Here is a 795,508-nt window from a genome sequence, read left to right as displayed (position 1 = left end):
CCAAATAATCCAATGTATTTTGGGTTATATGGTCAAGTGAATAAGCGCACATGGTGGATGCCTTGGCGATAAGAGGCGATGAAGGACGTGGTAATCTGCGAAAAGCATAGGCGAGCTGATAAACAAGCTTTGACCCTGTGATCTCCGAATGGGGCAACCCTTATATCTACGGATATAAATCATTAACTGAATCCATAGGTTAATGAAGCGAACCCGGCGAACTGAAACATCTAAGTAGCCGGAGGAAAAGAAATCAACCGAGATTTCCCAAGTAGCGGCGAGCGAACGGGAAACAGCCTGCAAGTAATAATTAACGTTTTAGTGGAATGCTCTGGAAAGTGCTGCGGTACAGGGTGATAGTCCCGTACACGAAAAAGCGTTAATGGTACTAAGCTTGCGACAAGTAGGGCGGGGCACGAGAAACCTTGTCTGAACATGGGGGGCCCATCCTCCAAGGCTAAATACTCCTTATCGACCGATAGTGAACCAGTACCGTGAGGGAAAGGCGAAAAGAACCCCGTTGAGGGGAGTGAAATAGAACCTGAAACCGTGTGCGTACAAGCAGTAGGAGCTCTTCGGAGTGACTGCGTACCTTTTGTATAATGGGTCAGCGACTTAATTTCAGTAGCGAGCTTAACCGGATAGGGGAGGCGAAGGGAAACCGAGTGTTAACTGCGCGAGTAGTTGCTGGAATTAGACCCGAAACCTGGCGATCTACCCATGGGCAGGTTGAAGGTGCGGTAACACGCACTGGAGGACCGAACCGGGATCTGTTGAAAAAGATTCGGATGACCTGTGGGTCGGAGTGAAAGGCTAATCAAGCCAGGAGATAGCTGGTTCTCCTCGAAAGCTATTTAGGTAGCGCCTCGTATCTCACTCTCGGGGGTAGAGCACTGTTTGGGCTAGGGGGTCATCCCGACTTACCAACCCCATGCAAACTCCGAATACCGAGAAGTGCAATTACGGGAGACACACGGCGGGTGATAACGTCCGTCGTGGAAAGGGAAACAACCCAGACCATCAGCTAAGGTCCCAAAATTATGGCTCAGTGGAAAACGAGGTGGGAAGGCACAGACAGCTAGGAGGTTGGCTTAGAAGCAGCCACCCTTTAAAGAAAGCGTAATAGCTCACTAGTCGAGTCGGCCTGCGCGGAAGATGTACCGGGGCTTAAGCCATATACCGAAGCTATGGATGCACTTAGTGCATGGTAGAGGAGCGTTGTGTAAGTCTGTGAAGGTGAGTTGAGAAGCTTGCTGGAGATATCACAAGTGCGAATGCTGACATGAGTAACGATAAAGGGGGTGAGAGGCCCCCTCGCCGAAAATCCAAGGTTTCCTGCTCAACGCTAATCGGAGCAGGGTGAGTCGGTCCCTAAGGCGAGGCTGAAAAGCGTAGTCGATGGAAAACAGGTTAATATTCCTGTACCGGCTGTTACTGCGATGGGATGACGGAGAAGGTTAGGTCAGCCAACTGTTGGACATGTTGGTTTAAATGTGTAGGCATGCTTTGCAGGCAAATCCGCAGAGCTTAGCTGAGGCATGATGACGAGTTTCATTAGAAACGAAGTGATTGATACCCGGCTTCCAGGAAAAGTCTCTAAGCTTCAGGTAACAGACGTCCGTACCCCAAACCGACACAGGTGGATAGGATGAGAATTCCAAGGCGCTTGAGAGAACTCGGGTGAAGGAACTAGGCAAAATAGCACCGTAACTTCGGGAGAAGGTGTGCCCTCATTAGGTGAAGCGACTTGCTCGCGGAGCTGACGGGGGTTGCAGTGAACTGGTGGCTGCGACTGTTTATTAAAAACACAGCACTCTGCAAAATCGAAAGATGACGTATAGGGTGTGACGCCTGCCCGGTGCCGGAAGGTTAATTGATGGGGTTATTCTTCGGAAGAAGCTCTTGATCGAAGCCCCGGTAAACGGCGGCCGTAACTATAACGGTCCTAAGGTAGCGAAATTCCTTGTCGGGTAAGTTCCGACCTGCACGAATGGCGTAACGATGGCCACACTGTCTCCACCCGAGACTCAGTGAAATTGAAATTGCGGTTAAGATGCCGTATACCCGCGGCTAGACGGAAAGACCCCGTGAACCTTTACTACAGCTTTGCACTGAACTTTGAACCTACTTGTGTAGGATAGCTGGGAGGCATAGAAGCGTGAACGCCAGTTTGCGTGGAGCCGCCCTTGAAATACCAGCCTGGTATGTTTGGAGTTCTAACCTCGGCCCATTATCTGGGCTAGGGACAGTGTATGGTGGGTAGTTTGACTGGGGCGGTCTCCTCCCAAAGCGTAACGGAGGAGCACGAAGGTACACTAAGCATGGTCGGACATCATGCGGTTAGTGCAAAGGCAAAAGTGTGCTTGACTGCGAGACAGACACGTCGAGCAGGTGCGAAAGCAGGTCTTAGTGATCCGGTGGTTCTGAATGGAAGGGCCATCGCTCAACGGATAAAAGGTACTCCGGGGATAACAGGCTGATACCGCCCAAGAGTTCACATCGACGGCGGTGTTTGGCACCTCGATGTCGGCTCATCACATCCTGGGGCTGTAGCCGGTCCCAAGGGTATGGCTGTTCGCCATTTAAAGTGGTACGCGAGCTGGGTTTAGAACGTCGTGAGACAGTTCGGTCCCTATCTGCCGTGGGCGTTGGAAATTTGAGAGGAGCTGCTCCTAGTACGAGAGGACCGGAGTGGACGTACCCCTGGTGTTCGGGTTGTCATGCCAATGGCATTGCCCGGTAGCTATGTACGGACGGGATAACCGCTGAAAGCATCTAAGCGGGAAGCCCCCCTCAAGATAAGATTTCCCAGGACTTTAAGTCCCTGAAGGGCCGTGGAAGACTACCACGTTGATAGGTTGGGTGTGGAAGTGCAGTAATGCATGAAGCTAACCAATACTAATTGCCCGTGAGGCTTGACCATATAACCCAAAATGCGTTGTGAGCTACACAGCCAAAGTTACTTTCCGAGGCTTATTGAAAGATAAGCAAACCAGTTATGCCTGGCGGCCATAGCGAGTTGGCACCACCTGTTCCCATCCCGAACACAGTAGTGAAACGTCTCAGCGCCGATGATAGTGTGGGAGTTCCCATGTGAAAGTAGGACACTGCCAGGCTTTTATATAAAGATACCCGGCCTCTCAGAGAGGACCGGGTATTTTTTTGTCTCTGAGAGTTGTATTGACCTTTACTCTAAGCAATACCAAGAAGATTCGTTAATCCAACGGATTGCCTAAAAGCCGCCGTAACGGTATCGTTTCAACTCCTTAATCCGCATTGTGATGGCAATATCATCACCTTCATAAAATTGGATGTGTCATGGTGTTTCGCCTGCTAATCGGTTTTGCCTTGCTAATCATAACGGCATGTGATGATAAGCCTGTCTTGCCAGCGCCTCAAACTGTGCCGGCTCCAGTTGACTACCCCGTTTCTTTTAACGAGATAATCCGCCCAATCATTGAGAATAAATGTCTTGCTTGTCACAGCTGTTTCGATGCGCCATGTCAATTGAAACTGGAAACCCCAATGGGTTTACTGCGCGGTGCAAGTCAAGATGAGGTTTACGATGGTGTTCGGACTGAGCCGCAAAGAGCCACGCGTTTAGGTATAGATGCCGATACCGTCAGTGAATGGCGATCTTTAGATTTCTATTCTGTAATCGAGACCAATGAGAATGTGCCGTCATTGATGGCAAACATGTTGAAACTAGCCAAACAATATCCTCACGTTGCGCACGAAAAAGTTAGTGACTCTATTCGGTTGGGGACAAAACGGCAGAATCAATGTCCTTTGCCAGAGAAGTTTTAAAGATTTTGCTGCCGAACATCCGATGGAAGGCATGCCGCTGGCGATTGCGGGTCTCACGGATGAAGAATATGCACAGATGATGGGCTGGTTAAAACAGGGGGCTCATGTGGCTGTGTCACCGGTCATTTTGACTGACGCAGAGCTTGATGAGATTCAGCATTGGGAAAACCTGTTAAATCAACCTGATCATCGTCATCAATTGGTTGCACGATGGTTGTATGAGCATTTATTTTTGGCTCATCTTTATTTTGAAACACCAAGCCCTGCGCCACGTTTTTTTGAGTTAGTCAGGTCTTATACCCCTTCAGGTGAACCACTCAAACCAGTCAGTACGCGGTTGCCTAATCAGGATCCGGAAAAGCCTTTCTACTACCGATTAAGACCGGTGACAGGCAGTATCGTGCATAAAAGACACATTACCCTCGATTTTAGTCGTCAAACGCGGGAACGGGTCAAAACATTATTTTTTTCAGAAGCGTGGTCTGTTGATGCGTTGCCTGGGTATGACTATTCTCACCGTGCAAACCCCTTCATGACTTTTGCTGCAATACCAGCGCGAGCCAAATATCAATTTATGCTTGATAACGCGCAATATTTTACGCGGACATTTATCCGCGGGCCGGTTTGTCGTGGGCAGATTGCAACCGATGTCATTCGCGATCATTTTTGGGTGTTATATCAAGATCCGGATAAGGATTTATTTGTTACGGACGCGGACTATAGGAGTCGAGTCAGTCCATTGCTAGGCTTGCCTGGACAAGATGATGATTTACTTGAAGCAGGTACAAACTGGGATAAATATCGTGACCAACGAAACCGCTACCAAGATCATCGTCAGCGGGCTTATCGGGAATTTGCACCTGATTGGGCATCGATACAATCCATTTGGGATGGCGAAGGTTATAACAAGAATGCACTCTTAACGGTGTTCAGACATTTTGATAGTGCCAGTGTTCAGCAGGGGCTTGTCGGCAGGGTGCCACAAACAATTTGGTGGATGGATTACCCGTTATTTGAACGCAGTTATTACGAATTAGTTGTGAATTTTGATGTCTTTGGCAATGTCGCGCATCAACTACAAACCCGACTCTATTTTGATTTGATTCGAAATGGCGCTGAGCATAATTTTTTAAGACTGCTTCCTGCGAATGAACGTCGGTCCTTGCTCGATGATTGGTACCAGGGAATGGGGGCCATTAAGACGCATATCAGTTACGCCGCACTCGACGAGCAGACTCGCAGTGCAGATGCTTATGAAAATAAAGATAAGCCGAGTAAGAAAATATTGGCAAACAGGTTGTTCGCAGAATTTAACGCCATCAATGCGCAGGATAATGACGTGTTAAACCGGTGTTTCGGTCACGATTGTTTTCGGCCGTTACAACCTGAGTGGATACAACAAACCGATGTACGCCTGGCCGGTATTTCATCAATCTCCTCTCCCGCTTTACCAGGGCTACGATATTTACCTGAGATCACATTTTTAAGAGTGCGATCTGATGACATGCGTACGGTTTACTCTCTGATTCGGAACAGAGCGCACAGTAATGTGGCTTTTTTATTCGGTGAATCCTTAAGGCGTCAGCCTGAAGCCGATTATTTAACCGTCTACCCAGGGATTGCAGGCAGTTATCCAAACTTTATTTTTGATATTCCAGCGGACGAGGTAGGTCAGTTTACATTGGCCCTGAAACAGGCAGACAATGAAACGAAATTTGAACAGATGGTGTTGCGTTGGGGTGTACGACGAACGCATCCAGATTTCTGGAAAATCTTCCATGATTTCACCCAATGGCAACGTGAACAGCAACCATTAGAAGCCGGTATTTTTGATGCCAACCGTTACGAAAACTTATAGGCAACGCGTAAATAACGGTCAGGTGAGGCACTATTTATTAACAACTGCAGTTGCGTCATACGTGATAATCGTGGTCGGCTAAGCAGATCGGCATCTAATTGATTTTGTAATTTTTTAAGTGTGATAAGGCCACCAAGTATCACTCCCCGTATTTCCCAGCCAAGTCGTCCAGAAAGATGGGCGCCTAGTGGAATCCCTGCAGAGAGTATCTGCGCTGTTTTTTGATACAACGGGCGAAGAATGCAGGCAAGGGCACGCTTATCAGTAAACAGCGCTGATTCACTAATGCCCGCCGCCGATAATGCATCCTGAGGCAAATAGATACGATTTTGTTCGATCTTATCTTGGACAATATCCTGAAAAAAGTTTATCAACTGCAAACTCGTACAAATCGCATCAGACTGAATAAGTTGTTCGCTGTCAGGGGCGCCATGTAAATGAAGCACTAATCGGCCAACCGGGTTAGCGGAATACCGACAATAGCGATGCAGTTCTGCAAAATCGGCATACCGGTTTTTGACTACATCCTGCTCAAATGCCGTGAGCAAATCGGCAAATAACGATACGGGTAAGGTATAGCGGTTAACGGCATCTTGTAATGCAATAAAAATCGGATCGTTGCCGGCGTATTTTTCCTGTTCAATTTGTGTAAGCAAGCTGCGGTAGTAATTTAAATTTGCCAGCCGTTGCTCCGGCGGTGCGGTGCCTTCATCGGCAATATCATCCGCGGTTCGGGCAAAAGCATAAATTGCCGAGACCGGTTTACGGAGCTGTCTTGGCAATAGAATTGAAGCAACCGGGAAATTTTCGTAATGTGAATTTGCTAATTGCTGACAATAGCGATAGGCCTGATTAATTGCTTTATCCGTCGTTGTCATCAGGCTGTGTTTGTACGTGTCGAGGTTGTTGCTCAACCGGTGGGAGTTCATCCAGTTCGTTTTTTACGCTAATACCCATTTCAGTAAATTTGCGTGCGCCAGGTAATACATTTCGTTCCAGTGAACCAACCGCATTATTAAAGTGATTGACACTTTGGCCAAGGCTGTTGCCCATTTTCCTCAAGTGGTTGCCAAACGTGCTCAGTCGTTTATATAGCGTTTCACCAAGTTCACGAATAATTTCAGCGTTTTCCGCCAGTTTTTGTTGTTTCCAACCGTAGGAAACAGCGCGCAGCAAGGCAATAAAGTTAGTCGGTGTGGCCAGAATAATGTGTTGACTCATACTGTCTTCGAGTAGCTCAGGATCAACCTCCAGTGCTGAAGCCAGAAACTGTTCGCCAGGGATAAACAACACCACAAATTCGGGTGAGTTAGCATATTCGGCCCAGTAGTTCTTGCGTGCCAGTTCTTTTACCCGACTACGAATGACATGCGCATGCCGTTTCAATTCTCGCTGACGCGTCTCATCATCTTTTGCCTGAATAGCCGATAAATACGCATCCAGTGGCGTTTTTGCATCCACAACGATTTCACGTTGTTCTGGCAGGCGCACAATCATATCTGGCCGGATGCTGCCCGTCTCGGTTTGGGTGTGGGTCTGTTCAAAAAAATCACAATGCGCGACCATGCCACTTAATTCTGCCAGTCTGCGCAGCGTCATTTCCCCCCATTGACCGCGCACTTCAGGACGCCGTAATGCTTGTACCAGATTTTGTGTTTCCTGCTGCAATTGCTGCTGGCTTTGGGTCATCTGGTCAATAGTGGTTTTCAGGCTGCCGTAACTTTCTTTGCGTTCTTTTTCGATATCATGGATTTGTTTATGGGTATTTTGCAGCGCCTCATTGATGGGTTTAAGCAATTGCTCAATGGCTTTTTCTTTACTGCCCAGTTCTGCTTTGGCCTCGCTTTGATAGCGTTTTAAGTTTTCTTCAGCCAGACGTAAAAAATGGCTATTGTTGCGAGTCAATGCTTCGTTAGATAGCTGACTAAAAGTGCTGGCTAACTGATCTCGGGTTTGATCCAGAATGGTGTCGAGCTGCTCTTGATTTTGCTGTTGCCAATCCCGTTGCAACTGACACTCTCTTAGGGCCTGTCCTAAAGTATTGACATGACGCTGACGAATGACATAAACAAGTAATCCACCCGCCAAGAGTCCGCCGGCAAACACAGCAATGAGTATCTGATTTGCTTCAATGAGGCTTAGCCAGTCCACTGTAAAATCTCCAATGGATGGTTGATGATGCAATCTGCCTGCCAGTGTTCTGGTTGTTCATCCGGTTGCAGATAACCATAACGTGCGACCACAGAACGCATGCCAGCATTTTTGGCCGCCTGAATATCTCGCTCGGCATCGCCGATATAAATACAATCTGCAGCGGGTACATCCATTAATTCACACGCATGTAACAACGGTGCTGGATGCGGTTTGCTATGTGCTGTTGTGTCACCGCTCACAATACAAGCGGCTCGCTCAGATAAGTTCAGGCCCGACATTAACGGATCTGTTAAAAAAGCCGGCTTGTTAGTGACAACGCCCCAACGACGTCCTTGTTCCGTAAGCGTATCCAGCACTTTCTCCATCCCTAAAAATAAACGGGATTCACGATCAATATTATCAGCGTAGAGCTGAAGAAAACGTTGTTGAAAAGTACGGTATTGAGCATCGTCTGGTGTAAGACCAAAGCCAAGCTTGAGTAGCCCCGCGCTACCATGACTGGCAACCGGGCGGATTAAGGCATAATCCAGCGGTGATTTACCCTGCTCCTGAAGCAGTTGATTCAATGCGTAAGCAAGATCGGGAGCGGTATCGACCAGCGTGCCATCTAAATCCAATAACAAGACGGTAAAGCGGCTTAAAATCATGCGAGCCGCCGACAGTGCATCAGGTAATTTACATCGACATCGTTATCAAGTTCAAAGCGCTGCTGTAGTGGTGCGTAACGGATCCCGCTCATGCGAACAAGAGATAAGCCATATTCACGGCAGGCGGCAGCGAGCTCAGAGGGTTTGATAAACCGCGCATAATCATGCGTGCCTTTGGGTAACATTTGCATGACATATTCGGCCCCGAATACGGCAAGAAGCCAGGCTTTTGGATGTCGGTTCAAGGTAGAAAAAAAGACATCGCCGCCCGGTTTGACCATGGTCGCGCAGGCCTCAATAATGGCCTTAGGGTCAGGAACATGTTCCAACATTTCCATGCAGGTGACCAGATCAAACTCACCGGGCTGGCGTATCGCCATGGCCTCTGCGGTAATCTGTTCGTAATCAACGGTCACACCGGATTCCAGGGCATGTAAATGTGCAATTTCCAAGGGTAATTTACCCATATCAATGCCTTTGACAATGGCCCCGGCCTGGGCCAGAGATTCACTTAAAATACCGCCACCGCAACCAACATCAATCGCATTCACACCCGGCAGTGATAAAGCATCCTGAATAAATTTAAGCCGTAACGGATTAATTTGATGCAGGGGTTTGGACTGACCTTCCGGGTCCCACCAGCTATCGGCCAAGGCATCAAATTTTGCCACTTCAGCGTGATCGACATTGTCAGTAGTCATGAACTAGCCTTTATGGTTTTCGCCCATTGTTGAGCATCAGATAAAATTTTGGACGCATCCAGCGTTGTTAACTGTTTCTGTTTCAAGACGTGTTTGCCAGCCACCCAAGCATCGGTGACTTTATCACGACCAGTTGCATAGACCAGTTGCGAGGCAAGGTCGTACATCGGAACAGATTCGATATCTGTCAGTTCTACGGCAATCATATCTGCGGCTTTGCCAACGGCAAGTGAGCCCGTGGTTTCGGCAATGCCCAGCGCTTTCGCTCCATTGATAGTGGCCATTTCCAAAGCACTATACGCCGGGACAGCACTGGGATTACCGGAGACGGCCTTGGCCAGTAAAGCGGTTTGGCGCATTTCAGCAAACATATCCAAATCATTATTTGATGCTGCGCCATCGGTGCCAATGGTGATATTTAGCCCAGCCTGATGCATTGCATCAATGGGCGAAAAACCGCTGGCTAACTTCATATTGGATTCGGGGCAATGTGCGATATGCACACCGGCCCGCGCGCAGTCGGCAATTTCTTCAGGCAATAACTGGGTCATATGCGTGGCAATCAGTCTTGGTGAGAGGAGACCAAGTTCTTTTAGGCGGGCTAGCGGCCTTTTGCCATAATTATCGATGCTGGTCTGAATTTCACTCACCGTTTCATGGATATGCATTTGGATAGGCACATCCAGTTCTTCCGCATTCACCATGATTTGTGCCAGTGTGGCATCGTCGACGGTGTAGGGTGCATGCGGTGCGTAATTTGTGGTAATGCGGGGATGATGTCGGTACTTATCATGCAGCGCCTGCCCTTTATGTAAGTACTCATTCACATCGCTAGCCCAGTTGGTGGGAAACTGAATGACAACCATACCCAGACTGGCACGAATACCAGTTCTATCAACCACACGAGCCGTGGCTTCCGGAAAAAAATACATATCACTGAAGGTGGTGGTGCCACCCCGCAGCATTTCGGCGACTGCCAGTGCGGAACCTGCCTCAACAAAGGCATCCCCAACAAAGCGTTGCTCCGCCGGCCAGATATGTTCATGCAGCCATTGCATCAAGGGCAAATCATCCGCCAAGCCACGAAACAGGGTCATCGCGCTATGGCCATGATTGTTAATCAGGCCGGGCATCAACACATGATCATCAAGACGGTGAACTTGTGTCGCGGTAAACTGTTGGTCAGCTTGATCTTGAGGCAGTAATGCCACGATATGCCCTTGGTGAACAGCAAGCGCATAATGTTCAAAAATATCAGTGCTGCCTGTCATTGGCAGGCACCAGCGGGCATGAATCAACAGATCAATGGCTTTCATAGCGTTTGATTATAACTGTCCGGCAAAGGAGAACACAGTGTCAGAATTAAACTCTTCAATACAACCCCTGCGTTGGCAAGCCGGTAAATTAGTGATGTTGGATCAGCGACGTCTGCCACTTGAGCAAGTTTGGCTGGAATTTGAGAGCTGTGGCGACGTTGCCTTGGCCATCCGGCAAATGGTCGTCAGAGGAGCGCCAGCCATTGGCATTGCTGCAGCCTATGCCGTTGTCTTAGCCAGCCGCTATGCTTGGGCGAAAAAGGGAACAATCTGGAAGCAAGCGATGACGCGGCCTCTTCGGGATCTGGCGGTTTCGCGTCCCACGGCAGTGAATTTGCAGTGGGCGATTAACCACATGCAGCGTCGCATCGACGCTTTGCCCAATAATCAGCAACCCGAAGCGGTTTTGTTAGATGCCGCCAAAGCTATCCATGACGCGGATATTACCGATAACAAAACGATGGGTCGATTAGGTGCAGAGCTTATTCAACCCGGCAGCACGGTCTTAACGCACTGCAATGCCGGCGCTCTGGCGACAGGCGGATTTGGGACGGCGCTTGGTGTGATTCGTCAGGCTCACAGCGAGGGGAAAATCAGCCGTGTTTATGTCGATGAAACCCGGCCCTGGTTGCAGGGGGCTCGACTGACCGCATGGGAGTTGATGCGAGACCATATTCCTTGCGTGTTACAAGCTGACTTGGCAGCAGCAGCGTTATTAGCAACCGGCAAAGTTGACTGGATTATTGTCGGCGCAGATCGTATTGCAGCCAATGGCGATGTTGCCAACAAGATTGGTACCTATGGTCTGGCTGTATTGGCACAATATCATCAGGTGAAGATGATGGTGGTCGCGCCTACGGCAACCATTGATTGGCAGTGTGAGTCTGGCAGCCGAATACCCATCGAACAACGCGAGCGTCGTGAAGTGACGCACATTGGCCAGCATCGCCATGCGCCCTATGAGGTTGAGATTAGTAATCCGGCGTTTGATGTCACGCCGGCAGAGTTGATTACCGCGATTGTTACGGAAACCGGGGTGGTGAAATCGCCCTCAGCCGTTACAATGCAATCGTTAAGAGAGAGGAGGAACACAATATGACACAAACCGCATTAATTACCGGCAGCAATCGTGGCATCGGGCTGGAACTATGCCGACAATTACAAGCGCAAGGATTTTCAGTCATCGCAACTTGTCGACAAGCCTCATCGGCGCTAAATGCGCTCGATGTCGAAGTGATCAGCGACGTTGATGTCAGCGACCCAGCCAGTTTAAAAACATTATCCAATACCTTGGGTGATCGCAAAATTGACTGGTTAATAAATAATGCCGGTATTGCCGGTGGTCTGGGCCTCAATGATATTGACGTCAATACTTTGGAAAACTTCAAACGCATGTATGAAGTGAATAGTCTTGGCCCACTGGTGACCACACAGATTCTACGTAAACACCTGCAATCAGGCAGTAAGGTCGGCTTAATTACCAGTCGAATGGGCTCGATTGCCGATAATGATTCTGGTGGCAGTTATGCTTACCGCATGTCAAAAGCAGCGCTAAATGCGGCCGGTAAATCCTTATCATTAGATTTGAAAAGTGATGGTATTGCCGTGGCAATTCTCCATCCCGGCTGGGTTCGCACCGACATGACCGGGCATGGCGGGCTGGTCGATGCCGATGAATCAGCATCCGGTTTAATCGCCAGAATGACGGATTTGACCCTGAATAATACCGGTACTTTCTGGCACATGAATGGTGAAATTCTGCCTTGGTAAACGCCTATCCGGCACTGGCTGCCGTTCAACAACGAACGCTGCCAGTGCTGACGGCACCTGCCATTGCCTTACCGCAACGGTATGCGGATAGTACGCATCAACTTTGGCGTTGTGAAACCGTTTCTGGACCAGCGATTTTAAAGGTTTGTGATACCCGACAAATTCGTCAGTCGGCATTCTGGCAGGGGATGAACCGCCTATTTGCAATGAACTTTCCGGCATCATTAAATCAGATGATGTCGGTGGTTGCCTTTTTGCAGCAACACGGCAGATTGGCTATTCCAGAGTGTTTAGCCGCCAGCGCAAAAGGGTTTATGCTAAGCCGGTTTTTGAACGGTAACATGCCTGATGAGTCGGCGATCACGGCGGAGCAGGTTCGAACGCTGGCAAGACATATTACGGCATTACACCAGCAGACTTTTAGCCAGTGGGGAAATTTGGCGAAGCCAACCTTCGCGGTTGATAAATGGCCAATTCGTTTGTGGCAAACCATTCAATACATGGTTGAGCACGCCAAGCTGACCATTTCGCCGACCTTGTTAGATCAAGTCTGGCGCGAGTCACAAAGCATAAGGCCAGCGCCTTTTGTTGCCGTCATGCCCGATCTGCGCTGGGATCAGTTTTTGGTCAATGATGCAGAGTTGTATGCCTTGGTGGATCTGGATGCCTATGTCATTGCGCCGAAAACATTGGAACTGGTGTTGCTAGAGTTTGTGCTCACGTCTGAGCAAGCGCGTTTATTTAAAGAAGTCTATTGCGAAACGCATGAGATGCCGGATTTATCAACCTGTAGGCTGAGTTATCGGCTGTTGTTATTTTTGATGCATGTTTTGGGTGAAACCGATTTGGATAAATGGCTGAGCCAGCCAAATTTGTTTGATGAAAGCTAATTTATTGGTGAGACCTCAAACCTGACGCAGAATTTGTGGCATGGTTTTACCCTTGGCCAGTTCATCAATCAGTTTGTCGAGATAACGTATTTTCCGCATTAAGGGATCTGAAACTTGCTCAACCCGAACGCCACAGACGACACCGGTAATCTCAGTATGTTGAGGATGCAATGCCGGGGCATGGTCAAAAAACAGGGCGACAGAATGTTGCTTGGCAATCTGCCGCTGTAAACCCGTTAAATCGTAACCGGTCAGCCAACAGATGATCGTATCGACGTCTTCCTGATTTCGGTTTTTGCGCAGTGCTTTATTGACGTAACAGTCATAGAGCTTGGCAAAAGGCATGTTAAAAAGCGCATCTGAGACCATCAGGGCTACCTATCAAATTTCACTCTTAAATATTTTGCCCAAATCGCCATAGCACGCCACTTGGATCTACCAAGACAAAATCCAGCATACCCCAAGGTTGGGCACTCACTTTTGATAATTTGATCCCATATTTTTCAGCCAGACCGATGTCAGTAAGGTGCTGGTGCCAGGCATTGGCGTCAGCAACCAAGAGATGCATCATCAGGTTTTCTGCCAATTCCTGCTGATAAAAATCCTGCAGCAAAAAGCTGCATGATTCGAAATGAAAGTAGGCAATGCCGTTAGTATCTGATGCCATCGTAAAACCCAAATCACCGTAAAACTGCTTTGATAGGGCATAGTCTTTTGCGGGAATAAAAGCTTTCAGTTCGATTGTTTTGAGGTTTTTCAATGCGATTCTCCACCAAGCGCTTTAACTTAACGCAATCATATCGTGAATGTTGCGGCCATTTGCTCAATATTTAATTTTATAAATTGAACTTATCCATTTTAAATAAAATTGAATCTCATTTGCATTGATTGTGTGTTGTTAAAAGTCTATAATCCAGAAAATTGTTGTTATAAAGCAACATAATCTGTCGATTTTTAAGGAACACGCAAACTTATGTCTCAAACAAAATCCCGGTTTAAACGCGTCAATGTGAATAAAGCAGCGCTCTTGCTTTGTTCTCCTGTATTGGCGGCATCACTGGCTGTTCATGCTGAAGAAGCACGCGATAACGAAACCTATCGATTTACGCCAATTATCGTCAATGCGCAGGCCAATGCTGTCGATGATGATGCTAATGATATCGTTGCTGAAGAGCTTTGGGTTGGCGGTAAAGTCGCGACCAGCGTACTGGACACGCCGGCCTCGGTATCCGTGATTACCGAAAAAGAAATTGAACAGCGTAATGTCAGCACCACGGAAGAGTTACTCGAATATACCCCCGGTGTGATTACTGACTTCTATGGTACGGATGATCGCAATGATTATTTCCAAATTCGTGGTTTTCAGGCCACCACTTATCGTGATGGTCTCACCTTAGGGTCAATGCGTGGTGTTCGTGAAGATGCGTATGCTTATGAACGGGTCGAAGTATTAAGAGGCGCGAATTCCACCTTGTTTGGTCCGGCAGATCCGGGCGGCTCGGTAAATTTTGTCAGCAAACGACCAAAATTTGAAAAATTCGGCAGCGGCTATGTCACGTATGGCTCATTCGACCACAAAGAAGTTGGTTTGGATTTAGGTGATAGCCTCAATGAGGACGCCACGCTCGCTTATCGCTTTACCGCTAAAATTGAAGATAGTGATCGCGAATACGATCACTCAAAAAATGATAACGAATTTGTGATGGGTGGCCTGACCTGGGAGCCAACAGATTTTACCTCGGCAACCCTGATTCTGGATTACCTGAATCGTGATAGCTCGCCAAACAGCGGTGGTTACCCACTGGATAGAGAGTACGATCGGGATGAGTTTTTTGGTGAATCTGCCTTTAACTATCATGAGGTGGAACGTACCAGTGTCACCGGTCAATTTACCCATGATTTCGATAATGGCCTGTTGTTCCGAGCCAATATGCGTTACAGCGATCTGACTGATGATTTTGGTTATATCTATTTGTATGATTTTGCCGGCCGTACCGGCACGGATCTGTCACGGTTTTACTTTGGCACCGATGGCGAAGCAGAAGAATTTATCAGTAACGCTATCCTGCAATACGACGCAGAATTTACCTACTTCGACAGCAGTACCTTGGCGGGTCTTGAATATCGTGATGCATCAAGTGAAGACCAATCCTTCTATGGCGATGCCGCACCGATTAATATTGCGAACCCTTTATACAGTGGTGCACCGGGCAGCCTGAGTTATTACAGCCGCAATGATCGTGATTACAAAACCAAGTCTGCCTTCTTACAACAAAATTTTTCATTTAACGACAAGTTTATTGTGACAGGTGGGGTCAGAAATGATCGACTGGATCTATCCAGTACCGACATCACCGGGTTCAAATCTTCTGATGATTTCTCAGAAACTTCTGTCCGCGGTGCCCTGACCTACAAATGGAATCAGGAAGTCTCAACCTACATCAGCATGGTGGAATCCGTTGCGCCGCCAAGTATTGGCGTCACACCGGAGCGAGGCAAGCAATATGAAATCGGCATGAAATACGCGCCGATTAACACAAACGCCTTGTTCTCTGTCTCGGTATATGACCTGGAAAAAGATGATGTCACTATCGCCGTTGTTCAGGAAAACGGCATTATTGAGCGTGAAACAATCGGCGAATCTGAAGTGCAAGGGGTTGATTTTGAAGCCAAGATTGACCTGACCGAACAATTCAGCCTGACCGGTGGCTACTCTTACATGGAAACCGAGGTGGTCAAAGGCACGCTGCGTAGCGGCACCTCAATCAAAGGTAAAGAATTTACTGCCGCGCCGAAACATATGGCATCCGTTTGGGGACACTACACCTTGCCAAATCGCTATGCCAGCTTTGGTCTCGGGGTGCGCTACACCGGTTCGTATTACTTTGATACTGCAAACACGGCAAAAAGTGAATCTGCAACTATCGTAGATGGATCGTTTACCTACCACTTCTATCAAGGAACAGACTTTACGTTATTTGTACGTAACCTGTTTGATGACCAGCATGTGGTCGGCTCGGGTACGGCGGATTACTACAATCCGGGTCGTGAAATCACGGCAACCCTGAATCACAAATGGTAAGCCAGCCATAGCATGACAAAATGAGCGGCCGTAATGGCCGCTTATTTTTTATCTCGCCTTGCCTTTCGGCACCTACCGCAAGCGCCCCAGTGCACTCGCTATTAGATACTTACGCTTTTTAACCCTGTCCGGCTACGATCCCTCAAACTTCACTGTCCTATTAAGTGAGACTAGAATTGACTGGCGTGTCATGTAATGATGGTTAAAAAAACGGCTGGTTTTGACCAAGTCATACCCTGAGTTATCCGTTGCTTAATGCAGCAATCCCAAAAAATGAGAGAGAAAAATGACAGTTTCAAAGTGGATACTTCTTGTTTCAATCTTATCGCTTTCGCTATCCGCACAGGCCGATCCGAGCAATGACGAAGTCATCGGCACATGGCATGCGACAATTCATAATAATGTCACCGAGTCGACCCTGTGGCTGCTTCAGCTAAAAGCGGATAACACTTATGTGTCTTTGAAAATGCTGTGTGAGATAAAAAAATTAATTTGGGTAGATGAACAGACTGGCACCTGGGAGTTAAATGGCACATCCTTAGTTCAAATGCCAAAAACCTATAGTGATTTCAATGTGTATAAAGAATCTGACTCAGCCAAAAGCATTACTTTTAGCGATGTGTCGGTTACTGAGGACGAATTGGATTTTAAAGATGCCAACCAAAAAGATCGGGTCTTTAAACGTCATGATGGGTTCTTTGAAATGCGTTGCAGTGGGGCGCTTTAAAGGTTTCAGATTGCTACAAAATTACTTGGCTGTATTTGTAAAAGAGTTAACGCTTTAGTTAGAGAACATCTTGTGATGATCCATTTTCGCCCCGAACATGTTCTAGAAGACCGCTGAAGAACTGCACCTAGATGTCTCGAACCTGCTCTACGGTGTAGTACTCGCTGTTGTACTCGATATATACGCCGGGCACCACAGAAGTGAAGTAGTATTGGTACCAATCTTTGACTTGAGGCTGGTCTTGAATCGCCGATACTCCACTACCATCAAACCAGTGAAAATGCTTGCTTGCATTGGCTGTTTCGATACAAATACGAAGAGCATTGGCAATGTGCCGTCTTGCGTCCTGTCCTTTATTTGGGAGGCATGATTTATCGGTGATCCATTCTGCAGACTTTGGTGGGAGACTCTCAAACTTTGGCTTGCTCCCCGCTGCTCCTTCTAGCTGCCCAGAAATTGGGTGATCCCTGAAATACTTTCGGCACCACTCATGTAGTACGGCCCCTGTCACAAAAAAATTAAAGAGGTCATACCGATGAGGCGCTACATCAATCCGTTGAGCATCGTGCAAGAACTTAGCAAGCAGGTCCTCCGGGGTATCGAGCCCATAGGAGACCTGTGTCAGCGTTTTTTTCTTACCCATGACGTGCCGCGAAAACCACAAGATGAATCATATTGTGCCCTCTAATGACGCCACCAGCGGCAGTCTTTGAGCGGCGAAGCCGCGGAAAGGCCGTCCAGCGCACGCAGTACACCATGCTGGTTGGCCTTGTTAACTGTGAACACTAATGCTGCACTCTGTAAAATTTTTCAAGATTGGCGCTAGAGTTGAATACCAAATCTAATGAGTCATAATCCATACGGAATCCCGACCACATACCTAAGTTATAGCTAAAAAGCAGGGACTTATTTTTTAAGTCAGGCTGCCCAAGCAGATCGACTACTTGTTGCTTGCTCATTCCTTTTTCTAAGTGATTATCGACTATGTCCTCGTACATCTTTCCTCTAGGATTGTCTGGATCCCAGTCAGTATCCATTGATAACCATACTTTTTGATCGAACTCTTTGTCATTAAAGGGGCTGTCACCCGTTAAAAAATAGAATGTGGTAACAACTCCAATTACCCCAGCAAGTACTAGAGCTAATAATATGAATACTATTTTCTTTAAGAGGTTCATTTTCTATTTACGGTTAACGCTTGGCTTTGCGGCGTGCCGGAGCGCAGCGTAGGTGCGTCCGCCAACAGCCTTTTGTTAAGCTTACCAACTTCTATACGGTATTTTGCTTTCCTTTACAGAAAATGGATGCTCAAGAGAGTTACCAATCATCATTGGGTAATTTTTGATCAAAAAGCATGTTGTTGCTTGAATCGCCAATTGAGGGTTTGGTGTATGACCAATAAAAATATCTGAGACAACCTCGGGAAGGTAATCTTCAATTTTTATTTTTTTGTAAGGAATAATAGAAGACTTTCCAGGTCGAAAGTCAAGATCATCAAACCGAACAAGCGCAACAATTCTCCATTCCTTTTCCTCGCTAAAGCTTGAATCTTTTATAAAACTCGACAAATATGACAATTTATCCAAAAAATAGGATGTTGACTCAGAAGAACCTTCAACAAAATCTTGATTCGGCTCTATACAGCCACGAAACCTATCCAGAGATTCAAATATTAAATCTGAAACTTTTCTTACTTGCTCTGATTCTTTATATATGCACTTTTCAAGATTAAACTCTTCGTCATTAATCATTTTTTCAAGTGCTTCTTTTTCGAATCCTATGCTATATCCGCCTTGTGAGCTAGAATAACCTCTCCACTGGCTCAATAGATCGCCTTCCTCAGAAAAAGAAGAAACACACAAGTTGTTTTCTATGTAGTTGTCTAGATTAGATATAAACCTTTCAATCCTGAAATGATCATTCTTATACTCTGGATTTCTAAGCAATGATTTCAACGCTCGTTCAGCAATTTCTTTCGCAAGATGGTATTCTTTAGCGTCGTTCAAATACTGGATTTTAGTAGCCCAAATTTCCTTGTTCTCTAGTATTCCAAGAAACCCGTTTTGGTCAGTGTAATGATAAAGGTTCACTTTTCCTCTCAATTCCTGTGTGCTTAACAGTGTAATTAACCGGAATAAAAATTCCCTATAAATCTGACTTTTATCAGGACTCTTATTCCCTGTAAGTAAATAATAAACCTAAAACACGACACTTTGGCTGTCTAATTGAAACAGGCTATTCAGGCCTTTTATACACTACAATTCACTTTAAAATAAATTCTGTAGTGTTCGCAGCGGCAGCTCGGTCAAGCTCTCCAGCTTTAATACGGCAAGATCATATTTGGGTAAATGGAAATTGGCTTTTGAAGGGACGACGATGGTTTTGATGCCTGCGCTCATGGCGGCGGTCATGCCGGTAATAGAGTCTTCAAAGGCGAGGGAATGTTCGGGTTTGGCATTGAGGCGGGTGAGTGCCAACTGATAAATCGCTGGGTGGGGTTTGCCTTGTTCGACGTCTTCATCGGCAACATAGCAGTCAAAAAAATCGGTAATCGCCAGCCGATTTAAAACGACGGGCACTAATCTGCTTGGCGCGTTGGTGGCGAGGCCGATTTTTAGTTTTTCAGTCTGCAGTTTTTCTAATAAGTCATGCACACCGGGCAGGGCGATGCCTTGGCTTGCAGTGAGCATGGCGACTTCATCAATTACGTCGTTTTCGACTTTTTCCATGTCTTTTGGTGACAGCGAGATACCGGCATGATTTAGCCAGAAGATAGTAGCTTCACGGGTGGTCATGCCCATAGTTTTGGCGGAGAGGTCGTCGGTGATATTGACACCGACGGAAGTGAAAACGCGTTTTTCGGCTTGTTTCCAGAAAGGTTCTGAGTCAATCAGTAACCCATCCATATCAAAAATAACGGCTTGCATCAGGAGGTGGCTAGGGTCGTTTGTTGTCGGTACAGTTTAAGCCAGTTAATTAAGCCAAGTGTCGCCAGAATCGTATAAAGCCCGAATAAGGCGGCGGTGGCGATAAAGCCGGTTTGGAGATAAAGCCACAGCGCAGAAAAGTCGATGATGACCCAGTACAGCCAGTTTTGCAGGACTTTTCTGGCCATGAGCCAGGTGTTCATGACAGAAAAAACGGTTACACCAGCGTCTAAAAATGGCGCTTGAGAGGCTTGGTTGGTTTGTAAATAATGGCCTAACAACCAGGTCAGCAGCGTGCCAACGGCAATAAACAGCAGATTATAAGACCAGCCCCAGAGGTGGATCGGCAAATCCGACTCGGCTTGTTTATGACGCCGCCAGAGGATAAATCCGTAGATTGCCATGCCCATGTAGTAGAAGTGCAAAAACGCCTGCATCGGCAACTGGCCTTCCCAAAATAGAAAGGTGTAGATCAGGGTGCTGATAAATGCCATTGGCCAGCACCACTGCGATTCCCGGGCAGCAAAAACGATATAAAAAACGCCCAGCGATGCTGCCAGCACTTCCCAAGGGGGAAGTGCCAGCAAAGCAGAGATAACGGCGTTAAATAGCGATTCCACTATTTATCTACAACATCGGCGCGGTCTGTACCCACTAGTTTGAGAACAAATGCGCTGTGCGGTAACTCGGCAAAAACAGCTTCGATTTCGGCATCCAAGGCACTCATGACCTCTTTGTAATCACCAAAAATCTGGGTGCTCAAGCTGTTGCGTTTGACGATCAATTTATCATTGGCTTCCAGCTTGTTGATAAATGCCAGAATCGGCTCTACATAGCCTTCGGTTAAGGGATACAGGCTGATATCAACAGATATACGCATGGTCACACTCCTAGTAGTCGTAAGATACGGTCAGGCCAACAACGCGTGGATCGCCCAGTTGTTTGTAGGCTTTGTCCGCATAGCCAATACGTGGATCATTACCGAAGAAGAAGCCACGGGTGTAGTAATCCTTATCAAACAGGTTACGACCCCACAATGTGACGCGCCAGTTTTGATGCTGATATTCGAGGCTGGCATTGGTAATCGCGTAGGAGCCTGATTTGGCGTTGTGGCTATTGGAGAAATAAAACTCATCCTTGCCTTCGACATTGGCACGCAGCGTCCAGTTTTGATTCAGGTAAATCTCACCACCCAAGGTAAATTGATAAGCAGGGGCGTGGGCTTGACGGCGACCTTCGATATCAAAGCCTTCAGCTTGCAGTTCAGGATTATCATACTCATCAAAGGTGGCGCGTAATAAACCCACGGCAGCAAATAAACGTAATTTGTCATTAACCAGCCAGTCGGCATCAAATTCAATACCCACATTGGTACCGCGTGCGGCATTATCGAGCGAGTCGAGGAATTCACCACCGGGCAGGGCAATCGAGCTTTTTACCTGTGCATCACGACGCCAGGCATAGAAAGCGGTCAGGTTGGTGACCAAATCGCCATCCAGCCAGGATGATTTCAAGCCGGCTTCCAGATTCCACATGTACTCGGTATCAAATTCACGTTTGCTGAGTGGCAGGGCATCGTTGTTGTTCACACCGCCAGATTTATAGCCGCGAGATAAGGAGGTAAAGGCCATGTGATCGGCATTCAGCTGATAATTCAGCCCCAGTTTGCCACCAAACAGCGTTTCGCTCGGGTCCAGATCCAGCCCGTTGGAATCTTCATAGTCGGCAGAAAAACGTTCAACTCGCAGACCAGAAATCAATGTCAGTTTAGAGGTCAGGTAAGTATCCAGCTGCCCAAAAACGGCGGTGTTTTCAGTTTCATATTCATTTTGCAAGTTGCCAAAATCAGAAACCAGATCCAGATCTTCGTCCTGAGACAGGTGATAAAAACCCAAGACCCAGTCCGTGCTGCCGCCAAAGATTCGGCCTGCTTCATCAGAAATCAAACGTGATTCAAACGAGACATTTTCACGCTCACGCATGAAATTTTCTGTAGCAATATATTCATCAGGGTGAATACCGGCAAAACCCCAGTCCGCATCGTAGCTGTAAGTAATATCGGATTTACTGTAGGTGAGGGCAGATTGCATCGACACGGCATTATTAATTTGCCAGTCGGATTTTAATGCCAGTGCATTGGTACGTTGTTTATCTTCACCTGGCTGGTCCGACAGGGTTGAACGGCTATTATCAAAGCTAAAGGCGTCGTAGCCGTTATCAATGTTCAGGTGTAACAGGTTCAGATCGACGGTTAAGTCATCACTGACCAAAAATTTCAGATGACCACGGGCAGTGATTTCATCCCGATCTTGAGTGTTATCACGACCTAAAAAGTCATTATCCATATAGCCATCGGATTGGTGTGTATGGACAGCGATTCGGCCTAACAGGGCATCTTTGACGATTGGGCCGCCCACGGCAATGCCGATTTCGCGGGTATCGTAGTCAGCCAAAGTCGATTCAAAATTCATATCAAATTCGTTGGTGGCCTGCTTACTTTGCAGGTTGACAACACCGGCCAGCGCATTGGTGCCATAGCGTGTGCCTTGTGGGCCACGCAAGACTTCAACTTGTTCGATATCAAATAAGGTGGCAGCCCCACCGGTACGGCTAAAATCAATCCCATCAATGATGAGACCGACAGACGGATTCAACGGTGCCGAAAATTGGCTGCGTTCACCGATACCTCGAATCTGAAAATACTGACCACGTGAGGCACCGCTGGAGATGTTCACGTTTGGCGCCAGGTTCAACACGTCTTCAATATGTTGCGCACCACGCGATTCAATAATCGTGTCATCGAAAGTGGTCAAACTGACGGGAATATCCTGCGCAGCGGCAGGACGAAAGTCAGCGCTGACGACCATGCTGGGGAGGTCTTCTGGGCCGACTTCAGCAGAGGCGGTGCCGGAGAATAAGATGCTGGCAATAGTGATTGAAAGCAGCGTGGGTTTCATAGCTATCCTTTTAAAAAATCAAAAAGGACAGGTGGGATCACATTATTAGCGTGTTATCGCAATGAGAGGTGTTGCCGCCTGTCCCTACGCCGGTATTAACCGGATCAGGTTCATCGGGTCTACACCAATTGGTGAATCTCAGGCCTTGCGACCACCCCGAGGCTTAAATTTATCTGGCACGTAATATACAGAAATTTTGCCATTCTGCCTATTATTTCAATGTTTTGGCAATAAAAAATGGCTGGTGTCAAGCTCATTCTGAAAATCACCAAGAAGCTAAAAGCTTAAACGAGACAGGGGGTTAGCTCTATTTCGCATTGCTTTTCAGGGCGACCGAAGTGTAGGCTAGGAGCCACATGGGAGCGTCGGGGTAGTGGGCCAAGTCGTACTGCATCGGGGACGGTTGCCAGCAGACGGCAGACTTTTTTGCTGAATATCGCCCAGTAGGACGCCATCCCTCTAGAATGAAGAACGCGCAGCGTTGAGCTGCGCGTTCTTTCAGGTCAACAGTGGGCCGAAGCCCAAGATGTCAACAGGAAGAAGCATTGGATCGAGCACAGATGTACTGTGCACCTCCAGCGCCAACGAAGACCGACAGTGCCACAGCCCAACTTGCCACGAAACTAAGTTTGAAGTTTGTTTTCTTCATAGTTACCTCCTTGGTTTGTTGTGCGTTGGTTACGGGACGGTGCTTGTTGTTAGTGGGAATCTCACCCAGCATTCGGACGGTTCTCTCGGTCTTCTGAATCTGTTGATACGTCAGGCTGATAGAACTATCGGTCTTCTCGCTCCAATGCTTCCTCTTGGTCATAGATGCGTTCAGTTTATCGTGAATGCTCGGTGTTGGGCTACCTTATGGCTTGATTCCTTTCTTGAATCCCCGATCTCCTGCCATGAATGCCTCCAGCATGTGCGGGATCAGGGTCACGGCATCGACCGCCTCGCCATACGCCTGCGCGTGCAACGCGGCGTAGCGGTCGAGGTTTGCTTTCAGGCCTGCCGGGCAAGTGAAGGTCAGTTTGACGTTTTCGGTCTTGGGCAGCGGCCCGAGCCGCAGCTTTTTGGTTGTGCTCATCGAGAAGTCCCCTTATTGAAGAACAGCGGCTGGTACGGGCGAAGTACCAAATCCCGGCCGATCACGATACGCACCGGCATTCCAGGCCGGATCGTCAGCGTGGGCTGGATGTTGAGGTTGCGCCGGGTCACTTCCTGGCCGACCTGGTTCACAGTGTCCTGCAAGCTGTCGCGCCCGGCGATGATGACGCGGTCACCATCCTGGCGGTTCTCGGGTGCAGCCAGTTCGGCTCCCACGCCCAGCAGCGTGGTCATGATGGCACCTGCAAAGATCCGATCCCAATGCCAGTCCACATCGTCTTCCAGACCGGCATAGCCTGCTGGATCAGTACCGACCAAATTGTCGAGCGTGAGTGAAGACGTATCGGGCAGGATGATGCGGTTCCACACCACCTGCACGCGGCTCTGCCCATAGCTGACCTGGCTGTTGTACTTGCCCAGGATGCGCGACCCCTGCGGGATCAGCAGGAACTTGCCAGTGGCCGTGTCATAGATCGGTTCCGTCACCGTGGCGATCACGTCGCCCGGCAGGTCGGACTTGATGCCCGTGACCAGTGCCCCGGCAATGACCGTTCCGGCCATCACCTGATACGGCGAGGTGGGCATTTGCAGATTGCCGGAATTACGGGTTTCTGTAGAACCGCCAGCCAGGAATGCCGCTTTCTGGTCTTGCCGGTTCTGCACGGCAGTCGGATCGGCAGGTTGTGCCGCCGTCGAGGCCGGGCCACCGGCCAGCGGATCGAAAGCAGCATCGGCGGCAAAACCCGGTGCGGCAGCGACTTGTGACTGCGCCACGGGCGCAGCCTGCGGGGAGCCGGTGCGGAAGAATACCGACGAAGCTGCAGCCGCTTCTTCCTCCTTGCGCAGCGCATCGTTGGGGTCGTAGCCGGGCGCGGCATAGGTAGCGGCGACCGGCTGTTGCGAATTGACGATGGCTGGCCCCAGATCACCCGGCAGCGGTGGCCCCAGCTCCGGCACATCTGGCGGCAGCGCTGGCAGCTTTGAGTAATCCGTCGGCAGTGCATCCAGCCCTTCCGACTTGGACACGCGATCCACGTTGTACAGCTCGGTGGATTCGCCTGCGCCGCGTTGCTGCGGTTGCAGCGACCAGATCAGTGCGCCCATCACGCCGACCGACAAGCCACCAGCGAGGATGGCCAGCGTGCGCCGGTTCAAGCGCGTAACCGGGCGCGGGTGGGCGCGTAGCGCCACCGCCTCGGGAGCCACCTTGTCCGCCTGCGGCGTGGCAAGGTCGGGAATGTCGTCCTGGCTCATGCTCAGTTCCTCCCGGCGACGCCATCCGTGCGCTCGATGCGCACTACGTCGCCCTTGTCGGCTCCCAGACGCAGTTCGGCAGCACCGAACAGGCGATCCACGATGTAGTACGGCGAGCGGAAGCGATAATTCACCAGTTGCCCGTCGCCCTGCGCGCCGATGACAAACAGCGGGGGCAGCTCGCCCTGGGCGATGCCTGCCGGGAACTGGATATAGACCTTCTCACCGTCATCGAAGGCGCGCAGCGGTTTCCACGGCGGATTGCTGCCGCTGACCGCATAGCGAAACCGGATGCTCTCCAAAGACAGGCCCACATCGACCGGCGCGGCGGCGCTGGCCGCCTGCGCCTGGCGCTGCAAGGCCAGCATCCGATCCTTCGGGTAGTCCCAGGACACTGAGGCCATCCACGCCTTGTCGGTCGAAGTCAGTTCCAGCAGATAGGTGCGGCGGCTGGTGGTGATGACCAGATTGGTTTTCAGGCCAGAGCGGATAGGCTTCACCAATACATTGACGCGCAGATCGGCCCCGCTGCCGCTGGAGGTGTCGCCCACGATCCAGCGCACTGTGTCACCCGCAGCGACCGTCACCAGTTCCTCACCGGGTTGGAGCGCGATCACCGTCACGCGGCCCACGGACGCATAGACCTGGTACAGCGCGCCATCGGTGAAAGGCCAGACCTGGATCGCATTGACGTAGCCCTCACGGGTCGGCGCGATCCGTGCTTCAGCATTGGCACGCGAGACGCGCACCTTCTCGTCGGCAGGCTCCGGCGTGGTCGGGGCCGCATCAACGTCCGGCAGCGGCTTCAACTGTGCGGGCAATGCCAACGGCTCGGGCACTGCCACCACTTCGATGGGCTTGGGCGGCTCGGGCAGTGGCTGGGCCTGCACCGGCTCATCGAGCGAGATCACCGGCGGCGGTTTGCCCTGCGTGGCGCAGCCCGCAAACAGAACAGTCGATGCCAGCAGGATCACCGGCAATGCGGTTTTACGGATACGTGCATTCATGGCTTCACTCCTTCAGAAGAATCCAGTTCACGGCTCCACGACAGGCCATTGACGTAGATGCCTAGCGGGTTGCGGCGCAGACGCTCTTCGGTGCGCGGGGTCTGCTGCACGATGGACACCACCGCCGTCCATCTCTCCAGGCCAGCAGCCGCGCCATTGACGTAGCGGCGTTCCGTCCAGCGCACGTTGAACGATGCATCGCTGGCGCGAACCACACTGGTGATCTGCACCGTCACCGATTCCTTGCCGATGCGGGCGAACGGGTCATTCACCCGCGCATAGTCGTTGAGCACCGCCGCGCCCCGGTCGGTGGTGTAGTCGTAGGCATCGAGCCAGTTCTGGCGCACGACAATGGGGTCGATGGACAGCGAGCGCACCAGCGTCACGAAACGCGCGATGTGGTGCGCCGTCTGCGCATCGGTGGGCCGGTACGGCGTGGCCGCTTCACCCACAGTGCGCACCTGGCCGGACTGATCGACCTCGATGACATAGGGCGTGACGATGGATTGGGCCGAGCGCCACACCAGGCCACCGGCCATCACCAGCGCGAGCACCAGGCAGCCAAAGGCCATCAGCCGCCAGTTCTTCGCCTGCACGCGGGCCGAGCCGATGCGCTCGTCCCACACCTGGGCTGCGGCTTGATACGGGGTGGCAGGCTGCGGCGTATCGGCATAGCGCACCTGCGGTCGTTTGAATCGCATGGAGTTCTCCTTGAAAATCAGCTATCGGAATCCCGCAGGCTTGGGCCTTGGCCCGAACCACCACCGTCGCCACCGCGCAGCGTGTGCGCGGCAGTCGTAGTGGCCTGGGTGAGTTGTTGTCGGCGATGCAGGCGCTTGGCCCAGCCGGGTTGTTCTTGCTTCTGAGAGTTGGCTTCGTCAGAGGCGGCTTGCCCGGAAGCTGCAGCGCTACTACCTGAGCCGCCATCTGTGCTAGAGCCTTGCCAGCCTGCCTTGAAAGGTGCAGTCGTCTTCGCTGCCGCTGACTTGATGCCTGCACTGGCGCGTTGTCCAGCCGCTTGCGCACCACTCTTGGCAACATTGCCCAATCCCGCCATCGCGCCTTTGGCACCGCCGCCCGCAGCAGCGGAACCGGCTTGAAATGCCGACTTGGCGCTGCCAGCCGCTGAGGTGGCGGCCCGCGCACCAGCGCCTGCGAGCTTGGCAGCAGCCGGTGCCATCCTTGCCCCGGCCATCACGGCACCTCCTACCCCTGTGGCGGCAGCCCCCACGGCAACCGCCGCTCCTGCTGCGCCAATGGCCGCACCGGCCATGGCGCCAGCCCCCAACTGCGGCGCACCGGATACCAGCCCGGTAGCAATACCCGGCCCGAAGATCCCCAGCGCCAGTAGCGTCAGCGCGGCCAGCATGATGACCAGCGCATGGTCAATGGAGGGTTCGGCCGGATGCACCTGGAACTGAGCAAACAGGCCAGAGCCAATGCCGACGATCACCGCCAGCACCAGCACCTTGATGCCCGACGACACCACATTGCCCAGCACCTTTTCGGCCAGAAAGCTGGTCTTGTTCCACAGCGCGAACGGCACCAGCACGAAGCCCGCGAGCGTGGTCAGCTTGAATTCGATCAGGGTGATAAAAAGCTGGATCGCCAGCACGAAGAAACACAGGATCACCATCGCCCAGGCCAGGAACATGACCACGATGGGCGTCATGTTCACGAACACTTCGGGGAAGCCCGCCATGTCGCTGATCTGGTCAAGAAGCGGCGCAGCCGCGTCAATGCCTGTTTTGGCCAATCGGCCCGGCTGAAGGAAGTTCTCCATCGTCAGGGTCGAGCCGGATGCGGTCAGACCCAGTCCGGCAAAGGAGCGGAACACGATGCCGGCCAGCCAGTTGAAGTTGTTGAGGATGTAGGCGAAGGCACCGACGTAGAGCACCTTGCGCAGCAGCTTGGCGATCACGTCCTCGCCCTGGCCAGTGGCGTGGCTCATCGCCCAGTACAGCCCGGCAATCGTCATGTCGATGACGATCAGCGTGGCGGTCAGGAACGCCACTTCGCCCTGCAACAGTCCAAAGCCCGAGTCGATGTAGCGCGAGAAGGTATCGAGGAAGCGATCAATGACCGTCACGTTGTTCATGGCAGCCCCTCGTCAGTTCCCGTAGAAATTCACGCGCTCGGGCGTGTACGGCGTGCCGCTGCTCAGAAAGCGCCGGGTCACTTCGCGCCCGCGTTCCACCGCCGCCGCCTGCCGCGCCAGCTCCAGCGAGGCCGCCCGGTCTTGCGTGATCTGGAGCTGCTGGGCCTGGATGGACTGCTTGGCCTGCAAGGCGAGAAGCTGGTTCGTTGCCTGCATGGCTTGCAGTGCGCCGGTGGCCGATTGGCTTTGGCTCACGAGGTCGGCCAGTGCGCTTTCGTCTTGGGCCAGGTTCTGCGACACCTGCGCCTGCATCCGCATCGCGGTGTGCAGGCCGTTCAGCGTGTTTTTCCAGCGCTCCTGCGCATCGCGCAGCATCTGGTCGCCGCTGATGGTGGCGGCGTACTGCTCCGGGTACAGGCGCGAGAACGTGGCATCCATGTTCTGCACATCAAAAGCCAGCCCTTGCGCCTCGGCGATCAGGCGTTCGGTGGTGGCGAGCGTCGAGCGCAGCCGGTTGACGATGTTGAAGTCCAGCTTCGCCAGATTGCGCGCCTGGTTCATCAGCATCTGTGCTTCGTTTTGAAGCTGGTTGATCTGGTTGTTGATCTGCTCCAGGGTGCGAACGGCAGTCAGTGTGTTCTGCACGAAGTTGGACGGGTCGAACACCGTCAGCGCAGACGCAGGCTGAACGGACAACAGTGACACCGACAGCACTGCGGCGAGCGAGACGGACAGCAAACGGGGTTGGGTTTTCATGGTGAAACCTCCGGTAGTTGAAAAGCGGGGGAAGAAGGCAGCAGATCGGCAGCCCAATTGAGGCCGCGATGGCGCAGCCACGCACCGGCGAAGCCGGGAGCGCCGTCCTGCGTCAGCACGCAGTCGATGTCGCGTTGGTCTTGCGGTGTGGATGCGCCCGCGAAGGCGAGCGCGGCTGGTCCCAGGTCGAGGTCGAACAGTCGATTGCCGAGGCTCGACTGGTAGTAGTAATCACGCTTGGGCTGCGCGGTAGCGACGATTTCGATTTGCCGCGAGTTCAGCCCGAAGCCTTCGTAGATCGTGCGAATCTGCGGCTCGGTCGCCTGCGGGTTAGGGAGAAAAATCCGACTGGCGCAGCTTTCGATCACCGCCGGGGCAATGCTCGAATCCTTGATGTCGGCCAGCGATTGCGTGGCGAAAATGACGCTGACGTTCTTCTTGCGCAGCGTCTTGAGCCATTGCCGGATGCGGGCGGCGAACGACGGTTCATCGAGGAACAGCCAGGCTTCATCGAGGATCAGCAGCGTGGGCGCACCGTCGAAACGCGCATCGAAGCGGGCGAACAGGTAGCGCAGCACCGCCTGCACGGCGGCGGGGCTGTGCATCAGTTCTTCCATCTCGAAGCCCTGCACGTCGCCGCTGCCGAGCCGATCGCGGTCGGCATCCAGCAGCTTGCCGTGCGCGCCGCCGAGCACATAGGGCGACAGGGCCTGGCGCAGCGCGTTCGATTGCAGCAGCACCGAAAGGCCGGTCATGGTGCGCTGTTCCACCGGCGCACCGGCCAGACTGCCGAGCGCCGACCAGATGGCCGCCTTCTCATCCGGGCCGACGGTCACGCCTTCGTGCAGCAGGCGGCCTTCCACCCATTCGGCGGCCCAGGTGCGATAACCCACGCGGTCGATCCGTGCCAGTGGCTGAAAGGCAATGCCGCCATCCGCGCCGAGGTCGTAGTGTTCACCGCCCAGGCCCAGCACCGTCGCCCGCATGGATCGTCCCATGTCGAAGGCGAAGATGCGCGAACCGAAGTAGCGACGGAACTGCAAGGCCAGCATCGCCAGCAAAACGGACTTGCCCATGCCGGTCGGGCCAGCGACCAGCGTGTGCCCCACGTCGCCGATGTGCGTCACCAGCCGGAACGGCGTCGCGCCATCGGTGCGCGTGACGATCAGCGGCGGGCCGTCGAGGTGAGCATTTTTCTCCGGCCCGGCCCACACGGCGGATACCGGCATCATGTGCGCCAGGTTCAGCGTCGATACGATGGGCTGGCGCACGTTGGCATAGGCGTTGCCCGGTATGGACGACAGCCACGCATCGACTGCATTCAAGGTTTCGGGGATGGTCACGAAGCCCCGACCCTGGATGACGCGCTCCACCATGCGCAGCTTTTCGTCGGCCGCAGCGGCATCGGTGTCCATCACGGTGACGGTGGCCGTCAGGTAGCCGAAGGCCACTTGATCGCTGCCCAGCTCCTGCAAGGCGGCGTCCGCGTCGGCCGCCTTGTTGCTGGCATCCGTGTCCACCAGAGGCGATTCCTGCTGGAAGATGGTTTCGCGCAGCAGCGCAATGACGTTCTTCCGTTTCGCAAACCATTGGCGACGCAGGCGGCCCAGCTCCTTTTCCGCCTCGGCTTTGTCGAGGCAGAGAAACCGGGTACTCCAGCGATAGGCAAAGCCCAGGCGGTTGAGGTCGTCCAGCAGGCCCGGCCAGGTCGAAGTCGGGAATCCCCGCACCGACACCACGCGCAGATGCTGGTCGCCCAGCATGGGCGCGAGGCCACCGACCAAGGCGGAGTCGGCCAGCAGCGCGTCGAGGTGGAATGGCACCTCGGGCACGCCAATGCGATAGCGTCGCGTCGAAACCGTGGCGTGCAGGTAGGTCAGTGTCTGCGCGTCATCGAGCCAGCCGATTTCGGGCATCACGCCATCGAGCAGGTCGAACACGCGATTGGTTTCCGCCACGAAGGCGTCGAGCCGGCCGCGCCAGTCCACGCCCTCGCCCGGCGCGTGCTCGTAGAGCAGCTTGGCCGCGCGGGCGCGGGATTCCTCCGGCGGCAGATAGGTCAGCGTCAGGTGATAGGTGCTCTCGAAGTGGTTGCCCGATTCCTCGAAGGCGGCGCGGCGCTCCTCGTCCACCAGCCACGACAGCGGTTCGGGGAAGTCGGAATGCGGATAGTCCGCCGCTGGCCGGCGCTCGGCTTCCACGAACAGCGCCCAGCCCGAACCCAGCCGGCGCAGTGCGTTGTTCAGCCGCGCCGTGGTGGCGATCAGCTCGCCTTGCGTGGCGCTGTCGAGGTCGGGGCCACGGAAACGGGCTGTGCGCTGAAAGCTGCCGTCCTTGTTCAAGACGACACCTGGCGCGACCAGGCCAGCCCAAGGCAGCCAGTCGGCGAGCAGCGCGGGCCGCTGGCGGTATTCGGCAAGGTTCAGCATGGCATCCCCCTCACACGTCCAGCAGCGGCTTGTGCTTGATGTGCCGGGCGAAGACCTGCATGAACTGCGGATCCACGCGCGCGCCCCACACGGCCAGCGAATGGCCGACGATCCAGAGCACGACACCGGGAATCCAGAGTTGAAGGCCCAGCCCGACGGCGGCGGCCAGCGTGCCGTTGGCAATCGCCACGGTACGCGGCGCGCCGCCCATCAAAAGCGGCTCGGTCAGCGAGCGATGCAGCGGCACCTCGAAGCCGGCCGCGAAGCTATCCGGCCCGCTCATACGACCGCCCCGCCGGAGAAGCTGAAGAACGACAGGAAGAAGCTCGAAGCCGCGAACGCGATAGACAGGCCGAACACGATCTGGATCAGCTTGCGGAATCCGCCCGACGTGTCACCGAAGGCGAGCGCCAAGCCAGTGGCGATGATGATGATGACCGCGACGATGCGCGCCACCGGCCCCTGGATCGACTCCAGAATGGATTGCAGCGGGCCTTCCCACGGCATCGAGGAACCGGCGGCCTGCGCCGTTCCGGCCAGGAACAGCAGCAGCGCGGCCAGCAGCAGTCCTTGCCCCGCCGGGCGGGCCAGGCTGCGCAGCCGCGCGAGGCTGGACAGGTGGGAAAGCGGATTTACGGAAAGACGGAAAGCATGGGCGTGCGTCATGGCAGTTCTCCAGGTTGGTCAAGGGACGGGGAAGGCGCAGCGGCATCGGCTGCGAGAGGAACCGGCGTCAGCTCGGGAAACGGCGTTTCCAGCGCGTCCGCCAGGCGGTAGCCCGCGCCATCGAAGCCAACGACACGGGCGATGCTCTCGACGCGGCGCTTGCGGCCGCGTCCGGCGATGTGGATCACCACGTTGACCGCCTCGGCGATCAGCGCACGCGGCGGGTTCACCGCCACTTCGAGAATCAGTTGCTCCATGCGCAGCAGCGCGCCCAGCGCGGAGCCGGCATGGATCGTGGCGATGCCGCCGGGGTGGCCCGTGCCCCACACCTTCACCAAGTCCAGGGCTTCGCCGCCGCGCACTTCGCCGACGATCACGCGGTCGGGGCGCAGGCGCATCGTGGCGCGCACCAGCTCGGTCATGGACACGACGCCCGCGCGTGTCCGCAACGGCACATGGTCACGGGCTGCACATTGCAGCTCGATGGTGTCTTCGAGCACCAGCACGCGGTCGCCCGTGGCGGCGATCTCGGCCAGCAGCGCGTTCGCCAGCGTGGTCTTGCCGCTGCTCGTCGCCCCGGCGATTAGGATGTTCTGGCGCTCGCGCACGGCGCAGCGCAGGAAGTCCGCTTGGCCTGTGGTCAGGATGCCATCGGCGACGTAGCGATCCAGGCCGATGATGCTCACGGCGCGCTTGCGCAGCGCGAAGGCCGGGCCAGGCGCAGCCGGTGGCAAGATGCCCTCGAACCGCTCGCCGGTTTCGGGCAGCTCGGCGGTCAGCAACGGTCGGCCGCGATGCACTTCCGCGCCGACGTGCGCGGCCACCAGTCGGATGATGCGTTCGCCATCGTCTTCGGACAGTTCCACGCCCAGCGGCGTGCGGCCCGACGACAGCCGATCCACCCATAGGGTGCGGTCGGGGTTGAGCATGATTTCCACCACGTCAGGGTCGGCCAGCGCGGCGGCGATGACCGGCCCCATTGCCGTGCGCAGCATCTGGATACGGCGATCCAGCGAAGCCGCAGCGGATGAGCGTTCGGGCGGGGTTTGCGGAACGGCGCTCATGAGGCACGCTCCGCAGTACGTTCTTGGGCTTCAGCCAGCGCCGCCGCGTCATCCATTCGCACCGGGTCGGGGTGTAGTTCCTCCACTACGTCGCGCACCAGGCTGCGGCCGCGCAGCAGGTGGCGGCCAAGCTGTTCCACGAACTGCTCGAAGCGCGCCTTGCCCTGCGCACGGGCCGCGTCCTGATGGGCTTCGGGAATCGGCGTGCTGACGGTCAGGAAGTAGCGGATGAACAGCGCCAGCGTTTCGATTTCGACGTTCTGGTCGCGTTCCAGGCGCTCGGCCTGCCGCGACAGGCGATCAAGGCGCTTGGCAATCGCCGCCTCGCGCTGGTCGCCGGCATCCGGCGACAGCCAGGACGCCAAGGCGGCGGCCACGATGCTGGACTTCGAGACGCCTTTCTTGGCGGCCAGTTCGTCTAGGCGCTTGGCATGTTCGGGCTGGATGAACAGGTTGAGGCGGTACTGGCTCATAGGTCGATTCCGTCGTTGGGATTCAGCGATGCGAGCCGGGCCGTGCGCTGCATGGCCGGGTCGAGCTGGCCGGGGAGAGAGGCAAGACCTGGCAGCGGCAGGTCGTCGTCGTCATCGAGCAGCGCCAGGTCGTTGCCGGCGGGCTGCGGTTCGGGGCTGTATTCCACGACTTCGGATAGCTCCGGCTGGCGGCGCGGGCCGCCGTCATCGGCGGTGCCTGCTCCATCGCTGGACAAGCTCGCAGCCGGGGCCGCTGGTTCAGCGGGGATCGCCAGGCCGCTCCAGTCGTCGGGCCGGGCCGGTGGTGCGTCGGCGTACTGCCCGGCCGCGAGCGCGGGCGGCGGCAAAACGCGGTTCTTGAAATTCGCGTCGGCGTAGTAGCGCAGCTTCTTGGCCTTGATCGGTGCCACGCTGGACACCATCACCACGGCTTCGTCGGTCGGAAGCTGCATCACTTCGCCCGGCGTCAGCAGCGGCCGTGCCGTCTCCTGCCGCGACACCATCAGGTGCCCCAGCCAAGGGGCCAATCTGTGCCCGGCATAGTTGCGCTGGGCGCGCAGTTCGGTGGCGGTGCCCAAGGTTTCGGAAATGCGTTTGGCGGTGCGTTCGTCGTTGGTGGCGAACGTCACGCGGACATGGCAGTTATCCAGAATCGAATGGTTCTGGCCGTAGGCTTTGTCGATCTGGTTGAGCGACTGTGCGATGAGAAAGCTGCGGATGCCGTAGCCGGCCATGAAGGCGAGCGCCGTCTCGAAGAAGTCCAGGCGGCCCAGCGCCGGGAACTCGTCGAGCATCAGCAGCAGCTTGTGGCGGCGCTCGATGCCGTCGCTGCCGTCGAGCGATTCGGTGAGCCGCCGGCCGATCTGGTTGAGGATCAGCCGGATCAGTGGTTTGGTGCGCGATATGTCCGAGGGCGGCACTACCAGATAGAGGGACACCGGATGCTCGGATGCGATCAGGTCGGCGATGCGCCAGTCGCAGCGCGAAGTCACTTCCGCCACGGTGGGGTCGCGGTACAGGCCGAGGAACGACATGGCGGTGCTCAACACGCCCGAGCGTTCGTTGTCCGACTTGTTCAGCACTTCGCGCGCAGCGGACGCGACAACCGGGTGCGGTGCATCGCCCAGGTGCTTCGTCGTCATCATCCTGTGCAAGGTCAGCTCGAACGGGCTGGCCGGATCGGAAAGGAAGTTGGCGACGCCGCGCAGGGTCTTGTCCTCGCCCGCGTACAGCACATGCAAGATGGCCCCTACCAGCAGCGCGTGCGAAGTCTTCTCCCAGTGGTTGCGCTTCTCCAGCGCACCTTCGGGATCGACCAGAATGTCCGCGATGTTCTGCACGTCGCGCACCTCATGCGCGCCGCGCCGGACTTCCAGCAGCGGGTTGTAGGCTGCCGACTTCGAATCGGTTGGGTTGAACAGCAGGCAGTGGCTGAACCGGCTGCGCCAGCCTGCGGTGATCTGCCAGTTCTCGCCCTTGATGTCATGGATGACGGCCGAAGCCGGCCAGGACAACAATGTCGGGACAACCAAGCCGACACCCTTGCCCGAGCGAGTGGGAGCGAAAGTCAGGACGTGTTCCGGGCCTTCATGGCGCAGGTAGTGGCCATCATGCTGGCCGAGAAAGACACCAGCGGCCTGTGTCAGCCCAGCCTTGCGAATGTCGGCAGCATCGGCCCAGCGCGCCGAACCGTAGGTCGTCACCTTGCGTGCCTGGCGCGAGCGCCACACCGACATGGCGATGGCAACCACCACTGCCAGCAGGCCGCTGCCCGCCGCGATCATGCCGCCAGTGTCGAACACCTGCGGGGCGTAGGCGTCGAAGAAGAACCACCACTCGAACAGCCGCCAGGGGTGATAGACCGGCGTGCCGAAGAAGTCGAACCACGGCGAGCCAAGGCGTAGCTGGTAACCCAATGCGGCGGCTGTCCATTGCGTGGCACCCCACACGCCGGCGATCACGATTCCGAACACGACGGCGATCTGCCCGAACAACACGCCTTGACCTTGCATAGACTGGCCTCCAATTTCCCTGCACTGATTCCTCGGTCGAGAACGGCACAAGGACGTGCCGCATGACGTGAGGATCAGTGCCGGGTCGGTGCCGGTCAAAGACCGTTATCGGGAGAAAGGTCGAGTAATTGGAAAGAATTGGGTCTGCATCGCGCCAATGAGAAACGCCGCAAGCGAAGGCGCATTGCGGCGTGTCGAGCGAAAAACTTAAGGGTTCGTGGCGAATCGCCTGCGATCAGAACTTGGGCGGATTCTCCGGCGGCGTGTAGGGCGTATTGCCGCCGCCATAGAACCGCTTGCGCGTGGCTTCGGCCACCCGGTTGCACAGCTCGTCGCCCAGTGTGGCGCGATCCGTTTTGCACTGCTGGCGCAGTTCCTTGAGACGCACGGGATTGGACGCCAGTTCTTCAACGCTCGGCACGTCTTTCTTCTCTGGCGCATCCTTCGGGCCGCAGCCTGTCAGCACCGCAGCCAATAAGAGCGCAATGGCTTTCTTCATGGTTCGGGTTCCTCCAGGGAATCGTGGTCGTCATTCGGCGTTGGATTGTTGGCCTCGGGTGAGTCGATAGCCTGCACGCGCTCCATAAAGCGGGCCAGCGTTCCCGATGGCTCGGTGTTCAAGCGCAGTAGATAGGTCGTGAGTAGCGGCGAGCGGCCCGTAAGTGGCCGCGCAACCACGCCCTGTTCGCGGCTGGCCGCGATGTGCGCGGCACCGGTCAAGCCGAGGGCGAAGCCGGCCGACACCAGCACCATCATCAGGTCGCAGGTCGCCACTCGTTCGGCCACCAGCGGTTCCATGTCCGCACGGCGCAGCACGCGATCCACCTGTCTCGCATGGCCCTCACACGCAACCGGGTCGCACAGCACCAGCGGATAGCGCAGCACTTCTTCCAGCGGGATGCGCTTGTGGGCCAGCAAGGGATGGCGCGCGGGAACAGCCACCATCAGCGGATCGTTCCAGACAGGCAAGGCAACTATGCCATCGCCGGCTTCATCGGAACGGGCAAAGCCCACGTCATACAGATCATCGTGCAGCCCTTTGATCTGCTGCGACAGCGGCACTTCGGTCAGGCGGATTTCGACTTCGGGTTCCTCCTGGCGGCATAGCGCCAACAGAGCCGGCAGGCGCGACGGCGTGATGCCATCCGACAAGGCCACGCGCAATTGCCCATCAAAACCTTGAGCGGCCGCACGGACACTATCGCGCGCCTGCTGCAACGCCGCGAACACGCGGCGTACGTGCTCCAGGAACAATGCACCAGCCCGGGTTAAGCGCGTGCTGCGCGTGGTGCGTGCAAACAGCACCACGCCCAGTTCTTCCTCCAGTTCCTTGATGGCACGCGACAGCGGCGATTGCTCGATGTGCAGTCGCTCGGCCGCACGAGCGAAGTGGAGTTCTTCAGCCACGGCCAGGAAGTAGCGAAGGTGTCGTAGCTCCATGCTTGCTTCACTACACCAAGACCATGAACTGCCAATGTAGCGACGCGATATGGCTTCGACCATTTATGTAGATCATGAGGAAGACTTGTTCCAAGTAGTCGGCGGATTTTTGCCATTCTGTTCATCAATGAGTCGAGTGCTTGTGTGCTGATGTCCGATACATTTAAGCGAAACCAGTGCAGAAAAGGTGGCGACAAAAGCCAATGCCAGTAGTGTTTGGATGGCTCCTATGGTTTGCACAGTTGCAGTGCCGATAGCGATCGTAGCCACCGCGGCAATCATCAAGATGGCACTGTAAATTCCCAAAGATCGCCCGCGCATAGCCAATGGCACCTGCTTATAAATTTCTATGCCTATTGCTAGTGGCATGAGGCTTCCAGCAACACCGGTGAAGAAAGCTATGGTCAGAGAGACGGCGAGGCTCGGTTGAGATGCGATAACCAGCCACATCACTGCATGTGCCGAATAAGCTGCAACAAATGCAACCCGAATTGAAGGAAAACGCGACAACATGCCTGTCAGCATGGTGCCAGTTAGGGTGCCTGCTCCCAGGGCCGAGATTAAGCTCCCGAACTGGAGCGCACCTGAATCAGAAGATTGGAGCAATGCTGGAATCACCACGCTGTTAGCAGATGCCGCACAACCTGCCAGAAGTGCACAGAACAGGATTGCCGTTCGGAGCGATCCATTACTGTATAGCCGTCGCAACAACGGGCCCCAATTTTGCTCAGAATCGGCCGCTTCGGAGGTGCTGCGCCGAGGTTTTCCATTCGGATATACGGGTGCAGCTACCAGCGTTGCAGTCAGCAGACATCCAGCAATGAGGCCTAGGCATACCGGCATGGAGAGATGGGTAAGAACGGCGCCCGCTAGGACCGGCCCCAGCACCAAACCAAGGTGACTAGCAGCAGTCTTGGCCACAACGGTTCTCTGGATCACAATGCGCGCCATGCGTGACAGCTCCGGCAACCGGCTCTCTTGAGCCATCAGGATGGGTGCGTCTACGAGATTCGTCATGACAAGCAACGCTATTGCCGCGAATGCAAAGTAAGCATGTTGCGATGAAACAACCGATGCTATTGTCATTAGTAGGCCGCCGCTAATCCCTGACATCCATAACACTTGACGAGGACCTTGCCGATCCGTCCACCGCCCACCAAGAATGAACCCAATGACACTTGTCACAGTTAATGCGACGGCAGTGGCGCCGAGGTCATTTGCTTTTCCTCCCATTTCAAGGACGGCCCAAGGCGCTGTTACGCCCGACATCGCTTTACCTAATCGATAAAGGAAGATTGCCGCCATGGTGCACCACCATGGAAGCGCCTTCGCTTGAATCCGTATATACATTAGAGTGCGGCTAACTGCTTAGCGGCAGTGTCGCTGTGGGTCGGGTCTTTGCTTCTCAGAGCAAACATCGCGTATTTCAGCGGACCCGCTGCCATCCGCTCTGTCGTGTGGCGAACCAACGTTGGCCAAACGTAGCCGCCGCAACGCTCGTAGTGCTTAAGCAAATTGCTGAGCCCTTTGTCACCAAAAAGCTGAAGGTGACCAACAAAATCTAAACCCGGATCGCCAATCCCGGCTTCGGACCAGTCGATCATCCCTGTGACCTGTTGGTCTTTATTAACAAGGACATGGCCGGCATACAGGTCACCGTGTATAAACTTGCAGCAGCTAGGCCAAGTGGAGTCGTCGTCTATCCACGCCCGTACTCGATCTCGCCACTTCGGCTGGACATCAAAGGAACTCGTCACTATGTCGAGATCGCGAAGTAGATCACGCCGGACTTCGTCGATAGTTGGGTTTGGTAATCCTGTACTTTCTGCGGCCGTAAGGCTAACGCCATGCAATGAAGCGAGCGCCTCACCTAGCGTATATGCGTAAGTAACGGATGTTCGATCTACGTGCCAAGTGATCGCGTGCGTGCTTGCATCGACATCAATCGCCGTATCGTCCGCCATCCATGGATAGGCGACGAGTTCGGGCGAGGCAACTCTCCAATCGGGAATCTTGAAGGGGAGATTGCTTGACAGCCAAGAGAGAATCCTTGCCTCACGCTCAATTCGCTCGGCGGCATCTTGGCGTCTAGGAACCCGCAATCCCCAAAAGACTGATTGCGTGTCGCGCGCCTTCAGCACACGAAAATCCAGCCCAATCTCATTCACCTCCAACTCACCGTGAAGGGAAAGGCCGTGACGCCGGGCAAGCTCGAATATTTCCTCGGTCAGGTCTGTAGTCATCGTTGATCTCCGATCAGAACAGGCGTAATATAACCGACGCGTCGGTAATTAGCAAGTGCAAATGAAGGCTTGCAGATGAAGGCTGCTGTTTGGTCGCACCGCATGCAATGGGATGGACGCCTTCATCCGTAGTTGGAGTGGCTCTATGCCGTTTCGTGTGGAACCCAGCACCGACAATGGCTGCATCCATGCGGGCAGCGGGTGCCCATGATCGGGGGGTGAAGTGAGTGTTGGAGTGGAGGCGCTGTTCACCAGCGCGTTGGGCTTGGTGGCACCGTGGGAAGTAGTCAAGGTGGACTTGGACACGGCCAAGCGACGCATTGATTTCGAGGTTGGGTGCAACGCCAAGCTGCTGGGCTGCCCTCAGTGCAACGCGCCCGCGCAGCGCATCCATGACCGACTGCGGCGCTCGTGGCGACATCTGGACTTCTTCCAATTCGAGGCGTGGCTGCACGCCGATGTGCCACGTGTGGCGTGCGGCGGCTGCGGCAAGACCACGCAGGTGAGCGTGCCGTGGGCGCGCGAGGGTTCGGGCTTCACCGCGCTGTTCGAGGCCTTGGCTCTGTCGCTTTGCCGAGAGTTGCCGGTGCGCCAGGCGGCCGAGCTGCTGCGCTGTGCAGACAAGCCGCTGTGGCGGCGCCTCAAGCACTACGTTGACCAGGCCCGGGAGTTGGACGACATGAGCACGGTGCGCACTGTGGGCATCGACGAGACCAGCCTGAGGCGCGGGCAGCACTACATCACCGTAGTACACGACCTGGAGGCCAAGCGACTGCTGTTTGCTACCGAGGGGCGAGACCACCAGACGGTGGTGGACTTCGCCGAAGACTTGAAAGCGCATGGCGGTGATCCGGCAGCCGTGCGCCACGTCTGTCAAGACATGAGTGCGGCGTACACCAAAGGCGTGGGTCTGGCGCTGCCCGATGCAGCCATCAGCTACGACCGCTTCCACGTCATCAAGCTGGCCATGTCGGCAATGGACGAGGTGCGGCGCACCGAATGGCGCGAACAGCCCAGAGCGGTGGAGCGGGCCTTGGGCGGCGCTGATCGCAAGGTGCTCAAGGGCCTGATGTGGGGCATGCGCAAGAACCCGCAGCGCTGGAGTGCAAGACAGATCGACGCGATGCACTGGCTGCAGTATTCCACGTTGAAGGCGGCGCGGGCGTGGCGGCTGAAGATGGCGCTGCGTGAGGTGTATGCCGCAGCGATCGAGCACAACAACCCCGATCAGGCCGAGACGGATCTGCGAGCCTGGCTGAGCTGGGCACGCCGCTCGCGCTTGGAGCCTTTCAAGAAGTTGGCAAAGACCCTGAGCGAACACTTCGCCGGGGTGATCAGCGGCATGGTGGACAACCGCTCCAATGCCTTCGTCGAGGCCATGAACGGCTTGCTGCAGCAGGCCAAGCGCGCCGCCCGCGGCTTCCGAACGGCCGACAACTTCATCGCCATCGCTTACCTGCGCATGTCCAAGCTCGCACATCTACCGGCTCATCCATTCACCCAGGCGGTGGCCCGTTGAGATTGGCGCATTCCACACGAAACGGCATAGAGCCGTTGGAGTCTGGGCCTTTCCGTCGCGGCAGTACCGCTCACGACACCTTTTTCACATCAGTTGCACAGATGCCGTGCGCTCTGAAACCGACCAGGGGGATCTCTGAGACTCGCTGATCAATGCGAGTCGTTTCAAAATAACATTCGAGTAGGTAAGATATGGCGATGAAGATGCAGCGCCATTAAGCTTAGGAGTTCATAGATGGCTCGACCCAAGCTACACAGCGATGAAACCATTCTTGATGCCACGTGTGCCGTTCTCAAGCGCCTAGGACCATCTGCGTTCACGTTGAACGACGTGGCAAACGAAGTAGGTATTTCACGGGCTGCGCTCATCCAACGGTTCAAGAATAGGGATACCCTTCTGCGTCACGCCATGGAGCGATCCGTTCTAACGACTCGTGAGTTCTTGGAGAAGCTTCCCTTCAGTGAGGGCGCTCAGGGTCTGTGGCTATTCTTGCTGGAACTGTCCGAAGCTCTCGGTACTGGCGAGTCGTACGAGGTGAATCTGCTAATCGCGTGGCATGAGGTGCAAGATCCCGTCTTGAGAGAACTTGCGCGGAAGCGCAATGTGCAGGTGCAGCAGGCAATACTAGAAAGGGTTCCCTTGGATACCGCGCACGAACCGAAGGTCGTGGCTTCCCTTTTTCATGCTTTGATCGGTGGTGCGACGCTGCAATGGCTGGCAACGCGAGAAGGTCGCTTGGACAGCTTTGTCGCGGGGCGACTTCGTGAGGCCATTCGTTTGTTTTTTCCCGGAATCCGCTTTTCATTGCCGCCGAAACTACAGATCGGGAGAGACTGAGATTGTGCAACTGCTCACTTATTGACGCGAGTCATCTGCTCTGTTTTTGCCACATCAGTGGACAGCCGGGTCGCGTTGTCGCCCAATCTCCCACGACACGCTACCACCGCGCACCATTGCGGCAAGCTGTTGCCCCAGCCGCTGTTCAATCACTGACCGCCACGGCACTAGGCTGAACCTCACGCCGTCATCAAGCATTGCGTAGCGCCCACTCGCCAGCATGACGCTTCGTCGGTATATGCCCGCCACCCGCTGCCCGTCCTCTACGGGCCGATGCTCCAGGCCCGTTTCGGCGGCAATGTCCTTGGCGGCCTGCGCCAATTCCCGGTTGCGCAGCGTGCCCAGCAGGTTGCGCGCCAGAATCACGCGCTGCCCGCGCCGCTCGGCCAGTCCCTGTTCTTCAAGGAAGTCGGCGCGCTGCTGCATGGCCTGCTTGGCGTCGCCACCAAAGCCCAAGTTGCCCAGCCCTTTGCCACCGCCGATCAACTGCTGATCCAGCCAGGTCGCTCCGATCACGCGGGCCTGCCGCTCGATGGGAAGGTGCGATTTCAGTTCCACGGCTACGCCACCCAGTCGCCGTGCGTCGTACTGGCGGCCTCGCTCGACCAGGTCGTCCGGCACCTTCCATAGCCCTTCGGCCACGCGCTCCACGATGCCGGCCCGGCGCAGGGCTTCCAGCCGCCGGACGTGGGCGGCGGCGACTTCCTGCGGGTCGCGTCCCGGCTTGGCCCGGCCCTGCTCGATGGCTAGGTGATGATCGGCGCGGTACAGGCCATCGCTCGCCAGCGCAGCGATGTTCTTGTCGGCGGCGCGCACGTCGGCCGATCCCTTCACTTCCACCACCGCGCCCGTGGGGTAGTTCGCCAGCTCGTCGTGGGCATTCAGCGCGACGTAGTGGGCCTTGCCGTCGGTGCCGTCGATGACCAGATAGCCCCGGTCGTGCAGCTCGTCAGCCAGCCCCTTCGCTGCCACACGGCCGATGATGCTGCGGCCATCCTCGCCCGGCTCGAACACTGTCAGCTCGCGCGGCTGTCCGCTCATGGCGCGCTGCATCGTGCGGATGATGTCGCCACGCTCGCCCAGGGCGCGCAAGGTCTTCTCGGCATCGGCATGGATGGCCCAAGTGCCGGGCTGCACCTCGTCGGCCAGGCCCAGGCGCTGCAAGCGCTGCAGGCGACCGATTAGCAGCAGGCGCTGGCGTTGCAGCCGGGGTTCGTTGAAGCGTTCGATCTGCACACGGCCATCCTCGCCGGCTTCACGCTGCAAGGTGCGATCCAGGCTGGTCCACCGCTCCTGTTCCACCTCGCGCTGCAAGGTCTGCTGGATCTCCAGTTCGGTGCGCGGCCCCAGCCATTCGGTCGCCAGCTCGGCGGCGCGATGGCGGAAGCCATCGGCGATGTAGTCGCCCGCGATGATGAGGTCTTTGCCGGTGTCGTCACGCCCGCGCACGACGATGTGCGTGTGCGGGTTGTCGGTGTTCCAGTGGTTGACAGCCACCCAATCGAGGCCAGTGCCCAGGTCGGCCTCCATGCGGCCCATGAGGTGCCGCGTGTAGGTGCGCAGGTCTTCCAGCTCCGCGCCATCCTCGGGCGAGAGGATGAAGCGGAAATGGTGCCGGTCGTCGGCGCAGCGTTCCTTGAAGGCGTCGAGGTCGGCCACGTCGGTCTGCGGCCCGTAGGCTTGGCCCGCTTCGCCGTCGCGGCCCACGCCGTCGCGCTCGATGTAGTGCAGGTGCTTGGCGAGCGACTGCGGGCTGGCCCGCTGGTGATTCACCAGCAGCGTCTTGATGGTCACGCGCCGGGACATGGGCGTCAGCTTCGCGCCCGCGAAGCGCGCCGCCGTGTGGCCGCGCCCCAGGCGCGAGCCGGGCCGCTGGCCGGTGCCACCCGTCGCGCCAGGCCGGCGCACCGAGGACTTGCCGCTGCTGGCTTTGCCGGCCTGCTTGAGCACCTTGGAAACGAAGCTCTGACCCTGGCCCTTGCCCCGGTTCTTGGGGGCGCTGGGGCGCACGCGGAAATCGTCGTCGCGGCGGTCGGTCATCGCCGTTCTCCCGGCAAGCTCTGGCGTGTCCGGTCGTGCAAAGCACGCGGACATGCCTGCATTGGCGCGGGCCTCGCGGCACACGCGGCACGGCGGCGAAGCTGCTCCGTGCCGCGCCACCCCCACGTGCAGACAGGCTTACGACGAGGCCTGGTGCCGCGTCCTTTTGTCTTGCCTTCCGCCTTTGCCCCTCGCTGGCGCTCCGGGCAGCGGCGGCCCGGCGGCGCTGCTGCGTAAGCAGCCAGCGCACCGGCGAACGCGGACACGGCCGCAGGCCGGGCGCGTTCGAGGCAAGACGCCTGCACATGGGAAGGCAGCGCGAAGTGCAGCGCGGATGCGCTCGCACTGCACGCGCGACGACACGCGGAAAGCCACTGGATCGGCATGCCCGATGGCACGACAAGATGCACGGCAACGTACAGCGAGTCGGCGGCCATCATGGGCGAGCCTCCAGCCAGACCGGATGCGCGACGCCGATCACGGCGGATGCGCTGACCGGCCCGAAATACCGGCTGTCGAACGATGCCGGATTCGTCACGCTCAACAGGAGCAGCTCGCCCGGGTCGAGGCGTCGGCAAAGCTGCAAGGACGGCAGCGGCCGGCCCAGCCGGTCGGCAGGCAACGCGGCGGCCACCGGCACGCCGTCGATGCGTACCTGACCGGCGACGATGCAAACGTGTTGCGGCGCGACCGCGCCCACACGTTTGAGCAGCTGAACGCGCGTCGGCAGGTAGCCGCGCTGCGCAGCCAGCGCGGCGGCCCTGGCGGGCAGCGGCACCAGCACGATGCTGTCTACGGACGGCGGACGTGGCAGCGAGGCGGCGCGTGGGTCGAACGGATCGACGCGATACCAGCCAACCGCCACGCTATCTGACGGGTTGTAGATCAGGCGCGGCAGCGGCTGCACGAAGGACGCCCAGGCCAGCGCAGCGAGGCTGCAGGCGGACAGGCTCGCCAGTACGAGGCGAGCGCGCAAACGTGCGCGGGGCGAGCGAGGACGCGGCGCGGCGGCGACAGTAGAAACGGTGGTCATGGCTGTGCCCTCCCGGTCAGCCAGGCGGCGTGCCGCTCGGCGGTGTATTCGGGCAGCGGCAGGCGCGCGGCGAGCCGGTTGGCGAGCGTGCGCCAGTACGCGGGCGAGACGGCGACGGGCGCGATGCCCAGCGCCTCGATGGCGTCGATGCGTTCCAGCACGGCGCGCACCTGGTTCTCGCCTTCGGCGTGCAGCAGCAGGCGCGCGCCCGGCCGCACGCCGGGGATGCGCTGCGCCGCGTCCAGCGGCGTGCAAGCCTGCATCACCATGAGCTGCCAGCGGATCGTGCCGTAGTCGTTGGCTTGCCAACGGACACGGCACAGAACCGCGTTCGGCAGGAACACGGCGCTGCGCCGCCAGCGGTCGAGCCGGACGATGCGCGCAGGCTCACCGAAGCGCAGATAGAGGTCGAAATGCTGGTCGATGTAGGCCAGCGCCACGCGCGTCAGCGGCGCGCTGGCTGGCTGGCCGGTAGGTGCTGTGAGCGCAGCCGTGGCCGCGCCAGCGGCCGGCGAAGCGGATATGTTCATGGGGTGCTCTCCCTGCGGCTCTCTGGAAACTCGCGCTCCAGCAGGCCGCGCAGCAGGTCGGCCACGGTCACGCCTTGCGTGAAGGCCGACACCTTGATGCGCGCCCGCATGGCGGGCGTGATGTCGAGAGTGAGGCGAGCCGTGTAGAGGTCGCCCTTGCCCAGCGCATCGGCATCACCTTGGCGAATCCACGCCTCGGCGTGTGGATTCGCGGGCGGACGCGCGCCGATGCCGACACGCTTGGCGCGTGGTGGCGGCTTCGCTGTCATGACGGCCACCGCAGCAGTTCATCGACCAGCGCGGTGATTTCACGCGCGGCCGCGCTGTCCGGCGCCGTCTCGCGTGCAAGCCGACCAGCGGCCACGCTGTCGGCGAACACGACGCGCTGATGCACTTCCGCGCGCAGCGCAGGAAGCGGCTGGTCGGCAAGCGCCTGGCGCGCTTCGCGCCCGATCACGGTGGTACTGACACGCCGATTGATGATGAAGGCCGCGCGCAGCGCAGGCCGGAACACCTGCGCCTCGCGGATCAGCGCCACCATCTCGGCGCTGGCCCACAGGTCGTAGGGACTCGGCTGCACCGGGATCAGCACGCGCTCGGCCGCCAGCAGCGCGGAGCGCGCCAAGGCGGCGATGCGCGGCGGGCCGTCGATGACGACGTGATCTGCTCGCCTGGCGAGTTCTGGTGCCTCTTGGTGCAGCGTTTCGCGTGCGAGGCCCACGGCGCTGAACAGCCGTGGCAAGCCTTGCTGGCTTCTGCGCTGCGTCCAGTCCAGTGAGGAACCCTGCGGGTCGGCATCCAGCAGCACGACGTGCTGGCCGCGCATCGCCAGCTCGCCGGCGATGTGCGTGGCGAGCGTGGTCTTGCCTACGCCGCCTTTCTGATTGAGAAGCGCGACGATCATGGCGCGGCCCTCCCTGCCGGAAAGCCGGCCTGGCCGTGCCGCTGGGTGGTTTTCCACCGAAACGGCGCGCTTCTACTAAAAGTTATGTATTTCTTGTTAGGTAAGTTAGAGGGGGCGCAAACCCGCGCCGTTATTGGCTTTACGGCGTTTTCGTACTCCTGATAGCACGATAGGCGTACTCCTGATAGCACGATACCCGGTACTCCTGATAGCACGAGGCCGTCCACAAGTTTTCCCCGAGTTATCCCCGTGCCGTATGCAGCACTGGCCGGAAGGTCAGCAGTTCCGTTCCATCGTCCGGCATCCGCTCGATGTCCAGGACGTAGCCGGGCAGCGACTGCCGCGCCACCAGGGCGCGCAAGTCGTAGGCAAAATCGGAGAAGCGCGCCGCGCTGCCCGATTTGCGGTAGAGGTGCCGGAAATCGAATTGCCAGCCGTGTTCCTGCCGTCCGCCGTGCTTGCGCACCAGGCGATACAGCCAGCGTTCGATGCCGCCCTTCAAGCGGAAATAGGCCGGGTCGATGGTCAGCACCAAGGCGGCATCGAGCACGCCCGCATAGAACCAATCGGGCAAGATCAGCTCGATGCCCAGCGGCACGCCGCTGGCGTCGGCCAGTTCCTTCCACTCGTTGATCCACGAGAAGCGATGCAAGCGCCTTCCCGTGGTTTCGCGGATGGACGTGGCCACCGTGGTCGATTGCAAGCGATCCAGCGCGGCTTTCAGGCGCTGGTAGTCGTTGAGCGATGTGCCGCGCCCGATGAAGCGCAGGATTTCGTAGGGCGTGGCGCGTATCCAGCGCGACGGGCGGATGCCCGCGTCGCGCGCCTCCGCGATCTGCGAAGCGGCCCATATCAGCACGTCGGCATCCCATATCGTTGCGATGCCGTGCTCCTGCGTGCCCTCCACGCGGATGGTGATGCCGCCTGCGCGAAAGTCGATCGGCGCGGTGCGCCGCGACTTCGCCAGCGAGAAGAACGGAAAGGCCATCAAGTCCTGGCTGTCGCGTGGTGCCATGTCGCCCGGCAGCGCCCGGAACAGGTCGAGCTGTTCGCGCTGCTGCAAGGCTTGCCCTGGCGGGCTGGACATGGCAAAGGCCACCCACGCACCGGCGTTCAGCGGCCATCACGGTAGTCACCCGCGTGGCGTTGGGCATATTCCGGGTCGGAAGTCGCCTCGTAGCTGCGCTGGTCGGCCCAGGCATCGAGGTCGCTTACCGCGTACATGACGCGGCGGCCGAACTTGCGGAACTTCGGCCCTCCGCCGATCACGCGCTGTTTCTCCAGCGTGCGCGGCGACAGCCGCAGGTATTCGGCGGCTTCGTCGTTGGTCAGGTAGCGTTGGGGCTGCGCGGGCGCAGCGACAGCAGCGGCGGCAGGCCGCAAGGGAGCGGGTCGCATGGGGTGTACCTCCATCAAGCCCGGCCACACCACGCGGCCGGATAGAGGCACTTTCAAGAAAGCAAGGCTTCTTGCTAAGGGACGTTCTTCAAGGGACGCGAAACGTCCCCCCTAGTGCAACGGTGGCGGAAGCTGTGCCAGGCGGCGGTAGCCGCCGCGCATCAGCGCATCGCCACGGCGCACCAGCCGCCGCACGCGAGCACGCAAGGCGCTGTCTTTGTGCCAGTCGGCTGCGACGGCATCCGCGCCGAACAGCCCTTCGGCCACCTCGCGCAAGGACGCGCCCGAGAGGGTCGCGTCGAGCGCCTGCAAGGTGTGCAGTTCCAGCACCGCGGCGGGCGTGGGCCGGGATCGAGCCGCCGCCGCAGGCGTGGCCACGGTCGCGGCGGACAGCGCATCCAGTTCGGCCGCGAGCGTGCGATAGCGCGTGCAGGGCGTGGCGCAGGCGCGGGTGGCGTAGAGGTAGGCCATGCCGTCTTCCAGGCCGGGCGCGAGTGCCAGCCGCACGCAGCAACCCGGCCAGTGCGACACCAGCACCAGGCGCTTGCCGTCGTGGATCAGTTGCTTGCGGCCAGGCACGCGCCAGAACTCGAAGGCGTCGGCATCCGGCGGCGGGTCGTCGTCTGGATAGAGCTGGATCACGCCATCGTGATCGGGGAACCAGGCTGGATGCGCATCGCGCGCATCCAGGGCCGGGTCTTCCAGCAGGCGCAAGCCCCATCGATGCGCCGTATCCGGTCGGCGGCGACGGCGCAACCAGTCGAGCCGGTAATCGGGGTTTCTACGCAGGTATTCCCAGGCCAGCGCGGGGCCGTCGAGGTGCAGCGTGTAGAGATACGCGGCGGTTGGATACCAATGCTCGGCGTTCAGATCAGCCATAACGCAACCTCCTGTCGATCAGCAGGAACGTCGCTACGGATTCCGCCGTGCGGGAGCTATCGAAACGCCATCAAGTCGTCATCGAATCAAGGTAAGCTGTAACTGCTGGTGTCAAGACAGATTCGCTCCGGAGCATTGCTGAAATCGTCTGAATGCGACGGCTGCGCCGCCGTAAAAATGGTGCGCAGCATTGAGCAACGTGCCGCATCCAGCGCCCGGCATCATGACTGTTTGCATCTGGATCGCACCGCTTCGGCGCAAGCGTGCGGATTCAGACTTGTCCGGTCTTGAACAAGACTGAAATAGTCACAATGCGTCCCGTTTGGCCCTGCTGCGCTGGCCGGTATCAGTCCGGGATCGAACCGTCTTCCTGCGCCAGCCGGACATACTCCGACAGCCTCCGCGTCGGCTGAAAGTAGCGATCGCGCATCACCGGCCGCTGACGCGGGCCGACGATGGACGCGAGATCGGACAGCCTCACCGTGCCCAGAGCGGGCATTCCGATCCCCAAGTCGATCAGGCCGTAGGCCGTATCGCCATCGGCAGGATCGAGCGAGGCCAGCAGCCATGTTGCATGCGCGTCCGGGGTGAACAGCCGCACGGCCGGCAACGGGTCGATATCCTGCCCGGCGGCGCGGGCTTGGCCGTGGGCCAGCAGCCGCGTCCGTTCTTCCTCGGTCGCAAGCGGGATCACGGCCGCGTGCCTTCCACGAATGCACGGAACCGCCGAAGCGCCTCTGTGCTTGCGCACGAATCCATAGAAGCGTAGAGGCACGAAAGCGCATTGCCGGAAGTCAGGAAAGACACGGATGCGGTTCCCTGGGTTTGAAGAAATCCGCAGATACGGATTTCCGTAAAGGCACGAAAGAGGAAAGCAGTAGCACAAAATGAACACTATAGATTGTAGCCCTATAGAGCGCAATGGGCTGTCATCTTGGTTTTTGGGGGGAAACCATAGGTGGCAGCGAAGAACTCATTGGCAGCGGCGATACGGACGGTCAGGAAAGCGCGTGGCTTGAGCCAGGAAGCGTTCTCTGACGTGTCCAGCCGCACCTACATGAGTTCGCTGGAACGCGACCTGAAAAGCCCGACCATCCACAAGCTGGCCGAGCTGTGCGAGGTCATGGACGTGCATCCGCTCACGCTGCTGACGCTGGCCTACGTCGGCGACAGCGCGCACCAGGCCGACGAGCTGCTGGCGCGCGTGCGCCAGGAGCTTGAGGCCGTGCTGAAGGAGTCGGATACGCCGTAGCGCGTCGGCGCGTAGTGCCGGATCTCCGCAAGCGAAGCGCGCAGCGCCGCAGGCGCGAAGGCGTGAGGGATTGAAGCCGATTGGCCGTGACGGCGTAGCCGGCACGGGGCGCAGCCCGAAAGCCCGGCGGCGCTTCCAGCGCCGACACGCCATCTTGTGCCTGCGGCTGCCAAGGGTTGCGAACCCTCCAGTCAGCACCCATGCGATACCGGCCCTGGTGGACGTACCCAGCGCGGAGCGACTGCCGAAACCCTATGCGTGCGGTGATGCGATGAGCAGCACAGTGCCCCGCCGCAATGGGCGGGGCGCTGTGGGCGGCCGTCAGGCCGCCTTGGGCTTGTTGCGCGACCAGATCAGGTCGTGCGTGCCGTTCTCGCCTTCGATCAGGCGGGCATAAACGGTGGCTGGGAACGAAGGATCGTCCAGGGTCACGGACACATAGGGCCGTCCGGCCTCGCTGGTCTTCTTCCACGCCGCGCCGATGTCATGACTTGCCGCTTGCAGGCGGTAGTCGGGGGCGTTCTCGTTGTCGCCCTTGTCGTTGGGAACCAGCTTGACTTTGACGTTGAGCGTCAGGGTGCGGAGCGTGCCGGTGAAGCCGTCTTTCTCTGCGGTGAAGGTGCCGATGTTTGCCATGATGATTTCTCCTTTCGGGTTGAACAAGGTCGCGCCAGTGCGTCCTTGTTGTGATCCGTCCGGCGGGGATGGGCTGGCCGCACCGCTTGCGGTCGGAACGAAGTGGAGAACCTGGAAGCAAAAATAATTTGTCCCGCGAGGAATGCGCGCAGCGCAGGGGAAATTATTTTTGCTGGAAGGTTGCGGCCATGAAGCCCAAGGCGCAGCCGCGCCACCGCCAGGATTCACAACAAGACAAGGACGTACAGGCCGACCGCTCCCGAATGGAGACATGGCCGACTCGGCATCCCCGCGTGACGGCTTCACCGGCTTGCGCCCTGACGCGGGCCAGGTCAATGCCCCGACGACAAGGCCGGAGCGCCCCTGCCGCAGCTCGCGGCACATGCTTGAGGCGTGGCGTGGAGGCTCCATCGGGCGAGGCCGGGCGGTGTGTCGGTGAACCGTCCTTCGTGACATACAGGCAACGAACCGCCAGCGTCGAGGACGGCACGCTTTCGCACAACCTGCCGCAGCAAGCCGGGGCGTAGCCCCACAAGCCCCGCCCATTGCGGCGGGGCGCAGTCCAAACACCGGCGGCGGGGTGCGCCGCCGCACTTGTGGGCTTCGTGGTTTCTCGCGCACAAGGCCGCTTGTGCGCGGCCCCTTCGCCGCCCGCCCGAAGGCGGCGAAGGGGCGTTTTGGTTTTGGGCCTTGAAACCGGGCGCGGCCACCGCCGCGCCCGGATTTTTGACCACCAGCCCCAGGGCGGAACGGACTGGGGCTGGCGTGAATGATGGGTTAGTCCTTGGTTTCGATAATCCACCACACGGCACGCGGCAAGGCGCGGCCCGTGATGGGGTGAAAGTCGGTCAGGTCGGCTCGGGCTGTCCAGCCGCGAGGCGGACGGTAGCCGCGCACGTCGCCTTCGCCGTGCCAGCGGCGGGCGCGTACCGTACCGGGGGCATAGGTCGCCGCCATGCGTGGGCGGCTGGTCGTGGTGCGGGTCATTGGGGTTTCTCCTTGCAGCGAAGCGCCCCGGTCGAGGCCGGGGCGCTTGCCTTCCGTGCGGGTCAAGCGGCCAGTGCTTCGGCGGGTTCATCCGCCATTGCCTCGGCATCCTCCGGGGCGTTTTGCTCCGGGCCTTCTTCCTGCACGGCATCCTGCGGGCCTGCGGCCTTGAAGATGGCGGGCATCCAGCCCGTGCCATCGGCCAGCCGCTCGGCCTCGCTGGCAATGTCGGCCTTCTTCAACTTCGCCAGCCGGGTTACAGAATCCGGTGCAAACACGGCCACGGCATCCAGAATCACGGCCTTGGAAACATGCTTGAAGTAGCCTTCTGCGGTCGGCTTCCACCATGCGGCCATGTCGAGGCCCACGGCCTGCGCCAGTTCTGCGCCGCGCTGGTGCGGCGTGGCGCGGGGTGTCACCACGTCCACCGTGGAAGCCACGCACACGGCCAGCAGCCGCACCAGTTCATCTTGCGGCTTCGCCAGCAGCACGGCGAACAGTTCGGCGCTGTCCTCCGGCAAGGCTTCGCCCGCCACCTGTTGCAGTTCGCGCAGCGCCACGGCGGCGGGCGATTCGGGCAAGTCCGGGGCCATGCCTTCCAGCCGGTCTTGCACTTTGAGGCTTACGCCCAGCGGCAAGTCGTGGCCGTAGTGGCTGCCCTGCAAAACGGTCTGCACCATGCCATGCACCACGGCGGCCAGCGCGGCTTGCGGATGCCGGGCGACTTCGATTTGCAGCGCGGCGGTGCGGTGGGCGCTCAACTTCTGCGCCAGCCGGTCGGACATGGCGGCGGCCTTGGGCTGCCTGTCGTCGTCTCCGTCCTCGCCTTCCTCGTCGTTCGCGGCTTCGCCTTCGCCGCCGAAACCCTGCCGAATCCTTTCCAGTGTGCGCAGCGCCTTGGCTTCGGCTTCGCGCATCAGGCCGCGATGAATGACGGCCTCGCCGTTGCGGTCGATGGTGACGATGGCTCCGGCTGCGGCCTTCACGTTCGCGCCGTAGTCTTGCAAGCCATCTTCTAGCGCTTGCAACTGCTCGCCCACGGCTTCGCCTTCCTCCTGCAAGGCATCGGCCTTTTCCTCGTCGTCGGCGTCCAATGCGGCATCCACGGCTTCGGCCAGTTCGTGCATCCGGGCTTGCAGCTTCTCGATGCGTGCGGCTTCGCGCTTGTTCGGTTCGCGGCGCTCCCTCGGGGCGCGTTGGAAGGTGTGCAGGTCGGCATGGGTCGCGCCCGGCGTGGCATCCACCCACGCCCAACCTTCGGCGCGAACATTGGCGGCAATGCCTGCCAGCCGGGTTTGCGCCAGTCGTTCCAGCAGCGCGGCATCGGTCAGATACACGCCCGCATCGCCTTCCGCAAACAGGTCGCGGCGGATGCCACCGCCTGCGGCTTCGTAGGTGTCCAGCCCTACGAACCGCACCAGCGGATGCCGGTAGGCGTCGATTTCGCGCTCGGTCAGGCGTTCGCGCAAGTGGGACGGATGCCGCTGCCACTGCGGGGCATCGTAGAACGCGGCTTCCTGTGCGGCGTGGTCATCGGTGATGGCAAGCGCCATCAACTGATCGAGCGTGACGGCATCGGCGCGATAGTCGGCCATCAGGCGCGGCGACACGTTCGCCAGCTTCAAGCGGCGTTGCACCACCAGCGGCGTGACGCTGAAATCCGCCGCAATGTCCTCGATGGGCCGGCCTTCGGCCACCAGCGCGGCGAATGCCTCGAACTGGTCGGCGGGGTGCATGGCTTCGCGCTGTACGTTCTCGGTGAGGCTGGCCGTGCGGGCGGTGCCATCGGCTACCAGCAGGCAAGGAACCTCCCATTCCTTGCTGATGCGGTGCTTTTTCGCCAGCAGCTTCAACGCGGCGAGGCGACGGCCACCGGCGACGACTTCGTAATGCTCGCCATCGGCGGATGCAATCACGATCAGGTTTTGCAGCAGGCCGACACGCTGGATGGATGCGGCGAGTTCGGGGATGGACATGCGCGGGGTCTTGCGCACGTTGCGGCCCGTGGGGCGCAACACCAGCCGCGACAGCGGAACCAGAATCAGGTTCTTGGTCGGGTCGGCAGCTTCCAGCGCGGGGGCTTGGATGGCGCGGGCTTCGGTAGTGGTAACGGCGTTCATGGTGTATCTCCAATCAAGTGAAACAAGGGAATGGAGGGGAACCGCCCCTCCGGCGGGTAAAAGATCGGAAGGGTTCAGGCTTTCAACTGGCGCAGGCCATCGGCCAGCATCCAGAGGGCGCGATTGAGGCGCACATCGGAATCAATGCCTTGCACCGGGCGGGTCTGCTGGCGGCGCCCGTTGGCGCTGCGGCCATGCAATCCGCCTTTGGTCAGGTTTTCTTGGGTGCGGTTGAACACGCTCCACAAGTCCGGGCGGCGGTCGTCGAACCGGCGCGGCATCAGGATTTGCGATTCGGTGATGGGCGCTGGCTTGTTGTCGGTGGGGTCGTACTTGAGGGCCAGCGCGGAACGGGCGAACACTTCGGCCTCGCCTTCGTCCAGCGTGATCGCGCGCATGGCATCGCGGGATTCCTTCACCCGCTCGAAGCCGCTCAACACCTCGAAAGCGCCTTCGATGACGGAGCCGGCTACGTCGCCTTTGTGGGGCACGCGCACGTCCGCCACGGTGTCGCCGCAGACAAGACCATTGCTGCACACGAACCGGAACATGCCGGCCAGCATCTGATAGCTGCTGGTGCCGTCATGCGAGTTCAGCAGCACGATTTCGTTAGCCTCCGCGCCGTTGATCTGGCTGGCGTGGCGCAGGCGAATCATGTGTTTCGTGTGCTCGCGCTTGCCTTCATCGCGCACGCGGGTCTGCGTCACCATGAAGGGCTGGAAGCCTTCTTTCCGAAGCTCGGTCAGCACGGCGGCGGTGGGGATGTAGGCGTACCGCTGCGAACGGCTCTCATGCGGGGCGTCCGCGAAGATGGACGGCGCGACACGGTGAATCTGGTCATCGGTCAGCGGGTATTCGCTGCGCAGTGCCGGGGAACGGGAAGCGAAACGGGATGCGAGTTGCATGGTCTTTCTCCTGACAAAAAGAGGTTTGCTGTTCACACCGCACACCGGATTCCTAGATTCGGAGCCCAGCCTTTCAGCTGTTCGGTGCGGTCGGCACGAGGAACCCGGTTAGCCCTGTTGCCACCGTCTTTCCTGAGTTCATCGCCCGCGACGGTCAGGAGCGCGCGAACGGGTGCCGTCAAGGAGGCAAGCGCAGGGTTGGTGCGGCCCGCAGGCGCAGCCGAGGACACGGCCCTGCGTGCCTTGACGGCACACGGGCGCGGGCTACAGTCGCAGACAAGGTGATGAGGTCAGGGAAGACGGCTGGACATGGCAACGGCCATCCCTATGTGCCGAACCGCACGGCAAGCGAAGCGCGCAGGCCCGGATCTAGAAGCCGGGCCGGAGGCGTCAGCCGAGCGGAGCGAGGGAACGATGGAAGCCCGTCAGGGGCGAGACGCCGCAGGCGGCTCGATGCGCAACGCGCACGACAGCGCGACCGGCCATGTCTTCTTGGCCGGGGACGCCCTGACTTCGATGCTCGATGAACATCACGCCCAGGACAGCCCTCATGCACAAGGCATCGAGAAATTGCTTCTGCTGCTGGGACTGCGATTGGCTTCTGGCCGATCCGGCGCAGCCGGTTCGGCGGTCTTCCAGGGGCGCCAAGCATCGCGCGGCGGGGATAGCCCGCAGGGCTTTCCCCTGGAGGCAAGCGAAGCGCCGCGGGCGCGAAGGCATCGGCATCGGGCGCAGCAAAAAGAATGGCGCGTCGCCCGAAAGGACGACGCGCCGGGTTGTTAGCGCGATCAGCTCGTCGCCGGCGACACCATCGCTTCAAGCTGCTCTATGACGCCCGGCTTAACGAAGACGCAAGGCTGGTTGGCCTCGATCGGCACGTTGAACACCTTGGCGAACACATGATGCTTCAGGTGCGCCAGCCGGCCCGTGCGATAAGCCTGCTCGGGCTTCAGGCGGCCACCCGGCGAGCCGCTGCGCTGCGGGTCGCATTCGACTAGCGCGACGAAACCATCGTCGGCCAGCTTCTGGTGCTCGGGGCATAGGCCCCAGCCCGTCTTCGTATGGTGCTCCATGCTTGCACGCAGGCGCTTGTCGAGCAGGATGGTGCCGGTATCGAACGCTTTGCCGCAGACCAGGCAAACGTGCTGTTCGAGGGAAACATGTGATTTATCGTTCATGACGATCTCCGGTTACACAGGCGGAATTGCCCGGAACCGTCACCAGCACGGCGCAGCGCAAGCGGTCAGGGGTCAAGGACGGCCGGGAGGCCGCAAGCGTGCTTGCACGCGCAGCCCTTGACGGCGAGAACGCCGTGATACGGTGAAGGGAACAGCAAGACCGCCTCACACCACCACCTACGCACACCTGTCTTCAGCAAGCGCAGGCCCGCGAGGGCCGTAGCTGCGCCACCGGGCGCAGCAAAAAAGGGGCCGCAGCCCCCCTGTGTCAGATCAGGCCACGCTCAGCGAATGACGTAGTGGCCTCGCCGCCGACGACGATGTGATCCAGCGTGCGCACGTCCACCAGCGCCAGGGCTTCCTTGAGGCGTTGGGTCAGCAGCTTGTCCGCCTGGCTCGGCTCGGAATTGCCGCTCGGATGATTGTGCGAAAAGATCACGGCCGCTGCGTTGTGTTGCAGTGCCGTTTTCACGACTTCGCGCGGATACACCGATGCCTGGTCGATGGTGCCGCGAAACATCTCCACGTATTCGATCAGACGGTTCTGGCTGTCGAGGAACAGCGTAGCGAAAACCTCATGCTCGAAGTTGGCCAGCTTGGTGCGCAGGTAGTCCTTGACCAGCGCCGGCGAAGTGAACAGCGTCCCGCGCGGAGTTTTCTGGTCGATAACGTACCGCGCAGCTTCCAGAATTTGGTCGGCAGTCGCCGGCAGATAGCGCCCCTGGTCGTCACGCACCAGCAGCGAGGAATCGAGAGACAGAGAAAGTTGCGACATGATCATGCTCCGGTTGCTCGGGCGGAATTGCCCGGAACCGGCCTCAGCACGGCGCAGCGCAAGCGGTCAGGGGTCAGCGACGGCCGCCAGGACGCAAGCGCGCAAGGCGCGCGCAGCCCTTGACGGCGAGAACGCCGTGATACGGTGAAGGGAACAGCAAGACCGCCCACACCCCGCCCGCAGAGACGACGGATGGGCAAGCGCAGCGCGCAGGCCCACAGGGCCGGAGGCGTCAGGGATCAAAGCCGGATGGCCATGACTCGGTACGAGGCATGGGGCGTAGCCCGCGAGCCCGACGGCGGAACGCCGGGACGCTCTTTTGTCGCTAAGTTCCTATGAAATGTGGAGCTTCAACTCGCGATCTATAGGTAACGACGTGACCACACGCATTTAGAGCATCGTCAGCAGGTTGGAGATGAAAATTGCTTTGTCCATAGAGCCGTCGATTCAGTCAAGAACCGCTGTTGCGCAGTCAGCGCTTCCCTCAAATCATTGCCCAAATCGTGGTGCCCCTGACTCAATAGTTCTGCCATCACGGACTCGGCGATTTGCGAACCCCGGGGGAATGCCAAAAGCGTGCCTTCGGCCAGTACAGGCGGGAACTCCATGTTCGAACCAGAACCTACCAAGCTCTTCACAGTCCATAGCATCTGTCCGGCCAAATCCTTGGGGAGCAATACCAGATGAAATCCATCGAGCAGCCATTGCACAGTCAAATGGTTGAGCTGGTAGAGATAGAGTTTCGAGGCGAGGTGAATGCGCGCGCCAATGCGCTTAGCGACATGCACGGCGCCCGCAAGATGGTGAGATCCGCCACTGTTGTCAAGGAACAAACGGCCATCCCAAGCTCGCACGCTAAACGTGTCGGAGCCACGTCCGTGCAGTAGCCGAATTTCGCCATGAGAACAAAGCTCTTTTAAGCTCGCATCATCCAGTCCGAGCGGGGGCTTTCCTTTTCTGGCATATCGATTCTGCTCATCAATATAGTAGGCACCAAAGACATCCACACTTTCGTGTGGCATATCTGCCGACTTGCTTGCGGAGATGCCCTCTATATCGCTTGCGTCGCATTCAAAGTGAGGCACCATCGTCACTTGCACTAGCGATCCATGAGGACTTTGGAAAGCCTCCTTAGCGCCCGAGGCTAAGCCCGAAAATCGGCTCCGCAAAGTAAAGTTGCTGCGATTAAGATTGTCCAGGATGTCCCATCGACGGCGTGAGTCATCAAAAATCTTCGATTTTGCGGTGTTGAGGAGCACATTTTTTCCTGCCGACTCCTTGAGCCCCAATAGCTCACGCCAAGCTTCACACCGCTTCCGTACAAGCGCCGGCGGTCGATTCCAAAATCTTCGCCACCACGGCCATGTGTGGAGTTCAAGCACAGAAATTGGAAACTCAGAGAGCGACATCGCATGCATAGGTTGCAAGTACCTGGTAGTTAGGCAAGCGCAGGCCCGCAAGGCCGGAGGCGTCAGGAATCAAAGCCGGGTGGCCGCGACTCGGCATGAGGCGCGGGGCGCAGCCCGCGAGTCCGACGGCGGAACGCCGGGACGCTCATAACGTAGGCGGCAGAAAGCCAATGAACAGCACGTCACGCTCAAACTGCCCGCTCAACTCTCTTGCTCTTCGGGGTACTCTGCTTGAGGAATTGATACCCAGCCATCGCGGGTAATGCCCGCCCCAATGCGGAGATTCTTGCTTTCGGTTGCCGCCCAGTGCCCACCCCGGTGCAATACAGCGCGAATTACGGACTTCCGCGGGTGATCCTCATCGGCTTTGGCAGAACTGCAAATGGCATTCCAGGTATGCTTGTCCGGCATGCTGTCCAATCGTGGACCAACCAGTTGATCCAGAATTTCAGTCGAGACATTGTGTCGCCCGCCATGATGAGGCACCTGGAAATACCGAATGCCTGGCAACGCGAGTCCGGCAAAAGGCGCGTAGTCAATAACCTCTTGCAGCGCTTCACGCCCGGCATCGCCAGTAAGCATGACACGATGACCGTTCAGAACAGCCGACTGGACCACACTCATTTCATTTTCACGGCTGGTAGGCTCCGGCGGAAAATATTCCTCGCCCCACAGGGACTTGATGTAGGCGGTCGCGGCCTTCACCACCCGGAATATGCTGCTCAGCGCGCTATCCAAAGCACTTTCTTCAACAGCTTCCGGTGTCTTCGCGGAGTCCACGATCAGGTCGAAGTAGCGATCTAGTGTGGGTGCCATCACCATGAAGGGACCGATGTTCTGCCCCTGAAGAGGGGCATGGATTGGAATTCCCTTCTCAACCGCAAGATCCTCAAGAATTGCCGTGGCATCGTAGATGGAGCGCAATTTCCGTCTCAGTGCTTCAACTGATTCATAGGTCTCGAATCGATCAATCAACTGATCTGCATAGATCCACGGCCTGTTGATCCAGAGATTTTTGACTGTGCATTGCTCCAGGACTTTTCGCAGCCCATTGGCGTGATCGCGATCGGGGTGTGTGAGGATCACATGGTCGATGACTGTTGTTCCATAGTACGTCTTCAGGTGCTCGACGAGCTGATCTCCCGTATCCAGATACCCACCGTCAACGACGTGCACGCCCTCTGTGCCATTCACCGAATAGCGTAGCGTGATTGCATCCCCGCTTTTCGCTGTTTCGACGCCAAGAAAATCGATCTCGAAGTAGTCAGCCATACATCCCTTTCGTTTTATGCCAAGAAAGTGCCGGCGGCTTTGCCTTTACCAGCGATCCACCGCACACCTGAGTCCTGTCGGAGTCCATACCAACGACACGGCGGGAAGGCCGCCAGCATCCTCGGCGATGCCGCGCAACGTATTTCGGTCTATGCCCGAATGTGCGCCGCCTTTCGGGTGGCTATGCCAAGTGCCGATGAAGGCCAGATACCCCAAAGAGGTTCCATTCGCTGTGCGCAAATTTTGAACAAGCCCATTCGTCCCAAGGACGAAGCGGGCGGCCTCCCGAATGCTGTCAGGCGGCGCATCCACGAGGCCAGCAATGGTGATGGTTCGATTCTCAAACGAGATACGACCGACCAAGGCTCCACCTGTTTCCAGAGCGCCCCAGCGCAGCGCATCAGCATGGATCGCTTGCACGACAGGGTGCAGAATCCGAATGTTCCAGCCACCATCGTCTGCTACGTTGAGCACAGTGGTCGGGCCGAGGCTGGTGCTGGTCCATGCCATGCCGAGGCCTTCGGTATCCGAGACCCCGGCGCAAAGCGTCGCCTCCTTCGGGAGTCCGCCAACGAGCCAGCGTTCCAGTTGCAGGCCAGCTAATGAAGCAGAACGCGAAACAACGGCATCGGACATTGGCATCGTCAGTGAACGGCAGTTGTCGCCCACAAAAATACGCGTCGGCTCAGACGTATCGCCAGCAATCGACGCCCGCAGTTCCGGCACAAACCGACAGCACTCGAACAAGAATGCCGTAAGATCGTCAACCCGACCGGCGCGACCAGGCCCTTCAAGCAAAACCGCGACACAGCGCCCCTGGCCATACATGACGATCCGTGCCAACCGCGCAGGGGATTGGTTCAGCGCCGTTGATTGCGTTTCTGCGGCCAACACCTGAAGTGAGGCTGTCGCATCCACGATGAGGGCCGCATCCTGCGGAACGGTTGCAGCAAACTGCGCAGCATCGACCAAGAGAGTCACTGCGTCGGTGTCGAACGCTTGCGATTGAAGATGCGACAGCGACTCAAAGGCCGTCTTCATCAGCGCCGACTTCCGAGGTGGGACCAGCACCGATGCCCGCTCAATGAGTGCATGCCGGGCCGCGTTGTGAGGCGACATGGACTCGTTATCGACGAAGGTCATTGAGCCGAAACCCGCTCGCCCCAGTTGCATCGCGATTTTCGACCCCACGCTTCCGCAGCCGAGCAAGACCAGCGGCTGCGATGTGGCCGCAGATGGAATGCCGGACGTTCTTGCCAGCAGTTCGGGAGACAACGCATGTGCGTGAAAAGCCGGGTGAACCGTGGCGTTTCGCTCCAGGAGCGATTGAGCGTTGAGTTCATAGCGCACCACGTAGGGCAATACCTCGATACTTCTCCCCGGTGAGCCCACAAGCGACGCTGGCCTTTGAACAGTCAGAATCACAATCGCATACAAGCCATGCGTCCAGCCACGCGAGTCTTGCTGCATATCCAGAATCGAACGTCCATAGTAGCCGTCCAAGCCTTGAGCCAAAGCGTCACGATCGACGCCGAGTTCCGCTGCTCGATCAAGCAACGTCGCGAGATCGACAACCGTCTCGGGTTGATAGTGGCCGACCACATGCGGGTTGCCGTCGGTTATTGGAGCCCGCGCAATGAAGGCTGCGGTATGGCCATTTCCCCATTTACCCAACTTGTCGTTGTGAACCTCCTGATAGAACACAGGATCGACTTGAGCAGTCAGTTCGGCATTGACGATGGCGTATAGCCCGCCATCAATCGTCACGTAGCCTGCGGGAACCACCAAAATCGTGCCGTCAGCGGGAGCGGCGGCCGCGACATTCTCGGCACTGAATACAAGGGTCGAAGGACAACTGTCTCGACGAGTCGGCTCCCACCCCTGTTCAAGGTCCAGCAACGTCCCGGCTGCGGCCTTGTGCAACCAAACGATCAACTGATCGACGATGGCGTCCAGACCAAACCGATGCAGCAGCTCGTCCAACGATCCCTCGAACAGACAAGGCGAGACCAACTCGCCTTCGCGATGAGGATTGATGTGCGGCAAGTTGAGTGGGAAGTCCGCACGCAAGAAAGGCTTGGGTGCAGACATGGGCCAGTCACTGCCGAATACCAGAACGCATGTCTCGACCGAGCGCACTCCGGTCCCGGATACGCCATTGCGCCGAGACCTGCTCGGCAATTCAACAGCAACATCGACTTCAATCTGCGTCGATTCACCACTTTTCCTTGGCTCGCCAACGCGGACAAGGCCCCTGTGCCGCTGAAGTTGATGCAGTGCGTCCGCGATGGTGCCCGTCATGATGCCCCGTGTGGCATGGGCGCGCGCGCGGAGGTGATCACGGCGGCGGCCTTCGATCCGGCTTCCTTCTTCGAGGGAGGCTGCACACCCTGAGCGGTGACGGTGAAAACGAGGGGCTCCACGGATTTTTCGCTCGGATATTCGCCCGTGCAGTAAAAGTCGCCTTTTACTTCGTCCACGATTGCTACGTATTCACGCTTTGCGCGGATGCAGGGCGGATCGCTGTCGTCGTCTGCGATCGGCTTGCAACTGGCGACGATGACGGCACCGTTGCGGGTCTGCGAAAGCGCCTTGCGAGCGTCGGCATCAAGTTTGGCCTTTTCGCGGTAGTCCGACCAACTGTCATAGGACAGCGAATGCCAGGAACAGTGATGTGGCGCCTGCATGATGTCGTACTCAAGCACATCGGCTTCGGCCTTGTGGCGCTGCCACTGGCGGTTCCAGATAAATACTTCGGCATCGCCACCAGTAAGGAATTTTGCGCCATCCGGCGTCTGAGCATCAGCGGCCAATGTGAAGTTCAAGATCACGCTGGACTGGTTCTTGACCAGGCACTCTTCCTCTTCTTCGTCGTCCTGGGCGTCCAAGGGTGCCAGAAGAATCGCGGAGAAGAATGCGGAACTCTTGCCATTGATCGTCGAGAAGCGCGTGTCCACCTTCCGCACAATCGAGGTGAGATCATCGGTTTTTCCGTCGATGTCCTCGCCCATGATCTGAATGCGGTCGCCGTTCCCGACGACGAAATTCTTGTCGCGGTTCAGCTGTACGCGCCGACGCGCCTCCGTGTTGAATGCCTTGGCGTCGTCACTCAAGGTGTGCGTCTTGCTGGCGCGTCGAAACACGATCGGAGACGACCATATCTCGCGGATCACGATCTTCTTGTCCTTGTCGTCCTTCTTGTCATCCGGATACTTGTCCAGCGGCCCCAGGTGGAAGTGCCGCGTCAGGCCTCGGCAATGGTCCTGGTCCGGGTGGCTCAGCAGGAACGCATCGACATACGGCCTGCCGTTCTCATCTTTCTTCAGTCGGTCGCGCAGATCCTTGGCGACATCGCGCGCCTCACCGTCAGGGTCGTCGGCGTCTTGCCTGATGTTTACGTCGATCAGCAGGGTGGTTGCGTCGAGGTCGCCGAACTTGATGAGGGTCATGTCCCCGTTGTCGACGGGAAAAAACGTGATGGTTGTGGGCATTGGGGCTCCGGGTAGACGACCGAAGGATGATCGCGTATAGTTAATGTACGACTATTTTTTATATCCGTCTACTTTTTAGGCGCAACTGATGCAAGAGCCCTCTGTCACTGCCGCCAATCCTGCTGAGCCCAAAGGGCTAAGTTGGGGGTTGGAAAGCAGACTTCAATTCATCGATTTCCGTTTGCGCTGGGAACGGCACATTAATCGAATGGATCTCACTGAGCACTTCGGCATATCGGTTCCCCAGGCGTCACTGGACATTGCCAAGTACACGGAGTTGGCGCCGAGCAACCTAACTTACGACCGCAGTTCCAAGACCTACACGGCAGCGCCGAGTTTTCACCCGCTTTACCAACGAAGTTCGGCGCAACACTATCTAGCGGAGCTGCTGGCCACCAAGATGGGAGTCATCGAGCCTGCGGCCAGCTTTATCGGCTCAGCACTTGAGGCAGATTGGGCGCCGTCCCCCTGGCGCACGATCAATGAACAGACCGTCGAAGCAGTGGTCCGGGCAATTCGGCAGCAGGAAGCCATTTGGGTGAGCTACCAGTCCATGACGTCCATGGACGAATCGGTTCGTCTGCTGTCTCCCCACGCCCTTGGTAATGACGGTTTTCGCTGGCACATGCGCGCGTTTTGCCACAAACGCCAGCGCTTCAGTGATTTCGTCCTCGCCCGAATCCTGCGCATCGACGGCTTCGAAGCGAGCCAAGTGGACGCCAGCCAAGATTCGCACTGGCAAACTCTCTTGACGCTGGTGCTTGCACCGCACCCCGATTTGCCCGCTGCCAAGAAACGAGTCCTGGAGTTGGACTATGGAATGGAAGACGGACAGGTCAAACTTCCATGCCGCCAAGCGTTTTTGTATTACACGCTGAGGCGTTTGGGCTTGCATACCAAGGAAGCACCCGACCCTCTCGCGCAGCAGATCACTTTAAAGAACCGCGATGAAATTCAACCCTATATTGATGCCTTGTCGGCCCAAAGCTGAACGCCCATGACAACTATTTTTGAACTGGTCAAAGACCCCTATGAGCGCAAGGCGCGCGTAATCCCAGGACTTCTTGTAGCGTTACCGCTGCTCGTTCCTTTGTTGTGCGTCTACGGCGCAAAGCACCCGGTACTTACAGGCGTGATCGGCTTGCTTGGTGGCTGCGGTGCCATTTATGCGCTTGCGAGCGTAGCTCGCGGGCGCGGGAAGAAGCTTGAAGAGATCCTGGTTGCAAGGTGGGGCGGTATGCCGACAACCATCGCGTTACGCCATCGCGACAAGTTTCTCGATGGTGTCAGCAAGCAGCGCTACCACACGGCGATCACGGCCAAGCTGGGCATCGCCATGCCAACGGCAGAAGAAGAATCAGCAAGCCCTGACAAGGCAGACGACATCTACGTTGGCGCCACAAAGCGGCTTCGCGAACTCACGCGTTCCAACAAGCAGCTCTTGCTGAAAGAGAACATCGCCTACGGATTTCACCGCAATATGCTGGCAATGAAGCCTGCCGGCATCGTGTCGTGCCTCCTGGGCATCGTCTACGGATTGCTGATTGCAAAGATTCTGCAGGTAGTACCTCCTCATTTTAACCTAGAGCACCTTGCCGATCCGGGGCTTGCCGCAGGCTTGACACTGCTCATTTCGCTGGCATTACTTGCCGCTTGGCTGCTGTATTTCGATCAGGGCGCGGTCAGACGGATGGGGTTCGTCTATGCAGAACGCTTGTTTGAGTGCTTGCCGTCTTTGCCTTCTTCGGCCCCGCGGAAAAGAGCCTCAAAACCGACTACGGACTGAGATTCAATGCTCTTTGCAAATAGGCGCGTAACTCCGCAGGAATGCTTGCCTATCGGCTGACTTCCGACGGGGGATGGTCACGCCTCTTGGCTGGCAGCCGCGTGATTGCGATGCAGGTCCGAAACCACCGCGATCAATCTGTTGATCGGTTCAGCCAGCCGCTTCGGCAAGACGCGATGCTGGGTATGGGTTTTCAAGTCGGCGATCCAGCGATGCGCAACCCACACGTCTTCTTCAGGGTGGTGGTTGTCTACGCCGTTGCAATACTTGTAGCCAACGAGCGAATCAGTGTGCGACAGCAGGATGCGCGCCATCGTCATGTGGAAGCGATGGGCCTGGAGATCCGCCGGGCCTTTGGGACGCGGCAGGGTCAGTCGTAGGCATCGCTGGCCGTTGAACTCGCTCCAGTCGGGGCCAACGACTTGTCCCGCGCGTTCCAGCATCTTGCGCGACTGTTCGTTCTTGCCATTGACCAAGGCAACGGCGACCGTACCCTTCGGGTACTCCAGCTTTTCGGCGAGCAGGTTCATCCAGCGCACCAACTTGTTCAGGGTCTCATCGTCGGCAAACACAAGGAACTGATGGCGCTGCTCGTCGTCCAGAAACGCCGGCAATTGCGCGTAGAGGGGGTACAGCAGGTCGTGGAGATAGATGTAGGTCTGCCGGCGTCCTTGCTCGTGGCTCCGCGTGGTCGCAGTCAATACCTGCCGTGCCCACTCGGGCGTGAGTTCGTCCAGCGTCATCTCGGTGATGTCGATGGAGATGAGCGGGAATCCGAGCGACTTCCCGATAAGAGCCTTGCGCCCGTCGAAGGCGTGGCCGAGTTCGATTTCAACGCCGCCCAGCACCATCGGTTCAGCCTGGACCGGGGGGCCGAGCACGGCAACGTCGAGCCGGAATTTGCTGCCGAATGGCGTCTCCAGGGGATGCTCGGTTGCCACCTGGTCGGCGCCGAGCAACAAGTTGCCTTCCAGCGGATAGTCCGACGCATCCATATCCTTGAACGCCCACGGCATCGCAAGCCCGGCATTCAAACGTCGTGAGAGTTCGGCCGCGACAAGTTCTTTCGCCCGCCGGTGTTCAGGACTTTCCTGCACGGCGCGCCATCGGCTGGCTTCTTCATCGTCGAAGTGCGCTTTGGGGTTAAAGGTGTGCTGGGCAGGAAGTACGCGGAAATGGGATCGCCGACGCAGCTTCCCGCTTTCAAAGGAGGGGCTGACCCATGTCACCATCTGGCGCTCTGCGCCTGGAGACACCAAGGGCCACAGCTTGCGCGCATGTTCCCGGCTGCGAACGTCGCGCGCGGCAATCGTGGTCTGGAAAATCCCTTTTCGAGAGAAGACAACGATCGCCTCGTCCATTCCTGTCTCTCACTTACGGCGATACGGCCGCTAATTTCGTGGTGCCATCCAGCTTGCGGTGAATCAGCGATACCAGCGTCAGGATGTCCAGTGCGTCCTGTTCGGACATGGGCCAATTCGTCTTGGGCGCATGGGCCAGCGGATTGCGCACGGCGCCAAATAAGCCGATCAGCAGGTTGGCAAAGCCTTTCTGCTCGCTCTTTTCGGACTCGGTGGTGAGCGGTCCCAAGGCGAGAACGGGTTGCTGGCCTGCGAATGCCTTGTTCACCAAGTCCGCGCCGTCGCCGTTCAGGCCCGACAGCAGGCGAATCCGCTCCGCAACACCTTTCGTTGCCTCGAACACGGCATGGAAGTAGTTTTCCTCCAGCAACTCGGCGCGGCAGTAGTTCAGCACTTCCGCATGGACGACGCGGCTTTCCAGTGCGGCCTTGAGTCGTCCCGCGCGGGCGCGGGCGGCATCAAGCGTCGTGGCCTTATCGGCGTGAGCAACCTTGCCGTCATCGCGCACGTAGAAACCGGAGAAGGCAAGGACGACATTGAGTTCGTCGCGCCGCCAAGCGAACGTCGCGGGATCGCGGGCGTAGTTCACCGGGTTCATCGCGCGGTTGATGAACATGATGAGATGGTTGCCGATCTGGTGGTGGTTCTGCGCACCGGCCAGCGCATTGAACAACCGCTTCCACTTTGTCATGCCGGGCGACGTGTCGGCAACCTCGATTTCCTGCAGCAGCCGCTCGATCTGTGTACCGCTCAGACCGCGTTCGGTATCGGCGAGCACGCGGCAGGCGGCTTCAAGATGCTGTGAGTTGAAAGGGGTAATTCGCGTCGCCAATGCCTGTCTCCCTCGTCAGGCATCAGATGATGGCCTGCAGGCCCTTGTCGGCGATGACGTTGAGCAGTTTGAGCGCTGGCCCCGTGGGATGGGTTTCGCCTTGTTCCCACTTGCGCACGGTCGAGGCCGACGTGTGTAGATGAAGAGCGAACACCGGCTGGCTAAACTTCAAGGCTTCACGCAGCCGCTTGATATCGAAAGCACTGAACTCCCGCACCGGCGGCGGGCAGATTGCGTCGAACTCGCGCATCGTTACCTTGCCGATCGCTCCCGCTTCGTGGAGCGCGGCCAGATCGCCACGCAGGGATTCAATGATCTTGCTCACAATGCACCTCCAATAACACGCCTGACTGCAACGCCTTCGACAATGCTTCGGCGGACAGTTCCAGGAACACCTTGCCGGCGAATTGCAGTGCCTTCTTCTCGTCCTGCGTAATGTTCGCCTTGTCGCTCTTGGGGAACCCATGCAGGAACACATAGCGGCTGCCGATCCGGGCCGACAATAACGTGCGGTAGCCGCCACTCTTGCCACCACCAGGGCGGGCAACCCGTTTCTTGTAAAGGAAGCCGCCCAAGTCCGCGTCAATCAGACCGCTTTCCATCTCCTGAACCGCTTTGCACAAGGCGGCATCGGACAGCTTTTCGCCCGCCTGCCACCGCGCAAAATCCTTTCGTTTGAGGATGCGCGTCATCTTGACCTTCAAACTATACCCGAAACGGGCACACTTTTCCAGTGCTTAGTACGATACGCAGGCGGTGATGGCCACTGAGCCAATTGTCGTAGCGGTGATACGACAATTGGGGCGGCAAGGTGGATTGCTGGCCTCTGATCATGCGGTCACCTCTTTCGGTTCTTGATGCATGCTGACGACCGACTTGCGTCGATTCGCCACCAGTTCGGCGGCTTCCCGCACGGGCTTGTCCTCGGTGTGGACGTAGCGCATGAACATCACCACGGTCTTGTGCGCCGTCAGGGCCATGCCGACCTTGACCGGGATACCCGAATTGGCAATGTCGGTCGCCGAGCGGTGGCGGATGCCGTGCGTCCCCACATGCGTTGCCCCCGCCGCTTTGAGCGCACGGCTCCAGCCGCCGTAATACTCGCCCGTGGTCAGGTGTTGCCCTGGATGGCGCGGCGACGGCAGGACGTAAGGATTGCCTTCCTGCCTCGGCGCCGTCGAAAGCAGCCGGTAGGCTTCCTCGCTGATGGGCTTGGACATACCGCCGGTCTTGCTGTCAGGCCAGACGACGCGGCGGTTTTCCAGATCGATCCATTCCCATTCGAGCGAGACGATTTCGCCACGGCGGCCGGCAAACTCGAATTGCAGGCGGATCGCCAACGGGATGACGTAGTTCTCCAGCCCCTCGGCCTCGATCTTGTCGAGCTGCCGGAAAAGTTTTCCCATGTCCTCGTCGCTGATAAGGTGGGTGGACTTGCCGGCAGGGAACATTGGGACATGGCGGCAGGGATTGGTGCCGTCAGGCCGATAGCCCCACACCTCAGCCAAATTGAACATCTTGCGCAGGATGCTGAACGCCTTGTTCGCCTCGGTCTGCTTGTAGGAAAGCTTTTCCATCAGTCCGGCAATGTCAGGCCGCTTCACGTCGTGGACCTTCTTGCGGCCCAACAACGGGATGATGCAGCGGTCGATGACACCTTGATAGCCGACTCGGGTGCTGGGCTTGTTGCGCTTCTTGGAGTGGTCCTCCATGAACTTCTTGCACAACTCTTCGACGGTGGGCGCTTTGCGTGCTTCCGTCTTGGCTGCGCCGGGATCACCACCCCGGCGTACCTGGGCCAGCCATTCTTGCGCGAGCGAACGGGCCTGTTCGACGGTCAGTTCCCCGTACTGACCCAAGGCGGGCTTGCGGCGCTCGCCAGCGTTCGTCCGGTACTGGAGCATGAACACCTTGCGGCCCGACGGGGTAATCTTGCACAAGAAGCCGGGAACCAACGTATCCCGGAGTTCGACGGCCTGCGCCTGGGGGTGTGCCGCATCGACAGCGGACTTGGTGAGTTTGATTTTTGCCATGATGACTCCTTGGAAAGACCCGGTTCCCAGGAGCCTTCTAGGGGCCAGTAGAGGGAAAGTCAGGTCAAGTTTCGGAAAGCACCGGCATATGATGAACTCGCCTAAGTCATTGATAAACCTGCTGTATCAAGCCTTGGCGTAGTCCAGCGCAGTACCGGGCTGGAGTCATGGTGAAATAAAAAAGGCGCCCTAAGACGCCTTTTTTATTGCCAAGTAGATTAACCTATTCCACGCTGGATTTTAGGTTCTGCAAACCGCTTTTATAAAACTCACTAATCGCAGTGATGGCGGTATCGTCATTTAATGACTCTGGTTCGTGATGTTTTCCAGTGTATGCCCGGAAAAACTTTGCTAACCAAGTGACTTTGGTCCGATCACCCTCGGCTTCAACCGTTACCCAAGACTTATATTTGCTTACAGGCACAGCCGGGACATCGAATGAATGCCCTTCATATTCAATTTGATCAACAACACTAATCTCATCAATTTGATACATGTAGGTCATAGATGCGTCATCAAATTTCTTGAGTGTTTCGTTAATAGTGGCGCCACCTTTCAGTGTCAGGACACGGGTTGCCCCTTTTTCATTCCCACCGGTTGCTTCAGTTGCTTCAATAGCTGGGTGCCATTTATGCAAGCTGTCGAAGTCTTTAATGGCAGCCCAAACCGTTTCGGGGGAGGCATTTATGAGAATCGTTTCTTCTACTTGTAACCGGCTAGCACCATGAGCAAACACAACTGCGGGAAGCAGAAGTAACCCTGTTAACAAGCTTTTAAACAAAGCGTTCATGCATTTTCCTTATCGTCTTAATATTGATGGTTGCTGGGAATCAGCAACCGTTAAACTAACACTTAAACTCCCATATTTCTATGGGAGTTTCTCATGAATGAATGGCTTGTTCGATAATGTTTTGTTCGAGGTGGGGGGCAAAATAGCGGATGAAGGCGTAGCTGAATTGGCGAAGGTGACTGCCTTTGCGAATACCCAAATGCGTCGTGCTAGGCTGAAACAAGTTACTGGCGTCAATCGCAACTAAAGGCTTATCTTTTTTGGCATCAAAAGCCATGCTGGCGATGATGCCGATGCCAAGGCCCAACTCGACATAAGTTTTAATCACGTCGGCGTCGGTTGCCGTGAAAATAACATTCGGCTTTAAGCCTTTTTCAATAAAGGCCTGATCCTGCTGGGCACGTCCGGTAAAACCCATGACATAGGTCAAAATCGGATACTCAGCAATATCAGCCAATTTGGGTTTTTTAATTTTAGCCAGTGGGTGCGACGGTGGCATCACGATGGTTCGATTCCATTGATAGCAGGGCAAGATGGCCAGATTATCGAATTGGGACAAGCCTTCGGTGGCAATGGCCATATCGACTTTGCCAGTTGCTGCCATTTCAGCCACTTCGGGTGGCGTTCCTTGCACCATATTTAAATGGACATTGGGAAAATCACGCGCGAATTGATGGATGGCAGGCGGTAATGCATAACGTGCCTGTGTGTGCGTTGTCCCAATTGATAGCGTACCTTGAAATTCATTACGGTTATCAGCAGCAAGAGATTTTAAGTTATCAACCGCTTGCAGCACCTGCTCCGCCGTATCGATAACAGCTTGACCGAGTGGGGTAATCGCGGTCAGACGTTTACCATGGCGTTCAAATATCTGTAGTCCCAATTCGGTTTCCAGTGCCTGGATCTGATTACTGACACCCGGTTGTGAAGCAAAAAGGGATTGCGCCGCCGCTGAAATACTCAATTGTTGTCTGGCGACTTCACGCACATATTTGAGTTGCTGTAATTTCATGGCTTATTCGGGATAGTTATCAAGATAAGCCCATATTATTAACTCAGCTAATATTTAACAAGCTAGATGGCGTATTGCTGAACCGCTGGCTGTTTGACGTTTTGTCGACTTTGACAAGCGACATCACATGGATGCCAGACAGGGTCGATGAATCCGGATGTGTTTGGTTTTTGGATAGCAATGTTTAGACGTTCGACCTGCGGTTGGCTGCCCACCGAAGCGCTATTTATTGCAGTAAGCAGGGTCGCTGTAATTAAACCGGAGAACAGCATTGTTGAAATCAGCAGTAACTGGTAACGCGTCATAACAGCCTCATTGCAGTGTAAAAACTAACTGAGTGACACTGTGGCGAAATACTTGTGAAAGCGATGTGAATGAGATTTTTGTGAAAAAGCAATATCAGGGGCTGGTTTTTTTAAACGAGATACCCCATTTCAGATACAGTCTCTATATAAAAATTATCTATAATGATAGAAGCTAATATTCGTTGAATTAATAATATGAGCTGATAGAATTCCCGCTTTTCTGTTGGTTGAGGCAGATTTTATGGAATGGGGGTTTTTAGCGGCAGGACTTTTTGTCGGCATCATGGTCGGTATGACCGGTGTTGGCGGTGGTTCATTAATGACGCCCATTTTAATCTTCGGATTTGGCATTCAGCCCGTGATTGCTGTTGGTACTGATTTGTTGTTTGCGGCGATTACTAAAGCGGGTGGCATATGGGCGTATTGGCGGCACAGTGTTGTGGTTTGGCCGGTGGTTGTGAAACTGGCAGCGGGCAGTATACCGGCGACGCTTTTGACGCTCTGGTATTTGAGCCAGGCCGGTATTGAAGATGGTAGTCACAATGAACTGATTACCAACGCACTAGGGGTTGCGTTGATTCTGACCTCCAGCGCACTGTTACTAAAAAACTGGCTGGGCGGCATATTGCAAGCCCGTGCGGGCCACCCGATTGTGAATGCCTTATATAAGTTGCGTGAAGACGAGCAACATAAAACACTGGCCACCATTATCACCGGTGCCGTTATTGGCGTGATGGTAACGCTGTCGTCGGTTGGTGCCGGAGCGTTAGGCGCGGTGGCGCTCTTGTTTTTGTATCCACGTATGAAAGGTGTCGAAATTGTGGCGACGGATATTGCCCACGCCGTCCCTTTGACTGCGGTCGCTGGTTTAGGGCATTCAGCCGTCGGTACAGTAAACTGGGAATTGCTGGGATGGCTATTGATGGGATCGTTGCCAGGTATTTATATCGGCAGTCACTTGGGGGTGCGTATTCCGGATAAATTGATGCGTACTGTTTTGGCCATCATTCTGATTGCGGTGGGGGTAAAATGTCTACTTTGACGAACAGCGTTGATTTATCCATGTTCGGTTGTCCCGTTCACAAGCAAAAGGCACTGGCCGCAGCGCAACAGTTGTCTGCTGGTGAATCTGTTGTTCTGCGGGTCAATCAAGATGCGGTCAGTACTATCATGATGCACTTAACGACAGAAGGGTTTCTTTGTGAACCAGGTGAATCTGGGGTATTAACAACGGATATCAAAGTGACCGCCGATGGCTGAGATCACGGAAAAATTACAAATTAAGATTGATGCGGCAATCGCTTTGCTGAAAGATATTGAGGCAAATTATTCGCCTGCAGTGTTAGCGACCAGCTATGGCGCAGAAGATATGGTTTTAACCGATTTGATCAATAAACACGCGCCGGCTATCGAAATTTTTACGCTGGATACCGGACGCTTGCCTGATGCAACCGGTGAGTTAATGCAAATTGTGAAAACGCACTATCAAAATGATGTGCAAGTTTATTATCCTGAAACGGCAAGCATTGAAGCATTTGTTACTCAAAATGGACCAAATGCGTTTTATGACAGCGTAGAGTTGCGTAAAACCTGTTGTGGCATTCGTAAAGTGGTGCCATTGCAACGCGCCCTTTCTGGGAAAAAAGCTTGGTTGACAGGCATGCGTCGTTCTCAGTCCGTGACCCGTGCCGAGTTGCCGGTGTCAGAGTGGGATGCCGATCATGAATTACAGAAATTTAGCCCTTTGACCGATTGGTCGAACGGGGAAGTCTGGAAATATCTTCGGGCTTTTGAAGTACCCTATAACAAGCTGCATGATGAGGGCTATGCCAGTATCAGCTGTGCGCCTTGCACACGGGCGATTACGCCGGGTGAGGATATTCGTGCGGGCCGCTGGTGGTGGGAAAATCCAGAAAGCAAAGAGTGTGGCCTGCATGTTAAGGCCAATTAAATCTAGAGATTAATGATGACCGAAAAAAAACTGACGCATTTAAAACAGCTGGAAGCCGAAAGCATCCATATTATGCGAGAGGTGGCGGCCGAATTTGAAAACCCGGTAATGCTTTATTCAATTGGCAAAGACTCGGCAGTCATGCTGCACCTTGCCATGAAGGCATTTTCTCCAGGTAAGCCGCCGTTTCCGTTGATGCATATTGATACCACCTGGAAATTTAAAGAAATGATTAAATTCCGGGACAATCGGGCAAAAGAGCTTGGTCTTGACTTGATTGTGCATACCAATCAGGAAGGCAAAGCGGCGGGCATTAACCCCTTCGATCATCCCCGTTACACCGATATTATGAAAACGGATGCACTGAAGCAGGCATTAACACAGCACGGCTTTGATGCGGCTTTTGGTGGTGCGCGGCGTGATGAAGAAAAATCCCGCGCCAAAGAGCGGGTGTATTCTTTTCGGGATAAAAATCATCGCTGGGATCCGAAAGCACAACGACCTGAACTATGGAACATCTACAACAGTAAAGTGAATAAAGGGGAAAGTATTCGTGTTTTCCCGTTATCCAACTGGACCGAGCTGGATATCTGGCAATACATCTATCTGGAACAAATTCCGATTGTACCGTTGTATTACGCGGCAGAGCGGCCCGTCGTCAATTACAACGGTTTGACCATTATGGTGGATGACGACCGGATGCGGATTCCTGAGGGCGAGCAGGTACGCATGGAAAAGGTGCGCTTTAGAACACTTGGCTGTTATCCCCTGACCGGCGCCGTGAAATCAGAAGCGGATACCTTGACCGATATTATTCAGGAAATGTTGTTGACCACAACTTCTGAGCGCCAGGGTCGGGCAATTGACCATGATCAAGGCGGATCGATGGAAAAGAAAAAACAAGAGGGCTATTTCTAAGATGATTAAGGACAGTTCCTATCAAACCGACAGCTTAATCGCCACGGATATCGAAGCCTACTTAAAGCAACATGAAAACAAGGAGTTACTCCGTTTTCTGACCTGTGGCAATGTTGATGATGGTAAAAGTACGCTGATTGGTCGCTTATTGCATGATTCCAAAATGATTTATGAGGATCAACTGGAAGCGGTTACCCGCGATAGCGCTAAATCAGGTACCACCGGTGATCAAGTTGATCTGGCCTTGCTGGTGGATGGACTGCAAGCCGAGCGTGAGCAGGGTATTACTATCGATGTTGCCTATCGTTATTTCTCAACAACTAAACGTAAATTCATTATTGCGGATACGCCAGGCCATGAACAGTACACGCGCAATATGGCAACAGGCGCTTCGACTTGCCAGCTGGCGGTGATTTTGATCGATGCGCGTCATGGTGTGCAAACTCAGACACGTCGCCATAGTTTTATTGCGTCATTACTGGGTATCAAGCATGTGATTGTCGCTGTCAACAAGATGGATTTAATGGACTACAGTGAGCAGGTTTATAACGATATTCGTAAGACCTATAGCGAATTTGCACGCGAACTGGAAATTTCGGATATTCACTTTGTACCCATGTCGGCATTGGTTGGTGATAATGTCGTGAATCGCAGTGAAAACATGCCTTGGTATGATGGCGAAACCATGATGTCTTTGCTGGAAAATATTGAAGTCGATCAAGATGCGAATACCGATGATCTTCGTTTTCCGGTTCAATTCGTTAACCGGCCTAATCTCAATTTCCGTGGCTACTGCGGCACACTCTCTGCAGGTGTGTTAAGACCGGGAGATGCGGTCACGGTGTTGCCATCGGGTAAGGAAAGTACCGTTAAATCAATCGTAACCTATGATGGTGAGCTTGATTTTGCCGTGCCGGGTGAGGCCGTAACAATAACGCTTCGCGATGAAATCGATGTTAGTCGTGGCGATATGATTGTCCATCGTGATCATCAACCCCATGTTTCGAGCCATTTCAAAGCGATGATGGTCTGGATGACTGAGCAGCCATTGGTTGCTGGCAAACAATATAGTATTAAAGTGGGCGTCGCTGACAGCACTGGCGTGATGAATGGCATTGATTATCAGATTGATGTCAACACGTTGCAGCACAAACAAACGGATGCATTAAAGCTGAATGAAATTGGCTTGTGCGAGTTTGCCTTGAACAAGCCAGTGGTTTTCGATGCTTATCAGCGTAACCGCCACACTGGTGCCTTTATCGTGATTGATCGACTGACCAATGTCACTATCGGCGCGGGTATGATTACAGAATCAGTGACGGCTGAAGGTGATACCGTCAGCCACGGTGATTTTTCGGCCTTTGAGCTGGAACTCAACGCCTTGATACGCAAGCATTTCCCACACTGGGATGCCAAAGATTTAAGTCAACTTTAGATATTGTCCATGCAAACAAGCCAGTCCCGGGCTGAGCCGGGGCTGGCTTTTTTTGTGCCTTTTCTCCTGATTGATCCAGGTTTTCTTTTCTGCGTTAAGATTTATTTTCACGTGCTCTGGCTATGCCAGCCTGTGATGAGAATAAAAATTGCCAACAAATTAATCGTTAAAAACGATTAATTGATAATTAATTATTTGTTATACAGATTATTTTCGCAGTGTTAAGTTGAAGTTAAGTAACCAAGATGGAAATAAATTAACCATTTAGGTCTTAATTTACTCAGAGGAGAGATGGCATGAATGAAAATAAACAAAACATGGGCAAATGTCCGTTTGGCCATGGTGGCGTAACGGAAAGTGGCAAGTCCAATGTAAATTGGTGGCCTGAGGCCTTAAATCTGGATATTTTGCACCAGCACGATACCAAGACTAACCCCATGGATGTCGACTTTGATTATCGCACCGAAGTGCGCAAACTCGATTTCGACCAGCTTAAAAAAGATCTGCACGCTTTGATGACCGATAGTCAGGACTGGTGGCCGGCTGACTGGGGCCATTATGGTGGCTTAATGATTCGTTTGTCATGGCATGCCGCAGGCACCTACCGGTTGGCAGATGGCCGCGGTGGCGGTGGCACTGGCAGTCAACGCTTCGCACCACTCAACTCATGGCCCGATAATGTAAGCTTGGACAAAGCGCGGCGCTTGTTGTGGCCGATAAAGAAAAAGTACGGCAACAAACTGTCGTGGGCAGATTTAATGATTCTGGCCGGTACAGTTGCTTATGAAAGTATGGGCCTGCCAGCCTATGGCTTTTCTTTTGGCCGTGAAGACATCTGGCACCCGGAGAAAGATATCTATTGGGGGGCAGAGAAAGAGTGGCTGGCACCATCCGACAGTCGTTATGGTGATCTGGAAAAGCCGGATACGATGGAAAATCCGTTGGCAGCGGTGCAAATGGGACTCATCTATGTGAACCCGGAAGGCGTGAATGGCCAGCCGGATCCATTAAAAACCGCAGAACAAGTACGCGTGACCTTTGCCCGTATGGCGATGGATGATGAGGAAACAGTCGCATTGACCTGCGGCGGACATACGGTCGGTAAATGCCATGGTAATGGCAATGCAGATGAGTTAGGAGCTGAGCCTGAAGCCGCAGATGTGACAGAGCAGGGATTCGGCTGGAAAAACGCAAATCAAACCGGCGTGGGAAGGTACGCGGTTACCTCAGGTATTGAAGGTGCCTGGACGACGCATCCTACGCAATTTGACATGGGCTATTTCGAGTTGCTGTTCGGTTATGAGTGGCAATTGAAAAAAAGCCCTGCCGGGGCATGGCAGTGGGAGCCGGTCGATATCAAAGAGGACGATAAACCCGTAGATGTGGCAGATCCCGCCATTCGTCATAATCCCATCATGACCGATGCGGATATGGCGATGAAAATGGATCCGACTTATCGTGCGATTTGTGAAAAGTTCATGGCGGATCCTGAGTATTTCAAAGCTTGTTTTGCGCGTGCCTGGTTCAAACTGACACACCGTGATTTAGGGCCAAAAAGTCGTTATATCGGTCCTGAAGTGCCAGCCGAAAACCTGATTTGGCAGGATCCCATTCCAGCAGGTAATACCGATTATTCGGTTGAAGTAGTGAAACAGAAAATTGCCGAAAGTGGACTGAGTATTGCGGATAGAGTGAGCACAGCCTGGGATAGCGCCCGTACCTACCGTGGTTCAGATATGCGTGGCGGTGCGAATGGTGCCCGTATTCGTCTGGCACCACAGAGGGATTGGCAAGGTAATGAACCTCAGCGCTTGGCTAAGATTCTCAGCGTGTATGAGAAAATCTCTGCCGAAACTGGTGCCAGTGTGGCCGATATCATCGTACTAGCTGGTGGCCAAGCTATCGAAGAAGCGGCGAAAGCGGCCAATGTTGATGTGCTTGTGCCATTCTACAAAGGACGTGGTGATACCACACAGGAGATGACCGACATTGATTCTTTTGAGCCGTTGGAACCGGTAGCCGATGGCTTCCGTAACTGGCTGAAGCAAAATTATGTCGTCAAACCGGAAGAGTTGTTGCTGGATCGGGCTCAGTTGATGGGGCTGACGGCACCGGAAATGACGGTGCTTATCGGTGGGTTGCGGGTGTTGGGTAGCAATCATGGCGGTACCAAGCATGGTGTCTTTACCGATCAAGAAGGTGTTCTGAGTAACGACTTTTTCGTCAATCTGACCGATATGGCGAACAGCTGGAAACCGGCCGGGCAGAACCTGTATGACATCTGTGATCGCAAAACTGGCGTGAAAAAATGGACAGCGACCCGCGTGGATTTAGTGTTTGGTTCCAACTCGGTTTTGCGTTCCTACGCTGAAGTTTACGCGCAGGATGATGCTAAAGAGAAGTTTGTGAACGACTTCGTCAAAGCCTGGGCTAAAGTGATGAATGCGGATCGCTTTGATTTGAACTAACCGACATGAGATAGGGGCCGCTTTGACTGGCGTGCCCCGATTCTCTTTTAGTTAGTGATCATATTTTTCTGGGCAAAACAGATATAAAGTTGCACTACTCCAAGTGATGTTGACCGGCAAACCTCAAAAATAAGCTTGAATACACTGCCACGCCTCAAGTTTTTGCTGGAAACGCATTGCGGCATGAGCGGGGCTGGTGGATGGTAGTTTTTTCAGTATCGGTACGGATGACAGGTCTTTCAGCACTGCACGACAAAACAGCTGTTCGGCTTTCGCGCCATTAAAGCAGATGGCCTGAATATCTGGGTTTTGTCTCAGAAATCCGCCGAAATCATTGATCTCCATGGTACGGCTATCGATATGCTGATCCAGGCTGCCAGGTCGATAACAGGATTTTAGTACATCCCACACGGCAATTTGATGAGCGATTAACTGTTGGCAGCGTTCGACATAATTCAGTTCTGAATTAAAACCAAATAGCTGCGCCATGATAGGCCAAAACGCATTGCGTGGATGCGCGTAATATTGTTGTTGTCGTAACGATTCCAGCCCGGGCATGGAACCCAGAACCAGTATTCTGGTATCAGTTCCAACGATGGGTGGAAAACTATAGCTGAGAGGGGTATCAGACATTTACTGGTATAGCTGGCCCTGATGTCGAATCCAGCCATGCGGGTGTCGATTGGCAGGATCATGATGGGTCCAATGCATGATCCCGCCACGATCATTCCAAACGTATTCACCATACAGACTCACTTCATCACCTACCTGTAATTGGTCAACACGGGGTGCCAGATCGATATTATGGGCAACCAGCAAGGTCAGCCCGCTGGGCAGGGAAATAATAAAACGCTGATGTCGACTACCTTTATTGTCATCCGCCAGGATTTTGCTGACGGTGCCGGAGACTTCCAGTTGGACGTCAGACCGGCGCTGGGCAAACAACGTATCAGCGCTCAACCCGGCATTGCTGGCGGAAGGTGCCTGAGGCGTGGTATCGGTTTCGTAAATGTTGCCAAAAACGATGACCAGAATAAAACCGGCAATCAACCAGATTCGGTTTAGGGATCGTGATGATTTACTCATGATGTCTCCGCTATATAGAGGCATTAATATGCCATAAAAACGGCGGCACATGACCTGTGGTTATTCGCTTTCGTTATTAAGTAGCATCGTTATAATAAGTCGATAACTTTTTCCTCATTCATTAACCGAACAACGCCAATGCTTCAAAGATTATTACGACCCACAAAACCTTACTTCAACTTTGCTGGTGAATAATGGCTGTTTATGCGATTGGAGATGTGCAGGGTTGTTTGTATGAATTAGTGCAGTTGCTTGAACAACTGAACTTTGACTTGGAGCGCGATGAGGTTTGGTTTGCGGGTGACTTGGTTAACCGCGGGCCACAATCTGCCGACACTTTGCGGTTTATTCGAAGCTTGGGGCGCAATGCCAAGGTGGTATTGGGTAATCACGATTTGCATCTGGTTGCGCAGGCGGCCGGTATTAAAGAACACCAGCACCGACTCGATACCATAGATAATGTATTAACAGCCGATGACGCCGATGAATTAATCTGCTGGCTGAGAAAACAGCCACTTTTCCATCATGATGCCGCGCTTGGTTTTTCCATGGTGCATGCAGGGCTGCCGCCACAATGGACGATTGCGGAAGCGATGGAACGTGCCGCTGAGGTCTCTGCCGTTTTACGCAGTGATGACTGGCAAGATTTTTTTCATCATATGTACGGGAATAAACCTAAATATTGGTCGGCGACGTTGACGGGCTGGGATCGGCTTCGCTACATCACCAATTGTTTTACTCGGCTTCGTTATTGTCATCACGATGGTGCGCTGGCCTTGAAATTCAAAGGTTCGCCAGAGGCAAGACCTGATGGTCAACAACCCTGGTTTGCCATGCCAAATCGGGCGAGTGCCAATGATCGGATTGTGTTTGGACATTGGTCGCAGTTAGGCACAGGTCAATATGGCAATGCTTTTTCATTGGATAGTGGCGCAGTATGGGGGGAAAAGCTGACCGCGCTCCGCCTTGATGCATTGCCTTGGCAATGGACGGAAGTCATAGCGCATCCCTCAGGTCGTGTGATTCAGACACCGTTATCACGAGCAAAGGTAATGGATTAACCCTGCTTTGTTTAGGCAAAGCTTGTTCAAAAACAGTACAATATTTCGTTATTTTTTTCGGGAACAGTGACAATGAGCAATATCAACACCTTTTCGGGTGACTTTTCGGCAAAAGGCATGCGGGTTGGCATCGTCGCCGGGCGCTTTAATGAGTTTGTCGTTAGCAGCCTTATTGATGGCGCAGTTGATACTTTGTTACGACATGGTGCCAGTGAAAAAGATATTGAGATTGCGCGTGTTCCCGGCGCGGTAGAAATTCCCTTAGCCGTCAAACGAATGGGTCAAACTAAAAAATATGACGCCATTATTGCCTTAGGCGCGGTTATTCGTGGTGGGACGCCGCATTTTGATTATGTTGCCGGCGAGTGTTCCAAGGGACTTGGGCAATTAAATCTGGAACTGGACATGCCAGTCTCTTTTGGTGTGTTGACGGTGGACAGTATTGAACAAGCCATCGAACGATCAGGGACCAAAGCAGGCAATAAGGGGGCAGAAGCGGCCATGGGTACGATTGAAATGGTCAATGTGTTACGCCAAATCGGAGCTGCAAAATAGTGGCAGCCGGTTTACCGAGAACGCAGGCGCGTCGGGCGGCAGTGCAGGCCCTGTATCAGGCTCAGGTTAACGATCAGGCGCCAGAAAAAGATGCATTGGAATTTGTGACCGCAGAATATGCCGATAAAATTGATAAGGCCTATTTTCAGCAATTAGTTGCCGGTGTCATCGCCGAACAAACAATCATTGATGAAGCGCTTGCTCAGGCGGTGGATCGGTCATTAACAGCGATAGATCCGGTTGAGCTTTCTATTTTAAGACTGGCTATTTACGAGTTTATGTATCGGCTCGACATTCCCTATCGAGTTATCTTGAATGAAGCGGTGGAGCTAGCGAAATCCTTTGGTGGAGAGCAAGGCCATCGTTACGTTAATGGGGTTTTGGATAAGGTTGGCGCGCGCGTTCGGGAGGCCGAGTATCAAGCCGCCAAAGCCAGAAAAAATTCATCTCGCCACTAGCGCGGCGCGTCAATGGCAGAGCAGGCCGAGTTTTCGCTTATTGATAAATACTTTGCTGAATTGACGCAGCAGCGCGCAGATATTGCGCTTGGCATTGGCGATGACTGCGCCCTGATAAAACCACAACCTGCCACCTGTTTGGCAACCTCGGTTGATACGCTGGTGAGTGGTGTGCATTTTTTCCCTGATGTGTCGCCTTTCCGTTTGGGTCGAAAAGCACTGGCCGTGAATTTGAGTGATCTCGCTGCGATGGGCGCGCAGCCGGCTTTTTTTACGCTGGCGCTCAGTTTGCCAAAAATTGATGAAGCCTGGTTAGCCGAGTTTGCTGCTGGACTGGCTGATTTGGCGCTTGAGCAAAAAGTGCAATTGGTTGGTGGCGACACAACCAGAGGACCGCTTTCCATCACTATTCAGGCGAGTGGTTATGTCAGTGAAGCGTCTGCGTTTCGTCGCGCTGCCGCCCAAGTTGGTGATCTGATATTGGTCAGCGGTACGCTCGGTGATGCGGGAGCGGGTCTTGCTATCCGTCAGCAAACACTGGATACCTCATTGATATCTGAGGCAGATCAAGCCTATTTGCTTGACCGTCTCGAACGACCCCAGCCAAGAAATGCTTTGGCGCTGGCACTGAGGGGAAGCGTGCATGCCGCCATTGATATTTCAGACGGTTTGCTGGCGGATTTACGCCATATTTTGACGGCAAGTCATCTGGGGGCAGAGCTTGATTTAGCAGCGTTACCCCTATCCTCAGCGCTAAAGCAGCTTTCTGATGACATGACGCTGTCATTGGCCTTAACGGCGGGTGATGACTATGAACTGTGTTTGACCATGTCAGAGACGGCATTTTCTGATCTACCCGCCGATATTGCACAGCAATTGACGCCGATAGGCCGTATTTGTCAGACACCCGGCATTCACTTTTTGGGCAAGCAACTGCCGGTTAATCTGAATCGGGAAGGATATGACCATTTCCAAGTCTAAGGTGACATTTCTTGCGTTATTGAAGCGCCCGACAGTATGGTTGGCGTGTGGGTTTGGATCTGGCTTGGCCCCCAAAGCGCCAGGTACGGCAGGGACTTTAGCGGCAATTCCAATTTACTTGCTGATCGCAAATTGCCCGGCATGGTTGTATCTAATACTGCTAGTTATTGGTCTGTTTGTGGGCGTATGGTGGAGCCAATCAGCGATTCATTTTTTTCAGAAAAAAGATCCGCCTGAAGTTGTCTGGGATGAAATTATCGGCTTTTTGGTGACCATGTTTATGGCGCCATCAGGTTGGTTGTGGATTGTGGTCGGCTTTTTGTTGTTTCGGTTGTTTGATATTTGGAAACCTTGGCCGGTGCGTTGGGCAGACCGGTGTTTAACTGGTGGCTGGGGGATTATGCTCGATGACGTGATTGCGGGTATTTATGCGGCGATCATTTTGCAGCTATTGGCCATAAGCTTTACTTAACTGCAGAGGGCTGAGCGAGACAAAACTCGCTCAGCCGAATCATTAATCAAGCGTGTGATTTTGAGTACCGTGCTGTGCGATTTTCAAGGCGCCCATCATGGCGGCAATACGCCCGGTTTCATGCCAGTCCTTGCCATGCAGAATGCCGTGTAAAAGACCAGCCCGGTAGGCATCACCACAACCCGTCGGATCAACAACCCGTGTTGCGGTTTGGCAGGCAATATCAATTTTTTCGCGATCCGCATAAATTGTCGAACCTTGTGCGCCGCGGGTAATGATTAAGGCTTGAACCCGTTCAGCGATTTCTTGTTCAGATAAGCCCGTCCGGTTCATGTATAACTGCGCTTCATAATCGTTCAGAGCCAAGTAGCTGGCTTGTTCGGTAAATTGAAGTAACTCTTCTCCATTAAACATCGGCAGACCCTGACCCGGGTCAAAGATGAATGGAATACCGGCCGCTGCCAGATCTTTTGCGTGTTGAACCATGCCGTCGCGACCATCCGGGGCAACAATTGCCAATTTGATGTTCTTGGCTTCATGAATTGAGGTTTCGTGAGCCAGATTCATGGCGCCTGGATGAAATGCCGTTATCTGATTATCGTCAATATCGGTAGTAATGTAGGCTTGCGCGGTATAGTGCCCTTGCTTGACATGAACATGCTGGCGATTGATGTCATGTTTGTCCAACCAGTCGGCATAAGGACTAAAATCTGTCCCAACTGATCCCATCGGGATTGGCTCATCGCCGAGTAATTTCAAGTTATAGGCAATATTACCGGCACAGCCGCCAAATTCACGACGTAATTCAGGTACCAGAAAGGCGACATTAAGCATATGCACTTTGTCTGGCAAAATATGGTTTTTAAACTGGTCCGGAAACACCATAATATTGTCATAAGCAAAAGAACCGCATATCAGAACGGACATTATTCAACCTCATTAATTATTAGTTGCTTGGCATCGGCATGGATAACCAGTTTACCCTGTAAAAATGCCTGTAACTTGCGGCCAACAATTTGTTTTCGCCACCCTTTCAGTAAGGGTATTGTTGTTTCGCCGCGGACCAGTTTTTCGATATCTTTTCGTGTTGCCACCGCCGCGGGTGAAATGGCTTGTTCATCACAAAACTGTCGTAATAATGCCATTAACGCATCCAGCAAAGCTTCTTGCTGGTTAGTGAGTGGCTCAGGTTTTAGCATAACCGGCCAGTCTGCTTTGGGAATTTGACTGGCTTTTTCCAGTACGTCGAGGATGGCTTGACCATGGCGGTCAATATCGCGCGGCTCCAGTCCTCGGATTTGACTGAGTTTCGTTAAGCTATCGGGCGCAAAACGGGCCAAATCCAGCATCACATCATCTTTTAATATCCAGCGACGTGGACGATTTCGTTGTATCGCATTGCGTTCACGCCATGCGGCGAGTTGCTGTAGATTAGCCAGTTGCCGAGGTTTAAGTTTGCCGGCACCGCGAATTTTTCGCCAGATCGTCTCCGGATCGGCTTGATAGGTTTGTGGGTCTGACAATGCCGCAAAATCGTCTGCTAGCCAATGTGTTCTATTAAGCTCTGTCAGACTTTGCTGCATTTGATGATAAAGACTTCTCAAATAGCGAACATCGTCTGCTGCATAATCTAACTGTGCCGTGGATAAAGGTCGAGCTGTCCAGTCAGTGCGGGAGTGGGCTTTATCCAGATCCACATTCAAGACAGTTTTTACCAAATTACCATAGCCAACCTGTTCTCCTAATCCCAGAACACTGGCGGCCAGTTGAGTATCAAATATCGTGTCAGGTAGCTGCTGACGATGCATCAGCAGTAGTTCCAGATCCTGTCTGGCCGCATGAAAAACCAGCGTCATCTTCGGCTGGTAAAGCACATCAAACAGGGGTGTCAGATCATCAATTGCCAAGGGATCAATACAGGCAATAACGTCGTCATTGGCAATCTGAATCAAACATAACTGAGGGTAATAGGTTTTTTCTCGCAGAAACTCGGTATCAACAGCGAGCCACGAGCTATTTTGTATTTGCTGGCAAAAATCAAGGAGTCCTACCGGTGTATCTAGGTATAAAACCGTCATAATTCAACGCAAAAATTAGACAGTATACGGGTTTTAACCGGATGGGTGACTGAAACGAACTTCGTCCAGCATCTCAAGAATAGTATCGACAATGATTTGAGGTTGTTGTTGTGGGATTGCATGGCCGCTTTTGTGGGCAAATAAATGACGACTGTTGCTGGTTAGGTGCGTCAATTCACGCTGTAAATCGATCCAAATTTTTTCACGTAATTGTAAGGCAGGATCGCCCGTCCATTCAGGTTGACCTCGACTAATGATGACCAAAGGTATTTCAGGAAAATCGGCTAATTGACCTACCTGTTTAGCACTTAATGACATAGATGTAATTTCAGCGCGGGCTGCAAAAAAACTTCGTTCTTTAAGCGCTTGTGGTTTGTCCGATGAGAAAGTGTCGACGGTCCCTTTTGGCAGGATGATTACACTACGGTGCTGCGCTTCAGGGCGTGGTAGTCTGATTTTCAGACGATTAAATTGTTCTTCATGCGAGGCGTCAATCAGAATCATGCCTTTCACCTGATTTGGATGTCTTGCAGCGAACATGCGCACGTTAAAGCCGCCAAAAGAATGACCAACCAGTAAATATGGTGGGCCAATTGATGCAGAACTGAGTAGTCGCTCAATTTCACCTGCAATCCGCTCACTTGTTCGAGGCGTCGGGCCAAAATCGCTCCAACCATAGCCAGGACGGTCAAGGACGCAAATCCGGGTGGTATTTCTAACCTGATCAACGATTTTCTGCCAATCTGATGAATCCTCACCTAGTCCAGCATCAACCACGACGGTAGGCCCGTTTTTACCCTGACAGTGGAGATGCATTTTATAACCGCCAATATCGTAGCGTTTACCCAGCGGGCTAGGTAAATTGTCGGCATTCACTGCTTGTAAACAGAAAAAAGAAAGAATCGCCAAGAAACGCATGGTGATCCTCCATCACAGCTTAAAATTAGTGATTAAGAATCGCAGATGAAGGTTAAAGTTCCGAACAGGTGTCTTTCAAAAATTGTTCTAATCGCATTGGTGAAAAGGGCCAATCCAACTCCTGACCTGCTGGCGCTTGAATGACCGGAATACGAATACCGTATTGCTCGATTAGCTTGGGAGCGTCGCCAATCTCACAAAGTTTGAGCGTAAAACTATTCGATTGATTAACCAACGCAAATAAGTCTTGTGCCTGTTCGCAAAGATGGCAACCTTGTGTCGTAAAGAGGGTGTAAATCATGTTTCAAGAAGTCGGGGAATCAAATCAATAAAATTGCAGGGTCGATGACGGGCATCCAGCTGCGATTGCAGAATGTCATCCCACGCTGTCTGGCAGGCACCGGATGAGCCGGGCAACGCAAAAATAAAAGTACCATTTGCGACACCGGCAATGGCACGGGACTGAATGGTCGAGGTTTTAATCGATGCAAAAGACACATGCCGAAATAACTCGCCAAAGCCCTCAATGGTTTTATCGAATAAAGCACTAACCGCTTCAGGGGTACCATCTCGGCCAGTTAGCCCGGTGCCGCCTGTTGTCAAAATAACGTCGATATCCGGATCGGCTATCCAAACAGAAACAATGGCTCTGATTTGGTAAATATCGTCGGCGACAATGCGCTTGTCAGCCAATTCATGGCCGGCTGACTGAAGTCTATCGACCAGTAATTTGCCGGAGGTATCAGTTACCTCTGTGCGGCTGTCAGATACCGTTAGTACGGCGATTTGAATGGGAATGAAGGCGTCTGCCATGTGCATTATGTCTCAATGAGAAAACTTGAAAATCAGTATAATCAGCCAAACCTTGTGGATCCAGAAATCCGCAATTTAGTTTTAAAAGGAGAAAGCGATATGCAGAGAATCATGCTGGTCTCAATGATAAGTTTGGCGATGGCGGCTTGTGCAACGAATGATCCCAATAAACAAACTAAATCAGGTGCAGCGATTGGCGCTGCTGCGGGTGCTTTAATTGGCTATGCTGTGGATGATGGTGCAGGTGGTGTTCTCGCTGGGGCGGCCGTTGGCACATTGGCTGGTGCGGGTGTTGGCCGCTACATGGACAATCAGCAACGGGAAATGGAAGCCGCCTTAGCCGATGAACGGGCTCGTAATGAGTTACAAATTCAGCAACTTCAAGATGAGTCTTTAAAAATTGATATTGCCAATGAAGTATCATTTGATATTGATAGTGCAGCAATAAAGCCGGCATTTGAGCCTACATTGAATAAAGTTGCCGATGTGTTGCAACGATATCCAAAAACCGTCGTCCATGTCGTCGGTCATACCGACAGCACCGGTTCAGAAAGTTATAATCAACAACTTTCTGAGCGCAGAGCCAGATCGGTCAGTGATTATTTCGCTGCGCGTGGTGTGGTTACTGAACGACTCAAGCCGATGGGGCGTGGTGAATTGGCGCCGCGTGCGACCAATGAAACCGCCGCAGGACGGCAATTGAATCGTCGGGTTGAGATTATTGTGAAACCGATTGTTGAAGGACAAGAAACTGAAGCCTACCAAACGCCGTAAGGCCAACATTGAGAGCAATTCCGAACGCGAGTCATCTTGGTTGTATGGCTTCCATGCCGTTCAGGCAGCATTGGAAGCACCAGTCACCCGGGTTAGTGAGATCTGGCTGGCTGACGAACGGCATGACCCCCGAGTGGAGGCGATTCTAACGATTGCGGCATCGCATTCAGTGCCAGTGCAACGCGTTAGTCGTAAAGCGCTCGAACAACTGGTTCCAGACTTGCAGCATCAGGGCTGCGTAGCACGTGTCAAACCACTGGAAACTCTTTCAGAAACCCAGTTAATGGCATTACTGGCTGATCTCACTGAGGCACCGTTTTTGCTGATTTTGGATGGGGTACAGGATCCCCATAATTTAGGCGCTTGTTTACGGACTGCTGAAGCGGCGGGGGTGCATGCTGTCATTGCCCCTAAAGATCGGGCTGCGACATTAACGCCAACGGCGATAAAAATCTCCAGTGGTGCGGCTGAGCGCGTGCCATTTGTGCAAGTCACCAATCTGGCACGTGTTTTAAAAGATTTGCAGCAGCATGGGATATGGCTGGTTGGCACCTCGGGTGAGGCAGATAAAAACCTTTATCAGGCAGATTTGACGGGGCCGCTTGGTATCGTGTTAGGCGCTGAGGGCAAGGGAATTCGTCGGTTAACCCGAGAGCATTGTGATGATGTTGTACTGATACCAATGCAAGGCCAGGCCGAGAGCCTCAATGTTTCCGTCGCCGCTGGCGTCTGCTTGTTTGAAGCGACGCGTCAACGTGGCTTGTGACAGCACAATAAAATGCAGTAAAATGTCTGATTACCTTAACAATTTACGTTAATGGTAAAACTCCTTGCTTTTGGTCAATAGGTCAAAAGCTGTTTAAACCGTGAGGAGCTCAAATGAGACATTACGAAATCGTGTTTCTGGTCCACCCTGATCAGAGTGAGCAAGTACCGGGTATGATCGAACGTTACAGTCAAACGCTGACGAGTAATGGTGGTCAAATCCATCGTCTGGAAGACTGGGGCCGTCGTCAATTGGCCTACTCCATCAACAAAGTACATAAAGCACATTATGTCTTGATGAACGTCGAATGTGATGTCGCACAACTGAATGAAGTGACGACTGCATTTCGTTTCAATGACGCCGTTATTCGTCATTTGGTTGTGACTATGGATGAAGCGGTTACCGAACCTTCACCCATGATGCGCAAAGATGACGAAAAAACAGAACGTCAAGCATCTTAAGTCTTAAGTTGATAGGAGAATAACTCATGGCACGTTTTTTTAGACGTAGAAAGTTTTGCCGTTTTACCGCTGAAGGCGTAAAGCAAATTGATTATAAAGATGTAAATCTGTTGAAGAACTACATCACCGAAACCGGCAAGATTGTGCCTAGCCGGATTACAGGTACCAAAGCACGTTACCAGCGTCAGCTGTCGACTTGTGTGAAACGTGCGCGCTTTCTGGCTTTATTGCCATATTGCGATATGCACAAATAATTAGCGTATTTCGGTAACCAAACGGTTATACAAATGTTGCGTAACTTGGCAGATTTTGCCATGCAGGGTCGCTGGCAAGCGGCAATAACGGCGAGTTTTTTGGCGGTGACAGCATTATTTTTGCCACCATTGAATTATCTTGCTAGCGGGTTGCTGGTGCTGGCAACACTGCGCACGGGGCCACGAGAAGGCGCGAAAGTGTTACTGGTGGCGTTGCTGGTCTTTACCTTGGCCGCAACCTGGATATTCAGTCAACCGCTACTGGCGGTGATACTGTTTGTGTCGTCCTGGTTGCCTGTGTATCTGATTACCCTGGTACTGGGTTTCAGTCGCTCATTGGCAAAAGCTTTAATCACGGCGGGCCTGATAGGTCTGATTGGTGTTGCGGCCGTGCATGTGCTGGTGGCGAGTCCGGCAGCCTGGTGGCAAACCACGTTGCAACCTTTCGTGGCGTTGTTATTGGATCAGCCGGGATGGCAATTAAGCGTTTCCGAAACAGAGGCCGTGTTTGCCAACTTGTCGACGGTAATGACGGGCTTGTTTGCCGCAGCTATCGTGTTTAATGCGATTGTTGCGGTATTGATTGGCCGTGCTTGGCAGGCCTCGCTTTATGAGCCAGGGGCATTTGGGGAAGAGTTTCGCTCCCTGAAACTTGGCAAAGTTCCAGCAGTGGCAACCGCCATTTTGATGGTCTTGTCAATCAGTGGCATGTTAGATGCGCTGCCTGTGCTTGCCGATATGCTACCGGTGATGTTGTTGCTGTTTACGTTACAAGGTATTGCTATCGTGCATGCGCTTGTCAAACAAAAACAGAAAGCGATGGGCTGGTTGATAGCCATGTATGTGTTATTGGTATTGGTAACGCCACAAATGGCCAGTTTATTGGCAACGTTTGGTATAACAGAACAATGGTTTAATTTTCGCAAACTTCCTTTGGATAATGCGAAGTCAATTGAAAAGCAGTAATCACTGCGAATGAGGGTAGAACGATGCAAGTAATTTTGCTGGAAAAAGTTCAAAGACTAGGCAATTTGGGTGATGAAGTTGCCGTCAAATCGGGTTTTGGTCGTAACTTCTTGGTGCCAAAAGGCAAAGCCCTGCCGGCTACCAAGAGTAATCGCGAAAAATTTGAAGCGCGCCGTGCGGAGTTAGAAGCAGCAGCAGCAAAACTGCTGGCTGAAGCGGAAGCACGTCAAGCTAAATTAAAAGCAGCGGGTAATGTGCGCATCATGGCTAATGCCGGTGTGGAAGGTAAATTGTTCGGCTCGGTAACAGCTGCTGACATTGCTGATGCCGTTAATGCTAAAGGGGCGGACGTGGATCGCAACGAAGTTCGCTTGCCGACTGGACCATTACGTCACACAGGTGAATACCAGATCGACGTTCAGCTGCACGCTGATGTTCTGGTCACCATTGATGTGAACATCACTTCTGAAGCAGAAATCGCAGCGAAGGCGGCGGCTGAAGAAGCGAAAAAAGCCCGCGATGCTGCTCGTGAAGAGCAGGAAGCCATCGCAAAAGCGCAAGAAGAGGCTTAAATTTGCCTGACATCTAACACACAGGCAGCCTTGCCTGTGTGTTATGGTGTGCTATCGATTAATAAACGCCAACTATCCTGGGATGTCTGCCTGTGGAACAAATAAATTATTCCGATGATTTTCAGGATAATGCCACGCAGGATTTAAAGGTCCCGCCTCATTCAGTCGAAGCAGAACAGTCTGTGCTGGGTGGGTTGATGCTTGATAACAGCACTTGGGAACAAGTTGCCGATGTAGTTGTTGAGCAAGATTTTTATCGGCGTGATCACCAACTTATTTTCCGTGCTATTGAATATTTGATGGAGCGGGCCCAGCCCGTTGATGTCGTTACGCTGGCGGAATATCATGACCAGCGAGATGAACTTGACAAGGTCGGTGATCTTGCCTATCTCGGTGCCTTAACCCGTAATACGCCAAGCGCGGCCAACATTGCTGCTTATGCCAACATTGTCCGTGAGCGGTCAATTCTGCGGCAATTAATTCAGACTGGAAATCGCATCGCCAATATGGCGTTTCGTACCGAAGGTCGAACCAGCGAGAATCTGCTTGATGACGCAGAGAAGCAGGTCTTTGAAATTGCCGAAAAAGGCGCTCGTCGTGGTAATGGCTTTGTTCAGGTCAAAGAAGTGCTCAGCTCTGTTGTGAATCGGATTGATGAGCTTTTTGAACAAGACAGTGGCGTTACCGGCCTGCCTTCTGGCTTTGTCGATTTTGATGAGCAAACCTCAGGGTTGCAACCGGCTGACCTGATTATTGTTGCTGGCCGGCCATCTATGGGCAAGACCACTTTTGCCATGAATCTGGCAGAAAATGCGGCCATCCAAGCCAAGCAGCCCGTTGCGGTATTCAGCATGGAGATGCCGGCAGATTCTCTGGCCATGCGGATGCTCTCTTCCTTGGGGCGAATTGATCAGCATCGTCTGCGGACCGGTAAACTCAACGATGAAGACTGGCCACGGCTGACTTCGGCCATCCAACTGCTCAATGATGCGCCGTTATTTATCGATGATACCGGTGGTTTATCCCCCACAGAATTGCGTGCCCGGGCAAGAAGGCTTAAACGCGAACATGGTTTGAGCCTCATTATCGTTGATTATTTACAGCTGATGCAGTCGGGAAGTCAGGGACGTCAGGCCGAAAACAGAGCAACAGAAATTTCTGAAATTTCCCGGTCATTAAAAGGACTCGCCAAAGAGCTGAATGTCCCGGTGATTGCGTTGTCACAGTTGAACCGTTCTCTGGAGCAAAGACCAAATAAACGGCCGGTAATGTCGGACTTGCGTGAATCTGGCGCGATAGAGCAGGATGCCGATGTGATTGTCTTTATTTATCGCGATGAAGTGTATAACGCGGACTCGGCAGATAAAGGTAAAGCGGAGATCATTATTGGTAAACAGCGGAATGGCCCGATTGGGACCGTCGCGCTGACTTTTCAGGGTAAATACACCCGGTTTGAAAACTTTGCCCCTGCCTATTATCAAGATTATGGTGATGGCGATTTGTGAACAACTTCCCCTTTGCCCGTATCGATCTGAGCGCGCTGCGTCATAATCTGAAAAAAGTGCGTCAACTGGCACCACAAAGCCAGGTGATGTCGGTTATCAAGGCGGATGCTTACGGTCATGGTGTTGCTCAGGTGGCGGCAGCATTATCAGACAGCGATGCCTTTGCGGTGGCACGGCTTGACGAAGCGATTCAACTGCGCAAACTTGGTTTTGAACAACGTATTGTGATCCTTGAGGGCGTGCACAGCCTGCAACAGATGCAACTTGCAGCCGAATTTGCTTTATGTCCGGTGATTCATCAGCAAGCGCATGTTAATTGGTTGCGTCATCCGTCAGCGAATCGCATCCCCTTTGTCTGGCTGATGCTGGAAACCGGTATGCATCGCCTGGGCTTGTCTGCATCGGTTATCCGTGAGTTGATTGCGGCGTTGATTCAAGTTTTCCCGGACAAAGTCGGCTTGATGAGTCACTTTGCAAACTCTGATTTGCGAGATGACCCGCGTAATGCAAGTCAACTTGATGTCATAAAAGACTTGGCTGAGGAGACAGAGCTGCCAATTTGTGTGGCGAATTCCGCGGCTGTGCTAAATTTGCCGGACAGCCATCATGATTGGGTGAGGCCTGGGCTAATGCTATATGGTATTTCGCCATTTGCAGATCAATCTGGTCTTGACTTGGGGCTACAGCCAGCGATGCAACTCCAATCCGTGTTAATTGCAACACAACAATTACAAAAGGGTGATCAGGTTGGCTATGGCGGCGAGTGGGTGGCAGTCCACTCTTGTCGCATGGGCGTAGTGAGTATCGGCTATGGCGATGGTTTTAGCCGACATCTGACAAACCGAGGTCAAGTGGTGATTCGTGAGACATTACTGCCAGTTATTGGCCGCGTTTCCATGGACACAATTTGTATTTTGTTGGATGACTGTCCTGAAGCGACCACTGGCGATCAGGTGACACTCTGGGGAACGCCGTTATTACCCGTTGAGGCACAAGCAAAGGCCGCACAGACAATTCCTTATGAGTTAACAACGGTGTTAGCGGGTCGTGTTACCAGGAAAGTCGTCAATGGCTAAGTCGAAACGGATTTATATTTGCCGCGAGTGTGGGGCACAAACACCGCAATGGGCCGGGCGTTGCAATGATTGCGGTGCCTGGAACAGCCTGACAGAAGAAGTTCAGGCGGGTTCGTCTGCACAAGCAATGATTAGTCGACACAGTGGCTATGCCGGACAACAACAGCCGCAAGTACAGCGATTACAAGAAGTCACATCAGAACAAGCGGTTCGTTGGTCGACGGGATTGCCGGAACTGGATCGGGTGCTGGGTGGAGGATTAGTGACAGGATCCGTTGTCTTAATTGGCGGCGATCCAGGAATTGGCAAATCAACACTATTATTGCAGGCCATGGCGATGATGGCTGCCACAAATGGTCTCAACCCACTTTATGTCAGTGGTGAAGAATCATTACAGCAGATTAAACTTCGTGCTGAACGACTTCAATTACAAGAGACGCCAGTCGATCTTTTAGCAGAAACTCATGCCGAACAAATGATCCAAACGGCAACGCAACGACAACCGCAAGTCATGGTGATTGACTCTATCCAGACTGTTTTCACAGAATTACTGCAGTCTGCTCCTGGCACGGTTGCCCAAGTGCGTGAGAGCGCGGCTCAGCTGGTACGATTCGCTAAATCCAGCGGTACCACGATGATTCTGGTTGGGCATGTTACCAAACAGGGTGCGTTGGCTGGGCCACGTGTTCTCGAACATATGGTGGATACGGTTTTATACTTTGAGGGAGATAGCTCGACACGGTATCGGATTCTTCGAGCAGTCAAAAATCGTTTCGGCGCCGTCAATGAGCTGGGCGTATTTGCGATGACTGAGCTGGGTTTACGCGAAGTCAGCAATCCTTCCGCAATCTTCTTGTCGCGCGGCGAGCAGGCAGTGCCAGGCAGTGTCATCACGGTGATTCGGGAAGGGAGTAGACCAATGCTGGTTGAAGTCCAGGCATTGGTGGATGAAAGCCAGCTGGGTAATCCACGTCGGGTCACAGTTGGTCTGGAACAAAACAGGCTGGCGATGTTGTTGGCCATTTTGCATCGACACGGCGGCATTACCTGCCATGATCAGGATGTGTTTATCAATGTCGTGGGTGGTGTCAAGCTGAGCGAAACTGGTGCAGACCTTGCTGTATTAGCCGCCGTCATCTCCAGCTTGAGGAATAAGGCGCTTCCTCATGATTTGGTTTTATTTGGCGAGGTTGGGCTAACAGGGGAAATTCGTCCCGTTCAGGGTGGGGAAGAGCGGATTCGCGATGCGGCAAAACACGGTTTTAAGATGGCGATTGTGCCAACTGCAAATGCCCCTAAAAAACCGATTAAAGAAATGCAAGTAAAGCCAGTTCAGCACTTATCCGCGGCGATTGAAATGTTACGAAGTAGTTGGCTTTAAACTCTGCGTTAAGGCGAGGAGCTGGCGATCCAGAAGACGTTCATCCCCCAAGTTTAAAGCAATTAATTTCTTCAGGTGACTGATACTGTCCAAATCAATTTGTTGACATTGAAAACCAACCGCGGTGGAAGAAATATGCGCGACTTTGGCTTGCATCGTGATTTCAATCTGATCGTCGCTAACTTGCAGTAATATTGAAAAAGACTGCCCCAGCTTGCCTTGCCAATTTTGTGGAATTTGCATCAGTAAGCCGTTTAGAGACAGATCAAGCACCTGGCAATCACGGTACGACTCGGTTTGGCCAGAGTGGAGGTGTGCGATTGCCGAGAAGGGGATACGTGTAAAGCGGCGTTGTTCGGTCAAGGTGTCTGACATAGTGCGCTCCGTAGCTGATACGATCGAGTTTAGCATCATTCAATAGAGGGTTATCATGCTCTGGGTTAAAGCATTTCACCTTATTTTCGTTGTAACTTGGTTTGCAGCCTTGTTTTACTTACCACGTTTGTTTGTCTACCACGCACAAACCGCTGATCAGGCAGGCAAGGATCGTTTTAAGGTGATGGAGCGGAAGCTATATCGCGGTATTATGACCCCGAGTGCGATATTGACAATCCTGTTCGGTGTCTGGCTCGCCAGCTTTTATCCTACCGCGCAACTGGTGCAGATGGGATGGTTGCATGCCAAGTTGACACTTGTGGGCTTACTGATTGTTTATCACGCCGTCTGTGGATACTATTTACGCCAATTTGCCCGTGGTTGTAATCGTCGTAGCCATGTGTTTTTTCGCTGGTTCAATGAATTGCCGGTATTTATTTTGATTGCTATCGTTATTCTTGCTGTGGTCAAACCATTTTAAATAAAAGCCCCGCTTGGGCGGGGCTTTTAATGTGAGTTGGTTTTAGTCGATATATTCAAAAACTTTAACCACTTTTTGTACCCCTCCGGTACTGCGAACAACCCGCACGACATTATCGGATTCATTGCGTTTGATTTTACCCATCAGGTAAACAATACCGCGTTCAGTGACGACTTTGGTATTCAGGCCTTTAGTGGTTTTATCAGCCAATAATTTGGATTTTACCTTTGAGGTTATCCAAGTATCACTGGTGCGTGAGGCAACCGCACTGGGTGCCAGAATAGCCAATTCATTGTAAACCTTTCGAACACGGGGGATATCTTGAATGATATTGGTAACGGATTTTTTCAGCGCTGCTGATGGGGTTTCCCCGGTAACTAGGACAACACCATTAAAACTGGTGACGTTAATATGGCTCTGATCATGGATATCTTTATTCTTATAAATTTCAGAACTCGCCTTAAACTCAATGCCCTGATCATCAATCATGGCGCCTGTCGTACGGCGATCAACCGCAACGGCAGCCCCCGTCGCCGCACCCCCGCCTACCACGGCAGCAGCACAGCCCTGCAAAACAGCAAGAATCACTGTCAGACCAATCAGTTTTATACCACGCATGTAATCAACCTCATTTAACCAAAGGAATTAATAGTCTACCGTGAGTTTGGCTCAGTTTACCTGAAAGGCATCACGGATCCAGTCGGATACAACGGCTTTTTCAACGGTATTCTCGCGGAAAAACCGGATAGCCACAGCATCAAAACGACAGGGATTTTGTATCTGGTGTTGCTGAATATAATGCTGTGCTGTGGCGATAATACGTGACTGTTTTTGAATTGTAATGGTTTCCAGTGCACTACCGTACTGGCTTTCATGCCGCGCTTTGACTTCAATAAAGACAATGGTGTTGGCTTCTTGCATGATCAGGTCAATTTCACCGCGGCGGCTGTAATAATTTTTTGACAGCAAACGCAAGCCTTGTGCTTCTAAGTAAGCGCATGCCAGTTGTTCTGCCTGCAATCCTTTGCGGCGTTGTGTCATTCAGTCTCCGTAATGGCCTGAAGTTTTCCGTCTTGAAATGTGCCCTGTGGTAACTGCCGGTCAATATGACCAGCCTCATCAATACTTAACTGTCCGGTGACACCTTCAAAAACCTGTTGATTTTGATTCATCTCTGTTAACGCATCAATCAATTGATACGCATCGACGCCCATCGCCGCCAAGCGCAGGAAACTGCCGCGGTCACCGGTCGCCTGATTCAGTAACCCCTGGTAAATGACATCCTGATCTTGGTTGAGTAACCAAGGAATGTCGCTAATGATAATGCCATTCAAATCAATATCCTGACGTGGGTTTTCTGTACCTTCGTAAACATGAGAGGTACTGAGAACCGGCAGCTGACCAGAACGGTGAAATCGAAATTGTGGCGTTAACTGACGACCTTTCACCGGATTGGCAACCATAAAGATAAAATCAACGTCTTGCCGTCTGCGTGGTTCAAACTCGAGTGTCCGACTTAATGTGTTTTGCAGCGACTTACGTCGGTACTCACTATCGGTCAAGGCGAACAGGGGCTTAATGATTTCCGCAAAATCACTTTGCGATTCCCGATAGCGGGTACTTCTTACCACAATACCTCCCTGTTCACGCCAAGCTTGTTCAAAGCCTCTTATTACCCGCTCTCCCCAGGTGCTTTCCGGGCCAATGACCAGCGCACGTTGATAACCCTGTTTCAGCGCGAAGTTGGCCGCGGATACCGCTTCATCTTCGGGAGCGAGACCAAATTGAAAGAAATGGGCAGGCAAGGATTGTGTCGTTGAAATACGATTTAACGCCAGAATCGGTATGGGTAATGGCTCAAAATCTGCCAATTGCTGAACAGCCTGCTTATCCAAAGGGCCAATCACGATACTGGCGCCAGCGGAGGTGGCCTGACGATAGGCTTCGGTGACACCACCACGCTGACTGGTGTCATAAAAAGTCAGTTGGCGATTCGCACCTTGGGCAAAGTGTGCCGCGATAATGCCTTGCTTGACCGCATTTGCCGCGCCTGCAATGGCACCTGACTCAGGCAACAGCACGGCAACATGGCCGATAGCATCCGGTAATGCAAAAACAGGTTTGACTTCCGCTCGGTAACTTTCTGCATCAGCTGGGTGATTCGGGTAGGTGATGTACCAATTCTCGATGGCGACATCCAGCGCCTCAGGATTGTTCTGATAGGCTGTGATGGCATAAGCCAACGCGAACCAGCCACTATCTTCTGCCGGGGGGTGTCCCGGATTAAACAAATCCAACTGCTGTGGACTCAGAGCCATCAATGATGCCCATAGAGCTTCGCGGTTCTCGCGTTGCGCATTGGCGCTCAGTAGCGGATCCAGTTCAAGGTGAGTCAGGGCTTTATCCAAATCATTTTCGTTGAGTGCATAAGCCTCAATTTTCAGCGACAGCCTGCGCTGTTGTTGCTCACTATTTGCATTCGCCGTATCCACTTGGTTTAAAGTGGCAAGGGCTGCCGTTGGCTGGTTTAATAACAAGGCTATTTCAGACTGCAACAGCAAAGCCTCAATTTGATCGGCTGGTGCCAGTTTGTTGATATCGATCAAGTTCAGAATTTCGGCTGCACGGGGATAATCTTCCAGCGCATAACTGACACTGGCGGCACGATAGTAATAAGCAGCTTGCAAAGCGCCCTCGCTTGATTCGGCTTTGTTGAGATAGGCTTCGGCAGCCTGTGCCAATTCTCCGCTTTGTTCTGCTTCGGAGATAAGTTCATCTGCCAGAGGCAAGCTGTCCCTGCGATCTAATGCGCCTGGCTGACAGGCAGTCAACGAAACCAGCAGAAACATCATAATTAAGGCAGAAAGTCGACGCATGGTGTCCGGATTCTCTTAATGTACTAGGGAAGCATCATCTTACCTGTTCGCGTATATTACGACCAGAACCGAGTGATTAATCAGGAAAACATTGTGACAGACCCAACTCCGGGCATCTTATATATTGTTGCGACGCCGATTGGTAATCTGGCCGATATCAGTTTTCGGGCTGTTGAAACCCTTAATCAGGTGAACTTAATAGCCGCTGAAGATACGCGTCACAGTAAGTACTTGCTGACACATTATCAAATTGCCACGCCAACCATTTCATTGCACGAACACAATGAGCAGCAGCGTAGTGATGTCTTGCTGCAAAAATTGCAGGCTGGTGAGTCGATTGCCTTGATTTCAGATGCGGGTACGCCGTTGATCAACGATCCTGGTTATCGTTTAGTGACACGCGTTATTGAGGCCGGTATTCAAGTCGTGCCAATTCCGGGCTGTAGTGCGCTTATCGCAGCGTTGTCCGCGGCTGGTCTGGCATCAAATAGATTTGCTTTTGAGGGGTTTCTCCCCCCCAAAGTCTTCGCACGGCAACACACGCTTCAGCAATTTATTCATGAAACACGAACCCTGATTTTTTACGAAAGCCCAAAACGCATTGCGGCAACGCTGCAAGATTGTCAGCAGATATTTGGTCCGGATCGTCAAGCAACGCTGGCCCGGGAATTGACCAAGATTCACGAAACCATTAAAACCGCGCCGCTTGCAGTATTAACGGAGTGGGTTACGAATGACCTGAATCAGCAAAAAGGCGAAATTGTTTTGTTGATTGCCGGTGCTCCCGCTGCAATCACAGCTGATGAACAAGCCATGCAACAATTATTGACGCTGTTGTTGCCCGAAATGTCGGTTAAAAAAGCCGCAGCCATTACGGCGCAATGGCTATCAGTAAGTAAAAATGCGGCTTACCAGTTAGCATTGAAACTTCAGCAGAAATAAACTGGCTTGCGTAAAATACCCAGCCTGAGATGGCCAGACAATCGCGCTGAGATAATTCAGTGAGGAAAGTCCGGGCTCCAAAGGGTAAGGTGCCAGGTAACGCCTGGGGGGCGTGAGTCCACGGCAAGTGCAACAGAAAGAATACCGCCCGGTGATGTAAGATTTGCGTCTGCAGCCGGGTAAGGGTGAAATGGTGCGGTAAGAGCGCACCGCGCGGCTGGCAACAGCAACGGCAAGGTAAACCCCACCTGGAGCAAGACCAAATAGGGGAACACGTGTTTCGGCACAACATGCGACCCGCATGGTTCCCGGGTAGGTTGCTTGAGGCAGATGGTGACATCTGTCCCAGATGAATGATTGTCCACGACAGAACCCGGCTTATCGGCCATCTCAATTTTTTCTTTGTGACGTACTCGAAAATTCTGCCAGCATTTTTATTTTAGCAGCCTGTGTTGGCAGATCTTCTAGAATTTACTTTAACTTCCCGTGCCAGTTTTTTGATAAAAAAACAGTCCTTGTCAGGACCGCAATCGACTTTTCTCCCACCAAGACAAAACAGCGCTAAGTCCTTGTCATAAAAAGAGGATTTTGTTTATTTTCGTGCTTGACTTGTCTGATCTGCCCTCCTATAGTGTCGATAAGTGGTGAAAAGTGGATCTTTGTGGATCATCTTGAGGAAGAGCTGTGTTTCGAGGCGTTGCAACATTTAATCTGGATGCAAAAGGGCGGATGGCAATACCAGCCAAGTTCCGTAAGCATCTTGATGTCTGTTGTGAGGGCCGGCTGGTGATCACCATTGATCATTCTGATCATTGTCTGCAGTTATATCCCTTGCCTGAGTGGGAGTCAGTGGAAAAAAAACTGACTGCATTGCCAAGTCTCAATCCACAAGTTCGCCGTTTAAAACGTATGTTGCTGGGTTATGCCACCGAATGTGAAATGGATGGTAATGGTCGGATTTTGCTGCCGGCCAAGTTGCGCGAATTTGCAGGGCTGGACAAAAACATGGTGATGATAGGCCAAGGGAATAAATTTGAGCTCTGGGATGAACAAACCTGGAATACGCTCATGGATGACTGTCTGCAAGAAGACTTTGATGAGATTTTACCGGCTGAGCTGGAAAGCCTGTCAATTTAGGGCGGACAATGACCAACAGCCACTCAAAACATGCATCGGTCTTACTTAACGAGGCCGTAACCGCACTGGCTATTCAGCCTGACGGTCTCTATGTCGATGCCACCTTTGGCCGCGGTGGTCATAGCCGTAAAATTTTAGATCAACTAGATGCTTCAGGCCGTTTGTTAGGGCTTGACCGGGATCCACAGGCTATTTCAGTGGGGCAAGTTCTGGCGGCCGAAGATCCCCGCTTCTCAATTGCGCACTGCGCCTTTTCAGAACTGGAACAAGTTGTTTTTGGTCGGCTCTGGCAACAACGCGTAAACGGTATTTTGCTGGATATTGGCGTGTCATCACCGCAATTGGATCAACCAGAACGCGGCTTCAGTTTTTTACACGACGGGCCCTTAGATATGCGTATGGATACCAGTCAAGGGATAAGCGCTGCACAATGGTTGGCAGAAGCTGAAGAAAGTGAGATCGCAAGCGTCATCAAAGAATTGGGTGAAGAGCGGTTCGGTAAACGGATTGCCAGAGCAATTTGTGAGCAACGCCTTGAGCAACCGTTAACGACGACACGCCAATTAGCAGAGTTGGTCGACAAGGCAAGTCCCGTGAAGGATAAATTTAAACATCCTGCGACACGAACCTTCCAAGCGATCCGTATTTTTATCAATGATGAATTAGGTGAATTAACGCAGGTGCTGGCACAAGCACTTGATGTGTTGGCTGTTGGCGGTCGGTTAGTGGTGATTAGTTTCCATTCGTTGGAAGACCGGATTGTTAAACGCTATTTTCGAGATCAAGCCAAGGGCGATGACCTGCCCGCCCATTTCCCAGTGCGCGCTGCAGAGCTGAATCCGCGATTGAAAATTATCGGTAAAGCCATTCGTGCCGAGGAAGCCGAGTTAGCGGACAATCCGCGAGCTCGCAGCGCGGTGATGCGGGTTGCGGAGAAGTTGGCATGATGTTGTCAACGTTGCTTTCGAATATGCGCAGCGATTTGCCGTTGCTGATCATGATGTTATTGGTGCTGGCGTCAGCGGTTGCCGTAGTAGTAACCAAGCATACTGGCCGCAGTACGTTTGTACTCATGCAACAACTTGAAAATGAGCGAGATGCGCTAAATGAAGAGTGGGGACGTTTACTGCTCGAACAAAGCACGTGGGGCAGTCCGGGACGAGTAGAACAGCAGGCCAGACAGCAGTTGGATATGTATGTACCAACTGCTGCTGAGACAGTGATGGTGACGCCATGAGTCGCCATTCTGCAAAAGCAACACATGGCTGGCGATTAAATATCGTGCGTGCCGGCTTCGTGCTGGTGGTTGCTGGTTTGTTGTGGCGTTTGGTTGATATTCAGATTCTCAATAACGAGTTTTTACGTAATCAAGGCGATGCTCGTCATTTGCGAAATGTGCCAGTTGTTGCGCACCGGGGCATGATTTTGGATCGCCATGGCGAGCCTTTGGCAATTAGTACGCCGGTGCACTCTGTCTGGCTTAATCCACAGGTAACCCGGGCGGACAGTCCGAATCTGGATAAAGTGGCTAATCTGTTAAATGTCAGTTTGAGTGGTTTACAAGAGAAGATTGCCAATTATGGCAAACGCGAGTTTGTCTATATCAAGCGTCGCATTACGCCGGCTTTGGCTGCACAAGTAAAACAGCTCAAAGTCCCTGGTGTTGCCTTGCAGCGAGAATACAAACGCTATTACCCAACCGCTGAAGTCAGTGCGCATATGCTGGGCTTTACTAATATTGATGATGTTGGACAGGAAGGCCTGGAATTAATTTATGAGCCAACGTTGACCGGCGTGCCTGGGCTGAAGCGAATGATTCGCGACAGTCGAGGCAATTATGTCGGTGGCGGGGAACAAATTCGGGCAGCTAAAGCGGGTGAAAATCTGCAAATCAGTATGGATTTACGTCTGCAGTATTTGACCTACAATGCCTTGAAATCTGCTGTGAAGGCGCATCAGGCGGTGGGCGGTACAGCGGTCATAGTCGATGTGAAAACAGGTGAAGTACTGGCGATGGCAAATCAGCCGGCATTTAACCCGAATAATCGGACTGGGTTACGGAGCTCTGATTTTAGAAACCGGGCGGTGACCGATTTGTTTGAGCCGGGTTCAACGGTAAAACCTTTTACGGTATTAAGTGGCTTGAAATCGGGACTCTTTGACGAGCAAACCATTATCAATACGCATCCTGGCGTGTTTCGCGTTTCAGGTCATTCCATCCGTGATTTTCGAGATTATGGTGAAATCGATCTAGCGCGTCTTATTCAGGTTTCCAGCAATATCGCCTCCAGCAAAATTGCATTGGAATTAGATCCGAATGATCTGTGGCAGGATTTTGCCGCCTTTGGCCTTGGCTCCCCCACCGGCGGTTATTTCCCTGGGGAGGCGGAAGGTCATTTACCGGATCCGCGAGATTGGCGAAAACTGGATCGGGCCACACTGGCTTATGGCTATGGACTGGCAACCAATGCCCTGCAATTAGCGCGTGCTTATGCTGTCATCGGCAATGGCGGCGTTCTGCGCGATATCACTTTTTTAAAACAAGACAAACCGATGCCTGGCAGACGAGTCTTTGCCAGTGATTTGATTGGCAAAGTACGCAAAATGATGGAATTAACGGTGCAACCGGGCGGAACCGCGACCCGCGCTGCAGTCGTGAATTACCGTGTTGCTGGTAAAACCGGCACAGTGAAAAAGACGAGTGCCACGGGTGGCTACACCGAATCAGAATACCAATCTGTTTTTGCAGGCCTGATTCCCGCAAGTGAGCCACGTCTGGCCATGGTTGTTATGGTGGACTCACCCGGCGGCGATGAATATTACGGTGGCGCTGTTGCTGCGCCGGTATTTGCCGAAGTGATGACCGGGGCCATGCGATTATTGAATATTGCGCCAGACGCGTTACCGGCAGACCACTTACAAATGGCCGGTCAGTCATGATGGTATTAAATCAACTGATTCAAGATCTGACGTCGCCGCTCTCGGTAGACGTGATGGTGACTGGGCTTAGCATGGATAGTCGGACAGTGACAGCGGGCGACTTGTTTATCGCTACGGCTAAAGATATGCCCCAACGTCAATTACATATCACTCAAGCAGAAAACGCAGGTGCTGTCGCAATCGTGGTTGAGACGGAGCAATCTGCCATTACGTCATCATTACCGGTTGTCATGATTAACGATTTGGATCAACACATTAGCCTGTTGGCTGACAGGTTTTACCACCAGCCCAGTCAGGCCATGACGGTGATGGCAGTAACGGGTACCAATGGCAAAACCTCTGTGAGTCAATTCGTCGCCCAGATGTTGGAGATATCAGGCGAGCCTTGTGGGGTAATTGGGACGTTGGGAGTGGGCCGTTATGGTCAGTTGACGGAATCAGGCATGACCACCCCCAGTCCAGTTGAAGTCCAGCATCAGCTTGCTGATATGCGCGATGCTGGTATTAAGTTTGTCGTGATTGAAGCCTCATCTCATGCCCTTGAACAAGGGCGGTTGAATGCCGTGAACATCGATATCGCTGCATTCACCAACTTGAGCCGCGATCATCTTGATTACCATGGTGATATGCAGCGCTATGGCGCGGCAAAAATGAAATTATTTGATTTGTCAGGTGTTCGATCCGCAGTACTCAATATAGATGATGATTTTGTGTCTGAATCCGCAACTAACCTAGCGGCTAAAGGCATCAATACTTGTCTGGTCGGTCAGCATCCTTCCGCCTTTGTATCGGCACAAAATATTGGCATGACCATGACTGGTATGCAGTTTGATTTCATGATGAAGGCAAGCAAAAAAACCGTTTCAGTTAGCTTGCTGGGTGAATTTAATATCGACAACATATTGGTAACAGCCGGCATCCTCTCACAATTGGGCTGGTCAGCTGAACAGATTGCGAATCACTTACCTGATTTGAAAGCCGTTCCGGGCAGAATGCAACTCGTGCAACAACCCGCTTTCCCAACCGTTGTTGTCGATTTTGCCCATACACCATCAGCATTGGCGCTTGCCTTAATCGCCATGCGCAAGCATGTCGCAACGACATCGGCCTTGTGGTGTGTGTTTGGATGTGGAGGCAATCGGGATCGCGGCAAACGTGCCTTGATGGGGGCGGCTGCAGAGCAATCGGCAGACCACTTGGTCATCACTGATGATAATCCCAGAGATGAAGCCAGCGAATACATTCACAACGAGATTCTCGGTGGTTTAAGCCATCCAGAGCGCGCAATGGTGAAAACAGAACGGCGCGATGCGATTTTTTATGCCATTCAAACAGCACAACATGAAGACATGGTGTTGATTGCTGGCAAAGGTCATGAGAATTATCAAGAAAAACAAGGTGTACGCACACCATTCAGTGATGTCGAAGTTGCCTTAGATGCACTTCGACAACGTGAACACAACAGTGGGGTTTCAGTATGAGTTTGCCGATGACATTGCAGCAACTGGCAACTCAGTTGAATGGTGCTATTCAGGTGGCAGACATCAACGTCACTGGCACAGCCATAGACAGCCGGAAAGTCAAAAAAGGGGATTTATTTATTGCCCTTGCCGGTGAACAGGTAGATGGGCATGACTATCTTGCCTCGGCTCGTGAGGCTGGAGCAGTTGCAGCGCTGGTGAGCCGGCAGGTTGAGGATCCCTTACCGCAACTTTGTGTAGCAGATGTGCGGTTGGCTTATCAGCAATTAGCCAAAATTTGGCGCCAACAGAGTCAAGCGACCATTATCGGTGTGACCGGCAGCAATGGTAAAACCACCGTCAAAGAAATGATTCATGCCATATTGTCGCAACGGCATCATGTGATTGCCACTCAAGGCAATTTTAACAATGACCTTGGTGTGCCACTTACGCTTACGCGGCTTAAAGCAGAACATCAATATGCTGTGGTCGAAATGGGCATAAATCACCCGGGCGAAATGACGTTGCTGGCCGAGATAGCGCAACCTGATATAGCGGTTATCAATAATATTGCCGCAGCGCATCTGGAGGGCTTTGGCACGCTGGAAGGCATAGCCAAAGCAAAAGGGGAAATATTTGTCGGCCTGTCAAAATCAGGCACGGCCGTTATCAATGCAGGTATGCCCTATCAGACTATCTGGAAATCGCAGATCGGAACACGTGATCAGATCACTTTTGGTCTGCATGACGAGGCCGAAATTACTGCGCTGGATTGTCAGTCTACCCCTGCAGGCAGCCATTTTATGGTGCGCTTAGATGATGTCTGTCACTTTGTCAGTTTGCCGTTACCCGGGCCACATAATATTTGCAACGCACTCGCAGCGATTGCGGTCTGTCAGACACTGGATGTCGCGGCTGAAGACATGCTCAAAGGTCTGGCCAGCATGAAGCCAGTGCCGCATCGTCTGCAAATCAGAACTGCAGCAACACAAGCAATTTTGATTGACGATACCTATAACGCCAACCCGGGCTCTTTTACCGAAGCATTACAGACGTTGAAGCATTTTTCGGGTGCGCGCTGGTTGGTGCTGGGTGATTTTGCTGAGTTAGGCGAAGGCAGCGAGCAAATCCACCAGCAGATGGGTGAAGACGCCCGTCTGGCAGGGATTGAAAAATTGTTTACGGTGGGGTCGCAAAGTGTGCTTGCCGCGAAACAGTTCGGTAAAGGCAGCCAACATTTTGAAAATATCGAGGCTCTTCAGGAAGCGCTTCAGCGGCAACTTGCTGCTGGGGTGACGTGTTTGATTAAAGGCTCACGATTTATGCAACTCGACAAACTGGCCGACTTGCTGGTCAGTGGAGGAGGACGCTGATGTTATTGTTTCTAAGTGAATATCTGAGCCAGTTTTACAGTGGCTTCCATGTTTTTCAGTATCTGACTTTGCGTGCCATTCTTGGCGTGATGACTGCGTTAGGCATCGCCTTGCTGGTCGGCCCAGTAATGATTCGGCATTTGAGCTTTCGGCAGATTGGTCAGGTGGTACGTCAAGACGGACCGGAAAGTCATTTCACCAAAAAAGGCACCCCAACAATGGGGGGATCGCTGATTCTGGTTGCCATTGCTATTAGCACCTTGCTATGGGCAGATTTGGGTAATCGCTATGTGTGGGTGGTGTTACTGGTGACGCTACTATTCGGTGTCATCGGCTTTGTGGATGATTACATTAAATTAGTCCGTCAGGATGCCAAGGGGTTGATTAGCCGATATAAATATTTCTGGCAGTCAGTTGTTGGTGGCGGTGCGGCTGCATTTTTGTACTTTTCTGCCACGGTCCCCGCTGAAACCACATTAATCGTCCCGTTTTTTAAAGAAATTCTGATCCCCCTTGGCGGTTGGTATCTGCTGCTGACGTACTTGGTTATTGTCGGGAGTAGCAATGCGGTCAATCTGACGGATGGGCTCGATGGGCTGGCGATTATGCCTACGGTCATGGTTGGGGCTGCATTGGGTTTATTTGCTTATGTTTCTGGTCATGCGGAGTTTTCACGGTATCTGCAAATTCCATTCGTGCCGGGGAGTGGTGAATTAACGATTTTTTGTGCTGCGATGGTGGGTGCTGGCTTAGGTTTTCTCTGGTTTAACACTTATCCAGCGCAGGTTTTCATGGGGGATGTTGGCGCCTTAGCACTGGGCGCAGCGCTGGGCGTTGTTGCCGTCATTGTTCGGCAGGAATTGGTTTTACTGATCATGGGTGGGGTATTCGTGGTGGAGACCTTGTCCGTCATGATTCAGGTTGCCTCATACAAACTGCGAGGCAAGCGGGTGTTTTTAATGGCCCCGATTCATCATCACTACGAACTTAAGGGATGGCCTGAGCCGCGCATTATCGTGCGCTTTTGGATCATTACCGTTTTCCTCGTGTTAATCGGTCTGGCGACGTTGAAAATAAGATGACGACGAACGCGATCCTGCCAAAAAACTGTGTGATTGTCGGTTTGGGACAAACCGGCTTGGCTTGTGCACGATTTATGCTTGAGCAGGGCGTTGATGTAGCGATGATGGATACGCGGGAACAGCCACCTGAACTGGTGACAATCCAGCAGAACCATCCCGAAGTTCTCATTCATACGGGTGGTTTGTCTGCTGATTGGCTGCTACAGGCCGGTCAAATCGTCTTGAGTCCGGGGATTGACCCCCGTTTACCGGAAATCCAGACAGCGCGGGCTGCCGGCGTTGAAATTGTTGGTGATATTGAATTATTTGCCCGATATGCCAAGGCGCCGGTGATCGCGATAACCGGCTCCAATGGAAAAAGTACGGTAACGACCCTGGTCACGCTGATGGCACAGCTGTCCGGACGGCAAGTTCTGGCGGGCGGCAATCTGGGGACGCCAGCATTGGAATTATTGAGTCAGCCGGTACCGGATTTCTACATTCTTGAATTGTCCAGTTTTCAGCTTGAAACTGTTCGCAGTCTCAACGCGTTTGCTGCTGCCGTACTCAACATCAGTGCAGATCATTTAGACCGGTACGATAGTCTTAATGAATATATTGCGGCCAAAGCACGTATTTTCCAAGGTGACGGTGTCATGGTTGTCAATCGTGATGATCCGGTCGTCATGGCCTTGGCTGACAATCAGCGGCAGATTGTCGGTTTTAGTCTCAAACCGTGTGATGGTCCAGACTTTGGATTACGTAGCGTCGACGACAGCTGGTGGATTTGTCAGGGTGATTATGAACTGCTGTCCGTCAATGAACTTAAGATTGCAGGCCAACATAACCTGTCTAATGCTCTGGCTGCGCTGGCACTAGGCAATGTGATGGGATTGTCGACCAGCGCCATGTTATCGGCTTTGCGAGAGTTTAAAGGCTTGCCGCACCGGTGTCGGTTGGTGAGAGAACGCCGTGGCGTCAAATGGTATAACGACTCGAAAGCAACCAACGTCGGCGCGACGCTGGCAGCGATTGAAGGATTGTCAGCAAACGGTAAGCAGGTCGTGATTTTGGGTGGTGTTGGTAAGGGTCAGCAATTTGATGCCTTGACGCCGGTACTGGAACGTCATGCGCATGCGGTGGTATTGATTGGTGACGCAGCTGAGTTGATTGCTGAGGTGGTACCTGGTTCAGTCATTCGTGAGGTCGCCAATTCTCTTAAAGCGGCCGTTAACAAGGCAGCTTTGATTGCCGAATCTGGTATGCAGGTTTTACTCTCACCAGCATGTGCCAGCTTTGATATGTTCAGCAGTTATGTTGATCGCGGACAGCAATTCGAACACGCTGTCAGGGAGTTGCAGCCATGATTCGCGAATTCGATCGGCATATTGTTTTCAGCACTTTGGCACTGCTGATGATTGGCCTTATCATGGTATGTTCAGCTTCGATTACGATGGCGGAAAGCCAGTCGGGTCAGCCGTTGTATTATTTTTTAGACAGACAGTCTATGCCATTCTCGGTTTTGGCGTTGGTGCTGCTGTCTTATCTGTGCGGCTCTCTGTCTGGCAACAATTAGCACCCCAACTGTTACTGGTTGGCATCATCCTGCTGGCACTGGTGTTAATTCCCGGTATTGGCCGTGAGGTCAATGGTAGTGCACGCTGGCTGCCACTTGGGCCAGTCAATTTACAGGTGGCAGAGCTTATCAAGTTGTTTGCCATTATTTATATCGCTGATTATCTGCAACGTCATCAGGGCCAGGTCAAAACTGCGATGTCCAGCATTATCGTACCGATGCTTTTCTTGGGGATCGCTTCCTTCCTGATGTTGCTGCAACCCGATATGGGTTCCATTGTGGTGATCTTATCGACAGTCGTGACTATGTTGTTTCTAGGCGGCGCGAGACTCAGTATTTTCGGCCTGATGATAGGTATTTTAAGCGGTTTATTTTATCTGTTGGTCATGTTGGCACCGTATCGTTTGCAGCGACTGCAAAGTTTTATGGATCCTTGGGCAGATCCTTTTGGCAGTGGCTTTCAGTTAACGCAAGCCTTGATTGCATTTGGCCGTGGTGATTGGCTGGGAGTCGGGCTGGGCAGCAGTATGCAAAAGCTGTTTTATTTGCCGGAAGCCCACACTGACTTTTTGTATTCCATCATTGCTGAGGAGCTTGGGCTAATTGGTGCATTGGCGGTAATTGCCTTGTTTTTCGTCTTCATTTGGCGTGCTTTAAAAGTGGGCCGGGCTGCCGAATTAGCCGGGCAGCACTTTGGCGCGCAACTCGCCTACGGAATAGGCATCTGGTTAGGGATTCAGGCTTGCGTCAACATGGGCGTTAACATGGGGGCTTTGCCAACCAAAGGGCTGACTTTACCGCTGATGAGCTACGGTGGCAGTAGTTTGGTAATTGTCTGTCTCGCCATTGCCTTGTTGTTACGCGTTGACCTGGAAACAAAACAGCCTGAAATGGCAGCGGCGAGGGTCAGGCGATGAAAAAAGTATTGATCATGGCTGGCGGTACCGGGGGACATGTGTTTCCTGCGTTAGCGGTTGCGGAAGTATTGCGTGATCAACAGGTGTCCGTGGCCTGGATAGGGACACGCCGTGGCATTGAATACCGACTCGTGCCTGAGGCTGGAATCACGTTGCATTGTATTTCAGCGCAGGGGCTGAGAGGCAATGGGTTGACTGGCTGGCTAATGGCGCCGCTACGTTTGTTAAAAGCCATTGCCGAGGCAAGAAAAATCATTAAAGCGTTTCAGCCTGATGTGGTGTTGGGGCTCGGTGGATTTGCTTCTGGGCCCGGTGGTGTTGCGGCATGGCTGAGCCGGATTCCCGTCGTGATTCATGAGCAAAACGCCATTGCTGGGTTAACCAATAAGTTGTTGGCACCCTTATCAAAACAAGTGTTGCTTGGTTTTGAAAACAGTTTTTCAGGCAAAAAAACAACCTGGGTCGGCAATCCGGTACGCCAGCAAATTGAATCAATGGCAGTGCCGGCTGAGCGGTTTTCCGGACGTCAGGGTCCTTTGAAAATATTGGTATTAGGTGGAAGTCTGGGTGCACAGAGCTTGAATCGTGTTGTACCGGCAGCGGTAGCCTGTTTAGCAGAGTCACAACGACCCGTTATTCAGCACCAGTGTGGTGAAAAACATCTCAGTATGGCGCAACAGGCCTACCAAGATGCAGAGGTGTCGGCGCAAGTCGTCACGTTTATTACTGATATGGCCGCCGCTTATGCTGAGGCAGATTTGGTCATTTGTCGCGCTGGCGCATTAACCGTTGCTGAAATTGCGGCTGCCGGCGTGGCGGCGATTCTGGTGCCTTATCCTTATGCGGTAGACGATCATCAAACAGCAAATGCCAGTGCTTTGGCTGATTGTGGTGCTGCCATTTTGGTTGACGATAAAACGCTGACCGTTGCGGCCTTATCAGCATTGCTCAATGACTTTAGTCAGGATCGGCAACGCTTACTGACCATGGCCGAAAATGCCAGAACGCTGGCAAGAACAGGCAGTGCCAATGCCATTGCTGCACGTTGTTTGGAGGTCGCCAATGGCTAAGCTAACTGCGGCAATGCAAAGTCGGGTTAAACATATTCACTTCATTGGCATTGGCGGTGTCGGCATGGGTGGCATTGCCGAAGTCTTGCTGAACTTGGGCTATCGGGTAAGTGGTAGTGATTTAGCGGAAAACAATCTGATCCTGCACTTGCGTCAATGTGGTGCGGATATTCAGATTGGTCACGATCCTGCCTACTTGGCTGGAGCTGATGTGGTGGTTGTCACTACGGCGGTGAGTGACGACAATATCGAGCTGCAAGCGGCACGAGAACAACGTATTCCAGTTGTGCCCAGAGCAGAAATGCTGGCTGAGCTCATGCGTTTCAGTTACGGCATCGCTGTCGCGGGTACGCATGGTAAAACCACAACAACCAGTTTAATTGCGGCGGTACTCAGTGAGGGTGAGCTGGATCCGACATTTGTGATTGGAGGACGACTAAATAGTGCCGGCAGTAATGCGCGATTGGGAACAGGGCGCTATCTGGTCGCAGAAGCAGATGAAAGTGATGCTTCTTTTTTATATCTGCAGCCGATGATTGCGGTGGTGACCAATATTGACGATGACCACATGGCCACTTATGCGGGCGACTTCAATAAATTAAAAGCGACCTTTATCGAGTTTTTGCATCATTTGCCGTTTTATGGTCTTGCCGTCATGTGTATTGATGATCCGGAAGTTGTCAGTGTTTTGCCAGAACTAACACGCCCATTTATCACCTATGGCGAAAGTGCAGAAGCGGATTTTCAATTATCTGAACTGAATCAGCACCAGGGGCAGAGTAATTTCACGATTACTGAGCAGCAAACTGGCAGTCGTTATTTCATCACCCTGAATATGCCGGGTTTGCACAATGCCTTGAATGCCGCTGCAGCAATAGCTGTGGCGCGTAATTTGGGCGTTAGCGTTGAGGCTTGTCAATCCGCCTTGAGCAAGTTTGACGGTGTTGGTCGTCGCTTTAATGTGCTGGGTAATAAAGTAACGGTCAGTGGTAGCGAAATCATGTTGGTAGATGACTATGGACATCATCCGACGGAAATCGCTGCTACCTTGGCGGCTGCCAGAGCTGGGTGGCCTGATAAACGTCTCGTGGTCATTTTTCAACCACATCGTTACACCCGAACAAGAGATTTATTTGAAGACTTCGCACAGGTGCTGTCAGCGACTGACGTACTGGTAGTGCTTGAAGTCTATCCTGCCGGTGAAAACAAAATTGCCGGTGCCGATGCACGCAGCCTGTGTCGTGCCATTCGGTTAAGAGGGCAGGTTGAACCCGTATTTGCAGAAGATAAGGCGGCATTGTTTGAAATTTTGCCCGGATTACTGTCAGACGGTGATCTGGTCATGACTTTGGGGGCGGGCGATATTGGCAGCATTGCGCGCGAGTTGGACAGCACAATGGAGAGCGTATCCTGATGACTGACCAGCAACCAGTTTTGCAAGGTGAACTGCGTACCAATGAGCCGTTGTCATCACATACCTCATGGCGGGTGGGCGGCCCGGCAAAACAATTTTATCGGCCATTCGATCAGGCAGACTTAGCAAGATTTCTGCAGCAACTCCCTGCCGATGAGCCACTGTTATGGCTAGGTTTAGGCAGTAATTTATTAGTGCGAGACAAAGGATTTGACGGCACGGTCATCTCTACCTCTGGCACGCTCAAGGCAATGCAATTTGACGGTAATTTATTGCATGCCGAAGCAGGTGTGTATTGCAGTCGTATCGCCAAACAAGCAGCACGTCAGGGCTTGCAAGGCGCAGCATTTATGTCCGGTATCCCTGGCACATTGGGTGGAGCGCTTGCCATGAATGCGGGAGCGCATGGCAGTGAAACCTGGCAGTTTGTGACTTCGGTAACAACAGTTAATCGGCATGGAGAATTGATGCAGCGACCTGCTGAGGCGTTCGATACAGCCTATCGTCATGTCAAATTGCCGGAAGGTGAGTGGTTTGTTTCAGCAACACTGCGTTTTAGCCCGGGCGATAAGCAGGTCGAATCTAACTTGATTAAGCAGTTACTGCGTAAGCGCAATAGTAGCCAGCCAGCCAATCAACCCTGTGCGGGTTCGGTGTTTCGTAATCCACCGGGTGATTTTGCCGGCAGGTTGATTGAGTCTGCTGACTTGAAGGGGGTACGGATAGGTGGTGCCAGTGTGTCAGAGAAGCACGCCAATTTTATTGTTAACGATGGATCTGCGATGGCAGCGGATGTTGAGGCATTGATTTTAAAAGTACAGCAACAGGTTGAAGCCAAGCACGGCGTGTTATTGACCCCCGAAGTTCATATTGTTGGAGAGCAGGCATGATGGATCAGATCACAGATCCTAAAGCGTTTGGTCGGGTTGCGGTATTGATGGGCGGCCGCAGCGCTGAACGAGAGATTTCACTGAAAAGTGGTAATGCGGTGTTATCCGCATTATTGGCAAAAGGCGTCGAAGCAGTCGGTATTGATGTGGACAGTCATATCGATATCACGCTGCGTGAAGGCCAGTTCGACCGGGCTTTTATCGTTTTGCATGGTCGTGGTGGCGAGGATGGCGAAATTCAAGGATTGCTGCAGGCAATGGCGATTCCGTTTACCGGTAGTGGTGTGACAGGGGCCATGCTGTCCATGAATAAACGCATCAGCAAACTTATCTGGCAGCAGCAAGCATTGTCGACACCCAAATTCCGGCTGGTCAATGCCGAAACTGATCCACAAGAACTGGTTATCGCTCTGGGACTGCCTTTGGTCATCAAGCCCGTGCATGAAGGCTCCAGCATTGGCATGAGTAAAGTGACTGATGGTGAAGCGATTGCAGCGGCGATTCGCTTGGCATTGCAGTTTGATCAGGATGTGATAGCGGAGCAATGGATTAACGGCGCCGAGTATACCGCCAGCATTCTAGCAGGCAATGCCTTGCCGGTTATTCGACTCAAGACACCCCGTGAGTTTTATGACTTTGAAGCTAAATATCATGCCAACAATACCGAGTATCTCTGTCCCTGCGGGCTGACAGAAGAACAGGAAAAACGTTGTCAGGCTTTGGCATTAGATGCTTTCAATGCCCTGCAGATGAAAGGCTGGGGACGTGTTGATGTGATGGCTGATCAGCAAGGTAATTTTTATTTACTGGAAGCCAATGGCGTGCCGGGGATGACCGATCATTCGCTGGTACCCATGGCGGCCAGAGAAACCGGACTGGATTTCCAACAGTTGTGTTGGCGCATTTTGGAAACCAGTCTGGAGGAGAAAAACTAATGGCGGCACAACGGCGAGCCGGCGCGACGCGGCGTCTTCCACAGACGCAGCAAACGGTCGATTGGCCACAGCGGATTCGGGTGATGTTGGCTTTGATGACGGTATTGGCACTGATTGGCGGCGGCTATTACTTACATGATGATGACACCTTGCCGGTGCGACATGTGACCATTGAAGGTGATATTCGTCATACCGATCGGGATGTCTTGCAGCAAGCGGTTCGGCCTTACGTCAAAGGCAGTTTTGTTGATGTTGATGTGGCAGCAATTCGACGTGTTACACAGGCACTACCCTGGATTGAAAGTATTCAAGTTAGACGCGTCTGGCCGGATACGCTGCATCTGGTGGTGACAGAGCATCAAGCGGTAGCGCGTTGGAATAAAGCTGGTCTGGTTAGTCATCGTGGTCAAGTCTTCTATCCCGAAGCGAATACGTTACCGACGGGTTTGGTCCATCTTTACGGACCGACGGGAAGTAGTGAAATGATGTCTCGTCGGCTCGTGGCAATGCAGCGCGATTTGAATGGCATTGGCTTGAAAATTAAAAGCTTGCATATGGATAAACGTCGCAGTTGGGCTATGACTTTCCAAAATTCATTACAACTGCGATTGGGACGCGCCAACAGTGAGGCGAGACTGCAGCGATTCATTAAGGTTTATGCGGCGCAGCTAACCGATTACCAAGCACAGATCGCGGTTATCGATATGCGCTATACCAACGGTATGGCAGTGCAGTGGAAACCTGATCAAAAACCTGATTTTAACGGAACCGTATGATGTCAAAACGAGAACGCGAACTGATTGTCGGACTGGATATCGGAACCTCCAAAGTGGTGGCGATCGTTGCCGCGCCTATTCCTGACGCTGGGCCAAGCGAAAGCCAACTGGAAATCATTGGTATTGGTTCACACCCAGCACGGGGAATGAAAAAAGGGGTGGTGGTCAACATTGAGTCAACCGTGCAATCCATCCAACGAGCGGTTGAAGAGGCCGAATTGATGGCGGGCTGCCAAATCCATTCCGTTTTCGCCGGCATTGCTGGCAGCCATATTCGCAGCTTGAACTCCCATGGCACCGTGGCGATTCGCGATAAAGAGGTCACACAAGGCGATCTGGATCGGGTTTTGGATGCGGCACGTGCGGTGCATTTCCCGGGCGATCAACAATTACTTCACGTGTTACCACAAGAATTCATTATCGATAACCAAGAAGGCATCCGCGAACCAATCGGTATGTCAGGGGTGCGTTTGGAAGCCAAAGTCCATTTGATTACCGGTGCGGTGAGTGCCGCACAAAACATTACCAAATGTATCGAGCGCTGCGGTTTGGCGGTTGACGGCATTATTTTAGAACAAATGGCCTCGAGCTATTCCGTGCTGAGTCACGATGAAAAAGAACTTGGGGTTTGTCTGGTGGATATTGGCGGTGGCACCTCTGATATTGCGGTGTTTGTGGATGGCGCCATTCGTCATACAGCGGTGATTCCGATTGCCGGTGATCAGGTCACTAACGACATTGCAGTGGCCTTACGGACACCGACCCAGTATGCCGAGGAAATCAAGATCAAGTACGCCTGCGCCCTCACACAGTTAGCCCGTGAGGATGAAACGATTGAAGTGCCTAGTGTTGGTGATAGAGCACCAAGACAATTAGCGCGTCAGACGCTGGCTGAGGTAGTCGAGCCTCGTTATGAAGAATTGCTGATGTTGGTTCAGGCTGAGTTACGGCGCAGCGGTTTTGAGGAAATGCTTGCGGCGGGTGTGGTGTTGACCGGCGGGAGCGCCAAGATGGAAGGGGTGATAGAGCTCGCAGAAGAGGTCTTTCATCTCCCAGTCAGACTAGGTGTGCCACAACACGTCGGTGGCCTGGTAGAGGTCGTGCGCAACCCGATTCACGCAACCGGGGTGGGCTTATTGCTGTTTGGCAATGAACAAGTGAGTACCGGACGCAGTGAAACTGCGATTTCGGAAGGTTTTAAGGGGATGCTTGCCAGAATGAAAAGTTGGTTTCAGGGCAACTTCTGAGCAAGTGATTTTTTTAAGAGGAGAAATGTTATGACTTTTGAATTGATTGACACATATACAGAAAATGCCGTCATCAAAGTAATTGGTGTTGGCGGTGGTGGCGGTAATGCGCTGGAACACATGGTGGTAAATAAAATCGAAGGCGTCGATTTTATTTGTGCCAATACCGATGCTCAGGCATTGCGTCGAAGCGCGGCAACCACGCAATTGCAGTTAGGCACGGATATCACTAAAGGCCTTGGGGCAGGAGCAAACCCAGATGTCGGTCGTCAGGCAGCCTTGGAAGATCGCGAACGCATTATGGAAGTCATCGATGGTGCAGACATGGTCTTTATTACGGCTGGCATGGGCGGCGGCACCGGAACTGGAGCAGCGCCAGTTGTCGCGCAGGTCGCCAAAGAAATGGGCATTTTGACGGTTGCTGTCGTCACTAAACCGTTTCCATTTGAAGGTGGCAAACGAATGAAAACAGCGCTGAATGGCATCGAAGAGTTGGGACAGCATGTTGATTCCCTGATTACCATTCCGAATGAAAAGCTGTTGAAAGTGCTGGGTAAGGAAATGACCCTGATCAATGCATTTAAATCAGCTAATGATGTGCTGTTGGGTGCGGTTCAAGGCATTGCTGAGCTGATTACCCGGGAAGGGATGATTAATGTCGACTTTGCTGACGTGCGAACAGTGATGTCAGAAATGGGCATGGCGATGATGGGAACCGGCCGGGCATCGGGTGAAAGCCGGGCAACAGAGGCGGCAAGACTGGCGGTTTCAAGTCCGTTACTGGAAGATGTTGATCTGGCGGGTGCCAGAGGGGTGCTGGTTAATATCACCGCGGGCCTGGATATGAGCATTGGTGAGTTTGAAGAAGTGGGTAATACCGTTAAAGAGTTTGCTTCTGATGACGCCACCGTGGTTGTCGGTACGGTAATTGATCCGGACATGACGGATGAATTACGGGTGACGGTGGTCGCCACTGGGTTGGGAGGTAGCCGTGCAGTACCCGCTAAACCGGTTGAGGTACCGCAACCCAGTCCGCAAATTGAAATCGTTAAAAAGCCCGCAGAAGTTGATTATGATGAGCCAACCGTGATTCGTAATGGCACAAAAAATGAGTCGCCGAAACAAGTCGCGAATGGTGATGTCAATATGGATTATCTGGACATTCCTGCTTTTCTGCGTCGCCAAGCGGATTAGCCTGAAAATGTGACAGATAGGTGACAGTTGCTAAGCTTATGATATTATTATCCGATCTTTGAATATTTAGGGGAGAACAGCACCGTGATCAAGCAGCGAACATTGAAAAATGTGATTCGTGCCACTGGTGTAGGCTTGCATAGTGGTGAGATGGTTTATCTTACATTGCGGCCAGCGGCCCCTAATACCGGGATTATTTTTCGTCGGATAGATTTGGATCCGGTGGTTGAAATTGAAGCCAAAGCGATTAATGTTGGCGAAACAGCCCTGTCAACCACCTTGGTTCAGCACGGTCAAAAGGTATCAACAGTCGAACATCTTTTGTCTGCCCTTGCAGGTCTGGGTATCGATAACGCCTATATCGATTTGAATGCTGCCGAAGTGCCGATCATGGATGGCAGTGCCGGTCCTTTTGTTTTTTTGGTGCAGTCAGCGGGTATCGAAGAGCAAAATGTCGCCAAGCAATTTATTCGAATCAAAAAACCCGTCATTCTGGAGGACGGGGACAAGTGGGCCAAGTTTGAGCCTTTTGAAGGGTTTAAAGTGTCTTTCACGATTGATTTTGAGCATCCGGCTTTTACCGGTCGGCCTCAGCAGGTAGATGTTGATTTCTCCTCCACATCGTTTGTGCGTGAGGTCAGCCGGGCCCGGACCTTTGGGTTTATGAAAGACATAGAAAAACTGCGTGAAATGAACTTGGCGTTAGGTGGCAGTATGGACAACGCCATTGTCGTGGATGATTTTCGGGTTCTGAATGAAGATGGTCTGCGCTATGAAGATGAGTTTGTTCGTCACAAAGTGCTGGATGCTATTGGCGACTTGTATTTACTTGGTCATAGTTTGATTGGCGCTTTTGTCGGGCACAAGTCTGGTCATGAAGTAAATAATCGTTTGCTTCGCAAGTTATTGGCACAGGAAGATGCTTGGGAATTAGTGAGTTTTGAAGAAGACAAAGACGCGCCAATTTTATTCAGTCGTCCTGCAGCATCAATTGTCAGTTAAGTTTTTGAGCCGCGCTTAGCCAGACGAAAAAGGGCGGTTTTCAATTTTATATCGCTGATTTGTTCGGCGGTTTGTTCAAGCAGACTGACATGCTCATGTGTCAGTTTGAGCTGGTTTTTGAGTCTCGGCCTTGCGGGCAGAGTAGCAAAGTCTGGTCGAACTTTGACGGTCATTTTGCTAATCTGTTGATGGAGCTGGTCAGAAAGGTGCTGGCAGATTTTTCTGCTTTGAAAGCGCAATAAGCTAGCAATTGCCGCAGTATCGGCAATGACCATAATGTGATCGAGGTCACGATTGACCAGACGGCAACGTCCAGCAAAGTTGGCAGGTAAAATTGCTTGCATATGATAATCAAGCTGGGTTAATTTCTGTGCGCGACTGTGGAGTTGCAGCAGGTGAGGATGGTGTTGGAATAAGGCTGATAAAAGCCGTGGTTTTTCCGACATGAATTTAATTCCAAGACTGAGCGAAAACAATGCAGATCATTATCATACCGACAAATAAAGCCGGACATAAGCAGTGGCATCTAGGTCGAGCCAGTCTCCTTGTAATAACACTGCTGCTTGTTTCTCTCATCTCCGGCCTTACTTATTCTGTTCTTCACTGGTTAAATCTGCCCACTGCGCCATCCGCTCCGCATTTCGTTAACACCGATGTATTATCGCCGTCTGTTGATGATGTCATCACCGTGAATACAACGCAAAGCGAATCTTTTCAAGGTTTTTACGCACAGCAACTTGGGGGGCTGCAGGCTGAAGCTATTCGCCTGAAAATGCTCAATCAAAGACTTGCTGAAATTGCCGGGTTTGATGTTAGTGAACTGGATCTGGGACTGGGTATGGGCGGCATTGAACGTGATGCGCGCTTGTTAACGAGTGAAGAGCTTGATAAAGGAATTGCCAGTCTGAGCGAGGCCTTTGCTATTCAGCAAGAGACCATGGCGGCCTTGCAGGATTATCTGTTAACCAATGATAGTATCGTGACGGCAATTCCTACTGGACGACCGGTAAAGGAGGGATGGATATCTTCATTCTACGGTACGCGTGTTGATCCTTTTAACGGAAAACGTGTCTTTCATGATGGCCTTGATTTTGCCGGTAAAGAGGGCAGTGAAGTGCTTAGCGCCGCTGATGGTATTGTCGCGTGGGCGGGAATGCGTGGTGGTTATGGTGGTATGGTTGAAATTGATCATGGCAATGGCTATGTCACCCGTTACGCGCACAATAAGACTTTAAAAGTAAAAGCAGGGAACCGTGTTAAGAAAGGAGAAGTGATAGCCCTCATGGGATCGACAGGTCGCTCAACAGGGCCCCACGTTCATTACGAAATCCTCAAAGATGGCAAGCCGGTTAACCCCTACAATTATGCCGATGCTGAGTAATCACTTGTAATCGTTGCTTTCGCCACCATTTCACAGACTAAGACTTCGATCTTAGGCATCGTCCGCGTTATAATCGCGCCTTTATCAATCAATCCACGTTTTTGATGACGTGCATCAACTAGGTAAGTTTAGTCATGGTAGGCAAGATATTTAGCAAGCTTTTAGGCAGTCGTAATGACCGGGTTGTTAAAAAGCTGCAAAAAATAGTGAATCAGATTAATCATCTGGAGACTACCTACGCTGAGCTTGATGATGCTGCCTTAGCCGCCAAGACCACCGAATTTCGTCAGCGCTTAAATGATGGTCAATCCCTGAGTGATATTTTGCCCGAAGCCTTTGCTGTTGTTCGAGAAGCGGGCAAGCGCACCCTTGAAATGCGACATTTTGATGTCCAGCTTATTGGCGGTATGGTCTTGAATGATGGCCGAATTGCAGAAATGAAAACGGGTGAGGGTAAAACACTAGTTGCTACCTTGGCCGTTTATCTAAATGCCTTAGAAGGTAAAGGCGTGCATGTTATTACCGTCAACGACTATCTGGCTCAGCGTGATGCTGCCTGGATGAGTAAGTTATACGGTTTTTTAGGGTTGTCTACGGGAGTTATTGTCAGCGGATTGGATGGCGAAGAGCGTCGTCAAGCCTATGCTGCCGATATTACTTATGGCACCAACAATGAATTTGGCTTTGATTACCTTCGCGATAACATGGCTTTTCGTTTGGAAGATAAGGTTCAGCGTGATCTTAATTTCGCGGTGATTGATGAAGTTGACTCCATTTTAATTGACGAAGCACGAACCCCTCTCATCATCTCTGGTCCAGCGGAAGATAGTTCTGAACGTTACCAGCAGATCAATGCGTTGATTCCGCAATTGATCCGACAGGAAGAACAGGATGAGGAGGTGACCAAGCCCGGTGATTACACGGTTGATGAAAAAAACAAGCAGGTGCACTTTACTGAGCAGGGGCATGAGAAGGTTGAGCAACTGCTGACTACCGCCGGGATCTTGAATGAAGATGCCAGTCTATACGATGCAGCCAATATTGGTCTGATGCATCATGTTACGGCGGCACTGCGTGCGCATGTTCTATTTCAACGCGATGTGGACTACATCGTTCAGGATAATCAGGTTGTCATTGTTGATGAATTCACGGGCCGTACGATGCCTGGGCGGCGTTGGTCAGAAGGCTTACACCAAGCTGTTGAGGCCAAGGAAGGCGTCCGGATTCAAAATGAAAACCAGACGCTAGCTTCAATTACCTTCCAAAATTATTTCCGTCTTTACGACAAGCTGTCCGGTATGACAGGTACCGCAGATACCGAAGCTTATGAGTTACATTCTATTTATGGGTTGGAAGTGGTCGTTATCCCGACGCACCGGCCAATGCAACGAAAAGATGAAGCTGATCGAATCTATTTGACGGCCACTGAAAAATACGACGCGATTCTGCATGATATTCAGGATTGTGTTGACAGAAAACAGCCGGTTCTTGTCGGAACAGCCTCTATCGAGAGCTCAGAGTATCTCGATACATTACTGACCAAGGCTAAAATTCCGCACGAAGTATTGAATGCCAAGTTCCACGAAAAAGAAGCGCAGATTATTGCTCATGCAGGCAAACCCGGCGCTGTAACGATTGCGACCAATATGGCCGGTCGGGGAACAGATATTGTCTTAGGCGGGAGTCTGGATGCCGATTTGGAGACACTGTCTGACCCAGCCGATGAGGCACAGAAAAAAGCGGTAAAAGCGGCATGGCAACAGCGCCATGATGCCGTTGTTAGCGCCGGCGGCTTACATATTATTGGCACAGAACGTCATGAATCGCGGCGGATTGATAATCAGTTGCGCGGTCGTTCCGGACGTCAGGGTGATGCGGGATCAACCCGATTCTACTTATCTCTGGAAGATAATCTGATGCGGATATTTGCGTCAGATCGCATGGCCAGCCTGATGCAAAAATTAGGTATGGAAAAAGGTGAAGCCATCGAACATCCCTGGGTCAGCCGTGCGATTGAGAATGCCCAGCGGAAAGTTGAAGGACACAACTTTGATATCCGTAAGCAGCTGCTTGAGTTTGATGATGTCGCCAATGATCAGCGAAAAGTTGTCTACGAGCAGCGTAATGAATTGATGGCTACTGACGATTTGTCCCAAAATGTCGTCAGCATGCGTGCAAGCGTATTGAATGATGTGATCAGCATTTATGTGCCACCAAACAGTATTGATGAGCAATGGCATATTTCTGGTCTGGAGGATGCATTGCGCGATGACTTTGCACTGGATCTGGATATCAGTGGCTGGCTGGAAGCAGATAGTAGTTTGTATGAAGAGACGCTGCGAACAAAAATTATTGAAGCAGCAGAAGCTGCCAGTCAGGAAAAAGAACAGCAGGTGGGTAGCGAACTGATGCGCCATTTTGAAAAAGCCGTCATGTTGCAAACGCTGGATTCACAATGGAAAGAACATCTCGCGCAAATGGATTATTTGCGTCAGGGGATTAATCTGCGTGGTTACGCGCAAAAAGATCCCAAACAGGAATACAAGCGTGAGGCATTTACGCTGTTTTCAACCATGCTGGGCAATATCAAGCGTGAAGTCATCAGTCTGATTTCTCGTGTACAGGTGCGTGCTGAGTCCGATATTGAAGCCGTTGAAGCACAGCGGCGTCAGTCTGTTGATGACGTTGAATATCAGCATGCCGAAGCCACCACATCTGCTGAGCAAGAAGCGGAGCCAACACCACCTCAACCGATGGCGTCTGCGCCAATTACTCGGGATGGGCGTAAAGTGGGCCGCAACGAATTATGCCCATGTGGCAGCGGTAAAAAATTCAAACATTGTTGTGGTAAAGTCAGTTAATGGCAGTAAATTTATTGCCGCCTGATGCAGCGGATTTATTGCCAATCCAAGGAATTCGTCTTGCCACCGCGAGTGCTGGCATCAAAAAACCGGGGCGCCAAGATGTTGTGCTGATTGAAATTGCGGAGCACAGTGCGACGGCCGCGGTTTATACGCGAAATGCGTTTTGTGCTGCGCCGGTACAAATCTGCCGTGAGCATCAGAAAAAAACATCACCACGCTATTTATTGATTAATTCCGGAAATGCCAATGCAGGAACCGGACAGCAAGGTATGCAAGCCGCCCGACAGTCATGTCAGGCTGTGTCAGAAGTGACCGGAGTGTCCAGCCACGCTGTTCTGCCTTTTTCAACCGGGGTCATTGGTCAGCAACTGCCCGTTGACAAGATCGAAGCTGTGTTGCCAGATGCGGTTGCAAATTTGCAAGCTGATAACTGGTTAGGTGCAGCCAAGGCAATCATGACTACGGATACAGTTGCCAAGGCACGAAGTGTGCAATGTCGGCTGAGTGGTCAAGTCGTGACCATAACCGGTATCGCTAAAGGTGCGGGCATGATACGACCGGACATGGCGACCATGCTGGCCTATATAGCCACTGACGCAGTGATCAGCCAGCCTTTATTGTCAGTGATGCTGCAAAAAGTCATGGATGAAAGTTTTAATCGTATTACCGTCGACGGTGATACGTCTACGAATGATGCTTGTGTGCTTATTGCCACTGGTAGAGCAAGGCAAGCCGAAATTACCGAACTGGACAGTGATGATGCACAGTGCTTTGTTGAAGCACTGACTGATTTGTGCCGGTACTTGGCTCAAGCAATTGTGCGGGATGGTGAAGGGGCTACCAAATTCATCAGTATCAATGTAACTGGCGGTGCGGATAGTGCGGAATGTCGTCAAGTCGCTTATACAATCGCTCATTCGCCATTAGTGAAAACGGCGTTATTTGCTTCGGATCCAAACTGGGGGCGAATTTTGGCCGCGGTTGGCCGCAGTGGTCTGAATGCACTTGATTTGACCAAAGTGGATATTGCGCTTGATGAAGTCCAAATTGTTTCGGCAGGGCAACCCGCGCCCGATTACACTGAAGCTCGGGGCCAAGCGGTGATGAATCAGTCAGAATTGACTATCCATGTCGCGTTAGGGCGCGGCGATTTAGAAGATTTAGTCTGGACCTGTGACCTGTCATACGACTACGTTAAGATTAACGCCGAATATCGCACTTGAGTGAATTGATGGCGCAGCAAAAAATATCGACGCTGACTTCTTTTTTTGAGCAAAGCGGCACCAAATACCGAATCTTCGATATGGGACGGCGCGTTAGTAAAATCAGTTCGACTGATTTTGCGCGTATTGAAAATGCGGCGTTGCCGTATCCGATGCCATTTCAGCGTATGGCTTGGCTGGCTATCGTGTTTTGGGCGCCAGGGCGACCAGATCAGCATTATGTCTGGTTTCTTCAGCTTCCCTTGGACGAACAGGGCTTGTTATTGCAAGTAGCACGCGATGAGTTTCTGGTGGCGGTGCTGGATCGCGTCGGTGAATCCATGTTGGCCGCGGCAGATGGTCACCGGCTTCAAGGTGCGTTAAAAGACAGTCCTTACAGTTTTACGCCACGAGAAGAAAAAATGGCGGCATTTAATGCCCTCGCAACGGCAACACTGCGCCTGCCTCCGTCACCGTATTTTCCGGCCGCGAAGGCGTATTTCACTGGCAACGCTGATTCACAAGTCTGGTCGGAATTAGCACTCCAGGGAGTGGCCGATGTGGCGGTGCGCTTGCCGGAGACAGATGATGTAGCGGACTTAATTCAAACGCTACCTGGGTTGCCGGCAACGCCGTTTCAAACGCTTGCCCGGTTTCTTGAGCAGGTTGCCATTCCAACCAGTTTGGTAGAAGCATTCATAGCGCAGCTCTCGGCGGCCTTGGGTGAGGTTGATCCCGACGTCAATCACGTAGCTGCTTGCCTGAGAGCGATTTCAAATACGGCTGCTCAAGGGCTGGTTGCAGAAACTGTCAGAAAAGTTTTGCAACATGACTGTAGTCGCAACGTCGAAATACTCGCCGTGGTGAGTGGCCGTTGCTGGTCAACTTTGGCAGAGCCAACGATCGCGCATTTATTTTGTGAGCGTTTGGCAATTAATGATGCGGGGCAACCCGGGTTTAGTCAGTTATTGGCAGATGTTTTATATTTGCCAAATTTGCGTGACCCGATCATGCAAGCATTGCGTTCGCCAGGCCGTTCTGATGCCTTGGCAACGTCAGTTGGAATCATGTTCGGGCAATCAGCATAGCTTGTTGTTTATGCCATAGTGGATAGGGTGTTTCGCCATTGTTTCTCGGTCATTATGTCCAGTGTGGAATCGACATGATCAATAAACAGCCGGCCTTGCAGATGATCGTATTCATGTTGAAACAATCTGGCCAGAAACCCGGTATATCGGATTTGAACACGCTCACCTTGGCGCGTGTCGTACGCAACATCAATAGCATTTGACCGCGGTACCAAAGCCCGTAATCCGGGGATACTGAGACAACCTTCCCAGTCTTTTTCCATTTCCGTTGAATAATGGAGAATAGTTGGGTTAAGGATGCAGGCTGGCTTCATCACTGGCGCATTCGGATATCGCTGATTTGGGTGACTGCACATAATAAAAATTTGCAGGCTAATACCCACCTGGGGTGCTGCGATACCCATGCCTTGCTTCTGGACAACAAAGGTCAGCAGATTATCGAGTAATCGCTGTGTATCTGGTTCGGCAATATCCAATACAGGGTTGGCTGGTTTTCTAAGTTGCGGATGGCCTAGCTCGCGTATTTCCCAGTCGAGATCAGTCATTTAAATTGACGGCGCTTGCAAGGGATCAAGACAACGAAACCAGCCTGCGATACTGTAACGATCCTGTCGGCAGGGCAAGACTTCATGTGGAAAGGTGTCACTTAAAAAAACAACAAAGGTGCCCAGTTCGGGTTCAACGGATGCGATTATCTTTTCTGTGCCGGGTTGGTACATAGCCAGTTGACCTCCCGCTTCTGCTGGCCAGAAAGGGTTGAGATACAAAACCGTTGTCAGAATCCGGTTTGATTGTCCTTTAAATGCATCGACATGGCGTTTGTAAAATGCACCTGGACCATAATGCGCAAAATGTGCTTCATAATCAAACAAGCCGAGAAAAAGTCGCTCATTGAGCGCGAGACGAAATGATGACATTGCAGCGAGATAAGCCTGATCGATCGGGTGTTCGTCACTTAGCCAGCGTGTTTCATCTCGACGAATTGTCGTGTTTAATTGAAACTGTTGATCACGCCCAATACCGGCGCGGGTCAACGCATTATGGTCGTCCAGACGAGCAACGCGTCGATACAAATCATGATTTAATGGCAGCGGTAACAGCTGTGGCAAAATACAATAGCCGTTCTCGGCAAGTTGATCTGCAACCTGATCCAGTAAATCAGGCGAAACCAGTAGGGGCGCATTCAAGGCATCATTTCTCCATCAGCACAATAACTTGTGAATCGAATTCAACAAGGCTATGCCCATGCGGGGCGATAAAATGTAGCAGAAAATGCGGCTAGCAGTAGATTTATTTTGGACTGGCCTTGTGCTTTAACCAAAAAACCAGTAAGCGATAAAAATGGCAGCGAGGATGCCAGCAATATCGGCCGCCAAACCGCAGCTGACAGCATGACGGACTTTACGTATGCCAACCGCACCGAAATACACGGCCAAAACATAAAAAGTGGTTTCTGTACTACCTTGAACGATTGAAGCGAGGCGTCCGGCAAACGAGTCGGCACCATGGACTTCCATGGTATCGATCAGCATGGCTCTTGCCCCACTACCACTAAATGGTTTCATTAAAGCCGTTGGTAAGGCGTCAATAAACCGGGCATCCAAACCAAAAGACAGCACCAGATAACGCAGCCCATCCGCCAGTAAATCCAATGCCCCGCTGGCTCTGAATACGCCGATAGCCACAAGCATGGCAACCAGATAAGGAATAATCATCACTGCAGTGCTAAAGCCTTCCTTCGCCCCTTCAATAAAGGCTTCGTAGGCGTTCACCCTGCGCCAGCTGGCGGCAACAATGAAAGCGATGACCAGAGAGAAAATGATTAAATTACTGATCAAGGCGGATTGCGCTTGCATCTGCGCTTGACTTAGTTGACCGAAATAAGCCAGTAAGCCAAAGACGATCAGGCTGATCACTCCCAGGTAGGTGAGTACAACACGATCCAGCAAGTTAATTTTTTGTACAAAGGCAACAGTAATCAGGCCAACCATGGTAGAACAATAGGTGGCAATCAATAAGGGAATGAACACATCGGTTGGATTAGCGGCGCCCATTTGTGCACGATAAGTAAAAATCGTGACGGGAAATAACGTAACTGCGGAGGTATTGATAACCAAAAATAGGATCTGCGGATTACTCGCTGTGTCCTTGAAGGGATTGAGCTTTTGTAACTCCTGCATGGCCTTGATTCCAAGTGGCGTCGCAGCATTATCCAGACCAAGCGCATTTGCCGACATGTTCATGACCATGGCCCCCAGCGCGGGATGGTTTTTGGGCACTTCAGGCATCAATCTTGTGAAAAGCGGCGTCAAGCCGCGTGTTAACCATTCGATAAAGCCGCTACGTTCACCGATTTTCATCATACCCAGCCATAGCGTCAGAATACCGGTTAATCCCAGGGCAATCTCAAAAGCCGTGGTTGCCAACGCAAACAACGCCTGCATGATTTCACCAAAAATAACGGTATCACCCAAGACCAGTAATTTGAATAAGGCGACCGCAAAGGCAATCAGAAAAAAAGCAATCCAGATAATATTCAGCATCGGGTTATTTTGGCATGCTGAAAAAAAAAGTCACTGCATGCAGTGACTTTTTAGTGGTTTAGCGCTTTTTGCTGGTGCGCTGTTTGGGGCGATTACCCGCATTAAGCGCTCTTCCTGCTCCTCTCGCCTTATTCAGCTTGGGCCGAATCGGAGCCGGAGAATTATCGATCTCATCGTTAGCAAGGCTCAAATTGAGTTGTTTGTTGGCGACCCAAACCTTACGCAGATGTTGGAAGATATCTTTGGGCATGCCCTGCGGCAAATTAATTAAACTGTGATCTTCATTAATGGTAATCCGGCCAATAAAGCGGCTTTCGATACCGGCCTCGTTGGCAATGGCGCCAACCAGATTACGTGGCTCAACATTATCAACACGGCCGACTTCGGCGCGATAAATGTCCATATCAGGATCAGTTGGGTGGCGGTCATCCGCACGAAAATCCTTGCGTCGCTCGCGGCGAGGTAGACGCTCATCATTAAACTGTCGTTCGTTGGCGTTTTCTCGTGGTTTGCGTTCGCTGACATGTTTAACTGGCGGGTTGAGAGGCCGATCTTTTTGCAGTAGATAGGTCAATGCAGCAGCCATATCCATCGGGTCAGCGTTATGCTCTTGCTGATAACGTTGCATCAAGTTTTCAAAATAACTCAGGTCCTGAGATTCGATGGTTTCCGTTAAGGTTTCCATAAACTGGATAACACGCCGGTCGGCAATTTCTTCCGTGCTCGGCAGCTGCATGCGGGTGATGGTTTGGCGTGTTGCTTTTTCAATCGCCGCCAACATTCTTTTTTCGCGCGGTGACACGAACAGAATGGCTTCGCCCTGGCGACCAGCACGGCCGGTACGGCCAATTCGGTGAACGTAAGACTCGGTATCATAAGGGATATCGTAATTCACCACATGGCTCATGCGCTCGATGTCCAGTCCCCGAGCAGCAACATCCGTGGCAATCAGAATATCAATTTGTCCCTTTTTCATGCGTTCAATGGTTTTCTCTCGCAAGGCCTGATTCATATCGCCATTGATAGCTGAAGCGGAATAGCCACGTGCTTCTAGTTTTTCTGCCAGTTCCACCGTGGCATTTTTGGTGCGGACAAAGATGATCATGCCATCAAAGTTTTCGACTTCCAGAATCCGGGTCAGTGCGTCCAGCTTGTGTAGACCTGTGACCTGCCAGTAGCGTTGGTTTATGGTTTCGACTGTTGACGTGTTTGACTTGATACGGACTTCAACCGGATCCTTCAGATATTTTTGCGCCACTCGATGAATCGGGCCAGGCATGGTTGCGGAAAATAAGGCAACCTGACGACTATCCGGTGTCTGCTGCAGAATGGTTTCAACATCATCGATGAAGCCCATGCGCAGCATTTCATCGGCTTCATCGAGCACCAAAGCCTGTAATTGATCGAGTTTCAAAGTTCGACGCCGGATATGATCCAAAATTCGACCTGGCGTACCGACAATTACCTGAGGTTGGCGTTTTAACGCCCGTAATTGAATGCCGACACTTTGACCGCCGTAAATCGGCAGAATATGAAAATCTTTCAGGTGCCGGGCATAAGATTGCATTGCTTCAGATACCTGAATGGCCAATTCCCGCGTCGGAGCCAGCACGAGTAGCTGTGTGGCTTTGCTTTTTAGGTCAAGTCGGCTTAATAACGGCAGAGAGAAAGCCGCGGTTTTACCGGTGCCGGTTTGTGCCTGACCCAACAGATCGCGGCCGGTGAGCAGCGGTGGAATACTCTGCGCCTGAATAGGTGAGGGCGTTTCATAGCCAGCTTGTTGTACGGCTTCAAGAATAGCGGGGGCTAGCCCTAACTCAGAAAATGAGGGCGCTGCATCGTGTTGTTCTGTAGACATGGAGTAACCTGTGAAGGACAGTGAGCTATTTAGGCAAACGGTCTGGGGATAAAACGGAGTTGGTGATTATACCGTTCATTTATGTTAAATGATAGCAAAATCATTTATTTATTCAGGTTGGCTGGGCGTTATTTTTTATCGCTGGCAAGCCTTGCCTTGTTCAGTCTAAGATAGGGCTATCTGGTCTTTGTGGATATTAATCGTGTCGATGACACGCAGCCGCTGGTCAGTGTGCTTGTAAACAATTTATTAAATGCAGAGGAGCAGTCATGTCTGATCATATTTACAAACACATCGAAATTACTGGTAGTTCGACGGAGAGCTCGGATAAGGCGATTGAGAATGCCATTGCCAAAGCAACGCAAAGTCTGCATCAAGTACATTGGTTTCAAGTCATAGATACCCGAGGCTATATTGAAGAAGGCAAAGTGAAGTATTGGCAGGTAACCATCAAGATTGGTTTTCGATTGGATGACTGAAAACGCCTACGCCGACATATTGATTTAAATATGTCGGCGCTTTGCTTAAATCCTGACGAAAATCCGGTAAGGATTAATTAACGCCTAGATGCTGTAAGTACGCTTCATAATTGCCATGAAAGTCAGTCACGCCATCGGTTTGAATATCCAGAATCCGATCCGCTAAGGAGGAGACAAATTCACGGTCATGCGAGACAAACAGCAAGGTGCCATCAAATTGTTCCAGTGCGTAATTAAGCGATTCAATGGATTCCATATCCATGTGATTAGTAGGTTCATCCATCACCAGAATATTCGGCTTTTGCAGAATCAACTTGCCGAACAGCATCCGTCCTTTTTCGCCACCGGATAAGACATTTACTTTTTTGTCGATTTGGGAGCCCGAAAACAACAAACGCCCCAAGGTACCGCGAATCACTTGCTCATCATCTCCAGAACCGGCCCATTGTTGCATCCACTCGAACAAGGTTAAATTTTGTTTGAATTGGTGATCGTGGTCTTGTGCGTAGTAACCAATGTTGGCATTTTCAGACCATTTAATTTCTCCGGAAATCGCCGCCAAATCGCCAATCAACGTTTTAACCAGACTCGTTTTACCAATGCCATTCGGGCCAATAATGGCAATTTTTTCACCGACTTCGACCCTCAAATTCAGTTTTTTAAACAGCGGCTGCTCATCGGCGTAACCCTGTGTCAGATGCGTCACTTCCAATGCATTACGAAACAGCTTTTTATCTTGCTGAAATCGAATAAAAGGATTAACCCGACTGGAAGGTTTCATATCTTCCAATTGGATTTTATCGATTTGTTTTTGCCGAGAGGTGGCTTGTTTGGCTTTGGAAGCATTGGCGGAAAAGCGAGAAACAAACTCTTGTAGCTCTTTAATTTGCGCTTTTTTACGCGCGTTATCAGCCTGTAAGCGTTCACGGGCCTGTGTCGAGGCAATCATGTAATCATCATAATTGCCGGGATAGAGGCGAAGTTCTCCATAATCCATGTCCGCCATGTGTGTGCAGACGCTATTCAGAAAGTGGCGATCATGAGAGATGATGATCATGGTGCTGTTGCGCTGATTTAATACGCCTTCCAGCCAGCGAATGGTATTAATATCCAAGTGGTTAGTGGGTTCATCGAGCAGTAGGATATCTGGATCCGCAAACAATACCTGCGCCAGTAAAATACGCAATTTCCAGCCTGGCGCAATTTCACTCATTGGCCCGTAATGCTGGGCAACTGGAATACCGACGCCAAGCAATAATTCTCCAGCACGAGATTCAGCGGTATAGCCATCTAGCTCAGCATATTGGCCCTCAAGTTCTGCCACTTTCAGACCATCTTCTTCACTCATTTCTGGCAGACTATAAATACGCTCTCTTTCACGGTGCACTGCCCAGAGTTGCGGTTGTCCCATAATCACTACGTCAATGACGCGGTCGCTTTCATAAGCAAACTGGTCTTGTTTCAAGACAGCAAATGACTCATTGGGATCACGAACAACATTGCCTGAACTAGGCTCTTGCAATCCTGCAAGAATTTTCATAAAAGTCGATTTTCCGCAGCCATTGGCGCCAATGAGGCCATAACGGTTTCCTTCGCCAAACTTGACAGAAACGTTTTCGAAAAGCGGCTTGGCGCCGAACTGCATGGTGATATTGGCTGTACTAAGCAAGGTGTGGATCCTGAGATTAAGCTAGAGACAGATTTCTGCCAAAAAGGCGTGATTATACATGGAGATAGTTGATGTGAGGCAGATAAAAAAAATGCCAGCCCGAGGGCTGGCATAAAGTCTGTCAGTGTCAGAGAGAGATGGTTACCGTGGCGACCATCTGTTGTTAATATTAATGATAATAATTCACATTTGCAAGAATTAATTTCATTAATCTGCTATTTTTTTATAACTTGCTGTAGCCGCGCGCGATAAAACCAACCTGGGTGCGCGATAATTTAACTTTATTATCTGTTACAAATAATAAAAACCTTTTCCAGAATAGAACTATCAAACCAATCCGACTCCGGTTGTGATCGCCGTTATAGTTGCCGCTAGTTCAGCATCCGATAGTGCATAGTCGTACGCAATGCTACGAGATTGATCCAAGTGTCCGTGAATAACTGTGCTCGCACTTTCTTGATTCCAGCCACGCCGAGCGAATCTAGTATTCGTGGAGCCGGTATTCATGGTGCCGGTAAATTCGGTACTTTCCTGCAAACTTAATCCGTTAAAAATCTGCACTGCGCTACCAGTGAACCTAACAGATACGGTGTACCAGGTACCTACTGCAATAGCCTCGTTAAATGTGGCTGAGTGAAAAGTACCCTCGGTGTTGCAAATCGATACGCGAGGCTTATTGAGACCTCCAGAGGCGGGTGAGAAGACAGTTAGCTGCCACTCGTTCTTCGCCGTCACATCGTCGTCGCTGCGGCTGTTAGCGATCCAAACTCCATCGGTATCGAACCCGTCAAAACGCACGAGCATAATGAGCGTAAAGGCGTTATCGTTGAAAGCCAGTCTCGCGCACTGACCGTAATCATTATTCCCATCATAGTCGACATGGTCTTCATGCTGATCTGCGCCACCAAACAGGCCAATATCGTAATCGCCCGTTACGTCCGTTGCATCACCGGCCATCAGCCATAGAGCTATATAGTCCCCCGGCACCAGTGGCGACGGCTTACTAACAGCCCGTCTCCATCTTCGCTGCGGCATCATGACGCGTACCCCCCTGCTGCTATATATCTGATTGTTGTGTTATTTAGTGTTTCTGCAAGTATTACTGTCACTGGGCTAAATGTAATCCCGTCACCATTGAGCAGTGGTGTCAGTGCCGATACATCAGGGGCATAAGTATCTGCGGCAAACAATATTATTTTTAGCTGAGCACCGGCGGGCATGTTGCTCACAGTGATATCGGTGTCTGCAGCGCTCAGTGTCGCGTATTGGAAATCGCCGTCATCATAGTCAAAATCAAGAGCGTTGCCGGAGATATTTCCTGTTACATCGACCGGCTTGCCGCGTATTTTATCTGCCCAGGCGTTTTGAATATTGACGCCGTTCAGTGGGTTTGGTATCGACGCGGCAGTGAAAAATGCTTGAAGATCAGCCAGCGTAGTACGGTAGTTTGCTGCGATCTCAGCAATGGTGATTGACGCACCCGCAGTCTCGGGGGTCGCCACTGCCGAAGTTATGACTATCGCTCCCGCTGTCGATGAGACAACCTCATGCACACCATTGAGCGCACTAACAGTAGATCCGGTCACCTGCACATAGCCGCCGGGTTTAACCAGTGGCAGTGAGTTATTAGAGTCAGATATCGTCTTCGTGCCAGCATCGTAGGCGATGGTTGTCGCGGTGTAGCTGCCGTCGGACTCTGTGTCGGATAGCAGTATGAATTCATTCCCGCGTAGTGCTGAACCCGCTAATGCCAGATAATCCGAAATTTTCTTAAATACTAAGCTCATTCTGGTCTCTCCATTTCGATGTACTCACCGTTTTCGCCCAAAATAACGGCCGTGAAAGTGGCGATAGGCCGTTCTTGAGATAGCAAGTCTCTGTCGATCTCATCTGGGTCGGCATCGGGGGCGATGAACTGAACGAAAGGTGCTTGCAATGACCTTTCATCCTCCCGAACCGCCCACAAACGGATAACAACAAAAAACGTATCCGTGGGCGTTGGATATGTAACAAAATCCAAATCATAGGTCTTGACGGAGCCAAGGTCTTCTGAAAACCAGTTTTCTTCGATTAACAAGCCGTCAACGTCCAGTGCGTCGGCTTCAATTAAGTAGGTCGTTCCCACTTCGGGTCCGTAGTCGTCCGAGTTAAAATAAGAAACAACCTGATCAGCTTGGATTATGCGGTCCCTATATGACCATGTGAATGTGACAGACGCACTCGGCGGCTGGTAGAGTTCCCCTGGGTACAGCAACCCTTCTACGCGAAAATTGGCGGGTGGATAGGGTTTGAATATGCGCCCGTCCATTTCAACAGCGTGTTTTGCGTAAGGACCTGGTTCAGTTCCACCAGCGCTGTTCGCTACCGCGTACCCCTCAACAGTTTCCCCTGGGAGGAATATTGTCTCGCTGTAGCTAAGTTCCTCTCCGATGACGTAGAGTGGCGCGCCTGCTGGGATCGGTAGTGGGAGGGTGTCTGCGACGCCGCGTAATAAGTACAGTACGCTGTCCCCGCTAGTAAACTCTACAGAGACGGCGGCGATCTCCCGCTCCGCGTCTAGCGCGTTACCGATCAAGACCAACTGTCCCACAGAGAGTGACTCGACTCCTATCTCACTGGATATCGGTATCACAGTCTCTTGCCGGTCAGAGATCGAACTGGCCGCGATCAAAGTTGGCGTGTATGCACTCTCTATCGCTTCCTCGGGGTCTGGTTCTTGAGTTGTCCCTTCTGGATAAACGTAGAGATCATAACCCAAGGAAACCCCCGAACTAGGCTCTGCTGCCGCGAACCCGTAGGCGGCTGATGTATTTTCCGAGGGGATAGCCTGCTCACCGACGAGTTGCATCGCTAAGAAATAAGGTATCTCAAACGCGGTTTTATGTTTTATCGAACCTGATATGGACGTTGAGTCCGACCACTGGGTCCCTGCCGGGGTACCGAAAGTGCTGAACACCTGCCCAAACACGTCCTCCGCCCACTCAAGCGTAATGTCGCCGTTGAGTTGACTAGACTCATTGCGTTTAGTAACACGACACACCATAGTCTCTATGTCGTCATCCGGCGAGTTTAGTTTGAACACATCACCAGGTCGCAGGTTAGCATGTACGCGGTTGGTCCGAATGCGTCCTTGATAAAAAGGCTTGCTGGATCGCGCCAGATCGCGTTCACCCACAATCATAGCCGAATATCGATTAGTGATACCCGCGTATTGATATGTCTTTTGATTAATGTACCCCACAGCGTCAACGGCTGCCGCGTCACTGAGCGTCACTGAATCGTCTTTACCGGTCTCTCTGTTCCAGAACTCGATAACAACCTGGTTAAATATTTCGTTCTCCATCGGAGCGTTGAAATTGACCAATTCAGAGTTGCTAGGGTCAAGGATCGGCAGTGTCTCCGGGTCGTAGTCGTCCCGGATCAGCTTTATCTCCATCAGACCTGTTTCAGGGTCCTGATAGGGTATAGCGTCGATGTGGCGTGCTATTTCTTCAATAATTTCACGCCATCGGATTTCTTCTGTGAAAAGGAATGATACCCCTAACTTTTCCTCAAATAGGGTATCGGCCGCAGTTTCGTAGCTGTCCCCCATCTTTGATTCGGGGAACCGTCCGCCCCAAACTTTGTCGGTGTGACACTCCCGCATTAGATGGATCGGATTAATGTCCCACATGGTAAAAGCCGACCGGAGGGCGTCCGCAATCGCGTCTGCGTTACTGCCGGAAATCACTGGCACACCGTCTGCGGGCGTGTTGTCCATCAGCTCCGTGTGCGAGGTGTCCGCAAGGTCGATGTTGAAAGCGTGTGCCTGAACGTTAGGTATGTTGCTTAACTGTTCACTCGCCTCAATATCAGTGCCTTCCGGCGAAGGCTCACCGTCCGTCAAAAATATAAATTTTTTGATCGGTTTATTGCTCGTATTGAAAAACGCGGACATAGCGTATATGGACGCCGTGAAATCGGTGGCTCCCATTGACGCATCGACAGCGTTTACAAAAGCGCGCAACTCTGAGATCGCTGCCGCATCAATATTATACTTAGCTAAAGCCTGTGACCCTGACGCCCATATATTGACACGTATATCGTGAGATATGCCGATCTCGGTTAACCAATCAAAAACCGAGTTCATGGCTTCTTTAACAACCGCCCATCTGTTGGAATCCGGGGGGAACATGGACCCCGAGGCGTCAAGGGAGAACTGCACAGCCGAAGGGGTTCTGTCATAGCCTCCGAAAATCGCAGCTTTCTCGTCGTACCACTGTGGAGACCCATCGCTGAGCTTATGAATTGCCTGCGCTCTGAATTTAATCGGCTTTATATACGGGCTGTTGCCGAAATAAAAATCATCGAAAAATAGAGAGACTACACCACGGTAGGCCGGCATTAGCGGACCACCAATTCGCGATACCATACGTGCTAACCGTGGTTGGGTCGGCCAGCCCATACCCAGTCTTATGGTGCCGGATACGCCGCCTTCACGCTGTTCCCCTCCAAATAACTTAGGTTGGCTGATCTCAATCGTAGACCAGTCGTCAGTCAGACCTTCTTCTATGCCCACCCATGCCAGATTTTCAGCAAACCAGATATGGCTGATATGGTCAAAATTACTAAGCGCAAGGACCAAGTGTTGGTCTTCGTAGTATTTATACCCGACCGTTTGACGTTTCCCGCTACCGCCCATCGTCTACCTCTTTCTCGGCCAACTCTGCGACTGCGACTGCAAACGGGCAGCCCGTCTCACGAAGCGCCTTGGTCTCGACGCCATTGCGAAACTCGCGCAAAGTGAACCCATTTCTCGCGCCCCAGTTTAGAAATCCGTCACGACAATATCGAAGTTGCCGAATGTGCCGAATATAAACTCTAGCCACGGTTAAGGTTTCCTGCGGATTGCTTTAGCGCGTGTGTTGCCCCTGTTAACCACGCCAGGGGACTCAATATCACGAGTACCGCGCATCAGATAAATGCTAGACCCCGTTTTTGCGCTAGGCACAGTTAATTTTTCTGCAGTAGCAGAGGGTGATTTTTGCGGCTTATTTAAGATGGTTTGTATGGCCATCAAAGCCACGCCGATTAATAGCTGTATCCAAAATCCCATAATTAGCCCCCTAAAATATACTGTTGCCGTCGTAACCGTCTTTCGCGGGTGTCCAATCGAATGCGAGATAGTTGTCAATATTGTTAAACTTATTCAGACAGGTTTGCGGTAGCCGATTACAGCCCGGATACAGCTTCACAGCGCTGACAGGTATCAAGCTTTTTATCGGACGATTAAGCCAAACCTGGTTGCCGACGTGTTGCAGTATGTAGCGATTGATACCTGCAAATGACAGGATGCCGCCTGTAAAATAGCCGTCCCCATATCCGCCAGCCTCGGTTATTTCGATCACGGTTTTGTCGGTAATGTCCGTGACATCCCCCCCCACTTCCCATTCGGATTTAATCAATCCGCATAAGCCGTGATAGACGGTATGCACACACTGGCCAATCTGGTAACGCATCGTCAGCGCATAGCCATTCATATACAAATCCATGCGCTCACTCAGCAGGATCATCATCGGATATTCCCACTCAACACCGGCCAGTCGCCCCGACCAGACAATGACTGGCTGCGTGTCCGGATCATCAAGATGCGATTGATAGAGCGTCACTGTGATGACGTTAGCGAACTCATGCGAAAGGTAGATATCGGCAAACGGATTTTCTCTGTTCAGCGATATTTTTAGCTGCTCTCCGTCGTACGGATTAGAGTCGTCCGAGATTGAGTCGCGCTTGATCATGCCGGACGTATATTCTTTGCCGTTTATCGTCACGTTATAGTCCGCAGTGGTCATCCGCACGGCATCCACCGGATTGTCGCCGTAGACAATTTCCAGGTGTTCGGCGGGCGTGCCTGAATGCCGGCTTGTCTCGTAGGCGTTAAATGTCATTCGGGGATTTCCTCAGTCATAACTGCCAGGTTAATTCTGGCCACTTCGTCAGTAATCCAGGAGACGGTGAAACCATCACTGGCCAGATGGCAGACGGTGACAAAACTGATCTGACTGCATTCCCAGGGACCGTATGATTCGTCCCAATCCTCGACCGTTGTCACCGTTGATACGCCAAGGCCAAAATCGGCGGCAATCGTGGACACCTCAAAAAACGCCACGCTGCCGTTTTTTTTGCGGATCATCAGGTGGGTATAAGTGCCAGAAGACGGTGAAAACATGCCCAGATCGGTGCCAGCAACCTCAAAATCAATACCGGCGCTCAGCGGCTGCTGTAGTTGCAAATCACCGAGCCAGGTCGGCATCATGAACGGCACACGCTGGCCAGAGCGCCGGTCGAGGAATGCAAGCCACCAGTCGACCTCATCACGGCTTTCACATAGCACTTCACCTTTACGCAGGCGGCGTGAAATCAGGCCACGCACTACGGATTCAAACGGGCCAACTTCAGCATCGATGTAATCCGGTACCCAGTCATAAGTGACATTAATTGGCTTTGACCAGTCGACAGGGCGAACCAGTACTTCCAAGCTATTAAGCGTTTCGTCAGCAGTTAAGCTGGATGCTTCCGGAGCACGGTTATCAACCAGGCGTCTGAAACTGACCGGGCAGCGCATAACATGACTACTAATCCACTCGGCCTCCATCTCACCGGCCACTTGAGCACGCCAGGCAGGATAGACTTTGGCTCTCGATGGCCAACTGCTATCGAGAGCACTAGTTAATGTCAGGGTCAGACGGTCACCAGAGATGCTTTCAATAGCGACGACTTCAGGCTCTACGTCACCCAGCATTAATATATATTCATCACCGGCACGAGCCAGATATGAGACTGGGCCATCAAGCAACAGTGTGTTAGTACCGATAGTGGCTGCAGATGCTAAAAAGCGCCGACGGGACCACTGTGGCAGCATCCAGGTATAGGGCTGTAGTCGACCAAAGCGATAATCAAAACTGGCTGCGTCGTCGGCACCCAGCAAAATCGTGTAATTTAGCTGCTCGCGCGGTTTACTGCGCAGTCCGCGCCACTGGCCAGTCATATCGCGTGAGCGCAATACATTTGTTTTATATGCAAAACTCTCCTGCACCGGATCTGACCAGTCCGGAGCAAACGGGAAAACGGCCGAAACGCCGTCTGGCAATGCCATCAGCCACCATCCAAAATTGTTGATACCTGCCGGCGCTCTGTCCGGATCACAGTCATAATGCTCTGGCCAAAATTTGGTGTACTCGCTATCGAGTCAGCCAGTTCCTGAGGGTCCAATGCGATGTACTGATTGAGATGAGTCGCGCCGGATTTACGTGCTTGACCGCCAGATTGCTCAGGCAGATGCCCTGAACCGCCAACTAGACCACCCTCAGCATACCCACGAAAGCGACTCAGAGCGGCCATACCGTTTTGACGAAACGACTCCATGAATGCCATGGCACCGGGCTCCCGCATCACTGACTGAGGTTGAACATACTCACCGGCATGAACAATGCCTGCTGGCTGGTATTTGCTGCCTGGCCCGGTCCAACCACCATCTGCAAAGCCCAGGAAATCCAAAAAACCACCACCGCCAAAACCGCCAACAATCGACACTGCTGCCTGTTGTGCAGCGAGCTGAATCAGAGCGCGGCCAATCGACTCAACAAGCGTGCCGATAGCATCACGCAGGGTCAGGGTGCCATCAGCAAGACCGGTAATCGCATTGTTTAAACCCTGCTCAAGCCCTTGTTTTACAGTTGTTGCGAGCTCCGTTGTCGTGGTTTTAAGTCGTAATGCCTGAGTATCCAAAGCAGCCAAGGCAGCTGCTGCATTCTGACCGATAACGCCTGGCATTTGTGCCAGTTTCTCCAGCACTGGCCGCTGCTGTTCCAGCACTGCTGCGGTTTGTTTATGCAGATCGAGGATCTGCTTTCGCGCCTCAACTTCATTAATCAGACCAGCATCCTGTTGGACATTAATTGAATCTTCAACACGCTGCTGATCAGCCAATATCCGACTGATTTCATCTTGCACCTGAGTCAATCGAGTGCGAGCCATCTCAAGATTAATTAGCTTGTCTATAAATGCCGCACCCGCCTGATCGCCACGCTGCACGAACCGATCCCGCAACTCGCCAAACTGCTGATCAAGCTGGGCCTGGCGCGCTGCCATCGTATTGCCTTCGAGTTGTAAAATCTGAGTCTGAATAGACGACAATTGCCGACCGTCTTCCATTGCCTGCTGCATTTTTTCCTGCGCGTCAATGGCTGACAACGCAGCGGTTGCACGTTGCTTAAGTTCACCAGTCAGTGATTGTTCGGTTAGCTCGTAGGCACGCAGTTCAGCTGCTGTTTTATTCGCAGTGGCTGCTGTGCGTTCTAATTGTTCGACATAACGCTGTTGAGATTCGGCCAACCGCTCAGCATCACGGGCAGCTTGTTCGGCGGCGCGATCCCGGTCACTGCCAGAATTTCGATCTTGATAACGGGCATTAATGCCAGCGATATTTCTGGCCACCCTTGCATCATCCAGGCGTTCATCGTTCGGGTTAACATTACGAATCGCTTCCAGCTGGTCCTTATATTCCTTGATTGCCAGCACGCGCTTTTCTTCATTGCTGAGATTTAACTGGGTGAGCTTGTCGATTGCCTGCATAGCACTGATGGCTTCAGCATCGGCTTTTTTCTGTGCTGATTCATTACGTGCCAGCTCATCCCGTTGCTGAATAAGCAGTTGCAATCTTCGACGTTCAGCTTCCAGCTCAGCACGTCGCTCAGACTGCTGATTTGCCGGCCCCCGCATACGTCTGTTTAATTGTGACTCAACTTGATCCAGCCTTTCTTGTAGCGTATCGGCACGCCCGATATCAAGCATGGCATCCCAGCCTTCAGCAGCTGCATTTTTTATAGCTTTCCAGCCCCGTTCAAGTATCCCAAGATTACCAGCAACCTCATCAGCGCGTTGCTGCATAGTGTTAGCGTAGGTATTGATGGCCAGATCGATCGCTTCGACTTCTTTGCCCTGGTCTTGCAGTGATTTGATGTTGGAATAAATCGCCGCATCCAGGAAGTGATACTGGTCATTCAGTTTAGTGATGGCTTCAACCGGGTCTTCAGATAAAGCAACAAACTCTTCGACCGTTGCGCTCACCGCGCGACCAGTAGCTATCTGCATCTGGATAGCAGTGAGACCGATTTGCTCAATTTGTTGTTCGGTAAACTTGCCTGTCTCAGTGATTTCAGCCAGTGCAGCTGCCGCATTTCGACGGGTGCCAGCAATATTATCCAGACGTTCAGCCATCTCATTCAGCTTGTCAGTGCTGGTACCGGAGGCATTGCCAGTGTTAATCAGCGCCTCGTTAAAGCGCCTTGTCTCAGCTGCGCCTTTTTCATGAGCGACAACGACTGACAATGCTGCAGCTGCAATACTGCCATACAGAATAGGCATCGGCTTGATAGTAGACAGCAACGCTTTACCGGCCTCGCGGGTACCGCCAAACGAATCGCGGATCTGGCCACCTTGTTGAATGGCCACTAACCAGATCGGCATGCCTGAAGCCAAGCTGGTGCCGATATCGGTGATTTGTGCCGGCAACTGGCGCATAGCCTGGCGATATTGCTTGACTGACAGTGTGGCAGCGCCCATTTGTCTGCTCTGTTCACGAATGCCGGTAGTCAATGCACCAGGCGCAATGCCAGGCATAGTTTTGTTGAGTTGGTTCGCAATACGCTGGAATCTGAGCAGACCCTGCTCGGCATTATTGACTGCTGGCGTCATCCGGCCGAAATTTACTATCGCCTTGTTGGCTGAAGAGGCCGTTTTATCCAGGCCCGCACCGGCTTTTTTGCCAGCACCATCTAAACTTGTCAGTTCGCTTTCGAGCGCATTCAGTTCACCGACCGCTTGTTTAAGGTCAGTTCTAATGCGTAATGCGAGATCAAGATTTTTATCGGCCACCATTCACCTCCAATAAACCTGGCACCTGCACCCAGATGCCAGGGCGGACTTGTCGTGGGCAGCGTTCTGCCCTGGTCACGGTGTGTTATGGAAGGGATGATGACACCTATATATATAGGTGTCGTTTGAATCGGGGCAAAACTATTTAGATTTTCACCAGTTCCAGATGAGCAGCTCCTTAGCAGGTTTTTTCTTATGATTTCCGGCCACTGTGTAATTGATGTTTAACGAACGATGAGCAAGACCAGCAAACTGCTCTCGGATAAATTCATGGTCATTGATGCTGATGATCATTTTGCCTTTGATGCTTTTGGCTAATTCAGACATCAAGGCGTATTGCTCACGCTCAAAGCTTTGACCATAGCCAGCCGTTTCATAATAGGGAGGATCAAGGTAAAAAAGGGTATGTGGCCTGTCATATTTCTCGATACATTTTGCCCAGTCAATATTCTCAATCGTTGTTCTGGCTAAACGTAAATGTGCGGCACTTAGATCTTCCTCCAATCTAAGCAGGTTTAATCTTGGTGAGGCAGTAGTTGCCGTTCCAAAAGTCTGATTATCGACACGCGCGCCAAAGGCTGATTTTTGCAGGTAATAGAACCTCGCAGCGCGTTGGATATCGGTCAGTGTTTCAGGCTGCTTCAGCTTCTCCCACTCAAATATCTGTCGACTAGATAATGCCCATTTAAACTGTCGCACAAACTCTTCTAAGTGATGCTGAACCACACGATACAAGTTGATTAACTCACCATTGATATCATTAATGATCTCGTGCTTGGATGGCTGCTTTTTATAAAACAAAGCGGCACCACCAGCAAACACCTCAACATAGCAATTATGCTCAGGGAAAAGTGGCAGGATATCTTTTGCTAAACGGGCTTTACCGCCCATCCATGGAAGTATTGGCTTGGCCATGATTTACCTCAACGTTGGCACTCGCTGGTGCTTGGGTTGGAGGCTCTATGGCCCTCAAGCTATTCAGTGTCTTACAACGCGGACACTTGATTTCAATTCGACTAAAACTGGCTCTGGCCAGCAAACGTCCACAGTCACCACAACGTACTTCAATCATGTGAGCCTCATTAAATAATGATAGGCTGACCCGGCTGCGTCGACGCGGCGGGGTAGCCCTGGTTGGCTCACAGGTTACGGCCTGTGACTCGACGGCCAGCCAGTGTTGGCGCACTGACTGGTCGCTATCTCTTCCTGTAACTAACTCTTTTTCAAAAACTGCAAATGCTTTTTCAAATCTTTTCCGCCGGCAAAGGCATTATTGGTGTCCAATACCATGTCAGCTCGCTTGCGTCGGTCACGACTTATGGCTGCATCGAAATATAAATTCAGCTGTCGCTCGGTGTACTCTCCAAGTCTGACCGGGTCGTGTCCTGCTGCGATGAGCTCTGTGTAGATTTCTGCCCATCTGAGTCCTGGTCTTGTTGTGTACGGTTTGTGTTTCGTCGACTGAACAGCTGCATCTGCAGCTGACGACTGAAAAAAGGGCCGTTGGCACCCCACCAGGCCATTAGCAGTGTTTCACCGTCGGCGGACGAAAGCGATTCGACAAATGCCTGGTCAATATTTGCTGCCATCGCTGCCAGTTCAAGACAGGCATTCTGATGCTTTGCGATCAAATCAAATACTTCGTCAAGCGGTATATCCCCCCCAACGGCAAGCAAATCATGTAGATCGTTGATAAAGGGTTTCATCAGTGGCCGTAGGTTCAGACTTTCGACAAAGCCATACTCCCGCACCGTGATCTGCTGTCCCCTGAGCGTAATGACCTGCTCAGGGTGCAGAACTTCCAGATCGTTATTGACTGTTTTGGATGCCTTACGAGCCATTAACTCGCCTCCAGCAGCTCAATACGGCCAAAGCCACCCAGATCTGCAGATGGCTCATTATTGGTATCGAGGATGGCGGTACCAGTCAGCTGAATTTCACCGAACTGGTCATTAATCAGGTCAAGTGTGTTGACCGGATTGAATTTCAGCTTGTAGAGCCGAACGCGCACTTTATCGGCGCTGCCGTCAACGGTATTCTCACCAGTCATGATGAGATAGCGAACAGGCGCTTTCTGGGTGAACATCGTCACGTCAGTGCTGGCGCCATGGTCATAGTCAGCATTAAATGGCTGAGTCAGTGAGGCAGGGTCGAGAATCCTGATAACACCACCAACCGCATCGGCAATTTCATAGTTAGTGTCTAACACAAGGGTCACTGGCGAACCGGCGCTGTCTTCAATGACCAGATTGCTGATGTTGCCACGATCTAATACAACATGATCATCAGCTACCAGACCAGTCGGGAAGGCTTCAGCCGTAACACTATCTGAAGCTACCGTATTTACTGTGCCATACAGACCCAATGCCAAGTTCTTAGCATTGGCGTGATTGAGTGTCAGGGTAAAACTCACCTCGCTACCAGTGCTCAGAGTCGCTGAGATATTACGTTTGCCTGACCAACTTTCACGACGCTGCTCTTCTTCAGAAGATGCTGAAATCTGCAGCAATGCCGCATCGTTAACCCAGTTCATTGCCCCAGGCTGGCCATTGAGGTTTTCACCGAGCCAGACTTTACCTTGAAGTGAGAAATCTTTCATCTCGCGACTCCTTATTTAGCTTGTGAGACAGGCTTGTCAGCGCCTGCGATTTTTTTGCGTTCTGCCAGGAAGGCGCGCTGGCGTTCGGTGACCTGAATCTTGTCGCCTTTTTTACGCGGCTTGCCCTCATGGGTATGGTCAGCGAGCAGAACTACCTCGACCTTTTTGGGAGTTTCATCTTTCTTTGTCATGCTTAACCTCCGTTGCTGATAAAGTGCGTGGTCGTAAACGTGTCCGCCCACAGTAAAGTGCTTTTGTCATAGTCGATGACCTTGCCGTCTTCCCAGGTGATTGGCCGCCAGGGAGAAACCGGGGACCATCCGACCAGGGCAGTACGGATAAGGCCGATAAAGGGTCTTAGTTCCTGCTGGGCTTCAGCGCCGGTCTGACCTCTGAAGTTTCTGGCCACGGTGATAACGCCAAATGTCGATCTCACCTGTTGCTTGCCCCGGTTGCGATCGGACTCACTGGGATTAATCCGGCTTTCATCCACCAGAATCACGTATGCGCTGCCGATACGAAATCCACTCATGCTGGTGACCGCTGCAAAGTCTGCTGCAGATCCTATTTTCTGAAGCACGTCATTCGAGATCTGGGCCTTCAGGCGCTCCTCGATGAGACTGGTATCCAGTGGCTCATTCATCAGTAGCGGCCTCGGCCATCCCAAACGCGGGTACCGGATTCAAACTGAACATCCATGCTGTCAGCGCTGGCCACCGGGTCATCAGCACCCAGGCTGAACTTGCCCTCGGCTGTCAGCTTGAGCAGTTTCATTGCATCCTGGTAATCACGAACGATCGGGTCCTGTGCATCCGTGCCTAGTCTGTGTTTGTGCAGGTAGTAGCGAGTTATTGCTCTGGCCCAGGTGGTGACAACACCAGGCACCGGGTCAAGAGGCAGATAACCGCGTTGAGCCAGGAAACCATCAATCAGGGATTCAGCATCACTGACAGCATCATCAATCCGTTGCAAGGCATCATCAGCGACAGCAATTTCATCCGCTGACCAGGCACTGCGATCGGCACCGATCAGGGTGGCCTCCATCAGTGCGTAGTCGACCAGCGTTTCATGCTCTGCAGTTGCGACTTCGGCCAGCTCCCTGGCTCCGGGTCGCTCTGTAAGCTGAATGTGAGAGATATAGCTCATTCAAATCACTTGGCGTCTTAATTAAACCAGTTCTTCTTTGACCGATAAGGCTGGATCAGCCTTAATCTCATCAAGCTGTTCATCACTCAGATCAGCCAGCGGAATAGCCACAGGCTCACCACCAAAGCGGAAGCCAGCGCGGCGGCGTGAACCTTTGGCGCGTTTGGTCTTCACAACCAGCACGGCTTCGGCTTCACCTGAGCCGGTTTTGTTTTCATCTGGCGATGGCGGCGTGTTCTGGTTATCGGCATCTGAGCCGGTACCGGATTCATCAGAACTGTCACCATCATTAGCAGCGCCTGTTTCGGTGCCGCCTTCCTGGCCAGCATTGGCATCACCGCTATCGTCACCGGTGTTTTGTTCCGTAGCGCCATCAGCATCAGTGCCGGCGTTTTGTTGTTCCTGCTGTTTCAGTTCTTCCTGGTATTGTTCCCAGGCAGCATCACGATCAGCCGCAGTCACCTTGTTGAGCTTGGCATCCTGTTTAATCACGTCGACGTTGGGCTTGCCTTCATAAGCCATCGTATGCATTACACCGACCAGAACTGTTTTTACTTCACTCATTGGATTTCTCCCATTAATTAAGTGGTGCTGTCTCTCCAGCTGTCACGCCTGGATCATTGGCGACGTCCCCTCTCCGGGGTGTATCTACGAGTTAGCTAACCAAGGGTTAATGATCAGCTGTGAGGTGTTGGCCCATTCGTTGGTCTCACCACCAGTTGTCAGCTGATTCATCAGGATCTTGCGAGCCGCGCCTTCCATGTTGGTCGGTACCATGGTGTGGGTATGACGCAGCGCCAGTGGACGGCCATAATCGCCTTTGATTTCCTGCAGGCGTTTACGAGCGGCTTCATAGTTGGTCGCGTCCAGGGTTTGCTTGGAGCGAACAACCAACTGCCACAGACCAGGACCAGCATTCGCACGAGCATCGACACCGAACAGGAACTTGTCTTCCATGAAGACGCGATCACTATTCAGGTCCATCAGGGCACGGAAGTTATAAGCGCGGCGCATCTGGAATACCAGTGGTTTGATGGCCCGAGACAAATCCATCACATACCAGGCAGGACCAGAGCCACCCATATCATTGGAAACAGATGCTTCATTACCGTCTTCATCCAGGACTGGATGGTCAGTGTCAAACAGCTGCTGGCCGTCGTAGCATTCCGGGTTACTTTCCAAAACCTCTACGATCAACTCATTAGGATGCTCACGAGAGCCGCGACCGAATTCTTCATATATCGGCGCATACAAGCCGTAGGTGTCATCTTCAATCGCGTCACGCTCGACACCTTCGGTCAGCTCGAACTTACGGTTCTTGATGCTGAAATCTGAGCCTTCCAGGCTGTGAACAACACGATCACCGATCCACTCACGCATACGCGGCAGTGATTTCAGCCAGGGATAGACCTCGACTGAAGTGGTTGATGGCACCACAGTTGAAAGCTGTTCATACATTGAGCCGTTATCACCCAGCGAGTTGAAACCCTGCTGGAAATTGGTGTTGTAACCCTTGAACAGGGCCTGCAGATTGGCAGAAATTAAATCCATGATTATTACTCCTGTGCTAAGGGATCAATTAGTTGGTTGGGTCGATACAAACCCAAACACCACCGGCATCAACATCGTCAATCACGCCGCAGCGGGAACGGGTGCTGGTGCCATCAGTCAGGGCCACTGTCTGGTCGTCAACGATGTAACAGTCACTGCCGATATCGGTGATAGTGATTTCGTCCGCGCCTGCCGAGTTGGCAAACTGGAAGTGGCCACGCTCGATTTCGGCGACCATATCGCCATCAGCACCGGCGCTGTTGTCGTATTGCTTGCTGAATACGCCCAGGGCAACCAGGCCAGTATCAGTACTGCCAGGTTCAGCAAAGCCAGATGAATTCATCACCGCAATCGTTCCTGCAAAGCAGTTTTCAGTGGCAGCGACACCATGGCCACGCTTGCACGCGCCACGCTGAGGGGTGTTTCGGTTTTGAGTTGCAGCAGTCATAAATCGTCTCCTCTATATGGACGGTTAAGCGTTAGTGTTGGCCGCCTTAAAGGCGTCAACAGTGAGTCCCATCGCAGTACACACAGCCATCTCTGCGTCAGTCAGGCCAGTTTCCTGGTCTACCTGTGGCTCCTTGCCTTTGGTTTGGGTACTGGTGAGTGCAGCGATGGGCTGCGCTTTATCCAGATAGGCAGTCAATGCCGCCACATCTTTTCCACCTAACTCACGGGCCCAAGGCTCCAATGTTTTTGGCAGACGACCGTCATCGATGGCGGTCTTGATTAATGAGTCGACATCCTTGTCATCCCTGTCCTTGATCTTCGCGGTTAACGCAGCGATATCGGTTTGCATCTGCTGCACGCTTTCAATCGGTACATATTTGGCTGGGTCAGGTTTGCCTGAACCTTGGTGCAGGGCAGTACAGGCAGCAATCACGGTCTCGCTGTCGGCGGTTTCACTGACTGCAATGGCTTTGCGGATATCGGCTCCGAATTTTATCTGTGCATTCAGTGCGGCAATCGCCTCACCTTCGGTGGCCGTTTCTGCCAGGCCCAGGGCAATTAACAATTTCTTCATGGGTTGAGTCTCCTCGTGTGGTAAACCAAATGTGGCGGCAGCAAGCAGTTCGATTTCAGCCATGCCTTCAATACCAGGTTTGTTGGTCAATGCCCCCATTAACAGGTCGAGCACATCGCCAGTCCGGCTGTCATAAACAAATACAGGGCTGAAATAGAGGTATTCACCATTACTGACGTACTCAATGGCTTTGGGGGTCAACTCCACCGTAGCCCACAAACCGCTTTCATCTTTCCATTCCAAAGAGGAAATCCAGCCAGCTGCAGGAGCAGGTTGGCCATTGGTTTCTTTATGGAGGGTCTGATGCTCATAATCGACGACAGTGCGAGTTTTCCGCTCTTCAAACCGTTCGATTAACTGGATGGCCAGCGGTCTATCGATGTGCCAGGCAGACACAGGCAGGTCTCGACCGTCAGACGGCTTAAAGAAACCAGTTGGCGTCACCTGAATGACGACATGGTTACCTTGAAGTTGTTCAGGCAGAGAAAAGGCACAGGCTGCGATGGCGATAGCAATGGCAGAATTCATTTCACTTGTCGTCTCCGGTCTCGTTTTTCAGAAGTTCCGAGAGCCATATTGCGGACACAGTGAAGTCAGGTCATTTGACCGAAGGCAAAACTTCAAACTGGGGTATTAATGGAGAGTGTTGGGAAGGTAGCCGAGCGGCTGGTGATAAAACATTATTAAAAATTATTATAAAGGGGTTTTCCGGCGCTTTCGGTGCTGACTATAACCGATGATAGCCATAAAGGTCTAAAAAAGCCTGTCAGGGGCTTTGTGTTACTCCAGGGAATTTTCCAAGTAGCGAAGTGCAATCCGGGTGATATTGTCATCATCCTGGATGCTGGTACCTAACCACTTACGCGAAGGCAAGTTTATCGCTGGCCGTCCAAAATGAAGCGAAGCGCCCTGGATACGATTCGTACCGAATAACAAACCGTCCTCATCTATCTGCCCACGCAGGGTACCGCTCAAAATCCCGCTCAACGTCAGTATTTTATTCTTGTTACGTTTCTTGCGCTTTTTATAACGAGGCGATAGTGGTGCCCAGGGTGAACCATCCGGCTCAGTTTGTGACTTGAATCTCTGCCTGTGGGACCGAGTGAGATACTCTCTGACCTCGCGTAGCATCGGCGCTGGGTTATCAAGTGCCTCAGCTGCAGCTGATACAGCCTTGCTTGCCTTTTTTGTATCAAGCTCAATTCTTATATTGGTACCAGCCATGATGAGCTCTCCAGTTACTCTTCTTCAGATCGGCGATACAGTCTGACACCGAAACGCATGCTGTCTGGATCTGGTTTATCGGCATCAAGGAGGATCGTGCGCTTCCAGCCTGATGGACCCCATTCAACAATCACCAGTGCCGGTTCATCCTGTCCAGGAATAAGGAACTGTGACAGGTATCGACGCCATACGCCCATCTTGTTGCCATGCTGCTCGATACGCGTCCATATTTCGTCCGGACTGCGAATAGTTTCGCCTATCAGAGGCAGATAAGGTCCATGGCCATCACTGTGGGTTATGAGCTCGTCCGTCTCCCAATCACGAAACAGATCCGGACCAATGGCCAGGCGATGACCTATCACATCATCAAACAGCAGGCTTTCATCCAGGCTCGCACCAAACTCGCCCAGAAATCCTTCGGCATAATCGACATCAGATAACTCATCAGGCAATAACCTGGCACGACTCATAGCGCGTGGTAATGGCAATACATCTGTTGCCCGGCGATTAGGTATGCCGGCGGCACCAGAAAAGTCGAGCGGTGGCTCCGACAGCGGCGGCGGTACCGCGCTCTTGATTCTGCTACGACCCGGTGCATACTCAAAGCCAGGATCAATGCCTTTTGGCACATCGACACTGCGAGGCCCGTTCGGACTGCGCTTGCCTATTTCTCGGGTCACCATTTCTACATTTGGTGCTTCATCCGGTGTTTTTCCCATCTCCCGCAAACCGGCTTCGCTATGTGCAGTAACATAACAGCCACAGCCCCAACCATTTGGCGGATAGTGCTGTTGCCACCATGGGTCATCAGCAGCGATGATGAGACCATCCCATGATAAATGGTGTAGCCTCGGATGCTCAGCGCCTGAGTGATGGTATTCCCAGTAAGGCAGCTCTGCTATGGCTTCATTAAGTTGGGCCAAACGACCAGCAGCATAACTGGTGCGCAGATTGGTTTCGTAGATAACCCGCGATCGCCATTCGCGGCCACCGTTATAGTCCCAGCCATGCTCAGCAACAATGCGGTCGAAGTCTTTACGGAATTCTTCTATCGTCAAGCCTTCCTCAATCATCCTGTCGATGGATTCGCGAAAGTCAGCCACGATCTCATCACGGTTAGCACCGGCCACCATAAACGCCCAGTCATGCTCCGCGTTATAGATATCGGTCCAGGCTCGCGTCGGTATATTCAGTTTGCGTCTGAAAAAGTTTTGCTGTTCCTGGAAAGGGACGGAGCCGTAACTAACGGAGGGCATCAGGGTTTTCCTCTGTCACTTCGTTACGACCAGCGAGGTGCGCCGTGGCCATCGCATCAGCCAGGGCATTTGCAAACTGATCCAGTGTCATTTCTGGATACCGGTCGAGCAAAGCTTCGCGCAACGCATCCAGGCTGTCTACCTGGTTAGCAAGCTCACGGACCTGGTTGATCCAAGCATTTGTGACTGGCTGTAGATTTTCGCGTGTCCTGGCCAGCATTTGATCAGGTGGACTTGGTACGGGTGTCTCCGTTGTCGCTGCAGCGATTGCTGTCGCAGCGGCCTGGGCTTTCAGGACAGCGGCATCCTGTCCAGTGAGCTTTGATTCCACTGATAGTAAAACCTCGTCTTGATCTCCGGCTTTCGGAATGCCGCTTTTTTCATGCGCCCACCATGAAGGGATGCGCATACCCATATCAACGAATACAGGTAGTGTGTCAGCCAGTTTTTCCAGCCCCTCGGTTTCACCGGTATCCAGGTAAAAACGTGGTGCACGTTGCGGCGAATCAATGCCGAAGTTCAGCGCCGCCATCGGCCAGAGCATGTGCTTTTTGATGCTGCCGGCATACTGACGGACATCTGAACGAATCAGGCTCATCTGACCGCGTTCATGCACATTACCGAGTGCATTGGTATTGGTGCCCTCGCCGGTACCACTGGTCAGCGTGCCACCCAGTATGACCTTTGCCTTGCTGCGTTCACACCAGTCCATCATCAATTTATAGACATCAGCACTGGCACCTTTACCCGCTGCTTCCAGGTAATCTATTTCCATTCCCTGCGGGATAATGCCTGCAGCGTCTTTACCCATACGCACAACAGCATTAAGCAGTGTCGCTTTTTCTTTTGGCGTTGCACCGCTTGGATATTTACCCAATCGGGCAGGCAAGCCATAGATTTCCAGCAATTGAGCCAGATCACCCAGCGCATAGTTCTGGAAAAGGTATGGCCACACGAGCATCCGGTGTAGGCCCATTCTGGCCACATAACCAGGCTTAGCTCGATGGCGATGCGGCACCCAGCCCAATGGCCAGAGCTCAGCTCCAGTCGCTGAATTGTCACGCAGCGTAATTTTGTTCTGGTTGTCCGGATGCAATCTAAACCAGCTGTGAGGCCGTAATTCTGGCTGCTCGATGTAATGCAAACCACCATCGTTATTCCAGGACAGCTCTAAATTAGCCCAGCCATGACCAAGGCCGGTACCAAGATCCAAGATCAGGTCTTCGACCTCAAGACCACTAAATACTTCAGCGGCGTGTTCAGCGGCACGTTTTTCCTGAGCGCTTGGATTATCGGGCGGGACTATCTGCCACTCTAGTTCTGCAGCCAACTGTCGACGCTTGGCCATGTCGGCACCAATTTGCGGATCTTTCTCTTCCATATCCTCAAATAGCTCTGACTGGGCTTTAATGTCACCTTGCTCAGCGGCCTCAAGAATGTCATACAATTTAGCTGGCGTGAGACCTTTACTGGGATGCTCAGCAAACTCTCTTTTCAGTTGGCCAATAGCAGCACTACCTGCACCCTCATCGCTGGTCTGTTTGTCTTCCAGCGCTTCCTCGGCACCACCAAATAGCTGCGCTACCATCTTTAAATATTTATTCTTGGCTACCATGCGCCACCTCCGAAGTCTCGTGCATCGTCGTTTTCGTCATCATCCAGATCCGCATGCTCATGACCTTTAGGCACGGCAATAAAATCAATTTCACCGCCATCCATCCAGGAGGCGCGAATAGCCATAACCAAGCCGACAGCGAAGTCACCATGGCGTTTTGCTTTGCCATCACCTGACTGCAAGTCTTTTGTCCGGCCTTTATCAATAACGGGAATACCGTTCTCGACTTTGATGGAGAGCAAATCATCCAACGTGGTCTGATGTCGGGCTATCTCAAGATTGAATGACTCGAATTCGCCTTTTAGTTTTGGCATCCACTCGTGGTACCAGGAAGACGATAGATGAACCTGATCGACCATGCCCTGGCCATACTTAAGGGCTGCTTGTTCTGCCAGATAGCCACCATTACCAGTGGCATCGAAGGCTAGTCCTCCACGACGCGGCAATCGGTCGCAGATATAAAACATCACTTGGCGTTGCTGCTCATAAGGCAAATTCCTCAACTCCACCCTGAAGGTCTCACGCTTACGAAGATCAGGCTTAATGGCCAACGGTACAAACACCGTCAAGTCACCACGACGGGCAAAGTCTTCACCAAAAACATGGCGGTCTGACGGGTTTAACTTCTTAAGTTCTGGCAGAAGGTTCTTTTGACACCAGTCAGCGATCTCGGCCTCACGCATTTCCGTTGTCCAGCTTTCAAAGTCTTTAGGTGCTTCGAACCGCAGGATGGGGATTGAGTGATCAGCCACCATGGCGGCCTCAATCAGAACACGAGTCAGGTAGTTGCCACCGGACTTCTTAGGAATACAGCCATACTCTTCATCAGCAGACTCAGCGTTTGGTGCGTTTTTGTAGAGACCCTCACGCCATGCTTTTTCGGACTCCTGAGACCATTCCTGACCAGTGACAAAGCAGATCCGCTTATATAGTCCCTGTGCGATCGCATCATCCAGAGTGATTCGGTGCAGGCTGTAATCCTTGCGACCTTCTCGTGCATCTTGAATGTACTGGTTAAAGTCGTTATCAACGCCGTTATGTGTACTGATGAGTCGAACTTTATTACCCCACATCGTCAAAGCCAGAGCAGCTTTCAATAGCTCCTGCAGTGATTCATGGAATGCCGCCTCATCGATGACCACATCACCCTGCAGACCACGCAGGTTACTCGGCCGGGAGCTTAGCGCCTGGATTTTCCTGCCCGTTTTCGGGAAGCGGATCATGTAGGTCAGGATCTCTTCCTTGCGCTTATCGTCCCAGAAGGTCTGCTCATAGACATCGGCTTCAGCGAGTTCATTGAAGGCCCTGGCAAACAGAGCGCAGGCGGCGATGTATTCCAGCGCCATTTCCTGTTTGCTGCCGACATAAAAGGTATTGCAGCCACCACGACGGCGGGGCTTGGCTGCGTTCATCACGTTGCGGCCGGCTTCGGCCCAGGTCAGACCGGTTCGACGGCTTTTTTCAGCAATCATGATCTGGCTTTCATCTTCGAACCAGCGTTGCTGATATGGCAAAAACACCGGTTCTTTATCCGGCTGGGCATCGCCGATGTCCTGGGGGACATCGACGCCATAGAGCTCCATTTCTTCAGCCAGGTTAATCTTGCGCGGCTGATTGACGGAGGTGAGCCCTTTACCGATAGATTCGGCCATCAGGCTTTACCCAGCAAAATGCCACGGATACGGTCTTCCAGCTGCTCGCTCATGCCATCGCTGCCACGCAGCTCTTCCAGGCGCTGTTCCTGTTCCTGCAGCAACTCCTGGCGAGCCTGTTCCCTGGCTTCCGCTGCCAGGCGTTTCTGGCTGACCGAGGCCCGACCGAGATCCGCGATCGCTTTAGCTACTTTGGCCAGATCCAGCTTGCTGGTATCAATCTCGGCGTCGATAACCAGGTTAAACAGCTTCTCCTGGACCAGACGCATCAACGCCTCGTTAACAGCGCCCTCATCATCGGGGGCGCTATCAACAACGGCTTTCGCCTGTTCGGTAATCATCTTTACGGCATCAAGGCGTTCATTAAATGACTTGCCATATCGGTGTAACGAGCTGCTGGAGATGTCGATACCGCGTTCACGGCATATCGCTTCCAGGTCATCGTAGCCACTGAAACCGCGTTTGATGAGTTCGGCATCAAGCCAGGCTTTATCATCCTGGCTCAGTTTCTGTACTTTGGATACGGGCGGCATATTTAGCCCTCCCAGTATTTGACCGGACGCGAAATACCCGCCTCGCATTCAACCGTGTACTCTGCGATATCAATACCATAGCGCGTCAGTTCAGCACGCCAGTAGCCTGATGGTTCGCGTGCTATCTCAACCAATTCCCGGTTTTCCAGATAGTCCAGTTCGCGACGCACTTCATGCGCTGTCGCATCCGGATACACTGCCTGTACAGTGGACAATACCATTTGCTCATGAGCGCCTACAGGGCGTGCATGATTCAACGTCAGCAGAATAGACCAGCGCATTTGCTCTCGGCGAATTTTAGTAAAGTCAGCCATTTAATACTCCCTTAAATTTAGTCCGTTTGCAGTTACCCTGCGGTTGAGCAGAGTGTTGGCTTGCTGCAATCCGGATGCCGCTACGCCGCACTTCAAATTCATTTGTCTTTAACTCCAGCCTGTTGCAGCTGCAAGCTTTGCAGCATGTTGGCTTGAGCATCGAGCTTGCTCTCTATCACTGTTTGCCCCCTGACATAATCCTCACGTCTCACATACTGATTAGGTAGCTCAGCACGCAACCGCAACATGTCCCGCTCCAGCTCTGACATTTGTTTTTGATTTTCAGTGTCACTTCGCTCCATTCGATCAAGCTGACTATCGAGATCAGCAAACTTGCCGTCCAGCGCCGCGAACTTGCTGTCAAGATGCTGTGCCAGCAATTTCACTAACACCTTAGCGAGCGCCCAGAAGCCGCCGATAACAGTCAAGATGATCGCAACCAGCGATAACACATCGTTTAAATTGATCGTGTCTATCATTTATCAATCCCTATCAGATAATGCTGCAGTTCAAATAGCCTGCCGGCACAAATTCCATACTGGTCATAAACCTGTTTCAGCGCTGTCACCATGGCATCAGCATGATTACTGACCGGCCCTGTCGGGGCTGGACACGGCACCATCAAAACCGCTGGCAGCGGCGGCGGCAGCCCGTTGCCTGGCGTCTTCGAGCTGGCGCATGACGTCAGCGTCATACACGCAAGCAGCACGTAAAGCGGCTGTTTCATCAAGCACCTCCTGCAGCGTTTTTGTTGTTATCTCGTCATAAGCCTGACGCTGGCTTGTCAGAGTCAAAATTCTGTTACTCGCCGTATTCGCCGACTCAATCATTTCGCGGTGATTGGACATTAGCTCGTTCAGCGAGGCGATAGTTTGTTTATCTGTCTGCGCAGTGACTTCCAGGCGGCCATGTTCCAGTCCTGTCCGGTAGCAGTACCACGGCACGACAACCGCGCAGCCCACAAACAGCAAAAGCGGCAACCAGGTCATCAGCAGCTGGCGAAGTATCAATGACATATACCAGCCCCCCAACCTGCGGCGGCATACATCAGCTCCCAGCGGGTCAATATATTGCGGACATAGGTTCGATTCTCACGCCGAGCCCAGTCGGCCCGGCGTGAGTGGTGCTCTATCGAGTTAAACCAAACCAGCGGATCGGCCCCCTTAGCCGATGCCAGTTGTTTATCTCGATACACCCAACCCAGCCCGCCGTTATAGGCGCTCAGGGTCAAGGCCCAACGCTGACAGTTATCTGCAGCAGTTACGCGTTGATAGAGCCAGTGGTCATACAGAACCAGGGCACGTAACGCCCAGCCAGGATGAAACGGCTGATTATCACCAAGCGCGTCGGGATAGAGTGTGGAGAACCAGTCAGACGTGGTCGGCATAAACTGAGCGAGACCTTCAGCACCGACCGGTGACTTGGCATCCGGCTGCCAGCGGCTTTCCTGATGAACCTGACCGGCCATCGTGGCAATGGGTGCATCTAAACCCCAGTAGGCATGAGCGCTGCGTCGTAATAGTCGTTGATACTGTCTGGCTTCTACCGGTGCGTGCTCAAAACGATCGGCGCCGATCGTTTTGGCGATGAATGTCGGTTCAAATGCGACAACGTGATCGCTTTTGTCAGTTATCGAAGCTGAGGCAGGAAGACAGCTAGATAAAAGAAGAAAGCCCAGACAAACCAAGCTAAAAAGGATTAGTGGTAAATAAGCCAGTGAGAATTTAATTCTCATCTTCACAGCCCTAACGTCATACCGAGCACAACAGCCAGCACAATTAAGGCGCGGCGAAGTGTGGCCAGAGAGGCCTGCAGCCTTAGCTGGTTGGAGTCGTAAAACTGCGAGTCCTTATGCAGGCCATTGGCTTCAGCAAATAACTGATGCGGCCTGGCGTAATAGAATAAGGTCCGATCCAACCAATAGGCCAGCACCGTAGCGAACGTGACAAGGGATAGTTTGTAGAGCACGACTGGCAGCTGAGTTGGCGAGATCAGTGCAATCAAGACGATCAGCACCAGGGCAACAACCAGCCAACCAGACAGGCGCGGCAAGGCGAGAAATGGCAGCATGTGAACCTCCTGACAGAAACAAATACGCCTCCAGTATCGGAGGCGTGTGTCAGAAGGTCATTTGAATTCGGGCAAAAGCTTATTAGATACGCGCGAGGATAATTTAAAGCTTTCTATCGAGAACGGAATGTCACTTACGTCTCCATTCCCATGGTGGTACCGGGTTAGGTTCCTGCCAGAGTCCTTTGCGCGCAGCCTGCGCCTTTGACTGATATTCAACCAAGGATGAATCGGTATTATATTTTGTGTAAACCCAGGCCACCCCCTGAAAAACCATGTAGGCATTAGCATCAACACCGTCACAAGTAACTCGGCCAAGCACTCGCTGATATCGATCTCGGCCTAAAGAATCAACGGCGGCAGGCTTATCAAAGCACAGGTCCGACAGAATTTGTTTTGAGCGGTTGAAGTATGGTTGCTTGCGTTCAGGCGCATCAATGCCGGTCAGACGAACACGCAGCAATTCTTTTTCCGGCGTGAGCAGTTTGATGGTATCCCCATCAGTAATAGACACTACCTTGCCAGTAAACAAATCTGCACTGGCCAGTGGAGTTAGCCCCATAACTAAAACTAGAATTTTGAGCATTTTACCGCGCTTAGGTTTCTGCCACAGTTAGTGGTGGATGCTCAGCATCAACGCAGTAGTTATTCCAGTACACTTTTTCAAAACCAGATATCACTCCAACCCCCCTGGCTATTCTTTTCTCTTTAGGGTTTTCAACAGTTACAGAGATAAAATCGAACGTGTTTTTCGATGTGAGGCTGATTGAGACAAATCTGGAGCCGCCGCTATATCCACCAAACCCATTTTTACCGTCTACAATTCCACAAATACCAATATAGGTAAATCCATCTTCTGACGGCTGCTGTACAACATATGAATTACGTATCACCATCGAATCAGGATCTTTCATCTGGGCTTTAAGTTCTTTTGTTGTGTAATCTTTAGCCCAGCCAACCGGGCCACTCGCTTTGGTACGAATATAGACTGATAACACCAGTACGACAGGGACAAGAACCAATATAATCAAAATCCATTTTAATGCCTTCATTGTTAACCCCCGTTACTGATTTTTTCTGAACGCAGCCAGCATCATTTTCACAGCGGCCTGTTCTTCCTGGCTACAACTTCGGTACTGCTCTAGCAATTGTTCTTCATCATCGGTCAATATTTGACCGAGCTGTTCATCCAGCAATCTGTGATCATCTTGGTCAAGTGCAAATAATATGGTTTGGATTCGACCTTGTTGTTTTTTGTCCAAATCTAACTGATCTGCAGCGTTTGTACTTTCCTTAACTTGATCCAGTCGCCTATGAAATTCTATTTCTTTATCAGACTGGAACATTGGCTCTTCACCAGTAGCCAGCCAATCACCACGAACATGCAGTTTTTTAACTAATGCTTGTGTTTCTTCAAACTTCAATTTCGCAACACGGCCAGACGTGATCGCTTTTACGCGACTCAGGCTAGAACCGGTGATTTCAACCAAATCATTTTGAGTTAATGACTTAGCTGTCATCAGTTTGCGGATGAGTTCACTTATCAAACCAATCCCCACTATTATAGTTGACAGGTTTGATTATCAAACCTAAAATGTAATTACATTGATTTTTATATGTACAGGAATGGTAAACGATGTCACCAGAACAAGTAAAAGCGAAATTTAAAAAACAAGGCCTGACATTCAGTAAATGGGCTAGAGAGAATGAATTTCCAGTACGGGCGGTTTATCGAGTTATCGCTGGCATTGACAAGGGCGATCACGGCAGAGCGCATGAAATTGCGGTCAAGCTGGGCATCAAAGCTGATCCCGAAAAACCGAACTCCATTAACTAATCTGCAGAGCTATATCCCATCGTGCAAGGAGACAGCAATGGATCTCACTAAAACTGAACTGGATCTGATGTCGGCTAGCGTCGAAATCAGCACCCCCCTGAATTGGAATGGCGAACTTTTTACGCCTTTATCACAGGCTATTGAGGCCACCGGCAAAAAGGTGGACGAACTGACAGTAGCCGAACTACGCAAGCTCATCAGCGATGTGTTCGCTGAATATAGCTCACTTCACAGAGGTACGGCATGAGCGAAAAAGTAACCAGCTTATCTCGTGGACTGCGCGTTATTAAAGCAATGAGTGGCCATACCTTGGACGGCGTGAGTAATGGTGAGCTGGCCAAAGCATTGAACGAATCGCCCAGCGCCATTACCCGCACTCTGCAAACCCTGATCGAAGAAGGATTTGCAATCAAGCTCGATAACGGCCGCTTTGCGTTGAGTATTCAAATGCTGCAAATCGCAACGCGACACACAACAGAGTTCGAGCGTGCTGCACAGCGTATGGCCGAGCTAAATCAACGCATCAACACCGGCAATAGCTAAGGAATCATTACATGACAGTCAACCTTACAAAGCAACACAAAGACTCCGCCATACATAGTGATGCCGTTATAGAGCAGTTCGGTGATGGCATACCTTACGATAGGGTACGGGTAATCGATGAGGCCAGATTTTATTTAGCTCAGTCAGCCGAGGCCATGCTGGAGGCCGGCAAACGCCTGGTACTCATTAAAGAGCATGAAGCGCACGGCGACTTCCAACGTATTGTCCAGGATCAGCTTGGCATGCCAAACGCGACAGCGCGCCGCCTGATGCAGGCAGCCATGAAATATTTATCACCACAACTGCAATCAAAACGATCGGCGCTGAGCGTTTTGGGTAAGACCAAGCTGTTTGAACTGCTTGCTGAAGATGATGAGCAACTAGCGTCTCTGGACGAAGGCGGCACGGTTGCGGGTCTAACGCTGGATGATATCGATCGCATGACTAGCAGAGAGCTCCGTGCAGCATTACGTGAAGCCAAGGAACAGGAACAGGCTAAAGACCAGGTACTGGCTGACAAGAACCAACGCATCGACCAGCTATCGACAGACCTGGAGCGCTCGCAGAATCGTTATCAGCTCAGTCCGCCACCGCCCGAAGAAGAGTCCGAGGAAATCCGAAAGCAAGCCGCCAAACTCGGCTTTGAGGCAGAGCATCACCTACGGGTCACGCTTCGCGAAGCCCTTCAAGCAGTACTGGATCATGGCCAAGAGCACGGCATTGACGCCGGGCTTTGGGTCAGAGGCCAACTCGACCAGATAGCCGACTCATTCAACTACCTGTGCGAGCAGCTCGGCACCGTTTCCTGGCTGGAAGAGCACCCACCTTATCTGCCGACTGCTGGAGCAGAAACCGAAGAAGACGAAATCCCGCTCTGGAACGGGGAAGCAGCCACAGACATGGAGACTGAGTCATGACAGGCAACACGCTGCAATATCTGATGGATGTCGCCAACCGTGCCGAAAAAGCTGGCCACGGTGGCAAGACGAAGGTTTACCAGAGCGCTGCGGACAACATGGGCATCAGCACTCAAACGCTGATGCGCAAACTTTCAGAGTTTCGTCCAAGCCACCGCCGTCGCCGTAAAGATGCAGCTCAAAGCGCGCTGACCCGCGCCGATGCACAAGTGATTTCAGCTTACATGCTCGATAGTCGACGTAAAAATGGCAAACGTCTGGCCAGTCTGGAGGACGCGATTGAAGTACTGCGCTCGAATGGTGAAATTGATGCCAGTCGCATCGATGAAGAGACCGGTGAAGTGATGCCGCTCTCGATATCGGCTATCAGCCGCGCCATGTATCAGTACAACCTACACCCTGAGCAGCTGGCTTTGCCGTCACCCAAGGTTACGCTTCGCAGTGAGCACCCCAATCATGTCTGGCAGATCGACCCATCGTTATGTGTCTTGTATTACTTACCAGCCGCTCAAGGCGAATGCCTGCAGGTGATGGATGAGAACAAGTTCTACAAGAACAAGCCGGCAAACATCCGCCGGATTGAAAAAGAACGGGTCTGGCGTTATGTGATCACCGACCATGCCAGCGGCGTCATATTTGTGCATTACGTGTTGGGCGCTGAAAGTGGTGTCAATTTGCTTGAATCCTTCATCGAAGCATCTAGAAAACGTGGCGATGAACCGTTTTATGGCATCCCCAAGTTGGTGATGGTTGATCCAGGCAGTGCGAATACTGGTGCAGTTTTTCGAAACCTTTGCCGCGCTCTTGGTATCACCTTACAGGTCAACTTGCCTGGTCAGCCTTGGGCAAAAGGTCAGGTCGAAAAGGCCAATGACATTGTAGAGCGCAGTTTTGAGCATCGTCTTAAGTTTCAGGAAAGCCCCCCAACATCGGTCGATGAGCTAAATGTTCTGGCCAGCCAATGGCGACGCTGGTTTAACAGCACCGCCACGCATCGACGACTGAAAAAGCCACGCTTTGCTGCCTGGATGAAGATCAAAACCGAGCAGCTGAGACTGGCTCCCGATGAAAAGATCATGCGCTCAATTGCTATGAATAAGGCTGAACGCCGCAAGGTCACTGTACAGCTCGAAGTCAGCTTCAATGGCAGCCAATACTCAGTAGCCAGCATTCCTGGTGTGCATGTCGGTATGCACCTTGAAGTTACGCGCAACCCTTGGCATGACGATCAAGCTGGTGTGCTGTATCGCGATGATGACGGCCGAGAAGTGATGCAAATCGTGCAAGCCATTAAACGTGATGAGTTTGGCTTTGATATCGACTCCCCGATCATCGGCGAAACCTTCCGCAGCCATGCAGACACGGAACTGGACACCAACCGCAAAGCCGTTGAGCGTCTATCAATGGAATCTGACACCGATACCGAGGCAGATAAGAAACGTAAGTCTGGCGCCACCCCATTGGGCGGCCGTATTGATGCGATGAAGCCAATCAATGACACCCGCATCCCCGAATATTTACCTCGGCTGGGTGAGTTACTTGATGTCAAAACACCAAAAGTCGAGTCGTTACGACTGAATCATGTAGAAGCCGCGAAGCGGCTGAAAAACCGTATCGGCGATGAATGGAACCCAGATCACTATCAATGGCTGGTGCAGCACTACCCGTCAGGCATACCCGAGGATTTATTAGACGATGTTGAGGCGGCATTGACCAGAGTGAAACCAGCAAAACTGCATGTTATCGGAGGGTCTAATTAATGAGTTTGAGACAGGTGTTAATGCAGCTCGGTGTTTCACAATCCGAGTTGGCGTATAGCGTCAGCATTTCACAGACAGCGATATCTCAAATCATGTCACATGATATGTGGCCAAAGCGTCGCAATAAGCATGATTTAAAACAAGCCATTGTTAACACGCTGACCAATAAATATGGTGCCAAAGAGCACCAAATTAAGGAGTTATTTGTTAGCACTTTCGCCCCAATACCAAACCAGAACGAAAGTGCCAATCCACACCATCCAAATGATATGGAGGAAATCATGCTACTACGACGCCATGCATTAAAGCCAGAAACGAAGCGCGTTTTTGGATTAATGCGAGACCCATTTGCTGAGATTCGGTCAGCTGATGAGGTCTTCTTAACACCAGACATAAGATACGTGCGTGAGAGCCTGAGAACATTTGCCAAACATGGCGGATTTGCGGCTGTCATTGGCGAAAGCGGCGCTGGGAAATCAACGCTGCGGCGTGACCTTATCGAATGGGCTAAAAATGAAAACGAACCTATTGTGATCATTGAGCCTTACGTCCTGGGCATGGAAGACAATGACATCAAAGGTAAAACGCTGAAGTCTGGCCATATTGCCGAGGCAATCATGGATGCTGTAGCACCAGGTCAGCGCATGATGCGATCACCCGAATCCCGTTTTCGTCAGGTGCATCAGGCACTGAAGGAAAGCCACAGGATCGGTAATAGGCATGTGCTGGTCATAGAGGAAGCGCACGGCCTATCGATCCCGACGTTGAAGCATTTGAAACGGTTTTTCGAGTTGGAAGATGGCTTTCACAAGCTGCTGTCAATTATGCTCATCGGTCAGCCGGAGCTGGGCAACAAGTTAGACGAGCGAAATCCTTCGGTTCGGGAAATCGTCCAGCGCTGTGAAATGGTCACGCTGAGACCCCTCGATATTCACCTGGAAGCTTATCTTGAGCACCGATTCAAGATGGCCGGCAGTGACTTGCAAAAAATAATGGCGCCAGATGCTATTGAGGCACTACGGAACAAGCTGACAGGCAGAGGTGCATTCAGTGTGCTGTATCCGTTGGCTGTTAATAACGTCATTACTGCAGCGCTGAATGAAGCTGCAGAAATCGGCATACCGCAATTGAATGCGGATCTAATCCAAGGAGTGTAGCCATGTTGATTTTAACCAGAAAAGTTGGTGAGAGCCTGATTATTGGTGATGACGTTGTCGTCAATGTGCTTGGCGTAAAAGGCAATCAAGTCCGTATCGGTGTTGATGCGCCAAAGGATGTGACGGTCCATCGTGAAGAGATTTATGACCGTATCAATGCAGAAAAAAACAATCCTGATAAAGGTGATAAATGATGGCCTCAATTACTGCAAGAACAAAGTTTATCCGTGACCGGGTCATGTTTTATATCACCGACTCAGCCGATAAAACCAAGTTTGGTATGTCGGCTATGGTCAGTCTTTTTGATGGCAAAGCCTCGGAGGAAGAAGTCTCCGAGGCCGTTGATTGGCTGATTAAAAACCAGCATCTAAAAATGCTCGGAAAATACGTTTTTGGTGTTGGTACTTACGAAGGTATCAAACGCTATGACGTCTCAGATCATGACCCAAACAGCCTGATTCCAGACCTTAATGATAATCCCGGCGAATCTAGTCATGAAGATACGTCCCCAGACTGTGGTAAAGAGCGGCCGAATTGCTTTGATAAACAAGAGCAGAAACCTCAGCAGCAGTTGCATATCGATAACATCCCAACACTGTTTGGCTTATCTAGTGATGAAAAAGAAGAAGGTGTCTTTGCTGCCATCGACAGGCTAAAAAAACAGCTCAAACCGGAACGTGTTCCCAATGTGGCCATGAAACTGGCTGTGCTTTCCGAACTGGCCAGTGTGCTCGAACCTGATATCAGTCTAGTGCTGAGAGAGATTCAAGCTGACTACAGAAAACATGCCATTGACTGAGGCGATCACCATGAGCAAAAACAATCAAATTATTAGCCAGAAATTCGAAGACGTCCGTCACTGCATGGCAGAGCTGGCCAAGCGAAATCTGACTATCACCGGCATCGAGATCAAAGACGGTCGACCACGCATCACGATCCTCGGTTTCAACAAAACACCAGGCGGTTTGATGGGCGGCACGATGACCCGCATTAAAGTCGGCCACCGCCGCCTGGAGACCTATGCCACCAACCTGCACAACTGCCAGGTGCAGTGGAAAGTACCGGCCTGATTATCACTCATTAATAAGGAGTCACATTATGAGCAATACCACTGAACAAACCAGACCGCCAGTACCTGAAGGCTATATGCGAAACGCAGCTGGTCACATGGTGCCACTGGAGGAAGTCAGGCCTCACGACAAGCTGCGTGATGAAGTCGCTAAAGAGTTAGTTCAGGAGGCAGCAGATCTGCATGAACGGTTGAAGCAATTCAAGCAAAAAGCACTCGGCGATATCGAAGACCTGGTCACCATTGCCGGTGAAAAGTATGGCGTAAATCTGGGTGGTAAGAAGGGTAACGTCACAATTTCCACGTATGACGGTGGATTCAAGGTGGTACGTAGCTACGCTGAACGTATCACTGCGACCGAGGAAATCGAAGCAGCAAAAGAATTGATCAATCAGTGCATAAACCGCTGGTCAGAAGGGGCTAATAACAATATCAAGGCACTGGTCGATCGTGCATTTCGCACTAATAACCAAGGCAAGATAAAAATGTCAGCAATACTCGATCTGCTCCGCCTTGATATTGATGATGAACAATGGAAGAAAGCCATGGAAGCCCTCAAGGACTCCATTCAGGTTACCGGTACCGCTGTCTATGTGCGGGTATATAAACGCGTTGGCAAGTCTGATCAATATGTGCCGATGCCGCTGGATTTGGCAGCCTTTTAAGGGATGCAGTCAGTATGAAATTCCTTGGACAAGGCATTGCTTTCGCCTCACTGGTAATGGCAGCAACCATTCTAGAAATCAATGATCGTGAAACAACATTACTTTGGGTTTTGATTGTTTTTTGGGCCATTAGTACCGAGTGGTACCCAAAGGAAAAACGCAATTGCAACAATGCAAAGGGATAACAATGAACCCAGACATCTTAGACAAAATTAAAAAATGTTTGCGGCTGGCGAAAAGCAGTAACCCACATGAAGCTGCTACTGCCTTACGTCAAGCCCAGACCTTGATGAAAAAACATGGCATATCTATGGATGACGTGGTGATCAGTGATGTGGATGCCAGACTGACACCATCCGGTGCAGGCAAAACGCCACCAAGTCATATAGCCATTCTGGTTGATATGGTTTGCCAGGCATTCGGAGCGCAGGCTATCTACACCCAGCTTTTAGATCGCAAGAGCTGGACGATGAAAGGCTATCTCGAATTTATCGGCATTAACGGTGCTGCATCAATTTCAGCCTATGCCTACGAAGTACTTCTTCGTCAGTTGAAACGGGCTCGCAGCGAGTACATCAAGTCACTTAATAAGCGTCTGAAGCAATCAACAAAAGTTCGCCGTGCTGACATTTTTTGTCAGGGCTGGGTGCTGGCTGTGTCTGAACAGATCACACCACACCAAAACACCAAAGCAGAAAAGAATGCGCTAACCAAATACATCGATAACCGCTGGAGCGATAAGTTAAAGAGCAAAGCGCCACTCGACCGTACCGGCAAAGCCAGAAATCACGATTACTCGGCCTTCGATAGTGGCGTTAGCGAAGGTAAGAAAGTCCAGTTTCATCAGGGTGTGAATGGCCGTAAACAGGCGGCCATTGGTAACGGATAAGGAATACCCCAAGGCGCGTCAGCAGACAGGTGGCGCCAGCACGAAACTAACAGTCTGCAGCAAAGACGGTGGTTTTCCCATTTCCCCACTGGGCGATGCCGACTGACTCACGAGACGGGTCACGTATTCGACTGATGGCTTGTAAGGCCTGGAGGCCCTGGATGCTGTCGATAGGTGGAGCCATCAGTCGAATGCGGTCCTGGCGAAAAGCCAAAACCGTATCAGCTGTCAAGCGATGACGCGGGGCGAAGTAACTAGGTACCGCAGCTAATTAGATCAGGAGAAGAAATATGACTCAGATGAATTTCGACTTAGAAGACGGCTTACCACCAGTCAGTTTTGTATTAAAACCAAATGATGCTGAACGTTTTGCTAAATTCATGGCTGACTGTACAGCTGTAATAAACGGTGCAAATAAGCCTGTGCAGGCTGAGCAGATGCGGCCAGATATCTTAACGGTTAACGGTCAGTACTTCGACTTCATCACGCCAGAGAAGTCCGAATTTGATATTCATGTCATTGCCCATGGCCTATCAAATATTTGTCGCTTTGCTGGCCATACAAAAGCTTTTTACAGCGTGGCCCAACACTCAGTACTTACGTCAGAGATCGTGCCACCTGACTATGCGCTTCATGCGTTACTTCATGATGCTGCAGAAGCTTTTGTTGGCGATATCGCAAGACCGCTTAAAAACCTTCTTCCTGATTACCGAGTAATTGAAAAGCGTGTTGAGCAAGCTGTTTTTGCCCAGTTTGGGTTGCCAACTGAGCTGCCACAAATAATCAAGCATGCTGACTTAGTTATGTTGGCAACAGAACGACGTGACCTTATGACTGAACAAGATGATGAATGGATGCTGCTAAATAGTATCGAACCAGTCGATCAAATCATTCAGCCATTATCACCGGAACAGGCTTACATACTATTTATTAACCGGTATCAAAGACTTACTAATAACAGCACATATCAAGGTGCCAAATGAGCCAGCGAAGACAACTCATTCAATTGGTACATATTGGTGCTGACAGGCTTTTTAGTGATGAAGAAAGCCGTCGCGACTGGCAGGAACAGCATACCGGCAAACGCAGCTGCAGCAAGATGACCGATCGCGAATTGGAACAGCTAGTCAGAGTGCTTCGTGATGCCAAAGTCATCACTAAACGCTCGCCGAAACGTGCTGGCCGTAAACCAGTCAATCCAAGCCCGTATATGAAGAAAATTGAAGCCTTACTGGCCGATATGGGTCTCAGCTGGCAATACGCAGAGTCTATTGCATTTCGCATTACTGGCGGCAACGGTGAAAAAACACTGGGCAGACCAGGTATGCAGCGCCTGGAATGGGTGCATGAACGCAAACATTTCGAGTCGATCATTGCTGCACTCGAAGTTGAACAAAAGAAACGCAAGCTGCTGGCTGATATCGAATATCTTCTGGATGCCCTGAACCTAGACGTCTCTTATGTTGAGCATCTGATATCCGGTAGGAAAGATGCAGATAAGTGGCGTCGCAACCCGAGTTTATTAATTGCAATCGTCGATTCTCTCAATGAAAAGCTGGAATTTGAATATGCAGCTCAATAGATGTCCTTCATGCCATTGTCGAATATCAATAGAGCAAATGGCCCAGGATAAATCGGCCAGTGATCTGCTTGCGCTGCTTATCGATCTCCCTGAAGGTGTTGGGCGCTCACTCATTGTTTATATGGGCCTATTCCGAAGCAGTTCGCGTGATCTCGCTAATGACCGTGCGTTAAGACTTGCAAACGAGGTACTAGAACTGTCTGATGATAAAAGCCGTCTGGCTGTGGCGATGAATGAAACAGTTCAGGCTATGCGGATAAAGCAGGATGAAGGCAGTTTCAAACCACTCACCAATCATAACTATCTTAAGCGTGTCATTGAGACTGTCAGTGTTTCGTCTGCAGTCAATACGAGCGCCGGACAATTACCCGCTGCAGCGGCACGTCAGTCTAAATCAGCGATGACGATAGATATGCTCAAAAACTATCCGAATCTGGAAGGGATTGACGAGTGGTTCACCAAAACCATTTGTGGCGCCATGGCAGAAATGATGCTGATGGGGCTGGAGAATGTACCTGCATACGACACTATTCCAATGGTTGTTGACCGTTTCATATCAGGTATGTGGCCAAAGCGTAACTGGGATAGAAAAAATCATTTTAGAGGTGAAAATCGGCTGTATAGAGCATTTATGGAAACAGCAGAAACAACTAATCGTTGGCCATCTATAAAAGACGTATTAAGTCTGATTCCCAGTCAATGAAGAGATATAGGTAGGTGAGGAAATGAGCAGAGATTCAATGATGGAAACAAGACGCCACGAGCTGCTGGAAGATATTCATGCACAGGTGAGCTCAGTCGCCGGTGAGCACGGTATCGAGGCTGATCTAGCCGACCAGATTGGCTGTGCTATCGCTGACCACCTGGCAAACAACTGGGGTGGCCAGAACTTCACTTTCCCAAAAGATCATCACTATCAAATCAGCAGTCGGGACGAGGAAATCTATGATAAATTCAATGGCCGTAATCACCACATCTTGGCTAAGGATTACAATCTAACAATCAGGGCCATCTATAAAATCATCAAACGTGTGCGCGCTAAAGGTGACCCAAATCAGACAACTTTGTTTTAATCGTTCGGCTGGCCGCTCTGGTCAGCCATTTTTTCTTTTGCTGTATTTGTAAAACATTTCCAAACCGCCACCCCAAGTAAACCCACTTAATCCCAGCTCACCCCGCATTTATCTCGCTTCTTCTCAGTATTTATCTCTCTTCCTTTCAACTTGCTGTTTTGTCATTAATTAATTTTAGCTTTTGTTGTTTGCTTAACTGTTTAATCGCGTATTCGCGTTGACTGGCGCTCCGTCGATCGGCATGTTTTTCCTGATAAAGCAACGCGGCTAACGGACTCCGGCGAAAAAACTTTGCACCGCCAGCAAGTTCCTGTCGATGTTGCTTAAGCCGACGAGCAAGGTCGGTCGTAATTCCGGTATAAAGCGCCCCGTCTTCTGTGCTGACAATATATAAAGTCCAGTCAGTTTTCTTCATCGAAGTTAATTGCAACAGAGTTAATGCAATAACGAAGACCGGTTGGTTCTGGCCCATCATCAAATACATGGCCAAGATGCGCGTCACACTGGCTACATCTGACTTCGATACGCTGCATGCCGTGACTGTCATCCTGATGGTGACTGACCACACCATGTTCGATTTGTGAAGAAAAACTGGGCCAGCCACAGCCTGCGTCAAATTTCGCATCAGAATGAAACAGCGTTACACCACAACAAATGCATTGATAACGACCTGTCTCATTAAAATCATAGTACTTGCCGGAAAAGGGGGCTTCGGTTCCTGCCTGACGCGTTACCCGAAACTGCTCTTCTGTCAGCGCTGATTGCCACTCCGTCTGTGTTTTATTAATTTTAGTCATCGTATCAATTTACCTTAAACATGCCTGATTTTAAATGAATGACCGTGTCGAAACCGAACTGGTTTCATCAGCATCATGCATCTCAAACAGATGGCAGGGCCTGAATAAAAGCGATTGACGATCTCTGACGATGCGTTATGTGTCAGTTAAGCAAGCTGTTAGCATGATGTTTTAATGAGGTTTAAATCGGAGTCGTCATGGCTTTAGAACAAGCACCTGAGTGGCAGAAAGTGTTAACTGATGAGTTTTCCAAGCCCTATATGGCAGTATTAAAGACATTTTTGCAGCAGGAAAAGCAGCGACAAAAGGTGATTTACCCGCATTCATCGGACTGGTTTCATGCGCTCGAAGCCACTCCCTTATCGACAGTGAAGGTGGTCATTTTGGGGCAAGATCCTTATCACCAACCCGGTCAAGCGCATGGTCTGTGTTTTTCGGTCAAACCCGGTGTTGCCGTCCCGCCTTCGTTGAAGAATATCTATAAAGAGTTAATTGATGATGTCAATTTTGCTGTACCGCAACATGGTTGTCTCGAATCTTGGGCAAAGCAAGGTGTGTTGCTATTGAATGCGGTACTCACCGTAGAGCAAAATCAGGCCAACGCACATCAGGGCAAAGGCTGGGAGCAGTTTACAGACCGGATCGTTGAGATTGTCAGCCAGCAGTCTCAGCATGTTGTTTTCATGCTGTGGGGCAGTTATGCCCAGAAAAAAGGGGCCGCTATAGACAGCGAACATCATCTTGTTCTTAAGTCGACGCATCCTTCGCCCTTGTCCGCACATCGGGGCTTTCTGGGGTGTCGGCATTTTAGTCAAGCCAATGCCTATCTCGCACAGCACGGAAGAGAGCCCATTGATTGGCAGTTACCAATGACGCTGAACTAATTATTCGGGCATAAATCCGCACGAATCCGTTACAATTCGCGCCATGATAAAACTGACTCAACTCATTTTGCGTCGCGGCCCGCGAGTTCTTTTTGAACAGGCTAATCTCGTCATTCATCCTGGACAGCGTGTCGGTTTAACCGGCGCCAACGGTGCTGGAAAATCCAGTTTGTTTGCCATGATGCGTGGTCAATTATCGGCGGATAGTGGTGATTTGGATATGCCGGCCAATTGGGTTATTGCGCATGTGGCGCAAGAGACACCCGCTGTCGACACGCCAGCGATTGATTATGTTTTGGAAGGAGATGCCCCGCTCAGCGATCTCTTACTAAAGCTTGCCGAAGCGGAGCGACAAGAAGATGGTCATCAGCAAACGCAATTACATGACGCACTGAGTCTGATTGATGGCTACAGCGGCCGTAGCAGAGCGGCGCGATTGCTGCATGGGTTAGGTTTCTCCGCAGCGCAACAGACTCAAGCCGTACGCTCGTTTTCTGGTGGCTGGCGGATGCGACTCAATCTGGCGCAGGCGTTGATGTGTCGTAGTGATTTGTTACTGCTTGATGAGCCAACAAATCATCTCGACCTGGAAGCTGTTTATTGGCTGGAAGAGTGGCTAAGACAATATAGTGGCACGCTGATTGTTATCTCGCATGATCGCGACTTCCTGGATCGGGTCGTCAATCAGATCGCCCATATCGAGCAGCAGCGAATCAAGTTGTACACCGGTAACTATAGTGATTTTGAGCAAGCTCGGGCTATGCATCTGGCAAATCAACAAGCGGCACATGATAAACAACAACGGGAAGTGGCGCATATTCGCAGTTTTGTTAACCGCTTTAAGGCGAAAGCGACCAAAGCCAAACAGGCACAAAGTCGTCTCAAGGCTTTGGCAAGAATGGAAATGATTGCGCCGGCGCATGTTGATTCGCCATTTCATTTTCGGTTTTTTGAGCCTAGCAGATTGACGACACCAATACTGGCACTTGACGAGGCATCTGCCGGGTATAACCAGCAACCATTGCTGACGTCACTTAAACTGAGCCTGAATGCCGGCGACCGGATTGGTTTGCTGGGTCCTAACGGCGCCGGTAAATCAACTTTAATTAAGCTGATTGCCGGGGAACTGACACCATTATCCGGAAAGCGCCGCGAGGGAAAAGATATCGTCATTGGCTATTTTGCTCAGCATCAGCTTGAACAATTACGACCCGATGAGTCGCCACTACAGCACATGCAGCGATTAGATGTGATGGCCTCGGAACAAGTGTTGCGTGATTATCTTGGCGGTTTTGGCTTTCATGGCGATGAGGCCGTGCAAAAAGTGGCTCCATTTTCCGGCGGTGAAAAAGCAAGACTGGTACTGGCAATACTGGTCTATCAGCGACCGGCGTTACTGTTACTTGACGAGCCAACGAACCATCTCGATTTGGAAATGCGTCATGCGTTGACCATGGCCTTGCAGGAGTATGACGGCGCATTGGTTGTGGTCTCGCATGATCGGTATTTTCTGCGGAATGTCACGGATGATTTATGGTTGGTTGCTGAGGGGCAAGCAAAAGCCTTTGCTGGTGATTTGGATGACTATCGATTGCTTCGGCTGGGAAAAGACAATGACAGTGCCTCAAAAACAGCGCTAGCCAAACCCAAAAAAGCGGACAGACAAGCGGCAGCCCAGCAGCGTCAGCGGTTGCAACCACTTAAGAAAAAGGTACAGCGCGCGGAGCAATTAATGGATAAGCAACATCAACAATTACAGTCCATTGAAGCGCAACTGGCTGCGCCGGAATTATACGAAGCGGAACAAAAGGATCAGTTAAAACAGCTGCTGCAACAACAAAGTGAATTTAAATCGCAGTTGGCGCAGACTGAACTGGAATGGCTTGAAGCCAGTGAAGATTTAACCCGTGCTGAACAGGAAACAGCTTAATGGCTTTGTTGCAACTTAAACAACTGACCGTGAGTTTTGGCGGACCGAATTTACTTGAAAACGTTGATTTTCAAATCGACAAAGGCGAACGGGTCTGTCTGGTCGGCCGTAATGGTGCTGGGAAATCAACCTTGATGAAGGTTATTGCCGGTGACGTCACCGCTGATGCTGGCGATACTACAAATTTGCAGAACCTGAAGATTGCCCGACTCGAACAAGAGGTGCCGGCTGGCACGCAGGGGACGGTTTTTGATGTGGTTGCCGCCGGTTTGGGCGATATTGCCCCCTTACTGGTGCAGTATCACCACATTGTTCAGCAGCTGCAAGATGATGCTAGCGAGGCGGTGTTAAACCGGCTTGAAAAAGCACAGCACCAATTGGAAGCCGCCGATGGCTGGTTGTTTGAACAACAGGTTGAAACGGTAATTTCCAAGCTGGACTTACCTGCTGATGCGTCTTTTGACAGTTTATCTGGTGGGATGAAACGGCGTGTCTTGTTGGCCCAGGCACTGGTCAAGTCGCCTGATATTTTATTGCTGGATGAGCCGACCAATCATTTGGATATCAATTCAATCACTTGGTTGGAAGGCTTTTTAAAATCTTACGAGGGCACGGTTTTATTTATTACTCACGATCGCAGCTTTCTGCAAGCATTGGCGACTCGGATTGTCTGGCTGGATCGGGGCAAGTTGGCCAGTTTCCCCGGTGACTATCGAAATTTTCTACAAAAGCGTGAAGCCATGCTGGCTGCGGAAGCAGAGCAAAACGCCCAGTTTGATAAAAAGCTGGCTCAGGAGGAAGTCTGGATTCGTCAAGGTATCAAGGCACGTCGGACCAGAAATGAAGGGCGCGTCCGGGCCTTACAGCAACTGCGTCGTGAGCGCCAGCAGCGTCGTGAAGTCCAAGGCAATGTGGCGATGCAACTCCATGAAGCGGATCGCAGCGGCAAGTTAGTCGCAGAAATTAAAGCCGTCAGTCAGTCTTATGATGGAAAAACACTATTCGATAACTTTTCATCCGTTATTCAGCGCGGTGATCGGGTTGGCATTATTGGTCCAAATGGCTGTGGTAAAAGTACCCTGCTTGGCATTGTTCTAGGAAAACAACAGCCGCAATCCGGCTCGGTACGGTTAGGAACCAATTTACAAGTTGCTTATTTTGATCAGCTGCGGAGTCAGCTTGAAGAAAACGCTTCGGTAGTGGACAACGTCGGACAAGGCCGAGATTTTGTCGAGTTAGGTGACAGTCGTAAACACATTATTGGTTATTTACAGGACTTTCTGTTTACCCCCGAGCGGGCGAGAACGCCAGTCAAAGCACTCTCAGGTGGTGAACGTAACCGGTTATTACTCGCCAAGTTATTTACTCAGCCAGCTAACCTATTGGTTATGGATGAGCCAACCAATGACTTGGATGCAGAAACACTGGAGCTGCTTGAAGAGTTACTGGCCAGTTATAACGGCACTTTATTGCTGGTCAGCCATGATCGTAGTTTTCTTAACAATGTGGTCACCAGCAGTATCGTTTTTGATGATGACGGCGTAGTTCGGGAATATGTCGGCGGCTATGATGACTGGTTACATCAACGCCAATTAGCATCTGTGCCGGTAAAGCCAACTCCTGGCGAGGCCGCCCAGTCTGCGTCGAGGGCTGATAACAAGTCTAAAAAGCGTAAATCGACCTTAACGTATCAGCAGCAACTTGATCTGCAAGCTTTGCCACAAAAAATCGAAAAACTGGAACAACAACAATCAATGCTGACATTGCAAATGAGCCAGCCTGACTTTTATCAACAGCCATCAGAAAAAATCACGGCGTTGCAACAGGAGTTGACGCAGTTAGAGTCGGAGCTTGAAACCTTATTTGTTCAATGGGAAGCCTTGGAGGCCAAGCAGCAAGATGGAGTGGAAGAATAAGTTTCTTCGCTAAGAATTGAAAAAAATCCCGCACTTGGCGGGATTTTTTTATGGCAGTTGGTTGTACTACTCGTCGAGCAGTGCATCGCGGGTATCAACCCGGAATCTTGGCAAAATCCACATTTCATACATGGAAACGATCCACATAAATCCAAATGACATTGCCATGGCTCCACCTGCGATGATGACAAACCAAGCAAAATTCGGGTGTAGCTTGGTCAGCCACCAAGCCGCAATATCGACAAGCAAAAAGATATACGGCATCGATATGACTGTGACTTTTAAGAGTTTGGGTACCCCGGAAGCCAGACTGAAAACCAGGCCGACAAACATAAAAATGAAGGCGATACCAAACAAGTGAATGTGTGAAACTCGAGCCAAAGAGCTGATGCTGGCACCAGTATCGACGAGTGCGCGGTCTTTGATTTCCTGAAAATTAGAATAATCTGGAATCGTGCCGCCTGCACCAGCATTGTGACAAATAATACATTTCGCTTCGAATATCTGTTTTATACCCGTGTTTTCATAAGCTTCAGAGCTTGCCCCACTATGGATCCACTGAATGATCTGATCCCGCTCATCATCAGTTGCCATAGGTTTCATGGAACCATGTAACTTATTTTCCAACAACGAGTTATTACGATTTCCATAATAACTATAGACAATATCATCGATCGACAGACCATATTCACCATCTGCTAAACCATGCGTTAACTGGATTTGGACCAAAGCCATCAAGTATCCGACAGCGACAACCACAAGGTATCCAGTAAATAATGCTTTAAGCGAGGTTCCCTGACTGGCGAGATTAAGTTTATGCGTAGAAGCCATAACTAATTCCCTTATTATTTTTAGGCGTATTCTAAATTATGTTGGCTGCAATGAGTAGCGCCGACGTTATTATTTACCAAAAACTTGTTTCAGTAATGATGTCGTTCGTGCCGCAGGATTTTCACGGATTTTTTGTTCTTCTGCCGCAAGCATAATAAACAAACCGTCTAACGCCTGCTGAGTAACATACTCATTGAGGTCAACATTCAGGTTTTGACCGACAACAGGCACGGCCTGCATTTTGCTGTCTAATTGATTGTAATAACGCGTTGCGCCAACATTATTCAGAGAGTCTTCCACAATCGGTGAAAAAAGAGTGGCCAACCGCGGTCGGGTTTTATCCTCAAAATAACGCGTAGCCGCATCCTGATCGCCCTGAAGAATCGTTTTGGCATCGCTAATAGACATACTTCTAATCGCATCAACCAGAATAGATGTTGCTTCTGGCGCTGCCTGTTCTGCAGCGCGATTCATGCTGTTTTCAAAGTCATCAGCCAGTTGACTCATGCCAAACTTTTTCATTACATCCGATACTTTTTGTACACGTGGTGGCAGAGGAATACGAATCGCCGCGTTATTCAGGAAGCCACCTTCCTGGCCGATCGTGTCGATGGCACGTTGACTGCCAAGTGTTAATGCCTCACGTAAGCCGTCTATGATGGTGTCATTTGCTAAGCCTTCGCCGTCGTGGCTTTGCTCTTGTCCCAGCATCGTCTTGCCGGCCGATTTAAAGTCTTCGAGCATTTTGCCAAAGTCAGCGTGGGCAGGTGTCAGGAACAAAAAGGTCAGAAACATCCAGGTGGAAGCCGTTTTCATGTCTTTTCCTTAATGATTAATCCGAGCCTTTTATTGTGCGCCTTACATTGTGCAGGTCAAGCACTGCAGTTTTGTTAAAAAAAAACCGGTGCATTTCTGCACCGGTTTTTCTGAATCATCGCGGAAACCTATCAGCTTGGGATAACGTTTTCTGCCTGTGGACCTTTTGCACCCTGGGTAACTACCATGGTGACGGCCTGTCCTTCTTTCAATGTTCTGAATCCTTCAGATTGAATCGCGCTGTGGTGGACGAAAACATCCGGACCATCTGCACGTTCAATAAAACCAAATCCCTTTGCGTCATTGAACCATTTGACCGTACCTGTAACTTGATCTGCCATATCAACCTCAAAATATCTAAAACCTTACCGGCTTAACGCCTAAGCCGATTTTTTTGACTCATAAATACGAGCCATTCTCATTGTACGCCCAAAAAATAACCAAAAGTCACGATTATTTTTTACTTTTAGCGAAATTTTTTTAAATAAAACCCGCATATTTGAATTGAAATGCCCGTTTTTTTCTGTTAATTGTTTGATTTTTAATAACTTATTCTTATTGTTTTTGCTTTTTGGCACAAAACCACCGTTGCGGACAATTTTTTTGACACTTTAGTCATAAATCTGCCATGTGCGCGCGAAGACTCAAAAATATCGTTATTTCGGCACATAATCCGCGGGTTTTTCTGAGCCTTCGCCATAAAAGAACTTTTCCATTTCGGCTTTGAGAAAGCTCTGGGACTTGGGATCTGCTAGCGATAAACGATACTCATTGATTAGCATGGTCTGATGACTCAACCACAACTGCCAGGCCTCTTTGGAAACTGACTCCCACAACTGTTTACCGAGCTCACCCGGATAGGGAGGGAAATCAAGTCCTTCAGCTTCTTTGTCGAGTTTGATGCAGTGAACGGTACGGGTCATGTCACACCTCTGTTGAGTTTTTGGATGAGCTTGTTAACCGGGGCTGGCAGTGCCAGACTGAGACTGTCTGTTATTGTAACCCACTGTTGATTGTCATTGGTTTCTATCTGGTCATGCTGATTAATATCTATTAACAGCGGGATGATTTGCAGACGAAAATGAGTAAAGGTATGACGAATCGGTGTTAAATCAATCATGTCATCGACAGCATGTCTGGCCAAAATTGCGTCCATTGGCATATCGATATTAATTTCCGGGAAGCTCCACATTCCTCCCCAAATGCCCTTTTCCGGGCGCTTTTCGAGTAATATTTTTTCGGATTGACGGTAAATCAGCCAACGGCAGTGTCGTTCCGGCAATGCTGGTTTTTTTTTGCGAACCGGATAGTGTTCCGGTTTGCCTGTCTGACGGCCAAGACAATTTGTCTGTAAAGGACAACAATGACAATCTGGCTTACTGCGGGTACAGACCGTGGCACCCAAATCCATCTGTGCTTGAATATACGCATTAATACGACGTTCAGGTAGCAGTGACTCAGCGAGTTGCCAGAGTGCGGTTTCGATGTTTTTTTGTCCTGGCCAGTCAGGTTCAGCAGTAAACCGGCAAAGTACCCGTTTAACATTCCCATCCAGAATCGGGTACCGATGTTGAAAGGCCAATGCCATAATGGCACCGGCTGTCGAACGTCCAATTCCCGGCAGTGCCAATAAGGCGTCAAAATTCTCAGGTATCGCAGCATTATGTTGCTGCGCCATGATAACGGCTGCTTTGTGCAGGTTGCGCCCTCGCGCGTAATACCCAAGACCTGCCCAATATTGTAATACCTCGTCTGTTGATGCCTCGGCCAGACTGCGAATATCTGGAAAACGAACAACAAAACGTTGAAAATATGGAATAACGGTGCTGACTTGCGTTTGTTGCAGCATGACTTCTGACAACCAGACGCGATAAGGCGTCGCCGGTTGCTGCCATGGCAGGTTTTTTCGACCGTGCTGATCAAACCAAGCCAGCAATTGCTGGCTGAATAACTTTTCTGACATGAAAAACGACGTGCTTGCCTCAACCTTGTTGGGCCGAGGCAGGTTATTTAGAATAATTTTTTTAGTTTATCTTTCACTTCTTCTTTAAGTTGTTCTTCAGCAGAAGGCGCGGATCCTTGGTCAGGCGTATCAGATGGGGCTGCTTCAGATGTCGCCGTTTCAGGTGCGGAATTCGCTTGGTTTTCAGGTTCGGAGTCTGCTTCAGGCGCTGCTTTTTTGTTGCCCAGTAAGGCGCCACCGAGTAAGCCGCCAACTTCATCGCCGAGTTTCTCTTTTAATTTTTCTTCGGCCTTCGCTTTAATTTTTTCTTCAGCTTGATCTTTGACTACCGCAGCCAAATCAACACTTGGTTTTGGTGAGGCAAAGGTACCAGTAATTTTAACCGGAATAGTGACACCTTTAAGATCAGCCAAGGCTTTTCCGCCTTGGCCTTCAGCGGTGCCAACAATAGACACTCTTAATCCATAATCAATAGCTTCACTACTCAGATTGGCTTTTCCCTTACCTTGAACACGCAATAAGGGGGACATTAATTCCAAATCATCATTTTGAATAATGCCTTCATTAGCGGTAAAAGAACCGGATAATTTGCTGAAGTCCGTTGTTTGCGGCGTATTATCATCAGCAAGCTTTTGTCCTTGTAAAACCGCTTTGGCTTGACGAATCGCGCCAGCAATATTGATACCTTTCAGAGCGCCATCGGAAAAAGCGAAATTACCGTTACCAGTCAGGCTTTTTTTAATTTCGTCAATATTGGCACCGGTACCAGTTAATTTCACTGCAGCATCGGCTTTACCAGAGATTTTGTCATCGCCGCTGATATCCTTGAGAAGTGGCCCGGCTTGAATCCCTGTCAGACGCTCATCGACAGCAAATTTAAGACGTGTATTGCGGGCATCGATAGTGACATTGCCCTGATATTGGCCTTCATATAAATCGGCTTGTAATGGCGTAAGCTTGATCAGACCATTTTCGGCGTTGATCGTAACCAGAATATTCTTGCTGGTCAGCCCTGTAATTTTAAGCTCACCGACTTTCAGACTGCCTTTGGCGTTTATCTGACGTAAGGTGTCCAAAGGCAGTTCTGTCGCAGCCCCTGCGGCAGCGCTTGCTGGTGGAGCAGGCTCTGCTTCGGTTTCAGACGGTGGTGGCAGGTAACGATCAGCGTCGATTTTATCCAGTACCAAATTAAACTGATAGGCTGGCGCGGCAAAATTGGTTAACCGAAAATCACCAGTGAGCGTACTTTGATCGAGCACAACGGTCATTTCCTGCAAGGCAATGTGGTTGCTTGAGCCAGACAACTGTGTCTTTAAGGCCACATTTTCCAGGGTGCTTTCGTCGGCCATCTCGGGTAAATCGACTTTAAGATCTTCAGCGAGCTGACGCAAATTGAAATTATTAACCTGCATATTTCCGTTGAAAGCTGGCGTGTCAGATAAAATTTTCTCGGCCTTGATTTGCCCATTTAACACTAACTCCTGAACCTGAACGGCTAAATCAGTCAGGCTGGCAGTTTGCGAAGCCAGATTTGAAGTAACGTCGGCACTCAATTTGACGGGAGCTTTGCCGCCGGGTAAATCCGGAGCGGTGATGGTGCCATCAAGTAACAAGTCGGTCACCGTGTAATTCTGGGCATTCAAGTCGGCATTGACTTGACCGGTTAAAGCGCCAGTAAATTGCTGGTCATCTTTACTGACCATGGTTTCAAGATTCATGTCACCAATGGTGATGACTTGTCGCGCCATTTCTGCGCTGATATCTGCATTCAAAGCTAAATTCAGTTGATCAAATGGCAGTTCGCTTCCTTCGGCGAGAGTCGTGACATTGAGATCTGTCAGCTGATAGTGCTCATTTTCCATGTCGACAATGATGTCTGAATCGAGAGTGACATAGGCCTTGGCGGCAGGTTTAGCACTGATAATGTCAAACTTCATGCTTAATGCGGTGGGTTGGCCGGGGACAAGCGGATCCGTTTCAAGGTTCAGGTTACGTAGCTGGTAATTTTCCCCTTTACTGGCATCCGACCACATAATGTTAGCGTCAGTCAGTTGGACACCGGCAATACTGATAGCAGCCAAGGCGGGTGGCGCATCATCAGGAATCTCATCTGCTGCGTTAGTTTCAGCGGTGACTTCGCCTGATTGACTGAGATCTTGCCAATTTGTTTTGCCATTTTTGTCTGTTTCCAGATTCAGCACCAGTCCATCGAGCACAATGGTGTCCATCTCGATTTCTTTCTTGAGTAATGGCAACAGTTTAATTCGGATATCAGCGGCATTAACCTGAGCAAAATTGTCCGCTTCGAACCCCTCAGCATTACTGAGTGACATTTGACCAAGTTGCAAAGCAAGCCATGGAAACACAGAGAGTTCAATGTCGCCTTGAATCACTAATTGCCGTCCAGTCGCTTTTTCGACTTGAGAGGCAATTTCATCCTTATAGTCATTCGGGTCAACAAAAAACGGAATGGCTGCGATGGCGACGATAAGGAGAATGACTAGGCCGACAATAACTTTTATCAATGTGCGCATGCTGAAATCCTGTGCAGTAAATGTCTGAAGTCTGTGAACATAATAAGCGATAGCAGGTCAATTACGAAATTTTCGATACCTTGCAGGTGAAATAATCGTAATCCAAAGTGCTTTGACGCAACGCGTTTGCGTGAACGTGACTGTCTCGTTGAGGGCTGTGGAATATTAACTTGCGATCAGTTGTAAACCAGCCTTTCGGAGTTAGCAGACAGGTTTTTTGGTCATTGGTTGCCAAAATGGCCGGTGATTTTTGTGAATGCTCGGTTATGGCTGTGCAGTGACCGAACTCAAAATCACCAGGTAATAGTTTGACGCCTATTCTGGTATCTGATGAGTAGTGACAAAGCCAGCAAATAAAACCGAGACGCAGCGTATCGTTGAGGTCAATTATTGCTATCAGGTCTTGATTGTTGGCAGTCAGTTTTTTCCCCGCATAACTGAGCAAACTCCCTTCAGGGCTTTGGTTTAACCAGTGCCACTGGTTTTCTGGCGTGTTGCTTCCATTATGATTTTGATGATGAATGATCTGCTGCAGACCGAATAACACCATGACCGGTTGCGCAGAGTCCAGTGGGTTTCGTTGTGTTTGTCTCAGGTGGGTTTGTTGCAGTCTGTCTAAAAGATCTTGGTACTGTTGAAGGGGTAATTGCCCCAATGCAGCCTGCTGCGTTTGTAACGTTTGTTTTAACTGCTGAATGAAAGGCTGGGTATCAAAGAGCCTGAGATGCGCTGCCTGACGCTGTGCAGTTGGTAGAAGTGCCGCAGCAACAGGCAGGGCATCATTTTCGCAATCAATGATAAATTTGCCTTGCAACAGCGATGAACTGGTCTGGCTTTTGGCTGAGGCGGGAAGCTTGCCTGTGCTGATATTGGGCGTCAGACTCTCCAAGTATTGATAAATTCGGGAAATAGCATGTGCTGGTAGCCGATATGGGTCAGCCAGGCCAGTCAGCAGGATCTGACAATATAGCCGATGATAATCCGTCAGATTTTGCAGTGATTTCACCACAGCGGGTTGATGCAATGTGTCCGCCGCTTCCTGATATAAGTAGAGCTGATGTAATTGCTTAATGAGCAACTTAGGGGGCTGTCGGAATTGTTGGTAAGCTTTCAGGATTTGCCAACCTAGGAGTTGGCCCCAGCGATTAAGACAATAGTGGTAAATCGGGTCTTTGTCTGGCCGTCTGCCGGCCTGATAGGCCCGTTGTGCGATGCGCATATAGTGATGGCTGGTGACCTCCAGTGTTTGGATTAATTGGTTTTGAAATTTTTGAAATTGTTCGTTTTGTTTGGCTTCTGTTTTCAGTACGGCAGGGTTTCTGTTTAACAATAAATCGGCCAGAACGGGCAAATATTTTTCTAGAATCAATAACCGTTGATGCTGGCTGATGGCGGCGCCAGCCAGCTGTTGAAGATGATTAAGTAAAGTCGTTATTTTCAGATTAGGATCGCTGGGCAGTTGCTCAAGCCATTGCACAATGAGGCCGGCAGAAGTCAACGTATCTCCCGTATGTGCTATGGCGATGGGCGGGCAGTCAATGATGAGAGGTGGCAGTCGGCTATCGGGACCGGAGCGAAATATCCAATTTCCCGGTCGCAGGCGTTTGACATAATGACGAAACATCTTTTTTGGCCGGGGCTGCTGCATTGCTTGGGTCAGCAGGTTGACCAGTTCCTGCTGGTTCGGTATTGATTTGAATACAATCTCAATATTGGCATCATTGACAGACTTATGCTGGGCGATACCTATGGTAATTTGATTTGCTGGTCTTGATGTTGGCCGGCTTTGTTGCGCCCGGTTTAAATCAATAATAACGATATCCGCCGTCGGTTCATCTAATAGCTGAATGGCTGTATTCAGCGTTGCTGCTGCGGCAAGGAGACGTTGATGAAGGACTTTCGCATCCGGTTGCCGCAAGTTGCAAAACTGAATCCGTACCATAGTCAAGCTGACACTTGAGGTTCACTGGCCGCGCTTTCAATTTCAATTTGCCGAACCCGCACGGTTTTAATCAGGTTATCTGCGGTTTGGATAATTTCCAGCACATAATTTTCCAATCGCAGACTGACACCTGGATCAGGAATGCTTTCTAACATTTCCAGTGCCAAGCCATTGATCGTTCTTGGCCCATCTATCGGTAGCTGCCAACCAGTATGCCGATTGATTTCACGGATAGTTGTCGTGCCATTGATAAGATAACTGCCATCAGGTTGAGGATGAATGTCCTTATCGTCATCAATAGTGTTGGCAGTGAACTCGCCGACAATTTCACGAAAAATGTCTTCTAGGGTAATCAGTCCCAGCAAGTCACCATACTCGTCAACGACTAGGCCTGTCCGGCGCCGATTACGCTGAAACTGGATCAACTGAGTATTCAGCGAGGTGTCTTCAGGCACAAAATAAACGGGTTTGACAATATTGCGAAACGCCTGTGGGTTCAGACCATCCTGAGTCAATAAATTCAATGCTTTTCGGACATGCAAAATGCCGACAATGTTATCCATACTGTCTTCATAGACCGGTAGTCGGGTGAAGCCACAATGCGATAACTGCTTGATAATTTCGTCAAATGGCATGTTGATGTCGATCCCCTCAATTTCGTTGCGGGGGACCATGACATCGTTGACCGTCACTTGTTCCAGTTCAAGAATACTCATCAGCATGTCTTTGTGGCTGTGCGGAATCATGCTACCTGCTTCCATCAACGCGACTTTAAGCTCCTCGACATTGATAGCGGTGGATTTGGCGTCTTCCGGGCTAATGCCAAATAACGAGAGCATCCAGCGGGTGATAATACTGATAATCCATACCAGTGGATAAAGTAACCAGAGTAATGGTTTGAGCAGAAAGCTCGCTGGGTAAGCTACCCGTTCCGGATGTAATGCTGCCAGCGTTTTTGGCATGACTTCAGCAAACAGCAACACAATGAGAGTCAGGACCAGAGTTGCCATCAAAATGCCATTTTCGCCAAGCAGTTTTAAACCAATAATCGTGGCGATAGAGGAGGCAGAAATATTGACGAAATTATTTCCTAACAGGATCAAACCAATCAGACGATCTGGTCTTGCCAATAATGATTCGGCGATGACAGCACCGCGATGGCCTTGCTGAGCCAGATGTTGCATACGATAGCGATTTAACGACATTAATGCTGTTTCGGAACTTGAAAAAAAAGCAGACATGACTAGGAGTCCACTTAAAATCACAAACAGCAGCCATAAAGGAGTTGCATCAAGCATAATTAGCCGACTTTAAGAATAAATTCGAGAACAATTTTACTGCCAACGTAAGCAAGTAAAAGTAATAAAAAACCAGCCAGTGTCCAACGCACAGCGGTTTGCGCACGCCAACCGTGCCGGTAATGCCCCCATAGCAATACGGCAAAAATCACCCAGGCCAAAATTGAAAACACGGTTTTATGGGCTAGGTTCTGTGCCCAGAAGTTGTCAACAAAAATAAAACCGGTTAATAGCCCGGCGGATAAGAAAACGAAGCCAGCTATAAGCAGTTGGAATAGGGTTTTTTCCATATATTGCAGAGGTGGAAGACGGCGTAACCAGCCCCCCGTGTGATGCTGATGTAATTGTTTTTCTTGCAAAGCCAAGATGACTGATTGCAGCGCGGCCAGTGTTAACAAACTGTACGCCGTCAATGACAGCAAAATATGCCACTCCAGTGCTGGATCGGTAAGACGCTTGGTACTGCTTGCCGGCACTTCAAAAACCATCATCAGGATAAAGGCAACTAACGGATAAACAACAATACCTGGGTGTGCTATTTGCCATTTAAAACCACCTATCATCGCCATAAATGCCATGAGCCAGGCAATGATCGACAGCATCGTCATCAAACTTAACTCCCAGCCACCGGCAGCATCCATGACAAAAAACAAATGGAACGCATGAAAAATCAGTGCCAGAGTGGTCATCAAGCCAATCGGTAAGATAGCGGCTGGTTGATTCAAGTCACGTTTGACAAACTGACGGATCAGAACCACGCTGCAACAAAGATAAAGTAAAAAGGCTAGTGCATTGGCAATGGCCATCAGTGAATCCTTCAGCTTTGGCGGTAATTAATAACAATTATCATAAACGAACTTTCAAGGAAGGGGATACCACATCAGGTATAATCGGCGACAATATCAACCCAAATGACATCACACAGGAAAGATTATGTTTGACAGCTTGAGTGACCGGCTTGGTGCTTCACTGAAGAAAATTCGCGGGCAAGGGCGCATTACCGAAGACAACATTAAAGAAACGCTTCGGGAAGTACGTATGGCGCTTCTTGAAGCCGATGTCGCGCTGCCAGTGGTTCGTGAGTTTATCAACAGTGTTAAAGAGCGGGCCATGGGGCAGGATGTGCTACGCAGTCTGACGCCGGGGCAAGTTTTCGTCAAAATTGTGAATGATGAACTCACCCGCCTAATGGGTGAGGCTAACGATGCGCTTGATTTAAATCATCAACCGCCCGTCGTTGTCCTTATGGCCGGCTTGCAAGGTGCTGGTAAAACAACCAGTGTTGCTAAGTTGGCTCGGTTTCTGAAAGAAAGACATAAAAAGTCAGTCATGGTGGTGAGTGCGGACGTTTATCGGCCTGCAGCGATTCAGCAATTGAAAACGCTGGCGGCAGAAGTAGATGCTAAGTTTTTCGCCAGTGAGTCGAGCCAGCAGCCAGTAGAGATTGCACGCAATGCCTTGGCACAGGCTAAAAAAGAATATGTCGATGTGCTTATTGTGGATACCGCAGGTCGCCTACATATTGATGCCGACATGATGAGCGAAATCCAGGCTATTCATGCGGCTATCTCGCCGTCAGAAACCTTATTTACAGTTGATAGCATGACCGGCCAGGATGCGGCAAATACCGCACAAGCTTTTAACGAAGCCTTACCATTAACCGGGGTCATTCTAACCAAAACGGATGGTGATGCTCGGGGGGGCGCCGCACTGTCAATCCGGCATATTACCGGCAAACCCATTAAGTTTCTCGGTGTCGGTGAGAAAACCACAGCTTTGGAGCCATTTCATCCAGACCGTCTGGTTTCAAGAATTCTCGGTATGGGCGATGTGTTATCACTTGTCGAAGAAGCGCAACGAAATATCGACACCGAGTCTGCCGAAAAACTGGCCGGCAAGTTGAAAAGTGGTAAGAACTTTGACCTTGAAGATTTTCGAGAACAACTGAGACAGATGGGCAAAATGGGAGGCATAGGCGCGTTGATGGATAAGTTGCCCGGAATGGGGCAAATACCGGACGCGGTAAAGCAACAAGCCAATGATGGCCAGTTACGTAAAATGGAGGCAATGATTGACTCTATGACCGTGAAAGAACGTCGACGCCCGGATATCATCAAGGGATCTCGAAAAAAACGTATTGCAGCGGGCTCTGGTACGCAAATACAAGATGTGAATCGGTTGCTTAAACAATTTACACAAATGCAAAAAATGATGAAAAAAATGGGGCAAAAAGGCGGCATGGCCAAATTAATGCGTAGCATGGGCGGTAAATTACCCATGGGTGGCGGTGGCTTGCCATTTTGAAATTAAAGCAATAAGTAGCTATGCAAATTTGATATAAGTGCGTAAAATAACAATATTTTCCATCCGATTTTTGAACGGGCAGGTTTATGGTAACAATTCGAATGACGCGCAGTGGCGCGAAAAAGCGTCCTTTTTACGGCATCGTAGTCACAGATTCACGTAGTAAGCGTGATGGTCGCTACATTGAGCGTATCGGCTTCTTCAATCCGATTGCTAAAGGCCAGGAAGAAACGCTGCGTTTGGATCTCGAACGCGTTGAGCATTGGGTCAGCCAAGGCGCACAAACTTCTGAGCGTGTTGCGCAACTGATCAAGCAAGCTAAAAAGCAAGCAGCTTAATTTAAACGACCGGAGATACTCGCGATGGCACAAGCCGGCGATTTGATTCCGGTCGGTAAGATTTCTGGCGTTTTTGGCGTCAGAGGTGGCGTGAAAGTGTTTTCCTACACAGAGCCACGCGACAATATTTTGAATTATTCGCCATTGCTCATGAAGCGTCAGGGGCAATGGTTGGAAGTAGCGATTTCGGGCGGGCAATTACAAGGTAAAGCCGTTGTGCTAAGTATTCGCAACGTCACTGACCGGGATCAGGCGCTGGCGTTAGTTGGTGCTGAGCTGGCTATTCGGCGGGAGCAACTGGCAAAGGCCGACAAAGATGAGTTTTACTGGGCTGATTTGATCGGTATGACCGTCGTCGATGCGCAACAAAGTGTGCTGGGGAAAGTAGATCATTTACTGGAAACCGGTGCACATGATGTTCTGGTTATCCAGTCTGATTCGGCAGATGAATCGTTGTTGATTCCTTTTGTTCTGGATGAGGTTGTGCTTTCAGTAGACATGGACAAAAAGCTGATCCAAGTCGACTGGCAGACAGACTATTTGTGAGGTAGTGAAATGCACCTTGGGGTGATTTCATTGTTTCCAGAAATGTTTTTGGCGGTCACCAATTATGGAGTGACTGGCCGTGCAGTAAACAAAGGGCAGTTAAAAGTTGATGTCTGGAATCCGAGAGATTTCACGGAAGACAGGCATAAAACAGTCGATGATCGCCCTTATGGTGGCGGACCAGGTATGGTCATGAAAGTATCGCCATTGTTAGCAGCGATTCAGGCGGCTAAATTGACATTGGGACAGCAAACGAAGGTTGTTTATCTGTCGCCACAAGGCCAGCCGCTGACTCAGGGCAAGCTTAAATTGTGGTCCCAACAGTCAGCAGTTATTTTGCTGGCTGGCCGTTATGAAGGGGTTGATGAGCGGCTGATTGAACAAGAGGTGGATGAGGAATGGTCGATTGGTGACTATGTCCTCAGCGGTGGTGAGTTGCCGGCCATGGTTGTCATTGATGGCCTGGCAAGATTGCTACCGGGTGTATTGGGGGATGCTGAATCCGCAGAGCAGGATTCATTTATGCAAGGTCTGCTGGATCATCCACATTACACCCGCCCTGAGAGATTACAGGATGATAGCGTACCGGCAGTTTTGCTTGGGGGTGACCATGAGGCGATTCGCCGGTGGCGCCTGAAACAGGCTCTGGGACGCACATGGTTACGGCGACCTGATTTGTTGACAGCCAAATCGCTGGATACGGAACAAGCCGCCTTGTTAGCAGAATTTATTGCCGAGAGCGGGCAAGATTAGGATGAGTGGGAGAAAACGATGAGCAACATTATTGAACAATTGAATGCTGAGCAATTACGCTCTGATATTCCAAACTTTGCCCCAGGCGATACGGTTGTGGTCAAAGTTAAAATCAAAGAAGGTGAGCGTGAGCGTGAACAGGCATTTGAAGGTCTGGTGATTGCTAAACGTAACCGTGGATTGCATTCGGCATTTACCGTTCGCAAGATTTCAAGTGGTGTTGGCGTTGAACGTGTTTTCCAGACACATAGTCCAACCATTGCCAGCGTAGAAGTGAAACGCCGCGGTGATGTCAGACGCGCTAAACTTTACTATTTGAGAGACCTGTCAGGTAAAGCGGCGCGTATCAAAGAAAAACTGTAAATCGCACCGCCAAGATATGAAAAGGACTGCGTTAGCGGTCCTTTTTTTTGTGCGTCACCTGCTAAACTCACCGCATGCAGCAAGATGATCAATCGACAACAAAAGATCAGAACGGTTATTTGGCCGCGTTTTTGGACAGTCTGTGGTTAGAAGCCGGCCTGAGTGATAATACGGTCTGGGCCTATCGCCGTGATCTTCTGGCCTTTTCCAGTTGGTTGCAAAAACAGGAAATTGGTCTGGCAAGTGCCGAGAAAAACCATATTGAAGCGTATCTGGTCAGCCGGCTTCGCGAGGGCAGAAAAAAGACCAGTGACGCGCGACTGATTTCAAGTTTGAGACGTTACTATCGGTATTTATGTCGCGAAGGCTGGCGGCAATCCGATCCGACCGCATTACTCGACTCACCGAAATTAAACCGACATTTACCGGATAGTCTTTCTGAACAGGAGGTGGATGATCTGCTGGCTCAGCCCGAGGTCTATACGATGCTGGGGCTCAGAGATAAAACGATGCTCGAGGTACTATATGCGACGGGGCTTAGGGTATCTGAACTGGTTACCCTGACCCTGGAACAACTAAATATGCGACAGGGGCTAATCCGCTGTATTGGCAAAGGCAATAAAGAGCGATTGGTACCCCTGGGTGAAACAGCACTGGATTATTGTCAGCAATATCTGCTGGAAAGCAGACCACAATTAATTTATGGCTATGCCAGTGAGGATTTGTTTCCAACGCGACGCGGGCATGCCATGACCAGACAGGCATTTTGGTATTTGATCAAGCGTTATGCGCATCAGGCAGGCATCACCAAACCTTTGTCACCACATACATTGCGCCACGCTTTCGCTACCCATTTGTTGAATCATGGTGCTGACTTACGGGTGGTGCAATTATTGTTAGGTCATAGTGATTTATCAACCACCCAGATCTACACACATATTGCCAATGCCCGGTTACAAAGTTTACATCAGCGCTTTCATCCGCGAGGCTGATATATCGCTATCGTGCTAAACTCTGCCGCTTGATAATGAGGGGATCGAAATGCCATCTTTTGATATTGTTTCTGAAGTCGATAAACACGAATTAACCAATGCGGTCGATCAAACCAATCGTGAGTTAGCGAATCGGTTTGATTTTCGTGGAACTGACGCTCGCGCTGAACAGTCAGAAAAAGTGGTTACCCTGTTTGCGGATAGTGATTTTCAACTGGAACAACTGCTGGATATCATGCGGCTCAAATTTGCTAAACGCGGCATTGATGTTAAGTGTCTGGACGTCAAGGATAGTCAGGGCTTGGGTAAACAACGGAAACAGGATGTGCTGGTTCGTGAAGGTCTGGACAGTGATACCAGCAGAAAAATTGTCAAAAGCATTAAAGACAGCAAAATAAAAGTGCAGGCAGCGATTCAAGGCGATAGCGTTCGAGTTACCGGTAAAAAAAGAGATGACCTGCAACAGGTTATGGCCATGCTTAAAGCCAACGATGACTTGGATATGCCATTGCAATTCAACAATTTTCGGGATTAATTCGCACAATGAAATATTTTCTCTGGCCATTGCTGGCCTTATTATTCATTCCCACTGTCTATGCCGCTGATGCAGAGGTAACAGCGCTAAAAGATAAATTGCGTCAGGATGTACCAGAAATGCAAATCCAATCACTCAAGCCAGTCGGCGACAGTGGTTTGTACGAGGCGGTCATTGATGATCGTATTTTTTATCTTACTAAAGACGGTGATTACCTTATCCAAGGTAATGTCCTTGCGCTGGCCAGTAGAGAAAATATCACGCAACAACGACAACTTGAGATTAAACAGGCTGTTTTAGCGCGCCAGCCAGAGTCAGACTTGATTGTATTCGCTCCAGAGAATCCTGATTATATGTTGACGGTATTTACCGATGTTGACTGTGGTTACTGCCGTAAATTGCATGAGCAAATCGCAGAATACAATGACCAAGGTATTGGTATTCGATATATGGCATTTCCACGTGCCGGGGCCGATTCAGAGTCGGCAACCAAGTTGGAACAAGTCTGGTGTGCTGAAGACCGCCAGCAAGCGATGACCGATGCCAAAGCTAATCGCGACATCAATGGCAAGGTTTGTGAAGACAATCCGGTGTTGGCTCAGTTTGATACGGGTCGTCGCCTTGGGGTAGAGGGAACGCCTGCCTTGTTTTTGAATAATGGTCAGATGTTACCGGGCTATGTGCCACCAGCGAAGCTGCGTGAAATTCTGGATGAATACGCTAGTTTGGCACCGTAATCGTTTCTTCGCCCGCTGCTAACCGCACGTCAACCAACGTAAATTTGCCGTTTTCAACAAGCAAATACGTTGGTGTCGTTTGCCAGTCCCCCAACACAATCCGGTAGTGCGGCTGGTTTTTAAAGGGGACGTGATGAATGGCTGGCCGATGCGTGTGACCATGAATAATGATGGGTACGTCAAAGTGTTGAAAAGTCTGGCTTACGGCATCGGTATTAACATCCATAATGGCCTTGGTTTTATATTGCTTTTGACGCTGGCTGCTGGCTTTGATTTGATCGGAAATCCGCATGCGAACGCCTTTCGGCAAGCGAAGAAATAGCCACTGCAACGGGCGGTTTCTGACAATACGCCGATAGCGTTGATAACTGATGTCATCAGTGCAAAGACTGTCGCCATGCATCAATAAAACCGGCAAGCCATCTAATTCGTGCCGCGTGGGATCTGCCAGCCATGTTGCACCAACTGATCGGGCAAATCGTTTGCCAAGCATAAAATCCCGATTGCCTTGCATGAGGAAAATTTGCGTGTGGTTGTCAGCCAACGTGTTCAGCACCTTCAGAAAAGGGCTGTAAGCAGGTTCAACTAAATCATCCCCTAACCAGGTGTTAAAAATATCTCCAAGGATATAGAGATGGGCAATCTTACCGACTTGTTGCGATAAAAAGTCACAGACGCATTTGGTTAATTCCGGTTGCGTCGGACTCAAATGCAGATCGGAGATAAACAGACTACGCATTGCAGATTGCCCACTCTCTCGCTGAAAGCGGGCAAGCGCTCTCTAAATCATGCTGGCTTTGATGATGACCACATCTTCCGCTGGTACATCCTGGTGTGGTCCACGCATCGTCGTGTCGACGGTGCGAATTTTATCCACGACATCCATGCCTTCAATGACTTCACCAAATACGGCATAGCCCCAGCCAGTTGAGGTTTTGTTTTTAAAGTCGAGAAAATCGTTATCGACAGTGTTTATAAAAAACTGCGCGGTGGCCGAATGGGGATCATTAGTCCGCGCCATGGCGATAGCGCCACGCTTGTTGGTCAAGCCATTATCCGCCTCGTTTTCAATGGCAGCTTGGGTTTGTTTTTGCTGAAAGCTTTCAGTAAAACCACCGCCTTGAATCATAAAGTTTTCAATGACGCGGTGGAAGATAGTGCCGTTGTAAAAACCGTCTTCCACATAGCTGATGAAGTTAGCCACCGTGTTGGGGGCTTTGTCTTTATTCAATTCGATGACGATGTCACCCATGCTGGTTTCCAGCTTAACCTGAGGTGCAGCAACACCTTCAGCATTCGCTGCCAGAGAGAATGAGGCAAAAAACAGGGGAGCCAGGTGGCGGTAGAGTAATTTCATATCAGCTTGCGTCCGAGTTCGTTGAAAACCGTCATCATAGTGCATCTGAGGGATTCAGGCGAACACTACAAAGCGCTTTTATCAGACAAAAGACCACGAAACAGCGCTACTTCCGACACGACTGACAGCGTATAATGCGCGTTTTTATCTAAATTTATCATTCGCTATGTCGGAAACTGCTGTTAATCATAATTTCATTCGTCCTATTATTCAGGAAGACCTTGATGCTGGTAGGGTCTCCGGAAAAGTGGTTACCCGTTTTCCTCCCGAACCCAACGGCTATCTGCATATTGGACATGCCAAGTCGATTTGTCTGAATTTCGGCCTCGCTGAGGAATTTGGCGGCGAATGCAACTTACGCTTTGATGACACCAACCCTGCGAAAGAAGAGCAGGAATTTATCGAAGCGATTAAAGAAGATGTGCAGTGGCTTGGCTTTCAATGGACTGGTCAGGAACGTTACGCATCAAGCTACTTCGAGCAGTTTTACGATTGGGCTATTCACCTTATCAAGCAAGGCAAAGCCTATGTTTGTGATCTGAGCCCCGAACAGGCCAGTGAATACCGCGGCTGGGCGACCAAGCCCGGTAAAGAGTCACCTTTTCGCGATCGCACAGTCGATGAAAACCTCGTGCTGTTTGAAAAAATGAAGCAGGGCGAGTTCGATGAAGGTTTTTGTGTGCTGCGCGCGAAAATCGACATGGCATCACCGAATATGAATATGCGTGATCCGATTCTGTATCGCATCCGTAAGAAGCACCACCATCAAACCGGTGATAAGTGGTGTATTTACCCGAGCTATGACTTTGCCCATGGCCAGGGCGATGCGATTGAGGGTGTTACCCACAGCATCTGTACATTGGAGTTTCAGGATCACCGTCCGTTGTATGAGTGGTTTATCGATAACCTGCCGGTGCCTTCAAAACCAAAGCAGTATGAATTTGGCCGTCTGAACATCAACTACACAGTGACCAGCAAGCGCAACCTGAAGCAACTGGTTGACGAGCAGATTGTTGCTGGCTGGAATGATCCCAGAATGCCAACGATTTCAGGGATGAGAAGACGGGGTTACAGCGCGGCGGCGTTACGAGCTTTTTGTGACGGTCTCGCGGTAGCGAAAACCGATGGTGTCGTCGACATTGCACAATTGGAATTTGAGATCCGTAAAGATCTGAATGACAACGCCGCGCGTGCAATGTGTGTGCTTAATCCGTTGAAAGTAACGATTACCAACGCGGCTGATACGCCGGAGTGGCTTGAGGTGGCAAATCACCCGCAACAGGAAGCGATGGGTAACCGTTCGTTGCCGTTTACAAAAGACATCTTTATTGATGCGTCGGACTTTACTGAAGACATAAGTCTTAGCCGTAAAAAGTTTAAACGGCTGGTCATCGGCGATTACGTGCGATTACGCGGCGCCTATGTCATCAAGGCCGATGAGGTCATCAAAAATGATAAGGGTGAGGTGATTGAGGTGATTGCTTCACTGGTTCCTGATACCGTTGGCCAGAACCCACCGCCAGAAATGAAACCGCGGGGTGTTATTCATTGGGTGTCAGCGACAGAAGGAAAAGAAGTCGAATTACGCTTGTATGAGAGACTGTTCCAGACGGAAGCGCCGGGTAAAGTCACTGGCAACTATCTGGATGACATCAACCCGGATTCCTTAACAGTCATTAAAGCGATTGCAGAGCCAGCGATTGTAGGCTGTGAACCGGAAACGGCGTTTCAGTTTGAGCGCGAGGGCTACTTTGTCAGTGACCGCTATGATCATAGCGCTGACTCGCCAGTATTCAACCTGACCATTGGTCTAAAAGAAGATATTTCAAAAAATAAGTAATGCTAAAAATCCACAACACACTCTCTAAAGAGAAAGAAGTCTTTAAGCCTTTGCAGGAAGGCAAGGTCAATATGTACGTCTGCGGGATGACCGTGTATGACTTGTGTCATGTTGGTCATGCCCGTGTCATGGTGGTGTTTGATGTGGTGACAAGGTATCTCCGTGCATCAGGCTATGACGTGACTTATGTACGCAACATTACCGATATCGATGACAAGATCATCAAACGCGCTACAGAAAATGGTGAAACCATCGAGGCATTAACGGAGCGTTATATCGCTGAAATGCATCGTGATGCCGATGCGCTTGGTGTTTTGAAGCCTGATTATGAGCCTAAAGCCACTGAGTCGATGGGTGAAATTCTGGAAATGGTTCAGACTCTGATTGATAAGGGGCTGGCCTATACTGCCGACAATGGCGATGTCTATTATGATGTCAGTGAGTTTCCTAGCTACGGCAAGTTGTCCGGTCGCGATGTGAATGAACTGCGTGCCGGTGAACGCGTTGCGGTGAATGAAGCCAAAACTGACCCACTGGATTTTGTATTGTGGAAAGCCGCCAAAGCCGGTGAACCTGCGTGGGAATCACCTTGGGGGCTGGGACGTCCCGGCTGGCATATTGAGTGTTCAGCGATGTCTGCCAACTGCCTGGGTGAGCATTTTGATATTCATGGTGGTGGTCAGGATTTGCAGTTCCCACATCATGAGAATGAAATTGCGCAGTCTGAAGGCGCACATGGCTGTCAGTCAGTAAACTATTGGATGCACAACGGTTTTGTCCGCATTGATGATGAAAAAATGTCCAAATCACTGGGCAATTTCTTCACCGTCCGCGAAGTGCTGGAGCTGTATCCGGCAGAAGCCGTGCGTTACTTTATTTTGTCGAGTCACTACCGCAGCCCGTTGAATTACGCAGAAGATCAACTGGAGCAAGCGAAAGCGGCGTTGACCCGTTTCTATACTTCACTGCGCGAAGTGCAACCGCAGGAAGAAGTCCGCTGGCAGGAGGATAAAGAATTCGGGCCACGTTTCAAGGAGGCGATGGATGATGATTTCAACACCGCTCTGGCTTTGTCAGTTATGGCTGATGTTCGCCAAGCGCTGAACAAAGCTTTTGAACGTGGTCAGGGCATTGAGCAGGCGGCGTATTATGCCGGTCTGTTATTGTCATTCGGTGATGTACTGGGTCTGTTCCAGCAAAATGCGGATGCCTTTCTGGTCGGCGATACCGGCTCAGATGATGAAGCGGCAGAGATAGACGCTTTGGTGGCCGAACGTAATCAGGCAAGAGCGGATAAAAACTGGGCTCGTGCCGATGAAATTCGTGATCAGTTAACAGAGATGGGCATAGTGCTGGAGGATGCGGCGGGTAAAACCAGCTGGCGACGAAGCTAAAAGCAGAGCTGCTTATAGCCATAATTTAAAAAAGCCCGGTCACCCCGGGCTTTTTTATTGCAGCGATTATTATGCGTCGTGCAGATGTTCTGCCGCATAGAGTGTATTTTCGAGCAGGGTTGCGACTGTCATTGGTCCCACCCCGCCTGGAACCGGTGTAATCCAAGAGGCATGTTGCTTGGCGACCTCAAAATCCACATCACCAGTCAATTTGCCACTAGCCAACCGGTTAATACCGACATCAATCACAATGGCGCCCGGTTTAACCCAATCGCCAGGAATAAAGCCAGGTTTACCAACGGCAACAACCAATACTTCAGCTCGCCGTACCTGTTCTTCAAGGTTGTTTGTCCAGCGATGACAGACGGTCGTAGTACAACCGGCTAATAGCAACTCTAGCGCCATTGGGCGACCCACGATATTTGAGGCGCCAACAACAACCGCCTCTTTACCTTTTAGGTCGATTTCTGTGCTTTTTAATAGGGTAATGATTCCCTTTGGCGTACAAGGCCGAAGAACAGGGGCACGTTGTGCCAGTCGACCAATATTGTAAGGGTGAAAGCCATCAACATCTTTATGGGGCGCAATCCGCTCAATTACCGCATCGGTTTCAATCTGTGCTGGAAGAGGTAGCTGTACGAGAATGCCATCAATTTCATCGTCAGCGTTCAGTTTATCAATCAGTGCCATTAACGCGGATTCTGAGGTGTCGGCCGGTAAGTCGTAAGCAACGGATTTGAAGCCGACCTGTTCACAACTTTTTCTTTTATTATTTACGTAGACTTGTGAGGCGGCATTATCACCAATAAGAACCACAGCAAGGCCTGGTGCACGTTTACCCGTAGCAAGACGCATTTGGGTAGCTGCTCGGATTTTTTGTTTGAGTTCAGTGGCAATGGCTTTGCCATCGAGGATTTGGGCGGTCATCAATCAATTCCGGCGAAGAAAAAGCGCCCATGATCGCACGTTACGAAAATCACGGCAAAAAATATCGGCATCCTGTTGACTCAAGAACAGGGTCAGCGTATTATTTCGCCTTCTTCGGGGATGTCTGTCCTTGAAATGTCGGGGCATAGCGCAGTCTGGTAGCGCATCTGGTTTGGGACCAGAGGGTCGGGAGTTCGAATCTCTCTGCCCCGACCACTTCCTGAATACGTTACCATAACGCTTTGCCAACACGATGCGCCCGTAGCTCATCCGGATAGAGCATCGGCCTTCTAAGCCGAGGGTAGCAGGTTCGAGTCCTGCCGGGCGTGCCATTTTTACTGGCTTTACAGTCAAAAACTCCTTTCGCCATATCTGCTGGTGAGAGCATTAACTTTATCTAATCAGCAGTTTCATGAGCAGGTTGGCAAACTTACCGAACGGGGGCGTGAGCACCTGGCTTAAATTCCACTTTTTCATCTCAAAAATGCCTTTTGCATGAGACATGGTTCGAAAACCTTCAATACCGTGATAGGCGCCCATGCCACTTAATCCAACACCGCCAAAAGGTAGATCATCTATTGCGACATGCAAAATTGTGCCATTCACGGTCACATTGCCTGAGGTAGTTTGCGTCAACAGCCGCTGACGGTTTTTATTTTCAGGCCCGAAATAATAAAGAGCCAAGGGACGGGATTTCGCATTGATAAAGTCAATGACTTGGTCAATGTTCTGATAAGTAATCACCGGAAGAATTGGTCCGAAAATTTCTTCTTGCATGATTTTCATGGTATTGGTTGCGTCAAGCACCAAGCTTGGCGCAATCGTTTTTTCCCGATTTTTTGCGTGCTCTGGAGAAAAACCAACGTTTTCAATACGTGCACCATGTTGTTTGGCATCTTCGATTAAAGCAGTGAGTCGATCGAAGTGAGCATGGTTGATAAGTGATGTAAACTCATGGGAGTCTGGGCCATCGGGATAGGCCGACTTTACCGCAGCATCATAATCAGCAATAAATTGCGCCAATTTGCTTTCAGGTACAAAAGCGTAATCTGGTGCGATGCAGACTTGTCCACTATTCGCTAATTTGCCATAAGCTATTTGTTTGGCAGCATGATCTATTGGATGATCAGGATCGATAACAACGGGCGATTTACCACCCAACTCAAGCGTCACCGGAACGAGATTTTCGCTCGCTGCGCGCATAACGTGACGGGCAACCTGAGTACTGCCCGTGAAGAATAAATGGTCAAATGGAAGCTGAGAGAACTGTTTACCCGTGTCGGCGTCGCCCTGGACGACAGCCACGTCTTCTGGGCTAAAGGAATCGGAGAGTATCTCTTCCAAAAGCTGACTGGTATGAGGCGTCAGTTCAGAGGGCTTGAGCATTGCCCGGTTCCCTGCTGCCAAAGCCGTTGCCAATGGCATTAAAGCCAATGCGACCGGAAAATTCCACGGACTGATTATGCCGATTACGCCTAAAGGCTGATAGGTAACATATGCTTTGGCAGGTTGAAAATTCAAGGGAACATGTCGGCGTTCCGAACGCATAAAGCGACGTAAATTTTTGTGCAGATAGTCAATGCCATTAAGCAAGGTCATGATTTCCGTAATGACTGTTTCATGTCGAGATCGGCTGCCAAAATCAGCAATTAAGGCATCCTCTATGGCTTGTCTATTGCTCACAATCGCAAGGCGGAGTTTTTTTAAATCAGAACGACGCTTTTGTACGGTTGGGGTGCCTTTCGTCAAAAATGACTGACGCTGATGTGTCAACGTATCAAGCATCAATGCACGGTTCATTTTGCCCATAATGTAACCTTTTCATTGAGATCACGATGAGGTCCATTAAAACATGTTTTCAATCAAGTTATTTTTCGCGGCAATAGCGCCATGAGCCGTAGAACTCAAGAATACCAAGTGAAGACGCAAGTAAAGTGAATCGATTCCCAATGAGCAGGCCGTTGTTTTTTTACAAAGCGAAACAGATTGAAATTTATACCAATGATTTAGTGCATGACTACAAAAAGACGCTCTGCTAACAGAGAAGCACTGGTATAAGCGGCCTCAATTCGACCGATAAGACACCAGTCGCCACATGCGGCAATATGCTTTTTATCATCAATAAAATAAGCAGAGCCATCCTGCCGTGGGCTATTAGCATAAACCCAGCGTTTAACATCTGTTTCCTGAATGATTGATGAACTGAGATTGGTTATCTCTATGAGCGTTCTAAGCAGAGATGCTTTCACCTCTGGTAGCGGTTTGGTGAGGTTTTCCAGGGCCCAATGATTGGCGGCATGCGCGACGATGCCAAACCCCTGTCTGCCGGGCTTGGTGTGATTAACCGAAATCCAACTTAGTTTTCTATTTTTGACCAATGCGGCATCACACTCAAACTCAGGATCCTGAGTCAGCGAAACCATCAGAGCATAACAAGGCAACATGTTAATTTGTAACATGTCTTGATAAAAACTGACCTCAGTTGGAATGAGCTCGCGTGTCTGCTCAGCAGGCAAAGCGATAATTAACCAATCAAAAGGGGGGGATATCTTGCCGGTCTTATCGACTAAGTACCATTTCTGATCGTCTTGAAACACGCTCACTATTTGACAGTTGTATTCTATCGGTAAATCTGTCGCCAACGCTTCACCAATGGCAGCCATTGCGGGAACGCCAACGTAATGTGGAAACGCAGCGTCCCATTTGCGTGCATTTACCATTTTCCCTGCATCAAACTCTGCAAAACGTGCCTGCCAATCCGCAATCAGACCTGCTCTAAGCAACGGTGTAATAAATTGCTGGAAAGACGCTGATTTGGCGGTGAAAAACTGGGCACCATGATCGAAAGTAGTCCCTGAAACAGCCCGACTTGCTATCCGGCCGCCCGGTTTGGTTGATTTTTCAAATATCTTGATATTAAACCGGTTATCTAATGCTCTGGCCACGGTTAAACCACTTAACCCGGCGCCAATGATGGCTAACGATTCAGACATGTTTTTATCCCGATGTTGGCCTTGGGACAGACTCAATATCGATTGGTTTCCGCAAAGTGACGACAAATTTTCAGTTTTTTTACAATTCGCATTGCAATTGTTTATGATAACAATTATCATTTACAAATATTTACACTTCGTAAGATTTCTGTAAATTTCCTATTGAAAACGGTTCAAATCGATGTCTCTGTCTGCCAGATTGATAGATCGATATGTCGACAACACAACTACAAATAACGAGACATTTTCCTAATGGCCAATCAAAAGCGATTTTTAACACATTACAAACCTCACATTCTCTCTGCCACAATTGCTTCTGCTCTTATGCCAGTAGCCGTTTCAGCTGCTGACACGGAAGAAAAAGAAAACTACGATCTGCCCGCGATTCAAGTTCAAGCCGAGCATATGGCATTGAATACTGAGGGAACGAATTCTTATGCGACCGGTGCAGTCACCTTGGGTAAAGGCGCAGAGAATTTACGTGCAATCCCGCAATCGGTCAGTGTTATCACCAGCCAGTTAATCAAGGACAAAAACCTGTTAACCCTGAACGATGCGTTACAGAACACCACCGGTGTCACCGTCAAGACATTTGGCACTGGCACCGCTAACTACATCATGCGTGGTTTTGAACTCAACACGATCAACATTGACGGGATCGAAACTTCAGCCAGTGGTTCCGGCACACACGGACACGGTGCGCCTGATTTGGCAGCTTATGAACGTGTTGAAGTTTTACGTGGTCCGGCTGGTTTGCTACAAGGTTCCGGTGAACCGGGTGGCTTTATCAACCTGGTTCGTAAGCGGGCGCTGGCTGAGAACAGAGTTGCATTTCGTGGATCTGCCAACTCTTGGCCCGGTTACCGCACGAATCTGGACGTGACCGGCGCTTTGAATGATGCCGGTACATTACGTGGTCGTGCCGTTGCCGCCTATGAAGATAGCGATTCGCATATCGATGATGTGGATATGGAGAAGAAAGTATTCTACGGCACGCTGGAACTGGATCTGAGCAGTGACACTACGGTTTCCGTCGGTGCCAGCCTGGAAGACACTGATGACACGCCGTATGTCGGTGTACCGCTTTATGCTGATGGCTCGTTTGCGCCAATTTCTCGTGATTTATATACCGGTACGGGTTTCAACTACAAAGAAAGTCGCTTGCGTCGTCAATTTGTCGAGCTTGAACATCACTTTGACTCCGGTGCCGAAGCGGTCGTAACCCTGAATCACAGCGACCGTGATATGAGATACCTGCTCAACTACACTACTTCGCCAATTGATCCGGTGACTGGTGATGTTGATCGTTGGTCGCTGTCGGCGGATCAGGAACTTGAGGAAAGCAGCTTTGATGCGCATATCAACCTGCCAGTGACCTTTCTGGGAATGGAGCATAAGGTTCTGCTGGGCGCCAATGGCAGCCATTCCGAAAATAACAATAAAGGCTACATGGTCGACACTGCCTATCCCTCTATTAATGTGTTTGATCCGGACTCTGCCAGCAATCCCAGACCGAATCTGGTTCCTGCCTTTTCATTTGGCAAAACTGATACCCGTGAACGCGGCCTGTATTTCAAAACCACATCCAACCTCACAGAGGCGACCAAACTGATCCTGGGCGGCCGCTTTACCGACTGGAAAACCGATGCCATGGGCTCTGTTTCCGAGTTTGATAACGAGTTCACTCCATATGGCGGGCTGGTTTATGATCTGAATGACACCACCACAGTCTATGTCAGTGCGGCCGAGTCATTTGTGCCGCAAACCAATCTGGATGCCAACGAAAAACTACTCGACCCTAGAACCGGCACCCAGTATGAAGTGGGGATGAAAGGAGTGCTCAATAACGGCGCAGCCAATTACCAGTTGGCGGTATTCCAACTGACGGATGAGAACCGTGCCATCAGTGATCCCAACAATCCTCTTTTCTCAATTGCCGGTGGCAAGGTTCGCGCCCGGGGTTTTGAAACCGAGATTTCCGGTACCCTGTTTGACAAGCTGGATGTATTGGCTGGCTATGCCTACATCGATACCGAGCAACTCAAAGCGGCTGATCCTGATGCGGAAGGCAACGTTTTTAATCCCGACGCACCGGAGCACAGCCTGAAACTGTGGGGTAAATATAACTTTAACCAGCAGTGGGCTGCCGGGCTGGGCGTCGAGTACAACAGTGGCACCTTCTATGAATCAGGCAATGTGAAATGGGAGCAGGGCGGTTACACCACCTTGTCTGCCATGGTGGCTTATCAGATAAGTCCTGACAGCCGTTTTATTCTGAATGGCACCAACCTGACCGATAAACGCTATTACAGCCGGGTTTCCGGTCCTCCCCAGCAAAGTTATTTCGGTGATCCACTGAAAGTCACCCTGACTTTTGAAACGGAATTTTAAATTTACGGATTAATGAAGCGCTCTCATTATAATTTTTGAGAGCGCTTTTCATCATTTTTTACATGCTTTTATGGCAGCCGATAACAATAATGCTGCACAGCGAACGTGATTTCCTTGCTGCTAATGGCTCACTGACTTGATTAGATCAGGTACAGAATAGAGCGCCATATCTAAAACGGCAAAATCCTTGTCATCAATGTTCCGACAGGTGGCTCCCGCAATGTCTAGGCATGCAGGGTGGCCATCTACTCTGTCGAATGAATGCATTGCCATCTGCATTATCTACCAAGGTTAGCTGGCTGCAGCTTAATAGCTATTGCCGCAAGTTTATCTATGTAAGATGTAAACATCTGTTGGCTTATGCAAATCAATTTTCTAGTTAAAAATGCACGTGAAAGATTAGTGATCTATAATGATATGATATATCATAAATACAAGTGACTTTCCTTAGTTGGATTCTCAATATCAAATCGAGCGCTGAACTGAGAACCAGAAATCAATTTGTAAATAAAAATCAAGATGTGTTCTCAGTGGCCAAACGAATGTTGGATCAGAAAGATGGATGAAAAAACCTTATTAAATGCATCAGACGATGAGTACATGAATGCAGAACAACTGGCATTTTTTGATCTTCGCTTGCAACAGCTTCGGCAGGAAACGCTACAGGAAATAGAAGCACTTCGCGCTGAAATTTCACAAGCCAGGGTGAGTGATGTTAGTGATCGGGCGACATTAGAGGAAGAAGCAATTATTGCCATTCGAATCGCAGACAGAAAACGCCAGCTTATTCCTAAAATTGATGCTGCACGTCACCGAATTCGTATGGGTGATTATGGGTATTGCACGCAGACTGGAGAGCCAATAGGCATTCAACGTCTATTGCTTCGACCAACGGCCGAGTTTTCGACTGATGCAAAAACGATAAATGAAAAAAAGGAAAGCCACTATGACCATTGAACAGGACAAACGCCTGCCGGTTACCGTTTTGTCAGGTTTCCTTGGGGCTGGCAAAACCACCGTTCTGAATCATATTCTCAACAACCGTGAGGGCCGAAAGGTAGCCGTCATTGTTAATGATATGAGCGAAATCAACATTGATGCTCAGCAAGTCAATAACGAGGTTGATTTCAACCGGTCTGAAGAAAAGTTGGTAGAAATGAGCAATGGCTGCATTTGCTGCACCTTGCGTGAGGACTTATTGCTAGAGGTTCGTCGTCTGGCTGATGAAGGCCGCTTTGATTATCTGGTGATTGAATCTACCGGTATTTCTGAGCCGTTACCGGTAGCCGAAACCTTTACCTTCGCTGATGAGGATGGACAGAGCCTGTCAGAAGTGGCGCGTCTGGATACGATGGTCACGGTGGTGGATGCCGCCAACTTTCTGAATGATTTCCAGCAGGCAGACATGCTACAGGATGCCGGTGAATCACTGGGCGAAGACGATGAGCGAAGTGTCGCTGATCTGCTGGTGGATCAGATTGAATTCTGTGATGTGATTTTGATTAGCAAAACCGACCTCTGTAGCCCAGAACAACTCAATGCTGTCATCGGTGTTATCAAAGGCTTAAATCCCGTCGCCGAGATTGTTCCCATCGAGCAAGGACAGGTCGCCCTCGATAAAGTGCTGGCAACCGGCAAGTTCGATTTTGAAAAAGCAGAACAATCAGCAGGTTGGTTGCAGGAAGGACGCGGTGAACACAAACCGGAGACGGAAGAGTATGGCATAAGCAGCTTTACTTATACGGCGCGTAAACCGTTCAACCCACAGAAGTTTTATGACTTTCTGCACCAAGAGTGGCCGTGTGGAAAACTGATTCGTTCCAAGGGGTATTTCTGGCTGGCCAGCCGACCGCAATTTGCAGGTCAGTGGAGTCAGGCGGGCGGTATTGCGCGGCATGGCTTTGCGGGCATGTTCTGGCGTGCGGTACCGGAAAGTCGCTGGCCACAGGATGAAGAGTCACTGAAAATCATCAAAGAGCACTGGGTGGAACCGTTCGGCGATATGCGTCAGGAACTGGTATTTATTGGCCAGAATATGGATGAAGGTCAGGTCAGAAACATGCTGGATGAGTGCCTTATCAGCGATGAAGAGTTACTCGCAGGTAAATCATTGTGGGAAACCATGACGGATCCATTTCCTCAATGGCAACCTGCTTAGCCAGCATATTTAACAAACACCTACCAAGATTGTTCGCTATTTCCCCATCATATTACGTTTTTGATTGAGAGCGGCATGTTGCCCGTTATCAATGCTTTTCAAACGCGTGAATGACAGTGCAGTTGTAGATGATCGTCGGTGTTTTTTGTTGTTATGCCCAATTTCACAAGTTAAATGATTATTCAGGCAGTTAATTCATCATCCCTGATTTCTTCCGTCTACCAGGACTTTTTGCACACACTCCAGCAAACAGGCTTTGTCGGTGAAATAGAGAGCGACTACGCCACGCGTACCGTGTTTGCGACGGATAACTCTATTTATCAACGTCTGCCGCAGGCCATTGTCTTTCCGGCCACCGTAGAAGACGTAAGTCTGTTGGCTAGCTTGATGGCGCAGCCAGCGTTTACTGAAATCGTGATTACCGCAAGAGGCGGCGGTACGGGTACCAATGGACAGTCACTGACAGATGGCATTGTGGTGGACCTGTCTCGCCACTTAAACCGGGTACTGGAGATCAATGTGGATGAGCGTTGGGCCAGGGTGCAGGCCGGTGTGGTCAAAGATCAGTTAAATGCCTTACTGAAGCCTCATGGCTTGTTTTTCTCACCTGAGTTATCGACATCAAACAGAGCAACAATTGGCGGCATGATCAACACCGATGCCAGCGGCCAGGGTAGCTGTGTGTATGGCAAAACACGTGATCATGTGATTGAACTGGATACGGTTGTTGTCGGTGGTGAGCAGCTGCATACGCAGGCCATTACTGCGACAGAACTCGCGCAACATACCGCGAGCCTTAGTGAACGTGAGGCATCAATTTATCAATCCCTGGATAAGCTCAGCAGCGAAAATGCGGCATTGATAGCGTCAACCTTTCCTAAGTTGAATCGCTGCTTGACCGGCTATGACTTGGCGCACTTGAATGAGAAGGGTGAGTTCAATCTAAACAGTGTTATCTGTGGCTCTGAGGGCACCTTGGGCTTTGTGGTTGAAGCCAAGCTGAATTTACTCCCCATTCCCAACTACTCCGTGCTCATCAACCTTCGTTACCCGAGCTTCATGGACGCATTACGTGACGCCAAAACGTTGATGGAGCACCAACCACTCTCGATTGAAACGGTTGATTCGCGGGTGCTGCAATTGGCACAAAAAGACAGTGTTTGGCAGAGCGTTTGTGAATATTTCCCTGATGACAGTGGTAATGTTCTGGGTATTAACCTGATCGAGTTCAGCGGCGACAGCAAGTCGTCGGTTGATACCGAGGTGAGTGCTTTTTTGGCGTATCTGGAGCAGGATCAGTCCATAGCACGATCGGGTTATACCCTGGCTGCAGGTGAAGATGCGGTGAAGCGGGTCTATGGGATGCGTAAACGCGCCGTGGGTTTGCTCGGTAACTCGCAGGGTGAAGCCCGGCCGCAGCCGTTTATTGAAGATATGGCGGTACCGCCGGAAAACCTGGCCGATTTTATTGCTGAGCTTCGTGATTTACTGGATGGCCACGAACTGCAATACGGGATGTTCGGACACGTTGATGCCGGTGTTTTGCATGTCAGGCCGGCCTTGGATATGAAAGACCCGGAGCAGGCGGCGCTGATACGACCGATCACCGATCACGCGGTCAAACTGATTGAAAAGTATGGCGGCCTGTTATGGGGTGAGCATGGTAAAGGGTTGCGCTCTGAGTATGTGCCGCAATTCTTTGGCGACTTGTACCCGGCTATTCAGCAAGTCAAAAGCCTGTTTGATCCCAATAACCAGTTGAATCCCGGCAAGATTGCCTCGCCCTTGGGGTCTGCCAAAGACGCCTTACTTAAGATTGATGGTGTTGCTCTACGCGGTGAGTATGATCGACAAATCGCACCGTCAAACTGGCAAAGCTTTGGTGCCAGCATGCACTGTAATGGCAATGGCGCCTGCTATAACTACGACGTCAACGATGCCATGTGTCCATCATGGAAAGCGACACGGCAACGTATCCATTCTCCCAAAGGCCGTGCTTCGGCAATGCGCGAGTGGTTACGACTGCAGCAACTGAGTGGTGTGGATGCCGCTGAAAAAGAGCGTGCATCAGCTGATTACTCATCGTGGCAGCAACTCAAACAGGCTGTGACGAAAAAAAGGCGAAAGGCGGAAGACAGCTTTAACCATGAAGTTTACGATGCAATGGCGGGGTGTCTGGCCTGTAAATCCTGTGTCGGTCAATGCCCTGTTAAAGTGAACATTCCTGAGCTGCGATCACGGTTTTTGTTCCTCTATCATCAACGCTACTTCCGGCCATTGAGGGAGTATCTGGTGGCCTCGCTGGAGTTCTTTATCCCTTATCTATCGCGTGTTTCACCGCTTTACAACGGTGTGATGGGGCAGGCGTGGGTGAAGCGACTGTTGGCGAAAACCATTGGTATGGTGGACAGCCCGCTATTTGATTCAGAACATCCGGCTTTTCAAGCGAACTTACAGCAATGGGGCGTTAAAACGGCTACCGCTGAAGAATTATCTCAGCTGAGTGCCGCTGAGAAAGAACGCTGTGTGGTCTTGGTTCAGGATACCTTTACCCGCTATTTTGATACGCGTGTTTTAGCGGCATTGGTCGAGTTGATGTCTGAATTAGGTTACTCGGTGTGGTTGGCCAAACATCTTCCCAACGGCAAACCTTTACATGTTCAGGGCTTTAGAACAGCTTTTGCTAAAACGGCACAGCGTAATATCGACGCGTTGAATGCCTTGGCGGCGTTGAATGTGACCTTAGTCGGGCTGGATCCGGCGATGACCTTAATTTACCGACAAGAATATGCAGCCCTTACGAATGCTGGATCAGTGCCAGAGGTGTTACTGCCACAGGAATGGTTGATGAAACATTTACCTGAAAGCAGTGCGTCGACTGCGTCAGCCACCTATAAGCTATTCATGCACTGTACTGAAAAAACCAATGCGGCCAGCAGCACTGCACAGTGGCAAGCTGTATTCAAACGTCGCGGTCTGCCTATGTCTGTGGTGTCTACAGGCTGCTGTGGCATGTCAGGTACCTATGGTCATGAACTGCGAAATCTTGACACCTCGACTACGATTTTCCAGCAATCCTGGGCGCCACAATTAGCACAGACGCAGCCGAATGAAGAAGTGTTAGCGACCGGCTATTCGTGTCGTTCGCAAGTAAAAAGAATGCAGGATGTGAGGTTAAAACACCCGGTAGAGGTGTTGCTCGACTCCGTTAAACAAGAGCGAGCAACACACTAAGATTAGAGTATGGTTGGGTTGGGCGCATCGCCGTAGACGTCTTCCGGCTCAAACACTTTTGTCTGTTCGGTGAAGACCAGATCTGCTTGTTGCTCACGGTCTTGTCCGACCGGGACACGACGATAAAAGCAGGAGCGATAGCCAACATGGCAGCTTGCGCCTGAGCCCAGTACCTTCACTGCCAGCCAGATCGCATCCTGATCGTCATCAATACGCATTTCGATGACCTGCTGGACAAGGCCACTGGTCTTACCTTTGTGCCACAAGGTTTTCCGTGAACGACTCCAATAATGTGCCTCGCCGGTTTCAATGGTTTTGCTGAGCGCTTCCTGGTTCATATAGCCCAGCATCAATACCTCGCCTGAGGCATGGTCGGTGGTAATACAGCTAATCAAGCCCTGCTCATCAAATTTTGGCGCGAGTTCGTTGCCTTCCTCGACCTGCTCGATGGTTTTCCTGTCGTGAAACAGGGACGGTGATGTTTCGGTCATGGTAAAGTCCTAAAGTCGTTACTGGTGATAATCAAACTGGATAGGCTGAGCGTCCGGCCGGGTCGACAATGCCTCGTCCCGAACAACGATATTGCCGCGTACGATGGTATGAATCGGCCAACCGGTGATGGCTTTGCCATCGTAAGGTGACCAGCCTGACTGGCTGGCAATCCAGCTGTTTTCAATGGTGCGCCTGGCTGAGAGATCAACAATAGAAAAGTCGGCGTCGTAGCCCACGGCAATACGTCCTTTGCCCTGAATATTGAATAAACGCGCAGGACCTGCACTGGTTAAATCGGCCAAACGCTGCAGGGTCAGTCGACCATGGTGGACATGATCGAGCATCACCGGCAGCAGGGTTTGCACTCCAGTCATACCGCTGGGTGAGTTTGGATAAGGCTTGGCTTTTTCTTCCAGAGTGTGCGGGGCGTGGTCACTGCCAATCACATCAACAATGCCATTGTTGATGGCACGCCATAAGGCGTCCTGATGGCGTTTTTCCCTGACCGGTGGGTTCATTTGAGCGAGACTACCCAAGCGTTCATAGCACGCTGGCGCACTCATGGTCAGATGGTGAGGCGTGACTTCAACGCTGACATGGTGCTTATGTTCTGCCAGGAAAGTGATCTCTTCTTCAGTACTGATATGAAGCACATGCAAGCGACGACAGGTCTTTTCAGACAAAGCGACGATGCGTTTGGTCGCAAATAAGGCACTGTCGACATCGCGCCAAAAAGGGTGCTGACGAACGTCTTGATCGGCTTCAACAAGCTGACGACGCTCACGCAGACGTTGTTCATCCTCAGCATGAATTGCCACACGACGCTGGCCCGACATCAAAATACGCTCAAGTATGGTTTGATCATCGGTTAACAAATCACCAAAGGAGCTACCCATAAACACTTTTACGCCGGAGCAACCGGGGAGCAATTCCAATTCGGCCAATTGCTCAGCATTCACGGCAGAGCCACCGAGATAGAAGGCATAGTCACACCAGGCGGAGCGTTTAGCGATATCCAGCTTGGCATCAAGATCGGCTTTATGCATCGTCAACGGGTTGGTGTTGGGCATCTCGAAGATGCCGGTGATCCCGCCAAGCACGGCACCTCGGGTACCCGCTTCAATCGTCTCTTTGTGGGTTAAACCCGGTTCACGGAAGTGCACCTGTGTGTCCATCACACCGGGCATCATATGCAGGCCCTTCACGGATAAGGTGGTGTCTGCTGACCACTGAGACTGCAAATCACCTAATGCCACAACACGTCCATGTCGGCAGGCGATATCAATGTGCCGTTCACCGGATGGGGTGATGACGGTGCCGTCAGTGATCAGTAAGTCAGCGTGACGGGATACTGCTTGCGTATCATTCATGGGTGTCAGCCTGTTTGGGTTGCAATGCTTCCAGCACAGCCTGAAGTTGCTGAGCCTGCGCTTTCTGGTCGGGTGGTTGAATCGCTTCGCTCATCATCGCGACAACCTCATTCAGTTGAAGCGTTCCCAGGTTGTCACCGTTCAACTGGCGAAGTGAGAGTGTCTGATTCTCTTTTTCTTTATCACCGATAACGGCAATGTAGGGGATACGCTGCAAGGTGTGCTGACGAATTTTGTAGCCTATTTTTTCTGAACGGCTATCGATATCGACACGACATCCCGCATTACGCAGTAGCTGGGCAACCTGCTCTGCGTAACCGCTGAGGCCTTCATGTATGGTGCAGATAACCAGTTGAACAGGGGATAACCAGACGGGCAGCTTGCCTTCATACTGTTCGATAAGAATACCGATAAAGCGCTCCAGTGAGCCCAGAATGGCACGATGCAGCATCACCGGTGCTTGAGGCGCGCCACTGGCATCAATGTAGCTGAGCTCAAAACGGGCAGGCAGGTTCATATCCACTTGTAAGGTGCCGCACTGCCAGTCGCGTTTGATGGCGTCTTGTAAGACAAATTCCAGTTTGGGGCCATAAAATGCGCCTTCACCTTCATTGACTTGGTAGTGCAGTTGTAACTCATCCAGTGCGTCAATGAGGGCCTGCTCTAGGCGATCCCAGGTCTCATCCGAACCAATGCGATTGTCTGGCCGGGTAGACAGCTTGATGCGGATATCGTCAAAGCCTAACTGTTTATAGATATCCAACAACAGGGCAATGGCAGCAACACACTCCGGCTGCATTTGAGCAGGGGTGCAGTAGATATGGGCGTCATCCTGAGTAAAGTGTCTGACTCGCAACAAACCATGCAAGGCTCCAGACGGCTCATAGCGGTGCACTTTACCGAACTCACTCATGCGAACCGGTAGGTCACGGTAGCTTTTTACCCCCTGCTTGTAGAGCAACACGCTGCCTGGACAGTTCATCGGCTTCATCGCCAATACACGACCGTCGGCGGTCTCCGTGGTAAACATATGCTCGCGGTAGTTTTCCCAGTGACCGGAGGTTTCCCAGAGGCTTCTGTCCATCGCATCTGGCGAATTGATTTCGTCATAGTCTTCGGCTGACTGGCGACGGCGCAGGTAGGCAATTAACTGCTGCAGGACTTGCCAGCCCTTGGGGTGCCAGAATACCGAGCCCGGCGCCTCTTCCTGAAAATGAAACAGATCGAGTTGACGGCCCAGCTTGCGGTGGTCGCGTTTTTCCGCTTCTTCAAGCTGATGCAAGTAGGCCTTGAGGGCTTTTTTATCCGACCATGCAGTGCCATAAATACGCTGCAGCATGTCGTTGTTGGCATCGCCACGCCAGTAGGCGCCGGCCAGCTTGGTTAATTGAAAGGCGTTGCAGAAGGACATAGTCGGCACATGCGGGCCACGACACATATCAATGTATTCTTCGTGGTAATACAGGCCGACTTCTTTGATGTCCTCAGCCATATCATCAATGAGCCGCACCTTGTAGCTTTCGCCCCGGGCTTCAAATATTGCCCGGGCTTCAGCCTTGGCGGTCATTTTTTTGACAACGGTATAAGCGGTCTTAGCCAGGGCTTCCATTCGCTCTTGAATGGTGGCTAAGTCTTCCGGCGTAAAGCGGTGCTCACTGTCGATGTCATAAAAAAAGCCATTATCAATGACCGGGCCTATGACCATTTTAGTGTCAGGAAACAGTTGTTTGACGGCATGACCAAACAAATGTGCTGTGGAATGACGAATGATGTCGATGCCTTGCTCCGTGTTGGCAAACACCGGCTCAACCACACAGTCGCTATGGAGAACGTCCGATAAATCATGGGGTTGCCCATCTACTGTGGCTGCTACGACAAAGCGCGTTTTTGTCGGCATCAGGGCCTGCAGTGCTTCATCGATACGTACAGGTTCACTGAAGGTGTGCGCTTGTCCTGATGCGAGTTGAACTTTGATCAAGGAACTAGCGTGTGATGAGGATAATGACATGGTGCTTAAAACTCATTTGAAGGGGGCTTTCGCCATCAGTACGTTGCGAGAGTGAACAAAAGCCGTACTATAAAACGCCCACCTAAATAGATAGGTCACTCAGGTGGGGTTGATTTCATTTCATCATGCCAATCGTTCTGCTGTTTTTGAGTGTGATGAACGCATCAGCAAATGGCTTAACAAGGTAAGGTGTGGAAACTCCAGGAGCATGCCAATAACAATGGCTGCGTAAATTAAGGGCTGTGATGGTAAAACAACCATGGTGACCGCTAACATTAATGGCGCATTTCGTGCTGCTACGGTCATGGTGAGTAAAACATGTTCTGAATAAGGCAGAGAAAATCGCTTACTGACAAACTCACTGAGCATAAAGGTCAGTACAAAAAAGCAAAACACTGCCAGTAACATCCAGATGAAAACATCAATATGGCCCAGCAACACATCAATATTGCCGGCAAAAATTTGCATAATCAGCAAGGCAATGATGAATGGGATAAGTCGATTCACTTTATCCAGCAGCCGTGTAATTTGGTCATGATTTAACACAAGCTTCAGTGCCAATCGTGCAGTCAGCGCAATCAGGACGGGTTCAATAAACCAGTTCAATAAGGTATCGGTGATAATGCCGGTTTCTAATTCAACAATATTTTGACTGAATAAATATAAAAAAAGCGGGAAAAGCAATAATTGTAATGTCATATTGATCGGCATTAGCGCCGCACCGAGCATCGTGTCGCCTCGGCAGAGACGGGTAAAGCCTAAAAACCAATCTGTACAAGGTGACATGAAATAAATCATTAACCCCAACATAAACAGGGGGTAATGGTTTAAAAAGACCGACGCAATGGCGAAGCCAATCAATGGCACAAACACAAAATTCGCGATAACCGCGATGGCAATAAATTTCAGCTTTCGCTTATCGGTAATAATTGGGTTAAAACGTATCGTGAAAAACAGTAATACAATCAACACAAACAGTGTTGGATCCATAAAGTCGCTGATATAAGTGGCTATGTTGGGAGCCAGATAGCCAGTCACAGAACCAACTACAATGCCTGTTAAAAGCAGGAGAGCGGTAAGGCCCAAACCGTTTCGATAAATTGGTGTAATTAGGTTTAACATTCGCAGCCCTCGCAGCAGTCACTATTTCCATAAGGTCCCCAAGGATCAGACTCACTGTGCAGCTGACTATCGTCATAATTTAGACAAAGTGCGATGAGTTTGGCCATTTGAGTAAATCGTTGGCGAAATTTATAAATAAAACAGTAGAGTCGATCTTCCTGACGAACTTGTGGCCCAATCAAAAACAGCCCTGGTGTGATGGTCGATTCATCTGCTTCGGTTAACAATAAATGGCCATCGTTATCCCAAGCCCATAACGACGCGATTTGCTGTGCGCCACCACCAGATAAAAATCCGGTTGCCAAAATCGGAGCATGATTGATTGACCAAGACCGGCCATCCTCAGCATGAACATGAAAGGTTTGGTCTGTATGTTGAAGAACTTGGTCAACATGTACGCCAAACTCCAACAATAATTTCCCCGATGCGAGCGCCTCGTTAAGTCGATCTCGGGTGTGGGGGGAAAGCGATAGACTGGGGTCATACATATTTTCCGCTTCCCAGCTATCTTTTTTTACCAATAAGCGAACAACATGTCCTTGTTTGATTAAATTGACACTCGCATCAACGCCGCTTTCATATCCACCGATCACAATAAATTCTTCGGCCTCATAATCAGCCCAGTCACTGACTGTCGCATAGTGAATACAATATTCAGCACCCATGAATGGATTGACATCTGGAAACTGAAATTCACCGGTTGCCCAGATAAGGTATCGAGATTGGATTTGTCCTTGTGATGTTTCTAAGCTAAAGCCCTGTCCGTTAAGCCGTTTGACGGTCGTTACCTGACAATCTTCAATAATTGGCAACTCAAATCCCTGTGCCATAAATGTCAGGTAATCGGCATATTGTTTACCCGTCGGGTGTTGTGATTGACAAAAAATGGCTGGTGAACTGTATTCTGTGATGGCATTAAGGTCAGCGAGTCCAAACGGATTGCTATGAAATGATGGCGTAATGAATCGGGTTTGTTTTGGCCAGCGTCGAAACGATTCGCCAATCTCACCCGCCTCTAAAACAACAAATGACAACTCCGGAATCATTTGCAGTTTTGTTGCCATGCCAACACCGGCAGCACCTGCACCAACAATGATCACATCGTAGGAGGAATTCATTTCGATAAAGCCTGCTGTTGGTAGGATTGATGGGCAGAGAGATAAATCTGTTCAATCATGCGAGCAAGACCGGTTGAACGCTGAGAGGTCAAATTGTGAAGAAGACCCGTTTGCGTAATAAAGTCTGGCGATGCTCGTTGTATCTCATCAGCGGTGTGGCCTGAATAGACCCGGAATAATAATGCCATTAGCCCTGCGACGATGGTTGAGTCGCTGGTACCTGAAAAGTACAATTTATTGTCAGTAACCTCCGTGCAAAGCCATACATTTGATTGGCAACCCGTGATTTTGTACTGATCGGATTTTAGGTGGTTGCCATCACGAATGATTTTTTTCCCCATATCAACCAAGTAGGCATAGCGGTCTACCCAATCATTGAATGCCCGAAAATTATGAATAATCTGGGTTTGTGCATCTTGAATGCTCTCGTGACTGGAGGACTGTGACATGTTCTCTTAATTAACTATTTAATGATATAATGTATCATATCATATGTTTTGACAGATTATTCAACTCTAGTGGTAATTTTCAGTGAATTTGCTTGGGTAAGGCGCAATGGATTCTTTCAATGGAAGTGGATGAAATTTTAAATCGAGCCGAAAGAACCTGCTTTGAGCGGGGGGCAAAATTGACACCTAAACGTCGAAAAGTGCTGGAAATTATACTGACAGAGTCCAGGCCGCTATCTGCCTATGATATTGTTGACTCATATCAACAGAGATATTTCCAAAGCATCCCGGCTATGTCCGTTTATCGGATGTTGGAATTTCTCATTTCTCATAACTTGGCGCATAAATTAACTTCGGCAAACAAATTTATCGCCTGTTCGTCTATCGGGAATGAACAGCTCGGCCAGACATCACAATTTTTAATCTGCGATAAGTGTCAGTCGGTTAATGAAATTAATATTGACCACGATTTGTTTGCTCAATTACTGAAGGATATCGGTGATAACAATTTTAAGCTCATTGATACGCAGCTTGAGCTTCACGGGTTATGCGAGAACTGCCAGGTATCCGATCTATGATGTATGACCTTATATGATACGATGTATCGTATTAATCATGGCTTATGCCATGCGTCTGCTGGGCCTTATCGGCTTGAAAATGTTTAATGCTTTACCGACGGCCGCCAAGGAGTTTCCATGAATATCGTCTGTTTAAAAAATGCTTGTGTCTATGATCCACTGCAACATGCTGATGGCCAGAAAAAGACATTGTGGATTGGTGATGACAGAATTATTGATGAGCCAAGCCAAAGTCTTCAACAGCAGGCCACGGTGATCGATCTCGAAGGCGCAGTGACGATGGCAGGGGCCTTAGATATTCATAGTCATATTGCAGGGGGCAATGTAAATACCGCTCGACTCATGTTGCCGGATCAACACCGTAATCATTTGCAGCGTAATCGCTTAAAGCCGTTTCACAATGCCAAATGGTCTTCATTTGAAACCGGATATCGATACACTGAAATGGGCTATAGCATGGTTCTTGAGCCAGCGATGTTGCCAATTAATGCCCCGCAAGTTCATGCCGAGTTGGCTGATATTCCTATCATTGATACAGCGGCATTGGCAGTGCTGGGTAGCGATGACTTTTTGGTCAGATTATTACGGGCTGACGCCAGTCAGAATCAAATTAACGATTATGTCAGTTGGACAATGAATGTCACCAAAGCGCTAGGTTTAAAAGTGATTAATGCTGGTGGGTCGCAGGCATTCAAAAAAGGTGTTGAGACATTCGGTCTGGATGACACCGTACCTGATTATGGTATTTCATCGCGTACCTTATTACAGAAATTACAAACCGCCGTCGTTCAGACCGGATTACCGCACCCTGTACATGTCCATTGCAACAATCTGGGGACACCGGGCAACATCCAGACCATAGTCGATACCATGGAGGCAGCGCAAGGTCTGCCTATGCATTTAGCGCATGTACAATTCTACGGATATGGCGATGAGGGCAAATATGGTTTTTCCTCTTCCGCTGCGAAATTAATGACCGCTTTTAATCGCCACCCCAATATCACGATGGATGTAGGTCAAGTTTTATTCGGCCAGACGGTCACACTTTCTGGTGATGTGATGGCGCAATTTGATCGTCGACATGATGCCTCACCGCAAAAATGGCATATTTGGCATGCTGAAAATGAGGGCAGTGGGGGGATTGTGCCTTATCAATATAAGTCAGCAAGTTTCATTAATGGCTTACAGTGGGCCATCGGCCTGGAAATTTTTTTATTATGTGATGATCCTTGGCGTTTGTTTTTTACAACAGATCATCCTAATGGTGCACCATTCACAAGATATCCGGATTTACTCAGATTGCTGATGGATTATGACTATCGAATGGAATGTCTCTGCAATCTGCATCCCGATATTGCGGAAATGACGTTACTCAAAGAAATTAAACGCGAGTACAGTCTTAACGATATTGCGATTATGACACGTGCTGCCCCATCGAAATTATTAGGTCAGACAGATCGGGGGCATCTTAAACCAGGAGCGAAAGCAGATATCGCAATTTATCGTGAGCAAGCAGATAAAGCAGCCATGTTTCGGCGGGCAGAGAAAGTATTTAAAAATGGTCAATTAGTACTGGATAATGGAGAAATAATGGTGAGTGCGGCAGGTAAAACCTTGGCACTTAATGTGGGCTATGACCGAAATATTGAAGGCCATATCCAAGACTATTTTGATCGCTTTTATAGTCTCCGCTTGAGTAATTATGGTTTGGCGAAAAGCGAGGCAACTGAAGCACGCTTGCAGCTTCATAACGTTCATGGGGCTTTCTCACATTAAATGACAGTTAGAGTCAGCTTTTTTAAGTCGATATAGTCTCTATCCAGCGAGATTGGTCGACTTGCCCAGGCCATTACCGTATTCAAATAAATACAAATTTAAGATGACGAAATTGACACTCGGTCGCATTCAACGTGGTGTTGCCACTAACGTGATTACCGGGTTTCTTGGAGTAGGTAAAACCTCTGCAATTCAGCAATTGTTAAAACAAAAGCCCGATAATGAGCATTGGGCGATCCTCATCAATGAGTTTGGCAAAGTTGGCATTGATCGACAATTGCTAACCAGCCAGGCCAATCAAAAAAGTCAGATTGAAATTCGCGAGGTTGTGGGTGGCTGTATGTGCTGTACTGCCGTATTACCAATGCAAGTCGCCTTAAATCAATTATTAAGAATTCGAAAATGGGATCGTCTGATTATTGAACCTAGCGGACTAGGACATCCCAAAGAGGTCATCGCGACATTGCGTGGTCCCGATTATCAAGGGCTGTTGGATATTCGAGCAACCATCACGCTTGTCGATGCACGTCATTTTAGAGATACACGGTATATCGAGCATGCGGTGTTTCAACAACAGTTGCGGATTGCTGACGCACTGGTTGTCAATAAAACAGATTTATCCGATGCAGCTGATTTCTTCCAAATGCACAAAACGCTCAAAGCGATGAATTTACAGGATTTCCCAATATACGATTGTGAGCAAGGTGAGATTAAACTGGCCTGGCTGAGCCCAATAGCCAAGTCCAGACAGACGAAATGGACTCACTCAGCCTTAATCACTCCATTTGAATTAAACGAGACACCGATATCAGAAAAGGGGTGGTTAGCCGAAACACAGGAATTGGATGGATGGTTCAGCTTTGGTTGGCGGTTTGCCGATGACTGGTACTTTGATTCACTAGCGTTAATGAAATGGTGTCATATAACCAAACCAGACCGGTGTAAAGCGGTGATGAAAACCCGTGACGGCACCATGATGATTAATGCTGTCGGAAATCAGTTAACGCATGCTTTTTCTGAAACAAGAGTCACAGAAAGCCGATTGGAAATGCTGTTTCAGAAGAAGCCAGATGACAACAATTTTCAGCCTTCGTTGTTTCATGTCGAAACTTGTTGGGACCGTCTGATTGATGAACTTGGTGGACTAGGCTGCCGAATAAGTCATCACTTGATTGCATGGTCAGGATTACCCAGATTATTGCCGATCATTACATCAAGGCGCTATCCACGTTTGCCTTAGCATGTTGCCTTGGCGAAACGCCAAACAATCTGCTGTACTCACGGCTAAATTGTGAAACACTGGAATAGCCTACATGCATGCAGGCCGTACTGACATCCATCATCCGGTTGAGCATGACTTGTTTAGCCTCATGTAGGCGCAACTCTTTCTGAAACTGCAACGGTGTCATACTGGTGACGGTTTTGAAATGATGATGAAAGGCGGACACGCTCATATTACTGAGATTGGCGAGATCATCTACTTTCATTGGCTCTTTGAAGTGTGTTCTTAACCAGCGAATGGCTTTGGATACGCGTTGCAAATTCGAATCAGTGCTGGCTATTTGTGCTACTAAAGCACCAATTTCGCTGCGCAGCAGGCGAATAAAGATTTCATCAGTAATCAGCGGCTGCAAAAATTCGGCATCGTCTGGCTGACATAACAATTCCAGCAGACGACTGCCCGCTTCGACAATTTTTGGATTTGCCTGACCGATAAACAAGGCGCGCGGATGCTGCACCCTGGGCAGACCATTTGGGAAGGCCTTCATGGTCAGTTCAGCCAGTTTTTGTGGCTCGATATCGACGATCAGGCACAGATAGGGTTCGGCTTCACTGGCTTTGACGATCTTCGCCGATACCGGCACTTCGGTAGAGTAAACCGCCATCCGCGAGTTATCGTAATCGTAGACATCCTGGCCAATCAGTACACGCTTCGCACCCTGAGCGATAATGCACATGCCCGGCTTGGTGACCGCGCGGGTGGGATTGGTTTCCTGCGTTGACGTTCTCAGCAGATGGACACCGGGCAGGGGCAAATCAAACAGACCATCATGCGGTGCGTAGCGGGCAATTAGCTCCGCCAGCCGGGCACGGGCCTGGGCGCTGTCATCTTTATCACTGGTCTGGATTGCTGATTGCTGCATAATTAAAGACTTATACTCCGCTTAAAACAAAGCACACTGATCATCGTTGAGCTAAAATCAGCTTCTGTTTCACTCACTTACCTGCACGATTGTAGATTCAGCACAGCAACAACGCTTGCCTGAAACTGCAGGCTTATTGTCTGATGCTACAAAAAAGCGCCTGTTTTAATGACAAAAACCGGCAGTGGCAGTTCTCAGCTCTTAGCTTTGACCTGCCAGCCACCACCCAGCGCTTTGTATATCGCTATCAGATTTAATACCGCGCTGATCTCACTATTGGCCAGGGTGTCTTCGGTTTCCAGCAGCGTTCTTTCGGCATCCAGCACATCAAGAAAATCATCATAACCCTCGTCAAAGCGCTGTCTTGCGAGTTCTGCAGAATGCAAGGCTGACTTGGCTGCCTGTTGCAAAGTGGCACGACGCTCTTCCTCACGGGCAAAATCGCTGACGGCAGTCTGGGTCTCTTCCAGTGCGGCTAATACGGTTTTATCGTAAAAGGCGAGTTGTGCCTGACTACGGGCATCGGCTTGATCAATCCGGGCGCGGACGGCATCGCGGTTAAACACTTGCCATTCCAGTGATGGTCCGACTGATCCTGCCAAAGCCGAAGTGCCGAAACTGCTCAGATTAGTGGCGACAAAGCCCAGTGAGCCGAGCAGGCGAACAGTAGGAAACAAGTCCGAGACGGCGACATTGTAGGAAGACACGCTGGCAGCCAGCGTTCTTTCTGCTGAGCGGATATCAGGGCGGCGTTTCAATAACGAACCCGCGTCACCCACCGCTACCGTCACCGGTAATTCCGGTAAAGCTTGCTTGGCGGATAGTTCTGCTCGCAGGGCGTCCGGCACCTGGCCGGTTAATACCGATAAACGATTGATAGCAGCGGTCACTGCTGCCTGTAGGGGCGGTATGGTCGACTTGGTCAGCGTTAACTGGGTTTCCGCCCTGGATACATCCAGCGCGGTGGCCCGGCCACCATCCAGCAGCACCTGAGTCAGTTCGTAAGTCTCCGCCTGGTTTTGCTGGTTACGCTCAGCGATATCAAGTCGATGCTGGGCACCGCGCAGTTCCACATAAGCACGCGCGACCTCGGCAGCGATGGTGACATAAATCTGCTGCAAATCAGCGCGTGCTGACTCGGTCAACGCTGCCTGTGTTTCAATACGCGATGAAATGCGATTGAATAAATCCAGTTCCCAGCCAGCATCAAAGCCAGCCTGGAAGTTGTTATTGGTACGGGGCAGGTTATTACCGCTGACGCTTTCCTGAGAGTTCAGGTTTCTGGACGCATCTGCCGCGGCATTCACCGAAGGTTGACGGTCATAACCGACTTCTCGGCTCAATGCTCTGGCTTCCTGCAAATTAGCGTAAGCAATGCGGACATCCGGATTGGCCTCCAGCGCCTGTTCAACCAGACTGGATAAGCGTGGGTCACTGAACTCATCCCACCATTCAATGACCGGCGCGGTGTTCGCCTCGATACGGGCATTATCTGCCTGCTCCAGGTCAAGCTGTTGCAGAGACTCAGGGGCCTCCGGCGCTTCATAATCACGAAATGAGGCACAGCCACTGGCGACCAGGCTGACACCGATTAAAGCCGTTATTAAACGCAGTTTCATTTATACAGTCTCCGAAGACAGTTTTTTCGAGTCTTTCTTGGTGCCGATAAGTGCCAGTTTGCGACACAACACATAGAACACCGGCGTGAAAATCAAACCGAATGCAGTCACACCCAGCATGCCCGAGAACACGGCAACGCCCAGCGCCTGCCGCATTTCAGCGCCGGCACCGGTAGCAATCACCATCGGCACCACGCCCAGAATAAAGGCAAACGAGGTCATCAGAATCGGGCGCAGGCGAAGCCGCGCTGCTTCCACCGCAGCCTGCCACATATCACGGCCCTGATCTTCCAGTTCCCGGGCGAACTCGACGATGAGGATGGCATTCTTGGAGGCGAGCCCCACCAACACCACCAGACCTATCTGGGTCAGGATGTTGTTATCCATACCGGCTATGTAAACGCCGGTGATCGCAGATAACAGACACATCGGCACAATCAGAATGATGGACAGAGGCAGGGTCCAACTCTCATATTGCGCTGCCAGTAGCAAGAAGACGAAGACTACCGCCAGCACAAAGGCCAGCACCGCGGTGTCACCGGTCGATTTTTGCTGATAGGCAATCTCAGTCCATTCATAGCCAATGCCATCCGGCAGGATCTGATCAGCCAGATCTTCCATCGCGTTCAAAGCTTCACCGGAACTGAAACCAGGGCTGGCACTACCCATTACACCGGCAGCCGGATACAGGTTGTAGCGGGGCACACGGGAGGGACCGGAGGTATTTTCCACAGTGGCAAAGGAACCGATAGGCACCATGTCGCCGTCATTATTTCGTACCCGAATCCGCAGGGCATCATCAATGGTCAGCCGCTCTTGTGCTTCAGCTTGGGCTGTCACTCTAAAAGTACGCCCCAGGTAATTGAAATCATTGATATAAACTGAACCAATGAACACTTCCAGCGCTTCAAACACATTATCAACGGGCACACCCAGACGCTCGGCTTTATTACGGTCAATATCCAGGTAAAGCTGCGGATTATTGGTATTAAAGAAGGTGTAGGCCGCAGTGGTGGCCGGATTATCCGGGCTGTTTGCTGCTGCAGCCATATCAATAGCTGCCTGCTCCAACACCTTCAGACCACGACCGCCCTGATCCTGCAGCATCATTTTAAAGCCACCGGCATTACCGATGCCTGGCACCGGGGGACGCTCAAATACGGCAATACTGGCGTTTTTGAACGAGGCACCCACAGCCCGCATATCACTGAGGATAGTCTGGTACTCAATGCCTTCAGCAATACGCTTATCAAAGGATTCCAGTGGCGTAAAAATCACCGCCGCATTGGACTGCAAGGTTCGTGTGGCACCAGAGAAACCGGTGAAGCCAACGGTATTGGCCAGGCCCGGCACTTTGAGCATTTCGCGGGTCACTTCCTGAACGACTTCATCAGTTTCGCTCAGTGATGCACCCTCAGGCAGGGTAATCGACACGATTAATGAGCCCTGATCCTGTGACGGAATAAAGCCAGTCGGTACCCGGTCGAATTGAAATGCAGTCAGCGCCATCAATCCGCCATAGATCAGCAGCATGATAAAGCCCATGCGGATGGTCTTGCCGACAAACCAGCCATAGCGCTCTGACAGCCCCGACATACCTTTATTAAAACCATTGAAAAAGGCTTTGACTGGCGACTTATACCATTTGACCGGTTTGTCATGATTGGGATCAACCTTCATCAGGATAGCCGCCAGCGCCGGAGACAGGGTCAGCGAGACAGACACCGAGATCAGAGTAGCTACTGCGACCGTCAGACCAAAGGCCTGATAGAAGCGTCCGGAAATACCTTCCAGGAACATGGTAGGCAAAAATACCGCTACCAGCACCAGGCCCATGGCAATCAGCGCGGTGCCGACCTCGTCCATGGTCTTGCGGGCAGACTCGCGGGGCGAGAGGCCGTTGCGCAGATTTCTTTCCATGTTTTCGACAATGACAATGGCATCATCGACTACAATACCGATGGCCAGTACCAGCCCGAACAGGGTCAGGTTATTCAGAGAGTAGCCCAGCGCTGACATCACCGCGAAGGTGCCGATCAATGACACCGGAATAGCCACAATGGGAATGATTGCCGCGCGCCAAGTCTGTAAAAACACCAGAATAACTATCACTACCAGGAACACGGCCTCGTAGACCGTGAACTCCACGGCTTCGACTGATTGCTCGATAAACTCGGTAGGGTTGTAGGCAAATTCGTATTCAATACCCGGCGGAAAATCAGCCGCGATATCTTTCATCTCAGCGATCAATGCTTCGGTAGTGGCGATCGCATTGGAGCCGGGGCGTTGGTAGATAGGTAAGGCCACGGCAGGCTTTTCGCCGAGGTAGCCTTTGGTCACATACTCCTGCGCACCCAGTTCAACGCGGGCCACGTCTTTCAGCCGGACAATCCTGCCTTCATCAGCCTTGACAATGATGTCACCGAATTCTTCAGGCGATTCCAGGCGTCCCTGAGTCTGCACGATATATTCATAATAATTCTGATCGGTCTGCGGGGCGCTGTTCAGCGTACCACTGGCAACCTGGACATTCTGGCTACGCAGGGCACTGATAATATCGCCGGCCGCAATCCCGAATGATTGCAAGAGATCAGGCTTGAGCCAGATCCGCATGGCGTAATCGGCAGCACCAAACACACGGACATCACCGACACCCTCAATCCGACGCAAACGATCACGCACATTGAGCACGCCGTAGTTAGCCAGATAGTTCTGATCATAGGTGCCATCCGGGGAAGACATATTGACCACCAGCATCAGATCCGGCGTGTTTTTGCGGGTGGTCACGCCCATACTGCGCACCACTTCTGGCAGGCGCGGTTCGGCAATAGCGACGCGGTTTTGCACCAACACCTGAGCCGTATCCAGATCCGTGCCTAGTTCAAAGGTAATGGTCAGCGTCATGCTGCCATCGGAAGAGGCTTGCGAATCCATGTACAGCATACCTTCGACACCATTCACTTCCTGCTCGATCGGCGTCGCCACTGTTTCTGCCACGGTTTCGGCTGTAGCACCGGGGTAGCTGGCCGAAACCTGAATGGTCGGCGGGGCAACAGAAGGGTATTGCTCAATCGGCAACGTCAAAAAGGCCATGACGCCGACAATTACCGTGATGATAGAGATCACGGTGGCGAAAATCGGCCTGTCGATAAAGAATTTAGGAAATTGCATCGTCAGTACTCCTTATTCCTGCTCGGCGACGTCAACCGCTTGCGAGGCGTCTTCGTTGTGAACGATGGTTTCGATTTCACGCCATTCCAGTTCGGTCATATTGGGACTGACGACTTGCTGGGCCTGCCGAATACGCTGAATGCCGTTGACAACCACACGTTCCTCACCAGTGAGGCCGGTGCTGATAACAATAAAGTCGTTATCGAGCAAGTTGCCGACCGTAACGTACTGGCGTTGCACCTGGTCATCGCCGTTGACGATGTAGACAAATTTCTTGTCCTGATCGGTGTTGATGGCGCTTTCCGGCACCAGCACCGCCTCATAATTGGCGCGGCCCAGTAACCGGGCACGGCCGAACAGGCCGGGGTAGATGATGCCGGCATCATTATTCACCTCGGCGGTGGCCTGAATGGTGCCGGTGGCGCTATCGACAGCATTATCGACGAAGTTCATCTTGCCATGGTGGTAAAACTTGTCTTCGTCCATCAACTTGATATAAATCGGATTAGGCGCGGTATCACTACTGGGGCGTTGCCCCGCTCGGTCCAGGCGGATGTATTTAAGCAGATCGCCTTGTGAGCCCTCAAAACGAAAATGGATCGGATTGGTGCTGACGATACGAGTCAGGATGGTTTCGTTTTCTTCCACCATATTGCCAACATCGGCAAAGCTGTCACTCACCTTGCCATCAATGGGAGAAATTACTTCGGTAAACTGTATCTGCAGACGCGCATTGTCGAGTGTCGCCTTGGCAATTTGCAGCTCCTGAAAACGGCGATCTACCTCTTCCTGGGAAATGGCTTTGGTTTCACGCAGGTTACTGGCCCGTTCCCATTCCTTTTTCGCCAACTGGTGCTGGGCTTCCACGCGTTGTAACTCATAGCGGAACGGACGTGGGTCGATGACAAACAGGACGTCGCCTTTTTTCACGGTTTGCCCGTCTTTGAACTTTTTCTCCACCAAATAACCGGTGACACGGGCACGAAGTTGTACATTGCTGATGGCTTCAAAGCGGCCGGTAAATTCGTCCCAGTCGGTTAGTTGATGTTTGAGGGGCAGGGCAACATCAACTTCAGCTGGCGGCGGAGCGGCTGGAGTTTGGGTCGCTTTGGCGTCGGTATCGTTACAACCAGAGACCACCAGGGTCAACAAAGTGAGAAAAGCAAAATAGGAAATACGCATCGTTGACTCTCCAACAGTTAATGCTTGATAAAAATTCATGTTAAACATCGTAAAGTTAATAATTGGTTAAAGCCTTCATCACCGCGCCTGCTGGCGTAGATAAACAAGCAAACCGGCGCCAGTCAGGCAGGCCAGCGTGGTCGTCACCATGAATGCGCGGCTTTGATAGTCAGGCAGTAATGTCACGAATGACGTCATCAATTGCCCGGAAAAAACGGCCATCGCATAGTAAGACAGGTTTTTGCCACGCGCCTTGCTGGCACTGCGCATCACGGTCATGTGATTGAGTAGCGGGATACTGAAACCAAAGCCGATGCCATTGCCTATCGCGGCCATGATCAACAACCCGGTGGCATTGCTCTGCCAGAACAGACAGTGCGCTGCGCCATAGAACACAAAGGCCAGCATCAGCAAGCGAGTTTCCCCCAAACGTAAAGCCAACAACGGCATGCAATAGGCTGAAAGCATGGCAATAAAAGAACTGAAGGCCAGCAGATACCCGACTTCGGCTTCACTATAACCATCGGCAGCCAGCGTCACCGGCAACACCACCACCGTCGAGAAAAAGATCAACATCGATAAGCCAGTGATAAAAAAGATCAGCCGTAACGGCATGTCCGCCGCTTGTTCAAGGGCAGTCAATGTCTTGTCATCACTTTCGTTAATGGCAGGATGATGCGAGGGGACATACTGGCGCAACATCACTAAAAACAGCCAGGCGAAAAGATAAATGCTCAAGGGCAAAGCCCAGTGCAGGCTGGCAAACACGCCGCCCAGAAACAGGAACACCACACCGCCTATCTCAATGGCCATACCCTGTTTGGCTATCATCGCCAGGCGCGCCTCGCCGCTGAACCATTGAGAAATAAGCATGGTCGTGGCTGCCATGACCATGACTGTCATCCCTCCCAACATCAAGCGATCGGTGTAGATCCAGCCCGGGCTGTGCAGCCAGATCAGCATCACGCCCAACAAACCGTAGCAAAACAGACCGACTGTCAGGCTTCGGTACGCGCCCACGCTGTCAATGATCCGGCCTGCCAGCGGCGCAAACAAAATAGCGCCTAGAGCCGGCAGCGTCATCAACCAGCCCGGATGTGCAGCCACATTCAGCGCTGCGGCGATCTGGGGTAGGCCGGGAGCAATGACTGCACCGACCATAATTGTCAGGCTGGCGATGCAGAGCAGCGTCATAATGGCAGAGCTGGATAAAGACGGTGTTTTGTCCATGGCAGTTTCTGTTCGACTCCGTTCGTCAAGCTGGATAAGAGAAATAATGTTTTGCATCAGCTTACGGCGAACAAAGCTATACCAGAAATGTTATTTTTATATGGCAGTAATACATATTTTGTATAGGAAGGCCTATGGACCTTAAAATGCTCCGCAGCTTTATCAGCGTCGCCAATCATCAGAACTTTTCTGCTGCGGCCAGAGAGCTGCATACCGTACAGCCCGCTATCAGCCGTCATATCGCGCAGCTTGAGTCGTCTCTCGGGGTGTCCCTGTTTGTCAGAAATTCGAGGGAAGTGATGATCACTCCGGCCGGCGAGCAGTTGCTGCAGGATGCACAGCACATTCTCAAGCTGATTGAAATGGCCAGCAGCAATGTCAAACGCGCACATCATGGCGAAATCGGTACGCTCAAAATTGCCCATATGCCTTCTGCCTGCCTGCCATTTATGGCCACTCTGGTAAGTACTTACCGCAAGGTCTTTCCTGATGTCCATGTCAGCCTGTTTGAGATGACTGTCAGCGAACAGCTGTCTGCGTTTGAGCAAGACAGTATTGATATCGGTTTTTCCAGACCCATGCCCAGCAGCCTGGTGGATAGCTTTGTCAGTCATGACATCTATATAGATCAGCTCGTCGTCGTGGTGAACGAGAACCATCCACTGGCCGCATACAAAATGGTCAGGTTGGAACAACTGCAAAAAGAACCCTTTATCCTATTTAACCGTGATGAAGCGGTGGGGTTGTTCGACGACATTATTCTGCTGTGCCGCGAATCCGGTTTTTCTCCCAACATCATCAGTCAGCCTCGCCATATGCAGACACTGCTGACCGAAGTCGCTGCCGGTCTCGGCGTCGCTATCGGACCACAATGCATTACCAAGCAACACACTCAGGGCTGTCACTTTCTGACCATAAGTGAAGTCGACAAAGCGATTCCCTTGCAGTTGCACTACAAACGGAGCAATCACTCAGCCATCGTCAAACCCTTTATTGACAACACCCTGAAACTGAAACCGGATATTGAAACAAGCATGAATCGCTGAGCTTGTTGATTACGCCGGTATCAGTCGTTGACGAGAGCCAGTGAAGCCATATCAATAACAAAGCGATAGCGGACATCCGATCGCTCCATACGTTCGAAGGCGTCATTGATTTCATCCATTTGAATCATTTCGCATTCGGGCAAAATGTTCATGCGAGCACAGAAATCGAGCATTTCCTGGGTCTCTTTAATGCCGCCAATCAAGGAGCCGGCTACCCGACGGCGGCCCATCAGTAATGGTGTCGTTTGAACTTCATCAACTGGACCTAACTGGCCGACCAAGGCCAGGGTGGCATCGACGTCCAGCAATGGTGTGTAGGGGGTCAGATCATGTTTGACCGGCACTGTATCCACAATCAGGTCAAAACTGGATGCTGCGGCTTCCATTGCGCGCTCATCGCTGGATACCAAAAAGGCATCGGCGCCCAGCTCCCTGGCATCGGCTTCTTTGCTGGCCGAGCGGCTGATCACGGTGACATGGGCTCCGAGTCCAACGGCCAGTTTAATCGCCATGTGACCCAGGCCGCCCATACCGACCACGGCAACGCGACTGCCCGGGCCCACACCCCAGGTTCTTAACGGCGAGTAAGTAGTGATACCGGCGCAGAGCAGGGGCGCGACCCGTGACAGGTCGAGACCGTCAGGAACACGCAGCACAAACTCTTCGCGGGCGACCAGATGTTTGGAATAGCCACCGTGGGTAATCGCGCCGTCAATGCGATCCGGCGAGCCGTAGGTCAGTGTCATGCCCTCCCGGCAAAACTGTTCCTCGCCGTTATGGCATTGATCACAGTGCTGACAGCTATCGACCATACAACCGACGGCTACGTGATCACCGGTCTTGAATTTGGTCACGTCAGTGCCAACGTCAGTCACGCGGCCGATAATTTCATGACCGGGCACAAGCGGATAAACTGACCAGTCCCAGTCGTTACGTGCCATGTGCAGATCGGAGTGACACACACCGCAATAGAGAATTTCCATGGCGACATCATTCGCCCGCAAGGCCCGGCGCTCAAAGGCAAATGGCGCCAGCGGACTGGCTGCGTTTTGTGCAGCATAAGCAACAGTTTTCATAAAAGTCTCCAGACAAATATTGACAGGCGTTTAAAGGATATAAGTTAAATGTTGTAGTGTTGTTTGTTATTCATATAGTTACTGGCTTATATAATAAAAAAGTGGGTAATCTCTGGCTTGCCTAAAAAAAGTTTATTCTTGCCTGATTCTACAAATATGGACGTTATTGAGGATGATGACGAAAAGCGGCACAGCATGACTAAACCGGAATAAAAACAGCTTGAGTGATAACAACGCGATCATTAACAACGACTCAGGTAAACTCACCGGAATGAATGCCAAGACCTTATTGATTACAGGCGGTGCCGGCTTTATCGGTTCTGCATTAATCCGTCATTTGATAAAAACGACGGATTATCAGGTTATTAATATTGATAAGTTGACTTATGCTGGCAATCTGGCCTCGCTGGCACAGGTCGTTGACCATCAGCGATATCATTTTATTCAAGCAGATATTGCCGATGCCACTAGAATGCAACAGCTGTTTGCCGATTATCGACCCGCGGCGATTTTGCATTTGGCGGCAGAGTCACATGTTGATCGCTCAATAGATGGGCCCGCCGCATTTGTACAAACCAATTTAATTGGTACCTACACACTGCTGGAGGCGGCGCGAAGTTATTGGACAACATTGCGCGGTTCAGAGCAGCGACAGTTTCGATTTCAACATATTTCGACGGATGAAGTCTTTGGAACGCTGGGTGAACATGGCCTGTTTTCGGAAGCCAGCCCCTATCAACCCAATTCACCCTATTCAGCAACTAAAGCGGGCAGTGATCATCTGGTTCGGGCATGGCATCACACCTATGGTTTGCCAGTATTGGTCACCAATTGCTCAAATAACTATGGCCCTTATCAGTTTCCGGAAAAATTGATTCCACTAATGATTTTAAACGGATTAGCTGGCAAAAGCTTACCGGTTTATGGTGATGGTCAACATATTCGTGATTGGCTTTATGTTGAAGATCATGTTCGGGCACTTCAGCTTATTTTGGAGCAAGGCCGGCCGGGCGAAACTTATAATATTGGTGGTCAGAATGAGCGCACTAATCTTGAAGTCGTCAATCAGATTTGCTCAACGCTCGACAGCTTGCAACCGACTACATCAGGACGCACGTATCGGGAATTGATTCAGTTTGTCACAGATCGCCCCGGCCATGACGTACGTTATGCAATTGATGCCAGTAAAATTCGTCGTGAACTAGGCTGGCAGCCACGAGAAGATTTTGACAGCGGATTACAGAAAACGGTGCAGTGGTACTTGGATAACCATGATTGGTGTAAGCAAATCCAAAATGGTCACTATCAGCAGCAGCGGCTTGGCCTGCAGGAGCTGGGATTATGAGTCAGCGCAAGGGTATTTTACTGGCGGGAGGCAGTGGCACACGGCTATATCCAGTCACGCAATCCGTCTGTAAACAATTGTTACCCGTCTACGATAAACCAATGATTTATTATCCGCTGGCAACCTTGATGCTGGCAGGGATACGGGATATTTGCATCATTTCAACACCGAAAGATACGCCACTGCTTCAGGCGCTGTTAGGCGATGGATCAGACTGGGGGATCGCGCTGCAATATCGGGTGCAAATTGAACCTAAAGGTATCGCTGAAGCGTTTACGATTGCCGACAGCTTTATTAATAATAATCCGTGTGCTTTGATTCTGGGTGACAATCTGTTTTATGGACATGAGCTGATGGAATTAATGCAGGATGCGGATGACCGCAAAGACGGCGCCAGCGTTTTTGCCTACCCGGTCAGCGACCCGGAAAGATATGGAGTCGTTGAATTTGATAAAGCCGGTAGTGCAACGCATATTGAAGAAAAACCGGCTCAGCCGCGTTCCCGTTATGCTGTCACTGGCCTGTATTTTTATGATAATCAGGTGCGGGACATCGCTCAAAACCTGACGCCTTCTGCGCGCGGCGAACTGGAAATTACCGATGTGAACCGCCAATATCTCAGTGCAGGACAGTTGCATGTTGAGGCAATGGGGCGCGGCATGGCGTGGCTGGATACTGGTACCCATGATGCATTGTTGGATGCTTCTACTTTTATTCAAACCATTGAACGCCGACAAGGCTTGAAAGTGATGTGTCCGGAAGAAATCGCTTATCGGATGGGCTATATATCGGCTGAGCAATTATTGGCGTTGGCAAAACCGCTCGTTAAAAGTGGCTATGGCGCCTATTTGCAGCATCTGGTTAATGAGACCATTTTCTGATGCAAGTCATGGATACCGCGATACCCGAAGTCAAACTGCTGAAACCGCGTGTTTTTGGCGATGCTCGTGGCTTTTTTATGGAAAGCTATAATAAACGCACCCTAAAGGCGCAGTTAGGGCTTGATCTGGAATTTGTGCAGGACAATCACTCCCGATCCATGCAAGGCGTATTACGTGGTCTGCATTATCAAATCCAGCAACCACAAGGTAAGTTAGTGCGTGTTCTCAGTGGCAAGGTATTTGATGTAGCTGTCGATTTACGCCAACACGCCGCCAGTTTTGGTCAGTGGGTAGGTGAAGTACTCACTGCTGAAGGGCAGGAACAACTCTGGATTCCGCCCGGTTTTGCTCATGGTTTTTTAGTGCTTAGTGAAACGGCAGATTTTATTTATAAAACAACCGATTACTATGCACCCGAGTTTGAGCGAACAGTGCGATGGGATGATCCCCAATTGGCAATTGATTGGCCATTGACCAACGCGCCACAACTGTCAGAAAAAGATCGCCAAGGTCGCTTATTTGCTGATGCTGAGGTTTATCCCTGAATGAAAGTTCTGTTACTGGGTGCCTCTGGTCAGTTGGGCTGGCAATTACAACGAAGCTTATCGCTTGTCGCTGATTGTCATTTTCTGACCCGCGCCCAACTGGATCTGGCCAATAGTCAGGCGATTCAATCTTTGCTTAAGCAGTTGCAACCAGACTGGGTTGTCAATGCGGCGGCTTATACCGCCGTCGATAAAGCCGAGTCAGAACCGGCATTAGCCACTCAAATCAACGCTTTAGCACCGGCTGTTATGGCAGAGACATTAGCGAAAAATGGTGGTCGTCTACTGCATTTTTCAACCGACTATGTATTTAACGGACAAGGTGCCACACCATGGCGTGAAACGGATCCGACGGCGCCGCTCAACCAATATGGCGCCAGTAAACTGGCCGGTGAGCAGGCGATCACGGCCAGTCAATGCCAACATCTGATTTTGAGAACCGGTTGGGTATATGGCGAAAATGGGCAGAATTTTTTTAACACGATGCGCCAACTTGCCAAAACCCGATCCACATTATCGGTGGTCGATGACCAGATCGGTGCGCCTACCTGGAGTCGTCATTTGGCTGACACTGCGGCGCAGATGCTGAGGCACTTCCAGCAGTCAGGTATCTACCATGTATCTGCCTCGGGCCAAACCAGTTGGTATCAATTTGCTAAAGCTATTTTTGAAGCGTTAAGTCAACAGGGCCACAACATCCCTCTATTAGAAGCGGTCACTTCAAACGATTATCCTGCTATTGCCCAACGTCCAGCCTATTCGGTCTTGAGTAATCAAAAGTTAAAAGAGCATTATGACTTGTGCTTGCCTGATTGGCGACAGAGTTTACAGTGGGTATTACAATCTGTTGCCCTACCATGATGAAACATTTGGGTTCAGTGAGTTTGGCATGGAATAATGCCAGTTTACTAACGGACAGGGATCCCTTCTGATAGTGCGTCGTTTAGCTCTTCGATTAAGTGACTGGTTTTTAGCTCGGCCACGCATGGTCAAGCGACTGATCACGTTGTCCGTTGATTATACTGCGGTGATGCTGGCTTTATGGCTGGCCTATTGCCTCAGACTGAGCACGATTTATACCCCGCCGCCGCAGCAATGGTGGTTATTCCTGCTGTCGCCGCTGTTAGCAATACCTGTTTTTGCTCGCTTCGGGCTTTATCGCACGGTGATTCGCTATATTGGCCTCGATGCCATTTGGGCAATATTAAAAGCTATCACTCTCTATACTCTCATTCTTGCTGTGGTCATTTTATTAGCAAGAGAATATGCGGGTTTGGTTCCCAGAACCATTTATGCGATCAACGCGATTTTGCTGGTTTTGATGATCGGTGGCAGCCGTATCATGGCGCGTTGGGCGTTTACCCGTCAGCAAATTTCCTCTGAGCAACGTCGAAAACAAGCTGAGTTTTTGCCGCCGGTGATTATTTATGGTGCGGGTGCAGCCGGTGCCCAATTGGCGGCGATATTAAAAATGGGTAATCAATTACGGCCCGTTGCTTTTATCGATGACGATCAAACTTTGCATCATCAACAAATTAATGGACTAACCGTCTATGCGCCCAGCGCATTGTCGAGCTTGATTAAGCGCTTTGAAACAGCAGAATTACTGTTGGCCATGCCCTCGGTATCTCGTCGACAACGTCAGCAGATTTTACAGACACTGGAGAGCTATCCTGTCCGGATTCGCACCTTGCCGGGCATGAGCGAAATCGCGCAGGGCAAAATCAGTGTTTCGGATATTCGCGAGGTGGAAATCGGCGACTTACTTGGTCGTGAGCCAGTGGCGCCAGATACCGTGTTGTTAACGCGTAATATCACCGATAAAACCGTCATGGTTACCGGGGCTGGGGGATCGATTGGCAGTGAGCTGTGCCGGCAGATTATTCAGCAGCAGCCGAGACAACTGGTGCTGTATGAAATCAGCGAATATGCCCTTTATGAAATCGAAAAATCGTTGCACCACCTGGGACGTGATGTACCGATTGTCAGCCTGTTAGGGTCGGTGCTGGATAAAAATCGGTTGCAAAAGGCCTGTCAGCATTTTGGTGTGCAAACGATTTATCATGCCGCTGCCTACAAGCATGTGCCGATGGTGGAAAAAAACATCACGGAAGGGGTGCGTAATAATGTGTTAGGGACACTGAACACGGCATTGGCAGCGATGGCAGCTGAAGTCGAAACGATGGTATTGATTTCGACTGACAAAGCGGTGCGGCCAACGAATACCATGGGCGCAAGTAAGCGATTTGCTGAATTGATTTTACAGGCGCTGGCGACCAATGAACCGCAATCAGCCACCCGTTTTACCATGGTCCGATTTGGTAATGTGCTTGGCTCGTCAGGTTCGGTCATCCCCTTATTTCGCCAGCAAATTGCCAATGGTGGGCCGGTCACAGTCACGCATCCTGACATCATCCGCTACTTTATGACCATTCCCGAAGCCGCGGAGTTGGTTATTCAGGCTGGGGCGATGGGTGAGGGCGGAGATGTGTTTGTGCTGGATATGGGTGAGCCGGTAAAAATCATAGATTTGGCGCGCCGATTGGTGCATCTCAGTGGTTTGTCGATCCGAGACGAAACCCGACCTGACGGCGACATTGAAATTCAGTTTACCGGTTTACGGCCCGGTGAAAAGCTCTATGAAGAATTGCTGATTGGCAGTCATGTTGCTGTTACCAGACACCCTAAAATCATGCGTGCCGAAGAACAGGTGATTATCTGGCCGGTATTGCAGGACATTCTGGACCAACTGTCGGCAGCGATTGAACAGGACGATTACGGCCAGATTCGTGCTTTGTTGCTGACGCATATTGATGGTTTTACGCCGCAATCCGATCCAGAAGATTGGTTGCAGAGTCAGCAGGCGATGTCAGCGTCAGGTCAGGTATAATCAAAGTTAATAAAAGCAGGGGACGAATTTAGCTGTGTGTGGCATTGTCGGTGGTATTGCAGAAAGAAACGTAACGCCAATTTTAATGGAGGGCTTACGCCGTCTGGAATATCGGGGCTATGATTCTTCGGGTTTGGCATTGATTACTGCCGAACAACAGCTTGAGCGCGTGCGTTCCTTGGGTAAAATAAAACAGCTGGAACACAAAATCGAGGCGTTGACTTCACCATTCTCTGGTCATGTCGGCATCGCGCATACGCGCTGGGCCACTCATGGTATTCCTGCGGAACACAACGCCCATCCGCATATCTGCAATCATCGGGTTGCGGTAGTTCATAATGGCATTATTGAGAATTACCAATCACTCAAGCAACAACAAAAAGCGCAAGGTTATCGATTCACTTCTGAAACGGATACCGAAGTTGTTGCTCACGCTATTTATCAAGCCATGTATCAGTCGCCAACGGCAGATAAGCCATTGCAAGACAGTCTGTCTGCTGTACGGGAAGCCTTGGCGCAATTTCAAGGTGCTTATGCCTTGGGGGTGGTGGCAACCGATGATCCAGAAACGTTGATTGCCGCCCGAAAAGGGAGCCCGCTGGTGATTGGTATTGGGATTGGCGAACACTTTATTGCTTCGGATGTTTCGGCGTTATTGCCAGTGACCCAGAATTTTATTTTTCTTGAAGATGGCGACATTGCACGGATTAGCCGTGACAAAGTCGATATTTTCCGGTCAGAGACAGGTGAACCCGTTGTTCGGCCCGTGAAAGAATCTTCACTCAATATCACCTCAGTCGAACTTGGCGAGCACCGCCACTACATGCACAAGGAAATTTTTGAGCAGCCTCAGGCGGTAGTCGATACCCTCGAAGGTCGATTAACTCAGGATCAGGTGCTGGTTTCCAGTTTTGGGCCATTGGCAGAGTCTATTTTCAACCGTCTTGACCGCATTCATATTATTGCCTGTGGCACCAGTTACCATGCCGGGCTGGTTGCACGTTACTGGGCTGAGGATATTATTGGATTGCCGTGTCAGGTTGAGGTGGCCAGTGAATTTCGCTATCGAAATCCAGTCATTGAAAATAACACGCTATTTGTCACCATCAGCCAATCTGGGGAAACCGCCGATACGCTGGCGGCACTGCAGCAAATTAAAGCAATACGGCAGCATGGAAAACGGCAAGAACGGCGCTTGGATAATATATCGACCTTAAGTATCTGTAATGTTGCCGAGAGCAGTCTGACGCGCGAAGCCGATTTAGTGTTTTTAACCCATGCGGGCCCGGAAATTGGGGTCGCCTCGACCAAAGCGTTTACCACGCAGTTGGTGGCACTGGCCTTGATGCTGACCAGTATTGGCAAAGTCCAGAACCGGGTGGACAGTGAGCGTGAACGGTTGATCAGTCAGGGCCTGCAAAAATTGCCAAATCTGATCCAGCAAGCACTAATCAATGAAGCTGAAATTCAGGAAATCGCACGAGATTTTGCCGATAAACAGCATGCCTTGTTTTTAGGTCGCGGTACCATGTATCCGATAGCCCTTGAAGGGGCGCTGAAGCTGAAAGAAATCAGTTACATCCATGCTGAGGCCTATCCGGCGGGGGAGTTGAAGCATGGCCCGCTGGCCTTGATCGATGAGAGTATGCCGGTTATTGCTATTGCGCCCCTGGATGACTTGCTGGAAAAACTGAAGTCCAATTTGCAAGAAGTCAAAGCCCGGGGCGGACAAATGATTGTCTTTGAGGATGAACACTCAGATCTCAGCTCTGAACCGAGTTTTAAAGTGGTTAAAGCTACTTCCAATGTGGGCCGTATCACGGCGCCGATAACCTATAACATCTTATTGCAGCTACTCAGCTACCATGTGGCGTTAATTAAAGGTACTGATGTCGATCAGCCACGTAATCTCGCCAAATCTGTCACAGTTGAGTAATGTAGCTATGTCAGACTGACTGGCTGAGATGAGTGTTTGCGGGATAACGCAATGAAAATAGCAGTTGCCGGAACCGGCTATGTGGGTTTATCGCTGGCAGTCTTACTTGCCCAACACAACGAGGTCGTCGCCTTAGATATTGATGCGGCTAAAGTCGATTTGCTCAATCAGCAGCAATCGCCGATTGAAGATGCTGAAATACGGTATTACTTGCAGCATAAATCGCTAAATCTCACCGCGACCCTTGATAAAGTTCAAGCGTATCAAGATGCCGATTTTGTCATTATCGCTACGCCAACCGATTATGATCCTGATACGAATTATTTCAATACACACAGTGTTGAATCTGTCGTCGCTGATGTACTGGCGATTAACCCGAATGCTGTGATTGTTATCAAGTCGACGGTGCCTGTAGGCTATACGTCGGCATTGGCTGAACGGTTTCAATCTGAAAATATTCTCTTTTCGCCTGAGTTTTTAAGAGAGGGCAAAGCCCTTTACGACAACTTGTATCCCTCGCGCATTGTGGTGGGTGAACAAAGCGAACGGGCTGATGAGTTTGCCAAATTGCTGATTGCAGGCGCGGTAAAGACCGATATTCCAGTACTGTTTACCAACGCAACCGAAGCCGAAGCCATCAAGTTGTTTTCGAATACTTACCTCGCCATGCGCGTGGCGTATTTTAATGAACTGGATAGCTATGCCGAAATGCATGGCCTGAGTACCCGGCAAATCATTGAAGGCGTCGGATTTGATCCGCGCATTGGTAATCATTACAACAACCCCTCATTTGGCTACGGTGGCTATTGCCTGCCGAAAGATACCAAACAGTTGCTGGCCAATTATCAGAATGTGCCTAACAATTTGATTCGGGCGATTGTCGATGCCAACACCACGCGAAAAGACTTTATTGCCGAGCAAGTATTGCGACTCAAGCCGAAAACCGTCGGTATTTATCGGCTGGTCATGAAACAAGGCTCAGATAATTTTCGAGCCTCAGCAATTCAAGGCGTCATGAAGCGGATCAAAGCCAAAGGCGTCGAGATTATCCTCTATGAGCCGGCACTTAAGGAAGACACTTTTTTTAACTCTCGGGTAGTGCGGGATTTGACGACATTTAAGAATGACGCCGATGTCATCATCGCCAACCGGCTCACCGATGACATCATGGATGTACGCGACAAAATTTATACGCGCGACTTATTCGGTCAGGACTAACTCCTCAATGTCACTGACTTACTTGTCGTAAGCAGGCTGGATAGCTACTATCAATAGCGGCATGGATGCCAAGCAAAATCAACTGAGCAGCGGATTCTTCATGGATGACGAGGCGCGTTCAGGGCATTCATGCCGCCTGTTATTGACCGCCACCTGACCAAACACGCCACATTTTTACAAACCCAAGTGTCAGATTATTTTTAATTCCCTCTTTTTTGTTGGGAAAAAATCCTATTTTTATTTGGGATTATTTACCAAGTTGGGAAACTGCTGTAATGTCTGTTCAACAATTGAACAGATGGTTTTACGGATGCTTACAGACGAAACGCGTTACCGAATCATAAAAAGTATCGAGCAAAATCCCGAAATTAGTCAGCGTGAGCTGGCTGAAAAGCTGGGTATCAGTCTTGGTAAAGCTAATTACTGCATCAAGGCGCTGATAGAAAAAGGCATCGTCAAAGCCAGTAACTTTCGAAACAGCAAAAACAAACTTGCTTATCTCTACAAGCTGACGCCGAAAGGTATTGAAGCCAAAGCAGCCATCACCGCCAAGTTTCTAAAAATAAAAATGCGTGAGTATGAGCAACTTGAAATAGAAATAGAGGAGCTGAGAAAAGAGTCGCTCAGAAGTAACTCTTCAGCGACAGTCTCCGACCACAACCCCAAAGAAGTGCAAAATGAAGAAAATAAATAGTCCGGCAGATCTCGCCATAAATGGCGCTTCTCCAGCCTTTAGCGAAAAGTTGCATGTCGGGCGACCTAATATGGGGGATAAGAATGAGTTTCTTAAATACGTCGAAGATATATTTGAAAGCAAATGGCTCAGCAATAACGGCCCACTCGTGCAACAGCTTGAGCAGAGAATAGCGCAGCATCACCGAGTCAAACATTGTGTTGCCATGTCTAATGGTACGGTTGCACTTGAGATAGCTATTAGAGCCCTTGAACTGAAGGGGGAAGTTATCATTCCTTCATACACCTTCATTGCCACTGCGCATGCTCTGCACTGGCAAGCGATCACGCCGGTTTTTGCAGACATTGACGCTGGGACACATTGCCTTGATCCTGAGTCAGTCCGAAAAATGATCACACCCAACACAAGTGGCATCATTGGTGTTCACCTTTGGGGACATGCAGCACCGGTAGAAGAATTACAAAATATTGCAGATGAACATAACCTGAAGTTGATGTTTGATGCCGCACACGCTTTTGGTAACTCTCACAAAGGCAAAATTATGGGCAATTTTGGCGAAGCCGAAGTGCTCAGCTTTCACGCGACCAAGTTGTTCAATACTTTCGAAGGTGGCGCGGTTCTTACCAATAATGATGAACTCGCCAAAAAAATGCGCCTGATGCGTAACTTTGGCTTTGGTGGAGTAGACAACGTTATCTACCCTGGCACCAATGGCAAATTGACAGAAATTTGTGCCGCTATGGGTCTGGTCAATATGGATAATCTCGACTCGGTGATTGAACACAATAAATCGAATTACCTCGCCTATCAGCGAGGGCTCGAACGGCTGCCGGGAATCAGTATTTTCCGCTTCGATGAAGCGCAAAAAAACAATTACCAATACGTGGTGATGGAAGTCGATGAGGCATGTCCTGTTTCACGGGATGACATTGTTAAAGCCCTGCATGCTGAAAATATTCTTGCTCGAAAGTACTTCTGGCCGGGATGTCATAACATGAAGCCATACAAATTATTGTTTCCTCACGCTGGCATGCTGTTGCCGAACACCCAGGCTATTTCAGAACGCGTGATAGTTCTTCCAACGGGAACAAACTTAAATATTGATGAGATAAACACTATTACGACAGTAATTCGCACTTTGTTAATCAGTCATGACGAACCATAAAATCATCATGAAAATATTACTTATTGGTCAGTGCACTTTGCATTGGGGCAGGATGGAGTTTGGTAATGTCGGCAATTACTACATTATCGAACCGTTCATAAGAGAGCTACGTCGTGTCTTTCCTGCGGCGAAAATAAAAACAACCATGCAGATGAGTTCGAGATTCTGTGAATCTGAGGGTGTTACAGTTCTTCCAATGGAGTTTTACTACGGTTGGTCATCAGACGATTTAGCAATCGCGCGTAAAGAATTCTCAATTGCCAATCATTACTATCGGAATGGTGAGTTAACTGAGATAACCCCATTTATAAGAGAAATACTGGATACAGACCTTGTCATAGATTTCAGTGGCGATATATGGGGAGATAATGCTGACTTTCTTGGCCAAGATAGGTTTGAGGTTGGTCTGCTGAAAGATCGTGTGGCCCAGTTGATAGGTAAACCAGTCGTGATGTTGGCTGGTTCTCCCGGACCTTTTAATTCCGACAAAAATCTGAAGTTGGCAAAAGAGGTTTATGCAAATTTCTCGTTAGTGACTAACCGTGAACCCATTAGTACAACACTACTCCAAGAACAAGGGTTCGATACGAGTAAAACGCACTCATTGGCTTGTCCGGCGTTTTTATTTGAGCCTGCCCCTCAAAGGGATATCCAGCTATTACCCGAAGTGGAAGAACTCTTTAGCCAGAGGCGACAAAAGCCCATTGTCGGTTTCATCCTATGTGGTTGGAACTTTGAAGAGGGCCCTTTCGACAAATCCGGTCGTGTCGATGATGAGTTCACACGTTTTGCCGAAGCTGTCGAATATCTCACTGAAGAGAATAATGTGAAAGTTTGTTTGATGTCACACTCTAATGGATTTGATATTCCACCAGCCCCTTTTAGGCTTAAGCATGGCCGTGATTACGACACCATCAAGCAGCTTGAAAAAGTGCTGAAAGACAGAGGAATAAGCAAAGATTTTTGCGTGCTCAATCAAGTCTACGATACTTGGCAAATAAAAGGCATCGTAAGAGAGCTCGATATGCTTGTCAGTGGACGGGTACACGCTGCTGTTGCTGCTCTTTCTCAAAATATTCCCACGGTTATTATTGATTATGGTCACGAGCCCAAGGCTCATAAACTCTCTGGTTTTGCAGAGACGGTTGGAGTCAGCGAATATGTTGCCAATCCATGTTCGAGTGAAGATCTAAAAGCAACAATCAAACGCTGCTTAACAAAAAAAGATCAATATAAGCAGTTCTTGGAAAATCGTATTCCAGAAGTGAAGCAACTCGCCAGAGAAAATTTCAACGTTCTCAAAAAATATGCCCGGTTATGAGTAAACGCATCGCAATCATGCAGCCTTATTTTCTGCCATATATTGGATACTGGCAGTTAATGAATGCTGTTGACCAGTTTGTTATTTATGACAATATTCAGTTCACCAAAAAAGGCTGGATAAACAGAAATCGTTTTTTACTAAATAGTCAACCTCAAACGTTTACTCTTCCGCTCAAAAAAGACTCTGATTATCTTGATGTGTCAGAGCGTTACCTTTCAGATATTCATGATGAACATGTAAAAAAATTGCTCAGACAATTTGAGGCAGCTTATGCGAAAACCCCACATTTTTATGAAGGGGTAAAGTTACTTAGAGAGTGTCTGTTATTTAATGATAAAAACTTATTCAATTTTGTTTATCACTCAATTAAAACTGTGAGGGATTACTTGAGCATAGACACTGAACTCGTCATCTCATCCTCTCTGGATATTGATCATGATTTACGATCAGCAGAAAAAGTAAAAGCTATTTGTCACAATCTTAATGCTGATACTTATATCAATCCACATGGGGGGGTAGACCTTTATGATAAAGATGATTTTGATGCTGAGAACCTCACGCTGAAGTTTCTTAAACCACAAGAAATTGAATACGACCAAAACCAGAGTGGGCACACACCTTGGCTATCAATTATTGATTTGATCATGTTTTGTAGAAAATCAGAAATTCAGCAAAAATTGAGCGAGTTTGATTACCTATGAGCGTAAATGGTTACAAAGTCGAGTGGTCTAATGATTCGGACAGGATCTTGAATTTTTTGAGGCAAGTTGATTCTGATTTTTATGATCCTTTATCAGAAAGAGTGAATTTATTCGATTATGCGAAAAAGCTTTCTGATAAAGCAAAAAACCTATTTTTGGTGGCGGAGGAGCAGGTTGATGTTGCCCATTTCGCTTTTTATCTGAATGAGCAACAAAAAAGTCTTTTCATCACATCAATTTCAATAAAAAAAGTTTTTCAAGGTATTGGGCTCGGCAGCTATCTTTTAACAGCTTTAAAGAGATATGCCAGAGACACTAACTACAGACTCATTGAACTTGAAGTTGATTCTCGCTCGCAGAGTCTTATTCATTTTTACAAGAAGAATGAATTTGTAGAGCAAACTCGAAATGGAAATATACTCAGCCTTCAATATAGGCTGCCGTAGAAAAATGGCTTCATTGAGCAATAAAACACTGATCGGTGTCCTTTGGAACTTTGCAGAGCAAATATCAGTAAAGGGCATATCAGTAGCAGTGACATTAGTTCTGGCTTATTTTTTGAGTCCTGAAGACTTCGGCCTTGTGGCGATGATGGCGGTTTTTATCAGTATCGCAACATCACTTATGGACTCTGGTTTCCGTCAGGCTTTAATCCGCTTACCTGAAGTCAGCCAAGAAGATTTTAATACCGCCTTCTTTGCCAATATCCTACTGGGCATTATTTCGTACTTTTTGTTATTTATATGTGCCCCAGCGATTGCCGGGTTTTATGGTGAAAATCAGTTAATTCCATTGATTCGAGTGGCGGGCGTGGTCGTCATAATCAATGTTTTTCAGGTGGTGCAGTATGCTTGTTTGAGCAGAGAAATGAACTTTAAAGCTCAGTTCCGTGCTGCACTTCCCGCTACAATCATCTCGGCCATCGTGGCTCTGGGATTTGCCTATTATGGCTTTGGGGTATGGGCTTTGGTTGCACAGATGCTGACGTCAGCATTTTTTGTTGCCATATTCCTCTGGCTACAGAACCTCTGGCGGCCTAACTTGGCTTGGTCAAAAGCCTCGCTGAAATCCATGTATCGATTTGGTTATAAATTGTTTTTGTCGAATCTGCTGGATACCGGGTTTAAGAACATGTTCGTGGTGGTGATAGCGAAGCTTTTCTCTACGAGTGTTGCTGGTCTCTACTTTTTTGCTGATCGTATCAGAGAAATACTCATATACCAGATGGTTAGCTCTATTCAAAAAGTTACTTTCCCAGCATTGGCAAATATTCAGGGCGATAAAGAACGGTTGAAGCAAAGTTATAAAAGAGTGATTACAGTTACTACGTTTGTTATGTTTCCCATAATCTTGTTTTTTGCCGCGCTTGCGGAGCCACTTTTTCATAGTTTTTTACCAGAGGCGTGGTGGCCTTCGGTGATTTACATTCAATTAATGTGCTTGGCTGGTGTGTTGATTCCCATTCACGCTATTAATTTGAATATGCTCAAAGTGCTTGGCAGATCAGACTTGTTTTTAGGGCTTGAGGTTGTGAAGAAAGCGCTTGCAGTGCTGATATTACTCGTCAGTTACAGGTTTGGTGTAGAGGGAATTTTGCTCGGGCAGATTATTAGTTCCGTTCTGGCATATATACCGAATAGTTATTACTCGAAAAGACTGATTAATTACTCGGTTACAGAGCAACTAGCTGATTTTATGCCGACACTCCTGTTGGCTGGTGTAATTGCTATCTGCGTGTGGCTTGTTCAAATATCACTGGACTGGAGTGCGTTGCCGGAGGTTTTACTGCTTGGAGCCGGTGCTTGTTTATCCTACCTACTGGTCTCCCGAATGTTGAAGTTGCCAGCACTGGGCTACGCCAGCCATCTGCTAACAAATAAATCCGCTAGGAATAATGCCTAATGAGGAATCTGCGTAGCCAAACAGAGATTATGGCGTCATGGGAAGGGGACTTGTCGAGCCCTGTGGTCAGTATCTGTTGTATTACCTATAACCATGATGCATACATTGAAGATGCACTCGAAGGTTTTTTAATTCAGGAAACAGATTTTCCTTTTGAAATATTGATTCATGATGATGCGTCGACTGATAGAACGGCAGATATTATCAGGGAGTATGAAGCTGCTTATCCGAATCTGATTAAGCCGATTTATCAAGTTGAGAATCAATATTCTCAGGGAAAAAAATGAATATTGAGTTTAACTTCACCCGGGCTAAAGGAAAGTTTATTGCATTGTGTGAAGGTGATGATTATTGGATAGACGCAGATAAACTACAGACACAAGTTGATATTCACAAACGGTATAGGAATATTACCCTCAGTTGTCACAAAGCTTTAGAAAAAAATCTCAGTGAAAAAACAGAAAAACTAACATACGTATTAGATGGATGTGATCAGTTCATAGAAACTGAAGATATCGTAACAAGAAAAAAGGGGTATCTTCCCACGGCATCAATGATGATAACTTCAGATTTTATGCAGCAAATTTCTGGCTACTTTAAGTATATAAACCCACCAGTTGGAGATTATTTTATACAGATATTTATGGCTTTTTATGGCCGTGTATATTACTTATCTACACTCACCTCGGTGTACAGGAAGAATGTCGAAGGTTCATGGAGTGAAACACAGTCAGACAGTAATGCACTACTTAACCATCGTTTAAAGATGATAGCAGCTCTTAATAAAAGTTGGACTTATTTTAGCTGGACTTCTAAAGCTAATGCTATTGCCATTCCTTGGGCACATTATTCTATTGGTATTGCCCTTCCGTCTGCATCCTGTTATGCAAGATTGAAAGTAATCAAGTCGTTTTCCCCAGCCTTTTCGATTAAGAAAACTCGGTTACTAGTCAGATACTATGGATTTATTTTCGCAAGATCTTTTAGAAGAATAAAATCCTAAATTAGATTAATTACTCGTTTTGGACTGAGTCATCCATTCTAAATGATATAAAAAAATGACAACTTTACATATTATTCACAACGATAAATTTATTCCACAATTTATAGATTTTATGAAATCAGAATATGATGATTTTGAACAACATATCTTTTATATATTTGACCGAGAAGAACATTATCCGTTACCGGGGTATAGCAATATTATATTTGGATCTCGGTTCGGCACAATAGGGAAATATACTAAGTTAAGGCAACACATAATTAGCTCTGACAAAGTCATCATTCATTTCTTGGCGAGTATGAAAGTGATTTTATTTTTAAATATTCATACATCTTATTTGAAGAAAATTTGCTGGGTTTTATGGGGGATAGATCTCTATCGGCGAGAGCAAGGGAAAAGGAATTTTAAGTGGTATGTTCGAGAGTTTTTAAGGAAACGAGTATTTAAAAACTTGGGAGCCGTGACGACAACCGTACCTGGAGATTTTCTTCTTGCTAAGAAATGGTATGACACAAGAGCCGTTTACATCGAAAACTTGATGTACCCAAGTCATGTCAACAGGGATATAAAGGCAAGGATTACCAGTGATGCTACAAGGCTGAATATTCAAATTGGTAATTCAGCATCTCCTACAAACAATCATAAAGAAATCATCGATAAACTCTCTAAAGAGGTGGCTAAGGATTTTAGGGTTTATTGTCCGTTATCATATGGAAATGAAACATACAAAGCTGAGATTATCGAGTACGGCTATTCTAAACTTGGTGAGAAGTTCGTTCCCATGACTGAGTTCATGTCGTTTGATGAATATACAATCTATTTGAATGGGATTGATATCGCGATAATGAATCATGACAGGCAACAGGCAATGGGTAACATTATCGCTTTATTAGGAATGGGGAAAAAGCTATACATCAGAAGCGATATAACGCCTTGGAGCTATTTCCAAGCAAAAGGAGTGACGTTGTTTGATTCATTAGCCAACATTGAGCTTAAGCCCATTGAACATGAAACGGCATCCCAAAATATTGCAAGAGTTGCATATTTCTTTACCAGGGAAAGATTGAAAAAAAATTGGGATGAAGTGTTTGAAAGCCAATGGAATCTCAGATGAGCATAGAGATTGTTGGCAACGGAATGATGGCTAGAGCCGCTTCTGTGATGAGAGCTAACCTGCCTGTGACAATTTTTGCGTCTGGGGTGTCTAACTCGAATGAGAAAGATGTTTCAGCATATCGGAGAGAGATTAACCTTTTAGAAAGGTCAATTTCCGATAACGCGTTATTCGTTTACTTCAGTAGCTATCTCGCTGAGGATGGTGATAGCAAATATGCACGACACAAACGGAATGTTGAAACCATCGTCAAGCAAACAGCAACTCGCTACATAATACTACGGCTGCCTCAAGTTGTTGGCATAACCGGCAACAACACGCTTATGAATTACTTCGTTAAAGCTATTACTAGAGAAGAGCCTGTTTTACTTCAAAAACATGCCTATCGAAGCTTGATAGATGTCGTCGATGTGATGAGAGTCTTGCAGTTACTGATTGATAAAAATGATATTAATTTGACGTTAGCTGTTGGCCCTGAGCAACCGATCAATGTGATCGAAATATTCAAATTGGTTGAAGAGGCTATAGGGTGTCTCACAAGGTACAAAGAGATAGATACTGGGTCAAAGCAATTCGCAAATCTGTCTGAATTAAAAAAAATACTAGGAAATAAAGATGTTCTTTTCGATGACCAATACCAGAAACGTGTCATTGAAAAGTATGCGATGGAACTATTCCACTTGAATCAGATAAATTTCCAAAACCAGAAAAACGCTTCAGCGAAGAACACCAAGATCCAAAAACTGTTTTCAGACAAATTGGAAGGAGAGTTATGAGTAACAAATACTCTCCACTTAATGCTATGTTTGATGATACTACCTTAAATGCTCAGATTCGCACTTTCTTTGATGCCTTTTATGCTGGTGCGATGTGAGTCATAAAGAGCGGGGTTATTCGCCATTTTCTCTACAATTCTAGTGTTTAGGCTGCTCCGGTTGAGGTATCGACTTGCTGAGTTCAGGAATCACAACGCTGTCACTACCAAAGAGGTTGGTTATCATTTGTATAACCTCCATCGCGTATTTCAACATCATAATGCGGCGTCTTCTAGAGCCTGGGACAGACAGCTCGGAGAAGCATACGATGATGGCGTAACAGGTTTTACTAAGAATTGTCCCGACCCCATGACGCTGAATGCCAGAGTTTATGAATGGTTTCTGAATATTTTTTATGACAGATATCACCAGGAAGGCAAGTGATGGATGTGTCTGTCATCGTACCAGTGTTTAATCAGTGGCATTTGCTACCAGATTTAATAAAAGCATACTCAAACCAGTCAGGCGCATTCTCCAGAGAGCTTGTGATCGTCGATAATGGTTCAGATGAGATACCCAAACTCCCTGAAAATGAGGATATCACCATTCTTACATGTGAAAAGCCGGGTTCCTATGCTGCGAGGAACAAGGGGTTGGATGCAGTGTCAGGTGAGCTAATTGTATTCACGGATGCTGACTGTGTGCCGAGTGATGATTGGTTAAATCACCTTTATGAGGCTTATTCTGGCTCTGATCGGAAAACCTTGCTGGCTGGCAACGTGATTGTTCGCAGTAACAGTCAGCAGCCATCCTCAGCTGAGCTTTATGATATTGCCGTAGGCTTGCCACAACAGCGATATGTGTCCAGAGGCTATGCGGTCACCGCAAATCTGGCGATTCCCCGCGCTGTATTCGATGAGATTGGATTATTTGATGAAAGCCGTTTTTCAGGCGGGGATGCGGACTTTTGTCAGCGTGCTTTGGCCGCAGGCTTTAAATTGGAGTATGTGCCAAGCGCTATCGTTTACCATCCTGCGCGAGATACTTGGGCCGCTTATGCAACAAAAGTGAGGCGGGTTAAGGGCGGCCAGATTTGCTCAGGAACGAGGATGAGAAGATTCAAGTATTTTGCGTTGACCCATATTCCGCCCGTATGGAGAGTGATACGCGTGATAAATACAAATAAACTTAATTTTCTTGAAAAATTCAAAGTTATCTGGTTTCAAGCGCGCCTGTGGGGGGTGGAGTTACTGGAGGTTTGGTTGTTAATTGCCGGTAAAACACCTGAAAGACGATAAGTAAAATGATAAAAAAGATGTCTGATAATTTAGTTTCAATCATCACCCCACTTCACAATGCAGAAGAATACATTACCCAAACGATTGAGTCGGTACTGGGCCAGACTTATTCAAATTGGGAGCTGATTATTGTTGATGATGTGTCATCTGACAATTCAGTTGTCTTGGTGGAAAAGTATGTTGCGCAGTATGCTCGGGTTAAGCTGATCAGGCTGGAGCAAAATAGTGGCGCTGCGGTAGCTCGAAATGCGGCAATAAAGGTAGCTAAGGGTCGATATCTTGCTTTTTTGGATAGTGACGATCTGTGGTTACCGACTAAGCTTGAAAAGCAGCTCGCCTTTATGCAGGAAACGGGTCACCCTTTTACCTACACGGCGTATGAAAAAATTAATGAATCGGGCCGGCTTATCGGCAAGGTCGGGGTGCCGGTCAGGGTGAATTATCAACAGCTGCTGAAAACTTGCTATCTCGGTTGTTTAACGGTGATGCTGGATCGGACTTACTTTGATGACATCAGTATGCCGCTGATTCGCCGTCGGCAGGATTTTGGATTGTGGTTGCGGCTTTTAAAAAAAGTCGATTTTGCCTATGGTATTCGTGACGTTTTAGGGCAGTATCGCGTTCATGAAAAATCCATTTCGTCGAATAAATTTACGACATCAGCCTATACATGGCAGCTTTATCGCCAAGTTGAGCAGCTCAACCTATTGAAATCACTCTATTATTTTGGCCAGTATTCAATACGAGGTTTTTTGCGTAACAAATTGCCATTTTTAGCGAGGTGGGTCGGGATTTTGCGATGAATTGGTCTAGTCTAGTTGGGCTGACATAATCCATAACAGCTTCTTGTGCGTTTAGCTAAAAAAGCGGAAATGACAGGCCAAGCGAAGCTTACAATAAATAAGGCGAAATAGTTGGCGCAGGCAAAGACGGTCAAAATAAAAAAATCTGTTAATAAATGAAATTGGAATAGCGCAACCGTGACCAAAATAACTTGTTTTAAAGCATACGACATACGCGGCAAACTCGGCGATGAATTGAATGAAGATGTGGCTTACCGCATTGGTTATGCTTTTGCCAAACAGCGCGATGCCAAAAAAGTTGTGGTGGGTGGGGATATTCGCGAAACCAGTCAGCCACTCAAATTAGCCTTGGCACAGGGATTGATAGAGGCGGGGACTGAGGTGATTGATATCGGTATGGTCGGCACCGAAGAAATCTATTTTGCGTCGTTTTATCTGGATGTGGATGGCGGTATTGAAGTCACTGCCAGTCATAATCCGCTTGATTACAATGGCATGAAGCTGGTCGGTAAAAATGCCAAGCCGATTAGCGGCGATAGTGGCTTGCATGATATTCAACAATTGGCTGAGACGTTGACTTCGCCGTACCCGGAAGGGAATAGCGCATCGGTATTAACCCATAGTGGTTATCAACAGCAATCCATTCTGGCGCCTTACATTGACCATTTACTGACTTATGTCGATTTGCCAAAACTCAAGCCAATACGTTTGGTAGTCAATGCCGGTAATGGCGCGGCGGGGCATGTCATTGATGCCATTGAACGTCAGTTTGTCGAGCTGAAAGTGCCAGTCAGCTTTATTAAGGTCCATCATGAACCCGACGGTCAGTTCCCCAATGGTATTCCCAACCCGCTATTGCCTGAAAATCGCGCCGCTACGGCAGATGCTGTCATCTTGCATCATGCTGATATGGGTATTGCTTGGGATGGCGATTTTGATCGTTGCTTTTTATTTGATGAAAACGGCCGGTTTATTGAAGGCTACTATATCGTTGGGTTATTGGCAGAAGCCTTTTTACGCAAACAGCCGGGCGAGAAAATCATTCATGATCCCCGGTTAACGTGGAATACGGTTGATCAGGTAACTGAGGCGGGTGGCGTGCCAGTGCAGTCGAAAACCGGCCATGCTTTTATCAAAGAACGTATGCGTCTGGAAAATGCCATTTATGGCGGTGAAATGAGCGCCCATCATTATTTCCGGGATTTTGCCTATTGTGACAGCGGCATGATTCCATGGTTATTAGTGACGGAGTTGCTGAGTGCTTCTGGTAAAACGCTGTCGCAATTGGTGGATGAGCGCATGCAGCAATACCCATGCAGCGGTGAAATTAACTATCGCGTCACCGATGTACCCGCAACATTGGCGCGGATTCTGGAGTTTTATCAGCAACAAAGCCCGCAGCCTGTGCTTGATAAAACAGACGGCGTTAGTCTGGAATTTGACCAGTGGCGTTTTAATTTGCGCGCTTCAAATACCGAGCCGTTGCTGCGTTTAAATGTCGAAAGCCGCAGTAACCCGGCATTGGTCAACCAGAAAGTGGCTGAAATTGAACAGTTAATCGAAGCGCAATGAAAATCTTACTAACCGGCGCCACGGGTTTTGTCGGCCGGATGGTTGTCGATGCTGCCATGCAGGCGGGACACCAGCTGACTGCTTTGGTCAGACAGCAAACGATGCAGTTGCCGGCAGAGGTGGTTCAGATTCAGTCAGAAAGTAATGTGTCTAGCGACGTCGCTGAACATGCTGTGCAAGGCATGGCGGTGGTGGTTCACTTGGCAGCGCGCACGCATGTAATGCGGGAAACAGAAAGCCAGCCCGCTGAGCAATACCATCAAACCAATGTCGTGATGACGCGTCGGTTAGCCGAAGCCGCTGCCCAGGCAGGCGTGAAACGGTTTGTTTTTATCAGCTCGGTAAAAGTGAATGGAGAGCAAACCTTGTCAGCGCCTTTTACCGAGCAAGACGCGCCAAATCCTGAAGATGATTACGGTCGAAGCAAATGGCAGGCTGAGCAAGTAGTACAGTCAATTGGCAAACAAAGTGGTATGGAAATCGTGATTTTGCGGCCGCCACTGGTTTATGGGCCGGGTGTCAAAGGCAATTTCGCCAGTTTAATACGCTGGTCTGGTTCCAGATTGCCGTTGCCGCTGGGCGCTGTTAAAAATCAGCGATCTTTGGTTGCGCTAGAAAATCTGGTTTCGGCGATCATGCTGGTAATTAGTCATCCGGGTGCGGCAAATCAGACTTATCTGTTGGCGGATGATGAGGTGATTTCTACACCAGAGTTGATTCGTCAAATTGCACGGGTCAAACAGCGCAAAGCGACTCTGGTTCCAATGCCTGTCCGTTTGCTCCAACTGATGGCCGCCACGATGGGTAAACGAGCAGTGGTGGATCGTTTACTTGGTTCGTTGGAAGTTGATGCAACTAAAATCAGCCAACAACTTGGCTGGCAGCCGGTGATAACGATGGCGGAGCAGTTGCAAAAATGTGTCGCAGCCAGCATGGATTTGCCAAGTTCTCAGGAGCACTAATCAAGTATGAATCATCCCGCTATCCGAATACTGGACTTTTTTTTGGCGTTATTTGGCCTCATCGCCAGTTTGCCAGTGCTGTTGGTGTTGATGGTGATCGGTTTTTTCGATACGGGTTCGCCGATTTTTAGACAGCAACGGGTGGGACGTTTCCAGCAGCCGTTTACCTTGCTTAAATTTCGAACGATGCGTGTTGATACCGAACAGGTCGCAACACATCTTGCCGATCGGAATGCAATTACCCGGTTTGGGCACTTTCTGCGGCGCAGCAAACTGGATGAATTACCACAGCTGTGGAATGTGCTGAAAGGTGAAATGAGTCTGGTCGGCCCCAGACCGTGCCTGTATAGCCAAATTGTATTGATTGAGGAAAGAGTCAAGCGCGGTGTGTTTAACGTACGCCCGGGTATTACCGGGTTGGCGCAAATTAATTCGGTAGATATGTCTGAACCAGAGCGGTTAGCGGAAATGGACGCAGCTATGATTCAACAATGGCACTGGCAGGATTACTTTCGGTTCATTATTGCCACCCTGTTAGGTAAGGGAAAAGGGGATCGCGTCCGGCATTAGCGCATTCACTGAAAACCTTGAGTCGTCCTGACTGGAGACGAAAACACGGCAGTCAGGAAAAAAAGCTTGTCAGTTGAGGCCGTGCTGTTTTAGGCTCGAATGTGGTCAGGATGACCATTTATCAAAATTAAAGGAGATGGACGGATGTTAAAACAATGGATTGTAGCCTTAATGCTGGCTTGTTCTTTGGCTGGTGGTGCCGTTTTCGCTGCCGATAAAATCGATTTAAATGCTGCCTCTGCTGAAGAGTTACAACTGATAGACGGAATTGGTCCGGCGACAGCGGCCAAGATTGTGGCTTATCGTGAAGCGAATGGCGATTTTACCAATATTGACGATCTGACTAACGTAAAAGGCATTGGTGAGAAAAAAGCAGCCAGTGTTATGGATCAGGTAACAATCGGCGAATAGTATCGGTTGAAATAGTGAGTCTAAGGGGGATGGCATGGTCATCCCCTTTTTTGTCTTAAAAACTTATCGTGGAAACCTTTTGCTCCGCTTGTTGCATTAAGGTGTCTTTGAGTGTGCTGTAGAGATTGTCCTGTTCACTTGATGTTAGCATGTTGTCATCGTCGTTACTAATAAAAAACACGTCTTCTACCTGATCGCCAAGCGTGGTCAATTTGGCGTTCATTAATTGCAGTTGTTGAGACAGCAAGACTTGCGCAACAGCAGATATAAGCCCCGGCCGATCATGCGTATAAAGTTCCATCACAGTATGGTTTAGCTGTGGGTTATCGGTAAATTTAATGGTCGGCTCAGTCTTAAACAGTCGGCTGATGCGCGGCATCATTTGTGGGTTGTAGCCACTGGTTAACTGGGTTCTCGCCAACTGTTGTTGCATGGCATTAATAATATCTTGGTGGCGTTGTGCGGCGCCATTAATGATGAACGTATTCAGCGTATTACCGGTTTCGGTGGTATTGATTTTGGCATCGAGAATATTGAGTTGAAGTTGTTCTAACGTAGCCGTCATTGCTGCGAACAATCCACGCCGATCACGACTAAAAATAAATAACTCTAATGTGGCAGCTTCATTATTATGCTGACGCACCAGAATTAACGGTTCTTGGTCCGGGCGATCTAATCGGTTACGGGTGTGCCAGACAATTTCATCAACACTATGCCGTAAAAAATAGTCCAGACCATAGTCTTGCCACAAGTCACTAATGGACTGATTTTGATAGCCTTTATCAATTAATTCAGCTAAAGCTTGTTGGTGTTTCTTTTGGCTTTTTTCTTCGATATTTTTGGCTTGCTGCTCGGTATTTTCCAGCCATTGTCGTGTACTGTGATAGAGCTGTTTTAGTAACGAATCGCGCCAACTATTCCAGAGGTTTCGATTGGTGGCACGAATATCCGCCACAGTAAGCAGATACAAATAATTGAGCCGTTCAACACTGCCGACCAGATCCGCGAACTCTCGTATGACTTCCGGATCTTCAATATCTTTTCGCTGCGCGGTGGCCGACATCGACAAATGATGGCGGACCAGAAAAGTCACGATCTGGGTATCGTATGCACTGATACTGTGCTGCTGGCAAAATTGTTCCGCATCGGCAACGCCAAGAATACTGTGATCACCACCACGGCCTTTGGCAATATCGTGAAAAATGCCAGCGATATAAAGCAGTTGCGGTTTAGCGAGTTGATAGAACACTGACGAGCAAAGGGGAAACTCGGCGTTAAATTCCTCACAGGAAAAGCGACGTAGATTGCCCACTAGAAATAAGGTGTGCTCATCAACGGTGTAGGCGTGGAATAAATCATGCTGCATTTGCCCGACAATATTACCGAAAGCCGGTAAGTAAGCACCGAGCACACCAAGCTGATTCATCCGGCGAAACTCATGTGTGATGCCTTTTGGCTGGCGAATGATTTCCATAAACAGACTGCGATTTTTAATGTCCTTACGAAAACGCCGGTCTATTAGGTGTAAGTGGGCATGGATTTGTCTGATGGTTGCCGCTCGAATGCCTTTAAGATGGGGGTGTTGTTGCAATAGCAAGAAAACTTCCAGCAGCGCATAGGGATAAAAGGCAAAAATACCGGCATTGATGGTTTCCAGATAGCCGTTATGGGCTTGAAAACGCCGGTTAATCGGTTGGATATCACCCGGTTCAGCCGCCTGGATAATATTTTCTTCGAAAATTTGCAGTAACAAGGCGTTCATCTGACCCACTGCGCGAGCCGCAAGATAGTAGTCCTTCATGAAATGTTCGACGGCCATGCGTTTCTCGGTGTCCTGATAACCGAGCTTTTTAGCAAGTTCACGCTGGTGGTCAAACATCAGTTTTTCTTGTTTGCGGCCGGCTTGGTGATGCAAGGCAAAGCGTATCTGCCAGAGAAACCGTCTGGCTTTTTCCAGGACATCGTATTCACTTTGTGCCAGAAAGCCTTTTTCGTTTAGTCCAGCCAAGTTGGTGACACTGAAATGTTGTTGGGCTACCCAGGTAATCACCTGAATATCACGTAAGCCACCTGGCGACTCTTTGATATTGGGTTCCAGATTATTGGCAGTTTCGTTGTACTTGCGATGCCGCTCAATTTGTTCCTGACGCTTGCGTTCAAAAAACAGCCGGGTATCCCAGGTTTTGTTGGAAACGGTGAGCTGTTCGAGTTCAGTGAACAACGCGGCTTCACCACAAAGATAACGTGCTTCTAACAGATTCGTGGCAATGCTGATGTCTTCCTCAGCCTGCGCTCGACACTCAGCAATACTGCGCACACTATGACCAATATCCAGTCCGACATCCCACAGATCGGTTAGAAATTGGGATAATGCTGCTGGTGGAGAATCAGAAATAGCCTCATCAAGCAAGATCAGCAAATCCACATCGGAAAAGGGTTGCAATTCGCCACGGCCATAGCCGCCGACGGCGATTAAGGTGGCCGGGGTGGCGTCGGGGACATGGGCTTGCCAGAGAAACTGGAGCACTTCATCAACAAACAGCGCTTGTTGGTGAACCAGCCAATCAATATCGGCATGCTTTTCAAAAAAAAGCGATTTGAGGTGCTGCTGAGCAAGACTTAATGCCTCACGACAGGCTAGGCTATTTTCAGCCTTGCCAAAATTCCAGACGGAAAGCTCAGGCTGTGTCATGGTGTTAACCCTGTAATCAGCGTTCTTCTTCACGCAAAGTGAGGATTTCGTAACCGTCGTCAGTTACCAGAATGGTATGTTCCCATTGTGCAGATAATGACCGGTCTTTCGTTACAACCGTCCAGCCATCAGGCAGCTGCCTGACGTGACGTTTTCCGGCATTAATCATTGGCTCGATGGTAAAAGTCATGCCACTTTGCAAGACCATACCCGTATCCGGCGTGCCGTAATGAAGCACTTGCGGCTCTTCATGAAACCCCCGACCAATGCCATGACCACAATACTCACGGACAATGGAAAAATGCTCTTTTTCAGCGCATTGTTGAATGGCATGGCCGATATCACCCAGTCTTATGCCAGGCTTAACCATGTCGATACCAACAAACATGGCTTCGTGGGCAACCCGAACCAGTCGTTGCGCCAAAATTGAGGTTTTACCGACATGAAACATTTTACTGGTATCGCCATGGAAGCCATCTTTAATCACGGTCACATCAATATTAATGATATCGCCATCTTTGAGTTTTTTATCCCCGGGAATACCATGACATATAACATGATTGACCGAGGTGCAAACCGATTTGGGAAAACCATGATAATTTAATGGCGCCGGGATCGCCTTCTGCACATCAACAATATAATCATGGCAGATTTGATTCAATTCATCCGTGGTAATACCTGCCTGAACATGCTCGCCAATCATGGACAGAACTTCGCCAGCCAACCGGCCCGCAATACGCATTTTTTCAACTTCGTCGACAGATTTAATGGTCACAGCCATAATCGCTGGGCAATCCTGATTTGTGGAGTAAACCGTGCTAGTTTGCCGGATTACACTGACTGATGCCAGTCAGAACCGGCTATCTAGCATGAAAAGCGCGTTTCGCTTTGTTTTATAGGGTAAGTGTGGAATAATATGCGCGCCCGTAATCGGTTATTACGGGACAAAATCACACATATGCCGGCACAGCTATCGGGGTGCTGCCTGATTAAATTCGGGGGGTCGATGGTTGGGGTGTATGGAGGATTAACCCCATTATTTAAAGGTAAATATCATGGCTAAAATTACAATGCGCCAAATGCTTGAAGCTGGCGTACACTTCGGTCACCAGACCCGTTACTGGAATCCGAAAATGGCACCGTTCATTTTTGGTAAGCGTAACAACATTCATATTGTTAACCTCGAAAACAGTCTGCCGTTATTCAATGATGCGCTGAATTTTGTTAGCAAGCTGGCTTCCAAAAAAGGTCGTATTTTGTTTGTAGGCACCAAGCGTGCGGCTCAAGATGCGATTCGTGAAGATGCAGAACGTGCCGGTATGCCTTATGTCAACCGTCGTTGGTTGGGTGGCATGTTGACCAACTATCAAACCGTACGTCAATCAATCAAACGTCTGGATGCGGTTCAGGAAATGATTGAAAGTGGTCGTACCGAAGGTCTGAAAAAGAAAGAAGTTTTGACGCTTTCCCGTGAACAGGAAAAGCTGGAAAAAAGTATCGGTGGTATTCGCAAAATGGGCGGCTTACCAGATGCTTTGTTCGTCATTGACGTTGATCATGAACGCATTGCGATTCAAGAAGCCAACAAACTGGGTATTCCAGTTATTGCGGTAGTGGATACCAACAGTAATCCAGATGGCGTTGACTATGTTATCCCGGGTAACGATGATTCAATGCGCGCTATTCGTTTGTATACCGCCAATATTGCGGATGCGATCCTTGAAGGTCGTGCTTCAGTAACCACCGGAGACAGCGGCGATGAGTTCGTTGAAGTGGTGGAAAACGATACCGAAGCGGCAGCGGAATAAACACTGACGTTTCACGGATACAGGCTCGTCTACGACGGGCCTGTGTCGTATGTGTGGCCTTGGGCCAACCATAAACAACAGAATTGAAGGGTAAAAATCATGGCAATTACTGCTGCACTGGTTAAGGAACTGCGTGAGCGTACTGGCTCAGGCATGATGGAATGTAAAAAAGCGTTGGTCGAATCGAATGGTGATATCGATGCAGCGATTGAAGCGATGCGCAAAGCGGGTCTGGCGAAAGCAGACAAAAAAGCAGACCGCGTTGCTGCCGAAGGCGTTATTGCCATTGAAGTTAGCAAAGATGGTAAACAAGCCGTCATGCTGGAAGTTAATTCCGAAACAGACTTTGTTGCCAAAGCCGATGACTTTGTCAATTTTGTTAACGAAGTGGCACAGAAAGCCTTGGCAAATCAACCTGCAGATGTGGCTGCACTGTTGGCAATGACACTGGATAGCGGTGAAACGGTCGACAACAAGCGTCAGGCCTTGATCGCTAAAATTGGTGAAAATATTCAGGTGCGTCGTTTTACAACTTTGCAAACAGCAGGCGTTATTGGTGCCTACCGTCACGGTGATCGCATTGGTACGATGGTCCAAATGTCTGGTGACAATGCTGAACTAGCGCGTGATTTGGCGATGCATGTGGCAGCAAATCGTCCACAAGCAGTGTCTGCAGATGAATTGTCTCAAGAATTGATCGAGAAAGAACGTGATATTGTGGCAACACAAGCACGTGACAGTGGCAAGCCAGAAGCTATCATTGAAAAGATGATCGAAGGCCGGATGAGTAAGTTTGTTAACGAAGTAACGTTACTGGGTCAACCGTTTGTGAAGGATCCAGATGTCACCGTTGAAAAACTGGTGAAACAAGCCGGTGTCACCGTTGAAGGTTTTGCGTTTTTTGAAGTGGGTGAAGGTATCGAGAAAAAAGCCGATAACTTTGCCGAAGAGGTTATGGCACAGGCACGGGGTAACTAATCGATGTCGGAAACGGGAAGTCAGCCGGTTTTTAAGCGGATTTTGCTGAAACTGAGTGGCGAAGCCCTGATGGGAAATGCCGAATATGGTATTGAGCCGGAAGTGATAACCCGTTTTGCCAAAGAGATCAGCGCCTTGAACAAACAAGGCGTTGAACTCGGCATCGTTATTGGCGGGGGCAATATCTTTCGCGGCGCTGGTCTGGCCGGGAAAGGCATGGACCGGGTCAGTGCAGATCACATGGGCATGTTGGCCACGGTAATGAATGCATTGGCGCTGCAGGATGCGCTGGAGCGTAATGGCACGTTTTGCCGAGTGATGTCGGCGATACGGATCCATGAGGTTTGTGAAGATTATCTGCGCCGTCGTGCTATTCGACACCTTGAAAAAGGCCGTGTCGTTATTTTTGCGGCAGGCACAGGCAATCCGTTTTTTACCACTGACTCAGCAGCCAGTCTTCGCGCCGTGGAAATCGGTGCAGAATTGATGCTCAAAGCCACACAAGTGGATGGGGTTTATGATGATGATCCGCGTAAAAACCCGAATGCGGTTCGCTATGAATCACTCAGCTACGATGAAGTGATTAATAACCGTTTGGCTGTGATGGATACCACTGCGGTAGTCATGTGTCAGGAACAAAAAATGCCGCTACGGGTATTTGATGTGCATCAGTACGGTAATTTGACCGACATTGTCTATGGCAAAAATGTCGGTACGCTGGTCAAATAGGATAAAAATATGATTGACGAAATTGAAAAAGATGCCGCTGACCGGATGCAAAAAAGCGTCGCCGCATTGACGAGTGCGATGGCCAAAATTCGTGCAGGTCGAGCGCACACTAGTTTGCTTGATCATGTCATGGTGCCTTATTACGGCTCAGATGTGCCGTTGAGCCAGGTAGCCAATGTGGGTATTGAAGATTCCCGCACAATCACAGTTTCCCCATGGGAAAAAAATATGGTGTCAGTGGTGGAAAAAGCCATTATGACCTCTGATTTGGGCGTCAATCCGAACAGCGCTGGCATGACGATTCGGGTACCGATTCCACCGTTGACAGAAGAACGGCGGCGGGATTTGGTGAAGGTCGCCAAATCTGAAGCGGAAAATGCCCGTATTGCAGTGCGTAATATTCGTCGTGACGCGAATAACACACTGAAAGATCTGCTTAAAGAAAAAGAAATTTCTGAAGATGAGTTGCGTGCAGCAGAAGAAAATGTGCAGCAATTAACGAATGCCACAATCAAACAAATTGATGACGTTCTGGTCGATAAAGAATCTGATCTGATGGAAGTGTAATCACCACGATTACTCGCCACTGATGACGGCGCCGGTCAGAAATATTCCACGTCATATCGCCATTATTATGGATGGTAATGGCCGCTGGGCAAAACAGCGTCTACAACCGCGATTTATGGGGCATCGTGCCGGTGTTCGTGCGGTTGAGGGGGTAGTCAAACATTGTGCCGCCAGTGGCGTTGAAGTGTTAAGCCTGTTTGCTTTCAGCAGCGAGAACTGGCGACGTCCCAGTAAAGAAGTGGACCTGTTAATGGAGCTATTCAGCCATGCGCTGGATAATCAGGTTCAGCGATTACATCAAAATAATATCCGTCTTCAAGTCATCGGCGATATCAGCCGATTTTCATCGACACTCCAGAATAAAATCGCTGAGGCGCAAAACTTAACGCGTCATAACAGCGGCCTGCTGATTAATGTTGCCGCCAATTATGGCGGGCGTTGGGATATTACTCAGGCGGTAAATCAGTTAATGGCTGAGGTGGCAGCAGGAAAGCGTGCGGCCGGGCCAGTATCGGAAGCAGACATCGAGTCATGCTTGGTTACCGCGTCTATTCCGGCACCTGACTTGTTTATTCGCACCGGTGGAGAGCAACGAATTAGCAATTTCCTCATCTGGCAGTTGGCCTACACGGAGCTGTATTTTACCGATACGCTTTGGCCGGAATTTAATGCAAAAGCGTTAGAGCATGCGATTGAATGGTATGGGCAACGTGAGCGCCGATTTGGGAGAACGTCTGAGCAAGTTCAGGAGCAGTCAGATGCTTAAGACGCGCATCATAACCGCAGCAGTGTTAATTCCGCTGATTATTGGCGCCGTATTTTTATTGCCGAGTAGTGGCTTTTTAGTCTTGTTGTTGGTGATTGCCTGTTTTTCTGGCTGGGAATGGTTAACCATTGTCGCCGGCCATAAAGCCGGTTACCGCATTGGTGGTATTGTGTTGACTTTGCTGGTTAGTCTTTTTTTGCTGCCGCTTGCCAGTATGACTGAGATGATCCTGGCAGGACTGGTTTTCTGGTTATTCGTGACGACATTAGTGGTGACTTATCGCCATCGGCGATTACCCGTCAAAGTTGGGCAATGGCTGGGTCATAAAGCAATGGCCCTGCTGTTGCTGGTCATGATTATTGCCTCGTTTATCTACAGCGGTTTATGGCTGCACGGACAGGCAATCTCGGGATCGATATGGGTGATGTATCTTTTCTTGGTTGTCTGGTTAATGGATACGGGGGGCTATTTTTTTGGTAAACGCTACGGTAAGCGGCCGTTGGCGTCAGCAATCAGCCCAAACAAAACTCTCGAAGGCCTGTTCGGTGGTCTGCTTTTAGTGATGATGCTTGCCGTGTTGGCATTGATGGCAAATGTCAATGCAACGATTCATCCCGTGATCTGGCTACTCGCAACGGTCATCACAGCGTTATTATCGGTTGTCGGTGACTTATTCGAAAGTATTTTTAAACGGTTGTTCGCGGTGAAAGACAGTGGAGCGCTATTACCGGGCCATGGTGGCATGCTGGATCGGGTCGACAGCTTGCTGGCGGCCATGCCGGTATTTGCTGCTTGTCTTTATTTAGGTGGGCTACGCTGATGCGGCAGGTCACCTTGTTGGGTGCAACCGGTTCCATTGGCGACAGTACATTGGATGTACTGGCACGACATACCGAGAAGTATCAGGTTTATGCCTTGACGGCCAATCAGGCGTCAGAAAAACTGTTTGAGCAATGCCAGCGTTTTCAGCCGAAAGTCGCCGTGATGCGAGATCGAGATGCTGCGCGTACGCTACAAATAGCGTTAAAAGAAGCAGGTATTAAGACGGAGGTTCGCTATGGTGATGCGGCCCTTACAGAGATTGCTGCTGACCCGCAAAGTGATATTGTTGTAGCGGCAATTGTTGGGTCTGCTGGCTTGCTGCCGACGTTGGCTGCAGCCAAAGCGGGCAAACGCATTTTATTGGCTAATAAAGAAGCGCTGGTCATGAGTGGTGCATTACTGATGCAGACAGTCATGGATAATGGCGCTGAACTGCTTCCGGTAGATAGTGAACATAACGCAATCTGGCAATGTCTGCCTGTCAGTGACAGCCAGCAGTATCATTTTGCAGACAAGGGCGTCCGTCGGCTTATTTTAACGGCTTCAGGCGGTCCTTTTCGTGATTGGTCAGCCGCCGATTTAGCAACGGTCACGCCAGAGCAGGCGGTGGCTCACCCGAACTGGTCTATGGGACAAAAAATATCGGTTGATTCGGCAACGATGATGAATAAAGGGCTGGAAGTGGTTGAAGCCCATTGGTTGTTTGGCTTGCCAGCAAATCAGATTGAGGTTGTCTTGCACCGTCAAAGTATTATTCATTCCATGGTCGACTATCTGGATGGGTCGGTATTGGCGCAAATGGGTAATCCGGATATGCGTACGCCAATTGCCAATACTCTGGCTTGGCCTGAACGTATTGATTCGGGCGTGATGCCATTGGATTTGATTAGCGTTGGCCGACTTGATTTTAAGGCAGCGAGTTTTGCCCAATTTCCATGTTTAAAATTGGCTTATCAGGCGCTGAAAGCAGGCGGAACCAGCACTGCAATATTGAATGCTGCCAATGAGGTAGCGGTATCGGCTTTTCTTGAAAATCGATTGAAATTTATTGATATCGCGACCGTTATTGAGCAGACCCTAATGGCTGTATCAAGCCAGACTGCGGATGATCTCGAAGTTATTCTTGAAGCAGATCGTCTTGCCAGACAACAAGCCGAGCGCGTTATCTGCTGATGCAGTCATTATTCTTTTTTATTGTTGCCCTGAGCTTACTCGTGGTGGTCCATGAATTTGGACATTATTGGGTTGCGCGACGTTGTGGCGTTAAGGTCCTGACTTTTTCCGTCGGTTTTGGTAAGGCACTGCTGACACGGTATAACCGTCATGGCACAGCATTTGTGCTAGCTGCTTTGCCTTTGGGGGGCTATGTGAAAATGCTGGATAGCCGCCAGATGCCCGTCAGTCCGGCTGAGACGGCGACGAGTTTTGATCATCAACCTTTGTCTAAACGGACCGCTATTGTTTTTGCCGGGCCATTGGCAAATATTCTGTTCGCTGTTTTGGCTTATTGGCTGATTCTGGTTATTGGTGTGCCAGGCGCTAAACCGATCATTGGTAGCGTCGCCGAGGGCTCACCAGCCGCTTTGGCGCAATTACAAGCCGGTGATGAAATTCGTCACATTGAGGGTGAACGGGCGCCCACTTGGCGTCGTGCTTTTGAATTGTGGTTTGCGGCGGCACAGTCAGGGGAAACCGTTACGATTGAGGTGTTATCAGGCGGTGTGACTAGCCAAAAAAAATTAACTCTTCCCGTGGTGGCTGTGGATGAGTCCGCCACTTTGTTGACCCAGGTCGGCGTGGTGCCCTATCGCCCAGAAATAAAACCCATATTAGGGCAAATCACACCGGGTGGTGCAGCAGATAAGGCGGGACTAAAAGCTGGTGATGAATTGATTTCATCTGATGGAGAACAAATTACAGATTGGCAATCGTGGGTCGAACATATTCAGGCTTCGGCTGGCAAAACGCTGGCAATAACGGTGCAGCGTGAGAGCGAGAGGCGGCAATTGTCGGTCATACCGACAGCTGATGAAAACGGGCTGGGCCGTATCGGCGTTGGTGTTGATACGACGAACCAGACTTTGCCTGCATCGTTATCTTCAGAAATGCGGCTGGGACCGGTGGCAGCGGTGCCGGTGGCATTTCAACAAACCTGGTCCTTTATGCGCAATACAGTTGTCAGTCTGTGGGGTATGGTGACTGGCCAGGTTTCGGCTGATAATCTGGGGGGGCCGGTCAGTATTGCCCAGTTTGCAGGCAGTAGCGCCCAACAGGGTGTGGTTGCTTTTATCGGCTTTTTGGCGATGATCAGCATCAGCCTCGGCATTTTGAATTTGTTGCCGATTCCGGTGCTTGATGGTGGCCATTTGCTGCTTTACTTGATCGAATGGGTGAAAGGCAGTCCGGTTTCTGAAACGGCTCAATTGCAAGCACAAAAAATAGGCCTGATTGTGTTGCTGTTATTGATGTCGCTGGCTTTTGCCAATGATTTATCAAGACTGTTTGGCTAATGCCGGCATTGCAGGTACACTTACGTTTTCGTCGACGGACTGTCTGATTATAATCATGAGAAAACTATTCACGGTACTGGCTTTAATCTGTTTCAGCAGCAGCGTCTGGGCGGAAGAATTTATTATTGAAGATATCCGAGTAGAAGGGTTGCAACGGATCTCTGCAGGCACGGTGTTTAATTACTTGCCTGTTAAAATAGGCGATGAACTGACTGATAATGACGTTCAGGGCATTATTCGTTCACTGTTCAAGTCAAAATACTTCAATGATGTTCAGGTAGAAAGCGATGCCGGTGTCTTGGTTATCCGGGTCAGTGAACGACCGGCAATTTCCAGTATCGAGTTTGTTGGCAATAAAGATATTGATGGCGATGAACTGACCAAGTCGCTTAGACAGATTGGTTTTGCCGAGGGGCAGGTGTTTGAGCAGGCCATGCTTGAACGCGTCGAGCTAGAATTGCAGCGCCAGTATTTTAGCCGTGGTAAGTATGGTGTCGACATTCAATCAGAAGTGACGCCGCTGTCTCGAAATCGTGTTGGTGTCAGAATTAACATGACGGAAGGTGCGGTTGCGACTATTGGTGAAATCAACATTGTCGGTAACGCTTCCTATGATGACGATGAATTACTGGATGCTATCGAGTCGAGTACCGGTGGATGGCTGTCGTTTATTACCAAGGACAATCAATACTCCCGCCAGCGCTTGTCTGCTGATTTGGAGACTATCCGCTCCTTTTATCTCGATCGTGGCTATGTTGACTTTACTGTTGAGTCGACGCAGGTCACGATTAGTGATGACAAAAAACAGATCTTTGTCACCATTAATATTTCTGAAGGTGAGCGCTACAAGATTAATGACGTTCGATTGGCGGGAAATTTGATCGCACCAAAAGAAGAGTTATTTGAGTTGGTGACGATTCGCAATAATGCGGTGTTTTCGAGAAAGGCGATTAACGATAGCTCAGAAAACCTGACTGACCGTTTGGGCAATGATGGCTATGCCTTTGCTAACGTGAATGCCGTGCCTGATATCAATCGTGAAACGAGGGAAGTCAATCTGACATTTTTTGTCGATCCCGGCAGACGTGCCTATGTGCGTCGGATAAACATTTCAGGTAATAGCAAAACCCGAGATGAAGTGATCCGCCAGGAAATGCGTCAGCAGGAATCTGCCTGGATTAATACACAAAAAGTCGAGCAGGGTAGAGAGCGCGTTTCGCGACTGGGCTATTTTGAAGATGTGAACGTTGAGACCTTGCCGGTGACCGGTACAAGTGATCAGGTTGACCTCAACTATGATGTGACGGAAACCGCCTCAGGCAGTATTTCTGCGGGTATCGGTTTCTCTCAATCAGACGGCATTATTTTCAACGCTAACCTGACGCAACGTAACTTTCTTGGTAGTGGTAAGCATATTCGTTTTGGTTTTAATAATAGCGATTTCAATACGACTTACAGTTTTGGTTATACCAATCCGTTTGCCACAATTGATGGGATAAGTCAGGGCTTTAATACCTTTTATCGTGAAATTGACGCGCGTGAAGCGAACCTTGCCAATTACAGTACGAAAACCTTAGGTGGCGATATCAATTTCGGTGTGCCTATTTCGGAAAATAACCGCATTTCGCTGGCACTGGGTTATGAGCAAACGGAACTCGATCTGTCTGATTTCAATACCATTCAGCGTTATGAAGATTTTATTGCGCGCGAGGGTGATAAATTCAATGCCTTTCCGGTTACCGTCGGCTGGACTAGTGACAGCCGTGATAATGCCTTGTTACCGACGCGGGGCATGGAGCAGCGCATTACGTTTGAAGTGGCCGTCCCCGGCGGGGATTTGCAGTATTACAAACTGCGTTATAACAACAACTGGTACCGACCCATCTCAGATGATCTGACTTTTGCGTTGCGTACCGATTTGGGTTATGCAGATGGTTATGGCTCAACCAGTGAGCTACCGTTCTTTGAAAACTTCTATGCGGGCGGTATTCGTAGTGTTCGGGGCTTCCGTGCCAACACACTTGGCATTCGTGAAGATGATCAACCATTGGGGGGGAATTTATTGGTCACCGGGGGGGCAGAAATTATTTTCCCAGTGCCATTCATGCGTAAGTCATTACGTTCTTTCCGACTGAGTACTTTCTTCGATGTTGGTAACGTTTATGATCAGGACCAAAGCTTTGATGCCGGTTTGTTAAGATATTCTACTGGTGTTTCTGCTATCTGGATTTCTCCATTTGGTGCCATGTCATTCAGTATTGCTGCACCGCTTAATGCGGAGAGTGGCGATGAAAAAGAAGTCTTTCAATTTCAGTTAGGCTCTACCTTCTAAAATTTAGTTAATTATTCCGGAGTATATAGTGAGAACAGTAAAGGTTATGTTGGTATCGCTGGCCCTGTTAGCGGTCAGCCCGGCCAGTTTCGCAAATGATCTGAAAGTGGGTGTGGTCAATGCCAGTGTTATTCTCGACAAATCTCCTCAAAAAGAACGGGCGTTGAAACGTCTGGAAACCGAGTTTTCTGCACGCAGCAAATCGCTCGAGGCGAAAAGTCGTGAATTGCGTTCTGCCCAGGAACAGTTGCAAAAAGACGCCGCTATTTTGAGTTCGGATGAGCGAGAAACCCGTGAACGAAAAGTATTGGGCGATCAGCGTGAATTAAAACGGCTTCAAGATGAATATAGCGAAGATCTCTCCATTCGTCGTAATGAAGAACTGCGCAAGCTTGAAGAAGAAATTGCGGAAACCATTGTCTCTGTCGCTGAGAAAGAAAATTATGACTTGGTACTTTACCAAGGCGTGATTTTTGCCAGTGAGGCAGTTGATATAACTGAAAAGGTTTTGCAACAACTGCAAGCTCGATAAATTAAGGTGAAATGGACACTGAAGTCATTAGCACAAGCACTGGAAGCAGAGCTTGTCGGCGACCCGGACTGTGAGATAGATCGGGTCGCGACATTACATAATGCAGGATCGGGCTCACTGAGTTTTCTGGCTAACAGCAAGTATCGAAAATATCTGAAATCAACCGGTGCTTCCGCAGTGTTGCTGACGAACAAGGATGCCGCTGACTTCAGTGGTAATGCACTGGTGGTAACCGAACCGTATGTTGCTTATGCGCGCGCGGCAAAATTGCTGTACCCAGCTCAGGCAGTTACGCCTGGACAGCATCCGTCAGCCGTTGTCGAAAACTCTGCTGTCATTGATGAGACAGCATATATTGGACCGCAAGCTTACATTGGAGATGGGGTCCGCATCGCTGCTGGTGTGTATATCGGGCCGGGCTGTGTTATTGGTCATGATGTACAAATTGGTCAACACACACGACTTGTGGCCCGTGTCACGCTCTGTGAACGGGTCGCCGTAGGGTCACGAGTGACAATACATCCAGGGGTTGTGATTGGCGCCGATGGGTTCGGGATCGCACTGGATAGTGATCACTGGATAAAAGTGCCGCAGGTCGGTTCAGTTCATATTGGTGATGATGTCGATATTGGTGCCAATACCACGATTGACCGAGGTGCCATTGATGACACCATCATCCATGATGGCGTTAAACTCGACAACCAGATACAGATTGGCCATAACGTTATTATCGGTGAGCATACGGTGATTGCCGGATGCGTTGGCATTTCTGGCAGTACCCAGATTGGTCGGTATTGTGCGATTGGTGGTGGTACCGGCATTGCTGGTCATATCGAAATTGTCGATAACGTCCAATTGACGGGAATGAGCATGGTGACCAAATCCATTTCTGAGGCGGGAAGTTATTCATCGGGTATTCCTGTTGAGCCAACTCGGGAATGGCACAAAAACGTCATTCGTTATCGACAAATGGAAAAACTGTTTAAACAGGTTAAGACGCTGACAGAAAAACAGTCTGATTAATCCGGCTGACTGAATCACTCGGGCTTTACCCGATCTGACAGTGACAGTAATATGTCGCCAATGCGACAAAGATTGATGCAAGGAAATCAGATTGAACACCATAGATATACATGAAATTCAGCGATTGTTACCGCATCGGTATCCGTTTTTGCTAATTGATCGCGTGATCGAATTTACCCCAGGTGAACATCTGGTCGGCATCAAAAATATCACCTTTAATGAACCACAATTTACCGGGCACTTTCCGCAACGGGTCATTATGCCCGGTGTTCTGATTCTCGAAGCGTTGGCGCAGGCTACCGGATTATTGGCATTTAAAACGGCAGATGAAATTCGCTCAGATGAAGCGCTTTATTATCTGGCAGGTATTGATAATGCCCGATTTAAGAAACCGGTCGAACCCGGTGATCAGCTTCGACTGGAAGTCAAACTGGTCAAGAATAAACGAAATCTCTGGAAATTTACCGGTGAAGCCAGTGTTGACGGAGAAGTGGTAGTCAGCGCTGATATTATGTGTGTTAATCAAGAAATGCCATCGTGATTCATTCTACGGCCTTAATTGACCCTGATGCCCGTATTGCCGAAGATGTCTGTATTGGTGCCTATAGTGTTATTGGTGCCGGTGTCGAAATTGGGTCCGGCTGCGAAATTGCTTCTCATGTTGTGATTGAAGGGCCGACACGAATTGGTAACAACAACCGGTTTTTTCAATTTGCGTCAATCGGTGCTGAGCCACAGGATAAAAAATACAATGGCGAAGCGACAACCCTTGAAATTGGGGATAACAACCTGTTTCGAGAATCAGTCACCGTTAATCGTGGCACGGTTCAAGGCGGCGGCGTCACCAGAATTGGCAGCAATAACTGGGTTATGGCCTACGTCCATATCGCCCACGATTGCCTGATTGGCAATGATAATATTTTTGCCAATAATGCCTCGCTTGCTGGCCATGTCGAAATTGATGACCATGTGATTCTGGGCGGTTTCACCTTAGTCAGCCAATTCAACCGGATTGGTGCGCATGCATTTAGTGCCATGGGCAGTGTCATTTCAAGACATGTTCCCCCGTATGTGCTGGTTTCAGGACACATGGCCGAGCCCGTTGGTATTAATACGGAAGGGTTGAAACGCCGCGGTTTTTCTGAGCGGCAGATTCGTAACATTAGACAAGCATACAAGCTGGTTTACCGTAGTGGATTGCGTCTAGAGGTTGCGCAAAAAGAAATACAAAATATTCCGTCTGAAGCGAAAGAGCTGGATTGCTTTATTGCATTTCTCGAAGCCCAGCAAGGCGGTATTATCCGCTGAGCGGATAATACCATTGGCCGTCGTTTCGTTTGTTTAATCCGGATTAATCATTCACAGGATTGGCACTGATTTTATGGATACTTAAATCAGCCCCATCATATTCCTCCTCTTGGGTCAGACGTAAGCCCATCAGTTTCTTGAGCATACCGTAAACAACCCAGCCACCGGCAAAAGCGATTGTCACGCCAAGCACAGTGCCTAAAAGCTGTGACATGAAGCTAACGCCACCTAATCCACCCAGAGCCACTTGACCAAAGATGCCGGCAGCGATACCACCCCAAACACCACAAATACCATGTAACGGCCACACGCCTAATACATCATCGATTTTCCATTTGTTTTGTGCTTTTGTGAAAAAGTAAACGAAAAGTACCCCGGCGACGGCGCCGGTTACTAATGCACCAAGTGGGTGCATTACATTCGAGCCGGCGCAGATGGCGACCAATCCGGCGAGAGGGCCGTTATGTACAAAGCCCGGATCGTTACGGCCCATGAAGCAAGCAGCTAATGTGCCGCCAACCATGGCCATCAATGAATTGACAGCAACGATGCCGCTGATACCCTCGACTTGCTGCGCTGACATGACATTAAAGCCAAACCAGCCGACAGTGAGAATCCATGCACCTAATGCCAAGAATGGGATACTGGAAGGCGGATGAGCATAAATTTCACCGCTTTTTCCGTAGCGTCCGTGACGTGGACCTAAATGTAATACTGCTGCCAAGGCAATCCAGCCGCCAACCGCATGGACAACAATAGAACCGGCAAAGTCATTAAATGGCGCGCCAAAGCTATCTTCTAACCAGCCTTGAAAGCCAAACAAGCCATTCCAGCTTATTCCTTCAAATAACGGGTAAACGAATCCGGCAATGACGAAACTGGCAATGAGTTGCGGATAAAATTTAGCGCGTTCTGCAATGCCGCCGGAAACAATCGCCGGGATGGCTGCTGCAAAAGTCAGTAAAAAGAAAAACTTGACCAGCGCATAACCATTATTGTCAACGAGTGCCGGGGCTGGTTGCAGGAAGTTCAATCCGTAAGCGATACCATAACCAATAAAAAAGTAAGCAATGGTGGAGATACCAAAGTCGGTAATGATTTTGACCAGCGCATTGACCTGATTTTTCTTGCGTACGGTACCAACTTCCAAAAAGGCGAAGCCAGCATGCATTGCCAGCACCATAATGGCACCCAGCAAAATAAATAATACATCAGTAGCAGTTTGCACGTTTATTTCCTCATCATGTCGTTATTATTCGTAGCACCAAAATAGCAATTACTGCACCAGTTTTGACAATTCATTTAAAATCAGATGGATAGAAACATTTATGCGCAAAAAAAGTGCATCGGATGATCAGTTGTGGTGCGAAATAGATTGTCAGTGCACTAATATTGTGCAATGGGGCACGTCATATCGCTTTGCCACAAGCGCGACTGAACCACGTATAATTCTCTCTTTTAAATGGTTCCATAGATTAAAACAGCCTGGATAGGAGTTTGAATGGATATTTACGCCTCGGATGAAGAGAAAAGTGAAGCGATAAAACAATGGTGGCGCGATAACGGCCTTGCTGTTGCGGTAGGGGTAGCGTTGGGTATTACTGCTATTTTCGGTACCCGTTTTTGGCAGAGTCATCAAGAAACACAAACCGAACAGGCTGCGGCAGCATATCAAAAAGTGGTGATGGCACTGGTGGGGTCAGCAGATTTGTCCGCCGCAGAAGAGACAACAGCGACTCTGAAATCAGATTTCAGTCAAACGCCGTACGCTGCTTTTGCAGCCAATGAACTGGCAGCACAAATGGCCAGCGAAGGTGATCTTTCAGGGGCGATTAGTGAGTTGGAATGGGTGATGAATCATGCTGAACTGACATCGCATCGTGAGTTGGCAAGACTACGTATGGCACGCTTGTTAATGGATAACGGTGAGATGGATATGGCGTTGGCATTAACTCAAGAATCCGAATCTGCAGCCTTTTCCATCTTGTTTGCGGAGTTGGCCGGTGACATATATGTTGCGAAGTCTGAATCTGATGCCGCATATGATGCTTATCAAAAAGCGCTGGATAGCATGGCCGAAAATGATCCACGCCGACGTCTGCTGGAAATGAAACGTGATGATGTGGTAGTGAAATGACGATTTTTAAACGGTATGTATCACTGAGTTTGATGTTACTGGGACTGTCTGGCTGTGGCGCGATTGAGTATTTGTTCGTTGAAGAAACATATGAGGCACCGCCCGAGCCATTAGTTGAGTTTACAGCTGAATTCGAGCCAAAAACATTATGGCGTGAGAATACCGGCGATGGATCTGAAAATATCTATGCAGATCTGAGTCCATGGTTATCTGGCGATCAGATTTACACCGTTGATGCACAGGGCGATGTGCGTAGTATGTCTGTACAAAATGGCCGACGTACTTGGCGCACTGAGTTGGAAGTGCGTGTTGCGACTGGTGTGGGCGGTGGCGAAGGAAAAATCGCAGTTGGCTCACAACAAGGAGATGTGATTGCCCTTAACCAAACTGATGGTGACATTCTCTGGAAACAGCGGTTAAGCAGTGAGGTATTAGCGCCGCCACAGATCAGTGGCCAGTACGTGGTGGTTCGTACAGCGGATGGTCGAGTTTCGGGGATGTCCGCAGTTGATGGCACGGTATTATGGAATTACCAGCGGAACGTACCATTATTGAGTCTGCGTGGCGTTAGTGCGCCGGCGATTGTCGGTGAAACGGTGTTGGCAGGTTATGACAACGGCAAGCTGGTGGCACTATCACTTGTCGATGGCAAAGTCATTTGGGAAAAAAGTGTCGCTGTACCACGGGGTAGAACTGAGCTGGAGAGGCTGGTTGATATTGACGCCAATCTCTGGGTGACCGATGAGCTGGTTTATGTTGCAGCCTATCAAGGCAATTTAGCGGCTTATTTTATTGATACCGGTGATTTAATTTGGCAGCGTGATATTTCTACCAAAACCGGGTTCGATGTGGCTATTGGCGAAGCAGTCTACTTGACTGGTGATGAAAGCTACCTCTGGGCAATACAGGATGGCACAGGGGATTCGCTCTGGCGCCAGACCCGATTGCTACGCCGACAGATAACGGCACCAACGATTGTTGGTGACTACATTGTGGTGGGTGATTTGGAAGGCTATGTGCATTGGGTGGCGCGTTCTGATGGCCGTTTTGTTGCCCGCCAGGAAGTCGGTGATGTGCCGATTCGTAGTCAGATACTGGTCAGAGATAATGTACTTTATGTGATCGATACAGAAGGTCGTTTGACCGCAATTCAAGGACCTTAAGTGAAGTCAGTTATTGCTTTGTTGGGCCGGCCAAATGTCGGGAAGTCAACGCTGTTTAATCGACTGACTCGGAGTCGCGATGCCTTGGTGGCAGATCATGCTGGCTTGACCAGAGATCGGATATACGGTCATGTTCGTGATGATAACGCGCAATTTATCCTCATTGATACCGGTGGCTTAACCAACGAGACTGACAGTATGTCTGAGCTGATGCGCAAACAGGCTGCATTGGCGATTGATGAAGCAGATTTAATGGTGTTTCTGGTTGATGGTCGTGCCGGATTGCTTCCTGCGGATGAGGAAATTGCTCGTTTACTTCGCAATGTTGGTAAACCCGTTTTGCTCGTCATAAACAAATCCGAAGGCGAACAGCGCGAATTGGTTGCGGCCGAATTCTATTCGATGGGGTTGGGGGAACCGGTTGTGATCTCGGCCACACAAGGCAGAGGTATTGATCGCTTACTCAATCACATCACCAATATTTTACCTGAGACCTTGCCAGAATTAATAGTTGAGTCTGAGCCTGATGAGGAAGAAGATTCGACAATTCGATTAGCCATCGTGGGGAGACCCAATGTGGGCAAGTCCACATTGGTCAATCGGCTTCTCGGTGAAGAGCGCGTGGTGGCATTTGATGCGCCGGGCACGACTCGAGATAGTATTTATATTCCGTTCGAGAAAGACGGGACGCAATATACATTTATTGATACGGCGGGTGTCCGACGTCGATCAAAAGTTTCTGAGGCGTTAGAAAAGTTCAGTGTTGTCAAGACATTGCAAGCGGTTGAAGCCGCTAATGTGGTGATGTTGGTTGTCGATGCCCAAGAAGGGATCGTGGATCAAGACCTGCATTTGGCTGGACTGATTATTGAGAGCGGTCGGGCAGTCGTTATTGCAGTAAATAAATGGGATGGCTTGGAAAAACAAGAACGAGAATGGGTTGCCAGTAATATTGAGCGCCGTTTGCCCTTTTTGACCTTTGCCAAGACGCACTTTATTTCCGCATTGCATGGCAGTGGCGTTGGATTGCTTCTAAAATCGGTTAAGCAAGCCTATCAGGCGGCGTTAACGAAAATTCCAACATCAAGACTGACAAGGGTGCTTGAGGATGCCATCGCTGACCACCCACCGCCGTTAGTAAACGGAAGGCGAATCAAATACCGCTTTGCCCATTTAGGTGGTAAAAACCCGCCCAGAGTGATTATTCATGGCAACCAGACCGAGGCAACGCCACAGAGCTATCGTAGGTATCTGGAAAATTATTTTCGTACTACCTTAAAACTGCATGGTACGCCCGTCATGGTTGAGTTTAAGACGAGCGAAAACCCTTTTCGTAAACGCACGCACATTGCTGCTGATAAACAAGCTGACAAACGCCAGCGATCACCTCGCCAGCCCAAGAAAAAATAGCTTACAGCAAACCTGAGTCGTCGTTGACCAAGTCTTCCAGACTCGATAAATGATCCCGAATTTTCTCGCGGGCGGATAGCTTTTCTTGCGCAGCGAGTGGCAGATCGGTAAATAAAATGACACCTTTATCAATTAGGGTATTTATCAAGTCTTCCAGTACCCGAATAAGTGCCATATCGGAGCTGGACAGCAATACACGGGCGTTATCAGTTGAATTGCTATCACCCAGAAAATGTAATAATTCTGGTGAGTTAGGTGAGACAAATTCTGTCGCATCAGGTTGTGGTGAGTCAAAAAGTGCGGTGATTTCTCCTTGAGCATTTCGGCGAATGTAAGCCATAGATTATTTCCTTTGTTTATGCGATGTTATGCGCTATTGTTGAGATTAAGCGTGACGGACTTTACAGTAAAGCAAAAAACTGTGAAACTCATCACAATTTTTTAACCGAGAAAAAATTTTTGGATGCTGATGGGTAGCGAGCAAGTCACCAAACTGAATGACAAAACACAGTGGAATGCTGATGAGGGTCGTCAAACAGTTGATGACCCACTTTTGGGATGTCTATTGATCCTTGCTAAAATGCTCCATAAACCATTCAGTGCCGAAGCGTTAGTTTCCGGATTGCCACTTATTGATAACCGATTATCTCCGGCCCTTTTTAACAGAGCTGCAGAAAGAGCCGGTTTATCCTCAAAAACGGTAAAGCGTCCTCTCCGTAAAATCTCGCCGTTAGTTTTACCTGCCGTGCTGTTGCTTGAAGATACCACTGCTTGTGTTCTCACGGGCATAAACAAAAAAACAGCAACCGTCATTTTTCCAGAGACGGGGAGTGGCGAGAGTGAAATTGCACTCAGTGATCTTATCAAGCTCTATAGTGGTTACGCCATTTTTGTCAAACCTGCGCATCAGTTTGACAAACGTACTGAAACTTCCGCTATTCCGAGAACTGGTCATTGGTTCTGGGGCACCATCATGCGCTTTTGGCCTATTTATAGCGAGGTGTTCGCGGCTTCAATCCTGGTCAATATGTTTGCCCTAGCATCACCGCTGTTTATCATGAACGTCTATGACCGGGTCGTGCCCAATCATGCATTATCCACGTTGTGGGTATTGGCGATTGGCGTGGCTGTGGTGTTTCTTTTTGACTTTTTGTTACGCACGTTACGCGCTTATTTTATCGATATGGCAGGTAAGCGGGCAGATGTCATGCTGTCGGCGTCGATTTTTGAGAAAGTGATGGGTATCAAAATGTCTGCCCGTTCGAACTCAGTCGGCTCTTTTGCCAACAATATGCAGGAGTTTGAATCGTTTCGAGATTTTTTCACCTCAGCAACGATGACCACTCTAATTGACTTACCCTTTGCGTTATTGTTTATCGCGGTTATTTGGATGTTGGCAGGGAATTTGGCTTATATCCCACTAGCCGTTATCCCAATTACTATTCTGATTAGTTTGATTATCCAAATTCCACTGGGTAGGACGATCAAGCAACTTTTCCGCCATACCGGTCAAAAGAGTGCCACCCTGATAGAGTCCCTGACCGGATTGGAAACCATCAAAAGTATTGGTGCGGAAACCCCAATTCAACGGAAATGGGAACAAAATATTGGTTTTATTTCTCGCTTTAGTCAGCGTGCCAAAGTGTTATCGACCACGGCAATCAATCTGACCAGTTTTGTGCAGCAGATGACCACGATTGCGGTGGTGGTCTACGGGGTGTACCTGATTAGTGAAAATGAAATCACTATGGGGGCGTTGATTGCCTGTACGATTTTGACCGGTCGTGCGCTGGCACCGATGAGCCAACTCGCAGCCATTCTAACGCGATATCACCATTCGAAGGCGGCCTTAAGTTCATTAAACAGCATGATGAACTTGCCGGTGGAAAGACCCAGCGGACGGGAGTTCTTGCATCGGCCTGTTTTTAAGGGCGGTATTGAATTTAAAAATGTCACTTTCCGCTATCCCGAACAGCCGATGGACGCATTAACCGATGTGTCTTTTAAGATCCAGCCTGGTGAAAAAGTTGCTGTGATTGGCCGGATTGGTTCCGGTAAAAGTTCAATTGAAAAATTGCTGCTGGCACTTTATGACCCGGCAGAGGGTTCTATCCTGTTTGACAATACGGATATTCGTCAGATTGATCCGGTAGATTTACGTCGGTGGATGGGCTATGCCCCGCAAGATGTTGTGCTATTTTTCGGCAGTATTCGCGATAACATTGCGATGGGTGCCCCCTTTGCTGATGATGCCGCAATTTTACGGGCAGCTGAAGTTGCCGGCGTGACAGATTTTGTTAATCGTCATCCTTCAGGCTTTGATATGCCGGTCGGTGAGCGCGGAGAAGGCTTATCTGGTGGACAAAGACAAAGTGTTGCTGTTGCTCGGGCACTGTTAATGGATCCACCTTTATTGGTGCTTGATGAACCGACAAATGCGATGGATAACAGCACGGAAGAACGATTTAAAGCAAAACTGGCCGAAGTCGTTGCCGATAAAACGTTGCTTTTGGTCACGCATCGAGCGTCCTTGTTGAGCTTGGTTGACCGGATTATCGTCATGGATCAAGGCCGACTTGTCGCAGACGGACCGCGTGAACAAATCATGACGGCACTCAAAAGCGGTCATATTCGAGTATCAAAGAGCTAATCCATGGCAATGTTTAAACGCACACACCCTGATGATATCGAATATATGTCTGAGGTTAGCTCAGCCACACTTGAGTCATCACCGCGAACGGGGCATGTGTTACTCATCCTTAGTGTGTTGTTTTTTCTTTGCGCAGGTTGGTGGGCGAATGTCACCGAAATCGACGAAGTGACACGAGGTGAGGGTAAGGTCGTACCATCCAGTCGCTTGCAAGTTATTCAAAATCTGGAAGGCGGTATTATTGCGGATGTACTGGTTGCTGAGGGCCAATTAGTCGAAAAAAGGCGAAGTGTTGATGAAAATCGACGATACCCGTTTTTCTTCTTCGTTTCGCGAAACCAGACTGAAATATTGGGAGTTAATGGCCCGCGTTGCTCGCCTGGAAGCAGAAAGTGTCGGCGAATCGCTGGTGCTTCCTGAAACCCTGATGAAAGAGAAACCGGCGCTGGCGACGGATGAACAAGATCTCTATTTGGCGCGTCAGCGTAGCCTGGAGAGCCAAGTCAGTGTGTTGCAACAACAGGCTCAGCAACGCCAACAAGAGCTGGTTGAGCGTCGTGCAAAGCAACAACAGTTGCAACGTAGCTTTGAGTTAAGTAATCAAGAGCTGCAAATGTCTGAGCCGCTGGTCGCGCAAGGTGTGATGTCCGAGGTGGAGTTGCTGAGATTAAAAAGAACGGTTAATGATCTACGTGGTGAAATGGATGCAAATCGCTTGGCAATTCCGCGCATTCAGTCAGCACTTAACGAAGTACAACGAAAAATTACCGAAGAAAAAGTGCGTTTTCAGACCGAAGCTGCGCGTGAATTAAGTGAAGTAAAAGCAGAATATGCCCGTACCGAGGAAAGTATTTTTGCCCTTGAAGACAGAGTCACCCGAACCGAAGTACGGGCACCAGTCAAAGGTACCGTAAAACGAATCTTATTGAATACGATTGGTGGGGTTATCCAGCCCGGTGAGGATTTGGTCGAAATTGTCCCAGTAGAAGATAATTTGCTAATAGAGGCACATATTCGGCCTTCAGATATTGCTTTTTTGCGTCCTGGACAGGATGCTATGGTTAAGTTTACAGCTTATGATTTTTCAATTTATGGTGGATTACCCGCCAAATTAGAACGAATCAGTGCGGATACGATTACGAACGAAAAAGACGAAAGTTTTTATCTGATTTACCTGCGAACCAATCAGAATACGATTGAGAGCAGTAAAGGGAATTTGGAGATTATCCCCGGTATGACCACAACCGTGGATATTCTGACGGGCAAAAAAACAGTGATGGATTATCTGCTTAAACCCATCCTGAAAGCCAAAAATGAAGCATTGCGGGAACGCTAGCGCATGGGTATTGAGATGAATCAGCATGTCACCGAACAGACTCGGGTATATCTGGCTTTTGCTGAGGCTGAAAAGGCTAAACAGGCCATGACAGCCTTGCATGAGAATTATCTGTGTTTTGCCTATCGAGATATTGATGCACTCTGCCAGGCATTGGTAATGCAAACAGCTGACATGTTGATTTGTGATCAGCAATTGCTTGAACAAAATCAGGCTGAAGTCATGGCAAAAGTGCGCGAAGCGGCGCCAAACAGTCGCATTTTGATCGTTGGTAAAGGTTTACCAATCGGGGTGCAAATAGCGGCGCTCAAGCAAGGGGCACGAGGTTACTTTAACGAATCACTACCATTTGAGAAGTTACGCGACGCGATTCACCTTATTTTACAAGGTGAAGTCTGGGTGGAACGACACCTGATTAGCGATTTAATCAATGAAATCAATCAGGCGCCTCAGGTTGATGATGTCCACCGTGAGGCAGCAGAAACCCTCTCTCCTAAAGAGCGGGAGGTCGCTACCTTAGTTAGTCATGGTGCGACTAATAAAATGATTGCCAAACAAATGGATATTACTGAGAGAACAGTCAAAGCACATTTGACCACGATCTTTCAAAAAATGAATTTGCCGGACAGATTGTCTTTAGCGATTGTGTTTCGGGATTTGCGGTAGTTTTTTTGTATGCCAATTAGGCATATACTTTGTTTAAAACGTTTAAACGGAAGAGTTGTTTTACAATTAAATTATAATTTTGTGTTGAGTGAGGGGATGCCGCAAGCAACACAACTCATAAGAAATAGGACATGCATTATGAAAACGTTATTTTTTGTCATCCCACTCGTTGCGGGCGTCAGCACAGCCAATGCAGAAACCTTGCGTGAAGCGGTCGATATTACGCTTAAGACAAATCCAGATGTATTATCTGCTGTTCATGAACGTCAAGCAGTAGCTCAAGAGATTGAGCAGGCAAGAGCAGGTTATTTTCCAACCGTTGATTTGGCGCTGGGCACGGGGTATGAGAGAACGAGCAATCCGGCAGTAAGAAACAATCCGGCGAATGGTAGCAGCGTTGGCTATAACCGGAATGAAGCCAGTCTGAACGGACGTCAAATGTTGTTTGATGGCCTTGAGACAAAAAATGAAGTTAGTCGTCATCGTGCTCGGACTAATTCGAGAGCCCATAGCGTTTACAGTGCTTCAGAAAATACGGGTCTTGAAGCAATTGATGCTTACCTCAATGTATTAAGACAGCAACGTATTGTCGAGTTGGCGCAGGATAATCTTGAAGCGCATCAACGCACTCATGATCAAATTCTGCTGCGCTCCGAGCGTGGTGTCGGTCGCCGAGCGGATGGCGAACAAAGTTTGGGTCGTTTGGCCTTGGCGGAAACAAACCTGATGGCAGAACAAAGTAACCTGCGTGATGCCGAAACCAATTACTTGCGCGTAGTGGGTATCGAGGCAACCAGTTTGTCAGATCCAGAATCGCCAGCAGGATTGATACCGTCTACGGTTGAAGAAGCCATCAATGCCGCGGTTAGTAATCATCCAACGTTAAAAGCAGCCAATGCCGACTTGGAATCAGCGAATTATCAACATGAAACCGCCTTGGCACCGTTTTTCCCGAGACTGGACTTTGAAGTCGGTGTGCGTCAGGACAACAATATCGATGCTGTCCGTGGTTCGGATCGTGATGTGCAGGCCATGCTCAGACTGCGTTATAACCTGTTTAACGGGGGACGTGATTCGGCTCGGCGTGAAGAGACAGCGGCGTTAATTAATCAGGCTGCCGAAATCAGAAATAATACGCATCGTGAGGTTGAGGAAAGTACACGCCTGTCCTGGAATGCGTTGCAAACCGTCCGCAATCAAATGGCTTATTTTGAAACTTATGCGGATGCGGCAGAAAAAACCCGCGATGCTTACCTGCAACAATTTAGTCTAGGCCAGCGCACATTGCTGGATTTACTGGATTCTGAAAATGAGTTGTTCCGGTCAAGTATTTCGTTGATTGAAGCACAATACGACGAGGTATATGCTATGTATCGTATTTTGAACAGTATGGGAATGCTGCTGGAAAGTCTGGAAATTGAAGCACCAGAAGCCAGTACTACGGTGGCAACAAACTAACCGTATTCACATAAATCTGAAAAGCCACGGTCATGTATGGCCGTGGCTTTTTTTTAAGTTGACGGTAAATAAACAGTGGCTTTTCTGAGCAGTGATAGTTCGTGGTATCATAGCGAGCCAATTCAAGGGGATAATACTTTTTTACATGAGTAAGCAGTCATCTTTTTCCTATGAGGAATTGTTGCAATGTGGTCACGGCGAGATGTTCGGGCCTGGTAATGCACAATTACCCATACCAAATATGCTGATGATGGATCGCATCAGTCACATTGCCAATACTGGCGGCGCCTATGATAAGGGAGAGATTGTTGCCGAACTTGATATCCGTCCGGACCTATGGTTTTTTGACTGCCATTTTCCGGGTGATCCTGTGATGCCAGGCTGTTTGGGTCTGGATGCAATGTGGCAACTGGTCGGTTTTTTCCTCGCTTGGGATGGTAATCCTGGTCGTGGGCGGGCGTTAGGTTCTGGAGAAGTCAAATTCACTGGACAAGTGTTACCAACCGCGAAAAAAGTTACGTATAAAATTGACTTGAAACGGGTTATTTCCCGGAAATTAGTGTTGGCGATTGCCGATGGAACGGTTTCGGTTGACGGTCGCGAAATCTATCAAGCCAAAGATTTGCGTGTGGGTCTGTTCACCTCAACGGAAGACTTTTAATCATGAGTATGCGCAGAGTTGTCGTAACAGGTTTGGGGATCACTTCTTGTCTTGGTCTTGATGCCGACTCGGTCAAAGCATCACTGAAGGCAGGACAAAGTGGCATTAAATTTAAGCCCGTATATGCCGAGATGGGCTTTCGTAGTCAGGTGGCGGGCTACTTTGATATCGACTTTAAAGATTTCATTGACAGGAAAGTTTTACGATTCATGGGCGACGCAGCGGCCTATGCTTATATTGCTATGCAGCAAGCGATTGCCGATGCTAGTTTGAGTGAAGAGGAGGTTTCCAACCCTCGAACTGGTCTGATTATGGGCTCGGGTGGAGCATCATCGTCTAATCAGGTTGAAGCCGCTGATATTCTTCGCCAAAAAGGCTTAAAGCGGGTTGGCCCTTATCGTGTGACCCAAGTGATGGGGAGTACGACATCAGCGTGTTTGGCGACGCCATTCAAAATTAAAGGTGTGAACTATTCCATGTCATCGGCGTGTGCAACCAGCGCGCACTGTATTGGCAATGCGATGGAGCAAATCCAGTTAGGTAAACAGGATGTTGTCTTTGCCGGTGGCGCGGAAGAGGAGCATTGGTCGATGAGTTCTCTGTTTGATGCGATGGGAGCGTTATCCACCAAATACAACGAGACACCAGAAAAAGCTTCCCGTGCTTATGATGTTGACCGGGATGGGTTTGTCATTGCTGGCGGCGGCGGGGTGTTGGTGCTGGAAGAATACGAACATGCCAAGGCACGCGGAGCTAAAATTTATGCCGAATTGACAGGTTATGCGGCAACATCAGATGGCTACGATATGGTTGCCCCGTCCGGTGAAGGCGCACAACGTTGTATGCAAATGGCGATGAGTACCATGCGCCATGATAAAGTTGATTACATCAACGCGCATGGCACCAGCACACCGGTAGGAGATTTGGCTGAGTTAGGTGCGGTCAAGACGGTGTTTCCTGACGCGATGCCGTGGATAGGCTCAACTAAATCATTATCAGGTCACTCACTGGGTGCTGCGGGTGTACAAGAAGCCATATATAGTCTCTTGATGATGCAAGACGATTTTATTGCTGCCTCAGCGAATATTGAAAATCTGGATCCAGAAGCAGATGGAATGAATATTGTCAGACAGCGAATTGATAATGCGGGTCTACAGGCCGTTTTGTCTAACAGCTTTGGCTTTGGTGGCACTAATGCTTGCCTGATTTTTGAAAAGTTGTAACTCGCGAGGATGGAGAGTAAAGCCGATAATTAATCGGCTTCAAGATCGGTATCAGTGACGGGACCACGCTCTCCAGCCAACGCCTGTTGCATCAGTTTTACGAGTTGGTGTTTTTTATTGACATCATCAAGGTGAGAAGAACTGAACGTAATACCAAAGCGATCGGCATACTGTTTGACGAGTATCATTAAGACAGCTTCATCCATGCTATATTCCTGTTGTTTAAAAACAGATTATAACGGTAAATACCCTGACTAATGGCACTGTATTATCAAACTTTCGGTACTGGCGGTACGCCGTTGGTGATTTGTCACGGTCTATTTGGTTCATCAGATAATTGGCGGGGCATTGCCAAGCAATTAGCAACATATCGTCAAGTGATTTGTGTTGATCTGCGTAATCACGGACGGTCATTTCACGATAGCCAGCAATCCTATTCCTTAATGGCTGAGGATTTACGAGAATTATTACGAGCTTTAAATCTCTCAAAAATACATCTGCTTGGCCATTCAATTGGCGGTAAAGTCGCGATGCAATTTGCGGCTGACTTTCCAGACATGCTGGCGAAGTTAATTGTCGTTGATATCGCACCACGGCGTTATCGTGACACCCACAGTGACTTATTCAAATCGTTACTGGCTATTGACCTGAGCCAGCATCAACAACGCGCCAGTGTCGATTCAGCCTTAGCGGGGATGATTCCCGATAAAGCAACCCGCCAATTTTTGTTGACTAATCTTGTGCTTAATGATGGCAGGCTGCATTGGCGAATTGATCTGGAAAACTTATTTTGTCATTACCCGGCCTTGTTGAAAGGGTTAGATTTACCAAAACACATGCCATTAACGACGCTGTTTATTGCCGGCGCGTATTCAGACTATATTACCGAAGCAGACTGGCAACAGATTACTGACTGCTTTAGTCAGACGAAGAGGGTTAAAATAGCGGAGGCGGGACATTGGGTGCATGCCGATCAACCGGCGGTATTTTGTCAGACAGTAAGCGATTTTTTAAATGATGATTGATGAGGCACTGAAACAAAAATTGATTGCTTTTCGACGTGAGCGTGATTGGGAGCAATTTCATACGCCTAAAGACGTTGCGATTTCTTTATCAATTGAAGCGGCTGAGTTGCTGGAATGGTTTCAATGGCGTCGTGATGAAGAAGTGACCGAGATGCTGACCGGTAAAAAGCGAGAAGCACTAGAGGATGAAATTGCCGATGTGGCAGTGTATTTGACGTATCTTTGCCATGATTTAGACGTCGATTTAGCGGCTGCAGTAGAGCGTAAAATGCACAAGAATGCAGCAAAATACCCAAAAGACCGCGTGAAAGGGCGTTCAGATAAATACAATGAATATTCATAAACGCGTGGAGAACTGCTAGTCTTGACGCTTTTGCAAACAGTGAACCATCTATGCCAGCAATTGTTTTCCTCATTCAGTGTGCCGATAAGAAAGGGCTTTTAGCGGGTATAACCGGTTTTTTTGCCGGGCGGGAATACAATATTTTGCATTGCCAGCAATATACCGATACCCAGAAGGGGCGCTATTTTATGCGTCTCAAGGTCGAGAACAATCAGCAACTTCCTCGTCAACAGCTTGAAGCCGAGTTTGCCGAGCTGGCAGATAATATGGCGCTGACTTGGTCGGTCAGATATACCGATACCCCATATCGTGTCGCTTTACTGGTTACCAAGGCATCGCATTGTCCTTATGATCTGCTGTTACGAGAGCATGAAGGCGAACTGAAATGTGATATTCCCGTCATTATTGGTAATCATGCTAATTTGGCAACGATGGCAAAGCAGTTTGATAAGCCCTTTTATCATTTGCCTGTGACCCCAGAAACAAAATCCGCTCAGGAAAACAAAATCCGCGAATTACTGACGGAATATGATATCGACCTTGTGGTGATGGCGCGTTACATGCAGATTTTATCTGCCGAGTTTGTGCATGATTATGCCGGTCGGGTGATTAATATTCATCATGGTTTTTTACCTGCTTTTCAGGGAGCCAAGCCCTACCATCAGGCTTATGAACGTGGCGTGAAGCTCATTGGTGCTACTGCACATTATGCGACGGCAGACCTGGATGAGGGGCCCATTATCGAACAGGATGTGGAGCGGGTCAGACATGATAATAGTCCGTCTGATTTGGTCATGATTGGTAAAGATATTGAGCGCCTTGTGCTGGCACGTGCCGTTAAAGCACATATAGAACATCGTATTATCTGTAGTGGTCGACGCACCATTGTGTTTGCAGAAGGTGCCTAATCTTAGGTGTGAATAGAATGAATCAATCTGCTCCTGTTATTTTTATTACTGGTGCAACATCTGGTTTTGGTCAAGCCATCGCGACGCGTTTTGCTGAAGCAGGCTGGTTATTAGTTTTAACTGGGCGACGCCTTGCAAGATTACAGGCATTACAAGCAACATTGGGTGGGGAGAGCAAAGTACATATTTTGGCTTTTGATATTACGGATAAGCAGGCGACGGAATCAGCGATAAAAGGCCTGCCAGCTCCGTTTTCAGCTATCCATGTTCTGATCAACAATGCTGGATTAGCGCTTGGCCTGGAGCCAGCACAGTCAACCGAATTAACTGACTGGGAAACCATGGTTGATACCAATATCAAAGGCCTGATGCGTTGTACGCATCAGTTTCTGCCAAGCATGTGCCAACGTAAGCAAGGCTATATCATCAATATTGGCTCGATTGCCGGTAATTGGCCATATCCGGGTGGCAACGTCTATTGTGCGAGTAAAGCGTTTGTTCGGCAGTTTTCATTGGCATTGCGAGCCGATTTGTTGGGAACTGGTGTGAGAGTCACCAATATTGAGCCAGGCAATGCGGAAACCGAATTTTCGATGGTGCGTTTTAAAGATGATAGCCGCCGTGCTGACCAAGTTTATGCGGATACGGATGCATTAACGGCACAGGATATTGCTGATACAGTATGGTGGTTGGTAAACACACCACAACATGTCAATGTCACCACGATGGAGATTATGCCGACGCACCAGGCAACTGGTCCATTAGCGATACATCGTCAAGTGGATTAGTCGATTAACCAGCTTTCAGGGGATGGGTACGGCTCGGCTTTACTGACAATTTTCAGGCCCTTGACGCAACGAATAATCAGCCATATCAGCCAGATTAAGAGAATGAGTACGCCAATACCGATGCCAAAGGTCAGCCAACCGACGATCTGAAGTAACAAACCAATCCAAAAAGTTCGAATTTGAAACGTATAGTGGGATTGCATATCAGCACTGGCTTCCCCTCTGAAAACATACGCTACGACTACCCCAATAATACTCATAATAGGTAAGAAAACCCCTATCAGGTAGAGAATATAAATTACCTTTGGGGGGCTGGTTTGTTGAGTGTGATTGTCCTCAGTCATCATTATTCTCTGTCCACGGTTCGGGATTAAGTTAGCAAACTATGCATAGTTTAACCATAAAAAAAACCCGGCATTGCTGCCGGGTTTTTAAATGAACACTAACTCGCGTTATTTAACCACCAAACTCAAACCGAACACCTGTGAAGATAGTCCGGCCAACAATTGGTGCTTCATCCTTGAGGAAACTAGTATGACGACGACCATTTTCATTTAAGAGGTTGCGTCCTTGAACAAAGAACTCTCCTCCTTTAAAACTGGCAGGTCGCCAGAATAAATCGAATGACAGCAGGTTATAACTACCGGTATCTGTTTCAGCAATAGCCGTTTTGGTTTGCTTAAAGACGTGACGTAAGTCAACGCTCAAATCCCAGTCGCCATAGCCGGTATCAAAGCCGACACCCAGACGGGTTGGACTCATCCGTGGAATATTGCCACCATCACGAAACTTACCACGAACGTGGTCACCGGTGAAACGCAGGCTAAATGGCACGGGGCCTTGAATTAAATCCGCTATTGCCGTGAATTCCGCACCATAAAATTCGGCATCTTCCTGTTCATTAAGGACCAGCGTGTTGCCTTCGAGCATGACAGCATTACCGGTACCATCATCTTGAGGCGCCAGATAGATAAAGTCTTTAACGCGGTTATAGAAAACGGTGGCATTGTAACGGAATGGACCCGCATGACGATCCAGTCCCAGTTCAATATTGGTATAGGTTTCTTCATCCAGATCCGGATCACCGATTTCAACTGTGCCTGCCGCCGCATGGTAACCAAAAGCATAAAGCTGCTCAGGGGATGGTGCTCGTTGAGAGCGGCTCAATGCAAATCGTAAATGATGTGCATAATCAAGGTCAATAATTGCCCCCCCCGAGATACTGAAAGGCGTAAAGCTGCGGTCACCCAGTACGGCTTCCTGATGAAGCTCTTCACCTGATGGTAAATCAAGGTGGCGTTCATCTGCTAAACCAACAGGCGAAGAATCAACATGGTCGATACGTGCCGCAAATTCCAGTTTACCGAAATCAGTTGGCCGTTCTTCTAACACAAACAGGCCATAGGATTTCGTTTTATTCGCTCTGACGTAGAAGCCATCGCCACCATGATCATGCTCATCTGCATGCTCTTCATCTTCGTGATCATGTTCTTCCTCATGATCATGATCTTCTTCGTGGTGATGATCTTCTTCATGATCGTGATCATGCCCACCAATGCCGTGTCCTTCACCTTCAGTAGAAAAGTCACGATCATTAAACTGGACACCAACCACACCTTGCCATTCGCCGATAGGTAAATGCACCATCTCAAAACGTGCATCAAACTCATCATTTTCAAAGGCCAGTTCAGACTCACTAGATTCGAATACACCCTCATCGAAAATGGTGCCAATTTCTTCTTGATTAAATTCGGTATAAGCGAGCTTCAGTCTGGCGCTGCTAAACCCAGGTAATGGATCAATAAACTCACTACGAAAATCGACCCGATCATAGTCAGCGCGAATGTTTTCTAACTCTTCTTCACCTGAACCTGTTAAGACGCCAGGCACACCATAGTTTGTCCGCCAACGGCTATAACCCAGGCCAGCAAACCCCCAGTCTCCTTTGAAAAGACCAGTTAAAGAGAAAGCATCCGTATCGGTTGCGCTATTTTCGAGCGTATCTTTATCGCCGTCATCATGACCACGTTCTTGATAGCCATCAATATCAAAATCATGACTGCGACGTAAGCTGTAATCACTGCGCAGGACAAAGTTATCAGTCACTGGTAATTCCAGTCCAAGACGACCACGTCGATCATCGCCATTGTAACCATAGCCCAGTTCGCCACTGACTTTGGGGGCATCACCAAATTCTGGATTAAAACGTTCACTGCGAACATTAATTACACCACCTGCGGCACCGCTACCATAGAGAAGCGTGGCCGGACCGCGATAGACTTCAATCTGATCCGCTCTTGCCGGATCAATCGCGACGGTGTGGTCACCACCTTCACCGGCCACATCGACGGTTTTCATGCCATCATCCAGTACCAGCACACGCGAACCTTGCAAACCACGGACAACAGGGCGGCCAACACCGGGACCAAAGTCAGCGTTATGGACACCAGGGAGGCCATCAACGGTTTCGCCTAAGGTACTATTGCGCTGCTTATCCAGTTTGGTATCAGCCAGCACGGAAACCGGCGTAATTAGGTCATCAGCATCACGGTTTCCCAACGGATCTGCCGTCACGATCAGGCTGGGAATGGTAATGGTATTTTCGGTATCTGACAGACCAGCCAATGGCCAACCTGATAACGTGGCACTAAGCAACACCACGAGTTTTTTTTGGCTAAACATATTCTTTCCTCATAACAGAAACAGACGAACATCGCGCAGGCGGCGCCGCTGTAAATTAATTGTCACATTGCAGTGGTGTTATGAGAGGTGGGCGGGCGGACCCCGAATAGATTGGGCATCCTGAAGTGTTGATATTTGCTGAAAGGCCAGGACAGGGGTCGCTAGTAGCAGGCGCTCGACTGGCGGATATGACTGAACAAGCGTAACCGCATCAATTGCGGGTAGATGGGTGACCGCTTCTAGTCGCTCACATTGCGTTTCATGCGTGTGAAACAGATGGACACTATCATGCCAGAGCGCAAAGCTCTGCATCAGCAACAGCAACGTTGCCAGCAGGTAAAGGTGTCTCAGTGCTGATCCTTGACGGAATGTCATGCTGTCAGGTCAACAATTTGACCAGAAGTGCTTCATAGATGGACGATAACGTATCTAAATCCGCTATAGAAACACATTCATCAATCTGATGGATCGTGGCATTGAGTGGACCAAGTTCGATGACTTGTGCGCCTGTTGGCGCGATAAACCGCCCATCGGAGGTACCACCGGAGGTAGACAGCTCAGTTTTGTAGCCAGTAATGTCGCTAATGGCCTGCTGGACGGCAGTAAGCAGGGCACCGCCGGCAGTCCGAAAAGGTTTTCCGGACAATACCCATTTCAAGTCATAGTGCAGGCCATGCTGTTGCAAAATCATTTCTGTACGTTGAGCCAGTTGCTCATGAGTGACTTCGGTGGAATACCGGAAGTTAAAAACCATCTCAACGGTGCCGGGAATGACATTGGTTGCCCCCGTGCCACTGTTCAGATTAGACACCTGAAAACTGGTCGGCGGGAAGTCATCGTTACCCTGATCCCAGATCTCTGCGCATAAAGCCGTTAATGCTGGCGCTAAACGATGAATTGGGTTCTCAGCAAGATGCGGATAAGCAATATGGCCTTGTTTGCCCTTAACGGTCAAATAGCCATTCAAGGATCCGCGACGACCATTTTTAACCACATCGCCAACACGCTGACTACTGGTCGGTTCGCCAACCACACACCAGTCAATGTTTTCCTGTCTGGTCTGCAACGTTTCGATGACCTTAACCGTGCCGTCTGTTGCTGGACCTTCTTCATCACTGGTTAATAAAAATGCAATGCTGCCGCGATGATCAGGGTAACGTTCAACAAACCGCTCACATGCGGTCACCATAGCAGCAATGCTGCCTTTCATGTCGGCAGCACCTCGGCCATACAACAGACCATCGACAATATCGGCATTGAAAGGGGGCGAGGCCCATTTATCTGCCGGCCCTGTGGGCACAACATCTGTATGGCCGGCAAAAACAAACAAGGGTTCGCGTTTGCCGCGGCGCAACCAGAGGTTATCCACATCAGCAAACCGCATCGTTTCGGCAATAAAACCTATTTCTGCCAATCGCTGGCCAAGCATTTCCTGGCAGTCTGCATCATCAGGAGTGATGCTCTGACGACGAATGAGTTGCTGCGTTAACGCAATGGTTGGGGAGAGGTTATGCGTCATAGCGAGCCAAATATTGCTGTGCATCAAATCCGACGAGGCAATCCTTTTCGTCACAAATGACGGGGCGTTTGATAAGTGTTGGATGCGCTATCATTAAAGCAATCGCCGTTTTTTCATCAAGATTTTCTTGTTTTTCTGACGGTAATTGTCGCCAGGTGGTACTGCGTTTATTTAGCAGCAATTGCCAGCTTAATGATTTAAGCCATTGATTTATCATTGCGCTATCGAGGCCATCCGTTCGCAGATCATGAAACTGGTATTCAACACCGTGTTGGTCCAGCCATTTTCGTGCTTTTTTGACGGTGTCACAGTTTTTGATGCCGTAGACAATCATGACCCATTTCCGAGGAGATTAATAAAGTATGATACATTGTATCAAACAATACCGGGGACTGTGAATGCCGACCCGATTATCGGGCCGGCACAACAAACCTAGATATCACGCAACAATTCATTGATACCCACTTTACTGCGGGTTTTTTCATCAACTTGTTTAACAATCACGGCACAGTACAGACTGTAAGTACCATCTTTGGATGGTAAATTACCGGATACCACAACGGAGCCCGCCGGGACGCGACCATAAGTCACTTCACCAGTAAGCCGGTTAAATATTTTGGTGCTTTGGCCGATGTACACGCCCATAGAAATAACCGCACCTTCTTCAACAACAACGCCTTCTACAATCTCACTGCGCGCACCGATAAAACAGTTATCTTCAATAATGGTTGGCCCAGCCTGTAACGGCTCAAGCACGCCGCCGATACCAACACCACCGGATAAGTGCACGTTTTTACCGATTTGAGCGCAGCTGCCGACCGTTGCCCAAGTATCCACCATGGTGCCACTATCAACGTAAGCACCAATATTGACGTATGACGGCATCAAGACAACGCCTGGAGCAATATAAGAGCCGCGACGTACGGCTGCCGGAGGCACTACACGCACCCCTGCAGTATTAAAATCAGCTTCACCGAAACTGGCAAATTTTGGCTCAACTTTATCGAAATAGCGTGTTTCGCCGCCTTCCATGGGCCGGTTATCATTTAACCGAAAAGACAGTAACACCGCCTTTTTCAACCATTGATTAACAACCCAGTTACCCTGTTGCTTTTCAGCGACTCGGGCGGAGCCGTTATCCAGCATTGCCAGTGCCTGACCAACTGCATTTCTGACCTCGGCATCCGCATTTTTTGGGTTGATTTCGGCACGACGCTCGAAGGCATCTTCAATAATAGATTGGATTTCACTCATCAGTATTTCACTCCGTCAGGATAAAGATTCAATTAGTTGGCGGATACGCCGGGCGGCTTCAACACACTCATCGAGTGGTGCAACCAGCGCCATTCGAACACGATTCAGTCCAGGGTTGCCTTGTTTTGTGTCTCGCGCCAGATAGCTGCCAGGTAGCACCGTCACATGCCACTGTTCGTAGAGCTTTTTGGCAAATTCGGTATCTGCGATTGGCGTCTCAGCCCAGAGATAAAAGCTGGCTTCCGGTTGGCTGACGTTCATGACTGGTTTAAGAATATCGAGCACTGCCGTGAACTTTTCTCGGTACAAACGACGATTTTGAACGACATGATTTTCATCAGACCAGGCTGCAATGGATGCCGCCTGAGTTGCGGTTGGCATAGCACAGCCATGATAGGTTCGATATCGCAGAAAGGTTTTTAATACCGCCGCATCGCCAGCAACAAAACCGCTGCGCAGGCCAGGGGCGTTTGAGCGTTTGGATAGACTATGAAAGACAACGCAGCGACTAAAGTCGTTATATCCCGCGGCAACAGCGGCTTGAAGCAGGCCCGCGGGTGGCAATGTCTCTTCAAAGTAAATTTCTGAATAGCATTCATCCGCCGCAATAATAAAATTGTACTCATGGGCGAGTTGGATAAGTTTGCTCAATGTTTCCGCATCAATAACGGCACCAGAGGGATTGCCGGGACTGCATAAGTAAAGCAATTGGCATTGTGTCCAGACGCTACTGGGAACGTTGTCAAAATCCGGCATAAAATCGTTTTCAGCATCGCAATTAAGCAGATGCATTTGTGCACCGGCTAATAGCGCCGCACCTTCATAGATTTGATAAAACGGATTTGGCATGACCACCAGCGGATCCTGCTTGCGATCAATGATGGCCTGGGCAAAGGCGAACAATGCTTCACGCGTGCCATTGACGGGTAAAATTTGTGTTTCAGCGTTGATGTTGCCGGCCAATTGAAAACGTTGATCCAGCCAGTCGGCAATGGTTTTGCGAAGCGCCGGGATCCCCGCCGTCGTTGGGTAAACAGACAAGCCATCAATATGCTTGATCATCGCTTCGGTTATCAAGGCGGGGGTGGGGTGCTTTGGTTCGCCGATAGACAGGGCAATATGCCGAAGATCAGAGGGGGGCCGGCTATCGGCGAATAAGGCAGACAGCTTCTCAAAAGGATACGGGTGCAATTTGTCCAGTTCTGGATTCATGAGCAACACTATGGCCGTTAAAAACAGGGCATTATAACGTTTTGCCAGCTTCTCGTGTGATAAGGTCGTTGCTATGACATCAATTGTTCATCAATCAAACCATACTGCGGTGAGTTGTTTGCTGTTTGCAGCCGCAATGTGGGGCATTATTTGGTATCCCATGCGGCTTTTGGAAGCCGCAGGCTTGCCGGTTGTCTGGACGACGTTGCTGATCTATTCAGTGGCTGCATTAATAAGTTTTCCGACGGTTTTACGGCAATCAGTGGTATGGCGGGAATTACCAGTGGATCTTCTTTGGCTGGCATTGGCTGCCGGGCTGACCAACCTCGCATTTCTTGTCGCTTTGATAGAAGGACAGGTTATGCGGGTGATGTTGCTTTTTTACTTGGCGCCGTTATGGAGTGTCCTGTTGGGACGCTGGTGGTTGGGCGAACAGTTGTCCGGTGCGGCGATGTTAATGTTATGTGTGGCGATGTTAGGTACTTTGATTATGCTTTGGCAGCCTAAAGTAGGTTGGCCTTGGCCGACTGACTTAGCAGATTGGTTAGCGTTATTCGCCGGGTTCATGTTTGCCGTTAACAATGTGTTGAGTCGAAAACTGGCAGCAGTTGCCATGCCTGTTAAAACGGTTATCGTCTATTTCGGTGTCGTTTTAGTGGCAGCGATAACTTTGTTTTCTGGTATATCAACAATACCTTCTGCGTCAGCCGTTGTTTGGTCGGTAGCCGCCGTTATCGGTGGGCTGGCCATTGTTGCCATGACGATTACCGTGTTATTTGGTTTGGCAAGATTACCGGTTTATCAAGCGGCTGTTATTATGTTGTTTGAGTTAGTTGTCGCTGCTTTATCTGCCGCATGGTTAAGTGATGAAGTGATGCGCTTGGCTGAGTGGGCGGGCGGTATGTTGATTGTGGTGGCCGCTTATGGCGTTGCGCGGCTTGAAAAACAACCGTCGGCTTGAAGTTATTTAATAGCAGCCCCAACTCAGTGTCAGAGTCAAACAGGTAAAAAATTATGATTAAATCAATTGCGCATGCCAGCTTTCTGGTTAGCGATATCAAGGCCTCTTTAGCATTTTATTGTAACGTCTTAGGCATACAACAGAATCACAACCGACCAGATTTCTGGTTTGAAGGGGCATGGTTGGACTTGGGGGATGGGCAGCAATTACATTTGATGGTGTTACCTAATCCGGATCCACGTGAAAATCGCCCCGAACATGGCGGTCGTGATCGACATGTTGCTTTAGTTGTTTCTGATCTTGAAGCGCTGGCTAGTCGTTTTGATGAAGCGGGTGTTGCTTATTCAAGAAGTAAATCTGGACGGGCCGCTTTTTTTTGTCGTGACCCGGATGGCAATGCGTTGGAATTTGCAGAGGATTTTACGCCGCCAGTACGCTAATACAAAGGCTTATCCACGCACATCAATAGCTTAGCGACTTACTCACAAAATCTGTGGATAACTCTGTGATTAAGATTGGTGAAAATCGCTAAGTGCTTCTTTCCTAACAAGGGATGTCATTTTGGTTAAAAAATAACCACCATAAAAATATATATAAAACAATGTGTTACAGTTCGTTTCAGGCAATTCAAGGACTTAGGATAAAGTCTTGTAAAGTTGCTGTAACAATAGATTGGAAAGTGAATAAGTTTTTCACTTTCGAGAGAAATCAGCGCTGTTATTGCACCAAAGTGGCCCAAATCTGGTCGTCTTTGATGGGATCACTGTCATCATGGTCAGTTGTCCTCTGAGTTTCCAAGCCAGTAAAGTCAAAAAGTGCTGTATCTGCCAATTGGGAAGGCGCGACATTTTGAATGCTGCGAAATAGATTTTCTAATCGACCAGGATGGTGCTTTTCCCAGTCCTGCAACATCTCTTTGATAACTTGTCGTTGCAGGTTTGGCTGAGAACCGCACAAATTACAGGGAATAATAGGAAATTCTTGGGCTGCAGCATATTGCACGATGTCGGCTTCTTTGACGTAAGCCAGCGGACGAATCACCACATTCTGTTTATCATCACTGAGCAATTTTGGCGGCATAGCCTTAATTTTGCTGCCGTAAAACATGTTTAAAAACAAGGTTTCGATAATGTCATCGCGGTGATGGCCAAGCGCAATTTTGGTGATGCCATTTTCTCGCGCATAACTATATAAGTTACCTCGTCTAAGTCGAGAGCAGATACCACAGGTTGTCTTACCTTCCGGGACCACTTCTTTGACGATGCTGTAGGTATCTTTTTCAATAATGTGATACGGCACGCCAATTTGCTCGAGATACGTTGGCAATACTGTTTCGGGAAAGCCCGGTTGCTTTTGATCCAAGTTGACGGCAATCAACTCAAAATTAATTGGTGCATGGTCACGCAGGTTAAGCAAGATATCGAGCATGGTGTAGCTGTCTTTACCACCAGACAGGCAGACCATCACTTTATCGCCATCCTGAATCATGTTGTAGTCAGCAATTGCCTGACCTACTTGACGACGAAGTCGCTTACGCAACTTGTTAAACTCAAACTGTTTTTTACTATGTGTTTCTGACATCAGATTAGACCTGCAAAAGGCTGAACGGTGACCGTGTCGCCAGCAGCAACACCTTGGCACGTTTCATCCAGCAAAATAAAACAATTCGCGCGACTCATGGAGCTCAATATGCCGGAGCCTTGTTTTCCGGCCAGCCGAACATGCAATTGGCCCTGTGCATCATAATCGATTATGCCACGCTGAAATTCGAACCGGCCGCTACGTTTGATGATGGATTCGCTCGTTTTGACTTGGATATGAAAGGGTTTTTCCGCGTTTTGCCCGGCCAGTTTTAATAGCGCCGGCAAGACAAATTGATAAAACGTCACCATAACCGAGACCGGATTGCCTGGCAGACCAAAAAAAGGGACAGACTTAATATGCCCAAAAGCAAGCGGTCTGCCGGGTTTCATGGCAATTTTCCAAAAATTAACCTGGCCTATTTGTTGCAATACAGACTTTACAAAATCAGCCTCGCCGACAGATACGCCGCCCGAACTGATAATCACATCTGCTTTTGTGGCGGCATCACTTAACACCTGACGCAGTGCATCTGGTTGATCCGGCACCACGCCTAAATCAATCGGCTCGACATGTAAACGGGCCAACATGCCAAAAAGGGTATAGCGATTACTGTCATAGATATCGCCAGGGTTGAGGGACTGACCAATTGGTTTTAGTTCATCACCGGTAGAAAAAAACGCCACACGAAGTGGTCGGTATGTTGTCAGTTCTGCAACGCCGATAGCGGCGAGTGAGCCGAGGTCAGCGGCTTGAAGTCGCCTTCCAGCTTCAAATACGCTCGTGCCTTTAGCCATGTCCTCACCAGCGCGACGAACATTCTGACCTGCAATGACATTCGCTGGAAACGTGATTAAATCGTCCTCAACCGTGACTTGTTCTTGCATCACGACGGTATCGCAGCCAGCCGGAATAACCGCGCCGGTCATAATTCGAATACATTCGCCAGCGTGCAAGCGCTCAGTATAGGGTTGCCCAGCCAGTGCTTTACCAGCCATTGTTAACTTTGCGGTGGTTTTCAGATCAGCGCATGCAAACGCATAACCGTCCATGGCTGAATTATCAAAAGGCGGTACATTAACTGGTGATAGGATAGCTTCGGCTAACACGTGATTTAAGGCTAATCGGATAGGGGATTTCTGCACTGCGGTGATCGGTTGAATTACGGACAAAATCGCCTCGCGTGCGGCATCGACACGAAGCACGCTTGGCAATTCGTCGCTAGCGCAACTATCGTTTGCAGGTAATTCACTCATGGAAAGATATAGGATGCTGGATAAACTGTTGAACGTAATCAGCTATATTACCAACATCATTTAAATTCAGCATCTTTACGCTTGCTGGCGGGGGAATTTCGACATCGGTGGCAAGGGCAACAATATTCGGATCCTCAAGTGCCATTAGAGGATGTCCCAAACTGGGGCGATGCAACTCAAGTTTAGGAATGGCAGACTGTTTAAAGCCCTCCACCAAAACCAGATCGATAGGCGTGTAATCTAGTCGTGCCAGACAGGATGACAGCCATACCTCGGCATGATTGCCGTCTGATTTTTGCATCAATGCGAATAACTGGCTTGAGGCAACAATAACCTGATGCGCACCGGCTTGACGAATTTCATAACTGTCTTTGCCCGGTTTATCAATATCGAATTGATGATGGGCATGTTTAATTACCGCAACGCGGATCCCACGCTGTCGCAGTATCGGCAATAACCGGCACAGTAAAGTGGTTTTGCCTGTGCCACTGAACGCGGCAATCCCTAGTAATGGTTTGGGACAAATCAGGGGAGGGCTGCGCCAGTCTTCTGGTCGGTTTAGGTTCAAAAAACACTCGGGTGCATCACGAAAATCAACCATTGCCGTTGGGAAACGTGCGGCTAATTGATCCACTTTGCGCTCACCTTGCTCAAGGAGCGTCTTAATATCGCTAGCCAAATTCACCGGGAGTAGACTGCATACCGGTTGCAATCGGTTATCAGCAAAGGCCATTGCCAGTGTTTTACCGGAGCGTAACAAGGTTTCTACTAATCGTTGACGCAGTTGTGGATGCAATAGGGGGGCATCACAAGGTACCGTCAATACATAATCAGTCGTCGCAGCGTTCAATCCGGCTGCGATACCGGCCAATGGGCCAGGATAATTCTTTAGCTCATCCGGAATTACTGAATAGCCAAATTGACGGTAACGTTCTATATTACGATTTGCGCTAATACAAAGCTGCTCTACCTGAGGGTACAGACGCTGAATCACGTGCGCTATTAATGGCTGGTTCTGGAAGTCCATCAGTCCCTTATCTTCGCCGGCAACACGTCGACCTCGACCACCAGCGAGGATCAAACCCGTTACCGTCGGCGAGGCATCAATTTGCATTGTGGCTAAGTCGTAAATACGGAGAATTCATGCGCGTAGAGTCAATGATTAAAAGGATTATTATACTGTTTCTCATGCCTGTTGTTGTTTGGGCCGATGCAGCATTGAATATTCAGGTCACCGGTTTGTTTCGGGATCGTGCTGTCGTGGAGATTAATGGCAACAGACAGTTACTACAGGTTGGTGAAAGCAGTAAAGAAGGCATTAAGCTGATTGCGGCCAATAGTAATGTCGCCACTTTGTTGGTAAATGGCAAACAGCAGCAATTTCCGTTAGGCATGCAGATAAAAAGTGAATTTGCTGCTGCGGAAGCAGGGCCAATCGTCAGTTTGTGGCCGACCAACGGCATGTATCTGACCAGTGGCAGTATCAATGATTTCAGTGTGGATTTTTTGGTTGATACGGGGGCATCGGCGATTGCTATGAATGCTCCTACAGCGGAACGATTAGGTTTAGATTATTTGCAGGCGCCAAGAGTGCGGATTCGAACTGCATCAGGTCAGACTACGGGCTATCAAGTGACGCTAGACAAAGTTCAGCTAGGCGAGATTACGCGTCACCAAGTTGTTGCCGTTGTCGTCGATGGCAACTCACCTGAAGTGGCCTTGTTAGGGATGAGTTTTTTAAAAAATCTTGATCTGCAACGTCAAGGTGAGCGGTTGGATCTGATACAGAAATTCTAGTAAAGCCCGGCATTCCGGGCTTTGCTATAGGCTGCTGTTGTAATTGAAAAATCAATAGCCGTGTGGCGATTAAAAACCGTTTGTGATCAGCGCGTAGGCAGAGTGATTATGAATCGACTCGAAGTTCTCTGATTCGACGGTATATGCCTGAATCCGTTTGTCGGCATTCAGTCTCGCCGCGACATCACGCACCATGTCTTCAACAAATTTTGGATTGTCATAGGCATGCTCGGTGACATATTTTTCATCGGGACGTTTCAACAAACCGTAAATCTGGCAGGACGCCTCGTCTTCAACTAGGTCAATCAGATCTTCAATCCAGATAAAGCTGTCTGTTTTCACTGTCAGGGTGACGTGCGATCGCTGATTATGTGCCCCATAATCAGAAATATTCTTTGAACACGGACACAGGCTGGTTACCGGCACAACCACCTTAACGGTCATACTGGTTTTGCCTTGGATTATTTCGCCAACAAAACTGACTTGATAATCCATCAGGCTTCGCACTTTAGAAACCGGCGCTTCCTTATTCACAAAATAAGGGAAGCTCATTTCAATATAACCGGATTGAGCGTCAAGCCGCTCTGTCATTTCACCCAACATGGTATGAAACGATTGGACAGTAATTTCGCGTTCATGCTGGTTCAAAATCTCTACAAACCGCGACATGTGCGTGCCTTTGAACTCGTGCGGCAGATTGACGTACATGTTGAAGTTAGCAACTGTATGCTGTTCACCAGTTGTCCGGTCACTGACCACCACGGGATGGCGAATATCTTTAATACCGACTTTATCGATGGCGATGTGGCGTTTATCTTTGATGTTTTGCACATCTTCGATTTCAGTCGCAGTAGTCGGTTTATGTTGTTCGGTCATTAGGTGTTTAATCCTCGCTGTATTTAACGCAGGCGCGATCGGTTTCCCACAGTGTCACGCCTGAAACCCGGGCGATATCATCATTAAGTGTTTGGCTCAATTGCTGAAAAAAGTACCGCGCAATATTTTCGGCAGTAGGATTAATTTCGTCAAATGGCGGAATATCATTGAGATAGCGATGATCCAGCGTTTTGGCCAATTCACGGGTAGCAGTTTTGATGGTTTTAAAATCCATGCCCATGCCGTGCTGGTTTAGCGCACTTGCCACAACTTCAACTTCGACTTTCCAGTTATGGCCATGCATTCGGCGGCAATCGCCGGGGTAATCTCGCAGGGTATGTGCTGAAGCAAAATCCGCAAGAATTTTCAAGGTGTAGAACGCGCTCATAGTGGGATTATTATACTCAGGAATTAGCTGTGATAACAGGGTATTATCACGCAAAAAAACGATTGATGGTATCGATCAAGCCGTTTGCAGAGAGCCCGACATCGTTCAACATCTGTTGATGGTTGCCCTGATCCTGAAATCGATCCGGCAAGCCTATAAGACGAATGGGCGTTTTGCTGCCAATGCTGGACAGATATTCCGCAACACCACTGCCCGCACCACCAGCGACGGCATTTTCTTCAATCGTTATCAGCAGGTCATGAGAATCAGCAAGCTGGTTAATCAGTGTGGTATCCAGTGGTTTTACAAACCGCATATTGATGACGCTGGCATCTGTTTTTTCTCCCGCTTCCAGCGCTGCTGACAGCATACTGCCAAAAGCCAGAATAGCGACTTTTTGGCCTTGCCGGAGTTGTTTGGCTTTGCCAATTGGCAGGGCTGACAAATCCGGTTGAACCGGGCTGCCTGATCCGACTCCCCGTGGATATCGCACGGCAGCTGGACCATCAAAGTGAAATCCGGTTGTTAACATTTGCCGGCATTCATTCTCATCAGCAGGTGCCATAATCAGCATATTTGGAATACAGCGTAAATAAGTCAGATCAAAACTACCTGCATGCGTTGGCCCGTCAGCACCAACCAAACCGGCGCGATCAATTGCAAACAGCACCGGCAGATTTTGCAAAGCTACATCATGGATTAACTGATCATAAGCCCGCTGTAAAAAGGTGGAATAAATCGCTACTACCGGTTTTTTATTCTCGCAGGCCAATCCGGCTGCTAGCGTCACCGCATGCTGTTCGGCAATGCCCACATCGAAATATCGATCTGGAAACCGCTCGGCGAACCGATTCAGTCCTGAGCCTTCACACATTGCCGGTGTGATGCCGATTAATTGTTTGTCCGCCACCGCCATGTCAACGAGCCAGTCACTGAACACTTGGGTATAACTTTTTCCGGCTGACGACTTACCGCCAGCCGGACTAACCCCATGGTATTTGCAAGGTTCTTGTTCGGCTGGGGTAAACCCTTTGCCTTTTTTTGTCACAATATGCAGAAATTGAGGGCCTTTACAATTACGCAAATTACCGAGCGTGGTAATCAGAGTATCCAGATTATGGCCATCAATCGGGCCAATGTAGTTAAAGCCCATTTCTTCAAACAGCGTACCAGGCACTACCATGCCTTTCATGTGCTCTTCAGCGCGTCTTGCGATTTCCCAGGCAGAAGGAATTTTTTCCAATACTTTTTTGCTGCCTTCACGGGCGCTGGTATAAAAACGACTGGATAACAAACGCGCCAAATAGTTGGCCATACCACCCACATTGCGTGAAATGGACATTTCGTTGTCATTAAGCACCACCAACAGATTGGCACTCAAATCGCCGGCATGGGCAAGGGCTTCATATGCCTGCCCCGCGGTTAAGGCACCATCACCAATAATGGCAACTGCCCGTCGAGCATCCTGATTACTTTGGGCGGCCAGCGCCATGCCCAGTGCAGCACTCACCGAGGTGCTGGAGTGGCCGACACCAAAGCTATCAAAGGGACTTTCACTACGTTTAGGAAAGCCAGACAAGCCATCAGCTTGGCGCATGGTATGCATTTTGTCGCGACGACCGGTAATAATTTTGTGCGCATAGCTTTGATGACCGACATCCCAAACCAGTCGGTCTTCCGGGGTATTAAACACGTAATGCAGGGCAAGCGTGAGTTCTATTACACCTAAATTGGAAGCAATATGCCCGCCAGTTTGTTGGACACTGTCAATAATCAGTGCCCGAATCTCGCTGGCCAGTTGTGGTAATTGTTTACGCGATAACTGACGCAGATCCTGGGGTGAGTCAATTTGCTCCAACAGACGGCTCATAATATTCATTCTTTTTAGAATTCCCGCTGCACAACAAATCTGGCAAGGGCCGCTAATGCTTGAGTTTCAACAGGTATTTCAGCAAGGGCGGTCAGGGCTTCTTCAATTAAATCCTTTGCTTTGTCCTGGGCATTAGCAAGGCCAAGTAAGGCCGGGTAAGTGGGTTTGTCGCGCGCGGCGTCTGCCCCTTGTTGCTTACCAAGTGTTTGGGTATCTGCAATGACATCCAGTACATCATCCTGCACTTGAAAGGCCAGACCCAGTGCAGCAGCATAGCGTCTCAGGGCAGGGTAGGTATGCGCTGGAACCTCGGGCGCACAATATACACCCATCATCACGCTTGCCTCAATCAAAGCACCTGTTTTCAGTCGATGCATTTGTTGCAAGGTGGTTAAATCCAGTTCACTGCCGACACTTTGTAAATCAAGCGCCTGTCCACCTGCCATCCCCATAATGCCACTTTGGAATGCTAACTCCCGGATCATTGCTAGCTTTTGCTCCGCTAACAAGGCGGTTTCTGACAAGTGATGAAAAGCCAGTGTTTGCAGTGCATCACCTGCCAGCAGGGCAGTTGATTCATCAAAAGCTTTATGACAGCTTGGTCGGCCCCGACGCAAGTCATCATTATCCATCATCGGCATGTCATCATGAATCAGAGAATAGGCATGTATCATTTCAACCGCGCAAGCCACTGAATCAAGGGCTGAGGGTTCCGCTTCAAAGGCTTCTCCAGTGGCATAAACCAACATGGCTCTTAAGCGTTTGCCGCCATTAAGCGTGGCATATTGCATGGCAGCAAGCAGAGTGTCAGCGGGCGTGGCAAGTTGCAAGGCTAACTCAAGCGCCGTGCCAACACGTTGTTGTTGCGCCCGCATCCAATCAGGCAGAGAAAAACAATCAGTCACGAGTCGTCAGTATCGTCATCAAAATCAGTAAGCGTAGACTGACCGTTTTGTTTGGCTAAGAGTTGCACTTTTTGCTCGGCTGTCTGTAAGGCTTCCTGACAGTCTCGTGTCAACAATACGCCTCGCTCATAGAGTTTTAGCGATTCTTCCAAGGAGATATCGCCCTGTTCCAGTTTTTCGACCAGCAGTTCCAACTCGGCGACAGCCGATTCGTAATCAAGTTTTTTGCGTTTTGCTACCATGACGGCCTCAACGTAACAGCATAGCCCTTTATTATAAAATAAAATGAGTCGGACATGCCTGCTGGAATGTTCAGTCATTTATGCCTATGCTGGTGACCATTTAAAAATTAACTATCGCCATGATAAAAATTATTCGCGGGCTGCATAATTTGCCCAGACCGCCATGCCGTTGTGTTGCCACGATCGGCAATTTTGATGGGGTTCACCTTGGTCATCAGGCTGTATTATCCCAATTAGCCACCAAAGCCGATATGCTTGGCTTGCCCGCGGTGGTGATTACCTTTGAGCCGCAGCCCTATGAATATTTTGTGCCAGAAAAGGCGCCGGCAAGACTGAGTCGGTTTCGGGAAAAGGTAGAGGCGCTACGCGCTTATTCCATCCAAAAACTTTGTGTGTTGCGCTTCAATGAGCAGCTTGCCTCAATGTCAGCGCAGACATTTATCGAATCTTTGTTGGTTTCCGGACTTCAGGTGGCATATCTGGTCGTTGGTGATGATTTTCGATTTGGCTATCAGCGACAGGGTGATTTTGCCATGCTCCAAGCAGCGGGAAAACAGCATGGATTTCAAGTCGTTAATATGCACACTTTTGGTGTAGATGACATGCGGGTCAGTAGTACCCGTATCCGACAGGCGCTGCAGGCCAGCCAGCTGAAACTGGCGGAAAAATTACTGGGGCGGCCTTATCGGATGAGTGGACGGGTCGCGCATGGTGACAAGCGCGGTCGGCAAATGGGTTTCCCCACAGCCAATATTCATCTGCATCGCTATAAGGTGCCGCTGCGAGGCGTGTATGCAGTGCAATTATTTGGCATTGATGGTGAGCCCGTAATGGGGGTGGCCAATATCGGTATTCGACCGACGATTGGGGGCAATAAAGCCTTGCTCGAAGTGCATTTACTTGATTTTGACCGAGATATTTATGGTGCTCATGTGCAGGTGGTGTTTTTACAAAAAATTCGCGATGAGCAGAAGTTTGGCGATTTGTCAGCGTTGATGCATCAGATCGAGCAGGATTGCGAAGCCGCCCGCGAGTATTTCACCCACTGTCCGGCGTAGTCAGCGCCAAGCGGCCCGTTTCGTAATCCTCAATCAATTGTAATGCAAGATCTTTATCAGCCAGGTCATGGATGAGCACATGCGCAAAGTCGGTTGCCGGTAAATCACCCACGGCACCCTGCAAGTAATGGCCACTAACATGATTGGCGATATCATTAGCAGTCAGCAGACCACTGATGATGTGTGCTTCAAGCAGCGTATTGCCGGCAAAAATGATTTCCATCAGAAATGCACTGCCTGAAAGCGTGCTAATAATGTGCCATTGGCATCATTTAATTCGAGATATTGGTTGGTGATGGACCAGGATTGCACCTGAACCAACATGTCATGAAATTGTTTTGCTGAAGCCATACCTTCAGGGCAAGCCTTCATCGTCGTAGCCATTTTGTTAAATGACAGTGCTTCTTGCTGCAAATTAAAGGTACCAATAATTTGATTACAGCCGTCATAACCTGTCACTTGGGCACTGTTGCCGCTTGCCATGATGAGGCTTGGCTCGCGCTGGTTATCGACAACGGTGACTGGCTTACCCATCAGACGCGTTAATTTCCAATAGGTGTCCAACAGTATTTCCTGTGCACCCAGCTGACCGCAGGTTTCTCCTGGCCAAATGCCAGCAAACTGAGTCACTTTCAACGCCAACTGGTCGCCACTATCTTTTGCTTCTGGGGTGGGCTCCAGCTCGCCGTGCAGCGTCACTAAAAGGGATTGCGCCGGTGTTTTGCGAATAGCCTGATAGCGTTGTTGCAATAATTCAGCTTCAGGGGTGTTCAGTACCATCCAATGCTGGCCTGTTGCACACTCCTGAAAAATGCCCTGATTGTGCTCAAAACGATACTGGCCACGCATCGCCATAACGGGGCTGGCGAACAAAAACGGTTCATCTTTGATAAGCGTGGAATTCAACGCACTTTGGATGGGATGACCCTGTTTGTTAAGTAAGGTGAGCTGATCCCGACTGTCAGCCGCGAGGTAAAAAATTTCGCGTTCGCTAAGTAATATCAGGGTGGCGTCATCTCGCCATTGCCAGCGACCGAGGTAGTAGCTGTCAGCATCAGAGCGGTCTTGATAGCGCATTCGCAGAAAAAAAGATTGATCGGCAAACAGGTTTAAACGGTAATCGATACCTGGACAATCGGCACAGGGCAGCGTGCCAGAGAAACTGACTGGCAGCGCGTGTTCAGATTCCCCAAAAAATTGATTTAGCCGATTGGTATCGGTCGCATCACAAGCTGTCGTAATGAAAAAGAAAAAGCTGATAAACCCTGCTTTGACACACCGCCACAACGACGCTGAAAAACCGGCAACATCATGCGTTTGCTGCAACATCGTTTTACCCCACATATTTGCGCGTAACCAAGTGCAGAACCATGACAATGCGCATTAGTCTGCCGATTGACGCCGTTTCCGCCACCAGTTTCGCAACGCTTTACGACCATAGCGACGTTTGAAGTTGACTTTTAAATCATACAGGTAAAAAGGCAAACGTTGACGCCAGCCAAACGTTGAAGGCAGTTTCCGATGGTGTTGCAAATAGTGGCCAACCAGTTGTTCACGGCCAGGCCAATGTAATTTGTGGCACAGTCTGGCAAGGTCTGACAGGCAGCTTTTGGGTGGCGTATTACCGTTAAAAAATCGGGCACGATTAATATCGATCAGCGTAAATCGCAAGGTATTGTCTGCTTGTTTTTGAATCAGAATATTGCCACCCGCCAAATCACGAAAAAAGACGCCACGGCTGTGCATATCCAGCAAAAATTGACTTAAAGCAGGATAGAGTTGCGTTTCTGTGACACCCCGAAACTCAGTGGCCCCATCCCGAAATGCGCTGAGAATTTGTCGTGCGTTAAAGTCATGTGCCACCCGCTCACACAAGTAGAGATTTGCTTTCTGGCTGGTATCTCCTTCCTGTTCAAAGTAGGCAATAGGCTGGGCGGTAGGTACACCACGGCGTAATAACTCTGCCGCCCCAACCCAGCTACGTCTTGCTTTGCTGGGTTTCTGTTTATCCAGAAAACGCTTTTGCCAAGCTACTTTAAGCGGTTGTTTGGCGATAAAAGGTGTATCCAAAACGCCATCAATCTGCCAGATAATATTTCTGGCACGGCGCAAGGTATTGTCGGGTAAAGGTCTGGGCAAGTGTGCCGGATGTAGCTTATGGCGCAATTGTGCCGCCGTTGCCACTGAGTCAGCCAACAGGACACCACGCCAGCCAGCGTCGTTAAAAGCAAATAAATCCAGATCGTCGGCATGGCGAAACCAGCCTTCAAGATTGCGGTTATCTGGCAGTTGGAAATGGACTGAGGAACCCGCCTGCCAGATCAAATACAGCGGTGCTTCTCCGGCAAACTCGGGGATATTTTTGAGTTGCTCACCATCGCGTGAAAAAGCCTGTACGGAATGGAGGTCTTGCTCAGCATACAGCGTTGATAAAGGAATGGCTTTACCATTGATGGTCCAGATGATGTGAATTAGTTGCGCCTGCGTGCGAAAAGCATGGGCTTCGATGCCGGATGCCGTCGCCAAAGGTCCTTGATAGAGACTCCCTGGGATCAAGGCATTAAACTGCGTTAATGCCTGAAATGCCGGACGCTGCCGATAGTGTTCAATTTCTCCGCCGACACTGCGGTAATGGGTAATGCGTTCTAGCTTTGGATACGTGCCCGTTGCTTCGTCAATCAAGCCTTCTCGGCTACAAAGCAGTGGTCCCCAGAATGCTTGATCCAGTGCGCCAGAGGCAGCAAGCAAGGTAAAGTAACGTGTCAGATAGTCAGCTTGTTTCTGTTCGCCGGCAACCAATAAGCGAATGATGCGTGGCAGCGTCCAGAAAGCAGCGGGAGAGATAAACTGTCGGACACCAAAGTCGTCCGTTATTTTCTTTAATAATCGGGCTTTTTTAACCAGATTGACTTTGAGTTTTAGCGCAAGCTCAGTCCCAAAAATACGGTGATCAAAACGTTCCGGTTCGGTTACCCGTTCACAAAACAAATTATTGGTATGCGTATCAGGTAATCGCGCCTCAGAACGCAATCGGCTTAATACGGCGATGTTATGCAAAGGTTCAAAGTCGGAAATATTGGGACCAGCCATTTTGATACGGTGTTGCCGCAAAATATCGTGGGCGATTCGCCAGGCATGAAAAAAGCTTTTTCGATCATAGCCAGACCAATGCCGCCGATTACTGGTGGCACCGATTTCGATGGCACTCACTGCGTCACCAAACTGGTCGGCTACGCTGGTGACGAATTGTTGCCAGCGCAGTTGGGCTTTTTCGGTTTTCATTTTCTGTGCTTCGCCAAAAGGCTGAACCAGATGTAACAATACCGCGAAATTCTCAGCTAATAAGCGTGTCAGGAAACGGCTTGCCGGCCCCTCAATATCGCCGTAACTAAAATCCAACCTGACTTGCTTGATACCTGATGCCTGCAATTGGGTAATGACATACTCGTCGGTTGCCGGATCTGCATTGGTCGCAACGCCAACCCCGGCAAAATTTTCAGGCACCCGATGCCCCGATACTGTCAAGTGACCGTCAGCCAGCGCCAACTGACCTTTTAGCACATAGCCCAGCGCTCGACCTAACTGACGTAAATCCATCAGGGGGCCGTTAACTGTCTTGTCGTCTGTGTTTTTGGGGGAAGCCATAGAGATTAACTGTGCGTCTTAAAGTGAATAAATTTAGTGAGAGATGCTGTTTGAAAACAGGTTCAGTATCAGAACACCGGCGACAATCAGACTGATACCAATCAATGCCGGTACATCCAGGGTTTGACCAAACGCCAGCCAGCCAATAAGTGCGATGAGTACGACGCCGGCACCTGCCCAGATAGCATAAGCAATACCGACCGGAATCACTTTTAAACTGAGTGATAAAAAATAAAATGCGATGGCATAGCCAACAATGACAGCCAAGGAAGGCCAAAGTCGGGTAAAACCTTCCGAAGCTTTAAGAAAACTGGTACCAAAGACTTCAGCAATGATGGCTGCACTGAGCAGTAACCATTTCGACATAACCGGTGCTCTCTTCTAAAAATGATAAACGATTAAGCCTGACGTCAGCAGACCGCCAAGTAATGCGACGAACAAACATAGTGTGATGCCGTAATAATGGGGATACGCTATCACCATTTCGGCGCTGCGACAGGCGTTTACAACCCGTTTAAACTGATTGGCTGCGCCTATCGAAGTGATGCTGCCAAGTGCAATAAAAAGCAGCCCAAGCCAAAACAGCGGTATTGTCTGTGAGCTGGCCTGCGGATTGAGGAGTGTCAAAATCAGACCGGAACGTTCAATCAGAAAACCAAACATCATTAACGCTAAACTGGTTCGACACCAAGCCAGCAAGGTTCGCTCCGCAGCCAGCAGCACACGTGGATCAGCAAAGGCCGACATTAATGCTTGCTCGCTTTTCTGCGGCGTAACCAGCTTTTCAGTCGGGCGCTTAACTTATGAAAAAAACGGTGTTTATTACTGGCTGCTTCACTGGTCAAAAAATTAATCTGAATCGAACGTCGTGTGCCTTCATAAGGCGGATAGCCATGCCAGCAATTATCAGTGACTTTAAAAGCGACCAGCGTTCCCGGTCCGGGGGCGATTTCTTCAGCGAAATCAGCCATGTTCTGACCATCCCGCAAGATACGCAAACGACCTTCAACTGCAGGCCACTCAGTGTTGAGATAGATTAGAATCGTCACCAGCTTGGTTTTCGAATCTGTATGAATGCGACCATCTTTGGAGCGGGAATAACCACGCAAAGTCATCATCATTGGCAAGTTCATCACATCAACATCAAACTTGTCGCGAATAATTTGCCGAAACGCACGGCTATCGATTGCTTTCAAGAACGCATCAAACCGCTCATCAACATTGACATCTTCAATGTTAAAACTGCCACCATCCCCAATGTCTGGAAACCCCGCCAGTACGGCCTCTATTTGATCAGATCTGACGCAGCTCTCTACGGTGAAGTAGGGAAAGGGATCCGTTTTAAGTGGTGCTGCCGACAGGGCGGGAAGATCAAGCACGGTAGACATCCGGCAATCCTAATTTTTCCATTGAATTATGCATATGATAATACAAATTCAAGCTTTACTTTGACGTAACCGCACCGCTTTTGATTAAATCGAAAATCGAACTTTGCTGTTTTAATTGTGATGATAAATAGCAGTTCTCATCAGTTAATGGCAGGAGCTTGGCATGGTAACGTGGACTGAAGGTATCGTCCTGGAAAACAAAAGCTGGACAACCAAGCTACATTCACTACGGGTGAAGGCAACAATTCAACCGTTTTCAGCTGGTCAGTTTACCCAATTGGCCCTGAAGATTGATGGGGAACTAGTTAGCCGTCCTTTTTCTTTAGTCAATGCGCCCGATGATCCTGTTTTGGATTTTTATTTTATCCATGTGCCGGATGGGGTGTTATCACCGCGGCTGGCCAGTTTGAAAGCGGGCGATACCGTTCAAGTTGCCGAAAAGGCAACTGGACTATTAACGCTGGAGCAACTTCCCCCCGCTAATAAACTGTTTCTTTTAGCTACAGGCACGGGCGTGGGCCCATTTCTGTCTATTTTAAAAACCGAGACGGTGTGGCAGCAGTTTGATCAGGTTTGCCTGCTACACGCCGTGCGTTTTGCTGAAGAGCTGAGCTATTCAGATACGATTAAGCAACTACAACACGATCATGCAGACCAGTTTCGCTATGTCACTGTCGTGAGTCGTGAGTCACATCACACCAGCCTGGGTGGACGAATACCTGATTTGATAGAGGATGATACTTTGTCGGCGACAACGGGGATGACTTTTGATGACAACAGCCAAGTCCTTATTTGTGGTAATCCCGGCATGATTCAAGAGACGATGGATGTATTGACAAAGCACGGTCTTAAACGACACACGCGGCGTGAGCCAGGTCAAATCAGTATTGAAAAATACTGGTCGAATTGACCTCAGATGGGTGACGATCAGTGACTTAAGGCTATCGCTTATCGTTGGCCATGAATGAGGACGATTGCACAGGTTATTGCAAAGCCGGGAAAAGTTATTCACTGTAAAAAGTAAATTAACCAACCAATCTGATTGGTCTGCATTAGGGGAGGGAGTATGTCAGCGGTCTGGCAAAAAACCATCACCGGCGCAAAAGCGTTTCGACGTGATCTGCACACTTATCCTGAACAAGGGTGGCAGGAACAGCGAACAGCAACAAAAGTGCGGGAAATGTTGACTCAGCTTGATATCAACTGGCGAGTTTGCGCACAAACCGGTACCGTGGCAACGCTTGCTGCAGATAAACCTGGTGCGCATATTGCTTTACGAGGCGATATGGATGCGTTACCAATTACCGAACAGACTACCCATCCCTGGGCATCACGACATTCAGGCACCATGCATGCCTGCGGTCATGATGGTCATACAGCAACGCTTATGGCCGCAGCGCAATGGTTAAAGCATCATGAAAATCGGCTTTCGGGTCCTGTCAGCTTCATTTTTCAACCGGCTGAAGAGGGCGGTCATGGTGCACGAGAAATGATCCATGATGGTGCACTTGAGGGAGTTGACTGCATTTATGGGTGGCACAATTGGCCGGCGATTCCTTTTGGCAAATTGGTGTGTCCTGATGACATTGTCATGTGTGGCAATGGTACATTTGAAATAACAGTGACCGGACAAGGCGGTCATGCCAGTCAACCAGAACTGTGCCGAGACCCCGTGCTCGCTGCCAGTGCTATCACGCTCAATCTGCAGCAAATCATCAGTCGGCGGCTGCCGCCACAACAGGCTGCGGTGTTAAGTGTTACCTCAATTGAAGCGCCCAGCGCCGCGACAGTGATACCCCAACAGGCCAAAATAGGCGGTAGTATTCGGGTGCCAGACACTGCCGTCCGTGCCAAGATGAATCAATTGATTGAAGAGATTGCACAGCAGACAGCAGCAAGCTACGGTGTGAATTGTGAAGTTACGATTTTACCACGCTATGAAGCAACGATTAATCATGCTGCTCCGGCGCAACAAATTCGTGATAGTTGGCGTGCCATGTACACGGCCGATGCCTTGCATCAAGAGATTCGTCTGCCCATTATGGCATCGGAAGATTTCAGTTATTACCTTCAAGAAATTCCTGGCGCCTTTGCACTCATCGGAAGTGATGATGGTCCGGAACATCAGGCACCCTGCCATAGTCCCCATTATGATTTTAATGACCGGTTGATTCCATTGGTCACTGCATTATTCGCGCGCCTGGTTGGCGCACCGCTTCCGGAGGAGCTGAACTAGCGACAGCAAGTCGTCTAACCATGAGGAGATGTCCATGAGTATTTTTGAACAACGAGAATCAGCGATACGAGCCTATTGTCGGGTCTATCCGGTGGTTTTCGACAAAGCCAAGAATGCACGCCAAACAGACGAGAACGGGCGAGAATACATTGATTTTTTCGCTGGCGCCGGCGTACTGAATTTTGGGCATAACAATGCGCTGATGACTCAGGCTGTGGTCGATTACATCCAGTCAGATGGTGTTTTGCACAGCCTTGATATGCATACCACGGCAAAACGTCAATTCATGGAGCATTTCACAGAAACCATTCTCAAACCTCGGCATATGCCGCATAAAATGCAATTTATGGGGCCGACGGGTACCAATGCAGTGGAGGCAGCAATGAAACTGGCCCGTCGAGCAACCGGCCGGCAGGAAATCGTTGCTTTCAGTCATGGTTTTCATGGCATGACATTAGGCGCATTAAGCGCGACTGCAAATCAATATTTTCGGGGAGCAGCCGGTATTCCATTGAACTATGTATCCCACGTCCCTTTTGGCTGTGATGCACAACAAACGGAAGTTAGTCCTGAGGTTGGAATGGAGAGCTTAACGCAGCTACGCACCATGTATGCCGATTCCTCCAGTGGTGTCACGCCGCCCGCTGCTTTTTTGGTCGAAACGATTCAGGCAGAAGGTGGCGTTAAAGTTGCCGACAAGGATTGGATAGCTGCCCTGAGCCAATTGGCGAAAGACGTGGGGGCATTGCTGATTATTGACGATATTCAGGTTGGGGTCGGTCGAACCGGCTCTTTCTTCAGCTTTGATGATTTGGACATTGACCCGGACATTGTTTGTCTGGCCAAAGGCATTGGCGGACTGGGCACGCCCATGGCAATGAATCTGGTCAAGCCCGAGTTTGATCAACACTGGCTGCCCGGTGAGCATACGGGTACGTTTCGTGGTCAGGATATTTCCTTTGTCGCTGGTGACGTCGCTTTAAACTATTTTGATAATGACAATCTGATGCAAACCGTCAAACAGTTGGGTGAACAGATGCGGCAAACCTTACAACCGGTAATTGAGCGACATGCGGCGTTAAATCTTAGTGGTAAAGGCATGATCTTTGGTATGGATACGGGACATGGGGATCGCGCTAAACAAATCGTCCAGCAGTGCTTTGATGCCGGTTTGTTGGTTTCTGCCTGTGGTACGGGCGGTCGGGTTATCAAGCTTATTCCACCACTGACTATTCCAGCGGCGGATTTAACTGCGGGGTTGGCCATTTTGATTGACGCAACAGACAACGTAATGATGCAGGAGGCCGCATGAGACATCGGGATGATATGACTTTTCCTTTTGAGGAATATGAACGACGACTGTCTGATCTGCGGCAGCGGATTTCAGAACGACATATGGATGCGGTGGTGATTTCCGATCCGGAAAACATCATGTATCTGACGGACTATCAGACGACTGGTTATTCATTCTTTCAAGCGCTGGTTGTGCCTTTGGAAACAGAGCCGTTCATGATTACGCGTAAGCTTGAAGAATCCAATGTCATTGAACGAACCTGGGTTGACGTCACGCGTCCTTATCCAGATACCGGCGATGCCATCCAGATGTTGGTTGATGCATTACGTGAATTTGGCTTGGACAAAAAACGTATTGGCTACGAACGCAATAGCTATTTTTTCCCCGCCTACCATCAGGATTGTATTCATACCACGCTCACTGACGGCAAGCTGCTGGACTGTTTTGGCATTGTTGAAGAAGGCCGGGTCTGTAAATCCCCTATGGAAATCGCATTGATGCAAAATGCCGCAAGGGCCACCGAAGCTGGTATGAAGGCAGGCATAGAGGCCTGTGAAGCGGGAGTGACGGAAAATGAGATCGGCGCAGCGATCAGTGCTGCTATGTTTCAGGCGGGTGGTGAACCACCCGCTGTGATGCCCTATGTGACCTCCGGCCCTCGAACCATGATCGGTCATGCCACATGGGAGGGACGCACAGTGCAAACAGATGAGCATGTTTTCCTCGAAGTAGGCGGTTGTTATCGCCGTTATCACACAGCGATGATGCGGACTATCATTCTGGGCGAACTGAGTCCGTCAATGTACAAAGCGCAGGAAATTATGAAGATGGCGCTGGACGCGGTTCACAGTAAATTTCAACCGGGCATGACCGTGTCTGATGCGGATAATCTGATCCGCAATATCATTACCAAAAACGATATCGGTGCCCGACTGGTCACGCGCAGCGGCTACTCTATTGGCATCGCTTTTCCGCCGAGTTGGGATGAAGGCTATATCGTCAGCTTGAAACAGGGCGAATCAGCAGTAATGAAACCGGGCATGACCTTTCATATCATTCCATGGATGTGGGGCGTAGATGGTGATAAAACCTGCGGTATATCCGACACTATCCATATTACTGAGGAAGGCTGTGAATCCTTCTTTACCATGGACAGAGACTTTATTGTGAAACCGGCATCGGCGAATCGCAAATTGCTGAGTCTGGACTCTGCACGCCAGGAACAGACTAGCAAATCAAACAAGAAGTCTCCCGCCAAACAAACTACTTGAGGTCGCTATGTTAGTTGCTACCAATCCGTTAACGGGACAGGAAATGGAGCGTTTTCCTGCACTGGATAAACACGAAATGTATGCGCGTATTGGCGAGGCAGTGGATGCTTTTCCTGCTTGGCGGGATACGTCTTATGCCGACCGGGCAGCAGTGCTCCGAGCGATAGCAAGACAACTACGTGCAGAAAAACATGAAATTGCCGAATTAATGGCCTTGGAAATGGGCAAGCCAATCAAGGAAGGTGTGCCGGAGGTGGAGAAGGCTGCTCTTTGTGCCGAACATTATGCGGAGAATGCCCATATCTACCTTGACTCGGAAGTCCTCCCTTCGGATGCCAGTCGAAGTTATGTCTGTTACCAACCACTGGGTACGCTGCTCGGTATTTTGCCCTGGAATGCACCACTGTGGTTGGCATTCCGTTATTTGGCCCCAGCGTTGATGGCCGGCAATACCTGTGTGATGAAACATGATCCGCATGTTCCTCAGTCAGCGCAGGCGATTGCCAATGCGTTTATTAAAGCCGGTGCACCCGATAATATTATGGTGAACCTGCCACTGGAAACACCAGAAGTGGAGCTGGCGATTCGTGATCCACGCATTGCCGCTGTCTCTTTTACAGGTTCAAGCGGCGCAGGAAAAAAAGTCGCAGCGATTGCCGGCAGTGAAGTCAAACCCTGTGTGTTAGAACTAGGTGGTTCCGATCCGGTTTTAGTGCTGGAAGATGCGGATCTGGCACAAGCGGCCGATGTGATTTGTCTTTCTCGCATCATTAATGCTGGCCAATCCTGTATCGCAGCCAAGCGCGTGATTGTCGCAGCGTCTGTATATGATCAGTTTGTCGAGCTGGTCAAAGACAGATTGAGTCGATTGCAGTTAGGCGATCCGCGCCAATCGAGTACTGATATTGGACCAATAGCCAGAGCGGATCTCAGACAAAATTTGCATCGGCAGGTTGAAGATACGGTTGCTGCTGGTGCCAAATGTTTGTTGGGCGGCTATTTACCGGACACGGCTGGCTTTTTCTACCCAGTGACGCTGTTGACAGATGTTACCCCGACCATGTGTGCGTTCCGAGAAGAGACCTTTGGTCCTATTATGGTTTTGATAAAAGCAGATAACCTGGATCAGGCGATGGCAATGGCAAACGATACCGAATACGGGCTTGGCGCAGGTATATGGACAGCAGATACGGCTCTGGCTGAACAGTTAGCACTGCAAATTGAAGCAGGACAAGTTGCCATCAATGGTATTGTAAAGACGGATCCTCGGTTACCAAGCGGTGGTATTAAAGGCTCTGGTTATGGTCGTGAGTTGGGACCGCATGGTATTCGTGAGTTTGTTAATGCGAAACAGGTTTGGATTAAATAAACGGATTTTTTGCTGCCTGATGCGTAAAGAACCAGCCAACAAGCTGGTGTGCAATACCAGAGTCAGCTATGCTGGCTGTGAACGATACCGGTCGGGGTGATGGTTGCTAAGGCTAAGCTAACGTTATTCTTGATCTGGACGGTGGTCGCTTGTGATACATGGAGTTCCCCCTTATGAAGTCGATGTTTTTTAAAGCAATCAGTGTTGTATTGTTCAGCGGTTTGGCATTGAACGTACAAGCAAAAGTCAGAGGCCATCAGGAGTTGGTCGATAACAGTTGTGAATTGTTATCAGAGCAGTTGGCAATTAGCTATTTGAATCAAGCGGTCAGGCCTGGGGTGCAGGAGCATATTCCGACTTTCTATAGTCAATGCGGCTACATTGGTACGGACAAGGGCGGCTTCAAAACGATTTTTGTCACCAAGTTTTTTCCTGAAGAAATGCTGGATTATGACAATCTGTCACCGGCACAGCTCGACTTTAATGTGTCGTTTATGAACAACGGCGGTGAACCCCATGCCGAGAAAGAACCGTTTCCGGGGGAAGCGACCTATGTATTTCACGACAGGCATTTGACGATTGTTTTCATGATTCCGGGAATAACTGGCCCACTTGATGGCGCTGGTTTGCCAACCCGGTTAGGCGTTAGTTTTCAATTAGTTAATCCCGATATGACGCCGGATGCGCGCCGTGATTTGTTGATTAAGCAAGCATGGCAATATTTTGGGAAACTACTGAAACAAAATAAAACGGCACCATAGTGCCTGCTGAGCTTGCCTTATCTATCACGCGAGCAGCTCTTTTATCTAACAAGGTAGAAAATATGCAGCGCAGTCATGGTACAAGTGCTTTTTTTCGAAAAAAGGGGACCATTCAAGAGCTACGATCCCTAGTTTTTAGGCAAACTGTTGACTGACTTAGCCAGATCAGCAGCGAGACTATCCAGTGTGTCCGCCAGTGCATTGACAAGGGCCGGATAACCATCATCAGGCAGCGGATTCTGAATTGAAATGACAGCACTGCGAGTGCTGCCGGATGGTGTCCTGAGCTGCCACTGACCTCGCAGTAACGCGACCCCTTGATAATGTCCTTGAAATGCATGGATTTGCAGGCTAAGGGTGGTGGCATGATCAGCAACAATACCGGCAGTTCTCACCTGATATTGCGGCAGGGCAGCCTGAAGCCGTTGTTGCAGGGCAGTTTGTAATTGTTGCGGCAGGTCTCCCGCCCAGAGATGTTGTCTGGCAACATGCAGGGTGACAGCATCGGTTTGCAGGACAATTCCGGGATGTAACAGCATGTCACTGAGCTTGATTGGGGCAATAATTAATAATGGGCCGTCGCTTGACTGCTGACTGTCAGCAATAGTCGGAAGTTGGTAATAGGTTGTTGGTTGTGCGGTCTGACCCACACAGCCAGCTAATAGCCAGCCACTGATCATGATGGTTAATAATAATTTCAAGGTGTGTCTCCTGAAACAGGGGCGCGCGGTGTCGGATCGGTCGTTGTTGGCTGGTCAAAAAGCAATCGACTGGGTTGTTCGCTGATGCTGCGTGCCGCCGGTTGCAAATCACGTAACAGTTTTTCCATACGTTGAATGGCGTTGGTAATTTCTTCATAAGCCGGAGCCCCAGCATCATAGCTTTGCAACGTGGTATGCAGCGCATCAAGGGTGTTATTAAGTTTTTCTGGTGAGGACTGTAACGCGGGATCATTAATCAGTTGTCGAATATCTGCGACCAGGGTTTGCATTTCAGCCAACATCGCTTGGGATGTGTTTAGATTCGAATTTAATGCTGATAGCAATGGTTCAACCTGCAATGCATTGAGTTTATCCAGCAGACTCGACACTTTTTGCTCAAGTTGAGCAAGGCCTGTGGGGGTGGTTGGAATCACTCTGACGTTTTCAAAATGGCGATTGATATCGACGGCAGGGGCACCTTGCTGAAAATTCAGATCAACGAATAACGCACCTGTCAGCAGATTGCCTGAACGTAGCGAGGCACGAAGGCCATTTTCAATCATGCTGTTGATCCGATCCTGCCAAGCATCCAGGGTAAGCGTATTATTGGGATCTAATCGTTGTGGCTCAAGCCGTATCAGTACCGGTATGTCATAACCTTGCTCTGCATTACGCTGTTCAGAAGTGAATTCCCAGGGAACTTGCACAACAGTACCGATACGAATACCGCGGTATTCGACGGGGGCATTGTTAATCAAACCACGAACGGTATCGCGCACCAGCAAGACATACTCCAGGTGACGATCAAAACTGCCTTGTCGGGCGTGTTCTTCATCGGCGTATAAAACGAAGGTTTGTTCTGGTTGCGCGGGAGGCGCTGGCGAGTCCGTATTGTCCAGTAAACCAAAAGCAACCCCGCCACTGATTAAAGCTTCCAGGGAGGCCACATCCAGCTCTACACCAGCAGAAGTCAGATTAAAACTAAAGCCTTTAGCAGACCAGAAACGGGTATTTTGTGTCACCAGTTCATCATAGGGAGACTCAATGAACAGGCGATGATGCATTTGTAATGTATCGCGATCAAATTGCGCTTGCTCAACGCGACCAACCAGGTATCCCTGATATAACACCGGATCCCCCACGCGTAGTGAATTTGCCAGCTGGCTGGTTAAGTTCAAGCGTAAGCCACCATTACCATCAATATCGACGGGTGGTTGATCCAGAATTTCGAAGGCTTGCTGCGCGACATCCGATTGGCCAGGCTGAAGCCGAATATAGGCACCGGAAAGGACGGTGTTAAGTCCACTGATACCTTCGCGACCAATGCGCGGCTTCACCACCCAGAATCGACTATCGCTGACCAACATGGAGGCTGCCTCGGGGGTTAATCTGGCATAGATCACAGCTTGACTGAGATCTTTCGACAAAGTGACGGATTCCACCTGCCCAATTTCTACGTTGCGAGTTTTGATGCTGGTTTTTCCTGCCTCAATGCCTTCTGCAGTACTGATGGTGAGTTTGACCAGCGGGCCGCGTTGCAAATAACTGTCATAAACCAACCAGACACCAATGAGTATCGCCACAATCGGCACAATCCAAATCGGAGACAATCGACTTGCCTTGATAGCCGTTGCCCGGTGCATTTCCGATGTTGATTGAGATGCACTAGTTTCGGTGTCAGTCATTCAGACTTTCTCCAGAACGGATAGCAGACCGTGTTCTGGGTTGCTGAGTATCCCAAATCAGGCGCGGATCAAAACTATTTGCCGCCAGCATCGATAAAATCACCACCATGGCGAAAGCTAATGCACCCGGGCCAGGATTGATTGACAGCAATTGACCTGCGTCAATTAAGGTAACCAAAATGGCGACAACAAAAACATCTACCATGGACCAACGACCTATTAACTCAGTTATTCGATACAGTCGTGCCCGAGTGGCCCGATCTGCGACGTTTTGCTGACCCACCCGAAGGCACAACCAGCCGATAGCAAACATTTTACCGATAGGCACAATCACACTGGCAATAAAAATTACCATAGCGATTGGCCATGAGCCCGCTGTGATTAAATCCATTACGCCACCCAAAATCGTTTTGGGCTGAGTAATACCAATTCGCGTACTGTACATGATGGGGTAGACATTCGCTGGAATGTATAGCAGTGCGGAAGTCAACAATAATGCCCATGTTCGCTGCAGGCTCTGTGGTCGCCGCCGATGCAACAACTCACCGCATCGTGCACAGTGTGCTTTGCCCGCGTCGGGTAACGTTTGCAATAACCCGCAGGTTGGACAACCGGTCAGATTTTGTTCGGCTGCGGTTTGACCGGTTTCACTGCCTATCGGCGCTTGCGGTTCACCAGCAATGGCAAACCACATCCAGTCATCATCAATGGATCGCATCGTCAATAACAGCAGAATGGTGAAACTGCAAAAAGCCCAAAAGCCTGTGCCTAACGTAATATCGGCCATTCCGGCAATTTTAAACAAACTAACCAGTGCTCCAATAATAAAGACATCAGCCATCATCCAGGGATGCAGATGCTTGAGGGCTCTGGCGATATGCCGGCTGGCGGTGCTTTGAATTTGACGTAAAAGGCTGTATTGCAACCAAATAACACTCAGCAGGTAGAGGCAAGGCAGGATAACGATGGTTAATGCAACGACAACCGCGATCACGGGTTGTCCGGACAGAAATAACCGGCTAATAGTTTGTAATAGTTCGATCTGTTGGCCAAGACCCAGCGCAGAAAAACCAACAAAAGGAAAATAGACGGCTAAGGCCAAAGCCAATAAGGCGCTGCTGGCCAGTGCCAAACTACGCTGTATTGGACGGAAGTGGCGTCGAACCAAGGTATGTTGGCAGCAAGGGCAAATGGCTGCCTGACCGGGACGTAATGCGGGCAGTGCAGATACCCAGTCACAATGCTGGCAGGCGCGCAAGCGACGACGACTGGTACGTGATTCTGGCGACTCATCGGCAATATTCGTCGACATTTTAGCGGCGCGATCCTCAGACAAATGCTTTCCCTGATGTGCTTCGTATTACCACCGATTATACCTTGCTTATAATTCTCGCCGAGAATCAACTAATTGGAGCATCATGTCAGATTAAAGCGTCACGAATGGTTTGATTTCCATGAAATAGCAAAAAGATTTTCTCTTTGGTCTGTGCGCTATTCAGGCAATAAGCAATACAGTTGGCAACATCAGAACGGCTGATCATGCGTTGCCCGGATTCAATGGGTGGGTAGGTTTGAATCCGCTGTGATGCAATCTCATCCGTCAATCGACCCGGTCGAAGTATCGTGTAAGCCAAAGGGCTGTGCATGAGGTACTCGTCGGCAAAATGTTTGCAAACATTATAGTGACGGATTGCGGGATTACCATTATCGGGATCACCGGCATCTTGAGCACTGACCATGACAAAATGCGCCACATGATGTTTTACAGCCATATCAATGACTTTGCATGCGCCCCATAAATCAATGAGGATAGTTTTCTCTGCACCAGTGTGACCACCACTTCCCGCTGTAAACACCACTTTATTGCATTGCTCAAAAGCTTTGTCAGGCAATGGCTGCTCTAAATCTGCAATAACTACCTCAGCCCCTAAATGCCGAAAAAAATCGGCCTGACTAGCCTCTCGCACCATAACGCGAACGGCGCGAGACTGGTCTAGAAGTTGCGTGACCAACAGTCGCCCAATTTGACCATTCGCACCAACGACTAACGTTTTATACATAGTGACCCCTGAAATTGACATTGTGATCCCAGACTAACATGTCATTGACCTATCTCAATATGTCGAGATTTATTGACAGAGTACTTTATGTCAATTAGTCTAGAATTATGGACATAAAAACAGCAGTCACGTTATTTGATGCTCTCTCGCAAGAAACGCGATTAAGTGTGTTTCGTTTGCTGGTGGAGGCGGGACCATCTGGTTTGGCGGCGGGGAAGCTCAGTGAGCAATTGAAAATACCGCATAACACCTTGTCATTTCATCTCAGCCACTTAACGCGCACCGGTATGGTTAAAGTGCGTAAAGAAGGGCGCTCAATGATCTATTCGACCCATTTTGACACCATGCGCAATTTGATTGGCTTTCTGGTTCAGGATTGCTGCCGCAGCGATCTGGTTTCACTGCGAGAAGATAAGGATTCAGGCTGTCAAGTCATTGAACTAGCGGGCTGTTGTGGGCTTCCTGACAACACATAGATCAATGGTCTCTCTTAAATCAGGTGCGTAAAAATGAATAAAGTACTGGTGTTGTGCACGGGAAATTCGTGTCGGTCAATCATGGCGGAAGCGCTCATTAATCAGTTCAGGTCAGATCATTATCATGCTGTGAGTGCTGGAAGCTCGCCCACGGGTTTTGTGCATCCAAAAGCAGTTGAGACATTACAGCGTCATGGTATTGAAGCCGGGCATTATGAGAGTAAGTCGTGGGATGTATTTGCAGGGCAATCATTTGATTATGTGATCACAGTGTGTGATGCAGCGGCGAATGAGATCTGTCCTGTTTTTCCCGGCGCGTACGTAAAGTTGCATTGGTCTTTGGTTGATCCTGCAAGAATATTAGGGGCGGAAGCAGACGTAAATGCCGCTTTTGAGGCGGCTTATATGATTTTGAAAGAGAAAATTCAGGAGACGTTTACCTAATGCAAAGCGGATTTCTCATGCAACGATTTGAACGGTATCTGTCAGTCTGGATTGCGTTAGGGATGACTGCCGGGGTAACGCTGGGTTGGTTGTTACCTAGGGTGTTTACGACGATTGCAGATTGGCAATACGCTAGTGTCAATTTGCTGGTGGCCATTTTTATCTGGCTTATGATTTATCCGATGATGGTCAATGTTGATTTCAGTGCTATCAAATCCGCAGCAAACAAACCTAAGGGCTTGTGTTTGACGGCTGTAGTGAATTGGCTGATTAAGCCATTCACCATGGCGGCGATAGGCGTTTTATTTTTTGAATATATTTTTGCTGATTTTGTGACGCCAGAAACTGCGCGTTCCTACATCGCCGGTATGATCTTGTTAGGTGTCGCCCCTTGCACCGCAATGGTGTTTATTTGGAGTCAATTGGTCAAAGGGGATGCTAATTACACGCTGGTACAGGTTTCTGTAAACGATATCATCATGATTTTTGCGTTTGCACCAATTGCCGCGTTGCTGCTTGGTGTTACCGACATTGTGGTGCCTTGGAGCACGTTGTTGTTATCTGTCGTTCTCTATGTCTTAATTCCTTTAGCAGCGGGCTATCTCACCCGACGTGTACTGGATAAGCAGGATGACCTACAGGCGGTTGCGCACTTTTCGCAGAAAATAAAACCACTTTCCATAATGGGCTTAATAGCGACCGTGCTGTTGTTGTTTGGGCTGCAAGCAGAGACGATACTCAGTCAACCGTTGATCATTTTGCTTATTGCCGTACCGTTAATGATTCAGACCTACGGCATTTTTGCGATAGCCTATGGCTGGGCATATCTCTGGAAATTACCTTATAACATTGCCGCACCAGCCGCTTTAATCAGTACTTCAAATTTCTTTGAGTTAGCTGTTGCCGTAGCAATAAGCCTTTTTGGTCTAAACTCCGGCGCTGCCTTGGCTACAGTGGTAGGTGTTTTAGTTGAAGTGCCTGTCATGCTGTCATTGGTTGCGTTGGCGAACCGGACTCAACATTATTTCAGGCAAACCGATTAAGCCTAGCTCTAAGTTAACTGGGCTGGGTTTGGAGGTGATTGATGGTACGTAATGCCAATAGCCAACCGATGAGCATGAATGTCAGCATGCCGATCAGAATGGATTGAAAGCGAATGCCGTTATCAATCAATACACCTAATATGGCGGGCGCAATACCGGTCGAAAATACCATCAGTGCTGATTTGACACTGCGAACACGGCCGAGATTTTCTCGTCCCCAAATCTCGACAAGGATACTGTCAACGACGGGAGAAGACATGCCCAAAGAAATACCCGCACCGGCCATAAGCACGATGACGGCAACATGACCACCAAGCGTGACAGCAAGTAATATGGCAACTGCAAAAGGCACCAGATAGAGCTTGGCTAATAAGGAAACGCCCCACTCATCGACCCATCGGCCGCCCATTAGTGCGCCGGGAAAACGAGCCATTCCCATGATAGTTAGCGCCAGCGCATAAATAGTAATTGAGGACGCTAAGTCAGCTGTCATTTGTGCCTGATAAATAAAAATACCGGTTAACGTAACCGGCAGGGCCATCGTGAGAGGAATGATTTGCCAAAACAACGTATCGGAAAGGGGATTTGGTCCCCGTTGAACCCGACCCTGCTCATCACGTACAACCACTGGTGCACAAGGCCACGACACAAACAAAAATAACGCAGCCCAGCATATGGCAAGCGACAGAGCGATCAACCACCAAACCTCGTACCAAAGCAACATCGCGGAAGTGATCGCAATCAACGGTGGCAATACAATTTCACCCAGAGGCATGCCTAAACTGACCAGCCCCAGCGCTCGGCCGCGATTGATGACAAATTCTCGTCCGATCAGAGTACTGCCAAAGTGGGTCATCAAGCCTTGACCACACAAACGTACTAATGCCAAACCAATCAATGCGGGCACAAGCCAAATTGAAGTGGTCATTAGCAACACGCCGGTGAGCAGTGCAAACAGCATCATTGCCGCATAGCGACGCGGTGATATCCAATCTAGCTTGGCGCCAAAGTGCATGACAAGAAAGCCGCTACACATAGTGATTAAGGCATAAACAGTACCAAAACCACCTGTAGAAAGCCCTAAGTGACTGGCAATATCCTGCTGAAATAAGCCGATGAAAAAACTTTGACCGAGATTACCTGTAAATAAAGCAATAAAACCAATTGCCAACAAACCACTTTGCTGGCGTAGCAGAGACAAATAACTCGACTGGGCCATTGAGATAACGTTAAGCGCTAATAAATAAAACGAAATTATACCGGGCAGTATCTCTTTGACAAAGGTGAAAAAGCCGTTTTACATTGTTAGCAGACTATCTTGAATAGCCAGTTTTTCCAGACCTTTGGTGCGCAGGTTGTAATAATATTGGCACAACGCTGAGTAACTATGCGGAGACTTTGTGCTAGGCAGGTCAACGAACCAAGCCAAGAGATCCACGGCCGTTTCGTTATAGTGTTGCTCTTGCAGCATATCTTCTAATTGTGCCGAACGATTGGCAATCATCCGGTGGCTTTCGCCAAACCGATCTGCGGCAACCAACAATAACTCAGCAGTGCGTTGTACCTCGGCTTCCTTATCAGACACTTCAGCAATACTGCGTTCGACCAACCACACTTGCGGAGTCATATCGACCTCACCATCCAGCCAGAGAGGCAAAGGCTTTTCTTCTTGTTGAAGCAGTGCATCGACTGTTTCCGACTCTTCTTGTGCATCACACCCAGTCAGATTGATGAGCAGGATGATGCCTAACAGACTGACAAGAAAACGTTGAAAAGGCATACATCGTACTCCGGTGATAATCTAAAAAAGAAGCTGAGCGGATAAAGCACTCAGATTTTGATATTAACCCATTAATGGTCAGGAATTAAACTTGAGTCACTTATTGTTTTTTCGGCGATGGAATAATCCTGGATTTATGCGAATAAAACGTTGAATAAATCGCGCTAGAAAGCCATTGCTACTGGATTTATTTAAATAGCCGTATCCAAGCAAGCTCATCATCAGCGCGCCGATAGCATCAACCATCAGATCCCACATGGTATCCGTTAAACCGGTGGTGTCACTAAACATGGTTTTTTGCATATTGAGTCCAAAAAGCGTGTCCATGGCAAACTCAAAAATTTCCCATAATGTGCCGACACCGAGGGCAAACAGAAAAGCGAACAGAGCGACAAATCCCGGTCTCAGTTGCAAATCAATTTTTTCACTCTCATTAAGGACATAGACGAGCAGGAAGCCAATTACTCCTAACAAAAGTCCAGAGGTGGTGTGAAGTAGTAGATCCCACCACCAGAAACGACCGTAATAATCATGTATCTCTCCCAAAAAGACTGCCGCAAAGACAAAAACAATCGTTAATAATTGAAACTCAGCGGGAATACGCACCTGAAACTGGTGTTTTAGAAATACGGGATACAACGTCAAGGTGATAATGCCAGCAGTTAATACGGCATTTAGCCATTGCTGTTCCCATATCGAGCCCAGTAACCCAAAGATCAAAATGGTTTGCAAAATCAACGTTAGACGCCGGTATAAGCGAGGTTCGGTCATGTCATGGGTTACCCAATTCGTATCCAATTCTTGATAGCAGATGTTGCAGTGTAGCAAAACCCTTTAGTCCTGATTTTTGAATCAGGCCGGACGGCCTTGTTTGAAGGCGAGAGTAAGGGTTTGTATACTGGTTGTGAACAATCAATATGCAATCACTGACTCAATGATGACCAGATCAAAGGGGGATTTGTGCGTCAAATTATGATGCGAATGGGCGGGTTACCACTTATCTTAACGCTGTTTTTAAGTGTGTTTTCCATCAATCAGGTGTGGGCTGATGAAGCTGCATCTGGCAGCGAGTCCAAGCTGTCGTCGGAATTATTGGCAGATATGCTGGAAAATCCAGAAACCCGACAGCAATTGATCGATGAGTTGCGGCAACAATCTGCTGACACGCCGGCCATGAGCGAGGCTGAAGCGGAGCAAAGCCCCTCTTTTGCTCGACAAATTGCTGATGATACCCAAAAAGTCGCCCAAGACTTGGTGAGTACGATTGGGCGAAGTGTGCAAGCGGTCAGTACGCTAGGCAGCGAGCAATCGTCTCATACCTGGTCAACAATGCTCACGGACTTGGGTTATCTGTTTGTTGTCATTGCAGCCACACTGGTCGTTTTCTGGTTGGTCAGAGGGATTGCCAGAAAGATCTTTTTCCGGGTTAATCAGTGGGCTGAAAATACGCATCGTGATGCTATTATTCGCAGAACTTTAGCCATTATTGCTTCGATTATTGTTGACTTGATCGTGGTTGCCATCGCTTGGGTCGCCGGTTATGCCGTGGCTTTATTTGCTGTTGGCAGTGATGGGGAAATGCAGATTACGCAAACGCTTTTCCTGAATGCATTTTTAGCCATCGAAGTTTTCAAAGTCTTACTGAGATCCATCTTTGCACCCAAGAATGCCGGGCTGAGATGGCTGCCCATGATGGATGAAACAGCACATTATTGGCATAGCTGGTTAAACAGGCTGACCAACTTTATCGGATACGGTGTGTTGCTTGTTGTGCCGGTGGTTGCGAATACGTTTTCTGAAGCGGTTGCACAATTATTAAGTGTGATTATTGTGCTGTTTGCTTTTGTTTATGCCGTGCTAACCATCTGGCACCAGCGCACGCCGGTAAAAAACCAGTTACAACTTGAAGCACGCGCAGCTACTTTCAGTCTCAGCCGAATCGGCTTAGGGATGCTGGCCAGAAGCTGGCATATTCTGGCAACCATCTATTTTGCTGTTTTGGCCGGAACGATGCTGCTACAACCGGCTACCGCCTTGCCGGTTATTCTAATGGCCACGGTGCAAACTCTGGCTGCAATCGTGATGGGTTTATTACTTGTGAATCTGGCCGCAACCTATTTGAATCAACCCTTGCAAATTCAATCACGTCTGCAAACGCAATACCCGATGCTGGAAACTCGGCTGAACAGCTTTATGCCCAAAATTTTCCAGACGTTTCGGATTGTGGTGCTGATTGCTGTGGTCGCGGTTGTCCTAGATGCTTGGAATCTATTTAACTTGCCGGCTTGGTTAGCCTCACCGGTTGGATTACATGTTGTGGCAACACTATTAACGGTTGCGGCAATTTTAGTCGTTGCCATGTTGATCTGGATTGCCTTGGCAAGTTGGATTGAGCATCGTTTGAATCCACAGGGCGAGGGCGATGGTCCAACGGCTCGAGAAAAAACTTTATTGACTATTTTCCGTAATGCCTCGGCAATTGCGTTAATTATTATGACGCTAATGATTGTCCTGTCGGAGATTGGCATTAATATCGGACCATTACTGGCTGGCGCGGGTGTCTTGGGCCTGGCCATTGGCTTTGGTGCGCAAAAACTGGTGCAGGATGTGATCACCGGCGTGTTTATCCAAATGGAAAATGCCATTAGCGTAGGTGATGTCGTGACGGCAGGGGGCCTGAGTGGTACTGCAGAGAAATTAACGATTCGCTCCATGGGCATGCGTGATTTGTCTGGCACTTACCATGTCATTCCGTTCTCGTCCGTTGATATTGTCTCTAATTACATGCGCGGGTTCGCTTATCACGTTGGTGAGTATGGCGTTGCCTATCGTGAAGATACGGACGAAGTTATTATCAAGTTGCGAGAAGCATTTGATGAATTGCTGGCCAATGACGAGCATCGCAGCAAGCTCCTCTCGGACGAACTTGAAGTGCATGGCGTAACGGCACTGGCAGACAGTGCCGTGAATATTCGGGTGCGCATTAAAACCTTGCCGGGCAGTCAGTGGGGTATTGGTCGTGAGTACAATCGTTTAGTTAAAAGACACCTGGATGCAGCGGGTATTGAAATACCATTCCCGCATCTGACACTTTACTTTGGCGAGGATAAAGACGGAAAAGCACCGCCTGCGCCAATTCGGGTGATGGATATGCCTAAAAAGCTACAGCAACAAGCTGAATCTTCGCCTCAAGCGGGATCGGACAAGCGCAGTGAGGCCAATCCAAGTTACAAAGGCGATTTTGACGAAGAATAGTTCAACTATTTTGCCGGCTGAGCAGATACTGCAGGTTCTGCTCAGCCTGGCAACCGGTACAGGTTTTCTGGGCCACATCTAATCTGGCTTGTGCCGCACGATAATCCGCGCGTAAATAATGCAACATCGCCTGCATCAAGGCAGAGTCCGGATGCGTGAAGTGACGATGAATGTCGTCAAGCACTAATGCCAGATTGGCATCGGCACGAAAGAATTGTAGCTCACTGACATCTGCTAAAAGCGCTTTATTCAACAGCCGCTCTGCTTCGATGTGTTGACCTCGCAAGGCGTTGGTCAAAGCGACTCCAATTTTAGGCAAGGCATTATTCGGTTCACGTTGTGACTGAATGTTAAAGCCATTTAACGCCTGGGTTGTCTGAAAGTTACCCAAATCAAGCCAAGGATTAAGAGACGATTGCGGCTCAATAATGGGGGAAGATCGAAAGCTTTCCGATGTGGGCGGAGAAATCAGTAGCGGACGCACGGTGTGCTGATACTGAGAGGAATAAATCACCGGTGCAACGACATTGATTCCGAGATAACTGCGTGTTGGATAGCTTGGCTTTGGATGGCGGGGATTGCGATAAATGCCATGCCGCCAGTGGTAGGGTTTTGAGATGCTATTAAACGGTCGATTATCTCTAATTTTGGGACGCCAATTCCCATTTGGTCGATAGCGAAAATGTTGGCCGCGCTGACCGGTGAAATCTGGATGGCGATAGTTCTGAGCCTGACGTTTTAAACTCTCAATCCCAGCTTGATAAGCCTTATTATGATTTTGAAAACGGGATTCAGCTCTCAGTGTGGTAGATCCGGTCAGGGTGATGAAACCCATAACACCGTACCAAAGAATGCTATGCCGATTCATCATTAAGTTCTCGCCTAACAGAAGTAGGAATTATTATGACTGCGGATGGCTAAATTTGTTCATACGCCAAACAATTGTTGTCATCTGCTTGATGACATTAGAGGCACTGTGGCGAAATGGAAAGCCATCAATTCTCAACTTAATGAGATTGAAAGCAGGTAAATAAGCCAATTAAGCGCATCAATCATATAAATCGGACGAGTCAAGATTGCGTAAATGTAGCCATGGGTGCCGTTGCTAACAAGCTTAAAAGATCTGAGGCGGTTAATGCCAACGCATAGCCCAGCATACCACTGCCAATGATGACGTCATGGTATTGATTGACGCTGTTATCAACCAAAACGACGATATTTTCTGGCAAGGCAATCGGCGGAACCGCGCCAACAACATAGCCAGTTGCCGCCGAAACTTCATCAAATTCGGCCATGCGCAGTTTTTTCTCTCCAAGCTGGGCGCGTAATATTGCCCAATCAGCACGACCACCTCCAGCAACCGCTAACAGTGCAAATTTATCTGATCCCGTTTTAAATAAGAGGCTTCTCACCACCGAGTTCGGATCTCGACCTTCATCACGCAGCCATTGTTCAAGGTCTCGGATGGGCTTCTTATCTTCACTCATGGGAATATCAATCACCGTGTAATCAATATTCTTTTCGTCCAGCAAATCGGTTACGGGGGATTGGATATCAGACATGAATACTTCCTGTTATAAGGTTGAGGTTTAAGCATAAGCAATCACTGCTGGCGAAGCAAAAAAGTCGGTTGTGAATTTGTGTCAATCAGTTGATGGTCGCGCAGCCATTGGTGGGCGTCTTCAGCATCCTGCTCAAACCACGCACGGGCACTGCCCAAACGGAAACTATAGCCCCAACTATCCATGTCTTGCATCATTCGATCGCGCCCCATTCCAGATACATAGTCGCTCAGCAAAATTTGCAAATAACAGACGCCATTTTCTTCATCATAATCACCCGCCGCATCGGTATTAAGCTGTTGCCGGCGGCTATTATCCATGCAGATAAAGTGTCCAGCTTCGTGCAGTGCTGAGTGAATGGGTGTATCAGGTCGAACGAAGAGCTGATCCCCAATCAGACCGGCTTCACTATCGCCAAAAAAACTGCCAGGAATAGGGCGATCATCTTCGACGGGGATGACTTCCAAGCCATACCGTTTCAGCAGGTTCCGGAGCGATGACATCCGTGTTTCACCGCAACATTGAACGCAAGATAGATTTTCAGGATGAGGTGTCACGACGTGCCCCACCAATGAGATGATTGGTCACTAAACCGGCCAAGGTCAGTCCAAAAATAGATGGCATATAACTCACCGTGCCGTTCACGGCGCGTGCTCTTCCACGACTCACCGGTTCTGGTGGTAAAGGCGGTAATGGCGATTCCAGCGAATAGACAGTTTGAATCCCTCTACCGACACCGTGTTTTCTTAATCGTGAACGCAAGTGTTTGGCTAGTTTGCACATTTGGGTATCCATTAAATCACCCGTCCTGATCTGGGTAGGATCCAGTTTACCGCCGGCGCCCATACTGGCAAAAATGGGTAGATTAGAGCGCCAGGCCGTTTCAATCAGTGCCGTTTTACTGCTTAAACTGTCAATGGCATCAACAACGACATCAAATCCGTCATCAAGTAAGTCAGGGATAGTGTCAGGGGTTAAAAATTCGGTAATTCGCCGCACCTGACAATCAGGATTAATTTCGGCAATACGGGTTGCCATGACATCCGCTTTCAGCACATCGATGGTTGAACGCAACGCGACTAGCTGCCGATTCAGATTAGATGCTGAAACGACATCATGATCGACCAACGTTAATTTGCCAACTCCCATTCTGGCTAGGGCTTCAGCCGTAAAAGACCCGACGCCGCCCATACCCGCAATAAGAATATGTGCTTGTTGCAGTCTTTCGATGCCTACGTCGCCAAGAAGAATATGTGTTCGTTCGAATAACGGGTTGGAGTGTGCCATAACCATCAATATGTCATCTAATAAAGGGGTATTTTCCGTTAATTCGCAAAGTCAGGCAAAGTGTGGATATTTAGCGGCTTGGACGAAAGGCTTTGACTGCTGAAACGAACTGATCAATATGATGCCTATCTTCGCGATATCGAAGCCGTCTGTAATGATCGGATATCGTCAAAATAGCTTGTTTCTCCGCGGGTAATAGTGTTCCAGCACGCTCTGCAAAATCCGTTGGCCCCTCAGCAGGCTGGCGATGAATACCCAGCCGTGCCAAACGTCGACAAAACAGCTGGTAATATCGGCTTACCGGATCTTTACTCGGTCTGTGCCAATGCATCAATACTGCAATCATGACAAAAAAAATACCGAGGAACAGAGCCAGCCAAAAAGCCATTTTTCGCCAATCTGGTTGTTGCATTCCTAACTGGCTCAATAACGATTTTTGTATGCCGGGACCATAGCCGACAATCCAGATATCCCAGGTATTATTGAGTGCAGCCCAGTTATTTTTTATGGTGGACCAGACGGCTGCTAGTTGCTCAGAACCAGTGGGTGTTTTTGTTGAACGACGATTTTCTGGTAAGAATCGGTCAATGCCTTGCTCGACTCTCTCAGGGGAGACAGCTGCCGTTGGATCGACACGAACCCACCCCGCTTCAGGTAACCACACTTCAACCCATGCGTGTGCATCTCGTTGTCGGATCACCATGACATCGTCAACCGGGTTAATCTCGCCACCTTGATAACCCGTGACAATTCTGGCCGGCACGCCGGCAGCTCGCATTAAAACGGTAAAACTCGCCGCATAATGCTCACAGAAACCCTCACGAGCATTAAATAAAAAATCATCAACAATATCGTCTTGTAGCAAAGCTGGGGACAACGTGTAATAAAAGGGCTCGGTATTGAAATGGGCCAGCACATTTTCAATAAATTGACGCTGGTTATTACTTTCCGCCAGAAGACGTTGTGCCAGTTGACGGGTTTGTGGATGCGCGTCATCAGGTAACTGTAGTGCCGCATCAAGCAAGCTATCGAATTCAGGATTAAACCGATATTGCGTATGGGATTTAAGACTAAACTGGCTGCGACGGGTAATTTTCTGTCGGCTTGAAAGCAAGCCATCAGCGGAAAATTGAGCGGCAATACCGGATGGTCTATTGACCGGCATATCTAAAGCAAATAACCAGTGCTTATCATGCGGTTCAATTGTCACCGTGTACGAATAGTCAGACTGGCCAGTATAAATTCGAGGTTCATCTGTCTCTGTCATCCTTTTAGCCAACGGGCGCCAATCAGCACCATCAGTTTGCCAAAGAACTGGCCCGCGCCAATAACGTTCTGACATGGGTGGAATCTCATCTACAAAAGCCACCCGAAACGCGATGGCATCCGACAATATCACATCGCTGATTCGTCCCATTTGTAATTGCTCGGACATACCCGTGCTGCCTGATGAGCGTCTTTGCTCACCAAAAGTGACGCCATCAGGTAACTGTTGGGCTGTCGCCGTGCTCGTTTCTGGTAATCCCCAGATAGGCCCGGGAATACGGGGAAACAAGAGGAATAACACCAGCATAACTGGGAGCGCTTGTAGCAGTAAGATGCCGGCATATTTAAGCCGAAAGGCGCCGTTGTACTGCGGTTGATTAAGTTGAATCAGTGAGGCTATCAGCAACATGACCATGATGATCATGCCCATCACCATCAGCATACTTTGGTTATAAAAAAAGTGGGTGGTAATTAAAAAGAAGCCCAAAAAACACACCAGATAGAAATCCCGGCGATTATTGATTTCAACCACTTTGAAAGCCAACATGACAGTCAGTAAGGCAACACCGGCATCACGACCAATAGTCATGCCATAGTTGGTAAGCATCAGAATAATAGTCAGTACGGCAGCGAGACCATGCAGCCATTTCAGTATCGTTTTATCAGCAGGTAACGGCCATTGTCGATAATGATGAGCCAGTCGCCAGCCCATCATGATGGCAAACAGTCCTGTGACCCAAAAGGGCTGATAAACGAAGTGGGGCACGGCGATGATGGCAAGGGTCGCCATCAGCCAGAAAAAGGTATTGTCAGGAATCCGCTCAGCGATCATAAGTGGCCAGTAAAGATAAACAGCGGTGGCGGTGATTGGCTCCCTTATCTGGCTCAATATGTCCCGTCGGTAAGGTCAAACCATACTGCATGTTTGCTTCATCAGCAGCTAGAACCCACTGGCATAACTGGGATAAACGGGCTTCAGTTTCGCTAAGAGATGCCACCTGTTGCCAATCGAGCTGTAAGGTGATGCCTTCTGGATGGTTATATTGTTTACTGCGCAAGACATCATCCCGAGCCAGTGCTTTCCAGGCGATTTGATGCGCGGGATCACCGAGATGATATTTCCGAAAGCCGGCGAAGTCGTCTTGGCCTGTTCCTGCCATTAATGCGACATTACCGTTATCTGATAATGGCAGCGGTAATACTCCTGTCGGGGCGGGGTAAATCAAAACCTGGGTGTCTGGCCTGATAATTGTCCAACAGTAAAATAATCCCAACGGATAGCGACTGCCAATACGCAATGGTCGAATCGTTTGCCAACCCCGCGTCATTGCGGGGAGTGGTACAGAAAAAGATTCAGCATCGCTAACCATCGGCATCACAGCGACGTGCTGATAACGTGCCAATGTCGATAACGAAAACCATCGGGAAGGCGGTGCAGTCGATGCATAATCAATTAAAAGTTGGTAAACCGGGTGTTGATGTTTCGTGGTTATGACAAGGCCAAGTGGGATGTTTTGACCCGCAAAAGCCGGTCGAGGTGGCAGAACCTGATAGGTAACAGTGCGTATATTGCGATGGCTGTGATGCATGGCAACATGGCCAAGGCTGATGAGTAAAAAAGCCAACAGATATGCCAGACTATTGTTGTAATTAATGGCTGCCAGCAACATCAGCAACATCAAACCGGCAAAACCCAAGCCTGCCCGTGAAGGAAGGATATAAATCCGACGCCCATTGATTGTGGTCAGGCGCAGCCAGGCGGACTTTAAGGTGTTTGCTACCATCAGGGAATGGCGACAGCATCAACTAACGATTGCACCCAGTCCGGTTGCATCGCGGATCTGCCAGACTGCAGGCGATGGCCAATGACATTGGGTAAAACAGCCTGAACATCTTCTGGCATCACATAGTCACGACCACTAATGAATGACCATGCTTGTGCGGCGTGAAGCAGACCAAGTCCAGCACGAGGGGAAAGCCCATTTTGAAACTGACCACTGTGGCGGGTATGCGATAGCAAGGCCTGAACATAGTCTATCAAAGCATCCGAAACGGTCTGCATTTGCACGGTGTGTTGCAAGTTGAGCAGGGTTGCCGGTTCGATCACCGGTTGTAATTGCTGTAAGAGTTGTCGCCGGTCGTCACCTTTGAGCAGCGCTCGTTCGGCATTGGTATTTGGATAGCCAAGTGAAATTCGCATCAGGAAACGATCAAGCTGTGACTCCGGCAACGGAAAGGTACCAATTTGATGCGTCGGATTTTGTGTGGCAATAACAAAAAATGGCGATGTCAATGGATAGGTTTCGCCATCGATACTGACCTGCTGTTCTTCCATGACTTCCAGCAAGGCACTTTGGGTGCGAGGCGACGCACGATTCACTTCATCAGCCAGCAATAATTGTGTAAAAACAGGGCCGCGATGCAGGGTAAAACGCTGCAATTCACGATCAAAAATTGATACGCCGATAATATCCGCCGGTAACATGTCACTGGTAAATTGTACCCGTTGAAATTTCAAGCCCAGAGTGGCGGCCAGCGCATGTGCCAGCGTAGTTTTGCCGACACCGGGCAGATCTTCAATTAGCAAATGACCGCGTGCCAACAAGCAACTTAAGGCCAGTTTTACAGCGTGATCTTTGCCGAGAATAACCTGATTAAGGCTGGCGAGAATGGCGTCAATATGGCCGTGGTTCATAAACAGTCCTGATTAGCAGAGTCAAAGGCAATCAATTTGGAATAAGATGGTCCGAGTCACTTCTTTATAACATTGCAATAGCGAGTTTACCTATGCTGTGGTTCGTCATTATTCAGATATTCAGCAGTTTTTGAACGTTGTGCGATGTTTGGCTGGCGATTTCTGATAATGAGTCATCGCGAATTTCAGTTAGTTTCTGCAATACCTCATAAAGTCGAACTGGAGAATTGCGCTGCCCTTGATAGCCGCATAAGGGCATGTCAGGCGCATCTGTTTCAAGCACAATCTGTTCGAGGGGCAGATGACGATATAAACGCTGCAGACGCTGGGCTCTCGGGTAAGTTAAGGCGCCACCGATCCCCAGCAAAAACTGCTGTTTTGCATAAGCTTCGGCTTGTTGTTGGCTGCCGCTAAACGCGTGGACAATACCCCTTAAAAGAGGCCGCGAACGGAGCGATTTAAGAACGTCATCATGAGCTTTACGGACATGCAGAATGACGGGCAAGTTGTATTTCACCGCTAAATCAAGTTGTCCGTTAAACAAGGCCAGTTGAGCGACTTTATTGGTATCAGAGTGATAGAAATCGAGACCAATTTCGCCAATCGCGACGGGACGATGCTGTGCGATAAATGTGTCGAGCAAAGTGAGGGCATCGTCAGGATGCGCCGCCATAAACATTGGATGACAACCCAGCGCTGGTTTCATGATGTCATGTTCTTGACATAGCTTCAGCATGCGGGGCCAAGTCTCGCAGGTAACGCCAGGTACGATAATGTCAGTGATACCCAGCGCCTTGCAATGTTCGATAAGCTGCTTTCGATCGACATCAAAGGCAGCGAAATCAAGGTGGCAATGGCTGTCGATTAACGGCACCATATCAAGCATGTTCCTCAATTAAAGCGGACAGTATGATGGATAATGCATTACAGCGTGCTGCCAGCCAACCGCACGAACGATTTTTATTAAATCTGGCACTAAGCCATTTTTTACTCCCAGCTATTCTCTTTGCAACCAAGAACTTGTGGCTGATTTTTACGTTACCGGTGTTCATTTCCACCATGGTCATCGCGAGCTTGGCATGGCAGGCAAGTCGACCAGCAGGTAAATCGGATCTTGTTCTGGCGCATTGGCAATTAGCGTGGCGGCGTGGCTGTTATCTGTTGTTGACATATGGTCTGACCGCATTGTTGTTTTTGATCAGTCTGTGGCTGACTCAGGATATTGCCAGCAGTCCGGATCAATTCATTCAGCGCGCTGTGTTGGGTTTATTCGTTTTAATGCCTTTGTCATTGATACTGGTGGTATTGCTGATTCTTGAAACCAGTGCGTTGGCGCAGTCAAGACAGGGCAAAATGCCATCGCAGATGCGGCTTTAGTCAGATTGAATAAACCGCACCACCGCCGAACCCTCACCCCTTGGATCACTGGCCGCATCAACCTTGCCAGTAATTTTATCGGCGATGAGTAGCTGCATATTGCCAAATTGCCGATCCAGTGATTTTACGTGGTGACCTTTATTTTCAAGACTGTCGATGACGGCGGCATCAAAACCGGGTGTTTCAACTGTGATTTGGTCTGGCAGGTATTGATGATGTAAACGGGGTGAACTGACAATTTGCTGTGCAGACTGGTCATCAATAAAGGCCAAAATACCTTGCAAGACCATGGTGATGATGCGGCTGCCGCCCGGGGTGCCGAGGATCAGCAACTGTTCTGAATTTTCAACGAAAGTTGGTGTCATGCTGGAGAGGGGTCTCTTGCCGGGTTCGATTTGATTGGCAGATTGGCTCACGAGTTCATATGCGTTGGGTTCACCGATCTTGGCAGAAAAATCATCCATTTCGTTATTCAATAAGACGCCGGTGCCTGGCACCATAAAGCCTGTCCCAAAGGGGTAATTCACACTCAGTGTGGCAGCAACCCGATTACCCTCAGTGTCCAAAATTGAAAAATGGGTGGTGTCTTCTCCTTTACCAGCGACAGGGGCCAATCCCGTTGCTGAAACCGTTGCCTGATTTGGATTAATGCTTTGGCTGAGCTCCCGGGCAAAATCCGAGTCCGTTAAAAAAGTCGGGACATCAACAAAATCACTATCACCCAAATGTTCACTACGAACAAAATAGGCTCGGCGCATCACCTCGGCGAGGTAGTGCCGACGCAGCGCTGGTGGAGCATGTTGATAATCCAGTTCCTGGAGTTGATTCAACATATTGATAAGCAAAATACCGCCTGCTGAAGGTAGATTTACGCTGGTAATATGATAATTCAAATATTGACTGGTCACTGCCTCACGCTGTTTGGCCTGATAAGCGGCTAAATCGGCTTCTTGCCAGATACCACCAGCGCGGTTGACGGCATTCACCATTTGTTCGGCAAGTTTGCCTTGGTAGAAAGCCTGGCCACCTTCACTCGCAATGAGACGTAACGTTTTAGCGAGGTCCGGTTGCCGAATCAGATCGCCAATCTCAGGTAAATCACCGCCTGGCATCAAAACCTGTTTAGCGGTATCGTTAAAGCGCGAGTGACGAAAAGATAACATGCGACGATAACGGGCTGTTACCGGAAAACCCTGCTCAGCATAGCGAATAGCTGGTGCCAATGAGATGGATAGGGGCAATTTTCCATAGTCGCGTTGAATTCGATCCAGGCCGGCAATCAAACCGGGAATACCGGCGCCGAGTGGATGGTTAAGTGATAAATCCCGATTAACTGTGTCATCATCGTTTTGATACATATCGGCGGTCGCTCTGGATGGTGCCGTTTCCCGGCCATCAATCATCACCGCGCGATCAGCTTGTGCTGCTTGTAACAACCAAAAACCACCGCCACCAATGCCCGAGCCGGCCGGTTCAACGACAGCCAGTGCGGCACTGACGGCAATCGCCGCATCAAAGGCATTACCGCCTGCTTCCAGAATTTCAAAACCAGCCTCAGTGGCAAGCGGATGTGCAGATGCAATTGCGGCTTGATTCTGGGCGAAGACAGTCGGACTTAATAATGTGTATGTGATGAAAAAAAGCAGAAGATAACGCATAGACAGTCAAACATTTTTGTTATTTTGTTGTTGATCACGAAGCCGTTTTTGACGTTTTGCTTGTCGATTTTGTCGGATCGTATGACTCGTGTCAGCTCCCATATGTGTCTCACCACGAAGCCGCGCCAACCGCATTTGTTGATGACGTTCGGCAAAGCGCGATTTTTGATGGTCGCTGGTTTTGTCATAGCAGTGATGACAACTGATGCCATGCTGATACTCAGGGCGTGTTTTTTCCGCCTCAGTAATCGGCATGCGGCAGGCATGACACTGATCATAATCGCCTTTTTCCAATTGATGATTAACGGTGACACGTTCATCAAAAACGAAACATTCGCCCTGCCACATTGACTCTGTTTCGGGAACCTCTTCAAGATACTTAAGAATGCCGCCTTCCAGATGGTAAACCGCCTCAAAGCCTTGCTCTTTAAGGAATGCGGTGGATTTTTCACAGCGAATACCACCGGTGCAGAACATGGCAACTTTCTTATGTTTTTCAGGATTCAGATGGTTTTTGACGTAATCGGGAAACTCGCGAAAACTGTCTGTATTCGGGTTAATGGCGTTTTTGAATGTGCCCACCTGATATTCGTAATCATTTCGGGTATCAATCAAAACCACATCAGGGTCGTTAATAAGTGCATTCCAGTCAGCTGGTTTGACGTAGGTGCCAACCGATCGGCGTGGATCAATACCATCAACGCCCATGGTGACGATTTCACGTTTTAACTTTACCCGACTGCGGAGAAATGGCGGCGTATCGGTCAATGACTCTTTGACGCTGATCGGTGCCAGCCGCGGATCTGCATTTAAATGCACCAATAATTTATCGATAGCGTGACGGGAACCAGCAACGGTACCGTTGATGCCTTCATGCGCCAGTAACAAGGTACCTCTAATCTGCTCATCCAGCATCAATTCGAGAATGGGAGCGCGCAAATTTGCGTAATCTGGCAGCGCGACAAATTTGTATAAGGCGCAAACAACGATTTTAGGCATAAGTGTCACACAGTTTTGGCAAATAAAAACGCCTATTTTACCGCGAAAACCGTGACTTGGGATAATCGGATTACGGAGTTAGTCGTTTGTTTCTCAGTAGTAACCAAAGAAAAAACGGTCCACCCAATAATGTCGTAATCACACCCACGGGTAATTCAGCCGGCGCAAAAACCAGTCGCGCCAGCGTGTCGCATACAATCAGAAAACTGCCACCAAACAACAGGCTAGCCGGGATGAGATATTGATGGTTCTGACCAATCAGCAATCGACAAATATGCGGCACCATCATGCCTACAAAACCAATCGGTCCGCACAGGGCAACGATCGCACCAACACATAGCGAGGTAGTGACAAACAAGCCGTAGCGTACCCTATTGACGGAAACCCCGCGGCTTTGCGCCAAGGCATCTCCAGCCATTAACAGATTTAACTCACGGCCTAAACTCAGAATAATCACGGATGCCAGGCCAACAAATGGTGCCAGCTGAGCGACCTCTTGATAACCAACCACAGATAGACTGCCCATCAGCCAACGGATCATTTGAAAGGCATCGACAACATTACTAAGATACTGAACCAGTAAAATCAGACTGGAAAAGAAAAAACTGACCGCAACACCCGTCAATAGCAAGGTTTCAGTCGAAAAACCACTTCGCAATCGGCTGACCATATAGACCAGAATCATGGACAATAAAGCACCGATGAAGGCGCCAATGGTTGGCCCAGACAGGCCCATAAAACTGATTGTAATGCCAACATAGACCGCAACGACCGCACCAAACGACGCGCCACTGGCGATGCCAAGCGTAAACGGCGTTGCCAATGGATTATGAAACATGGCCTGAAAGACCAAACCACATAGGGCCAAACCACTCCCGGCAAGAAAAGCGAATAACACGCGAGGCAACCGAATGTCATTGTAAATTTGTTCGCGAATTGCTGCGGATTCAATACTGTTCAAGTCGATCCAGGGACTAATCATCACGATCAGCAGGCTGAAAAAGCTTAAAGCAGCAAGTTTGGCTGATGGCGACAAGCGTTGCAGCATCATTGCACGATCTCTGGCAAGGCAATTGGCAGATGCGTTTGTGGATGAGGCGTTATCACAAATCGTTGACAGTAAAGATCAAATAACCTTTCCGCGTTGATAAATTGCCTCGCAGCACCTTGCCAGAAAACCTGCCCGGCTTTGAGCGCTAGAATGTTATCCGCGTGCTGGCCGGCATGATTAATGTCATGACTGACTTCGATAATGGTTTTATGAAGATCATGATGCAATTGCTGAACAAGTTGTTGAATACGAGATTGATGCTGAGGGTCAAGGAAGCTGGTCGGCTCATCAAGCAATAAAACAGGCGTTTCTTGTGCCAGTGCCGCAGCGATCATCACGCGTTGGCATTCTCCGCCGCTTAGCTCGCTTAATTGACGATCACGAAATGCCTCACAATCGGTAATCATCAAAGCTTCATCTATAGCCTTAATATCGGTTTGTTGCCAATGGCCGAGCCACCGCTGATGGGCGTAGCGACTCATCGCCATAAACTCTTGAACAGTAAACGGCAAATGCCGACCATTATGTTGCGGAACATAGCTGATATGGCGCGCCAGCTGTTTTCTGGAAAAGTGCTGTAGTGGTTTGCTTTGCAGAGAGAGATGTCCGCTACGTATTTTTTGTAATCCATTTAGGCAGCGTAACAGTGTGCTCTTCCCCGCACCGTTGGGACCGACGATGCACCAATATTCGCCTGATGCGATAGTCAAATCGATATCTGTTAATAAGCTATGACCTTGTTCAACAACCGATATCTGTTGCCCCTCAAAATGCATCGTGGGCCTCCGGATGCAGCAACCTGGCAAGGTCGTCAAGGAGTTTGACGACTCTGGGACCCGGCACGGTGGCATAATCCGCCTCGATAAAGAAAATCTGGTCGTTTTGTACAGCGTTGACTTGATCAAGCTGCTGCCAGAGTCGTCGCACTGCGGCTAAGTCAGCAGAGTGGGCATAAGTCGCCGGAAAAATATCAATAATGATATCTGGATTGAGTCGCAGCAAGCCCTCACGGGACACGGAGGGTACCTTCAAATAGGACTGCTGATAAACGTTTTCACCGCCGGCAAGCACTAACAAATCATTATAAAAATCCTGCTGACCAGCGAGATAAACTTGATCCAGCTGCTGACTATTCGTGTCGTGTGCGATGGCGATCAAGGTTTGTTTTACCGGCTGTTTGGCAACGCGATGATGGATCTGCTGAATGTCACTTTGTAATTGCTGATGTAGTCGGGTCCCGGCGGCAGTGTGGCCAATCATGTCACCTATTTCTCCGATACTACGCAGAATACCATTGAGTCTGCTATGGTCTACGGTAAGGGTCGCGATACCGAATTGATTCAATTGCTGGCTCAGTTGTTGTTGCTGGGCCAACAAAATTACTAAATCAGGTTGATGCTCAACAATGGCGGTCAGCGACGCATCAAGATAACCGCCAACAGTGGGTAACTGGCTGGCCGCAGCCGGATAGCGGCAATAATCAGTCACGGCAACCAGCTTGGCTTGTGCATCCAAGGCAAAGAGGGTTTCTGTGATACTGGGCGCCAGACTGATAATTCGCTGTGGCAGATCTGATGGCGAGGTTGCCGGTTCAGAAACAGGCTGCCAATAGGCAAAAATAAAAATGAATACGATTGGCAGCACCGGCCAAAAACGCCGCATGGCATAATTCCAAGTACCGAAAATTGACATTATACGGACACCGCATCAGGAGAACAGCCCATGTCAACACACGCAAGTCTGCCAATCGGCGCGACCTGTCTTTATACGCTGGAAGAAATCCAATCCAAATTGGTCACGCTGGCAGCGCAGGTAAATCGGGATTATCAGGATAAAAACCTGATCCTGCTGTGTGTGATGAATGGGGCGGTGGTGACCTTGGGGCAAATTCTGCCGCATTTACAGATTGCCTGTGAGATCGATTATGTTCATGTCAGCCGGTATGGGGATGCGTTGCAGGGCGGCGAGTTAAATTGGCTTGCTCGGCCACAAACCGCGTTACAGGGCAGACATGTACTATTGATTGAAGATATTTACGATGAGGGATATACGCTGACGGCATTGCGGCAGTTTTGTGAGCAATCCGGGGCAGATTCTGTTCGCTGTCTGGCATTAACGAATAAACAACATCAGCGCAAGCAGGGGGCGACACCCGAGTACCTTGGTCTGGAAGTACCGGATAGTTATGTATTCGGCTTTGGTATGGATATTCGTGGCTACTGGCGTAACGCACCGGGCATTTTCATGATACCGGAGACAGCAACATGATGGGCGTTATTGGTGGCAGTGGTTTGTCACGATTATCAAGCCTGAAAATAGATGAACAAATTCAGCTTGATACACCGTTTGGTGAGCCATCAGCACCCTTATTTCGGGGGTGGATTGACAAAAAACCGCTGATCTTCCTTCCAAGGCATGGTGAATATCATACGATTCCACCGCACTTAATAAATTATCGGGCAAACCTTTGGGCGATGCATCATTTGGGCGTACGTCAGGTGTTGGCCGTTGCAGCGGTAGGCGGTATTAACCCTGAACTGGCGCCGGGCAGTCTGGCAGTCCCCGATCAAATTATCGACTATACCTGGGGTAGAGAAAGCAGCATTTATACAGCGCATTTTTCTGCAGATAAACATATCGACTTTACCCATCCTTACGATGCCGTTTTACGGGGTAGGTTGCTGACTACCGCGCAGACATCGCAGATCAAACTAGTCGATGGTGGCGCTTATGCGGTGACTCAGGGGCCACGCCTGGAAACCGCCGCTGAAATTAAACGTTTAGCCCGGGATGGAGCGGATATGGTTGGCATGACGGCAATGCCTGAAGCGGCTATAGCGCGTGAACTTGAGATGGCTTATGTGACGTTAGCGATTGTTGCCAATCATGCCGCCGGCTTATCAGATAAGCTGATTACGGTCGCAGAAATTCAGCAAACCACTACCGATGCCATGACGCAGGTATATCGTGTAATTCAAGGGTTGTTGACTGGCACTTAATCAGGTAATGAATAGCTTTCACCGCCTTGCATGGCGTTAAGCACGTTATCCGGTGTGGCGATAGGTTTTAGCTGTAAAATCGCGCCAAATCTCGGATGGTCGAAATAGTGCAACTCTTGACTGCGAATGCGTCGAGACTCGTTTAAATTCGGATATTGCTGCGCTTCAAATGTTGTACTGCCGCTCGTTAACCATAAATCCAACACGCTATGCAGGTAAGCGGATTTATAAATGTGTATCTTGCCAGTCAGTCGCTCACCCTCAATTTGAACTGGTTGCGATGCATTACGTCCCAGTGCACTTTGCTGCCATGCCTCATGACTCAGCACGCGATACCCTGCTGAATTCCGCAGCCGTTCAGCAATACCGGACAACTCTCCACGCTGAGCGGGTTGAATGCGGTTTGTTGCGGATCGCGGTGTTAAGTCAGTGGTGTTACCAACGGGCATGGTTGGCCAGGCTTCATCAGTATTGGCATTGAGTTGCTCAAAGACCACAACTTCAACTTGGTACCATTGCTGCGCATAAGCGGGGCCGGCAAAGGTAATCAGGGCGGTAGCGATGGCAAGCGCGTGGCGCAAAGTGATCATAAAGGTGACCTCGTCATTTTTTCGCTATTGTCTCTGTCTGCCACCAAAATGTCCAAGTTTTGGCGGCATGTCAGCGAATACTGCTATTATCAGCCAAGCATTTCAGTGGCGAACACAGGAGTTGGAAAATGAGTGGATTTGCGGGGTTTGTCTTAGTCATCGTGGTTATGGCTGTGGTGATTGTGCTGATGGGGGTGAAACCCGTTCAGCAAGGTTATGAATTTACTGTGGAACGGTTTGGACGATACACAAGAACCCTGCCGCCTGGGTTAAATCTTATTGTGCCGGTCATTGATCAGGTTGGACACAAAATCAACATGATGGAACAAGTCCTGGATGTGCCATCTCAAGAGATCATTACTAAAGATAATGCGATGATTCGCGTTGATGGCGTGGTGTTTTTCCAGGTTATTGATGCGGCAAAAGCAGCGTATGAAGTGAGTGGGCTCGATAACGCGATCCTTAATCTCACCATGACCAACATCCGTACGGTCATGGGATCGATGGATCTGGATGAGTTATTGTCGAAACGTGATGATATTAATACCCGACTATTAAATGTTGTTGATGATGCGACGACGCCTTGGGGGATTAAAGTGACACGCATTGAAATTAAAGACATTGAGCCGCCTGCAGATTTGGTAGAAGCGATGGGGCAGCAAATGAAAGCAGAGCGGGTCAAACGGGCGAATATTCTTGAGGCTGAAGGACATCGGCAGTCAGAAATTTTACGTGCTGAAGGGGATAAACAAGCGGTTGTCCTGGACGCAGAAGGTCGCCGTGAAGCGGCTTTTCGTGATGCCGAGGCTCGTGAGCGACTGGCAGAAGCTGAAGCAAAGGCAACGACCATGGTGTCAGAGGCGATTGCCAAAGGGGATATTCAGGCAATTAATTATTTCGTGGCGCAGAAATATGTTGAGGCGCTTAAGGATATGGCGTCGGCCAATAATCACAAAGTCATCCTGATGCCTTTGGAAGCCAGTAATGTGATTGGTTCCCTAGCCGGCATTACTGAGCTGGCCAAGGAAACTTTCAGTAAAAAAGGAATGGATAATGCCGGTCATTGATTTTTGGCATTGGTGGATTTTGGCGGTGATTTTAATCACCGCAGAAATTTTGTTACCCGGATTTATGGCAATCTGGCTGGCTATTGCAGCATTTCTAACAGGACTGGTGATGCTGTTGCTGCCGCAATTGACGTGGGAGTGGCAGCTATTGGTTTTTGCCGTATGGTCGGTGCTCAGTATTGTTGGCTGGCGCTATTATTACGCACGCCGGCCAATCAAGACGGATGAACCGTTGTTGAATAAACGCGGTGAAGGCTATGTCGGTCGGGTTATCACCTTGGCTCAGCCGATTATTGATGGCGAAGGCAAAGTGCGTCTGGACGATTCGACCTGGAAAGTTACCGGCCCTGATTGTCCTGCCGGTACTAAAATTCGTATTGTGGCACTCAATAACGTGGTGTTTACGGTAGAAAAATACGTGGAATAATCGTGACACAAGCAGCGTTTTTTAATACGGGCATGAGCCAGCAGGCTTTCTTGGAGCAGTATTGGCAAAAAAAGCCGCTGTTGATTCGTGGCGCCTTTTCAGCGCCGGTCACCGATTTGACCCCTGAGGAACTTGCCGGGTTAGCATGTGAGACAGATATCGAGTCACGCTTGGTTCAACAGCTTGCAAAGCAAGAGTGGTCGTTACAATCAGGCCCATTCGCAGAAACAGATTTTTCTAAATTGCCGGATCAGGATTGGACGCTTCTCGTTCAGGATGTAGACAAGCATTGGCCTTCACTGCAGGCATTATGGCAGTCGTTTCAATTGATACCCGACTGGCGTCGGGACGATATTATGGCAAGTTATGCGGTACCGGGCGGTTCGGTTGGCGCACATGTCGATAATTATGATGTTTTTCTCTTACAGGCTGAGGGGGTTCGCCAGTGGCAAATTGAAGACCAACCCCTGACTGACCCAGAATGGCTAGCCGGTTGCCCATTGCGAATTTTGCCTTCTTTTTCGCCTTGTCAAAGCTGGGAGTTGCATCCCGGCGATATGTTGTATTTACCACCCGGCATCGCCCATCATGGCGTGGCCAAAACGCCGTGTTTAACTTTATCAGTCGGGTTTCGTGCTGCCTCGGCGTCGCAATGGTTGGAGAGTTTGAGTGAACAGCTCAGTCAGTCACCACAAGTAGTCAGGCGTTATCGTGATCCGGATTTACAGACAGGGCGTTCTGCGACGGAAATTGATGCCAGAGCAGTGCAACGGGTTCGAGGTGATCTGAAATCGTTGTTAACGGAAAGTGATGATCTGTTGCTGATAGCAATGGGGAAACAACTGACACAGCTAAAACCGTCTTTAGAAGTCTGGCAGTTTCGTGATCAGATTGAATTCGCCAAGGTCTCAGAATTGGCGAAATTTTTTGAGCTGGGTAACACATTACAACGTAATTCCACGGTGCCGATGGCTTGGGCGTCGGGCAGCGAGCAAAATTATCTGTTTGTGGGCGGGGCGGTTTTAAATCTGGGCGATGCTGACCCAGACCAACTGAAATTTCTTTGTGAAGCAACCAGTCTGGCTAATCAAGACTGGCAGACCCTGCTTGATTCACCCGTCTTGCAGAAAACGTTGTTACAGATTATGCAGGAAGGCGCATATTATGACGCGGGTTGAGGTTGACGCGTAAAGCGGGTTTGATGACAACGTGGGCAAGGCGGAATCCGCGCGGTTTGGCGAAACTGCATTTTTCCGCCACAGGAAACACAATATAACGTACCGATACTGGTCACTTCACCAGTGTGATACGTTTCTGCGCGTATCGCTTGTTGCGCCAACTGGTTTAGTTCCAGTCGGGTTTTATCAGCGACGCTGGCAAATAACGCAAGAAATCGGCTTTCAACCTGTTGTAAATCGAATTGCAGCCAAGTGGCAAAATCTTCGCCTGAATCCTGTAAATAGCCCACAGCATCGTGCATATCGCGTTCCAGCCAAAGCGCGATCTGTTCCGCTTCTTCGCCACTTAACTCTTTGAGTTCGATAGCTCTTTCTTTGGCGAGTTGAATACGTTGTTGCAGACTGGGCATGGTTTGATGTTCGGAATCATTGATAAATTGATGAATCCGCGCCATCATTCGGTCATAGGCTGCACTGAGTTTATCATCAAGATTCCGGTCGCTCATAGAATTACCCTTTAAAGCAACAGTGTTTTCGGTTAACTTAACACACATTAAAACATGGGAGGAAACCAGTTTGTCGTCAACCCGCACGTTTTTTCTTCTGGGATTTTTGTTCAGCTTTGTTTTGGTACTCGTTGCGCTTTATATGCAATACGTCATGCTATTAGAGCCATGTCCATTGTGCATCTTGCAGCGGTTAGCCGTTATGGTCGCTTCAGGGTTATTTTTAGTGGCATTTTTGCATCATCCAAAACACACCGGTACTAAATTTTACGGTGGGTTGATTGGGATAACCGCGCTAGCGGGCGCCGGTGTTTCTGGATGGCATATCTGGCTGCAGAATCTGCCCCCGGAAGAGGTGCCCAGTTGTGGTCCGGGCTTAGACTTCATTATGGGCAATTTTCCGCTCAGTGAGGCGTTGGCAATGGTATTCAGCGGGTCAGGAGAATGTGCCGAAATATCTTGGCAGTTCTTGGGACTGAGTATTCCAGCTTGGACATTGCTGGCGTTTATCGGCATGTTGTGGCTGGTTTGGTTGGCAATAGCTGCTTCATCGAAGCAGCATCGACGTTTGTTTTAGCGGGCTCGATAGACGATACGCCCTTTGCTGAGATCATAAGGGGTAAGCTGAACCGTGACTTTATCCCCTGTCAAAATACGAATGTAATTCTTGCGCATTTTTCCTGAAATATGGGCCGTTACGACGTGACCGTTTTCTAATTCAACGCGAAAGGTGGTGTTGGGCATCGTGTCGATGACGGTGCCTTCAAATTCAATATGATCTTCTTTTGCCATAGAGTTCCGTGTTCAGGTACTGATAAAAGATCCATTTTGCCGCAAAATCACTGATTATTCAAAGTGTTTTTATCAAAGTCGCGCCAGCGACCGTCAAAAAACTGTAAAGCTGAGAACCGGGTTTTGTAATTCATTTTCTGACTTTCTGCTATCCAATAACCCAGATAGAGATAGGTTTTGCCTTGTTGTCGAGCGAGTTCGATTTGTTTAAGTATTGCCAATGTGCCAAGGCTTCTGGACTCAAGGTCTGGCTCAAAAAAAGTATAAAAGGCTGACAAGCCATTGTTTACAAAATCGGTTACTGCGACTGCAATTAAGTGTGTATTTTCCCAAAGCTCAATAAAACCAGTGTCACTCCAAGTGCTGGTTAAAAACTGCTGAAAACTCTGCGGGGTGGGATTATCCATGCCGCCACCCGGATGTCGAGCCGACAAATACCGTTGATACAACGCATAATGCTGTTCATCAAATTCAACGGGTCTGGTACGCACTTCCACATCAGCATTATCTCGCAAACAGCGGCGTTGGCTCCGATTGGGATGAAAGGCAGTGATATCAATACGGACTGGGATGCACGACTGGCAGGCGGGACAATGAGGACGATACACATGTTCACCGCTTCGCCGAAACCCGTGTTGGATAAGCTGACCATAGAGCTGGTTGGACATTACCCGGAGGGGATCCGGGTAAATGTTTCTGGCTTTACGATCTGCCAGATAGGAACAGGGATGCAATCTATCTTGATAAAAATCGAGACTCATATTGCGTGTGGTAAATCGGCATCGAGCTGCCATTTCTGAGAGGGTGATGCTGACTGACACAGTGACTGGATTTGCTGGACGAATAATGTCCTTGGTACACAGACGGCGCCAAGCCGGGCAAGATGATCAGAGTGAACCTGACAATCAATCATGGGCCAGCCCCAACGGGTTAATTGCTGGACCAGTGCGGTCAGTGCAATTTTAGAGCTATCTGTCACAAAGCTAAACATCGATTCACCAAAAAACATATTGCCAATTGCGACACCATACAGCCCACCAACTAATTCATCATTCAGCCAACATTCGACACTATGTGCATAACCTGCCGCATGCAGATTGTCATAAGCACGGATCATGTCTGGATGAATCCAGGTATCGTGTTGTTCCTGTTGTTGACGTGGTGCAGCACAGGCTTTGATGACATCGGCAAAGGCCTTATCAAAGGTGACCTTGAATGGTGCCTGGCGCAGTTTTTTATTCAAGTTTTTACTGATGCGCAAGGCATCTGTAAACAATACCATGCGGGGATCCGGACTCCACCACAAAATAGGATCGTGTGCGTTAAACCACGGAAAGATACCGGCTTTGTAGGCTGAGATTAGTCGGTTGACAGACAGGTCACCGCCGGCGGCCAGTAAACCATGATCCGTTGCCAGTGCCAGATCAGGGAAATCGACATTATTATTTTGAGATAACCAACGGATAGCCATTGTTATTCATTGATAATCTGATTCAACTGTCTGGTCCAATAAATGGCATCCAGATAGGCTCTGGCAAGACATTCAATGGGGAGCGGGGATTGTGCCACAGCCTGCCAGCGCCCTTGCTCGTAATTCAACACGTCCAACAAGGCTCGGCCAATGGGGCCATCATGATTTAACAGAGCGGTTTCCAGTTCAGGTGCCAAGGGTAAATCCTGAACTACATCAATCATGGGTTTATCGAGAAGGGCATCCAGCGTTGAAAACAGGCCCGCTGCAAAAAAACTATCAGATTGGCCTTTATAGTAGCGTGCCAGTAGTTCACACATTCTTGCCCGGGTCATGGCGAGGCTGCGTAATTCATTCGGTTTATGATCCAGTCCTGATAGGCAAAGCAGACTGGCCCAAGTTTTAATTTGATTAAAACCAAGCATGACGACGGCTTCGCGACAACTTGTCAATTGCCGAGGCAAACCAAAAAAGGCGGAATTAATTAACCGTAACAATTTATAGCTCAGCGTCACATCCTGAGAAATAATCTGAGCGAGGTCATCTGCTTCGGCATCGGTGTCTTGCAATTTGACCAAAAGAGACATCAAGGTCTGGGCATCTGGGGAAATCTTGTACGGCGGATGCGCTGCGGGGCGTGTGTAAAAATTACCTTGCACTAAATCAATGTGGTGGATTTTACACTGATTGAGTTGGTTTTCATCGTTAACATTCAGTGCGCAGAGTTGTTCATATTGCTGTCGCCAGCTGGCCAGGTTGTCTGTCATGACCGCGTTATCAACCTGATTCAGATCGATCAGTAACATTCGTGTTCGCATCGGCGATGTCTTGCTTTCGGCATGACCCGCATAGGCAAGGTTGGGCGCGAATGTACTGGTGGGAGAAGCGTTCGCGATATCAAGGGTTAATTCCATACCATTCAGTTCCATGTCATAGAGTGACTGGCACCAGGATTGCGGCATGGTCAATAAGGCTTTTTGTCGCAGATTCATATCGGGCAGGATGCGCGGTAATTGCGTCAAAAAAGCCGGCACGTTGGCATCATCTGCGAGCAGGTTACCTTGCCAGTCAAGAAAGCGCAGATGATAGCGATCCAGATCCACCATGTTGTTGACGAATACTGGTTGCCGATGAATCAGCCCAGGATAGCTTTTCAAGGCATCAAATGGTGTGGCGATGTCTGTCATAGCTTACGCTCCGTCTTAGATGCTACTCAGACTGTGCCTCGGCCGGCGAAAGCATGCGATAAGGTAGTGCTATCAACATACTCTAACTCACCCCCAAGCGGGATTCCATGTGCTAATCGGGTAACACGAATTTGTCTAGCACGCGCCAGCTCTGAAATATAGTGCGCCGTGGCTTCGCCTTCAACAGTGGGATTTGTTGCTAGAATTATTTCTTCAGTTTCTTGGCTATCCAGCCAGCGGATTAATGTTGGAATGCCGAGTGTTTCGGGGCCAATGCCATCGAGTGGCGAAAGATGTCCATTCAAGACAAAGTATTGGCCCTGATAAGCCGTCGCCTGCTCAATAGCCAGAACATCACTTGGCATCTCAACAATGCATAACTGATCCTGACGACGATCAGGATCGCTGCAACGGCTACATAATTCTGTTTCTGACAAAATACGGCAGCGTTGACAGTGGCGCACGTTTTGTAACGCCGCCTGTAAAGACAACATCAGCCGTTCCGCCCCGTCCCGATTGCGCTCCAATAACTGGAAAGTCATGCGTTGTGCTGACTTGGGACCCACGCCGGGCAGGCAGCGTAATGCCTGCATCAATTCATCAATATTGGGACCGAGACTGGCCATGGATTAAAAGGGCAGATTCATGCCCGGTGGCATCATGCCTGACATTCTTTCCTGGGTGACTTTTTCAACCTGCCGAACGGCGTCATTGATGGCGGCGGCAATTAAGTCTTCCAACATGTCTTTGTCATCTTCAAACAAACTATCTTCAATGTGAAGCCGTTTGACGTCATGCTTACCGGTCATGATGACTTGTACCATGCCGCCGCCTGCTTGTCCGGTGACCTCTAGGTTGGCCAGTTCAGCTTGTGCTTTTTGCATATTGGCCTGCATTTGCTGGGCCTGTTTCATTAAATTGCCTAATCCGCCTTTCATTGGCCTGATCCTCTATTTAAGTGGTTTGATCGTTTGATCAATTATACGGGCATTAAACGTATTTTTAAGCATTTCAACTGTCGGGTCGTTTTGAATGGCGGTCTCAGCGTGTTGTTGTCGGTCTGCCATATCCTGTGCTCGTTCGGCAGCAAGTGTTTGCGGGACACTACTGTCCACCTGGTTTTCAAAACGCAGTGTCAACGTTTTATCAAGTTGTTTATTGATTGCTGCTGCAAGCCGTTTTTGGGCATTGTCAGTTGCTAGATGAGCAAGCTCCGGGGCAAGTTGAAGATAAATAATATTTTCTTCACTGCGAATGAAAGCACAATTATCAGCAAGCTGGCGGGTTAATGCAGAGAGTTTGAGCTCGGCGATCAGTTGCGTCCAGTTCTTGGCATCGACAGTAGCATTGGTATCAGAGACTGGATCAGCTTGGATTTGCTGTGTCTCTGGGGTGGTGATTTTGGAATCAGAGACAAGGTTTGCGGCGTTGTTTTTGACTGGCGCGGAATCAGTGTCGTGTTCAACTGTGGCAGCGGCAGCCCGTGTCTGTTCAGACACAGGATCAGGTTTTGCTTGCGGCTTTTTTGGCGGCATCTCCATTGTCTGATTAGCAATGGGTTGCAGTGAATCGCTAGTGTGATCAGGCTGAAAATGCAACATTCTGATTAACGTCATTTCCAGGCCACTTTGCGGTGTCGGCGCATAAGGCAGATCACGTTTGCCATGCAAGGCAATCTGATACATTAATTGCACGGTTTCCGGAGACAGTTGATTGGCAAGTGCAGATAAAAAAGGTTGCGTCGTGGCATCTTCTAGTTGGTGTTCCGGCACGGCTTGCAGAATGGCCATTTGTTGAAGCAGTTGCATCAAGCCATCCAGAATGGCTGTGGCTTCGCGGCCCAATGCATTCAACTCCGCCACTTGGCTGAGTAATTGGCTACTGTTGTGTTCCGCCAATGCAGACAGTAATGCCATCAATTGCGTACCAGAAATATTTCCCAGCATGCGCTCAACCGCCTCATTGCGAACTTCACCATCGCCGAAGCCGATGGCCTGATCCAATAAACTTAAGGCATCACGCATACTGCCATCAGCAGCTTGTGCTAACTGCTTCAACGCGGCACTTTCAAATGGTATGTTTTCCTGCGTCAAAATATAACCAAGGTGATCACTGATTTGTGCCAGGGTTAATCGGCGCAAGTTGAACTGCAGGCAGCGGGAAAGGATGGTAACAGGAAGTTTTTGCGGATCCGTAGTAGCAAACAAAAACTTGACGTGCGCAGGTGGCTCTTCCAGCGTCTTCAGCAGGGCATTAAAGCTGCTGGTGGAAAGCATATGCACTTCGTCGATTAAATAAACCTTATAGCGGCCGCGGCTCGGTGCATATTGCACATTATCCAAAAGCTCGCGGGTATCATCTACTTTGGTTCGAGAGGCGGCGTCGACTTCAATTAAATCGACAAATCGGCCACTATCGACTTCGACGCAGGCGCTGCATTGGCCGCATGGTGTTGCCGTTACTCCCGTCTCGCAGTTGAGGGATTTTGCCAGTATGCGCGCTAAGGTTGTTTTACCCACTCCGCGTGTGCCGGCAAACAGAAAAGCATGATGCAAGCGGTTTTGGGTGAGTCCATTGATGAGCGCCTGAAGAACATGTTGTTGACCAACAACTTCGGCAAAAGACGTCGGGCGCCATTTACGAGCCAGAACCAGATAACTCATAGCTGTCTGCAAATTATCCTTGGCAAAGAAATAAAGGGCGGTGAACCCGTACCAGCCTGATCCCGGCACCCGAGTCCGAAGGCTTCGCTGCTCCCTTCCGGGCCTGACGAGGTAACCAACATATCGTTGCGGGGAGACCAGCACAGGCCACCATTGAGCTGCCTATTCTAAGCATTTTTGCCAAGGATTACCATGCGTCATTGAGATTTGCTTGAGCGACATAGACAGTTGCGTTATTTTTCTGTTCAGGTGCTACGATGCCGGTTAAAAGAAATTGTCATGGGTCATCGGCGCTGACTTAGATGGCAGAATAATGATAAATGGAGAGTGTGACGTTGGCATGGGTACCTAGTAAACGAAGTCTGTTAATAAGCGCTGTGCTAGCAATGGTTTACCTGCTAGTTGGCTTGTTTTGCCTGCGCTATTGCGGTCTTGGTTATATTTCGGTTGCCTATTTGCCGGCGGGTATTGCCTTGGCCGCTGCATTACATTTTGGCTTACCGGTTGCTGTTCCCAGTGTCTTGATAGGCACTTTCTTCTTGAATTGTCTCAGTTTGCAAGACTATGCCGGAATCACTTGGCCTATCGCAGTGATATCAGCCTCGATTGCTATCGGTAATGCCATCCAGGTGGTAATTGCTACCTGGATATTTCGCCGTTTCGTCAGTTCGCCCCTGCAGTTGGAAACTGATCGGCAAATTCTGCAGTTCATGCTTATGGTGCCACTGGTATCCGTTTTTAGCGCCAGTATTAATGCACCGATACTGGCTGCTGCTGGATTCAATAACTATTTCTCCTCATGGGCCAACTGGGCAGGTTGGTGGCTGGGCGATGCCGTGGGGACGTTGATTGCCGTGCCGCTTACGATTAGTGTTTTAGATAAATCCAGCTCACTCTGGCGACAGCGAAGATACATCATGGGGCTACCTGTGGTGATGCTCTTTGTCACTGTTATTCTGATTTCCGAGAGTGTGGCTCGGTTTGAGATTGCTGACACTGAAAATCGATTTCGGATTCGTACTCAGGAGGTGGGCACCTTATTTCAGATTGCACTTAACAGCCAAGAGTTAGTGCAGGACAGTGTTGCCCAATTATTTGTCAGTTCGGATCAAGTAACTCGAAGTGAGTTTCGAGCCTTTGTCCGTTGGGCGACCAGTAAAAACCCGGATATTCAGGTAATAGAGTGGTTACCCAAGGTGACGCAGTCGCAACGTAATGACTACGAAAAAAAGCAACAGACGTATTTTGGACCCGCATTTTCAATTACCGATATTACCGAAGACAAACAGTTGGTAGTTGCCAGAGAGAGAGAAACTTATTTTCCAATTACCTACCTGGAACCTGAAAGCAATCAAATGGCGCCTGGCTTTGATCCGACCTCTTCATTAGTGTCAAATGCTGCGATCCAGACAGCGATTGCAAGCGGTTCAACTTATGCCCGGCCACCATTAGTGTTGGTTGAAGAAAACTATCAAGCGCGCGTTTTAATGCTGTATCGGCCGGTATACGAGGATGCCGAAGGCGGCATGACTTTGGATAAATCAGCAGCCCAGTTGGCTGGCCTGGTTAATGTGGCAATAAGAGCAGAAGACTTTGTTGAGAATATTCTGGGTAGAAGTGAAGAAACCGAGTTTGTGATTCGCTGGCAAGATGTCCTCAGTGGTGAATTTTATTATGACTTACCGCTTGAAACAGCCCCGGTTTTTTCGCACAACGTGAATATTATGGCGGCAGGTCGAGAAATGCGATTGATCTTTTCGCCTACGCAGCTGTTTCTGGCTCATAATCAAAGCAGTCAAGCCTTATTTGTGATGATTGCAGGTTATCTGCTGACCGGATTGCTGATGGCCTTGATATTGAGTATTACCGGCAGAACACATCAAGTCTCCAAGGAAGTATCCCGACGTACGGAACAACTCTCAAATGCCACTGAGCGAGCCATTAGTTCAGAAAAACGCATTCGGGAGGTACTGGCTCAAGTGCAGCAGACACAAACCCGGTTGAAGCTATCAGACGTGGCATTTAATGCCGCGAGCGAAGGTTTTTTGATAACAGATGCCAGTCGTCAGGTGATTGCTGTTAACGCCGCTTATGTTCAGATAACCGGATTTAGTGAGTCTGAGGTGCTCGGTCAATTCCCTAAATTATTAGATCAGACGCTGAACGATGAGGTTATCTTTCGAAAGCTTTGGGTTGATTTGAACCAGCATGGCCTGTGGCGGGGTGAGTTATTGAGTCGCCGAAAAGATGGCGAAATATTTTCTGTTTATTTATCCATGTCAGTGGTGCGCAACGAGCAGCAGCTTCCGAGCCATTATGTGGCTGTTTTTACTGACATCAGCGAAAGTAAACAGGCGCAGCTTATTATCGAGCACCATGCCAATTTTGATCTGCTGACCGGTTTGCCGAATCGACGTCTGTTCAATGACCGGCTGGCTCAGGAAATTCGTCATGCACAACGCGACAAAAAGAAATTATGTTTATTGTTTCTAGACTTGGACCGATTTAAAGATATTAATGATACATTGGGACATGATGCAGGCGATGAGCTTTTGCAAAACATGGCCTCTCGTATTCAGAGTTGTCTTCGTGAATCAGATACCGTTGCCCGATTAGGTGGCGATGAATTTACGGTTATCCTGAGCGGGCTGGAAGACGTTGACAATGCGGTTCAAATTGCCCAAAAAATCATTGATGCGATTCAACAGCCGCTCAAGATACATAATCAGGCGATTCGTATCACGACCAGTATTGGCTTAACGGTTTATCCTGATGATGGCGCAACGCCCGGTCTATTACTGCAAAATGCCGATAGAGCGATGTATTCTGCCAAAGACGCAAATGGTGGCGTTTATCGTCGTTATAACGCTGAATTGGAGTCAACCTGGCAGTCGCGGGCTTTCATTTTGCATGAGCTGGAAACGGCTTTAGCGGAAGGGCAGTTTGAAATCTATTATCAACCTGTTATTCATGCCCGAAATGGTGCAATCAGTGCTGAAGCACTTGTGCGTTGGCGGCATCCTGAGCGGGGGGTGATCTCCCCGGCGGAGTTTTTACCCGTCGCTGAAAGAATGGGGTTAATTGGCAAAATTGACGATTTTGTCTTTGCCCAGGTCTGTTTTCAGATCCGTCATTGGCAAGATAATGGTATGGGTGATATTGCCGTTTCTATAAACCGATCTGCGCAGGACTTTGGTAATCTGACTGGGCGGCTTGATTGGGTCGATTATATTCAACAGCATGAAATCGCTAGTCATTTGTTAACCCTTGAAATTACCGAAGGTGTTTTACTGCAGCGTAGCACTGAGACACGGAATTTATTGCGGCATTTACGCCATTTCGGTGTCCGTATATCCATCGATGACTTTGGTACCGGTTATTCCTCTTTGGCTTACTTGAAACAACTCGAAGTGGATTATTTGAAAATTGATAAATCCTTTATTCGTGATCTGGAAACAGATGCCAATGATAAAGCTATCATCGAAGCGATCATTGTGATGGCGAAACGACTGGATATCGGTATCGTCGCGGAAGGCGTGGAAACAGAAAGTCAGCTAAGATTATTGACAGAGCTAGGTTGTGACTGGATACAAGGTTTTTACTACGCTAGGCCAATGGCTTGTCCAGACTTTGAACAATTTGTCCGGGATTGGCGTAAAAACGTCTCGTTAGGTAAGCACATTTTTTGATGGAACGCGGAAAAATGACTTACTCCGGAAGCAGAGTAAGTCATGAGTCTGTCATGCGGTTTTCTTGGTGTCATGAACGACGGCAACTTTGCCGGCCCACTTGTAAAAAATATCACACGCCACTTTGGCGCCATCTCCACTGGCACAGGAAAACATGGTGGGAACCCCACTTGCCAGACCCGCAACATATAAGTTTTCGGAGATAACATTGTTGGTGTTCTCCAGATAGATTAAGTTGGGTTTGGGTACAAAGGTATTTTCTTTAACCACAACCCCCGCACATTCGATATCAAATTTATTCAAACCTGTCGCTAATACGATAATTGAAGCCTGATAATTACCCGTTTTCGCTTCCACCATGAATTCATCACCATGGCGAACAATCTTGGTGACGGTTTCATGTTTTAACTCACAAGCAGGATATTTTTTTAATTGATCCTTCAGCTTGGTTAGCAAGTCTATCCCGTTAATGCCTTGCTCGACCCCCGTAACATTATTATATCGGGCCACTTTCATGTCGCTTCTGTCATTGTCCAGAATTAAGTACTTGCGATCTTTTGCCCATTCGAAATTATCGTTGGCACTACCTAATGTCAGTGCACAACCAAAGCCAGCAGCGCCGGCGCCAATAATGATAACGTCGTATTTCATGATAAATCTCTTTGAATTAATCGGTTGAATGTTGATGAATTACGCGGAAAACTTGGTGAATCAGGTTGAAAAATACCACTCATTAAACGTTAATGATAGTGTTTATTAATTGCATTTGTATTTATTGCAGATCAAATTAATGCAATACCTGCAAGCAGGTCATTGAAACTAAACGAACTTGTTGTGGATGTATACGAAGTAGACGCGATAGTTGATGTATCACCGAAGACATTCAAACGAAATTGCGAATCTGGAGCGATTGGGAGTTATAACTCAGGCGGTGAGGGTGGCGGAGAAGGAGGGATTCGAACCCTCGATAGGCTATTAACCTATACACACTTTCCAGGCGTGCGCCTTCAACCACTCGGCCACTTCTCCTTAAGGGGGCGAAAGTTTATCTCACTTCACCCTGTCTGGCAATGGTGTCAGGCTTCTTCAGGCTGACTTTCTGCCGTTACCACTTCTTGTTGGGCATAACGCCGAAGTCCTTTCAAGACCAGATCAGGATTCAACTCTACTTTTGCCGGCAGGTATTTTTGCAATGTCGCTGCGTCTCCTCCGGTCAGGACAATTCGCAGATTTTGTTTAAAGTTTTGTTGCAAATCTTCAATCAAACTATGCAGCGTTGCGCTGATACTGTAGAGGCTGCCTGCCTGAATGGCACTGAAGGTATTGGTTGCAAGCAAACTGAAAGCGACGTCTTCGGTTTTTTCAGTGATGGCATCGGTACCTTGAATCAGTGTTTGTCGAATCAGTGTTAGACCGGGCAGGATCAGGCCGCCTTGATGTTGACCGTCTGTGCTGAGCAGATCAACAGTGATGGCGGTACCACAATCAATAATACACGTGGTTTGCTTATTCCGTTGTCGCATCGCGACGAGTGAAAGCCATCGATCTACGCCTAATTGCTCCGGATTGTCATAGGCATTTTTTACCCCAAACCGTCGTGCTTCAGTGGTAATGAAAACAGGCTGACGTTGCCATTTTTTATTTGCCCATTCGCTTAGTTGGCTTGCCATTTTTTCACCGGCGACATTGGCGACCCAGATTGACTCGATGTGTTCCAGTGATTTCCAGTGTTTAGTCAGTTGGGCTTTAATACCAGATTTGCGCTCAAAGTCTTGCGTTGCAGACATTTTTTTGCCATCCAGTGTTGCCCACTTGATCCGGCTGTTACCAATATCGACTAACAGTTTCATGAGGCAAACCGAATACTGACGTGACTGCTGGACAAGGTGTCCAGTTGCTGGTTGTGCATGTAGCGTAATTCCCCTTTTTCGTTGATGCCACAGGCGGTCGCTTGTAAGCTGCCTTGTTCGGTTTTAATGACAATACTCTGCTCATGTAATGCATCGAGTGCCGGCCAGTGTGGCAAAAATTCGGTCAATCCTTGATGTTGAAAGAGTTTCAAGGCTGACATTATATGATTGATAAGCTGTCCACACAGGCTATTTCTGTCTGGTATCTGTGGACAGATTTCAGCGAGATTAGTCACCGGCTGTGGAATTTCATTCAAGTGTTGTGCTGGTAAAGCAATATAATTTATACCGATACCGATAACCACGCCGTAACTCTCACCGTAGCGGGCTTCGACCAGTATGCCAGCCAGTTTGCGCCGTTGGTGCAAAATATCATTTGGCCATTTTAATTTTAATGCGTTGACGCCAAATGCCGACAAAGCATGAATCAAACTGATGCCAACGGCAATACTTAAGCCCTCGACATTGCCCGATGTTGGCAACGGCCAAAACAAGGACAAATAAATATTACCTCCGGCGGGCGATTGCCAAGCACCACCTCGCCGACCGCGGCCTGCGCTTTGTTGTTCGGCAATACAAACTGCCGGTGATGCCGGATTATCGGCAAAACGTTGCCAAAGTACATCATTGGTAGATGTAACGCTATCATAAATCAGTATATCTGCCAGCGTGGCAGCATGATTAGGCTCGAGCTGTGCACGGATCGCAGCAGCATCAAAGGCGGCAATATTCAAAGCAAAACGTTCGTGAATTAGATTAATCGAGGTGTAGTTTAGCCGTTAATCGTATCAATAGGCTAGATGGTCAGAAAATCAAACCGTAATATCGAGAATCGTGCCCAGTGTGTCATTGGTGACTTCCAGCGCTCTGGCCGATACGGCTACTTGTAATTCCGCTTGTTTCAATGCCACAGAGGGCGAAATGATATCACCCCCATTCGCTGCTGCCTTGGTGAGTTCAGCACTATTTTGACTAGCGCGTTGTACGCCATTTTGAATACCTTGATAGGCAGATTGCAATGCGGAAATGCTACTCATTATTCACTTTTCTCATCGATGCGTTAGTGAATTAAATCATACTCTTGTCTGGTCAGACTGTGAACGATTTCGACTTTTTGCAATGAAACGAACATACAAATTGGCGGCAATCAGAAATGATAAGCTAAAGAATATCTCTAGTCCGGGCCATAACCAAAACGCATCGCCACTGTAGAGTTCTCCAATGGCATGAGCCAGGTAAAACAAAACGAGAAATCCCGACCATGCATGGGTGTAAGAGCGACCATAGAGCAAGCCTGTTAGTGGAAATAACAGAGGCAATACGCCCAATAGCAGCATTGCGGCAGTAGGGTAATTGTCACCATGAGGGGCTAAAAGTATCCAGGCCATGATGGTCAAAAGTAAACCAAAATAACTGAGCAGGCTGGTAAATCGACAAAAGCGCATCATTGTAATTTCAAAGTTAAATTTGCAACGCGTTTACCCAGTGCCTGACATAAGGCAATCTCATGTTCGGATAACGTATTCTGGTTGTCAGGACCGGCAAAATGACTGGCACCATAGGGTGTGCCGCCCGTTTGGGTTTGCATCAGGGCTGCCTCCGTGTAGGGGATGCCACAAAGCAACATACCGTGGTGTAATAAAGGGAGCATCATCGATTGCAGCGTTGTTTCCTGACCACCATGTAAACTGCCGGAGGCAGTGAAAACGGCTGCCGGTTTGCCGCTCAATGCACCTGACAGCCAAAGGTCACTGGTGCCATCAAGAAAATATTTCAGGGCGCCGGCCATGTTGCCAAATCGGGTGGGGCTCCCCATTATCAAGGCATCACAGTCACGTAAGTCCGTATTTTCCGCATAGAGATGGCCATCATCAGGGATGGTGTTTTGCGTTGCCTGCGTGACAGTAGAAACTTTGGGGACAGTACGAAGCCGTGCTTCGCATCCCGGTACTTTTCTGACACCTCTGGCAATTTGTTCTGCCATTTGCCGGATATGACCAGTCTGGCTGTAATATAAAATGAGAATGACGGGCATTATAAAATGGCTTTGACTTGTTCCGGAGGACGGCCCAATTTTGCCTTGCCGTTTTTGACTACGATAGGGCGTTCAATCAGCTTGGGATGTGTGCTCATTAATTCGATGAGCTGTGTTTCTGTCAATTTTTTATCAGCAATGCCTAACGATTTGTAGTCTGCTTCGCCTTTTCGCAACAACGCTTCTGCGGGTATACCAAGCAGCTGGAGCAGTTCTGCCAATTCGGCGGGTGTAGGTGGGGATTTAAGGTAAAGAATAATTTCAGGATCCTCACCCTGTTGTTCAAGTAAAGCCAGCGTCTCTCTGGATTTGCTGCAGCGGGGGTTATGATAAATTCGGGTCTGGCTCATGCCGTTTTTTCCAATAGTTTTTCTAAAGCAGATAAATGAATTTCAGTAGGACGCATGGTTGCCCATCGATTACAACTTGGACACAGCCAATGGAGTGTTTTGCCTGAAAAACCGCAATTTTTGCAGCTGTAACGGTCGCCGCGCAAGACCATGGCGTTCGTTACTTGTTGAATCAAGGGCACCAGCGACTCCTGATTGTGTTCACCCAGATTAATCAAGGTATTTAGTCCCTCAACAGATGGGTGGCGATGCAGCGCATCATAGAGATATTGGCGTGCAGCGGATCTGCCTTCGATTTCATCAATCAGTCGGGTTAACATCAGTCTGACCGAGGTCAGGTTTGGGTTTTTATGCAGAATTTGTTGTAACCAAACACGATAGCCCTGGAGATTTGCCGTTTGTTGAAACGCCTGATAAAGCAGAGGTAAGGCTTCGGGTAAAAACTGACTATTTTGACGCTCAATGTTTTTGAGGGTTTTCAGCGCTTTTTGTGGTTGCCCTAGCGATAGTTGTACACGCGCCTCAATCAAACTGGCACGAACACATTGAGTATCATGAAACAACGCGAGTCGAACCAGGTTAAGACACTCGTGCTTATCCTGTTTAACAGATTGTTCAGCCAATTCGCAGTAAAACTGAGCGATTAGCGGTTGGGTATTGTCTTGCTGGTTTTTGTCCAGTCGGCTCGCCATATCGATAGCCTGCCGCCACTTTTTTTCTTGCTGATAGATGCGTAGCAATTGTCTCGCCGCTTCTGGCGGAGAGACTGGTAATTGCATGAGCTCAAGAAACAAATGCTCGGCTCTGTCAAGAACGCCAGCATGCATATAATCAAGTCCCAACTCAATCATTGCCTGTGTGCGTTGCTCGCCATGTAAAGATGGCCGTGCAATCAGGTTTTGATGGATGCGGATGGCCCGTTCGGTTTCACCTCTGCGGCGAAATAGGTTGGCGAGTGCCAGGTGGGTTTCAACTGTTTCACTATTAACTTCCAGCAAGCCGATGAAGACATCAATCGCTTTATCCGGCTGTTCATTTAATAAGTAATTTAAGCCTTTGAAATATGCTGGACTGAATGCATTCTCCTGTTGCCGGTAGCGACGTTTGTAATGACGGCGGGCCATTAGCCAGCCTGACAAGGCAGCGACAGGAAGAAGCAGAAATAACCAAGTCTGCATAATCATAGATTAATGATTATCTCGAACCGGTAAAATGCGCAAGCTGTTTAATTCTTGCTCGGCAATTTGCAGCTTATGCTGAAGTTGCCGGTTTTCGAGACGTACTTTCAACGTTGATATGGTGATCAGTAATGCACCACATAGCAGGCCGCATAACAGTGCAATAATTATGATCACGGCAAGTGGCAGTTGCCACTGCACAAAATAAAAATCGATTGCCACTGCATTGGTATTAAAGGCAGCAAAGATCACGGTGATAATGAAGAACAAAGCGAACAGGCTGAGCAAGAAAACTTTTCGCACCATGTACTCCCAAGCACTAATAAAAATCGGTTAAATTCACATCATACATCAATATGGCTAATGCCCAGAATATCGTTGTTTCATGTAGAATAAGACATAAGAAGAGGTTATTGCCTGCAAGCAAAGTATTATGGAGATTTAAGCATGGCCTTTGTTGTCACCGAGAACTGTATTAAATGTAAATATACAGATTGCGTTGATGTTTGCCCGGTAGATTGTTTTCATGAGGGGCCTAACTTTTTAGTTATTGATCCGGATGAATGTATTGACTGCACGTTATGTGAACCGGAGTGTCCTGCTGAAGCTATTTTTTCTGAAGATGATTTGCCTGATGCGCAAATGAAATTTGTGGATATCAATGCCGAGTTATCCCAAACCTGGCCAATTATTTCAGAGCGCAAAGACCCTTTGCCTGATGCAGAGGAGTGGGATGGTAAATCGGGCAAGACAGAGATGCTGGAACGCTAAATTTATAATGGTCACGACCAAACAAAAAGCCCGCATTGCGCGGGCTTTTTTACATGCAACTTCAATTAATGCATAAGCTGTTTCAGCTTTTTCATGGCGCTACTTTCAATTTGCCGAATACGTTCTGCTGATACTTGATATTGATCGGCCAATGTATGCAATGTGGCTTTATCGTTTTCCTGTAACCATCGCTGACTGATGATATCGCGACTACGTTCATCCAACGTTGCCAAAGCATTAACCAGTTTTTGCTGTTGATAGTCAGCATAATCGTCCTGCTCCAATTGCATGGAAGGATCGGATCCTTCTGGCGCTGCCAGATAAGCCGAAGGAGAAAAGTGGGTTTCTTCGTCGTCGGTATCGTTCGGCAAATCAAATGCCGTGTCAGGCTGAGCCAAGCGACGTTCCATTTCCATGACGTTTGCCGGCGTCACACCCAGATCTTCGGCAACTGATTCAACTTCTTCTTGATTGAGCCAGCCTAACCGTTGTTTCGCACTCCGAAGGTTAAAGAACAACTTACGTTGAGCTTTAGTCGTAGCAATTTTGACGATGCGCCAGTTGCGAATCACATATTCATGAATTTCAGCACGGATCCAATGCACGGCAAAGGAAACCAAGCGAACCCCTTTGTCTGGATCGAATCGTTTAACGGCTTTCATCAAACCAATATTGCCTTCTTGGATCAAATCAGCAACAGGCAGACCATAACCACTGTAGCCTCGAGCAATTTTGACGACAAAGCGCAGATGAGACAGAACCAGACGCTGTGCCGCGTCCAAGTCACCTTGCTGTTGCAGGCGGGTGGCTAACTCATGCTCTTCTTCCGCAGACAAAACCGGAATTTGATGCACCAAACTGGTGTAGGCATCAAGATTACCGATCGGCGCAGTAGCTAATTGATATTGCGCAACGTCGTTTGCTGTCATAGGGCTGTCTCCCTGTCAATATTTGTTTCGCGATTTTAGCACTAGCTCAAATCTCATGAAAATATTAGAGCGCAAAATCAGGAAAAAGTTCACTTAATGGCCGATTTAACTGGGTTCAATCGCATCCAAATGCCGGCTTACTGCCAGCCATGCGCCCCCCGTACCCAATAATATTCCGGCGGCAGGCAAAAATATCAAGAGCTGGCCAGCAAGCCATTGCAAGCTAAATTGACTTTCATACAGCAACGCCAGTTTGTTGATGGGGCCACTAATGATGGCCAAGCCAATTAATACCGTTATCCAGGCAATCAGGCCGCCAATCAGACCATACCAGAATCCGGTGTAAAGAAAGGGGCGGCGGACAAAAGTGTTGGTACCGCCGACCAATTTAATGACCTTTATTTCACTTTGCCGGTTCAATATTGCCAGACGAATGGTATTGCCGATGACCAATAACACACTCAATGACAGTAATGCGGCCAGAACTGCAATGCCACGTTCACCTGTTTGCCTGAGTTGTTGCAAGCGGAGCAGCCATTGTAAATCCAGTTGGGCTTGTTCCACCTCTGCGAGCTGTTGCAGTCGCTCCAGTAAGTCCTGATGGCTGTGCGAAGAAATATCCTGCTCAGCGGGCTCAATGATGATAACTGCTGGTAATGGGTTGTGCGGTAAGGTATCAATCACCTCACCCAAACCGGATAGTTGTCGAAATTCAGCCAAAGACGCGGCAGCGGATTGAAATTCAATGTTGTTGATTGCCGGCCAATTTGTCAGTTGATCAACCAATTGCTGACCATGACTATCACTGACCTCCGCTTTCAAAAATACTGAGATACGACTGGCTTGCTGCCATTCACCGCTGAGTTGTTCTACATTTTTCAGTAACACAAACAGACCGGCTGGCAGGGATAAGGCAATGCCAATAACGAGAATAGTCATGGTGCTGGATAATGGCTGTCGCCATAACTCGCCTAAACTGGTTAACGCCACTTGAGCATGGCGAAGTAAATAATTATCTAATTTGAACATCGGCATTATTGGACCGCCAGTCGGCCATGATTCAAGGTGATGCGTCGGTACGGCAGGCGATTAATTAACTCCTGATCATGACTGGCGATAAAGACGGTAACACCGACCTGATTGAATTGGGTAAAAAGCGCCATGATTTCTTGAGATAGTGTCGGATCAAGATTGCCGGTTGGTTCGTCTGCAAGTAAAACAGGGGGGCGATTGACTACGGCACGAGCAATGCCAACACGTTGTTGTTCACCCCCTGATAAGGCGATGGGATGCGTTCGCTCTTTTGACAACAGCCCGACTTTATCAAGTGCAGCGCGGACGCGCCGACCGATTTCTCGATGATTTTCACCCGCAATGATGAGCGGCAGAGCGACATTATCAAATACGGTTCTGTCGTGAAGCAGATTATGGTCTTGAAACACCAGCCCGATTTTGCGGCGATAATAAGGAATCTTCCATTTCGGCAGCCGGCCAAGATTTTGATTATTGACAATGACTTGTCCGTGTGAACTCCGTTCAATCAAAGCAATTAACTTCAAAAGCGTACTTTTACCCGCCCCGGAGTGGCCGGTTAAAAAGGCCATTTCACCTTTATCAAGTTCAAAACTAAGTCCAGATAAAGCTTCGTACTGATTGGGGTAACGCTTATAAACATCATTAAACTGAATCATGCTGCGTCTTCACGCCCCAATAACGCATCGACGAAATCGTCTGCTTCAAAAGTGCGCAAATCATCGATTTGCTCACCTATACCGATATATCGAATCGGTAGTCCGGTTTGGTGTGCAATTGCGAAAATAATACCGCCCTTGGCAGTGCCATCGAGTTTGGTGAGCGTAATGCCTGTCAGCCCAACTGCGGCATGAAATTGTTTCGCCTGAGATAGTGCATTCTGTCCGGTACCGGCATCGACTACCAGCATGATTTCGTGTGGCGCAATGGGGTCGATCTTACTCATCACACGTTTCACTTTTTTCAACTCTTCCATAAGATTGGATTGGGTATGCAAGCGTCCCGCAGTATCGGCGATCAGGACATCAATCTTGCGGGCCTTGGCAGCCTGCAGTGCATCAAAAATCACGGAAGCGGAATCGGCACCATGCTGTTGGGCAATAACCGGAATTTGATTACGCTCCCCCCAGACTTGCAATTGTTCAACTGCGGCGGCTCGAAACGTGTCGCCGGCCGCCAGCATGACGGCATGTCCCTGTTGTTGATATTGTTTTGCCAGCTTACCGATAGTTGTCGTTTTACCAACACCGTTAATGCCCACCATCAAAATCACGAAAGGGCCGTTTGAAGGGTCGAGCTGCAGCGGTTGTGCCACCGGTTTCAGCATGGCAACCATGTTATTACGCAATGCCGTGAACAAGGCTTCTGGATCAGAGAGCTGTTTGCGCGCAACTTGCTGAGTGAGATCGGAAATAATAGCCTGGGTGGCATCGATACCCAAATCGGCGGAAAGTAATTGGGTTTCCAGTTCCTCAAGCAAATCGTCATCGATTTCTTTTTTACCCAGCAACAAGTTAGCAAACCCATCTGTGAGTTGCTGACTGGTCCGTTTCAGGCCTTGTCGAAGACGATTAAATATGCCGGGGCGCTTATCTGCTACAGATTGTGCTGCAGGCGCGGTATCGGTCTGGTAGGGTGCTGCTTCAGCAGCTGTCTCTGCAACGGTATCCGGTGTGCGAGATTTTTTTTTCAGGAAACTAAACATGGATTTTTTTGGTCGATTGACTTCGATTTTTGATCTTACCACGTCATTAAATGTGAGATGCAGATGCAACATTTAAAAAAAATTGGGTTTTTACTGTTGATCTTGCCGTTAGTCGCAACGGCACAAGTCAGCGAGTTTGAATTGGACAATGGTCTTAAACTACTGGTCAAACCAGATAACCGCGCGCCGGTTGTTGTTTCACAGGTTTGGTACAAAGTCGGCTCTAGCTATGAATATAATGGTATTACGGGTATTTCTCATATCCTGGAACATATGATGTTCAACGGTACCAAAAATCTGAAACCCGGCGAGTTTTCCCAGATTATTGCCGATAACGGCGGTAGTCAGAACGCGTTTACGGGCCGTGATTACACGGCTTATTTCCAAACACTCAGTGCCGACCGGCTGGAAGTCAGTTTCAAACTGGAAGCAGACCGCATGCGAAATCTGCAAATTGATGAAGAAGCCTTACTTAAAGAGCGTGATGTCGTTGCTGAAGAACGCCGTATGCGAACAGATGATAATCCGCAGGGTATGTTGCGAGAAGCATTTAACGCAACGGCTTTTATGAACAGCCCTTATCATCACCCGGTTATCGGCTGGATGCAGGATATTCAACATTATCAGAAAGCCGATCTCGAAGACTGGTATCAACAATGGTACGCACCCAACAACGCGATTGTCGTTGTGGTTGGTGATGTTGAGCCCAATGCTGTGCACGCCTTGGCCAAACAATACTTTGGTCCCTTGCAGCCAGAGACGGTGATACCGCCCAAACCTCAGATCGAGGTTGAGCAGCGCGGTAAACGTGATATTCAGATGCAATTGCCGGCAACATTGCCGTCGCTGATGATGGGCTGGAAAGTGCCTGTTGTTACCACAGCGGAAACAGCATGGGAGCCCTATGCGCTGGATGTGCTTGCCGGCATTCTCAGCGGCAGTAGTAGCAGTCGCTTTCAACGGCAGCTGGTGCGTGAACAGCAGGTTGCTGCCGGTATTAGTGCCTACAACAGCAGCTTTTCCAGATTAGATGATTTGTTTGTTATTGGTGGTACACCAGCTCAGGGTAAGTCCGTTGATGCCTTACAAAAAGCGATTATGGCGCAGCTTGATGAAATTAAAGCGAACCCGGTCAGTGACGTTGAGCTACAACGCGTCAAAACGCAAGTTGTCGCCGATGAGGTTTATGAGAAAGACAGTGTTTTTTATCAGGCGATGCAATTGGGCATGTTAGAGACGATTGGTCTTGATTGGCAGGTTGGCGAAGACTATGTCGACCATATTCAGGCCGTTACTGCAGCTCAGGTTCAACAGGTTGCCCAACGATATTTCAATGATGTCCGTCTGACGGTTGCTGAGCTTGTACCGCTCGCGACCAAGTCGAATTCAGTCGAGGAAAATCAGGCTGCAGGAGAAACCCATGATCACTAAGTTCGTTGTATTTATTTCTGCCATCCTGCTGAGTCTGTCGGCTGCTGCATCCCCCGATATTCAACATTGGCAGACTGAGCAAGGGACGCGAGTCTATTTTGTGGCAGCACCTGAGTTGCCCATGCTGGATGTTAGGCTCATTTTTGATGCCGGTGCCGCCCGTGATGGCGCGCTGCCTGGCACAGCTTTAATGACCAATGCCATGCTTGATGAAGGTACCAAACAAGCTGACAGTGATGCGATTGCCGCCAGCTTTGATAATGTTGGTGCCAATTTCAGTACAAGTTCTGAGCGTGACATGGCGCTGCTTAAACTCAGGACATTGACGAAAAAGGATGCACTGGAACCGGCATTAGCGATGTTTACCCAGCTGGCCAGTGAACCGATTTTCCCTGAAGCGCCCTTTGCACGCTTAAAGAATCAGCTGAAAACACGTTTGCAGGCAGAGCAGCAATCGCCCAAGTCTATTGGTGAAAGAGCCTTCTATGCTGCGCTATTTGGAGATCATCCCTATCACCGTATGCCTGCTGGTGATATGGCGAGTCTTGAAAAAATCACACCTGAACATTTGCAACGATTTTTTGATCGCTACTATGTGGCAGGTAATGCAACGCTGGTTTTGGTGGGGGCAATTACAGAACAACAGGCAAGAAAAATTGCTGATAATTTGAGCCAATCGTTAAACCCGGGAGACAAAGCGGCGGCTTTGCCAGCCGTTGATGCATTGACTGAAGCCAGTTTTGAGCACATTGCGTTTCCGTCTTCACAAACCCACTTGTTCGTTGGTCAACCTGGCATGACCAGAAATGATCCGGATTATTTTCCACTTTATGTCGGTAATCACATTCTGGGTGGTAGTGGTCTGGTGTCTTTGATCAGCAACGAAATTCGGGAAAAACGGGGGTTAAGTTATAGTTCCTACAGCTATTTTCAGCCGATGCGTGAAGCTGGTCCTTATCAACTTGGCTTACAGACGCGCAATGCGCAGGCTGATGAAGCCTTGGAAGTACTGAAACAAACCCTGACGCGCTTTGTTGAAAATGGTCCAACTGCAGAACAGTTAGCGGCGGCCAAACAGAATATTACCGGTGGTTTTCCGCTGCGCGTAGATAGCAACAGTAAAATTGCCGATTATCTGGGCGCAATTGGCTTTTATGATTTACCGCTCGATTATCTGGAAACGCTGAATGAGAAAGTCAATGCCGTGACTGCGACGCAAATTCAAGAGGCATTTGAACGGCGAATTCACCCGGAAAAAATGGTTACGGTATTAGTTGGTGGCAAAGTCGAAGAATAAATCAAATTCGTCTGGCAGCGTCCGCATCATTGGCGGCCGCTGGCGAGGACGAAAAATCAGTTTCGCTGATTTGTCTGATTTAAGACCGACACCCGACAGGGTACGAGAAACCGTATTTAACTGGTTGCAGGCCGATCTGGGTGGCGCTCATTGTCTGGATGCCTTCGCCGGCAGCGGTGTGCTGGGGTTTGAAGCCGCTTCCCGTGGTGCAAGATCAGTCGATTTGGTCGAACAGGACAAGCAAGCATTTGCTTTGTTGAACGCAACGCAACAGCAGTTGCAGGCCGGTGAGTGTCGATTATTCAGGCAAGATGTCAGGATGATGTTGACGGAAACATCACAGCCCTATGATGTCGTTTTTCTCGACCCTCCCTATCGATTACAGTATTGGCAATCGGTGGCGGAATTGCTGGAAGAGCGCAAATTATTGCAGCCGCACAGTCTTATATATCTGGAATATCCGGCCGGTCAGGCAGTGCCAGTGCTACCGGAAAATTGGCAAATGCAAAAGTCGAAAACGGCAGGTGATGTCACTTATTGTTTGTTTGCCAGAGCAGCCTAGACCGACTTTATAACCAGTGCAGTAAATCAGCTTGTTTCAACCGGTTTTGCTGCCTCATGCCCGGCATACCAACGGTTCGGCTTAACAAAAACGAAGGGGCAGGGTGGTCCAAAACTTATTTTTTCGCACAGTGACGCGTTCATCAGCAAGTCTGTTTTGGCTGATGGCGGGGTTAAGTTTTGTAATTACCTGTTCAAACACGGTGAAAGCGGAACTTGCTGTGCAATCGAGACCCGTGCTGGTGACCAATGCGGTCGAATTTGAGATGCACGATAATTTTGCTAAACAAGACGAACCGGCCTATCAAACACGTCGGATTTATGTGTCTGTACCTGATAGTGAGGTGCCAGATGCGGGGTTTCCGGTCATATTTTTATTGGACGCTAATGCCTGCTTTCGGCCGGTAGCAGAGCAGATACGACTGGCAAGTCGTCATCCCAAGGGCATACAGCCAGCTATTCTTGTCGGCATCGGATATGACATTACAGAGCCTTATGATACGAAACGGCGCTGGTATGATTTTACTCCAGCAACGGCATTGCCTGCCAAACAACCCCTTGCGCATATGCGAAGAAACGGGCCAGTCAATTATGGTGGTGCAGCCGCGTTAGGTGAATTTATTGAGAAACAGCTTAAACCATGGTTAGCCGCGCACTATGATGTGGATAAAGATAATTACACTTTGAACGGCCATTCTCTTGGCGGGTTGTTTACATTAAATACGTTACTCAATAACCCGGGCTATTATCAGCACTTTATCGCTGTCAGTCCCTCACTTTGGTGGCATGACAACCATCTGTTAAACCAATTAAAGCAAACTTGGCATGACAGTCCCGCGTTATTGGAGCGTCAATTAAACCAAAAGCACCTATCGGTTTATGTCGGTGGTGAAGAACGGGAAGTCATGTTGCCGGATGCCAAACAGTTTATGCGTTATATCGAGACATTTGTGGAAACCAAAGGTGTGATTGAACTCAATCATCTTAACCATGGTTTAGTGGTGCAGCCCGCTATCGCTCATGGCCTATTACAGGCATTACCGAAACAAACCGAATGAAGTAAAAAATAGATACTTTTTCGATGCATTAAACGCGTCTTGATTTCAGCGAATTCAGAGATAACGTAAAATAGAAATTATTTGCCTGACAGGCAGGTTGACATAATGGCGATAACAGCGATTTACCCAGGGACGTTTGATCCGGTCACGCATGGCCACACAGATTTGGTTAATCGAGCCAGTCGGTTATTTGAAAGATTAATTGTGGCGGTGGCTGCCGATACAGGTAAACACAGTTTGTTTGACCTCGATCAACGGGTTGCCATGGCGCAAGAAATTTTTAAAGACTTCGATAATGTTGAAGTGGCCGGTTTTACAGGCCTGCTGGTTAATTTTGCCAGTCAGAAACAGGCTAATGTGATTATTCGTGGTTTGCGCGCGGTGTCTGATTTTGAATATGAAGTGCAGTTAGCCGCCATTAACCGACGTCTGCATGTTGAAGTGGAGACGCTTTTTTTGGCGCCGGCAGAACAATACACCTTTGTGTCTTCCAGCCTAGTGCGCCAAATTGCTTTGCTGGGCGGTGATGTGTCGCAGTTTGTTGCCCCTTGTGTTCAAAAAGCATTTATTGAATATCTGGAAGCAAACCCCAAATAACGTTATGATCTATAAGTTTTTCTGTTAGTGACGTGGAGCGTGTATGTCGCTGTTTATAACTGATGAATGTATCAATTGTGACGTGTGTGAACCGGAATGTCCGAATGGTGCCATTACTCAGGGTGAAGAGATTTATGTGATTGATCCGGCGCTGTGTACGGAGTGTGTTGGTCATTTTGATACACCACAGTGCGTTGAAGTGTGCCCGGTTGATTGCATCCCTAAGGATCCGGATAACGAAGAAACCCACGATCAGCTTTATAAAAAATATCAAATACTCATGGCTGTTTGAGGTTTTTTCTTTGTTTTGCAAAGTGGTTAATCTATTTCGCCAAAACCAAATAGTCGAGATGAGCAAATGAGCAAATTATCTGATGTGAATTTAAATGATTTTTCCGAGCAGGAATTACAAAAACTAATTCACCAATCCAAAAAACAAATTAAAAAACTTAAAACCAAGAAAGTTGCTGTTGTAAATAGCAAAGATCCGGATGTGATTGCCGTTGCCAATGCCTTACGTGAATTAGCCAAGAGTAAAAAAGTGCCACCTGCTGAGGCACTTAGTGCGGTCGCGAAAAACTTGCGTATCGCGATGACGCCAAATCGGAAAAGCCGTTCTGAAACACCAGTTAAATATCGGCACCCCGAAGATGAAAATAAAACATGGAAAGGCTTTGGTAAGCGGCCGCTATGGCTGGCTGAAGCGCTACAAAAAGGACATAAGCTGGAAGAGTTTAAAGTGTGAAATCCGGTTTATCGTTACGGGAACAAGCCGACCGTCTGATTTTCAATTTCATTTACGTCGCGCTTTAAGCGCGGCGGTGCCTGCGGTATGCTTAGCCGCTTTGAGTTTGTCTGAGAAGAAACATGTCCACTGAATACCAACCTGCGCAGCTAGAAGCCGATGTACAGTCCTACTGGCAGCGCCAGCAAACTTTTCGCGCAACCGAAGATACCAGTAAACAAAAATTCTATTGCCTGTCGATGTTTCCGTATCCGAGTGGACAACTCCATATGGGGCATGTTCGTAACTACACGATTGGCGATGTCATTTCCCGATTTCAGCGCATGCAAGGCAAAAATGTGCTTCAGCCCATGGGCTGGGATGCCTTTGGGTTACCTGCTGAAAATGCTGCGATAAAGCACCAAGTTCCACCAGCAACTTGGACTTATCAAAATATTGATTACATGCGTGGGCAGTTACAGCGACTTGGGTTAGCCTATGATTGGCAACGCGAGATCGCTACCTGTAAGCCAGACTATTATCGCTGGGAGCAGTGGTTATTTGTTCGCTTGTTCAAAAAAGGTTTGGTTTATAACAAAACCGCTGCTGTGAATTGGGACCCGGTCGATCAGACGGTCTTAGCCAACGAACAGGTTATTGATGGCAAAGGCTGGCGATCTGGTGCTCCTGTTGAGCGAAAAGAAATTCCTCAGTGGTTTATGAAAATCACCGATTATGCGGAAGAGTTGCTAACCAGCCTAGAAACCTTGTCCGGCTGGCCGGAACAAGTAAAAACCATGCAGGCAAACTGGATTGGACGTTCCGAAGGCTTGCAGTTCAGTTTTGCTGTTGATGGCAGTGAGCAGCGCATTGCCGTTTACACAACGCGTCCAGACACCCTGATGGGCGTCAGCTATCTGGCTTTGTCTCCTGATCACCCGCTTACCCTTCAAGCAGCGGAAAATAATCCTGAGCTTCGCGCCTTTGTTGACGAGTGTCTGCAAACAGGCACATCCGAAGCTGCCCTGGAAACGGTACAAAAACGTGGCATCGATACCGGGTTGCGAGCAATTCATCCGGTAACAGGCGAAACCGTGCCGGTATGGACGGCCAATTTCGTGTTAATGGGCTATGGTACTGGCGCGGTGATGTCGGTTCCCGCGCACGATCAACGGGATTTCGAGTTTGCGCAGGCCTATGAATTGCCAGTTAAACAGGTGATCGAACCTATTTCTGGCGAAGCAGTTGATCTCAACACTGCCGCATACACTGATAAAGGTCGCTTGATCAATTCGGGGCAGTTTGATGGCTTGGATTTCCAAGCCGCTTTTGATGCGATTGCCAACGCGTTGGCTATCTCAGCAGAAGCTGAGCGCAAAGTGAATTATCGTCTGCGCGATTGGGGCGTGTCGCGGCAACGTTACTGGGGCACACCAATCCCTATTATTTACTGTGATAGTTGTGGTGCTGTGCCGGTGCCTGAAGCAGATTTACCGGTTGTCTTACCGGAAGATGTAGTGGTTGATGGCTCAGGCTCGCCAATTAAATCGATGCCTGAATTTTATAACTGCACCTGCCCCACTTGCCAAGCGCCAGCAAAACGAGAAACAGATACTTTCGATACGTTTTTTGAGTCTTCCTGGTACTACGCACGCTTTGCGTGCCCGGATAATCCCGACGCGATGCTGGATAAACGTGCCGACCACTGGTTGCCGGTAGATCAGTATATCGGCGGGATCGAACATGCCGTTTTACATCTGTTGTATGCACGATTTTTTCATAAATTACTGCGTGACGAAGGCTTGATCGATAGTGATGAACCTTTCACAAACCTGCTGACGCAAGGCATGGTGCTGAAGGATGGGGCTAAAATGTCCAAATCCAAGGGCAATACCGTTGATCCGCAGGCATTGATAGACGAGTACGGCGCGGATACGGCGCGTTTGTTCATGATGTTTGCCGCGCCACCAGAAATGTCTTTGGAATGGTCGGATAATGCCGTAGAAGGCGCCAATCGATTTTTGAAGCGGCTATGGCGGGCGGTACACGAACATCGTGAGACGATTGAGGGTGAATTGCCGAAAGTCGCGCCAGAATCTGCAGCAGCTACTGCCCTACGTCGTCAAACCCATCAGACCTTGGCGAAGGTCACCGATGATCTTGGCCGACGTCATACCTTCAATACCGCTATCGCAGCAGTGATGGAATTGATGAACGCGCTGACTAAGTTTAACGAGCAGGATGCCGCTGCTTTATCAGTTCGCCAAGAAGCGTTAGAGCTGGTGGTGCTGATGTTGTCGCCGATAACGCCGCATATATGCCATCACTTGTGGCAAGTGCTGGGGCATCAATCAGCCGTTGTTGATGCTGTCTGGCCTGAAGTCGATGCGTCTGCACTCAAACAAGATACAATTGAATTGATTGTACAGGTCAATGGTAAATTACGTTCACGCATTGAGGTGGCGGCAGATGCTGATAAGGCATCAGTTGAAGCTGCAGCAATGGCTGATGAAACTACCCGACGATTCACGGACGGTCAGACCGTTCGAAAAGTGATTGTTGTCCCTGGCCGACTCGTTAATATTGTCGTCGCCTAATTCGGAGGAAACGCCGCATGATAAAGATGAATGCGCTGAGATTATTATTGGTTGCGACGCTCAGTTTGCTAATGGTTGCCTGTGGTTTTCAGTTACGAGGCGCCGCCGCGATGCCTGACAGTATTGAAACGCTCTACATTCAAGGGATAAATATTCGTGACGGTTTGGGTTTACGCTTAAAACGCATACTGAATCGCAATGATGTCAAGGTGATTGATGAATATCGTGACGGGGCGGCATTGATGACCTTCACCGAGAATAAGCTGGAACGACGGGTGATGTCAGTCGGTGTGCAAACCGCCAAAGTTGCAGAATACGAATTGATTTTGAGTGTGGTTTACAACCTCAGTGATGCACAGCAAAACAGGCTGGCTGAGCAAGAACGGTTTGAAGCGCGCCGCGACTACCAATTCAACCCGCAACAGGTGCTTGGCCGCGATGCGGAGGAAGAAATTCTCATCGAAGAAATGTATGAGCAAGTCAGTCAGGCGATTGTCCGTCGTTTATCTGCACTCAAATAACGCTGGCTGATGCGGCTTAGACCTGAACAGCTCGCTCAACGCCTGTCCCAACACTGGCCAAAAATCACGCTGATTTTTGGTGAGGAAACGTTTCTGGTTGAAGAAGCGGCCAGTCAGGTACGTGAAAAAGCGCAACAGCAGGCAATTTCAGAGCGGCAAGTGTGGCATGTTGAAGGTCGATTTGACTGGTCACAAATCCCGCTTGAGCATGATAATTTATCGTTATTTGCCAGTCATAAGTTGATTGAAATCCGCTTACCAAAGGGTGCGCCGGGTAAAGAGGGCGGGGCGTGGCTGCAGCGGTTTGTTGAACTGGCGCCAGCGGAAATCAGTTTGTTGATTATCAGTGGCAAAATTGATGCCCGTTCTCAAAAAAGTAAATGGTTTACCGGACTGGATGCGGCGGGTTGGACTATCCCGATCTGGCCAATACCGTTTTCGGCGTTACCACAATGGATTTTTCAGCGGATGAAATCGCGTGGTTTGCAGGCCGATTTATCGGTCGCTAATTTACTGGCCGAACGTCTTGAGGGCAATTTGTTTGCGGCAGCGCAAGAAATCGATAAACTCGGCCTGCTAAGCGATAATGGCAGGGTGACGCAGCAATTGGTCGTTGAGAGTGTGGCAGACAATGCGCGATTTGGTGCGTTTGGTCTGATGGATGTGATTCAGGCTGGCCAAGTCAGTAAGGTTCCGCGCGTTTTGGCGCGTATCCGTGCGGAAGGTCTGGATATCCTGTCCGTTTTGTCAGCGATTTCCTGGGCCGTGCAGCGGCATGCGGATATGGCTTTGCAGCTGGCATCTGGCGTTCCGGCCCGAGCGGTTTTTTCGAGTCAGCAGCCGCGCGTGCCGGAAAAGAGTCAACAAGTGACTTTGCAAACAATCAAGCGTCACGAACCAAACCATTGGCGACGCTTTTTGTCGTTATTGGCGGAAATTGATCAGTCTGCAAAAGGACGTCCAGATTGTGACGATGCCTGGCGGTTACTTGAGCAACTGTGTTTGCAACTAACCGCAGTGCCCTTATTACAACGCAATTGAGCAGGGTGATTTGATAGGAATAATGGTGGATATTTATCAATATATAGAACAGCTTGGTCAACAAGCGCGGCAAGCGAGCCGGGTGCTGGCCAAAGCCGAAACGGCCGCAAAAAATCATGCTTTACATGCGATTGCGGATCATGTGGAAAATCAAGCCAGTGCTTTGCAGTCTGCGAATCAGCTGGATTTGGACGCCGGTAAACAAAAAGGATTGGACGCGGCATTATTGGACAGGTTGACGCTGACGCCAGCGCGAATTAACGCCATGGCAACGGGCCTGCGGGAAATTGCTGCGTTACCGGATCCCGTTGGTGAAATTAGTGGCCTGACTTACCGGCCGTCTGGTATCCAGCTGGGTCAAATGCGGGTGCCGCTGGGCGTGATTGGTATCATTTATGAGTCACGACCCAATGTGACGGTTGATGCGGCGGGTCTTTGTCTTAAATCAGGCAATGCCACTATCTTGCGAGGTGGCAGCGAGGCACTGCATTCAAATAAAGCCATCGCGCAATGCGTGCAGTATGGTTTGCGTGACGCCGGCTTGCCGGAAACAGCCGTGCAATTGGTGGAGACAACAGATCGCGAAGCAGTCGGTCAATTAATCACTTTGCCGGAGTATGTTGATGTCATTGTACCGCGAGGTGGCAAAGGTCTAATCGAAAGAATCAGTCAGGATGCTCGCGTGCCGGTTATCAAACATCTGGATGGTATTTGTCATGTTTATGTTGATGCTGAAGCAGATCTCAGTATGGCAACTGATATTGCTTTCAATGCCAAATGCCACCGATATGGTGTCTGTAATGCCATGGAAACCTTACTCGTAAACGGACAAATTGCTGCGCAATTATTACCCACGCTGGCTGAGCAATTTCGTAATGAAGGCGTCGTGCTTCGGGGCTGTGCCGAGACCAGGAAGATTTTGCCAGAGATCGATGTCGCCACAGAGGAAGATTGGAATACAGAATACTTGGCGCCAGTTCTCTCAATACGTATTGTCCAGAATATTGATGAGGCGATGGATCACATTCATCAGTACAGTTCGGGGCATACCGAAACCATCGTGACGGAAAACTATGGGTTGGCAAGACGCTTCCTACGGGAAGTGGATTCCAGTTCGGTCATGGTGAACGCCTCGACGCGGTTTGCAGATGGATTTGAATATGGCTTAGGCGCAGAAATTGGAATTTCCACGGACAAATTGCACGCTCGCGGCCCGGTTGGTCTGGAAGGGCTGACTTCTCAAAAATGGATTGTGTTGGGTAGTGGCCAAATTCGAAAATAACGGCTTACCAACCGGGATTGGTATTTTTGGTGGCACCTTTGATCCGGTCCATTTTGGTCATTTGCGTATTGCCCTTGAGGTGTGCCAACAGTTAAATCTGGATCATGTGCGATTGGTGCCTTGTCATGTGCCGCCGCATCGCTCTCAGCCGACTACGGACGGCAAAGCGCGTCGTTTGTTGTTGGAGTTGGCGGTGAAAAGCTGTCCATCTTTAATTGTCGACGATATCGAGCTAAACCGTGCAGGGCCTTCCTATAGCATTGATACTGTGCGTGCGCTTCGTGAGGATTATCCGCAGCAATCACTGTATTTAATCGTAGGCAGTGATAATTTCCGACAATTGGATACTTGGCGTGATTGGCAGTCCCTCTTGCAATATGCCCATATCGTCGTTGTCAGACGCGCTGGTGAGGCGCTGGATCTCTCGACTACCATGGCAGCATGGTTGCAAACGCATCTTGCCAAATCAGCCGATATCAATCTGACCGAAGGAAAAGTCTGGACGCTGGATGTCACGCCTTTGGCGATTTCCGCAACTACCATCAGAGCACAACGTGCTGCAGGGGGATCGGTTCAGTTTTTGCTGCCTGAGACGGTGTTGACCGCGATGGATCAACTTGGTCTGTATCCAACTGACAGGTGATGCAAGCAGATTTTTTCACATTATCAAAAATTGGCTGGATGTTAGTCAGTCCAACAGCATGGATAGTATGGGGTGTTGTGCTGGCAACAATTTTCTTGTTGGTCGGCTGGATACGCACGGCCAAAGTTGGATTATGTGGTTTATCCCTTTTACTGGTGCTGACCAGTTTTTATCCTTGGGGCGATATGCTGCTTGGTAAACTAGAGAACCGGTTCGCCGCTCCAGCCCTAACTGAGCAGATACCTGATGCCCTGATTGTGCTTGGCGGAGCAGAAGATATGACGGTATCACTAAGTCATAGTGGTGCAGAAGTAGGGGAAGCCGCAGAGCGTTATCTGGTGGCAGCGCAACTGGCCAGAACCTTTCCAGAAACACCGGTGTGGGTAAGTGGTGGCAGCGCCGCGTTGACGATGACAGATCATGCGCAAGTGGCCGCGATTCACCGGCGTGTGATGCAGGTTGCCGGCTTACCTGCTGAACAAGTGAGGATCGAGCAGCAAAGTCGCAATACGGCCGAAAATATGCAGAATTTATCTCAAGTGTTACCCCGCGATGGTTATTATCTGTTGATTACGTCCGCATTTCATATGCCAAGAGCGATTGGTGCGGCACGTCAGCAGGGACTAAAGCTAACTCCCTATCCAGTCGATTATCGAACCGAGTCCGGTGCGTATAGAAAGCTCCGTTTCCAACCCTTATCTAATTGGAAAAATCTAGAGCTGGCATGCCGGGAGTGGTTGGGTTTGGTGGTGTACTATCTGACCGGAAAAAGCCCATCCATTTTTCCTGCACCCGGAAATGACGCAGACGCCAAAGGCGACATGCGCTAAACTAAAACTGATGTTAACCAATGGAGATGCCATGCAGGCAGAACATTTGAAATTACTGGTACTTGATGCCTTGGAATCAATCAAAGCACAGGATATTACGGTACTCGAAGTCACTGATATGACTGATGTTTGTGACTATATGATTATTGCCACCGGCAATTCAAACCGTCAGGTGAAAGCCCTTGCCAATGAAGTGGCGGTTCAGGCTAAAGCCGCTGGGGTTCAACCGCTCGGTATTGAAGGTGAAGATGTTGGGGAGTGGGCGTTGGTTGATCTGGGAGATGTCATTACCCATATCATGACGGCACCTACCCGTGCGACTTATAACCTGGAAAAGTTATGGCGGGTTGAAAACAAGCAGACGGCGGCAGACGGTGAATGAAGCTAAAACTCCTCGCTGTTGGTCACAAAATGCCGCAGTGGGTGACTGATGGCTATCAGGAGTACGCTCGACGATTACCTCGTGATTGTTCCCTGCAATTGACGGAAATTGTGCCGGCAAAAAGAGGCAAGACCGGTCATGCAGAGCAATGGAAGCAAGATGAAGGCAAACGATTGCTGTCAGCGCTATCTGAACAGGATCATGTGGTAGCGCTGGCTGTTGAGGGAAAGCCTTGGAGTACGCCGGCATTGGCCGCCGAGCTTGCTGCCTGGCAACAACGTGGTCAAGATGTCAGTTTTTTGGTTGGCGGTCCCGATGGTTTATCGGCAGAATGCATGGCAAGAGCAAACCAGCTCTGGTCACTGTCGGCACTTACTATGCCCCATCCGCTAGTCCGTGTGATTATGGCTGAACAAATATATCGTGCCTGGTCGCTTTTAAATAATCATCCCTATCATCGGGCATGAGATTTCCACGCATTTATCTTGCTTCTGGATCACCACGACGCCGCGAACTTTTGGCGCAATTGGCAATCTCTTTTGACGTACTGGCAGTAACAACGGATGAGTCGGTGATGGCCAATGAATTGCCTGAGGACTATGTCAAACGGGTAACCACTAACAAAGTTCAAGCAGGTTGGCAGAAAATGCAGGAGCAGCAATTAACACGCAAACCCATCCTGGCTGCTGATACGGCCGTTGTAGTTGGTAATGAGATCCTGGGCAAGCCTGTCGATGAATCTATGGCCCGATCATTCATGCAGAGGCTTTCTGGTACAACACACCAAGTCATTACTGCGGTGACTGTATTGAACGGGACAGCACTGCAATGCCGACTTCAGTGGAATACAGTGACATTTTGCCAACTGACGGCGGCAGAAATTGATTGGTATATTGGTACAGGAGAGGGCAACGATAAAGCCGGTGGTTACGCTGTTCAGGGCCTGGCAGCCCAGTTTATTGAGAATATAACGGGCAGTTACTCGGGCATTATGGGGTTGCCGTTGTTTGAAACCCGCCAATTATTGCAAGGTATGGAATCTCCGAATGAGTAGTGAACTGCTGATTAATGTGACGCCCAGTGAAACCCGTGCCGCTGTCGTTGAAAACGGCGTTTTGCAGGAAGTGTTCATTGAGCGCAGTGAGTCCCGTGGGCTGGTAGGCAACATCTACAAAGGTAAGGTTTGCCGTGTCTTGCCCGGCATGCAAGCCGCATTTGTTGAAATCGGTTTGCCACGTGCTGCTTTTTTACACGCCTCTGATATTTCGATTCCAAAAGGACAGACGGGAGATCTAGAAGCCAGTGCCGTGACTCCGCCAATTACCAGTCTGCTCAGAGAGGGGCAGGAACTCATGGTGCAGGTCATTAAAGACCCCATGGGTACGAAAGGAGCACGTTTGACCACACAATTATCGGTGTCTTCACGCTATCTGGTGTATATGCCAGAAGCAGAAGGAATCGGTATTTCATTGAAAATAGAAGATGAAGCGGAACGGGAGCGCTTAAAACAGTGTCTGCTTGAGAAAATGCCTATTTCTTCTGGCGGATATATCATGCGGACAGCTGCTGAGGGCGGGAGTGAGGCTGAGATTGCCGCCGATCTTCAGTTTTTACATCGGCTCTGGCAAAAACTGACTGAGCGGCGCAAACAATTAGCCTGTGGTGAAGCGCTTTACGAAGATCTGCCATTGGCACTACGCGCCTTACGCGACTTAATCACGCCAGAAATTGAACGTATCCGCATTGATGCAAAAGAAAGTTATCAGGCGGCCTGTCATTTTGCCGATAGCGTCATGCCGGAATGTCTGAACAGGTTAGAGTGGTACCCAGGGCCGCGTCCTTTATTTGATTTGTTTAGTGTTGAGGATGAAATCCAAAAGGCTTTAGAGCGCAAGGTTTTACTTAAATCCGGTGGCTATTTAATCTTCGACCAAACCGAGGCGATGACAACGATTGACGTCAATACCGGCGGCTTTGTTGGCCATAAAAACCTTGAGGAAACCATTTTCAAAACGAACTTGGAAGCGGCGCATGCGATTGCTCGTCAACTGCGGGTAAGGAATCTCGGCGGCATCATCATTATCGACTTTATTGACATGATTGAACTCAGTCATCGCGAACAAGTGCTGCGTGCCTTGGAACAAGCCATGCAAACGGATCGTGCCAAACACAAGATCAGTGCGGTATCGGAGTTGGGGTTGGTTGAGATGACGCGTAAACGCACTCGGGAAAGTCTGGGCCATATTCTGTGTGAACCCTGTCCAAGCTGTCAGGGACGGGGATATACCAAAAATGTCGAAACCGTCTGCTATGAAATTTTTCGCGAAATTCTCAGAGAGTCCAAGCAATATGAGTCAAAACAGTTTTTGATTTTAGCGTCACAAGATGTCATTGATAGACTTAATGATGAAGACTCCACGAAAGTAGCAGAACTGGAACAGTTAATTGGTAAACCCATTCTGTTTCAATGTGAACCTCAATATGGTCGAGAACAGTACAACGTGGTGCTGATGTAATATGAAATCGTGGTTGACAGGTCTGCATATTGCCGGTCGGCAATTGATCATGTTGATCGCCATCGCTGCCGTTATTTTGATTCTCATATTGGCTAGTGGTTACTGGCTTTCACAAGCGGTTGCCGATAGACAGGCGGAAATCGCAGCGTGGGCCAGTGAACGAAGTGGTTATGATATTGAGATTGGCGATGCACGTATTTACTGGCTAGATATCATTCCCAAGTTACGACTTAGTGACGTGACTGTGCTCACACAGCAAACGCGTCAGCCGGTATTATCTTTTGACAATCTGGATGTGGCGGTGGACTTGCTGAGCAGTTTGCAGCACCAGCAATTAGCCGTCGACAGCGTTGCTGTAAGTGGCTTGCAAGCCCAGATTAGCCGAGATAGCCAAGGAAAAGTCCATTTGTCTGGTGGTCATGCCACAACGGGTAGTCAAGATATCGCAACGTTTCAAAAACGGGCGTTGGGCATCGAGTCTGTGAGTGTGTCAGAGGCCAGCATTGATTATGAAGATGAAAAATGGCCACAACTGACAGGTCGCTATCAGTTTGAAAATGGACTAATCGTTCAAGATGCCGGTTTTATTAAAGGCTCCGTCAATATTCAGCCACCGGTGCATTTGGGCGAAGCCATTCAGGTTCAGGCTGAGGCGTCTACAGCGCAACCTGCATTGGATCATTGGCAAGTTAGGGTTGCAGGCAGTGAAATTGAATTAGCCGCACTACTTGGCCAGCGTTCGCTTGCCGATATTCAGATTAATCAAGGTACGACAGGGCTGAACCTGACCGCAATAAAACAACTCGACATGTTTTCAGTCGTAGGCACCATGGAGGGGGATGATATTGTTCTGCAATCGGCAAACGATCCACAGTTGGCAGTTACGCTGAATAGTTTTTCAACAGCACTGGACTTTATTCACGAAGCGTCTCAGTGGCAGCTTGCATTGGATCAGTTTGCTGTGAATATCGACAATCGTGAATGGCCTGAGACGGAAATGCAGATAGCCGTCTCGCCGAAGTCGGGTGTATCCCTTACCAGTTCCTTCATGCAGATTGGTGATGTGAGTCAAATTGCCAAACTTACCTCTGCGACACCTGATTGGATGACGGCGCTGGACCCGGCTGGTGAGGTATCCGCGTTTGAATTACGTTTATCCCCTGAGCAGTCTCTGGAAGTTTTAAGCGGTGAATTTCGCAATGTTGCGACGGCGCCGTATCGCGATTTCCCCGGGGTCTCTGGCGTGACGGCGAAGGTGCAGTGGCATGAACAACAAGCACAAATTGAACTGAATAGTACAGCGCTTGCATTGTATAGCGAGACACTGCCGAAAACCGTGTATTTTGATAAAGCCAGTGGCAGGGTGAGTTGGCAGCCGGCATCGACAGGTGATCTACTGGCGGTTGAAGCGATTCAGATTATTAACCCCGATATGCATCTTATACTCGATGGCAGCTGGCGAGGCGGGACAGAACCAGAAACTGACATGCGCCTTTCTATTGCCGATTTTCAGGTAGCCAATTGGCTGCGGTATGTCCCGGAGTCAATATTGGAGCCGACCTTTTTAAACTGGGCGCGTGAGGCTTTTGTTGCCGGCAAGATTATCGATGGTCATGTTCAGCTCAATGGTGACTTGCGCGCATTTCCATTCGACACAAAACCGGACGCAGGCGACTTCAGTTTTCATTTGCCCGTGCATCAGGTTACCCTCGATTATGGTGAAGGCTGGCCACCTTTAGAGCAGGTATCAGGACAAGTTGACGGTCATAATAATCAGCTGACTATCGCGGCCAGTCAAGGTCAAATTGCCGGCTATGAGTTTGCAACCGTTGCTGCCGAGATTGATAACCTGATTAACGGTTTGCCAATATTGACCGTGGATGGAAAATTACAGGGACAGGCCCAGTCCGGCATGGATTTTTTAAAAAACAGTCCACTTGCAGAGCGGTTTGGACCGCTGGCTGAATCATTGACACTGCAGGGCGAATCAACCCTGGATTTGGCACTAACAGTGCCACTGCTCGATCCCGATAACACGCAGGTGCAGGGTAACATCGGCTTAACAGGGAATCAGCTCACGCTGACCGCTTTACCTAAATTGCAGTTCCAATCAATTAACGGGGCGCTGAAATTTGATAATGACGGGCTGTATGCTACGGATGTGCAAACCCAGTTTTTGGCTAATTCGGCTCGCGTCAATGTCGACACAGACGAAGACAAAACACTGGTGAGCATTGAAACCAGTGCGTCCGTGTCCAGCCTGGCAGCGCATTGGCAATTAGATATGCCGCTACTGGCTGATATCAGTGGTACAACAGAATTAGCGGCGAGTATTGCTATTCGTGAGACTGGGCTAGGTGATTTTTCGGTTTTGGTCAACTTGCAATCAGACCTTATTGGTATTGCATCGTCACTGCCACCGCCATTTAATAAATCAGCGCAGACAGCCATGCCGTTGTCATTACAAATTGAACCTGCGGATACGTTACGCATAAACGGATCGCTTGATAATGGACTCAGTGCGTCAGCAAGGCAGCAGGGAGACGATTGGCAAGTTGCTATTGGTTTTAATAAGCCTGATCTGACTCTACCTGACGCCGGTGTGTCGGTATCCGGCCAAATGGCATCGCTGGATTTAGCACCATGGCAACAGTGGCTTGCAAATCAATCTGGTCAATCAGCGTCCTCAGTGTGGCAACCAGATAAGTTGAATCTACAATTTGAGGAACTCAAGCTGCCTAAGCTGACTTTGGATGCGGTCAACCTTGAAGGCCAAAAAAAAGCCGCTTTTTGGCAACTACAACTTTCGGCAACGCAATTACAAGGCAATATAAACTGGCCAACATCAGGCGATGTGTTGCCGAGCTTAAACTTTGATTTCATTGATTTTCCCTTGCCAGCATCGGATGGGGCGACTGCGCAGCAAGCAAAACCATCCCAGTCCCCTTTATGGCCTGGTTTTCAGTTGAACATTAACAACCTGCGTATTGACGGTATGCAGCTTGGGCGTTTGCAGGCAACTGCATTACGTGAGCCGATGCGGTGGCAATTGGTTTCCGCCAGTTTACAATCGCCGTCACTACAAGCGACGGCAAGCGGTAATTGGCGTCGTACTGATGATGGTGATAATACGGAATTACGCGTAGAGTTGAGCAGCAGTGATATGGCAGCCTTATTGACAGATCTTGGCTATCAACCTGCGATAGAGGCTGAGTCGGTCCGTGTTTCGGGGCAATTTAACTGGCCGGATCAGCCTCTGGCAATGGACAGAAAAACGTTAACCGGCAATCTGCAAGTTGAAGCACGCAAAGGCACCTTGAAGGAAATTGAGCCGGGCGCAGCGGGGCGAATTTTTGGTTTGCTCAGTTTTACAGCAATTCCACGTCGCCTGTCTCTCGATTTTAGCGACCTTTTTGGGCAGGGTCTGGACTTCAGCCAAATTGATGGACGTTTTGAGTTTGCCAACGGTTTGGCGACCACGAATAATTTGCAGTTGCGAGGTGATACAGCGGTAATTAATGTGACTGGGCCGGTTAACTTAGTCGACCGAAGTTATAACCAAATCGTGCAAATTACGCCCAAAGTTTCTTCAACATTGCCATTGGCTGGCGCGGTTGCCGGTGGCCCAGTCGGACTGGGGGTTGGTACGGCCATCTTTATTGCCGATAAAATAGCCGGACGGCTTTTTGATCGTGAGTTGGTCGACATCATCAGCTATCGCTACAACCTGACTGGACCATGGGATGCGCCGGAAATGCAATTGTTTGACGCGGAAAGTCCGTGATCTCTGATAAAATAAGCGTTTTATCCAGATTAAAAGAAGCATTATGAGCACAGCCTATCTTGATGTCGTGACAGCATCATTGCTGACCCCGGCGTCACTTCAGTTGCAAGATGCTGAAGCTGCACTGGCCAAAACAATGCGGCCAGGCGTGGACTATGCGGATCTCTATTTTCAGCGTAATCGCAGTGAAAACTGGTTACTTGAAGACGGGATCATCAAGGATGGTGGTTTTCACCTTGAGCAAGGCGTTGGCGTTCGTGCCATTAGCGGTGAAAAAACGGGATTTGCTTATTCAGACAATTTAGAAAAATCTGCATTACTCCAAGCCGGTGATGCAGCCAGTTCTGTAGTGAAGTCAGGGCAGCAGAAAAAAATTAGTCTGGCTAGCATGGTACGCGCTACACCCTATTACGCCGCTACTGACCCGATTTCGACTTTATCCGCTGATGCCAAACTGGATTTGCTACGGCGAGCCGATACCGCAGCTAGAGAGGCTGACCCCAGAGTCAAGCGAGTAACGGTCAGTCTTGCCGGTGAAGAAGATCTGGTTTTTATTCTGGCCAGTGATGGTACGTTGGCAGCAGATGTCCGTCCTCTTATTCGTTTAAATGTCAGCGTCATTGTCGAGTCGGATGGCCGACGTGAGCGGGGTAGTGCCGGCGGTGGCAGACGACTCGATTATCAGTATTTTGTTGCGGATGACTTACCAGAATCTTTTGCCAAAGAAGCCGTGCGGCAGGCGTTGGTTAATCTGGAAGCAGTTGATGCCCCGGCTGGCAGTATGCCTGTGGTACTGGCATCAGGTTGGCCTGGTGTTTTATTGCATGAGGCCGTTGGGCATGGGCTTGAGGGAGATTTTAATCGACGCGGTAGCTCTGCTTTTTCAGGCAGAATTGGTGAGCAGGTCGCCTCGTCACTTTGTACTGTTGTGGATGACGGTACCCTCAGCGATAGGCGTGGATCCCTAACTGTCGATGATGAAGGCACGCCAACACAGTGCACGACCTTGATTGAAAATGGTCGGTTGACAGGCTATATGCAGGATAAACTCAATGCCAGGTTAATGGGTATGCCAACCACCGGCAATGGTCGCCGGGAGTCTTATGCGCATTTACCTATGCCCCGCATGACCAATACTTACATGCTCGCTGGCCCGCATAAGCCCGATGAAATCATCAGCTCAGTAAAAAAAGGCATTTATGCCGTTAATTTTGGTGGCGGTCAGGTCGATATCACCTCAGGCAAATTTGTTTTTTCCAGTAGCGAAGCTTATTTAATCGAAAACGGTAAAGTAACGCGTCCAGTCAAAGGTGCAACATTGATAGGCAATGGGCCTGATGTCATGAATTGTATCAGTATGGTGGCTGATGATGTGGCTTTGGATTCAGGCATTGGCAATTGCGGCAAAGACGGACAAAGTGTCCCGGTTGGTGTTGGGCAACCCACCTTGAAAGTCGACAAGCTGACAGTGGGGGGAACCGCCTAATGGCTGATCGTCCCCATAAGGCCATTGCTTTACTTTCTGGTGGTTTGGACTCGATGTTGGCGGTCCGCGTCATTCAGGAACAGGGTATCGAGGTTGAAGGGATAAATTTTTATACGGGCTTTTGTGTCGAAGGCCATACGCATGCAATTCGCAATGAGCATCGAGAAAAAACTAAACGCAATAATGCCTTATGGTCAGCAGAGCAGTTGGGAATAAAACTACATATTGTTGATGTCATAGAAGAGTACAAGGATGTTTTGCTAAATCCGCGACATGGCTATGGCAGCCATATGAACCCTTGTCTTGATTGTAAGGTATTTATGGTTCGCAAAGCCGTTGAATGGATTCGGGAAAATTATCACAATCATTTCGACTTTATTATTACCGGAGAAGTCATCGGCCAACGGCCTAAATCACAGCTAAAAAAGAGCATGCCCGTTGTCGCGAGAGAATCTGGTGCCGAGGATATATTGCTCAGACCGCTCTGTGCGAAGAATCTGGCGCCGACAAAACCGGAACGTGAAGGTTGGATTAATCGTGACCAACTTTATGGTTTTTCCGGGCGTAATCGTACGCCGCAAATGAAGCTGGCGGCGTCATTTGGCTTTACAGATTATGCTGCGCCGGCCGGCGGCTGTTGTTTTCTGACGGATGCCAGCTATTCAGGCAAACTGGTCGATTTGTGGCAGGCGCGTCAGTCACGGGATTATGAGTTAGATGACATTATGTTATTAAAAGTTGGGCGTCACTTGCGTCCTGAAAAAACGTTTAAGGTTATCGTGGCGCGAGATCAAGGTGAATGTAAATTCATGGAGGGATATCGCAACCAATATGTCAGTCTCACTCCGGTCAGTCATAAAGGTCCAATGGCGTTAATTGATGGCGATATCTCGTCTGCTCAATTAGACTTGGCTGCGTCGATTGTGGCGCGATTTGGTCAGGGCAAACTGGCCGATGAAGTGATGCTTGAAGTGAGAAAACCGGATAACCATCGGGAAATGGTAAAAATTCGGCCTATGCCAGCGGCTCAGATCCCGCAAAGTTGGTATTTATGAGTCACCATTACCTGAATGCGGAGCGCCTTTTATGCCCGATGCCGGTGATTCGGACTCAAGATAAAGTAAAGCAGTTACAAGCGGGCGATACACTGGCAATCAGCTGCACCGATCCGGGTGCATTGCATGATATTCCGGCATGGGCGAGAATCCATGGTCATGAAATAACCGAACAGCAAACGCGCGAAGCGGGCTGGGTCATTACGGTCAGAGTTGGTGCGTCGCACTAAAGTGGTGCCTATCGTGCAATAACCGCACCTTTTTGGTGCTTTTGTGGTGAGGGGAAGCGGTTAATTGCCTGTTTTGAGTGCATTGTAGAAGTTGGCAAGCTTTGTGCTGTTATGGTGAGTGTAAATTTTTTGTAGCACCGCGGGGTGCATTTTTAAACCTGGAGAGATTACATGTCAGTCGAAAATGTTTTACAGATGATCAAGGACGAAGAAGTCAAATTCGTCGATTTCCGTTTTACCGACACTCGTGGTAAAGAACAGCATGTTTCTTATCCGGCGCATGGTATTGATGAAGATACCTTTTCTGAAGGTGTGATGTTTGACGGTTCATCTGTTGCTGGCTGGAAAGGAATTAATGAATCAGACATGATTCTGATGCCGGACCCGGAAACGGCCGTGTTAGACCCTTTCATGGATGACATTACCTTAATCATTCGTTGCGACATCGTTGAACCAGCGACAATGCAAGGCTATGAACGTGATCCCCGCAGTGTTGCTAAGCGGGCGGAAGCTTACTTGCAATCTACCGGCATGGCCGATGTCGCTTATTTTGGCCCAGAACCGGAATTCTTCATCCTTGATGATGTGCGTTGGGGCAGTAATATTTCAGGGTCTTTCTACAAAATTGATTCGGATGAGTCTTCGTGGAATACCGAAAAAGTCTTCCCTGATGGCAACAAAGGTCACCGCCCAAGTGTGAAAGGCGGCTATTTCCCTGTACCCCCCGTCGACTCTTTGCAAGATATCCGTTCAGCAATGTGTCTGACCATGGAAGAAATGGGGCTGGTAACTGAAGTACATCACCATGAAGTGGCGACAGCGGGGCAGTGTGAAATCGGCACCAAATTCAACACGTTAGTCAAAAAAGCTGACGAAGTACAGATTTTGAAATATGTCGTTCACAATGTTGCGCACGTTTACGGTAAAACAGCGACCTTTATGCCAAAACCATTAGTCGGTGACAATGGTAGTGGTATGCATGTTCACCAATCCATTGCTAAAGATGGTGATAATTTGTTTACTGGTAACAAGTACGGTGGTCTGTCAGAAACAGCGTTGTACTATATCGGCGGTATTATCAAACATGCCCGTGCGCTTAATGCCTTTACTAACTCCAGCACCAATAGCTACAAACGCCTGGTACCGGGCTTTGAAGCCCCGGTCATGCTGGCTTATTCAGCACGAAATCGTAGTGCGTCAATCCGTATTCCTTTTGTCAGTAACCCTAAAGGACGCCGTATCGAAGTGCGTTTCCCAGATCCTTCAGCAAACCCTTATCTGGCATTCAGTGCCATGTTGATGGCGGGTCTTGATGGCATTAAAAACAAGATCCACCCGGGCGATGCGATGGATAAAGACTTGTACGATTTGCCGCCAGAAGAATCTGCAAATATCCCGACAGTATGTCATGCGCTGGATCAAGCATTGAATGCTTTGGATCAAGATCGTGCCTTTCTGACTGAAGGCGGTGTTTTCACCGACGATATGATTGATGGTTATATCGCGCTGAAAATGGAAGAAGTCACCCGTCTGCGTATGGAAACACATCCTGCTGAGTTTGATCTGTACTACAGTGTCTAAAACCGTAGCATAATTTGTAGCGAAAACGCCTCCTTTCCGGAGGCGTTTTTGTTTGTATCATCCTCTACTTGTCATGCCTATCTGGCTGGCCTATATTGTTGGTATGAAAAAAATAATTGCTTTGCTGCTTTGTTTTTTACCAGTTGTTATTACGGCTGAGGTTTATCGTTGGGTTGATGAAAATGGTAATACCGTTTTTTCAGATCAACCTGTCGAAAATGCTGAGCCGGTCGATTTACCTGAAGCATCGACCTATTCCCCAGTTGACCTGCCTGATATTGATCCCGATTCTGATGAGACTGATAGTGACCTAACAGAAGAGGAAGCAACGGCGGTGCCTGATTATGAGATTGGTGTTGTGAGTCCGCAAGATGATGAAACGATGCGGATCAACAATGGAAATTTAACGGTGAATATCGAAATACGCCCCGCATTAAGCAGTGACAGGCAAGATAAGATTCAACTGAATCTTGATGGCCGCCCCCATGGCGAACCCTTGCCCCAGTTAAGCTTCTCTCTCGAAAATCTTGATCGAGGCACCCATACGCTGTCAGCCAGTGTGATTAATCAAAATGGTGAAGTTATCGCCGAAAGCCCGCAAATCAAGTTTCACTTGCAACGCAATAGTATTTTATTGAACCCTAATACGCGTAACGTGCCAGCGCCCTAGCTTCTTTTCAACTGCTATACTGGTGGTATGCATCAAAATGGTGCAAGATCACGCTATCTGATTGATGCCGATAAACGTATTGCCAGCAAATCAATCCAGTGTAAAAAATAAATGTAAATCTAATCAATCGCTTATAAAAAAAACTGTTTTTAATCCTGTGTTTGGAGTGGATTTTGCAGTCTAGGCGACATGAAAAGTGATCACCTGCTGATGAATGATGAGTTAATTGCCTGTACAGATGTCTTGGAGAATCTGGCGACGGCGGTACTGGTGCTCGATACACAGTGCCGAGTTTGTTATATCAATACCGCCACAGAAATCATGTTTGAGATTTCGCAACGTCAGGCAGAGCACATTCCCTTTCAAATGCTTTTACCCGGCGAGTTGCGCCTTCAGAAATCGATCCAGCGTGTGCTTAGCAGTGGTCAAGCATTGATCGAACGAGAAATTACGTTATTTTTGCCGGCGAGTGGCGAAATTGTGGTGGATTGTGCCATTAAACTGATGGACCTTGGTGAGTCGTATTTGCTGATTGAATTGTCTCAATTGGATTATCAACAGCGCGTAAACCGGGATGAAAACTTACAGACGCAACAACAGGTTGTTCGCGGTCTGGCACATGAGATAAAAAACCCTTTAGGCGGATTAAGAGGCGCAGCGCAGTTGCTTGAAAGGCAACTGGACTCAGACGATCTGAAAGAATATACCCGTATCATTATCAGCGAAGCAGATCGCCTACAAAATCTGATGACCAGAATGTTAGGACCGTATCAGCAATCTGACAAAACAGCGGTCAATATTCATGAAATTTTGCAACGTGTTCGGCAGCTGGTTGATATCGAAGTTGATGAGCGACTTCAATTTATTGTCGATTATGACCCAAGTATTCCAGATTTACATGCCGACTTTGATCAACTCATCCAGATTTTTCTCAATATCGTTCGTAATGCGGTCCAAGCGATGCACGGTATTGGCATCATCCGCCTGCGCACCCGTATTCAGCGTAACCTGACGATTGATAAGTCCTTCTATAAATTAGGGGTGTTGGCTGAAGTCGAAGATAACGGACCGGGTATTCCCAAACATTTACAAGACAGTTTGTTTTATCCGTTGGTCACCGGCCGTGCTGATGGCACCGGTCTGGGTTTATACCTGGTTCAAAACTTGGTGCAACGCAATGATGGGACGGTGATATGCAGCAGCCATCCTGGGCAAACAGTCTTTTCTGTAACTTTTCCGCTGGAGTCAAGCTAACGTGGCTAATAAACCAAACGTATGGATAGTCGACGATGATCGTTCAATTCGCTGGGTCTTGCAGAAAGCGCTTGAATCTGTCGATATCAGCGTTCAATCATTCGAAAATGCCGATTTGGCACTCCGCGCATTAAAGCAGGAAGCGCAGTCCAACCCTGACGTATTAGTCAGCGACATTCGGATGCCAGGCATGGATGGCTTGCAATTACTGGCCGATATTCAACTGCACCAGCCTGAGTTACCGGTGATTATCATGACCGCCTATTCCGATCTGGACAGCGCCGTGTCAGTGTATGAAGGCGGTGCTTTTGAATATTTACCAAAACCGTTTGATGTGGATGAAGCGGTCGAATTAGTACAACGTGCCATTGCTCACCGCCAACAAAAACATGATGAACCGGATGATGCAATTAATCTGGGTACCGAAATTATTGGTGAAGCACCGGCCATGCAAGAGGTGTTTCGGGCGATTGGACGCCTGGCGCGATCGAATATTACGGTTTTGATTAATGGTGAATCAGGTACCGGTAAAGAATTGGTCGCTCATGCCTTACACAAGCATAGTCCACGGCGAACGGCGCCATTTATTGCATTGAACATGGCTGCCATTCCCAAAGAATTACTGGAGTCAGAGCTGTTTGGTCATGAAAAAGGGGCTTTTACCGGAGCGCATGCCGCTCGAAAAGGGCGCTTTGAACAAGCGAACGGTGGCACCTTATTTCTTGATGAAATTGGCGACATGCCAATTGAGCTGCAAACTCGGTTGTTACGGGTATTGTCTGATGGCGAGTACTTTCGCGTTGGTGGACATAGTGCGGTAAAAGCCGATGTTCGGATTATTGCCGCGACGCACCAAAATTTGGAACAACGGGTTGAACGGGGCGATTTTCGAGAAGATTTATTTCATCGACTCAACGTCATCCGGATCCATATACCGGCACTCAGGGAAAGACGTGAAGATATACCAGCGCTAGTGGCCTATTTTTTAAGCAAAGCGGCACGCGAATTGAACATGGCAACTAAATCGGTGGCAGCAGAAGTCGATAATTATCTGTCTCAATTAACTTGGCCAGGCAATGTTAGACAATTAGAAAATGTTTGTCGTTGGCTAATGGTTATGTCTCCGGGGCAAGTTGTACAAATGGATGATCTTCCCGGTGAGCTATCAGCTGAAAATCATGATGACACGAGTCGTCGTCATGGTGACTGGCAGCAACTATTTAAACAGTGGGCCGCAGCCAAGGCCTTGACCGGGCAGGAAGGGGCTTTGGCCGATGTGGTGCCAATGATTGAAAATGTGTTGATGGAAGTCGCTTTGGAAAAAACAGCAGGTAAACGTCAGGAAGCTGCCAAGTTGTTGGGATGGGGGCGAAATACGTTGACCAGAAAATTAAAAGAGAATTGAATCTATCCTTGCAAGAGATATCGTCTCACTGTATACTTATCTGCTTATTCAGGTGCGGGGTGGAGCAGCCTGGTAGCTCGTCGGGCTCATAACCCGAAGGTCGTTGGTTCAAATCCAGCCCCCGCTACCAATTCTGAATTCAGAATCAACGAAGGCTCAGAACAATTTCAGAAATGTTCTGGGCCTTTTTTATCTGAAATCAGCCGTTTCTAGCTCTTTTTAGCCAGAAAATATCTGGACGTCTTTAATTCAGCACAAATCAGCGGGACAACGCTGAGCTGTTAACGTTTTTCGCCAGTCATGGTTAACGCGATGCCGGCCCGTCACAGCATGTCTCTTGAATTGACCATATTTATTCACCTTGGAATATGTGTTGTATTTTAGGTGATCAACTTTTGGCTTATTAAACGGTATAATAGAAGCAAAATTGGATAAGTGATGAATGCTGTCGTTAGCTTCGCCTGTTACTGGCGTGACTACGAAAGAATTTATTAGCGCAGAGGCTAACAATGTCACCTGCCCAAATAATGATGCGTTTGCGAGCATGAAAATAAATATTAGAAAGCAGCAAACGAGTGCATCCAGACTACCGGGTCTGTGTGGATAGAGAGGATCTTGCCAGTTTTGTTTTACATTAACTGGTTCGACGCGCGCGACCGGTGGTTGATGTTAACTGTACACATTAACTTACGGAAATGGTATGCGAAATTTATACGATCATGATCTGGACTATTCGAGCTGTGGCGTTGGATTTATCACAAACAAGCATAGCAAGCAGACCCATGAGCTATTGGATTTAGCACATCAGGCACTTTGTAAAATCCCCCATCGTGGTGGTATGAGTGCCGAGGGTATTGGTGATGGTGCGGGCGTCAATGTTGATATTTCTCTGAATTTCTTTCGGTTTCTGACGGGGCGTCAGGATCTGGTGTTAGGCCAGTTCGGTGTTGCCAATTTTTTCTATCCGTCTGACTTAACGCAGCACTCTGCTGCAGAAAAACTGATCACCAAAATACTCGCCGATCACGACTTGGAAACCATTTTGTGGCGTGATGTCGAAGTCGATTCTTCATCCCTGAATTCGCGTAGTGCGGCGGCACAGCTTGCTATTCGGCAGGTGGTTTTTCTTCGGCCACCAGCTGTCAAAACACAAGCTGACTTTGAAAAGCTGATTCATAAGGCGCTGGAAGAAATTGAGTATCCTGCTTTTACTGAGCCAAAGCTAAAGGGATTTTATCCTCTGTCGATGAGTTCTCGTACACAGGTGTACAAAGGCCGTCTGAACAGCTGGGAGGTGATCCCGTATTTCCATGATTTGAGCCATCCAGAACATCATATTCATACCTTGTTTTTCCACACCCGGTTTTCGACCAATACCGAGCCGAATCCGATGTTCGCACAGCCATTTCGGCGGATGGCGCACAATGGTGAGTTGAATACCGACCGTAAAAACCGTCTCAGTGAAGAGGCGATTGCACGGTCACACAACAAGCAATTGATTTTTCCGAAAGGTCAGTCTGACTCTGCGCGTTTAGATCAGACGATGGCGCGGCGTATCATCGAAGATGACTTGGCTATTGATAAAGCAGCCTTGGCGATGATGCCGCCTGCTTGGGAAAATGACGATAAATTGCCTGGCGATGTTCGCGACATGCTGGAATATTTCAGTTTGTCTGAAGAAAAAAACGATGGTCCTGCCGCCTTGATTTTCGGCGATGGTATCAAAGTAGGCGCACGATTGGATCGTTTAGGCCTGCGCCCTTTGCGAAGCGTAGAAACGCATGATTACCTCGCTGTCATGAGTGAGGCAGGCCAAATTGATTTTCCATCGGAAACTGTCATTAAGCGTGGTCGTATTGAGGCCGGCGGCATGATTGTGTTTGATCATGAACACAAAACAGTTGAACTGACTGATGATGTTCTCAAACGTCTTGCAAAAGAGCGCGATTATTCTGCCTTACTGGAAAAAGCGCGCTTTGCATTAGTCAATTTACCGGAAAAAACACTGGTTGATCTGGAAGATGATGCCACGTTGAATTTATCCGCGCGTCATGTTGCCTATAGCATGAACCAGGAAAGTTTTAAATTCTTGTTGGATCCGATGCTGCAAAGCGGCATGGAAAAAATCTCTGCTATGGGTTATGGCTTAGCGCCAAATGCCCTGAATCGTGATGAAGGTGGCATGTCACGTTATTTCAGCCAGCGCTTTGCCCAGGTCACCAATCCACCACTGGATAGTATTCGTGAAGCAGATGGGATGACGCTGCGGGTTGCATTAGGTCGCAAACCGAATTTCACTCAGGGTGAAAGTAAGCAATTGGTCATCAACTCACCGATATTGCAGCCACAGCAATTATCTCAGATTTATGCGCAAGAATCGGTTCAGATCGAAACCGTCAATACCTTGTTTACCCCAGATTACGAGGATGCGTCAGCAAATCAACAAAGCATCAGAGATGCGTTGGAAGACGTATGTGATCGTGTTGAAGCACTGGCAAAAAGTCAGTGTGGCATTGTGGTGCTGACGGATCGGCGGGTCAGTGCTGAGCACGCAGCGTTACCAGCTATGCTGGTCATTAGTGCAGTGAATCAACGACTGATTCGTCAGGGGCTTCGTTTCCATGTCAGTGTGATTTATGAAACTGGTCAGGCTGCCAGTACCCATGATATTGCCTGCTTGCTTGGGTTTGGCGCATCGGCTGTTTGTCCGCTAACCGTATATCACCGTGCAAGGGAGCTGTTTTCAGATGAAGCGGGTGTTATCAAGGGCTTAAACAAGTTCCAGAAAGCCGTTGAAAAAGCCTTGATGAAAACGATGGGTAAATTTGGACTGTGCACTGCTGAAAGCTATATCGGTGGAGAGTTCTTTGAAGCCAACTTCATTGATACCAAAGATCCTGATCTGGCACAGATATTCCCAAATATTCATTCACCAGTGGGCGGCGCACAATTTGCAGATATTGCCAAAAGTGCAGCGGACTGGCATCAGCGAGTCGCCTCTGTTCAAAGTGAAGCAGAATTACCTTTGCTCGGCTTGTTTAAAGAGCGTAATGAAGGAGCTGGACACAGTTTCGGTAATACGGCTGTCCGTGAATATATCAATATGACCGAAGAGCCGATCAGTTATGTTGATCTGCCTGAGTTGGAGCCGGCACTAACCTTGCCCTCTGATATCAGCTATCGGGACTTGGGTTACGAAAAACTTGAGCCAGCTCAAATTGACAAATTCAGCGTCACTAAAGCATATCGAAGTTTCAGTCTGAGTCTTCATGCTGAACGCCAAAAGCGGCCGGCGGCGCTTCGAGATGTGCTTGACTTACCGGTTGATCTCAAGGCGTGTGAGAGCATTGAAGATTTTAATAAAAAGCTGGCTGGTATCAACCTGCTGGGCAACCGGTCTGTTGCCTTTCAGGGATTGCAGATAACGCAGCGTGATAGCGATGAATGGTCCTTACAGTTGCAGGCGGCAACAGAATCACGTCATCAGGCGTTTGCTGATGCCTTGCTTAGCTGCTTTGGGTCGTCGCTGGAAGTCTCCGAGGTGAGCGAGCAACAGCTGGTGATTAAAACTGGGGAAACGCTAACCGCTCTCTTTAGTACTGTGATTACTGCGCCTGAAGCGATTGATTTAAACGAAGTGCAACCTGCCCACGAAATTACCGCCAGTTTTGCGTCTGGTGCCATGAGCCATGGCGCCCTAGTGGCAAAAGCACATGAGGCAGTTGCGCAAGGTACCAACATTGCCGGTGCCATGAGCAACTCTGGTGAAGGGGGCGAGCACTCCCGTCGATATAACAGTGTCAAAGCCAGTAAAATTAAACAGTTTGCTTCTGGTCGATTTGGAGTCTGGACGGGGTATCTTGCCGATCCGTCGTTACAGGAAATCGAAATTAAAATCGCTCAAGGTGCCAAACCGGGTGAAGGCGGACAATTACCTGCTGCCAAGGTCAATGTTGAAATTGCGGCCGCCCGTGGTGGTACGCCAGGTGTGGAATTAGTTTCGCCACCGCCGCATCATGATACGTACTCAATCGAAGATTTGGGTCAGCTGATTCATGATGCCAAAGCGGCGCGCGTCAAAGTTATCGTCAAACTGGTTTCTTCGGAAGGCGTGGGTACGATTGCTGTTGGCGTTGCCAAAGCTGGGGCAGACCTTATCAATATCGCTGGCAATACCGGTGGTACTGGCGCGGCGCAGGTGACCAGTCTTAAAAATACTGGCCGGGCCGCTGAAATCGGGATCGCAGAAGTGCATCAGGCGTTGTCTGAGAATGGCCTGCGCGACAAGGTCGTATTACGTTGTTCTAATGCCCACCAGACCGGGCTCGACGTTATCAAATCTGCCATGTTGGGCGGTGACTCGTTTGAATTTGGTACAACGGCATTGATGATGCTTAAGTGCGTCATGGCAAAGAACTGCAACGTCAAATGTCCAGCAGGGCTGACAACCAACCCTGAAGTATATCAGGGCGACCCGCGGGCGCTGGCCCAGTACTTTATCAATCTGGCTCATGAGGTGAGGGAAATACTGGCTTCATTAGGCTTTAGCAGCTTGAGAGCGTTACGTGGGCGTGCTGATTTGCTGCACTTGATTAACCATCCCAGCATGGTTGGCCAATTAGACATGACCGGCATGTTGCGTCGCGTTGATGAAGTGATTGTCGATCACCCGGTGTATCTGGAAGCAAATTTCGAAGCGGATGACAGATTTATTGAAGAAGCTTATGAAAAATTCTTTGCTGATACGCTGACACAGCATGTGATTGAAGGGCCGAATTTACACAACCGGAACAAGTCGACTGGTGGCCAGTTTTCTATTGATGTCGAGCGTTACCTCAATTATGAATTGACACCTGAACAGCGCGCAAACCACCCAGCTATTGATACTTTGCAGAATGGCCGTGTTGTTCTGCGTGAAGACAGCCTGGTAGTCAAAACCTATAATTCTGCTGGGCAAAGCTATGCTGCATTTAATAATTCTGGCATCACCATGGACCATACCGGCACCTGTAATGATGGTGTAGGGAAAGGGGCGAGTGGCGGGCGAATTATTGTCCGTAACCCCGGCGGTGGCGCAGATGCTGACGAGGGTAACGTATTGGTAGGTAATTTTGCCCTGTTCGGTGCCAGTGGTGGTGAATTATTTGTCCGAGGGCAAGCGGGTGACCGTTTTGGCGTCCGTAATTCTGGCGCGGTAGCCGTTGTCGAAGGGGTTGGCGACTTCTGCTGCGAATACATGACGAATGGCAGCATTATCAACCTTGGCTCTTATGGTAAGGGTTTTGGTAATGGCATGAGTGGCGGCAGTGCATATCAGTATGATCCGTCAGGTGATATTGTCAAACGTTGTAGCCATGACTCAGTTCGCGCCACTGCGCTTGCAGAGGATAGCGAACTGATGCAAGGACAAGAGATGGCGTTGCGCTATCACTTGGAAATGCATCTCCAGCATACGGGCTCAAAATTAGTAAAAAACCTGCTTGATAATTGGCAAGAAAGCCGTAAACACTTTTATGTGTTAATACCTTTATCGTTGTACAGCTATCATTGTGGAGAAGCGATTCTGGCCAAAATGGAGCGAAAAGCCATTCTGGAAGAGCTTTCTCAGGCATGGGGAACCTGGCACCTAAGACGTATTGATAAAGCATACAAAGAGTTTACTAACGATGACCAGCCAATTTTTGCCGGTATGCTACCTGGCTATGGTGACTGCGATACCCACCTGATCTGTCAATATATTAATGCAGCAGGGGTGCTTCGGCGTGCGCTGGAAGCAGCAGAAAAACTGGATTTGGTCCAGTCCGGCGCCGTCAGTGCCGATAGGGCCGCTCGTCACTTGGTAGAAACACAAGATCGAAAATTGCTGGAAGTGCTGTTTAAGGATCTTAAGGAAGCGTTGGCCGGATATAGTGATGAAGCACTTGCCGCATTGCTGGCTGACAAACGCGTTCGTGATTACAAAGAATCGCTGACGTTGCGGGAAATCTGGGATTCCCGGGCGTGGGGAACCAGTGTTTGGATTATTGCGCGTGACCGTGCGAACCAGGCCGAACTTGGTACTTTCCCACGTCTGGAAGAGCAGTTGGCATCACATTACAGTCATGTGTTGGCGCAGGTGGTTCGGAAAGCGGCATAATAGCGCCCCTTACAAATACGTCAGACTGCAAAATCAAATTTAGCTAGTTAGGAAGCTCGGTACAAGCCGAGTCGTTGGAGACAAACATAATGAAAAAAATGGTAAATGGTGAACAGGTAGAAAATAAAGAAAAAACGGTTCCTTTTCTGCCTGGTGACTTACCGTTTAATAACGAACAAAAGCAATGGATGGGCGGGTTTCTTGCCGGATTACATACTCGATTGCTGGTTAAAGAAGAAAATGTTTCACAAGCGGCAGCACCGGTCGCGGCAAGACCCATTACGATTCTTTATGGTTCGCAAACCGGTAATGCAGAAAGTTGTGCAGAAGATGCAGCTGAAATGGCCAAAGCGCATGGCTTGTCACCGATTGTCATGGATATGGATGATGCAGACTTGGCACAATTAGCAACAACGGAGCGTTTGTTAATCGTTTGTAGTACTTATGGCGAAGGCGAAATGCCGGATAATGCGCAAAGCCTTTGGGATGCGATAAGTGCAGAAGATGCCCCCGGTTTTGCCAATACCTATTATTCGGTGCTGGCATTAGGTGATACCAACTATGACGGGTTCTGTGTTGCCGGAAAAATGTGGGATGAGCGCCTTGCAGAGCTTGGTGCAAAGCGTATTGCTGATCGGGTTGATTGTGATGTTGATTTTGCCGGGCCAGCAGAAAACTGGATGTCGGAAGCATTGCCAACCATTGCGCAAAAGGGCTCCGATCAAGCTGGTGACGTTGGCAAAGTGGAAAACAAGCCAAAAAAAGAAAAGTCAAAATATAATCGGCAAAACCCACTGGAAGCTGAGTTGACCGCAAAACGGGTATTGAATAAGGCGGGCTCCAGTAAAGAAATCGTGCATTATGAGTTTTCATTGCACGGTAGTGGTGAACATTATGAGGCAGGTGATGCGCTGAATGTGATTCCACGCAACCGACCGGATCTGGTCTCGGAATTGCTGACATTGCTTAATGCGGATGATGATCAGATAGAGCCCTATAATGGGCAAAACCGCTCTTTAAAAACATTGTTGACCGAAGAGTTCGAAATTCGCTTGCCAAGCAAGGAACTGCTGGCAGAACTGGCTTTGCGTACCGGTGACGCTGAGCTGAACCGGTTATTGGAAAACAATGATAAAGAAGCGCTTGATGATTTTTTATGGGGTAAAGACATTGTCGACTTGCTTCGTGCTTACCCGGCTGAGTTGACGCCGGCTGAGTTCCTGTCTCTATGCAAGCCCTTAGCGCCTCGGGCGTACTCTATCTCGTCCAGCATCAACAAACATAACGAATCAGTCCATCTCACCATTAGTAGTGTTCGTTACAACAAGAATGACCGTGAACATCATGGTGTTTGCTCGACTTTCTTGATGGATGTGGCCGAGGTCGGAGACAAAGTGAAGTGTTATTTCTCGCCAAATAAAAACTTTGCCGTGCCAGCAGATGATGATTTACCGATGATCATGGTTGGTCCTGGAACCGGTATTGCGCCATTCAGAGCTTTTTTAGAAGAACGTGAAGTGCGTGAGGCAAAAGGGCCTAACTGGTTGTTTTTTGGGGATAGAAACAGTGCGACAGACTACATCTACGAAGATGAAATCACCGCCATGCAGAAGAACGGCTTACTGACAAGACTGGATTTGGCTTTTTCTCGGGATCAGGAAGAGAAGATTTATGTTCAAGATCGCATGCGAGAAAATGGTGAAGAGCTATTCAAATGGCTGGAACAGGGCGGTTACTTCTACATCTGTGGTGATGCTTATCGCATGGCAAAGGATGTTGATGTGGCTTTGCATGATGTCATTGCTGAACATGGTGGAATGTCTGCTCAGGCTGCGCAAGAATATGTCACGCAACTGAAAAAACAAAAACGCTATGTGCGGGACGTTTATTAACAATACATTACGTTGCGGATAATGTCTGCTGGAGAACCAAAATCCGGTTGTGATTAGGCTAGGACACCATCGTCCCTTGACAACCATCCATGGCGCAACGCCCGTTGCGCCTGCATTTGTAATATGCGATTACATCTGAGGCCGAAAGAAGGCCAGCGCTAAATGGCTTTAGTGCTTGTTATGAAGGTTTAACAGCCTGTCGGTACCGACAAACGTTGCGACTGTAATTGACGACGGAACAGCTTATCAAGAGCGACACAGGCAAGACACCTCTGGTTTTCGAGAGAATTGTTTTTAGTTGCTGAGAAAGCCTGATTTTGTTAATATTCGATGCTTTCTGGGAAGCGGTGAGTATCGGCGTCGGATGTCTGCTGACTCAAGGCTGTTGCAGAGCGGGGCTGGCAACTCGACCCGCATGACAAATTTATTAATTCCGGGCCCCTATATGGGGTTTTTGTTTTTCTGGAGATTCGATTCGTGTCCAAGACACGTTGAGGCGACTATGGCCATCACTGATCAAGTTGAGCAATTAATAGAGGCATCTATCGAAACTCTCGGTTATGAACTGGTGGGTGTTGAATATTTGCAAGGTGGGCACAACCCCATTCTGCGAATCTATATTGACGCCGAGCAGGGCATTTCGATTGAGGATTGTGAGCGTGTCAGTCATCAGGTCAGTGGTGTTTTGGACGTCGAAGACCCGATCACTAAAGCCTATATGCTGGAAGTGTCTTCACCTGGATTTGATCGGCCATTGTTTAAGAAGAAGGATTTTGTCCGGTTTGCTGGTCAGATGGCAAAAATCAGTACCAAATTACCGGTAAATGGCCGACGTAATTTTACTGGCGAATTACAAGGTGTAGAAGACGACGAAATATTAATTGAAGTGGATGGAGAAGTTTTTTCTCTGCCATTCACCAGATTGGCTAAGGCGCGGCTATTAGCCTGAAGCGCATAAGACAAGCAATAAAATTTAAATCTTGGTCTGGATTTTGTGTCCGGGTGAAAATCCACTGGGGGCGTAATGAATAACAAAGAAATCTTACTGGTCGTTGATGCGATGTCTAACGAAAAAGGCGTCAGCAAAGAAGTGATCTTTCAAGCAATTGAAGCGGCATTGGCAATGGCGACCCGCAAACGCTATGAAATGGAATTAGATGCCCATGTCGCGATTGACCGTATCTCAGGCCATTATGAAACATTTCGGCAGTGGCTGGTTGTTGCTGATGAGGATGAAGAGTTTGAAGGCGAGGCATTACAAATCCGCCTTTCAGATGCCACAAAAAAACAATCCGATATCAGTGTTGGCGACTATATTTCTGAGCCAATGGAATCAGTTGAGTTTGGTCGAATTGCGGCCCAAACTGCTAAACAGGTAATTGTTCAAAAAGTACGCGAAGCTGAACGTGCCCAAGTAGTCGATCAATATCGCGAAAAAGTCGGCCAAATGATCCTGGGTACAGTTAAGCGCGTCGAACGTGGCAATGTCACTCTCGATTTAGGCGCCAATGCAGAAGCTTTTCTGCCTCGGGAAGAAATGATTCCACGTGAAAGCTTTCGGTCCGGGGATCGCATTCGTGGGTTTTTAAAAGAAATTCGCCCGGAAGGGCGCGGGCCACAACTGATCGTCAGTCGTATTGCGCCGCAATTACTGATCGAATTATTTCGTCTGGAAGTGCCAGAAATCAGTGATGGATTGATTGAAATCAAAGGCGCAGCACGAGACCCTGGTTTGCGTGCAAAAATTGCCGTTTTGGCTCATGAATCCCGAATCGATCCAGTTGGTGCCTGTGTTGGTATGCGCGGTTCGCGGGTACAGGCCGTGACTAATGAGTTAGCTGGGGAGCGGGTGGATATCATTTTATGGGATGAAGATCCTGCCCGATTTGCAATCAATGCCATGGCACCAGCAGAAGTGTTATCGATTGTCGTTGATGAAGATGCACACAGCATGGACATTGCTGTTGAAGATGAGCAGCTATCACAAGCCATTGGTCGTAATGGTCAAAATGTTCGGTTAGCAAGCCAATTAACTGGCTGGGAATTAAACGTCATGTCCTCGGCAGACGCCGAACAAAAAGCAGAAAAAGAAATGGGCGCGCTCATTGAGAGCTTCATGACTGATTTAGGTGTCGATGAAGATGTGGCCCTTATCCTCGCGCAGGAAGGATTTTCTTCTCTTGAAGAGGTTGCCTACGTTCCTGAGCATGAAATGCTGGATATTGAAGAGTTTGATGCCGAAATTGTGCAAGAACTGCGGTCAAGAGCACGTGATGTGTTATTGACCCGTGCCATTGCGGACGAAGAAGAAAAAGAAGTGTTAAGCCCGGATCAACCTCTGTCAGCTTTACCTGGCGTCGATCAGACATTGGCAGAGAAGTTAGCTGAACAAAACGTGACCACGGTAGATGACTTGGCAGATCAATCTGTTGATGAATTAGTTGAAATTGGTGGTATCGATGCAGAAAAAGCGGCAGCGCTTATTATGAAAGCGCGTGAATCCTGGTTTGCCGATGAATCAACTGATACAGGGGAGTAACCAATGAGCGATATAAAGGTTAAAGACCTCGCCGATACAATTCGTGTCTCACCAGAAAAACTGGTTGAACAGCTTAATGAAGCGGGCATTTCGGTCAGTAAAGCAGATGAGTTGATTACCGAAGAGCAAAAGCAGACGTTATTACAGTTTTTGCAGCAACGTCATGGCGTTGCGGATGGTAAAGATGCCTCGCCGCGCAAGATTACCCTGAAGCGTAAATCAGTCAGTGAAATCAAGCTGGGTGGCGGTTCTTCTCGTTCAGGCGGAAAAAGTGTCAGTGTTGAAGTGCGCAAAAAACGGACCTATGTCAAACGCACACCTGACGAAGCCGCTGCGACAGAGCTATTAAATCAGCAACAAGCGCAACAACATGCTGAAGAACTGGCAAAACAAGAACAATTACGCCAGCAAGAAGTAGCGAGAAAACAGCAAGAAGAAGTTGACCGCCAGAAAGAAGCTGAAGCAGAATCTGCGGCGGTTGCTGCGGCAATTGAAGCTGAAAAACAAGCTTCTGAGGAAGCACGGCTGGCAGCTGAGGAAGAGCAAAAAGCTCTGGCAGAAGAAGCAAAGTCGCAAACTGCCAAAAAAGCCAATACTGAAAAAACTGAGCCAAAACTATCGGCATCACAGCTGGCACATAAAAAATTAGAAGAGGCGGATGCCAAGCGTCGGGCAGCAAATCTGGCTCGGGTAGAAGCAGAAAAAGCGCTGGAAGCCAAACGCAAGGCCAGAGAAGAAGAGGAAGCACTGGAAAAAGCCCGTGAAGAAGCACGTCAGGCGACGGTCGATGCTCAGGCCAAAGAGCAGAAAACTGATCGCAAAGATACCGACACTCGTCATGGTAAAGACAAACCTGCACGTAAAGGGCGCCATGATCGTGATGATGACTTTGAACGCAAAGAGCTTCACGTTCGTGAAGGCAAAGCGGGTCGCCGGAAGAAGAAAAAAGCGGCAGCTCCACAAAAAACACCGGTATTGGAAACAGAACACGGGTTTTCTAAGCCCACTGCGCCGGTTGTGAAGGAAGTCAGCGTTCCAGAAACGATTAGTGTCGGAGATTTAGCACAACGACTTTCTGTCAAATCAGGTGAGTTAATCAAGTCATTAATGGGGCTAGGTACGATGGCCACCATCAATCAGGTTCTGGATCAGGACACGGCTGTTATTGTCGTTGAAGAAATGGGCCATATCGCCAAACCCGTTCAAGAAAATCAGGTCGAGTTGGCACTGGAGGTTTCTGAGGAACAGGTTGGTGAAGCGGTGGTCAGAGCGCCTGTAGTGACCGTGATGGGCCATGTCGATCATGGTAAAACCTCACTTCTGGACTATATTCGCCGTACTAAAGTGACTTCAGGTGAAGCCGGCGGCATCACCCAGCATATTGGGGCCTATAAAGTCGAAACCAGCCGAGGAGAAGTGGCTTTCCTAGATACACCGGGACACGCCGCCTTTACAGAAATGCGTTCTCGGGGGGCAAAAGTTACCGACATCGTTGTGTTAGTTGTGGCTGCAGACGATGGGGTGATGCCACAAACTATCGAAGCGATTCAACATGCAAAAGCGGCACAATCCACATTAATTGTTGCCATTAATAAGATGGATAAACCTGAAGCCAATCCGGATCGGGTTAAGCAGGAATTATCAAATCATGAGGTCATCCCGGAAGATTGGGGTGGTGATGTGCAATTTGTCCCTGTTTCTGCTTTAACCGGTGAGGGTGTTGATGACTTGCTGGAAGCAATTTCACTGCAAGCGGAAGTGATGGAATTGAAAGCGCCCGTGAAAGGGCCGGCTATTGGCACGGTCGTTGAAGCACGCTTGGACAAAGGTCGAGGTACAGTCATTACTGCATTGGTGCAGCGTGGTACCCTCAATAAAGGCGATATTGTGGTGGTTGGCCAAGAGTTTGGTCGGGTTCGTGCCTTGTTTAACGAAAGTGGTCAACAATTAGATACTGCAGGTCCGTCGACACCTGTTGAAATATTAGGCCTATCGGGCACGCCAGCTGCGGGCGATGAACTTCAAGTTGCACCCGATGATCGCACTGCAAGAGAAATTGCGACATTCCGCCAGACAAAAGCGCGTGAAGCAAAAATTGCCAGACAGCAGGCAGCCAAACTCGATGAGATGTTTAACAAGATGGAAGAGGGTGACGTTAAAACACTCAATCTTGTTATTAAAGGGGATGTTCACGGTAGTGTCGAGGCAGTTAGCCAAGGTTTGCAAAAGCTTTCAACTGAACAAGTCAAAGTGCGCGTTGTGGGATCTGGCGTTGGTGGTATCAACGAAACGGATGCACAGTTAGCGGCCGCCTCTGAAGCAATTTTGATTGGTTTTAATGTGCGAGCCGATAACGCCGCTAGAAAGGTCATTTCGGAAAAAGGCTTGGACGTACAATATTTCAGTATCATTTATGATTTGCTAGATGTTGTCACCAAAGCGATGACCGGTATGCTTGAGCCGGTTTATAAAGATGAAATTATTGGTCTTGCACGTGTTGATGATGTATTCCGTTCTCCCAAGTTTGGTGATATCGCTGGTTGCTTGGTATTGGAGGGTGTCGTCAAACGGAGTAATCCGATTCGTGTGCTGCGAGACAATGTGGTTATTTTTGAAGGTGAGCTGGAATCACTCCGCCGCTTTAAAGATGATGTGAATGAAGTGAATGCCGGCACAGAGTGTGGTATCGGCGTCCGCAATTACAAAGACGTCAAACCCGGTGATCAAATTGAAGTCTTTGAACGTGTTTTGATGAAACCAACACTCTAATGGCGCGCGAATTTAGTCGGACAAGTCGTATTGGCGAAGTTATGCAACGTGAGTTGGCTCAACTCATTCAGCATGACCTCGCCGATCCGCGCGTCAGTTTAGTGACCGTATCACATGTGGATGTGACGGCTGATTTAAAGTATGCACGTATTTATGTCACCCGATTTAATGGCTTTGACTCAGATGCGGCCGCGGATGAGTGCTTACAAGGTTTGCAAAATGCGGCTGGTTTTTTGCGTCGTCAACTTGCCAAACGGGTTAAGTTACGGGTTATGCCCGAACTCCAATTTCGATACGACAAATCCCTGGAACATGGGTTTTATATGGACGAGCTGATCAGCAAAGCAAATGCCGATCAGCATAAGCCCGACGACGAAAACGAATAAATATACTTGCCAATGGCTCGACGAAAAAAAGGGCAGGCGATTACCGGTCTGGTGATTGTCGATAAACCATCTGGCGTCACATCGAATCACGTTTTACAGTCCGTTAAACGCTTGTTCAATGCGCAAAAAGCCGGCCATACCGGGACATTGGATCCCCTTGCTTCAGGGGTGTTGCCAATTTGTTTGGGGGAGGCAACGAAGTTATCCACGTATTTGCTTGATGCGGACAAACAATACGAGGTTACCTGTAAACTGGGTCTTGCCACCGATACCGGAGATAGTCAAGGACAAATTATTGACAGGCGTCCCGTGCCGAATTTCGATCTGGCAAGACTGACGCAGATAGTGACGCAGTTTATAGGCATTCAACAGCAAATACCGCCTATGTTTTCTGCCTTGAAACATCAAGGTCAGCCACTCTACAAACTGGCCAGAGAAGGCATCACAATCAAGCGTGAGAGTCGTCAGATTACCATCTACAATCTGCAAATAGGTGAGTTTGATGCCACGCAATTCAGTCTGCGGGTAGACTGCAGCAAAGGCACATATATTCGGACATTGGTTCAGGATATTGCAGCCGAATTAGGGAGTTGTGGCCATGTCACTTACTTACGACGAACCAAAGCCGCCGGGTTTACACTCGCTGATAGTGTGGCCTTGCCTGAATTAGCTGCATCCGAAAAAGAAGTGGTACGAAATCAATATCTCAAGCCAGCCTTATCGGCATTACCAGAATGGCCAGTATTAAAGTTGACCGAACAACAGACCAACCAGCTTTATTTCGGCCAACCCGTACAATTAGCACAAGAGACGTCTAGTGAGAGTTTACGATTATTAGATGCAGCACAAAATTTTATTGGTCTTGGCCGTTGTGATGAAACTGGATTACTGACCGTCAAACGGTTATTTGTTCGTGATATCGACGCAGGTGCGCTTGCTGATCAAACGGAAAGCCGGTAAAATCTGCAAGCTTTAAAAGAGTTGGTTAACTTGGTCTGTGAGACTGGGTTTTCTCAGAATTTAACTACTGGCATCAGCCAGATCGAAAAAGTTGGAGTTTTTAATGTCAATTACAGCGACACAGAAAAAAGAAATTATCAGCAAGTATGGCCGCGGTGAAGGCGATACCGGTTCTGCGGAAGTACAAATTGCTTTGCTGACAGCACGTATCACAAACCTGTCTGATCATTTCAAAACCAATACTCAGGATCATCATTCACGTCAAGGCCTGCTGAAAATGGTCAGCAGTCGCCGCAAGATGCTCGATTATCTGAAAAAAACCGACATCACGCGTTATCGTGGTCTGATCGCGGACTTGGGTCTGCGTCGCTGATCTCCAGCGTGGTCTGGAAATTCAAACAAATATCGGCGGCCAGAAGCGATTATTTCTGGCACGCTAACATTCGATAGTGAAAATGCCCCTGTACTCCGTCCGGATACAGGGGCATTGTCATTTAGTGCTTTTAAACTGTGAACGAAAAGGTTCGTTCATGGTGTCGTCAAGAGAAGGAAATTAGAGTGAATTCAGTGAAAAAGACAGTACAGTTCGGGGAGCATTTGCTCAGTCTTGAAACAGGCAAAATTGCTCGTCAGGCAGGTGGTGCCGTGATGGCAAGCCTGGGTGAAACCGCTGTTCTGGTAACTGTGGTCGGCAAGAAAAATGTCAATCCAGGACAAGATTTCTTCCCGCTCACCGTGAACTATCAGGAGCGTACCTACGCAGCCGGTAAGATTCCGGGTGGTTTTTTCAAACGCGAAGGCCGTCCTAGTGAAAAAGAAACACTGACTTCACGTTTGATCGATCGGCCTTTACGTCCTTTATTCCCAAAAGGTTTTATCAATGAGGTTCAGGTGATTGCAACGGTCGTTGCCATCGATCCGGCTATCGATCCGGATATTCCGGCAATGATCGGTGCCTCTGCGGCTTTGGCGATTTCCGGTATCCCGTTTAATGGTCCTCTGGGTGCGGCCCGCGTTGGTTACATCAATGGTCAATATGTGTTGAACCCAAGTAAAAGTCAGCTCACTGAAAGCGAATTGGATCTGGTAGTTGCCGGTACCGAAACTGCCGTGCTGATGGTTGAGTCCGAAGCCCAAGAGTTGCCTGAAGAGGTGATGCTAGGTTCAGTGATGTTTGGTCATCAACAAATGCAGTCAGCTATTAATCTGGTGCGTGATTTGCAACAAGAAGTTAGTAAAGCGGCGTGGGAATGGCAAGCAGAAGCGAAAGACGATCGTCTTTACAATGCTGTCAAAGAAGCCGCTTACGCGGGTATTGGTCAAGCTTACACTGTCAGTGACAAGTTGTTACGCCAGGATCAGCTTGCCGAAGTTCGGCAAACTGCGGTCGATGCCTTAGTCAGCGAAGATGGTGAATGGAACGAAGAAGAAGTTAAAGCCATTTTTGGCAAGCTGGAAAAAGAATTAGTCCGGGGTCGTATTATTGCTGGCGAGCCACGTATTGATGGCCGTGATACTAAAACAGTTCGACCTGTATTTGTTGAAACCAGTGTGTTGCCACGTGTTCATGGTTCGGCCTTATTTACCCGTGGTGAGACGCAAGCCATTGTAGTCGCAACACTGGGCGCTGAACGCGATGCCCAAATGATTGATGCCGTTGAAGGGGAGTACCGGGATCGCTTTATGCTGCATTACAACTTCCCGCCATACTGCGTTGGTGAAACTGGTTTTGTCGGCAGCCCAAAGCGTCGCGAAATTGGACATGGCAAATTGGCCAAACGCGGTATTCAGGCGGTGATGCCAACTGCTGAAGCATTCCCATACGTTGTCCGGGTTGTTTCTGAAATCACCGAATCAAATGGATCCAGTTCGATGGCCTCGGTATGCGGTACTTCTTTGGCACTGATGGATGCTGGCGTGCCGATTAAAGCACCGGTAGCGGGGATTGCTATGGGTCTGATTAAAGAGCCGGATGCCTATGCTGTTATCACTGATATTCTCGGTGATGAAGATCACCTGGGTGATATGGACTTTAAAGTCGCGGGAACTGAAAAAGGCGTCACTGCGCTGCAAATGGATATCAAGATAGAAGGTATCAATGAAGAAATCATGCGCACGGCTTTAGCGCAGGCGCGTGATGGACGGTTGCACATTCTGGACAAAATGAATGCAGTGATCAGCACTCACCGCCAGGAAATGTCTGAACATGCACCACGCATCATTACCACGAAAGTCCATGCTGACAAGATTCGTGATGTGATCGGTAAAGGCGGTGCAACAATTCGAGCGATCACGGAAGAAACCGGCGCCACCATTGATATTCAAGATGATGGTACCGTAATGATTTTCTCTTCTGACTATAATGCCGGGCAGGATGCATTGCATCGTATTGAGCAAATTACCGCTGACGTTGAAGTTGGTAAGATTTATCAAGGTCGCGTTGCCAAACTGATGGATTTTGGTGCGTTTGTGACGATTCTGCCGGGTAAAGATGGTCTGGTGCATATTTCACAGATTTCTAACGAGCGGGTTGAAAATGTCAGTGACAAACTGTCAGAAGGCGACATGATTGAAGTTAAAGTACTGGAAGTAGACCGTCAGGGTCGTATTCGCCTGAGTATGAAGGCAGTCCATGATGATGCCTCGGCAGAAAGCTGATATCGTTATCTTATTGCGATACACTAAAGCCCCGCAGGTCGGGGCTTTTTTGTGGCTTGAACCTTAAAAAAACAGGGGATTTGGCTGATGAACAACTTGGATTGGCACACAATTGATGCGGCAGTCTGGCGCCCCAACCGGCAAAAACTAAAAGCGGTCAGCAGACCGGATCCAATTCGCCTGCAGCAGCTGATTGGCATCGATGAACAAAAAGCCAGTCTGATAGCCAATACAGAACGATTTTTGCATGGTGACAGCAGCAATCATGCGTTACTTTGGGGAAGTCGTGGCACCGGCAAGTCTTCATTGATTAAAGCATTACTGAATGCGTTTGCGGCTGATGGACTGCGCATGTTGCAGATAGACAAAGAAGAGTTGGCATGGCTACCTGATATTCTGGATGATCTGGAAGATCGGCCCTTTAAATTCATTATTTTTTGTGATGACTTGTCTTTTGAAGAGCAAGACGTCAGTTATAAACCTCTAAAAAGCATGCTTGAGGGCGGGCTGGAGTTACCGCCAGAGCACGTCCGGATTTATGCGACCTCGAATCGTCGCCACTTGATGCCGGAGCGTCAATCTGACAACCAGTTAAGTAAAGTCGTCGATGGCGAAGTGCACTATACCGACAGCCTTGAAGATAAACTGGCACTTTCGGATCGATTCGGCTTATGGCTGTCTTTTTATCCACCGGGTTGGGATACCTATTTTGCGATGGTTGACAGCCTGTTTTCGGCATCGAACCTTGATAAGCAGCAGCTACACGAGGCTGCCCGGCTATTTGCAATGAGTCGTGCCAGTCATAATGGCCGAACGGCCAAACAGTTTTTTCAACATTATCAAACTGGGCTGTAACCCTCAGGCGGGAATAGACAAATCACGCCGACCTGGCAAACGGCTACGAATATCATGCTCAATCATCAGTAACATCGGAATCAGTAACAAGGTGATGATGGTGGCAAACATCACGCCATACGCCAGAGAAACCGCGGCTGGAACCAAAAAGAAGGCCGTTTGTGAGGTTTCCCATAGCAGGGGCATTAAACCCGCAAACGTTGTAAAAGAAGTCAACAAAACGGCCCGGATGCGATCGCGTCCGGCCTTCACAACCGCTTTGGTAATTTCACGCGACTCGCGTTTTATTTCATTAAAACGGGCAGCCAGCAACAAACTGTCATTCACGACGACACCGCTGAGGGCGATAATGCCATTCATGGATAAAATACCAAGTGATAAATCATTAACCCAATGGCCCAGCAAGGCACCGACGATGCCGAAAGGAATGGCCGTCATAATGATGATCGGTTGAATGTAGGATTTGAGTGGAATCGCTAATAACGCATAGATAGCCAGCATGGCGAGTAGAAACAAATGAATCATGCTGGCTTCGGTTTCTCTCTGTTCTTCTGCCTCGCCAGCGAAATAAATATCCAGATCGGGATATTTGGCTTTCAATCGAGGTACTTCATTGTGCTCCAGTCTATCCACCAGTTCCGTGACTGATAAGCTGTCCTTATCGACATCTGCGGAGAGATAAACGGCACGCTGACCATTAATGCGCGTAATACTGTCACGGGTAAAACCGTAGCTCACTTCAGCCACACTGGCTAACGGTATGACACTACCATCAGGCAGGCGCACTCTGGATTGCAAGACATCAGCTGGATTTTGCCGGTCTGCTTCCGGGTAACGTACCTTTACTTCAATTTCATCACTATTGCGTTGATAACGTTGCACCACTTGTCCACTAAACCCTTGCAGGATCTGTATGGCAAGTTGATCCGTTGTTAACCCCATTGCCTCGCCTTGCGGATTTAATTTTAGTTGTAATTGCGGCTGCCCAGGTTGCAGATTATTTTGCAAACCAATAATGCCTGGCATGGGTTCGAGCAGAGCCGAGATTTCTTCACCGGCTAATTCAAGAACGCGATCATCATTGCTGCGCAGTTCGATCCGTAACGCATCATCATCGGGACGGCCACTTTGAATGCGTAAGCTCCGTACGCCTTCAGGTAGGCCAGATTGTTTTTCCCAAGCCTGTCTAAAAGCAAACATGTTGTAGGGGGCATCCGGTTTGAGTTCTACCGTAATACTACCGCGATGATCTGCTTCGGAAATCACCTGCAGATTGCCAATACCACTGGATTCGTTGTCATCACGGAGTTGCCGATCTGCCTGATAAGCCGTTTGCTCCAATAATAATAAAGTGTCATGCGTACGGCCATAACTGACATCATTGTGCATTGATATCTGGGCTCGCACCGTATCACCTGGAATAGAGGGAAAAAAGCTCATTCGGATAGTGCCATTAAATGGCATGCTGAACACAATAATAAACACCATGATAAACACCGTGACCATGGCATAACGAAACCGTAGACAAAAAGTAAGAACGGGTAGGTAAACGTGAGCGGAGAACCACTGCAGGCTATTATCAGCAGCATCTTGCAGTAATCGAAAGATACGGCTCAATGGGTTTTGTCGCGGTTTTTTTTGAGTGTTTAAATGAGTCAGGTGGGCGGGCAGAATTAACTTGGACTCGATCAGAGAGAGCATCAACGCAATTGCGACAACGGTGGCAAACTGGGCATAAATTTCGCCGAGTCGACCTTCAATTTGTGACATAGCAAAGAAAGCGACCACGGTGGTAAAAACACCGAAAATAGTTGGCATGGCGACTTGCATCGTGCCTTTAATCGTACTGCGAATCGTGTCGCCTTCGCGGGACCGTACACTGTAGATGCTTTCACCAATGACAACGGCATCATCGACAATAATGCCAAGCGCCATCAAAAAGCCAAAGGTGGTGAATGAGTTCAGGGTTAAGTTGGCCCAGTTGTCCCCCATAAAAAACAAGGTGCCGAGAAACACGAAAGGCAGCCCCATCGCCACCCAGAAGGCAACAGACAAATTAAGAAATAAAGCCAGCAAGACAAACACCAGCACCATGCCGATAATGGCATTATTAATCAGGATTTGCAGACGATCCGTGATATTGACACTACGATCATGCCAGGTCGCCATTTCAATGCCAGCGGGCAGTTTTTGTTCATTACGCCAGACTTCAACAACGTCGGTGGCTTGTTTCACCGAGTCGCCAATATCATTTAACGCCGAGGTGACGACTTGGAGGCCGATACTGTTTTGGCCTTGGAACCGTGACAACACAGCCACATCATCATCAAAGCTGTCCAAAATATCGGCGACATCTCCAAGGTAAACCTGCTGACCATTATTACCGGTTATCAGAGGGATGGTGGCGAAGTCCTGTTTCAGGTAGGCTTGCTCAGCTGCTTTCAATTGCAGATAAATGGTTTCGTTGCGAAGGACGGCGGTTAGTGGATTGGAGGAGTTGTTATTAATCGCAGCTTCAACATCGGACAGGGTTAACCCGTAGGATTGTAAGCGACCATCATCAATTTCAATCATCATCATCGGATCACGCCAGCCAGATAACGTGACACGATGAATAGCGGGCTTGCTCAACAGGTCTCGTTCTATCTGCGTTGCAATTTGTTGCAGGCTTTGACGATCTGTGTCGCCATAAAGCTGGATCCAGATGGCGTGTTCATCGCCATCGCCCATATCGATAACCGGGTTTTTTGCGTCCACCGGAAACGTTGATATCGCATCAATCTGCGTTTTGACTTCTTGAAACAAAGTGTCAATGTCATAGCCACTCTGCATTTCCACTTCGACCGATACACCACTACGAGTGGATTGACTGATGATATTTTCAATACCGGCAACGCCGCGCAGACGTTGCTCGATTTTAATTGCCAGACCTTCTTCCGATTGTTTTGCCGAACCACTGTCATAGGAAATATTGACCGTAACTTCGTTAACCATACCTCTTGGAAACGCTTCTTTACGCAGATCTCCAGCGGCGACAAGGCCGAGTACAATCACCAGTATCATCAGCAGGTTGGCAGCAACCGGGTTATGAATAAACCAACCAATAATCCCAGCGCGCTTTGGGTTAATCATTGGCGTTTTCCATGGTGCTGACAGGATTAACAGCCATACCTGCCAGGTAACTGTCTAACGGCTGGATCAGCACATGTTGCTTGTCTTCAGTTAAGGTCGGTGGCGGGGAGATATAAATATACTGCGCATCACTAAAAACTGGAGTCGCTGCAAATTTCGCCAGATTATTGTCAGCATTGACGTACCAGATGTCACCACGCTGACTGAGACTGGTTAATGGTAAACGCCATAACCCATCAAGTTCAGCGCCTGCCAGCGCCACCGCGACGAACGTCCCCGGATTAAGGGGTGGCGTTTGTTGCAGCGGCTTTTCGATACCGACAATTAAGGCCCGTTGCCGTGTTATGCCATCAAGATGTTGTTCTGTACGCAGCACATGCCCTTGCCATGAAGCCTTGCTTTCGACAGAGGTGAGTTTGACGGGCCATTTTGTGTTCATCATATGCTCGGCGGTAGATAAATTCTGCCATTCATATTCCGATAGCGTCACCGCTACTTCCACACGATCCGTACTATAGAGTGTGCCAATGGCAGTGCCTGCCTGGACATAACTGCCAGGCGAAACATCGCGACTGACAATCAAGGCATCAAAAGGGGCTTTGACATGACTGAAAGCCAACTCTTTTTTTGCATTATTCAGTTGTGCCTGCGCATTGTTAACCGCCGCCTCAGCCTGAGCAAGCTGCGGCTTTCGCAGAACCAGGTCATCTGGGTCGCCAGATAAACCTGATGCACGCCACTCGGCCGCTGCCTGCTGGCCTTGACGCTGTTCTTGTAACAGCAGCAATTGGTTCTCAGCGAGTTGTTGTTCGGCAAGTGCAACGGCTGCACGATAGGCGCTATTTTCAAGTGTTAGCAGGACATCACCTTTGTTGACCAATCGGCCTGTTTCAAAGTTATTAGCCAGCGTTTCGACTTGGCCTGCCACCTGTGCACTCAAAGTAATATTAAATCTGGGTTGGACGGCACCAAAAGCACTGACCTCAGCCTGATAACTTTGGGCAGATACCGTAATAACTGAAATATCTGGACGGACGACAGGAGCGTCACGTTTCATGATGGGCCGGTTTTCAAAACGCTCAATGCTCTGCTGCGTCCAGAAATAAACACCGATCATCACAATCAGGGCCAATAAAAACGCAATAACGGTTTTAACTTTCATTACGCTTGAATCTCCAGTCCAAGTGCCAAACCTAGGTTCACCCGGTTAATCAAGCGTTGATAGATTAAATCATCGCGTTGCGATTGCAGGTTAAAATTTTGTTGTTGCACTGTTAATAGGTCCAAAATGGTTCGTAAGCCGCTTTGATAGCCTTGCTGATATTGACGCAGATTATTCTCAGCACTGGCCAAGGCTTTTTCCACAAATGCCTGCTGACGAACCAGTGCCTGTTCGTTACTCAGTGCTTGTTCGATTTCAGTGACAGCAATCAACAATTGATCCCGATAGCTTTCGTAGGCAATTTCAGTTTGTAATTCCCCGATTTCCGCGTTTGCACGTCGTTCTCCACCGTCGTAAAGCGTGGCCGTCAACTGTCCCAACAGTGACCATACGGGGGACTCAAATAAAGCGGCACGTGGCGAGCTGGCAACGTCTTGTAAAATAGCCTGAAAACTGAGCTCAGGCAGAATATCCTTATAGGCGGCGACGGTGCGTTGCTGGCTGGATTTGATGGCGATATAAGCGGCTTGCAAATCGGGTCGTCTTGCCAATGATTGTGTTGGCAACGCCGCTAACGGTAAGGCGACCTTGGGATAGTTTTTGGGTAAATTATCAAACGTGGGCAAGTCGATTTGACCAAGCAATGTACGCATAAACAGTTGTTGCTGACGAAAAGCTTCATGCAGACTTTCTAACTGTGCTTCAGAGCTGGCAACCGCAGTGCGAGCACTATCAAGATCTTCCAACAGGCCTAAACCCTGTTGGTAACGCTGTAAAATAAAGGTCTGCGTTCGTTGCAAGCTATCAAGCCGCTGTGCTTCGATATCTATGGCACGTTGCTGAGTGATCAAGGTGATCCAGTTGCGCATTACTTCGGCTGCCAGCGTGTCTCGTGCAGATTGCAATAGCAGCGTTTGTTGCAGCACATCCAGTTCCGCAGCCTGTTCCAGATCGGCTAATTGTCCCCAAACATCTGCTTGCCAACTGATATTCACGTTCGTGGTGAATTGATTATTCGTTTCTTTATTTCGGTTTGCGCTAAAGCCAGATGTCACCAATGGAAGTCGTTGTGCACGGGCAATGTTTTGTTGCTTTTCCAGAGCTTCAAGGGTGAGTAGGGTTTGCCGTAAACTTGGATTATTATGTAGCGCCAGATCAATCAGCTTATACACCTCAGGTGCATCAATGAGCGTATTCAAATTGCCAACTTCGGAAGCAGCGGTATGATTTTGCCATGGGCTGACCGCCGCAATCTGTTGCGTTGTGATAGCAGCATAATCCGGTTGTTTCGGCACGGTTTGACATGCGGAGAGCAACAGCAGTAAAAGGCCCGAATAGAGGTGATTTCGGCAAGCCGGTAAGATCAAGTGCGCTCCTTGATGAGGCAATCTAAATTGACGCTAGCATAACGTTAACCGGGGTTAAATGACGTTAATCCGGTGAAAAGTTATGTAAAGACTTCCCCGTCGACTGAATCAATGTTTTTAAAAACCAGCCACTTAACGCACATAATGTCATCACAAAAATCATCGGCAGCGCACTGCCATCACTCAAGGTGGTGACCAACCAGCCGCTGGCAGCGCCAGTCAAAAATCCACAAGCCCCGAGTAAAGCTGTCGCGGTTGCCGCACTCTCAGGGAAAAACTCAACGGTACTGGCGATCGCATTTGCGACAATCAGTCCCTGAAATCCAATAAACAGCATGATACCGAGCACAACGACAAATAACAGTTGCGTATCAGCCCACCAAACGTAAGCGAGTAATAAACTGCCAATAGATAGTTGTAAGAGCTGACCACGATTGAGGAGTTGTGGTGGTGAAAAATAGTTTAAAAGTTGCATATTTAATCGGTTTGCTGCAATCATGATGATGACGTTGGCACCAAACAAAAAAGGATAAAGTGTTTCGGAAACCCCAAAAAAATTCATATAAACACCCGGCGAGGCAGTGATAAAGGTAAACAAACTGCCGTAGGCAAAGCATTGGGCAACCAGAAAGCCCATTGCCTGACGATGTCTTAGCACTGATAAATAACGTTGTAAGGCATTGCCTACCGTTAATTGCTGTCTTGTCTCCGGCAAAAAACGAAATAACAGCAGGCCAAGTACGACACCGTAAATCAGTAAAAAAAGAAAAATCGCCCGCCAACCAGCAAGGTGAAGTAATACCATACCAATCATCGGGGCTAGCAGCGGCGCAATCATCATAATAATTGCCATTTGTGATAAGTAACGAGCACTTTCACGACCGCTACTGATATCTCGAATCACGGCTGCTGAATTCACAATAGCCATGCCACCACCTAAAGCTTGAAGGACCCGCCACAGCCAAATACTTGTCATACTGTCGCTCAGAATAATGCCCAGACTGCCCAGTGAAAAAAAGCTGATGCCGGTAAAGATAATGCGTCGACGCCCAAGGCGATCAGACAAGGGACCACCCAGCAATTGACCTAAGGCAAAGCCCGCCAAAAACACACTGAGTGAAATTTCGACATCGTGAATAGGCCGATCAAGCTGGCTGGCCATAGTCGGCATTGCCGGCAAGTAAGCATCAATGGCAAGGGGAGCCATTGCAGTCAGTGCCGCTAATAAAATAATGATAGATTGCATATTAATCGGCATCTGTTTTCTCAGGATCCGTTTGTGTTATTGACAGAGATGTTGATTTTAATAACTTGACCAAGCCTGTTTTTTCTTGTTTTTCAAGGCTATTAAGTAATGATGACAGCAAAGCAAAATGAGCTGGATAGATGGTATCGATGCACTGCTTTCCTTTCTCTGTCAGAGCAACTTTGATGCTACGACGGTCTTGCTGACAGTGCTGACGTTGAATAAGCCGTTTTTTTTCCAGCCGGTCTAGGCGACTGGTCATTGCCCCCGAACTCAGTAGCATGGTTTGATAAAGCGCAGATGGTGTTAGTGAGGGGTGGGGTGAGCGTCGAAGTGCTGCCAGGACATCGAATTCTCCCTGTTTTAAACCATGCTGAAGATGAAGTGCAGCGACTGCCTGCTCCAATGACTTAGCCAGACGCAAAATTCGGGCAGCAATCTGTATGGCATCAAAGTCGGTCTTTAAGCCAAGTGCATGCCACTGTGAAACAATGGTGTCGATATCATCATGCATAGCAAAGTGCCTTAACAAAAGGCAATAGACTACGCTTTTGCCTCAATATAAACAATCTTTATGTAAAGATATATGGCTGGGTTAAAGAGGTTTTTATTGCGCGTGTTCTCGTCTGATGCCGAAACAGGAAGAGGGTAATCAGCCTTTGTTTGGGCTTGCATCGGATTGTAGCGGCAACCGTAGTTCACGCATATCCATGCCGCTCGGATGTTGAAATACACGGAGACCAAACTCGGGCAAGATGGCCAGAAGGTGATCAAAGATATCCGAGGCAATGCTCTCAAATTGTACCCATTCTGTCGTGTTGGTAAAGCAATAGACTTCAATTGGTAAGCCATCTGCGGTGGGGGCCAGTTGCCTGCACATTAAGGTTAAATCCTGACGCAGTTTTGGATGGTGTTGCAGATACTGGCTGACATAGGCGCGAAAGCTACCGACGTTGGTTAATCGGCGAGTATTTACGGCCTCTTTGCCGATATCTTCTAATTTTTGATTCCAATCATCAATTTCCGTTTGCTTATCTTTAAGGTAGTTGCCAAGCAAATTGAAACGATTCAACTTTTGGCGTTCTTCACGACTTAAAAAATGAACAGATTGTTGATCAATCAAGAGGCTGCGTTTAATCCGGCGACCGCCAGACTCTTTCATACCACGCCAGTTTTTAAATGGATCACTCAGAAAACGTTTTGTGGGAATAACCGTAATAGTTTTATCCCAGTTCTGAACTTTGACGGTATGTAAGGCGATATCGACAACATCCCCATCTGCTTCCAGCTGCGACATCTCAATCCAGTCACCGACCCGAATCAAGTCGTTTGAACTGATTTGTACGCTGGCAACGAGTGATAACAGGGTGTCTTGAAAGATCAACATGAGCACGGCAGCCATTGCACCAAGACCAGAAAGCAGAATCAGTGGCGAACGATCAATCAGCGAGGCCACCATGAGAATGGTCGCGATGGCAAAGACAACAATTTTAACGACTTGAATATATCCCTTAACCGGTTTGAGATGCGCATCCGGTCTTTTGTTATAGGCGGTATTAACGACGGTTAACAGATTGCTGATGGCCAGTGCGATGGTGAGCACAATAAAGGCACTGGTGACATTCTGCACCACCGTAACCAGCATGGTCGGCACTTCACTGATGAGGCCAATACCAACCGATAAGATGACTGCCGGAACAATGTTGGCCAGCCGGGCGATAAACGGTGAGTCAGCGATACTGCTATGTCGATTGAGCGCCGTAGTACGAAGCAGTTTATAGATACCACGAACCAAAATGCGTTTGACGACCCAATTTGCCAACCAAGCGAATAAAATGAGTGCAGTCAGCGCCAGCCACATCGTCAATTTGGGATATTGCTCTAGCTGAGCAAATAAGTTCAATAACGCATCCATAAAACATCAGTCATTTTGATAATGGCGGTGATTGTATCAGTTGCTGAAAAAAACCGGGGTAATGTGCAATGCGTTTGAGCGCAATAGCATTGCAAGCTATAATGGTTTGGCTATTGAAACAGCCCGTTAGCAACGCATTCGATGTTTAATGCGACGCCTGCAGCGCACGTAATTTTCCAGTTTTTTTTTCAATGATTACGGCCGATCACCGCTACTGTTTCATCATCATTACTATCAGGAAATATCTATGTTACAAACGCTTCAGCGTGAATGGCTGAGTAATGTCCGGCGTGATCTGATTGCCGGTATTGTTGTGGCTTTGGCTCTGGTACCGGAGGCTATCGCCTTTTCGATTATTGCTGGCGTCGATCCCAAAGTCGGCTTGTACGCGTCATTCTGCATCGCGGTCATCATTGCTTTTGTCGGTGGCCGACCTGGGATGATTTCTGCTGCAACCGGCGCAATGGCCTTGCTTATGGTGACATTAGTCAAAGAACATGGTCTGGAATATTTGCTCGCAGCCACCCTGTTAACCGGGATATTGCAAATCATCGCGGGTTACTTGAGATTGGGGGACTTGATGCGTTTTGTGTCAAGGTCCGTTGTCACCGGTTTTGTTAACGCGTTGGCGATATTAATCTTTATGGCACAACTCCCTGAGCTGACTAATGTGACCTGGCATGTGTATGCAATGACGGCTGCGGGTCTAGCAATCATTTATCTGTTTCCGTATGTGCCCCGAATTGGCAAATTGTTACCTTCACCGTTGATTACCATTATCACTTTGACGCTGGTGGCCATTGCCTTGGATCTGGATATTCGGACCGTAGGAGACATGGGCGAGTTACCCGATACTTTGCCGGTTTTCCTGTGGCCGGAGGTGCCATTCACTATCGAAACGCTGACAATCATCTTTCCGTATGCGATTGCGTTGGCCATAGTGGGGCTATTAGAGTCAATGATGACGGCAACTATTGTGGATGATTTAACCGATACCCAAAGTGATAAAAACCGGGAATGTAAAGGCCAAGGCATCGCTAATATTGGTGCGGGTTTTCTGGGTGGCATGGCGGGTTGTGCGATGATTGGCCAGTCCGTTATCAATATCAAATCGGGAGGTCGCGGGCGATTATCCACATTGTCGGCCGGGGTGTTTCTGATTTTGTTGATTTTGGTTTTCGATGCATGGCTGGTGCAGATACCCATGGCAGCGCTGGTTGCCGTGATGATAATGGTATCTATAGGTACGTTTTCCTGGGCATCGCTCAGGGATATGAAAAAAAATCCGTTGTCGACCAATATTGTTATGGTAGCTACCGTTGTTGTGGTCGTCATGACGCATAATTTGGCAATGGGCGTGTTTGTTGGCGTGTTATTGGCAGCGCTGTTTTTTGCCAATAAGGTTGGCCAGTTTATGGTGGTCAAGAGCACACTCCATAACGACGATACTCAACGCCATTATCAAGTATTGGGCCAGGTGTTTTTTGCCTCTGCGGATAAGTTTGCGGCTGCGTTTGATTTTAAAGAGGCGTTGGATAAAGTCGTTATTGATTTGAGTCAGGCGCATTTTTGGGATATCACCTCAGTGACGGCACTTGACAAAGTCGTGCTTAAATTTCGCCGGGAAGGCACGCAAGTGACGTTACTTGGTATGAACAAAGCGACAGCCACCATTGTTGATCGGTTTGGTGTGCATAATAAACCGGAAGACGTTGAAAAAATGCTGGGCGGCCATTAGGAGAAAGCATGACAAAAATTATCGCTTGTATTGATGGCTCGCTTGCCGCTGCCGCCGTATGTGATGCTGCAAGTTGGGCTAGTTTGCGGCTTGAAGCACCATTGGATCTACTGCATGTATTGGATAAGTCTGAGTATTTAGCCTCAGCTGATGTTCAAAACCTGTCCGGGAATATCGGCTTAGGTAGTCGCGAACACCTGCTGGAAGAGCTGGTTGAAATTGAGGAAAAACGCAGCCGATTAGCACTCGAACATGGTAAAGCCATGTTGCAAGATGCGCGGCAACATGCGCGTGAGCAAGGCGTAGTTGATGTCACCACCCATCAACGGCATGGCAGCCTGATTGAGACTTTGCTGGATTTGCAAGCGGAGACACGATTACTGATCATCGGACGTCAAGGCGAAACACACGGCCAACAGCCGTATCAATTAGGTAGTCATCTTGAAAATGTCATTCGCAGTGTTCACCGACCATTATTGATTACACTTCCTGACTTTGCTGCGCCAAGCAGCTTTATGATCGCTTACGATGGCAGTGTGACAGCTAGCAAATCATTGGAAAAAGTGGCAGAAAGTAATTTGTTACGTGACTTGCCATGTCATTTAGCGATGGTTGCAGAAAATGACAGTCAGCATCAGTCACAATTAAATGCGGCGGCAGCAAGGCTTCGTGAAGCGAAGTTTGATGTGACAACGGCCTTACTCCAAGGCGAAGTTCAGTCAGCATTGTACCAATACCAACAGCAAAAGAATATTGACTTGATGGTGATGGGCGCTTATGGACATAGCCGTATTCGACAGTTTTTGCTGGGTAGTAATACGGCTAAAATGGTCAGAATGAGCGCTATTCCACTATTGATACTACGCTAATTAAAATCTTGGTTGAGCATCACAAATCGATTGCGCGCGATAGATTGGCGTGCAAAGATATGTGAAAAAGCAAGCATGGCACGTATTATGTTTAGTCGCGCAGATTTGATTGAATAGGAGCACAACGGGATTGTTGTGGATACGCTGATATGACAGGACATGACTTGTCTTCTGAAGTGGCAAGACAATCTATAGACGCGACAGCGACTGATGCTGTGAGGATTCAGAGACATGGTTGTTTATTACGCTGTGATGCGACGCTAAGCCTTGTTCTGCAAGTTAGTGAGAACATTTCCCAAATACTTGGCATTGATGTCAGTACCGCCTTGGCCAGTATGCCGCGCGATGTGTTGGGCGGAAAATTACACGAGCGATTGCTGACAAGTTTGAAAACGCAGCCTCGTCTGCATGCGCCGATGGTGATTGATCGTCAGATTGCCGGCCAGTATCAGCGTTTTTATGTCATGGCCTATCGCAGTGACTCGGATATTGTTGTCGAGTATGAAGGGATTCCTCGTGCTGGAGAGCATAGCCTGTTACCGGAAATCAACGAGTGGTTGGGGCGGCTGGCCGTCACAAAAGATATCTCCACTTTACTGCAAACCCTCACTCAGGGCGTGCAGACGATAACGGGGTTTGATCGAGTTATGTTGTGTGAGTTTGATGAACAGGCGCACCGTATCGTGGTGGCGGAAAGTTGTCGTTATCCGGATAAACGCGTTCTTGGATACCATTTTCCAGAGTCAGCGATTCCATTAACAGTTCGCCAACGCTATCAAAAAAATTCTCTTACCAGCGTGCCAAATGTCAATGCTAAGCCGGTCTCGCTAATTCCAACCAGTGCCAATGATATGGTCAGTCTTGATTTGACCCCCGGTTTTTTGCAGGCATTGTCTGAAGTAGAGAGCAATCAGCTACAAAACACGGGCATTTGGGCCAAGCTATCCGTCGCAATTCACTCTCATACTGGTTTGTGGGGAGTACTGGTCTGTCATCATTTTGACCATTTGGAATTAAGTCCGGCTGAGCGGGATGCCGCATATAGCCTGGTGCAAATGGCAGCGCAGCGCCTGTTCCTGTTACAGACGCTGGATGATGCCCGGTTTATGCAGGCAGTCATGGACAGTCGTGAGTTGTTGTCGGCCGAACGTGGATTCATCAGTGATCCAGAGATGCTTATTGAAGCCCATGGTGACAGCTGGCTTGAATTATTTTCGTTATCCGGTATGGCACTAATGTATGAGAATAAAATCACTTGCCATGGTCACGCCCTGACCAAAAGCGAGGTGGATATTCTTGTTGACTGGCTGGCAGACACTCAGCCTAGTGCCACTATCTGGCATTGCTATCAGCTAGCTGCGACGGATTTTGCCACCATGGTGGATAGTCGTGATATTGCGGGTGTGTTGGCGATAAAATTACCGACGGCGGCGGGAAAAGTCGGTTGGGTTTTATTGTTTCGGCGCGCAGAGCCCTACCAACATTATTGGCTAGCCAAACAAAGTCAGTTGGCAAATTTGCAGCATGGTCAGTTAAAAAAGATTTCCACTAGCCCGAGCGAGATCTGGCAACAGACAGTGGTGGATTGCGCGCCACATTGGCAACCGCGAGAACAAAAAGCGGCATTGGAGCTTGCTGAAGATTTGACCATTGCGCTCAGCGTGCACGCCATCACGAATCTAAATCAACAGATGCAGCGCGCTAACGCGCAGCTTCAAGAAATTGCGCACACCGACTCGTTAACCGGAGTTTGGAATCGTTACAAAATTGAACAGGCGATTGATGCGGAATTATCAGCAGCAGAGCGTTATGGTCGTGCCTGCTCGGTATTGTTGTTTGATATCGATCATTTCAAGCGGGTCAACGATAACTTTGGTCATGACATTGGCGATAGAGTTTTACAGCGTTTAGCGACGGAAATCGAAGCGCAACTGCGCGCCAGTGATTATCTTGGACGATGGGGCGGCGAAGAGTTTATTGTGTTGGTCTCGAATAATGGCGTGGATGAGGCTGCCATGCTTGCCGAGCGATTACGCAGCCATATCGCCAGTATTATGTTTAATGACGTCGGTCAGGTGACAATTAGTACTGGCGTAACGCAATGGCGAACGGGTGAAAGTCGGCGCAGCATGCTTGAACGGGCAGACAAGGCAATGTATGCCGCCAAGCAGTCTGGACGAAATGCCGTAAAAACGGCGACATAAGCAGTTTGTCAGACGAAGCGCTTTAAGCGAAAATAAGCGGTTTAATTTTTTCTGTGTCGCCAAGACCGCTAAAGATAGAGATCTATGTCAGTCAATTTGCAATCTGAAGTTAACAAACGTCGTACTTTCGCGATCATCTCGCACCCTGATGCCGCCCAGCCTTTCAACGCTTAAAACCACCTTTCATTGCACACCAAAATCACATCTCTACGTACTGAATTTAAAGGCTTTTTGTCTTTTTCTCGTTTCTTTGCTTTTCAATGATGTTCAAGCGTAACCTCGGAAAGTGTGTACAAACTTGAGTACAAATTCCGTTTTAGAGGCCTTTGGCGAAAATTTCATGACACAAATCTGGCTGTAGGCCTTGTGGTTACTGGGTTTGATGAAGAAAGTACCTCTTGCTTTTGGTACTTTGGTTTCGATATTACAAAAGCGGAACAAATGCGATCATCTCTAGTTTTTTGTTTATAAGCTTATGAATTTAAAGGGTTCGTCATTGTGGTTTTTGGTGTGTCATCGTTGCGAGTGTACAAACAGTGTGTACAAATTTTTCTCGTTAGGCGTGTTGATTGCTATTCATGACACAAACCGCCTTGTAGCCCTTGTTATTCATAGGTTTGAGCTGAAAAGTACCTAATAGCAACATTTGTGTTTTGATAAGGCTGATCTTCTGAACAAATCATGCATCTTTCTGACCATCAACAAGTGATGAATCAGGCGATGATAGCTTTACATTGATTTTCAGGAGAATGCAGATGACAGCAGTAGCGCACCAGGTAACCCCTTTTCTAACGTCTTACGAAGTGATGGCTCGTTACCACATTAGCTATACGACGCTCTGGCGAAGAATAAAAGATGGCAGCTTGCCGCAACCTCGTATCAACCGAAATACACGAAACAAGCTGTGGCACATTGAAGACTTGGAGGAGTATGAGAAGAAAGAGGACTGAGCCTCTTTCTTTTATTTTACTGTCCGAAACGCCAGTTGAACGGAAAGCCTGTCGGCTCGATGATGGTCTCTAGCTGTTGATACCAAACGTCGTAAGCATGACGCATTTCATCCAGGTACTGATATTGGTTGTAGATAGCATCCAACCCTTTTTTGCTGTGGCCAATCATCAACTCGGCAACTTCTTGCGTCGTGATGGCAGACATTCGCGTTCGCATCGTTCTGCGAAGATCATGCATAGACCAGTGTTCCATCTCAATACCAAGCGACCTGCGAGCCCAGATTTTCACATTGTTAGGAATAGTGGTATCAAAGCCATTTGTGGCAAGCTCTTCTTGTCCGTTTGCGGGAAACAAGTAAGTTGATTTACTCATCTGCATCGCCAGTTCAATCAGCTCAATAGCAGGCCTAATCAATGGCCGCATGATTGGCGCTCCAATTTTCTCACCTTGTTTGCGGATCTCTATAGGCACTGTCCACATTGCTGATTGCAAATCAAAGTGATGCTTTTCAGCTTGAATGAGTTCGCCCTTGCGACCGCCCAATAGCAGAAGCAGCTTTATGTAGATGCGATTCTTCTCAGTGATTTTTGACTCATGCAAATAGCGCCAAAGTATCCTGATCTCGTTGTCATTTAGCACCCGAGTTCGTTTGCCTTTCTTACCGCCAACCTTCTTTGCTGTGATTCCAGCAGCAGCGTTAATTTCCAAGATCTGTTCATCAATCAGCCAGTCATAGAACTTATGCAGTACAGACACTAGGCGCTCTGTGTTTGACGGAGACGATTCCGAAACCTCACGAAGACAGTTTCTTAAGGACAATTCATTGATGTCAGTTAATGGGTACTTGCCAAGTCGGGGCAGCAAATATATTTCACTGCTGCGTTTTTGGTAGTGCCACGTTTTCTCCTTTAGCCCTTGCTTACCGGCAGAGTCTATCCAGTCTCGAAAAATCGATTCGAAGCTTTGATTGGCAGAATACTTGGCCCGTTCCTGCTGTAGGTAGAGCTTGGGGTTTCTGCCCTGGTCGAGCACCGCTCTTAACCTATCCAGCTCATTCCTGGCTTCAGCAAGTTTCATAAGTGGGTAAGTACCTATGTCTACCCGCTGTTGCTTGCCATCGAACCGATAACGAAACTGAAAAACAATTTTGCCCTTGGGCGATACCCGAGCACTTAGTCCATCTCGATCAGCTTTTACTACGGTTTCTTTTGCTTCTTTATTTAACCTGGCATCGAGCCAGCTAACTGATAAGGCCATGTTATAAGCCCAGCCCTAGTTTTGATTTTAATGATTGTTTACGTGATTCTGCTTTGGGTTCTGGCGCTTTACTCACAGAAGTAATTTCAACTTCTGGAGCATGGTCATCCACCTGTACAGATGTCGTGGATAGATTGGGTTGGCTCATGTGAATTAACCCAAAGGTGGCCAGCATCCGCAGACGCTCAGCGCGTTCCCGTGGTGGCGTCTTTTCCAATTCTTTGAGTAGTTCTGGGTGGCTCCCTGGGGGAATGTTGACGACAACTCTCATGATCAGGCCCCATAAAACCAGAAGCCTCGGACGTTCGCCAAAACAGACTGCTCAGGCACGATGATCTTGCTTCGTGAAAAAATCTCCTTGGCCGCTTCCTTATAAGCCAAGGCTCCACCTCCGGCGATCAATACCAAGTCCGCATTAATGCTTTCGTCGCGCATAGATTGGCGCATGGCTGTGAGAGCAACAGGCGCTACCTTTTTCATGGCAGCATTCAGATAAGGTGAAATATCGACTTTTTCTCCAAATAGCAGGACCTGCAAGTCTCCTGTTCTCATGGCTTTTTCAAGTCGATCCATACCTACTTTGGCACCGTGATCTTCCGAAATCAGCTTATCAATAGTTTCCAGTAGAACGGACATTGCCTGAAGACTGGTTCCTGATGAGCTGTAGCGAATTTCTCCGGCCTCAAGGGCAACCCAGTCAACAGAAAAGAAGCCGGGATCTATGACGACGACGCGACCTTCTTCAATCAAGCCCAGATCACCACCTGTTTGAACCAGATCCATATAGGCACCGGCAGGCTGTGGTAGTACTTTGACGTCATGAACGGTGATGCTGCGCTTAGGCGTCACTTGATGGACACCTTTTAAACGCTTCACAAGGTCAGACTTGCGTTGTGGTTCATGAAACTGGGAAACCGGTAATCCAGTGACAACCAAATCGATGGAGTCAGTTTCAGTCATTAACAAGGCGGCATGAAAAAGCGCCTTATAGGTTTTTGTGGTGGGATATTCCGGGTGAAGCTCTCGTTCCCAGCCTTGAAGGCGTCCAGCAGGCACACCAGCCGCCCAACGCTCATTATCGACAGACACATACAAACAAGTTTCATCATCGCCTCCACCGATACGCTCCGGCATACGATCCGCAGGACCGGCACCCGCAGGCAGAATAATGGTTTTCGGTTCACTGCCTGATTGGCCAATTGCCAGCTTCAGGTTCGAGTAACCGATATCTACGCCTAGTACAAACATACTTATCTCCTGTGCACTCAAAGTGCTCTAACGGTTTTCAATCAACCGCGCTGTTCACGCTTGGGCTATTCCAAGTGCTCTGGCGGTTCACTCAAATGTCATTATCAGGATTCGGTGCACTGGCGGTGGGCAGAAAGGTGACAAATCCTTTCATCTATCTGCCTATTGCATTTTCGCAAAAGTATGAGAATAGGCTCTGTTTGGCGGCGGATAACAGAGCCAAAAAAATCGAGACGCCAAACGTCGTTTGCATTCTGGCCTGAACTCGCCAAACGGTTTGTATCTTCATGACGATACGTCTTTTTAGGCGTTTTTAAGTGAAATCGGGCTGTATCCCTTGTCAGGTATGGGATTGCGCGAGTTGATTTATATCGAGACGCCAAACAGTGATTGTTACGGCAGTTTTACGTTTGGCGTTTCGATCCAAAAGCCAAACGGATAGTGGTTTTGGCTTTTGGGGTTAATTGGATGGGGAAATTGGTTTGGTAGAAACCGTCAATGAACAATGGAAAGCAGAGGTATCAGATTTACTTCAGCAAGAAACAGACAGGCTAAAAGCGCTGGCACGAGCTGAAGTTGATGACTTTTGGGTAACCCATTACAAGGTTCGTGAGAATGAGCCCTTTAAAGACTGGGGGCTGCTTGGTGTCCGTATCAGAGACTTTAAGTATGGCTTTGGCATTGAGTGGTACATCAACAGCTTTCACGGTCAACGAGGCAAGCGCGTAGTCTTTAGTAAAGGACTGCGTATCTCAAAGACGAAGCTGAGATACGCATTTTTGGACTGCCAAGGTTTGGCCAAAGAATGGGAGCTAGCGCTGGCCATGGAGAAAGAAGAATTCTTCAGTGATGTTCGACGCCAGGTTGATAAGCTCAACATGCTGCGTCGCAGAGTGAATGCCTATTAAATCACCGGGTCTACTTCACTCGTGGTAACTGGTCCCAGCGTGTTGTATAAGCGGGAGACAAATGCTCTCGCTTCATCGACCAATCTTTCTTCGTACCTTGTCCAGCAAAGAAAACCTTTCCGGCACCGCTTTGGTTAATGGTGTCCAATACTGACATTAACTGCTGGCTATTAGAGCGGTTCGATACGTCATCGAATAGTCCTGGTTGAAACATGCCAGGATCGTAAAAGTCAGACAGCATGACGCCCGCTTTGGCATAACGAAAACCATCCTTCCATATCCGCTTGAGTAAGTGATTGGCCAGCTCGATAAAATCCCGCGTATCGCAACTGGGGATCAACAACTCACCCGATGCAGAGTTGCTGTACTGCGGCTCGTTGTCCTTAAAGGGGCTGGTACGTATAAACACGGTCAGCACTTTGGCTTGCTGCTGTTCTTTGCGAAGCTTCTCAGTGGCGCGGGTTGCGTATTCGCATACGGCTTCACGTAACAATTCAAAGTGCGTCACTTTTACGCCAAATGAACGGCTACAGACGATTTGTTTCTTAATTGGCGGGATCTCTTCAAGTTCAATGCACGACTCACCATTGAGCTCTCTGACGGTTCTCTCTAAAACCACTGAAAACTGGTCTCTGATAGCTCTAGGAGAGGCATTGGCGAGGTCTAAGGCTGTGGTGATACCCAACGCATTTAAACGCTTAGAAAGCCGTCTACCAACGCCCCAAACATCATCAACCGGGACTAATGCGAGCAATCGACGTTGCCGATCTGGATTGGTCAGGTCTACAACCCCCTGAGTGGCCGGATATTTTTTTGCGGCATGGTTAGCCAGCTTGGCGAGTGTTTTTGTCGGTGCAATGCCTACACAGACGGTGATCCCAATCCAGTGGCCTATGCGCTCTCGCACTTGTTGTCCGAACTCGACAAGAGATATGGCAGACTCAATACCGGTTAAGTCCAAAAACGCTTCGTCAATGGAGTAAACCTCTACTCTTGCTGCCATCTCTTCCAAAGTGCGCATCACTCGACTGCTCAAATCCGCATACAGCGCATAGTTGGATGAAAAAGCCAAAATGCCATGACGCTGCATTTCAGCTTTGATCTGAAAGACGGGTACACCCATTTTAATACCGAGTGACTTGGCTTCACGTGACCGTGCAACCACGCAGCCGTCGTTATTGGACAGCACCACAACCGGCGTATCTTTTAAATCAGGACGAAACAGCTTCTCACAACTGGCGTAAAAGTTGTTGCAGTCCACCAAGGCAAATACTGGCATGGGATAGTCACGACTTGCGGCGCATGTTTCGCACCACATTGGTAACCACACCAAATATCTCTAACTCTGTCCCTTCAGGAATATGAATGGGCTCATACGCCGGGTTTCTTGGGATCAGCATGACGCACGGCCTTAGTTGAAGCTCCTTTACCGTGAGTTCACCATGGATACCAGCGATGACAATGTCACCGTGTTCTGCTTGGACAGAGCGATCAACCACCAAAATATCATCTGGGTGAATCCCGGCATCAATCATTGAATCACCTTCAACACGTACAAAGAACGTTGCAGCCGGTCGCTTGATGCAAAGCTCGTTAAGGTCGAGCGTTTGCTCAACATAATCCTGCGCTGGTGAGGGAAAACCAGCAGAAACACGTTCCATGAACAATGGAATACGAAGGCGCTTGGCTTTGATGAAGGCAAGTGCGCCGCTACGGCCTATCAGCGAGACACTCATGACGAACCTCGAAAAATCATAATTAATACTGTTTGTTTATACAGTATCTAATGCTATGCTGATTTCTACAAGTAAAATTGTAGGTAAAACTGTAGTTGTTCGAGTAAGACGCTGTGTTGTCGGTGATTTCTTTTTTGTGATGAAAAACTAGATGTGGTGGATCGCTCGCCCTCGTCAAAGCCTGCAAGGCTTGGACAATACTGCTTCTGCCTACTGCTCTTGTTTCTGTTACTGATCCTGTTACTGCTACTGGTTAACGCATGGGTCAAGTAACCGTCAGGCAAGGCTTGTTGAACCCTTTGCAAAGGGTTTAAAAACAGTTAGTAAAATTCTGCTTCGTATTGAATTTACTGGCTTAAAGCGAAGTCAGGAGCACCATTAAAATGCTCAGTCGAACTCAGTTCAAGCCTTTTTCAACCGTTTGAAAAGGGGTTGGCTAAGCCAGACGTAAAGGGTATCGGTAAGGGTTACCTAAACGGTTTAGCTAAGGCTTTCTGAAAGGCTCAGCCAAAGCCTTCATACATGGGTTCACCCAGTAGAAAGATTAAAAAAACGCTGAGGTATTCAAGGTGCATTTTGAAAAACCTGTGGCACAGTGAAATAACCCAAAGCGAACAATAGAATTGAAGAGGAACCATCAATGACAAGAGCCCCTGCGCCATTTCCGCTAGAGCGCCTCGCGGAGATCCCAGAAAGACCAGAAGATTTTAGATTGCTGGAGCGTATTCCATTAACGCGTGAGCCGCAGTCCTGGCCACTTGAACTTTCTCCTATGGTAGGCGACGAACAGCCAATGGTGCTGCTCGATACAGAGACAACCGGACTGTCTGCCGAGGACGAGTCCATTATTGAGCTTGGTATGGTTAAGGTGCTTTACAGCCCCTCTGCTCAGCGGATTGTGTCGATTGTTGATGTGATCAGCTTGTATGAAGATCCCGGCAAGCCAATCCCCGAGCTGATTACCGAGTTAACCGGCATCACCGATGAGATGGTGCAAGGCCAGCACATTGATGATTCACTTGTAGCGAGTTGGTTATCCGATGATCCGTTGGTGGTTGCACACAATGCACAGTTTGATCGTCCTTTCTTTGAAAAGCGGTTTGCCGCATTAGGCCATCTATCTTGGGCCTGTTCAGCCAGTGGCATAGATTGGAAGGCGCTGGGTTTTGAAAGTCGGAAACTTGAGTACTTGCTGCTTCGCTTAGGTTGGTTCTATGAAGGACACCGAGCTGCAACCGATTGTTTGGCGATGGCCTGGTTGTTTCATTTGTTGCCCGAGTCCGTTGCAAATTTGTTGTCTGAAGCAGACAGGCGAACTGTGTTAGTTCGTGCGTTTGGTGCGCCGTTTGACGTAAAGGACTATTTAAAAGAGCGTGGTTACCGCTGGCATGACGGTGTTAAAGGTGCCAACAAACATTGGTGGCGCGAAATCAGCGAAGACGAGTTGCCGCAGGAACAAACTTACCTGGATGATTTGTATCATCGTGGCTCAGAACATGCCCACTATGACTACAAAGATGCCCGCAATCGATTTAAAGCTTTGTAGCTCTCTACAAGGTAAGCCTTGCATATTTTAAAACCTCTGGAAAATGGAAAGTGAACTCATGGTTTAACCAACAAGAGGAATCTTTCCATGTACCAAGACACCTACATTGAATACTGGGGCGAAATCTTCGTCTCTGCCCGCATCATTGAATTTGGCATCACGTTCGAGCGCTTTCTTAAAGATCCATGGAAGCACTTGATGTCCTGTGGCCAAGAGTCAGCCCCAGACGCGATTGCTGAAGGGATGCTGCCATTGCTACCAGCCCAGGCAGAAGTTGCTAGGCGCATTCGGGAGAGTGAGCAACGAGCCCTGATGTCTACAGAGTCGGACAAAGGGGTATCGCATCGCGGTAACATCGTGGTGCCATTGGTTCGGGTAGCGCATTGATTGATAGCAACTATCATCGATGGCACCAAACAAGGTCTTCACGCCCATACCTGAGCGGCAATTGCAATCCAGATCAAAAAGTTGCCGCTTAGTCTTCCCTACAAAATAATTTGTGATAGGATGATACCTAATAAAATTAATTAGGTTGAAGCCTATTCAGTGTCTTATGGTCATCTGTCCAGCTTCAACCAGTAGAGATTGATTAGTCATTGCGGATAAAGAGCAGCTTTGTGCCATGCCGTTCAATGTGATTAAGCGATGTCTGACCGTATTTTATAAACAGAGTTTTAAGAATCTGGTTGAATTGGATAAATAAGACGCATGACAAATGATGGTCTGAAACAAACGGTAGTGGCGAAGCCAGATAGGCTTTCGCAGATAGCGCAGTTGCCACAAGCAACCAGGGATCGCATTGCCCACATCGATTTCACCTTATTGTTTAAGGGAGAAGCGGTACGGGCGGATTTAGTCGATCGCTTCAGCATAGCTGCTGCACAAGCAACGAAAGACTTCACAATGTACCGAGAGCTTGCACCAAGCAACATTGAGTATGACCAAAAGCTAAAGTTGCATAAACGTGGTGAAGCATTTGAACCCTTGTTCGACTATGACGTTGTGAGAACGCTGGCGACGATTAGCCAAGGATACGGAGATGGCTTTACTGGAAAGGTAAAACCACCGCTGGCTTGTGAAGCGCCTTATCACTTAAACAAGCCAAGCCTATTTATAGTGGCGAAGGTCACCGAGGCCATTCACAAAGGCAAAGCCTTGAGTATCACCTATGTGTCGTTATCGAGCGGTGAAACAACGCGTGAAATTGTACCGCATACGCTGGTGGACAATGGCCTGCGTTGGCATGTTCGTGGTTTTGACCGCAAGCATGGTGAGTTCCGTGACTTTGTACTGACCAGAATTAAAGCAGCGGTTGTGCTTGAAGACTCTACGTTGTCTGAAACGGAGCTCGAAACTCAGGACAGGCAATGGAATCGCTTTGTAGAGCTGGAGTTGGTGCCGCACCCACGCATAGAGCATAGCGAAGCGATTGAGCTGGATTATGGTATGACGGGTGGCGTTCTAAAGGTTGAGATTAGAGCGGCAACCGCTGGGTATTTGCTTCGGCTTTGGAATGTTGATTGCTCTAAAGAGGCTCTGCTAAAAACACCCGAATTCCATTTATGGCTAAAAAATTATCAAACTTTATACGGTGTCGGTAACCTTGCGATTGCGCCTGGTTTCGATAGCGTCACAGCATAGGGAAGAACATGAATATTTTACAATACGAATCAAAAATTTGGGCAACTGCTGACCTTCTACGTGGTAGTGGTATTAAAGAATCAGAATGGCCTTCGTTCATGATGCCTTTCTTTGCTCTTGTGATGATTGAAAGCCGGCTTATACGGATGTTTGATGAACTAAAGGCAGAAATAGGCGAAGAAGCATTTAAAGAGATTCAACAAGAAGATCTCTATGATCTCATCAAAGATAAAGGCCAAGGCTACAACATCTTCATTTTTGAGAAAAACCAATCTTTATCCGATATTTGTAAAAACGACAAATCTTTTGATATCGACTTCGATGCCTACCTTCATGGCTTTGATGGTGAAACGAAAGACCTGCTTGGCGTAGATGCCGTTGAAGGCGAAAAGTTTCTCGATATACGAGGCGTAATAGCCAAACTCAAAGCAAAAAAGGTATTGCTTGGCTATACCAAACTTTGGGCTGAAATTGACCTCAAGCCTTTTAATAACTCTGAGATCACCACACTAGAAGAGCATATCAAACGTAAATGGGCTGACATCTCAGCAGAAACCGCCGGGGAGCAGTACACCCCTGATGATGTAATTGCACTCATCAGTGATATTGTCGCTTCGAAAATAGAAGAATCCGACAAGCTTCTTAAAATCTATGACTGTACCTGCGGTGGCGGCAACATGCTATTTGGTGTTGAAGATCGTATAAACAAAAAGTTTAAGCGTCTAACTCAAACGTATGGGCAAGATTGGAATGACGCGCTTTATGCGCTAGCAAAGATCGAAAGTCGTTTTCGCCCTGATTCAAAAATCGAACACGGTAATACTTTGGTTGACGATAAATTCGACAACGAAGAGTTTGACGTGGTTATTGCCAACCCACCCTATGGTGTAAGTTGGTCCGGTTACGCTAAAGACATTCAAAACGACAAAACCGAACGTTTCAAATTCTTGCCATCCATCTCTGATGGTCAGTTGCTCTTTATGCAGCACTTAATATCAAAATTGGATGCCAATGGTATAGGCGTTGTTGTTCATAATGGTTCTACATTATTTAGTGGCGATGCTGGTTCGGCTGAAAGTAACATCCGAAAGTGGATGTTGGAGAGCAAACTAGTCGAGGCCGTTATTCAGCTTCCAACAGATGAGTTTTTCAACACCGGTATTCACACCTACCTTTGGGTGCTAAACAAAAATAGAGATCCAAAATCTGAAGACAAAGTATTGCTGATTAATGCCAGTGAAAAGTGGACAGAACTCAAGAAAAGTAAAGGTTCGAAGAAGCGCGAAGTAGCCGAAGAGCAAAGAGCCGAGATAGTACAAGCACTGCTTGAATATCAAGATAATGAATTTACCAAGGTCTTTGAAAAGGAACACTTCTACTTCAACAAACAAGCGATCATGCTAACCAATGTAGATCAAAACGGGTTAAGTTTTGAATCGCAGCTGCCAATGAAAGAAGACAAAAAAACTGGCGAAATGAAGAGAGCTGCCTCTAAACCATTAACGGTTACGTCTTTGACTGACGGTGAGAGAGTGCTTAATGAGTTTTCTATTACAGAATTTAGTAGTGAATTTTACAGTTCTTTGTTTGAGTATTTTGAACAAGATATCAAACCATTTGTTTCAGGTCTTAGCTAAAAAAACAATCACTTAAGGTCACGACCAATTCAAGCACCTACTATTACGATGACGAGCAAGAAACCTTAATCAAAGAAGATCGTAAAACAGGGGCTGCTCAAGCATTAGGGTGCGGGAAAATTATCATTAAGGCTGCGGTCAAGAAAGGCACAAAAAAACTACCGGAACGAATTGAAATTACTGTTGAGTTGACTCCGGATTATCAAAAAGACTACGAAGTTATTCCATTTAACAAAGATTCTGTGCTTAATCAGCAAGCTATTGAAGCCTTTATGGCGAAATACATCAGTAAACCGTTTGAATATCTTGAAAATGTCGTGGGTGTAGAAATTAACTTTAACAAAATTTTCTTCAAGCCTGAAGCGCAACACAGTGTTGAAGATGTTTTAAAAGAAATCGCAGCACTAGAGGAAGAGTTAAAACAACTGGATGAGGCTATCGCACTATGAAGTTGCATTCAGAAACCTATGATTCGTATAAAAACGCCGAAGGCGAATGGTCAGAAACTATACCTAGTGAGTGGCAAGAAAAGCGCGTAAAAGATCTATTTAGGTTAGTAACCGACGCAGCACCAGCAGACAATGATTACGAGTTACTCTCTTTATATGCAGGCATTGGGGTAAAGCCACGCAAAGATTTGGAAGCCAGAGGTAACAAAGCCAGCACGACCGATGGGTATTGGATTGTCAGAAAGAACGATATTGTCGTGAACAAGCTTTTGGCTTGGATGGGTTCAGTGGGCTTGTCTGAATATGATGGTGTTACTAGTCCTGCCTATGACGTACTGAGACAGGTAAGTAAAGACATTGACCCAAGGTACTTTGCTTATCTTTTTAGAACTGAAACAGCCAAAAAAATATTCCGTAAAAATTCACGCGGCATTATGGACATGCGTTTGCGGCTATACTTTGACAAGCTTGGAGCAATTACAGTTCCAAATCCTTCCTATGCTGAGCAAGCAACTATATCAGACTACTTGGACACAAAAAGTAAACAAATAGATTCCAAACAAAAGTTACTGCTAGAGAAGATCAAAAAGTATAAAGAGCTTAGAGAAAGCATAATTTTTAATGCAGTGGTTAATGGCGTAGAAAATGAATGTATTTTTGAAGAAAGTGGTTATATCTGGGCAGCTAAAAAGCCTAAGCATTGGGAAGTAAAACGACTTAAAGAGCTTGGTGATACTATTATGGGGCAATCACCAGAGTCGTCAAGTTACGTAGATGAAGGTAAAGGCGAAGCATTCTTGCAAGGAAATGCAGAATTTGGCGCTGAGCATCCACAAGAAAAGGTTTGGTGCAATGCTGTTAAAAAATATGCCAAAGAAGGCGATATATTGGTATCCGTGAGAGCGCCTGTTGGTGCTGTGAACGTGGCAAATAAAGCCTATGGAATTGGTCGTGGCCTTTGTGCCTTCCGCTCCAAAGGTGATCATCGATATCACCTTTATCTAATGAAATCATTATGTAGGTATTTCAATAGTATAGCAACTGGCTCTACGTATGTTGCTATATCTGTCCAAGATATTCGAGACACTTTAGTTCCTAACCCACCATATCATGAGCAATTGAAAATTTCGGCATATCTAGATTCGGCAACTGAAAGGCTAGATGGAATTATTAATAATCTCAAAACTCAGTTAACTAAATTGTCGGAGTTGAGGGTTGCAATAGTAAATGACGCAGTAAATGGACACGTTAAGATTACAAAAACCAGCAATGATGCAGGAGGAGCTGCATGAACGAACTACACTTACAAGATAAGTTCTTGATTCCTTTCTTCTGTAATGAACTCGGCTACAGAGAAGTCAAGGCCAACACGGTGACCAACTCTTTAGTTATTGAGGAGGACTTAGAAGCTTTCATCAGTGACACTGATCTCAACAAGAAGGCTTACGATACGCTGCTAAAAAAGTATAAGGGTGACAAAAACCTATTACTTAAAGAGCTTATAGAGCTGATTCAAGAGCGTATTGGCAGTAGCCGTAATATGGCTTTGTTTATTAATGCAAATAAGTCGATTACCCTGCAAGGCGTAAAGCTGCACCTGTTCTACCCAAGTGATAGTGTCATTCACGGCAACAAGTTATTTGAGCAGAATATATTTTCGGTTGTACAGGAGCTGCCTTATAAGTTTAAGTTTCAGGGCGAGCAGATATTCTCATTCCGCCCTGATATCGTGCTTTTTGTAAATGGTATCTATCTGGGTTATAGCGAACTGAAAAGTAACTATACCAGCCAAAACGCTAGTAAAAACGGGCGCGGCAAGGTGATAAAAGACTACTTTGAAGCGGTGAAAGCCTATCACCAACATATCGATAGTAATGATATGTTGAGTGAAAATGAAAAGCTTGCGCTGCGCAAAGACTTTTTAAAGATATTCGAAAAGGCTATACATATCACCACAACAGATATTGGTGAAACCTATGTTATTCGCACCATTGCAGACTATTTCGATGAAATACTCACAACTTGTCGAGAAGGCAAGTTTGACCGAGAAGAGATAGAAAAAAAGGCGCATAGCGTATTTAAGCTATATCCTCTACTTAAACCTGATGCTGATAAAAAGTCCAAGCTAAAAGAGTTATTCAATGCTCTTTATAGTAAGTTCATGGTTGAGAAAGAAATCCTATACTACAACTTTATTGAACGCGACGTACACGTCAAAAAAGGCATTAAAGAGGTTAAGAATGAGCCGGGATTCTTAATTTCGCCGAGGCCAAAACAGAAGTTTGGTACAGATAAAATCATGGCTAAGATAGATGAATTTTTAGACCATGAACAAGACCCCGATTATTTCGAAAAGCTTCTTGAGAAGCAGTTGGTTGGCGTTAGTGAAGCTAAAAAAGCTGAGCTCCTTCAAAAGCGTAAAGCCTATTCGAATAACAAAAACGTTTATTCTCTATTAATGCAATATGCAGCAGGCTTTGGTAAGTCAAATATTATCGGTTGGTCGGCACTGCAACTAAAAGACCTTCGCCGCCCAGACGAAAATGGCAATATGCAGTACGTGTACGACAAGGTCATGATAGTCGTTGACCGATTGCAGTTGCGCAGCCAGATAGACTCACTAATGCTTAACATGAATATTGATAAGCGCTTGGTGGTTGAAGCTACGAACAAGAAGACCTTTCAAAATGCTTTAGCCTCTGATAGCCGAATTGTGATTGTTAACTTACAGAAGTTCGGCGCAGTTAAAGAGATGATGGATGCGAGTGTTTTAGCAAAGCTTGCCAAAATGCGTATTGTTTTTCTCATCGATGAGATACATCGCTCTAATAGTGGTGATCAACATGAAGAAATGGTCAGTATCTTCGACGAATTGCAAAGTCCTTTTGATGGCGAAGCTTATGCTGGGAAGGCAACGAAGAAGAACTTAATTGTCGGTTTCACCGCTACACCGGATGATCACACGCTGGCACGTTTTGGTGAATTTAGCGGTTATGCAGAAAGCGAAAAGCTGTGGCGGCCATTTGATAGCTTTACCATGAAAGAAGCGATAGAAGATGGCTTCATCCTCAACCCGCTTAAAAACATTGTACCAGTAGCATCTAAAATGCTATTTGATTTACCTTCAAATCCACTCGAAGGTTTCACAGAGAAGGAGTTTAAAGATGCTCAGAAAAAGCAGGTGTATGAGAACCGAGAACGTATTGACGCAATATCCAAGTATGTTGCCGACCTTCTGGTAAAAGATGTTTACCGCCAAATACGTGGTACTGGTAAAGCCATGCTTGCAGTATATTCCATTAAGTCGGCTATCGCTTATAAGGAAGCCGTCACTAAATACTTTAACGAGTTGGTTAAGCTTCCTAAATATGAGAAATATGCAGAGGCTCCAATTCATATTGTTTATTCGAGCAATCAGGACGAGCAAAGTGCTACGGGCTTGAATGAAGGCCTATCTGAAGAAAAAGTATTGGAGAACTTTGCCTTAAAGAAAAATGGCTTGATCATCGTTGTCGCCAAGCTTCAGACAGGGTTTGACGAGAAAAAACTGCATACGCTGTTTTTGGATAAAGAAATTCGTGGTATTAGCGCCATACAAACGATTTCACGTGTTAACAGAACGGCCAAGTATAAAAACGACTGTAAAATTGTTGATTTCTCTTATAACAATGTAAACGTTCAGAACATCAAAGATGCGTTTGAGCATTTCTCTGATGTTGTTGTCAGCGACTTTGATCCTTTCGGAGATAAAAAGGTTCTCGATATTCTCCTTACTGAGCTCAACAAGTCTGATACGTACGATAAGTTTTTCAATGTGTTTATGGGAATTTATAGGGACCCTGTCAAACGAGATCAGCCTGAATCCTATCTTGATTTTGAAAGCAGTCTTAAAAAATACATTGAAGCGAACCCTCAGCGCACAGCAGATACCAAGGCTAAAGCAGCACAATATTTTACGATATTAAATCGCATTGAATTTGTAATAGCCTTGGATGCCAAGTATAGCGAACCAAGCTTTCTGTTTTTTTGGCGTAAATTCAACACCCTATATAACATGCTTCATCGAAGCGATGACGTCAAAGACCCTATTGAAGTGTATTTTGACAACCAAATAGGCATGGTTGAAGTAATTGCTGAAGAACCTAAAAAGAAGAAAAAGAAACCAACAGAAGTCGCAACCGGAGCACCTCCTGGGCCTGGTGGGCAATATGACATTTTAGCAATTATTGCTGCACGCAACGATCAGGAAGAGAAAATCGGCTCACTCATTCTGGAATTCGAATCAAAAATTTCTGACTTCTTCAGCTATGTAAACAGCTCTACTGAAGGTGAGCGATTGATCGTTAAGATTAAGTCGCATGTTTCAGAAAATGAAATCTATGATGATTTTTCAAAAATTTATCGTAAGTATCGTGCGCTCTATCGTTCCAAAGTCGGTGACTATTTCTTTAAAGAGACTGAAGATTTGGTTGATAAACTTTGTGATGATTTTGAGCTGATGCTCAGAGAGCAAGACTAATTTATTACTTCATTTAGTTGAGCTTGCCATTATCAAATTTGGTAATTGGGCGTCTATAAAAAGGATAGTGCTCTTTTTCTAGCAAATAAACGACTAAGGAGAAAATAAGTGGTCACATTTGATAAATTGATGACACCTCTACTTAAGGCAAGTATGCAACGAATGGTAGGTATACATCACTTCTAAGGTGTTATATGGCAGGAGAAGGGATGACGTTAACTGGAATTGAATTGGAATATTAATCAATGTCGCATGATACAAATAAAATGGACGTTAAATACTGGGAAGGTGGATTAACGCTTCACGAAGTTAGAGCCATAGAAAAAATCGCTCAAACTTTTGCTGCTGCTAACCAGAAGCAGGAATCCAAACCAGCAAAACTCGGCTCTTTGAGTGACTTAAAGGTCTTAAAGCTTGGAGGGAATGCTATGTTCCCCTGGAAAGGATATGCAGGCTTTCGACTTGCTGGTTCTGGCCGTGAAGGGGAATTCGATCTTGTCATTGTGACCCACTATAACGTCATCATCGTTGAGCTAAAGCATTGGAATGGCGAGCTTACTGCGTCTGGTGATAATTGGTATCAAAATGGAGAGTACAGAGAGCGATCAGCTGTCAGCAAAACACAAGACAAGGCTCATCTGCTCACATCGAAACTTGCCAAGTGTGGGCGGGCTTTTCCTAGCTTTCAGGGGCACAAGTTTGACCGTCCCAAGGTAGACTTTCTAGTAGTGTTAACGGGCACAGCTGATGCTTCTAAACTGCCGCCTAGAGAACAGGAACACGTCCTAACGCTAAATGAGTTTCTACAACTTTCGGTCGAAGATGCGTACAACAAACGCTTTCGACCACATCCGCAAGCCAATAAAAGCTTAAACCAAGACATCTCGGTTTTTGATCAAATCTTCTCCGAAGGTGAGACCAAACCCAAGAGTCTAATCGTCGATGGTTACGAAGCCATTGAGAAGATATTCCCGCCAGAGAACATTGAGTCCATATACACCGAGTTCTTATCTAAAAACAAGAACAACAAGGACGACTTTGCACTGCTGAGAAGATGGGACTTCTCTGAGTTAGATGATGCTGGCAGTAAAACGCGAGACGAACGCTATAAAATCGTCAGTCACGAGAAAGAAGTCTTATCATTCATACGTTCAAACGACGGGGATTTATATAACGCCTGTTTACGCTCTCTGACCAATATTGATCCAAACAATATTACCGAGGAGTTTTACGAGCTTTTTGAGCTTCCCCATAACTATTCACGCCTAAATGAATTTATTTCTTCTTTTGTTATCAAGTTCGCCGAAGAAGAGCGGGCGACACTCGTCAAAATTATCCTGAATAATTTTTCCTCTCTGCATGATATAAAAATTGCTCACCGAGATATTGGCGATCACAGCTTATGGCTTTCCCCTGGTATGAAAATGGCCATGTCCAGTTTCATGTCGGCCTACCATAAGCCAGCAGGAACTGTCGGTGATAGACGCAAAGCAATTAGCTCAGGGATTATACCCATCCCTGAGGAGCAGAACTCGGAGCATAATGGCACCGAGTATGACCGTGACATATATTCACTGGGCATTCTGACCTGGCTGATAATGCAGGGGAAACGCCTCAATCCCGCATCAATTAAAGACGCTATAAATAACATTACCGCTTCCAGTATCTGGTACGCACCTGTCATACAAAAAGCTATCAGTCCTGAGCCACAGGATCGTTACCGGAATGCTCACGAATTTCTAGCCGCTTTTTCAGCATCACAGCCTGAAGCAGAAACCATTGAGCTATTTGATAGTTCCCTTATCGAACAATACAAAACCGAGATTAAACTCTATAAGACCTATGTCGAAGATGAGGAAATATCCTCTACCGATGCAAAAGAAGTTTATCGCTCGGGTCAGCTACTTGTTAAAATCTGGAACAACGCCCTCGACAATGAAGATTCCAGTAATATCTTTTTCTGCAAAGCTTTTATTGAGAAAGCTGAAAAGATCCAGGGGCTTGGAGCTGGGTTTATCCCTAGCATTCGGGACACGGGTATTACCCACAAATCTGAACTTTTTCTGATCCAGGATTTTATCGACGCGCCCTCATGGGGCACATGGGCGACTTACAATGTTTCTGAAGAACAGAAGCTCAAAGCCATCAACGCCTTAATTAGCCATGTTAGCTTCTTGCATGAAAGTGAAGTTACTCATGGCGATATACATCCTGGGAATATACTTGTACTGGCCGAAGGTGAAGAACTTAACGTCTATATCATCGACTTACCCGACTTTAAGCTTGGGACAACTGAAGTTAAAAACCATCGATATAGTCCTGAAACGATCCATAACGCAACAGCCATTGTGCGCGATAACTATGCTGTTATTCGTATGGCTTGTGAGCTCCTTGGACTCGACTGGGATGACCTAGAAGAAGAAAATACGCATCCGCAGTTAATTGAAATCATCAAAGCTGAAAAATCGGACAGTGCCGGGTTTATTTCTTTGGAAAGATTTAGCCAGTCACTCAAAGAGCTTTACGAAACCTCATCTGAATCCATCGAGGAGTTGAACGTCCAGCTATTCCGTCAGGACTTTAACGAAGCAATCAGTCTTTTACCTGATAACGGCGAGCTGTTTCTGTTTTATGAACCCTCCACGAAAAATACAGACTCAGTGAAGGTGTTACTGTCTGGTGTAGACTCTTCCTGGACGATTTTCTTTAACCCGATAAATGAAGCTATCGAAGGTGGACTAACACCTCGCAAAACCGATGATATTCCACCCTGGATTCGGGATAAAAGCCAGTTAACGCTACCCATAAAAATCAACATCGAACCTTCTGATTACCAGACGGATACCTCAGCACTTCAGTCCTACCTATTGGCTCACGAAACATTTCTTATTGATAGTAAAGCAGCAGTTAAGGAAAACACTCAAAGCAAAGAGGTCGATGAGAAGCTCAGTAAAGACATTGATGAGCAACTCAAGAAGTTACTTGCTGATGTTGAATATGATGAAGAATCCATTGTTTCAATAAAGAATGAAAAGATTGCCACAAAGAACATATGGAAGGCTATTTTAGAGACAGAGACAGAAGCGCTTCCAAGCGTTGAAGTCGCCGACGATCCGAAGCCTGATATTCGAAAAAATGAATTGGTTATTCCTTATGATTCAGATAACGAAGTGCTTGACCGCTTTTCTAAAGAGGATGATGTCATCGCCATCAAGAAGGTCGATGATAAGGAGTTTATCGTAGGGAAGGTCAACATTGACCAGTCCACCAGCTCAGAAATGCGAGTCCCGCTGAGTTCCGGTAAGAATTACCCAAAAACCGGCGACGTTTTATACCTTCGCACAAAACGAGACAGGGCATCCTACAGTCGCCGTAAAAAGGCGATGGAGAGAGTGCTCAATAAGAATGCGGTCATATCTGACCTAACAGACTATTTTGAGCCCTCTATAGATCAACCTTTTACGGATTATAAAGTTGTTCCTACTGAAGAACAGTTGGATCGATATAATCAATATGACGATGAGGACAATTTGACAGTTAGTCTGAACGAGGCACAGCGCGATGCCTTCAAAACCCTGTTTAGCAAAGGGCCACTGTCACTTTTACAAGGGCCACCAGGCACAGGTAAAACAGAGTTTATCTCGGCGTTCGTACATTACTTGATGACTGAAGGTAATGCACAGCATATTTTGCTTGTTAGTCAGTCACACGAGGCCGTCAATACGGCTGTTGAGCGTATCCGTAAACACTGCTCTAGACTGGAAACTCCAATTGATATTGTTCGATTCAGTAACTCAGAAGCATCGGTCTCCCAAGGCCTTAAAGATGTTTATTCACGCAACTTGATCGAATCAAGAAGACAGTCCTTTATTGCTGAAATCAGGGAGCGAATTCAGTTTATTCAGCCATCACTAAAGTTGGAACCTGAGTATATTGATGCCATTCTCAACGCGGAACTTGGTATCAAGAAGAAAATCAAAAACGCACTTCGCTTGCAGGCTGATATTAGTGATTCTTCGGACGAGCAACTGTCAGCCAGTTTATCGTCTAGCCTGGAATCGCTTTGTTATCAAATCATATCTGAACTCAATGAATCATATTCAATTGAGATCAGTGAGTTGGAGCTAGGCAGTATCGGTGAAAAAATCGATAAGCACCTTAATGTGCTTTATGGCATCGGCCCCCATGAGCATAGACGCATAAGCGCCCTGTTAGATTTGGTTAATGATTACAGAGACAGGCTATCATCCAATCCTGGAAGCTATGAGGAGTTTCTGGCCAGATCCAGAACTTTGGTATGCGGGACTTGCGTAGGTATGGGGCTCGGGCATCTGGGCCTAAATCAGATTCAATATGACTGGGTGATTATCGACGAAGCGGCACGTTCTATATCATCAGAGCTTGCTATTGCAATGCAATCTGCCAATCGTATTTTGCTGGTTGGGGATCACAAGCAATTGCCACCTCTATTCCAGGAGGAGCATAAAAACGCCATATTGAGGAAACTGGGTGTTCCAAGAGTTGAGCCATTTCAAAAGGAAGTCTTCAAGAGCGATTTTGAAAAGGCATTTCTGTCTCCATACGGCAAAGCCGTCGGAAGGAGCCTTTTGACTCAATACCGTATGGCTGAACCGATCAGTCGACTGGTTTCAGATACTTTCTATGAACAACCTTTGATCACAGGAGATCGAGAAATCCCTGTTTTTTATAATGATGGCATCGATGTTTTGAAAGCACCTGTGACCTGGCTGGACACGTCAGAATGTAAGTTCGGCTTCGACAGTGAAGATGGTACGAGCCTCGTTAATCTTGAAGAAGCAAATCAGATTCTCGCCGTTTTAAAAGAGATTGAAGCCAATGGCGACTATGTTGAACAGCTTACCTCTCTAGTTTCTTCAGGCGAACCTGCCATTGGCGTTATCTGTATGTATGGTGCTCAAAAACGACTCTTACGAAGAAAGTTCAACGAATTAGCCTGGAGTCCTGAGTTCAGAACCCTGATCAAAATCGATACGGTTGATAGCTATCAAGGTAAGGAGAATCGGGTAATCATTGTGTCAATTACCCGCAATGGTAAAGATCGAAAGCCCAAGTTTTTGAAAGAACCTAACCGGATCAATGTTGCCATGTCTCGTGCTATGGATCGTTTATTGATTGTTGGCTCCATGCAAATGTGGAACCGAGAAAACGCTTCTTTGCCACTTGGCCAAGTGGCCTCGTATATCCAAAGTCACCAAAGCGAAGAGTATCGCATCGTGTCAGCGAAACAGACGGTGAAGAATGGAGGGAAACGATAATGAAAAATCACACTTTGATTCCTCTAATGACGATAGATATTGCGGTACCTGTTCAGGCCTTTAGGTTTGAATACACACTGGTAGGCAGAAGTGATTTACCCTTCATTCGCGAGTTTATCCTGCGCCTGCTGAAAGTGGGTAATATGTCGGCTACCCAATTGGCGAAATTTCTTGGACTCTCTGAAAAGGAAATCAGCATAGCTGTGTCGCAATTAGTCAGCCTGAATGAAATCTCCGTGGACAACGAGGGTAATATTCAACTGACCGCTGAGGCGCATAAATATTTTGATGGGCTCTCTGACAATCGTCCGAAAATCACAAAATTATTTGAAGGAACCAGTACCTTCAAATTTGACCTATTGTCATTTGGTTTAATTCGATCCGATGACAAGATTAGTTCTCCTCTAAATGCCATACGCCTTTCTCCAGAAACAGAGAAACTCAGCAATAGTATCAACTATGCTAAATCGGCATTCCTAAGAAACTATATTGATATTTTTGAGGAAGAGTCGATCAGCTTCGATGGTGTTAACGATATTCGTAAAGTAGAGCTGTATAAATTATCGGATGTCAGAAAGAATAAAGATTATACCGCCCGTTTTGCGCTTACTTTTTCACTCGACACTGAACGTAATTCAATCGAACGACATTCAGAAAGCCGTTTTTTTGATGTTGATGAAATCCAAAAAAATCTGAACGAGGTACTACTCAGCTCATATAACTCCTCTAATATTCAGGACATTGTTTCTGCGTTAGTTACGCTAAATGAACCACAATTACTCGATTGTTTCACATCGGATGGCATTGACCTTACTGCACTAGCCATATTAGCGGTTAAACAAAGCGCCTCATCATCTTGCCGCTCCTACTTTCTAGGCACGCCAACAAATAGCGCCAACTGGAACCAATTAACGACTCTCATCAAGAAGCATTTGAAGGACGGCAAATCCAGTGCCACATGTACCTGGCTAGCACCGTCAGATCGTTTTTGGCTAATGAGCAATCAATCCTTTAGTCGAACTTCAGAATTGCTCAATGCCACCAAAGGGCTTCAAACCCTTCTCTATCTGCCTGTGGCAGGTAGCAGGGACAAACATCAGGAACAGATATGGAAAAAGGCACTCGGCCCAATGAAGGACAAAGCTATAAAGGTTGCTGAAGGTTTTCTGGGCGGGTCAGTAGAAGTCATTTCTATTCCTGGTGTCTTTTCCTTGCTTTGCTTTTACCTACAAAAACCGGGTGAATCAGCTTCTATTCCATTTGGGTTCATCACGACGGAGACCTCAGATATTGATCGTATCCAACAGGAGTTTGAGTCATACCTGGGAAATTACGATGCAAACATGGAGCGCAGAGAGTACGGACCTTTGGTACTTAGTGGCCAGAAATTGGTATGACAGTTTGATGCAAGATTCTTGAAGCTATCGAACTAAACAACCCTGTTTGAACCTCCACACTATCGTGTCGGAGGTTCACTATGTTCAAAAACCTATTTTTTCAAACCAAAGCACTACCAGAGCTGTCATCGCAACCGGATGCGGAAATTCCACGCTACCCGCCATTCCTGAAAGGGTTGCCAGCTGCGTCCCCCGAGGATTTGCAGTCCACACAAGACGAGCTAATTGCCAAACTGCGCCAGGTACTTGGCTTTAATCAGCGTGAGTTTCAAAGGCTGATTCAGCCCTGCATTGATCATCTGGCTGCTTATGTCCACTTGCTGCCAGCTTCTGAGCATCATCATCACAGTGGTGCTGGTGGTTTATTACGTCATTCGTTGGAAGTTGCTTTCTGGGCGGCACAAGCAGCTGAAGGGATCATTTTTGTTACCAGTGGCACTCCAGTTGAGAAAAAAGAGCTAGAGCCAAGGTGGCGTGTTGCGGCGGCATTGGGCGGTTTGTTCCATGATATTGGTAAGCCCGTTTCAGACTTGTCCATCACGGATGAAGATGGACGCTATCAATGGAACCCTTTTTTAGAAACCTTATCTCAGTGGACCACTAATAACAGCATTGAACGCTATTTCATTCGCTGGCGCGACGGACGTTGCAAGCGGCACGAGCAATTCTCAATTCTGGTTTTAAACCGGGTGATGACACCTGAGTTGCTCGCCTGGTTAACCCAGCCGGGCCCTGAGATTTTGCAAGCCATGCTGGAGGCAATTGGCAATACCGATCCCGATCATGTCCTGTCCAAATTGGTTATTGAAGCTGACCAAACCAGTGTCCAGCGAGACCTAAAAGCTCAACGAATTTCCGTTGACGACAATGCCCTTGGTGTCCCAGTCGAACGCTATCTACTTGATGCCATGAGGCGATTACTTGCCAGTTCGCAATGGCTGGTCAATCAGCGAGACGCCAGAGTCTGGGTACGAAAATCAAATCAATCAACCCATCTTTACCTGGTTTGGAAAAGCGCGGCTAAGGACATCATTGAGCTGTTGTCCAAAGACAAGATACCTGGCATTCCAAGAGATCCCGATACCCTTGCGGACATCCTCATTGAGCGAGGATTGGCCACGAAATCCGCCTCAAATGAGCGATATGAAAGCCTTGCCCCTGAAGTGCTGATCAAAGACGACAAACCAATCTGGTTACCCATGCTGCATATATCTGAGGCCGATTTATTGTTCAGCTCGAATGTACCAAGTAGCGTGAGACTGTTTAGCAAATCTGAGTGGGAAGCAACACAGCAAACACAAGCAGAACCTCAGAGTCGTTCCAGTGAGCATCCAGACTTGCCTGAAGCGTCATCATCAATCGAACATAGCAATTCGACTAAGTCGCCATCGACAAAACCGTCCGAACAAGATGATGAACTTCGTCTTGCTAGTGATGTTAATAACCCCCAGGCAACTGAAAATGCTCCAGGTGATGGATGCGAAAAGCCTAACGATTCAAACGATGCTGCAATCGGAAATAACGTAAGCCAGCAAAACGAAGCAACATTGAATCTGCCTGAATCTTTAGCGTGGCTCCCAGGGGCCAGCAGTGCGTTGGTTATGGTTGGTGAACAGATCTTGATCCGCTATCCCGATGCCGTAAGGCCTTGGTGTGCTCCCCGAAAACTGCTTGCTGAACTCAGTCAATTAGATTGGCTTGAACTAGATCCCGCAAACCCGACACGTAAGGCCAGAACTGTGACTACGAAAGATGGCGTTCAGGAGCAAGGGTTGCTGCTGAAAGTATCGATTTCTAAAGGGCTTACTGCACTGATTGACCTTCCCAAACAAGACGCAGAATCAGTGTCAGCAATTCAGAACAAAGAGGCTTCACAGCGTCCGAGTCGAACTGAGACAACCAGTGCCCAAGCAAAAGAGCTCGCCACAAGAGCTGAGCGTAAGCAAAAGCCGATTGCGGCCAATGCGAACTCAAGTACCGACCCCAAACACGTGCAGCGGCAACAGATGGTTAATTTTGTGAAAGATTTGCCCATCTTACTGACCGATGGTGATTACCCAGACGTGGATCATAGTGCCGATGGTATTCGCGTCACGATTCAAACCTTACGCCAAGTCGCCAATGAGCATGGTATTCCAGCCGGACAGCTGCTTCGGGGGATCTCGGCCAGTGACCAATGCCAGTTTGATGAGGGGGAAACGGTTCTGTTTACCGCTCACGCTGAACGTTAATCCATTTTAAGTTGAGCAGATTGCAAACGGTTATTTTGCGGAGCATGAATGAAAGAAAACGCATACGAAATGCCCTGGCGCACGAACTATGAGGCCATGGCAGCAGCGGGTTGGCTGGTTGGGGCCACTGGGGCAATTGCCGCAGAAATGCTGACTGAGCTACCACCTGAGCCATTTTGGTGGATGACAGGGATTTCCTCGGGCATGGCGTTGTACCGCCTGCCTGAGGCTTACCGTCTGTATAAATTGCAGAAGGGGCTAAAAGGCAAACCATTGGCTTTTATGGAGCTGTCGCATTTGCAAAAGGTGATGGCAAAACATCCTGATGAATTGTGGTTAGGGTATGGCTTTGAGTGGGATCAACGTCATGCTCAACGCGCTTATGAAATCTTAAAGCGGGATAAGCAAACCTTGCTTAACCAAGGTCACGGCAAACAAATGGGTTCGACCTGGATTCATGGTGTTGAGCCCAAAGAAGAAGATGTTTACCAGCCAGTTGGTCACACTGAGGGGCACACCTTAATTGTCGGTACGACCGGTGCCGGAAAAACCCGATGCTTTGATGCGATGATCACTCAGGCCATTTTGCGCAATGAAGCTGTGATTATTATTGATCCCAAGGGCGACAAAGAACTTAAGGATAATGCGCAGCGAGCCTGTATTGCCGCCGGTAGTCCTGAGCGCTTTGTGTATTTTCATCCGGGTTTTCCAGAGCATTCAGTACGTCTTAATCCCCTGAGAAACTTTAACCGGGGCACTGAAATTGCCAGCCGAATTGCGGCATTAATCCCATCCGAAACCGGTGCTGATCCATTTAAAGCCTTTGGCCAAATGGCACTGAATAACATAGTGCAAGGTCTGTTGCTTACTTCACAGCGCCCTGATCTGAAAACACTGAGACGATTCTTGGAAGGTGGCCCAGAAGGCTTGGTAGTAAAAGCCGTCACAGCCTGGGGGGAGCAGGTGTATCCAAACTTTAGTGTGGAGATTAAACGCTTTACTGAAAAGGCCAATACCTTGGCAAAACAAGCCATGGCGATGCTGCTTTTTTACTACGAACGCATTCAGCCCATTGCCGCCAATACCGATTTGGAAGGCCTTTTGAGCATGTTTGAGCATGACAGAACCCACTATTCCAAGATGGTGGCCTCATTGATGCCGGTGCTCAATATGCTCACTTCAAGTGAATTAGGGCCATTGCTATCACCTATTGCAAACGATGTGGATGACAGCCGGTTAATTACGGATTCTGGCCGTATTATCAACAATGCCCAAGTGGCCTATATCGGGTTGGATTCATTGACCGACGCCATGGTTGGCAGCGCCATTGGTTCGTTGCTTTTATCCGATCTCACCGCCGTGGCCGGTGATCGCTATAACTATGGTGTTGAAAATCGTCCCGTAAATATCTTCATCGATGAGGCGGCTGAAGTCGTCAACGATCCCTTCATTCAACTGCTCAACAAAGGTCGTGGCGCAAAAATGCGTTGTGTGATTGCTACTCAGACATTTGCTGACTTTGCAGCTCGAACAGGCAGTGAAGCTAAGGCGCGCCAGGTGTTAGGTAACATCAACAACTTGATAGCCCTTCGGGTGATGGATGCCGAAACGCAGCAATACATTACCGACAATCTGCCTAAGACTCGGTTGCAGTACATCATGCAAACTCAAGGTATGTCGTCCAACTCGGACAGCCCCGCGTTATTTACCGGCAATCATGGCGAGCGCTTGATGGAGGAAGAAGGTGATATGTTTCCACCGCAGTTATTAGGCCAGCTCCCCAACCTGGAGTACATCGCCAAGCTTTCAGGCGGCCGCGTGATCAAAGGTCGAATTCCTATTTTAACCAGCTCTACACAGGCAGCATAAGGAGTCTGTATGCATCATTCTGTCTGTCTGAAAATGACAACACTTACCAGTAAAGAAATGCTCGCTCAGTGGCAGCAACATAACCCCCAGTTCAAGGAAACCTTAAGACTGCTTGAAACCGACTGGCCTCATGCTTTGGCCTCGGTGTATTGCTTGGCGGACTACTTAACGGATGCGTTCACTTTAGATGGCCATTCCATCTTTGATTTGTGTCTGTGCAATGGCCTGGGTAGTTATGAAGAAGTCAGTTGTGATGATGATAGTGTACGCCTTTGGCATTTCATTGAGGCACTGACCTGGACTGCCGCCAGTGCTTTAACAGGGATTCGCCTACGTGATCCTGACCATTTCGAGTGGGCCGCCGTAGATGGTGTGTATTTCTACTCCTGGATTCGTAATCGTCCAAATCGGATGGCGTATTTGACTGAAGGACGCATCGACGTGCGTTATGTCAGTGGCCATACGACGACAAAGCGGCTTCAACAAGTGATTAAAACCCGGATTATGACGCCAACCGTTGCTGCCATGCTGGCCCGAGTAGAAGAGGATGTTTGGCATGAGCAAGCATAAGTCGGTTTGGCTACTGTGTCTGGCACTGATGCTAGAGATTATTGCCATTGGCGTGTTAGTGCCCGGTGATTGGACTGGCCGGGTCATTAGTAAAGAGAAGCAGATGATCCAAAATCAATTGGGAGCTCAAACAAGCTATTGGATTGGTCAAACTAGCCATGGCTGGTATCAGTCATGGATTGTGGATACGCAGATGGAGCAATCTGTGCGTGATTTTCTAATCCCCACTGAAGAACAGCGACTTCGTTCTAAAGGGATGGAGAACATGGGAGGCTTTTGGTTTGTCTGGGTAGAAGACCGTATTCAGGCATTTTTTGATGTGTTGTACCAAGTGTTCACTCGATTTGCTTTGCTGATGGTCTGGTTGCCCTTTGCGCTTATTCTCATGTTACCGGCGTTGTGGGACGGCTTGATGACCTGGAAGATTAAGAAAACAACCTTTGATTTTTCGAGCCCTATCATTCACCGCTACAGCATGATTATCCTGGGCTCAGGCGTCATTTTGCTGTTTATGGGATTGTTCGCCCCGCTGGCTATTCCACCGGTGGTACTACCGTCGATGATCATCGGCTTGGCATTGATGGCGGGGTTGGCGTTAAGTCACTTGCAGAAGAAGATATGAGGCCAGTTAGGCCTCATGAATGACGTTAACTCATTTTTTGTGGCTTGAGTGTTAGTTCAAAGCCACATGCGTGAGCATATTTTAGAAGAGTTGACCAACTTGGATTGGCATTACCTTTTTCTAAACGACTGACATTACTTTTTTGGGTATGCATTCTTTCAGCAACTTGTTCTTGAGTAAGTCCTGCCTTTGTTCTCATGGTAAGCAATTGATCAATAAAGCTGAACTCACTCTCAAGCTTATCGTACTCATTCTTAACTTCAGCATTGGCTAAAGCACGTTGTTTCAGTTTTTGCAGACTCATGATTTTTGAACCTCTTTTTGTCTATCTCTGGCAAGATTGAGCTCATTTTTGGGCGTCTTTTGAGATTTTTTTACAAAAGCGTGTAACACATAAATGTGCTTCCCTTTTAAGTAGCAAAATAAGCCTCTACCAATACCTTCTTGAGCTTTGGCGCGGATTTCAAATAACCCATCGCCCATAGACTCAGTATGAGGAGGCCCCAAGTTTGCACCATGCTTTTCCATCAGCTCTAAAAGCTTAATCATGCGAGCTTGTATTTTGGGAGGCATATCGAGGATCTGATCCTCAACGCCATCGTAAAAGTCGATCTTCCAGCTCATGGGTATCCTTAACTTAGGTTATCATAAATGATAACTCTGGTTGCGCGGTTTGTCTAGAACTTAACCGTCTTGTCTGAGTAGAACCCTCAAAACCTTCAAGAATTCGGCATCTAGCTGACCACTGAAGCTGCCAATCCCGAGGCATCCTTCACTTCTCAATTCAAACAACGAGGAGTGACTATGGAACCTGTGAGTATTCCGTCCTATATCGATGATCCGCCGCACTTCCTGCTTTGGAGTGCCGATGAGATGGCTCCCATTCTGTTGGGGCTAGTGATCGGCATTTTTACCGGTAATGCCTTGGTTTTATGCCTGTTGGGGTTGGTAACAACCAAGCTCTATCGGCGTTTTCGTGATGGTCGCCCTGATGGTTTTATTCTTCACGCCATCTACTGGGCTGGGCTGTTGCCAACCAAAGCCAAGACGATCCCTAACCCATTTATCAGGAGCTATCTGCCGTGAAGTTCGACGTGTTTTTAAAATCATGGCAAGGCACGCAATTAGAGAACCGATGGCAACGGTTTCTGATTGCGGTGCTGGTGCTATCTAACTTGCTGCTTGCGGTAGCAGCATTTTCTCGCAATACCGTGGTAGCCATTCAACCGCCAACCTTGTCTGAAACGGCTGAAGTGTCACGAAACCAAGCCACTCAACCTTACCTTGAATCCTGGGGACTCTACCTGGCTGAGCTTATGGGTAACGTGACGCCAGGTAATGTGTCTTTCATCCGGGTTGCCATTGAGCCGCTACTTTCTCCAGCGGTGTACCAGCAAGTGGTCGATGCACTGGAGATTCAGGCAAGACAAATCCGCGAAGACCGAGTCACGCTCAAATTCCAACCCAGACAAGTGGAGTATGAGTATGAAACCGGCCATGTCTTTGTGACCGGTTATTCCTTGGTCTCTGGACCATCTGGAGATGAGCAGCGCCAAACTCGCACCTATGAGTTTGATATCGATATTGAGCAATACCGTCCAAAACTTAGCTGGATGGATACGTATGAGGGGCAAGCTAGAACGAAGCGAGTTCGTGAAAAGTTGACCCAAGAGCAAAACCGGAGGGTGAATGATGCGAACCAAAATTAGTCGATGGATGACACCAAGCTTAATCGCAATTAGCTTGAGTGGCATTCTGTTATCACAAGCGTCGTATGCAGACGTGGAATTGCCGATTGTGCCAGCCAGTGTGATGAAGCAGTCTGCTACTGCAAATCCACCGGTTCAAAGCAATTCGGTTGCAGCGGATACGCCAACAACGCTACTGATGACACCGGGGGTTAATGAACTGATCCCTGTAGCACTTGGTCATCTGAATCGAATTGTGACGCCGTTTGAATCGCCTCAGGTGAGAACAACCAGTGATGCTCAGACGCAAATCAAGGGGAATGTTGTATATGTGGCCACGGACAAAGAATCACCGGTTTCACTTTACATCACTCCGCCTGGTCAGGAAGCGCCCGCGTTATCTGTCACATTAGTACCTCGTCGTATTCCACCGCGTGAAATCACCTTAGCTATTGATGGTCAGCAGTGGCCTATTAAGGGCGTCGTGAACCGAAAAGCCGCCACTTGGGAAACGGCTCAGCCATACGTCGATAGCTTACGTGATTTACTCAGACGCCTTGCACTAAATGAGTTACCACAAGGCTATGACATCCGTTTAGCTGGCCAAACTGACACAAGCCCGAAATGTTTTCAGCCAGGTTTAAAGTTTGGTTTTAAGCAGGGGCAAATTGTGACGGGACATTACTTCACCGTCTATGTAGGACTGGTTGAAAGCTTTGCCGATGAGCCGATAGAAGCCAGTGAAATAGCCTGTCATACACCAGATATAGTGGCAAGCGCCTACTGGCCTCGCAATATCTTGTTACCGGGTGAAAAGACTGAGTTGTATGTGGTTGTTCGCAATCATCGTGAAGAAGCGGTGGAAAGTCAGCGACCTTCGCTTCTTGTGGGAGGTGAGCTTTGATGAAAGCACAATGGGAACAAATGAGCCCGAACATGAAGCGGGGTCTATCGGTTGCTGGTATTGCTGGTGGTCTCATCCTTATGGTGATGGTGTTTTCACCTAATCCTGACGATGGCTCAAGTAGTCGGAACCGACAGGAAACGATCCGGCACATTCTTACGGATACCAATACTCGTGATGTTGGGGTCGATAGTTTGGCTGCGAACGTAAAACTACTCAGTGAGCGCAATGAACAGTTACGTCGTGAAGTTGAGCGCTTGCGTCGTGACGTCGATTCAGGACGGCTAAGCCCAGGTTCGCCTTCTATACCAAGTGAGGTCAACGCGGAGTTGGCTCGCCTTCGAGCGGAACTTGATGATGTTCGCGCTGGAGGTGATGCAGCAGTTGAAGGCACAAATAGCCGTTTCGAAGTGCCTTTATCTGCCATGGAATTGCCTAAAGACGAAAAGCCACTGCCGTCTAACCCAGACGACTATTTTGCCAATGCGCCGCTGCCTGATCCGCTCTATCAGCAGCCAGTCAATGGTCAAGGTACACGAGCACGAGATGTTCCATTGCCGCCAATCACGATTCGTATGATTGAGCCTGAAGTGGTTGCTGAACCAGAGGTTGTTGTGCAAGAAGCGCCTCCTTTGTATCTACCGGCGGGCAGCATCATCTCGGGTACTTTGATCACGGGTTTGGATGCTCCTACTCACGAGTCCGCAAGACGAGAACCTTTTCCTGCATTGCTGAGGATTCAAAAGGAAGCCATTTTACCTAACCGATTTAGAGCGGATATCAAAGAGTGTTTCTTGATCGCCGCAGGTTACGGTGATTTGAGCTCTGAGCGTGCCTATTTGCGAGGCGAGACCATTTCATGTGTGAGAGAAGATGGTGGCGTCATTGAAACGCGACTGGATTCTTATGCCGTGGGTGAAGACGGCAAAGCCGGTATTCGTGGCCGATTAGTGTCGAAACAAGGCCAACTGGTGGCCAAATCAATGATGGCCGGATTCCTTCAGGGCTTGGCAGGCGCATTTGATGTAAATCCTGTTCCGACGATTCAGACGGGTAATGCTGGTGATACTCAGCTGTACCAGCAAGTCATGAGCCAAGAAGCATTACAAGGTGCTGCGATTAAAGGCACCGGTAAAGCATTGGATCGCGTGGCCAAGTTCTATTTGGACATGGCTGAAAATATGTTCCCAGTCATAGAGGTAGACGCTGCAAGGAAAATTGAAGTCATAGTCACTCGTGGGGCCTCGTTGTCGTTGGCCACTTCGCAAGGGGGAGGTGCAAGAAGATGAAAAAATCCTGCATGTTGCTAACCGATCGAAGTCCGTTTCAGACAATAAGATGTGTATCCAGAGGAGAGTTAACCATGACGACATCAATGCAGAACAACCCAAAGCACCAGTCAAAACAGTGGTCTAAAGCTGGATTACTTTTATTGGCAGTCGGCTCAACCTTATTGTCTGGCTGTAGTTCATTGGGTCTTGGGAGTAGTGAATATGGATGCCCAGGTATGCCTGACGGTGTGCGCTGTTTATCCGCTCGTGAAGTCTATGAGCTTACCAGTAATGGGGCTGCACCCAAGACGATTGATGCTGTGGCGACTCGAATTGGTTCTCCCTCTGGGTATTCACAATCTGATTTAGAGACAGGGCTGCTGAGCCATCCAGCATTACCTGAGACGCAGCAATCTGCACCTATTCGCATTCCTTCAAGGGTGATGCGGATTTGGATTGCGCCTTGGGAGGATGACCGTGGAGATCTGAATTTATCCAGCTACGTGTTTACCGAAATTGAACCGCGCCGGTGGGATATTGGGGTGTCAGCACCTCGAACGGTTTCGCCAGTGCTACGTCCACTTCAGACTCAAAGCGATTCAGCCTCAGCGGGAGCTGATGGTAAGCGCGATAACTTGAGTATCTACGGAGAAACTAACGAATGACAAATGCAGTTCGCACCATTCAAACTCAGCGCCTAATGACCATTGGTGCGCTTGGTTTAATGGCGTTAATGATTTCGGAGCCCTCATTTGCGGGCACCGGTGGTGATGCTTTCACTGATGTGTGGGATACCCTAAAAGATTGGACCCAAGGTACTTTGGGACGGATCGTAGCGGGAGCCATGGTTCTGGTGGGTATTGTGGGCGGTATCGCTCGCCAAAGCTTGATGGCTTTTGCCTTGGGCATTGGTGGCGGTATGGGTCTCTACAATACGCCAACCGTCGTTGAAAGTGTTATGTCTGCAACCTTACCTGTTGTTGCCAGCACTCAAGAAGTTATTGGCACAACTGTTCCAGCAATCAGCGCCGTTTTACTGGGCACCTGAATGTGAGCCATAGTCGGCAGTTCACTTAAGGTAATCAAACTAGGTCTACACAACATCGGGTTATTGGTGATGTTGTGTAGACCTTTTCATTTCAACAACGCCGCATTAGCGGGCTTGGTTTACAGTATTTGGTATATTAATACCTAAAGTGTTAAAATCACTGTCACAATAAACTATATGGTTTATACTGTTCGTGATATTCATACTTTGGGTGTTAAAATGTCATCTAAGATAAACTGGCTTGTTGCTCATACTTCTCCTGGTGCGCTAGTACTTCAGCAATGGCTGACTGAAAACGGTGTGAGCTATTCCTTGGCTCAAAAGTACGCGCAGAACGGTTGGCTAAAGAAGCTATGTTCTGGCGTGTATTATCGTCCAGATGCGCAGGGCGATATAAAGCCAACTTGGGTTGATGCCATTCAAGCATTGGATGTGCAATTGGGCGTTCCAGTTCATTTGGCTGGATTGAGCAGCTTAACTCACCAAGGACTGAGTCACTATTTACAGCTGAACAAAGAGCAAGTTTGGATTTGCGTTAAAAATAAGTCGTCCTTACCAAAATGGTTTCGTGAATTCCCTTATCAGAATTGGTTTTACTGTGGAAATCATAAGCTTGAAGTGAATCCCGAGAAAGATTTGAAAAGGATCACGGTTAAAGAGAAAGAACTCACTGTCAGCTGTGCAGAACTTGCTGCCTATGAAGTGGTAGACGGGATTGGGAAGCTGATTTCATTTGAGCATGTCGCAGAATTATTTCAGGGTTTAGTCAATCTTAGCCCTAGAAAAGTACAAGATATTCTTGAGCGAAGCAGCTCTGTTCAGGCAAACCGAATATTTCTATTTCTGGGTCGATACTACGATCACCAGTGGGTCAATCGCATAGATGAAACAAGAATTGAGTTGGGTGCAGGAAAGCGGCAGGTTGTCGAAAAAGGACGTTTTGATGAGCGATATCAAATCACAGTGCCAGAGATATTAAGCGTCAAAAAAGGTGAACAACATAATGGATAAAGATAGCCCATATTACAAACAGGTTTCCTTGCTCATAAGAATGCTTCCTGTGGTAGCAACAGAGACGGTTTTTGCACTTAAAGGTGGCACCGCCATTAATTTATTTGTGAGAGATTTTCCTCGGTTATCTGTAGATATTGATCTTGCTTATCTTCCACTTGAACCAAGAGATGAGGCTTTGATTAATGTCAGGGCTGCATTGCAGCGCATTACAGACAGAATCAATACTCAACCAGATATCAGAGCGGCATTTCAGGATAATAAAGCTGATGAACTGAGAATAGTTGTATCAAGTCCGGTTGCGACGATCAAAATTGAAGTGTCGCCCGTCGCCAGAGGTACATTGCATAGTGCAGAAATAATGCCAGTTCAAGAGTCTGTTGAAGACGAGTTTGGTTATGCTGAGATTCAGGTAGTCAGTCTTCCCGATCTGTATGGTGGGAAATTGTGTGCTGCAATGGATCGCCAACATCCTCGCGACTTATTTGATGTGCGTATGTTACTTGGCAGTGAAGGGATTTCGAGAGAGATTTTGGTGGGTTTTTTAACCTATACATTAAGTCACCCTCGGCCTATTAATGAAGTCATGTCGCCAAACTGGCAGCCTCTGAATGAGAAATTTCAGACAGAATTTGACGGAATGACTTTTGAAAAAGTTGAATGCGAAGACTTAGCCTCTGTTAGGCCCATGATGTTAATTGAACTGCAAAAACATTTCACAGAAAGGGATCATGCTTTCCTTATGTCATTCAAAAGAGGGCAACCTGACTGGGCTTTGTTTGACTATCCTAATGCAGCAGACTTGCCAGCGATTCGTTGGAAGTTGCAGAACATTAACAAATTGGCAAAGAATCAAACAAAACATCAAGAGCAATTAGATAAATTAAAGCAAGTGCTTGATGATTGGCTTGTTAACGCAAACGCCGAGTAATTCGTTTATAACAATCCTCAACGAGCTATAAGCCCCCTAGTTAGATTGCGATTTCTTCAATCTATCTAACCGAGTCCACATAGGACAACTGCATAGACTGGAGCCTCGATTTACATTAACGAGGACTCCTCATGCGAAAACTATCTCCAATCATTCTAGCGCTTGCGCTTTCTCCTTTGGTTCAAGCTGAACCTGTGTCTGAAGTGTCGCCCGTTGGCAAAATTGACGGCATGGTTTCTTTGCCGGTCACGGGTATGAAAGCGGTCGAAAGCAATGGCCGTATTGTTTTCATGTCAGACAGTGGCCGGTTCGTCATTGATGGCACGCTCTATGATGCCTGGTCGAAAAAGCCGCTTACTAGCCTTGAAGAAATTCGAGAAGCGGGAAACACGCTGGACTTAAGTCGTCTTGGCTTAAAAATGGATGATTTGAATCCACTGACGCTGGGTGAAGGCAAAAAGAAAGTGGTGGTCTTTGTTGACCCACGATGCCCGCATTGCCATGAGCTTTTGAAACAAGCCTTACCGTTAACCAAAGAATACACCTTCCAAATTCTCCCTGTGCCAGTGCTTGGTCCTGATTCAGAGCGTCAGGTTCGCCAGCTTGGCTGTGCGCGTGACAAGAAAGCGGCCACCGATGCATTGCTGAATGGCCGGATTGGTAACCTAGAACAGGATGATGCCTGCGACCTAGAACCAATGCAGCGTACCTTGGTTACAGCTCAAATCCTGGGCATTCAAGGTGTGCCTTTCATCGTCGCCAATGATGGTCGCATCAGCCGAGGCCGTCCTTATGACCTTTCTGCTTGGTTGGAGGGGCGGTAATGAAAGCCTCTCTGTATTCAGGGCAACGCGCTTCAGAGCTGTTGCCAGTATTGGCCTATTCCGACGATGAGCAACTGTTTTTCATGGAAGACCAGAGTGTTGGCTTTGGTTTTCTATGTGACCCATTGCCGGGTGGTGATGAGTCTGTTGCAGACAGGGTTAATGTTCTACTCAACAACGACTGGCCAAAAGACACTTTGCTGCAATTTGGCCTGTACGCCTCGCCTGATATTCAAACCGACCTTCAGCGCATGATGGGCTTACGGCATCGTCAATCCGATCCATTGCTTAGGGCGTCGATACGCAAACGTGCGGATTTCCTCGATGGGGGCACGGTTCAACCGATAGAAGAATCGACCCAGACTCAGGTACGCAACTTTCAACTGATCGTCACCTGCAAATTGCCTTTGGAAAGTCCTATACCGACGGAGCGTGAGTTGAGTCGAGCATCCGCGCTTCGGGCTTCTTTCTCGCAGGCGTTGGCAACGGTTGGTTTTCGCGTCACTGAGATGACTGACCGAAATTGGCTCGCGGCATTAAGTGCGCAACTTAACTGGGGAAAAGATGCTTCTTGGCGTAATCCATCTCCAATCCGCAGTGAGGCAGATAAACCACTTCGAGAGCAAGTGTTGGATTATGACCGATCTATCAAGGTGGATAGCCAAGGTCTGATGCTGGGTGATTACCGAGTTAAAACCTTATCGTTTAAGCGCTTGCCTGAGCGGATCTGGTTTGGTCATGCCGCAAGTTTTGCGGGCGATATGATGACGGGCAGTCGCGGTTTACGCGGCAGCTTTTTGCTAAATGTCACCATTCACTTTCCCTCAGCTGAGGCGATGCGATCTCGTTTAGAGACGAAGCGTCAATGGGCGGTCAATCAGGCCTATGGCCCGATGCTCAAGTTTGTGCCGGTGCTTGCAGCCAAGAAAAAGGGGTTCGATGTTCTTTTTGAAGCCTTGCAAGAAGGTGATCGTCCTATTCGGGCAAATATGACCTTAACGCTGTTTTCCCCGACGGAAGAGGCGTCCATCAGCTCTGTTTCAAATGCTCGAACCTATTTCAAAGAGCTCGGATTTGAGCTGATGGAAGACAAGTACTTCTGTTTGCCCATTTTCCTGAATGCCTTGCCATTTGGTGCTGACCGCCAGGCGATGAACGACTTGTTTCGATTCAAGACCATGGCGACACGGCATGTCATCCCTCTGTTGCCTTTGTTTGCGGATTGGAAAGGCACTGGCACGCCGGTGATTAACTTTGTTTCCCGTAATGGTCAGATCATGAGTGTGTCCCTTTATGACTCGGGCAGTAATTACAACTGTTGCATCGCGGCGCAATCGGGGTCGGGCAAGTCTTTCCTGGTGAACGAAATCATCTCCTCCTACTTATCAGAAGGCGGGCAATGCTGGGTGATTGATGTTGGCCGCTCTTATGAAAAGCTGTGTGAAGTTTATGACGGAGAGTTCTTACAGTTCGGGCGGGATAGTGGCATTTGCTTAAACCCGTTTGAAATCGTTGAGGACTATGACGAAGAAGCGGATGTACTGGTTGGATTATTGGCCGCAATGGCCGCGCCTACGCAGTCATTAACTGATTTTCAGATGGCCAACCTAAAGCGTCAGACCCGTGAACTGTGGGAGAAAAAAGGTCGTGCCATGTTGGTTGATGATGTGGCAGAGGCCTTAAAAAATCATGAAGACCGACGTGTGCAAGACGTGGGTGAGCAGCTCTATCCGTTTACGACACAGGGCGAATATGGCCGTTTCTTTAATGGCCACAACAATATTCGCTTCAAAAACCGTTTCACCGTTCTGGAGTTAGAAGAGCTCAAGGGACGCAAGCACCTGCAACAAGTGGTGTTGCTTCAGCTTATCTACCAAATCCAACAAGAGATGTACTTAGGTGAGCGTGATCGTCGCAAGATTGTGTTCATTGACGAAGCCTGGGATCTGCTGACTCAAGGTGATGTCGGTAAGTTCATCGAGACGGGTTACCGTCGATTTCGAAAATATGGCGGCAGTGCTGTAACGGTAACGCAGTCGGTCAACGATTTGTATGACAGCCCTACAGGTAAAGCCATCGCTGAAAACTCGGCCAATATGTACCTGCTTGGTCAAAAAGCTGAAACCATCAACGCGCTCAAAAAAGAAGGCCGCTTGCCACTAGGTGAAGGCGGTTATGAGTACCTAAAAACGGTTCATACCGTCACGGGTGTCTATTCCGAAATTTTCTTTATTACCGAAATGGGCACCGGGATTGGCCGCCTCATTGTCGATCCGTTTCACAAGCTGTTGTACTCGTCCCGTGCAGAAGATGTAAACGCGATTAAACAGTTAACGCGCAAAGGCCTTTCTGTTGCTGATGCCATCTCTCAGTTGTTGAAGGAGCGAGGCTATGAATAAGACCACGCTTTGGCCATTTATGGCCTCTATTACTTTGTCTATTGCTGGTAGCGGTTTAATGACCAGCTGGCTCTTAATGAAAACACTCGAACCCATCCACAGCCAGTTGGCGTTAAGTACGCCCATTGCAGTCGTGGATTTTGGGGAGGCGGTGTTGTCACTGGGCCTCAATGCCAGCGAACAAGACATCGAATCCAGGTTGCTTCAGACCAATCAACAAATTGAAAAGCTAAAAGCAGCCGGTTTTATCGTGCTGGATGCCCAAGCGGTGGTGGGTGCTGATGATTCCGTATTTGTGCCAGTAGGCTCAAAGGAGGTATCTCATGCAGATACTCCGTAAAAGAATGCCTTGGCGGCCATATTTCATCCGTTTGACCGTTCTTGCGTTAATCATGGCCATGGTAGGCACCTACGCCATGATGCGCTACCGAATAGGTATTGATACCCAGCAAGAGCGCTGTCTGCCTGATACCACGGTGTATCTGATTGATCTATGGAATAAAGAGCCCGTTAAGGATGGTTTGTATGCCTTCCACTCAAAAGGACTCGCTCCGTTATATAACGACGGTACTCGGATGCTTAAACGCCTAACAGGGATGCCTGGGGATGAAGTCAAGGTGACTCCTGAGCATGTGCTGGTGAACGGTGCTGAAGTCTCTACCGGCATGGCATTAGCCCAGCGTCTTGGTGTGGCGGAATCACAATTTAGCCGCTCATTGACGCTGCAAGAAAACGAATATTGGTTTTCCGGTGAGGCCGAAACGAGTTTCGACTCCCGCTATTGGAATGCCGTTAAGCGCGAGCAGATTGTCGGTCGCGCTTGGCCGCTTTTGTAGGAGGTGGATGATGACAAGACTATGTCTCTTATTCTTGTTGGTTGCTCAATTGTCTTGGGTTCAAGTGTCCTGGGCACAAGAGCCTTTTCCGTTGTCTGACGAGGACAAAAAGATCGTCGAAATGAGCCGCAGCATTTTACAAAGTGCTGTGGATGGCTCATCTGAATTTATTGAGCCTTTTGCACCGGTTGAACAACCTGTGTCGCTCAAACACAGCGATGAATGGTTGATATTTGCGTCGTCCTCATTGGGTGATTCCTCACTGAAGCAGCTATTTAAAGAGGCCAGTGCTACCGGCGCTATTGTGTTGTTTCGGGGAATTCCTGAAGGAAAGACCTTGGGGGCGGCTATCCGTGATTGGCATACGCTGATGGTGGGACTTGATCCTGTTCCTCAGGTTCGAATCGATCCGAAAGCCTTTGTGCACTGGCGGGTGACTAGCGTGCCTGCCATTTTCCGCATAGAAGATGACAAGGTGACTGCAAGTGCACTAGGGGTTTACAGCAAGGACTGGTTGCAGCGTCAAATTGAAACAGGCAATACCGGTTCATTGGGTCAACGCGGTCCTATTCATTCCATTTTAGAACCGGATTTGATGCAAGTGGCGATGCAGCGTTTACAGTCGCTTGACCTGGGCGCGTTAAAGAAAAAAGCCATTGAGCGATTCTGGTCTCGCCAAACTTTCACTGACTTACCCAAAGCCACGCAGTATCGGATAAGAACGGTTGATCCAACCATCGTCATGCAGCGGCCACTATTGGATGCCAATGGCCGAACATTGATCCCAGCAGGAACGCGTATTAACCCGCTAAAAGCCTTGCCGTTTACTCAGCAGCTTGTGGTGTTTAATGCGTCGAACGCTGAAGAAGTGGACGCAGTTGCGCATTGGCTTGAGACGCAAGATAGGACACTGCGCCGCATTACGCTTATCACCACGCAGCTCGACCGTACTCAAGGTTGGAATAGCCTCAATGCGCTCGAAAAGACATTGGATAGTCCGGTTTACCTTCTCAATGCCTCGCTAAAGCAGCGCTTTGATTTGCAAGTCACCCCATCGTTTGTTCAAGCAAAGGGGCTCGCGTTTGAAATAGAAGAAATTCCAGCAAAGGAGCTTGTTCATGAAAAAGCTCAATAATACGTATCGTCTGATGCGGACTCTCGTTGTCATGCTTGTCCTGGGCGCATCTATTCCTGCAAAAGCCGAATTGACTTGCCCAGACGCGGGGTTATTGTCCGGCAAGTTGCTGACGGATGTTTGCTGGTCATGCATTTTTCCTATCCGGGTTGCCGGTCTTCCTCTTGGCTCTGGCAATGTCCCAAGCGGCGCATCAAACAAGTCGTTTTGCTTATGTGAAGACAACTTAGGTGTGCCAAGGCCAGGTATTGTTACCAGCATGTGGGAGCCAGCGCGTCTGATTGAACTGGTCAGAACGCCGGGTTGTTCGCCTTCCCTGGGAGGGGTTCGTTTACCGTTAGGTGATAGACGACTGCAAGGTGGTCATGGCGAGGGTGAATACGACACCGGTGATCTTGCTTTCTACCATTACCATTATTACGCCTTTCCGCTTTTGGTCATGCTCGATTTGTTCATGGATGGCAATTGCAATGCAGATGGTTACATGGACTTTGACTTGATGTATTTGTCCGAATTGGACCCAACATGGCTGAACGATGAACTGGCCTTTTTTACTCAGCCTGAAGCTGCTGCCGTTGCCAATCCATTGGCTATTTCGGCTTGTACCGCTGACGCTGCTTCATCAACGCTTGGTAAACCCATCGACCAGTTGTTTTGGTGTGCTGGCAGTTGGGGCCATCTCTACCCGTTATCTGGCCACACCTTAGCCTTTGGCTCATTAGCAGAAAACACCAGCCTTTTAGCGGCGCGTGCAATCGCGGCTCAACACAGGCGTGGTCTTGCAAGGCGAACAATGGGGAACAGTGCGCTATGTCGACCTGTTATCGAACCCATGCTACCGAAATCCCAATACAAGATGAGTATGTTCTTCCCTGTACCAGAAACTGAAAGTGCGCATGTCATCGGTGAAAGCACCATGAAATGGGGAGAGTGGCGAACAATCCCAGGTGCCGGAGAAGATGCTCTCTACATTTTGTGGCGCTGGCAAGACTGCTGTAACTCGGGAGGTTAACCATGAAACCAACACTTTTTACCCGAGTTTTAGCGGGTGTTTTATCAATCACTATGGCGTGCTTGCCCTTACATGGTGTGGCCGCTGATGTGCAGCGCCAATCCGGCTTAAGCGGACAACAAGAAGGTAAGCAATTGCTGCAAAACTGGGCGATGCCCGCACTCAATGGCAATACATTGTCGGTGCCGAATGGCAGTGGTAATGAGACGATTAACTTGCAAGAGCTTTTCCCTGGTATGGATCAGGGCTCATTGGATGTCTTAACGGGCGTTTATGGCTCTGATGCCAGTATGAATCAATTGGGGACGCAGCGCCAAGAGAGCATGGCATCCGAAAATGGCGCTACGGGTGAGGCGTTTCGCTCGCTCCAGCAAATCAAAGACAGGTCTCGGCCAGATATGGTCAATGATCCGCTTTGGGCATTAACCGATGCGGTTCAAACTGACCCAAATCTATTAACGCAAAGCTTCCCAGGCTGTGAGTCTCAAGGTGAAGGCAGCCCAAACTACCAGCAATGTGACAGGCTCAATACAGCGGTTAACAGCTGCACTATTACTCACGATTACACGGCAGGCATTATTGAGCATGTTTCAGGACCAATGAACCTTCGCTCTTGTGGTGAGGGATGTCTTGAAGTTTGGATTGGACGAATAGGCGACAACTACTGGAGTGGCCGTTGTAAAGTGTTTGAACAGGCCATCACACTCAAAGTCGTGAACCCCGATGCGATTACCTCAGCCGTTCTTGAGTACGCCAAATGGGATGACTACATGCAGGTGTGGCTTGGCGATCAGAAAGTCTGGTCTGGGCCGAACAATAACTTTCCACCAGAAACGGCAGGTCGCTGCGAGCTTAGTACCAGTTGGGAACGCAATCCTAATACTGACCTCACCGCCAAGCTAAAAGCGGTAGAGCCAGGTTTAGAAGTGCCAGTCAAAATTCGCGTATCGGTTACGGGTAGTGGTGAGGGTTATGCACGCATCAAGGTGCGCTTTGATCCAACCAAGGTGGTGATGAATGATAGTTGGTCGCCACAATCCTGTATTGAACAAGCAGCGGATATCCCGACGATGTTTTCAGACTACAGCATTCAATGCACGGATCAGACGTCTTCAACCAACGGATGTACGGTGGTCAATGGTGTTTCAGTTTGTGAATCCTATTTTGGCCCAAGCCCTGTGGCTGGCATATCGCCTTTGTGTCGGCGTGTACAAGTGAGTGTGGATGATGAAAGCTATAAGGGGATTGAAAATCAGGCCTGCCAAGTGCTTGAAGCGAATCCTTCCTGTGGATTCATGTCGTCAGAATGTGCCGAGACCAATGATAAAGGTGAATGCATTCGTTTTACCGATACCTATGACTGTGGATTGCAAACCAGCGATCCAAAGTGTGTGGTATCCAACCTTATACCAAGTAGTTTTGAGGCCTGTGAGCCTACTCAGACGATTACGCCATTTACTGAAACCAAGCATGTACCGGATTACCAAGTTTGCGAGAAGATCAGCACGCTTACTGAGTGTCAGTTAGAGCGACGTGTATCCGCTGAAACCCATCAACAAAGCTGGTTCATTGAGCGCGGTTGCTTTAGCTCTGAAACGCTCAGCTTTGTTCCACAGCACAGCAGTACCATGCAAACTGGATACGCGACGCTGAGGATTTTTGATAATCAAAATACTGAGATAAAAATCACCGAGTCGCCATCCAAGGTAAATGGTTGGAAAACGACACTCTCTCTGACGGGCAATGAGGAAACTGTGACTGAGACGAAACCGTCCATTAAGTACCCTGAAATGACCTGTCCAAAAGGAACCTTGGTTGGCTCATTCTGTAAAGTCGTCAATGGGTCTATTATTTCGTGGCATGAACCTCAGGAAGTCACTCGTTCCAGATGTGAGTCTGGCTGGAACAAAGTCGATTTCGATACTTGCAGCCGAGAAGTTCAGAAGTGTTTGGCTCCTGCGAAACTGAGCGCTTCCTTGACATTCTCCGGCAAGTTCTTAGAGCAAGACATTGTTCATCAATCAAGTGATCCGAGCATAGACCAATGCTTGATGCAAACGGATCAGTTTACTGCGGTGCAGTGGCAGTGTTTGGATACGGGCACAAAACGAATCGACGGGTTAACGGTTGGTAGTGGCGAGTTGGCCAATCTTGGGAGCCTTTATCCAGCGGTTGTTTCGTCTCCTGCTCATTTAACCAGTCGCGGCAGCTCTGATGGACTGGGACTCTCATGCTGGAGGGCAAGAGCAACCTACAATGCTTCGACTGCTCATCCAGAGTTCAACATGGGCAGCTCAGATAGCTGGGTAGATGCCAATGGTAATACACAAACCATCGTTAATAACGGACAAAACACGACCACCAATACGTGTGCCGCGCTAGAGCAAAACCCGGCCTGCCAGTATGTCAGAACCGAATGCACTGAAGGCGGGGCTGGTCATGAAGGCTTCTGCTATATCCAAAGTCTGGTGTATGACTGCGGACAAAGCGTTGAAGTGCAAAATGCACGAATGGAAACTCAATACAACTGTGAGGGGCCAGTTCGCTGTATGGGCACAGATTGTTTAGAGCCAGAGTCAATCAAGCAGGCTAACTTTGCAGAGGCCGCTGCGATGCTTAATGCGGCGCAGTTTATGACCAATGATATGTCATGCACGGGCGCTGATGGCCAAGACAACGTCGAGTGTACGGTCTTTAAAGGTAATGCTGGCCAGTGCAAAAAAGCCGTTGGCGGCATAGTGGATTGCTGTGAAAAGCCAAGTGGCGTGTCGTTATCGGATTACATCACAATGATTGTGGCGGTCAACAAGCTTGATACGGCAGTCATGGCCATGAATCCGTCTTCGGCAATCTATGGTTCCTGGAATACGCTCAGGGAGCCAATCACGAGCACTTGGAGTGCGGTCAAAGAGCCTTTTGTGTCTGCATGGGACTCTCTCATGGGGGCTGGGCCATCAACGGCTGCTGGCGCGGGAGCGGAGCAAGCTGCGACTGGCTTCATGCAGGTGTTGACCAACAAAACGGCTGAATGGGTAGGTACGACCTTTGGTTCGGGGGCGCAATCGGCACTGTTTAGCAACGTTGGTGGCGCGGTTGGAGCCGATGGTGTCGTTTCGGGCGGTAACTTTGCGCTGGGGGGCGCTGCGGGCGCGGTTCTGAGTACGGTTATGACGGCCTACATGATTTATTCAGTCACCATGATCCTCATTCAGCTTATCTGGAAATGTGAGCAGAGTGAGTTTGAAATGAACGCCAAGCGGGTATTGAAGAGTTGCCACTATATAGGCTCTTATTGCAAGTCTAAGTTCTTAGGAGCCTGTGTTGAGAAGCGGCAATCATATTGCTGCTTTACTTCGCCGCTTTCACGGATCATTCAGGAGCAAGTACGTCCGCAATTGGGCCTTGGCTGGGGCAGTGCGAAGTCTCCAAACTGTGAAGGTTTGACCGCGAGTCAGTTAAACCAGGTGGATTGGAGCCAAGTCAATCTGGATGAATGGATAGGTATCTTATCGATAACAGGCAACCTACCCGAAGTACCGTCACTGGATCTGGAACGACTCACAGGCTCAGGAAGTACGCTAAACGTGGATGGAAACCGTCAAAGTGCCGCAGACAGAACCATTGACCGGCTAAACGGAATGGATACCCAGAAACTGCGTCAGGAGGCGACGGAAGAAATTTCGGGTAATAATTGAGCATATCCTTCTAAAATAGCTGAGCCAATAATGTTTCATTTTGGTTACTTTAATGAGCATAATTTGCCTTAAGGTAACCAATTTGGCACTTTGTGATTGCACTTCAGCTAACGCGCTTTTGCCCCATTGTGAGCCAGCGATGCTTTACCTCAAAAATGACAGCATTGTAGTTTGACCTACTCAATCTAATCGGTGGCATGGAGTGCTTCACTAGCACCCTATAACACTACTTTTATGATCTTATTTTTCTAAATCGGTACACTATGCGTTCGAGTATCGAATTCCAACTTCAATTAGTAACGAGCCAAGGAAAAGCAACTAATGGCGTTAAGAAATAGCATGGAGCCCTTTATCTATTCACACGATTATCCCAAAAAATGGGTTCGCTTCGCTAAGTTTTGGTTTCAACTGAAGGCTCTGTGGCGATGGTTTCGCGTGCAGAAGCCTGTAACTAGGTTGATGGGGTACCAATATCAAGCGGCTGATGATCTGTTAGAAATAGATATCACATACCAATGTAATTTGAAGTGCAATAATTGCAATCGCTCATCCGCTCAAGCACCGGATAAAAAACACATAGGATTAGAGGAAATATCTCAGTTTGTCGAGGATAGCCTATGTCAGCATCGAAGTTGGAGGAAAATTCGTATTCTCGGTGGAGAACCAACGCTACACCCTGAGTTGAATGAAATCCTATCAGAGTTGCATCGCCTTAAAATAGCTCAGCCTGACTTATGCATTCAACTAGTGACAAATGGATATGGGCGCCGTGTGAATACGGTCATTTCTAAGCTTCCTGATTGGTTGTCTATCGAGAACTCAGCAAAAACAGACTCCATTCAGCCCGATTTTGGCCCATTTAATCTGGCGCCTGTTGATAGTTGGTACCACAAGTTTAGTGACTATTCTAACGGCTGCGATATTGCTCGCACTTGTGGATTGGGTCTTACACCTCAAGGGTATTATCCATGCGCTGTTGGTGGTGGTATTGATCGAGTGTTAAATCAAAAAAATGGACGGCAGCGTTTACCATCAGGTGATGACGAAATGCGTGATCTCATGAAGAGTGCTTGTGGATTGTGTGGTCGGTTCAGAGACGGGCACTATGTGCCACCGAAGCTCCGTCCAAAAATATTGGTACAGCAGACTTCAATGACCTGGAAGAAGATTTACCGAGATTGGAAGTCTGACAGGCACCAATAAGGCTATTTGAGCAGGGGTGAGTAATTGAGCATATGGCATATTGTTGGTAATGGTCCGGGGAAACTGATCATAGTTGATAACGAGAGAATCATCAGATTCAATCAACCAGCATCGTTCAAACCTGGTACCGATGTAACAATTACAAATAGTAAACAGGCAGGCCTTAAAAGAGGATTTCTTGTCCAAGGCGAAGTACCTGAGCAGTTCATTGAAAAACTGGACACTAACAGTAGAAAACTAGAAGAAGCGCTGGGATGTAAGCCTTCGCTAGGGCTACTAGCCATTCAGACGATGCTCGGATACCAGGTCGATGTACGTGTTAGCTGTATGGCTTTGCTACCTTCATTAGAAAGGACACCAGACCACTCTAACAAGAAAGCACTGCCAGCGGCCTATCACAATTGGTTGGGAGAGAGGCGTTTAGCCCTATCTTGGAAAGATAAGGTTGATTGGCCGGAATTGCTATTGCAGTCTCAACGCCCTAGCAAATCATGCGCAATGGCTAGTCAAGACTGTTTTCATCTCTTGCAACAACTACCAAGCTTATCTCGTAAAGAAGCAAGCTACTTGTGGGAAGATCTTTCAAAGGTTGGTTATCACACGTGGCTCGATCAAGCGAATTATGAGAATATACAGGCAATTGAGCCACTGTTCTATGCCTCAAGGGACAGTCAGTTTTCTCCAAATTGGTGGATGTATGACAACCAAGCGTCACTTTACGTCAATCGCCTTCAGAAGATACTGGCGTCTGTTCAGCAAACCTATCTTCTTTCGTTAACAGAGAAGGCTTAGAAAGTAGTTCACTTATCAACTTGTCTTCTTGCTGTCTATTGTCATGACTAGAGTTTTGGCGCAGGTGCCAGTATGCATAACCGGAGTCTAGGTAAACAGACTTCTTTGCCAGTTCAGCCATGGGTAACATGGTTACGTAGTCGGTGACGATATTAAACCAGTCCGAGTGGTCTGCGCGCTTGAAGTAATCTTCGGGAACTTGTTCAAAGAGCGCTTTGGTAAATACCCTGAGATGGCTCCATACATTGGCGCCACCAGCGAGCCTCGGGTGAGTGTAATCAGGACGATATAAGTTGAGTGGCTTATTCGGGCGAAACATCGGCATTTGAATGAGATCTGCGCCTTGCTGCTTGGCCGCAAGCAAAGCGTCTACAATACAGGTTTGCATTAAGCAGTCGTCTTGATCTAGCACTGCTACCAAGGTGTTGGGATCTTGGCAGATCTCATTGATGGCCAGCAGGAAGTTGGGCATTCTGCCTTGGTTTACGCAGTGCCTTATCAAGGTTGTTTTGCTCTGGAGCTCATCCAACAACATTGGATAGCACCAGTTATGCACTGCGCCACTAGCATCATCAATAAGGATCACGCCAAAGTTTTGATTAGTTTGGCTTCGCAATGAATCTAGGCATCGCTTGAGTAAGGTGTGCTCGGTAAGTTTGCCTTTTAGAAGAAACACAATCGGTTCATGCCGCTGTTGGTATTTCCAGTGTGTACCTGGCACCCAATCAAACTGCTCGTGTTGCTCTCTTGGCTCGACTCCCTGTGCAATCAAATCTCGTGCAACCGAAAGCTCCAGTAAATGTTTGTGCTCATTGCTAGGGTGAACATAGTAACTTTGAGGATCGCCACCTCGTAGCGCTCGTAAACCACGCTGTTTCATTGCGGCCTGTAGTGCCCGGTGCCAAGTTAAGGTGAGTCTATTTCCTGCTGGTGGATTATCTATCGGTAGCTGATCCTTTATTCTGCGCAGATCTAGCAGGCCAAATCGAACCTCTGGTGCAAATTCACCAGGGGAACCATGGTAAGGATTAAAGCAAGGACTGCTTTTGGGGATATTGAAACCAACAGCCAACACATCTTTTGGCTCACAGGCATAAATCATGTCGGCGATATAATCATGTTGCCAGTTCCGGCGACCAACCAGTACATCCAAGTCACATTGTAGTACGTAAGTGGTTTCCACTTGGTCAAATCCCCAAACTTGTGGGAAAAGAGGCGCATTTTTCGGAGTATGTGTTTCTGTACATCCTTTATGACCGAACCACTTTTCGTATGTCGCCATTATAATGCTTGGCTCTGAAGGGGCTATAAGTATCGTGTCAATCAGCCCTTGCTCTTTTAGGGTTTCAGCCTGCTCAATGACTGACGCTAGATTTGCCTTTGCATATTGGCGCAGAAACTCCCCTTGATACGGGTCTATGAGTAGTATGACTTTAGCAAAAGTCACTGGGTAGCTAAGCTGCGTAACGATATGCGCTACTTGCTCAGTGAATACCTTGGCATCTTGTCCACAGGCCTTGATCATTAGGGTCACAGCTTTGCTTTTGAAAGATGCTTTAGGGAGAGGGGGACTACTAAGCTCGATACATTGTGGATGAAGTTGAACTATTAGCTTGTTGTAGAATTGCTCAAACCCCGGAAGGGCTTTTAATGCATCATCCTGTCGGCGCCAACTCTTTCTACGGACCAGTTCCTCATCACTGTTGCCCAATATGCCAATCGAGTACAGACGTGCACACATGTCACGAAAGTATGACGAGGTTAGTGGCCTTATGTCTTTGCCAACATCAATGTACTGAAGCTCGCCCTTGGGAGTGATGATAAGATTATCTCGTTTGATGTTAAGCGTGCTTATACCTGCTTGATATAGCTTTGTTAGATAGTTAACAATCACTTGTTCATCGATTTTATATCCGGGCGGCGTACTGCTCTCGTAGGCAGTATTGTATTGCCATAACCCGTCACACTTCCTCCATGTTAACTTTGGGATAGGAACATCTTTATCAGCAAGTAAAGACCTCAGATCTTGCACTTCGATGTCGGTGATCGCCCAGGGATAGAACTCTTTATAAACTTGGTTGTGTTGTAGCCAGACAGCCCCTTCCATACCAATTCCGAGTATATATCGGTTGGTTGAAAGTAGTGTGCTCCAAGTTCTTGCGACATACGCCAATCGGTTTCTCTGATCTCGCCAAGCCAGATTGGATTTGTTTTGCTTGGTATCGTCACCATCAAGCGAATAAATGGCATAGATAGGGTAAGGACAGACCGCTACGTCATTGGGGTGCAACATCAAAAGTCTGGTCACTAACCAGTGATCTTCCGCACTTCGGATATTGGGGTACCTAATGCCCAGCTGAGTTCTCAACAGTAAATTACATGAAGGGAGCTCTCGTTGTTGCTTACCGGAGGCAAAATATTCGATAAAGCCAGCAAGATTGAAATGATCTGTTAGCTCTTGGGCGTTTGCAATATTGTCGCTGGGTAGAATTCGTCCATCTTTTCGTAACTTATTGCTGCCGATTGCCGCTTTTTTCTGTGTACCGCAAACAGAACGCCAGAGCCCTTCGAGGCTATTTGTTGCGAATAATTCATCATCGGCATCGAGTCGAGCAATCCATTGTAGTTTGGGTTGCGTGTCTGCCCAATCGAGCAAAAGGTTACGAGCTCTTGCGGGATAGCCACATTCTGCCTTTAAAAGCGTTACTGCTGGGTGGTGGAGTAACGCTTCTATTTCCGAAGACCAAGCGGCATCAGAGCTATCATCTAGTACAAGGATGCGTGCTATACACTGCTGCACTAGACTTTGTTGTAGGCAGCTTTTTAGTGCATTACATAAAGCTTGTGCTTTGTTTTTGTGAGCAATTGCTATCACCACCTCGGCATTTTTAAATTCAACAGCAGAGGAGTGAACTAGCGTTACATTTCGGTCGCAAAGAATCTCACTATATTGGCTTGGAGCTCTGGTACTGTAGCTAGTCATTGATGCTCTCCAATCGTTTTTGTTCATTTAAGATCTCTTCCTTGGTAAGAGTAAAAAGCTCAAAAGCTCGCTGAAAATAAAGGTCCATTGTGCCAGTAGACATCTTGTTTCCGTGTAATCGCAAAAATTGAGCACATCCTTGTAGCTTTTGCTTCGATCCCGGTGCTGAAAGTGCATCTGGTGACTGGTTACACATCCAATTAACTGTCGCTAGATGGGTATAACGGATCGTCGCTAAACCGGACTCTAAGACCCGAATGGCAAAATCTTTGTCGTTGCTACTCACTAGGCCATCAGTAAACCCACCTACCTTGAAAGCCAACTCGGTCTTGATGAAGGTGTTTGAACCTTGCCATCCCGGATTGCCAATTAGAAAGTCATCAACAGTCAGTTCGTTGGGTATGTTAGTTGCCACTGTTCTTTGATCAAAGTTGACGTTGATACCGGACAGTACGACATCCGCTTTGTTCGCATCGCTGTGGCGCAAGCAAGTTTGTAGGTGCTCAGGCTGCCAAGTGTCATCATCATCGATAATCGCAATGTAGCTACTAGGGAAATGCTTGGAGATATAGCTGATGCCAGTATTCCAACTACCAGCAGCACCTGGTGAAAATGCATTGGTTAATGTATGTAAGGGGATACCTTGCAGCCTTTTACGCAGACGTTCTATTTCACTTTGGTATAACTCACGGCTATCGGATACAAGCACGACAGAAGTTGGTAGGTGTGTCTGACTCTGGATTGATGGTAGAGCAAACTCTGTGAGTAGGTTCACTCTAGGGGTGGTGGCAATTAATACAATGATATTGTTCATTAATGAGTCATTGATGGTTAATAGGCTTTATTAATATAAGCAACTTGATGGCTATATGATGCAACTCATTGGGATTAATGGGTATTTAAGCCTGTTTTGTACTTAATTGTTAAGCAATTAAGTGGTTAGGAAAGCTCGGTCGATTCATACGGGCGTTACCCTTACTTTTCCTAATGCTTACTAGCCTAAATAGAGCGACCAGTCTAAGAAGCTTTTGTCCATAAGTGTGATGAGGAGCATAAAACACGAAGCCATTGTTTCAAAGCCCACAACACCAAATTTTGAGGAGCCCCTTCGAGAGGGGCTGGTTGATGGGAGCCTAGTTGGCTAGTTGGCGGGGTTATCTGTTTCCTCTTCAGTGATATCGTCATCGGTAGAAGGCACCGCTTGCTCAACTTCAGCTTCTTTACCCTTAGCTTGGGCTGATTTTCGTGCTCGAATTTCGATATCAATAATGCGTCGTGCAAGTTTGATAATGCGCTGTTGCCATGCGTAGTTGCCATCAACACGTTGCTTGTTGCTAAGCACGCTAGACAACCAGAGAGTGTCCATTGAGATCATCAACGAATCGAGTTTGCGCACTAAGCCGACAAACTGGCCAACCTGAGGCGAGCTGATTTTAGCGTTGAAGGTAATCGGGTCGGTGTAGCCAGGTACTTCATCGATGCCGTTGGACTCCATCAATTTGTCCAAACGAGATTGTTCGTTGACTACCGCCTTAGCGCAATCCTCGATCAACTGGCTAATGATCTGTTCCACTTCATCAATTTCGTTCTCATCGCCAATGATGCGCAGGATGACATCGATTCCGTAAAGCGCACTGACCGTCCGTCTAAAAACACGGTCAACGACACGTTGCGCCTGTAAGCTATTAATTGTGAATGATTGTTCAAAGATGGGTTTTGAGTAATTGGGTTTTGCTTGGGCCATAAGTTTGCTCCTGATATGACAATAATCAGTCCCTAGCCTAATCCTCTGTGAGGTAATGGCCTTTCAGCTAGGTGGAAGAATTGAGCATCTTTCTAACTATCCTGTCCGGATAAGACGGTTACACTGACTATCAAATATTGCTGATCTGTTTCAGTGATATCTGCGCCTGAGAGCATGAGCTCAAAGGAAGCCCGCCGCTGAGTTTTCTCAGTGGTACTAAGAGGTAGCTAGCCTCCTTAAACAAATAGCCTGCATGTTTTTACATGCGCAACCATGCGTTCCTTGCGGTTCGCCTTTTCACCACCCAACTGGGGGAGTTTTCCCCAGTTGGGGGTGACTCCTTCACAACCTAATTAAGGAGTCACCAATGGAATATATCTTCGGATTTATTATCCAAGTCGCAGGCATTATGTTGCTTGCAAAACTGAGCTGGTCGCTTTTGCGATTGGTTGCTCGTCAAAGCGTGCGCCCGTTTCGATTTGTACTTACTCAAATCAAGCGATTGCTCACACCAACACCAAAACGTCGTCCAATGGCAGTGCCTAAAGCTCCTGGTATGCCCCGTTTGACATCTGCGTTTTACAAAGAGCCACATCAGTACGACATGGCTTTACTCGAAATACCAACCTATCTGCGTCGTCAGTCTTCTTTGCCCAGCCGGGTAGAAGCGACTGTGTGCACAGAGTTCAACTAAGACGAGGAGAACATCATGAAAAACCAAGTAACACTCATAGGCTACGTTGGCGCTGAGCCAGAGACGCGAGCCTATCCATCAGGTGATTTGGTGACCAGCATTTCGCTGGCCACTTCTGAGAAATGGCGCGACCGTCAATCCAATGAGCTCAAAGAGCATACGGAATGGCATCGGGTTGTTTTTCGAGATCGTGGTGGATTTAAGTTAGGGCTAAGAGCAAAAGATTTGATCCAAAAAGGAGCGAAGCTTTTTGTTCAAGGGCCTCAGCGCACGCGATCATGGGAGAAAGATGGCACTAAGCATCGATTGACCGAAGTGGACGCGGACGAGTTTCTGCTTCTTGATAGTGTGAACAGAGCATCTGAGCCATCACCGGCGGATGATGCAGGCTCCCAAACTAATTGAGCACAAACTTATCCTGAACCAGATTTTTAACCGAGCGAAAACGCTTTAACCCAGCCGGGAGTACTTTCCCGTCAGGGTCAGACTCCCACTTTGATTGTCGGAGTCCACAATGGAAAAACCAAAGCTAATCCAACGCTTTGCTGAGCGCTTTAGTGTCGATCCAAACAAGTTGTTCGATACCCTAAAAGCAACAGCATTCAAGCAACGTGACGGTAGTGCACCGACCAATGAGCAGATGATGGCGCTCTTGGTGGTTGCAGATCAGTACGGCTTGAACCCTTTCACCAAAGAGATTTTTGCGTTCCCTGATAAACAAGCTGGAATTATTCCAGTGGTAGGTGTCGATGGATGGTCTCGCATCATCAATCAACACGACCAGTTTGATGGCATGGAGTTCAAGACTTCAGAAACCAAAGTCTCACTGGATGGCGCGAAAGAATGCCCGGAATGGATGGAATGCATTATCTATCGGCGCGACCGTTCGCACCCAGTCAAAATCACTGAGTACCTGGATGAAGTCTATCGACCGCCTTTTGAAGGTAACGGCAAAAATGGCCCTTACCGTGTGGATGGTCCATGGCAGACGCACACTAAGCGAATGCTAAGGCATAAATCCATGATCCAGTGTTCCCGCATTGCGTTTGGCTTTGTGGGAATTTTCGATCAAGACGAAGCGGAGCGAATTATCGAAGGCCAAGCAACACACGTTGTTGAGCCATCGGTGATTCCACCCGAGCAAGTTGATGATCGAACCCGAGGGCTTGTTTACAAGCTTATCGAGCGGGCGGAAGCTTCAAACGCTTGGAATAGTGCATTGGAATATGCCAATGAACATTTTCAAGGTGTTGAACTGACGTTTGCGAAACAAGAAATATTTAATGCACAGCAACAAGCAGCCAAAGCGCTCACACAGCCTTTAGCTTCTTAGCGCCACGCATTCACTTTACGAACCCTGGCGGGATTATTCTCCCGTCAGGGGGAAGGTCTCGTCTTTTTTTTTGGAGATCTTCCATGACTAAATCAGCCTCACTTTTTCGCTTGGTATTGGTTGTTGCCCTTGTCGTAGGTTCGATTCAAGCCGGTAAAGCGGCAATTGATTCGGTTCAAGTAAGTGTTGTTCAGCACCAAACAGCGTTAGCACAAGCTGCAAAGTAACCACTTAACCCTGAAGGGGAGTTCTCTCCTTCGGGGGAGTCTCCCCTCAAAGGAGGCAATATGAAGGTTATCGACCTATCACAGCGTACTCCTGCATGGCACCAGTGGCGCATTGCAGGGGTTACGGCATCTGAAGCCCCAATTATTATGGGGCGTTCACCCTACAAAACACCTTGGCGATTATGGGCAGAAAAAACCGGATTCGTATTACCGGAAGACCTGTCGAATAATCCAAATGTGCTTCGCGGTATAAGGTTGGAGCCTCAAGCAAGGCGAGCATTTGAGAATGCGCATAATGACTTTCTTCTGCCGTTATGTGCAGAAGCCGATCATAACGCAATCTTTCGAGCCAGCTTTGATGGCATCAACGATGCGGGCGAACCCGTTGAACTGAAATGTCCTTGCCAGTCAGTTTTTGAGGATGTGCAAGCTCACCGAGAACAAAGCGAGGCGTACCAGTTGTATTGGGTGCAAGTACAGCATCAAATACTGGTCGCCAATAGCACGCGTGGTTGGTTGGTTTTCTATTTTGAGGATCAACTGATTGAGTTTGAAATACAACGAGACGCATTGTTCTTAACTGAATTGCAAGAAACAGCGCTTCAGTTTTGGGAGTTAGTACAGACCAAAAAAGAACCGTCAAAATGCCCAGAGCAAGATTGTTTTGTTCCCAAGGGTGAAGCTCAATACCGCTGGACATCGTTGTCTCGCCAGTATTGCTCAGCACATGCCGAAGTGGTCCGACTGGAAAATCACATCAAATCTTTGAAAGAAGAAATGCGAGACGCTCAGTCGAAATTGGTCGCTATGATGGGTAACTACGCTCATGCCGATTATGCTGGGGTCAAACTCAGCCGCTACATGATGGCGGGTACGGTGGACTATAAGCAATTGGCCACCGATAAATTAGGCGAGCTGGACGATCAGGTTTTAGCTGCTTACCGAAAAGCGCCACAAGAGCGGTTGCGTATCAGCACCAATAAGCCAGAGCAGCCCGTTGAAACACCAATCAAAATCAGCCTTGAGCAAGAGATCTTGGTTCTGCCAGGTGACTCGCCGAGCTCATTTTACTTTTAACGTTCACTTGGAGCCGATTTCGGCTCCTTTCTCATGCACTTACATCGAGTGCATCAGAAAGCAGTTTCACTCGTAGCCAATGCTGGGTACGAATGATAGAGCGAGCTGAACTCTTACATACACAGCCATACCACAATCAACACACCACCCGACGGGGACTTCATTCCCTGTTGGGGCATGGGGCCTCGTCAAAACTGATGAGGTTTACCATGACTGAACAATCCCCATTTTTGGTTCAAGTGAATCAAGCGTTTAATGTCCCGGCTCCTGATGCTTTCGTTCTGGAAGGATTTAGTGCCGACACTACTCATCCAAACATTCCCGTTTGCAAGGACGAGTATGTTTTTAGAAAAGAAGATTTACGTGACGTATTGGCGTTTTTGTCTAACCCAGACGGTGACGGTTTGTATATTACAGGCCCCACTGGATGCGGTAAGACCTCGCTAATTTGCCAAGTTGCTTCTCGATTGAATTGGCCTGTTCAGCAAATTACTGCGCACGGTCGATTGGAGTTGTCCGATCTTATCGGTCACCACACGCTGGTTAATGGCAACATGACCTTTGTGTTTGGACCGCTGGCACTGGCTGTAAAGCATGGCCATTTGCTGATCATTAATGAAATGGATCTTGCTGAGCCTGCTGAACTGGCTGGGCTCAATGACATTTTGGAAGGTGCCCCGTTGGTCATCGCACAAAATGGCGGTGAGATCATCATGCCACATAACAAGTTTCGTTTTATCGCAACCGGCAACAGTGCGGGCAGCGGTGATCAAACGGGCTTATATCAAGGTGTGCTTCAACAGAATTTGGCTTTTCTTGATCGCTTTAGAATCATCGAAGCGACCTATGCAGAGCCTTCTGTAGAGGAAGCCATTCTGGAGAACGTTGCGCCGGGCTTACCAGAAGTCTTTCGCCAAAAAATGGTGAAAGTGGCTGGTGACATTCGTCGTCTTTTTATTGGGGGCGCGGATGGCGGTGCTGAGCTTAGTATCACCATGTCCACTCGGACCTTGGTGCGCTGGGCAAAGCTAACACTTGCTTTTAAAGGCGCTCCTAACGCAGTGGAATATGCACTGGCTCGGTCTTTGACGGCTCGTGCTGAGTTGGAGCAACGAGAAGCCATTCACCGTATTGCCGCTGATGTCTTCGGTGACCACTGGGAGGATTGATGATGGAAAAGTGCTTTGCTCTTTACCGTTACAGTCATTCTGATGGGACAGCCAAAGAATGGGCCATTTACGTTGGATCGGATACCCAGGAGATTGAAGTTCGGTTTGGAAAAGCTGGTCAATTGTCGCAGCAGCGATTGATTGATTCGACTGATCCTAACGCTGAAGCAGACCGACGAATCAATGAGAAAATCAACAAGGGTTATCGATTGGTTGGTCAAGTCGGCATTGATCATCAAGGGCGGCCATTTGAACTCTCAAATGCGCTTGATAGCCTCGCGTGCGCCAATAACGTCAGTTGGGAGTTTCGTACTCGCAAGGACGTCAATGGCCAAATATCGCTGGCGCAAAAAGCGTTGTTCGATATGGCAAAGCTGCTTGAAGCCTATGGCTTGGCTGTTATTGATGATAACCAGGTCAGGATTGGAGAATGGTCATTAGGGTTTTGCAAAAGCGGATTACCTAGAACCAATCAAATCAGCATGGTGTCAGGTGAAGGCGCTGGCATTGTTAACACTGATGATGGCCCGTGGCCATTGTTGCTGTTACTGGCCTTTAAGCGTCAATTACCTCCACTGTGTTCGCTCACAGTAGCGAGTCCTGAAGGGATAGAAGTATCCGACCAACTTAAGTTGGAAAAAGATGTATTGAGGTTATTAGGCAGTGATTTAGAACGGGTTCGCCCGATAGCTGAAGCACTGGACTTAATGCCTGCGAAAATCGATCTCAACCAATCGTCGCCTGATTCGCAAAATTACTATTTCTGATAGTGATGTTGCCATTAGCGCGTCAACTACTACCACCCAAATGGGGGCCATTGCTCCTGTTGGGAGTGGTGCGTCCCCATCTCGCATGAGGATGCACTATGAGTATTCAAACCCTCGACAAACTGTTGATTTGTCACATCGACTGTTCCATCTGGAGCGGTAGAAAAAAACTAAGGCCTGAAGATTTCAGGTTAGCCAATGGCAGCCAACTTCCACCGAAGGATGTTGCCAGCTTAGGGAGTAAAAAAATTTGCGACCCAGAGGCATTGGCGAACTTTGAAAGGCTTAAGAAAGAAGCGCAGCGCTTGTGTGAGCAAGTCGGTGTGCGGTTTTTAGGTGGCTATGCCGTCCCTGAAGACCGAATTGATCAGATTGTTCCAGAGCTTGACCGAATCGGTCAGGAGTTTGCGCAGTGCAAGCAGTTGTTCTTGGACAACTATGATCAGGTGACTTTTGACTGGGTTGCAAAACACCCGGAATTTGCAGATGCAATCCGGCGTGCGCTGTCACCCATCGAAGACGTGGAACAACGGCTTCAGTTCGATTATGCCATCTATCGAATGCAACCGGCTGAACAAGCTGGAGGCTTAGATGACAAGGTCAATGGTATGGGGCACACCCTCTTTAGGGAGGTAGCTCGTGATGCCAACGAACTGTTTGAGCGTTCCGTTGCAGGTAAGAATCAAATCAGTCAGCGAGCCCTTAACCCTCTCAAACGGTTAAGAGACAAGTTGGATGGTTTGTCCTTCCTGGATCATCGAGTTCAGCCGATGGTTGAAGCGATGAACAATTTATTTGTTCGTCTGCCGAAGACCGGCCCTGTGACAGACAATCTCTATCACGAACTGATGGCGACCATTTTAATTTTGTCTGATCCAGACAAGATGAGAATGCACGGGGAAGGTCAATTGGATATCAGGCAACTGATGCCCAAACCTGAACCTAAACCTGCACAGCCAGTATCTGCTCAGGCAGATAACTTGCGTGCAATACCCCAACCAACCGTCAGACCAAACCTTGGTTCGACTGTACCAAACTCATTTTATTTTTAACGTCCTTGAGGGCATGTTGCCCTTAAGGGCGCATGTCCTCTGAACTATGTAAGAGGAATTTATGCAATCAATCATCCATAAACCCAGCCAACTGAAGCAGCTTGAGCCGCATTTTCGTGGTGTGACTGATGCTGTTGAAAGTGAATCGATACCAGAAGTGGCGTGTTGTCGAACGTTAGTACAACGGTCGTACTCAACACATAGTGTCGTGATCCCCAAGAACCCTGTACTGATCGCAGATGCGGACGGGCAAGGTGTTTGGGTAACGGCCATGGTGTTTGTTCCAAACATGGCATTGCAGCAAACCGCTTTTGAGCGGGCCTGGCTGCAATATCAACACGAGGTGTCTACTCAGTTACAAGACCAGTACGGTCTGACATTGGATGACATCCTGAGTTTAGACCAGCTTAAAACGTCATTTGAGCAGCACGAGAGTCCAGCTCAATTGGTGTCTTGGTTAGGTCAAAAATACGACCTGGATAAGCTAAAAGCACAGGTTTAAACACTTACATTCCCAGCGGGGAAACGCTCCCGCTGAGGGAGTATTCCCCCTAATGATTAGGAGACTCCCATGAATCATCCATTAAAAAATGCACTGCCAATCGTTGCCGCCGCTTATGGCGAAAAGTTTGGTTTGAAGGTGCTTATTCAAGGACAAGATGCGTTTACAGATGGTGAGCGGATTGTGATCCCAACAGCAAACCCAGACGACCCACACTATCAACAGATAGCTTGGGGTTATCTGGCTCATGAAGCGGCGCATATTCGGCATACCAATTTTGACATGGTGCAGAAGGCGTCGACCAAGCCGATCCGTAAGGCACTTCTCAATATTATTGAGGATGTTCGCATTGAAAACGAATTGGCAAAGGACTACCCCGGAACCCGGCGCAGTATTTCGCAAGTGATTGAGTACATGGTGGACACACAGCAAATGTGTGTACCTGAACAGCTTGAGCCTGCATCTAACTTGCAAGCCTGGTTGTTGTTTCGCTTGAGATGCCATTTTCTGGGCCAGAAAGCGCTGACGCCTTTGTATCAAGCAGTCGATGAAAGAGTGAGACAACTCTTTCCTGCCGCAGCGATGAGCCGGTTAAGCGCCATGCTGACAGCAGTGCCTAGCCTGGCGTCTACAGGTGAAGTGCTAAAACTTGTCGATGCCATCGTTGCCATGTTGGAAGAAGAATCTCGTCCACCACAGGATGAGTCGGATGCTGATAGCGGTAATGACATTGGACAAGATGCGAGTAATGACAGCAATAACAGTAGTGACAGTCAAACCCCGGAAACAGGTTTGTCTGCAACAGGGGATGCTGCTGAAACGGGTGATTCTGATAACTCTGATCAAGCTGACAATTTGCGACAAGCCTTAGAGGCCAGTGCCGCTCAGTTTGAACCCGATACCTTTGCCCAAGTGGCAGAAGTGTTGTCGGAACAAGCTGAAGGACATCAGGGCGTCACACCTCTCAGTTTGCCCCAAGCAGAGCAAGCTATGTTGGGTGATGAGGCCATCTTGACCTTATCGGCGTCAGAGTCGGCTCAAATTCGAGCCCGACTTAGGGGCATGGTTCAGTCCAGTCAGGACAATCGGAATCATGCTAAACGGCACGGTCTTCGAGTTGCAACCCATCGTCTTGCCGCCTCACAAGCAGGTGAATCGAGATTGTTTATTCAAAGGCAACCTCGCATTGCGCCCAATGCTGCTGTGCACTTGCTTGTCGATATATCGGGCTCAATGGGTAAGCCCATTGGCGAAGGTAATCGCAAGTACTTTCATGTTGCCAATGAAGCCGCTTTGGCTTTGGCCATGGCATTGGAAGGTATACCGGGTGTTGTACCTGCGGTCAGTTATTTTCCTGGTATTCATCAGGAAGTTTCTATCGCGTTATTGCCCAAGCAATCGGTTCGACATCGGGCCGCCTGTTTTGACCAAAAACCACGAGGTTGTACGCCTATGGCACAAGCGATGTGGTTTGCGGCAAACAGTTTGTTAGCACAAAAACAGAAGCGAAAGCTAATGATAGTGCTAACGGATGGTGACCCAGATGATTGGGCTGCCACGCATGACATTGTTGACCGGTGCAGACGCAGTGGCTTTGAGCTGCTGGGGATCGGGATTCAAACACGCAGTGTTGAGAAATTCTTTCCTCAAAGCATTGTGATTAATGACGTCAAAGATCTGAAGCGTGAGTTATTCGAAGTAACACAACAACTGTTAATTCAGTAACCGCATCAATTTTACCACCCTGCGGGGACGATTCCGTCCCCTTCAGGGCATGGGTTCGTCTCCGCTTTTTTTTTGGGGAGACTCCTATGAAAAACAAAAAGTTCTTAGCTGGCGAAGAAGCCGGTACTTATATCGTTCCTGAGCAAGTGACTGAAGCGGATATCTTAGATATGGCGCTCAAGCTTGCCCGTGGTCGATTGAGTAAAGGTCGAAAAATTGAACAGCCATCGTCGGCGTTCTCATACCTGCAAACACTGATGCACGAGTATGAGCACGAAGTCTTTGGCGTGCTGTTTCTTGATACAAAGCATCGCGTTATTCGATTTGAAGAGCTGTTCAAAGGCACTTTAGATGCAGCGAGCGTGTATCCAAGGGAAGTAACAAAGCGAGCGCTAGAATTTAATGCGGCAGCAGTGATACTGGTTCATAACCATCCATCGGGTGATCCTGAGCCAAGTGAAGCTGATAAACGCATTACTCATCGACTCCGTGACGCCTTGTCACTTGTTGATATTCGAACGCTTGACCATGTCGTGGTCGCATCCGAGGGCTGCGTTTCGCTTGCCGAACGCGGTTATCTTTAATGAATGGGCGTATTGCCCATTCTCCTACATCACAAAAGCAGTCCCATCATCACACATCATCACAGCTCGAATTTCTATTTGAGTTTGATGATGCCCCAGTCACTTGGTCTGACGCGGAAATCTGGCAGTTACGCGAAGGCATTCTATTGGATGCGATCCGTGTATTGCTAGACGGTCGTGTCAGTACTCGATTGCGAAAGGATGTGTTGTCGTGGATTCAAAATGACGAAATTGCGCCATTTTGCTTTCGTGTTTGCGCAATGGCTGCGGTTGTCGATCCTGATGTGCTTCGTGATTCCATCATGTGGCTATTAAGACGACATGGTATCCAGCTTGACTAACGATCCTGTATTAACCGAACGGCTAATGCAGGACCCAAGCTGACTTTTACCACCAGTGGTAGGAGTTGGCATTTTACTTAAGGAGGTTATATGGCGTTACCTTTACAGATTGAAACAGTAAGGCCATATCTTAATGGCCAATGGCTTCAAGTCTTGGCGGCATTGGTGCCAGAACTTGATGCCGCTATTGCTCGAAAAGGCCGTCATGTGGCTTGTCCTGTTCATGGCGGTCGTGATGGCTTTAGGCTGTTCAAAGATGCTGAATATACCGGAGGTGGCGTTTGTAACACCTGCGGTATCTTTCATGATGGTTTTGAACTGTTGTCTTGGATTAATGGATGGAACTTTGCTCAGTCTATTGAAGCAATCGGTCAAGTTCTAGGCATTCAACCCGGACAAGTACCAACTCGGGTAATACCGAGTAACGCTGTTGACTGGAAGACTAAAAAGCAGGAAGAGGACAAAGCGATTATCCATCGCTTGAATCAAACCTGGGGAGAAACGTTATCCCTTGCAGGTACTCGTGCGCAACCGGTTTGGAACTACTTGCATCGTCGTGGCATTGTTACGCGGGTACGTCCTGAATGGGATTCGGTGCTGAGGTTTCATCCAAACTTGCCTTACCATGATGAAGATGGTCTGTTTATCGATAGCTACCCAGCGCTGCTAGGTAAAATCGTTACTCAGCAAGGGCGTTCGGCCACGTTTCATCGGATCTACCTAAGTGAAGATGGATTCAAAGCGCCGGTTGAAAAGCCTAAAAAGATGATGCCCATACCAAGTGACAGAACAATCACTGGCGGTGCCATTCCGATTGGTGAGCCTGGTGAAGTATTAGGTGTTTCTGAAGGCATCGAAACAGCTTTAGCGGTTACCAGAGCAACGGGACAAACATGTTGGTCGGTTGTGAATGCAACCCTACTGGCTAGGTTTGAACCACCAAGTAATGTGAAAATGCTGTACATCTGGGCAGATCACGATCTCTCTGAGACCGGCCTGAATGCAGCGAATGAACTCAAGAAAAAAGCCTGGCAAAAAGGCATTCTGACACAAGTCCTGATCCCCCCGATACCAACGTCACTCGGCGTGAAAAGTTGGGATTGGAATGATGTGCTGAATGTTTACGGAGCCATGGGCTTTCCGAAAGTTCATATCTGATCCAAGGGGCTTCGGCCCCTTTTTTTGCGCCTTGCATATTTGAAAAAACATGGAGAATGAAAAAAAGATAACCAATAGGAGAAACAAACATGATGGTATTAACCCTGTTAACAAAGCAGATTGATGGTGAGTTTACGGTTTACTGGAAGACCGGCCTTCGAAGAGGTGGTGAGCTAAAGGTCGATTTAGGTGAGCAATACGACAAGCTACCTGAGCAGCAAAAGCCAATTGCAGCTGAGCTCTATGCGATTCACCACCTATTGTCAGTGAAAGAGGTGATGGGGAGTAACCGAAGCGGCAATGGGCTTCAAATCCGAGTCAGTAAAGGAGCCATCAAAAAGTTACAGAAACAACGCTCAACTCAGCATTCACTTTACAGCCTGACTAGGTTCTTGCTCACTCGATACCAGGAAGCACAGATCTCGGTAGAGAAGCGGGACGATTGGCTCTCACATTCCTTCGAAGAATACATCGTCGATAATGCTACCGTGAGAGAAATCGATGAGGTAATCAACGTTCCGAACATTGGACCTGTCGTGGTGACTCGTCATGCACTGGAACGGTTTGTGGAACGGCTTTCAGACGGTGTACCTAAGCATCCTTGGAAGGCTTTGTGCTCAAAGCTGCTATGTTCGGGGCTAACTAAAACTCAGTTGCCAGAAAACGTCGCTATCCAAAAAGCAAAAAAATATGCCCAAGAGGCCGAGTTCTGGCAGCATGTGGGGAGCAAAATGTACTTTGTTATGATACCCACAAGTGGATCATCTAAGATTTTAGTTTCTGTTGTTAATCAGTGCATAACAATGAACCAAGTTAGTTTATAAAGTATCAATGTACGATTCGAATATATTGTTTATTTCGTTTATTTCGTTTAAATTGATTACTCAAGTTCTGCCTTGTCATTGGAGCCAGTATGTCAACACATAAAAACGTCAATTCCCCTCCCTCTGCTAGCGACATCGAATTAGCACACAAAGGGAAACAGGTATTGCGCAAGCTGATAAGTGACAATGTATCCAGCTACTCAATCAAGGTTATAAGAAATGATGAAGAGCCGAAGATTATTCAACTGCCCGCAATTGCTATTAGCCTTCTAGCAGACGCGTTAAATGAAATTAGCAATGGAAGTTCAGTCAAGGTCATACCACAGCAACCTGAACTGACAACCCAAGAAGCTGCAGATGTTCTTAACGTCTCACGCCCATTTCTAATTAAGCTCCTTGAAAGCGGTCAAATTCCCTTTCATCGAGTTGGGACCCATCGTCGCATCAAACATAAAGACATTATTGAATTTACGCTTAACGGCGATAATAAAAAATAAAAAACCAATTGATATGAAGAATCACGAAGATAAGAAGCGGTTGAAATAAAAGGAATTAAGCATGCCCAATAAGAACTTTGAATTGTTAAAAAACCGCTGGCCTCAACTATATGAACATGCCAATTTCGCTGAGAAATATGTACATACTGATCCTCACACTGCAATTATCAAATTACGTTGCTTTGCTGAACAGTTAGTAGGGATCCTCTATAGAGAACTAAATTTACCTTGCGAGCGAAGTGATGGGTTCTTCGAAAAACTAAAATCCAATATTTTCATCGAAGTAATCGATGAAAATATTGTGGAAAAGCTGCACGCAATCCGGATGTTAGGAAATAAAGCGGCACATGGCCGAAGCGTACATTCAGATGATGCGTTAGCACTACTGAGAGATGCATATTTGATCGGTCAGTGGATGTTCAAAACATATAGCGGATCAACATATGAAAGTTACCCAGCATATATAGAACCCTGCCACCCTGATATAGGGCTAAACGCGCTAAGCCAGAGTAACAAAGAGCTTGAAGAGCAATTAGAAAAAGTAAAAGAAGAGCTCTTGAAACTTGAAGAATCAGAACAAATCGCTCAAAACCAGGCACTCGAACTCAAAAAAGAACTAGACCAAGTTAAACTAGCCGATTTCAAGGAAGCATCATCAAGGGCTGTATCAACATTCGACCTGGCACCCGAAAACACTCGAGAGCTAATTAAACTTCACGACGCTTTCTCTGAATACAATTTAACTGATGGACAAAGTTTATTGGTTGATAAGCTCGATTCGTTTCTCAGCAATAAGGAAGAAAGCGTATTCCTATTAAAAGGTTACGCCGGAACAGGTAAGACATTTATAACTAAAGGCCTAACAGAGTACTTTAGGGCTATTGGAAGAAACTATGTCCTAGCCGCGCCTACGTAAGCGTTGCATCACCGGCCATATTACCGGTAACAATATCGCTAGCGAGGGTAATATCTCCCGCTTGAGCGCCTCCACTTCCTGTTTGAATTGTTACACTCGTACCTGAGTTTAACTGGTTTACGATGTCAGAATTTAAAACATTAGAACTATCAACATTTGATTCATAATTAGGTAAGGGTGTTGCTCCTGCTGTTGTAGCCGAACCAGAAATAGTGATATTAGTAGGGTCTAATAACCATAAACCACCGCTACCTTTTTCGGCGGTTAAATCAAGGCTTACTCCACTTGTTTTTAGAAGATATCCAGAGGTTTCAACCTTGCCTCCATTACCACCTTCTGCACCTGCACTGGCTGTGATGTCGCCACTAACGCTGGTTACAGATTCAGCGTTAGCAACATCAGACCACAATACCACTTTACCGCCGTCGCCATATTGCGTGGCGCTGGCATCAATGCTGGCCGTTGCTGCCATATCAACGGATACCGCTTGGCGCATGTCGCCTGTGCCTTGCCAATCGCCGCCTACTAATATGTCTCCACCCCCTGTTGCACCGGTGGCATTGAGTTCGCTGCCTGCGGCTAAGCTGATGTTATCGCCTTCCAGAATAATTTCACCGCCCACACTGCTTAAACTGCTCGCCTCAACAATGCCTGTGTGGTTAATCACACTGGAGGCTAAGTCGCCAGCGGCTTTTGCTGACAAATACACCATGCCGCCATCGGCTTGAATCGCGCCGCCGTTGGCAATCAGTGAATCTATAGCGCCTTGCTCAACTTCAAGCTTCACTGGGCCGCCCATATCTAGGGTCACTTTTGCACCAGCACCCATCAATACTTCGCCATTGTTGGCCGTGATATTGCCGATGTTTTCGATTTTGGCGGCAATAAATGCAACATAACCACCATCAGCGGTTTGAATGTTGCCTTGGTTGATAATGGCGCTGCTACTATCGCCTGCAAAGACATAGTTGCCGGAGTTAAAATCTTCGTTGCTAATATTAAGCGTAGAGGCAACCAGCGCACCTACGTTAACTTGTGCGCTAGGAGTAAATAAAATGCCGTTTGGGTTGATTAAAAAGACTTGACCATTGGCATTAATAGCCCCTTGGATGCTAGACACATCGCTGCCAATGACGCGATTAAGAATGGCTGAGGTGGCGCTGGGCTGAACAAAGTTAACCGTATTATTCTTGCCCACATCAAAGGACTGCCAGTTAACCGCAGCTTTGTTGCTAGACTGGGTGACATTCATCACGTTGGCTTGTTGTTCGATCGCCACTTGGCCAGAGACAACCACTCCATTGGTAGGTAAGTCAGCAGCAAAAACATTAGCGCTCAACAGCGTCAGAGCACCAGAAGCAATAAGCCGACCTGAGGCCTTAGAGGCGCCAACCTTACACTTTTTACGACCTTTACTATTTTCACCGACTGCCTGCCACACCTGTAAACTTGAATTCCAAAAAACGCGAAAAATCTTATTCATAAACTATTACCAAAAAATTTAGCATGAAAAATCAATTCAAAATACTCAACGGTGTCGCTGCACCCATCAACGTTATCATTAACTAATAGTACTTTTTCGATACGATGCTAAACCTTTCAGCCGCTACACAACGAACACTAGCTCCCTGTGGTTTCTATCCATAGCATTAAGAATAGTTGCTATATCCTAACTCTGCAATAAATTGAGAGTATGACTATTCCCATGAGCTATACTTTATGAATAATTGTTCAAAAGATGGGGTTGAACATGAACCAACAGCCTATTTCATCAGGGTCAGAATGGACCTTTGAGCTTATAGAGCAATACGATAAAGAGATTGCCAAAATCGCCAAGGAATTCAAGCTCGATACCTACCCAAATCAGATCGAGGTGATTAGCGCTGAGCAAATGATGGATGCCTACTCTTCTGTCGGTATGCCTGTGGGTTATCATCACTGGTCTTTCGGCAAACAGTTTTTAAACACGTCTAAGCGCTATCAGCGTGGTCAGATGGGGCTGGCGTATGAAATTGTTATTAACTCTGACCCTTGTATTGCCTACTTAATGGAAGAAAACACTATCACCATGCAGGCGCTGGTGATTGCCCATGCGGCCTATGGTCACAATTCGTTTTTTAAAGGGAATTACCTATTCAAAACTTGGACAGATGCGAGTGCGATCATCGATTACTTGTTGTTTGCTCGTAACTATATTTCTAAATGCGAACAGCGCCACGGAGTTGAAACCGTTGAGAAGTTTCTGGACTCTTGCCATGCGATTATGAACCACGGGGTAGACCGCTATAAACGCCCACCCCCCATCTCTGCAGCAGAAGAAAAAAACCGTCAGCAAGAACGAGAGGAATACCTGCAACAGCAAGTCAACGAGCTTTGGCTTACTCTCCCGACAAAAAAAGGGAAAGAGAAACCCGGTGAGCAGAACAGGTTCCCCAAAGAGCCGCAAGAAAACTTGCTCTACTTTATTGAGAAAAACGCACCGTTACTGGAGCCTTGGCAACGAGAAATTGTCAGAATAGTGCGTAAAATAGCGCAGTACTTTTACCCCCAAAGACAAACACAAGTGATGAACGAGGGCTGGGCGACATTCTGGCACTACACCATTCTTAATCGACTTTATGATAAAGGGTTAGTGACCGATGGGTTTATGATTGAGTTTCTACAATCTCATACTGCTGTTACCTACCAACCTCCGTTTGATAGCCCTTGGTATAGCGGTATCAACCCCTATACGCTGGGGTTTGCCATGTATCAGGATATTCGTCGAATCTGTGAGGCTCCCACCGACGAAGATAAGCAGTGGTTCCCCGATATAGCCGGCAATGACTGGTTAAACACTGTTCACTTCGCAATGGAAAACTTTAAAGATGAGAGTTTTATTCTGCAGTTTTTATCCCCTAAAGTAATTCGCGACCTTAAACTATTTTCCATCGTAGATGATGATATGGAAAACGAGTACCTAGTTCAGGCCATACACGATGAAAATGGCTATAAAACAGTTAGAGAACAATTGGCAAAACAATACAACCTGAGCTACAAAGAGCCCAATATACAAGTATGGAATGTTGATATTAGAGGCGACCGCTCACTTACACTTAGGCATATTCCGGCGGATAGGGTTCCCATGGAAGAAGGAACCGCCGACGTACTCAAACACATACACCGTTTATGGGGGTTTGATATTCATCTAGAAAGTGTAATTAGTGACAAAAACGGCGAAGAAAGAGTGGTTGACGACTATCACTGCCCTCCAATTAGCAACCCAATTTTAGAAGAGGGTGACTCCAGCTGACGCCTCAGAATATCAGCCTATAGCATACGCTTATAAAAACCGCCCAGAACTACAATTTATCCAGCTGCTCTTCGATTTCCTCAATTTTCTGCTTAACGACCTTTTCAAGGTGCCTTAAATCACTCAGTATTTTATTCTTAGCTTCCAGTTCTTGCTGTTCCTGGTCTACAACATCATCCAGCTCCGCCATCACCTTGGTTAGCATAGGTGATACTTCACTTAACTCTTTATAGATATTATGGTCAGAATATGAGCGGACACTGCGCATTGATCGTGAGAACTTGAACTTTTCACTTTTATGAAATAACTGTCCTTTTTTCTTGTAATATATTTGGGTATAATAAAGCTTTATGTCTGCTTTGCCTGTGATATTGCAACTTGTTTATATTCTATATACCTGATAATCTATCAGGTGAGTTAAAAAACCTATCGGCATCTATGGTCGTATAAAGCCTGAGCTACTCGATTAATAGATCGATTAAGCATTAACACCGTTATGTGACGTAATTACTGAAATATTAATTGTCGGGAACTTAAATATTCGTCCATACTTTTACTAACAGTGGAGTAACGGTATTTTGGCTGCTTTTTTAACAGCGAAAATACCAGTTAGCTGATTTCTAATATGTTGCTCTTAAAAATTTTTTAACAATGGTTATTGGCAATATGAGTCAGCAAAAAGGTTTTAACTCAATCTTCAAGTCCAAAACGCAACGTTTAGCACTTGAACCGCGAATAGTCTTTGATGCAGCGTTGCCCATAGCCATCGCTGAGCAGGCAGATAACGCCAATCATACCGAATCACCCACATCGGCTGAACCTCATCAAAATTCTGAGAATCAAGGCGATTTTTCTCCTGAGTTTTCTGCCGAAAGCTCAACGGGTCGGCAGATAGTGTTTATTGATGCCGGTATTGAAAATCAACAATCAATAGCTAATCAATTTGCCAATAGCGAGGTCATTTTACTCAATGGTGAACAAGATGGTTTGCTACAAATTGCTGAGGCAGTAGCCGGGCGCAACGATATCGAGGCTATTCATCTATTTAGTCACGGCAGTGATGGGCAGTTGCAACTCGGTAATAGCACCGTTAATGAGGTGACACTAACGCAAGATTATAGTGAGGCTCTCAGCCAGATACGTGCTGTTTTATCGGTTGATGCCGATATTTTGCTTTACGGTTGTGACGTGGCAGGCAGCGCCGAAGGGCAATCTTTTGTTGCTGCACTGGCGGCTGCAACCGGGGCCGATATTGCTGCATCTACTGACCTCACTGGCGCTAAAGCCTTAGGTGGCGATTGGGATCTAGAGTGGCAAGCCGGTGCTATAGAATCACAGGTTGTTGAAGTTTCAGGTTTTACAGGCTTGCTCGGTGCGCCAGAAATAACCGATGCTCAAGCTGTCGATACTCGCAGCACTGACGAAGACGTGCCGTTAACTATCACTGGCATTAGTGTTACTGATGACGATGCAGGTGTGGAGCTGCAGGTCGCGATCAGCGTGACCGGCGGTAGCATTACCTTAGCAGGGGCAGGGTGGGCAGTGACAGCGGGTGCCGATGGCACTAGCGCGGTCACGATTACCGGCACTGAAGCCGAAATTAACTCAGCCCTCAATGGCATGGTTTTTACCCCGGTTACTAACAGCAACAGTTTAGACCCAGCTTACACCCCATTGATTGATATTACCGTCAATGATGTTGACACCCCTGATGGCCCAACGAACATTCAAATCAGTAACATTAATGTGGTTGCCATTAATGATGCGCCAACGATTAGTGGCGGCACGCCTTTAGAGGTTAATGAGGGTGGCACCAGCAGTTTTTCTGCTGCAACGGCTGCGAGTTTTGGTTTTACCCAAGCTCAGCTTGGGTTGTCAGATATTGATAACCAAGCGGTTCAGACAATTATTAAAATTGCTGCCGTCCCTGCCAATGGTGATTTGCGATTAAATGGCAACTTAATAGCGGTCGGCTCGACCTTTGCGGCGTCTGATATTAATAACTTGTCGTATCAACACAATGGTTCACAAGTCACCTCGGTGACAACAGATACCTTTTTAATTACTGTTGATGATGGAGCCGGTGGATTGATCACCAACCAGTCGGTTTCAGTGAATATTAATCCGATTAATCAGGCACCGACTTTAGAGGGCTCAATTACTGTTATTGAGGGGGAGACTGCGGTCAATCTTGCCGATAACGGCTTATTAATCGCGCCATTTAATAGCTCGAGAGGTGCGATTAGCTTTTTTGACCCAGAGGGTGGCACAGCACAAAACTACGAGATTACTAGCTTACCTATTAACGGTACGCTGTTTTACAACGGTGTGGCCATTGTTGCGGCGAGCGTGGGCACGCCTTTTGTTGTTGCCGACCCAGGGTTGCTGACTTACAGCCACTCAGGCGGTGAAAACAGCACTGATAGCTTTAATATGCAGGTTCAAGATGATGGTGGTGGTGAAGGCAATGTGCTTTCTGATTCGGCGACCATTCAGTTAAACATCGTGCCCAACAACGATGACCCAGTGCTGAATACAAACGTAGCTCAGACTATGGCACCGGGTTCTACTTCGATCACCTTGACCCCCGCTATGCTTGAGGTGACTGATGTTGATTCGGCCAACACCTCGTTAACTTATACATTAACCAGTGTTCCCAACCCAGCAGAGGGTTATTTTACGGTTAATGGCCAAACACTCACCGTTGGCGCTACGTTTACTCAAGCAGACATTAATGCTGGCAATGTAACGTTTGTAACACTTAGCGACACCCCGCGTACCGACAGTATGACCTTTACGGTAAAAGATGGCGGTATCCGACTGTTTCCAGATAGCCGAGACGGTGGTATTTACGATAATCCTTCACAGGGCAGCCCGCTAACGCCGATAACCTTTGATGTGGTTGTCCCCGATACCGTGACTGTTAGCCCTGACCCTGTTCCGGGTGCCGCTGACATTAATACCCCGCCGACCAGTGGCGGCACAAACACCATTGATGCGGCTGACCTCAACGAAGGTGGCACTTTTAACTTTAGTAACACTGAGCTGCTAATTACCGACGCTGAAAGCAGCCCAGATGAACTGGTGTATCGCTTAGTCTCACTACCAACCAGTGGTCTTATTAGGCTCAATGGTGCTGAACTAACCTATAACCAAACTTTTACTCAGGCCGATATTAATAACGGCAACGTCAGCTTTGTTCATAGTGGCGATGAAGACTTCGTTGATTCTTTTAGTTATACCATTTCTGATGGCAACACAGAGTCGGCACCGCAGTCGTTCAGTATTGCCGCAACGCCTCAAAATGACACACCGGAGGCTGTCAATAATAGTGCTATTTTTGTCGGTGAAAATAATACCGTTGTTATCAACGGTGCTAATATTGTTTTGAGCGACAGAGATAACTCGGCTTCTGATAACGAAACTGGCAATGCGGTTAATGATGAACTGAGCTTTAGAATAACGGTCGACACACTGCATGGCGAGTTGAGGCTTGATGGCGTGCTGATAACCGCCAATACAACCATCGTTACCCTGGCCCAGTTGCAAAACGGTGATTTGACTTATACTCATTTAGGCAGCGAAAATTTTTCTGATTCATTCTCTCTTGTGCCTCTTGATGATTCGGGGGTGGTTGTGCCAACGGCCACCAATGCTAGCTCAGAAGGTTCGACCTTAATCGTCCCGATTACTATTTTCCCTGCTAATGATGCAACTACGTTTGTGTCTAAACGGCAGCTTATTGCCGGTGAGGCTGGTGCTGTTGTTGAGGGCGGTTCGCGGGTTATTGGTGGTGCGCAATCCTATGCCACTATTAACGGTGTCAGCGGTTCTGGTTTGCCGACACCCGACCCCAATTTGAGCAACGCCCACTTAGTGTTTGGCGACGACGATAACTCAAGCATTCAGCGTCAATATCGCATCACCGATGCCACCAATAATGGCAGCTTATTCTTAAACACTACAGCGCTTGGTGTGGGTTCGGTTTTCACTCAAGATGATCTAGATTCTGGGCGGATCAGTTATCAACATGATGGCACTGAAACAAGCAACGATTCGTTTGACTATGTGGTCAGCGATGGTGATTGGACATCGAACGATTCTGTCAGTGTTGCTCAAGGCTTGCCGTCACCTCCGGGCTCAACGTTTTTAATTGAAATTACACCCACCAATGATATTGCTGAAATCAGCGGCCCCGATAACTTGGATGTTTTCGCAGCGGGCGCTGCAACTACCGCTGTACCAGTGATAACGCTGGCTGACTTAGATCTCGACGACGGTATAACGGCAGGCGAAACTGATTTTATGCGCATTGAGGTAAGCGTTGTGGGTACGGGTGCTAATTTATTAAATTATACCGCCGCTGACCCCAGTAGTTTTGTCAGTGGCAAAGGCACTGATGTGATGATTTTGCAGGGTACTAAAGCAGAAATTGATGCCGTGCTTGCCAGCCTAACAATCGCCTTTAGTGCTGACCTTGATGACGACAATCTTATTCTTAGAGTGGTTGCCGATGATCGTCTATATGATAACTCGGGATCTTTGCTTGCCAATGCCAATGGCGGCCCGGTTAACGATGATGGCTCCGCCATTAATGCCGCCAATAATCGTGTGACCCATGATATTACTTTGCGTGTATCCAATAGTAATGACGTGCCGGTTATTACCAATGTTTCTGGTTTTACCGTTGACGAAGATGCAGAAATTACATTAGGCGGTTTTGCACTATCAGACGCCGATAGCTTTGATGAGGACGTTACCGCCACCATTGAACTTTTTAATGATGCCGGTCGCACGACTTTAGCCAGCAGCGCCAATGAGGGGCGTTTAAGATTAAGCAGCCAGCCCGATGTAGTCATTACTGGTAATAACTCTAATACGATTACCATCACGGGTAACATTACTGATGTTGAAAATGCATTGAACGCACTACGTTTTCAGGGTCGTGGCGATTTTAATGGCCCTGGCCTTGGCAATGGCACGCTGTATTTAAGATCTACTATTGCCGATTTTGATCATGCCGGTGGCCAACAAACGGCGACAGTCGATAATGATATTACCATCACGCCGGTTAACGACGCTCCTGTTTTAGCGATCAACGCAACGCTAACCAATGGTTTATCCCTAGATTCGGGCACCAGTATTAACATTAATGCTGAAGGTGGTTCATTCACCTTGAATGATAATCGCGACACCAGCGAGGGGGCCGCTGATCTTATCTCTGTATCCGTTGCAGCGACCAATACGGTGGGTGGTGCATCTTATGGCACCTTGACGGCCACTACCTCGGGTGGTGCGATAATTAGTAATGACAACACAGCAACAATAACAATAACGGGTACAGCAGCTGATGTTGAAGCGACCTTAAATTCTCTGGTTTATACACCAACTGATGCCAACGTCGATACCGTTGTGCGCATTCGCACCACTGCCGATGATCGTGATGGTGGTGTTGGTAATGGTACTGAAGGCGTTGGTGTTGATGGCAACAATACCGATAGTGAAGATTTTTTCATTGAGGTTTCTGGCACCAACGATGCACCTGTTATAACCCTACCTGTTAACCCCACCGTTTTAGAAGACAGCACCGCCAATGCAATTAGCGGGATTTCGATCAGTGATACCGACGATTTTGGCAGTGACCTACAAGTCAGTTTGAGTCTCGCTGGCACACCTAAAGGCACGATTAATTTAAGTACTATTGCTGGGCTAACCTTTAGCACTGGCGATGGCACTAACGATACCGCGATGGTGTTTACCGGCACCAAAGCGGCCATTAATACTGCACTGGCTTCGTTGACGTTTACGCCAACGGGTGACCAAAACACGGTGGCTTTTACCCAAGACTTAACGGTTAATGTTGATGACCAAGGCAACACCGGCACAGGTGGTGCGTTGACCGATTCAGAAACCCTGCAAATCACCATTACTCCGGTCAATGATGCACCGCTGCGCACAGCGGCGAGCACCAGTTTACCGGCTGTTCCAGAAGACACTGCAAACCCGGTGGGCGATACGGTCAGCAATATCTTTGGGCCAAGGTTTGATGACAGCACCGATACCGTCACCAATGGCTCGACAGCTAATACCCTTGCTGGCGTGGCGATTGTTGATAATGCCGCGACCGCCGCGCAAGGTGTGTGGCAGTACAACAGTGGTGGCGGCTGGTTAGCTATCCCTGCGACAGCCAGTTTAGCGAATCCGTTTTTACTATCGAGTACCGATCAGGTTCGTTTTTTAGCGCAACCCGATTGGAACGGCACACCGGGTGATTTAACCGTGCGCTTAATCGATAGCTCTAGCGGTGCAGTAGCTACAGGTGCGGGAGCTGATTTGAGTGGTGGTGCCACGGGTGACACAACCGCATTCTCTAATGCGGCCAATGCCGTTACCTTAGGGACGGCTATTACTGCGGTTAACGATGCGCCGGTTGCCAGTGGCAGCGGTACACTCGCGTCGATTAATGAAGACAACACCAACCCAGCCGGTGCTGCACTGAGCAGTGTAATCACCAGTTCACAATACGATGACAGCACCGATACCGTTGCTGGCGGCTCTAGCGCTACAGCGCTTGGCGGTATAGCGATTATTGGCAACGCAGCTAATCCAGCGACAGAAGGTAGCTGGCAATACAACAGTGGTTCAGGCTGGGTGACGATCACCAACGTAGGCTTGTCATCGGGCAATGCTCTAGTGCTGCCCGCCACCGCCGATATTCGTTTTTTACCGGTGGCAGAATACAGTGGCACGCCGGGAGCACTAACGGTGCACCTTGCCGACAGCGTGCAAGCGGAGGCCTCGGGCCAAGATATTTCTGGCAATCTAGGCACGACCGAAACCTGGTCGGCCGATAGTATCAACATCGCCACGGCGGTTAACCCTGTCAATGACACCCCAGTGGTCAGCGGTGTAGCTACCACGCACACCTATATAGAAAATGATCCGGCGTTGGTATTAGAGCCCGCGTTGAGCTTGGCCGATGTTGATGATGCTGACTTAAACCAAGCGGTGATTACCATAGCCAGCGGTTTCTCAGCGGGTGATACATTAGCGCTGGATGCAGCACTGGCAACTTCACTGGGCTTAACGGTAGACAGTTCGGTGCCCGGTACGCTCACCATTAGCGGCAATGCCACCAAAGCTGAATATCAATCGTTATTGCGCACTGTGAATTACAGCTCAAGCTCAGATAATCCGGGCAGTGCAGACCGCACCATCAATTGGACAGTGCGCGATGAAAATTCAGAGGCTGCAGCCAATGGTCAGCAGACCTCAACGGTGGTGAACACCACGGTTGAAGTAACGCCGGTTAATGATGCCCCTGTTATCACACTGCCTGCTAACCCCACCGTTTTAGAAGACAGCACCGCTAATGCAATCGGCATTTCTATTGCCGATGCCGATGATTCGGGCAGCGACCTACAAGTCAGTTTGAGTCTCGCTGGCACACCTAAAGGCACGATTAATTTAAGCACTATTGCTGGGCTAACCTTTAGCACTGGCGATGGCACTAACGATACCGCGATGGTGTTTACCGGCACCAAAGCGGCCATTAATACTGCACTGGCTTCGTTGACGTTTACGCCAACGGGTGACCAAAACACGGTGGCTTTTACCCAAGACTTAACGGTTAATGTTGATGACCAAGGCAACACCGGCACAGGTGGTGCGTTGACCGATTCAGAAACCCTGCAAATCACCATTACTCCGGTCAATGATGCACCGCTGCGCACAGCGGCGAGCACCAGTTTACCGGCTGTTCCAGAAGACACTGCAAACCCGGTGGGCGATACGGTCAGCAATATCTTTGGGCCAAGGTTTGATGACAGCACCGATACCGTCACCAATGGCTCGACGGCTAATACCCTTGCTGGCGTGGCGATTGTTGATAATGCCGCGACCGCCGCGCAAGGTGTGTGGCAGTACAACAGTGGTGGCGGCTGGTAGCTATCTGCGACAGCCAGTTTAGCGAGTCCGTTTTTACTATCGAGTACCGATCAGGTTCGCTTTAGCGCAACCCGATTGGAACGGCACACCGGGTGATCTAACCGTGCGCTTAATCGATAGCTCTAGTGGTGCAGTAGCTACAGGTGCGGGAGCTGATTTGAGTGGTGGTGCCACGGGTGGCACAACCGCATTCTCTAATGCGGCCAATGCCGTTACCTTAGGGACGGCTATTACTGCGGTTAACGATGCGCCGGTTGCCAGTGGCAGCGGTACACTCGCGTCGATTAATGAAGACAACACCAACCCAGCCGGTGCTGCACTGAGCAGTGTAATCACCAGCTCACAATACGATGACAGCACCGATACCGTTGCTGGCGGCTCTAGCGCTACAGCGCTTGGCGGTATAGCGATTATTGGCAACGCAGCTAATCCAGCGACAGAAGGTAGCTGGCAATACAACAGTGGTTCAGGCTGGGTGACGATCACCAACGTAGGCTTGTCATCGGGCAATGCTCTAGTGCTGCCCGCCACCGCCGATATTCGTTTTTACCGGTGGCAGAATACAGTGGCACGCCGGGAGCACTAACGGTGCACCTTGCCGACAGCGTGCAAGCGGAGGCCTCGGGCCAAGATATTTCTGGCAATCTAGGCACGACCGAAACCTGGTCGGCCGATAGTATCAACATCGCCACGGCGGTTAACCCTGTCAATGACACCCCAGTGGTCAGCGGTGTAGCTACCACGCACACCTATATAGAAAATGATCCGGCGTTGGTATTAGAGCCCGCGTTGAGCTTGGCCGATGTTGATGATGCTGACTTAAACCAAGCGGTGATTACCATAGCCAGCGGTTTCTCAGCGGGTGATACATTAGCGCTGGATGCAGCACTGGCAACTTCACTGGGTTTAACGGTAGACAGTTCGGTGCCCGGCACGCTCACCATTAGCGGCAATGCCACCAAAGCTGAATATCAATCGTTATTGCGCACTGTGAATTACAGCTCAAGCTCAGATAATCCGGGCAGTGCAGACCGCACCATCAATTGGACAGTGCGCGATGAAAATTCAGAGGCTGCAGCCAATGGTCAGCAGACCTCAACGGTGGTGAACACCACGGTTGAAGTAACGCCGGTTAATGATGCCCCTGTTATCACACTGCCTGCTAACCCCACCGTTTTAGAAGACAGCACCGCTAATGCAATCGGCATTTCTATTGCCGATGCCGATGATTCGGGCAGCGACCTACAAGTCAGTTTGAGTCTCGCTGGCACACCTAAAGGCACGATTAATTTAAGCACTATTGCTGGGCTAACCTTTAGCACTGGCGATGGCACTAACGATACCGCGATGGTGTTTACCGGCACCAAAGCGGCCATTAATACTGCACTGGCTTCGTTGACGTTTACGCCAACGGGTGACCAAAACACGGTGGCTTTTACCCAAGACTTAACGGTTAATGTTGATGACCAAGGCAACACCGGCACAGGTGGTGCGTTGACCGATTCAGAAACCCTGCAAATCACCATTACTCCGGTCAATGATGCACCGCTGCGCACAGCGGCGAGCACCAGTTTACCGGCTGTTCCAGAAGACACTGCAAACCCGGTGGGCGATACGGTCAGCAATATCTTTGGGCCAAGGTTTGATGACAGCACCGATACCGTCACCAATGGCTCGACGGCTAATACCCTTGCTGGCGTGGCGATTGTTGATAATGCCGCGACCGCCGCGCAAGGTGTGTGGCAGTACAACAGTGGTGGCGGCTGGTTAGCTATCCCTGCGACAGCCAGTTTAGCGAATCCGTTTTTACTATCGAGTACCGATCAGGTTCGCTTTTTAGCGCAACCCGATTGGAACGGCACACCGGGTGATTTAACCGTGCGCTTAATCGATAGCTCTAGTGGTGCAGTAGCTACAGGTGCGGGAGCTGATTTGAGTGGTGGTGCCACGGGTGACACAACCGCATTCTCTAATGCGGCCAATGCCGTTACCTTAGGGACGGCTATTACTGCGGTTAACGATGCGCCGGTTGCCAGTGGCAGCGGTACACTCGCGTCGATTAATGAAGACAACACCAACCCAGCCGGTGCTGCACTGAGCAGTGTAATCACCAGCTCACAATACGATGACAGCACCGATACCGTTGCTGGCGGCTCTAGCGCTACAGCGCTTGGCGGTATAGCGATTATTGGCAACGCAGCTAATCCAGCGACAGAAGGTAGCTGGCAATACAACAGTGGTTCAGGCTGGGTGACGATCACCAACGTAGGCTTGTCATCGGGCAATGCTCTAGTGCTGCCCGCCACCGCCGATATTCGTTTTTTACCGGTGGCAGAATACAGTGGCACGCCGGGAGCACTAACGGTGCACCTTGCCGACAGCGTGCAAGCGGAGGCCTCGGGCCAAGATATTTCTGGCAATCTAGGCACGACCGAAACCTGGTCGGCCGATAGTATCAACATCGCCACGGCGGTTAACCCTGTCAATGACACCCCAGTGGTCAGCGGTGTAGCTACCACGCACACCTATATAGAAAATGATCCGGCGTTGGTATTAGAGCCCGCGTTGAGCTTGGCCGATGTTGATGATGCTGACTTAAACCAAGCGGTGATTACCATAGCCAGCGGTTTCTCAGCGGGTGATACATTAGCGCTGGATGCAGCACTGGCAACTTCACTGGGTTTAACGGTAGACAGTTCGGTGCCCGGCACGCTCACCATTAGCGGCAATGCCACCAAAGCTGAATATCAATCGTTATTGCGCACTGTGAATTACAGCTCAAGCTCAGATAATCCGGGCAGTGCAGACCGCACCATCAATTGGACAGTGCGCGATGAAAATTCAGAGGCTGCAGCCAATGGTCAGCAGACCTCAACGGTGGTGAACACCACGGTTGAAGTAACGCCGGTTAATGATGCCCCTGTTATCACACTGCCTGCTAACCCCACCGTTTTAGAAGACAGCACCGCTAATGCAATCGGCATTTCTATTGCCGATGCCGATGATTCGGGCAGCGACCTACAAGTCAGTTTGAGTCTCGCTGGCACACCTAAAGGCACGATTAATTTAAGCACTATTGCTGGGCTAACCTTTAGCACTGGCGATGGCACTAACGATACCGCGATGGTGTTTACCGGCACCAAAGCGGCCATTAATACTGCACTGGCTTCGTTGACGTTTACGCCAACGGGTGACCAAAACACGGTGGCTTTTACCCAAGACTTAACGGTTAATGTTGATGACCAAGGCAACACCGGCACAGGTGGTGCGTTGACCGATTCAGAAACCCTGCAAATCACCATTACTCCGGTCAATGATGCACCGCTGCGCACAGCGGCGAGCACCAGTTTACCGGCTGTTCCAGAAGACACTGCAAACCCGGTGGGCGATACGGTCAGCAATATCTTTGGGCCAAGGTTTGATGACAGCACCGATACCGTCACCTAATGGCTCGACGGCTAATACCCTTGCTGGCGTGGCGATTGTTGATAATGCCGCGACCGCCGCGCAAGGTGTGTGGCAGTACAACAGTGGTGGCGGCTGGTTAGCTATCCCTGCGACAGCCAGTTTAGCGAATCCGTTTTTACTATCGAGTACCGATCAGGTTCGCTTTTTAGCGCAACCCGATTGGAACGGCACACCGGGTGATTTAACCGTGCGCTTAATCGATAGCTCTAGTGGTGCAGTAGCTACAGGTGCGGGAGCTGATTTGAGTGGTGGTGCCACGGGTGGCACAACCGCATTCTCTAATGCGGCCAATGCCGTTACCTTAGGGACGGCTATTACTGCGGTTAACGATGCGCCGGTTGCCAGTGGCAGCGGTACACTCGCGTCGATTAATGAAGACAACACCAACCCAGCCGGTGCTGCACTGAGCAGTGTAATCACCAGCTCACAATACGATGACAGCACCGATACCGTTGCTGGCGGCTCTAGCGCTACAGCGCTTGGCGGTATAGCGATTATTGGCAACGCAGCTAATCCAGCGACAGAAGGTAGCTGGCAATACAACAGTGGTTCAGGCTGGGTGACGATCACCAACGTAGGCTTGTCATCGGGCAATGCTCTAGTGCTGCCCGCCACCGCCGATATTCGTTTTTTACCGGTGGCAGAATACAGTGGCACGCCGGGAGCACTAACGGTGCACCTTGCCGACAGCGTGCAAGCGGAGGCCTCGGGCCAAGATATTTCTGGCAATCTAGGCACGACCGAAACCTGGTCGGCCGATAGTATCAACATCGCCACGGCGGTTAACCCTGTCAATGACCACCCCAGTGGTCAGCGGTGTAGCTACCACGCACACCTATATAGAAAATGATCCGGCGTTGGTATTAGAGCCCGCGTTGAGCTTGGCCGATGTTGATGATGCTGACTTAAACCAAGCGGTGATTACCATAGCCAGCGGTTTCTCAGCGGGTGATACATTAGCGCTGGATGCAGCACTGGCAACTTCACTGGGTTTAACGGTAGACAGTTCGGTGCCCGGCACGCTCACCATTAGCGGCAATGCCACCAAAGCTGAATATCAATCGTTATTGCGCACTGTGAATTACAGCTCAAGCTCAGATAATCCGGGCAGTGCAGACCGCACCATCAATTGGACAGTGCGCGATGAAAATTCAGAGGCTGCAGCCAATGGTCAGCAGACCTCAACGGTGGTGAACACCACGGTTGAAGTAACGCCGGTTAATGATGCGGCAACCGTGAGTAGCGCCGATGTTAGCTTAGACGAAACCGATGCGCCCTTAGTCTTTACTGGCACTCTCACCAGCACCGATCCTGATAGTCCAGACAACACGTTTACACCAGTGACGATTACACGCCCCACTGGCGAGCTAGTTTTAAATGCTGCAGGTGCTTGGACTTTTACGGCTAATAGCGCGTTTGACAGTTTAGATGTCGGTGACTCGATAAATGAAGTATTTAACGTCACCACGGTAGATGGTACGCCGACCACGATAGAAATCACCATTAACGGTACAAATGATAACCCGGTTGCCGCTAGCGATGCTCAGACTACCGACGAAGACACCGTCCTTAATGCTGCCGTGCCTGCTGGCAGTGATATCGACGGCACCATTGACCCTAATGGTTTTGCATTAGTGACTAATGTGGGTGAAGGTGTTCTGACATTCAACCCAGATGGTACTTATAGTTTTGACCCGACTGGCGATTTTGATGATTTGGCACCGGGTGGCAGCCGTGACGTTACCTTCACTTACACAACCAGTGATAACAACGGCGGTGTAAGTGCACCGGTGACGGTCACTATTACTGTCACCGGCCTCAATGATATTGCAGTGAGTACGTTACCTGCGCCGCAAATCGCAACCGAAGATACTCCCCTTACGATCAATGGTATTGCTGTGCAGGATGCTGACAACGCGATCCTTACCACCACGTTAACGTTGCCTGCTAATGCTGGTGTTATTAATGTGATCGCGGGGGGCGGTGCAACCATTACTGATAACGGCACTAATACGGTTGTTATTACGGGTACATCCGCTCAAATCAATGCGGCTTTATTAGCCGTTGATTACACGCCCACGGACGATTTTAATACTTCTGCATCGGGGCCGATTGCTATCGGTGTTGAAATCACTGATGGCATTGAAACGCATGTGTCTTCGCTGTCTCTAACGGTACTACCTGTTGTTGATATTAGTGATGATGCTACTACCACTAATGAAGAACAGCCGGTCACGCTTGATGTGCTGGCTAATGATAATTTTGAAGGTGTCGCCACCGTTTCAGTGTTTACCCAAGCTCAAAATGGCACCGTGGTGTTAAACCCAAATGGTACCTTTACTTATACGCCTGATGTTAATTTTGAAGGCATCGATAGCTTCACTTATACGGCGACTGTTAATGGCATCACTGAAACAGCAACGGTTACGATAACAGTACTGCCTGTCAACGATAACCCTGTGGCAACTGATGATAGCTATAGCGTTGATGGTGCAGCCGGTGCAGCCGGTGTTGTGCTGAATTTACTGGATAATGACACCGATGTTGATGGCGACACGCTTGTTGTTTCTAGTATTGCCGGCCAGCCGGTCATTGCAGGCCAGGCACAAACATTGTCTGTGCCTAATGGTGAAGTGGTTATCAGCGCCAGTGGTGTAATCACTTTTTACCCTGACCTTGGTTTTATTGGCGACTTTAGTTTTGAGTATGAAATCAGTGACGGCCAAGGTGGTACGGCTTCGGCAACCGTTTCAATTGACATTACACCCGCGCCTCGGGTGGATGGAGAATTTCGTGATTACGGTAACTTTAGACCTGTATTTACAGTCCCTATTCGTCCGGTTGACCCTGCGCTGCATGTGTTATTGAGCGTTCAACAAGCCAGAAATGAAATCCAACTCAGCTCTGGTTTGAATTTGTTAGATATTGATTCTGTTGCTTATAAAGAGCTACTCGGTGGTTTAGATATCGGCCTAGCGTTTGCCTCTGGTGATAATGGCTTAGGCGAATTAGGCGGCAAGGACTTTTCTCCGCTGGGTATTGATCGCTATCCCGACAACGCACTTTATGTGCAGCAGTCAGTCCGACAAATTCCGTTACCTACATCGCATGCTGTTTTTGTGCAGTTAGCCGTTAATCAATCGCAGCTTGAATCTGCGGCGCGCAATGGTCTGGTTGATTCATTTAATTCAGCATCGCCCGGCGTTAAACATTTACTTGACCCTTTTGCTAAACCAGAATTATCGGCCACAAAAATAGCGGCTAATAGCAGCAGCGAGCAAGTTAACGATGACACCATCGAGCTGCAGGGCACAATAACAGCTGAAAGTTCACCGAGTGTTTTAGACATCGCCAATACCGATATCGTTATTGCGCTTGGTGGTGATCAAGGCGATGAAAAAATTACCGCTGCGAGTAGCTTTAGTGAGCAGCTCAAACAGTCAGCAGCATCGAGGTTGGCTAGCGGTTCAGAAAATACCATTAGCTACTACAAAAAAGCCTAAGCGGTATTGGTTTGTATGGTTACAATGTAATGACTATTTTTATAATAATTAACAGTGAATTTGGAGTAAGTGTGTAATGAAAGCCCTTTTAAATAAACTGTTTTTTACTGGGACAGCAACCCGTGCTTGGCGTTTTAATGCGCCGATCTTTTGCCTTGTCTTGGGAGGGTGCTCCGTTTCGCCTCAGTTGGCAACGCAGGATGAAGTTCGCGATAGAGTAGCGGCCGATACAGCGCAAATGTTTGAGAACCAAGTGGCTATTAGTGCGCCTATAACTTTAGACGAGGCACTAGCTAGAGCGTTGAAATATAACTTGGATTATCGATTAAAAAATATGGAGTCGGCCTTGGCTCTGGGTTTAAATGAGCTATCAAAATTCGATATGCTGCCGCGTGTTTTGGCATCGGCAGGTTATAGTCGGCGCAATAATGATTCGGGTGGCTCCAGTTATGGTATTGAAGATGGCCTAGAGTCGCTGCGTCCTTCTTCATCGCAAGAGAAAAGCTACCATACTGAAAATATTGAATTCAGCTGGAATAGTTTAGACTTTGGTGTTTCTTATTATCGGGCAAGGCAACAAGCCGATCAGTATTTAATTGCTGAAGAGCGCCGCAGAAAAGTAGTTCAAGGTTTATTTCAAGATGTTCGCGCATCGTATTGGCGTGCGCTAGGGGCGCAACGTTTAGAGCAGCAGGTGAATGCCACTATTGAGCGAATTGACCGAGCGCTTGAACAATCACGTGAAGCAGAGTCGCAGCAAATTATTGCTCCTGTAACGGCACTGAATTATCAGCGCGCATTATTAGATGCTGCCTACATGCTCAATAAGCGTCGCCAAGATTTAGCCTACGCAAAAAGTGAGCTGGCCGCTTTAATGAACGTGCCCTCTGGCGTTACTTTTAGTTTGGCTGATACTAAAGAGCATGCACTGCCAGCAGCCCCCGACAACATTAATCAACTAGAAGAAATGGCGTTATTACAGCGCCCTGAATTACGTGAAGAAGATTTTAGAAAACGCATTACTGCTGACGAAACGCGTAAACAAATCTTAAGTTTATTCCCTGCAATAAACTTTAATTACGGATTTTTTCAAGACTCTAATAAATACCTCTATAACAATGAATGGTCACAGGGCGGTATTTCGTTGTCGTGGAATTTAATGAAATTAGCCAGCATCCCCTCGTTGAATGATTCTCGCGAAGAGCAAGAGAAAGCTGATACTGCGCGCCGCATGGCACTGTCAATGGCGATTTTAACTCAGGTACGCATTTCGATAGAGCGCTACCGTTTAGCAGCCAGTGAATTTAATTTGGCCGATAAAGCCGCAGGGGTTGATCATCGTTTATCACAATATGCTCGCGATGCGTTAAGCTCAAAAATGGATAGCGAACTTGAAGTTATTCGAACAGAAGCCAAAGCACTGTTAGGTGACTATCAACGTGCTAATGCTTACGCTAATTTGCAAATTGCTTTTGGTCGTTTGTATAACACATTAGGTTTTGATCCACTTCCCTACGATGGCGAGGGTTTAGACTTGGCTCAATTGACTGAACTGATTAGTGAACACCAGGCTCAGTTGCAAAATAATTCTTTCAGCCTAAAGTCGCACCTATTTGGCCATCAAGCTGATGTTAGCATTCGCGTGCAAGGCATTGATGACCCTGTATTAAAAAACAGCATGACCGAGCAGTTGGTCACTATGCTCGAGAGAAATGATATTAAGGTCAATCAAGCATCAGGGACGCCACTGACGTTTAGTTTGAGTCGTAACGATGCTAATGGTTTGCAAAAAGCTTTATGGTTAGTAACCATGGATAGCAAAGAAGTATCCAACAGCATGGAGTATGAAACGACCTTGCCACAAAATGCGCGTGCTTCGACTTATGAAGCAAGTTTATTGGCTGCAGCTTCAGCTAGCTTATCGTCAACACGTAACTGGTTATCGCAATCGCTACCTACTGCTCAACCGTTGGAGATGTAAATGACACACCGTTCTTGTTGTTTTTTAATAGTGCTTGTTGGGCTCACCGCCCAACTTGCACAAGCCCAGTTCGCTGGGAAAACCGCTTTACAAACCCTTCATAACTACCCTAGTACCAGCCAGACCCGGCAAACTGATTATCGGCATGCTGCCATAAGAGTTTTATTGGCACCTGAAAAAGAAACGGTGTTGTCGAGTTCGGTGGCCGCTAAAATTAATCAGCTTAATGTTTCGTTGGGTTCTTCGTTCGATAAAGATAAACTACTGCTAAAATTTTCATGTGAAGAGCCCATAGCTCGCAACAATATGGTGCAGGCCGAGTTGGCAGGGGCCCTAGAGTCACACGAAGGCAAAGTGAAAATGCAAGGTTTAAAACAGGCGAGTAGCATCGAGGTCGCTTTGGCAGCCAGTGAAGTCGCTAGATTACGGGCGCAATTAGCGCTGAGTGCCGTGCAAATAAAAAACTGCGAAGTCAAATCACCTTGGCGAGGTAGGGTTTCAAAAGTCTTTGTAAGTAACCACATGAGTGTGGCGGCAGGGGAGCCGCTGTTAGAACTGGTGAAGGATGGCCGCTTAAAAATCCGCCTTAATGTACCTTCAAAAAAAATAAACTCCCTGCAGGTTGGCGATTTGTTCAATGTCACCATCGACGAAACCGGCAAGCGTTACCGAGCTAGAATAGTGGCTATCAACAGCCGTATTGACTCGGTTAGCCAAACAATTGAAATCGAAGGTCGGATGATTGAGGATTATCCTGGCTTACTAGCCGGCATGAGTGGTACCGCAATGCTTGCTGATCTAAACGCTGAGTGATTACCCCAAGCATAATATTAATCTTGGCTTATATTGATTGCTCAGTGGCGCTTCTAAAAAGTTATTTTTATGAATACAAATAAACCCCCAGTAGCCGAAAAAAAACAAGCCGCTACTCATCAGCCTGTGCCTCCCCCACGCACGACAGCTAAAAAAAATGCCGAGCATACTCAGTTGTCGGTTTTGTTACATCTCGAAAAGCGCGCTTTGGCGGCGCAAGATAACCAAGCATTATGCTTTGTGATTGCAAATGAAACTCACATGCTTACGCCGTTTCGGCAGTCACTGATTATGGACAAAAATATCAGTGGTCAATTTAGCCTGCGACAGGCGTCGGGTTTAGCCAATATTGTTGAAGACTCCCCTTTTTCAATTTGGCTGCAGTCGTTGATTGCCAGTTTAGACATTAGCAATCACCAAGCGCAATCTATGTTGGTTAAAAGTGAATCCATCAGAGAAGATCTGCAGACGGGCTGGTTGGAGTGGTTACCGGAACATTTGCTGATTATCCCTGTGCTCGATGTTGATGAGAATGTTGCCATGCTAGTGCTGTATGCTAGAGAGCAAACTTGGTCGCCATTAGATTTAGATTTATTGCATCGTTTACACGATTGTTATGCTTACTGTTATCGCGCGATGAACAAACGTGAAAATAACCTAGCTCGCAAGCTGCGTCAGTTTATTCAATCTGGGCGTTTGCGTTGGGTTGTATTGGCTATGGTGTTAGCGTTGTTTATCCCTATCCGTTTATCGGTACTGGCCCCGGCCGAGGTCGTGGCCTTAAATGCCAAAGCCGTAGCTTCACCTATAGATGGTGTTATTGGCAAAATTCATGTGCAGCCTAATGCCGAAGTTGAGGTAGGCGATGCGCTATTTTCACTGGATGACAGCGCTTTACAAAGCCGAAGAAATATCGCGCTAAAAGCCCTAGTCATTGCAAGAGCCGATGCATTAGTTGCTGAACAACAAGCGTTTAATGATTACAGCAGCAAAGCTGAATTGGCATCAGCGCTGGGCAGGGTCAGAGAGAAAGAGGCCGAGCTTGGCGCTGTTGAATTGTTGTTGCAGAGAGTCACGGTAAAAGCTGATCGTAAAGGTTTAGCTATTTTTGCCGACAAAAATGACTGGATCGGTCGGCCGGTTCAAATTGGTGAGCGTATTATGCAGTTGGCTAGTGCCGAAGATGCGGGCATCGAAATTTGGCTACCGGTGGCCGATGCGATTAATTTAGATATCGGCGCTCCTATTCGCGTCTTTTTGCATACCCAGCCCTTATCACCTTTAGATGCCAGTTTATTGCAGACCAGTTATCAGGCTAGCCAAAGCCCAGAAGGTATTTCGGCTTATACGCTATTTGGTCATTTTAGTGAGCGCAAAGACTTGCCACGTTTGGGGCTTCGCGGTACAGCACGGATTTCATCAGACTGGACAGTATTGGGATATTATTTATTTCGTCGGCCTATTGCTGCGGTGCGTGAGTTCACTGGGTTGTGATTGAAAACCTGCCTGCGTTGCGCGAAGAACTAAAATTATTACCCGCTGCGGCCAATAGTGATGGTTCGCCGGCATGGATGATAGTAGACCCAGTTATTAATCGTTTTTATCGAATTGGCTGGTTAGATTTTGAGTTGCTAGTTCGATGGAATACAGGCCCAGCCGAGGCGATAATCGCCGCTATTAACCAACAGACAGCACTCCATGTTGACGAAGCTGATATTGAAAGTTTAATTGTTTTCTTACAACAGCATAATTTGCTTCAAGCCAGCAACTCTAAAACCGCTAATGCTTTGCAGCAGCGAGCACAGCAGCAGAAAAAAAATACCTTTCAGTGGTTGTTGCAGCACTATCTTTTTTTTCGTATACCGCTAATTAAGCCGCAACGCTTACTCAAAAATAGCTACCCTTATGTTGCTTGGCTCTATTCAAAAGCGATGTTGGTTAGTTTGGTTTTTTTCGCTGTTTTAGGCGGCTATTTAATTAGTCGTCAGTGGGATACTTTTAGTGCAACGCTAATAAATCAACTGGGTTTTGATAGCCTAGTTGGTTTTGCTATTGCCCTTGTTATCGCTAAAGCGCTGCACGAGCTAGCGCACGCTTATACGGCTACTCGCTATGGTGTGCGTGTTGCACATATGGGGGTTGCCATGGTGGTGATGTTCCCAATGCTCTACACCGATACCAGTGAAAGCTGGAAGCTATCAAACTCTAAGCAGAGAATGGCGATCGCCAGTGCGGGCATTATTGCCGAACTCGGCTTGGCAATCATTGCTACGCTAGCGTGGTGTTTGCTTCCAAATGGTGCCGTGCGCGAGGCGATGTTTTATCTTGCCACGACCAGTTGGGTGCTTACATTATTGATTAATGTAAGCCCTTTTTTGCGCTTTGATGGTTATTTTATTTTGGCTGATATACTCGATATGCCTAACCTTCATGAGCGCTCAGCCGCCATGGCTAAGGTTTGGTTAAGGCGTGCATTACTGGGTATTGAAGATGATTGGCCAGCCACTGAGCAACCAAACTGGCGGCCTTGGCTGATTATTTTTGCACTGTTCACCTGGGTTTATCGTTTTTTTGTTTATATCGGTATTGCATTGCTGGTGTATTTTTTCTTTTTTAAATTGGCAGGTATCGCGCTTTTTATTATTGAGCTTTTTGTCTTTATTGGCAGACCGGTATTGGCCGAGTTGACCGTTTGGTGGCAGCGACGTAGCGAGATGAGTGTGATTAAGAAAAAGCGTTGGTTAGGTTTTTTTATCGTTTTACTGGCGATAGCGATGATACCTTGGCATACCAGTATTTCAAGTATCGGCTGGGTTCACTCAGCACGGCAACAAATCATATTTTCGCCATTAGCAGGCCAGTTGCAGCAATTGCCATCGACTGATCAGGTCACTCAAGGTGATACCTTGTTCGTATTGCGCTCACCTGATCTCGCGCATTCAGAAATGAAAGCACGCACTCTAGCTGAGCATACGTGGCATGAACTCAATGGTTTAATGGGCGTTAGTAACGGCGAGCAGCGGCGTACAGGCTTAATGTCTCGCTATGACCATTACTTGGCCGAGGCACGACTATATCAACAAGAACAACAGCGGTTGGTGTTAACAGCAAGTTTTAGCGGCCAGTTATTTGATATTGATCCTTACTTGGCCAACGGCGTATGGGTTAAATCACATCAACCATTGGCAGTGCTCGCCGATAATAGCGCCTGGATAGTCGAAGCCTACCTGCCCGAAAACGATATAGCGCGAGTGATTGTGGGGGCAAAGGCCCGGGTTAAATTAAAAGAGCAAGTGCCATATTTTATTGACGGTGTGGTCGAATCGGTTGATATATCACCCTTAGCACTTTTGCCGCACCCGATGCTCGATGCCGCATCGGGTGGGCCGATCAATACGGTGGTTCACGGCAAAAATAAACGCCAACCGCAGCAGGTATTATTTCGGGTAAGAATCCGTTTACTCGAACCGCCGGTTTCAACCCGAATGGGGTTAGCCGATGTCACCGTGCAAGGTGAAGCCCGCGCATGGCTGCCTAAGCAATTCAAACGTGTGGCGGCCGTTTTAATTCGAGAAAGTGGATTTTAATGGCTCGTTTTCTACTGTCTAAGCTTAGCAATTTGGGTCACTTCAATCGTGCCTCTCTTATCGTGAAGAAAGTGTCAGTGGTGATTTGATCTTAGGGTAGGGCACTTAAATTGTTTAAGCCTCTCTGTTAACTCCCCCCAGCTTTTTATAGTCACTATTGTTACTGCTATGTGCAGTTATCGGTTTTTTTGAAACGCTCTCCTAAGTGTAGTGGTGAGTGCGGTTTGCATCATGTCAGCTAGGTTTTGTCTCACCTGAGTGCTACTATTTGCGGTCTTTAAAAACAGCGTTTTTTTGAGTCGCTGCTAAGGGTAACAATAAGGATCATTATGCATATCCATATTTTGGGTATTTGCGGGACATTTATGGGCGGCTTAGCTATTTTGGCCCGCCAGCTTGGACATCAAGTTACAGGCTCTGACAGCAATGTTTATCCACCGATGAGTACCCAGCTAGAAGAGCAGGGCATTACGTTGGTTGAGGGCTTTGATCCAATTCAGCTTGAACCTGCGCCTGATCTTGTTGTGGTTGGCAATGCCATGTCGCGAGGTAATCCTTGCGTCGAATATATCCTTGATAAAGGCCTTAAATACACCTCCGGGCCGCAGTGGCTATCTGAACATTTGCTGCAAGACCGCTGGGTGCTCGCAGCTGCCGGTACACACGGCAAAACCACTACTTCGAGTATGCTTGCCTGGATTCTAGAAGACGCCAATATGGCGCCGGGTTTTTTAATTGGTGGTGTGCCTGCCGACTTTGGTGTTTCGGCACGGGTGGGTGACTCTCCGTTTTTTGTTATTGAGGCCGATGAATATGACAGCGCTTTTTTTGATAAGCGCTCAAAGTTTGTGCACTACCGACCGCGCACCGCGATTCTTAATAACCTTGAATTTGATCATGCCGATATTTTTGAAGATTTAGCGGCCATCCAAAAACAATTTCATCATTTGGTGCGCACTATCCCCTCGACGGGCAGGGTGTTGTTGCCCGCGAGCAATGACAACTTAGAAACCGTTCTCTCTCAGGGGCTTTGGTCAGAAGTTGAGCGTTGTTCGATTGATGATGCTGTTTGTAAAAAACCCCTAAACAACGCTGCTGCCAATATTCATCATGATGTCTTTGACCAAGAGAATACAACTTGGTCGGCGCAACTGCTGAGCGCTGATGGCAGTGCTTTTGCTATTTTCTTAAAGCAACAAAAACAGGGCGAGGTGCATTGGTCTCACACCGGCAATCACAATGTTAGCAATGCATTATCAGCTATAGCAGCGGCTAGGCATGTAGGCGTTACTGCCGATATAGCCTGTCAGGCGCTTTCAACGTTTAAAGGCGTTAAGCGCCGAATGGAGCTGTTAGCTGTGATCGCCGGCATTAGTGTTTACGACGATTTTGCACATCATCCTACAGCCATTGCTACTACCTTAGCTGGTCAGCGCGCTAAAATTGGTGAGCAGCGTTTAATCGCAGTTATTGAGCCGCGTTCAAATACCATGCGTTTAGGGACTCACTTGGCCTTGTTGGCCGACGCTAGTTGCGATGCTGATCGTGTTATTTGGTATCAGCCCAAGGGCCTAGATTGGTCGTTAGAGCAAGTCATAGCCGACAGCGATGGCCGAGCAGAAGTGTTTAACACCGTTGATAGCATCGTGGCTAACCTCGTTGCTGAAGCTAAATCAGGCGATCATATTGTTATCATGAGTAATGGTGGTTTTGGTGGTATTCATGGCCAACTGCTGCAGGCGCTAAACGATAAGTAACTATTGTCTCAACAAGCAATACTAATCAGCGTAATCGCTATTGAGTATTTCGCTTCAAGTCAGATGTCGTTATTAAAAATAACAAGAGAAATGCTCTCCATGTCAAAAAAACTATTTTCACTGTACGAGCTAATGATCCTGCGTAGGCCGTTAATAACGCTACTAGTGACCGTATTAATTTTGGGTTGGCTGGCAAGCCATCTACCTAATTTTAAATTAGATGCTTCTGCCGACTCTTTAGTTTTGGAGGGTGATAAAGACCTAGAGTATTCCCGCCAAATTACTAAGCGTTATGGGTCAGGGGTATAGGTAGGATTAATACCCCCGTCATCTTCTTAATACCCCCGTCATCTTCCCAATCTACAATAAAAAACAGGCTATTAGCAATCGCCAAGTTATTATCAACCCATTAGCTGCACAATGATTAAGCACAAATCAATAATGCGCCGGCCTTTTTAGCGTTTTGCGCATTCCGACACGCAACCTATCCTACCGACCTCATCCTTGAGCAGCACCTATCATCCTCTCCCTTGCTTTCCTAATCGAACAAGCTCTCTTGTGGCGGTGCTCGTGGCTCTGGTATTTGATTCACGGTGGCGGGCGTCCCAGACTTCGCATCCAGGTGAGCTAAAATCTTATTGATGACCGACGGGTCCTCGATACAGGCAATAATCCTCACTGCACCACCACAGCGGCTACAGATCGTGACATCAATATTGAATACGCGCTTAAGCCGCTCGGCCCACGTCATGCTTTGATGGCAATCAACCAGCGCAGGCTCATCGTCCTTCACGCCCTGCTTTTGAGTGTTGCCCTTGCCACGTTTAGCGGGAGTAACAAAGATACGCTGCTTGCTGTTAGGGGCCAGTACACCATGGTACCGCGTCAAATTTGCGCGTGGCTTCGGCACTAAGGCTGCCAATTTCGCCATGAAATCTAACGGCTCGAAGATGACGTGCGTCGAGCCATCTCTGTAGGGCGTCTTTAGCTGATACCTGACCTTGCCCTGCGAAGTCAGTGCCAGTCGCTTTTCTGATACCGCCGGGCGGGAGATATAGCGACACAAGCGTTCCAGCTTTTTGCGTTCTCGTGTTTTTGTTGCCACCCCAGCATGCAGGGAGAAACCGGCGATTTTACCGACCTGGTTTGTACCAAAATCATCATCTTCCCAGGATGGGATTGTCTGTAGTGTGAAGACCTTGCGGCCTTGTTGTGGGCCCACTGCAATTCGATAGGTGATGGAGTGTTCCTGAAGCTGATGCATCGCATCGTCGTCTTGTAAATCTAGTGTCAGATAACTGCTTTCATCATCGCGCACCAATAAACCCTGGCGCTCCAAATGACCTGCAACGCGCTGGCTAATGGCAGCGACTAAAGTATTAAGTTCGCTGGCTGTAGGTGCATTTACTCGGTGAAATCTCAATTGGCCGTTGTGTTTTTCTTGGTAGGCACCGTCAATGAAGAGCATATGAAAATGGACATTGAGATTTAGCGCGGAGCCAAAACGCTGTATCAGAGTAACGGCGCCTGTTTGTGCTTGTGTGGCTTTAACCCCCGCTTTTTTGATCAAGTGCGTTGAAATGACTCGGTTAACAATGCCCAGCACCTTACTCATGACCAGAGGGTTGCTGGATAAAAGGAATCGCAGCGGGTATGGAAAACTGAGTACCCATTGGCGGATAGGTTTGTAAGGTAAGACGTCATCGACTAACAGCGCTGCTGTTTCTGCCATTCGCCTTGCTCCACAGCTGGGGCAAAAGCCTCGGCGTTTACAGCTAAAAGCTACCAGGTGTTCAAGGTGGCAGTCTTCACAGCGGACCCGCAGAAACCCATTTTCGAGCCTGCCACATTCGAGGTACTCATCAAATTCTCGTGCGACATGGCGAGGCAAGTAACGGTCTGTCTCACTGAGATGCGACTGAAACTCGGGCCAATAGCGCTCGATGAGTTGATAAAGCAGTGTTTGCTCTGGTCGGTGTCGGGCATAGCTAAACACATCACCGCCAGACATCCCTTCCGGCCTTGGTTGGATCATACAACGCATCCTTGCGTTATTTCATGGCGATGAGTGTATCAGCCCGTTATATCTACTGACATATAACAACATTAGAGGGGCACCTGTATTAATATCGGTACCCCCTAAAGTAAACACATTGTTAAAGATCAACCACCTACGAGATGTAGGTTTCGTTATAGCGTTAGGCCGCGAGATTGATGGCACCCACTTTTTCTAAGGCAATATTCCAGGGTAGCAATGCTTCGTAGTCTTCCACCGTTTGGCAGTGAGGAATCGCTTCTAGGATTTCCTGGTAATATCGATAAGGGTCTAATCCATGGCGCTTGGCCGTTCTAATCAAACTAAAATGAAGACACAGAGCCTCAGCACCTTTCACCGAACTACAAAACATAAAATTCTTTCTGGCAATGACAAAGGGTTTGATTTCCTGTTCCGTCAAATTGTTATCCGCTTCTAAGCGACCATCGTTGAGAAATTCACACAGGCCATCCCAAAACTTAAGGGTATAGGCAAAAGCTTTACCCAGCGATGATTTCGGCGGCACAGTCGGGTAATGCTCATCAAGCCATTGTTTAAATTCAGCCATCAGTGGTTTTGAACACTGTTGTCGCAGGCTATAGCGTTGCTCTGGTGACATTTTCTCATCTTTGGCCTTGCGCTCTATTTTGTAGAGGCGCTTATAAAAACGCATCGCCTGTTTGGCTAGTCCATTCCCTTTTGACGCGATAGCAATCGGCTCGAATTTGCGTCTAGCGTGGGTGTTACAGAAACTGGGGCTTACCGCCTCAGATTCAAATAATAAATCAAAAAACGGATCACCATCACAATGCAGCCCACCACTAAAACCCGCAAACCAATTATTAACAAAGGGCTTGTGTTTTATGGCGTTGTACTCGTAAAGAATGACGTCTTTACCGGGTGCTCCACCCCTAAAGCAGTACGCATAGGATTTTGTGGACGCCGATCGTCCGGGTTCGTTTAATACTTGCAGGGTAGTGGCGTCTAAAGCCCCTACATCATAGTCAATCACTTCGTCTTTCATTAAATTGATTAGCGGTTGTAGTGAATCACTGCAATCAATCACTGAGCGGGCCATAGTTTGGCGAGATAAGCGAAACCCCGCCCTTTTTTCAAACTGTTTTTCTAGATGGTAGTACGGTTGACGATCATCGAGCTTGCTGACGATAATGTGGGCTAACACGGATTCGGTAAAGGATGCTTTGGGAAGAATATGCTTAGGCTTATCGGCTGTGATCACTTCACCCACGCAACCTTTAGGGCAGGCTACTACTTCACGCAGTTCGACAATGACTTCATAGACGGGCGGCTGGTAATTTAAACGTTCATGCCGCTCATGGTTAATCACCTTTTTTGGGCAGCCGCACTGACAGGTTTTGTCGTGAGCATCAACGGGGATTAGCTGTTCTGTACGGGGTAAATGTGCAGCAAAGGCATTCCTTGATTTTTTGGCCCGACGTTTTTTCTGGCGCTCAATATCATTGTCACAGGAATTGTCGCTGACTTCATCTTCTTCATCCAGCGCTTCATTAAGAACTACTTCACCATACAAAGACAGCTGAGGGTTTTCGAGATCGATATAGCGCTCTGATTTTTGACCGAACCGGTGGCGTAGCATTTGTTTCAGCTGATCCATTAACACTGCATAGGCATCATCAGATTGTTGACACTTCTTACGCAATAAATCGCATTCCAGTGTTAGCTGGTCGACTTGATGCTGTAAGGATTTTTCAGTGTCGGTCATGATGGACTGCACAGTGTTTTTATGCCTATTATTATAGACTATTCTGATAGTCAAAAGTGAAAATAGTGTTAATAAAACCGCGTGTATTGGCATTTTTCAGGCGGTTTTTGTTGCGTAAAATCAATCCCTGACAACAACCACTGCAATTGCTGCATGGACAGCTCCATTGCTTCGTCGACAACACCGGGAAACTTAAATATCCCTTTTTCAAAACGTTTGTATAGCAGCCAAAAACCACCCGACTCCCAATACAACATTTTTAATTTGTCGGCCTTTTTATTTCTAAAAACGAAGAGCTGACCTGAAACAGGATTTTTTTGCAGCGTATCAGCCACCAAAATAACAATGCCATCGATCTGTTTACGAAAGTCAATCGGCTGCCGGTAAAACCAAATAGTGGTATTGAACGGTAACAGCATGGCTGATTATCTCGTGAGAAGGCTGGGTAACAGTGCCAGTAATTCAGGGGAGTGAATCACTAGACGTGCACCATTGGGATATTCTAGGACACCTAGTGGAACATCGGGTGCGGCTTTAGGTTGTGGCTGAAGTTGAGCCTTAGCTGTTACATTGACTGGAATAAATGCGTTTGGTGATTTGGGCTTATTGAATTTTTGAGACCAGTACACGAATTGGTGATAAACCAGCTTGTGACTGTCAGCATACTCCCGCTTAGATAGGCCGCTGCTATTGTACGCCTTAACATGAGTTTGCCATTGCTGTTTTTTCATGGGAATGCCCTCGATAAATGGAGGGGCGACTATGACAGGCCGTGCTGGCTCAGGCTAGAATGGTGTTTATAGATCGCTTACGTACTTTAGGGCTATTGGAAGAAACTATGTCCTAGCCGCGCCTACTGGAAAGGCATCAAAAGTAATTGCTAAAAAAACACAATCTCCCGCTTACACGATTCACAAGACAATCTATTCATTCAAAGATATTTCTGAGTATAAAGAAGACAACCTTGATGGGTCTGAGACATTTAAGTTCTATGCTCAACTGGCTGTCAATGAAATGTCTGCTGATACTGTCTACATTGTTGATGAATCGTCAATGATTGCAGATGTATATCATGAGGAAGAATTCTTTAGATTCGGTACTGGCTACTTGCTCAGAGACTTTTTCAAGTTTGTAAATCTAGACCATAATGACCACAGAAAAAAAGTAATCTTTATTGGCGATGATGCTCAGCTCCCACCTGTCGGGATGAATTTCTCTCCTGCTCTTGACCAGAAGTATCTATCTAGAGAGCACAATATCAAAAGCACTCTGTTTGAATTGACTGAAGTTGTTCGTCAAAAGTCAGGTAGCGGAGTCATGCTAAACTCCATAAACCTTCGTAAATCTTTAAAGAACGGGGTATTTAACCAGCTATCAATAGACTCAAGCTTCCCAGACATCATCAACGTAAGCCATGCAGACTTGTTAGATGTATATCTTGAATCCTGCAATAGAAAAATTAATGCAGAGTCTATAGTCCTTGCGCATTCTAATTCTGATGTCGCTGCTTACAATCGAAAAATAAGACAGCATTTTTTCCCAGATAACCCAGAGGTTTCTGCGGGCGATAAAGTGATGGCTGTAAGCAACAGTAATGCTTATGGGTTCTTTATATCAAATGGTGACTTCGGCCTGGTCAGAGAGATTTTAAGCCCAACCGAACGCAGACAAATAACCTTGCGCAGAAAGAACTCAGAAACGAACGAAGTTGAAGAGATTTCAGTTTCGCTAGCTTTTAAAGACGTCATTATTGGCTTTAAAGACTTAGAAGGAACTCCACATTTCTTCAACGCAAAAATTCTAGAAGACTTACTTTACAGCGAACATCCAGGTCTTACTTCAGACGAGAGCAAGGCCTTGTATTTGGATTTTTGTATCCGTCATCCACATTTAAAGCGCGGAAGTTTGGAATTCAAAGAGACCCTTCGATCAGATTCATATTTTAATGCTTTGAGGCTTAAGTTTGGCTACGCCATTACTTGCCATAAAGCACAGGGCAGCGAATGGAATCACGTGTTTGTAAAATGTAAAACACATCAGAGTCAGCTATCCGCTGATTATTTTCGCTGGCTCTATACGGCAATCACCAGAACATCAAAAAACCTATACCTTTTAGACCCGCCAAATATAAAGATTGGTGCTGGCATCAAAGCTGTTAACTCTCCAAATATATTAAGCTCTAAGGTAAGCAGCCAGAATACTCCCAAGTCAAACCATCAACATATAAACGCTAGCGACAACCCCATTGACACAGAAGAAGACAATAACTTCGGCATTCCACCCCATGCAAACTTTTCACTTGAGGTATTAGGACGAGTTCGAAGGCTATTAAAGGGATCCGACGTAAAGATCCAAGATGTTAGCCAAGGTCAGTACCTAGAAGTTTATTTTTTTGAAGTAAATAATGAGATCACGCGAATAGATATCGGCTATAACGGTAAGGGAAAAATTACGAGAATTACCGCCCCCACACAATCAGACCTTGGCCTTAGGTTACTAGACATACTTTCTCCTATTAATGGAATACTCATTGTTCCAGAGACCTCAGATTCGGACTCTGACTTCACGTTCAACGAAGAGTTTCTGAACGAATTTCACTCAAGGATTACACCTCTTGTGAGTGCGCTAGGAATCAAGATCAACAATGTTGAGTCAATGGATTGGAAACAGCGCTACACATTTATTCAATCTGGAGAGTGTGCTGTGATTGACATTTTTTATAACGGGAAAAATCAATTCACCAAGTACGCACCCGTTAATAATTCCTGCACATCAGATACGTTAGTTTCTGAAATTCAGACTGTTATAACTGAAGGACTTAGCTCGTGATTACTAGCAGGGACGTTTTTTCTACTCGCAAGGAAGGCAAGCTTGATGAAGCCTACAAAATGGCGATTGAGCTAATTAATAAGCCAGATAATGATGAATGGGATATAAAGGCTTTTGCTTGGTGCGTAATCGATTTAATTAAAAGAGACGCACAATCTGGAAAAAGTGAAAACATTCACCACTACTCTGATCAACTTCGAAACTTGAATATTGATGCATCAGACAAAATACTAACGGATCAAAGAGAGTATGCACTCAGGCTCAGCAACCCCAATGGCCAAGAAATTCTCAAAGCAAAATCATTAAGCAAGCAAGGCGATCATCATGGAGCGTTAAATCTTTATAAACGGATATACAATAATGGAGATCAATCTATTGATGTTCAAACCGGTTTAGCATGGGAGCTATACCGTGTCGCAAAAGCCATGACAGAACAAACGCAGGTCAATTTCAATGGCGCGAAAAGGTTCATTAATGACTACCTCAAACTAAACACGGAAAAACCATCTTTGTTGCACACTTGCATTCTTCAACTAGCAGACAAAATAGCTAAAGAAGGCAAGTTAAATATGGGAGCTTTTGCTCGCATATGGGGTTTAGAAAATCTTCGTCCTGAGGACTATGACCCATATATTTCCGATGACGGAAATTCATACCCGTCTCTAGCAGAACGTGTTATTCAACACGCCAGTAAAGATTCCTTCACGAATGACGCATACGAAGAATTAATCTATCTACTCCCCTATATCAATGATTGTATTAATAGATACCCAGATAATATCTGGCTGAAACTGAGCAAGGCCAGAGCATTGATGGCAACAAAGCAAAGTAATGAAGCTTTTTCCTATGGTCTAGAAGTTGTCAAAAATAAGATCAACGACTACTGGGCATGGGAGCTTCTCGGAGATATTCATCAATCAAACTCTCTCGATCTGGCAATTTCTTGTTACTGCAAGGCATTACTTTGCTCAAAAGATATTAATTTTGTTGGCAAAGTTAAAATCAAGCTTGCGGAACTCCTTTCAAAAATCGGCCTAGCTTCAGAAGCCAAATTGGAAATTGATAAACTTGTCAACTATCGATCAGAGAACAATCAAAAAATCCCTGAATCAGCAGAGATACTCATGCGCAGTACTTGGTATCAAGGCGCTATCAGCAGTAAATCGAATCATCAGCTCTACTTAGATAAAGCCACCCATGCAGAGGAGCTTTTATACAGTGATTTACCATGGATAAATGCAGTGCTAGGCGACAAATTTTTTATCGAAGGAAAAAAAGATAAAGCTAAACGCAAACTTTACGTTCAATCAAGTTCATTACCGATGGAAGTCACAATTCCTGAATCAAAACTAACTTTTGATGCTGGTAAACCAGGGGCCGCGTTAAAAATCAAGGGCGAGCTTGATAGAGAAAACCGCTTCCAAGTGTATGCAATTGAGCATCGATCATCAAATGATCACTGGGATATTTTCGAGCAGCAAATTGGAATTGTAGATCACGTCAATACAAGCAAAAAGCTAATACACTTTATGATTAGTAGAACAATTGATGGCGTAATTCATTTTTCAGATCTGTCTGAAAGGTTCAAAGAAGGCGATGCAATTTCATTACGTTTAGCCAAGTACACGAGCAGGCAAGGAACCCGTTACAGGGTACTTACATCTTCCAAAACAACAAACCCGATTCCAAGCAGCATCTTGAAGCCTTTTAGCGACGATATTCGAGAAGAAAATGGTATGGGGTTCACCGATGATGGAATATTCATTCCACCGCCTTTGATAAGAGAAAATAGCATTATTGATGGCGACTTTGTAACTGGCTATGCAGTTCTAAATTACAATAAGAAAAGGTCAGAATGGGGCTGGAAGGCAATTAGCATACTTGAAGTGAAAAGTAACTCTGATTAGGTGAAGTCAGTATCTAATAAATAATTGATAGTCAGAAACACACACGATTCCTTCATCTATCTGGCCAATCGCTCTAACGGGGATCTTTAGCATGTTAGCTCTGTGAAATTTCTGGAGCTGACAATGAGAACCCCCTTGTTACCTTGGTTCATCCTATGGGTGACCATCCCAATCATTATTTTCTTTCTATTCATTTTGCCCGCCCATGCCAGTGATGGGCCATTCTATCAGCGTGGTCAGGAAGGCTGGTTTTGGTATCAGGTCATTCCTGAACCTGAACTGCCTGATGAGCTGATAGAGCCGGAAGCTGGTGTCGTGGAGTCCAGTCAGAGCGAACTAAAGCCCTTCAGTGCCGCATGGTTCCGAGAGCATATGCAATCGTTTATGGACAAGGCAATTGATGAGCCGACGAATGAGAACGTCAGAGCCTATCTGTATCTCCAGCGCGTCATGATGGATAAGAGCTCACTATTTGCTGATGTAAGTCAGCAGGTGGTAATTGGCGATCCAGTTTTGGATGAAATCAGTCGCAGACCCTTGGCGACTTATGCCGCCAATCGGATGGATCGAGAAGCTGGCGCTCAGCGTGATGTTGCTTTAGGTGAAGTAGCGAAGCGAGCAGGCTTGTTCTTTTTCTATCGTTCGGATTGCCCTTATTGCCATGCTCAAGCGCCTATCATCGAATCTATAGCCTTGAACTATGGGTTCGAGGTGTTTGCTATTGCTGTCGATGGCTTGCCTTTACCCGGTGGAGAGTTTCCCAATTACAAAGTCGATTCAGGACAAGCTCAATCATTGTCCGTTACGACTGTCCCTGCCGTGTTCTTAGTTGATCCGCCTAACGTCATCACTTCGATTGGCCAAGGCGCAATGAGCCTTGATGAGCTCAATAATCGAATCATTCTTGCAGCCCATCAAGCTGGTTGGATTGACGATCAAACTTACTATGCCACTAGACCTGTTCAGCCCGGCGTGTCACTTGCGATGTCAGCCCAAGAGCTTAACGAGAAGATATTACAGGATCCTGAGTTCCTTGTTCGCTATCTGCGTGCACAAGGAGGGTTATAACGATGAAAAAAGTATTACGAGTATCGCTAATCGCCTTTGCGATTGGTTTTTCATCTATGAGCCAAGCAAGCTTGCAACAGGAGATGAATCAGTTGTTTGGTTCAATGACCAACACCACTGCGCCTGGTGTATTCGAGAGTCAGCGGCGTGGAGTTATATCTGGCGGAAGTGTTGTTGTTCGTAACAGGATCATGAACGAGAACCTCGTCTCTATGGTGCCTCCGTCATTTCAAGCCGGTTGTGGCGGCATTGATATGTTCGCTGGAAGTTTGTCATTTGTTAATGCAGATCAGTTTGTTCAATTACTTCGTTCTGTTGCTGCAAACGCCAAGGGATACGCATTCCAATTAGCGCTCAGTGCTATGTGTGAGAAATGCTCTCAGCACATGGAGACACTGCAAAAGAAAATCCAGCAGTTGAACGAATATTTTGGCAATTCCTGTCAAATGGCTCAGGGAGTTGTGAACGATACCCTGGCTGCTTTTGGTAAAAAGGGGCAAACAGAAGCCAGCATGTTGAGCTCACTTAAAGGGGCTGGAGACGTTTTTACCAGTTGGAGTGAATCCAATGGTAAGAACCCATATGAGAACGCTTCGAGTGTCGCGGCATCTGATGTGAACAAAACGATTAAAGGTAATTTGGTTTGGCGGGCCTTGAAACGTCACTCGGCATCAAGCTGGTTTGCATCGGGGGATGACCGTTTTCTTGAAGCGGTTATGTCGGTGACTGGTTCGATCATTGTTGGTGATCTTGCTAATGCCGCTGATGGCCAAGGTAAAGCCCCAAAACTGACCAGGCTGAATGGCAATAAAGTGACTATTGAGCATCTAATTCATGGCGGTAACGTCGCTATGTACCGATGTGACACAGTGACACAAGACGGCTGTCTAAATCCGACAATCGCTAACGTGACCCTAACCGGGTTATCAACTCAGGTCGAAAATTTACTTCTAGGTACAGGTTCTAGTAACGGCATTATTTTTAAATTTGCTCGAAATACAGGGGCTGCTAGCACCACCGAAAAGGCTTTTATGACCTCGGCTCCCGCGAGCATTGGCGGCATGATTCGAACACTTTCTGCATTAAATGAAGGGGCCGCTAGGTCGTTTGCTTCAAGAGCGGCACCATTTATTGCTGTTGAGATGGCCCGAGCATTGGTTGAAGACATGCTCAATGCAGCTAGAAGTACCTCCAGTGTGGAAGATCATGCCTATGCGAAGTTGTTAACGGAAGACCTTGAACGTGCACGTCGCCAAATCAATGAGGAGTACGCTGCGTTGCAGCGAAGATACGGCTCAGAGCAAGAGTTGCTGGCGCATTTTAACCAGGTGATTCAGACCATTCGCAAACAGCGTTATTACACCGTTAAATCTACGGCGCTGGGGGAATAGATAATGTGGGAAATCTATTCCATCGGGGATTCGGCTTTTTTAGAGCAGGTCTTGAACGCTGTCGCGATGATTACTGGTACAGGCGACTTTACTTCAATGGTTCGCATTGGCTTGCTCATTGGGGTATTGATGGTCTCTGTTCAGGCCTTAATGCAAGGTGGTCGAGGGATTAACTTTCAACACGTTTTAGTCTCATGGCTAGTCTTTGCAACCATGTTTGGGCCCAGTACCCGAGTGAGCATTGAGGATGCGTACACGGGACAAGTTCGAGTGGTTGATAATGTGCCCATCGGTGTTGCTGCCGCAGGCAGTACGATTTCGACTGTTGGCTTTCAAATCACGCGATTGTTTGAAACGGCGTTCTCAACTCCCGCCATGACGGAATACGGCTTTGCATCCAGTTTACAGTCACTGATTAAAGTGAGAAAACAGGTGATGGATCGCTCTGGGTTGGGTGATGCAAATCGTGTCGGCGGCTCGGATATCGAGCAATCGTGGTTTTACTACATCAAAGAGTGCACCTTGATTGGTATCGACATCGGCCAAAAGAACCTCGATCAGGTGCTGAGTGATCCTAACCCGATGACAGCGATTAGGTTTGATTCGCGCATTTATGGCACTCGAATCATGCTCAGTGGTAGCAGTAGCGATCTGGACTGCACCGATGCCTATAGCCAACTGAAACTCATGACAGAATCAACCTTCATTCCAAGGCTTAAACAGGTTCTGTCAGCCTCATTGGGGACTTCGTCAGCAACGGACACTGATGACGTGATCCGAAATGCACTGAATAACCTTGGTTTGGCTTCGGTTAACACCCAAGAGTATATGACCGCGTCAGTGCTTTTGCCTATTTATGAGCAAAGCGTGACGGGAAAGTATATGGATGATCAAGCTTTCACCGCAGCCGTTATGGTTAACCAAGCGATTGAGCAGCGTAATACGCAATGGGCGGCGGAGCAGACCCTGTTCCAGAGTATCGTTCGTCCGATGATGACGTTTTTTGAGGGGTTCATTTACGCCATCACCCCATTGATGGCCTTTGTGATAGCCCTTGGCCAAATAGGGATGCGAATGGCTGGGAAGTACTTGTTAATCCTGCTTTGGATTCAACTTTGGATGCCTGTCATGGCCATCATTAACCTGTATATTCATTTAACCGTTGCAGGGAAAATGTCTGCTCTTGATGCCTTTGCAGGTACAGAAGTGCCATCTTTTGCTGGGATGATGCAGATGGATTCAGTGCTGCAAACCTGGATAGCTACTGGCGGCATGTTGGCGTCGAGTGTTCCGGCGATTTCGCTCATGCTCGTTTATGGCTCAGCAATAACCGCTACCCACTTGGCTGGGCGTCTACAAAACGGTGATGCCATTGATGAAAAGCTGGCAAGTCCAGATGTCGCGAAAAATGCCCCGGTAATGCAATCACAGTCAATGTTCCAAAATTCAGCCCTCACTGGTTCTGCTATGACCGGCGCGTCAAACCTACTAAGCAGTTTCTCTGTCGGAAACGCAGTGGGTTCAATGGTCGGCTCTGCAAAAGAATCCATGACTCAGGCAACTCAAGCCTTTAGCCGTCAGGTTGGCAATACCATGAGTCGAACCTTTGGTGAAAAGCTAAGTTACGACAACCTTTCTTCGGTTGGACGTCAGATTGGTTCTTCTAACTCCGCATCTAGCGCCGTTGTTAATCAGGTTACTGATGACCTGCAAACTCGGTATGGTTTTGGAGACGATAAAAAAGATGCTGTACGTGGCTTGGTATCGGGCGTGCTATCGGGAGGCCTAAGGGTCGGTGGCGATGGAACCATTACTAATCCCGGTGAGAAAGAAGTTGCTGATAAGGGCTTTCTTGGAAGGCTTCTTGGTACTGGCGGCAATGATTCTCCACAGGGCAACTTGCCAGGAGTCGATAAGCCAGACTCATCTCGTGTACCAAAACTATCAAGGGTACGAGCAGGGCTGGATTTAGGTGGTAACTTTAGTGGCCAAGTTGAGTCGTCAGAAGGCAGTTCTCGATCTACGACCGCAAATACGCTCACTGGGGAGATGCATAGCTTGGCATCAAGTGATTCACGACGTGCTGAGTATCGCGATGCGATGGTTAAGGACCTTTCAGATTCAAGACGTTCTGGCGTTGAAATGTCGTTGTCTAACCAAGACTATCAGTCACTTCAGAGTTCAGCACAAGACGTTATCACGGCATCAAACCGTTTTAGTGAGCTTGATCAGGCCAGCTACAGTCTATCAGGACAAAGGAACACGGATGGTGCGACGTTAACTCGATTAGCAGCGGATAATCCTGAAGTCATGGATTATTTAGGTCGCTATATGAACCAGCATGTTGAAGCAGGTAACCGATTACGTGAAAACCTTCCAATGTATCAGCGCTTGCTACCTGATGATAATCAGGCGTATGTGGCCGCAGCTATGGAGTCTTTAACCTATAGCAACTCCTCAACGCCCGCTGAACGAGACAATGATTATCAAGCAGCAATGACTGTTATGGCCATGGCTACCGGAGCCGATTTACGATCAATTCAACCGCGCTCTAATGAAGGCTTGTCATCAGCTGCACCTACTTTTGGTGGTACTCAAAGCCAAGTTGAATCGGGTGTATTGGGCGGCTACGAGGATGCTGCAACAGTTCAAACTCAGTTCAACGCAGCTCAATCGGCTTACCAAACCAATCTGTCTGGTATAGATGGACAGTTGAATGCGCATCAGCAGCAAGCTCAGCAGGCCGTAGCTACTGACACAAGTACCTATCAATCTGGACTAAACAGTGAAGCTGGATCTCAGTGGCGATCACGCATTATGGCTGATGATAGCGGAGTTTCTGGTGCTGAAATGTTCTTCAACAGCGCCAGTGCTATTGGTGATTTCAGTGGCAAGCATACTGATGCAGCTCTGCATACCTTGAATCACTTTGGCGAAGACTATGAGAGTTACAAAGAACAAGCGCTTGAAGATCCTGGCTCACGAGGTTTCTTGCACAACGCAACGGTGGCCAGCAAATCAACCTGGGATGGGTTAAAAGCCGCCGTTGATGCCGGAACCTCTTTGGAAAATCCATTGACGGCGTTTAATGATGCATACAGTGGATCGAGTTCGCAGTATGCCTCCGAAGTAAACTGGGGCACTAAGTCTGAAGCCATGTTGGCGGGGGCATTTGGTGCGGCAGTTAACAATCGATATGGTGAGTTCTTAGAACAGTATGCCGATGATTTCAAACAGGAAGCATACAGCGAAGGGCAGAGAATGGGATTGACCCCGATTCAAAGTCAAGTGTTCGCTCAAGCTTTCAATGAAGGTTTGGCGGGACGCGTATTCAACTCTGAAGACTCATCGAGTTGGGCGCCTGAAATGCTAGGTCTAAGGGAGCAAATGCTAAATGAGTATCGTCAAAAGGATGAGAGTGGCGCTTACATTCCTGACAGTGTGTCCGAAGAAGATAAAGCATTTGTGGATAAGCAGATAGCGGTGATCTCAAATGCATCGCTTGCGGGAGATTATGCTCAGAACAACTTGATCGATATTAGGGCTTATAACCAGGCATCAGGAAGGAACTGAAAATAGAAGGTAGCCAGCTTGTGGTGGGCTGGCTATTTTTTTGGCTTTTTGGGATACCTTGGATAAAAGCCATCAAAAAACGAATGGAGCTTATACCAATACCATTTTTCTTCAATGCTCAAAGTTCTACCCGAATCTTTAACTTGGCTACTCAAGAATCTAATTCCAGTACAAATAGCTATGAAAAAGAGTCCCAAACCAACAATTGTCCAACTCGCTTGCCAATATGCGATTGCTAAAAGCATCGTGATGATGGCTATTAGGCCGATGGGGTTACAGGTCGCTTTGAATCCCAAGTAGCCGAAAAAAACGATGGTGCAGATCAGAAATGGCAAAGCCGCTAACTTGGCAGATGCCGTTAATATTTCTGATGGAAAAAAATGAGCCGCAGCCAAAGTCGCCAGAAAAAGTCCCAGTGATATAAACCAGCAGCGTGCTGGTAAAGATTTAAGTAAGTTTGTCATCTTCTTAGTACTCTCAAAGTGCACGGGAGGTGCACAATCAAATCATGCATCAGCATGTTAGTTCTCAAAAAGTGCTCTAGTGGTTTGCTCGGCCATAATCTCACACACAGGACATTTAAGCTGAATGCGCTGTTGAGATACCGTCAAATACAGACTACCGCATCGACAACGGTGTAAGGATGCAAGCTGTGACCTTAAATCACGAGCTAGAACCCAACCTTCATTGATGGTCAGTTTTTTCCATGGGATCTCAGCTGGAAGATCTGCTTCTTCTCTTGCAACCAAGTACGCATCGTAAGCCTTCATCAAAGCATCAATATTTAATTGCTTGTAGACATTGTCACCACCAATATTGACATAAAGCGCCATCAGCAGAGAGCCTTCAACTAAGGCTCTTCTACTTTTAACGATGGCATCAGATTCTGGCAATTGACCAGGACAAGGTGACTTGCCAGTCACTTCTTTGTGGAGCCTTCTGATAATGTGGATTGGCAAACCTGTATCGAGCGCGATGATGGTTGTTCGAAATCCGTATTTAATAAGCAGCGAGGCTCGGGTAAATAGCTCACTTTTGGACAGGTTATCAATCATGAATCCCCCTTGTTGTTTAGGGTTGATAATAAATAAGCGATTCTTGGGATACCTGTGCCTTTGCTCTTCACCATCTCAATCAGTTGGCTTTGGTTACCCCTTGGTTGAAACAGCATGAATGATGAGGTCGCCACTCGTTGCAGGTCGTCAACACCAGCATTAATCAGAGCATCAACTACGTCGCGTGTAAGTCCAAAGCGCAAGACGGCCTCTTGCGGATCAATTCGCGCCAATTCTCGTGCTGCGTGTAGGTACGCCAAATTTAATTGATAGAAGTCTTGTTGATTGGTTGTCATTGACGGACCTCCAGTTCATGTAAAATATTGCGATAGATAGAAAGCACTCTCTGCCCATACCAGCGTGCACGCTCTTCGTTCCAACTGTGATAGCGGCCTATGCCAAGCTCTAAATCATTTGGTGAAGACTTGATTGCTTCGGCCAAAATACTTGAGCCGACCGTAAGGTTGGTGATGGGGTCTAGCAGTTCCGCTGCTGAGCTCACCCGATGCCCATGCCAATGCAAATTGATTTGCATAAGGCCAATATCGAGCTGATATTTTTCAGTCTCTTGCAGTGCCTGGTTTAACAGTTGCTCTGCTTCTGTCTTAGATTTGGCGTAGGTTGCGTTTGAACCATTGCGAATTGCGTATGGCCATGGACTGGTCATGTTGAGACCACGATGTGAGGCCGACTCAGCCAAGGCAACGGCGTAGAGCATGACTGGATCAATACCAACGCTTTGTGCTGCTTTTTCCCACTGATAGCCCGGAAACGCATAGACTGAAGTGCTTGCGGACATGGCTATCACTAGGGCAATGGTTTTTGCTTTAATCGTTTTCATTTTTGTCCTCTAATTGATTTCCGAGAAGCGCCTGAATGGCTTTCGGGCTTATTCTTTTTAATGGCACTGCGCTAAAGTCGGCGATGCCTCTCGTATAAACTTGTGCCGCTTTTGACCAGTCGCCTACGGCAACAGGCGCTTGCATATCAAATCCTTTTTGCTGGTTCTGATGGTCTGCAATACCCTGTAATAGCCTTGGGTATTCACCCACTTCGTCCCGTAGCAAGTAAGCCTGGTAGCGTGTTAAAAACTCTTTTTGCTTAAAGGGGTATTCCCTGTCATCAACCTTGCAGAGTTCAACCCATCCACCCATGTCTGAAATCACGCGGTGGATAAGCGCATCGTCAAACATCACGGATGTCCAAGCGCCAACCTGACGAACAGCCTTGTCAACTTTGTTCCAAGCAACCATGGCTCTTGAACCTGAGTTGCCGTCGATATGCTTGATGACGTCAGCGGGCTTTGGAAAAAATTGCCCAGTATCCGGTGATTGAATATGCCGAGTCAGACCGATTCGCACTTCTTCAATGCTATAAGCACGAAGGGCTTCAAATGCGATGGATAGCAATTGTGGTGATACGCTTTTGCCATACATGGCCCAAGCTGCTCCCCAAACTTCAGCAAACTCGCGTTTATCAACCTCCTGCACTTGAACGAACCTCCCGAATACCTGGTCCGGCCCAGCTTTCAGCAATGCGGCGATTGCTTTCTTCAATATTCAATTGGTGATTGCTGCCCTTTAGGCTCGTCGATGATTGCTGTACTTCATCAATGCGAACGTACTCGTCTTCCCATTGCCGGTTTAAAAGCCAGTTATGTGGCATAGGGGTCTTAGTCCGATCTTGATACTGTAATCGGTTGTCTCGTTGCTCTTTCCAGCGTGTTAGCACTTCCAAGGCGAGTTCATGGTCTTCATTGAGGCCCATGCGTAGCCATTCTTCTTTGGCTTTCGCTTTTTTTCTTTGCGTATTTGTACATCCCAGAAGTCTTCAAACTGTATGTGGTCAACAGTTTTAACTGTTGGTTTATTGCTTCTCTCAGAGTCATCCGACCGTTGAGAGTCCCTTACCGGGTTGCCATCAGGCATAAACAATGATGAAAATTCTTCTGGTAGCCGAGCTTGAAAAGCGGCAAGAGATTTCAAAAGCGATGCCATACCAATGAAGTCGGCAGGTACATCTTTAAGCAACCGAAAGGCTGCCTTACCTTGGTTTGGGTTTTCGATTGGGTTGTGCTTCAGAAAGCTTCGAATCAAAGTCCAACCAGATGCCTCGCAACGAATCAGGAACTGATCTTGTTCTAACTCACTTAACGTCTTGGCAACCTGTTGCTCATCCCAGTTCAAGTCAGAAGCAACGTAACCAATCGGCAGTCGAAAGCAGCCAAGCAAATTACAATGTGGGCATGTAAGCAAATACAGTCCTAGCAACTTCGCTGAGTCACTCCAGGACAAAACATTTTGCTTTAGCCAAAAGCGGGTATAGACCTTGCCATAATCACGCATGGAGGAACTCGCTTTTGTGTTTACGTAAAATGCTGACCATTATTTGCCCTTAATCCTACTGGTTACTGGCTTTCAGCTCGCTTGGGCATTCGGGATAGATGTCCGGTCTTAACTGAGATCGGGTTACCTGTCCTTGCGTAGCTTGTTCGATGGGTAAAACGAATTCAGCGGGAACACGCCCTGATTTATTCAACCAAAACCAGACGTTTTGCTGTTTTGAGTTGATGGCTCTTGCTAATGCTGATTGCCCGCCGACCAAGTCAATGGCACGGCGGAGATGTTTTTGTGTCGTGTTGAACACTTCCATACCGTCTCCTGTTACAATAATAACTGTTACAAGATTGAATGTTACAGTTTAAACTGTAGATAAGTCAACAGTTAAAATTGTTGAAAGACTACAGTTTTATTTGTAGAATGCGGGCTTATGAAAACTTTATCCGAACGACTAAACCATGCCTTGCAGCTTACTGGGGTAACTCAGTCTGAGTTGGCTCGTCGCATTGGTATCAAACAGCAGTCGATCAGCCAGATTTGCTCTGGTAAATCGGCTAGGTCTCGTTACACCATGCAGATCGCGGAGGCGCTTCGCGTGAATGCTCATTGGCTCGCCACAGGTGATGGCGAGATTGGCTTGGGGGTCGGTAATGTAGAAGTCGGGCCTGATATTAAGGGAAGAATTCCTCTCATTAACTGGGTTCAGGCCGGTGATTGGACTGAAATAGCGGAGGGATTTGCCCATGAAGATGCTGAGGAGTGGCGTGAAGTCACTGGGAAAGCACATGAGGGTTGTTTCGCACTTCGCGTAAAAGGCGACAGTATGGAAAATCCAAGCGGAAAAAAATCCATACCTGAGGGGGCAGTGATCGTTGTTGATCCTGAGTTACCTTACTCTTCAGGTTCATTGGTTGTTGCGCGTTTGGATGATTCGAAAGAAGCAACCTTTAAGCAGTTGGTTATTGATGGTGAACAGAAGTATCTAAAACCTTTGAACCCGCAATACCCTGCAATACCGATCAACGGCAACTGCACCATCATCGGTGTAGTACGACAAGCTATCATCGATTTCTGGTAGCGAAGGAATTTGTGGTTTAGCCACAGTTGTTCATGAGCTGAAGAAGCAACGATTGCAAACAGCTACAACTGAGCATTGGCGCACGCTGAGAGCAAATGGTAACCGATTAGATAACCATTGATTGTTTATAAAGTCAAGATCAGCGAAAATAGCGGCCAATTACGATTAACACGACGGATTTGACAAGCGAAGAACTGAAAAGAGAGTACTTCCAAAAGTGTGTACAAATCCGTGTACAAACTAAAAGAATTTATACATGGCAAACCAAGATTTTCTCAATGAAATCAATAAGCGAAGGACCTTTGCTATCATCTCGCACCCGGATGCGGGTAAAACGACCCTGACCGAAAAACTGCTGTATTTTGGTGGCGCGATTCAGATGGCGGGTAGCGTTAAGTCACGCAAAACCGACAAGCATGCGACCTCTGACTGGATGGAAATGGAGAAGGAGCGCGGCATTTCGGTGACCTCCTCGGTGATGCAGTTCCCTTATCGAGACCGTATCGTCAACCTGCTTGATACACCGGGTCACGCCGACTTCTCGGAAGATACCTACCGTACTTTAACGGCCGTCGATTCGGCGTTAATGGTTATCGACAGTGCCAAGGGCGTTGAGGAACGCACCATCAAACTGATGGAGGTCTGCCGTCTTCGTGATACCCCGATTCTGACCTTCATCAATAAGCTCGACCGTGAAGGTCGTGAGCCAATTGAACTACTCGATGAAGTTGAAACCATTCTTAATATTCAATGTGCACCAATCACTTGGCCGATTGGTATGGGCAAAGGATTTAAAGGTATTTTCCATCTGTTGAATGACAGCGTGCATTTGTTTCAGCCGCATACGAAAGAAGCGGGTGAGATTATTCAGGGCCTAGATAATCCGCGTCTCGACGAATTGTTTGGCCCAATGGCTGGCGATTTGCGCGAAGAAATTGAACTGGTGCGTGGTGCCAGCCATGAGTTTGATTTGGATGAATTTTTGGCGGGCAAACTGACGCCGGTTTTTTTCGGTTCTGCGATGAATAACTTCGGTATTACCGAGTTGATGGACTCATTTGTTGAGTACGCACCAGCGCCTCAGCCCCGCGAAACTAAAACGCGTGAAGTCAGCGCACAGGAAGAAAAATTCAGTGGTTTTGTGTTTAAGATTCAAGCCAATATGGATCCGAAACACCGTGATCGGATCGCTTTTTTACGGGTCTGTAGCGGCCAGTACAGTAAAGGGATGAAACTATTTCAATCCCGAACGAGTAAAGAGGTAACCATTGCCAATGCCGTGACGTTTATGGCGGCTGAACGGGAACAAGCTGAAGTGGCTTGGCCAGGCGATATTTTAGGCCTGCATAATCACGGCACAATTCAAATTGGTGATACTTTTACTCAGGGTGAAGATCTGCAATTTACCGGTATTCCTTACTTTGCGCCTGAGCTGTTTCGTCGTGTCAGATTGAAAGATCCCCTCAAAAACAAAGCCTTGTTAAAAGGCTTGCAACAGCTTAGCGAAGAAGGGGCGACGCAACTATTCCGACCATTAGATAATAATGATTTGATATTAGGTGCCGTTGGTGTCTTGCAGTTCGATGTGGTCGTGCATCGACTCAAGGGAGAATACAACGTCGAGTGTGCCTACGAGCCAGTGCAAGTGCATACCGCGCGCTGGGTGTACTGTGATGATGTAAAAAAATTAGAGGAGTTTAAACGTAAAGCTTCTCAAAACCTGGCTTGGGATGGTGCCGAAAATCTCACTTACATTGCGCCAACGCGGGTTAATTTGGATTTAACGATGGAACGTTGGCCGGATATTGAATTTCGTGCAACGCGTGAGCACTTATAGCAACTTGGCCTATGCTTGAAGACAAGTTTTGCGCTAACTGCTTTAACAATGAAATAAAACTGGGCTTGAATGCAACTAACTGGAAAATATATAATTTGTCCTAGATCGCAACGATCAGAAGGATGTTAAAAATGCGAGTCGCGGCATTTTTTCATCATGCACAACCGCCGTTCTGATCTCACTGACTGTCAGCGAGAGAATCCAGCTTTAAAATACAGCAACTTGGGTTGCTGCCGCTTTTTCGTAAAGCTGGTTGATATTGATTTCATCGTCGTGGAGACATTTCTTGAGTCATTACAAGCCTTATACCGGGCCAGCCGCAGGCTGGGGAGCATTGGTCAGTGTGACCAAAAGCTGGTTAGGTAGCCGCAATGCGGTTGCCAATATCAAGGCCATGCTCAAAACCAATCAGGATCACGGTCTGGACTGTCCCGGCTGTGCGTGGGGTGAAACCCCTGAAAAAGGCATGATTAAGTTTTGCGAAAATGGTGCCAAAGCCGTTAATTGGGAAGCGACCGGTCGTCGCGTCGATCCGGCTTTTTTTGAAAAACATGCCGTTGCTGAATTATTGACGCATGATGATTATTGGCTTGAGTCGCAGGGTAGAATTACCCACCCAATGCGCTATGACGCAAAATCTGATCGATATAAACCCATTACTTGGCCGGCCGCGTTTGAAATAGTCGCATCGCATTTAAAGGCAATGAATTCACCTGATGAGGCTGAGTTCTATACCTCTGGCCGGGCAAGTAATGAAGCGGCTTTTTTGTACCAGCTGTTTGTTCGCGCCCTGGGTACGAACAATTTCCCTGACTGTTCTAATATGTGCCATGAAGCCAGTGGTATTGGGATGTCGGAGTCGATCGGTGTTGGTAAAGGCACAGTCCGGTTTGAAGACTTCGCCAAAGCTGATGCTATTTTTGTTATTGGACAAAACCCGGGTACCAATCATCCACGCATGCTCGAACCATTGCGAGAAGCGGTGCATCGTGGGGCGCAGGTGATTTGTTTTAACCCGTTGAAAGAACGTGGTCTGGAACGATTTCAGCATCCGCAAAGCCCGCTGGAAATGTTAAAAAATGATTCCGAACCAACCAATACAGCCTATTTTAGGCCGGCCCTGGGCGGCGATATGGCGGCAATTCGAGGCATGGCCAAGTTTCTATGGCAATGGGAGCAGGCTTCGCTTAAAAATAATACGCCGGCGGTATTTGACCGCGAATTCATCGCTACCCATACCCATGGTATAGATGATTATCTGGAACAATTGGATAACACGTCTTGGCAACACATCGAATCACAGTCTGGTTTAAGTCTGGCCGAGATTGAAATGGCGGCAAACATGTATCGCAAGGCAGATAGCGTCATCATGTGCTGGGCAATGGGGGTGACACAGCATGTGCATTCTGTTGCGACCATTCAGGAAATTATCAGTTTGCAATTATTGCGAGGCAATGTCGGTAAACCCGGTGCTGGTTTGTCTCCGGTACGTGGTCATAGTAATGTGCAAGGTGACCGCACCATGGGCATTGATGAACAACCGCCCAAACAATTACTTGATGCGCTTGAGGCACGATTTAAGTTTAATGTGCCGCGTGCCCATGGCCATACGACCGTTAAAGCCATCGAGGCAATGGAGCATGGCAAAACCAAAGTCTTTGTTGGTTTAGGGGGCAACTTTGTGCAAGCCGCACCGGACACGCCACGCACCCATGCGGCAATGCAAAATTGTGATTTAACCGTCCAAATTTCCACCAAGCTAAATCGCAGTCATCTGATTACCGGCAAAGACGCATTGATTTTGCCTTGCCTTGGTCGCACTGAAATGGATGCCCAGCAGTCCGGCAAACAAGGTGTTACCGTCGAAGATACTTTCAGTATGGTGCATATTTCCTACGGTCAATTGAAACCTTTCTCGCCTTTACTGAAATCCGAGTCGGCCATTATTGCTGGAATCGCACACGCTACGCTGGGTAACCATCCCGTCGACTGGCAATGGCTGATTGCGGATTATGATCGTATTCGTCAATTAATTGCCGAAACGATTCCGGGCTTTACCGATTTTAATAATAAGATTGCAAACCCTGGCGGATTTTATCTGGGTAATCCGGCGGCAGAGCGTCAATGGCTTACTGAATCAGGTAAAGCGCAGTTTATGAAACATGCGTTGCCGGAATCCCTGATTCATCCTGAATTGACTGCGGCGGACCAACAGCCAGATCTCATCTTGCAAACCATGCGCTCTCATGATCAGTACAACACGACGGTTTATAGTCTGAATGACCGCTACCGAGGCGTTTATGGTATGCGTGATGTCATTTTTATTAACGAAGCTGATCTAAAACGTTTGGGTATTGAGCATGGCGAAAAAGTAGACATTGTGTCGCTGTGGCATGATGGCAAAACGCGCCGTGTATCAGGATTTACCGCGTTAAGTTTTGATGTGCCTGCAGGTCAGGCGGCAGCATACTACCCTGAAACAAATCCGTTGGTACCACTAGAAAGCTATGGTGACAGGACCTTTACACCCACCTCAAAATTTGTAGCGATACGACTGGAAAAAAGGACGGCACAAACGGCGGCATAATAATGGACAACAGGTGAAATAACCTGCCGATAATGGTTTTGCAAATCACTTGCAGGCCTGCACGTAGTCAAGCAAAATAGCATTGACGCAGGTCAGCGGAGAGACAGCATGAAAGTCAGATCCATTACCAAAAATAAAGGCAAGCCAGTGATTGGCTTGTTACCCACTGACTCGTTAGACAAAGCCGTCAACCTTATGATGGAGCACCGAATTGGTTCTTTGGTTGTGACCCATAATGGTGCTTTGGTCGGTATTTTGTCGGAACGAGATTTGTTACGGGTGTTGCATCAAAAACATGCAATGTGGCAACCACTCACCGCCAAAGATGCGATGACACCGGATCCGTATACCTGTGAACCAGATGATACGCTTGAAGCCTGTATGAATCTGATGGTCGAACACAATATTCGCCATTTGCCTGTGGTGTATCAAGGCCGCCTGGAAGGCATGCTCTCCATCACGGATATTGTTGAAGAGCTGCTAAAGAAAGCCAAGTTTGAGAATAAACTCTTGAAAAACTACATTCAAAACTGGCCGGATGCCGAACACCAAGATAACTGAAAGTTATTGTGGTGGGGTTGTTTGCCAATTAACGCGCTCTGTTTGCAACTGATTTTCTTTGGCAAAGTCCAGTAAAAACTCGAACAACATTTCATCTTTTTGCTCGAGCAAGGCGTCGATGACAACACATTTAACGCCTTCCAGGTTGGCCATTCTGACGTGAGGGTGAAAAATAATGCGTCTTCCCGGTCCATAACTGGCAACAGCGCCACACAGGCGCTCTGCCCAATCGCTTGGGCGAAATTTACTGCCATCTTCGGTAAGACCTTTGATCAAGACTTTTTCGGTTGCGGTCATTGCAACTTGGCTCTTTCACTTCTTTGAGGAGTTTGTTTTAGTCATATTCTACTGCAAGTTAATGAAGCAAATCCAAAAAAATCCTGCGAAGAAAAGCCGTCAATCGCTTTCAGGTCGGGAGCAAAAACCCGTATAATCGCCTCCTTTATGTATTTATCATACGAGCTTTTTTGTGGCTGACTACAAACAGACTTTAAATCTTCCAGCAACCGATTTCCCGATGAAAGCGGGATTACCTAATCGTGAACCGCAAATTTTGCAGCGCTGGCAGGATCAAAACCTCTATCAACAACTACGAGAAAAGGGTAAGTCAGCGCCGAATGGTAAATTTATTCTGCATGATGGACCGCCCTACGCAAATGGGGATATCCACATTGGTCATGCCGTCAATAAAATTCTCAAGGATATGATTCTCAAGTCAAAAACCTTGAGTGGTTATGACACGCCTTATGTACCAGGCTGGGATTGTCATGGTTTGCCGATTGAGCTCAACGTTGAGAAAAAAGTTGGCAAACCCGGCGTAAAAGTGACACCGGCTGAGTTTCGTCAGGCATGTCGTGATTATGCGGCGAAACAAGTCAACGGTCAGCGAGAAGACTTTAAACGTCTCGGTGTATTGGCCGATTGGGATAATCCGTATCTCACGATGGACTTTGCTTTTGAGGCCGATATTATTCGGACTTTGGGCAATATCATTGCTAATGACCACTTACATAAAGGCGTCAAGCCCGTTCACTGGTGTGTCGATTGTGGTTCTGCGTTGGCAGAAGCGGAAGTCGAATATGAAGATAAACGTTCTTCTGCTATTGATGTGCGTTTTAAGGTGGCTGATCAAGCTGCATTTGATGCCGTTTGTGCTAATGAGGGGGCTGGGGAGACCAGTCTCGTTATCTGGACCACAACGCCTTGGACCTTACCGGCCAATCAGGCTGTCTGTTTGCATCCTGAACTGGACTACGTGTTGCTACAGTGTGGTCAAGAAAGGTTACTGCTTGCCGAAGCGCTTTATGAAACCGCATTGCAACGTTATCAACTGAGTGGCGAAATTATTGCTCGCGTGAAAGGGGCTGCGTTAGAAGGCCTGACATTAAATCATCCATTTTACTCACGCCAAGTGCCGGTGATTTTAGGAGACCATGTCACCACAGAGGCCGGTACCGGAGCCGTGCATACCGCACCAGGACACGGTCAGGATGACTACATTGTCGGTATCAAATATGGCTTAAAAGTTGACAACCCTGTCGGTGGCAATGGGGTCTTTTTGCCTGATACGCCTTTGTTCGCGGGGCAATCCGTGTTTAAAGCCAATCCACAGGTGATTGAAACGTTGCAACAGCATGACGCGTTGTTATGTCACGTTGAGATCGAGCACAGCTATCCACATTGCTGGCGCCATAAAACCCCGATTATTTTTCGCGCGACGCCACAATGGTTTATTAGCATGGATCAGAATGGTCTGCGCCAAGCTGCGATGCAGGAAATTGAACAAACAGATTGGTTACCGGACTGGGGTCAGAAACGTATTGAAAATATGGTCTCTGGACGGCCGGACTGGTGTATTTCCCGGCAACGAACCTGGGGGGTACCGATTCCCTTATTTGTCCATCAACAAACAGGAGAATTACACCCAAATACGGCGGCATTAATTGAGCAGGTGGCAGTTGCGGTTGAGCAAAAAGGTATTGATGCTTGGTTTGAGTTGTCTGCCGAAAGTTTGATTGGCGATGATGCAAATGATTACGACAAAGTCACTGATACGCTTGATGTCTGGTTCGATTCAGGCGTCACTCATGCCTGTGTCTTGGATAGACGAGAACAGTTAACGCGACCAGCAGATTTGTATCTTGAAGGCAGTGATCAACATCGTGGCTGGTTTCAATCTTCGTTGCTGACTTCTGTTGCCGCAACAGGTAAGGCACCATACAAATCGGTATTGACGCATGGCTTTACCGTGGATGCGCACGGCAAAAAAATGTCGAAGTCTAAAGGCAATGTCGTGGCACCGCAGCAGGTGGTGAATAATTTAGGCGCAGATATTATTCGTCTTTGGGTGGCGGCGACCGACTACAGTGCAGAAATGACGGTGTCTGACGAAATCCTGAAACGGACAGCCGATTCGTATCGGCGAATTCGTAATACAGCCCGCTATCTGCTATCAAATCTGAATGATTTTGATCCGGAGACCAATTTGGTTCAGGCGACAGAGCTGTTGCCTTTAGATCGATGGATTCTGGACCGGGCCTATCAGGTACAAACGGAAGTGAAAACGGCTTACGAAAACTATCAGTTCCACCAGATCTATCAGAAAGTTCATAATTTCTGTGCCAATGAATTGGGTAGTGCCTATCTGGATATCACCAAGGATAGGCAATACACCATGCCGGCCAACAGCCTTGGTCGACGCTCATCGCAAACGGCGATGTATCATGTTTTGGAAGCGTTAGTTCGCTGGATTGCGCCGATTCTGACTTTTACCGCGGATGAATTATGGTCGTTTATTCCGGGTAAGCGGAATGATTCTGTATTGCTAAATGTATGGTATGACGGGCTAATAGAGCTTGATGCTGCAGCAACAATGACGAGAAGTCACTGGGCAACGCTTTTCCGCTATCGTGACACCATTGCGCGAGAGGTCGAGGCTGCAAGAAATGACGGTCTAATCAAAGGTGGCTTGACGGCTGAGCTGGAAATTCAGGCAGATGAAACGACTGAAATTTATCACGCAATGGCGGCTGCGGGGGAAGAGTTAAAATTTCTTTTAATCAGTTCTAAAGTAACGTTGCATGCTATGCCAGCAGAAACACCGTTTTCTGTTGTTGTGAAGCCCTCACCGCATGCGCGATGCGAACGTTGCTGGCACCAAACGTCGGATGTCGGTAGTCATGCGAGTTATCCGGATCTTTGTGATCGCTGTGTCAGTAATGCTTATGGCGCTGGTGAAAAGCGACAGTTTGCCTGATCGATTATGTTGAAATATCTCTGGTTAAGCTTAACAGTCTTCATTATTGACCAAATCAGTAAGACAGTGATGGTTAATTGGCTTTCGTTGTATGAAACAGTTCCAGTAATGCCGTTTTTTAACTTGACGCTAGCCCATAATACCGGTGCAGCCTTTAGCTTTCTGGCTGGGGCAGGCGGCTGGCAGCGCTGGTTTTTTGTTGTGCTGGCGGTATTGGTTTCGCTGGTATTGGCAGTGTGGATGCGGCGCTTGTCATCAGCCGATAAAGTCGAAGCAATATCTTTGGCTTTAATTATTGGTGGCGCGATTGGTAATGTCATGGATCGTCTTGTTTATGGCTACGTGGTTGATTTTCTTGATGTATACGTTGGTACCTATCATTGGCCAGCATTTAATATCGCGGATTCGGCAATTTGCATTGGGGCGATACTCTTAATCATGGACAGTTTTCGTAAACCGGCGGTTAAGCGATGAATTTTCATGACTTGGCGAATCCAAATCTAGCCGACTTGCAGCCTTATGTGCCCGGTAAGCCCATTGCCGAATTACAAAGACAATATGGGTTAAAGCAGATTATCAAACTGGCCTCCAACGAGAGTCCGCTCGGGCCATCAACCGCAGTGCAAGCGGCCATTGCGATGGCAGTTCAAGACTCAACACTGTATCCCGATGGCAATGGTTATCTGCTTAAACAGGCCTTGTCGGAAAGGTTTGATCTCGCACCGGATCAGATTACGTTGGGAAACGGTAGTAATGATGTGCTTGAATTGATTGCACGGTGTTTTGCTGGTCCCGAAGACGCCGTCATGTTTTCTGAGCATGCCTTTGCCGTTTACCCGATCGCCACAAAAGCAATTGGTGCCACTGCCATCGAAGTGCCTGCACAAGCCTATGGTCATGATCTATCCGCGATGCGTGATGCGGTGACGGACAAGACCAAGCTGATTTTTATTGCCAACCCCAATAATCCAACTGGCACTGTTGTGTCTCACGCAGCACTTAAGGCCTTTCTAATGGCTTTGCCTTCTCAAGTTATGGTTGTATTGGATGAGGCCTATCTTGAGTATCATGATAATCCTGAAAACACGTTAACTTGGCTGGCAGATTTTCCAAATCTTATTATCTGTCGCACTTTTTCTAAAGCGTATGGATTAGCTGGCTTACGTGTCGGCTATGCCATATCCCATCCCGAGGTTGCTGATTTATTAAATCGACTGCGCCAACCCTTTAATGTCAATAGCCTGGCCTTGGCGGCAGCCGTTGCGGCATTGGGCGATGAAGACTATTTAACACGGGCCAGATCGGTGAATAAAGCAGGTATGCAGCAGTATGAGCAAGGCTTGCGAGAAATGGGGTTGGCTTTTATTCCATCCAAAGGTAATTTTATTTGTGTTGATGTCGGCAGAGCGGCCGGGCCAGTCTATGAGGGCTTGCTAAAAGAGGGCATCATTGTTCGTCCGGTGGCTGGTTATGGCTTACCAAATCATCTCAGAATAAGTATTGGCCTTGAACAGGACAATGCATACTGTCTGTCTGGTTTGGCAAAGGTGCTTGCAGATGATTAAGCGGTTGGCGGTGATTGGCGTAGGCTTGATTGGCGGTTCACTGGCACTGGCGTTGAAAAAAAACGGTCAGGTAGCGCAGGTGATTGGTTATGCGCGATCTGAAGCTGTCCGGCATGAAGCCTTGCAATTAGGCATTATTGATGAAGCGGCTGCAAGCATTGCAGATGCCGTGCAGCAAGCAGATATGGTCTTCGTCGCCGTGCCCATGGGCGCCATGGCTGCTGTCTTGGCTGAACTTGCTCCGTATGTCAATGAAAAGACCATTATTACTGATGGCGGCAGCGCCAAGCAGCAAGTGATTGAGGCGGCAAAAGCGAGTCTGGGGTCATTGTTTCCGAACTTCGTACCTGGCCACCCGATTGCCGGCACTGAAAAAAGTGGGCCATCTGCCGCGTTTGCCGAGTTATATGAAGCACACCGAGTTGTCCTGACCCCAACGAGCGAAACACGTCATGATGCGTTGGAACAGGTTCAGCAGATGTGGCAACAAGTTGGTGCGGATGTGTTTGTTATGGACGCTGAGCAGCATGATGTGGTTTTAGCAGCAACCAGTCATTTACCACATGTTCTCGCATTTAACTTGGTGGGCATGCTGGCGCAACGTGATGATTGCGAAGCGGTATTGCGTTATGCAGCGGGGGGCTTTAGGGATTTTTCCAGAATCGCTTCCAGCGATGCCATCATGTGGCGCGACATCTGTTTGGGAAATCGTGAAGCGGTGTTGGATCTTTTGCAACAATATCGAGCAGGACTGGCACAGATTGAAGCTGCGATTCGTACTGGTGATGGCGATTATTTGAGCACTTTTTTTAATCAGGCCAAGCAGGCCCGAGACAGCCGGTTTGCAGAACCTGGCTTGACCGATAACAGCGAAGTCTAGTGGAGTCATAGCGCACTGTGAGTAATCAAGAAAATTTGACCTATGTTGTTCAACCAGGTGGTCGGTTGAGTGGCAATATTCGTGTGCCTGGAGATAAATCGATTTCACATCGAACGATTATGCTCGGCTCATTGGCCGAGGGGGTAACCACGGTTTCAGGTTTTCTGGAAGGTGAGGATGCATTGGCAACCTTAGCGGTGTTTCGTGCGATGGGCGTGACCATTGACGGACCGAATAATGGCAATCTTATTATCCACGGTGTTGGCATGCATGGCCTCAAGGCGCCTGAAAAAACACTCAATGTGGGCAACTCCGGCACATCTATTCGGTTACTAAGTGGTTTACTGTCGGGACAGTCTTTTACAGTCACGATGGAAGGCGACGCTTCTTTAGCAAAACGGCCGATGCAGCGGGTAACAGAACCGCTGATGGCGATGGGGGCCCGTATTCAGTCAAAAGAGGGTAAACCACCGTTGACGATTCATGGTGGCCATCAGCTGAACGGGATAAATTACACATTGCCAATGGCGAGTGCGCAGGTGAAATCCTGCTTGTTACTGGCGGGTATGTATGCCAGCGGTGAAACCTGTATTACCGAACCGGCACCAACGCGTGACCATACAGAGCGGATGCTGAATGGCATGGGCTACCCTGTCAGTGTTGAGGCAAACCAGATTCGTATTCAGGGTGGCGGCAAGTTGTATGCAATTAACATCGATGTGCCAGCCGATATATCTTCAGCCACCTTTTTCATGGTGGGCGCTGCCATCACCCCTGGTTCAGATGTGACACTTGAACATGTGGGTATGAATCCGACACGTACCGGCGTGATTACGATTCTGCAACAAATGGGCGCGGAGATTACGATACAAAATGAACGTCTCACGGGGGGGGAACCGGTAGCCGATATCCGGGTTCGCTATCAACCTTTAACAGGCATCCATATTCCAGAAGATCAGGTGCCGTTGGCTATCGACGAATTTCCGGCATTGTTTATTGCGGCAGCATCGGCGGATGGCGAGACAGTATTAACAGGTGCCGAAGAGTTACGGGTTAAAGAAAGTGATCGGATTCAGGTCATGGCCGATGGATTACAAGCCTTGGGTATCACAGCGATACCAACGGCAGACGGCATGAAAATCCATGGCGGCAAGTTTGCTGGCGGAGTAGTCGATAGTCACGGTGATCATCGTATTGCCATGTCTTTTGCCATGGCGGCCTTGATTGCCAATGACACAATTATAATTAACGACTGCGCTAATGTGGCAACGTCATTTCCTGGTTTTGTGACGCTGGCAAAAGCTGCGGGTGTCCGTATTGAGTCCACGAATGGCTGAGTTGATTCCAGTTCTCACTATTGATGGGCCAAGTGGTTCTGGCAAAGGCACATTAGCGCAACGCATAGCTAAAACGCTGGGATGGCACTATCTTGACAGTGGCGCCTTATATCGAGTTTTGGCCCAGGCAGCATTACAAAAAGACCTGGATTTAAACTCAGAAAAGGCTTTAGCTGACTTGGCGTTAACGTTACCAGTGTGGTTTTCGGTTGCGGAAGACGGCTTGCGCGTCTGGTTGGATGCGCTGGATGTTTCAGACATCATTCGTAGCGAGCAAGTTGGGAACGCAGCCTCTAAAGTTGCTGCCTTAGCCAGTGTTCGTCAGGCATTGTTGCAACGTCAACGTGATTTTCGCCAATTGCCGGGACTGGTAACCGATGGTCGGGATATGGGCACGGTGGTTTTTCCCGATGCGACGTACAAGGTTTATTTGACCGCCAGTGCCGAAGTGCGTGCGGAGCGGCGTCATAAGCAGTTGAAAGAAAAAGGAATTGATAGTAACCTTGCCGATCTGATAGTAGAAATCACCGAGCGTGATGAGCGAGACCAGCGACGGCAGATAGCGCCACTCAAGGCAGCTGAAGATGCGTTGGTTCTCGATTCAACCCAGCTTGGTGCAGATGCTGTATTTAAACAAATCAGTGCTTTCATTAGCTGATTTATTTTAGGTGCTTAACTGAGTCACAGTTAAGTTTTTTTAATATTCCTGTCTAAGTTTGACAGGAACAACGGGTGATTCCATCACATTTAATGATGGGGTCAAGGATGTCATTATAATGAGCGAAAGCTTTGCAGAACTCTTTGAAGAGAGTCTAAACGCAACACCAATGCAACCAGGCAAGATCGTCACCGGTACGGTCGTCAATGTTGGCCCTGATGTCGTCATGGTAAACGCAGGTCTTAAGTCCGAAGGGGCAATTCCAGTTTCTGAGTTTTTGAATGAAAAAGGCGAAGTGGCCGTTTCAGTCGGTGACTTGGTCGATGTATCACTGGAATCACTGGAAGACGGTTTTGGTGCAACCCAACTTTCTCGTGAAAAAGCGAAAGCTGCCGAGGCTTGGGTTCGACTTGAACACGCCTATGAAGCAAACGAAACGGTTACCGGCCATATTTCTGGCAAGGTAAAAGGTGGCTTCACTGTCGACTTGGAAAACATTCGTGCTTTCTTACCAGGTTCACTGGTCGATGTTCGACCTATTCGGGATACTGCCCACCTTGAAAATAAAGAGCTGGAATTCAAGCTCATTAAACTGGATCGTCCACGTAATAATATTGTTGTTTCACGTCGCGCCATTCTTGAGAAAGAAAACAGTGCTGAACGTGAGGCACTGCTGGAAACCCTGGAAGAGGGCAAAACAGTTAAGGGTATCGTTAAGAACCTGACTGACTACGGTGCCTTTGTTGATCTGGGTGGCATTGATGGTTTGTTGCATATCACAGATATGGCATGGAAACGTGTTAAGCATCCTTCTGAAGTCGTGGCTATTGGCGATGAAATTGAAGTTCAGGTGCTGAAATTTGATAAAGAACGTGAGCGTGTCTCGCTGGGTCTGAAACAAATGGGTGACGATCCTTGGAAAGACATTGCACGTCGTTATCCAAACAGCACCCGTATCCACGGTAAAGTCACTAACATTGCAGACTACGGTTGCTTTGTTGAAATCGAAGATGGCGTTGAAGGTTTGGTTCACATGTCTGAAATGGATTGGACCAACAAAAATATTCATCCTTCTAAATTGGTGACTTTGGGTGATGAAGTCGAAGTGATGGTGCTGGATATTGACGCAGAACGTCGTCGAATTTCACTGGGTATTAAGCAGTGCCAGCAAAATCCTTGGGAAGAATTCGCCATGTCACACAACAAAGGTGACAAAGTCAGTGGTGCCATTAAGTCAATTACTGATTTTGGTATCTTCATCGGACTGGATGGCGGCATTGATGGTCTGATCCACCTGTCTGACATCTCTTGGGAAGAAGATAACGAAGAACTGATTCGTGACTTCAAGAAAGGCGATGATGTTGAAGCGGTTGTGCTGGCCATTGATCCAGAACGTGAGCGGATTTCATTGGGTATCAAGCAATTGCAGGATGATCCATTCTCGGCTTACTTGTCAGAAAATCCACGTGGCGCAATTGTCACCGGTAAAGTTACCGCCGTTGATGCCAAAGGCGCAACAGTGGAACTGGCAGAAGGGGTTGAAGGTTATATCCGTGCAGCAGATATTGCGCGTGAACGTGTTGAAGATGCGAGTAAACTGCTAAGCATCGGCGATGATGTTGAAGCGAAATTTACCGGTATGTCACGGAAAGATCGCACGTTGAACTTGTCAATCAAAGCGAAAGACGATCAAGAAGAGTCTGACGCGGTGAAAGAATACAGCAACGTGTCATCTGGCAATACGACGCTGGGTGATTTGCTTAAAGAGCAAATGGATCAAAAAGACAGCTAAAACTGTCACAGGGACAGGCATCCGAATTCGGATGCCTGTTTTTTTTGCAGTACCGAAATTGCTGCAATGAACGATAAGCCATTTGATGGTTTTTATTTTGCCGGGATAAAAGAGACACATGACCAAGTCTGATTTGATAGAAATCCTATCCGAAAAACAATCTCTATTAAATTACCGCGATGTAGAGCTGGCCGTAAAATTGATTTTGGAACAAATGAGCGACAGTTTATCTCAAGGTGACCGAATCGAAATTCGTGGTTTTGGTAGCTTTACCCTGCATCACCGGCCACCGCGGATGGGACGCAATCCCAAAAGTGGTGAATCTGTCTCGCTTGACGAAAAATTTGTACCACACTTCAAGCCGGGCAAAGAACTCCGTGATCGCGTTAATGTTGCCGCGGGTTTCGATTAATAGATGAAAATAAGTCAGGAAACCCTCACCGGTTTATTGCAAATTCGTGATTATGGTGATGGTTTTCTGATGATTCAGACCGCTGAAGGTCGCAGCGAAAAACTGACCGGTTCTGTTTTACTTTCCAACGCAGGCATCCAGTCTGCACCTAGCTTGAAAGCGCCCAATAGAATGGGCGTTACGTCGTTGCTTTCCCAACACGTTTTTGATGTCTTGATTGTTGTCACGCCAACTGGTGCCAGCGAACAAAACTGGCAATTGCAAACCGTGTTTGCCAGTGCGGGTATCGTCGCAGAGTTTATGCCGATGGGTCCGGCTTGTCGAACCTTTAATTTAATTCAAAGCGAAGGGCGTGCGCCCTTGTTGTGGGCTGAATTAAACAACGGCTTGCGGCCTAATTTAGAATGATTCTTAACTAGCAAATTCTAAATAAGATTAGAGTTTACATTCAAGTAATTGATTTTATTTGTTTTTAGTCATTATTTAAAATAGTGACGCCGTAAATTTCTTGACCCCTCAATCCGAACTTAGGAAAATCTCGGTCGATTTTGACCTGGCTTTACATGGGCGATGTGACCAAAATTTGATATGGATCAGCATTCTGGGGAAACCCGTTCAGGTAATTTTCATGTAAAATTTCATAGTCTCTGATTAGTTGGCATGTTGCCATTCAGGACATACGACTTGCGTCGAGAGAGTAATCTAAAAATATAAGGTGTGATCGCCATGCAAGCGGAACAACAGCAATATAACTACGACATCGTCAAGTGGTTTGCCTATATGGCCTGCGTCTATCTGGTAATTGGGACCGGTATCGGCGTCTGGATAGCCTCTGAACTGGCTTGGCCAGTGCTTAATTTTGATAATCCATACATTTCCTTTGGTCGGCTAAGACCTCTGCATACAAATACCGTTATTTTTGCCTTCTGTGGCAGCACATTGATGGCAACAGCGTTTTATGTGGTGCAAAGAACCTGTGGTGTCAGGCTGTGGAGCGATAAACTTGCCTGGTTTAGTTTTTGGGGTTTAAACCTGTTGTGGATAGGTGCCTTGATTACCTTGCCATTAGGTATCACCCAATCTAAAGAATATGCGGAGTTGGAATGGCCACTTGATATTTTGTTAGCGGCGGTCTGGATTGCGTACATGTTCAATTTCATTATGACCATGTCAATTCGCAAAAACTCTCATATCTATGTTGCCAACTGGTTTTTCCTGGCAATGATGATCATGATCACCTACCTGCATGTGGTGAATAACCTCTCTATTCCAGTCAGCATGTGGAAATCTTATTCAATTTTCTCTGGTGTTCAGGATGCCATGATTCAATGGTGGTGGGGGCATAACGCAGTAGGCTTCTTGTTAACGGCGGGCTTTTTGGGAATTATGTATTACTTTGTTCCGAAACAAGCGAATCGTCCTATCTATTCCTACCGTCTGTCTGTAATTCACTTCTGGGCCTTGGTATTTGGCTACGTCTGGCTGGGTGCTCACCATTTGCAATACACCGCACTACCGGACTGGACTGGCTCATTGGGGGCCGCAATTTCGCTGGCAATGATTATCCCTTCCTGGGGCGGCGCCCTGAATGGCATGTTCACCTTGAGTGGTGCTTGGGATAAATTGCGTACGGACTATATTTTGCGTTTTCTGATTGTGTCACTGGCTTTCTATGCGATGTCTACTTTCGAAGGGCCTGTTATGGCCTCGAAAACAGTCAATGCACTGTCTCATTACACCGACTGGACCATTGGTCACGTCCATTCTGGTGCGCTTGGCTGGGTGGCAATGGTTTCTATTGGCGCTTTGTACCATATGGTGGAGCGTATGTGGGGCACACGCATGTATTCTGTACGTCTTGTCAATCTGCATTTTTGGATGGCAACAATCGGCACCGCAGTGTACATAACGGCGATGTGGGTAGCCGGTATTATGCAGGGGCTAATGTGGCGTGCTTATGATGAATACGGCAATCTCGCTTATACCTTCGTTGAATCAGTAGCCCAGATGCATCCTTACTACGCGATGCGTGCTGTAGGTGGTTTCATCTTCTTCTCAGGAGCCGTGATCATGCTGTTCAATGTCACTGTGACCATTCGTCAGGCGATTAGAAAACCGTCTGCAGAAATGGCAACGGCTGCGAATATCTGAGGGAACTGGAATGGCTAAAAAATTAAATAAACGTGTCAGCTTTCAGGAATGGGTTGAACAAAATGTCTGGGGGCTGGTCTTGGCTACAGCCCTAGTTGTGTCTGTCGGCGGCATTGTTGAGATTGTGCCGTTGTTTTATCTGGATACTACATTTGAGGATGATGTGTTTCCAGAGTATGAAGAGTTAAAAGGTGTTCGACCTTATACCGCTTTGGAATTGGCTGGCCGTGATATCTATCAGCGAGAAGGCTGCTATTTGTGCCATTCGCAAATGGTGCGACCATTCCGAGACGAGAAAGATCGCTACGGTCATTACTCACTCGCGGTAGAGTCCAAGTATGACCATCCTTTCCAGTGGGGCTCAAAACGGACTGGACCTGATTTAGCTCGGGTTGGCGGGAAATATTCTGATGCCTGGCACATTCAACATTTACGCAACCCGCGTAGTGTCGTGCCTGAATCAATCATGCCGAATTATCCTTGGTTAGATGATGCGTTGGTGAATCCTGATGATGTTGAAAAACGGGTTCGAGCAATGCGCGTCTTGGGTGTGCCTTATTCTGATGAAGATATTTTGGGTGCCGCTGAGTCTGTTGAGGATAAAACTGAGATGGAAGCGTTGGTTGCTTATCTTCAAGTCCTTGGCACCATGGTGAAGTTTGAACCGGGCAGAGATTACCGTGAGTGAGATTTTATCTTACTTTGAGACCAACTGGCATGCAATGACGGTAAATGACTGGATCGGTACTATTCTGACAGTCATCATCTTTCTATTGATGCTGGGGTTGTATATCTGGGTTCTGCGCCCGAAAAATAAAGAAAAAATCGAGTCGCATCGCAATATGTTGTTTGACGAGGACGGCGAGAGAAATTCGGAGAGTAAAAATGGCTGATAATAACCAAAATCCGCATGAGTGTCCGGATACAGGTCATGAGTGGGATGGTATTCGAGAGCTGACCAATCCGCCGCCACGCTGGTGGTCAATAGCACTTTATCTCAGTGGCCTATTGGTGCTGGTCTATTTTATTTTGTATCCCTCTTTGCCTTTGATAAATGACAGCACCAAAGGAATATTGGGCTGGACCATGATTAAAGAGTACAAAGAAGATCTGGCTAAAGTTGAAGCCCGTCGCGCACCCTTCGAAGACAAATTGGCCGAAATGTCTGCACAAGAAATTCTGGAAGATGAAGAGTTGAGAAACTATGCCATTGGATCCAGTAAAGTTTTGTACGGCGATAATTGCGCTGCATGCCATGGAACAGGTGGTATTCCGAACGAAGGGGCCGGCTATCCGATTTTGGCTGATGATGATTGGCTATATGGCGGTAGCATTGAAACGATAATGGAAACATTGGCTTCAGGCCGTCAAGGGATGATGCCTGCACACCGGGCAATGTTGACAGATGAGGAAGTGGATGGTCTTGTTCAGTTTGTCGTTAATAGCTCAAATGGTGAGGCCACAGAAGCCGGTTGGCAGCTCTATAACAGCAAAGGCTGCGTAGCCTGCCATGGTGCAGATGCCAAAGGGGTGCGACAAATGGGGTCGGCAAATTTGACAGATCGAATCTGGCGATTCTCGGGAGAACCTGACGAAATTCGCCATACCATCCTACATGGTGTGAATGATGCAAGTAACCCTGAAACACGTGTTGCCGTTATGCCTGGATGGAATGAAAAATTGGCCGTTAAGCTAGATGCGCAAAAGTGGGATGAAGAGCCGGAGTATGACGGCACAGAAACAGAACGATTGTCAGAAACGGATATTAAGAAACTGGCGGTCTACGTTCATCAATTAGGTGGCGGTGAATAAGACGCTGTCAGCAGCGTCTTATCAAAAGTGTAGGAGAGAAAATTATGGCAGCAGATGCAGTTGTTATTGGTGCGATCGTATCCGTTGTATTGACGATAGCAGTTATTGGTGTGATCGCCTATAAAGTCATCAAAAATATGGATGAAAACAATTCGGATAACCACTAAATTTAAATAGTGGGTTCAAGGAAGAAACCGACTTGGCCGTCGGTTTTTTTCGTTATGAATCTGGTAACAGTAAGGCCGATAAAACTGATCCTGTGTGATAAAATAAAGCAGGTGTAACGCTGAGGTGACTGAGTGTCCCAACAACAAAACGGCATTGCCGTAGATATTTCACAAATCTACGAAGAGGTCTCAGACTGGCATGTCAATGCTGGTGAAAAAAAGGTCGTTGCTAAACGCATGGATGGCCGGTATCGCCGGCTTAAATGGTTTGGTATGTCTGTGTGGCTGGTATTTTTCTTGGGACCATACTTACGCTGGAATGGTCAGCAAGCCGTATTATTTGATATTCCTAATCGGCAGTTTAATTTTTTTAATCTGACCATTTACCCTCAAGATATCTGGATGCTATCGCTGACCCTGCTGTTTTTTGCCATTTTGCTGGCAGCAGTGACCAGCATTGCTGGGCGAGTTTTTTGTGGATATTTTTGTTTTCAAACGGTCTGGACAGACGTTTATACCTACATCGAGACCCGAATCGAAGGGGATACCCCGCAAAAAGCCAAAAAATTCAAAGATCGCCCTGCTGATTTTCATAAGGTGAGTCGAATCACCCTCAAACACACATTATGGCTGGCTATTGCTTTGCTGACGGGCTTATCTTTCTCTGCTTGGTTTACAGACGCTTATCAGCTTTGGCGTGATTACTTTACGCTGCAAGCATCGCTTGTTGCATGGATTGTATTGGCTATGTTCACAGTAGGGACATATATTTTTGCCGGATTTATGCGCGAACAGGTTTGTTTTTGGTTATGCCCTTATGCCCGATTGCAGGGCGTCATGTATGACCAGGATACCGTGTTGCCTGCCTATGATGCTGAGCGGGGTGAGCCGAGAGGCAAATTAAAGCGTGGTCAGGTTGATGACAGTAAAGGCAGTTGCATTGACTGTAAGGTCTGTGTAGCGGTTTGTCCTACTGGTGTAGATATCCGTAAAGGTCAGCAGGAAGGCTGCATTACTTGCGGCATGTGTATCGATGCTTGTGATTCGATCATGGATAAAACCAATCAGCCGCGTGGCTTGATTCGCTATGCTTCTTATAAAGAGTTGCATCACAATGGTAAATCGCTGCCATTATTTAAACGCCCCCGGGTTATTATTTATGGCCTGATATTGTTAATGGCGCTTGGCGGGGTTGTTTACGGGTACACTACGCTGTCGCCGACAGAGTTCAAAGTGACCCACAATCGACAACCACTCTTTGTCAGACTGAGTGATGGCGCGATTCAGAATCGATATATGCTGAAAATGCTCAACAAAACCAAGCAACCAATCCAAGTGCGTTATACCGTGAGTGGCATTGATGGCGCTGAGTTGCATGATATGGCAGAGCCCATCGAGATCAGGCCCGGCCATGTTGTGCCGATACAGGCTTTGGTCAGAGTGCCGGAATCTCAATTGACAGAGACGGCGCTACCCTTATTTTTTGAAGCGGAAGTGATTGGCCAGCCTGCACTAAACAGTCGTGATAAAACCGTATTTATGGGACCGCAATAATGGCAATATCGCAACATAACCCTCAAGCTTTAAAAAATCCGTGGGTATTGGGTTTTTTAGGATTTTTAGTCACCTTCTTAACAGCCAATGCCGTGTTTATTTATTTGGCTTTTCAACAACGGCCTAATCTGGTTGTAGATAATTTTTATGAACGCGGTAAAGCCTACGCGATGAAAGAAGCCGCAGTTGAAAATGAGCAAACTTTAGGTTGGAATGGCGTGATTATGGCACCCGCTAAAACGCGGGTAAATCAAAAGCAACCATTTGAAGTATTGATTCAAGGAAAAAATTCTACGGCGTTGAATCTGGATTCGGTAACTTTTTTTGCTTATAGACCTTCAGATATGAACGCCGACTTTTCCATTGCTATGAACCAAATGGCGGCCGGTCGTTATGCTGCTGACATCACATTTAGTCTACCGGGTAATTGGGATGTGATTGTGGAAGCAAAACAGGGTGAAGATGAATTCTTGCTAACTCGACGAATTTATATCGACCCCTGATTAATCAGAGAAAAGACTCTTGCCTGAAGCGACAGCCAAAGCCGCAAAACCGGTCTGTTATCATTGTGCCTCGCCGGTATCTGATTCTGAAGCCATTTTTGCCGAAATAGATGGTGAGCAGCAGATGTTCTGCTGTCATGGCTGCAAAAGTGTCTGTCAAACAATTTTTTCTGCAGGGTTGCAAGGTTTTTATCAAAAAACCACCCCGGATGAGACCTTGGCGCCTCCGCCAACCCAGCATACTGAGTTTGAAGCTTATGATCAGGAGGCAATTCAGGACGACTATGTGACATCGCATGGCAGTCAGCGCGAAATCCATTTGTTAATCGAAGGCATTCACTGTCCGGCCTGTATTTGGTTAATTGAGCAGACCTTGCATCATCAACCCGGGGTTATCCGTGCCGAGGCGAATTTTACGGCAAAAAAACTGCGTCTGAGTTGGGATAGTCAAAGAACGACCTTGTCGGCCATTCTCAAACGGCTAGCTTCGGTCGGTTATGCCGGTGTCCCGTTTGATCCCGAAACTGCGGAGGGGGCCTTAGCAAGACGTCATCGAGATTTACTTTATCGAATGGCCTTTGCCGGCTTTTGTATGATGAATATTCTCTGGGTGTCAATTGCGTTGTACGCTGGCGCTGCAGAAGATGAGTTTCGTAACTGGTTTCACTGGATTGGTTTTGGGCTGGCGACGCCCACCTTGTTGTATTCGGGCTTTCCCTTTTTTCGTAATGCTTTTACCGGGCTGAGAAATTGGCGATTAACGATGGATTTGCCCATTGCTATCGGGGCGACGGCGACTTACCTGTATTCGGTCTACATTACTGTGACGGGCTCAACGCAAGGCGAAGTTTTTTTTGACACCGTTGTTAACTTCATTTTTGTCATTCTAATAGGCCGATATTTACAAGCAATTTCTACCCGAAATGCGTTGTCGGCGACACGCAGATTGTTGACGCTGCAACCAAAAATGGCAACAGTCGTACATGGTGATGACACCAAACTGACCCCCATACGCCTGGTTTCTCCCGGTGATGTGGTTTTAGTCAGACCGGGCGAAACGGTTCCCGTGGATGGTGATGTGATTGCGGGAGACAGTGCGATCAATGAATCCATGCTTACAGGCGAATCGGCCCTGGTTGTTAAACAGGTGGGGGACCAGGTTGTTGCTGGCAGTCAAAATAGTGAAGGCGCACTTCATGTCAGGGCTCGTGCGGTGTTACGCGATACCGCACTTGCTCGTATCCTGGATTTGATGGAGGCAGCTCAATCGGATAAATCCGCATTGCAGTCCTTAGCAGATAGAATTGTGCCTTGGTTTGTACTAATCACATTATGTTTGGCAACCCTGACCTTTCTGAGCTGGTTGGGGCAGGACTTTGAAATTGCGCTGTTGGCCGCGGCTTCTGTACTAGTTGTCACCTGTCCTTGTGCTTTTGGTATGGCGACGCCTATGTCCATTGCGGTGGCAAGCGGTGTGGGCGCGCAGCGGGGTATTTTGGTAAAAAATGGTGCTGTTCTGGAAAAATTGTCAACGGTGAATCATGTGGTGTTCGATAAAACGGGAACGTTAACCACAGGTGAACTGACAATTCGTAAAATATTGCCTGCCAACGGCTATACAGACGAGCAAGTTTTACGCGTGGCTGCGTCGGTTGAACAGCTTTCAGAACACGCCGTAGCTCGCGCTGTAGTCAACCATAGCCAATCGCGGGGTCTAGAAATATGCTCGGTCACCGCATTTCGCGCGGTGCCAGGACGAGGTGTTAAAGCATTGCTGGATGGTCATGAGGTAGCGGTTGGGACAATGGCGTGGTTAGCCTCATTCATAAATGTCGATGATGTGTGGTACGCCGAATGTGAAGAGGCTGAAAAACAAGGCATTAGTTGTGTCCTTGTGGTGCAGCATAACACCATCATCGGTTTGCTTGGGGTAACGGATACCTTAAGAGAGGATGCCAGCCAAGCGATCGCAGCATTGCTCAATCAACATATTCAGGTGTCCGTGCTAAGTGGTGACAGATACGCAGTGGTAGCGGCGGTGGTAGCGCAACTAGGTGCGGTAAAGTGTATTGCTGAAGTACTGCCTGAGGATAAACAACAGAAAATCAGACAGTTACAACAACAAGGGCATACTGTGGCGATGGTTGGCGATGGTATTAATGATTCGCCAGCCTTGATTCAGGCCGATGTGGGTATTGCTGTTGCCGCGGGTACCGATGTTTCGATAGAAGCTGCAGATATCGTTTTGTCTCAGAACCGTCTTATGCAAGTCGTTGAAGCGCGGCGGTTGGCCGGTCATACGTTACGCACCATCAAACAGAATATTGTATTATCAATTATCTACAACCTCATCATGGTGCCACTGGCAATGATGGCGATGGTCAGCCCGCTAATGGCTGCAGTCACAATGCCAATAAGTTCGTTACTGGTTATTGGTAATGCTGCCCGAATTGGACGAGTGAAATAATGGGGGGAGCAAATGGAAGTTATATACGGATTATTGCCGGGGATGTTGTTGTTGGGCATTATTGGGGTTGCTGTTTTTTTCTGGGCAGTTAGAAATGGTCAGTATGATGATATGGATGGTGCGGCCCACCGTGTCTTAATGGACGACGATACAATTGAGGCAAACGTCAGTGATGACGCCGATGACAAACAGTGGGAACAGGACGATAAGTAATCATGTGGTGTTTTAGCGGGATGACACGGCGTGGCTAAGCAGCGTCAGATTCGTCAGCTGCTGAACTATTGGGTAGTAGCGACTATTTTGATGGTATTGCTCATGGCCGGGATGGCGCTCTATAACGACGCTCAATATGCCGCGAATCAACAAATGCTGTTGGAAGAGGTGCTGCCATTACAAGAAGCCGGTCGTGAACTAACGGAAACGGCTACCGCTTTGATTATTCGCCAACAGCGCTCTTTGTATGCGGCTCCGCTGAATGAGAAAGCTGAAGCGCCAGACAGGCGGCAACTTGAGCTGCAGTTCGAGACGGTTTGGCAAAGTTTGTTGCTGCTGAGTGGTCAGCTGCCGATTGACCAGCAAGTTGTGTTGGCGCTGCAACAACAGTATCAGAATTTTTTGCACACTGATCAGCAGTTATTTGTATTAGCAATCCGTCGCCAGCAATTGACAGAACGGTTACAGAAGCTGTCGCCAGAATCAGGCGCGTATCAACGAATATGGGAACAGTTACAGGCTAATCAACAAGAGACTGCCGCACTGTTGCCTGCCAGCGCAGATGGCTTGACATCGTTGAAAGCCGAAATAGATGCCCTGTCTGCGCTGGTTACGAAATTTACCGACGAGCGGCTGTCAGTTGCTGCTGACTTGATGCGAGGTTTTCGTAATTGGGCGTTGATTATCAATGGTCTTTTTATTGCTGTGATGCTGGGTTTTGTTACCTTGATCAGTCGACGCATCAGGCAACCTATCATTGAACTACGTCAGGCGATGCAGTCTCTGACAGCAGACAATTTTCAGACACGATTGCCAGAGCAGGGTGATTTTAGTGAGTTTACCGATGTCGCGCGGGACTTTAATCGATTTGCAGAAAACACCAGCCAATTAATTACAGCGCTGGATGATGCGCGGGCCAGATTACAATCGCGCGATGACTATTTGACTGCGTTATTGAATAGTGTGCCAGAAGCCATTCTGACCTTAAATGCCACGGGACAGATCATGACAACGAATCCCGCTGCTTCAAATGTATTCAAGACGACAGAAACTTTGTTGAAGGGAACACGCCTGCAAGACTTTTTGAGTAATAGCTCCCAATCGTTGTCAGAGATGATGATGAATCAGGAGCGAGAGCGTGAGTTTTCTGGGATTGACGCACAAGGCAAGCTGAAAACGTATTGGATATCGCTTAGTCGGGTAGAGAGTGAAAAAATGGCATGGGTAGCCGTTGTTTCGGATATATCATCCTGGAAACAGGCAAAGCATGATTTGCAGCAGATCACGGATGAATTGGATGCCATTTTTGAAAATGCACTGGTTGGGATTGCTTTGTTACGCGGGCACCATCTGGTAAGAGTCAATCAAAAATTTGAAACCTTATTTGCCAGTAACCGGGCGCACCTTGAAGCACAAAACGAACGTGTTCTTCATATTAGCGATGGCGCTTATGCGCGGTTTGTCGAACAGGCTTATCCGACATTGGAAAAAGGCGAGAGTTTTCAGACACAGATTGAGATGCAACGTTTAAATGGACAGACATTTTGGTGTGCATTGTCAGGACAGGCTGTCGCAGGACAGGGATCTGATGCCGCTGCCGGCGGCAGTATCTGGTTATTTGAGGATGTCAGTATACAGCGACAAAATGAAGAGCGGCTGACGCGTCTGGCACATGAAGATTCGTTGACAGGCTTACCAAACCGGGGTGTTTTCAATGATAGATTGGAGCACGCTATACATAAATTGCAACGTAAGCCGGGTCGGTTGGCTGTCTTATTTATCGACCTAGATCACTTTAAGCATATTAATGACTCGCTGGGTCACAAAGCAGGGGATAATTTGCTTTGTGATGTTGGCCGGCGGATTCGTTCTTGTGTCCGTGAGAGTGACACGTTGGCCAGGCTGGGTGGCGATGAGTTTACCGTGGTGCTGGAAGATATTGATTCGGCGCAGTTTGTTGGCCGCGTAGCAGATAAAATCCTCGCTGCCACCACCCTGCCTTTTATGATTGATAACATTGAGGTCAATATTAGCCCCAGTATTGGTATCAGCCTCTATCCTGCGGATGGTCGCGATGCCGATATTCTGGTTCGAAATGCGGATGCAGCCATGTATCACGCCAAAAACTCCGGTCGCAATAATTATCAGTTTTACTCTGCAGAGATGAATGCTGAAGCGTCAAACCGTCTGGCACTCGAAACCAGTCTTCGTCATGCCGTGGAACATAAAGAATTTTATCTTGAGCTGCAGCCACAAATTGATCTGGTTTCTGGAGAGGTGAGTGGCGCAGAGGCTTTATTGCGTTGGCACTCTGAACAATGGGGACAGGTCTCACCTGCGGTTTTTATCCCGGTGCTGGAAGATACAGGACTGATTGGCACGGTTGGCGAATGGGTATTACGTCAGGCATGTCAATTGTTTATGATGCATCGTGATCAGTTGCCACCGGACTTTATCATCGCAGTGAACTTGTCAGGTCGACAGTTTAAAGGCGGTCGGTTACTTGGTTATGTTCGTCAGCTACTGAATGAAATCGATATGCCAGCCAGCAACCTTGAGCTGGAAATTACCGAAAGTTTATTAATGGACAACACTGCGCTTGCTATTGAAACATTACGAGAGTTGAGTCATTTGGGCGTCAAGCTGGCTATAGATGACTTTGGCACAGGCTATTCGTCACTGTCTTACTTGAAACAATTTCCTTTGAATGTGCTGAAAGTGGATCGCACTTTTATCAGCGATATTACTACTGACAAAGACGATGCAGCCATCGTCGGCGCCATTCTTGCGATGGCTGACAGCCTTGGCTTGAGTGTGGTCGCGGAAGGGGTGGAAACCGCTGAACAGCTGGCATTATTGAAACAAAAACACTGCCAACGTGCACAAGGATTTTATTTCAGTAAATCGCTTAACATAGATGACTTTATGCGTTATGTCAGGGAGCACCAATCGACTCATAAAGTCTGATACAACAGGACTGGCTTGTCATCTGGATATACGCGAATGGTTAGTCCGAGGGACGGGTAGTGCCAGATTTCGGCGTCGGGATCGGCCTTATCCAGGCTAATCTTGTCAGGTTGACCAAACCGACTTTGTAGCATTGCCACGTCGGGTCGAAAGTTTGGTAAATAGGTTATGGCGACAATCGGTGCATCCAGCAATGTTTGCCGATCATCGTAAGCAGGCTCAATGCGGCGGGCACCACTGGGTTGTAACTGACGACTTCGGCCTCGTTCGGCCATCGTCTTTAAGGTGTTATCTGATACCGCGAGATTGACAACAATTTTGGCGGATAAGCCTGCTAAATTAATACGGTCAAAGAATACTTCGGCACTCTCGACTTTATCATCCTCTGAAAATAATGCGATTTCACCACTGTCATGCCATATTTGCTGCGCATCCCGATAACTATCTTCACCAAGGTGAATCCCCATTACGATAGGTTGCCCATCGGTATGAATATCGATATCCCAGGGTTTCGGTGCATCAGGTTGTGGAGAAGGTATCAGTGCCAGAGATAATACGGCCAGCAAGGCAAACAGGATCAAGACGGTAATTTTGATAATGCGTTTCAGCATAATTTATACCTGTAACCAGAAAGTAACGGGGCCATCATTAATCAAACTTACCTGCATATCGGCACCAAATTTGCCGGTCGCGATCGGTTGATGGGCCTGTTTGGCATGTTGGCAAAAGTATTCAAATAAAGACTCAGCTTGATTTGGCGGTGCCGCACTGGTAAAGCTCGGTCGTGCCCCTTTGCGGGTATCAGCGGGCAGCGTAAATTGCGGTACGATTAACAATCCTCCTTGTATATCAGAGAGGCTAAGATTCATTTTTCCCTGAGTATCGGCAAAAATACGGTAATTCAGCACTTTATGAAGTAACTTTTCGGCGTGTTTTTGATTATCCTCACGCTCAACACCTAAGAGCAACAAAATGCCCTGAGAAATTTGACCGACAGAGTCTGAATGAATATGGACCCCAGCCTCAGAAACACGTTGAATCAGAGCAATCATGAGGCCAGCCGGTCTGCCATTTCGTTTGTCGCTTGAATCAGAGCGTCAACTAATGCAGGCTCACCAGCAGCATGACCGGCCAAAGGCACAACCCGGAATTCCGCGTGTGCTACTGCCTGTTTCACAAGCCATGATTGATTTAACGGGCACACCATATCGTAGCGACCGTGAATCAGTATCAGTGGTATGTCATCGAGTGCGCTCAGATCTTGCAGCAGTGGTCGGTCCTCCAGAAAACAGCCTGCCCGAGCAAACTGTAACTGGGATCAAACTATGGCTTATCGGTCCAACCTCGGCTTCTTCGGGTGTGGTGTAAACCGGTGTATCGCGCACTCATGACGATGGTTTGGATTCCCATTAGCTGCGAAGGTTTTAGCCGCCCTGTTGTCGTGTTTCAGCGGAATCGTCCTGCAGTAACTGAAAATAGCTGTCCAGTAAATTTGCCCCTGCCGGTACAAGTTGCTGCAAGTCATGCCAGCCATCAGCAAAGATTTTTGAGGCGCCACCCGCACCATAGACCCAGTCAATATCCTCGCGGCGACCTAAGAATGTGCCGCGTAGAATCATCGATATTACGTTTTTACTGTGATCGCGTGCATAGGCTAGTGCCAATGTTGCCCCCCACGATCCGCCAAACAACATCCACTTTGAAATTTTCAAATGGTCGCGAATGGCCTCAATATCTTGGATTAAATGGGGCAAGTCATTGTGACGAAGTTCGCCATTGGGTTTTGAGCGGCCACAGCCTCGCTGGTCAAATAAGATAATATGGTACCGCGCTGGGTCGAAGAACCGCCGATGTCCGGGCCGACAACCGGAACCAGGCCCGCCATGCAGAAACAACACAGGTATGCCGTCAGGGTTACCACATTGTTCAACATAAATTTCATGTTGATTGTTTTCATCTAGTTGTTCGCGTGATAACCACTCAGAATGAAAAGGTTCAATTTCAGGATAGAGTTCTAACATCATGTCGTTACCTTAGTTTCGTGCGGCACTATAGCATTGATGATGGTAATTATTGAGGCAATAAGACAAAATATACGGTTTATTTCCGGTATCGCCGGTGACCATGATGTCAGAATAAAGGCACACTAATCATGAACCTGCACGAGTTTCAGGCCAAACAATTATTTTCGCAATACGGTATTGCCACTCCGCATGGGGAGGTTGCCAGCGATACAGAAAATGTTAAACGAATTGCGAGTCGCTTGCCCAATGGTCGTAGCGTCGTGAAAGCACAAATTCACAGCGGTGGTCGGGGCAAGGCGGGGGGAGTGAAATTACTTGACTCTGCTGAAGCAGCGGGCGAGTTTGCGCAAGGTCTTTTTGGACAACGCTTAGTGACACATCAAACTGATAGCCAAGGCTTGCCGGTTCATCAGGTGCTGGTTGAACAACCAACAGACATTGCTCGGGAAATCTATTTAGCCGTGTTGGTTGACAGGATCAGCAAACAGATAACTTTCATGGTGTCAGCGCAGGGCGGTATGGATATCGAAACCGTTGCTGCTGAAGAGCCAGACGCCATCCTGACCTTACCGGTTAACCCGGTGGTTGGTTTGCAGGGCTATCAATGTCGACGTGCAGGCTTTTTTCTGGGGCTGTCTGGCCAAACATTCAAACAATTTCAGTCTGTCATGCAGGGCTTATACCGTTTGTTTACAGAAAATGATGCCAGCTTAGTTGAAATTAATCCGCTAGTCGTCACCACCGATGGCGAGTTGCTGGCGGTGGATGCCAAAGTCAATCTGGATGAAAACAGTTTATTCAAGCACGCTGATTTGGCAGCGATGTTTGATGCCAGCCAAGAAAATCCGGCCGAGGTGACCGCCCGTGACTTTGGACTGAATTATATCGCGCTGGATGGCAATGTCGCGTGCATGGTCAATGGCGCAGGGCTTGCTATGGCAACCATGGACTTAATTCAACATCAGGGTGGACAGCCTGCCAACTTTCTTGATGTCGGCGGTGGCACAACGGCTGAGCGCGTCGCAGAGGCGTTTAAACTCATTCTTTCGGATGCCAAAGTCAACTCTATATTAGTGAATATCTTTGGCGGTATTGTCCGTTGTGATCTGATCGCGCAAGGGATTATTCAGGCGGCACGGGAAGTTGCATTGAACTTGCCGGTTATCGTTCGGCTGGAAGGAACCAATGCAGAGCAAGGTCGCGCATTACTGGCAGACAGTGGAATGAATATTCAGGCGGCACAGGATTTAACGCAGGCAGCGACATTAGCCGTTCAAGCAGCACAGGAGGGCGCAGTGTGAGTATTCTAATTAGCCGCGAGACACGCGTTATTTGTCAAGGGTTTACCGGTAAGCAAGGCACGTTTCATTCTCAACAATCGATTGACTATGGCACGCAATTTGTGGGTGGGGTTACGCCCGGCAAAGGGGGGCAAAGTCATCTTGATCGTCCTGTTTTTGATACCGTTAATGATGCCGTTCAAGCTACTGGTGCCAATGCGTCGATGATTTACGTTCCGGCTGCGTTTGCTGCGGATGCCATTTTGGAAGCTGCGGATGCGGGAATAAACGTCATCGCTTGTATTACAGAAGGGATTCCGGTTCTAGACATGCTTCGAGTCAGCGCGGCACTTGCTGGCCGTGATGTTCATTTGATCGGACCGAATTGTCCGGGCCTGATAACACCCGGCGAATGTAAAATTGGCATTATGCCTGGCAGTATTCATTTGCCCGGCAAAATAGGCATTGTTTCTCGATCTGGAACATTGACTTATGAAGCGGTGCATCAGACGACGCAAAATGGTCTTGGACAGAGTACCTGTGTTGGCATTGGTGGTGATCCTATCCATGGTATGAGCTTTATTGACTGCCTGGCTTTGTTTGAAGCGGATCCTCAAACGGAAGGGATTGTTATGGTCGGTGAGATTGGCGGTCAAGCCGAAGAAGAGGCGGCAGCGTATATTCAGTCCCATGTGACAAAGCCTGTGGTAGCTTACATTGCCGGTGTGACGGCGCCACCTGGCAAACGGATGGGGCATGCCGGTGCAATTATCAGTGGTGGTCAGGGTACTGCTGAAGCCAAACTCGCCGCCTTATCAAAAGCCGGTGTGTCTGTATGCCGGTCTCCAGCCGAGATTGGTCAGACGATTTTGATGGCTATGGAAACCGCTGCAAAATGACCGCATTGCGGATCGTGATGGCGCAAGTTAACCCGCTGGTCGGAGATGTGGCTGGCAATTGCAGTTTGATTATTGAAACAGCCCATCGGGCCCGGGATCATTATCAAGCTGATTTGGTTGTTTTCCCGGAGTTGATATTAACAGGCTATCCACCTGAAGATTTATTATTACGGCCCGGCCTGCAAAAACGGGTTGATAAAGCGCTTCATCGTATCAAACAGCAGGTAACCGGCATTACGGTCGTGGTTGGTCATCCTGTCGGTGATGTGGGCAAAGCCTGTTATAACGCTGCCACCGTGATCGCCGAAGGCAAACAGAGCTGCCAGTATTTGAAGCAAAAACTGCCCAATTATGGTGTGTTCGATGAAGTGCGTTATTTTCATGCAGGCCATTTACCGGTGACATTTCTAGTCAAAGGGATTTGCGTTGGCCTCACTATCTGTGAGGATATCTGGTTTACCGAGCCTGCAGCGCAATCTCAGGATGCTGGTGCCCAGATCCTTCTCAACCTGAATGCTTCTCCGTACCAACAGGACAAGTCTGTACTGCGTGAGCAAGCAGTCAGAAAGCGTGCTGTCGAGAACAGCCTGCCGATTTTGTATGTCAATCAGGTCGGCGGTCAGGATGAGCTGATTTTCGATGGTGCCTCATTTGCGGTGGATGCTAATGGGGTCGTGCAAGTGCAGGCATCCGCTTTTCAAACGGAACTGGTGCCGGTCACAATCAGTATCGAAGCGAATGCAGAATTGGCTATCACAGGACAGATAGCTAAAGCGTTACCTTCATTGGCCAAGGTGTACCGCGGTTTGGTGATGGGGCTCAAAGATTACGTTAACAAAAATCGTTTCCCAGGCGTTGTTCTGGGTTTATCGGGTGGCATTGATTCGGCTTTGACTCTGGCCCTAGCAGTGGATGCGTTGGGAGCTGAGCGAGTGCAAGCGGTGATGATGCCTTCACGTTATACCTCAAAAATCAGTCTTGATGATGCTGAGGAAATGGCAAAAACCCTTAACGTCAACTACAGCGTACTGCCAATTGAACCGGTATTTAATCAGTTTTTGGATAGCCTAAAGCAGTCCTTTGCCGGCAGAAAAGTAGATACAACGGAAGAAAATATTCAGGCGCGTTGTCGCGGTATTTTATTGATGGCGATTTCCAATAAAACCGGTGCCATGGTGCTGTCGACCGGCAATAAAAGTGAAATGGCAGTCGGCTATGCGACGCTTTACGGTGATATGGCGGGTGGTTTTTCACCTCTGAAAGACGTTTATAAAACGCAGGTTTTTGCCCTGTCTGATTATCGCAATAGTGTTTCGCAGGTGATTCCAGCGCGCATCATTAGTCGACCACCGTCAGCAGAGCTGGCTGAAGATCAGCGTGATGAAGATTCCCTGCCGCCATATTCGTTACTGGATCAGATACTGATGCGTTATATCGAGCAAGATGCCAGTTTCGAGGATCTGGTTGCGGCAGGTTTTTCGTCTGAGATAGTTGCACAGGTCATCAAAATGGTAGATCGTAATGAATATAAACGACGTCAAGCACCGCCAGGCATTCGTATTAGTCAGCGTGCATTTGGGCGTGATCGGCGCTATCCAATTACATCAGGATATACCGTAACTTCAGCTGTGGAATAAGGAATTGAAATGAAAAAAATTGAAGCGATTATTAAACCGTTCAAACTTGATGATGTGCGAGAAGCCTTATCTGAGATTGGTGTGACCGGTATGACCGTGACAGAGGTGAAAGGCTTTGGGCGTCAAAAAGGGCATACTGAGTTATACCGAGGTGCAGAATATGTGGTGGATTTTCTGCCGAAAGTGAAAATGGAAATCGTATTAGCCGATGATCAGGTTGATGGTTGTATCGAAGCCATTACCAAAGCGGCTCATACGGGTCGTATTGGCGATGGCAAAATCTTTGTTTCACCCCTAGAACAGGCGATCCGCATTCGTACCGGCGAAGATGGTGAGGCAGCTATCTGATAAATTTTTGCCGGATCATCTGGGTTAATATTGATCCGGCCGTCTTCTTTTAATCGGCCAGCACGGTGCGCTCAACGTCCGCAATACCTGGATGGCCAGGATAATTCAGTTGCAAAACGCTGAGCGCATCTGCTGACAAGTCATCCAGTTCCATAATTTTATAGGCTTTTGCCATAATCACTAGCGCTTCGGGCATGGCTGGAGTGCGTGCGTAATTTTCTAGTACATATCTTGCACGGTTGGCGGCGGCGAGGTATGAAGTACGACGCATATAATAGTTGGCGACATTAATTTCATGTTGTGCCAAGCGATTACGCAAATAGACAATGCGCTGGGTTGCGTCCTCTGCATACTTGCTGGTCGGATAACGTGCGATCAAGGTATTGAAATCGGCAAGTGCATCCTCCGCAGAGGCCGGATCACGTTGAGACTCATCCCGAGGGATGTATTTCTCTAGGAAGCCGACGTCTTTGTTAAAACTGATGAGACCACGTAAATAAAGTGCATAATCCATTTTTTCATTAAGTGGGTAGACCCGCATGAACCTATCAATGGTCGCCAATGCTGTTTCAGGCTCATCAATTTTATAATGGGCATAAGCCGACTCCAGCAATGCCTGTTGTGCGTACTCACCAAATGGAAAGCGGGCTTCAAGCTGCTCGTAATACTCGATTGCGGTTCGATAGTCAGCAATATTAAGTGCGGCATTAGCTTCAGCATAAATGCGTTCGACGCTCCAGTTTTCATCTGCCTTGACTTCTTCCTTTTCACCAAACAGGGAACAGCCGGCTAGGCCAAGCAACAAAAAGAGAGACAAGAAAGTTATTTTCATTGGGTATCTGCCGCAGGTATCCAGAAGTAAATAAAACCAGATTGTAGTCTTTTTGTACCGTTAACGCACCTTTATTCCAGTACTGAAATAAATAAAACCGCGTACAATATTTATTTTTTTGTCTCTATGACAGGACTCTCCATGATTCATCGTTTTATTTTGTTGCTGATGGCAACAGTCATTAGCAGCAATGCTGTCGCGGTGGTGTACGAAATTCCCGATGAGCAGACTCAGGTAATTGGTAATAACCTGGTTGTTTATACGCAGGCGAAAGATACATTGCTGGACATTGCTCGTCATTTTGATTTGGGGTATGGCGATATTGTTAATGCCAATCCCGATGTTGATCCTTGGGTACCCGGTGACAACCAGCGGGTACTGGTGCCGGCCAAATATATTTTGCCGGCAACGGAGCACCAGGGCGTGGTCATTAATATTCCAGAAATGCGCTTGTATTACTATCCGCCCAAACAGGCAGGTAAGCGACAGCAAGTCGTCACGCATCCATTGGGTATTGGCCGTGAAGGTCGGGATACGCCGCTGGGTAAGCTCAAAATCATTCAAAAGCGTGAAAATCCAAGTTGGACGCCGCCAGAGTCAGTTCGTAGAGAACACGCGGCAGAAGGCGATATTCTGCCAGCAGTGGTGCCGCCAGGCCCGGACAATCCTTTAGGAACGCGGGCGATGCGCTTATCCAATCCAAGTTATTTGATTCATGGTACGCATCGTCCCTATGGCGTTGGTTTACGCGTTAGTAGTGGCTGTATTCGGCTTTATCCTGAAGATATTGAAAGTTTGTATGAACGGATTAGTCTGCAAACCCAAGTGAATATTATCTATGCTCCATACAAAGCTGGTATGGCCAATAATCAGCTTTACATCGAGGCACATAAGCCGCTAGATGATTTGGATCAGCGTGATGCCAGCAACACTACCCCGCTCGTTAAAGCCATATTAGCCTTGGATGCGGAATTACCCGCAGGCGAACAGTGGACACATGCTGAGAAAATTGTGCTGGATGCTAATGGCGTGACTCAACAGCCGAACATGTCGGATTCGGGATTTGCTGATCAGGTCTGGTTTTTACATGCGGGTACGGGCAGCAACGTTTCGGCAAAAATGCAGTCTGCAATCCAACAATTACAATTACAAAACTGGTTTTGGCCTATCCGAGGAGGGGCCATCGGCGAAGTTGTTTTAGGCCCGTTTGAAAATCGGGAGCAAGCACAAGCAATGGCAGATAAAGTTGCGATAGCGGCGCAAACACGGGTTTGGCTAGCGCAATTACCGGAAAGTATGCTGTAAGCTAAAAGCATAAGACAAAAAAAGCCGGGGTGACCCCGGCTTTTTTGTTTGTATTGCGACTGGCTTATTTGCTCATCGCTTTTTCAAACATACGATCGATTTTAGCGCAGCATTCATCGACCTGAGCTTGTGCATCTTCAGCAGCTTTTTGCGCGTTCAGTGCAGTCAGCTCTGCATCAGTCGCAGTGCGCTGTGCTGTATCCGCTGTGCTTTGTGCATTGCGAGCAGCAACCATTGCAGAGTCAGCAGTTGATTGTGCTGTTTCAACAGATGATTTCAGTGCATTCATTTCTTCGGTGTTAGCACAGGCAGTTAACATAACCAGTGGCAGAACAACGGCACCCAATTTGACTAATGATTTCATTCTAAAACTCCTTAAATTTTAAGGTAGGGGATTGGCAATTCCATACATAGGGATAAACCCAAGCCAGATATAAGCTAGCAGGAAAAAAAATAGCTGTCCATTGGATTGCATTGTTTCTGCGAAACAATGCAAATTATTGCTATAATATGTCGCGTCAATTCGGGGGCCGATCACAAAAAAGTGAATCAAAACGGCCTTTCTCACGTTTTTTGCTCTGGAAAAATCTGTCTATGCATCCGATGCTGAATATTGCTGTTCGTGCAGCACGTCAGGCTGGTTCGCTTATTTTGCGCTCACTCCAGCACGTTGATCACCTCGCTGTTACGACTAAGGGTCGTAATGATTTTGTGTCTGATGTCGATAGACTGGCCGAGCAGGAAATCATTAGTGTCATCAAAAAAGCCTATCCTGACCACGCCATCATGGCGGAAGAGTCTGGTGAACAAGGTGACTCAGATACAGTTTGGATTATTGACCCGCTGGATGGCACCACCAATTTTTTACACGGCTTTCCGCATTATTGTGTGTCGATTGCTGTTCGTATCAAAGATCAAGTTTCACATGCTGTGATTTTTGATCCGTTACGGGATGAATTGTTTACCGCCAGTCGGGGCAGTGGTGCTCAGCTTAATGGACGACGGCTTCGTGTTACCAAGCGTCGTGATCTAACGGATGCACTGATTGCAACGGGTTTTCCTTTTAAATATCCGCAGCATCAAGCGAGTTATCTAGCGATGTTTAATGCGGTATTTTCCGAGGTTGCCGATATTCGCCGAGCTGGCAGTGCGGCACTGGATTTAGCCTACGTTGCTGCTGGGCGTGTCGATGGCTATTGGGAAATTGGCTTGCAGAACTGGGACTTAGCGGCTGGTATCCTGTTAGTTGAGGAAGCGGGTGGGATAGTAACCAATTTTTCAGGTCAGGATCAGTTATTCGATAAAGGCCATGTTCTGGCAGCAGGCATGGGTCTGCATAAACATTTACAAGCAGCAATTACACCGCATCTGACTGATGCGTTGGTGTGATAAAAATCAATCTCGATATTTTCTAACGTATGCATGGCGCATACCTTTTATAAAGACGCTATATGACTCTTTCAAACGATATCAGTAAGTTACGTAACATCGCGATCATCGCGCACGTTGACCACGGTAAAACCACCTTGGTCGATCAATTGCTGCGCCAATCAGGCACGTTCAGTGAACACGAAGAGTTACAGGAACGCGTGATGGACTCTAATGATCTTGAACGCGAACGTGGGATTACCATTTTGTCCAAAAACACGGCGATTCGCTGGCAGGACTACCGTATTAACATTGTCGATACGCCAGGACACGCCGATTTTGGTGGTGAAGTAGAGCGGGTTTTATCGATGGTTGACTCGGTATTATTGTTGGTTGACTCGGCCGAGGGCCCGATGCCACAAACGCGATTTGTTACCCAGAAAGCGTTAGCGCTTGGGTTGAAACCTATTGTCGTTATCAACAAAATTGACAAACCAAGCGCTCGCCCGGGTTGGGTTTTGGATCAAACTTTTGATTTATTTGCCAACCTCGATGCTACGGACGAGCAGTTGGATTTTGACGTTATCTATGCTTCAGGATTGAATGGCTTTGCCGGCCTTGATGAAAGTGTTCGAAGTGGTGATATGACACCGTTGTTCCAGATGGTGATCGATAAGGTAAGTGCGCCAGCTGTAGATGTCGATGGGCCTTTCCGAATGCAGGTATCATCGCTGGATTACAACAGTTATGTTGGGGTCATTGGTATTGGTCGCATCGAACGTGGTCGGGTCAAGACGAATACGGCGGTTACGGTTGTCGATCGGGAAGGCAAAAAACGTAATGGCCGAGTGTTGCAGGTCATGGGCTTTATGGGGCTGAGTCGTGAAGAAGTTGAACAAGCGCAGGCGGGCGATATTATTGCCTTCACTGGGCTGGATCCGTTAAATATTTCTGATACGCTCTGCGATCCTAATGCCGTTGAGGCTTTGCCGCCGCTGACAGTTGATGAGCCCACGGTCACCATGACATTTCAGGTAAACAATTCTCCTTTTGCTGGTAAAGAAGGGAAATTTGTTACTACGCGCCAAATTAAAGAAAGATTGGAGCGTGAGTTAATTCATAACGTCGCGTTGCGGGTCGAGCAATTGCCCGAAGATCCGGATAAATTTCGGGTATCTGGCCGTGGTGAATTGCATTTGTCGGTGTTAATCGAAAATATGCGCCGGGAAGGTTTCGAACTTGGTGTATCACGGCCTGAAGTGATTATTCGTGAAATCGATGGCGTTAAAGAAGAACCCTACGAAGCGGTCACCATTGACGTGGAAGATACCCATCAAGGCACGGTGATGGAAAAAATGGGTACCCGTGGTGGTGAGTTAAAAGATATGTCACCAGATGGTAAAGGACGAATTCGTCTTGACTTCATGATTCCTTCGCGCGGTTTGATTGGTTTTCGGACAGAATTTCTGACTGCAACGCAGGGAACCGGTTTGATTTACAGTGTGTTTGATCATTATGCGCCTGTAAAACCGGGTACTTTTGGTAAACGAATCAATGGCGTATTGATTGCCAACGGTGTCGGTAAAGCCGTCGCATTTGCCATATTTAATCTTCAAGAACGCGGCCGGATGTTTATTGGTCACGGTGACGAAGTATACGAAGGCATGATCATCGGTATTCATTCGCGCGATAACGATCTGGTGGTGAATCCGTTAAAAGGCAAACAGTTAACCAATGTTCGAGCCTCTGGTTCAGATGATGCCGTCACGCTGGTACCACCTATTCGAATGAGCCTTGAGCAGGCATTGGAATTTATCGGCGATGATGAGTTGCTGGAAGTGACGCCAAAATCATTGCGGTTGCGAAAAAAACTGTTACTTGAACACGAGAGAAAGCGGGCATCTCGAGGCTAAAATTAGAGTTAAAATGACAGAAAGGGGTATGCTATTGCATACCCTTTTTTTTGAGGTCGGTTATGCGAATTTTGGTTTTGCTGGCAATTGGACTGTTACTGTATCTGAGCTTTCGTCATCTATGGCGACGGGCTCAGGCAGAACGACGCGCCAATAAACGGGTTAATGAACAGCAAATGGTGCGTTGCGACTTTTGTGGACTGCATCTGCTGCCGCAAGAAGCCAGACAAAAGGATGGCCATTATTTTTGTTCCGAGGAGCATCTGACCGCTTTTCACAATAAGGCTGATGGCTGATCCCGACATTGTGAGTGACCCAGTCATTGTTGATAATCCCTGGCGTGCTTTACGTCTGTTTTCGGGTTATCGGTTATTTCTTGCTACGGTCCTGTTTGCGGTTTCATTCTGGCAATTGCCGCCGGACTATCTGGGACAAAAACTACCCGATTTATTTCAACTGATTGCCGCTGGTTACCTGCTGTTAGCCGTTGGTCTGCTGTGGCTGTGTTTGCGTGATGGTGGCGAGTTTGTCTCTCAGTGCCGTTGGCAATTGCTGTTGGATATTCTGATGCTGTCATTGATCATTCATACCAGTGGCGGATTACAGACCGGTTTAGGGGCGTTGCTGATTGTGATTGTGGTCGCTGGTGGTGCCATGATACCAGGACGAATGGCGGCGTTTATTGCGGCAGTCGCAACGCTGGCTGTCTTGATAGAGGCAACATATGGTGAAGTAGCCGGGCAAAATACGGGACACTTCAGTCAGGCAGGGATATTAGGCGCCATTTTTTTTGTGACTGCATTGTTGGCACAAATTGTCTCGCAAACAATGCAACGCTCGCAAAGCTTAGCAGAACAGCGTGCATCAGAACTTAACAAACTGGCAAATCTTAATCAGCATATTATTCAACGGATGCAGGATGCCGTGTTGGCAATTGATATGCAGGGACGGGTGAGCTTATTCAACGAATCAGCCAGAAAACTCTTAGCGATTGCAGAGCAGCAACCCGGTTTTTTGTTGAAAGAAGCGGTGCCAGAACTGGCAAGTCAGTTGCAACGCTGGCATTTGCGTGATCCGGAAGCCTTCCAGCCCTTTCAACCTCGCCATGATTTGCCCGAGTTACAGGCAAGAGCGACGCGCGTTGAAACCGGTGAAACCCTGATTTTTGTTGAAAACATAACGGAGCTTGCTCAACAGGCGCAACAACTCAAGTTGGCTTCCTTAGGTAGGCTGACCGCCAGTATTGCGCATGAGATTCGTAACCCACTCAGTGCGATAAGTCATGCTGGTGAGTTGTTAGCAGAACAACGCTCTGGTGATGCCTCCATCAACAAGTTAACGGCAATTATTCAACGCCATAGCTCGCGCATGAATCTGATCATAGAAACCATTCTACAAATGAGCCGACGTAAATCTACGCAACCCGGTTCGGTATTGCTGGCAACATGGCTGGAAAAACTGATTGAAGAATTTAGCGAAACCAAAGCATTGCCTGCCAGCAAGTTACAATTAACTGTAAAGCAGCCATTGACCCGAGTCCGAACCGACCCTCAGCAATTGCATCAAATTCTGTGGAATTTACTTGATAACGGTTTGCACCATGCTGACTTATCAGCAGATACCCCGCTGGCTATAGTTGTTGAGGAACATGCAGACCAGGTTTGGATAGATGTGCTTGATAATGGTCAAGGCGTTAGTGAAAAGGCCTTGAAACATTTGTTTGAGCCGTTTTATTCTGCTCGTCAGGGCGGCACAGGGCTGGGTTTATATCTCGCACGTGAATTATGTCAAGCTAATGGTGCCCGCCTTCATTATCTGGCTGACGCTGGCAGCTGTTTTCGAATTACATTTCCGGTACAAAAATGAGTCATGCAACCCATTACGCCCAAGCACTGATTATTGATGATGAAGCGGATATTCTGGAATTAATCTGCATGACATTGTCTGGAATGCAGATTGATTGTGTTACCGCAGAAAATCTGGCTCAGGCCAAGCAGGCAATACAACAACAAGCATTTGATTTATGTTTTACCGATATGCGTCTGCCGGATGGCGATGGCCTTGAGTTTGTCAAATGGTTACAAGGCGTGCGTCCAGAGTTACCGGTTGCTGTGATTACGGCGCACGGCAATGTGGATTTGGCGGTGCAAGCGCTCAAATCCGGTGCTTTTGATTTTGTTGCCAAACCGTTGAAATTAAGAGCGCTGCGCGATTTGGTTAATGCCGCAATGAAACTTTCCCCTGTGCGACCACGACAACAGGAACGACGTTCCAGACATCGACTATTAGGCGACACGACGGTAATGCGAGACCTTCGCAGCAAAGTGACCAAATTATCTCGTAGTCAGGCACCGGTATATATTAGCGGTGAATCCGGTACCGGCAAGGAGTTAGTTGCGCGTTTGATCCATGATTTGGGTGCTCGCCGCGATCAGGCTTTTGTCCCGGTGAATTGTGGCGCAATCCCTTCGGAGCTAGTGGAGAGTGAATTTTTCGGTCATAAAAAAGGCGCTTTTACCGGCGCAATAGCCGATAAACAGGGGCTATTTCAAGCAGCCGATGGCGGGACATTATTTTTAGATGAAGTTGCGGATTTGCCCTTGATGATGCAGGTTAAGCTACTACGGGCAATTCAGGAAAAAAGCATTCGGCCGGTTGGTAGTCATGAGGAAATTACTGTTGATGTACGCGTATTATCGGCGACGCACAAAGATTTGGTGCAGTGTGTTAAAAACGGCAGCTTTCGCGAGGATTTGTTCTATCGCTTAAATGTCATCGAGCTCAATGTCCCGGCACTGCGGGATCGTGCTTCTGATATTCCGCTGCTTGCCGAAGCTATTTTGCAGCGGTTGGCCGACAAAAACCAACAGCGCAATCCCAGTTTGAGTGAAGCTGCCATGGCCGCACTTCAGAATTATGCTTTTCCGGGTAATGTGCGTGAATTGGAAAATACACTGGAAAGGGCTTTAACGTGGTCGGAAGGTGAAGAAATTAAACCGCAAGACCTAATGTTGCCCAAGCGGCCGCAGCGATTGTCAGCTGAGGATTCGCCTGAGTTCAACAATGATCAAAACAATGAAGAAACAGCGCTTGCAGAAGATTTATCTGCACAAATGGCTTCTCAAGAGCGCGTTTTGATTGAGCAGGCATTGTCAGAAACACGCTGGAACCGAACGGCAGCGGCAAAAAAACTGGGAATCAGTTTTCGTGCCTTGCGCTACAAACTCAAAAAGCTGGATATTGACTAGTCTCGCGGCAGAGGAGAGACCTGCTTAATCGGTGTTCCATCGGCAAGTTTCAAAGTGTGTTCAGCCATGGATAGTTTGAGTGTCATTTGAAGTATCCAGGTATTATTTTCGGCAACACCATACTGCACCAGTTGCCCGGCAATTGAACCGTCTTCGGTTAAAATATCTTCACCGACGGAAAAGTCATATTCAGTTTGGACGAACCCGGTAAATAATCGCCGTTTAGCTTCACCCAGATAGTGTAGCCGGGCGACAACCTCTTGACCTGGATAGCAGCCTTTTCGAAAGCTGACGCCCCCGGCAGTGTCAAGATTGACCTGTTGAGCCGTAAATTTCTCTCTAGTGATAGCATAAATTTGCGGCAAGCCAGCTTTAACAAGTCGTGTTTGCCAGTCTGCTTGGGCGCGCGGTATCAGCGTGGTTTCTTCGATAAGCTTGGCCAGGATATCGGTATCCATGACGGCAATCGCCAGGTTATTTTGGATCTGGGCCGTGTCAGGTAGCGGGGTGGTTTGATCCAAAAAACCAATGACCGGTTGGCCACCATTCTGAATGGTGATTTTGCTACGCAGTCGAAACATATCAAGCCGCTGACGAATAAAATCCTGCTGGTCTGCTGATAAAACTAAAAAGAAGTTATCCGGATTTCGAATCAACCAGAAAATACCCAATAACCGACCTTTAGCCTGACAAAATCCGGTTAATTGTGCTTGGCCGGGCTGACACTGATTGACGTCATTCGTTAGCAGGTTTTGTAAAAAAGAGGCAGCGTCCTCACCCTCAACAATCAGGTACCGCCAGTCAGATAAAAAACAAAACCCAGCTTGGTTCAGGCTCGGTTGAGGTAAGCAGGCTGTTTGTTGTTCAAGGATGCTTGTTAGCTCATCAGACATTGCGATTTCCGCTAATAGGACAGACACTTATTGTAACGACAGACTATGTGGAACCCAAATTTATGAATGCGCCACGACTAGAGGTCACGATTGTGCCGTCACGAATCGCGGTTTGGCTAGCAATAGTTTTGCACCTGTTGGCCATCATCGCCATTCTGATTGCTACCCTGTCGGTTGGGATGAAACTGGCCATAATAATATTTGTGGCATGGCATTATGTTTACTTTTTCAAGCGACGTCAGGCGAGTCTGCGTCAGTTTTTGATTGTTGATGACGCCACCGGTTGGCAATTGACGGATGAGCAAGGTCATGCTTGCCTGATTACCATAAAGCAATGTTTTGTTAGTCTGCCTTTGATCATCATTCACTACCATACTCAACAAAAAGGTAAGCGCAGTCTGGTATTATTTTGCGACAGTATTTCGGCTGAACATGGGCGACAGCTGCGCATTCGACTCAGTCAGCCTGTTGGCCCGCAATAAGCGTGTTTTCTGGTGGTTGATGCGGATTGAGTGTTGGGTAGTCGAGGTTAAAATGCAGCCCCCGGCTTTCATGACGAGTTTGTGCAGACCGGATAATCAACTCGGCAACATCAGCCAGATTACGCAATTCCAGAAGATCATTGCTGATGTGATGGCGACTGTAAAACTCATCAATTTCCTGTTTCAACAAAGATAACCGCTGCCGGGCTTTGTGGAGTCGTTCATTACTGCGAACGATGCCAACATAGTCCCACATAAAGCGGCGAAGTTCGTCCCAGTTATGACTAATTGCGACCGCTTCCTTGGCGGGAAATACGCGACTATCATCCCATTCTGGTATCGCCGAAATTGGCCGGGTAATCTGAGACTGTTGGATGTCTTTGGCGGCTGCACGTGCAAAAACCAGACACTCTAACAAAGAGTTACTGGCCATGCGGTTGGCACCATGCAAACCGGTGTGTGCCGTTTCACCGATGGCGTAAAGGCCTGGAATATCAGTTCTGCCATGCACATCGGTGACAATGCCACCACACGTGTAATGGGCGGCTGGCACAACGGGGATTGGCGATTGACTGATATCTATGCCAAACGAGAGACAGCGTTGATAAATTGTGGGGAAATGGCTTTGAATGAATCCGGCAGGCTGATGGCTAATATCAAGATAAACGCAGTCATGACCTAATCGTTTCATTTCATGATCAATTGCCCTAGCGACGATATCCCTTGGTGCCAGTTCAGCAAGTTCATGAAATGCGGGCATAAACCGGGTGCCATCGGCTAGTTTCAGCAAAGCCCCTTCACCGCGCAGGGATTCGCTGATAAGAAAGGATTTGGCTTTGGGGTGATATAAACAGGTCGGATGGAATTGTATAAATTCCATGTTGGCGATACGGCAACCCGCTCGCCAGCCCATGGCGATACCATCCCCTGTAGAAACATCCGGGTTACTGGTGTAAAGATAAACCTTGCCCGCGCCACCAGTTGCCAGCACGGTTACCGGCGCCAGAAAAGTGATGGGTTTATCGGCTTTGATATCCAACGCATAACAGCCAAGACAGGTATTTTCTTGTGCGCCAAGTTGCTTGCGACTGGTGATAAGGTCAATGCCAATATGATACGGAAATAAATGAATATTCGGGTGTGCTTTGGCTTTGTCGAGCAGGGTTGTTTCTACCGCCCGTCCCGTTGCATCTGCAGAGTGAATGATACGACGGTGGCTATGACCGCCTTCACGAGTTAAGTGGAAATGGCTGTGTTTATCTTCGTCTCGTGTGAACGACACGCCTTGCTCAATCAACCACTCAACTGCTTCGCGGGCGTGTTCAACGGTATATTTCACCACCTCGGGGTCGCATAATCCATCGCCAGCCGTTATGGTGTCATCAATGTGGGATTGCAACGAATCAGTTTTATCAAGCACGACAGAAATACCCCCTTGCGCATACAGGGAGGCGCCTTCTTCAAGCTGGCTCTTGGATATTACCGCCACGTTTGCCGTGTCTGCCATGTGCAGGGCAAGTGTCAGACCAGCGGTACCGCTGCCAATAATAAGCAGATCAAATTGATGTGTAGTAGCCATGTTCATGGAAACAGGTAGAATGCCTGCAAGTATTTTGCACGGATTGTGGAACAAATAAAAATGAGTTTGGTCAATCAAGCAATGAAAATAACAGACCTCCGGTGTTTCGGAGCAGACCGGATCACAGAATGAGTGTCGATCAAGAATTAGTTGAACGGGTGCAGGCTGGTGATAAAAAAGCGTTCGACCTGCTGATCATGAAGTATCAGCAACGCATCATTCATGTCATCACCGGATTTGTCCATGATCCGGTGGAAGCTATGGATGTTGCTCAAGAAGCCTTTATCAAAGCTTACCGTGCTTTGCCCGGTTTTCGCGGGGATAGTGCGTTTTATACTTGGCTGTATCGCATCGCCATTAACACGTCCAAAAATCATCTTACCGCTAGTGCCAGAAGACCACCGGTCAGTGATGTGGACGCTATGGATGCAACAATTTATTACGATGCACCGGAGTTGAAGGAATTTGAGACCCCGGAAAACAGTCTCATGAGTATTGAGTTGGAACAGGCAATACAACAAGTTATTGAAGATCTGCCCGAAGATACCGCAACGGCCATCAAGTTACGTGAATTTGAGGGAATGAGTTACGAAGAAATCGCACAGGCAATGGATTGTCCAATCGGTACCGTCAGGTCAAGGATATTCCGGGCGCGTGAAGCAATTGATAAACAAGTTAAAGCAGTAATGGGTGAAGAGGATTAAATTATGACAGTGAATCATCGTGAGATGCTCTCTGCATTAATGGATGGTCAACTATCTGGCGATGCGTTGACCGAAGCAATCGAATTGATTAGTAATGATGCGGACGTCAAGGCAGATTATCTGCGTTGGCAACACACGCGTGATGTGATGCATGGCTATACTCGAGGTCTTAAGCAACGCCCCGTTGATTTAACCTTGCGGCTGTCTGCGCAACTCGCGAATGAACCGGTCTATAGCCAATCTGAGCGTCGTCATCAATCTAATATTATTCGCTTTCCGGCCAAAGTCTGGAAACAAGCCGCTGGTCTCGCTGTTGCAGCGTCAGTGGGAGCTTTGGCGGTAGTCGGCGTAATGCAGCCCAGTATCCAAACTGGATTTCAATCGATGCCGGTAGCAGCAGTCGAGTCCGCGCCACAAACTGCCAGCACATCGCCTGTGGTCAGAGTCAATCGCTGGATAGTTGAAGCGCCTGAAGTAGAAGATCGATTGAATCATTATTTGGTTGATCACAATGAATACGCTGGTGGTGCAGGTATGTTTTCATACGGTCGTGTTGTTTCCTACGGGGCGGAGCAGTAACGATGTTGAGGACCCTGGCTTTCACACTATTTTTTTTGATGCCAGGATTGGCTTGGTCAAGCAGTGATGCGATTGATTTGCTCGAACGCATGACGCGAGCAGGAAAAGAGCTAACCTACCAAGGCGTATTCACTTACCACAATGATAGCGCCATACAGTCTGTACAGATATATCACCGCAACAATGAGTTGGGTGAAATGGAACGACTTATTTCTTTGAATGGCGCTGCCAGAGAGGTAATTCGCTCTAACGATATGGTTACCTGTATCAATCCTGAGGTCGAGCAGGTTAATGTCAGCAGACGTCCATTAGGTCAAGGCTTTCCAAGCGATTTACCCCGCAGACTACGCTCTGCCACGCCTTTTTACGAGGTTACATTGGGGGATATTGAGCGGGTTGCCGGCCGACAAAGTCAGGTTTTAGCCATTACGCCGGTTGATGATTACCGATATGGCTATCGTATGTGGGTGGATATCGAAACCGATTTACTGCTTAAGTCAGAGCTGTTGTCTGAAACGAAAGCGGTGTTGGAAACTTTTTCTTTTTCATCAATTGATACGCAAACACCTATCGAAGATCACCAATTTAAAGCGCAAACCGGTGGCCATGAGATGATTTGGTATCAATCAGAACCGGGTACGCCCTTGGATACCAGTTCCGATAAACTGATTTCAAACTGGCAAGCAAATTGGTTGCCAGAGGGATTCAGTCTGGTTGCAGCACAGAATCGGTTACGTGCTAACAATGGCGCTTATGTAGAGCAACGTGTCTATAGTGATGGTTTGAGTGCAGTTTCCGTTTTTATTGAAAAAACCCGCTCTCGACCAGCGCACCTTCTTGGCGTTTCAAATGTTGGGGCGATGAATGCCTATGGCAAAATTATTCATGCCCACTTTGTGACGGTTGTTGGTGAAGTCCCTGCTCACACAGTTGAAAAAATTGGTACAAACATCACATTCCAATTGTCTGGAACCGCACCGTGATTGAACAAGCAGCAACGGTGATTGCTGTTGAAAGAAATCAGGTCTGGGTTGAAGCACAGCGCCAGACGACCTGTGGTGGCTGTCAGGTTCGACAAGGATGTGGAACAGGCCTGCTAGCTAACCATGTTGGCAAACGTTTTAATAGAATTGCTGTCCCATACACCGGGTCAGTTCGGATTGGTCAGCAAGTTACGGTGGCAATTCCTGAACAGGCTTTATTAAATGGGGCATTTTTAATGTATTTGTTGCCCCTGTTGGCAATGTTTGTCGGGGCGGGTCTCAGTCGATGGCTAGGCTGGCCTGATCTCGTGCAGACGCTAACGGGTGGGATAGGACTGTTTGTCGGTTTTTATTGGGTGGCAAATAGTCTTAAGAAGCAAAACGCGGTTATCGCGATGAAAATGAAAGAGGAAGAAATATGATACGAACGAAATCCTGGGCTATTTTCAGTCTTGCTATGGCTTGGTTAATGATGAGTTTACAGGTACAGGCACGTAACTTGCCGGAATTCACCGAACTCGTTGAAGAGAATGCGGATGCCGTTGTCAATATCAGCACCAAGAATAACCAGGAAGATCGCAGTATGAATGGCATGCCATCTTTGCCACCAGGTATGGAAATCCCGGAAGGCACGCCATTTGATGATTTTTTCAAACGTTTTTTTGGTCAACCAGGACAACCGCAACCGCCTCAGGCTAACTCGCTCGGTTCGGGGTTTGTTTTGTCTGAAGATGGTTTTATTCTGACCAACCATCACGTTATTAAGGATGCTGACGAAATTGTCGTTCGGTTCAGTGATCGAACGGAATTGACGGCTGAGCTTTTGGGAAGTGATGAACGTAGCGATGTGGCGCTACTCAAGGTCGACCCGCAAGGCTTGAATCTGAAAGCCGTCAAGTTGGGTGACTCGATGGATATGAAAGTTGGCGAATGGGTCTTGGCAATTGGGTCTCCATTTGGTTTTGATTATTCGGCAACAGCTGGCATTGTCAGTGCGTTGGGTCGAAGCTTGCCAAGCGACAGTTATGTGCCATTTATTCAGACGGATGTTGCCATTAATCCAGGTAATTCAGGTGGGCCATTATTTAACCTTGATGGTGAAGTCATTGGTATTAACTCGCAAATATATAGCCGTACCGGTGGTTTCATGGGGTTATCTTTTGCGATTCCGATGGATGTTGTCATGAATGTGGTGGATCAAATCAAGGATCAGGGATATGTCAGTCGAGGCTGGCTGGGTGTCGTTATTCAGGATGTGACCCGTGAATTAGCAGAATCATTTGGCCTTAGAAAACCGCGTGGCGCTTTGGTATCTCGGGTTGTGCCTGATAGCCCGGCAGCGAAAGCGGGTTTTGAAGCGGGTGATATTATTCTGACTTTTGATGGTAAAACAGTCGAAACATCATCAGATTTGCCGCCAATAGTAGGACGTACGGCGGTTGGTCAAAAAACGACGGTTGAAATCATGCGTCAAAACAAACGTCAGTCTATCGCTGTAGTCATTGAAGAATTACCAGAAGATGAACAACTAGCCGCAGTGGGGCAGTCAAATAAAATGACGGGGCGTTTTACCGACGATCGTTTGGCGGTGGAAGTCATTGATTTAACGGCTGAACAGCGTAAACAAGCGGAGGTTGAAGGGGGCGTGATCGTATTTAAATTGGAATCGGGTCCCGTTGCCAAAGCAGGTATTCAACAACAGGACATTATCCTGAGTCTGAATAATGTAAAGATTGAAAGTGCCGAGCAGTTTGTCGAAATTGCGGAAGCATTGCCGGCCGGAAAATCTGTACCAGTTCTGGTTCAGCGTAATGGTGCGGCACAGTTTCTGGCGATTCGTATTCCAGATTAAAATAATTGCAAACCAGCATTAAACGTAGCGGGGGATCACGGTTGATTCCCCGCTTTTTTTTGTCGTGAGACTGGTTTAATATAAATAATAATCATTATCATTATTTGGCCGCGCTATCACGCCATGAATCCAAACATACTTATTATCGAAGATGATTTGACGCTAAATACACAGCTCAAAGACATGTTGAATGAGGCGGGTTTCACCGTCTGGCAAGCATTTGATGCATCACCGGTTAGTGAGCTCTTGGATTCTCACCCAATCGATTTGATATTGCTTGATTTGAACTTGCCGGATGTGTCTGGCCACGGCGTGCTTGAGCAAATTCGTCAGCAATCTGATAAGCCGGTTATCGTTATTTCAGCGCGAGATGCGGACTCAGAGCGGATTCTGGGGTTAAAAAATGGTGCGGATGATTATCTTATTAAACCATTTAATTTTATAGAGTTACGATTAAGAATCGAGGCTATATTAAGACGCTGTGCCAACCTCCAAACCAAAACAGATGTTGCCAGCTTAACTTCGGGGGCACTGCGTTTGATAAAACATCCTCAGACCGTCCTCTATCAGGAGCAGCACGTTAAACTGACCAGCGTTCAGTTCAACATTTTATGGGCTTTGGTTGCACAAGATGGCCAGCCATTAAGTAAACCGGCGTTATATCGTATGGTGCTTAAAAAAGAATTCAGCCGTTATGACCGCAGTCTGGATATGCACATCAGTCGTATCAGACGGAAGCTGGTGGCAGCAGGTATGCCTGCCGGCCAATTACAGACTATCCATGGTACTGGGTACTGTTTGCAATGAAAAAACGCTTATTTTGGAAGCTGTTTGCGTTGATTGTGTTGGGCAGTATTTCCTTGATGATGGTGGCACACTGGCTGATTGTCCATACCGAGCAGAAAATGAGCTTTATCAGTCCGCTCCACCAACAGACCCTACGCGACTATGCCAGAGAGGCAGAACAGTATTATCAGCAAGGCGATATGGCAACACTCACGCAATTTTTAGCGCGTGTAAGTGATGAAGAGCAAACCTGGGTGGCGGTGGTTGAGTCAGATTTAACGCCAATTGCAGGCACGACGCTTTTACCAAGTTATAAAGAGCGATTTACTCTCGGACGGGATGTCAGTTGGAAAATACATTTGTATTTCAAGGAAAATCCCGTCATGGATGTGACTTTCGAAGATGGCAACACGCATTTTTTGATTTTATTGCCGCAACATATGCGTCCAGGAACATATTGGCCAGCCACCAGCGTATTGATGCAGATATTTTTGCCGATATTACTCATGAGCCTGATCAGTATTGTTATTTATCGGCATGTCATGCAGCCACTTAGGCAACTTCAACATGCAGCAAAACAGGTTGCCGAGGGAGATTTTAGCATCAGGTTAAAGCCCCGGCTGGGCAATCGTAGCGATGAGATTGCAACTTTGGCAGAAACCTTTGACAGCATGGCAGAGCATATTGGTCGCTTGATCCAGAATCAACGCCATCTGACAGCCGATTTGTCGCATGAGATGCGTACGATTCTGACACGAATTGAACTGGCATTAGGCCAGACAGAAAACAATAAAGAGCATATCCAGGCGTTGGACCGCATCCGCACTGAGGTGCAGCAAATGCGCAGAATGGTTGAAGATACATTGACCTTGGCATGGCTTGATGGTGAGTCACCTCAGCTGCAAACTGATGAGATGGATCTCACTGAACTTATTGACAGTGTGGTCGAAGATGCGCGATTTGAGTTTCCAACACGAGAAATTGCGTTAACTATTCCTGACTATGCGCCAGTTTCCCACTGTAGCGACAGGGTGCTCGGGCACGCCATCGAGAATGTGTTGCGCAATGCTCTTTACCACACACCAGAAGGCGGTACGGTGTCGGTGCAGTTGCGACAAGCCGAGACTGAATATCTGATTTTGATCACCGATCAAGGGCCGGGTGTGGCAGAAAAGCATCTGGAGGATATTTTTAAGCCGTTTTTCAGGCTCAAACGTCAAAACCAGTCGACTTACAAAGGGTTTGGTATCGGTTTGTCGTTGGCTAAGCGACAAGTTGAAGCACTGGGTGGGCGCATTTACGCGAGCAACATCGCTTCTCAAGGTTTACAGATCACGGTGACATTGCCATTGCCTGTTGTTTATGTGAAACAAAATTAATTTTTGTGACAGAAATGTAACATTTGTAATTTTCATTTCATTAAATGCTGACGCAAATTAGAATGCGTCACGGTTTTAATTAATAATGATTTTTATTTAGCGAGGTTGCTGTGAGCAAAAAACTACATTCTATCAGTCGCCCGACTGTGCTTTCTGTTGCGCTGGTTAGTGCGATGGCAGCGCAAACGGCATTGGCTGAATCTGTTGAGCTAGGTCGGATTCAGGTTACCGGTAACACGATTACGCCTGAATTAAATAGTGTTGATGCCGCGCAAATTGAAAAGCTTCAGGCAAATGATCTGGAAGACTTGTTCAGCCAGTCACCGGAAGTGACAGTGAGTGGTGGTGCCGATATTGGCCAAAAACTCTATATTCGTGGCGTTGAAGATCAATTGCTGAATATTACGATTGATGGGGCACAGCAAGCCACCCGCTTGTTCCACCATGCTGGCCGTATCAGTATTGAACCAGAACTGCTCAAGCAAGTTGAAGTGAATGCGGGCGCGGGTAATGCTCTGTCCGGTCCTGGCGCCTTAGGGGGTTCCGTCAAATTCGTCACTAAAGATCCGGAAGATATGCTTCGTCCGGGAGAAGATTTTGGCGGGCTGGTCAAAGGCATGTTTTCCAGCAACACCGACAGCTTTAAAACCAATACCAGTTTGTTTGGTCGGTTGACTGATGACTGGAGTGCCATGGTTTCTTACACACAAGCCGACTTTGATAATTATGAAGACGGTGATGGCAATGAAGTTGAGGGCACCAGAACTGATCAGGATTATTTGTTCGCTAAAGTGGTGGGTAAGCTTACTGAAAGTCAGACTTTACGTTTGAGTTATGAGAAACGGGAAGACGAAGGCAATCGTCTGCAACGGGCAAACTGGGGTGTGATCACGCCACGTAATATGCTGGCCCCGATCGATTCTGAGCGTGAAACGGTGACGCTGAATTACAATCTGAACCCGATTGATAATCCTTACCTAGATCTGTCATTGACGGTCTACAATACGGAAACCGATCTGACTCAAACAACAGCCCGTTTTGGTACGTTCGTTGGTAGTGGTGAAAGCAAAGGTTTTGACTTGCGTAACACCTCGTTGGTGGGCATGCACAAAATCACTTACGGTGTCGACTATCGTGAAGATGAAACTGTTGCCAATGGTGATGGTGAAGATGCGACTGATGATTCAAAAGTCAAAGGCGTTTATATTCAAGACGATATCCAGCTGACAGATGATTTGTTGTTAAGTGCTGGTCTTCGTTACGACGATTATGAATTCGACAATGATTTTGGTAACACCTCGTTTGACGAAAGTGAAGTCAGCCATAATATCGGTCTGAATTATCATTTCACCGAAAATTGGAGCGCTTTTGCATCTTATGCTGAAGCGTTTAAAGGCCCACAAGCGCAGGATGCATTCAAAGTTGGCTTCACCAGTGTTGACCCTAACTTGAAACCAGAAGATGCGGAAAACGTCGAATTTGGTGTCGCCTATGAGTCTAGAACCTGGTTTGGTTCTGCAAAGGTTTATCAAAGTAATATTGATGATGTCGTGTTAGATAATGACTATGATCAAATCTTTGAAAACATTGGTGACCTGGAATCTGATGGTGTGATTTTAGAGTTGGGTCGTCGCTGGGATAACCTGATGGCACGGGTGAGTTATCACTACAACGATGCTGAAATTGATGGTTATGATGCGAATGCCTACGATCATGCCGGTATCGCCAATATGGTTCGTGATACGTTAATTACACAGCTGGATTACCGTCTGAATTCACAATGGAACTTTGGCTGGAACGCGCGTTTTGTTAAAGGGCGTGAAGGTATCAAGTCACCTGAAGTTGATCTCTATGAACCCGGTTTTGAGTTTGATCAGCCAGGTTATGGTATCCATGATTTATATGTTCAATGGCAGCCAGCCGTTAGCGAAGATATTCGTATCGGCCTCACTGTTCGCAATGTCTTTGATAAAAACTATCTGGATCATGCCAGTGTTGCTGACCTGACGCATATCCCAGGATATGGCCTTATTCGTGGTTATAACGAACCAGGGCGTGACATTCGTTTGAGTGTTGCCTGGCAGTTCTAAAAAAAGCTCTCGGCCGCTACAGCGTGTGTCCGCACGCTGTAGCGGCTTTTTTATTTATAACCTGTGGCAAATAGGCTACAAACAAACACAGTTGTCGTTTTCACGACGCTAAATGCGTATAATGCAGAGCAATTTTTATTGCGACTGGTCAGGAGAGTTTGATGGGCTAAAAAGCTTGTCTGATGGTCTCTTGACTGGATTAAGTGCTGGCAGAATACGACCTGAATGAAAAATATCCGAAATTTCTCAATTATCGCTCACATCGATCACGGTAAATCGACGATTGCCGATCGTTTTATCCAGATTTGTGGTGGTTTATCTGACCGGGAAATGTCACAACAGGTGCTGGATTCAATGGATATCGAGCGCGAGCGGGGCATTACCATCAAAGCTCAAAGCGTTTCCTTAGACTATAAAGCACGCGATGGTGAAACTTATCATTTGAATTTCATTGATACCCCCGGCCATGTTGACTTTACCTACGAAGTGTCTCGTTCTTTAGCGGCATGTGAGGGCGCCCTGCTGGTGGTGGATGCTGCGCAAGGTGTTGAGGCGCAAAGTGTTGCCAATTGCTATACCGCGATAGATCTGGGTCTGGAAGTCATTCCCGTGTTGAACAAGATTGATTTGCCGTCAGCCGAGCCGGATATGGTTGCACAGGAAATTGAAGATATTATCGGTGTCGATGCCATGGATGCGGTTCGATGCAGTGCGAAGAACGGCCTGGGTATTGAAGACTTACTGGAAACTCTGGTTGCCAGAGTGCCGCCGCCTAAAGGCGAACCCGATAGCGCCTTGCAAGCGCTGATCATTGATTCTTGGTTTGACAGCTATGTTGGGGTCATTTCATTAGTTCGCATCAAACAGGGAAAACTGACGACCAAAGATAAAATTCGGGTGATGTCGACTGGACAAGAATATCAGGTTGATGAAGTCGGTGTTTTTACGCCTAAACGAAGCAAACGTAATGCCTTGCATTGTGGTGAAGTGGGTTATGTGATTTCCGGCGTCAAAGAAATTGATGGTGCGCCAGTTGGTGACACACTGACACATGCCCATCACGGCGCTGACAAAATGCTGCCAGGCTTTAAATCAGTAACACCGCAAGTCTATGCCGGTATGTTTCCGGTGAGCAGTGATGACTATGATGCGTTTCGTGATGCACTTGGAAAATTACGGTTGAATGACGCGTCGTTGTTTTATGAACCGGAAAACTCCCAGGCGCTGGGCTTTGGTTTTCGATGTGGTTTCCTTGGTTTATTACACATGGAAATCATTCAGGAGCGGCTTGAGCGGGAATACAATTTAGACCTGATTACCACGGCGCCCACCGTAGTGTTCGAGGTCACCACAAGAAAAGGCGAAACGCTGAAAGTCGAAAACCCAGCAGCCTTACCAGACCCGGGTGCGGTCGATGAAATCCGTGAGCCAATCGTGGCCGCAGATATTTTGGTGCCACAAGAGCACCTTGGTGCGGTGATTACCTTATGTGTCGAAAAACGTGGCGTTCAAAAAGCCATGCAGTATTTGCAGAAAACGGTCGCGCTAACTTATGAACTGCCGATGAATGAGGTCGTTATCGACTTTTTTGATCGCATCAAATCGGTTAGTCGTGGTTATGCCTCATTGGATTATCACTTTATCCGCTTTCAGCCAGCCGATCTGGTTAAGCTGGATGTGTTAATTAATGGTGAAAAAGTCGATGCGCTGGCGATGATCGTACATCGTAGTGACAGCGTTTCGAGGGGACGGCTGCTGGTTGAGAAAATGCAGGAGCTGATACCGCGACAAATGTTTGATGTAGCGATTCAGGCGGCGATTGGTGGGCATATTATTGCCAGATCGACAGTGAAAGCCATGCGCAAGAATGTATTGGCAAAGTGTTATGGTGGCGATGTTTCTCGAAAACGAAAATTGCTCGAAAAACAAAAAGCCGGTAAAAAACGTATGAAGTCCGTTGGCAAAGTTGATGTGCCTCAGGAAGCTTTCTTGGCGGTATTACAATTGTCCAAGAAATCCTAGCAAAGGAGTATCGGAGTGAGTTTTCCAGCAATAATGGTGTTACTGGTTGTTATCACGGGCCTGATTTGGTTAGTTGATAAACTGGTGTTTGCCAGAATACGTAGTGCTGATGGCAAAGAGCCTGCCGTGGTTGAATATGCCCGTTCTTTTTTTCCAATCATATTAGCGGTGCTGGTGATTCGTTCTTTCGTAGCTGAGCCATTCCGTATTCCATCTGGATCCATGTTGCCGACTTTACATGTCGGTGACTTTATTCTGGTTAACAAATTTTCTTATGGACTGCGGCTGCCAGTACTGAATACCAAATTTTTTGATTCAGGTTCGCCCGAACGGGGTGATGTCATTGTGTTTCGTTTTCCAGAAGAACCTTCAATTGATTACATTAAGCGGGTGGTGGGGTTGCCCGGCGATCGGATAGGCTACTTCAACAAAAAACTGTATATCAATCGTAAGCCGGTTGACTTGGAAGTTGCGAGTGCGGTTTCTGTCATTGACGAACAGTTGGAACCGCAAATGCAGGTTTACGAGGAAAAGCTGACGGATACCACGCACTTGATTGCCATTGATCCGGCGTCAGGCTCGGCGGAAGGCGAAATGATTGTGCCGGAAGGCCATTATTTTGTGCTGGGGGATAATCGGGATCGCAGTAATGACAGCCGCCGCTGGGGTACGGTTCCTGAAGCAAACCTGGTGGGTAAGGCATTTGTTATCTGGATGAGTTGGGACTGGGAAAAAGGTGGCATCATCTGGTCACGGTTGGGGCGCAGTATCAATTGAGGACAGACACATGAAAAAACAGCAGGGCATGACGTTAATTGGTTGGGTTCTGGTGCTGGGACTCATTGGTTTTTTTGCCACGCTGGCCATGCGTCTGGTGCCGATGTATCAGGAATACTACGGTGTACTGCAAATCATGAAATCCATGGAAACGGAATTAAAAAATAACGATCTAACCAAGCAGCAAGTAATGACGTTGCTGCAACGGCGTTTTAATACCGGCTACATCAGCAGCGTTAAAGAAGAGAATATTGAGTTGGGACGAGGCCGTAATGGCGCTTATGTGACTCGAATCAAAATTGATTATGAGGTGCGAAAAAGTTTTATTGCCCATATCAGTCTGGTTGGACATTTTGTTGAAGAAGTTGATGTCGAACCCAGCGTTCGGACAGTGAGATGACCGCATTAAAACAACGGCAGCTGTGTGAGCAACTCAACATCTCTTTTTCTGACGCCACGCTACTACAACAAGCACTGACACATCGAAGTGCCGATGTAAAAAATAATGAACGTCTTGAGTTTTTAGGTGATGCCATTTTGAGCCTGGTTATTGCCGAAGCACTCTATGCCAGGTTTACCGGCATTAAAGAAGGCAAACTAAGTCGATTGCGGGCGGCCCTGGTTCGTGGTGAAACTCTGGCTGAACTCGGTCGCGAACTCGCTTTGGGTGAAGTATTGGTGTTAGGGCCTGGTGAACTGAAAAGTGGCGGGTTTCGGCGTGAGTCCATTTTGGCCGATGCCGTCGAGGCTATTTTTGGTGCGGTCTATCTGGATAAAGGTTTTGCAGTCGCAAAATCACTAATACTGCGCTTATATCAAGAGCGATTAGATAGCATTGACGTCAATGAGACGGTCAAAGATCCCAAGACACGCTTGCAAGAGCTTTTGCAAAGCCGCAAGTTGCCGCTTCCCATATATAGCGTCAAAGAAATCAAATCAGATCAGACACAGCCCGTGTTTGAAGCTTCTTGTCAGGTTGGTTTGCTTGATAAAGTCGTTGTCGCGCAAGGCAGTAGTCATCGAAAAGCGGAAAAACGAGCAGCCGAGCGGGTACTCATCTTAATAGAAGGGAAAGTGTGAACGACACAACATTTCGCAGCGGTTATGTTGCCGTTATTGGTCGACCCAATGTCGGCAAGTCAACACTCATTAACCGTATCCTGGGGCAAAAGTTATGTATTACCTCGCGTCGGCCGCAAACAACGCGCCACCGGGTGCTGGGTATTAAGACTACCGAAACAGCACAGCTGATTTATGTTGATACCCCGGGATTACACAGTGATGGTAAGCGAGCGATGAATCGCTATATGAATCGAGCCGCCGCCGCCTCTATCGACGATGTTGATGTGGTTATTTTTATGGTGGATAGTCTGAGTTGGACTGATGAAGATGAGGCGGTATTAAACCGGTTACAACGCAGTGCGGTTGCGCCGGTGGTACTGGTTTTGAATAAAGTCGACAAAATCAACGACAAGGCGGCGCTTTTGCCACAGATTGAGCAACTTAGCCAGCGTTTTGATTTTGCCGATGTGGTGCCCGTGTCAGCACGTAAAGGCATGAATATTGAGTCGCTTGAGTCAACCTTGGAACATTATTTGCCGCAAGGCGAACTGATTTATGATCCGGAGCATTTAACTGACCGTAGCAGCCGTTTTCTCGCGGCTGAATTGATTCGGGAGAAGTTATTTCGACACCTTGGTCAGGAGTTACCCTATTCGCTGACAGTTGAGGTGGAACAGTTTAAGGATGTGGATGGCTTACTTGATATCAGTGCAGTCATTTATGTAGAACGAAGTGGTCAAAAATCCATCGTCATTGGCAAAAAGGGTGAGTTATTGAAGCAGGTCGGCAAGGACGCGCGCGAAGAGATGGAAACGTTGTTTGGCAATAAAGTCTTTTTACAGCTTTGGGTCAAAGTCAGGGAAGGTTGGTCAGATAACGAACGTATGCTCCGAAACCTTGGCTATAACGACGATCTTTGATGTAAAGCGTGGATCTGTCACCTGCTTATATTTTGCATCAACGTGCTTACCGGGAAACCAGCCTGCTCTTGGATGTGTTTTCGTTACAAGCTGGCAGGTTGAGTCTGGTTGCCAAAGGCGTTCGTCAGCAAAAACGCCGAACTCAAACATCGTTACAACTGTTTCAGCCGATTTGGCTGAGCTGGTTTGGCCGCGGTGAATTACAGACATTAGCAAAATCTGAATCAATGCAACCGGCATTTCGTTTGACAGGTGATGCCAGTTTTTATGGTTTGTATGTGAATGAGCTGCTGATTTATCTCTTACGGCCTGGGCATCCAGAACCGGAAATTTTTCAGCTATACGAACACACATTGCAAGCTCTTGCCCTAGGCGAACAGCTGGAGAACAGCTTGCGCCAGTTTGAAAGTCAATTATTGACGATTTTAGGCTATGGTGTGGACTTGCATTACGATACCGATGGTCAGCCTGTTGAAGCGACCAATTTGTACTACCTCAATGCGCAGCAAACGTTACAGAGACTGCCTGAACCTCAAGCTGGTATGCGAACGTTACAGGGCCAAAGCCTGATACAGCTGCGTGAACAACAGCAATTAGACGTAAGAGGGTTATCAGATTGTAAGTGGCTGATGCGGACCGTGCTAAATTATGTGCTGGATGGTAAGCCACTTAAAAGCCGTCAGCTATTTGTGCAAATGCAACAATATCAACGAAATAACCGTAACCAGGAAGGAGATACATGAGTATTTATCTGGGTGTGAATATTGACCATGTTGCCACACTGCGCCAAGCGAGAGGGGGTAGATACCCGGATCCGGTTCAAGCCGCAATCGACGCCGAACAGGCTGGCGCAGACAGTATCACCCTGCATTTGCGCGAAGATCGGCGTCATATTCAAGATCGGGATGTCAGGATTCTGGCTGATGTTTTACAGACAAAAATGAATCTGGAAATGGCCGTCACAACAGAAATGCTGGCAATTGCAACAGAGCTGCGGCCGGCAGATTGTTGTTTAGTGCCAGAAAGTCGAGAAGAGCTGACGACAGAAGGTGGCCTTGATGTGGTCAGCCAAAGCAGCAAAATTCATGCTGCTTGCGCGCAATTGGCGGAAGTGGGCATAACCGTTTCATTATTTATCGATCCAGATAAAAGACAAATTGATGCCGCTACAGATTGCAATGCCCCCGTCATTGAGCTGCATACAGGGCGATATGCGGAAGCAACAACGCCAGCACAGCAGCGTGTCGAATTAAAGAAACTGGCCGATGCGGCAGATTATGCGCAAAAGCTGGGTTTGCAAGTCAATGCCGGACATGGCTTGAATTACTTTAATGTCCAACCCATTGCTGCCATACCTGGATTGGTCGAGTTAAATATTGGACATGCGATTATCAGTCGTGCCTTGTTTACCGGTTTGCAGGGTGCCGTTGGTGAAATGAAACGCCTCATTCGTGAAGTTCAACGATGAAGATTATCGGGATTGGTACCGATTTGGTTTGGGTGCCAAGAATTCAGCGTTTGCTGCAAAGGCATGGTGATCGAGCCGCCGCTAAAATTCTTGGTGACCAAGAATATCTGGGTTATAAAAACGCAGCGAACCCCATTGCTTTTTTGGCGAAACGCTTTGCAGCCAAAGAGGCGGTAGCCAAGGCTTTTGGCAGTGGATTTCGTCACGGTTTAAGCCTGCGCCATATTCAGGTTGCCAACGACGCAGCGGGAAAGCCTTTATTGCAGTTTACTGAGCAGGCTCTGGTTTTGTGTGAGCAATACCAGGTATCACAAAGCTTTATCAGCCTGACAGATGATGGGGATTACGCTGGCGCTTATGTGATTTTGTCAGGTGATGGATGATGGATTTTCAAACCATTGAAGCCTGTATTGGTAATACGCCTCTGGTCAGGTTACAACGATTGCCGGGCGAGACAACCAATCTTATTCTGGCCAAACTGGAAGGTAACAATCCAGCGGGCTCGGTCAAAGATAGGCCCGTTTTAAGCATGATTCGGCGGGCCCAAGCCCGTGGTGATATTACGCCTGGGGATACCTTGATTGAAGCAACCAGTGGCAATACAGGCATTGCACTGGCCATGGTTGCCGCCATACTTGGCTACAAAATGGTATTGATTATGCCTGAGAACATGTCTGAAGAACGTCGGGCATCCATGCGTGCTTACGGTGCTGAACTCAGGCTGGTTGATGGTATGGAAACCGCTCGTGATTTGGCGCTGAACATGCAGGCTGAAGGCAAAGGTAAAGTGCTTAATCAGTTTGCGAATTTTGATAATCCTCTGGCCCATTTTGAAACGACCGGACCGGAAATCTGGCGTGACACGCAAGGTCAGGTGACGCATTTTGTGAGTGCAATGGGCACGACTGGTACCATCATGGGCGTATCACGGTATCTGAAAACACAGGACCAAAACGTGCAGATTATTGGTGTGCAACCGACCGAAGGGGCTAGTATTCCAGGCATTCGTCGCTGGTCGCCCGCCTATTTGCCTGAGATTTATGAATCAGAGCGAGTTGATAAAATATGGGACGTGGATCAGCAGACAGCGGAAACGGTAATGCGACGTCTGGCCAGTGAAGAGGGTATCTTTGCTGGTGTTTCCTCTGGAGGTAGTGTGGCGGCAGCATTGCAGCTTTCCGAGACCGTTAACAATGCGGTTATTGTCTGTATCATTTGTGATCGGGGTGACCGTTACTTATCAACGGGTGTGTTTCCGGCGGTCTGATGACGTCAGGTCTGTGCCGACTTCTGAGCGTCATTTTATTGCTGGGCTTAAGCGCTTTGCCAGCTAAAGCGATTGATACTATTCAAATACAACTTGAATCTCTGGCTTTGCCTGAAGGCAGTCTGCAAGGTCTCTCAGTCGGCTTTGAAATCGTTGATCAGCGTTTATTATTACAGGTTGAACTGGACCAATTACAACTCGCCGGACAATCGCTTAAAAATCTCGCCTTAAACTGTGCAAATTGGCGTTACGCCGCAGAGTATTGGCACTGTGATAATGGCGATTTGGCATTTGAGCATACTGTCTTAGGCGTGCAAAAACTTAGCAGTGATTTTAGCTTTAATCTCGCTGCACAGCACTACGACATTAACCTGAAAGCGATTCGTATCGGTAATGGCAGGGTTGATGTTGATGTTCAATCACAAGCAGGTCAATGGCAACTGAATCTTGTTGGGGACGAAATTGGAATTGCGGCAGTCTTAGACATGGCGCAAGGGCTTGTTCCTGATATTGTCGAAACGGTGAAGCGCTGGCAGCCTTCTGGAACAGTTAAGTTACAAGCGGCCATACAAGGCCAAGAGACGAGACTGCTTGCATTGGACATGCAGCTCAACGGGGAATCCGTTCATTTTAGTGATGAAAGCGGTAATCAAGTCGGTGAGGCATTGGTATTTCAACTTGAAATGGATGCAACGGAAACCACGGACACCAAGTTACAGATTCAAACTGACCTGATGTTATCTGAAGGACAGACCTATTTTGCGCCCGTGTTTTTGGATTTTTCTGAAGCGCCGTTATCCTTAAGTAGCAATACCATGTTTGATTTTGCTGCCAAAGAGATTAATTCTGCAGAAGTGAATGTCCTGCAGCAGGACGTTTTAACCGTGGCGGGGCAGCTGGGTTTTCAAGATAATGCCTTGATTGATGCCGAGATGGATTGGCAAAGCTTGAATTTAGCGGCGCTTTATCAATGGTGGATACAACCTTTTCTAACGGGAAGTGCTGCTGGACAGTTAGAACTGGATGGTGCTATTTCAGGAAAAGTGCAATGGCAACCCGAACAGATTGAGATTGCGGCTCAATTAGATGACCTTGATATACAGGATAAGCAGGACAGATTTGCTATGCAAAGTCTGTCTGGGCAGGTTGGCTGGCAAAATACAGGTCAATTATCGCCAGTAGAGTTGCGTTGGCAAAGTGCGGCTATCGGGCCGATCCCGATAGGGGAAAGTCAACTATCAGCCATCGTGAGCAACCAAGAAATTCAGTTAACATCGCCCTTGGTCTTACCGCTATTTGATGGCGCGCTGCAAATTGACCACTTTGTTTACGATCAATCTACGCAGCAAAATCATTGGCAATTTTCAGGTGAATTGACTCCGATATCAATGGCACCCTTGACAACCGCGCTAGGCTGGCCTGAAATGCAAGGTAAATTGGCTGGCGTGATTCCTGAGGTGCGCTATGCGAACCAGCAAATAGAGGTTGATGGCGCGCTGCAGGTGAATGTGTTTGATGGCCGGACGATTATTCGGGATTTACGGCTTCAGTCCCCTTTTGGCAGTTTGCCACAATTAACGGCGAATATTGATTTTCAGCAGCTTGATCTGGAAATGATCACGCAAGTATTCGAATTTGGGCGTATTACTGGGAGACTGGCTGGTTATGTTCATGATTTGCGTTTGTCAGACTGGCAACCCGTCGCTTTTGATGCCGCTTTGATGACACCAGAGTCCAACCCTGGAAAGCGTCGAATATCTCAGCGTGCGGTCGATAATCTGACTCAGATTGGTGGCGGGGCCAGTGGCGCATTATCACGGAGTTTTCTAAGCGTATTTGAAGACTTTTCCTATGAAAAACTGGGTTTAAGCTGTCGTTTACAAAATCAGGTTTGTAAAATGAACGGCGTCGAAACAGACGAACAAGGGTATTATATTGTCAAAGCGGGGGGCTTACCGCCGTGGATTAATGTTCGTGGTTTTACCCGGCAGGTGGATTGGCCGGATTTGTTGAATCGTCTACAGGCGGTTCGTAATAGTGAAGGACCTGTGATTCAGTAAGGATGTAACGATGCAAAGATTACGCGCTTATTCGAGTAGTATGCTGGCTTTATTGCTGGCATCCTGTGTCACCATTAATATTTATTTCCCGGCCGCCGCCGCTGAAGAAGCCGCCGATCGGATTATCGAAGATGTCTGGGGAAAACAGCCCGGTCAGGCTGTTGAGCCGCCCCTAAGTCCGTCATCCTCATCAGCTTCGACTATGCCAGTGGCCATGAAAATGCTGAATTGGCTGGTTTCACCGGCAATGGCGCAAGCTGACATTAATATTAACTCTCCTGCGATTACCGCGCTTCAAGACAAAATGAAGGCAAGACACGCGCAATTAGAACCGTTTTATCACAGTGGCGCGATAGGGTTAACACAAGATGGCCTCATTACGTTGCGTGATGCAAAAGCCGTGGCCTTGAAAGATCGTAATACCATCAATGGCTTAATTGCCGCTGAAAATCAGGATAGAAACGCCCTTTATGCGGAAATAGCCCGAGCTAATGGACACCCGGAGTGGCAAAGTGATATTCAAGAAACTTTTGCCAGACGCTGGGTGAGTAATGCGGCACAGGGCTGGTGGTATCAGCAAGGTGGCAGCTGGCAACAAAAGTAACATTGAGTTAATTCGAGTCCGGTTGCGTTCCTCGTGGCCGGACTTTTTTATTTGCAGGAAAAAATATGGCGCGCAGACAGCGACGACAAAAGGTTTCACAGGAGCGTATCACCGCGCACATTGAGGGTTTGGCGCATGATGGTCGAGGTATCGCCAGAGTTGAAGGGAAAACGGTCTTTGTCGATGGGGCTTTGGCGGGCGAAGAGGTCAGCTTTTATTACACCCGTCATCATAGTAAATATGATGAAGCCAAAATCGATGCCGTACATTTAGCTTCATCAAAACGCGTCAAACCTCGCTGCCAACATTTTGGTGTCTGTGGTGGTTGCAGTTTGATGCATATGGAACCGGCGGCGCAACTGGCGCTAAAACAACAAACATTGGCAGAACAATTACATCATTTCGGTCAGCTGGCGCCTGAACATTGGCTATCACCGTTGACCGGGCCATTATGGGGATACCGCCGAAAAGCACGACTTGGAGTCAAGTATGTCCATAAAAAACAAAAAGTGCTGGTCGGTTTTCGGGAAAAGGCGTCGCCCTTTGTCGCAGAGCTGCAGCAATGTGAAGTGCTGGATCCCAGAGTTGGCCTGCGATTGCATGATCTGGCTGATTTGATTGCCTCGCTGGATGCTTATCAGCGTATTGCGCAGATAGAAGTGGCGATGGATCACACCCATACAGCACTGGTATTTAGAAATCTGGATCCGTTATCAAAAGGTGATCAACAAAAACTCATTGCCTTTGGCGAGCAACAAAATCTTTGGATATATCAACAATCTGGTGGCCCGGATACGGTAAGTCCTTTGTGGCCATTGTCTCCTCAATTGCATTATGCCCCTGAGCCCGGTTTAAGATTAGATTTTGCGCCAGGTGATTTCACGCAGGTCAATGCCGGTATTAATGAAAAAATGATTCCGCTGGCGATGTCTTTACTGGACGTTAATCAGTCTGACCGGATCTTGGATTTATTTTGCGGTCTCGGCAATTTCACCTTGCCATTAGCAAAACGTGCTGCGGAGGTAATCGGGGTCGAGGGCGATGCTTCATTGGTTGCTCATGCACGCCGAAATGCACAATTAAATCATTTGAGTAATGCGTTATTTGAGCAAGCAGATCTGACGCAGACACGCCTCGCAGATTACCCGTGGGCCAAAGCCGGGTTTAATAAAATTCTGCTTGATCCGCCACGTAGCGGTGCATTTGAAGTATTAGGTCAATTAGCGGATTTGGGGGCCGAGTTGCTGGTGTATGTCTCTTGCAACCCGGCAACCCTTGCAAGAGATGCCGGCGAGTTGGTCCAGCAATATGGCTATCAATTATCAGCGGCGGGGGTCATGGATATGTTTCCCCACACCGGTCATGTGGAATCCATTGCGGTATTTCATAAAGTATCGGCTTGAGATGATCGTTTTCTGGCAAAGATAAACGGCAAAAAACGAGTGGGTAGATGACAATATGAAGTGCGCTTTTTAAGATCGAACTCGAATCTTTGACTCAACCATCTCTTTTAATTGTCTTTTCAACACCTTGCCAGCGCGATTTCGTGGCAGTTGATCAATGATGAAAATATGTTGGGGCCGCTTCCAGCCTAATTGATTTTGACAAAAACTTAACAGTAGTTTGACTTCAATGGGCTGGTTCACCTCAACCGCAGCAACGGGGATGTCATCCTGATCTGGCAATGAAATGGGAAAGACCGCGGCTTCTGTCACCGCGGGGTGAGCTTCCAGAACTTCTTCCAGTGCCCTTGGATAGAGATTTACACCAGTGTAAAGGATGGCATCATCGCTTCGACCTTCAATGATTAATTGGCCATCCGCTGTAAAAAATCCTGTGTCGTTTGGCAGATAGCACTCGCCATCTGGAAAGCTTTTTTGGCTTGCTGTGGGATCGGCCACATAGCCCTGGATCATATTCGCACCTGTTACTCTGATTGCACCCGGCTGAGATGTTTTTTCCCCATCATGCATGATTTGCACGGTCACGTTGGGCAGCACCTCGCCAACAGTTCCTGGCTGGTTAGCAACTTGTTCGGGGTAGGCCATAGAAATAATGCCGAACTCATTTGCACCGTAAAGAATGTAAAGCTGTTGTGTCACTTTTGCCATTATGGTGCTACGTAAACGTTGTTTGATTAACGAGCTGGATAGCTGCAGACTTTTTAAATGCGGTAGGACGAGATCTTCAGTTGGTGTTTTTAAGCTGGGGCTGTTAAGTATAAACTGCTGTGCCTGATTCGCGGTCAATAGCAAATGTTCGACCTGACGTTTTCTGACAAATTGAATGAGGTCTGGTATCGGCTTAGCCGATAAAACAAGGCATGCCCCGACGGATAAGCACAACAAGGCCTGTCTTTGTGGAAAAACAAAGTTGAGTCGAGAGTAGCAAAAGTAACGTTCTTGATTCTTTATCACCCATGCATCTAAACCGCGTTTTAGCATGGCAGCATATTGCGTCGAGGTAAAAGCAAAATGTTTGGGGCTTGAGGTGGTACCAGAACCACTGAACACCAGCACGCTATCCTGAGAATAGGGCTTTGCGCTAACTTGAAACTGCGGACTATCGGGCAAGCTTTCAATTGAATGAATGGCACAACCAAGTTGTTGTTGGTTTTCAGCGGTTTCTTGCAGGATCAGGTCAATAGCCAACGTCATCACGGTATTTTGTTGAAGTTGGACGGGATCGTGGGGGTCGATTATCACCTGCGTGATATTTTGCTTAAGTAAAGCAAGGTGACAAATTAGATGGCCAATTTGACTGTGGAAACGCAAGCCGATACAGAGACCTTTGGGTAAATTGGCTTGTTCAAGTGCTTGTTGCCAATCATTCACTAATTGTTTAAGTTTCTGATAGCTGATAGCAAGGTTGTCATTTTCAATCGCAATGGTATCGGGCTGGGTTATTGCGTAATGATCCAAGACCTCGGTGACGAAACGTTGACTGTCTTCGAGCGAAAAATTGAGCGACATAGTCATCTACACAGTGACCGAAAAAAATCCTCAACAGCCTGATTTACGTTATCCACTACGACTAACTCATCGATCTGGTCAACTGGCCATTTCTCTTCTAGTACTGAATCGGACTCAACCACGATAATCAAAGCGGCTACGCTAGGCATCTGCATAAGCGCGTTAACACGCTGAGACACGGTTTCAAAGGTCATTGGGGTGCTGTTTTGATCTGGGGAGAGCGTCGTTTGATGTGAGGTTAGATAGCAGGCAATATTGTTTTCTATCGCTGCTTGCTGTGCCTTTCTGGCTGCGTCAAATGCGGCCTCTTTTCCTAAAAATACGGTGACAGGAATACGCCCCTGATTAGGCAACATTAACCGCATCAGTTTGGGTAGCGCATCAAGTGAGGCTTTACTCACGCCGATCATTGGTGAAGAGTTGATTTCATTGACGATAACCGTCTGTTCAAGCCAAGAGCGCGTCACATCCTCAATAATCATATCTACCCCCGCCGTTGCTAAATTCATGGCTTTTGCCGCCGCAATGGCAAGTGCGATATTATCGCGGTGAGCATCACAAACGGCAGGTGCATCCTCAGTACCCCATTGCATTGAGCCGATTTTTCGAATCGCGATGGATTGATGCTTCTCAGGCACACTTTGCAAGGTTAAATTCTGGTCACGGAGACAATCGTGCGTTTCTGTATCAAGTGGGATAGTGGGGTCGCGTTGCCAGTGTTTTCGAGTCATTTGATAACGGGTGTCGGCTTCAATCAGTTCAGCGATATTGGCTTCACCATTGCCGACAAGCTTTCTTGGCAGATTACCGTTAATGTAAATAACGTCGTTTTTATAGACAAAAAACCGGTAACAAGATCCTGTGACCTGTTTTTCGATTAAGACTAGTTCATTAAAGCTTTTGCTATATTCAAATGCTCGCTTGAGCTGAGTCACCGTAGTGATATCTTTGACCACGCCTTCTCCGCGATTGCCTTGTTCTGGCTTAACGACGACAGGGTAGCCAATTTCATCAGCGAACTCGGCTGCTTGTTCAATGGTTTTTACCAACGCATTCTGTGCGGCGGGGAGGCCTAAACTTTTTAGCCGTTGAGCACTAAAATGTTTATAGCCGCTTAATTTAGCCCCAATTGCACTATCTTCTTCCGTGCTACTGGCTTTCAACCAATGTGCGTTCGCTCCCCAACCTAATTGATACAAACCGGCACCAAAATATTGCATAGGGATATGGTGTTCATAGGCGTATTGAAGAATGGGAATATTCGATAAGCCCGCATTACTGACCTTTTTTAGTGGCTGATAGAGTTGTTGTTCAACGCGTTTGCCAAGATCGTCAAATGCCTCAAGCGAATAAGGTGTCGCATTCATTTTTAAAATAAAAGTGAAGCATTGCGATAAGGCATTGACGAAAAGGTTTCGGAATTCGATGAAGGAAAACAGGCTAATCGTTATTCTTAATCGACCATTTTCTTGATATTCGATTTGATCAATTTCTGCACTTTTAAACGCGGGGATACCCGCATCGATTAATAAATTTTGATGAAATAAAAGCCATGCTTTCAGCAATAACTGGTGCTGCTGCGAGACGTTCTCACGATTGATCTGAAAAAGATCCTCATCAGCTGGGTATTGAAAGCCCCCAGTGGATAACCATTGTGCTAACCGGCTGGCCATGATGGTCTCAGGTAAATTTAGTGACAAAGCAAGTTGATGCTGTTCCAATGGATTCATAGTCAGTTATTCATTCATGGCGGTGGGTGTAGACAAACAATATGATTGTATCGAAATAGCGACCCATGACCTATCAACGACATCCATCATGACAACGCAACTCAAGCCAACCTTTATTTCATAGGTATTATTGATTTTAAGACTATTTGAGCCTATTTGTACTGGAACATTTGCAGCACAAACGGGGTGTCCTGGTGGGTATTGCTGCTCAGTGAAACGAAAAAAACCGGTAAAAACCGGTTTTTTTGATGCTTGGTATGTCGAATGACACTTAGGAATTAAACAGTCCCCAAGCGACCAGCGATAACCAGAACACGGTAAAGGTCAAAATAATATGAGGAAACTTTTCAATCAAAAATTTATCAAGTTTTTTTAACATGACAGATGCCTCTGCATTGTGTAGTCAGCGCATAATATAGCATTCCAGTCGAGCCAATTCTACTGTCAACGTTAACGCAGCACCGTCGTGTGCAATCGAGTTTGACATCGGTTACCACCAGCTTTGCTGGCCTCCTGACAATACCGAACTGCCGCACTGAGAATATCCAATATGCCAACCGTATCTTCGCGTTGAGGAGAATAGGTGACATGGCCGATACTGAGAGTGATGCCAGCAGATGCGGTTTGATTTATCTGTTGTTGCAAGCCCAGCGACACAATTGATGCTTGAATTCGCTCAGCGAATTGGCAGGCCTGCCTATAGGAGAGTTCTGACGTGATAAACATTATCATGTTGCGGTTGAAATGGCAGAGATGATCGTCTTGCCGGTTCAATAGCTGATTGATTTTGTGCAAAATCTTTCGGGTACACGCGGCTTTTTTTTCAATCTCCTCATAAGCATCTATTTTAATTAAAAAAACAGACACACTGCTCTCATGCTCGATGGCCTCATGCCATTGTTTAAGCAATGCTTCTAGGACATTGGCTTGAGAGGTAAGTGCGTCTTGGGTGAAATTTTCCGGCTGTGTCATCACAGATAAAATCAATCAGGCGGACTCAGATTACTTATCCAGATAATCGGTTTGATAATAATAATTGGTGGCTTGAACAAAACCGCCAATACTGCCACAGTCAAATCGCTGTCCCTTAAACTTCAACGCCAACACAGGTTTTTCTTGAGCCATGACTTTCAAGGCATCGGTAATCTGGACTTCGCCGTTAGCGCCCGGCGGGGTCTTCCGAATGTAATCAAAGATATCATTTGTAAACACATAGCGTCCGATGATGGCCAAATTGCTCGGCGCATCTTCGGGTTTGGGTTTTTCCACCATATCGGTGACACGAAACACCCCCGGTTCAATTTCTTCACCGGAAATAACACCATAACTCCCCGTATTTTCCGGCGGCACTTCCTCAATGGCGATAACGGTACAGCCCTGTTTTGCATAGAGGTCGACTAATTGGCTGAGTGCACGTTCGCTGCCATCCGTCGGCGGTGCACAGAGATCATCAGCCAAAATAACGGCAAAATCTTCAGGGCCGATCATGGGCTCACCACTTAAAATGGCATGGCCAAGTCCAAGCATTTCCCGCTGGCGAATAAACATAAAGTCACAGGTATCCATGACATGACGTATATCTTCAAGGTGCTTTTCTTTGCTGGTGCCGCGAATCTGATGCTCTAATTCATAGCTGGTATCAAAATGGTCTGCGATAGCCCGCTTACCGCGTCCTGTAATAAAACCCATCTGCGATAAATCAGCTTCCATGGCTTCTTCAACACCATATTGAATCAAGGGTTTATTCACGATAGGCAACATTTCTTTCGGCATGGCCTTGGTCGCAGGTAGAAACCGGGTACCGTAACCGGCAACCGGGAAGAGACATTTGCGGATTTTTACCGTTTTAGTCATGGAAACTATCCTCGTTGATTTAGCTTAATTAGTTCAAAGTTAACCTATCATGGTTACCGTCTGGCGTCAGCTAGTGATTGCTTAGCCAGAGCATTTGATAGGGGGCGAGTGGAATTGATTCTTGCTGATTGGCAAGGACTTGACCGCTGACCAGATCACGCCAGCTGTCAGTAATCACCAGATTGAGATCATGTACCGCTAAGGACTGAGTGGTATCGGTGATATTAAACACACAAAAAATACTCTGCTGGCGGCAGAGGCTTTGACGCCAGAAACCGAATAAGTGACTGCCAAGTTGCAACGTATACTGCGTTGCATTCGGATGAAAGGCGGGTTGTTTTCGGCGCAGTTGAATCAGTCTGGTTAATTGCCGATATACCTGTGCATGCACATTTTCAGGGCTATCAAGATAGTCTCTTAATTGAGTGTCCTGCCATTGATGTCGATTAATTGCACGTGCATGGCCTTTATCTTCAACGCGCTGATAATCGTTACTTGTGGCTAATAAACTGTGTAAATAGAAAGCGGGAATACCTTCTAAAGCGAGCATGATGCCGTGAGCGCATATAAAGCGGGGGATTTGCCATGTGTCAGGCCCTTTCAGCGTCCCTTGCATCGCATCAAATAAAGCGATATTAATTTCATAAGGTTTTTTGATGCCATTGGCCGTTGCGCGCCAAGAAACTTCGCCACCAAAACTTTGCATGGTGCTGATTAAGGCTGCAAGCTCCGCATCAGTGAGTAACCCCTCAGCCGGTCGTAAACCAATACCATCATGAGAAGCAATAAAATTAAAATAGGTTGTCCCATGACGGGCAGGCGGCATACTCATCAACCACTGACGAAGGTAATTACACTCGCCCGTCATTAGCGTATTCAACAAGAGTGGCGGCAGAGAAAAGTTGTATATCCAATGAGCTTCATTGCCATTACCAAAATAGCTGAGATTTTCACGATTAGGGATATTGGTTTCCGTGATGATCACGGTATCGGGTTGTGCTTGCTCTGTCAGCAGACGCAATAATCGAACGATTTCGTGGGTTTCTGGCAAATTGAGACAATTAGTACCGGCCTGTTTCCACAAAAATGCGACCGCATCCAGTCGGAACAGACGAATACCTTGATCGAGATAAAATCGTATGATGCGGACAAAGGTTTTCAGTACTGATGGCCGCCGAAAATCCAAATCAGCTTGCGTATGACTGAACGTACACCAGACCTGTTGCAGACCGTTAGCTGTTTCGGTCGGCCTTAACAACGGACTGACACGAGGTCGCACCACCGCATCCAGGCCCGGTTGATCTGCCGAAACAGTATAAAAATAGTCATGACCTTCACCGCTGCCAGCAATAAAGTTTTGAAACCATTGGCTTTCAGTTGAGGCGTGATTAATGACCAGATCGGCCATTAATCGCCATGCCTTGGCAAGTTCTTGAATATCGTTCCAGTCTCCCAAGGCTGGGTTTACAGCGGTAAAATCCTGAACGGCGAAACCGTCATCGCTACAAAATGGAAAGAAAGGCAGGATATGCAGCGTATTTGTGCTGGATTTTAAGTAGTCGTCGGCAAACCGTTTTAGGGTTTGCAGCGGCGGTTCACCTTCGGCCAAAATACTGTTGCCGTAGGTGATGACGGCGATGTCATCAGCTTGCCACTTGTTTTGATCGGCTGGTGTGAGCGGGCAATCTGCCGTCAGCCGCATGATCTCCAGTAAGTCATCGGCTAATTGATGACGTTCGGACTCTTCTAAAATACCACTGTAAACCGTATTGAGGTGTTGTCGACAAATCTGGAGGAGTGGCGGAATTTCGGCAACATTCATCCAGAAAATTCCTCGTGGTCTGCTTCAACCGCTGCATAAAGACGTTCAAAAATATCGGGTAGTGCGCTTTGCACACGACTCCAGCTTGGAATAAAAGGGGTTTCCATCGGATTCTCCAAAAATACCTGACCCGCAGACATGATATTGGCGGCAAATGTCTCAACTGAGGCTTCTTCTTCATGAATATCAAAGCGAAGGCCGTTCATCAGCGCATCATTGCGATACGTTTCAACAAAATCGAGGGCGATACGATAATAGCTGGCTTTGATACTGCGAAAATGCTCAGGGGTAAAAACGACCCCTTTTGTTGCCAGTTTGCGAAATAAAGCCTTGGCAATATCAATGGACATTTTTGAGAGCCCAGCTTTGGGATCCTCAGCGGATAAGTCTTGATGTTTATGGTCATAAATGTCGGCAATATCGACCTGACAAAGTCGATTATTAGCATAATTCCGGTGCATTTCTGATAACACACCAATTTCTAATCCCCAGTCACTCGGAATACGTAAATCGGTCAACACATCCCGACGAAAAGAAAACTCGCCAGAGAGGGCATATCGGAAGCTATCCATGTAATCCAAATAGTCATTGGATCCCATCACCGCCTTTAAAGCACGTAGCAAAGGCGTGATGAGTAGGCGATTTACCCGACCATTGAGCCGTCCTCCTGCTACCCGGGCATAATAGCCTTTGCAAAATTCGTAATTAAATGTTGGGTTTGCAACGGGATAAATCAGTCTTGCCAACATCTCGGTGCTGTAGGTCACAATATCGCAATCATGTAATGCGACTGACTCAGCCTTACCTGACGCAAGAATATAGCCCATGCAATACCAGACGTTACGACCCTTGCCGGCTTCCCGAGGTGCCAGATCTAGTGCCTGAAGTTCAGCATCAATTGCGCGTAATCTTGGGCCATCATTCCAGAGAACCCGGTGGTGTTGCGGCAGTTCACCAAAAAATTGCAATGCCGATTGATATTGGGACTTATCTGCTCGGTCTAAGCCAATGACGATTTCCGACAGATAAGGCACCGTTTTTAATTGCCGAATAATGTCTGGTAAAGCGGCACCCTCCAATTCGGAATACAAAGAGGGGAGTAGTAGCCCTAATGGACGTTGTTGGCTAAAGCGTAATAAATCCTGCTCTAAATCAGCCTGATGCCGGTGCGTCAGATTATGTAATGTAGTGATAATGCCATTTTGGTGAAAATCAGCCATATGAAAGCTCCTGTGCATCCATTGCTGTGGAATGGGAAAGGTTTGAAAGGATCTTCGCTACTCCAGCCGCCCAACCAGCAGGGCCACTTTGCGGTGCAACGAATAACCGGGATTGATTCGGTATTTCTGGTAGAGCATGTACGGGTGAAGGAATAACAAGGCCAATGTCAGCTGTCTGTAGCATGGCAATATCATTTTGACTGTCGCCAATGGCGAGTGTTTGCCATGTTTTTTCAGGTAGATAATATTGATATTGCTGACTTAGCCAACGAAGTGCCTGACCCTTATCGCAAGTGCCGCTGACATGCATAAAACGTCCACCTTGTAAGACATTCGCACCGGCTTGAATAAGGGCATCTCTAAATTCTTTTTGTCTGGCGGGGCTGCCTTGCCAGGCAATCACTTCGCTGAAATCACGGTGAGCAGCGCGGGCGGCCGCATACACATCCAGCCCGGTCAATTTCATAATGCCGTCAATGCCAGCATCACTAAAGCTGATGTAGTCGCCCGAAAAGGCGGATTTAACTGAACCAATTATGGCTTGCCAATGCGATCGGTTCGCGACGAACCGCTTTTGCCAGAAGTGCCCCTCAATCGTCGTTTGTTCAGGTTGTTCTGGAAAGTAACCAATTGGGATAAACACAGCAGCGCCGTTTTCGCTGATAAACGGGTGTGTATTTTTTAAACCGAATCGTAAATGTTCGATTTCTGAACGCGTTTTACTACTCACTGGAATAACGGGTATTCCACGTTGTTCCAGGCTCACTAGCATGGGGGTCGCATCGTCATGTCGATAAGTATGATGGTCGAGCAGGCTACCGTCTAAATCAGTAAAAATTAAAAGTGGATTAGGGCGGTTTGGAGTTTGTTTAATCATCTGAATAATTTCTCTTTGCGAATCTAGCTCGATAATCGCGTGCATTTTATTGGGTAACGTTTTTAAGCAATGCTCTGTTAAGCGTTGGTAAAACTGGATAAAGCGTGCTAATTCCACATCATTCATAATCGAGTTATCAACATGGTCATCGTCTTGTCTGGCTGCTAAGGCTTGTTCTTGCTGACGTCGCCAGGCATAGATGCAATCAAAATCGGGTGCTTTTAACATTAGCCAATAATCAACCAATTGAAACAGATCTTGATATTCAACTAGCTGCTCATTGACATATCGACGCCAAGTGGCATCGACATCCTCTGTGGATTCCAAGGTATTAATTGGTTGCTCAAGCTCAGACAACGCTTGTGGCGTTGCCCCAAGACACCATCCCTCAAAAATAATAATGTCGGGTTGTTGGTTCACGACTTGCCATGCTGTTTCTGAATATCGATCATCAATCGCTTTATTAAAGGCAGGTAATGCAACGGGTAATTGTCCAGATTTAAGAGCAAATAATGTTTTTTTTGCTAGAGCTAAATCATGTGTGCCAGGAACACCTCGGGTCGAGAGAAGGGGATGAACTTGGTTGCCTAGCTGTGCTCTTTGTTGTTTAGTGAGATAAAAGTCATCCAGTGAGATGGTAATAGCTTGGCATTGACAGACTTCTTTCAATAGATGGACGAGGCAGGCCGCTAAGGTGCTTTTGCCCGATCCTTGTGCACCATGCAGTCCAACAAGGAAAGGTCTTTTTGCACTAATTTGGTGCGAAAATAAATCTTCTGCAAGGTGAGAAAACCACCGTTTAATGCGTTCCGAATACTCGCTAGGCAATTGATGCATAGTGAGAAATGATTGTATTTGCTGTGCAGTAACATCCATAGTATTCACGGTATTCCGAATGGGCTGTATTACCTTAACGCAATAATCGTACCGCCTTGCTGTAATCACAAAATCAGTATGTGTATCTCAAAAAAAAGGGGTAAATCCGAAGATTTACCCCAAGCTCAGCACGCAGCGAGAGAGAGAGAACAACATGCTACTGAAAACTACAATTTAAATAATGCATAATCAGTGCCAAAAAAATAATTCAATAAAAACAGTGTGTTATAAAATATGTATTTTGAGAACGTGCACCTAAATGAATCAAGGTACATTTAGGTGCACTGACATTGCTCGGTGAAATGCCATGCTGATATTGATAAAAGACAGGCAAAACCGGTTTGGCTGTTGATTCGTTGGTAGTATGGCATTCCTGAACAATCGTCCAGAACAATGCTTGATATGATTTGGCGCAAAGCTGTGAAGGGGGAATCAGGTAGGTTAGCTGCTTGGTATAAGCCGCTTTTGGCACCTGCCGTATCCTGTATTTAGAAGGATACGGCAGGTGCAGGCGCAAACGGGTTCAGTTCAGGCGTCGATATTTAATCCGCTCTGGCTGATGATCTTTACCATAGCGTTTCCGATAGTCGTCGGCATATTCGGCATAGTTGCCTTCAAAGAAAACAACATTGGAATCGCCTTCATAAGCCAGAATATGAGTGCAGATTCGATCTAGGAACCAGCGATCATGTGATATGACTACGGCCGAACCCGGGAACGCCAGTAAAGCTTCTTCAAGTGCGCGAAGCGTTTCAATATCCAAATCGTTGGTTGGTTCGTCGAGTAACAAAACGTTGCCACCTTCCTTCAACAATTTGGCCATGTGCAATCGGTTACGTTCACCGCCAGACAAATCCTTAACGTGCTTTTGCTGATCCGATCCTTTGAAATTAAAACGGCCACAGTAAGCGCGCGAAGGCGTTTGATAGTTACCAACCTGAATCATATCGCTGCCATCTGAAATTTCTTCGAATACCGTTTTACTGCCATCCAGGTCGCGAGACTGGTTGACGTAGGCTAATTGGACTGTGCTGCCGATGTCGATATCACCCGCATCTGGTTTTTCCTCGCCAGAGATCATACGGAACAGAGTGGATTTACCCGCACCATTTGGACCAATAATGCCAACAATTGCCCCGGCTGGAATGGATAAATTCAGGTTTTCAAACAACAATTTGTCGCCGTACGACTTGGTCACATTATTCAACTCAATGACTTTGTCACCTAAGCGAGGACCTGGCGGGATATAAATTTCCTGCGTTTCATTACGTTTTTGAAACTCACGAGAATTCATTTCTTCAAATTGTTTCATGCGCGCTTTCGACTTGGTCTGGCGGCCTTTGGCACCTTGGCGTACCCATTCCAACTCTGCTTGAATTGCTTTTCGATGCGACGCTTCTTCTTTGGCTTCTTGCTCGAGTCGTTTTTCTTTTTGCTCCAGCCAAGAAGAGTAATTCCCTTCATAAGGAATACCCCGACCGCGATCCAGTTCGAGAATCCAGCCTGCCGCGTTATCAAGAAAATAACGATCGTGGGTAATCGCCACCACGGTACCAGGATACTCCTGCAAAAATCGCTCTATCCAGGCAATTGACTCGGCATCCAGATGGTTGGTCGGTTCATCTAATAAGAGCATGTCCGGGTTATCAAGTAATAATCGACAGAGGGCGACGCGGCGGCGTTCACCACCAGACAAGACACTGACTTTGCTATCCCAGGCAGGCAGGCGCAGCGCATCGGCTGCCCGTTCCAATGCATTTTCCAGATTATGTCCGTCCTTGGCAGTAATCAGGTTTTCCAGTTCGGCCTGTTTTTTGGCCAGGGCGTCAAAGTCTGCATCCGGCTCAGCGTAAGCGGCATAAACCGCATCCAGTTCAGCCAATGCCTCTTTCACATCTGAAACAGACTCTTCGACGATTTCGCGGACCGTTTTGGATTCATCAAGCTCGGGTTCTTGCGGCAGATAACCAACCTTGATATCCGGCATTGGCCGTGCTTCGCCAATGTAATCGGTATCGACACCTGCCATGATCCGAAGTAGGGAAGATTTACCGGCACCATTCAAGCCTAATACGCCAATTTTGGCGCCAGGAAAAAAAGAAAGAGAAATATCTTTGAGGATTTCGCGTTTAGGCGGAACAATTTTGCCCACCCGATTCATGCTATAGACATACTGTGCCATGGCTGGCTCCGTTACGGTAATGATGGGCAGATTTTACCGATGCTGGGCGTTGATTGCGAACCCCATTTTTAATTATTGAAACCCGTCTTTATTGATAATGAATCTTATTTGCATCAACGAAAGAAAGCGGATAAGATAGCTTTATCACGCGCCTTTTATGATATATTGTATCATATTTATGGTTGCTTGCCCAGGTTAACGCTGTCGGTATGTTTCTGCTGGCAGAGTATTGACAAATTGAGGTAAGAGTATGCGTTCTAATGCATCGCAATCGTTTGCAGATAAGGAAATATCACCGATTCAGGATGGTGGTTTTCAAACCCGAATGTTGGAAGTTCAGCCGGGTTTAATCGCCTGTGTCACGTCCGCCTTCGAGACACCTGAACATGCTGATGACGAGCCGGCTCAAGGCGATAACGAATACATTCACCTTAATTGTCTGTTATCTGGCAAATATGCGGCAAAAGTTAAAGATGTTTCACTGCTCTGTGAGCAAGGCCATGTCAATATGGGCTTTTCTGATGGCGAAATTTTTCACACCGAACACTGTGAAAATTTGCTCAATCTTGAATTGATGATTAGTCCCCAGCTTTTATATGAGTTGGCTGGTGAAGAACTGTCGGGTTTAAACTTTGATGCGGATTTAGCTTTTTTCATTAAAAGTGCCTCTCAATGTCAACGTGGCTCAGCGGCGGCATCTAGGGTAGCATCGTTAATTCAGGATGGTGTTGAGCACTCGTTGCTCTTGCAATCTGCAGTATTAGACTGCCTCTACTGGCAATTACTTGCGCTGCGTGGAGATAAGCGTCATCAGGATACGGACAGACTATCTCCTCGAGAAGAGCAGCAACTCAATGTTGCCAAAAGCTATTTACTCACTGATTTGAGTGCGCCGCCAACGATTGCCAGTTTGGCGAAAACGGTCGGTTTAAACCAATGTAAGTTGAAAAAGGGGTTTAAAATTCGCTATGGAAAGAGTATCTACGCTTATTTCCAAGAGGAGCGCATGTTAAGAGCCATGAATCTACTGAAAAATAACAATGTGACAGAAACTGCCATGATTCTGGGGTATAGCAATGTCAGTCATTTCAGTAGTGCATTTCGTAAACAATTTGGCGTGGTACCCAGCGTGGCACGGCGGGATTTAATGCCGGACATTGCGATTGCAATGAATTAGGCTCGGCGCAACCCGGTTTTTTAATCAAACAAGGTTGCCGAGTTTTATTCTAAATTAACCTGACAGGGCCGCCGTCTGGCTTGGTTGTTGTTCTTGATGGCCAGGATAGCTGAGCGTGATTTCTGCTGCCCCCCGAGCACCAGTTAACCAAGTGACTTTGATATTACTCTGATGGGTGATGAAGTGAAGTGCTTCACGCTCCATTTCTCTGACCAGACCCGATAATTCTGCACAGTCCAGATCGTGGAACATAGTTGCGTAGGCACAATTTGAGATACGTAATTGCCATTCGTATTCATGCTTTTGGTTTACATCAAGATGAAACACACCGAGTTGTTGATAATTGCTCATAAAAGCCAACCAGTAGGTGATGATAGCCTGTTCCGGGTCTGAAAACGCCGCAAAGCTCTCTGGCTTTGGCCAAAGCCAGCGCATTTCCATTTTTCCGGTTTCTAGAAACATTTTTCGATATTGTGAGAACGCCGTTTTATCTCCTAATACCTCGCGGGCACAAGAATAGCCGGAAGTAAACATGCTGACGTCTTTGGTGATTGCCTGCCAGCGGGAGTTGTTGGTTGATTCTCGATTCTCGCGATAGGGGGCAAGCAGCTGATTATGTTTCTTCCAACGTAACAACGTTTTAATGACGAATTTGGTAAATCCAAGCGAATTTTGCTTTTGTTTAAGGCTTTGCCAGATATCAGACGTCAGTAAAAACTGCTTTTGCAGTTGGGCCATCTTGGGGTGCGGTTTGTCAAAGCTATACCAGTTCTTGCCAAAGTTGCGAAGTGAAGCAATATCAGGGCTGGCCGAATCAACCCAGCCGAAGTGTTTATCGGCAATGTCAATATTTTCTGCTGTTGCCTTGCGACGGGTTATGCCGCGCTTTGTTAATGCATTGCTGAATTTATCGCGAATATCGGCGGGCAGGTGTTCAGTGCCGAACACACCCTGATAGCTACTCAGCTCACCCTGAAGCCAACAATCTGCAACCGCGCAGGCCATTAATGCCGTTAAATCATAAGAAGAAACAACGCCATGCACAATCAAGCCTTTTTCCGGTTGTTGGTCAGGGTAGACCCATAGGGTTGTATCCGGATCAGCATCTTTTTTGTGCTTCATTGACTGACCACTGGTATAAAACTTTTTGGCAAGATAGTCGACTGCACCGGGTTTGAGGTTGCATCGCGCCAGCATGCGAGCAAAGCCTTGATTCAAATATTGAATCTGATAACGGCTGTCCAGTTCGGTTATTAATACTTTCTCGGCAGTTCGACTATCTGATAAACCGGCAATTTCAGGTGTGGCGAAAGGAATCAAGGCAGCTTTTTTGCTTTGCCCTGGAAACAGGAATTGGCTGTGTTTGTCTTTCCACGGGGTTTTGTTCGTAAACCGTTGCCTGCCCCGATAGCAATCAATTTTGTTTCGGAAACTGGCAAGCATCGCATAGGGGCTGGTTTCCCCGCCACCATAGGCCGCGCCCATATGCAAGCGCACGCGATAAATCCCTTTTTCGGAAGCCTGCTCGCTGGCTAATTGCATCAGCAATAAGGTCGATAAACCAGGGGTAAAGCCCATGCCGGTAAACAGGCCACGACCATGGTTTTCTGCTTGTTCATGTAGCGATAAAATTTTATCGGCAGCATCAAGACTGTCATTGATATCAATTGCATCGACACCCGCTTCAATACATAACTGGTGTGGCGTATTACCAAACTGGTCCATCGGGCCAAGCGCAATAATGGCCAGATCATAATTGGCTATGGTTGTTACAGCGGATTTTTTGTCATTAATATCAAGCACGATGGCTTGTATATTTTCTGGCAGTTCGGCTTTTTGTTGTTGGCGGCGTGCCGCACTTGCAATGATTAAATCGGGATAGGTTTTGCTGAGTTGGCTGACGATGCGTTTACCGGTTTCACCACTACCGCCAATCACGATCACTTTTTTATTGAACGATTTCATTGGCAGATCCTTATTTATTTTCGATAGACTTGGCGGTGTTAAATGTCAACAGACCACTCGCTTCAAGGTCTTGCATGAAACGCTGGCTTGTCATGGCTTCATGCAAGGAATAGACCCCCGGGCCGGCTGTTTTGCCATCAAGCACTGCTCTGGTAGCAATGGCCATAATCGCGCCTGTTGCCTGATAGGTATCTGCCAACATCAACTGGGCAGTAACGGGGTGGCCTGACTCATAAGTGATATCAACCTGAATCCCATAGGCGGGTGCCAATTTGCGCATATCCTTTTTAGAGGCTTTAGCCATCCATTTTGCCGCCCGATCAATGCCTTTGCGGGATTGATACAGGCGAAAAACTTTGGCAATAAGCGCAACAAAAGTGGCTCTTGGGCCAATGTTGGCACCAAAGACGCGGGCTGTTTCAATATCGTATTGTTTAGCCAGGCGGGTGATTTCTTCTGCGTAAAGCAGCATGGTTGAGACACGGCCAATTGGATCTGGAAAATGGGCTTTATTGGTTGCTTTTCGCATCGGGACCTTGACCATTTGATGACGATGGATAAAGCAAAAGCCTTTTTCGTTACCGAAATCCCCTAAGCCATTGATGATGTCCCAGGCGGAGTTGTAGCTCCAGGCATCTCTGCCAACATACTGCACATCCAGCTGTTTTACTTTCCTGCCCTGTGCCGTTGCATCAATAACATACTTGGGAAACATGCCAGACAAGCCCGGCAATAAACCCACATTAATAATCAAGGGAATTGTACTGGCAGTGATAGCTTCAGCTTGCTCAAGACGATGCCAGACTGGATCATAGCCGCCTGCATCCACCAACGGCGTTTGAGTCTTTTTACAAACCTGGGCGACCGTGTCACCGACAATTCCTGAGGGGCCGATACAAGAAATCATGACGTCAGCCTGATGACAGGCAGCAATCAAGGTTTTCTCGTCATTCACATCAAGTTGCAAGGTCGCGATTCTATCGCCGAATCGAGACTGTAATGCTGATGGGATAGCGCGTATTGTCCGTGAGGCAAGCGTCAGATTTGCAGTTGTATTCTTTAACAGGTGTGTCGCTGCTTCCATGCCCACTCTGCCGAAACCGCCTAGGATAAGTAAATTTTGGTTGGCCATGGTTTAGTTTGGAATAGGTTTAATTTAAAGATGTCGGTATGGAAAAACGTGGTGCAAATGATGTGAGGCTATCCGTGCTGCTCCCGAAGTAGCGGAGCAGCACGGATAACAAGTTACTTAAAAAGTGGTTGCCACTGTGATACCAAATGAGCGTGGGTCACCTGCTTCAGCGGTTGGACCAAAGCCAAATTCAAACTCGGCTTTAGAGTAGTACTCATCCAAGGCATTTTTCACCCACAAGTAAGCACTCCAGTTATGTGATTCAACACCAATTCTGGCATTAACCAGGTTGTAGGCATCTTGTTTAAGGGCATTTGGCGCATCGAAATAGTAAGAGTCGATGTACTGGTTATCGATACGGGTAAACAAGGTCAGCCCATTGCCCAGAGGGCGGCGGTTTTGTATCGACAAGTTTGCGGTAAATTTCGGTGCATTCGGTAACTTGTTATCCGAGTAATCCTCAGGTGCAAACGTGGCGAGATTAATACCTTGATAATCATCAAAAGTCGCATCCGTATAATTACCCGCTAAGGAAATCAACCAGCCATCGGCAGGTTTAAAGCGCAGCTCCAATTCAACACCCTGGCTTCGACTTGATGCAGCATTGTCAGTGATGATGGTGCCTGAAGACAGTAATTGCTGAACTTGCTGATCATCAATATCAATCAGGAAGAGAGCACTGCTTAACTCAAGCCGGTCATCCAGAAAGCGACTCTTGAAACCCACTTCATAATTGATGCTGCTTTCAGAGTCATAGGTTGGATTTTCCAGGTTAGGATAGAGTGTATCGAAGCCACCTGCGCGATACCCCTTACTGATAGAACCGTAAATCAAGCTGTTATTCTCAGTCAGGTACGATAAAGCAACTTTTGGCAGCAACTCATTAAAATCATCGTCACCGCTAAAGGTCGCGAAGGTACCACTGGATTCGCCGTTGATTTTGACGGTTGCTTCACGTTCTTCGTGATCTACACGAAGCCCTGTGGTTAGGGTTAGTCTATCGGTAAGAGCAAAGTCTAACTGACCAAAAGCAGCATATCCTGTGTTTTCACGTTTAGAAGCAGTCGCATCAATGTACGGACCACCTTGTCCAAAAGCAGTGAAATCAGAAACGTTCACGCTGTCGACATCAAACTCACTCTTGTAAGCGTAAAGCCCAAACAGCCAGTCAATCCAATGATCATGATTCGATGCAAAGCGAAGCTCTTGGCTAATTTGTTGATGCTCTTCTTCAGTGGTACTGGTAAAGGAGAATCCTGGCATACTGCCGGCATCTTGGTCGGCACTATTTAAACCATCCCATTGCTGCCAACTGGTAATAGAGGTGATGTCAACATTATCTCCCGCCCAGTCCAGGGTTAATGCTGTGCCAAATGAATCGCGTTCATCAACGCCATCAAAGTCATTGCTAATTTCATCAGGATCATCCTCAATAGCGGCTGCCGGGCCAAAGGCATAGGAATCACCACGGAATTTTTCAAAATTCATTGCCAAGGTGGCTTCCAGGCGATCGGTTGCAAACCAGCGTAATGTGCCACGGCCACTGTAATCTTCGCGTGCACCGTAATCATCGCCATTGAAGGTGTTATCGATATAACCATCAGATTTTAAGGCTGAGATGGCGCCACCAAAAAACAGGCTGTCTTCCACCAAAGGAGTGCTGAAGTTACCGAGAAAACGGTGTTGATGGAGGCTGTCAGTTGAAATTGACGCCCGTCCTTCAGTGCGGTTTGTCGGTTGTTTGGTGACGATATTAATGACACCCGCTAATGAGTTGCCGCCATAAAGTGTGCCTTGTGGGCCACGCAACACCTCAATACGCTCGATATTAAGCAGATCCATATCGAACATACCGTTACTGGTATAATTGACACCATCAACGTAAAAGCCAACAGTAGGATCGGTAAACAGGCCTGGACCAATGCCACGAATAAAGATATTACTATCGCGACGGCCACCCCAGGTAAAGTTATGCAGGTTGGGCACGTATTGACTGATTTCAGTTAAAGATTCAATACCGGCATCTTCAATGGTATCGCTAGTCATCACAGAAATACTGGAGGGGATTTCCAACACTTTGTCTTCCCGCTTTTCTGCGGTCACAACAAAGGTTTCCAATGCGCTGGTATTTTCGTCGTCAGCTTCAGTGTTAGCGAATGCACTGCCTGTTGTCAGACTCAGCAGCATTAGCGAGCTAAGTAGTCGCGGTTTGGGGCTAAATCCTCGTTTTGTGGGCGATTTCATATCAATTGATTTCCATTTTGTTTGAGATATAACGTAATCCCCATTTTCCGGTGCACTGCTAGTGGGCACTACCCATAAAGGGTTTTTTCCGCCCCATTCTGGATAGAGTTCACAAAAATTAAGCAAAAAACGTTTAAATATGAGCCACCGTGACACTTTCCGCATCCGTCAGGTCCAGGCTGTCGAGCTCGGCAGCAACACTTTCAAGCAGTTGTTGACCGGCTAGCGGGTTGGTCACGGTATTGAAAAAACTGATCATTAATAGATTTTCTTTGCTGAGATTAAAGCAAAGTGTCGGGCGATTGTTGAGCTGAGCTCCCCCCAGGTCTTGTGGGACAGAATTAGCGGTGACGTCCGTTTTTAAATACGTCGCACCCTGCATTAATGTGGGGTTGTGATTTAACGTAATATTATCGATATTGGCAATAATATACGAAACCGGATCGTTGGTTTTATTGGCCATACCACTGCCAAGCGCAAATTCCAGCAGTTTGTACATGCTGATATCTTCTCGCTTTAACCGCGCGTTAAAAAGTCGATCATTAATACGATCTGCGATGCTCATCAATGGCATACGTGCATCTACGGTCACTGGCAGGTAAGCAATGTAATTACCGATAAAACGTTTGCGCATTGGTGCATTAAAAATATCGATCATCATGCGGAAACTGATTTGATACGCGGTTGGTTGATTCTTGAATTTGCGATTAACGGCATAGGTTGCTTTGGCAATCAAGGCACAAATCAAGTTGTTTGGTGATACATCCGGACAGTGTTGATTTGCATAATCAATGAGGCTCGACATATCGAAACGCTGCACTAATGGCGTGGCTGAGGTTTGTTGAAATTGTTTAAATTGATTCGGTAACTGTTTGTGTGAGGTACTATGCTGCGCTTTATCAGACACTTTGTAAGTCATTAATCGGGCGATATTCTTGATATGTTGCCAGCGACTAATTTCGATTATAGGCTGTGTTTGTTTGCGTAATGCAAACACGTCATCTGGCGTCGGCGAGGTCAGTGCGCTGACCGCATCTATGGTGGTTTGTTGTGCTTGTTTATCATCGGTCAATAATGCGTTGTAGAAAGTAATAACGTGATTAAACATCATCGTTGCGGATTTGCCGTCGCAATAACTGTGTTTTCCGGTTTGTAAAATAATGAACTGCGTCGGCTGAGTCGGTTCAAGACACAGGGTGAAATGCATTGGGGGGACTTTCGGATCCTCACTTGTCATGCCCACATTTTGATAGGCCATACTCAGTACCTCATCCAGTACGGCGTTGTCATCAATTGAAAATAACGGTTTGATGAAGTTTGGTGTTTGCCACTGGCCTCGATATTTTTCCAATAAAACCATTTTTTTCTGCAACCGAGGCACTTGACTCAAGAGGGTATTGACACTCTCTTCCAGCAAATCCGGATCGATGCTACCGGAGAAACGATAGGCAAAAATAAACGTGATGCCACAACGCACCATGGAGGCATCCAGTTTGGAAATTTGTTGATTTTTAAAGTTGCTAAGCATAGCTGTGCCTGTCAATTGAAGTGAATGATGTCAGTCTGAAAAAGAAAGGCGTTGTTACTGGCAGATGAGGGTTTGCCAGTCGGCCAGCGTGGGCGAGACAATCAATTGAGTAAAGGTGACTTTACTGCCTTTGGCGCGGCAGTAATTTACCAACTGCAGGATATGCATTGAATCCAGCCCGCTTTCCAGTAGATTATCCTGTGCATCAATGTGCTCAATAAAAGGGGCTAGTGTTCGAATATAGTCAACGAGTTCCAGTTTATTAAGGGGCGCTGTCTCACTCACATTACTATTCCTGATTTTGGGGTTAAGTTAATTGGTCTTTATCACGCTATAACGGTCGTGCGTTATTGCTCGGACTTCTCTCCAGCAGTTGTCTGTCCGGGTTTATCAAGATGGCCGCGGGTTCATACTCCAGTTCGATATTTATGAATGCGCGGCCATGTTCGAATTGGACAAGCTGGTCAAAAAGAAGCGGCGAATTAGGTTTTTGGGATGTTATCTGTACGCGAACAAAGCCGTTGTATTCAGCCGCAACATCTTTTCCATTCAGATAGCGATATTGGGTGGCCGAGAAGGTTGCCTGAACCCGGTAGCGGCCTTGATTTCGGGGTGAAATGTCGGTTTGCTCTATCTGAAAGTCATAAAAACGGCTGTCATGAAACAAGGGATCGAGTTGCTTTCTCTGCGCCGCTTTGGCTTGACTGAGAAGTTGTTTTACCAGGGCGCCGCTATTGGTAAATGGGGCTGAGCTCAGTTGCCGGTGTGACGAGTAAAATCGTTTTAACAGCTGATGATAGGCATCTTGCCCCAGCAGTTTGTAGGCAGAAAACAGAGAGAGTGTTGCCTTGTGGTTGGCATACGCTTCATCATCAAGGTACCTGACGGCCGCTTCCTGTTGATCTTCAGTGGTCCGTTGCCGTAAATACGCATCACTGATTTGATCAATAAAGTCGGTACTGGCTGGTTGGCCAAATTTGTGTTCAAGTGCCCGAAGTCCCTCAACTGCGGGAATAGCCTGCGTGATAAGTTGATGGCCTTGCAGTGCGGCGACAGCGATTTGCTGCCACCAGATACGACTGATATCCCGTGTTATTTGATAAGTTATCCAGTCTGACGTTGCTGACGGTCGCTTGTCATTCAGCCAGGCCTGTTTTTCCGGGATAATAACGAGATTGCCACTCACCTGCGTTTCAGCCATGCCGTTGGGAATTTCGGCGATGCGAAGTTGTTGGTAGGGGAAGGTTCCCCATTGTTCAGTGCCTGCTGACAAGGCCAGTTTGGCCGCATCGATCATGCGCTGTACGTTGTAGTGATGCGCCGGATGTGCATAGATTTCAATTTGAACCGGCGGATCGCCATTGTCTGGCTGCCAGCTTGCGCTGGTGAGTTGGTAACGGCCGGATACCATTGGCAGATGCCACGGCGTGACTTGCCTGTTTTCATACATACAAACTTGACGTTGCGCTTTAACCTGACAGGCTGTTCCGTTATCAAACGCTGCAGTGCCGGGGGTAAGCGCGCGTTGATTGACTGCGGTGCTGATTTGGATCCGACTATTTATGAGGTTGGCATCATCAGAATCAATGAGAGCAGAAACCAGAGCAGCCTTATCATGGCTGGGTAAAGGCTGACGTTCGCCAAGTTGGTAGATTTTTCTGAGACCCGCTGTTGTCAGCTCTCGATCCCGGATATAGCCAAAAGTTGGCCACATGGTGTGAGCAAAATAACTGCCATCCAGCACGATAGTACCGTGATAATCAAACTCTGCATTACTGAAATTGTGATAGGTCGCATCAAGTTGCAGGTTTAAGGTCGCCTGCTCGCCGGGACGCAGCGGTGACGGCAGTGGATACACCAGCCGTCGATGGGTTAAATCATGCTGCGTTGCCTGAAGCGGTTGTTCATCATAAGTTGCCAAGAGGATTTGCGTGAACTCAGCATAATTGAGCGTTAACGCTTCTATGGGCGTGGTGTAAAGGTTCATCAAGGTGAGATCGGCAGCATATTTGGCCTGCCGGTCAGCAGGATACAGATCAACCTTGAGATCGGCAAAGACGATTTTGGGTTGTAGCACCCGTCGCGTAGGGCCATATTTTTTTTCGTAATCAGCCTGATCTGCCTGTGCTTGCTGACTGCTTTGGTAATTATTGTTTACCACCATGTCACGGTGTATTGAAAAGGCACTCCAGCCAAAAATACCCGTAAACAGAAGCGCCAGTGACACACTGACAGTACCCAATCGGTTTGCACTTTGCTTGAGACGAATGGCAAAGGGGGCAGCTGTACCCCTTGGCCACAGCCAATAAGCGATCATTATCAAAGCCGCATACAGCGACAACCAATACACGGAAAACCGAAGATTACGCTGCAAAAATTGGCCACTGGCATCAAAGTCAGATAATTGAACAAAAAAGGGCCAAGCCCATAACAGCATGAAGTTTTCAACGGTTTTTAATTCATTGAAAATCGCGGGTGTGATGCAGATGATGATGGCGACTGCTTGTGCCAATGCTTTATTTTGAAATAGCGCGTAGCTAAATAATGCAATTAACACATAGGCCAGCATTAATGGCAGTAACACCAAAAAGGTGATGTGGCCCATCATTAGCCAGTTAGTGTCAAAAAAGCCCTGACCGAATTGAATGATTAGAACAGATAAGCCAGGTATCAAAGCGAGCGTGGCGGCCATGAGCACGGCACCAATCAATTTGGTCAAAAACAAAGACCACGTAGGCACCGGACAGGACTCAACCAGTTGATTAAGACGATAATTCCGCTCCCGGTCAAACAACTCAATCGAGAAAAATGCAGCGGCAACCAAGGTAAATATCAGGCTGGGATAAATCAATGCAGGCATCAGAATGAAGACTTTGGGCAATAACTTGCCAGTGCCCTCAAAATCAGTCGATTCATAAGAAAAACCAGCCAAGACCAACATGGCGATTAACGTTAACATCGACAGATAAAAAGCTTTGTTTTTAAAGATGATGGCAAAGGCCTGATAGCCAGAGATCAGCGCGTGCTGAAGCCAATAATGCCAGTTCGCCGCTGTCAGCGTGTCAAAATGGATACTACGCGGTGCGAGAAAAACCGCCGGCGTGTCTGCATCTTGTATGGGCTCTTTTGTCTGTTTAGCCCCTCGGTGTTTTGCTCTTTCTAATAGTTTTCTGAGATCAAATCGCCATAGCGCCAGGATTAAAAATACGGCTGCTAAGCCGATGTAAAGCAGGCGGTTTTGCAACAGTGCACCTTCAAGAGACAGGAACCGTTGCATGCGTTCTTCAGCCGTCCAGTAATAGATTTGGCCTTCAACCGTCACTTTACCCAGCGGATCCAGAACCTGGACCAGTGTGGATTGTGGTGCACCATCACCATAAATGGCGGTGATCATGACAAACAGACCGACGGCAAGCATCATCATGGCGTAAACCGGTCCATTGCGACCAGTTATCGCCGTCAAGGCGATAGTGAGTGAGCCATAGACGAAACAGGCAGGCAACACCCAGATCAAAAAAGCGTGGCCAATATGCGCCCAGGGTGTTGCAATGTAATCGGCAGGATCATGGGTGCCAAGCGTAGTGGTTACCCATGGCATGGTAATAAACGCAGCCGCAACCGAACTCATGACCAAAATAAATATCAACATACTGGCCAGATATTTACCCAAAAAATACGATTTACTGTTGATAGGATAGCTGTAAAGCAGCTCAGCCGAGCCAGATTTCAAATCTCGCAATAACGTTGGCAACATAAGGGCACTGCCAACGGTCGCTGCCCAAAAGGTGTAATACATAAACAGGTAGTAAACGGTGTAAGGCGCGTTTCTGGCAACTCGGCCACTTTGGATTAACACATCCCATTCCCCAGCCAGCATTTCTCGATAAGCCATCAGAAATAACGCCAGAAAACACACCCAAGTGCCGATGGAAGTCAGGCGATATCTGAGCTCAAATAAAAAACTGCTCTTAAACATGCGCGTCTTCTGTCCTTAAATAGCGAGCTCGGGGATATAGCTGAAATAAAAATCTTCCAGGTCAGCTGCTTTAGGGATAAAGCCTTCGCCGGGGTTATCCTGGGATTGAATAATCACCTGAACCTCACCTTGCTGGAGGCGGGTGGCAATAACCTTGTATTTGCCGCGATAGTGTTCCAACTGTTCAGGGGTGACCGTCTTGCGCCAGAGTTGGCCTTCAATGTCTGCAATCAATGTAGCCGGAACCCCTCTGGCCAGAATTTGCCCTTGGCTGAGAATAGCCATGTCCCTGCACAGATTGGTCACATCGCCAACGATGTGAGTTGAGAGGATGACAATCGCTTGATCGCCCAAACGGTGCAAAATACCGTAAAAACGGTTTCGTTCAGCCGGATCAAGGCCCGCCGTGGGTTCATCGACAATAATGACTTTGGGATCTGAAATCAGTGTCTGGGCAATCCCAAAGCGTTGACGCATCCCGCCTGAGAACGTATCCACATTTTTGTTTCTGGCGCTGGTGAGGTTCACCAGATCCAGTAAATAATGGACTTGTTGCTGTCGTTTTCTGGCATCAGTAAAGCCTTTTAAGCGGGCAAAATAATTCAGTAGTTCGACGGCACTAGCATTGGGGTAGACACCAAAATCCTGAGGTAAATAGCCCAGCAGTCGCCGAAATTTCTGTGGATTTTTTAAAATGTTCCAACCATCAAATAAAATCTCGCCCTCATCGGGTTCTTGCAAGGTTGCCAAGGTACGTATAATGCTGCTTTTTCCAGCGCCATTGGGACCAAGCAGACCAAACATACCCTGACCAATAGTCAGATTGACCTGTTTCAGGGCATGAACGCCATTTGAGTAAGTCTTTGAAATATTTTTGATGGTGAGTTGCATGACTTGTCTTACCTGTGATGACCGGGTTATTCCGGTGTGTGATTTTTGCTGGCTGAAGGCAGTGGTAAACTGTGCCGATAAGTTTTATCGCCATGTTGACGAGTAATAAATTCGACATTCACGCCAAAAACAGTCTGTATTAACGCCGAATGCATGAGGTCCAACGGCGGGTTATCAGCAACGATCTGACCCGCACGCATCGCAAGGATTCGGTCGGCGTATTGGCTTGCCTGATTGATATCGTGCAACACCATAATGATGGTTATCTGATGATGCTGATTCAGCTTTTCGAGCAGATTCAGTACTTCTAGTTGATGACCAATATCGAGGTAGGTAGTGGGTTCATCCAACAGTAAAATATCGGATTGTTGTGCCAATGCCAGTGCAATCCAGGCACGTTGGCGTTCCCCTCCAGACAGTGTTTGAAAGAGGCGGTGTTGTAACGGTGCCATGGCGGTGGCATCCAGTGCCCAGTCCACAGCATCAATATCCTCTTGACTATTTTGTCGAAACAAACCTTGATAGGGAAAGCGGCCATGACTGACCAGTTGCTTAACCGAAATACCTTCAGGGGCAATCGGGTTTTGCGGTAATAGTGCCAGACGTTGTGCCAGCGCTTTGCGTCGCCACCGACCAATATCGCGGTTATCCAGCAGAACGTTGCCAGCCAGTGGCATGAGTAAACCCGCCAAGCCACGTAATAACGTCGATTTGCCACAACCGTTGGGACCAATCAGACAATGGATTTTGCTGGATTCAAATTGCAGTGAGGTCGACGGAATCACGACCTTATCCTGGTAGGATAACGAGAGATGGCGGGTTTCAAGCATTAGCTTTCCCTGCTTTGGCGTTGTAATAAAAAGAGCAGCACCGGGATGCCAATCAGCGTTGTCAGTGCCCCGGCAGGCAATTCCAGCGGATGCACCAAGATACGACTCAGAATATCGGCGCCCAGCGTCAAACAACCGCCCAGCAGCAAGGTGCTGATCGTTAAATGTGAAAGTTGATTGCCAACCAGTAGGCGTGCCAGATGGGGAACGATTAAACCGACAAAACCAACCGGGCCAGCGACCGCAGTGGCACTGGCGGCTAATGCGACGGCAATGCTGATGGTAATAATCCGCCACTGAAAAACAGATAAGCCGAGAGAATGTGCCAGATCATCATTAAATCGCAGCAGCGCCAAGGGCCGTTGAACAAGGCACAATGCCAATAATCCCAGTACCGTCCAGGGCAGTATGGTATAGACATGGCTAAAGTCACGACCATAAAAACTGCCAGCCAGCCAAAGAATACTGGTTTCAGTGCGACCGCCACCCCATGCCAGAATAGTCCACATCACGGCCGCGTTCAGTATGGCACCCACGGCCACCCCATTAAGCGCTAATTTGGTGGGATTCATACCAGAACGTTTGGACAGGCTGAGTACCAGCGCCGCTGTCAGCAAGCCGCCCAAAAGTGCGGCAAAAGGCAGCCACGTTAACGACACCACCGTTTTACCTGAAAATAAGGTGCCGTTGATGATATCTGCAACTAACAAAAAGATGACGATCATCAGGCTGGCGCCACCAGACACGCCGATGACACTGGGATCAGCCAGTGGATTTCGAATCACCGCCTGTAAGATCAAACCGGCGAGCGCAAAATGGACACCAACCAAAACAGCCAGCAGGGTGCGCGGCAGACGCAAATTCCACAACACGTCGTAGGCCGTGTTGCCAATTTGCCCATCAAACAACCCACTATAAACCTGCTGCGGCGTTAATGAAGCTGATCCCATTAAAAGAGAACTGATTACCAGTACCACAAGCAGGCTTATCAGGAGACTCAATACGGCTGTAAAGCGGTGCTGTCCAAGCTGTCCTCTGAGATATCGGCAAACCGCAGAGCACACTTTTGGCCAATAGCTTGAACGACTCACTGAGGTTGCCGCCGAATCAGCACAACAAATAACGGGCCGCCAATCAGAATACAAAGTATGCCAACAGGCACTTCCTGAAATTTGGCCAGTAAATCGGCACTACTGACCAGCGCAGCGCCAATCAACGCCGACAGCGGTAAGACAAAACGATGATTATTCGCGGCAGGCATACCCAAGGCAAAACGAGACAGATGCGGGGCGATTAAACCAACAAAACTGATTGGCCCAGCAACAGCGACAGTTGCCGCGGTCAGGACGACAGCAACGATACCCAATGCCAGCCGCCACCACTGTATTGCCAGGCCCAGCGAATGCGCAACTTGTTCATCAAGCATTAACAGATTGAGCGGACGGGCAAAACCAACTCCAATAATTAAACCGGCAATCACGTACGGGTATAACAGCTGAACATGTTGCCATGTCAGGTTTGCCAGACTGCCAGTAAGCCAATAATAAATACCTCTCGCATCGGCATCAGCGGAAACCAGCATCACCGTGATAGCAGCCATAAAGAATAGGGAAATGCTCATGCCGGCTAACGTTAAATTAATCGGGTTTAACTGTGTTTTCCAGGCCAGTGCAAAAGTTAAAGAGGCCGCCAGCATGCCGCCGAGTGTGCCGAATACCAGTCGACTTGAGGTATCAAAGGTAAAAATGACAAAACTGATGACAATCGCGAATGCGGCACCAGAGGTCACCCCCATCAAACTGGGTGAACCTAGCGGATTACGTGTGATGGATTGGACAATTGTGCCCGCCATGGCCAATGCCGAACCGGCAAGAATGGCAACAATGTAACGCGGAAAGCGCAACTCCCAGACAACAAAATCCAGAGTTGAATGACTGCGGACTGACAAAATTTGCATCAGGGTTACGAAGTCCAGATCAAAATCGCCGAGCAGCAATGCACCCAGCCCGGATAAGAAAATGACCAAAACGGCCACCAGAACAACTGGCAGCAAGGTCAGAAAAGGGGTATCAGCAGGAGCAGATGGCACGGCCATGATGAGCGTTAGGATCGACTTTGATTAATTCTCGGTAAAAGTCATTGCGGTTGCACGGGCAGCAGCAGGGATATCAGCCGGTTCTGGAAAGTGATCCGGATAGAACAGATAAGCCAGCTCACGCAAAATCATATCCCGGGCAATGGGGCCGTGTGGCATGACATATTGATCACCGACACGATAAGCACGACCATTTTTAACCGCACTTAACCGATGCCAGACAGGGTGATTCTGGATTGGACCGGCATCACCTTTGAAGGAGACGATAATGTCCGGATCAAGCTGCAATAGGGTTTCCATAGAAACTGGTGCGGAATCCAGTGGCTGAACATCGGGTTGTGGACTGTCGCCGATAGCGTTATGTGCCTGTAAAGCAGAGACGATTTCCATGGTTAAATGATGATTATAAAAGCCATAAGGTACATCGGCCCAATGCCATAAAAAAACCACACTGGGACGACCAGGCGCTTTCGCTTGATGGGCTTTCAAACTGTCAGCAAACTCGGCATTCAGTTGTTTGCCTTTATCCGCTTCGCCGAGTGCAGCGCTGACAGCCTCGACGCTTTCAACCGAATCAGCATAGGTCACCAGATCAAAAGCTAGAAACTTGCCTATTTCTTCAAATTTTTTTTCAAATGGCTCGGTATAGGTACGAATACCAATGGTCAGATCCGGATTAAGTTCGGTGAGTAACTCCATATTGGTTTCATGGATTTCCCCCAGATCAACCATATCGTTAATCGTATCCCCCAGAAAAGCTGACTGCTGATGATTCAGCGTTGACATACCGGTTGCCTGTTTTCCCAGTGCTGCCAACAGATCAGCCCCAAATGCGGAGATAGAGGCAATCGACTCTGGCTGGGCGTTAAAGGTCACCTGTTTGCCCCGATCATCGGTAATGGTCAACGGGTAGTCGGCACTATGCGCGGAGAGACTAAACCACAAGGGCATCACGGATAGCAATATGGCCTTGGATAAACGCATGCTTGTCTCCTAAAGAATCAACCAATCAAAACCTACTAACATCCGTTAAATCTGAATACGGCGCTACCCAGATCGGTAAAATAATGCTCTCAAATGGATCATCAGGGCAGATAAAGCTGACGTGAACCAGCGCCTTGTGTCTGATGACAAATTTTGGTCAAGGCGCGAACAACCGCTTGTTGCTCTGGCCTTAGATAAAAATGACCGCCTTTAAAACTGAGTAGTCTGAAGTTGGCTGTTGTCTCTGCCTGCCAGGCATCTGCATCGCCTGGATTTAACTCTGTATCGGAATCACCAGTCATGACAGTAATCGGGCAGTTAAGCGGCGTTGTTGGCAGCACAGGTTGATAGGTCTCTATCAATTGATAATCGTTACGCATTAATGGCAATACAATTTCTGCCAGTTCCGGGTAGTCCGCCAGATTGACTTGGGAACCATCAAGTTTTTTTAACTCAGTCATCAAGGCTTTATCACTTTGCTTGTGTAAATCGCCAACATGACGGCGCGTTGGGGCTTCAATAGCAGAAATCACTAAATGCGTTGGTAAGGGTAATTTTTGACGCAGCAGTGCCAGATACAATTCGTAAGCGACGGCCCCACCCATACTGTGACCGAAAAGCACATAAGGTTTGTCCAGTACTTCTTCCAAGCCTTCACTTAACTGGGCTACCAGCTCGGGCATGGAATCAATCAAAGCATCATTAATACGCGCTTCCCGGCCAGGATACTGAACTGAAACCACTTCTATGGAATCTGGAAAGGCGGTGCTCCAATGCCTGAAGAAACTGGCAGAGCCACCAGCATGTGGCAGCAAAATAATACGCTGGCTAGCACCGGGTCGAGCCTGATAAATGCGAAACCACTTCTCGGCAACAGACTGGATCGCAGGTCGCAACGCGACAGATTCAGTAAACATAACTGACTATCCTCATATTCAATATTATATTTAACGTGGTTCAGGCAGCACCAACATCACGCATCAGCATTGTGAAATTGATCTGTTAATGATTTCAGGTAACCCTTGGTAACGCTAAAGCTCTCAATACCATGGCTGGCAGTAACTTGCTGCAAGTTTTCTGTGCTGTATTGATGATGCCCGCCATTATCCATGTCATCGCCGAAATACAGATTGACGAAACCCAGAATAAAGTTATCATCCAACGCGTTTTTCCAGTCCTTGAAACTGTTAGCCATGATCGAACAGCCAAGCTCATTACACCATTGATATACCGTTTCAACAGGTGTGCTTTGTTCAGAAACCAGGTGAAAATTCTCGCTTTTGCCGGTTTTACTCAGTGTAATGGCAACAATACAATCCGCCACATAATCTACAGGAACAATGTTGACGGCAAGTGATGAAGCGGGATAGGACTTGATGGCAAGACACGCCCGATAAAACTTCAAGAAGGCATCATCATTAATAAACGGTTTTTCGCCGGTATCCCAGGTAATCGTACCCGGACGCAGGATGTTAACGGGCATGCCGTGTTCACGTGCATAGCCAAACAAGGTTTCCGCCATGATTTTTGACTGCTCATAAGTCAGCGTAACGGGTCGCCAGTGCATGACCGGTGTGTGCTCTAATACCGGCTGTGCAGTATCTTCTGGTAAGGCATGATGAACACCAATGGTGGAAATGTAGTGAATCGGCTTGATTTTCGTTGTACTTGCCAGCGATAAAATATGGCTGACCCCCTCAACATTGGTTGGATATAGTCCGGAAAGGGGATCCATCAAGTTAATAATCGAGGCATTATGGATTACTACATCAACGTTTTCAGCAAGATGCTGATACGCTGTATCACTCAGGCCGAATTTTGGTTCTGATAGCTCGCCAGGCAGAATAGTAAGGCGTGAGGTATTGAGTTCAATATTCAAGCCTTTTTCTGCTGCAGAATGAATTAGACGTTCAATGCCATGTTCCGGGTCATCACAACGTAGTAAACAATAAAGGTGATAATCGGTATCGCGTAATAAGCGGTTCAGTAAATAACTGCCAAGATAGCCACTCGCACCGGTTAATAAGATAGTTTTAATGGATGATGTTGCCTCGTAAGGCTGAGCATCTTTCAGACCAGCCATTGCATGACTCGCCATTTTGGACAGGTCAATACTATCTAACCATTCAGTTTTTGCGGCATTGGATTGTTCCAGCGCAAACACCATGGCACTGAACGTTGGATTATTAAAGATCAGATCAATATCTGCTGGATAACCTTCGGCGAGGAAAGCGCTCAGCAGATTGATAGCCGTCAGGCTGGAACCACCGATACTGAAAAAATCATCATGACGTGACAGCGTTTCGATGTTTAGTAACTCACGCCAAATTCGAGCGACATTTTGCTCTAACGGTGTCTCAAGAGGCGCTTCAAAATCTGCCTGATGGTTCTTATTTTCTGATAAGGTTTTTTGCAATGTTTTTCGATCCAGCTTGCCATTGCTACTCAACGGTAATGACGGCATTATCATTAAATTAGCTGGAATCATATAACCGGGCAGGCGCTCGGTTAAAAAGTGATTTAATTCGTTTACCAGACTTGAATTCTGCAGTGGTGATGTTTCATCGGGTACAACTGCTGCCGCTAACAGTGCCGGGGAGCCGATACAGACGACCGCAGCACTACGAACACCCTCATGGCTGCAAATGACCGCTTCTACTTCGCCAAGCTCAATACGTTGACCATGAATTTTGACTTGGCCATCGTCACGTCCTTGAATTTCTATGATGCCATCTGGGCGATAACGCCCGAGGTCACCTGATCGGTATAAACATTGGCCCGTGTCTGGATGATAGATAAAGCGCGCCTTGGTTTGCTCTGAGTCACCAGCGTAACCTGCCGCCAAACCTGCACCACCAATATACATTTCACCGGTAACCCAATCAGGGCAAGGCTCCAGTCGTGTGTTAAGAATATGAATCTGGTGATTTGTCAGGGGTTTACCATAGGGGATACTGTAGGCATTGTCGGGTACTTCACCAATCAGATGGCTAACACACCAAATCGCGGTTTCAGTTGGGCCGCCCAGACTGACAACCTGCAGTTGCGGTAAGTGCTTGCGCGCTGCATCCGGCAAAGATATAGGAATCCAGTCTCCTGACAACATAGCCAGTCGTAATGGATTCAGATTAGCGTCAGATTGCCATTCCAATTGCGTTGTTAGCATTTGCAATTGTGCCGGGACAGAGTTCCATACCGTCACGGCATGAGATGACATGACCTGAGCCCAGTGCGCAGGATCAGCACGCTTATCCGCGTCAGGCAGAACGAGCGTTGCGCCAGCACCAAGGGTGCCAAATATATCCCAGATTGACAGGTCAAAAGCAAAACTGACCAAGCCTAATACATTGTCTATCTCGCTGATATTAAACCGATCATTGATGTCTGCGACGGTATTCAGAGCCGCTCGGTGTGACATCATCACCCCTTTGGGGCGTCCCGTTGTACCTGAGGTGTAAATAATGTAACCAATACGGTTTGTGTTTTTACGAAATGTATCTTGATGATCTACAAGGGTATTATTCAAAATCTGTCGTGTTGTTTCGCTATCAGGCAAGGCGTCAATCTTATCTACAATAATAACCGTGGTATTTGCTGGCCAATTAGAATCAAGGCGACTGTTATCGGTGAGCACAACCTGAATATTGGCATCTGAAAGAATCGTGTTGCGTCGCGCAACAGGCTGCGCACCCTCAATCGGTACATAAGTGGCATTCGCAAGCAGTACTGCCAATACAGCAGCAATTTGGTCTTCGCCTTTATCCATGACAATGGCTACCCGATCGCCGGTATTGACATGGTCGGTCATGAAACTCCGCAGTGTCAGAGCCTGTCGGGCCAGATCATGATAGGTAATTTGACGATCACCACTGATAACAGCAACGGCATCAGGACGGGTTAAAGCCTGGCGACAAAAACCCGTATGGAGAAATTCTGCAGGTAATCGGCCGTCAGTATTATTGGTCTCTTCACGAATGTGTTGCATGGCTTCTGGCAATGAAATTGGCTGTGTTGATTGCCAGATAGCAGCATCACTAGCCAGGTCTTGCAGAAGTTTGCAAAAAACACCATGAGCCTGCTCAATGACTCCGCTTTTGAAAATATCACTACGGATATCCCAGTCGACTAATAACTGCTCGTTACGTTCGGTAACTTGGCAGTCTAGCCATACCTGAGGGGTCTGGGTAATGCCATAACGGAGTTTGGCATTATGCATAAATTCGTTGGCATCTAATTGATCGCCGCTTAGACCCACTGTACTGGTGTAAACAATTGGCACAATGACATTACTGCCTTGTTGCCGGCTCATTTCGCGTAGCACTTCGATACCTGAAAAGTCAGTGTGCTCCAAATCCTGCCACAGGCGTTGCTGGATGGACACAGCGCGTTCTGCAAAGCTATGCTCAGGGTTGGGGGTTACGCCGAGGACATTTACTTCAATAAAGTCACCTACCAGGCCACGAATATCAGGGTGTGCCGTGGAGCGATTCAGCATGGTCAGATTAAGGCAAAACTCCTGGTGTCGAGACCAGCGGGACAGGGTTTCTGTAAACGCTGTCAAGACAACACTGGACGGGGTAATTTTTTTTGTCGTAGCTTGCTGACTTAGTGATTGCCATTGATCGGCTGGTAGTTCGAAATGTAATCGATTAAATGTAACAGTTGCTTGCTGAATTTCACTTGTTCGGCGTGATTGCCGAGCCATAGGCAGTTCTGGTGGCATTGGCATGGTTTCAAGGCGCTTTAGCCAATAGGCTTTATGTTTTTCATAACGCGTGAGCGCTTTCGGATTGTCCTGAATGGCTTTTCTGGCCAAGACAACATCGCGATAAGAAATACTTAATTTCGGCAAGTCGCGCTGGGGATGGTTGTAGAGTTCACCAAGTTCTGCGAGCAGAATTTGAATACTGGCAAAATCTGCAATGAGCAAATCAATAGAAAAATGCAGAACAGCGCCCTCATCATAGCTACTTAAATGCATTTCATACTGCGGCCATTGATCAGGTTGATAGCATCGGTGGGCCAGGCGTTCCCTTAATGCCAACATCTTGTTTTCGATCGTTTCAGCAGGTTGTTGCCGAAAATCATGGTGTATTACTGGGGGAGAGGAAACATCACGTAAAATCTGTTGGTAACCATTTTGAGTTATACGTGCCCGCAACATCTCGTGGCGAGAAATGAGTTTGTGCCATGCTGTTTGCAGCTTTTCTAAATCGACAGCAACCATATCCAGTTCAATATAACTATGACAGCCAACACCACCATATTCGATGGCATTGGTCCGGCCAACCAGATACGCCAGTTGTAAATCTGTCAAAGGAAAAGGGCTGTAACGATTTTCTAAATCTGGCTGAATACCGTCGATGACAGGATCGGCTAGAAAGGCGATAAGTTCATCTTTATGGTGTTTTAGCTTTTCTTTATGCGCATCACTTAACACACCAGCCGGGGCCTTAAACTTCAGCTGATCGTGTTCAGCCCAGAGATAAACGCCAAGCGCTTCAAAATCCGAGACGATAGTAGCGATACTCATAACGTTCCTTCTTCAAAAATTAATTCATCATTATTCGTTTGAATGCCAATGGCTTGCCATTGGTGGCGTATTTCATCTGCGAGTCCGGCTATGGTTGGCGAACCGAACAGGGTAAGTAATGAAATTGCTTCTGGGCTGACTCGACGTGTTTGTAATTGCTGTACAAGTTGAGTTGCTGTGAGACTGTCGCCACCGATTTGGAAAAAATCGTCATGACGAGAAATCTGCCAACATTGCAAGACCTCACACCAGACATCGGCGATTTGTTGTTCGAGCTGGTCTTTAGGTGCTTCGTATGTTTGTTGCTCAATCACCTGCTCCACAAGCAGAGCGGCGAGCTGTTTTCTATCGAGCTTGCCATTGGCACTGAGCGGTAAATCCGCCATCTGCACCAAAGTAGGCGGTACCATATAATCCGGTAAGATTTGCTGTAACGCCTGTCGAATGGCATCCGTATCGAGCGAGTTAGAGGCTTTTGCCACAAACGCGGCCGCTAATGCCGGCGGCTGTCCTACTGTTACCGCCACCGCTCTGGCAATCTCGGGGAGTGTCGCCATCGCCGCATCGATTTCACCTAACTCAATCCGGTGACCACGTACTTTCACCTGATGGTCAATCCGACCTAAAAACTCCAGATTGCCATCAGGCCAATAACGGCCCCGGTCACCCGTGCGATACCAACGCTTGCCCGCCACCTCAACAAACCGCTCTGCCGTCAGCGTCGCATCACCGCGATAGCCGTTAGCCAAACCGAGGCCACCAATCCATAACTCACCCGGCACCCAGTCCGGACAATCACGTCCCAAACTATCGACCACGCGATAAGCCTGATTGGCTAACGGCTTCCCATAGGGAATTGACGTCCACTGCGAAGGCAAGTGGCCATCTTCCATCGCCGTATTCACCTCAAACACATTCGACCAAATCGCCGCTTCCGTGGCACCGCCCATCGCAATAAATGCCGGCATCGTTTGGGTCGTGGCCAATAGGCGAGGCGGTAAATCCAAACCAATCCAATCGCCCGACAACATCACCTGCTCAAACGGCAATTGACGGCTATCGTTCTGTGCGACCACCAACAACATATCCAACAACACCGGCACACTATTCCAGAGCGTGACCTGATGTTGATGAATCAAACTCAACCAGGCATTTGCATCCCGCCGTTGAGACTCATCTACCAACACCAGCGCGCCACCGACCTGTAACAAGCCAAAGATATCGTAGACCGACAAATCGAAATCGAGCGCCGAGATGGCAAGGCCTGTACTATGCTGTCCCACCTGATAACGCTGATTTAAATGGTCAATGGTATTGGCGGTAGCCGCATGGGCCATCTCCACACCTTTAGGCTCACCGGTCGAACCGGAAGTAAAGATGATATACGCCGCCTGCTGCGGCGAGACCGAAACCGGTTCAGCCAAAGGCGACAGTGAACGGGCTAGCGCCACATCCAATCGCGTGACCGAGGCCAGGGTCTCCACCTCAAGATAATCGGAAGCCGTTAACACTAGTTTTATGCCAGCGGTGTGATGGATTTTGGCCTGCCGAGCAGCGGGTTGATGAATACCGACAGGCACATAACAACCGCCTGCGGCCAAAATACCCAATACAGCGGCAATCTGGTCAATGCCTCTTGGCAATGTGACTGCCACGGGATCACCGGATTGCAGACCGTTATCGTGTAACAGACGGGCGATACGCAGGGCTTTATCGGCCAATGCAGCGTAAGTGACAGACGCATTGTCTGAGATAAGGGCTACCTTGTCTGCTGAGCGTTTGGCGTGTTCAAACACACCTTGATGCAACACCCGGTCGATTATGGGGGCTTGGGTTTGGTTGACTGCTTCGCGGGTGGCAGCTTGGTTTGCAGGTAACGCCACCGGCAAAGGCTCGTGCCAGTTATCTGCCAAGCGCTGTAGCAGATCAATAAAGGCAGTGAACATGTCATCCACCAATCCTGACGGAAACAGTTCATCAACTGCATCCCAGGAAATCAGCAGTTCGCCACGATGCTCATACATCTGATGATCAAGCCAGACTTGCGGTGTTTCGGATAAACCGCCACCGGCCAAATCAGGAAAACCGTCTGCCGGTAGTTCATCAAATAAACTATCAGACATGCCTAGCGTGCTGGTAAAGACAATAGGCAGCGCTGCTGCCGTCAACCCCATTGTTCTGGCGCGTTCACGTTGCACCCAAACAGAAGAGACTTCGCGATGCTCCAATACTTCAGCCAGCGTTTTTTGTACTTGCTGGGCTTGCATTAATAAGGTTTGTTGTTGATCTGGATAGTAGGAAACCGGTGCCAGTGAAGTGAAATCACCGACGATTTTATCGATATCCTGATGAACTGGCTGCCGATCAAATAAGGTCAAATTCAAAGTATGGGCATGGCCACCACTCCACTGACTCAAAATTTCCGCATAAGCAACCAGAATAGCAACTGATGGTGTAATACCATGAGTTTGTGCTGACTGGCGCAAGGCTGCCCAACGTGATTTCTCCAATCGAGCTTCCCGACGAGAAAACTGTACCGACCCCACATTAAGCGGATCTTTCGCCAAGGGCAGGGCAGCAGCCGAAGGCAGTTCTGGCAACCGTTGATGCCAGTATTGCTCGGCACGCTCTAATGCTTGAGGATCGGGTTGTACTTGATTGACATAATCACGGAAAGACAATGTCAATGTCGGCCATGACGATTCTGGCTGACTGTATAGCGTCGCAAGTTCGTTTAACAACAGCTTGATACTAAAGCCGTCCAAGGTCATGTAGCTGAACAATAAACCGAGTCGATAACGTTGTTGTCCAGCCTGATCCAGGTAGCTCACAGCATTTAAGGCAAATAACGTCTCACGGTCATGCTCTGAATAATGTTGCCACCAGGAGTGAATACGTGCTCTCGCTGAATTGAGATCAGCAGCCTTACCTTGAACAAGCTGCAGAGCTGGTGTTTGCTCGACAGACAGAATTTGCTGCTGACCTTGGTTGTTAATCCTGACCCTCAGCATCTCATGGCGCTGAACGAGTTTCTGCCATGCACGCTCAATGCGTTCTAAATCGACCTGCTCACCATCGAGTTCGACCAGATAATGCGTACCACAACTGAGCGGCAGCCCCGGTGATTGTCCCATCCAGTAAGCGCGCTGGATTTCCGTTAACGGGAACGGCTCATGACGCTGCTGCGGTTCGGCCACCACCTTTACCGTTTTCGCCTGCGTGGTTTCCGCTAACTCAGCAGCGAAATCCATCAACACCGGTTTGGCAAACAACAAACGTAACGGCTGAGAAGCACTCAAGCCTTGCTGTCTTAACTGTGCCACCACCTGTGTGGCCAATAAACTATCACCACCTAAAGTAAAGAAATTACTTTCTCTTCCAACCGACGCAATCCCGAGTAATGACTGCCACAGTTCAGCGACCACTTTTTCTGCTGTGGTCTGTGGTGGCGTGATGATGTGTTCGGTGGTTGCGACCTGCTCCACAAGCAGAGCGGCGAGCTGTTTTCTATCGAGCTTGCCATTGGCACTGAGCGGTAAATCCGCCATCTGCACCAAAGTAGGCGGTACCATATAATCCGGTAAGATTTGCTGTAACGCCTGTCGAATGGCATCCGTATCGAGCGAGTTAGAGGCTTTTGCCACAAACGCGGCCGCTAATGCCGGCGGCTGTCCTACTGTTACCGCCACCGCTCTGGCAATCTCGGGGAGTGTCGCCATCGCCGCATCGATTTCACCTAACTCAATCCGGTGACCACGTACTTTCACCTGATGGTCAATCCGACCTAAAAACTCCAGATTGCCATCAGGCCAATAACGGCCCCGGTCACCCGTGCGATACCAACGCTTGCCCGCCACCTCAACAAACCGCTCTGCCGTCAGCGTCGCATCACCGCGATAGCCGTTAGCCAAACCGAGGCCACCAATCCATAACTCACCCGGCACCCAGTCCGGACAATCACGTCCCAAACTATCGACCACGCGATAAGCCTGATTGGCTAACGGCTTCCCATAGGGAATTGACGTCCACTGCGAAGGCAAGTGGCCATCTTCCATCGCCGTATTCACCTCAAACACATTCGACCAAATCGCCGCTTCCGTGGCACCGCCCATCGCAATAAATGCCGGCATCGTTTGGGTCGTGGCCAATAGGCGAGGCGGTAAATCCAAACCAATCCAATCGCCCGACAACATCACCTGCTCAAACGGCAATTGACGGCTATCGTTCTGTGCGACCACCAACAACATATCCAACAACACCGGCACACTATTCCAGAGCGTGACCTGATGTTGATGAATCAAACTCAACCAGGCATTTGCATCCCGCCGTTGAGACTCATCTACCAACACCAGCGCGCCACCGACCTGTAACAAGCCAAAGATATCGTAGACCGACAAATCGAAATCGAGCGCCGAGATGGCAAGGCCTGTACTATGCTGTCCCACCTGATAACGCTGATTTAAATGGTCAATGGTATTGGCGGTAGCCGCATGGGCCATCTCCACACCTTTAGGCTCACCGGTCGAACCGGAAGTAAAGATGATATACGCCGCCTGCTGCGGCGAGACCGAAACCGGTTCAGCCAAAGGCGACAGTGAACGGGCTAGCGCCACATCCAATCGCGTGACCGAGGCCAGGGTCTCCACCTCAAGATAATCGGAAGCCGTTAACACTAGTTTTATGCCAGCGGTGTGATGGATTTTGGCCTGCCGAGCAGCGGGTTGATGAATACCGACAGGCACATAACAACCGCCTGCGGCCAAAATACCCAATACAGCGGCAATCTGGTCAATGCCTCTTGGCAATGTGACTGCCACGGGATCACCGGATTGCAGACCGTTATCGTGTAACAGACGGGCGATACGCAGGGCTTTATCGGCCAATGCAGCGTAAGTGACAGACGCATTGTCTGAGATAAGGGCTACCTTGTCTGCTGAGCGTTTGGCGTGTTCAAACACACCTTGATGCAACACCCGGTCGATTATGGGGGCTTGGGTTTGGTTGACTGCTTCGCGGGTGGCGGCTTGGTTTGTGGGTAAGCAAAAATTAAAGGGTTGTGTCCAGTCTTGCGTAATAAGCTCATTTAGCAGTTGTTGGTAAGACTGGAACATGTCATCGAGTAAACCCGCAGGGAATAAGTCCTCTACAGCATCCCACGATAAAACGAGCTCACCACGATATTCGTATAATTGATGATCAAGCCAGACTTGCGGTGTTTCCGACAAACCGCCGGCGACCATTTCCGGGAAACCGGCCGGTGGATTTTCGAATAAACCATTGCCGAGCCCTAACGTACTGGTGAACACAACGGGCAATGCCGCTGAGGTCAAACTCATCTGATGTGAGCGTTCGCGCTGAATCCAGATAGAAGAGATTTCACGATGCTCCAGTGCACTGGCGATTTCTTGTTGTGTCGCACGAGCCTGATCGATCAAGGTATTACCATTTTCATGGCAAAAAGCCACCGGTGCCAACGAGGTAAAATCACCCAATATCTGATTAATATCTGCATGCACAGGTTGACGATCAAATAGGGTCAGGTTGAGCGTATGATTGCCACCGCCACTCCAGCGGCGAAGGATCTGGCTGTAAGCAACCAAAAGTAATACAGACGGCGTGATTTGGTGGGCTCTTGCTTTTTCTTTCAACGCCTGCCAGCGGGTTGCATCAAGTTTCGCTTCACGGCGTTTAAATTCGACATGTGACAGAGTTTCCGGATCAACGGCAAGCGGTAATTCCGGGGCTAATGGCAAATCCTGAAGTCGATTGCGCCAGTATTTCTCCGCTTTGTCGATTGCAACAGCATCATAATGAACTTGATTAACGTAATCGCGGAATGATAATGCCAGTTCAGGCAGATCGCGGCTTGGATTTTGATACAGATCGGCCAATTGTTCTAGCAGTAACTTGATACTGAAACCATCCAGCGTCAAATAATTGAAATTAATGCCCAGTCGGCAGCGATGTTTACCATAAAAAACCGCATGGAGCTGATAGGGAACAGCAGCATCCTGCTGAGGTTGTTGACGCTGTTGCTGTGATTGTTGATGCCACAATTCATGTAACACGGCTTGCGCGGTTTCTGCACTGTCTTGCTCATCCAATTGATGACGGCTGATGCGGACGGGAGAAACCTGCTGCAAAATGCGTTGCATACCATTTTCATCGACGACAGCACGCATCATCTCATGACGCTCAACGAGTTTCTGCCATGCACGCTCAATGCGTTCTAAATCGACCTGCTCACCATCGAGTTCGACCAGATAATGCGTACCACAACTGAGCGGCAGCCCCGGTGATTGTCCCATCCAGTAAGCGCGCTGGATTTCCGTTAACGGGAACGGCTCATGACGCTGCTGCGGTTCGGCCACCACCTTTACCGTTTTCGCCTGCGTGGTTTCCGCTAACTCAGCAGCGAAATCCATCAACACCGGTTTGGCAAACAACAAACGTAACGGCTGAGAAGCACTCAAGCCTTGCTGTCTTAACTGTGCCACCACCTGTGTGGCCAATAAACTATCACCACCTAAAGTAAAGAAATTACTTTCTCTTCCAACCGACGCAATCCCGAGTAATGACTGCCACAGTTCAGCGACCACTTTTTCTGCTGTGGTCTGTGGTGGCGTGATGATGTGTTCGGTGGTTGCGACCTGCTCCACAAGCAGAGCGGCGAGCTGTTTTCTATCGAGCTTGCCATTGGCACTGAGCGGTAAATCCGCCATCTGCACCAAAGTAGGCGGTACCATATAATCCGGTAAGATTTGCTGTAACGCCTGTCGAATGGCATCCGTATCGAGCGAGTTAGAGGCTTTTGCCACAAACGCGGCCGCTAATGCCGGCGGCTGTCCTACTGTTACCGCCACCGCTCTGGCAATCTCGGGGAGTGTCGCCATCGCCGCATCGATTTCACCTAACTCAATCCGGTGACCACGTACTTTCACCTGATGGTCAATCCGACCTAAAAACTCCAGATTGCCATCAGGCCAATAACGGCCCCGGTCACCCGTGCGATACCAACGCTTGCCCGCCACCTCAACAAACCGCTCTGCCGTCAGCGTCGCATCACCGCGATAGCCGTTAGCCAAACCGAGGCCACCAATCCATAACTCACCCGGCACCCAGTCCGGACAATCACGTCCCAAACTATCGACCACGCGATAAGCCTGATTGGCTAACGGCTTCCCATAGGGAATTGACGTCCACTGCGAAGGCAAGTGGCCATCTTCCATCGCCGTATTCACCTCAAACACATTCGACCAAATCGCCGCTTCCGTGGCACCGCCCATCGCAATAAATGCCGGCATCGTTTGGGTCGTGGCCAATAGGCGAGGCGGTAAATCCAAACCAATCCAATCGCCCGACAACATCACCTGCTCAAACGGCAATTGACGGCTATCGTTCTGTGCGACCACCAACAACATATCCAACAACACCGGCACACTATTCCAGAGCGTGACCTGATGTTGATGAATCAAACTCAACCAGGCATTTGCATCCCGCCGTTGAGACTCATCTACCAACACCAGCGCGCCACCGACCTGTAACAAGCCAAAGATATCGTAGACCGACAAATCGAAATCGAGCGCCGAGATGGCAAGGCCTGTACTATGCTGTCCCACCTGATAACGCTGATTTAAATGGTCAATGGTATTGGCGGTAGCCGCATGGGCCATCTCCACACCTTTAGGCTCACCGGTCGAACCGGAAGTAAAGATGATATACGCCGCCTGCTGCGGCGAGACCGAAACCGGTTCAGCCAAAGGCGACAGTGAACGGGCTAGCGCCACATCCAATCGCGTGACCGAGGCCAGGGTCTCCACCTCAAGATAATCGGAAGCCGTTAACACTAGTTTTATGCCAGCGGTGTGATGGATTTTGGCCTGCCGAGCAGCGGGTTGATGAATACCGACAGGCACATAACAACCGCCTGCGGCCAAAATACCCAATACAGCGGCAATCTGGTCAATGCCTCTTGGCAATGTGACTGCCACGGGATCACCGGATTGCAGACCGTTATCGTGTAACAGACGGGCGATACGCAGGGCTTTATCGGCCAATGCAGCGTAAGTGACAGACGCATTGTCTGAGATAAGGGCTACCTTGTCTGCTGAGCGTTTGGCGTGTTCAAACACACCTTGATGCAACACCCGGTCGATTATGGGGGCTTGGGTTTGGTTGACTGCTTCGCGGGTGGTTAATTGATAAGCAGGCATTAATTCTGGCGGTATTTGTTGCCAATGCTGACGATCAGCGGCTAACCATTCGAGAAGGTTCGTATAGGCACTGAACATGTCGTCAATTAATTGTGCAGGAAACAAGGCATCGACTGCATCCCAGGCAAGCAACAAACCATCATGCATTTCATAAAGTTGATGGTCGAGCCACACTTGGGGCGTTTGTGAAATCATGTAATGCAGATCACCCAAACTGGTGTGACATTGCTCGGTGAGTAGCGGTGTGCCGAGGTTACACGCAAATACCACCGGTGCAGCAACGCCTTCAGTCAGTCCTTGTTTGACTAAATCACGTTGAATGCTGACAGCGGAATAACTGGCATGCGCTACATCAGCGTGAAATTGCTGCTGGATTTGTTTAACCCGATTGATGAAAGTAGCTGGCTGTCGGTGATCACATTGTAATAGCAGTAGATTAGTGAAGTCGGAAACGACATTATCGATACCGGCATGATCGGTCTGTCGATCAAATAACGGCATATTTAATAAGAATTGTGGCTCGGCGCTCCAGCGCGATAAGACTTCGGCATAAGCGGTGGCCAAAACCATCGATGGCGTTACCTGTTGTGAAGCGGCGAACTGACGCAAAGCTTGCCATTGCTCAGGCTTCAGGAAGTAGGTTCGACGTGAAAATTCTGGACGTTGGATAGTGGCAGGATCGACTGCCAAAGGTAGTTGTGGGCCTGTTGGTAAATCCGATAAGCGATTTTGCCAGTATTGTTTGTCCTGCTGAATTTTATCTAAATTACGACTATTCTCTATGGCCAGATAGTGAGCAAAGCGCCAACCTGAATCGGCTGGAAGGGCGTTATCCGAGGCATAAGCGGTGGCTAAATCACGCAGTAAAATATGCAGACTTTGCACATCAGCAACCAGCAAATCGATATCAAAGTGGATACGTGATTTGGCATCGGGAAACAGAGTCAATTCCAAGCCCATCACTTGACCTAAGTCAATTTCCAGTCGGCGGTGTGAAAGTCGCGAGCGAATAGCTTGAGCATGCTGCTCTGCTTCGTTGGAAGACAAGTGACGATAATCATGAACTGTTAACGCAGGTTGAGGCATTTCATCAGAGACAAATTGCTTGCCATCTTCAGTAAAGCGAGCCCGGAGCATGCTGTGTTGACTGATTAACTGATGCCAAGCATGTTGCAAACGGACTGGATCAACAGGGGCGTAAAGTGAGTCAATTTCAAGATAGGCATGACAGCCGATACCACCAAGTGCTTGATCATCACCACGACCTATCCAATATGCATATTGCACATCCGTTAAGTCGAATGGTTGCTCACTGTCGTAATTGGCCGCCGTCTGCTTTACCAGGTCATCAAACTCTAAAGTTGGACTATTAGCGGGTTCTGCCGTTAGTAATGGTAACCAGTTTTCCAAGGTTGGTTTTTCAATAAGCTTGGCGAAGGTAACCTTGGCACCGGCACGCCGCCAATGATTGACCAAGCGCATGATTTGCAGCGAATCGAGACCCAGTTCAATCAGGTTGGTGGTGTGGTGTTCATTGAGCTTTTGATTGAGCAGCGTTTCAAGTTGCGCAATGATACCTTCCCGGCTCAACGGCTCCAGCATTTGAGCAGTGTTGCTCATCGACATTACAAAACCTCCGTCGACTTCGTTGTGGACTCAGATTCAATTGAGGGTTGCCGGCTCACCAGGTGTTGAGATATGCAACTCAGTTTTTCAACCGTTTCCTGAAGTTCACGCTCGGGTTTGGATTGGTCGACAATGCCCGCACCGGCTTGTAGCCAGCAGGCATCACCTTGTTGATAAATACTGCGCAGCACCAATGCAGCATCCATGGCGCCATTTTCATCAACAATCATTACACAGCCGCTATACCAATCGCGTTGGATGGGTTCCAGACGCTGGATCGCATCGAGCGCCCCTTTTTTGGGAATACCAGATGCAGTTACCGCAGGGAATAGTGCTTCGAAAGCATCCCATGCATGTTTGCCTTCACTCAGCTTGCCTTTCAGTCGCGATGTCAGGTGTTGCACGCTACCGCGTCGCGAAATACCCATGAACTCACTTACATTGATGCTTTCTGGCGTACAGATTGTTTCCAACTCTTCCTGGGCAAGTTTGACTGAGGCCGCATGCTCCGCGATTTCCTTGGTATCGCTGAGCAATTCCTGACGAAGTTGCTGTTCTTGCTCAGGAGTGTCTCCTAGTGATCGTGTTCCGGCAAGCGGTTGAGTACTCACCCAGCCATCAGAAGAGACTTCAACCACAGTTTCGGGACTGAATCCAGCAAGTTGCACACCGCTGTAATTAGCCAAGAAGGCTCTTGCCGGTGTATTCATTCGCCGGCCAATGCGAAAACTTTCGATAATATCAACATCACTTGGCAGAGGAATTCGTCTTGAAAGAATCACTTTTTGGTATTGATTGGCTTTGATTTCCTCAACGGCTTTTTGGACATTGTCCTGATAGACTGCCGATTGATGATTTTCGATGTCAGCAAAAACAGGCTTGCCTTGAGTCTTGTCGGCGGTGGGTTGTTCATCGAGTTGCTGAACCAGTAGCACCAGTTTGTCCAACTGTGCGGTTTCGATAGTGCGTAATAATGCTTCACCTTGATTGAAACGAATTTCGTAACGAGGAATAAAGACATCCAGTAAAGGTGTGTTTCCCGAGTCCTGCTGCATGGGAATACCGTAAAACAAATGAGAGAGCTCAAACTTGGCTGAACCATAGGCACGCCAGTCATGAACCGGAATCACCTGCATTGCCTGATGGATAGCAGCAGTTAGTTGTGGTTTTTGAAAAATTTCTTTTTGCTCACCACAGCGCATTGTTGCCTGGTTTTTATCGCCTGTAATAGAGGCATATTTACCGATACCAATTGACCATTCAGTGTCTTTTTCGTAGATGACATAATCTTCTGATAGTCCACAGCGAGCCAGTTTCATGGCCAGATCCAGCGGATCGCTTTTCACCTTAATTCGGTTCTCAGCATAGTTTTTTGTGGACAGCGTTACAGGTTGTGTTGCGGCGGCTTCTTCAGCTTGGACAAGAAGTCGCTTTTTATCAATTTTGCCGACGGCGGTGAGTGGCCAGCTCGTTACAGGCACTAATTGATCGGGCAATTTGTATCGCGGTAAGCCTTTGTCAGCCAGAAATTGATGCACGGCTTGTAAGGTTAATGGAGATGAACCGGTAATAATAAACGCACAGCTTCGTTCGCCCAGATGCCTATCCGGCACTGGAATCAACACAGATTTTTCAATTTCAGGATGCTGATTCAGTAAATGTTCAACTTCAGCAACAGCGATTTTTTCTCCCGCACGATTAATTTGTTCCTTGATTCGGCCCTCAACAATAAGATTCCCTTGTTCTGTCATGCGAACGAGGTCTCCGGATTGATAAAAGCCATCGTTGGTAAATGTCGAGGCATTGTGTTCGACTGCCCGATAATAACCACGCAAGGTGTATGGGCCTTTTGTATGGAGTTCACCAACATCGCCCGGTGCGACTGATAAGCCATTCTGATCAACAATGCGCAGTTCATCATCAGGACAAAGTGGTCGGCCTTGCGAATTGATAATGACGTCGTCAGGATCATCAAGACGGGTATAGCAAAGTAATCCCTCAGCCATGCCAAAGACTTGTTGCAGTTGACAGCCGAGCACGGGACTAACCTGTTTTGCCAGATCGGCATCACAACGAGAGCCACCAACTTGTAATAGACGCAGGCTGGAAATATCCGTGTTGTCCCATTCACGAGCAGAAATCCAGAGTTGTACTAAAGGTGGTACGAGGGCAGTGATGGTGACTTTCTCGCGTTCGATTAAATCAAACGTTTCGTCATTGCCTGGTGTTTTGGCCATGACCACTTTGCCACCGGCGTTTAAGGTACCGAGAATACCGGGACAGGCCAACGGAAAATTATGTGCTACCGGTAAGGCAGCCAGATAAACAGTTGCTTCCGATAATTCGCATAATTCGGCAGAAGCTGTGGCATTGTAGATGTAGTCAGCATGGGTGCGTGGAATGAGTTTGGGGGTACCCGTTGTGCCACCGGAAAGTAATAGTAGTGCAGGGTCACTAAATTCAGGTTCGGCAAGCGTGACCGGTTCATGTTGCAGGGTATCGAATCGGATAAATGAACCGGAATTACGACCAACGACAATCACCTGCTTTAAACAGGCATGCTTCTGCTGCATCTTCTCGGCAAGCGTAAGGTAGTCAAACCCGAGGAAATTATCAGCCACAATATAGGCAACGGGTTCAGCCAGTTCGGTGAGTGCGGAAATATCATTCTCACGCTGGGCAGGCATTGTCAGGATCGGTAGTGCGCCAAGGCGAAATAAAGCAAAACAAGTCACAACAAACTCGTTGCAATTGGGAAGTTGTACTAAAACCCGATCGTCCCGGCGGATTCCCAGATTATAAAAACCGGCTGCAGTCTGATCTGCCTGGATAGTCAACTCGTGATAGCTAAGTGTGCCTTTTTCGTCAACCAATGCAGTCTTATCGCCATATCTTTGTGCCCAGTTGGCTAGCTGTTGTCCTAATGTGACGGGGCACCAGTAGCCTGCTTGCAGATATTTTTGACGGTCATCCATGGGCCAGTTTGTAAAGTCTGTATATGCCATAATTTAACGCCCTGAAGTTTAGTTAAGATGGGATGTAAGTCTTTTTAAATCAAAGGCCTACTTTTAATTAGCTGCGGTTTCCCGAATTGTAGAGAGACATAGAAAGCATTTTTTCGAGATGAAATTTGCAAGTGTGCGAATATTGAATGAGAATTATTTTCAACTCTACCCGAAACGGGATCGCATTACCCGAATCCGGATTTTCCGGTGGAAATGTGCAGTAGTTATCCGTTTTTTATGATGCGTGAATAATCATCAGATTGGGGGAGGATTCATCGGATTCGGGCAGTATCGTCATGGGCTTTCAGCTACTATTCCTGCGGTTATAAAAGTGGTATCTGAATCGGGGTGAGAATCGCCGTTTAGGAATGTTGATAGCAGCAAGAAGGTGAGGCATGGAAAAATCAGCAGAGGGCACGGGGTGGCCAACGCTGCTAAAATTGGCTGGCGCGCAAAAGGGACAGTTATTTTTTGCCCTTTTATTGACTGCGTTGGCCGTTATTTGTGAATTGTTGCCTTACTGGATCCTGTTTCAGGCAATTGACGCCATCCTCAACCAAGCTGCTGACTTACCACAACAGTTTTTGTCGTTGGCCGGCTGGCTGGCCGTGGCATTGGTTTTAAAAACCGTTTTGTATGGATTGGCCTATTTTTTCAGTCATCAGGCCGCTTTTAAAATTTTAGCCGGAACCCGCAAGCAACTCGTCTCTCAGCTGGCCAATGCCCCGCTGGCCTGGTTGCAAAAAAATCCGTCAGGTCGGCTCAAACAATCCGTCTTACAAGACGTTGAAAATGTCGAGATGGTCATTTCGCATCATAGCGTTGAAGTTTTTGCTGCTTTACTAAGTCCGCTGCTGGTCACGGTTTTCTTATTTTGGATAGATTGGCGTCTGGCCTTGGCCGCTCTGGCTGTCGTGCCACTCGCCATATTGGCCTCCACCTTGTTTATGCGGGATACCAGCGCCCAATACGAGCAACATAACAAAACTGCTGCCGGGCTAAGCAGTGCGACGGTGGAATATCTGCGCAATATGCCGGTCATGAAAATGTTTCGTCAGGATTCCTCCACCTTTCAGGTCATGCGTTACCGGCTGGCATGTTATTACGATTTAATCACCGATCTGACTCAGAAAACCGTACCGGGTTGGGCCTTATTCACCAGTCTGCTGGGGGCTAATGTCTTGTTTATTTTGCCGGTCGGGATTGGACTTTATAACGCGTCTGAGGTGACCTTATCTCAGATAATTATGGTAGTTATCCTGGGATCAGGCATGTTGAAGCCACTGCTTAAAGTCAGTCGTTTCTTTATGGAGATCAATGAAGTATTGGCCGGTATACAACATTTGCAGCCGATACTGGATTTGACGCCGGAGCAGGCTGGTCAACCGGTTGATATTCAACAGCCCGTCACCCTTATTTTTGAACGGGTCAGTTTCCGCTATGGTCTGCGTTCAATACTCAAAGAGATTGATCTGACCTTCGTAGCAGGTAGTCATACCGTCATTTTGGGACCATCCGGTGCTGGTAAATCTACCTTGGCACAGTTATTGGGTGGATTACTGCTGCCCAATTCGGGCAGGATTCTCATTAACGGGACGTCACTGTCTACGCTTTCTCAGCAGCAGCGTGCTGCGCTCATCGCGGTCGCCAGTCAGGAGGTCTTTTTATTTAAAGGCTCGATAATTGACAACCTGCGACTGGGTAGTCCCCATGCCAGCAAGACAGAAATTGCGACGGCTATTGGCGCTGCTCAGGCTGAAACGCTGATTGCCAGCCTGCCTGATGGATATGACACCTTGGTTGCGGAGCAAGGGATCCGGCTTTCAGGAGGTGAAAGGCAACGTATTGCCATTGCCCGGGCGCTGTTGGCTGATACGCCAATTGTGGTGCTTGATGAAGCGACTGCCTCCCTGGATAACCAAACGCAACGGGCCTTTTATCAGGGACTTAAAACGCATTATCCGGACAAAACTTTCCTAATTATTGCGCATCGTAGCCAGGGACGTGAGGATGCGGATCAGATCGTTATCATCGAACAGGGCGAAATTCAGGCCTGTGGCACGCACAGTACCTTGTTGCAGAGCAATGCTTATTACCAACAACAGTGGCAGTGGCAACAAAACACGGAAAGCTGGTCAATTGGCGTGCCTGTCAACGGGTCGTCGGGAGCGCAATATGGCTAAGGAGAATCAGACCGGCATTTTGCAAAGTATTCGGCGTGTCATTCGTCGTAGTGATTGTTCTGCGGGCGAGTTTTATTGGGGGCTGTGTCTGAGAGTATTGGAACGCTGCTTTGAAATTTTGCCGTTACTGGTGTGTTATTTTTGGCTAATCAATGTACTCAATGGCAATGCCGTTGCGGACGGGCAGACGGTTTGGGGGATTGCCGGCCTGCTGCTGGCCATTTTCATGGGGCAGTTATTATGTTCCTGGCGGGGGCAACACCACAGCTTTATGGGTAGCTATCACATCATGCAAAGCTATCGCGCCCGATTGATTGATCGTGTTCGGCAATTGCCACTGGGTCAGCTTTATCATTATCGCACCGGACAGTTGGCCGATATTTTGACGGATGATATCAAACGGGTGGAGGGTATCTTTACCCATGTTGCTGCCGATGTCTTTGCTGCTGGTGTTACGCCGGTATTGTGGTTTGTGGTGTTACTGTATTTGGATTGGCAACTGGCAACGGCATTAATTGTCGGTTTGCCGTTTGCGTGTTGGATATTAAATGCAGCCAAGCGTTTTTTTGAACGCGTTGGACAGCAAAGGCAAACACGATTTCAGGAAACGGCAGGCGTGGTTGTCGAGTTCGTTTCCGGCATTCGGACATTGCGTTTGTTTAATCGAACCGGTATCTGGTTAAGCCGCCTGAATCAGCAGTTTGATTTATTACGCCAAAGCAGTGTTCGCGTGGAAACGTGGGGAGCAGGCCCGGTCGTTGTTTATCGTTTAATGCTGGAGCTGGGGCTGGTTGCGTTGTTGTTAGTGTGTGCCAGTCAAATGTTGCCAAGTCAGTCTACAGCCACAGTGATGGCGAGCTGGCTTTTGTTTTTGTTATTGGCCCATAAACTGCTTGAGCCGTTATTGGAAATGTCGGGTTATCTGACCATTCTGCGTCATGCATTACAAAGTGAAGTCAAAATCGAAACATTGTTCAGCACGACGCAGTTATCAGAGCCAGCTGTGCCGGTTACGCCTTCGCATTTCGCGATTCGTTTTGACCATGTCTGTTTCAGTTATGACCAGCAAAGCAGTTTGCAGGACATCTGTTTTTCCGTTCCCCAAAACAGCATTACGGCAATAGTGGGCCCTTCTGGTGCGGGTAAAAGCACGGTACTGAATTTGCTGGCACGGTTTTATGACCCGCAGTCGGGTAGCGTCACGATAGGTGACGAGGATCTCAGGGCAATCGGTACCGATGGGGTATATCAACATATCAGCACCGTGTTTCAGCATGTACAGCTTTTCGATGGCAGTATTCGAGAAAATATTCGTATTGGTCGGCCCGACGCTTCCGATGCGCAGATCATGGCGGCCTGCCAATCAGCCAGTTGTCATGATTTCATCATGGGGCTGCCCGAGCAATATGAAACGCGCGTTGGCGAGGGTGGGATGCGTTTATCGGGGGGAGAGCGTCAGCGTCTTTCCATCGCACGTGCTTTACTTAAAGATGCACCTGTTTTGTTATTGGATGAGGCTACTGCGGCGGTGGACGCCAGTGCCCAACATGCCATTCAAAATGCGTTAAATCGTTTAGTCGTCGGTCGCGTAGTCATCATGGTAGCGCATCGGTTAAGTACCGTCAGAAATGCCGATCAGATTTTGGTGATGGATAAAGGACGCATCGTTGAACAAGGCAATCACCAGTCATTATTGCAGCGTCAGGGCTTGTATTATCAGCTTTGGCAATCTCAGTCGGCCGATAAATAGGCACTGTCGAAGGAAAATTAATTCATGCAAGCACGCATCATTGAGACCATCTTGCGTTATCGGGTCTGGTGTTTGATTTTGGTAGGGCTGGTTACCTTGGCGGCCTTTAACCAATTGGCGAACCTGAAAGTAGATAATTCCAATGAAAGCTTTTTTTTGAGCAGCGATCAAACCCGTGTTCAACTGGATGCTTTTAAACAAACATTTGGTAATGATGACTTCATTTTTATTCTGATAGCTGATGATCAACCTGTTGATAGCGAAAAACTGGCAAGTGCAGGCGAACTGGTTGATCGTCTGGAACTGGAAGTACCGCATTTGAGCGACCTTACCTGGATTGGTAATGTTGAATCCATTACTGGCGTTCCTGGCGGCATTGAAATTGCCGAGCTGTTATCCATGGGGATGAGCTCGGCAGAGATTCAACAGCAGATCCAGCATGCGGTAAATGACCCGGCATACCGTAATCGGCTGATTTCGGCAGATGGGCAGACACTGGGCATCTTGCTGGAATTTGAAAACTATCCGGATTCCGGTACCAATCCACGTAAAGAGAGTCCGCCAGTGGTGAATGCGATACTGGCCGACTTTCCTGAGCTGGATGCCCATGTGGTTGGTATTCCGGTCATGAATGCTTACATTGATGGCAAAACAGAAAAGGAAGGCCCGATCTGGGTCGGCGCATCATTACTTGGCGTTTGCCTGCTGTTAGGGTTGACTACACGTTCAGTGCGCGGTGTGCTGGTTCCGGCGGCAACGGTTGTGCTGAGTGTGATATGGACCTTGGCTATGGTAGCGACCATTGGCTATTCGTTAAATATGATGGCGGTGATGGTGCCAACGTTGCTGGTTTGCGTGGGCATCGGTGATACCGTTCACGTTGTGGCAGAAATGAAAAATCATGTCGCAGGTCAACCCTCACGAAGCGCGGTATTAAAACAGGTATTGTCCAGAGTCAGTATGCCGATCCTGTTGACGACGGTCACAACAGCGGCGGGTTTTTTGGCCTTTCTGGCGACAGATCTGAAACAGCTTCAAGAGTTGGGTACACAAGCAGCGATTGGTGTCTGGATCGCTTTTTTGCTGACGTTTCTGTTTGCTGTGCCGGCCATGTCATTTGGGAAATTGCCTATTGCTGACGAGGATACACCTTCAAAATCGGATGTTTACGATACCTTGCTACTGAAAATTGCAACCTGGGTCGGCCTTTATCCCCGGCTGATTATCAGCATTTTTACGGTGGCGATTGCGATGGCGGTTTACGGTATCACGATGATACAAATTGAGACCAATACGGTGCGGGATTTACCGGTTTCCGATCCACTGCGGCAATCTTTCGAACAGGTTGAGCAACGGATGGGTGGCGTGATGAGCCTGGAAATCGTTGTCGATACTGGTCAGTCCGAAGGTATCAAGGATTTATCGATAATCCATGATATGGATCAGTTGCAACAGTATTTAGAACAACATCCGCTGGTCGCGCAAACCGCGAGTATTGTGGATCAGCTCAAGCAGATGCATCGTGCTGTTCATGAAAATAAGCCGGTATTTTATCGTTTGCCCGAGACCGATTCTCAGATTGCTGAGTATTTATTGCTCTATGAAATTGGCGGTGGCAAACAATTGGAGCAGTTCGTCAGCTTTACTTACGATAAAGCACGTATTCAAGTCAGAACCAAAACACTGGGATTGCAACAAATCCGGCAATTGGAAACAGATATTTTGGCCTATCAGCAAGCCAATTTAAGCAATCTGAATATTCACTTTACCGGCACACTGGCGATGTTTCGAGCACTTGGTGATCATATCGCTGCCGGACAATTACACAGTTTTTTGCTGGCATTTATGGCCATTACGGTGTTGATGATTCTGGTGCTACGATCAATCAAGCTGGGTTTGATCGCGATGGTGCCAAATGTGCTGCCGGTGATCATGGCGCTGGGAGTTCTAGGTTGGGCCGGCGCTGAAGTGAACATCATGATGTTAATTTTGGCACCGATGATTTTGGGTGTGGCGGTCGATGACACCATTCACTTTTTTTCCGTTATCGAAAGCATTTTGATCAAGAAGCCGATCATGCCTTTGCCTATCAAAAAACGCTGCGCAGTACTGGTCGAGCCATTTTATTTACAACCTTGGTGTTAACAGCCGGTTTTTCCGGCTTTCTGCTATCCGATTTTCAGGGGCCACAGACATTTGCCTGGGCTACCGGGCTGGCGTTTATCAGTGCGTTAATCGCTGACTTTATGTTGGCACCGATCCTGTTGCGCTGGCTTAAACCCTTGCCCTCAAAGCAACTCGATCCGACAGCATGATAACGGGGATCACGTTTTATTTTTTGGAAACCAGACAGGAATCAATGATGAAAAGTCTCTTTTTCAGTTTATGTTGTTTTATTTACATGACGCCAGCCGCGATCGCCGCCGAGTTGACTGGCCGTGATATTGCCCAGAGATCAGATCAGGCTGATAGTGCTGCTGACAGCTTTCGTCACGCCATTATGGTCATTGAGCGCGGAAACCAAAAACTGGTTCGGAAAATGCGTATGTGGGAAAAGAAATATGGTGACGATGATCGTACTTTATTCCGCTTTGACGAGCCGTCTGATGTGCGGGATACCCAATATCTCTCATGGAACTACAACGCGGTTGACCAAGAAGATGATCTCTGGCTGTATTTGCCGACTGAGAATTTGGTTCGACGGATCAGTGGCGGTGGTAAAAAAGGGGCGTTTATGCGCAGTGACTTTGCCAATGAAGATATTGAAAAACGGGCCGTGGATGATGACGTCCATACCTTGCTGGGCTCAGAGCACTGTCATGATGGGCGAGCCTGTTATCTTTTAGAATCGGTTCCCATTCCTGCCAAAGCACGCTTTTCCAACTATGCCAAACGAAAAATATGGATTGATAAACAGCACTGGTTGGCACATAAGGTCGAGTATTACGACAAACGTGGTCGGCTGCTTAAAACGATGATACAAGGCGATATTCAAGAGATTGATGGTGTTTGGACAGCGACCAAACTGATTATGCAAACCCATGGCAAAGCGTCTCGTACCCTGATGCAATATCAGGATATTGAATACAATCAGGGGCTGGACGACAGTCTGTTTCAGCAAAGTGCACTAAAACGCTAGCTGAGTCGGCGAAAATGATGATCCGTCAGATGATGCATTGCCAATGGCCAGCTAATACCGGCAAACAAAATATCAATCATATTCGAAGCGGCCTTAAACTGACTTTTGCCGGATTGTTGACAGCCTTGCTGTTGATAGCAAAGACGTCATTTGCTGCAGGTCCCGGGGAGGCAGCCGATCCGTTTGATTTCGATTTGACTGAGTCAGCAGAGCCGACTGAAACAAACTGGCAGGTAAATGGCTATCTGGAATGGCGCTCCCGCTATGCATTGCCGCAGCGTGACTGGTTATCGAACCGGATGCTGACGCAACTGGAAACACGTTATGAATCTGACGAATGGTTGTTTTTTTCCAGTGCCCAGATGGAGTATGACCCAGCTACAACCGACTATCGTAGTGCTGAACGGTTTAATCTGAATGAAGCGTATTTTTCTTTTGATGGTGATCAGTTTGACTTGATGATCGGTAAACAACGTATTGCCTGGGGCGTTGCCGATGGCCGAAGTACCATTGACAGGGTCAATGCTGTCGATATGCGAGAGCCAATCGGTAATGGACGGACTTCTGCCCGACGACCTTCATGGGCGGTTTTTACTGAATATAACCAAGACTGGGGAATATGGGAAGCTGTCTGGTTACCTCGTGGACGAGATCGAAAATTTGCTGAATTTGGCAGCCCATGGGAAATGCCTTTCATCAATCAATTACGTCGCCAGGAACGAGACGGACAGATTGCGTTAGAAATCGACGATCCTCATCCTCATGAAGGAGGAATTCGTTTTACCCATTATGGCCAAGGACTGGACTGGGGATTGGCTTATTTCAATGGTTATACAGATGCACCGATTGTTTTGGAGAATAAAGATAACCGGATTTGGCTCCGTCCCGAGCGAATTCAGACCTGGAATATCAATCTGGCCTCTGGCATCGGCAAGAATACCTTGAGAGCCGAATTCAGTCATACGCCGGATTTTCCAACAATCAATGGGCAAACCGAATCGTTAACGCAAGTTGTCACAGGCTGGGATAGAACCTTTCTCACCGATCTTTATGTGAATATTCAGATTTATTGGGATGGCTACGACGAAACTGAAGATGACTATGGGCTGACCTTTGCGATTACCAATGGTTTTTATCGGGATGCGCTTGAACTGGGTATCCGCGGCCAAACGGCGCGGGATGCACAATATGTGCTGGAAGTGTTTGCTAATTATCAGGTCAATGACAATCTATCACTGGATATCAAAAGCCTGACCTTTGGTGGTGATACCGATACGGGGATTGGGGCATTTCGAGATAATGATTTCGTCGAACTTGCTATCCGCTATGCATTTTAGTGTTGCGACGAGCCAGTTCAGGCCCGTTTAAGCCAAAATAAGCGGGGTTAACGAAGCTGATAAACCACCGTTAATACTTGTTGATTCACACGGAAAAAGTGGCCATGTATTTCAGTGTCAATTGGAAAATCGGCCGACAGGGTGTCTGTTAATTGCAATACGATTCTACCAGTATTAGCATCAAGCGCCACAACACGTGCCGCCGTGAACTCAAAATAATGCTGTACAAAAGGGTGCAGTGCTTTAAACAGGCTTTCTTTCGCAGAAAAAACCAGGCTAAAAGCCTCCTCAAAAGGTATTTTCAGGCTTTTTAACAGCTGTCTTTCACTTGTATCCATGATGTTATTTTTTAATTCGCCCGCTAGTTTTTCGCTAACAATATTTTCCAGATCGATACCGAGATAAAGTAGATCCATCTGATAAGCAAGTACACAGATAGCCGTATTATTGGCATGGGTGATGCTGCCAATCACATGCGGTGGCCAGATTGGAGCGCGATTTTGACCAATCGCGATGGATTGGTTCGTAATGTCCATCATTGCTAGCGCTGATTGGGCAGCGTATCGACCGGCCAGAAATTCAGCCTGTCGTTTTTGAACGGCACCATGTAATGAGGCAGGAAAATGGATACCCATTTCAGTGTAAAGCGCCCGGTGATAAAGTGCGGTGTCAAAATTAACGGCAACAGCGTTTACAGGTAAGATTTTCAGCTGTTTTTCCAGCGGATTGGGTGTGATAAATCCGGTCATGCTGACGCCATTGTTTTTGGCTGCTGCAATCGCGTGAAAACCATTGAATTAGATTACCAGCCCGCCTTATCTTTAGCTGGGGGCGGGCTGGTGGCAGATTATTTTTTCAATGGTTTATGAGTAATGTCTGCCTCAAAGCCCTTGAGCATAAAATGCCAATACATGGGCGGTAAGAAATATTTTTTGACGAACCAGTAAAACCGCGACTCTTTGAAAGGGTTTAATGGCAGCGTTGGGGTGACAACGGCATCATAAGCAAATTCGGCCAGCATCACTTTGCCATAACCGGTTACAACCGGGCAGGAGGTATAACCATCATACCTTGCATCCAGCGGTTTGCCGTCGAGTCGGGATAACAGATTTTGTACCAGGACAGGCGCCTGTTTACGAATCGCTGCTGCAGTTTTTGATGTCGGCAATGAGCTGACATCGCCCAGCGAGAAAATATCGTCAAATTGCGTATGTTGTAAGGTGAATTGATCAACCGTTACCCAGCCGGCTTCATTGACTAAACGCGATTGTTTGATAAATTCCGGTGCACTTTGTGGCGGCGTGACATGCAACATGTCGAAATCCTGCTCGATTTCACTGCTGTTACCATCCGCATCTGTTACGGCAAACCGCGCTTTTTTATTCGGGCCATCAACGGCAATCAAATTATGATTAAAGTTTAGATTAACGTCATGGCGGGCTGCGGTTTGTTCGAGATAAGGAATAAAGTCAGGCACACTAAACAGCGCACCACCCGCATTATAGAAATTGATTTCTGTCCGTTTACTCAACCCGCGTTTGTGAAACTGATCCGCGGCGAGGTAAGCAATTTTTTGTGGTGCACCGGCACATTTAAACGGCACAGGGGGTTGCGTAAACAGGGCTTTGCCACCGCTAAATTTATCAATGCACTGCCATGTGTATTCGACAGATTGCGGGCTATAGTTACTGCAGACACCATTTTCGCCCAAGGTTTCCAATAGACCATCTATCTTATTCCAGTCTAACTGTATGCCTGTTGCAACAACCAGATACTGATAGCTAATAATCTCGTCATTTAGCAAGTGAACTTGTTTTTGTTCAGGATCAATTTGAGTGGCTGACTGACGAATCCAGGTAACTTGTTTGGGCAGTGTCGCTTGTTGGGGTTTGACCGTATTAGACAGCGAATAGGTACCACCACCGACCAGGGTAAAAGCCGGTTGGTAATAATGCACTTCACTTGGTTCAATGACAGCAACATCCAGCTGTGGTCGCTTGCGCAATAGTGACGCTGCCACAGTGGTGCCGGCTGTGCCGCCGCCAATAATGACGATCTGATGTGATTTTGGTGCTGTCATACCTTATTCTCCTTGAAAAGCAGGTTAGATGGCTATTTTGGCCTCATGCATCATCACTGGTGTACGTTCCGCTTCCACAATATTTTTACGAACTAAAAAGTCACCAAAGTGTTCTTCATTGGTCCGTTCTTTGGCAAACTGCTCAATTAATGGCCGCAACGTATTAAGAATGGTGGTTTCATCGACATTCTCAAGATACAGACGATTTAAACGTTGTCCAGAAAAATCAGCCCCCAAAAACAAATTGTATCGGCCAACTGCCTTGCCTGTCAGGGCAATTTCACCCAGATAAGGTCGGGCACAACCATTCGGACAACCTGTCATACGGATATTGATTAATTTCTCCGGTAATCCGGCATCAGCCATGATAACTTCAAGTTTGCCCAAGAACTCTGGTAAATAACGTTCTGATTCAGCCATTGCCAAGGCGCAGGTTGGCAGGGCAACACAAGCCATGGCGTTGAGTCTCAGTGCCGGCCGCCGGCTGCCATCATCTAACTGGTATTGGGTGACAAGTTTTTCAATGCTGGGTTTAGCCGCGTCGGAAATGTTCGCGATGATAAGATTTTGATTACAGGTGATGCGAAATTCACCGGTATGCACTTTAGCGATTTCCCGCATCGCGGTACGCAGTTGTAATTCATCGGTATCCGCAATTCGGCCACTGTGAACATACAAGGTCAAATGATGCATGCCATCATCGCCTTGCACCCAGCCAAACCGATCACCGTTACTGGTTAATTCAAATGGTTTGGCGTCCTGTAGTGGTTCACCATGGTATTTGGCAAACTGATCCCGGAACCAATCCAAGCCATTATCGTCGATGGTATATTTAAAACGGGCGTGTGGACGGGTTTCACGATCACCAAAATCACGCTGGATGGCCACGATACTTTCGCAAGTTTTCACTACTTGATCCGGCGTAACAAATCCCACCACGTTACCGAGGCGAGGGAAGGTTTTGGTTTCGCCATAAGTCATACCCATGCCACCGCCTACGGAGACATTAAACCCCAGTAATTCGCCATTTTCGATAATGGCAATCAAGCCAATATCATTTGCGAAAATATCCGCATCATTATGGGGTGGAATGGCAATAGCAATTTTGAATTTACGAGGCAGGTAGCGATCACCATAAAACGGCTCTTCGTTTTGGCCAGCCTGATAGACGCACTTTTCACCAAGCCAGATTTCCGCATAGGCATTTGACTGCCAGCATAGATGATCGCTGATCTCTTGCGCGGCTTTGTGTACCGCTTTATGGGCTTTGGATTCATGCGGATTAACATTGGTGACAACGTTTCTATTTACGTCGCCACAGGCGCCCTTGGTATCCAGACCCAGCGCAACGGTACGCTGCATTAATAGCGCCAGATTGTTCTTGTAAACTTCGTGGTATTGAAATGTTTGCCGCGTGGTTAGACGCAGTGTGCCGTTGGAACATTCATCGGCAATATCATCCAGGCCTAACCATTGCGCGCTATTTAAAACACCACCAGGTAACCGTAACCGAACCATGAATGAATAGAGCGGTTCCAGTTTTTGGCGACGACGTTCATCACGCAGATCACGGTAGTCCTGCATGTAGGTGCCGTGAAACTTGGTCAGTTTAGTATCATCTTCCGAAATCGCACCAGTTAACTCGTCGGCGAGGCCTTCCAGAATAGTGCCGCGCAGAAAGCGGCTATCGACTTTTAGTTGTTCTGCTTCAGGTAATTTTTTATTCATTATTAATACACATCACGTTGGTAACGTTTGTCACGGGTCATTTGACGTAAATACTCCGTGGCTTGCTCTCTGTTCTGATCGCCATGCTGACAAATGATATCCAGCAAGGCCTCGTTTACATCCGGTGCCATATAGGTGGCATCGCCGCAAACATAAATATGGGCGCCTTCCTCAAGCCAGCGCCAGACTTCTTCTGACTTATCGCGCAGTTTGTGTTGCACGTACACTTTTTGGTCACCGTCACGAGAAAAGGCAACATCAATTTTGGTCAGTAACCCAGATTGATGCCAGTCTTGCCATTCCGTTTGATACAAAAAGTCAGTCAAAAAGTGCTGATCACCAAAAAATAACCAATTCCGACCGGTCGCTTCACGTGCTTCACGTTCTTGCATAAAGCTTCGGAATGGTGCCACCCCGGTTCCGGGGCCGATCATAATTACTGGCACATCGTCGTTATCTGGCAATTTGAAATTCTTGTTGCCATCAATGTAAACCGGTACCGTGGCATCTTCATCCAAACGGTCCGCAAACCAGGTTGAAGCAACGCCACCCCGATCTCGCCCATGAGCGTTGTAGCGGACAACCGCGATGGTCAGGTGAACTTCGTCTTCAACAGCTGCCTGACTGGATGCGATTGAATACAAGCGAGGCGGCATTTTGCGTAAAACAGAAATAAAGGTTTCAGCATCAAGTTCAGCAATTGGATAGGCTTGCACCAAATCGAGAACATCTCGTCCTGCAATCCAGTTATTGGTTTCCGTTTTATCTTCCAGTAATTTTTGTAAGGTTGCATTACCGGACAACTCAGCCCATTTCTCTAATAATGGTTTGGTTAATACCGTAATTTCTCGGTGGCGGGTCAGGGCTTCATCAACACTGACATTATCATCGTCAACCCGAATGACCTGTTCAGCATCCAATTTCAATGCCGTAATTAACGCTGCAACCAAGGCGGGATCATTTTGCGCATAGACACCCAAGGCATCCCCTGGCTTATATTGCAGGCCAGATTCTTCTAAAGAAATTTCAATATGGCGCGTTTCTTTGTTGGAGCCTTTACCATTGAGTAATTGATTGGTCAGCATAGGCGCCATAAATGGATTTTTACGATCATAGGCTGAAGTGGTACCAGCACTGGCTAGCGTCGCTGGCGCACTAGCTGCCGCAGCGGGTGCGGTAGTCTCGATTGAATTTAGGAAGTCTTCGATCCATTTATCGGCCAGATCGTCATAATCAACATCACAATCTACCCGATCGATGATCGCTTTCGCACCCAGTTCACTGAGTCTTTTATCGAAGTCGATACCCGTTTGACAAAAGTATTCGTAACTTGAGTCACCCAATGACAATACGCTGTATTTCAGGTCATTCAGCTTGGGCGCTTTCTTACCATTCAAAAACTCATACAAATCCATGGCATTATCAGGCGGATCGCCTTCACCGTGAGTGGAGGTAATCAATGCCAGATGTGTTTCACTTTTTAATTGACGCAGCTTGTAAGCGCCCATGTCGACTAGCGTGGCATCAATACCTTGCGTTTTTGCCTTTTCAAGCAAGCGTTCGGCGAGACCTTCTGCGTTTCCGGTTTGAGAACCGAACATAATGGTTAATTTAACGGCAGTTTGTGATGGTAAAGCAGGCGTTATTGCCGCTGCTGTACCATTTTGCGCTGCGCGCCAACCGGCCAGATAACCAGCAAGCCAATCAACTTGCCAGCCTTCGAGTCCACCTAACAGAGCATTGAGCTGTTGCAGCTGTTGATCGGTAAGTGGCGCATTGGGCACCTGAAAATTCATGGGTCGCGTCTTCCTGAATAAAGCTTGAGATTTAAAAGGGCAACAAAATAGCAGAACTATTTATTTAAATAAAATATATATTTCTAATTTTTATATTCACAAAATAGATATAGAGGCCGGATGTAGGTGACTCTCTGACAATTCAACTACTTTCCGAACAAGTCCCGTTTGTCATGACTTGTAGCGTTATTTTCCCACAAAACGATGCGGATGGGGAAATAAGACGATTTAGGCTTGCCAATTCAGAAAATTCGGAATATAAAGAAATCAAGGTAAAGAACAGCTGAATGACAGTCTTATGAGGGATTCATTTTAAAAAAAAGTATCCACGAATGAGAAATGTCTAAGCCACTTCACGCAACGTTGCAGCAGTGGTTGATGCGAAGATAGATTTTCTGGTCTAAGGAGAGCCCTATGTTTCAACGTCATCGCCAATTACAAGCAACTCTGACAGCAGCAGAATCGCGATGTCAGGTGGCAGAGGCCCTCATTTCGGCAATTAAAGAGAATATTGCTTACATCGAATTTACGCCGACAGGCGAGATTCTATTTGCCAATAATTTGTTTCTTTCTGTGGTTGAGTATCAATTACAGGAAATTGTGGGTAAGCATCATCGTTTATTCTGTGAGCCAAATTATGCAAACTCAAGTGAGTATCAGGCATTCTGGCAGCAACTGGCTGCGGGTCATGCACAGTCACAACGTTTTGCCAGAGTCACGAAATCCGGGCATCGAGTTTGGCTGGAAGCGACATATTTGCCACTGGTCATTGATGGCGTCGTAAAAAAAGTCGTTAAACTGGCGTCAGATGTGACTGAGCAGACCAATGCGGCGTTGGAGCACGAAGCCATCATTGGCGCATTAAATCATTCACAGGCAGTAATCACATTTACGCCGGATGGCCATATTCTCTCCGCCAACCAGAACTTCTTGAAAACCATGGGCTATACGCTTGACGCCATTGTCGGTAAACATCATCGATTGTTTTGTCATGAGGCCTTTTATCAGGAACAACCGTATTTCTGGGAAAATCTGAAAGCGGGTCATTTTCATGCTGGCCGATTTGAGCGAATTCGCAAAGATGGTCAATCGGTCTGGCTCGAAGCAACCTATAATCCGGTTCGAAATACCGATGGTGACGTTTACAAAGTGATTAAGTTTGCCAGCGATATTACGGCAACCCAAATGCAGCAGCAGGCGATCAAGCTAGCTTCAGATAATGCCGTTGAAGCATTTGACGCTGCCGAAAAAGAGTGGCAAAGCTGCGACAGTATGTTGAATGAAACAGCCACGAATTCTCACTTGGTCAATCAGAAAGTTGATGAAGTTAATCAGATGATCACGGCGCTGAGCGCCCATTCCACCAAAATAACGGAAATCATTAAAGTGATACGCGGCATTTCAGAGCAAACCAACTTGCTGGCGCTGAACGCGGCAATTGAATCTGCGCGTGCAGGCGAACATGGGCGGGGGTTTGCTGTGGTGGCGGATGAGGTGAGAAAACTGTCGCATCGAACCCATGAATCAACGCATGACATTGAAGAGGTGACGGCTGAAAACAGTGCGTTGGTAGGGCAGGCTCAGACTTTATTGGAAAAAGCGTTACAAGAAGTCAGTCAGAATGACCAAAGTGTGAAAGAGGCATTAAGTCGGTTTGGCGTTATTCGTTCGTTGTCACGCCAGATTGCCCAGTCTGTTCAGGATTTACGTATCAGCTGAAACAAAAAAGCCCTGTTACGAATAACTGGGCTTTTTTAAATTCATTTGGCTCCCCGAGCTGGACTCGAACCAGCGACCATGATTAATAGTCAGTTGCCGAAGTGGCTCATTATGGTTTTTTTACTGATTTTGGTACGAAAGCAAGCCCGCATATAAAGTATTGATCAGCTAGTTTGAGGTTGAGGTGAGTCAAAACCGAGTTATTGTACGAAACAAAAATGTTACTCAGATGACTGTATCGTGGAATACGCCATTCTAAATGAGTTTATTACGACCTGGCAGACTCAGGTACCGATAACACCACCATCATTCTTGCGAATGATCACAGTCGTTGACCGAGGCCGTGTCTGTCCATCACTGGCTGGATAACTTATCCCCGGATGTTGGACATTTACCCAAAGCGTGGTGTAGTCAGGACTCCAGGTAATACCTGTGATTTCACACCCTCTGGGGCCGACCAGAAAACGCTTAATCTCTCGAGTTACAGGATCGGCACAGAGCATCTGATTGCAGCCCATAGACGCCATCACGGGTTCGTCATCATCGTAATCAGTAAGGATCCAGAGACGACCATCTGCATCAAAGCCCAGGCCATCGGGTGAGGAGAAAATATCCCCTTGAATGTTGCCAGTGAGGTTGGGGGCGGAAGCTGAGTTTTCTTTTTCTCCGGCAAGAACAAATAATTCCCATTCAAAAGCGGTGGCAGCCGGATCATTATTGTGCTCTCGCAGAGTAATAATTTGTCCGTGATGGTTATCAGCTCTGGGGTTTGCTGCATTGATCTCAAACTCTGAACCGCGAAGATGATTATTCGTTAGCGACACATACACATCGCGATTATTAGGATTAACGGCTGCCCATTCCGGACGATCCATTGGTGTGGCGCCGAGCCTGTCTGCGGCTGCACGGGCATTGATCAAAACGCTCTGTTGGTCTTCAAATCCATTGGCTACGGTGAGACCATTGTTACCATGATGTAGTGCCAACCACTCGCCCTGACCGTTATCGTCAAACCGGGCAACGTAAAGTACACCGTCATCCAACAAGTTACGGTTACGCTGTGGTACTGTTTCATCGTATCTTTGGCTGGGAACAAATTTGTAAATATATTCGCCTCGGGTGTCATCACCAGAGTAAAAAGCCATCTGTCCATTTTCTGCAAGTGCTGGGGCAACACATTCACGACTGAAACGCCCAAAAGCAGTACGCTTTATGGGAACACTGTCCGGCTCAAAAGGATCAATTTCTACAACCCAGCCAAAGCGGTTGGGCTCATTGACGTAACCTAGGTGAGCTGCTTCTGGGACAGGTGTAGCATCAAAACGCGGATCAACAGTGTTCCAGCCATAATTTTTTGCCAATGGTGAGGTAGAAATACCATAACGATGGTGTGAAACACGTTGCTGGTAATCAGTCTCATCATGATTAACGAAATAGTTATGCCAGTTTTCTTCACAGGCAAGATAGGTGCCCCAGGGAGTAAAACCATTGGCGCAGTTATTCAGCGTGCCCAATACCGTTTTACCATCCATATCGGCCATTGTTTTGACTGATTCATGTCCAGCGACGGGGCCACTCAGCTGCATCGGGGTAAAGGCCGTGATGCGACGGTTGTACGCCGAGGGGTAAACACGGTGCCAGATACCATCAGCACTTTGGCATACCTCAATAACACTAAGACCATGAGCTGCCTGTTCTTTTTTGACATCATCTGGATGACGGCGGTTGTTGATGATCTTTATGCCTTCTGGGTGAAGTGTTGGGTTGCTGTATTCATGGTTAATGACCAGCAAGCCACGATCAGGCTCGCCAGGAAAGGCGAAAAAATGCATGCCATCATGATTATCACCCGCTTGTTTAAGCTGCTCCTGCCAGCTATTCGATGCATCTGGCAGCCAGTCGACCGCATCAGACTCAACAGGATCGCCCCAGGAAAAGAACGGTGTTGCAATATAACCAGGCGGCACAATGACATCATCAAAAAGGGGATCTGTGACAACTGGAATTGGATTAAAGCCTATGAAAGGGCCATCAATGAGGGCGGGGTCAGTCTGTAAAGCCCATGGTGTTTTGGCTGTGGTGAGTCCGGCGATACCTACTGCAAGCAGGCCCAGACCACCCCTTAAGAATTGTCGACGGGATGATAGCCCTGATTCCCGTTCAGTGGGGTTGATGATCATATCATCATGACTTTCCATGACTTGATGGAAAGAGGGATCAGTGAAAGTTCTTTTACTCATGGCGGGTTATTGGATCCGATATTGAAAAGTATTACTCACATTAGTCACTGCCACCGCTTTGCCATTCACCTTGCGAGGGGTGTAACGAAACGACTGCGCTGCCTCAAGCGAGGGTCTGATGAATGCCGGATGACAATCATCAGACACTTCAGGTGACTCAACGCGACCAAGCTGGCTGACTCTATAGGTGACTGTACAATCGCCTTCCAGTCCTTTACGCAGTGCTGATCTTGGGTAATCAGGTGCGAGTTTCTCCACGGGCTTGAACTGGGAGACATCAAAAGGCGCTGCATCAACTTGGGAGGAGGTTGTCGCCACATTTTCAGTCTCATCAGAGCTATCGATAGGTTGCGAAGTTTGCAAAGTCTTAGTTGGTTTATCGTTGTTGGCTGTCTTAGTCGGGTCTTGAGACCGCGATGATGGCTTTGACAGTTTCGACTCTGGCTTCGGCTTTTCTATCGGTTTTGATTTTTGCTTAATTTCAGGTTTTTTTGGCGGTGTCGGTTCAGGCTTCTGGACTCGCTCGAATGCTAACTCATTATTAACCGGCTCAGGCTTGACCTCATGTGGCTCAGGCTCTGGCGCGCTAACGACCGGTTCAGATGTCGAAGGTTTAGTTCTGGGTAAGACCGGCTGCTTGATAACTGGTTCAGGCAGACTGAAGGTTTGTACTCTCACAGTATTTTCGCTGGCGGGAGACAGAGGGGTAGGGGTCACCCATGGCCCTAAAATAACAACCAGCACAGCAATATGAATCAACCCCGTCAGGGTGAGGGATAAGCCTTGACCTGAGTCGGAAGCTGAGGGGAGGTGATAAGCCAGACTAGTACTCATCAGGCGTTTCCGTGATAAGACCAATATCCTGGAACCCGGCATTTTGCAGGGCTGCAATTGCCGTAACAACGGTCTCGTACTGCGTGTTTTTATCGCCGCGGATAAAAAACAGAATATCGGCATTTTCAGCCATGATGAGGCTCAATTTATCGACCATTTCAGTCAAAGTGACAGCCTGATCAGATCGAGTTTTAATATCAACCTCCTCACTGACATTCCAGTAGTAGCTGCCATCACTGACTACCGACAAGGTAAGGATAGTTTTTTCACTGTCAGTCGGTAAGGCTTTCGCTGCTACATCCGGCAGTTCCAGTTTTATACCCTGGACAAGCAGCGGAGCTGTGACCATAAATATGACCAGTAAGACCAGCATCACATCAATATAGGGAACAACATTCATCTCTGCCTTTTGGGCATGGGGCTGTGTGGGACGCTTTAACATAGTGCTGCCCTTAAGCCACCTGTTGATGCCGAAGCGGTTGTCCGACTCTTTGCAGCCTCGTAACCAGCTCATTTCCGAACTGGTAATACAGTGCTGTAATACGAGCGTTACGTGCGCTCAGTCGGTTATAGGCAATCACCGCGGGAATCGCAGCAAACAGGCCGATGGCCGTAGCGATCAGTGCCTCAGCAATGCCAGGTGCAACGGTATTCAGCGTGGCTTGTTCAACTTGAGCTAAGCCAATGAACGAGTTCATGATGCCCCAAACGGTTCCAAACAGACCGATATAGGGGCTGACTGAGCCGATGGTTGCCAGCGTGGACAGGCCTTTCTCCATTTCAGCCTCCTGCTCACCAATGTTGACTAGCATTGCACGCTCAATATGATCCTGTTGATTACTGACCGCGTCACTGTTGTGGGGTTGGCTGAAAGCACCAAATCCACTCAGAAAAACCGATGCCAGTGAAGCAGGGGATCTATCGGCCCGTGTTTTCGCATGCAACAGTCTTAGGTCATCGCTGCTTCTGAACTCGTGACGAAACTGTTTGGCTTGTTTCTCTAACTTACTCAGCGTTCGGGTGCGCCATAAGATTAGATACCAACTGATGACTGAGGCCATCACCAAGGTCAGCATCACGAGTTGGACAAGGAGACTGGCCTCACTGATCAGTCCCCAAACTGACATATCGTGTGTACTGTCGTTCATTTTGTTTCCTTAATCTTAATGTTTCAGATTCAGCGCTTCTGTTACTGCTGACCATGGGAGATATTTGTAGTTTTGTTTTTCAACAGGCATACGGTTGCGACCATCCTGAACAACCAGTATGCCTTGCGCCCATTCGCCCCCAAGATTGGCTGAGATGACATCAAGGCCATCGGTTTCGGATACGCCGTCAATTAGCCTTTCGGTGTTAAAACCAATACGAAACGCACCGTGATAGGTGTATGGCGGGGTACTGTCGAGTACGACAAAGCTGTCATTGCCCTGGCTGGAGACAACCAGATAACTACCGTTCTCAGCCTGATAGAGCGCCATGCCTTCAACATCGGCGTGCAATTGGTCACCCGTTGCTAATACTAGGTGCATCTCACTGCTTGCGTCTGCTTCAGCCGCAAGTGCCCAGACGGCCTTATTCTCTTCACCGATAAACAGTTGCTGCGTGCGGTCATCAGCAACACAGCCTTCTGGTTGTGTGTTCACAGCGAACTCACGTTTTAGCTCGCCACGAAGTGTGCCTTGAGCTCCACTGAGCAAGTATTGAAAAAAACGCCCATCCTTATCGTTTGCAATGGCATAAATTTGATCTTGGTCATTCTGGTATAGACAAAGGCCATAGATATCATCACTAATAGTGGCAATTTCACCGATCTCACTCACCTCACCGTTGTCAGGTTGAATGGCAAAGACATGCAAACTGTTGTGGTCGCGATTGCTCGCTACGGCAATATCAATAGTGTCACCACCCCAAATGAAACCTTTACGCACATCAACATTGTTTAAGCGGCCGACAGGCAGATTCTGAAGTTCGTTACCTTGTAAATCGTAAACCAAGAGGCCACCTTGTTTGTCTGTGGCAATCACCCGGCTATTTTCAGGTGTATCGGTGTGTAACCAAATGGCGGGGTCGTCCGCTGCATCACCGAGACTAGGTACTGGCGCTGTCTCTGCCATGGCAGGCAAGACAGGAAGGCTGTTGTCTGTGGCCTGAGCGACATGGGGCCAGGACAAAGTGGTGTGATAGACCCCATCATCATGGAGAATCGCCAGTGTCATTTCATTATTCTGAACTTTGGCAGAGACTTGTTCGGCATCACTCAACTCAGGTAGCGAGACACGCTCTTCAAATTGCCAGGTTGATCCGATTTCACGGTATACCTCCAGTGAGCTATTTTCCGGATCCATAAAGACAATACCGCCCGGAACCAGGCTCATATCAGCAACGCTGCGTATTACGTCACCGAACGGTGTAACCATGGCAATGGGCGCGCGTTGTAAGTCGGCTTCGGGAGATGCGTCATACGCCCAGATGCCGACGGTTTCTTCATTAATAAAAAGTTGATTATGGCTATCGCGTACCACGCAATATTCACTATTGGGCGGCAAGCTCAACCCTCGGACACGTTGGGGGTGAGCAATGGGAGTAAGTGCGTGACCTACTAGCCACTGCTCACCGTGCCCTTGTTCACCAACCAAGAACAAGAACGCATTGTTTGCCTGATCTTGATAGAAACAGACAGACTCAATTTTATAATCTGGTTGTGGCAGATAGACGGGCGTAGACCAGCCAGCCTCTGAATAGGTAGTGATGAGCGCTTGTTGTCTGTCGAGATCCACTGTGGCCAGTAATAACTGGCTCTCATCAGTGCGGTAATCAATTTGACCATAATTACCAGACAGTAAAGCAGAGTTCTTGCCGGTCTCAGATGTGAGTGCGATGCCATGTTGTGGGTACGAGACCAGTCGTTTAGCCCCTCCCAGAACGTCCTGCGTCGGCAGAAACTTGAGGCTTTCGACTGGTGTATGGGCTGACTTAGTCTGGCCCGAGCTTGTATCGGCTTCTGACTGGCATGCCATGAGTGACAGGAGAGGCAGCGCCATAAGTGTGAGGTTATGGCGCGTTGTTTTATTCGGTGTTTTCACAATAAATTCGTCTTATTCAGTGAATTAAAAGTTAGTTAAAGTAAAACTTAACTTATAGGTAGGTCCGTATTCTTCATATTGAGCGTTGTAGCGTTCACTGCCTGTGTAGACGTAGTAAGATTCGTCAGTCAGGTTTTTCGCTTCAAAGCTGATCTGTGCGTTTTTGGTCAAGAAGTAACTGGCGCTGAAGTCAACAAATGTCTGGTCATCAACATAGAGATCATGTTCTTTATCATCGATCGCCGCGACCTCGGATAAATAACTGGACTTGTAGTTGGTAGAAAGACGCAGGCTCACTTTGTCATTTTCCCAGCCCACCATCAGGTTACCGACACGTTTTGATTGTCCTGGTAACGCAATATCACGTGTTGTTCCCAGCCCTTCTATTTCTGCTTCAGAGTCGCTGAATGTGGCATTTACACCGACTAATAACCCATTCCATGGGGCTGGTAACCACGACATCTTCTGTGTGTAAGCCAGTTCAAGGCCATAAACTTTTGCGCTATCACCATTGGCATAGGTGTTGGCTTCATCAAAAGCAGTAAATGCACCGGTACCAGCCAGATCTGTGTTGTAGACAAAATCGTTTATGTCTTTATAAAAAGCGAAAGCTGAGATGGCGCCAGAACGTCCCAGATAGTGCTCAATACCGAGATCAAGGTTGCTTGACTCCATTGGCTTGAGGTCGGGATTACCGAAACTTGCTTCGTCACCATCGAATACAAATCCGGGAGCCAACGCTTCAAAGGTTGGGCGGACGACAGTGTTGGTCCAGGCGGCTCGAATTTGCGTGTCGTCACCGAGGTAGTAACGGGCATGTAAGCCTGGAAGCCAATTGTCATAGCTGTTATTGCGTTTGATCGCTTCGAAGTCGCCATCTCGGAGGCCTGTCCCTTCGGCTTCAAAGTCAGTGTATTCGTAACGCAGACCGGCGATGAGTGTCCAATCATCAAGGTCAAGCGTATTCATGAAGTAGGCAGCGTTAATGTCTTCGTGCATTTCGAAGTCATTGATCTGTGATTCTTCTTCATCGTAGTTATCATCGGCATTGACTCGTGCCAACAAAGCCTCAACAGCAGAGTCACTAATAGCGGGGCCAAAGCGGTTGAGTCCGTAATCGACATTGCCTGATGTGAACTCACTCAGAGCCAAATCAGCATCTGCTATGCCTTGCGAGTCAAAGTCTTCATAGACCCATGCCTCAAGATCATTGTCCTTTTTGCGGCGAGAGACTTTGCCACCGAATTTGATTTGAGCACCATAGCCTTTGAAATCATAATCTCGGGCCAAATCAAACTTTAGGTTTTTTTCAGTATCAGTGGTTTTTTGTTTTTCCCATTCCACTTCATCCAGACTAAAGTTGGCTGGGTTGTAAAAGTCAGCACCAGCCAGAATTGTTGGTTTACGTGATGATCGGAAACTGACGTTACTGAAGTCACTATCGCCGGCAAAACTGGCGCCAGCAATATGCAACGGCGTGTCTTCACTCGCTCGGCTGAAACCAGCCTGACCACTTAGCGTCCACAAGCCGATCGTTTTCTCACCACCGAATACATATGACTGTATTTCTTGTGTTTCTTCTCGGCTTTTCAGTTCCCTATAGCCTTCACCGTCACTACTTTCTCCAGCTCCAATTGCATCGCCAAATTCGATACCTGATGCATGACGAATTTCACTATCTTTGAAACGACTGAAAAGTGTACGCAGGTAATAACCGGTGTTGGCATCGGCTTTATAATCAAAATTAAGACCGAGGCCCATGCGTTCACGGGTGATTTCATAATCACGCTGCTCTGTTTCTTCTAGCTTAGCTCCACTATCAAATTCCCAGGCACCACCAGTTTCAACATTGTCAGAACCAAAATCACGTTCCTGCCAACTGAATGCTGCGGCAACACCGAGGTTATTTTCCCCATTACCTACACTGAAAATATTACTGACAGCACCAGAGCCTTTAGGGCTTGTTTCGTTGACATTGTCGTTGTAACTGCCCTCAGCAGACATGGTGTAGAAAAGACCGTCGTGATCGAAAGCTGACAGGCTCTTTACATTAACAGTCCCGCCAAGTGAGTTGGCATCCATGTCGGGTGTCAGCGTTTTCACCACAGAGAGGGATTGCACAAGCTCACTGGGCAAAATATCCAATGCCACGGCTCGGGTATCACTCTCAGGTGAGGGGACATTGGTACCATTAATGGTGACATTGTTCAGTTCCGGAGCCAGACCACGGACGCTGACAAAACGGCCTTCACCCTGGTCTAGTTCTACGGAAACACCGGGAAGGCGTTGCAAGGCTTCTGCAGCATTGTCATCGGGTAGCTGACCAATATCATCAGCATGAACGATACTTTCAATACTGTCCGACTGACGCTGTTCACGAAGTGCTTTATCTATCTGTGCTGCCTGACCGATTACCTTGACGGTTTCTAGATGAACGGGGTCCACCTCATCGGCAAATGCAACGTGACTTATTGCTGATGAAAGTGTCACAGCTAATAGCGAGAGCTTGAACTGTGGTAATTGTGTTGGAGTGAAGCGTGACATTGGTGTGTCCTTTTTGCTGACTTGTTTATCGGTGAGGCAAAGTTTAGGTACACCAGATGACAGCTATGTGACAAAGAATGCGTTAACTATTTTAAAATCAATGGCTTATGGTTATTTTCGTGATTGGGTGAGCTGTTTTGACCGTGGCTCTCAGTAGTTAAATTCGATAGGCAGGTAAGAACTCGTAAGTGTCTGAAATAAGGCTTAATTATGTGCTTTAAAGGGTTGGGGGGTAATCAATAAGAAGTAACAAGTAGATTGGCGTTTATAGGAAAAATATGAGCTAATTTGACTGCGGGGGTTGTCATGTTTCTGTCATATCACGAGCGTAGCGTGAGCCTCCTATAGAAAACAGACAGACACAAGCTCATGAAAAAACATGTAATTTCACATTGGTCCTACCTGTATGGCCTCTTGTTTGCCTCTGTGGGCGGGTTCAGTGTCTTCCACGTTTGGGGAGAACTAAAACCAACAGCAGATATCAGTTGGTTGGATGTACTCTCGGAGGGGGGGATGACCACACTTGCCATATTCTGGCTTTATATGGTGCTTCGGAGCCGTCCAGCAGGGCGAGTAACACAATTAATAGCGCTAGGTTTATGCTGCATCATTTTTTCGTGGTCCATGGATGTGGTTGATGAGTTCATACGCTTACCGTCTACATTGCTTTGGCATAGTTGGTTAGAAAGCTTACCTATTCCACTGGCACTGATTTTTCTGAGTGTGGGGATTTATCATTGGCATGAAGAGGAGATTGCCATCAGTGCTCAGATGGCTAAACGTGAACGACATTTCCGTGAACACCGCCTGTTCGACAAACTCATCCCCGTAGGTGGTGCGGGCTATCTTCGTAAACAATTAGGTCTAGCCTTGAAAGAAGCGAGTGTTTCAATGATACCCGTATCGGTAGTTGCTGTTGATTTGAATGACTTTAACCTCGTTAACCGTCGCTATGGTGTGAAAGAGGGGGATGACATTCTGCAAGTCGTCAGTCAACTCTTACTCATCAATATACGACATGACGATCTGATTTGTCGTTTAGCCGGGGATCGTTTTGTGATTCTCATGAACAACACGACAGAGTCAGCAGCAAAGCTCATTGCTGAAGACCTAAAGCAAGCTGTTTCACACCTTGCCTATCGAACTCGTGAAGAAAATGAACGCGTACACTTAACGGCTACTGTCGCAGTCACCACAGCACAAAAAGACGATACAGACAGTCTGATACAAAGATTAAATACACTGATTATCAGAAATAAACCTGACAGATCTGTCTTGGTCTAGTCATGTCTCGATTAAAACAGCCTGGGTATGAACTGGATACGGCTTTTATTCCTGCTCATTATCAACCCGCGCTTCTTGTTGAATTGGCCATAGCTCGAGGTGCAGACTCACGACAATTGTTGCGTGGTACAAGGCTTAGCCTGGCCGATCTGGAGAGTCACGAAGTTCCACTTAGCCCAGATCAGTTCCTCACCCTGATTGGTAATACAGAAAAGCTGTTAGATGCAGATGACAGTAGTTTTATGTTTGGTCAGCAATTATTGCCAGGTTTTTACGGCGCGTGTAGCCAGACCCTGCAAATGGCGGGCAGTTGTCGTCAGCTGGTTGAGTTTATGTGTGAGTTTAAAGCTGTATTGTCGCCTCTCATTACCCCCCGATTCTATGAAACCGATGAAGGCTTGGTGATTTACTGGCAGGATAGCTGTGGTGCAGATACTCGTTACCGCTTTATTCTTGAAGCTTCAATAGCTGCGTTTGCATCACTTCTAGACTGGCTCTCGCCTGAGAAGATTTGCTGTCGCTACGAGTTCAACTATACCGAGCCTGACTATATTGAACAGTACTGGGTACATATTGGGCAAAACCTAAGTTTTGATCAGCAAATGAACGCTATTATTGTTCCTACTGAAAAGTTGGACATGAACTGGACTATAACTAGAAAGTTGCCTTTTAAAGGGACTGTGAACAGTGCCAGAGTACAGTTGATGCAGTTGGGATGGCATGAGAGTTTTGTTGACCAAGTCTATCAATATCTGATGGCGCACATACGTGAGCCCATAAACCTAGATCGTGTGTCGACAGCATTTATGCTCAGCCCTGCGTCGATGAAACGAAAACTAAAAAAGCACCACACGCATTTCCAGCAACTACTGGACTTGGCAAGAAAGAATACAGCGATTTATCTTTATCAGGCTCAAAAGTATGATCTTCAACAGATTGCTGATTATTTGTGTTTTAACGATATGAATAACTTTCGGCGCGCCGTTAAGCGATGGACAGGCTTTTCACCCAATGTCCTCTTTGCCTAAACGGGGTTAAATCTTGTGAAAGTCCCTATCGTAAACGTGACGGTATTTTTAGAGCGGCAATAAAAAAGGGCTTGCAGACTATCTACAAACCCTTGTATCTATTGGCTCCCCGAGCTGGACTCGAACCAGCGACCCAATGATTAACAGTCATTTGCTCTACCAACTGAGCTATCGGGGAACAGAAAGATGCGTATGATAGTGGCTTGATCTTGATGGGTCAAGGACTATGGCAAATTAATTTCCATTAATGAAGTCGGCGATCCGTTCCAATGCGCCTTTTAAGTTTGCTTCGCTAGTGGCGATAGATAAGCGCATATGATTTTTTAATCCAAATGCACTACCTGGAACAACTGCAACGCCTTTGTCATTAAGCAAGGCTTCGGCAAAAGCCACGTCATCCTCTACACCAGGCATCGCTGTAATCGCATCCGAGATGTCAGGGAAGACGTAAAAGGTGCCATCGGTTGACAAGGCTCGAACCCCCGTCATCTCATTCAGGGCTGCGACAACAAAGTCATGGCGTTGCTTAAAGGCACCGAGCATGTCATCAATACAGGTTTGATCGCCATTAAGGGCCTCAACAGCACCTGCTTGTGAAATTGATGTCGGATTAGAGGTGCTTTGCGATTGAATTTTCTTCATCGCTTTAATCAGCGATTCAGGTCCGCCAGCATAACCAATACGCCAGCCTGTCATTGAATAGGCTTTAGAGACGCCATTCATCACCAGTGTCCGGTCATACAGATCCGGACAGGCATTGACGATATTGCAAAATGGCTCGTCAGCCCAATATATGTGTTCATACATATCATCGGTAGCGATGAGAATATCAGGGAATTCACGTAATACGTCACCTAATGCGGCCAGTTCAGATTTGCTATAGGCCATGCCGGTTGGATTTGACGGGCTATTGATAACAAAAAGACGCGTTTTATCAGTGATGGCTGATCGGAGCTGTTCGGGGGTAATTTTATATTGTTGATCAATATCGCCTTCGATAATGACCGGCTTGCCGCCTGCGAGCAGCACCATATCGGGATAGGAAACCCAATAAGGGGCCGGAATGATGACTTCATCGCCTGTATCTAGATAAGCCTGGGCCAGGTTGAAAAAACTTTGTTTACCGCCACATGAAACCAGGATCTGGTTGGCGTTGTAGGTTAACTGGTTATCGCGGGCGAATTTTTTAATAATGGCTTGTTTTAAATCGGCCGTGCCATCAACAGCGGTATACTTAGTTTGACCATTATTAAGCGCTGTAACAGCGGCATCTTTGATATGTGTTGGCGTGTCAAAATCGGGCTCACCAGCACCAAGACCGATAATGTCTTTACCTGCTGCCCTCAATTCCGCCGCGCGAGCGGTGATGGCCAAAGTAGGTGAGGGTTTAATGCTTTGAACGCGCTGTGAGAGTTTGATAGTCAAAATAAAACCTTCATATTTAACGTTTAAATAAAGTATTGCTTAATATTACGATAATCGCAGAGTTAGCTAAAGACTATGAACAAACAATTTGAACTGGTCAGTGAATTTAAACCCGCCGGTGATCAGCCGGCAGCTATCGCTTCATTGGTCGAGGGTTTGAATAATGGCGAAATGTATCAAACCCTGTTAGGGGTAACCGGTTCGGGCAAAACCTTTACCATGGCCAATGTCGCGCAGGTATTACAGCGCCCCGTGATGGTGTTGGCACCGAATAAAACGCTGGCAGCGCAGCTTTATAGTGAGATGAAAGAGTTTTTTCCAAACAATGCGGTGGAATATTTCGTTTCTTACTACGATTACTATCAACCGGAAGCTTATGTGCCGTCGTCTGACACTTTTATCGATAAGGATGCCTCAGTAAACGAACAAATAGAGCAAATGCGATTGTCGGCGACCAAAGCCATGTTGGAACGACGTGATGCCATTATCGTATCCAGCGTTTCCTGTATTTATGGTCTGGGCGAAAAAGACGCTTATCTGTCGATGGTGCTGCACCTGGTTCAAGGGGATGTTATTAATCAGCGCGATATTTTAAGGCGCCTTGCCGAGTTGCAATATACGCGCAACGATATTGAACTGGCGCGCGGTACTTATCGGGTTCGTGGTGAAGTGATTGATATTTTTCCGGCAGAGTCAGAGCGAGATGCGGTACGTATTGAACTGTTTGATGATGAAGTTGAACAAATCAGTTATTTCGACCCGCTGACCGGCGAAATGATACAGCGGCTTAGCCGCATCACCATCTATCCGAAAACCCACTATGTCACGCCCCGGGAAAACCTGCTAAAAGCCATTGACGCCATCAAAATAGAAATGGCGGATAGACTAAAGCAACTTACTGATGACAATAAGCTGGTCGAAGCACAGCGTCTTGAGCAGCGAACACGTTTCGATTTGGAAATGTTGCTCGAACTTGGTTATTGCAATGGTATTGAAAATTATTCCCGGCATTTATCCGGACGAGATCCTGGCGCCGCACCACCGACCTTATTTGATTATTTGCCGGATGATGCGATTTTAATTATTGATGAAAGCCACGTCATGATTCCGCAGATTGGCGCGATGTATAAGGGCGATCGATCACGCAAACAAACGTTAGTGGACTATGGCTTTCGTCTGCCATCGGCATTGGATAATCGACCGTTAATGTTTGAAGAGTGGGAACGGTTGGCACCGCAAACGGTTTTTGTTTCGGCAACACCCGGCAAGTATGAAGACGCGCATGCCGGAAATGTGGTGGAACAAGTTGTCAGACCGACTGGGCTGGTGGATCCAGAGGTTGAAATACGCCCTGTCGCGACGCAGGTAGATGACCTGTTGTCCGAGATTAAGCGTCGAAGTGAGATAAACGAGCGTGTTTTGGTAACCACCTTGACCAAGCGGATGGCTGAAGATCTGACCGACTATTTCCGCGAGCATAATGTAAAAGTACGCTACCTGCATTCTGATATAGATACCGTTGAGCGCGTTGAAATAATCCGTGATTTGCGGCTGGGTGAGTTTGATGTGCTGGTCGGAATCAACTTGTTGCGGGAAGGCCTGGATATTCCAGAAGTGTCACTAGTGGCTATTTTAGATGCGGACAAAGAAGGGTTTCTCCGCAGTGATCGCTCTTTAATTCAGACCATTGGTCGTGCGGCACGAAACCTGAATGGTAAAGCGATTCTGTATGCGGATGAAATAACCGGTTCGATGCAGCGGGCAATTGAAGAAACCGAGCGTCGCCGCGAAAAACAAATCGCGCATAATGAAGCCCATGGCATCACACCGGTCGGTATCGTGAAATCGATTCGAGGTGGCATGGATGATCCAAAAGCAGCGCAGGCAGAAAAGCTGACTTTGAGCAAAGTGGCAGAAGAACAGGCGAAATACGCTAGTCTTACCCCAAAACAGCTGGCAAAACGGATTCAGCAAATTGAAAATGCCATGTACAAACATGCTCAGAATCTTGAGTTTGAACAAGCAGCAAAACTCCGAGATGAGCTGGAACAGGTACGAAAATTAGCATTGGGCCCTGTTGCCGTTTAAAAGCTTGCATTATCAAGCCGAGCGCGTATAATTTCGCGCTTTCACGGCAGGCACGTAGCTCAGTTGGTTAGAGCACCACCTTGACATGGTGGGGGTCGGTGGTTCGAATCCACTCGTGCCTACCAGTTTCTCAAGCACCGCGCAGACAGGTGCTTTTTTGGTTTTTAGGGCCCCTCGTATAGGCCACAACCATGGAATCATCATGATTACAGTCACCCTTCCTGATGGCAGTCAGCGCCAGTTCGACAATCCGATAACCGTTTATGAAGTCGCCAAATCAATCGGTGAAGGCTTAGCCCGCGCCACGGTTGCCGGTAAAATCAATGGTGATCTGGTTGATGCTTGCACGGTTATTGATCAAGACGCGACATTGTCTATCATCACACCAAAAGATGCGGAAGGCGTTGATATTATTCGTCATTCAACTGCCCATTTGTTTGGTCATGCGGTTAAGCAATTGTTTCCGGAAACCAAGATGGTTATCGGTCCTGTTATTGAAGACGGCTTCTATTACGATATTGAAAATGATTACCGGTTTACACCGGAAGATCTGACCACCATTCAGACGCGGATGGAAGAACTGGCTAAAACCAGTTACGACGTCATCAAAAGAATGACGCCGAAAGCTGAAGCACGTGCCATTTTCGAGCAGCGTGGCGAGATCTACAAAATGCGCATCATCGATGATCTGGATGATGGCGTGAAAGAGGTGGGTCTCTACTATCACGAAGAATACATTGATATGTGTCGTGGCCCGCATGTGCCAAACATGTCATTTTGTAAAGCCTTTGATTTAACCAAGTTAGCTGGTGCGTATTGGCGAGGTGATGCCAATAATGAGATGTTGCAGCGCGTCTACGGTACGGCTTGGGCTGACAAAAAAGCGCTGAAAGCTTATCGCCAGCGTCTTGAAGAAGCGCAAAAACGTGATCATCGCAAACTGGCCAAAAGCCTCGACCTGTTTCATATGCAGGATGAAGCGGCGGGTATGGTGTTCTGGCATGACAATGGCTGGCGTATTTTTCGGCAGGTCGAAAATCATATCCGGCAGGTCATGCGCGAAAATGATTATCAGGAAGTAAAAACACCGCAAGTTGTTGATCGCAGTTTATGGGAAAAGTCCGGACACTGGGACAAGTTTGGCGACATGATTTTCACGACGCATTCTGAACATCGTGATTATGCCGTCAAACCGATGAACTGCCCATGCCATATCCAGATTTATAATCAAGGTCTGAAAAGCTATCGGGATCTGCCACTGCGCATGGCAGAATTTGGTTCCTGTCACCGTAATGAGCCATCAGGTACTTTGCATGGTTTGATGCGGCTCCGTAATTTTACACAAGATGACGCACACATCTTTTGTACTGAGGAACAAATTCAATCTGAAGTTTCTGCCTTCATCAATCTTTTGTTTGAAGTCTATGCAGACTTTGGCTTTAACGAAGTCATCATTAAGTTATCCACTCGGCCACAAAACCGGGTGGGTAGTGATGCGGTTTGGGACAAAGCAGAGCAAGCACTAGAGCAGGCATTAAATGCCCAACAACTTGATTGGCAATTACAGCCGGGCGAGGGAGCATTTTACGGGCCAAAAATCGAATTCTCTCTGAAAGATTGCATTGGTCGTGTGTGGCAATGTGGCACAATTCAAGTCGATTTCTCTATGCCGGGTCGCTTGGATGCGGATTATGTTGCCGATGATGGCAGCAAACAAGTCCCTGTTATGTTGCATCGCGCCATCCTCGGATCACTGGAACGATTTATCGGTATTTTGATTGAAGAGTATGCCGGTGCGTTTCCAGTCTGGCTTGCTCCGCAACAGGTTATGGTGATGGGGATAACCGATAAACAGTCTGAATATGCGAAAAAAATCGTTCAAGAACTTCAAAATCAGGGGTTTAGAGCTGAGCACGACTTGAGAAATGAAAAAATTGGCTTTAAAATACGCGAACACACGTTGCAGCGCGTTCCTTATTTGATTGTTATTGGTGAGCGTGAAGCACAAGATAATGCCGTGGCAGTACGGACTCGCAAGGGCGAAGATTTAGGTTCAATGACGCTTGATAGATTCATTGAGGTGCTCAAGCAAGACGTGGCGCGCCGCGGCCGAATTATTTCAGAGGATTAAAAACATCGCTACAGATCAAAAACGGCTGAACTCAGAAATTACAGCCAGAGAAGTACGAGTAACGGATAAAGACGGTGAACAGCTTGGCATCATGCCGGTTGCGCGAGCGCTGGAGCTTGCTGATGAAGCCGACTTGGATTTGGTGGAAATTGCCCCTCAGGCAACGCCACCAGTGTGTCGTATTATGGATTACGGCAAGTATCTGTTTGAGGCCAATAAACAAAAGGCTATCGCAAAGAAAAAGCAAAAACAGATACAGGTTAAGGAAATAAAATTCCGACCAGGGACGGAAGAGGGAGACTATCAGGTAAAACTACGCAACCTGACCCGTTTCCTCGAAGATGGTAACAAAACTAAAGTCAGTCTGCGGTTTCGCGGGCGTGAGATGGCGCATCAGGATTTGGGTTTAAAGCTGCTTGAAAGAGTAGCGGAAGATCTGCAAGACCTGTCAACCGTCGAGCAACGTCCCAAGAAAGAAGGCCGACAAATGATTATGGTTTTGGCGCCGAGTAAAAAATAAACAACAACTTAAACAATGCGGAGTTCGAAATGCCCAAATTGAAAAATCATAGCGGTGCGGCCAAGCGTTTTAAGCGCACCGGAAGTGGTAAGTTTAAACGTGCACAAGCGTTTACCAGCCATATCCTCACCAAGAAAAGCACTAAGCGGAAACGTCATTTGCGTTCAAATCTGACGATTTGCAAAGCAGATCACTTGTCAGTCCGCAAAATGTTGCCGAATCTGTAACCGGGGAGTTGAAATATGTCTAGAGTCAAACGCGGCGTCAGAGCACGTGCTCGCCATAAAAAAGTCATTGCCCAAGCCAAAGGTTATTACGGCCGTCGTAAAAACGTTTATCGGGTTGCCGTTCAAGCCGTCACTAAAGCAGGTCAGTATGCCTACCGTGATCGCCGTCAGAAAAAACGCGTTTTCCGCACACTGTGGATTGCCCGTATTAATGCCGCGGCTCGCGAATGTGGTCTGTCCTACAGTCGTTTAATTGATGGCTTGAAAAAAGCTGCCATAGAAATTGATCGTAAAGTGCTGGCAGATATTGCTGTTCATGACAGCGCAGCCTTTGCCGCTATTGCAGACCAGGCTAAAGCGGCACTAGCAAAATAACGATTTGATTTAATCGCGTTAGCGTAGGTAAATCAGACGTAAAGTAAGCTGAAAAGGGCCGTGAAAACGGCCCTTTTTGTTTGTGAATGATCCTCAAATGGGGGAAGCATGGCTGAGTTGGCATCACAGTTAGAAGCATTACAAGCCATTGTCGAACAAGCGCAAAAAGCCATCGCAAATTGTGATGATTTGCGGGCGCTTGATGCAATTCGTGTCGATTATCTGGGTAAAAAAGGCCAAATCACGGCTTACTTAAAAGCACTGGGTGATGTTGGGCCCGAACAAAGACCTGTGATTGGTAAAGAAGTCAATTTGGCAAAACAAGCTGTTAGCGGACAGCTTGATGAGCGCCTGCAGGCTTTGCAACAGGCAGCGATGCAAGCCGCGCTCGCCGCTGAAAAAATTGATGTTAGTTTGCCAGGACGATACAGTGAAACCGGTGGCTTACACCCGGTAACACGAACACTGCAACGTATTGAAAACTATTTTAGCCAGATTGGCTTTCAGATCGCTGAAGGACCTGAAATTGAAGATGGTGACCACAACTTCACCGCGCTGAATATTCCAGAAAGTCATCCGGCTCGTGCCATGCACGATACGTTTTATTTTGATGCAGATAAATTATTACGGACACATACCTCACCTGTGCAGATTCGTGTGATGGAGGATACGGCCCCGCCTTTGCGAATTATTGCGCCGGGACGTGTTTATCGTTGTGACTCTGACTTAACACACACGCCCATGTTCCACCAGGTAGAAGGGTTAATGGTTGATGAAAATGTCAGCTTTACTGATCTAAAAGGTATTTTGGCGGACTTCCTGCAATCCTTTTTTGAAACTTCTCTCAATGTTCGGTTTCGTCCCTCATACTTTCCCTTTACGGAGCCCTCGGCTGAGGCGGATATTGAGTGTGTAATGTGCTCCGGAAACGGTTGTCGGGTATGTAGTCATACCGGCTGGCTGGAAGTGCTGGGTTGCGGCATGGTCCATCCAAAGGTTTTCGAGCACGTCAACATTGATAGCGAAAAGTACTTAGGATTAGCTTTTGGCATGGGCGTGGAAAGATTGGCGATGTTGCGCTATGGCGTCAATGACCTAAGATTATTCTTTGAGAATGATCTGCGTTTTTTGCGGCAGTTTAAATAGAAGGGCCACTGCAGTATGAAATTAAGTGAAAAATGGTTACGGCAGTGGGTGAATCCCGATTGCTCGACTGAAGCACTGGTTGCTGGATTGACGAATGCAGGGCTTGAGGTCGATGCGGTAACCCCTGTTGCAGCGGATTTTCAGGGTGTTTTAATTGGCGAAGTGGTCTCTGTTAATCCACATCCTAATGCGGATAAATTGCGCTTATGCCAAGTCAATGTGGCGACCGAGACATTGCTGGATATTGTCTGTGGGGCGTCTAATGTCAAAACAGGCTTAAAAGTCCCTGTTGCGGTAATTGGTGCTGTCTTGCCCGGTGATTTCAAAATCAAACAAGCCAAGCTTCGTGGTGAGCCATCTTTTGGCATGCTGTGTTCTGCAAAAGAACTTGGTTTGGCGGAATCCTCAGACGGATTGATGGCGCTACCGCAAGATGCGCCTATTGGTAGGGATATCCGCGAATATCTCGACTTAGATGATGTCACGATTGAGGTGGACTTGACGCCAAATCGGAGTGATTGTCTTGGTGTAGCAGGCATTGCCCGAGAAGTTGGCGTTATCACTAAGACGAATTTGACGCCGCCAGACTATAGCTCTGTATCGGTATCAAGTGATCGCGGGATTAGCATCGATGTTCAGGCATCATCGGCTTGTCCACGTTATTTAGGTCGCGTCATTACAGAAATTAATGCCGCGGCGGAATCACCGCTATGGCTACAAGAAAAGCTGAGACGGAGTGGGTTACGAAGTCTAGGTCCGGTTGTGGATGTGACAAATTTTGTCATGTTGGAATTAGGTCAACCGATGCATGCGTTTGATACGGCCAAACTGAATGGTGGTATTCAGGTCCGGATGGCCAAAAATAGTGAATCGTTAAAGTTATTAGATGGTCAAACGGTCTCATTGAATGACAACACGCTCGTTATCGCTGATACGTCTAAGGTATTGGCACTGGCTGGTATTATGGGCGGTGAAGAGAGTAGTGTGACGTCTGAGACAACAGAAATTTTTCTGGAATCAGCATTTTTTAGTCCGTCGGCGCTGGCGGGTCAGGCACGTCAGTTTGGGTTGCATACCGATTCGTCACATCGTTTTGAGCGTGGTGTTGATCCTGTTTTGGCAGAGCAAGCAATGGAGCGAGCCACCGCCTTGATTATTGACATAGCGGGTGGACAAGCCGGTGCGATTACACACATATCAAGTGAAAAAGATCTCCCAAAACCAGCCAGTATTATTCTGCGTGCCGAGCGAATCAAACGGGTTTTAGGGATTGAGTTAGCCCAAGCTGATGTTACCGAAAAGCTGCAGCGATTAGGTTTGTCTGTGCAGCAGATTTCACAAGGCTGGCAGGTGGATGTGCCCAGTTTTCGCTTTGATTTAACCATTGAGGTTGATCTTATTGAAGAGTTGGGGCGGTTATATGGTTACGACAAGTTACCGCTGTCGCGTCCACAAATCCATGTGCTGAGAAGCAATATTTCAGAGCAAAAAGTGAGTGTAGAACGGTTACAGCAGACACTCGTTAATCGTGGCTATTTTGAAGCAATAACGTATAGCTTTGTGGACCCTGAACTACACCGACTTTTTCAACACAATAATACTCCGCCAGTCGCACTAGCCAATCCGATTTCGGCAGACTTATCTGTCATGCGTCAATCGTTATGGCCTGGGCTAGTTCAAGCGCTGCAATATAATTTAAATCGCCAACAAGATCGGGTACGTTTGTTTGAAGTCGGCCGAGTTTTTAAAGGTGACTTGACCAACATGACCCAAACGTTAACGATTGGCGGACTTGCCTATGGGCCGCAATATGCGGAGCAGTGGGCAGGCAAAAGTCGCTCAATTGACTTTTATGATGTCAAAGCTGACGTCGAGGCATTGCTTGCAGCTGCTGGTGGCCAAATTGAATTTCATGGCGGTCAACATGCGGCATTACACCCAGGCCAGTGTGCTGAGATAGTAAAAAATGGTCAACAAATCGGTTGGTTGGGGGCGTTACATCCGCAACTTAATGAAGCGTTAGATATTGACGATAAAGTCTACGTATTCGAACTTAACTTGCCACAGACGTTGCAGGCGCAAGTTCCTGATTTTGAATCGATATCCCGTTATCCGGCAATTCGAAGAGATTTAGCTGTCTTAGTGGATACGAACGTAACGGCAGGCGAAATTGATCGTTGCCTGAGCAGTGTGGACTCTGATATTCTTAAATCATTTCAACTATTTGACGTCTATACCGGAGAAGGTATCGAGCAGAGTAAGAAGAGCATTGCCATTGCTTTTCGTCTGCAGCACGTTGACAGAACGTTAACAGACGCGGAAGTTGAGGCCGTGATGGATAAGGTTGCAAAACAATTACAGTCGGCGACTGGTGCTGTAATTAGAGCCTGATATCCATCCATCATAATAACGATAATAGAGGTAGTAATGGCACTGACTAAAGCCGATATGACCGAACAGCTTTACGAAGAACTTGGGTTTAACAAGCGTGAAGCCAAAGAGTTGGTCGAAATGTTTTTTGAGGAAATTCGCCGTGCTTTAGAGGACGGTGATCAGGTGAAATTATCCGGCTTTGGTAATTTTGAACTGCGAGACAAAAATGAGCGTCCTGGTCGTAATCCAAAAACAGGTGAAGAGATCCCAATTACCGCGCGTCGGGTTGTGACTTTCCGTCCTGGTCAAAAACTCAAAGCGAGGGTGGATAATTATGCTGGAAGCAAGTAATAACAACGAGTTACCGGCAATTCCCGGGAAACGCTACTTTACCATCGGTGAAGTGAGTGAATTGTGCGCCGTGAAACCACATGTATTGCGGTATTGGGAGCAAGAATTTTCACAATTGAAACCGGTCAAGCGTCGTGGTAATCGTCGTTACTATCAACGTCACGATGTGGTGTTAATTCGAGAAATCCGTGGTCTGCTTTATGAGCAAGGCTTTACAATTGGCGGTGCACGGCAGCAATTAGAAAGTGATACGAAAACTGAGGTTGTGACGACAGGAAAAAGTAAAAAACAATTAATTGCAGAAATGCTGGATGAACTGGAGTCATTAAAAACGTTGCTGGCCTAACGCCAGCGTCACAACTCAACAAGATTTTCCCTGAAGCAGTTCATTTTGATGGGCTGCTTTTTTTATGTTTTGACTTGGTTGATGCGCGATTTTGAAAAAACAGTCATGCGTGTATCAATAGATGATGTTCATAAATTTGTCATCAAGTTGGCCTAAGCCAATGAGCTGTTTTTAAAAGTTCATTATCTTGTGTCAACAACACGCTGAGCGCCTGTGAAAATTTTGTTGATTCCAAACGTTGTTTAAGCACATCATAGACCAATGAGCGATTTAGTAGAATCAACACCTAACTCAGTAAGACAGGTCTTTTTCGTCTCTGACCGCACGGGCCTGACTGCCGAGTCTTATGGCAAATGTCTTTTGGCGCAGTTTCCTGACATTGAGTTTGAAACTATCACTTTGGCCTTTGTTGACACACGCGAAAAAGCGGAAGATGCCCGAGAGCAGATAAATGCATTAAGTGCCCAGTCGGAATACCAACCCTTTGTATTCAGCACGCTTGTTAATGATGAAGCCCAATTCATTTTAGAAGAATCTGATGGTTACGTTATCAGTCTTTTCCATAGCTTTATTGGCTCAATGGAAAACTTCTTGGGCATGCCGTCCTCACAAAAACAGGGTGTTTCGCGAATTTCGATAAGCGATACTACCTATCAACGTCGATTGGATGCGATTGATTATGCCTTGACGCACGATGATGGTATTCGCCCTGATCAGTACGAAGAAGCAGATGTTATTTTAGTTGGGGTTTCCCGCTGTGGCAAAACGCCAACCAGCCTCTATTTAGCGATGAATTTCTCACTTAAAGTGGCAAATTACCCACTCACCGTAGAGGATTTGGAAGCGGAAGAGTTACCCGATTATCTGCTGATCCATCAGCAAAAATTAGCAGGCTTAACTATTAAACCGGTACCGCTCAGTCGAATTCGTCGTCAGCGTAGGCCGGATAGTAATTATTCTTCTCTGGAAATTTGTCAGGCAGAACTTGCCAAGGCAATGTCGATGTTTGAAAAGGTGTCGATCCCGGTATTTGATACGACCAATACTTCAATCGAAGAAATTTCCAGTCGGGTAGTGCGAGCCCTCGGTCTCGCTCGTGAACGGATCCGCGAATCCACGATCACATTTAATAAATCTAAAAAATCAAGGTAGTCGTCATGACCGAATATGTAATTTCCCTGGATAAGTTATGCATGGAAGATGTTAACCGGGTAGGGGGCAAAAATGCTTCTCTTGGTGAAATGCTGCAAAACTTGGCGCCGCTTGGCGTTGCTGTTCCAAGTGGTTTTGCCACCACAGCGGACGCTTACAGAGAATTCCTTGCCCACGATGGTTTGCAGGATAAAATTAACGCGCGGTTACGTGAGTTGGATGTCGATGATGTTATTGCTTTGCAAAAAACCGGTCGCGAAATTCGTGACTGGATCATGACCATTCCGTATCCGGAAGCGATGGAAAAAGCCATCGACGAAGCCTATATCGGTCTGGAAAAAGAATATGGCTCAGAGACCACCTACGCTGTGCGTTCATCAGCCACCGCAGAAGATTTACCTGATGCGTCATTTGCGGGTCAGCAAGAAACTTTCCTCAATGTGTCTGGCCTCGACAATATCAAAAAGCAAATTCGTGAAGTATTCGCGTCATTGTTTAATGACCGCGCGATTGCCTACCGCGATCACCAAGGCTTTGACCACTCTGAAGTGGCTCTGTCTGCCGGTGTACAGAAGATGGTACGTTCTGATATCGCCAGTGCCGGTGTGGCGTTTTCACTCGATACCGAAAGCGGTTTCCGTGACGTCGTCTTTGTAACAGGCAGTTACGGTCTGGGTGAAATGGTGGTACAGGGTGCGGTTAACCCTGATGAATTTTACGTTCACAAACAAACGCTGGCTGAAGGCCGTCCTGCTGTTCTGCGCCGTACCGTTGGCCAGAAAGCGATCAAGATGGTGTACTCAGGTGAGGCTGAATCACCGGTTAAAACCATCGATGTTGAAGGTAATGACCGTCTGCACTTCTGTCTGAGTGACAAAGAAGTTGAAGCTTTGGCAGAAATGGTCGTCACTATTGAAAAACACTATCAGCGTCCGATGGACGTTGAGTGGGCCAAAGACGGCAACGATGGCCGCATTTACATCGTTCAGGCACGCCCTGAAACCGTTCAAAGTCGCACCAAGAAAAATGTCCGTGAATCTTACGCGCTGAAACAAGAAGGCAACCTGCTGGCCGTTGGTCGTGCGATTGGTAGCAAGATTGGCCAGGGTAAAGTGCGTTTGCTGAACAGCCTGGAGCAAATGGACAAGTTCGAAGCTGGCGATGTGCTGCTGACAGACATGACCGACCCGGATTGGGAACCGATCATGAAACGTGCCTCTGCGATCATCACCAACCGTGGCGGTCGTACCTGCCACGCGGCGATCATCGCGCGTGAACTGGGTATTCCGGCTGTGGTTGGTTGTGGTGATGCGACTGAGAAAGTTGTCGAAGGCAGCAACGTGACCGTCTCTTGTGCACAAGGTGACGAAGGTAATATTTACGAGGGGCTGCTTGAGTTCGAACATAAAGTCGAAGAACTCGACAACATGCCTGAACTGCCAGTCAAAATCATGATGAATGTTGGAAACCCTGACCGTGCATTCAGCTTTGCCCAACTGCCGAACAAAGGTGTGGGTCTGGCCCGTTTGGAATTCATCATCAACAACATGATCGGTATCCACCCGAAAGCGTTGATGAATGCGGACCAAATGGAAGGTGACGTCAAACAAGCGATTGTTGAACGTACTACCGCTTACGGTGATCCAGTTGAGTTCTACATCAGCCGTATTGCAGAAGGTGTCGCGACTATCGCTGCTGCTTTCTACCCAGAAACCGTTATTGTTCGTATGTCGGACTTCAAATCAAACGAATACGCTAACCTGATTGGTGGCCCGCTGTTTGAACCACATGAAGAAAACCCGATGATTGGTTTCCGTGGCGCATCACGTTACAGCTCTGACGACTTTGCCGAGTGCTTCAAACTGGAAGCCGAAGCGATGAAACGCGTCCGTGACGAAATGGGTCTGACTAACGTGGAACTGATGATCCCGTTCGTTCGTACCACTAAAGAAGCGGATTCTGTCGTCAAGATTCTGAAAGAGAACGGTTTGGAACGTGGCAAGAACGGTCTGCGTCTGATCATGATGTGTGAACTGCCTTCAAACGCAGTTCTGGCCGAAGATTTCCTCGAATACTTCGATGGTTTCTCTATCGGCTCAAACGACATGACTCAGCTGACATTGGGTCTGGATCGTGACTCAGCCTTGGTAGCCGAATCATTTGATGAGCGTAACCCTGCGGTTCTGAAAATGCTGGATATGGCGATCAAAGCCTGCCGTGATGCCGGTAAATACGTTGGTATCTGTGGTCAAGGTCCATCTGATCATCCCGATCTGGCGGAATGGCTGCTGGAGCGTGGTATCAGCAGTATCTCGCTGAACCCGGATACCGTTGTTAGCACCTGGCAGCAACTGTCAGAAATGAACGCTAATAAATAAAACGCGATTATTGCACTTCCCCGACCTGTTCAACCAGGTCGGGGTTTGCTAATATACTTGCCGTCGTTAATCTCGTCCGGTTCCGGACAGCACACAGTTAACACATTCGTCGGGGCATGGCGCAGCCTGGTAGCGCACTTGCATGGGGTGCAAGGGGTCGAAGGTTCAAATCCTTCTGTCCCGACCAATTTCTATTTACCATTTTTCCTTAACCAGTTTAACCTTTTCATTATGCTATATTGCTACTTCTTTGATTAGGTATGATGCCGTTATGAGATGGCGTGGTAATCGCAGAAGCAGCAATATTGATAACCGGCGTGGTCAACGGATGTCTGGCCTGTCTGGTGCTGGTGGCTCGGGTCTGATTCGCCTGTTACCCGCGGTATTTAAGCTATTGGGCTTTAAAGGCACTTTGATATTGATTGTCGGGGTGGTGGGCTTTGCGGCATTTACCGGTAATTTACAAACCTTATTATCAGTAATTGGCATGTCTGCTGGCCCGACGTCAGTCCAGTCTGAACCATATCAGGAAACGGCTGCTGAAAAAGAGCAGGTTGATTTTGTTTCGGTTGTTCTGGCAGATACGGAAGATACCTGGACCGCTTTATTTAAAGCACGTGATTTAACCTATCAGCAGCCGAAACTGGTGTTATTTCGTAATGCGGTTCAATCCGCTTGCGGTCTAGGTCAGTCGGCGATGGGGCCTTTTTATTGTCCGGCGGATCAGCAGGTTTATATTGATTTGAGTTTTTATGATCAACTAAAGAATCAATTTAAAGCGCCTGGTGATTTTGCACAGGCATATGTGATTGCCCATGAAGTGGGTCACCATGTGCAGACGCTGTTAGGCATTTCTCAAAAAGTGCATTCACAGCGCAGCCGACTGAGTGAGGTGGAAGGCAATAAATTATCTGTTAAGCAAGAGTTGCAGGCGGATTGTTTTGCTGGCGTTTGGGCACATCATGCCGATAAAGAGCGACAATTACTGGAAGCGGGTGATATTGAAGAGGGGTTGAGAGCGGCCAGTGCCATTGGTGATGATACGCTGCAAAAGCAGTCAAGGGGGTATGTCAGTCCTGACTCTTTTACCCATGGGTCCTCACAACAGCGAGTAGGTTGGTTCACCATCGGCTTTGAGTCTGGCGATCCGGATCGCTGTAATACATTTCAAAACTGATTACGCCCGGTTATTTAATATTTGGCTGTGATCTGAACTCGGTGAATTTTGTTACCCTGAATACTTTTATCGTGCATCATGACGCGTGTGCACATGCTGCCGGGTGTTAATGGAGTTTTCATGCAACGTAATCAACTTGGTCACAGTGATCTGATCGTCAGCCAGATTTGCCTTGGCACAATGACTTTTGGTCAGCAAAATACGCTGTCAGAAGGCTGCGCACAGCTTGACTATGCGCTCAGTGAAGGCGTCAACTTTATTGATACCGCAGAGTTATATGCCATTCCACCAAAGGCAGAGACCTACGGTGAAACTGAGCGTATTGTTGGCCACTGGTTGCAACAGCGTGGTCGTCGCGAGGATATTGTGCTTGCCAGCAAAATTGCCGGACCAGGACCAGACTGGATTCCCCATATTCGTGGCGGAAACAGTCGATTCGACGCGAGTCATATTGACGCGGCATTACATGACAGCCTGTCTCGCCTGCAAACGGATTTTCTGGATTTGTACCAGTTGCATTGGCCTGAACGCCAAACGAACTATTTTGGCAAATTGGGCTTTCAAGCACCCGTTGATGAATCAACCATGACGCCCGTTGTGGAAACATTACAAGCACTGAAAAAACACATTGACGCCGGTAAAATTCGCTATATTGGCCTGTCCAATGAGACCCCATGGGGAATCATGCAGTTTACACTGGTGGCACGACAGCTCGGTCTGCCAGAAATTGTGTCGGTACAAAACCCCTACAGTCTGTTAAATCGTAGCTATGAAATTGGTGGTGCAGAAATCAGTTATCGCGAGCAAATCAGTTTACTCTCGTATTCGCCACTTGGATTTGGTGTGTTGAGTGGCAAGTATCTAAATGCGAACCAACCTGCGCAAGCAAGGCTTACTCTGTGGCCGCATTACGCGCGATATACAAATCCCCAAGCAATTCAAGCAACGAAAGCCTACGTTGAGTTGGCAAAAGCTAATGATTTGGATCCGTCACAAATGGCGTTAGCCTATGTGAATAGTCGTTCGTTTAATGCCGCTACCATTATTGGCGCAACCACGATGGCGCAGTTGCAAGATAACATTGCGAGTCAAAAGCTCAATTTGTCAGCAGAGGTATTGGCAGAAATCGAAGCTATTCACCAGCGGTTTCCTAACCCGGCACCCTAAAGTTAATTTTTAGTTTTTTTAGTGGAATGCGAAGCCGATAAATCCTCATCTAGGAGGTCGATTTCAAGCAAAGGTGCAACCTCCAAATGCTGTGCATCCATCATCTGTGCGACGCGTTTAAGTGATGAGATAATCATGGTTTGCTCCCATTCCTGAAGTTTGCTGAATTCCCGTGTGAACCTGTCTTGCAAAGGGATGGGCGCGCTTTTAAGCATTTCTAAGGACGCTTCTGTAAGGTAAACATGAACTTTACGTTTATCCGTTTGTGAGCGCTTGCGAACGACCAGTATTCTTTTTTCAAGTCTGTCCAAAATGCTAGTCACAGTCGCTTGGCTAAGGCTCATGTCATGCGCTAACTCACCGATGGTCAGTTGACCTTTATCACGTAAAGTCTGCAGCAATAAAATTTGTGGAGCAGTTAACCCAGTCGTTTTTGCTAAATATTTGGAGTGCAAGTCAGTAGCCCGGATAACTCGACGCAAGGCAACTAATACTTCTTCAATATAGTTCAAAAGATTTTCCTTCTCAGATGGACTGAGCGCTAATTCATCCAGTACTTCGGTATTAATTGGTATCTGATTCAGCATAGGTACAATCGACCCCTCGCTTTGTCTTTTTCACCAACGGATTCATTTAATTAATGTGACATCAAATGATGTTTCACTAAGTTTGCTGGCTTGATAATGAAAAATACTTAGTGTACTATACATTTGCGTTTTCAAAATATCAATATGTTAATCAATAATTTAACGAAATTTAAGTTTAATAATACGTGTTAAATGGTTAAAACTATATTGATGTATAAATAATTGAATAAGATGTAATTATGCCTAAATCAAACAACGCTTCAGATGACATATCGCTTATCGCCCCTCACGCTGAGTTGGGGGCCGAAGTTCATAAATTAATTGCGGCTTGTCCGCCACTCGATACGAATTCCATGTATTGCAATCTGTTGCAAGCCAGTCACTTTGCTTCGACTTCGGTTGCTGCCACGATGGATGGCAATGTAGTGGGGTTTATCTCGGGCTATCGAATTCCAGATCAGCCCGACACATTATTCGTATGGCAGGTAGCTGTCGGTGAGTCGGCACGGGGTAAGGGCTTAGCTAAGCGCATGTTACTGAGCATCCTGAATCGCCCAGATAACAAAGACATTAAGTTTATTCATACCACCATCACACCTGACAACAAAGCATCATGGGCATTATTTGAAAGTTTGACCAGAAAATTGGATACCCAGATTAGTCACAGTGTGTTTTTTGACGAGCAACAACACTTTGCCGGTCAGCACAAAACGGAAATGTTGGTGAAAGTGGGTCCCTTTAAAGCAGCTAATGCATAAAAGACTTGCTCAAGCAGAATTTATATTAGGAGATATCAATGAAAATCTTTGAAGAAATCGAATCCGAAGTCCGATCTTATGCCCGTGCATTCCCCCGTGTATTCGACCGTGCTCAGGGGGAAATTATTTATGATTTGGATGGCAACCAATATATCGATTTTCTGGCGGGGGCCGGCTCTCTGAATTACGGCCATAATCATCCAGTATTCAAAGAAAAATTATTGGAATACATCCAAAACGATGGTATTACGCAAGGGCTTGACTTGCATAGTCGTGCCAAGGGCGAGTTTCTGGAAAGCTTTAATGAGTACATTCTCAAGCCGCGTGATTTGGATTATATCGTGATGTTTACTGGCCCAACTGGGACTAATGCAGTAGAAGCAGCACTGAAAATCGCCCGTAAAAAAACGGGTAGAGAAAATATCATTTCCTTCACTAATGGCTGGCATGGTCAGAGTCTCGGATCACTCTCGGTGACGGGCAACTCTACGCATCGTGGTGGTGCCGGCATTGCGCTGCATGGTTCGACCCGTATTCCCTATGATGGTTACCTTGGTGATGATGTCGATACCACGAATTTACTGGACAAGATGCTATCTGACTCCAGTAGTGGTGTAGATAAACCGGCCGCTGTGATCGTTGAAACAGTTCAAGGTGAGGGTGGTATTAATGCGGCCTCAATGACGTGGTTAAGAAACCTGTCGGACATTTGTAAACGCCATGATGTGTTATTGATCGTTGATGATATTCAGGCGGGTTGTGGTCGAACAGGAGCTTTCTTCAGCTTCGAAGAGGCGGGCATCTATCCTGATATTGTTACCTTATCGAAATCATTAAGTGGCTATGGTTTGCCATTTGCCGTGGTGTTAATGAAGCCAGAAGTCGACCAATGGTCGCCGGGTGAACATAACGGAACATTCCGAGGCAATAACCATGCTTTCGTAACAGCCAAAGCTGCGATTGATCATTTCTGGAAAGATGACACATTTGCCAAAGATGTGCAGCGTAAAGGCTGGTTAATTGCTGAGCGTGTGGATGAGATTGTTGCCAAATACGGTGAAGGTAATTTCAATTCTCATGGCCGCGGCATGTTCCGGGGCATTAACTGTGTCAGTGGTGAACTGGCTGGACAAATTACCCGTAAATGCTTCCAGAAAGGATTGATCATTGAGACCAGTGGCGCCGATGACCATGTGGTGAAGTTTTTATGCCCACTGACGATTTCTGATGAAAATTTAAACAAAGGTATCGATATTCTGGAGCAGGCAATTAAGGAAGTTTGTGCCAAAGCCGACGAAATTCCGGAAGAAAAAGACTTTTTTGAAGGGGAATATTCGGTCAGCGAAGAAGCCGGCAAAACCCATTAATCAGCAAATTTTCTACTGGTGGCAGCGTTTGCCACCAGTTTGTCTCTCAGTATTTCAGGAGTCATTATGATTGTCAGACAATTACAGGAAGCAGAAAAATCAAATCGGCGCATTGTCTCGCCAGATGGTAACTGGGAAAGCACGCGCATGCTGCTTAAAGAGGACGGCATGGGTTATTCGTTTCATGTCACGACGATTTATGCCGGTGCTGACTTTCGGATGCATTACCAAAACCATTTAGAGTCGGTCTATTGCGTAAGTGGCGAAGGCGAAGTGGAAACACTGGATGATGGTAAAAAATATGCAATTACGCCAGGCACGCTTTATAACCTCAACCTGCATGACAAACATATTTTGCGGGCATTCAAGGAGCTTAAACTGGTTTGTGTCTTCAACCCGCCGTTAAATGGCACTGAAGTACACAATGCAGAAGGCGCCTATGAACTGGACGCGGATACCATAACTGAATAAACAGGAGGATTGTTGCCCGGCAAGGGCACGCACCCCATATGACTTTTCATACTGTTGAAAAAATTGGTGGCACATCCATGAGTGATTATGTCGCAGTTCGTGACAATATCATTCTTAAACCAGTGCATGGTGAAGACTTGTTTCAACGCATTTTTGTGGTTTCCGCCTACGGCGGTATTACCAATATGCTGCTTGAACACAAAAAAAACGGCCATGCTGGTGTTTATGCTGAGTTTGCTAACAGTGTTAATGAAGATAACTGGCAGGAGGCCATGCAATCGCTTCGTACTGAAATTCTCAGCATTAATAAGCAACTGTTTGGTGAGGCCAAACTTGCCGATGAGGCCGATGAGTTTATTTGTGAACGTCTGGATGATGCAGAACGGGTACTCGCGGATCTGCAGCGGTTATGCCAGCATGGCCATTTTGAACTAGATCAACACTTGTCTACGGTCAGAGAAATGCTCGCCAGTATCGGTGAAGCACATAGCGCCTGGAATACCGCACAGCTTTTGAAGAAAGACGGAATCAATGCGGTTTTTGTAGACCTGACTGGTTGGCAAACAGATAAGCACATGGCTTTGGATACGCGAATCGAAAAAGCCTTTGCCGACATTGATCTCAGTTCGCAATTACCGATTGTGACCGGTTACGCGCACAGCGCTGATGGCCTGATGTCAACTTTTGATCGGGGTTACAGCGAAATGACGTTTAGCCGAATTGCGGTTTTGACGGAGGCCAGCGAGGCAATCATTCATAAAGAATTTCACCTGAGTAGTGCCGATCCGCGTCTGGTAGGCGAAGAAAATGCCGTGCCAATTGGCCGTACCAATTATGATGTCGCGGATCAACTTGCTAATTTAGGGATGGAAGCCATTCATCCCAAAGCGGCGAAAGGTCTCCGGCAAAACGATATTCCATTGCGTGTTCGCAATACTTTTGAACCCGAGCATGCGGGTACACTGATTACTGGCAGTTATGTCAGCAGTAAACCTTGCGTTGAGATTATTGCTGGCTGTAAAGGGGTCTTTGCCTTTGAAGTATTTGATCAGGACATGGCCGGTAACCTGCATCGCTATGACACCGAAATTTTGGCGATGATACGTCGCTTTAGAGCGCATATTATCTCCAAAGACATTAATGCCAATACCATTACGCATTATTTATCAGCCAGCTTGAAAACCATTCGTCGGATTCGTGATGCTTTGCATGAAGTATTCCCCGAAGCGGAAATTAATCAGCAAAAAGTGTCTATCGTCTCTGCGATCGGTAGCGATATGAAAATTCCGGGTATTTTGGCGAAAACAGTCTCGGCTCTTGCTGAAAAAAATATCAGTGTGTTGGCGATGCACCAGTCTATGCGACAGGTGGATATGCAGTTTATTATTGATGAAGATGATTATGATGCTGCTATCAAAAGCCTGCATAGTCATCTTGTTGAGATCCACGATCACGGCAGGGCAATATGTTTGGCAGGTTAACCCTTGTTTTGTTATTACTCTGTCCGCTATGCGTAGGAGCAGAGACCGACGAAACGCTACCAGCGGACTTTGAACAGCAAGTAGAAACGCTTGATGCACCTGTCTACTCGCCGTTTATCGAACGTTACGTTTTGGATGAATTGAAACAGCTGCGTACAGAGATGGCGGCGCAACGTCATGAAATGACGCAGCAGATTGTTGACCGCGAAATTAATGCCGTGGATAAGGCAGTCAGCTATGCCACCAATACGGTGACCTATTTTTTCTATCTGATTGCCGGCGCCACGTCAATTCTGGTTTTAGTAGGTTGGACTTCGATACGTGAGATTCGTGAACGCGTGCATTCGCTCGCTGATGAAGAAATTTCTAAACTGGTTAGTGAGTATGAGCGTCGTCTGCATGCGATTGAGCAGCAGCTTAACCAGAAAACCCAACATATTGAAGAAAACCGCGAAGAAATCGAACGAACTCAGGGGCTGCAATCCTTATGGCTACGGGCAGCACAGGAAAATAGCGCTGCACATAAAATTGGTATTTACGATCAAATTTTGAAGATTAAACGCGATGACGTAGAGGCGCTAACTTATAAAGCAGATGCAGTGCTGGAACTGGGAGAACCGCAATGGGCATCAAATTTGTGCCATCAAGCCCTACTTGTTGATCCGGAAAATAGTCATGCTTTCTACCAATTGGCCTGTGCGCATACGGGAATGGAGCAGTACGAAGAAGCGATACATTATTTATCGGAAGCCATCCAGCGTAGCGAAAGTTATCGAGATGAAATCACCAACGATAAGGCCTTAGCAGCGCTTCAATCTCATCCGGGAGTGCAAAAATTAATCAATCCGAATTCGGCGACGGCAGATTAATCAGGCAGCAAGTTGTTTTTTAAACGGGTACTAAATGGTTTGTCACCAAACCAGATACGGAAATAAACATCGGCAAGTTGGGCAGAATCACTCTGGCTTAGCAGGCGATCATTTTTTTTCAATATCAAGCCAGTTTGTTCGGACCAGCCAATATCGTATCTTTCCCCATCTGAAATGGCTTCATAATTGGCGTTAAAAGCACTCAGTGATGCGGCAATTTGGGCAAACTTATCAGCATCACTGTTACGTCGAATAAGTGTTTCTGATGAATCAATAAAGTCTTCAGCATCAAAACTACGTGCATAACGAAAGCTGAGATAAACCGGTTGATCAGTCAGCGACTCCGCACTCAGTGACTGGCAATCTAATGCATATAAAGCCACCTCGCCCAAATCAAACAGCATTTTCTTCATTGGTGAACTGGCGCAGAGGCTGAGCGTATCCTGTTGCAAAGTGATGGTTGGTTGGAAGGCCACTGCCTGTACGGGGAGCATCAGGGGCAGAATAAGCGAAAAGGGTAACCACTTTTTCATAACCGATTCCTGATTGCCCGAACCCAAAAGCCAACCACAGGAAGATGCTGGTAAAACGCATCCGCACCGTCCCAGAAATCCTGATGTACAATAATCTGTCCTGCCTCGTTAAAGCGAAGGTGTGACATGCCAACAGAATGACTATCAATAGTTTTACCCAGTACCTTAAATTGCATCGTCATCGTCCATCGAACGTAAACATCTTCATCGCTTTGCACAACGTCTTCGAGGGTGACTTCAAACTTTGTCACTGCCCTGCCGGTTTTACTTAGGTAGTCCTTAAGTGAGGCACTGTCTGTGATGGTTTTAAAGGTGTCGTTGAAATAGAATTGTTTAGCGTAGCTTTCATCTATTGCCGCATGCAGGTCGGCAGACTGCAGATTGTTAAACACATTGCGGAATAACTGATCGGCATTGTCAGGCGCTGGCGCACTGTTGGTCTTACTCAAAGCATTTTGATAAGCGGTGTAATACATAGCATGATGACCTCCGGAGCAGGCGGTAAGCGTAAACAACGCCAATACCAACCAAAATAATTTCATCTTAGCGACATCCTGACCTGAAAAGTTATTTCATTTGAACGTGTTAATCGTGAAATTGCGGTGAAAATCAAGACAGGGATGCTTTCACACGTAATTCACGGTAAGCAACGTACTTTGACTTCACGCATTATGGATTCTTTCATGAAAGCAATTATTCAATGGTTTGATAGTCAAGCTGAGTCGCCGTTACCAGGTGATTCGAAAAAAATTGACTGGCTCAGAGTGGTGCCTTTTATTGCCTTACATTTGGCCTGTTTTGCGGTGTTTTGGGTCGGTGTTTCTTTGTCTGCGGTACTGGTTGCTTTGTTGCTCTATCTTTTACGGATGTTTGCCATCACGGCTTTTTATCATCGTTTTTTTTCTCACAAAGCATTTAAGACTTCGCGAATTGTGCAATTCATCTTTGCGCTAATTGGTGCCAGCGCCACACAACGTGGTCCGATATGGTGGGCAGCGCATCACCGTCAACATCATCGTCATGCTGATCAGCCTGAAGATCCGCATTCGCCCAATGAAGGTTTGTTTTGGAGTCATATGGGTTGGTTTTTAGCAGATCAACACTTTACTGCAGATACCACGCTGGTGCCTGATTTGATGCGATACCCGGAACTGCGCTGGTTAGATCGTTTCGATATCGTTGTGCCGGTTTTACTGGCAGCAGGATTGTTTGTTTTTGGAGCGGTTCTGGGCAAATATTTTCCAGCAACGCAAACCAGCGGTGCTCAAATGCTGGTCTGGGGCTATTTCATTTCAACCGTGCTGATGCTGCATGCGACCTTGGCCATTAATTCTTTGGCTCATCGGTTTGGTAAAAAACGCTACCAAACACGGGACGACAGTCGAAATAATTTTTGGCTGGCCCTGCTGACCTTAGGCGAAGGCTGGCATAACAACCATCACCATTATCCTGCCTCTGCCAGGCAAGGCTTTTACTGGTGGGAAGTGGATTTCAGTTTTTATTTACTCAAACTCATGGAGAAAACCGGACTCATCTGGGATGTCAAAACCATACCCGAAAGCCGGCGTGAGCAAAGAAAAATATCCCAGCGAGCGATGCCATGAGAGTGGCAGTCGTTGGTGCTGGCATAGCGGGTCTTAGTGCCGCTTATTACTTGAGCCCTCGGCATCAGGTCGAGGTGTTTGAGGCTAATGATTATCTGGGTGGTCATACGGATACGCATGATATTGATTATGCTGATAAAACTTACCGAATCGATACGGGTTTTATTGTTTTTAATAATCAAAACTATCCTAACTTCAGTCGGTTACTCAATACTTTGGATGTTGACAGTCAACCAACCACCATGAGTTTCTCGGTTAGCAATATGGAAACCGGCCTGGAATACAATGCGACTGATTTAAACAGGTTGTTTTGCCAGCGTCGGAATCTGGTCAACCCGCGTTTTTATCGCATGTTGGCTGACATTGTGCGTTTTTATCGTCGCGCCCCAGAGATGCTGACGCGTGATGATGAATCACTGACTTTGGCTATGTATCTTAAGCAGCACCATTACAGCGACATTTTTATTGAGGATCATTTATTACCCATGGCCTGTGCGTTGTGGTCTGGACCGGGCCGGTCGATTCGTGACTTTCCGGCACGTTATTTCATTGAGTTTTTACACAATCACCAAATGCTGAATTTGTGGAAACGACCGCAATGGCGGGTGGTTTCTGGTGGTTCGAATTCGTACGTATCTCAACTCATTGACCGCTGTGATGCTGTCTTCCATAACAATGCTGCGGTTAATGCTATCCATCGTGATGAAACCGGGGTGGCGATTATGGTGGATGGGGAACAGAGACGGTTTGATAAAGTGGTTATTGCCACGCATGCTGATCAAGCGCTGCGAATGTTGGCGAAACCCTCAACCGATGAGGCCGCGGTCCTTGGCAACATCCGTTTTCAGCAAAATGAGATGTTGTTGCACAGTGATCCTTCGGTATTACCCAAAACTACCGCCGCTGTTGCCAGCTGGAATGTCCGTGTTGCCCCGGAGCTGGCTCAGCAATGTACGGTCAATTACCATATGAATACGCTGCAAAACCTGGATGCGCCGGTAGATTTTATTGTGTCTTTAAACAGCGACCATTTGGTCAACCCGGATACCGTTTTTTTGAGACGTCGCTACTTTCATCCGGTCTATAACCAGGCAACATTGGCTGCTCAAAAAAAATGGCCGCTGCTGGCAGGAAAACAACACACTTATTTTTGTGGTGCCTATTGGGGGTGGGGCTTTCATGAAGATGGTATTAATAGTGCTTTGCGTGTAGTCGATGCGATAAATCAGACTGTTGAGTGGGCTGATAATGCTCGCTGATGGACTCTACAACGGCTGGCTTCGACACCAGCGTTATCTCCCCAAAGCTCACGCTTTTGATTATCCGATAGCGATGTTGCTACTGGACTTGGATAGTTTGCCGGCGCAATTTGCAAAAAGTCGGCTCTGGTCTTTGGAAAAACTAAATTTCATCAGTTTTTATCGTCGAGACTATTTGCGTCATCCGGCCAGAGATCTCAAAACAGCTGTCTGTGAATTAATTAAGCAACGAAGTGGTGAATCCTTTGCAGGTACAATCAAATTACTCAGTCACCCGCGTTATTTAAATGTGATTTTTAATCCCGTCAGCTTTTACTTTTGTTACCAGCAAGAACAATTGCAATATATTGTCGCGGAAATAAACAATACACCGTGGAATGAGCGGCATTGTTACCTTCTTGAAGTGAGTCAATCTCAAAAACAGACACTGTCTTTTCGCTTTGAAAAGCAGTTTCATGTGTCCCCTTTTATGGCCATGAACCAGCATTATGAATGGCGTTTTCTGCTTGAGTCAGATCGACTGCACATTGCGATGGCATTGTTTCAAGACGATCAGCGTCAATTTGACGCGACCCTACAGATGCAACATCAGGCACTGACAGCAAAAGCCATGCGTCGTTTGCCATTGCAGTATCCGATGCAAACATTGCGTGTCATCGTCCGGATTTACTGGCAAGCGTTGCGGCTTTGGTGCAAACGTATTCCCTTCGTTGAACATCCAGGACGGCGTCATCAGGATGGTGCCAGGTCTATGAATGGAGAAACCCATGAATCGTCCGCTCACAAGCAAAGATAAAGCAACCAACACCGATTGGTTGACGAGATTTTATCAACGACTGGTGCACCGGCAGCTTAGTCGAATCCGGCATGGCTGCATTTATTTGCACACGACTGAAAGCGCTTATCAATTTGGTGATAGTGAGGCGGATATAAAGGTGACGCTGACGGTGTATCACCCACGATTTTTTCGCTCTCTGGTACAAGCCGGCAGTATTGGCGTGGCCGAGTCCTATATGGCCGGTGAATGGCATTGCAGTGACTTGACCGGACTGATTCGAATCATGGCGCGTAACCTCGACTTAAGTGATGCGGTCGAACACGGTCCAGCCCGAATTGCTGGCTGGGTACTGCGTGCCTGGCATGATCGAAACCGCAATAATCTCAGGGGCAGCCGTAAAAATATTGCCGCCCATTACGACCTTGGTAATGATTTGTTTTCCCTGTTTCTGGATAAAGACTGGATGATGTATTCATCAGGTTTATACCTACGAAATGAGGACACCTTGGAGCAGGCCCAACATCAGAAGCTGCAACGCTTATGTGACAAGTTAGATCTGCAAGCCAGCGATCATTTGCTGGAAATCGGCACGGGTTGGGGCGGATGTGCTATTTTTGCAGCTAAGCACTATGGTTGTCGGGTGACGACTACAACTATTTCTCAAGCACAGTTTGACTACGTAAATGCACGGATAAAACAAGCCGGTCTGCAAAATCAAGTGACGGTATTGATGCAGGATTACCGTGAGTTAACCGGCGAATATGACAAATTAGTCTCGATTGAGATGGTCGAAGCAGTGGGGCATCACTATCTGGATGATTATTTTGAATGTTGCAGTGCGTTATTAGCAACGGATGGCTTGGCGATCATTCAGGCTATTACGATTGCCGATCATCGTTATGACCAGGCGGTTAAATCAGTCGATTTTATCAAGCGTTATATTTTTCCCGGTAGCTTTATTCCTAGTGTCTGCGTGTTGACCGAATCCGCCGCCGCATCGCGGTTGCGATTAATTAACCTTGAAGATATTGGTCCAAGTTATGCCTTAACACTGGCTGAATGGCGCCACCGATTTATGTCACAACTGGATACGATAAGACGTCAGGGTTATCCAGACGAATTTATTCGTATGTGGGAGTTTTATCTGTGCTACTGCGAGGGGGGCTTTGCGGAGCGCACCATTGGTGATGTGCAGTTGTTATTTGCCAAGCCCGATAATCGTCGATCGCAGTGGGTAGCCTGATATGGCGCATCGGCAAGTGATCAACTTTGTGCTGTTTCAGATTGGCTGGCTGGGCTGTGTACTGGCTGGCGCCTATCAGCTTAATTGGCTGGCATTGTTGGTCACAATCTTATTTGTCGCAATTCACTTTCGTTTTAGCCATTGTCCTAAAAGTGACAGCAAACTGGTGATTGTTGGTGTACTGACTGGACTAATACTCGATTCACTGTGGTCCGCTACCGGTTTAATGGCCTACGCGTCACAGCAGTGGCCGCCTTTAGCGCCGATTTGGGTGTTGTGTTTATGGTGCGTTTTTGTTCTGACCCTGAATCACTCGTTGTCTTGGTTACGTGAACGAGCCTGGCTGGCGGCGATATGTGCCTTTGTTGCAAGTCCACTGTCTTATCTGGCTGGTCAAAAACTTGGTGCCGTAACGTGGTTAATGCCTATTCCGATGGCACTGGCAGCAGCGTTTAGCTGGGCCGTGGTGTTACCGCTATTATTTAAATTGGCACGGGACTGGCAACAAAAAGAAGTGGAGGCAGCGAATGTTGTGGCTTAGTTTCGCGTTTGCCGTAATTATCATGAGCTTAGGGTGGTTGTGGCAAAAAAAGCGTCAGAATGCGGGTGTGGTAGATGTGTTATGGGCATTTGGCTTATCGATATTGGCACTGTTTTATGCCGTGACAGGAGAGGGCACGCTATGGCTGAAGTGGCTTGCTGGCCTAATGATGTCGATGTGGTATGTTCGGCTTGGCATGCATTTGGCCAAGCGCGTCTTTGGAAGTGAAGAGGAAGGGCGTTATCGATATCTCCGGCAATATTGGGGAACACGTGCAGATACGTACTATTTCTGGTTTTTTCAGTTTCAGGCTTTACTCGTCTGGGCATTCACCTTGCCCATTTACATTATTACAAATAGCCAAACGGCTGATTTCGGCTGGTTTCATGGCCTCGCCGTCATGGTGTTTATCAGCGCCTTTATCGGGGTCACTGCCGCGGATTATCAGTTAAAACGTTTTGTGAATGATCCGACGAATCGTGGTCAGGTTTGCGAAGACGGTCTGTGGTATTACTCTCGACACCCCAATTACTTTTTTGAATGGCTGCACTGGTTCACCTATCCGTTGCTGGCCATTGGCTTGGCAGCGGGGCAATGGCTTTGGTTGGCACCGGTGGTTATGTGGCTGTTTTTGTATTTCATTACGGGTATCCCCTACACCGAAAAACAGGCATTGCGGAGCCGAGGTGAGGCCTACCGAAGCTATCAAAAAACAACCAGTCCATTTATTCCGTGGAGAAAAAAACATGTCGCTGATTAAGCTGGCTGAAAAAGGCGTATTACCAGATCGTCTTATTCGCATGGGAATTCGCTATTTATTACGTCAACGGCTTGCAACGGAGAGCGCCAATGATGTTCAACTAAGCAGTGAGCGTAAAGCGGCATTCATTGATGAGTTAAGGTCAAGCCCGATTGCAATCGAAACCGCCGCCGCGAATGAACAACATTATGAAATACCGGCAGCATTTTACTCGCTGGTATTAGGCAGCCATTTGAAATACAGCGGTTGCTGGTGGCAAAGCAGTGCGTTATCACTGGCGGATGCTGAGCAGGCTATGCTGGAAAAATATGTGGAGCGGGGGCAGTTTCATAACGGTCAAGATATTCTTGAGCTGGGCTGTGGCTGGGGATCATTAACACTGTATCTGGCACAACGCTTTTCCCGTTCCAAAATCACTGCTGTTTCTAACTCGGCATCACAGCGTCGCTTCATTGAGGAGCAGGCCAAAGACAGAGGACTGACCAATATTCGCGTCATAACGGAAGACGTTAATCAATTGACTCTGGGGGCCCAGTTTGATCGCATTGTGTCTATCGAAATGTTTGAGCACATGCGTAATTATCAAAAATTATTTGACAATATTGCCGGCTGGCTGCGCGAGGATGGCAAATTATTTATTCATATTTTCTGTCACCGGAGTGTTGTTTATCCGTTTGAGACGGAAGGTGAGGATAACTGGATGGGGCGATATTTCTTTACCGGAGGTTTAATGCCATCGGCAGATACCCTGCTGCATTTCCAGAATAAATTAAATATTGAAAAGCAATGGCTGGTCAGTGGTAGCCATTATGAAAAAACAGCCAACGCATGGCTTTCCAATACCGATAAACATGCTTCGCAGATAAGCCAACTCTTTGATGAGATTTATGGGCCACAACAAGGCGAAGTGTGGTTACAACGCTGGCGGCTTTTTTTTATGGCCTGCGCCGAGTTATTTGGTTACCGTAATGGTCAGGAATGGCTGGTCAGTCATTACTTGTTTTCAAAGCCGACTGCCTAACAATGGCTGCATCACAAACCACCCTTAAAGCCAAGTTAATCAAAGTTTTTTTGATTCAGATTGTCTTGATCAGTCTGGTCACGCTGGCTGGTATTTTTGCCGCTAAAGCGACGCTGCAGGATGTGTTGGTCAGAGCTGCACTGGAGGGGGAAGCCGCGCACTTTTGGCAAAAGTACAATCGTGATGCCGATTTCCCTTTACCCGACACCATGAATTTGACGGCATATCTAGCCGAGATTGATGCGCTGGATAACTTGCCTGCACCATTAAAAACTTTGTCTTCAGGTTTGCATCGGGTGGATTTTCAGAGTGAGCAGCCGATTATCTATGTTGATGAACAAAATGGACAACGACTGTATCTGGTCTTTGATGAAGTCAAGGTCTCCAGGCTTGCACTAGTATTTGGCATTTTGCCGCTGGCACTGGTTTTGGTCGTGCTGTATTTATTGGCCTGGATTGCCTATCGACAAAGTCACAAGGCCATATCGCCAATTGTGCAATTGTCTCGTGCGGTTGAGCAGATGGATTTTCATGATGGCCAGCTGCCTAAGTTGGAATTAAGTGAGATTCGACGTATTCCTGATGAAGAGGTCAGCAGTCTGGTTAGAGCACTGGATCATTTCACCAGTCGATTAGAGTCATTTGTCGAACGAGAACGCAATTTTACCCGGGATGTCAGTCATGAGCTGCGGACACCAATCGCCGTGATTCGCGGTGCGTTGGAGCTGGTTGAGCGTAAATACGGTGACGCCGGCAGTGCTGAGATTCATCGGATGTACCGCACCTTGTATGACATGGAGTCTTTGATTGAAACGCTGTTGCTGTTAGCACGTGATCAAGAGTATGCCTTACATATTGAACAGATTAACGTTAACGATCTGATTGCCAGAGAACTGGATAATCTGCAGATCGTGCATAAAGATAAGCCGGTGAGTATTCATGTTGAAGAGTCCGGTTTGCTTCAGGTTCGAGCGCCTGAAAGGGTTTTGCCGATTTTGATTGGTAATTTGCTGCGTAATGCCTTTAACTACACTTTGAAGGGCAGCATTACAATACGAATTAGTGCAGAAGGCTTCGTGATTTCCGATAGTGGCATCGGCATGGATAAAGCCCAGTTAAATCAGGTTTTCACTCCGTTTTTTCGTGGACCAGACAATCAGGTGGCTGGTCATGGCGTCGGCATGACTATCGTCAAACGGTTATGCAACCGATATGACTGGCGCTTACGGTTATCGAGCAAAATCGGCGAAGGTACCGAAGTTGGGATCGAATTCCCGAAAGCACAACGTAAAATAAACTGAATTACAGATCCGATGCGCTACAGATTTTGTAGCCAACGCCCGGAATGGTATGCATTAGTGGTGATGCGAACGGTTTGTCGATACTTTTGCGCAGATTATATAAATGACTGCGTAAAGTATCGCTATCGGGTGTATCTTCTCCCCATACTTCGGTTTCCAGCTGTTCCCGGGTTACTAATTTTGGGGATTCCCGCATCAATATTCGCAAAATCTGTAACGTAATACGAGACAGTTTTATGGGGGCGTCACCACGTGTGACACGCATGGTTTGCAAATCAAAGCATAAATCATCGACTTGCAATTGTCCCCCTTCAAGTTCTCCCCGTTGTCGACGAATCATTGCAATCAGCCGTACTTCCAGCTCGCGTAACTCAAATGGCTTGATCAGATAGTCATCGGCGCCGGCATCAAAGCCATCGACCTTGTCATTAAGCGTATCGCGCGCGGTCAGCATGATAATTGGCATGTTTTTATGGGCTTCTTGTCGCAAACGGCGACATACCTCAAAGCCGTCCAGTCCAGGTAACATAATATCCAGCACAATGGCATCGTAATGGTTATCCGCACAGAGCTGTAAAGCACTGATGCCATCCGTGGCAAAATCAACCACAAAACCACCAGATTCGAGATAATCACCGATATTTGCAGCTAAATCTCGATGATCTTCAACAATTAATATCGTCGCTGAGGGGACTTGCATAGTGTCTGTATCCTGAAGAGGTTGTTTGTCAAATTACGATGATTAATGGTGACTTTCAAGTGATTGCATTCGTTAAAGATAAGCTGGTAATAAATTGACTAAAATAATAACAATCATTATCATTTAGTTTAAGTTACTTAGGCTTTTTCTATGATCATTTGTGTTTGCCACAACGTAAACGTCAGCAAGATAAAATCTGCCATTGATTGTGGCGCAGATACCGTTGATCGTATCCGTGAAGAAACCCTTGCTTCAACTTGTTGCGGTAAATGTCTTTTCAAAGTGAATCGAGTGTTGCAACAACATGCGCCTGCAGAAAATAGCACTTTTACTGAGCAGCAATGCGCAGTAAAAACCGCAATACGCTCCTGATTTTACTCTTATCTACTTGATTTACCGCTGTTTAAAGCGGACTTTCTCTTTAATAAACTTCTTTTAGTCTTACCCTCCTGAGCTGGCAAGCAGCCAGTTAAACTTGATATCGAAAATCAGTCCGTTTTTTAAGGCCTATTCGATATGAGAATTATTATCATTGCCTTTAAATATCAATAACTTAGCTTTGACATTTGCAGCAAAATAGCGATAATTGTCGTGTCAGATGTTAGAGGGAAACCGTCATGAAAGGTGACACAAAAGTTATTGAGATTTTAAACAAGGTGTTAGGAAACGAACTGATCGCGATAAATCAGTATTTTCTGCATGCCAAAATATACAAGGATTGGGGGCTGAAAAACCTTTATGAGCATGAATATCATGAATCCATCGATGAAATGAAGCATGCGGATATGCTGACCGAGCGTATTTTATTTCTTGAGGGGCTGCCCAATCTGCAAGATCTCGGCGCGTTGCGCATTGGGGAAAACACACGGGAGATGCTTGAAGCCGATCTTTCCTTAGAGCTGGATGCGATCCCTGATTTGAAAGCAGGGATCCAGTATTGTGAACAGACGGGTGATTATGTCAGTCGTGATCTGATGAAACATATTCTGGAGTCCGAAGAAGAACATGTCGATTGGTTAGAAACGCAGTTAGGATTAATTGACAAAATGGGTATTGAAAACTTTCATCAGGCACAAATCGTCAAAGAAGCAGAATAACAAAAAGTTTACAAACCTAGGCCATTTGAATCCCGAACTCTGGTTCGGGATTTTTTTTGTCTATCATCTCAGAAAATACCAAGCGAGTAGGTTGCTAAGATTTGAATGTTGTATAGTAGTTCGGAGTTTACCCACCCAATCAGGATGCATAATGCAATCGATTAATCTGTTGACATTACGGCAGGAGTTAAACGAAAAAAATATCCTGCTGTGTTTTAACGGCCCCATATCCAGCGGCCTGATTCAAGAGCTTGGCGACGCGTTAAAAAACCATTTGCATACGGAAGCGACGGAGCCAACTCTGGCCATGGATGTATTTGGCGTCTATATCGAACTGACCCAAAATATTCGTCATTACGCGCAGGAGCAGGGCTACTCCGAATTGTTAAGCTCTGCCACGGTTGTCGTTGCGCATAATGGTACTGGTTATCAAGTGATGGCGGGCAATATTATCGAGCCAGAAGACGGACAAACAATGGTGCGACAAATCGAATCCTTATCAACTCTAGATAAAGTCGAACTGAAAGCGGCTTTCAAAAAGCAGCTGCGAATGCCGCGTGATAAAACGACCCGATCAGGAGCAGGACTTGGCCTTATCGACATTAGCCGAAAATCTTCAGCGCCCTTGTCATGCTCCTTAAATGATGCCGGTCAGGGCAAGGCTTTTTTAAGTATACTGGCAACAATCTGACGCTAAGAACAGTTATGAATTTGCAAACATTAAGTTTAGAACAAACTAAAAATACACCCCATGTCCTGGCTGAACCGGATACGGGCAAATTTGTTATTGAAGGCGACTCTTACCCTGAAAACTCGTACGAGTTTTTTACGCCGGTGTTTGATTGGGTAGAGCAGTTTCTGAATGAGTCGGATCGCGTCCTGATGATGCAACTACAGATCGCTTATATGAACACCAGTAGTGTTAAAGCGATGATGGATCTGTTTGATATGATGGAAGAGGCTTATACGGAAGGTAAACAAATGGAAGTGGTTTGGTTTTACGATCCGTTGAATGAGCGCGTGGTCGAAATGGTTGAAGAATTTATGGAAGACTGCAGCTTTCCTTTCAGAATACAAGCCAGATAATAGCGCGTAACAACCAAATTGGCAGGTCAGTTTTGACAAAACAATCTTCTGCAAAATTAATGCCTCAAGATCCGGAAATTGAGCGGATTCTTCAAGATCCGAAACTCAATGATAATCCGCTGATGCCGGTGGTGAAACGGTTATACGACGAAACGCAGGAACACAAGCGACAGTTGCAAAAACTTATGCGTATTTCCGATGCGTTTGACGGCCTGACATTTCAAGAAAATAGTGAGTTGCGTGAGCAGTTTGGCAAGCAACTCCGCCGCCTGCAAAAAATTGCTCGTATCTCTGATATGTATCAGAAAAATATGGTTGATATGAATGAGCAACTTGAATACCACGCGCAACATGATTTGCTCACGGATCTGCCTAACCGGCGTTTTGCCATCAATCGTTTAAAAGAACTGGAAGCGATTTACCAACGTAAACAGACGCCTTTTTGCTTGGCACTGATTGATATTGATCATTTTAAAGCGATTAATGACAAGTTCGGTCATGAGCTCGGCGACATGGTACTGAAAGTCGTTGCGAAAGTTCTCAAAAAAGGCGCCAGAAAAACAGATGTTTGCAGTCGCTGGGGCGGTGAGGAGTTTCTACTGATTGTGCCAGATCTGGCACTGGAATCGGCTGAGCAAATGGTAGAGCGTATTTTACATGAGGTTCGCGCTATTCCATGGCAAACACACTTACCGGGGAATAACCTTGATTTCACAGTCATAAACGAGATTACTTTCAGTGCCGGGATGACGGTTTTCCAGACCAATGAAAGCTTTGATGAAACCATCAAACGTGCTGATGATGCCTTATATCAGGCCAAGCAGGCTGGTCGTAACTGTATTCGAATTGCCTGAAGCATGCAGGCGCGGGAGACACCGAAAACATGGCATTGTTGAAAATGGGGCTGCGCAATAAGGCGCTGACGGCACTCATTCTGGTGCTATTGATTATTCTTTTGCCAGCAAGTCTGATTACCTGGCAGGTTTTTCAGCAAGTGCACAAAGATCTGGCCATTAATTATGCTGAAAATCTGGCGGAACTGAATCGTTATAAAATTCGGGCACCAGTCAGTCGGGAGCTGCTGTTAAGTCAGCAGTTTGCGCGTGCCAGCGTTACTCGAGACTGGTTTGCCGAAGAAACTAACCAAAATAAGGCCGCCGCCTTTTTTATGGAAGCTAATTCCTATCGGCAGAGTTTTGATGAGCAAGCGTATTTTGCGATTCATGCACAGAGCAAAAACTATTATTTTGATGATAGTGGTGAAATGACTGCCCAAACGCCAAGCTATCAGCTGTCCTCAGACAAGCTTGATGATGGCTGGTTTTTTAACATCATGGCCAGTGATGAAAAATACAGTATTAATGTCAACCCAGATCAACAACTGGGCACCACCCGAGTTTGGTTTAATGTACCGGTTTTTGCTGAAGGACAAAAACTTGGCCTGGTCGGGACCGGGCTTGACCTAACCCGCTTCATAAGCCAATTGCTGCAAAGTGAGGCCGGGGTGACGACGATGGCGGTAGATACGGAGGGGTTTATTCAGGCCCATCCTGATGCATCGTTAATTGCTTATGGTAGCGGGGCGGGACTGGATAACCAGGGTAAGCAACTGTCCGATCTGGTCTCGTTAGCCGATCAGGCGACGGTGTCAGAGTTACTTAACCAGCGAAACACAGAAACGGTTCAACTGGTCGATGTCGATGTTGACGGTACGCCCCATTTGTTGGTGATGACCTTTATTGCCGAACTGGACTGGTATGTTGCGTCATTAATCAATCTGGATGTTGCTGAAGTGGTGAGTGGCAAATGGTGGTATACCATCTTACTGGGGGTGGGCGCTGTTATTTTACTGATTATCCTTGCCTTAGCCGTTTCGGTGCAGCGTATCTTGATTCAGCCACTCAGCAAGTTGCAAAGCTCTGCTAATGCGCTGGCTCAAGGACAGTATGACGTCAATCTTCCTGCGCAAACCAGTGATGAGATTGGTGACTTGTCTCGTGCCTTTTCGCAAATGATACAAACTATTCAATCGCACACCCATGAGCTTGAATCAAAGGTGCAGGAACGCACACGCGACTTGCAAGAGAGCAGTCGCGAGATTGCCTTAATCAATAAAATGGTTAATGACTCGATTGATTATGCCCGGTTGATACAACAAGCCATTCTGCCGGACATGACCATGCAGCGAAATCTGTCTGGCCAGTGTTGCATTGTCTGGCTGCCGCGCGACACCGTCGGGGGCGACTTCTATGTGTATCATCAAGCTGGCAAACAACAGCTGCTAGGATTAGTAGATTGTGCTGGACATGGTGTGCCTGGTGCTTTAATGACCATGCTGGCAAGAGCAGCCCTGGATCATGCGATTCGTGAACATGGCTTACAATCACCGGCGGCCTTGTTACAGAAAATGGATGAGGTGCTTAGAGGTATGCTGTTGGATCTTGAACTGCCAAGGGGGCTCGCTACCAATATGGATGCCGGATTGGTGGTCATGGATAGCCAAGACCAGAAAGTGACGTTTTCGGGTGCTAAATTATCGCTTTACGCTTGGAATGGGCAGGCGTTGACAGAATACAAAGGGGCACGTCGTCAATTAGTGGGCCGAAAGCCACATATTTTTACTGATACCGTGCTAACAGATTGTCAGGGGCTGAATTTTTATCTGACAACGGATGGCTATCTGGATCAGCCGGGTGGTGATAATGGCTACGGGCTACGCTTTAAAGATTTTGAAGCGGCAATTCGTTCTGCTAATAGCTATCCGCTGGCCGAGCAAGGTGAGGCGATTCGACATTTTCTTGATAGTTGGAAGGCCGATGCTTACGCTCAACGAGATGATATTTGTGTGATTGGTTTTTGTCTGTCATAGAAAGAGGCCGAGATAACGGTTTTATGAAATACACCGCGCTACTCTTACTCATGATATTAATGTCGCCCGGCAGGGTGATGGCGCTGGATTGGTCAGTGACGGAGTTGCAGTGGCAACGTGGTGCGCTGAAAAGCCCGGGGTTTGCTGGTGGCGTAAAAAGTCAGACCGATATTCTGACTTTACAGCACGCAAGTGGCTGGCAATATGGCGAACATTTTTTCTTTGCTGATTACCTCAATGATGACCGGGATGACGGTTTCAATGATAACGATCTGTATCTTGAATACTACGGTGCCTTGAGTCTGAGCAAAATGTCGGGTCGTGATTTGACGCTCGGATGGTTAAAAGATGTCAGCATCATTGGTGGTATTAACTACGCCCGAGAAGCAAAGGTGTTGAAGTATTTGCCAGGCCTTCGTTTTTCATGGCGTTTGCCGGGGTTTCATTTTTTTAATACTGACATTACGGCCTATATTGATGACAGCAAAGGCCTGCGTAATGGAGGCGCGCCAAAAGAATCTGACAGTTATATGATTGATGTTAACTGGGGGGTGCCTTTTACGTTAGGCCAGCAGCGATTCTCATTTGAAGGGCATATCGAATACATCGGTAGCCGGCATGATGAATTTGGTTCACCGGTCAGGCATTGGATCCTTGCTCAACCCCAGTTTCGTTGGGATATGGGGTATGCCTTATTTAACCGGCAAGACGTTCTGTTTGCCGGTATCGAATACCAATGGTGGCAAAACAAGCTGGGTGATGATAGCGATGAACGTGCTGTCCAAGGGCTGGTTGTCTGGCGTTTTTAACCGCCACACAAAACCCGTTAAACCCAAAAAAATGGTGATATTGATACGTTAAAGTGGTACCGAGGGTGGGAATCGACCCCACACTGAACCACTTGTTAAAACCTTGACAAATAAACTTACTACCAATAAAAACAGTCGCTTATCGGCGTTATTTTAGTTATATATTAACGGTTTATTTTCCAAAATGCTAGTTTTGTGTACCAAGCTATGTACCAGTTTGGGTATCATTTTTGTATCTAGAGTTCTGAAATTACTTGCTAGCACAGCACTGATTAGTTTTAAAAACGTATAAAATTTGGAGATTCTAAATTTACGTTTACAGGGCAGACTTTGTTGTTTTCTTTTAAGCAAAGATTAAAGTCACCATATCTCGATAACTTCAGAATCTTCAGTGTTGAGTCGTTCTTATAGTTGAGATAGAGTTTTTGAGCTATCGTCTTTTGGATGACACCATAAAACAGAATTAATCAAGCTACTGATATTCAAGCACCCGATCATCGGTTAGCGGCTCAATGGACTAAATATGGAAGAGAAAATGGAAATCAAACGCTATCCTGGCGGTCTGGAGTTGCACGAGGAAAGAGCTCTTGACCGGATCTCACGTGCTTTTGTTCAAACAGGCAGTGGTAATGCTGAGCAACAAAACATCCGCTATAGTGGGAACAGTTTAGCAACTGCATTACAAGCAGCTGGTGTTTCGAATATGTTTCCTTGGAAAGGCTATGCTGGCTTTCGATTCGCAGGGAAGAATAAAAAGGGTAAAGACTACGAGGGTGAGTATGACCTCGTCATTATTACTCATCACAATATCCTGGTCATCGAGCTCAAAGATTGGTATGGACAGGTAACTTTTGCAGATGGGCACTGGTATCAAAACGGTAGCGAGCGAGAGAATGCATATATCACTACTCAGCGTAAGAAATTTTTCTTGGAGAATAAACTGGTAAGGCCTGAGAACAGTAGACACTTTTTATGGTAAAAAATGTAACTAAAACCATAAGAGGTCAAACATGGGAACAGGGATCCGATACACGGACGAATTTAAGCAAGAAGCAGTCAATCAAATCACCATTCATGGCTATGAAGTTGCTGACGTCGCCAACCGTCTAGGCGTCAGTACAAAAAGCCTATACAAATGGATGAAGCTCTATTCAAAACCAAGCAAGCAGCGGCAGTCAGAGCAGGATTTACAGGTCGAGGTTGCCCGTCTGAAACGTGAACTTAAACGTGCCCAACAAGAGCGAGACATCCTAAAGGAAGCCGCCGTGTTCTTTGCCAGCGGGTCAAAGAACGCTACCCGTTCGTAAAAGCTCGTAGTCGTTATTATCCGGTACGCTTATTGTGTGGTGCTTTAGGTATTCACCCGAGTGGCTACTATGCTTGGCTAAAGCAGCCCATCAGTTATCGGCAACAACAGGATAAGCGTCTCATCCCCAGTATCAAGCAGTTCTGGCTGGAAAGTGGAGGCCATTATGGCTATCGCAATATATATCTGGATTTGAAAGAGGCCAGAATTAATTGTGGGCGAGACCGAGTATTACGTCTGATGCGAGAAGCGGGTTTAAAAGCACAGCGTGGCTATAAAACACCTAAAGGGTATTACAGTGGCGTTCCAGATATAAAAACAGCGAATCAGCTACAACGCGAATTTGATGTGGAAAAGCCGAATCAGTGGTGGGTGAGCGATATTACCTATATCCACACCCACTAAGGATTCTTGTTTCTGGCAGTCGTGATGGATTTGTATGCTCGAAACATCGTTGGGTGGGCGATGGGGCATCGGATCACCGATGACCTAACCTTGGATGCACTGACCATGGCCTATTGGCGGAGAAAGCCGGGCCAGAGAGTCAGGTTGCACTCTGACCAGGGTTCACAATACACCAGTCGAAGATTCAGAAAGTTACTCGATACTTTGAATATTGAAGCGAGCATGACTCGACGTGGAAACTGTTGGGATAATGCGGTGGCTGAAAGTTTTTTCAGCAATCTGAAGAAAGAAAAAATCAGGCGTAGTATCTACAAAAACAGGGAGGAAGCCAGACAAGCAATATTTCATTACATCGAAATGTTTTACAATCCAACTCGTCGACATACAAGCAATGGTAGAACATCACCTAATGAGTATGAGCGACGGTATTTTCAGAATATGAAAAGTGTCTAGATAAGTCAGGCCTTACCAGACCACTACAGTTTGTAGCTTTCCCCCTCTACCCCCGCATGGTTCTTTATAGAACTCATAGGGAAGGGGGGGGATGGCAGCCTTGCTGTGAAGACTAGAATCTTTATTCGCTCTCTCATGCTGACGTATTCGCTATTAACTTAACTTCTTGCTGTGTTGCTTGTCGGCGAGAGCAGCAGGAGGCTTGTCCGATAGTGGATAAAATCAATACCAATGAAGGTGGCCTAGTTCATGAATACCATGCTTGATGAAACCATATTATTCTCTTTCTTTATTTCATTTGGTGATTAACTTTGGGGAGTACCTGAGGACGATCCGCCTTCCTAGTAATATTTAAAAATTATTCTTTACCTGTTCCATTGTGTCGCTCATAATGTACCAAAAATAGTTGGTGCGATTAAAAAATGGTGTTTTTGCATTAATATAAGTACCAATATTGGTCATGGAGGGTGCCATAATGTCAAAAAGTGTTTCCATCAAAAGTGAGTTGTTGATCGACTTAATCAAGGATGGTTTGTCTGGAAATATCGATAGTCTTGGCATGAGGGTTAGACGGATTGCAAGTAGCTTACGCTCAAAGGACCCAGACTTTGTCAGCCATTTAAATCAGTTAATTGGAAGTGATACTGCTTTGAGAGGAGTTACTAGAGAGAAGGGGCCGGTGCCAGTTGATAGTGATACACGACAGCACTTAGTGAGTGAAATTTATCCAGTAATTCTCACAATAAATCCATTCTGGGATGAGCATGTGTCTTATGACTTGGACTTATTTATCAGGGAGCGTGAAGGTGCTGAAAAACTAATGGAGCAAGGGCTTCTTCCTTCTCGATCCATGTTGCTAGAGGGGCCACCTGGAGTAGGTAAAACTCTCGCAGCAAAGTGGCTGGCACAATCCCTTGATTTACCTCTTCTCACATTAGACCTTGCTACTGTTATGAGTAGCTTTCTTGGTAAAACAGGTAACAACATCAGAGCAGTTTTAAACTACGCTATGTCTTTCCCTTGCGTCTTACTATTAGACGAGTTTGATTCCATCGCTAAAAAGCGTGACGACGATACTGATGTTGGTGAGTTAAAGCGTCTCGTAACAGTACTTTTACAATCCATTGATGATTGGCCCTCAACATCAATTCTCATAGCAGCGACTAATCATGGTGAGTTGCTCGACCCTGCTGTTTGGAGAAGGTTTGATAAGGTCATACGCTTTGATATCCCGGATGCAAGGAACATCAGAGAATTCATAAGGATGAAAGGTGTTCATGAGTCGCTGGCGAGTATTCTATCACTGGCTGTTGTTGGAAGCTCTTTCGCGAATATTGAAAAGCGACTTGCATATGCTAGAAAAAGCTCGATACTGAACCAAACACCATACAGTGTTGAACTTCTCAAAGAGTTCAAGGTGCGTGAAACTCACGTCAGTCATGACGAACATTTAACGAGAGATTTTCAAGTTATTAACCTTACAGGACAGGGAGTATCTCAGAGGAAGATATCTGAGGCTTTAGGAGTCTCAAGAGGATTTATTAAAACTTTAATTACTAAAGTTGAGCAAGGAAGCAGCTTATGAGCCAGAAAAACTTATTACTTGGGTTTGGTGAAACTCTAACTTACAACATTGATAGACCATCAAGTGGAGGCCCAAAGTCTCATCCATATAGTTTCAGTGATGTAAAAGGCATCTTGACTGAGCAGACGTCTCAATTTATCGGACGCTCACATGATCTACCAGAGCTAGCCAAACCCGGTGGGAGGAGTGTTGCAAGAGTCACTCTTCACCCAGCATATCTAGCAAAGTCCTATTATCCAGAGAACCTCCTAAGGGCATTTCATCTGAGTGACATTGGTAGTAAATCAGTCAGAGTTACCCCAAGGAAACAGACCACAAAAATTAAAAAAGAGAATCTCGAAACATCGTGCCTGTATTTGGCAGGGACTGAGGGTGATTTTTCGTGTTTTCTGAGTGCCCTTGAGACAGAGGAGATGGCAAGAGGCACGATGAACGATGTCATTAAGATAGAAGAGCTAGACGACTTTCAGCCGGAAGACAAAATTCGCAAACTGGACACTGAGATCAATGACAGGCTTCTGGAGGTTGTTTTGCACACGCCAGATGGCCACAGTAGTGAAATTTTGGACTGTTTTTATGAGTTTGCGAAGACATGCAACAGTAGTGTTGATATCGACCGTAGCGTGAATGTCGGTGGGCTTACATTCCTACCTGTGATAGCGGACTTTGCTGGAGCAATAGAACTTGCAAAGTTTACTTTCTTGCGAGTGCTACGAGATCTACCTACATTGCGAGTAAATGAGCCTCAAATTTTGAGAAATATTCTATCCTCAAAAACTCAACCTGCTCTCCCTGATAAAGATGCAATAAATCCAGACATTCGGGTAGCTGTTTTTGACGGTGGCGTGGGAACTAACACCATTGATCGCTGGTGTGACGAGGTTATCTACGACACTGGACATAGAACTTCACCTGAACTGCTCAAGCACGGTGCCGATGTAACATCAACAGTGTTGTTTGGCGTATGTGATGAGAACACAGTGTCTCTTCCGGTTCCATATTGCAATGTTGATCACTATAGGGTTCTGGATACTGTTACTGGGAGAGATCCTGATTTATTCGATGTGTTAAGACGAATCACAACAGCTCTGGAAGAAAAGCAATATGATTTTTTCAACTTAAGCCTCGGACCCAGAGTTCCGATTGAGGATGACGAAGTTCATGTCTGGACATCAAAACTCGACAAGTATTTAGCTACGGGAAAATCATTAGCAACGATCGCTATCGGAAATGATGGTGAAATAGAAGGACAAAACCGTATTCAACCACCAGCCGACCTAGTAAATGGACTCTCGGTGGGTGCAGCGGATACGTGCCATGCTGGATGGAAGCGGGCAAGCTACAGTTGTATCGGACCAGGTAGAGCCCCTGGAATAGTAAAGCCCGATGGTGTTGCATTCGGTGGGGATAGTATCAAACCCTTTACGTTATTTTCTCCGTACAACAACTCGCTGGTTCATACAGCGGGAACTAGTTTTGCGGCTCCATTGGTTCTGAGGAATGCTATTGCGATTAAGTCGTCGCTAGAACATGACATGAGCGCTTTAGCTGTAAAGGCTTTGATGATTCACAATGTTGAAAAATCCCAGCATGATAAGAAGGAAGTGGGGTGGGGGCGTTTTAATAGTGATCTAAATAACGTTGTTTATTGTGATGATAATGAGGTAACTGTTGTCTACAGAGGTGAGTTAACAACATCGCAGTATGTGAGAATTCCTTTGCCATTCCCGAGTATAGAGTTAAAGGGAAATGTGACCATCAAAGCAACGTTCTGTTTTGCTTCAGATATAGATCCTGAGCACCCGATAAATTACACGAGAAGTGGTTTAGTAGTGACTTTTAGGCCAAAGCACAACGCAGATTCGACAAAGTCATTTTTTAATCTGAAAAGTCTGTACCCGACTGAACAAGAATTTAGAACAGATGGGCACAAGTGGGAAACTACTTTGCATAAAGAGCAAGCATTTAGAAACACTTCTTTGGATAAACCTTGCTTCGATGTGGTCTATCAAGCTCGCGAAATGGGCCACTCGCCATACTCTGATGGTGATGCTTTGCCTTATGCACTAGTAGTAACTGTTCAAGTCAAGAATACCCCTGAGGTATACAATGCAATTAGGCAGGAATATCAGACTTTGTCACCAATACCGCTCAGACAAGAGATCCGACTCCAAGTATAAATAAAGGGTGTACCAATTAAGACAAAACTTTTGTCTTCAAAACGCTAATATTGAACAAGGATAGAACATGGCAGAAATTGTTGAGATTGAGCTTGATGGAAAACGTTTTGCAGCAGAGTACAGTGTTGATGATGGAATGCTGACTGTAACTGGTCATCGTCTCAGCAGAACGGCCAAACTAGGTGAAAAAGATGAAAGAGCTCTAGCTGAGGAGCTTCTCAAGGATATGGCTGAATCAAAGGACAATGAGATTGGCCCAGAACCTTGAGCCATAGACCATCAAATCTAAATCCAAGCTGTTAAGTGATCTGTAGTCCACATGTGTTGGACACAAGCTCTACCTGGAGATTTTTAACCTACTTATTTAGAAGGAAAAATATGGTTGATGTGAAAGTTGGTACCGAGGGTGGGAATCGAACCCACACTTCCGAAGAAACCGGATTTTGAATCCGGCGCGTCTACCAGTTCCGCCACCCCGGCACAAGACGCGCATTATAACGACCTGATCGTCTGTTGGAAAGCCCGATTTGTCATAAAGTGGTCATCTTTTAAGAATTTTGTCCGGATAATGCTTACCGTTTTGGGCTGAGGCTCTGCTATGATCGCGGCATGCAAAGAAATGACTTTCAATTTGATCTGCCTGAAGAACTGATTGCGCAGTACCCTTCCGAAGACCGAACCGCCAGCCGTCTGCTTGAGTTGGATGGCAATACTGGTGCGTTTCGGGATCATGTTTTTTCTGATCTGACATCCTTATTAACAGCGGATGATTTGCTGGTTTTTAACAATACCAAAGTGATACCGGCACGCTTGTTGGGGGAAAAAGAAACGGGCGGAAAAGTCGAGGTGCTGGTAGAGCGGTTGATGGATGATCAACGTGTACTCGCGCATGTACGTAGTAGTAAATCGCCGGGAGTCGGTAGGCGACTCCGATTAGAAGGTGCTGTGGAAGCGGAAGTCATAGGACGCCGTGAGAATTTATTCGAATTACGTTTTCTAAGTGAAACGTCTTTGATCGGCTTACTGGAAAGTTATGGACGTTTGCCGTTACCGCCCTATATTGAGCGGGAGGTGGATAAGGCTGATTTAGCACGCTATCAGACTGTGTATGCAAAGCATGCTGGTGCCGTCGCTGCCCCAACGGCGGGACTGCATTTTGATGATGCATTATTGCAGGCGGTGAAAGCGTTCGGTGTTCAGACGGCAGAGGTGACCTTGCATGTCGGTGCCGGGACATTTCAACCCGTTCGGGCTGACGACATTCGTGATCATCAAATGCATTCTGAATATATTGAGGTTGAACAGCCGGTTTGTGAGGCAGTCAATGCTGCGCGCAAACGAGGAGGGCGTGTTATTGCTGTGGGGACAACAAGTGTCCGTGCGCTTGAAAGCGCCTCAAAACAAGGACAGATTGAACCATTTCGCGGAGATACAGATATTTTTATTTATCCCGGTTATCGCTTTCGATCGGTCGATGCGATGATCACCAATTTTCACTTATCAGAGTCAACACTGTTGATGTTGGTGTCGGCTTTTGCGGGCCGCGATAATATTATGGCGGCCTACCAGCACGCGATCGCGCAACGATATCGATTTTTCAGTTATGGCGATGCCATGTTTATTAGACGGAAAGACACATGACACCGCTGGATAATATTCGTTTTATTTTAGTTGGCACGACGCATCCCGGTAATATTGGCGCATCAGCGCGGGCAATGAAGACGATGGGATTGCGACAGTTACATCTGGTTGCGCCAAAGACCTATCCTTGTGCTGAAGCGACAGCACGGGCGTCAGGAGCGGACGATGTTTTGGCGAATACACAGGTACATCACTCTCTTGCCGATGCTTTGGTCGGTTGTCGACATGTCTATGCGATGAGCGCACGATTACGTCATTTATCGATGCCGTATATGACGCCACGTGAGGCGGCACAAAGTCTGGACAAAATTGCGCCGGACGAGCAAATTGCTGTGGTGTTTGGTCGAGAGCATTCAGGTTTGTCGAATGAAGAAATCGACCAATGCCAGACGCTGATTAATATTCCGGCAAACCCCGATTATAGTTCGTTGAATTTAGCTGCGGCTGTTCAGGTAATGGCGTATGAGATTCGCATGAGCGTGAATCCGGTCGTGGATCCGGGACGCGTTGGAGAAAAACGAGAGACAATTAACGCTGAAGATATGGCGCATTTGTACAGCCATTTTGAACAAAGTCTAACCACAATTGGTTTTTTAGACCCTGACAATCCGCGTCAGTTAATGCGGCGTATTCGTCGCTTGTTCAATCGGGCTGATTTGGATCGCAATGAAGTACAAATTCTTCATGGCATGTTACGCGCGGCTGAGACCAAAGCAAGGAAACCAGAATGAGTGAAATGCGAAAGTTATCGGTATGGCAACGTTTTAAAGAAGATATTTACTGCGTTTTTGAGCGTGATCCTGCTGCGCGCAATGTATTTGAAATTGTCACGACCTATCCCGGTGTTCACGCGTTGACAGCACACCGCATTAGTCACTGGTTTTGGCAGAAAAACTGGAAATGGTTTGCGCGATTTTTATCGACCATTGCACGATGGTTGACTGGTATCGAGATACATCCTGGAGCTAAAATCGGTCGTCGATTTTTTATCGATCACGGTATGGGCGTTGTCATCGGCGAAACCGCGGAGATTGGCGATGATTGTACGTTGTATCATGGTGTGACACTTGGCGGCACTTCCTGGAAAGGGGGAAAACGGCACCCGACACTGGAAAATGATGTTGTCGTTGGCGCCGGTGCAAAAGTACTGGGGCCAATTACGGTACATGCTGGCGCACGTGTGGGGTCGAATGCCGTCGTGGTTAAAGATGTTGAAGAGAAAGCAACAGTTGTCGGTATTCCTGGCCGAGTGGTGCGTGCACAAAAATCTCAGGATGAAAAAGCCAAAGAGAAATTGGCCCAGTCGGTTGGTTTTGATGCGTATGGTACCTCAAACCAGACACCTGATCCGGTGGCTTCTGCCATCCATGGATTGATTGAGCATATCCATATTACGGATAAGCGCGTTGAGCAGTTATGCCAAACTATAAGACAATTGGGTGGACAGGTTCCTGAAGGTGAAATGCCCGAACTTGATGGCTGCGAACTGGACAAGGAACGCGACCAGACAAAAGTTGACTAAAATAGTCGGGTATGGAACACTCAAATTTGATTTAAGTTAACCGGATCGTGCCATGCGTTTAACGACAAAAGGTCGCTACGCTGTTACCGCCATGCTTGACCTTAGCCTGAATTATGGTGCCGGTGCGATTACGCTGGCAGATATTTCTGAGCGTCAGGGCATCTCACTTTCCTATTTGGAACAACTTTTTTCCCGGCTGCGCAAGCAGGGGTTAGTCAGTAGCTCTCGTGGGCCTGGTGGTGGCTATCGCCTGAGTCGTGCTGCAATTGAAATAACGGTGCTGGATGTGATCTCGGCGGTGGATGAAAAAGTTGATAGTACGCAATGCCAAGGCAAGCATAACTGCCATGCCGAAGAGCAATGCGTCAGCCACGAACTGTGGGAAAGTTTGAGCGATCAAATTCGGCATTATCTTGCTGGTATCACCTTACATCAGGTGGTGTCTGATTATCTCCTCAATCGGAGCGGTCAAAAAATTATCAAGTTTGACTTCACCTGAGCATGGCTTTTAATTATTTGGATCACAATGCCGGTACAGCGCTGGCCCCGAATGTTTTAGAAGCGATGTTGCCTTACCTGCGTCAGCAACAGGGTAACCCTTCCAGCAGCCACCGCTTTGGCCGCTTTGCCAGAGCGGCTATCGATACAGCGCGTGCTCAAGTGGCGAGGTTGGTGAATGTACAGCCAGAACAGGTCTGGTTTACCAGTGGTGGGACAGAGTCCAACAATCAGGCGCTAAACGGTATTCGACACTTTCACTCGGATGGACATATTCTGGTGAGCAGTATTGAGCATCCAGCCGTGTTGCAACCAGCTTATGACTTACAGCGATATGGTTTTCAGATGGCTGAAATTCCAGTCGATGGGAGTGGTTACATTACACCGGCAGCATTGAGTGAAATGTTGGGCGCTGATAGCCGTATGGTTTCGGTGATGTGGGCAAATAATGAAACGGGTGTCATTCAAGACATTAGCGCATTAAGCCAATTGACCCGGCAAAAGGGCATTATTTTTCATACCGATGCAGTGCAGGCGGCGGGTAAATTAGCACTGGATTTTCCTGCCAGTGGGGTGCATTTAATGAGTTTATCGGCACACAAGTTCGGTGGGCCAAAAGGGATTGGTGCGTTAATTGTTGATAACCAGCTCGATTGGCCCGGATATGTGCTGGGTGGCGGGCAGGAAAATGATAAACGAAGTGGCACTGAGAATGTCGCAGCTATCGCTGGCTTTGGGGTTGCGGCGGACTATGTGCGTAATCAGCTTGAGAGTTACCAGCGGCACTGTCTGGCGTTACGTCATCAACTCGAACAGGGATTGAAATCATTGGCTGGTGCCACCATCTTTGCTGAAGAGAGTGAACGGTTGCCAAATACCGTGTTTTTTTCGCTAGCAGGATTTGATGCGGATACGTTACTAATGGCCTTGGATAAATATGGTTTTTCAGTAGCAAGTGGCAGTGCCTGCGGTACTGGTAGGCAAACGCCCAGTCATGTGTTGACCGCGATGGGGGTGGAGGCAAACAAGGCACTTGGCGCCGTTCGGGTCAGTCTGGGCTTGGAAAATACAGCAGCACAAATATCGGAATTACTGGCGATACTTAGCCGAGAATCTGAGCGTTTTAACCATTTGTTGAACAGGTAATTATGATGACTATTAAACTGACAGAAGCAGCGGTTAAACGGGTTAGAGACATGGTCATGAAGCGGGGCAGTGGTGTCGGGCTGCGCATAGGCGTGGTTAAAAGCGGTTGCTCTGGCTTTAGCTACGCGTTGGATTACGCAGAAGAAGTCACCAGCGATGATGAAGTCATTGCTCAAGGTGATGTGAAAGTAGTGATAGATAAAGCAAGTCTGCCGATGCTCGAGGGAATGGAACTGGACTTTGTTCGAGAAGGGCTTAACCAGAGCTTTAAATTTCGTAATCCGAACGTCACCTCAGAGTGCGGTTGCGGTGAAAGTTTTAGCGTCACCAAGTAACCCTCGCCCATAACTTTTTCGGGCAACAACGTTTAATTCTATATTCCAGTCAACAGGCAACATGACTCAGTCTGATAACCTTGCGTTTGATGCCGCGCATTTATGGCATCCATACAGCAGTGTCACCCAGCCGCCGTTACTTCACGAAGTTGTTTCTGCATCCGGTGTTTACCTCAACCTCGCTGATGGTCGGCGAGTGATTGATGGCATGTCATCCTGGTGGTCTGCCATTCATGGGTACAACCATCCCCGTTTGAATCAAGCCGCCAAAGACCAAATCGATAAAATGGCGCACGTCATGTTTGGTGGTTTAACCCATGATCCTGCGGTCAGTCTCGCACGTCGTTTGATCGATCTGACGGATCCCGCATTAGACTATGTTTTCCTCGCTGATACCGGATCGGTTTCTGTTGAAGTTGCAATAAAAATGGCCTTGCAATACTGGATTGCGCAGGGTAAATCACAACGCCATACCTTATTGACCGTCCGTGGTGGTTATCATGGCGATACTTTTGGTGCTATGTCAGTTTGTGATCCTGTCAATGGTATGCACAGCCACTTTTCTGGTGTGTTAGCGAAACAGATTTTTGCACCACCGCCGCAGTGCGGCAGCGACGAGGATTGGCATGAGCGTGATATTGAACCGGTTCGTGCATTAATTGCACAGCATCACGACACCATGGCAGCAGTGATTATTGAGCCTTTGGTACAAGGCGCTGGTGGTATGCGGTTTTACTCTGCTCACTATTTGAAAGCGCTACGTCAACTCTGTGACGAGTATGGCTTGCTATTGATATTTGATGAAATTGCCACCGGTTTTGGCCGAACCGGTCATCTTTTTGCCTATCAAGCGGCTGACGTTGTGCCGGATATTCTCTGTCTTGGTAAGGCGTTAACAGGCGGCTATATGACGCTGGCGGCAACTTTATGCAGCCAGCAAGTGGCAACAGGTATCTCGGCAGATGGTCAAGGCGTTTTGATGCATGGGCCGACGTTTATGGGCAATCCTTTAGCGTGTCGGGTGGCTTGTGAAAGTATCGATCTGCTTTTGGCATCCGACTGGCAACAATCGGTTCAGTCGATTTCAGCCCAGTTGCAATCTGATTTAGCGCCTTTGGCCAAGCAAGATTTGGTTAAAGATGTTCGTGTTAAAGGCGCTATCGGCGTCGTTGAATTGACTGTGCCATTAGACCCACATATGGATTGGTTACCAGCATTTATTGTGGATCAGGGGGTCTGGATCCGTCCTTTTCGTCATCTTATCTACATTATGCCGCCTTATATTATCAACACGCAGCAATTGCGGGTACTGACCCATGCGATCGCGCAAATTGTTGCTGCGGTTTCTGAGAAAGAATCATCAACCTGATATTTCTGCTTACCAGAAAACGACTGACTGGTTGTTTTCCTGATGAGCGGGATTATGTAGAAAAAGACTTCGGTAGACGAGGTTGATAATGCAACGTTTTCAGAGTTGCAAAGTATGAAATCTCTATGATTTAAATTTGGGGATTTTTCTTGGTCACCACTTAATCGTTTTAAGCGATTAGTTTAATAGAATTAAGTTGTTTGACCATTTAATAGGGCGACAATAAAATGCAATAGTCGTTTCTGACAATCAAAAGGAGCTAAAAGCATGTCAACGTTAATTAATACAGCGATTAAGCCATTTAAAGCCACGGCTTACCATAATGGTGAATTCATTCCGGTCAGTGATGCTGATCTGAAGGGCAAATGGTCAGTGGTATTCTTCTACCCAGCTGACTTCACCTTTGTTTGTCCAACCGAATTGGGTGATCTGGCAGATTATTATGACCAGCTTCAGGAAATGGGCGTAGAAGTGTACTCGGTTTCAACGGATACTCACTTCACACATAAAGCTTGGCATGATGCTTCTGAAACGATTAAGAAGATCAAATTCCCTATGATCGGCGACCCAACCGGTGTAATTAGTCGTAACTTTGAAGTCATGATTGAAGAAGATGGTCTGGCACTTCGCGGTACGTTTGTGATGGATCCAGAAGGATCTATCAAAGTATGTGAAGTCCATGATCTGGGCATTGGCCGCAGTGCAAAAGAGCTGGTTCGTAAAATTCAAGCCGCTCAGTATGTGGCATCACATGATGGTGAAGTTTGCCCAGCTTCTTGGCAGCCAGGTGAAGAGACGCTTTCTCCTTCACTGGATCTGGTCGGCAAAATCTAATTCATTGCTGGCTCTGGTGTCCGGGCTTCGGCCCGGGTACCACTTAAAATCAACAAAATTTATTTAGGCAGGTGCCTTATGTTAGATGCAAAAATTGCGGAACAATTAAAAACCTATTTGCAAAATTTGAAGCGTCCAGTCCATTTGCTGGCGTCTCTCAATGCCACTCAAAAAGCGCAGGAAATGCGTGAATTACTGGTAGAAATTGCAGATATGTCCGATTTTATTACACTGGATGACAGTGATAATAACGCACGTCAGCCATCTTTCCGGGTTAAACAACCAGAGGGGCACGAGCAAATCCGCTTTGCTGGTATTCCGATGGGACACGAGTTTACGTCATTGGTTTTGGCTTTACTGCATGTCGGTGGCCATCCGATGAAGACCGAGCCTGAAGTTATCGAACAAATACGTCATCTCGAAGGCGATTTGCACTTCGAGACTTATATTTCGCTGTCTTGCCAGAATTGCCCTGAAGTTGTTCAGGCGCTGAATTTAATGGCGGCGATTAATCCCAAGATCAGCCACACCATGATTGATGGTGCGCTGTTCCAAGAAGACGTGACCGAAAAGCAAATCATGGCGGTGCCGACGGTTTACCTGAATAACAAACAGTTTGCTCAGGGTCGCACGAGTCTGGCGGAAATTATCGGCAAACTGGATACGGGTGCAGTTAAGCGGGAAGCAGAAAAAATCAGTCAGAAAGATCCGTTTGATGTGTTAATCATCGGCGGCGGTCCGGCAGGTGCTTCCGCGTCCATTTATGCTTCGCGTAAAGGCATTCGAACCGGTATTGTTGCTGAGCGCTTCGGTGGTCAGGTGATGGACACGCTCGCTATCGAAAACTTTATTTCGGTCAAGGCCACTGAAGGGCCGCAATTAGTTGCGGCGCTGGAAGAGCATGTGAAAGATTATGATGTGGATGTGATGAATCTGCAGCGTGCTAGTAAGCTGCGTCAGAAAGATAAAATGATCACCGTGGAACTGGAAAGCGGTGCGACATTGACCAGTAAATCGGTGATTGTGGCCACAGGTGCGCGCTGGCGGGAGCTCGGTGTACCAGGTGAGGCGGAATATCGTGGTCACGGCGTTGCCTACTGCCCGCACTGTGATGGTCCGTTATTTAAGGGCAAGCACGTGTCGGTTATTGGTGGTGGTAATTCTGGCGTAGAAGCAGCCATTGATCTGGCAGGTATTGTGGGTCATGTCACTTTGCTCGAGTACAACGATCAATTGAAGGCAGACGCAGTCTTGCAGAAAAAACTGCACAGTCTGGATAATGTCACGGTGCTGATTGGGGCTCAAACTCGTGAAATTACGGGTGCGGACAACAAAGTCAATGGCTTGAACTATGAAGATCGGGCAACCGGTGAAAGCCATCATCTGGAAGTCGCCGGCGTGTTCGTCCAGATTGGTTTATTGCCAAATACCGACTTTTTGAAAGACACGTTGTCATTGAGCAAATATGGCGAAATCGAAATTGATGCGCATGGTGCCACCTCAATGCCGGGTGTATTTGCTGCAGGGGATGTCACTACCATTCCATACAAGCAGATTATTATGGCAATGGGCGAAGGTGCACGAGCAGCATTAGGGGCTTTTGATTATCTGATTCGCACCGACTTTGACGACAAAGACAAAGCCGCATAAACAACTAGTTGGACTCATCTGCCTCGTTAATTAATTCGCGAAGGTCTAATAGCCTCATGCGAATGGCGAGGCGGGTAAGTTCAATATCGCTATTTACATCAAGTTTTCGCTTAATGATGTAATGGGCATTTGAAACAGTTTTAGTGCTGATATTCAGCATTTCGCCAATTTGATGATGAGGCCGCGCCTCTAAAAGCAAACGTAAAATCTCAAACTCTCTCACTGTCAGGTCGTCAAGCCTCATCTGGTTATGTCCCAACTTTTCTATTGCGAGTGCTTGTGCAATATCAGGACTAAGACTGACCTTATTTTCTAGGACGTCAAAAATACTTCGAATGAGTAGGGTTGGATCGCTACTTTTCGTTATGTAACCTAATGCACCAGCCCTTGTTGCTTGGATAGCAAAGCTTGGATTTTGATGCATACTGAAAACAATGACACGCGCGTTATTATCAAACTGCCGGATACGTTTTATTGCTTCTAAACCACTTTGGCCTGGAAGCGAAATATCCAGAATGACAATATCGGGATGAATGGATTGAAAAAGCTGATACGCTTTTTGCGCATTGTCGGCTTCAGCAACAACATGAAATTGTGGCTGTTTTTCTAATAAAGCTCGGTAACCTTCTCGCACGATGGCATGATCATCTATTAAAAGGATGCGAATGGGGCTCATGGCGTCTCCTGCAATTGATGTAGCGGGAGTGTTATATGCATTATAAATCCGCCGTCAGTGTCACAAAAAACTTTACTTGTGCCACCTAATGCATCAACACGTTCATTTATACCAAGTAAGCCCATTCCTGGCTGTATGTCTGCTTGAACATTTTGTCCATTGTCTTTGATGACCATTGATAGCTGTTGATCCAAGGTTTGGTCGATGACAATATCGACTTGTGTTGCATTGGCGTGCTTGGCAATGTTGGTTAATGCTTCCTGAATGATTCGGTAGATGTTTATGGGTAAGGGATCTGGGAGTTCTTCAAGATTTGCAGAGAGAAGTAACTTTATCTCAATTTGATCAACGCTACGTTGTTGCCAGCTTTTAATTAGTTTTTGCAGGCTTGCCCGTAAACCGATTTCATCCACTTCGACAGGCCTAAGTCGTATTAATAAACTTCTGAGCGCTGTCATCATGTGTTCAGTGATTTGGTTGATACTATCTAACTCGGCGCGAATTGATGACGAACTATCTTTGACACTCATTCGCATACTTGCTGTGGTTGCATTAATGCCAGCTAAACATTGGGCAAATTCATCATGAAGCTCACGAGCGATATAGCGGCGTTCATCCTCCTGAGTATTCATCAGCTTTAATGTTAAGCGCCTATTTTCACGCAGAATATCGAGCTGGCTTTTGGCGAGAGCATTAATGGCTGAACTGGTTTGTTTCCACTCATTGATCTCAAAATCTGGTAACTGATAATGGAGTTGACCTTCGCGCATTTTTTCGAGGCCGTTGACAATTTGTTTGGCCGGACGAAGCAGACGTTGAAAAACTAAAAAAATAAACAAACACAGGATCAATAAAGTCACGGTCATCACGCCAGTGACAGCACGTAAATTTTTCCATGCCCGGGTGGTTTCTAGCTGTGAATTTAAAGTAACCAAAACGATACCGTATTGTATGGCATTAAAGCTGACCGGTTGTCTGACTTCATCAACCGGTCGAAAAAAGTGTTGGTACAGCTTGCCAAACCAGTATGGAAACTTTATTTCGCTTAGTGCGGCGTTACAGAGATTCCTTTCCCGGCTTTGTGTACGCGATAAAAATTGTATGCAGGATCCCGGCACACTTTTGATCTGTTGCCATAAGGCTTGATCTGGAAATGAACGATTGAAGTCATAACGTTGAAACATTTCCAGCAACTGATTTTTGAATTGATGTTCAACTCTTTTAGCGGTTTCTTTTGCTTCAAATAAAGCTTGCTGATTCGTTTGGTAGAGCACGAAATAACCGCTACCAAATACGCAGAGTAATGCGATAAATACCATGCGAATCAACAGCTGACGTTGTAGATTCATTGCCGTCTAAAAATGCGAGTGAAACATTCGTTCAGTCTAAAAGGTTGCGGTGATCTAGGAAAGTATATATTTACATTGCGGGAAATTTGCCCGAGACTGGCAGGCAGATATCAGGTGTTATTACACACAATGTCCTATTCAATAACGCACTCAACATAAACAAGGAGAGCGTGATGTCAGTGTTATTGATAGGTGCTGTTGCGATGATGGCCGCATTGATTTTATCAGCGTGGCTGATGACCTTTGCGAGATGGTTTCCCATACAGGGTATTGATGGGGATTTTTTAGTTGACTATAAAACCATGATTAGAGCGCATGTTGATTATGCCTTAATGGCATTATTCAGCCTGGGTTTTTATGGTGCGGCAAAAGGGGCGGGGATTGAGTTGGCTAGTGTTGCATGTTGGTGTGTTGCCGTAGGTGGTTTTACGAATCCCACCATTTTTGTCATAGCAGCATTCGATCCAGAGTTTTGGAATAAAGTGCGTTGGAAGATTTTTTCGGCAATCAGCTTTGTCATTACGACCATTGGCTTTACTTGGGTTGGTATCAGTTTTTTGAAATACGCTTGGTCAATAAATTAATTGACTGGAATTATCAAAATGAAAGGGTAGGGAGTATTCATGATCGGTTTGCAACAACTTGAATCAGCAAGGCAGCAAGCGTTATCGCTTGAGCAGGCCATAAATCAAGTGGTGATTGGGCAGGAGGAAGCGGTTCGATTAATCATGGTGGCCCTGCATGCGCGAGGACATGTATTGCTTGAAGGGGGAGTCGGTGTTGGTAAAACAACCATTTTACGTGCATTTTCACGCGCATTAGGCGGTGCCTTTGGTCGCATCGAAGGCAGTGTTGACTTAATGCCTAATGATTTACTCTATAGTGCGTGGGTAGATGCAGATGGCAAACCTGTCATCGATCCGGGACCACTGATTGCGCATGGCGAAGAAACGGCCGTGTTTTTCTTTAATGAAATTAATCGTGCTCGCCCTCAGGTCCAATCATTATTGCTTCGTGCAATGGCAGAACGGAGTGTTGAGGCGTTTGGTAAAGAATATCTTTTCCCGCATATGGTCGTTTTTGCTGATCGGAATGCAGTAGAAAAAGAAGAGACGTTTGAACTCAGCGCCGCGGCGCGGGATCGTTTTTTGTTTGAAATTAGCATTAGTCGGCCACGAGATGATGCGCAACGTCGCAAGCTGATTTTTGATCCTGCTTTCCATGACGTAAATCAATTACTAGAAAACATAGAGCCGGCGTTAGTAGATTACAAGGCGCTCAATGAGGTTGATCGACTCATTCAAAAATCTATTTATGTTTCAACTGAAATTGAAAACTATGTGGTGAAACTTTGGGATGCAAGTTGGCAGCCGCATCAGTATGGCATTGAAATGGCCGATATATTTATTGAAGATTTGGTTGTCGCAGGTGCAAGCGTACGAGGTATGTCCGCTATGGTAAGAGCCGCTAAAGTATGCGCTTGGTTGGCCGGTCGTGAGCATGTTTTACCTGATGATATTCATGCCGTCTTGCTTCCTACCATGACCCATCGCGTATTTTTAACGCCAGTATATGAAAGTCGGCGCGAACAAATCATGCCGGAATTCGTAACAGCTTTGCGCGATAAAATTGCGACACCTTAAATCATGGTGACAAAGCCATCAAACCTGCCGATGCAGGAATTTTTCTATCGGTTTCCGGATAAAGTGTTTGGTCATATTCCTGGCGCACATAGCGGTTCAGCGATGGGAAGCGGAGATCGGTTCGCGGGTTTTGCCGACTTGTTTGATTATCCAGATCCGCGACGACTGGATTTACGGGCGAGTATTCGTAGTCAAGCCATAGACTCAACGCAACATGACCAGCATCGTTGGTTGGTTCGCCGTTATCAGCAACGATCCTCAATTACCTTGTGGTTGTTAGCGGACATGAGTCAATCAATGGTTTTAGCCACAGCAAATAAAAAACGTCTGGCAGAGTTGGCGCAAATGATTGCTTACAGTGCTATTGGTTTGGGCGATCAGTTCGCTATGACCGGGTTTGACCATGTGTGGAGACAGGATGTCTCAATTATGCCCACCAGACAACGCAGTATGCCAGCATTTGCAGCAGACAAAATTCTTAGGTCGAATCAAGCGTTGAAGCCTGGTGCAGAGGGCATGTTGAATGCTGCTGGGGTCATTAATAGCAAGCGCGCCCTGGTATTTTTAGTATCGGATTTTTGCTGTGATGTGTCGTTGGTAGAACGGACTTTACGTAAATTGGCACATTTTACGGTTATCCCAATTGTATGGCAGCACGATGACGTAGATCTGTTTCCTTCTCATGCCGGGTGGACAGAAACACGGGATGCGGAAACGGGTCAGCGACATAGTGTGTGGATGAGACCAAGTTTGCGCAAGCGTTGGCTAAATCAACGCATGTCACATTTTGCCAAGTTGGATGCCTGCTTTAGGCGGTATCAATTCAAACCACTTTATGTTCGAGATACCGTGTCGCCACAACAGCTTACGGCATATTTTTTTGCTATGAAAAAGTCTTAGGAATCCAAAAAAATGCGTTTTGCCATAGTCTTTATTGGTTTCATACTCACAACAACGTTGTCAGCAAATGACGCTGGTCAGATTCAATACGAATTAACAGCAACAACGACGGCCGAACGTCAAATTGGTCTCTTGATCGGCGATAATTTGACGTTAAAGATTGCGCTTCCAGAAAATGTTACGGTTGACGAAAGGAGTTTACCGCAACGACAAAAGCGGCATGGTGACTGGTTTTACTTGAAAGAAAGTGACTTGAAAGAAAGTCAATTGATCATGGCACTTCAGGTCGTGAACGTTCCAGCTAATCACCGTGAGGTGCTGACGCCAAGTTTCGAGTTGAGAACCTTGAGCGGTGAGTTGATAGCGGTAACCGGCGCTACTGTCCAAATCGGTTCCTTTTTACCAGAAAATGCGCTTAACAGTGATGGCGTTTTTGTTTCACAACCGGATATAGCGACCACCATGATTAACGAGCAGTCTTGGGTTCGTAATAGCTGGTTGGCTGCTGGGGTCCTATTAGCGAGTTTGTTGATTTATGTCGCTTGGCACATAGGCTTAAGGCCAAGACGCCGCTTACCTTTTGCGCATGCTGTTTTTGCGTTGAATAAACTACGGTGGTTTGGTCAGTCAGATACGGAAGAGGCCAGTCGAATACTGCATGCTGCTTTTAATCAAAGTGCAGATCGTGTCCTTGTGGTAAGTAATCTGGAGACGCTATGGCAGAAATGTCCTTGGTTACGCCCTCTTCATGCAGAAATAAGCCAGTTTTTTACTGATTCCTCGGCGCATTTTTTTAGTGATAAGCAAGCCGAACAACAGAATTTTAATGCATTGCACCAATTAGCTAAGGACTGCCGTCGTCGGGAGAAATTGGCATGATGCTGTTCGGATTACAGTGGGATGCTGCGTATTGGTTATTACTTTTACCGTTAGCGCTTCTCCCTTGGTTTAATCATAATCTTGATAAAACGGTTGCCTGGGTATCTTTGGTTCCCAATGATCCTGTTTCACGGTTTATCAGTATTTTCTTAAAAAGTATGACAACACTAGCGATGGCTAGCTTACTGCTGGCTTTAGCCGCGCCAGAAGTGCCAGAAAAAAAAGTAGAACGGTTAGGTGAAGGCGCTGAGATTGTCCTGTTACTGGATCGAAGTCGAAGCATGGATGATCCTTTTGCCGTGAAAACGCAAGCGGCTGCGGTAAGCGTGGGAGGGGATAACTCAAAGCGTCGGATAGCGAAAGATTACCTGACCGAGTTTGTTCGCAAGCGACCAGATGACCGTTTTGGTTTCGTTTTCTTCAGCACTAAATCCGTTAATTTACTACCTCTCACCTACAGTAAAGACGCTACGCTTGCCACAATAGCCGCTAATGCTCTTGGGAAAGGATTATCAGACACAAACATGGCTGATGCTTTATTAAGTTCAGCCAAAATGTTTGAGAACCAAACGTATCGTGGTTCACGAATTGTTTTATTAGTTTCTGATGGTGGGCAACAGCTCAGTGAGCAAGCCAAAACAGAAATTGCGGCACTATATCAGCAGGAAAACCTAAGCATTTATTGGATATACCTCAAATCACGCGTTGAAATGTCTTTAGAGCCAAAGCCAGGAGAAAGTGCGCTTTGGAGTGATATACCAGAGAGAAAACTACACGATTTTTTTCAATCTATAGACGTGCCTTATCGAGCCTTTGAGGCAGGCTCATTAAAGAGCTTTGCTGACGCGCTGGATGAAATTGATCGCCAACAGTATCAGCCTTTGCTGGTTCAAGAAACCTTGCCACATGAGCCAAAAAGTGACGTTTTTTTATGGTTAGCACTGTTTGCGTTATTAATTTTGGCGGCATCGCACACATATAGTTATTGGGGGGTCCAGAAAGCGCATGAGTAAAGTACTGAGTTTCGTACATTGGATGTTAATTTTTGTCATTATCGCTAGCGTGGTTTGGTTAATCAGTACGGCAGCGTTAGGTTGGCAACAGGAGCAACTTAACCGTTATATCGCGGACCCCAGTCTCCATGAGGCGACACCGGATAACCCGAGAGCCTATTCCGCCAAAGCGGCTCAATTAGTTAAAGACATGGAAACGGAAAAAGCGTTGGAGAATCTGACACTGGCATTAGGTTTTTCAAACTATCAGGCTTTGCCTGAAGTTTATTACAACCGTGGAAATATTAATTTGCGCAAGGCACTTTCAATGAGTTCGGCGGATGGCCGCTTGCTTCCTTTGATTGAATTGGCGAAACAAGATTACCGGTCAGCTTTGCAACTAAATGCGGACCTTTGGGAGGCGCGGTATAACCTCGAAGTAGCATTAAGAATAGTACCTGAAGATCCTGACTTGGAAAGTGATTTTGAAAAAAATGAAATTAGCAGCCAACGCTCGATCGAAAGTAAAGCTTTTAAGATAGATTTACCATGACAATTAGCTATCGTTTAAGAATTGGATTAACAGCCTTATTCATGTTGGTTGCTCTAGGCCTTGTTGCTGCAGCACTGTGGCTACCTTCTGTACCAAGTGATGTCGATATAATGGATGGGTTATTCGTACTTGATGTAACCGATAGTATGAACGTTGAGGATGCTGTTTTAGACGGTGAAAAAGTGAGTCGTCTGGTTTGGGCGAAAGAGTTTACGCGGCGAGTCTTTCTGGAAATGCCTTGTGGCGCACATGCAGGCTTGGCGATTTTTAGTGAGGCGCGAGCGTTAATCTTAATGAACCCGGTAGAGGTCTGCCGTAATTACAACGATTTGATGCAGATGTTAAATACGATTGAACCTTCAATGGCTTGGGTGCGTTCAAGCGAAGTTTCAAAAGCCATATACACGGCTATTCGTCAGGCAAACGAGATTACACCAAAGCCGACCATTATTTTTATGACGGATGGGCATGAGTCACCACCAGTTCATGAAAGTTTATTTCCTAAATTCCAGGGGACGCCAGGTGAGATACCCGGTGTAATAGTTGGTGTTGGAGGAAAAGATTTATTGCCGATACCCAAAACCAATGAACAAGGTGTCATTGATGGCGTTTGGGACGTTAATGATGTGATGCATGTTGATGTTTATGCTTCCAGTCGTGGTGATATGGCTGATGCCAACGCCCGAAAACCGCGAACTGAGCATTTATCTTCTCAAAAAACGAGTCATCTGGAAACACTGGCCTCTCGTGTCGGATTTGGTTTTACCTCTTCACCTCAGAGTCCCGAGCGCTTGTACAAAACGATGCGTTCTCATGCTAAAACGCGCTCTATAACCATTGATTATGATTTGTATGCATGGTTGTCTGGCATCGCTTTTTTGTTGGTTGCGCTTATTTTTCTGCCCTATCAATGGTTGGGAAATCGTAAAAATTAATTGGGTTTTCTCCAAATGGTATCGAGGTTTCATCGCTTCACGAAATATCCTTGATTAGGTAAAGCGTCGACGAGAGTATCGCGATACGCGCTTGGCTTTGGTATCGTATCGGCAATTGTTTCTTTGCCGCCGTATTCGTTTCATGTCTGAACAACCAGATTATCTGTATATCGATTTAAGCCAACAACACTGTCAATTGTGGCTGCAAGATAAATTGGTATTTTCTGCAGCTGTATCCACGGCGGCAAAAGGTCCGGGTGAAAAAAATGGTTCAGGTTGCACACCTCGCGGCTGGCATATCATCCGCGCCAAGATAGGGGCTGGTTTACCTAAAAATTCTGTTTTTCGGGGTAGACGGCCAACGGGGGAAATTTATTCTCCAGAATTGGGACAGCTTGCGCCTGAGCGTGACTGGATATTAACTCGAATCCTATGGCTAAGTGGTACTGAGCCGGGGAAAAATCGTTTGGGAGACGTGGATACGATGCGGCGTTATATCTACATCCACGGCACGCCCGATACCGAGCCTATGGGTAGCCCTCACTCCCATGGTTGTATTCGTATGCATAATCAATCATTACTGACCTTGTTTGATCAGGTCTTTACCGGGTTACCGGTATTAATTGAAGAGTAGAAAAATATGATGTCACTTGGGCCGCTGATGTTGGATATTGCCGGGACGGCGTTGACCGCTGAGGAAAAAGAAAGGCTACAACATCCTTTGGTCGGCGGTGTCATTTTGTTTACGCGGAATTACCAGTCTCCGGAACAGATAGCGGCCTTGACCGACCAAATCCATGCATTGCGACAACCACATTTGTTGATTGCGGTAGATCATGAAGGCGGACGGGTACAACGGTTTCGTGATGGGTTTACCCGGCTACCACCGATGGCCGCGATTGGTAAACATTTGTTGGCGCATCCACAGCATGCGTTAAAACTGGCGCAAACGGCTGGTTGGTTAATGGCGGCAGAATTACGAGCAGTCGGTGTTGATTTCAGTTTTGCCCCAGTTCTGGATCTCGATTACGGCGTCAGTGAGGTTATCGGTGATCGCAGCTTTCATCCGGATCCCGATGCTGCCAGTAAGCTTGCCGGCGCTTTTGTTCAAGGTTTGAAAGCGGCATGGATGTCAGCGGTCGGCAAACACTTTCCTGGTCATGGTGCCGTGACGGTGGATTCGCATCAAGGGTTGCCCATTGATGAACGTCCATTCGATACCTTATGGCAGCAGGATATGGTGCCGTTTCGGCGGTTAAGTCCAGTTCTGGCGGGCGTCATGCCTGCGCATATTGTTTATCGAGACTGTGATACACAACCTGCCGGTTTTTCGCGTTATTGGATTCAGGATGTATTACGCAAAAAAATTGGCTTTCAGGGCGCAGTCTTCAGCGATGATTTAAGCATGAATGGCGCTGCGATTGCGGGTGATGTGCTGGCTCGAGCTGAAGCAGCTTTGGCTGCGGGCTGCGATATGGCATTGGTGTGTAATGATCCGACTGCAGCCGCTCAGGTGCTTGATGGATTACAGTGTGCACCAGATCCGTTGAGACAGATGAGGTTACTTCGCCTGCATGGTCGTCATCCTCAGTCCTGGCAGTCATTGCAAGCCAGTACTGAGTGGCAACAGGCGGTCAATCTCATGACGGATCTACATCCGCCTGCCGAGCCCCAACGAACACTGGTTTAAGTTTTTTTGGGAATTTGTCCAGCGTGATAATGACGCTGGAGTGCTATGATTTCACTTTTGTTTTAATTGATTTCCGAGACCATGTCAGAGTTTGTTCACCTGCATTTACACACTGATTATTCCTTGATCGATGGACTGGTTCGGGTCAAACCACTTGTGTCAGCTACCGCAGCCGCTGGCATGCCGGCCGTGGCCATCACCGATCAACATAATTTGTTTGCCGCAGTCAAACTGTATTCTGCGGCCCTGCAAGCGGGAATTAAGCCCATTCTTGGCGCGGATTTGCGTCTTGCGGATCCGAGTGACAGTAAGAAAAGCCTGCGTTTTGTTTTGTTATGCATGAACATGACCGGCTATCACAATCTGTCCAGATTACTCTCCCAAGCCTATATTGAGGGCCAACAGCTCGGTGTGCCTATGTTGCAAATGTCTTGGCTTGACGGACAAACCGACGGACTGATTTGCCTGAGCGGCGGACGGGACGGGCTCCTCGGTCGCGCCATTTTAAGTCAACGTGAAGCTGATGTAGTTAGTCAGGCAGAAATATGGACGTCATTGTTTCCAGAACGATTTTACCTGGAGTTGACCCGCACTGGTCGTGACGATGAGGAGCGATTTAATCAGGGCGCATTGGCGCTCGCTCGCCATCTGGATTTGCCTGTTGTTGCCAGTAACGATGTTCGTTTTTTAACGCCAGACCAGTTTGAAGCACATGAGGCGAAAGTCTGTATCCATGAAGGTCGTTTGCTTGATGATCCTCGGCGTCCGCGTTTGTATTCAGATCAGCAATATCTGCGTAGTCCGGAAGAAATGGCAACCTTGTTTTCTGATATACCAGAAGCCTTGACCAACACTGTTGAAATTGCGAAGCGATGCAGTGTGGAGCTGACCTTGGGTGAGCATTATCTGCCAGATTTCCCGGTACCAGAGGGATTAACCATAGAACAGTTTTTCTCGGAAGAATCTTACCGTGGCCTGGATCGGCGTCTGGCTGTATTGTTTCCGGATGAGAACGCACGTCAGGCCGCGTACTCAAGATATGCCGAACGTTTGCAAACAGAGCTGGATGTTATCAATGAGATGGGCTTTCCCGGCTACTTCCTGATCGTTGCCGATTTCATTCAATGGGCAAAAAACAACGGGGTCCCCGTTGGACCGGGTCGGGGGTCAGGGGCAGGGTCACTGGTTGCTTACGCACTGGATATTACAGATCTTGATCCACTCGCTTATGACTTACTTTTTGAACGATTCTTGAACCCCGAACGGGTGTCGTTACCCGATTTCGATGTGGATTTCTGCATGGATGGTCGGGATCGGGTAATTGAATACGTTTCACAACGTTATGGTAGAGACCACGTCTCACAGATCATTACTTATGGCACCATGGCCGCCAAAGCTGTTCTACGTGATGTGGGCAGGGTACTGGGACATCCCTATGGATTTGTGGATCAACTGGCCAAACTCGTGCCATTTGAGCTCAAAATGACTCTGACCAAAGCCTTGGCACAAGAGCCACAGTTAAAAGCGCGTTACGATCAGGAAGAAGAAGTCCGAACCTTGATTGATCTGGCCCTGCAACTGGAAGGGCTGACACGCAATGTCGGCAAGCATGCCGGTGGGGTCGTGATTGCGCCTAAAACTCTGACTGACTACACACCACTTTATTGTGAGCATAACGGGGCGGGATTGGTCTCGCAGTACGATAAAGATGATGTGGAAAGTGTCGGGTTGGTGAAGTTTGACTTTCTTGGCTTGAAAACACTCACCGTGATTGATTGGGCGGTAGAGAATGCCAAAAAACTGTTGCCAGCCGAACAAGACACGATTGATATTGCCCGTTTACCGCTGGATGATAAAGCGACATATGCCTTATTAAAACGCTGCGAGACTACCGCTGTCTTTCAGCTTGAATCTCGAGGTATGAAAGAGCTGGTTAAACGACTGCAACCGGATAACTTTGAGGATATTATTGCGTTAGTTGCCTTGTTTCGGCCAGGGCCGCTTCAATCGGGGATGGTCGATGATTTCGTTAACCGCAAACATGGTCGTGCCAAGGTCGATTATCCGCATCCAGACCTTGAGCCTGTCCTTAAACCGACCTATGGCGTCATTGTCTATCAAGAACAGGTAATGCAGATTGCCCAGGTGTTGGCGGGCTATAGTCTGGGCGGTGCGGATATGCTGCGCCGTGCTATGGGTAAGAAAAAGCCGGAAGAAATGGCCAAGCAACGGCAAATATTTCTCGCCGGGGCAGAGCAGCGTGATATTGGTAAAGAGCAGGCAGAACCCATCTTTGACTTGATGGAAAAGTTTGCTGAATATGGCTTTAATAAATCTCACTCTGCAGCCTATGCGCTGGTGGCCTATCAGACCGCCTGGTTAAAAGCACACTATCCATCGGCATTTATGGCAGCGGTTTTATCGGCGGATATGGATAATACCGATAAAGTCGTGGGGTTGATTGATGAGTGTCGCGATATGGGACTCAATGTACTGCCACCAGATGTGAATTTCAGTCAGATCCAGTTTACCGTTGAAGATACGCAGACCATTCGCTATGGACTGGGTGCGATTAAAGGGGTAGGAGAGTCGGCGCTGGCAGGGATTGTGGCGGAACGCGCTCAAGGAAAGGCTTTTGAATCTTTGTTTGATTTTTGCCGGCGAGTCGAGCTGAAAAAAATCAATCGACGCGTTATGGAGTCTCTCGTGAAAGCAGGGGCTTTTGACTCTCTGGGTGGTGATCGGGCTAGTCTGGAAGCCAGTTTGACCAGGGCACTGCAAATTGCAGAACAGCATCGGCGTGATCAGGATAGCGGTCAAAATGATCTATTTGGGCTGTCGGCAGCCGAGTCGCATCATGGCACACAAACCGAGACGCTGGATACGGTTCCTGCTTGGTCAGAAGAACACCTGCTTCAGGCCGAAAAAGAAACCCTTGGCTTGTACTTGAGTGGGCATCCTATTAATCGTTTTAAAAATGAATTGGCTCTGTTCATTCCCAAACAAATCGCTGATCTAGATGCACCTGAGTCTAAAGGCTATCAACGTAACGAAAAGCCCGTGCTGACGGCAGGCCTTATCGTAGCGATTCGCACAATGAAATCCAAAAGCGGAAGCCGGATGGCGTTTATCACCCTTGATGATCAGACAGCACGACTTGAAGTACGTGTTTTTGCCGATGTGTATGAACAATATCAGCAAGTCATTCAACCGGACAAACTGGTGGTTATTAAGGGTAAGATTGGCCAAGACAACTTTACAGGTGGATTGGCGGCGACTGCAGAGGCAGTCTATGACATGCAAAAAGCGCGGGAACTGTATGGTAAGGCGTTGCAATTGCACATTTCGCCGCCGGCTGATCCGCAATGGATTAGTCAATTACAGGGCTTAATTGCGCCATTTGCGGGTGGAGTAATGCCGTTGGAATTGCAATATCGAAATCAGGAGGCGGAAGTGATGTTGCGCCTAGGAGATGATTGGCAAATCACGCCCACGGATACCTTACTTAAATCGCTTGGCGATTTGGCTGATTGCGCGCAAGTTCTGGTACGTTATTAAAGACGGTTTACATGGCGTAATGGGCGGGGCTTCTGCTAAGCTTGAATGCCGGAAAAAGTGATGGCTGACGATGGAATGAACAACGTGGATATGACTCCTTACTTGAGGCTGATGGCAGATAAACAGGCATCAGACTTGTTTTTTTGTACCGGCACCACACCCCAAATCAAAATTCAGGGCGTCATTCGTCCTGTGGGCAGCAAAAATCTCGCTCCCGGCGATGTAAAAGAGATGGCTTATTCGCTCATGAATGAGCCACAAATTACGGAATTTGAAACCACGCTCGAAATGAATTTTGCCGTGCCACTCTCCGGTGTTGGGAGGTTTCGGGTAAATGTCTTCAAACAGCGTGGCGAAACCTCAATGGTGATTCGTTATATCCGGACACATATTCCTGACTTTGCTGAAATGAACCTGCCGCCGGTTTTAGGTAAAGTCGTGATGGAAAAGCGTGGCCTGATTTTAGTTGTCGGCTCAACGGGTAGTGGTAAGTCGACGTCGCTTGCTGCGATGATTGGCTATCGAAATCAGCATAGTAATAGTCATATTCTGACGATTGAAGATCCGTTAGAGTTTGTTCACAATCATCAAAAATCCATCGTTCAACAGCGCGAAGTTGGCATTGATACCTTATCTTACGAAAATGCCTTGAAAAATGCCTTACGTGAAGCGCCTGATGTCATTTTGATTGGTGAGGTGCGTGACATGGAAACCATGAAGCACGCAATAAATTACGCAGAGACAGGCCATTTATGCTTGGCAACATTACATGCGAATAATGCAAATCAGGCACTGGATCGAATTCTGAACTTTTTCCCGGAAGTCATGCATCGGCAGCTACTCACTGATTTGTCATTAAATTTGCGGGCAATTATTTCGCAGCGTTTAATACTGGGGAATGATGATCTCTTGATGCCTGCGGTAGAGGTGATGTTAAGCAGCCCCTATATTTCGGAACTGATCGCCAAAGGCAATATTTCCGGTATTAAAGAAGCCATGAAAGAAAGCAGTGAACCTGGCACCATTACCTTTGATCAAGCGCTGCTTAAACTCTATCAGGACGGTAAAATCAGCGAAGAAGAAGCTCTGCGCAACGCTGATTCACGTAACGACTTGAGTTTGGAAATTCGACTCAATGCCAGCCACGATGATAAAGATGTGGACAATGAACTGATTCTGAGCTGAGGGAACTCGGCCGTTAACGTGTATAATTAATCCAATTTTTTAAGGACAGGCCTTTTTGTAATGCAGTTAAACTTCCTTGATTACGAACAACCTATTGCGGAACTGGAAGCTAAAATCGACGAATTGCGCTACATGAGCAATGACACCGATCTGAATATCACCGATGAAATTCAGAAACTTAAAGAAAAAAGTGAGTCACTGACCAAATCCATCTTCGCCAACCTGACGCCTTGGCAGGTGACGCAAATGGCCAGACACCCGCAGCGACCTTATACGCTGGATTACATTAAACACATGATTACCGATTTTGAAGAGTTACATGGTGATCGTGCCTTTGCTGATGATCCAGCATTAGTAACCGGGATGGGGCGATTCAACGGTCAAGCGGTCATTGTCATTGGTCACCAGAAAGGACGAGATACCAAAGAAAAAGTAGCGAGAAACTTTGGCATGCCGCGCCCCGAAGGCTATCGAAAAGCACTACGGGTAATGAAGTTGGCTGAGCGTTTTAAGCTGCCCGTTCTGACCTTTATTGACACGCCTGGTGCCTATCCTGGTATTGGTGCTGAAGAGCGAGGACAAAGTGAAGCAATTGCCCGGAATCTTTTCGAAATGGCACAGCTGAAAACACCTATTATCAGTACGGTTATTGGTGAAGGCGGCTCGGGTGGTGCGCTGGCAGTTGGTGTGGCAGATCATCTGCAAATGTTGCAGTACAGCATTTATTCAGTGATTTCTCCTGAAGGCTGCGCGTCGATATTGTGGAAAAGTGCAGAAAAAGCACCTGATGCAGCTGCGACCCTTGGCGTGACGTCAGATCGCTTGAAATCACTGTCATTAATTGATGATGTCATCGCGGAGCCACTAGGTGGTGCGCATCGAAATATGGAATTGATGGTAACGAACCTGAGAAAAGCGATTGCCGGAAAGCTTACGCAATTGCAGGCCATGCCAGTTGAGGATTTGGTCAAACGTCGTCAAAAACGCCTGATGGAATACGGGGCATTTGAAGAGTAATCCGAGAGTCAATGTTTGATCCACAGCCGGTATTGGCACAACTTCAATGCAGACCGGCTGGACAGACTTTATGGGTAGGATTTAGCGGTGGCATGGATTCAATCGTGCTCAGCCATTTTCTTTGTCAGCATGCCGCTGACTTACCTGGTCCGCTGCACTTAATTCACGTCAACCATCAATTACAAGATGCGGCGACGCAATGGGCGATTCATTGTCAGTCCTTTGCGGCAAGTTATGATTTGCCCTTTACCTTGCTCACAATCGAGGTCAGTGATAGCGCAGAGAAGGGTCTTGAAGCGGCAGCACGTGACGCCCGTTATCAGGCGATTTCTCAGCATATTGGCGATGGCGCGCAGTTAATAACAGCACATCATTGCCAAGATCAGGCCGAAACGCTGATGTTGCAATTACTACGTGGTGCCGGCGTGCGGGGCCTGTCTGGCATGGGAAACCTTGGAAAATGGCAAAAAATCGCCATTTTACGGCCGTTTTTAAGTGTCGATCGCCATCAATTACATGCCTATGCGCAACAGCATCATTTGGACTGGGTGACAGATCCCAGTAACGCAAATTTACGGTTTCAACGAAATTATCTAAGAAAACAAGTTTTTCCGATGCTCTCTGCACGTTGGCGATCAGTGCATCAAACTCTAAGTCGAAGTGCCGCTCATTTGGCAGAAGCGCAACAAATTCTTGATGAGGTTGCCCAAGTCGATGCGAAAGTTATTAACATAGATTGGCAGCAGTCGCGCTTACCCATCACGCCATTGTTGCAGTTGCCGGTACCGAGACAGAAAAATTTATTACGCTGGATGGCCTATCAGCTGGGGGTATCTATGCCCAGTCAAACGCAGTTGGACTATTTACTAAATACCATGTGTCTTGCTCAGCAGGATGCCATGCCGTTATTGGCTTTATCCGGTGTGACGGTGAGACGATTTTCTGATGCGCTCTATTTTGTCGATGATAAAATGCCAATGCCGCAAAATTGGCAAGTCACTTTGCATCGTCCCGAATCAGTGGTGCTTCCCGATGGTCGCAAACTCGAATGGCAAAGCCGTCAAGGTGCTGGAATACGCGCAAATGTGTTTGATAACGGACTGGTTCTGAAGTGTCGACAAGGCGGAGAGCGCATCCGTTTGGCTGGTCATGCGCATCACCAACGTTTAAAGATTTGTTTACAGCAATGGCAAGTGCCGCCATGGCAGCGATCGGAGATGCCACTCGTGTTTGCTGATACCGAACTGATTGCAGTAGCCGATTATGCTGTGAGTGAAGTAGTCTGCGCGACATCAACAGAGTCAGGCTGGTGGCCGACCGTTTTGCCGGCAACAGCACAGGATTTTAATTGAGCGATTTGGGCAATTCTGATACTTTATTCAACTTATTTACTGCTGCCATTCTGGCCTGTCTGAAAAAACTGAAATCTCCGATATGACTAAATTTATTTTTGTCACTGGTGGTGTTGTGTCATCCCTTGGAAAAGGAATCGCAGCCGCATCATTGGCAGCTATCCTCGAAGCGCGTGGTCTGAAAGTGACATTAGTTAAGCTGGATCCCTACATTAATGTGGATCCTGGCACGATGAGTCCTTTGCAACATGGTGAAGTTTTTGTCACGGATGATGGCGCGGAGACAGATCTTGATCTGGGCCATTATGAGCGTTTCATCGATGCAAATATGACCAGTCGTAATAATCACACGACAGGCCAGATTTACGAAAATGTGATTCGTAAAGAACGTCGCGGCGAATATTTGGGCAATACGGTGCAGGTCATACCGCATATTACGGATGAAATTAAACGCTGTATTTACGAAGGCGCAGGTGATGCGGATGTGGCACTTATTGAAATAGGTGGCACGGTCGGTGACATCGAATCTCTGCCTTTTCTGGAAACCATTCGCCAAATGGCCACTGAGTTGGAAAGGGATCGCGCCTTATTTATTCATTTGACGCTAGTTCCATACATCAATTCAGCGGGTGAAATCAAAACCAAACCGACGCAACACTCGGTTAAGGAACTGCGGACCATTGGTATTCAGCCAGACGTACTGTTATGCCGGATGGATCGGGATTTGCCTGAATCAGAGCGCCGTAAAATTGCCCTGTTCACCAACGTGCCAGAAAGATCGGTGATTACTGCCAAAGATGTGGATAGCATCTATAAAATTCCGATGGAGCTGCATCGACAAGGACTTGACGATATTGTCGTAAAACATTTATCCATCGATGCTCAACCAGCGGATCTGAGTCAATGGCAAAAGGTCCATGAAAGTCTTAGTAATCCGGAAGGCGAAGTTAATATTGCCATGGTTGGCAAATACATGGAGCTGACTGAAGCCTATAAATCTTTGTCCGAATCGTTGATTCATGCGGGTATTCACACGCGCACCAAAGTGAATGTGCATTACGTTGACTCGGAACAGATTGAGAAAAGCGGAACGGATTGCATCGCCAACATGGATGCGGTTTTAGTGCCGGGTGGCTTTGGTAAGCGGGGTGTGGAAGGCATGATTCAGACCGCCCAGTTTGCCCGCGAACAACAAGTGCCGTATCTCGGTATTTGTTTAGGCATGCAGGTAGCGGTTATCGAATATGCCCGACACAAGGCCGGACTCGACAACGCCTTTAGCACCGAATTTGACATGCAGACACCCCATCCGGTGATTGGTCTGATTACCGAATGGCAAAATACAGATGGTAGTACCGAGCAGCGCGATGCCGATTCAGATCTGGGTGGTACCATGCGCTTGGGTGGGTATCACTGTTCATTGGCTGAGGGTAGTAAAGCACGCGAGATATATGGCAAACCAGAAATCGTTGAACGTCATCGTCATCGCTATGAGTTTAATAATAACTACAAGCAGCAACTGGAGCAGGCGGGTTTGGTTTTTTCAGGAATGTCGCGTGATAACAACCTGGCAGAAATGATAGAGATTCCCGGACACCCCTGGTTTGTGGCTTGTCAGTTCCATCCAGAATTTACTTCAACGCCGCGTCATGGCCATCCTTTATTTGAAGGATTTATTCGTGCGGCCAGCCAACAACGTCAAAAACGAGGTAGTTAGGCATGGAGTTATGTGGTTTTGAAGCGGGTAATGACCAGCCATTTTTTTTGATAGCAGGCACCTGCGTTATTGAAAGTGAACAAATGACCATGGATGTCGCAGGTCAATTGAAAGAAATGACGGACAAGCTGGGCATCCCGTTTATCTATAAATCCTCATTCGATAAGGCCAATCGTACTTCAACGCAAAGTTATCGTGGACCGGGTGTCGAAGCTGGCTTGAAAATCCTTGAAAAAGTAAAGCAACACTATAATTTGCCGGTCATTACGGATGTTCATGAAGACACGCCGTTGAATGAAGTTGCAAGTGTGGTGGATGTGCTGCAAACCCCGGCATTTTTGTGTCGACAAACCAATTTCATTGTCAATGTAGCCAAGCAGGGGCTGCCAGTGAATATCAAAAAAGGCCAGTTTCTTGCGCCATGGGATATGATTCATGTGGCAGAAAAAGCCAAGTCCACTGGTAATCAGCAGATCATGCTTTGCGAGAGAGGAACGTCATTTGGCTACAATACGCTGATTTCAGATATGCGTGGACTCGCGACAATGCGCCAGATGGACTGCCCCGTGGTATACGATGCAACGCACTCTGTTCAGCAGCCGGGTGGTCAAGGTGGTATGAGTGGCGGACAACGTCAGTTTGTTCCCGTTTTGGCTCGTGCTGCGATGGCCAGCGGCATTGCAGGCATTTTCATGGAAACGCATCCGGATCCGGAAAAAGCATTAAGTGATGGGCCAAATTCGTGGCCGCTGGGTCAATTGTCAGCGTTACTGGAAACACTGCAGCAGATTGATCAGGTGGTAAAACAAAACGATTTTATCGAAGACGCCTACTTATAATTAAGCGAGTGCAGCGCACCGCAATGGATGGAGAAGAAAATGAGCAAAATTATCGATGTGCAGGCGCGTGAGATTCTGGACTCGCGTGGTAACCCGACAGTTGAGGCAGATGTTATTTTGGCCAGTGGGGCAATGGGCCGTGCTGCCGTGCCTTCTGGCGCCTCAACCGGTGAACGTGAAGCCGTCGAACTTCGTGATGGTGATGAACAGCGTTACCTCGGTAAAGGAGTCACCAAAGCGGTCGCTGCCGTCAATAATGAGCTTCGTGCTGCCGTGGTCGGCATGGACAGCGATGATCAGGTTGGTTTGGATCAGAAGTTAATTGATACAGATGGTTCTGCCAATAAACAACGTCTCGGTGCCAACGCCTTGTTGTCAGTATCACTCGCCAATGCGGTTGCTGCGGCTGACGAAAAGGGGCTTCCGTTATATCGTCATTTGGGTGGCGATAATGCCCGCACTTTACCCGTGCCAATGATGAATATCGTCAATGGCGGTTCGCATGCAGATAACAGTGTTGATTTTCAGGAATTTATGATTATTCCGGCTGGCCTGCCCAGTTTTTCTGAAGCATTAAGAGCCGGTACTGAAGTATTTCATGCCTTGAAATCGGTGCTCAACAAAAAAGGCCTGAATACGGCTGTTGGTGACGAAGGTGGCTTTGCTCCTGATTTGAAATCCAATGAAGAAGCGATTGAATTAATCCTGCAAGCGATTGATAACGCGGGTTATAAAGCTGGTAGCGATATTATGCTGGCACTGGATGTCGCGAGTTCAGAGTTTCATCAAGCGGGTGAATATTATCTGGCTTCTGAAAATAAACGCCTAAATCATGAACAGATGGGTGACTTGCTGGCGGATTGGGTGAAAAAATATCCCATCGTCAGCATCGAAGATGGCATGGATGAGAATGATTGGACCGGCTGGCAATACCTGACTGATAAAATCGGCGCAGAAGTACAGCTGGTTGGTGACGATTTATTTGTGACCAATACCCAAATTTTACAGCGTGGCATTGAGCAGAAAATTGGTAACGCCATTCTGATCAAGCTCAATCAAATTGGCACCTTAACTGAAACTATGAACGCCATCGAAATGGCGGCATCGGCAAAATTTGGCGCGATAATTTCGCATCGCAGTGGGGAAACCGAGGATACGTTTATTGCCGATCTGGCGGTCGCCAGCCAATGTGGTCAAATTAAAACTGGCTCATTGTCTCGTTCAGATCGTATTGCTAAATACAATCAGTTATTGCGCATCGAAGCGGAACTGGGTGGTAGTGCCATCTACCCCGGCATGCAAGCGTTTCGACGCTGATCAGGCGTTAAGATGAAACCGGTGATGATTTTGCTGATCGCCATTATGGTGGTATTGCAATATCGTCTCTGGGTCAGCCATGACAGTTTGCCGTCGTTGTTAAGACTGCATCATGCAGTGGAAAAGCAACGTCAGGATAATCAGGTGTTACGTGAGCGAAATACGGTTTTGTCCGCGGAAGTCGGTGATCTAAAAAGTGGACTGGATGCGCTTGAAGAGCGGGCTCGCAGTGAACTCGGTATGATTCAGTCGGGTGAGACATTTTTTCACATTATCGAACCTGAAACGGATGAGTAAGTCGGTTTGGGCGGTCGTCCCTGCTGCTGGTAATGGCAGCAGAATGCGGGCTGATCGCCCAAAGCAATATTTGCCGTTACTAGGGAAACCCGTTATCAGACACACCTTGGAGCGTTTGATAAGTCATCCGAAAATTCAAGGTGTCATTGTGGCTGTGGCTGAACAGGATCCATTTTGGTCAGACCTGATGTTGCCAGATGACTGGCCCGTTTATCTGGCGACCGGTGGCTCTCAGCGTTCAGATTCGGTTTTCAATGCGTTATTTTATTTACGTCAACTAACGGACGATGATCCGTGGGTTTTAGTGCACGATGCGGCGAGACCCTGTTTACGCCACACAGACATTGACCGCATGCTGACGCAACTGGCTGAGGATCCGGTAGGTGGGATTTTAGGGATTCCAATGACGGAAACCGTCAAACGCGTCAATGATAATCATCGTATTCTGGAAACGGTCAATCGTGATAATTTATGGCGTGCGGCGACTCCACAAATGTTTCACTTGAAGCATTTATTACAAGCGTTACAACAAACGATTGATGCGCAATGTCAGGTGACTGATGAAGCAAGTGCAATGGAATATGCCGGCTTTCAACCTAAGATGGTTGAGGGACACGCAGATAACCTCAAAATTACCTTGCCGCAGGATTTGGAGTTAGCGGCACTCTACCTGCAACGACAAGGAGATCAACTGGCATGAGAATTGGTCATGGGTATGACGTACATCGATTTAAAGCGGATACACCGCTGATTCTTGGTGGCATCCATATTCCTCATACTATGGGACTCGAAGCGCATTCGGATGGGGATGTTCTGATTCACGCTATCTGTGATGCTATTCTCGGTGCAGCAGGGCGTTGGGATATCGGCCACCATTTTCCTGATAATGATATGGACTATGCTGGCATTGATAGTCGAATTTTATTGCGCAGAGTCATCGCGGATATTCATCAACTGGGCTGGCAGGTCGCCAATATTGATAGCACCATCATCGCACAACAACCGAGATTATCGCCCTTTATTCCGCAAATGCGAGAACTGCTTTCAGAAGACATGCACTTGATGATCGATGCAGTCAATATCAAAGCCACGACAACAGAAAAACTGGGCTTTACTGGGCGTGAAGAAGGGATTGCCGCACATGCGGTTGTCCTGCTTGAGCGCGATAATACATTGTGAGAATGACTTTTTCAGCACTGCCTTATGCACTTGGCCAAGGCGATCGACAAGCAACGATAAGGGCAGCAGCAACAGATTTTGTTGTCGAAGAGCAGTTACCGTTCACGCCTGATGGGACGGGCAGTCATGTCTGGTTATTCATTCAAAAAACAGAGACTAATACAGACTGGTTAGCCCAGAAAATCGCTCGTTTCGCCGGTGTTTCACCGGTGGCTGTAGGTTATGCCGGACTTAAAGATCGCCATGCCGTCACCAGCCAGTGGTTTAGTGTCAACCTGCAAGGTAAAACAGAACCTGACTGGCAACAGATGAACAGCGATACAATAAAAGTGCAGCATATTGTCAGACATAGTAAAAAGCTAAAGCGTGGTGTGTTGTCAGGTAATCAGTTTCGTTTAAATCTAACCAATGTCACCGGCAACAGGCAGGCATGGCTAAACAGCCTGGAAACCATTGCCAAAACCGGGGTGCCAAATTATTTTGCTGAGCAACGTTTTGGGCATCAGGGTCGAAATTTAACGCAGGTCGATGCGTGGTTTCATGGTGGCGAAGCACCGCGTAAAAGACAATCACGCAGCATGTGGATTTCGGCAGCACGGAGTTGGTTATTTAACTTGGTCTTGGCAGAGCGTATTCGTCAGGATAACTGGCAACAGGCTTTACCTGGTGATGTCATGCTGCTCGATGGAACCCGTGCGAGTTATTTTGTGTGTCAAGGGCCGGACGCGACAATTGAGCAACGTTTGGCAAAAATGGATATTCATCCAACGGGACCATTGTGGGGGGCAGGAGAGTCCCCGGTTGAACATGAAGCCCAGATACTTGAGCAAAATGTGCTAGCGGACTGGTCGGTCTGGTGTCAGAATTTAGCCGAATTGGGTTTGAAACAGGAACGGCGGTCATTACGGCTTTTTCCACAAAACTTTCAATGGCAGTTCCTGACAGAAAACCGCTTGTTGATTGAGTTTGCATTGCCACCCGGTAGCTATGCGACGGCGGTTTTGCGGGAATTAGCGCTGATCACCGATGCTGCTGGCAGTAAGATAGCTGAATAAAGCGGTCTGACTAAGTAAGTTGCTAGCGGGAGCCTGTTATGAATTATCAAAACTATCTGCCTTATCTTGCCTTATTAATGTTGCTTTCAACACCCGTTTTCGCTGATAACTGGCAAGGGCGCACGCCAGAAAAACACACGGCGTTATTGGAAATGTTTGTGTCAGAAGGGTGCGGGCTTTGCCCGGCGGCTGAGCACTTCGTTCATCAGACTTTGCCCGAGCAAGGTATCCTTGATGAAGATCTTATCGTGCTGACATTTCATGTTGATTATCTCAATGATCGTAAAGGCTGGATTGACAAGTTTGCGCAACCAGAATTTACCAGTCGACAAAAGCAACTTGCGCACCTGAACCATTATCAGCATATTTTTACCCCCGAGTTAGTGGCCAGTGGGGAAACGATACATAGCTGGCGAGAGCAATTGATTGATGTCATCGCACTGTTAAATAATTACCCTGCTGAAGCCGACATTCAAATCACAGCGAAACGGACGGATGCCACTTTATCTGTCCAAACGGCAGTTCAGGTTCGTGGCGACGAAAATCGTGCGCACAGTAAACTATACCTGGCGGTCACTGAGAATCATGTGCGCAATGAAGTTCACGGTGGTGATAATGCGGGCACGGTCTTTAATCACCAGGATCTGGTCAGAAAGTGGCTGGGACCATTTTCTCTTTCCAATCGAGGTGAGTCCGTGCTGATGACTGAAATTCCGCTCGCTGAAGAGTGGCAGTCGGACGCGTTGAGTTTGGTTGCTGTTGTACAGAATTTGTCCGATGGTTATGTTCTTCAGGCACTGCACGTGCCGTTAGATTAGATTGATTTGTATGGAATATTTGCCGGTATTTTTGAACGTTCGACAGGGTCGTAGTCTAGTTGTTGGTGGTGGCGATGTGGCGTCCCGTAAGTTAGCTTTACTGGCAAGAGCAGGCGCGCGCGTCACTTTACTTGCACCAGAAATTGGCAACTCAACCCGGAAAATATTGGCAAATCCCGACTACGCAGGACAAATTCATTGGCTGCCGTGTCGTTTTGATCCGGCCTATCTTCATGCCCAAACCTTGGTGATTGCAGCAACTAACGATGTCAATGTGAATGCCGTGGTATATCAGGCTGCGAAACAGCGGCGAATACCAGTTAACGTGGCTGATGATCCTGCCCACTGTGATTTTATTTTGGGTTCTGTTTTGGAGCGTGGCTCAGTGCTCGTGTCGGTAACCAGCGGTGGTCAGTCACCAGTGTTATCACGTCAATTACGCGCCCGCTTAGAGACCTTGATCCCACCTGCTTATGGACAACTAGGCCAGTTGGTTGGTCACTATCGCAATAAAGTAAAACAACGCTTCACTGAAACCAGCCAGCGTCGTCGATTTTGGGAATCCGTTTTGCAGGGGCCCGTTGCCGACCACATGCTGGCAGGCCGGACAAGGCTGGCAGAAGACACACTTAACCGGCTTATTTCAGAAACGCGGCCAAGTGAATTAAGTCAGGGCGAAGTGTATTTGGTTGGGGCCGGGCCGGGTGATCCGGACCTGCTCACTTTCAAAGCATTACGCCTGATGCAACAAGCAGATGTCGTGTTCTATGATCGACTGGTAAGCCAGGAAGTGTTGGCTTTGGTCAGAAAAGAGGCCGAATTAATCTATGTTGGTAAACAGCGCAGCTGGCATTTTAAAAGACAAGAAGAAATCAACTTGTTGCTGCTTGAACATGCTCAGCAAGGCAAGCGTGTCCTGAGATTGAAAGGGGGGGATCCCTTTATTTTTGGTCGGGGCGGTGAGGAAATTGCGACACTTGCAGCGGAAAACATTCCCTTTCAAGTTGTGCCCGGGGTGACGGCCGCATCTGGCTGCGCAAGTTATGCGGGTATTCCACTGACGCACAGAGATTACGCACAAAGTTGCGTTTTTGTAACGGGTCAGCTTAAAGCAGGAGAGTTAGATTTAAACTGGTCTTCTTTAGTTCAGCCACGCCAGACGGTGGTTGTCTATATGGGCCTTGCTGGTTTACCGGAATTATCTGCACAGTTACAACATCACGGTATGGCAGCCGATATGCCCGCAGCCTTGGTGCAACAGGGTACAACGGAAAATCAGCGTGTGTGGGTATCAACGATTGCGGATTTACCTGATTTAGCGATACGTGAAAAGCCCATTGCGCCAACGTTGCTAATCATTGGTGAAGTAGTCCAGTTGCATCAGCAGTTGGCTTGGTTTTCCGTTTAAATGAAGACCAAACAAGATAAGCAAAACAATCAGGAATATTTCCTAGATTTTACGCTTTAAAGGCGTGCTAGCATCCAGATAACGACCTAATTACGGTCGGATAAAAGCCTTAAATATAAAGGCTAATAACATATTATTATCTGGGAGATTATTTATGGCGATTCCATACCGGCAGCGCTTATTGCCCGCATTAATTATCTCGGCCTTCAGTGTTTCTGTTGTTGCGGCCGAGGACAGCGTCAGACTTTCTGATCTTGAAGTTATTGGAACTACCCCGATAGGAGGGGTGGGATTAACGGCTGATAAAATCCCAGCCAATGTACAGTCTGCTACTGATGCAGATATAGAACGCACGCAGGGGTTAGATCTTTCCGATTTTTTAAATAAAAATTTTGGCAGTATTAGTTTAAATGCAGCGCAAAACAATCCATTCCAACCAGACCTGAAATACCGTGGATTTACGGCATCGCCTTTGGTGGGTAATGCGCAAGGGTTATCCGTTTATATGGATGGTGTTCGAGTCAATGAGCCCTTTGGTGATGCCATTAACTTTGAGTTAATTCCTGAAGCAGCTATCGCAAATCTAAATTTAATTCCGGGCTCCAATCCTGTTTTTGGTTTAAATACGCTTGGTGGCGCCCTGACTCTCGAAACCAAAAATGGTTTTACACACCCTGGACATAGCCTTGAAGCCTATACCGGCTCTTTTAATCGTGACTCGGGCACGATTGAGAGTGGGGGGAATGATGGTAATTTTGCCTATTATGTGACAGGTTCGATAACCAAGGAAGACGGCTGGCGCGACTTTTCACCATCACGCGTTGAACAGTTCTTTTCCAAGCTGAGTTATGCTGATGAGAATACCTCACTTGACCTGAGTTTCTTGGGTGTTGATAGTGATCTTAACGGCAATGGTGCATCACCGATTGAGCTTGTTGCACAAGACCGTGAAGCCGTATTTACGCATCCGGATAATACCCAAAATGAGCTTCGCCAAATTGCACTTAATGGGTCGCACTGGATAAATGACGAAGTCATGTTGTCGGCAAATACCTATTATCGTCGAAGCGACCGTAGCAGCTTTAATGGTGATGGTTCGGAGCTGGAAGTTGAAGACGGTAATATTGTCAATGACGATGATGATGAGGAAGAAGTACTCGTTGATGGAACCCAGTTCGGATTTGAGGATGATGATTTCGTTGCATTAAACAATACGAGTGAGACAGAACAGGATAGTTTTGGCTTTGCCTTACAGAGTACCTTTACCCAACCTCTTTTTGGCAGAGATAATCAGTTAGTGGTCGGAGCAGGTTATGATCATTCCGATGTGGACTACAGTTCACAATCAGAAATTGCACGGTTTACCAATACGCGCGGTACAAACGGTACGGGCTTTATTATTGATGACACGGTGGTAGATGGTAATATTGAAACCGATACATACAGTGTTTTCTTCAGTAATACGCATGCGTTAACAGAGCGGTTAGATTTGACGCTGGCGGGACGTTATAACTGGATTGCAATTGATATATCCGGTACCAGCGAAGGCGGGGAACAAGACCTTAATGAGAGCGGTAATACGCATCATTTTAAGCGGTTTAATCCTTCTGTTGGTTTGACTTATGCGCTACAAGATAATATTACGGCATATGGTAGTTATAGCGAGTCTAATCGTGCTCCAACACCTTCAGAATTGACCTGTAGCGAGCCAGAAAGTCCCTGTTCCTACCCGAATGCATTTTTAGCTGATCCGCCGTTGGATGATGTGGTTGCCAGAACAATCGAAGCTGGTTTACGTGGACAACAAGATGCCATTGGCTGGAGTGCTGGTGTTTTCTATACTGAATTAAAAGATGACTTATTCTTCTTCCCATCCGTTGAAGATGCAGATGAAGTGACACCGGACCCGCGCCTTTCAATTGGTAATTTCGACAATATTGACAAAACAGCACGTGCTGGTATTGAACTTGCGCTTTTCGGTGGACATGAACGATTAAGTTGGTTTGCGAACTACTCCTATATCCGTGCCACCTTTGAGGATGAATTTGTGTATGCCCGTGAAGTTGATGATGAAGTCGTCAATTTTGTTGTCAAAGAAGGTGATCGATTACCTGGTATTCCAGCGCATAACATCAAAATTGGCGCGGATTATGATGTAACAGATAAATTCTCAATGGGCTTTACAGCCTCATATCATTCAAGTCAGTATTTCCGTGGTGATGAAGCAAATACAGACAGCAAAATCGGTCACTATAAAGTGGTTAACCTGCATAGCCGCTATCAAGTGACGCCAAATCTGCAGTTTTTCGCAAAAGTCGATAACTTGTTTGACAGTGAATACAATACTTTTGGCTTGTACGGCGAACCGGATGAAGCACCTGGTCTAGATTTTGAAAATCCTCGGTTCGTGGGCGCGAGTTCACCCCGAGCAGGTTGGATAGGATTTAAATTAACGTTGTAAATTTCCGCTTTAAGGCCGCCTTCGGGCGGCCTTTTTAGTTAAAGCGCATTGAGAGATCAAGCGCGCAAACATCTTTAGTCAGACTACCAACAGAGATGCGGTTCACGCCTGTTTCAGCAATCTGTCGAATATTTTCTATGGTAATACCGCCTGACGCCTCGAGCAGCGTTTGACCGGCAGTTAATTCGACCGCCGTCGAGAGTGTCTCAATACTGAAATTATCTAATAAAATGATATCAACGCCGGCATGAAGACCTTGTTGAAGTTCTTCCAGGTTTTCTACTTCCAGTTCGATAGTCACATTTGAATTAACGTTTCTGGCTTGCTTAACGGCTGCTTGAATATTGCCAGCTGCTTGAATGTGATTTTCTTTAATCAAAATTGCATCAAACAAGCCAAACCGATGGTTGGAACCGCCACCACAGCGTACGGCATATTTCTGAGCTAAACGTAAGCCAGGAATTGTTTTACGGGTATCAAGCAATGTTGTGTTTAGGCCTTGTAGAGCCTCAATATATCGGCGGGTTAGGGTCGCTGTTCCAGACAAGGTTTGTAAAAAGTTTAATGCAGTACGCTCAGCACTTAACATCGCTCGGGCGTTGCCCCGGATTTCACAAATGAGATCATTCTGTTGCAAATGACTGCCATCATGTTGAAACCAATGCAACGTGATTTCTGGTGAACATTGCTGAAATGCTTGTGTTACCCAATCGGTGCCAGCTAACACACCTGGCTCACGTGCGATGAGTTTTGCAACGGCGCGTTTATCATTTGGGATTAACGCGGCGGTCAAATCACCTTGTCCGATATCTTCAAGCAATGCCAGTTTTACTTGAGAGGCAATAAACTCAACAGGAATAGTATTTTCGATGCGCATGCTGACTCCATTAAACGCTATAGGGTAACTGCATCAGGTTTGATAATCTATTCACTAAATCTTTAGGAATGTAATTTTGCAGATTGATAATAAAACTGGCTGGCTGGATGTCGCAGAAAAGCAGTGTTCGCCAAACCAAGATTTACGTCCCGATACGGACGATCTGACGGGTATCGTCATTCATAATATCAGCTTGCCGCCCGGTCAGTTTGGAGAGACATGGATAATAGACTTATTTCTTAATCGGTTAGAGGCAAGTGCTCACCCTTACTTTAAAACAATTGCGCACCTGAAAGTTTCTTCGCACCTATTAATTCGTCGAAATGGTCACATTGTGCAATTTGTTCCATTTCATCGTCGTGCTTGGCATGCAGGACAATCAAATTGGCAGGGCCGTGATAAATGTAATGACTTTACCGTTGGTATTGAGTTGGAAGGAGACGACCATACGGCTTTTACCGATGAACAATACGTCAAATTGACTGCCGTGATTCACTGTTTGGTGGCGAGTTATCCAAAATTAAATCTAGATAATATTACTGGGCATGAGCATATAGCGCCGGGCAGAAAAACGGATCCGGGGCCTTTTTTTGATTGGGCTCGTTTAAATAAAATGCTTCAATAAAAAACCGCCCAGCATAATGCCGGGCGGTTATATCGCGCCAATATTGTCGAAACTAGTTGGTAATAGCGATTAATTCAATATCGAAAAGTAACGTTTCATTTGGGCCAATTTTGTCACCTGCACCTTGCGGGCCATAGGCTAAGCTACCTGGAATAACAACACGCCATTTAGCACCTTCCTTCATCATTTTAAGCACTTCTTGCCAGCCTTGAATAACGCCATTGACAGGGAAAGTGGCCGGTTCACCTCGGTCATAGGAACTATCAAACTTCGTCCCGTCAATTAGCGTGCCTTCGTAATGAGCGATGACTTTATCCTCTGCTGTAGGTGTGGCACCATCACCGGCTTCAAGAATTTCATACTGGATGCCGCTGTCTGTCGTTTTAACGTTTGGATTTTTAGCATTTTCGTCCATAAACGCTTTTGATTCAGCTTGTTTTTTATTCATCAAATCAGCCATTTCTTGAGATTTTTTTTGCTGATAGGCGCTAATCACTTGTTCGGCACTGGCTTGATCGAGTTGCGGCTGTTGACCATTCAGCATGTCCTGCACACCGGCGGCGAACGCATCAATGTCCAAATTGACTCCTTCAGCCATCATATTTTGTCCGACCTGAATGCCAAAAATGTAGCTGATTTTTTGTTTATCTGAGTCGAGATTAGCTTGAGCCATAACATTTGCTCCGAATAAAAAGGTTAGCGAGGCGATCAAAACGTTCAATTTCATAGTGTGTTCACTCTCATCAAAAAAAAGAAAAGGGGCATATGCCCCGTTTAGTAACTTATTTGTCGTTGAAGTTCACTAAGGAGATTGTCTCATACTTTCATAAGTGTTTCAGGCTTGAACCGACGACTCCTATCTGACGATGCCACTTGGTTATTACGTTAATTGGTACTATAATGGTACCAATTGGAGGGCAGAATTATGCTGCGAATGGGGAAATTGACGGATTACGGCATCGTGCTGATGAGTCATTTGGCTGCGAATAGGGATTCACAGCACAGTGCACATACGCTGTCTGACGCCGTTCAGATGCCTCTGCCAACAGTGAAAAAAGTGTTAAAGGCTTTGACTTGTGGCGGTTTACTGAAGTCTGAGCGGGGAGCGCAGGGCGGCTACAGCTTGAACCGGGATCCACGCAGGATTTCGGTGGCAGATATAATAACGGCTATTGAAGGCCCGATTGCTTTGACCGAATGTGTCAGCGATCACGGTCAGTGTGAGCAGGAAAGACATTGCGCTATCCAAACGAATTGGACCCAGATCAATAACGCAGTATTTCACGCCCTTGATGAAGTCAAACTGGCGAATATGGCGTTGCCAAATAGCCCTGAAGCCCAAAAGATTACGTTTTATCCCTCACAGGTAAAAGCAGAAAAGCATACTTTACAAAATGGTGGTCATCATGACTGAACAGACACAAACCGAACAATTAGAAGCACTCACCAGTCGTGAGTACAAGGCCGGTTTTTACACCGATATCGAAGCAGATAGTCTGCCGCCAGGCCTGACTGAAGACACAATTCGGCAAATTTCTGCAATTAAAAATGAACCAGAATTCATGCTGGAATTTCGCTTAAAAGCGTATCGCTACTGGTTGACCATGGAAACGCCAGAATGGGCGCATGTGCACTACCCTGAAGTCGATTATCAGGCGGTCAGTTACTACAGTGCACCAAAGAAAAAGACCGACGGCCCAAAAAGCCTGGATGAAGTGGATCCAGAGTTATTAAAAACCTATGAAAAATTGGGTGTTCCGCTAGACGAACGTGCACGTTTGGCGGGGGTTGCTGTAGACGCGGTGTTTGATAGCGTTTCAGTATCAAATACGTTTAAAGATACTTTGGCGAAACAAGGCATCTTATTCATGCCAATCTCGGAAGCTGTGCATGAGCACCCGGAATTAGTTAAAAAGTATTTGGGCAGTGTCGTCCCATACAAAGATAACTTTTATGCGGCGTTGAATTCGGCGGTATTTACGGATGGCTCTTTCGTCTATATCCCAAAAGGGGTGCGATGCCCAATGGAGTTGTCGACTTATTTCCGAATCAATGCGGCGAATACGGGGCAATTTGAACGGACGCTCATCATTGCTGATGATGAAAGCTATGTTAGCTACCTTGAAGGTTGTACCGCGCCCATGCGGGACGAAAACCAATTACATGCGGCAGTGGTTGAGTTGGTCGCCATGGATCATGCAGAAATCAAGTACTCAACCGTTCAAAACTGGTATCCCGGTGATGAAAATGGCAAAGGTGGCATCTATAATTTTGTAACAAAACGCGCTGCCTGCCGTGGTGAGCGTTCAAAAGTCTCATGGACACAAGTTGAAACTGGTTCCGCAATTACCTGGAAATATCCTAGCGTGGTCTTACAAGGAGATCATTCTGTAGGTGAGTTTTACTCGGTAGCGGTCACCAACAATCTGCAACAAGCTGATACCGGTACCAAAATGATCCATTTGGGCAAAAATACCAGCTCAACGATTATCTCAAAGGGTATCTCGGCTGGGCGGTCTTCTAATGCCTATCGTGGCTTGGTTCGGGTGGGACCCAATGCAGAAAATGCACGAAATTATACGGAGTGTGATTCATTGCTAATGGGCGACCAGTGTGCAGCGCATACTTTTCCGTATATCGAAGTGAAAAATCCCTCTGCACAAATTGAACATGAGGCGTCAACCTCAAAGATTAGTGAAGACCAATTGTTTTATTGCAAACAGCGTGGTCTGGATGAAGAAGACGCCGTGTCAATGATTGTGAATGGTTTCTGCAAGCAGGTTATCCGCGAGTTGCCGATGGAGTTTGCTGTAGAAGCGCAAAATCTCTTGGGTCTGTCCCTTGAAGGTTCAGTCGGTTAAATCACACTACGAATATAAATAAAAAGTCAGAGTTATAAATATGAAAATTTTGGAAATCAAAAACCTGCATGCCTCAATTGATGGCAAAGAAATTTTGCGCGGGATTGATATGACCGTTAATGCCGGTGAAGTGCATGCCATTATGGGGCCGAATGGCGCCGGTAAAAGTACGTTATCGAATGTGCTTGCTGGTCGTGAAGGTTATGAAATAACGCAAGGCGAAATCTTCTACAAAGGGGAAAGCCTATTGGATTTAGAGCCAGAAGAGCGCGCCCAACGTGGAGTATTCCTGGCGTTTCAGTATCCAGTTGAAATTCCTGGTGTGAGTAATATTTATTTGCTGAAAGCGGCATTAAATGCGGTGCGCAAATATCAAGGGCTCGAAGAAGTGGATGCGATGGACTTTTTGACATTGGTTCGCAAAAAAATGGAACTGGTGAAAATGGATGAGCAATTCCTCCACCGTAGCGTTAATGAGGGTTTTTCCGGTGGTGAGAAAAAACGCAATGAAATCCTGCAAATGGCAGTTTTAGAGCCAACACTGGCGATTCTGGATGAAACAGACTCTGGTTTGGATATTGACGCACTGCGCATCGTTTCAGAAGGCGTCAACGCCTTACGCGCTGAAGATCGATCGATAGTCATGATTACGCACTATCAGCGTCTGCTGGATTATATTGTTCCTGACGTTGTACATGTGTTGTCAGAGGGGCGTATTGTTAAATCTGGTGACAAAGATCTGGCGAAAGAGCTCGAAAAATCAGGCTATAGCTGGATTAAAGAACAACCTGCGAGTGAGCCAGCATGAAACAGTTAACGGAATTTCAAACGGACTTTATTCCCGTCGCTGAAATGCGTCGGGAAAATGGTCTGCCAAACCCGGACTGGCGAGGTTTGCGGGCATCAGGACAACAGTATTTCGAACGAAATGGTCTGCCTGGAAAGCGCGATGAGGACTGGAAATACACCAGTTTATGGTCATTTAGTCAGCAACAGTTTACCCATGATGTCAGTCAGCCGGGGCATGTCAATGCGGCAGACTGGCAGTTACTCAGTGATGCGTATCAGTTGGTCATTGTTGATGGTCATATTGACTTTACTGCTTCTAGCTTGAGTGGCTTACCAGATGGTGTGACGGTTCAGCCTTTGTCTCAATCATTAGATGCAGCCATGCCGTATCTGAACCAACAGATATCCTTGGAAAAAAGCGGCTTTAATGCCCTTAATACCATGCTGATGAGCGAAGGCGCTTATATTCATGTTGCAGCAGGCGTTAAGCTGAAAAAACCGATTGAATTATTAGTTGTCAATTCGGGCAATACGGCTGATCTTGCCGTTCATTTACGGCATGTTGTGGTGATGGAGGCGGAAAGTGAGGCAACCTTAATTGAGTTGTATGCCAGCCCGGATGACACAACAGGTCTGACCAATAGCATTACCGAAATTGACTTGGCAGACCGGGCGAAATTGTTCCATTACAAACTGCAGCGCGAGTCAAAGCAACAGTTTCATATCGCAACAATGGCCGCAAAACAGGCACAATCCAGTGAGTGGCACAATCATAATATTTCGCTGGGCGGTCAACTGGCCCGTAACGATGTGCACAGTCAACTCTTAGGTGAGCAGGCTCATGTCACCATGAACGGTTTATATCTGGTTGATGGTCGTCAGCATGTTGATAATCACACCCGTATTGATCATACCATCCCCAACACCACCAGTGATGAGCTATACAAAGGGGTGATGGATGATAAGAGCCATGCCGTTTTCAACGGTAAAGTGCATGTGCATCGAGATGCGCAAAAAACAGACGCTAATCAGGCTAATAAAAACCTGCTGTTATCTCGTGGTGCTGAAATTGACAGTAAGCCCGAAATGGAAATTTACGCCGATGATGTCAAATGTGGTCATGGCAGTGCGATTGGTCAAATAAATGAAGACCAATTGTTTTTCTTACGCGCTCGTGGGTTAAGTGAAACCAGTGCCCGAAGTTTGCTGACTTTCGCATTTGCTGCTGACGTGATTGAGCAAATTGATAACACCGATATTCGTGATGCGATTATTCGCGTCGTCGAACAACGTTTACCAAGAAACTAACGCTTATGTCTGTATTGAATATCAACGCGATTCGCGACGATTTCCCGATCCTGCATCAACAGATCAATGGTCAGCCGTTGGTCTATCTGGATAATGCCGCGACCAGCCAAAAACCGAAGCAGGTTATCGACGCGGTCAGCGATTTTTATCAGCAGGATAACGCTAATATTCATCGTGGTGTACATCAACTGAGTCAACGTGCCACCGATGCCTATGAAGGCGCCCGTGACAAAGTTCGACAATTTCTCAATGCAGCGAGTGATAAGGAAATCATCTTTACGCGCGGGGCCACCGAAGCGGTTAACCTGGTTGCGCAAAGCTTTTTGCGGCCAAAATTACAAGCTGGTGATGAAATCCTGATTAGCTATTTAGAGCATCACGCGAATATTGTTCCTTGGCAGATGCTGTGTGAACAAACCGGTGCAAAGCTGAATGTGATTCCCATGACGCAGTCTGGCGAGCTGGATTTATCCGATCTGGATAATCTGCTGACCAGTCGCACTAAAATGTTGGCAATTGGTCATGTGTCCAATGCGCTGGGAACGATAAACCCAGTGAAAGCAATCACCGCCAAAGCCCGCGCCAAAGCTATTCCAGTTTTAATTGATGGTGCTCAGGCTGTGCCACACATGGCCGTTGATGTGACTGATATTGACTGTGATTTTTATGTCTTATCTGGTCATAAAATGTTTGCGCCAACCGGGATTGGCGCACTCTATGGTCGCGAGACGTTATTAGCGGCCATGCCACCTTATCAAGGCGGTGGCGATATGATCTTGTCGGTCAGCTTTGAGCAAACAATTTACAATGAATTGCCCTATAAATTTGAAGCTGGCACGCCGCATATTGCCGGGGCGATCGGTCTCGGTGCAGCCATTGAGTATATGTGGTCAATCGGTCTTGATAACATTGCTGCCCAAGAGCATCACTTATTGCAACTTGCGACAGACAAAATAAGGGCATTGCCAGGCGTCGAGATTATTGGCACATCAGCAAATAAAGCTGCTGTGCTCTCATTTATGATTGAGGGTGTCCATCCGCATGATGTCGGGACTATCTTTGATCAGGATGGCGTTGCCATTCGTACCGGGCATCATTGTGCCCAGCCGGTCATGGCGTTTTATGATATCCCAGCCACAGCACGTGCTTCCTTTGCCTTTTATAATAATGAGGCGGAAGTAGAAGCATTGATTCGTGCGATTTTAAAGACACAGGAGTTATTTTCCTGATGAGTGATTTACGTGATCTCTATCAACAAGTCATCATGGACCACAATAAAAACCCGCGAAATTTTCGAGAAATTGATGACGCGAATCATTTGGCCCATGGTAATAATCCGCTTTGTGGTGACAAACTGGTTGTTTATTTAAAACTGGAAGACGAAAAAATAATCGATGTCAGTTTCACCGGCAGTGGCTGCGCGATTTCAAAAGCCTCGGCGTCACTCATGACCGAAGCGCTCAAGGGCAAAACGGTGACCGAAGCCGATGCCATTTATCAGCAAGTACATAAAGTCATGACAGGGGAGTCATCTGATCGGGATCTGCTTGGTAAACTTGAAGTGCTGAGCGGTGTCAAAGATTTTCCAGCCCGTGTTAAATGTGCGACGTTGTCATGGCATACCGCACATGCGGCGATGGATAGTGACCACGATATTTCAATTACCACTGAATAAACAATAAGCCTATGAATGATAATGCTGTCAAACCCTTTACCACCGATGAAGTTCGGGAGAATGTCATCGAGATGCTGAAAACCATCTATGACCCTGAAATACCGGTTAATATTTACGAGCTTGGATTAATCTATAACATTGACGTCAGCGACTCAGGCAACGTGGTTATCCGAATGACCCTCACGGCGCCGGGCTGCCCAGTGGCACAATCGTTTCCGGGCGACATTGAGAGCAAAGTCGAAACGGTGGATGGCGTTAATAAAGTCCATGTCGAACTGGTATGGGATCCGCCATGGAGCAAAGAGTTAATGAGCGAATCAGCGCGGTTGCAATTGGGTATGTTCTGATTGACGATCACATGGCTGATGATTAAGCCCGCCTAGTGCGGGTTTTTTTTGCAAAAAAAAACTGCGAATGAGTAAACATTCGCAGCAACATATGAGCCGTCACGGCCACAAGGATAACTTTAAATCAGTGAAAACAGACAGGTTTTAAAGTTAAGTAAGATAATAGTCAGTTTGGTTTAATGCCGATATAGGAATAATTCCTGTTTCGGCTGGTGTGTATTCAAAAATGGCGCTAAAGAACGCTATCTTATTGTTTAATAAGTCTAAATTTCAGTAGTAATGGTCATTTAAAATAAGCCGGCAATGCTATTTTAGGATTTTTTCCTACTGTTTTACTGGTGTATGCTCACTATGATGCATAGGCTTAAATAATAATTATGCCAGGAGAGAGCATGCACGCCTCAGCGACCGAACAGTCAGCTAATCAACATACGCTGCTCAGTATTGCCAGTTTGATCTGTCTTTCACTCATGATCGCCGTCCCTTTTTTAGTGACGTATCACGTACCGCCCATCGCCAGCTTCTATAAAGAATGGCTTACCGCTGTGTTTGGTGTGTTTGCAACATTATTTCTGGTGGGTCGAAACCGCCCAACATTTCAAATACCGGTCATGACCTTTGTACCTTTATTACTCATCGTGGTGTTAGGTCTGCAAATTGTCGTATTGAAACCCGACTATTGGCAAAATCAATTTATTGCCATGCTCTATATGGGGTTTGCTGCCCTGATGATCGTACTGGGCGCCAATCTTCGGCATGTATTGACCGTACAAAAAGTGGTGCCCACCTTGGCTTGGGCTTTTACTGTCGGCGCAACATTAATAATGGTTTTGCTCATTATCAGTAAATTTATTCCGCAGACACACATGCTGGCGCCTTGGATATTGGATGGACGCGCTGGCAATATCGGCCAAGTCAATCATTTTTCAAACTATATCGCCTTAGCGATGGCCTCCGTGTTGTATCTGTATTTTACCCATCGTCTTAAGCAAACTTTGCTGCTTATTTTAATCGCTTTATTTTTAATTGGCCTTGCTCAGGCAGGTCAGCGGATGGCGATCTTGTATGTCCTATTGATTTCAGTGGGGGGCTGGCTTCTCCTAAAACCGATTGCTAAATCACACCCTTTGCCTATACGACCTGCTCAGCTTTTATGGCTTATTCCCGCTTTTATTGTGGCGCAGGTTTTAGTGCCATATTTAACCTTTTTAGATCCCGCCACTGTGCCTGCCAAACGCATGATGAATACGCTAGGCGGGGAATCAACACGGCTTATTTTGTTAGAGCAAGGCTGGCGGGCGTTTCAATCCAGCCCATGGCTGGGGATTGGCTGGGCAGAATTCCCGTGGTTTAACTATAATTTGACCGAACAATACCCGAGCCTGAAAGGCATGTGGGGGCATGTGCATAATATTATTGCCCAGCTTTTTGCAGAAACCGGCCTCATCGGTGGCCTGATATTTCTGGCGGGGGTGGTGTATTGGTTCGCTGGCCAATTTACCAGCAAATTAACCGTTGAAAAATGGTGGCTATTAGCCTTACTTGGCATTATTGGCGCGCATAGCTTATTAGAGTTTCCGTTGTGGTATAGCCACTTTCTTGCCTTTGCGAGCTTGCTGATTGGCTTATCCTCCGAGAATGCCTTATCAACCAGATTCCGGCTGGCGCCAGTGTGTTTTATCATGGTATTCGTGTTCGGATGTTGGACACTGGGCAGCATTGTTCATGACTATAAGCAGCTTGAACAATCGATTACCAAATTGAGACAAGAAGGCTTATCACCTGAGCAGGTTGAATCAAACCTGGTGCAGTTTAACGACTTGCGTAGACAAACCCTCTTTACTCATTACGCCGATAATTTTTTCGTCCGAGTCTTGCCGAATAGTCAGCCTTTTTATGCTGATAAGCTGAGCTTGAGCCAGCTGGTTGTCGAAAACTGGCCAGGACGACTCGAAACCTATATGCATGCCTATCTTCTGGCGGTTAATGATCAGCCGGTTGAAGCGCAGCAGATGATGCGTAAAGCGATAAAGCAATATCCTGAGTATCGGGAAAAATTCCATCGATTTGTGTTGCAGCGCGTGGCGCGTGGCGAAGATCGATTATTGCCCGTGTTAATTATCGTGCAGGATCCCTATCAGCCTGATACCCCGAATAAATCTGATCAATAGTCAAAGAAAAGCGTGAAGAAAATTCACCTGTAGTTCTGTAGGGAGAATTACAGGAATTTTTTGGCTATTGTCTCGATGTTTTGATCGATTTAATCCTTAATTAATTCCGGGAATTCACGTTTATTTGCAGGAAATACTTCCCGTTTAGACATAATGTCGGCCTAAATAAAAATTATACGATTGGTTAAAACTATTTTAAGTGTCTGATAAATAATAAATAAAAGTAATGGCTTTGTAAAAATGTGAAAAAATACCAAATTCAGGAATATTTCCTATAGGGAAAAACTTCCTTACTCTTCTACACTCCAAGTCACCGAAAATTGATCAGCGTGGTAAAGATAATGTCATTAACCAGTCAAAATTCCTCACAGCCGGTAAAAGCTAAGCTGATGGATTTGGTTGATGAGGTGCTTGCCCATGATGGTTATGGCGATATTCGGGTTGAGGTACGGATCCTCAAGCGTCATCAAAAAGAAGTGATTCTACATTGTGGTAAGCAGTACCGGTTTGTCATTGATGCACCGCAGTCTGCCTGAGGGGTTTGGCGTGAATCAGCAAAACAAACATTGTAACTCGGCTCACCACATTACTTTGATGACCATGAGTGTGAAGGGGTCACATCAGTTTGAATCTTTATTTAACCATTTAGCCAACAGGCTGCTCGGGGTAGCTGCGGCATCAAAGAGAGAGATTATTCGATGAATATCAATCAAATGAAATCGGCGATTGCCAAATTCCGTAAAGCGGATTTGTCAGTCATCAAAGATGCAAAACTGCGTGCCAAAGCGCAAAAACTGCAAGGTAAAGAAAAAGGTTTTACTTTACTTGAGCTATTAGTTGTTATCACCCTGATCGCTATTTTGGCAACAGGTGCGCTGGTTGCCTACGAAAATGTTGGTGAATCTGCGGAAGCAGCCCAAGCTGCGAATACAATCGGGACACTTGACCGTGCAATTCGGACCTACCGTGCGGTAGAAAATGTCTATCCAAATCAATGGGATACCCTGATGGATGCGGCTGGCGATGAACTGACCTTTGCTGCTTCTGGCATGAAAGGTTTCCTCGGCGAATGGGATGTCGCTGGTTCAGCTGGTCTTGATGCTGTTTTGGTTGAAATGTTTGAAGAGTCAGGTATTGAAGAGCTGCAAGAAGTCTTAGCTGCTGCCGAAGTTGATGATTCTCCAACCGGCGCACCAAACCGTATGCATAACGAAAGTGCGGGCCTTTCAGCAGAAGTAGAAATCGAAGATGGTGATTTTCCGGTCAGCCTTGCGGTAGTTCCTAGCCCGCAATGTACTACTTTCGGTGCAGCCGGTGGTTATCCAGCTGCTGCTTTTGACCCAACTGTTTCAATCTCTAATAACGAACTGCAAAATGCTTATGGTGATGCGCTGGAAGGTGACGAATGTCATGCGCTGATCGCGCTGGGCTTTGGTGGTGATGCTGCGGCCTCTACCGCCTTTAGTAATGTGGCGATTGCCCAATCACCATCTTACATCGCGACAACTGGTGACGGTGATACCGCGATTAACCCAGAAATTCACTATTCGCGTTATATCGGTCTGTTCCACGCCGGTCAATATGACGACGTAGATAATGAATGGGAATGGAATGATCAACTGCGTTTGATCACGATTGTTTCTACCGATGGTAAAAACATCGACCAGTTGGTTTCTGAAGCCAACCAATCTTCAGCAGGTGATGATGATTAATCTCATCGCTTAAGTTGAGAAATATGAAAGGGCGGGCCTGGTCCGCCCTTTCTTTATCAACCAGAACGTTGCGCCAATATCTTGCATATTTGCAGAACGTTTTGTATCAACAGGATGTTATGCAGCGTCAGGGGGTGTGCTTAGCGCACTGACAAAATGACCACAATCGGGAACAAGTAAATGCGGCGTTTATTGTTTAACCGACTCCTCAGTTTTTCGGCTGGCAGACAGTCACAGCAGGGTTTTACCCTAATCGAAATTTTGTTGGTGATTACGTTGCTGGCGGTGATTAGTGTTGCGGCGCTGAATGCCTTTGAGGGCAATGAAGATCAGGCTCGATTCAACGTGACGCGACTGGAAATGGTCGAGCTGCAAAAAGCCTTGCTGCAATTCCGCCGTGATAACCGCGAATTGCCTTGTCGTGTTTACCGCGACGGTGAATATAATCCATTTGATTTTGAAAATGCTTACGGCAACCAATTTAGCGGTAGCTATCTTTTTCCATCTGATACCGATAGAGATGACTGGCACACCTGGTGTCAATCCCAGGCTAACTCAGGTGGGGCAGACAAAGCCAGTCATGCGCTTTTGATGTTAAACGTGTTTCCTTATGATGCAGCGGCACATAGCGTGTTGTTTTGGGACCGCACGCGGCAGATTGGCTGGAATGGCCCTTATATATCAAAAGAGGCGTTGACGGATGGCTGGGGTAACCGTTATCGGTTGCTTGACCCTGAGTTGGACTACAACCAAACCGTGTATTGTCAAGAACATGCGACCGTAACCGGTCAACTGGCGATAGATGGGACAACAGATCTCTATAACTGTCAGTCGGTCACAGACGGCGCATTACCGGCCGATTATATTATTCCGGGCAATATTGTCCGCTTAGTCAGCACGGGGGAGAATGGCGTGTTGGAAAGTGCCAGTGATGAATATGATCTGGCTACTGATGATATGTGTGTCCCGCCTGCCGGAAGCGATGATCTGATTCTGTGTCTGTTGCGGTAATTGGGCGATGACGATACGGGCCTCAATGTCATCTCTTCACCAATCTCGCGGTTTTACCCTGCTGGAGATGGTGCTGGTTTTATTTTTGGTTGGTTTGCTGGCTTCTGCCGGTTTGTTATTTACCGATAATATAGAACAACAGGCGCAATTTGATGAAACCCAACAACGGTTGGACCTGATTAAACAAGCAATTGCAGGGGATACTAGTCGAACAGTGAATGGATCGCCTGAATTAAGTGGTTTTGTTTCAGATGTGGGCCGTTTACCGTTGTGCCTGAGAGAATTAGTTGAATTAGGTGCCGCTGTCTCGCTGGAAAATGGTATTTTCGAATCGTCCTGTGATAATGATCCGTCTAATGATATTCGCATTTGGCAACTGGATCCGGCAACAGGCTCTGGCGCTGGCTGGCGTGGCCCTTATTTAAGGGCGAATCAGGAAGGTAGTGGTATCAAAAGCTTTCGTGATGGCTATAACAATATTGATGCTGACCCAGTCGAGGATCATCTGAACTATGGCTGGATTTATCAGGTCGATGCGTTTAGTGGTCAAGTTGATATCACCAGTAATGGATTGGATTTATCAAGCAACAGTGACGATATCAGTGTCACATTGTTGGAACTAAATGATTTTACCGTCACGGTTGGTAATGACTGGATAAACGTTGCTGCCTTTATAAACTTTCTTCCACTTCAGGATCCCCCTCCGAATTTCAGGCTGAAATTAAATTTTCCAGAAAATGGAGCACCACCTCAATGGCCGGCCACAGTAACTGAGCGCGATTTAGATTTATCACTATCGGCAGTTTTCCCAACCCTTGACATGGAGACCGATGAGTTTGGGAATATTGTTGTGCCAGTTGCCGATTTAGAATTTATTCAATTTTCAATACCAGTGAATAAAGCAGGTAATGAAATCACACTTCAACCCGGCACAGTAATTAGCTATACCGACGAAGTAACTCCGCAGCCAGAAGATTATATTGATGAATATCAAATAGCACCGTATTGTGCCGGTGGCTGCACAATTCAAATGACAAACTTACAAACTTCAGATGGAACATCGCCATTACCAGATGGTAATCATTCTACTGTCACAACAACATCAGGCGCGGAATTGACAGCCTCTACCGCGGTTGTAGGTTTTATTGCCAGTAACCTGTCAAAGCGGGTTATTTATGTACCGCCTGGCAGCAATATTACCGGGACGACACTGACATTACCGGGTGATACTACAGTGGACTTACCGGCTGGAAGTAGTAGTGAAGTCATAGATAGTAAAGTTACTCTTGGTGGGGCAGAGATAACGGTCTCAGAAACATTCACGCTGGAAAATAACATCGTGATGACATTGTCAGGAGACACTTTTGCCGTGCCACCCGGTACACTTAAAAACGGTAATGATTTAACTATTCCAGCCTCTTTAAGACTACCTGCCGGCATCCATACCCTGACAGTGGTTTGTGATAGTAACGGGTACGTTTATGCCGACGCTAGTTGTGAACAAGGTAACTTTTCAACTGCTACAAAAAAAGTTTTTGCCGTGCCAAGAGCGAGCATACCGCTTAAGCCTGAACCACTTTTTTGGGGAGGCTTATGATTAAAAATATCGCTTCTTCATTAAGCATAAGTAGGGTGCAATGGAGTGTTCCGATCATTACTGATACAGCAATTTTGCTACCCAAAATTGACGAGCAAGATTATTCCCCATACGCAGCAGTAAGCTATGCCAATGGCTTGCTTGCAATGTTACTGACCACCCCCTATCTGCAGTTCAGGATAAACGCATGAGTTTAGTTGACGATATAAAAGCTCATTTTGCAAAAATTCACAGTCATCAAATTCTTATCTGCGAGTGGGATGCGAGGCTCCTGCGGGGTACCGTGTTTGGTCGAAAAGGGAAAAGCCTGTATATCTCAGCAGAGGCGGAAGCCGATCATCTGGATCCGGCTGAGGCATTTGAGCATGTGTTACTTTCTGTGCGCCAGCAGGGCTGGAAAGGCAAGCATGTTGTGGTGCTGACGCCATCTGCCATGAATGCGATTATTGAATTACCGGTGTCGGCCAAAAAACCGAAACCGGTTGAGCAAATGCACGAATTGGTTCGCTGGGAAGTAGAACCGCTTTTGATGCAACATCAAGCTCAATGGACACTTGGCTTTTTGCTCGAATTACATGGCATGTTAAGTCATGAGCAAATAGTCGAAATCAATGATATTCAAAAACGACAAGCCAAAAATACTGGCGCGCCACGTTCGGTTGATCGCACCCCAACCAAACGGTTTGGCGAATTGGCCATGGATCTGGGCTATGTCAGTCGTGAACAGGTTCAATCTTTGTTTGTGGTACAGGATTGGCTCCGGGATGAAGATGATGAAGTGCAATGTGGCTGGTCAGCTCAGGGTGAGGTTGATGATGCGCCCGGTGTATGGAACTGGTTAGTCAGCGCCGCGTATAGCTCATCCATCCAAAAATGGACAACGCTGTGTGATGATCATGATTTAACGTTGCTTGGTTTGATGCCGCTGACTGGCAATAGTCTGGCTTTATTGGAGCAAACCGATAAGTCTGCGTTGATTTTAGAAACCTCATCACTCACCACGACGGCAGTGCGTCTTCATCGTCAAAATGTGGTCTCGGTTCGGCATCTCCTGAATCATACCGAGTCAATGCTCAATGCTTGTCTGGAAGCCTATCACAGTGAAAATCTGACTCAGCATCCAGCAATCTTGCTGAGTTGTCCGACCGATAATCTGCCAGATTTGCAAGCCCAGTTTAAAGAAGCGATTGGCCATGAAGTGTCACTTTTGCCAAGTCAAAATCCGGAGTATTTATCGCCGGGCGTGATGGCTGCTGCACGGCATATTTTCAATTTAAAAGGCGGTAAACGCATTAGTTTAATCCGTCAGGGGGGCCCCTTGCCGCCGCCATTAAAACGTCAGGAAAACCAGGCGGCATTACTGGTGGGTGGCCTTATTGCGTTGATTTTGGTTGCCGAACTGGTGATGTTTATTCAACACAACAACGTCAGTAAAGAAAAAGCAGAAATCGACGCCCGCGCCAAGGTGCTTGATGATGCGGTTGCCAGAATTAATGCACAGCGCGAAGAGATTGATAAGCGTCAAGCAGAATTAGAGGCCCAACAGGAGAGTCAGCGCCGGATGGAGTCACGGCTGGATTTCTTTGGGCAAGAAATGCCAGAACGGTCACTGATGGTGCAGGCAGTGCTGGGCATTATCCAGAATACCGTTAACGAACAAATCATCATCAACCGGATAGATGAGATGGGGCGGCGGGTTGGTGTGCAGGCAGATACTGCTCCGACCGCAGTGCGGCCGGGCCATATTGTTAAAGATAACTTCAATATTGATGCTTGGGCTTTGACTGAAAGTGCCGGTCAGGAATTTGTGCAAAATATGAAGTTAGCAGTGGCAGCGTGGGATATGGAGGTTCGTGATATTCAAGTGTTTGAAAAAATCGGTCCGATGAACATGAGTGGTTATTCCGTATCGATGAGTATCTTGCATGTGGTGCCGATTGAAGAGGAAGCGCCATGAAATTAAAACAATTAAATCAACGGGAAAAATGGCTGGCGGGTGCCATTTTGGTTGTGGTGTTGTTAGGCGGGTATGGTTATTTGCGCTATGACCCACGTTCAACACAAATCGCGGCCTTAGAGCGTCAAAAGAACGCTACCATGAATCGAATCTCCACAATGGAAATACCGGAAGAGCCACGCGAGAAAATCGACGATATCAATGCCGAGTTGGATGATTTGGAAAAAGCCCTTGATGCGGTGCGTGAAAATGCCCAGCAGGTGGAAACGCTCTTGGCACCGATTGATTCGCAGGAGTTACGGGTACGCATTTCCGAGTTAGCCAGAGATAGTGGAATTCGGATTCGGGTGAATCAAAATTTGCGTCCGGATCCGGTTCGACTGGGTAATAATCGACGCAATAATACCAGCTCAGAAGAAATTATTGTGCCGCCAGAGGCAGGGTGGATAAGACGGCTGTCACCGGGATCCATGTATGCCAGACCCATGCAACGATTAGAAATTGATGGTGATTTTCCCTCTCTGAGACGATTTATTTATGGGTTGGATGAGTTGCCTTATCAGGTCACGGTGGTGCAGGTGAACATTCAAAAACTGGATGTGGCGCCTTTACGTGGTATGTCGCAATTATTAAAAACCGATCTGGTTTTAGCGTTGTAGGGTAGTCGAGAGTAGGCATGGCGATAACCGATGACCAATTGATAAAAGCAGGAATCGATACCGGCCTGTTGGCCCAGCCGGAAATTGATGAGCTGCGTATCAAGTCCCGTCGTGAGCGTACGCCCATATTGGGTAAGGTTTTAGCGGAATATCGTATTCCACTCTCCGCGCTGCATCGTGCTCTTGCCCAAGAGCAAGGGTTGCCATTTGTCGATTTACAGCATGCTCAAATCAACACGGTTTTAACCAAAAAAATGCCGGCCAGTTTGGTTCACCGCAAAATGTTGTTAGCAATCATTTTGGATGGTGAGGATTTATTGGTCACAGGAGACCCGCACGATCGAAATGGGACGGAATCAGCTCGCCGATTAATGGGACGTGATTTGCCAGTGGTGATGGCAGATCCGGCTCAGTTGCAATTAATGGTCAAACGCCAATTAGCCAATTCAGCCATTGTGCAGGCTCAATCGGGCAGTCAGGAATCAACCGAAACCGACTTGATTGAGCTATTGGATCGGATACTGCGTGATGCCTATCTTAATCGTTCATCCGATGTGCATTTTATGGCCGAGGATGACGGTTTGCGTGTTCGGTTTCGGGTTGATGGAAAATTAACGGATTATCCCCTGGAGAGTGATATCAGTATGGCTGCGGGGCTAATTTCGCGTGTCAAAGTGTTGGCTGGATTGGATATTGCGGAGCAACGGATGCCGCAAGATGGTGGGTTTACCTATTATCTTGGCCCCCCCGTTGATTTGGAATTTAATATCCGGGTCGCTACCGCACCTATTCGACATGGTGAACGCATCACCATGCGACTACTGGGACAAGAAAGTAGTGATTTGACGCTCACCGACCTAGGCTTTCTTGAAGCGGATTTGGCCGCGTTTCAAGAGGCAATAAGAAAGCCATATGGCATGATTTTGCTGACGGGGCCAACGGGAAGTGGTAAATCGACTACTTTGTTTGCCGCGCTGCAGGAAATCAATGCGGCAGATATTAATATTATGACCGTTGAAAACCCGATTGAATATGTGATTGATGGGGTTTCGCAAATTCAAACTGGCCCTAAAATCAATTTTGCCGACGCGTTGCGTTCGTTACTGCGACATGACCCCGATGTCTTAATGGTGGGGGAGATTCGTGATGCAGAAACCGCCGATGTGGCGGTTAAAGCGGCGATGACGGGGCATATGGTTTTTTCTACATTGCATACAAACAATGCCGTCAGTGCGGTGACGCGCTTAGTCGATATTGGCTGTGAACCGTTTTTGATTGGCTCAACGATGACCGCTGTTATTGCACAGCGTCTTGTCAGACGACTTTGCCGTCATTGCGCGCAACCCCGAGCAGCCACCGAAGAAGAATTAGCCTTATTAGGTCGTGAAGTGGCTGTGGAAATATATGAGCCTGTTGGGTGTGCGGTGTGTCAGGGACAAGGATTTCGAGGCCGGTTGGGCTTATTTGAAACACTCTGGTTTGATGAGAAATTAGCCCGTTTAGTTGCGCGTGGTGCAGATGAAGAGACACTGGAGGCCAGTGCCGGTTCACGCTTGAAGTTTATGTGGCAAGATGGCTGTGAAAAAGTTGTTAGGGGCTTAACCACATTAGATGAAGTTAAAAATGTGGCCTTGTTCAAGCAGATACAAAAGGCCACGGTGACCTGATATGCCGGTATTTGCTTATCAAGCACTCACCCGAACAGGTACAGAACGTGCTGGGCAGTTGCATGCGGATAACTTGAATGCAGCTGCGCAAGCACTGCGAACCGAAGGGCTGCGCGTTTTAAAAATTAACGAGAAAAAACGTCGTGGATTTTTAGGGCAAGATACCTTTGCAGACTGGTATGCAACACAACGCTCTGTTTCTAATGATTCCCTGATTTTCTTTTATCGGCAGATGGCGTTTATGCTCCGCGCGGGGTTAGCTGTGGCGGAATGCTTAGAGCTGGCATCAAATCAAATTACGAGTCCGCGGCTTAATCTTGCTATTCGGAAGATGCATCGTGATATTCAGGCCGGAAAATCATTATCGGTTGCACTAAAAAAACATAATGATGTGTTTAGTGATATCGCTATCAATCTGGTGGTGGCAGGTGAAAATACCGGGGAGCTGGATGTCATCATGGAGCGGTTGGCGATTCATTTAGAAAAAAAATCCCAGCTTCGAAAACAAATGATCAATGCCATGATTTACCCGGTTGTCGTTGTGATTGCAGCCATCGGGGTGGCGACTTTTATGGTGGTCGCGATAATTCCGAAATTTGCCACGTTTCTTGAACGACAAAACCGGCCTTTACCGGCGTCGACGCAAAGTTTAATTGATGGTGCTGCCTATTTGAGAGAAAACGGATTATTTATAATCGGCACGGCGATTGTCACCACAATTTTACTTTTTATTATTTACAAAACTTACAAAGGCAGACGCCTGATAGACCGGATTTTACTGAGTTTTCCGGTATTTGGGCCGATGATTGTTTATGGCTCCATGGCCCAGATGAATTGGGCGATGTCCATTTTGTTACGCAGTGGTGTGACGATTTTTGAGGGGTTGAAAATTACCTCAGACTTGATCGCTAACAAAATATATGCCGATACGATGCGCTCTGCATCGGATCGGGTATTTGCCGGTCGGGATCTGGCTTCAAGTATAGAACATCGAAAAATGCCTCCCCTTGTGACACAAATGATTGCCATCGGTGAGCGAACAGGCTCACTAGATCAGATTTTGCAGGAGCTGGGTGTTTATTATCAAAGTCTGTTGGAGATCGCGATAAAACGCCTTTCAGCAATGATTGAGCCGGCAATGATATTACTGATTGGCGGCATGGTGGGTTTTGTCTATTACGCCTTTTTTCAGGCTTTATTCGCTCTGGCTGGCGGAGGAAGATAAATGTACAGCAAACCTAACATTCCGATTTTAATAGGGCTTTGTTCCGTTTGGATGCCACTCTCAGCAATGGCTTTTGAGCCAGTGAGTCTTGGCGAATCATCGGAAGTGACGATTCGTGATCCGTTTACGCCAAGTGCGTTGATGTATGAACAGGCCGGGACCCTATCGAATATTGGCAGTGATGCTTTTGGTTTTCGTCCCGGAGATATTCCTGATTTTCAAATACCACGAATGCGCTTGCGTGGATTAATTACGGAAAAGGAAACTGGCGAAGAACTGGCTTTATTGGATATCGCCGGTAGTGGTGTTTTCATGGTGCGGGAAGGAGACGAAATTAATATTGACCCACGTCAACCAGCCAGCGCAATTCGAATCTCGGAAATCAGCCGTCTGAGTATAACCATTGAAACCGGTACATTAGGCCGGATTCGCGTTTTAAGATGATGAATATGAAGTTATTGTCCAGTGTGATCCATGCCAGTTTATTCGGGATGGTGGTGTTACCAGTTTGGGGAGGCGGCGTTGTGTCTGGTGAGCAAGGACCGGCAATTGCTAATCCCCAAAATACGACGACGCTATCCGCGCAACAGCCTGTCGTGCCAGGTAATCGTGCGCCAACATTGATTCCGGTACAGGAGGAAGGACCGGACGTTGATAACACCACGATGATTGAGGAGATTGAGTTTAACGGGTCCAATATGAGCGACGTGGTGCGTGCGTTATCGGAATTAAGTGATCACAATATTATTGCCACGCGTGAAGCGGCGAACCGTGAGGTGACCATCCATCTAAAAAATACCTCGATCTTAGATGCCGTGAAATCGATCAGTCGAATCAGCGATTTATGGTATCGCTATGATGATGACACGAATACTTTTAGGTTAATGACGCGCGAAGAATACAGCAAAGACCTGATTATCCGCGAAAGCGAAAATATAGAAATATTTCGGCTATTGAATGCGAATGTGCAGATCCTTGCTCAGGCGATCGAAGACATTTATGGCCCAAGAGTAATCTTATCTCTGGGCTTACCACCGGCTTCTAATAACTTTGGGAATACTGGCTTTGGTAACAGTAGTGGCTTTGGAAACAGTAGTGGCTTTGGAAACAGTAGCAGCGGATTTGGTTCAGTTCGAGGAAATAACCGCTCGGTCAGAAATAGCACATCATCACGTCGTGGGTTTGGCAGTATTGGCAGTAGCCGTAGTGGTTTTGGCCGAAATAATTTTATTGAGTCGGGCACGCAGCTTGATGCTGAAGAATTGAGTGTTGATCAGATTTCGCAAATAGCCGAAGCGATTGAATTGACTGGCAGCCGAAATGTCAGTCAGGAAACCCTGCAGCAAACCACTGTTCAATCTCAACCGATTTATGTCACGGTCAATAATGAACACAATATGATCATTGTCCGGACGGATGATAAGTCGGTATTGTCTGGCATTCAGAAGATGATTGATAAAATGGATATACCAGTGCCTCAGGTGATGCTGGAAATGCGTATCTTAAACGTCATCTTGGGTGAGGATATCAACTCAATTTTCAACTTTGCCCTCCAGCCAAGTGGAAGCAATCAATCTCAGCAACCGGTATTGCTGGGAAACAATGCATTATTAAATTCAGGGACTTTTGTTTACGAGTTTTTGAATAATCGATTACGAGCCAATATTCAATTTCTCGAAGAGCAGAACCGGATCAAAGTGCTTTCTAATCCTATGGTGGTGGCATCCAATCATCGTCCTGCCGAGCTCTTTATCGGTGAAGAAACTTTACTTACAGAAGGATTTGAGTTTTTTCCTGCTGTGATTGATAACGGTATTGTGTTGCAACAAGCCTTTGTTGAGGCTCAGATTACCCGTGAAGATATCGGTATTACACTACGTATCAGTCCCCGAATAAATAACGACGGTACAGTGGAGCTGTATATTGAACAGGAAAATTCTACTGTAAACGTGGGAGGCGGAACGATACCTGTTGGAGATACCGTAAATGGTATTACGAACCTTCAGGTCGATACAGTTGATACAGCGCGCTTGACCGGTACGGTTATGGCCAAAAATAATTTGACCGTTGCGGTGGGTGGGTTGATTCGAACCAGTGAAAATCGTAATGAGCGAAAAGTGCCGCTGCTGAGTGAAATTCCTCTCGTTGGCCGAATATTTACCTCAACAATTGATGGTGAACAAGAGACCGAGACGGTGTTATTGATTACCCCGCGTATTATGAATACGCCAGGTGAAAGTGAGTCGATTCGTCGTGATGGAGAAAATCTGTTTTACAAATCGCATAATCAGGGATATCCGGATCCAGCCGAGTTCCCTAATCGCTTTATCGATAAAGATGAAGAGGTAACGTCGCCTCAATCACAAGTGAGTCCTGCACAACGCACGGAAGCAAGTCGACAATCGGTTTATATGGAGATGAGTCAGTATGCTGCCGAGATGATGCGAACGAATGACTTTGAACGCGTGACGGATCCGCTTTATCAACCTGTGCCTGTGGATCGCGCAATGCGGCGTGATATTTTTGCCGATGATCGTGTTGTGGCGAAACCGTTAGGTTCATGGAATCGTGGCGGAATGTATGTGACCGGCTTACAGATACTCAATAGCACGAGCACTGAACAGGCTGTGAATTATCAAGATATTAATGGACGCTGGTTAGCCTCTTCCGTTGAGAATACGGTGTTAGCGGCAAGAGGACAGCAGGGCGATACCAGCTTTATGTATCTTATTTCAGCCTTACCCTTTGAAGAGGTGATGGGCAATGCGCGCTAGATTATTTTTAGGGGTGACATCGTTTTGCGTTACGTTTTTGTCCTCAACGACTATTCAGGCTGCCCCCAGCTTAGTGATGCATGTATTTGAAGCGGAGTCGACGACGTCACCTGCACCTATTGCAAATCCTGATCACAATGCGCAAATTCCGGCAAAAGTGATTCCAGACTTACCGGTGGGTCAAGCCAAACAACCGGAGACGCTCAAAGTCCATGTGTATGATCGTCGGCCGGAGAAAAAGCCGATTTTTGCCTATGACAAAGCGGATGTTTATTTCAAGGCCGGGTATCGGCGAGATGATCTGGTATGGAGTATTGCTGGGCCAGGCGGGAGACCAAATATACTGTCAGAGCTAACCTGGAAAGACATTGAAATTGCTACGTTGAATTTAGGGGCGACGTTGCAGATGCGCAATAACTGGTTCGTAACTGGTGATGCGGTTTGGGGCGAAATCGTAAATGGGGAAAATCAAGATTCAGATTATTTTGAAAATAATCGACGTGAAGAATTTTCGCGCTCAAATAATGGTGCGGATGAAGGCAACGTGTTGGATTTTTCAGTGGGGTTTGGTTACCGTTATCAATGGTTATTTAATGAGGCGGGTACTGCAGGTTTCGAGCTCAGGCCAAAGTTGGGTGTCGCCTATCACTCCCAAGATTTAAAAATAGTTGATGGCCGCCAAACCATCCTAAACTCTGAACCCGTTTCGATTCGATTCCCAGGACTCAGATCCAGTTACGACACAAGCTGGTTTGGGCCGTGGGTTGGGCTTGAAAGCGTGTTTTTTCAAACGGGTAAGTTTAGTTTAGGACTCAATGTTGAATACCACTATATTGATTATGATGCGACGGCTGAATGGAACTTGCGCTCCGATTTTGCCCAGCCAGAGAGTTTTGAGCACGAAGCCGATGGCTATGGCTGGGTAACCGAGTTACGTAGTCAGTGGCATTTTACGCCTGACTTGGCGTTGACTTTGGATCTGCAGTTTCAAAAGTGGTTAGCGGATCGTCGAGGTAAAGACACGACCTATTTGGTCGATGGAACGGAATTAACGACTAAATTTAACGAAGTCGAATGGGACAGCTATGGGGTAAGTCTCGGGTTAAACTATGTGTTTTAAACACTAGGTAAGCCATCATCTAATGAGTCTTCGTGGTCTAATTAATGTCCGCATTATTATTACGGTTTTATTGATTATTATTGTCGGTGGTCTGCTGACAGTTTGGCAAGCCAGAAAAGCCGTTGAACGTGAAGTGGACTCTTCATTTAATCTCGCTTTGCAAATGATTGATTTGGGCTTCAGTCATTTATCGCGGTCGTCTTTATCCGAGTTCGATTGGCTTCGGCAAGTAAGTACAATTCAAAAGATTCGCCATATCAATATTTCGATTGTTAATGATATGGGCGAAGAGGTTGAATGGTTTCAAGAAGACGTATTGCGTGATAGCCAAAAGATACCACCGGACTGGTTCGTTAACTTGGTTATTAATGATTATCCGCAAGCTGAATACAATATTCAACTTGCTGATGGGCGAAATAAAAAGATGATTATTCGCGCTGATCCAATTGATGAGATTGAAGAGGCGTGGGGTGAGTCTCAATCTTATTTTTGGTCTGTTGTGGCGATGATGGGCGTTATTTTTCTGGCGATTAATGTGGTTTTTAATTCAATGCTACGGACTGTTCATAGCATTGTGATAGGGCTTCGTCGGGTAGAGTCAGGCCAATATGGCAAAAAACTGCCCAATTTTCAAATTAGTGAGTTTGATGTTATTGCCAGTGAAATCAACAATTTGACTGACGCATTGCAAGCGGCAAGAGATAGTAACCAAGCACTAGCAAGACATACGATGCATATTCAAGAAAATGAGCGTCGTAACCTTTCTCGGGAGTTACATGATGAAATGGGGCAGTCGTTAACAGCAATTAAGGCGATGGCGGTGACCAATCGCAAAGAGACCGCAAATCATGTGCAAATTTCTGACTCGATGATAGAAATTTGTACGCATTTATCAGGGGTCGTGAGATCAATGATGCGGACATTGCATCCGCTCAGTCTGACCGATTTGGGGCTGGGTGCAACGTTGTCTGATATGGTGAACGAATCTAGACGCCGTTATCCAGCACTTAAAATTAATTTACAGTATGACCATCGGCTTGATGCTATACCACATGAATTGGCAATTCATGTGTACCGTATTGTGCAGGAGTCGCTGACCAATGTGGTACGTCACGCAAATGCAACGCATATCTGGATTCAAGTTATTAAAGAAGGTGAGACAAGCACCCCGCGAGTCGTAATGCGAATTAAAGACGATGGCCAAGGCAAAAGTATTGATGAAAAGCAACCGGGTTTTGGTATCTTGGCTATGCGTGAACGCGTTGAAAATATGGGGGGACGTTTCCGGTTTGAATCTGTCCCTAATCAGGGAGCAAGTGTTCAGGCGTGGATGCCGATAGATGAGAAACAGCAGGATGAACGATAAGAAAATTGATGTTTTATTGGTAGATGACCATGCCGTCGTTAGAGCGGGCTTCCGTATGTTGCTATCATCACAAGCCTTTATCGGTCAGATTACCGACGTGGATCGGGGAGAGCTCGTTTGTCATGAGTATGAACGAAGTCACCCTGATGTGGTTGTGATGGACTTATCTATGCCAGGGATTGGCGGCTTGGAAACGATTCGACGATTAAAGCGTCAAGATCCCGCGGCAATTATTCTCGTTTACAGTATTCATGACGAGTCTGTCTATGTTGAACGTGCTATGCAAGCCGGTGCAAAAGGATATGTGACGAAAAATAGCGCCGCTGAAGTTTTAGCGGAAGCAGTATCAAAAGTTATGCAAGGTCAGCGTTATATCGACCCTGAAATACTTCCCGGACTTGATGATTTTAAACAACCCGCGGCAACCTTGCATTATGGTGAGGTAGTTGAATTACTTTCGCCGCGAGAGTTTGATGTTTTTTGTCGAACAGCAAAAGGCTTGACGGCGCATGAGGTCGCTGCCGAATTACACCTTGGTTACAAAACGGTGGCCAATTACAACACCACTATCAAAAATAAACTAAATGCAAATACGACGGCCGATCTGGCAAATATCGCTGTAGCACTTGGAATTATAAAACCGTAATTGTCAACACGGTCAGGCCATTATTTTCAACTAATCAACGCGCTTTATCTTGAAATGATCGTTGCTGACCACATCTAATTACTTGAACAAAGCCTTGTTTTCAAAATGAATTAGATTGTGGAGGTTGTGATGGCGACGAAGTTTTATCGACCTATTGGTTTACTAGATCAGTTACAACGAGACATGTCCTCAGTGATTGGCGCGTCGGTGAGTAAAAACGAGACACAATGGTCACCCGCGGTTGATATCGTTGAATCAGAAGCAGGTTTTACGGTTTATGTAGATGTGCCTGGTGTTAACTTGACAGAAATTGAGATTACAGCCGATAACGGGGTGTTATCCATTGATGGTCAACGCACTGGCTTTGCACAAGATGAAACAATCGCTTTTCAACGCAATGAGCGAGTTAATGGGAAATTTCTTCGCCGATTTACTTTGCCAGACAATATTGATGTCGATGGCATTACGGCAAACTACCAAGATGGCGTATTGAGAGTCTCTCTTCCAAAGTCGGTCAGAACACAAGGTCGAAAAATCGACATTAAAGCCGCGTAAATCAACTAGCCCGATATTTTTTGAAAAATATCGGGTTTTAGTTATAATCAAAATCGGTATAGGAAAAATTCCCTACCAGATAATAATAATTTTCATTGCTCTTGCGGGTGGAGAATGTATTTTTAAACCGTCACATTGGAGCATAATCATGAACAAATCAATGAAACTCCTGCCACTCATTGCGGTAATTGGATTTACCGGAAATGCGATTGCAGATAGCGATAATTTTGATCTTGATGATATTCGAGCATGGGATATCGTAAAGATGGAAACCTGTCTCGATGCCGCCTTAGATACCATTCCTGGTAATGCGCGGAAACTTGAAATGAAAATGGAAGGTGATGACCCAACCTATGAATTTGACATTGAGGCAAGTGCTGATGGTCAAACTTATAATGTTGAGTGTAATGCTGAAGAGGGCTTTGTAACCGAAGTTGAGCGTGAAGCTGGTGCAGATGATGCCATATTTAAAAAGTATGCGAAGATTTCTGAGTCAGAAGCACGACAAATTGCGACAGATTTTGTCCCTGGCGATGTTGTTGCAATGGAATATGAGGTTGGCATGGAAGGTGAGGTCACCTATGAATATGACATCGTTAATGTTCACGGCCGTGAATACAAAGTCGATGTCGATGCTATTACAGGTGAAATAGAGGAAGCCAACCTTGAGCTTTATGAAATTGGCATGGAAAAAGAAATGTAATTTACTTAAAAAGCCGGCTCTCGCCGGCTTTTTATTATCACCTTTATTTGACTCGCATGCCTGGTGTGGCGCCTTGATCTGGGTTGAGGATAAATAAATCTTTTCCACCAGGGCCAGCCGCTAAAACCATGCCTTCCGATAGGCCGAAACGCATTTTACGTGGTGCGAGATTGGCAACCATGACCGTTAATTTACCGATTAACTGCTCCGGCTGGTAGGCAGATTTAATACCGGCAAAAACTTGTTTTTCTCCTAAACCGATATCGAGCGTTAATCTAAGCAACTTGTCAGCACCCTCGACGTGCTCTGCATTTTGAATCAGGGCAATACGCAGATCGAGCTTGGCAAAATCATCAAAGTTAATTTCATGCGCGAGGGGTTCAATATCAGCAGGTGGTGCGGTAGTTTGCGTTGGTTTTACCTCGGTTTCGAGCGTTTCCTTTGATTCCTCCAGCAAGGCAGTGATTTTGTCAGACTCAATACGCGTCATTAGTGGCGTAAATGGTCTAATAACGTGATCCAGCATTGGTGTGCCGATAGATTCCCATTGCAGGGCCGGGATGTTAAGAAAAGCTTCTGCTTGCTGCGCCGTAGCCGGTAAGACGGGTTTGAGATAGGCAATCAGAATGCGGAACAGATTGATACCGAGACTGCAAACAGCTTGAACGGCATCTTGTTGTTCAGGATCTTTTGCTAAAACCCAGGGTTTTTGTTCATCAATGTATTGATTAGCTTTATCGGCCAGCGCCATAATTTCACGCATGGCCTGGGCATATTCGCGTTGTTCATAGCGGCGCGCAATATTTTCTGACTCTGCCGTGAATACCCGAAACAAAGCAGGGTCCGCCAGGGTTTGTGTCAGTTTGCCATCAAATTTTTTGTTGATAAATCCAGCACAACGGCTGGCAATATTGACCACTTTGCCAACCAGATCAGCATTGATACGATTCTGAAAATCAGCAAGGCTTAAATCGATATCTTCGATACCATTGCCGAGTTTAGCCGCAAAATAATACCGAAGATACTCGGGATTAAGGTGATTCAGGTAAGTGCGCGCCTTAATAAAAGTGCCGCGCGACTTGGACATTTTTTTGCCATCAACCGTTAAAAATCCGTGAGCAAAAATCCGGTTTGGCAGGCGTAGACCAGCACCACTGAGCATGGCTGGCCAGAACAAGGCATGAAAGTAAATAATGTCTTTACCAATAAAATGCACCATTTCCGTCTGGCTATCAGGCTTCATAAAGGCATCAAAATCAATGCCTTGTTTATCGCAGTAATGTTTGAAACTGGCCAAATAGCCGATGGGGGCATCCATCCAGACGTAGAAGAATTTCCCTGGAGCATCTGGAATTTCAAAGCCAAAATAAGGAGTGTCGCGGGAAATATCCCAGTCTTGCAGACCTGATTCAAACCATTCGGCCAGTTTTCTGCTGACTTCAGGTTGCAGATGCTCGCCCCCTGTCCAATCGCGCAATAATTGCTCAAAATTGCCCAGTTTAAAGAAGTAATGTTCTGAGTCTTTGGTGATGGGCGTAGCGCCAGAAACCGCAGAAACCGGATTTTTCAGTTCAGTCGGTTCGTAGGTTGCACCACAAGCTTCACAATTATCGCCATATTGATCAGCGGCGCCACATTTTGGGCACTCGCCACGGATAAAACGATCCGGAAGAAACATTTCTTTTTCTGGATCATAGGCCTGACTGATGGTGCGGCTTTCGATATGGCCTGCGTCCCGGTTAGCCAGATAGATCTGGTTCGATAAAGTACGGTTTTCGTCACTGTGCGTACTGTGATAGTGGTCAAAACCGATATTAAACGCAGCAAAGTCAGCCTGATGTTCTTCACTGACTTTCGCAATCAGTTGTTCTGCTGAGATGCCTTCATTTTGGGCTCGGAGCATGATTGGCGTGCCATGCGCATCATCGGCACAAACATAGTGGCAGGCGTGGCCGCGCATTTTTTGAAATCGTACCCAGATGTCAGTTTGGATGTATTCCACCAAGTGACCCAAGTGAATAGATCCATTAGCGTAGGGCAGGGCGCTGGTTACCAGAATGTGTCGTTGCATGACGTCTCAAAAATTTGTCATTGAAAAACCGGTTAAGATACCAGAATTCAGATAGTGACTCTATGTCTAAACACGTTATTGGACCTGCATTGAAATGCAGGGGGGATTAATTTAGATTGACAGAAGCAGCCGGGTTAACGGTGCGGAGAAACAAGAGGTCATCATGGAGTTAAGTCTGCATGACATCCACGCAGATTCAGTTGAGTTAGCAATAGATCGTGCTCGCCAGTATCGTTCGTTACTGGAACCTGAAATTGCGGAGAGTATTTGTCTGGATGTGCTTCATATTCAGCCTGATAATCAACAGGCACGTATCATCTATATTTTGGCTTTGACGGATCAAATCGATGTCAGTGGCAGCCAGTCTCCATTTCAAGCCATCGAGACGGCTATCGAACTGTTGGATAATCCCTATCAGCAGCAGTATTACACAGGTATTTATTTTGAACGGCGTGCTCGTTTTATGCTTAGTCAACCGATGTCACGCGCATTTGCTTATGATTACTTTGTCAAAGCGTTGCAGTGTTATCAGCAGGCTGAAAAAATCCGGCCTGAGCATAATGATGAGTCGATCTTGCGATGGAACAGCTGCGTTAGAACCATTGCCAGAGAAAAGCTAAAACCGGTTTCCGAGCAGGATAAGGTTCAAATGAGTCGGGAGAGTTAATGGCGCTGCTGCAAATAAAAAAGCGCCTGATGGCTCTGGCAGGAATGGTGCTTACGATTTATTTGGTAATACACATGCTGGTCAATCTGAGTTTTGTTGATCCGGCCACATTTAATCAGGTTTACGCGTTATACAATCAGCCTTTAATTCGCTGGCCTGTTTGGATTGTCATGGTCATTGCGTTGGCCTTACATGTCTGGGTTGCGGTGCAAATACGGCGGCATAATCGTAAGGCAAGGCCAATTGCGTACTATCATCGTCAGCACCACTGGATTCCATCCTGGCTGGTCTCTATCGTCATTAGTCTTATTCTGGCGTTCATGATTTATCATCTGGCGCAAATGTGGTTTTTTGGTGGCGCTGATATTCATGGTCAAACCCGAAAACTATTCGCTGAGGGTCATCAAGTCCTGATCTATCTGGCAGGACTGGGTTTAATGGCTTTACATCTTGGTCATGCGTTACCCAATGTGTTGCAGACATTAGGGAAAACATCAAAACAATATCTGTATCTTTGTTTATTACTGGTGGCGTTGTTGATAGGCGGCTTTGCCGTGGTGCCAATAATGGCATTTTGGAGTACACCATGAACGAGACGATTCAACTGGATGGGCATAGCCCAAAGGGGCCACTGGAGCAACGCTGGACGCAGCATAAATATAATTTACGTGTCGTCAGCCCGGCCAACCGGAAACATTATCGAATTATTGTTGTTGGCACTGGTCTTGCGGGTGCATCAGCCGCTGCATCTTTGGCTGAAATGGGCTATCAGGTCACCACAGTCTGTTTTCAGGATAGCCCGCGACGTGCGCATAGTATTGCCGCACAAGGTGGTATTAATGCGGCCAAGAACTATCATAACGATGGTGATAGTGTCTGGCGGCTTTTTTACGACATGATCAAAGGTGGTGACTTTCGTGCACGTGAATCCAACGTCTTTCGACTTGCAGAATTAAGTACTGGCATCATTGATCAAGCTGTGGCACAGGGTGTGCCTTTTGCTCGGGAGTACAGTGGTTATCTGGCAAATCGGTCATTTGGTGGCGCTCAGGTGTCGCGAACTTTCTATGCGCGCGGTCAAACCGGACAGCAATTGTTACTGGGGGCATATCAGGCAATGAGTCGTCAGGTGGCGTTGGGCCATATTCGCCATCTTTCCCGGACTGAGATGCAGGATCTGATTTTAATTAAGGGACAGGCAAAAGGCATCATTACCCGTAACCTGCTGACCGGTGAACTGGTCTCACATCTGGCAGACTGCGTTTTATTATGTACTGGCGGTTATGGTAATGCCTATTACCTGTCGACAAATGCGAAAGGCTGTAATGCCTCTGCCATCTGGCGCGCGCACAAGAAAGGCGCCTTGTTCGCTAATCCGAGCTTTACGCAAATCCACCCAACCTGTATTCCCCAGCATGGAGAATTACAGTCTAAATTGACCTTGATGAGCGAATCACTTCGTAATGATGGTCGGATTTGGGCGCCCAAACATGCCAAAGATTGTGATCGCAATCCGAATGAGATTGCCGAGTCAGATCGCGATTACTTCCTGGAACGCATGTATCCGGCTTTTGGCAATCTGGTGCCCAGAGATATTGCCTCGCGAGCGGTTAAGCTTATTTGTGATGAAGGACGCGGGGTAGGCCATGAAATTAATGGACAAAAATTAGGTGTCTATCTGGATTTTGCTGATGCTATCGTTGAGCAAGGCGCGACAACCATTAATGAAAAATACGGTAATTTATTTGAAATGTATCACCGTATTACCTCGGAAGATCCGACGCAGCAACCCATGCGTATCTACCCAGCAGTGCACTACACCATGGGCGGCTTATGGGTTGATTATAATTTGATGACGACGATTGATGGCCTGTTTGCTGGTGGCGAGGCTAACTTTTCTGATCATGGGGCGAATCGTCTTGGTGCCAGTGCTTTGATGCAAGGCTTGGCTGATGGTTATTTTATTCTGCCAGCGACGGTTTCAGATTACCTGGCCAGGCAAAAGCCACTCGCAGACGCAGATTATCCTGAAGTAGCAGAAACGCGCTTGTCAGTCCAAAAACACTTATCCCGATTACTCTCCGCGCCGGATCCGAAGCACAGTCCCGATGACTTCCATCGACGACTGGGACAAATTTTGTGGGATAACTGTGGCATGGCGCGCAATGATCATGATTTACGTCAAGCCATTATGCAGATCCAGCAGTTACGTGAAGCCTATTGGCAGCAGGTCAAGATAACGGGCGATAATAAGCAGATAAATCAGGTACTGGAACGCGCTGGTCGCATTGCAGATTTTATGGAACTGGCAGAGTTGATGTGCAGAGATGCCTTACAACGGGAAGAGTCCTGCGGCTGTCATGCCCGCGTGGAGCATTTGACGCCAACGGGCGAAGTGCAGCGTCACGATAACCAATTTTCCTACGTCTCGGCTTGGCGATATAGCGGCAATGTCAGTGAGCCAATTTTGGTAAAAGAGCCGCTGCATTTTGATTTTGTCAGTCCTGGTATCAGGAACTACCAATGAAGTTTATTTTGCACATCTGGCGTCAATCGAGACCGGCCGAGTCAGGTAATTTTAGGCGTTATGAACTTGAGGTATCAGCCGAGTCATCATTTTTGGAGATGCTCGATGCGCTGAATGAGCAGCTGATTCAAGCTGGCGAAGAACCGGTTGCTTTTGATCATGACTGCAGGGAAGGAATTTGTGGGAGTTGCAGTTTAGTCATTAACGGTGAGCCCCATGGCCGGCACAGAGCAACAACCAGTTGTCAGCAATATATGCGTGATTATCAGGATCAAAAAGAACTATGGATTGAGCCCTGGCGGGCCGCTGCTTTTCCGGTTATTCAGGACTTGATAACCGACCGCAGTGCTTTGGATCGGCTAATTCAGGCGGGCGGCTATATTCCGGTAAGAACCGGTGCTGCACCCGAGGCAAATACCATACCGGTTGCCAAAAAAGTTGCCGACAAGGCATTTGATGCCGCCACTTGTATTGGATGTGGCGCTTGTGTTGCTGTTTGTCCAAACGCCTCGGCGACCTTATTTGTTGCCGCCAAGGTGAGTCACTTATCCAGCTTGCCACAAGGCAAACTGGACGCGGAACGACCAGCAAAAATGCTCGCCCAGATGCAGGCAGAAGGCTTTGGTAGTTGCAGTAACTATCGTGAATGTGAACGCAGTTGTCCCAAGCAAATCAGCACGGAAAATATCGTAACGCTCAACCGGGCCTTATATCGAAATTAACCGTCCGGCAATGAGATATTTTGCGGCTTAATGAAGCGTAAAGTCATGCGATCACTTTCACCGATAGCTTGATATTTAGCTTTGTCCTCATCAGCAATTCGCAGTGTCGGCGGCAGGCTCCAGACGCCATTCGGATGCCGGGTTGTATCGGCGGGATTAGCATTGATTTCACTGGTTGCATCGAGCTTGAATCCAGCCTGCTCGGCAAGTCCGATGACAAGGGATTCAGTTAGATAACCCGTTTTTTTCATTGTCTCCCTATCTGTCCCTGGTTTGGCGCGATGGTCAGTCACCCCTAGAACCCCACCCGGTTTGAGTGCCTCGAACATAGCCGAAAACGCAGCCTCTGCTGTCTCGGCTTTTACCCAGTTATGCACATTTCGGAAAGTAACAATGGCATCCAGGCTATTGGCTTGGGTAATTTGCCAGTGTCCGGGACCAAATTCGATGATTTCAACTTCATCAAAACGCGTTGTGTCGCTACTCAGCCAATCGTTATAGCTGTTACGAAGCTGTTGTCGCCAGTCTGGTCCCATATCTGCCGGAAATCCCGCAGCGATTAGATGACCGTCACCTTGTTTTAGCCATGGTGCCAGAATTTCGGTATACCACCCGCGTCCCGGCCAAATTTCTGCGACGCGCATGCCAGGCTCGATTTGGAAAAATGCCAGGGTTTGCTCTGGGTGGCGTGCTGAATCTCTGGCACGATTTTGTGCATCACGGCGTGTGTCATTCACGGCCTCTATCAAGCCGGAATCAGCCAAAACCAAAGGGCTGGTGAAGAGCAAGCCGAACAAAATTGCCAAGCTGTTCAGGTAGCGTTGCATAGTATGCACCTTTATCATGATATGTTGATTCAACACTGACCAGTAAATGACAAAATAGTTTGTCAGATTATTTGTCAATGCGCTGGCGAGCAGGTAGTTTTAATACAAAGAGCGGCTTAATGCTATTTACCTGACCCTGAATTTAATCTGGAACCCGATCCGACGCTATGACGCAGCCAAAAAAACCACTTTATATTGCATTGATCAGTATCCATGGTCTCATCCGTGGCGACAACCTGGAGCTGGGTCGAGATGCAGATACCGGCGGTCAGACCTTGTATGTACTGGAATTGGCGGAAGCGTTGTCGAAATTACCCGAGGTCGGCAAAGTCGAACTGATTACCAGACGGGTTGCCGATCCGAACGTTGATGAAGCGTATGCCCAGGCTCAAGAGCATTTTAATGACAAACTGAGCATTGTGCGTATTGACGCCGGGCCAGAAAATTATTTGCCTAAAGAACAGCTCTGGGAGCATCTCGATAGTTTTGCGGACACTCTGGTTCGCTATTTTCGACAACAGCCACAATTACCAGCGCTGATCCACAGTCACTATGCTGATGCTGGCCTGGTTGGAGCCCATGTTGCAAATCAGTTGGGGTTGCCTCTGGTGCACACCGGGCACTCATTAGGGCGAGTAAAACGTCGCCGGTTACTGGCTGGGGGCGTTGATAATACGCAACTTGAGTTGTTGTATAACATGACGCGGAGAATCGAAGCAGAAGAAATTACTTTGGCTACTGCGGAGCAGGTGATTACCAGTACTCATCAGGAAATTGAAGAGCAATACGAGCTGTATGATCATTATCAGCCGGAAAAAATGCGGGTTATTCCTCCGGGGACCAATATTACCCAGTTTATTCCACCACGTGGTGATGAACAGCACACCGAGTTTTATGCAGATTTGACGCAGAGCTTAACGCAACCAGACAAGCCTTTGATTCTCGCTTTGTCACGACCTGATAAACGAAAAAACATTAATGCCTTATTGACGGCTTATGGCGAAGACAAGTACTTGCAGCAACAAGCGAATCTGTTGATTATTGCCGGTAACCGCGATGATATAGCTGATTTGGATAAAGGCGCACAGTCGGTATTCAAAGAGCTGTTGTTAACGATTGATCGTTATGATTTGTATGGCAAAGTTACCATGCCTAAACATCACCGCCGGGACCAAGTGCCTCAAATCTATCGTATCGCTGCCGCCAGCGGCGGGGTCTTTGTCAATCCAGCGTTGACAGAACCATTTGGACTGACCTTGATTGAAGCGGCGGCCAGTGGCTTGCCGATTGTGGCGACAGAAGATGGTGGACCTCGTGATATTTTGGCTAATTGCCACAACGGCGAATTAATTGATCCGCTAGAACCTGAGACAATTAGTCAGGCAATCAGCAAATTGTTATCGGATAAGACCTATTGGCAGCAATGTCAGCAAAATGGGCTGGATGGCGTGCGGGCAAACTATTCCTGGGAAGCGCATGCCAAGCAATACCTGCAGTGGGTGATGCCGCTGGCGTCGACTGTCAAGCCGCTATCGATGCCTGCCGATGTCCAACCGCTGTCACGGGTTGAACGCGCTTTGGTGACTGATCTGGATTTAAATCTGTTGGGCGATGATGATGCGCTGAAGACATTGATGCAGTTACTTCGCCAGCACCGAAAAACAACCAAGTTTGCGATTGCCACGGGGCGAAGGCTGGATCGTGCTTTAAAATTGATGAAAAAGCATGGTATTCCGGAGCCGGATATTCTGATTACCAGCTCTGGAACGGAAATTTGCTATGCCCCGAAACTGACACCAGATACGGCTTGGCAACGCCATATAGATCATCATTGGCAACCACGAAAAGTGGCTGAATTACTTGATGATTTGCCAGGCGTCAGTCGTCAGCCCAAAGAAGAACAAAGTGAGTTCAAAATCAGTTACTACATTGATCCCCAGCAAACTTCTCTGGAGACAGTAAAAAGCTTATTGCATCGTGAAGAGCAATCGGTACATGTGCAGCTGGCATTTGGACAGTTTCTGGATATTATGCCATTGCGTGCTTCCAAAGGAATGGCCTTGCGTTATGTTGCAGAACGCTGGCAGTTACCTTTGGAGCAAATTTTTGTTGCAGGCGGCAGTGGGGCGGATGAAGATATGATGCGGGGCAACATGCTCTCTGCCGTAGTGGCAAATCGACACCATGAAGAATTGTCTCAGCTGGAAGATACTTCACATATTTACTTTGCTGAAAAGCCCTATGCTGCCGGCATTCTGGAGGCGCTGACGCATTATCGTTTTTTTGAATTAAAAGCTGGATAACCTTCCATGACCGATCGTTTATTACTGTGCACCGACATGGACAGAACGGTGATTCCGAATGGCATGCAGCCAGAGCACCCAAAAGCAAGGCGTCGTTTTCGAGCGTTTTGTCATCAGGACAATGTCGCGCTGGTCTATGTTACCGGTCGCCACCGGCAGTTAGTAGACAAAGCCATTCGCAGTTATCAATTGCCCCAACCAGACTATGTCATCACGGATGTTGGCACCAAAATCTATCAGTTCGGGCAAGGATGGCAGGAATTACAAAGCTGGCGGGATGAAATCGCACAAGACTGGCAGGGATATTCACATCAGGATCTGAAGCTGTTACTGCGTGATATTCGCGGCTTAAAGCTACAGGAAATGAGCAAGCAGAATACGCACAAACTCAGCTACTATTTGCCACTTTATCAGGATAAGACGCCGGTTATTCAAGCCATGCAGCAACGTATGGAAGAAAAAAATATTGCCGCAACCGTGATGTGGAGCGTCGATGAGCTGACCAATATTGGCTTAATTGATGTGCTACCCAAGCACGCGACCAAGCTGCATTCCATTCAGTTTTTGCAACAACAATTGGGCTATCAGGATCACGAGACGGTTTTCGCTGGAGATAGTGGCAACGATATGCCGGTCTTGGCTAGTCCAGTTCAGTCCGTACTGGTTAACAATGCCAGCGCAGAAATCAAATCGCTGGCGTATCAATTGGCGAATGAGCAGGGGTGCCTTGATAAATTATATATCGCACGTGATAACGGGCCACTGGGTATGAATGGCAATTACAGTGCCGGTGTTTTACAAGGTGTTTGGCACTTTTCACCCGCATTCCGGCAATCGTTACAAACGGAGACCTTTTATGATTGATTCCGATACTTCCCCGACTCAAGCAAAACTAGCGATCTACGGAGAGGCTTTGTTTGATTGTTTTCAGGATCAAGAAAAACTGGGTGGGGCGCCGTTCAACGTAGCCTGGCATTTACAGGCTTTGGCAGAAGATCCGGTGTTTATTTCCTGTGTCGGTCAGGATGACCGTGGTGATGCGATAAAAGAAGCAATGAAAAACTGGCAGATGCGGCTTGAAGGCATGCAAACATCCGCTGATTTGCCGACAGGCTCTGTTCAGGTCACGCTGCGAGGCAGCGAGCCATTTTACGAGATTAAGGATCATGTCGCCTACGATGCAATTAGTTCAGCCAAACTGCCTGTGCTACAAAATGATGCCATTGTTTATCATGGCAGCTTGGCTTTACGGCATGCTGCAAACCAGCAATCTCTGGCACATCTTACCCAATCGGCAGCAGTTTCGATTTTTGTTGACATCAATCTGCGGGAGCCTTGGTGGAACAAACAGGATTTGTTTCGACTGCTGGAGAAAGCGCGCTGGATAAAGTTGAATATTGCTGAATTACAGGCGCTTGGTTTTAACTCGGCGGATATTGCTCAGGACATGCAGCGTATGCAAAGTCATTTTCAGGCGGAGCACCTTATTGTGACACGAGGCGAACAGGGCGTGATGGTGCGTTGCAATGATGGGGAACTGATCGAATTTTCGGCAGGCAAAGTGGAGCAAGTAGCTGACAGTGTGGGGGCTGGTGATGCCTTTTCCGCGATGTATCTTCATGGCTTAATGCAAGGCTGGCCGGTGAATCGGATTGTGCCTAAAGCACGTGATTTTGCAGCGGCGGTGGTGGGCTTGCGTGGTGCCGTCACCGAAGATCGCAATTTTTATCAGAAATTTATTGATTAACTATGTACGAACAACGATCACATTCGCTGCTGAACGCGATTCTGAATCAGATAGAGCCAGAATTTTCCCGGGTAGATTTACGCTATTTTTATACTCGCCTTGGTGCTAATTTTTATGCGATTCATAGCTTATTTGAAAAGCTCTATGGCAAACGGCCCGACTTTGCGGAACAGGCGCAACGTCTGGTTGAGACAATGGCGCGTCAATACATAAATCGACCCGAGACGATGCGGCAGCGTGACATTGACCGAGAGCAAGACTACAACTGGTTTTTGCATCAGAAATGGGTCGGAATGGCCATGTATGCAAATGGTTTTGCTAAAAATATCAATGGCATGCGAGATCATCTTAATTACTTTCATGAACTTGGGGTCAATTTATTACACATTATGCCGGTAATGCGTTGCCCCGAGGGGAAAAGTGATGGCGGCTATGCAGTCAGCAACTTTCGAGAAATCGATCCGCGCATCGGTAGTTTGCAAGATTTGCGTGATCTTGCCGCAGACATGCACCAACGTGACATGCTGCTGGTGTTGGATGTGGTGTTGAATCACACCTCGGATCAGCATGAGTGGGCACAGAAAGCCCGGGATGGCTATCCGCCTTATCGTGATTATTATTACACTTTTGAAAACCGGCATGTGCCGGATATGTTTGAACAAAGCATGCCGGAGGTTTTTCCGGAAACGGCACCAGGTAATTTTACTTGGGATGACAAGATGCAACGCTGGGTTATGACGGTTTTTAATAATTACCAGTGGGATCTGAATTACAGCAACCCGGCAGTGTTCATCGAAATGTTAGATGTCATCTTGTTCTGGGCAAATCAGGGTGCCGATATTGTCCGTTTAGATGCGGTGGCATTTTTATGGAAAAAAATTGGCAGTGTTTGTCAGAATGAGCGTGAAGCGCATTTAATTTTGCAATTGCTTAAGGATTGTTGCCAAGTTACGGCACCGGGCGTGTTGTTTATTGCCGAGGCCATTGTTGCTCCCGTTGAGGTCATCAAATATTTTGGTGAAGATGCTGTCATTGCCAAAGAGTGTGAAATCGCCTACAACGCTACCTTTATGGCATTAATGTGGGATGCGGTTGCGACTAAAAATGCGCAATTACTGAATCAAGGTATCAAAAGTCTGCCAGTTAAACTGGATGGCGCCACTTGGCTGAATTACATTCGTTGTCATGATGATATTGGCTTAGGCTTTGATGACCGGGATATTGCTTCAACTGGCTATGAGCCAGCCGAACATCGACGTTTTTTGATTGATTATTTTACGGGTCAGTTTGAGGGCTCCCATGCGCGAGGGGTGCCTTTTGGTCAAAACGATAAAACGGGTGATACCAGGATTTCAGGTTCATTGGCTGCCTTAGTTGGCTTGCAATATGCGATTGAATCGGGTGACCCTCAAGCGATTGATGACGCAATTGCACTGGTACTTTTGTTACATAACCTGATTTTAACGTTTGGTGGTATTCCACTACTGTATTATGGCGATGAAATTGGCACGGTAAATGATGAAAGCTATAAATCCGATCCCGTCAAAATGGATGATTCGCGCTGGGTGCACAGACCGTTTATTGATTGGCAAAAAGCCGATAAAAGACAAACTCCCGGAACGGTGGAATACCGTATTTTCAATCAACTGAAAACCATGATTGCCGTTCGCAAGGAATTGGAAGCATTTGCGGATTTCAATAACCGTGAATTGTGGGATGTGACGAATCCGCATTTATTTGTTTTTGAACGTTACCATACCCGTAAACCCAGTGAGCGTGTACTGTTAGTCAGTAATTTTGATAGTAGACCACAAAAGCTTGATTTATCTGAACTAGGCGGTTGGGGGCAGTCCACTTCACGAGAGCTGATTGATGCGGTCACTGGACGACGTCCAGAACAATTTGATCAGACACTGATTATGCCGGGTTTTAGTTTTTACTGGCTGACAGAAAACTAATCATTATTAACGGTAAACGGGTTGCTTGGTGGTGACCTGAATGAGTTGGCTTGATCAGGATTTATTGTCATTTTGCACGTTTAGTCAACTTCGTTTTAACTCTTTTCACTTTAAATTTGGACGGTTTTGCATGACTTTGGCATTAACAGCAGTAATTGTCGGGCTAATTTTTTTGGTTTGGAGTGCCGATAAATTTATTGAAGGTGCTGCCGTGACAGCCAAATATTTTGGAATGTCACCGTTACTGATTGGTATGGTGATTGTTGGGTTTGGCACATCAGCGCCTGAAATGGTGGTGTCTGCTTTAGCGTCACTCCAGGGAAATCCTGGCATTGCATTAGGTAATGCCTATGGATCTAACATCAGTAACATTGCCTTGATTTTAGGGGTGACAGCATTATTGAGCCCTATTGCAGTCAATTCTCAAGTTTTGCGAAAAGAGATGCCGGTATTGCTCGCAGTCACGGCATTGGCGGCTATTCAATTAGCGGATGGTCATTTGTCACGCTGGGATGCCATCGTTTTGATGATTGTTTTTGTTGTTTTGATGGGCTGGAGTATTTATCAAGGCATGCAAGGCTCACCAGATGCTATGGGCGTAGATATGCAGCAAGAAGTGGATAATTATGCGATGCCGTTGAACAAAGCGATTTTCTGGTTGATCACCGGAATTGTTGTCTTAGTTGTTAGCTCGCGGATTTTGGTCTGGGGAGCGGTTGATATAGCGACAGCACTTGGCGTTAGTGATTTGATCATCGGATTAACGATTATCGCGGTTGGCACATCTTTACCAGAATTAGCTTCCTCGTTGATGGCGGTAAAGAAAGGTGAGCACGACATTGCTTTAGGAAATGTGATTGGCTCCAATTTATTTAACACGCTTACCGTAGTCGGAATTGCTGGTCTGATCAGTCCGACAAATGTACCGCCGGAAATTTTATCTCGTGATATTGCGGTGATGGCAGGTTTGACGGTGATATTATTTATTTTTGCCTATGGCTTCAGGGGGCCAGGCCGAATTAATCGTATTGAGGGTGCGTTGCTACTAACTGCTTTTGTTGCTTATACATCTTATTTAGTCAGTATGGTTATATTGCCGCAGTAACACGTAGCGTCGTTGTATCAATAGATTGCTTTGCCGACGCCGACGGTAAAAGCGGGAGCGTCTCTTACTCTAAAGGTGTGGTTAGCATCACTTACGTTGATAGCCTTCAGGCTTTACCTTCGCCTAATAGTTTGACATAGGTATCGAAATCGATTTCTCCTCCGCTTTGCGATACTTTTTCGCGCTCTACATCAGAAATAACATCCTGCACAACGTCTAGCCGTTTCCAAGTCGCGATTGGCGTTGGGCACTGCGAAGAGGGGATATATCGTGATGGGGTAACACGCTGATAACGATGGATATACCGTGGACAGTTTTGAAAGATCTCTGCGATGGTCACTTTCACGACTAATTCGGCTTCACGAAAGTGCCCTAAATCAGCCGGATCTCGGCTTAACTTTGCGTGGCCATGCACTCGGACACGGTGTGGTGTTTCAAAATCAATAAATAACAGACCAACTTGTTGGTGTTGATCAATATTCCCCATTGATAAATACATGCCATTACCATCAAGGCTAGGAAACATTAGCGTTTTATCATCCAGGACTTTAACAAAACCAATTTCCCCCCCTTTATGAGAGCACGTTGGAAAACCACGATGATCAAGAGTGGATAAAAAGAAAAAATCCCGACTCGATATAAAGGCGCTATGTTCGTCGGTAATCATGTCAGTCACAATGGCCTCACTAACACGATCTGCCAATTGTTCTCGTCCAAATTCATGTTGCAAATTACGATGCTGCTTGCCGTACAAATCGCTCATTGTTTACACCTTATGATTAGTGACGTTATTTCACTCTGGTACGGTCAGCTTGTCAAACCTCAGCATTCTAACCAAGGGGTCTTCTGGCGAAATGCTGACTGAATATAATCAATCAGCATTTCGCAACGTTTGGGCAGGTAATGATGCCCTGGTGTGACAGCGTAAATGCCTATGTGATTCTCTATATAGTAGTCAGAAAGTATTTTAATGAGTTCACCCGAACTTATCGCTTTATGACAAATAAAGTCTGGGGCACGAATCAGTCCGAGATGAGATTTGGCTGCGTGACAGAGAAACTGGCCATTATTTGCCTGCATGATGCTATCAACCACCACGTCAACACGTTTGCCCGAGTCGATAAATGGCCAATTTTCATGGCGTTGATAATAATGTAAAGCGACGTGGTTTTTGCGTAAATCTTCAGGCGTTTTTGGCATGCCTTTAGCCTCCAAGTAAGTGGGGCTAGCACAAATTAATAAACGCGTATAAGACAACCGGCGCGCACGAAGTGAAGAATCCGGCAACTGGCCAATTCGAATAGCAAGATCAAAGCCGCCTGCCACTAAGTCGACATGTTGATCACTAAAATCAATATCCAAAGAGACATTGGGGAAATCTGCCTGATAGCTTAATAGAACTGGGCTTAAGTAGTCCAAACCAAACGATAATGGGACGGCAATCCGTAATCTGCCATTAATTTCAGAACGACCGCCAGAAACTTGGGATTCTACTTCAGCAATATCATCAAGCAGCCGTATACAATTTCGATAATAATGTTCTCCTGCCTCTGTCAATATTTGGCGACGCGTTGTGCGTTGCAGCAAATTGACAGATAGACGTGCTTCTAGCATTTTTAAACGTCTGCTTACGGCAGATTTTGCCATATCAAGTTGTTCAGCGGCTTTACTGAGACTTCCCGCCTCAACGATACGCTTAAATATCAGCATTTCTTCTATTGTGGCACGCATTATTATTGTTCCAATTTTGTGAACATTAATTTCTTTATTTGCCTGTTTATGGTTTATTTTAAAACGATAAAATAAATTAAAACTAGTTATAGGAGTAAATAGATGCCACAAAATCAATTGTTAAGAGTTAATTCCAGTAGTCGTTATCAAGATTCTTTGACACGTGCTGTGACTGCAGAAGTGACCGACCTGTTGCAGAAACAACTAAACATTGTCGTTAATGATCGAGATGTGGCTGCGGGTTTACCCTTTGTAAACGAAGCATGGGTGAATGCCAATTTTACCGATCCTGATGAGCGAAATTCTTCGCAAATAGCGGCTTTGCAAGAGTCAGATACGTTGGTTAATGAACTGAAAGAAGCCGATTATCTGATTATTGGCGCGCCTATTTATAACTTCAATATTCCAGCAAGTCTCAAGGCGTGGATAGACCTTGTTGCCCGGGCAAGAGAAACTTTTCGTTACACCGAGAATGGACCAGAGGGCTTAGTCACGGTTAAAAAAGCTTGGTTGGTAGTTGCTTCTGGCGGTGTGCCAATTGGAAGCGAGATGGATTTTGCGACGGGCTATTTACGCCATGTTTTAGCTTTTCTCGGTATCGACGAGGTCAGTGTTATTGACGCAAATACTTGGATAAAAGAGCCAACAAATCACGCTCATTTTCTTAATATTAATTGAGTCAAGGAGTGAGTTATGACGCTACAAAAGAGAAATCTAAATAGTTTTATAATGGTCAACAAACTTCATAGAGGTGCAGTTGTACGTGCGTCCTCGCCAGTTGTTAGATGCTATTAAATATGTCTATTTCATGGCAGATGTCTTCCACCACGCACCGGCTTCGTTTCATTTGATAGCCCGACTAATTTGTCTTCGTTGTAGCGTTTTTTCATTTTGAGATCTCCGACTCTCCCAGTTCATTGGAAATCTCAACAATGTCATGGTCTTAAATTTGGGGGCTGGTTAATATTCGGCTTGTCAAAACCGATTATTTTTAAAATCATCTAACGCTTGTTTAATCTCATCCTTTTGATTCATGACAAAGGGGCCGGAGCCGACGACCGGCTCATCAATGGGCTCGCCAGCGAGTATCAAGAAGTGGGCCCCATTTATTGATGAAACACGAAGTGTCTGTCCTTTCCTCTCAAAAACGATGGTTTGCGTAGAAGCAGCAGTCTTATCCTCATTAATGTTTACATCACCATCTACAACAACTAATCCGGTTGACCAATTATTGGGCAACTCGAGGTTGATTTCACTATGAGCCGCTAAATAGACATCCCATAGATTGATAGGGGTAAATGTTTGAGCCGGGCCTTTCACACCATGATAATCACCAGCTATGACACGTAAATGGCCTTGTTTCTTTGGAAATTGAACAACAGGAATTTGATCACGTTTGATTGGCTGATAGGACGGACGTGTCATTTTATACTGTGCAGGCAGGTTGACCCATAGTTGTGCTACTTGAATAATTCCTCCAGATTTTGTGAAGGATTCTGAGTGAAACTCTTCGTGCAAGATGCCTTTACCAGCTGTCATCCATTGAACATCTCCTGGACCGATAGTCCCGCCTTCACCAGTAGAGTCTGCATGTGAAACTTCTCCCTCAAACACAATAGTTACGGTCTGAAAACCACGGTGAGGGTGCTTGCCTACGCCCCGTGGCTCAGCAGCTGATGAAAATTGATGAGGACCCGCTAAGTCCATCAAGAGAAACGGGCTGAGATCTGCACCATGGTTGTTATATGTAAAAAGTGTTTTGACTGGGAAGCCATTTCCAACCCAGTGCACATCAGAGCCACTATAAATTCCAGAGATCTTTTTCATTTATCTTTCTTTTTTTAGATTTATCAAATACATAACAGAAATTACCTATCATGGCTGGCTATTCCTCCAGCTGTGTCCACGAAGACAGCCAGTAATCCCCATCAATACCATCATAAGCATAAGCAAAACTGAGTAAAAGCTGTACTGATTTGAGCACTGTTTTAACTGTCGCGCGCTTATCCTTGATCGACCTAGCCAGCTTGCCTTCCTTTACATGGGCAACGGATGATGACGAAGAGCACGACGAACGAAGTCCACATCTATATTAGACCAACCGAAGTCGGCTCATCGGTACGTCTCGTACACACAATTGAGGAGTAGTGGAAGGGTTTTGCGGACAGAATCCATCAAGCTTGGTTATCTATGTTTAAGGAAATGGATACGATTGTTACAAGCTGAATGTGCCACCAACATGGAGTTTGAAAAATCAGTGCCTAACAAATGGATCAAAATCGTTACGACCACGTGTGGCCTTCATTGAGACGTGCTTTTAGCGCACCATTTAGCCAAACTTTATGTTGAGGGATAGGTCACTTTTGATGACTATTGGCGCGGACATTTGTTCGTGTTTCACGATCAGCCGCTAACTTCAAAATGCATTAATTCTATTCGTTTGCGTGTTCCGCTTCTTCTTGTTCTAAAATAGCATTTTTAATCATTTCAAGGTTTTCTGGAACGGGATCACAGTTTGAGACCGGCTTCATACAGCTTGCACATGCATAGGCATGCCAACTGGCGTCAATGACTTTGTCACGGAGAAGCGGTTCCTTAATTTGGCCTGCCGTCCCAATCATTGAACGTGCTCGAGTAAGAATAAAATCATATTGCCCCTTACATTGCATCATCTGGATGGGATCATTTTGATTCGTATACTTTTGGTTTATTTCTAAACCAGCACGATATAAATACTGCATTTCTACGTACACTAATTTTAGTGGATCACCTTCGCCAAGTTGTGAAACTGCACCCGCGTAAAGTAATGATGGCCAACTTAATAAACCGATAATGAGGTAACGCATTTTCTTTTCCAAAATAAGTCTCTTTTCAGCTTAATAGTAATGATATGAAATTTTTGTGCAGATCATCGCATAAAAGTACTTAACCACAGCTGAATGCCAGCGTAAACTTTCCAGGTATGAAGGACAAAAAAACAATTCGTTACAGCACGGGACTAAGCTCTTTAGGCCCCGTATTGGTTGCTGTCAGCGACAAAGGGGTGTGCGCTCTTTTTTTCAGTGCCTCCGTAAAAAAATTGGTCGCGGATCTGCATTGCCGTTTTCCATCGGTGGATCTGTGCCTCGATAATACGCCACCAATGACACACATTTTGCAACAAGCAATTGCCCATATTGAAAGCCCAGCTATGCCGCTCAATCTGCAATTGGATATGCAGGGGACGGCATTTCAAAGACAAGTATGGCAAGTGTTACTGACGATTCCAGCAGGAATACTGACCAGTTATAGCGACATTGCGAGCCAAATTGGTCAGCCAATGGCGTTTCGCGCCGTTGCCAATGCGTGTGCAAAAAATCCAATTGCAGTGCTAGTTCCTTGTCACCGAGTACGCCATAAATCAGGAAAAAATACGGGTTATCACTGGGGTGCTGACAACAAAAAAATATTACAAAAACGCGAAGCCTTAAATTGAGCCAGTGAAAGATTTATTTGATCAGACTTGCCAACAAATTACATTAGAAGAGGGGCTCATGATGTTGAAGGCATACGCATTAATTGAGGCTCAGGATCATAAGCTGGTGTCGACATTGCAAAACATCATGAATCAATCGCCACCAAGGCGCATGCAAACCCCCGGTGGACGTTGGATGTCAGCACAAATGACAAATTGTGGTGATCTTGGCTGGATAACAGATAAATCGGGATACCGCTATACCAGAGAAGATCCGCTAACCGGTAAACTCTGGCCAAGTCTGCCAGCGTCGTTCAAGTTGTTGGCGAAATCAGCCGCTGCGCTGGCAGGATATCGTCAATTTATCCCAGATGTGTGTTTAATCAATGTTTATCAGCCGGGGGATAAAATGGGGCTGCATCAAGATCGAGATGAGCAGGATTTTACGCAACCGATTGTCTCGGTTTCCCTTGGCTTGCCGGCCAAATTTCAATTTGGCGGTACGGCACGTAATGATGCAAAACAGCAAATTCTGTTATCACATGGGGATGTGCTGGTTTGGGGGGGAGCGAAAAGGTTGAATTTTCATGGGGTATTGCCCCTGAAAGACGGCCATCATCCATTATTGGGCAGAAAACGAATCAATCTGACGTTTCGCCAGGCTGGTTAAGCGGTACGAGATTAATCCATTATCAGAGTGAGTAGATATTCGGCAAACTGAATTTGATCCCCCGCAACCAATTTGCGACGTTTTCGGGTTTCGGTCGTACCATTAACGGTCACTTGGCCATCACTGATGACTAATTTGGCTTCTGCACCACTGCTGACGAGCCCCTCAAATTTTAAGACTTTGTAGAGTTCGACCGGGCTACTGTGGATATGAACCGTTATTTTTTCTAATGCCATTTTTCGTACTCAGTCAGTCAAGATAGGGATTGAATTTGTAAATAAATTTAATCAGCGCATAATCCCCTTTTATTTTCGGAAAACGCACATGAAATTGATTGTAAATGTCATGCAGTTGCTGATTATTAGCGCTTTACTTTATCCGGTAGCGTACTGGTGGGAGACCGATCAGATAACACAGCGTTGTGAGGCATTGACAACCGGCATGACGCAAGATGAAGTCTCAGTCTTAACGGATTCCTTTTTATACAATCGTCAGATAATCCCTCAGGAAGACAACCATCACTGGCATTGGCAGCTTGTGTCAAGAACCTCTTTTTCAGGCTTCCATTGTGCGCTTCATGGCCGGGGTAACCGACTCGCTGAAGCGCACATTGAAGAGAATGCTACTCACTAAAACGGATTAGAAACCTGAAGCAAAGTTAATCAGGATACCCGCTGCCACGGCAGAACCAATTACCCCGGCGACATTTGGTCCCATTGCATGCATCAGCAGGAAGTTATGTTTATCGGATTCCAGCCCCAATTTATTGGAGACACGGGCAGCCATTGGCACCGCTGATACACCGGCCGAGCCAATAAGTGGATTGATTGGCTCTTTGGTCACTTTGTTAAGCAGTTTCGCCATAATGACGCCGGAAGCGGTACCAATTGAAAATGCCGCCATACCCAGAATCAAAATACCCAATGTTGTTGGGTTCAAGAAAGACTCTGCGCTGAGCTTAGAGCCTACAGCAAGTCCCAAGAAAATGGTTACCGTGTTGATCAAAGAGTTTTGTGTGGTGTTACTTAAACGATCGACCACGGCACATTCTTTCATCAAATTACCGAAGCAGAACATACCCAGCAGCGGTGCAGCATCAGGTAACAAGAAGGCGACCAGAATCAGTAATACTAGCGGGAAGACGATTTTTTCACGTTGAGAGACTTCACGCTGCTGATGCATACGGATTTTTCGCTCATTTTCTGTCGTCAATGCACGCATG

The 795,508-nt window shown here is 48.2% G+C and carries 731 protein-coding genes, 8 tRNA genes, 2 rRNA genes, 2 other RNA genes, 2 pseudogenes and 1 riboswitch (1 of these 746 only partly in view); of the genes and pseudogenes, 449 read left to right on the top strand and 296 right to left on the bottom strand.

The window, feature by feature from the left end:
- Positions 1-30: 30 nt before the first annotated feature.
- The 4 genes from Q7C_RS04795 to Q7C_RS04785 all read left to right on the top strand — a co-directional run bounded on the left by Q7C_RS04795 (position 31) and on the right by Q7C_RS04785 (position 5,665).
- Positions 31-2,923 (top strand): 23S ribosomal RNA (locus tag Q7C_RS04795).
- A gap of 78 nt (positions 2,924-3,001) precedes the next feature.
- Positions 3,002-3,116: ribosomal RNA gene (gene rrf, locus Q7C_RS04790) — 5S ribosomal RNA — on the top strand.
- A 409-nt stretch (positions 3,117-3,525) separates the two neighbouring features.
- Entirely contained in the window at positions 3,526-3,807 is a 282-nt protein-coding gene (locus Q7C_RS13870) for a fatty acid cis/trans isomerase (protein WP_238532345.1), read from the top strand.
- On the top strand, positions 3,746-5,665 hold the full coding sequence (locus tag Q7C_RS04785; RefSeq protein ID WP_238532344.1) for a fatty acid cis/trans isomerase: 1,920 nt from the start codon (positions 3,746-3,748) through the stop codon (positions 5,663-5,665). The genes Q7C_RS13870 and Q7C_RS04785 overlap by 62 nt, the downstream gene beginning before the upstream one ends.
- Here the strand turns inward: Q7C_RS04785 and hpnC are convergent.
- From hpnC to Q7C_RS04760, 5 genes are read right to left on the bottom strand one after another with little or no spacing between them, the layout of a single operon-like run.
- Positions 5,650-6,543, bottom strand: a complete 894-nt coding sequence (gene hpnC, locus Q7C_RS04780) for a squalene synthase HpnC (RefSeq protein WP_014703577.1) — start codon at positions 6,541-6,543, stop codon at positions 5,650-5,652. The two genes, Q7C_RS04785 and hpnC, sit on opposite strands and share 16 nt — an antisense overlap.
- Positions 6,527-7,816, bottom strand: coding sequence for a DNA recombination protein RmuC (locus tag Q7C_RS04775; RefSeq protein ID WP_014703576.1), 1,290 nt, complete (start codon positions 7,814-7,816; stop codon positions 6,527-6,529). The genes hpnC and Q7C_RS04775 overlap by 17 nt, the downstream gene beginning before the upstream one ends.
- Positions 7,804-8,466 (bottom strand): phosphoglycolate phosphatase, encoded by a 663-nt coding sequence (gph, locus tag Q7C_RS04770; protein ID WP_014703575.1) that lies wholly within the window; start codon positions 8,464-8,466, stop codon positions 7,804-7,806. Before gph ends, Q7C_RS04775 begins: the two co-directional genes overlap by 13 nt.
- Positions 8,463-9,167 carry a bifunctional 2-polyprenyl-6-hydroxyphenol methylase/3-demethylubiquinol 3-O-methyltransferase UbiG gene (gene ubiG, locus Q7C_RS04765; RefSeq protein WP_014703574.1) on the bottom strand — a complete coding sequence of 235 codons (705 nt, stop codon included), beginning with the start codon at positions 9,165-9,167 and terminating at the stop codon, positions 8,463-8,465. Before ubiG ends, gph begins: the two co-directional genes overlap by 4 nt.
- Positions 9,164-10,483: a TRZ/ATZ family hydrolase gene (locus tag Q7C_RS04760; RefSeq protein ID WP_014703573.1), complete on the bottom strand. Its 1,320-nt coding sequence runs from the start codon at positions 10,481-10,483 to the stop codon at positions 9,164-9,166. The genes ubiG and Q7C_RS04760 overlap by 4 nt, the downstream gene beginning before the upstream one ends.
- A gap of 37 nt (positions 10,484-10,520) precedes the next feature.
- On the opposite strand from Q7C_RS04760, the gene mtnA reads away from it, so the two are divergent.
- Genes mtnA through Q7C_RS04745 form a run of 3 tightly spaced genes read left to right on the top strand, consistent with a single transcriptional unit; the run spans position 10,521 to position 13,143 of the window.
- The gene (mtnA, locus tag Q7C_RS04755; RefSeq protein WP_014703572.1) at positions 10,521-11,582 is read left to right on the top strand and encodes an S-methyl-5-thioribose-1-phosphate isomerase; all 1,062 of its coding nucleotides are present in this window, start codon (positions 10,521-10,523) and stop codon (positions 11,580-11,582) included.
- Positions 11,579-12,253: an SDR family oxidoreductase gene (locus Q7C_RS04750; protein WP_014703571.1), complete on the top strand. Its 675-nt coding sequence runs from the start codon at positions 11,579-11,581 to the stop codon at positions 12,251-12,253. The genes mtnA and Q7C_RS04750 overlap by 4 nt, the downstream gene beginning before the upstream one ends.
- A complete protein-coding gene (locus Q7C_RS04745) occupies positions 12,247-13,143 on the top strand; it encodes a hypothetical protein (protein WP_014703570.1) in 897 nt (298 codons plus the stop codon). The genes Q7C_RS04750 and Q7C_RS04745 overlap by 7 nt, the downstream gene beginning before the upstream one ends.
- A gap of 15 nt (positions 13,144-13,158) precedes the next feature.
- Here Q7C_RS04745 and Q7C_RS04740 read toward each other — a convergent pair whose 3' ends face one another.
- Positions 13,159-13,512 carry a DUF2200 domain-containing protein gene (locus tag Q7C_RS04740; protein ID WP_014703569.1) on the bottom strand — a complete coding sequence of 118 codons (354 nt, stop codon included), beginning with the start codon at positions 13,510-13,512 and terminating at the stop codon, positions 13,159-13,161.
- Between the two features lie 25 nt (positions 13,513-13,537).
- The gene (locus Q7C_RS04735; RefSeq protein ID WP_014703568.1) at positions 13,538-13,903 is read right to left on the bottom strand and encodes a VOC family protein; all 366 of its coding nucleotides are present in this window, start codon (positions 13,901-13,903) and stop codon (positions 13,538-13,540) included.
- Between the two features lie 213 nt (positions 13,904-14,116).
- Between Q7C_RS04735 and Q7C_RS04730 the strand changes: the two genes are divergently transcribed.
- Together Q7C_RS04730 and Q7C_RS04725 are read left to right on the top strand one after the other, a co-directional pair.
- Positions 14,117-16,225, top strand: coding sequence for a TonB-dependent siderophore receptor (locus Q7C_RS04730; RefSeq protein ID WP_014703567.1), 2,109 nt, complete (start codon positions 14,117-14,119; stop codon positions 16,223-16,225).
- Between the two features lie 286 nt (positions 16,226-16,511).
- Entirely contained in the window at positions 16,512-16,952 is a 441-nt protein-coding gene (locus Q7C_RS04725; protein WP_014703566.1) for a hypothetical protein, read from the top strand.
- 127 nt (positions 16,953-17,079) lie between these two features.
- Here the strand turns inward: Q7C_RS04725 and Q7C_RS04720 are convergent, their stop codons facing one another.
- The 23 genes from Q7C_RS04720 to Q7C_RS04605 all read right to left on the bottom strand — a co-directional run bounded on the left by Q7C_RS04720 (position 17,080) and on the right by Q7C_RS04605 (position 39,373).
- On the bottom strand, positions 17,080-17,595 hold the full coding sequence (locus Q7C_RS04720; RefSeq protein ID WP_041366542.1) for a hypothetical protein: 516 nt from the start codon (positions 17,593-17,595) through the stop codon (positions 17,080-17,082).
- Positions 17,596-17,737: 142 nt separating this feature from the next.
- Complete coding sequence (locus Q7C_RS04715) at positions 17,738-18,130, bottom strand: hypothetical protein (protein WP_041366540.1); 393 nt, start codon at positions 18,128-18,130, stop codon at positions 17,738-17,740.
- A gap of 81 nt (positions 18,131-18,211) precedes the next feature.
- On the bottom strand, positions 18,212-19,042 hold the full coding sequence (locus tag Q7C_RS04710) for a DUF2971 domain-containing protein (protein ID WP_014703564.1): 831 nt from the start codon (positions 19,040-19,042) through the stop codon (positions 18,212-18,214).
- Positions 19,043-19,219: 177 nt separating this feature from the next.
- Positions 19,220-19,879: an HAD family hydrolase gene (locus Q7C_RS04705; RefSeq protein ID WP_014703563.1), complete on the bottom strand. Its 660-nt coding sequence runs from the start codon at positions 19,877-19,879 to the stop codon at positions 19,220-19,222.
- Positions 19,879-20,499 (bottom strand): nicotinamide riboside transporter PnuC, encoded by a 621-nt coding sequence (gene pnuC, locus Q7C_RS04700; protein WP_014703562.1) that lies wholly within the window; start codon positions 20,497-20,499, stop codon positions 19,879-19,881. Before pnuC ends, Q7C_RS04705 begins: the two co-directional genes overlap by 1 nt.
- Positions 20,499-20,759 carry a YkoF family thiamine/hydroxymethylpyrimidine-binding protein gene (locus Q7C_RS04695; RefSeq protein WP_014703561.1) on the bottom strand — a complete coding sequence of 87 codons (261 nt, stop codon included), beginning with the start codon at positions 20,757-20,759 and terminating at the stop codon, positions 20,499-20,501. Before Q7C_RS04695 ends, pnuC begins: the two co-directional genes overlap by 1 nt.
- 10 nt (positions 20,760-20,769) lie before the next feature.
- On the bottom strand, positions 20,770-22,836 hold the full coding sequence (locus Q7C_RS04690; RefSeq protein WP_014703560.1) for a TonB-dependent receptor: 2,067 nt from the start codon (positions 22,834-22,836) through the stop codon (positions 20,770-20,772).
- A 63-nt stretch (positions 22,837-22,899) separates the two neighbouring features.
- Positions 22,900-23,005: riboswitch (TPP riboswitch) on the bottom strand.
- 684 nt (positions 23,006-23,689) lie between these two features.
- Entirely contained in the window at positions 23,690-23,911 is a 222-nt protein-coding gene (locus Q7C_RS04680) for a DUF2274 domain-containing protein (RefSeq protein WP_014703559.1), read from the bottom strand.
- A complete protein-coding gene (locus tag Q7C_RS04675) occupies positions 23,908-25,185 on the bottom strand; it encodes a TraB/TrbI/VirB10 family type IV secretion system protein (protein WP_014703558.1) in 1,278 nt (425 codons plus the stop codon). Before Q7C_RS04675 ends, Q7C_RS04680 begins: the two co-directional genes overlap by 4 nt.
- Before the next feature lie 2 nt (positions 25,186-25,187).
- On the bottom strand, positions 25,188-26,192 hold the full coding sequence (gene trbG, locus Q7C_RS04670; protein ID WP_014703557.1) for a P-type conjugative transfer protein TrbG: 1,005 nt from the start codon (positions 26,190-26,192) through the stop codon (positions 25,188-25,190).
- Entirely contained in the window at positions 26,189-26,893 is a 705-nt protein-coding gene (trbF, locus tag Q7C_RS04665; RefSeq protein WP_014703556.1) for a conjugal transfer protein TrbF, read from the bottom strand. Before trbF ends, trbG begins: the two co-directional genes overlap by 4 nt.
- A 17-nt stretch (positions 26,894-26,910) precedes the next feature.
- Positions 26,911-28,290, bottom strand: coding sequence for a P-type conjugative transfer protein TrbL (gene trbL / locus Q7C_RS04660; RefSeq protein ID WP_014703555.1), 1,380 nt, complete (start codon positions 28,288-28,290; stop codon positions 26,911-26,913).
- Between the two features lie 12 nt (positions 28,291-28,302).
- Positions 28,303-29,046 carry a P-type conjugative transfer protein TrbJ gene (trbJ, locus tag Q7C_RS04655; RefSeq protein ID WP_014703554.1) on the bottom strand — a complete coding sequence of 248 codons (744 nt, stop codon included), beginning with the start codon at positions 29,044-29,046 and terminating at the stop codon, positions 28,303-28,305.
- Positions 29,043-31,475 (bottom strand): conjugal transfer protein TrbE, encoded by a 2,433-nt coding sequence (trbE, locus tag Q7C_RS04650; RefSeq protein WP_014703553.1) that lies wholly within the window; start codon positions 31,473-31,475, stop codon positions 29,043-29,045. The genes trbJ and trbE overlap by 4 nt, the downstream gene beginning before the upstream one ends.
- 10 nt (positions 31,476-31,485) lie before the next feature.
- Positions 31,486-31,758 carry a VirB3 family type IV secretion system protein gene (locus Q7C_RS04645; protein ID WP_004883097.1) on the bottom strand — a complete coding sequence of 91 codons (273 nt, stop codon included), beginning with the start codon at positions 31,756-31,758 and terminating at the stop codon, positions 31,486-31,488.
- Positions 31,755-32,141, bottom strand: coding sequence for a TrbC/VirB2 family type IV secretion system protein (locus tag Q7C_RS04640; RefSeq protein WP_022995779.1), 387 nt, complete (start codon positions 32,139-32,141; stop codon positions 31,755-31,757). The genes Q7C_RS04645 and Q7C_RS04640 overlap by 4 nt, the downstream gene beginning before the upstream one ends.
- Entirely contained in the window at positions 32,138-33,205 is a 1,068-nt protein-coding gene (gene trbB / locus Q7C_RS04635) for a P-type conjugative transfer ATPase TrbB (protein ID WP_014703552.1), read from the bottom strand. Before trbB ends, Q7C_RS04640 begins: the two co-directional genes overlap by 4 nt.
- Positions 33,202-33,678: a ribbon-helix-helix protein, CopG family gene (locus Q7C_RS04630; protein WP_014703551.1), complete on the bottom strand. Its 477-nt coding sequence runs from the start codon at positions 33,676-33,678 to the stop codon at positions 33,202-33,204. The genes trbB and Q7C_RS04630 overlap by 4 nt, the downstream gene beginning before the upstream one ends.
- The gene (locus Q7C_RS04625; RefSeq protein WP_014703550.1) at positions 33,675-35,690 is read right to left on the bottom strand and encodes a conjugal transfer protein TraG; all 2,016 of its coding nucleotides are present in this window, start codon (positions 35,688-35,690) and stop codon (positions 33,675-33,677) included. The genes Q7C_RS04630 and Q7C_RS04625 overlap by 4 nt, the downstream gene beginning before the upstream one ends.
- A gap of 235 nt (positions 35,691-35,925) precedes the next feature.
- A complete protein-coding gene (gene trbK, locus Q7C_RS04620; protein WP_014703549.1) occupies positions 35,926-36,189 on the bottom strand; it encodes an entry exclusion lipoprotein TrbK in 264 nt (87 codons plus the stop codon).
- Complete coding sequence (locus Q7C_RS04615; protein ID WP_041366910.1) at positions 36,186-37,130, bottom strand: LysR family transcriptional regulator; 945 nt, start codon at positions 37,128-37,130, stop codon at positions 36,186-36,188. Before Q7C_RS04615 ends, trbK begins: the two co-directional genes overlap by 4 nt.
- A 72-nt stretch (positions 37,131-37,202) precedes the next feature.
- Positions 37,203-38,435, bottom strand: a complete 1,233-nt coding sequence (locus Q7C_RS04610; protein ID WP_157915985.1) for an MFS transporter — start codon at positions 38,433-38,435, stop codon at positions 37,203-37,205.
- 44 nt (positions 38,436-38,479) lie between these two features.
- Positions 38,480-39,373 (bottom strand): macrolide 2'-phosphotransferase, encoded by an 894-nt coding sequence (locus Q7C_RS04605; protein ID WP_014703546.1) that lies wholly within the window; start codon positions 39,371-39,373, stop codon positions 38,480-38,482.
- 223 nt (positions 39,374-39,596) lie between these two features.
- On the opposite strand from Q7C_RS04605, the gene Q7C_RS04600 reads away from it, so the two are divergent.
- Both Q7C_RS04600 and Q7C_RS04595 read left to right on the top strand, forming a co-directional pair.
- Complete coding sequence (locus Q7C_RS04600) at positions 39,597-40,892, top strand: ISL3 family transposase (RefSeq protein WP_041366535.1); 1,296 nt, start codon at positions 39,597-39,599, stop codon at positions 40,890-40,892.
- Positions 40,893-41,126: 234 nt separating this feature from the next.
- Entirely contained in the window at positions 41,127-41,729 is a 603-nt protein-coding gene (locus Q7C_RS04595; RefSeq protein ID WP_041366533.1) for a TetR/AcrR family transcriptional regulator, read from the top strand.
- A gap of 54 nt (positions 41,730-41,783) precedes the next feature.
- Here Q7C_RS04595 and Q7C_RS04590 read toward each other — a convergent pair whose 3' ends face one another.
- The 9 genes from Q7C_RS04590 to Q7C_RS04545 all read right to left on the bottom strand — a co-directional run bounded on the left by Q7C_RS04590 (position 41,784) and on the right by Q7C_RS04545 (position 49,207).
- Positions 41,784-43,769 (bottom strand): relaxase/mobilization nuclease domain-containing protein, encoded by a 1,986-nt coding sequence (locus Q7C_RS04590; RefSeq protein WP_041366531.1) that lies wholly within the window; start codon positions 43,767-43,769, stop codon positions 41,784-41,786.
- A 436-nt stretch (positions 43,770-44,205) separates the two neighbouring features.
- A complete protein-coding gene (locus Q7C_RS04580) occupies positions 44,206-44,802 on the bottom strand; it encodes a S26 family signal peptidase (RefSeq protein ID WP_014703539.1) in 597 nt (198 codons plus the stop codon).
- The gene (locus Q7C_RS04575) at positions 44,799-45,332 is read right to left on the bottom strand and encodes a DUF2840 domain-containing protein (protein ID WP_014703538.1); all 534 of its coding nucleotides are present in this window, start codon (positions 45,330-45,332) and stop codon (positions 44,799-44,801) included. Before Q7C_RS04575 ends, Q7C_RS04580 begins: the two co-directional genes overlap by 4 nt.
- Positions 45,329-45,601, bottom strand: coding sequence for a hypothetical protein (locus Q7C_RS04570; RefSeq protein ID WP_014703537.1), 273 nt, complete (start codon positions 45,599-45,601; stop codon positions 45,329-45,331). Before Q7C_RS04570 ends, Q7C_RS04575 begins: the two co-directional genes overlap by 4 nt.
- A complete protein-coding gene (gene parA / locus Q7C_RS04565; RefSeq protein WP_014703536.1) occupies positions 45,598-46,236 on the bottom strand; it encodes a ParA family partition ATPase in 639 nt (212 codons plus the stop codon). Before parA ends, Q7C_RS04570 begins: the two co-directional genes overlap by 4 nt.
- Positions 46,237-46,477: 241 nt before the next feature.
- Positions 46,478-47,323: a replication initiator protein A gene (locus Q7C_RS13465; RefSeq protein WP_014703534.1), complete on the bottom strand. Its 846-nt coding sequence runs from the start codon at positions 47,321-47,323 to the stop codon at positions 46,478-46,480.
- A 26-nt stretch (positions 47,324-47,349) separates the two neighbouring features.
- Positions 47,350-47,634: a helix-turn-helix transcriptional regulator gene (locus Q7C_RS04555; protein ID WP_014703533.1), complete on the bottom strand. Its 285-nt coding sequence runs from the start codon at positions 47,632-47,634 to the stop codon at positions 47,350-47,352.
- A gap of 111 nt (positions 47,635-47,745) precedes the next feature.
- Complete coding sequence (locus Q7C_RS04550; RefSeq protein ID WP_014703532.1) at positions 47,746-48,513, bottom strand: DUF2285 domain-containing protein; 768 nt, start codon at positions 48,511-48,513, stop codon at positions 47,746-47,748.
- Positions 48,514-48,859: 346 nt separating this feature from the next.
- Positions 48,860-49,207, bottom strand: a complete 348-nt coding sequence (locus tag Q7C_RS04545; RefSeq protein ID WP_014703529.1) for a DUF2958 domain-containing protein — start codon at positions 49,205-49,207, stop codon at positions 48,860-48,862.
- A gap of 264 nt (positions 49,208-49,471) precedes the next feature.
- Between Q7C_RS04545 and Q7C_RS04540 the strand changes: the two genes are divergently transcribed.
- Positions 49,472-49,765 (top strand): helix-turn-helix domain-containing protein, encoded by a 294-nt coding sequence (locus Q7C_RS04540; RefSeq protein WP_023110657.1) that lies wholly within the window; start codon positions 49,472-49,474, stop codon positions 49,763-49,765.
- 321 nt (positions 49,766-50,086) lie between these two features.
- Here Q7C_RS04540 and Q7C_RS04535 read toward each other — a convergent pair whose 3' ends face one another.
- From Q7C_RS04535 to Q7C_RS04520, 4 genes are all read right to left on the bottom strand, one after another.
- Positions 50,087-50,401 (bottom strand): DUF736 domain-containing protein, encoded by a 315-nt coding sequence (locus Q7C_RS04535; protein ID WP_014703526.1) that lies wholly within the window; start codon positions 50,399-50,401, stop codon positions 50,087-50,089.
- 777 nt (positions 50,402-51,178) lie between these two features.
- Positions 51,179-51,388 carry a hypothetical protein gene (locus Q7C_RS04530; RefSeq protein WP_023110658.1) on the bottom strand — a complete coding sequence of 70 codons (210 nt, stop codon included), beginning with the start codon at positions 51,386-51,388 and terminating at the stop codon, positions 51,179-51,181.
- A 62-nt stretch (positions 51,389-51,450) separates the two neighbouring features.
- Positions 51,451-53,508 (bottom strand): ParB/RepB/Spo0J family partition protein, encoded by a 2,058-nt coding sequence (locus Q7C_RS04525; protein ID WP_014703524.1) that lies wholly within the window; start codon positions 53,506-53,508, stop codon positions 51,451-51,453.
- A 74-nt stretch (positions 53,509-53,582) separates the two neighbouring features.
- Positions 53,583-54,413, bottom strand: coding sequence for a DUF932 domain-containing protein (locus Q7C_RS04520; RefSeq protein ID WP_023110659.1), 831 nt, complete (start codon positions 54,411-54,413; stop codon positions 53,583-53,585).
- Between the two features lie 414 nt (positions 54,414-54,827).
- Here Q7C_RS04520 and Q7C_RS04515 point away from each other — a divergent pair, with 414 nt between their 5' ends.
- Complete coding sequence (locus Q7C_RS04515) at positions 54,828-55,196, top strand: hypothetical protein (protein ID WP_014703521.1); 369 nt, start codon at positions 54,828-54,830, stop codon at positions 55,194-55,196.
- A 5-nt stretch (positions 55,197-55,201) separates the two neighbouring features.
- Here Q7C_RS04515 and Q7C_RS04510 read toward each other — a convergent pair whose 3' ends face one another.
- The 6 genes from Q7C_RS04510 to Q7C_RS04485 form a co-directional block, all read right to left on the bottom strand.
- Positions 55,202-55,591, bottom strand: coding sequence for a hypothetical protein (locus Q7C_RS04510; RefSeq protein WP_014703520.1), 390 nt, complete (start codon positions 55,589-55,591; stop codon positions 55,202-55,204).
- 268 nt (positions 55,592-55,859) lie between these two features.
- Positions 55,860-56,366, bottom strand: coding sequence for a JAB domain-containing protein (locus tag Q7C_RS04505; RefSeq protein ID WP_014703519.1), 507 nt, complete (start codon positions 56,364-56,366; stop codon positions 55,860-55,862).
- A gap of 401 nt (positions 56,367-56,767) precedes the next feature.
- Positions 56,768-57,625: a DUF6685 family protein gene (locus Q7C_RS04500; RefSeq protein ID WP_045285107.1), complete on the bottom strand. Its 858-nt coding sequence runs from the start codon at positions 57,623-57,625 to the stop codon at positions 56,768-56,770.
- Between the two features lie 351 nt (positions 57,626-57,976).
- A complete protein-coding gene (locus tag Q7C_RS04495) occupies positions 57,977-59,047 on the bottom strand; it encodes a ComEC/Rec2 family competence protein (RefSeq protein WP_014703517.1) in 1,071 nt (356 codons plus the stop codon).
- A 45-nt stretch (positions 59,048-59,092) separates the two neighbouring features.
- Positions 59,093-61,348 (bottom strand): ThiF family adenylyltransferase, encoded by a 2,256-nt coding sequence (locus tag Q7C_RS04490; RefSeq protein ID WP_014703516.1) that lies wholly within the window; start codon positions 61,346-61,348, stop codon positions 59,093-59,095.
- A complete protein-coding gene (locus Q7C_RS04485) occupies positions 61,345-62,538 on the bottom strand; it encodes a ComEC/Rec2 family competence protein (protein WP_023110661.1) in 1,194 nt (397 codons plus the stop codon). The genes Q7C_RS04490 and Q7C_RS04485 overlap by 4 nt, the downstream gene beginning before the upstream one ends.
- A gap of 88 nt (positions 62,539-62,626) precedes the next feature.
- On the opposite strand from Q7C_RS04485, the gene Q7C_RS04480 reads away from it, so the two are divergent.
- Positions 62,627-63,529: a WYL domain-containing transcriptional regulator gene (locus Q7C_RS04480; RefSeq protein WP_014703513.1), complete on the top strand. Its 903-nt coding sequence runs from the start codon at positions 62,627-62,629 to the stop codon at positions 63,527-63,529.
- Positions 63,530-63,535: 6 nt separating this feature from the next.
- On the top strand, positions 63,536-64,324 hold the full coding sequence (locus tag Q7C_RS04475; RefSeq protein WP_014703512.1) for a hypothetical protein: 789 nt from the start codon (positions 63,536-63,538) through the stop codon (positions 64,322-64,324).
- 77 nt (positions 64,325-64,401) lie between these two features.
- On the opposite strand, the gene Q7C_RS04470 is transcribed toward Q7C_RS04475, so the two are convergent.
- From Q7C_RS04470 to Q7C_RS04435, 8 genes are all read right to left on the bottom strand, one after another.
- Positions 64,402-65,685: a hypothetical protein gene (locus Q7C_RS04470; RefSeq protein WP_014703511.1), complete on the bottom strand. Its 1,284-nt coding sequence runs from the start codon at positions 65,683-65,685 to the stop codon at positions 64,402-64,404.
- A 13-nt stretch (positions 65,686-65,698) separates the two neighbouring features.
- Positions 65,699-66,517 carry a TIGR02391 family protein gene (locus tag Q7C_RS04465; RefSeq protein WP_014703510.1) on the bottom strand — a complete coding sequence of 273 codons (819 nt, stop codon included), beginning with the start codon at positions 66,515-66,517 and terminating at the stop codon, positions 65,699-65,701.
- A 22-nt stretch (positions 66,518-66,539) separates the two neighbouring features.
- Positions 66,540-66,842 carry a helix-turn-helix domain-containing protein gene (locus tag Q7C_RS04460; RefSeq protein ID WP_014703509.1) on the bottom strand — a complete coding sequence of 101 codons (303 nt, stop codon included), beginning with the start codon at positions 66,840-66,842 and terminating at the stop codon, positions 66,540-66,542.
- A complete protein-coding gene (locus Q7C_RS04455) occupies positions 66,826-67,209 on the bottom strand; it encodes a type II toxin-antitoxin system RelE/ParE family toxin (protein WP_014703508.1) in 384 nt (127 codons plus the stop codon). Before Q7C_RS04455 ends, Q7C_RS04460 begins: the two co-directional genes overlap by 17 nt.
- A gap of 138 nt (positions 67,210-67,347) precedes the next feature.
- Positions 67,348-68,550, bottom strand: a complete 1,203-nt coding sequence (locus Q7C_RS04450) for a tyrosine-type recombinase/integrase (RefSeq protein WP_023110663.1) — start codon at positions 68,548-68,550, stop codon at positions 67,348-67,350.
- Positions 68,551-68,773: 223 nt separating this feature from the next.
- Positions 68,774-69,340, bottom strand: coding sequence for an SRPBCC family protein (locus Q7C_RS04445; protein ID WP_014703505.1), 567 nt, complete (start codon positions 69,338-69,340; stop codon positions 68,774-68,776).
- Between the two features lie 91 nt (positions 69,341-69,431).
- Positions 69,432-70,352, bottom strand: a complete 921-nt coding sequence (gene cysB, locus Q7C_RS04440; protein WP_014703504.1) for an HTH-type transcriptional regulator CysB — start codon at positions 70,350-70,352, stop codon at positions 69,432-69,434.
- 62 nt (positions 70,353-70,414) lie between these two features.
- Positions 70,415-70,657 (bottom strand): hypothetical protein, encoded by a 243-nt coding sequence (locus Q7C_RS04435; RefSeq protein WP_014703503.1) that lies wholly within the window; start codon positions 70,655-70,657, stop codon positions 70,415-70,417.
- A gap of 241 nt (positions 70,658-70,898) precedes the next feature.
- Here Q7C_RS04435 and Q7C_RS04430 point away from each other — a divergent pair, with 241 nt between their 5' ends.
- From Q7C_RS04430 to katG, 6 genes are all read left to right on the top strand, one after another.
- The gene (locus Q7C_RS04430; RefSeq protein ID WP_014703502.1) at positions 70,899-71,699 is read left to right on the top strand and encodes a sulfite exporter TauE/SafE family protein; all 801 of its coding nucleotides are present in this window, start codon (positions 70,899-70,901) and stop codon (positions 71,697-71,699) included.
- The gene (locus Q7C_RS04425) at positions 71,687-71,917 is read left to right on the top strand and encodes a hypothetical protein (RefSeq protein ID WP_014703501.1); all 231 of its coding nucleotides are present in this window, start codon (positions 71,687-71,689) and stop codon (positions 71,915-71,917) included. The genes Q7C_RS04430 and Q7C_RS04425 overlap by 13 nt, the downstream gene beginning before the upstream one ends.
- The gene (locus Q7C_RS04420) at positions 71,910-72,608 is read left to right on the top strand and encodes a phosphoadenylyl-sulfate reductase (RefSeq protein ID WP_014703500.1); all 699 of its coding nucleotides are present in this window, start codon (positions 71,910-71,912) and stop codon (positions 72,606-72,608) included. The genes Q7C_RS04425 and Q7C_RS04420 overlap by 8 nt, the downstream gene beginning before the upstream one ends.
- Before the next feature lie 15 nt (positions 72,609-72,623).
- Positions 72,624-73,526, top strand: a complete 903-nt coding sequence (cysD, locus tag Q7C_RS04415) for a sulfate adenylyltransferase subunit CysD (protein ID WP_041366518.1) — start codon at positions 72,624-72,626, stop codon at positions 73,524-73,526.
- A gap of 1 nt (position 73,527) precedes the next feature.
- Positions 73,528-74,961 carry a sulfate adenylyltransferase subunit CysN gene (cysN, locus tag Q7C_RS04410; RefSeq protein WP_014703498.1) on the top strand — a complete coding sequence of 478 codons (1,434 nt, stop codon included), beginning with the start codon at positions 73,528-73,530 and terminating at the stop codon, positions 74,959-74,961.
- 296 nt (positions 74,962-75,257) lie between these two features.
- Positions 75,258-77,429: a catalase/peroxidase HPI gene (gene katG, locus Q7C_RS04405; protein WP_014703496.1), complete on the top strand. Its 2,172-nt coding sequence runs from the start codon at positions 75,258-75,260 to the stop codon at positions 77,427-77,429.
- Between the two features lie 123 nt (positions 77,430-77,552).
- Here katG and Q7C_RS04400 read toward each other — a convergent pair whose 3' ends face one another.
- A complete protein-coding gene (locus Q7C_RS04400) occupies positions 77,553-78,062 on the bottom strand; it encodes a DNA-deoxyinosine glycosylase (protein ID WP_041366516.1) in 510 nt (169 codons plus the stop codon).
- Positions 78,063-78,515, bottom strand: a complete 453-nt coding sequence (locus tag Q7C_RS04395) for a DUF3465 domain-containing protein (protein WP_014703494.1) — start codon at positions 78,513-78,515, stop codon at positions 78,063-78,065. It lies immediately after the preceding gene.
- 194 nt (positions 78,516-78,709) lie between these two features.
- Between Q7C_RS04395 and Q7C_RS04390 the strand changes: the two genes are divergently transcribed.
- The 5 genes from Q7C_RS04390 to Q7C_RS04370 all read left to right on the top strand — a co-directional run bounded on the left by Q7C_RS04390 (position 78,710) and on the right by Q7C_RS04370 (position 82,042).
- Complete coding sequence (locus Q7C_RS04390) at positions 78,710-79,576, top strand: symmetrical bis(5'-nucleosyl)-tetraphosphatase (protein WP_014703493.1); 867 nt, start codon at positions 78,710-78,712, stop codon at positions 79,574-79,576.
- Positions 79,577-79,648: 72 nt separating this feature from the next.
- Complete coding sequence (ribH, locus tag Q7C_RS04385; RefSeq protein WP_014703492.1) at positions 79,649-80,131, top strand: 6,7-dimethyl-8-ribityllumazine synthase; 483 nt, start codon at positions 79,649-79,651, stop codon at positions 80,129-80,131.
- Positions 80,131-80,589 carry a transcription antitermination factor NusB gene (nusB, locus tag Q7C_RS04380; protein ID WP_014703491.1) on the top strand — a complete coding sequence of 153 codons (459 nt, stop codon included), beginning with the start codon at positions 80,131-80,133 and terminating at the stop codon, positions 80,587-80,589. Before ribH ends, nusB begins: the two co-directional genes overlap by 1 nt.
- A gap of 12 nt (positions 80,590-80,601) precedes the next feature.
- Positions 80,602-81,570 (top strand): thiamine-phosphate kinase, encoded by a 969-nt coding sequence (gene thiL / locus Q7C_RS04375; RefSeq protein ID WP_014703490.1) that lies wholly within the window; start codon positions 80,602-80,604, stop codon positions 81,568-81,570.
- Positions 81,551-82,042, top strand: a complete 492-nt coding sequence (locus Q7C_RS04370) for a phosphatidylglycerophosphatase A family protein (RefSeq protein ID WP_041366514.1) — start codon at positions 81,551-81,553, stop codon at positions 82,040-82,042. The genes thiL and Q7C_RS04370 overlap by 20 nt, the downstream gene beginning before the upstream one ends.
- Positions 82,043-82,084: 42 nt before the next feature.
- On the opposite strand, the gene Q7C_RS04365 is transcribed toward Q7C_RS04370, so the two are convergent.
- The 5 genes from Q7C_RS04365 to moaB are packed head-to-tail and all read right to left on the bottom strand — an operon-like array spanning position 82,085 to position 85,851.
- Positions 82,085-82,969 (bottom strand): carbohydrate kinase family protein, encoded by an 885-nt coding sequence (locus tag Q7C_RS04365; RefSeq protein ID WP_014703488.1) that lies wholly within the window; start codon positions 82,967-82,969, stop codon positions 82,085-82,087.
- Entirely contained in the window at positions 82,969-84,120 is a 1,152-nt protein-coding gene (gene rnd, locus Q7C_RS04360) for a ribonuclease D (protein WP_014703487.1), read from the bottom strand. Before rnd ends, Q7C_RS04365 begins: the two co-directional genes overlap by 1 nt.
- A gap of 33 nt (positions 84,121-84,153) precedes the next feature.
- On the bottom strand, positions 84,154-85,038 hold the full coding sequence (locus tag Q7C_RS04355; protein ID WP_014703486.1) for an alpha/beta fold hydrolase: 885 nt from the start codon (positions 85,036-85,038) through the stop codon (positions 84,154-84,156).
- A 52-nt stretch (positions 85,039-85,090) separates the two neighbouring features.
- Positions 85,091-85,339: a glutaredoxin family protein gene (locus Q7C_RS04350; RefSeq protein WP_014703485.1), complete on the bottom strand. Its 249-nt coding sequence runs from the start codon at positions 85,337-85,339 to the stop codon at positions 85,091-85,093.
- Positions 85,336-85,851, bottom strand: a complete 516-nt coding sequence (gene moaB, locus Q7C_RS04345) for a molybdenum cofactor biosynthesis protein B (protein WP_041366909.1) — start codon at positions 85,849-85,851, stop codon at positions 85,336-85,338. Before moaB ends, Q7C_RS04350 begins: the two co-directional genes overlap by 4 nt.
- 99 nt (positions 85,852-85,950) lie before the next feature.
- On the opposite strand from moaB, the gene Q7C_RS04340 reads away from it, so the two are divergent.
- The 9 genes from Q7C_RS04340 (at position 85,951) to radA (ending at position 93,606) form a co-directional block, all read left to right on the top strand.
- Positions 85,951-86,625 (top strand): YiaD family glycine zipper/OmpA-like lipoprotein, encoded by a 675-nt coding sequence (locus Q7C_RS04340; protein WP_014703483.1) that lies wholly within the window; start codon positions 85,951-85,953, stop codon positions 86,623-86,625.
- Between the two features lie 40 nt (positions 86,626-86,665).
- Positions 86,666-87,391 carry a 23S rRNA (guanosine(2251)-2'-O)-methyltransferase RlmB gene (gene rlmB, locus Q7C_RS04335; protein WP_014703482.1) on the top strand — a complete coding sequence of 242 codons (726 nt, stop codon included), beginning with the start codon at positions 86,666-86,668 and terminating at the stop codon, positions 87,389-87,391.
- A 113-nt stretch (positions 87,392-87,504) separates the two neighbouring features.
- Positions 87,505-87,852: a 30S ribosomal protein S6 gene (gene rpsF / locus Q7C_RS04330; protein ID WP_014703481.1), complete on the top strand. Its 348-nt coding sequence runs from the start codon at positions 87,505-87,507 to the stop codon at positions 87,850-87,852.
- 26 nt (positions 87,853-87,878) lie between these two features.
- The gene (gene rpsR, locus Q7C_RS04325; protein ID WP_014703480.1) at positions 87,879-88,106 is read left to right on the top strand and encodes a 30S ribosomal protein S18; all 228 of its coding nucleotides are present in this window, start codon (positions 87,879-87,881) and stop codon (positions 88,104-88,106) included.
- 33 nt (positions 88,107-88,139) lie between these two features.
- Positions 88,140-89,072, top strand: coding sequence for a YybS family protein (locus tag Q7C_RS04320; protein ID WP_014703479.1), 933 nt, complete (start codon positions 88,140-88,142; stop codon positions 89,070-89,072).
- 23 nt (positions 89,073-89,095) lie between these two features.
- Positions 89,096-89,644 carry a 50S ribosomal protein L9 gene (gene rplI / locus Q7C_RS04315; protein WP_014703478.1) on the top strand — a complete coding sequence of 183 codons (549 nt, stop codon included), beginning with the start codon at positions 89,096-89,098 and terminating at the stop codon, positions 89,642-89,644.
- 92 nt (positions 89,645-89,736) lie between these two features.
- Positions 89,737-91,149 carry a replicative DNA helicase gene (gene dnaB / locus Q7C_RS04310; RefSeq protein WP_014703477.1) on the top strand — a complete coding sequence of 471 codons (1,413 nt, stop codon included), beginning with the start codon at positions 89,737-89,739 and terminating at the stop codon, positions 91,147-91,149.
- On the top strand, positions 91,146-92,225 hold the full coding sequence (gene alr, locus Q7C_RS04305) for an alanine racemase (protein WP_014703476.1): 1,080 nt from the start codon (positions 91,146-91,148) through the stop codon (positions 92,223-92,225). The genes dnaB and alr overlap by 4 nt, the downstream gene beginning before the upstream one ends.
- A complete protein-coding gene (radA, locus tag Q7C_RS04300) occupies positions 92,218-93,606 on the top strand; it encodes a DNA repair protein RadA (protein WP_014703475.1) in 1,389 nt (462 codons plus the stop codon). Before alr ends, radA begins: the two co-directional genes overlap by 8 nt.
- Here radA and Q7C_RS04295 read toward each other — a convergent pair.
- Positions 93,586-93,981, bottom strand: coding sequence for a PilZ domain-containing protein (locus Q7C_RS04295; protein ID WP_014703474.1), 396 nt, complete (start codon positions 93,979-93,981; stop codon positions 93,586-93,588). The genes radA and Q7C_RS04295 overlap by 21 nt on opposite strands.
- A gap of 55 nt (positions 93,982-94,036) precedes the next feature.
- On the opposite strand from Q7C_RS04295, the gene hemJ reads away from it, so the two are divergent.
- On the top strand, positions 94,037-94,462 hold the full coding sequence (gene hemJ / locus Q7C_RS04290; protein ID WP_014703473.1) for a protoporphyrinogen oxidase HemJ: 426 nt from the start codon (positions 94,037-94,039) through the stop codon (positions 94,460-94,462).
- A 42-nt stretch (positions 94,463-94,504) separates the two neighbouring features.
- On the opposite strand, the gene Q7C_RS04285 is transcribed toward hemJ, so the two are convergent.
- From Q7C_RS04285 to Q7C_RS04275, 3 genes are read right to left on the bottom strand one after another with little or no spacing between them, the layout of a single operon-like run.
- Complete coding sequence (locus Q7C_RS04285) at positions 94,505-95,080, bottom strand: BON domain-containing protein (protein ID WP_014703472.1); 576 nt, start codon at positions 95,078-95,080, stop codon at positions 94,505-94,507.
- 51 nt (positions 95,081-95,131) lie between these two features.
- Positions 95,132-95,503 carry a YraN family protein gene (locus Q7C_RS04280; protein ID WP_014703471.1) on the bottom strand — a complete coding sequence of 124 codons (372 nt, stop codon included), beginning with the start codon at positions 95,501-95,503 and terminating at the stop codon, positions 95,132-95,134.
- The gene (locus Q7C_RS04275) at positions 95,500-97,338 is read right to left on the bottom strand and encodes a penicillin-binding protein activator (protein WP_014703470.1); all 1,839 of its coding nucleotides are present in this window, start codon (positions 97,336-97,338) and stop codon (positions 95,500-95,502) included. Before Q7C_RS04275 ends, Q7C_RS04280 begins: the two co-directional genes overlap by 4 nt.
- Before the next feature lie 93 nt (positions 97,339-97,431).
- On the opposite strand from Q7C_RS04275, the gene rsmI reads away from it, so the two are divergent.
- The 19 genes from rsmI (at position 97,432) to lpxC (ending at position 117,272) form a co-directional block, all read left to right on the top strand.
- Positions 97,432-98,280, top strand: a complete 849-nt coding sequence (gene rsmI, locus Q7C_RS04270; protein WP_014703469.1) for a 16S rRNA (cytidine(1402)-2'-O)-methyltransferase — start codon at positions 97,432-97,434, stop codon at positions 98,278-98,280.
- Between the two features lie 25 nt (positions 98,281-98,305).
- An RNA gene (rnpB, locus tag Q7C_RS13415) (RNase P RNA component class A) lies at positions 98,306-98,677 on the top strand.
- A 287-nt stretch (positions 98,678-98,964) separates the two neighbouring features.
- Complete coding sequence (gene mraZ, locus Q7C_RS04265) at positions 98,965-99,417, top strand: division/cell wall cluster transcriptional repressor MraZ (protein WP_014703468.1); 453 nt, start codon at positions 98,965-98,967, stop codon at positions 99,415-99,417.
- An 8-nt stretch (positions 99,418-99,425) separates the two neighbouring features.
- A complete protein-coding gene (gene rsmH, locus Q7C_RS04260; RefSeq protein ID WP_014703467.1) occupies positions 99,426-100,364 on the top strand; it encodes a 16S rRNA (cytosine(1402)-N(4))-methyltransferase RsmH in 939 nt (312 codons plus the stop codon).
- Positions 100,361-100,654 carry a cell division protein FtsL gene (ftsL, locus tag Q7C_RS04255; RefSeq protein ID WP_014703466.1) on the top strand — a complete coding sequence of 98 codons (294 nt, stop codon included), beginning with the start codon at positions 100,361-100,363 and terminating at the stop codon, positions 100,652-100,654. Before rsmH ends, ftsL begins: the two co-directional genes overlap by 4 nt.
- Complete coding sequence (locus Q7C_RS04250; RefSeq protein WP_014703465.1) at positions 100,651-102,357, top strand: peptidoglycan D,D-transpeptidase FtsI family protein; 1,707 nt, start codon at positions 100,651-100,653, stop codon at positions 102,355-102,357. Before ftsL ends, Q7C_RS04250 begins: the two co-directional genes overlap by 4 nt.
- Positions 102,354-103,838, top strand: coding sequence for a UDP-N-acetylmuramoyl-L-alanyl-D-glutamate--2,6-diaminopimelate ligase (locus tag Q7C_RS04245; RefSeq protein ID WP_014703464.1), 1,485 nt, complete (start codon positions 102,354-102,356; stop codon positions 103,836-103,838). Before Q7C_RS04250 ends, Q7C_RS04245 begins: the two co-directional genes overlap by 4 nt.
- Positions 103,835-105,190, top strand: coding sequence for a UDP-N-acetylmuramoyl-tripeptide--D-alanyl-D-alanine ligase (locus Q7C_RS04240; RefSeq protein WP_014703463.1), 1,356 nt, complete (start codon positions 103,835-103,837; stop codon positions 105,188-105,190). The genes Q7C_RS04245 and Q7C_RS04240 overlap by 4 nt, the downstream gene beginning before the upstream one ends.
- Positions 105,190-106,272, top strand: coding sequence for a phospho-N-acetylmuramoyl-pentapeptide-transferase (gene mraY / locus Q7C_RS04235; protein ID WP_014703462.1), 1,083 nt, complete (start codon positions 105,190-105,192; stop codon positions 106,270-106,272). The genes Q7C_RS04240 and mraY overlap by 1 nt, the downstream gene beginning before the upstream one ends.
- Positions 106,269-107,618, top strand: coding sequence for a UDP-N-acetylmuramoyl-L-alanine--D-glutamate ligase (gene murD, locus Q7C_RS04230; protein WP_014703461.1), 1,350 nt, complete (start codon positions 106,269-106,271; stop codon positions 107,616-107,618). The genes mraY and murD overlap by 4 nt, the downstream gene beginning before the upstream one ends.
- A 67-nt stretch (positions 107,619-107,685) precedes the next feature.
- Entirely contained in the window at positions 107,686-108,744 is a 1,059-nt protein-coding gene (gene ftsW, locus Q7C_RS04225; RefSeq protein ID WP_014703460.1) for a putative lipid II flippase FtsW, read from the top strand.
- Positions 108,741-109,814, top strand: coding sequence for an undecaprenyldiphospho-muramoylpentapeptide beta-N-acetylglucosaminyltransferase (gene murG / locus Q7C_RS04220; RefSeq protein WP_014703459.1), 1,074 nt, complete (start codon positions 108,741-108,743; stop codon positions 109,812-109,814). Before ftsW ends, murG begins: the two co-directional genes overlap by 4 nt.
- Positions 109,807-111,228 (top strand): UDP-N-acetylmuramate--L-alanine ligase, encoded by a 1,422-nt coding sequence (gene murC, locus Q7C_RS04215; RefSeq protein ID WP_014703458.1) that lies wholly within the window; start codon positions 109,807-109,809, stop codon positions 111,226-111,228. Before murG ends, murC begins: the two co-directional genes overlap by 8 nt.
- Positions 111,228-112,118 (top strand): UDP-N-acetylmuramate dehydrogenase, encoded by an 891-nt coding sequence (murB, locus tag Q7C_RS04210; protein ID WP_014703457.1) that lies wholly within the window; start codon positions 111,228-111,230, stop codon positions 112,116-112,118. The genes murC and murB overlap by 1 nt, the downstream gene beginning before the upstream one ends.
- A complete protein-coding gene (locus Q7C_RS04205; RefSeq protein WP_014703456.1) occupies positions 112,115-113,053 on the top strand; it encodes a D-alanine--D-alanine ligase in 939 nt (312 codons plus the stop codon). The genes murB and Q7C_RS04205 overlap by 4 nt, the downstream gene beginning before the upstream one ends.
- The gene (locus tag Q7C_RS04200; protein ID WP_014703455.1) at positions 113,053-113,829 is read left to right on the top strand and encodes a cell division protein FtsQ/DivIB; all 777 of its coding nucleotides are present in this window, start codon (positions 113,053-113,055) and stop codon (positions 113,827-113,829) included. Before Q7C_RS04205 ends, Q7C_RS04200 begins: the two co-directional genes overlap by 1 nt.
- Complete coding sequence (ftsA, locus tag Q7C_RS04195) at positions 113,829-115,076, top strand: cell division protein FtsA (protein WP_014703454.1); 1,248 nt, start codon at positions 113,829-113,831, stop codon at positions 115,074-115,076. Before Q7C_RS04200 ends, ftsA begins: the two co-directional genes overlap by 1 nt.
- A 30-nt stretch (positions 115,077-115,106) precedes the next feature.
- Entirely contained in the window at positions 115,107-116,270 is a 1,164-nt protein-coding gene (gene ftsZ / locus Q7C_RS04190; RefSeq protein ID WP_014703453.1) for a cell division protein FtsZ, read from the top strand.
- An 84-nt stretch (positions 116,271-116,354) separates the two neighbouring features.
- Positions 116,355-117,272: a UDP-3-O-acyl-N-acetylglucosamine deacetylase gene (lpxC, locus tag Q7C_RS04185; protein ID WP_014703452.1), complete on the top strand. Its 918-nt coding sequence runs from the start codon at positions 116,355-116,357 to the stop codon at positions 117,270-117,272.
- Here the strand turns inward: lpxC and Q7C_RS04180 are convergent.
- On the bottom strand, positions 117,269-117,718 hold the full coding sequence (locus Q7C_RS04180; protein WP_014703451.1) for a DciA family protein: 450 nt from the start codon (positions 117,716-117,718) through the stop codon (positions 117,269-117,271). The genes lpxC and Q7C_RS04180 overlap by 4 nt on opposite strands.
- 29 nt (positions 117,719-117,747) lie before the next feature.
- Here Q7C_RS04180 and Q7C_RS04175 point away from each other — a divergent pair, with 29 nt between their 5' ends.
- The 4 genes from Q7C_RS04175 (at position 117,748) to Q7C_RS04160 (ending at position 123,807) form a co-directional block, all read left to right on the top strand.
- Positions 117,748-118,653, top strand: a complete 906-nt coding sequence (locus Q7C_RS04175; protein WP_041366508.1) for a M23 family metallopeptidase — start codon at positions 117,748-117,750, stop codon at positions 118,651-118,653.
- A 134-nt stretch (positions 118,654-118,787) separates the two neighbouring features.
- Complete coding sequence (gene secA, locus Q7C_RS04170; protein WP_014703449.1) at positions 118,788-121,514, top strand: preprotein translocase subunit SecA; 2,727 nt, start codon at positions 118,788-118,790, stop codon at positions 121,512-121,514.
- The gene (argJ, locus tag Q7C_RS04165; RefSeq protein ID WP_014703448.1) at positions 121,514-122,740 is read left to right on the top strand and encodes a bifunctional glutamate N-acetyltransferase/amino-acid acetyltransferase ArgJ; all 1,227 of its coding nucleotides are present in this window, start codon (positions 121,514-121,516) and stop codon (positions 122,738-122,740) included. The genes secA and argJ overlap by 1 nt, the downstream gene beginning before the upstream one ends.
- A gap of 8 nt (positions 122,741-122,748) precedes the next feature.
- On the top strand, positions 122,749-123,807 hold the full coding sequence (locus Q7C_RS04160; RefSeq protein WP_014703447.1) for a DUF3549 family protein: 1,059 nt from the start codon (positions 122,749-122,751) through the stop codon (positions 123,805-123,807).
- An 8-nt stretch (positions 123,808-123,815) separates the two neighbouring features.
- Here the strand turns inward: Q7C_RS04160 and def are convergent, their stop codons facing one another.
- The 4 genes from def to Q7C_RS04140 form a co-directional block, all read right to left on the bottom strand.
- Entirely contained in the window at positions 123,816-124,352 is a 537-nt protein-coding gene (def, locus tag Q7C_RS04155; protein ID WP_014703446.1) for a peptide deformylase, read from the bottom strand.
- Positions 124,353-124,994, bottom strand: a complete 642-nt coding sequence (locus Q7C_RS04150) for a 2OG-Fe(II) oxygenase (protein WP_014703445.1) — start codon at positions 124,992-124,994, stop codon at positions 124,353-124,355. It lies immediately after the preceding gene.
- Between the two features lie 126 nt (positions 124,995-125,120).
- Positions 125,121-126,350 (bottom strand): nucleoside recognition domain-containing protein, encoded by a 1,230-nt coding sequence (locus Q7C_RS04145; RefSeq protein ID WP_014703444.1) that lies wholly within the window; start codon positions 126,348-126,350, stop codon positions 125,121-125,123.
- 58 nt (positions 126,351-126,408) lie between these two features.
- Entirely contained in the window at positions 126,409-128,208 is a 1,800-nt protein-coding gene (locus Q7C_RS04140) for a DEAD/DEAH box helicase (RefSeq protein ID WP_014703443.1), read from the bottom strand.
- Positions 128,209-128,477: 269 nt separating this feature from the next.
- On the opposite strand from Q7C_RS04140, the gene Q7C_RS04135 reads away from it, so the two are divergent.
- Positions 128,478-128,687: a dodecin gene (locus Q7C_RS04135; protein ID WP_014703442.1), complete on the top strand. Its 210-nt coding sequence runs from the start codon at positions 128,478-128,480 to the stop codon at positions 128,685-128,687.
- Positions 128,688-128,760: 73 nt separating this feature from the next.
- Here Q7C_RS04135 and Q7C_RS04130 read toward each other — a convergent pair whose 3' ends face one another.
- From Q7C_RS04130 to Q7C_RS03970, 32 genes are all read right to left on the bottom strand, one after another.
- A complete protein-coding gene (locus Q7C_RS04130) occupies positions 128,761-130,356 on the bottom strand; it encodes an ABC-F family ATPase (protein ID WP_014703441.1) in 1,596 nt (531 codons plus the stop codon).
- 327 nt (positions 130,357-130,683) lie between these two features.
- Entirely contained in the window at positions 130,684-131,394 is a 711-nt protein-coding gene (locus Q7C_RS04125) for a LamG-like jellyroll fold domain-containing protein (RefSeq protein ID WP_014703440.1), read from the bottom strand.
- The gene (locus Q7C_RS04120; protein ID WP_014703439.1) at positions 131,391-132,143 is read right to left on the bottom strand and encodes a hypothetical protein; all 753 of its coding nucleotides are present in this window, start codon (positions 132,141-132,143) and stop codon (positions 131,391-131,393) included. Before Q7C_RS04120 ends, Q7C_RS04125 begins: the two co-directional genes overlap by 4 nt.
- Complete coding sequence (locus tag Q7C_RS04115; protein ID WP_014703438.1) at positions 132,140-135,037, bottom strand: phage tail protein; 2,898 nt, start codon at positions 135,035-135,037, stop codon at positions 132,140-132,142. The genes Q7C_RS04120 and Q7C_RS04115 overlap by 4 nt, the downstream gene beginning before the upstream one ends.
- Positions 135,027-135,224 carry a hypothetical protein gene (locus tag Q7C_RS04110; protein WP_041366504.1) on the bottom strand — a complete coding sequence of 66 codons (198 nt, stop codon included), beginning with the start codon at positions 135,222-135,224 and terminating at the stop codon, positions 135,027-135,029. The genes Q7C_RS04115 and Q7C_RS04110 overlap by 11 nt, the downstream gene beginning before the upstream one ends.
- Positions 135,225-135,461: 237 nt before the next feature.
- Positions 135,462-136,283: a phage BR0599 family protein gene (locus Q7C_RS04100; RefSeq protein ID WP_014703437.1), complete on the bottom strand. Its 822-nt coding sequence runs from the start codon at positions 136,281-136,283 to the stop codon at positions 135,462-135,464.
- The gene (locus tag Q7C_RS04095; protein ID WP_014703436.1) at positions 136,280-137,491 is read right to left on the bottom strand and encodes a hypothetical protein; all 1,212 of its coding nucleotides are present in this window, start codon (positions 137,489-137,491) and stop codon (positions 136,280-136,282) included. Before Q7C_RS04095 ends, Q7C_RS04100 begins: the two co-directional genes overlap by 4 nt.
- Positions 137,491-140,274: a phage tail length tape measure family protein gene (locus Q7C_RS04090; protein ID WP_041366499.1), complete on the bottom strand. Its 2,784-nt coding sequence runs from the start codon at positions 140,272-140,274 to the stop codon at positions 137,491-137,493. Before Q7C_RS04090 ends, Q7C_RS04095 begins: the two co-directional genes overlap by 1 nt.
- Before the next feature lie 150 nt (positions 140,275-140,424).
- Positions 140,425-141,186 carry a DNA adenine methylase gene (locus tag Q7C_RS04085; protein WP_014703434.1) on the bottom strand — a complete coding sequence of 254 codons (762 nt, stop codon included), beginning with the start codon at positions 141,184-141,186 and terminating at the stop codon, positions 140,425-140,427.
- Positions 141,152-141,343: a Com family DNA-binding transcriptional regulator gene (locus Q7C_RS04080; protein WP_014703433.1), complete on the bottom strand. Its 192-nt coding sequence runs from the start codon at positions 141,341-141,343 to the stop codon at positions 141,152-141,154. The genes Q7C_RS04085 and Q7C_RS04080 overlap by 35 nt, the downstream gene beginning before the upstream one ends.
- A gap of 268 nt (positions 141,344-141,611) precedes the next feature.
- Positions 141,612-142,112 (bottom strand): DUF6631 family protein, encoded by a 501-nt coding sequence (locus tag Q7C_RS13670; protein ID WP_014703432.1) that lies wholly within the window; start codon positions 142,110-142,112, stop codon positions 141,612-141,614.
- Complete coding sequence (locus Q7C_RS04070; protein ID WP_014703431.1) at positions 142,112-142,870, bottom strand: phage tail tube protein; 759 nt, start codon at positions 142,868-142,870, stop codon at positions 142,112-142,114. Before Q7C_RS04070 ends, Q7C_RS13670 begins: the two co-directional genes overlap by 1 nt.
- Before the next feature lie 11 nt (positions 142,871-142,881).
- Positions 142,882-143,061: a DUF7210 family protein gene (locus Q7C_RS04065; protein ID WP_014703430.1), complete on the bottom strand. Its 180-nt coding sequence runs from the start codon at positions 143,059-143,061 to the stop codon at positions 142,882-142,884.
- Between the two features lie 2 nt (positions 143,062-143,063).
- Positions 143,064-143,513, bottom strand: a complete 450-nt coding sequence (locus Q7C_RS13285; RefSeq protein ID WP_014703429.1) for a phage tail terminator protein — start codon at positions 143,511-143,513, stop codon at positions 143,064-143,066.
- Complete coding sequence (locus Q7C_RS04055) at positions 143,513-144,016, bottom strand: DUF1320 domain-containing protein (RefSeq protein WP_014703428.1); 504 nt, start codon at positions 144,014-144,016, stop codon at positions 143,513-143,515. The genes Q7C_RS13285 and Q7C_RS04055 overlap by 1 nt, the downstream gene beginning before the upstream one ends.
- Positions 144,017-144,037: 21 nt before the next feature.
- The gene (locus Q7C_RS13280; protein WP_014703427.1) at positions 144,038-144,580 is read right to left on the bottom strand and encodes an HI1506-related protein; all 543 of its coding nucleotides are present in this window, start codon (positions 144,578-144,580) and stop codon (positions 144,038-144,040) included.
- Positions 144,581-144,664: 84 nt separating this feature from the next.
- Entirely contained in the window at positions 144,665-145,567 is a 903-nt protein-coding gene (locus Q7C_RS04045; RefSeq protein ID WP_014703426.1) for a Mu-like prophage major head subunit gpT family protein, read from the bottom strand.
- 28 nt (positions 145,568-145,595) lie between these two features.
- Entirely contained in the window at positions 145,596-146,015 is a 420-nt protein-coding gene (locus Q7C_RS04040) for a hypothetical protein (RefSeq protein ID WP_014703425.1), read from the bottom strand.
- A 24-nt stretch (positions 146,016-146,039) separates the two neighbouring features.
- Positions 146,040-147,119, bottom strand: a complete 1,080-nt coding sequence (locus tag Q7C_RS04035; protein ID WP_014703424.1) for a phage protease — start codon at positions 147,117-147,119, stop codon at positions 146,040-146,042.
- 252 nt (positions 147,120-147,371) lie between these two features.
- Positions 147,372-147,815, bottom strand: a complete 444-nt coding sequence (locus Q7C_RS04030; protein ID WP_041366496.1) for a phage virion morphogenesis protein — start codon at positions 147,813-147,815, stop codon at positions 147,372-147,374.
- A 14-nt stretch (positions 147,816-147,829) separates the two neighbouring features.
- Positions 147,830-149,071: a PBECR2 nuclease fold domain-containing protein gene (locus Q7C_RS04025; RefSeq protein ID WP_014703422.1), complete on the bottom strand. Its 1,242-nt coding sequence runs from the start codon at positions 149,069-149,071 to the stop codon at positions 147,830-147,832.
- Positions 149,058-150,686: a DUF935 domain-containing protein gene (locus tag Q7C_RS04020; protein ID WP_014703421.1), complete on the bottom strand. Its 1,629-nt coding sequence runs from the start codon at positions 150,684-150,686 to the stop codon at positions 149,058-149,060. Before Q7C_RS04020 ends, Q7C_RS04025 begins: the two co-directional genes overlap by 14 nt.
- Positions 150,680-152,338, bottom strand: coding sequence for a terminase large subunit domain-containing protein (locus Q7C_RS04015; protein ID WP_014703420.1), 1,659 nt, complete (start codon positions 152,336-152,338; stop codon positions 150,680-150,682). The genes Q7C_RS04020 and Q7C_RS04015 overlap by 7 nt, the downstream gene beginning before the upstream one ends.
- Complete coding sequence (locus Q7C_RS04010; RefSeq protein WP_014703419.1) at positions 152,338-152,871, bottom strand: DUF3486 family protein; 534 nt, start codon at positions 152,869-152,871, stop codon at positions 152,338-152,340. The genes Q7C_RS04015 and Q7C_RS04010 overlap by 1 nt, the downstream gene beginning before the upstream one ends.
- A 2-nt stretch (positions 152,872-152,873) precedes the next feature.
- A complete protein-coding gene (locus tag Q7C_RS04005; RefSeq protein ID WP_014703418.1) occupies positions 152,874-153,185 on the bottom strand; it encodes a hypothetical protein in 312 nt (103 codons plus the stop codon).
- 98 nt (positions 153,186-153,283) lie between these two features.
- Positions 153,284-153,664 carry a hypothetical protein gene (locus tag Q7C_RS04000; protein ID WP_014703417.1) on the bottom strand — a complete coding sequence of 127 codons (381 nt, stop codon included), beginning with the start codon at positions 153,662-153,664 and terminating at the stop codon, positions 153,284-153,286.
- Positions 153,665-153,769: 105 nt separating this feature from the next.
- A complete protein-coding gene (locus Q7C_RS03995; RefSeq protein WP_014703415.1) occupies positions 153,770-154,201 on the bottom strand; it encodes a hypothetical protein in 432 nt (143 codons plus the stop codon).
- Positions 154,192-154,920, bottom strand: a complete 729-nt coding sequence (locus tag Q7C_RS03990) for a transglycosylase SLT domain-containing protein (protein ID WP_014703414.1) — start codon at positions 154,918-154,920, stop codon at positions 154,192-154,194. Before Q7C_RS03990 ends, Q7C_RS03995 begins: the two co-directional genes overlap by 10 nt.
- Before the next feature lie 2 nt (positions 154,921-154,922).
- On the bottom strand, positions 154,923-155,255 hold the full coding sequence (locus Q7C_RS03985; RefSeq protein WP_014703413.1) for a putative holin: 333 nt from the start codon (positions 155,253-155,255) through the stop codon (positions 154,923-154,925).
- 130 nt (positions 155,256-155,385) lie between these two features.
- Entirely contained in the window at positions 155,386-155,841 is a 456-nt protein-coding gene (locus tag Q7C_RS03980; RefSeq protein ID WP_041366494.1) for a thermonuclease family protein, read from the bottom strand.
- A 10-nt stretch (positions 155,842-155,851) separates the two neighbouring features.
- Positions 155,852-156,307: a hypothetical protein gene (locus Q7C_RS13275; RefSeq protein ID WP_014703411.1), complete on the bottom strand. Its 456-nt coding sequence runs from the start codon at positions 156,305-156,307 to the stop codon at positions 155,852-155,854.
- 12 nt (positions 156,308-156,319) lie between these two features.
- Complete coding sequence (locus tag Q7C_RS03970) at positions 156,320-156,775, bottom strand: hypothetical protein (protein ID WP_151194719.1); 456 nt, start codon at positions 156,773-156,775, stop codon at positions 156,320-156,322.
- A gap of 116 nt (positions 156,776-156,891) precedes the next feature.
- Between Q7C_RS03970 and Q7C_RS03965 the strand changes: the two genes are divergently transcribed.
- From Q7C_RS03965 to Q7C_RS03915, 11 genes are all read left to right on the top strand, one after another.
- Entirely contained in the window at positions 156,892-157,092 is a 201-nt protein-coding gene (locus Q7C_RS03965; protein WP_014703409.1) for a DNA-binding protein, read from the top strand.
- A gap of 37 nt (positions 157,093-157,129) precedes the next feature.
- Positions 157,130-157,339 carry a hypothetical protein gene (locus tag Q7C_RS03960; RefSeq protein WP_014703408.1) on the top strand — a complete coding sequence of 70 codons (210 nt, stop codon included), beginning with the start codon at positions 157,130-157,132 and terminating at the stop codon, positions 157,337-157,339.
- Positions 157,336-157,635: a helix-turn-helix domain-containing protein gene (locus Q7C_RS03955; RefSeq protein WP_014703407.1), complete on the top strand. Its 300-nt coding sequence runs from the start codon at positions 157,336-157,338 to the stop codon at positions 157,633-157,635. The genes Q7C_RS03960 and Q7C_RS03955 overlap by 4 nt, the downstream gene beginning before the upstream one ends.
- An 11-nt stretch (positions 157,636-157,646) precedes the next feature.
- Positions 157,647-158,552 carry a DUF3102 domain-containing protein gene (locus Q7C_RS03950; protein ID WP_014703406.1) on the top strand — a complete coding sequence of 302 codons (906 nt, stop codon included), beginning with the start codon at positions 157,647-157,649 and terminating at the stop codon, positions 158,550-158,552.
- The gene (locus tag Q7C_RS03945) at positions 158,549-160,312 is read left to right on the top strand and encodes a DDE-type integrase/transposase/recombinase (protein ID WP_014703405.1); all 1,764 of its coding nucleotides are present in this window, start codon (positions 158,549-158,551) and stop codon (positions 160,310-160,312) included. Before Q7C_RS03950 ends, Q7C_RS03945 begins: the two co-directional genes overlap by 4 nt.
- Entirely contained in the window at positions 160,312-161,469 is a 1,158-nt protein-coding gene (locus Q7C_RS03940; protein ID WP_014703404.1) for an ExeA family protein, read from the top strand. Before Q7C_RS03945 ends, Q7C_RS03940 begins: the two co-directional genes overlap by 1 nt.
- Positions 161,470-161,471: 2 nt before the next feature.
- On the top strand, positions 161,472-161,663 hold the full coding sequence (csrA, locus tag Q7C_RS03935) for a carbon storage regulator CsrA (RefSeq protein ID WP_014703403.1): 192 nt from the start codon (positions 161,472-161,474) through the stop codon (positions 161,661-161,663).
- Entirely contained in the window at positions 161,660-162,268 is a 609-nt protein-coding gene (locus tag Q7C_RS03930) for a hypothetical protein (RefSeq protein WP_151194718.1), read from the top strand. The genes csrA and Q7C_RS03930 overlap by 4 nt, the downstream gene beginning before the upstream one ends.
- A gap of 10 nt (positions 162,269-162,278) precedes the next feature.
- The gene (locus tag Q7C_RS03925; RefSeq protein ID WP_014703401.1) at positions 162,279-162,539 is read left to right on the top strand and encodes a hypothetical protein; all 261 of its coding nucleotides are present in this window, start codon (positions 162,279-162,281) and stop codon (positions 162,537-162,539) included.
- 28 nt (positions 162,540-162,567) lie between these two features.
- Entirely contained in the window at positions 162,568-163,203 is a 636-nt protein-coding gene (locus Q7C_RS03920; protein ID WP_014703400.1) for a DUF3164 family protein, read from the top strand.
- Between the two features lie 187 nt (positions 163,204-163,390).
- The gene (locus Q7C_RS03915) at positions 163,391-164,092 is read left to right on the top strand and encodes a DUF2786 domain-containing protein (RefSeq protein WP_014703398.1); all 702 of its coding nucleotides are present in this window, start codon (positions 163,391-163,393) and stop codon (positions 164,090-164,092) included.
- Between the two features lie 46 nt (positions 164,093-164,138).
- Here the strand turns inward: Q7C_RS03915 and Q7C_RS13665 are convergent, their stop codons facing one another.
- The gene (locus Q7C_RS13665; RefSeq protein ID WP_187287371.1) at positions 164,139-164,276 is read right to left on the bottom strand and encodes a hypothetical protein; all 138 of its coding nucleotides are present in this window, start codon (positions 164,274-164,276) and stop codon (positions 164,139-164,141) included.
- A 106-nt stretch (positions 164,277-164,382) separates the two neighbouring features.
- Here Q7C_RS13665 and Q7C_RS03910 point away from each other — a divergent pair, with 106 nt between their 5' ends.
- From Q7C_RS03910 to Q7C_RS03895, 4 genes are read left to right on the top strand one after another with little or no spacing between them, the layout of a single operon-like run.
- The gene (locus Q7C_RS03910; protein WP_014703396.1) at positions 164,383-165,075 is read left to right on the top strand and encodes a hypothetical protein; all 693 of its coding nucleotides are present in this window, start codon (positions 164,383-164,385) and stop codon (positions 165,073-165,075) included.
- The gene (locus Q7C_RS03905) at positions 165,072-165,674 is read left to right on the top strand and encodes a regulatory protein GemA (RefSeq protein WP_014703395.1); all 603 of its coding nucleotides are present in this window, start codon (positions 165,072-165,074) and stop codon (positions 165,672-165,674) included. The genes Q7C_RS03910 and Q7C_RS03905 overlap by 4 nt, the downstream gene beginning before the upstream one ends.
- Positions 165,675-165,711: 37 nt before the next feature.
- A complete protein-coding gene (locus Q7C_RS13270) occupies positions 165,712-166,377 on the top strand; it encodes a hypothetical protein (RefSeq protein WP_014703394.1) in 666 nt (221 codons plus the stop codon).
- A gap of 22 nt (positions 166,378-166,399) precedes the next feature.
- On the top strand, positions 166,400-166,747 hold the full coding sequence (locus Q7C_RS03895; RefSeq protein ID WP_041366492.1) for a Mor transcription activator family protein: 348 nt from the start codon (positions 166,400-166,402) through the stop codon (positions 166,745-166,747).
- A 145-nt stretch (positions 166,748-166,892) separates the two neighbouring features.
- Here Q7C_RS03895 and Q7C_RS03890 read toward each other — a convergent pair whose 3' ends face one another.
- Both Q7C_RS03890 and msrB read right to left on the bottom strand, forming a co-directional pair.
- Positions 166,893-167,162 (bottom strand): GIY-YIG nuclease family protein, encoded by a 270-nt coding sequence (locus tag Q7C_RS03890; RefSeq protein ID WP_014703392.1) that lies wholly within the window; start codon positions 167,160-167,162, stop codon positions 166,893-166,895.
- On the bottom strand, positions 167,149-167,544 hold the full coding sequence (gene msrB / locus Q7C_RS03885; RefSeq protein ID WP_014703391.1) for a peptide-methionine (R)-S-oxide reductase MsrB: 396 nt from the start codon (positions 167,542-167,544) through the stop codon (positions 167,149-167,151). Before msrB ends, Q7C_RS03890 begins: the two co-directional genes overlap by 14 nt.
- A 197-nt stretch (positions 167,545-167,741) precedes the next feature.
- Here msrB and ung point away from each other — a divergent pair, with 197 nt between their 5' ends.
- The 3 genes from ung to Q7C_RS03870 are packed head-to-tail and all read left to right on the top strand — an operon-like array spanning position 167,742 to position 172,274.
- The gene (gene ung / locus Q7C_RS03880; RefSeq protein WP_014703390.1) at positions 167,742-168,428 is read left to right on the top strand and encodes a uracil-DNA glycosylase; all 687 of its coding nucleotides are present in this window, start codon (positions 167,742-167,744) and stop codon (positions 168,426-168,428) included.
- Positions 168,429-168,471: 43 nt separating this feature from the next.
- Entirely contained in the window at positions 168,472-170,358 is a 1,887-nt protein-coding gene (locus tag Q7C_RS03875; protein ID WP_014703389.1) for an ATP-binding cassette domain-containing protein, read from the top strand.
- Entirely contained in the window at positions 170,358-172,274 is a 1,917-nt protein-coding gene (locus Q7C_RS03870) for an ATP-binding cassette domain-containing protein (protein ID WP_014703388.1), read from the top strand. Before Q7C_RS03875 ends, Q7C_RS03870 begins: the two co-directional genes overlap by 1 nt.
- Before the next feature lie 66 nt (positions 172,275-172,340).
- Here the strand turns inward: Q7C_RS03870 and Q7C_RS03865 are convergent, their stop codons facing one another.
- From Q7C_RS03865 to Q7C_RS03820, 10 genes are all read right to left on the bottom strand, one after another.
- On the bottom strand, positions 172,341-173,105 hold the full coding sequence (locus Q7C_RS03865) for a hypothetical protein (protein ID WP_041366489.1): 765 nt from the start codon (positions 173,103-173,105) through the stop codon (positions 172,341-172,343).
- 69 nt (positions 173,106-173,174) lie between these two features.
- Positions 173,175-173,921 (bottom strand): DUF4197 domain-containing protein, encoded by a 747-nt coding sequence (locus tag Q7C_RS03860; protein ID WP_014703386.1) that lies wholly within the window; start codon positions 173,919-173,921, stop codon positions 173,175-173,177.
- Positions 173,922-174,052: 131 nt separating this feature from the next.
- Complete coding sequence (locus tag Q7C_RS03855; protein ID WP_014703385.1) at positions 174,053-174,262, bottom strand: cold-shock protein; 210 nt, start codon at positions 174,260-174,262, stop codon at positions 174,053-174,055.
- Positions 174,263-174,301: 39 nt separating this feature from the next.
- On the bottom strand, positions 174,302-174,499 hold the full coding sequence (locus Q7C_RS03850) for a hypothetical protein (protein ID WP_014703384.1): 198 nt from the start codon (positions 174,497-174,499) through the stop codon (positions 174,302-174,304).
- 78 nt (positions 174,500-174,577) lie between these two features.
- A complete protein-coding gene (locus Q7C_RS03845; protein WP_014703383.1) occupies positions 174,578-174,844 on the bottom strand; it encodes an oxidative damage protection protein in 267 nt (88 codons plus the stop codon).
- Positions 174,841-175,884, bottom strand: a complete 1,044-nt coding sequence (gene mutY, locus Q7C_RS03840; RefSeq protein ID WP_014703382.1) for an A/G-specific adenine glycosylase — start codon at positions 175,882-175,884, stop codon at positions 174,841-174,843. Before mutY ends, Q7C_RS03845 begins: the two co-directional genes overlap by 4 nt.
- A gap of 47 nt (positions 175,885-175,931) precedes the next feature.
- The gene (locus Q7C_RS03835) at positions 175,932-178,418 is read right to left on the bottom strand and encodes an AsmA family protein (RefSeq protein ID WP_014703381.1); all 2,487 of its coding nucleotides are present in this window, start codon (positions 178,416-178,418) and stop codon (positions 175,932-175,934) included.
- A gap of 61 nt (positions 178,419-178,479) precedes the next feature.
- Complete coding sequence (locus tag Q7C_RS03830; protein WP_151194717.1) at positions 178,480-180,366, bottom strand: hypothetical protein; 1,887 nt, start codon at positions 180,364-180,366, stop codon at positions 178,480-178,482.
- A complete protein-coding gene (locus Q7C_RS03825) occupies positions 180,363-181,658 on the bottom strand; it encodes an HlyC/CorC family transporter (RefSeq protein WP_014703379.1) in 1,296 nt (431 codons plus the stop codon). Before Q7C_RS03825 ends, Q7C_RS03830 begins: the two co-directional genes overlap by 4 nt.
- Positions 181,659-181,660: 2 nt before the next feature.
- Positions 181,661-182,464, bottom strand: coding sequence for a cytochrome C assembly family protein (locus tag Q7C_RS03820; protein ID WP_014703378.1), 804 nt, complete (start codon positions 182,462-182,464; stop codon positions 181,661-181,663).
- 127 nt (positions 182,465-182,591) lie between these two features.
- Between Q7C_RS03820 and ffh the strand changes: the two genes are divergently transcribed.
- The 8 genes from ffh (at position 182,592) to Q7C_RS03780 (ending at position 188,226) form a co-directional block, all read left to right on the top strand.
- Positions 182,592-183,962 carry a signal recognition particle protein gene (ffh, locus tag Q7C_RS03815; protein ID WP_014703377.1) on the top strand — a complete coding sequence of 457 codons (1,371 nt, stop codon included), beginning with the start codon at positions 182,592-182,594 and terminating at the stop codon, positions 183,960-183,962.
- Positions 183,963-184,048: 86 nt separating this feature from the next.
- On the top strand, positions 184,049-184,300 hold the full coding sequence (rpsP, locus tag Q7C_RS03810; protein ID WP_041366486.1) for a 30S ribosomal protein S16: 252 nt from the start codon (positions 184,049-184,051) through the stop codon (positions 184,298-184,300).
- Positions 184,301-184,324: 24 nt separating this feature from the next.
- Positions 184,325-184,846 carry a ribosome maturation factor RimM gene (rimM, locus tag Q7C_RS03805; RefSeq protein ID WP_014703375.1) on the top strand — a complete coding sequence of 174 codons (522 nt, stop codon included), beginning with the start codon at positions 184,325-184,327 and terminating at the stop codon, positions 184,844-184,846.
- A 9-nt stretch (positions 184,847-184,855) separates the two neighbouring features.
- On the top strand, positions 184,856-185,599 hold the full coding sequence (gene trmD, locus Q7C_RS03800; protein ID WP_014703374.1) for a tRNA (guanosine(37)-N1)-methyltransferase TrmD: 744 nt from the start codon (positions 184,856-184,858) through the stop codon (positions 185,597-185,599).
- Positions 185,600-185,617: 18 nt separating this feature from the next.
- Positions 185,618-185,962 carry a 50S ribosomal protein L19 gene (gene rplS / locus Q7C_RS03795; protein ID WP_014703373.1) on the top strand — a complete coding sequence of 115 codons (345 nt, stop codon included), beginning with the start codon at positions 185,618-185,620 and terminating at the stop codon, positions 185,960-185,962.
- 74 nt (positions 185,963-186,036) lie between these two features.
- Positions 186,037-186,954 carry a site-specific tyrosine recombinase XerD gene (gene xerD / locus Q7C_RS03790; protein ID WP_014703372.1) on the top strand — a complete coding sequence of 306 codons (918 nt, stop codon included), beginning with the start codon at positions 186,037-186,039 and terminating at the stop codon, positions 186,952-186,954.
- Between the two features lie 49 nt (positions 186,955-187,003).
- Complete coding sequence (locus Q7C_RS03785; RefSeq protein ID WP_014703371.1) at positions 187,004-187,489, top strand: YajQ family cyclic di-GMP-binding protein; 486 nt, start codon at positions 187,004-187,006, stop codon at positions 187,487-187,489.
- An 8-nt stretch (positions 187,490-187,497) separates the two neighbouring features.
- A complete protein-coding gene (locus tag Q7C_RS03780) occupies positions 187,498-188,226 on the top strand; it encodes a DsbC family protein (RefSeq protein WP_014703370.1) in 729 nt (242 codons plus the stop codon).
- On the opposite strand, the gene Q7C_RS03775 is transcribed toward Q7C_RS03780, so the two are convergent.
- Both Q7C_RS03775 and Q7C_RS03770 read right to left on the bottom strand, forming a co-directional pair.
- Positions 188,210-188,965, bottom strand: coding sequence for a UDP-2,3-diacylglucosamine diphosphatase (locus Q7C_RS03775; protein ID WP_014703369.1), 756 nt, complete (start codon positions 188,963-188,965; stop codon positions 188,210-188,212). The two genes, Q7C_RS03780 and Q7C_RS03775, sit on opposite strands and share 17 nt — an antisense overlap.
- Before the next feature lie 42 nt (positions 188,966-189,007).
- Positions 189,008-189,583 (bottom strand): peptidylprolyl isomerase, encoded by a 576-nt coding sequence (locus tag Q7C_RS03770; protein ID WP_041366887.1) that lies wholly within the window; start codon positions 189,581-189,583, stop codon positions 189,008-189,010.
- Between the two features lie 166 nt (positions 189,584-189,749).
- Here Q7C_RS03770 and Q7C_RS03765 point away from each other — a divergent pair, with 166 nt between their 5' ends.
- Both Q7C_RS03765 and cysS read left to right on the top strand, forming a co-directional pair.
- Positions 189,750-191,423 carry a glutamine--tRNA ligase/YqeY domain fusion protein gene (locus tag Q7C_RS03765; RefSeq protein ID WP_014703367.1) on the top strand — a complete coding sequence of 558 codons (1,674 nt, stop codon included), beginning with the start codon at positions 189,750-189,752 and terminating at the stop codon, positions 191,421-191,423.
- Positions 191,423-192,817, top strand: a complete 1,395-nt coding sequence (cysS, locus tag Q7C_RS03760; RefSeq protein ID WP_014703366.1) for a cysteine--tRNA ligase — start codon at positions 191,423-191,425, stop codon at positions 192,815-192,817. The genes Q7C_RS03765 and cysS overlap by 1 nt, the downstream gene beginning before the upstream one ends.
- A gap of 69 nt (positions 192,818-192,886) precedes the next feature.
- Here cysS and folD read toward each other — a convergent pair whose 3' ends face one another.
- A complete protein-coding gene (folD, locus tag Q7C_RS03755) occupies positions 192,887-193,744 on the bottom strand; it encodes a bifunctional methylenetetrahydrofolate dehydrogenase/methenyltetrahydrofolate cyclohydrolase FolD (RefSeq protein ID WP_014703365.1) in 858 nt (285 codons plus the stop codon).
- A gap of 139 nt (positions 193,745-193,883) precedes the next feature.
- On the opposite strand from folD, the gene Q7C_RS03750 reads away from it, so the two are divergent.
- Both Q7C_RS03750 and Q7C_RS03745 read left to right on the top strand, forming a co-directional pair.
- Positions 193,884-193,960: transfer RNA gene (locus Q7C_RS03750), tRNA-Pro, on the top strand.
- 39 nt (positions 193,961-193,999) lie between these two features.
- A tRNA-Arg gene (locus Q7C_RS03745) sits at positions 194,000-194,076 on the top strand.
- A 61-nt stretch (positions 194,077-194,137) separates the two neighbouring features.
- Here Q7C_RS03745 and Q7C_RS03740 read toward each other — a convergent pair.
- Positions 194,138-195,553, bottom strand: coding sequence for a coniferyl aldehyde dehydrogenase (locus Q7C_RS03740; RefSeq protein ID WP_014703364.1), 1,416 nt, complete (start codon positions 195,551-195,553; stop codon positions 194,138-194,140).
- A gap of 197 nt (positions 195,554-195,750) precedes the next feature.
- Positions 195,751-196,737 carry an NAD(P)/FAD-dependent oxidoreductase gene (locus tag Q7C_RS03735; RefSeq protein ID WP_014703363.1) on the bottom strand — a complete coding sequence of 329 codons (987 nt, stop codon included), beginning with the start codon at positions 196,735-196,737 and terminating at the stop codon, positions 195,751-195,753.
- A 252-nt stretch (positions 196,738-196,989) separates the two neighbouring features.
- On the opposite strand from Q7C_RS03735, the gene Q7C_RS03730 reads away from it, so the two are divergent.
- The 4 genes from Q7C_RS03730 (at position 196,990) to ydiJ (ending at position 204,520) form a co-directional block, all read left to right on the top strand.
- Positions 196,990-199,128, top strand: a complete 2,139-nt coding sequence (locus Q7C_RS03730) for a TonB-dependent siderophore receptor (protein ID WP_050954386.1) — start codon at positions 196,990-196,992, stop codon at positions 199,126-199,128.
- Positions 199,129-199,686: 558 nt separating this feature from the next.
- Positions 199,687-200,085 carry a TraR/DksA C4-type zinc finger protein gene (locus Q7C_RS03725; protein ID WP_014703361.1) on the top strand — a complete coding sequence of 133 codons (399 nt, stop codon included), beginning with the start codon at positions 199,687-199,689 and terminating at the stop codon, positions 200,083-200,085.
- Positions 200,075-201,286 carry a zinc metallochaperone GTPase ZigA gene (gene zigA / locus Q7C_RS03720; RefSeq protein ID WP_014703360.1) on the top strand — a complete coding sequence of 404 codons (1,212 nt, stop codon included), beginning with the start codon at positions 200,075-200,077 and terminating at the stop codon, positions 201,284-201,286. The genes Q7C_RS03725 and zigA overlap by 11 nt, the downstream gene beginning before the upstream one ends.
- 174 nt (positions 201,287-201,460) lie before the next feature.
- Complete coding sequence (gene ydiJ / locus Q7C_RS03715; protein WP_014703359.1) at positions 201,461-204,520, top strand: D-2-hydroxyglutarate dehydrogenase YdiJ; 3,060 nt, start codon at positions 201,461-201,463, stop codon at positions 204,518-204,520.
- A gap of 2 nt (positions 204,521-204,522) precedes the next feature.
- On the opposite strand, the gene hisI is transcribed toward ydiJ, so the two are convergent.
- From hisI to Q7C_RS03685, 6 genes are all read right to left on the bottom strand, one after another.
- On the bottom strand, positions 204,523-205,011 hold the full coding sequence (gene hisI / locus Q7C_RS03710) for a phosphoribosyl-AMP cyclohydrolase (protein ID WP_014703358.1): 489 nt from the start codon (positions 205,009-205,011) through the stop codon (positions 204,523-204,525).
- An 18-nt stretch (positions 205,012-205,029) separates the two neighbouring features.
- Positions 205,030-206,382, bottom strand: coding sequence for a dihydroorotase (locus tag Q7C_RS03705; RefSeq protein WP_014703357.1), 1,353 nt, complete (start codon positions 206,380-206,382; stop codon positions 205,030-205,032).
- Positions 206,375-208,390 carry a threonine--tRNA ligase gene (thrS, locus tag Q7C_RS03700; protein WP_014703356.1) on the bottom strand — a complete coding sequence of 672 codons (2,016 nt, stop codon included), beginning with the start codon at positions 208,388-208,390 and terminating at the stop codon, positions 206,375-206,377. Before thrS (Q7C_RS03700) ends, Q7C_RS03705 begins: the two co-directional genes overlap by 8 nt.
- Before the next feature lie 123 nt (positions 208,391-208,513).
- Positions 208,514-209,512 (bottom strand): arsenic resistance protein, encoded by a 999-nt coding sequence (locus Q7C_RS03695; protein ID WP_014703355.1) that lies wholly within the window; start codon positions 209,510-209,512, stop codon positions 208,514-208,516.
- On the bottom strand, positions 209,506-210,630 hold the full coding sequence (locus Q7C_RS03690) for an NAD(P)/FAD-dependent oxidoreductase (RefSeq protein ID WP_014703354.1): 1,125 nt from the start codon (positions 210,628-210,630) through the stop codon (positions 209,506-209,508). The genes Q7C_RS03695 and Q7C_RS03690 overlap by 7 nt, the downstream gene beginning before the upstream one ends.
- Entirely contained in the window at positions 210,627-211,079 is a 453-nt protein-coding gene (locus Q7C_RS03685) for a SufE family protein (RefSeq protein WP_014703353.1), read from the bottom strand. The genes Q7C_RS03690 and Q7C_RS03685 overlap by 4 nt, the downstream gene beginning before the upstream one ends.
- Positions 211,080-211,198: 119 nt before the next feature.
- Here Q7C_RS03685 and Q7C_RS03680 point away from each other — a divergent pair, with 119 nt between their 5' ends.
- The 3 genes from Q7C_RS03680 to Q7C_RS03670 all read left to right on the top strand — a co-directional run bounded on the left by Q7C_RS03680 (position 211,199) and on the right by Q7C_RS03670 (position 214,673).
- Positions 211,199-211,657, top strand: coding sequence for a Fur family transcriptional regulator (locus Q7C_RS03680; protein WP_014703352.1), 459 nt, complete (start codon positions 211,199-211,201; stop codon positions 211,655-211,657).
- 117 nt (positions 211,658-211,774) lie between these two features.
- Entirely contained in the window at positions 211,775-213,433 is a 1,659-nt protein-coding gene (locus Q7C_RS03675) for a formylmethanofuran dehydrogenase subunit A (protein ID WP_014703351.1), read from the top strand.
- A gap of 103 nt (positions 213,434-213,536) precedes the next feature.
- Positions 213,537-214,673, top strand: coding sequence for a CobW family GTP-binding protein (locus Q7C_RS03670; RefSeq protein WP_014703350.1), 1,137 nt, complete (start codon positions 213,537-213,539; stop codon positions 214,671-214,673).
- Here Q7C_RS03670 and Q7C_RS03665 read toward each other — a convergent pair.
- The 5 genes from Q7C_RS03665 to Q7C_RS03645 all read right to left on the bottom strand — a co-directional run bounded on the left by Q7C_RS03665 (position 214,642) and on the right by Q7C_RS03645 (position 222,836).
- Entirely contained in the window at positions 214,642-215,577 is a 936-nt protein-coding gene (locus tag Q7C_RS03665) for an AraC family transcriptional regulator (RefSeq protein WP_014703349.1), read from the bottom strand. The genes Q7C_RS03670 and Q7C_RS03665 overlap by 32 nt on opposite strands.
- Positions 215,578-215,771: 194 nt before the next feature.
- Complete coding sequence (locus tag Q7C_RS03660) at positions 215,772-217,196, bottom strand: efflux transporter outer membrane subunit (protein WP_014703348.1); 1,425 nt, start codon at positions 217,194-217,196, stop codon at positions 215,772-215,774.
- Positions 217,197-220,367 (bottom strand): efflux RND transporter permease subunit, encoded by a 3,171-nt coding sequence (locus tag Q7C_RS03655; protein WP_014703347.1) that lies wholly within the window; start codon positions 220,365-220,367, stop codon positions 217,197-217,199.
- Positions 220,368-220,379: 12 nt separating this feature from the next.
- Positions 220,380-221,588, bottom strand: coding sequence for an efflux RND transporter periplasmic adaptor subunit (locus Q7C_RS03650; RefSeq protein ID WP_238532342.1), 1,209 nt, complete (start codon positions 221,586-221,588; stop codon positions 220,380-220,382).
- Between the two features lie 39 nt (positions 221,589-221,627).
- Positions 221,628-222,836: an MFS transporter gene (locus tag Q7C_RS03645; protein WP_014703345.1), complete on the bottom strand. Its 1,209-nt coding sequence runs from the start codon at positions 222,834-222,836 to the stop codon at positions 221,628-221,630.
- A 77-nt stretch (positions 222,837-222,913) separates the two neighbouring features.
- On the opposite strand from Q7C_RS03645, the gene Q7C_RS03640 reads away from it, so the two are divergent.
- A complete protein-coding gene (locus tag Q7C_RS03640; RefSeq protein WP_014703344.1) occupies positions 222,914-223,825 on the top strand; it encodes a LysR family transcriptional regulator in 912 nt (303 codons plus the stop codon).
- Between the two features lie 20 nt (positions 223,826-223,845).
- Here Q7C_RS03640 and Q7C_RS03635 read toward each other — a convergent pair whose 3' ends face one another.
- On the bottom strand, positions 223,846-224,901 hold the full coding sequence (locus Q7C_RS03635; protein ID WP_014703343.1) for an NAD(P)-dependent alcohol dehydrogenase: 1,056 nt from the start codon (positions 224,899-224,901) through the stop codon (positions 223,846-223,848).
- 271 nt (positions 224,902-225,172) lie between these two features.
- Between Q7C_RS03635 and rfbB the strand changes: the two genes are divergently transcribed.
- The 23 genes from rfbB (at position 225,173) to Q7C_RS03520 (ending at position 247,990) form a co-directional block, all read left to right on the top strand.
- Entirely contained in the window at positions 225,173-226,246 is a 1,074-nt protein-coding gene (rfbB, locus tag Q7C_RS03630; protein ID WP_014703341.1) for a dTDP-glucose 4,6-dehydratase, read from the top strand.
- The gene (rfbA, locus tag Q7C_RS03625) at positions 226,243-227,127 is read left to right on the top strand and encodes a glucose-1-phosphate thymidylyltransferase RfbA (RefSeq protein WP_014703340.1); all 885 of its coding nucleotides are present in this window, start codon (positions 226,243-226,245) and stop codon (positions 227,125-227,127) included. Before rfbB ends, rfbA begins: the two co-directional genes overlap by 4 nt.
- Positions 227,127-227,672 carry a dTDP-4-dehydrorhamnose 3,5-epimerase gene (gene rfbC, locus Q7C_RS03620; protein WP_014703339.1) on the top strand — a complete coding sequence of 182 codons (546 nt, stop codon included), beginning with the start codon at positions 227,127-227,129 and terminating at the stop codon, positions 227,670-227,672. The genes rfbA and rfbC overlap by 1 nt, the downstream gene beginning before the upstream one ends.
- Positions 227,673-228,533 (top strand): dTDP-4-dehydrorhamnose reductase, encoded by an 861-nt coding sequence (rfbD, locus tag Q7C_RS03615; protein WP_014703338.1) that lies wholly within the window; start codon positions 227,673-227,675, stop codon positions 228,531-228,533.
- Between the two features lie 73 nt (positions 228,534-228,606).
- Positions 228,607-230,562 carry a polysaccharide biosynthesis protein gene (locus tag Q7C_RS03610; RefSeq protein WP_014703337.1) on the top strand — a complete coding sequence of 652 codons (1,956 nt, stop codon included), beginning with the start codon at positions 228,607-228,609 and terminating at the stop codon, positions 230,560-230,562.
- A gap of 34 nt (positions 230,563-230,596) precedes the next feature.
- Positions 230,597-232,498 carry a glutamine--fructose-6-phosphate transaminase (isomerizing) gene (glmS, locus tag Q7C_RS03605; protein WP_014703336.1) on the top strand — a complete coding sequence of 634 codons (1,902 nt, stop codon included), beginning with the start codon at positions 230,597-230,599 and terminating at the stop codon, positions 232,496-232,498.
- A 51-nt stretch (positions 232,499-232,549) separates the two neighbouring features.
- Positions 232,550-233,716, top strand: coding sequence for a nucleotide sugar dehydrogenase (locus Q7C_RS03600; RefSeq protein WP_014703335.1), 1,167 nt, complete (start codon positions 232,550-232,552; stop codon positions 233,714-233,716).
- A gap of 310 nt (positions 233,717-234,026) precedes the next feature.
- Positions 234,027-234,410: a MarR family EPS-associated transcriptional regulator gene (locus Q7C_RS03595; RefSeq protein WP_014703334.1), complete on the top strand. Its 384-nt coding sequence runs from the start codon at positions 234,027-234,029 to the stop codon at positions 234,408-234,410.
- Positions 234,394-235,575, top strand: a complete 1,182-nt coding sequence (locus Q7C_RS03590) for a DegT/DnrJ/EryC1/StrS family aminotransferase (protein ID WP_041366482.1) — start codon at positions 234,394-234,396, stop codon at positions 235,573-235,575. The genes Q7C_RS03595 and Q7C_RS03590 overlap by 17 nt, the downstream gene beginning before the upstream one ends.
- 7 nt (positions 235,576-235,582) lie before the next feature.
- Positions 235,583-236,896, top strand: a complete 1,314-nt coding sequence (locus tag Q7C_RS03585; protein WP_202946514.1) for a polysaccharide pyruvyl transferase family protein — start codon at positions 235,583-235,585, stop codon at positions 236,894-236,896.
- Positions 236,893-237,600 (top strand): WbqC family protein, encoded by a 708-nt coding sequence (locus Q7C_RS03580; RefSeq protein WP_041366480.1) that lies wholly within the window; start codon positions 236,893-236,895, stop codon positions 237,598-237,600. Before Q7C_RS03585 ends, Q7C_RS03580 begins: the two co-directional genes overlap by 4 nt.
- A 56-nt stretch (positions 237,601-237,656) precedes the next feature.
- Positions 237,657-238,046, top strand: coding sequence for a GNAT family N-acetyltransferase (locus tag Q7C_RS03575; RefSeq protein WP_014703330.1), 390 nt, complete (start codon positions 237,657-237,659; stop codon positions 238,044-238,046).
- Positions 238,009-239,502, top strand: coding sequence for a lipopolysaccharide biosynthesis protein (locus tag Q7C_RS03570; protein WP_014703329.1), 1,494 nt, complete (start codon positions 238,009-238,011; stop codon positions 239,500-239,502). Before Q7C_RS03575 ends, Q7C_RS03570 begins: the two co-directional genes overlap by 38 nt.
- Positions 239,502-239,789 (top strand): glycosyltransferase family 2 protein, encoded by a 288-nt coding sequence (locus Q7C_RS13760; RefSeq protein ID WP_014703328.1) that lies wholly within the window; start codon positions 239,502-239,504, stop codon positions 239,787-239,789. Before Q7C_RS03570 ends, Q7C_RS13760 begins: the two co-directional genes overlap by 1 nt.
- Complete coding sequence (locus Q7C_RS13260; RefSeq protein WP_014703327.1) at positions 239,786-240,505, top strand: glycosyltransferase family protein; 720 nt, start codon at positions 239,786-239,788, stop codon at positions 240,503-240,505. The genes Q7C_RS13760 and Q7C_RS13260 overlap by 4 nt, the downstream gene beginning before the upstream one ends.
- A gap of 55 nt (positions 240,506-240,560) precedes the next feature.
- Positions 240,561-241,619, top strand: coding sequence for a TDP-N-acetylfucosamine:lipid II N-acetylfucosaminyltransferase family protein (locus Q7C_RS03560; RefSeq protein ID WP_014703326.1), 1,059 nt, complete (start codon positions 240,561-240,563; stop codon positions 241,617-241,619).
- The gene (locus Q7C_RS13255; protein WP_014703325.1) at positions 241,616-242,395 is read left to right on the top strand and encodes an NAD-dependent epimerase/dehydratase family protein; all 780 of its coding nucleotides are present in this window, start codon (positions 241,616-241,618) and stop codon (positions 242,393-242,395) included. Before Q7C_RS03560 ends, Q7C_RS13255 begins: the two co-directional genes overlap by 4 nt.
- A 422-nt stretch (positions 242,396-242,817) precedes the next feature.
- Positions 242,818-243,672, top strand: coding sequence for a glycosyltransferase family 2 protein (locus Q7C_RS03545; protein ID WP_014703324.1), 855 nt, complete (start codon positions 242,818-242,820; stop codon positions 243,670-243,672).
- A gap of 17 nt (positions 243,673-243,689) precedes the next feature.
- A complete protein-coding gene (locus Q7C_RS03540) occupies positions 243,690-244,475 on the top strand; it encodes a glycosyltransferase family 2 protein (protein WP_014703323.1) in 786 nt (261 codons plus the stop codon).
- Positions 244,476-244,652: 177 nt separating this feature from the next.
- Positions 244,653-246,047 carry a phosphohexomutase domain-containing protein gene (locus Q7C_RS03535; protein WP_014703321.1) on the top strand — a complete coding sequence of 465 codons (1,395 nt, stop codon included), beginning with the start codon at positions 244,653-244,655 and terminating at the stop codon, positions 246,045-246,047.
- A complete protein-coding gene (locus Q7C_RS03530; RefSeq protein ID WP_014703320.1) occupies positions 246,044-247,009 on the top strand; it encodes a UDP-glucose 4-epimerase family protein in 966 nt (321 codons plus the stop codon). Before Q7C_RS03535 ends, Q7C_RS03530 begins: the two co-directional genes overlap by 4 nt.
- Positions 247,010-247,015: 6 nt before the next feature.
- On the top strand, positions 247,016-247,579 hold the full coding sequence (locus Q7C_RS03525) for a sugar transferase (RefSeq protein ID WP_014703319.1): 564 nt from the start codon (positions 247,016-247,018) through the stop codon (positions 247,577-247,579).
- A 144-nt stretch (positions 247,580-247,723) separates the two neighbouring features.
- On the top strand, positions 247,724-247,990 hold the full coding sequence (locus tag Q7C_RS03520) for a ComEA family DNA-binding protein (protein WP_014703318.1): 267 nt from the start codon (positions 247,724-247,726) through the stop codon (positions 247,988-247,990).
- Positions 247,991-248,045: 55 nt separating this feature from the next.
- Here the strand turns inward: Q7C_RS03520 and glnD are convergent, their stop codons facing one another.
- Both glnD and map read right to left on the bottom strand, forming a co-directional pair.
- Entirely contained in the window at positions 248,046-250,682 is a 2,637-nt protein-coding gene (glnD, locus tag Q7C_RS03515) for a [protein-PII] uridylyltransferase (RefSeq protein WP_014703317.1), read from the bottom strand.
- 16 nt (positions 250,683-250,698) lie between these two features.
- Positions 250,699-251,466: a type I methionyl aminopeptidase gene (gene map, locus Q7C_RS03510; protein WP_238532360.1), complete on the bottom strand. Its 768-nt coding sequence runs from the start codon at positions 251,464-251,466 to the stop codon at positions 250,699-250,701.
- 271 nt (positions 251,467-251,737) lie between these two features.
- On the opposite strand from map, the gene rpsB reads away from it, so the two are divergent.
- The 13 genes from rpsB to lpxA all read left to right on the top strand — a co-directional run bounded on the left by rpsB (position 251,738) and on the right by lpxA (position 264,057).
- Positions 251,738-252,490 carry a 30S ribosomal protein S2 gene (gene rpsB / locus Q7C_RS03505; RefSeq protein ID WP_014703315.1) on the top strand — a complete coding sequence of 251 codons (753 nt, stop codon included), beginning with the start codon at positions 251,738-251,740 and terminating at the stop codon, positions 252,488-252,490.
- 99 nt (positions 252,491-252,589) lie between these two features.
- A complete protein-coding gene (gene tsf, locus Q7C_RS03500) occupies positions 252,590-253,468 on the top strand; it encodes a translation elongation factor Ts (protein ID WP_014703314.1) in 879 nt (292 codons plus the stop codon).
- A gap of 3 nt (positions 253,469-253,471) precedes the next feature.
- Entirely contained in the window at positions 253,472-254,197 is a 726-nt protein-coding gene (gene pyrH, locus Q7C_RS03495) for a UMP kinase (RefSeq protein ID WP_014703313.1), read from the top strand.
- 9 nt (positions 254,198-254,206) lie between these two features.
- Positions 254,207-254,764, top strand: coding sequence for a ribosome recycling factor (frr, locus tag Q7C_RS03490; protein WP_014703312.1), 558 nt, complete (start codon positions 254,207-254,209; stop codon positions 254,762-254,764).
- A gap of 22 nt (positions 254,765-254,786) precedes the next feature.
- Positions 254,787-255,530 carry an isoprenyl transferase gene (locus Q7C_RS03485; protein ID WP_014703311.1) on the top strand — a complete coding sequence of 248 codons (744 nt, stop codon included), beginning with the start codon at positions 254,787-254,789 and terminating at the stop codon, positions 255,528-255,530.
- On the top strand, positions 255,523-256,350 hold the full coding sequence (locus Q7C_RS03480) for a phosphatidate cytidylyltransferase (protein WP_014703310.1): 828 nt from the start codon (positions 255,523-255,525) through the stop codon (positions 256,348-256,350). Before Q7C_RS03485 ends, Q7C_RS03480 begins: the two co-directional genes overlap by 8 nt.
- Entirely contained in the window at positions 256,350-257,525 is a 1,176-nt protein-coding gene (gene ispC / locus Q7C_RS03475) for a 1-deoxy-D-xylulose-5-phosphate reductoisomerase (RefSeq protein WP_014703309.1), read from the top strand. Before Q7C_RS03480 ends, ispC begins: the two co-directional genes overlap by 1 nt.
- Entirely contained in the window at positions 257,525-258,862 is a 1,338-nt protein-coding gene (gene rseP / locus Q7C_RS03470) for an RIP metalloprotease RseP (RefSeq protein ID WP_014703308.1), read from the top strand. The genes ispC and rseP overlap by 1 nt, the downstream gene beginning before the upstream one ends.
- Before the next feature lie 55 nt (positions 258,863-258,917).
- On the top strand, positions 258,918-261,194 hold the full coding sequence (gene bamA / locus Q7C_RS03465) for an outer membrane protein assembly factor BamA (RefSeq protein WP_014703307.1): 2,277 nt from the start codon (positions 258,918-258,920) through the stop codon (positions 261,192-261,194).
- Positions 261,195-261,222: 28 nt separating this feature from the next.
- Positions 261,223-261,726 (top strand): OmpH/Skp family outer membrane protein, encoded by a 504-nt coding sequence (locus Q7C_RS03460; protein ID WP_050954382.1) that lies wholly within the window; start codon positions 261,223-261,225, stop codon positions 261,724-261,726.
- A 6-nt stretch (positions 261,727-261,732) separates the two neighbouring features.
- Entirely contained in the window at positions 261,733-262,749 is a 1,017-nt protein-coding gene (lpxD, locus tag Q7C_RS03455) for a UDP-3-O-(3-hydroxymyristoyl)glucosamine N-acyltransferase (RefSeq protein WP_014703305.1), read from the top strand.
- A 91-nt stretch (positions 262,750-262,840) separates the two neighbouring features.
- On the top strand, positions 262,841-263,290 hold the full coding sequence (fabZ, locus tag Q7C_RS03450) for a 3-hydroxyacyl-ACP dehydratase FabZ (protein ID WP_014703304.1): 450 nt from the start codon (positions 262,841-262,843) through the stop codon (positions 263,288-263,290).
- Positions 263,287-264,057 carry an acyl-ACP--UDP-N-acetylglucosamine O-acyltransferase gene (gene lpxA / locus Q7C_RS03445; RefSeq protein ID WP_014703303.1) on the top strand — a complete coding sequence of 257 codons (771 nt, stop codon included), beginning with the start codon at positions 263,287-263,289 and terminating at the stop codon, positions 264,055-264,057. Before fabZ ends, lpxA begins: the two co-directional genes overlap by 4 nt.
- Positions 264,058-264,100: 43 nt before the next feature.
- Here the strand turns inward: lpxA and Q7C_RS03440 are convergent, their stop codons facing one another.
- On the bottom strand, positions 264,101-265,285 hold the full coding sequence (locus Q7C_RS03440) for an ammonium transporter (protein WP_014703302.1): 1,185 nt from the start codon (positions 265,283-265,285) through the stop codon (positions 264,101-264,103).
- A 273-nt stretch (positions 265,286-265,558) separates the two neighbouring features.
- Between Q7C_RS03440 and Q7C_RS03435 the strand changes: the two genes are divergently transcribed.
- Genes Q7C_RS03435 through der form a run of 3 tightly spaced genes read left to right on the top strand, consistent with a single transcriptional unit; the run spans position 265,559 to position 268,767 of the window.
- Positions 265,559-266,194 (top strand): YfgM family protein, encoded by a 636-nt coding sequence (locus tag Q7C_RS03435; protein WP_014703301.1) that lies wholly within the window; start codon positions 265,559-265,561, stop codon positions 266,192-266,194.
- Positions 266,191-267,357, top strand: a complete 1,167-nt coding sequence (gene bamB, locus Q7C_RS03430) for an outer membrane protein assembly factor BamB (RefSeq protein ID WP_014703300.1) — start codon at positions 266,191-266,193, stop codon at positions 267,355-267,357. Before Q7C_RS03435 ends, bamB begins: the two co-directional genes overlap by 4 nt.
- Positions 267,358-268,767 carry a ribosome biogenesis GTPase Der gene (der, locus tag Q7C_RS03425; protein WP_014703299.1) on the top strand — a complete coding sequence of 470 codons (1,410 nt, stop codon included), beginning with the start codon at positions 267,358-267,360 and terminating at the stop codon, positions 268,765-268,767.
- A 1-nt stretch (position 268,768) separates the two neighbouring features.
- On the opposite strand, the gene Q7C_RS03420 is transcribed toward der, so the two are convergent.
- The gene (locus tag Q7C_RS03420) at positions 268,769-269,107 is read right to left on the bottom strand and encodes a hypothetical protein (protein WP_014703298.1); all 339 of its coding nucleotides are present in this window, start codon (positions 269,105-269,107) and stop codon (positions 268,769-268,771) included.
- 129 nt (positions 269,108-269,236) lie between these two features.
- Here Q7C_RS03420 and Q7C_RS03415 point away from each other — a divergent pair, with 129 nt between their 5' ends.
- From Q7C_RS03415 to fabB, 7 genes are all read left to right on the top strand, one after another.
- A complete protein-coding gene (locus Q7C_RS03415; protein ID WP_014703296.1) occupies positions 269,237-271,417 on the top strand; it encodes a type I secretion system permease/ATPase in 2,181 nt (726 codons plus the stop codon).
- Positions 271,418-271,420: 3 nt separating this feature from the next.
- On the top strand, positions 271,421-271,837 hold the full coding sequence (locus Q7C_RS13860) for a hypothetical protein (RefSeq protein WP_238532341.1): 417 nt from the start codon (positions 271,421-271,423) through the stop codon (positions 271,835-271,837).
- Positions 271,719-272,753 (top strand): HlyD family type I secretion periplasmic adaptor subunit, encoded by a 1,035-nt coding sequence (locus tag Q7C_RS03410; RefSeq protein WP_238532359.1) that lies wholly within the window; start codon positions 271,719-271,721, stop codon positions 272,751-272,753. Before Q7C_RS13860 ends, Q7C_RS03410 begins: the two co-directional genes overlap by 119 nt.
- 3 nt (positions 272,754-272,756) lie before the next feature.
- The gene (locus Q7C_RS03405; RefSeq protein ID WP_014703294.1) at positions 272,757-273,419 is read left to right on the top strand and encodes a LuxR C-terminal-related transcriptional regulator; all 663 of its coding nucleotides are present in this window, start codon (positions 272,757-272,759) and stop codon (positions 273,417-273,419) included.
- Positions 273,420-273,557: 138 nt separating this feature from the next.
- Positions 273,558-274,877, top strand: coding sequence for a TolC family outer membrane protein (locus Q7C_RS03400; RefSeq protein ID WP_014703293.1), 1,320 nt, complete (start codon positions 273,558-273,560; stop codon positions 274,875-274,877).
- A 145-nt stretch (positions 274,878-275,022) separates the two neighbouring features.
- Entirely contained in the window at positions 275,023-275,538 is a 516-nt protein-coding gene (gene fabA, locus Q7C_RS03395; protein ID WP_014703292.1) for a 3-hydroxyacyl-[acyl-carrier-protein] dehydratase FabA, read from the top strand.
- An 8-nt stretch (positions 275,539-275,546) separates the two neighbouring features.
- A complete protein-coding gene (gene fabB, locus Q7C_RS03390) occupies positions 275,547-276,761 on the top strand; it encodes a beta-ketoacyl-ACP synthase I (RefSeq protein WP_041366878.1) in 1,215 nt (404 codons plus the stop codon).
- A gap of 29 nt (positions 276,762-276,790) precedes the next feature.
- Here fabB and Q7C_RS13660 read toward each other — a convergent pair whose 3' ends face one another.
- Complete coding sequence (locus tag Q7C_RS13660; RefSeq protein WP_014703290.1) at positions 276,791-276,967, bottom strand: hypothetical protein; 177 nt, start codon at positions 276,965-276,967, stop codon at positions 276,791-276,793.
- Positions 276,968-277,018: 51 nt separating this feature from the next.
- Here Q7C_RS13660 and Q7C_RS03385 point away from each other — a divergent pair, with 51 nt between their 5' ends.
- The 4 genes from Q7C_RS03385 to Q7C_RS03370 are packed head-to-tail and all read left to right on the top strand — an operon-like array spanning position 277,019 to position 279,825.
- A complete protein-coding gene (locus tag Q7C_RS03385) occupies positions 277,019-277,786 on the top strand; it encodes an alpha/beta fold hydrolase (RefSeq protein WP_014703289.1) in 768 nt (255 codons plus the stop codon).
- Complete coding sequence (locus Q7C_RS03380) at positions 277,776-278,129, top strand: nucleotide pyrophosphohydrolase (RefSeq protein WP_238532340.1); 354 nt, start codon at positions 277,776-277,778, stop codon at positions 278,127-278,129. Before Q7C_RS03385 ends, Q7C_RS03380 begins: the two co-directional genes overlap by 11 nt.
- Positions 278,130-278,179: 50 nt before the next feature.
- Positions 278,180-279,037, top strand: coding sequence for a formyltetrahydrofolate deformylase (purU, locus tag Q7C_RS03375; RefSeq protein ID WP_014703287.1), 858 nt, complete (start codon positions 278,180-278,182; stop codon positions 279,035-279,037).
- A gap of 17 nt (positions 279,038-279,054) precedes the next feature.
- Positions 279,055-279,825: an SDR family oxidoreductase gene (locus Q7C_RS03370; protein WP_014703286.1), complete on the top strand. Its 771-nt coding sequence runs from the start codon at positions 279,055-279,057 to the stop codon at positions 279,823-279,825.
- Here Q7C_RS03370 and Q7C_RS03365 read toward each other — a convergent pair.
- From Q7C_RS03365 to dapC, 7 genes are all read right to left on the bottom strand, one after another.
- Positions 279,822-280,172: a DUF4870 family protein gene (locus tag Q7C_RS03365; protein WP_050954380.1), complete on the bottom strand. Its 351-nt coding sequence runs from the start codon at positions 280,170-280,172 to the stop codon at positions 279,822-279,824. The two genes, Q7C_RS03370 and Q7C_RS03365, sit on opposite strands and share 4 nt — an antisense overlap.
- Before the next feature lie 109 nt (positions 280,173-280,281).
- The gene (locus Q7C_RS03360) at positions 280,282-282,507 is read right to left on the bottom strand and encodes a TonB-dependent receptor (protein WP_014703284.1); all 2,226 of its coding nucleotides are present in this window, start codon (positions 282,505-282,507) and stop codon (positions 280,282-280,284) included.
- A 78-nt stretch (positions 282,508-282,585) separates the two neighbouring features.
- Positions 282,586-282,882: a hypothetical protein gene (locus tag Q7C_RS03355; protein WP_014703283.1), complete on the bottom strand. Its 297-nt coding sequence runs from the start codon at positions 282,880-282,882 to the stop codon at positions 282,586-282,588.
- 4 nt (positions 282,883-282,886) lie between these two features.
- The gene (dapE, locus tag Q7C_RS03350) at positions 282,887-284,026 is read right to left on the bottom strand and encodes a succinyl-diaminopimelate desuccinylase (protein ID WP_014703282.1); all 1,140 of its coding nucleotides are present in this window, start codon (positions 284,024-284,026) and stop codon (positions 282,887-282,889) included.
- The gene (locus Q7C_RS03345; RefSeq protein ID WP_014703281.1) at positions 284,016-284,360 is read right to left on the bottom strand and encodes an ArsC family reductase; all 345 of its coding nucleotides are present in this window, start codon (positions 284,358-284,360) and stop codon (positions 284,016-284,018) included. Before Q7C_RS03345 ends, dapE begins: the two co-directional genes overlap by 11 nt.
- 98 nt (positions 284,361-284,458) lie before the next feature.
- A complete protein-coding gene (gene dapD / locus Q7C_RS03340) occupies positions 284,459-285,280 on the bottom strand; it encodes a 2,3,4,5-tetrahydropyridine-2,6-dicarboxylate N-succinyltransferase (protein WP_014703280.1) in 822 nt (273 codons plus the stop codon).
- A gap of 15 nt (positions 285,281-285,295) precedes the next feature.
- Complete coding sequence (gene dapC / locus Q7C_RS03335) at positions 285,296-286,492, bottom strand: succinyldiaminopimelate transaminase (protein ID WP_014703279.1); 1,197 nt, start codon at positions 286,490-286,492, stop codon at positions 285,296-285,298.
- Positions 286,493-286,565: 73 nt separating this feature from the next.
- On the opposite strand from dapC, the gene Q7C_RS03330 reads away from it, so the two are divergent.
- Positions 286,566-287,453, top strand: a complete 888-nt coding sequence (locus Q7C_RS03330; RefSeq protein ID WP_041366464.1) for a DMT family transporter — start codon at positions 286,566-286,568, stop codon at positions 287,451-287,453.
- Between the two features lie 53 nt (positions 287,454-287,506).
- Positions 287,507-287,893: a VOC family protein gene (locus Q7C_RS03325; protein ID WP_014703277.1), complete on the top strand. Its 387-nt coding sequence runs from the start codon at positions 287,507-287,509 to the stop codon at positions 287,891-287,893.
- 277 nt (positions 287,894-288,170) lie between these two features.
- Here Q7C_RS03325 and ttcA read toward each other — a convergent pair whose 3' ends face one another.
- From ttcA to mobA, 3 genes are read right to left on the bottom strand one after another with little or no spacing between them, the layout of a single operon-like run.
- On the bottom strand, positions 288,171-289,034 hold the full coding sequence (gene ttcA / locus Q7C_RS03320; protein ID WP_014703276.1) for a tRNA 2-thiocytidine(32) synthetase TtcA: 864 nt from the start codon (positions 289,032-289,034) through the stop codon (positions 288,171-288,173).
- On the bottom strand, positions 289,034-290,290 hold the full coding sequence (gene moeA / locus Q7C_RS03315; protein ID WP_014703275.1) for a molybdopterin molybdotransferase MoeA: 1,257 nt from the start codon (positions 290,288-290,290) through the stop codon (positions 289,034-289,036). Before moeA ends, ttcA begins: the two co-directional genes overlap by 1 nt.
- Entirely contained in the window at positions 290,283-291,404 is a 1,122-nt protein-coding gene (mobA, locus tag Q7C_RS03310) for a molybdenum cofactor guanylyltransferase MobA (RefSeq protein ID WP_014703274.1), read from the bottom strand. The genes moeA and mobA overlap by 8 nt, the downstream gene beginning before the upstream one ends.
- Before the next feature lie 29 nt (positions 291,405-291,433).
- Between mobA and Q7C_RS03305 the strand changes: the two genes are divergently transcribed.
- Positions 291,434-292,087: a retropepsin-like aspartic protease family protein gene (locus tag Q7C_RS03305; protein WP_238532339.1), complete on the top strand. Its 654-nt coding sequence runs from the start codon at positions 291,434-291,436 to the stop codon at positions 292,085-292,087.
- 69 nt (positions 292,088-292,156) lie between these two features.
- On the opposite strand, the gene folE2 is transcribed toward Q7C_RS03305, so the two are convergent.
- Genes folE2 through Q7C_RS03280 form a run of 5 tightly spaced genes read right to left on the bottom strand, consistent with a single transcriptional unit; the run spans position 292,157 to position 296,368 of the window.
- Positions 292,157-292,963 carry a GTP cyclohydrolase FolE2 gene (folE2, locus tag Q7C_RS03300; RefSeq protein ID WP_014703272.1) on the bottom strand — a complete coding sequence of 269 codons (807 nt, stop codon included), beginning with the start codon at positions 292,961-292,963 and terminating at the stop codon, positions 292,157-292,159.
- A 7-nt stretch (positions 292,964-292,970) separates the two neighbouring features.
- Positions 292,971-293,351: a 6-carboxytetrahydropterin synthase QueD gene (gene queD, locus Q7C_RS03295; RefSeq protein WP_014703271.1), complete on the bottom strand. Its 381-nt coding sequence runs from the start codon at positions 293,349-293,351 to the stop codon at positions 292,971-292,973.
- A gap of 46 nt (positions 293,352-293,397) precedes the next feature.
- The gene (dxs, locus tag Q7C_RS03290) at positions 293,398-295,230 is read right to left on the bottom strand and encodes a 1-deoxy-D-xylulose-5-phosphate synthase (RefSeq protein ID WP_014703270.1); all 1,833 of its coding nucleotides are present in this window, start codon (positions 295,228-295,230) and stop codon (positions 293,398-293,400) included.
- Positions 295,231-295,235: 5 nt separating this feature from the next.
- Positions 295,236-296,096, bottom strand: a complete 861-nt coding sequence (gene ispA / locus Q7C_RS03285) for a (2E,6E)-farnesyl diphosphate synthase (protein ID WP_014703269.1) — start codon at positions 296,094-296,096, stop codon at positions 295,236-295,238.
- Between the two features lie 26 nt (positions 296,097-296,122).
- The gene (locus tag Q7C_RS03280; RefSeq protein ID WP_014703268.1) at positions 296,123-296,368 is read right to left on the bottom strand and encodes an exodeoxyribonuclease VII small subunit; all 246 of its coding nucleotides are present in this window, start codon (positions 296,366-296,368) and stop codon (positions 296,123-296,125) included.
- A 119-nt stretch (positions 296,369-296,487) separates the two neighbouring features.
- On the opposite strand from Q7C_RS03280, the gene ribF reads away from it, so the two are divergent.
- A complete protein-coding gene (gene ribF / locus Q7C_RS03275) occupies positions 296,488-297,426 on the top strand; it encodes a bifunctional riboflavin kinase/FAD synthetase (RefSeq protein ID WP_014703267.1) in 939 nt (312 codons plus the stop codon).
- Here ribF and Q7C_RS03270 read toward each other — a convergent pair.
- The 6 genes from Q7C_RS03270 to Q7C_RS03250 form a co-directional block, all read right to left on the bottom strand.
- On the bottom strand, positions 297,407-297,649 hold the full coding sequence (locus Q7C_RS03270; RefSeq protein WP_014703266.1) for a putative signal transducing protein: 243 nt from the start codon (positions 297,647-297,649) through the stop codon (positions 297,407-297,409). The genes ribF and Q7C_RS03270 overlap by 20 nt on opposite strands.
- Entirely contained in the window at positions 297,649-298,755 is a 1,107-nt protein-coding gene (locus Q7C_RS13250) for an META domain-containing protein (RefSeq protein WP_050954378.1), read from the bottom strand. The genes Q7C_RS03270 and Q7C_RS13250 overlap by 1 nt, the downstream gene beginning before the upstream one ends.
- Before the next feature lie 54 nt (positions 298,756-298,809).
- Positions 298,810-301,023 (bottom strand): lipopolysaccharide kinase InaA family protein, encoded by a 2,214-nt coding sequence (locus tag Q7C_RS03265; RefSeq protein ID WP_014703264.1) that lies wholly within the window; start codon positions 301,021-301,023, stop codon positions 298,810-298,812.
- 81 nt (positions 301,024-301,104) lie between these two features.
- Positions 301,105-301,437 (bottom strand): SMR family transporter, encoded by a 333-nt coding sequence (locus Q7C_RS03260; RefSeq protein ID WP_014703263.1) that lies wholly within the window; start codon positions 301,435-301,437, stop codon positions 301,105-301,107.
- A 15-nt stretch (positions 301,438-301,452) separates the two neighbouring features.
- Positions 301,453-301,818: a YidH family protein gene (locus Q7C_RS03255; RefSeq protein WP_014703262.1), complete on the bottom strand. Its 366-nt coding sequence runs from the start codon at positions 301,816-301,818 to the stop codon at positions 301,453-301,455.
- Entirely contained in the window at positions 301,818-302,459 is a 642-nt protein-coding gene (locus Q7C_RS03250; RefSeq protein WP_014703261.1) for a 2OG-Fe(II) oxygenase, read from the bottom strand. Before Q7C_RS03250 ends, Q7C_RS03255 begins: the two co-directional genes overlap by 1 nt.
- Before the next feature lie 163 nt (positions 302,460-302,622).
- Between Q7C_RS03250 and Q7C_RS03245 the strand changes: the two genes are divergently transcribed.
- The 6 genes from Q7C_RS03245 (at position 302,623) to Q7C_RS03220 (ending at position 309,390) form a co-directional block, all read left to right on the top strand.
- Positions 302,623-303,369 carry a ferredoxin--NADP reductase gene (locus tag Q7C_RS03245; protein ID WP_014703260.1) on the top strand — a complete coding sequence of 249 codons (747 nt, stop codon included), beginning with the start codon at positions 302,623-302,625 and terminating at the stop codon, positions 303,367-303,369.
- Between the two features lie 156 nt (positions 303,370-303,525).
- Positions 303,526-304,695 carry a N(2)-acetyl-L-2,4-diaminobutanoate deacetylase DoeB2 gene (gene doeB2 / locus Q7C_RS03240; RefSeq protein ID WP_014703259.1) on the top strand — a complete coding sequence of 390 codons (1,170 nt, stop codon included), beginning with the start codon at positions 303,526-303,528 and terminating at the stop codon, positions 304,693-304,695.
- A 34-nt stretch (positions 304,696-304,729) separates the two neighbouring features.
- Positions 304,730-306,007: an aspartate aminotransferase family protein gene (locus Q7C_RS03235; protein WP_014703258.1), complete on the top strand. Its 1,278-nt coding sequence runs from the start codon at positions 304,730-304,732 to the stop codon at positions 306,005-306,007.
- Positions 306,004-307,260, top strand: a complete 1,257-nt coding sequence (doeA, locus tag Q7C_RS03230; RefSeq protein ID WP_014703257.1) for an ectoine hydrolase — start codon at positions 306,004-306,006, stop codon at positions 307,258-307,260. Before Q7C_RS03235 ends, doeA begins: the two co-directional genes overlap by 4 nt.
- A gap of 7 nt (positions 307,261-307,267) precedes the next feature.
- Positions 307,268-308,629 carry an NAD-dependent succinate-semialdehyde dehydrogenase gene (locus Q7C_RS03225; RefSeq protein WP_014703256.1) on the top strand — a complete coding sequence of 454 codons (1,362 nt, stop codon included), beginning with the start codon at positions 307,268-307,270 and terminating at the stop codon, positions 308,627-308,629.
- Positions 308,630-308,802: 173 nt separating this feature from the next.
- On the top strand, positions 308,803-309,390 hold the full coding sequence (locus Q7C_RS03220) for a hypothetical protein (RefSeq protein ID WP_014703255.1): 588 nt from the start codon (positions 308,803-308,805) through the stop codon (positions 309,388-309,390).
- 128 nt (positions 309,391-309,518) lie between these two features.
- On the opposite strand, the gene Q7C_RS03215 is transcribed toward Q7C_RS03220, so the two are convergent.
- From Q7C_RS03215 to Q7C_RS03200, 4 genes are all read right to left on the bottom strand, one after another.
- Entirely contained in the window at positions 309,519-310,091 is a 573-nt protein-coding gene (locus tag Q7C_RS03215) for a PqiC family protein (protein WP_014703254.1), read from the bottom strand.
- Positions 310,088-311,776, bottom strand: coding sequence for an intermembrane transport protein PqiB (gene pqiB, locus Q7C_RS03210; protein ID WP_014703253.1), 1,689 nt, complete (start codon positions 311,774-311,776; stop codon positions 310,088-310,090). The genes Q7C_RS03215 and pqiB overlap by 4 nt, the downstream gene beginning before the upstream one ends.
- A complete protein-coding gene (locus tag Q7C_RS03205) occupies positions 311,769-313,088 on the bottom strand; it encodes a paraquat-inducible protein A (RefSeq protein ID WP_014703252.1) in 1,320 nt (439 codons plus the stop codon). Before Q7C_RS03205 ends, pqiB begins: the two co-directional genes overlap by 8 nt.
- Before the next feature lie 109 nt (positions 313,089-313,197).
- On the bottom strand, positions 313,198-313,836 hold the full coding sequence (locus Q7C_RS03200; RefSeq protein WP_014703251.1) for an SDR family oxidoreductase: 639 nt from the start codon (positions 313,834-313,836) through the stop codon (positions 313,198-313,200).
- 107 nt (positions 313,837-313,943) lie between these two features.
- On the opposite strand from Q7C_RS03200, the gene Q7C_RS03195 reads away from it, so the two are divergent.
- From Q7C_RS03195 to arsB, 3 genes are read left to right on the top strand one after another with little or no spacing between them, the layout of a single operon-like run.
- On the top strand, positions 313,944-314,312 hold the full coding sequence (locus Q7C_RS03195) for an ArsR/SmtB family transcription factor (RefSeq protein WP_014703250.1): 369 nt from the start codon (positions 313,944-313,946) through the stop codon (positions 314,310-314,312).
- Between the two features lie 33 nt (positions 314,313-314,345).
- Positions 314,346-314,756, top strand: coding sequence for an arsenate reductase ArsC (locus Q7C_RS03190; RefSeq protein WP_041366460.1), 411 nt, complete (start codon positions 314,346-314,348; stop codon positions 314,754-314,756).
- Entirely contained in the window at positions 314,756-315,799 is a 1,044-nt protein-coding gene (gene arsB, locus Q7C_RS03185; protein WP_014703248.1) for an ACR3 family arsenite efflux transporter, read from the top strand. Before Q7C_RS03190 ends, arsB begins: the two co-directional genes overlap by 1 nt.
- 13 nt (positions 315,800-315,812) lie before the next feature.
- On the opposite strand, the gene Q7C_RS03180 is transcribed toward arsB, so the two are convergent.
- The 3 genes from Q7C_RS03180 to Q7C_RS03170 all read right to left on the bottom strand — a co-directional run bounded on the left by Q7C_RS03180 (position 315,813) and on the right by Q7C_RS03170 (position 318,350).
- Positions 315,813-317,018, bottom strand: a complete 1,206-nt coding sequence (locus tag Q7C_RS03180; RefSeq protein ID WP_014703247.1) for an MFS transporter — start codon at positions 317,016-317,018, stop codon at positions 315,813-315,815.
- A gap of 78 nt (positions 317,019-317,096) precedes the next feature.
- Entirely contained in the window at positions 317,097-317,579 is a 483-nt protein-coding gene (locus Q7C_RS03175; RefSeq protein WP_014703246.1) for a hypothetical protein, read from the bottom strand.
- A gap of 96 nt (positions 317,580-317,675) precedes the next feature.
- Positions 317,676-318,350, bottom strand: coding sequence for a DUF2238 domain-containing protein (locus tag Q7C_RS03170; protein ID WP_041366459.1), 675 nt, complete (start codon positions 318,348-318,350; stop codon positions 317,676-317,678).
- Between the two features lie 189 nt (positions 318,351-318,539).
- Here Q7C_RS03170 and Q7C_RS03165 point away from each other — a divergent pair, with 189 nt between their 5' ends.
- Positions 318,540-320,834, top strand: a complete 2,295-nt coding sequence (locus Q7C_RS03165) for a mechanosensitive ion channel domain-containing protein (protein WP_238532337.1) — start codon at positions 318,540-318,542, stop codon at positions 320,832-320,834.
- Between the two features lies 1 nt (position 320,835).
- Here the strand turns inward: Q7C_RS03165 and Q7C_RS03160 are convergent, their stop codons facing one another.
- From Q7C_RS03160 to Q7C_RS03125, 8 genes are all read right to left on the bottom strand, one after another.
- Positions 320,836-321,705 (bottom strand): hypothetical protein, encoded by an 870-nt coding sequence (locus Q7C_RS03160; protein WP_014703243.1) that lies wholly within the window; start codon positions 321,703-321,705, stop codon positions 320,836-320,838.
- Positions 321,706-321,904: 199 nt separating this feature from the next.
- Complete coding sequence (locus Q7C_RS03155) at positions 321,905-322,396, bottom strand: aminoacyl-tRNA deacylase (protein ID WP_014703242.1); 492 nt, start codon at positions 322,394-322,396, stop codon at positions 321,905-321,907.
- Between the two features lie 41 nt (positions 322,397-322,437).
- Positions 322,438-322,899: a hypothetical protein gene (locus tag Q7C_RS03150; protein ID WP_014703241.1), complete on the bottom strand. Its 462-nt coding sequence runs from the start codon at positions 322,897-322,899 to the stop codon at positions 322,438-322,440.
- Positions 322,900-322,936: 37 nt separating this feature from the next.
- Complete coding sequence (locus Q7C_RS03145) at positions 322,937-323,683, bottom strand: tRNA threonylcarbamoyladenosine dehydratase (RefSeq protein WP_041366870.1); 747 nt, start codon at positions 323,681-323,683, stop codon at positions 322,937-322,939.
- A 70-nt stretch (positions 323,684-323,753) separates the two neighbouring features.
- Entirely contained in the window at positions 323,754-325,781 is a 2,028-nt protein-coding gene (locus Q7C_RS03140) for a transglutaminase TgpA family protein (RefSeq protein WP_014703239.1), read from the bottom strand.
- On the bottom strand, positions 325,771-326,733 hold the full coding sequence (locus Q7C_RS03135; RefSeq protein ID WP_014703238.1) for a DUF58 domain-containing protein: 963 nt from the start codon (positions 326,731-326,733) through the stop codon (positions 325,771-325,773). Before Q7C_RS03135 ends, Q7C_RS03140 begins: the two co-directional genes overlap by 11 nt.
- The gene (locus tag Q7C_RS03130; RefSeq protein ID WP_014703237.1) at positions 326,733-327,644 is read right to left on the bottom strand and encodes an AAA family ATPase; all 912 of its coding nucleotides are present in this window, start codon (positions 327,642-327,644) and stop codon (positions 326,733-326,735) included. Before Q7C_RS03130 ends, Q7C_RS03135 begins: the two co-directional genes overlap by 1 nt.
- A 112-nt stretch (positions 327,645-327,756) precedes the next feature.
- Positions 327,757-328,521 (bottom strand): TatD family hydrolase, encoded by a 765-nt coding sequence (locus tag Q7C_RS03125; RefSeq protein ID WP_014703236.1) that lies wholly within the window; start codon positions 328,519-328,521, stop codon positions 327,757-327,759.
- Between the two features lie 32 nt (positions 328,522-328,553).
- On the opposite strand from Q7C_RS03125, the gene Q7C_RS03120 reads away from it, so the two are divergent.
- Positions 328,554-329,021: a hypothetical protein gene (locus Q7C_RS03120; RefSeq protein ID WP_151194715.1), complete on the top strand. Its 468-nt coding sequence runs from the start codon at positions 328,554-328,556 to the stop codon at positions 329,019-329,021.
- On the opposite strand, the gene ggt is transcribed toward Q7C_RS03120, so the two are convergent.
- The 5 genes from ggt to Q7C_RS03095 form a co-directional block, all read right to left on the bottom strand.
- Positions 329,018-330,679 (bottom strand): gamma-glutamyltransferase, encoded by a 1,662-nt coding sequence (gene ggt / locus Q7C_RS03115; RefSeq protein ID WP_014703234.1) that lies wholly within the window; start codon positions 330,677-330,679, stop codon positions 329,018-329,020. The two genes, Q7C_RS03120 and ggt, sit on opposite strands and share 4 nt — an antisense overlap.
- A gap of 6 nt (positions 330,680-330,685) precedes the next feature.
- Entirely contained in the window at positions 330,686-331,678 is a 993-nt protein-coding gene (trhO, locus tag Q7C_RS03110; protein ID WP_014703233.1) for an oxygen-dependent tRNA uridine(34) hydroxylase TrhO, read from the bottom strand.
- Positions 331,679-331,748: 70 nt separating this feature from the next.
- Positions 331,749-332,729, bottom strand: coding sequence for a FecCD family ABC transporter permease (locus Q7C_RS03105; protein WP_014703232.1), 981 nt, complete (start codon positions 332,727-332,729; stop codon positions 331,749-331,751).
- The gene (locus Q7C_RS03100) at positions 332,726-333,505 is read right to left on the bottom strand and encodes an ABC transporter ATP-binding protein (protein WP_014703231.1); all 780 of its coding nucleotides are present in this window, start codon (positions 333,503-333,505) and stop codon (positions 332,726-332,728) included. The genes Q7C_RS03105 and Q7C_RS03100 overlap by 4 nt, the downstream gene beginning before the upstream one ends.
- Positions 333,495-334,421 carry an ABC transporter substrate-binding protein gene (locus Q7C_RS03095; RefSeq protein WP_014703230.1) on the bottom strand — a complete coding sequence of 309 codons (927 nt, stop codon included), beginning with the start codon at positions 334,419-334,421 and terminating at the stop codon, positions 333,495-333,497. Before Q7C_RS03095 ends, Q7C_RS03100 begins: the two co-directional genes overlap by 11 nt.
- Positions 334,422-334,451: 30 nt before the next feature.
- Between Q7C_RS03095 and Q7C_RS03090 the strand changes: the two genes are divergently transcribed.
- Both Q7C_RS03090 and Q7C_RS03085 read left to right on the top strand, forming a co-directional pair.
- On the top strand, positions 334,452-334,997 hold the full coding sequence (locus Q7C_RS03090; protein ID WP_014703229.1) for a hypoxanthine-guanine phosphoribosyltransferase: 546 nt from the start codon (positions 334,452-334,454) through the stop codon (positions 334,995-334,997).
- Positions 334,994-335,728, top strand: coding sequence for an S-methyl-5'-thioinosine phosphorylase (locus tag Q7C_RS03085; protein ID WP_014703228.1), 735 nt, complete (start codon positions 334,994-334,996; stop codon positions 335,726-335,728). Before Q7C_RS03090 ends, Q7C_RS03085 begins: the two co-directional genes overlap by 4 nt.
- Here Q7C_RS03085 and Q7C_RS03080 read toward each other — a convergent pair.
- The gene (locus Q7C_RS03080) at positions 335,725-336,318 is read right to left on the bottom strand and encodes a CsiV family protein (protein WP_014703227.1); all 594 of its coding nucleotides are present in this window, start codon (positions 336,316-336,318) and stop codon (positions 335,725-335,727) included. The two genes, Q7C_RS03085 and Q7C_RS03080, sit on opposite strands and share 4 nt — an antisense overlap.
- Positions 336,319-336,446: 128 nt before the next feature.
- Here Q7C_RS03080 and Q7C_RS03075 point away from each other — a divergent pair, with 128 nt between their 5' ends.
- The 3 genes from Q7C_RS03075 to Q7C_RS03065 are packed head-to-tail and all read left to right on the top strand — an operon-like array spanning position 336,447 to position 338,990.
- On the top strand, positions 336,447-337,385 hold the full coding sequence (locus Q7C_RS03075) for an SPFH domain-containing protein (protein ID WP_014703226.1): 939 nt from the start codon (positions 336,447-336,449) through the stop codon (positions 337,383-337,385).
- Complete coding sequence (locus Q7C_RS03070; RefSeq protein ID WP_014703225.1) at positions 337,372-337,812, top strand: NfeD family protein; 441 nt, start codon at positions 337,372-337,374, stop codon at positions 337,810-337,812. The genes Q7C_RS03075 and Q7C_RS03070 overlap by 14 nt, the downstream gene beginning before the upstream one ends.
- A gap of 2 nt (positions 337,813-337,814) precedes the next feature.
- Complete coding sequence (locus Q7C_RS03065) at positions 337,815-338,990, top strand: cupin domain-containing protein (protein WP_014703224.1); 1,176 nt, start codon at positions 337,815-337,817, stop codon at positions 338,988-338,990.
- Here Q7C_RS03065 and Q7C_RS03060 read toward each other — a convergent pair.
- Positions 338,975-339,496 (bottom strand): zinc ribbon-containing protein, encoded by a 522-nt coding sequence (locus tag Q7C_RS03060; RefSeq protein WP_014703223.1) that lies wholly within the window; start codon positions 339,494-339,496, stop codon positions 338,975-338,977. The genes Q7C_RS03065 and Q7C_RS03060 overlap by 16 nt on opposite strands.
- Positions 339,497-339,566: 70 nt before the next feature.
- Between Q7C_RS03060 and Q7C_RS03055 the strand changes: the two genes are divergently transcribed.
- On the top strand, positions 339,567-340,073 hold the full coding sequence (locus Q7C_RS03055) for a disulfide bond formation protein B (protein ID WP_041366865.1): 507 nt from the start codon (positions 339,567-339,569) through the stop codon (positions 340,071-340,073).
- On the opposite strand, the gene infA is transcribed toward Q7C_RS03055, so the two are convergent.
- The 8 genes from infA to ffs form a co-directional block, all read right to left on the bottom strand.
- Complete coding sequence (gene infA, locus Q7C_RS03050; RefSeq protein WP_009726411.1) at positions 340,070-340,288, bottom strand: translation initiation factor IF-1; 219 nt, start codon at positions 340,286-340,288, stop codon at positions 340,070-340,072. The two genes, Q7C_RS03055 and infA, sit on opposite strands and share 4 nt — an antisense overlap.
- Before the next feature lie 47 nt (positions 340,289-340,335).
- Positions 340,336-341,049 (bottom strand): arginyltransferase, encoded by a 714-nt coding sequence (locus Q7C_RS03045; RefSeq protein ID WP_041366455.1) that lies wholly within the window; start codon positions 341,047-341,049, stop codon positions 340,336-340,338.
- Positions 341,046-341,759 (bottom strand): leucyl/phenylalanyl-tRNA--protein transferase, encoded by a 714-nt coding sequence (gene aat, locus Q7C_RS03040; RefSeq protein WP_014703220.1) that lies wholly within the window; start codon positions 341,757-341,759, stop codon positions 341,046-341,048. Before aat ends, Q7C_RS03045 begins: the two co-directional genes overlap by 4 nt.
- Before the next feature lie 2 nt (positions 341,760-341,761).
- Complete coding sequence (locus Q7C_RS03035; protein WP_014703219.1) at positions 341,762-342,946, bottom strand: EAL and HDOD domain-containing protein; 1,185 nt, start codon at positions 342,944-342,946, stop codon at positions 341,762-341,764.
- Between the two features lie 26 nt (positions 342,947-342,972).
- Positions 342,973-343,572 (bottom strand): recombination mediator RecR, encoded by a 600-nt coding sequence (recR, locus tag Q7C_RS03030; protein WP_014703218.1) that lies wholly within the window; start codon positions 343,570-343,572, stop codon positions 342,973-342,975.
- 3 nt (positions 343,573-343,575) lie between these two features.
- Positions 343,576-343,884 (bottom strand): YbaB/EbfC family nucleoid-associated protein, encoded by a 309-nt coding sequence (locus tag Q7C_RS03025; protein WP_014703217.1) that lies wholly within the window; start codon positions 343,882-343,884, stop codon positions 343,576-343,578.
- A 12-nt stretch (positions 343,885-343,896) separates the two neighbouring features.
- Positions 343,897-345,609 carry a DNA polymerase III subunit gamma/tau gene (dnaX, locus tag Q7C_RS03020; protein ID WP_014703216.1) on the bottom strand — a complete coding sequence of 571 codons (1,713 nt, stop codon included), beginning with the start codon at positions 345,607-345,609 and terminating at the stop codon, positions 343,897-343,899.
- Positions 345,610-345,655: 46 nt separating this feature from the next.
- Positions 345,656-345,752, bottom strand: an RNA gene (gene ffs, locus Q7C_RS13455) — signal recognition particle sRNA small type.
- A 243-nt stretch (positions 345,753-345,995) separates the two neighbouring features.
- Between ffs and Q7C_RS13245 the strand changes: the two genes are divergently transcribed.
- Complete coding sequence (locus Q7C_RS13245) at positions 345,996-349,298, top strand: EAL domain-containing protein (RefSeq protein WP_187287370.1); 3,303 nt, start codon at positions 345,996-345,998, stop codon at positions 349,296-349,298.
- A 51-nt stretch (positions 349,299-349,349) separates the two neighbouring features.
- Here the strand turns inward: Q7C_RS13245 and Q7C_RS03010 are convergent, their stop codons facing one another.
- The 10 genes from Q7C_RS03010 to Q7C_RS02965 all read right to left on the bottom strand — a co-directional run bounded on the left by Q7C_RS03010 (position 349,350) and on the right by Q7C_RS02965 (position 355,077).
- On the bottom strand, positions 349,350-349,949 hold the full coding sequence (locus Q7C_RS03010) for an FAD-dependent oxidoreductase (protein WP_014703214.1): 600 nt from the start codon (positions 349,947-349,949) through the stop codon (positions 349,350-349,352).
- A 287-nt stretch (positions 349,950-350,236) separates the two neighbouring features.
- A tRNA-Ser gene (locus Q7C_RS03005) sits at positions 350,237-350,327 on the bottom strand.
- 47 nt (positions 350,328-350,374) lie between these two features.
- Positions 350,375-351,148 carry a type III pantothenate kinase gene (locus Q7C_RS03000; RefSeq protein WP_014703213.1) on the bottom strand — a complete coding sequence of 258 codons (774 nt, stop codon included), beginning with the start codon at positions 351,146-351,148 and terminating at the stop codon, positions 350,375-350,377.
- On the bottom strand, positions 351,145-351,942 hold the full coding sequence (locus Q7C_RS02995) for a biotin--[acetyl-CoA-carboxylase] ligase (RefSeq protein ID WP_014703212.1): 798 nt from the start codon (positions 351,940-351,942) through the stop codon (positions 351,145-351,147). The genes Q7C_RS03000 and Q7C_RS02995 overlap by 4 nt, the downstream gene beginning before the upstream one ends.
- Before the next feature lie 78 nt (positions 351,943-352,020).
- Positions 352,021-352,245 carry a hypothetical protein gene (locus Q7C_RS02990; RefSeq protein WP_014703211.1) on the bottom strand — a complete coding sequence of 75 codons (225 nt, stop codon included), beginning with the start codon at positions 352,243-352,245 and terminating at the stop codon, positions 352,021-352,023.
- 36 nt (positions 352,246-352,281) lie between these two features.
- Positions 352,282-352,656: a DUF2069 domain-containing protein gene (locus Q7C_RS02985; RefSeq protein ID WP_014703210.1), complete on the bottom strand. Its 375-nt coding sequence runs from the start codon at positions 352,654-352,656 to the stop codon at positions 352,282-352,284.
- A complete protein-coding gene (wrbA, locus tag Q7C_RS02980; protein ID WP_014703209.1) occupies positions 352,653-353,243 on the bottom strand; it encodes an NAD(P)H:quinone oxidoreductase in 591 nt (196 codons plus the stop codon). Before wrbA ends, Q7C_RS02985 begins: the two co-directional genes overlap by 4 nt.
- Positions 353,243-353,593, bottom strand: a complete 351-nt coding sequence (arsC, locus tag Q7C_RS02975; RefSeq protein WP_014703208.1) for an arsenate reductase (glutaredoxin) — start codon at positions 353,591-353,593, stop codon at positions 353,243-353,245. Before arsC ends, wrbA begins: the two co-directional genes overlap by 1 nt.
- Positions 353,590-354,777 (bottom strand): lipopolysaccharide assembly protein LapB, encoded by a 1,188-nt coding sequence (gene lapB, locus Q7C_RS02970; protein WP_014703207.1) that lies wholly within the window; start codon positions 354,775-354,777, stop codon positions 353,590-353,592. Before lapB ends, arsC begins: the two co-directional genes overlap by 4 nt.
- A 3-nt stretch (positions 354,778-354,780) precedes the next feature.
- Positions 354,781-355,077 (bottom strand): lipopolysaccharide assembly protein LapA domain-containing protein, encoded by a 297-nt coding sequence (locus Q7C_RS02965; protein ID WP_014703206.1) that lies wholly within the window; start codon positions 355,075-355,077, stop codon positions 354,781-354,783.
- 141 nt (positions 355,078-355,218) lie between these two features.
- Between Q7C_RS02965 and fdxA the strand changes: the two genes are divergently transcribed.
- Positions 355,219-355,542, top strand: coding sequence for a ferredoxin FdxA (gene fdxA, locus Q7C_RS02960; RefSeq protein ID WP_014703205.1), 324 nt, complete (start codon positions 355,219-355,221; stop codon positions 355,540-355,542).
- A 65-nt stretch (positions 355,543-355,607) separates the two neighbouring features.
- On the opposite strand, the gene rpoH is transcribed toward fdxA, so the two are convergent.
- The 4 genes from rpoH to ftsY all read right to left on the bottom strand — a co-directional run bounded on the left by rpoH (position 355,608) and on the right by ftsY (position 359,208).
- A complete protein-coding gene (gene rpoH / locus Q7C_RS02955) occupies positions 355,608-356,471 on the bottom strand; it encodes an RNA polymerase sigma factor RpoH (RefSeq protein ID WP_014703204.1) in 864 nt (287 codons plus the stop codon).
- 105 nt (positions 356,472-356,576) lie between these two features.
- Complete coding sequence (gene ftsX / locus Q7C_RS02950; protein ID WP_014703203.1) at positions 356,577-357,506, bottom strand: permease-like cell division protein FtsX; 930 nt, start codon at positions 357,504-357,506, stop codon at positions 356,577-356,579.
- The gene (gene ftsE, locus Q7C_RS02945; RefSeq protein ID WP_014703202.1) at positions 357,506-358,162 is read right to left on the bottom strand and encodes a cell division ATP-binding protein FtsE; all 657 of its coding nucleotides are present in this window, start codon (positions 358,160-358,162) and stop codon (positions 357,506-357,508) included. The genes ftsX and ftsE overlap by 1 nt, the downstream gene beginning before the upstream one ends.
- A complete protein-coding gene (gene ftsY / locus Q7C_RS02940) occupies positions 358,159-359,208 on the bottom strand; it encodes a signal recognition particle-docking protein FtsY (protein ID WP_041366451.1) in 1,050 nt (349 codons plus the stop codon). Before ftsY ends, ftsE begins: the two co-directional genes overlap by 4 nt.
- Positions 359,209-359,271: 63 nt before the next feature.
- On the opposite strand from ftsY, the gene Q7C_RS02935 reads away from it, so the two are divergent.
- The 36 genes from Q7C_RS02935 to Q7C_RS02760 all read left to right on the top strand — a co-directional run bounded on the left by Q7C_RS02935 (position 359,272) and on the right by Q7C_RS02760 (position 404,348).
- Positions 359,272-360,639 (top strand): M16 family metallopeptidase, encoded by a 1,368-nt coding sequence (locus tag Q7C_RS02935; protein WP_014703200.1) that lies wholly within the window; start codon positions 359,272-359,274, stop codon positions 360,637-360,639.
- The gene (locus Q7C_RS02930) at positions 360,629-361,936 is read left to right on the top strand and encodes a M16 family metallopeptidase (protein ID WP_014703199.1); all 1,308 of its coding nucleotides are present in this window, start codon (positions 360,629-360,631) and stop codon (positions 361,934-361,936) included. Before Q7C_RS02935 ends, Q7C_RS02930 begins: the two co-directional genes overlap by 11 nt.
- A complete protein-coding gene (gene rsmD / locus Q7C_RS02925) occupies positions 361,917-362,498 on the top strand; it encodes a 16S rRNA (guanine(966)-N(2))-methyltransferase RsmD (RefSeq protein ID WP_014703198.1) in 582 nt (193 codons plus the stop codon). The genes Q7C_RS02930 and rsmD overlap by 20 nt, the downstream gene beginning before the upstream one ends.
- Before the next feature lie 220 nt (positions 362,499-362,718).
- Positions 362,719-363,555, top strand: coding sequence for an alpha/beta hydrolase (locus Q7C_RS02920; protein WP_187287369.1), 837 nt, complete (start codon positions 362,719-362,721; stop codon positions 363,553-363,555).
- Between the two features lie 105 nt (positions 363,556-363,660).
- On the top strand, positions 363,661-364,152 hold the full coding sequence (gene coaD / locus Q7C_RS02915; RefSeq protein WP_014703196.1) for a pantetheine-phosphate adenylyltransferase: 492 nt from the start codon (positions 363,661-363,663) through the stop codon (positions 364,150-364,152).
- Positions 364,153-364,195: 43 nt separating this feature from the next.
- Entirely contained in the window at positions 364,196-364,444 is a 249-nt protein-coding gene (locus Q7C_RS02910; protein ID WP_014703195.1) for a YfhL family 4Fe-4S dicluster ferredoxin, read from the top strand.
- Positions 364,445-364,510: 66 nt separating this feature from the next.
- A complete protein-coding gene (locus tag Q7C_RS02905) occupies positions 364,511-364,897 on the top strand; it encodes an H-NS histone family protein (RefSeq protein WP_014703194.1) in 387 nt (128 codons plus the stop codon).
- A gap of 122 nt (positions 364,898-365,019) precedes the next feature.
- On the top strand, positions 365,020-367,473 hold the full coding sequence (gene leuS, locus Q7C_RS02900; protein WP_014703193.1) for a leucine--tRNA ligase: 2,454 nt from the start codon (positions 365,020-365,022) through the stop codon (positions 367,471-367,473).
- Positions 367,474-367,490: 17 nt separating this feature from the next.
- Positions 367,491-367,994, top strand: a complete 504-nt coding sequence (locus tag Q7C_RS02895) for an LPS-assembly lipoprotein LptE (protein WP_014703192.1) — start codon at positions 367,491-367,493, stop codon at positions 367,992-367,994.
- Positions 367,995-368,003: 9 nt separating this feature from the next.
- Positions 368,004-369,035: a DNA polymerase III subunit delta gene (gene holA, locus Q7C_RS02890; RefSeq protein ID WP_014703191.1), complete on the top strand. Its 1,032-nt coding sequence runs from the start codon at positions 368,004-368,006 to the stop codon at positions 369,033-369,035.
- Positions 369,036-369,057: 22 nt separating this feature from the next.
- Entirely contained in the window at positions 369,058-370,317 is a 1,260-nt protein-coding gene (locus Q7C_RS02885) for a glutamate-5-semialdehyde dehydrogenase (protein WP_420795004.1), read from the top strand.
- Positions 370,298-370,960 carry a nicotinate-nucleotide adenylyltransferase gene (nadD, locus tag Q7C_RS02880; protein ID WP_014703189.1) on the top strand — a complete coding sequence of 221 codons (663 nt, stop codon included), beginning with the start codon at positions 370,298-370,300 and terminating at the stop codon, positions 370,958-370,960. Before Q7C_RS02885 ends, nadD begins: the two co-directional genes overlap by 20 nt.
- On the top strand, positions 370,960-371,790 hold the full coding sequence (locus tag Q7C_RS02875) for a YdcF family protein (protein ID WP_014703188.1): 831 nt from the start codon (positions 370,960-370,962) through the stop codon (positions 371,788-371,790). Before nadD ends, Q7C_RS02875 begins: the two co-directional genes overlap by 1 nt.
- Before the next feature lie 31 nt (positions 371,791-371,821).
- Positions 371,822-372,172: a ribosome silencing factor gene (gene rsfS / locus Q7C_RS02870; protein ID WP_014703187.1), complete on the top strand. Its 351-nt coding sequence runs from the start codon at positions 371,822-371,824 to the stop codon at positions 372,170-372,172.
- Complete coding sequence (rlmH, locus tag Q7C_RS02865) at positions 372,169-372,639, top strand: 23S rRNA (pseudouridine(1915)-N(3))-methyltransferase RlmH (protein WP_041366446.1); 471 nt, start codon at positions 372,169-372,171, stop codon at positions 372,637-372,639. Before rsfS ends, rlmH begins: the two co-directional genes overlap by 4 nt.
- Positions 372,636-373,226, top strand: a complete 591-nt coding sequence (locus tag Q7C_RS02860) for a Maf family protein (protein WP_041366444.1) — start codon at positions 372,636-372,638, stop codon at positions 373,224-373,226. The genes rlmH and Q7C_RS02860 overlap by 4 nt, the downstream gene beginning before the upstream one ends.
- Entirely contained in the window at positions 373,219-374,688 is a 1,470-nt protein-coding gene (rng, locus tag Q7C_RS02855) for a ribonuclease G (protein ID WP_014703184.1), read from the top strand. Before Q7C_RS02860 ends, rng begins: the two co-directional genes overlap by 8 nt.
- Position 374,689: 1 nt before the next feature.
- Positions 374,690-378,472: a YhdP family protein gene (locus Q7C_RS02850; RefSeq protein ID WP_014703183.1), complete on the top strand. Its 3,783-nt coding sequence runs from the start codon at positions 374,690-374,692 to the stop codon at positions 378,470-378,472.
- Positions 378,473-378,515: 43 nt separating this feature from the next.
- Positions 378,516-379,958, top strand: a complete 1,443-nt coding sequence (gene tldD, locus Q7C_RS02845; protein WP_014703182.1) for a metalloprotease TldD — start codon at positions 378,516-378,518, stop codon at positions 379,956-379,958.
- Positions 379,958-381,013 carry a tRNA (5-methylaminomethyl-2-thiouridylate)-methyltransferase gene (locus tag Q7C_RS02840; RefSeq protein WP_014703181.1) on the top strand — a complete coding sequence of 352 codons (1,056 nt, stop codon included), beginning with the start codon at positions 379,958-379,960 and terminating at the stop codon, positions 381,011-381,013. The genes tldD and Q7C_RS02840 overlap by 1 nt, the downstream gene beginning before the upstream one ends.
- On the top strand, positions 381,010-381,243 hold the full coding sequence (locus Q7C_RS02835; protein WP_014703180.1) for a sulfurtransferase TusA family protein: 234 nt from the start codon (positions 381,010-381,012) through the stop codon (positions 381,241-381,243). The genes Q7C_RS02840 and Q7C_RS02835 overlap by 4 nt, the downstream gene beginning before the upstream one ends.
- A 171-nt stretch (positions 381,244-381,414) precedes the next feature.
- Entirely contained in the window at positions 381,415-382,824 is a 1,410-nt protein-coding gene (glnA, locus tag Q7C_RS02830; RefSeq protein ID WP_014703179.1) for a glutamate--ammonia ligase, read from the top strand.
- 52 nt (positions 382,825-382,876) lie between these two features.
- Positions 382,877-383,494: a DUF4124 domain-containing protein gene (locus Q7C_RS02825; RefSeq protein WP_151194714.1), complete on the top strand. Its 618-nt coding sequence runs from the start codon at positions 382,877-382,879 to the stop codon at positions 383,492-383,494.
- 189 nt (positions 383,495-383,683) lie between these two features.
- A complete protein-coding gene (gene glnL, locus Q7C_RS02820) occupies positions 383,684-384,748 on the top strand; it encodes a nitrogen regulation protein NR(II) (protein ID WP_014703177.1) in 1,065 nt (354 codons plus the stop codon).
- Between the two features lies 1 nt (position 384,749).
- Positions 384,750-386,153, top strand: coding sequence for a nitrogen regulation protein NR(I) (ntrC, locus tag Q7C_RS02815; protein WP_014703176.1), 1,404 nt, complete (start codon positions 384,750-384,752; stop codon positions 386,151-386,153).
- A 53-nt stretch (positions 386,154-386,206) separates the two neighbouring features.
- Positions 386,207-386,283 (top strand) — tRNA-Met (locus tag Q7C_RS02810).
- Between the two features lie 570 nt (positions 386,284-386,853).
- Positions 386,854-392,289: a glutamate synthase-related protein gene (locus Q7C_RS02805; protein ID WP_014703175.1), complete on the top strand. Its 5,436-nt coding sequence runs from the start codon at positions 386,854-386,856 to the stop codon at positions 392,287-392,289.
- 89 nt (positions 392,290-392,378) lie between these two features.
- Entirely contained in the window at positions 392,379-394,181 is a 1,803-nt protein-coding gene (locus Q7C_RS02800; RefSeq protein WP_014703174.1) for a sulfite reductase subunit alpha, read from the top strand.
- Positions 394,182-394,683: 502 nt separating this feature from the next.
- Positions 394,684-395,130: a ribosome maturation factor RimP gene (gene rimP / locus Q7C_RS02795; RefSeq protein ID WP_014703173.1), complete on the top strand. Its 447-nt coding sequence runs from the start codon at positions 394,684-394,686 to the stop codon at positions 395,128-395,130.
- 75 nt (positions 395,131-395,205) lie between these two features.
- On the top strand, positions 395,206-396,720 hold the full coding sequence (gene nusA, locus Q7C_RS02790; RefSeq protein WP_014703172.1) for a transcription termination factor NusA: 1,515 nt from the start codon (positions 395,206-395,208) through the stop codon (positions 396,718-396,720).
- A 3-nt stretch (positions 396,721-396,723) separates the two neighbouring features.
- On the top strand, positions 396,724-399,489 hold the full coding sequence (gene infB / locus Q7C_RS02785; RefSeq protein WP_014703171.1) for a translation initiation factor IF-2: 2,766 nt from the start codon (positions 396,724-396,726) through the stop codon (positions 399,487-399,489).
- Entirely contained in the window at positions 399,489-399,875 is a 387-nt protein-coding gene (gene rbfA / locus Q7C_RS02780) for a 30S ribosome-binding factor RbfA (protein WP_014703170.1), read from the top strand. The genes infB and rbfA overlap by 1 nt, the downstream gene beginning before the upstream one ends.
- 12 nt (positions 399,876-399,887) lie before the next feature.
- On the top strand, positions 399,888-400,835 hold the full coding sequence (gene truB / locus Q7C_RS02775; protein ID WP_014703169.1) for a tRNA pseudouridine(55) synthase TruB: 948 nt from the start codon (positions 399,888-399,890) through the stop codon (positions 400,833-400,835).
- 103 nt (positions 400,836-400,938) lie between these two features.
- Positions 400,939-401,208, top strand: a complete 270-nt coding sequence (rpsO, locus tag Q7C_RS02770; RefSeq protein ID WP_014703168.1) for a 30S ribosomal protein S15 — start codon at positions 400,939-400,941, stop codon at positions 401,206-401,208.
- A 185-nt stretch (positions 401,209-401,393) separates the two neighbouring features.
- Positions 401,394-403,493 (top strand): polyribonucleotide nucleotidyltransferase, encoded by a 2,100-nt coding sequence (pnp, locus tag Q7C_RS02765; RefSeq protein WP_014703167.1) that lies wholly within the window; start codon positions 401,394-401,396, stop codon positions 403,491-403,493.
- 87 nt (positions 403,494-403,580) lie between these two features.
- The gene (locus Q7C_RS02760) at positions 403,581-404,348 is read left to right on the top strand and encodes an ATP-binding protein (protein ID WP_014703166.1); all 768 of its coding nucleotides are present in this window, start codon (positions 403,581-403,583) and stop codon (positions 404,346-404,348) included.
- Between the two features lie 3 nt (positions 404,349-404,351).
- Here the strand turns inward: Q7C_RS02760 and Q7C_RS02755 are convergent, their stop codons facing one another.
- The 6 genes from Q7C_RS02755 to Q7C_RS02730 form a co-directional block, all read right to left on the bottom strand.
- A complete protein-coding gene (locus Q7C_RS02755) occupies positions 404,352-407,480 on the bottom strand; it encodes an efflux RND transporter permease subunit (RefSeq protein ID WP_014703165.1) in 3,129 nt (1,042 codons plus the stop codon).
- Positions 407,473-408,642, bottom strand: coding sequence for an efflux RND transporter periplasmic adaptor subunit (locus Q7C_RS02750; protein WP_014703164.1), 1,170 nt, complete (start codon positions 408,640-408,642; stop codon positions 407,473-407,475). Before Q7C_RS02750 ends, Q7C_RS02755 begins: the two co-directional genes overlap by 8 nt.
- Positions 408,642-409,937, bottom strand: coding sequence for a TolC family protein (locus Q7C_RS02745; protein ID WP_238532336.1), 1,296 nt, complete (start codon positions 409,935-409,937; stop codon positions 408,642-408,644). The genes Q7C_RS02750 and Q7C_RS02745 overlap by 1 nt, the downstream gene beginning before the upstream one ends.
- Positions 409,938-410,073: 136 nt before the next feature.
- Positions 410,074-411,255 carry a multidrug effflux MFS transporter gene (locus Q7C_RS02740; RefSeq protein WP_014703162.1) on the bottom strand — a complete coding sequence of 394 codons (1,182 nt, stop codon included), beginning with the start codon at positions 411,253-411,255 and terminating at the stop codon, positions 410,074-410,076.
- Position 411,256: 1 nt separating this feature from the next.
- Complete coding sequence (locus tag Q7C_RS02735) at positions 411,257-411,769, bottom strand: MarR family winged helix-turn-helix transcriptional regulator (RefSeq protein WP_014703161.1); 513 nt, start codon at positions 411,767-411,769, stop codon at positions 411,257-411,259.
- 138 nt (positions 411,770-411,907) lie between these two features.
- Positions 411,908-413,170 (bottom strand): mechanosensitive ion channel family protein, encoded by a 1,263-nt coding sequence (locus tag Q7C_RS02730; protein ID WP_014703160.1) that lies wholly within the window; start codon positions 413,168-413,170, stop codon positions 411,908-411,910.
- Positions 413,171-413,417: 247 nt separating this feature from the next.
- Here Q7C_RS02730 and Q7C_RS02725 point away from each other — a divergent pair, with 247 nt between their 5' ends.
- The 4 genes from Q7C_RS02725 to Q7C_RS02710 all read left to right on the top strand — a co-directional run bounded on the left by Q7C_RS02725 (position 413,418) and on the right by Q7C_RS02710 (position 418,931).
- Positions 413,418-414,908 (top strand): SulP family inorganic anion transporter, encoded by a 1,491-nt coding sequence (locus Q7C_RS02725; protein ID WP_014703159.1) that lies wholly within the window; start codon positions 413,418-413,420, stop codon positions 414,906-414,908.
- An 8-nt stretch (positions 414,909-414,916) separates the two neighbouring features.
- Positions 414,917-415,777 (top strand): universal stress protein, encoded by an 861-nt coding sequence (locus tag Q7C_RS02720; protein ID WP_014703158.1) that lies wholly within the window; start codon positions 414,917-414,919, stop codon positions 415,775-415,777.
- Between the two features lie 149 nt (positions 415,778-415,926).
- Positions 415,927-417,981, top strand: a complete 2,055-nt coding sequence (locus tag Q7C_RS02715) for a sensor domain-containing diguanylate cyclase (protein ID WP_014703157.1) — start codon at positions 415,927-415,929, stop codon at positions 417,979-417,981.
- Positions 417,982-418,736: 755 nt separating this feature from the next.
- Entirely contained in the window at positions 418,737-418,931 is a 195-nt protein-coding gene (locus tag Q7C_RS02710; RefSeq protein ID WP_000127614.1) for a helix-turn-helix transcriptional regulator, read from the top strand.
- A 16-nt stretch (positions 418,932-418,947) separates the two neighbouring features.
- Here Q7C_RS02710 and Q7C_RS02705 read toward each other — a convergent pair whose 3' ends face one another.
- Genes Q7C_RS02705 through Q7C_RS02695 form a run of 3 tightly spaced genes read right to left on the bottom strand, consistent with a single transcriptional unit; the run spans position 418,948 to position 421,437 of the window.
- Positions 418,948-420,189 (bottom strand): tyrosine-type recombinase/integrase, encoded by a 1,242-nt coding sequence (locus tag Q7C_RS02705; protein WP_008305558.1) that lies wholly within the window; start codon positions 420,187-420,189, stop codon positions 418,948-418,950.
- 1 nt (position 420,190) lies between these two features.
- The gene (locus Q7C_RS02700; RefSeq protein WP_039847056.1) at positions 420,191-420,460 is read right to left on the bottom strand and encodes a hypothetical protein; all 270 of its coding nucleotides are present in this window, start codon (positions 420,458-420,460) and stop codon (positions 420,191-420,193) included.
- A gap of 2 nt (positions 420,461-420,462) precedes the next feature.
- Positions 420,463-421,437 (bottom strand): ParM/StbA family protein, encoded by a 975-nt coding sequence (locus Q7C_RS02695; protein ID WP_014703154.1) that lies wholly within the window; start codon positions 421,435-421,437, stop codon positions 420,463-420,465.
- A 464-nt stretch (positions 421,438-421,901) separates the two neighbouring features.
- Here Q7C_RS02695 and mobI point away from each other — a divergent pair, with 464 nt between their 5' ends.
- A complete protein-coding gene (gene mobI / locus Q7C_RS02690; RefSeq protein WP_014703152.1) occupies positions 421,902-422,345 on the top strand; it encodes a conjugative transfer protein MobI(A/C) in 444 nt (147 codons plus the stop codon).
- A 10-nt stretch (positions 422,346-422,355) separates the two neighbouring features.
- Here the strand turns inward: mobI and umuC are convergent, their stop codons facing one another.
- Together umuC and umuD are read right to left on the bottom strand one after the other, a co-directional pair.
- Positions 422,356-423,663, bottom strand: coding sequence for a translesion error-prone DNA polymerase V subunit UmuC (gene umuC, locus Q7C_RS02685; protein ID WP_014703151.1), 1,308 nt, complete (start codon positions 423,661-423,663; stop codon positions 422,356-422,358).
- A complete protein-coding gene (gene umuD / locus Q7C_RS02680; RefSeq protein ID WP_014703150.1) occupies positions 423,632-424,081 on the bottom strand; it encodes a translesion error-prone DNA polymerase V autoproteolytic subunit in 450 nt (149 codons plus the stop codon). Before umuD ends, umuC begins: the two co-directional genes overlap by 32 nt.
- A gap of 640 nt (positions 424,082-424,721) precedes the next feature.
- Between umuD and Q7C_RS02675 the strand changes: the two genes are divergently transcribed.
- From Q7C_RS02675 to Q7C_RS02615, 13 genes are all read left to right on the top strand, one after another.
- Entirely contained in the window at positions 424,722-425,627 is a 906-nt protein-coding gene (locus Q7C_RS02675) for a 3'-5' exonuclease (protein WP_014703149.1), read from the top strand.
- An 87-nt stretch (positions 425,628-425,714) separates the two neighbouring features.
- Positions 425,715-426,014, top strand: a complete 300-nt coding sequence (locus Q7C_RS02670; protein ID WP_014703148.1) for a hypothetical protein — start codon at positions 425,715-425,717, stop codon at positions 426,012-426,014.
- 321 nt (positions 426,015-426,335) lie between these two features.
- Positions 426,336-427,268 (top strand): WYL domain-containing protein, encoded by a 933-nt coding sequence (locus Q7C_RS02665; RefSeq protein ID WP_014703147.1) that lies wholly within the window; start codon positions 426,336-426,338, stop codon positions 427,266-427,268.
- Between the two features lie 8 nt (positions 427,269-427,276).
- On the top strand, positions 427,277-428,905 hold the full coding sequence (locus Q7C_RS02660; RefSeq protein ID WP_014703146.1) for an HsdM family class I SAM-dependent methyltransferase: 1,629 nt from the start codon (positions 427,277-427,279) through the stop codon (positions 428,903-428,905).
- 188 nt (positions 428,906-429,093) lie between these two features.
- Positions 429,094-429,354, top strand: coding sequence for a hypothetical protein (locus Q7C_RS13755; RefSeq protein WP_014703145.1), 261 nt, complete (start codon positions 429,094-429,096; stop codon positions 429,352-429,354).
- Positions 429,351-430,646, top strand: coding sequence for a restriction endonuclease subunit S (locus Q7C_RS02650; RefSeq protein ID WP_014703144.1), 1,296 nt, complete (start codon positions 429,351-429,353; stop codon positions 430,644-430,646). The genes Q7C_RS13755 and Q7C_RS02650 overlap by 4 nt, the downstream gene beginning before the upstream one ends.
- Positions 430,643-433,873 (top strand): DEAD/DEAH box helicase family protein, encoded by a 3,231-nt coding sequence (locus Q7C_RS02645; RefSeq protein ID WP_014703143.1) that lies wholly within the window; start codon positions 430,643-430,645, stop codon positions 433,871-433,873. The genes Q7C_RS02650 and Q7C_RS02645 overlap by 4 nt, the downstream gene beginning before the upstream one ends.
- Positions 433,874-434,118: 245 nt before the next feature.
- Positions 434,119-439,170, top strand: coding sequence for an AAA domain-containing protein (locus Q7C_RS02640; protein WP_014703142.1), 5,052 nt, complete (start codon positions 434,119-434,121; stop codon positions 439,168-439,170).
- Positions 439,170-440,567 carry a helix-turn-helix domain-containing protein gene (locus Q7C_RS02635; RefSeq protein WP_014703141.1) on the top strand — a complete coding sequence of 466 codons (1,398 nt, stop codon included), beginning with the start codon at positions 439,170-439,172 and terminating at the stop codon, positions 440,565-440,567. The genes Q7C_RS02640 and Q7C_RS02635 overlap by 1 nt, the downstream gene beginning before the upstream one ends.
- A gap of 80 nt (positions 440,568-440,647) precedes the next feature.
- Positions 440,648-442,798, top strand: coding sequence for a MobH family relaxase (mobH, locus tag Q7C_RS02630; RefSeq protein ID WP_014703140.1), 2,151 nt, complete (start codon positions 440,648-440,650; stop codon positions 442,796-442,798).
- A gap of 48 nt (positions 442,799-442,846) precedes the next feature.
- Positions 442,847-444,667 carry a conjugative transfer system coupling protein TraD gene (gene traD, locus Q7C_RS02625; protein WP_000661885.1) on the top strand — a complete coding sequence of 607 codons (1,821 nt, stop codon included), beginning with the start codon at positions 442,847-442,849 and terminating at the stop codon, positions 444,665-444,667.
- Positions 444,668-444,676: 9 nt separating this feature from the next.
- Complete coding sequence (locus Q7C_RS02620; RefSeq protein WP_014703139.1) at positions 444,677-445,237, top strand: hypothetical protein; 561 nt, start codon at positions 444,677-444,679, stop codon at positions 445,235-445,237.
- On the top strand, positions 445,224-445,859 hold the full coding sequence (locus Q7C_RS02615) for an IncC plasmid conjugative DNA transfer DtrJ family protein (protein WP_014703138.1): 636 nt from the start codon (positions 445,224-445,226) through the stop codon (positions 445,857-445,859). Before Q7C_RS02620 ends, Q7C_RS02615 begins: the two co-directional genes overlap by 14 nt.
- A 25-nt stretch (positions 445,860-445,884) precedes the next feature.
- Here the strand turns inward: Q7C_RS02615 and Q7C_RS02610 are convergent, their stop codons facing one another.
- The gene (locus Q7C_RS02610; protein ID WP_000058216.1) at positions 445,885-446,163 is read right to left on the bottom strand and encodes a helix-turn-helix domain-containing protein; all 279 of its coding nucleotides are present in this window, start codon (positions 446,161-446,163) and stop codon (positions 445,885-445,887) included.
- A complete protein-coding gene (locus Q7C_RS02605; protein WP_001896384.1) occupies positions 446,160-446,483 on the bottom strand; it encodes a type II toxin-antitoxin system RelE/ParE family toxin in 324 nt (107 codons plus the stop codon). Before Q7C_RS02605 ends, Q7C_RS02610 begins: the two co-directional genes overlap by 4 nt.
- Before the next feature lie 180 nt (positions 446,484-446,663).
- On the opposite strand from Q7C_RS02605, the gene traL reads away from it, so the two are divergent.
- From traL to Q7C_RS13590, 17 genes are all read left to right on the top strand, one after another.
- Entirely contained in the window at positions 446,664-446,945 is a 282-nt protein-coding gene (gene traL / locus Q7C_RS02600) for a type IV conjugative transfer system protein TraL (protein WP_000433891.1), read from the top strand.
- Positions 446,942-447,568, top strand: a complete 627-nt coding sequence (locus tag Q7C_RS02595) for a TraE/TraK family type IV conjugative transfer system protein (RefSeq protein ID WP_000667170.1) — start codon at positions 446,942-446,944, stop codon at positions 447,566-447,568. Before traL ends, Q7C_RS02595 begins: the two co-directional genes overlap by 4 nt.
- Positions 447,549-448,451: a hypothetical protein gene (locus tag Q7C_RS02590; protein WP_420795003.1), complete on the top strand. Its 903-nt coding sequence runs from the start codon at positions 447,549-447,551 to the stop codon at positions 448,449-448,451. The genes Q7C_RS02595 and Q7C_RS02590 overlap by 20 nt, the downstream gene beginning before the upstream one ends.
- A complete protein-coding gene (locus tag Q7C_RS02585) occupies positions 448,451-449,740 on the top strand; it encodes a TraB/VirB10 family protein (RefSeq protein WP_014703136.1) in 1,290 nt (429 codons plus the stop codon). The genes Q7C_RS02590 and Q7C_RS02585 overlap by 1 nt, the downstream gene beginning before the upstream one ends.
- 74 nt (positions 449,741-449,814) lie before the next feature.
- Complete coding sequence (gene traV, locus Q7C_RS02580) at positions 449,815-450,387, top strand: type IV conjugative transfer system lipoprotein TraV (RefSeq protein WP_001944091.1); 573 nt, start codon at positions 449,815-449,817, stop codon at positions 450,385-450,387.
- Positions 450,384-450,770, top strand: a complete 387-nt coding sequence (gene traA, locus Q7C_RS02575; protein WP_000180225.1) for a TraA family conjugative transfer protein — start codon at positions 450,384-450,386, stop codon at positions 450,768-450,770. Before traV ends, traA begins: the two co-directional genes overlap by 4 nt.
- A 177-nt stretch (positions 450,771-450,947) precedes the next feature.
- Complete coding sequence (locus Q7C_RS02570; RefSeq protein WP_014703135.1) at positions 450,948-451,781, top strand: type IV toxin-antitoxin system AbiEi family antitoxin; 834 nt, start codon at positions 450,948-450,950, stop codon at positions 451,779-451,781.
- Positions 451,774-452,712: a nucleotidyl transferase AbiEii/AbiGii toxin family protein gene (locus Q7C_RS02565; RefSeq protein ID WP_014703134.1), complete on the top strand. Its 939-nt coding sequence runs from the start codon at positions 451,774-451,776 to the stop codon at positions 452,710-452,712. The genes Q7C_RS02570 and Q7C_RS02565 overlap by 8 nt, the downstream gene beginning before the upstream one ends.
- A 131-nt stretch (positions 452,713-452,843) precedes the next feature.
- Positions 452,844-453,536 (top strand): DsbC family protein, encoded by a 693-nt coding sequence (locus Q7C_RS02560; RefSeq protein WP_014703133.1) that lies wholly within the window; start codon positions 452,844-452,846, stop codon positions 453,534-453,536.
- Positions 453,536-455,935: a type IV secretion system protein TraC gene (gene traC / locus Q7C_RS02555; protein ID WP_014703132.1), complete on the top strand. Its 2,400-nt coding sequence runs from the start codon at positions 453,536-453,538 to the stop codon at positions 455,933-455,935. The genes Q7C_RS02560 and traC overlap by 1 nt, the downstream gene beginning before the upstream one ends.
- Positions 455,928-456,275: a hypothetical protein gene (locus Q7C_RS02550; protein WP_014703131.1), complete on the top strand. Its 348-nt coding sequence runs from the start codon at positions 455,928-455,930 to the stop codon at positions 456,273-456,275. Before traC ends, Q7C_RS02550 begins: the two co-directional genes overlap by 8 nt.
- Positions 456,259-456,771, top strand: coding sequence for a S26 family signal peptidase (locus Q7C_RS02545; RefSeq protein ID WP_014703130.1), 513 nt, complete (start codon positions 456,259-456,261; stop codon positions 456,769-456,771). Before Q7C_RS02550 ends, Q7C_RS02545 begins: the two co-directional genes overlap by 17 nt.
- A 7-nt stretch (positions 456,772-456,778) precedes the next feature.
- Entirely contained in the window at positions 456,779-457,906 is a 1,128-nt protein-coding gene (locus tag Q7C_RS02540) for a TrbC family F-type conjugative pilus assembly protein (protein ID WP_238532335.1), read from the top strand.
- On the top strand, positions 457,890-458,918 hold the full coding sequence (locus Q7C_RS02535; protein WP_014703128.1) for a TraU family protein: 1,029 nt from the start codon (positions 457,890-457,892) through the stop codon (positions 458,916-458,918). The genes Q7C_RS02540 and Q7C_RS02535 overlap by 17 nt, the downstream gene beginning before the upstream one ends.
- Positions 458,919-458,920: 2 nt before the next feature.
- Positions 458,921-462,613, top strand: coding sequence for a conjugal transfer protein TraN (gene traN, locus Q7C_RS02530; RefSeq protein WP_014703127.1), 3,693 nt, complete (start codon positions 458,921-458,923; stop codon positions 462,611-462,613).
- A 321-nt stretch (positions 462,614-462,934) separates the two neighbouring features.
- Positions 462,935-463,816, top strand: a complete 882-nt coding sequence (locus tag Q7C_RS02525; RefSeq protein WP_014703126.1) for a radical SAM protein — start codon at positions 462,935-462,937, stop codon at positions 463,814-463,816.
- Between the two features lie 24 nt (positions 463,817-463,840).
- Positions 463,841-464,608: a hypothetical protein gene (locus tag Q7C_RS13590; protein ID WP_151194712.1), complete on the top strand. Its 768-nt coding sequence runs from the start codon at positions 463,841-463,843 to the stop codon at positions 464,606-464,608.
- Here Q7C_RS13590 and Q7C_RS02520 read toward each other — a convergent pair.
- From Q7C_RS02520 to Q7C_RS02510, 3 genes are all read right to left on the bottom strand, one after another.
- Entirely contained in the window at positions 464,538-467,591 is a 3,054-nt protein-coding gene (locus Q7C_RS02520; RefSeq protein ID WP_014703125.1) for a glycosyltransferase family A protein, read from the bottom strand. The genes Q7C_RS13590 and Q7C_RS02520 overlap by 71 nt on opposite strands.
- Positions 467,584-468,405, bottom strand: a complete 822-nt coding sequence (locus Q7C_RS02515) for a glycosyltransferase family 2 protein (protein WP_014703124.1) — start codon at positions 468,403-468,405, stop codon at positions 467,584-467,586. Before Q7C_RS02515 ends, Q7C_RS02520 begins: the two co-directional genes overlap by 8 nt.
- 327 nt (positions 468,406-468,732) lie before the next feature.
- Positions 468,733-469,335 carry a hypothetical protein gene (locus Q7C_RS02510; RefSeq protein ID WP_014703123.1) on the bottom strand — a complete coding sequence of 201 codons (603 nt, stop codon included), beginning with the start codon at positions 469,333-469,335 and terminating at the stop codon, positions 468,733-468,735.
- Between the two features lie 367 nt (positions 469,336-469,702).
- Between Q7C_RS02510 and Q7C_RS02505 the strand changes: the two genes are divergently transcribed.
- From Q7C_RS02505 to Q7C_RS02435, 16 genes are all read left to right on the top strand, one after another.
- Complete coding sequence (locus Q7C_RS02505; RefSeq protein WP_007104995.1) at positions 469,703-470,029, top strand: hypothetical protein; 327 nt, start codon at positions 469,703-469,705, stop codon at positions 470,027-470,029.
- A 15-nt stretch (positions 470,030-470,044) separates the two neighbouring features.
- Positions 470,045-470,434, top strand: coding sequence for a single-stranded DNA-binding protein (locus Q7C_RS02500; protein ID WP_014703122.1), 390 nt, complete (start codon positions 470,045-470,047; stop codon positions 470,432-470,434).
- Positions 470,435-470,543: 109 nt separating this feature from the next.
- Positions 470,544-471,362: a phage recombination protein Bet gene (gene bet, locus Q7C_RS02495; protein WP_014703121.1), complete on the top strand. Its 819-nt coding sequence runs from the start codon at positions 470,544-470,546 to the stop codon at positions 471,360-471,362.
- Positions 471,363-471,445: 83 nt separating this feature from the next.
- A complete protein-coding gene (locus tag Q7C_RS13655; protein ID WP_014703120.1) occupies positions 471,446-471,589 on the top strand; it encodes a hypothetical protein in 144 nt (47 codons plus the stop codon).
- A gap of 60 nt (positions 471,590-471,649) precedes the next feature.
- The gene (locus Q7C_RS02490; RefSeq protein WP_014703119.1) at positions 471,650-472,666 is read left to right on the top strand and encodes a YqaJ viral recombinase family nuclease; all 1,017 of its coding nucleotides are present in this window, start codon (positions 471,650-471,652) and stop codon (positions 472,664-472,666) included.
- A 209-nt stretch (positions 472,667-472,875) separates the two neighbouring features.
- Entirely contained in the window at positions 472,876-473,835 is a 960-nt protein-coding gene (locus tag Q7C_RS02485) for an AAA family ATPase (protein WP_014703118.1), read from the top strand.
- Positions 473,835-474,602, top strand: a complete 768-nt coding sequence (locus Q7C_RS02480; RefSeq protein WP_014703117.1) for a hypothetical protein — start codon at positions 473,835-473,837, stop codon at positions 474,600-474,602. The genes Q7C_RS02485 and Q7C_RS02480 overlap by 1 nt, the downstream gene beginning before the upstream one ends.
- A gap of 98 nt (positions 474,603-474,700) precedes the next feature.
- On the top strand, positions 474,701-475,654 hold the full coding sequence (locus Q7C_RS02475) for a DUF3150 domain-containing protein (protein ID WP_014703116.1): 954 nt from the start codon (positions 474,701-474,703) through the stop codon (positions 475,652-475,654).
- 61 nt (positions 475,655-475,715) lie between these two features.
- Positions 475,716-476,156, top strand: coding sequence for a hypothetical protein (locus Q7C_RS02470; RefSeq protein WP_014703115.1), 441 nt, complete (start codon positions 475,716-475,718; stop codon positions 476,154-476,156).
- A gap of 69 nt (positions 476,157-476,225) precedes the next feature.
- A complete protein-coding gene (locus Q7C_RS02465) occupies positions 476,226-477,881 on the top strand; it encodes a VWA domain-containing protein (RefSeq protein WP_014703114.1) in 1,656 nt (551 codons plus the stop codon).
- Positions 477,882-477,967: 86 nt separating this feature from the next.
- A complete protein-coding gene (gene radC / locus Q7C_RS02460) occupies positions 477,968-478,465 on the top strand; it encodes a RadC family protein (RefSeq protein WP_012368361.1) in 498 nt (165 codons plus the stop codon).
- Positions 478,465-478,806 carry a hypothetical protein gene (locus tag Q7C_RS02455; RefSeq protein ID WP_014703113.1) on the top strand — a complete coding sequence of 114 codons (342 nt, stop codon included), beginning with the start codon at positions 478,465-478,467 and terminating at the stop codon, positions 478,804-478,806. Before radC ends, Q7C_RS02455 begins: the two co-directional genes overlap by 1 nt.
- A gap of 90 nt (positions 478,807-478,896) precedes the next feature.
- Positions 478,897-479,964 (top strand): DUF7146 domain-containing protein, encoded by a 1,068-nt coding sequence (locus Q7C_RS02450; RefSeq protein WP_014703112.1) that lies wholly within the window; start codon positions 478,897-478,899, stop codon positions 479,962-479,964.
- Positions 479,965-480,053: 89 nt separating this feature from the next.
- Positions 480,054-480,788: a hypothetical protein gene (locus Q7C_RS02445; protein WP_014703111.1), complete on the top strand. Its 735-nt coding sequence runs from the start codon at positions 480,054-480,056 to the stop codon at positions 480,786-480,788.
- Between the two features lie 89 nt (positions 480,789-480,877).
- Complete coding sequence (locus Q7C_RS02440; protein WP_008844806.1) at positions 480,878-481,285, top strand: helix-turn-helix domain-containing protein; 408 nt, start codon at positions 480,878-480,880, stop codon at positions 481,283-481,285.
- Positions 481,286-481,346: 61 nt separating this feature from the next.
- Positions 481,347-482,201: a DUF4145 domain-containing protein gene (locus Q7C_RS02435; RefSeq protein ID WP_008844807.1), complete on the top strand. Its 855-nt coding sequence runs from the start codon at positions 481,347-481,349 to the stop codon at positions 482,199-482,201.
- On the opposite strand, the gene Q7C_RS02430 is transcribed toward Q7C_RS02435, so the two are convergent.
- Positions 482,194-483,684, bottom strand: a complete 1,491-nt coding sequence (locus tag Q7C_RS02430; RefSeq protein WP_083839442.1) for a two-partner secretion domain-containing protein — start codon at positions 483,682-483,684, stop codon at positions 482,194-482,196. The two genes, Q7C_RS02435 and Q7C_RS02430, sit on opposite strands and share 8 nt — an antisense overlap.
- A gap of 267 nt (positions 483,685-483,951) precedes the next feature.
- Here Q7C_RS02430 and Q7C_RS02425 point away from each other — a divergent pair, with 267 nt between their 5' ends.
- A complete protein-coding gene (locus Q7C_RS02425) occupies positions 483,952-485,493 on the top strand; it encodes a SpoVR family protein (protein ID WP_008844809.1) in 1,542 nt (513 codons plus the stop codon).
- Positions 485,494-485,542: 49 nt separating this feature from the next.
- Here the strand turns inward: Q7C_RS02425 and Q7C_RS02420 are convergent, their stop codons facing one another.
- Entirely contained in the window at positions 485,543-485,824 is a 282-nt protein-coding gene (locus tag Q7C_RS02420) for a DUF3461 family protein (protein ID WP_083839441.1), read from the bottom strand.
- 335 nt (positions 485,825-486,159) lie between these two features.
- Between Q7C_RS02420 and Q7C_RS02415 the strand changes: the two genes are divergently transcribed.
- From Q7C_RS02415 to mpl, 10 genes are all read left to right on the top strand, one after another.
- Complete coding sequence (locus Q7C_RS02415; RefSeq protein ID WP_041366424.1) at positions 486,160-493,440, top strand: cadherin-like domain-containing protein; 7,281 nt, start codon at positions 486,160-486,162, stop codon at positions 493,438-493,440.
- 103 nt (positions 493,441-493,543) lie between these two features.
- A complete protein-coding gene (locus tag Q7C_RS02410) occupies positions 493,544-494,026 on the top strand; it encodes a hypothetical protein (RefSeq protein ID WP_041366422.1) in 483 nt (160 codons plus the stop codon).
- On the top strand, positions 493,993-496,887 hold the full coding sequence (locus Q7C_RS02405; RefSeq protein WP_187287368.1) for a beta strand repeat-containing protein: 2,895 nt from the start codon (positions 493,993-493,995) through the stop codon (positions 496,885-496,887). The genes Q7C_RS02410 and Q7C_RS02405 overlap by 34 nt, the downstream gene beginning before the upstream one ends.
- Positions 496,862-497,758 (top strand): hypothetical protein, encoded by an 897-nt coding sequence (locus Q7C_RS02400; RefSeq protein ID WP_041366420.1) that lies wholly within the window; start codon positions 496,862-496,864, stop codon positions 497,756-497,758. The genes Q7C_RS02405 and Q7C_RS02400 overlap by 26 nt, the downstream gene beginning before the upstream one ends.
- Entirely contained in the window at positions 497,703-500,411 is a 2,709-nt protein-coding gene (locus tag Q7C_RS02395; protein WP_202946512.1) for a tandem-95 repeat protein, read from the top strand. Before Q7C_RS02400 ends, Q7C_RS02395 begins: the two co-directional genes overlap by 56 nt.
- A 76-nt stretch (positions 500,412-500,487) precedes the next feature.
- Positions 500,488-502,392 carry a TolC family protein gene (locus Q7C_RS02390; protein WP_014703103.1) on the top strand — a complete coding sequence of 635 codons (1,905 nt, stop codon included), beginning with the start codon at positions 500,488-500,490 and terminating at the stop codon, positions 502,390-502,392.
- A 165-nt stretch (positions 502,393-502,557) separates the two neighbouring features.
- On the top strand, positions 502,558-503,205 hold the full coding sequence (locus Q7C_RS02385) for an efflux RND transporter periplasmic adaptor subunit (RefSeq protein WP_238532334.1): 648 nt from the start codon (positions 502,558-502,560) through the stop codon (positions 503,203-503,205).
- A 69-nt stretch (positions 503,206-503,274) separates the two neighbouring features.
- Positions 503,275-504,699: an efflux RND transporter periplasmic adaptor subunit gene (locus Q7C_RS02380; RefSeq protein ID WP_008843228.1), complete on the top strand. Its 1,425-nt coding sequence runs from the start codon at positions 503,275-503,277 to the stop codon at positions 504,697-504,699.
- On the top strand, positions 504,696-506,792 hold the full coding sequence (locus Q7C_RS02375; RefSeq protein ID WP_008843229.1) for a site-2 protease family protein: 2,097 nt from the start codon (positions 504,696-504,698) through the stop codon (positions 506,790-506,792). The genes Q7C_RS02380 and Q7C_RS02375 overlap by 4 nt, the downstream gene beginning before the upstream one ends.
- 329 nt (positions 506,793-507,121) lie before the next feature.
- Positions 507,122-508,549: a UDP-N-acetylmuramate:L-alanyl-gamma-D-glutamyl-meso-diaminopimelate ligase gene (gene mpl / locus Q7C_RS02370; RefSeq protein ID WP_008843230.1), complete on the top strand. Its 1,428-nt coding sequence runs from the start codon at positions 507,122-507,124 to the stop codon at positions 508,547-508,549.
- A gap of 538 nt (positions 508,550-509,087) precedes the next feature.
- Here mpl and Q7C_RS02360 read toward each other — a convergent pair.
- The 4 genes from Q7C_RS02360 to tnpA form a co-directional block, all read right to left on the bottom strand.
- Positions 509,088-510,584: a transposase gene (locus tag Q7C_RS02360; RefSeq protein ID WP_008843231.1), complete on the bottom strand. Its 1,497-nt coding sequence runs from the start codon at positions 510,582-510,584 to the stop codon at positions 509,088-509,090.
- 163 nt (positions 510,585-510,747) lie between these two features.
- Entirely contained in the window at positions 510,748-512,328 is a 1,581-nt protein-coding gene (gene tnpC / locus Q7C_RS02355; protein ID WP_008843232.1) for an IS66 family transposase, read from the bottom strand.
- Positions 512,329-512,396: 68 nt separating this feature from the next.
- Positions 512,397-512,747 (bottom strand): IS66 family insertion sequence element accessory protein TnpB, encoded by a 351-nt coding sequence (gene tnpB, locus Q7C_RS02350; protein WP_008843233.1) that lies wholly within the window; start codon positions 512,745-512,747, stop codon positions 512,397-512,399.
- A gap of 6 nt (positions 512,748-512,753) precedes the next feature.
- Positions 512,754-513,059: an IS66 family insertion sequence element accessory protein TnpA gene (gene tnpA / locus Q7C_RS02345; RefSeq protein ID WP_008843234.1), complete on the bottom strand. Its 306-nt coding sequence runs from the start codon at positions 513,057-513,059 to the stop codon at positions 512,754-512,756.
- A gap of 94 nt (positions 513,060-513,153) precedes the next feature.
- On the opposite strand from tnpA, the gene Q7C_RS02340 reads away from it, so the two are divergent.
- From Q7C_RS02340 to Q7C_RS02320, 5 genes are all read left to right on the top strand, one after another.
- Positions 513,154-515,157 (top strand): ATP-dependent DNA helicase, encoded by a 2,004-nt coding sequence (locus Q7C_RS02340; protein ID WP_151194710.1) that lies wholly within the window; start codon positions 513,154-513,156, stop codon positions 515,155-515,157.
- Positions 515,154-517,064: a DUF7017 domain-containing protein gene (locus Q7C_RS02335; RefSeq protein WP_008843236.1), complete on the top strand. Its 1,911-nt coding sequence runs from the start codon at positions 515,154-515,156 to the stop codon at positions 517,062-517,064. Before Q7C_RS02340 ends, Q7C_RS02335 begins: the two co-directional genes overlap by 4 nt.
- Before the next feature lie 123 nt (positions 517,065-517,187).
- Complete coding sequence (locus Q7C_RS02330; RefSeq protein ID WP_008843237.1) at positions 517,188-518,132, top strand: thioredoxin family protein; 945 nt, start codon at positions 517,188-517,190, stop codon at positions 518,130-518,132.
- Positions 518,133-518,134: 2 nt separating this feature from the next.
- On the top strand, positions 518,135-519,523 hold the full coding sequence (locus Q7C_RS02325; RefSeq protein ID WP_008843238.1) for a conjugal transfer protein TraH: 1,389 nt from the start codon (positions 518,135-518,137) through the stop codon (positions 519,521-519,523).
- A gap of 3 nt (positions 519,524-519,526) precedes the next feature.
- Positions 519,527-523,096, top strand: coding sequence for a conjugal transfer protein TraG N-terminal domain-containing protein (locus Q7C_RS02320; RefSeq protein ID WP_008843239.1), 3,570 nt, complete (start codon positions 519,527-519,529; stop codon positions 523,094-523,096).
- A gap of 32 nt (positions 523,097-523,128) precedes the next feature.
- Here Q7C_RS02320 and eexS read toward each other — a convergent pair whose 3' ends face one another.
- Genes eexS through Q7C_RS02285 form a run of 8 tightly spaced genes read right to left on the bottom strand, consistent with a single transcriptional unit; the run spans position 523,129 to position 526,803 of the window.
- On the bottom strand, positions 523,129-523,560 hold the full coding sequence (gene eexS / locus Q7C_RS13450) for an entry exclusion protein EexS (RefSeq protein WP_008843240.1): 432 nt from the start codon (positions 523,558-523,560) through the stop codon (positions 523,129-523,131).
- 57 nt (positions 523,561-523,617) lie between these two features.
- The gene (locus Q7C_RS02310) at positions 523,618-524,151 is read right to left on the bottom strand and encodes a FlhC family transcriptional regulator (RefSeq protein ID WP_000566753.1); all 534 of its coding nucleotides are present in this window, start codon (positions 524,149-524,151) and stop codon (positions 523,618-523,620) included.
- Entirely contained in the window at positions 524,148-524,447 is a 300-nt protein-coding gene (locus Q7C_RS02305; RefSeq protein WP_008843241.1) for a flagellar transcriptional regulator FlhD, read from the bottom strand. Before Q7C_RS02305 ends, Q7C_RS02310 begins: the two co-directional genes overlap by 4 nt.
- On the bottom strand, positions 524,444-524,992 hold the full coding sequence (locus Q7C_RS02300) for a lytic transglycosylase domain-containing protein (RefSeq protein WP_008843242.1): 549 nt from the start codon (positions 524,990-524,992) through the stop codon (positions 524,444-524,446). Before Q7C_RS02300 ends, Q7C_RS02305 begins: the two co-directional genes overlap by 4 nt.
- Positions 524,979-525,641 carry a DUF6475 domain-containing protein gene (locus Q7C_RS02295; protein WP_007105460.1) on the bottom strand — a complete coding sequence of 221 codons (663 nt, stop codon included), beginning with the start codon at positions 525,639-525,641 and terminating at the stop codon, positions 524,979-524,981. The genes Q7C_RS02300 and Q7C_RS02295 overlap by 14 nt, the downstream gene beginning before the upstream one ends.
- Positions 525,628-525,918 (bottom strand): hypothetical protein, encoded by a 291-nt coding sequence (locus tag Q7C_RS14110; RefSeq protein ID WP_007105459.1) that lies wholly within the window; start codon positions 525,916-525,918, stop codon positions 525,628-525,630. The genes Q7C_RS02295 and Q7C_RS14110 overlap by 14 nt, the downstream gene beginning before the upstream one ends.
- A complete protein-coding gene (locus Q7C_RS02290; RefSeq protein ID WP_476638828.1) occupies positions 525,876-526,496 on the bottom strand; it encodes a hypothetical protein in 621 nt (206 codons plus the stop codon). Before Q7C_RS02290 ends, Q7C_RS14110 begins: the two co-directional genes overlap by 43 nt.
- 55 nt (positions 526,497-526,551) lie before the next feature.
- Complete coding sequence (locus tag Q7C_RS02285; protein WP_000451746.1) at positions 526,552-526,803, bottom strand: helix-turn-helix domain-containing protein; 252 nt, start codon at positions 526,801-526,803, stop codon at positions 526,552-526,554.
- A gap of 117 nt (positions 526,804-526,920) precedes the next feature.
- Here Q7C_RS02285 and Q7C_RS02280 point away from each other — a divergent pair, with 117 nt between their 5' ends.
- The 4 genes from Q7C_RS02280 (at position 526,921) to Q7C_RS02265 (ending at position 532,553) form a co-directional block, all read left to right on the top strand.
- On the top strand, positions 526,921-527,568 hold the full coding sequence (locus Q7C_RS02280) for a LexA family protein (RefSeq protein WP_000854920.1): 648 nt from the start codon (positions 526,921-526,923) through the stop codon (positions 527,566-527,568).
- A 256-nt stretch (positions 527,569-527,824) separates the two neighbouring features.
- Positions 527,825-529,405 (top strand): peptide chain release factor 3, encoded by a 1,581-nt coding sequence (locus tag Q7C_RS02275; protein ID WP_014703097.1) that lies wholly within the window; start codon positions 527,825-527,827, stop codon positions 529,403-529,405.
- A 286-nt stretch (positions 529,406-529,691) separates the two neighbouring features.
- Positions 529,692-531,992 carry an FdhF/YdeP family oxidoreductase gene (locus Q7C_RS02270; RefSeq protein WP_014703096.1) on the top strand — a complete coding sequence of 767 codons (2,301 nt, stop codon included), beginning with the start codon at positions 529,692-529,694 and terminating at the stop codon, positions 531,990-531,992.
- 108 nt (positions 531,993-532,100) lie between these two features.
- Positions 532,101-532,553 (top strand): CBS domain-containing protein, encoded by a 453-nt coding sequence (locus tag Q7C_RS02265; protein WP_014703095.1) that lies wholly within the window; start codon positions 532,101-532,103, stop codon positions 532,551-532,553.
- Between the two features lie 3 nt (positions 532,554-532,556).
- Here the strand turns inward: Q7C_RS02265 and Q7C_RS02260 are convergent, their stop codons facing one another.
- On the bottom strand, positions 532,557-532,850 hold the full coding sequence (locus tag Q7C_RS02260) for a DUF3579 domain-containing protein (RefSeq protein ID WP_014703094.1): 294 nt from the start codon (positions 532,848-532,850) through the stop codon (positions 532,557-532,559).
- 172 nt (positions 532,851-533,022) lie between these two features.
- Here Q7C_RS02260 and ileS point away from each other — a divergent pair, with 172 nt between their 5' ends.
- From ileS to Q7C_RS13970, 19 genes are all read left to right on the top strand, one after another.
- Positions 533,023-535,809: an isoleucine--tRNA ligase gene (gene ileS, locus Q7C_RS02255; RefSeq protein ID WP_041366405.1), complete on the top strand. Its 2,787-nt coding sequence runs from the start codon at positions 533,023-533,025 to the stop codon at positions 535,807-535,809.
- A gap of 6 nt (positions 535,810-535,815) precedes the next feature.
- Positions 535,816-536,283 (top strand): signal peptidase II, encoded by a 468-nt coding sequence (gene lspA, locus Q7C_RS02250; RefSeq protein WP_014703092.1) that lies wholly within the window; start codon positions 535,816-535,818, stop codon positions 536,281-536,283.
- Positions 536,280-537,374, top strand: a complete 1,095-nt coding sequence (hisC, locus tag Q7C_RS02245; RefSeq protein WP_014703091.1) for a histidinol-phosphate transaminase — start codon at positions 536,280-536,282, stop codon at positions 537,372-537,374. Before lspA ends, hisC begins: the two co-directional genes overlap by 4 nt.
- Positions 537,367-538,254 carry a prephenate dehydrogenase gene (locus tag Q7C_RS02240; protein WP_014703090.1) on the top strand — a complete coding sequence of 296 codons (888 nt, stop codon included), beginning with the start codon at positions 537,367-537,369 and terminating at the stop codon, positions 538,252-538,254. The genes hisC and Q7C_RS02240 overlap by 8 nt, the downstream gene beginning before the upstream one ends.
- A 17-nt stretch (positions 538,255-538,271) precedes the next feature.
- Complete coding sequence (aroA, locus tag Q7C_RS02235) at positions 538,272-539,591, top strand: 3-phosphoshikimate 1-carboxyvinyltransferase (RefSeq protein WP_014703089.1); 1,320 nt, start codon at positions 538,272-538,274, stop codon at positions 539,589-539,591.
- The gene (cmk, locus tag Q7C_RS02230; protein ID WP_014703088.1) at positions 539,584-540,249 is read left to right on the top strand and encodes a (d)CMP kinase; all 666 of its coding nucleotides are present in this window, start codon (positions 539,584-539,586) and stop codon (positions 540,247-540,249) included. The genes aroA and cmk overlap by 8 nt, the downstream gene beginning before the upstream one ends.
- Positions 540,250-540,367: 118 nt before the next feature.
- Positions 540,368-542,041, top strand: coding sequence for a 30S ribosomal protein S1 (gene rpsA, locus Q7C_RS02225; RefSeq protein ID WP_014703087.1), 1,674 nt, complete (start codon positions 540,368-540,370; stop codon positions 542,039-542,041).
- 118 nt (positions 542,042-542,159) lie between these two features.
- Entirely contained in the window at positions 542,160-542,453 is a 294-nt protein-coding gene (locus tag Q7C_RS02220; protein WP_014703086.1) for an integration host factor subunit beta, read from the top strand.
- A gap of 3 nt (positions 542,454-542,456) precedes the next feature.
- Positions 542,457-542,861: an Mth938-like domain-containing protein gene (locus Q7C_RS02215; protein WP_014703085.1), complete on the top strand. Its 405-nt coding sequence runs from the start codon at positions 542,457-542,459 to the stop codon at positions 542,859-542,861.
- A gap of 318 nt (positions 542,862-543,179) precedes the next feature.
- Positions 543,180-544,604, top strand: coding sequence for a cytochrome-c oxidase, cbb3-type subunit I (gene ccoN, locus Q7C_RS02210; protein WP_014703084.1), 1,425 nt, complete (start codon positions 543,180-543,182; stop codon positions 544,602-544,604).
- Between the two features lie 10 nt (positions 544,605-544,614).
- Positions 544,615-545,292: a cytochrome-c oxidase, cbb3-type subunit II gene (gene ccoO, locus Q7C_RS02205; protein ID WP_014703083.1), complete on the top strand. Its 678-nt coding sequence runs from the start codon at positions 544,615-544,617 to the stop codon at positions 545,290-545,292.
- The gene (locus Q7C_RS02200) at positions 545,285-545,497 is read left to right on the top strand and encodes a cbb3-type cytochrome c oxidase subunit 3 (RefSeq protein WP_014703082.1); all 213 of its coding nucleotides are present in this window, start codon (positions 545,285-545,287) and stop codon (positions 545,495-545,497) included. The genes ccoO and Q7C_RS02200 overlap by 8 nt, the downstream gene beginning before the upstream one ends.
- A complete protein-coding gene (gene ccoP / locus Q7C_RS02195; RefSeq protein WP_014703081.1) occupies positions 545,490-546,416 on the top strand; it encodes a cytochrome-c oxidase, cbb3-type subunit III in 927 nt (308 codons plus the stop codon). Before Q7C_RS02200 ends, ccoP begins: the two co-directional genes overlap by 8 nt.
- A 44-nt stretch (positions 546,417-546,460) precedes the next feature.
- Entirely contained in the window at positions 546,461-546,583 is a 123-nt protein-coding gene (locus Q7C_RS13975; protein ID WP_014703080.1) for a hypothetical protein, read from the top strand.
- 132 nt (positions 546,584-546,715) lie between these two features.
- Positions 546,716-548,137, top strand: coding sequence for a cytochrome c oxidase accessory protein CcoG (gene ccoG / locus Q7C_RS02190; protein WP_014703078.1), 1,422 nt, complete (start codon positions 546,716-546,718; stop codon positions 548,135-548,137).
- Positions 548,137-548,640: a FixH family protein gene (locus Q7C_RS02185; RefSeq protein WP_014703077.1), complete on the top strand. Its 504-nt coding sequence runs from the start codon at positions 548,137-548,139 to the stop codon at positions 548,638-548,640. The genes ccoG and Q7C_RS02185 overlap by 1 nt, the downstream gene beginning before the upstream one ends.
- Positions 548,641-548,659: 19 nt before the next feature.
- Positions 548,660-551,107: a heavy metal translocating P-type ATPase gene (locus Q7C_RS02180; protein WP_014703076.1), complete on the top strand. Its 2,448-nt coding sequence runs from the start codon at positions 548,660-548,662 to the stop codon at positions 551,105-551,107.
- A 12-nt stretch (positions 551,108-551,119) separates the two neighbouring features.
- The gene (ccoS, locus tag Q7C_RS02175) at positions 551,120-551,320 is read left to right on the top strand and encodes a cbb3-type cytochrome oxidase assembly protein CcoS (protein ID WP_041366401.1); all 201 of its coding nucleotides are present in this window, start codon (positions 551,120-551,122) and stop codon (positions 551,318-551,320) included.
- Positions 551,321-551,350: 30 nt separating this feature from the next.
- Positions 551,351-554,287, top strand: coding sequence for an EAL domain-containing protein (locus Q7C_RS13970; RefSeq protein ID WP_014703074.1), 2,937 nt, complete (start codon positions 551,351-551,353; stop codon positions 554,285-554,287).
- On the opposite strand, the gene Q7C_RS02165 is transcribed toward Q7C_RS13970, so the two are convergent.
- Both Q7C_RS02165 and dtd read right to left on the bottom strand, forming a co-directional pair.
- Complete coding sequence (locus Q7C_RS02165) at positions 554,275-554,898, bottom strand: hypothetical protein (RefSeq protein ID WP_014703073.1); 624 nt, start codon at positions 554,896-554,898, stop codon at positions 554,275-554,277. The genes Q7C_RS13970 and Q7C_RS02165 overlap by 13 nt on opposite strands.
- Before the next feature lie 3 nt (positions 554,899-554,901).
- Entirely contained in the window at positions 554,902-555,339 is a 438-nt protein-coding gene (dtd, locus tag Q7C_RS02160) for a D-aminoacyl-tRNA deacylase (RefSeq protein WP_014703072.1), read from the bottom strand.
- Here dtd and Q7C_RS13840 point away from each other — a divergent pair.
- Positions 555,338-555,655 carry a hypothetical protein gene (locus Q7C_RS13840; protein ID WP_041366399.1) on the top strand — a complete coding sequence of 106 codons (318 nt, stop codon included), beginning with the start codon at positions 555,338-555,340 and terminating at the stop codon, positions 555,653-555,655. The genes dtd and Q7C_RS13840 overlap by 2 nt on opposite strands.
- A gap of 56 nt (positions 555,656-555,711) precedes the next feature.
- On the opposite strand, the gene Q7C_RS13835 is transcribed toward Q7C_RS13840, so the two are convergent.
- Positions 555,712-556,311, bottom strand: coding sequence for an alpha/beta fold hydrolase (locus Q7C_RS13835; protein WP_238532333.1), 600 nt, complete (start codon positions 556,309-556,311; stop codon positions 555,712-555,714).
- A 128-nt stretch (positions 556,312-556,439) separates the two neighbouring features.
- Here Q7C_RS13835 and sucC point away from each other — a divergent pair, with 128 nt between their 5' ends.
- The 4 genes from sucC to Q7C_RS02130 are packed head-to-tail and all read left to right on the top strand — an operon-like array spanning position 556,440 to position 560,475.
- Positions 556,440-557,612 carry an ADP-forming succinate--CoA ligase subunit beta gene (sucC, locus tag Q7C_RS02145; RefSeq protein WP_014703069.1) on the top strand — a complete coding sequence of 391 codons (1,173 nt, stop codon included), beginning with the start codon at positions 556,440-556,442 and terminating at the stop codon, positions 557,610-557,612.
- Entirely contained in the window at positions 557,609-558,490 is an 882-nt protein-coding gene (gene sucD, locus Q7C_RS02140) for a succinate--CoA ligase subunit alpha (RefSeq protein WP_014703068.1), read from the top strand. Before sucC ends, sucD begins: the two co-directional genes overlap by 4 nt.
- Positions 558,487-560,127, top strand: coding sequence for an NAD+ synthase (locus Q7C_RS02135; protein WP_014703067.1), 1,641 nt, complete (start codon positions 558,487-558,489; stop codon positions 560,125-560,127). The genes sucD and Q7C_RS02135 overlap by 4 nt, the downstream gene beginning before the upstream one ends.
- Positions 560,128-560,136: 9 nt before the next feature.
- Positions 560,137-560,475 carry a P-II family nitrogen regulator gene (locus Q7C_RS02130; protein ID WP_014703066.1) on the top strand — a complete coding sequence of 113 codons (339 nt, stop codon included), beginning with the start codon at positions 560,137-560,139 and terminating at the stop codon, positions 560,473-560,475.
- Positions 560,476-560,524: 49 nt separating this feature from the next.
- Here Q7C_RS02130 and Q7C_RS02125 read toward each other — a convergent pair whose 3' ends face one another.
- The gene (locus tag Q7C_RS02125; RefSeq protein ID WP_014703065.1) at positions 560,525-561,307 is read right to left on the bottom strand and encodes an outer membrane protein assembly factor BamD; all 783 of its coding nucleotides are present in this window, start codon (positions 561,305-561,307) and stop codon (positions 560,525-560,527) included.
- A 141-nt stretch (positions 561,308-561,448) separates the two neighbouring features.
- Between Q7C_RS02125 and Q7C_RS02120 the strand changes: the two genes are divergently transcribed.
- Complete coding sequence (locus tag Q7C_RS02120; RefSeq protein ID WP_014703064.1) at positions 561,449-562,612, top strand: L,D-transpeptidase family protein; 1,164 nt, start codon at positions 561,449-561,451, stop codon at positions 562,610-562,612.
- Positions 562,613-562,676: 64 nt separating this feature from the next.
- Here the strand turns inward: Q7C_RS02120 and Q7C_RS02115 are convergent, their stop codons facing one another.
- Complete coding sequence (locus tag Q7C_RS02115; protein WP_014703063.1) at positions 562,677-562,976, bottom strand: Lpp/OprI family alanine-zipper lipoprotein; 300 nt, start codon at positions 562,974-562,976, stop codon at positions 562,677-562,679.
- 230 nt (positions 562,977-563,206) lie between these two features.
- Here Q7C_RS02115 and suhB point away from each other — a divergent pair, with 230 nt between their 5' ends.
- The 5 genes from suhB (at position 563,207) to Q7C_RS02090 (ending at position 569,141) form a co-directional block, all read left to right on the top strand.
- A complete protein-coding gene (suhB, locus tag Q7C_RS02110; protein WP_014703062.1) occupies positions 563,207-564,001 on the top strand; it encodes an inositol-1-monophosphatase in 795 nt (264 codons plus the stop codon).
- Positions 564,002-564,063: 62 nt separating this feature from the next.
- The gene (gene typA, locus Q7C_RS02105; RefSeq protein ID WP_014703061.1) at positions 564,064-565,893 is read left to right on the top strand and encodes a translational GTPase TypA; all 1,830 of its coding nucleotides are present in this window, start codon (positions 564,064-564,066) and stop codon (positions 565,891-565,893) included.
- Positions 565,894-565,955: 62 nt separating this feature from the next.
- Positions 565,956-566,189, top strand: coding sequence for a PP0621 family protein (locus tag Q7C_RS02100; protein WP_014703060.1), 234 nt, complete (start codon positions 565,956-565,958; stop codon positions 566,187-566,189).
- Entirely contained in the window at positions 566,182-567,759 is a 1,578-nt protein-coding gene (locus Q7C_RS02095; RefSeq protein ID WP_014703059.1) for a sensor histidine kinase, read from the top strand. Before Q7C_RS02100 ends, Q7C_RS02095 begins: the two co-directional genes overlap by 8 nt.
- Positions 567,756-569,141, top strand: a complete 1,386-nt coding sequence (locus Q7C_RS02090) for a sigma-54-dependent transcriptional regulator (protein WP_014703058.1) — start codon at positions 567,756-567,758, stop codon at positions 569,139-569,141. Before Q7C_RS02095 ends, Q7C_RS02090 begins: the two co-directional genes overlap by 4 nt.
- Here the strand turns inward: Q7C_RS02090 and ygfZ are convergent.
- Complete coding sequence (gene ygfZ, locus Q7C_RS02085) at positions 569,138-570,034, bottom strand: CAF17-like 4Fe-4S cluster assembly/insertion protein YgfZ (protein WP_014703057.1); 897 nt, start codon at positions 570,032-570,034, stop codon at positions 569,138-569,140. The genes Q7C_RS02090 and ygfZ overlap by 4 nt on opposite strands.
- Before the next feature lie 62 nt (positions 570,035-570,096).
- On the opposite strand from ygfZ, the gene Q7C_RS02080 reads away from it, so the two are divergent.
- Positions 570,097-570,516, top strand: a complete 420-nt coding sequence (locus tag Q7C_RS02080) for a protein YgfX (RefSeq protein ID WP_041366395.1) — start codon at positions 570,097-570,099, stop codon at positions 570,514-570,516.
- Here Q7C_RS02080 and nadB read toward each other — a convergent pair.
- Positions 570,491-572,095, bottom strand: coding sequence for an L-aspartate oxidase (gene nadB / locus Q7C_RS02075; RefSeq protein ID WP_050954416.1), 1,605 nt, complete (start codon positions 572,093-572,095; stop codon positions 570,491-570,493). The two genes, Q7C_RS02080 and nadB, sit on opposite strands and share 26 nt — an antisense overlap.
- A gap of 128 nt (positions 572,096-572,223) precedes the next feature.
- On the opposite strand from nadB, the gene rpoE reads away from it, so the two are divergent.
- The 20 genes from rpoE to rlmD all read left to right on the top strand — a co-directional run bounded on the left by rpoE (position 572,224) and on the right by rlmD (position 592,051).
- The gene (rpoE, locus tag Q7C_RS02070) at positions 572,224-572,799 is read left to right on the top strand and encodes an RNA polymerase sigma factor RpoE (protein WP_014703054.1); all 576 of its coding nucleotides are present in this window, start codon (positions 572,224-572,226) and stop codon (positions 572,797-572,799) included.
- A gap of 3 nt (positions 572,800-572,802) precedes the next feature.
- On the top strand, positions 572,803-573,378 hold the full coding sequence (locus Q7C_RS02065; protein ID WP_014703053.1) for a sigma-E factor negative regulatory protein: 576 nt from the start codon (positions 572,803-572,805) through the stop codon (positions 573,376-573,378).
- Between the two features lie 2 nt (positions 573,379-573,380).
- Positions 573,381-574,361, top strand: coding sequence for a MucB/RseB C-terminal domain-containing protein (locus Q7C_RS02060; RefSeq protein WP_014703052.1), 981 nt, complete (start codon positions 573,381-573,383; stop codon positions 574,359-574,361).
- Positions 574,358-574,783 (top strand): SoxR reducing system RseC family protein, encoded by a 426-nt coding sequence (locus tag Q7C_RS02055; protein WP_014703051.1) that lies wholly within the window; start codon positions 574,358-574,360, stop codon positions 574,781-574,783. Before Q7C_RS02060 ends, Q7C_RS02055 begins: the two co-directional genes overlap by 4 nt.
- Positions 574,780-576,213 (top strand): DegQ family serine endoprotease, encoded by a 1,434-nt coding sequence (locus Q7C_RS02050; RefSeq protein ID WP_014703050.1) that lies wholly within the window; start codon positions 574,780-574,782, stop codon positions 576,211-576,213. Before Q7C_RS02055 ends, Q7C_RS02050 begins: the two co-directional genes overlap by 4 nt.
- A 123-nt stretch (positions 576,214-576,336) precedes the next feature.
- Positions 576,337-577,020 (top strand): response regulator transcription factor, encoded by a 684-nt coding sequence (locus Q7C_RS02045; RefSeq protein WP_014703049.1) that lies wholly within the window; start codon positions 576,337-576,339, stop codon positions 577,018-577,020.
- Positions 577,017-578,378, top strand: a complete 1,362-nt coding sequence (locus Q7C_RS02040) for a sensor histidine kinase (RefSeq protein WP_014703048.1) — start codon at positions 577,017-577,019, stop codon at positions 578,376-578,378. Before Q7C_RS02045 ends, Q7C_RS02040 begins: the two co-directional genes overlap by 4 nt.
- A gap of 110 nt (positions 578,379-578,488) precedes the next feature.
- Positions 578,489-580,468: a TonB-dependent receptor domain-containing protein gene (locus tag Q7C_RS02035; protein ID WP_151194709.1), complete on the top strand. Its 1,980-nt coding sequence runs from the start codon at positions 578,489-578,491 to the stop codon at positions 580,466-580,468.
- Positions 580,469-580,693: 225 nt separating this feature from the next.
- Positions 580,694-582,490, top strand: a complete 1,797-nt coding sequence (lepA, locus tag Q7C_RS02030) for a translation elongation factor 4 (protein ID WP_014703046.1) — start codon at positions 580,694-580,696, stop codon at positions 582,488-582,490.
- Between the two features lie 15 nt (positions 582,491-582,505).
- Positions 582,506-583,267, top strand: coding sequence for a signal peptidase I (lepB, locus tag Q7C_RS02025; RefSeq protein WP_014703045.1), 762 nt, complete (start codon positions 582,506-582,508; stop codon positions 583,265-583,267).
- A 10-nt stretch (positions 583,268-583,277) separates the two neighbouring features.
- Positions 583,278-583,667, top strand: a complete 390-nt coding sequence (locus Q7C_RS02020; RefSeq protein ID WP_014703044.1) for a DUF4845 domain-containing protein — start codon at positions 583,278-583,280, stop codon at positions 583,665-583,667.
- Positions 583,664-584,347 (top strand): ribonuclease III, encoded by a 684-nt coding sequence (rnc, locus tag Q7C_RS02015; RefSeq protein ID WP_014703043.1) that lies wholly within the window; start codon positions 583,664-583,666, stop codon positions 584,345-584,347. The genes Q7C_RS02020 and rnc overlap by 4 nt, the downstream gene beginning before the upstream one ends.
- Positions 584,344-585,249, top strand: coding sequence for a GTPase Era (gene era, locus Q7C_RS02010; RefSeq protein WP_014703042.1), 906 nt, complete (start codon positions 584,344-584,346; stop codon positions 585,247-585,249). The genes rnc and era overlap by 4 nt, the downstream gene beginning before the upstream one ends.
- An 8-nt stretch (positions 585,250-585,257) precedes the next feature.
- Entirely contained in the window at positions 585,258-585,992 is a 735-nt protein-coding gene (gene recO / locus Q7C_RS02005; RefSeq protein WP_014703041.1) for a DNA repair protein RecO, read from the top strand.
- Positions 585,989-586,717, top strand: a complete 729-nt coding sequence (gene pdxJ / locus Q7C_RS02000; RefSeq protein WP_014703040.1) for a pyridoxine 5'-phosphate synthase — start codon at positions 585,989-585,991, stop codon at positions 586,715-586,717. The genes recO and pdxJ overlap by 4 nt, the downstream gene beginning before the upstream one ends.
- Complete coding sequence (gene acpS, locus Q7C_RS01995; protein WP_014703039.1) at positions 586,714-587,100, top strand: holo-ACP synthase; 387 nt, start codon at positions 586,714-586,716, stop codon at positions 587,098-587,100. Before pdxJ ends, acpS begins: the two co-directional genes overlap by 4 nt.
- A complete protein-coding gene (gene cysM, locus Q7C_RS01990) occupies positions 587,097-587,984 on the top strand; it encodes a cysteine synthase CysM (RefSeq protein ID WP_238532332.1) in 888 nt (295 codons plus the stop codon). Before acpS ends, cysM begins: the two co-directional genes overlap by 4 nt.
- A complete protein-coding gene (locus tag Q7C_RS01985; RefSeq protein WP_014703037.1) occupies positions 587,984-590,044 on the top strand; it encodes a translocation/assembly module TamB domain-containing protein in 2,061 nt (686 codons plus the stop codon). The genes cysM and Q7C_RS01985 overlap by 1 nt, the downstream gene beginning before the upstream one ends.
- Positions 590,045-590,054: 10 nt before the next feature.
- Positions 590,055-590,648 carry a YdbL family probable chaperone protein gene (locus Q7C_RS01980; protein ID WP_014703036.1) on the top strand — a complete coding sequence of 198 codons (594 nt, stop codon included), beginning with the start codon at positions 590,055-590,057 and terminating at the stop codon, positions 590,646-590,648.
- 65 nt (positions 590,649-590,713) lie between these two features.
- Positions 590,714-592,051, top strand: a complete 1,338-nt coding sequence (gene rlmD / locus Q7C_RS01975; protein WP_014703035.1) for a 23S rRNA (uracil(1939)-C(5))-methyltransferase RlmD — start codon at positions 590,714-590,716, stop codon at positions 592,049-592,051.
- A gap of 69 nt (positions 592,052-592,120) precedes the next feature.
- Here rlmD and Q7C_RS01970 read toward each other — a convergent pair whose 3' ends face one another.
- The 9 genes from Q7C_RS01970 to ettA all read right to left on the bottom strand — a co-directional run bounded on the left by Q7C_RS01970 (position 592,121) and on the right by ettA (position 604,181).
- The gene (locus Q7C_RS01970; RefSeq protein ID WP_041366390.1) at positions 592,121-593,620 is read right to left on the bottom strand and encodes a class I adenylate-forming enzyme family protein; all 1,500 of its coding nucleotides are present in this window, start codon (positions 593,618-593,620) and stop codon (positions 592,121-592,123) included.
- 2 nt (positions 593,621-593,622) lie between these two features.
- Positions 593,623-595,350: an ATP-binding protein gene (locus Q7C_RS01965; protein WP_014703033.1), complete on the bottom strand. Its 1,728-nt coding sequence runs from the start codon at positions 595,348-595,350 to the stop codon at positions 593,623-593,625.
- 450 nt (positions 595,351-595,800) lie between these two features.
- The gene (locus Q7C_RS01960; RefSeq protein ID WP_238532356.1) at positions 595,801-596,322 is read right to left on the bottom strand and encodes a diguanylate cyclase domain-containing protein; all 522 of its coding nucleotides are present in this window, start codon (positions 596,320-596,322) and stop codon (positions 595,801-595,803) included.
- Between the two features lie 30 nt (positions 596,323-596,352).
- Positions 596,353-597,204, bottom strand: a complete 852-nt coding sequence (galU, locus tag Q7C_RS01955; RefSeq protein WP_014703030.1) for a UTP--glucose-1-phosphate uridylyltransferase GalU — start codon at positions 597,202-597,204, stop codon at positions 596,353-596,355.
- Positions 597,205-597,274: 70 nt separating this feature from the next.
- Entirely contained in the window at positions 597,275-599,026 is a 1,752-nt protein-coding gene (locus Q7C_RS01950) for a sugar phosphorylase (protein WP_014703029.1), read from the bottom strand.
- On the bottom strand, positions 599,023-600,246 hold the full coding sequence (locus Q7C_RS01945; protein ID WP_014703028.1) for a glycosyltransferase family protein: 1,224 nt from the start codon (positions 600,244-600,246) through the stop codon (positions 599,023-599,025). The genes Q7C_RS01950 and Q7C_RS01945 overlap by 4 nt, the downstream gene beginning before the upstream one ends.
- On the bottom strand, positions 600,239-601,999 hold the full coding sequence (locus Q7C_RS01940) for an HAD-IIB family hydrolase (protein WP_014703027.1): 1,761 nt from the start codon (positions 601,997-601,999) through the stop codon (positions 600,239-600,241). Before Q7C_RS01940 ends, Q7C_RS01945 begins: the two co-directional genes overlap by 8 nt.
- A gap of 208 nt (positions 602,000-602,207) precedes the next feature.
- Positions 602,208-602,471 (bottom strand): hypothetical protein, encoded by a 264-nt coding sequence (locus tag Q7C_RS01935; RefSeq protein WP_014703026.1) that lies wholly within the window; start codon positions 602,469-602,471, stop codon positions 602,208-602,210.
- 51 nt (positions 602,472-602,522) lie between these two features.
- Positions 602,523-604,181 (bottom strand): energy-dependent translational throttle protein EttA, encoded by a 1,659-nt coding sequence (gene ettA / locus Q7C_RS01930; protein ID WP_014703025.1) that lies wholly within the window; start codon positions 604,179-604,181, stop codon positions 602,523-602,525.
- 250 nt (positions 604,182-604,431) lie between these two features.
- Between ettA and Q7C_RS01925 the strand changes: the two genes are divergently transcribed.
- Positions 604,432-605,358, top strand: coding sequence for a helix-turn-helix transcriptional regulator (locus Q7C_RS01925; protein ID WP_014703024.1), 927 nt, complete (start codon positions 604,432-604,434; stop codon positions 605,356-605,358).
- A gap of 54 nt (positions 605,359-605,412) precedes the next feature.
- On the opposite strand, the gene Q7C_RS01920 is transcribed toward Q7C_RS01925, so the two are convergent.
- The 15 genes from Q7C_RS01920 to Q7C_RS13965 form a co-directional block, all read right to left on the bottom strand.
- The gene (locus tag Q7C_RS01920; protein WP_014703023.1) at positions 605,413-607,323 is read right to left on the bottom strand and encodes a saccharopine dehydrogenase NADP-binding domain-containing protein; all 1,911 of its coding nucleotides are present in this window, start codon (positions 607,321-607,323) and stop codon (positions 605,413-605,415) included.
- A gap of 10 nt (positions 607,324-607,333) precedes the next feature.
- Positions 607,334-608,455: a saccharopine dehydrogenase NADP-binding domain-containing protein gene (locus tag Q7C_RS01915; RefSeq protein ID WP_041366388.1), complete on the bottom strand. Its 1,122-nt coding sequence runs from the start codon at positions 608,453-608,455 to the stop codon at positions 607,334-607,336.
- Between the two features lie 117 nt (positions 608,456-608,572).
- The gene (locus tag Q7C_RS01910) at positions 608,573-610,699 is read right to left on the bottom strand and encodes a TonB-dependent receptor (RefSeq protein WP_014703021.1); all 2,127 of its coding nucleotides are present in this window, start codon (positions 610,697-610,699) and stop codon (positions 608,573-608,575) included.
- 133 nt (positions 610,700-610,832) lie between these two features.
- Entirely contained in the window at positions 610,833-612,227 is a 1,395-nt protein-coding gene (locus Q7C_RS01905) for a hypothetical protein (RefSeq protein ID WP_014703020.1), read from the bottom strand.
- Between the two features lie 54 nt (positions 612,228-612,281).
- Positions 612,282-612,512 carry a phosphopantetheine-binding protein gene (locus Q7C_RS01900; RefSeq protein WP_014703019.1) on the bottom strand — a complete coding sequence of 77 codons (231 nt, stop codon included), beginning with the start codon at positions 612,510-612,512 and terminating at the stop codon, positions 612,282-612,284.
- 46 nt (positions 612,513-612,558) lie between these two features.
- Positions 612,559-616,203 carry an ABC transporter permease gene (locus tag Q7C_RS01895; protein ID WP_014703018.1) on the bottom strand — a complete coding sequence of 1,215 codons (3,645 nt, stop codon included), beginning with the start codon at positions 616,201-616,203 and terminating at the stop codon, positions 612,559-612,561.
- Between the two features lie 15 nt (positions 616,204-616,218).
- Positions 616,219-617,094 (bottom strand): ABC transporter ATP-binding protein, encoded by an 876-nt coding sequence (locus Q7C_RS01890; protein WP_014703017.1) that lies wholly within the window; start codon positions 617,092-617,094, stop codon positions 616,219-616,221.
- A 26-nt stretch (positions 617,095-617,120) separates the two neighbouring features.
- Positions 617,121-617,924, bottom strand: a complete 804-nt coding sequence (locus tag Q7C_RS01885; protein ID WP_014703016.1) for an ABC transporter ATP-binding protein — start codon at positions 617,922-617,924, stop codon at positions 617,121-617,123.
- Positions 617,924-618,901, bottom strand: coding sequence for a FecCD family ABC transporter permease (locus Q7C_RS01880; protein WP_274377659.1), 978 nt, complete (start codon positions 618,899-618,901; stop codon positions 617,924-617,926). Before Q7C_RS01880 ends, Q7C_RS01885 begins: the two co-directional genes overlap by 1 nt.
- Positions 618,902-619,011: 110 nt before the next feature.
- On the bottom strand, positions 619,012-620,019 hold the full coding sequence (locus Q7C_RS01875; RefSeq protein WP_014703014.1) for a FecCD family ABC transporter permease: 1,008 nt from the start codon (positions 620,017-620,019) through the stop codon (positions 619,012-619,014).
- Between the two features lie 24 nt (positions 620,020-620,043).
- Positions 620,044-621,003 carry an ABC transporter substrate-binding protein gene (locus Q7C_RS01870; protein ID WP_014703013.1) on the bottom strand — a complete coding sequence of 320 codons (960 nt, stop codon included), beginning with the start codon at positions 621,001-621,003 and terminating at the stop codon, positions 620,044-620,046.
- 101 nt (positions 621,004-621,104) lie between these two features.
- Positions 621,105-621,920 (bottom strand): thioesterase II family protein, encoded by an 816-nt coding sequence (locus tag Q7C_RS01865; RefSeq protein WP_014703012.1) that lies wholly within the window; start codon positions 621,918-621,920, stop codon positions 621,105-621,107.
- Positions 621,921-621,976: 56 nt separating this feature from the next.
- Positions 621,977-626,536 carry a non-ribosomal peptide synthetase gene (locus tag Q7C_RS01860; RefSeq protein ID WP_014703011.1) on the bottom strand — a complete coding sequence of 1,520 codons (4,560 nt, stop codon included), beginning with the start codon at positions 626,534-626,536 and terminating at the stop codon, positions 621,977-621,979.
- Positions 626,533-636,375 carry a non-ribosomal peptide synthetase gene (locus Q7C_RS01855; RefSeq protein WP_014703010.1) on the bottom strand — a complete coding sequence of 3,281 codons (9,843 nt, stop codon included), beginning with the start codon at positions 636,373-636,375 and terminating at the stop codon, positions 626,533-626,535. The genes Q7C_RS01860 and Q7C_RS01855 overlap by 4 nt, the downstream gene beginning before the upstream one ends.
- Positions 636,375-639,380 carry a salicylate synthase gene (locus Q7C_RS13965; RefSeq protein ID WP_014703009.1) on the bottom strand — a complete coding sequence of 1,002 codons (3,006 nt, stop codon included), beginning with the start codon at positions 639,378-639,380 and terminating at the stop codon, positions 636,375-636,377. The genes Q7C_RS01855 and Q7C_RS13965 overlap by 1 nt, the downstream gene beginning before the upstream one ends.
- Before the next feature lie 395 nt (positions 639,381-639,775).
- On the opposite strand from Q7C_RS13965, the gene Q7C_RS01845 reads away from it, so the two are divergent.
- The 6 genes and pseudogenes from Q7C_RS01845 (at position 639,776) to Q7C_RS01825 (ending at position 647,789) form a co-directional block, all read left to right on the top strand.
- Positions 639,776-641,563: an ABC transporter ATP-binding protein gene (locus tag Q7C_RS01845; RefSeq protein ID WP_014703008.1), complete on the top strand. Its 1,788-nt coding sequence runs from the start codon at positions 639,776-639,778 to the stop codon at positions 641,561-641,563.
- Positions 641,556-643,313: an ABC transporter ATP-binding protein gene (locus Q7C_RS01840; RefSeq protein WP_014703007.1), complete on the top strand. Its 1,758-nt coding sequence runs from the start codon at positions 641,556-641,558 to the stop codon at positions 643,311-643,313. Before Q7C_RS01845 ends, Q7C_RS01840 begins: the two co-directional genes overlap by 8 nt.
- Before the next feature lie 24 nt (positions 643,314-643,337).
- Positions 643,338-645,458, top strand: coding sequence for an efflux RND transporter permease subunit (locus Q7C_RS01835; protein WP_014703006.1), 2,121 nt, complete (start codon positions 643,338-643,340; stop codon positions 645,456-645,458).
- Positions 645,407-645,628, top strand: a pseudogene (locus tag Q7C_RS13960) (hypothetical protein); the annotation flags it as partial. The gene Q7C_RS01835 and the pseudogene Q7C_RS13960, both read left to right, overlap by 52 nt.
- A 44-nt stretch (positions 645,629-645,672) precedes the next feature.
- Positions 645,673-646,452, top strand: a complete 780-nt coding sequence (locus tag Q7C_RS01830) for an outer membrane lipoprotein-sorting protein (RefSeq protein ID WP_202946511.1) — start codon at positions 645,673-645,675, stop codon at positions 646,450-646,452.
- Positions 646,453-646,466: 14 nt separating this feature from the next.
- Positions 646,467-647,789 carry a DUF1302 family protein gene (locus Q7C_RS01825; protein ID WP_041366383.1) on the top strand — a complete coding sequence of 441 codons (1,323 nt, stop codon included), beginning with the start codon at positions 646,467-646,469 and terminating at the stop codon, positions 647,787-647,789.
- A 47-nt stretch (positions 647,790-647,836) separates the two neighbouring features.
- On the opposite strand, the gene Q7C_RS01820 is transcribed toward Q7C_RS01825, so the two are convergent.
- The 4 genes from Q7C_RS01820 to Q7C_RS01805 form a co-directional block, all read right to left on the bottom strand.
- On the bottom strand, positions 647,837-648,538 hold the full coding sequence (locus tag Q7C_RS01820; RefSeq protein ID WP_014703002.1) for a 4'-phosphopantetheinyl transferase family protein: 702 nt from the start codon (positions 648,536-648,538) through the stop codon (positions 647,837-647,839).
- A gap of 98 nt (positions 648,539-648,636) precedes the next feature.
- Entirely contained in the window at positions 648,637-649,869 is a 1,233-nt protein-coding gene (locus Q7C_RS01815; RefSeq protein WP_014703001.1) for an FAD/NAD(P)-binding oxidoreductase, read from the bottom strand.
- Positions 649,870-649,893: 24 nt separating this feature from the next.
- Positions 649,894-651,597 carry an NADPH-dependent assimilatory sulfite reductase hemoprotein subunit gene (locus Q7C_RS01810; protein WP_014703000.1) on the bottom strand — a complete coding sequence of 568 codons (1,704 nt, stop codon included), beginning with the start codon at positions 651,595-651,597 and terminating at the stop codon, positions 649,894-649,896.
- Between the two features lie 2 nt (positions 651,598-651,599).
- The gene (locus Q7C_RS01805) at positions 651,600-653,393 is read right to left on the bottom strand and encodes an assimilatory sulfite reductase (NADPH) flavoprotein subunit (protein ID WP_014702999.1); all 1,794 of its coding nucleotides are present in this window, start codon (positions 653,391-653,393) and stop codon (positions 651,600-651,602) included.
- A gap of 414 nt (positions 653,394-653,807) precedes the next feature.
- Here Q7C_RS01805 and Q7C_RS13955 point away from each other — a divergent pair, with 414 nt between their 5' ends.
- Positions 653,808-655,112 (top strand): methyl-accepting chemotaxis protein, encoded by a 1,305-nt coding sequence (locus Q7C_RS13955; RefSeq protein WP_014702998.1) that lies wholly within the window; start codon positions 653,808-653,810, stop codon positions 655,110-655,112.
- Positions 655,113-655,396: 284 nt separating this feature from the next.
- Here the strand turns inward: Q7C_RS13955 and Q7C_RS01795 are convergent, their stop codons facing one another.
- From Q7C_RS01795 to Q7C_RS01770, 6 genes are read right to left on the bottom strand one after another with little or no spacing between them, the layout of a single operon-like run.
- Positions 655,397-657,352, bottom strand: coding sequence for a PhoX family protein (locus Q7C_RS01795; protein WP_041366381.1), 1,956 nt, complete (start codon positions 657,350-657,352; stop codon positions 655,397-655,399).
- Positions 657,353-657,358: 6 nt separating this feature from the next.
- Positions 657,359-658,186: an energy transducer TonB gene (locus Q7C_RS13235; RefSeq protein ID WP_014702996.1), complete on the bottom strand. Its 828-nt coding sequence runs from the start codon at positions 658,184-658,186 to the stop codon at positions 657,359-657,361.
- Complete coding sequence (gene tolR / locus Q7C_RS01785) at positions 658,176-658,628, bottom strand: protein TolR (protein WP_041366379.1); 453 nt, start codon at positions 658,626-658,628, stop codon at positions 658,176-658,178. Before tolR ends, Q7C_RS13235 begins: the two co-directional genes overlap by 11 nt.
- A 10-nt stretch (positions 658,629-658,638) precedes the next feature.
- Positions 658,639-659,334, bottom strand: coding sequence for a protein TolQ (tolQ, locus tag Q7C_RS01780; RefSeq protein WP_014702994.1), 696 nt, complete (start codon positions 659,332-659,334; stop codon positions 658,639-658,641).
- A gap of 15 nt (positions 659,335-659,349) precedes the next feature.
- A complete protein-coding gene (locus Q7C_RS01775) occupies positions 659,350-661,269 on the bottom strand; it encodes a phytase (RefSeq protein WP_202946510.1) in 1,920 nt (639 codons plus the stop codon).
- Between the two features lie 24 nt (positions 661,270-661,293).
- On the bottom strand, positions 661,294-663,813 hold the full coding sequence (locus tag Q7C_RS01770; RefSeq protein WP_014702992.1) for a TonB-dependent receptor: 2,520 nt from the start codon (positions 663,811-663,813) through the stop codon (positions 661,294-661,296).
- Positions 663,814-664,182: 369 nt separating this feature from the next.
- On the opposite strand from Q7C_RS01770, the gene Q7C_RS01765 reads away from it, so the two are divergent.
- A complete protein-coding gene (locus Q7C_RS01765) occupies positions 664,183-665,097 on the top strand; it encodes a GGDEF domain-containing protein (protein ID WP_014702990.1) in 915 nt (304 codons plus the stop codon).
- Positions 665,098-665,099: 2 nt separating this feature from the next.
- Positions 665,100-666,125 carry an AraC family transcriptional regulator gene (locus tag Q7C_RS01760; protein ID WP_014702989.1) on the top strand — a complete coding sequence of 342 codons (1,026 nt, stop codon included), beginning with the start codon at positions 665,100-665,102 and terminating at the stop codon, positions 666,123-666,125.
- Between the two features lie 102 nt (positions 666,126-666,227).
- On the opposite strand, the gene Q7C_RS01755 is transcribed toward Q7C_RS01760, so the two are convergent.
- Together Q7C_RS01755 and Q7C_RS01750 are read right to left on the bottom strand one after the other, a co-directional pair.
- A tRNA-Asn gene (locus tag Q7C_RS01755) sits at positions 666,228-666,303 on the bottom strand.
- A gap of 56 nt (positions 666,304-666,359) precedes the next feature.
- The gene (locus Q7C_RS01750; protein ID WP_014702988.1) at positions 666,360-667,550 is read right to left on the bottom strand and encodes a pyridoxal phosphate-dependent aminotransferase; all 1,191 of its coding nucleotides are present in this window, start codon (positions 667,548-667,550) and stop codon (positions 666,360-666,362) included.
- A gap of 75 nt (positions 667,551-667,625) precedes the next feature.
- On the opposite strand from Q7C_RS01750, the gene uvrB reads away from it, so the two are divergent.
- The 15 genes from uvrB to Q7C_RS01675 all read left to right on the top strand — a co-directional run bounded on the left by uvrB (position 667,626) and on the right by Q7C_RS01675 (position 682,981).
- The gene (gene uvrB, locus Q7C_RS01745; protein ID WP_014702987.1) at positions 667,626-669,638 is read left to right on the top strand and encodes an excinuclease ABC subunit UvrB; all 2,013 of its coding nucleotides are present in this window, start codon (positions 667,626-667,628) and stop codon (positions 669,636-669,638) included.
- Between the two features lie 48 nt (positions 669,639-669,686).
- A tRNA-Val gene (locus tag Q7C_RS01740) sits at positions 669,687-669,763 on the top strand.
- Between the two features lie 77 nt (positions 669,764-669,840).
- Complete coding sequence (thrS, locus tag Q7C_RS01735) at positions 669,841-671,769, top strand: threonine--tRNA ligase (protein WP_014702986.1); 1,929 nt, start codon at positions 669,841-669,843, stop codon at positions 671,767-671,769.
- A complete protein-coding gene (gene infC / locus Q7C_RS01730; protein WP_083839476.1) occupies positions 671,765-672,289 on the top strand; it encodes a translation initiation factor IF-3 in 525 nt (174 codons plus the stop codon). The genes thrS (Q7C_RS01735) and infC overlap by 5 nt, the downstream gene beginning before the upstream one ends.
- A gap of 29 nt (positions 672,290-672,318) precedes the next feature.
- Positions 672,319-672,516, top strand: a complete 198-nt coding sequence (rpmI, locus tag Q7C_RS01725) for a 50S ribosomal protein L35 (RefSeq protein WP_014702984.1) — start codon at positions 672,319-672,321, stop codon at positions 672,514-672,516.
- Between the two features lie 15 nt (positions 672,517-672,531).
- Positions 672,532-672,891, top strand: a complete 360-nt coding sequence (gene rplT / locus Q7C_RS01720) for a 50S ribosomal protein L20 (RefSeq protein WP_014702983.1) — start codon at positions 672,532-672,534, stop codon at positions 672,889-672,891.
- Between the two features lie 108 nt (positions 672,892-672,999).
- Positions 673,000-674,037, top strand: a complete 1,038-nt coding sequence (pheS, locus tag Q7C_RS01715; protein WP_014702982.1) for a phenylalanine--tRNA ligase subunit alpha — start codon at positions 673,000-673,002, stop codon at positions 674,035-674,037.
- A 15-nt stretch (positions 674,038-674,052) separates the two neighbouring features.
- On the top strand, positions 674,053-676,428 hold the full coding sequence (pheT, locus tag Q7C_RS01710; RefSeq protein WP_014702981.1) for a phenylalanine--tRNA ligase subunit beta: 2,376 nt from the start codon (positions 674,053-674,055) through the stop codon (positions 676,426-676,428).
- A 36-nt stretch (positions 676,429-676,464) separates the two neighbouring features.
- Positions 676,465-676,761 (top strand): integration host factor subunit alpha, encoded by a 297-nt coding sequence (gene ihfA, locus Q7C_RS01705; RefSeq protein WP_014702980.1) that lies wholly within the window; start codon positions 676,465-676,467, stop codon positions 676,759-676,761.
- On the top strand, positions 676,745-677,107 hold the full coding sequence (locus Q7C_RS01700; protein WP_014702979.1) for a MerR family transcriptional regulator: 363 nt from the start codon (positions 676,745-676,747) through the stop codon (positions 677,105-677,107). The genes ihfA and Q7C_RS01700 overlap by 17 nt, the downstream gene beginning before the upstream one ends.
- Before the next feature lie 261 nt (positions 677,108-677,368).
- Positions 677,369-678,259, top strand: a complete 891-nt coding sequence (locus tag Q7C_RS01695; RefSeq protein WP_041366374.1) for a pyruvate, water dikinase regulatory protein — start codon at positions 677,369-677,371, stop codon at positions 678,257-678,259.
- 5 nt (positions 678,260-678,264) lie between these two features.
- On the top strand, positions 678,265-680,637 hold the full coding sequence (gene ppsA, locus Q7C_RS01690) for a phosphoenolpyruvate synthase (protein WP_041366372.1): 2,373 nt from the start codon (positions 678,265-678,267) through the stop codon (positions 680,635-680,637).
- Between the two features lie 110 nt (positions 680,638-680,747).
- A tRNA-Pro gene (locus Q7C_RS01685) sits at positions 680,748-680,824 on the top strand.
- A gap of 84 nt (positions 680,825-680,908) precedes the next feature.
- The gene (gene ypfJ, locus Q7C_RS01680; RefSeq protein ID WP_014702976.1) at positions 680,909-681,814 is read left to right on the top strand and encodes a KPN_02809 family neutral zinc metallopeptidase; all 906 of its coding nucleotides are present in this window, start codon (positions 680,909-680,911) and stop codon (positions 681,812-681,814) included.
- Between the two features lie 120 nt (positions 681,815-681,934).
- Entirely contained in the window at positions 681,935-682,981 is a 1,047-nt protein-coding gene (locus tag Q7C_RS01675; RefSeq protein ID WP_014702975.1) for an NADP(H)-dependent aldo-keto reductase, read from the top strand.
- Between the two features lie 2 nt (positions 682,982-682,983).
- Here the strand turns inward: Q7C_RS01675 and Q7C_RS01670 are convergent, their stop codons facing one another.
- Positions 682,984-683,568: a MarR family winged helix-turn-helix transcriptional regulator gene (locus Q7C_RS01670; protein ID WP_014702974.1), complete on the bottom strand. Its 585-nt coding sequence runs from the start codon at positions 683,566-683,568 to the stop codon at positions 682,984-682,986.
- Between the two features lie 239 nt (positions 683,569-683,807).
- On the opposite strand from Q7C_RS01670, the gene ectA reads away from it, so the two are divergent.
- The 5 genes from ectA (at position 683,808) to Q7C_RS01645 (ending at position 688,514) form a co-directional block, all read left to right on the top strand.
- Positions 683,808-684,326 carry a diaminobutyrate acetyltransferase gene (gene ectA / locus Q7C_RS01665; protein ID WP_014702973.1) on the top strand — a complete coding sequence of 173 codons (519 nt, stop codon included), beginning with the start codon at positions 683,808-683,810 and terminating at the stop codon, positions 684,324-684,326.
- 38 nt (positions 684,327-684,364) lie between these two features.
- Positions 684,365-685,693, top strand: a complete 1,329-nt coding sequence (ectB, locus tag Q7C_RS01660; protein ID WP_014702972.1) for a diaminobutyrate--2-oxoglutarate transaminase — start codon at positions 684,365-684,367, stop codon at positions 685,691-685,693.
- Positions 685,694-685,759: 66 nt separating this feature from the next.
- Positions 685,760-686,164 (top strand): ectoine synthase, encoded by a 405-nt coding sequence (locus Q7C_RS01655; protein ID WP_041366370.1) that lies wholly within the window; start codon positions 685,760-685,762, stop codon positions 686,162-686,164.
- A 38-nt stretch (positions 686,165-686,202) separates the two neighbouring features.
- The gene (locus Q7C_RS01650; protein ID WP_014702970.1) at positions 686,203-687,645 is read left to right on the top strand and encodes an aspartate kinase; all 1,443 of its coding nucleotides are present in this window, start codon (positions 686,203-686,205) and stop codon (positions 687,643-687,645) included.
- Positions 687,630-688,514 (top strand): TPR end-of-group domain-containing protein, encoded by an 885-nt coding sequence (locus Q7C_RS01645; protein WP_014702969.1) that lies wholly within the window; start codon positions 687,630-687,632, stop codon positions 688,512-688,514. The genes Q7C_RS01650 and Q7C_RS01645 overlap by 16 nt, the downstream gene beginning before the upstream one ends.
- Here the strand turns inward: Q7C_RS01645 and Q7C_RS01640 are convergent.
- Together Q7C_RS01640 and Q7C_RS01635 are read right to left on the bottom strand one after the other, a co-directional pair.
- On the bottom strand, positions 688,511-689,047 hold the full coding sequence (locus Q7C_RS01640; protein WP_014702968.1) for a chalcone isomerase family protein: 537 nt from the start codon (positions 689,045-689,047) through the stop codon (positions 688,511-688,513). The genes Q7C_RS01645 and Q7C_RS01640 overlap by 4 nt on opposite strands.
- Positions 689,044-689,589, bottom strand: coding sequence for a nuclear transport factor 2 family protein (locus Q7C_RS01635; protein ID WP_050954373.1), 546 nt, complete (start codon positions 689,587-689,589; stop codon positions 689,044-689,046). Before Q7C_RS01635 ends, Q7C_RS01640 begins: the two co-directional genes overlap by 4 nt.
- A 141-nt stretch (positions 689,590-689,730) precedes the next feature.
- Here Q7C_RS01635 and Q7C_RS01630 point away from each other — a divergent pair, with 141 nt between their 5' ends.
- Genes Q7C_RS01630 through Q7C_RS01595 form a run of 8 tightly spaced genes read left to right on the top strand, consistent with a single transcriptional unit; the run spans position 689,731 to position 697,554 of the window.
- A complete protein-coding gene (locus tag Q7C_RS01630) occupies positions 689,731-690,651 on the top strand; it encodes an acyl-CoA desaturase (RefSeq protein ID WP_014702966.1) in 921 nt (306 codons plus the stop codon).
- The gene (locus Q7C_RS01625; RefSeq protein ID WP_014702965.1) at positions 690,648-691,910 is read left to right on the top strand and encodes an NAD(P)/FAD-dependent oxidoreductase; all 1,263 of its coding nucleotides are present in this window, start codon (positions 690,648-690,650) and stop codon (positions 691,908-691,910) included. Before Q7C_RS01630 ends, Q7C_RS01625 begins: the two co-directional genes overlap by 4 nt.
- Positions 691,900-692,706, top strand: a complete 807-nt coding sequence (locus tag Q7C_RS01620) for a DUF1365 domain-containing protein (RefSeq protein ID WP_014702964.1) — start codon at positions 691,900-691,902, stop codon at positions 692,704-692,706. Before Q7C_RS01625 ends, Q7C_RS01620 begins: the two co-directional genes overlap by 11 nt.
- Positions 692,678-693,931, top strand: coding sequence for an SAM-dependent methyltransferase (locus Q7C_RS01615; protein WP_014702963.1), 1,254 nt, complete (start codon positions 692,678-692,680; stop codon positions 693,929-693,931). Before Q7C_RS01620 ends, Q7C_RS01615 begins: the two co-directional genes overlap by 29 nt.
- A gap of 1 nt (position 693,932) precedes the next feature.
- The gene (locus tag Q7C_RS01610) at positions 693,933-694,472 is read left to right on the top strand and encodes a DUF2878 domain-containing protein (protein ID WP_014702962.1); all 540 of its coding nucleotides are present in this window, start codon (positions 693,933-693,935) and stop codon (positions 694,470-694,472) included.
- Positions 694,459-695,232, top strand: a complete 774-nt coding sequence (locus tag Q7C_RS01605; protein ID WP_014702961.1) for a DUF1295 domain-containing protein — start codon at positions 694,459-694,461, stop codon at positions 695,230-695,232. The genes Q7C_RS01610 and Q7C_RS01605 overlap by 14 nt, the downstream gene beginning before the upstream one ends.
- Positions 695,219-696,253: an SAM-dependent methyltransferase gene (locus Q7C_RS01600; RefSeq protein WP_014702960.1), complete on the top strand. Its 1,035-nt coding sequence runs from the start codon at positions 695,219-695,221 to the stop codon at positions 696,251-696,253. Before Q7C_RS01605 ends, Q7C_RS01600 begins: the two co-directional genes overlap by 14 nt.
- A 2-nt stretch (positions 696,254-696,255) precedes the next feature.
- Positions 696,256-697,554 carry a sensor histidine kinase gene (locus Q7C_RS01595; RefSeq protein ID WP_014702959.1) on the top strand — a complete coding sequence of 433 codons (1,299 nt, stop codon included), beginning with the start codon at positions 696,256-696,258 and terminating at the stop codon, positions 697,552-697,554.
- Position 697,555: 1 nt separating this feature from the next.
- Here the strand turns inward: Q7C_RS01595 and Q7C_RS01590 are convergent, their stop codons facing one another.
- A complete protein-coding gene (locus Q7C_RS01590) occupies positions 697,556-698,254 on the bottom strand; it encodes a response regulator transcription factor (protein WP_014702958.1) in 699 nt (232 codons plus the stop codon).
- A gap of 150 nt (positions 698,255-698,404) precedes the next feature.
- On the opposite strand from Q7C_RS01590, the gene Q7C_RS13445 reads away from it, so the two are divergent.
- From Q7C_RS13445 to Q7C_RS01530, 12 genes and pseudogenes are all read left to right on the top strand, one after another.
- Positions 698,405-698,626, top strand: a complete 222-nt coding sequence (locus Q7C_RS13445; protein WP_014702957.1) for a (2Fe-2S)-binding protein — start codon at positions 698,405-698,407, stop codon at positions 698,624-698,626.
- 245 nt (positions 698,627-698,871) lie between these two features.
- On the top strand, positions 698,872-699,351 hold the full coding sequence (bfr, locus tag Q7C_RS01585) for a bacterioferritin (protein ID WP_014702956.1): 480 nt from the start codon (positions 698,872-698,874) through the stop codon (positions 699,349-699,351).
- Positions 699,352-699,502: 151 nt separating this feature from the next.
- The gene (gene siaB / locus Q7C_RS01580; RefSeq protein WP_014702955.1) at positions 699,503-700,042 is read left to right on the top strand and encodes a biofilm regulation protein kinase SiaB; all 540 of its coding nucleotides are present in this window, start codon (positions 699,503-699,505) and stop codon (positions 700,040-700,042) included.
- Between the two features lie 14 nt (positions 700,043-700,056).
- The gene (siaC, locus tag Q7C_RS01575) at positions 700,057-700,437 is read left to right on the top strand and encodes a biofilm regulation phosphoprotein SiaC (RefSeq protein WP_014702954.1); all 381 of its coding nucleotides are present in this window, start codon (positions 700,057-700,059) and stop codon (positions 700,435-700,437) included.
- Positions 700,438-700,469: 32 nt separating this feature from the next.
- Positions 700,470-701,291, top strand: a complete 822-nt coding sequence (gene siaD, locus Q7C_RS01570) for a biofilm regulation diguanylate cyclase SiaD (protein WP_151194702.1) — start codon at positions 700,470-700,472, stop codon at positions 701,289-701,291.
- Positions 701,292-701,320: 29 nt separating this feature from the next.
- Positions 701,321-703,306, top strand: coding sequence for a biofilm regulation protein phosphatase SiaA (siaA, locus tag Q7C_RS01565; RefSeq protein WP_014702952.1), 1,986 nt, complete (start codon positions 701,321-701,323; stop codon positions 703,304-703,306).
- A 23-nt stretch (positions 703,307-703,329) separates the two neighbouring features.
- Positions 703,330-704,115 carry a nucleoside-binding outer membrane protein gene (locus Q7C_RS01560; protein WP_041366364.1) on the top strand — a complete coding sequence of 262 codons (786 nt, stop codon included), beginning with the start codon at positions 703,330-703,332 and terminating at the stop codon, positions 704,113-704,115.
- A 523-nt stretch (positions 704,116-704,638) separates the two neighbouring features.
- The gene (locus Q7C_RS01555) at positions 704,639-705,094 is read left to right on the top strand and encodes a nuclease-related domain-containing protein (RefSeq protein WP_041366362.1); all 456 of its coding nucleotides are present in this window, start codon (positions 704,639-704,641) and stop codon (positions 705,092-705,094) included.
- A gap of 31 nt (positions 705,095-705,125) precedes the next feature.
- Positions 705,126-706,279, top strand: a pseudogene (locus tag Q7C_RS01545) (IS3 family transposase).
- Between the two features lie 475 nt (positions 706,280-706,754).
- Positions 706,755-707,864 carry an AAA family ATPase gene (locus tag Q7C_RS01540; RefSeq protein WP_014702947.1) on the top strand — a complete coding sequence of 370 codons (1,110 nt, stop codon included), beginning with the start codon at positions 706,755-706,757 and terminating at the stop codon, positions 707,862-707,864.
- The gene (locus Q7C_RS01535; protein WP_014702946.1) at positions 707,861-710,044 is read left to right on the top strand and encodes a S8 family peptidase; all 2,184 of its coding nucleotides are present in this window, start codon (positions 707,861-707,863) and stop codon (positions 710,042-710,044) included. Before Q7C_RS01540 ends, Q7C_RS01535 begins: the two co-directional genes overlap by 4 nt.
- A 67-nt stretch (positions 710,045-710,111) precedes the next feature.
- Entirely contained in the window at positions 710,112-710,312 is a 201-nt protein-coding gene (locus Q7C_RS01530) for a hypothetical protein (protein WP_014702945.1), read from the top strand.
- Between the two features lie 127 nt (positions 710,313-710,439).
- Here Q7C_RS01530 and Q7C_RS01525 read toward each other — a convergent pair.
- Positions 710,440-710,524: transfer RNA gene (locus Q7C_RS01525), tRNA-Leu, on the bottom strand.
- Between the two features lie 129 nt (positions 710,525-710,653).
- Here Q7C_RS01525 and queA point away from each other — a divergent pair.
- From queA to ahpF, 9 genes are all read left to right on the top strand, one after another.
- Positions 710,654-711,685 (top strand): tRNA preQ1(34) S-adenosylmethionine ribosyltransferase-isomerase QueA, encoded by a 1,032-nt coding sequence (gene queA, locus Q7C_RS01520; protein WP_014702944.1) that lies wholly within the window; start codon positions 710,654-710,656, stop codon positions 711,683-711,685.
- On the top strand, positions 711,682-712,416 hold the full coding sequence (locus Q7C_RS01515; RefSeq protein ID WP_014702943.1) for an RNA methyltransferase: 735 nt from the start codon (positions 711,682-711,684) through the stop codon (positions 712,414-712,416). The genes queA and Q7C_RS01515 overlap by 4 nt, the downstream gene beginning before the upstream one ends.
- Positions 712,413-713,207, top strand: coding sequence for a serine O-acetyltransferase (gene cysE / locus Q7C_RS01510; RefSeq protein ID WP_014702942.1), 795 nt, complete (start codon positions 712,413-712,415; stop codon positions 713,205-713,207). The genes Q7C_RS01515 and cysE overlap by 4 nt, the downstream gene beginning before the upstream one ends.
- A 52-nt stretch (positions 713,208-713,259) precedes the next feature.
- Complete coding sequence (locus Q7C_RS01505; protein ID WP_014702941.1) at positions 713,260-713,706, top strand: Rrf2 family transcriptional regulator; 447 nt, start codon at positions 713,260-713,262, stop codon at positions 713,704-713,706.
- A gap of 2 nt (positions 713,707-713,708) precedes the next feature.
- Positions 713,709-714,851, top strand: a complete 1,143-nt coding sequence (locus Q7C_RS01500) for a cysteine desulfurase family protein (protein WP_014702940.1) — start codon at positions 713,709-713,711, stop codon at positions 714,849-714,851.
- Positions 714,852-714,856: 5 nt separating this feature from the next.
- Positions 714,857-715,186: a HesB/IscA family protein gene (locus tag Q7C_RS01495; protein WP_014702939.1), complete on the top strand. Its 330-nt coding sequence runs from the start codon at positions 714,857-714,859 to the stop codon at positions 715,184-715,186.
- 61 nt (positions 715,187-715,247) lie between these two features.
- A complete protein-coding gene (bioA, locus tag Q7C_RS01490) occupies positions 715,248-716,555 on the top strand; it encodes an adenosylmethionine--8-amino-7-oxononanoate transaminase (RefSeq protein WP_014702938.1) in 1,308 nt (435 codons plus the stop codon).
- 267 nt (positions 716,556-716,822) lie between these two features.
- On the top strand, positions 716,823-717,389 hold the full coding sequence (ahpC, locus tag Q7C_RS01485) for an alkyl hydroperoxide reductase subunit C (RefSeq protein ID WP_014702937.1): 567 nt from the start codon (positions 716,823-716,825) through the stop codon (positions 717,387-717,389).
- 78 nt (positions 717,390-717,467) lie between these two features.
- Positions 717,468-719,039 carry an alkyl hydroperoxide reductase subunit F gene (ahpF, locus tag Q7C_RS01480; RefSeq protein ID WP_014702936.1) on the top strand — a complete coding sequence of 524 codons (1,572 nt, stop codon included), beginning with the start codon at positions 717,468-717,470 and terminating at the stop codon, positions 719,037-719,039.
- A gap of 4 nt (positions 719,040-719,043) precedes the next feature.
- On the opposite strand, the gene Q7C_RS01475 is transcribed toward ahpF, so the two are convergent.
- Positions 719,044-719,715, bottom strand: coding sequence for a response regulator (locus Q7C_RS01475; RefSeq protein WP_014702935.1), 672 nt, complete (start codon positions 719,713-719,715; stop codon positions 719,044-719,046).
- Complete coding sequence (locus Q7C_RS01470) at positions 719,712-721,064, bottom strand: sensor histidine kinase (RefSeq protein WP_014702934.1); 1,353 nt, start codon at positions 721,062-721,064, stop codon at positions 719,712-719,714. The genes Q7C_RS01475 and Q7C_RS01470 overlap by 4 nt, the downstream gene beginning before the upstream one ends.
- Positions 721,065-721,237: 173 nt before the next feature.
- On the opposite strand from Q7C_RS01470, the gene Q7C_RS01465 reads away from it, so the two are divergent.
- From Q7C_RS01465 to Q7C_RS01355, 23 genes are all read left to right on the top strand, one after another.
- A complete protein-coding gene (locus tag Q7C_RS01465) occupies positions 721,238-721,648 on the top strand; it encodes a hypothetical protein (protein ID WP_014702933.1) in 411 nt (136 codons plus the stop codon).
- Between the two features lie 39 nt (positions 721,649-721,687).
- Entirely contained in the window at positions 721,688-722,707 is a 1,020-nt protein-coding gene (locus Q7C_RS01460; protein ID WP_014702932.1) for an AAA family ATPase, read from the top strand.
- A gap of 3 nt (positions 722,708-722,710) precedes the next feature.
- Positions 722,711-723,607, top strand: a complete 897-nt coding sequence (locus Q7C_RS01455) for a DUF58 domain-containing protein (RefSeq protein ID WP_014702931.1) — start codon at positions 722,711-722,713, stop codon at positions 723,605-723,607.
- A 12-nt stretch (positions 723,608-723,619) separates the two neighbouring features.
- The gene (locus tag Q7C_RS01450; RefSeq protein ID WP_014702930.1) at positions 723,620-724,486 is read left to right on the top strand and encodes a hypothetical protein; all 867 of its coding nucleotides are present in this window, start codon (positions 723,620-723,622) and stop codon (positions 724,484-724,486) included.
- Positions 724,483-725,499, top strand: a complete 1,017-nt coding sequence (locus Q7C_RS01445; RefSeq protein ID WP_014702929.1) for a vWA domain-containing protein — start codon at positions 724,483-724,485, stop codon at positions 725,497-725,499. The genes Q7C_RS01450 and Q7C_RS01445 overlap by 4 nt, the downstream gene beginning before the upstream one ends.
- Entirely contained in the window at positions 725,492-726,031 is a 540-nt protein-coding gene (locus Q7C_RS01440; RefSeq protein ID WP_041366358.1) for an MxaK-like protein, read from the top strand. The genes Q7C_RS01445 and Q7C_RS01440 overlap by 8 nt, the downstream gene beginning before the upstream one ends.
- A complete protein-coding gene (locus tag Q7C_RS01435) occupies positions 726,028-726,966 on the top strand; it encodes a VWA domain-containing protein (protein ID WP_041366356.1) in 939 nt (312 codons plus the stop codon). Before Q7C_RS01440 ends, Q7C_RS01435 begins: the two co-directional genes overlap by 4 nt.
- A gap of 142 nt (positions 726,967-727,108) precedes the next feature.
- Positions 727,109-727,600, top strand: a complete 492-nt coding sequence (locus tag Q7C_RS01430) for a L,D-transpeptidase (protein ID WP_014702926.1) — start codon at positions 727,109-727,111, stop codon at positions 727,598-727,600.
- Positions 727,601-727,609: 9 nt separating this feature from the next.
- Positions 727,610-728,656, top strand: a complete 1,047-nt coding sequence (gene nagZ / locus Q7C_RS01425) for a beta-N-acetylhexosaminidase (RefSeq protein WP_050954415.1) — start codon at positions 727,610-727,612, stop codon at positions 728,654-728,656.
- Between the two features lie 81 nt (positions 728,657-728,737).
- Complete coding sequence (gene dnaE, locus Q7C_RS01420; RefSeq protein ID WP_014702924.1) at positions 728,738-732,214, top strand: DNA polymerase III subunit alpha; 3,477 nt, start codon at positions 728,738-728,740, stop codon at positions 732,212-732,214.
- A gap of 84 nt (positions 732,215-732,298) precedes the next feature.
- Positions 732,299-733,399 carry a PilT/PilU family type 4a pilus ATPase gene (locus Q7C_RS01415; RefSeq protein WP_041366812.1) on the top strand — a complete coding sequence of 367 codons (1,101 nt, stop codon included), beginning with the start codon at positions 732,299-732,301 and terminating at the stop codon, positions 733,397-733,399.
- A gap of 60 nt (positions 733,400-733,459) precedes the next feature.
- Positions 733,460-734,416: an acetyl-CoA carboxylase carboxyltransferase subunit alpha gene (locus tag Q7C_RS01410; protein WP_014702922.1), complete on the top strand. Its 957-nt coding sequence runs from the start codon at positions 733,460-733,462 to the stop codon at positions 734,414-734,416.
- Positions 734,417-734,427: 11 nt separating this feature from the next.
- Positions 734,428-735,768, top strand: a complete 1,341-nt coding sequence (gene tilS, locus Q7C_RS01405) for a tRNA lysidine(34) synthetase TilS (RefSeq protein ID WP_014702921.1) — start codon at positions 734,428-734,430, stop codon at positions 735,766-735,768.
- 82 nt (positions 735,769-735,850) lie between these two features.
- The gene (locus Q7C_RS01400) at positions 735,851-737,485 is read left to right on the top strand and encodes a CTP synthase (RefSeq protein ID WP_014702920.1); all 1,635 of its coding nucleotides are present in this window, start codon (positions 735,851-735,853) and stop codon (positions 737,483-737,485) included.
- A 2-nt stretch (positions 737,486-737,487) separates the two neighbouring features.
- Positions 737,488-738,324, top strand: coding sequence for a 3-deoxy-8-phosphooctulonate synthase (gene kdsA, locus Q7C_RS01395; RefSeq protein ID WP_014702919.1), 837 nt, complete (start codon positions 737,488-737,490; stop codon positions 738,322-738,324).
- 39 nt (positions 738,325-738,363) lie between these two features.
- On the top strand, positions 738,364-739,641 hold the full coding sequence (gene eno / locus Q7C_RS01390) for a phosphopyruvate hydratase (protein WP_014702918.1): 1,278 nt from the start codon (positions 738,364-738,366) through the stop codon (positions 739,639-739,641).
- Positions 739,642-739,653: 12 nt separating this feature from the next.
- Positions 739,654-739,938 (top strand): cell division protein FtsB, encoded by a 285-nt coding sequence (gene ftsB / locus Q7C_RS01385; RefSeq protein ID WP_014702917.1) that lies wholly within the window; start codon positions 739,654-739,656, stop codon positions 739,936-739,938.
- Entirely contained in the window at positions 739,931-740,638 is a 708-nt protein-coding gene (gene ispD / locus Q7C_RS01380) for a 2-C-methyl-D-erythritol 4-phosphate cytidylyltransferase (protein ID WP_014702916.1), read from the top strand. The genes ftsB and ispD overlap by 8 nt, the downstream gene beginning before the upstream one ends.
- Positions 740,635-741,117, top strand: coding sequence for a 2-C-methyl-D-erythritol 2,4-cyclodiphosphate synthase (ispF, locus tag Q7C_RS01375; RefSeq protein ID WP_014702915.1), 483 nt, complete (start codon positions 740,635-740,637; stop codon positions 741,115-741,117). The genes ispD and ispF overlap by 4 nt, the downstream gene beginning before the upstream one ends.
- Before the next feature lie 2 nt (positions 741,118-741,119).
- Positions 741,120-742,172, top strand: a complete 1,053-nt coding sequence (truD, locus tag Q7C_RS01370; protein ID WP_014702914.1) for a tRNA pseudouridine(13) synthase TruD — start codon at positions 741,120-741,122, stop codon at positions 742,170-742,172.
- Between the two features lie 38 nt (positions 742,173-742,210).
- Positions 742,211-742,990, top strand: a complete 780-nt coding sequence (locus tag Q7C_RS01365) for a DUF1223 domain-containing protein (RefSeq protein ID WP_014702913.1) — start codon at positions 742,211-742,213, stop codon at positions 742,988-742,990.
- Between the two features lie 10 nt (positions 742,991-743,000).
- The gene (cysG, locus tag Q7C_RS01360; RefSeq protein ID WP_014702912.1) at positions 743,001-744,398 is read left to right on the top strand and encodes a siroheme synthase CysG; all 1,398 of its coding nucleotides are present in this window, start codon (positions 743,001-743,003) and stop codon (positions 744,396-744,398) included.
- A gap of 154 nt (positions 744,399-744,552) precedes the next feature.
- Positions 744,553-746,859: a TonB-dependent receptor gene (locus Q7C_RS01355; RefSeq protein ID WP_014702911.1), complete on the top strand. Its 2,307-nt coding sequence runs from the start codon at positions 744,553-744,555 to the stop codon at positions 746,857-746,859.
- Positions 746,860-746,893: 34 nt separating this feature from the next.
- On the opposite strand, the gene nadC is transcribed toward Q7C_RS01355, so the two are convergent.
- Positions 746,894-747,736 (bottom strand): carboxylating nicotinate-nucleotide diphosphorylase, encoded by an 843-nt coding sequence (gene nadC / locus Q7C_RS01350; protein ID WP_014702910.1) that lies wholly within the window; start codon positions 747,734-747,736, stop codon positions 746,894-746,896.
- A gap of 76 nt (positions 747,737-747,812) precedes the next feature.
- Here nadC and ampD point away from each other — a divergent pair, with 76 nt between their 5' ends.
- Positions 747,813-748,361: a 1,6-anhydro-N-acetylmuramyl-L-alanine amidase AmpD gene (ampD, locus tag Q7C_RS01345; protein WP_014702909.1), complete on the top strand. Its 549-nt coding sequence runs from the start codon at positions 747,813-747,815 to the stop codon at positions 748,359-748,361.
- Between the two features lie 52 nt (positions 748,362-748,413).
- Here the strand turns inward: ampD and Q7C_RS01340 are convergent, their stop codons facing one another.
- Positions 748,414-749,034, bottom strand: a complete 621-nt coding sequence (locus tag Q7C_RS01340; protein WP_014702908.1) for a BamJ family beta-barrel-assembly machinery protein — start codon at positions 749,032-749,034, stop codon at positions 748,414-748,416.
- Between the two features lie 252 nt (positions 749,035-749,286).
- Between Q7C_RS01340 and Q7C_RS01335 the strand changes: the two genes are divergently transcribed.
- The 24 genes from Q7C_RS01335 (at position 749,287) to Q7C_RS01220 (ending at position 774,504) form a co-directional block, all read left to right on the top strand.
- The gene (locus tag Q7C_RS01335) at positions 749,287-749,775 is read left to right on the top strand and encodes an SUF system Fe-S cluster assembly regulator (RefSeq protein ID WP_014702907.1); all 489 of its coding nucleotides are present in this window, start codon (positions 749,287-749,289) and stop codon (positions 749,773-749,775) included.
- A complete protein-coding gene (gene sufB, locus Q7C_RS01330) occupies positions 749,768-751,222 on the top strand; it encodes a Fe-S cluster assembly protein SufB (protein ID WP_014702906.1) in 1,455 nt (484 codons plus the stop codon). Before Q7C_RS01335 ends, sufB begins: the two co-directional genes overlap by 8 nt.
- 40 nt (positions 751,223-751,262) lie before the next feature.
- On the top strand, positions 751,263-752,030 hold the full coding sequence (sufC, locus tag Q7C_RS01325) for a Fe-S cluster assembly ATPase SufC (RefSeq protein ID WP_014702905.1): 768 nt from the start codon (positions 751,263-751,265) through the stop codon (positions 752,028-752,030).
- The gene (gene sufD / locus Q7C_RS01320; RefSeq protein ID WP_014702904.1) at positions 752,027-753,319 is read left to right on the top strand and encodes a Fe-S cluster assembly protein SufD; all 1,293 of its coding nucleotides are present in this window, start codon (positions 752,027-752,029) and stop codon (positions 753,317-753,319) included. The genes sufC and sufD overlap by 4 nt, the downstream gene beginning before the upstream one ends.
- Before the next feature lie 5 nt (positions 753,320-753,324).
- The gene (locus Q7C_RS01315; RefSeq protein WP_014702903.1) at positions 753,325-754,548 is read left to right on the top strand and encodes a cysteine desulfurase; all 1,224 of its coding nucleotides are present in this window, start codon (positions 753,325-753,327) and stop codon (positions 754,546-754,548) included.
- Entirely contained in the window at positions 754,548-754,994 is a 447-nt protein-coding gene (gene sufU, locus Q7C_RS01310) for a Fe-S cluster assembly sulfur transfer protein SufU (RefSeq protein WP_014702902.1), read from the top strand. The genes Q7C_RS01315 and sufU overlap by 1 nt, the downstream gene beginning before the upstream one ends.
- A gap of 11 nt (positions 754,995-755,005) precedes the next feature.
- Complete coding sequence (locus tag Q7C_RS01305; RefSeq protein ID WP_014702901.1) at positions 755,006-755,341, top strand: SUF system Fe-S cluster assembly protein; 336 nt, start codon at positions 755,006-755,008, stop codon at positions 755,339-755,341.
- Between the two features lie 392 nt (positions 755,342-755,733).
- Positions 755,734-757,512, top strand: coding sequence for a PglL family O-oligosaccharyltransferase (locus tag Q7C_RS01300; RefSeq protein WP_014702900.1), 1,779 nt, complete (start codon positions 755,734-755,736; stop codon positions 757,510-757,512).
- A 341-nt stretch (positions 757,513-757,853) separates the two neighbouring features.
- Entirely contained in the window at positions 757,854-758,048 is a 195-nt protein-coding gene (locus Q7C_RS01295) for a hypothetical protein (protein WP_014702899.1), read from the top strand.
- A gap of 162 nt (positions 758,049-758,210) precedes the next feature.
- The gene (locus Q7C_RS01290; protein ID WP_014702897.1) at positions 758,211-759,224 is read left to right on the top strand and encodes a type II secretion system protein; all 1,014 of its coding nucleotides are present in this window, start codon (positions 758,211-758,213) and stop codon (positions 759,222-759,224) included.
- Positions 759,225-759,404: 180 nt separating this feature from the next.
- Positions 759,405-760,235 carry a type II secretion system protein gene (locus Q7C_RS01285; RefSeq protein ID WP_014702896.1) on the top strand — a complete coding sequence of 277 codons (831 nt, stop codon included), beginning with the start codon at positions 759,405-759,407 and terminating at the stop codon, positions 760,233-760,235.
- 25 nt (positions 760,236-760,260) lie between these two features.
- On the top strand, positions 760,261-761,832 hold the full coding sequence (locus tag Q7C_RS01280; RefSeq protein ID WP_187287366.1) for a prepilin-type N-terminal cleavage/methylation domain-containing protein: 1,572 nt from the start codon (positions 760,261-760,263) through the stop codon (positions 761,830-761,832).
- Positions 761,829-762,023: a hypothetical protein gene (locus Q7C_RS01275; RefSeq protein ID WP_041366351.1), complete on the top strand. Its 195-nt coding sequence runs from the start codon at positions 761,829-761,831 to the stop codon at positions 762,021-762,023. Before Q7C_RS01280 ends, Q7C_RS01275 begins: the two co-directional genes overlap by 4 nt.
- On the top strand, positions 762,020-763,789 hold the full coding sequence (locus Q7C_RS01270; protein WP_083839437.1) for a hypothetical protein: 1,770 nt from the start codon (positions 762,020-762,022) through the stop codon (positions 763,787-763,789). Before Q7C_RS01275 ends, Q7C_RS01270 begins: the two co-directional genes overlap by 4 nt.
- Positions 763,786-764,448, top strand: a complete 663-nt coding sequence (locus tag Q7C_RS01265) for a hypothetical protein (protein ID WP_014702892.1) — start codon at positions 763,786-763,788, stop codon at positions 764,446-764,448. Before Q7C_RS01270 ends, Q7C_RS01265 begins: the two co-directional genes overlap by 4 nt.
- Before the next feature lie 17 nt (positions 764,449-764,465).
- Positions 764,466-766,115: a GspE/PulE family protein gene (locus Q7C_RS01260; RefSeq protein WP_014702891.1), complete on the top strand. Its 1,650-nt coding sequence runs from the start codon at positions 764,466-764,468 to the stop codon at positions 766,113-766,115.
- A 1-nt stretch (position 766,116) separates the two neighbouring features.
- On the top strand, positions 766,117-767,340 hold the full coding sequence (locus Q7C_RS01255; RefSeq protein WP_014702890.1) for a type II secretion system F family protein: 1,224 nt from the start codon (positions 766,117-766,119) through the stop codon (positions 767,338-767,340).
- Positions 767,341-767,784, top strand: coding sequence for a hypothetical protein (locus Q7C_RS01250; RefSeq protein WP_041366349.1), 444 nt, complete (start codon positions 767,341-767,343; stop codon positions 767,782-767,784).
- Positions 767,781-770,114: a DUF3438 family protein gene (locus tag Q7C_RS01245; RefSeq protein WP_014702888.1), complete on the top strand. Its 2,334-nt coding sequence runs from the start codon at positions 767,781-767,783 to the stop codon at positions 770,112-770,114. Before Q7C_RS01250 ends, Q7C_RS01245 begins: the two co-directional genes overlap by 4 nt.
- Positions 770,104-771,234: a TonB-dependent receptor gene (locus Q7C_RS01240; RefSeq protein ID WP_041366347.1), complete on the top strand. Its 1,131-nt coding sequence runs from the start codon at positions 770,104-770,106 to the stop codon at positions 771,232-771,234. Before Q7C_RS01245 ends, Q7C_RS01240 begins: the two co-directional genes overlap by 11 nt.
- 22 nt (positions 771,235-771,256) lie before the next feature.
- On the top strand, positions 771,257-772,600 hold the full coding sequence (locus Q7C_RS01235; RefSeq protein WP_014702886.1) for a sensor histidine kinase: 1,344 nt from the start codon (positions 771,257-771,259) through the stop codon (positions 772,598-772,600).
- Complete coding sequence (locus Q7C_RS01230; RefSeq protein WP_014702885.1) at positions 772,590-773,246, top strand: response regulator; 657 nt, start codon at positions 772,590-772,592, stop codon at positions 773,244-773,246. The genes Q7C_RS01235 and Q7C_RS01230 overlap by 11 nt, the downstream gene beginning before the upstream one ends.
- Before the next feature lie 129 nt (positions 773,247-773,375).
- Positions 773,376-773,801: an Hsp20/alpha crystallin family protein gene (locus Q7C_RS01225; RefSeq protein WP_014702884.1), complete on the top strand. Its 426-nt coding sequence runs from the start codon at positions 773,376-773,378 to the stop codon at positions 773,799-773,801.
- Positions 773,802-773,949: 148 nt separating this feature from the next.
- Complete coding sequence (locus Q7C_RS01220) at positions 773,950-774,504, top strand: PepSY domain-containing protein (RefSeq protein ID WP_014702883.1); 555 nt, start codon at positions 773,950-773,952, stop codon at positions 774,502-774,504.
- A 43-nt stretch (positions 774,505-774,547) separates the two neighbouring features.
- On the opposite strand, the gene metG is transcribed toward Q7C_RS01220, so the two are convergent.
- On the bottom strand, positions 774,548-776,575 hold the full coding sequence (gene metG, locus Q7C_RS01215) for a methionine--tRNA ligase (protein ID WP_014702882.1): 2,028 nt from the start codon (positions 776,573-776,575) through the stop codon (positions 774,548-774,550).
- A 163-nt stretch (positions 776,576-776,738) separates the two neighbouring features.
- On the opposite strand from metG, the gene Q7C_RS01210 reads away from it, so the two are divergent.
- Genes Q7C_RS01210 through Q7C_RS01195 form a run of 4 tightly spaced genes read left to right on the top strand, consistent with a single transcriptional unit; the run spans position 776,739 to position 780,491 of the window.
- Positions 776,739-777,242: a hypothetical protein gene (locus tag Q7C_RS01210; RefSeq protein WP_014702881.1), complete on the top strand. Its 504-nt coding sequence runs from the start codon at positions 776,739-776,741 to the stop codon at positions 777,240-777,242.
- A complete protein-coding gene (locus Q7C_RS01205) occupies positions 777,242-777,832 on the top strand; it encodes a succinate dehydrogenase/fumarate reductase transmembrane subunit (RefSeq protein WP_014702880.1) in 591 nt (196 codons plus the stop codon). Before Q7C_RS01210 ends, Q7C_RS01205 begins: the two co-directional genes overlap by 1 nt.
- Positions 777,829-779,769: a fumarate reductase/succinate dehydrogenase flavoprotein subunit gene (locus Q7C_RS01200; protein WP_014702879.1), complete on the top strand. Its 1,941-nt coding sequence runs from the start codon at positions 777,829-777,831 to the stop codon at positions 779,767-779,769. The genes Q7C_RS01205 and Q7C_RS01200 overlap by 4 nt, the downstream gene beginning before the upstream one ends.
- Positions 779,766-780,491, top strand: a complete 726-nt coding sequence (locus Q7C_RS01195; RefSeq protein WP_014702878.1) for a succinate dehydrogenase/fumarate reductase iron-sulfur subunit — start codon at positions 779,766-779,768, stop codon at positions 780,489-780,491. The genes Q7C_RS01200 and Q7C_RS01195 overlap by 4 nt, the downstream gene beginning before the upstream one ends.
- Here the strand turns inward: Q7C_RS01195 and Q7C_RS01190 are convergent.
- A complete protein-coding gene (locus Q7C_RS01190; RefSeq protein WP_014702877.1) occupies positions 780,488-781,318 on the bottom strand; it encodes a class I SAM-dependent methyltransferase in 831 nt (276 codons plus the stop codon). The two genes, Q7C_RS01195 and Q7C_RS01190, sit on opposite strands and share 4 nt — an antisense overlap.
- Before the next feature lie 167 nt (positions 781,319-781,485).
- Between Q7C_RS01190 and Q7C_RS01185 the strand changes: the two genes are divergently transcribed.
- From Q7C_RS01185 to Q7C_RS01165, 5 genes are read left to right on the top strand one after another with little or no spacing between them, the layout of a single operon-like run.
- Complete coding sequence (locus tag Q7C_RS01185) at positions 781,486-783,621, top strand: HAD-IIB family hydrolase (protein ID WP_014702876.1); 2,136 nt, start codon at positions 781,486-781,488, stop codon at positions 783,619-783,621.
- A gap of 6 nt (positions 783,622-783,627) precedes the next feature.
- On the top strand, positions 783,628-784,485 hold the full coding sequence (locus tag Q7C_RS01180; protein WP_014702875.1) for an HAD-IIB family hydrolase: 858 nt from the start codon (positions 783,628-783,630) through the stop codon (positions 784,483-784,485).
- Positions 784,478-785,368, top strand: coding sequence for a PfkB family carbohydrate kinase (locus tag Q7C_RS01175; protein WP_041366345.1), 891 nt, complete (start codon positions 784,478-784,480; stop codon positions 785,366-785,368). The genes Q7C_RS01180 and Q7C_RS01175 overlap by 8 nt, the downstream gene beginning before the upstream one ends.
- Positions 785,369-785,370: 2 nt before the next feature.
- The gene (locus Q7C_RS01170) at positions 785,371-787,326 is read left to right on the top strand and encodes an alpha-amylase family glycosyl hydrolase (RefSeq protein WP_014702873.1); all 1,956 of its coding nucleotides are present in this window, start codon (positions 785,371-785,373) and stop codon (positions 787,324-787,326) included.
- Between the two features lie 40 nt (positions 787,327-787,366).
- Positions 787,367-788,431 (top strand): calcium/sodium antiporter, encoded by a 1,065-nt coding sequence (locus tag Q7C_RS01165; protein ID WP_014702872.1) that lies wholly within the window; start codon positions 787,367-787,369, stop codon positions 788,429-788,431.
- A gap of 106 nt (positions 788,432-788,537) precedes the next feature.
- Here the strand turns inward: Q7C_RS01165 and Q7C_RS01160 are convergent, their stop codons facing one another.
- Positions 788,538-789,194 (bottom strand): pyridoxamine 5'-phosphate oxidase family protein, encoded by a 657-nt coding sequence (locus tag Q7C_RS01160; protein WP_014702871.1) that lies wholly within the window; start codon positions 789,192-789,194, stop codon positions 788,538-788,540.
- Between the two features lie 59 nt (positions 789,195-789,253).
- Entirely contained in the window at positions 789,254-790,273 is a 1,020-nt protein-coding gene (locus Q7C_RS01155) for a LysR family transcriptional regulator (RefSeq protein ID WP_238532330.1), read from the bottom strand.
- Here Q7C_RS01155 and Q7C_RS01150 point away from each other — a divergent pair.
- Entirely contained in the window at positions 790,265-790,840 is a 576-nt protein-coding gene (locus Q7C_RS01150) for an FMN-dependent NADH-azoreductase (protein WP_014702869.1), read from the top strand. The two genes, Q7C_RS01155 and Q7C_RS01150, sit on opposite strands and share 9 nt — an antisense overlap.
- Before the next feature lie 297 nt (positions 790,841-791,137).
- Here the strand turns inward: Q7C_RS01150 and Q7C_RS01145 are convergent, their stop codons facing one another.
- Both Q7C_RS01145 and Q7C_RS01140 read right to left on the bottom strand, forming a co-directional pair.
- Positions 791,138-791,989, bottom strand: coding sequence for a pirin family protein (locus Q7C_RS01145; protein ID WP_014702868.1), 852 nt, complete (start codon positions 791,987-791,989; stop codon positions 791,138-791,140).
- A gap of 605 nt (positions 791,990-792,594) precedes the next feature.
- The gene (locus tag Q7C_RS01140) at positions 792,595-793,008 is read right to left on the bottom strand and encodes a hypothetical protein (protein ID WP_014702867.1); all 414 of its coding nucleotides are present in this window, start codon (positions 793,006-793,008) and stop codon (positions 792,595-792,597) included.
- Between the two features lie 116 nt (positions 793,009-793,124).
- Between Q7C_RS01140 and Q7C_RS01135 the strand changes: the two genes are divergently transcribed.
- Positions 793,125-793,637 carry a methylated-DNA--[protein]-cysteine S-methyltransferase gene (locus Q7C_RS01135; protein WP_014702866.1) on the top strand — a complete coding sequence of 171 codons (513 nt, stop codon included), beginning with the start codon at positions 793,125-793,127 and terminating at the stop codon, positions 793,635-793,637.
- Between the two features lie 4 nt (positions 793,638-793,641).
- Entirely contained in the window at positions 793,642-794,286 is a 645-nt protein-coding gene (alkB, locus tag Q7C_RS01130; protein ID WP_041366342.1) for a DNA oxidative demethylase AlkB, read from the top strand.
- Positions 794,287-794,297: 11 nt separating this feature from the next.
- Here alkB and Q7C_RS01125 read toward each other — a convergent pair whose 3' ends face one another.
- The gene (locus Q7C_RS01125; RefSeq protein WP_014702864.1) at positions 794,298-794,522 is read right to left on the bottom strand and encodes an RNA-binding S4 domain-containing protein; all 225 of its coding nucleotides are present in this window, start codon (positions 794,520-794,522) and stop codon (positions 794,298-794,300) included.
- An 88-nt stretch (positions 794,523-794,610) separates the two neighbouring features.
- Here Q7C_RS01125 and Q7C_RS01120 point away from each other — a divergent pair, with 88 nt between their 5' ends.
- Positions 794,611-794,919, top strand: coding sequence for a hypothetical protein (locus Q7C_RS01120; protein WP_014702863.1), 309 nt, complete (start codon positions 794,611-794,613; stop codon positions 794,917-794,919).
- 6 nt (positions 794,920-794,925) lie between these two features.
- On the opposite strand, the gene Q7C_RS01115 is transcribed toward Q7C_RS01120, so the two are convergent.
- Positions 794,926-795,508, bottom strand: partial view of a sodium ion-translocating decarboxylase subunit beta gene (locus tag Q7C_RS01115; RefSeq protein WP_014702862.1) — the 3' portion only. The gene runs 554 nt beyond the window's last position; 583 of the gene's 1,137 nt are visible here — the last part of the coding sequence; its start codon lies beyond the right edge, outside the window — the gene reads right to left on this strand; its stop codon occupies positions 794,926-794,928.

This window comes from Methylophaga frappieri (assembly GCF_000260965.1).
Classification (GTDB): domain Bacteria; phylum Pseudomonadota; class Gammaproteobacteria; order Nitrosococcales; family Methylophagaceae; genus Methylophaga; species Methylophaga frappieri.
This window is presented reverse-complemented; position numbering and strand designations above follow the sequence as displayed.

Excerpts from the sequence above, each read along its gene's own strand:
- Q7C_RS13870 (WP_238532345.1), top strand. The coding sequence starts at position 3,526 with ATGGGTTTACTGCGCGGTGCAAGTCAAGATGAGGTTTACGATGGTGTT.
- hpnC (WP_014703577.1), bottom strand. The coding sequence starts at position 6,543 with ATGACAACGACGGATAAAGCAATTAATCAGGCCTATCGCTATTGTCAG.
- gph (WP_014703575.1), bottom strand. The coding sequence starts at position 8,466 with ATGATTTTAAGCCGCTTTACCGTCTTGTTATTGGATTTAGATGGCACG.
- ubiG (WP_014703574.1), bottom strand. The coding sequence starts at position 9,167 with ATGACTACTGACAATGTCGATCACGCTGAAGTGGCAAAATTTGATGCC.
- Q7C_RS04760 (WP_014703573.1), bottom strand. The coding sequence starts at position 10,483 with ATGAAAGCCATTGATCTGTTGATTCATGCCCGCTGGTGCCTGCCAATG.
- Q7C_RS04750 (WP_014703571.1), top strand. The coding sequence starts at position 11,579 with ATGACACAAACCGCATTAATTACCGGCAGCAATCGTGGCATCGGGCTG.
- Q7C_RS04740 (WP_014703569.1), bottom strand. The coding sequence starts at position 13,512 with ATGGTCTCAGATGCGCTTTTTAACATGCCTTTTGCCAAGCTCTATGAC.
- Q7C_RS04730 (WP_014703567.1), top strand. The coding sequence starts at position 14,117 with ATGTCTCAAACAAAATCCCGGTTTAAACGCGTCAATGTGAATAAAGCA.
- Q7C_RS04725 (WP_014703566.1), top strand. The coding sequence starts at position 16,512 with ATGACAGTTTCAAAGTGGATACTTCTTGTTTCAATCTTATCGCTTTCG.
- Q7C_RS04720 (WP_041366542.1), bottom strand. The coding sequence starts at position 17,595 with ATGGGTAAGAAAAAAACGCTGACACAGGTCTCCTATGGGCTCGATACC.
- Q7C_RS04715 (WP_041366540.1), bottom strand. The coding sequence starts at position 18,130 with ATGAACCTCTTAAAGAAAATAGTATTCATATTATTAGCTCTAGTACTT.
- Q7C_RS04705 (WP_014703563.1), bottom strand. The coding sequence starts at position 19,879 with ATGCAAGCCGTTATTTTTGATATGGATGGGTTACTGATTGACTCAGAA.
- Q7C_RS04695 (WP_014703561.1), bottom strand. The coding sequence starts at position 20,759 with ATGCGTATATCTGTTGATATCAGCCTGTATCCCTTAACCGAAGGCTAT.
- Q7C_RS04690 (WP_014703560.1), bottom strand. The coding sequence starts at position 22,836 with ATGAAACCCACGCTGCTTTCAATCACTATTGCCAGCATCTTATTCTCC.
- Q7C_RS04680 (WP_014703559.1), bottom strand. The coding sequence starts at position 23,911 with ATGAGCACAACCAAAAAGCTGCGGCTCGGGCCGCTGCCCAAGACCGAA.
- Q7C_RS04675 (WP_014703558.1), bottom strand. The coding sequence starts at position 25,185 with ATGAGCCAGGACGACATTCCCGACCTTGCCACGCCGCAGGCGGACAAG.
- trbG (WP_014703557.1), bottom strand. The coding sequence starts at position 26,192 with ATGAATGCACGTATCCGTAAAACCGCATTGCCGGTGATCCTGCTGGCA.
- trbF (WP_014703556.1), bottom strand. The coding sequence starts at position 26,893 with ATGCGATTCAAACGACCGCAGGTGCGCTATGCCGATACGCCGCAGCCT.
- trbL (WP_014703555.1), bottom strand. The coding sequence starts at position 28,290 with ATGAACAACGTGACGGTCATTGATCGCTTCCTCGATACCTTCTCGCGC.
- trbJ (WP_014703554.1), bottom strand. The coding sequence starts at position 29,046 with ATGAAAACCCAACCCCGTTTGCTGTCCGTCTCGCTCGCCGCAGTGCTG.
- trbE (WP_014703553.1), bottom strand. The coding sequence starts at position 31,475 with ATGCTGAACCTTGCCGAATACCGCCAGCGGCCCGCGCTGCTCGCCGAC.
- Q7C_RS04645 (WP_004883097.1), bottom strand. The coding sequence starts at position 31,758 with ATGAGCGGGCCGGATAGCTTCGCGGCCGGCTTCGAGGTGCCGCTGCAT.
- Q7C_RS04640 (WP_022995779.1), bottom strand. The coding sequence starts at position 32,141 with ATGACGCACGCCCATGCTTTCCGTCTTTCCGTAAATCCGCTTTCCCAC.
- trbB (WP_014703552.1), bottom strand. The coding sequence starts at position 33,205 with ATGAGCGCCGTTCCGCAAACCCCGCCCGAACGCTCATCCGCTGCGGCT.
- Q7C_RS04630 (WP_014703551.1), bottom strand. The coding sequence starts at position 33,678 with ATGAGCCAGTACCGCCTCAACCTGTTCATCCAGCCCGAACATGCCAAG.
- Q7C_RS04625 (WP_014703550.1), bottom strand. The coding sequence starts at position 35,690 with ATGCAAGGTCAAGGCGTGTTGTTCGGGCAGATCGCCGTCGTGTTCGGA.
- trbK (WP_014703549.1), bottom strand. The coding sequence starts at position 36,189 with ATGAAGAAAGCCATTGCGCTCTTATTGGCTGCGGTGCTGACAGGCTGC.
- Q7C_RS04615 (WP_041366910.1), bottom strand. The coding sequence starts at position 37,130 with ATGGAGCTACGACACCTTCGCTACTTCCTGGCCGTGGCTGAAGAACTC.
- Q7C_RS04610 (WP_157915985.1), bottom strand. The coding sequence starts at position 38,435 with ATGGCGGCAATCTTCCTTTATCGATTAGGTAAAGCGATGTCGGGCGTA.
- Q7C_RS04605 (WP_014703546.1), bottom strand. The coding sequence starts at position 39,373 with ATGACTACAGACCTGACCGAGGAAATATTCGAGCTTGCCCGGCGTCAC.
- Q7C_RS04595 (WP_041366533.1), top strand. The coding sequence starts at position 41,127 with ATGGCTCGACCCAAGCTACACAGCGATGAAACCATTCTTGATGCCACG.
- Q7C_RS04590 (WP_041366531.1), bottom strand. The coding sequence starts at position 43,769 with ATGACCGACCGCCGCGACGACGATTTCCGCGTGCGCCCCAGCGCCCCC.
- Q7C_RS04580 (WP_014703539.1), bottom strand. The coding sequence starts at position 44,802 with ATGACCACCGTTTCTACTGTCGCCGCCGCGCCGCGTCCTCGCTCGCCC.
- Q7C_RS04575 (WP_014703538.1), bottom strand. The coding sequence starts at position 45,332 with ATGAACATATCCGCTTCGCCGGCCGCTGGCGCGGCCACGGCTGCGCTC.
- Q7C_RS04570 (WP_014703537.1), bottom strand. The coding sequence starts at position 45,601 with ATGACAGCGAAGCCGCCACCACGCGCCAAGCGTGTCGGCATCGGCGCG.
- parA (WP_014703536.1), bottom strand. The coding sequence starts at position 46,236 with ATGATCGTCGCGCTTCTCAATCAGAAAGGCGGCGTAGGCAAGACCACG.
- Q7C_RS13465 (WP_014703534.1), bottom strand. The coding sequence starts at position 47,323 with ATGTCCAGCCCGCCAGGGCAAGCCTTGCAGCAGCGCGAACAGCTCGAC.
- Q7C_RS04555 (WP_014703533.1), bottom strand. The coding sequence starts at position 47,634 with ATGCGACCCGCTCCCTTGCGGCCTGCCGCCGCTGCTGTCGCTGCGCCC.
- Q7C_RS04550 (WP_014703532.1), bottom strand. The coding sequence starts at position 48,513 with ATGGCTGATCTGAACGCCGAGCATTGGTATCCAACCGCCGCGTATCTC.
- Q7C_RS04535 (WP_014703526.1), bottom strand. The coding sequence starts at position 50,401 with ATGGCAAACATCGGCACCTTCACCGCAGAGAAAGACGGCTTCACCGGC.
- Q7C_RS04530 (WP_023110658.1), bottom strand. The coding sequence starts at position 51,388 with ATGACCCGCACCACGACCAGCCGCCCACGCATGGCGGCGACCTATGCC.
- Q7C_RS04525 (WP_014703524.1), bottom strand. The coding sequence starts at position 53,508 with ATGAACGCCGTTACCACTACCGAAGCCCGCGCCATCCAAGCCCCCGCG.
- Q7C_RS04520 (WP_023110659.1), bottom strand. The coding sequence starts at position 54,413 with ATGCAACTCGCATCCCGTTTCGCTTCCCGTTCCCCGGCACTGCGCAGC.
- Q7C_RS04515 (WP_014703521.1), top strand. The coding sequence starts at position 54,828 with ATGGAAGCCCGTCAGGGGCGAGACGCCGCAGGCGGCTCGATGCGCAAC.
- Q7C_RS04510 (WP_014703520.1), bottom strand. The coding sequence starts at position 55,591 with ATGAACGATAAATCACATGTTTCCCTCGAACAGCACGTTTGCCTGGTC.
- Q7C_RS04505 (WP_014703519.1), bottom strand. The coding sequence starts at position 56,366 with ATGTCGCAACTTTCTCTGTCTCTCGATTCCTCGCTGCTGGTGCGTGAC.
- Q7C_RS04495 (WP_014703517.1), bottom strand. The coding sequence starts at position 59,047 with ATGGCTGACTACTTCGAGATCGATTTTCTTGGCGTCGAAACAGCGAAA.
- Q7C_RS04490 (WP_014703516.1), bottom strand. The coding sequence starts at position 61,348 with ATGACGGGCACCATCGCGGACGCACTGCATCAACTTCAGCGGCACAGG.
- Q7C_RS04485 (WP_023110661.1), bottom strand. The coding sequence starts at position 62,538 with ATGCCCACAACCATCACGTTTTTTCCCGTCGACAACGGGGACATGACC.
- Q7C_RS04480 (WP_014703513.1), top strand. The coding sequence starts at position 62,627 with ATGCAAGAGCCCTCTGTCACTGCCGCCAATCCTGCTGAGCCCAAAGGG.
- Q7C_RS04475 (WP_014703512.1), top strand. The coding sequence starts at position 63,536 with ATGACAACTATTTTTGAACTGGTCAAAGACCCCTATGAGCGCAAGGCG.
- Q7C_RS04470 (WP_014703511.1), bottom strand. The coding sequence starts at position 65,685 with ATGGACGAGGCGATCGTTGTCTTCTCTCGAAAAGGGATTTTCCAGACC.
- Q7C_RS04455 (WP_014703508.1), bottom strand. The coding sequence starts at position 67,209 with ATGACGCGCATCCTCAAACGAAAGGATTTTGCGCGGTGGCAGGCGGGC.
- Q7C_RS04450 (WP_023110663.1), bottom strand. The coding sequence starts at position 68,550 with ATGGCAAAAATCAAACTCACCAAGTCCGCTGTCGATGCGGCACACCCC.
- Q7C_RS04445 (WP_014703505.1), bottom strand. The coding sequence starts at position 69,340 with ATGAACGCTTTGTTTAAAAGCTTGTTAACAGGGTTACTTCTGCTTCCC.
- cysB (WP_014703504.1), bottom strand. The coding sequence starts at position 70,352 with ATGAAATTACAGCAACTCAAATATGTGCGTGAAGTCGCCAGACAACAA.
- Q7C_RS04435 (WP_014703503.1), bottom strand. The coding sequence starts at position 70,657 with ATGACGCGTTACCAGTTACTGCTGATTTCAACAATGCTGTTCTCCGGT.
- Q7C_RS04430 (WP_014703502.1), top strand. The coding sequence starts at position 70,899 with ATGGAATGGGGGTTTTTAGCGGCAGGACTTTTTGTCGGCATCATGGTC.
- Q7C_RS04425 (WP_014703501.1), top strand. The coding sequence starts at position 71,687 with ATGTCTACTTTGACGAACAGCGTTGATTTATCCATGTTCGGTTGTCCC.
- Q7C_RS04420 (WP_014703500.1), top strand. The coding sequence starts at position 71,910 with ATGGCTGAGATCACGGAAAAATTACAAATTAAGATTGATGCGGCAATC.
- cysD (WP_041366518.1), top strand. The coding sequence starts at position 72,624 with ATGACCGAAAAAAAACTGACGCATTTAAAACAGCTGGAAGCCGAAAGC.
- cysN (WP_014703498.1), top strand. The coding sequence starts at position 73,528 with ATGATTAAGGACAGTTCCTATCAAACCGACAGCTTAATCGCCACGGAT.
- katG (WP_014703496.1), top strand. The coding sequence starts at position 75,258 with ATGAATGAAAATAAACAAAACATGGGCAAATGTCCGTTTGGCCATGGT.
- Q7C_RS04400 (WP_041366516.1), bottom strand. The coding sequence starts at position 78,062 with ATGTCTGATACCCCTCTCAGCTATAGTTTTCCACCCATCGTTGGAACT.
- Q7C_RS04395 (WP_014703494.1), bottom strand. The coding sequence starts at position 78,515 with ATGAGTAAATCATCACGATCCCTAAACCGAATCTGGTTGATTGCCGGT.
- Q7C_RS04390 (WP_014703493.1), top strand. The coding sequence starts at position 78,710 with ATGGCTGTTTATGCGATTGGAGATGTGCAGGGTTGTTTGTATGAATTA.
- ribH (WP_014703492.1), top strand. The coding sequence starts at position 79,649 with ATGAGCAATATCAACACCTTTTCGGGTGACTTTTCGGCAAAAGGCATG.
- thiL (WP_014703490.1), top strand. The coding sequence starts at position 80,602 with ATGGCAGAGCAGGCCGAGTTTTCGCTTATTGATAAATACTTTGCTGAA.
- Q7C_RS04370 (WP_041366514.1), top strand. The coding sequence starts at position 81,551 with ATGACCATTTCCAAGTCTAAGGTGACATTTCTTGCGTTATTGAAGCGC.
- Q7C_RS04365 (WP_014703488.1), bottom strand. The coding sequence starts at position 82,969 with ATGTCCGTTCTGATATGCGGTTCTTTTGCTTATGACAATATTATGGTG.
- rnd (WP_014703487.1), bottom strand. The coding sequence starts at position 84,120 with ATGACGGTTTTATACCTAGATACACCGGTAGGACTCCTTGATTTTTGC.
- Q7C_RS04355 (WP_014703486.1), bottom strand. The coding sequence starts at position 85,038 with ATGCGTTTCTTGGCGATTCTTTCTTTTTTCTGTTTACAAGCAGTGAAT.
- Q7C_RS04350 (WP_014703485.1), bottom strand. The coding sequence starts at position 85,339 with ATGATTTACACCCTCTTTACGACACAAGGTTGCCATCTTTGCGAACAG.
- moaB (WP_041366909.1), bottom strand. The coding sequence starts at position 85,851 with ATGGCAGACGCCTTCATTCCCATTCAAATCGCCGTACTAACGGTATCT.
- Q7C_RS04340 (WP_014703483.1), top strand. The coding sequence starts at position 85,951 with ATGCAGAGAATCATGCTGGTCTCAATGATAAGTTTGGCGATGGCGGCT.
- rpsF (WP_014703481.1), top strand. The coding sequence starts at position 87,505 with ATGAGACATTACGAAATCGTGTTTCTGGTCCACCCTGATCAGAGTGAG.
- rpsR (WP_014703480.1), top strand. The coding sequence starts at position 87,879 with ATGGCACGTTTTTTTAGACGTAGAAAGTTTTGCCGTTTTACCGCTGAA.
- Q7C_RS04320 (WP_014703479.1), top strand. The coding sequence starts at position 88,140 with ATGTTGCGTAACTTGGCAGATTTTGCCATGCAGGGTCGCTGGCAAGCG.
- rplI (WP_014703478.1), top strand. The coding sequence starts at position 89,096 with ATGCAAGTAATTTTGCTGGAAAAAGTTCAAAGACTAGGCAATTTGGGT.
- radA (WP_014703475.1), top strand. The coding sequence starts at position 92,218 with ATGGCTAAGTCGAAACGGATTTATATTTGCCGCGAGTGTGGGGCACAA.
- Q7C_RS04295 (WP_014703474.1), bottom strand. The coding sequence starts at position 93,981 with ATGTCAGACACCTTGACCGAACAACGCCGCTTTACACGTATCCCCTTC.
- hemJ (WP_014703473.1), top strand. The coding sequence starts at position 94,037 with ATGCTCTGGGTTAAAGCATTTCACCTTATTTTCGTTGTAACTTGGTTT.
- Q7C_RS04285 (WP_014703472.1), bottom strand. The coding sequence starts at position 95,080 with ATGCGTGGTATAAAACTGATTGGTCTGACAGTGATTCTTGCTGTTTTG.
- Q7C_RS04280 (WP_014703471.1), bottom strand. The coding sequence starts at position 95,503 with ATGACACAACGCCGCAAAGGATTGCAGGCAGAACAACTGGCATGCGCT.
- Q7C_RS04275 (WP_014703470.1), bottom strand. The coding sequence starts at position 97,338 with ATGCGTCGACTTTCTGCCTTAATTATGATGTTTCTGCTGGTTTCGTTG.
- rsmH (WP_014703467.1), top strand. The coding sequence starts at position 99,426 with ATGACCAACAGCCACTCAAAACATGCATCGGTCTTACTTAACGAGGCC.
- ftsL (WP_014703466.1), top strand. The coding sequence starts at position 100,361 with ATGATGTTGTCAACGTTGCTTTCGAATATGCGCAGCGATTTGCCGTTG.
- Q7C_RS04250 (WP_014703465.1), top strand. The coding sequence starts at position 100,651 with ATGAGTCGCCATTCTGCAAAAGCAACACATGGCTGGCGATTAAATATC.
- Q7C_RS04245 (WP_014703464.1), top strand. The coding sequence starts at position 102,354 with ATGATGGTATTAAATCAACTGATTCAAGATCTGACGTCGCCGCTCTCG.
- Q7C_RS04240 (WP_014703463.1), top strand. The coding sequence starts at position 103,835 with ATGAGTTTGCCGATGACATTGCAGCAACTGGCAACTCAGTTGAATGGT.
- mraY (WP_014703462.1), top strand. The coding sequence starts at position 105,190 with ATGTTATTGTTTCTAAGTGAATATCTGAGCCAGTTTTACAGTGGCTTC.
- murD (WP_014703461.1), top strand. The coding sequence starts at position 106,269 with ATGACGACGAACGCGATCCTGCCAAAAAACTGTGTGATTGTCGGTTTG.
- ftsW (WP_014703460.1), top strand. The coding sequence starts at position 107,686 with ATGTTCAGCTTCGATTACGATGGCGGAAAGCCAGTCGGGTCAGCCGTT.
- murG (WP_014703459.1), top strand. The coding sequence starts at position 108,741 with ATGAAAAAAGTATTGATCATGGCTGGCGGTACCGGGGGACATGTGTTT.
- murC (WP_014703458.1), top strand. The coding sequence starts at position 109,807 with ATGGCTAAGCTAACTGCGGCAATGCAAAGTCGGGTTAAACATATTCAC.
- murB (WP_014703457.1), top strand. The coding sequence starts at position 111,228 with ATGACTGACCAGCAACCAGTTTTGCAAGGTGAACTGCGTACCAATGAG.
- Q7C_RS04205 (WP_014703456.1), top strand. The coding sequence starts at position 112,115 with ATGATGGATCAGATCACAGATCCTAAAGCGTTTGGTCGGGTTGCGGTA.
- Q7C_RS04200 (WP_014703455.1), top strand. The coding sequence starts at position 113,053 with ATGGCGGCACAACGGCGAGCCGGCGCGACGCGGCGTCTTCCACAGACG.
- ftsA (WP_014703454.1), top strand. The coding sequence starts at position 113,829 with ATGTCAAAACGAGAACGCGAACTGATTGTCGGACTGGATATCGGAACC.
- ftsZ (WP_014703453.1), top strand. The coding sequence starts at position 115,107 with ATGACTTTTGAATTGATTGACACATATACAGAAAATGCCGTCATCAAA.
- Q7C_RS04180 (WP_014703451.1), bottom strand. The coding sequence starts at position 117,718 with ATGTCGGAAAAACCACGGCTTTTATCAGCCTTATTCCAACACCATCCT.
- Q7C_RS04175 (WP_041366508.1), top strand. The coding sequence starts at position 117,748 with ATGCAGATCATTATCATACCGACAAATAAAGCCGGACATAAGCAGTGG.
- secA (WP_014703449.1), top strand. The coding sequence starts at position 118,788 with ATGGTAGGCAAGATATTTAGCAAGCTTTTAGGCAGTCGTAATGACCGG.
- argJ (WP_014703448.1), top strand. The coding sequence starts at position 121,514 with ATGGCAGTAAATTTATTGCCGCCTGATGCAGCGGATTTATTGCCAATC.
- Q7C_RS04160 (WP_014703447.1), top strand. The coding sequence starts at position 122,749 with ATGGCGCAGCAAAAAATATCGACGCTGACTTCTTTTTTTGAGCAAAGC.
- def (WP_014703446.1), bottom strand. The coding sequence starts at position 124,352 with ATGACTGATCTCGACTGGGAAATACGCGAGCTAGGCCATCCGCAACTT.
- Q7C_RS04145 (WP_014703444.1), bottom strand. The coding sequence starts at position 126,350 with ATGCTGAATATTATCTGGATTGCTTTTTTTCTGATTGCCTTTGCGGTC.
- Q7C_RS04140 (WP_014703443.1), bottom strand. The coding sequence starts at position 128,208 with ATGTCTACAGAACAACACGATGCAGCGCCCTCATTTTCTGAGTTAGGG.
- Q7C_RS04135 (WP_014703442.1), top strand. The coding sequence starts at position 128,478 with ATGTCTGATCATATTTACAAACACATCGAAATTACTGGTAGTTCGACG.
- Q7C_RS04125 (WP_014703440.1), bottom strand. The coding sequence starts at position 131,394 with ATGATGCCGCAGCGAAGATGGAGACGGGCTGTTAGTAAGCCGTCGCCA.
- Q7C_RS04120 (WP_014703439.1), bottom strand. The coding sequence starts at position 132,143 with ATGAGCTTAGTATTTAAGAAAATTTCGGATTATCTGGCATTAGCGGGT.
- Q7C_RS04115 (WP_014703438.1), bottom strand. The coding sequence starts at position 135,037 with ATGGGCGGTAGCGGGAAACGTCAAACGGTCGGGTATAAATACTACGAA.
- Q7C_RS04100 (WP_014703437.1), bottom strand. The coding sequence starts at position 136,283 with ATGACATTTAACGCCTACGAGACAAGCCGGCATTCAGGCACGCCCGCC.
- Q7C_RS04095 (WP_014703436.1), bottom strand. The coding sequence starts at position 137,491 with ATGGCATTGCCAGACGGCGTTTCGGCCGTTTTCCCGTTTGCTCCGGAC.
- Q7C_RS04090 (WP_041366499.1), bottom strand. The coding sequence starts at position 140,274 with ATGGTGGCCGATAAAAATCTTGATCTCGCATTACGCATTAGAACTGAC.
- Q7C_RS04085 (WP_014703434.1), bottom strand. The coding sequence starts at position 141,186 with ATGGCCAAGCCAATACTTCCATGGATGGGCGGTAAAGCCCGTTTAGCA.
- Q7C_RS04080 (WP_014703433.1), bottom strand. The coding sequence starts at position 141,343 with ATGATTGAAGTACGTTGTGGTGACTGTGGACGTTTGCTGGCCAGAGCC.
- Q7C_RS13670 (WP_014703432.1), bottom strand. The coding sequence starts at position 142,112 with ATGGCTCGTAAGGCATCCAAAACAGTCAATAACGATCTGGAAGTTCTG.
- Q7C_RS04070 (WP_014703431.1), bottom strand. The coding sequence starts at position 142,870 with ATGAAAGATTTCTCACTTCAAGGTAAAGTCTGGCTCGGTGAAAACCTC.
- Q7C_RS04065 (WP_014703430.1), bottom strand. The coding sequence starts at position 143,061 with ATGACAAAGAAAGATGAAACTCCCAAAAAGGTCGAGGTAGTTCTGCTC.
- Q7C_RS13285 (WP_014703429.1), bottom strand. The coding sequence starts at position 143,513 with ATGAATGAGCCACTGGATACCAGTCTCATCGAGGAGCGCCTGAAGGCC.
- Q7C_RS04055 (WP_014703428.1), bottom strand. The coding sequence starts at position 144,016 with ATGAGCTATATCTCTCACATTCAGCTTACAGAGCGACCCGGAGCCAGG.
- Q7C_RS13280 (WP_014703427.1), bottom strand. The coding sequence starts at position 144,580 with ATGAGTGAAGTAAAAACAGTTCTGGTCGGTGTAATGCATACGATGGCT.
- Q7C_RS04045 (WP_014703426.1), bottom strand. The coding sequence starts at position 145,567 with ATGGATTTAATTTCTGCCAATCTGCAGGCCCTGTTCAAGGGTTACAAC.
- Q7C_RS04040 (WP_014703425.1), bottom strand. The coding sequence starts at position 146,015 with ATGACTGCTGCAACTCAAAACCGAAACACCCCTCAGCGTGGCGCGTGC.
- Q7C_RS04035 (WP_014703424.1), bottom strand. The coding sequence starts at position 147,119 with ATGAATTCTGCCATTGCTATCGCCATCGCAGCCTGTGCCTTTTCTCTG.
- Q7C_RS04030 (WP_041366496.1), bottom strand. The coding sequence starts at position 147,815 with ATGGCTGGTACCAATATAAGAATTGAGCTTGATACAAAAAAGGCAAGC.
- Q7C_RS04025 (WP_014703422.1), bottom strand. The coding sequence starts at position 149,071 with ATGCCCTCCGTTAGTTACGGCTCCGTCCCTTTCCAGGAACAGCAAAAC.
- Q7C_RS04020 (WP_014703421.1), bottom strand. The coding sequence starts at position 150,686 with ATGGTAGCCAAGAATAAATATTTAAAGATGGTAGCGCAGCTATTTGGT.
- Q7C_RS04015 (WP_014703420.1), bottom strand. The coding sequence starts at position 152,338 with ATGGCCGAATCTATCGGTAAAGGGCTCACCTCCGTCAATCAGCCGCGC.
- Q7C_RS04010 (WP_014703419.1), bottom strand. The coding sequence starts at position 152,871 with ATGCCGCCCGTATCCAAAGTACAGAAACTGAGCCAGGATGATAAAGCC.
- Q7C_RS04005 (WP_014703418.1), bottom strand. The coding sequence starts at position 153,185 with ATGGCTGACTTTACTAAAATTCGCCGAGAGCAAATGCGCTGGTCTATT.
- Q7C_RS04000 (WP_014703417.1), bottom strand. The coding sequence starts at position 153,664 with ATGATAGACACGATCAATTTAAACGATGTGTTATCGCTGGTTGCGATC.
- Q7C_RS03995 (WP_014703415.1), bottom strand. The coding sequence starts at position 154,201 with ATGTCATTGATACTTCGCCAGCTGCTGATGACCTGGTTGCCGCTTTTG.
- Q7C_RS03990 (WP_014703414.1), bottom strand. The coding sequence starts at position 154,920 with ATGAGAATTAAATTCTCACTGGCTTATTTACCACTAATCCTTTTTAGC.
- Q7C_RS03985 (WP_014703413.1), bottom strand. The coding sequence starts at position 155,255 with ATGCTGCCATTTCTCGCCTTGCCGCGCCTGTCTGGTTGGCTGGTTGTT.
- Q7C_RS03980 (WP_041366494.1), bottom strand. The coding sequence starts at position 155,841 with ATGCTCAAAATTCTAGTTTTAGTTATGGGGCTAACTCCACTGGCCAGT.
- Q7C_RS13275 (WP_014703411.1), bottom strand. The coding sequence starts at position 156,307 with ATGAAGGCATTAAAATGGATTTTGATTATATTGGTTCTTGTCCCTGTC.
- Q7C_RS03970 (WP_151194719.1), bottom strand. The coding sequence starts at position 156,775 with ATGACAGCTAAGTCATTAACTCAAAATGATTTGGTTGAAATCACCGGT.
- Q7C_RS03965 (WP_014703409.1), top strand. The coding sequence starts at position 156,892 with ATGTCACCAGAACAAGTAAAAGCGAAATTTAAAAAACAAGGCCTGACA.
- Q7C_RS03960 (WP_014703408.1), top strand. The coding sequence starts at position 157,130 with ATGGATCTCACTAAAACTGAACTGGATCTGATGTCGGCTAGCGTCGAA.
- Q7C_RS03955 (WP_014703407.1), top strand. The coding sequence starts at position 157,336 with ATGAGCGAAAAAGTAACCAGCTTATCTCGTGGACTGCGCGTTATTAAA.
- Q7C_RS03950 (WP_014703406.1), top strand. The coding sequence starts at position 157,647 with ATGACAGTCAACCTTACAAAGCAACACAAAGACTCCGCCATACATAGT.
- Q7C_RS03945 (WP_014703405.1), top strand. The coding sequence starts at position 158,549 with ATGACAGGCAACACGCTGCAATATCTGATGGATGTCGCCAACCGTGCC.
- Q7C_RS03940 (WP_014703404.1), top strand. The coding sequence starts at position 160,312 with ATGAGTTTGAGACAGGTGTTAATGCAGCTCGGTGTTTCACAATCCGAG.
- csrA (WP_014703403.1), top strand. The coding sequence starts at position 161,472 with ATGTTGATTTTAACCAGAAAAGTTGGTGAGAGCCTGATTATTGGTGAT.
- Q7C_RS03930 (WP_151194718.1), top strand. The coding sequence starts at position 161,660 with ATGATGGCCTCAATTACTGCAAGAACAAAGTTTATCCGTGACCGGGTC.
- Q7C_RS03925 (WP_014703401.1), top strand. The coding sequence starts at position 162,279 with ATGAGCAAAAACAATCAAATTATTAGCCAGAAATTCGAAGACGTCCGT.
- Q7C_RS03920 (WP_014703400.1), top strand. The coding sequence starts at position 162,568 with ATGAGCAATACCACTGAACAAACCAGACCGCCAGTACCTGAAGGCTAT.
- Q7C_RS03915 (WP_014703398.1), top strand. The coding sequence starts at position 163,391 with ATGAACCCAGACATCTTAGACAAAATTAAAAAATGTTTGCGGCTGGCG.
- Q7C_RS13665 (WP_187287371.1), bottom strand. The coding sequence starts at position 164,276 with ATGGCTCCACCTATCGACAGCATCCAGGGCCTCCAGGCCTTACAAGCC.
- Q7C_RS03910 (WP_014703396.1), top strand. The coding sequence starts at position 164,383 with ATGACTCAGATGAATTTCGACTTAGAAGACGGCTTACCACCAGTCAGT.
- Q7C_RS03905 (WP_014703395.1), top strand. The coding sequence starts at position 165,072 with ATGAGCCAGCGAAGACAACTCATTCAATTGGTACATATTGGTGCTGAC.
- Q7C_RS13270 (WP_014703394.1), top strand. The coding sequence starts at position 165,712 with ATGGCCCAGGATAAATCGGCCAGTGATCTGCTTGCGCTGCTTATCGAT.
- Q7C_RS03895 (WP_041366492.1), top strand. The coding sequence starts at position 166,400 with ATGAGCAGAGATTCAATGATGGAAACAAGACGCCACGAGCTGCTGGAA.
- Q7C_RS03890 (WP_014703392.1), bottom strand. The coding sequence starts at position 167,162 with ATGAAGAAAACTGACTGGACTTTATATATTGTCAGCACAGAAGACGGG.
- msrB (WP_014703391.1), bottom strand. The coding sequence starts at position 167,544 with ATGACTAAAATTAATAAAACACAGACGGAGTGGCAATCAGCGCTGACA.
- ung (WP_014703390.1), top strand. The coding sequence starts at position 167,742 with ATGGCTTTAGAACAAGCACCTGAGTGGCAGAAAGTGTTAACTGATGAG.
- Q7C_RS03875 (WP_014703389.1), top strand. The coding sequence starts at position 168,472 with ATGATAAAACTGACTCAACTCATTTTGCGTCGCGGCCCGCGAGTTCTT.
- Q7C_RS03870 (WP_014703388.1), top strand. The coding sequence starts at position 170,358 with ATGGCTTTGTTGCAACTTAAACAACTGACCGTGAGTTTTGGCGGACCG.
- Q7C_RS03865 (WP_041366489.1), bottom strand. The coding sequence starts at position 173,105 with ATGGCTTCTACGCATAAACTTAATCTCGCCAGTCAGGGAACCTCGCTT.
- Q7C_RS03860 (WP_014703386.1), bottom strand. The coding sequence starts at position 173,921 with ATGAAAACGGCTTCCACCTGGATGTTTCTGACCTTTTTGTTCCTGACA.
- Q7C_RS03855 (WP_014703385.1), bottom strand. The coding sequence starts at position 174,262 with ATGGCAGATCAAGTTACAGGTACGGTCAAATGGTTCAATGACGCAAAG.
- Q7C_RS03845 (WP_014703383.1), bottom strand. The coding sequence starts at position 174,844 with ATGACCCGTACCGTTCACTGCATCAAACTCGACAAAGAAGCTGAAGGA.
- mutY (WP_014703382.1), bottom strand. The coding sequence starts at position 175,884 with ATGTCAGAAAAGTTATTCAGCCAGCAATTGCTGGCTTGGTTTGATCAG.
- Q7C_RS03835 (WP_014703381.1), bottom strand. The coding sequence starts at position 178,418 with ATGCGCACATTGATAAAAGTTATTGTCGGCCTAGTCATTCTCCTTATC.
- Q7C_RS03825 (WP_014703379.1), bottom strand. The coding sequence starts at position 181,658 with ATGCTTGATGCAACTCCTTTATGGCTGCTGTTTGTGATTTTAAGTGGA.
- Q7C_RS03820 (WP_014703378.1), bottom strand. The coding sequence starts at position 182,464 with ATGGCCATTGCCAATGCACTAGCCTTTTTACTTTATCTTTGTTGCAGC.
- ffh (WP_014703377.1), top strand. The coding sequence starts at position 182,592 with ATGTTTGACAGCTTGAGTGACCGGCTTGGTGCTTCACTGAAGAAAATT.
- rpsP (WP_041366486.1), top strand. The coding sequence starts at position 184,049 with ATGGTAACAATTCGAATGACGCGCAGTGGCGCGAAAAAGCGTCCTTTT.
- rimM (WP_014703375.1), top strand. The coding sequence starts at position 184,325 with ATGGCACAAGCCGGCGATTTGATTCCGGTCGGTAAGATTTCTGGCGTT.
- trmD (WP_014703374.1), top strand. The coding sequence starts at position 184,856 with ATGCACCTTGGGGTGATTTCATTGTTTCCAGAAATGTTTTTGGCGGTC.
- rplS (WP_014703373.1), top strand. The coding sequence starts at position 185,618 with ATGAGCAACATTATTGAACAATTGAATGCTGAGCAATTACGCTCTGAT.
- xerD (WP_014703372.1), top strand. The coding sequence starts at position 186,037 with ATGCAGCAAGATGATCAATCGACAACAAAAGATCAGAACGGTTATTTG.
- Q7C_RS03785 (WP_014703371.1), top strand. The coding sequence starts at position 187,004 with ATGCCATCTTTTGATATTGTTTCTGAAGTCGATAAACACGAATTAACC.
- Q7C_RS03780 (WP_014703370.1), top strand. The coding sequence starts at position 187,498 with ATGAAATATTTTCTCTGGCCATTGCTGGCCTTATTATTCATTCCCACT.
- Q7C_RS03775 (WP_014703369.1), bottom strand. The coding sequence starts at position 188,965 with ATGCGTAGTCTGTTTATCTCCGATCTGCATTTGAGTCCGACGCAACCG.
- Q7C_RS03770 (WP_041366887.1), bottom strand. The coding sequence starts at position 189,583 with ATGAAATTACTCTACCGCCACCTGGCTCCCCTGTTTTTTGCCTCATTC.
- Q7C_RS03765 (WP_014703367.1), top strand. The coding sequence starts at position 189,750 with ATGTCGGAAACTGCTGTTAATCATAATTTCATTCGTCCTATTATTCAG.
- cysS (WP_014703366.1), top strand. The coding sequence starts at position 191,423 with ATGCTAAAAATCCACAACACACTCTCTAAAGAGAAAGAAGTCTTTAAG.
- folD (WP_014703365.1), bottom strand. The coding sequence starts at position 193,744 with ATGACCGCCCAAATCCTCGATGGCAAAGCCATTGCCACTGAACTCAAA.
- Q7C_RS03740 (WP_014703364.1), bottom strand. The coding sequence starts at position 195,553 with ATGGGCAAAATGAACCGTGCATTGATGCTTGATACGTTGACACATCAG.
- Q7C_RS03735 (WP_014703363.1), bottom strand. The coding sequence starts at position 196,737 with ATGTCTGAATCGTTAGCCATCATTGGCGCCGGGTTAAGTGGTTTAACC.
- Q7C_RS03730 (WP_050954386.1), top strand. The coding sequence starts at position 196,990 with ATGGCCAATCAAAAGCGATTTTTAACACATTACAAACCTCACATTCTC.
- Q7C_RS03725 (WP_014703361.1), top strand. The coding sequence starts at position 199,687 with ATGGATGAAAAAACCTTATTAAATGCATCAGACGATGAGTACATGAAT.
- zigA (WP_014703360.1), top strand. The coding sequence starts at position 200,075 with ATGACCATTGAACAGGACAAACGCCTGCCGGTTACCGTTTTGTCAGGT.
- ydiJ (WP_014703359.1), top strand. The coding sequence starts at position 201,461 with ATGATTATTCAGGCAGTTAATTCATCATCCCTGATTTCTTCCGTCTAC.
- hisI (WP_014703358.1), bottom strand. The coding sequence starts at position 205,011 with ATGACCGAAACATCACCGTCCCTGTTTCACGACAGGAAAACCATCGAG.
- Q7C_RS03705 (WP_014703357.1), bottom strand. The coding sequence starts at position 206,382 with ATGAATGATACGCAAGCAGTATCCCGTCACGCTGACTTACTGATCACT.
- thrS (WP_014703356.1), bottom strand. The coding sequence starts at position 208,390 with ATGTCATTATCCTCATCACACGCTAGTTCCTTGATCAAAGTTCAACTC.
- Q7C_RS03695 (WP_014703355.1), bottom strand. The coding sequence starts at position 209,512 with ATGTTAAACCTAATTACACCAATTTATCGAAACGGTTTGGGCCTTACC.
- Q7C_RS03690 (WP_014703354.1), bottom strand. The coding sequence starts at position 210,630 with ATGAATTCCTCCTACGATGTGATCATTGTTGGTGCAGGTGCTGCCGGT.
- Q7C_RS03685 (WP_014703353.1), bottom strand. The coding sequence starts at position 211,079 with ATGTCACAGTCCTCCAGTCACGAGAGCATTCAAGATGCACAAACCCAG.
- Q7C_RS03680 (WP_014703352.1), top strand. The coding sequence starts at position 211,199 with ATGGAAGTGGATGAAATTTTAAATCGAGCCGAAAGAACCTGCTTTGAG.
- Q7C_RS03675 (WP_014703351.1), top strand. The coding sequence starts at position 211,775 with ATGAATATCGTCTGTTTAAAAAATGCTTGTGTCTATGATCCACTGCAA.
- Q7C_RS03670 (WP_014703350.1), top strand. The coding sequence starts at position 213,537 with ATGACGAAATTGACACTCGGTCGCATTCAACGTGGTGTTGCCACTAAC.
- Q7C_RS03665 (WP_014703349.1), bottom strand. The coding sequence starts at position 215,577 with ATGCAGCAATCAGCAATCCAGACCAGTGATAAAGATGACAGCGCCCAG.
- Q7C_RS03660 (WP_014703348.1), bottom strand. The coding sequence starts at position 217,196 with ATGAAACTGCGTTTAATAACGGCTTTAATCGGTGTCAGCCTGGTCGCC.
- Q7C_RS03655 (WP_014703347.1), bottom strand. The coding sequence starts at position 220,367 with ATGCAATTTCCTAAATTCTTTATCGACAGGCCGATTTTCGCCACCGTG.
- Q7C_RS03650 (WP_238532342.1), bottom strand. The coding sequence starts at position 221,588 with ATGAATTTTTATCAAGCATTAACTGTTGGAGAGTCAACGATGCGTATT.
- Q7C_RS03645 (WP_014703345.1), bottom strand. The coding sequence starts at position 222,836 with ATGCAAAACATTATTTCTCTTATCCAGCTTGACGAACGGAGTCGAACA.
- Q7C_RS03640 (WP_014703344.1), top strand. The coding sequence starts at position 222,914 with ATGGACCTTAAAATGCTCCGCAGCTTTATCAGCGTCGCCAATCATCAG.
- Q7C_RS03635 (WP_014703343.1), bottom strand. The coding sequence starts at position 224,901 with ATGAAAACTGTTGCTTATGCTGCACAAAACGCAGCCAGTCCGCTGGCG.
- rfbB (WP_014703341.1), top strand. The coding sequence starts at position 225,173 with ATGAATGCCAAGACCTTATTGATTACAGGCGGTGCCGGCTTTATCGGT.
- rfbA (WP_014703340.1), top strand. The coding sequence starts at position 226,243 with ATGAGTCAGCGCAAGGGTATTTTACTGGCGGGAGGCAGTGGCACACGG.
- rfbC (WP_014703339.1), top strand. The coding sequence starts at position 227,127 with ATGCAAGTCATGGATACCGCGATACCCGAAGTCAAACTGCTGAAACCG.
- rfbD (WP_014703338.1), top strand. The coding sequence starts at position 227,673 with ATGAAAGTTCTGTTACTGGGTGCCTCTGGTCAGTTGGGCTGGCAATTA.
- Q7C_RS03600 (WP_014703335.1), top strand. The coding sequence starts at position 232,550 with ATGAAAATAGCAGTTGCCGGAACCGGCTATGTGGGTTTATCGCTGGCA.
- Q7C_RS03595 (WP_014703334.1), top strand. The coding sequence starts at position 234,027 with ATGCTTACAGACGAAACGCGTTACCGAATCATAAAAAGTATCGAGCAA.
- Q7C_RS03590 (WP_041366482.1), top strand. The coding sequence starts at position 234,394 with ATGAAGAAAATAAATAGTCCGGCAGATCTCGCCATAAATGGCGCTTCT.
- Q7C_RS03585 (WP_202946514.1), top strand. The coding sequence starts at position 235,583 with ATGAAAATATTACTTATTGGTCAGTGCACTTTGCATTGGGGCAGGATG.
- Q7C_RS03580 (WP_041366480.1), top strand. The coding sequence starts at position 236,893 with ATGAGTAAACGCATCGCAATCATGCAGCCTTATTTTCTGCCATATATT.
- Q7C_RS03570 (WP_014703329.1), top strand. The coding sequence starts at position 238,009 with ATGGAAATATACTCAGCCTTCAATATAGGCTGCCGTAGAAAAATGGCT.
- Q7C_RS13760 (WP_014703328.1), top strand. The coding sequence starts at position 239,502 with ATGAGGAATCTGCGTAGCCAAACAGAGATTATGGCGTCATGGGAAGGG.
- Q7C_RS13260 (WP_014703327.1), top strand. The coding sequence starts at position 239,786 with ATGAATATTGAGTTTAACTTCACCCGGGCTAAAGGAAAGTTTATTGCA.
- Q7C_RS03560 (WP_014703326.1), top strand. The coding sequence starts at position 240,561 with ATGACAACTTTACATATTATTCACAACGATAAATTTATTCCACAATTT.
- Q7C_RS13255 (WP_014703325.1), top strand. The coding sequence starts at position 241,616 with ATGAGCATAGAGATTGTTGGCAACGGAATGATGGCTAGAGCCGCTTCT.
- Q7C_RS03545 (WP_014703324.1), top strand. The coding sequence starts at position 242,818 with ATGGATGTGTCTGTCATCGTACCAGTGTTTAATCAGTGGCATTTGCTA.
- Q7C_RS03540 (WP_014703323.1), top strand. The coding sequence starts at position 243,690 with ATGTCTGATAATTTAGTTTCAATCATCACCCCACTTCACAATGCAGAA.
- Q7C_RS03530 (WP_014703320.1), top strand. The coding sequence starts at position 246,044 with ATGAAAATCTTACTAACCGGCGCCACGGGTTTTGTCGGCCGGATGGTT.
- Q7C_RS03525 (WP_014703319.1), top strand. The coding sequence starts at position 247,016 with ATGAATCATCCCGCTATCCGAATACTGGACTTTTTTTTGGCGTTATTT.
- Q7C_RS03520 (WP_014703318.1), top strand. The coding sequence starts at position 247,724 with ATGTTAAAACAATGGATTGTAGCCTTAATGCTGGCTTGTTCTTTGGCT.
- glnD (WP_014703317.1), bottom strand. The coding sequence starts at position 250,682 with ATGACACAGCCTGAGCTTTCCGTCTGGAATTTTGGCAAGGCTGAAAAT.
- rpsB (WP_014703315.1), top strand. The coding sequence starts at position 251,738 with ATGGCTAAAATTACAATGCGCCAAATGCTTGAAGCTGGCGTACACTTC.
- tsf (WP_014703314.1), top strand. The coding sequence starts at position 252,590 with ATGGCAATTACTGCTGCACTGGTTAAGGAACTGCGTGAGCGTACTGGC.
- pyrH (WP_014703313.1), top strand. The coding sequence starts at position 253,472 with ATGTCGGAAACGGGAAGTCAGCCGGTTTTTAAGCGGATTTTGCTGAAA.
- frr (WP_014703312.1), top strand. The coding sequence starts at position 254,207 with ATGATTGACGAAATTGAAAAAGATGCCGCTGACCGGATGCAAAAAAGC.
- Q7C_RS03485 (WP_014703311.1), top strand. The coding sequence starts at position 254,787 with ATGACGGCGCCGGTCAGAAATATTCCACGTCATATCGCCATTATTATG.
- Q7C_RS03480 (WP_014703310.1), top strand. The coding sequence starts at position 255,523 with ATGCTTAAGACGCGCATCATAACCGCAGCAGTGTTAATTCCGCTGATT.
- ispC (WP_014703309.1), top strand. The coding sequence starts at position 256,350 with ATGCGGCAGGTCACCTTGTTGGGTGCAACCGGTTCCATTGGCGACAGT.
- rseP (WP_014703308.1), top strand. The coding sequence starts at position 257,525 with ATGCAGTCATTATTCTTTTTTATTGTTGCCCTGAGCTTACTCGTGGTG.
- bamA (WP_014703307.1), top strand. The coding sequence starts at position 258,918 with ATGAGAAAACTATTCACGGTACTGGCTTTAATCTGTTTCAGCAGCAGC.
- Q7C_RS03435 (WP_014703301.1), top strand. The coding sequence starts at position 265,559 with ATGGATATTTACGCCTCGGATGAAGAGAAAAGTGAAGCGATAAAACAA.
- bamB (WP_014703300.1), top strand. The coding sequence starts at position 266,191 with ATGACGATTTTTAAACGGTATGTATCACTGAGTTTGATGTTACTGGGA.
- Q7C_RS03420 (WP_014703298.1), bottom strand. The coding sequence starts at position 269,107 with ATGGCTTACATTCGCCGAAATGCTCAAGGAGAAATCACCGCACTTTTT.
- Q7C_RS03415 (WP_014703296.1), top strand. The coding sequence starts at position 269,237 with ATGGGTAGCGAGCAAGTCACCAAACTGAATGACAAAACACAGTGGAAT.
- Q7C_RS13860 (WP_238532341.1), top strand. The coding sequence starts at position 271,421 with ATGGCAATGTTTAAACGCACACACCCTGATGATATCGAATATATGTCT.
- Q7C_RS03405 (WP_014703294.1), top strand. The coding sequence starts at position 272,757 with ATGGGTATTGAGATGAATCAGCATGTCACCGAACAGACTCGGGTATAT.
- Q7C_RS03400 (WP_014703293.1), top strand. The coding sequence starts at position 273,558 with ATGAAAACGTTATTTTTTGTCATCCCACTCGTTGCGGGCGTCAGCACA.
- fabA (WP_014703292.1), top strand. The coding sequence starts at position 275,023 with ATGAGTAAGCAGTCATCTTTTTCCTATGAGGAATTGTTGCAATGTGGT.
- fabB (WP_041366878.1), top strand. The coding sequence starts at position 275,547 with ATGCGCAGAGTTGTCGTAACAGGTTTGGGGATCACTTCTTGTCTTGGT.
- Q7C_RS13660 (WP_014703290.1), bottom strand. The coding sequence starts at position 276,967 with ATGGATGAAGCTGTCTTAATGATACTCGTCAAACAGTATGCCGATCGC.
- Q7C_RS03385 (WP_014703289.1), top strand. The coding sequence starts at position 277,019 with ATGGCACTGTATTATCAAACTTTCGGTACTGGCGGTACGCCGTTGGTG.
- Q7C_RS03380 (WP_238532340.1), top strand. The coding sequence starts at position 277,776 with ATGATGATTGATGAGGCACTGAAACAAAAATTGATTGCTTTTCGACGT.
- purU (WP_014703287.1), top strand. The coding sequence starts at position 278,180 with ATGCCAGCAATTGTTTTCCTCATTCAGTGTGCCGATAAGAAAGGGCTT.
- Q7C_RS03370 (WP_014703286.1), top strand. The coding sequence starts at position 279,055 with ATGAATCAATCTGCTCCTGTTATTTTTATTACTGGTGCAACATCTGGT.
- Q7C_RS03365 (WP_050954380.1), bottom strand. The coding sequence starts at position 280,172 with ATGATGACTGAGGACAATCACACTCAACAAACCAGCCCCCCAAAGGTA.
- Q7C_RS03360 (WP_014703284.1), bottom strand. The coding sequence starts at position 282,507 with ATGTTTAGCCAAAAAAAACTCGTGGTGTTGCTTAGTGCCACGTTATCA.
- Q7C_RS03355 (WP_014703283.1), bottom strand. The coding sequence starts at position 282,882 with ATGACATTCCGTCAAGGATCAGCACTGAGACACCTTTACCTGCTGGCA.
- dapE (WP_014703282.1), bottom strand. The coding sequence starts at position 284,026 with ATGACGCATAACCTCTCCCCAACCATTGCGTTAACGCAGCAACTCATT.
- Q7C_RS03345 (WP_014703281.1), bottom strand. The coding sequence starts at position 284,360 with ATGATTGTCTACGGCATCAAAAACTGTGACACCGTCAAAAAAGCACGA.
- dapD (WP_014703280.1), bottom strand. The coding sequence starts at position 285,280 with ATGAGTGAAATCCAATCTATTATTGAAGATGCCTTCGAGCGTCGTGCC.
- dapC (WP_014703279.1), bottom strand. The coding sequence starts at position 286,492 with ATGAATCCAGAACTGGACAAATTGCACCCGTATCCTTTTGAGAAGCTG.
- Q7C_RS03330 (WP_041366464.1), top strand. The coding sequence starts at position 286,566 with ATGACATCAATTGTTCATCAATCAAACCATACTGCGGTGAGTTGTTTG.
- Q7C_RS03325 (WP_014703277.1), top strand. The coding sequence starts at position 287,507 with ATGATTAAATCAATTGCGCATGCCAGCTTTCTGGTTAGCGATATCAAG.
- ttcA (WP_014703276.1), bottom strand. The coding sequence starts at position 289,034 with ATGTCAGAAACACATAGTAAAAAACAGTTTGAGTTTAACAAGTTGCGT.
- moeA (WP_014703275.1), bottom strand. The coding sequence starts at position 290,290 with ATGAGTGAATTACCTGCAAACGATAGTTGCGCTAGCGACGAATTGCCA.
- mobA (WP_014703274.1), bottom strand. The coding sequence starts at position 291,404 with ATGCAAATTGATGCCTCGCCGACGGTAACGGGTTTGATCCTCGCTGGT.
- Q7C_RS03305 (WP_238532339.1), top strand. The coding sequence starts at position 291,434 with ATGCGCGTAGAGTCAATGATTAAAAGGATTATTATACTGTTTCTCATG.
- folE2 (WP_014703272.1), bottom strand. The coding sequence starts at position 292,963 with ATGACCGAACAACATAAACCGACTACTGCGACTGAAATCGAAGATGTG.
- queD (WP_014703271.1), bottom strand. The coding sequence starts at position 293,351 with ATGAGCGCGTTCTACACCTTGAAAATTCTTGCGGATTTTGCTTCAGCA.
- dxs (WP_014703270.1), bottom strand. The coding sequence starts at position 295,230 with ATGAATATTATGAGCCGTCTGTTGGAGCAAATTGACTCACCCCAGGAT.
- ispA (WP_014703269.1), bottom strand. The coding sequence starts at position 296,096 with ATGCGGGCGCAACAACAACGTGTTGGCACGGCGCTTGAGTTAGCCTTG.
- Q7C_RS03280 (WP_014703268.1), bottom strand. The coding sequence starts at position 296,368 with ATGGTAGCAAAACGCAAAAAACTTGATTACGAATCGGCTGTCGCCGAG.
- ribF (WP_014703267.1), top strand. The coding sequence starts at position 296,488 with ATGATAAAAATTATTCGCGGGCTGCATAATTTGCCCAGACCGCCATGC.
- Q7C_RS03270 (WP_014703266.1), bottom strand. The coding sequence starts at position 297,649 with ATGGAAATCATTTTTGCCGGCAATACGCTGCTTGAAGCACACATCATC.
- Q7C_RS13250 (WP_050954378.1), bottom strand. The coding sequence starts at position 298,755 with ATGTTGCAGCAAACGCATGATGTTGCCGGTTTTTCAGCGTCGTTGTGG.
- Q7C_RS03265 (WP_014703264.1), bottom strand. The coding sequence starts at position 301,023 with ATGGATTTACGTCAGTTAGGTCGAGCGCTGGGCTATGTGCTAAAAGGT.
- Q7C_RS03260 (WP_014703263.1), bottom strand. The coding sequence starts at position 301,437 with ATGTCGAAATGGTTACTGCTCAGTGCAGCCATCATTGCTGAAGTCTTT.
- Q7C_RS03255 (WP_014703262.1), bottom strand. The coding sequence starts at position 301,818 with ATGTCGGCCTTTGCTGATCCACGTGTGCTGCTGGCTGCGGAGCGAACC.
- Q7C_RS03250 (WP_014703261.1), bottom strand. The coding sequence starts at position 302,459 with ATGTCTACCGTGCTTGATCTTCCCGCCCTGTCGGCAGCACCACTTAAA.
- Q7C_RS03245 (WP_014703260.1), top strand. The coding sequence starts at position 302,623 with ATGGTAACGTGGACTGAAGGTATCGTCCTGGAAAACAAAAGCTGGACA.
- doeB2 (WP_014703259.1), top strand. The coding sequence starts at position 303,526 with ATGTCAGCGGTCTGGCAAAAAACCATCACCGGCGCAAAAGCGTTTCGA.
- Q7C_RS03235 (WP_014703258.1), top strand. The coding sequence starts at position 304,730 with ATGAGTATTTTTGAACAACGAGAATCAGCGATACGAGCCTATTGTCGG.
- doeA (WP_014703257.1), top strand. The coding sequence starts at position 306,004 with ATGAGACATCGGGATGATATGACTTTTCCTTTTGAGGAATATGAACGA.
- Q7C_RS03225 (WP_014703256.1), top strand. The coding sequence starts at position 307,268 with ATGTTAGTTGCTACCAATCCGTTAACGGGACAGGAAATGGAGCGTTTT.
- Q7C_RS03220 (WP_014703255.1), top strand. The coding sequence starts at position 308,803 with ATGAAGTCGATGTTTTTTAAAGCAATCAGTGTTGTATTGTTCAGCGGT.
- pqiB (WP_014703253.1), bottom strand. The coding sequence starts at position 311,776 with ATGACTGACACCGAAACTAGTGCATCTCAATCAACATCGGAAATGCAC.
- Q7C_RS03205 (WP_014703252.1), bottom strand. The coding sequence starts at position 313,088 with ATGTCGACGAATATTGCCGATGAGTCGCCAGAATCACGTACCAGTCGT.
- Q7C_RS03200 (WP_014703251.1), bottom strand. The coding sequence starts at position 313,836 with ATGTATAAAACGTTAGTCGTTGGTGCGAATGGTCAAATTGGGCGACTG.
- Q7C_RS03195 (WP_014703250.1), top strand. The coding sequence starts at position 313,944 with ATGGACATAAAAACAGCAGTCACGTTATTTGATGCTCTCTCGCAAGAA.
- Q7C_RS03190 (WP_041366460.1), top strand. The coding sequence starts at position 314,346 with ATGAATAAAGTACTGGTGTTGTGCACGGGAAATTCGTGTCGGTCAATC.
- arsB (WP_014703248.1), top strand. The coding sequence starts at position 314,756 with ATGCAAAGCGGATTTCTCATGCAACGATTTGAACGGTATCTGTCAGTC.
- Q7C_RS03180 (WP_014703247.1), bottom strand. The coding sequence starts at position 317,018 with ATGGCCCAGTCGAGTTATTTGTCTCTGCTACGCCAGCAAAGTGGTTTG.
- Q7C_RS03175 (WP_014703246.1), bottom strand. The coding sequence starts at position 317,579 with ATGCCTTTTCAACGTTTTCTTGTCAGTCTGTTAGGCATCATCCTGCTC.
- Q7C_RS03170 (WP_041366459.1), bottom strand. The coding sequence starts at position 318,350 with ATGACCGAACCTCGCTTATACCGGCGTCTAACGTTGATTTTGCAAACC.
- Q7C_RS03160 (WP_014703243.1), bottom strand. The coding sequence starts at position 321,705 with ATGATGAATCGGCATAGCATTCTTTGGTACGGTGTTATGGGTTTCATC.
- Q7C_RS03155 (WP_014703242.1), bottom strand. The coding sequence starts at position 322,396 with ATGTCTGATATCCAATCCCCCGTAACCGATTTGCTGGACGAAAAGAAT.
- Q7C_RS03150 (WP_014703241.1), bottom strand. The coding sequence starts at position 322,899 with ATGTCATCGCTCCGGAACCTGCTGAAACGGTATGGCTTGGAAGTCATC.
- Q7C_RS03145 (WP_041366870.1), bottom strand. The coding sequence starts at position 323,683 with ATGGCACACTCCAACCCGTTATTCGAACGAACACATATTCTTCTTGGC.
- Q7C_RS03140 (WP_014703239.1), bottom strand. The coding sequence starts at position 325,781 with ATGATCGCTGAGCGGATTCCTGACAATACCTTTTTCTGGCTGATGGCG.
- Q7C_RS03135 (WP_014703238.1), bottom strand. The coding sequence starts at position 326,733 with ATGGTAGCAAACACCTTAAAGTCCGCCTGGCTGCGCCTGACCACAATC.
- Q7C_RS03130 (WP_014703237.1), bottom strand. The coding sequence starts at position 327,644 with ATGAACCACGGCCATATTGACGCCATTCTCGCCAGCCTTAATCAGGTT.
- Q7C_RS03125 (WP_014703236.1), bottom strand. The coding sequence starts at position 328,521 with ATGGTGCCGTTAATCGACAGCCATTGCCACCTTGATTTCGCTGCCTTT.
- Q7C_RS03120 (WP_151194715.1), top strand. The coding sequence starts at position 328,554 with ATGATGGATAATGCATTACAGCGTGCTGCCAGCCAACCGCACGAACGA.
- ggt (WP_014703234.1), bottom strand. The coding sequence starts at position 330,679 with ATGCGTTATCTTCTGCTTTTTTTCATCACATACACATTATTAAGTCCG.
- trhO (WP_014703233.1), bottom strand. The coding sequence starts at position 331,678 with ATGCCTAAAATCGTTGTTTGCGCCTTATACAAATTTGTCGCGCTGCCA.
- Q7C_RS03105 (WP_014703232.1), bottom strand. The coding sequence starts at position 332,729 with ATGATGCTGCAACGCTTGTCGCCATCAGCCAAACTTGCTGCTTTAAGC.
- Q7C_RS03100 (WP_014703231.1), bottom strand. The coding sequence starts at position 333,505 with ATGCATTTTGAGGGGCAACAGATATCGGTTGTTGAACAAGGTCATAGC.
- Q7C_RS03095 (WP_014703230.1), bottom strand. The coding sequence starts at position 334,421 with ATGTCAATTTTCGGTACTTGGAATTATGCCATGCGGCGTTTTTGGCCG.
- Q7C_RS03090 (WP_014703229.1), top strand. The coding sequence starts at position 334,452 with ATGTCAACACACGCAAGTCTGCCAATCGGCGCGACCTGTCTTTATACG.
- Q7C_RS03085 (WP_014703228.1), top strand. The coding sequence starts at position 334,994 with ATGATGGGCGTTATTGGTGGCAGTGGTTTGTCACGATTATCAAGCCTG.
- Q7C_RS03080 (WP_014703227.1), bottom strand. The coding sequence starts at position 336,318 with ATGATCACTTTGCGCCACGCGCTTGCCATCGCTACCGCCCTGATTACC.
- Q7C_RS03075 (WP_014703226.1), top strand. The coding sequence starts at position 336,447 with ATGAGTGGATTTGCGGGGTTTGTCTTAGTCATCGTGGTTATGGCTGTG.
- Q7C_RS03070 (WP_014703225.1), top strand. The coding sequence starts at position 337,372 with ATGCCGGTCATTGATTTTTGGCATTGGTGGATTTTGGCGGTGATTTTA.
- Q7C_RS03060 (WP_014703223.1), bottom strand. The coding sequence starts at position 339,496 with ATGAGCGACCGGAATCTTGATGATAAACTCAGTGCAGCCTATGACCGA.
- infA (WP_009726411.1), bottom strand. The coding sequence starts at position 340,288 with ATGGCAAAAGAAGATCATATTGAATTTGAAGGCACCGTCATCGACACG.
- Q7C_RS03045 (WP_041366455.1), bottom strand. The coding sequence starts at position 341,049 with ATGAGTCTCGATTTTTATCAAGATAGATTGCATCCCTGTTCCTATCTG.
- aat (WP_014703220.1), bottom strand. The coding sequence starts at position 341,759 with ATGGCTATCCGTTGGTTATCTCAAAATAATAATGTCGATTTCCCTGAT.
- Q7C_RS03035 (WP_014703219.1), bottom strand. The coding sequence starts at position 342,946 with ATGACAGACATCGCCACACCATTTGATGCCTTGAAAAGCTATCCTGGG.
- recR (WP_014703218.1), bottom strand. The coding sequence starts at position 343,572 with ATGGCCAGTCTCGGTCCCAATATTGATGAATTGATGCAGGCATTACGC.
- Q7C_RS03025 (WP_014703217.1), bottom strand. The coding sequence starts at position 343,884 with ATGAAAGGCGGATTAGGCAATTTAATGAAACAGGCCCAGCAAATGCAG.
- dnaX (WP_014703216.1), bottom strand. The coding sequence starts at position 345,609 with ATGAGTTATCTGGTTCTGGCTCGTAAATGGCGCCCGACGTCTTTTGCC.
- Q7C_RS13245 (WP_187287370.1), top strand. The coding sequence starts at position 345,996 with ATGGTTTACCTGCTAGTTGGCTTGTTTTGCCTGCGCTATTGCGGTCTT.
- Q7C_RS03010 (WP_014703214.1), bottom strand. The coding sequence starts at position 349,949 with ATGAAATACGACGTTATCATTATTGGCGCCGGCGCTGCTGGCTTTGGT.
- Q7C_RS03000 (WP_014703213.1), bottom strand. The coding sequence starts at position 351,148 with ATGAAACTGTTAGTCGATATTGGTAACAGCCGGATCAAGTGGGCAACA.
- Q7C_RS02990 (WP_014703211.1), bottom strand. The coding sequence starts at position 352,245 with ATGAGTAGCATTTCCGCATTGCAATCTGCCTATCAAGGTATTCAAAAT.
- Q7C_RS02985 (WP_014703210.1), bottom strand. The coding sequence starts at position 352,656 with ATGATGCGCTTTTGTCGATTTACCAGCCTGCTCAGTTATTTTGGTTTA.
- wrbA (WP_014703209.1), bottom strand. The coding sequence starts at position 353,243 with ATGCCCGTCATTCTCATTTTATATTACAGCCAGACTGGTCATATCCGG.
- arsC (WP_014703208.1), bottom strand. The coding sequence starts at position 353,593 with ATGAGCCAGACCCGAATTTATCATAACCCCCGCTGCAGCAAATCCAGA.
- lapB (WP_014703207.1), bottom strand. The coding sequence starts at position 354,777 with ATGATTATGCAGACTTGGTTATTTCTGCTTCTTCCTGTCGCTGCCTTG.
- Q7C_RS02965 (WP_014703206.1), bottom strand. The coding sequence starts at position 355,077 with ATGGTGCGAAAAGTTTTCTTGCTCAGCCTGTTCGCTTTGTTCTTCATT.
- fdxA (WP_014703205.1), top strand. The coding sequence starts at position 355,219 with ATGGCCTTTGTTGTCACCGAGAACTGTATTAAATGTAAATATACAGAT.
- rpoH (WP_014703204.1), bottom strand. The coding sequence starts at position 356,471 with ATGACAGCAAACGACGTTGCGCAATATCAATTAGCTACTGCGCCGATC.
- ftsX (WP_014703203.1), bottom strand. The coding sequence starts at position 357,506 with ATGCCGATGTTCAAATTAGATAATTATTTACTTCGCCATGCTCAAGTG.
- ftsE (WP_014703202.1), bottom strand. The coding sequence starts at position 358,162 with ATGATTCAGTTTAATGATGTTTATAAGCGTTACCCCAATCAGTACGAA.
- ftsY (WP_041366451.1), bottom strand. The coding sequence starts at position 359,208 with ATGTTTAGTTTCCTGAAAAAAAAATCTCGCACACCGGATACCGTTGCA.
- Q7C_RS02935 (WP_014703200.1), top strand. The coding sequence starts at position 359,272 with ATGCAACATTTAAAAAAAATTGGGTTTTTACTGTTGATCTTGCCGTTA.
- Q7C_RS02930 (WP_014703199.1), top strand. The coding sequence starts at position 360,629 with ATGATCACTAAGTTCGTTGTATTTATTTCTGCCATCCTGCTGAGTCTG.
- coaD (WP_014703196.1), top strand. The coding sequence starts at position 363,661 with ATGGCGATAACAGCGATTTACCCAGGGACGTTTGATCCGGTCACGCAT.
- Q7C_RS02910 (WP_014703195.1), top strand. The coding sequence starts at position 364,196 with ATGTCGCTGTTTATAACTGATGAATGTATCAATTGTGACGTGTGTGAA.
- Q7C_RS02905 (WP_014703194.1), top strand. The coding sequence starts at position 364,511 with ATGAGCAAATTATCTGATGTGAATTTAAATGATTTTTCCGAGCAGGAA.
- leuS (WP_014703193.1), top strand. The coding sequence starts at position 365,020 with ATGTCCACTGAATACCAACCTGCGCAGCTAGAAGCCGATGTACAGTCC.
- Q7C_RS02895 (WP_014703192.1), top strand. The coding sequence starts at position 367,491 with ATGATAAAGATGAATGCGCTGAGATTATTATTGGTTGCGACGCTCAGT.
- holA (WP_014703191.1), top strand. The coding sequence starts at position 368,004 with ATGCGGCTTAGACCTGAACAGCTCGCTCAACGCCTGTCCCAACACTGG.
- Q7C_RS02885 (WP_420795004.1), top strand. The coding sequence starts at position 369,058 with ATGGTGGATATTTATCAATATATAGAACAGCTTGGTCAACAAGCGCGG.
- Q7C_RS02875 (WP_014703188.1), top strand. The coding sequence starts at position 370,960 with ATGCAAGCAGATTTTTTCACATTATCAAAAATTGGCTGGATGTTAGTC.
- rsfS (WP_014703187.1), top strand. The coding sequence starts at position 371,822 with ATGCAGGCAGAACATTTGAAATTACTGGTACTTGATGCCTTGGAATCA.
- rlmH (WP_041366446.1), top strand. The coding sequence starts at position 372,169 with ATGAAGCTAAAACTCCTCGCTGTTGGTCACAAAATGCCGCAGTGGGTG.
- Q7C_RS02860 (WP_041366444.1), top strand. The coding sequence starts at position 372,636 with ATGAGATTTCCACGCATTTATCTTGCTTCTGGATCACCACGACGCCGC.
- rng (WP_014703184.1), top strand. The coding sequence starts at position 373,219 with ATGAGTAGTGAACTGCTGATTAATGTGACGCCCAGTGAAACCCGTGCC.
- Q7C_RS02850 (WP_014703183.1), top strand. The coding sequence starts at position 374,690 with ATGAAATCGTGGTTGACAGGTCTGCATATTGCCGGTCGGCAATTGATC.
- tldD (WP_014703182.1), top strand. The coding sequence starts at position 378,516 with ATGAGCACAGCCTATCTTGATGTCGTGACAGCATCATTGCTGACCCCG.
- Q7C_RS02840 (WP_014703181.1), top strand. The coding sequence starts at position 379,958 with ATGGCTGATCGTCCCCATAAGGCCATTGCTTTACTTTCTGGTGGTTTG.
- Q7C_RS02835 (WP_014703180.1), top strand. The coding sequence starts at position 381,010 with ATGAGTCACCATTACCTGAATGCGGAGCGCCTTTTATGCCCGATGCCG.
- glnA (WP_014703179.1), top strand. The coding sequence starts at position 381,415 with ATGTCAGTCGAAAATGTTTTACAGATGATCAAGGACGAAGAAGTCAAA.
- glnL (WP_014703177.1), top strand. The coding sequence starts at position 383,684 with ATGAAAAGTGATCACCTGCTGATGAATGATGAGTTAATTGCCTGTACA.
- Q7C_RS02805 (WP_014703175.1), top strand. The coding sequence starts at position 386,854 with ATGCGAAATTTATACGATCATGATCTGGACTATTCGAGCTGTGGCGTT.
- Q7C_RS02800 (WP_014703174.1), top strand. The coding sequence starts at position 392,379 with ATGAAAAAAATGGTAAATGGTGAACAGGTAGAAAATAAAGAAAAAACG.
- rimP (WP_014703173.1), top strand. The coding sequence starts at position 394,684 with ATGGCCATCACTGATCAAGTTGAGCAATTAATAGAGGCATCTATCGAA.
- nusA (WP_014703172.1), top strand. The coding sequence starts at position 395,206 with ATGAATAACAAAGAAATCTTACTGGTCGTTGATGCGATGTCTAACGAA.
- infB (WP_014703171.1), top strand. The coding sequence starts at position 396,724 with ATGAGCGATATAAAGGTTAAAGACCTCGCCGATACAATTCGTGTCTCA.
- rbfA (WP_014703170.1), top strand. The coding sequence starts at position 399,489 with ATGGCGCGCGAATTTAGTCGGACAAGTCGTATTGGCGAAGTTATGCAA.
- truB (WP_014703169.1), top strand. The coding sequence starts at position 399,888 with ATGGCTCGACGAAAAAAAGGGCAGGCGATTACCGGTCTGGTGATTGTC.
- rpsO (WP_014703168.1), top strand. The coding sequence starts at position 400,939 with ATGTCAATTACAGCGACACAGAAAAAAGAAATTATCAGCAAGTATGGC.
- Q7C_RS02760 (WP_014703166.1), top strand. The coding sequence starts at position 403,581 with ATGAACAACTTGGATTGGCACACAATTGATGCGGCAGTCTGGCGCCCC.
- Q7C_RS02755 (WP_014703165.1), bottom strand. The coding sequence starts at position 407,480 with ATGATTAACCCAAAGCGCGCTGGGATTATTGGTTGGTTTATTCATAAC.
- Q7C_RS02750 (WP_014703164.1), bottom strand. The coding sequence starts at position 408,642 with ATGAAAGTTAAAACCGTTATTGCGTTTTTATTGGCCCTGATTGTGATG.
- Q7C_RS02740 (WP_014703162.1), bottom strand. The coding sequence starts at position 411,255 with ATGCAATCTATCATTATTTTATTAGCGGCACTGACTGCAATGGCTCCC.
- Q7C_RS02735 (WP_014703161.1), bottom strand. The coding sequence starts at position 411,769 with ATGCATGATGATATCGACACCATTGTTTCACAGTGGCATGCACTTGGC.
- Q7C_RS02730 (WP_014703160.1), bottom strand. The coding sequence starts at position 413,170 with ATGGATGCGTTATTGAACTTATTTGCTCAGCTAGAGCAATATCCCAAA.
- Q7C_RS02725 (WP_014703159.1), top strand. The coding sequence starts at position 413,418 with ATGTTACAAACGCTTCAGCGTGAATGGCTGAGTAATGTCCGGCGTGAT.
- Q7C_RS02720 (WP_014703158.1), top strand. The coding sequence starts at position 414,917 with ATGACAAAAATTATCGCTTGTATTGATGGCTCGCTTGCCGCTGCCGCC.
- Q7C_RS02715 (WP_014703157.1), top strand. The coding sequence starts at position 415,927 with ATGACAGGACATGACTTGTCTTCTGAAGTGGCAAGACAATCTATAGAC.
- Q7C_RS02710 (WP_000127614.1), top strand. The coding sequence starts at position 418,737 with ATGACAGCAGTAGCGCACCAGGTAACCCCTTTTCTAACGTCTTACGAA.
- Q7C_RS02705 (WP_008305558.1), bottom strand. The coding sequence starts at position 420,189 with ATGGCCTTATCAGTTAGCTGGCTCGATGCCAGGTTAAATAAAGAAGCA.
- Q7C_RS02700 (WP_039847056.1), bottom strand. The coding sequence starts at position 420,460 with ATGAGAGTTGTCGTCAACATTCCCCCAGGGAGCCACCCAGAACTACTC.
- Q7C_RS02695 (WP_014703154.1), bottom strand. The coding sequence starts at position 421,437 with ATGTTTGTACTAGGCGTAGATATCGGTTACTCGAACCTGAAGCTGGCA.
- umuC (WP_014703151.1), bottom strand. The coding sequence starts at position 423,663 with ATGTGGTGCGAAACATGCGCCGCAAGTCGTGACTATCCCATGCCAGTA.
- umuD (WP_014703150.1), bottom strand. The coding sequence starts at position 424,081 with ATGAGTGTCTCGCTGATAGGCCGTAGCGGCGCACTTGCCTTCATCAAA.
- Q7C_RS02675 (WP_014703149.1), top strand. The coding sequence starts at position 424,722 with ATGACAAGAGCCCCTGCGCCATTTCCGCTAGAGCGCCTCGCGGAGATC.
- Q7C_RS02670 (WP_014703148.1), top strand. The coding sequence starts at position 425,715 with ATGTACCAAGACACCTACATTGAATACTGGGGCGAAATCTTCGTCTCT.
- Q7C_RS02665 (WP_014703147.1), top strand. The coding sequence starts at position 426,336 with ATGACAAATGATGGTCTGAAACAAACGGTAGTGGCGAAGCCAGATAGG.
- Q7C_RS02660 (WP_014703146.1), top strand. The coding sequence starts at position 427,277 with ATGAATATTTTACAATACGAATCAAAAATTTGGGCAACTGCTGACCTT.
- Q7C_RS02650 (WP_014703144.1), top strand. The coding sequence starts at position 429,351 with ATGAAGTTGCATTCAGAAACCTATGATTCGTATAAAAACGCCGAAGGC.
- Q7C_RS02645 (WP_014703143.1), top strand. The coding sequence starts at position 430,643 with ATGAACGAACTACACTTACAAGATAAGTTCTTGATTCCTTTCTTCTGT.
- Q7C_RS02640 (WP_014703142.1), top strand. The coding sequence starts at position 434,119 with ATGTCGCATGATACAAATAAAATGGACGTTAAATACTGGGAAGGTGGA.
- Q7C_RS02635 (WP_014703141.1), top strand. The coding sequence starts at position 439,170 with ATGAAAAATCACACTTTGATTCCTCTAATGACGATAGATATTGCGGTA.
- mobH (WP_014703140.1), top strand. The coding sequence starts at position 440,648 with ATGTTCAAAAACCTATTTTTTCAAACCAAAGCACTACCAGAGCTGTCA.
- traD (WP_000661885.1), top strand. The coding sequence starts at position 442,847 with ATGAAAGAAAACGCATACGAAATGCCCTGGCGCACGAACTATGAGGCC.
- Q7C_RS02620 (WP_014703139.1), top strand. The coding sequence starts at position 444,677 with ATGCATCATTCTGTCTGTCTGAAAATGACAACACTTACCAGTAAAGAA.
- Q7C_RS02615 (WP_014703138.1), top strand. The coding sequence starts at position 445,224 with ATGAGCAAGCATAAGTCGGTTTGGCTACTGTGTCTGGCACTGATGCTA.
- Q7C_RS02610 (WP_000058216.1), bottom strand. The coding sequence starts at position 446,163 with ATGAGTCTGCAAAAACTGAAACAACGTGCTTTAGCCAATGCTGAAGTT.
- Q7C_RS02605 (WP_001896384.1), bottom strand. The coding sequence starts at position 446,483 with ATGAGCTGGAAGATCGACTTTTACGATGGCGTTGAGGATCAGATCCTC.
- traL (WP_000433891.1), top strand. The coding sequence starts at position 446,664 with ATGGAACCTGTGAGTATTCCGTCCTATATCGATGATCCGCCGCACTTC.
- Q7C_RS02590 (WP_420795003.1), top strand. The coding sequence starts at position 447,549 with ATGATGCGAACCAAAATTAGTCGATGGATGACACCAAGCTTAATCGCA.
- Q7C_RS02585 (WP_014703136.1), top strand. The coding sequence starts at position 448,451 with ATGAAAGCACAATGGGAACAAATGAGCCCGAACATGAAGCGGGGTCTA.
- traV (WP_001944091.1), top strand. The coding sequence starts at position 449,815 with ATGACGACATCAATGCAGAACAACCCAAAGCACCAGTCAAAACAGTGG.
- traA (WP_000180225.1), top strand. The coding sequence starts at position 450,384 with ATGACAAATGCAGTTCGCACCATTCAAACTCAGCGCCTAATGACCATT.
- Q7C_RS02570 (WP_014703135.1), top strand. The coding sequence starts at position 450,948 with ATGGTTTATACTGTTCGTGATATTCATACTTTGGGTGTTAAAATGTCA.
- Q7C_RS02565 (WP_014703134.1), top strand. The coding sequence starts at position 451,774 with ATGGATAAAGATAGCCCATATTACAAACAGGTTTCCTTGCTCATAAGA.
- Q7C_RS02560 (WP_014703133.1), top strand. The coding sequence starts at position 452,844 with ATGCGAAAACTATCTCCAATCATTCTAGCGCTTGCGCTTTCTCCTTTG.
- traC (WP_014703132.1), top strand. The coding sequence starts at position 453,536 with ATGAAAGCCTCTCTGTATTCAGGGCAACGCGCTTCAGAGCTGTTGCCA.
- Q7C_RS02550 (WP_014703131.1), top strand. The coding sequence starts at position 455,928 with ATGAATAAGACCACGCTTTGGCCATTTATGGCCTCTATTACTTTGTCT.
- Q7C_RS02545 (WP_014703130.1), top strand. The coding sequence starts at position 456,259 with ATGCAGATACTCCGTAAAAGAATGCCTTGGCGGCCATATTTCATCCGT.
- Q7C_RS02540 (WP_238532335.1), top strand. The coding sequence starts at position 456,779 with ATGATGACAAGACTATGTCTCTTATTCTTGTTGGTTGCTCAATTGTCT.
- Q7C_RS02535 (WP_014703128.1), top strand. The coding sequence starts at position 457,890 with ATGAAAAAGCTCAATAATACGTATCGTCTGATGCGGACTCTCGTTGTC.
- traN (WP_014703127.1), top strand. The coding sequence starts at position 458,921 with ATGAAACCAACACTTTTTACCCGAGTTTTAGCGGGTGTTTTATCAATC.
- Q7C_RS02525 (WP_014703126.1), top strand. The coding sequence starts at position 462,935 with ATGGCGTTAAGAAATAGCATGGAGCCCTTTATCTATTCACACGATTAT.
- Q7C_RS02520 (WP_014703125.1), bottom strand. The coding sequence starts at position 467,591 with ATGACTAGCTACAGTACCAGAGCTCCAAGCCAATATAGTGAGATTCTT.
- Q7C_RS02515 (WP_014703124.1), bottom strand. The coding sequence starts at position 468,405 with ATGAACAATATCATTGTATTAATTGCCACCACCCCTAGAGTGAACCTA.
- Q7C_RS02510 (WP_014703123.1), bottom strand. The coding sequence starts at position 469,335 with ATGGCCCAAGCAAAACCCAATTACTCAAAACCCATCTTTGAACAATCA.
- Q7C_RS02505 (WP_007104995.1), top strand. The coding sequence starts at position 469,703 with ATGGAATATATCTTCGGATTTATTATCCAAGTCGCAGGCATTATGTTG.
- Q7C_RS02500 (WP_014703122.1), top strand. The coding sequence starts at position 470,045 with ATGAAAAACCAAGTAACACTCATAGGCTACGTTGGCGCTGAGCCAGAG.
- bet (WP_014703121.1), top strand. The coding sequence starts at position 470,544 with ATGGAAAAACCAAAGCTAATCCAACGCTTTGCTGAGCGCTTTAGTGTC.
- Q7C_RS13655 (WP_014703120.1), top strand. The coding sequence starts at position 471,446 with ATGACTAAATCAGCCTCACTTTTTCGCTTGGTATTGGTTGTTGCCCTT.
- Q7C_RS02490 (WP_014703119.1), top strand. The coding sequence starts at position 471,650 with ATGAAGGTTATCGACCTATCACAGCGTACTCCTGCATGGCACCAGTGG.
- Q7C_RS02485 (WP_014703118.1), top strand. The coding sequence starts at position 472,876 with ATGACTGAACAATCCCCATTTTTGGTTCAAGTGAATCAAGCGTTTAAT.
- Q7C_RS02480 (WP_014703117.1), top strand. The coding sequence starts at position 473,835 with ATGATGGAAAAGTGCTTTGCTCTTTACCGTTACAGTCATTCTGATGGG.
- Q7C_RS02475 (WP_014703116.1), top strand. The coding sequence starts at position 474,701 with ATGAGTATTCAAACCCTCGACAAACTGTTGATTTGTCACATCGACTGT.
- Q7C_RS02470 (WP_014703115.1), top strand. The coding sequence starts at position 475,716 with ATGCAATCAATCATCCATAAACCCAGCCAACTGAAGCAGCTTGAGCCG.
- Q7C_RS02465 (WP_014703114.1), top strand. The coding sequence starts at position 476,226 with ATGAATCATCCATTAAAAAATGCACTGCCAATCGTTGCCGCCGCTTAT.
- radC (WP_012368361.1), top strand. The coding sequence starts at position 477,968 with ATGAAAAACAAAAAGTTCTTAGCTGGCGAAGAAGCCGGTACTTATATC.
- Q7C_RS02455 (WP_014703113.1), top strand. The coding sequence starts at position 478,465 with ATGAATGGGCGTATTGCCCATTCTCCTACATCACAAAAGCAGTCCCAT.
- Q7C_RS02450 (WP_014703112.1), top strand. The coding sequence starts at position 478,897 with ATGGCGTTACCTTTACAGATTGAAACAGTAAGGCCATATCTTAATGGC.
- Q7C_RS02445 (WP_014703111.1), top strand. The coding sequence starts at position 480,054 with ATGATGGTATTAACCCTGTTAACAAAGCAGATTGATGGTGAGTTTACG.
- Q7C_RS02440 (WP_008844806.1), top strand. The coding sequence starts at position 480,878 with ATGTCAACACATAAAAACGTCAATTCCCCTCCCTCTGCTAGCGACATC.
- Q7C_RS02435 (WP_008844807.1), top strand. The coding sequence starts at position 481,347 with ATGCCCAATAAGAACTTTGAATTGTTAAAAAACCGCTGGCCTCAACTA.
- Q7C_RS02430 (WP_083839442.1), bottom strand. The coding sequence starts at position 483,684 with ATGAATAAGATTTTTCGCGTTTTTTGGAATTCAAGTTTACAGGTGTGG.
- Q7C_RS02425 (WP_008844809.1), top strand. The coding sequence starts at position 483,952 with ATGAACCAACAGCCTATTTCATCAGGGTCAGAATGGACCTTTGAGCTT.
- Q7C_RS02415 (WP_041366424.1), top strand. The coding sequence starts at position 486,160 with ATGAGTCAGCAAAAAGGTTTTAACTCAATCTTCAAGTCCAAAACGCAA.
- Q7C_RS02400 (WP_041366420.1), top strand. The coding sequence starts at position 496,862 with ATGACAGCACCGATACCGTCACCTAATGGCTCGACGGCTAATACCCTT.
- Q7C_RS02395 (WP_202946512.1), top strand. The coding sequence starts at position 497,703 with ATGACCACCCCAGTGGTCAGCGGTGTAGCTACCACGCACACCTATATA.
- Q7C_RS02390 (WP_014703103.1), top strand. The coding sequence starts at position 500,488 with ATGAAAGCCCTTTTAAATAAACTGTTTTTTACTGGGACAGCAACCCGT.
- Q7C_RS02380 (WP_008843228.1), top strand. The coding sequence starts at position 503,275 with ATGAATACAAATAAACCCCCAGTAGCCGAAAAAAAACAAGCCGCTACT.
- mpl (WP_008843230.1), top strand. The coding sequence starts at position 507,122 with ATGCATATCCATATTTTGGGTATTTGCGGGACATTTATGGGCGGCTTA.
- Q7C_RS02360 (WP_008843231.1), bottom strand. The coding sequence starts at position 510,584 with ATGATCCAACCAAGGCCGGAAGGGATGTCTGGCGGTGATGTGTTTAGC.
- tnpC (WP_008843232.1), bottom strand. The coding sequence starts at position 512,328 with ATGACCGACACTGAAAAATCCTTACAGCATCAAGTCGACCAGCTAACA.
- tnpB (WP_008843233.1), bottom strand. The coding sequence starts at position 512,747 with ATGCTGTTACCGTTCAATACCACTATTTGGTTTTACCGGCAGCCGATT.
- tnpA (WP_008843234.1), bottom strand. The coding sequence starts at position 513,059 with ATGAAAAAACAGCAATGGCAAACTCATGTTAAGGCGTACAATAGCAGC.
- Q7C_RS02330 (WP_008843237.1), top strand. The coding sequence starts at position 517,188 with ATGAGAACCCCCTTGTTACCTTGGTTCATCCTATGGGTGACCATCCCA.
- Q7C_RS02325 (WP_008843238.1), top strand. The coding sequence starts at position 518,135 with ATGAAAAAAGTATTACGAGTATCGCTAATCGCCTTTGCGATTGGTTTT.
- Q7C_RS02320 (WP_008843239.1), top strand. The coding sequence starts at position 519,527 with ATGTGGGAAATCTATTCCATCGGGGATTCGGCTTTTTTAGAGCAGGTC.
- eexS (WP_008843240.1), bottom strand. The coding sequence starts at position 523,560 with ATGACAAACTTACTTAAATCTTTACCAGCACGCTGCTGGTTTATATCA.
- Q7C_RS02310 (WP_000566753.1), bottom strand. The coding sequence starts at position 524,151 with ATGATTGATAACCTGTCCAAAAGTGAGCTATTTACCCGAGCCTCGCTG.
- Q7C_RS02305 (WP_008843241.1), bottom strand. The coding sequence starts at position 524,447 with ATGACAACCAATCAACAAGACTTCTATCAATTAAATTTGGCGTACCTA.
- Q7C_RS02300 (WP_008843242.1), bottom strand. The coding sequence starts at position 524,992 with ATGAAAACGATTAAAGCAAAAACCATTGCCCTAGTGATAGCCATGTCC.
- Q7C_RS14110 (WP_007105459.1), bottom strand. The coding sequence starts at position 525,918 with ATGGGCCTCAATGAAGACCATGAACTCGCCTTGGAAGTGCTAACACGC.
- Q7C_RS02290 (WP_476638828.1), bottom strand. The coding sequence starts at position 526,496 with ATGCGTGATTATGGCAAGGTCTATACCCGCTTTTGGCTAAAGCAAAAT.
- Q7C_RS02285 (WP_000451746.1), bottom strand. The coding sequence starts at position 526,803 with ATGGAAGTGTTCAACACGACACAAAAACATCTCCGCCGTGCCATTGAC.
- Q7C_RS02280 (WP_000854920.1), top strand. The coding sequence starts at position 526,921 with ATGAAAACTTTATCCGAACGACTAAACCATGCCTTGCAGCTTACTGGG.
- Q7C_RS02275 (WP_014703097.1), top strand. The coding sequence starts at position 527,825 with ATGGCAAACCAAGATTTTCTCAATGAAATCAATAAGCGAAGGACCTTT.
- Q7C_RS02265 (WP_014703095.1), top strand. The coding sequence starts at position 532,101 with ATGAAAGTCAGATCCATTACCAAAAATAAAGGCAAGCCAGTGATTGGC.
- Q7C_RS02260 (WP_014703094.1), bottom strand. The coding sequence starts at position 532,850 with ATGACCGCAACCGAAAAAGTCTTGATCAAAGGTCTTACCGAAGATGGC.
- lspA (WP_014703092.1), top strand. The coding sequence starts at position 535,816 with ATGTTGAAATATCTCTGGTTAAGCTTAACAGTCTTCATTATTGACCAA.
- hisC (WP_014703091.1), top strand. The coding sequence starts at position 536,280 with ATGAATTTTCATGACTTGGCGAATCCAAATCTAGCCGACTTGCAGCCT.
- Q7C_RS02240 (WP_014703090.1), top strand. The coding sequence starts at position 537,367 with ATGATTAAGCGGTTGGCGGTGATTGGCGTAGGCTTGATTGGCGGTTCA.
- cmk (WP_014703088.1), top strand. The coding sequence starts at position 539,584 with ATGGCTGAGTTGATTCCAGTTCTCACTATTGATGGGCCAAGTGGTTCT.
- rpsA (WP_014703087.1), top strand. The coding sequence starts at position 540,368 with ATGAGCGAAAGCTTTGCAGAACTCTTTGAAGAGAGTCTAAACGCAACA.
- Q7C_RS02220 (WP_014703086.1), top strand. The coding sequence starts at position 542,160 with ATGACCAAGTCTGATTTGATAGAAATCCTATCCGAAAAACAATCTCTA.
- Q7C_RS02215 (WP_014703085.1), top strand. The coding sequence starts at position 542,457 with ATGAAAATAAGTCAGGAAACCCTCACCGGTTTATTGCAAATTCGTGAT.
- ccoN (WP_014703084.1), top strand. The coding sequence starts at position 543,180 with ATGCAAGCGGAACAACAGCAATATAACTACGACATCGTCAAGTGGTTT.
- ccoO (WP_014703083.1), top strand. The coding sequence starts at position 544,615 with ATGGCTAAAAAATTAAATAAACGTGTCAGCTTTCAGGAATGGGTTGAA.
- ccoP (WP_014703081.1), top strand. The coding sequence starts at position 545,490 with ATGGCTGATAATAACCAAAATCCGCATGAGTGTCCGGATACAGGTCAT.
- Q7C_RS13975 (WP_014703080.1), top strand. The coding sequence starts at position 546,461 with ATGGCAGCAGATGCAGTTGTTATTGGTGCGATCGTATCCGTTGTATTG.
- Q7C_RS02185 (WP_014703077.1), top strand. The coding sequence starts at position 548,137 with ATGGCAATATCGCAACATAACCCTCAAGCTTTAAAAAATCCGTGGGTA.
- ccoS (WP_041366401.1), top strand. The coding sequence starts at position 551,120 with ATGGAAGTTATATACGGATTATTGCCGGGGATGTTGTTGTTGGGCATT.
- Q7C_RS02165 (WP_014703073.1), bottom strand. The coding sequence starts at position 554,898 with ATGCTGAAACGCATTATCAAAATTACCGTCTTGATCCTGTTTGCCTTG.
- Q7C_RS13840 (WP_041366399.1), top strand. The coding sequence starts at position 555,338 with ATGAGGCCAGCCGGTCTGCCATTTCGTTTGTCGCTTGAATCAGAGCGT.
- dtd (WP_014703072.1), bottom strand. The coding sequence starts at position 555,339 with ATGATTGCTCTGATTCAACGTGTTTCTGAGGCTGGGGTCCATATTCAT.
- Q7C_RS13835 (WP_238532333.1), bottom strand. The coding sequence starts at position 556,311 with ATGATGTTAGAACTCTATCCTGAAATTGAACCTTTTCATTCTGAGTGG.
- sucC (WP_014703069.1), top strand. The coding sequence starts at position 556,440 with ATGAACCTGCACGAGTTTCAGGCCAAACAATTATTTTCGCAATACGGT.
- Q7C_RS02135 (WP_014703067.1), top strand. The coding sequence starts at position 558,487 with ATGACCGCATTGCGGATCGTGATGGCGCAAGTTAACCCGCTGGTCGGA.
- Q7C_RS02130 (WP_014703066.1), top strand. The coding sequence starts at position 560,137 with ATGAAAAAAATTGAAGCGATTATTAAACCGTTCAAACTTGATGATGTG.
- Q7C_RS02125 (WP_014703065.1), bottom strand. The coding sequence starts at position 561,307 with ATGAAAATAACTTTCTTGTCTCTCTTTTTGTTGCTTGGCCTAGCCGGC.
- Q7C_RS02120 (WP_014703064.1), top strand. The coding sequence starts at position 561,449 with ATGATTCATCGTTTTATTTTGTTGCTGATGGCAACAGTCATTAGCAGC.
- Q7C_RS02115 (WP_014703063.1), bottom strand. The coding sequence starts at position 562,976 with ATGAAATCATTAGTCAAATTGGGTGCCGTTGTTCTGCCACTGGTTATG.
- suhB (WP_014703062.1), top strand. The coding sequence starts at position 563,207 with ATGCATCCGATGCTGAATATTGCTGTTCGTGCAGCACGTCAGGCTGGT.
- typA (WP_014703061.1), top strand. The coding sequence starts at position 564,064 with ATGACTCTTTCAAACGATATCAGTAAGTTACGTAACATCGCGATCATC.
- Q7C_RS02100 (WP_014703060.1), top strand. The coding sequence starts at position 565,956 with ATGCGAATTTTGGTTTTGCTGGCAATTGGACTGTTACTGTATCTGAGC.
- Q7C_RS02095 (WP_014703059.1), top strand. The coding sequence starts at position 566,182 with ATGGCTGATCCCGACATTGTGAGTGACCCAGTCATTGTTGATAATCCC.
- Q7C_RS02090 (WP_014703058.1), top strand. The coding sequence starts at position 567,756 with ATGAGTCATGCAACCCATTACGCCCAAGCACTGATTATTGATGATGAA.
- ygfZ (WP_014703057.1), bottom strand. The coding sequence starts at position 570,034 with ATGTCTGATGAGCTAACAAGCATCCTTGAACAACAAACAGCCTGCTTA.
- Q7C_RS02080 (WP_041366395.1), top strand. The coding sequence starts at position 570,097 with ATGAATGCGCCACGACTAGAGGTCACGATTGTGCCGTCACGAATCGCG.
- nadB (WP_050954416.1), bottom strand. The coding sequence starts at position 572,095 with ATGGCTACTACACATCAATTTGATCTGCTTATTATTGGCAGCGGTACC.
- rpoE (WP_014703054.1), top strand. The coding sequence starts at position 572,224 with ATGAGTGTCGATCAAGAATTAGTTGAACGGGTGCAGGCTGGTGATAAA.
- Q7C_RS02065 (WP_014703053.1), top strand. The coding sequence starts at position 572,803 with ATGACAGTGAATCATCGTGAGATGCTCTCTGCATTAATGGATGGTCAA.
- Q7C_RS02060 (WP_014703052.1), top strand. The coding sequence starts at position 573,381 with ATGTTGAGGACCCTGGCTTTCACACTATTTTTTTTGATGCCAGGATTG.
- Q7C_RS02050 (WP_014703050.1), top strand. The coding sequence starts at position 574,780 with ATGATACGAACGAAATCCTGGGCTATTTTCAGTCTTGCTATGGCTTGG.
- Q7C_RS02045 (WP_014703049.1), top strand. The coding sequence starts at position 576,337 with ATGAATCCAAACATACTTATTATCGAAGATGATTTGACGCTAAATACA.
- Q7C_RS02040 (WP_014703048.1), top strand. The coding sequence starts at position 577,017 with ATGAAAAAACGCTTATTTTGGAAGCTGTTTGCGTTGATTGTGTTGGGC.
- lepA (WP_014703046.1), top strand. The coding sequence starts at position 580,694 with ATGAAAAATATCCGAAATTTCTCAATTATCGCTCACATCGATCACGGT.
- Q7C_RS02020 (WP_014703044.1), top strand. The coding sequence starts at position 583,278 with ATGAAAAAACAGCAGGGCATGACGTTAATTGGTTGGGTTCTGGTGCTG.
- rnc (WP_014703043.1), top strand. The coding sequence starts at position 583,664 with ATGACCGCATTAAAACAACGGCAGCTGTGTGAGCAACTCAACATCTCT.
- pdxJ (WP_014703040.1), top strand. The coding sequence starts at position 585,989 with ATGAGTATTTATCTGGGTGTGAATATTGACCATGTTGCCACACTGCGC.
- acpS (WP_014703039.1), top strand. The coding sequence starts at position 586,714 with ATGAAGATTATCGGGATTGGTACCGATTTGGTTTGGGTGCCAAGAATT.
- cysM (WP_238532332.1), top strand. The coding sequence starts at position 587,097 with ATGATGGATTTTCAAACCATTGAAGCCTGTATTGGTAATACGCCTCTG.
- Q7C_RS01985 (WP_014703037.1), top strand. The coding sequence starts at position 587,984 with ATGACGTCAGGTCTGTGCCGACTTCTGAGCGTCATTTTATTGCTGGGC.
- Q7C_RS01980 (WP_014703036.1), top strand. The coding sequence starts at position 590,055 with ATGCAAAGATTACGCGCTTATTCGAGTAGTATGCTGGCTTTATTGCTG.
- rlmD (WP_014703035.1), top strand. The coding sequence starts at position 590,714 with ATGGCGCGCAGACAGCGACGACAAAAGGTTTCACAGGAGCGTATCACC.
- Q7C_RS01970 (WP_041366390.1), bottom strand. The coding sequence starts at position 593,620 with ATGTCGCTCAATTTTTCGCTCGAAGACAGTCAACGTTTCGTCACCGAG.
- Q7C_RS01965 (WP_014703033.1), bottom strand. The coding sequence starts at position 595,350 with ATGAATCCATTGGAACAGCATCAACTTGCTTTGTCACTAAATTTACCT.
- Q7C_RS01960 (WP_238532356.1), bottom strand. The coding sequence starts at position 596,322 with ATGACACAGCCGGAAAATTTCACCCAAGACGCACTTACCTCTCAAGCC.
- galU (WP_014703030.1), bottom strand. The coding sequence starts at position 597,204 with ATGACTAAAACGGTAAAAATCCGCAAATGTCTCTTCCCGGTTGCCGGT.
- Q7C_RS01950 (WP_014703029.1), bottom strand. The coding sequence starts at position 599,026 with ATGAATGTTGCCGAAATTCCGCCACTCCTCCAGATTTGTCGACAACAC.
- Q7C_RS01945 (WP_014703028.1), bottom strand. The coding sequence starts at position 600,246 with ATGGCTGATTTTCACCAAAATGGCATTATCACTACATTACATAATCTG.
- Q7C_RS01940 (WP_014703027.1), bottom strand. The coding sequence starts at position 601,999 with ATGGATGTTACTGCACAGCAAATACAATCATTTCTCACTATGCATCAA.
- ettA (WP_014703025.1), bottom strand. The coding sequence starts at position 604,181 with ATGGCACAGTATGTCTATAGCATGAATCGGGTGGGCAAAATTGTTCCG.
- Q7C_RS01925 (WP_014703024.1), top strand. The coding sequence starts at position 604,432 with ATGCGTTCTAATGCATCGCAATCGTTTGCAGATAAGGAAATATCACCG.
- Q7C_RS01920 (WP_014703023.1), bottom strand. The coding sequence starts at position 607,323 with ATGAAATCGTTCAATAAAAAAGTGATCGTGATTGGCGGTAGTGGTGAA.
- Q7C_RS01915 (WP_041366388.1), bottom strand. The coding sequence starts at position 608,455 with ATGGCCAACCAAAATTTACTTATCCTAGGCGGTTTCGGCAGAGTGGGC.
- Q7C_RS01910 (WP_014703021.1), bottom strand. The coding sequence starts at position 610,699 with ATGAAATCGCCCACAAAACGAGGATTTAGCCCCAAACCGCGACTACTT.
- Q7C_RS01905 (WP_014703020.1), bottom strand. The coding sequence starts at position 612,227 with ATGCTTAGCAACTTTAAAAATCAACAAATTTCCAAACTGGATGCCTCC.
- Q7C_RS01895 (WP_014703018.1), bottom strand. The coding sequence starts at position 616,203 with ATGTTTAAGAGCAGTTTTTTATTTGAGCTCAGATATCGCCTGACTTCC.
- Q7C_RS01890 (WP_014703017.1), bottom strand. The coding sequence starts at position 617,094 with ATGCAACTCACCATCAAAAATATTTCAAAGACTTACTCAAATGGCGTT.
- Q7C_RS01885 (WP_014703016.1), bottom strand. The coding sequence starts at position 617,924 with ATGCTTGAAACCCGCCATCTCTCGTTATCCTACCAGGATAAGGTCGTG.
- Q7C_RS01875 (WP_014703014.1), bottom strand. The coding sequence starts at position 620,019 with ATGGCCGTGCCATCTGCTCCTGCTGATACCCCTTTTCTGACCTTGCTG.
- Q7C_RS01870 (WP_014703013.1), bottom strand. The coding sequence starts at position 621,003 with ATGCGTTTATCCAAGGCCATATTGCTATCCGTGATGCCCTTGTGGTTT.
- Q7C_RS01865 (WP_014703012.1), bottom strand. The coding sequence starts at position 621,920 with ATGTTTACTGAATCTGTCGCGTTGCGACCTGCGATCCAGTCTGTTGCC.
- Q7C_RS01860 (WP_014703011.1), bottom strand. The coding sequence starts at position 626,536 with ATGAGTATCGCTACTATCGTCTCGGATTTTGAAGCGCTTGGCGTTTAT.
- Q7C_RS01855 (WP_014703010.1), bottom strand. The coding sequence starts at position 636,375 with ATGTCGATGAGCAACACTGCTCAAATGCTGGAGCCGTTGAGCCGGGAA.
- Q7C_RS13965 (WP_014703009.1), bottom strand. The coding sequence starts at position 639,380 with ATGGCATATACAGACTTTACAAACTGGCCCATGGATGACCGTCAAAAA.
- Q7C_RS01845 (WP_014703008.1), top strand. The coding sequence starts at position 639,776 with ATGGAAAAATCAGCAGAGGGCACGGGGTGGCCAACGCTGCTAAAATTG.
- Q7C_RS01840 (WP_014703007.1), top strand. The coding sequence starts at position 641,556 with ATGGCTAAGGAGAATCAGACCGGCATTTTGCAAAGTATTCGGCGTGTC.
- Q7C_RS01835 (WP_014703006.1), top strand. The coding sequence starts at position 643,338 with ATGCAAGCACGCATCATTGAGACCATCTTGCGTTATCGGGTCTGGTGT.
- Q7C_RS01830 (WP_202946511.1), top strand. The coding sequence starts at position 645,673 with ATGATGAAAAGTCTCTTTTTCAGTTTATGTTGTTTTATTTACATGACG.
- Q7C_RS01825 (WP_041366383.1), top strand. The coding sequence starts at position 646,467 with ATGATGATCCGTCAGATGATGCATTGCCAATGGCCAGCTAATACCGGC.
- Q7C_RS01820 (WP_014703002.1), bottom strand. The coding sequence starts at position 648,538 with ATGACCGGATTTATCACACCCAATCCGCTGGAAAAACAGCTGAAAATC.
- Q7C_RS01815 (WP_014703001.1), bottom strand. The coding sequence starts at position 649,869 with ATGACAGCACCAAAATCACATCAGATCGTCATTATTGGCGGCGGCACA.
- Q7C_RS01810 (WP_014703000.1), bottom strand. The coding sequence starts at position 651,597 with ATGAATAAAAAATTACCTGAAGCAGAACAACTAAAAGTCGATAGCCGC.
- Q7C_RS01805 (WP_014702999.1), bottom strand. The coding sequence starts at position 653,393 with ATGAATTTTCAGGTGCCCAATGCGCCACTTACCGATCAACAGCTGCAA.
- Q7C_RS13955 (WP_014702998.1), top strand. The coding sequence starts at position 653,808 with ATGTTTCAACGTCATCGCCAATTACAAGCAACTCTGACAGCAGCAGAA.
- Q7C_RS01795 (WP_041366381.1), bottom strand. The coding sequence starts at position 657,352 with ATGAGTAAAAGAACTTTCACTGATCCCTCTTTCCATCAAGTCATGGAA.
- Q7C_RS13235 (WP_014702996.1), bottom strand. The coding sequence starts at position 658,186 with ATGAGTACTAGTCTGGCTTATCACCTCCCCTCAGCTTCCGACTCAGGT.
- tolR (WP_041366379.1), bottom strand. The coding sequence starts at position 658,628 with ATGTTAAAGCGTCCCACACAGCCCCATGCCCAAAAGGCAGAGATGAAT.
- tolQ (WP_014702994.1), bottom strand. The coding sequence starts at position 659,334 with ATGAACGACAGTACACACGATATGTCAGTTTGGGGACTGATCAGTGAG.
- Q7C_RS01770 (WP_014702992.1), bottom strand. The coding sequence starts at position 663,813 with ATGTCACGCTTCACTCCAACACAATTACCACAGTTCAAGCTCTCGCTA.
- Q7C_RS01765 (WP_014702990.1), top strand. The coding sequence starts at position 664,183 with ATGAAAAAACATGTAATTTCACATTGGTCCTACCTGTATGGCCTCTTG.
- Q7C_RS01760 (WP_014702989.1), top strand. The coding sequence starts at position 665,100 with ATGTCTCGATTAAAACAGCCTGGGTATGAACTGGATACGGCTTTTATT.
- uvrB (WP_014702987.1), top strand. The coding sequence starts at position 667,626 with ATGAACAAACAATTTGAACTGGTCAGTGAATTTAAACCCGCCGGTGAT.
- thrS (WP_014702986.1), top strand. The coding sequence starts at position 669,841 with ATGATTACAGTCACCCTTCCTGATGGCAGTCAGCGCCAGTTCGACAAT.
- rpmI (WP_014702984.1), top strand. The coding sequence starts at position 672,319 with ATGCCCAAATTGAAAAATCATAGCGGTGCGGCCAAGCGTTTTAAGCGC.
- rplT (WP_014702983.1), top strand. The coding sequence starts at position 672,532 with ATGTCTAGAGTCAAACGCGGCGTCAGAGCACGTGCTCGCCATAAAAAA.
- pheS (WP_014702982.1), top strand. The coding sequence starts at position 673,000 with ATGGCTGAGTTGGCATCACAGTTAGAAGCATTACAAGCCATTGTCGAA.
- pheT (WP_014702981.1), top strand. The coding sequence starts at position 674,053 with ATGAAATTAAGTGAAAAATGGTTACGGCAGTGGGTGAATCCCGATTGC.
- ihfA (WP_014702980.1), top strand. The coding sequence starts at position 676,465 with ATGGCACTGACTAAAGCCGATATGACCGAACAGCTTTACGAAGAACTT.
- Q7C_RS01700 (WP_014702979.1), top strand. The coding sequence starts at position 676,745 with ATGCTGGAAGCAAGTAATAACAACGAGTTACCGGCAATTCCCGGGAAA.
- Q7C_RS01695 (WP_041366374.1), top strand. The coding sequence starts at position 677,369 with ATGAGCGATTTAGTAGAATCAACACCTAACTCAGTAAGACAGGTCTTT.
- ppsA (WP_041366372.1), top strand. The coding sequence starts at position 678,265 with ATGACCGAATATGTAATTTCCCTGGATAAGTTATGCATGGAAGATGTT.
- ypfJ (WP_014702976.1), top strand. The coding sequence starts at position 680,909 with ATGAGATGGCGTGGTAATCGCAGAAGCAGCAATATTGATAACCGGCGT.
- Q7C_RS01675 (WP_014702975.1), top strand. The coding sequence starts at position 681,935 with ATGCAACGTAATCAACTTGGTCACAGTGATCTGATCGTCAGCCAGATT.
- Q7C_RS01670 (WP_014702974.1), bottom strand. The coding sequence starts at position 683,568 with ATGCTGAATCAGATACCAATTAATACCGAAGTACTGGATGAATTAGCG.
- ectA (WP_014702973.1), top strand. The coding sequence starts at position 683,808 with ATGCCTAAATCAAACAACGCTTCAGATGACATATCGCTTATCGCCCCT.
- ectB (WP_014702972.1), top strand. The coding sequence starts at position 684,365 with ATGAAAATCTTTGAAGAAATCGAATCCGAAGTCCGATCTTATGCCCGT.
- Q7C_RS01655 (WP_041366370.1), top strand. The coding sequence starts at position 685,760 with ATGATTGTCAGACAATTACAGGAAGCAGAAAAATCAAATCGGCGCATT.
- Q7C_RS01650 (WP_014702970.1), top strand. The coding sequence starts at position 686,203 with ATGACTTTTCATACTGTTGAAAAAATTGGTGGCACATCCATGAGTGAT.
- Q7C_RS01645 (WP_014702969.1), top strand. The coding sequence starts at position 687,630 with ATGTTTGGCAGGTTAACCCTTGTTTTGTTATTACTCTGTCCGCTATGC.
- Q7C_RS01640 (WP_014702968.1), bottom strand. The coding sequence starts at position 689,047 with ATGAAAAAGTGGTTACCCTTTTCGCTTATTCTGCCCCTGATGCTCCCC.
- Q7C_RS01635 (WP_050954373.1), bottom strand. The coding sequence starts at position 689,589 with ATGAAATTATTTTGGTTGGTATTGGCGTTGTTTACGCTTACCGCCTGC.
- Q7C_RS01630 (WP_014702966.1), top strand. The coding sequence starts at position 689,731 with ATGAAAGCAATTATTCAATGGTTTGATAGTCAAGCTGAGTCGCCGTTA.
- Q7C_RS01625 (WP_014702965.1), top strand. The coding sequence starts at position 690,648 with ATGAGAGTGGCAGTCGTTGGTGCTGGCATAGCGGGTCTTAGTGCCGCT.
- Q7C_RS01620 (WP_014702964.1), top strand. The coding sequence starts at position 691,900 with ATGCTCGCTGATGGACTCTACAACGGCTGGCTTCGACACCAGCGTTAT.
- Q7C_RS01615 (WP_014702963.1), top strand. The coding sequence starts at position 692,678 with ATGAATCGTCCGCTCACAAGCAAAGATAAAGCAACCAACACCGATTGG.
- Q7C_RS01610 (WP_014702962.1), top strand. The coding sequence starts at position 693,933 with ATGGCGCATCGGCAAGTGATCAACTTTGTGCTGTTTCAGATTGGCTGG.
- Q7C_RS01605 (WP_014702961.1), top strand. The coding sequence starts at position 694,459 with ATGTTGTGGCTTAGTTTCGCGTTTGCCGTAATTATCATGAGCTTAGGG.
- Q7C_RS01600 (WP_014702960.1), top strand. The coding sequence starts at position 695,219 with ATGTCGCTGATTAAGCTGGCTGAAAAAGGCGTATTACCAGATCGTCTT.
- Q7C_RS01595 (WP_014702959.1), top strand. The coding sequence starts at position 696,256 with ATGGCTGCATCACAAACCACCCTTAAAGCCAAGTTAATCAAAGTTTTT.
- Q7C_RS01590 (WP_014702958.1), bottom strand. The coding sequence starts at position 698,254 with ATGCAAGTCCCCTCAGCGACGATATTAATTGTTGAAGATCATCGAGAT.
- Q7C_RS13445 (WP_014702957.1), top strand. The coding sequence starts at position 698,405 with ATGATCATTTGTGTTTGCCACAACGTAAACGTCAGCAAGATAAAATCT.
- bfr (WP_014702956.1), top strand. The coding sequence starts at position 698,872 with ATGAAAGGTGACACAAAAGTTATTGAGATTTTAAACAAGGTGTTAGGA.
- siaB (WP_014702955.1), top strand. The coding sequence starts at position 699,503 with ATGCAATCGATTAATCTGTTGACATTACGGCAGGAGTTAAACGAAAAA.
- siaC (WP_014702954.1), top strand. The coding sequence starts at position 700,057 with ATGAATTTGCAAACATTAAGTTTAGAACAAACTAAAAATACACCCCAT.
- siaA (WP_014702952.1), top strand. The coding sequence starts at position 701,321 with ATGGCATTGTTGAAAATGGGGCTGCGCAATAAGGCGCTGACGGCACTC.
- Q7C_RS01560 (WP_041366364.1), top strand. The coding sequence starts at position 703,330 with ATGAAATACACCGCGCTACTCTTACTCATGATATTAATGTCGCCCGGC.
- Q7C_RS01555 (WP_041366362.1), top strand. The coding sequence starts at position 704,639 with ATGGAAGAGAAAATGGAAATCAAACGCTATCCTGGCGGTCTGGAGTTG.
- Q7C_RS01540 (WP_014702947.1), top strand. The coding sequence starts at position 706,755 with ATGTCAAAAAGTGTTTCCATCAAAAGTGAGTTGTTGATCGACTTAATC.
- Q7C_RS01535 (WP_014702946.1), top strand. The coding sequence starts at position 707,861 with ATGAGCCAGAAAAACTTATTACTTGGGTTTGGTGAAACTCTAACTTAC.
- Q7C_RS01530 (WP_014702945.1), top strand. The coding sequence starts at position 710,112 with ATGGCAGAAATTGTTGAGATTGAGCTTGATGGAAAACGTTTTGCAGCA.
- queA (WP_014702944.1), top strand. The coding sequence starts at position 710,654 with ATGCAAAGAAATGACTTTCAATTTGATCTGCCTGAAGAACTGATTGCG.
- Q7C_RS01515 (WP_014702943.1), top strand. The coding sequence starts at position 711,682 with ATGACACCGCTGGATAATATTCGTTTTATTTTAGTTGGCACGACGCAT.
- cysE (WP_014702942.1), top strand. The coding sequence starts at position 712,413 with ATGAGTGAAATGCGAAAGTTATCGGTATGGCAACGTTTTAAAGAAGAT.
- Q7C_RS01505 (WP_014702941.1), top strand. The coding sequence starts at position 713,260 with ATGCGTTTAACGACAAAAGGTCGCTACGCTGTTACCGCCATGCTTGAC.
- Q7C_RS01500 (WP_014702940.1), top strand. The coding sequence starts at position 713,709 with ATGGCTTTTAATTATTTGGATCACAATGCCGGTACAGCGCTGGCCCCG.
- Q7C_RS01495 (WP_014702939.1), top strand. The coding sequence starts at position 714,857 with ATGACTATTAAACTGACAGAAGCAGCGGTTAAACGGGTTAGAGACATG.
- bioA (WP_014702938.1), top strand. The coding sequence starts at position 715,248 with ATGACTCAGTCTGATAACCTTGCGTTTGATGCCGCGCATTTATGGCAT.
- ahpC (WP_014702937.1), top strand. The coding sequence starts at position 716,823 with ATGTCAACGTTAATTAATACAGCGATTAAGCCATTTAAAGCCACGGCT.
- ahpF (WP_014702936.1), top strand. The coding sequence starts at position 717,468 with ATGTTAGATGCAAAAATTGCGGAACAATTAAAAACCTATTTGCAAAAT.
- Q7C_RS01475 (WP_014702935.1), bottom strand. The coding sequence starts at position 719,715 with ATGAGCCCCATTCGCATCCTTTTAATAGATGATCATGCCATCGTGCGA.
- Q7C_RS01470 (WP_014702934.1), bottom strand. The coding sequence starts at position 721,064 with ATGAATCTACAACGTCAGCTGTTGATTCGCATGGTATTTATCGCATTA.
- Q7C_RS01465 (WP_014702933.1), top strand. The coding sequence starts at position 721,238 with ATGTCAGTGTTATTGATAGGTGCTGTTGCGATGATGGCCGCATTGATT.
- Q7C_RS01460 (WP_014702932.1), top strand. The coding sequence starts at position 721,688 with ATGATCGGTTTGCAACAACTTGAATCAGCAAGGCAGCAAGCGTTATCG.
- Q7C_RS01455 (WP_014702931.1), top strand. The coding sequence starts at position 722,711 with ATGGTGACAAAGCCATCAAACCTGCCGATGCAGGAATTTTTCTATCGG.
- Q7C_RS01450 (WP_014702930.1), top strand. The coding sequence starts at position 723,620 with ATGCGTTTTGCCATAGTCTTTATTGGTTTCATACTCACAACAACGTTG.
- Q7C_RS01445 (WP_014702929.1), top strand. The coding sequence starts at position 724,483 with ATGATGCTGTTCGGATTACAGTGGGATGCTGCGTATTGGTTATTACTT.
- Q7C_RS01440 (WP_041366358.1), top strand. The coding sequence starts at position 725,492 with ATGAGTAAAGTACTGAGTTTCGTACATTGGATGTTAATTTTTGTCATT.
- Q7C_RS01435 (WP_041366356.1), top strand. The coding sequence starts at position 726,028 with ATGACAATTAGCTATCGTTTAAGAATTGGATTAACAGCCTTATTCATG.
- Q7C_RS01430 (WP_014702926.1), top strand. The coding sequence starts at position 727,109 with ATGTCTGAACAACCAGATTATCTGTATATCGATTTAAGCCAACAACAC.
- nagZ (WP_050954415.1), top strand. The coding sequence starts at position 727,610 with ATGTCACTTGGGCCGCTGATGTTGGATATTGCCGGGACGGCGTTGACC.
- dnaE (WP_014702924.1), top strand. The coding sequence starts at position 728,738 with ATGTCAGAGTTTGTTCACCTGCATTTACACACTGATTATTCCTTGATC.
- Q7C_RS01410 (WP_014702922.1), top strand. The coding sequence starts at position 733,460 with ATGCAGTTAAACTTCCTTGATTACGAACAACCTATTGCGGAACTGGAA.
- tilS (WP_014702921.1), top strand. The coding sequence starts at position 734,428 with ATGTTTGATCCACAGCCGGTATTGGCACAACTTCAATGCAGACCGGCT.
- Q7C_RS01400 (WP_014702920.1), top strand. The coding sequence starts at position 735,851 with ATGACTAAATTTATTTTTGTCACTGGTGGTGTTGTGTCATCCCTTGGA.
- kdsA (WP_014702919.1), top strand. The coding sequence starts at position 737,488 with ATGGAGTTATGTGGTTTTGAAGCGGGTAATGACCAGCCATTTTTTTTG.
- eno (WP_014702918.1), top strand. The coding sequence starts at position 738,364 with ATGAGCAAAATTATCGATGTGCAGGCGCGTGAGATTCTGGACTCGCGT.
- ftsB (WP_014702917.1), top strand. The coding sequence starts at position 739,654 with ATGAAACCGGTGATGATTTTGCTGATCGCCATTATGGTGGTATTGCAA.
- ispD (WP_014702916.1), top strand. The coding sequence starts at position 739,931 with ATGAGTAAGTCGGTTTGGGCGGTCGTCCCTGCTGCTGGTAATGGCAGC.
- ispF (WP_014702915.1), top strand. The coding sequence starts at position 740,635 with ATGAGAATTGGTCATGGGTATGACGTACATCGATTTAAAGCGGATACA.
- truD (WP_014702914.1), top strand. The coding sequence starts at position 741,120 with ATGACTTTTTCAGCACTGCCTTATGCACTTGGCCAAGGCGATCGACAA.
- Q7C_RS01365 (WP_014702913.1), top strand. The coding sequence starts at position 742,211 with ATGAATTATCAAAACTATCTGCCTTATCTTGCCTTATTAATGTTGCTT.
- cysG (WP_014702912.1), top strand. The coding sequence starts at position 743,001 with ATGGAATATTTGCCGGTATTTTTGAACGTTCGACAGGGTCGTAGTCTA.
- Q7C_RS01355 (WP_014702911.1), top strand. The coding sequence starts at position 744,553 with ATGGCGATTCCATACCGGCAGCGCTTATTGCCCGCATTAATTATCTCG.
- nadC (WP_014702910.1), bottom strand. The coding sequence starts at position 747,736 with ATGCGCATCGAAAATACTATTCCTGTTGAGTTTATTGCCTCTCAAGTA.
- Q7C_RS01340 (WP_014702908.1), bottom strand. The coding sequence starts at position 749,034 with ATGGCTCAAGCTAATCTCGACTCAGATAAACAAAAAATCAGCTACATT.
- Q7C_RS01335 (WP_014702907.1), top strand. The coding sequence starts at position 749,287 with ATGCTGCGAATGGGGAAATTGACGGATTACGGCATCGTGCTGATGAGT.
- sufB (WP_014702906.1), top strand. The coding sequence starts at position 749,768 with ATGACTGAACAGACACAAACCGAACAATTAGAAGCACTCACCAGTCGT.
- sufC (WP_014702905.1), top strand. The coding sequence starts at position 751,263 with ATGAAAATTTTGGAAATCAAAAACCTGCATGCCTCAATTGATGGCAAA.
- sufD (WP_014702904.1), top strand. The coding sequence starts at position 752,027 with ATGAAACAGTTAACGGAATTTCAAACGGACTTTATTCCCGTCGCTGAA.
- Q7C_RS01315 (WP_014702903.1), top strand. The coding sequence starts at position 753,325 with ATGTCTGTATTGAATATCAACGCGATTCGCGACGATTTCCCGATCCTG.
- sufU (WP_014702902.1), top strand. The coding sequence starts at position 754,548 with ATGAGTGATTTACGTGATCTCTATCAACAAGTCATCATGGACCACAAT.
- Q7C_RS01305 (WP_014702901.1), top strand. The coding sequence starts at position 755,006 with ATGAATGATAATGCTGTCAAACCCTTTACCACCGATGAAGTTCGGGAG.
- Q7C_RS01300 (WP_014702900.1), top strand. The coding sequence starts at position 755,734 with ATGCACGCCTCAGCGACCGAACAGTCAGCTAATCAACATACGCTGCTC.
- Q7C_RS01295 (WP_014702899.1), top strand. The coding sequence starts at position 757,854 with ATGTCATTAACCAGTCAAAATTCCTCACAGCCGGTAAAAGCTAAGCTG.
- Q7C_RS01290 (WP_014702897.1), top strand. The coding sequence starts at position 758,211 with ATGAATATCAATCAAATGAAATCGGCGATTGCCAAATTCCGTAAAGCG.
- Q7C_RS01285 (WP_014702896.1), top strand. The coding sequence starts at position 759,405 with ATGCGGCGTTTATTGTTTAACCGACTCCTCAGTTTTTCGGCTGGCAGA.
- Q7C_RS01280 (WP_187287366.1), top strand. The coding sequence starts at position 760,261 with ATGTCATCTCTTCACCAATCTCGCGGTTTTACCCTGCTGGAGATGGTG.
- Q7C_RS01275 (WP_041366351.1), top strand. The coding sequence starts at position 761,829 with ATGATTAAAAATATCGCTTCTTCATTAAGCATAAGTAGGGTGCAATGG.
- Q7C_RS01270 (WP_083839437.1), top strand. The coding sequence starts at position 762,020 with ATGAGTTTAGTTGACGATATAAAAGCTCATTTTGCAAAAATTCACAGT.
- Q7C_RS01265 (WP_014702892.1), top strand. The coding sequence starts at position 763,786 with ATGAAATTAAAACAATTAAATCAACGGGAAAAATGGCTGGCGGGTGCC.
- Q7C_RS01260 (WP_014702891.1), top strand. The coding sequence starts at position 764,466 with ATGGCGATAACCGATGACCAATTGATAAAAGCAGGAATCGATACCGGC.
- Q7C_RS01255 (WP_014702890.1), top strand. The coding sequence starts at position 766,117 with ATGCCGGTATTTGCTTATCAAGCACTCACCCGAACAGGTACAGAACGT.
- Q7C_RS01250 (WP_041366349.1), top strand. The coding sequence starts at position 767,341 with ATGTACAGCAAACCTAACATTCCGATTTTAATAGGGCTTTGTTCCGTT.
- Q7C_RS01245 (WP_014702888.1), top strand. The coding sequence starts at position 767,781 with ATGATGAATATGAAGTTATTGTCCAGTGTGATCCATGCCAGTTTATTC.
- Q7C_RS01240 (WP_041366347.1), top strand. The coding sequence starts at position 770,104 with ATGCGCGCTAGATTATTTTTAGGGGTGACATCGTTTTGCGTTACGTTT.
- Q7C_RS01235 (WP_014702886.1), top strand. The coding sequence starts at position 771,257 with ATGAGTCTTCGTGGTCTAATTAATGTCCGCATTATTATTACGGTTTTA.
- Q7C_RS01230 (WP_014702885.1), top strand. The coding sequence starts at position 772,590 with ATGAACGATAAGAAAATTGATGTTTTATTGGTAGATGACCATGCCGTC.
- Q7C_RS01225 (WP_014702884.1), top strand. The coding sequence starts at position 773,376 with ATGGCGACGAAGTTTTATCGACCTATTGGTTTACTAGATCAGTTACAA.
- Q7C_RS01220 (WP_014702883.1), top strand. The coding sequence starts at position 773,950 with ATGAACAAATCAATGAAACTCCTGCCACTCATTGCGGTAATTGGATTT.
- metG (WP_014702882.1), bottom strand. The coding sequence starts at position 776,575 with ATGCAACGACACATTCTGGTAACCAGCGCCCTGCCCTACGCTAATGGA.
- Q7C_RS01210 (WP_014702881.1), top strand. The coding sequence starts at position 776,739 with ATGGAGTTAAGTCTGCATGACATCCACGCAGATTCAGTTGAGTTAGCA.
- Q7C_RS01205 (WP_014702880.1), top strand. The coding sequence starts at position 777,242 with ATGGCGCTGCTGCAAATAAAAAAGCGCCTGATGGCTCTGGCAGGAATG.
- Q7C_RS01200 (WP_014702879.1), top strand. The coding sequence starts at position 777,829 with ATGAACGAGACGATTCAACTGGATGGGCATAGCCCAAAGGGGCCACTG.
- Q7C_RS01195 (WP_014702878.1), top strand. The coding sequence starts at position 779,766 with ATGAAGTTTATTTTGCACATCTGGCGTCAATCGAGACCGGCCGAGTCA.
- Q7C_RS01190 (WP_014702877.1), bottom strand. The coding sequence starts at position 781,318 with ATGCAACGCTACCTGAACAGCTTGGCAATTTTGTTCGGCTTGCTCTTC.
- Q7C_RS01185 (WP_014702876.1), top strand. The coding sequence starts at position 781,486 with ATGACGCAGCCAAAAAAACCACTTTATATTGCATTGATCAGTATCCAT.
- Q7C_RS01180 (WP_014702875.1), top strand. The coding sequence starts at position 783,628 with ATGACCGATCGTTTATTACTGTGCACCGACATGGACAGAACGGTGATT.
- Q7C_RS01175 (WP_041366345.1), top strand. The coding sequence starts at position 784,478 with ATGATTGATTCCGATACTTCCCCGACTCAAGCAAAACTAGCGATCTAC.
- Q7C_RS01170 (WP_014702873.1), top strand. The coding sequence starts at position 785,371 with ATGTACGAACAACGATCACATTCGCTGCTGAACGCGATTCTGAATCAG.
- Q7C_RS01165 (WP_014702872.1), top strand. The coding sequence starts at position 787,367 with ATGAGTTGGCTTGATCAGGATTTATTGTCATTTTGCACGTTTAGTCAA.
- Q7C_RS01160 (WP_014702871.1), bottom strand. The coding sequence starts at position 789,194 with ATGAGCGATTTGTACGGCAAGCAGCATCGTAATTTGCAACATGAATTT.
- Q7C_RS01150 (WP_014702869.1), top strand. The coding sequence starts at position 790,265 with ATGCCACAAAATCAATTGTTAAGAGTTAATTCCAGTAGTCGTTATCAA.
- Q7C_RS01145 (WP_014702868.1), bottom strand. The coding sequence starts at position 791,989 with ATGAAAAAGATCTCTGGAATTTATAGTGGCTCTGATGTGCACTGGGTT.
- Q7C_RS01140 (WP_014702867.1), bottom strand. The coding sequence starts at position 793,008 with ATGCGTTACCTCATTATCGGTTTATTAAGTTGGCCATCATTACTTTAC.
- Q7C_RS01135 (WP_014702866.1), top strand. The coding sequence starts at position 793,125 with ATGAAGGACAAAAAAACAATTCGTTACAGCACGGGACTAAGCTCTTTA.
- Q7C_RS01125 (WP_014702864.1), bottom strand. The coding sequence starts at position 794,522 with ATGGCATTAGAAAAAATAACGGTTCATATCCACAGTAGCCCGGTCGAA.
- Q7C_RS01120 (WP_014702863.1), top strand. The coding sequence starts at position 794,611 with ATGAAATTGATTGTAAATGTCATGCAGTTGCTGATTATTAGCGCTTTA.